The sequence below is a fragment of the Streptomyces sp. NBC_00654 genome (genome assembly GCF_026341775.1).
GTDB lineage: Bacteria > Actinomycetota > Actinomycetes > Streptomycetales > Streptomycetaceae > Streptomyces.
The window spans coordinates 2,176,300-3,099,045 of record NZ_JAPEOB010000001.1; the positions used below are offsets into that span (position 1 = coordinate 2,176,300).

Here is a 922,746-nt window from a genome sequence, read left to right on the forward strand (position 1 = left end):
CCGCGGCGCAGGCCGTCGCCGTGCGCTCACTGGGCCTGACCGCCGCCAATTTCTGGCAGGCCGGTGCGGCGGGACCGCTTTCCGCCACGGCTCCGGCGAGCGTGCTTGTCAGACGGGGCCCGCGCTCCACTACGCTCTGTGTCAGCGGACCCGACCGGTCCGGCACCCCGGTGGACGTGGTCTGGAACCGGCCGGTACGTACAGTGGTCCGCGCCGACGCGGGAATCAAGGTCCGGGCCACCGGGAACCGGCTCGTCCTGCGCGCCGAACCCGGCACCGAAGGCGCCGTGCTGCGCTGCGAAGTGCGCTGACGACCGCCCCTCCCTGTGCTGCGCACCACACGCTCCGCTTTGTGGAGGCCCCACAAGGCGGAGCCCTGTGGGGCTGGTGGTTCGGCTGCATCGGGGCGGGCTTCTGTTCACACCCACCACGAAACGGGTCAGGAGACTGTTCGGAGTCGACGGCACGATTTCTGGGTCGGGGTTCGTAGGGTCGATACATGACCGTTGTGGAGGAAACCCCGGGTGAGCCGACCGACACCCGTGGCCGGGTGGCCGAACTGCTGGCCCTGCGTGAGCAGGCGAGGCGTGGACCGAGCGACCGGGCGACCGAGGCGCAGCACGCCAAGGGGAAGCTGACGGCGCGTGAGCGTATCGGGCTGTTGCTGGATCCGGGTTCGTTCAAGGAGGTCGAGCAGCTGCGCCGGCACCGGGCGACCGGTTTCGGGCTGGAGGCGAAGAAGCCGTACACGGACGGTGTGATCACGGGGTGGGGCACGGTCGAGGGCCGGACGGTCTTCGTGTACGCGCATGATTTCCGGATCTTCGGCGGGGCGCTGGGCGAGGCCCATGCCACGAAGATCCACAAGATCATGGACATGGCGATCTCGGCGGGTGCGCCGCTGGTGTCGCTGAACGACGGCGCGGGTGCCCGGATCCAGGAGGGTGTCTCGGCGCTCGCGGGGTACGGGGGGATCTTCCAGCGGAACACGCGGGCCTCGGGTGTCATCCCGCAGATCAGTGTGATGCTCGGCCCGTGCGCGGGCGGCGCGGCCTACAGCCCGGCGCTGACGGACTTCGTGTTCATGGTCCGCGAGACCTCGCAGATGTTCATCACGGGTCCGGACGTGGTGAAGGCGGTCACCGGTGAGGAGATCTCCCAGAACGGTCTCGGCGGCGCGGACGTGCACGCGGAGACCTCGGGCGTCGCGCACTTCGCGTACGACGACGAGGAGACCTGCATCGCCGAGGTCCGGTACCTGATCGGGATGCTGCCGTCCAACAACCGGGAGAACCCGCCCACCGCCGGGAGCGGCGACCCGGCCGACCGGCGCGGCGACGTCCTGCTGGACCTGGTCCCCGCCGACGGCAACCGCCCCTACGACATGCACAAGGTCATCGAGGAACTCGTCGACGACGGCGACTACCTGGAGATCCACGAACGCTGGGCCACCAACATCATCTGCGCCATGGCCCGCATGGACGGCGCCGTCGTCGGCATCGTGGCCAACCAGCCGCAGTCGCTGGCCGGGGTCCTGGACATCGAGGCGTCCGAGAAGGCCGCGCGATTCGTCCAGATGTGTGATGCGTTCAACATTCCCATCATCACTCTCCTGGACGTACCCGGCTTCCTCCCCGGCGTCGATCAGGAGCACGGTGGGATCATCCGGCACGGCGCGAAGCTCCTCTACGCGTACTGCAACGCCACCGTGCCCAGGATCTCGCTGATCCTGCGCAAGGCCTACGGAGGCGCCTACATCGTCATGGACAGCCAGTCCATCGGCGCCGACCTCACCTACGCCTGGCCCACCAACGAGATCGCCGTCATGGGCGCCGAAGGTGCCGCCAACGTCATCTTCCGCCGCCAGATCGCGGACGCCGAGGACTCCGAGGCCATGCGGGCCCGCATGGTCAAGGAGTACAAGGCCGAGCTGATGCACCCCTACTACGCCGCGGAGCGCGGTCTGGTCGACGACGTCATCGACCCGGCCGAGACCCGCGAGGTACTGATCGCCTCGCTCGCGATGCTCCGCAACAAGCACGCCGACCTGCCGTCCCGTAAGCACGGCAACCCGCCGCAGTAGGCAACGCTCCGGCGGCCCCCCGCCGGAGTCCACGGAAACCCTGCCGAGAAGACGGAGACATCCCTATGAGCCTCACCCCTGCCGAGTCAGTGCTGCGCGTCGAGAAGGGCCAGGCGGACCCCGAGGAGCTCGCGGCCATCACCGCGGTGCTGCTCGCCCGCGCCGCGGCCCGTTCCGCCGCTCCCGCCCACCGGGGCCGTGACACCGCCGGATGGCGCCGTCTGGAGCGCACCCCCGGATTCCGTGCCCCGCACAGCTGGCAGGGCTGAGAACGGCCGCTGAGAGGCCGCGGGGGCGCCTGACGGCCCCACGGCCTCCCGGCGGCCCGCGCTTCACGGCCTATGCTTCACGGCCCATGCTTCACGGTCCATACGAAAGCCCCGCACTCCCAGGAGTGCGGGGCTTTCGCGTGCGGCGGCCGGGACCGTCAGCGCAGGCGGGCCATCAGGGCGTGCTCGACCAGCGTGATGAGCGCGCTCTTGGCGTCGGCGCGGTGGCGGGCGTCCGTCGTGAGGATCGGGGTATCGGGGCCGATCTGGAGTGCTTCGCGTACTTCGTCGGGGGTGTAGGGCTGGTGTCCGTCGAAGCCGTTGAGGGCGATGACGAAGGGGAGGCCGCTGTTCTCGAAGTAGTCGACGGCGGGGAAGCAGTCGGCGAGGCGGCGGGTGTCGACGAGGACGACGGCGCCGATGGCGCCGCGGACCAGGTCGTCCCACATGAACCAGAACCGGTCCTGTCCGGGGGTGCCGAAGAGGTACAGGATGAGGTCCTGGTCCAGGGTGATGCGGCCGAAGTCCATGGCCACCGTGGTGGTGGTCTTGTCCCCGGTGTGGGTCAGGTCGTCGATGCCCGCGGAGGCGGACGTCATCACGGCTTCGGTACGCAGCGGATTGATCTCCGAAACGGCACCGACAAACGTGGTCTTACCCACGCCGAAGCCCCCTGCCACCACGATCTTCGCCGAGGTAGTGGAGCGGGCCGCTCCGCCGCTAGAGCTTGCGAAGTCCACTGAGCACCCTTTCGAGCAGTGTCACATCTGGCTGACCGCCGGCGGCCTCGTCGCCGCCGGGCTGATGGATAGCGACGAGTCCCGCCTCGGCCAGGTCGGCGACGAGGATCCGGGCAACGCCGAGGGGGATCGAGAGAAGGGCCGAAATCTCGGCTACCGACTTGATCTCGATGCAGAGCCGGCAGATCCGCTGGTGCTCGGGCAACTGCCCTTGCAGCCGGGACGGATCGGCCGTGGTGCTGACCAGCGCCTCGATGGCGAGCTGGTATCGCGGCCGGGTCCGGCCGCCTGTCATGGCGTACGGACGGACCAGCGGGTTGGGCCCGGAGTGCGCGGCGGGCTCGGGAGCCCGCTGCTGCTGCACCGGCTGAATGCGCGGCTGTTGCGGTTGCTGGGGCTGTGGGGACTGCTGGGGCCACCCCGAACCCGGGTGCTGCGGGGGCCAGTCGGACCCCTGCGTGCTCCAGGGCTGCTGCTGCGGCTGCCGGTACGGCTGGTGGAACGGCTGCTGGTACTGCTGGTGGGGCTGCTGCGCACCCTGTCTGCTGGGTGCGGAGGGGAAGTTGAACCGGTTGTCACCGTGCTCACCCGGAACGCGCCGGCCACCGTCATATGGGTGCCCGTCTGTGGGTGCTGCCACGTTTCCTCCTCCGCCTGCCGGTCGCCGATCCCAGTGGGGCCGCGCCACCGCACTTTATGGCGCGGTGGCGAGAAACGCACTGTCTGTCTACTAGTTAAGAAGACTTCCCTGGAGCTCTGCCCGGAGGTCCGGGGTCAGCACACCCCCCGCGCGGTCGACCAGAAGGGCCATTTCGTACCCGACCAGACCGATATCGGCATCCGGGTGGGCGAGGACAGCAAGGGAAGAACCGTCAGAGATGGACATAATGAAGAGGAATCCACGCTCCATCTCCACAACGGTCTGGTTCACGGCGCCGCCCTCGAAGATCCGGGAGGCACCCGCGGTCAGCGACGTCAGACCGGAGGCGACGGCCGCCAGCTGGTCGGCGCGGTCGCGCGGGAATCCCTCGGACATGGCCAGCAGGAGTCCGTCGGCGGAGACCACCACCGTGTGCGACACCCCGGGGGTGTTGTCCACGAAGTTGGTGATCAACCAGTTGAGATTCTGCGCCGCCTGGCTCATCGGGCTCACACTAACGCTCCTGGTTGTAGGTATTACTTGTGTCCGACCCCGCGCTGCGTCCCCGCTGGATGCCGCGTCGCAGGTTGCTCAACCTGCCACGGACGTCCTCGGGGGCGCGGGAGACCTGTGGGCCGCCCTGCTGGGTCTGCTCCGCCGTGCCCTCGACCAGATTGGCCTTGGGTACACGCCGGGGAAGACCGGAAGGGGTGATCCCGCCCGCCTTCGGTTCACGGAGCTTCTCGGCCCGCTCCCAGCGCTCGTCGTTCGTCGAGCGCCAGTCGTCCGGGCCGTCCCCGTCCGCCTGCGCGGCCTGCTGCTGCTCCTGCGGCGGCTGCGACTGCGGCTGTTCCTGCTGCGGCTGCGGCTGCTGTCGGGCTGCGACGGGCTGACCGTTTCCGCGGCCGGTGGGCTGCCAGTGCTGCTGGCCTCCCCGGCGCGGCAGACCGGCTTCGGTCAGCTCGTGGCCGTCGTCCGGAGCAGACCCCGGACGATCGAAGCCTACGCGCTCCCGAGGTTCCGCGGGGGCGCTGGGAAGAGATTCCGCTTCGAGCTGGGCAACCGGCTCATAAGTGCCCTGGTACCCACTCTGATCAGGCCAGTCATCCTGGTGGGGCTGGTCGTTCCCGGAGCCGTACGGAGTCGCATATGCCGCCTCCGCATAGCCTTCCTGCGGGGACGGGTGGAGCTGCCGCGCCTGGCGCGGGTAGCCGTCCCCGGTGCCGTACGGCTCGTAGGGGCTCTCGTGGGAGCCCTCCTCGTAGCCCTGCCGGCCCGGCTCCTGCGCGTACTGCTCCGGCGCGTACGGCCCCTGGGGGTACGGCTCGTGGCCGTACGGGTCCCGGCCGTACTGCCCCTGGCCGTACGGGTCCTGCGCGTACGGCTGCTGGTCCTGGCCCTGCGGCTGCTGGGACTCCAGCGCGGCCCGGCGCTCCTCCCGCATCAGCGAGCGGTTGACCGGGTCCAGCCGCTCCGGGTCCGCCGGTGTCTCGTACCGGGAATCGTCGAAGCCGAGCTCGGCCGCCGTACGGATCTGCGGCTGCTGCGGGGCGGACGGGAAGGACTGCTGCTCGGGGATGATCGAGGAGACGGTGAAGTCGCCCTGCGCGGCTCCGGGTTCGCCGCCGCCACCGTGGGTGATGGCATCCGGGAGCATGACCAGCGAGGTGGTCCCGGCCTGCTCCCCCGAGGGGCGCAGCTGGACCCGGATGCCGTGCCGGTCGGAGAGCCGGCCGACCACGAACAGGCCCATGCGCTGGGACACCGCGGCGTCCACGGTCGGCGGGTTGGCCAGCTTGTGGTTGATGTCCGCGAAGTCCTCGGGGGTGAGACCGATCCCCTTGTCGTGGATCTCGACCATCACCCGGCCGTCCGGCAGCCGGGTCGCGTTGACGCGGACCTTGGTCTGCGGCGAGGAGAACGTGGTGGCGTTCTCCAGCAGCTCCGCCAGCAGGTGCACCAGGTCGGTGACGGCCTGGCCGTGGATCTCGCTCTCGGGTACGCCGGTGAGCTCGATGCGCTCGTAGGACTCCACCTCGGAGGAGGCCGCCCGCAGCACGTCGACCAGGGGTACCGGCTGGTTCCAGCGGCGGCCGGGCTCCTCGCCCGCGAGGACGAGGAGGTTCTCGCCGTTGCGGCGCATCCGGGTCGCCAGGTGGTCCAGCTTGAACAGGCTCTCCAGCTGGTCCGGGTCGGCCTCGCTGTTCTCCAGGCCGGTGATGAGGGTCAGCTGGCCCTCGATGAGCGACTGGTTGCGGCGCGAGAGGTTGGTGAAGATCGCGTTGACGTTGCCCCGCAGCATGGCCTGCTCGGCGGCGAGCCGGACGGCCTCGCGGTGCACCTGGTCGAAGGCCCGGGCGACCTCGCCGATCTCGTCCTGGGTGTTGACCGGGATCGGCTGGACCCGGGTGTCGACCCGGCCGGGATCGGTCCGCGACAGCTGGTCGACCAGCATCGGCAGCCGCTGTTCGGCGATGGCGAAGGCGGCGGTACGCAGCCGGCGCATCGAGCGGCTCATCTGCCGGGCCATGAGCCCGGCCAGCACGAAGGCGGCCAGCAGCGCGACGACCACGACGGCGCCGTTGACGATGGCATCCCTCTTCGCCCCGGCGGAGATGTCCGCCGCCTCGGTCACGGCCTTGTCGACCAGCTCGTCCTCGACCGTGGCGTAGCCCTCGAACTTGGCCGTGGCGGCCGCCATCCAGGTCTCGGGGGTGATCCCCTTCGCCTTCAGCTTCTCGGGGGTCCGGCCCCGGCCGATCTCCTCGGCCATGCCGTCGAAGACCGATCCGTCGATGCTCGGCGGCGCCACGAACGGCTTGCCCGCCGCCTTCGCCTCGGCCTCGGCGGTCCTGATCTGCCTGGCGCCCTCGGCGGCCTTGCCCGCCATGACCTCCTTGAGCCGGTCCACATCCGCCTGGGTGCCGCCCGAGTTGAACTCGCCGAGCGCGATCTGCTCCAGATAGTTGTACGAGCCGAAGGCCGTGACCTGCTCGTCGAACGTGCCGGGACGCTGGCTGGGACGTACCAGCAGATGCATGCCGATGGAGCGCTGAAGCGATTCTGCAGCCTTGGCCAGCTCGACCGCGTAGACGGTGCGGCCGTAGCTGGTGATGTTGCCGGTACCGAGTCCGAGCTCGTTGGAGAACTCCATCAGCGAGTGCTGGACCTGGGTGTAGCCCTCTTCGGTCTTCACCGGGTCCAGCGCCTCGGAATAGGCGGCCTTGCGCAGCCCGGGGAGTTTGGGCTCCTCGGCCTTGAAGAGCTTGAGACGACGCTCCAGGCCCTGCTTCGCGGGCATGTCCTTCACGGCGGCGTCGAACTTCGTCCGGGCGTCCTCCGTGGTGGCACGGGCCTCTTCGACGACGGCCGCGGAGCGCTCGTCGGACAGCAGCGGCTGCGCGGTGAGGTCGCGCTCGTTGAGCAGCGCCTGCCCGTAGTCCGAGGCCGCGCGCACGATCAGCGCGGTCTTCTCGGCGTCCTGCGCCTCGCTCCAGGTGTCGACCGACTCCCTCACCTGGAAGCCGCCCATGACCAGGCCGACGAGTACGGGGATGAGGAGGATCGCGTTCAGCCGGGTGGCCACCCGCCAGTTGCGCGGGGCCAGCCGGCTGGTGCTGCCGACCGGCTCGGGAGCGGTCGCGGGCGCCGCCGCGGCACGCGGCGGCGGGGTGAAGTTCCCCCGCTCGGGCTGCGCCGCGGAGCCCTCGTTGCTTCGCCTCACTGACCAACAACCTCTCGGCGTCGGCACCCACGTTGTGCCGGATTTCGTTCAGGGCCGTACTACTCGGTAGTTCGTCGCATTGCAGCACGGGGACCGGCCACGTTCCAAACACTCGGAATCGGCCATTCCGAGTGGTCCAGGCCTCAGATAAAACGGGCATAAAGAGCGAGCCCCGTCAAAAGGCGGGGCTCATGTGAGCGCAGTGGCACCGGTCGGATGCGTCGGGTGTTGTTTCGTGGGCAATTCTCTGTCGAAACGTTATGAACGCGGGGGCGGATCGTGTCAAAGGACACAGGTCGCCCCCGCGTGACTACAGCAACTTCCGTATGCGGTTAACGACTTACGTCTACTTCAGGCGGGCCATCAGGGCGTGCTCGACCAGGGTGATCAGACCGCTCTTGGCGTCGGCGCGGTGGCGGGCGTCCGTCGTGATGATGGGCGCGTCGGGGCCGATCTGGAGTGCTTCGCGTACTTCGTCGGGGGTGTAGGGCTGGTGTCCGTCGAAGCCGTTGAGGGCGATGACGAAGGGGAGGCCGCTGTTCTCGAAGTAGTCGACGGCGGGGAAGCAGTCGGCGAGGCGGCGGGTGTCGACGAGGACGACGGCGCCGATGGCGCCGCGGACCAGGTCGTCCCACATGAACCAGAACCGGTCCTGTCCGGGGGTGCCGAAGAGGTACAGGATGAGGTCCTGGTCCAGGGTGATGCGGCCGAAGTCCATGGCCACCGTGGTGGTGGTCTTGTCCCCGGTGTGGGTCAGGTCGTCGATGCCCGCGGAGGCGGACGTCATCACGGCCTCGGTGCGCAGCGGGTTGATCTCCGAAACGGCTCCGACGAACGTGGTCTTGCCCACGCCGAAACCGCCCGCCACCACGATCTTCGCCGAGGTGGTGGCACGGCCCGTACCGCCGTTAGAGCTTGCGAAGTCCACTGAGCACCCTTTCGAGCAGTGTCACATCCGGCGCGCCGCCGGCCTCTCCATTACCCGGCTGGTGGATGGCCACCATGCCGGCTTCCGCCAGGTCCGCGACAAGGATCCGGGCCACACCGAGCGGCATGGACAGCAGCGCCGACACCTCGGCCACCGACTTGACCTCACGGCACAGGTGGCAGATCCGCTGGTGCTCGGGGAGCAGCGTTCCCAGATGCGCCGGGTCGGCCGTGGTGCTGACCAGTGCCTCTATGGCGAGCTGGTAGCGCGGCCGGGTCCGGCCACCGGTCATGGCGTACGGACGTACCAGCGGCTGGTCGCCTTCACCGTCGTACGACGCGTGATGCAGTGCGCCGTACGGATCGTGTGAGGCGGGTGGCGGGGTCATGAATCCTCCGGGCGTGACGACAGGGGGTCAGCCTGCTGTCGGATGGGGCCGGTGAGGGGGCTGTGGCGGCCGGACGGGTGAGGGTTGTGGGAAGTACCTGAGGGGATCGTGTCTGGAATCCGCTGCATGGCCGCCTAGTGGAGCAGACTGCCCTGGAGCTCGGCGCGGAGGTCGGGCGTGAGGACGGTACCCGCGCGGTCGACCAGGAGGGCCATCTCGTACCCGACCAGACCGATGTCGGCGTCCGGGTGGGCGAGAACGGCCAGTGAGGAACCGTCCGAGATGGACATCAGGAAGAGGAATCCGCGCTCCATCTCCACCACCGTCTGACTGACGGCGCCGCCCTCGAAGATCCGGGAGGCACCCGCGGTCAGCGACGTCAGACCGGAGGCGACGGCCGCCAGCTGGTCGGCGCGGTCGCGCGGGAAACCCTCCGACATCGCGAGCAGCAGTCCATCGGCGGAGACCACCACCGTGTGGGACACCCCTGGGGTGTTGTCCACGAAGTTGGTGATCAGCCAGTTCAGATTCTGCGCGGCCTGACTCATGGGGCTCAACTAACGCTCCTGCTGGTGAGTGGGGCCGAGTTGGAAACTGCCGGTCGACTGGCCGTTGTTGGCCTGCCGACCCTGCTGGATGCCCCGGCGGAGATTGGTCAGACGCCCGCGCACGTCATCGGGCGCACGCGAAACCTGAGGTCCGGTCTGGTGATTCTGCTGCTGAGCGGTGCCCGGCACCAAATTGGCACGCGGGACACGGCGAGGAAGTCCGGAGGTGGTGACTCCGCCCGCCGCGGGCTTCTTGACCCGTTCGGCCTGCCGGACGAGTTCGTCGTTGGGTGAGGGGCGCCAGGAACCGGTGGCGCCGTTGTCGGCACCCTCACGCCGGGGCATGGGAGGAACAGGGCCCCCGGCGTCCGGAGCTGCGGGTGCCTGCGGCTCGGCGGCGGGCTGCTGCTGGCCGCCCTGCTGCGGGCCGTGGAACCAGTTCGTCTCCAGCGTGTCGTACAGCGGCGTACGTCCGTCCCCCGGACCGGCCGGCGGCAGCGCCTCCGGCTGCGGCTGCTGCGGCAGCATCGGACGGTGCGGTGCCTCACCGGCGGGAGCCGCCGACGGACGCGGTACGCCGAAGTCGCTGTCGTCCCCGCCGCGCTGACGCGGCGCGGGCAGTCCCTGCTCCGGCGGGCGCGGCGCGTTGAAGTCCGGGCGGGCGAACTGCGCGGTGCTCGCCGGGTCCTGGCCCAGCGGCGCCTGCGGGAACTGCGGTGCCTGGGGCGACTGCGGTGCCGAGAAGTCCGGGCGGGCGAACTCGGAGGTGGCGCCCGGTCCCTGCCGGTCGTCCATCGAGGGCCGCCGGGCGAGCGGCGCGTCGAACGGCTGGTTCCGGCCCGGTCCGGCGTTCGGGCCGGTCGGCCGCGCGAACTGGCCGGTGGTCTCGGGCTCCTCGTGGCCGCGCGGCGCGTCCAGCGGGTTGCGCCGCGGCGCTCCCTGCTCCTCGACGCCCCAGCTGGTGGCCTGCGGGCGCTGCGGCTGCGGGTTGCCCCCGGGCAGCTCGGCACGCGGACCGCCGGGCGGCGGCAGCTGACGGCCGGGGCCGCCGGGCTGCTGGAGGCCGCCCTGGCCGCCGGGACCGTTCTGCTCCTGGCGGGACTGCTGGGACTGCTGGGGCTGGGGCGCGTTCGGACCGTTCTGGCCCTGCTGCGCGAACGGGTCCTGCGCGAACGGGTCCTGGCCGAAGGCGTCCTGCTGGGCGAACTGGCCCTGCCGGGCGTTCGGGCCCTGCGGAGCCGGACCGCCGTGGCCGAACAGGTTGGGCTGACCCGATTCCGTACGGCCGGGGTTCTCGCCCTGGTTGCCGCGGGCGCCCAGCCGGGCCCCGCCGCCGAAGGCGCTGGAGAGGCCGCCGCCGTGACGCTGCGGCTCCGGGCGCGGGAAGTCCTGCGGACCGCCCTGCGGAGCCTGGTTCGGCCGGCCGGGGCTCTGCGGCCCGTTGTTCTGCTGGTCGGCGTTGTGCTGGGGCTGCGGCTGGCGCGGCCCGGTGTCGCGCGAGGGCAGCGCGGCCCGCGGGCCGGAGCCCGCGCCGACCTGTCCGCGCGGGGTGCCGGGACCGGCCCCGAGCCCCTTCGCGGGCGGGGCGGAAGGACCGCCGCCGAGGCCCGGACGCTGGGCGTTGCCCGCACCGTTGCCCGGACCCGCGCCGGCCAGCAGGCCGCCGGGGGCGCCGGAGTGCTGGCCGGGTCCCTGCTTGGGCACCGGCTGCTTGCCGCCGTGCGCGACATCGACGGGCAGCATGACCAGCGCGGTCGTACCGCCGGAGTCGGAGGGCCGCAGCTGGATCCGGATGCCGTGACGCAGGGACAGCCGGCCGACCACGAACAGGCCCATGCGGCGGGAGACCGAGACATCCACGGTGGGCGGAGCGGCGAGCCGCTCGTTGATCGCGGCGAGGTCCTCGGGGGAGAGGCCGATACCGGTGTCGTGGATCTCGACGAGCACCCGCCCGTCGGGCAGCGCGTGACCGGTGACCCGGACCTTCGTCTGCGGCGAGGAGAACGACGTGGCGTTCTCCAGCAGTTCGGCGAGCAGGTGCACGAGGTCGTTGACGACGCGGCCCGCGACCTCGGTGGCGGGCACCGCGGCCAGTTCGATGCGCTCGTACTGCTCCACCTCGGAGGCGGCGGCGCGGAGCACGTCGACCAGCGGCACCGGGCGGGTCCACCGGCGGCCGGGCTCCTCACCGGCGAGGACCAGCAGGTTCTCACCGTTACGGCGCATGCGGGTGGCGAGGTGGTCGAGCTTGAAGAGGGAGGACAGCTGGTCCGGGTCGGCCTCGCGCGACTCCAGCTCGGAGATGAGCGAGAGCTGACGCTGGATGAGGCCCTGCGAACGGCGCGAGAGGTTGGTGAACATCGCGTTGACGTTGCCCCGCAGCAGGGCCTGTTCGGCGGCGAGCCGGACGGCCTCGCGGTGCACGTCGTCGAAGGCCGCGGCCACCTGGCCGATCTCGTCCCGGGAGTGCACACCGACCGACTCGACGGAGGTGTCGACATCCTGCGGGTCGGTCTCGGAGAGCTGCTTGACGAGCTCGGGCAGCCGGTCCTGCGCAACACGCGTAGCGGTGTCCTGGAGGCGCCGCAGCGAGCGGATCATGGACCGCGCCACGACGAAGGCGCCGACCAGCGAGACACCGAGCACGAGCAGGATGACCGCACCGTTGACGATCGCCTCGCGCTGCGAGGCCTCGCGCAGCTCACGGGCCTTGGCCTCCATGTCGCTGAGGAGGGTGGCCTCGATCGTCTGCATCGCGTTGATCTTGGTGGAGCTCTGGTCGTACCAGTCGAGGTACGAGCGGACCTTGGTCCCCTCGATGCCGGACGTGGTGTCCAGGACCCGCTTGGCGTACATGTTCGCGGCGTTGATCTCGGGGTTGCCGTTGTCCAGCGGCGCCGTCAGTTCGGCGGCGCTGTCGCCGGTGGTCCCGTAGATCGTGTTGAACGACGTGAGGGCGCGGGATTCCTTCGCGAGCGCGTTCTGGCCGAACTGCCGGTCGTTCGGGTTGAGGTGCGGCTCCTTGACGCTGCCGCCGGGCAGCGCCGCGGCGATGATCGCGCGCTGGACCGAGGCGTACTCCTTGGCGGAGGAGAACGCCGCCAGGGCACGGGTCCGCTTGATCATCTCCGGGTTGCTGGTCGCCTGCGCCATGTCCTGCGAGAGGCTCAGCAGCGAGGTGATCAGCTGGCTGTACTGGTCGATCGTGTTGAGACTCGGGGAGCCCTCCGCGTACGCCGTCTTGCGGATCGTACGGATGTCGCCGAGCAGCGAGGCGATCTGGGCGACGCTCGCGTGGATGCCTTCGAGGGCCTCGTCGCCCTGGGCGTCACCGATGGCGTTCGTGGCGTCGAAGAACGCGTCCTTGGCCCGGTCGGTCTTCTTCCGGGGTTCGGTGACCTTGTAGTCGGTGGCCTTCGACTTGTTGGACAGCGGACCGGCCGACTGGTCGCGCTCCACCTGGAGCGCCTGGGCGAGCGTCGTCGCCTGCTTGGTCATCCGGGTCAGCAGCTGCATGTGCTCCAGCTGCTGCATGTCGGTCATGGACTCGTTGATCCGGAGTCCGCCCAGCGTGGTCGCCGCGACGACGGGGAGGGCGAGGAGGGAGACCAGACGGGTGCTGATGCGCCAGTTGCGGAGCGCTACCCGCGAGCCGGTGCTGATGGGGCCGCGGGGCTTGAGAGGAGTGGCCGGCTCGGCGCCGCCGCTCGTCGTCGAACCCGAGCGCTGCGCGCGGTCGCCGCTGTCACCGGCTGCGGCCGGCCCGGGGTTCTGGGCGTGCTGGGGGGAGGAACCGCGGTCGGTCCCGCCGCGCGGCTCCTGTTCCGCCGGAGCACTGCCATCCCTCTTGAAACGTCCCTGCACTAGCGTCGCAACCTCTGGACCAGGCGTCCCTCCGCCAGGCGGGCGGGACGGTGTCGGCGTCGTGGGGAGCTGGACGCGCCCCATGGTGGTCGTGAGTGACCGGCGATCTCCCCCTTCCGCCGCCACTCGGCGCTGCGTTGCGCCCCTGCGCGCCGGCCTGAAACCCGCGGCGGTGCGTGGAATTCCAGCACAGTGGGGGATCTCCAACAAGGCCCAAGTTTTGTGCCACGACCCGGGTGACCCGTTGTGATTGCCGAGTAACAAGCAGTGGAGAGTGTTCATGGTTAAATCGGACTATTGCGGATGACTTGATCACGAACGAGGGGTGTCCCAGTCGACATGATCAGGAGCGGAATGGCTCATTCAGTGGTGCAATGTCCGTTTCCTGGGCCGCGATTGGGTGCCCGGAATGAGGCAATTGTCGATAAGTTCGTGAGCAAACTCACATGATGATCGTCGTCTCTTCTGTGCTTCTGCGGGGAATCGGATGTTTAGCCTGACGCTTTACACGGATGGCGAATCCGACAACCCGGTGCCCCCCCACGGGTGGCGCCCCCACCGACAAGGTCCGGACGGCAGATGAAGACGACGATGATGTTCCGCAACATTGCCAACCCCCGGCGCACCACGCTGGCGCACCTCAAGGACGCCGAGGCGCTGCGTACGCCGGAGCGGCCGGAGCACGCCGTCGACCTGCCCACCCAGACGGCCAACCCGCGCCGCACCATCCTGATGGTCGCACCGGCCACGACCGCGGAGTAGGCGGGTCGCGACCGCGGGGAAATCGGCGCGGCTGTCCCCCTCGCCCGCGTTAGCCTGGAGCGTCAGTCTTCAGTCAGCCAGCAAGTGAGGGGCGACAGCATCCCGTGCGCATCGCCAGGTTCTCCATCGACGGCAATGTCGCCTTCGGCGCCGTCGAGGGTCAGGGCACCGTGGAATCCGGTGACCTCGTCCTCGACATCATCAAGGGCATTCCGTACGCCGACTTCGAGCTCTCCGGAACCAAGGTCCCGCTGAACAAGGTCCGGCTGCTGCCCCCCGTGCTCCCCAACAAGGTCGTGGCCATCGGCCGCAACTACGCGGAGCACGCCGCCGAACTCGGCAACGAGGTCCCGGATGTCCCGGTCGCCTTCTTCAAGCCCACCACCTCCGTGATCGGTTCGGGCGACGCGATCGAGTACCCCTCCTTCTCCGACGAGCTGCACCACGAGGCCGAGCTGGCCGTGGTCATCGGCCGTATGTGCCGCGAAGTTCCACGCGAGCGCGTCAAGGACGTCGTCTTCGGCTACACCTGCGCCAACGACGTCACCGCGCGTGATGTCCAGCGGCGCGAGAAGCAGTGGGCCAGGGCCAAGGGCTTCGACACCTCCTGCCCGCTCGGCCCCTGGGTGGAGACCGACCTCGACCCCCACGACCTCACCATTCAGGCGACGGTCAACGGCGAGCAACGGCAACTGGGCCGTACGAGCGACATGGTCCGCTCGATCGAGGATCTCGTCGTCCACATCACGGAAGCCATGACATTGCTCCCGGGCGATGTGATCCTCACCGGAACTCCCGCGGGGGTCGGACCCCTGCACGTCGGCGACGAGGTCGCCGTCACCATCGAAGGCATCGGCACTCTCACCAACAAGGTGATCAAGCGTGGTTAACGGACCTGTCCGTGTACGTTTCTGTCCCTCCCCGACCGGTAACCCCCATGTGGGCCTGGTCCGGACAGCTCTCTTCAACTGGGCCTTCGCCCGGCACAACCAGGGCACCCTGGTCTTCCGTATCGAGGACACCGACGCGGCGCGCGACTCCGAGGAGTCGTACGACCAGCTGCTCGACTCGATGCGCTGGCTCGGCCTCGACTGGGACGAGGGCCCCGAGACCGGCGGCCCGCACGCCCCGTACCGCCAGTCGCAGCGCATGGACATCTACAAGGATGTCGCGGAGAAGCTCCTCGCCGCCGGCCACGCGTACCACTGCTACTGCACGACCGAGGAGCTCGACACCCGGCGCGACGCCGCCCGCGCGGCCGGCAAGCCGTCCGGCTACGACGGCCACTGCCGCGACCTCACGGCCGGGCAGAGGGCCGCGTACGAGGCCGAGGGCCGCACCTCCATCGTCCGCTTCCGGATGCCCGACGAGGCGCTCACCTTCACCGACCTGGTCCGCGGCGACATCACCGTCCAGCCGGAGAACGTGCCGGACTACGGCATCGTCCGGGCCAACGGTGCCCCGCTCTACACGCTGGTCAACCCGGTCGACGACGCGCTGATGGAGATCACGCACGTCCTGCGCGGCGAGGACCTGCTCTCCTCCACCCCGCGTCAGATCGCCCTGTACCGCGCGCTGATCGAGCTGGGCATCGCCAAGGACACCCCCGCCTTCGGTCATCTCCCGTACGTCATGGGCGAGGGCAACAAGAAGCTCTCCAAGCGTGACCCGCAGGCCTCGCTCAACCTCTACCGCGAGCGCGGCTTCCTCCCCGAGGGGCTGCTGAACTACCTCTCGCTGCTGGGCTGGTCGATCGCCGAGGACCGCGACATCTTCACCATCGACGAGATGGTCGCGGCCTTCGACATCAAGGACGTCAACGCCAACCCGGCCCGCTTCGACCTCAAGAAGTGCGAGCACATCAACGCCGAGCATGTGCGCAAGCTCGATGTGAAGGCCTTCACCGAGGCCTGCGGCCCCTGGCTCAAGGCCCCGTTCGCCCCCTGGGCCCCGGAGTCCTTCGACGCGGAGAAGTTCGCGGAGATCGCCCCGCACGCACAGACCCGGGTCACCGTCCTCTCGGACATCACCGACAACGTCGACTTCCTCTTCCTCGACGAGCCGGTGAACGACGAGGCGTCCTGGACCAAGGCGATGAAGGAGGGCTCCGACGCCCTCCTGGCCACGGCCCGCGCCAACCTGGCCGCCGCCGACTGGAACGCCGAGGCGCTGAAGAACGCCGTCCTCACCGCGGGCGAGGCCCACGGCCTGAAGCTCGGCAAGGCCCAGGCCCCGGTCCGGGTGGCCGTCACCGGCCGCACGGTCGGCCTGCCGCTCTTCGAGTCCATGGAGATCCTCGGCCGCGAGAAGACCCTCGCCAGGGTGGACGCGGCACTGGCGAAGCTGGCCGCGTAACCGGCACGAGCCGTACGAAACACAACGCCGATGGGTGGCCGCTCCCGAGGGAGCGGCCACCCATCGGCGTTCCACCGTCAGACGGGACCGTCCAGCGCCGGCGCGATGACGGCGAAGGCCCGGTCGGTCAGGGCGGCCGGGTCCTCGGCGCCCTCGCTGGCGCCCTCGCTGGCGCTCCACCGCTGGAGCACGGCGTCGAGGGCCGTCGGTGCCATCCCGGCGGCCGGCCGCGGAGAGAGACCGGCCCCGGCCCCGCGCCCCGAGCGACGGGCCGCCGCCTGTGGGAGCTGTCGGAAGAGCTGACGGGCGTACGTTTCGCGCTCCCGGCACCCCGGGTGCCCCGGCGCGACGGGCCGCGCGCCGGGTGACGGTCTGGCCCGCCGACGGCCTCCCGGCTAACCTCGCCCCATGCCGATCCGAGCGGTCCTCTGGGACATCGACGACACGATCTTCGACTACTCGGGCGCGGACCGCACCGGTATGCGGCAGCACCTGGAGCGCGAGGGGCTGCCCGAGGGGTACGGCTCCGTCGAGGAGGCCCTCGACGGGTGGCGGGCGGTGACCGAGGTGCACTGGGCGCGGTTCGCCGCGGGGGAGGCCGACTTCCAGGAGCAGCGGCGCGACCGGATCCGTGACTTCCTCTCGCGGGACACGATGGAGGACGCCGAGGCCGACGACTGGTTCGGCAGGCACGCGGCGCACTACGAGGCCGCCTGGGCGCTCTTCCCCGATGTGGTGCCCGTACTGGACCGGCTGGCGAACGACTACCGGCACGCGGTCCTGACGAACTCCAGCATCCACAACCAGCACCGCAAGCTGACCGCGCTCGGGGTGCGGGACCGGTTCGAGGCCGTGGTGTGCGCCGTCGAGCTGGGGATCTCCAAGCCGCGGGCCGGCGCTTTCCACGCGGCCTGCGAGGAGCTCGGGCTCGCCCCGCGGGAGGTGGCGTACGTGGGCGATGAGCCGGACATCGACGCGAGCGGCGCGGTCGCCGCCGGGCTCGCGGGGATCTGGCTCGACCGGCGGGGGAGGGGCGGGCGGGAGGATCTTGTCCGGATCACCGGGCTCGATCAGCTTCCCGGGCTGCTGGCGGGCAATACCCGTTTTGGAGCGCCGGACACCTTCGGGTAATGTTCTTCCTGCGCCGCCCGAGCGGGCCGAAAGATCCGGCCGGGAAGCGCAACACAGAAATAAAACCCCCATCAGGGGTTGCTTTTCAGTGGGCTATGGTGTAATTGGCAACACTACGGTTTCTGGTACCGTCATTCTAGGTTCGAGTCCTGGTAGCCCAGCGCAAGTCAGTAGTAAACACGCCCCCGTTGTGTAGCGGCCTAGCACGCTGCCCTCTCACGGCAGTAGCGCCGGTTCGAATCCGGTCGGGGGTACAGATCCTTCCCGCGAGAACATCTGGGTCGCACCCACGTTCTTGATGCAGGATCGCTAGGGCCCCCGTTGTGTAGCGGCCTAGCACGCTGCCCTCTCACGGCAGTAGCGCCGGTTCGAATCCGGTCGGGGGTACTTGTCACACCATGGGCTATGGTGTAATTGGCAACACTACGGTTTCTGGTACCGTCATTCTAGGTTCGAGTCCTGGTAGCCCAGCGCAAGTCAGCAGTAAACACGCCCCCGTTGTGTAGCGGCCTAGCACGCTGCCCTCTCACGGCAGTAGCGCCGGTTCGAATCCGGTCGGGGGTACAACAGAGCAGTATCGGCAAGGCCCTTCACTTCGGTGGGGGGCCTTCCGCGTTCCCGGCCGGCGAGCGTGGGGAGGGGAGTGGTGAAGCAGCGGGAGGTGAAAGGGGCCGCCACGGCGCTGGGGCGGCCTTCGGGGAGTTCGGGGGAGAGGCGGAGCTTCTTGTGGCCGGTGCGGCTCAGCCCGTGCGGCGCAGGGCCTCACTGAGCCGGGCCGCCGAGTCGATGACCGCCTGGGCGTGCATCCGGCCCGGGTGGCGGGTCAGCCGCTCGATCGGGCCGGAGACCGAGACCGCGGCCACCACCCGGTTCGAGGGGCCGCGCACCGGTGCCGAGACCGAGGCGACGCCCGGCTCCCGCTCGCCGATCGACTGCGCCCAGCCCCTGCGCCGTACGCCGGAGAGGGCCGTCGCCGTGAACCTGGCGCCCTGGAGGCCGCGGTGCAGGCGCTCCGGTTCCTCCCAGGCCATCAGGATCTGGGCGGACGATCCCGCCTTCATGGTGAGTGTGGAGCCGACCGGAACCGTGTCCCGGAGTCCGGACAGCCGCTCCGCCGCGGCGACACAGATCCGCATGTCGCCCTGCCGGCGATAGAGCTGAGCGCTCTCGCCGGTGATGTCGCGAAGGTGGGTGAGCACCGGTCCCGCCGTGGCCAGCAGCCGGTCCTCGCCGGCCGCCGCCGCGAGCTCCGAGAGCCGGGGGCCGAGAATGAACCGGCCCTGCATGTCCCTCGCCACCATCCGGTGGTGTTCCAGTGCCACGGCCAGCCGATGTGCCGTGGGCCGTGCGAGCCCGGTCGCCGCGACCAGCCCGGCGAGGGTGGCCGGACCGGACTCCAGAGCGCTCAATACCAGAGCCGCCTTGTCGAGAACGCCGACGCCGCTAGAGTTGTCCATACGACGATACTCGCGTCTCACTCTGTGAAACGCAAGTTCAATTTCCGGCGGAAGTTGCGAACCTGTACGGGCGGCCGCACAACGGCCCGTTGCCACCGCCCCGCTCGGGGGTCCGGACGGCGGCGCACCGAATCTCTAGTTGGGCCGGCGAAGACGCCGGCCGGAGGGAAAGCGATGGGTAGGACACTCGCGGAGAAGGTCTGGGACGACCATGTCGTCCGGCGCGCGGAGGGCGAGCCCGACCTTCTCTTCATCGATCTTCACCTGCTGCACGAGGTGACCAGCCCGCAGGCCTTCGACGGTCTGCGCCAGGCCGGACGTCCGGTGCGGCGCCTCGACCTCACCATCGCCACCGAGGACCACAACACCCCGACGCTCGACATCGACAAGCCGATCGCCGACCCGGTCTCGCGAGCCCAGCTGGAGACCCTGCGCAAGAACTGCGCGGACTTCGGCGTACGGCTGCACCCGCTGGGCGATGTCGAGCAGGGCGTCGTGCATGTGGTCGGCCCGCAGCTGGGACTGACCCAGCCCGGTACGACCGTGGTCTGCGGTGACTCCCACACCTCCACGCACGGGGCCTTCGGCGCGCTGGCGTTCGGCATCGGCACCAGCCAGGTCGAGCACGTCCTGGCCACCCAGACGCTGCCGCTGGCCCGCCCGAAGACCATGGCCATCACCGTCGAGGGCGAACTGCCCGACAGCGTCACCGCGAAGGACCTGATCCTGGCGATCATCGCCCGGATCGGCACCGGCGGCGGCCAGGGCTACATCCTCGAATACCGCGGATCCGCCATCGAGAAGCTCTCGATGGAAGCCCGGATGACCATCTGCAACATGTCGATCGAGGCCGGTGCCCGCGCGGGCATGATCGCCCCGGACGCGACCACCTTCGAGTACCTGCGGGGCCGTGACCACGCCCCGACGGGCGAGGACTGGGAGGCGGCCGTCGCGTACTGGCGTACGCTGCGCACCGACGACGACGCCGTCTTCGACGCCGAGGTCGTCATCGACGCCACGGAACTGGCCCCGTTCGTCACCTGGGGCACCAACCCCGGCCAGGGCGCGCCCCTGTCGGCGAGCGTCCCCGACCCGGCTTCGTACGAGGACGCCTCGGAGCGCAACGCCGCCGAAAAGGCCCTGGAATACATGGGGTTGAGCGCCGGACAGCCGCTGCGCGACATCACCGTCGACACCGTCTTCGTAGGTTCCTGCACCAACGGCCGGATCGAGGACCTGCGTAACGCGGCCTCGGTCCTGGAGGGCCGCAAAGTCGCCGACGGGGTGCGGATGCTGGTCGTTCCCGGTTCCGTCCGGGTCGCGCTCCAGGCCGTGTCGGAGGGCCTGGACAAGGTCTTCACCGCCGCCGGAGCCGAATGGCGGCACGCGGGCTGCTCGATGTGTCTCGGCATGAACCCCGACCAGCTCGCCCCCGGCGAGCGCTCCGCCTCCACCTCGAACCGCAACTTCGAGGGCCGGCAGGGCAAGGGCGGCCGCACCCACCTGGTCTCCCCGCAGGTCGCCGCCGCCACCGCGGTGCTGGGCCATCTGGCCTCGCCCGCCGACCTGTCCGAAGCCCGTACGCCCGCCGGAGTCTGAGAATCATGGAAGCTTTCACCGCACACACCGGCCGGGCCGTCCCGCTGCGCCGCAGCAACGTCGACACCGACCAGATCATCCCCGCCCACTGGCTGAAGAAGGTCACCCGCGACGGCTTCGAGGACGGGCTCTTCGAGGCCTGGCGCAAGGACGGGTCCTTCGTCCTCAACCGCCCCGAGCGGAGCGGCGCCTCGGTCCTGGTGGCCGGTCCCGACTTCGGTACCGGCTCCTCCCGGGAGCACGCCGTCTGGGCCCTGCAGAACTACGGTTTCCGGGCCGTCATCTCGTCCCGCTTCGCCGACATCTTCCGTGGCAACTCGCTGAAGAACGGCCTGCTGACCGTCGTCCTGGACCAGCCGACCGTGGACGCGCTCTGGGAGCTGACGGAGGCCGACCCAACGGCCGAAATCACTGTTGACTTGGAGGCGCGGCAGGTCCGTGCCGAGGGCATCACGGCCGGCTTCGAGCTCGACGAGAACGCCCGCTGGCGGCTGCTCAACGGGCTCGACGACATCAGCCTCACCCTTCAGAACGAAGCGGACATTGCGACTTATGAGGCGGCAAGGCCGACCTTCAAGCCGCGTACAATTGAGGCCTGAGCAGCGCTTTTCCCAGACTGCGCCCCCTGCCTTCGGGCAGGGGGCGCAGTCGCTTGTTGAGCCCCCCTCGGGCGACAACTCGCCCCAGATGGCACAATCGGTGCATGGAACGCGACAGCCAACTCAAGCTCTATGGCCAAGTCGCCGACCGATTGAAGGAAGCGCACGCAAGGGTGCGTGCACTGCAAGTCCCGGAGGGCGTAAGGATGGCGCTGTCCCGGAAGCTGCTGGTCGTCACGGCCGCGGCGAAGCACGATCTCCCGGACGCGGCAAGGCGTCTGGACCGGTTGATGAAGGACCTCGATGAGGGCCGATTCCCCGAAGGTGACTGACTCTGCGGAACTGCGCAGCGGTCGACTTCGTTGCGGCACTAGGGTGATTAGCCCGTTTCGTGTTTGATTTGCGGTATATATCTGCCTAACGTGCGAAATAGCTTGAACACTTTCGTTCTGGCAATGTCTCCGAAGGGGAAGACGTGAACAAGGCGCAGCTCGTAGAAGCGATTGCCGACAAGGTCGGCGGCCGTCAGCAGGCCGCAGACGCTGTCGACGCGGTACTCGACGCGATCGTGCGTGCCGTTGTCGCCGGAGACCGTGTCTCGGTCACCGGCTTCGGCTCGTTCGAGAAGGTCGACCGCCCCGCCCGGTACGCCCGCAACCCGCAGACGGGTGAGCGCGTCCGGGTCAAGAAGACCTCGGTGCCCCGCTTCCGTGCGGGACAGGGCTTCAAGGACCTGGTGAGCGGCTCCAAGAAGCTCCCCAAGAACGATGTGGCCGTGAAGAAGGCGCCCAAGGGCAGCCTCTCGGGCGGATCTTCCACCCGTACGACGGCGAAGGCCGCGGCCAAGAAGGCCACCGCGAAGAAGGCCGTGGCGAAGAAGGCCACCGCCAAGAAGACCGTGGCGACGGCGAAGAAGGCGACCGCCACGGCGAAGAAGACCACGGCGAAGAAGGCCACCGCCACGGCGAAGAAGGCCACCGCGACCGCGAAGAAGGCGGCCACCCCGGCGAAGAAGGCCGCGACGACCGCCAAGAAGGCCGTCGCCAGCAAGACCGCGCCCGCCAAGAAGACCACGGCGAAGAAGGCGCCCGCGAAGAAGACCACGGCGCGCAAGACCACGGCGAAGAAGGCCACTGCACGCAAGAAGTGAGACCGGGCACGCGCTCGCTCCTCACACGCGCCGGGCCGGGCTCCCCTCGGGGAGCCCGGCCCGCGGGCTGTCCGGGGTACGAACGGGCGCGGCCGAAGGTGTCCGACGGCCCCCAGGGAGTCCCGGGATGTCTCTCCGCGGCGTTGGCGGAATGCCCCGGAACCCGTCCCGTCCCCCCGCGCCGTCTCAGAACGTCTGCAGCGTCACCAGGGTGATCCGCAGGGCGGCACCCTCGCCCTCGCCCTCGATCCGGACCCGCTGCCCCGGACGCAGCAGCCGCAGGCCGCCCGCGTCGAAGGCCGGGGCGTCGAACTCCACCGGCGTGCCGTCGTCCAGCAGCACACTGCCGGTGCGGGTCTCGGAGTCGTACGTGTACGAGGTCGCCTGCATGGGCGGCAGCCTATCGGTCCGGGGCGGGGGAGACCGCGCCGCTCAGCCCCGCCGTGTGCGGGCCCACGCCGAGCGCCAGCGCCACCCGCAGATCCTCACCGGTGTCCACGTCCCGGCGGACCGAGTCGAGGCCGGGCAGAGGGATTTCCGTCGCCCCGGAAGCCAGATGTCCGGCCCGTGAAGGACCGCCGAAGGCCGGGCGCAATTCCACTCCCGGAGCGGCGGACAGGAATGTCGTGCCGATTCCCGCAGCATCGGTGACAAATGCGCGTGGAAAAGCGGCGGAAAAGTCGAGCACCCGCGACAGTTCCGCGGGACGCAGCGCGGGCAGATCCGCGTTCAGTGCCGCCACCGCACCCCGGGGACGCAGCTCCCGCGCACAGCGCGCACCGTGCGCCAGAGCGGCGTTGAGCCCGGCGGCCGGTGTGTCGGGCAGAATGCGGGCCCCGAGCGCGGAAAGGGCGGCCCCGGCCACCGCGTCGTCCGTGACGACCACCACATCCCGCACTCCGGGGCAGGACAGTGCCGCGGCCACGGTGTCCTGTGCGAACGCCAGGGCCAGCCGGGGCCGCAGCAGCTCTCCCGTCGCCCGCCCCAACCGGCTCTTGGCCCGTGCGAGCGGCTTCAGCGGAACGACCAGGGACCAGGCCCCGGTCAGGTCGGTGTTCGTGGCGATCTCCCCCTCCGTACGCGTCAGGACATATTCTCGCCTGCCGGTACGACGGCCCGGAGGCTCGGTCCCGAAGGTGAGGCGTACGGTGTTCTCGACAGAGCAGGGGCCTGGGGCGAGACTTGACCGTCGGTAGCCAGGCAGCAGTAGGTCGCGTATCAGAGGAAGGTGTCCGAGTGTCCCGCCGAAGAATCGGCTTTTGGTACCGCTTGGCGGCGGTCATCGCCAAACCGCCATTGGTGGTTCTGTTCAAGCGCGACTGGCGGGGAATGGAACACATTCCGGCCGACGGCGGATTCATCACGGCGGTCAACCACAACTCGTATCTCGACCCGCTCTCGTACGGACATTTCCAGTACAACACCGGCCGGGTGCCGCGGCTCCTGGCGAAGGCGGGCCTCTTCCGCACCCCCTTCGTCGGAATGATGCTGCGGGGCACCGGCCAGATCCCCGTCTACCGTGAGACGACCAACGCGCTGGACGCGTTCCGTGCCGCCGTGGACGCCATCGAACGGGGCGAGTGCGTCGCCTTCTACCCCGAGGGCACCCTCACCCGCGACCCCGACATGTGGCCGATGGCCGGCAAGACCGGCGCCGCCCGCGTCGCGCTGATGACCAGGGCACCGGTCATCCCCGTCGCCCAGTGGGGCGCCAATCTCGCGATGCCGCCGTACGCCAAGGAGAACAAGCTCAGGCTGTTCCCCCGCAAGACCCTCCAGGTACAGGCGGGACCGCCCGTCGACCTCAGCCGTTTCTACGGAATGGAGCCGACGCCCGACGTGCTGCGGCAGGCGACCGAGGCCATCATGGCCGCGGTCACCGCCCAGCTGGAGATCGTGCGTGGCGAGAAGGCCCCCGCGGAGCTCTACGATCACCGCAAAGCCCGTGCTGAACTACGGCGCAAGGCCCAGGGAAAGGGACCCACGTGACGCACCCCGTAAAAGCAGCCGTCTTCGGAACCGGCTCATGGGGTACGGCTTTCGGCGTGATCCTCGCCGACGCAGGCTGCGAGGTCACCCTCTGGGGACGCCGCGCCGAAGTCGCCGAGACCATCAACACGACCCGTACCAACCCCGACTACCTGCCGGGCATCGAGCTTCCGGCTTCGGTCCGGGCCACCACCGACGCCGCCGAGGCGCTGCGCGGCGCCGAGTTCGCCTTCCTCGTCGTGCCCTCGCAGACGCTGCGCGCCAACCTCGCCGACTGGGCCCCGCACCTGGAGGACCGCACCGTCCTCGTCTCCCTGATGAAGGGCGTCGAACTCGGCACCGCCAAGCTGATGAGCGAGGTCATCGCGGACGTCACCAAGGTCACCGCGGACCGTATCGCCGTCATCTCCGGGCCCAACCTCGCCAAGGAGATCGCCGAACGCCGCCCCGCCGCGGCCGTCGTCGCCTGCCAGGACGAGTCCGTGGCCCAGCGCCTCCAGGCCGCCTGCCACACCCCGTACTTCCGCCCGTACACCAACACCGACGTGGTCGGCTGCGAGCTCGGCGGCGCCGTGAAGAATGTCATCGGTCTCGCCGTCGGCATCGCCGACGGCATGGGCCTCGGCGACAACGCCAAGGGCTCGCTCATCACCCGCGGCCTCGCCGAGACCACCCGCCTGGGCGTGGCCATGGGCGCCGATCCGCTGACCTTCTCCGGAATGGCGGGCCTCGGCGACCTGGTGGCGACCTGCTCCTCGCCGCTCTCGCGCAACCACACCTTCGGCACCAACCTCGGGCGCGGCATGACGCTCCAGGAGACGATCGCCGTCACCAGGCAGACCGCCGAGGGCGTCAAGTCCTGCGAATCGGTGCTCGACCTGGCCCGCCGGCACGGCGTCGACATGCCCATCACCGAAACGGTCGTCGGCATCGTCCACGAGGGCAAGCCGCCGGTCGTCGCGCTCAAGGAGCTGATGTCGCGCAGCGCCAAGGCCGAGCGGCGCTGACGTCTCTCTTCCAGCAGGTACGCTCATCGTGATATGAGCAGCGAGAACCTCCCCCAGAGCCCTGAGCGCCCCGAGAGCCCTGAGCCGCAGCGCCGTAAGCCGCGCGTGGCTGTCGTGTTCGGCGGCCGCAGCTCCGAACACGGCATCTCGGTCGTCACGGCCGGCGCCGTGCTGAACGCCATCGACCGGACCAAGTACGACGTGATGCCGATCGGCATCACGACGGACGGGCGCTGGGCGCTCACCGCCGACGAGCCCGGACGCATGGCCATCAGCGACCGGCAGGTGCCCAATGTGGCGCAGCTGGCCGAGACCGCCGAGGGCACCGTGGTGCTCTCCGTCGATCCCGGCAGCCGTGAAGTCGTCTACAGCGAACCGGGCTCGGTGCCCAAGGCGCTCGGCGAGGTCGACGTCGTCTTCCCCGTGCTGCACGGCCCGTACGGGGAGGACGGCACGCTCCAGGGGCTCCTCGATCTCGCCGGTGTGCCCTACGTCGGAGCCGGTGTCCTCGCCTCGGCGGTGGGCCAGGACAAGGAGTACATGAAGCGGGTCTTCCTCTCCTTCGGGCTGCCCGTCGGACCGTACGAGGTCGTACGCCCCCGGGAGTGGGACGGCGACCGCGCGGCCGCCCGCAAGCGCATCGTCGACTTCGCCGGCGAGCACGGCTGGCCGCTCTTCATCAAGCCCGCCCGCGGCGGCTCCTCGATGGGCATCAGCAAGGTCGACGACCTCGCCGGTCTGGACGAGGCGATCGAGGAGGCCCGCCGCCACGACCCCAAGTTCCTCGTCGAGTCGCTGCTGCGCGGCCGCGAGATCGAGTGCGGGGTGCTGGAGTTCGAGGACGGGCCGCGGGCCAGTGTGCCCGCCGAGATCCCGCCGGTGACCGCACACGACTTCTACGACTTCGAGGCCAAGTACATCGACTCGGCCGCCGGTCTGGTGCCCGCCCCGCTCACCGCGGAGCAGACCGCCGAGGTCCAGCGCCTCGCCGTCGCCGCCTTCGAGGCCGTCTCCTGCGAAGGGCTGGTGCGCGCCGATTTCTTCCTCACCGAGGACGGCGGCTTCGTCATCAATGAGATCAACACCCTGCCGGGGTTCACCCCGATCTCGATGTACCCGCGGATGTGGCAGGAGAGCGGCGTGGACTACCCGGAGCTGGTGGACCGGCTGATCCAGGCCGCGCTGACCCGTTCCACCGGACTGCGCTGACCCATTGCGGCGGACCGGGCCGGCCCGTTCCGGCGGCCCGGCCCGGACCGCCGTCTCCCGGCCCGCTCAGAGACTGTCCGGAACCGTCTTCTTGACCGGGGCGGCGAACGCGGCCAGCGGGCTGGCGTCGTGGGCGTACTCCTCGGAGAGGGTGACCTCGACATACGCCTCGCGGTACGTGGTGGTGAAACGCGGACCGGCGTCCTGGCGCTGTTCCAGCATCCAGTTGACGCCGTCCGCTTCGATCGCCTTGGACTGGGCGTCGTCCATCTTCGCGGGCCGCGGCACACCGCAGCGCAGTACGATCGCCCCGTCCCCCCAGCCGGCGGTCAGCTCCGAATCCGGTCCGGGATCACTCCGTTCGAGGTCGACGACGGTCTGCGGCAGCGCCTTGTGCAGCGCTTCGCAGTACGCGGCGGCCTCGGACGGCGGGGTGGGAACCGCGACAGGGGGCTGGCCGTGGCTGGAGGAACAGCCCGCCGCGGCCAGGACCAGCAGGGCAGCGGACGGACCGAGGAACAGCGAGCGGGAGGACCGGCGGCGGAAAGACGTCACCGGCCCAGCCTAGACGGGGGTCAGAGGTGGACGATCGGGCAGGTCAGTGTCCGCGTGATGCCGTCCACCTGCTGCACCTTGGCGACCACCATGCGGCCGAGCTCATCGACCGTGTCGGCCTGGGCCCGCACGATCACGTCGTAGGGACCGGTGACGTCCTCTGCCTGGATGACTCCCGGAATCTTGGCGATGGTCTCGGCGACGGTCGACGCCTTGCCCACCTCGGTCTGAATAAGGATGTACGCCTGTACCACGGAACCTCCAGGGCGGCCACGAGGATCATGTGGGGGAAAGGGACGCCACGGTATCGCGTTGCCGCGGGCCGCGGGGAGACCTGTGGGCCGGATGACGTCCACAGCGTGGCGTACAGACAACAGAAGTTGACGTATCTCTTGACGGTACCGACAGCAGTGACGGCTCGCGACCGGGGGCCCGGACGGGTGTCCGGGGCGATAAATGAGAGGTGAGACTCGGTGAAGGGAACCGTGGGCGAGTTGGGGGAGTTCGGGCTCATCAGGGAGCTGACTTCCCGGCTCACCACCACTCCGGCGGTACGGCTGGGGCCCGGCGACGACGCCGCGGTCGTGGCCGCTCCCGACCGCAGGGTCGTGGTCAGTACGGACATCCTGCTGGAGGGGCGGCACTTCCGCCGCGACTGGTCGACGGCGTACGACGTCGGGCGCAAGGCCGCCGCTCAGAACCTCGCCGACATCGCGGCCATGGGTGCCGTGCCCACCGCGCTGCTCCTCGGTCTCGTCGTCCCCGCCGACCTCCCGGTCACCTGGGCCGCCGAACTCATGGACGGCCTGCGCGACGAGTGCCAGGTCGCGGGCGCGGCCGTGGTCGGGGGCGACGTCGTCGGCGGCGACACCATCACCGTCTCGATCACCGCCCTCGGCGACCTGCGCAACCACGAACCGGTCACCCGGTCCGGCGCCCGGCCCGGTGACGTCGTCGCCGTCACCGGCTGGCTCGGCTGGTCCGCCGCCGGGTACGCCGTCCTCTCCCGGGGCTTCCGCTCGCCCCGCGCGTTCGTCGAGGCCCACCGCCGTCCCGAACCGCCGTACCACGCGGGCCCCGCGGCGGCCGGACTCGGTGCCACCGCGATGACGGACGTCAGCGACGGACTGGTCGCCGACCTCGGGCACATCGCCGAGGCCAGCAAGGTCCGCATCGATCTGCGGTCCGGGCTCATCGACATTCCCTCGCAGATGTCCGACATCGGCCAGGCCGTCGGCGTCGACCCCCTCCAGTGGGTGCTCACCGGGGGGGAGGACCACGCGATCGTCGCGACCTTCCCCCAGGACGTGAAGCTCCCGGCCCGCTGGAAGGTGATCGGCGAGGTCCTGAACCCCTCCGCCCTGCCCCAGGTCACGGTGGACGGAGCGCCCTGGACCAGCAAGGGCGGCTGGGACCACTTCGGGAACATCGAGGACGCCCAGTAGATTGCGGCGTATGCCCATACGTACCGCCGCACCACCCCGTGTCCTGACCGTCGCCGGATCCGATTCCGGCGGCGGCGCGGGCGTGCAGGCCGACCTGAAGACCATGCTGGCCCTCGGCGTGCACGGCATGAGCGTGCTGACCGCCGTCACCGCCCAGAACTCCCGGGGCGTCCAGGGAGTCTGGGAGCTTCCGGTGGAAGCCGTCACCGCCCAGTACCGCAGCGTCGTCGACGACATCGGCGTCCAGGCGGTGAAGACCGGCATGCTCGCCTCGGCCGCCCTCGTCGAGACCGTCGCCGAGCTGCTCGCCAGCACCGAGGCGCCGGTCGTCGTCGACCCGGTGGGCGTCTCCAAGCACGGGGACGCGCTGCTGGCCGCCGAGGCGCTCGATTCCGTACGGACGAAGCTGCTGCCCGTCGCGACGGTCGCCACCCCGAACCTCGACGAGGTGGCACAGCTCACCGGCACCGTCGTCACCGGCGAGAGCGACATGCGCCGGGCGGCGGCCGGAATCCTGGCGTACGGGCCGCGCTGGGTGGTCATCAAGGGCGGCCATCTGCCGGGCGAGGCCGTGGACCTGCTGACCGACGGCAGCCAGGAGCACTGGCTGCGCGCACCCCGGCACGACAACCGGCACACCCATGGCACCGGCTGCACCCTCGCCTCCGCCATCGCCGCCTCGCTCGCCCTCGGCCAGGACGTCCCCACGGCCGTAAGGAGCGCGAAGGAGTACGTCACCGGGGCGATCGAGGCCGGATTCCCGCTCGGCGGCGGCATCGGACCCGTCGACCACGGCTGGCGCACCCGGCAGCGCTGAACGGCCGCCGTGGGTACAGCAAAAAGCCGGTCCACCGAGGTGGACCGGCTTTTTGGGCAACCGGAAGGCTGCGCTACGACGGGAACGTCAGCGCGCGACCTTGCCGGCCTTGATGCACGAGGTGCAGACGTTGAGCCGCTTCGGCGTCCGACCGACCACGGCACGCACGCGCTGGATGTTGGGATTCCAGCGACGGGACGTACGGCGGTGCGAGTGCGAAATGTTGTTGCCGAAGCCCGGCCCCTTGCCGCAGACGTCGCAGTTGGCAGCCACGGGTCACTCCAAAGACTTCAGGTGCACTTACAGTGAATTCCGGCGCGCCGGAATCATTTGACTGAAGTGGCGGTACCGGAGGTATGGCCCGACTTTCATCGGGCAACCGAAGCAGCATACAACGGCTGCTCCGGAGATACGAAACTACCACGGCTGGGCCCACCGTCCGCCCGCCCCCTGTTCCGGACCCACCCGTCGCGGGCGGGCTACCCTGCGGTGCAGCCCGCTGCCACGGCCGCTTCAAGGAGGACCATCGGTGCCGCAGCTCCCCGACGATCTGGACGCCGTCGCGGTGCGCACCTGGTGCTCACTGGCCCTGGAGGCCCTGGGCCGGGAGCGCGCGGAGATCGATGCGATCAATGTCTATCCCGTCGCCGACGGTGACACCGGCACCAACCTCTATCTGACCGTGGAATCCGCGGCGGCGGCCGTCGAGGCAGTGTTCGCCGCCCATGAGACCGGCTCCACCGCGCCCGCCACCGCCGACGCCGTACGCGCCATGGCGCACGGAGCGCTGATCGGCGCCCGGGGGAACTCCGGCACCATCCTGGCCCAGCTGCTGCGCGGGATGGCGGGGGTGCTGGCCGACGGCGGCGGGGAGGACCGGCTGCGCGAGGCCTTCGCCCGCGCGGCGTCGGCCGCCCGGCAGGCTGTGGCCCACCCCGTCGAGGGCACGGTGCTCACCGTCGCGACCGCGGCCGCCGAAGCCGCGCGGGACGCGGGCCCCGGCCTCGCCGCGGTGGTGCGGGCGGCGTACGACGGCGCGCGCACCGCGCTGGAGGCGACCCCGGGCCAGCTCGCCGTCCTCGGCCGCGCGGGCGTCGTGGACGCGGGCGGACGGGGGCTGCTCGCGGTACTCGGCGCGCTGCTGGAGACGGTGTCGGGGCAGGCGCCGGTGCGCCGCTCCTGGGCGGTCCCCGCGGTGCTTCCGGAGCCGGCGCACGGCGGGGGCGGCACGGCCGACGGGCGCGCGGACGGGGGCGCGGACGACTGCCCGGACGGAGGGAGCGGTCCCGCCTTCGAGGTGATCTACCTGCTGGAGGCCCACGACGAGGCCGTGGACCGGCTGCGGACCCGGCTGGACGCGCTCGGGGACTCCCTGGTCGTGGTCGGCGGCGACGGGCTGTGGAACGTACACGTCCATGTCGACGACGCGGGAGCGGCGGTGGAGGCCGGGGTCGAGGCCGGACGGCCGTACCGGATCGGGATCACCCACTTCGGCGCCGACGGCCTGCTCGACACCCGCCCCCACACGGAGCCCGCCCGGCGCGCCGTCGTCGTCGTGGTTCCCGGCGACGGGCTGGCCGGGCTGTGCACGGAGGCCGGCGCGACCACCGTGATCGCGCGCCCCGGCGAACCGCCCGCCAGCGGCGAACTGGTCGACGCGATCCGCCGGGCCCACGCCCGCGAGGTGGTCCTCCTGCCCAACGACGCGGCGCTGCGGCACACCGCGGGGGCCGCCGCCGAGCAGGCCAGGACCGAGGGGGTCCGGGTCGCCCTGATTCCCACCCGCGCGGCCGTCCAGGGCATCGCCGCGCTCGCCGTCCACGAGGCGGACCGCAGCTTCGACGAGGACGTGGTCGCGATGACCGCGGCCGCGGGCGCCACCCGGTACGCCGAACTGGCCGTCGCCGAACGGCAGTCGTGGACCATGGCCGGCATCTGTCAGGCGGGCGACATCCTCGGCCTGATCGACGGGGACGTCGCCGTCATCGGCGCCGACGTGCCCGCGACGGCCCGCACGGTCCTGGACCGGATGCTGGCCTCGGGCGGCGAACTGGTCACCCTCGTCCTCGGCGAGAACGTGCCGGACGCCCTGGCCGACGCCCTCACCGAGCATGTGCGCGAGGGCTATCTCGCCGTGGACACCGTGGTCTACCGGGGCGGTCACCAGAGCGCACCGCTGCTGATCGGCGTCGAGTAACCCCTTCGCGAGGGGCGCGCCGGGCCGCGCGGGGGACAGGTGTCAGTGCCGTGGTGTGCAATGGACCGCGTGTCTGCGTTCGATGAACCCCTCAAGAAGCTGCTCGGCGGAGCCACCGCGAAGGTGATGGCCGAACACCTCGACCTGCACACGGTCGGTGATCTGCTGCACCACTACCCGCGGCGGTACGAGGAGCGCGGTCAGCTCACGGCACTGGCGGACCTCCCGCTCGACGAGCATGTGACGGTCGTCGCGCAGGTCGCCGACGCCCGTGTCGCGGTGTTCAACAACGGCCGCGGCAAGCGTCTGGAAGTGACCCTCACCGACGGCAGCGGCCGGCTCCAGCTGGTCTTCTTCGGCCACGGCGTCCACAAGCCCCACAAGGAGCTGCTGCCCGGCCGCCGGGCGATGTTCGCGGGCAAGGTCTCCGTCTTCAACCGCAGGATGCAGCTCGCCCACCCCACGTACCAGCTGCTGGACGCCGCGGACGCGGACGAGGCGACGGAGGCCGTGGACGCCTTCGCCGGGCGGCTGCTGCCCATCTATCCCGCCTGCAAGCAGCTCGACTCCTGGCGGATCGCCAAGGCCGTGGACGCCGTGCTGCCCAGCGCGCGGGACGCCGTGGACCCGCTGCCCGAGGCGCTGCGCGAGGGCCGCGGCTTCACCCCGCTGCCGGAGGCGCTGCTCAAGGTGCACCGGCCGCAGACGAAGGCGGACATCGCCGACGCCAAGGAGCGGCTGAAGTGGGACGAGGCGTTCGTCCTCCAGGTCGCGCTCGCCCGCAGACGGTACGCCGACACCCAACTCCCGGCCGTGGCACGCAGGCCGGTGCCCGACGGGCTGCTGGACGCGTTCGACGCCAAGCTGCCCTTCACCCTGACCGAAGGGCAGCGGAAGGTCACCGGCGAGATCTTCGACGACCTGGCGACCGAGCACCCGATGCACCGCCTCCTCCAGGGCGAGGTCGGCAGCGGCAAGACCATGGTCGCCCTGCGCGCCATGCTCGCGGTCGTCGACGCGGGCGGGCAGGCGGCCATGCTCGCGCCCACCGAGGTACTCGCCCAGCAGCACCACCGGTCCGTCACCGAGATGATGGGCGAGCTGGCCGAGGGGGGCATGCTCGGCGGCTCCGACCGGGGCACCAAGGTCGTCCTGCTCACCGGCTCCATGGGTGTCCCCGCCCGGCGGCAGGCACTGCTCGACCTGGTCACCGGAGAAGCCGGGATCGTGATCGGCACCCACGCGCTGATCGAGGACAAGGTGCGGTTCCACGACCTGGGCCTGGTCGTCGTCGACGAGCAGCACCGCTTCGGCGTGGAGCAGCGCGACGCCCTCCGGTCCAAGGCGCACTCCCAGGGGGAAAGACGGTCGCCCCATCTGCTGGTCATGACCGCCACCCCCATCCCCCGTACGGTCGCGATGACGGTGTTCGGCGATCTGGAGACCTCCGTACTGGACCAGCTCCCGGCCGGCCGCTCGCCCATCGCCAGCCATGTCGTCCCCGCCAAGGACAAGCCGCACTTCCTCGCCCGCGCCTGGGAGCGGGTCCGTGAGGAGGTCGAGAACGGCCATCAGGCGTATGTCGTCTGTCCCCGCATCGGTGACGACGCCGATGAGGCGGCCGGGGAGAAGAAGAAGGGAAGGAAGGCCGGGGCGCCCGAGGACGACGGCGAGAAGCGGCCGCCGCTCGCCGTGCTGGAGATCGCCGAGGAACTGCGCAGGGGCGCGCTGGCCGGACTCCGGATCGAGGTGCTGCACGGCAGGATGCACCCGGACGACAAGGACGACGTGATGCGCCGCTTCGCCGCGGGGCAGGTCGATGTGCTGGTCGCCACGACCGTCATCGAGGTCGGGGTCAACGTTCCCAACGCCACCGCCATGGTGATCATGGACGCCGACCGGTTCGGCGTATCGCAGCTGCACCAGTTGCGGGGCCGGGTCGGCCGCGGCTCCGCCCCCGGGCTGTGTCTGCTGGTCAGCGAGGCGCACGAGGCCAGTCCCGCGCGGGCCAGACTCGGCGCCGTCGCCGCCACCCTCGACGGCTTCGAGCTCTCCCGGATCGACCTGGAGCAGCGCCGTGAGGGCGATGTCCTCGGCCAGGCCCAGTCCGGCGTCCGCTCCTCGCTGCGGATGCTCACCGTCATCGACGACGAGGAGGTCATCGCCGCCGCCCGTGAGGAGGCCGTCGCGATCGTCGCGGCCGACCCGGAGCTGGAGCACCTGCCGGCGCTGCGGACCGCGCTGGACGCCCTGCTGGACAAGGACCGTGAGGAGTATCTCGACAAGGGGTGAGAGGAAGGGGCGAGGAGAGGGGCGCGGAGGCCGGCGGGTGGCAGGGGCCCCTGCCCGGCCCGGGGGCGGAAGAGGCGCTGAGGCCGGAGCCGGGAGCGGTGCGAAGGCCCGGCAGGCGGAGGTGCGAAGGCCGGGGCGGGCCCGACGCCATATCGTGGGTGCACGGCACACCGTCGCCCTGTGTGCCGCCCCACGACCCGAGGACCAGTCACCCATGACCCGCGTGATCGCCGGCTCGGCCGGCGGACGCCGCCTGGCCGTCCCGCCCGGCACCGGCACCCGCCCCACCTCCGACCGCGCGCGTGAGGGCCTGTTCTCCACGTGGGAAGCGCTCCTCGGCACCCTCGACGGCATCCGCATCGCCGATCTGTACGCCGGTTCCGGCGCCGTCGGCCTCGAAGCGCTCTCCCGGGGCGCCGCCCACGCGCTCCTCGTCGAGGCCGACGCGAAGGCCGCCCGCACCGTCCGGGACAACGTCCGCACGCTCGGTCTGCCCGGCGCCGAGGTCCGTAACGGCAAAGCCGAGCAGATCGTGACAGGACCCGCGCCCGCAGAGCCCTACGACGTGGTCTTCCTGGACCCGCCGTACGCCGTCACCGATGGCGATCTTGGCGAGATCCTGCTCACACTCCGTGCTCAGGGCTGGCTCACCGGCGATGCACTCGTCACCGTGGAGCGCAGCACCAGAGGCGGAGAATTCGGCTGGCCGCAAGGATTCGAGCCACTGCGGGCCCGTCGCTACGGCGAGGGAACGTTTTGGTACGGTCGCGCCGCCTCTACGTGCGAAGACGCACGATGACCGGACCGGAGAGCGAGGGAATCACGTTGCGCCGCGCCGTCTGTCCGGGGTCGTTCGACCCCATCACCAACGGACATCTCGACATCATTGGCCGAGCCTCGAAGCTGTACGACGTCGTACACGTCGCGGTGATGATCAACCAGTCGAAGAAAGGACTCTTCGAGGTGGAGGAGCGGATAGATCTGATCCGCCAGGTCACCTCCGACTTCGGCAACGTCGAGGTCGAGTCCTTCCACGGCCTGCTGGTCGACTTCTGCAAGCAGCGCGAGATCCCGGCGATCGTGAAGGGCCTGCGGGCCGTGAGCGACTTCGACTACGAACTCCAGATGGCCCAGATGAACAACGGCCTCTCCGGAGTCGAGACGCTCTTCGTGCCGACCAATCCCACCTACAGCTTCCTGTCGTCGTCCTTGGTCAAAGAGGTCGCGACCTGGGGCGGCGACGTCTCCCACCTGCTGCCGCCGGTTGTCCACGAAGCCCTCATAGAGCGCCTGGGCAAGCGGTGAGTCACTGACTGACCGTCACCAGGTGTCGGGCGGGAGCCGACTGGCCTTACAGTCGTCCCGTCCGGCTCCAACAGCAGCAGAGAGTGGCGAGCACACGGTGGACGTGCAGAAGAAGCTCGACGAGATCGTCGAAGCGGTCGGGAGCGCCCGCTCCATGCCCATGTCGGCGTCGTGCGTGGTCAACCGCGCCGAACTGCTCGCGATGCTCGAAGAGGTGCGGCAGGCCCTGCCCGGCTCGCTGGCCCAGGCCGCGGAGGTGATCGGCGGCCATGAGCAGCTGGTCGAGCAGGCCCGCCAGGAGGCCGGACGGATCATCGAGTCCGCCCACGCCCAGCGCGGAACACTCGTCTCCGACACCGAGATCGCCCGGCAGTCACGGAGCGAGGCCGACCGGATCCTCTCCGAGGCCCGCCGGGAGGCCGACGAGGTCCGGGCCGACGCCGACGAGTACGTCGACAGCAAGCTCGCCAACTTCGAGGTCGTCCTCACCAAGACCATCGGCTCCGTGGACCGCGGCCGCGAGAAGCTGCTGGGCCGGGGGCAGGGACTGGACGAGCAGGGATACCAGGACCCGGACTTCGCCGAGGCGCCCGAGCGCAGCGCCGACCCGGCCACGCTCCAGCGCCGCGCCGACGAGTACGTCGACACCAAGCTCGGCGCCTTCGAGGCGGTGCTCGCCAAGACCCTGGAGGCGGTCGGCCGGGGCCGGCAGAAGCTGCACGGCCGGGTGGCCGGCGACGACCTCGGTGCGCACATGGCCGCCCAGGACGCCGCAGGCAGCCAGGGGCACACCAGCGACGCCGACTACCTCGCGGGTCTGGCCGAGCTCGCCACCCCGGACCCGCAGCAGCAGCCCCCGCAGCCGCGCTACCCGGCCCAGGCGCAGCCCGAGCCGCAGTACGCGCAGACGTACGCCTACCAGGAGCAGCCGCTCCAGCAGGACGTCTACGGCTACCAGCAGCAGCCCGACCCGTACGCCGCCTACCAGCAGCAGAGCTACGACCCCGGCTCCCTGCAGGCCCAGCAGGCCCAGCAGCCGCAGCAGGACTACGGCTGGCCCCAGCAGCCCGCCCAGCCGCCGGCTCCGGCCCCGCAGGGCGAGAGCGCACTGGACGAGACCAGCCTCTTCGACACCAGCATGATCGATCTGGAGCAGCTGCGCCGGTACGAACAGGGCCGCTGACCGTGGTGTCCCGGGCCGGTGGGCCCGGGGGCGGACCGGCCCGGATTGGGTGCTGAGCGGTACGTCAAGTATCCTGGCTCTTCGGTCGCGCGTAGATCCGCGATCCCGGCTGCCCGTTTCGACTCCGGACCGGGCCGGCCCCTCCCGATGCAGCACGACGCACATGATCGCGAAAGCAGGAAAAGCCCTGAACGGCCACCTCGACCACCGAAACCCTCTCGTGTTCGATACGCACGAGCTGGGCCGGCGTCCCGGTGCCCTCAAGCGGCTGACCCGCTCGGTGGAGGCGCCCAGGGATCTGGGTATCGACGGCGTCATCGGTGTGCCGGAAGGCGCACCCGTGGTGCTGGACATCCGCCTCGAATCGGTCATGGAAGGGGTGCTTGTCACAGGCACCGCCCGTGCATCGGCCGAGGGGGAGTGCGTAAGGTGTCTGGAGCCGCTGACCGTCAAGGTCGAAGCGGACTTCCAGGAGATGTTCTCGTACCCTGACGCCGATGACCGGGGCCGCGGCAAAGCGGCGGACCCGGTCGACGACGCCGAGGACGACGAGGACGTGTTCTTCCTTGAGGACGGCTTGTTCGACCTCGAGTCAGTGCTGCGTGACGCGGTAGTGCTCGCACTGCCCATGCAGCCGGTGTGCAAGGAGACCTGCCTCGGTCTGTGTTCCGAATGCGGAATCAGGCTGGACGAGAATCCCGGACACCACCACGATGCCGTCGACATCCGTTGGGCGGCACTGCAAGGACTCGCCGAGACCGTTCAGGACGGCGAGAAGGACAACATGGGCGGCGCCGAACCTGGCGTCGACGAGAAGCAGGAGAAGTAGCCGTGGCTGTTCCGAAGCGGAAGATGTCGCGCAGCAACACGCGCCACCGCCGGTCGCAGTGGAAGGCTGCGGTCCCCACCCTGGTTTCGTGCGAGCGTTGCCAGGAGCCGAAGCTCCAGCACATTGCGTGCCCGAGCTGCGGCACCTACAACAAGCGCCAGGTCCTCGAGGTCTGAGCGGCTGGTGAGAGGCCCGATGTCTGAGTTGTCCAGTGCCAAGAAGCAGGCAGACAACGTCAACACAGCCTCGTCCCACACGCTTCTGGAAGGGCGGCTCGGGTATCACCTCGAGTCCGCCCTTCTGGTGCGTGCGCTGACCCACCGTTCGTACGCATACGAGAACGGCGGCCTGCCCACCAACGAGCGGCTCGAATTCCTCGGGGATTCGGTGCTCGGCCTGGTGGTCACGGACACGCTGTACCGCACCCACCCCGACCTGCCCGAAGGCCAGCTGGCCAAGTTGCGGGCCGCGGTGGTCAACTCGCGTGCACTTGCGGAAGTGGGCCGCGGCCTCGAACTCGGCTCCTTCATCCGGCTCGGCCGCGGTGAAGAGGGCACGGGGGGCCGGGACAAGGCTTCCATCCTCGCCGACACCCTTGAAGCGGTGATCGGCGCGGTCTATCTCGACCAGGGCCTCAGTGCGGCCTCGGAGCTGGTTCACCGGCTCTTCGACCCGCTGATCGACAGGTCCTCGAACCTCGGCGCCGGCCTGGACTGGAAGACCAGTCTCCAGGAACTCACCGCGAGCGAGAGCCTCGGAGTCCCCGAGTACCTCGTCACGGAGACCGGCCCGGACCACGAGAAGACCTTCACTGCTGCTGCTCGCGTCGGTGGTGTCTCGTACGGCACCGGCACCGGCCGTAGCAAGAAGGAAGCGGAGCAGCAGGCGGCGGAATCCGCCTGGCGTGAGATCAGCGCCGCCGCGGAAGCGCGGGAGGCCGCGGCGAAGGCCGCAGCCGACGGAGGGGTCGCCGACACCCCTGCCGACCCGTCGCCGCACACGGACGCCGCTCCGGCCTGAACCGACCGGGAACCCCTCGGTGCCTCGCGCACCGGGGGGTTCTCGCTGTCCGCGCGGCGCTCGCCCGCCGCCGCGCGTCCTTCGCCGTCCCCACCGTCCCGTACCACCACGTCGTTCCAGGAGCGCCATCGTGCCCGAGCTTCCCGAGGTAGAAGTCGTACGGCGAGGTCTGGAGCGCTGGGTCACCGGCCGCACCGTCACGGATGTCGAGGTCCTCCACCCGCGTGCGGTCCGCAGGCACCTCGCGGGCGGCGTGGATTTCGCGGCGCGGCTGCACGGGGCCCGGTTCGGTACGGCGATGCGCCGCGGCAAGTACCTCTGGGTGCCGCTGGACGACGCGTCCTCCTCGCTGCTCGGCCATCTCGGTATGAGCGGTCAGCTGCTCGTGCAGCCCGAGGACGCCGCGGACGAGAAGCATCTGCGGGTCAGGATCCGGTTCGACGACGCGCTCGGCACCGAACTGCGCTTCGTCGACCAGCGCACCTTCGGCGGGCTCTCGCTCCACGACAACACCCCGGACGGGCTGCCCGACACCATCGCGCACATCGCCCGCGACCCGCTCGACCCGGAGTTCGACGACGCCGCGTTCCACACGGCCCTGCGCCTGCGCCGTACGACGGTCAAGCGCGCCCTGCTCGACCAGTCGCTGATCAGCGGCGTCGGCAACATCTACGCCGACGAGGCCCTCTGGCGGGCCAGGCTGCACTTCGACCGGCCGACCGCGACGCTGACCCGGCCCAGGTCGGCCGAGCTGCTGGGCCATGCCCGCGATGTGATGAACGCGGCCCTCGACCAGGGTGGCACCAGCTTCGACAGCCTCTATGTGAACGTGAACGGTGAGTCCGGCTACTTCGACCGGTCGCTCGACGCCTACGGGCGGGAGGGCGAGCCGTGCCACCGCTGCGGTACCCCGATGCGCCGTCGGCCCTGGATGAACCGCTCCAGCTACTACTGCCCGCGCTGTCAGCGGCCGCCGCGCGCCTCGTCGTAACGCGTACGGGCCGCCAGCACCTCGGCCATCCGGCCCTCCACGAGCCCGATCAGCCCGATCAGCCGGCCGGCCACCTCACGGCCGAGCGGGGTGAGCTCGTAGTCCACCCGGGGCGGGTTGGTGGGCTGCGCCTCGCGGTGGACGAGTCCGTCGCGTTCCAGCGCGTGCAGGGTCTGGGAGAGCATCTTCTCGCTCACCCCGTCGACCCGGCGCCGCAGCTCGTTGAACCGGAGACCACCCTCGTACAGCGCGCCCAGCGTCAGGCTGCCCCAGCGCCCGGTGACATGCTCCAGCGTGCCGCGCGAGGGGCACTGCCGGGAGAAGACGTCGAAGGCGAGGCTGTCCATACGCGACAGCTTACGCCCGCACAGCGCTCACCAGGAGGGTGCGCTGTGCGGGCGAAAGCGGGTCGTGGGGGTGAGCGCCGGCCGGCGCGAGGGCCGGTGGGTGTGAGGGGCGATGGGTGTGAGGGCCTGCGGGCGCGCGGGCCCGGTGGGCGCGCGGGCCCGGTGGGTGCCTCAAGGGTCAGAAGCCGAAGTCCTGTGTCCACCAGGGGCCGCCGGAGCCGGCGTGCATGCCCACACCGAGGGTCTTGTAGTCGCAGTTGAGAATGTTTGCGCGATGTCCGTCGCTGTTCATCCAGGACTCCATCACGGCCTCGGCGTCGGCCTGTCCGCGGGCGATGTTCTCGCCGCCGAGGTTCTGCACGCCGGCCTTGGCGGCACGGTCCCACGGGGTCGCGCCATCGGGGTCGGTGTGGTCGAAGAAGCCGCGGGCCGCCATGTCCTCGCTGAAGTTCTGGGCGAGTGCGGTCAGCGGCGCGCTGGTGGTGACCGGGGAGCAGCCGACCTTCGCCCGCTCCTGGTTCACCAGGGCGAGGACGGCGGCCTGGGCGGAGGTGGGGGCGGGTGCGGGGGCCGGTGCCTTGCGCGAGGGCGCGGCGGACGAGGTCTTCGGGGCGGCCGGGGCCTTCGCGGACGGGCTCGCGGACTTCTTCTCCGGGGCCGCCGTGGGGCCCTTCGACTCCGAGGGCCGCTTCGAGCCGGTGGCCGAGGGCTTCTTGTCCGGGGTGGCGGAGGCGGAAGCGGAAGCCGACTTCGAGGGGGCCGCCGGCCGTGCGCTGCCCCGGCCGGCGGGTGCGGAGGCCGAAGCGGAGGCGCGGTCGGTCGGATCGGCCGAGCGGCTGCCCTGTGTCAGCAGGTCCGGGGCGCCACCGGAACGCACCTCGTCCGCGGTGGACGTGCCGCCCACGGTGTGGGTGTCGCCGCCGGGCAGCAGACCCGAGGCGACGGCGACCGCTCCCATGGCCACGGCCGCGGATATGCCGAGCAGACCGGCCCGCACGGGCAGGGAGGCCCGCTTCCTCCGCCGCGTACCCCGGTGCCCGAATCCGTCCCCGGTCGCGGGTTCTTCAGCGGCGGAGCCCGCGGCCGACCGTCGGTGGCGTCCCATGCGCTGTGCCTTCCTGATGCTCCGGACGCCCCTGAGACGTCACATTTCTCAGCCGTGATCACCCGATCGAGTGAAGCTTTGCGACCGGACTGTACGCCATGGGTCACGGGGGCGAAGTGCTCCGGGAACCATGGGCCGGTTAGCGTTCACGCATGAGCGAAGATGCACGACTCGTCGTCTGGGTACGCGGCCGAGTACAGCAAGTAGGCTTCCGCTGGTTCACCAGGGCAAACGCTTTGGAGATCGGTGGACTGACCGGCTTTGCCCTCAATCTCGACGACGGCCGGGTGCAGGTCGTCGCCGAGGGTCCACGTGAGAATTGCCACCGTCTGCTGGACTGGCTGGGCTCCGACGACACACCCGGGCGCGTGGACGGAGTCACTGAGATCTGGGACACCCCGCGCGGGATTTACGAGGGATTCGCGATCCGTTGATCATGGCGATGACGGGGGCTCCGGATCCGCTCCGTGTCCGGAGTGCGCCGAGCGGTTACCGATGAGTCGGAAATCGGGCCGCACCCGAAATGACCTGCGAAGGGACCCGGCGGCGGCCTGTGGTTGCCAAGAAGGGAATGTCGTGCCAGGCTGCGGCATTAACGAAGATCTCCACGCCCCCCGGGGCCCCGCAGGAGAGTCGCGCCGCATGATCGTCCGGCCGCGCGCCCCCGGGACACCCGCCTCAACGGGGTGTGATCGTGTTGACCGTCAAACTTTTTGGTGAGACGCTGAAAACCCCGCGCACCTTAGCTGTTTGGCAGAGCTGTTTGGCAGCAGAACCGCAGTGTTGACAGGGCACTGCCGAGCACCGCGGGTGCGATTCCCTCACGACCCACACCGCTCTCGGTCGGTCACTCAGTGTGGAGGACCATCCATCATGGCAAAGGCGCTTCTCGGTTACGTCGGCGGTTCCGACCCGCGACTCCTCGCCGAGATGCGACGGCTCCAGCAGCGCGTCCAGGACCTGGAATCCGAGCTCGTACGGATCCAGGACGAGAACGACGCGTTGAACGCCGCCGCCCAGCACCAAGAGTCGCTGCTCGACAGCATCGACATCGACGTACCCCAGGCGGAGCCTGCGCTGACCTGACCGGTGGCCCTGTCGGGCCGGTCGGGCACAGGCACGCTCAGTCGCCTGAGAACCACTCTGGATTGTCTTCGTCACGGATCGCCGTCCCGCAACACCGAGGACCTCCCGGAATCCGGGAACGTCTCCGGTTCTGGCCGTGTCCGGAAGACCGAGGATCTCCTCGTCGTCCGGCTCATCAGCGATCCGTCACGCAGGACTGCGCAAGATTTACAGGGACGCCTCGGCGTCCCTTATTTCGTTCCCGACCCCCCGGTCCGCTTTCCCGCCCCGGACTTCCCGCCCCGGACTTCCCCCCGGACTCGCCCCCGGGCCTGCCCGGACGTAGAGCCCTTCCCTTACCGTCTGATGTGCCCTGCACCTTCATCAGCGAAACCGAGAGTGAAAGGTAGAGTCCGGCGGCGTGCACCTCAAGGCTCTGACCCTGCGTGGATTCAAATCGTTCGCCTCCGCCACGACCCTGCGGTTCGAACCGGGGATCACCTGTGTCGTCGGCCCCAATGGATCCGGGAAATCCAATGTGGTGGACGCGCTCTCCTGGGTCATGGGTGAACAGGGGGCCAAATCCCTGCGCGGCGGCAAGATGGAAGACGTGATCTTCGCCGGTACGACCGGGCGGCCACCGCTGGGCCGCGCCGAAGTGTCGCTGACCATCGACAATTCCGACGGCGCGCTTCCCATCGAGTACGCCGAGGTCACGATCACCCGGATCATGTTCCGCAATGGCGGCAGCGAATACCAGATCAACGGCGACACCTGCCGGCTGCTCGACATCCAGGAACTCCTCTCGGACTCCGGTATCGGCCGTGAGATGCATGTCATCGTCGGGCAGGGGCAGCTGGACTCCGTGCTGCACGCGGACCCGATGGGCCGCCGCGCCTTCATCGAGGAGGCGGCGGGCGTGCTCAAACACCGCAAGCGAAAAGAAAAGGCGCTGCGGAAGCTGGACGCGATGGGGGCCAATCTGGCCCGTGTCCAGGACCTCACCGACGAACTGCGCCGCCAGTTGAAGCCGCTGGGCAGACAGGCGGCGGTGGCCCGCCGGGCCGCGGTCATCCAGGCCGATCTGCGCGACGCCCGGCTGCGGCTGCTCGCGGACGACCTCGTCACCCTGCGCGGCGCGCTGCGCGACGAGATCGCCGACGAGGCCGAACTGAAGAAGCGCAAGGACGCCGCGGAGGCCGAACTCAAGGCGGCGCTCGCCCGGGAGGCGGAGCTGGAGGGCGAGGTGCGCCGCCTCGCGCCCCGGCTCCAGCGGGCCCAGCAGACCTGGTACGAACTGTCGCAGCTCGCCGAGCGGGTACGGGGCACGATCTCGCTGGCCGACGCCCGGGTGAAGAGCGCCACCGCGGCGCCCGCCGAGGAGCGGCGCGGCCGGGACCCGGAGGACATGGAGCGCGAGGCCGCCCGGATCCGTGAGCAGGAGGCGGAGCTGACGGCCGCGTTGGAGGCCGCCGAGCACGCCCTGGAGGACACCGTCGCCCACCGGTCCGACCTGGAACGGGAGTTGGCGGCCGAGGAACGCAGGCTCAAGGACGCGGCACGGGCCATCGCGGACCGGCGCGAGGGGCTCGCCCGGCTGAACGGCCAGGTCAACGCGGCCCGCGGCCGGGCGGGTTCGGCCCAGGCGGAGATCGACCGGCTGGCCGCGTCGCGGGACGAGGCGCAGGAGCGCGCGGTCGCGGCCCAGGAGGAGTACGAGCAGCTCAGGGCCGAGGTCGACGGTCTGGACGCGGACGACGCGGAGCTGGCCGGGCGGCACGAGGACGCCAAGCGCGCGCTCGCCGGGGCGGAGTCGGCCCATGGCGCGGCCCGGGAGGCCGCGACGGCCGCCGAGCGCAGACGCGCCGCGGTCGCGGCCCGGCACGAGGCGCTGGCCCTGGGCCTGCGCCGCAAGGACGGCACCGGCGCGCTGCTCGGCGCCCGCGACCGGCTGCACCGCCTGCTCGGTCCGGCCGCGGAACTGCTCACGGTGGTACCGGGGTACGAGGTCGCGGTGGCCGCCGCCCTGGGCGCCGCGGCGGACGCGGTGGCGGTGACGGACCCGGCCACCGCGGCGGACGCGATCCGGCTGCTGCGCAAGCAGGACGCGGGGCGCGCGGCGCTGCTGCTGGGCGGCGGCGCTCCGCGGCCGGGCACTCCGGAGGACGCGCGGGCGGGGGGCGAACCGCCGGCCGGTGCCCCGGGGACCGGAGGGGCCCCCGCCGTGGCCGGGCTGGTGCGGGGGCCCGTCGAGCTGATGGGCGCCGTACACCGGCTGGTGCGGGACATGGTCGTCGTCAGCACCCTGGAGGACGCCGAGGATCTTGTCGCCGCGCACCCGGAGCTGACCGCGGTGACCGCGGAGGGCGATGTGCTGGCGGCCCACTTCGCGCACGGCGGTTCCGCCGGGGCGCCGAGCCTCCTGGAAGTGCAGGCGTCCGTCGACGAGGCGGCCGCCTCCCTGGCGGAGCTGGCCGTACGGTGCGAGGAACTGGCCGGGGCCCAGCAGCTCGCGGGGGAGCGGCGCCGGGCCGGTGCCCTGCTGGTGGAGGAGCTGGGGGAGCGGCGGCGTGCCGCCGAGCGGGAGAAGTCGGGGGTGGCCCAGCAGCTGGGGCGGCTCGCCGGACAGGCGCGGGGCGCGGCGGGCGAGGCGGAGCGGATGACCGCCTCCGCGGCGCGTGCCCAGGAGGCCCTGGAGCGGGCGACGGAGGAGGCGCGGGAGCTGGCCGAGCGGCTGCTCGTGGCCGAGGAGATGCCCGTGGAGGAGGAGCCCGACACCTCCGTACGGGACCGGCTCGCCGCCGACGGTGCCAACGCCCGCCAGACCGAGATGGAGGCCCGTCTCCAGGCCCGTACCCACGAGGAGCGGGTGAAGTCCCTCGCCGGGCGCGCCGACTCCCTGGACCGTGCCGCCCGCGCCGAACGTGAGGCCCGCGCCCGCGCCGAGCGGCACCGGGCCAGGCTGCGGCACGAGGCCGCGGTGGCCTCGGCCGTCGCCTCCGGGGCCCGCCAGCTGCTCGCGCACGTGGAGGTGTCCGTCGTACGGGCGCAGGACGAGCGGACCGCGGCCGAGGCGGCGAAGGCCGGGCGGGAGCGGGAGCTGGCGGCCGGGCGCGACCGGGGCCGGGAGCTGAAGGGCGAGCTGGACAGGCTGACCGACTCGGTCCACCGCGGTGAGGTGCTGGGCGCCGAGAAGCGGCTGCGGATGGAACAGTTGGAGACGAAGGCGCTGGAGGAGCTCGGGGTGGAGCCCGCCGGGCTGGCCGCCGAGTACGGCCCCGACCGTCTCGTCCCCCCGTCCCCGGCGGCCCAGGGCGAGGAGCTGCCGGACGATCCGGAGCATCCGCGCAACCTGCCGAGGCCGTTCGTCAGGGCCGAGCAGGAGAAGCGGCTGAAGGCGGCCGAACGGGCGTACCAGCAACTCGGGAAGGTGAATCCGCTCGCCCTTGAGGAGTTCTCGGCGCTGGAGGAGCGGCACAAGTTCCTGTCCGAGCAGCTCGAAGACCTGAAGAAGACCCGGGCCGATCTGCTCCAGGTGATCAGGGAGGTCGACGAGCGGGTCGAGCAGGTGTTCACCGAGGCGTACCACGACACCGCCCGCGAGTTCGAGGGGGTGTTCTCCCGGCTGTTCCCCGGCGGTGAGGGCCGGCTGGTCCTGACCGATCCCGGCAATATGCTCACCACCGGCCTGGACGTCGAGGCCCGCCCGCCCGGCAAGAAGGTGAAGCGCCTCTCGCTGCTGTCGGGCGGCGAGCGGTCCCTGACGGCCGTGGCGCTGCTGGTCTCGATCTTCAAGGCCCGGCCCAGTCCGTTCTATGTGATGGACGAGGTCGAGGCGGCGCTGGACGACACCAATCTCCAGCGGCTGATCCGGATCATGGAGGAGCTCCAGGAGAGTTCCCAGCTGATCGTGATCACGCACCAGAAACGGACGATGGAGGTGGCCGACGCGCTGTACGGGGTCTCCATGCAGGGTGACGGAGTGTCGAAGGTCATCAGTCAGCGGCTGCGCTGAACCTTCACTCGAACGTCACAGCTTCGACGCGGTATTTCCGTAATCCCGGGTAGACGTCGGTCCATTGGCGGAGACCGCCGAAAAGGGTTTGGCTTCGGCGGATGAATCAGCAATTCCCGAGAAGGCGAATTCCCCTTCAAGTGGTGGCGGGCCCGATCCTGTGCGCCACTTGGACCGACCGGCACATAGGAGTGGGAGAAGGAGCGGGGCTGGGCACGTGCAGCTGCGAGGCGGAGGACCGAGGCGGATGGGGGCCTCCCCTGCTCAAGCGCAGTCGAGAGCTCGGGGAAGGAACCACGGTGCGTGACGACAACGCCGCAGAGGTGCTTTCCGGGTCCCGCGATGCCGCACCCCACACACCGGTCGGTCTCAAGCGTTCACCCCCCACGCCCGACGACGCGGCCGGGCACCAGGAGTTCATGTGAGCAGCGCATCGCAGGGGCCGGCGCCCGGAGCCCGAGAGGCCCATCCGGACCACCTCGGCCACGTCATCTTCATCACCGCCGCCGCGGCGATGGGCGGCTTTCTCTTCGGCTACGACAGCTCCGTCATCAACGGCGCCGTCGAAGCCATCCGCGACCGGTACGACATCGGCTCCGGCACCCTCGCCCAGGTCATCGCCATCGCCCTGATCGGCTGCGCGATCGGAGCCGCCACCGCGGGACGTATCGCCGACCGCATCGGCCGTATCCGCTGCATGCAGATCTCCTCCGTGCTCTTCACCGTCAGCGCCGTCGGCTCGGCGCTGCCGTTCGCGCTGTGGGACCTGGCGATGTGGCGCATCATCGGCGGCTTCGCCATCGGCATGGCCTCCGTGATCGGCCCGGCGTACATCGCCGAGGTCTCGCCGCCCGCCTACCGCGGCCGGCTCGGCTCCTTCCAGCAGGCCGCCATCGTCATCGGCATCGCCATCTCCCAGCTGGTCAACTACGGCATCCTCCAGATCGCCGACGGAGACCAGCGCGGCAAGATCGGCGGCCTGGAGGCCTGGCAGTGGATGCTCGGCGTGATGGTCCTCCCCGCGCTCCTGTACGGGCTGCTGTCGTTCGCGATCCCCGAGTCGCCGCGCTTCCTGATCTCGGTCGGCAAGAAGCAGCGGGCCCGGGAGATCCTCGCCGAGGTCGAGGGCGAGCACATCGACCTCGACCGCCGGGTGGCGGAGATCGAGACCGCCATGCGCCGGGAGCACAAGTCCACCTTCAAGGACCTGCTCGGCAGCCGTCTGGGCTTCCTGCCCATCGTCTGGGTCGGTATCGGGCTGTCCGTCTTCCAGCAGCTCGTCGGCATCAACGTGGCGTTCTACTACTCGGCGACGCTGTGGCAGTCCGTCGGCATCGACCCGACCGACTCGTTCTTCTACTCGTTCACCACCTCGATCATCAACATCATCGGCACGGTGATCGCGATGGTGCTGGTGGACCGGGTGGGCCGCAGGCCGCTCGCGCTGGTCGGCTCGACCGGGATGGCGATCGCGCTGGCCTTCGAGGCCTGGGCGTTCTCCGCCGAGCTCGTCGACGGCAAGCTGCCCAGCACCGAGGGCGCCGTCGCCCTCGTCGCGGCCCATGTGTTCGTGCTCTTCTTCGCCCTGTCGTGGGGTGTGGTGGTCTGGGTCTTCCTCGGCGAGATGTTCCCCAACCGGATCCGCGCCGCCGCGCTGGGCGTCGCCGCGTCCGCGCAGTGGATCGCCAACTGGGCGATCACCGCGAGCTTCCCGAGCCTGGCCGACTGGAACCTGTCGGGCACCTACGTCATCTACGCCTGCTTCGCCACGCTCTCGATCCCCTTCGTGCTCAGGTTCGTGAAGGAGACCAAGGGCAAGACGCTGGAGGAGATGGGCTGAGGGTGCCTTCGGCGGGCCGGGCCCGCCGGGCCGCTCAGCCCCCGACCGCCGCGCAGAACAGCCGCAGACTGCGCCAGCCCTCCTCCACCGGCATCCCGCCGCACAGCGGGTGCAGCACCAGGCTGTCCGCGTCCGGTTCCGCGCACTGTGCGGGCGTGAGGATCCGGTACACGCCCTCCTCGCGCAGTTCCGCCACCGTCGTCGCCGTCGAACGCACCGCCGAGCGGATGTCCTTCGACTGCCAGGAGGAGTAGGTGCGGGCCTCGTGCAGGAAGTGCCGGCCGTACAGCGCCCACGCCCGCTCCGGGTCCTCGGAGACATGCAGCAGCGGCGTCGTGGCGGCGGGCATCATGCAGAAGCCCTCCGTCCCGTGCTCCGCGCGCTGCTCGTGGTAGTAGGCCTCCAGCTCCGGCAGATGCGCGCTGGGGAAGAGCGGCAGCCCCAGCCGGGCCGCCCGCCGCGCCGCCGCCCGCGAGCTGCCGCCCACCAGCAGCAGGGGGTGCGGCCGGGTGTACGGGCGCGGGGTGACCGTGACCGTACGGCCCCGGTACGGGAACGGCTCCCCGGTCCACGCCAGCAGCAGCGTCTCCAGCAGCTCGTCCTGGAGCCTGCCGCGCCGGCCCCACTCCACCCCGGCCCGCTCGTACTCGGCGGGCCGGTAGCCGATGCCCGCGACGGTGACCAGCCGGCCCGCACTCAGCAGGTCGAGCACCGCGATGTCCTCGGCCAGCCGCAGCGGATCGTGCAGCGGGCCGATGATCGCCGACACGGTCACCGCGATCCGCCGGGTCGCGCCGAAGACCGAACCGGCGAAGACGAGGGGAGAGGGCAGCCAGGAGTTGGCGGCGCCGTGGTGCTCCTCGGTCTGCACCGTGTCGATGCCGTGCCCATCGGCGTACGCGGCCATCTCCAGCGCCGCGCGATAGCGGGCCGAGAGGGTCCCGGGGGTGGCGTCGGGATCGACGAGATTGAACCGGACCACTGTGAAGGCCATGACGGGTGTCCCCTTCGCCGGGCGGGCTTGGTGGAGGCGGGCACCGTAACTGACGGAGCGTCAGAACGGTAGGGGTCCGCTGCCGGGCACCTCCGCGGGGCGGGTGGCCGGTCAAGGTGCACCTTTACCCCCAAAAGGGGTCTAAGTGTGCGGGGGATTCGTGCGGGATCCGCCACGGCCGCGCCCAGGTGCGGCTGTGGCCGATACTGGACGGGTTATGGAAATCGTCATCCTTGCTGTAGTCATCGCCCTGGTCGCGGTCGGCCTGATCAGCGGGCTCGTGGTCAGCAGCCGCAAGAAGAAGCAGCTGCCGCCCTCGGCACCGTCGAGCACGCCGACCATCACTCCTCCCGCCGAGCCCCATGTCGGCGAGGAAGCCGAGGCGCCGCGCGACGAAGCGCGGCGCACCGTCGAGGAGGTCGGTCTCCCGGACACCGAGGCTCCCGCCGGGGAAGCCCCGGCCGTCGCCGAACCGGAGGCCGCCGCTCCCGCGCTGGAGGTCCCCGAGCCCACCGCCGGACGGCTCGTCCGGCTCCGCGCCCGGCTCGCCCGCTCGCAGAACTCCCTCGGCAAGGGGCTGCTCACGCTCCTGTCGCGGGACAACCTCGACGAGGACACCTGGGAGGAGATCGAGGAGACCCTCCTCACCGCCGACGTCGGCGTCGCCCCCACCCAGGAACTGGTGGAGCGGCTGCGCGAGCGCGTCCGGGTGCTCGGCACCCGTACCCCCGAGGATCTGCGCGCCCTGCTCCGCGAGGAGCTGATCACCCTGCTCGGCCCCGACTTCGACCGTGAGGTCAAGACGGAGGGCGGCGCCGAGACCCCCGGCGTCGTCATGGTCGTCGGCGTCAACGGCACCGGCAAGACCACCACCACCGGCAAGCTGGCCCGGGTGCTCGTCGCCGACGGCCGCAGCGTCGTGCTCGGCGCCGCCGACACCTTCCGGGCCGCCGCCGCCGACCAGCTCCAGACCTGGGGCGAGCGCGTCGGCGCCCGCACGGTCCGCGGGCCGGAGGGCGGCGATCCGGCGTCGATCGCCTTCGACGCGGTGAAGGAAGGCATCGCCGAGGGCGCGGATGTCGTCCTCATCGACACCGCGGGCCGTCTGCACACCAAGACCGGTCTGATGGACGAGCTCGGCAAGGTCAAGCGGGTCGTGGAGAAGCACGGACCGCTGGACGAGGTGCTGCTCGTCCTGGACGCCACCACCGGGCAGAACGGACTCGTCCAGGCCCGGGTGTTCGCCGAGGTCGTCGACATCACCGGCATCGTCCTCACCAAGCTGGACGGCACCGCCAAGGGCGGCATCGTCATCGCCGTCCAGCGTGAGCTCGGGGTACCGGTGAAGCTGATCGGTCTCGGTGAGGGTCCGGACGACCTGGCCCCGTTCGAGCCGGGAGCCTTCGTCGACGCGCTGATCGGCGACTGAACCCTCCGCACGGACAAACGGGCGGTGGACCCCCTCGCGGGGCCGCCGCCCGTTCGTATGCCCACTCCCACGCTCATGTCCCTGCCTGCGCGCACGCCTGCGCACGCGTCCCGTGCCTGCGCACGCGTACCGCGCCTCCATCGCGACGGGGCAGGCCGAGCGCGCGGGGCGAGGGGATCGTGCGCCGGCGCGCGGCAGGTGGACCGGCGCCTATGAGCGGTGGCAGATGTACGCCAGCGTGCCCAGCAGCAACCGCGCCTGCGGGGGAGCGGCCGCGGTGTCCAGGACCGGGGGGCGCAGCCAGCGGACCGGCCCGAGGCCGCCGACGTCGGACGGCGGAGCGGTGATGTGCGTTCCGGGGCCCAGTCCCCGCAGGTCCAGACCGGCGTCGTCCCAGCCCATCCGGTAGAGCAGCCGGGGCAGCTCGGCGGCGGCTCCCGGGGCGACGAGGAACTGGGCCCGGCCCGCCGGGGTCACGGCCACCGGCCCCAGCGGCAGGCCCATCCGCTCGAGCCGGCCCAGCGCGCGGCGCCCGGCTCCCTCGGCGACGTCCAGGACGTCGAAGGCGCGGCCCACGGGCAGCAGCATCGAGGCGCCGGGCACCTCGGACCAGGCCCGCGCGGCGACATCGAGCGTGGCACCGGCCGGGACCTCGCGGACGAAGGCCAGCGGATGGTCGCCGGGCGCCGGGCACACCGGGTCGCCGCACGAGCAGACGCCCGCCACGGCCCGCGCGCCGGGCATCACCGCCCAGCCCCAGAGTCCTGTGTACTCGGCCACCGCGGTGCCCTCGGCCGTGCGGCCGCGGCGCCGTGAGCCGGATCGCATTTCACGGATGCCGCCGATCGTGAAGCCCATACCCCCTCCAACGGGTCCGAGTCATCGGTGGTTACGACCCGGAGCCTTCGCTCAACCCTCCGCTGTCGCTCTCGATCGGGCGGCGCGCGGGTGTGCACAGAGGGTGAATGGCGCGGATTACGCGCCCCCTAAGTGCCCCAATCCGCCTGCCGCTGATCGTCGTCTGTCAAGTCAAGCGCGCCCGGTGGCAGTCGGGTTCATTCGAAGGGGTGGCGAATGGTGGCGTTTCCGTAAGGGCCCTCGCGGGAGGGGTGATCGTAGGATTACCGTCGGTACACGAACCCTGGAAGTATGTGCACCCACGGGTATGCCGGAGGCAAACCGATTTCCCGTTCGATGGTGCGTGATCTCCGTACGGACAGCACCGACGCACGGCATTCTGATAGTGGTTCGCGCGATGAGGTTTTCGGCGGGATGGGGGCGTTCCAGTGAGTGGCAGCGGCGCAGGCGGGACGAATGCCGGGAAGCGCCCCAACGGGCAACTGGGATCGTGGTTCGTGCGCAGCGGCTGGTCCAAGGGCGAGCTGGCCCGGCAGGTGAACCGGCGGGCGCGGCAGATGGGCGCCCTGCACATCAGCACCGACACCTCCCGCGTGCGGCGCTGGCTGGACGGCGAACAGCCCCGCGAGCCGATCCCGCGCATCCTCTCCGAACTCTTCTCGGAACGTTTCGGCAGCGTCGTCGCCGTCGAGGACCTCGGGCTGCGCACCGCGCACCAGTCCCCCTCGGTGGCCGGTGTCGACCTGCCGTGGGCGGGCCCGCAGACCGTCGCTCTGCTCAGCGAGTTCTCCCGCAGCGACCTGATGCTCGCCCGGCGCGGATTCCTCGGCACCTCGCTCGCCCTCGCCGCGGGCCCCGCGCTCATCGAACCCATGCAGCGCTGGCTGGTGCCCGTGGCCGGCACGGACACCACGGAGGAGGAGCCGCCCGCCGCGCGCCGCCCCTCCCGGCTCTCCCGGCCGGAGCTGGATCTGCTGGAGTCCACCACCGCGATGTTCCGCCAGTGGGACGCGCAGTGCGGCGGCGGACTGCGCCGCAAAGCCGTCGTCGGCCAGCTCCACGAGGTCACCGACCTGTTGCAGGAGCCGCAGCCCGCGGCCACGTCCAAGCGGCTCTTCCGGTGCGCGGCCGAACTCGCCGAACTGGCGGGCTGGATGAGTTACGACGTCGGCCTCCAGCCCACCGCGCAGAAGTACTTCGTCCTGGCCCTGCACGCCGCCAAGGAGGCCGGTGACAAGCCGCTCGGCAGCTATGTGCTGTCCAGCATGAGCCGCCAGATGATCCACCTCGGCCGCCCCGACGACGCCCTGGAACTCATCCATCTCGCCCAGTACGGCAGCCGGGACTGCGCCACCCCCCGCACCCAGGCCATGCTGTATGCGATGGAGGCCCGCGCTTACGCCAACATGGGCCAGCCCAGCAAGTGCAAGCGGGCCGTCCGCATGGCCGAGGACACCTTCCTCGACGCCGGACTCGACGGCGAGCCCGAACCGGACTGGATCCGCTTCTTCTCCGAGGCCGAGCTCAACGGCGAGAACGCCCACTCCTACCGCGACCTGGCCTATGTCGCGGGCCGCAGCCCCACGTACGCCTCGCTCGCCGAGCCCGTCATGGCCAGGGCCGTCGACCTCTTCGGCGAGGACGACGAGCACCAGCGCTCGTACGCGCTCAATCTGATCGGGATGGCCACCGTCCATCTGCTCAAGCGCGAGCCGGAGCAGTCCACGGTGCTGGCCGCCGAGGCGCTGAAGATCGCCCGGAAGGTGCGTTCCGAGCGGGTGAACACCCGGCTGCGCAAGACCGTCGACACCGCCGCCAGGGACTTCGGCGATGTCGACGATGTCGCCCGGCTCACCGACCGGCTCACCGAACAGCTGCCGGAGACCGCCGAAGCGGTCTGATCCGGCCCGACCGCCACCGGCCGCGGCGCCCCTCCCCGTACACCCCGACCCGGCTCCGCCGTCGCCGGTCGTACGGAGGGCCGCCGTGGCCGGTTCCCGTGTCCCGGCAGCTCAACCGCACCGTATGCGGCGTGGGCCGCATGGTAGCCGGGGCACCGGACACGCCACCGGCGGTTCATTCCGCCGTAACACGCGCTCCCTCTTCGTCACTGGTGCGAAACATCGTGCGGCATCCGTGGAAACGGCGCTCCGTCAATCTCATGGCCCATAACCGGCCCGCACCTTTTCCCCAGTGGTCCCGCGGCTTTCCCCGCACGCGGCCGCACCGACGACGAGGAGACGCCGATGCCCCCAGGCATCACGACGCTTGCCGCAGACGCCCCGCTGTCTGCCGCCAACACCGGGTTCATGCTCATCTGCTCGGCCCTGGTGATGCTCATGACCCCGGCCCTGGCCTTCTTCTACGGAGGCATGGTCCGCGTCAAGAGCACCCTCAACATGCTGATGATGAGCTTCATCAGCCTCGGGATCGTCACCATCCTGTGGGTGCTCTACGGATTCAGCCTCGCCTTCGGCACCGACACCGGCTCGCTCATCGGCTGGAGCGCGGACTACGTCGGCCTCAGCGGGATCGGCGTCACCGAACTCTGGGGCGGCTACACCATCCCGGTCTATGTCTTCGCCGTCTTCCAGCTGATGTTCGCCGTCCTCACCCCGGCCCTGATCAGCGGCGCCCTCGCCGACCGCGTCAAGTTCACCGCCTGGGCGGTCTTCATCACCCTCTGGGTCACCCTCGTCTACTTCCCGGTCGCCCACTGGGTCTGGGGCGCGGGCGGCTGGCTCTTCGAGATGGGGGTCATCGACTTCGCCGGCGGTACCGCCGTCCACATCAACGCGGGTGCCGCCGCCCTCGGCGTGATCCTCGTCATCGGCAGGCGCGTCGGCTTCAGGAAGGACCAGATGCGGCCGCACAGCCTGCCGCTCGTCATGCTCGGCGCCGGTCTCCTGTGGTTCGGCTGGTTCGGCTTCAACGCGGGATCCTGGCTCGGCAACGACGACGGCGTCGGCGCCGTCATGTTCGTCAACACGCAGGTGGCCACCGCCGCCGCGATGCTCGCCTGGCTCGGATACGAGAAGCTGCGCCACGGCTCCTTCACCACGCTCGGCGCCGCCTCCGGGGCCGTCGCCGGACTCGTCGCCATCACCCCGGCCGGCGGCTCGGTCAGCCCGCTCGGCGCCATCGCCGTCGGTGCCGTCGCCGGTGTGCTCTGCGCCATGGCCGTCGGCCTGAAGTACCGGTTCGGCTACGACGACTCCCTGGACGTCGTCGGCGTCCACCTCGTCGGCGGTATCGCCGGCTCCCTGCTCGTCGGCCTCTTCGCCACCGGCGGTGTCCAGTCCGACGCGGCCGGCCTCTTCTACGGCGGCGGCCTCGACCAGCTCGGCAAGCAGGCCGTCGGCGTCCTCGCCGTCCTCGCGTACTCTCTGGTCGTCTCCGCGCTCCTCGCCCTCCTGCTCGACCGGACCATCGGGATGCGGGTCCCCGAGGACGACGAGATCTCCGGCATCGACCAGGTCGAGCACGCCGAGACCGCGTACGACTTCAGCGGCGCGGGCGGCGGCACCGCCCCCCGTACCGCCCCGGCGCAGGGCACGACGGCAGCATCGAAGGCAGAGAAGGTGGACGCATGAAGCTCATCACCGCAGTCGTGAAGCCCCACCGGCTGGACGAGATCAAGGAGGCCCTCCAGGCCTTCGGCGTCCAGGGCCTGACCGTCACGGAAGCCAGCGGCTACGGGCGTCAGCGCGGGCACACCGAGGTCTACCGGGGTGCCGAGTACACCGTCGACCTCGTCCCGAAGATCCGTATCGAGGTCCTGGTCGAGGACGAGGACTCCGAACAGCTCATCGACGTGGTGGTGAAAGCGGCCCGGACCGGCAAGATCGGGGACGGCAAGGTCTGGAGCGTCCCCGTCGAGACCGCCGTCCGTGTCCGGACCGGCGAACGCGGCCCGGACGCCCTCTGACCGACGGCCCGCCAACGGAAAGGCAGCTGGGTGACGAGCACCGAAGCGACCACCGAATCCGAGGCCTCGGGACCCAGCGGCTACGCGGCGGCCCGGCTGCGTCTCCTCCAGGAGGAGACGTGGTCCGGGCCGCCGCGCCGTGCGGCCCTCGCCCGCCTCACCGACGACTGGCTGACCGGCCTGTTCACCGCGGCCGCCGGACAGACCGGGGTCCGCGGCGCCGCCCTCGTCGCCGTCGGCGGCTACGGCCGCGGCGAACTCTCCCCGCGCAGCGACCTCGATCTGCTGCTCCTGCACGACGGCAGCGCCGACGCCGGAGCACTGGCCGCCCTCGCCGACCGCGTCTGGTACCCCGTCTGGGACCTCGGCCTGGCCCTCGACCACTCCGTACGCACCCCCGGCGAGGCCCGCAGGACCGCGGGGGAGGACCTCAAGGTCCAGCTCGGCCTGCTGGACGCCCGCCCCGTCGCCGGGGACCTCGGCCTCGTCGCCGCCCTGCGCACCGCGGTCCTCGCCGACTGGCGCAACCAGGCGGCCGAACGCCTCCCCGCCCTCGACGAACTCTGCCGGGAGCGGGCCGCGCGGACGGGCGAGCTCCAGTTCCTCCTGGAACCCGACCTCAAGGAGGCCCGCGGCGGCCTCCGCGACGCCACCGTGCTGCGCGCCGTCGCCGCCTCCTGGGTCGCCGACGCCCCCCGCCAAGGACTCGCCGAGGCCCGCCGCACCCTCCTCGACGTCCGCGACGCCCTCCACCTCACCACCGGCCGCGCCACCGACCGCCTCGCCCTCCAGGAACAGGACCAGGTCGCCGAGGCCCTGGGTCTGCTCGACGCCGACGCACTGCTGCGCCAGGTGTACGAGGCCGCGCGCACCGTCTCGTACGCCACCGACGTCACCTGGCGCGAGGTCAACCGCGTCCTGCGCGCCCGCTCCGTACGCCCCCGGCTCCGCGCCCTGCTCGGCGGCGGGCTCGGCGGCAGGGCCGCCCCCGAGCGCACCCCGCTCGCCGACGGGGTGGTGGAAGCGGACGGCGAGGTCGTCCTCGCCCGCGCCGCCCGCCCCGAGAAGGACCCCGTCCTGACCCTCCGGGCGGCCGCCGCGGCCGCCGAATCCGGACTGCCGCTCTCCCGCCACCTCGTCCGCCACCTCGCCACCGCGGCCCGCCCGCTGCCCGTGCCCTGGCCCGCCGAGGCCCGCGAGGAACTCGTCACCCTCCTCGGGGCCGGCGAGCCGACCGTCGGCGTCTGGGAGGCGCTGGAGTCCGAGGGGATCATCACCCGGCTGCTGCCGGACTGGGAGCGGGTCCACTGCCGCCCCCAGCGCAACCCCGTCCACACCTGGACCGTCGACCGCCACCTCGTCGAGACCGCCGTCCGGGCCGCCGCCCTCACCCGCCGCGTCCACCGCCCCGACCTCCTCCTGGTTGCCGCGCTGCTCCACGACATCGGCAAGGGCCGGCCCGGCGACCACTCCGTGGCGGGCGAGGTCATCGCCCGGGACATGGCCGCCCGCATGGGCTTCGACGGGCACGACGTGGGCGTCGTCGCCACCCTCGTACGTCACCATCTGCTGCTCGTCGAGACCGCCACCCGCCGCGACCTCGACGACCCCGCCACCGTCCGCTCCGTCGCCACCGCCGTCGGCAGCACCTCCACGCTGGAGCTGCTGCACGCCCTCACCGAGGCCGACGCGCTCGCCACCGGCCCCGCCGCCTGGAGCTCCTGGCGCGCCTCGCTCGTCGCCGACCTCGTCAAACGCGTCTCCGCCGTCCTCGCGGGCGAGGCCCCCCGGGAACCGGAACCCACCGTGCCCGGCGCCGAACAGGAACGCCTCGCCATCGAGGCCCTGCGTACCGGCGAACCCGTCCTGGCCCTGCACACCCAGCCCGCGCTGCCCGCGGCCGACGGCGGACCGGAACCCGTCGGGGTGGAGCTGCTCATCGCCCTGCCCGACCGTCCGGGCGTGCTGCCCGCGGCCGCCGGAGTCCTCGCCCTGCACCGCCTGACCGTCCGCGCCGCCGAACTGCGCGCCGTGGAGCTGCCCACCGAAGTGGGTGACTCCGCGGACCTGCTGCTGCTCAGCTGGCGGGTGGCGGCCGAGTACGGGTGCCTCCCGCAGGCGGCCCGGCTCCGCGCCGACCTCGTACGCGCCCTGGACGGATCCCTGGACATCCGGGCCCGCCTCGCCGAACGGGAGGCCGCCCACCCGCGCCGCCGCGGGGTGAAGGCCCCGCCGCCCCGGGTGACGGTCGCGGCGGCGGGCTCCCGGCTCGCGACGGTGATCGAGGTCCGGGCCCAGGACGCCCCGGGCCTGCTGCACCGGATCGGCCGGGCTCTGGAGCAGAGCGCGGTACGGGTGCGCAGCGCCCATGTCTCCACGCTCGGAGCCAACGCGGTGGACGCCTTCTACGTCACCGGGACGGACGGCGGACCGCTGCCCGGCGTGCGGGCCGCCGAGGTCGCCGAGGAGGTCGAGAAGGCCCTCGGCTGACCCGTCCGAACGCGCGGAGAAGCCCTCGTCCGGTACGAGAACCGGGCGAGGGCTTCGCGTTCCGCGGGGGCCGGATACCCTGGAGTGCGACTGACCTGCCCCGCCCCCGACCCTGAGGACCGACGAGCGCCGTGTTCGATACTCTCTCCGACCGCCTTAGCGCGACTTTCAAGAACCTCAGGGGCAAGGGCCGCTTGTCCGAGGCGGACATCGACGCCACGGCCCGCGAGATCCGTATCGCGCTCCTCGAAGCCGATGTGGCCCTGCCGGTCGTGCGCGCGTTCATCGCCAACGTCAAGGAGCGGGCGCGCGGCGTCGAGGTCTCCCAGGCGCTGAACCCCGCCCAGCAGATGATCAAGATCGTCAACGAGGAGCTCGTCGGCATCCTCGGCGGCGAGACCCGGCGCATGCGGTTCGCCAAGACCGCGCCCACCGTGATCATGCTCGCGGGCCTCCAGGGTGCCGGTAAGACCACCCTCGCCGGAAAGCTCGGCCTCTGGCTCAAGGGCCAGGGCCACTCCCCGCTGCTGGTCGCCTGTGACCTCCAGCGCCCCAACGCCGTCAACCAGCTCAGTGTCGTCGCCGACCGCGCCGGTGTCGCGGTGTACGCCCCGGAGCCGGGCAACGGCGTCGGTGACCCGGTCCAGGTCGCCAAGGACTCGATCGAGTTCGCCCGCTCCAAGCAGTACGACGTCGTCGTCGTCGACACCGCGGGCCGCCTCGGTATCGACCAGGAGCTGATGCGGCAGGCCGCGGACATCCGCGACGCCGTCAGCCCGGACGAGATCCTCTTCGTCGTCGACGCGATGATCGGCCAGGACGCGGTGAACACCGCCGAGGCCTTCCGCGACGGCGTCGGCTTCGACGGCGTGGTGCTCTCCAAGCTCGACGGCGACGCGCGCGGTGGCGCGGCCCTGTCGATCGCCCATGTCACGGGCAAGCAGATCATGTTCGCGTCGAACGGCGAGAAGCTCGAGGACTTCGACGCCTTCCACCCGGACCGCATGGCCTCCCGCATCCTCGACATGGGTGACCTGCTCACCCTGATCGAGCAGGCGGAGAAGACGTTCAGTCAGGAAGAGGCCGCCAAAATGGCCTCCAAGCTGGCGTCGAGCAAGGGCAAGGACTTCACGCTCGACGACTTCCTGGCCCAGATGGAGCAGGTCCGGAAGATGGGCTCCATCTCCAAGCTGCTCGGGATGCTGCCCGGCATGGGGCAGATCAAGGACCAGATCAACAACATCGACGAGCGCGACGTGGACCGTACCGCGGCGATCATCAAGTCGATGACCCCGAAGGAACGCGCCGAGCCGACGATCATCAACGGCTCGCGCCGGGCCCGTATCGCCAAGGGCTCGGGCGTCGAGGTCTCCGCCGTGAAGAGTCTGGTGGAGCGCTTCTTCGAGGCCCGCAAGATGATGTCGAAGATGGCCCAGGGCGGTGGCATGCCCGGGATGCCGGGGATGCCGGGCATGGGCGGCGGTCCCGGCCGTCAGAAGAAGCAGGTCAAGCAGGCCAAGGGTAAGCGCAAGAGCGGCAACCCCATGAAGCGCAAGGCCGAGGAGCAGGCCGAGGCGGCCCGGCGCGAGCAGGCGGCGCAGGGCGGCGCGTTCGGACTGCCGGCCGGTCAGGGCGGCAAGCCCGCCGAGGACTTCGCCCTCCCGGACGAGTTCAAGAAGTTCATGGGCTGACGGCCGACGGACCACGCGTAAGGGGCGCCCACCATGGTGGGCGCCCCTTACGGCGTTCACGCGCGACCCAGGCCTTCAGGCCGCGTGCCGCCCCGGGCGCAGCGCCCGGCCGTTGGCCAGGCCCGCCGGGTCCAGTGACAGCGACACGGCGGCGGTCGCGCCCACGTCCGCCAGGCTGTCCGCGTCCGGCAGCAGTTCCACCGCGCCCGCGCCGGGCCGGTGGACGAGGACGGGGACGTACTCACGGGTGTGGAAGGCGTGCCCGACCGTCGGGTCGTTGCCGTGGTCACCGGTCACGATGAGGCGGTCGCCGGGGCTGTCGAGCAGGGCGACGAGCGCGGCCAGGCCCGCGTCGACCTGCTCCAGGAGACGTCCGTACCGCTCGGTGTCCTGCTGGTGCCCGGCCAGGTCCGTCTCCTGGACGTTGGCGACCACCAGAGCGTCGCCCGGGGCGCGTACCGCTTCGAGGGTGTACGTGAACACGTCCGCGGTCCCCACTGCGGGGTGCCGTACCGCCGCGTCGCAGGCCAGGATGTCGGCGGCCTTCCCCACCAGGGTGACGGGGATGCCCGCGCGGGCGGCCAGATCGGGGAGCTGGCGGGTGTGGTCGAGCCGGGCGCCCAGGTGCTGCACTTCGAGGCCGCCGTTGCGGTAGAAGCCGGTGGCGGGGGTGTCGAGGCCGACCGTGCCCGCCTCCCCGTCGCGGACGAAGCGCGGCAGCGGGCTGTCCGCATGGCCGCCGACCGCGATGACCCGGGCCACCGGGGCGACGGTGCGTACCGTACGGGCGATGGCGAGGATGCCGTCCGGTCCGTCGAACGGCAGGTCCTCCAGCCGGCCGGAGGCGTTCCAGTTGATCCCCGGGTCGGCCTCCAGGTTGTCGTGGACCAGAACGGCCCCGTCGACGACCAGGAGCGGCTTGCCCTCCAGCGGCTCGACGCGGTGTCCGGCCGCTTCGAGGACGGCGGTCACCTCCCCGATGTGATCCGCGAGCCGGGCCACGGTGACGCGGCTGAAGTCGGCGCCCATCATCGTCTGGTGGCCGGCGAAGGTGTCGGCGCCCGGATAGCCGAGGGCGGCCCGGCCCGCGGCGACGGGCAGACGCGTCCGGCGGGCGAGGTCCGGGTGCGGGTGGACGAGGCCGAGGCCGAGCGCGCCCAGCACCGGCAGCCGCAGCGGGCGGCCGAAGGCCTCGCGGCAGTGGTCCAGGACATGTCCGCAGGTGTCGGCGGTGAGATCGCCGGGGCGCAGTGTGCCCGCGTCGGGCATGGCGCCGATGCCGAATCCGTCGATGACGACGATGACGGTCTTGGCCATGGGATGCCTCCTCAGCTCAGGGCCCGGCCCTGGGCGTCGTACAGACCGATCCGGCGAGGGCCCCCGGAGGAGAGTCCGGAGACGACGGCGACGGTCGAGCGGGTGACGAAGATCTGGGTACGGAAGGCGAGCAGCGCGGTGTCGCCGAGCCGGACGTCCTGCCCGGCGGCGGGCGCGTCGAGCAGCCGGTAGTAATCGATGTTCTCGGCGGGCGCGTCCTGTACGCCCAGGCGTGCGCCGGTGCGCGGCAGCAGTGCGCTCTTGATGTGGGAGCGGGCGTAGAACCCGCCGCCGAAGAGCGCGGGACGGCCGTCGTCCAGCGTGTGGGCGACCTCGCTGACGTACACATAGGCGGGGGTCTCCGGCTGCGCCGGGTCGAGCGCGTGCAGCGGAGTGGTGCCGGTCAGGGCATGGCCCGGTTCGCCGTGGGTGGCGCCGAGTCCGGCGAGCAGCGGGAGGGAGGCCATCGAGGTGGCGCTCGGGGCACTCAGCTTGAGGTCCTCGTGCCCGCGGGAGGCGAGGAGCTCTCGGGCCTTGAGCGCGAGCGCGAAGTTGGGTGTGGCGTACGGGACCCCGGTCACCGGATCGCACAGGACGCACGGGAAGGCGGTGACGCCCGCGATCCGGATACCGGGCAGCCGTTCGGCGGCCTCCGCGAACGCGTCCAGCCGGGCGAGCGGGACACCGCCCTCCTGGCCCGGGTAGACGGTGCCCTCGGCGCCTTCGAGGCGGACGAGGACGTCCTGGACGAAGCCCAGCCCCGTGGCCGCTTCGGAGACCGCGCGGGCGTTGTCCAGGTCGTAGACGGTGACGGTCCCGGGCCGCCAGGCCAGCATCCCGGGCAGCGCGCGGCGGGGGATCTGGACGAGGTGGCCGAGGTTGCCCGCGCGGGCGCCCGCGGCGTGCAGGGTGCGGGCCTCGGGCGCGTCGATCGCGGCGTACTCGGGGATGTGCCGGGCGACGGCGGCGATCAGCTCCGGGTTGCGGCCGAGCTGCTTGACGACGAACCAGAGCGAGAGGCCGAGCCGTTCGGCCTCGGCGGCCAGGAGCGCGGCGTTGGCCTCCACCGCGTCGAGGTCCATGACATAGGTGTCGGGCGGGATCGCGCCGTCGCGGTGGAGGGCCGCCGCGGTCTCGACGAGCCCGGGGTTGCGGGTGAGGAGGGTGTCGAGGAACACGGTCAGTCGTCCTTCGGGTCGTTCAGGGTGTCCAGCGAACGGCGCAGGATCTCGATCACGAGATCCGCGCCCGCCCGCATCGGGTTGATGCGCACGGTCCAGTCGGCCAGCTCGGGGGAGTCGTCCAGCGCGGAGCTGGACATCCGGTAGAAGAGCGGGGCGATCTCGTAGCGCGAGTTGGAGCCGACGGGGTACGGGGCCGCGCCGAACCGGGCGGCGACGGCGGGCAGCTCCTTGGCCACCGGCCGGTCGAGGCGGACCAGCAGGCACCGGTCCTGGGCGTTGGCGAGCCGCACCTCGGCGACCCCGGCCACCTCGCCGGCCGCCAGCCGGTCCGCGACCTCGGCGCCGACCTGCGACTGTACGGACCACATGACCGGTACGTGGGTGAGCGCGCGCAGCGCGTCGAGTGCCTGGTGGCCCTGGACCTGGCCGCCGCCGGAGTAGTTGTCGCGCCGGACGCGCTCGACCAGGTCCCGGGCGCCGACGACGATCCCGACCCCCTCCGGGCCGTGCAGCTTGAACAGCGAGAAGCAGGAGGCGTCCGCGCCCAGCTCCACCCCGGCGGCGGGGGTGCGCATGACGGCGTAGTTGTCGTCGACGATCGTGCGGACACCGGCCGCCCGGCAGGCCGCCAGGACCGCGCCGGGGTCGTAGGAGTCGGCGAGCCGCTGGCGGGTGTGCTGGACGTAGGCCCAGCGGAACCGGCCCGACTCCAGCGCCGCGCGCAGCTCGTCGGGGTCGTTGAAGTCGGCCTCGACGGTCTGTACGCCGATGCCGCGCAGGGTCACCTCGGTGGTGCGGTAGACGGGCGCGCGGTGGATCAGCAGCGGGTCGCCCGCCCGCACGGCGGCGTTCAGGGCGGCCCGGATCGCCCCCGTGCCGGCGCCCTGGACGAAGGCGGCGTCCTCGGCGCCGAAGAAGTCGGCGAGGACGGCTTCGACACGGGCGGTGGTGCGGGGGCGGCCGAGACCGGGGACGACCCCGGCGTCGGAGGCGAAGAGCTGCGGGCCCTCGAAGTGCCGGGCGGTGGCCTCGATCAGCCGGAACTGCCGGGCGACGGCGTCGGACAGCTCCACCGTCGGCAGCGGGAACGTCTCGGGGAGTACGGGACTCATGGTCAGATCTCCTCCACGCTCGCGCCGGTGAGGAAGCGCAGCGGGTTGCGGCGGGTCATCAGGTCGATCAGGTCCTCGTCCACACCGGCCGCCCGGACCTTGGGCAGAAAGCCGCGGAAGAGGTGCCCGTAGCCCTGGCCGCCCTCGGTGGTCAGATAGCCGTGGCGGGAGATGTCGCAGCTGAGCAGTGCCCGGTCGGCGTGTCCGGCCTCCAGGAGGGCGAGCAGCAGCCGCAGCCGGGTGTCGTCGCTCTGGTAGCCGTCCTTGCCGACCGTGTCGAAGGCGACGTACGCGCCGCTCGCCGCCAGCTCCTTGTGCACCGCCGGGTCGTCGAGCAGGTCCTGGTGGCCGATGCTGATCCGGTGCGGCTCCAGGCCCTCGGCGGTGAGCAGGTCCAGCTGGGCGAGGCCGCCGCGGCCGAGCTGCGCGTGGGTGGCCACGGAGAGCCCGGTGGCGACGGCGGCCCGCGCACTGGCGCGCAGCACCTTGGTCTCGGGCGCCGTCGGGATGTCGCCGTGGCTGCCGATCTCGCCGAGGACGCCGGGCCGGATGCCGGTGGCGCCGATCCCGCCGTTGATCTCGCGGACGAGGGTGCCGGTGAGCTGTTCGACGCTGCTGTCGTCGATCTCGGGGGTGTGGAACGGCTCGTAGTACCAGCCGGTCGCGGCGACGACGGCGACCTGGGAGTCCCGGGCGATCCGGGCCAGGGTGCGCACATCGCGGCCCATGCCGCGGCAGGTCAGCTCGACGACCAGGGACAGCCCGAACTCCTCGCGGAGTCCGGCCAGCTCCGCGGTGACGGCGGCGGCGTGCCGCTCGGGGGTGAGGACGGCGGCGCCGTCGCCCCGGTGGTCCAGGTCCAGGACCAGGTGTTCGTGGGCGAGGGCGGGGCCGCGTACGGAACCGGGGGCGAGGTCTCCGAGGACGGTACGGAGAACGGGGGCGGGTCGGGGGGTGGCGCTGTTCATCGTGGGGGTCCTTCCTGGCGGTGGCGTACCTGATCCGGACCGGGCGTCAGCCCTTGACCGGGGTGAACAGATCGAGCCAGTACAGGAGGTTGAGGAGGACGCCGCCGACGATCACGGCCGCCGGTGCCGCGGCCATCCGGACGATCGGCCGGCCCATCGCCTCGTTCAGCAGGTAGAGCCCGCCGACCACGAGGATGCCGAGCCCGCCGCCCATCGCGTTGGCGGCCATCAGCGAACCGAAGAGGATCGCCAGCTGGAGGGTGTCGCTGATCGCGCTGCGCAGGTGCTCCGAGGAGTCGCGGACGCTGGGCAGCTTGCCGAGGAGCTTGCCGATGTAGGAGAGGGCCAGCACCTCGATGGCGAAGACGAGGGCGCCGACGATCGCGGCGACGAACGGGTTCGGCAGCAGGTAGCCGATGGGGTACACGAGGGTGAAGCCGGCGATGCCGTACGCGCCGGAGGCCAGCGCGGTCGTCGCGATCAGCGGGATGAACCCGAAGACCCGGTAGAAGTCGACCTGGGCGGCTTCGGCGTACTGCCCCTTGGCGATCAGGAAGCTGGTCGCCTCGCCGCCGCCGAATATGTGCATCTGGGCGAGCACACAGACCCCGGCCCCCAGCACCATGAACAGGGGGAGGTACTTGCGCAGCCGTGCCGCGCTGGCGCTGAAGAGCGAGGCCATCGGATCGTCGTCGAGGACGACCTCGGTGACGCCCGCCGCCTTGTCGGCCCTGCGCTGCCCCAGGTCCTTGGCGACGGCGAGGCCGATGAGCATCAGCACGCCGACGGCCATCGCGAGGGCTCCGGCGAACATGTTCGGCCAGAGCTTCATGGTCATGACGACCAGGGCGAATTCCAGGACACCGGCGATGCCGCCCCACTTGCGGCCGAACTGCTTGGTGATGGCCAGCACCGGGAAGAGCGTGAAGAGGAAGAGGATCGGCGTCGACATCTGCTGCATCGCCGTGATGAAGTCGACCGGCAGGTCGTGCGCCACATTGTTGGCGCCGTTCAGCCCGAAGACGACGACCGCGCCCCAGGCCCCGCCGAGGATCGGCGCGAGCCACTTCTTCGGCGACAGCATGCCGAGGATGTCCGTGGGCAGGAAGAGGAGCCACGGGTTCAGCACACCGGTGGAGAGGGCCATCGGCGCGCCGAGTCCGAAGATGAACCCGGCCGAGAGACCGAAAGAGACCGCCGTCGTGGCGCTGCGGGTGGTGCGCCCCTGGATGAAGTCCAGGAGGAACGGTCGTACGCCGTCGTTGAAGACGGCCAGCGCCATGTGCGAGATGTACGCGGTCAGCGCACAGAGGGCTATCACGGTCAGCTGCTGCGCCAGCGAGAAATCGAGGCCGGCGCCGGCTGCGAGTGTGGTACTCACGGGGTCACTCCTTCGTGCCCGGGATGATCAAGAAAAGTGGCTGGGGTCAGCCGCGGGCGGCGATGGCGCGCGCCATGAGGGGAGCGATGGTGTCGATCTGGTCCATCGAGAAGCCGAAGACCTTTTTGCCCTCGGCGAGCAGGGCGGTGATCTGCTCCTCGGTGGGGACGCTGCGGCCGAAGGTGTGGCAGGCGGCGTTGCCCATCAGACCCACGAGCACGCCGAGCGAGGCACCGGCCCCGGTGTGGCAGGTGCCCAGGTAGTAGTCGGCCTGCCCCACGCGGAGCTTCATCGCGGCGTCCATGTCGCTGGAGGCGACGACGTCGATGCCGTCGATGCCCAGCTTCTTGATGGTGTCGGTGACCTCGATCTTGCCGACGCCGCCGGTGAGGATCTTCGTCATGGCTGTCCTTCTTCCGTGGGGTGCTGCGGCCGGGGGACGGTCCCGGCCGGGGGAGCGGGTGGGTCAGGGGGCGGGGGTGGCGGGGGACTGCTGGGCCAGGACCGCCAGGTGCATGCCGAGGAAATTGACCTCGGACTCCGGCAGCGCGGCGCCGAGGTCCCGCTCGGCGCGCGCGGAGACGGCGCGGGCGCGGGCCACGGCGTCGGGGTGCCCGGCCAGTTCCGCGGCGACCTGGTCGTCGGTGAGGAACTGCTCGATGGGCTCGCCGTTCAGGAGCCTGGTGAGCGCCATCATCAGATGACTGGTGAGCATGCCCGCGGTCGCTTCGGTGACGGTGCGGCCGTCCGCTTCGAGGGCGGCCAGCTCGGCGGCGACGAAGTCGGCCACTTCGGGCCTGACCTGTCCGCCTTCACGGAAGAGCTGGATCCGCAGAGCGAGCTGGTCGTCCATGGTGATCCTCCTAAAATCAACAATAACCAGGATTTTGTATTTTGAAGGTGGCGAAGGTCCCCCGGTTTCAGGACCTTCGGCCCCCGCCCCGCCGGAGCCCGGCAGGACGGTCCGTCAGTACGAGGGCACGCGCTCGCCCCTGAGTACTTCGTTCTGGAGCGAGGTGATCAGGGAGAGGTCGAGCGAGTCCCGGACGGCGGCCAGGGCCTTCGTCCCGTCGGTCCGGCCGATGATGGCCGCGCTGGAGTTGCGCAGGGCCAGTTCACGGGTGACCTCGTCGCCCAGCGGGAGCACATCGACGCCGAGCCCGACCCGGTCCTGTGCCTCGTCGAGGTTCCACACGGTGGCGTCGACCTCGTCGCGGGCGAAGAGATCGCGCAGCTGCATGTACGAGGCCTCGCGCCACAGGACGTCCTCGCGCCCGGCGAAGACCCGCTCGACGAGCATCCGCAGGTCCTCCGACGCATGGTCGACCGCGACCCGCAGGCCGGGGGCGTCGAGGTCGACGCCACGGCGTACGAGCATGCCGTGCGCGCCGACATAGGTGGCCGGGCCCAGATCGGCGACGAGCTCCACCGGGTGCTCGGAGATCAGCTGGTCGGCCGCGAAGCGGGACAGGACGACGAGGTCGACCTTTCCTTCGAGCAGCGCGGCGGTACGGGCTCCGGCGCCACGCATGAACGTGATCGCGAAGGGGGCGCCGGCCTCCTCGAAGGCGCTGCGCAGCCCGGTCGCCAGACCCTCGTACCGCCGGGAGTACGGCAGGGGCATCGCGGCGAGCAGTGTCCCGAGGCCGGAGAGCCGCCACAGTATGGAGCGGTCCGAGCGGACGAGGAAGGTGCCGAGGTGCCCCCGGGCGGTCGTCTCGATGGCGCCCGATTCCTCCAGGAGCTGCAACGCGGCCTGGACCGTGCCGTTGCCGCAGCCCAGCTCCTGGGCGTAGTCGCGAACGCGGGGCAGCCGGGTGTCCGGCTCGTGGTTGAGCAGCAGAACCGCGAGCTGCCGGGCGGCGAGGCCGTTTCGCGTGAGGAATCGGTCATCGAAAGCGTTCACGAAACGAACAGTAAACAGGATTCTGGATATTGGCAAGGAGTTCACCCGGGGGGCGTGGTGGGCCACGGGGTGGCGTCCGTCGCCCCGCCGCCCCCACCGCGACCCGCCATGTCCCTCCATGGGGCCACTGGGGCGCCCCTCCAGAGGCTTTGGTGTGATTTCTCCCCTAATGTCGCCATCAGTGGCCGTCGGCAGAGGAGCACGAGTGACCAACCCCGTACCTCCGCGCGATCGGACGGACCAGCCATGGCGCTCCGAGGGCGCGCCCCCGCCCCAGCCGCCCGGCCGCAAGATGCCCGGCGGCTGGGGCGGGCTGCTCCTGACCGCTCTGGCCGTCTATCTGATCGCCAACCTGGTGCTGTCCTTCTTCAACGGTGACGACGAGCCGACCATCGCGTACACCGAATTCAGCAAGCAGGTCACCGCGGGCAACGTCTCCAAGATCTACTCCAAGGGCGACGCGATCCAGGGGCAGCTCAAGAAGGAGACCAAGGTCCCAGGCAAGGACGACAAGTACACCAAGTTCACCACCCAGCGGCCCGCCTTCGCCGACGACGACCTCTGGGCCGAGCTGACCGAGGACGATGTCACCGTCACCGCCGAACCGGTCGTCCAGCAGCGCAGTTTCCTGGCCAACCTGCTGATCTCGCTCGCCCCGATGCTGCTGCTCGTCCTGCTCTGGGTCGTCATCGCCCGGCGGATGCGCGGCGGGCTCGGCGGCGGCATGGGCGGACTCGGACGCAAGCCCCCGCCCAAGCCGGTCGAACTCGAAGGGCGCAAGCGCACCACCTTCGAGGACGTGGCCGGGATCGACGAGGTCGAGGGCGAGCTCAACGATGTCGTCGACTTCCTCAAGAACCCCCAGGAGTACGCGAAGATGGGCGCCCGGATGCCCGGCGGTGTCCTTCTCGCCGGTCCGCCCGGCACCGGCAAGACGCTCCTGGCCCGAGCCGTGGCGGGCGAGGCCGGGGTGCCGTTCTTCTCCGCGTCCGCCTCCGAGTTCATCGAGATGATCGTGGGCGTCGGGGCCGGCCGGGTGCGTGAACTCTTCGCCGAGGCCCGCAAGGTCGCCCCCGCCATCATCTTCATCGACGAGATCGACACCATCGGCCGGGCGCGCGGCGGCGGCTCCGGCATGGGCGGCCACGACGAGCGCGAACAGACCCTCAATCAGATCCTCACCGAGATGGACGGCTTCTCCGGCTCCGAAGGCGTCGTCGTGCTCGCCGCCACCAACCGCGCCGACGTCCTGGACCCCGCCCTCACCCGGCCCGGCCGCTTCGACCGGATCGTGCAGGTCAGCCCGCCGGACAAGGGCGGCCGGGAGGCGATTCTCAGGATCCACACCCGGCAGATCCCGCTCGCCGGGGACGTCAACCTGGCCCAGGTCGCCCGGATCACCCCCGGCATGACGGGCGCCGACCTCGCCAATCTGGCCAACGAGGCCGCCCTGCTCGCCGTCAAACGCAAGCAGACCGAGGTCAGCCAGTCCGACCTGTCCGACGCCCTGGAGAAGGTCCAGCTCGGTGCCGAGCGTCCGCTCGTCATGCCCGACGAGGAGCGCCGCAGGACCGCCTACCACGAGAGCGGCCACGCGCTCCTCGGCATGCTCCAGCCCGGCGCCGACCCGGTGCGCAAGATCACCATCGTGCCGCGCGGGCGCGCCCTCGGCGTCACCCTCTCGACCCCGGACATCGACAAGTACGCGTACACCGAGGAGTATCTGCGCGGCCGGATCATCGGCGCCCTCGGCGGGATGGCGGCCGAACACGTGGTGTACGACGTGATCACCACCGGTGCGGAGAGCGACCTGGAACAGGTCACCTCCCTGGCCCGCGGCATGGTCGGCCGCTGGGGCATGAGCGACAGGATCGGCCGTCTCACCGCCATCCCCGCCGACGCCCAGCAGGCCTACGGCCTCTCCGCGGCGCCCGCCACCCTCGACGCCGTCGACGCCGAGATGCGCCGCATCGTCGACGAGTGCTACGAGGACGCCTGCCGTCTCCTGCGCGAGAACCGCGACAAGCTCGACTCACTGGCCGAGGCGCTGATGGCGAATGAGACCCTGGACGAGGCGGCGGCCTACCGGGCGGCCGGCGTCACCCGGCTGGACAAGCCGGACGGCGGCGCCTCCTGACGGTGTGCCGGTGGCGGGGCCGGGGCGCGTGCGCGTCCTGCGCGTGCCGTCCCGGTGCGTGCCGGCCGCCCCGTTCACCGGACGGCCGGGGTTCTCCTGGGGCGGGTCAGACCAGGCACACGAGATAGCGGAACACGTTCGGCATCCATACGGTGCCGTCCGGCCGCTGATACGGACGCAGCGCCCGAGCCACTTCCTTCTCCACCGGGGCGCGGTCCGCGGCCCGCGCCGCCGTGTCGAACAGGCCGGTCGACAGCAGCCCGCGCACCGCGCTGTCCAGGTCCGCGTACCCGAACGGACATGACACCCGGCCGGAGCCGTCCGGCCTCAGTCCGGCCCGCGCGGCCACCTCCTCCAGATCGTCCCGCCGGGCGGCCCGCCAGCTGTCCGCCCGCCCGCCGCGCTCCGGACCGGAACCGGCCGGCCGTGACGCCACCCGCAGCACCGCGGCGGTGGCGCACCGCTCGGGCGGACCCCAGCCGGTCAGCACCACGGCGGCCCCCCGCGCCGCCAGCGGTACGGCGGACTCCAGTGCGGGGGCGAGCCCCTCGGAGTCACCGGCCACGCACCCGATCGGGTGGAACGCGGTGATCAGGTTGTACGGTCCACCCTCCGCCGGGGGCGCCGCCGCGGGTCCGCCCACGGCCAGCCGGGCCGCAGGCTCCGCCGCCGGACCGCCGGGCGGCCCGGCCGGGTGCCCCGGATCGGGCAGCAGTCGCTCGCGGGCCAGCGCGAGCCGTTCCCGGTCGGTGTCGACGCCGGTGACCCGCGCCCCCCGGGACGCGGCGATCAGCAGGGCGAGCCCGGAGCCGCAGCCGAGGGAGAACAGCCGTGTGGCGGCCCCGACCTCCAGCCGTTCGTACACCGCCTCGTACAGCGGCGCCAGCATCCGCTCCTGGATCTCGGCCCAGTCACGGGCACGGGTGCCGGCGTCCACCGGGAGGGACGGATCGGCGTACGGATCCGTGTACCGGTGATGCCGGACGAGCGTTGGTGTCATGGAATGCGCCCCAATCCGCCGAGAGGCCGGCCGTGCCCGAGTGACAGTCCCCCGCGTACGTGCGCCCGCGGTCCCCATAGGTCAGGGAACTGCGCATCCGCGGCCCCGTCGAGGGCTCGAAGGGGGTGCGACGGGTTCAACGGCGATGCTCGTGTGCCCGGTCGTGCGCCCCCGCGCGTGGCACCGTGCCGCGTCCCGCTCCTGGGTCCCAGTCTTACCCGAGCCGCCGGGCGCGGCACGTCGGGAACGCGGCCCCGGAATCCCGCGCGGGCGTCGCCGGCCGATGAAGCGCTGGTGGGCGGCCCGCCGCGCGCACCGCCGGGCGGCCCGGTGCCGCGGGTGGTGATCCGCCGGGTAATGTCGCACGCGGCGGCAGTGTCCCGCGCCCGTCGGTACGCCGGGGCGCACCAGGTGCTACGTACCACCTTGTTGTGAGCTGCGCGCCTTCTCCGCAGATCTGCGCACCCGCCCTCGTCCGGACGCATCAAGGGCAACTGACTGGTACGTGCAAATTATTTGGGATGCCCCGGAATAGGAACACCGGGGCACTCAGGCTCGTTGTCACGACGTGAGCACGACACCACCTGTACTTGCCGCAGAGCTGGCACAGGCGTGGGCCGACATTCAGCGGTACCACCCCGAGCTGCCCGATCTTGCCGCGCCCGAGTCCCTGATCGGAGAGTCGTCGTCCGCCTGTGGCGCCGAGCTCTCCTTCGAACGACTGCTCCATGAGGCAGTCCACGGCATCGCCGCCGCGAGAGGTGTCCGAGACACCTCCCGGGCCGGCCGCTATCACAACCGACGTTTCCTCGCGATCGCCGAGGAGCTGGGCCTCGATCATGCCGAGGAGCCCCACCCCAGCAGCGGATTCTCGCTCGTCACGCTGAATCCGGAGGCCAAGCGCCGGTACCGCCCGACGACCGAACGGCTGCAGCGCGCCCTCAAGGCGCACACCGTGGCCACCGCCGCCGACACCAAGCGCTCCTTCCGCGGTCCCGCCGCCCGGCACGGCTCCTCCGGGGGCGGCGTCCGGGTCAAGGCCGTCTGCGACTGCGGACGCAACGTCCGTGTCGTTCCCTCGGTCCTCGCCCAGGCGCCGATCGTCTGCGGCGGCTGCGGCAAGCCCTTCCAGATCCCGGAAGCGGCGGTCGCGGTGGGGTGAGGCGATGTGGTGTGGCACAATGGCTAGCTGTACTCGACAGTCGCATAGGACCCCTCTCTCCTCCGGCTGACGCGTCCGTCGGGCACGCGAGTACCGCAACCCCACGTGGCATCTTCGTTGTGCCCAACCACGTCAAGACCAGGAGACACCACTTCCGTGGCAGTCAAGATCAAGCTGAAGCGTCTGGGCAAGATCCGTTCGCCTCACTACCGCATCGTCGTCGCCGACTCCCGTACCCGCCGTGACGGCCGGGCCATCGAGGAGATCGGCCTGTACCACCCGGTGCAGAACCCGTCGCGCATCGAGGTCAACTCGGAGCGTGCGCAGTACTGGCTGTCCGTCGGCGCCCAGCCGACCGAGCCGGTTCTCGCGATCCTGAAGCTCACCGGTGACTGGCAGGCCCACAAGGGTCTTCCGGCCCCGGCGCCGCTGCTGCAGCCCGAGCCCAAGGCTGACAAGCGCGCTCTGTTCGAGGCCCTGTCCTCGGACGGCGACGAGGCCAAGGGTGAGGCCATCACCCAGAAGGCCAAGAAGGCCGACAAGAAGGCGGACGAGGCGGCTGACGCTGCCGCGTCCACCGAGTCGACCGAGGCCTGAGCATGCTCGAGGAGGCTCTCGAGCACCTCGTGAAGGGCATCGTCGACAACCCCGACGACGTGCAGGTGGCCTCGCGCACCCTGCGCCGCGGGCGCGTGCTGGAGGTCCGGGTCCACCCCGATGACCTCGGCAAGGTGATCGGCCGCAACGGCCGCACCGCTCGCGCTCTGCGTACCGTCGTGGGCGCCATCGGTGGCCGTGGTATCCGTGTCGACCTCGTCGATGTGGACCAGGTTCGCTGAAAGAGTTGAACACCGGCCAGGGCCGGGGAGGGCTTTCGAGCCGTCCCCGGCCTTTGTCGTCCGTCACCATCTACTTCTACGTCCGTACACCATTTCTACGTCCGTACACCCATCAATCGGAGAAGCAGCGTGCAGTTGGTAGTTGCGCGGATCGGCCGCGCCCACGGCATCAAGGGCGAGGTCACCGTCGAGGTACGTACGGACGAGCCGGAGCTGCGGCTCGGGCCCGGGGCCGTCCTGGCCACCGATCCGGCCGCGACGGGGCCGCTGACGATCGAGACCGGCCGGGTGCACAGTGGCAGGCTGCTGCTGCGCTTCGAGGGCGTGCGGGACCGTACGGGCGCCGAGGCCCTGCGCAACACTCTCCTGATCGCCGACGTGGACCCGGCGGAACTCCCGGAGGACCCCGAGGAGTTCTACGACCACCAGCTGATGGACCTCGATGTCGTCCTCGCCGACGGCACCGAGGTCGGGCGGATCACGGAGATCAGTCACCTGCCCTCGCAGGACCTGTTCATCGTCGAGCGCCCGGACGGCAGCGAGGTGATGATCCCGTTCGTGGAGGAGATCGTCACCGAGATCGACCTCGACGAGCAGCGCGCGGTCATCTCCCCGCCGCCCGGCCTCATCGACGAGAGCCAGGCCGTGGTGGCCTCCGCCCGCGACGACGAGGCGGACGGTGCCGGTGCGGCGGACAGCGCGGGCGAGGCGCCGAAGGGTGACGCGTAATGCGGCTCGACGTCGTCACGATCTTCCCCGAGTACCTGGAACCGCTGAACGTGTCGCTCGTCGGCAAGGCCCGCGCCCGCGGCCGGCTCGACGTACACGTGCATGATCTGCGCGGCTGGACGCACGACCGGCACAACACGGTGGACGACACCCCCTACGGCGGCGGACCCGGCATGGTCATGAAGACCGAGCCGTGGGGCGAGGCGCTGGACGACGCACTGGCGGACGGGTACGAGGCGGGGGCGGGCTCCCCCGTGCTCGTCGTCCCGACCCCCAGCGGCCGGCCGTTCACCCAGGAACTGGCCGTCGAGCTCGCCGAGCGGCCCTGGCTGATCTTCACCCCGGCCCGCTACGAGGGCATCGACCGCCGGGTGATGGACGAGTACGCCACCCGGATACCGGTCATCGAGGTGTCGATCGGTGACTACGTCCTGGCCGGCGGGGAAGCGGCCGTCCTGGTCATCACGGAGGCCGTGGCCCGGCTGCTGCCCGGGGTGCTAGGGAACGCGGAGTCGCACCGCGACGACTCGTTCGCCCCCGGCGCCATGGCCAGTCTGCTGGAGGGGCCGGTCTACACCAAGCCGCCCGAGTGGCGCGGCCGGGGCATCCCGGACGTCCTGCTCAGCGGTCATCACGGCAGGATCGCGCGCTGGCGGCGGGACGAGGCCTTCGCCCGTACCGCCCTGTACCGGCCCGACCTCATCGAGCGCTGCGAGGCGAGCGGCTTCGACAAGAAGGACCGCGAGATCCTCTCGATCCTCGGCTGGTCACCGGAGCCGGGCGGCCGATTTTGGCGCAGGCCCCCGGCCGTGGAAGAATAGGCCGCTGCTGTACGTCCGGCGTGCGCCCCTGCCACAGGGGGAATGACGCCCGCCCGACGCGATCGGCACTCCGAACTCCTTACGATCTCCCGTCGATGACCTGTGGCATCGGCGAAGAAAGCAGACAAAATGGCTTCCCTGCTCGATGGCGTCAACGCCGCCTCCCTGCGTACGGACGTTCCGTCCTTCCGCCCCGGTGACACCGTCAACGTCCACGTGCGCGTGATCGAGGGCAACCGCTCCCGTATCCAGCAGTTCAAGGGTGTTGTCATCCGCCGCCAGGGCTCGGGCGTCAGCGAGACCTTCACGGTCCGCAAGGTCTCCTTCAGCGTCGGTGTCGAGCGCACCTTCCCGGTGCACAGCCCGATCTTCGAGAAGATCGAGCTCGTCACCCGCGGTGACGTCCGTCGCGCCAAGCTGTACTTCCTCCGTGAGCTGCGCGGCAAGGCCGCGAAGATCAAGGAGAAGCGCGACAACTGAGCTGACGCACCCGTCCACAGCGCGGCCGGATAAGCTTCGGCCGCGATGGACACGGAAGCACAGCACACGGAGCGCGATCTCTCCTCCGGACCCGGGAACGGGCCGGAGGAGGGGTCGCGCTTCTCGCGTACCCGGGACCGTTCGGCCCCGCCGATGTCCTGGCGCCGGGCAGCCGCCCTGGGGGCCGTCTGCACCGTCGTCCTGCTGCTGTTCAGCGCGTATGTGATCCAGCCCTTCCTGATCCCCAGCGGCTCGATGGAGCCCACCCTGCGGGTCGGGGACCGGGTGCTCGTCAACAAACTGGCGTACCGGTTCGGCTCCGGGCCGGAGCGCGGCGACGTGGTGGTGTTCGACGGGACCGGCTCCTTCGTCCAGGAGAACGCCGAGGAGAACGCCGTCGCCGGGCTGCTGCGCGGCGCGGCCGCGTCCCTGGGGCTGACCGAACCCGCCGCGACCGACTTCGTGAAGCGTGTGGTGGGCGTGGGGGGCGACCGGGTGGTCTGCTGCGACAAGCGGGGCCGGATCGAGGTGAACGGCCGGCCGCTGGACGAGCGGTATGTGCACCCCGGGGACGTGCCTTCCCAGGTGCCCTTCGACATCGTCGTGCCCATGGGCACCCTGTGGATGATGGGCGACCACCGCGGCAGTTCGCGCGACTCCCGGGACCACCTGGGGCAGCCCGGCGGCGGCATGGTCCCCGTCGACATGGTGATCGGGCGGGTCGACTGGCTGGGCTGGCCGCTGGGGCGGCTGGGGTCACTGCCGGGCACCGACGCCTTCGCCGGGGTGCCGGAGCCTGCCGGAGCCCATGGGTAACCGGGGGCGCGGGCGTGGCGCACCGGACCGGGGAGGCGAGCCGCCGGGCGGGAGCGCCGCGACCGGGCAGGCCGCTCCGCGCTCGCCGCGGACCCGCGCCGAGCGCCGGAGGCTCGCCCGCAAGGTCCGACGGCGGCGGCGCGGGTCGGCGGTGCGGGAGATCCCCGTGCTCATCGTGGTGGCCCTGCTGATCGCGCTGGTGCTCAAGACCTTCCTGGTGCAGGCCTTCGTGATCCCTTCGGGATCGATGGAACAGACCATCCGGATCGGCGACCGCGTGCTCGTGGACAAGCTCACCCCCTGGTTCGGGTCGAAGCCGCGGCGCGGCGATGTCGTGGTCTTCAAGGACCCCGGCGGCTGGCTGAACGCGGAGCGGGCGGACACGGACGGGAAGGACGCCCCCATCGGCGTCAAACAGGTCATGGAGCTGCTGACCTTCATCGGACTGCTGCCGTCCGACGACGAGCAGGACCTGATCAAGCGGGTCATCGCGGTCGGCGGCGACACGGTGAAGTGCTGCGGCGAGGACGGCAGGGTCAGTGTCAACGGCGTCCCTCTGGACGAGCCCTATCTGCATCCCGGCAATGAGCCATCGACTGTCCAATTCGAGGTAAAGGTTCCGGTCGGCCGGATCTTCGTGATGGGGGACCACCGGTCCAATTCCGCGGATTCGCGCTTCCACCTCGACGACGCGGGCAGAGGCACGGTGTCCGAGGACGAGGTCGTGGGACGGGCTGTCGTGATCGCCTGGCCGTTCGGGCACTGGCGCACCCTGGAGGAACGCGAGACCTTCGCCTCGGTGCCGGATGCGCGTGCCGGGGCGGCGGCGTCGCCCCGCATGTCGAATAGTGTGTCCCCCCAGGATCGATATGCGATGGTCCGGCTCCCGACCCCTGCGGAACTCCCGCTCGTTATGGGAGTGGTGGGCCTGCACCGGACCGGGCGCGGGCAGTGGCACGGATTGAGGAGTGGATGTGGGGGATTTGGCGGTCGGCGCACGATCCGGACACGACGAACCCGAGGACCGGCCGGAGCACGCCGAGTCCTCCGGGGAGGCCGCGGCGGGCCGGGCGGAGGGTGACGCCGGCTCCGCGGGCAGCGGTGGCAGGACTCCGAAGAAGCCGCGTTCCTTCTGGAAGGAACTGCCGCTGCTCATCGGTATCGCGCTCGTCCTGGCCTTGCTGATCAAGACCTTCCTGGTGCAGGCGTTCTCGATCCCCTCGGATTCCATGCAGGACACACTGCAGCGGGGTGACCGGGTGCTGGTCGACAAGCTGACCCCGTGGTTCGGCTCGGAGCCGGAGCGCGGCGAGGTCGTGGTGTTCCACGACCCGGGCGGCTGGCTGGAGGACACCGTGACACCGGAGCCCAACGCGGTGCAGAAGTTCCTCAGCTTCATCGGCCTGATGCCGTCGGCCGAGGAGAAGGACCTGATCAAGCGGGTCATCGCGGTCGGCGGCGACACGGTGGAGTGCAAGAAGAACGGGCCGGTGACGGTCAACGGGAAGGCGCTGGACGAGAAGTCGTTCATCTTCCCGGGGAACACTGCGTGCAACGACGAGCCGTTCGGGCCGATCCATGTGCCCGAGGGCCGGATCTGGGTGATGGGCGACCACCGTCAGAACTCGCTGGACTCCCGGTACCACCAGGAGCTTCCCGGTCAGGGCACGGTCTCCACGGACGAGGTCGTCGGCCGCGCCGTCGTCGTGGCCTGGCCCATCAACCGCTGGGCGACGCTGCCGGTTCCCAACACGTTCGACCAGCCCGGTCTGAACGCGGCGGTCGCCATGGCTCCCGGAGCACTGGGCGTGGCCGGAGCGCTGCCCCTCGTGCTGTGGCGCCGCAAGAGGCTGACCAGCGCGCGTACCGCCGGGTAGGGTGCCGACTCGGATCAGCGATTGTCGATCTCTGATGGGGGAGCGCTGGGATGAGCGGAATGGGACGTACGGGCGACGGCCGCGGCCGGCTCGGCAGTGTGCTGTCGGGCCTGGCCGTGGCCGTCGGCTGTGTGCTCTTCCTCGGCGGATTCGCCTGGGGAGCGGTGGTGTACAAGCCGTACACGGTGCCTACGGACTCGATGTCCCCGACGGTGAACGCCGGGGACCGGGTGCTCGCGGAGCGCGTGGACGGCGCCGATGTGCGGCGCGGGGACGTGGTGGTGTTCACCGATCCGGCCTGGGGCGCCGTGCCGATGGTGAAGCGGGTCGTCGGCATCGGCGGCGACAAGGTGGCCTGCTGCGACAAGGGCGGCCGGCTGACGGTCAACGGCATCCCCGTTGAGGAACCGTATCTGCGGGCGTACGACGGTTCGGCGGGCTCGGCCGCGGGCACTCCGGCCTCGCCGCAGGGCTTCACCGCCGAGGTGCCCGAGGGCCAGATCTTCCTCCTCGGGGACGAACGGGCCGGCTCCTTGGACTCCCGGGTCCACCTCGACGACCCGGGACAGGGCTCCGTCCCCCTCGGCGCGGTCGAGGCCCGGGTGGACGCGGTCGCCTGGCCGATGGACGGCATGATCGGACGGCCGGGGTCGTTCGCGGCCCTGCCGGGCGGGGTGTCCGCCAACGGGCCGCTGAAGCTCCAGCTCGGTGCGGTCCTGGCGGGCCTGGTGCTCATCCTGGGCGGCAGCGCGTACGGGCCGGTCGCGGCCCGCTCCGCACGCCGGAGGCAGCAGACACCGGCGGCCGCCGGTGTCTGAGGAGAGTGAGGGCCCCGCGATCACGGGGAAGACCCGCAAGGTCGCGCGGGTGGTGCTGCTGGACCCCGAGGACCGCATCCTGCTGATGCACGGCTACGAGCCGGACGACCCCGCGGACACCTGGTGGTTCACACCCGGCGGCGGCCTGGAGGGCGACGAGACCCGGGAGCAGGCCGCGCGGCGCGAGCTGGCCGAGGAGACCGGGATCACGGACATCGAGCTGGGCCCGGTGCTCTGGCGGCGGACCTGCTCCTTCCCGTTCGACGGGCGGCGCTGGAACCAGGACGAGTGGTACTTCCTGGCCCGCACGGCGCAGACCACCACCGACCCGCAGGGCCTCACCGACCTGGAGCGGCGCAGCGTCGCCGGTCTGAGGTGGTGGACTTCCGCCGAACTCCTCGCGGCGCGTGAGACGGTGTACCCGACCAGACTCGCCGAGCTGCTGCGCACGCTCCTCGACGAGGGTCCCCCACGTGCTCCGCTCGTTCTGGCCCCCGAAATCGTCTAATCGTCCAGGGGTGCCAGGGGCTGACGCACAATAGGGGGACGCACGGCTGAAGGGGAACATGCCATGAGCGCCGAGGACCTCGAGAAGTACGAGACCGAGATGGAGCTGAAGCTCTACCGGGAGTACCGCGATGTCGTCGGTCTGTTCAAATATGTGATCGAGACCGAACGGCGCTTCTACCTCACCAACGACTACGAGATGCAGGTGCACTCGGTCCAGGGCGAGGTTTTCTTCGAAGTATCCATGGCGGATGCCTGGGTGTGGGACATGTACCGGCCCGCCAGGTTCGTCAAGCAGGTCCGCGTGCTGACCTTCAAGGACGTCAACATCGAGGAGCTCAACAAGAGCGATCTCGAACTTCCGGGCGGCTGATCCACGGACCGGTCACCCGTATGGGTGGCCGGGATATCCACATTCGCGGAGTTGTCCACCGAAAATCACCAAGATCCACACGTCTGGGCCGGAAGCGTCAGAGTCGGTGCCGGAGGTGGTGCCGAATGAACGCACGGGGGGCACTCGGGCGGTACGGCGAGGATCTGGCGGCGCGGCTGCTGACCGAAGCCGGAATGGCGGTCCTGGAGCGCAACTGGCGCTGTCGCGCCGGAGAGATCGACATTGTCGCCAGGGACGGTGACGCACTGGTCATCTGCGAGGTGAAGACCCGCAGGTCCGGGGTTTTCGAACACCCCATGGCGGCCGTCACACCGGTCAAGACGGACCGGCTGCGACGGCTCGCCGAGATCTGGCTGGACGGTCACGGCGGGCCGCCGGACGGCGGGGTCCGGATCGACCTGGTCGGAGTGGTCGTTCCCCGGCGCGGAGCCCCGGTCACCGAACATGTGCGCGGGGTGTCCTGATGGGATTCGCGCGAGCGTGTTCGGTGGCGCTGGTGGGCGTCGAAGGGGTGGTGGTGGAGGTCCAGGCGGACCTGGAACCGGGCGTGGCGGCGTTCGCCCTCGTGGGACTGCCGGACAAGAGCCTGGTGGAGAGCCGCGACCGGGTCAGGGCCGCCGTGGTCAACTCCGGGGCCGAGTGGCCGCAGAAGAAACTCACGGTGGGGCTCTCCCCGGCGTCCGTGCCCAAGGGGGGTTCGGGGTTCGATCTCGCCGTGGCCTGCGCGGTGCTCGGCGCGGCCGAGCGGATCGATCCGGCCGCCATCGCCGACGTGGTGATGATCGAGGAGCTGGGGCTGGACGGCCGGGTGCGCCCGGTGCGCGGGGTGCTGCCCGCCGTGCTCGCCGCGGCCGAGGCGGGGTATCACCACGTCGTCGTTCCCGAGCAGACCGCCGGTGAGGCCGCCCTGGTGCCGGGGGTCTCGGTCCTCGGCGTACGGAGCCTGCGCCAGCTGATCGCGGTACTGGCCGATGAACCCGTCCCCGACGAGCCGGCCGACGACCAGGGCCGTCCCGACGCGATGCTGGCGGGACTGATGATGCCGGGCGCCGGGGTGGGCACCGGACTCGCCCCGCTCCGTGCGCGGGGCGAGGGCCACCGGCCCGACCTGGCGGACGTCGCGGGGCAGGCGCGTCCCCGCAAGGCCCTTGAGGTGGCCGCGGCGGGCGGACACCATCTGCTGCTCTCCGGGCCCCCGGGGGCCGGGAAGACGATGCTGGCCGAGCGGCTGCCGGCGATCCTGCCTCCGCTGACCCGGCAGGAATCCCTCGAAGTGACGGCGATCCATTCGGTGGCGGGAATCCTCCCACCGGGTGAACCTCTGGTCACCAGGGCGCCGTACTGCGCGCCGCACCACTCGGCGACGATGCAGTCGCTGGTCGGAGGCGGCAACGGACTGCCCAGGCCCGGAGCGGTCTCGCTGGCCCACCGGGGGGTGCTTTTCCTGGACGAGGCACCGGAGTATTCCGGCAAGGTGCTCGACGCGCTGCGCCAGCCTCTGGAGTCCGGCCATGTGGTGGTCGCGCGGGCGGCCGGGGTGGTGCGGCTGCCCGCCAGATTCCTGATGCTGCTCGCCGCGAACCCGTGTCCCTGCGGCCGGCACACGCTCAGCGGCACGGGCTGCGAATGCCCGCCCTCCCTGGTGCGGCGCTACCAGGCGAGACTGTCCGGGCCGCTCTTGGACCGGGTGGACCTGCGGGTCGAGGTGGAGCCCGTCAGCCGTGCCGACCTGATGGGGCGAGGGGGCCTGGGCGAGTCGACGGCCGAGGTCGCCGCACGGGTACGGGAAGCCAGGGCGCGGGCCGCCGAGCGGCTGGCGGGCACGCCCTGGACCACCAACAGCGAGGTGCCGGGCCATGAGCTGCGGACCCGGCTGCTGGCGGCCCCCGGGGCACTGATGGCGGCGGAGCGGGACATGGAGCGCGGCACGCTCACGGCCCGTGGCCTGGACAGGGTGCTGAGAGTGGCGTGGACGGTGGCGGACCTGCGCGGCGCCGACCGCCCGGACGCCTCCGACATCGCGGTGGCACTGGAACTGCGCACGGGCATCCAGCGCGGGGTGCCGATGGAGGTAGCGCCATCGTGACGGGGCGGCCGGAGACAGCGGGACGTGCGGGGCCGGGGAGCGGCGGGCCGGGCGGCGGAAGGGGCGGCGGACCGGGCCGCGCAGGGCCCGGCGGGCCGGAAGGCGGAAGGGACGGCGGCGGGTACGGACGTGACGGGGACGGCGGCGGGTGCACGGAGGGGGTGCGGCTGGCCAGGGCCGCGTTGACACGGATTCTGGAGCCGGGCGACGAGCGTGCCGGACGGTGGCTGCGGGAGTCGGGGCCGGTCGAGCTGGTGCGGCGGCTCACCGCCCGGGACGGCTCGGCCGGGGAACTGCCGGGCATGACCGCCGCGCGCCTGGGCGGCTACCGTCTGCGTGCCGCGGCGGCCGAGCCCGAGCGGGACCTGGCGGCGGTGGCCGAGCTGGGAGGCCGCTTCATCTGCCCGGGTGACCGGGAGTGGCCCAGCCAGCTCGACGACCTGGGTGACGCACGGCCGGTCGGGCTCTGGGTGCGCGGGCGTCCCGACCTGCGCCTGTGGGCCCTGCGTTCGGTCGCGGTGGTCGGCGCCAGGGCCTGCACCCCGTACGGGGCCCATATGGCGGCGAGCCTCGGCGCGGGGCTGGCGGAGCGCGGCTGGGTGGTGGTGTCGGGTGCCGCGTTCGGGGTGGACGGGGCGGCCCACCGCGGGGCGCTGGCCGCGGGCGGGGCGACGATGGCGGTGCTGGCTTGCGGGGTCGACGTTGCCTATCCCCGCGGTCATGCCGAGTTGATCGCACGCATGGTGGAACAGGGGCTGGTCATCGGGGAGTTGCCGCCCTCCGGGCATCCCACCCGCAGTCGGTTCATCCTCCGCAACAGGGTGATCGCCGCACTCACCAGGGGAACGGTCGTGGTGGAGGCCGAATACCGCAGCGGTTCGCTCGTCACCGCCCGCAGTGCCCAGCGCCTCGGCCGCTACACGATGGGGGTGCCCGGCCCGGCGACCAGCGGTCTGTCCGCAGGCGTCCATGAGCTGCTGCGCGGCGAGGGCGTCCTCGTCACCGATGCGTCGGAAGTCGCCGAACTGGTGGGGGACATCGGTGACCTCGCACCGGTCGGACGCGGCCCGGTCCTGCCCCGGGACCTGCTGGACGCGGTCACCGCGAGAGTGCTGGACGCCCTCCCCTACCACGGAATCGTCGACGTGCGTGACGTCGCCCGCGCCGCGGGAGCGTCCGCCGACGAAGCACTCGGGCGACTGTACGAACTGCACTCACTGGGGTTCGTCGAACGCGAGGGCGACGGATGGAGGTTGACCAAGGCGCCGGCATGCAACGGCGACGCGCGGCGAGGCGGTACTTGACCTGGAGCATTCGGGTGAAAAGGTAATGCCGATGATCTCGGCAGTTAATTCAGCGGCGCCTCCGGGGCCGGTGCGCGCGGCGACGGTCCCGGCCGTCGGCCGTGTCCGGCGGCAGAATCGCCGGTGCGAAATCGCACAGCGTCGAACCCGTATCCTGCGCGCACTGCGACGCTCCAGTCACGCTACGCTCACAAGGATTCCGCCCCAGACAAACGTCCCCCAGCACTTCACAGCAGAACGGCTCAAGGCACCACATGCCCCAGCACACCTCCGGGTCTGACCGCGCGGCAGTACCACCGGCTGCGCGTGGCACTGTGCGCCCTTCCGCTCCCTCCTCCCTCGACGAGTTGTGGCGTTCGTACAAGACCACGGGCGACGAGCGCCTGCGGGAGCAGTTGATCCTTCACTACTCGCCACTCGTCAAATACGTCGCGGGCAGGGTCAGCGTGGGGCTGCCGTCCAACGTCGAACAGGCCGACTTCGTCTCCTCCGGAGTCTTCGGACTGATCGACGCCATCGAGAAGTTCGACATCGAACGGGCCATCAAGTTCGAGACGTACGCGATCACCAGGATCCGCGGCGCGATGATCGACGAACTCCGGGCGCTGGACTGGATCCCGCGCTCGGTACGGCAGAAGGCGCGGAACGTGGAACGCGCCTACGCCACCCTGGAGGCCCGGCTGCGCCGCACCCCGTCGGAGGCGGAGGTCGCCTCGGAGATGGGCATCGCCCTGGAGGAACTCCACGCGGTTTTCAGCCAGTTGTCGCTGGCGAACGTGGTGGCCCTGGAGGAGCTGCTGCATGTCGGCGGCGAGGGTGGCGACCGGCTGAGCCTGATGGACACACTGGAGGACACCGCCGCCGACAACCCGGTGGAAGTCGCCGAGGACCGTGAGCTCAGACGGCTGCTCGCACGTGCCATCAACACGCTCCCCGACCGGGAGAAGACCGTTGTCACCCTCTACTACTACGAGGGCCTCACGCTCGCCGAGATCGGCAATGTCCTCGGGGTCACCGAGAGCCGGGTCAGTCAGATCCACACCAAGTCCGTGCTGCAGCTCCGGGCGAAACTGGCCGACGCCGGGCGCTGAGCGTGCGCCGTCGGCCATCCCGAGGGAGGTCGCGCCCTTCCCCCGAACACGTGCCGCCGTAGAGTGGAAGCGTGCCCAGGATTCGAGCGGCCTCCGTGGCCGAGCACCGGACCATGCAGCGCGGCGCCCTCCTGGACGCCGCGCGCTCGTTGCTGTCCGAGGGCGGTACGGAGGCGTTGACCTTCCCCGCGCTCGCCGAACGCACGGGCCTCGCCCGGTCCTCCGTGTACGAGTACTTCCGTTCCCGCGCGGCCGTGGTCGAGGAGTTGTGCGCCGTCGACTTCCCCGTCTGGGCGGCCGAGGTCGAGAACGCCATGGAGCGCGCCGAGACCCCCGAGGCGAAGATCGAGGCGTATGTGCGCCGGCAGCTCGATCTCGTCGGGGACCGTCGCCACCGCGCGGTCGTCGCGATCTCCGCGAGCGAGCTGGACGCCGGGGCCCGCGAGAAGATCCGGGCCGCGCACGGCGGTCTGATCGCCATGATCGTCGAGGCGCTGGGCGATCTCGGCCATACCCAGCCGAGGCTTGCCGCGATGCTGCTGCAGGGTTCGGTGGACGCGGCGGTGCGCCGTATCGAGCTGGGCGTGGCGGAGGAGCCGGGCGTCGTCGCCGACACCGCCGTCGCCATGATCCTGCGCGGCGTACGGGGCTGACCCCGCCCCGTACGACAGCCCCTAACGAGCTGGTCGGGGCCCGTCCGGGTGCGGTACGCCGAAGACCGGCAGCAGCCGGGAAGGGCCCCGCCGCAGCGCCGGGGGCGGCAGCAGGGACAGCGGATCCAGATAGACGTCCCCGCGTCGCAGCCCCCAGTGCAGACAGCCCGTACGGCAGTGGAACGGCCCCTGCTCCAGCACCGCGACCGCCTGGCCCGCGATCACCTCCTCACCCCGGGCCACCAGCGCCCGCACCGGCTCGTACGTGGTGCGCAACGGCGGCTCCCCGCTTCCCGCCACCTCGATGGTGAGCACCCCGCGTCCGGCCACCCGCCCCGAGAACGTCACCCGGCCGGTGGCCGCGGCCCGGACCCCGGCTCCGGGCGGCGCCGCGAGATCGACGCCGCGATGGCCCCGCCCGTACGGGCCGGCGGGGGGCTCCCATCCGCGTACGACCATGGGCCGGCCGGGCAGTGGCCAGGCCCGTTCGTCTCCCGGAACGGGGGCCGGAGCGGGGGCCGGAGCGGGAACGGGAACGGGATCCGGGACGGGATCCGGAGCGGGCTCCCGTGCGGGAGCGGGAGCCGCAACCCCGCCCGGTCCCGGCCCCGCCGAGGCCCGGCCCGAGGACGGTCCGAGCAGCACCGCCGGCACGGCGGCCGCCAGGGCGGTCAGCAGGAGCACGGCCGGCGGTGCGGCCCGTGCGGCAGTCCGCCGGGCGCGCGGGACGGGCGGAGGCCTGGACGCGGGCGAGCTGGAGCGAGGAGGTCCGGGTGTGGTGCGCATGCACGGAACGATCCTCCGGTACGCCCGATCCGGGGGATCATGAACCGTTCCTGTGGACAGCCCGCCGGTTGTGGACATCGCCGTCACCCGGCACTCGGCGGGTCCCGTACACTTCTTGTGGCGATCCGGGTCACCGGGTCGACTTCGCACGCCCCGCCACCTCCCTCTCTTCGGGGGTGGCCGCGCTCCTCGGTCCCTTGTGGCACGGCGCGTAGGGGCGTCAGGCGCGATCGCAATCCTGCGGTCGCGACAACCGAGCACCTCAAGGAGTACGGCCATGGCCGTCGTCACGATGCGGGAGCTGCTGGAAAGCGGCGTCCACTTCGGTCACCAGACCCGTCGCTGGAACCCGAAGATGAAGCGCTTCATCTTCACCGAGCGCAACGGCATCTACATCATCGACCTGCTCCAGTCGCTGTCGTACATCGACCGCGCCTACGAGTTCGTCAAGGAGACCGTCGCCCACGGCGGCTCCATCATGTTCGTGGGTACCAAGAAGCAGGCGCAGGAGGCCATCGCCGAGCAGGCGACGCGCGTCGGCATGCCGTACGTCAACCAGCGTTGGCTCGGTGGCATGCTCACCAACTTCTCCACCGTCTACAAGCGCCTTCAGCGTCTGAAGGAGCTCGAGCTCATCGACTTCGAGGACGTGGCCGCCTCCGGCCTCACCAAGAAGGAGCTCCTGGTCCTCTCGCGCGAGAAGGCCAAGCTGGAGAAGACCCTCGGTGGTATCCGCGAGATGCAGAAGGTGCCCAGCGCCGTCTGGATCGTCGACACCAAGAAGGAGCACATCGCCGTCGGTGAGGCGCGCAAGCTCCACATCCCGGTCGTCGCGATCCTCGACACCAACTGTGACCCCGACGAGGTCGACTACAAGATTCCGGGCAACGACGACGCGATCCGCTCCGTCACCCTGCTCACCCGTGTGATCGCCGACGCCGTCGCCGAGGGCCTCATCGCCCGTTCCGGTGCCGCCACCGGTGACTCGAAGCCGGGCGAGAAGGCCGCCGGCGAGCCGCTCGCCGAGTGGGAGCGCGACCTGCTCGAGGGCGACAAGAAGGACGAGACCGCGGCCGCCGCCGAGGTCCAGACCTCCGCCGAGACCGAGAAGGTCGCGGACGCCGAGCAGACCGACGCCGCCGCCGAGGCACCCGCTGCCGAGGCCGAGGCTCCGGCCGCGGACGCCGAGCAGGCCTGACACCCGTCACGGCTGAAGACGGCGGGGCCGGTGCCACAGGGCACCGTCCCCGCCGTTCACCCGTAGATCTTTCAGACTTCGAGAGAGAAATACAGACTCATGGCGAACTACACCGCCGCTGACGTCAAGAAGCTCCGTGAGCTCACCGGCGCCGGCATGATGGACTGCAAGAAGGCGCTCGACGAGGCCGATGGCAACGTCGACAAGGCCGTCGAGGCGCTCCGTATCAAGGGTCAGAAGGGCGTCGCCAAGCGCGAGGGCCGCTCTGCCGAGAACGGTGCCGTCGTCTCCCTCATCTCCGAGGACAAGACGTCCGGCGTCCTGCTCGAGCTGAAGTGCGAGACGGACTTCGTCGCCAAGGGTGACAAGTTCCAGGCCGTCGCCAACACGCTCGCCGCCCACGTGGCCGCGACCTCCCCGGCCGACATCGCGGCGCTGCTGGCGTCCGAGATCGAGCCCGGCAAGACCGTCCAGGCGTACGTGGACGAGGCCAACGCCAACCTCGGCGAGAAGATCGTCCTGGACCGCTTCGCGCAGTTCACCGGCGACTTCGTCTCCGTGTACATGCACCGCACCATGCCCGACCTGCCCCCGCAGATCGGTGTCCTGGTCGAGCTGGACAAGGCCGACGCCGAGCTGGCCAAGGGCATCGCGCAGCACATCGCCGCGTTCGCCCCGAAGTACCTGTCCCGCGAGGACGTCCCCGCCGAGATCGTCGAGGCCGAGCGCCGCGTCGCCGAGGAGACCACGCGCGCCGAGGGCAAGCCCGAGGCCGCGCTCCCGAAGATCGTCGAGGGTCGCGTCAACGGCTTCTTCAAGGAGGCCACCCTCCTCGGTCAGCCGTACGCGCTGGACGCCAAGAAGTCTGTTCAGAAGGTCCTGGACGAGGCCGGTGTCACCCTGAAGCGCTTCTCGCGCATCAAGGTCGGCATCTGAGCCCGTCCGCGAACAACGGTGGACCCCGATAGGGTCTAGTGCAGTCGACGGCCGCACTCATGCCGGACGACCGCAGATCTGACGAGGAGGCCATTGCCGCTGAGGGACACCAGACCCACCGGCAATGGCCTTCTTCGTATGTGCACGAGGAGAATTTCCATGGACAAGGGCGCGGACGCCACTCAGGGTGACCACAAGCGCGACGACGGCAAGGTTTCCGGACGCTTCATGCTGAAGCTGTCCGGCGAGGCATTCGCCGGTGGCGGAGGCCTCGGTGTCGACCCCGATGTCGTGCACGCCATCGCCCGCGAGATCGCCGCCGTCGTGCGCGACGGCGCGGAGATCGCGGTCGTCATCGGCGGCGGCAACTTCTTCCGTGGTGCCGAGCTCCAGCAGCGCGGCATGGACCGGGCCCGGTCCGACTACATGGGCATGCTCGGCACGGTCATGAACTGCCTGGCACTCCAGGACTTCCTGGAGAAGGAAGGCATCGACTCGCGCGTCCAGACCGCCATCACCATGGGCCAGGTCGCCGAGCCGTACATCCCGCTCCGTGCCGTCCGGCACCTGGAGAAGGGACGCGTCGTCATCTTCGGCGCCGGCATGGGGATGCCGTACTTCTCCACCGACACCACAGCTGCCCAGCGTGCCCTGGAGATCGACGCCGAGGCGCTGCTGATGGGCAAGAACGGGGTGGACGGGGTCTACGACTCCGACCCCAGGACCAACCCCGCCGCGGTGAAGTTCGACGCGCTGGAGTACAGCGAGGTGCTCGCCCGCGATCTGAAGATCGCCGACGCCACCGCCATCACCCTGTGCCGTGACAATCAGCTCCCGATCCTCGTCTTCGAGCTGACCGCCGCCGGCAATATCGCCCGTGCCGTCAAGGGTGAGAAGATCGGCACGCTCGTGAGTGACGAGAGCACCCGGGCCTGACGGCCCCAAGGATGGACAACGGCCTGCCGGTCGGACACCGTGCAGGTGAGGACGCGACGCAGGACCCGCCGGGCCCGGCGATGACGATGCCGGGCCCACACAAGACACGCAGGAGCACGTGGTGATCGAAGAAATCCTCCTCGAGGCCGAGGAGAAGATGGAGAAGGCCGTTGTCGTCGCGAAAGAGGACTTCGCCGCGATCCGTACCGGCCGCGCGCACCCGGCGATGTTCAACAAGATCGTCGCCGACTACTACGGCGCGCTGACCCCGATCAACCAGCTGGCCTCGTTCTCGGTTCCCGAGCCGCGGATGGCCGTCGTGACGCCGTTCGACAAGACCGCTCTGCGCAACATCGAGCAGGCGATCCGCGACTCCGACCTCGGCGTCAACCCGAGCAACGACGGCAACATCATCCGGGTGACCTTCCCCGAGCTCACCCAGGACCGCCGCAAGGAATACATCAAGGTCGCCAAGACCAAGGCCGAGGACTCCAAGATCTCGATCCGCTCCATCCGCCGCAAGGCCAAGGAGACCCTCGACAAGCTCGTCAAGGACAAGGAGTCCGGCGAGGACGAGGTGCGCCGCGCGGAGAAGGAGCTCGACGACACCACCGCGAAGTACGTCGCGCAGGTGGACGAGCTGCTCAAGCACAAGGAAGCCGAGCTGCTCGAGGTCTGATGAACGACTCTTCCTGGGGCGCGCCGCAGGGAGCCGGTTACTGGGGCACGCCCGAGATGGGGGCTGCTCCGGCGGGTCCTGCCTACGATGTGCATGACGCCCAGCAGACTCGGCCCATGCCCAACGTGCCGGACGTTCCCGACGCAGGTAGAGACGCAGACGACCGCGACGACCGGGACGGGGATGCCGCTCACGTCGGCGGCCCCCTGTTCCGTGACGAGAAGCCGCAGGAGCCCATGTCCACCCCGATGCCGCCCCCGCCGCAGAAGAAGCGTGCGGGGCGCGATCTGCGCGCCGCCATAGGGGTCGGCGTGGGGCTCGGCGCGGTCATCGTCGCCTCGCTCTTCATCGTGCAGGCCGTCTTCGTCGGCGTGATAGTCGTCGCCGTGGTCGTCGGCCTCTGGGAGCTCACCTCCCGCCTGGAGGAGCGCAAGGGCATCAAGGCCCCTCTCGTGCCGCTCGCCGTCGGCGGGGCCGCCATGGTCGTCGCCGGCTACGCGCGGGGCGCGGAGGGCGCCTGGGTCGCCATGGCGCTGACCGCGCTCGCGGTGCTGGTCTGGCGGATGACCCAGCCGCCGGAGGGGTATCTCAAGGACGTCACGGCCGGGGTCTTCGCCGCGTTCTACGTACCGTTCCTGGCCACGTTCGTCGCGATGCTCCTGACGGCGGACGACGGGCCGCAGCGGGTGCTCACCTTCCTGCTGCTCACGGTGGTCAGCGACACCGGTGCCTATGCGGTGGGCTGGCGCTTCGGCAAGAACAAGCTCGCACCGCGCATCAGCCCCGGGAAGACCCGCGAGGGCCTGCTCGGAGCGGTCGCCTTCGCGATGGCCGGCGGCGCGCTGTGCATGCAGTTCCTGATCGACGGCGGCTCCTGGTGGCAGGGACTGCTGCTGGGCTTCGCGGTCGCCGTCAGCGCCACTCTCGGTGACCTGGGCGAGTCCATGATCAAGCGGGATCTCGGGATCAAGGACATGGGCACCCTGCTGCCCGGTCACGGCGGCATCATGGACCGGCTGGACTCGCTGCTGCCGACCGCTCCGGTGGTGTGGCTGCTGCTGGTGCTGTTCGTCGGATCCGGCTGAGCCGAACCCGCTCACATAACGTCTGACCTGCAATTCTTGCGAGTGAGGGTCCGTTGTCCACAGGGCGGCGGGCCCTCACTCGTCTTTCTGCGACACTGGATGAACCATGCCTAAGCCCGGAGAACTCACTTTCGTCGCGCCCCGCGGAGCCAAGAAGCCCCCGCGGCACCTCGCCGACCTCACGCCCGCAGAGCGCAAGGAAGCGGTCGCCGCGATCGGCGAGAAGCCGTTCCGCGCCCAGCAGCTCTCGCAGCACTACTTCGCGCGGTACGCGCACGACCCGGCGGAGTGGACCAACATCCCGGCCGCGTCGCGGGACAAGCTCGCCGAGGCGATGTTCCCCGACCTGATGTCCGTGGTCCGTCACATCAGCTGCGACGACGACACCACCCGCAAGACCCTCTGGAAGCTGCACGACGGGACGCTCGTCGAGTCCGTCCTGATGCGCTATCCCGAGCGCGTGACGATGTGCATCTCCTCGCAGGCCGGCTGCGGGATGAACTGCCCGTTCTGCGCCACCGGGCAGGCCGGGCTCGACCGCAATCTGTCGACCGCCGAGATCGTGCACCAGATCGTGGACGGCATGCGGGCCCTGCGCGACGGCGATGTTCCGGGCGGCCCCACGCGGCTCTCCAACATCGTCTTCATGGGTATGGGCGAGCCGCTGGCCAACTACAAGCGCGTCGTCGGCGCGATCCGGCGCCTGACCGACCCCGAGCCGGACGGGCTGGGGCTCTCGCAGCGCGGGATCACCGTCTCCACCGTCGGACTGGTCCCGGCCATGCTGCGCTTCGCCGACGAGGGCTTCAAGTGCCGGCTGGCCGTTTCGCTGCACGCCCCGGACGACGAGCTGCGTGACACCCTCGTCCCGGTGAACACCCGTTGGAAGGTCCGCGAGGTACTGGACGCGGCGTGGGAGTACGCGGAGAAGTCCGGCCGCCGTATCTCCATCGAGTACGCGCTGATCCGCGACATCAACGACCAGGCCTGGCGGGGTGACCTGCTCGGACGGCTCCTCAAGGGCAAGCGGGTACACGTCAACCTGATCCCGTTGAACCCGACGCCCGGGTCGAAGTGGACCGCCTCGCGGCCCGAGGACGAGAAGGCGTTCGTCGAGGCCATCGCGGCCCACGGCGTTCCCGTCACCGTCCGTGACACCCGGGGTCAGGAGATCGACGGGGCCTGCGGTCAGCTGGCGGCCTCCGAGCGGTAGGCCGGAAATCGCCCGTGTAGCCTGGGTGCGAATTCAACTTCATATTCCGACAGGGGAGCGCCACAGCGCTGAGAGTGCGGCACCGGACAGGTTGGCCGCAGACCCTCTGAACCTCGCCCGGGTCATTCCGGGTAGGAAGTTCGGTCATTACTCAAGCTGTTGCGCCCTGCCCGCTTGCGGTTCGCCGTGAGCGGGCAGGGCCGCGTCTCTTCCTGGTCACTCCAGGAGGAATCACATGAACACCACCAAGAAGTACGCGGCGACGGCCCTCGCCGCTGCGCTCGGCGTCACGGTGCTGGCCGGCTGCGGCAGTTCCGACGACACCTCGCCGGGAGCGGGCGGTACCAAGGGCTCCGGCTCCAAGACCGTGACCCTGGTCAGCCATGACTCCTTCAACGCCTCGGAATCCGTACTGAAGGAGTTCACCGAGGAGACCGGCTACACGGTCGAGGTGCTCAAGAGCGGTGACGCGGGGGCCGCGCTCAACCAGGAGATCCTGACCAAGGGCTCTCCGCGCGGCGATGTCTTCTTCGGCGTCGACAACACCCTGCTCTCCCGCGCCCTCGACAACGGCCTGTTCACGGCGTACGAGGCCAAGGGCCTGGACCGGGTCGCGGCCGGCACCCAGCTGGACGACAAGCACCGGGTCACTCCGGTCGACACCGGTGACGTCTGCGTCAACTACGACAAGAAGTACTTCGCCGACAAGAAGCTCGCGCCCCCGCAGTCCTTCGACGACCTGCTGAAGCCCGCGTACAAGAACCTGCTCGTCACCGAGAACGCCGCGACCTCCTCTCCCGGTCTGGGCTTCCTCCTCGGCACCATCGCCGACAAGGGCGAGGACGGCTACCAGGACTACTGGAAGCAGTTGAAGAGCAACGGCGTGAAGGTCGTCGACGGCTGGGAGCAGGCGTACAACGAGGAGTTCTCCGGCTCCGCGGGCGGGAAGAAGGCCAAGGCGGAGCGGCCGCTCGTCGTCTCCTACGCCTCCAGCCCGCCGGTCGAGGTGCTGTACGCGAAGCCGCAGCCGGCCGAGGCCCCGACCGGGGTCGCCACCGGCACCTGCTTCCGGCAGATCGAGTTCGCCGGGCTGCTCACCGGCGCGAAGAACGAGGCGGGCGGCAAGGCGCTGCTGGACTTCCTGATCAGCAAGAAGTTCCAGGAGGACATGCCCCTGAACATGTTCGTGAACCCGGTCGCCGAGGACGCGGAGCTGCCGGAGCTCTTCACGAAGTTCGGCGCGACCATCGACAAGCCCGTCACCGTGGCTCCGGAGAAGATCGCCGAGAACCGTGAGCAGTGGGTCCAGTCGTGGCACTCGCTCGTCGTGAAGTAGGCGAGGCGGCAGGGGCCGGGGCCTCCGCCGCTCGCCGCGGCGGTGGACGGTCCGGCGGTGGGCGGCCCGGTGGCGACCGGCGCGGGAACGCGGTGCGGCTCGGCCTGATGGCCGTACCCGTCGCGTTCTTCGCGCTGTTCTTCGCCCACCCCGTCGCCGCCATCGTCGGCCGCGGCCTGAAGTCCGGGGGCAGCTGGCAGTTCGGCCGGATCGGTGAGGTACTGGCCCGGCCGGACATCCTGGACGTGCTCTGGTTCACCACCTGGCAGGCGTGCGCCTCGACCGGGCTCACCCTGTTGATCGCCCTGCCCGGCGCCTATGTCTTCGCCCGCTTGGACTTCCCCGGAAAGCAACTGCTGCGGGCGGTCGTCACCGTGCCGTTCGTGCTGCCGACGGTGGTCGTCGGCACCGCGTTCCTGGCGTTGCTGGGGCGCGGCGGCTTCCTCGACGAACTGTGGGGCGTACGGCTCGACACCACCGTGTGGGCGATCCTGCTGGCCCATGTCTTCTTCAACTACGCGGTGGTCGTACGGACCGTCGGCGGGCTCTGGTCGCAGCTCGATCCCCGGCAGGAGGAGGCCGCGCGGGTGCTCGGCGCCGGACGGTTCGCCGCCTGGCGACGGGTGACGCTGCCCGCGCTGGCGCCCGCCGTGGCCGCCGCGGCGCTGATGGTCTTCCTGTTCACCTTCACTTCCTTCGGCGTCGTGCAGATCCTCGGCGGTCCGGCCTACTCCACCCTGGAGGTGGAGATCTACCGGCAGACCGCGCAACTGCTCGACCTGCCGACGGCGGCCGTACTGACCCTCGTGCAGTTCGCGGCGGTGGGCGGGATTCTCGCCGTGCACGCCTGGACGGTACGGCGCCGGGAGACCGCGCTGAAGCTGGTCGATCCCGCGCAGACGGCCCGCCGCCCGCGCGGCGCCGGACAGTGGGCGCTGCTCGGCGGGGTGCTGCTGACCATCCTGCTGCTGATCCTGCTGCCGCTCGGCGTGCTGGTGGAGCGCTCGTTCGACGGGCCCGGCGGATACGGCTTCGGCTACTACCGGGCGCTCCAGTCCGCCGGGGCCGGCGGCTCCACCTTCCTGGTCGCCCCCCTCGAAGCGATCTGGAACTCCCTCCAGTACGCGCTGGTCGCGACCGTCATCGCCCTTGTCGTCGGCGGGCTCGCCGCAGCGGCGCTGACCCGGCGGGCGGGGCGGCTCGCGCGTGGCTTCGACGCCCTGCTGATGCTGCCGCTCGGGGTGTCCGCCGTCACCGTCGGCTTCGGATTCCTCATCACCCTGGACAAGCCGCCGCTCGACCTGCGGACGTCCTGGATCCTGGTGCCGCTGGCCCAGGCGCTGGTGGGCGTCCCCTTCGTCGTACGGACCATGCTGCCGGTCCTGCGTGCGGTGGACGGGCGGCTGCGCGAGGCGGCGGCGGTACTCGGCGCCTCGCCGCTGCGGGCCTGGCGCGAGGTCGATCTGCCGCTGGTGCGCAGGGCGGTGCTGGTCGCCGCGGGTTTCGCGTTCGCCGTGTCGCTGGGTGAGTTCGGGGCGACCGTGTTCATCGCGCGGCCCGACAATCCGACGCTTCCGGTCGCCGTGGCGCGGCTCCTGGGGCGCTCCGGGGAGCTCAACTACGGGCAGGCGATGGCCCTCAGCACCATTCTGATGCTGGTGTGCGCGGTGTCGCTGCTGCTTCTCGAACGCATCCGCACCGATCGATCCGGGGAGTTCTGAGTGATGGATGGGGAGTTCTGCGCATGCTGAGGCTGGAAGAGGCCACGGTCCGGTTCGGGAAGCGGGCGGCCCTGGACGCCGTGGATCTGGAGGTCGCCGACCACGAGATCGTGTGTGTGCTCGGGCCGAGCGGCAGCGGGAAGTCCACCCTGCTGCGGGTCGTCGCCGGGTTGCAGGCGGTGGACGGCGGCAGGGTGCTGCTGGACGGGGCCGATCAGTCGGGGGTGCCCGTGCACAAGCGCGGGCTGGGGCTGATGTTCCAGGATCACCAGCTGTTCCCGCACCGGGATGTCGGCGCCAATGTGGCCTTCGGGCTGCGGATGCACGGGGCCGGCCGGGCCGGGGCGGACCGCGAGGTGGGCGAACTCCTCGATCTGGTGGGGCTGCCCGGCGCGGCACGCCGCGCGGTGGCCGCGCTGTCCGGCGGTGAGCAGCAGCGCGTCGCCCTCGCCCGTGCGCTCGCCCCGCGCCCGAAGCTCCTGATGCTGGACGAGCCGCTGGGCCAGCTGGACCGCAGCCTGCGCGAACGCCTCGTCGTCGAACTGCGCACCCTGTTCGGCCGCTTGGGTACGACGGTGCTGGCCGTCACCCATGACCAGGGCGAAGCCTTCGCGCTCGCCGACCGGGTGGTCGTCATGCGGGACGGGCGGATCGCCCAGGCCGGTACGCCGCTGGAGGTCTGGCAGCGGCCCGCCTCGGCGTTCGTCGCCCGCTTCCTGGGCTTCGACAATGTGGTCGACGCGACGGTGACCGGCACGACCGCCGACACGGCGTGGGGCAAGGTGCCGGTGCCCGGCGGGTCACCACAGGGCCGCTGCGATGTGCTGGTCCGGCCTGCCGGGGTGCGGATCGGCGCCCCGGAGAGCGGGTTGCGCTGCACGGTCGGCGTAGGGACGTTCCGGGGGAACCATGTGGCGGTGCGGCTGAGGCCCGACAGCGGCCCGGTGCTGGAGGCGGAGTGCGCGCTGCGGGACACCCCGCGGGAGGGCGCGGTGGTGGGAGTCCGCTTCGACGCGGCGGAGACGGTCGTCCTGGCCCGGGAGTGATGTGCGACGGTGGCATCACGATCACGCCCCTCTCGTTCCCGCGACGACCAGGCCCAGTTCGTACGCCAGGATGACCGCCTGTGCCCGGTCCCGCAGTCCCATCTTGGCGAACAGCCGGTTGATGTGGGTCTTGACCGTGTGGTCCGTGATGGTGAGCCGGCCGGCGATGTCCCCGTTCGACAGGCCCCGCGCGATCAGTACCAGTACCTCGCACTCGCGGGCGGTGAGTCCCTCGATGTCGCGGACCGGGGGAGCGCAGACCCGCTGCCGGGCGAACTCCGCGATCAGCCGCCCGGTGATCTCGGGCGAGAGCAGCGCGTGTCCGTCGGCCACCACCCGTACCGCGTGCAGCAGTTCGGGGAAGGTCGCGTCCTTGAGCAGGAAGCCGCTCGCCCCCGCGGCCAGCGCCTCGTACACGTACTCGTCCAGGCCGAACGTCGTCAGCATCAGCGCTCTGGTGGCGCCCTCCGACGCGGCGACGATCTTCCGCGCCGCCTCGATGCCGTTCAGCCGGGGCATCCGGATGTCGAGCAGCACCAGATCGGGCCGGTGCTCGGCGGCGCCCCGGACCGCCTGCTCCCCGTCCTCGGCCTCGCCGACCACCTCGATGTCCTCCTGCGTGTTCAGCAGGCTGGAGAACGCCGTCCGGACGACCGCCTGGTCGTCGGCCACCAGAACCCGGATCACCACGGCAGTTCCGCCTCCACGAGAAAGCCACCGGCGGGGCCCCGGCCGGTGGTGAGTCTGCCGCCGAGCAGGGCGGCCCGTTCCCCCATGCCCACCAGGCCATGGCCGATGCCGTCGTCAGCTCCGGCACCGGCGGGGGCGGGGCCCGGACCGTCGTCACCGATCCGTACCGTCAGCAGGCCCGGACGGTAGCCGATCTCCACGACCGCGTGGGCACCCGGCGCATGGCGGCGGGTGTTCGTCAGAGCCTCCTGCACGATCCGGTACGCCGACAGCTCCCAGGAGGCCGGCAGCGGTATCTGCTCACCGCTGACCCGCAGTTCGGCGGTGCCGCCCACCGCCCGGTGCTGCTCCAGGAGCTCGCCGACGCCGGCCAGGGACGGCTGTGGAGCGGTCAGCGCGGCCGGGGCCGTTCCGCTGTCCGTGCGCAGCACCCCCAGGAGCCGTCGCAGTTCCGTCATCGAGGACCGGGCCGTCCCGGCGATCTGCTGGAACGCGTCCCGGGCCGGCGGTGAGAGCCCGGGAGTCGTGTACGTCGCGCTCTCGGCCTGCACCGCGATCATCGAGACCGAGTGGGCGATCATGTCGTGCAACTCCCTCGCGATGGCGGCCCGTTCGGCCTCGGCCGCCTGTCGGCGCTCCATCGCCAGCAGCCGGGACTGGGCGGCGGCCCGCTCGTTCCGGGTCTCCTCGCGGGACCGCACCGCGTCCCCCATGCTCACCGCTCCCAGGATCGTGACCGTCAGCGCCAGCGTCTCGGCGTACAGCCCGAGGCTGAAGCGGTCACTGCCCTGGAGCGCGGGCAGCCCGGGGGATCCCGCGCGTGCCCACCGGTCGATATGGACGAGATTGACGGTGAGCGAGGCCAGCGCCCCTCCGAGCACGAGCAGTGCCGGATGCTGCACACGGTGGCGCCCCAGGGTGTAGCAGCCGATGACGGCACCGGCCGTCGTCGCGTACGACAGATTGCCGTCGGTCGCGAAACTGAGCAGTGCCGCGCCGACGGTCAGGAAGCCGACGGCGGGCCGGGAACCGCGCCACATCAGTGACGCCGTACAGACCAGCACCCCGAAGGACGTGATGGCCGAGCCCGGCACGATGACCAGCTCCACGAGCGCGAAGAGGGTCAGCGCGGCACCCGTCAGCCGGGGGTACGCGGGCGCCGCCGACCAGCGGCGCACCCGCTGCCGCAGCCGCTCGGGCGCCCGCTGCCGCACCTGCGGGGAAGCGCGGCGGGCCGCCGGCGGGCGCGGGGTGGGGCCTCCCGGGTCTGCCGGGTCTGCCGGGTCTGCCGGCCCTGCCGGGGCGGCCGGAGGGGCCGGTCCCGCCGGAGTGGCCGGGACGGCCCGGGGCGTGCTGCTCATGCCGTGATTCTTCGTCACCACCGGGTGGAGACGCATCGGAGCAGGGGTGGAATTCCCCGTCCCGTCTCATGCCACGGGTTGAGTCCCCGGACCGGACGGTGGTGTGACGCCCCGTGAGCCCGCCGCTCCTAGCCTCGGACTCATGGGCACAGCGGCACCACTCACGGTGCGGCGCCCTCAGCCCTCAGCCCTTCGCCCGCCCCCGCCCTTCGCCCCCGCCCTTCGCCCACCCCGTCCTTGCCCAGCCGCGCCCTCGCCCGTCCCCGCGCTTGTCCCCGCCCCGTCGCCGTAGCCGCCGCAGTGGCCCCCACCACCCGTACGAGAAAAGGCACTCCGTTGTCCCGCCACCGCACCCTCGTCGTCACCAATGACTTCCCACCGCGTCAAGGCGGCATAGAGACCTTCGTGCACGCCATGACCAGCCGGTTCCCCGCCGGCTCCGTCGTCGTCCACACCTCCGCCGAACCGGGCGCCGCCGCCCATGACGCGGCCCTCGCGTACCCCGTGATCCGTGATCCGGCCCGGATGCTGCTGCCCACCGCCCGCGTCGCCGCCCGGTCCGCGGAACTCGCCCGCCGCCACGGCTGCGACAGTGTGTGGTTCGGGGCCGCCGCGCCGCTCGGCCTGATGGCGGACCGGCTGCGCCGCGAGGCCGGGGTGCGGCGGGCCGTCGCCACCACCCACGGCCATGAGGTCTGGTGGGCCCGCACCCCGGGCTCCCGGTCCCTGCTGCGCCTGATCGGCGAGCGCACGGATGCCGTGACCTACCTCGGCGCGGCCACCCGGGCACCGATCGCCGCCGCGCTCGGGCCCGCCGCCGCCCGCCGGATGGTGCGCCTGGCCCCGGGCGTCGACACGGAGGTGTTCCGGGTACGGTCCGGGGCGCGGGGCGGCCCCGGAAGCGTCCGGGAGCGGTACGGGCTGGGCGGGAGGCCGGTGATCCTGTGCGCCGCCAGGCTCGTTCCGCGCAAGGGCCAGGACATGCTGATCCGCGCGCTTCCGGCCGTGCGGCGGGCGGTTCCCGGCACCGTACTCCTGCTGACCGGGGACGGACCGTACGCGCGCACCCTGCACCGCCTGGCCAGGTCCGCCGGGGTCGGGGACGCCGTGATCCTGGCGGGCGGGCAGCCCCATACGGCGATGCCGGACCACTACGCGGCCGCCGATGTCTTCGCGATGCCCTGCCGCACACGTCGTCGCGGCCTGGAGGTCGAGGGCCTCGGCATCGTCTTCCTGGAGGCCGCGGCGGCGGGGCTGCCCGTCCTCGTCGGGGATTCGGGCGGTGCGCCGGACACCGTGCGCGAGGGGGAGACGGGGCACCTGGTCGACGGGCGGGACGTTCCGGCCATCGCCGCCCGGCTCGTCGGCCTGCTGCGGGACCGCGAGGCCGCCGCCGCGATGGGGGAGAAGGGCCGGGCCTGGGTGCGCGAGGACTGGGGATGGGACCGGGCGTACGACACGCTGGCGGCGCTCCTTCGCCCGTGACCGCCCGGGGTGTGGGCTGCGTCCCGCCCCGTGCGCCGAGCCGCCCCGGTCCGTCGTGGGGCAGCCGGTCAGGCGGTCAGCGGCAGTGCCGCGAGCTCCGCGATCACCCAGGTCAACGGGGCGAACACGACCAGCAGCACACCCGCGCGCAGGGCGGTCGCGGACCGCAGTGCCGAGGCCGGGGCACCCATCCTGAGCAGCGCTTCGGCGGTGTGGGCGCGGGCGTTCCTGGCCTCCACCGCCGAGGTCAGCAGCGTCGCCGTCGTACAGCCCAGAACGAGCACGGCACCCAGCGCGGTCAGCGGGCCGTAGGGCCGCGGGCCCGTCCCGTACAGCGTCGCGGCCGCGATCCCCGCGGAGAGCACGGCGCAGACCACACCGAGCGGACGGCCGATCCGGCGCGCCTCGTCCATCAGGACCCGGCCCGCCAGCAGACGTACGGCGCCGGGGCGCACCGCCTGGAGCAGCCGCCCGCAGAGGTGGGTGACTCCGGGGCCCGCCATGGCCAGGCCGATCGCGGTGAGGACCCAGCCGGCCAGCACCGCCGCCGGGGTGGAATCCAGCCTGCCGGGCAGCGGGAACGCGTGGCCGGCCGAGCCGCGGCTCGCGTACGCCTCGACCGCGAGACCGGCGGCCGTCAGGGCAACGCCCCAGGGCAGCCCGGCCGGAGCGGGTGCCGGAGCGGACGGTTCCGGTGTCTCGAAGGTCTCCTCGGCCGTGGCGGGGGGCCGGTTCCGCAGTGCCAGCGCGCTCGCGGCCGACGAGGCCAGCGGTACGAGGACCAGCAGGGTGAGCGCGGCGGCGAGCGGCAAGGGGGCGTTCGCGCCGAGGAGTTCCGCCGCACTGCCGTCGAACGGCAGGCCGGTCAGATCGCCGCGCAGATGGAGGAAGAGGAGCAGGGCCACCATCGAGCCGAGAGTGGTGGAGACGGCGGTGGAGACCGCGGCGAGCACCGAGAGCCGGACCGGGCCGAGACCGACGGCCGACAGCCCGGCGCGCGGGCGGGTGCTCGGGTCCGTACGGGCCACCGCGACCGCGAACTGCACGGTGGCCGCCAGCGGTACGAAGCACCAGAGCAGCCGGAGCACGGAGCCGGTGGCCTGCGCCGGGTGCCCGGAGGCGTACCCCAGGGTGCAGAGCAGCAGGAAGCCGACCCCGGCCGATGCGGCGGCCACGAGCAGCCGCCGCATCAGCACCAGTGGGTGACTGCCGCGGGCTAGACGGAGAGCGAGCACGCCGAGCGGCCTTCCGTATCCGATACGGCGGGCAGAGTGACGGTGGCGACCCGGCGGCCGTCCAGCAGGGCGACGGTGCGGTCGGCGAGGGCGGCGATCTCCGCGTCGTGCGTGGCCAGCACGACGGTGATGCCGTGCGAGCGCGCCGCGGTGGTCAGGGTGCGCAGGAGCTGGGTGCGGTCGGCGCGGTGCAGGGTGGCGGTCGGCTCGTCGGCGAAGATCACGGACGGGGACGCGGCCAGGGCCCGTGCGACGGAGATCCGCTGGCGCTGTGCCTGGAGCAGCGCGTGCGGCCGCTTCCTGGCGGACGCGCCGATGTCGAGGCGGTCCAGCCACTCCAGCGCGGCCTTCTTGGCGGTCCGGTGCGGTACGCCGCGCAGCAGCAGCGGGAGGGCGGCGTTCTCCCAGGTGGTCAGTTCCGGGACGAGCTGGGGGTCGGAGGCGATCCAGCCGAAGCGGTCGCGCCGCAGCCGCTCGCGCAGCCGGGGCCCCATGGTGTGCACGGGGACGCTGTTGAACCAGACTTCGCCCTGCTGGGGCACCAGCCGGCCGGAGAGGCAGTGCAGCAGGGTCGTCTTCCCGCTGCCGCGCGCGCCGGTCACGGCGAGGATCTCGCCGTCGCGGATGCCGAGGGAGACACCGTCGAGGCCGGGCGAGCCGTTGTGGGAGTGGTGCAGGGAACGCGCCCAGATCACGTCGTTGTCCGGCGGGGCCACCATGGCGTAACACCTCGGTTCAGATCAGTTTTCCCGTTCCCCCGTACGGGGGAACGAAGACGCGGCCGATCGGTCACTCGGCACCGTAGGGAGTCGGACCGGGGTGTGCGTACAGCACGTGGCCCGGATGCGCCCCTTCTCACTCGAACGGGTGCATCCGGGCCAGGTGGACCGTATGAAATGACCGCTGGACGCTGATCATCCAGAGGACGTGAGGCAGGTCAGAGCTTTGTCCAGGCCTCCGTCAGGACGCCCCGCAGGATGCCCTCGATCTCGTCGAACGTCGACTGGTCGGAGATCAGCGGCGGCGCGAGCTGCACGACCGGGTCGCCGCGGTCGTCCGCCCGGCAGTAGAGGCCGTTCTCGTACAGCGCCTTGGAGAGGAAGCCGTACAGGACGCGCTCGGTCTCCTCGTCGGTGAAGGTCTCCTTGGTGACCTTGTCCTTCACCAGCTCGATGCCGTAGAAGAAGCCGTTGCCGCGGACGTCGCCGACGATCGGCAGGTCGTGCAGCTTCTGCAGCGTCGTGAGGAACGCGTTCTCGTTGTCGAGGACGTGCTTGTTGAGGCCCTCGCGCTCGAAGATGTCCAGGTTGGCGAGGCCGACCGCGGCGGAGACCGGGTGGCCGCCGAAGGTGTAGCCGTGCAGGAAGGTGTTGCCGCCCCGGTAGAACGGCTCCGCGATCCGGTCCGAGACGATGCATGCTCCTATCGGGGAGTACCCGGAGGTCATGCCCTTGGCGCAGGTGATCATGTCCGGCACATAGCCGAACTTGTCGCAGGCGAACATCGTGCCCAGGCGGCCGAAGGCGCAGATGACCTCGTCGGAGACGAGCAGCACGTCGTACTGGTCGCAGATCTCGCGGACCCGCTGGAAGTACCCGGGCGGCGGCGGGAAACAGCCGCCGGCGTTCTGCACCGGCTCCAGGAAGACCGCGGCGACGGTCTCCGGGCCCTCGAAGAGGATCTCCTGCTCGATCTGGTCGGCGGCCCAGCGGCCGAAGGCCTCCGGGTCGTCGCCGAAGAGCGGGGCGCGGTAGATGTTGGTGTTCGGCACCTTGTGGGCGCCGGGGACCAGCGGCTCGAAGGGGGCCTTCAGGGCCGGCAGCCCGGTGATCGACAGGGCGCCCTGCGGGGTGCCGTGGTAGGCGACCGCGCGTGAGATGACCTTGTACTTGGTCGGCTTGCCCTGGAGCTTGAAGTACTGCTTGGCCAGCTTCCAGGCGGTCTCGACGGCCTCGCCGCCGCCGGTGGTGAAGAAGACCTTGTTGAGGTCGCCGGGCGCGTAGTCCGCCAGTCGCTCGGCCAGTTCGACGGCCTTCGGGTGGGCGTAGGACCACACCGGGAAGAAGGCCAGCTCCTGCGCCTGCTTGTACGCCGTCTCGGCCAGCTCACGGCGGCCGTGGCCGGCGTTGACGACGAACAGGCCGGAGAGGCCGTCGAGGTACCGCTTGCCCTGGTCGTCGTAGATGTAGGTGCCCTCACCCCGCACGATGGTGGGAACGGGGGCGTTCTCGTAGTCCGACATGCGGGTGAAGTGCATCCACAGGTGGTCGTACGCGGTTCGGCTGAGGTCCTTGCTCACGGCTATCGGGTTCCCCACATATAGGTCTGCTTCTTGAGCTTGAGGTAGACGAAGCTCTCGGTGGAGCGCACGCCGGGTATCGCCCGGATGCGTTTGTTGATCGTCTCCAGCAGGTGGTCGTCGTCCTCGCAGACGATCTCCACCATGAGGTCGAACGAGCCCGCGGTCATCACCACGTACTCGCACTCGGCCATGGCCGACAGGGCCTCGGCCACGGGGTCGAGGTCACCCTCGACATTGATGCCGACCATCGCCTGGCGCCGGAGGCCCACGGTGAGAGGGTCCGTGACGGCGACGATCTGCATCACGCCCTGATCGAGCAGTTTCTGGACACGCTGGCGCACAGCCGCTTCGGAGAGGCCGACCGCCTTGCCGATCGCGGCGTACGGACGCCGTCCGTCCTCCTGGAGCTGCTCGATGATCGCGAGGGAGACGGCATCGACCGCCGGGGGCGATCCGTTCCCTGTCCTGGAGTCTGCGCTGCGACTGGCCACGCACTCACCATGCACCGGGACTCGTCTGTCTCGCAACCCCAGATCGATGAAATTCGTTGTTTGAGGGTCCGGATATCACTGAATCCGAAGTTGCCGGTGGTTGGGTATGTCGAAAGCGACACCGGACCGATTAGGGTGGACATCTCACCCATCGGACAGCCGACAGGAGGGGTGGTTGTGACCACCGAGGTGCGCCGTCTGCGCAACTACATCAACGGAGAGTTCCGGGACGCCGCGGACGGGCGGACCATCGATGTGGTCAACCCGGTGACGGAAGAGGTCTACGCGACCTCGCCGCTCTCCGGCCCGACCGATGTCGATGCCGCCATGGACGCTGCCGCCGCGGCGTTCCCCGCCTGGCGTGATGTCACGCCCGCCGAGCGCCAGCGGGCCCTGCTCAAGATCGCGGACGCGTTCGAGGAGCGGGCCGAGGACCTGATCGCGGCCGAGTCGGAGAACACGGGCAAGCCGCTGGGGCTCACCCGTACCGACGAGGTCCCGCCGATGGTGGACCAGATCCGCTTCTTCGCGGGTGCCGCCCGGCTGCTCGAAGGCCGCTCGGCCGGTGAGTACATGGAGGGCCTCACCTCCATCGTCCGCCGCGAGCCGGTCGGGGTCTGCGCGCAGGTCGCGCCGTGGAACTACCCGATGATGATGGCCGTGTGGAAGTTCGCCCCGGCGCTCGCCGCGGGCAACACCGTCGTGATCAAGCCGTCCGACACCACCCCGGCGTCGACCGTGCTGATCGCCGAGATCATCGGCCAGATCCTCCCCAAGGGCGTCTTCAACGTCATCTGCGGCGACCGTGACACCGGCCGCGCGATGGTCGAGCACCCGACCCCGGCGATGGCCTCCATCACCGGTTCGGTACGGGCCGGGATGCAGGTCGCCGAGTCGGCGGCCAAGGACGTCAAGCGCGTCCACCTGGAGCTCGGCGGCAAGGCGCCCGCCGTCGTCTTCGAGGACAGCGACATCGCCAAGGCCGTCGAGGGCATCTCCGCCGCCGGCTACTTCAACGCCGGGCAGGACTGCACGGCCGCGACCCGCGTCCTGGTCCACGAGTCGATCCACGACGACTTCGTGACCGCGCTCGCCAAGGCCGCCGCCGACACGAAGACCGGGCAGCCGGACGACGAGGACGTGCTGTACGGCCCGCTGAACAACGCCAACCAGCTCAAGCAGGTCAGCGGCTTCATCGAGCGGCTCCCCGCCCACGCCAAGGTCGAGGCGGGCGGCCACCGGGTCGGCGAGAAGGGCTACTTCTACGCCCCGACCGTCGTCTCCGGCCTCAAGCAGGACGACGAGATCATCCAGAACGAGGTCTTCGGCCCGGTCATCACGGTCCAGTCGTTCACCGACGAGGCCCAGGCCGTGGAGTACGCGAACGGCGTCGAGTACGCGCTGGCCTCCTCGGTGTGGACCAAGGACCACTCCCGCGCGATGCGGATGTCCAAGAGCCTCGACTTCGGCTGTGTGTGGATCAACACCCACATCCCGCTCGTCGCCGAGATGCCGCACGGCGGGTTCAAGAAGTCCGGCTACGGCAAGGACCTCTCCGCGTACGGCTTCGAGGACTACACCCGGATCAAGCACGTGATGACGTCGCTCGACTGACGTCACATCGGCGGACGCCGCCGATGCGCGGCGTCCGTATCGGCACCGGCAACGGCGTCCGCATCGATGACGGCCCCGGGCTCCGGCCCGGGGCCGTTCCGCGCCGCGCGGCCGTTTTGTACGGCGGCGGCCCGGCGCGCCGGGCGTCCGCGTCATCGCCGACGTCCGCACCATCGGCGACGTCCGCACCATCACCGGCCGTCCGCGCCATCGACAGGGTGTGCGGACCGGGCGGGTGCCGCTGGACGGTTGGTCCATTGCCCGCCGCCCCGCCGAACGGCATCCTGCGGACGTGCGAGCGATCCCGAACAATCCCATGTCCCGCCGTTCCCTGCTGCGCGCCCTCGGGGCGGGAGCGGCCGGTGCCACGCTGGCCGGCTGCGGCGTGCCCGCCGCCTATGTGGAGCCCGGGGACCGGGCCGGCCGCGACAGCTCCGAGCGTGACCGCTCCCTGCACTTCGCCAACTGGCCGCTCTACATCGACACCGACGACGAGAACGAGTCGAAGCGGCCCACCCTGGACGCGTTCACACGGCGGACCGGGATCTCCGTCACGTACACCGAGGAGATCAACGACAACGACGAGTTCTTCGGGAAGATCGGTCCGGCGCTGATGAACCACCAGCAGACCGGCCGCGACCTCATCGTGATCAGCGACTGGATGGCCGCCCGCTTCGTACGCCTGGGCTGGGTGCAGGAGATGGACCGGGCCGAGCAGCCCAATGTCGCCACGTACCTGGACCCGCAGCTGCGCACGCCCGCGTTCGACGAGGGGCGGCGGCACAGCGTTCCCTGGCAGTCCGGGATCACCGGCATCGCCTACAACCGCAAGCGGCTGGGCCGCGAGATCCGGCACACGAGCGAGCTGTGGGCCGACGATCTGCGCGGCAAGGTGACGCTGCTGTCCGGACTGGACGAGTCGCTCGCGCTGCTGATGCAGGGCAACGGGGTCGACGTCACCCGCTGGACGGCCGACGACTTCTACACGGTGTGCGAGCAGGTGGAGAAGCGGGTGAGGTCCCGGCACATCCGCCGCTTCACCGGCAACGACTACATCAAGGACCTGGCCACCGGCGATGTGCTCGCCTGTCAGGCCTACTCCGGCGATGTCATCCAGCTCCAGGCCGACAACCCGGAGATCGAGTTCGTGGTGCCCGAGGAGGGCGGCGAGCTCTGGGCGGAGTCGCTCATGATCCCCAACCTCGCGCACCACAAGCGCAACGCGGAGAAGCTGGTCGACTTCTACTACGAGCCCGAGGTCGCGGCCGAACTGGCCACCTGGGTCAACTACGTCTGCCCGGTCCCGGCCGCCCGGGAGATCCTGGCCTCCGCCAAGGACGAGGAGACCGCCGCGCTCGCCGAGGACCCGCTGATCTTCCCCGACGACGCGATGCGTGCACGGCTGGCGATCGCCCGGGACATCACGTCGGAGGAGCGCACCGGCTTCGCGAAGAAGTGGAACTCCATCGTCGGCCTCTGATCCGGGCCGGCGGCCGCGGCCCGGGGGCCGGAGCCCCCGCAGCCGCCGCCGGACCCCCGTACCGGCGTCAGGGCTTGCGGGCCACCGCGCCGAACTGGGCGACCTCGGGCGACTCGGCACCCTCCTCGGGGCGCCAGCGGGAGCAGGACACGATGCCCGGTTCCAGCAGCTCCAGACCGGTCAGGAACTCCGCGAACTCGGCGCGGCTGCGCGCGGTGATCGGCGGGGTGGCGTTCTCGTTCCAGAAGCGCATCGCCGCCTCGTTGCCCTCACCGCCCAGTTCCCGAGTGGGATGGGTGAGCACCAGATAGCTGCCCGCGGGCATCGCGTCCATCAGCCTGCGCACGATGGACAGGGCCTCGCCGGTGTCCAGCACGAAGTTCAGGATGCCGAGCATCATCACCGCGACCGGCTGCTTCAGGTCCAGCGTCGGCTCGACCGCCCGCAGGATCTGCTCGGGGTGGTGGGCGTCCGCGTCGATGTACTCGGTGGCACCCTCGGGCGAGCTGGTCAGCAGGGCCCGTGCGTGGGCCAGCACGATCGGGTCGTTGTCGACGTACACGATGTGCGAGTGCGGCGCGGTGTGCTGGGCGATCTCATGCGTGTTGTGGAACGTCGGCAGACCGGTGCCGATGTCCAGGAACTGGCTGATGCCCGCGTCGCCGGCCAGATGCCGCACGACGCGGCCGAGGAACGCCCGGTCCGCGCGCGCCACTTCGCCGATGCTCGGGTACATGCCGGTGACCTGGTCGCCGACCGCCCGGTCCACCGGATAGTTGTCCTTGCCGCCCAGCCAGTAGTTCCACACCCGGGCGTTGTGGGCGATGTCGGAACGGATGCGGGCGGGATCGGAGGGCTTGCGGGGATCGGTCACGTCTGCTCCTCTGGTGCCGGGCCGGGCATCACGGGCGATGCGGGCACTGCCCATCATGCCGGACGGATCAAGAAACGTCGCTGGTGGGGGAGTTGGTCAGCAGGCTGTGCAGGGCGTCGATCCGGTTGGTGGTGATCGAGTCGACGCCCCGCGCGATCAGCCGGCGCATCGAGCGCTTCGTGTCGGGCGTCCAGACGGAGACCAGCAGCCCGTCGCGGTGCGCACGGTCCGTCAGCTCCCGGCTGACCAGTCCGAACCGGTAGTTCAGCCAGCGCGGCTTCACCGCCTCCAGCAGCGTGGCGCGCGGCGGGGCGAGCGTCGTCCAGGTCAGCGCGATCTCGGCGGACGGGTCCGCCGCCCGTACCTGGAGCATCGCCCCGGCGCCCGCGCAGTAATAGGCGCGCTCGCCCGCCCCGCACTCGCGGACCACCCCGACGATTCTGCGTACCGACGTGTCCGTGGCGCCGGGCAGGTCGACCATCACCCGGTGCGCCCCCGCCGCGAGCAGCGCCTCGCGCAGGGTGGGCACCTGGCCGCGGGTCAGCTCCAGCAGCTCCCGGTGATCGAGGCGCTCCAGCCGGCGGTCGTGGCCCCACAGCCGCTCCAGGGTGGCGTCGTGGAGCAGTACGGGTACCCCGTCACGGGTCACCCTGACATCGATCTCGACCGCGTCCGCCCCCCGTGCGAGAGCGGAGCGGATCGAGGGCAGGGTGTTCTCGCGGAGCCGGTAGGGATCGCCGCGATGCCCCACGGCGGTGACGGCGCCGGTGCTGGAGAAAGGTTTGGCCATGGGGCCATTGTGACCACTGGGGGTCAGCGGCCGGGAGTCTCCAGCCAGTTCGCCGTGTATGTGTCGATCTCGGCGGCGAGCTTCCGCTTGCCGGCCGGATCGAGGAACGACGCCTCAACCGCGTTCTTCGCGAGATCGGCGATCCCCCGCTCGTCGAGGTCCAGGAGGCGGGCCGCCACCGCGTACTCGTTGTTGAGGTCGGTGCCGAACATGGGCGGGTCGTCGCTGTTGATGGTGACGAGGACGCCCGCCCGCACCATCTCCCTGACCGGGTGCCGCTCGATGTCGGCGACGGCGCGGGTGGCGATGTTCGAGGTCGGGCAGACCTCCAGGGCGATCCGGTGCTCGGCCAGGTGCGCCAGCAGCGCGGGGTCCTGGGTGGCGCTGGTGCCGTGGCCGATGCGCTCGGCGCGCAGCGAGGTGAGCGCGTCCCAGATCGTCCCCGGTCCGGTGGTCTCCCCGGCGTGCGGCACGGAGTGCAGGCCCTCGGCGATGGCCCGGTCGAAGTAGGGCTTGAACTGCGGGCGGTCCACCCCGATCTCCGGTCCGCCCAGACCGAAGGAGACCAGCCCCTCGGGCCGCAGGTCCACCGCCAGCCGCGCGGTCTCCTCGGCCGAGACGAGCCCGGCCTCGCCGGGGATGTCGAAGCACCAGCGCAGGACGACCCCGAACTCGGCCTCGGCGGCCTTGCGGGCGTCCTCGATGGCCTCCATGAAGCCCTGCTCCGGGATGCCCCGCCGGACCGAGCTGAACGGCGTGATGGTCAGCTCCGCGTACCGGATGTTCTGCCGGGCCATGTCCCGGGCGACCTCGAAGGTCAGCAGCCGGACGTCCTCGGGGGTGCGGATCAGGTCCACCACGGAGAGATAGACCTGGATGAAGTGGGCGAAGTCGGTGAACGTGAAGTAGTCGGCCAGCGCCTCCGGGTCCGTGGGGACCCGGGAGTCCGGGTGGTGCGCGGCGAGCTCGGCGACGATGCGGGGCGAAGCGGATCCGACGTGATGGACATGGAGCTCGGCCTTGGGCAGCCCCGCGATGAAGGGGTGCGGATCGGTCATGGGACATCTCCCGGTTCTCAAGGATTTCGGCCGGGCTCACCGGCTGCACCGATCATCGTAGGCGGGGCCCGGTGGCCCGGGGCCGGGCCGTAGCATGACGGGACCACGATGGGGGAGGCCCATGTCAGACAACAGAGAGCAGCCCGGCGGCGGACCCGCGCCGCGCGATCCGTGGGCGCCGCCGGACAGCAGGGTGGATCTGGGGAAGCAGCCCGCCGACGCCCGTCCGCCCGCAGTGCACGACCAGCCGACGGTGACGTCGATGCCGGGCGCCGGAACGGGCCCCGGGGACGGGACCGGTCCGATACCGGCAGCGGGGACCGGACCGATACCGGTGGCGGGGAGCGGGCCGGTCCCGGGCACCGGTGGCTTCGGCCCGTCGCCCGCCGACGTACCGCCGCCGCCGATCGCTCCGAACGGCCCCGGACAGATGCCGGGTCCGCCCGGTCCGCCCGCCGGTCACTACGGCTACCCGGCACCGCCCGCGCAGCCGTACGGCGGCTACCCGGGGTACAACGCCTTCGGCGGCCAGCCCGCCTGGGGCCCGGCGCCGTCGAACGGCCTGGGCACCGCCGCCCTGGTGCTCGGCATCATCTCGGTGGTCGCCTTCTGCATGTGGGGCGTCGGCGCCCTGCTCGGCATCCTCGCGCTGACCTTCGGCATCATCGGCCGGGGCCGCGCGCAGCGGGGTGAGGCGAACAACGGAGGCATGGCACTCGCGGGGATCATCCTGGGATCGATCGGCACCCTGATCGGCGCCGCGTTCCTCGGCTTCCTCATCTGGGCCGTGGCCAGCGGCGAGTCCAGCAGCGGCGAGGACATCTACGAGGACGACCCCTTCGCCACGTCCCTGGTCGTCGACGTCACCCGGTAGGACGGGGGGCACCGCGCGGCCGGCCCGTACACCGGCCGGCCCGTATCGGCCGTCGCCGCCCGTGCGGGGCCGGGAGTGATTCCCGGACCCGGACGGGCGGCGGTGTCATGCCGCGTCCCGGTCGCGCAGCCGCGTCCGCGCCTCCATCAGCGCGAAGCCCAGCAGATTCAGCCCGCGCCACTGCTGCGGGCGCTCCGCCCGCTCGTCGTCCGCGGCGAGGCCGATGCCCCAGATCCGGTCCATGGGGCTCGCCTCCACCAGCACCCGCTCCCCGGTGCTCAGCAGGAACTCGCACAGGTCCGGGTCCTGGCCGAACTTGTGGACGCTGCCCTCGACCACCAGCGGGAAGCGCTCGCGCACCCAGGTGTCCTCGTCGAAGCCGCGCACCAGCCGGCCGGCCTTCTTCGCCGCCGCCGGGCTGCTCGCCTCCAGGGCCTCACGCTCCGCCGCCGCGTCGCCGAAGAGCCGCGCCTTGCCGGCCATCATCCAGTGCTCGGCCGTCGGGTAGGTCACCGAATCCACCGTGAACGGCGAGGGCCACCACTGGCTGAGACAACTCGGTCCGAGGGTGCCGTCGGGACGGGGGCGGTGGCCCCAGAACGGCAGGTACTTCACCCGCCTCCCGCGGGCCAGACCGGCCAGAAGGTCATCAATCCGTTCCATGACAGGTGAGTCTGGCATCCGCCACTGACACTCCGTACGGGGATTTCCGCACCGACACGACACATGGTCGACAGATTCCGTCGCGTAACCAAAAGGCAACAACGGAATCACTTGTTGGGCTCAGGTCCCTCTGTCAGGATCGGCACTCAATTCACGAAGAATCTACGCCGGTCCCGCCCAGCGGGCACGCGGCGGAGGAGAACGTCATGGGCAACGGCATCCAGGTGCAGGACCACTTCGCGAAGGGTGCGCAGTTCATCGGCGGCGAACTGCTTCCCGGTACATCGGGACGCCACCACGAAGTGGTGAATCCGGCGACGGGCGAAACCGTCCACCGCTACGAGCTCGCGGGTACCGACGACGTGGACGCGGCTGTCGCCGCCGCCCGCGCGGCCTTCCCCGGCTGGTCCGGTGCCACCCCGGCCGAGCGCTCCGAGGCGCTGCACCGGTTCGCGGCGGTCCTCGCCGAGCGGGCCGACGACTTCGCGTACGCCGAGTCGCTCCAGTGCGGCAAGCCGGTCAAGCTCTCCACCGAGTTCGACGTGCCCGGCACGATCGACAACACCTCGTTCTTCGCGGGCGCCGCCCGGCATCTGGAGGGCAGGTCCGCGGCCGAGTACGACGGTGACCACACCTCCTACGTACGCCGTGAGGCGATCGGGGTCATCGGCTCCATCGCTCCCTGGAACTACCCGCTCCAGATGGCCGCCTGGAAGATCCTCCCGGCCGTCGCGGCGGGCAACACCATCGTGCTGAAGCCCGCCGAGATCACCCCGCTGACCTCGCTGATGTTCGCGCAGGCGGCCACCGAGGCGGGCATCCCCGACGGGGTGATCAACGTCGTCACGGGCGCGGGCAAGGACGCGGGCGAGCACCTCGTGGGCCACCCGGACGTCGTGATGACCTCCTTCACCGGTTCCACCGCCGTCGGGAAGCGCGTCGCGGAGATCGCCACCTCCACCGTCAAGCGCCTCCACCTCGAACTCGGCGGCAAGGCCCCCTTCCTGGTCTTCGACGACGCCGACCTCGAAGCCGCGGTCAACGGCGCGGTCGCCGGCGCGCTCATCAACACCGGCCAGGACTGCACCGCCGCCACCCGCGCCTATGTCCAGCGCCCGCTGTACGACACCTTCGTGCGGGAGGTCGCCGCGCTGATGGAGACCGTGCGGCTCGGCGACCCCTTCGACCCGTCGACCGACCTCGGCCCGCTGATCAGCCACGCCCAGCGCGACCGGGTCGCCGGATTCGTCGAGCGGGCCCGCGCGTACGCCACCGTCGTCACCGGCGGCGAGGCACCCGGCGGCGACCTCGCCGCGGGCGCCTACTACCGGCCGACCCTGATCGCGGACGCCGCGCAGGACAGCGAGATCGTCCAGTCGGAGATCTTCGGCCCGGTCCTGGTGGTGCTGCCCTTCGACACCGACGACGAGGGCATCGCCCTGGCCAACGACACCCCCTACGGGCTCGCCGCCTCCGCCTGGACCCGCGATCTGTACCGCGCGGGCCGCGCCACCCGCGAGATCAAGGCGGGCTGTGTCTGGATCAACGACCACATCCCGATCATCAGCGAGATGCCGCACGGCGGATACAAGGCCAGCGGCTTCGGCAAGGACATGTCCTCGTACTCCTTCGAGGAGTACACGCAGGTCAAGCACGTCATGTACGACAACACCGCGGTGGCCCGGAAGGACTGGCACCGCACGATCTTCGGGGACCGATAGCAGCCGCCGCCGACCAGCGGCCACACCCACCCGAAAGGGCAACGCGTATGGAGAGTTACGAGCCCGGCCGCCTCTCACCGCCTCAGCTGGCGGCCATGAGGCGGAGCCTGACCACCGGCCGGGGCGCCCTCACCCGCCGTTCACTGCTGCGCGCCTCCGGCATGGGCGCACTCGCGCTCGGAGGGCTCGGCACGCTCGGCGCGTGCGGTATCCCGCCCGCCAAACGGGCGGACGGCGGGGCGGCGTCCTCCGACGACCACTCGGCCGAGGAGAAGCAGGTCACCTTCTCCAACTGGACCGAATACATGGACGTCGGCGAGGACGACAAGGGCCGCCCCACCCTGGAGGCGTTCACCGAACGCACCGGGATCAGGGTCAAGTACACCGAGGACATCAACGACAACGTCGAGTTCTTCGGGAAGATCAAGCCGCAGCTGGCGGCCGGTCAGGACACCGGGCGCGACCTCATCTGCGTCACCGACTGGCTGGCCGCCCGCATGATCCGGCTCGGCTGGGTGCAGAAGCTCGACCCGGCGAACCTGCCGCACGCGTTCGCCAACCTCTCCTCCCAGTTCCGCACCCCCGACTGGGACCCGGGCCGTGCCTACTCCTACCCCTGGACCGGCATCCCCGCCGTCATCGCCTACAACGTGAAGGCGACCGGCGGCCGCAAGGTCGACTCCATCACCCAGCTGCTGGACGACCCCAAGCTCAAGGGCAAGGTCTCCTTCCTCTCCGAGATGCGCGACTCGGTCGGGCTGACGCTGCTCGACATGGGCAAGGACCCCGGGAACTTCACCGACGCCGACTACGACGCCGCGATCGGGCGCATCCAGAAGGGCGTCGACAAGAAGCAGATCCGCCGCTTCACCGGGAACGACTACACCGCGGATCTGAGCAAGGGCGACATCGCCGCCTGTGTCGCCTGGGCCGGTGACATCATCCAGCTCCAGGCCGACAACCCGGACATCGAGTACGCCATCCCGGCCGCCGGCTACATCACCTCCACCGACAACCTGCTCGTCCCCGCGCAGGCCCGGCACCGGACCAACGCCGAGAAGCTCATCGACCACTACTACGAGCCGAAGGTCGCCGCCCAGCTCGCCGCGTACATCAACTACGTGTGCCCCGTCGACGGCGTACGCGACGAACTCGCCCGGATCGACGAGTCGATGGCCTCCAACACCCTGATCCTCCCCGACAAGGAGATGGCGGCGAAGTCCCGCTCCTTCCGCTCGCTGAGCACGGAGGAAGAGACGGCGTACGAAGAGAAGTTCGCCAAGCTCATCGGAGCCTGAGCCGGCCGCCGGCGCCTCCCGTGCCGGCGGGCCCCTCGTGCGCCCCCTTCCCCGATCTCTCCCCCGAACACACTGGGACCGCGACCCATGACACAGCAGCAGACAGCGGGCGGCGACGTCCGCCTCTCCGGGATCAGCAAGACCTACGGCTCCTTCACCGCCGTACAGCCGCTCGATCTGACCGTTCCGCAGGGCTCCTTCTTCGCGCTGCTCGGCGCGTCCGGCTGCGGCAAGACCACCACCCTGCGCATGATCGCGGGCCTGGAGGAGGCGACCACCGGCACCGTCTCGCTCGGCGGCGTGGACATCACCGGCCTGCCCCCCTACAAGCGGCCCGTCAACACCGTCTTCCAGAGCTACGCGCTCTTCCCGCACCTGGACATCACCGAGAACATCGCCTTCGGACTGCGCCGGCGCCGCATCAAGTCCGTGCGGAAACAGGTCGACGACATGCTGGAACTCGTCCAGCTCGGCGACTTCGCCCGCCGCAAGCCGCACCAGCTCTCCGGCGGCCAGCAGCAGCGCGTCGCCGTGGCCCGCGCGCTCATCAACCACCCGCAGGTGCTCCTGCTCGACGAGCCGCTCGGCGCCCTCGACCTCAAGCTGCGCCGCCAGATGCAGCTGGAACTCAAGCGGATCCAGACCGAGGTCGGCATCACGTTCGTCCATGTCACCCACGACCAGGAAGAGGCCATGACCATGGCCGACACCGTCGCGGTGATGAACGGCGGCCGGGTCGAACAGCTCGGCGCACCCGCCGATCTGTACGAGAACCCGCGGACGACCTTCGTCGCGAACTTCCTCGGCACCTCGAACCTCATCGAGGGCGAGATCCTCTCCACCGGCGAGGACCTCGTCGTCTCGGCGGGCGGCGGGAAGCTCAGGCTGCCCGGCGGCCGGTGTTCGGCCCCGGCGGAGAACGGCGGCAGGATCCTCCTGGGCGTCCGCCCCGAGAAGATCTCCCTCGCGCACGCCGACGACGCCGGCTCCATAGCCGACGGCCGCAACCGCGTCACCGGCAAGATCGTCGACTCCAGCTTCATCGGCGTCTCCACCCAGTACGTGGTGCGCAGCGCCACGGGCCAGGCGCTCCACGTCTACGAGCAGAACGTCGAGCGGCGCGCGGGGCTCGCCCCCGGAGCCGAGGTCGTCCTGCACTGGAACCCCGCCCACACCTTCGGCCTCGGGGCCGACCAGGACATCGACGCCGGTGTGGAGAGCGTGGAGGACGCGGCGTGAGTGTCACCGACGCGCCTCCCGCGAAGACCGCCGAGCCGCAGCCGCGCAAGCCCTCCGTCCGCAAGCCCTCCACCCGCAGGCGGCTCGTCCCGTACTGGCTGCTGCTCCCCGGCATCCTGTGGCTCGTCGTCTTCTTCGCCCTGCCGCTCGTCTACCAGGCGTCGACCTCCGTACAGACCGGGTCCCTGGAGAAGGGCTTCGAGGTCACCTGGCACTTCGCGACCTACTGGGACGCGCTGCGGGACTACTACCCGCAGTTCATCCGCTCCCTGCTCTACGCGGGCACCGCCACGATCCTGTGCCTGCTGCTCGGCTATCCGCTCGCGTATCTGATCGCGTTCAAGGCGGGCCGCTGGCGCAACCTGGTACTGGTGCTGGTCATCGCCCCGTTCTTCACCAGCTTCCTCATCCGTACGCTGGCCTGGAAGACGATCCTCGCGGACGGCGGCGCGGTCGTCGACGTCCTGAACACCCTGCACGTCCTGGACGTCACCAGCTGGCTCGGCTGGACCGAGTCCAACCGTGTGCTGGCCACCCCGATGGCCGTTGTCTGCGGTCTGACGTACAACTTCCTGCCGTTCATGATCCTGCCGCTCTACACCTCGCTGGAGCGGATCGACGGCCGGCTCCACGAGGCGGCCGGCGATCTGTACGCCACCCCCGCCACCACCTTCCGCAAGGTGACGTTCCCGCTGTCCATGCCGGGGGTCGTCTCGGGGACCCTGCTGACCTTCATCCCGGCCAGCGGTGACTACGTCAACGCGGAACTGCTCGGCTCCACCGACACCAAGATGGTCGGCAGCGTCATCCAGACCCAGTTCCTGCGGGTCCTGGACTATCCGACGGCCGCCGCGCTCTCGTTCATCCTCATGGCGATCGTCCTGCTGATGGTCACCGTCTACATCCGCCGCTCCGGGACGGAGGACCTGGTCTGATGCCCGTACTGCGCTGGCTTCGCCGCAATCTGATCGTCATCGCGGGTCTGCTGACCCTCGCGTACATGATCCTGCCGAACATCGTCGTGATGGTGTTCTCGTTCAACAAGCCGAACGGGCGCTTCAACTACGCCTGGCAGCGGTTCTCGCTGGACGCCTGGAAGGACCCGTGCGGGGTCGCCGACCTGTGCGGCTCGCTCTCGCTCTCCCTCCAGATCGCCGCCTGGGCCACCGTCGGCGCGACGGTGCTCGGCACGATGATCGCCTTCGCGCTGGTCCGCTACCGCTTCCGGGCGCGCGGCGCGATCAACTCGCTGATCTTCCTGCCGATGGCGATGCCCGAGGTCGTCATGGCCGCGTCGCTGCTCACGCTCTTCCTCAACATGGGCGCCGAGCTGGGCTTCTGGACCGTGCTGATCGCCCACATCATGTTCTGCCTGAGCTTTGTGGTGACGGCGGTCAAGGCACGGGTGATGTCGATGGACCCGCGGCTGGAGGAAGCGGCCCGCGACCTCTACGCGGGGCCCGTCCAGACCTTCGTCCGGGTGACCCTGCCGATCGCGGCCCCCGGAATCGCCGCGGGCGCGCTGCTCGCCTTCGCGCTCTCCTTCGACGATTTCATCATCACCAATTTCAACGCGGGCTCGACCGTGACCTTCCCCATGTTCGTCTGGGGATCGGCACAGCGCGGCACGCCCGTGCAGATCAACGTCATCGGCACCGCGATGTTCGTCATTGCGGTATTGGTGGTACTCGCCGGCCAGCTCGTCGCGAACCGGCGGAAGAACAGCGCGAAGAACTGAAAGTCCCGAAGGAGTTGGAAACCATGGCCCCAGCTGCCATGCGTAGTGCCGCACAATCCCTCTCCGGCGCGAAGCCGGTCTCCTACTGGCTCGACGACCCCGCCAGGCCACAGGCGCTCCCCGCCCTCACCGGCGACGAACGGACCGACCTGCTCGTCATCGGCGGCGGCTACAGCGGACTGTGGACCGCGCTCCTGGCCAAGGAGCGCGACCCCCAGCGCGATGTCGTCCTGATCGAGGGGCACGAGGTGGGCTGGGCCGCCTCGGGGCGCAACGGCGGATTCTGCGCCGCCTCCCTCACCCACGGCCTGCCCAACGGCCTGGAGCGCTGGCCGGACGAGATCGGGAGGCTGGAGGAGCTGGGCGCACAGAACCTCGACGCCATCGAGGCGGCCGTCGCCCGCTACGGCATCGACTGCGAGTTCGAGCGGACCGGCGAGATCGATGTCGCCACCGAACCGCACCAGCTCGAAGAGCTGCGGGAATGGCACCGGGAGGCCACGGAACGGGGCTTCACCGGGCTGGAATTCCTCGACCGCGACGCGCTGCGCGCCGAGGTCGACTCACCCACCTTCCTGGGCGGGCTCTGGGACCGGCGCGGGGTCGCGATGCTGCACCCCGCCAAGCTGGCCTGGGGCCTGAAACAGGCCTGCCTCGGCCTCGGCGTACGGATCCACGAGCACACCCGTGCCCTCGAACTCGCCCGTACGGGCTCCGGAATGGCGGTACGCACCCCCTACGGGCGGGTCTTCGCCCGCCGGGTCGCGCTCGGCACGAACATCTTCCCCTCGCTCGTCAAGCGGGTCCGCCCCTACACCGTGCCGGTCTACGACTACGCGCTGATGACCGAACCGCTCACCCCCGAGCAGCTCGCCTCCATCGGCTGGAAGAACCGTCAGGGACTCGGCGACAGCGCCAATCAGTTCCACTATTTCCGGCTCTCCGCGGACCATCGCATTCTGTGGGGCGGCTATGACGCGATCTATCCGTACGGGGGCCGGCTCAGCGCCGATCTGGACCAGCGCCCGGAGACCTTCCTGAAGCTCGCGGACCAGTTCTTCACCTGTTTTCCGCAGCTTTCCGGGCTGAATTTCTCGCATGCCTGGGGAGGTGCCATCGACACCTGTTCCCGCTTCTCCGCCTTTTTCGGGACGGCCCATCAGGGGCGCGTCGCGTATGCCGCCGGATATACCGGGCTGGGTGTCGGGGCGACCCGTTTCGGGGCGGATGTGATGCTCGATCTGCTGTCCGGCGAGCGCACCGGGCTGACCGAGCTGGAGATGGTCCGCTCCAAGCCGATGCCGTTCCCGCCGGAGCCCTTCGCCTGGGCCGGTATCGAGCTCACCAAGCGGTCCCTGGCCCGTGCCGACAGCCATGGCGGACACCGCAATCTGTGGCTGCGGACCATGGACCGGCTGGGGCTCGGATTCGACAGCTGAGCTGCGCCGATGCCGCTGTGACCCACTTCACTACCGACGAGTAGCGAAACCCGCGTCATGATCCGGGCCCGGCCCTCTCTCGCTCGTGTACGCACCGGCGGGACCCTGCCGGTGCCCATGGAACGGGAAGGCGGATCATGACTGACTCGGGGGTAAAGGCGGCGGTGCAGTGGCTCGTGTCCGTGGCACCGGACCCGGCCGCGTGCCGGTGGGAATGGGAGCGCAATCCTCACGGGATCGCGCTCCTTCCCGCCGGAAAGTGCTGGGACGTACTGATTCTGCCGGGCGGGCTGGGGCGTCCGGCGCTCGATGTGCTCACCCGTCTCGTCGACCGGCCCGGCCCGGTGCTCGCCGACTTCGGTGACGCCCGGCTGGGCTTCTTCGTACCGCCGGGCACCGTGTCGCGCTGGCTCGGAACCGGCGTACGGGGGGCGGGCCGGGGCACCTGGATCGTCGTCCCGTACCCGGGGCGGGCGGCCGGGGGAGTGCGCTGGGTGATCCCGCCCGACGGCTCGGGGACGCTCGTCGACGCGACCCTGCTGGAACTCGCGATGCACGAGGCCGCGGGGGCGGCGGCGCTCGGCGGCGGGGGCGGAGCCGAGGGGCGACAGGGCGGCTGAGGCGGGAAGGGCGTGGCACCCGAGTGGCGCCAGAGGTCTTGACAACCTGATTGGTCTGGACCATGTTGTGCGCACGCCACGCCCAATTCCCCCCTGCACGGAGGCTGTTGTGGAACGCACGGGACCCCCCGCCCGATATTCCGGACTTCTGGCCGCATTCTCGGCCGCCCTGCTCGCCGCCGGCACGCTGGTCGCCTCGGCGCCCGCGGCCGGCGCGGCTGATGCCGACCTGGCGCGAAACGGCGGTTTCGAGGCGGGCCTGGACGGCTGGAGCTGTACCGGCGGCAGCGGAGCCGCAGTCAGTACGCCGGTGCACAGCGGCACCTCCGCGCTGCGGGCCACCCCGGCCGGCGGCGACAACGCCAAGTGCTCCCAGACGGTGACGGTCAAGCCCGACTCCACGTACACGCTCAGCGCCTGGGTGCAGGGTTCCTACGTCTACCTCGGCGCGGCCGGCACCGGCACCACCGACGTGTCCACCTGGACCCAGTCCGCCGGAGCGTGGAAGCAGCTCACCACCACCTTCAGGACCGGGCCCGCCACCACCTCGGTGAGCGTCTACACCCACGGCTGGTTCGGTACTCCCGCCTACTACGCCGACGACCTCACCCTGGTCGGTCCGGGCGGCGACCCCGTCGCGCTCCCGTCCGTGCCCGCCGGGCTGAAGGCCGGAGCGCCCACCTCGTCCTCCGTGCCCCTGTCCTGGACGGCCGCCACCGGCGCCACCGGCTACCACGTGTACCGGGGCGGTACGAAGGTGGCCTTGGTCACCGGCACCTCCACCACGGTGACGGGCCTGACCGCCTCGACCGCGTACAGCTTCCAGGTCGCCGCGACCAACGCCGCCGGGGAGTCCGCGAAGTCGGCCGCCGTCACCGCGACCACCACCGCGGGCGGAGGCGGCGGTGACGCCGGGCTCCCGGCCCACGCGCTCGTCGGCTACCTCCACTCCAGCTTCGCCAACGGCTCGGGCTACACGCGGATGGCGGACGTGCCCGCCTCCTGGGACGTCATCAACCTCGCCTTCGGCGAGCCGACCTCGGTCACCTCCGGCGACATCCGCTTCTCGCTGTGCCCCGTGACCGAATGCCCGAACGTCGAGTCCGAGGCGGAGTTCAAGGCCGCCATCAAGGCCAAGCAGGCCGCGGGCAAGAAGGTGCTGATCTCCATCGGCGGCCAGAACGGCCAGGTGCAGCTCTCCACCACCGCCGCCCGTGACGCCTTCGTCTCGTCGGTGTCCAAGATCATCGACACCTATGGCCTGGACGGCCTGGACATCGACTTCGAGGGCCACTCCCTCTCGCTGAACACCGGTGACACCGACTTCCGCAGCCCGACGTCCCCGGTCATCGTCAACCTGATCTCCGCGGTGAAGTCCCTCAAGGCCAAGTACGGCTCCGACTTCGTCCTCACCATGGCGCCGGAGACCTTCTTCGTACAGCTCGGCTACCAGTACTACGGCTCCGGCCCCTGGGGCGGCCAGGACCCGCGCGCCGGTGCCTACCTCCCGGTCATCCACGCCCTGCGGGACGATCTGACCCTGCTGCACGTCCAGGACTACAACTCGGGCTCCATCATGGGCCTGGACAACCAGTACCACTCGATGGGCGGCGCCGACTTCCACATCGCCATGACGGACATGCTGCTCACCGGCTTCCCGGTGGCGGGCGACCAGGCGAAGGTCTTCCCGGCGCTCCGTCCCGAGCAGGTCGCCTTCGGCCTGCCCGCCTCGACCCAGGCGGGCAACGGGCACACCTCGCCCGCCGAGGTCACCAAGGCGCTGAACTGCCTGACGAAGAAGACCGACTGCGGTTCGTACCGGACCCACGGCACCTGGTCGGGGCTGCGCGGACTGATGACCTGGTCGATCAACTGGGACCGCTTCAACAACTGGGAGTTCTCGAAGAACTTCGACGCGTACTTCGGCGGCTGACCCGCTCCAGTCCCGCCCGGAGTACCAGCAGCAGCACCCCGCTCAGGCACCAGCTGCCGACCACGTCCAGTGGCCAGTGGTAGCCGCGCAGCACCAGGCCGATGCTCGTCGCCGCCGTCAGCAGGACGGCGGCCACGGGCATCGGCCATGAGCGCTTCGCATACGGGACCAGCAGCAGGGCCGCCGCGCCGTACGCCACCGCGGCGGTCGCCGTATGGCCGGAGGGGTAGTAGCCGGTCGCCTCGGTCAGGGGGCCCTGGCGGTCGGTCCAGATCTTCAGCGGGACGACCAGCGCCGGTACGGCCGCCATGGTGAGGACCGCGTACAACGGCTCGCGCCGGGCGCCGCGGACCAGGGCGAAGACGATCGCGCAGGCCAGTACCGGCAGGGCGATCCGCATACCGCCGAGGTCGGAGAGGGCGTCGGTGAACCCGGCGGAGCCCCGCCCCGCCAGGGCCCGGCCGATCCGCTCGTCGGGGGCGAGCAGGGGGCCGTCGGCCACGACCTGCCAGGTGATGAGCGCGAAGACGCTCAGCAGCACCGACATCCGGACAACGAGAGAAGCCGGCCACCCGGGAACAGGGGGGGTTGTTCCGGGATGGCCGGCCGGATCGGTTCGCCGCGCGCCCCGGGGGGTGTGGGGCGAGCGGCCGTCCGATCGGTGAGAAGTCCCGGAGCCAGAGGCTCCGGTGGTGTGCGCGAAGGCACGACCGGGTCCGTGCTGGGGAAGCCCCGGCCCGGCATCGCCCGCAGTCCCCTGCGGGCGAGGTGTTTCTCTCATCTGCAGAAACCGTACGGCAGCCGGAGTGCGACCGACAGTCGGAACCCGGTCCCGCCATCGGCCCCGCACACCTTCTTCACAGGCCCACACGCGCGCCGCGTCCAGCCCCGGAGAAAGTCCCGCATTCTCGGCCTGAGGTTCGATTTGATCAGGCCTTGGCGAACGCCTGCTCGATGATGTCGAGCCCCTCGTTCAGCAGGTCCTCGCCGATGACGAGCGGCGGCAGGAAGCGCAGCACATTGCCGTACGTGCCACAGGTGAGGACCAGCAGCCCCTCGGCATGGCAGGCCTTGGCCAGCGCGCCGGCGGCCTCCGGGTTCGGGTCCTTCGTACCGGACTTCACCAGCTCGATCGCGATCATGGCACCGCGGCCGCGGATGTCACCGATGATGTCGCCGTTCGGGAGCTTCGCCCGCATCTCGGCGAGGCGTCCCTTCATGACCTCCTCGATGCGCCGGGCCTTCCCGTTCAGGTCCAGCTCGCGCATGGTCTCGATCGCGCCGAGCGCGCCCGCGCAGGCGACCGGGTTACCGCCGTACGTGCCGCCCAGGCCGCCGGCGTGCGCGGCGTCCATGATCTCGGCGCGGCCGGTGACGGCGGACAGCGGCAGGCCGCCCGCGATGCCCTTGGCGGTGGTGATCAGGTCCGGGACGATGCCCTCGTCCTCGCAGGCGAACCACTGGCCGGTACGGCAGAAGCCGGACTGGATCTCGTCCGCGACGAACACGATGCCGTTGTCCTTGGCGAACCGGGCGATCGCCGGGAGGAAGCCCTTGGCGGGCTCGATGAAGCCGCCCTCGCCGAGGACCGGCTCGATGATGATCGCGGCGACGTTGTCCGCGCCGATCTGCTTGGTGATCTCGTCGATGGCCTGGGCGGAGGCCTCGGCGCCGGCGTTCTCGGCACCGGTCGGCCAGCGGTAGCCGTAGGCGACCGGGACCCGGTAGACCTCGGGCGCGAACGGACCGAAGCCCTGCTTGTACGGCATGTTCTTCGCCGTCAGCGCCATCGTGAGGTTCGTCCGGCCGTGGTAGCCGTGGTCGAAGACGACGACCGCGGTGCGCCTGGTGTAGGCGCGGGCGATCTTCACCGCGTTCTCGACGGCCTCGGCACCCGAGTTGAACAGCGCGGACTTCTTCGCGTGGTCGCCCGGCGTCAGCTCGGCGAGCTGCTCGCAGACCTCGACGTACCCCTCGTACGGCGTGACCATGAAACAGGTGTGGGTGAAGTCGGCGAGCTGCGCGGACGCGCGGCGTACGACGGCCTCGGCGGAGGCGCCCACCGACGTCACGGCGATACCGGAACCGAAGTCGATCAGCCGGTTGCCGTCCACGTCCTCGATGATGCCGCCACCGGCGCGGGCGGTGAACACCGGCAGGGTGGAGCCCACACCTGCGGCGACCGCCGCGACACGGCGAGCCTGCAGCTCGGCCGACTTCGGGCCGGGGATGGCGGTGACGACGCGGCGCTCCTGCGGAATTGCGGTCATGAGGGGCTCCTGGGGGGTGTTTCGGACGCTTCCTCGTGCAGGCTAGGGGTGCCGCGACGGAGCGGGCATGCTCCGATCGGGAGTGGTGGGCGCGTGTCCTTGTCCGTCGCGGACAGATGCCGGTGCGCGGGTGCCGGGGAGCGCCCGTCGTACGGATCCGGACGCCTGGCTGAACTACCCGTGCGCGCGCACTAGATTGACCGGGGCAGTGGACGGACCTGGCTGGTCAGGGGGCAACGGTTCATGAACGACGAAGGCACGCACCACGCACGGGGCACGAGTGCGAAACGTGTGCCAGGACCCACCCCGCCACCCCTGCCGTCCCTGCCGCCCCGGGTGGGGCCCGGGGACGGGGGCACCCCGCTGGGGGAGTGGCTGCGCACCCCGCGCCGGCCCCAGGCCCCGGGTGTCTGGCGGTACGGCCACATCCCGCGCCCGCCCGAGCGGCCCGAGGGCGTCTCCGACCGCTCACTGGTGGTCGGCGTGGTGATCTCGCTGCTCTCCGGCCTGCTCCTGTGGTCGCTCTGGCGCAACGGCTACATCCCCTACCGGCTGATCCCGGTCAAACTCTTCACGCCGGGCGACTGGTGGTACGCGGGGAGCTTCGGCGGCCCCGCGACGGTCGAGGGGGCCCGTGCCCTCACGGTGTACGAGGCCCTCCTCTTCGGCCTCCTCGTCTACGGCTGCGGGCGCCTGGGCAACTGGCCCGAGCTCTTCCGGCGCCATGTGGCGAGCCGGGGGCAGCCCTCCCTCGCGGTGGCGGCGGCGCTCGCCGCCGGACTGGCCCAGCTCCTCGTCTGGAAGGACGCCGTGCCGGTCCTCCGGCCCGCGCTGATCCTGGCCGCCGCCGTCGTGGGCGGCGAGAACTTCCAGAGCCAGACGGTCGTGAACCTGGTCTACACGCTGATCGCCGCCGCGGTGCTCTGGCCGTTCGCCCGGCTGGGCCGCTGGCGCGAACTGGCCGCCGACCGCCTCGGCCGCCGCTCCGCCGCGCGGGGCGGGGACGCGGAGCTCTCCGTACCGGCACAGCTCGCCGCACCCACCCCCGACCGCTGGCCCGAGCTGCGGGACGCCGGGTGGACCGACGCCGCCGACACCCTCACCGCCGAGGTGCGCACCGGCCGTATGAACGACGTCGACTGCGCCCGGCTGCGCCACGCCTGGGCCGTCGGCCGGGACCACCCCGACCGGCTCGCCGCGCTCGGCGAGGCCGTACTGCGCGACGGGGGCGCCGCCGCACTGCACCCCTCGGGCAGCCGCGACCTGCCCCGGCGCACCGCGCAGCACGATCTGCTCACCGGGCAGGTCCGGATCGGCCGCTGCGCGGACGACGCGCACAACCCGTACGCCCGCCGGGGCTCGGGCCTGGCACTGGAACCCGCGCTGCTGGGCACCTCGCTGCTGGCGGTCGGGCCGCCCGGGGCCGGCAAGTCCGACCGGCTGGTGCGCCCGGTCGTCGAGTCCCTCGCCCTCCAGGCCCTGGCCGGGAAGGCGGCGCTGGTCGCCGTCGGCGGCAGGGGCGCCCCGCTCGGCCCCGACGACGCCTACGACGTCGTCGTGAAGATCGGTGACCCGGCGTCCGGCCACGACTTCGACCTGTACGGCGGTACGACCGACCCCGACGAGGCCGCGGCCGTGCTCGCGGAGGGGCTGGCCGGTGATGTCGGCAGCCTCGACAGCCGGCGCGCCGCGACCGTCCTGGCCCAGCTGCTCGGCCCCTACCGCACCGCCCACGGCCACTTCCCCGGCGTCCCCGAACTGCGCGAACTCCTCGACGGCGGCCCGGCCGCGCTCACCGCGCTGCGGGCGGCACTCGAAGCGGGCGGGCACGGCGCGATGCTGCGCGAGCTGGACGCCCGCGCCCGGCAGGCGGGCGGCGCGGGAGACCCCGCGCCGGCGCTCGCCGACCGGATCGCCCTGCTCGACCGGCCCGCGTTCGCCGGGTTCTTCACCACCGGCGGCGGGGCCCGCGTCTTCTCCCTGCGCTCCCTGGAGCAGTATCCGCTGCGGGTCCGCGTGGACCTTCCCGAGCGCGGCCACGCGGAGGCCTCCCGGCTGCTCACCCGGCTGCTGCTCGCCCAGTTCAACGCCGTCGCCGCGGCTCGTACCGACCGCTCGCTGTTCGCCGGACTCGTCCTGGACGACGCCACCCACGCCGTCACCGCCGAGACCGTCCGGGGCATCCGGCGCCTGCGGTCGGTGAACGCGGGCGTGGTCCTGGCCCTGCGGACCATCGACGACGTCCCCGAGACGCTGCACACCCCGCTGCTCGGCGCGGTCGGCTGCAGCATGGCCTTCTCCGGCATCACCACCTGGGACGGCAAACGGTTCACGGAGGCCTGGGGCAAGGAGTGGGTGGAGACCCGCGAGGTCGCCCAGCACACCGTCTTCGCCGACCAGCCGTTCACCCGGGCGCTGCACGCGCTGCGCAAGCTCGTCACCGGCAAGGCCGTGACCAGGGACGCCGTGACCGTACGGCAGGTCGAGCGGGAGCGCTGGTCGGCCTCGGAGCTGGCCTACTCCGTTCCGGCCGGGCACGCGGTGCTCTCGCTGACCACGGTGGCGGGGGAGCACGCGCCCCCGCTCCTGGTGGAGCTCGGTGGCTGAGAGCGGTTCCAGGCACCCTGCCGCCCTGGCAGAATCGAAGGCAGCCGTTCATACGGGACGGCGAAATCGACACCATCGACCTCTGAGGGTTCCGGTCCCATGCCCCCTACTCTCGCCTCGCTCATCAAGCATCCGGCGCTCAGGCTCACGGTGCGCGCGGGGGCGGACCGGCTCGGTACCCCGGTGCGCTGGGCGCACGCCAGCGAACTCGCCGACCCCGTGCCGTACATGGACGGCGGCGAGCTCCTGCTCGTCACCGCCACCAACCTCGACGCCGAGGACGCCGAGGCGATGCGCCGGTATGTGCGGCGGCTGGCGGGCGCCGGAGTCGCCGGCGTCGGCTTCGCGGTCGGCGTCACCTACGAGGACATCCCCCAGGCACTCGTCGACGCCGCCGAGGAGGCCGGGATGCCGCTGCTCGAAGTCCCGCGCCGCACCCCGTTCATCGCCATCAGCAAGGCCGTCTCCGCCGCCATCGCCGCCGACCAGTACCGCGCCGTCACCGCGGGCTTCGAGGCCCAGCGGGAACTGACCCGGGCCGCGCTCGCCGGGGACGGACCCGCCGGGCTGCTCACGCGGCTCGCCGCGCACATCGACGGCTGGGCCGCCCTGTACGACACCTCCGGGGCGGTCGTCGCCGCCGCGCCGGACTGGGCCGCCCGCCGGGCCGCGCGCCTCACCGCGGACGTGGAGCGCCTGCGCGAGCGGCCCGCCCCGGCCAGCGTGGTCGTCGGCGACAGCGACGACCGGGTCGAGCTCCAGTCGCTGGGCACCGGACGGCGCGCCCGCGGCGCCCTCGCCGTCGGCACGGGCGCGGCGCTCGGCACCGCCGAACGGTACGCCGTGCACTCGGCCGTCGCCCTGCTCACCCTCACCACCGCCCGCTCCCGCTCGCTCCAGGGCGCCGAACAGCGCCTCGGCGCGGCGGTCCTGCGGATGCTGCTCGCCGGGCAGCCCGACCACGCGCGGGCCGTCGCCGGGGACCTGTACGGCGGGCTGCTGGACGCGCCCTTCCGGCTGCTGATCGCGGAGACCGCCGAACCGGCCGGCTCCGAACCGCTCGCCGAGGCCATGGAGTCCGCGGCCTCCCGGTCCGGCGAGTCGCTGCTCATGGTGCCCGAGGGCGACCGCCTGGTGGTCCTGGCGGCGGACGGCGGCGCGGCCGTCGCCGCCTGCACCGCGTATGCCGAGGCACAGGACGCGCGCCCGGCGCGCGAGCCGGGCGCGGAAGAGGGGGAGGTGGTCGTGGGGCTCTCCGCCCCCGCCGGACCGATCGCCGTGTCCGCCGCGTACAAGCAGGCCGAACAGTCCCTCTCGGTCGCCCGCCGCAGGGGCCGGGCGCTGGTCGAGCACGAGGAACTGGCGACCGGCTCGGTGCTGCCGCTGCTCGCCGACGACGCGGTACGGGCGTTCGCCGACGGGATGCTCCGCGCGCTGTACGAGCACGACGCCAAGGGCCGCGGCGACCTCGTCGCCTCCCTGCGCGCCTGGCTCTCCCGGCACGGCCAGTGGGACGCGGCCGCCGCCGACCTGGGGGTGCACCGGCACACGCTGCGCTACCGGATGCGCCGGGTGGAGGAGATCCTGGGCCGCTCGCTCGACGACCCGGACGTCCGGATGGAGCTCTGGCTGGCGCTGAAGGCGACGACGGCGGGGTCGACGGCGGGGCCCGTACCGGGGTGACCGGCAGGCCGTCCGCGCTGTGCCCCGCGGCCGCCTCGACAATTCGTAGCACGGTCCCTTCCGTGTGCTCCATGTCGGACAAACGTCCTGAGTGCTCCGCCGCCCTAACGTGGGACACCAGTGGGAAGCCCTCCGGGTGCCCGCGAACTCCGTCACGACCTCCGAAGGGCCGGAACCGCCATGACTTCCACCCACGCCTTCTGGCTGGCCGGCCGCCGGGCCACCGGCGAGGACAGCTTCGACGTCACCAATTCCTACGACGGCCGTCTCGTCGGCACGGTCAGCGTGCCGACCGACGCGCAGGTCGAGGAGGCCGTCGCCGCCGCGCACGCCGTGCGCGAGGAGTTCGCCGCGACCCCGGCGCATGTCCGGGCCGCCGCGCTCGACCATGTCGTCCGGCGCCTCGGGGAGCGCACCGAGGAGATCGCCCAGCTGATCTCGGCCGAGAACGGCAAGCCCATCAAGTGGGCCCGCGGCGAGGTCGGCCGCGCCGTCTCCGTGTTCCGCTTCGCCGCCGAGGAGGCCCGCCGCTTCAACGGGGGCGACGCCCAGCGGCTGGACACCGACGCCGGCGGCACCGGCCGACTGGGGCTCACCCGGCGCTTCCCGCGCGGCGCCGTCCTCGGTATCGCGCCGTTCAACTTCCCGCTCAACCTGAGCGCGCACAAGGTCGCCCCGGCCATCGCCGTCGGCGCCCCGATCATCCTGAAGCCCGCCCCGGCCACCCCGATCTCCTCGCTGATCCTCGGCGAACTGCTGGCCGAGACCGACCTCCCGGCCGGTTCCTGGTCCGTGCTGACGGTGCCCAACGAGAAGATGCCCGCCCTGGTCCAGGACGAGCGGCTGCCCGTGATCTCGTTCACCGGCTCGGGCCCGGTCGGCTACTCGATCATGGAGTCGGTGCCCCGCAAGCACTGCACCCTGGAGCTGGGCGGCAACGGCGCGGCGGTCGTCCTCGGCGACTACGCCTCCGAAGCCGACCTGGACTGGGCCGCGACCCGCATCGCGACCTTCTCCAACTACCAGGGCGGCCAGTCCTGCATCTCGGTGCAGCGCGTCATCGCCGACGCCTCGGTCCACGACCGGCTGCTCCCGAAGATCGTCTCCGCCGTCGAGGCGCTGGTCACCGGCGACCCCGCCGACGCCACCACCGACGTCGGCCCGCTGGTCAGCGAGGACGCGGCCAAGCGCGTCGAGTCCTGGGTCGACGAGGCCGTCGCCGCCGGGGCCGAGCTGCTGACGGGCGGCAAGCGCGACGGGGCCACCTACGCCCCCACCGTGCTCACCGGCCTCCCCGCCGATGTGAAGCTCTCCTGCGAAGAGGTCTTCGGCCCGGTCATGTCCATCCAGAAGGTGGACGGCGAGGCCGAGGCGTTCGCCGCCGTCAACTCCTCCAAGTACGGCCTTCAGGCAGGCGTCTTCACCCACGACCTGCAGACCGCCTTCCGCGCCCACCGCGCCCTGGAGGTGGGCGGCGTGATCATCGGCGACGTCCCCTCGTACCGCGCGGACCAGATGCCGTACGGCGGAGCCAAGCAGTCCGGCGTCGGCCGCGAAGGTGTGCGCTACGCGATGGACGACTACACCTACGAGCGCGTCCTGGTCCTCACCGGCCTGGCCCTCTAGGGCCCTCAGGAGCCACCCGCCCGCATTCCGCCTGGACAGCACGACGGCGGGCGGGGGAACGCGAACGGCCCGAACCCACTGTGCGGGGGCTCGGGCCCTTCGCGTTCCCTGCCCCACCGGTGGTGGGCCCGGCCTGGATCGGGTAGATACGGACAAGTAGTACCGAGTCCATTGGTACACGTAGAAATCCGTATGTTCCGGTCCATCGGCCCTCACGCGGCGAGGTGAGCTCCTCATGTCCGCCCCACCCCACACGTCCGAGATCCCCCGAGTCACCGAGCGCGAAGCGCGCCGCGTGGCCGAGGCCGCCCGCGAGCAGGACTGGCGCAGGCCGAGCTTCGCCAAGGAGCTCTTCCTGGGCCGCTTCCGGCTCGACCTGATCCACCCGCACCCCCTGCCGCCCCCGGACGACGTCCGGCGCGGCGAGGAGTTCCTGGCCCGGCTGCGCGCATTCTGCGAGACGCGCGTCGACGGAGCCCTGATCGAGCGCGAGGCGAAGATCCCCGACGAGGTGATCAACGGGCTCAAGGAACTCGGCGCGCTCGGCATGAAGATCGACACGAAGTACGGCGGTCTCGGCCTCACCCAGGTGTACTACAACAAGGCGCTCGCCCTCGTCGGATCGGCCAGCCCCTCGCTCGGCGCGCTGCTCTCGGCCCATCAGTCGATCGGCGTACCGCAGCCACTGAAGATCTTCGGCACCCAGGAACAGAAGGACACCTTCCTGCCCCGGCTGGCCCGCACCGACATCTCGGCCTTCCTCCTCACCGAACCCGACGTCGGCTCCGACCCGGCCAGGCTCGCCACCTCCGCCGTCCCCGAGGGCGACGACTACGTCCTGGACGGCGTGAAGCTGTGGACCACCAACGGGGTCGTGGCCGATCTGCTGGTCGTCATGGCCAGGGTGCCCGAGTCCGAGGGGCACCAGGGCGGCATCACCGCGTTCGTCGTCGAGGCGGACTCCCCGGGCATCACCGTGGAGAACCGCAACGCCTTCATGGGACTGCGCGGCATCGAGAACGGTGTGACCCGCTTCCACCGCGTCCGTGTCCCCGCCGCCCACCGGATCGGCCCCGAGGGCGCCGGTCTCAAGATCGCCCTCACCACGCTCAACACCGGCCGCCTCTCACTGCCCGCCATGTGCGTCGGCGCCGGGAAGTGGAGCCTGAAGATCGCCCGTGAATGGTCGGCCGTACGCGAACAGTGGGGCAGGCCGGTCGCCCGGCACGAAGCGGTCGGCGCGAAGATCTCCTTCATCGCCGCCACCACGTTCGCGCTGGAGGCCGTCGTCGACCTCTCCTCCCAGATGGCCGACGAGAACCGCAACGACATCCGGATCGAGGCCGCCCTCGCCAAGCTGTACGGCTCCGAGATGGGCTGCCTGATCGCCGACGAACTGGTCCAGATCCGCGGCGGCCGCGGCTTCGAGACCGCCGACTCCCTGGCCGCCCGGGGCGAACGGGCCGTCCCGGCCGAGCAGCTCCTGCGCGACCTGCGGATCAACCGGATCTTCGAGGGCTCCACCGAGATCATGCACCTGCTGATCGCCCGGGAGGCCGTCGACGCCCATCTGAAGGTCGCGGGCGACCTCATCGACCCGGACAAACCGCTGTCGGCCAAGGCCAGGGCGGGCGCCAACGCCGCCGGGTTCTACGCCCGCTGGCTCCCCGGACTGGTCGCCGGACCGGGCCAGCTCCCGCGGACCTACGGCGAGTTCCACCCCGCGGGCCACCCCGACCTCTCCGCCCACCTGCGCTACGTCGAACGCTCCGCCCGCAAACTGGCCCGGTCCACCTTCTACGCGATGTCCCGCTGGCAGGGCCGGATGGAGACCAAACAGGGCTTCCTCGGCCGGATCGTCGACATCGGCGCCGAACTCTTCGCGATGAGCGCCGCCTGCGTGCGCGCCGAACTGCTGCGCACGAGCGGCGACCACGGCCGGGAGGCGTACCAGCTCGCCGACGCCTTCTGCCACCAGTCCCGGATCCGGGCCGAGGAGCTCTTCACCCGCCTCTGGTCCAACACCGACGACCTCGACCGCCGGGTGGTCGACGGCGTGCTGGCCGGTACGTACACCTGGCTGGAGGAGGGCGTCGTCGACCCGAGCGGCGACGGCCCCTGGATCGCCGACGCCACCCCGGGAGCGTCCACGAAGGAGAACCTGCACCGGCCGATCCGCTGAGCGGCGGGTCCCCGCGGGGACAGCCCGGAAGGGACGCGTCCACCCGCCGGACGCGTCCCGCCCGGCCGCCCGGCACACGGCAGAATGACGGACCGTGACCGTCATCGACATCCCCGGCTCCAAGTCCGTCACCGCGCGCGCCCTCTTCCTGGCCGCCGCGGCGAAGGGCACCACCACCCTCCTGCGCCCCCTGCGCTCGGACGACACCGAGGGCTTCACCGAAGGGCTGGACCGCCTCGGGTACGCGGTCACCCGCGAAGCGGACCGCTGGCACATCGAGGGCCGCCCGGCCGGGCCCGCCGCCACCGACGCCGACGTCTACTGCCGGGACGGCGCCACCACCGCCCGCTTCCTGCCCACCCTCGCGGCGGCCGCCGCCTCCGGAACGTACCGCTTCGACGCCTCCGCACAGATGCGCCGCCGCCCGCTCGCCCCGCTCACCGAGGCGCTGCGCACCCTCGGTGTGGACCTGCGGCACGACGGGGCCGAGGGCCACCACCCGCTGACCATCCGCTCCGCCGGCATCAGGGGCGGCGAACTGACCCTGGACGCCGGGGAGTCGTCGCAGTACCTCACGGCCCTGCTGATGCTCGGCCCGCTCACCGCCGAGGGCCTGCGGATCGAGGTCACCGAGCTGGTCTCGGCGCCGTACATCGAGATCACCCTCGCGATGATGCGGAGCTTCGGCGTCGAGGTCGCCCGTCGGGGGAACACTTTCACCGTCCCGCCCGGCGGCTACCGGGCCACCACCTACGCCGTGGAGCCCGACGCGTCCACCGCGAGCTACTTCTTCGCCGCGGCGGCCCTCGCCGGCCGTGAGGTCACCGTCCCCGGGCTCGGCACCGGCGCGCTCCAGGGCGATCTGCGCTTCGCCGACGTCCTGCGGCGGATGGGCGCCGAGGTCCGCACGACGGCCGACGGCACCACCGTCCGCTCCGACGGAACCCTGCGCGGGCTCACCGTCAACATGCGCGACATCTCCGACACCATGCCGACGCTCGCCGCCATCGCGCCCTACGCGGACGCGCCGGTACGGATCGAGGACGTCGCCAACACCCGGGTCAAGGAGTGCGACCGGCTGGAGGCGTGCGCCGGGAACCTGCGCCGCATGGGCATCACCGTTCACACCGGCCACGACTGGATCGAGATCCACCCCGGCACCCCGCGGCCCACGGAGATCGCCACGCACGGCGATCACCGCATCGTCATGTCGTTCGCGGTCGCCGGACTGCGGACGCGGGGCCTGACGTACGACGACCCCGGCTGTGTCCGCAAGACGTTCCCGCAGTTCCACGAGGTCTTCGCCGGATTCGCGGGACCGGCCGGGGGACGGACGGACACCGCCGGCTGAGGTTTCCGGGGCCCGCCGTCCGGGGCCCGCCGTCCGGGGCCCGCCGTCCGGGGCCTGCCGTCCGGGGGTCCGGGGCCCGGGGCCCGTTCCCGTCTCCGTGCGCCGCTCCCACCCGATCGGAAAACGCTCGGGTCCGCCCGCCCCCGGACGGCTACGCTCACGTCCATGATGTCCCGCGACGATCTTCTGTCCGTCCTCGCTCTGCTGCGCGACGCGGGCACCGATGTGGTGCTCGGCGGAGGCTGGGGCATCGACGCCCTGCTCGGCGAGCAGACCCGCGAACACCGCGATGCCGATCTCCTGCACGACCGCGAGCAGGAGCCCGCCCTCATCGCCGCTCTGACGGCGGCCGGATACACCGAGACGCTCGACCGGCGCCCCGCGCGCTTCGTCTACAGCCACCCCTCGGGTCTGGAGATCGACCTGCACCCGCTGGCGTACGCCCCCGACGGCTCGGCGGTCCAGTCCTCGCTCGACCCCGCGGAGCCCTACCGCTACCCGGCCGAGTGCTTCGTCACCGGCACCGTCGGGGGCACCGAGGTGCGCTGCCTCTCGGCCGAGCAGCAGGTGCTGTTCCACCAGGGCTACGAGCCGGCCGACCGGGACCGCCAGGACATGGAGCGGCTGCGCCTGAGGTTCGGCGTCGAGGCGCACATCTGAACCGTGCGTCGGTGCGGTGGGGTGCGGTGCGGTGCGGTGGGGCGGGCAGGATCAGGACGACGGCCCCACCACCGCCTTGGACGACAGCCGTCCGCCGGTGAAGCACAACCGGTAGGCGTCCGAGGACATCGGCGCCGTGCTGTAGTACACGCAGTCCGCCCCGGCGGGTGCCTCACCCGCCCCGGACGGCGGCTCGCCCCGGGTCATCGCGGGCAGCCGCTCCGACACATCGGCGTGCGGCTCGCCCACGGTCAGGCGGGTGTACCGCCCACCGTCCAGGACCGCGAAGGACGAGCCGGCCACACTGGCCGGGACCACCAGGACGAGTGCTCCGGCGACGACCGCGAGCGGCGCCCGCACGGTCAGCGCGAGCAGCCGGCGCACCTGGCGTCCGGCCCGTTCCAGTTCGACGGCGGACGGTGCGGGCTCCGGCACGGCGTCACTCCAGGAACCGGCCACGGCCACGGCCACGGTCCCGGTCCCGGTCCCGGCGCCCGAGTTGGCCGCCGGTCCTGCGGGCGACTCGGCGGGCAGCTCGGCGACGACCCGGAAGCCGCCCCGGGGCGTGGGCCCGGAGACCAGCGTGCCGCCTGCCAGCCGTACGCGTTCGCCGAGCCCGACGAGCCCCGTCGCGCCGGAGGCGACCCCGGGCAGAGCACCGGACCTCGACGCCTCGTTCACCACCGCGACGCCGACCCGTCCGCCGCTCCGCGCCAGCTCGACACGGACCGCGGCGCCCGGGGCGTGCTTGACCGCGTTGGTCAGGCCCCCCTGGACGACCCGGTGCACCGCGAGGGCGGTCGTCCTCGGCAGCCCCTCGGTGATCCGGTCCGCGCTCTCCTCGCCCGAGGGGGCGTACGAGACCGCGACCCCGCACGCACGCGCCCCCTCCACCAGGGCGCCGAGGGACTCCCCGGCCGCGGGGCGGTCCTCCGTGCCCAGTACGCCTACGATCTCGCGCAGCCTTCCGGTCGCCGCCGCCGCGGCCTCCCTCAGCTCACCGGCGGCCGCCCGCCCTCCGGGCCCCAGCGCGGGGTTCAGCTCCAGCGCCGCGGCCCGGACCGCGAGCAGGGTCAGCTCATGGCCGAGCGAGTCGTGCATGTCGCCCGCGATCCGGGCCTGTTCCGCGATCCGGGTCCGGTCGGCGACCGCCCGCCGCTCGCTCGCCACCAGACCGGCCACCCGCCGCCCGGTGGAGATCAGCTCGGTGTACCGCCTGCGGTGGCGGCCGAGCAGCCAGGGCAGCAACAGCAGAACCAGCAGCTCCAGGGACACCCGGCCCAGCACCGCCGCGGGCCGGTCCCACGGCTCCCGCGTGAGGCAGGCGCACGCCAGGACGCCCGCCACCGGCAGCACCGCACCGGCGAGGGACAGCGGCGCGGGCCGGGCGGCGGACGGCCGGGACCCCGCGAGGAAGACGAAGACCGCCAGCGCCCCCCAGTACACGGGCGCGAGCGACCCCGTACCCGACCACAGGCCCAGCAGCACCGGCACACTCGACGCGGCGAGCGGCCACCGCCGCGAGACCCCCACGGCGGCCCCCAGCAGGGGCACCGCGACCGCCGCCTCGGCCCGGTGACCGCTCCCCAGGACGACGGCGGACATCACCACGGGAGCGCAGAGCACGAGCCACAGCCCGGTGCGGCGGAGGAAGGACGGGCGGACGGACCGGCGGAGGGAGCATCGGCGGTGCGGACGGCGCATCACTTCAGGATGGGTGTTCCGCGGGCGCCCGGGGTCGGACGGAAGCAGGAGACCGCATCAGACCTGAGAACGACCCGGACCGGGAAAACCCGCGCCGCGCGAGGGCCGACGGGGACGCCCTGTCCACGCGCACAGGCGATGCGGCAACAATGGGGGGCATGAGCGACAGCCCTGCCCCCCTCGCCGACCCGCATCTCGTCTTCGACGCCGCAGAAGGACGCCGGGATCTCGTGATCCTCGGCTCCACCGGGTCCATCGGCACCCAGGCCATCGACCTGGTGCTGCGCAACCCCGACCGCTTCCGGGTCACCGCGCTCTCGGCCGCGGGCGGCCGGGTCGCCCTCCTCGCCGAGCAGGCACACACACTCCGGGTGGCCACGGTGGCGGTCGCCGCCGAGGACGCGGTCCCCGCCCTGCGCGAGGCGTTGCGGGAGCGGTACGGAGCCGGGGAGCCGCTCCCCGAGATCCTGGCCGGACCCGACGCGGCCACCCACCTCGCCGCGAGCGACTGCCACACCGTGCTGAACGGGATCACCGGCTCCATCGGGCTGGCCCCGACCCTCGCCGCACTGGAGGCGGGCCGCACGCTCGCCCTCGCCAACAAGGAGTCGCTGATCGTCGGCGGCCCGCTGGTGAAGGCACTCGCCGCCCCGGGCCAGATCATCCCGGTCGACTCCGAGCACGCCGCGCTCTTCCAGGCACTCGCCGCCGGGACCCGCGCCGATGTCCGCAAGCTCGTCGTCACGGCCTCCGGCGGTCCCTTCCGCGGCCGGACGAGGAGCGACCTGGCCGATGTCACCCGGGAGCAGGCCCTCGCCCACCCGACCTGGGCCATGGGCCCGGTCATCACGATCAACTCGGCGACCCTCGTCAACAAGGGACTGGAAGTCATCGAGGCGCATCTCCTCTACGACATTCCGTTCGACCGGATCGAGGTCGTGGTCCATCCCCAGTCGTACGTGCATTCCATGGTGGAGTTCACCGACGGCTCCACGCTCGCCCAGGCCACCCCGCCGGACATGCGCGGCCCGATCGCCATCGGCCTCGGCTGGCCCCTGCGCGTCCCGGACGCCGCACCCGCCTTCGACTGGACGAAGGCCTCCAGCTGGGAGTTCTACCCCCTGGACAACGAGGCGTTCCCGTCCGTCGGACTCGCCAGGCACGTCGGCACGCTCGGCGGCACCGCGCCCGCCGTGTTCAACGCCGCGAACGAGGAGTGCGTGGACGCGTTCCTCGCGGGACGGCTGCCGTTCAACGGAATCATGGATACGGTCACCGAGGTGGTGACCGAACACGGCACCCCCGCCCCGGGAACTTCGCTGACGGTCGCGGACGTCCTCGATGCGGAGACCTGGGCCCGTGCCCGGTCCCGGGAACTCTCGGCGAAAGCGACAGCGGAGGCGCGCGCATGAGTCTGACCACGATCCTGTTGACGATCCTGGGGATCGTCATCTTCGCCGTGGGGCTGTTGTTCTCGATCGCCTGGCACGAGCTGGGCCACCTCTCGACCGCCAAACTCTTCGGCATCAGGGTGCCGCAGTACATGGTCGGCTTCGGCCCGACCCTCTGGTCGCGCAAGAAGGGCGACACCGAGTACGGCATCAAGGCCATCCCGGCGGGCGGCTACATCCGCATGATCGGCATGTTCCCGCCCGGAGCGGACGGCCGGATCGAAGCGCGCTCCACCTCGCCCTGGCGCGGCATGATCGAGGACGCCAGATCCGCCGCCTACGAGGAGCTGGAGCCGGGCGACGAGACGCGGCTCTTCTACACGCGCAAGCCGTGGAAGCGCGTCATCGTGATGTTCGCCGGACCGTTCATGAACCTGGTCCTGGCCGTCGTGATCTTCATCGGCGTGGCGATGAGCTTCGGCTTCCAGACCCAGACCACCGAGGTGGCCGGCGTCCAGAAGTGCGTGATCTCGCAGAGCGAGGAGCGCGACACCTGCAAGAAGTCCGACCCCGTCTCACCGGCCCAGGCCGCCGGACTCCAGAAGGGCGACCGGATCGTCGCCTTCGACGGACAGCGGATCGACGACTGGGCGACGCTCTCCGACCGCATCCGCGGGACCATCGGCCCCGCCACCCTGACCGTGCAGCGCGACGGCCAGGAAGTGACGCTGCACGCCGTGCTGCGCGAGAACGCCGTGACGAAGAAGGACTCCAACGGCGAGGTGGTGCCCGACCAGTACATCAAGGCGGGCTACCTCGGCTTCGCCGCGCAGACCGAGATCGTGCCGCTCACCTTCGGCGAGTCCGTGGTGCGCATGGGCGACATGCTGGAGAACGGCGTCGACTCGATCATCGCCCTGCCCTCCAAGATCCCGGACCTGTGGGACGCGGCGTTCGGCGACGGCCCGCGCGCCGACGACTCCCCGGTCGGGGTGGTCGGTGCCGCCAGGATCGGCGGCGAGGTGATGACGCTGGACGTTCCGGCGCAGAACCAGATGGCGATGATGCTGTTCCTGCTGGCCGGCTTCAACCTCTCACTGTTCCTGTTCAACATGCTCCCGCTGCTCCCGCTCGACGGCGGGCACATCGCGGGGGCGCTCTGGGAGGCCCTGCGCCGCAATCTGGCCAAGGTCTTCAGGCGTCCCGACCCGGGTCCGTTCGACGTGGCGAGGCTGATGCCGGTCGCCTATGTCGTCGCCGGGATCTTCATCTGCTTCACCCTGCTCGTCCTGGTCGCCGACATCGTGAACCCGGTCAAGATCTCCTGACCGCCACAGCCGCCCCGGCGGCCCCACAGGTGGACGCCGGACACACACGTGGTGTCCGGCGGCCCACCACCGGCTCGCTCGGGCGGCGTGATGCGTCCGTCACCGCTCCCGTGCCGTAACCTCGAAAGCCGGAGCCCGTCGATCCCGGCACCGTGAACCACCCTGAACCACCTTGATCCGCACCTTGATCCACACCTTGGGGATGCTCAGCGCATGACTGCGATTTCTCTCGGAATGCCGGCCGTTCCGACCAAGCTCGCCGACCGGAGGGCCAGCCGGAAGATCCAGGTCGGCTCGGTCGCGGTCGGCGGGGACGCTCCCGTCTCCGTGCAGTCGATGACGACGACGCGTACGTCGGACATCGGGGCCACGCTGCAGCAGATCGCCGAGCTGACGGCGTCGGGCTGTCAGATCGTACGGGTCGCGTGCCCGACCCAGGACGACGCCGACGCGCTGGCGACCATCGCCGCCAAGTCGCAGATCCCGGTGATCGCGGACATCCACTTCCAGCCCAAGTACGTCTTCGCGGCGATCGACGCGGGCTGCGCGGCGGTCCGGGTGAACCCGGGCAACATCAAGCAGTTCGACGACAAGGTCAAGGAGATCGCGAAGGCGGCCGGTGACGCCGGTACGCCGATCCGGATCGGCGTGAACGCGGGCTCGCTGGACGCGCGGCTGCTGAAGAAGTACGGCAAGGCCACCCCGGAGGCCCTCGTCGAGTCGGCGCTGTGGGAGGCGTCCCTCTTCGAGGAGCACGGCTTCGGCGACATCAAGATCTCGGTGAAGCACAACGACCCGGTCGTGATGGTGAACGCCTACCGTCAGCTGGCCGCGCGGAGTGACTACCCGCTGCACCTGGGTGTGACGGAGGCGGGTCCCGCGTTCCAGGGCACGATCAAGTCGGCCGTCGCCTTCGGCGCGCTGCTCTCCGAGGGCATCGGCGACACGATCCGGGTGTCCCTGTCGGCACCGCCCGTCGAGGAGGTCAAGGTCGGCCTGCAGATCCTCGAAGCGCTGAACCTCAAGCAGCGTCGGCTGGAGATCGTCTCGTGCCCCTCGTGCGGCCGGGCGCAGGTGGATGTCTACAAGCTGGCGGACCAGGTCAGCGCGGGCCTCGAAGGCATGGAGGTCCCGCTGCGGGTCGCCGTGATGGGCTGCGTCGTCAACGGTCCCGGTGAGGCCCGTGAGGCGGACCTCGGTGTCGCCTCCGGCAACGGCAAGGGCCAGATCTTCGTGAAGGGCGAGGTCATCAAGACCGTGCCGGAGTCGAAGATCGTCGAGACGCTCATCGAAGAGGCGATGAAGATCGCCGAGCAGATGGAGAAGGACGGCATCCCGTCCGGCGAACCCGAGGTCTCCATCAGCTGACCCGCCCCCGCCCTTCCCGACCGCGCCCCGCCGGACCCCGTGTCCGGCGGGGCGCGGCCGTGCCGTGCCGGACCGCCGGGGGTGCCCCGCCAGGCAGCGGACCGGTCCGCGGGCGGCGCCCGACAGCCTTGTTCGGTACAGTGCGGAAATCAGCAGACCGTATGGTGAGGCCCCCTCGTGTTGACGCAGACCACCACCCGGGTCCTCGAACCCAGCGACCTCGGCGCAGCGCTCGCCATCCTGGAGAGCGAGCCCGTGGCCAACGCCTTTGTGACGTCCCGCGTGCAGGTCGCGGGGCTCGACCCATGGCGGCTCGGCGGGGAGATGTGGGGCTGGTACGCCGACGGCAGGCTGCGCTCGCTCTGCTACTCCGGCGCCAACCTCGTCCCCATCTGCGCCGGACCCGAAGCGGTCCGGGCCTTCGCCGACCGGGCCCGCAGGGCCGGCCGCCGCTGTTCCTCGATCGTCGGCCCCGCCGAACCCACCGCCCGGCTGTGGCGCCTGCTGGAACCGAGCTGGGGCCCCGCCCGCGAGGTCCGGGCCAACCAGCCGCTCATGGTCACCGAGAGCCTGTCCGCCGAGGTGCCGCCCGACCCGCTCGTACGCCGCGTCCGCAAGGACGAGATGGACGTCCTGATGCCGGCCTGCGTGGCGATGTTCACCGAGGAGGTCGGCGTCTCCCCGCTGGCGGGCGACGGCGGACTCCTCTACCAGGCCCGCGTCGCCGAACTCATCAGCACCGGCCGTTCCTTCGCCCGTATCGAGGACGGCAAGGTCCTCTTCAAGGCGGAGATCGGCGCCGCCACCTCCCTGGCCTGCCAGATCCAGGGCGTCTGGGTCGCCCCCGAGTTCCGCGGCCGCGGGCTCTCCGAGACGGGCATGGCGGCCGTCCTGGCCCATGCGCTGGCCGATGTGGCACCGGTCGTCAGCCTGTACGTGAACGACTACAACACCCCCGCGCGCAAGGCGTACGCCCGCGTCGGCTTCCGTGAGGTCGGCGCCTTCATGAGCGTGCTGTTCTGACCGTGGCGGAGCGTGCCCGTCCGGCCGGACGCACGCGTGCCGCCGCGAGCGGCCCGCGGCGGGCTGTTCTGGCCGTGCGGTACGGACAGTAGGGTTCGCGCATGGCAGCAGCAGTTCCCGGGAACGGCCCCCGGACCCCCGGCATCGTGATCGGCCCGCTCGACCTGGCCGCACGGGTCGACGAAGCCCTGCTCGTCCAGGCCGTCGCCTTCGGACTCAGCCAGGACGAGATCGATGTGCGCCGCCACATCGTCCTCAGACACCTCGACCATCCCTTCGCACGGGCGCTGGGCGCCACCACGCCCACCGGGCGGCTCGTCGGGTTCGTCTACGGCCTGCCGAACGACCGCGCCCACTGGTGGTCCACCGTCGTCGAGCCCTATCTGCGGGCGACCGGCTCCGACGGCTGGCTGGACGACTCGTTCGTCATCACCGAGCTCCATGTCCACCCGGACTACCAGCAGCGCGGCATCGGACGTGCCCTGATCACCACCGTCACGGACGCCGTGGACCACCCCCGCTCGATCCTCTCCGCCATCGACAGGGAGAGCCCGGCACGCGGCCTGTACCGCGCGCTGGGCTACCAGGACCTGGCCCGGCAGGTGGTCTTCCCGAGCGCCCCGCTGCCGTACGCGGTCATGGGCGCACCGCTGCCGCTCCGCCGTTCCGGCTGAATCGATTTCCGCCCGCACGGGCCGCCCGGTTAACCTCGGCCACACCACCCTTGCGAGCAGGAGTTCATCATGGCCCAGGTCCAGCGCATGTCCCGATTGATGATCAAGACACTGCGCGACGACCCGGCGGACGCCGAGACGCTCAACCACAAGCTGCTCGTCCGGGCCGGATACGTACGCCGCACGGCCGCCGGCATCTGGTCCTGGCTGCCGCTCGGCAAGAAGGTCCTGGACAACATCACCCGCGTCGTCCGCGAGGAGATGGACGCCATCGGCGGCCAGGAGGTCCTGCTTCCCGCGCTGCTGCCCAAGGAGGCGTACGAGGCGAGCGGCCGGTACGAGGAGTACGGCGACCTGCTCTTCAGGCTCAAGGACCGCAAGGGCGCCGACTACCTCCTCGGCCCCACGCACGAGGAGATCTTCACCCAGGTCGTCAAGGACATGTGCTCGTCCTACAAGGACCTGCCCGTGATCCTCTACCAGATCCAGACCAAGTACCGCGACGAGGCCCGTCCCCGCGCCGGTGTGCTGCGCGGCCGCGAGTTCCAGATGAAGGACTCGTACTCCTTCGACACCACCGACGAGGGCCTGTCGGAGGCGTACCGGCTGCACCGCGGCGCCTACATCCGGATCTTCGAGCGCCTCGGCCTCGACCACCGGATCGTCTCCGCCGTCTCCGGCGCCATGGGCGGCTCCGCCTCCGAGGAGTTCCTGGCTCCCGCGCCCGCCGGCGAGGACACCTTCGTCGACTGTCCGAACTGCGACTACGCCGCCAACACCGAGGCCGTGACCTTCCGGGCCACCCCGGTGGACGGCTCCGCGACCGGCCCCGTCGAGGAGCTGGACACCCCCGACACCCCGACCATCGAGACCCTCGCCGCCCACCTCGGCGTCCCGGCGTCCGCCACCCTGAAGAACCTCCTGGTCAAGGTCGACGGCGAGATCGTGGCCGTGGGCGTGCCCGGCGACCGTGAGGTCGACCTCGGCAAGCTCGGCGAGCACCTCGCCCCCGCCGTCGTCGAGCTGGTCACCGCCGAGGACTTCGTGGGCCGCCCCGAGCTGGTCCGCGGCTACGTCGGCCCGCAGGGCCTGGAGAAGGTCCGCTACATCGCCGACCCCCGTGTCGCCGCCGGCACCGCCTGGATCACGGGTGCCAACAAGGAGGGCAAGCACGCGGAGAACGTCGTCGCGGGCCGCGACTTCGAGGTCGACCAGTACCTCGACGTCGTCGTCGTCGAGGCGGGCGACCCCTGCCCCAACTGCGGCGCCGGCCTCCAGGTGGACCGTGCCATCGAGATCGGCCACATCTTCCAGCTCGGCCGCAAGTACGCCGACATCTTCTCCCTCGACGTCCTCGGCCAGCAGGGCAAGCCCGTCCGGGTCACGATGGGCTCGTACGGCATCGGCGTCTCCCGCGCCGTGGCCGCACTCGCCGAGCAGACCGCCGACGACAAGGGCCTGTGCTGGCCCCGCGAGATCGCCCCGGCCGATGTCCACGTGGTCGCGGCGGGCAAGGCGCTCCAGACCGAGCTGGCCCTGGAGGTCTCCGAGAAGCTCGGCGCCGCCGGGGTCCGGGTCCTGGTCGACGACCGCGCGGGTATCTCGCCCGGCGTGAAGTTCACCGACTCCGAGCTCATCGGCGTACCGACGATCCTGGTCGCGGGACGCCGCTCCGCCGAGGGCGTCGTCGAGCTGAAGGACCGGCGCACCGGCGAGCGCGAGGAGCTCACCGTCGACGAGGCCATCGCGCGCATCACCGCCGACCTGGGCTGATCCGTCCGCACCTACGACGAGGCCCCCGCGCACCGGCAGGTGCTGCGGGGGCCTTCTCGCGTCGGCGGGTGCGCGGGGTGTCCGGGATGTCCTGTCGCGGCGCCCGCCGGGGATCAGCGCCACCCGCCGGGGATCAGCGCCACCCGCCGGGGATCACGGGCGCGCCCTCACAGCCAGCCCGCGAACTCCAGCGTCAGCTCACCCGTCTGCCGCCGCCCCTCGGCCAGCGCCCGGATACCCGACTCCACCGCCCGGAACAACGTCCAGCCGTGCAGCCGCTCCTGTGCCACATCCAGCGACTCCGCGAGCTTCTTGACCCGCCGGCGTGCCGTCACGGGGCCGCCGGGCGAGGCGATCAGGTCCTCCACCCGGTCACGGACCAGCCGCGCCAGGTCGTAGGCCCGCTCACCCACGAGCGGTTCGGGACCCACCGTCAGCCAGGGCGCGCGCTCACCGGAGAGCACCTTGCTCTGGCGGAAGTTACCGTGCAGCAGCAGGAGTTCGGGGGAGTGGGCGACCAGCTCCGCGCGGGCGGCCAGCGCCGCGGAGACGAGCGAGGCCAGTACCGGGTCCGCCTCGGCGGCGTCGCGCATCGGCCCGGCCTGACGTGCGGTCCGCTCGGTGACCGTCTCGAAAGGATGCCCGGCGGGCGGTTCGACCCACAGCCGCCGCACCGTGCCCGCCGCCTCCAACAGGGCCTTCGCCTCCGGCAGCGAACGCAGCGACACCTCGTGGTGCAGCCGCTCCAGCAGCAGCCCGCCGGCCGGGTCCGCCCCGGCGCCCGGAAGGTCCAGGAGCCGTACCGCGCCCCAGCCGTCCCAGTGCGCCAGCGCCGCCCGCTCCTGTGCGGGCCCGGCGCAGGGCGGGGCGATCTTCAGCGCGGCCGGGGTTCCGTCGGGCCGCTGCACCAGCAGGACCAGACTGCTGCGCCCGCCGGGGGCGACCACCCGTTCGACGGACAGATCCCGCCCGTCGCCGGTCAGTGCCTCCGCGGTGAGTGCGGGGAGCCGCTGCCCGAGCCAGTCGGCGGCGGCGGCTTCGCCGTACGTCTCGCCGAGCGCTCGCACCAGACGCTGCGGCGGTTCGAAACCCATACGCCTTTTGTTCCCTTTCAGAGCCTTCTGTCAGTGCGTCCCGTCCGCCCCGGCGGCCTCCACGGGCGCCGTCGCCACGGGTTCGCGGCCGGCGGCCCGCTCGGCAAGCCCAGGAAAGGCTACGCCGCTGCCCCGCCAGCGCACCGCACGCACGGCGGCCTCGCGCAGGGCTCCCGCCGCCTCCCGGCGCAGCTCCCCCTCGGCGGCGCGCACGAGATCGGAGTAGACGCCGGCGACCCGGTCCTCCAGCACCGCGGCGAGCCGCACCGCGGCCGCCGGGTCGGTCACCGCGAACGGCAGAGCGTACGCGGCGGCGGCCGCGACCGGCGCACCGCCCAGGTCACGCACGGTGCGCACCAGCGCGTCCCGGCGGGCCCGGTGGCCGTCGTACGCCGCGGTGGCCTCGTCGCGGCGCTCGCGGGCGACCCGGCCGCCCACCACCCCGTAGCCGTAGACCGCGGCGTGCTCGGCGGCCAGCGCCGCCAGTGCGGCGGTCAGGGCGGGGACGGGCCCGTCCGGCTTCCCGGCCTGCGTGCTCATGACGTCTCCTTGGCCAGTTCGGTCAGCAGGTACGCGTGCGCCGCGGACGCCGCCGCGATGGATGCCAGCAGCCGGGCCAGCTCCGGTCCGGCCGTCAGCAGGGCCTTGGCGTGGGCGTCGGCGGCCCGCCGTTCCGCCGCGGCCAGCTCCTTCACCGCGGTCCTCGCGTCGGCCACCGGGGGCATCCTGACGAAGGAGAGCGACTGCTTCTTCCCGGCGCCCGCCGAGAGGGCCTTCAGATGTTCCTCCGTCGCCGCCCGCAGGGGAGCGAGCCCCGCCGCGGTCGCCGGATGGGCCTCTCCGACCGCTTCGTACCGGGCGAGCAGCCCGGCACCGGTCCGCGCGGCAGCGGCCCGCAGCGTCCGGTCGGCCCGGACCGCGGCGGCCTGTGCGCCGGTGTGCGCGGTGCCCCCGCGGCCCCCGGTCCCGCCGTCGCCACCGCAGCCGGCCAGCACAGCGCCCATCGCCAGAGCGCCCGTCGCCGTGAGCGCCCCCCTGCGCGTCGTCCCCGTGCGCCGCACTTTTCTCCTTCGAGTCTGGACCGGTCCTGACCGGATCTGTCCTGAAGTGATCACCGCAGGCGAGCGTACCTGCGGGAGCGGGGGCAGGCGGACGGCAACACCCCTCGGGACCGGATACCCTTTGACCTGACGCACGACGATCCCCACAACAGCACACGCGGCCGAGGAGTCACCCGGATGAGCACCACCCAGAGCGAGAGGCTGCGCGGACTGCTGGAACCGCTCGCCGCCGCGAAGCAGCTGGATCTCGAGGAGATCGAGCTTTCCCGGGCAGGCCGGCGTCGTGTGCTGCGGATCATCGTGGATTCCGAAGAGGGCGTGGAGCTCGACACCTGTGCCGAGCTGAGCCGCGAGATCTCCGAGAAGCTCGATGAGACCGACGTGATGGGCGAGGACGAGTACGTCCTGGAAGTGAGCTCGCCGGGCGCCGACCGCCCGCTGACCGAGCACCGCCACTACGTACGCGCCACCGGCAGGCTCGCCAGGTTCCGGCTGACCGCGGGCCCGGACCAGGACGAGCTGGTCGCGCGCATCCTGGCCGTCGACGAGGAGGGGCTCGACCTCGAAGTGCCGGGCGTCAAGGGCCGGAAGCCCACGTCCCGCCGGGTCGCCTTCGCCGACATCGCCAAGGCGCGCGTGGAGATCGAATTCAACCGCAAGGACAAGAAGGAAGAGGAGGCGTAGCCGTGGACATCGATGTGAAGCTTCTGAAGGGCTTGGCGCAGAGCAAGGAGATCCCCTTCGAGGTGCTCGTCGGAGCGATCGAATCGGCCCTCCTCATCGCGTACCACCACACCCCGCACAGCCACCGCCGCGCACGGGTGAAGCTGGACGAGTCCGGCCATGTCACGGTATGGGCGAAGGAGGACCCGGCCGATCTCGAAGAGGGCCAGGAGCCCAAGGAGTTCGACGACACCCCGTCCGACTTCGGCCGCATCGCCGCGTCCACCGCCAAGCAGGTCATCATGCAGCGGCTGCGTGACGCGGAGGACGACAAGACCTTCGGCGAGTACGCGGGCCACGAGGGCGATGTCGTCACCGGCGTCGTCCAGCAGGGCAAGGACCCGAAGAACGTCCTGGTCGACATCGGCAAGCTGGAGGCGATCCTGCCGGTCCAGGAGCAGGTGCCCGGCGAGGAGTACACCCACGGCCTGCGCCTGCGCACCTACGTCGTGCGCGTCGCCAAGGGTGTGCGCGGTCCGTCCGTGACGCTCTCGCGCACCCACCCCAACCTCGTGAAGAAGCTCTTCGCGCTGGAGGTCCCGGAGATCGCCGACGGTTCCGTCGAGATCTGCGCGATCGCCCGCGAGGCCGGTCACCGCACCAAGATCGCGGTCCGTTCGACCCGTTCCGGCCTCAACCCCAAGGGCGCCTGCATCGGCCCGATGGGCGGCCGTGTGCGCAATGTCATGGCCGAGCTGCACGGCGAGAAGATCGACATCGTGGACTGGTCGGACGACCCGGCCGAGATGGTCGCCAACGCCCTGTCGCCCGCCCGGGTGAGCGAGGTGGAGGTCGTGGACCTCGGCGCCCGGTCCGCACGGGTCACCGTCCCGGACTACCAGCTGTCGCTGGCGATCGGCAAGGAGGGGCAGAACGCCCGCCTCGCCGCCCGTCTCACCGGCTGGCGCATCGACATCCGGCCGGACACCGAGACCGACGCCGAGCGCGACATCGCGGACCGCGAGCGGGCCGAGCGGGCCCGGGAGCGCTCGGAAAGGCGTTGACCCGGAGCCGCTCCAAGGAATAGATCTGGGTGGCAAGCCGCCGAGATCACGACAACATCCGTTCGATTTTTGCCCCAAAGGGGTGAGGTCGGTACGGGGAGGTAGACTTAACCGTGTCTGGCCGGACGCAAGCCCGCGCTTGCCCCGAGCGAACCTGTGTGGGATGCCGGGAGCGAGCGGCCAAGAGCGAGCTGCTGCGCATTGTGGTGGACGAGGGCGCCTGCGCCCCTGATCCACGCGGTACGCTGCCCGGCCGGGGTGCTTATCTGCACCCCGCATCTGTCTGTCTCGACCTGGCGGTTCGCCGCCGGGCATTCCCCCGGGCCTTCAAGGCCGAGGGGCCGTTCGACTCCGCCGCACTGCGGCGGTTCGTCGAGCGGGTGACACCGCAAGAAAAGTGAACGGCACGGGTCCCCGTGCGGTCAGGTACCTCGCGAGTTGGAAGTAGGTCGAGATTGCGATGAGCACTCGATGAGTACGCGATGAGTACGCCCATGAAGTAGCGACGGTCCGGCGGTAACCCGGACCTAAAAGGAGCGAAGTGGCTAAGGTCCGGGTATACGAACTCGCCAAGGAGTTCGGCGTCGAGAGCAAGGTCGTCATGGCCAAGCTCCAAGAACTCGGTGAATTCGTCCGTTCGGCGTCCTCGACGATCGAGGCGCCGGTTGTACGCAAATTGACTGACGCACTGCAGGGGCCCGGCGGCAACGCCGGCAAGTCCGCTGCCAAGCCCGGCGCGCCCCGCAAGGCCGCGCCCGCAAAGCCCGCAGCGCCCTCCCCGGCCGCCGCGGCACGTCCCGCTGCCCCGAAGCCCGGCGCCCCGGCCCCCAAGCCGGCCGCCGCCGAGGCCCCCGCGAGCAGCACCCCGGCGAGCAGCGCCCCGGCAGCGCCCTCCGCGCCGTCGGCGGGCCCGCGTCCGGGCCCGAAGCCCGCGCCCAAGCCCGCCCCGGTGACACCGGTCCCCGCTGCCGAGTTCTCGGCACCGGCTCCGGCCCAGCCGGCCGCGCCCGCGCAGCAGCAGTCCCCCGTCCCGCAGGCGCCACCCCCGGCCCGCGTCCCGCCTCCCGCCCGGCTCCGGCCGGCGGTCAGCGTGACGGCGGCCGCGACGGTGGTCAGCGTGACGGCGGCCGTGGTGGCGAGCGTGGCGGCGACCGCCCCGCGCGTCCCGCGGGCCAGGGCGCCCCGCGCCCCGGCGGCGCCCGTCCGGCCGGTCCCCGTCCGGGCAACAACCCCTTCACCTCCGGCGGTTCCACCGGCATGGCGCGCCCCCAGGCGCCCCGTCCCGGCGGTGCCCCGCGCCCCGGTGGCGGTCAGGAGCGCCCCGGCGCCCCGCGCCCGCAGGGCAGTGGTCCCGGCGGCGCCCCGCGCCCCCAGGGTCAGGGTGGCGCACGTCCCTCTCCGGGCGGCATGCCCCGTCCGCAGGCTCCCCGCCCCGGCGGTGGCCCCGCGGGTAACCGTCCGAACCCCGGCATGATGCCGCAGCGTCCCGCCGCGGGTCCGCGTCCCGGCGGTGGCCCCGGCGGTGGCCGTGGTCCCGGCGGTGGCGGCGGTCGTCCCGGTGGTGGCGGTGGCGGCGGCGGTCGTCCCGGTGGCGGCGGCTTCGCGGGCCGTCCGGCCGGTCCCGGCGGCGGTGGCGGCGGGTTCGCCGGCCGTCCCGGTGGTCCGGGTGGCGGCGGCGGTGCCGGTCGTCCCGGTGGTGGCGGCGGCTTCGGCGGTCGTCCCGGCTTCGGTGGCCGTCCCGGTGGCCCCGGTGGCCGTGGTGGCACACAGGGTGCGTTCGGCCGTCCCGGCGGTCCGGCGCGTCGTGGCCGCAAGTCGAAGCGGCAGAGGCGCCAGGAGTACGAGGCCATGCAGGCCCCGTCGGTCGGCGGCGTCATGCTGCCTCGCGGCAACGGACAGGCTGTCCGGCTGTCGCGCGGTGCCTCCCTCACCGACTTCGCGGAGAAGATCAACGCCAACCCGGCGTCGCTCGTCGCCGTGATGATGAACCTCGGCGAGATGGTCACGGCCACGCAGTCCGTCTCCGACGAGACGCTGCGGCTCCTCGCGGACGAGATGAACTACGTCCTGGAGATCGTCAGCCCCGAGGAGGAGGACCGCGAGCTGCTCGAGTCCTTCGACATCGAGTTCGGCGAGGACGAGGGCGGCGAAGAGGCCCTGGTCTCCCGTCCGCCGGTCGTGACCGTCATGGGTCACGTCGACCACGGTAAGACCCGACTGCTGGACGCGATCCGCAAGACGAATGTCGTCGCGGGCGAGGCCGGCGGCATCACGCAGCACATCGGTGCGTACCAGGTCTCCTCCGAGGTCAACGGCGAGGACCGCCGGATCACCTTCATCGACACCCCGGGTCACGAGGCGTTCACCGCCATGCGTGCACGTGGTGCGAAGTCGACCGACATCGCGATCCTCGTGGTGGCGGCCAACGACGGTGTGATGCCCCAGACGATCGAGGCGCTGAACCACGCCAAGGCGGCCGAGGTGCCGATCGTGGTCGCGGTCAACAAGATCGACGTCGAGGGTGCCGACCCGACCAAGGTGCGCGGTCAGCTCACCGAGTTCGGTCTGGTGGCCGAGGAGTACGGCGGCGACACGATGTTCGTCGACATCTCCGCGAAGCAGGGCCTCAACATCGAGGCACTGCTGGAGGCCGTCGTCCTCACCGCCGACGCCTCGCTCGACCTGCGGGCCAACCCGGAGCAGGACGCGCAGGGTATTGCGATCGAGTCCCACCTCGACCGCGGCCGCGGTGCCGTCGCGACCGTCCTGGTCCAGCGAGGCACGCTGCGGGTCGGCGACACGATGGTCGTCGGCGACGCGTACGGCCGAGTCCGCGCGATGCTCGACGACAAGGGCGAGAACGTCGAGGAAGCGGGTCCCTCGACCCCCGTCCTCGTGCTGGGTCTCACCAACGTCCCGGGCGCCGGCGACAACTTCCTGGTCGTCGACGAGGACCGTACGGCCCGTCAGATCGCCGAGAAGCGTGCCGCCCGTGAGCGCAACGCCAACTTCGCCCGCAAGGGTGTCCGGTTCTCCCTGGAGAACCTGGACGAGGCGCTCAAGGCCGGTCTGGTCCAGGAACTCAACCTCATCATCAAGGGCGACGCGTCCGGTTCGGTGGAGGCTCTCGAGTCCTCGCTGCTCCAGCTCGACGTCGGTGAAGAGGTCGACATCCGGGTCCTGCACCGCGGTGTGGGTGCGGTCACCGAGTCGGACATCGACCTGGCGACCGGCTCCGACGCCATCGTGATCGGCTTCAACGTGCGCGCCGCGGGGCGTGCCGCGCAGATGGCCGAGCGCGAAGGCGTGGACGTCCGGTACTACTCGGTCATCTACCAGGCGATCGAAGAGATCGAAGCGGCCCTCAAGGGCATGCTCAAGCCGGAGTACGAAGAGGTCGAGCTCGGTACGGCGGAGATCCGCGAGATCTTCCGCTCGTCCAAGCTGGGCAACATCGCCGGTGTGCTGGTCCGGTCCGGCGAGGTCAAGCGCAACACCAAGGCGCGCCTGCTGCGCGATGGCAAGGTCATCGCGGAGAACCTCAACATCTCCGGTCTGCGCCGCTTCAAGGACGACGTCACCGAGATCCGCGAAGGCTTCGAGGGCGGTATCAACCTCGGAAACTTCAACGACATCAAGATCGACGACGTCATCGCGACGTACGAGATGCGCGAGAAGCCGCGCGGCTGATCCGTACCTCAACGGTCGGGGCCGGTCGACGGGTCATATTTCCGTCGATCGGCCCCGGCCGTTCCGGTACGGTTCTGGATGTCCCTGCCGAGTGCGGGCAGGGCGCGGCTGTGCCGGCCCGGGGGATGCCCCCGGGCACCCGAACCCGAACCGGCGGGACATCCGGACATCCATGTATGTGGGGACACTGTCCTTCGATCTGCTCCTCGGCGACGTACGGTCGTTGAAGGAGAAACGCTCCATCGTCCGTCCGATCGTCGCCGAACTGCACCGCAAGTACGCGGTGAGTGTGGCGGAGACCGGCGGGCAGGATCTCCATCGAAGGGCCGAGATCGGCCTTGCCGTGGTCTCCGGGGACACCGGACACCTCACGGACGTACTGGACCGGTGCGAGCGGCTGATCGCCGCGCGTCCCGAGGTGGAGCTGCTGTCGGTTCGACGGCGGCTGCACAGTGACGAAGACTGAACCGTAAGCAAAAACCAGAAGGAAGAGTGACGGACCGGTGACCGACAACGCGCGGGCCCGCAAGCTGGCCGATCGCATCCAGGTCGTGGTCGCGGAGACCCTGGACCGGCGTATCAAGGATCCGCGGCTCGGATTCGTGACGATCACGGACGCCCGTGTCACCGGCGACCTGCGGGAGGCCACGGTCTTCTACACGGTCTACGGCGACGACGAGGAGCGCGCGGCCTCCGCCGCGGCGCTGGAGAGCGCCAAGGGCGTCCTGCGCTCCGAGGTCGGCCGGCAGACCGGGGTCCGGTTCACACCGACCCTGGCCTTCGTCCCGGACGCCCTGCCGGACAACGCCCGCACCATCGAGGACCTCCTCGACAAGGCGCGGGCCAAGGACGCCGCGGTACGCGAGGTGTCGACCGGCGCGAAGTACGCCGGCGACGCCGACCCGTACCGCAAGCCGGAGGACGAGGACGAGGCCGAGGGGTCCGACGGGCCCGAGCGCCCCGGCGGGAACGAGGGCTCGGCCTCCGCATGACACAGCAGAACAACAGGACGCCGGACGGCCTTGTCATCGTCGACAAGCCGTCCGGCTTCACTTCGCACGACGTCGTCGCCAAGATGCGCGGCATCGCCCGCACCCGCCGCGTCGGGCACGCAGGCACGCTCGACCCGATGGCGACCGGTGTGCTCGTGCTCGGCGTCGAGAAGGCCACCAAGCTCCTGGGCCACCTCGCGCTGACCGAGAAGGAGTACCTCGGCACGATCCGGCTCGGTCAGGACACCGTCACCGATGACGCGGAGGGCGAGATCACCTCGTCCACCGACGCCTCGGGTGTGACGAGGGAGGGCATCGACGCCGGGGTGGCCGCGCTGACCGGCGCGATCATGCAGGTGCCGTCCAAGGTCAGTGCCATCAAGATCGACGGCAAGCGTTCCTACGCGCGGGTGCGCGGTGGCGAGGAGTTCGAGATCCCGGCCCGTCCGGTGACCGTCTCGTCCTTCCACGTCTACGACGTCCGCGAGGCCGTCGCCGAGGACGGGACCCCGGTCGTCGACCTCGTCGTCTCCGTCGTCTGCTCCTCCGGTACGTACATCCGCGCCCTCGCCCGGGACCTCGGTGCCGGGCTCGGCGTGGGTGGTCACCTCACGGCGCTGCGGCGCACCCGGGTCGGCCCGTACGGCCTGGACGCGGCGAGGACGCTGGAGGCGCACCAGGAGGAGCTGACCGTGATGCCGGTCGCCGAGGCCGCCGCCTCCGCGTTCCCCCGCTGGGACGTGGACGAGAAGCGGGCCAGGCTGCTGCTCAACGGGGTCCGGCTGGACATGCCCGCGTATCCGCCGGGACCGGTCGGGGTCTTCGGGCCCGACGGGACGTTCCTGGTGCTCGTCGAGGAGCAGAAGGGCAAGGCCAGGAGCCTCGCCGTCTTCGCCTGACGGACGCTCTCCCCGGGGCCTGCCCGCTCCACCGCCGGTCCTGCCGTGGAGCGGGCACAGCCCCCGATGCCCGCTCCACGACCCCCCTCCCGGGTTGAGCCCTGTCCATCCTGCCCGGCGAATTCACCCCAATGGACGGGCGCTCGGAGTGAATGAGGGGTGTACGAGGGGGCGTGTTCGTACCTCGCGCTTCTCGCGCCGATCACTCCCGACCTACCGTTTGCAGCATGGGCAGCGGGGACCGGTCGAAGCTGGTAAGAATCTGCGATCAGGCCGGCCGGCCGCGAGGGACCGGATTTGTCGCGGACGACCGCGGGACGGTCGTCACCGGCCACCAGGCCGTCGTCTCGGGCGCCCCCCTGGTGCTGCACGGGAGCGACGGCCGCAGCGTCCCGCTCGGCCCCGGCGACATCACCGCACTGCCCGCGCTCGGCCTGGCGCTGCTGCGCACCGGCGGCCCCGACGCGCTCGGCGCCGAGCCGCTGCCCATCGCCGCACGGGAGCGGATCGAGGCCGGGACGTACGTACGGATCGCTGCGCACGGCTGGCGCGAGGCCCGCGTGCTCGGTACGTCCCCGGCGACGTACACCGAGCGCGGCCGGAGCCATCCGGTCGGCGCCGCGCTGGAACTGGCCCTCGGCACGGACGGGCGCGACGCGCTGCGCTCGGGCGGGGCGGCCGTGGGAGGCCCGGTGACGGACCCGGTGACCGGTGCGGTCCTCGGCGTGCTCTGCACCGCCCTGCGCGCCGCCCACGAGGCCGCCGGGCTCGCCCTGCCGCTCGCGGCCGGCCCCGATGACGCGGAGGGCCCGCTCGGCGCTCTGCTGCGGCGCAACGCGTCTGCCGTCCCGGGCTACGGGCGCGACCTCAACCTCGCCGGTGCCCTCCAGCTCACCGCGACCTCGGTCGGTTCCGCCGGCGGCCCCCACTCACGTACCGAACCGGTGGAGCGGGAGGACGTGCACGCGGAGTTCACCGCCTTCGAGGACGGCACGGGCACGGTCCTCGGACTCGTCGGGGCGCCCGGCACCGGCCGCACCACGGAACTCGCCGCCCTGGCCGCCCGCCGGGCCGGCGGCGAGGACCCCGCGCTCACCCTGTGGCTGCGCGGTGCCGACCTGCTGGCCGACGACGTCTCCATCGCCGGGGCACTCGCCCGTACCCTCGCCGGTTCCGCGCGGATCGTCTCCGCGGCCGGGGCCCGGGGCGACATGGCGACGGCCACCCCCGAGCGGGTGGCCGGACTGGCCGCCGCGGCCGGGCGCCCGCTGCTCGTCGTGCTCGACGGCCCCGAGGAGATGCCCCCGCTGCTGGCCCACCGGCTCGCCGAGTGGACGGCGGGCACGGCCGGCTGGCTGCGGCAGCACGGAGTGCGGCTCGTCGTCGCCTGCCGCCCCGAGCACTGGGAGCGGGCCGGTTCGCTCTACCCGCCGGACACCCTGCACCGCCCGGCGCGGTCCGCCCGGGGGCTGCCGCCCGCGCTGCGGCTGGGCGATCTGACCGCGAGCCAGGCCGAACGCGCCCGCGAGCGGTACGGCATCCCGTCCGGCGCCCTCGTCCCGGGCCATGAACGGCACCCGCTCACCCTGCGGTTGCTCGCCGAGGTACGCGGGGCGCTGCCCCCGGACGTGCCCGGCCGGCCCGGCACCGAGGACGTCTTCGGCGCCCACCTCGACCTCATGTGCGTCCGCGTCGCGGTCCGGATCGCGGCGGCGGCCGATCCGCAGCCACGGGGCACCGCCGTGCGCCGGCTGGCCGCCCGGGTGGCCGGGCAGGTCCACGAGGCGGCCCGGCGCTGTCTGGGGCCGGGCCAGGGCGAGCTGGACCGGGCGGCGTTCGAGGAGATCTTCCCCTGGCGCACCGGCTGGGCCTCGGCGGTCCTGACCGAGGGCCTCCTGGTCCCCGCGGGCGCGGGCTACCGCTTCGCCCATGAGGAGCTGGGGGACTGGGTGCAGGGCGCGCATCTGGACCTCGACGCGGCACTGCGGTCACTGGTCCACCGCTGGCACACGGCGGAGGAGCCCGACGCCCCGGGGGCCCCCGGACCGCACATGCCGCGGCCCCGTCGCTCGCGCCAGCCCCAGCGGGTCCAGCAGCCCCGGGAACCCCGGCTGTCCTCCGAGCCGGGCGAGCCCCGGCGCGGCCGGCGGTGGCAGCCCGCACCGCTCCAGGTGCCCCGGCAGCCCCGGCCGGCCCAGGAGCTCCCCGGGACACCGGAGCCCCGCAGCCTGCCCGTACCGAGGCACCGCATCGGACCGGTGATCCAGGCGATGCTCCTGCTGGGGCGCCGCCAGGGTGCCTCCGCCCTGGCGCACCGGATGGCCGATCTGATCGAGGCACTGGACCGGCTCTCCCACGAGGAGGGGCAGGCGCGGCCGGACGAGGACGCCGTGTGGTGGGCCGCCCATCTCCTGGGCCAGTCGCTGCTCACCGTGCCCGACGCCCGTCCGTATCTCGGCGTCCTGCGGGTGCTCGCCGGACGGATCACCCGGCGGTCCGCCGACGGGGGCGGGGCGGCCGGACTGGGGGCGTACGCGGAGTTCGGTCCCTGGTTCTGGCGGCGGCTGCGGCTGCCCGAGGAGGACCGGATCGACCTGCTGCGGCGGCTCGTGCCCGCCGACGGAGTCCCGCGCGCGGACGGCGACGAACGGTATCTGGACGCCGTGGCCCGGCGGCTCGCCGTCGACCCGCCCGCGGTGCAGGCGCTGCTGTGCCGGTGGTTCACCGACGAGCGCCCGCTGCTCCACGACCGGGACGTGCCCCTGCGGCCCACCGTGGCCGCCGCCGCGCAGGCCCTCCTGTACGCCCGCCGGGACCTGGCCGTCGACGAGTTGACCGACGCCCTCGTGGTGACGCCCCACCCCCGGGCCGCCGAACTCCTCGCCGCCCTCGCCGAGGACGAGCCGGCCGCGCTCTGCCGGGCCGTGGCCCGCTGGGCGCGCGACGAGGACCGGCCCGCGCGGCACCCGGCCGCCGCCCACCACGCCACGCTGCTCGCCGGGCGCACGCTCACCGGCACCGACCGGGCCCTGCTGCGCACCGCCGCCCTCGCACTGCTGGGCCGCCGCTCCGCCGGTGCGCTGCACGGAGCGGCGCTCACCCTCCTCGTACGCGATCCGCAGACCAGGGACGATTACCTCGCCGAGGCCCTGCGGGTCTTCGCCGCAGGTGATCCCGGGCTGCCGGTGGCACTGCTGGCGGAGGTCTTCCCGGCCCGCCCGCAGCCGGTGCTCGCCGCCCTGCGCGCCCGGCTGGCCCGGCCCGGGGACGGCGCGGGCGAGGTGCTGCGGGAGCTGGCCGCGCTGGACACGCCCGCCCTGGCACTGCACGCCGCAGGGCTCGTACGGGAGTACATCGACAGCCATCCGGAGGACGGCACGCCCGCCGCCGAGTACGTGGACCTCCGGCTGGAGCACGGCGCCGCCGCCCGTGCCCTGCTGCTGCCCCTGGTGACCGGGCTGCTCCGCGACCGGCCCGCGCCGCCCGTCGTGCGCGGGGCGCTAGCCGGTGTGCTCGCGGGGCCGGGGAGCGCCGACTCCCGGCCGCTGCGGGCCGAGCTGCTGGAGGTCCTGCTGGAGTTCGAGCAGGACAGGGGGCGGGACCCGGAGGTACTGGACGCGTTGCTGCGGGCCGCCGCGGCCGGCTGCGGGAGCCGGCCCGAGGTACGCACGAGAGCGCTGGTCCACCGCACCGGCATACTGCTGGTGCGCACACCGGAGGGCGCCGCCCGCTTCGACCGGCGGCTCGTCGAACTCGCCCGGGACGTGCCCGGGTTCGCCGCCCTGGTCATCGGATGGCTGACCGACGCCCCGCAGGAATGGGCGGCCGTGGTGGGCCCGAGCACCCGGCGGACCGTGGAGGCGCTGGAGGCGTCGCGGCCCGCGATGCCGGTGCCGATGCGGGTCGCGGGACGTGAGCATGGCAGTCTTAGACCTGCGTAATCGACATACACACGTACACAGGTTCGGGCGAGGAGCGGTCACAGTGCAGCGCTGGCGTGGCTTGGAGGACATCCCCCAGGACTGGGGACGCAGCGTCGTCACCATCGGCTCCTACGACGGAGTGCACCGCGGGCACCAGCTGATCATCGGCCGTGCCGTGGAACGGGCGCGCGAACTGGGCGTTCCGTCCGTCGTCGTGACCTTCGACCCGCACCCCAGCGAGGTCGTCCGCCCCGGCAGCCACCCGCCGCTGCTGGCCCCGCACCACCGTCGCGCCGGGCTGATGGCGGAGCTGGGCGTGGACGCGGTGCTGATCCTGCCGTTCACGGCCGAGTTCTCGAAGCTGTCGCCCACCGACTTCATCGTGAAGGTGCTCGTCGACAAACTGCACGCACAGGCCGTCATCGAGGGACCGAACTTCCGTTTCGGCCACAAGGCGGCGGGGAACGTGGCGCTGCTCACCGAGCTGGGCGCCACCTACGACTACACCGTCGAGGTCATCGATCTCTATGTGAGCGGCGCGGCCGGCGGCGGTCAGCCGTTCTCCTCCACCCTCACCCGCCGGCTGGTCGCCGAGGGCGATGTGGCGGGCGCCGCCGAGATCCTCGGCCGGCCGCACCGCGTCGAGGGCATCGTGGTGCGCGGTGCGCAGCGCGGCCGTGAGCTGGGCTTCCCGACGGCGAACGTGGAGACCCTGCCGCACACCGCGATCCCCGCCGACGGCGTCTACGCGGGCTGGCTCCAGGTGAACGGCGAGGCCATGCCCGCCGCGATCTCCGTGGGGACCAACCTGCAGTTCGATGCCACCGAGCGGACCGTCGAGGCGTACGCGATCGACCGTGTGGGCCTGGAGCTGTACGGGCTGCATGTCGCCGTGGACTTCCTCGCGTATGTACGCGGGATGCTGAAGTTCGACTCGGTCGACGACCTCCTGGTGGCCATGGCCGCCGATGTGAAGCGGTGCAGCGAGCTGATCGAGGCGTACGGGCGCCCCGCCTGACGCCTGACGCCTGACGCCTGACGCCTGACGCCTGGCACCGGACGCCTGACGCCTGACACCGGACACCGGACAGCGGCCCGACGCGGCCCCTGTCCGTGCCCGGTATCCGCCTGTCGTCGCGCGGTCCCGCGGCGGACGGCGGATGCTTGCAGGGTGCGCGACATCCTGCCCGAACTCCGCGACTGGCACACGGCCGGTACGCCCTTCGCCCTGGCGACCGTCGTCGCCGTCCACGGCAGCGCGCCCCGGGAGCCCGGTGCCGCGATGGCGGTCAGCGCCGGGGGCGCGGCGGCGGGCAGCGTCTCCGGGGGCTGCGTCGAGAGCGATGTGTACGAGGTGGCCGACGAGGTGCTCGCCACCGGCCGGCCGCGGCTGCGGTCCTACGGGATCAGTGACGACGACGCCCTCGGGGTCGGTCTGACCTGCGGCGGCACGATCGAGGTCCTGGTACGCGCCTACACCTCGGCCGCGGACCGCGACCGGCTGCGCACGGTGATGGACCTCGTCGCCGCCGATGAGCCGGTGGCGGTGGCGACGGTCCTGCCGCGAGCGGACCCGGACACCGGCCCGGACAAGGACCCGATTCCGGTTCCGGGAGGCCTGGGGGCCGGGGACTTCCTGGTGGTCCTGGCGGACCGTACGGCGGGCTCGCTCGGCGCCGAGGGACTCGACGCGGCGGTCACCGACGACGCCCGCGGGCTGCTGGCCCAGGGGGCCACCGGGGTGCAGCGGTACGGGGCGCGGGGCCAGCGCCGGATGCAGGAGGTGTCCGTCTTCGTCCAGACGTTCGCCCCACCGCCCCGCATGCTCGTCTTCGGCGCCATCGACCATGCGGCGGCCACCGCGCGGATCGGTTCGTTCCTCGGCTACCGGGTCACGGTCTGCGACGCCCGCCCGGCCTTCGCCACCCGGGAGCGCTTCCCGTCCGCCGACGAGGTCGTCCGCGCCTGGCCGCACACGTACCTCGAATCGACCCCGGTCGACGCCCGCACGGTCATCTGTGTGCTGACGCACGACCCGAAGTTCGATGTGCCGCTGCTCGTCGCCGCGCTGCGGACGCCCGCCGCCTACATCGGGGTCATGGGCAGCCGCCGCACCCATCGCGACCGGACCGCCCGGCTGCGCGAGGCCGGGGTGGGCGAGGCGGAACTGGCCCGCCTCGCCTCACCCGTCGGCCTCGACCTCGGGGCCCGTACCCCGCAGGAGACGGCCGTCTCCATCGCGGCCGAGATCATCCAGCACCGCTGGGGCGGGACGGGCCGCCCGCTGGGCGAACTGGCGGGCTCCATCCACCATGGGGCACCCGGCCCGTCCGGCGGGTGAGGGCCGGCCGGAGCGCCGGCCGGGCAGGACGCCGGTCAGGCCGGGACCGGCGCGTCAGGCCGGGACCGGCGCCTTCGGGACCGCGGTGGCCCAGTGGCACGCCACCTGGGTGGCGTCGCCCCCTTCCAGCACCGGCAGATCCTTCGTACGGCAGGCGTCCGCCACCCCCGCCCGTTCGGCCTCGCCCGAGGCCAGGACCTGACAGCGGACATGGAACCGGCAGCCCGACGGCACCCGCGACGGGTCCGGCGGCTCCCCGGTCAGAATCACCGGTTCGCCCTCCGCGTCCGGCAGCACGGACAACAGGGCCTTGGTGTACGGGTGCTGAGGTGCCGTCAGTATCCGCTCCACCGGGCCCGTCTCGACGATCCGGCCCAGATACATCACGGCCACCCGGTCCGCGATGTTCCACGCCAGACCCAGATCGTGCGTGACGACCAGTGCGGAGAGCCCCAGTTCGTCGCGCAGCCGCAGCAGCAGGGCCAGGATCTCGCCGCGCACCGACGCGTCCAGCGAGGCCACCGGTTCGTCGGCGACGATCAGTTCGGGCTCCAGGACGAGTGCGCCCGCGATGACGACGCGCTGGCGCTGGCCGCCGGACAGCTCGTGCGGGTAGCGCAGGAAGAAGCGCTCGGGCGGTCGCAGCCCGGCCAGGGACAGCGCCTGGGCCACCGCGGCCCGCTCGTCGCCCGTGTACCCGTGGATGCGCAGCCCCTCCGCCACCGCGTCGTACACCGTGTGCCGGGGGTTGAGCGAGCCGCTGGGGTCCTGGAGGACCAGCTGCACGCGCTTGCGGTACGCCTTGAGGGCGCGGCCCGAGTAGTCCAGCGGGGTGCCGTCGAAGGTGACCCGGCCGGAGCTGGGCGCCACCAGGCCCAGCAGGGAGCGGGCCAGGGTCGTCTTGCCGCAGCCCGACTCGCCGACCAGGGCCACGATCTCGCCCCGCCCGATGTCGAGGTCGACGCCGTCCACGGCGCGCGCCGCGGCGGCACCGCGCCGGCCGGGGAAGGTGACCTTCAGCGCCTCGGCGCTGAGCAGGGGAGTGGTGGCGGTCATGAGGTGCTCCTCGCTTCCTCGGCCCCGGGAAGACCGGGCTGTGCCCCCGGCGGGGCGGAGTCGGCTCCGGCCGCGGCGGCCGCGACGTCCGGCAGACCGGTATCCGGCAGAACGGCGTCCGTCGGCCCGGTATCCGTCGGCCCGGCGTCCGGTGACCCGGCGTCTGGCGGCCCGGTATCCGGTGGCCCGGCATCGGCGCCCGCGAGCGCGGCCGCGACGGCCTCCGGTTCCACCAGCACACAGGCCGCCCGGCGCCCGGCCCCGGCGGCCCGCAGTTCCTGGTCCGCGGTGGCACAGGAGTCCAGCGCCTCCGGGCACCGCGGATGGAACGTACAGCCGGAGGGCAGCGCCGCCGGGTCCGGCGGGTCGCCCGGCAGCCCGCGCGGGGCGTGGCGGGAGGAGAGATCACCGATCCTGGGGAAGGCGGCCGACAGCGCCTTGCCGTACGGGTGGCGGGCGCTCTCGTACACCTGTTTGGCCGGGCCCTCCTCGACGATCCGGCCCGCGTACATCACCGACAGCCGGTCGCAGGTGTCGGCGAGCACCGCCAGGTCGTGGCTGATCATGATCAGCCCGACGTCCTGGTCGGCGACGAGCTGCTCGATCAGCCGCAGGATCTGCGCCTGGATCATCACATCGAGCGCCGTGGTCGGCTCGTCCGCGACGATCAGACGCGGGTCGCAGGCCAGGGCCATCGCGATCATCACGCGCTGGCGCTGGCCGCCGGACAGCTCGTGCGGATAGGCCTGCGCGCGGGCGGCCGGCAGCCCCACCTGTTCCAGCAGTTCACCGGCCCGCTTGCGGGCTGCGGCGGGGGTGGCCTTCCGGTGCAGCAGGATCGGTTCGGCAATTTGGTCCCCGACGCGGTGCACGGCGTTCAGCGAGTGCATCGCGCCCTGGAAGACGATCGACGCCCCGGCCCAGCGCACCGCCCGCAGCCGGCCCCACTTCATGGTGAGGACGTCCTCGCCGTCCAGCAGGATCTCGCCCGACAGGGTGGCCGACGCGGGCAGCAGCCGCAGCAGGGCGAGGGCCAGCGTCGACTTCCCGCACCCGGACTCCCCGGCGATGCCGAGCTTCTGGCCGGCCTCGACGCGCAGGTCGATGCCGCGCACGGCGGGCACGGCGAGGGCTCCGGAGCCGTAGGTGACCCGCAGGTCCCGGACTTCGAGCAGCGGCTGCCCGGTCGCGGGCTTCTTCGTGATGGTCGTCGTGGTGGTCAACGGGTCACCCCCAGCTTGGGGTTGAGCACGGTCTCGATGGTGCGGCCGCACAGCGTGAACGCGAGGGCGACGACCGCGATGGCGAGTCCGGGCGGAGCGAGGTACCACCAGTTGCCGGAGCTGACCGCGCCGGCCTCACGGGCGTCCTGGAGCAGCCCGCCCCAGGAGACGATCGTGGGATCGCTGAGCCCGAGAAAGGCGAGTGTCGCCTCGGTGAGGATGGCGGTGGAGATCACCAGGGTGGTCTGGGCGAGCACCAGCGGCATGACGTTGGGCAGCACATGGCGGGACATGATGTGCCCGTGGCCGCCCCCGAGCGCCGTGGAGCGCTCGATGTACGGCCGGGACTCGACGGACAGCGTCTGCGCGCGGACCAGCCGGGCGGTCGTCGGCCAGGTCGTCACGCCGATCGCCAGGATCGTCGTCCAGACGGACCGCGACAGGACCGTGGCCAGCGCGATGGCGAGCACGAGGGTCGGCATCACCAGGAACCAGTCGGTGATCCGCATGACGACGGTCCCGTACCAGCCCTTGAAGTGTCCCGCGGTGATCCCGACCAGGGTGCCGATCGCGACCGAGAGGAACGCCGCGAGCAGGCCGACGGTCAGCGAGACCCTGGTGCCCCACACCAGCAGGGCCAGCAGGCTGCGCCCGAACTGGTCGGTCCCCAGCGGGAATTCGCCGCTCGGTGGTTCCAGGGGGCCGCCCGGCGCCTGGGTGACGCTCTGGGAGCCGGCGCCCACGAGCAGCGGCGCGGCCAGCGCGATCAGGGCGATCAGGGAGAGTACGGCGAGGCCGACGAGGCCCGCCCGGTGGCTGCGGTACTGCTGCCAGAAGGCGGCCGCCGAACGGCGTCTGCGGGCCCAGGTGAGCGCGCGCGGGCCGCTGTTCTTCACGGCATCGGTCGAGGTCGTCATCGGCCCACCCGGGGATCGAGCAGCGGATAGATCACATCGGCGAGTGTGTTCATCAGGATCACCGCGGCGGCGAAGACGAAGAACAGTGCCTGCACCAGTGGCAGGTCGGGCACGCTCAGCGCCTGGTAGAAGAGCCCACCGAGCCCCGGCCAGGAGAACACGGTCTCCACCAGGATGGCGCCCGCGACCGTGTTGCCCAGGTTCACGAAGAGCAGGGTCACGGTCGGCAGCATCGCGTTGGGCACGGCGTGGCGGCGGCGTACGAGATCGTCGCGCAGCCCCTTCGCGCGGGCCGTCGTCAGATAGTCGCTGCCCATCTCGTCGAGCAGCGAGGAGCGCATCACCAGCAGGGTGCGCGCGTACTCGACGGCGACGAGGGTGATGACCGGCAGCACCATGTGGTGGGCGACGTCGAGGACGTAGTCGAAGCCGCTCGTACTGCCGGACTCCATGCCTCCGGTCGGGAAGAGCCCGGGGATCGGGCCGATGCCCACCGACAGGGTGATGATCAGGAGCAGACCGAGCCAGAACGAGGGCACGGAGTAGAGCGTCAGTGCGAAGGCCGTATGGGTGCGGTCCCCGACAGAACCGTTTCGCCAGGCGGACCGGGCACCCAGCCAGATGCCGATCACCGTGTAGATCACGAAGGCGGTACCGGTGAGCAGCAGGGTGGCGGGCAGCGCCTCGGTGATCTTGTCGATCACGGGGGCGCGGAACTGGTACGACGTACCGAAGTCCCCGGTGAGCGCCTTGCCGCAGTAGTCGGTGAACTGCTGCCAGAGCGGCAGGTCGAGGCCGAACTCGCGGCGCATCGCGGCGATCTGCTCCGTGGACACCTGCCGGCCGCCGGTCATCTGCTTGACCGGGTCGCCGGGAATCAGCCGGAACAGGAAGAAGCTGGTGACGAGCACGGCGAACAGCGAGACGGCCGCACCGGCCAGCTTGCCCGCCACATAGCGGAGATAGGCGGTCGTGCTGCGGGAGCGTGGACCGCGGGCCGACGGCCCGGCCGGAGCCGGGCCGTCGGACTCCGCACCGTCCACGCCCGCCGCGCCCTTCAGGAGCGCGGGAGTGCTTTCTGTGCTCATGGACTATTCACGGTCTTCCGCGGTGGAACGACGACGCATGGCGAACAGCAGTCCGCCACCGGCGAGGACGACGACGGCGACACCGACACCGATGAGCACCCCGGTGGAGCTGCCACCGGAGTCGTCGGAGCCGGAGGAGGCGGAGGCGGCCGGAACCGCGGACCACCAGCTCCAGTAACCGTCCTGGCCGTAGATATTGCCCGCGTCCGAGGGCATGGTCGTGATCGACTTGATCTGGTCGGTGCGGTAGGCCTCGACGGCATTCGGGTACGCCATGACGTTCATGTACCCGGTGTCGTACAGCCGTGACTCCATCTGCTTGACCAGATCAGCCCGTTTGGCCGGGTCGTACTCGGCCAGTTGCTGGTCGTAGAGCCCGTCGTACTGCTTGTCGCAGATGAAGTTGTCGGTGGCGGCCGACTCCTTCGGCTTGGACGGCAGCGCGGCGCAGGTGTGGATCGACATCACGAAGTCGGGGTCCGGGTTGACGGACCAGCCGTCGAAGGCGAGGTCGTACTCGCCGGCGTACCAGGGGTCGGTGACGTTGTCGATGCAGTCGACCTTCAGACCGATGCCCAGGCCGCCCCACCACTCCTGGAGGTACTTGCCGACCGCCTTGTCGTTCGGGTCGGTGGCGTGGCACAGGATCCGGAAGTCGAGCGGCTTTCCGTCCTTGCCGACGCGCTTGCCGCCGCTGTTCTTCCTGTATCCGGCCTTGTCGAGCAGGGCCGCCGCCCTGGAGGGGTCGTACGCCAGCTTCTGGCCGTCGGCGGGCTTCCAGAAGTAGTCGGAGAAGCGCGGCGGGATGTAGCCCTCGCCCTCCACGGCATGGCCCTGGAAGACCTTGTCGATGATGGTCCTGCGGTCGACGGCCATGAAGAGCGCCTGGCGCACCTTCTGGTCGAGCAGCGCCGGGTGGCCGTCGCCGAACTTCTTGCCGTCCTTCGTACGGGCGCCCGGGTTGACGGCGAGGGCGTAGAAGCGCCTGCCCGGCGCGTCGTTCACCTTGATGTTCTCGGCGTTCTTGAGGGAGGCCGACTGGGCGGGAGTCAGGCTGGGGCTGCCCGCGACGAAGGAGACCTCACCCTTGCGCAGGGCGGCGACGGCCGCGTCCTGGTCCTTGTAGTAACGGAAGACGATCTCGTCGAACTTCGGCGCACCACGCCAGAAGTCCTTGTTGGCCTTCAGCTTCACAAAGCTGTCGACCTTGTAGTCCGTGAGGATGAACGGACCGTTCCCGACGATCGGGAACTCGGTGTCGTTGTTGAACTTGGAGAAGTCGGGGACTTTCTCCCAGACGTGCTTCGGGACGATCGGCACATCGAGCGCGGCCATCGTGGCCTGCGGCTGTTTCAGTTCGATGACCAGCTTGTCCGCACTGGGCGCGGTCACCTTCCTGAAGTTGGTGACGAAGTTGCCGTTGGAGGTGGCAGCGCCCTCGTCGGTCATTATTTTGTTGAAGGTCCACGCGGCGTCCTCGGCGGTGGCCTGCTGCCCGTCCGACCACTTCGAGTCCGACCGGATCGTGTAGGTCCAGGTCAGCTTGTCCGCGGAGGGCTCCCACGTGGTGGCGAGCGCCGGGATCGCGCGGTTGTCCTTGGGGTCATAGTTCGTCAGGTAGTCGTACATGAGCCGGGAGACACTCGTGCTGACCAGGCGCTGCGCGAGGAACGGGCTCAGGGAGTCGACGCTCTGCGCGACCGCGACCGTCAGAGTGGTCTTGCCGCTGTCGGCGGCCTGCGCCTGCGAGGGCGCGGGTGTGAGGGGATTCCCGGGGACGACCGATCCGGCGGCGAGCGCCAGTGCGGCGGCGCCGGAGGCCAGGAGGACGCGCATACGGCGACGTGGCCGGGAGGAGTGTGGTGGGACTCTTGTGACCATGGGACGTGGACCTCGCGTCATGACTCGCATGGAGAAGGCGGGCAGATCTCTGGTTCGCCAGCTGGTGAAGCGAAGGTTTATCAGCGGTGGCCGAGCCGCGTCAACGGTCCGTCAAACCGCGTGTGGGCTGCGAAAATACGCAAAGGGCCCGCACCGTCGGAACGGTGCGGGCCCTCATTGGTTTAGACCTCTATTGCCCTACTGCTGGGGTGCGGGCGGTGGCTGCGGAGGGGTCTGCTGCCAGCCCGAGGGCGGTACGGGACCTTCCAGTTCGCCCTGTCCGCCCGGCCGTCCCGCCTCCGGGAGCGGGAGCGCCGGGCTCGCGTCCGACGGGGCCTGCGGGGGCGGCGACTGCTGCTGCCAGCCGTTCTGCTGCCATCCGCCCTGCTGGGCGCCGGGGGCCGGCTGACCGGGATACGGCTGCTGCGGGGGCTGCTGCTGGGCCGGCTGAGCTCCCCCGTACGGCGGCTGGCCGCCATAGGGCTGTTGGGGGTACGCCTGGGGCGGGTACGGCTGCTGCTGTCCGGGCATGGGCTGACCCGGCATGGGCTGACCCGGCATCGGCTGTCCGGGCATCGGCTGTCCGGGCATGGGCTGTCCGGGCATCGGCTGACCCGGCATGGGCTGTCCGGGCTGCTGGTGTCCGGGCATCGGCGGGGCGAACTGCGGCGGCATGGAGCCGTCCGACGTCCACAGCCCCTGCTGCTGCTGGGCGCGCGCGAAGTCCTCGGCGACCATCGCGGAGAGATGGAAGTACGCCTCGCGGGTCTTCGGCCGCATCATGTCCAGGTCGACCTCGGCGCCCGCGGACAGGTGCTCGTCGAACGGTACGACGACGACGCCCCGGCAGCGCGTCTCGAAGTGCTGCACGATGTCGTCCACCTTGATCATCTTGCCGGTCTCGCGGACCCCGGAGATGACCGTGATGGATCGCTGCACCAGATCCGCGTACCCGTGCGCGGACAGCCAGTCCAGCGTGGTCGACGCACTGGACGCGCCGTCGACGGAGGGCGTCGAGATGATGATCAGCTGGTCGGCGAGGTCGAGCACGCCCCGCATCGCGGAGTAGAGCAGACCCGTGCCCGAGTCGGTGAGGATGATCGGGTACTGCTTGCCGAGCACCTCGATCGCACGCCGGTAGTCCTCGTCGTTGAACGTCGTGGAGACCGCCGGGTCCACATCGTTGGCGATGATCTCCAGACCGGAGGGCGCCTGCGAGGTGAACCGGCGGATGTCCATGTACGAGTTGAGGTACGGGATCGCCTGGACCAGGTCGCGGATGGTCGCCCCGGTCTCGCGGCGCACCCGGCGGCCGAGCGTACCGGCGTCCGGGTTGGCGTCGATGGCGAGGATCTTGTCCTGCCGCTCCGTCGCCAGCGTCGAGCCCAGCGCGGTCGTCGTGGTGGTCTTGCCGACACCGCCCTTGAGGCTGATGACGGCGATCCGGTAGCAGGACAGCACCGGAGTGCGGATCAGCTCCAGCTTGCGCTGACGCTCGATCTCCTCCTTCTTGCCGCCGAGCTTGAACCGGGACACCCCCGACGGGTTGCGGCTGCTCTTGGCCTTCTGCTTGCCCCGGACCAGCCGGTCGGAGGAGAGCTCGACGGCGGCCGTGTAGCCGAGCGGCGCGCCCGGCACGGAGCGCTCGCGCTGGTCATGGGTGACCGGCGTGGGCCAGGCGTTGCCGGTACGCGGGTCGACGGGCGGAGCCTGCGGGTCCGGGCGCTGGGGCTGCTGAGGCGCCTGCTGCGGTGGCTGCTGCTGGGCCGGGAGGTGCGGCTGGGGCTGATACTGCTCCGGCGGCTGCGGGGCGGCCGGGGCGATGGGCGCGGGCAGGTGAGGCGTGCCCTGGGCCGGCTGCTGCGCGGGGAGCGGTACTCCCTGTCCGGGGAACCCGGGCCGGGGGGCCTGGGCCGACTGGGGCTGCTGAGGTGCCTGGGCCGCCTGGGGGAACCCGTAACCGCCCTGCTGCTGTGGGGCCTGCGGCTGCTGGGGGAATCCGTACCCGCCGGCGGCCTGCGGGGCCTGCGGTGGCAGCAGTGCGCTAAGCGGTGCGCTCTGCCCCGGGAACTGCTGCTGCGGGGGCTGCTGGCCCTGAGGCGCCTGGTACGGCTGAGGCGCTTGCGGCGCCTGGTACGGCTGCGGCTGAGACTGCGGTGCTTGGTGTGACTGCGGCGCCGGGTACGGCTGCGGTGCCTGGTGAGGCTGCGGTACCTGGGCCGCCTGCGGGAATCCGTATCCGCCGGGCGCCTCGTTCGCGGGCACCGGGGCGGGCCACTGCGACGCGGACTGCGGCGCGGTGGGCTGCGGTGCGGCGGGCTGGAAGGCGGGCGGCAGCGGGGGCAGGGCGGCCTGGGCGGGCAGCGCCGGCGCCCACGGCGCCGGAGCGGCGGCCGCCTGCGGCGCGTCCTTGGGTGCCGCGTCCGTGACGGCGTGCGGGGGCTCGTCGGCGGGCGCCGCCGGATCCGTCGCGGCGGAGTCGTCGCCCGCCGCCCCCTCGGTGCTCCCGGCGTCCGCCGACCCGTCCGCGGCCCCGGCACTCCGGGGATCCGCGGGCACCGCGTCGGTGACGGCGGGGGCGGAGTCCGGTTCCGGAGCCGTCACGGCATCCGTACGGGACTCCGGGGCGTCCTCGTCAGGTCCGGCGGTGCCGGCCGCACCGGTTCCGGCGGTGTCCGTCGTCCCCGGCGTCCCGTTCTCCGGAGCGTCGGCGTCCGGCCGCGCACCGGTGGCGTCCGGAGCCGCGGTGCCGTCCGGTGCCGCGGTGGCCGCCGCCTCACGCTCCGCGATCTCCCGCTTCAGCGCGGCCGGGGAGAACCGCATCGTCGCGCCGCTCTCCAGGTCGCCGCCGCCGAACGGGTCGGCTGCGCCGTCCTCGGCCCCGGCCCCCTCGGAGGGAGCCTGCGCGGGCGGGGACGCGGGTGCGGGTGCCGACGGGGAGGCGGCCTCGGGCGACGGCAGGGAGGCGGGCGGCATCGAAGCCGGTGGCGCCGAAGCGGGCACGCCCGGCAGCGAGGGCTCCGCCGGAGCGGGCGGCGCGGGTGCCCAGTTGGGGTCGAAGCCGCCCGCGGCGGGCGGTCCCGGCACGGAGACCGGCGCCCCGTGGGGCGGCGGAGGCGGTGCCAGATGGGACCCCGCCCCGCCCGACGAATCCCCCGCGGCGTTCTGCGTGTACCAGGCGGGCGGGGTGTAGTCGATGGTGAACTCACCCGTCATCTCGGCGGGATCCGCGTCGGACGACTCGTCGACGGGCGTGTTCCATCCCCCGCGGATCTCGTCCCGATCGCCGTTCACTTTGCCTCCTGGTGTGGTCGAGCACCCTTGTGCCGTGGGGGGTGGGGGTGTCGGTTCCCGGCGTCCGATCCGCCCGGCTCTCCCCCTGGGACGCGCCATGCCTGTCCGCAGGTTCTGCTGCCGCGCCCGCACCCACCCTAATCGCCATCGGGCGCTCTACGGCAGGCCGTACGGCAAGGCGAGGTCTGTCCCGTACGTCACGCGCTGCCCCCGGGTGAACGGGAAGCGATAAGGGGAGCGAACCGAAAGCGGTACGAATGCGGAACGTTGCGTGCAAGTCGATCGCGCGGACCGGCACAAGGAACCCCGCGCGGGCGGGCATACGGATCCCGCACGGCCGACGTACAGGTCCGATGCGGCGGGAACACGAATTCCCGCGCGGGCCGAAGTACGGACCCCGCGCGGGCCGAAGTACGGACCCCGCGCGGGCCGATGTACGGACGCGCGGGTCAGTCCATCCGGCGGGCGCTGCCCAGCAGTCCGGTCTCGGCGTCGGTCGCCTGCGTCATCACGAACTGCCGGTCCCGGTCCGTGCACCACAGCGTCACACCGTCGGCCAGCGTGGACAGCGCCTGTGCCTCGGCGGCCGACAGATTCATGATCCGGCCGATCTGCGCCGCCTCGTCCGGGGAGACCCGCTGGACACCGACGAGCGCGGACTTCTCCATCAACCGCGGCGCCACCGGGCTGAGATAGGGGAGCAGCGTCACGACGGACTGCCAGGGCCCCGACACCACCCGGCCGCGAGGGGGCCGCATCCCGCAGTCGCGCACCACGACGACCGGCGATCCGGCCGACGCGCCCTGCGGCGGCACCCGGCCCACATCGTGCAGCGAGACACAGGGCTGCCCCCCGCCCGCCGCCTGCGCGAGCCCGGTCCAGGCCTGGGCCCGTCCGGTCTCCACCGCGATCCGGGCACCCGTCGCGGCGGCGCGCAGCGCCAGCACCTGCGCCGTCCACAGGCCGCCGATCAGCGTGACCTCGTACGGAGTGGGCCGGTTGATGCCCAGGACCGCCGGGCGCCCCTCGGCGTCGACCCCGATCACCGTGCCGTCGTCACCGACCGGCAGGCCGAGCGAGGCCAGTTCGTCGAAGGAGACCGCGTGCCGGCCGCGGCGCGGACCGATGAGCCCGAAACCCAGCCGGGGCCGGTTGCCGGTAGAGGTGGACATCAGCGGGTACCTCCGAGCGGCAGGGTGGCCAGCACACCGGGCAGCTGTTCGCGGTCCAGTCGTACCAGCGCCGTCTTCACACCGCGTGCGGTGCGCTCCAACTCATGGCGGGCGGCGAGGAGTTCGTCATCGCTGCGGCCGGTGATCCGGACATGCCCGGTGACCGACACCCCCGAGCGGTCCCCGTGCCCCAGCGTCAGGCTGAACGTGGTGGCCAGCGCCGGGATCGAGGTGAGCAGCGCCACCAGCTGAGGCATCGAGGCACCGCCGCCGCCGAGCTGGGGCCAGCGGCCCACCCAGTACGTGGTGTGGCGCCGGTCGTCGCAGCGCCAGGTGCGCGAGGTCTCCTCGGTGCGCCTGCCGGGTGTCTCCGCCCGGCTGGCCTGGGCCATCGCCAGCGGACTGACGCACGCCGAGGTCGCGATGGCGGAGGTCAGTTCCTGCTCGGTGAGCACCGTCGCGCGGAACCCCGCCCCGGTCAGCCGGCTGGCCAGCTGGTCGGCGGCCCGCACCACGCACTTCTGCGCGCCGATGATCCCGCCGCCGCGCGCCTGCACCGCCTCCGGGCAGAGCTCCGGGTCCAGCTTGAGCGCGATCCAGGTGATCCGGAGCGCCGGCGAACCCGTCTGGGCCTGCAACGGCGCGTAGTTGCGCGCCGCGACCGACTGCTGCGGCAGATGCGGCGCGGGCGCCGGCTGGGTGTGCTGGACGATCTGCGCGGACTCCAGCCGGATGCCGTCGACCTCCAGCACATCCCGTACGAGTGTCAGGGGCAGCGGCCGTGCCGAACGGTCGGGCCTCAGCGCCGTGGCGTCCGACTCGACCTGGACCAGCGCCGTGACGAACGTACCGTCACCGATCATGCCCACCGGCCGCCGGTCGCGGTCGCTGAAGGAGTACGTGCGCAGCGCCGGGTCGCACTCGACGGCGGGCGCGAGACCCGGCTCGGTGTCCGGGGGCAGCACCAGTGCGGCGGCCCGGCGGGTGCGGGCCCGCAGCGCGAAGACCGTACCCAGCCACTCGGGCAGCGAGCGGCGGTGCCTGCGGACCACGGCGAGCACCACCAGCAGCGCGGCGAACACCCCGGCCGGGGCGAGCAGCAGCGGCTCCACCACCCAGGCGGCGAGCAGCAGAGCGGCGGCGATTTCGATCAGTACGAACTGTTGCAATCGGAACGAACCGAAGTGTCCGGCACGTCCGTTCAGCCGTGGTGCGGCCGGTCCGCCGGTCCCCGCGGGGTCACCGGAGGGCCTTCGGGACGAGGAGCGTGAACCCCTGCGAGAGGCGGGTGGTTCCCCTGCCCCGGGAGCCCCGGAGGGCCCCCTGTTCCCGGCCGGACGTGTCCGCGTCGCGGAAGCCATCATTCCGGCATTCCCCCGTTCGTAAGGCCCCAACTCAACCCGATCGCCCCTGCCCCGCCGGGGGCTTTGGAGGCTGGATCACCCTACCCGCCCCACAGGCACTCGCCTTCAGCAGGCATAGTAGGGGGCCGGTCCGGCACCAGGGTCCGGCATCGGGGGTCCGGCACGGGGGCAGGGGTGTGTCCGCCCCTGGAGCCGCGCGGGGAGACACGGGAGACAGACAGACTCATGGCATCACGGCGGGATGAGCTCAACGCGTACACCTTTGCGAAGAAGCGCACGGTCGCGGCATTCCTCCAACCCTCGCCCACAGGTACCGAGGAGGGCGCTCCGCGCCCGTTGCGGGCGGTCGTACCGAGCCTGATCGTCGGTGCGCTGATCCTGGCGGGGTTCGGGGCCTGGGGGATGTTCAAGCCCACCGCGCCCAAGGACTGGGACAAGCCGGGCACCAAGGTGATCGTCGGCAAGAAGTCCACCACCCGCTATGTGGTGCTCTCCACGGGCAAGGGCAAGGACAGGAAGAACCTGCTCCACCCCGTACTGAACCTCGCCTCGGCCCGGCTGCTGCTGACCCCGCAGCAGTTCGCCGTCATCCAGGTCGCCGACAACATCCTGGACGCGGGCAAGCCACCGCGCGGGCCGATCCTCGGCATCCCCTACGCCCCCGACCGGCTGCCCGAGGCGACGGACGCGGGCACCGCCAAGCGGTGGGCGGTCTGCGAACAGCCCGGCGGCAAGGGCAACACCGTGCAGAAGGCGGCCTTCGTCTTCGCCGAGCGCGACAACAAGCTCACCGAGGGCAAGAAGGAGAAGCTCGGCGGCGGACAGGTGCTGTACGTCCAGGGCCAGGACGGGACGCGCTACCTGGTGGACGCGAGCGGCACGAAGTACCGCGTCAACGAGGTGGCCACGGACAACGGACACCTGACCAACGCCCTCGTCGGCACCAGGCAGCCGCAGTCCGTCACCGACGACTGGCTGGCCACCCTGCACGAGGGCAGCCCCATCGTCTTCCCGCAGATCCCCGGCACCATCGGCGCCCCCGCACACATCGAGGGCCAGCTCTCCGCCGAGGAGAACAAGGTGGGCATGGTGCTCAAGACCCGTACGGGCGAAGGCACCGCGCACTACGTGGTCCTCGACGGCAAGGTCCAGCCCATCTCCGAGTTCACCGCCTGGCTGCTGATCAACTCCCCGCAGACCGCGCCCCTGAACCTGGCCAGCGAGGCCCGTGCCGCGGACCTCCAGGACTTCGTCCCGGACCCCCAGCCCTTCGCCGGCCAGGCCCCGCGCTGGCCGGCCCACAAGGCCCAGCAGGTCAACTCGGCCGGGGGCGACGGCAGCCGGGACACGGTCTGCAGCGTGCTGCGCAAGGTCGACGACCGGGGCCGTACGACGCTGAGCACCTGGGCGGGCAGCGAATATCCGGCCGCGATCAACGCCGGTGGCACCAGCACCTACGTCACCCCCGGCAGCGGCCTCCTCTACACCCAGATCCAGGGCAAGCAGACCCGCCCCGACGGCTCGCTCTTCCTGGTCACCGACACCGGACTGCGCTACGCGGTCCAGTCCAACGGCGACAGCGACGCGGAGCGTTCCGACATCGGCACCGGCGGCCAGCAGACCCAGGACGGCCGCCCCGAGGCCAGCCAGGCCCAGATCCGGCTCGGCTACGAGAAGGTCACGCCCTCGCTCGTACCGATCGAATGGTCGGACTTCCTGTCCAAGGGCCCCCGGCTCGACACCAACAGCGCCCGGCAGCCCCAGGGCTCGTGAGCCACCCGTACGACAGCCCCGCGGCCGCCGCGGGACGGTGGACCGCGGGACTCGGGGGAGAGGAACAGATGTTGTACCGGAAGACCGTGCTGCTCACGGCGGCCGCCGCCGCGCTGGCCGTACTGGCGGCGCCCCAGGCCGCGTACGCCGCCCAGGACTCCGCAGGTCCGGGCGGCCTCGGGATAGACGGCAGCGGTGAATGCACCTTCCCGATGAAGAAGCAGTTCGAGGGCAGGCCGTGGCCGCTCCAGCGGGTCATGCTCGACGAACTGTGGCAGGACACCAAGGGCAAGGGGGTCCGTGTCGCGGTCATCGACACCGGTGTGGACAACGCCAACCCGCAGCTCAAGCCCGCCGTTGACATCACCGCCGGGCGCAATCTGCTCAAGGGCGGCAAGGCGGACGGCACCACCGACGAGGTCGGCCACGGGACCAAGGTCGCCGGCATCATCGCCGCGCGACCCGCGAAGGGCACCGGGTTCGTCGGCCTGGCGCCCGAGGCCACCATCATTCCGATCCGCCAGAACGACGAGAAGAACAGCGGCAAGGACACCACGATGGCCACCGCGATCGAGCACGCGCTCGCCAAGAAGGCCGATGTCATCAACATCTCCCAGGACACCACCAAACCGCTGACCCCCGACTCGGCGCTCGGCAGGGCCGTGGCCAAGGCGATCGGCCAGGGCGTCGTCGTCGTCGCCTCGGCGGGCAACGACGGCATGGACGGCAAGCTGAAGAACACCTACCCGGCCGCCTTCCCCGGGGTGCTCGCCGTCGCCTCCTCCGACCGCAACAACGAACGCGCCGCCTTCTCGCAGGCCGGTGAGTTCGTCGGCGTCGCCGCGCCGGGCGTCGACATCGTCTCCACCGTGCCGGGTTTCGGCCAGTGCACCGACAACGGCACCAGCTTCTCCGCGCCGTACGTGGCCGGAGTCGCCGCCCTCCTCGTCGCCAAGTACCCCACGTGGACGCCGGCCCAGATCGCCGCCCGGATCGAGCAGACCGCCGAGCGGTCGGTCACCGGCCATGACGCGTACGTCGGCTGGGGCGTCGTCGACCCGGTGAGGGCCCTCGCCGGGGACAAGGACGACGTCCCGCTGGACGCGGCCCGCCCGGACCCGGCACCGCCCAGGGCGCCCGCTCCGGAGCCGGCGCACCTGGCCATGTCGGAGACCTCGCAGGAGCGCAGCGAGCGATACGCCACCTACGCGCTGGCCCTGGCGGCGGTGCTGGTCTCCGTCGTGGCCGGTACGGCGACGGTCGTCCGTGATGTCCGGCGACGACGCGGTTTGCGCTGAGGGCGCCGGCGGTGACGTGGATCTCTCCTATAAACCGCAGTTGGGGAGAGATGACGAAGTGACTAGGGTGGTAGCAGACTTCACGTGTGTGACGGGGGAACGAGAAGTGGTCGAGTCCGATTCCAGGGCGTGGGAACACCGCCACGCACTTCTTGGGCCTTGCATGTACCCCACTCCTTATCCGGAGCACACGGGGGCAAGAGGAAGCCTGACCGCGGCCCGCGGGCAGGCTCGGGAACTGAGAGATAGGACCTCCGGATGACCAACCCCGCCGCTGGTTTCGGACTCGCCGACGATCCGATCATCCAGGCGAAGAACAAGATCGTCGACACGGCCGACGCGGTGTCCAAGCAGGCCCGTGAGCTCGCCGACATCCTCGCGACGGTCAGCGCGGGCTGGACGGGTGTCGGTGCCTCGGGATTCACGACTGCGCAGGTCACGATCAACGAGGACCACGACGAGATCCGGCGCCTGCTCCAGGTGCTGCTCAACGCCGTGGGCCAGACGAAGAACCTCAGCAACGCCAACGACGACGAGGTCCGCGCGGCCTTCAACGCGGTGAAGGAGTCGGCGTCGTCCTCCAACACGTCCGGCCTGAACGGCGTCTGAGCCACCCGCCGCACCCCTTTACCGCACACGCTGAGCACAGAGGAGAAGACTGATGGCTGGGGACCCGAACACCAAGGTCAGGTACGAGAGCGTCCAGGAGATGGCGAACCGCATCCGTGTGGTGTCGCGCAACATCATCAAGGACCTCGAAGAGATGGACGCCGCGCTCAAGGTCGTCACCGACACCTGGGACGGTGACGCCCACGGCGAGTACGTCACGCTGCAGGGCAAGTACAAGGGCCGGGCCGACCACATGCAGAAGCGGCTGGACCAGGTAGCCAAGATCATCGAGTCCGGCAAGGACAGCTACCGCTCCACCGACGTCAAGGCCTCGCGCTACTTCACCGAGGCGTTCTGACCCACGCGCGGCGGCCCGTGCGCCACCGCGGCGCGACCGCCTCGGCGCGCGGGCGCCCACGCACACAAGAGGGGCACGCTCCCACCGGAGCGTGCCCCTCTCATGTGCCCGGCCCGGAGGGCCCGGCCGACAGCCCTACTTCAGGTCGAACTCGCCGTCACGGGCGCCCAGCACGAACGCGGTCCACTCGGCCTCCGTGTACCGCAGCACGGTCTCCGGATCCAGCGAGGACCGCATCGCCACGGCCCCGCCCGGCAGATGCGCGATCTCCACACGCTCCTCCGCCTGCTCCGTCCCGGGGGCACTGAGCCACTCCACCCCCGAGATGTCGAGTGCGTACAGCTCGTCCTTCTCCGCTTGCGTGCCCATCAGTTGCCTTTCCTCTCGTGCGGCGGAACGTGTTCCTCGCCCTGTCCAGGCTATCGCCGTACACCGACGCCGGGGCGGGATCGCGTCCGGTTCACGGGGCCGTGGTGGAGCAGCCGTAGTTCTTGCCGGCGGAGGTGACGAAGTCGGCGAAGACGGCCTTGGCCGAGGGGGTGCCGGGGGATTCGAGGGCGGACTGGTAGGTGGGACCGAGCTCCATCGAGAAGTACGTCGGTGTGCCCGAGCAGTCGGCCACCACGTGCCGTTGGTCGAAGCCCGAGACACGCAGGCCCGCGAGCGGCGGCTGTTCCCCGAAGCCGGGGGAGGAGGCGATCGCTTCCAGGACGCGCGGCTCCTGTGTCACGGAGAAGGTGGCGTGTCCGCTCACCTCGCAGGCCCAGGTGGGACCGGTCCGCCCCTGGACCGTCTGGCGTGCCGCTTGCCTTCCCGCGGCCGGGCCGGGGAAGGTCAGGCCCTTGATGCCGCACACCGCGTCGTCCGGGACCTTCTGGCCGGCCGGTACGGCCGGGAGGCTGCCGGACAGGGCGAGCGGCCGGTCCGGCGCGCACCCCGCGCGTTCCGCCGCCCTGTTCGCCACGTCGGTCAGGAGCGCGGCCAGTGCCGTGGGGTCGGAGCCCTCGGGGGCGTAGCCCTCGACGATGGCCGGGGCCGTCTTCGCGCAGCCCTCCGGCAGGAGCACCCAGCCGTGGTCCCTGCCCACACCCCCGGTCGCCGGTCCGGAGAAGAAGGACACAGTGGCGGGACCGGGCCAGCGGCCGTCGGTGAACGCGAAGTCACCCCGCTCATGGGTAGCCGAGATCCTCAGGTGCCCCTCACCGGCACCGGGCAGGAACGACGAGGCCTCGACGGTGCAGGAGAACTCCAGGTCGTCGCCCGGCCGGGCATCCAGGCCGTTCCCGTCGGAGATGCGGCCGCCCCCGGACAGGACGGCGTCGGCCCGCGCGGTGGACACGAGTCCCCCGCACACCTCGTCCCCGGCGACGAGATTGGTGTTCAGCCACACATGGAAACCCGCGAGCACGACACCGAGCGCCAGTACCGGAGCGATCCACTTCCACCGGGGTGCCCGGTTGCCCTTGCCTTGCGTCATGTCCTACTTCCTCGTGCGCAGCGCCGAGTACGCGTCCTCGCGCCCCGTGATGTAACTCTGTTTGGCCTCGCCCTTGGCGTGGTCGTGCGCCTCCGAGCCGGCGACACCACGCTCGTTCCCCCACGCGTCGAGCAGTTTGTTCGTGCCCGCGATCCCTGCCGAGGTGTTGGTGCTCTCCTTGGCGCGTGCCGCGTCCTCCGCCTCGGCGGCGACGTCCTTGGAGTACTCGTAGGTGGCCGCGTCGACCATGCGCTGGATCGGGTCGCCCACGACCGGGATCTGTGTGAAGAGGCCACCGACGCCGTGGTACGTGTACCGCATCTCGTCGTTGAGGTTCCCGATCTTGGTGTCGCGGTCGTCCAGGGTCATGTCGGAGCCGATGGCGTTCATCGCTCCGTACACCTCGCCGACATGGCGGGCCTTGTTGTCCCAGTCGCCGACGACATTGCCCACCTGCTCCGGCGGAGCGTCCTTCGCGGTGAGGAGGTACTCGGCCGCGTACCGCTTCTCGTTCTCGTACAGCAGGTCGTAGACGAGTACGGGCTCGCCATCGGCCGTCTGCCCGTACGCGGCGTCCGAGACACCGCGCATCACCCGCAGAAGGCTGTGCTTGGAGTTGGTGATCCCGGACTCGTCGCCGCGCCCGCTGATCTCGTCGAGACCCGTGGGGCTGCCCGGGGCGGTACCACTGAGGATGGCGTGGGTGTCGGCCGTGTAGTCCGACAGGGCACGGCCGAGGGGCACCTTCAGGTTCTGCGGGATCGTGTCGCCCTTGGAATCCTGGTCCAGGACGCTGATGGTCTCCTGCATGACCCGGGCCTGGGCCTCCGAGTGGTGGCCGAACGCGGCGCCTCCGGCGTTGGGCTCGCGGCCCGTGGTCGCCGCCTCCAGGGCGAGACCGAGGCCGATCTTGGAGGTCGGGTCGTCGAAGGTCGTGACGCCGTAGCCGGTGATCGTGTTCTTCGGCCAGTCGCGGGCGTCGTCGCCGCCGCCGAGCAGGTACTTCAGGTGGTTGTTGGGTACCTTGTCGCCGTCCGCGCCATTGCCCGTGGAGTCGAAGAAGGCGGTGGCCGCGTCCGGGTTCTTGCTCATGACACCGAGGAGGCCGTCGATCGGGTCGCTCTCGATGCCCTTGTGACCGCCGCCCCACAGCGTGAAGATGCCGTCCTGCTTCTTCTCGGCGGCTATGAGGTCATCGCCCAGCTCGTACAGGAACTGATCGTCGAACTTCGTGTCCGCGTGCTGCATCATGCTGACGAACGACTGGTAGCCGTACAGCGGCTGGGTGTTCGAGCCGAAGTTCTTGGTGCCGGAGCTGTCGAGTCTGTCCGTCCACTCCCGGTAGAACCTGCCCTCGTCGGACGCCTTCCACTTCTTGAACGCGTCCGATCCGGGCGGCGCGTCCTTGACGCTGCCCGGCACCTGGGTGGCGGTGGCGGCGGAGTTGGCCAGACCCTTCTGGATCTCCAGGTACTGGTCCTTGTTCTTCTTGTCCGAGTCGTAGGCACGGTCGTTGAGCTTGTTGTTGACCTTGATCAGCCCGTCGGGGCCCAGCCCGTTGAGGAGCGTCTGGGAGAAGGCCTTGTCGTGCGAGTTGTCCCGCACCGAGCGCTGGAACTCCGCCATGTCGGCCGCGGAGACCTTGTCACCGTTGTTGATGCGGGTGGCGATGTCCTTGGTGTTCTCCGCCTCGTACTTCTCCACGTCGCCCTGCGCGTGCGCGTTGAAGCCGGTGCCCAGCGTGTTGTCGTTCTTGTCCCCGTACCCGTCCTTGGTGACGGCCTCCAGCGCGATCTTCACGCCCTGGTCCGCGTCGTCCACCGCCTTGACGCAGTCGTCGACCGCCTTCGACCAGGACGCCACGGACTTGCGGATGCTCTCCGCGTAGTCGGGGTCGTGCCGGGTGGCCGCGCGTTCGGCCTCCGTGAGCTTCGCGTAGTCGTAGGTGACCACGCCGCCCTCGGAGATCTTCATGCCCGCCTTGACCGCCGCGGCGCACTGGTTCTCCAGGTTCTTCTTCAGGCGTACGAAGTCGTTGTGAGCGTCGCGCAGCAGCGAGGCTATGGCCTTGGCCTGGGTCTGCGCGGCGGCGTACTCGTAGCGGGTGGCGGCGAAGTTCATCTGGGCGGTGTTCGCGCTCAGCCCGGACCAGGACTGGCCGAGCGTGATGCACTGGACGCTGTCCTTGTAGCGGTTCTCGACCTTCTTGATCTCCGCGGCCGCGTCGTCCCACTTGTCCGCGGCCGTGGTCAGCTTGCCCAGGTCGGTCGTCATGACCTCGCTGTAGGTGAGCATGTTTCTCCCGTGATGCTGTGTTCTGTCGAAGCGGCCCGGGCGGCGCGGCCCGGGCCCGCGCGTGGCGGCCGGAAACCTCAGGCGAGTTGCGCGTGGAGCGCCAGCGCGAGGCCGGAGAGCTTCTCGCCCCCGGGCCCGGCGCTCCCGTCCTCGCCCGCCGTCACCACCAGCGAGGCGTCGCCGTCGTCCGAGGGCTTCACCCGCACGGTGACGCAGTCGCCGTTCCGGGAGGCCACCGCCTCACCGGCCGCTCCCGCCGCCGTCCGCCGCAGATACGCGGTCAGCTCCTCGGTCGAGAATCCGCCGGCGGACATGATCACCGGTGCCAGCAGGTTCTCGGCCGACGCGGACTCCGTGGCGATCGTGTGGACTTCCACGGTGCCGGCGCCCACGTGGAACAGACAGCTGACCAGGGCTCCGGGATTGGCGGCGAATCCGCCCGGCCCCTGCGCGTCGCGCCCGTTCTCGGCGGTGACGGCGGGCTCGTCCGCGTCCTCGCCCGGGGCGGCCCCGGCACCCGTCCTCCCGGACAGCCCCGCCGCCTTCGCCGCGCGGGCGATGTCGTACGGGAGCGGGCAGCTGTCCGCTCCGTCCGGCCCGACCTTGTCCGCGGCCGCCCGGAGCGCGGAGACGCTCACGGGACCGGAGGCCTTCCCCGCCCCCGCGTCGGAGTCGCCGGAAGCGCCGGAGCCACCGTCTCCGCCGTCCTGCCCGCAACCGGTCAGCAGCGCTGTCGCGAGCAGTACGGCCAGGGCGCCGCCGCTCCGGAGTCGTGTGCGTTCCATGGGGCCGGGGCCTTTCGTCCTGCGCGTACGGGGGAGGGTCAATGGGTTCCGGATCATGATCGGGTTTCCGCCCTACACCCCGCCGAGGCCGGACGCCCACGGACCGTACTGCGGCTTGAGCAGCGGCGAGAACTGGGAGTTGATGTCCAGGTCGTTGCGGGCGAAGCCGTTGGCGGCCCCGCGCAGGCCGTTCTTCTCCGAGCTCAGCCTGCCCATCAGGGTCTTCACCTGCTTGTCCCAGGTCTCGCCCAGCTTGGTGATCGCCGGACCGGTGGCCCAGTCGGTGAACTCCTTGGCCGCGGCGGACGAGGCCTCGTCCGCCAGGTTGGTGGACTTGTTGGTACTGTCCTCCAGCTCGTTCTCGATGGTGTTCGCCGCGGCGGCCTTCTCCGCGGGCGTCGAGGCCAGGACCTGTCCGCCGAGGCCGGGCAGCGGGCCGTCGTCGGCGCCGTTGAGCCGCATGTCCGTGCTCTGCCGCTGCGTGGCCTCCGCGCGCAGCGTGGCCCATTCGTCGTCGAAGCCCATGAGATTCCCCCGTATCGCATGCCTGTGGACGGTGCCGCCGTTACCCGGGCGCACCGATGGATCACCACTCGACGCTAATACATGGTCGCTACCGGTTTCTGTCCGGGCCCAGGCCTTCGCCCCCGGCCCCCTTCGGGCGGACCCGCAACGGCCCACGGCGCGCGCCCCGGACCCACCCCTCCCGGGAACGCGCCGGGGCCCCCGCACACACCGCGCGGGGGCCCCGGTCGTACCGCCGGCGACTGCCTCAGTGCTGCTCCGGCAACCGGCCGATCTGCACCAGCGGTGTACCGCGCCTGCGCGACGCGAAGTACCCGCGCCCCGGCGGCATCGCATGGCCGCGCACCGAACCGATCAGCTCGCCCTCGCCCGGATCACCGGCCAGCACCACGCCCTGCGCGCCCAGTTCCTTGATCCGCTGCATGAACGACTCGTACATCGACCTCGACGCGCCCGCCGAGTTGCGGGCGATGATGAACCGCACCCCGGTGTCCCGGGCGAACGGCAGATACTCCGCGAGCGGACCCAGCGGGTTGCCCGCGTTCGTCGCCACCAGGTCGTAGTCGTCCACGATGATGAAGATCTGCGGCCCGCTCCACCAGCTGCGGTCCCGCAGTTGCTGCGGGGTGACGTCCGTCGGCGGCTGGCGCCGCGCGAACACCCCGGACAGCGCCTCCATGTGCATCTGCATGGAGCTGGCCATCGGCGCGTACTCCAGCAGATGCGACTCCGGCAGCGCGCCCAGCAGAGCCCGCCGGTAGTCCCCGACGACGAGCTTCGCCTCGTCGGGGGAGTACCGCTCCGCGATCTGCTTGGCGATCAGCCGCAGCAGATTGGTCTTGCCGGACTCGCTCTCGCCGAAGATCAGGAAGAACGGGTCCGTCTCGAAGTTCACGAACACCGGCTCCAGCGCCGTCTCGTCGATCCCGATCGCGATGCCCCGCTCCGGGAACTCGAACCCCTTGGGCAGCTGGTCCGCGGGCAGCTTGCGCGGCAGCAGCCGCACCGCGGGCGCCGACGGCCCGGCCCAGTTCGCCTTCACCGTGCTGACGAACGCGGCCGTGCCGTCGGAGAGATCCGCGGCGCTGCTGACCGAGTCGATACGCGGCAGAGCACCCATGAAGTGCAGCTTCTCCGGGACCTGACCACGGCCGGGCACCCCCGCGGGCACGTTGGAGGCGACCTTGCGGTCGAACTCGGAGTCCATCACGTCACCGAGGCGCAGTTCGAGCCTGCCGAGGATCTGGTCCTTCAGCGCCGCCCGCACCTCCATGTAGCGGGCCGCCGTGATGACCACATGGATGCCGTACCCGAGACCGCGCGAGGCGATGTCCGTGACGGTCTGCTCCAGCAGCTCGTACTCGGCCCGGAAACCGCCCCAGCCGTCGATCACCAGGAACACGTCGCCCCAGGGCTCGCCGGGCAGCTCGCCCCGGGCGCGCTTGCGCCGGTAGGTGGCGATCGAGTCGATGGAGTGGGCCCGGAAGAACTCCTCGCGCCGGTTGAGGACCCCGGCCACCTCGGCGACCGTACGGCGTACCCGCTCCGGGTCCAGCCGGGAGGCCATCCCGCCGACATGCGGAAGCTCCGCCAGTGAGACGAGCCCGCCACCACCGAAGTCGAGACCGTAGAACTGCACCTCGTGCGGGGTGTGGGTGAGCGCGAACGACGAGACCAGCGCCCGCATCATGGTCGACTTCCCGGACTGCGGACCACCGACCACCATCATGTGACCGGCCGCACCGGAGAAGTCCCGGTACAGCACCTCACGGCGCTGCTCGAACGGCTTGTCGATCAGACCGAGCGGCACGATCAGCCCGCCCGGACGTGTGTACTCGGTCGAGGAGAACCCGCGGTCCGACGTCGGCGCCAGCCCCGGCAGCAACTGGTCCAGCGTCGGCGCCCGGTCCAGCGGCGGCAGCCACACCTGGTGGGCCGGCACCCCCTGACCCTCCAGGCGCCGCACGATCACATCGAGCACGGTGTCGGCCAGCGCGTCGTCCTCCTCCGCCGACCGCGTCGCCGCCAACTGCGCCGGATCCGGGGCCGCGTACACCACCGGCACCGGAGCGGCGGTGAACACCGCGGGCCGCCGGTCGATCGGCAGCTGCCCCACCGACAGATCGGGACCGCCCGTACGGTACGTCCCCGACACGTACGCCGCCTTGAACCGGGTCATCTCGTCCGTACCGAACTTGAGATAACCGGAACCGGGCACCGACGGCAGGTGATACGCGTCCGGCACGCCCAGCGCCGTACGCGACTCCGCCGCCGAGAAGGTCCGCAGACCGATGCGGTAGGAGAGATAGGTGTCCAGACCACGCAGCTTGCCCTCCTCCAGACGCTGCGAGGCCAGCAGCAGATGCACACCCAGCGAACGGCCGATACGGCCGATCTGGATGAACATGTCGATGAAGTCCGGCTTGGCGGTGAGGAGTTCGGAGAACTCGTCGATCACCAGGACCAGCGAGGCCAGCGGCTCCAGCGCGGCGCCCGCGGCCCGCGCCTTCTCGTAGTCGTGGATGTTGGCGTAGTTGCCCGCCGACCGCAGCAGCTCCTGACGGCGCTGGAGCTCACCGCGGATGGCATCCCCCATGCGGTCCACCAGCGTCAGGTCGTCCGCCAGGTTGGTGATGACCGCCGCCACGTGCGGCATCTGCGACATCCCCGCGAACGTCGCACCGCCCTTGAAGTCCGCGAGGACGAAGTTCAGGGTCTCCGAGGAGTGGGTGACCGCGAGTCCGAGCACCAGGGTGCGCAGCAGCTCCGACTTGCCGGAACCCGTGGCGCCGACACACAGCCCGTGCGGCCCCATGCCCTCCTGCGCGGCCTCCTTCAGGTCCAGCATCACCGGCTGGCCGTCCTCGCCGATACCGATCGGCACCCGCAGCCGCTCCGAGACCGAACGCGGCCGCCAGGTGCGCGCCACATCGACCGAGCCCGCGTCCCCCAGGTTCAGCAGATCCGTGAAGTCCAGGTTGGCCAGCAGCGGTTCGTCGTCGTCGCCCCCGCCCATCCGGAGCGGGGCCAGCTGCCGGGCCAGCGCCTCGGCGGCCGGCAGCGACATCCCGTCCGGCGCGCCCTCGTACGCGAGCCCCGCACCCGACTCCAGCCGCAGCAGCCCCGGCCGTACCACCACCGAGAGGCCACCGCGCTGTTCGTCCAGCTCGCCGGAGACCACCTCGACGATCGTCACGCCCTGCAGGCCCTCGACCGCCGCGAACAGCGAGTCGGGCGGCACCATCCCGCCGTCCAGGACCACCACGACATGCGGCTGGTCCAGCACCGGCTGGCTCTCCCGGCCGAACCGCGGCCGCCCGTCGAGACGGCTCGCCAGCAACTGCTCCAGCTCGCCCAGATCATCCCCGAACAGCCGCTTCGTACCCGCCCCGTCGACCTGACCGGGAACCTGCGTGTGCGGCAGCCACTTCGTCCAGTCCCAGCGCTGCACCGCGCCCGGCGCCGCCACCACGGCGACCATCAGATCCTCCGGGGAGTGCAGCGTCACCAGCTGCGCCACCAGCGAGCGTGCCGTCGACTGCGCCGCCTCCGGCTGCCCGGAGACCGTCACGTGGTAGAAGGCCCGCATCGAGACCGCCATCGGCAGCCCGTCCAACGACCCGTGCACCGCCAGGAACTGCTGCATCGCACCGGCGCACATCGGCTCCAGCTCATCCACCGGCGCGGTGTCCGGAGCGATCAGCGGCGTCGACAGCTGCTGCGCCCCGAGCCCGACCCTGACCTGCGCGAAGTCCTTGTCCCCGACACGCCGTTCCCAGACCCGGCTGCCCTCGGCGACCACCGACCACAACTGCTCCGGCGCGGGGTGCAGATACAGCTGCACATCGCGCTGGGAGCGCGCCGTCCTGCGCACCGTCCGCCGCGTCTGGGCCAGGTATTTGAGGTAGTCCCGCCGGACATCTGCCATTTGCCCCTGCGTACCGCGGCGATACCGGACAAGCTGGGCGACCACCATTCCGACGGTCGAGACGAGCATCAGGACACCCATGATCCGCATGAACGGAGGGGCCTGGGGCGAGAAGAAGAAGACCACCGACGAACCCATGCCGAGCACCGGCAGGATCTGCATCAGCATGCCCTCCTGCTGCCCGCGCGGCAGTTCGGGAGGAGCCTCCAACGTCAATTCTTCCGCGGGTACTTCCGGCGGCAGAGACCGCGGAGGTCGTTTCACGACGATCTGGCTCACCGGAACATCAATCCCTCAATACGGACGGGCGGAAGGCCGGTCTGGTCCGCACCGACGCCCCCGTGGCTGCGTGTGCGCGGACTTCCCTCCGCGCGACGGCGATCCTACTTGCAGATCACCCGCCCACCTCCCGGTAGGGTGGCGCGCGCACTGTGCGCAACCGCGAATCAGGGGGACCAGACACGTGAGTACGACCGCAGCGACGGGTTTCTGCCGCGTCACTGTCGTGGCGCCCGACAGCCGGATCGACGTCGCCCTGCCGGAGGACATCGCCGTCGCCGACGTCTACCCGGAGATCCTGCGTCTCACGGGCCAGACCCAGGCGGCCGGAGCGCCCACTGGCTATCACCTCGTACGCCGCGACGGAACCGTCCTGGACGGCGCCCGCACCCTCGCCGCCCAGCAGGTGCTCGACGGCGAACTCCTCAGCCTGCGCCCGTTCGCGCAGTCGCTGCCGCCCGCCGTGTTCGACGACGTCTCGGACGCCGTCGCCTCGGCCGTCACCCGCGACCGCCACCTCTGGAGCGACGAACTGCTGCGCGGCGCGGGCCTGGTCGGCGGAGTCCTCCTGCTCGTCCTCATGGGCTTCGTGCTCTGGTTCGCCGACCCGGTCCGGCACGACATGCACAGCCTGCCCGGCATCATCGCGGGCTCCGCCGGACTCCTGCTGACCGCCTTCGCCGGCGTACGCGCCCGGGTGTACGCGGACCGTGCCACGGCCGTCGCCCTCGGACTCGGCGCACTCCCGCTCGTCCTCATCGCGGGCTCCGGCATCATCGGCCCGGACGCCGGCCAGGGACCGGGACGCCTGCAGTTCCTCCTCGGCTGCGTCGCCGTGCTGGTCGCCTCCGTCGCCCTGGTCGCCCTGACCCCCAGCGGTGACGCGCCGTTCGTCGCGGCGACCTTCCTGGCCACCGTCGGCACGCTCGCCACCTTCGTCGCGATACTGACCGAGGCGTCGGCCACCCAGACCGCGGCCGTCTGCGCCCCGGTCGCCCTCGGCCTCGTGGCGTTCCTCCCCGGCCTCTCCGCCCGCTTCGCCCGGCTGCCCATCGGCTACGCCTCTCCGCGCGCCGCCCCCGGCGGCTACGACGACGACTTCGCCGACCCGAACGGCCCCGGCGCCGACCCGGAGCCCGTCGACGCCGAGCGCATCGCCGCCCAGGCCCGGCGCGGCCACGAGATGCTCCTCGGCCTGGTCGGCGGCTGTGCCGCCGTGGCCGTCGGGTCCGCCGCCGTCCTCGGCTTCTCGGACAACATCTGGGGCCAGATCCTCGCGCTCGCCGCCGGCCTCGCGATGCTGCTGCGCGCCCGCCTCTTCCGCTACACCTCCCAGGTCGCCTGCGTCCTGGTGGCCGGCGTCGGCGCCATCGCCCTGCTCGTGCTCGGCCTCTCCCTGAACCCGCCCACCGACCTGCTGTACGACCTGGTCCGCTACGGCGACCGCGGCTCCCTCGACATCCGTACGATCTGGCTCTCCGCGGCCGTCGCCGCGGGCGCCGCGCTGTTCACCGCGATCGGCCTGGTCATCCCGCGCAAGGGGCTCTCACCCTTCTGGGGCCGCCTCCTCGACCTCGCCGAGAGCACCCTGCTGCTCTCCCTGGTCCCGCTCTGCCTGGCCGTCCTCGACGTCTTCGCCAAGGCCAGGGCCCTCACCAGCTGAGGCCCGGCCGGGGTGCTCCGAACGGGCTGGTACTCTGACTGGTGGCCGTTTGTGTACGCGCCCTCGGGACTGCCTGAGGACTGCGCTCATCGGACCTTCGCCTCCGAGTCACGGAAGCACCCCTGCGATCAAGACCAGGGGCACTCGTGGGCGCATCGAACATCAAGAGGAGTACGCGTGCCGCTCGACGCCGCTACGAAGAAGCAGATCATGGCCGAGTTCGCCCAGAAGGAGGGTGACACCGGTTCCCCCGAGGTTCAGGTCGCCATGCTCTCCCGCCGGATCTCGGACCTGACGGAGCACCTCAAGACGCACAAGCACGACCACCACTCCCGTCGTGGTCTGCTGATCCTGGTCGGCCAGCGTCGCCGCCTCCTGCAGTACCTCGCCAAGAAGGACATCCAGCGCTTCCGTGCGCTCGTCGACCGCCTCGGCATCCGCCGCGGTGCGGCCGGCGGCGCCAAGTAAGGACGCTGTGGAAGGGAGCGGTTCCCGGTTCTAGGGGGCCGCTCCCTTTGCCGTATGTGCAGGACCGGTGTCAAGCTCAGTAACCTGGGCGCAATACACCAGAACGATGGAGAGGCGCATCGACGCCGCCGCCGGTCCTCGGTAGTGGCCCCCGGGACAACGCCCGGGAGCTTCGATCGAAGACCGGCCCGCACCCACGGTGCGCTTCTCCGTACCGTCCTCCGCCACACGGGCAGGAGGACGAAGACGACGAGTATGGAGATATCACTAGTGGAGAACGAGACCCACTACGCCGAAGCCGTTATCGACAACGGAACCTTCGGCACCCGCACCATCCGCTTCGAGACGGGCCGCCTGGCCAAGCAGGCCGCCGGCTCCGCCGTCGCGTACCTGGACGACGACACCATGGTGCTGTCGGCCACCACCGCCTCCAAGCGGCCCAAGGACAACCTCGACTTCTTCCCCCTGACGGTGGACGTCGAGGAGCGGCAGTACGCGGCCGGCAAGATCCCCGGCTCCTTCTTCCGCCGCGAGGGCCGGCCCTCCGAGGACGCGATCCTCACCTGCCGCCTGATCGACCGCCCGCTGCGCCCCTCCTTCAAGAAGGGCCTGCGCAACGAGATCCAGATCGTCGAGACGATCATGGCGCTCAACCCCGACCACCTGTACGACGTGGTCGCGATCAACGCCGCCTCCTGCTCCACCATCCTGGCCGGTCTGCCCTTCTCCGGCCCGATCGGCGCCACCCGTGTGGCCCTGATCAAGGGCCAGTGGGTCGCGTTCCCGACGCACACCGAGCTCGAGGACGCCGTCTTCGACATGGTCGTCGCCGGTCGCGTCCTGGAGGACGGCGACGTCGCGATCATGATGGTCGAGGCCGAGGCCACCGAGAAGACCATCCAGCTCGTCAAGGACGGCGCCGAGGCTCCCACCGAGGAGATCGTCGCCGCCGGTCTGGACGCCGCGAAGCCCTTCATCAAGGCGCTCTGCAAGGCCCAGTCCGACCTGGCCTCCAAGGCCGCCAAGCCGGTCGGCGAGTTCCCGGTCTTCCTGGACTACCAGGACGACGTCTTCGAGGCGCTCTCCAAGGCCGTCACCTCCGAGCTGACCCAGGCGCTCACCATCGCCGGCAAGCAGGACCGCGAGGCCGAGCTGGACCGCGTCAAGGAGATCGCCGCCGAGAAGCTGCTCCCGGCCTTCGAGGGCCGCGAGAAGGAGATCTCCGCCGCGTACCGCTCGCTGACCAAGAAGCTGGTCCGCGAGCGCGTCATCAAGGACAAGGTCCGCATCGACGGCCGCGGCGTCACGGACATCCGTACGCTCGCCGCCGAGGTCGAGGCCATCCCGCGCGTGCACGGCTCGGCGCTGTTCGAGCGTGGCGAGACCCAGATCCTGGGCGTCACCACCCTCAACATGCTCCGGATGGAGCAGCAGCTGGACACCCTTTCCCCGGTGACCCGCAAGCGCTACATGCACAACTACAACTTCCCGCCGTACTCCGTCGGTGAGACCGGCCGCGTGGGCTCGCCCAAGCGCCGCGAGATCGGCCACGGCGCCCTCGCCGAGCGCGCGATCGTCCCGGTCCTGCCCTCGCGCGAGGAGTTCCCCTACGCGATCCGCCAGGTCTCCGAGGCGCTGGGCTCCAACGGCTCGACGTCCATGGGCTCGGTCTGCGCCTCCACCATGTCCCTGCTGAACGCCGGTGTGCCGCTCAAGGCCGCCGTCGCCGGTATCGCCATGGGCCTGATCTCGCAGGAGATCGACGGCAAGACCCACTACGTCGCCCTCACCGACATCCTCGGTGCGGAGGACGCCTTCGGCGACATGGACTTCAAGGTCGCCGGTACGAAGCAGTTCGTGACCGCGCTCCAGCTCGACACCAAGCTCGACGGCATCCCCGCCTCGGTCCTGGCCGCCGCGCTGAAGCAGGCCCGTGACGCGCGTCTGCACATCCTGGACGTCATGAACGAGGCCATCGACGTCCCGGACGAGATGTCCCCGAACGCCCCGCGGATCATCACCGTCAAGATCCCGGTGGACAAGATCGGTGAGGTCATCGGCCCCAAGGGCAAGATGATCAACCAGATCCAGGAGGACACCGGCGCCGACATCACGATCGAGGACGACGGCACCATCTACATCGGTGCCCAGCAGGGCTCGCAGGCCGAGGCCGCGCGCGCCACGATCAACGCGATCGCCAACCCGACCATGCCGGAGGTCGGCGAGCGCTACCTGGGTACGGTCGTCAAGACCACCACCTTCGGTGCGTTCGTCTCCCTGATGCCCGGCAAGGACGGCCTGCTGCACATCTCGCAGATCCGCAAGCTCGCCGGTGGCAAGCGCGTGGAGAACGTCGAGGACGTGCTCGGCGTCGGTGCCAAGGTCCAGGTCGAGATCGCCGAGATCGACTCCCGCGGCAAGCTCTCCCTGATCCCCGTGATCGAGGGCGAAGAGGCCGACGAGAAGGACGACGCCGCCAAGTGACGTCCCGTAGTTCCGTGACGACGGCCCGCACCTCTCCCAAGGCGCGGGCCGTCGCCCGTACCCAGACGCTCCTCAAGGGCACCAACGGCATCGGCACCGTCCGCCGCACCGTCCTCCCCGGCGGTCTGCGCATCGTCACCGAGACCCTGCCCTCCGTACGCTCCGCCACCTTCGGTATCTGGGCCAACGTCGGATCACGCGACGAGACCCCCACCCTGAACGGCGCGACCCACTACCTCGAACACCTCCTCTTCAAGGGCACCGCCAAGCGCAGCGCCCTCGACATCTCCGCCGCGCTCGACGCGGTCGGCGGCGAGATGAACGCCTTCACGGCGAAGGAGTACACCTGCTACTACGCGCGGGTCCTCGACACCGACCTGCCGCTGGCCATCGATGTCGTCTGCGACATGCTGACCGGCTCCCTGATCGCCCCCGAGGACGTCGACGCCGAGCGCGGAGTCATCCTCGAAGAGATCGCGATGACGGAGGACGACCCGGGCGACTGCGTGCACGACCTGTTCGCGCACACCATGCTCGGCGACACCCCCCTGGGCCGCCCGGTCCTCGGCACCGTCGACACCATCAACGCGCTCAACCGCGGCCAGATCGACCGCTTCTACAAGAAGCACTACGACCCCACGCACCTCGTCGTCGCCGCGGCCGGCAACGTCGACCACGCCACGGTCGTCCGCCAGGTACGCAAGGCCTTCGAACGCGCGGGCGCGCTCTCCCGCACGGACGCCGTCCCGATGGCGCCCCGCGAGGGCTCCCGCACACTGCGCACCGCCGGCCGCGTGGAGGTGCTGAACCGCAAGACCGAGCAGGCCCACGTGGTCCTCGGCATGCCCGGTCTCGCCCGCACCGACGAGCGCCGCTGGGCCCTCGGCGTACTCAACACCGCCCTCGGCGGCGGCATGAGCTCCCGCCTCTTCCAGGAGGTACGGGAGAAGCGCGGCCTCGCCTACAGCGTGTACTCGTACACCTCGGGCTTCGCCGACTGCGGGCTCTTCGGCGTATACGCGGGCTGCCGGCCCGGCCAGGTCCACGATGTGCTGAAGATCTGCCGGGACGAGCTCGACCGCGTCGCGACGGACGGCCTCGGCGACGAGGAGATCGCGCGCGCCATCGGGCAGCTCTCCGGCTCCACCGTCCTCGGCCTGGAGGACACCGGCGCGCTGATGAACCGGATCGGCAAGAGCGAGCTGTGCTGGGGCGAGCAGATGTCGGTCGACGACATGCTCGCGAGCATCGCGGCGGTCACCCCCGACGACGTCCGCGCGGTGGCGGGCGACCTCCTGGGGCACCGGCCCTCGCTCTCCGTCATCGGCCCGCTCAAGGACAAGCAGGCGGACCGCCTCCACCAAGCGGTCTCCTAACCCCGAAGGAAGCAAGCAATGAGCAAGCTGCGCGTAGCCGTTCTCGGTGCCAAGGGCCGTATCGGAGCCGAGGCGGTACGAGCCGTCGAGGCCGCCGGAGACATGGAGCTGGTGGCGGCCCTGGGCCGGGGCGACCGGCTGGAGACCCTGGTCGACACCGGTGCCCAGGCCGTCGTCGAGCTCACCACACCCGCTTCGGTGATGGGCAACCTCGACTTCTGCGTCCGGCACGGCATCCACGCCGTCGTCGGCACCACGGGCTGGACCGACGAACGGCTCGCGCAGCTCAAGGGCTGGCTGGAGGGCTCCCCGGAGACCGGAGTGCTCATCGCCCCGAACTTCTCCATCGGTGCCGTCCTGACCATGAAATTCGCGGAGCAGGCCGCCCGGTACTTCGAGTCGGTCGAGGTCATCGAGCTGCACCACCCCAACAAGGTGGACGCGCCGTCCGGCACCGCCACCCGTACGGCCCAGCTGATCGCGGCGGCCCGCGAGAAGGCCGGCCGCGCCCCGCAGCCGGACGCCACCACCACCGCTCTGGACGGTGCCCGCGGCGCGGACGTCGACGGAGTCCCGGTCCACGCGGTCCGGCTCCGCGGCCTCCTCGCCCACCAGGAAGTGCTGCTCGGCGGCGAGGGCGAGACCCTCACCATCCGCCACGACTCCCTGCACCACAGCAGCTTCATGCCGGGCATCCTGCTCGGCACCCGCCGTGTGGTGACTACTCCGGGCCTCACGTTCGGCCTGGAGCACTTCCTCGACCTGAACTGACTGGGCCACACCCATGCGCGCAAAGATCACCTACGTTGTCACCGCTGCCGTCCTGGTCTTCTATTTCGCCCTGGTCGGCAGCCGCGGCCTGCTCCTCATCCGGCACGGCACCCTGCTGACGGTCACCTTCGGTGTGGCGGTCCTGGTCCTGCCGGTGATCGGCGTCTGGTTCCTCTGGAAGAACACCCAGTTCGTCCGCAGGGCCAACGCGCTGGCCGCGGCGCTGGAGGCCGAGGGCGGGCTCCCGGTCGACGAACTGACCCGTACCCCGGCCGGCCGTATCGACCGCGACTCCGCCGACGCGGTGTTCGCCCGCCGCCGTGAGGAGACCGAGGACTCCCCGGACGACTGGCGGTGCTGGTTCCGGCTGGCGGTCGCCTACCAGGACGCGCGGGACACACCACGCGCCCGCAAGGCGATGCAACGCGCGATCGCGCTGCACGGGAGCAAGCCGGTACGGGCCTGACGGCGGGGCACGGGCCGGCACGTCCGGCGAGCAGGCGAACACGCGTCCCCGGTCACCGGGGACGTCCTCACGGACCGCGGGCCCGGTACGGAGTATCCGTACCGGGCCCGCGGTCCGCGTGGGGCCACTACTGGCGGTATTCGTCGCCCCAGGCCTCGATGGTGTCCGTCGCCCGCTCGAAGGCCTCGTCCCGGCCCAGGAAGTCCGCGTTGTGGTCGGTGACCAGCGGCGGCAGGGTGTCGCCGCCGTGGCGGACCACGACGAGGGCCTGACCCTGCACGGTACGGGGGAGACCGAGCCACTTCACCGGCTGCTGGACGGTACGCACCGCCGCCGCCCGGTTCCACGGCACGGTGGTGGTCCGGAAGAAACCCACCCGCCGCACACCGTGCCGGCTGACCCACGCACCGACCCGGAGCAGCCGGAGCGAGCACATGATCACCGCGGCGGCGAGCGCGAAGCACGCGAGCGCTCCGGACAGCCCGCCCGCCGCACCGATGATCACGGCCGCGAGGAGTACGAACGAGGCGAGCAACAACAGGGTGGCCGCTGCCGCGACCCGCCACGGGCCGGGACGGTAGGGCCGCCGCCAGCTGTCGTGGTCGTCGAACGGCAGCGCGATGTCCTCCGCGCTCGCGTCGAATGCGCGGTCGGCCGTCAGAAAGGGCAGGGGCACGACTGATCCTCACTCACAAGCACGCTCGATTGCTGTGCCCGGTGAGGCTACCGAGACCCGCACCGGGCCGACCACCCCAGGGGGTCCGTACGAGTCAGCGGCCTTCGGAGGCCTCGGACTGCTTGCCCTGGGCCGGGGCCTGGTCGGGGTCGAGAGCGGGAAGGCCGAAGAGCAGCGATCCGACGAGGCCCGCGACCACGGTCAGCCCCACGAGGGAACGGCCCGCCAGCTCGGAGACGCTGACGCGGGTCCGAGGCGGCGGAGTGACATTACTGCGGAACCGGTCGGCCTCGGCGACGAACGAGAACGGGACGGATTCACGCCGGCGGAACATGAGGAAACTCTCCTTGAAGTCTGTGGCGGGTGCTGCTAATGAGTCAGACGCACGGAACGCCCGATCGGTGCCCCGAATCGCCGAATCAATGCGAGATTTCCCCGTACGGGCGGTCCCGGCCGCGTTGTCGGTGCCGGGCCGTAGAGTGGACGCCGCCCGAGCGACGCCATTGGAAGGACCCCCGCCGGTGACCGACACCCCCGAACCCGCAAAGCCCAGCTTCCGCAGTGATGTCACCGTTGACCTGGTGAAACACGCCGCAGGTGACTCCGACGTCCTGTTCGCCGCCCGTGTCTCCACGGCGGGCGAGCAGTCGCTCGAAGAGGTCACCAAGGACCCCGAGCGGTCCAAGGGGCTGATCAACTTCCTGATGCGGGACCGGCACGGAAGTCCGTTCGAGCACAACTCGATGACCTTCTTCATCAGTGCCCCCATCTTCGTCTTCCGCGAGTTCATGCGGCACCGCGTCGGCTGGTCGTACAACGAGGAATCGGGCCGCTACAGGGAGCTGGAGCCGGTCTTCTACGTCCCGGGGGAGTCCCGCAAGCTCGTCCAGCAGGGCCGCCCCGGCAAGTACGAGTTCGTCGAGGGCACCGAGGCGCAGCACGAGCTCACCGGCCGTGCGATGGAGGACTCCTACCGCCAGGCGTACGAGGCCTACCAGGAGATGCTCGCCGCCGGAGTGGCCCGTGAGGTCGCCCGCGCGGTCCTGCCCGTCGGCCTCTTCTCGACGATGTACGCCACGTGCAACGCCCGCTCCCTGATGCACTTCCTCGGCCTGCGCACGCAGCACGAGATGGCGAAGGTCCCGTCCTTCCCGCAGCGCGAGATCGAGATGGTCGGTGAGCAGATGGAGGCCCACTGGGCGCAGCTCATGCCGCTCACTCATGCCGCCTTCAACAAAAATGGACGGGTCGCCCCGTAAGCGGTGTCCGTATTGCGGCGTTTCATGAAGTTCATCTAGGCTGATCAAACGGACCCGGCACTGCTTGAACCCCCGAGCAGGCAGTGTCGGGTTCCACTTCCCCGTCCCCCCGAGGGGACATCGTGCGCTGAGCAACGAGTAGCGTGTTACCCATGGCTCCGATCTCCACTCCGCAGACCCCCTTCGGGCGGGTCCTCACCGCTATGGTCACGCCCTTCACGGCGGACGGCGCACTCGACCTCGACGGCGCCCAGCGGCTCGCCGCCCATCTGGTGGACGCAGGCAATGACGGCCTGATCATCAATGGCACCACCGGCGAGTCCCCGACCACCAGCGACGCGGAGAAAGACCAGCTCGTACGGGCGGTGCTCGAAGCGGTAGGAGACCGGGCCCACGTCGTGGCCGGCATCGGCACCAACGACACCCGTCACAGCGTCGAGCTGGCCCGCACCGCGGAGCGCGCCGGTGCCCACGGCCTCCTCGCCGTCACCCCGTACTACAACAAGCCCCCGCAGGAAGGCCTCCTGCGCCACTTCACCGCCATCGCGGACTCCACCGGCCTCCCCGTGATGCTGTACGACATCCCCGGGCGCAGCGGTGTCCCGATCGACACGGAGACGCTCGTCCGGCTCGCCGAGCACCCGCGTATCGTCGCCAACAAGGACGCCAAGGGCGACCTGGGCCGCGCCAGCTGGGCCATCGCCCAGTCCGGCCTCGCCTGGTACTCGGGCGACGACATGCTGAACCTCCCGCTGCTCTCGGTCGGCGCGGTCGGCTTCGTCTCCGTCGTCGGCCATGTGGTGACCCCCGATCTGCGCGCACTCATCGAGGCCCACCTCGGCGGCGACGTCCACAAGGCCACGGAGATCCACCAGAAGCTGCTTCCGGTCTTCACCGGCATGTTCCGCACCCAGGGCGTGATCACCACGAAGGCCGCTCTGACGCTCCAGGGCCTCCCGGCAGGTCCGCTGCGCCTCCCCCTGGTGGAACTCACCGCACAGGAGACGGCGCAGCTCAAGATCGATCTGGCTGCCGGTGGGGTACAGCTGTAACCACGGACTTCACAACTGAATAGGCGACGAACGCTCGCCGAGCACCATCCCAGACAACAGCAAGTGCACGAATGACACGCGCGCCACGTGCCTCAGCGGTACGTGGCGCGCGTGGTAAGGAGAGTCTTTTGAGTCATCCGCATCCTGAACTCGGTACCCCGCCGAAGCTTCCGAAGGGCGGCCTGCGGGTCACCCCGCTCGGCGGCCTCGGCGAGATCGGCCGCAACATGACGGTCTTCGAGTACGGCGGCCGCCTGCTCATCGTCGACTGCGGAGTGCTCTTCCCCGAGGAGGAGCAGCCCGGGATCGACCTGATCCTTCCGGACTTCACCACCATCCGGGACCGTCTGGACGACGTCGAGGGCATCGTCCTCACGCACGGCCACGAGGACCACATCGGTGGCGTCCCGTATCTGCTGCGCCTGAAGCCGGACATCCCGCTCATCGGCTCCAAGCTGACCCTCGCGCTCATCGAGGCCAAGCTCCAGGAGCACCGGATCCGCCCGTACACCCTCGAAGTCACCGAGGGCCAGCGCGAGCGCATCGGCGTCTTCGACTGCGAGTTCATCGCGGTCAACCACTCGATCCCGGACGCGCTGGCGGTCGCCATCCGCACCCCCGCGGGCATGGCCGTCGCGACCGGTGACTTCAAGATGGACCAGCTCCCGCTGGACGGGCGCCTCACCGACCTCCACGCCTTCGCACGGCTGAGCGAGGAGGGCATCGACCTGCTGCTCTCCGACTCGACGAACGCGGAAGTCCCCGGGTTCGTACCGCCCGAGCGGGACATCTCCAACGTCCTGCGCACGGTCTTCGCCAACGCCCAGAAGCGCATCATCGTGGCCAGCTTCGCCAGCCACGTCCACCGCATCCAGCAGATCCTGGACGCCGCCCACGAGTACGGCCGCAGGGTCGCGTTCGTCGGCCGTTCGATGGTCCGCAACATGGGCATCGCCCGTGACCTGGGCTATCTGAAGGTCCCCGCGGGCCTGGTCGTCGATGTGAAGACCCTCGACGACCTGCCGGACGACGAGGTCGTGCTCGTCTGTACGGGCTCGCAGGGCGAGCCGATGGCCGCTCTGTCCCGCATGGCGAACCGCGACCACCAGATCCGGATCGTCCAGGGCGACACGGTGATCCTGGCGTCGTCCCTGATCCCGGGCAACGAGAACGCGGTCTACCGCGTGATCAACGGCCTGACCCGCTGGGGCGCCAATGTCGTCCACAAGGGCAACGCCAAGGTCCACGTCTCGGGCCACGCCTCGGCCGGCGAGCTGCTGTACTTCTACAACATCTGCAAGCCGAAGAACCTGATGCCGGTCCACGGCGAATGGCGCCACCTGCGGGCCAACGCCGAACTGGGCGCACTCACGGGTGTCCCCAAGGACCACATCGTCATCGCCGAGGACGGCGTCGTCGTCGACCTGGTCGACGGCAAGGCCAAGATCGTCGGCAAGGTCCAGGCGGGTTACGTCTATGTCGACGGCCTCTCGGTCGGCGATGTCACCGAGACCTCCCTCAAGGACCGCCGCATTCTCGGTGACGAGGGCATCATCTCGGTCTTCATCGTGGTCGACAGCTCCTCCGGCAAGATCGTGGGCGGCCCCCACATCCAGGCCCGGGGCTCCGGCATCGACGACGCCGCCTTCAGCGCCGTCGTCCCGAAGGTCGAGGAAGCGCTCAACAAGTCGGCCCAGGACGGAGTGATGGAGCCCCACCAGCTCCAGCAGCTCGTCCGCCGCACCGTGGGCAAGTGGGTCTCCGACACCTACCGCCGGCGCCCGATGATCCTTCCGGTCGTCGTCGAGGTCTGATCCTCACGACCGCCGATCCGGAGCGGGGCACCTCGATTTGCATCGGGGCGCCCCGCTCCAGTACGTTTACGTCTCCGCCCAACCGGGAAGCGCCCGCGCAGTCATGCGCAGGGAGCCCACCGAACGGGGCGGGAATTCCGACTCAGAATCTCTGATAAAGTCGGGTCCGCCGAAAGGCAAAGGCCACTCCGCAGGCCACTGGAATCGAATTCGGACCGGAAACGGAACGGAAAAGAGTCTGGTAAAGTCGGACTCGCCGGAAAGGGAAACGCGAAAGCGAAGAACTGGAAAGCGAAAAGAGCTTGACCCGCTTCGACCGGGAATCGGACACGAAAGAGTCTGATAGAGTCGGAAACGCAAGAACGAAGGGAAGCGCCCGGAGGGCCCCGGTGAAACGGGACCGAAGGAAGCGTCCGTTCCTTGAGAACTCAACAGCGTGCCAAAAGTCAACGCCAGATATGTTGATACCCCGGCCTGCTTCGGCAGGTTGGTGGTTCCTTTGAAAGTCCTGCCGGGCCTCACGGTTCCGGTAGGCAATTACACAGCGAGGACGCTGTGAACGACTGGTCTTATTCCGACCGGTTGTTCCGCTCTCGTGATGTGTGTTCCCGATTACGGGAAAACATTCACGGAGAGTTTGATCCTGGCTCAGGACGAACGCTGGCGGCGTGCTTAACACATGCAAGTCGAACGATGAAGCCCTTCGGGGTGGATTAGTGGCGAACGGGTGAGTAACACGTGGGCAATCTGCCCTTCACTCTGGGACAAGCCCTGGAAACGGGGTCTAATACCGGATAACACTCCTGCCTGCATGGGCGGGGGTTAAAAGCTCCGGCGGTGAAGGATGAGCCCGCGGCCTATCAGCTTGTTGGTGGGGTAATGGCCTACCAAGGCGACGACGGGTAGCCGGCCTGAGAGGGCGACCGGCCACACTGGGACTGAGACACGGCCCAGACTCCTACGGGAGGCAGCAGTGGGGAATATTGCACAATGGGCGAAAGCCTGATGCAGCGACGCCGCGTGAGGGATGACGGCCTTCGGGTTGTAAACCTCTTTCAGCAGGGAAGAAGCGAGAGTGACGGTACCTGCAGAAGAAGCGCCGGCTAACTACGTGCCAGCAGCCGCGGTAATACGTAGGGCGCAAGCGTTGTCCGGAATTATTGGGCGTAAAGAGCTCGTAGGCGGCTTGTCACGTCGGATGTGAAAGCCCGGGGCTTAACCCCGGGTCTGCATTCGATACGGGCTAGCTAGAGTGTGGTAGGGGAGATCGGAATTCCTGGTGTAGCGGTGAAATGCGCAGATATCAGGAGGAACACCGGTGGCGAAGGCGGATCTCTGGGCCATTACTGACGCTGAGGAGCGAAAGCGTGGGGAGCGAACAGGATTAGATACCCTGGTAGTCCACGCCGTAAACGTTGGGAACTAGGTGTTGGCGACATTCCACGTCGTCGGTGCCGCAGCTAACGCATTAAGTTCCCCGCCTGGGGAGTACGGCCGCAAGGCTAAAACTCAAAGGAATTGACGGGGGCCCGCACAAGCAGCGGAGCATGTGGCTTAATTCGACGCAACGCGAAGAACCTTACCAAGGCTTGACATATACCGGAAAGCATCAGAGATGGTGCCCCCCTTGTGGTCGGTATACAGGTGGTGCATGGCTGTCGTCAGCTCGTGTCGTGAGATGTTGGGTTAAGTCCCGCAACGAGCGCAACCCTTGTTCTGTGTTGCCAGCATGCCCTTCGGGGTGATGGGGACTCACAGGAGACTGCCGGGGTCAACTCGGAGGAAGGTGGGGACGACGTCAAGTCATCATGCCCCTTATGTCTTGGGCTGCACACGTGCTACAATGGCCGGTACAATGAGCTGCGATGCCGCGAGGCGGAGCGAATCTCAAAAAGCCGGTCTCAGTTCGGATTGGGGTCTGCAACTCGACCCCATGAAGTCGGAGTTGCTAGTAATCGCAGATCAGCATTGCTGCGGTGAATACGTTCCCGGGCCTTGTACACACCGCCCGTCACGTCACGAAAGTCGGTAACACCCGAAGCCGGTGGCCCAACCCCTTGTGGGAGGGAGCTGTCGAAGGTGGGACTGGCGATTGGGACGAAGTCGTAACAAGGTAGCCGTACCGGAAGGTGCGGCTGGATCACCTCCTTTCTAAGGAGCATTTCTTACCGGGCCTTTTGGTCTGGTCAGAGGCCAGTACACCGGCGAATGTTCGGTGCTGGTTGCTCATGGGTGGAACGTTGACTACTCGGCACGACAGGTTGTTTTTCACTAGTACTGCTTCGGCGTGGAACGTGGGGAGGGATCGGTCGGGTCGGGCACGCTGTTGGGTATCTGAGGGTACGGACTCGTTTGAGTCTGCCTTCGGTTGCCGGCCCCAGTGCACTCACCTGTATGGGTGGGGTGATGGGTGGCTGGTCGTTGTTTGAGAACTGCACAGTGGACGCGAGCATCTGTGGCCAAGTTTTTAAGGGCGCACGGTGGATGCCTTGGCACCAGGAACCGATGAAGGACGTGGGAGGCCACGATAGTCCCCGGGGAGCTGTCAACCAAGCTTTGATCCGGGGGTTTCCGAATGGGGAAACCCGGCAGTCGTCATGGGCTGTCACCCGCTGCTGAACACATAGGCAGTGTGGAGGGAACGAGGGGAAGTGAAACATCTCAGTACCCTCAGGAAGAGAAAACAACCGTGATTCCGGGAGTAGTGGCGAGCGAAACTGGATGAGGCCAAACCGTATGCGTGTGATACCCGGCAGGGGTTGCGCATGCGGGGTTGTGGGATCTCTTTTTCACGGTCTGCCGGCTGTGAGACGAGTCAGAAACCGTTGATGTAGGCGAAGGACATGCGAAAGGTCCGGCGTAGAGGGTAAGACCCCCGTAGCTGAAACATTAACGGCTCGTTTAAGAGACACCCAAGTAGCACGGGGCCCGAGAAATCCCGTGTGAATCTGGCGGGACCACCCGCTAAGCCTAAATATTCCCTGGTGACCGATAGCGGATAGTACCGTGAGGGAATGGTGAAAAGTACCGCGGGAGCGGAGTGAAATAGTACCTGAAACCGTGTGCCTACAAGCCGTGGGAGCGTCGCTGGCAGCACTTGTGCTGTCAGTCGTGACTGCGTGCCTTTTGAAGAATGAGCCTGCGAGTTTGCGGTGTGTTGCGAGGTTAACCCGTGTGGGGAAGCCGTAGCGAAAGCGAGTCCGAATAGGGCGATTTAGTAGCGCGCTCAAGACCCGAAGCGGAGTGATCTAGCCATGGGCAGGTTGAAGCGGAGGTAAGACTTCGTGGAGGACCGAACCCACCAGGGTTGAAAACCTGGGGGATGACCTGTGGTTAGGGGTGAAAGGCCAATCAAACTCCGTGATAGCTGGTTCTCCCCGAAATGCATTTAGGTGCAGCGTCGTGTGTTTCTTGCCGGAGGTAGAGCACTGGATAGGCGATGGGCCCTACCGGGTTACTGACCTTAGCCAAACTCCGAATGCCGGTAAGTGAGAGCACGGCAGTGAGACTGTGGGGGATAAGCTCCATGGTCGAGAGGGAAACAGCCCAGAGCATCGACTAAGGCCCCTAAGCGTACGCTAAGTGGGAAAGGATGTGGAGTCGCAGAGACAACCAGGAGGTTGGCTTAGAAGCAGCCACCCTTGAAAGAGTGCGTAATAGCTCACTGGTCAAGTGATTCCGCGCCGACAATGTAGCGGGGCTCAAGCGTACCGCCGAAGTCGTGTCATTCCAGCATGTACCCCCAACGGGGGCTGGGATGGGTAGGGGAGCGTCGTGTGCCGGGTGAAGCAGCCGCGGAAGCGAGTTGTGGACGGTTCACGAGTGAGAATGCAGGCATGAGTAGCGATACACACGTGAGAAACGTGTGCGCCGATTGACTAAGGGTTCCTGGGTCAAGCTGATCTGCCCAGGGTAAGTCGGGACCTAAGGCGAGGCCGACAGGCGTAGTCGATGGACAACCGGTTGATATTCCGGTACCCGCTTTGAAACGCCCAGTACTGAATCAGGCGATGCTAAGTCCGTGAAGCCGGCCCGATCTCTTCGGAGTTGAGGGTAGTGGTGGAGCCGATGAACCAGACTTGTAGTAGGTAAGCGATGGGGTGACGCAGGAAGGTAGTCCAGCCCGGGCGGTGGTTGTCCCGGGGTAAGGGTGTAGCCCGTGTGGTAGGCAAATCCGTCACACGTATAAGGGTGAGACCTGATGCCGAGCCGATTGTGGTGAAGTGGATGATCCTATGCTGTCGAGAAAAGCCTCTAGCGAGTTTCATGGCGGCCCGTACCCTAAACCGACTCAGGTGGTCAGGTAGAGAATACCGAGGCGTTCGGGTGAACTATGGTTAAGGAACTCGGCAAAATGCCCCCGTAACTTCGGGAGAAGGGGGGCCATCACTGGTGATCCGATTTACTCGGTGAGCTGGGGGTGGCCGCAGAGACCAGCGAGAAGCGACTGTTTACTAAAAACACAGGTCCGTGCGAAGCCGTAAGGCGATGTATACGGACTGACGCCTGCCCGGTGCTGGAACGTTAAGGGGACCGGTTAGTGCACTTTCGGGTGTGCGAAGCTGAGAACTTAAGCGCCAGTAAACGGCGGTGGTAACTATAACCATCCTAAGGTAGCGAAATTCCTTGTCGGGTAAGTTCCGACCTGCACGAATGGCGTAACGACTTCTCGACTGTCTCAACCATAGGCCCGGTGAAATTGCACTACGAGTAAAGATGCTCGTTTCGCGCAGCAGGACGGAAAGACCCCGGGACCTTTACTATAGTTTGATATTGGTGTTCGGTTCGGCTTGTGTAGGATAGGTGGGAGACTTTGAAGCGGCCACGCCAGTGGTTGTGGAGTCGTCGTTGAAATACCACTCTGGTCGTGCTGGATGTCTAACCTGGGTCCGTGATCCGGATCAGGGACAGTGTCTGATGGGTAGTTTAACTGGGGCGGTTGCCTCCTAAAGAGTAACGGAGGCGCCCAAAGGTTCCCTCAGCCTGGTTGGCAATCAGGTGTTGAGTGTAAGTGCACAAGGGAGCTTGACTGTGAGACCGACGGGTCGAGCAGGGACGAAAGTCGGGACTAGTGATCCGGCAGTGGCTTGTGGAAGCGCTGTCGCTCAACGGATAAAAGGTACCCCGGGGATAACAGGCTGATCTTCCCCAAGAGTCCATATCGACGGGATGGTTTGGCACCTCGATGTCGGCTCGTCGCATCCTGGGGCTGGAGTCGGTCCCAAGGGTTGGGCTGTTCGCCCATTAAAGCGGTACGCGAGCTGGGTTTAGAACGTCGTGAGACAGTTCGGTCCCTATCCGCTGTGCGCGTAGGAATATTGAGAAGGGCTGTCCCTAGTACGAGAGGACCGGGACGGACGAACCTCTGGTGTGCCAGTTGTCCTGCCAAGGGCATGGCTGGTTGGCTACGTTCGGAAAGGATAACCGCTGAAAGCATCTAAGCGGGAAGCCTGCTTCGAGATGAGTATTCCCACCCTCTTGAAGGGTTAAGGCTCCCAGTAGACGACTGGGTTGATAGGCCAGATGTGGAAGCCCGGTAACGGGTGGAGCTGACTGGTACTAATAGGCCGAGGGCTTGTCCTCAGTTGCTCGCGTCCACTGTGTTAGTTCTGAAATAACGAACGGCCGTGTGTGTTCCGGTGTTGGTTAATTTCATAGTGTTTCGGTGGTCATTGCGTTAGGGAAACGCCCGGTTACATTCCGAACCCGGAAGCTAAGCCTTTCAGCGCCGATGGTACTGCAGGGGGGACCCTGTGGGAGAGTAGGACGCCGCCGAACAATTTTTCCGGGAAAGCCCCGTACCGCAAGGTACGGGGCTTTTCTGCGTTCACCCTTCAACTCCGAATGCCCTCCCGTTCGCCCAGGCTCCTTGTGCCGTTCCTTTCCGTTCCCGTGCGGGTGCGGGTGCGGGTGCGGGTGCGGGTGCGGTGGCCGGCGGGGAAGCGGGGGGAGCTGGTGGAGGCCTGCGGGAATCGGTTCTTCCGATGGTTATGAACACCCCCGGATCCAGGGTATGCTTTACCTCGTTGCCACAGCGCGACAGGCCCCAATAGCTCAGTCGGTAGAGCGTCTCCATGGTAAGGAGAAGGTCTGCGGTTCGATTCCGCATTGGGGCTCCAGTAGAAGAAAGGCTCTCGCCGTCAGGCGGGGGCCTTTCTTGCGTTTATGTGTTCGGCCATTCCATCGACATCAATCTCACATGCTGACGTTCAAACGAACACTCGCATGGTAAAAAGAGTTCATGAGTGTTGCCGATCGTCTGGACCTGACTCTGCGGCTGGTGCAGGGCGCCGCTGACCGTGTCTCCGTTGCCGAGCTCTCCCAGCGGCTCGGGGTCTCTGAGATGACGGTCCGCCGGGACCTCGACGCGCTGGAGCGCCAGGACCTCGTACGCCGGGTGCATGGTGGTGCCGTCGCCACCAGGGCGAGGGAAGAAGGCGCGGGCTTTGTCGCGCGGGAAGGCTGGCAGGCCGCCACCAAGGACCGGCTGGGTGCCCGGGTGGCCGCGATGGTCGAGCCGGGGTCCCGGGTGCTGCTGGACGCGGGGACCACGACCGTGCACGTGGCGGAGCACCTCGCCGCCCGGGGGCCGCTGACGGTGACGGTGCTGAGCCTTCAGGCGGCCGTGTGCCTGGCGGACCGGCCCGGTATCGATCTGCTCGTCGTCGGCGGGCGCTCACGGCCCGGAGAACGGTCCTTGGTGGGCCCGTTGGCTCTGCGCACGCTGGAGTCGCTGGCCTTCGACTGTTTCATCATGTCCATCGGCGGAGTGCACGCCGAGCACGGCTGGTCGGAGTTCTCCCTCGACGACGCCGCCGTCAAGCAGGCCGGGCTCGCCCAGGCCACCCGTACCGTCGCCGTGGCCGATGCCACCAAGCTCGGGGTGCGGGCGTTCAGCCAGGTCGCCCCTCTCGGAGTCGTGGACGGCTTCGTCACCGACACGGGCGCCGAGGACGGTGAGACCCATCCGAACGGCCCGTACACCCTGAACGCTCTGCGGGAGGCCGGCGTCCCCGTCCATCTCGCCTGACGCCCCACCCGGACCCCGCCCCATCGCCATCGCCATCGAGGTGCTGCCATGAACGCTCTTCCCCACCCGCCGACGGGCCCCGACCGTGCCGCGGGGGCACGATGACCGTCGGCATCGACACCCCGGACCGCCGCGGCCGTACCGGCCTGGACCGGCACGGCCGGGACCTGACCGGCAATCCGCAGGTGCGGATCCTCGACGTGGAAGTGCTCTCCTGCGACTGGTACGTCCTGCGCAGGAGCACCTTCGACTACCAGCACAGCGACGGGCACTGGAGCCGGGAGCAGCGTGAGACCTACGACCGGGGCGACGGCGCCACCATCCTGCTGTACGACGCCGACCGCCGTACCGTGCTGCTGACGCGCCAGTTCCGTCTCCCGGCCTATGTCAACGGCCACCCGGACGGGATGCTCCTCGAAACGGCGGCAGGCCTGCTGGACGGGGACAGCCCCGAGGAGGCCATCCGCAGGGAGGCCGCCGAGGAGACGGGACACACCGTGGGCGCGGCCGAGCGTGTCTTCGACGTCTATATGAGCCCCGGCTCCGTCACCGAGCGGCTGCACTTCTTCGCCGCCCCGTACACCCCCGCGACCGCGACCGGCGGCGGAGGCGGGATCGCCGCCGAGGGCGAGGACATCAGCACGGTGGAGCTGCCCTTCGCACGGGCGCTCACGATGATCCGCGACGGCTCGATCGCCGACGCGAAGACCATCATGCTGCTCCAGTGGGCCGCGCTGGACGGCCCGTTCGCTCGCTGAGCCGTGCCCGGGGCCTGTTCGTCAGACGAGCGGGGGTTCGGGGACACGCATGGCCAGGATGGCCATGTCGTCGGAGGCCGGCTCGGCCGCGAAGCGTTCGACGGCGCGCAGGATCCGGGCGGCGACCGCGCCGGCCGTCAGGCCCGTACAGGTGGCGAGGACGTCCGCGAGGCCGTCGTCGCCGAGCATGCGGGCGCCCTCGCGGCGCTCGGTGACGCCGTCGGTCACACACAGCAGGACGTCGCCCGGGTCGAGGGTGACCTCCTGCTCGTACAGTTCGAGGTCCTCGATGACGCCGAGCAGCGCCTGCGGCTCGGCGGCGGCCTCGACGGAGCCGTCCTGGCGCAGACGCAGCGGGAGGGGGTGTCCCGCGCACACCACCTTCAGCAGCGCGCTGCCGTCCTCCTGGGGCCACAGCTCGCCGTACAGGAGCGTGAGGAAGCGGCTGCGTGCGCCCTCGTCGAGGATGGCGGCGTTGAGGCGTTCCAGCACGGCCGGGCCGCCGAAGCCCTCGCGGGCCAGCAGACGCAGGGCGTGGCGGGCCAGACCGGTGACGGCCGCGGCTTCCGGGCCCGTACCGCACACATCGCCGATGGCGAAGCCGTACGCGCCGTCGCGGATCGGGAAGACGTCGTAGAAGTCGCCGCCGACCTCATTGCCCTCGCCCGCCGCGCGGTAGATGACCTCGATCTCGACATTGGGTACGTCGGGGAGGCCCGGTGGCAGCAGGCTGCGCTGCAGGGACTGGCTGATCGCCATGCGCTCCGAGTACAGGCGGGCGTTGTCCAGGGCGAGTGCGGCGCGGCGCGAGAGGTCCTCGGCCAGTTCGAGGATCTCCTGGCGGAAGTGGTCGTCGGAGGGTTTCCCGAGCGTGAGCATGCCGATGACGCGGTTGCGGGCGACCAGCGGGAGCACGACGGTCTCGCCGCCCACGGCCGAGGCGGTGGCGAGTGTGGTGCGGGTGGCCATGCCCATGCTCAGGGGCGCGTCGTGGTCGAGGCTGCGCATCGAGGTGCTCAGCGCCGCCCGGTGGGCGGCCTCGGACGGTGCGGCCCAGACACGTGCGCCGGGGGTCGGCACGGGTTCCGGCGGGTCGATCTTGGACAGCAGGGCCTTGAGGCCGTCGATGAGGTCCTCGTCCTCGTGGAGGACATAGGAGAGGTACGGCTCCGAGGCCTGGTCCGCGATGGTGTAGACGGCGCACCAGGTGGCGAGCGTGGGGACCGTCATCTGGGCCATGAGCGCCAGGGTCTGGTCCCGGTCCAGGGTGCCGGCGAGCAGGTCGGAGGCCTCGACGAGGAAGGACAGGGAGCCGCGGCGCAGACGTTCCAGTTCGCCCAGGCGGGCGGATTCGACGGCGAGCGCGATGCGGTCGGCGGCGAACTGGAGACGCAGCGCCTCCTCGTTGGAGTAGCGGCCCGCCGCTTCGGCCGCGACGCCGAGGGAGCCGGTGAGGCGGCCCTCGACCTTCAGCGGGACGGTGACGACGGAGCGCATTCCGGTGTCGCCGAGCAGGGGGACGGCGCCGGGGACCGCGGTGAGGTCCTCATGGACGGCGGGCATCCGGGCGGAGCCGTAGCGTCCCGTTCCGGCTTCGACGGGGACCCGGGCGAAGCGCTGGCGGGCCGAGGGGAGGCCGGTCGTGGCCCGGACCTCCAGTTCGGTCTCGTCGTCGGTGGCCAGCAGGAGGAAGGCGGCGTCGGCGTCGAGCATGTCCCGGGCCCGTTCGACGGTGCGCTGGAGCAGGCCGTCGAGGTCGTCGGGGGCGGGGGAGCCGATGAAGACCTCGAAGGGGTCCGCGGCGCGGTTCTCGTGGGCCGTGTCCGAGACGGGGGCGCGTACCGGGGACTGCAGGACGGCACGTTCGTAGTCGCGGACGAGGAGACAGACGGTGGAGGGCTCGCCCTCGGTGTCGCGCACCCGCAGATGTGAGGCGTAGACCGGGATGACCCGGCCGTCGGAGCCGCGGATTCCGTAGCTGCCCTCCCAGCGGGAGAGCTGGAGCGCGTCGGCGATGCCGGTGTTGGTGCCGGGGGTGTGCGGCCAGGCCGCGAAGTCGGTGAGCTGCTTTCCGGTGACCTGCTCGGCCGTGTGACCGAAGAGGAACGCGGCGTCGTCGTTCCACGCGGAGATGGAGCCGGAGCCGTCGATCTGCACGACGGCGACCCGTACGCGTTCGTCGGTGACCGGGAGGAGCGCCGTGGGCAGGAGCGGGCCCGCGGAGCGGATGCCCACCGGCCGCTCGGGGAGGTCGAGCTGGAACCAGACGTGCTTGCGCGTCGGGGTGTACTCGACGCCCCAGCGGGCGGCGAGCGCGGCGCAGAGCAGCAGACCCCGGCCGCTCTCACGGTCGGGGCTGCCGTAGTCCAGGCCGCTGCTCTGGAGCGGGACCTCGCGCTCCGGATAGTGGTCGGAGACCTCGACGCGTACGCCGTCCTCGGTGCGCAGACACAGGACGTCGGCGGCGGTTCCCGCGTGGACGACGGCGTTGGTCACGAGCTCGCTGGTGAGGACGACCGCGTCGTCGACGACATCGGTGTAGCCCCACCCCTGGAGGGTGTCACGGACAAAGGCGCGGGCGGTCGCGACAGAGCGCCCGACCGGGTCGAAGGTGGCAGCCGCGCGCGCGGTGATCACAGCACTCCCCATATGGTGTCTCGTCGCTTCCCCGAGTCCTGTGCCCGTTTCTCGCCGCTTCGATTCGCTTGCCAGGCTAGACGCTCGTTCACTGTCCCGGGTACACGAGGGCCGACTTCGGTACGGGATGCCCCGGCAGTTGTGCGCGGGCGCACAACCATGGGTTCCCCAAGGGGCGGTTGTGCGGCGTCCATTGGAGCTTCCACCCCGACCAGTTCCGGCCTGGTACGTTTCAACGATTTGACGTCCGCATGGTCACCCGTCAACGGTGTGCAGTGGCGGTGAGTCAAAGTAGAACTGGGCAAGCTTCCGGATAGGCCCGAGCGATACGGTCAAACCCTGCGGGAGGGACACGGTGGAGTCTGGCGTGGCGGCGCGGGGTTCAGCAACGCGCACAAAAGGCGGACAGTCCGTGAAAAAACAGCGCAATGGGACCATCGATGTGGACGCGGCAGCTCTGAACAGACTGCTCGCGGCCCTCGTGGCGATGCGGGACGGCAACTTCCGCAGGCGGCTGACCGTCTCGGGCGATGGCGTGATGACGGAGATCGCGGCGGTCTTCAACGAGGTCGCCGACCGGAATCTCCATCTCACCGGTGAGCTGGCACGCGTACGGCGCGTGGTGGGCCGTGAGGGAAAGCTCACGGAGCGCCTGGAGACAGGGGCCTGCGAAGGCTCCTGGGCGGCCGCCATCGATGCCTCCAACGAGCTGGTCGACGATCTCTCGCGACCGGTCTCCGAGGTCGGACGGGTGCTCGCGGCGATCGCCGACGGTGACCTCGAACAGCGGATGGAACTGCGCTCGCACACGGCGGACGAAACGGTACGGCCGCTGCGCGGCGAGTTCCTGAAGGTCGCCCGTACGGTCAACAACCTGGTCGATCAGCTGTCCGCGTTCACCGAGCAGGTGACCCGGGTCGCGGTCGAGGTCGGGACCGAGGGCAAGCTCGGCGGGCAGGCCCAGGTGCGCGGGATGTCCGGGTCCTGGAAGGACCTCACGGACTCCGTGAACACCATGGCGTACCGGCTGACGGCCCAGGTGCGGGACATCGCTCTGGTGACGACGGCGGTCGCCAAGGGTGATCTGTCACGGAAGGTCACCGTCCATGTGGCCGGTGAGATGCTCCAGCTGAAGAACACCGTCAACACGATGGTCGACCAGCTGTCCTCGTTCTCCTCCGAGGTGACCCGTGTCGCCCGTGAGGTGGGTACGGAGGGTGAGCTCGGCGGTCAGGCGACGGTGCCGGGTGTGGCCGGGGTGTGGAAGGACCTCACCGACTCCGTCAACACGATGGCGGGCAACCTCACCTCCCAGGTGCGCGGTATCGCGGAGGTGACGACGGCGGTCGCCAACGGCGACCTGTCGCAGAAGGTCACGGTGAGCGCCCGCGGCGAGGTGGCGCAACTGGCCGAGACGATCAACCAGATGACCGAGACGCTGCGCACCTTCGCGGACGAAGTGACGCGTGTGGCCAGCGAGGTCGGTGGTGAGGGGCTGCTGGGCGGGCAGGCCCAGGTGCCGGGCGCGGCGGGAACGTGGAAGGACCTCACCGATTCGGTGAACACGGTCTTCCGGAACCTGACGACCCAGGTGCGCGACATCGCGCAGGTGACCACGGCGGTGGCCAGCGGTGACATGACCCAGAAGGTCACCGTCGATGTGGCCGGCGAGATGCTGGAGCTCAAGAACACCGTCAACACGATGGTGGACCAGCTGCAGTCGTTCGGTTCGGAGGTGACCCGGGTCGCCCGGGAGGTCGGCGTCGAGGGCCGGCTCGGCGGTCAGGCCGAGGTCCCGGGGGCGGCGGGGACCTGGAAGGACCTCACGGACTCGGTGAACACCGCGTTCCGGAACCTGACCGGTCAGGTGCGGGACATCGCGCAGGTGACCACCGCGGTCGCCAACGGGGACCTGTCGCAGAAGGTCACCGTCGATGTCGCGGGCGAGATGCTGGAACTGAAGAACACCGTCAACACGATGGTGGCGCAGCTCTCGTCCTTCGCCGACCAGGTGACGCGGATGGCGCGGGACGTGGGCACGGAGGGCCGTCTCGGCGGCCAGGCGCGGGTCGACGGCGTCCTGGGAACGTGGAAGGAACTCACCGACTCCGTCAACTTCATGGCGGGGAACCTGACCTCGCAGGTACGCCAGATCGCCCAGGTGACCACGGCGGTGGCGCGGGGCGACCTGTCGCAGAAGATCGATGTGGACGCCCGGGGCGAGATCCTTGAGCTGAAGAACACCATCAACACGATGGTCGACCAGCTCTCCGCCTTCGCCGAGCAGGTGACCCGGGTCGCCCGTGAGGTGGGCACGGACGGACGGCTCGGCGGGCAGGCGCAGGTGCCCGGGGTGGCGGGCGTGTGGCGCGATCTGACCGACTCGGTGAACGGCATGGCGGGGAACCTCACCGCCCAGGTCCGTAACATCGCGCAGGTCGCCACGGCGGTGGCGCGCGGTGACCTGTCGCAGAAGATCGATGTGGACGCCCGGGGCGAGATCCTTGAGCTGAAGAACACCCTCAACACCATGGTCGACCAGCTCTCCAACTTCGCGGAGCAGGTCACCCGGGTCGCCCGTGAGGTGGGTACCGAAGGCATTCTCGGCGGCCAGGCCGAGGTGCAGGGCGTGTCCGGTACCTGGAAGGACCTCACCCAGTCCGTCAACGGCATGGCGAACAACCTGACCCTTCAGGTCCGCAACATCGCCGAAGTCACCACCGCGGTCGCCAAGGGTGATCTCTCCAAGAAGATCACCGTGGACGCCAAGGGCGAGATGCTCGAACTGGTGACGACGGTCAACACGATGGTCGACCAGCTGCTGAACTTCGCCGACGAGGTGACCCGGGTCGCCAGGGAAGTGGGCACCGAGGGCATCCTCGGAGGCCAGGCCCGGGTGCGCGGTGCGACCGGCATCTGGAAGGACCTCAGTGACAACGTCAACCTGATGGCCAGCAATCTCACCAGCCAGGTGCGCAACATCTCCCGGGTCTCGTCCGCGGTCGCGAACGGCGATCTGACGAAGAAGGTGACCGTCGAGGCGCGCGGTGAGGTGGCCGAACTCGCCGACACCGTCAACACGATGGTCACGACGCTTTCCTCGTTCGCCGACGAGGTGACGCGAGTGGCCCGCGAGGTGGGTACCGAGGGCGCGCTGGGCGGACAGGCCAGGGTGCCGGGCGTCGCTGGTACGTGGAAGGACCTCACCGAGTCCGTGAACTCGATGGCCTCCAACCTGACCGGCCAGGTGCGCCAGATCGCCACGGTCACCACGGCGATCGCCAGGGGAGATCTCACCAAGAAGATCGACATCGATGCGCGCGGTGAGATCCAGGAGCTGAAGAACACCATCAATACGATGGTCGACCAGCTGTCCTCGTTCGCCGAGGAAGTCACCCGCGTGGCCCGCGAGGTGGGCACGGAGGGGCAGTTGGGCGGTCAGGCCCGCGTCCGGGACGTCAACGGTACCTGGCGCGACCTCACCGAATCGGTGAACGAGATGGCCGGGAACCTGACCCGTCAGGTGCGTGCCATCGCGGCCGTTGCCACGGCGGTGACGCGCGGCGATCTGAACCTCAAGATCGACGTGGACGCGGCCGGCGAGATCCAGGTGCTGCAGGACAACGTCAACACGATGATCGCCAACCTGCGTGACACCACGCTCGCCAACAAGGAACAGGACTGGCTCAAGGGCAACCTGGCCCGGATCTCCGGTCTGATGCAGGGCCGTCGCGATCTGGACGACGTCGCCTCGTTGATCATGAGCGAGCTGACCCCGGTCGTCTCCGCGCAGCACGGCGCGTTCTTCCTGGCCATGGCGCCGGGCGACACGGGCGAGGTCGGTTCGGACAGTGACGCGGAGAGCCTGTACGAGCTGCGTATGCGCGGCAGTTACGGATATTCGGCGGGTTCGATGCCGACCTCCTTCCGTCCCGGCGAGACGCTGATCGGCACGGCGGCCGAGGAGAAGCGCACGATCCAGGTGGACAACGTGCCGCCCGGCTATCTGAAGATCTCCTCCGGGCTCGGCGAGGCGCCGCCCGCGCATGTGATCGTGCTGCCGGTGCTGTTCGAGGGCAAGGTCCTCGGTGTGATCGAGCTGGCCTCCTTCCAGCCGTTCACGCACATCCAGCGGGACTTCCTCAACCAGCTCGCCGAGATGATCGCGACGAGCGTCAACACCATCAGCGTCAATACGAAGACCGAGAAACTCCTCGAACAGTCCCAGGAGCTGACGGAGCAGCTTCGGGACCGCTCGCAGGAGCTGGAGAACCGGCAGAAGGCACTCCAGGCGTCCAACGCCGAACTGGAGGAGAAGGCCGAACTGCTGGCCCAGCAGAACCGCGACATCGAGGTGAAGAACACCGAGATCGAAGAGGCCCGGCAGGTCCTGGAGGAGCGTGCCGAGCAGCTCGCCGTCTCGATGCGCTACAAGTCCGAGTTCCTGGCGAACATGTCCCACGAGCTGCGTACCCCGCTCAACTCGCTGCTGATCCTGGCCAAGCTGCTCGCGGACAACGCCGAGGGCAACCTCTCGCCGAAGCAGGTGGAGTTCGCCGAGACGATCCACGGGGCCGGTTCCGATCTGCTCCAGCTGATCAACGACATCCTCGACCTGTCGAAGGTCGAGGCGGGCAAGATGGACGTCAGCCCGACCAGGATCGCGCTGGTCCAGCTCGTCGACTATGTGGAGGCGACGTTCCGCCCGCTCACCGCGGAGAAGGGGCTCGACTTCTCGGTACGGGTCTCCCCGGAGCTGCCCGCCACGCTGCACACGGACGAGCAGCGGCTGCTCCAGGTGCTGCGCAACCTGCTGTCCAACGCGGTGAAGTTCACCGACAGCGGTGCGGTGGAGCTGGTGATCCGGCCGGCCGGGGCGGATGTGCCGAACTCGATCCGGGAGCATCTGCTGGAAGCGGGTTCGCTGCGGGACGCGGACGCCGATCTGATCGCCTTCTCGGTCACGGACACCGGGATCGGCATCGCGTCCAGCAAGATGCTGGTGATCTTCGAGGCGTTCAAGCAGGCGGACGGGACGACCAGCCGGAAGTACGGCGGCACGGGCCTGGGTCTCTCCATCAGCCGGGAGATCGCCCGGCTGCTGGGCGGTGAGATCCATGCGGCGAGCGAGCCCGGCCGGGGCTCGACCTTCACGCTGTATCTGCCGCTGCACGCCAGCGAACTGCCGCCGCAGGGCTATCCGCAGGTGGGTCCCGGCCCCATCGAGATCCCTGGCATGACGGACGGGAGCGCCCTGCACGGGGAGGCGGTCCGCGGCGCCGAGCAGGCGCCACTGGGTGATCCGGCCAACTCCGCCGGGCTGTTCCGGCGGCGGCGCAAGGCACTGGGTGACGTGGCACGGCGGCCCGCGCTGCCCGCCCGTCCGAGCGCGGGCGCCGGTGGCGGTGCCGGCGCGGGTGCGGGTGCGGGTGCCGCGCGGGACGAGTGGGTCCAGGGAGCCCAGGAGGAGCCGGAGGCACGGCGGACGTTCCGGTTCCGCGGTGAGAAGGTCCTGATCGTCGACGACGACATCCGTAACGTCTTCGCGCTCACCAGCGTGCTGGAGCAGCACGGCCTTTCGGTGCTGTACGCGGAGAACGGCCGGGAGGGCATCGAGGTGCTGGAGCAGCACGACGATGTGACGGTCGTACTGATGGACATCATGATGCCCGAGATGGACGGCTACGCCACGACGACGGCGATCCGCAGGATGCCGCAGTTCGCCGGACTGCCGATCATCGCGCTCACCGCGAAGGCGATGAAGGGTGACCGGGAGAAGGCCATCGACTGTGGTGCTTCCGACTATGTCACCAAGCCGGTCGACCCTGATCATCTGCTTGCGGTCATGGAGCAGTGGATGCACGGAGAGTGATCGGGGCGTGAATGAATCACGGTGAATTGCTGACCGACTGTGGCTGAACGGGTGTGAGTGCGGGTTTTTCGGGGAACCTTCCAGTCTCCCACCGCGTTTGCGCTACGTGCACAGTGACATCGCGGTGACAGGGTGTGGTGACGGGCGGGGTGCGGCTACCATGACCGGCACAAGGACGGACGGCGTAAGGGAGTCGTCCCCTGGGGCGGCACCCGGTGTGATTCCGGGGCGAGGAGGACGGGCCATGGTGCAGAAGGCCAAGATCCTCCTGGTCGATGACCGGCCGGAGAATCTGCTGGCGCTGGAGGCCATCCTCTCTGCGCTCGATCAGACACTGGTACGGGCATCGTCAGGGGAGGAAGCGCTCAAAGCGCTGCTCACGGACGACTTCGCGGTCATTCTGCTGGACGTCCAGATGCCGGGCATGGACGGTTTCGAGACCGCCGCGCACATCAAGCGCCGGGAGCGGACCCGGGACATCCCGATCATCTTCCTCACCGCGATCAACCACGGTCCCCATCACACCTTCCGGGGATACGCGGCGGGCGCGGTGGACTACATCTCGAAGCCGTTCGACCCGTGGGTGCTGCGCGCCAAGGTCTCGGTCTTCGTCGAGCTGTACATGAAGAACTGCCAGCTCCGCGAGCAGGCCGCACTGCTGCGGCTCCAGCTCGAAGGCGGTGGCCACGCGGCCGGGGAGCACGAGAGGGAGCCGGCCGGTCTGCTGGCCGAACTCTCCGCACGGCTCGCGGCGGTCGAGGAGCAGGCGGAAGCGCTGTCCAAGCAGCTCGACGACGAATCCGCGGACGCCGGCGCGGTGGCGACCGCCGCCCACCTCGAACGCAAGCTCACCGGGCTGCGTCGCGCGCTCGACGCGCTGGAGCCGGGGGCGAACGGCAACGCCGGTGTCCTGCCCTCGCAGAGCTGAGCACCGGTCCGTAACTCCCGGCGGGCGCACGGCAACGGGCGTCCGCCGCTTCGCGGTTGCCCGAGGGCGGCCGGGTGGCGCCCGCCGCGGTGAGTGCGCGTCAGTTTCCCGCCCCGGTAAGGCGACACGGTCGGGTGAACCAGTAGGCACGCGTGTTCACCGGCGTCGGCAACGGTAACCTCGGTCCCATGGCCTCACGTACGTCCGGCAAGGGTTCCCAGGGCACGGCGGGCACCGCGAAGAGCGTCGGCCGTACCGCGGGCCCGGCGAAGAAAGCCGCGCCCGCCAAGAAGTCCCCGAAGTCCCCGGCGAAGAAGTCCGCGTCCGCGTCCGCGCCCGCCAGGAAGGCGCCGGCGAAAAGGGCGCCCGCGAAGAAGACCGCCGCCAGGAAGCCCGCGCCCAAGCCCGCACCGTCTCCCACCGGGGGCGTGTACCGGCTCGTGCGGGCCGTCTGGCTCGGTGCCGCGCACGGCGTCGGTGCGCTGTTCCGCTCGATAGGGCGCGGGGCGAAGGGGCTCGACCCCGCCCATCGCAAGGACGGCCTCGCGCTCCTCCTGCTCGGCCTGGCGCTGATCGTCGCCGCGGGCACCTGGTCGAGCCTGCGGGGACCGGTCGGCGATCTCGTCGAGATGCTGGTGACCGGGGCGTTCGGCCGGCTGGATCTGCTCGTGCCGATACTGCTGGGCGCCATCGCCGTCCGGCTGATCCTGTACCCGCAGAGGCCGGAGGCCAACGGCCGGATCGTCATCGGGCTCTCCGCACTCGTCATCGGTATCCTCGGACAGGTCCACATCGCCTGCGGCTCGCCGGGCCGCGAGGACGGCACCGAGGCGATGCAGGACGCGGGCGGACTGATCGGCTGGGCCGCCTCCAAGCCGCTCGTGTTCACGATGGGCGAGGTCCTCGCCGTACCGCTGCTCGTGCTGCTGACCGTGTTCGGACTGCTCGTGGTCACGGCCACCCCCGTCAACGCCATTCCCCAGCGGCTGCGGACGCTCGGCGTCAAGCTGGGCATCGTCGAGCCGGCGTACGAGCCCGGCGCGGACGGCGGGAGCGACGACGACCGTTACGACGAGCAGTGGCGCGAGGCGCTGCCCGGCCGCTCGCGCCGCGGCACCGGCCGCCGCTCGGAGGCGGACACGGAGTACGACCCGGACCACGCCGAGTCGGAGGCGCTCTCCCGGCGCGGGCGGTCGCGCAAGCCGTCCGTGCAGCCCGCGATGAACCGCACCATGGACGCCGTGGATGTCGCCGCGGCCGCCGCCGCGGCGCTCGACGGCGCCGTGCTCAACGGCATGCCCCCCTCGCCGCTCGTCGCCGACCTGACCCAGGGCGTCTCCGTGGACCGGGACCGCGACCGTACGGGCGCGGGCACCCCCGTGCCCGGGGCCCGGGAGGCGGAGAAGGGCCGGGCCGGGGCGAAGGGCCCGGGCGCCGGAACGGCGGGGTCGCTCTCCGGCGGCGTACCGGATCTCACGAAGCCCGCCCCCGAGCACTCGCAGCCGCTGCCCGCGCGGGCCGAGCAGCTCCAGCTCTCCGGGGACATCACGTACTCGCTGCCCTCGCTCGACCTGCTGGAGCGCGGCGGGCCGGGGAAGACCCGCAGCGCCGCAAATGACGTGGTCGTCGCCTCCCTGACGAACGTCTTCACGGAGTTCAAGGTGGATGCCGCCGTCACCGGCTTCACCCGCGGCCCGACGGTCACGCGGTACGAGGTCGAGCTGGGGCCGGCCGTGAAGGTCGAGCGGATCACCGCGCTCACCAAGAACATCGCGTACGCCGTCGCCAGTCCGGACGTCCGCATCATCTCCCCGATCCCCGGCAAGTCCGCGGTGGGCATCGAGATCCCCAACTCCGACCGCGAGATGGTCAACCTCGGCGACGTACTGCGCCTCGCGGACGCGGCGGAGGACGACCACCCGATGCTCGTGGCGCTCGGCAAGAACGTCGAGGGCGGCTACGAGATGGCCAACCTCGCGAAGATGCCGCACGTCCTGGTCGCCGGTGCGACCGGATCCGGCAAGTCCTCCTGCATCAACTGTCTGATCACCTCGGTCATGGTGCGGGCGACCCCGGACGACGTCCGGATGGTCCTGGTCGACCCCAAGCGGGTCGAGCTCACCGCGTACGAGGGCATCCCGCACCTGATCACGCCGATCATCACCAACCCGAAGAAGGCCGCCGAGGCCCTCCAGTGGGTCGTACGGGAGATGGATCTGCGCTACGACGACCTCGCGGCGTACGGCTACCGGCACATCGACGACTTCAACCACGCCGTGCGCAACGGCAAGGCCAAGGCCCCCGAGGGCAGCGAGCGGGAGCTGTCGCCGTACCCGTATCTGCTGGTCATCGTCGACGAGCTGGCCGACCTGATGATGGTCGCCCCGCGTGACGTCGAGGACTCGATCGTCCGCATCACCCAGCTGGCCCGTGCCGCCGGCATCCATCTGGTGCTCGCCACCCAGCGGCCCTCGGTCGACGTGGTGACCGGTCTGATCAAGGCCAATGTGCCCTCCCGGCTGGCCTTCGCGACCTCCTCGCTCGCCGACAGCCGCGTCATCCTCGACCAGCCGGGTGCCGAAAAGCTCATCGGCAAGGGGGACGGGCTGTTCCTGCCGATGGGGGCGAACAAGCCCACCCGTATGCAGGGCGCCTTCGTCACCGAGGACGAGGTCGCGGCCATCGTCCAGCACTGCAAGGACCAGATGGCACCGGTCTTCCGCGAGGACGTCGTGGTCGGCACGAAGCAGAAGAAGGAGATCGACGAGGACATCGGCGACGACCTGGATCTGCTCTGCCAGGCCGCCGAGCTGGTCGTCTCCACACAGTTCGGGTCGACCTCGATGCTCCAGCGCAAGCTCCGGGTCGGATTCGCCAAGGCCGGACGGCTGATGGACCTCATGGAGTCCCGCAACATCGTGGGGCCCAGCGAGGGATCCAAGGCGCGCGATGTGATGGTGAAACCGGAGGAGCTCGACGGGGTGTTGGCGCTGATCCGGGGGGAAACTGCTCCGTAAAGGTTTTGTAGGCAACCGTTCCGGCGGGTCGTACGTCAACTTGGGAGGAGGGACAGTAGATGCTTCTCCATCAGCAGTTCCGGCGGCCCGGATTCCGGCTCCGTCCCCTACCCCGTCCTCAGCTCCTCCCGTTGCTCAGTCGAGTGCTCAGTGTGTCCAGTTCCGTGCTCCGCCCCGCAGGCCGGCCGCGGAGCCGTCCATGGGGCTGTCCGGCGATCCCGATGGCGTACAAAGTCGTCCCTCCCGGTTGCCCCACCCTTTCGTACCCCCCCTAGACTGAACATCCAGCAGGTGGCTCACGCTCGAAAGGCGCCCCCGTGTCCATCGGCAACTCCCCCGAAGACGACCGGCCTTCGATCGGTCGCGTGCTTCAGCAGGCTCGTATCGCCGCAGGTCTGACGGTCGAGGAAGTCAGCAGCTCCACCCGGGTGCGCATCCCCATCGTGCGCGCGATCGAGGAGGACGACTTCTCGCGCTGTGGCGGCGACGTGTACGCGCGCGGCCACATCCGTACGCTCGCCCGTGCCGTCGATATCGACCCGGAACCCCTGGTCGAGCAGTACGACGCCGGACACGGCGGCCGTCCTGTGCCCACTCCGGCGGCACCGCTGTTCGAGGCGGAACGCATCCGTTCCGAACCCCGACGGCCCAACTGGACCGCGGCCATGGTCGCGGCCATCGTCGCCGTGGTCGGCTTCGTCGGCTTCACGCTCTTCAACGGCGACGAGCAGGTACCGAGCACCGCCCAGGTGGCGGAGGGCTCGACGCCCGACAAGACCGGCAAGCCGGCCGCCAGCAAACCGGCCGACCCCAAGCCCGTGCCCTCCGAGAGTGCCATCGCCGCTGCCCCCCGGGACAAGGTGACGGTCAAGCTCAGCGCGACCCGGGGCAAGAGCTGGATCTCCGCCAAGGACCACAACGGCCGGCTGCTCTTCGACGGCCTGCTGCTCCAGGGCGAGTCCAAGACCTTCCAGGACAGCGATCGCATCGACCTCGTCCTCGGCGACGCCGGGGCGACCGATCTCTTCGTGAACGGCAAGAAGGTCGAGGACCAGTTCGAGCCGGGTCAGGTCGAACGGCTCTCGTACACGAAGGGCGACCCCGAGGCCGGCTGAGCCGTCGGCTCGGCTTCTCGGTTTCCGCTCCTCACGGAATGGGCGTCCGGCACTCGTGCCGGGCGCCCATTCCGTGTTACTCGCTGTAGCGGGCAACCCTGCACGGCAGGGCGGGCGCCGCAACAAAGTAGTCTTGAGCCCATGCCCGAACGCCGTACCGTCGCCCTTGTCACTCTCGGATGCGCCCGTAACGAGGTGGACTCGGAGGAGCTTGCAGGCCGCTTGGCAGCGGACGGCTGGGAGCTCGTCGAGGACGCCTCCGACGCCGATGTCGCTGTCGTCAACACCTGTGGCTTCGTCGAAGCCGCCAAGAAGGACTCCGTCGACGCCCTGCTCGAAGCCAATGATCTGAAGGACCACGGCCGGACCCAGGCCGTGGTCGCCGTCGGCTGCATGGCCGAGCGCTACGGCAAGGACCTCGCCGAGGCCCTGCCGGAGGCGGACGGAGTCCTCGGATTCGACGACTACGCCGACATCTCCGACCGGCTCCAGACCATCCTCAACGGCGGTATCCACGCCTCGCACACCCCGCGCGACCGGCGCAAGCTCCTGCCGATCAGCCCCGCCGAACGGCAGGACGCCGCGGTGGCCCTGCCGGGCCACGCGCAGGAGGCCGCTCCCGCACCGGCCCCCGCGGACCTTCCGGACGGCGTCGCCCCGGTCTCCGGGCCGCGGGCGCCCCTGCGCCGCCGCCTGGGCACCAGCCCGGTCGCCTCGGTCAAGCTCGCCTCCGGCTGCGACCGCCGGTGCTCCTTCTGCGCCATCCCGTCCTTCCGCGGCTCCTTCATCTCACGGCGTCCCTCCGACGTCCTGGGGGAGACCCGCTGGCTGGCCGAGCAGGGCGTCAAGGAGGTCATGCTCGTCTCCGAGAACAACACCTCCTACGGCAAGGACCTCGGCGACATCCGGCTCCTGGAGACGCTGCTGCCGGAGCTCGCGGACGTCGAGGGGATCGAGCGGATCCGGGTCAGCTACCTCCAGCCCGCCGAGATGCGGCCGGGGCTGATCGACGTACTCACCTCGACCCCGAAGGTCGCCCCGTACTTCGACCTCTCCTTCCAGCACTCGGCCCCCGGTGTGCTCAGGGCGATGCGCCGGTTCGGTGACACGGACCGCTTCCTGGAGCTCCTGGACACCATCCGGGGCAAGGCCCCGCAGGCCGGTGCCCGGTCCAACTTCATCGTGGGCTTCCCCGGCGAGACCGAGGCCGACCTCGCGGAGCTGGAACGCTTCCTCACCGGAGCGCGGCTGGACGCCATCGGCGTCTTCGGTTACTCCGACGAGGAGGGCACCGAAGCGGTCGGCTACGAGAACAAGCTGGACGCGGACGTCATCGCCGAGCGGCTGGCGCACATCTCCCAGCTGGCCGAGGAGCTGACCTCGCAGCGGGCCGAGGAGCGGCTCGGTGAGACGCTCCAGGTGCTCGTGGAGTCCGTCGACTCCGAGGAGGACGGCCAGGTCGCGGTGGGCCGCGCCGCCCACCAGGCCCCCGAAACGGATGGACAGGTGGTCTTCACCACACGCGAGGGGCTCGTACCGGGCCGTATGGTCGAGGCAAAGGTAGTGGGCACCGAGGGAGTGGACCTGGTGGCCGAACACCATGAGCTCGCGGAGGTGGCCAGATGACCGGAGTCCCGGCATCGGCGGCAGGCGGCTCCGGCGCGAAGCCGGTCCGCGGCGGCAAGCTGGGTACTGCGGCCGTCAACCAGGCCAGCCTGTGGAACATCGCCAACATCCTCACGATGCTGCGGCTGCTCCTCGTCCCCGTCTTCGTCCTGCTGCTGCTGCACAACGGCGGCGACGACCCGGTCTGGCGTGCCTTCGCCTGGGCGGCGTTCGCCGTCGCCATGATCACGGACGTGTTCGACGGGCATCTCGCGCGTACGTACAACCTGGTCACGGACTTCGGGAAGATCGCCGACCCGATCGCCGACAAGGCGATCATGGGCGCGGCGCTGATCTGCCTCTCCTCGCTCGGTGATCTTCCGTGGTGGATCACCGGGGTGATCCTCGCGCGTGAGCTCGGGATCACGCTGATGCGGTTCTGGGTGATCAGGCATGCGGTGATTCCGGCCAGCCGCGGCGGGAAGATAAAGACGCTGGCGCAGGGCACCGCGGCCGGCATGTACGTTCTGGTGCTGACCGGTCCGCTGGCGACGATGCGCTTCTGGGTGATGATGGCCGCCGTCGTGCTGACGGTCGCCACCGGGCTGGACTACGTGCGCCAGGCCGTCGTCCTGCGCCGCAGGGGCCTCGCCACCGAGCGTGCGGCCGCCGGGCACGCCGGTGTGGCCGGCGGGTCTCATGTGGCCGGCGGTGCTGATATCGCGAGCGGTTCCGACGTCGTGGGTGCGACGGGGGATGCTCGTACCACCGCTGATGCCCGTGGTGCCGCGGAGGCCGAGCGGTGACAGCGGCGGCCCTGGTGCTGCGGAGGCTCGTGGAGCGCGGGGAGACGCTCGCCGTCGCCGAATCGCTGACCGGCGGGCTGGTCGCGGCCGAGCTGACCTCCGTCCCCGGTGCCTCGCAGTCCTTCCGGGGCTCGGTGACGGCGTACGCCACACCCCTGAAGCGGGACGTGCTCGGCGTCGACGGGACCCTTCTGGCGGAGCGCGGCGCGGTCGATCCCGAGGTCGCACGGGGGATGGCGGCCGGGGTGCGACGGGTCCTGGGCGCGGACTGGGGCATCGCGACCACCGGTGTCGCGGGCCCCGAACCGCAGGACGGGAAGCCTGTCGGAACGGTCCATGTCGCGGTTTCGGGACCCTGCGGCACCGAGAAAGTCGCCTCGCTGCGGTTGAACGGCGAACGGGCGGACATCCGTAGAGAGACTGTACGGAGCGTGCTCAAGCTGCTCGTGAGCGAACTCGGTGAAAATGTGAGGGCACAGGATACGGAACAGAACGGGGAGAATTGATGTTTGCAGCCCTGAGTGAACACGACATCGCTCCCCGCACGGCCGCAGCACAAGGCGGTACGGTAGGGCGTGAAGGATGCGGCTACGCGGTCCGAGGAGGGAGCCACCGATGATTCTGCTCCGTCGCCTGCTTGGTGACGTGCTGCGTCGGCAGCGCCAGCGCCAAGGCCGTACTCTGCGCGAAGTCTCCTCGTCCGCCCGGGTCTCGCTCGGTTATCTCTCCGAGGTGGAGCGGGGGCAGAAGGAGGCATCCTCCGAGCTGCTCTCCGCGATTTGCGACGCGCTTGACGTACGGATGTCCGAGCTCATGCGTGAAGTGAGCGACGAACTTTCCCTGGCTGAACTGGCCGAGTCGGCGGCAGCCAGCGATCCGGTACCTGTGCCGGTACGCCCAAGGCTCAATTCCGTCTCCGTGTCTTCGGTGGCAGCTGTGCCGACGGGACGGGTGACCATCAAGGCGCCCGCAGAAGCGGTCGCCGCTGCCTGATCGGCGCGGTTCGGTGTGATCGGGAGCCCCGGTCGATCCCTTGGAGGGGTTGTCCGGGGCTTTTGCGTGCGCGGGTGGCGCCGGGTCCTCGGCGCCGGTTCCTGGCCGCCCGGTCTTCGTCTGCCTGTCTCCCGCGCCCGGCCCGCTCTCTCCCGCGCCCGGCCCGCTTCCTTCCCCGTCCGGCCTGCTCCCTTCCCCGTCCGGCCTGCTCCCTTCCGTGTCCGGCCCGCTTCCTTCCGTGTCCGGACGCCCGTTCCAGGCGTCCGGACGCCTGTCCTCCGGCTGTTTGCTCTGGATGCAGCGGGGGCGGTGCCAGGGGAAACTGCCGGGAAGGGTCCCGATCACCGGGGCCGCGTCCGAACGGTGTGCCGGTATCGGGAGCGCGAGTGCCCGTAGCCCGTGCCGTGCGCGCCGGTACTGCACCGGTGCGCCCTCCCCTCGGGTGCGCGAGCCGGTCTAGCGTCGGCCGGAGGAGGCAGCCATGGTGCGGCGATGGGTGCCGGCGCTGGTCCTCGGTGGGCTGTGGTGGTGGGCGGTGCTACGGCTGGCGCTGGAACCGGAGCACGCCGGTGTGGTGGAGGGCGCGGTCGCGGCGGGCGGGTGGGGGCTGAGCCTGCTGCCCGTCCATGCGGCGGCGTCGGTACGGCCGCCGAGGGCGCTGACCGGAGCGGGGCGTACCGGGCGGCGGCCGGCTACCAGGGCATGGCGACGCCGCCGTTCGGGCGGAGAATCTGACCGGTCATGAAGGCCGACGCGTCCGATGCGAGGTGCAGCACCGTGTGCGCGACGTCCTCGGGCTCACCGACCCGTCCGAGCGGCGAGACCCGCACCATCATGGCCTCTGCCCGATGCTGCTGCTCCGCGTCGTGGCGGTCGGTCATCGGCGTGCGGATCCAGCCGGGGGCGACGGCATTCACGCGAATGGAGTGCGGGCCGAGTTCCGTGGCGAGGGTCTTCGTCAGCTGGACGACGGCGGCCTTCGCGGCGCTGTAGCAGAGCAGGCCCGGACTCGCGGCGTCCACCGCGCCCGATGCCATGGTGATCAGCGACCCGGGGGCGGAGCGGGCGATCATGCCGCGGGCCACCTCCTGGCAGGCGTACAGCACCCCCTTGAAGTTGACCGACAGGACCCGGTCGAGATCTTCGTCGGCCGTCTCCAGAACGCTGCTCGTATGCATGATTCCGGCGACGGCGACCAGGATGTCGAGGTCTCCGGCTTCGGCCACGGCTCGCTCGACCTGGCCACGGTCCGTCACATCGAGCGGGTGGGCGATGGCCGTACCGCCGGAACCGGCGATCAGCCCGCAGGTCTCCGACAGGCCCTTCTCGTCGCGGTCCGCGCAGTGGACCGTGGCCCCTGCCTCGGCGAGCAGGGCCGCACTGGCCCGGCCGATGCCGCCGGCGGCTCCGGTGACGAACGCGGACCGGCCGGTGAGGTCGTACGCGGAGAGGGGCATGACCGGACCGTACGACTGGATCTGACGGTACGTCAACTATGGTGTGGGGCCTGATTGGCAGCGCGGACACCAGTAGGTGGGGCGGCTGTCCTGCTCGGTGGCGCGGATCGGTGTGCCGCAGCGCAGACAGGGGCGCCGGGCGCGGCCGTAGACGTAGAGGCGGTCGGGGGACCGCGTACGGGCGGGGCCCGCGCCGGGGACGAGGCCGGTGGTGGTCCGCGTCGGGCGGTCACGGTTGGCTTCGAGGAGCCTTTTCGCGGTGGCCACCAGGCGGGCGAGGGTCGTGGGCGGAAGATCGCCCACGGCGAGCCAGGGGGTGGCTCGGGCCAGGAAGCAGAGCTCGCACTTGTAGACGTTGCCGATACCGGCCAGATTGCGCTGGTCCAGAAGCGCTTCGCCGAGGGGGCGGCCGGGGGTGGTGAGCAGGTTGCGCAGGGCGGTTCCGGGGTCCCAGTCGGGGCCCAGCAGATCCGGTCCGAGATGGCCCACGACCCTGTCCTCGTCCTGGGTACGGAGGAGTTCGAGCACGGGGAGCCGGTAGCCGACCGCGGTGTGCTCGGTGTTGGCCAGCACGGCGCGGATCTGATGGGTGGGGCCGCCGCGCCAGCGCTCGCCCGGGTCGTAGACGCGCCAGGCGCCGTCCATCCGCAGATGGCTGTGGAGGGTGAGGCCGTCGTCGAGGCGCGTGAGCAGATGCTTGCCGCGCGCGGTGACATCGGCCACGGTGCGGCCGGTGAGATCGGCGGTGGCGAACCTGGGTACGCGCAGGTCGGCATAGGTCAGGGCCCGGCCTGCGAGCGCTGCGTGCAGCCGCTCGGCGGTCCGCAGCACGGTGTCTCCTTCGGGCATGCCTCCATGATGCGCGGTGCGGATGGCGGGTGCCGGGAGATACGGAGGGTGCGGGGACGCCCTTCGACGGCTCAGGCGCGCAGACGCAGGCCTCTCGGGGTGGCGAGGAATCCGGCGGCTTCCAGCGTGCGGCCCAGCGGCGAGGTGAGGGAGGACGCCCCATTGGTGCGCTCCACCGTGACGGTGCCGAGCGCGCCCGCGCCGGCCGCCGCGGCCAGTGCCTGGGCCGCCGCTCTCAGCGCCGGGGACTCGGGGTCGGACGGCCAGGCCAGCAGCGTCTTCCCACCGCGCTCCATGTACAGCGTCAGCTCGCCGTCGACGAGGACGACCAGGGCCCCTGCCTTGCGGCCCGGTTTGTGACCGGCTCCGTCGGGGGACTCCGGCCAGGGCAGCGCGGCCCCGTACGCATTCGCCGGGTCGGCGGCCGCGAGGACCAGGGCATGGGGCGCGGCCCCGGGATCCGTACGGTCGCGGGCGGTGGACGCCGCACGCAGCCGGTCGACGGCGCCGTCCATCGCGAACTGGGCGGCCCCCAGGCCTTCGACGACATATCCCCGGCGTGCCTGGCCGTTGTCCTCGAAGGCGGCGAGGACGCGGTACGTCGCGGAGAAGCCGCCCTCGACGCCCTCCGCCTGCACCGCTCCTCGGGTCACCACGCCGTGGCGGTCGAGCAGCGTACGGGCCAGGGCGTGCGCGCGGTGGGTCGGTTCCGGTTCGGCCGGGGGCAGCAGGGACCAGCGGCCCGACACGGTGGGCGGGCCGGTGCGGGAGGCGGGGCGGGCCGCCGCGGTGAGCGATCCGTACCGGCCGCGCGGGACGCTGCGTCTGGCGCGGTGGGCGGTCGAGCCCGCTGTGCGCCCGGAGCCCAGGAGCGAGCGCAGCGGGGCGAGGGTGTCGTTGGTGAGACGGCCGGACCAGGCCAGGTCCCAGAGGGCGTCGGCCAGCTGCGGATCGGTGCAGTCCGGGTGAGTGGTGGCACGCACCTGGTCGGCGATCTGCCGGAAGAAGAGCCCGTATCCGCCGGAGAGGGTGGTGAGGACCGACTCGTGCAACGCGGACTGCTCCAGCGGGTGCGGGGGCGGCAGGAGCAGGGGTGCGCTGCCGGCCGGGTAGAGCGAGAGCCAGCCGTCCTTGCCGGGCAGGGAGCCCGCACCGGCCCAGACGATCTCCCCGGTCGTCGTCAGCTCGTCGAGCATGGCGGGGGTGTACCCCATGACCCGGCTCGGCAGGATCAGCTTCTCCAGTGCGGACGCGGGAACCGGGGCCCCCTGCAACTGCTCGACGGCACGGGCCAGTCCGTCGATCCCGCGCAGGCTGTTGCCGCCGACGTGCTGCCACTGCGGGAGGAAGGCCGCGAGCGCGGCGGGAGGAACGGGCTCCAGCTCATGGCGGAGAGCGGCGAGCGAGCGACGGCGCAACCGGCGCAGGACGGTCGCGTCGCACCACTCCTGTCCGATGCCCGCCGGATGGAACTCGCCCTGGACGGTCCGGCCCGACGCGGACAGCCGGTGGAGCGCTCCGTCGGTGACGGCGGTGCCGAGCCCGAAGCGGTCGGCAGCCCGGGTCGAGGTGAACGGACCGTGCGTACGGGCGAAGCGGGCGAGGAGATCGCCGAGCGGGTCCTTCACCGGTTCGGTGAACGCCTCCGGCACGCCGACGGGCAGGGCGGTGCCCAGGGCGTCGCGCAGCCGGCCCGCGTCCTCGATCGCCGCCCAGTGGTCGGCGCCGGCGATGCGGACCTGGATGGCCCGGCGGGCGGCCGCCAGTTCGGGTGCCCACTGCGGCTGCGCGCCCCGCTCGGCCAGCTCGGCGCCGGTGAGCGGACCGAGGACCCGGAGGAGGTCGGCGACGCCTTCGACGTCCTTGATCCTCCGGTCCTCGGTGAGCCACTGGAGCTCCTGTTCCAGCTCGGTCAGCACATCGGCGTCGAGCAGCTCGCGCAGCTCCGCCTGGCCGAGCAGTTCGGCCAGGAGATGGGAGTCGAGGGAGAGCGCGGCGGCCCGGCGCTCGGCGAGCGGGGAGTCGCCCTCGTACAGGAACTGGGCGACGTACCCGAAGAGGAGCGAGCGGGCGAACGGTGAGGGCTCCTGGGTGGTCACCTCGACCAGCCGGACGCGCCGCGCCTCCAGATCGCCCATCAGTTCCGTGAGCCCGGGAACGTCGAAGACATCCTGGAGGCATTCGCGGACCGCTTCGAGGACGATCGGGAACGAGCCGAACTCGGAGGCCACCTGGAGCAGTTGGGAGGCACGTTGGCGCTGCTGCCAGAGCGGGGTGCGCTTGCCGGGGCTGCGCCGGGGCAGCAGCAGCGCGCGGGCGGCGCACTCGCGGAACCGGGAGGCGAACAGCGCCGAGCCGCCCACCTGATCCGTGACGATCTGCTGGACCTCGCCCTTGTCGAACACGACGTCGGCCGCACCGATCGGGGGCTGATCGCTGTCGTACGCCACGTCCGGCGGGGCCGGAGCCGGTCCGGCTCCGGCGGACACGCCGTCCGGTCCCGGGGCCGGATCGAAGTCGAGCAGGTCGAGGCCCATCAGATCGGCGTCGGGCAGCCGCAGCACGATGCCGTCGTCGGCATGCATGACCTGGGCGTCCATTCCGTACCGCTCGCTCAGGCGGGCGGACATCGCCAGTGCCCAGGGGGCGTGCACCTGGGCGCCGAAGGGGGAGTGCACGACGACCCGCCAGTCCCCGAGCTCGTCCCGGAAGCGTTCGACCAGGATCGTGCGGTCGTCCGGGACATGGCCACAGGCGCGGCGCTGCTCGTCCACGTACGACAGGATGTTGTCCGCGGCCCAGGCGTCGAGACCGGCGGCGAGCAGCCGGAGCCGGGCGTCCTCCTGCGACAGCCCGCCGATCTCCCGGAGGAACGCGCCCAGCGCACGGCCGAGCTCCAGCGGACGTCCCAGCTGGTCGCCCTTCCAGAACGGCAGCCGCCCCGGAACACCCGGGGCGGGTGAGACGAGCACCCGGTCACGGGTGATGTCCTCGATCCGCCAGGAGGTGGTGCCCAGCGTGAAGACATCGCCGACCCGGGACTCGTACACCATCTCCTCGTCCAGCTCACCGACCCGGCCGCCCCCCTTCTTCGGGTCGGCCCCGGCGAGGAAGACGCCGAAGAGCCCGCGGTCGGGAATGGTGCCGCCGGAGGTGACCGCGAGCCGTTGGGCACCGGGGCGTCCGGTGACCGTTCCGGCGACCCGGTCCCACACCACCCGGGGCCGGAGCTCGGCGAAGGCGTCCGACGGATAGCGGCCGGCGAGCATGTCGAGCACGGCGGTGAAGGCGGATTCGGGGAGCGAGGCGAACGGGGCCGCCCTGCGGACGAGGGCCAGCAGGTCGTCCGCCTGCCAGCTGTCCAGCGCGACCATGGCGACCAGCTGCTGGGCGAGCACGTCCAGGGGGTTGGACGGGATGCGCAGCGCCTCGATGGCACCTCGGCGCATGCGCTCGGTGACGACGGCGGCCTGCACCAGATCGCCGCGGTACTTCGGGAAGACCACTCCGGTGGAGACCGCGCCCACCTGATGTCCGGCCCGGCCGACCCGCTGGAGCCCGGAGGCGACGGACGGAGGGGACTCGACCTGGATCACCAGATCGACCGCACCCATGTCGATGCCCAGCTCCAGGCTGGAGGTGGCGACGACCGCGGGCAGCCGGCCCGCCTTCAGGTCCTCCTCGACCTGGGCCCGCTGCTCCTTGGAGACCGAGCCGTGGTGCGCGCGGGCGAGCAGCGCCGGAGCGCCCTTCGCCGCGCCGGACTGGGCCATGATCTCCGCGGGGGAGTGGGCCTCCGGGAGGGCTTCCCCCGGGGCCGGGGCGGATCCGTTCCCGTCGAACACCGCGCCGGTCGTGCGCTCGTACGCGATCTCGTTGAGGCGGTTGCACAGGCGCTCCGCCAGCCGCCGGGAATTCGCGAAGACGATGGTCGAGCGGTGCGACTGGACGAGATCGGCGATGCGCTCCTCGACATGCGGCCAGATGGACGGCTTCTCCGCCTGGTCGGCACCGCCGTCGGTGGCGGGGGAGCCACCCAGCTCACCCAGATCCTCGACGGGGACGACCACCGACAGGTCGAACTCCTTGGCGGACGCCGGCTGGACGATCTCCACCTTCCGCTGCGGCGAGAGGAAGCGCGCCACCTCGTCGACCGGCCGGACCGTCGCGGACAGGCCGATCCGCCGCGCGGGCCTGGGCAGCAGCTCGTCCAGCCGCTCCAGCGATACGGCGAGATGGGCGCCCCGCTTCGTACCGGCGACGGCGTGCACCTCGTCGAGGATCACCGTCTCGACACCCGCGAGGGCGTCCCGGGCCGAGGAGGTGAGCATCAGGAACAGCGACTCGGGTGTGGTGATCAGGATGTCCGGAGGCCTGGTCACCATCGAGCGCCGCTCGGCCGGCGGGGTGTCCCCGGACCGGATCCCCACCCGGACCTCCGGCTCGGGGAGCCCGAGCCGCACCGACTCCTGCCGGATTCCGGTCAGCGGTGAGCGGAGATTACGCTCCACGTCGACGGCGAGGGCCTTGAGCGGCGATACGTACAGCACACGGCAGCGCTTCTTCGCCTCGGCGGGCGGCGGGACCGCGGCCAGCCGGTCCAGCGAGGCGAGGAACGCGGCGAGGGTCTTGCCGGAACCGGTCGGCGCGACGACCAGCACATCGCTGCCTTCGCCGATGGCGCGCCAGGCGCCCTCCTGCGCGGCTGTCGGCGCGCTGAAGGCCCCCGCGAACCAGCTGCGGGTCGCGGGTGAGAACGAATCGAGTGCGGAGCCGGCCATGTCCCCCATCGTGCACCCCGCCACTGACAACGGCCGGTGACGCGAGCGGCGGGGGCGCCCGGCCGGGCGTACGGGAGGGCGTGGGCCGGGGCGGGGAAGGGGGTCCAATTACGGGCGCGGCGATCCCGCCGGATCTGCGGGACATGGCCGGGACCTGCGAGAATTCGGCCATGGCGGGAGCGGACGGGGCGAAGGAGTGGGCGAGGTACTGGCAGTACGCGGAACTGCCCGACCTCGATCTGCTGCGCGCCCGGTACGTCCGCCACACCTTTCCCCGCCACAGCCATGAGGGCTATGTCTTCGGCACCATCACCCGCGGGGTCGAGGACGTCGGACTGCCCGGCGGAACCGTGCACGCGGGGCCCGGTATGGTCGTCATGATCAATCCGGAGGTGGCGCACACCGCCCGCGCCGGAGTGCCCGAGGGCTGGGTGTACGCGACGCTCTATCCGTCGGCCCAGGTGATCAACGACATCGCGGCCGATGTGACCAGCCTGCGCGGAACGGTCGGATTCGCCGAGACCAGCGCGACCGATCCACAGGCCGCCCGGCTGATCACCGAGATCCACCGCGCCGCGGAGGAGGGCAACGCGCTGGCCGCCGACAGCCTGCTGCGGGTCATGGTGGTGCGGCTGCTGAACCGGCACGGCAGTCCCCTGACCACCCCGGCGCCCCGCACCGCGGGAGCCAGGGACGCCGCCCGTGCGCGGGCCGTGCTGGAGGAGCGGATGGCGGGGCCGCCCACCCTGGAATCACTGGCCGCCGAGCTGGGAACCAGTCCGTTCGCGCTGCTGAGGGCCTTCAAGAAGCAGTACGGGATGCCGCCGCACACCTGGCTCACCGACGCGCGCGTACGCCGGGCGCGCCGCATGCTCGACAGCGGGACCGCCCCGGCCGACGCCGCGGCCGCCGTCGGCTTCACCGACCAGCCGCATCTCAACCGCCATTTCACCCGGATCGTGGGAGTGCCACCCGGCGCGTACCAGCGCGAACGCGCAAGAACGTACAAGACCGGCCCGGACCGCTCCCCGTAGCGTTCCGGGCGTGGCAGAACAGACAGCAACCTCTCGGAGCGCCGGGGCGGACGGCCTCATACCCGGTGGGCGGACCGGCTTCCCGGACACGGGGGCCGCGCCCGGGAAGCCGGACGCGGCCGTCGTACGGGACGCGCTCGGCGTCGGTATCGCCGTCGGGCTCTCCGGCTTCGCCTTCGGCGTCACCTCGGCGGGATCAGGACTCACGCTCCTCCAGACCTGCGCGCTCAGCCTCCTCGTCTTCACCGGGGCCTCCCAGTTCGCCCTGGTGGGCGCCCTCGCGGCGGGCGGAAACCCGTACACCGCGGCGGCCGGAGCGTTCTTCCTCGGCGTACGCAACGCCTTCTACGGCCTGCGCCTCTCGCAACTGCTCGCCCTGCCGCGCGCGCTCCGGCCCTTCGCCGCCCATTGGGTCATCGACGAGACCACCGCCGTCACGCTGCCCCAGCCCACCCGGCGGGCGGCGCGGATCGGCTTCACGGTCACCGGGCTCACCCTGTACGTGCTCTGGAACCTGACCACACTGGCGGGCGCGCTGGGTGCCGAGGCGCTCGGCGACACCGACGCCTGGGGCCTGGACGCGGCGAGCCCCGCGGTGTTCCTGGCGCTGCTCGCGCCGATGCTGAAGAGCACCACCGAACGCGTGACGGCGGCACTCGCGGTGCTGCTGGCCCTCGGCCTGCTGCCCGTACTGCCCGCGGGCGTGCCCGTCCTCCTGTCCGCGCTCGCCGCGCCCGTGGTCCTGTTCCTGATGGGGCGCGCCAGGAAGGCGGAGCCGGTCTCCGGTGCGGAGCAGACGGAGAGGACGGGGGAGCACCGATGAACATCTGGATCGCCATCGGACTCACCGCGGTCGGCTGCTATCTCGCGAAACTCCTGGGACTCCTGGTTCCCGCCGGAGCACTGGAACGCCCCCTCGTGCAGCGGCTGGCCGCACTCCTTCCCGTGGCGCTGCTCGCCGCCCTCACCGCGCAGCAGACCTTCGGGGACGGCCGGCAGCTGATGCTCGACGCCCGGAGCGCGGGCCTCGCCGCCGCGGCGCTGGCGCTGATGGTGCGCGCACCGTTCCTGGTGGTCGTCGGCGCCGCTGTCGCGGTCACGGCGGGCGTACGGGCACTGGGCTGATCAACTGAGGCGGCGGCCGTACGCCCGCAGGGTGTGCAGGGCCTTCAGCGTCACCAGGGGCCGTCCTTCCAGCTCCGTGCCGGGGGCCCACCGGCGCCAGTTCACCGGCCAGCCGCCGTCCTCCCGCTGCTCGGCCGCCAGGTGGTCGAGCGAGCGGTCCAGCTCCTCGTCGGTGAACCAGCGCCGGGCCAGCGAGCCGGGCGTACGGGCGTAGTCGTACGGGAAGTGGTGCTCACCCGGTGCGTAGCCGGGCGAGCCCGGATACTCCGCGCGCCGCTCCGGATCCAGCACCGCCAGCCGCTGCTCGCGCACCAGCCGTCCCAGGCGTCCCGCCGCCGCCTCGGCGCGGGGCCGGTCCGGGGCACCGTCCAGGAAGGCGACCGCTGCCTCGATCTCGTACGGATGCGACTGCTCCAGGGCATCGACGGCGGCCCAGCAGAAGTCCGTGGCCCGGAAGAGCCAGGCGTGCCACACCTGGTTGCGGTGCAGCAGCCCGACGACCGGACCGGTGGCCAGCAGCTCGGCGGGCGGGTTGTCGACGATCGGGATGAACGGGGCGGCGGGGTAGCCCCGCTGGGTGGGGAGGAGCGCGGGCAGAGCGCCCTCCTTGGTCGATACATCGGTCAGATACCGACAGATTCGCTCCACCCGCAGTCCGTTGCAGCGGCCGATCGAGTCGAGAACGCTCAGGGCGTGCGCGGTGGGCAGCGGCTGGCTCACCGGGCCCCGGAGGTCGGGTTCGAGGGCGTGGCCGTATCCGCCGTCCTCGTTCAGGTAGGCGGCGAGTGCGGTCTCGACGGCGTCCGGACTCCCGTCGAGGAAGTCGTGGGCGAACCGCCGTTGTTCGAGGACGCGGGCAGTGAGCCAGATGAACTGTTCGGCGCGGGCGAGTGGGGGGTTAGCTCCGGTTCCAGCCATGGACCGACCGTAGAGCGGAATGTGCTGCCGGCAGATGCGTAGCGGCCCGGCTGCACTCTCAGGAGCGCGATACTGGTGGCATGCGGTTGACGATTTTCTGGGAACGGATGGCGGACCACTTCGGTGAGGGGTACGCGGATTCGTTCGCGCACGACCATGTGATGGCCGAACTCGGCGGCCGTACGGTCCACCAGGCACTCGCCGCCGGATGGGATGCCAAGGACGTCTGGCGCAGGGTCTGCACCGCTGTGGACGTCCCCGCCGACAAGCGCTGACGGGGCGGGCGGCGGGCTGTCACCGGCGTAGGCGAGACTTGTTCCGTGGCACCGACAGACGAGACCGCCCAGACCCAGCCGTCCACCTCCCCGCCCGTCCCGCCGGCCGCGCCACCCGCGCCGCCGAACGGCAACGGTCCGGTCCGCATGCCCGGCTGGCTGCCGCGGGCGATGGTGCTGGCCCTGGCGCTCTACGCCTGTTTCCGGCTCGGCAGCTGGGCGTTCGACCAGCTCATCGGGCTGTTGATCAATGTGCTCATCGCGTTCTTCCTCGCGCTCGCCATCGAGCCCGCGGTCAGCCGGATGGCATCCCGCGGTATGCGCCGGGGCCTCGCCACGTTCCTCGTGTTCCTCGGTGTGCTGATCGCCGGGGTCGGCTTCGTCGTGCTGCTCGGCTCGATGCTCGCGGGCCAGATCGTCGACATGGTCGACGAGTTCCCCAAGTACCTCGACTCGGTGATCAGCTGGGTCAACCAGACGTTCAACACCGATCTGTCCCGGGTCGAGGTCCAGGACAGCCTGCTGCACTCCGACTGGCTGCAGAAGTACGTCCAGAACAGCGCGACCGGTGTGCTCGATGTCTCCACCACGGTGCTCGGCGGCCTGTTCCGACTGCTGACGATCTTCCTGTTCTCCTTCTACTTCGCGGCCGACGGCCCCCGGCTGCGGCGCGGGCTGTGCTCCGTGCTGCCGCCGGCCCGGCAGGCCGAGGTGCTGCGGGCCTGGGAGATCGCGGTCGACAAGACCGGCGGCTATCTCTACTCGCGCGGCCTGATGGCGCTGATCTCCGGCATCGCGCACTACATCCTGCTGGTGATCCTCGGAGTGCCCTACGCCCCGGCGCTCGCCGTCTGGGTCGGTCTGGTCTCGCAGTTCATCCCCACCATCGGCACGTATCTGGCGGGGGCCCTGCCGATGCTGATCGCCTTCACCGTCGACCCCTGGTACGCGCTGTGGGTGCTCGGCTTCGTCGTGGTCTACCAGCAGTTCGAGAACTATGTGCTCCAGCCCAAGCTCACCTCGAAGACCGTCGACATCCATCCCGCGGTCGCCTTCGGTTCGGTGATCGCGGGCACGGCGCTCATGGGCGCCGTCGGCGCACTGATCGCGATTCCGGCGGTTGCCACGCTCCAGGCGTTCCTCGGCGCCTATGTGAAGCGGTACGACGTGACGGACGACCCGAGGGTGCACGGTGGCAGCCGTCGGCAGCGTAGTGAGCCGGTGCTCTCACGGATGCGCCGCGCGATGTCCACTCCCGCAAACGGGGAACCGGACGGGCGGGGCGGACCGGGGGCCTCGGGGGAACCGGACGGGCGGGGCGGCGCGGACGGGCCGTCCGGATCGGACGGGTCGGACGGATCGGACGGATCTGACGGATCAGGGGGTGCGGGCGGGCGTCAGCGGTAGCCGGTGACGTCGGCCGGCAGTCCCGGGTCCTGGACCTCGGTCATGTACCGCCAGGCGTCGGGCCGGCTGCCGTCCAGGTCGGTGAAGCCGTAGACCCGCGCCAGCTGCCCGCTGGACAGCGACTTCCCGTTCCAGCGTGCCACCTCGGGGTCCTGGGCGAGTGCGGCCACGGCCCGGCCGACGAACGCCGGGGTCTCGGAGATCGCGAAGTGGGGCGAGTGCGCGACCGCGTCACGCCAGGTCGCTTCGGTGACCCCGTGGGCCTGGAGCATGGCCTCGGACCTGAGCCAGCCGGGCGTGAGCGACACCGCGGTAGCGCGATGGGGCGCCAGTTCGTGCGCGAGGGCGAAGGCCATCCGGTTCACCGCGGCCTTCGCCAGGTCGTAGAAGAACGAAACCCGGTAGTGGGCGGCGTTGTACTCGTCCGTCCCGTCGGTCACCTCGACGACCAGGCCGCCCGGTGTCTCGATGAGCAGCGGGAGCGCGAAGTGGCTGGTGATGGCATGCGTGTCGACGGCCAGCCGCAAGGTGTGCAGTCCGGTGTCCAGGGACGATTCCCACACCGACCTGTTCCATTCGATCTCGGCGCCCCAGATGTCGTTCACCAGAAGGTGCAGGGCTCCCTGCTCGCTGGAGATGCGGGCCACCAGTGCCCTCACCTGGTCGGGAACCAGGTGATCCACCTGTACGGCGATGCCGCGGCCGCCCGCCGCGTCGACGAGAGCCGCTGTTTCCTCGATCGTCTCGGGCCGGTCCATCTCGGAACGCTCGGACCCGCTGGTGCGGCCGGTGACGTACACGGTCGCTCCGGCGGCACCCAGCTGTACGGCGATTCCCCGGCCCGCGCCGCGGGTGGCGCCCGCGACGAGCGCGACCTTCCCCGCGAGGCCGTGGTCCGGACGGCCGGAGTCCCTGTGACGGGAACCTGAAGAATTCGAGCGAGATGTCCGCATATGGCGGGAATCTAGCATGGGTCTCAGGGGATTTCATTGACTAGATCGTCGCTGGCTGCTATAAGGCGCTACTCTCGGCTGTGCGGGCCCGGCGTGGTGCGCTTGACACTGAAATCGAACATCCATTCTCATGGGATTCCGGCCGGGTTTTCCCGGGCCCGACCGTGGAGTTGTCCACAGGCCGGGAGGACGTCGAGGCCCATTGTCAGTGGCAGGGGTTAGCGTCTTTGACGTGAAGCGATCGACTCAAGCAAATCGGGTGGAACCCATGGCAGGAACCGACCGCGAGAAGGCGTTGGACGCCGCACTCGCACAGATTGAACGGCAATTCGGCAAGGGCGCGGTGATGCGCCTCGGTGAGCGGCCGAACGAGCCCATCGAGGTGATCCCCACCGGGTCGACCGCACTCGACGTCGCACTCGGCGTCGGCGGCCTGCCGCGCGGCCGTGTGGTGGAGGTGTACGGGCCGGAGTCCTCCGGCAAGACGACGCTGACGCTGCACGCCGTGGCGAACGCGCAGAAGGCCGGCGGCACGGTGGCGTTCGTCGACGCCGAGCACGCCCTCGACCCCGAGTACGCGAAGAAGCTCGGTGTCGACATCGACAACCTCATCCTGTCCCAGCCGGACAACGGTGAGCAGGCACTGGAAATCGTGGACATGCTGATCCGCTCCGGTGCCCTCGACCTGATCGTCATCGACTCCGTCGCGGCCCTGGTGCCCCGTGCGGAGATCGAGGGCGAGATGGGCGACTCGCACGTGGGTCTGCAGGCCCGTCTGATGAGCCAGGCCCTCCGCAAGATCACCAGCGCGCTCAACCAGTCCAAGACCACCGCGATCTTCATCAACCAGCTCCGCGAGAAGATCGGTGTGATGTTCGGCTCCCCGGAGACCACGACCGGTGGCCGGGCCCTGAAGTTCTACGCCTCGGTGCGCCTCGACATCCGCCGGATCGAGACGCTGAAGGACGGCACCGACGCCGTCGGCAACCGCACCCGTGTCAAGGTCGTCAAGAACAAGGTCGCGCCGCCCTTCAAGCAGGCCGAGTTCGACATCCTCTACGGCCAGGGAATCAGCCGCGAGGGCGGTCTGATCGACATGGGCGTGGAGCACGGCTTCGTCCGCAAGGCGGGCGCCTGGTACACGTACGAGGGCGACCAGCTCGGCCAGGGCAAGGAGAACTCCCGGAACTTCCTCAAGGACAACCCCGATCTCGCCAACGAGATCGAGAAGAAGATCCTGGACAAGCTGGGAGTCGGCGTGCGGCCGGACGCGACGGCATCCGAGCCGGCCGCGGACGCCGCGGGAGCCGCCGCGTCCGACGCCGCGGCGAAGCCGGCGCCCGCTTCGGCCACCAAGGCCAAGTCGGCCAAGGCGGCGGCGGCCAAGAGCTAGACCGTGACGCGTCGTACGGAGTGGCCGGGCAGCGCCGCAGACCCTGGCGCGGGCCCCGGTCCGGAGTTCGCCGGAGGGCCCGCCGACGGGGCCGCGTCCGAGCCGGGCGACGGCTCTGCCGGACGGTCCCGTTCCCGGTCCCGCCGCGGAGCGGGAGCGGGGTTCGGCGAGGGAGCGGGGCGCCGCGCCCGCTCCGACACCAAGAGCAGCGGTTCCCCCTCCTCGTCGAGGGCCGAGAAGGGGGAGCCGCGAGACCCGGTCGAGCAGGCCCGCAACATCTGTCTGCGGCTGCTCACCGGGACGCCGCGCACGCGTAAGCAGCTCGCGGACGCGCTGCGCAAGCGGGAGATCCCGGACGAGGCCGCGGAGGAGGTGCTGTCGCGCTTCGAGGATGTCGGGCTGATCGATGACGCGGCGTTCGCCGGGGCCTGGGTGGAGTCCCGGCACCGCGGCCGGGGACTCGCGCGCCGCGCCCTCGTCCGCGAACTGCGCACCAAGGGCGTGGACTCCGCCCTCATCGACGAAGCGGTCGGCCGGCTCGAACCGGAGCAGGAGGAGGAGACGGCCCGTGAACTCGTGGCGCGCAAGCTCCGCTCCACGCGGGGCCTGGACCGTGACAAGCGTCTGCGCCGCCTGGCCGGGATGCTCGCGCGCAAGGGTTACGGGGAGGGCATGGCCCTGCGCGTGGTGCGGCAGGCGCTGGAGGAAGAGGGCGAGGACACGGAAGGCCTGGACGAGCCCTTCTGAACCGGGCGCCGGGGACCCGCCTCGCGGGGGGACCGGTCAGTGTCCGGCGACGGATGCCCGATGGATCGTCGCGTCGATCAGTGCCAGGGCGTCGGTGGCGGTGCGGCCGGGGTGCCGGTTCCAGGGGCCGATCAACCCGGGCCAGCCCTGGGAGCGGAGCTCGGTGATCAGCCAGGCGCCGGCCCGGTTCACGGTGTCGAGAGAGCCGTAGCCGAGCCGGTGCGCGGTGAGCAGGGCACCGCAGATGCAGCGGGCGCCCCTGACGTTGCGCAGCCGGTACGGGGTGTTCTGCCAGCCCCACTCGGTCAGCACCTGCCGTGCGTAGCCGAGCTGGGTGGAGGGGCGCAGGTCAGGCTGCCCGACGCGCCGCCAGGCGTGGAGACGGTCGGGCAGGACCGCGCCGAACCGTCCGGGGAGGGGGCGTTCGTCCGGCGGGGCGGCGGGCAGCGTACGCATCGAGTCGTCGATGAGCTGCCCGACGGGTACGGACAGCAGGTTTCTCCAGTCGGATCTGTCCCGCGACACGGCTCCGTGCGGTGAACGGCCCGCCTCCGCCGAGGCCTTCGCCGAGTCGTCCGCTGAGTCCTCCGCCGAGCCCCTCGCCGGTTCCTCAGGTGACCGGCCGGCCTGAGGAGACACGGGTGCGGGGGCAGGGGCGGTGTACTCCCAGCCCGTGACGATCTGCTGCCACACCTCCGTGTCATGGAGGAGGGAAGCCTGGCGGTCGAGCTGATCGGGGGTGGGAGCCGTGGTTTCCATCAGTGCGCATCTCCGTACATTTCGGTCCTCGGGTATGAGGCGAATGTCGGTCGCGCGCGGCGATTGCTCCACTGGAGTGTGGCGTTCGGGTGTGCTGACAGCGTCCGGGGCGGCCCCGGAGACGTACGGGGAACGCGTCGGACGGGGGGCTAACCCCCGTATCAAGAAGCGGGCAGGCTTCAGTGCACAGAGATATGTGCACAGAGCAGTGTGTACGTCATGGCAGACAGGCCCGGCGGTACCGAGATCACCGAACTGGCGGCGCTCAAGGCGCTCGCCCAGCCGCGACGTCGGCAGATCCTTCAGCACCTCACCCTGCACGGTCCGGCGACATCCGCGAGTCTGGCCCGGGACCTCGGGCTGAACACCGGGGCCACCAGCTATCACCTGCGTGAACTGGCCCGGTACGGGTTCGTGGAGGAGACCGGCCCCGAGGACCCCGGGCCCCGGGGGGTGACGGCGTCCCGGAGTGCGGAGGAAGCAGGCTCCGGGACGGAGGACCTCGCGGCCCGCCGCCGCAGATGGTGGCGGGCGATTCCGGGCGACCGGCGGTTCCCGCCCCGGTCCCGCCAGAACCCCGAGACACGGCTCGTCATGGACGAGCTCAACCGCCAGACGTACGCGGAGGATCTCGCGCTCTTCGAGCGGCTTCAGCGCGATGCCCCGGAGCGGGAGGAGCCGGCACAGCGGGAAGAGCGGGAGCGACGGGGCGCGCAGGGAGCGCCTGACGTGGACGAGTGGGCCGATGCCTTCGCGTACTCGCGTGGTTCCCTCCGGCTGACCCTCCCCGAACTCCGCGAGTTCTTCGAGGAGTACATCGCCCTGATGAACCGCTACAAGCGGCCCGAGGGCGACAGCCCGGCCGCGTCCCGCACGGTCCACACCCGCCTGCTCGCCTTCCCGGACCCAGGCTCCCCTGCCCCCGGCTCCCCTGCCCCCGCCGCCCCTGCCCCCGCCCTCCGGGCCCCCGCTTTCACGGACAACCGAACAGAGACGGACGCATGATGATGCTGCGCTACGCACTCCAGACGATCCGGGACCGGAAAGGGGGTTTCCTCGGCGCTCTGCTGGCCCTGATGTGTGCCGCCGCACTCATCACCGCCTGCGGCACGCTCCTGGAGACCGGTCTGCGCGGAAGGATCACCACCGAGCGTTACGCGGCCGCCCCGCTGGTCGTCTCGGCCGACCAGAACGTCCATCGGACCACCGTCAAGCACAAGGGCAACGGGAAGACCAAGACCAAGCACAAGGCGAAGCCTGTCGCCGAGCGCGCCTGGCTGCCCGCCGCCACCGCCGACCGTTTGCGCGCGGTCGAAGGGGTCCACCGAGTGGTTCCCGAGCTCACGTTCCTCGCCGAGCCCCTGGCAGGCGGTACGAAGTCAGCGTCGGCCGACCGGCCTTCGTACGGCCACTCCTGGACCTCTGCTCCTCTCACGCCGTTCGCGCTCGTCGTGGGCAGGGCTCCCTCGTCGGCCGATGACGTGGTGATCGACCGCGGGCTGGCCGAGCGGGCCGGGCTCACGGCGGGGGACCGGCTGACCGTGCAGTCCACCGGTACCCCGCGCCCGTACCGGGTCAGCGGAATCGCCGCTCCCGCACTGTCAGGAGCAGGAGCAGGAGCAGGAGCAGGAGCAGGAGCAGGAGCAGGCACGGGCACGGGCACGGGCACAGACGCGGGCGCGGGTGCTGACCTCACGCACCAGACCTCGCTCTTCTTCACCGATGCCGAGGCCCGGCGGCTCGCCGCCCGTCCCGGCCGGGTGGCCGCCCTCGGTGTGATCCCCGTAGCCGGCACGGATCTCGGACGGCTGGAACAGCGGGTCGAGGAGGCGCTGAGCGGCACGACGGCACAGGTCTCCACGGGGGACGACCGGGGTCCGGTCGAGTTCCTGAACGCCGCAGGGGCACGTATCAAGCTCATCTCCATGGGCGGGGCGATGGGCGGAACCGCGCTCCTGGTCGCCGTTCTCGTGGTCGTCGGTACGTTCGCACTCTCCATCCAGCAGCGTCACCGTGAGCTGGCACTGCTGCGTGCCATCGCCGCCACTCCCCGTCAGGTCCGCCGGCTGCTCGGCCGCGAAGCGCTGCTGGTGGGTGCCGTCGCCGGGGTGATGGGAGCACTCGCCGGGCTGCCGCTCGCCGCATGGCTGCACGGCCGGTTCATCGGTCTGGGCGCCGTTCCCGCCTCGTTGGAACGCACCCCCGGTGTCTTCCCGGCCCTTGCCGCGGTGGCCGTCACCCTGGTCGGTTCCTGGGCGGCGGCCCGGATCTCCGGCCGCCGGATCTCCCGTATCCGGCCGGCCGAGGCCATGGCCGAGTCCGAGACCGGGCCGGACCGTCCGGCGTGGGGACGTATCGCGGCGGGCCTGGCGCTGCTGGTGGGCGGCCTCGTCCTCGTCGCCGTGCTGGGGATCCTGCGCACCGAGGCCGCCTCGACCCCCGTCACCTTCCTCGCCGTGGTCGTCCTGGCCACCGCCGTGTCCCTGCTGGGCCCGCTCCTGGTCAGGTCGGCGGCCGCGCTGCTCGCAGGGCCGCTGCGGTCGGCGGGGCCGGGCGGAGCCCTTGCCACCGCCAACCTGCGCGGTCATGCCGCCCGGATGGCCGCGGTTGTCACCCCGCTCACCCTGCTCATCGGGATGACCTGCACCGTTCTCTTCCTCCAGCCGACCCTTGACTCCGCCGCCCGTACCCAGGCCCGCGAAGGCACCCGTGCCGCCGCCGTCGTGGTCGGGCAGGGCCCCGGCATCCCGTCCGCGGCCGCCGAGAAGATCCGGACGACACCCGGGGTCGTGGCCGCCACCGAAGTCGTACGCACCACCGTGCGGGTCGGCCTGGACAAGTACACGGTTCAGGGCGTCACCCCGGCGGGTCTCAGCAGCACCTGGGATCCCGATGTCACCCGCGGTTCGCTCGCGGACTTCACGGCCGGCGCCGACAGCGCGGCGATCAGCGAACTGGCCGCCGACCGGCTGGGCCTGGGCCCCGGTGACGTACTGAGGCTGCACCTCGGCGACGGCACCCCGGCCACGTTCACGGTCGCCGCCGTGTACGCCAGGGGGCTGGGCTTCGGCGATCTGACCCTGCCCCACGACCCGGTCGCCCGGCACATGGACAACCCGCTGGCCACCACCGTCCTGGTCGCCTCGGACCTGGCCCGCGACGAACTCGCCGCCGAGGTGGCGAGGTTCACGGAGTTCCCCGGGCTCGCCGTCCTCGCACCGACGGCCGTCGACCGGCTCCAGGCCGACCGGCAGCAGGCGAACGCCGAGGTCAACTATCTGGCCATGGGCCTCGTGCTCGCCTTCACCGCCATCGCCGTCGTGAACACCCTCGCCATGTCCGTCTCCGAACGCATCAGGGAGTTCGCGATGCTCCGGCTGGCCGGGGCGACCCGCCGCCAAGTGCTGCGGATGCTCCGGATCGAAGCCCTGGCGGTACTGCTGCTGGCGGCGGTCCTCGGTACCGGCATCGCCCTGGCCGTACTGACCGCGTTCAGCGTCGGGATGACCGGCGGTGCGGCGCCCGCTGTGCTTCCTCTCGTGTACGCGGCCGTGGTGGGAGCGGCGGCTCTGATGGCCCTGGTCGCCACCGCTCTCCCCGGCCGGATGGCGCTCAGGACCCGCCCGGTGGAGGTCGCCGCGTCACGGAGGTAGCGACCCGGTCCACCCCGTCCACCGCGCGGTATCGGGCGCCGGCTAGGGACTTCGCTGTTCGAGGGCTTCCGGTCGGACGTCGACCGGGAGCCCTCGCGCGCGCCATGCCTGGAACCCGCCGATCAGGTCGGTGGCCCGGTGCAGCCCCAACTGCCGCAGGGAGGCGACGGCGAGACTGGACGCGTACCCCTCGTCGCAGATCACCACGATCCGCAGGTCGTGGCTGACCGCCTCCGCCGCGCGGTGGCTTCCCCGCGGGTCGAGCCGCCACTCCAGCTCGTTGCGCTCGACGATCAGCGCGCCCGGAATGAGGCCGTCCTTCTCCCGCAGCGCCGCGTAGCGGATGTCCACCAGCAGTGCCCCGTCGGACGCGGCGTCCGCCGCCTCCTGCGGGCCGATCCGGTCGTAGCCGGCCCTGACCCGCTCCAGCAGTTCGTCGATGCCCACCCGTTCGGCACCATCGACGGCATCGTCGCTCACTGCCAGTCCTCCGGACGTTCGGTCTGCTCCAGCCGGAGGACCGCGCCGCTCCGGCTGTACCTGCGGATCCGCGGCAGTGGCGGGTAGTACGCGTGCACCGAGACGGCATGCTGGTCGGCGGACTCGTTGAGCACCTCGTGCACATGGTGCTGCCCGAAGGCCCGGCCCTGACCTGCCGGCAACTGCCGTGAGCGGTCCACCCCTTCGCTCAGTTCCAGGGTCTTCCAGCCGTCGGTGGGCAGCCGCGCCGCCAGCGAGTGCTCCTTGAGCGTGCCCGACGCGGTGGTGAAGGCCCCGATGGACTCGGCGTGGTCGTGCCACCCGGTGCCCGAGCCGGGGGGCCAGCCGATGAGCCAGGCCTCGCTGCCGCCGGGCCCGTCGAGCCGTACCCAGGTGCGGCCCTCGGGGTCGAGCGGGAGGGAGGCGATGAGGTCCGCGTCCTGAGCGGTACGGCGCACGAATTCGAGCAGTTCCGCGACGTTGGGACCGGCTGGGGTTCCGGAGGCTACGGAGGAGGCCGCGGCCACGGAGGCACCAGGAGGAACAGAGGCACCAGGGGAAGGAAAGGCACCCGGGGAAGCAGGGGCACCAGAGGCACCAGGGGAGGCAGAAGCAGCCGGGGAAGCAGAAGCAGCCGGGGCAGCGGACACACCCGGGGACACAGAAGGAGAAGTTGCAGACACAGGGACCGTCCTGAGAGTTCGCGCGAAGGCACGGCCGCGCGGAGAACCAGCACGGACCGGCGGAGAAAGGCGATTCAGCAGGACGGGCGACACACGCAGCCCGCGTAACGGACGAGGTCCATATGGACCCTCCGCCACAGGCGCACATCGGTGTCGGTCATGATCTGGAGTACACCATGTGCGCCCGTGAGGGTCAATTGATGCCCGCGGTCCGGTCGGAGCGAAGGGAGTCCGGGCGTACGGCGTCGGAGCGAACGAGCTCGGAGCCGCCCGCCTTCGCGGGACCGGCCCCGTCCTCCCCGCCGGCGGCGGCCGAGCCGGTACGCCCCGTCCCGCCCCGTACGGCGTCCGCCGCGGCGGACAGTTCCGCCGGCCGCACTCCGCCGAAGGACGCCACCAGATGTCCGTCCGGCCTGACGAGCAGCACGCTGTGGGCCGAGGCGCCCGGGTAGCTCTCGGCCACCAGCAGTTCGCCCTTCATCGGCAGTGCCTCCACCGCCTCCGCCAGCCGTGGCATGACGCCCGCGGTCAGCCAGTGACGCCGGTCCCACACACCGGTACCCGGCGCGATCAGGATCACCAGCAGCCGCCCCCGCCCCATTCGTTCGCGCAGGGGCACGGTCTTTCCGTCCGGCGCGGTCACCCGTACATCGGCGACCGGCGCACCGAGGGGCGTGCCCACCGGGGTGTGTGCGTCAGTGCGCGGAGGCGCGAGGGGGGAGTGCGTGTACGAAGGGGGCGCGCCCAGCGGTCCGCATCCCAGATGACCGTCGGCGAGCAGGCTGTCCTGCCCGCGTGCGCCCCCGGGCACCAGCGTCCGCAGCCCCCCGCCGCCGCGCAGTATCGGCAGGGACTGGTCCGCGGCGCGCAGCCGCGCCGCGACGGCGGCCCTGCGCTCGGCCTGATAGCTGTCCAGCAGCAGCTCACCGGCGCTGTGGTGCCAGGCCTGGGTGAGCTTCCAGGCGAGGTTCTCGGCGTCCCGGAGTCCCTCGTCCAGGCCCTGGGTGCCCAGCGCTCCCAGCAGGTGCGCGGCGTCCCCGGCCAGGAAGGCCCGCTTCTCCCGCCAGCGCAGGGCGAGCCGGTGGTGCAGGGTGTACACGCCGGTGTCCAGCAGGTCGTACGCGGGTGTCTCGCCGCACCAGCCCGCCAGGGTGTCCCGGATCCGGGTGATCAGGGCGTCGGGGGTGACCAGCTCGCCACGCGGCGGGAGGAGCCAGTCCAGCCGCCAGACGTCGTCCGGCAGCGGTCGCGCGGTCACCTCGGCGCCCCCGGTCCGCCACGGCGGCAGCCGGTGCAGCACGGCCCGGCCGGGCCACGGGAGTTCGACCCGCAGGGCGGCGACGGCGTGCCGTTCCACCGCCGTACGACCGGGAAACCTGATGTCCAGCAGCTTGCGCACGGTGGACCGTGCGCCGTCGCAGCCGACCAGATAACTCCCGCGCCACCAGGTCGAACCGGGCTCCCTGGTGTGCACCGTGACCCCGTCCGGGTCCTGCTCCAGTGTGTCGATCCGGCTGAGCGGTACCAGCCGCACCAGGTCCTGCGCGGTGACCGCTTCCCGCAGGCCGCGGGTGAGGTCGTGCTGCGGGAGGTGGACCGGGGCGGGCAGCCCCGTGCCGCCCTCCTCCTCGCCCAGCGGCACATCGCGTACCAGTTGCTTGCGCCGCATCGAACGCCAGCCGGTCCACCGCAGGCCCGCCTCGTCCAGGAGGGGCCCGGCGAGCCGTTCCACCAGGCCGGCGGTGTCCTCGCGGAGCACGATCGTGCGGGCCGGGCGCGGCTCCTCCTTGCCCGGTCCTTCGTCGAGGACGACGGAGGGGACACCCTGCGCGGCGAGGGCGAGCGACAGCGTCAGACCGACGGGTCCGGCGCCGACCACGATCACCGGGTCCACGGCGCGTGCCCTCCGGCCCGTACGGTTGTGCGGAACGTGGCGGTGGAAGCCGGGTACGTGATCACAGAACGTATGCAACCCACTGGGGGTGCGTGCGTCAAGTGACCGAGGCAGCGACGCGTGCGCCGCTGCCTCGAATGCTCCTGGTGGAACGGGTCAGTTCTTCGCCACACCGGTCCCGTCGGCCCCGTCGGACCCGTCGGTACTGCTCTTACCCGGGGCTTCGGCGGAGCCTGCGCCCCCTGCGCCCCCCGTGCCGCCGGGCGCGGTGAGAACGTCCGCGGTCCCGGTGGCGGCCACGACCGGGATGCCGGTCTTGGCGCGCCGTCCGCGCTTCTCGATCCAGGTGGCGAGCGCCGACAGCAGCAGACACATCGCGACGTAGATGGTGCCGATCACGGCGATCGTCGAGACGTACGGGTACTGGCCGTTGACCTGAGTGTTGGACGCGATCAGCCGGGCCGTCTGGAGCAGCTCCGGGTACAGGATGATGAAGCCCAGCGAGGTGTCCTTGAGGGTCACCACGAGCTGGCCGATGATCGTGGGCAGCATGGCCCGGACGGCCTGCGGAATCAGCACGCTGACCATGACCTGCGTCTTGCTCATGCCCAGGGCGTACGCCGCTTCGCTCTGCCCCTTGGGCACCGAGTTGATGCCGGCCCGCAGCACCTCGGCCTGCACACAGCCGTTGTAGACGGACAGGCCGAGCGCCAGGGCCCACATCGAGTAGTCGGTGAGGAACCCGACCCAGATGGCGTAGATGGTGATCAGCAGCGGGATCGAGCGGAACAGTTCGATGAACGTGGTGGCCACCCAGCGGACCGGCCTGTGGTCCGAGAGCCGGGCGACGGCGAGCACCACACCCAGGATCAGCGAGCCGATCGCGGCCAGACCGAAGGCCTTCAGCGTGGCGACCAGGGAGTCGGCGATGTTCTGCCGGATGCCCGTGTAGTTGAAGATGTCCCACATCTCGGGGGCCAGATGCCCCTTGTCGGACAGCCGCACGATGCTGACGCCCAGCAGCGCCAGGATGGCGAGAGTGCCGATGACCGCGTAGATCCGGTTGCGTACGGCGGCCTTGGGTCCCGGTGCGTCGTAGAGAACGCTGGCGCTCATCGGGCGACCTCCATGCGACGCTCCAGCAGCCGGAACAGGCCGCTGATGACAAAGGTGACGACCAGGTAGCCCAGGGCCACCCAGATGAAGACGGGAGCGATCTCGTAACCCCGGTCACTCATCAGCTTCTGCCAGCCGAACAGCTCGGTGACACTGAAGGCGCCCGCGATCGCGGAGTTCTTCGTGAGCGCGATGAAGATGCTGCTCAGCGGCGGGATCACGGTCCGCGTGGCCTGCGGGAGCACGACGATCCGCAGCGTCTGGGCGAACGTCATCCCGATGGAGCGCGCGGCCTCGGCCTGTCCCAGCGGCACGGTGTTGATGCCCGAGCGGACCGCCTCGCAGACGAACGACGAGGTGTAGAAGCCGAGCGCCAGCGAGCCGAGCAGGAACGGACTCATGCCGGGGAAGAGGATCTCCGGGACGACGAAGAAGAAGATCAGGAAGAGCAGGGTCAGCGGGGTGTTGCGCAGCAGCGTCACCCAGGCGGTGCCGAAGAACCGCAGCGGCGGCACGGGCGAGACCCGGAATCCGGCGATGGCGACACCGAGAACCAGGGCGATAACCGAGCTGACGGCGGTGATCGACACTGTTCCTATGAAGCCGTCGCGGAACTCTGGGAAATTGTCGAGCAGTACGTTCATGAGGTCTCCGCGTCGGCGGTCAGCGGCATCAGGGCAGGGGAAGGGGCGCCCCGTACGCACACCGTGCCCGGCGGGAGCGGCAGCGGTGGCGTACGGGACGCTTCGGTCACGGGCGCGGCGTCGGTCTCGGACGCACGCACGGCATCAGTGACGGGACGTCGGCGGCCGGACGGCCTCGGCGGCAGGGCCGCCTTCGGCCGCGGCTGCGCGTCAGTAGCGCTCGATGGCCGGCGGCTCGGTGTAGTCCGAACCGGACAGACCCAGCGTCGCCTCGTAGATCTTCTTGTACGTACCGTCCTTGACGTGCGCCTCCAGCGACTTGTTGATCGCCTCGCGCAGAGCCTTGTCGTCCTTGTTCATGCCGACGCCGTAGGGCTCGTCGGTGAACGGCTCACCGACGACCCTGAGCTTGCCGGAGTTGGCGGCGGCGTAGCCCTTGAGGATCGAGTCATCGGTGGTGACGGCGTCGATCTGCTTGGTCAGCAGCTGCTGCACGCAGTCCGAGTACTTGGCGAGCTCGACGACGCTCGCACCGTACTCCGGCTTCTTGATCTCCTGGAGGGGAGTGGAGCCGACGATCGAGCAGACCTTCTTGCCCTTCACCGAATCCTTGCCGGTGATGGACTTCTCGTCCTTGCGCACCAGCAGGTCGGCGCCGGCCTTGTAGTACGGACCCGCGAAGCCGACCTGCTTCTTGCGCTCGTCGTTGATCGTGTACGTACCGACGAAGTAGTCGACCTGGCCCTTGGAGATCGCCGTCTCGCGGATGCCGGAGTCGACCGTCTTCCACTCGATCTGCTTGGCGGAGAAGCCGAGGTCGGCGGCGATCATCTTGGCGATCTCGATGTCGAAGCCGGAGCGCTCCTTGGTCGACTGGTCCTCGAAGCCCAGGTACGGCTGGTCGGCCTTGGCGCCGATGACCAGCTTGCCGCGCTTCTTGGCCTCCTTGAAGACCGGGGAGTCCAGGTCGACACCCGTCGCGACGGTGTACGTCGGCAGCTCGGGGGCGTTGGAGGCGCCGGGCTTGGTCCCGGACGGCTTGTCACCGGCCGAGCCCTCCTTGCCACCACACGCGGTCGCGGTCAGGGCGAGCACGGCGATGGCCGCGACGGCGGCCGACTTGCGGAGCTTCATCTGAACATTCCTTATGTCGTGGGTCGTTGTCGTCAGTGGTGAAGGATCTTCGACAGGAAGTCCTTGGCCCGGTCGCTGCGCGGATTGCTGAAGAACTGGTCGGGCGAGGCCTCTTCGACGATCTTCCCGTCCGCCATGAAGACGACACGGTTGGCGGCGGAACGGGCGAAGCCCATCTCGTGGGTGACGACGATCATCGTCATCCCGTCCCGGGCCAGTTGCTGCATGACTTCGAGGACCTCGTTGATCATCTCCGGGTCGAGCGCCGAAGTGGGCTCGTCGAAGAGCATGACCTTGGGGTCCATCGCCAACGCCCGTGCGATCGCGACGCGTTGCTGCTGACCGCCGGAGAGCTGCGCCGGGTACTTGTCGGCCTGCACTCCGACGCCCACCCGGTCGAGCAGGGTGCGGGCCTTCTCCTCCGCGGCCTTCCTGTCGGTCCTGCGGACCTTGGTCTGGCCCAGCATGACGTTCTCCAGCACGGTCTTGTGCGCGAAGAGATTGAACGACTGGAAGACCATGCCCACATCGGCGCGCAGCCGGGCCAGCTCCTTGCCCTCCTGGGGCAGCGGCTTGCCGTCGATCGAGATCGCGCCCGAGTCGATCGTCTCCAAGCGGTTGATGGTGCGGCACAGCGTGGACTTGCCGGACCCGGAGGGCCCGATGACGACCACGACCTCGCCACGGGCGATGGTCAGGTCGATGTCCTGGAGCACATGCAGCGCGCCGAAGTGCTTGTTGACGTTGCTCAGTACGACAAGGTCGTTCGCCGCAGGGGCGGCATCCTCGGCGGCCTTGGTCACTGAAACTCCGCTCATCGGCTTCTTGCTCCGTCCTCCTCGGTTGGCAAGGACACTAGTGACGCAGTGCGACCAGCGTCATTACATCTGAGCGGAAATTGAGCATAACGATCCGGCGGCAACCGGACACTCCGTGTGAACGGGACGCCCGGAGCGCGGCCGGGGCGTACCGGGTGCATAACGGAAACCCTGCTGTAACCGGTGGGCCCTTGACTGGCGTGCCCGTCATCGGAGTGGATGCCCTGAGGGGAACGGACGTGAAACGCCGCTGAACGGGAAGTCTCACGGAGACCACGCGGAGTGAAACGCCATGTATCGCCATGTAACAGCACGTAACGCCATGCGACATCCGTACGTGGCGCAGAGCCCCGCGGTACCCGGGGGGACGGAGAGGAGGGGCATGAGACTTCTGCTCGTCGAGGACGACGATCACGTCGCGGCGGCCCTGTCCGCCGTGCTCGCCCGGCACGGCTTCCGTGTGGTGCACGCACGCAACGGCGAGGAGGCGCTGCGCGCGCTGCTCCCGGCCGAGAAGGAGCCCTTCGGGGTCATCCTCCTGGACCTCGGGCTGCCCGATCAGGACGGCTACGAGGTCTGTGGCAAGATCCGCAAGCGGACCTCGACCCCGGTGATCATGGTGACCGCGCGCGCCGATGTGCGCTCGCGCATCCACGGGCTCAACCTCGGCGCCGACGACTATGTCGTCAAGCCCTACGACACCGGCGAACTGCTCGCCCGTATCCACGCGGTCGCCCGGCGCACCCTGCCCGGCGAGGACACCGCGCCCACCCCCGTCGCCGCGCTGCGGCTCGGGCCGGTCCATATCGAGCTGCCGACCCGCAGGGTCAGCGTCGGCGGGGACGAAGTCCAGCTCACCCGCAAGGAGTTCGACCTCCTCGCGCTCCTCGCCCAGCGGCCCGGTGTGGTGTTCCGCCGGGAACAGATCATCAGCGAGGTGTGGCGCACCAGCTGGGAGGGGACGGGGCGCACGCTGGAAGTGCATGTCGCCTCCCTGCGCTCCAAGCTGCGGCTGCCCGCACTGATCGAGACCGTGCGGGGCGTCGGCTACCGGCTCGTCTCGCCGTCCGCGTAGGGGCGTACGTTCCCGGTGCACACCCGCCTGCTTCCGCTGCTCATCATTCTCATGGCGGCCGTTCTGCTCGCACTGGGCTTCCCGCTCGCCGTCAGCGTGGCCGCCGCCGAGCAGCAGCGCGTCGTCATCGACCGGATCGACGACACGGCACGGTTCGCCGCGCTGGCGCAGTTCGTCAGTGAGCCCATGCCGGGCAACGACGAACGCAGACGCACCCTCCAGACGGAACTGGAGGCGTACGACTCCGTGTACGGGATCCGGGTGGGCGTCTTCTACCGGGACGACAGACCGCTGGCGAAGGCCCCGTCCGGCTGGAGCCTGCCCGCCGCGGGGGAGGGGCGGGAGGCGTTCAAGGAGGCTCTGCTCGGCCGCCGCTCCCACGATCCGCCCCAGGTGTGGCCCTGGCAGACCGGCCGGATCGTCGTCGCCTCGCCCGTCGTACGGGACGGCGATGTCGTCGCCGTCGTCGTCATCGACTCACCCACCGATGGGATGCGGTCCCGGACGCTGCACGGCTGGCTGCTGATCGCGCTGGGCGAGGGACTCGCGATGCTGGTCGCGGTCGGCGCGGCCTTCCGGCTCACGGGCTGGGTGCTGCTGCCCGTGCGGATCCTGGACGCGGCCACCCACGACATCGCCGTCGGCCGCATGCGTTCACGGGTCGCGGCATCCGGCGGACCGCCGGAACTCAGACGCCTGGCCCGCTCGTTCAACGAGATGGCCGACAACGTCGAGGACGTGCTGGAGCAGCAGCGCGCCTTCGTCGCCGACGCCTCGCACCAACTGCGCAACCCACTGGCCGCGCTGCTGCTGCGCATCGAGCTCCTCGCCCTCGAACTCCCCGAGGGGAACGAGGAGATCGCCTCGGTGCGTACGGAGGGCAAGCGCCTGGCACAGGTCCTCGACGACCTCCTCGGCCTCGCGCTGGCCGAGCACACGGAGGCCGACCTCAAGCTCACCGACCTCGGAGCGCTCACGGCGGAGCGGGTCGCCTCCTGGCGCCCGGTCGCGGACGAGAAGGGCGTCGTCCTGGCGCTCGACGGTGCGGCGGCGGTCACCGCGTGGGCGGACCCCATCGCCCTCTCCAGCGCCCTCGACGCCGTGATCGACAACGCCCTGAAGTTCACGCCGCCGGGCGAGGACGTACGCGTCACGGTCGCCGCCGGCGCCGCCCGCGCGACGGTCGTGGTCGCCGACCGGGGACCGGGGCTGACCGAGCAGGAACTGGAGCGCATCGGCGACCGTTTCTGGCGCAGCAACCGCCACCAGAACGTCAAGGGGTCCGGCCTCGGGCTGTCCATCACACGAGTGCTGCTCGCGGCGGGCGACAGCTCGATCTCCTACGCCCGGAACGAGCCGCACGGGCTGTGCGTGACGGTGTCGGTGCCGCGGAACCTCCCGCACGGCTGAGCGGCCGCGACCACAACCGCATGCGCGCGGGCGCTCAGGGCTTGACGGAGCGGTAGTAGCGCCCGGCCCCTTCGTGCAGGGGGAGCGGGTCGGTGTAGATCGCCGTCCGGAGGTCCACCAGCTGGGCCGCGTGCACCTCGCGCCCGATCCGGTCCCTGCTGTTGATCACGGTCCGGGTGAAGGCCTCGGTCATCGCCGGATCCGTACGGTCGGTGGTGACCAGCAGATTGGCGACGGCCACCGTGGGCACCGACTGTCCCTGCTGCGCGTTCAGATAGGCGTCGCCGGGCATCACCGCCGAGCGGTAGAAGCGGGTGGGCCCGCCCGCCGCCTGGAGCTTCGCGATCAGCGGATCCTCCAGCGGCACCAGCCGGACGGTGTACCGCTCCGACAGCTCCTGCACCGCGCTGGTCGGCAGACCCCCCGACCAGAAGAACGCGTCGAGCAGGCCCTCCGTCAGCCGGGTCGGCATCGTGTCGATCCCGGCCGGCACGGGCGTGATGCCGGACGCCGGATCGATGCCCGCGGCCTTCATCAGCCGGTCGGCGACCAGCCGGACCCCCGACCCCTGCTGCCCCACCCCGACCCGCTTGCCCCGCAGATCGGCGACCTTGCGCACCTCGGAGTCCCGGGGCACGACCAGCTGGATGTAGTCGTCGTACAGCCGGACACAGCCGCGCAGCCGCTGCGAGCCGGGCTTGCCGTCCCGCAGATAGGTGGCGACGGCATCGGCGGTGGCGATGGTGAAGTCGGCCTTCCCCGTCGCGACCCGTTCGAGGTTCTGCTGCGAGCCCTCGCTGGTCCGCAGCTGTATGGACACCTCGGGCATGTCCTTGGCCAGCGCTCCTTCGAGCCGCTCGCCGTACCGCTGGTAGACGCCGCTGGGCACGCCCGTGGAGAAGGTCAGAGAGCCGCTCGGCGCCGTTTCCCCCAGCGGGAGCACCCACCACAGCAGCAGCCCGAGAACGACCGCGAGAGCGGCGCCCGCCTGAACGGTGCGTCGTCGGCAGAATCGGGACAGGGCGTGGAGCATGGCCGCGATCCTGCCAGCTCACACCCCTGCTGGCCAGGCCCGGGGCCCGCGGCGGGGAGTGCCGGGCCGTCCCCGCGGCGGCCGTGGCGGGGAGGTGCGGGGGGAGGGACGGAGGGAGGCGCGCCACAACCGCCTACCCTTGTCGCATGAGCAGCGGCAACCGGAGCGAAGCAGTGGACGTCAAGAAAAGCTACGAGGTGCGCACCTACGGGTGCCAGATGAACGTTCACGACTCCGAACGGCTGTCGGGCCTCCTGGAGGACGCCGGCTACGTACGCGCACCCGAGGGTTCCGACGGTGACGCCGACGTCGTCGTCTTCAACACCTGTGCGGTACGGGAGAACGCCGACAACAAGCTCTACGGCAACCTCGGCCGGCTCGCCCCGATGAAGACCAAGCGGCCCGGGATGCAGATCGCGGTGGGCGGCTGCCTCGCGCAGAAGGACCGCGACACGATTGTCGAGCGGGCCCCCTGGGTGGACGTCGTCTTCGGCACGCACAACATCGGCAAGCTGCCGGTGCTGCTGGAGCGCGCCCGTATCCAGGAGGAGGCGCAGATCGAGATCGCCGAATCCCTGGAGGCGTTCCCCTCCACGCTCCCCACCCGCCGCGAGTCCGCCTACGCGGCGTGGGTCTCCATCTCCGTCGGCTGCAACAACACCTGCACCTTCTGTATCGTCCCCGCGCTGCGCGGCAAGGAGAAGGACCGCCGGACCGGCGACATCCTGGCCGAGATCGAGGCACTCGTCGCCGAGGGCGTGTCCGAGATCACCCTGCTCGGCCAGAACGTGAACGCCTACGGCTCCGACATCGGCGACCGCGAGGCCTTCTCCAAACTGCTGCGCGCCTGCGGACGGATCGAGGGCCTGGAGCGGGTGCGCTTCACCTCGCCGCACCCGCGCGACTTCACCGACGACGTCATCGCCGCGATGGCCGAGACCCCGAACGTGATGCCGCAGCTCCACATGCCGATGCAGTCGGGCTCCGACACGGTCCTGAAGGCGATGCGGCGCTCGTACCGGCAGGAGCGCTTCCTCGGGATCATCGAGAAGGTGCGCGCGGCGATGCCGGACGCCGCCATCTCCACCGACATCATCGTGGGCTTCCCCGGCGAGACCGAGGAGGACTTCCAGCAGACGATGCACGCCGTGCGCGAGGCCCGCTTCGCGAACGCCTTCACCTTCCAGTACTCCAAGCGGCCCGGGACCCCGGCCGCCGACATGGAGGGCCAGATCCCCAAGGAGGTCGTGCAGGAGCGCTACATGCGTCTGTCCGCACTCCAGGAGGAGATCTCCTGGGAGGAGAACAAGAAGCAGGTCGGCCGCACCCTGGACGTCATGGTCGCCGAGGGCGAGGGCCGCAAGGACGGTGCCACCCACCGTCTCTCCGGCCGCGCCCCCGACAACCGCCTCGTCCACTTCACCAAGCCCTCCGGGGCGGTCCGCCCCGGAGACGTGGTGACCGTCGAGATCACCTATGCCGCCCCGCACCACCTGCTGGCGGAAGGCACCCCGCTGGGCGTGCGCAGCACGCGCGCGGGGGACGCCTGGGAGAAGCGCGCCACGGCCGCGGTATCCCGGCCCGCCGGTGTGATGCTCGGCCTGCCGGGCATCGGTGCCCCGGCACCGCTCCCGGCCGCGGCGACTCCCGGCTGCGGCGGCGTCTGACACCTCGGCGCCCGGCGCCCCGGCGGGCTCCTCACCCGCTGCCGCGCCGGAGACCGCGGTACCCGGCGCGGCGCCCCGCAGTACGCTGACCGGCATGCTTGTCGCCGCCGCCGTGTGCCCCTGCCCGCCTCTCCTGGTGCCCGAGGTCGCCGCCGGAGCCGCTCCCGAGCTCGATGCCGCGCGGACCGCGTGCCTCGACGCCCTGGGTGTGCTCGCCGCCTCCCGCCCCGATCTGCTGGTCGTGGTCGGCCCCGCGGGCGAGGAGGGGCGCGGACGGCACCTGGAGGGCGCTGTCGGCTCCTTCGGAGGCTTCGGGGTCGAACTGGGCGTACGCCTGGGCGTGGCACCCGTGACGGGGCCTGTGGGCGAGTCCTGGCCGGACGCCGCGTCCCGGCCGCTGCCGTTCTCCCTGGCCGTCGGCGCATGGCTGCTGGACCGGGCGCGGTGGGCCGGTGCGCCCGTCGAAGGACTCGGCGTGGCGGAGACCCTGAGCGGGGAACGCTGCGCGGTGGCGGGCCGGGAACTGGCGGCCGGCGCCGACCGCGTCGCGCTCCTGGTGATGGGCGACGGCAGTGCCTGCCGCACGCTGAAGGCGCCGGGATATCTGGACGAGCGGGCCGCGGGGTTCGACGCGCGGACGGCGGCGGCACTGGGCGCCGCGGATCTCGCCGTGCTCCGCGCGCTCGACGAGCCGCTCGCGTACGAACTGAAGGCGGCGGGCCGCGCCCCCTGGCAGGTCCTCGCGGGCGCCGCCGAGGGCACGGGCCTGGGCGGCCGGCTCCTGTACGAGGACGCCCCGTACGGCGTCGGCTACACCGTCGCCGCCTGGTCGTGAGCCCGCGGTGAACCGGCACCGCCCCCGCCGCCGGCGGTGAGGCGGTGGGCGCACACGCCGGACGGCCGCGGAGCACGGTCGCTCCACGGCCGTCCGGCACCGCGCTCGATCACCTCCGGCCCGGCCCCGTCAGGACCGGACGCCCCTCACTGCCGGGCGCCGGAGCGTGCCCCGGATCAGGAAGCGGGCGGCTTGTTGCCCTCGTCCTTGTGGCCCAGGCGGTCCACCGCGTCCTTCGCCTTCTGCGTACCGGACACGATCTTGTCGCTGTACTTGCCCTTGGTCTTCTCATCCACTGTGCGCGCGGCCTTGTCCAGGCCCTGTTCGATCTTTCCCCCGTGCTGCTGCGCGAGGTCACCGACCTTGTCCTTGGCCGGAGCCAGCTTGGCCTTGAGGTTGTCCAGGAAACCCATGGGGCACCTTCCGTGCGGAGTGGACTGTCTGTGCGAGTGCTCTCTCCCACCCCATTGTCCGTTACCGCCGATTTTATTGGGAAGCGCGGGCGACAGCGCTGTTTCGGGCGCCGTTCGGTACGTTCGGGAAGCAGCCGTACATTTGCGAGACTGTGGCGGTGACAAGTCCCGCTTCAGCCCCCCGCGTCATCACCGTCGTCGGCCCCACCGCAGCCGGAAAGTCTGATCTGGGCGTGTTCCTCGCCCAGCAGCTCGACGGTGAAGTGGTCAACGCCGACTCCATGCAGCTCTACCGCGGTATGGACATCGGCACCGCCAAACTGACGCTTCCCGAACGCGGCGGTGTGGAGCACCGCCTGCTGGACATCTGGGACGTCACCGAGGCCGCCAGCGTCGCCGAGTACCAGCGGCTGGCCCGGCTGGAGATCGACCGTCTGCTCGCCGAAGGCCGTACCCCCGTCCTCGTCGGCGGATCCGGCCTCTATGTGAAGGGCGCCATCGACGCCCTGGAGTTCCCGGGCACGGATCCCGAGGTGCGGGCCCGGCTGGAGCGGGAACTCGCCGACAGCGGCTCCGGCGCGCTGCACGCCCGGCTGGCCGCCGCGGACCCCGACGCAGCCCGCGCCATCCTGCCGAGCAACGGACGCCGCATCGTCCGCGCCCTCGAAGTCATCGAGATCACCGGCAAGCCCTTCACGGCCAACCTCCCCGGGAGCGAGGCGGTCTACGACGCCGTGCAGATCGGCGTCGACGTCGACCGCCCGGAACTGGACGAGCGCATCACCGTGCGCGTCGACCGGATGTGGGAGGCGGGCCTGGTGGACGAGGTACGCGCCCTGGAGGCCGAAGGGCTGCGCGAAGGGCTCACGGCCTCCCGTGCGCTCGGCTATCAGCAGGTGCTCGCGGCCCTCGCCGGACAGTGCACCGAGGACGAGGCGCGGGCCGAGACCGTGCGCGCCACCAAACGCTTCGCGCGCCGTCAGGACTCCTGGTTTCGACGCGACCCGCGTGTGCAATGGCTCAGTGGTGCGCAGGCACAGCGCGGGGAACTCCCGCACCGCGCGCTGACGTTGGTCGAACGAGCGGTTACAGCCTGATCACGTGATGGCATCGGGAAGCTCCGGCCGTCATTTCGGCACCCGTGGGCGTGCCATCATCGAGCATCGATCGACCAGTCCGAGTTGGGAGGGCGCGTGGCGATGGAGGCCGGCCCTCGCGACACAGAACGAGACGCACCGGATGCGCGGCACACTGCGGGACCACTGAGCCCCGACGGGCCCGATGAGCACGACGTCACCCCCGAGGTGGAGGTCGAGCTCCGCCCGGCGCGCCGACTGCGGATCTGGCAGCTCGCACCGATCGTCATCCTGGCCACCGTCGGCTCCCTGATGTTCGCCTTCCCGCTCGCCTTCGAGTTCGGCGGCGGCGGCGCGGTGGTCGCCATGCTGGGGCTTCTGATCAGCTGCTGCGCGGCCGGCTGGGGCATGATGGCGGCCCGCCGCGTCGGCTACACCTGGCCCGGCCTGCCGGCCAGGGGCAGCGGTGAGCGCCCCGACTGGCGCGTGCTCGCCCTGTACGTCGCCGTGTGCGCCGCACTGGTCGCGCTGGCCGTCTGGCGCGTGGACCGCCTCCGCTGACGGGGACCGGCCGTCCGGCGGGGCAGCCACCGCCCGGCCCGTCCCCGGTTTCGCGGGCTGTCGGCGCCGCCTCGTACAGTTGCCCTGTGAGCACCTCGCAGATCGCCTTCCTCAAGGGCCACGGCACGGACAACGACTTCGTGATCGTTCCCGACGCGGACAACACCGTCGCCCTGCCCCCGGCCGTCGTCGCCCGGCTCTGTGACCGCCGGGGCGGTATCGGCGGCGACGGACTGCTGCACGCCGTACGCTCCGCGGCGCACCCCGAGGCGCGGGCGATGGCGGACGAGGCCGAGTGGTTCATGGACTACCGCAACGCGGACGGTTCGATCGCCGAGATGTGCGGCAACGGCGTACGGGTCTTCGCCCGCTACCTCCAGCGCGCCGGGCTCGTCGAGGAGGGCGATCTCGCCGTCGCGACCCGCGGCGGAGTCAAGCGGGTCCACCTCGCCAAGGGCGCCGACATCACGGTCTCCATGGGACGCGCCCTGCTGCCGGACGAGGGCGTCACCGTCACCGTCGACGGCCGCAGCTGGGAAGCCCGCAACGTCAACATGGGCAATCCGCACGCCGTCGCGTTCGTCGACGACCTCGCGCACGCCGGGGAGCTGCGCTCCGTACCGCCGTTCAGCCCGGCGGCCGTCTACCCCGACGGGGTCAACATCGAGTTCGTCGTCGACCGGGGACCGCGTCACGTCGCGATGCGCGTCCACGAGCGCGGTTCGGGAGAGACCCGCTCCTGCGGCACCGGCGCGTGCGCCGTCGCGGTCGCCGCGGCCCGCCGGGACGGCGCGGACCCCGCGCTGACCGGCCTGGCCGTCACGTACACGGTGGATCTGCCCGGCGGCACCCTGGTCATCACCGAGTACCCGGACGGCGGGATCGAGATGACCGGCCCCGCGGTGATCGTCGCCGAAGGCGTCATCGATCCGGCCTGGCTCGCATCGGCGACCGGCTGAGGGACAGCCCTCGACGGCTGTCCCGTCATCCCTGGCGGACCAGCCCTCAGGTCCGCCCCGGCGCCCCTCCCGCGTCGGCCGGACACCCGGCGGGAGTTCCGGGACACGCCGACGGCTTCGCTCGAATGGGTGATCCGTTTCACGCTCGGCGAGAGCCGGACTGTGCCACGTGGTGGGGTCGGTAGCATCAAGCACCGGCCCGGAGACGCATCCGTGTCTTCTCACCGCCGGCCGACGTTGCCGGAGGCGCCCCCATGAGTGCAGAGGCCACCAATCCAGGTGCTCCCCTTCGCAAACGGGGCCGTCCCCGCATCGATCTGCGCCGGCTGGGCCGGGTGGCACTGCTGGGGCCCGTCTCCCGCGACCGGCTGCCCGCCGCCATCGGCCATGTCGCCGAGGCCCATCGCGCCCACCACCCGGACGCCGACCTCACCATCCTGCACAAGGCCTATGTCCTGGCGGAGTCCTCCCACCGGGGCCAGATGCGCAAGAGCGGCGAGCCGTACATCACCCACCCGCTCGCCGTCACGCTGATCCTCGCCGAACTGGGCGCCGAGACCACGACCCTGACCGCGTCACTCCTCCACGACACCGTGGAGGACACCGAGGTGACACTCGACCAGGTGCGCCAGCAGTTCGGCGAAGAGGTCTGCTACCTCGTCGACGGCGTCACCAAACTCGAAAAGGTCGACTACGGCGCGGCCGCCGAACCCGAGACGTTCCGCAAGATGCTCGTCGCCACCGGCAACGACGTCCGGGTCATGTCGATCAAGCTCGCCGACCGGCTGCACAACATGCGCACGCTCGGGGTGATGCGTCCCGAGAAGCAGGCCAGGATCGCCAAGGTCACCCGCGACGTGCTCATCCCGCTCGCCGAACGCCTGGGTGTGCAGGCGCTCAAGACCGAACTCGAAGACCTCGTCTTCGCGATCCTGCACCCGGACGAATACGCGCGCACCCGGGCCCTGACCGCCGCCGGGGGAGCCGGGGACGATCTGCTCGGCACCATGGCCGACAGCGTCAGGACCACGCTGCGGGAGGCCGGCATCACCGCCGAAGTCCTGATCAGACCCCGGCATCTGGTCTCCCTGCACCGGGCCGGGATCAAACGCGGAGAACTGCGGGGCACCGACTTCGGGCGGCTGCTCGTCCTGGTCGCCGAGGACGCCGACTGCTACGCCGTACTCGGCGAACTGCACACCTGCCTCACCCCGGTGATCTCCGAGTTCAAGGACTTCATCGCAGCCCCCAAGTTCAACCTGTACCAGTCGCTGCACACCGCGGTCGTCGGTCCGGACGGCGCGGTCGCCGAAGTCCTCATCCGTACGCACCAGATGCACAAGGTCGCCGAGGCCGGCGTCGTCGCCCTCGGCAATCCGTACACCACGGACGGCGCCACCGCGGCGCAGCAGGCCGAACAGGCGGACGGCGAGCGCGCCGACCCGACGCGGCCCGGCTGGCTCTCCAGGCTCCTCGACTGGCAGGAGTCGGCCCCGGACCCCGACACCTTCTGGCGGACCCTGCGTGCCGACCTGGCCCAGGACCGCGAGATCACGGTGTTCCGCACCGACGGGGGAACGCTCGGCCTCCCCGCCGGGGCCAGTTGTGTGGACGCCGCGTACGCGCAGTACGGCGAGGACGCGCACGGCTGCATCGGTGCCCGGGTCAACGGCCGCCTCGCCACACTCAGTACGGTTCTCAGCGACGGCGACACCGTGCAGCCGCTGCTCACCGAGGACGCCGCGTCGGGCCCCTCGCCGGACTGGCTCGACCACGCCCGCACCCCGGCCGCCCGGATCGCGATCACCGGCTGGCTCGACGCCCACCCGGACGCGGTCCGGATCCCCGACGCCACGCGGTCCGGCGGACCGGGGCCCCAGCCCGCCGAGCCCGCGACCGGCGCCCTGGAGAACGCGGCGAGCGGGCGGACCAGGAACGCCGCCCGCACGGCCGGCGTCCTGCTGGACGGGCCGGACGCCCCCGTACGCCTGGCCGGCTGCTGCACTCCGGTGCCCCCGGACGGGATCACCGGATTCCTCGTACGCGGCGGCGCCGTCACCGTGCACCGCCAGGAGTGCCCGGCCGTGGCCCGGATGCGGGCGATCGGCCGCGCACCGGTCACGGCCCGCTGGGACGGGACGGGCGACTGGGGCGACGGCTCGGAATGCCGGGTCACCCTGGTCGCCGAGTCCTTCGGACGCCCCCGGCTGCTCGCCGACCTCACCGAGGCGATCGCGACGGCCGACGCGGCGATCGTCTCCGCCACCGTCGAACCGCCCAGCGAACAGCGGGTCCGGCACACCTACACCCTCCAGCTCCCGGACGCCGCAGGTCTTCCCGCCCTCATGCGCGCCATGCGCGATGTCGCCGGGGTATACGACGTGAGCCGCGCCCAGCATCCGGCCGCCACGGGCTGACGGGTTCCGTCCACCGCGTTCCGGCCCCGGACGGGTTGACCTCGTTCGGGTGGTGCGGCGCGCGCCACGCACGCGCGGCGGACGGCCGCTGGTAGCCGTAGTCCATGCCGCTCACCTCCCGCCGGCTGCGGGCCGTTCTTCTGGCCACCGCATCGGTCACCCTCGTTGCCGCCACCCTTCCCGCGCCGGTGCCCCTCGGCATCGGCGACCGGCTCTTCCCCGAGCTCGGCAACCCCGGCTACGACGTGCTCTCGTACGACATCGCCCTCACCTACCACGGCAGCAACACCGAACCGCTCGATGCCGTCACCGAGATCGCGGCCCGGACCACCGCGCCGCTGGAGCGGATCAACCTCGACTTCACCCACGGTGCCGTCAGCGATGTCGAGGTCAACGGTCTGAAGTCCGACTTCGCCACGAAGGGCGAGGACCTGGTCGTCCGGGCACCGGGCCGCCTCCCGGCAGGTGTGCCGCTCAGCATCACCGTGAGACACACCAGTGATCCCAACGGCGACCAGAACAACGGCGGCTGGGTCCGCACCGGCGACGGACTCGTGATGGCGAACCAGGCCGACGCCGCACACCGGGTCTTCCCCGGCAACGACCATCCGGCCGACAAGGCGTACTTCACCTTCCGGGTCACCGCCCCCGAGGAACTGACCGTCGTCGCGAACGGCCTGCCCGCGGGCCGTACCCGGCACGGCGGGACGACGACCTGGACCTACCGCACCGAACACCCCATGGCCACCGAACTGGCCCAGGTCTCCATCGGCGGATCCACCGTCGTGCGGCGCACCGGACCGCGTGGCCTCCCGGTGCGCGACGTCGTGCCGACGGCCGACCGCGAGAAACTGGAACCCTGGCTGAGGAAGACCCCCGACCAGCTGGCCTGGATGGAACAGCAGGTCGGCGACTACCCCTTCGAGACGTACGGTGTGCTGATCGCCGACGCGGCGACGGGGTTCGAGCTGGAGACACAGACGCTCTCCCTCTTCGAACGGTCGCTGTTCACCGAACCCGCCTACCCCGAGTGGTACGTCGACTCCGTCATGGTCCATGAGCTCGCCCACCAGTGGTTCGGCGACAGCGTCTCGCCGCGCTCCTGGTCCGACCTGTGGCTCAACGAAGGACATGCGAGCTGGTACGAGGCCCGCTACGCGGAGGAGCACGCCGAGCAGCCGCTGGAGCGCCGGATGCGCGAGGCGTACACCCGGTCCGACGCGTGGCGCGCGGCCGGAGGCCCGCCGGCCCACCCGGACGCCCCGGCCCCGGGGCAGAAGATCAGCCTGTTCCGGCCGGTGGTGTACGACGGCAGCGCGCTCGTCCTCTACGCCCTGCGGCAGGAGATCGGCGAGGCGGCCTTCGGCCGGCTGGAGCGGACCTGGGTGCACCGGTACCGGGACGAGTCGGCGACCACCGCGGACTTCACACGGCTGGCGTCCCGGATCGCGGGCCGGGACCTGAGCCTGTTCTTCGAGGCCTGGCTCTACGCGGAGAAGACGCCGCCGATGCCGGGACATCCGGACTGGCGCAGCCAGAAGCCGGCTGATCAGTGAGCCGCCGACGGCAGCAGTGGCACCCGAAAACCCGAGTGACGCTCCGGGCAGGGGCATGCCACTATCAACGGGTCGGCACCGCGGCCGTGCCGGAATTCCCGCAGCGGGAATCATCCGGACAGGTCACGCGTTGTGACTGACGTAACGGACTTCTATCGACGTAAGGATCCAATGACCTCCTCTTCTTCCCTTCCCCAGGACGCGCAGGACGCGCAGAGCGCCACGGAGAACGCCACCGAGAGCCTCAACGAAAGCCTTCGGGCGGACGCCCTGATGGAAGAGGACGTCGCCTGGAGCCACGAGATCGACGGAGCGCGGGACGGCGACCAGCTGGACCGCTCCGAGCGTGCCGCACTGCGACGCGTGGCGGGACTGTCCACGGAGCTCGAGGACGTCACCGAGGTCGAGTACCGGCAGCTGCGCCTGGAGCGTGTGGTGCTCGTCGGTGTCTGGACCTCGGGGACGGTGCATGACGCGGAGATCTCCCTCGCGGAGCTCGCGGCTCTTGCCGAGACCGCCGGTGCCCAGGTCCTCGACGCCGTCTACCAGCGGCGCGACAAGCCCGACCCGGCCACGTACATCGGCTCGGGCAAGGCGCTGGAGCTGCGCGACATCGTTCTCGAATCGGGGGCCGACACCGTCGTCTGCGACGGTGAGCTCAGCCCCGGCCAGCTGATTCACCTGGAAGACGTCGTCAAGGTCAAGGTGGTCGACCGGACCGCCCTGATCCTCGACATCTTCGCCCAGCACGCCAAGTCCCGTGAGGGCAAGGCGCAGGTCTCGCTGGCTCAGATGCAGTACATGCTGCCGCGCCTGCGCGGCTGGGGCCAGTCGCTCTCCCGTCAGATGGGCGGCGGCGGTTCCAGCGGCGGTGGCGGCATGGCCACCCGTGGTCCCGGTGAGACCAAGATCGAGACGGACCGGCGCCGGATCCGCGAGAAGATGGCGAAGATGCGCCGGGAGATCGCGGAGATGAAGACCGGCCGCGAAATCAAGCGGCAGGAGCGCAAGCGCCACAAGGTGCCCTCGGTCGCGATCGCCGGATACACCAACGCGGGCAAGTCCTCGCTGCTCAACCGGCTGACCGGCGCGGGCGTCCTGGTGGAGAACGCACTGTTCGCCACCCTGGACCCGACCGTGCGCCGGGCGGAGACCCCGGGCGGCCGTGTCTACACCCTGGCCGACACCGTCGGGTTCGTACGGCATCTGCCGCACCACCTCGTCGAGGCGTTCCGCTCCACCATGGAGGAGGTCGGCGAGTCCGATCTCATCCTGCATGTGGTGGACGGCTCCCATCCGGTGCCGGAGGAGCAGCTCGCCGCGGTGCGTGAGGTGATCCGGGACGTCGGCGCGGTGAATGTGCGCGAGATCGTCGTGATCAACAAGGCGGACGCCGCGGACCCGGAGGTCCTTCAGCGTCTGCTGCGTGTGGAGAAGCACGCGATCGCGGTGTCGGCACGGACCGGCGCCGGGATCGACGAGCTGCTGGCGCTGATCGACGACGAGCTGCCGAGGCCGTCGGTCGAGCTGGAGGCGCTGGTGCCCTACATCCAGGGCGGTCTCGTCTCCCGGGTGCACGCCGAGGGCGAGGTCATCTCCGAGGAGCACACCTCCGAGGGCACGCTGCTCAAGGCGAGGGTGCACGAGGAACTGGCCGCGGAGCTCGCGGTGTTCGTTCCCGCCGCGCACTGACGGCGCACGCCGCCTCGACCGTACGGACCGAAGGCCCGTGCCGGGGAGACCGAGAGGTCTCACCGGCACGGGCCTTCGGGCGTGACACGCGGGAATCCGGACCGCCGACCGCCGACACCGGCGGTCGTACGACCGGGGCCGGGCCGTATCCACGGCCCCGGTCGTGCGTCCCGGCTACTGGCCCGCGTACTTCTTGCTGACCGCCTTGTAGACGCCCTCGGCCTCCTTGCCCAGGCGCGGGCCGGCCAGCCAGCCGGCCGTGACCGGGCCGATCGACGTGTTCGAGACCAGGGCGGGCTTGCCGTCCCGGCCCGCCGCGACCCAGCCGCCGCCGGAGGAGCCGCCGGTCATCGTGCAGCCGATGCGGTACATCGTCGGCTCGTCCTTGGCGACGGAGAGACGGCCCGGCCTGTCCTCGCACTGGAGCAGCTTCTGACCGTCGAACGGCGGGGCGGCCGGGTAGCCGGTCGCCGTCATGTCCGCGATCTCCGGCACGGCCGGGGCGTCGAACTCCACCGGGAGCGCCGAACCGACCGTCTCCTCAAGAGACTTGCCCGAGGCGCCCTTCTCCGGCGTCACATGCAGCACCGCGAAGTCGTACGGAGCGCCCTGCCCGCCGACCGACGCGCCCTCGGCGATCCACTGCTCGGACGTCTGGGCCCACTGACCCCACCAGACGCCGTACGGTGCGATCTTCTCCCTGGGGGCGCTCTCCAGCTCGGCGAGCGACAGCCCGCTGTTGTTGTACGCCGGGACGAAGGCGATGTTGCGGTACCAGCCGCCCTTCTTCCCCGCGTGCACACAGTGCCCCGCGGTCCACACCATGTTGGACTTGCCGGGGTTCGCGGGGTCCTTCACCACGGTCGCGGAGCAGACCATCGATCCGTCGGGCCCGTCGAAGAGCAGCTTCCCGGACTCCGGGGCGCTGTCGTGGTACGGCTTCGGCACGGCGGCGGCCTCGACCGGGGAGGGGGTCGGGTCCGTCACGCCCTCGTCGCCGGAGATGTCGTTGTCGACCGGCTTCTCCGGGGACTTGTCGGCGTCGCGCATCCGGTCCGGGTCCCAGAGGCCCTCGATGATCGGGTTGACGAAGTCCTTGGCCTCACGCAGCCATTTGTCCTTGTCCCAGTTCTTCCACTCGCCGTCCCTCCACTTCTCCGGATCGATCCCGTGCTCCTTGAGCCGGTTCTTCAGGTCGTCCGGAATCGTGACCTTGCTGTCGGACTGGCCCGCGGAGCTGCTCGGCGTGACGCTCGCGTTGTCCTCCTCCGGCCCGCAGGCGGTGGCGGTGAGCGCCAGGACGGTGGCGACGGCTGCGGCGGCGAGCACGGGGGAGGGCGTGCGGCGTGCGCTCCTCCCGCGGCGTGCGGCATCGGTCGGGCGAATGGGTCGCATCTGGTGATCCCCCTGGGACTTCGACACTCGTGACTCGGTACTTCACTTCGGCTACATCGGGCACTTCAGGTACATCGGGCACTCGGGCGTCGGAACGCCCGCTCCCGTCCTGCGTGCGGCCCCCACTATGCCGGTGCCGATGGGGACGGTGCGCGGCAGGGCCGCGGTTCCGCGTCCGCAAGGATCTTCCGATTTACCCGTGCTCCCCGGCGACCGGCGTCGTTGGTACGTACGGGGGACACCCGGGCAGCGTTCATCCGTGGCGTCCGCGCCGCGGCGACGCGACGAGGTGCAACGCAACTGTGACAGCAGGAGGATCAACAGTCGTGGCCGTGACCGAACCAGCTCCGGTGGCACTGACCTCCGCGCACGAGGGCATTCTGCGGCGCCAGTCGCTGCGCGAGTCGGCTGCCCGGACGTATGCGCGCTCCCTGCCGATCGTCCCCGTACGGGCACGCGGTCTGACCATCGAGGGCGCGGACGGACGGCGCTATCTCGACTGTCTCTCCGGGGCGGGCACGCTGGCGCTCGGGCACAACCATCCGGTGGTGCTGGAGGCGATCAGGAAGGTCATCGACTCCGGCGCCCCGCTGCATGTGCTCGACCTCGCCACCCCGGTCAAGGACGCCTTCACGACCGAGCTGTTCGCCACCCTGCCACCGGGGTTCGCCGACAACGCGCGCATCCAGTTCTGCGGCCCCGCGGGCACGGATGCCGTCGAGGCGGCGTTCAAGCTCGTCCGCGCCGCGACCGGACGCAGCGGTCTGCTGGCCTTCACCGGCGCCTATCACGGCATGACCGCCGGGGCCCTCGAAGCCTCGGGCGGTGCCCAGGACATCCGGGTGACCCGGCTGCCCTTCCCCCAGGACTACCGCTGCCCCTTCGGGATCGGCGGCGAGCGCGGCGCGGCCATCGCCGCGCACTGGACCGAACACCTCCTGGACGACCAGAAGGGCGGCGTACCCGCCCCGGCCGGAATGATCCTGGAACCCGTCCAGGGCGAGGGCGGGGTGAACCCCGCCCCCGACAGCTGGCTGCGCCGGATGCGGCGGATCACCGCGGACCGGTCCATCCCGCTGATCGCCGACGAGGTACAGACCGGGGTCGGCCGGACCGGGGCCTTCTGGGCCGTCGAGCACAGCGGCATCGTGCCCGATGTCATGGTGCTCTCCAAGGCGATCGGGGGCTCCCTCCCGCTCGCCGTGATCGTCTACCGCTCCGAGCTGGACCTGTGGCAGCCGGGTGCCCACGCGGGTACGTTCCGGGGCAACCAACTCGCCATGGCGGCGGGAGCGGCCACCCTCGCCTACGTACGGGAGAACGGGCTCGCCCAGCGCGCCGCGACCCTGGGCGAGCGCATGCTCACGCGTCTGCGGTCACTGGGCGCGGACCACCCGGGCATCGGCAACGTCCGGGGACGCGGCCTCATGATCGGCATGGAGCTCGTCGACCCCGAGGCCGCACCTCTCCCCACGGCGGCCGACGACAGCGCGTCCCCGCCGCCACCGGACCCCGCCCTCGCCCGCGCCGTCCAGCAGGAGTGCCTGCGCCGCGGCCTCATCGTCGAACTCGGCGGACGCCACGGCGCCGTGGTCCGACTGCTCCCACCCCTCACCCTCACCGACGAACAGGCAACCGCGGTCGTCGACCGTCTCGCCGAGGCGCTGACAGCCGCCGAGCGCTCGCCGAACCGTCGGGCCGCTGCCGGGTCGATCGACTGACCCCGGACACCCCCACAAGGAAGACCGCCGTGAACCCCACACCCGTACCCGAGGCCGACGGCCCTCTCTCCCCCCAGCACCGAGGGCAGGACGGACCGGCAGGCCCCTGCACGGTCGAGGCGGCGACGGTGCCGCGCCAGAAGGCCGTCCCCCGCAGAGACCGGCGCATCTCCACCGGCACCCCTGGCAGTCCGGCACCGGCGGACCCGCTGGACCACCCGGACCCGTTCCGGGCCGCGGACGCGGCGGGCACCGAGAACCTCCTGCGCTGCTGGACCCGGGAGAACGACCTGCCCCGCCCCGGCCTCGGCACCCTCCGCATCCCCCTCCCCGCCACCGGCACGGCTCTGCTCGCCCCGGTCCTCTACTGGTCCGCCACCGGAGCGCACCGCTTCGGCCCCCCGGTCCTGGAGAGCGCGCCCGAGGGCGCACCGCCCGCCGACGCCGTCACCGTCGCGGCACTCCTCGGCCGGGAGGCCGACCGCCACGGCGGCACCGATCTGGTGGCCAGGGTCGCCGACTCGGTACGCCACACCGCCGGCTTCATCGCCCAGCGGCGGCGTACGCCCGAAGCCCCCGCCGGGTACGGACCCTTCCTCACCGCCGAACAGTCCCTGCTGCTGGGACACCCGATGCACCCCACGCCCAAGAGCCGTGAAGGCCTCTCCGAGTCGGAATCCCGCCGCTACTCACCCGAGTCGCACGGCTCGTTCCCGCTCCACTGGATCGCCGTGGACCGTTCGGTGCTGGCCACCGGATCCTCCTGGACCGACCACGACGGCGCGGTCTCCGCCGAGGCACTCCTGGCCCCCCACACCGACGGACTCCGTGTCCCCGAGAACACCGCGGCGCTTCCGCTGCACCCCTGGCAGGCCGCCGAACTGCGCCGCCGCCCCGACGTCTCCGCGCTCCACGACGCGGGCCTGCTCCACGACCTCGGCCCGCACGGCGAGCCCTGGAACCCCACCTCCTCCGTCCGTACCGTGTACCGGCCCGGCGCGAACGTGATGCTCAAGCTCACCCTCGGCGTACGCATCACCAACTCCCGCCGCGAGAACCTCCGCAAGGAACTCCACCGGGGCGCGGAGGTCCACCGGCTGCTCGGCACGGGGCTCGCCGCACAGTGGCAGCAGGCCCACCCCGGCTTCGACATCATCAGGGACCCCGCCTGGCTCGCCGTCGACAGCCCGGACGGCCGCCCCGTACCGGGCCTCGACGTCATGCTCCGCCACAACCCGTTCGGACCGGGCGACGACGCCGTGTGCATCGCCGCACTCACCGCGCAGCGCCCCTGGCCGGGCCGCACCCAGATGAGTTCCCGGCTCGCGGAGATCGTCTCCGCACTGGCCGCGCGCACCGGCCGGACGACCGGAGCCGTCTGCGCCGAGTGGTTCCTGCGCTATCTCGACCGTGTCGTACGCCCCGTCCTCTGGCTGGACGCGACCGCGGGGGTGGCCCTGGAGGCCCATCAGCAGAACACGCTGGTGCTGCTCGACCACGACGGCTGGCCCATCGGCGGCCGCTACCGGGACAACCAGGGCTACTACTTCCGCGAGTCCCACCGTGCCGAGCTGGAACACCGGCTTCCCGGCATCGGTGCCGTCAGCGACACCTTCGTCTCCGACCCTGTCACCGACGAGCGCTTCGCCTACTACCTCGGCATCAACAACGTCTTCGGCCTCATCGGAGCCTTCGGCGCCCAGCGTCTCGCCGACGAGCAGGTGCTCCTCGCCGCCTTCCGCCGGTTCCTCACCGGGGCCGCGGGGATGGGATCGCCCCTGCCCACGTACCTCCTGGAGACCCGGCAACTGCGCTGCAAGGCCAATCTGCTGACCCGGATGCACGGCCTCGACGAGCTGGAGGGGCCGGTGGACACCCAGTCCGTGTACGTCACCATCGACAACCCGCTGAGCCCCTGACCCGCCGATCCCCGAGTCCCCGGTGCGCACCCGCTGCCTTGGGTGTCCGGGGATCCGAGCGCCCGCAGCCACGAGAGGAGAGCGTCACCGTGCCCCCCGCAGACGCGCACACCGGCGCCGAGGACACCCTCGACCTGAGGCTCTCCGAGGAACTCCTGGCCCTGTTCCGCGACGAATCGAGGGCGGCCGGCCTCCGGGCAGCCGCCTTCGACCTGCTCGGCGATCCGGCCGCCTGGCGCCCCGTCACCACAACCGCCGGAGAGTTCCGGCTGGTACCGGTGCGCCTGGACCGCGACCTCGCCGTGCTCAGCCGCTGGATGAACGACCCGGCGGTCGCCGCGTTCTGGGAACTCGCCGGACCCGACACCATCACCGCCGACCACCTCCGGCCACAGCTCGAAGGCGACGGGCGCAGCATCCCCTGTCTCGGCGTGCTCGGGGGTACGCCCATGAGCTACTGGGAGATCTACCGGGCGGACCTGGACCCACTGGCGCGCCACTACCCGGCCCGTCCCCACGACACCGGCATCCATCTCCTCATCGGAGGCGTGAACAACCGGGGCCGGGGGGTCGGCAGCACACTGCTCCGCGCCGTCGCCGACCTCGTGCTCGACAACCTCCCCCTGTGCGCACGCGTCGTGGCCGAGCCGGACCTGCGCAACATCCCCTCCGTATCCGCGTTTCTCAGCGCCGGCTTCCGCTTCTGTGCCGAAGTGGAACTCCCCGCCAAGCGCGCCGCACTGATGGTCCGCGACCGAGCGCACCGTGCCCAGCTGTGAACAACTCGCCGTATTGCCCACACCGCTCGAACCCCATCGGTTCCACCCGGAGGAGTCCCCGTGCCGAAATACCCTGCGAGCCATGAATCAGCCGAGCCCCAGAGCCTGCTCAGGACCCCCGAGCTGAACCGGGTGGTCTGGGACCGGGCCGCGGCCCGGCTGCTGGCCAAGATGCTCGGCGAGTTCGCCTACGAAGAGATCATCGAACCGGTTCAACGGCCCGGCGGCCACGACACCTACACCCTCCCGCTCGACGACGGCGGATTCCTGAGCTTCCGGGCCAGGCGCGGTGTCTACGGCAGCTGGCGCATCACACCCGAGTCGATCCGGCTGGGCGAGGAACCGTCCGGGACCGGGGCGTGCGGCGCCCCGGACACCCGGACGCGGCCGTTCCGCGACCCCCTGCACTTCCTCGCCCGCGCCCGCGGCCTCCTCCGGCTCGACGGCGCCACCCTGGGCCATCTCATCCGCGAGCTCACCACCACGCTGTCGGCCGACGCCCGCCTCGATCACACCGCGCTCACCGCGGCACACCTGGCCGACCTCGACTACGCCGCACTCGAAGGGCACCAGACCGGGCACCCGTGGCTGGTGGCCAACAAGGGGCGGCTCGGATTCTCCACCGTGGACGCCGCCGGGTTCACCCCGGAAGCCCGCAGAGCCGTCCGACTGCCATGGATCGCCGTCAGCACACGGATCGCCGGATATCGCGGAGTGACCCGGCTGGCCACGCCCGAGCGCCTGTACTCCGAGGAACTCGACGCCCCGGTCCGCGCGTCCTTCGCCGCCGAACTCACCTCACGCGGACTCGACCCCGAGGGGTACCTCTACCTTCCCGTGCACCCCTGGCAGTGGAACGAGTGGATCGCCCCGCTCTTCGCGCCGGCCATCGCCTGCGGGGACATCGTCGCGCTGCACGCGGACGGCGACGCGCGTCTGCCGCAGCAGTCCATCCGCACGTTCTCCAATATCGGCCGGCCCGACCGGCACACGGTCAAACTGCCGCTGTCGATCCTCAACACCCTTGTATGGCGCGGTCTGCCCACCGAGCGCACCCTCGCCGCTCCGGCCGTCACCGCATGGGTCCAGGGCCTGTGCGAGACCGACCCGTTCCTGCGTGACACCTGCCGGGTCATCCTCCTCGGCGAGGTCGCCTCGGTGGCCGTCGAACATCCGCTGTACGACCATCTTCCCGAGGTGCCCTACCAGTTCAAGGAGATCCTCGGCGCGATCTGGCGGGAGCCCCTGCCTCCCCGTCTGGCACCGGGCGAACGGGCCCGCACCCTGGCGTCACTGCTGCACACGGACCCGCACGGCCGCTCGTTCACGGCCGAACTGGTCGACCGGTCCGGGCTGACACCCACCGTGTGGCTCACCCGCCTCTTCTCCGCCCTGGTGCCGCCGCTGCTGCACTTCCTCTACCGCTACGGAACGGTGTTCTCCCCGCACGGCGAGAACGCCATCGTGGTCTTCGACGACCACGACGTCCCCGTACGTCTGGCGATCAAGGACTTCGTCGATGACGTCAATGTGAGCGCCCAGCCGCTGCCGGAGCACGATTCGATGCCCGAGGACGTACGGCGGGTCCTGCTGACCGAGGAACCCTCCTTCCTGACCCAGTTCATCCACTCCGGCCTCTTCGTCGGGGTCTTCCGCTATCTGTCGCCGCTGTGCGAGGAGCAGCTCGGTGTGCCGGAGGACGAATTCTGGTCACTCGTCCGGGCGGAGATCCTGCGCCATCACGCACGGTTCCCCGAGCTCAAGGACCGGTTCGAGACGTTCGACATGCTCACCCCGCAGATCGAACGCCTCTGTCTCAACCGTAACCGTCTGCATGTGGACGGTTACCGGGACCGGCCCCAGCGTCCGCACGCCGCCATCCACGGCACCGTTCCCAACCCGCTCCACCCCACGGCGTGCGGCCGGGAGTGATCGCCGTTGTCAGTGGTGCGCCGTAGGGTGGTCGGGCTATGACGAAGCCATCTCTCCCCGAGCTCCTCCATGCCGCCGTCACCGCTGTCGGCGGTTCGGAAAGGCCCGGCCAGGCCACGATGGCCGCCGCCGTCGCCGAGGCCGTGGACGACCAATCCCATCTGCTCGTCCAGGCCGGCACCGGTACGGGCAAGTCCCTCGGCTATCTGGTGCCCGCCCTGGCCCACGGAGGGCGTGTCGTGGTGGCCACCGCGACGCTCGCGCTCCAGCGCCAGCTCGTGGAGCGGGACCTGCCGCGCACGGTCGACGCGCTGCACCCGCTGCTGCGCCGACGGCCCCAGTTCGCGATGCTCAAGGGGCGGTCGAACTACCTCTGTCTGCACCGGCTCCACGAAGGGGTCCCGCAGGACGAGGAGGAGGGGCTCTTCGACCAGTTCGAGGCGGCGGCGCCCTCCAGCAAGCTCGGCCAGGACCTGCTGCGGATGCGTGACTGGTCCGACGAGACGGAGACCGGCGACCGGGACGATCTCACCCCCGGGGTCTCCGACCGCGCCTGGGCGCAGATCTCCGTCTCCTCGCGCGAGTGCCTGGGAGCGACGAAGTGCGCGTACGGCGCGGAGTGCTTCGCGGAGATGGCCCGGGAGCGCGCCAAGCTCGCCGATGTGGTCGTCACCAACCACGCCCTGCTGGCCATCGACGCCATCGAAGGTGCCCCGGTGCTCCCGCAGCACGAGGTGCTGATCGTCGACGAGGCCCATGAGCTGGTCTCCCGGGTCACCGGTGTGGCCACCGGTGAGCTCACCCCGGGCCAGGTGAACCGCGCGGTCCGCCGAGCCGCGAAGCTCGTCAACGAGAAGGCCGCCGACGCGTTGCAGACCGCGTCGGAGGGTTTCGAGCGGGTGATGGAGCTGGCGCTGCCCGGCCGTCTGGAGGAGGTGCCCGAGGACCTCGGCTACGCCCTGATGACGCTGCGCGACGCCGCGCGCACGGTGATCTCCGCCCTGGGCGCGACCCGGGACAAGTCGGTCCAGGACGAGGACGCCGTCCGTAAGCAGGCCATGGCCTCGGTCGAATCGATCCACAGTGTCGCCGAGCGCATCACCCAGGGCTCGGAGTACGACGTCGTCTGGTACGAGCGGCACGACCGCTTCGGGGCATCCGTGCGCGTGGCCCCGCTCTCCGTCTCCGGTCTGCTGCGCGAGAAGCTGTTCACCGAGCGCTCCGTGGTCCTGACCTCGGCCACGCTGAAGCTGGGTGGGGACTTCAACGGGGTGGGCGCCTCGCTGGGACTCGCCCCGGAAGGCACGGCGGGCGACGACTTCCCGCAGTGGAAGGGGCTGGACGTCGGGTCACCGTTCGACTACCCGAAGCAGGGCATTCTGTACGTCGCCCGGCATCTGGCCACACCGGGACGGGAGGGGTCGCGTACGGACATGCTGGAGGAGCTCGCCGAGCTGGTGGAGGCGGCGGGCGGACGCACCCTGGGGCTGTTCTCCTCGATGCGTGCGGCCCAGGCGGCGGCCGAGGAGCTGCGTGGCCGGCTGGACAAGCCGATCCTGTTGCAGGGCGAGGAGACGCTCGGTGAGCTGATCAAGAACTTCGCCGCCGATCCGGAGACCTGTCTCTTCGGCACGCTCTCGCTCTGGCAGGGCGTCGATGTGCCGGGGCCGAGCTGTCAGCTCGTGATCATGGACCGGATCCCGTTCCCGCGGCCCGACGATCCGCTGATGAGTGCGCGCCAGAAAGCGGTGGAGGAGGCGGGTGGCAATGGGTTCATGGCCGTGGCGGCGACGCATGCCGCTCTGCTGATGGCCCAGGGCGCCGGCCGGCTCGTACGGGCCACGGGCGACAAGGGTGTCGTTGCCGTGCTCGATCCCAGGCTGGCCAATGCCCGGTACGGAAGCTATCTGCGCGCTTCGCTGCCCGACTTCTGGTACACCACGGACCGTAACCAGGCGCGACGCTCACTGGCCGCGATCGATGCGGCCGCCAAGACGGACGGCAGGTGAGCGGGCCCGACGGCGGGCAGAGCAGGACCCCGGGATCGGCGCAGTGAATCCCGGGGCCCGGTCGAGGTCGGCGGGTTTCACACCCGCCGCAGCACCGCGACGACCTTGCCGAGAATGGTCGCCTCGTCGCCGGGGATCGGCTGGTACGCGGAGTTGTGCGGGAGCAGCCAGACGTGGCCGTCCTCGCGCCGGAAGCGCTTGACGGTCGCTTCGCCGTCCAGCATCGCGGCCACGATGTCCCCGTTCTCGGCGACGGGCTGACGGCGCACGGTCACCCAGTCGCCGTCACAGATAGCCGCTTCGATCATCGAGTCACCGACGACCTTCAGGACGAACAGCTCGCCGTCACCCACCAGCTGGCGGGGGAGGGGGAAGACGTCCTCGACGGACTCCTCGGCGAGGATCGGTCCACCGGCGGCGATCCGTCCCACCAGGGGTACGTACGAAGCGGCGGGCTTGCCCGTCGTGTCCGTGGGCTGGGTGCTGGGCTGGTCGGAGCCGCGGACCTCGTAGGCGCGCGGGCGGTGCGGGTCCCGCCGGAGGAAGCCCTTGCGCTCCAGGGCCATCAGCTGATGGGCGACGGACGAGGTGCTGGACAGACCCACTGCCTGACCGATTTCCCGCATGGAGGGCGGATATCCCCGGCGCTGGACGGAATCGCGAATGACCTCGATCACCCGCCGCTGCCGGTCGGTCAGTCCCGAACTGTCCGCTCGGATTCCTGGGGGCCGGCCGGGCAATGAGCGCGCGGGGCGCGCGGGCTCCGGCCCCTCCGTGTTCATGACTGAGTCATTCATTGCATGCACCGGCTCAAGTCGGCTCTGGGAGCGGTGGTCCTGGGCAGTGATGGTGGCACTGTCTGCGGTGGTGGTCACGTCGGCCCCTCTCGAATGTTCTCCCTAGTTGGACAACGGTAGTAGCTTTCGAAAGGTTGCGCCAAACACACGTTCGAGTGAAAAACGAATAAAGGGCTGTCGTGGCCTTACCGTCAGGTGTATGCGCGGGACGCGGAGTGACCGGCAATTCGGTCCATTACGGTAGCGTTCCCGAGCGCGTCCCGGGGTGCGCGGGGCGGTCCGTGAGGGTGCCGTTCCAGTGTGTCATCCGGTGCCCCCGGGATCTCGGCGGCCGTGCGTTTCCCGTACCCTCATGGCTGGCCCGCCCGCCCCCGTTCCGCTCCCGCCGTGCGACACGCGATGGGGGCGAAAACGCGGCCAAACCCTAGATCTAGTGGTTGGATTGCTCCGGGCGCCCAGAAGTTGTGGTCCCCGGGTCATCGGGATGATGGCCATCGCCTATGCTTGAACCTGCTTCAACGGGTCCGTACCGGACCTGACGAGGCTATTCAGTCGTGCTGTGAAGGAGGGTTGGGAGCCATGCACTGCCCCTTCTGCAGGCACCCCGACAGCCGGGTCGTCGACAGTCGCACCACCGACGACGGCACGTCGATCCGCCGTCGCCGTCAGTGCCCGGACTGCTCCCGCCGTTTCACCACGGTGGAGACGTGCTCGCTGATGGTGGTCAAGCGCAGTGGCGTGACCGAGCCCTTCAGTCGCACCAAGGTCATCTCGGGCGTCCGCAAGGCATGCCAGGGGCGGCCCGTCACGGAGGACGCCCTCGCCAAGCTCGGTCAGCGGGTCGAGGAGGCGGTGCGTGCCACCGGCAGCGCCGAGCTGACCACCCATGACGTGGGTCTGGCCATACTCGGCCCCCTGCGGGAACTCGACCTCGTCGCCTACCTGCGCTTCGCGTCCGTGTACCGGGCGTTCGACTCACTCGAAGACTTCGAGGCCGCCATCGTGGAACTGCGCGAGCGGCGGCCCCTCGTGGAGGACTGCGGGAGCCGGGAGACCGTCGAGGTCCCGGCACCCGCCATCGCCGCCGACTGAGCGGCACGTGCCCGTCCCGCCCGGCAGAGGCCTGCCGGCGGAGACCGGGCAGTACAAGACCTGTTCCCGGAGCGCCGTACGCGGTGGCCGGAACATCAGACACACACTGTGTCCCGGGAAGAACTGGGCACTTCAGGGCGTTTTTGCCCACATATGGGAGGCGGCATGACAGAGACGGCGAGCGGCCCGGCACGAGGTTCCCGCACCAAGGGCACCAAGTCGAGCAAGGGTCTGCGTATCGAGCGCATCCACACCACCCCCGGCGTGCATCCGTACGACGAGGTGGCGTGGGAGCATCGTGACGTCGTCATGACCAACTGGCGCGACGGCTCGATCAACTTCGAGCAGCGTGGCGTCGAGTTCCCCGACTTCTGGTCGGTGAACGCGGTCAACATCGTCACCAGCAAGTACTTCCGTGGGGCTGTCGGCACTCCGCAGCGCGAGACCGGTCTGCGACAGCTGATCGACCGGATCGTGAAGACGTACCGGAAGGCCGGCGAGGACTACAGCTACTTCGCCTCTCCGGCGGACGCCGAGATCTTCGAGCACGAGCTGGCGTACGCCCTCCTGCACCAGATCTTCAGCTTCAACTCGCCGGTCTGGTTCAACGTCGGCACACCCCAGCCGCAGCAGGTCTCCGCCTGCTTCATCCTGGCCGTCGACGACTCCATGGAGTCGATCCTCGACTGGTACAAGGAAGAGGGCATGATCTTCAAGGGCGGCTCCGGCGCCGGCCTGAACCTCTCCCGGATCCGTTCCTCCAAGGAACTGCTCTCCTCCGGCGGCAACGCCTCCGGTCCGGTCTCCTTCATGCGGGGCGCCGACGCGTCCGCCGGAACCATCAAGTCCGGTGGCGCCACGCGCCGCGCGGCCAAGATGGTCATCCTCGACGTCGACCACCCCGACATCGAGAACTTCATCGAGACCAAGGTGAAGGAGGAGGAGAAGATCCGCGCCCTGCGCGACGCGGGCTTCGACATGGACCTGGGCGGCGACGACATCACGTCCGTCCAGTACCAGAACGCCAACAACTCGGTCCGGGTGAACGACGAGTTCATGAAGGCCGTCGAGTCCGGCGGCAAGTTCGGGCTGCGTGCCCGGATGACCGGCGACGTCATCGAAGAGGTCGAGGCGAAGTCCCTCTTCCGCAAGATGGCCGAGGCCGCCTGGGCCTGCGCCGACCCCGGCATTCAGTACGACGACACGATCAACCAGTGGCACACCTGCCCGGAGTCCGGCCGGATCAACGGCTCGAACCCGTGCAGCGAGTACATGCACCTGGACAACACCTCGTGCAACCTGGCTTCGCTGAACCTGATGAAGTTCCTCAAGGACGACGGCGAGGGCCACCAGTCCTTCGAGTCCGAGCGCTTCGCCAAGGTCGTCGAGCTGGTCATCACCGCGATGGACATCTCGATCTGCTTCGCGGACTTCCCGACCCAGAAGATCGGCGAGAACACCCGCGCCTACCGGCAGCTCGGCATCGGCTACGCCAACCTCGGCGCCCTGCTGATGGCGACCGGCCACGCGTACGACAGCGACGGCGGCCGTGCGCTCGCCGGCGCCATCACCTCGCTGATGACCGGCACCTCCTACCGGCGCTCCGCCGAGCTCGCCGCGGTCGTCGGCGCGTACGACGGCTACGCCCGCAACGCCGAGCCGCACCAGCGCGTCATGAAGCAGCACTCCGACGCCAATGCCAGGGCCGTCCACGTGGACGACCTCGACTCGCCGATCTGGGCCGCCGCCACGGAGGCCTGGCAGGACGTGATCCGCCTCGGCGCGAAGAATGGTTTCCGTAACGCGCAGGCCTCGGTCATCGCGCCCACCGGCACCATCGGTCTCGCGATGTCCTGCGACACCACGGGCCTGGAGCCCGACCTCGCCCTGGTCAAGTTCAAGAAGCTGGTCGGCGGCGGTTCGATGCAGATCGTCAACGGCACCGTGCCGCAGGCACTGCGCCGTCTCGGCTACCAGCCGGAGCAGATCGAGGCGATCGTCGCCCACATCGCCGACAACGGCAACGTGATCGACGCCCCCGGACTGAAGACCGACCACTACGAGGTCTTCGACTGCGCGATGGGCGAGCGTTCCATCTCCGCCATGGGACACGTCCGGATGATGGCGGCCATCCAGCCGTGGATCTCCGGCGCGCTCTCCAAGACCGTGAACCTGCCGGAGACGGCCACCGTCGAGGACGTCGAAGAGGTCTACTTCGAGGCGTGGAAGATGGGCGTCAAGGCGCTCGCGATCTACCGCGACAACTGCAAGGTCGGCCAGCCCCTCTCCGCGAAGACCAAGGAGAAGGAGAAGGCGGCGGTCACCGCCAAGGCCGAGGACACCATCCGCACCGCGGTGGAGAAGGTCGTCGAGTACCGTCCGGTCCGCAAGCGTCTGCCCAAGGGGCGCCCGGGGATCACCACCTCCTTCACGGTGGGCGGCGCCGAGGGTTACATGACCGCGAATTCGTACCCGGACGACGGTCTCGGTGAGGTGTTCCTCAAGATGTCCAAGCAGGGCTCGACCCTCGCGGGCATGATGGACGCCTTCTCCATCGCCGTCTCGGTGGGTCTGCAGTACGGCGTTCCGCTGGAGACCTACGTTTCGAAGTTCACGAACATGCGCTTCGAGCCGGCCGGTATGACGGACGACCCGGACGTGCGGATGGCCCAGTCGATCGTCGACTACATCTTCCGCCGTCTGGCGCTCGACTTCCTGCCCTTCGAGACGCGTTCGGCGCTCGGCATCCACTCGGCCGAGGAGCGTCAGCGCCACCTCGACACCGGATCGTACGAGCCGTCCCTGGAGGACGGGGATCTGGACGTCGAGGGTCTGGCCCAGTCCGCTCCGCTGCACGTGGAGCCCCTGAAGGCGGTGGCGGCTCCGGCGGAGACCCCTGAGAAGCCCGCCCCGAAGACGGCCCACACCTCGGCGGAACTGGTCGAGATGCAGCTCGGCATCAGCGCCGACGCACCGCTCTGCTTCTCCTGCGGTACGAAGATGCAGCGTGCCGGCTCCTGCTACATCTGCGAGGGCTGCGGCTCGACCAGTGGTTGCAGCTGACAGCCGGTAGACGGCTCACGGAGGGGACCGGCCCGCAGGGCGGTCCCCTCCGTGGTGTTCGGATCAGGCGCTCATGGCGAAGGAGCACGACTCCATCGCCGAACGTCCTGGTCCCGACGAGCCGCTCGACGGAAGCGGCGCGTTCGGCACCGCCGAGCGCGAGGTCCCCGTCCGCTCCTTGAGCTCCTCGACGACGACCTCCCGTGATCGGATCAGGGTTCCCGCCGCCGGATCAGGTTCCCGGGGTCCGGCTCCCCATCGTCATGGCGAACGAGTCGGGATCCCCCTCGAAGCCACGCACGGCCGAGCGGAACCCCCATACTCCCGAACTGTCCCGGGTGAACTCGGCGACGACCGCGGCGGTGGCCGTGGAGACCCCGGAGAAGTCGTCCTCCGCGAGCGTGGTGTAGCCCTCGCGGATCTGCACCCCGGTGCGCTGTATCCCGCCGAACGTCTTGTGGCCGTTGCGCTGCTGGATGGCGACCCCGACCACCACCCGCCCGTACGTCGGCGCCAGCCGGTCCAGCTCGATGGTCATGACCTCGTCGAAGCCGAGGCCCTGGCCGGTCCTGCTGTCCCGGTTCAGCGCGATGGTGCCGTCCGGCGAGCGGCTGTCGAAGTGCACCAGGTACGAGGGGCTGCCGTAGGGCTCGTCCACCGTGTACGTGGCGGCGATGATGTCGAGGTCATTGGCCGGATCGCCGCTCTCGCTGGGGTCCCATTTCAGCCGTACTTCGACCTTCTCGATGTCCTTGTTGGGAGTACTCACAGGGCTTCCCTCCTGGCCGCCGCACCGACGGTCCGCTCTCATCAACCGATCATGTACGTAACTCTCCATGGAACCAACTGTCCTGACACCGGGCGACGGATTCGGGCTACCTGTACCTCGGCGGCGACACACCTGTGAACCGGTGGATACGCGAGGGATCCGGGATGCGCTGATTCCGGGCAGGCATCGTCGAGCTGGTGACCTGTGCCACGTTCGGCGCCGTACGATGGCGCGGTGCTGGTCAAGTGGATTCGCTGCACCGTGGTCGACCGTCATGGCTTCGAGCGGGGACAGCGAAAGTGGGCGGGGCTGCTCGGTGAGCCGGGGTTCAGGGGACAGAGCGGCGGGTGGAGCCGAGTGCACCCCGAAGTCGCCCATGTGTTCGCGTTCTGGGAGAACCGTGTCTTCTACGACTCCTTCATGGCCCGCGGCCACGACCGGATCGCTGCCGCACAGTCGGGAACGCACCGGGACATGCAGGTCAAGCTCTTTGAGTACCGGTTCGATGTGAAGACCGGTTTCGAACCCCACTTCGCGGACGCGGACGTCGTCAGGGTGGCGCACAGCCGGGTGCACGAGGACCGGGTCGAGCACTTCGCGCTCATGCAGGAGCAGGTGTGGAATCCGGCGATGGCGGGGTCGCCGGGGATGCTGCGCGGGGTGTTCGGGGAAGCGCCGGGACACGAGTTCCTGGTGCTGTCGATGTGGAATTCCGGCGCCGAGCGCGGCAAGTACCGGGCGGAGGGCGCCGAACGGCTGTCGGCGCGTGCGCAGACCGAGCAGGATGTCGCGGAGCTGGCCGGCGACGTGGTGATGCTCGAACCGTCCTGGACGGTGTGACCGGCCCGCGCCCCGGCGGGCGCTCCAACGGCCTTGTCACTCGGGACGGTTGACCGGTCAGGAGCGGTCCGGGATGTGCCCCGGGGCGCGGTCCGGGGTGTGCTCCGGTCGCGTCGCCGCCGTGAAGACCCCGGCCCGCGCCGCGGCGAGCGCGGCGTCCGCCGCCTGGTCCGCGATGTCCGCGTCGACGGGTTCGCGCGTGATGAACAGGCGCAGGAACAGTGGCGCGGACGCCGCCCGCACCAGCGCGCCGGCGTCGGTGCCGCGGGGGATCTCGCCGCGTTCGGCTGCCCGCGACACCAGGGCCTCGCAGCGCGAGAACCGCTCGCCGTAGAAGGTGTGCAGCGCCTGTGCGGCCCGCGGTGACTGGAACGCGGCGGCGATGAACGCGGTCGGCGCGGCAGCCTCGGCGCGGTCGCCGAAAGAGTCGGCCGTCTCGCGCAGAAGCGCGCACAGATCCCCCCGCAGGCTGCCCGTGTCGGGCGGCGTCCAGCCGTCCTCGCCCGCGAGTTCGAGAGCGTCGACGATCAGCCCTTCGACGCTGCCCCAGCGTCGGTACAGGGTCGTCTTGTGCACGCCCGAGTGCTCGGCGACGTACTCGATGGAGAGTCCCGGGAAGCCTTGTTCGGCCAGCCCTGTGAGGACGGCGTCGCGGACGGAGGCCCGGGTGCGTGCGGTGCGTCCGCCGGGGCGCCGGGTGCCGGGTGCCGGGTGCGCGCCGGCCGCCGGGGCGACCTCTTCCTCACTCAATTGCTACTCCCGTTGCGTTAGTGGGCTTCAGTGTGCCACACTCTCACTAACGCGACATCGATTGCATTTACCCGGCCTGGAGGCGCCCGTGTCCACTCAGATCTCGCTGCGCGACGTCACCGTGTCGCGCGGTGACCGGGTGCTGCTGGAAGGTGTCTCGCTCTCCGTCCGCCCCGGTGAACGCGTCGGCGTCGTGGGGGAGAACGGCGCGGGGAAGAGCACGCTGCTGCGTCTGCTCGCGGGTCTTGAACAGCCCGATGCGGGGGAGGTGGTCACGATGTCCGGGCGCGGCGCCGGAATTCTGGACCAGGTCCCGCGGCTGCCGCCCACGCGCACGGTCGGGGACGCGGTCGACGTGGCCCTGGCGGAACTGCGCACGATGGAGCGGCGGCTGCGCGAGGCCGAGGCCGGTCTCGCGACGGCGAGCGGCGAAGCCCTCTCGGCGTACGGGGACCTTCTCACCGCCTATGAACTGCGCGGCGGTTACGAGGCGGATGCCCGCGTCGACAAAGCGATACAGGGAGTCGGGCTGGGCCACGTCGGCCGTGAACGGACCCTGGGCAGTCTCTCCGGCGGCGAGCAGGCGCGGCTCGGCATCGCCTGTCTGATCGCCGCGGCCCCGGAAGTGCTGCTGCTGGACGAGCCCACCAACCACCTGGACGAGGCGGCCCTGGAGTGGCTGGAGTCGGAGCTGCTCGCCCACCCCGGCACCGTCGTCGCGGTCTCGCACGACCGGATCTTCCTGGAGCGGGTCGCCACCGCGATCCTGGAGGTCGACGCCGACCGCAGATCGGTCGTGCGGTACGGCGGCGGTTACGCCGGCTTCCGTGAGGAGCGGGAAGCCGCCCGTCGGCGCTGGGAACAGGCATACGCGCGCTGGTGCGACGAGAGTGCCCGGCTCGATGAGTACACGCGCACCACCGCACATGGTGTCGCGGCCGGCCGGGCGATCAAGGACAGCAACAAGATGGCGTACGACCGTGCGGCCGGGCGGGTTCAGGCATCGGTGTCCGGGCGGATCCGCCAGGCTCAGGAGAGGCTGCGACGGCTCCAGGACGAGCCCGTGGCCAGACCGCCGGAGCCGTTGCGCTTCGCCGCCCGCCCCGCGGCCGGTGAGGCGGCGGGGGAACTGCTGTCCCTGCGGGGCGTCCGTGTCGGCGATCGGCTCGCCGTCGACGAGTTCACCCTGTCGGCCGGGGAGAAGCTGCTGATCCACGGCGCGAACGGCTCGGGCAAGTCGACTCTGCTGCGGGTCATGGCCGGTGTCCTGGTTCCGGACAGGGGCTCCGTCGTCCGCCGGGGCGGCATCGGGTATCTCGCGCAGGAGATTCCGGTGCGACGCCCCGCGGAGCAGGTGCTCGAGGCGTTCGGCAGAGGGCTGCCGGCAGCCCCGGACGAACAGGCCGAACTGCTCCTGTCGTACGGCCTGTTCCGACGCCGCGACCTCCATGTGCGGGTCGGCTCGCTCTCGGCCGGCCAGCGCCGGCGACTGGCTCTCGCCAGGCTGCTCGCCCGCCCCGCTGACCTGCTGCTCCTCGACGAACCTGCCAACCACCTCGCCCTCGGGCTGGTGCAGGACCTGGAGACCGCACTGGAGCACTGGGCCGGGGCGCTGGTGGTGGTCTCCCACGACCGACTGCTGCGCCGCCGTTTCGTTGGTCACATACGCCGGATGGAGTCCGGACAACTGCTCGATCGCGCCGGACTCGATCTAGGGTCGGTCCATGGCACGACCGCAGCGCATTGTCCTCGTCCGGCACGGTGAGTCCGAGGGCAATGCCGATGACACGGTGTACGAGCGGGAGCCCGACCACGCGCTGAGGCTCACCGCCACGGGGCTGCGGCAGGCCAGGGAGACGGGGGTCCGGCTGCGTGACCTGTTCGAGGGCGAGCGGGTGAGCGTCTATGTGTCTCCCTACCGGCGTACGCACGAGACCTTCCGGTCGCTCGGCCTGGACCTCGGCCGGGTGCGGGTCCGGGAGGAGCCGCGGCTGCGCGAACAGGACTGGGGCAACTGGCAGGACCGGGACGACGTGCGGCTGCAGAAGGCCTACCGGGACGCCTACGGGCACTTCTTCTACCGGTTCGCGCAGGGCGAGTCCGGAGCCGATGTGTACGACCGGGTCGGGGCCTTCCTGGAGAGCCTGTACCGGAGCTTCGAGGACCCGGACCACCCGGAGAACGTCCTGCTGGTCACCCACGGGCTGACCATGAGGCTGTTCTGCATGCGCTGGTTCCACTGGTCGGTGGCGGAGTTCGAGTCACTGTCCAACCCGGGGAACGGCGAGACACGCACCCTCCAGCTCGGCGCGGACGGCCGCTACACCCTCGACCGGCCATTCATACGCTGGCGCACCCCTGAGCCGTACGGCATCACCGGATAGAGTGGCAGGGCGATGACCGCTGACTCTGCTTCCGACCGGCGCTTCGAACGCGCCCTGGCCAGCCTGCGTGGGCTGTCCGTGGGAGACGCCCTGGGCTCCCAGTTCTTCGTACCCGCCAACTATCCGCTGCTGAAACAACGAGCCCTGCCGCCGGGCCCGTGGCAGTGGACCGACGACACCGAAATGGCCTGCTCGGTGCTGGCCGTCCTGGTGGAGCACGGCCGTATCGACCAGGACGCCCTCGCGCGCTCCTTCGCCGTGCAGCACGATTTCGACCGGGGCTACGGCCCCGCCGTGAACCGGATGCTCAGGCTGGTCCGGGAAGGCGGCGACTGGCGTGAGCTGGCGTCCGCGCTGTTCCAGGGCCAGGGGTCCTGGGGCAACGGATCGGCGATGCGGATCGCGCCCCTCGGGGCCTGGTACGCGGGCGATCCGGAACAGGCCACTCACCAGGCCGAGATCTCCTCGTACACCACGCACCAGCACCGCGAGGCCGTGGTGGGAGCGATGGCCGTGGCCGCGGCCGCCTCACTGGCCGCCGCCCCCGGCGGCCCGCCCACGCCGGAGGGCCTGCTGGACGGGGTGATCGCCCTCGTCCCCCGCAGCGCTGTCGGCGCGGGCCTGCGCCGGGCGCGCGACATGCTCGACTACCGCGATTCCGGGACGGTCGCCGCCGTCCTGGGCAACGGACGCCGCACCAGCGCGCACGACACCGTGCCGTTCGCGCTCTGGTCGGCGGCGCGGAGTCTCGGCGACTTCGAGCAGGCGTTCTGGGAGACGGCCCAGGCCGGCGGTGACGTCGATACGACGTGCGCCATCGTGGGCGGAGTCGTCGCCGCGGGCAGCGTGGGAACACCCCCGGCCGCCTGGCTCGCGCAGACGGAGGAGTTCCCGCGCTGGCTCGGCCCGGCACACGACTCCCGGTCCGGCGGCTAAAGGCCGTTCCGCAGTCCCCGGCGGGCGCGCGACGACAGCCACGGCAGCTCGCGGCGTTGTCGGAACATCCGCGTACATCTCCGTACGCGGACGTCCCCTCCGCCGCGCGGCGCACCGCATCCGGGGCCGCGCGCTGATCCGCCGGGGATCGCGGGCCAGCCCTGAGAGCCTGTCGGGTGACCTCTGATCGGGCGGCCACGCCCTGGCACGCACGCTTCCGGCGTGCCGAAATGCCCTGGTAGCTCCGCTACGAGGCCATCCCGGCGCCTTGGAATCGCACGCACCATGCCGCGTCCACTCGCCGATCGAAGGCCACCCGACAGGCTCTGAGCCGAACACCCCCTCGCCCCGCGACCCGCCTCACCGCGCCGACTGTCACGGTCCTGCCACAGCATCACGCGGGATGCCGCAGGACACCGGTCCGCAGCTACTCTTTCGGCCACGCCGCCCCTTGTCGATCTTGACGGGCGTGCGCCGAATGAGACGCCGGGGCAGCCGCGCAGCCCAGTCGCCGCGCGAGTGAACCCCGGTGGGGGAGGGGTCCCATGTCAGATCAACCGTCCGAGGCGCCCAGCCAGTCGTCCGAGGCGCCCAGCCATCCGTACGGGGCGCCCGCCCCGCCCGGGGAGCCCGCCGCCCGTGCGCGGGCGCAGCACGAACGGCCCGGACGGGGAACCGGCCGGCACGAGGGCAACCCGTGGTCGCACGGCACGCCGACGCCCTCGTCGCTGTCCCGGCTCCGTCCGGCCCCGCCGGCCGCCGTCCGGACCGCCACACTCTGGGCGGTTCTGGCCACGGCGCTGCTCAGCGCGGCGCTGCTGGGCGACGGTCTCGGGGTGAACCTCCTGATCGTCGCGGTGCCCGCGGCGCTGGCCGCGTTCTTCGCCGCGCGGGCGGCAGGGCGCCGACCCCGTCCATGGACGCTGACCTGGGCGGCCGGCGGACTCGCCCTCCTCACCGTTCCGGCTCTCCGGGACGCGGGCTGGCCGGCCTTCTTCGCGATCGTGTCGGCCTTCGCGCTGGGCTCGCTCGCCCTCCACGGCAGCCGGAGCTGGCCGGGTGTGCTGGCCGGTTCGCTGGGTATGGCCGACTCGATCGTTCCCGGGGCCCTGTGGGGTTGGCGCGGACTGCGCGACCGTACCGCGGGGTCGAGCGGCCACTGGGGCACAGCGGTACGCACCACGGCGGTGGCCGCCGTGCTGCTGATCGTGTTCGGGGCTCTCTTCGCCGGCGCCGACGCCGCGTTCGCCGACCTCCTGAGCAACCTCGCCCCCGATGTGTCCGCCGAGGACGGACCGTGGCGGTTCTTCCTGTTCCTGATCGGTCTCGCGGGCGCCCTGGCCGCCGCGTACACCGCGGCCGCCCCGATGCGCTGGGACGGGATCACCGTGCGCCCCGGCAAGCCCCGCGGCAGCGCGGAGTGGGCGCTTCCGCTCATCGTGCTCAATCTGCTGTTCGCGGCCTTCATCGCCCTCCAGCTGGCCGTTCTGTTCGGTGGCTACGGCAAGGTGCTGGAGGAGACCGGGCTGACCCGCGCCGAGTACGCCCGGCAGGGCTTCTGGCAGCTCCTCTGGGCCACACTGCTCACCCTCCTGGTGATCGCCCTGGCGCTGCGCTGGGCCCCGCGCGGCGGCAACCGGGACCGCACCCTCGTACGGGCCGTGCTCGGCACCCTGTGTGTGCTCACGCTCGTCGTCGTGGCCTCTGCGCTGCGCCGCATGGACCTGTACGTCGACGAGTTCGGCCTCACCCGGCTCCGGATATCCGTCGCCGCCGTGGAACTCTGGCTCGGCGTGGTGCTCGTGCTGATTCTGGCGGCGGGTGTGTTCGGCGCCAGATTCCTGCCGAGGGCCGTCGCGGTCAGCGCCGCGGCCGGGGTGCTCGCCTTCGGGCTGCTCTCACCGGACGGGGTGATCGCGGAGCAGAACGTCCAGCGCTTCCGCCAGGACAAGCCGATCGACATCGCCTATCTCAAGGGCCTCTCGGCCGACGCCGTACCGGCCCTCAACACGCTGCCGGAACCGCTGCGTTCCTGCGCGCTCCAGGACATCCAGCGGACCTTGGACTCCACGGACTCACCCTGGTACGCCACCAGCTGGGGCGAGGCGCGGGCCAAGGACATCCTGAAGAACCGGAGAGCAACCGTCGAGGGCCGGGGCTGTTACGCACCGGGCAGCGGCAGCGAGCGTGACGGCTACACCGAGGACGACCTCTACGACCCCTACGACCCGTACTGATCCACTGGACCGGTCGGGCGGGGCCAGGTGCGACCGGGCGGGCGGGGCCGGGCGAACCGGGCGCCCCGGGGCCGGACCCTGACCGGCCCGGTCACGACCGGGCCGGATCCGAGCGGTCCCGGGCCGCTTCGGGGGCCCGCCCGCACGCCTTCCGGGGCCCTCGGCCGTGGCCGGTTCGCGCTGCTCGGGGGGAGGCCGCGGGCGGATCCGCGGTATGCCGGGCGCCCCGGGGTGTTGTTGCCGTTGCTGTCGGCGTACGCTGGCTGGCGCCATGCCGTACGAACCACCCACGCACACCGTCGAGCGCTCGCTCCGCGCTACCACCGGTGCCAGAACCGTCGCCGGTGTCGACGAGGTCGGACGCGGAGCGTGGGCCGGCCCCGTCACCGTTTGCGCGGCGGTCACCGGCCTGCGGAAGCCGCCCGAAGGGCTCACCGACTCCAAGCTGATCACCCCCAGACGCCGCGCCGAACTGGCCCCGCTGCTCAAGAAGTGGGTCACGGCCTACGGACTCGGTCACGCGTCGCCGCAGGAGATCGACGAACTCGGCATGACCGCCGCCCTCAGGCTCGCCGCGGTGCGGGCTCTCGAAGGCCTGCCGGTGCGTCCCGACGCCGTCATCCTCGACGGCAAGCACGACTACCTGGGGCAGCCCTGGAAGGTCCGTACCGTGATCAAGGGCGACCAGTCCTGTATCGCGGTCGCGGCGGCCTCGGTCATCGCCAAGGTCCACCGCGACCGGATGATGGCCGAACTGGGCGCGGAATCCGAGGAGTACACAGACTTCGCCTTCGGCGCCAACGCGGGGTATCCCTCTCCCGTACACAGGGCCGCACTGGAGGAGCGGGGGCCGACGCCCCAGCATCGCCTCTCCTGGGCGTACCTGGACGCGTTGCCCAGGTGGCAGCACCTGAAGAAGGTCCGTTTTTCCGCCGAGGCGGCCGAACTGGAAAGCGGGGGCCAGCTCGGCTTCGACTTCTGAACGCGCACACGCGCCCACCTCCGATGCCGACCGTGTCGGCGTTTCACCGACCACATTCATGCCTCTCATCCCCGAGGAGCCTCAGATTCACGAGAGCGCCCAGGGTCCCCGCGTCACTCCGGCCGCCGGCCGCACCGCGCCGACCCCCCGTCCCGTACCAGGTCCGCGTTCCGCGGCCACGCCGCGTCCCGGACGTCCGGTCCCGGGCCCCGCGCGGCCCGCGCCTCCGGCGCAGCGCACGCAACCCGCACCCACTCCCGCCGCCCGGCCCGTGCCGGCCGAGCCGGAGAATCGTTCCGCAACGCAGCTCCAGGTGATCCCGGCTCCGGCCGGCGGCGCCCTCGACGCGGCCGAGGAGGCCGTCGACCTGCTGCTCGAATCCGGACGGGCACCGGGCGACATCCTGGTGCTCACCACCGGTGAGCAGCACCCGTGGGCCGCACACGAGCTCTCCTTCGGAGAGGCCGCCTACTGGGCCCAGCACGACGCCGGTGATGACGTCTTCTTCGGGGACGCGTCGGCGGTAGCCCGTGCCAAGGCCCGCCCCGTGGTCGTGGTCGCGGTGAACGGGGACGCCGATGGCGCCGCCGCCCGCACGCTTCCCGCGGCGCGGGAGCGTGCGGAGGCGCTGCTGATCGTCTGCGGCGACCCGCAGACGATCAACTCCGCGCTCGGCGCGGGCGTCTGAGACGTCCGTCCCCGGTCGTCCGGTGTCCCGGCCGCCCACGCGGCAGCCGGGACACCGGGTCATCGTTTCAGCGGGCGGCGGTGCGCCGCAGGGCCTCCGCCGCTCCGCCGCCGGTGCGTGACGGTGCCGTGTGCCGGCCGTCGGCGCTGTCGGTCAGCGCCGACGGCCGTGACAGCGAACTGGGCCGACGGCCGCCGCGGCCTTCTCCCAGCACCTGCCAGCCTCCGCGGGTCAGGGTGATGTAGGCGCCGCACCGGAGGCCGTGCAGTGTGCAGGCGTCGCGAAGACCCCACATCCACGCACCGTCCTCCTCGGTCCACCGCTCGTCGCCCTCGCGGCAGTAGAGGAGCACCGCGGTGCGTACCGGCGTGCGGCGGCGCAGATCGTGCGGAATGACACGGCGCAGATGGGCCAGTAGCGCGTTGCGGAAGTCCCAGCCGTCCGCGGGCACCGTGGTCCGGCGGACGAACGAGGCGCTGGCCGTGAGCCGCTCCTCGTGATCGAGAACGGCGACGACGGCGGTGGACGGTGTCGGACGGTGCCGGGCGTGCAGGCCGCTGACGACCTCACGCGGGCTGCGCAGGAGGGGGATGCCCGCGGAGGCCCACTCGGCCGGTTCGAGCATCCTGGCAAGGTGGTTGGCGGAGTATGCGGAAACCGAGGACGCCGCTGTCGCGGAGTCTGCGGACGGAGCGAATCCGAAGGTCACGGTCCTCCCTTCGCTACGCGCCCACGGTGCGGGCAGGGTGGGTGGGGGCGCGCCGCGGCACAGCCCTTCCGGGCCGCGAAGAGACCGTGCGGGGAGCGACTCCAATTCTTCCTGGCGTATCCGCAGGCGGCAACGAGCAATTTGCTGTGGCTGACGGGAATCAGCCGGAATGACACTGATATCCCTGCCCGGATACCACCCGGATGAGACCACCTTTCCCGCCCGAACAGCGAGGACCAGCGGAAACACCCGTTCCGGCCCGCTGCCCGAGCGCCGTCCGGAGGCGGCGATTGTCCATTGTCCTTGCCATCGGGTTGCATGGGGGGATGGACAACCTGGAGCTCCGCGCCGAAGCCGATGCCATCCTCGCCGAGCTCGTCGGCGACCCCGGGGGGTCGGCGCGGCTGCGGGAGGACCAGTGGCAGGCCGTGGCGGCTCTGGTGGAGGAGCGCAGGCGGGCGCTGGTGGTGCAGCGCACCGGCTGGGGCAAGTCGGCGGTCTACTTCGTCGCCACCGCTCTGCTGCGCCGTCGCGGCTCCGGCCCCACGGTGATCATCTCGCCGCTGCTGGCGCTGATGCGCAACCAGGTCGAGTCGGCGGCGCGGGCCGGTATCCAGGCGCGGACCATCAACTCCGCCAACCCGGAGGAGTGGGAAACGATCTACGGGGAGGTCGAGCGCGGCGAGACCGATGTCCTCCTCGTCAGCCCGGAGCGCCTCAACTCCGTGGACTTCCGTGATCAGGTGCTGCCCAAGCTCGCGGCCACGACCGGTCTGCTCGTGGTGGACGAGGCGCACTGCATCTCCGACTGGGGCCACGACTTCCGCCCCGACTACCGCAGGCTGCGGGCGATGCTCGCCGAGCTGGCCCCCGGTGTGCCGGTCCTGGCGACCACCGCGACCGCCAACGCACGCGTCACCGCGGATGTCGCCGAGCAGTTGGGCACCGGTGCCGGAGAGGCCCTGGTGCTGCGCGGCCCGCTGGAGCGGGAGAGCCTGCGGCTCGGTGTGGTCCGGCTGCCGGACGCGGCGCACCGCCTCGGCTGGCTCGCCGAGCACCTGGACGAGCTGCCGGGCTCCGGGATCATCTACACCCTCACCGTCGCCGCCGCCGAGGAGGCCACCGCCTTCCTGCGCCAGCGGGGCTTCCGCGTGGCCTCGTACACCGGGAAGACGGAGAACGCCGACCGGCTGCAGGCCGAGCTCGACCTCCAGGAGAACCGGGTCAAGGCGCTGGTCGCGACGTCGGCGCTGGGCATGGGCTACGACAAGCCGGACCTGGGCTTCGTGGTCCATCTCGGCTCGCCGTCCTCGCCGATCGCCTACTACCAGCAGGTGGGGCGCGCGGGCCGCGGTGTCGCCCACGCCGATGTGCTGCTGCTGCCGGGCAAGGAGGACGAGGCCATCTGGCGCTACTTCGCCGACACCGCCTTCCCGCCCGAGACACAGGTTCGCCAGACCCTCGCGGCCCTCACCGACGCGGGGCGGCCGCTGTCCGTTCCGGCCCTGGAAGCAGCGGTGGATCTTCGGCGCAGCCGGCTGGAGACCATGCTGAAGGTGCTGGATGTCGACGGCGCGGTCAAGCGGGTGAAGGGCGGCTGGACGGCCACGGGGGCCGAGTGGGTGTACGAGGCCGAGCGCTACGCGTGGGTGGCGCGGCAGCGGGCGGCCGAGCAGCAGGCGATGCGCGACTACGTGAGCACGTCCCTGTGCCGGATGGAGTTCCTGCGCCGGCAGCTGGACGACGAGGGGGCGAGCCCGTGCGGCCGGTGCGACAACTGCGCGGGCGCCTGGGCCGATTCCTCCGTCTCGACGGAGACGCTGACGGGGGCGACGAGGGAACTGGACCGTCCGGGCGTGGAGGTGGAGCCCCGCCGGATGTGGCCGACGGGGATGCCGGCCCTCGGTATCGAGCTCAAGGGGCGTATCCCGGCCAAGGAGCAGTGTTCCACCGGGCGTGCCCTGGGCCGGCTCTCGGACATCGGCTGGGGCAACCGGCTGCGCCCGCTGCTGGCCGAGAACGCGCCCGACGGACCGGTCCCCGACGACGTCCTGCAGGCCGCGGTGGCGGTGCTCGCCGACTGGGCGCGTTCCCCGGGCGGCTGGGCGCCCGGTGTTCAGGACGCCACCGCCCGGCCGGTGGGAGTCGTCGCCGTACCGTCCCTGACCCGCCCGCAGCTGGTGGGTTCCCTCGCCCAGGGAATCGCGGACATCGGCCGTCTCCCGTTCCTGGGGACCCTGACGTACACCGGGGCGGGCGGCGCGCACGCGGCCCGGCGCAGCAACTCCGCCCAGCGGCTGAGGGCGTTGTCCGGCGCCTTCGCCGTTCCCGAGGAGCTGGCCGGTGCGCTCGCCGGGTCTCCCGGTCCGGTCCTGCTCGTGGACGACCGTACGGACTCCGGCTGGACCCTCGCCGTCGCAGCCCGGCTGCTGCGCCGGGCGGGCGGTGAGCAGGTGCTTCCGCTGGTCCTCGCCGCGACCGGGTGAACTGAACGCCGCCTGCGGGGACTCCGTCCCGGTGAACGCCTCCCGCGCGGACCCCGCCCCGGTGGAATCCGCCCGCCGGGGCGGCTCAGGCAGGTGTCAGGGGCGGCTCAGGCGTCGGGGCGGCCGGTCAGATAGCCGCCCATGGAGGTGAAGTACTCCGCCGCGGGCAACTCCCGCCCGTCCTCGGTCCGTACGCGTGTGATGGCCAGGCCGTGGTTGCGGCCGGTGCGGGCGTCGGGTCCGGCCACGATCACCACACCGTCGCCCTCACGGTAGAAGATGCGGCCGGGCGTACCGCCGTAGCGTCCCTGGGACACCACCGCGGCGAGGAGTTCGAGCCGCTTGCCCTTGTGGAAGGTGAAGGCGCTGGGGTACGGCTCGGACTGCGCGCGGACCAGACGCTCCAGGACGTCCGCCGGCCAGGTCCAGTCGACACGGATGTCCTCGGCGGAGCGCTTGTGGAAGAAGCTCGCTGCGGAGCGGTCCTGCTTGGTGAACTCCGCCTGCCCGGTGGCGATCAGGTCGAGGGCGCCGATGGTGACCGGGGCGATGAGGCCGACGGTCTTGTGGAACAGGTCGGTCGCGGTGTCCGTGGGACCGACCGGGACCGCCTCCTGCCGGACGATGTCACCGGCGTCGAGTTCGTCGTTCATCATGTGCGCGGTGACGCCCACTTCGGGCTCACCGTTGATCAGGGCCCAGATCAACGGTGAGAAGCCGGCGTACTTCGGCAGCAGCGAGTCGTGGACGTTCAGCGTGCCGTGGCGCGGGAGTCCGAAGATGCGCGGGGGTATCCACGTCCGCCAGTTGTTGGCCACGATGATGTCCGGTTCGGCCTCCTTGAGACGCTCGAACACCTCGTCGTCGGGGCGGTTGCAGATCACCACCGGAACGCCGTGCTCCTCGGCGAGATCGGCGACGGAGTCGCTCCAGATCTTCTCGTACGCGTGCTCGCTCCGGGGGTGTGTCACGACCAGAACCACGTCGTGATCGGAGTCCAGAAGGGCTTGCAGGGTCCGGTGCCCCCAGGTCTGGTATCCGAACATGGCGACCCGCATGGGGTTCCTCCTCAGAGCAGGGGTTGACCGACGGAAAGTAAAGCAAGGCTTACCTCAGTTTGCAACGCGCTCACCAGGGGCCCCAGTTGGCGGGTCTCGCTGTCCATTCTTCCGTCTTGCCCTATCGACAGCCGCATAAGATTAGCTTAGGCTCACCTAAGTTTTGATGGGTCGTTCTGTCGGCGTGCCCATCTTTCGTATGTCGTACCTTCCCCACGCCTGCGCCTGACAGGCGGCTTCTCCTTACGATTGGGAGTGACATGTCACCGGTTCTTCCTGGCGACGCGGCACCGGTCCACGACCTCATAGGCATCGGCTTCGGGCCGTCCAATGTGGCCATGGCCATCGCGCTGAGCGAGCACAACGCACGCGTCGGCAGGCAGGAGACGGTCACCGCCCACTTCTTCGAGCAGCAGCCGCGCTTCGGCTGGCACCGCGGCATGCTGATCGACGACGCGACCATGCAGGTGTCCTTTCTCAAGGACCTCGTGACGCTCCGGAACCCGGCCAGTGAATTCAGCTTCCTCTGCTACCTGCAGAGCAAGGGCCGTCTGATCGACTTCATCAATCACAAGAACCTCTTCCCCCTGCGGGTGGAGTTCCACGACTACTTCGAGTGGGCCGCGGCCAAGGTCGACGACATGGTCTCCTACGGCCACGAGGTCGTCGGCGTCACGCCCGTCGTCCGCGACGGAGTCGTGGAGCACCTGGATGTGACGGTCCGCTCGGCGGAGGGGCTCGTGGTCCACCGTGCCCGCAACCTCGTGATCGGCACCGGGCTGCGTCCCCGCATGCCGGAAGGCGTGGAGCGCGGCGACCGCGTCTGGCACAACTCCGAACTGCTGTCGAAGGCCGGCGGGCTGGAGGGCACCTCGCCCTCCCGGTTCGTCGTCGTGGGCGCCGGCCAGAGCGCCGCCGAGAACGTCGCCTATCTGCACCGCTGCTTCCCGCAGGCCGAGATCTGCGCGGTCTTCTCCCGCTACGGCTACAGCCCCGCGGACGACAGTGCCTTCGCCAACCGGATCTTCGACCCCGGGGCGGTCGACGAGTACTTCGCCGCGCCCGACGACGTCAAGGGCCGGCTGATGGACTATCACGGAAACACCAACTACTCCGTGGTGGACATCGACTTGATCGACGACCTGTACCGGAAGATGTACCAGGAGAAGGTCCTCGGTGCCGAGCGGCTGCGCTTCCTCAATGTTTCCCGGCTCGTGGACGTCAAGGAGACACCGGACAGGGTCCACGCCACGGTGAGGTCCCTCGTCACGGGTGAGGAGATGGACGTGGACGCCGACGTGGTGGTGTGCGCCACCGGCTACAGCCCCGTCGACCCCCTCCGCCTCCTCGGCGAGGTCGCGGACCGCTGCCTCCGCGACGACGAGGGCCGCGTCCGCGTCGAGCGCGACTACCGCATCACGACGGACCACGACCTGCGCTGCGGGATCTATCTGCAGGGCGGTACGGAGCACACGCACGGCATCACGTCGTCGCTGCTGTCCAACACCGCGATCCGGGTCGGCGAGATCCTGGACTCACTGGTCGGCCGGGGTGCCAAGTCCGCCTCCGACGAGGCCCGCCCCGTCGTGGACGGAACCGTCCGTTGACGGATGTCCCGTGGGAGATCCGGCGGCACCGCGCTCCGGGCGGGGGGCGCCCGGACGGCTGTGCGGCCCCGGTGGAGCAGAGGGATAGCGTACGTCGACATGTGCACGACTGCAGTTGAGCGCCCCGCGCCCCGGGGCATGGCAGAGGCCCGCCGGCGGCGGGCCATGGGTGTGGGCGCGCTCGTGGTGATCCTCGTGATCGCCGGGGTGGTGTCGCTGGCCGTGGGCGCACGCGCGCTGAGCCCCGCCGAGGTGTGGCACGGGCTGTTCGGAGCGCCGGACCCGGACCAGAAGCTGACCGAGATCAGGCTCATCGTGCAGACCGTGCGGGTGCCCCGGACGGTGCTCGCGGTCGTGGCGGGCATCGCGCTGGGGGTCGGCGGGGCGCTGATCCAGGGGTACACGCGCAACCCGATCGCCGACACGGGCCTGCTGGGGGTGAACTCCGGCGCCTCGTTCGCCGTGGTGAGCGCCATCGCCCTGTTCGGGCTGAGCAACCCGTTCCAGTACGTCTGGTTCGCCTTCCTGGGAGCCGCGGTCGCCGGGGTCGTCGTGTTCGGCCTCGCGAGCATCGGCCGCGGGGCCGGCAATCCGCTGACGCTCGCACTGGCGGGTCAGGGGGTCACGGTGTTCCTCGCGGCGATGACCACGGCCATCGCCCTGTCGGACCAGAAGTCGCTGAACGCGCTGAGGTTCTGGAACTCGGGGTCCGTGGCCGGTGTCGGATTCGATGTCATCTGGCCGGTGACCGGGTTCATCGTGGTCGGGCTGGTGCTCGCCCTGTCCGCGCTGCCCACCCTCAACCTGCTCAATCTGGGCGACGACGTGGCACGCGGCCTGGGCGTGAACATCGCGCTGAGCCGGACCATCGGGATCTGCGCCATCACGCTGCTGGCGGGGGCGGCGACGGCGGCGTGCGGACCCATCGCGTTCCTCGGGCTCATGGTGGCCCATGTCGCCCGGTACCTGACCGGGCCGGACTACCGCTGGCTGGTGCCCTACGCGGGGCTGCTCGGGGCCGTCGTGCTGCTGGTCTGCGACATCGTGGGGCGCTTGGTGGTGCGGCCGGGCGAGCTGGACGCGGGTGTCGTCGTCGCACTCCTCGGCGCACCGTTCTTCGCGCTCCTGGTGTGGCGCGGAAAGTTCAAGAGCGCATGAGCGGGCCGGGGCGTGTGAACGGGCCGGGACGCGTGAAGGCGAAGGGGCGCATGAGGGCGACGGAGCGCAAGGACGGCACGGGGTCTTCGGACGGGGCGGAGTCTTCGGGCGGGACGGAGCGTTCGTACGGGGCGGGGCGCGGCAGCGGAACGGAGCGCGGGAACGGGACCGAGCGCGGGAACGGGAGCGATGTGAAGCGAGCGGTGACGCCCGGTGTGCGGCTCGGCCGGGTGTCGTTCGTATGGCGCCCCTGGATCGTCCTGGTCACGCTGGTGCTGGCGGCGGCGACCTTCCTCGTGTTCTGTCTGTCCATCAGCATCGGGGACTTCCCCATCGGCCTGTCCCGGGTGATCGCCACGATTCTGGGCGGGGGTGAACAGGTCGACGAGTTCGTGGTGATGGAACTGCGGATGCCGCGCGCCCTGGCCGGTCTCGTCGTCGGGATCGCGCTGGGAGTGTCCGGCGCGGTCACCCAGTCCGTCGTACGCAATCCGCTGGCCAGCCCGGACATTCTGGGTATAACCGGCGGGGCCAGCGCGGTCGCGGTCTTCCTGGTGACGGTGTCGGGCGGGACCGCCGCGGCGGTCGTCAGCTCCGTGGGCCTGTCGGCGGCGGCGCTCGCGGGCGGGCTCGGCACGGGTCTGTTGGTGTACTTCCTGGCGTGGCGGCGCGGGATCGACGGCTTCCGGCTGATTCTCATCGGCATCTCGGTGAGCGCCGTGATGGAGGCCATCACCGCCTGGCTGCTGGTCTCGGCCGACATCAAGGATGTGGCCAAGGCACAGGCGTGGCTGGTCGGTTCGCTGGACAACCGGTCGTGGGACGAGGTCCGGGTCGCGTTCTGGTGCTCGCTCGTCCTCATGGTCGTCGTGGCCGCCGCCGCGTTCCAGTTCAAGCCGATGCACCTCGGCGACGACGTCGCGGCGGGCCTGGGCGTGCGGTACTCACGGGTGCGGGCGGTCCTGCTGCTGTCTGCGGTGCTCCTCGCCGCGGTGGCGGTGAGCGGGGCGGGCCCGGTGCCGTTCGTCGCGCTGGTGGCGCCACAGGTGGCGATGCGTCTGGCGAGGTGCCCCACACCGCCGATGGTGGCCTCCGGCCTGGTGGGAGCGCTGCTGCTGATCGGTTCGGACCTGGTCGCGCGCACCGCGCTGCCGATCTCCCTCCCGGTCGGTGTGGTCACCGCCGCGATCGGAGGGCCCTTCCTTGTCTATCTCTTGGTGCGGGCGAACGTCAGATAGATGATAGAAAGGTTAGGCAATCCTAATAAAGGGGGGCTTGTGGCCGCTCAGCGCAGCACCGAGAACGGGTCCGGGGTCAATGACGTCGCACGGCTGGCAGCCAGGGGCGTCACGGTCGGGTACGGCGGCCGGACGGTCATCGACGATCTCGACGTGGCGATCCCGCCGGGCGTGATCACCACGATCATCGGCCCCAACGGGTGTGGGAAATCGACCCTGTTGCGCACCCTGACGCGGCTGCTCAAGCCGGCCAGGGGAGCGGTCGTGCTGGACGGCGAGGACATCGCCGGGCTCAGGACCAGGGATGTGGCGAAGAAGCTCGGTCTGCTGCCGCAGGCGCCGGTCGCCCCCGAGGGGCTGACGGTGGCCGACCTGGTGGCCAGGGGGCGCCATCCGCACCAGAGCTGGCTGCGGCAGTGGTCCTCGGACGACGCCGATGTCGTGGAGCGCGCGCTGGCGATGACCGGGGTGTCCGAACTGGCCGACCGCCCGGTGGACTCGCTCTCCGGCGGGCAGCGTCAGCGCGTCTGGATCTCGATGACCCTGGCCCAGGGCACCGATCTGCTGCTGCTGGACGAGCCGACCACGTATCTGGACCTGGCGCACGCGGTCGATGTGCTCGACCTGGTGGACGACCTGCACGAGTCGGGACGCACCGTGGTCATGGTGCTGCACGACCTCAACCTGGCCGCGCGCTACAGCGACAACCTCATCGTGATGCGCGACGGGCGGATTCTGGAACAGGGGCATCCGCGCGACGTGATCACCGCCGAGCTGCTCCAGGAGGCGTTCGGACTGCGGGCCGAGGTGATCGACACCCCGGTGGGCGGCGGGCCGCTCATCGTGCCGATCGGCCGTACCCACGTCCAGCCGAGGCGTGCGGTGTCCGCGGGGATGGCCTGAGGCTCGCCCTGCGGTCTCCGGTGGGCGTGCCGCCGGCCCGTACGGGGAAGCCGTGGCCCGTGAAGGGGATGGCGTGGCCGGGGAGTTGGCGGTGCCCGCCGTCGGGCTGCCCTCGGCGGAAGAATTCTTCAAGTAAGGCTAGGCTAACCTCACTTGTGCAGGATAAGGTTTGGCTGCCCTTGGACAGGGCGCAGCGGACAGCGCGAAAGCAAAGGGAACCCGGATGCTCCTCCATAGAACGACACTTGTGAAGCCCTGGCGGCGGTTCGCCGCGGTGCTGTCCGCCACGGCCCTCGGCGTCGGCCTCCTCGCAGCATGCGGTTCCGACACGGAGGACAAGGCGAACGACGACGCCCCGGCCGCGGCCGGCGGCGCGTTCCCGGTCACCGTGGAGCACGCGTTCGGGTCCACCAAGGTCACCAAGGCGCCCCAGCGGGTCGTCTCCGTGGGCTACACGGACGACCAGGCGATCCTGGCGTTCGGTATCAAGCCGGTCGGCATGGTCGACCAGTACCCCAACCCGGCGGGGACGTCCCCCGACATCAACACCCAGTGGCCCTGGGTGAAGGACAAGTGGGGCGACACCCGTCCCGAGGTCGTCATGAACAACGGCGACGCGGGTCCCAACTACGAGAAGATCGCGGCCCTCCGGCCGGACCTGATCATCGCGGTCTACTCCGAGATCGACAAGGACGCGTACGGGAAGCTCTCCAGGATCGCCCCGACGGTGGGCCGTACCAAGGCCGAGAAGGAGCCGTTCAGCGCCCCGTGGCAGGACAACGCCGTCCACATCGCCAAGGCGCTCGGCAAGGAGAACGAGGGCACCAAGCTGGTCCAGGGCATCCAGGGCAAGCTCGACGCGGCTCGTCAGGCACACCCGGAGTTCGCGGACCAGACCGCCGTCGCGCTGTCCTGGTACAAGGACTCGGTCGCTCCCTTCACCACCACCGATGTGCGCGGGCAGTTGCTGACCGGCATCGGCTACAAGGGCGCGACGGAGGTCGACAAGGCCGCGGGCGGCGAGTTCTCCACCGTGCTGTCGCCCGAGCGCATCGACCTGGTCGACGTGGACCGTATCGTCGTCATCAACGACAAGGCGGACCAGGAAGCGCTGAAGAAGTTCGAGCTGTTCACCAACCTCTCCGCGGTCAAGGACGGCAAGGTCTCGTACCTGCTGGACAGCGAGGGCCCGGCGGTCGGTGCGGCCATGTCCCAGGGCACCCTGCTGTCCCTGCCGTACGCGATCGACGAGCTCGTCAAGTCGGTCGAATAGAGATCCCGGTCGAACACGGACCCCGGTCGCAAACGGATCGCGGTCGAATGGAGATGGTGGTCACCCTGTCCGGTCACCGGCACGAACCGGCCTCCGCGTGAGCGCCACCGAGACCCGCGCGGCGCGGGCGACCCTGCGCACGGCGACCGGACGCGAGGCCACCCGGTGGGTCTCGGCCCACTGCCGCGAGACGCCGCGGCTGACGGCTGCCACCGTGCTCACCACGGTGGTCGGCGCGGCCCTCCAGGTGGTCCCGGTGCTGCTGCTGGGCCGGGTGGTCGACGGAGTGGTCGGGGGCGAGCCGCGCTCGGTCCTGGTCACGATCGGGTCCCTGATGGTGGCGGCCGCGCTGCTCGGCGCGGCGGCCACCGCGGTGTCGACGTACCTGATCGGTCGGCTGGGCGCCGAACTGCTCGCCCGGCTGCGGGAAGGTGCCGTCCGGGCGGTGCTGGGGATGCCCAGCGCCCGGGTCGAACAGGTCGGCAGGGGCGATGTGCTGTCCCGGGTCGGGGACGACGTGGCCGTGCTGTCCAACGGCATCCGCACCGCCATCCCCACGGTGTTCTCCGCGGGGGTGCTGGTCGTCATCGCGACGGTCGGCATGTTCGGACTGGACTGGCGGCTCGGCCTGGCGGGCGCCGGCGCACTGCCCGCGTACGCGCTGGCCCTGCGCTGGTACCTGCCCCGCTCCGCCCCGCTCTACCGGAAGCAGCGGGCGGCCCAGGCCGACCGTGCGCAGGCGTTGATCAGCGGTCTGAACGGGATCGACACGGTCCGGGCGTACCGCCTTGAGGGCGCCGTCCGCGAGACGGTCACCCGTGAGTCGTGGCGGGTGCGCGAGCTGGGCATCGAGGTGTTCCGCTTCTTCGGCCGGTTCGTCGGCCGGGAGAACCGCGCCGAGTTCATCGGGCTGGTCCTGATCCTCGTGGTGGGGTACGCCCTGCTGGAGGCCGATGCCGCCAGTCTGGGCGAGGTGTCGGCGGCCCCGCTGATGTTCCACCGGCTGTTCACCCCGCTGGGCGCCATCATGTTCACCTTCGACGAGGCGCAGAAGTCCGGCGCGAGCCTGATCCGCCTCGTCGGTGTGATGGCGGAGCCCGCGGAGGACCGGCTGGTCGGTGACCGGTCGGTCGCGGCGGCGGAGACCGCGCCGTACGCGGTGACGGTGGAGGGGCTGACGTTCAGTTATCCCGATGCCGAGGAGCCGGTCCTGCGGGACGTCGGCCTCACGATCCCGGCCGGCGGTTCGCTCGCCCTGGTCGGGGCGACGGGTGCGGGCAAGTCGACCCTGGCCGCGCTGATCGCCGGAATCGGCACTCCGCAGGCCGGTTCGGTGCGCATCGGCCCGCACGACCTCGCCGCCCTGGACGAGGCCGGGGCGCGGGCGCTGGTGAGCATTCTGACGCAGGAGACACACGTGTTCTCCGGTCCGATCGCCGACGACCTGCGGCTCGCCGCGCCGGAGGCGACCGATGACCGGCTGATGGACGCGTTGCGCACGGTCGGCGCCGACGGGTGGGCCGAGGCGCTGCCCGACGGGCTGGACACCTCGGTCGGCGAGGGCGGCGAGCGTCTGGACGTCACCAAGGTCGCTCAGATCGCGCTCGCCCGGCTGGTGCTGGGCCGGTCGCCGGTGGTGGTGCTCGACGAGTCGACCGCCGAGGCGGGCAGTGAGGGCGCCGCCGAGCTGGAGCGGGCCGTGCTGGCCGCCTGTGCGGGCAGGACCACGCTGTTCGTGGCTCACCGGCTGACCCAGGCGATGGCGGCGGACCGGATCGCCGTGCTGGACGCGGGACGTGTGGTGGAGCAGGGAACGCACGAGGAACTGGTGGCCCTGGGCGGCCGGTACGCGCGACTGTGGCGGGCCTGGCGCGAGGGAAGTTAGGCGTCCCTGAGTCAGGTTTGGCCAACTCTGGTACTTGGAAGGGATGCTGAGTCATCGATGAGGGAACCGAACGCTCGTCCCGTTCTGCTGTCTTCCGCGCGTCTGGACGGCGTACGCCGACGCACCGGTGACTACGGCGACCGCACCATCGCGCAAGCGTGTGCCATCGCTCTGGCGTACTGGGCGACGGGCCGGAGCCCCGAGGGCGCGGATCTCGCCCCCGGCACGCTGTTCGCCGATGTCCTCGGATGGGTCGACAACGGCGGCTCCGGGGCCGATGGCTGGGAGGCCGGCGCGGACGGCCGGAGCATCACCGTCCCCGCGGGCGTCGTGCCGGCCGACGCGCAGCTCGCCCTCGACGATCTGGCCGACTTCCCGGACCGGCCCATCGGCACCGTCGGCCCGGACAGCGCCGCGCTGAGGATCGCCGCCCTGGCCGAGTGGAACGACACCGGCGCCGACCGGGTCCGCCCGACCGTCGTGGAGATGTTCCGCGAGCAGGCGCGGAACCGGCCGGACGCCATCGCCATCGTCGACGAGCACCGTTCGCTGACCTACCGTGAGGCCGCCGAACTCTCCGGCCAGTTGGCCCGTCACCTGGCCGGGCGGGGGCTCACCTCCGAGCAGGTCGTCGGCATCTCGCTGGGCCGCTCCGCCGACATGGTGATCGGGCTGCTCGCGGTGCTCCGGGCCGGGTGCGCGTTCGTGCCGCTCGACCCGCAGTGGCCCGCCGCGCGCCGGGCCGTCGTCGCCGAGGACGCCGGGGTCGTGCTCCAGCTCAACGATTCGGGGGAACACGCGGCGGGCGAACCCGAAGCCGTGGCCGTCGACCTCGGCGACTGGCGGTTCGCCGCCGAACCCGACCGGGGGACCGGCGAGGCTGTCCGCGGCCCGGACCTGGCGTATGTCATCTTCACGTCCGGTTCGACCGGGCGGCCCAAGGGCGCGATGATCCGCCACGAGGCGATCAGCGAGCGGCTGCTGTGGCAGGCCGGGGAGATCCTGGGATTCGGCCACGACGACGCGTCCTTGTTCAAGGCGCCGTTGTCCTTCGACATCTCCATCAACGAGATCTTCCTGCCACTGGTGTCCGGCGGCAGACTGGTGGTCCTGCGGCCCGGCGGCGAACGCGACCCGCATCACCTGCTGAGCGTCATCGCCGAGCAGCGCGTCACCTTCACCTACCTGGTGTCGTCCATGCTGGACGTACTGCTGGAGATCGCGGGCGACTCCGGGCGTCTGGACAGCCTGCGGCACGTGTGGTGCGGCGGCGAGGTGCTGACCCCCGAGCTGTACGAGCGGTTCCGCACTCGGCTCGACATCCCCATGTACCACGGCTACGGCCCGGCCGAGACGACGATCGGTGTCTCCCACGTCATCTACCGGGGCGCGGCCGAGCGTCTGTCGACGTCCATCGGCAGGGCCAACCCCAACACCCAGCTGTACGTGCTGGACGGCGAACTGCGCCCTGTCCCGGTCGGCGTCGGCGGTGAGCTGTACGTGGGCGGGCTCCTCCTGGCACGCGGCTACGTCAACGCGCCCGGCCTGACGGCGTCCCGGTTCGTGGCGAATCCGTTCGCCGCGGACGGATCACGGCTCTACCGCACCGGTGACCTCGCGCGGTACCTCCCCGACGGCTCGCTGGACTTCCTCGGCAGGGCCGACAACCAGATCAAGATCCGCGGCATGCGGCTGGAGATCGAGGACGTCGAGGCCGGTCTCGCGGAGCACCCCGGCGTACGGCACGTCTGCGTCGTCGCCAGGAAGAACACGGCGGGCGGCACCTATCTGGTGGGGTACGTGATCCCGGCCGCCGGGAGCGAGGAACTGCGGGCGGACGAGGTCAGGGCATGGGCCGCCCTGCACATGGTGGAGTACATGGTGCCCGCCCACATCGTCGTGATGGGGGAGTTCCCGCTCACCGCGAACGGCAAGACCGACCGGCGGGCGCTGCCGGAGCCCGTGGTCGGGACGGGCGCGGTCCTCACGCCCGTCACCGAGAACGAGCGCGTGGTGTGCGCGGCGGTCGCGACGGTGCTGCGGCTGGAACGGGTCGGTGCGGACCAGGACTTCTTCCAGCTCGGCGGGGACAGCATTCTGGCGATCTCGCTGCTGAGCGCGCTGCGCGAGGCGGGACTGTATGTCACGGCGCGGCAGATCTTCACCAACAGCGTCGTCGGAGCACTGGCGGCGGTGGCGAGCCGTGAGGACATCTCCACCGTGGACCACGGAGATACCGCGACCGGTCCCGTCGTGGGATCGCCCATCGTGCAGTGGCTCGGCGAGACCACGGGCGAGATCGACGGCTTCGTCCAGTCGGTGGTGCTCAACACCCCGGCGGACCTGACCGCCGACGCGCTCGGCACGATTCTCGACGCCGTGACCGCGCGGCACGACATGCTGCGCGCCCGCCTGGTGCGCGGCGACCGCTGGAGCTTCGACATACCCGGGGCGGAGCACACCGCCGCCGGATGGCAGGAGAGCGACCGTCCGCTGGAGGAGTGCGTCGCGCTCGCCACCGAAGGGCTCGATCCGGCGGGCGGCGTGATGCTGCGGGCCGTGTGGCGCCGCGAGGCACGGCAGCTGGTCGTGGTCGTCCACCACGTCGTCGTCGACGGTGTGTCCTGGCGGGTCCTGATGGAGGACCTGGCCACCGCCTGGCGCCGGCTCTCCTCGGGCGCGCCGGTCGAACTGCCCCCGGCGGGTACGTCGTTCCGGCGCTGGACACAGCTTCTGGGACGTACGGAGTTCGACGCCGACCGCGAGTACTTCCTCCGCCCCTTGCCGGGAGCGGACGGACCGGTGGGCAGGCGTGCGCTCTCCGGCGCCGACACCGTCGCCCGGGAGCGGCAGCGGAGCTTCGCGGCCGGCCCCGAGGTCACGGCGGCGCTGCTCGGCGGGATACCCGCGAAGTTCCACGCGGGCGTCAACGACGTGCTGCTGACCGCGCTGGCCGTCACCCTCGCCCGGTGGCGCCGCGACCTGGGCCAGGACCAGACGTTCGCCCACATCGAACTGGAGGGCCACGGCCGCGAGGGCCGCTCCGTGGCGGGCGCCGCCGGATTCGAACCGGACCTCTCACGGACGGTGGGCTGGTTCACCACCCTGTTCCCGGTGACCGTCGACCCCGGTGCGGCGGCCGATCCCACCGCCCCCGAGTACCTCGCCGCCGCCCTCAAGGCGGTCAAGGAGGACCTCGCACGGGTGCCGGGCAACGGCATCTCCTACGGTGCCCTGCGGTATCTGGCCGGCACGGTGTTCGACGCGCCCGCGCCACAGGTGCTGTTCAACTACCTGGGCCGCTTCGACGCGGGCGCCCCCGGGGACTGGCAGCTCGCGGGGACCACCGGGCAGTTGGGCGAGAAACGCGACCCGAGGATGCGCCTGCCGCGCGCCCTGGAGTTCAACGCGATCGCCGAACCCGCCCCGACCGGCGCGTACGAACTGGTCACCACCATCTCCTGGCCCGAAGGCATGTTCACCGACGAGGACATCGCGACCCTCGGCGGCTACTTCCTGACGGCCCTGGCCGGCCTGGCCGCGCTCGACGAGGGCGGCCACTCTCCCAGCGACTTCGCCCTGGTGCCGCTCACCCAGTCCGATGTCGACGGCCTGGACGGCCCGGCGCTGCGGAACATCCTGCCGTTGACGCCTCTGCAGGAGGGCCTGTACTTCCACTCGGTCTTCGACGACGACTCGGCGGGCAGCTATGTCGAACAGCAACTGCTCACGCTGGAGGGCGAGGTGGACGCCGACCGCCTCGCGACGGCCGCCACCCGGCTGCTCACGCTGTACCCGAACCTGGCCGCGCGGTTCGTCGCCCTCGCCGACGGCCGGGTGGTCTCCGTCCTCGAGAGCGGTGCGGAGGTCCCCTTCACCACGCTGGACCTCCCCGGTATCACCGACGAGGAGATCCGCGACCACGCCGAGCGGGACCGCCGCGCCGGGTTCGACCTGGCCACCGGCCCGCTGATGCGCTGCACGCTGATCCGCGTCGGCTCCGGCCGGAACGTCCTGGTGCAGACCGTGCACCACATCATCGCCGACGGCTGGTCGGTGCCGCCGATGCTCCGCTCGCTGCTGGCCGAGTACCACGCGCCGGGGACCGTGTACCCGCTCGGCGGCTTCTCCGACTACGTGGAGTGGCTGGCCGGACGCGACGCCGACGAGAGCGACGGGGTGTGGCGCGGCGAACTCGCCGGTCTGCCCGGCCCCTCGCTGGTCACCGAGGGGCACACCCCCTCCGACCGGTTCGCCGACACCTCCGTCGTACCCGGGGACGAGGGTGCCGACATCGACGCGGCCGTCCGGTCCGCGGGCGTGCCGCTGAGCGTGGCCGTGCACAGCGCCTGGGCGGTGACCCTGGGCGGCATCCTGCGCGGCAGGGACGTCGTCTTCGGCTCCACCGTGTCCGGGCGCGACGCGGACGTGCCCGGCATCGGCGACATGGTGGGCCTGTTCATCAACACGATCCCCGTGCGCGCACGGTGGACCGGAACCAGCACGGCGCGCGACCTGCTCGCCGCGGTGCGGGAACACCAGAGCGCGGTGCTGCCGCACCAGCATGTCTCGCTGGCGCGGATCGGCCGGCAGGCCGGGGCCGGCGGCGCGCTGTTCGACACCCTGGTCGTCTTCGACGTCGCGACGGACGTGGACGCTCTGCGACGGCCCGGCGACACCCTGACCGTCACGTCCCTCGTGAACGAGGGTGCCCCGCACTACCCGTTGACCCTGGTGGTGGAGCGCGGACGTGACGGCCGCCCGCGCTTCACCCTGATCTACGACGGCGAACTGCTGCGCGAGGCGGGCGCCCAGGAGATCCTGCGGACCTTCACCCGGACCCTCACCGGCCTGCTCACCCGGCCGGACGCCCCGGTCGACGGCCTGGCAACCGAGGACGGCCGGCGGCCGGCCCGGATCACCCCGACGACCCTGGACCAGCTGTTCGACGCCGCCGCGACCCGTGACCCGGCCGCCACCGCCGTCACCCAGTGCGCACTCGACGGCGGCAGCCGCTCACTGACGTACGGCGAACTGGCGGACGCCAGGGACGAGCTGGCCGCGGCCCTGCGCGTGGCGGGTGCCGGACCCGGCAGGCGGGTCGCCGTCGCGGTGCCGCGCTCCCTCGAACAGGTCGTCGCCCTGGTCGCGGTCGTCACCGCGGGCGCCGCCTACGTACCACTGGACCCGGCCTACCCGGACGAACGGCTGGAGTACATCCTCGCCGACTCCGCTCCGCAGGTCGTCCTCGTGGACCGGGAGCAGCAGGACCGCTTCACGGTGCTGCTGGCCCGTGCGGGCGTACCGGCCCGGGTGCTCGTCCAGGGGGAAGAGCCGCCGGCGGACGAGCGGCGGACGGACGAGCCGCGGACGTCCGGCACGGGCCCCGGCGAGCCGCCGGTCACCACCCGGCCCACCCCCGGGCCCGGCCCGCACGACGCCGCGTACGTGATCTACACATCCGGATCGACCGGCAGGCCCAAGGGCGTCGTCGTCCCCCACTCCAGTGTGGTGACGCTGCTCGCGAACACCGGACCGGACATGGACTTCGGCCCGCACGACGTATGGGTCCAGTTCCACTCCTTCTCCTTCGACTTCGCGGTCTGGGAGCTGTGGGGCGCGCTGGCCCACGGCGGCGAGCTGCTGGTGCCGGAGTACGGTCTGACGCGCTCCCCGGTCGACTTCCACCGGCTGGTCCGCGAGCGCTCGGTGACCGTGCTCAACCAGACCCCGTCGGCCTTCTACCAGTTCATCGAGGCCGACCGGCACGCCGACGAGCCGGTCACGGCACTGCGCCGGATCATCTTCGGAGGCGAGCCGCTGGACCTCGGGCGGCTGCGCGGCTGGACCGAGCGGCACGGTACGGCTTCGCCCGAGCTCGTCAACATGTACGGCATCACGGAGACCACCGTCCATGTCACCCACCGGGTGCTGACGGACGAGGACTTCGGACCGGGCGACGACGTCAGCCCGATCGGCGGCCCGATCCCCGGACTGGTCACCCATCTGCTCGACGACCGGCTCCGGCCGGTGCCGCCCGGCCGGGTGGGCGCCATCTACGTCGCCGGGGACCAGGTGTCCCTCGGCTACCTGGGCAGGCCGGGGCTCACCGCGGCCCGGTTCGTGGCGAATCCGTTCGCCGGCGACGGCTCCCGGATGTACCACACGGGCGACCTCGCCCGCCGCACGCTCGACGGCGAGCTGGAGTTCACCGGCCGCGCCGACGACCAGGTGCAGCTCAAGGGGTTCCGTATCGAGCTCGGTGAGGTGGAGTCCGCGGTCAGGGAGCTCGCCGGCGTGGTCGACGCGGCCGTCACCGTGGCGGACGGCGGCGACCACCTCGTCGCGCACGTGGTGGGCGGCGTGCCCGGTGACGTCACCGGGCTGCTGGCCGCGAGGCTGCCCGCGCACATGGTGCCGGGCCGGGTGCTGCCCGTCGACGCCCTGCCGCTGACGGTCAACGGCAAGCTCGACCGGAAGGCGCTGGCCGCGCGTGCCGCCACCGCGCAGGACGGCCCCCCGGCCGCCACGAGCGATTCCGCGCTCGCCGCCCTGGTCGGCGTCTTCGCCGAGACGCTGCCCGGATCCGCCCCGGACGCCGACACCGACTTCTTCCGGGCCGGGGGCGACAGCATCGTCGCCATCACCGTGGTCAACCGGGCCAGGGCGCTCGGCCTGCCGATCGCACCCCGGGACGTGTTCCTCTTCAGGACACCGCGCGCCCTCGCCGAGCACCTGGGGACACGTACCCCGCAGCCCGCCGCGCCGGCGCCGTCCCGCCGTGCGGACGGCCCGCTGACACCGACACCGATCATCCTGCGCCAGCGCGAACTGGGCGGCTCGCTCGCCCGGTTCGCCCAGGCCAGAACACTGGTCGCGGCCGAGGGCACCGGGCTCGCCGACGCCGTGCGCGCCGCGAACGCCGTCGTGGCGGCGCACCCGGCCCTCCGGCTGCGGCTGCGCGCCGAGCACGGGGTGTGGGCCCTGCGCACCGGACCGGCCGGTGAGATCACCGTCGTCACCGCCGACGCGGCCGACGCGACAGCGGCGGCGGACGAGGCCGCCGGACGGCTCGATCCCGAGTCCGGGGACGTCATCGCGTTCTCCTGGCTGGAGGCGAGCCGCACCCTGGTGGTCACCGCGCACCACATCGCCGTCGACGCGGTGTCCTGGCTCGTCCTCCTCGACGACCTGGCCACCGCCATGGGCGGGGCGGACCTGGCGCCGCCGACCACGTCCTACGCCGAGTACGCCGAGGCGCTCGCGGCACGGTCCGCCCACGAGACGGAAAGCCTGGGCAACTGGATCACCACACTCCAGGCCCCCGCGCCGCTGCCTCCGGCCGTACGGCTCCGCGAGACCACCGTCGTCCTCGCGCCCGGGGCGAGCGACCGGGTGACGCGCACCGCCCCCGCCGCACTCGGCGTGGGGCTCACCGAACTGCTGTGCGGCGCGCTGCGCGCCGCGCTGACACGGATCCAGCCGGAGCCCACCGATCTCGCGATCGAGCTGGAGCGGCACGGCCGGGTTCCCGCCCTCGAACACCACGACTACACCCGCACGGTCGGCTGGTTCACCTCCATCGCGCCCGTACGGCTCACCCCGCGCACCGACCCCGTCGCGGCGGCGCGCGAGGTCGCCGAACGCCAGCCGGACGAGCGCGGGCACGTCGCCTACGGCGCGCTCAGATACCTCAACCCGCAGACGGCCCCACTGCTGAACGCCCGCCCGCAGGTGCTGTTCAACTACCTCGGCCGGGGCGGCGAGTCCGAGGTGCCGCGCCTCACCGGCGGGGACCGGGGCAGCCCGTACGCCGTCGAGGTCAACGCGTGGACCGACGAGGCCACCGGAAGCCTGCACGCGGCCTTCACCCTCGCGGAGGGCGTGTCCGACGAGATCACCGGGCACTGGCTCGGCGCACTGGAGCACATCGCGGACGTGTCCGCGACGGCCGAGCGCACCGCACCGGTCACCCCGCTCCAGCGGGGTCTGTTCTTCCAGGCCCAGATGGCGGGGACGGCCGGACACTATGTCGCGCAGTCCTACTTCGCCTTCGACCGGCGCCTGGACACCGACGCGCTCGCCGGGGCGATGGCGTACGTGATCGCGAGGCACCCGGTCATGGGCGCCGGCTTCACCACCGACGACGGCGGAAACCCGGTCCAGGTCCTCAGGGCCGGCCGGCGGGTCGATGTCCGTACCGTCGCCCTGTCGACGGACGCGGAGGTCGACGCCCTGCGCGCCCGGGACCGCGACACGGGATTCGACCCGGGGGAGCCGCCCCTGATCCGGCTCACCGTGGTGCGGCTGCCCGGTCACGGGGACGGGCTGCTGCTGAGCTACCACCTGCTGCTGCTGGACGGCTGGTCCCGCGAGATCCTGCTGCGGGACCTGTTCGACGCCTATGAGACCGTCGTCGCGGGAGGGATACCGTCCGCGTCGCCGGCCCTGCCGAGCTTCGAGGACCACGCCCGGACGCTCGCCGCCAAGGACCCCGCCGTGTCGGAGCGTTTCTGGGCGGAGCACCTGGCCGGCCTCAGCGGTCCGACCCTGCTCGCCGGACCGCGGCCGTCCCTCCCCGACGAACTGCCCCACGCGCTCGTGCGCACACTCTCCGCCGACCTGTCCGAACTGCTGCGGGAAGCGGCCAGGCTGCACGGCGTCACACTGAACTCGGTGCTGACCGGCGCGTTCGGCCTTCTCCTCGGCGCACACACGGGCCGCGCCGACGCCGTGTTCGGCGTGACCGTCTCGGGCCGGGACGGCGAGGGCCTGTCCGACATCGTCGGCGTGCTGCTCAACACCGTGCCCATGTGGACCCGGGCGCGCCCCCACGACACGGTCCGCGACTACCTGTCGGCCGTCCAGGCGGCCCGGGTCGAGGCGATGGAGCACGAGCACCTGGGGCTCGGCGAGATCCAGCGGGCCAGCGGGCACGACACCCTGTTCGACAACCTGTTCGTCCTCCAGAACTTCCTGGACATGGACGCGTTCGCCGAGATGAACGCCCGGCACGGCATCACCTCGGTGAAGGCCGACGACTCCACGCACTACCCGTTCACCTGGGTCGTCACCCCCGGCGACCGGCTGACGGTCAAGCTGGAGCACCGCGACCACGACACCGGCAACGCCCGCCGTCTCCTGGACGGTTATGTGCGCGTGCTGGAGGACCTGGCCGGGGCGACGGGCCCGGTGGGGGCTCTGCCGGGCCTCGGAGCGGATCCCGCGCCCGCGGAACGTACGGACGTGGGCACGGACACCGTCGTCGACCGGTTCGACCGGGCCGCGGACCGTGATCCGGGGCGGGTCGCGCTCGTCGCCCACGGTTCGGCCATGACGTTCGGTGAACTCCGCGACCGCAGCCGCACGGTGGCAGGTGTGCTCGCCGGGCGGGGCATCGGCCCCGAGCAGGCCGTGGGCCTGGCGGTCCCGCGTTCCCTGGACTCGATCGTGGCGCTGTTCGCCGTGCTGCGCGTCGGCGCCGCGTACGTGCCGCTGGAGCTGGACCACCCGGACGAGCGGATCGCCACGATCGTCGCGGACGCCCGCCCGGAGGTGATCCTCACCGTCAGCGCCGTGTCGCCCCGGCTGACCGGCGAACTCATCGAGCTGGACCGCCCGTTGCCCGGGGCCGAGCCGTACGTGACCTTCGCGGCGGACGACCCGGACCGCCTGCGCCACCCCGCGTACACGATCTACACCTCCGGGTCGACCGGGAAGCCCAAGGGCGTGGTGACCGAGTACGCCGGCCTCACCAACATGCTGATCAACCATCAGCGCCGGATCTTCGAACCGGTCCTCGCGGAGCACGGCAACCGGGTCTTCCGGATCGCCCACACGGTGTCGTTCGCGTTCGACATGTCGTGGGAGGAACTGCTGTGGCTCGCCGACGGCCATGAGGTGCACATCTGCGACGAGGAGCTGCGCCGCGACGCGCCCCGGCTGGTCGAGTACTGCCTGGAGCACGGGATCGACGTCATCAACGTGACGCCGACCTACGCGCAGCAACTGGTGGCCGAGGGACTGCTCGACCAGCCGGAGCGGCGGCCCGCGCTGGTACTGCTGGGCGGCGAGGCGGTCACCCCGACGCTGTGGCAGCGGCTGGCGGACACCGGGGGGACGGTCGGCTACAACCTGTACGGACCCACCGAATACACCATCAACACCCTCGGCGTCGGCACGTTCGAATGCCAGGACCCGGTGGTGGGCGTCCCGATCGACAACACCGAGGTGTACGTCCTGGACCCCTGGCTGCGGCCCCTGCCGGACGGAGCGCCCGGTGAGCTGTACGTGTCGGGCATCGGCATCGCGCGCGGTTATCTCGGGCAGAGCGCCCAGACCGCGCACCGCTTCGTGGCGTGCCCGTTCGGCGAACCCGGCGAACGGATGTACCGCACCGGGGACCTGGTGGTCCGGCGGACCGACGGCAATCTGACGTACCTGGGCCGCACCGACCAGCAGGTCAAGATCCGGGGTCACCGGGTCGAGCCGGGCGAGGTCGAGGCCGCGTTCGCGGCGCACCCGGCGGTACGCTTCGCCGCCGCGGTCGCCCAGCCCGACCCGCAGGTCGACGGCGCCCACCGGCTGGCCGCGTATCTCGTGCTGGACGGCTCCGGCCTGGCCGAGGTCGCCGCCGAGGTGGGCGCCGGGCTGCCGGACTTCCTGCGCCCGACGCACTACGCCCAGGTCGACAGCATCCCGCTGACGGTGAACGGGAAGGCCGACACCAAGGCGCTGCCGGAGGCGAAACCGCTGGGCGCGCTGACCACGGCGGGTGAACGCGGCCCGGAGACAGAGACCGAGACCGTGCTGTGCGAGCTCTTCGCCGAAGCGCTCGACCTGGACGACGACGAGGTGAGCGCGGTGAGCGACTTCGTGTCCCTCGGAGGGCACTCCATGCTGGCGGTGCGGCTGATCGGGCTGCTCCGCCGGGAGTACGGTCCTGTGGTCACCGTCCGTGACCTGTACACCCTGCGAACCCCGGAAGCGATTGCCCGTCACCTTGATGACCACTCCTGACACGCAGAGGCCCCGCGCGGGGTCCCGGATCCTGCGGACCGCACTGCGCCGCAACGTCGGTGCCATGGCCTGGGGCACCGTCCTCATGGGCATGTACCAGGCGGCGGAGACCGCCTTCCCCATCGCGCTCGGCCTGATCGTCGAGCACACGATGCAGGACCGGAGCCTCGGCGCGCTCGCCGTGTCGATCGGCGCGCTGGCCGTGATCATCACGACGGTGTCGCTGTCGTGGCGGTTCGGCATGCGCATCCTGCAGAAGGCCAACACGACCGAGGCGCACCGCTGGCGGGTGCAGGTGGCGGCCTGCGGACTCCAGCCGGTGGCCAGGGACGTCGATCTGAAGTCCGGCGAGGTGCTGACCATCGCCACCGAGGACGCCGACCAGACCGCCGACATCATCGAGGTGGTGCCGCTGCTGATCAGCTCACTGGTCGCGGTGCTGGTCGCGGCCGTCGCGCTGGGGCTGGCCGACATCCGGCTCGGCCTGCTGGTCATCGCGGGAACCGTCGCGATCCTGTCCATCCTGGCCGTGATGTCCAAGCGCATCGGTGCCAGTACCCGCGAACAGCAGGCCCGGGTGGCGCGGGCGGGCGCGAAGGTCGCCGACCTGATCACCGGCCTGCGCCCGCTGCACGGCTTCGGCGGCAACCACGCGGCGTTCCTCTCCTACCGGAAGGTCAGCACGGAGGCGAAGCACCAGGCGATCACCGTGGCCAGGGTGAACGGCGCCTACGCCGGTACGGCGCTGGCCCTCAACGCGGTCCTCGCCGCGGCGGTGACCCTGACGGCGGGCTGGCTGGCGTTCGGCGGCGTGATCACCATCGGTGAGCTGGTCATGGCCGTGGGCCTCGCGCAGTTCATCATGGAACCGCTGAAGATGTTCTCGGAGATGCCGAAGTACGTGATGATCGCGCGCGCTTCGGCCGAACGGATGTCGCTGGTGCTGTCCGCGCCGCCGGTGACGGCCCCGGGCCCGGAGCGCCCGGCCGTGGGCGGCGATCTCGTGGTCGACTGCGTACGGTACGGGTCCCTGCACGAGCTGAAGTTCGAGGTGCCCGCCGGCGAGTTCGTGGCGATCGCCGTCTACCAGCCTCGCGCGGCGGCCGACCTCGCGTCGGTCCTGGCCGTGAACGTCCCGCCCCATGCCTACGAGGGCACGGTACGGGTCGGCGGGCAGGCGATCGGGGACCTGTCCGTCGAGGCGGTCCGCGAACACCTGCTGGTGAACCCGTACGACGCTGAGATCTTCGCGGGAACCCTCCGTACGAACATCGATCCGTCGGGCACCAGCCGGACGGTCCCCGAGGCCGTCGAGGCGTCCATGCTGACCGATGTCGTCGCACTTCACCGCGAAGGACTCGACTACGGCGTCCGCGACCGCGGCGCGAACCTCTCCGGAGGGCAGCGCCAACGGCTGTCCCTGGCCCGCGCCCTCGCCGCCGACACCGAGATGCTGGTCCTGCACGACCCGACGACGGCCGTCGACGCGGTCACCGAACAGCTCATCGCACGCAACGTCGCGAAGCTGCGCCGAGGCCGCACCACCGTCGTGATCACCAGCAGCCCGGCCCTGCTGGACGCCGCCGACCGTGTGCTCGTCCTGGACGACGGCGTCATCACCGCGCAGGACACCCACCGCAATCTGCTGGCCACCGACGAGGACTACTGCCTGGCCGTGGCGCGGTGACCTCGCGTCACGGACGCCCGTAGGCGTGCGCGCAGGAGGGATGCCGGGGGCGCGGTGATACGTCCCCGGCATCCTCGGCGTTCCCGCTGCCTTCGGTGTCCCGGTGTCCCCGGCGTTCCCGGTGTCCCGGCATTCTTGGCGCCCTCGGTGCCTTCGGCAGTGCTCAGGCGAGCGCCCAGGCGACATCCCTGAGGAGGGCGTGCCGCCAGCCGGCCCGGTCGTGGCCCGAGGCCGACCGCGAGACCCGCACCGTCGCACCGGCCCGCTCGGCCAGCGTCTCGGCCAGCTCGCAGTGGGGCAGCATCCGCGTCTCGTGTTCCCCCACGTCGAACGCGGCCCGCAGCCCGGACAGCCCCGGGTGCTCCCGCAGGCGCGCGGCGACGGCTCCGCCCACCGGGCCGCCCAGGGGATCCGCCGACTCCATGGCCTCGGGCGTCCACCAGAACGACGCGGACTGACAGGCGATCCGGGACACCAGGACCGGGAACTCCAGCGCCGCGTACAGCGCGCTCAGCCCGCCGAGACTCTGCCCGGCGACCACCAGCCGGTCCGGGTCGGCGGGTACGCCGGACTCCGCCACCAGCGGAAGCAGTTCGTCGCGGACCGCCTCCCACAGCTCCGGCCGGCACCCGAACTCGGCCGCCCGGTCCTTCGCCGGAAGGAAGACGAGCGTGACGGGGGGCATCTCCCCGGCGGCGACGGCCGAGTCGAACGCGGTCATGGCCGGGTGCAGATACAGCCAGTCGTCCCCGTCGAGCAGCAGGACCACCGGTCCGCCGCCGCCCGCCGGGTGGACCCGCACGGTACGCCGCCCGCCGAGCCGTTCGCTGTTCCAGCGGAGCCGGGCGGCCGGGACGGGGAGGATGTCCTCGGCGCCGATGACGGGCCAGTGCGGCTGGGCCGGGGCGTCCGGGGTCGCGGCGATGGACCGGTCACCGCCCGCGCCGACCGGGTTGAACGGGTCCGCGAACGCCGCGCCGTCCGCGACGAACCGGTAGGTCACCCGCAGCCGCGCGGGCATGCGCACCTCGGCGTACCAGCAGTCCGTACCCTCCCACCGGAGCAGGGGGACGGGCTCCGACCAGCTCTCGAAGTCGATGGCCGCCGAAGACCCACGCCACAGGAACACGGTGCACCAGCCGTCGCCGCCGTCGGCGGGTACCGACGCGGGTGTCCGCGCCGCCGCCCAGAACTCGTCGGTTCCGGGTTCGCCGTGCATGCCGAACCTGACGAAGGGGTTCTCCCCGCCGGCCGCGCGGCCGGATGCGGGACCGGTCATGGCCGGACGGTGAGGTAGCCGTCCACGGTCCGAGGGGACCCGCTCGGGGGGTGGTCCGTGCCGTTCTCGGCGCGGACCGGTTCGGTCACCGGGCGCATGAACGTCTCCTTGTGAGAGGGAAAGGGAAAGGCTAAGCTCGCTTTTAATTAGGCGAGCCTAACCTAATTCACTCCCGGTGTACCGGCTCCACCCGCAGCCACGACGACCTGACACGCACTCACGACGCGGCCACCACCGGCCCGTCGGCCCGAGGAGGCACCGACAGCATGAGCACCAACCCTTTCGACGACCCCGAAGGCCGCTTCCTGGTCCTGGTGAACGACGAGGGACAGCACTCGCTCTGGCCGTCCTTCGCCGAGGTTCCCGGGGGCTGGACGACCGCTCTCGACGAGAACACCCGGGAGGCGTGCCTGGAGTTCATCGAGACCAACTGGACCGACCTGCGCCCCCGTTCACTCGCGGCTTCCATGGACGCCTGATCTTCACGGCGCACCGCACCGCGAGGGACCTGCCCCGACAGGGGTGACGAGGGCGGCGGTACGTCACGGAAGGCGGCCGTTCCCCGTCACCGGGGGCCCGCCCGCGCGCTGCGCCTGCCGTACTCCCAGCGGGAGCTGGCCGGCGCGATCGGGCGCGCTGCCCGGACCTGTCTGGCCGAGGGGGTCACCGCCTGCGCCGAGGCGGGCATCGGCGGCACCCTCTTCGGCCACAGTCCGGTCGAGCCGGGTGCCTGCCAACTCGCCCGTGAGGAGGGATCGCTGCCGCTGCGGGTGCGGCTCATGGTGTCGGCGGAACGGCTTCGCCCGGTCTCCGCGCACGGGACCGATGGCATACCCCGGGCCCTGGACCTCGGCCTGCGCACCGGGTTCGGCGACGACCGTCTCTCCGTGGGCGCGCTGAAGATCTACACCGACGGCGGCATGATGGCCCGGACCGCCGCGCTCTCCGGCCCGTACGAAGGGCTGGACCACGCGGGTCAGTTGCAGGACGACCCCGACGTGCTCACGGAGATGATCGTGGACGGCCGCCTCGCAGGGTGGCAGCTCGCCGTCCTCCGGACCGGCCCCGCCGTGCGGTGCCGTGCCGTGCGGTGTCGTGTCGCGCGGCCGCCGGCCGGTGTCCCCGTCGAGAACGGGGGCACCGGCCGGCGGTGTCGCTATCGCTGTCGCTGTTCCGTCCCGGCACCTCGCCGGGGGGGCCGGCTCAGAACACGAAGGGTCCCGGCGCCTGGGCCGATGTCGCGTTGCACGTCACGCTGATGCCGAAGACCACGACCTTGAGGGATGTGGCCTCCAGACTGTCCCCGGAGGCCACGGTCCCGTTCAGCAGGCCCGTGGAGACGGGGCTTCCGGCCGGAATGGCAGGGTTGGAGCTGCCGGTGAACGTCACCGACCCCGCACCCTTGTTGGTGAGTGTGAGCGTCGACTTGACGGAGTTCGCCCCGACGTTGATGGGGGCGGTGATGGCGGACGTCGAGACGTTGATGGTCGCGGCCGTCCCGCTCTGGGTGGCGGTGAGGGACGCGCTGCCCGAACCGTACGAACCGCAGTCGAACGTGATGGTTGCGGTGGTGGGGGTGACCGCGCTGGCTGTGGGGGCCAGCGCGAGCATGCCCGCAGCAAGGACGGAACCGATACCGAGCCGAGTGCCGTGCATGGTGGTTGCCCTTCGTGTGGGGGGACTGCCGGCGCGCGATCGCCGTGCCGCGCCGCATGGCGGAACCGCCCTGACGCGTCGTCAGGAAGGCGGTTCCCCCATTGAGGCACGGCCCCCTGGAGACAACAAGGCACACCGTCATGATTTTTGACATGCTACGGCCAAAATGGGGGGGCGGATCCGCGCACGCCGAGGCCTTCGCGTATCGCGGGGCGGGCCGGGCGTGCCGGTCCACGGGGTCCCGAAGTGGCGGTGCCGCGTGGTCGGTTCCGCACTGGACGAGCGACTAAGGTAAGGCTAGCCTTATTTTGCTTGTTCGTTGCGGTGTCACGGCGATGAGCCATTTCTTCGATCGTGGAAACCGAGGAGGGAAAGCCTTGTTCACGGTTACGCCGCGCCCTGCCCCGCTGCCGCACGCGCGCCTTGCGCCGGCGTCCTCCGTACGCTCCGCCCATGAGGGCGACGCTGCCGCGCTCGCCGAGTTGTCCCGGCCCTTCGTGCTCTCGGGGGCACTGAGGGAACGCCCTCTCCCGCTGTACGCCGCCCGCGCGGCCGAGTTCCTTGTGGCGGTGGCCCCCGAGGGCCCTTTGGAAGGCTGTGTGGGCCTGCGTGTATATCCGGCCGGCCCGGGGGAGGACCGGGGTCCCGCCGGTGTTCTGTACAACTTCTGCGTGGCCGGGCACAGACAGGGTCACGGGGTGGGAGCCGGGCTCCTGCGGGCCGTGCTGGCCATGGCGCACGCCCGGTCGCTCGGTGCGCTGTTCACGGCGACGACCGGTGGCGGCGGCCTGTTCCTCCGGTACGGGTTCGCGCCCGCGGCCGCAGGTCTGGCGCCGCCGTCCTGGGTGGAGTCCCTGGACCCCCGGCGCAACGCGCGGATCCTCGCGAGGCCGCTGTGATGTGCGGCCGGTGCGCTCGCGCCGGGTGCCGCGGGACGCCGGCCGCCATCGGTACCGGTTTCCGGTAGGCGCGGTCTTCCGCCGGCACCGGTTTCCGCTGGCACCGGTGCCCCGGTGCCGGGGTCGACGCGTCCGCCCCCATGAGGGTCAGACAGTGCTCCGGTCGGTGTGCGGACTGTCGCCGGGAACCACGGTGGTGCCGGGTCTGGTCCCGCCGAAGACGGCCCGCACCGCGTGCGGCACGCGTCCGTCGAGCACATGAGCCCTGTGTACGCCGCCGCGTACGGCCCGCAGGCAGCCCTCCATCTTGGGCAGCATCCCGCTCGCCAGATCCGGCAGCATCCCGTCCAGGGTGTCGGCCGTCAGACGCCCGATCACCTCGGTGCTGTGCGGCCAGTCCGCGTACAGCCCCTCCACATCGGTGAGCACCACCAGTCGCCGGGCGCCGAGGGCCACGGCGAGAGCCGACGCCGCGAGATCGGCGTTGACGTTGTAGACCTGGCCGTCCTCGCCGCGAGCCACGGGGGAGACCACCGGGATGTGGCCCTGCTCCAGGAGCGCGCGGACCACCCCCGGGTTCACCTCCACGATGTCACCCACGAGACCGATGTCCACGGGCCGGTCGTCCACCCGGGCCCAGCGCCGCACCGCTGTCATCGTATGCGCGTCCTCGCCGGTCATGCCCACGGCGAAAGGTCCATGGGCGTTGATGTGTCCGACCAGTTCCCGCTGGACCCGGCCGGTCAGCACCATGCGCACGACCTCCATGATCTCCGGAGTGGTCACCCGCAGGCCCGCCTCGAACCGGGTCTCCAGCCCGAGACGGTCGAGCATCGCGCTGATCTGCGGCCCGCCCCCGTGCACGACGACCGGGCGCAGACCCGCGTGCCACAGCTCCACGACGTCCTGGGCGAACGTCCGCTGCAGGGCGGCGTCCACCATCGCGTTGCCGCCGAACTTGACGACGACCACACCGTCCGGCGGTTCCTCCGGCCGGATTCGAGGCCCTCCGGCCGGATCCGCGTCCGCGCGCTGCGAGACAACTTCCGCTGCCCGATGGGTCATGGTCTCCGTCTCTCGTCGGTACCCGTCTGTCCTGCGCGCCCGTCTGTCCGTCCGGCGCCTCCGGCGCGCGAAGCGGTCACGCGTTCTTCGGTTCCCTGTGCAGGAGCAGGCCGCGCAACAGGCCGTCCGTCATGCAGACCATGCCGCTGCGTGCGGCCCAGCGGAGCGCCAGGGAGTGTTCCTCGGCGGAGAAGTCGGCCACCGCGTCGGCGACGACGAACGGCTGGATGTCGTTCATGAAGGCGTCCGCGGCGGTCAGCAGGACACCGAGGTGTGCGTACACCCCGCAGATGATCAGCTGGTCGCGGCCGTTCGCGCGCAGCAGTCTGCCGAGATGGCTGCGCAGGAAGGCGTTGTGACGCACATTCGGCAGCAGATGCTCACCGGGGCGTGGAGTGAGGGGCGCGACGATCGCGGCGGCATCGGTCTCGTCCCCGATGCCCGGACCCCACATGTCGGCGACCAGCCCGCGCTGTCCCGGCTCCTGCCCGGCCGGCTCCGCGCTGAAGATGACCGGCATGCCCAGCGTCCCGGCGAGTTCCCGGAGCGCCGCGATGTTGTCGACGAGTTCCCGTACGGGTGAGCGCCCCGCCGGAAACGCTCCGACGAAGTGGCTCTGCATGTCGTGGACCAGCAGCGCGGCGCGCGCCGGATCGATCCTCCAGGAGACCTGCGACTGAGGAAGGGCGCCGCGCTCCGGCATGGGATAGGCGTCGATGGCGGGTAGGCGCATGGGTGACTCCCCTTCCCCGATGACGCACGCACCGCCGGGTCCGAACTGCCGAGTTTTTCTTAGCTTAGCCTAACCTAAATTCTTGCAATCATGGCGTGGTCCTCCTGCTCTCCCGGATTCCGCCGGGCAGGCCAACTGCCTTCCCGTGCAAGGGGATGCCGATGGGGGTGCGGCACCGACCCCCATGCAACCCGATGGCTATGACAAACCGCGAACGGCGGTGCGGCCCTGTGGACAACAGTTATCCACAGGGGTCGCGGAATTCCGCGGAACGCGGGACGGTCATGCCATGAACAAGCACCACGAATCCACCGGACCGGCCGACGAGCAGCAGATCACGCTGCGCGGTCCCGCCGAGCTCGCCGACGCCCTTCCGTACCTCATGGGATTCCATCCGAACGACAGCGTGGTCATGGTGGCCCTGCACGGCGGCCGCGGCCGCTTCGGCGGCAGGCTCAGGCTCGGCATTCCGCGGGCGCCGCAGGAATGGGCGCCCGTCGCGGGCCAATTGGCGGAGTCGCTGATCGTGGGGAGCGAGCGGCGCGGTTCCCGGCCCGACGCGATCGTCGTCTTCCTCTGCCAGGATCCGGCCGAGGGCGAGAGCGCCCACGAGACCATGGAGCGTCTGAGGCCCCTGGCCCAGTGCCTGCGCACCGCCTGCGGAGCCCTCGACGTCCCCGTTCTGGAAGCCCTCTGCATTTCCGACGGCCGCTACTGGTCCTACTGCTGCCCCGACGCCCGGTGCTGCCCCGCGCAGGGAAACCCCCTGGCGATGCCCGGCACCACGGTCATGGCGGCCGCGGCCGCGTACGCCGGAATCCAAGTGCGGGGATCACTGCGGGACATGGAGGAGCGGCTCTCGCCATGGCGGTCTCCGGCCGCCCCCGCGCAGTGCCACGCACTGGACACGGCGGGGGCTTCGCTGGTGTCCCGGATCCTGGACAAGGACGGGCGGGTCGAGGTGGCCGGGGAGACCCTGGAGCTCGCGCGGGTGCTCATGCGGCGTCTCCGGCAGGTGCCGCCGTCCGTGCCGTCGGCCGCCGACAGGAGCGACGATCAACTGATCAGCCACGACGAGGCGGCTGCCGTGATCCTCGGGCTTCAGGACCGGGAGACCCGGGACAAGGCGGCGGAGTGGATGGAAGGTCCCGAAGCGGACTCCGCGCTGAGGCTGTGGCGGGCGCTCTCCCGCCGCTGTGTCGGCCCGTACGTGGAACACGCCGCCGCTCCGCTCACCCTGGCGGGCTGGGTCTCCTGGTCGACCGGTGACGAACCGGGCGCGCGGGTCGCCCTGGGGCTGGCCCTCCGTGCCGACCCCGACTACACCTTCGCCCAACTGCTGCACCAGGCGTGCAACGAGGGCCTGGACCCGGAGACGCTGCGCCGCTGTCTGCGCGGCGAGGACGACTCCGTCGTGGGCGGCGGCGCCCCGGCCGGCGGTGCCCCGGGCGGAGACCTCCGGGACGGTGGAACCGCAGGAGGCGACACCGGTAGTGCTGACGGTCTGCCAGGGGACGCTCGAGGCGCCCTGCGCGAGTGCCGTACGCGGTCGCGCGCGCAGCGGACGCAACGGCTGCCCCGCCCGCCGCGGCGGACACCCGTGGCGAAGCGGAGGAAGGGGGCACCCGGTGCCATCCGTCCGGGTGGTGCCGCCGCTCGGCGCGGGCAGCGGGAACCCGGTCGGTACGGGCGGCGGGCGACCGGGAACAGCCGATGACCGCCGCGGCGACGGCGCATGGCCACCGGGCGCACCCGCCGGGCCCCGGTCCGGCCGGATCCGTTGGATCCGACGGATCGCGAGGATGCCGAATGGAGTGTTTATCGTCAGGCAGACGACTATGATCGCGGCATGCCGCCCTACGACCCGTCGACCTTCCCGCCCTTCGCTGTCACCGTCGACCTGGTCGTGCTCACGGTGCGCCGCCACGCGCTCTGCGCGCTGGTCGTACGCCGAGGGGAGCCGCCGTTCCAGGGCCGGTGGGCGCTGCCCGGCGGATTCGTCCGGGCCGATGAGGATCTCGGAGCGGCCGCGGCGCGTGAACTCGCCGAGGAGACCGGGCTCTGCGCACATGATCCGGCGCCTGAGGCGCCTCAAGCGGTGGGCAACGGCGCGCACCTTGAGCAGTTGGCGACCTACGGGGATCCGGCGCGTGACCCTCGGATGCGGGTCGTGAGCGTGGCACATCTCGCGCTCGCGCCGGACCTTCCCGCACCCCGTGCGGGCGGCGACGCCAACAGCGCGCGCTGGGCCCCGGTCGGGGATCTGCTCCGGCCGGACAGCGACCCGGGCCGGGACGGCGAACAGCCCGCGCCGCTGGCATTCGACCACGCGCGGATCCTCGCGGACGGGGTGGAGAGGGCCCGTTCCAAGATCGAGTATTCGTCGCTGGCCACGGCGTTCTGCCCGGCGGAGTTCACGGTCGGTGAGCTGCGCCGGGTGTACGAGGCGGTGTGGGGCGTGGTTCTCGACCCCCGGAACTTCCACCGCAAGGTCACCGGCACGCCCGGCTTCCTGGTGCCCTCCGGAGGCACCACCACGAGGCAGGGCGGCCGTCCCGCGCAGCTGTTCCGGGCCGGCGCCGCCACCGTGCTCAACCCCCCGATGCTGAGGCCCGAGGTCTGAGGCCCGAGGTCTGAGGCCCGAGGTCTGAGACCCGAAGTCTTGGGGCCTGAGCCCCGAGGTGTGAGGCGGCGCAGGTCCGGAAGCCTGCGCGCGAAGCCGCGCCCCGGCGCCGGGGCGCGCGGCCTGACCCCGTGGAACACCCGCCGGTCCACTGCTGCGCCAAAAGTCGCAATTGTCGCGTTATGTTGCTGTGGTACTCACCTGCCGCCGAGCGGTCTCACCTTCCGCGAGAAACGCGAGAGAAGCGATGCTCCAGGCCATCGGACTCACCAGCAAACCCCGCCGCGACGCCTTGCCCGCCGTGGGCGATCTGTCCTTCGAGGCCCGGCCCGGCCGCGTCACCGCGCTGCTCGGTGCTCCGGGCTCCGGGAAGACCACGGCACTGCGCCTGATGCTCGAACTCGACGCCGGGCGAGGCGTCACCTACTTCCGCGGGCGGCCGTTGCACCGTATCGCCCACCCGGCGCGCGAGGTGGGCGTCCTTCTCGGAGACGTTCCCGGTCACCCCGCCCGTACGGCCCGGGGTCAGCTCCGTATGCTCTGCGCGGCCGCGGGCGTACCCGCCGCCCGCGCCGACGAGGTGCTCGAAGTCGTCGGCCTCGCCGGACTGGGGGACCAGCGCATCGGCACCCTCTCGGTGGGCATGGACCGTCGCCTCGCTCTCGCGTCCGCGCTTCTGGGGGACCCGCACACACTGCTCCTCGACGAACCCGCCGAAGGCCTCTCGCCCCGGGAGAACAGTTGGCTGTACGGGCTGTTGCGTGCCCACGCCGCCCAGGGAGGAACGGTGCTGTGCGCCGTCGGTGATCCCAAGGAGGCGGCCCGTACCGCCGACCGTGTCGTCACCATCGACGGCGGGCGGCTCGTCGCGGACCAGGACGTCGCCGACTTCTCCCGCACCCGGCTGCGCCCACGCGTCGCCGTCCGGACTCCGCACGCGGCCCGGCTGGCCGCGGTCGTCGCCCGCGAGGCGCGTGCGGGGCGACGCTCCGTCGAGGTGGTGACCGAGGCGAGCAGCCGTCTGTCGGTGTACGGCAGCAGTTGTGCCGAGATCGGGGACACGGCGTTCAGGCACGGCGTCCCCGTTCATCAACTCGCCGACGAGACCGGCGACACCGGACCTGTCGTCACCGGTGACGCGGGGGCCGTGCCGCGGCGGGCCTCGTCCGTCGCCCGCTCCGAACCGCCGCCGCCGATCCCGGTGCGCCCCGCCCGGGGACCGCTGCGTCCGCTGCGCTACGAACTGCGCCGCCTGCTGGGCGTCAGGACAACGGCCATGATCACGGCCACCGTTCTGCTCGCGTCGGCCGGACTCGCCGTCCTGCTCGCCCGCGCCGACGGGACGCCGCTGCCGCACCTGCTGGCCGCGTGGCCCGCTCTGCTGCCGTTGCCTCCGGCCGCGCTCGGTGCCGGACTGATCGGGGCCCTCTCCTTCGGGGACGAGTTCCGCTACCCGGCGCTGGCCGCAGGCCGTGGGACGGTTCCCCGGCGCCTCGGACTGCTCCTCGCGAAGCTGGCCGTCACGGCCGGTACCGCCCTCCTGCTCGCGCTGCTCGTGGTGCTGTGCGACGCCCAGGCCATTCGCCTCGTGTACGGCGAGGAACTGATCAAGGTCCCGGCGAACCTCGCCCCGCTCGCGGCGAGTTGGGCGGGCCTCACCGTCGGCTGCGCCTGGGCCGGCCTGCTGGCCGCGGGGATCTTCAGGGTGGCGGGCGCCGGAGTCGCCGCGGTGCTGGCTGTTCCGGTGCTCATCGTGCCGCTCGTCCGGAAGGTGCTGGAGGGCCCGGCGGCACGGTCGGCCGCGGGGCTCCCGGGAAGGCTGCGGGAGCTGGCCTGGTGGCAACTGCCGCACGAGGCGGACAGATGGGTCCTGGCGGTCGTGCGGGTGGTGGCACAGCCCGTGGGGACGGCGCTCGCCCTGTCGCTGTCGGCCCTGATCTGCGCGTATCTGTTCACCAGCCTTCGAGGCAGGGCGCGTTGGTGACCGCGATGTCTCCGGCGGGCGGCTCAAACCCCGTAACTCCCTTGGAAACACCCTTCTTGTGGCATTATGTCGTCAATTGCGGGGCGGGTGCCGATCACCCTTTCGTGTGCTTTTCACCAAAGACCTCAAGAGGCGGGCGCGCCGCGCCGACAAAGGATGCGTGAGTACCCTTGCGCACACCATGATGACCGCCGCCCGCTCCGCCGACTCCGGCCTCGCCGGCTCGGGCGAACTCGACCGCTACCCCTACACGGAGGCGCCGGCCGGCGAGCGCGCCGCGATCCGCTCGTGGGGCGGACCCGATTCCGAGCTGGGGCGGGCGAGCCGACGCGGGGCTGCCAGCCGAGGACGTGGCCTCCACGGCCAACTCGTTCAGCAGCTGGGCCAGATGATCGTTTCCGGAGATCTCGGCGCCGATCGCCCGCTCGTTCCCGAGGAGATCGGTCAGCGTTTCGAGGTCTCCCGTACTGTCGTGCGTGAGTCCCTGCGCGTGCTGGAGGCCAAGGGCCTGGTCAGCGCGCGTCCCAATGTCGGTACGCGGGTGCGTCCGGTCAGTGACTGGAATCTGCTGGACCCCGACATCATCGAATGGAGGGCCTTCGGTCCCCAGCGTGACGACCAGCGTCGCGAGCTGGCCGAGCTCCGCTGGACGATCGAGCCGCTCGCGGCCCGGCTGGCGGCCGGGCATGGACGTGAGGACATCCAGCAGCGGCTCGGCGACATGGTCGAGATCATGGGCCACGCGCTGGGGCAGGGGGACGCGATCACGTTCTCCCGGGCGGATGCGGAATTCCACTCCCTGCTCATCCAGGCCGCGGGCAACCGGATGCTGGAGCACCTCTCCGGCATCGTCTCGGCGGCGCTGCATGTCTCCGGAGGACCCGTCACTGGCTGTGACCGCCCGGCCGAGGCGTCGCTCGCCCACCACGCCCGGATCGTCGAAGCCCTCGCCTCCGGCGATTCCGCGGCCGCCGAGACGGCCATGCGCCAACTGCTCGTCGTTCACCCCGAGGTGGAGCGGGTGGTTCCCGCGCCGCGCGAGCACTGACCGCAGCACGGCCGGGGTGCATGGACCCTGTGCCGCCGGACCCTCCGGTCCGGCGGCACAATTGTGGGGGGATGTCACCCCTGGCACTGTTCGTCGCAAATGAGGTGTGACTCGGGCCACGCGGATTGGGCGTAACACTCCTCGAAACAGTGCGATGACTTAAGAGGTGACCGCCGCAGAAGGAATACAGCAGCCATTCAGCGCGCTGTGCAGTTCTGAGGCCAAACCCGCGCCGTCGGCGACATCCCCAGTCGACGGTCGTCGGTTCCAGCCCTCTCCAGGGCCGGGCCGGAAGCCGTTTCCATCGTTCCGAGAGGTTGTTCGTGTCGGCCAGCACATCCCGTACGCTCCCGCCGGAGATCGCCGAGTCCGAGTCTGTGATGGCGCTCATCGAGCGGGGAAAGGCTGATGGGCAGATCGCCGGCGATGACGTGCGTCGGGCCTTCGAGGCTGACCAGATTCCGCCAACCCAGTGGAAGAATGTTCTGCGCAGCCTCAACCAGATCCTCGAGGAAGAGGGTGTGACGCTGATGGTCAGTGCCGCGGAGTCGCCGAAGCGCGCCCGCAAGAGCGTCGCAGCGAAGAGCCCGGTCAAGCGCACCGCCACCAAGACCGTCGCGGCCAAGACGACCGTGACGAGGACCGTCGCGGCCTCCGCCGCCCAGACGGCCGAGAGTGCGGACGCGGTGGCCGACGACGCCACAGCGGCCGCTCCCGCGAAGAAGACAGCAGCCAAGAAGACCGCTGCCAAGAAGACCGCCGCGAAGAAGACGGCGGCCAAGAAGACAGCGACGAAGAAGTCCGGCAAGCAGGACGACGAGCTCCTCGACGGTGACGAGGCGGCCGAGGAAGTCAAGGTCGGCAAGGGTGAGGAAGAGGAGGGCGAGGGCGAGAACAAGGGCTTCGTCCTCTCCGATGACGACGAGGACGACGCACCTGCCCAGCAGGTCGCCGTCGCCGGCGCCACGGCCGACCCGGTCAAGGACTACCTGAAGCAGATCGGCAAGGTTCCGCTCCTCAACGCCGAGCAGGAGGTCGAGCTCGCCAAGCGCATCGAGGCGGGTCTCTTCGCCGAGGACAAGCTGGCGAACTCGGACAAGCTCGCGCCGAAGCTCAAGCGCGAGCTGGAGATCATCGCCGAGGACGGGCGCCGCGCCAAGAACCACCTGCTGGAGGCCAACCTCCGGCTCGTGGTCTCGCTGGCCAAGCGCTACACCGGTCGCGGCATGCTCTTCCTGGACCTGATCCAGGAGGGCAACCTCGGCCTGATCCGTGCCGTCGAGAAGTTCGACTACACCAAGGGCTACAAGTTCTCCACGTACGCCACCTGGTGGATCCGTCAGGCGATCACCCGCGCCATGGCGGACCAGGCCCGCACCATCCGTATCCCGGTGCACATGGTCGAGGTCATCAACAAGCTCGCGCGCGTCCAGCGCCAGATGCTCCAGGACCTGGGCCGTGAGCCCACCCCGGAGGAGCTGGCCAAGGAGCTCGACATGACCCCCGAGAAGGTCATCGAGGTCCAGAAGTACGGTCGTGAGCCGATCTCCCTCCACACCCCGCTGGGTGAGGACGGTGACAGCGAGTTCGGTGACCTGATCGAGGACTCCGAGGCGGTCGTTCCGGCCGACGCGGTCAGCTTCACGCTCCTCCAGGAGCAGCTGCACTCGGTGCTCGACACCCTCTCGGAGCGTGAGGCCGGCGTGGTCTCGATGCGTTTCGGTCTGACCGACGGCCAGCCGAAGACGCTGGACGAGATCGGCAAGGTCTACGGCGTGACGCGTGAGCGCATCCGTCAGATCGAGTCGAAGACGATGTCGAAGCTTCGTCACCCCTCGCGTTCCCAGGTGCTGCGCGACTACCTCGACTAGGCCGCGGACGCACGGAGCCGGACACACAGGCCGAGGGCCCGGACCCCATGGGGGAGCCGGGCCCTCGGCCTGTGCGCGGATGCGGGCCCGGGAGCGTTGGACGACTCTGGGTGGACCTTGATCACCGCAGCGTCAGGAGACTTCATGTTCCGTACCGTCGTCCGTGCCCTGCCCGGGGTACTCGCCCTGACCGCCGTGACGGCCGTGGTGCCGCCCGGAACCCCCGCCTCGGCCGCCGTGGGCGGCATCATCATCGGCGGACAGCCCGCCTCCGTGGCGGACAGCCCCTGGGTCGTGGCCGTGTCGAGCCGTGACCGGTTCGGAGGAACGCGCGCAGGTCAGTTCTGCGGCGGGGTGGCGGTGGCTCCGACGAAGGTGCTGACGGCGGCCCACTGCCTGAGCGGTGAGGTGCTCGGCGGGGACGTGGCCGACGTGGACGATCTGCGGATCATCTCGGGCCGGGACCGGCTGCGCGACTCCAGCGGTCAGGAGATCGCCGTACGGGCGTCATGGGTCAATCCCGGATACGACCGGGACTCCAACGCGGGTGATCTCGCGGTGCTCACTCTGGCGGCCCCGTTGCCGGAGAGCAGCGTGATCAGGATGGCTCCGGAGAGTGACAACGCCTACGCGGCCGGTACCGGTGCCGTCGTCTACGGGTGGGGCGACAAGAGCGGCAGCGGTGCCTACGCGTCGGCTCTGCGCTCCGCCGAGGTCGAGCTTCTGCCGGACAGCACGTGCGAGCGTGCCTACCCGGGCGGCCCGGAGGGCACGTACGAGGCCTCAGCGATGGTCTGCGCGGGCGATCCGGAGGGCGGGCACGATGCCTGCCAGGGGGACAGCGGCGGGCCTCTGGTGGCCCGTGGGCGGCTTGTCGGCCTGGTCTCCTGGGGCAGCGGCTGCGGGCGCGCCGACAGCCCCGGGGTCTACACCCGGGTCTCCGCGGCCATGCGCTGGGCGGCCGGCCGGATCTGACCGGAAGCGGCGCGAAACGGCGAGAACGGGCGGTTCCCCCTCATCGGGGGAGCCGCCCGTCGGCCGGTCCGGGACCGGCCCCTGGCTCGTCGTGGATGCGAGGTGTCAGTGTTGTTCCTCTTCGGCGGCACTGGCCTGTACGGCGGTGAGCCGATCCGTCTCATCCTGTATTTCCGCGGCGATCTTCTTGAGTTCCGGCTCGAACTTGCGACCATGGTGGGCGCAGAAGAGCAGTTCACCGCCACTGATCAGGACGACGCGCAGATATGCCTGGGCGCCGCAACGGTCACAGCGGTCTGCTGCGGTCAGCGGGCTCGCGGGGGTCAGAACAGTAGTCACGTCGCCTCTTCTCTAGCTCGACGAGCTGTCGTACCAGGGTCAACATCCAACCAGGCCGAAAACGTTCCCGCTCGTGGCTTTTCTTCGAAACTTCTTCTCAGGATGGCTGACTGTTGCCGGTTGGCGGCGAATGTGCCGTATTGCGTAGCGCTACGGTTTCGCGTTGCTTGTCTTGGTCGGTCCGCCGGCTGGCTTGCCGGTTGTTCATGAGGACGTGCCCGGAGCCTAAATGGTTCATGCCTCGAAGGGAACGTGATGTGCACGTCACTCCAACGAATGATCGAACATTCATGCGAGCCTGGAAGCGGCTCGACTAGCATGAGGATTCCCCGAGGGTGGCGTTACAACCGCTCTACCAGGCCTCGGTAGGCTCTCAGCGGCAACCGAAGCCGAGCCCGTTACCCACTTGGGGCCCAAATGAAATTCAGCGAGGAGCGAACCGCGTGACCGCCGATACGTCCGTGCCGTCCACTGCGCTGCTGACCGGAGCAGGCGGCGTCGTAGACAGGGACAGCTCCAACTACACCGCGCGGCACCTTCTCGTACTCGAAGGGCTCGAGGCGGTCCGCAAGCGCCCCGGGATGTACATCGGGTCCACCGACAGCCGCGGTCTCATGCACTGCCTCTGGGAGATCATCGACAACTCCGTCGACGAGGCCCTCGGCGGCTACTGCGACAACATCGAGGTGATCCTCCACGACGACTCGTCCGTCGAGGTCCGCGACAACGGTCGTGGCATCCCGGTCGACGTGGAGCCCAAGACCGGTCTCTCCGGCATCGAAGTCGTCATGACCAAGCTGCACGCCGGCGGCAAGTTCGGCGGCGGCTCCTACGCCGCCTCGGGCGGCCTGCACGGTGTGGGCGCCTCCGTCGTCAACGCCCTCTCCGCCCGCCTGGACGTCGAGGTCGACCGCAACAGCGCGACCCACTCCATCAGCTTCCGGCGCGGGGTCCCCGGCATGTTCACCGAGCAGGGGCCGGACAGCCCGTTCGATCCGGCCAACGGCCTGCGCAAGGGGAAGCGGGTTCCGAAGACCCGTACCGGTACCCGGGTGAGGTACTGGGCCGACCGGCAGATCTTCCTCAAGGACGCCAAGCTCAACCTGGAGACCCTGTACCAGCGGGCCCGCCAGACGGCGTTCCTCGTCCCCGGCCTCACGATCGTCGTGCGCGACGAGCGGGGGATCGACGGCGAGGGCAAGACGGAGGAGACATTCCGCTTCGACGGCGGGATCAGTGAATTCTGCGAGTACCTGGCCCAGGACAAGGCCGTCTGCGACGTCCAGCGCCTGACCGGCACAGGTACGTTCAAGGAGACCGTCCCGGTCCTGGACGACCGCGGTCACATGACCCCGACCGAGGTCACCCGGGAACTGGGGGTGGACATCGCGCTGCGCTGGGGCACCGGCTACGACACCAACATCAAGTCCTTCGTCAACATCATCGCCACCCCCAAGGGCGGCACACATGTGACCGGATTCGAGCGCTCCCTCACCAAGACGGTCAACGAGGTGCTGCGCTCCGCCAAACTGCTGCGCGTGGCCGAGGACGACGTCGTCAAGGACGACGCGCTGGAGGGCCTCACCGCGGTCGTCACCGTACGGCTCGCGGAGCCGCAGTTCGAAGGGCAGACGAAGGAGGTGCTCGGCACCTCGGCGGCCAACCGGATCGTCGCCAATGTGGTGGCCAAGGAACTCAAGGCCTTCCTGACCTCGACCAAGCGGGACGCCAAGGCCCAGGCCAGGTCGGTGCTGGAGAAGGCGGTGGCAGCCGCCCGTACGCGCATCGCGGCCCGCCAGCACAAGGACGCGCAGCGCCGCAAGACCGCGCTGGAGTCCTCGTCACTGCCCGCCAAGCTCGCCGACTGCCGCAGCGACGACGTGGACCGCAGCGAGCTCTTCATCGTGGAGGGCGACTCGGCCCTCGGTACGGCCAAGCTGGCCCGGAACAGCGAATTCCAGGCTCTGCTGCCGATCCGGGGCAAGATTCTCAATGTCCAGAAGTCATCCGTCTCGGACATGCTCAAGAACGCCGAGTGCGGCGCCATCATCCAGGTCATAGGGGCAGGGTCCGGACGGACCTTCGACATCGACTCCGCCCGCTACGGCAAGATCGTTCTGCTGGTGGACGCCGATGTCGACGGTGCCCACATCCGGTGTCTGCTGCTGACCCTGTTCCAGCGGTACATGCGGCCGATGGTCGAGGCGGGACGGGTCTTCGCCGCGGTGCCCCCACTGCACCGGATCGAACTCGTCCAGCCCAAGAAGGGGCAGGACAAGTACATCTACACCTACTCCGACGGCGAGCTGCGCCAGACACTGCTGGAGCTCCAGCGCAAGAACGTCCGGTTCAAGGATTCGATCCAGCGCTACAAGGGCCTCGGCGAGATGGACGCCGACCAGCTGGCGGAGACCACGATGGATCCCCGTCACCGCACGCTGCGCCGGATCAACATCGGGGACCTCGAGTCCTCCGAGCACGTCTTCGACCTGCTGATGGGCAACGAGGTCGCCCCCCGCAAGGAGTTCATCACCAGCTCGGCGGCGACCCTGGACCGCTCGCGCATCGACGCCTGAGGGTTCTCCATCCGTGGGCGGAGAGCGATTCTCCACCCACGGTCAACCCCCGGGCATCGAGGACAGGGGCCGGGGGCGGTCCGATACGCGCCGCCCCGGCCCCTGTGCCGGGTCCTTCCGGTTCAGTTCTTGAGGCTGGTCAGGTAGGTGTCGGTCACCCGCATCGCTTCCTCAGTGGCGCCCCGGCGGTAGAGCCAGTGGCCCACGACGTCCATGGTGAACAGCGAAGCCTTTGGGAAGGAGGCCGCCATACGGCGCGCGCCCGCCAGGGGAGTCGCCATGTCGTGGGTGGCGTTGACCACGAGGACCGGCGGGAGGCCGCCCTCCGCCCGGGCGGGCCGGGGCTTCGGCGGCATGGTCCAGCCCTGGCATGCGAGGACGAAGTCCAGGGCCTGGGCGTTGTAGCCGACGTGCGGGGCGGCCTTCGCGACCCGCTCGCGGATGGCCCGGTACTGGGCGTAGTCGCGGATCCGGAAGTCGTTGTCCCGGCACAGCACGAGCCGTGTGGCGATGTCGTGGCTGCCGCCGTCCAGCCAGCGGACCTCTCCCTTGCCGGTGTGCAGGGCGGCCAGCTGATCCGCCGTCTCCTTCGGCATCCACACACTGAGCTGATCGGTGAGGAAGCCGGACAGCCGGTCGGCATCGACCTTGGTCCGCGTCGGCCCGTCAGGGCCCGGATCGTAGAGCGTGCCCGCGGTGGCGCGGGCGAACAACTGGTCGGTCACGGCCGCCAGGTCCTGGCCCTTCAGCGCGCAGGAAGCGTCCTTCTCGCACCAGTCCGCGACCCGCTTCAGGGTGTTGCTTACGGAGACGCTGCCGTCGGTGATGTAGCGCTCGGCACTCGGCCGGTCCGGGTCCGTCGCGCTGTCGAGAGCCAGCGCGCGGAGGTTCCCCGGGAACAGGCGCGCGTAGTACTCGCCGATGGACGTGCCGTAGGAGTGCCCAAGGAAGCTGATCCGGCGTTCGCCGAGGGCCGCCCGGATCGCGTCCACGTCGCGGGCCACGCTCTCGGTATCCATATGGGCGGCGAGCGGTCCCGTCCCCCTGAGACAACTGGCCGCGAGCCTGCCGTTGAGCGTGCGCAGCCGCTCGAACTCGGCCGCGTTGCGGGGACGGTCCGGGATCGAGTCGAGAATCGTCTCGTCGCAGCCGGCGCCCCGGCTGCGGCCGATGCCGCGCGGGTCGAAGCCGATCATGTCGAAGCGCTGGAGCATGGCGGGGGAGTAGCCCCCGATGGGGTCGTCCGCGTACATCGCGTCATCGGCTCCGGGCGCCCCGGGACCACCGGGGTTCGACATCAGGACACCGATCCGGCGCGCGGGGTCGGTGGCCGGGTACCGGGCGACAAAGATCCCGGTCTTCGGGCCCTTCGGCTTCGACCAGTCGACCGGTACCTCGACCGTCGCGCACTGTGCCTCGGGGCTGGGGTCGGGGTAGGGCGGATCGCCCTTGGGGCAGGCGCCCCAACTGATCGCGGGGGCCTCGGTGGTGGCGCCCGTGGACGGCTTCTGGACGGCCGCCGCGCCGGGGACGGCGAGAGCCGCGGAGGCCGACATGGCCAGGAATACGGAGAGAGCCCGCCGCTTCGTGTGCGGGTTCATGTTCACGCGCATGCTCGTGTTCATGCGGGTCACTGTTCCGGCCCCGCATGATGGCACTTCTACGGGCACATGGTGGGAACGTAACAACGGGGCTCCCGACGAACCCTCAAGTCCTCCCGGACCGGGCGTGGTTCGGGCCCGACCGACTGCCGGCCCCTTGCGTGCCACGAGCCGGGCCCCTTGCGTGCCAGAAGGCCGGGCCCGCGCCCCCCGGCCTTCCTGCTCCGCTCAGCCCGTGGCCCAGGCGTAGCGGTGTTCCGGGCGGCCGGTCTCGCCGTAACGCAGGGTCAGGCGGACCCGTCCGGTGCGCTCCAGCAGCTTCAGATAGCGCTGGGCGGTCTGCCGGCTCATCCCGGCGCTGTCCGCGATCTCCTGGGCGGAGAGCGGACCGCCGGCGGTACGCAGTGCCTGCCGGACCAGTTCCGCCGTGGTCGGTGAGTGCCCCTTGGGGAGATCGGGTTCGCCCGCCGCCCACAGCGCGCCGAAGAGCCGGTCCACTTCGGCCTGTTCTGCCTCGCCGCCCTCGTCGAGGGCGTGGCGCAGTGCCGCGTACGCCTCCAGCTTGATCCGCAGACCGGCGTAGGTGAACGGTTTGACCAGGTACTGGAGGGCGCCGTGCCGCATCGCCGCCTGAACCGTGGCGACATCGCGTGCCGCGGTCACCATGATCACGTCGACATGGCGGCCGAGCGCACGCAGTTCCCGTACCACCGCGAGGCCGTTCCGGTCGGGGAGGTAGTGGTCGAGGAGGATCAGGTCCACGGGGACCTCCTCGACCCCGGCGAGTGCCTCGGCCGCCGAGTGGGCCCGCGCGGCCACCCGGAAGCCGGGCACCTTGGCGACGTAGGCCGCGTTGATCTGCGCGACCCGGACATCGTCGTCCACGACCAGGACCTGGATCAAGGGTTCTCTCCTGCCGTCGCCGGTTGTACGGGGGCCGGGCCGCGGACCGGGTCCGGTTCGCCCAGGGCCTCCGGCAGTACGACCGTGAACACCGCGCCGCCCTCCGCGGACTCGCCGACAGCCACGCTGCCGCCCTGGCGCTCGGCCAGCCGGCGCACGAGCGCGAGCCCCAGACCGCGTCTGCCGTGTGCCGGGAGCTCCTTCGTCGACCAGCCTTCCGTGAAGATCGACTCGTACCGGGCGGGCGGCACCCCGGGGCCGCTGTCGTGGACCCGCAGGACCACCGTACGGCCCTCGGTCCGCAGGCCCACCTCGACCCGTGCCCCGGCGGACCCGGCCGCCGCGTCCAGGGCGTTGTCGACAAGGTTGCCGACCATCGTGACCAGGCCGCGCGGATCCACCACCCGGTCCGGCAGCAGCGAGCCGGGCGCCATGCGCAACGAGACGCCGCGCTCGGCGGCGACCGTGGCCTTGCCGACCAGCAGAGCGGCCAGCAGAGGGTCGTGCACCTTCTCGGTGACCTGCTCGGCCGTCGCCCGGTGCACCCCGACGACCTCCGTGACGAACTCCACGGCGTCCTGATGCATCTCCAGTTCCAGGAGCCCGAGAAGGGTGTGCAGGCGGTTCGCGTGCTCGTGGTCCTGGGCGCGCAGCGCGTCGATCAGGCCACGGGTGGAGTCGAGCTCGCGGCCGAGGTGTTCGAGCTCGGTGCGGTCGCGCAGGGTCACCACGGCACCCCCGTCGTCGGTGGGCATCCGGTTGGCGAGCAGCACCCGGCTGCCCCGTACGGTCAGCAGGTCGTCACCGACCACCCGGCCGGCCAGCACATCCGTGGTCCGGCCATCGCCCAGAGCCTCGTCGAGAGGGTGTCCGGCTGCGTCCGGACCCAGGCCCAGCAGGCGCTGCGCCTCGTCGTTCAGCAGCCGGATGCGCCCCGTCCGGTCGAGCGCGACGACTCCTTCGCGGATGCTGTGCAGCATCGCCTCGCGTTCCGTCAGGAGCGCGGAGATATCGGAGAACGCCAGGTCATGGGTCTGCCGCTGAAGGCGGCGGGAGATCAGATAGGCGGCCAGCGCGCCGACCGCCAGCGCCCCGCCGGCGTAGGCGAGCAGCCCGGGGATCGCCGCGAGCAGCCGGGCGCGGACGCTGTCGTACGCGATGCCGACCGAGACCGCGCCGACGACCCGGCCGGAGGCGTCGCGCAGCGGCACCTTGCCACGGGCCGAGCGGCCGAGCGTCCCGCTGTCGATCTCCATGACCTGCCGGCCCGCGAGTGCCTCGCCGGGGTCGGTGGAGACGACCTTGCCGATCCGGTGGACCTCGGTGTGCGACCAGCGCACCCCCCGGCCGTTCATGATCACGACGTACTCGGCGCCGGTCGCCCGCCGGATCCGTTCGGCGGCTGCCTGCACGGAGCCGTTCGGGGAGGGCTCCGTGGTGAGGAGCCCCGTGGTGATCCGGGGCTGGGCCGCCGTGCTCTGGGCGATGGCGAGGGCCCGGTGCATCGCCTGGTCGTCGAGCTGGGCGCTGAGCGGAGCCAGGAACAGGCCGGTGACCAGCACCGTGACGCCGGTGATGATGGTCAACTGCATCAGCAGCACCTGGGAGAAGACCCGCTGGGGCCAGCCGAACCGGCGCGGGCCCCGGGCGGTGGTCGTCGGGATGCTCATCGTACGAACGGTAGAGGGGGTTCCGGCCCTTCCGGAAATCCCGGCGGACGGCCGGCGGAGCGGATCCCCCGCCGGGGTTTCCCTACACCTGCGCAGGACCGGGCGACCGCACCGGCTCGGGCAGCGGCTGAGGCGGGAGGGGACCTCGGTACTGCCCGATGGGCCGCATCCGCAGCGGCCGCTCCGCGTACTCCTCCAGCGCGTGCGCGATCCAGCCCGCCGTCCGGGAGACCGCGAACACCGTCTCGCCCGCCTCCGCGGGCATGCCGGCGGCGACCGTGAGGACGGCCAGGGCCAGGTCGATATTGGCGTGCAGGCGGGTATGGCGGGCCGTCGTGCTCACCACATCGCGGGCGGCCGCCAGCACGCCGGCAGCCCGCGGCACCTCCTCCAGCAGGGCGAACAGCGTGCGGGCGCGGGGGTCCTCGCCCGTGTACAGCCGGTGCCCCAGGCCCGGCACCCGGCGGCCGGCCCGCAGATGGTCGGCGACGACGGGGGCCGCGCTGCCCCGGGCCACGACGTCGGTCAGCATCTGGTGGGCCAAGCCGCTCGCGGCGCCGTGCAGCGGCCCCTCCAGCACGCCCAGACCGGCCGAGACCACGGCGTACGGATGGGCGTGGGCGGACGCGGCGACCCGGGCGGCCAGGGTCGACGCGGCCAGATCGTGATCGATCAGCAGGGTCAGGGCGGTGTCGAGTACGGCGAGCGACGCCTCGTCGGCGGGCTGGGCGGTGAGCCTGGGCCACAGCTGCCGGGCGAGCGAAGCGGTGCCGTCAGCCGCGGGCCCGGTGCCGCCCGCACCGCGTGAGACATCGCCTTCGGCGTCGACACGCCCGGTGCCGGCCGGGGCCGCCCCCACTGCGGGACGGCCCCCGGTTCCCGCCACCGGCAGCGCGCCCACCAGGGTGGGAATCAGGCTGCGGGCACTGCTGAGCACCGCCTGTGGCGAGAGGTCGAACCGCAGCGGATCGGCGGCGGCCGCCGCGATCACCGCCACCCGCAGCCGGTCCGTCGAGCCGCTGTGCGAGGGCAGGGCGTCGACCGCCCGGCGCGCCGCCGCGAGAGCCGGGCCGGGGGCGGTGAAGCGGACCCCCGGCCGGAGCTCGCCGGTCCACAGCCACTCGGCGACCTCCTCGTAGCCGTACCGCCGGGCGAGCCCGGTCGCGTCGACGCCGCGGAAGTAGTACCGGTCCCGCTCGATGAGGGTGATGCCGGTACGGAAGACGAGGTCGCCGTCGGCCGGTGCGGGCTCGCGGCGCCCCGTACGCCGGATCAGCGCCTCGACCTCGGCGGCGTCGAACGTGCTGCCGCGCCCCCCGGGGACGCGTCGGCTGCTCAGCTGACCCCTGCTGACGTACGCGTAGACCGTCTCGGGCTTCACCCCCAGCAGCTCGGCCGTCTCCCGTGTGGTGAGCCGCCGGTCACCGCCCGCCCTCTCCATGCCGGAGCCGGAAGAGCCGTGACCGTGATCGTTTCCGGGGGCCTGCGCTGCTTGATCCGTCATGGCGCCCACCGTATCCATGCGTCGATGTATCCATGCATCGATCAAGTCCACCACGCTTTACGTATTGATTCAATCAATATTGACAGAGTTTGAGTCAAGCATGGACAGTCGAATCAATATTCAAAGCCACGGAGGAGTGACCCAGAGATGACGGCCATGACCCGGAGCACCGCTCCGCTCGACGTACCCCGTGGCCTCGCGGGCGTCGTCGTCACCGACACCGCCCTCGGAGATGTCCGAGGCCGCGAAGGCTTCTACCACTACCGGCAGTACTCGGCGATCGAGCTGGCGCAGACCCGCAGCTTCGAGGACGTCTGGTACCTGATGTTCCACGGGGAGCTGCCCGACCGGGCCGCCGGCGCGGACTTCGCCGCGCGCACGGCGGCCCTGCGCCGGCTGCCCACCGAGGTGCGCGAGGCACTGCCCGCCATCGCCCGCGCGGGCGCCGTCTCGGGCCCGCTCGCCGGACTGCGCACCGCACTCTCGCTGCTCGGGGCCTCGGCGGGATTCCGCCCGGTGTACGACATCGGGGCGGGCCGCCGCCGCGACGACGCGCTGGCCGCCTGCGCGGCCGTACCGACCGTGCTCACCGCGCTGTACCGGCTCGGCCGGGGCCTCGAACCCGTGGAGCCGCGCGAGGACCTGCCGTACGCCGCGAACTACCTGTACATGCTGACCGGCTCGGAACCGGCCGACGCGAACGTCAGGGCCGTCGAGCAGTACCTCATCTCCACCGTCGACCACGGGTTCAACGCCTCGACCTTCACCGGCCGGGTCGTCGCCTCCACCGGCGCCGACGTGGCCGCCTGCCTGGTCGCCGCCATCGGCGCGCTCTCCGGACCACTGCACGGCGGAGCGCCCAGCCGGGCCCTGGACACCCTGGACGCGATCGGCACCCCGGACCGTATCGACGGCTGGATCCGTGAGCAGGTGCTCTCGGGGGCGCGCATCATGGGTTTCGGGCACCCCGTCTACCGCACCGAGGACCCGCGCTCGCACATGCTGCGGGGCATCGCCCAGAGCTTCGGCGGTCCGCTCGTCGACTTCGCCGTCGAGGTGGAACGCCAGGTGGAGGCCATCCTCGCCGAGCTCAAGCCCGGACGTGAGCTGCACACCAACGTGGAGTTCTACGCGGGAGTCGTCATGGAGCTGTGCGGGCTGCCTCGCGAGATGTTCACCCCCACCTTCTGCGCGGCGCGTGTGGTCGGCTGGAGCGCCAATATCCTGGAGCAGGCGGAGGACTCGAAGATCATCCGCCCGGCGGCCCGCTATGTCGGCACGCCCCCGCCGCAGCCGGTCCCGGCACCCTGACGACATTCCGAGGAAGGCCCCCGTTGACCCCGACCCGCAGCCCGCAGATTCCGGTCGTCGTCCTGGCGGGTTTCCTGGGATCCGGCAAGACGACGCTGCTCAACCATCTGCTCCGCAACCGCGCGGGGAACCGGATCGGCGTGATCGTCAACGATTTCGGGGCCATCGAGATCGACGCCATGACCGTCGCGGGCCAGGTCGGCTCGACGGTCTCGCTCGGCAACGGCTGCCTGTGCTGCGCCGTCGACGCGAGCGAACTCGACACTTTCCTGGAGACGCTGACCCGGCCCTCCGCCCGCCTCGATGTGATCGTCATCGAGGCGAGCGGCCTCGCCGAACCCCAGGAGCTCGTACGGATGCTGCTGGCCAGCGACAACCCGCACATCCGGTACGGGGGACTGGTCGAGGTCGTCGACGCCGCCGAGTTCGAGCGGACCAGGGAGCGCCATCCCGAGATCGACCGCCATCTCGCCGTCGCCGATCTCGTGGTGCTGAACAAGACCGACCGGGTGGACGAGGCGGAGCACGCCCGGCTGCGCGGAAGCGTCGCGGAACTCGGCAGCCGGGCCGCCGTCATCTCCGCCGTGCACGGCCGCATCGATCCCGAACTGCTCTTCGACCCCGTGCTGAGGCCGGACCACGAGGACGAGGCCCGCCAGCTCACCTTCGAGGACCTGTTCCTGGACGAGTGCCAGGAGGGGGAAGGCGGGCACGCGGGCCATATGCACGCGGCGTACGAGAGCGTCGCCTTCACCTCCCGGGAGCCGATGGACCCCCGCCGGTTCCTGGAGTTCCTCGACTCCAGGCCCGAGGGCCTGTACCGGATCAAGGGGTTCGCCGACTTCGGTGCGGGGGACCGGGCCAACAAGTACGCCCTGCACGCGGTGGGCAGGTTTCTGCGCTTCGTCCCCCAGCCCTGGTCGCGGGGGGAGCAGCGGCTCACGCAGCTGGTCCTGATCGGTTCGGGCATCGACGCCGGGGCGCTGTACGAGGAACTCGCGGACTGCCGGACGCGAACGCCCGACGGCACGGGGAAGCCCCTCCCGGACACATCACCGGACGCCGCACGGAACGCGCCGCACGGCACCCCGCCCGAAGACGCCCCGCACAACGACGCCCCGCACGACGAGGACCGGCCTCACGAGGACCGCGAGCAGCACGAGCGCAGCATGTGGGGCGTCCTGAGATACGTACAGCGGCCGGCCGGGGCGCCGTGAGCGCCGTCCCGTGATCCACGCCCGTCAGGGACCACGGGACAGCGCTCGGCGTGAAGGCCGGCCGCCTCGCCGTCACACGGGTCCGGCGATCACCGCCACCGGCTGGAGCAGCGGTGTGCCCGAACCGTCGCGTCGTGGATCCGGAGCGGGCAGCTGTGCCGGAGCGCCGTTCTTCTGGGCCGCCCGTGCCGGGACCGCGCCCGCCCAGGCGAACACCAGGACGTCCTCGCCCTTCAGGAACCGCTGGCAGCGCACCCCACCGGTCGCCCGGCCCTTGCGCGGGTACTGGTCGAACGGGGTGAGCTTCGACGTCAGCTCCGAATCGTCCAGCGTGCCGTGCGAGCCGGCGACCGTGAACACCAGCGCGTCCGCCGCAGGATCGACGGCCGTGAACGAGAGCACCTCCGCACCGGCCGTGAGCTTCACTCCCGCCATCCCTCCGGCGGGCCGGCCCTGCGGGCGCACCTGCGCGGCCGGGTAGCGCAGCAACTGCGCGTCGGAGGTGATGAAGACCAGGTCCTCCTCGCCCGTACGCAGCTCCGTCGCGCCCACGATCCGGTCACCGTCCTTGAGGGAGATGACCTCCAACTCTTCCTTGTTGGCCGGGTAGTCGGGCACCACCCGCTTCACCACTCCTTGGAGTGTGCCGATCGCCAGGCCCGGTGAGGACTCGTCCAGGGTGGTGAGGCAGATCAGCTCCTCGCCCGTCTCCAGGGTCAGGAACTCCGAGATCTGTGCCCCGCCCGAGAGATTGGGGGCCGCGTGGGTGTCCGGCAGCTGGGGCAGATCGATCACCGCGATCCGCAGCAGGCGCCCGGTGGACGTCACCGCCCCCACATCGCCGCGGGCCGTGGCCGGGACGGCCGACACGATCACGTCGTGCTTGGCACGCTTGGCGTCCTCGGTCACCACGATCGGGTCGCCGTTGGCCGTGCGGGCCAGCAGACCGGTCGAGGACAGCAGCACCCGGCACGGGTCGTCCGCGACCTCCAGCGGTACGGACGCGATCTGCGAACCCGCCGACTCCAGCAGCACCGTGCGCCGGTCGGTGCCGAACTTCTTCGCCACCGCGGCCAGCTCGGAGGAGACCAGCTTGCGCAGCTCCGCGTCGGACTCCAGGATCGCGGTCAGCGCGGCGATCTCCTCGCTGAGCCGGTCGCGCTCGCTCTCCAGCTCGATCCGGTCGAACCGGGTGAGCCGGCGCAGCGGGGTGTCCAGGATGTACTGGGTCTGGATCTCGCTCAGCGAGAAGCGGTCCATGAGCCGCTCCTTCGCCTGCGCCGAGTTGTCGCTGTCCCGGATGATCCGGATGACCTCGTCGATGTCGAGCAGCGCGACGAGCAGGCCCTCGACCAGGTGCAGCCGGTCGCGGCGCTTGGTCCGGCGGAACTCGCTGCGCCGGCGCACCACCTCGAAGCGGTGGTCGAGATAGACCTCCAGCAGCTCCTTGAGGCCCAGGGTGAGCGGCTGGCCGTCGACGAGCGCCACGTTGTTGATGCCGAAGGACTCCTCCATCGGCGTCAGCTTGTAGAGCTGTTCGAGCACGGCTTCCGGTACGAAGCCGTTCTTGACCTCGATCACCAGGCGCAGTCCGTGCGCCCGGTCGGTGAGGTCCTTGACGTCCGCGATGCCCTGGAGCTTCTTCGCGGAGACCAGGTCCTTGATCTTGGCGATCACCTTCTCCGGGCCGACGGTGAAGGGCAGTTCGGTGACGACCAGGCCCTTGCGCCGCGCCGTCACGTCCTCCACGGCGACCGTCGCCCGGATCTTGAACGTGCCGCGGCCGGCGGTGTACGCGTCCTTGATGCCGCCGAGCCCGACGATCCGGCCCCCGGTGGGCAGGTCGGGGCCGGGGACGAAGCGCATGAGCGTTTCCACGTCGGCGCCCGGGTGCTTGATCAGGTGGCGGGCGGCGGCGATGACCTCGCCCAGGTTGTGCGGGGGCATGTTGGTGGCCATGCCGACCGCGATTCCGGACACCCCGTTGACCAGGAGGTTCGGATACGCGGCGGGGAGGACGACCGGCTCCCGCTCCTGGCCGTCGTAGTTCGACTGAAAATCGACGGTGTCCTCGTCGATGGCTTCGGTCATCAATGACGTGGCGTCGGCCATCCGGCACTCGGTGTACCGCATCGCGGCCGGCGGGTCGTCATTGCCGAGCGAGCCGAAGTTGCCGTGTCCGTCGACGAGGGGGAGCCGCATCGAGAACGGCTGTGCCATCCGCACCAGTGCGTCGTAGATCGACGCGTCCCCGTGCGGGTGCAACTTACCCATGACTTCGCCGACCACACGGGCGCACTTCACATAGCCGCGGTCGGGGCGCAGTCCCATCTCGTTCATCTGGGACACGATGCGGCGGTGCACCGGCTTCATACCGTCGCGGGCGTCGGGCAGGGCCCTGGAGTAGATCACCGAGTACGCGTACTCGAGGAAGGAGCCCTGCATTTCGTCGACGACGTCGATGTCGAGGATCTTCTCCTCGAAGTCGTCCGGCGGCGGGGTCTTCGTGCTACGGCGGGCCATCGCGGCTGCGACTCCTTCACGGATTCTGATCGGGCAACCTGAGGTTCTGACGCGGACCATTGTGGACCGCCGCACTGACAACGCCGACCTCGACCCGTCCGAAGCGGTCCGAAGCGGCCCCACGGGACCCGGCACGGGCCCCGGTTGCGGCAGCATCTACAGCAACATCGACGGAACGGGAACTTCGCCAGGTGTCGGTGCGCTTGCTTACAGTGGCAGGTCTGGCAGGAAATCCAGTATCGCGATCGAAGGGACGTACATGCCCATGGGTCACACGGCCACAGCACAGGCCGGCTCCGGCGGCTTGACAGCGACCGAGCACCGCCTGGCCAACGGTCTGCGTGTGGTGCTCTCGGAGGACCATCTGACCCCGGTCGCCGCGGTCTGTCTCTGGTACGACGTCGGGTCGCGCCACGAGGTCAAGGGACGCACCGGCCTGGCTCACCTTTTCGAGCACCTGATGTTCCAGGGCTCGGGCCAGGTCAAGGGGAACGGGCACTTCGAGCTCGTACAGGGGGCCGGTGGCTCGCTCAACGGGACGACCAGCTTCGAGCGGACGAACTACTTCGAGACCATGCCCACCCATCAGGTGGAGCTGGCTCTCTGGCTGGAAGCCGACCGGATGGGCTCCCTCCTCGCCGCACTCGACGAGGAGTCCATGGAGAACCAGCGCGACGTCGTGAAGAACGAGCGGCGCCAGCGCTACGACAACGTGCCCTACGGCACCGCGTTCGAGCGGCTGACCGCCCTCGCGTATCCGGAGGGCCACCCGTACCACCACACCCCGATCGGCTCGATGGCCGACCTGGACGCCGCGACCCTTGAGGACGCGCGTACGTTCTTCCGCACGTACTACGCCCCGAACAACGCGGTGCTCTCGGTGGTCGGCGACATCGACCCCGAGCAGACGCTGGCCTGGATCGAGAAGTACTTCGGCTCCATCCCCTCCCACGACGGCAAGCAGCCGCCGCGCGACGGCACGCTGCCCGAGGTGATCGGGGAGCAGCTGCGCGAGGTGGTTCAGGAAGAGGTCCCGGCGCGTGCGCTGATGGCGGCCTACCGGCTGCCGCACGACGGCACCCGGGCCTGCGACGCCGCGGATCTGGCGCTGACCGTGCTGGGCGGCGGCGAGTCGTCCCGGCTGCACAACCGTCTGGTCCGCCGCGACCGTACGGCGGTGGCCGCCGGATTCGGGCTGCTGAGGCTCTCCGGAGCGCCCTCGCTGGGCTGGCTGGACGTCAAGACGTCCGGCGGCGTCGAGGTGCCGCAGATCGAGGCGGCGGTGGACGAGGAGCTGGCCCGGTTCGCCGCCGAGGGCCCCACGCTCGAGGAAATGGAACGGGCCCAGGCCCAGTTGGAGCGCGAGTGGCTGGACCGGCTCGGCACGGTCGCGGGCCGCGCCGATGAACTGTGCCGGTACGCCGTCCTGTTCGGCGACCCGCAGCTCGCCCTGACCGCCGTGCAGCGGGTGCTGGACGTCACCGCCGAGGAGGTCCGGGCGGCCGCCGAAGCGGCGCTGCGCCCCGACAACCGGGCGGTGCTGGTCTACGAGCCGCTGGAGCCGGCGGCCGACGAGGCCGCCGACGACACCGAAGGCACCGACGCGCCCGAGGGGGCGGACAAGTGAGCGACGCCGCCGCGACTGGAGTAGCCATGGAGTACCACCCGCAGCCCGCCCCCGGCGTGGCCCGGCCCTGGGCGTTCCCCGCCCCCGAGCGCGGTTCCCTGCCCAACGGGCTGACCGTGCTGCGCTGCCACCGCCCCGGCCAGCAGGTCGTCGCCGTGGAGATCTTCCTGGACGCCCCGCTGGACGCCGAGCCCGAGGGGCTCGACGGCGTGGCCACGATCATGTCCCGGGCACTGTCCGAGGGCACGGACAAGCGCAGCGCCGAGGAGTTCGCCGCCGAGCTGGAGCGCTGCGGTGCCACGCTCGACGCGCACGCCGACCACCCCGGCGTCCGGGTCTCCCTGGAGGTTCCCGCTTCCCGGCTGGCCAAGGCGCTGGGCCTGGTCGCCGAAGCGCTGCGGGCCCCGGCCTTCGCCGAGAGCGAGATCGAGCGCCTCGTCGGCAACCGGCTCGACGAGATCCCGCACGAGCAGGCCAACCCCGCGCGGCGCGCCGCCAAGCAGCTCTCCAAGGAGCTGTTCCCGGCGACCGCGCGCATGTCGCGCCCGCGCCTGGGCACCGAGGAGACGGTGCGGCGGATCGACGCGGCGGCCGTGCGCGGCTTCTACGACGCCCATGTCCGCCCGTCCACCGCGACGGCCGTGATCGTCGGCGATCTGACCGGGGTCGATGTGGACGCGCTGCTCGCCGACACCCTCGGCGACTGGTCCGGAAACGCCGGCCAGTCCCGTCCGGTGCCGCCGATCACCGCCGACGACACCGGCCGTGTCGTCATCGTGGACCGTCCCGGCGCGGTGCAGACGCAGCTGCTCATCGGCCGGATCGGCGCGGACCGGCACGACAGCGTCTGGCCGGCCCAGGTGCTCGGCACCTACTGCCTGGGCGGCACCCTCACCTCCCGGCTGGACCGGGTGCTGCGTGAGGAGAAGGGCTACACCTACGGTGTCCGCGCCTTCGGCCAGGTCCTGCGCTCGACGGCTCCGGGCTCGGCCTCCGGGGCGGCGGGCGCCGCGATGCTGGCGATCAGCGGCTCGGTGGACACCGAGTCCACCGGACCGGCGCTGGCGGACCTCTGGACGGTGCTGCGGACCCTGGCGGCCGACGGGCTGACGGATGCCGAGCGCGAGACGGCCGTGCAGAACCTCGTGGGGGTCGCCCCGCTTAAGTTCGAGACCGCGGCGTCGGTCGCGGGCACCCTGGCCGACCAGGTCGAGCAGCACCTCCCGGACGACTTCCAGGCCCACCTCTACGCCCGCCTCGCCGAGACGGGCACGGTGGAGGCGACCGCCGCCGTGGTCAACGCGTTCCCGGTGGACCGGCTGGTGACGATCCTGGTGGGGGACGCGGCGCAGATCGAGGAGCCCGTGAAGGCCCTCGGCATCGGTGAGGTCTCGGTCGTCAGCTGACTCTCCGGGTACGCGGTCAGCGGGCGCTCGATGCTCCCGCTGTCGTATACCGGGGCACAGGGGACCCCGGTGCGACTCGTCGCGCCGGGGTCTTCCTTTTTGTCCGATTAGGTTCCTTTGCGGGGGAAGTTGCTCTTCTGTCCTGTGGGATGAGCGACAAAACCCGCTGTCCGTTTGCTGCGGGAAAGTTGTGCCGCTTAGCGTCGGCTCCGCTGTCCGTCATCCGTATGCCGCGTCCGCGGCGCCGGGCAGCCATCGCCGAGTCCCCGTCAGGCGCGAGCCTGGGGAGCCGGGGACCCACGAAGTCCCTGGGGTGAATCGGATGCCCGTGCCCCGTACGAGGCCCAGGTGTCCGTAGGAGACCTTCCTGCTCCGAACCCGTCAGCTAACCCGGTAGGCGAGAAGGAAGGAAAGGATCAGCCCCTCCATGGCGTTCACCCGTGCCACCGGGAAGCACCGTGCCCCGAGCCGCCTGACGCGCAAGCGCGCCCAGGTCGCCGGCGTCGCGGCTCTGGCCACCACCGGCGTCATCGGCGGTATGGCCTCCCCGGCCCTCGCCGCGGACTCCGAGGCCCACCCCGTCGGCGACACCGGCCTGACCGCGGTCATCGCCATCGACGCCACGCTCGCCCACCAGATCGACGCCCAGGCGAAGGCCCAGGAGCACCAGGCCGAGGTCGCCGCCGAGGCGAAGGCCAAGGCCGTCGCGGAAGCCGAGGCCAAGGCCGCGGCCAGGGCCAGGGCGAAGGCGGAGGCCGAACGCAAGGCCGAGGCCCGCGCCGAGGAGGTCCGCGAGGACAAGGCGCGCGCCGCCCGCGCCGCCGAACGCGCCCGGCTGAACTCCTTCCACCTCCCGGTCGCCGGCTCGTACGTCAGCACCGGCTATCAGTCCAGCGGTTCGCTCTGGTCCTCCGGCAGCCACTCCGGCGTGGACTTCCACGCGGCCTCCGGCTCCTCCGTCGTCGCCGTCGGCGCGGGTACGGTCGTCGAGGCCGGCTGGGGCGGCGCGTACGGCAACAACATCGTGCTCCGGATGACGGACGGCACGTACACCCAGTACGGCCACCTCTCCTCGATCGGCGTCTCCGTCGGCCAGAGCGTCACCTCCGGCCAGCGGATCGGCCTCTCCGGCTCCACCGGCAACTCCACCGGACCGCACCTGCACTTCGAGGCGCGCACCACGCCCGAGTACGGCTCCGACATGGACCCGGTCGCCTATCTGCGCGCCCACGGCCTCAACGTCTGACCGTCTCCGCACCCCGCCGATGGCCCTGGCTCCCCGCCGGGGCCTTCCGCGTTTCTCGGACCGGAGCCACCGGAGCCGCCGGGGTCACCGCACCCTCCGCCGAAGTGCCCGGTGGCCGAAAGATATCCCCCGGATTTCCCTGCGCCATCGGAAATTCCGGCCGATTGTCATAGAGTCACGGAACAGGCGTCGGCCGGCCGCGTTTTTCGCGGGGATTATGGCGGAGGTTCGGACATGCGCATTCCCGCGCATTCGGTATGCACGGCAATCCGTGACGACATCGTCTCCGGTGTCTTCGAGCGCGGCAGCCGCCTCACCGAGGAGGTGCTCGCGCGGCGCTACGGAGTCTCCCGGGTCCCGGTCCGCGAGGCGCTGCGCACCCTGGAGTCCGAGGGTTTCGTCGTCACCCGCCGGCACGCCGGTGCGTGTGTGGCCGAGCCCACCGAGCAGGAGGCCGCCGACCTGCTGGAGGTCCGGATGCTCCTGGAGCCCCTGGGGGCCGCACGCGCCGCCCAGCGGCGTACCGAGGCCCATCTCAAGGTGCTGCGCGGCCTGGTCAGGCTGGGGCAGGAGCGGGCCCGCCGGGGCGAGGGCGAGGATCTGCGCTCGCTGGGCGGCTGGTTCCACGAGACCCTCGCGCAGGCCTCCGCCAGCCCCGGTCTCATCGCCCTTCTCGCCCAGCTGCGCCACAAGACCGCCTGGATGTACGCGGTCGAGCAGCCCGTCCGCCCCGCCGACTCCTGGGCCGAGCACGGCGCCATCGTGGACGCCGTGGCGCGCGGCGACGCCGAACGGGCCAGGGCGCTGGCCGCCCAGCACGCCGAGCGGGCCATGTCCGCGCACCGGCCGCGCCGCACCGCCCGCCGGGTGTCCGCGCTCCGGGCCGGGACCGGGTGAGCGATCCGCAACACGGCGTAAACATCGCGGGTGTCCGGCATTAACAATTACGCCGTATACAAAGTGAAGTAATTCCGCAGGGCTTTGTTTCCGCTGCCCGAATCAGGTCGGGCGGTAATTGTGTGCCGATAGGAACGAAAGAGCCGCGGCTCCCTGTCGGGATACCGCGGCTCGGTCGGGGAAGAAACCCCGGTCTGATCCGTGCGGGAATCAGACCGTCTCCGGAAGCTCCTCAAGACCCTCGGCGACCAGCTTCGCCAGACGGTCCAGGGCGGCCTCCGCGTCGTCCGCGTCGGACGCGAGCACGATCTCCTCGCCGCCCTGCGCGCCCAGGCCGAGCACGGCGAGCATGGAGGCGGCGTTCACCGGGTTGCCGTCGGCCTTGGCGATCGTCACCGGGACGCCGGAAGCCGTGGCGGCACGGACGAAGATGGAAGCGGGGCGGGCGTGCAGGCCCTCGGCCCAACCGACGTTTACGCGGCGCTCAGCCATGGTTCTGCCCTTCACGAATCAATGGTTGTCTAGACCAGTCTCTCATGCAGTGCGCGGTGCTGTGCCCGACCGCCGTTCCGGCCGCGCCGCCGGCCGGCCTCCTCAGACTGCCCCGGCCCCGCCCCCTCCGCGACCGGTGTGCCGGTCGTAGGCTTTGGCCATGCACCCGAAGCCGGAGCAGAGTCCGCATCACGTGTACCCCGACCACTGGGAAGCGGACGTGGTGCTCCGCGACGGTGGCACCGCGCGCATCAGGCCCATCACCACCGACGATGCCGAGCGGCTCGTCAGCTTCTACGAGCAGGTCTCCGACGAGTCGAAGTACTACCGCTTCTTCGCCCCGTATCCGCGTCTCTCCGACAAGGACGTGCACCGCTTCACCCATCACGATTACGTCGACCGGGTGGGCCTCGCCGTCACGATCGGCGGTGAGTTCATCGCGACCGTCCGCTACGACCGGATCAACGAGCAGGGGCGGCCCGCCTCCGCGCCCGCCGACGAGGCCGAGGTCGCCTTCCTCGTCCAGGACGCCCACCAGGGCCGCGGGGTGGCCTCGGCGCTCCTCGAACACATCGCCGCGGTCGCCCGCGAGCGGGGCATCCGCCGCTTCGCCGCCGAGGTGCTGCCCGCCAACAACAAAATGATCAAGGTGTTCCGGGACGCCGGATACACCCAGCAGCGCAGCTTCGAGGACGGCTCCGTCCATCTCACCCTCGACCTCGAACCCACCGCCGAGTCCCTCGCCGTCCAGCGCGGCCGTGAACAGCGGGCCGAGTCGCGCTCGGTGCAGCGGCTGCTGGCCCCCGGCTCCGTCGCCGTCATCGGCACCGGCCGCACCCCCGGCGGGGTGGGCCGCACCGTCCTGCGCAATCTCCTCGGCTCCGGCTTCACCGGGCGCGCCTACGCGGTCAACAAGGCCTTCGACGACGGCCTGACGACGCTGGACGGCGTCCCCGCGCACCGTTCCGTCGGCGAGATCGACGAGCGGGTCGACCTGGCCGTCATCGCCGTCCCCGCCCACCGGGTGCCCGAAGCGGTGGCCGACTGCGGCGAGAACGGCGTCCAGGGGCTCGTGGTGCTCTCCGCCGGATACGCCGAACTGGGCGCCGAGGGCCGTGAGCTCCAGCGCGAACTGGTCCGGCAGGCCCGCTCGTACGGCATGCGCATCATCGGCCCGAACGCGTTCGGCATCATCAACACCGCCGAGGCCGTCCGGCTGAACGCCTCCCTCGCCCCCGAGTCGCCCGCCCCCGGCCGCATCGGCCTGTTCACGCAGTCCGGAGCCATCGGGATCGCCCTGCTCTCCGGCCTCCACCGGCGCGGCGCGGGGCTCTCCACCTTCATCTCCGCGGGGAACCGGGCCGATGTCTCCGGCAACGACTTCCTCCAGTACTGGTACGAGGACCAGGACACCGACGTCGCCCTGCTCTACCTCGAATCCATCGGCAACCCCCGCAAGTTCACCCGGCTCGCCCGGCGGACCGCGGCCGTGAAACCCGTCGTCGTCGTGAAGGGCGCCCGGCACAGCGGCTCCACACCGCCCGGCCACGCCGTGCCCATCAGCCGCATCCCCGACGCCACGGTCTCCGCGCTGATGCGGCAGGCGGGCGTCATCCGGGTCGACACGGTGACGGAGATGGTCGACGCGGGCCTGCTCCTGGCCGATCAGCCGCTCCCGGCCGGCCCCCGGGTCGCGATCCTCGGGAACTCCGAGTCCCTCGGGCTGCTCACGTACGACGCCTGCCTCGCCGAGGGGCTGCGCCCGCGCCCGCCCCGCGACCTCACCACGGCGGCGGGCCCGCAGGACTTCCGGGAGGCGCTGGCCGAGGCGCTCGCCGACGGGACGTGCGACGCGGTGATCGTGACCGCGATCCCCTGGGTCGGGGAGAACGGCGAGGCCGAGACGGGTGACGGCGAGGTCCTGGCCGCGGCCCTGCACCAGGCCGCGGCCGACGGCCCCGCCAAGCCGGTGGCCGTGGTCCATGTGGAGATCGGAGGGCTGGCCGAGGCCCTGGCCGCCGCCACCGGCACGGTGACCCGGACGCGCACCGGGGCGACGGCCTCCGGCGGCACCCCGCGCCCCGTGAACGGCCCGGTCACCCCCCACACAGAGACCACTCCCGGCACCACGGCCACCCCCGGCACACCGCCCGCCGCCGCACCGCGCACCCCCGGCACCCCAGCGGCACCGCGTTCGGCGCCCCCCGCGCCCTCCACAGCCCCCGCGCCCCCCGCGGGCTCCGTTCCCGGCCGCCCCCGGACCGGCCGCATCCCCGCCTACCCCGCAGCGGAACGAGCCGTACGCGCGCTCGCCGAAGCCGTGAAGTACGCGCAGTGGCGGCGCCAGGCCGCCGTACCCGGAAAGGTGCCCGAGTTCCTCGACGACACCATCGACGAACCCGGCGCCGCCGCACTGATCGGCACACTGCTCGGCCCCGACCCCGACCCGCGCGGCCGGCCGCTCACCCATGACGAGGCCCGCGAACTGCTCGGCCGCTACGGCATCACCGTCCGGCCGACGCTGCCGGCCCGCGACGCGGACTCCGCCGTCGCCGCCGCGGCCCGGCTCGGCTACCCCGTGGCGCTGAAGACGACCGCCCCCCATCTGCGCCACCGCGCCGATCTCGGAGGCGTCCGCCTGGACCTCGCGGGCGAGAGCGCGCTGCGGCGGGCGTACGGCGAGATGACCGACCTGCTCGGCAGGCCCGCAGAACTCCAGCCCGTCGTCCAGGCCATGGCGCCGCGCGGCGTGGACACCGTCGTACGGGCCTCGATCGACGCCGCGGCCGGAGCGGTCCTCTCCTTCGGCCTGGCGGGCGCGCCCTCCGAACTGCTCGGAGACACCGCCCACCGGCTCGTACCGGCCACCGACCGCGACGCCGCCGAGCTGATCCGGTCCATCCGGGCCGCCCCGGTGCTGTTCGGCTGGCGCGGCTCGGCACCCGTGGACACGGCGGCGCTCGAAGAGCTGCTGCTGCGGGTGTCCCGCCTGGTCGACGACCACCCGGAGGTGGTCTCCGTGGCACTCGAACCGGTCGTGGTCGCCACCCACGGGCTGACCGTGCTCGGCGCGAGCGTCCGCATCGCCCCGCCCCCCGCCCGTACCGATCTCGGACCGCGCCGCCTGCCCAGCTACTGACCCCGGCGGGCCGCTCGCCCCGGCCCGCCGCCGGCCCCGCCCCGACCCGCCCACAGCGTCCCCGGCAGTCACCGGGCCCCCGTAGGATGGTCCGTATGGCAAAGACCGGTACGACGACCCAGGGGCTGCGCGCGGCGATCGAGCGCAGCGGCTATTACCCGGCCCTCGTGGCCGAGGCGGTGGAGGCCGCCGTCGGCGGAGAGCCGGTCGCTTCGTATCTGGTGCACCAGGAGACCACCTTCGACTCCAACGAGGTGCGCCGTCATGTCACGGTCCTCGTTCTGACGGAGAACCGGTTCATCGTCAGCCACACCGACGAGCAGGCCGCCGACACCAGTTCCCCGACGCCGTACGCCACGACGTCCACCGAGTCGGTCAAGCTCGACCGGATCTCGTCGGTCGTGGTCAGCCGGGTGGTGGCCAACCCGGAGAAGTACGTCCCGGGCACGCTGCCCCGTGAAGTCGTCCTCACGATCGGCTGGGGTGCCGTCTCCCGGATCGACCTGGAGCCCGCCGCCTGCGGCGACCCCAACTGCGAGGCGGACCACGGCTACACCGGCAGTTCCACCGCCGACGATCTGAGCCTGCGGGTCAGCGAGGCCGGTGACGGTCCGGACACCGTCCGTCAGACCCTCGCCTTCGCCCAGTCGCTCTCCGAGGCGACGGCCGCCATCGCGGCGACCGGCCGCTGATGGCACAGCCGGCCTGGCAGGAGCCGGTCCTGCTCCCCGTCGACGGCGCGCCCGTACCCGAGTACGGCAGCGGTTCGCTCGCCGATCTGCTGCCGACCCTGGCCGCCGGACAGGACGTACCCGGTCTCGTCGCCTCGATCCCGGAGCTGACACCGGCCGACCGCAACTGCGTGTTCCTGATCGACGGCCTCGGCTGGGAGCAGATCAAGGCGCACCCGGACGAGGCACCCTTCCTGCACTCCCTGCTGCCGACCTCCCGCGGCGGCACCGGCCGCCCCATCACCGCGGGGTTCCCGGCGACCACCGCCACCTCGCTCGCCTCGGTCGGTACGGGGCTGCCGCCCGGTGAGCACGGCCTTCCCGGCTACAGCGCGCGCAACCCCGAGACGGGCGAGCTGATGAACCAGCTCCGCTGGAGGCCGTGGACCGAGCCGAAGGTCTGGCAGCCGTACCCCACCGTCTTCCGGCTCGCCGACGCCGCGGGTGTGCGTACCGCCCAGGTCTCCGCGCCCGCGTTCGAGCACACCCCGCTCACCAAGGTCGCGCTCAGCGGCGGTTCCTTCCTGGGCCGGCTCAGTGGCGAGGAGCGGATGGACGTGGCGGCCCAGCGGCTCGCCGCGGGGGACCGCTCCCTCGTCTACACGTACTACAGCGAGGTCGACGGCGCGGGGCACCGGTTCGGAGTCGACTCCGATGCCTGGCGCGGCCAGCTGATGTATGTCGACGGGCTCGCCCAGCGCCTGGCCGAACAGCTCCCGCCCCGCTCGGCGCTGTACATCACCGCCGACCACGGCATGATCGACATTCCCTTCGACGAACAGTCCAGGATCGATTTCGACGAGGACTGGGAACTGGGCGCCGGAGTCGCCCTGCTCGCAGGCGACGGCCGGGCCCGCCACGCGTACGCGGTCCCCGGGGCCGAGGCCGATGTGCTGACCGTATGGCGCGAAGTGCTCGGTGAGCAGTTCTGGGTGGCGGGCCGGGACGAGGCGATCGCGGCCGGCTGGTTCGGGCCGCGCGTCGACGAGCGGGTGTACGGCCGTATCGGCGATGTGATCGCCGCCGCCCACGACGACGTGGTCATCACGGCGTCGGTGAACGAGCCGCACGAGTCCGCGATGGTGGGGATGCACGGCTCGATGACCCCCGTCGAACAGCTCGTCCCGCTCCTCGAAGTACGCTCGTAACCGCGTTTTCCCTCCCGCCCCGGATTTCCTGCCCCACGGCCGCCTTCCGGCCGCCCGTCCGAAAGGTGCTCGACCTCTCATGCCCGAGCTTGTGTTCTTCTCCGGAACGATGGACTGCGGAAAGAGCACGCTGGCCCTCCAGATCGGGCACAACCGGTCGGCGCGGGGGCTGCAGGGACTGAACTTCACCCGGGACGACCGCGCGGGGGAGGGGAAGCTCTCCTCACGGCTCGGGCTGGTGACCGAGGCGGTCGAGGCGGTGCGGGGCATGGACCTGTACGCCCATGTCGTCGACCGGGTCTCGCAGGGCGGCAAGGTCGACTACCTGATCGTGGACGAGGCGCAGTTCCTGGAGCCGGTGCAGATCGACCAACTGGCGCGGGTCGTGGATGAGTTGGGGCTGGACGTCTTCTCCTTCGGTATCACCACCGACTTCCGCACGAAGCTCTTCCCCGGCTCACGGCGGCTGATCGAGCTGGCGGACCGCGTCGAGACGCTGCAGGTCGAGGCGATGTGCTGGTGCGGGGCGCGTGCGACGCACAACGCCCGCACACTGGGGGGCGAGATGGTGGTGGAGGGCGAGCAGGTCGTTGTCGGTGACGTGAGCAGCCCCGCCGCGGAGGTCGGGTACGAGGTGCTCTGCCGGCGTCACCATCGTCGTCGTATGACGAGCGGTTCCGTCCGTGCGGGCGCGCTCTCGCCGGACGTCCTGCCGGTGGCCTCCGACTGAGGGCTGTCGGACGGGCCGGTCCCACCGTGCCCTACTCGACGTCCCGTTGGTCCCAGCTCCGGGTGACATCGGCCACGGTGGAGGCCGGAGTGCTGAGGACGCCGTCGAACGCGTCGAGGACAGGGGTATGCACGTAGACGCTCTGCATCCGGATGCGGTCGGGGCCGCTGAGGCCTTCGGTTCGGGCCCGTCGGAGATCGGCGAAGCCGAGTCCCGGACCGCTGTCGGCGAAGGCCGCTTCGATGCTTCCGGGCTCCGGCGCCTCCAGCGCGGTGTCGGCGATGGTAAAACCGAAACGGGCCTTCTCGTCGCGGTGCATCTCGGCCGTGTACCCGGTGGCGCTGGTCAGTGCGAGGGCGAAGTACGCGTCGCCGAGGGCGTTGTGCAGGTGCTGCCCCATGGGGAGCCCCGTGAGCCGGCCGTCGAAGACGATCGGTGTCTTCTGGATGTGGGCGTTGTGGGCCGCCAGCACGACGCGGGCCGTGGGTCCGAGCCGGTTCAGGTGCCACAGGAGTGATTCGGCCATGTAGAGGTCGCGGGCCGAGGTGTCGGCGGTGAGACCGTCTCCGGTGAAGAGGGCGGCCATGGCGCGGAAGGTGTAGTCGGCGTGGCCGGCGCCTTCGAGGCAGCGCAGGGCGATGTCATAGCTCTGCCGGTCTCCGCGGGAGACGTACAGCGGTGCCAGGGAGCGGAACCGGATGAGCAGGCGCGCCAGGAGTGCGCTGAGGGTGTCCTGTTCGGCCGCGGCCAGGCGGGCCCACGCGGGTGCGGCCACGGCCGCGGAGTCACCGGCGAAGGATTCGGCGATCGTCATCGCGGCCCGGACCGTCGGCAGGCTTTCGGGGTCGATCCGGCGCAGATAGTCGGCGACGGGGACCAGGGCGGGGAGCAGCGACCCGCCGGCCGCCGGGATGTCGATGCCCGCGAAGCTGACCGGCCGTACGGCAGTGCGGTTGTGCCGGCGCAGGTAGCGCAGTGGCTCCTGGAGCCCGATGGGCACCGCTGCCGCGAGGTGAGCGGCGAGGTCGTCGTCGGTTCCCCGGCCGTGGGCCCAGGCGTCGAGAGGGAAGCCTTCGCCGAAGCCGTACTCGAAGGCCAGGACGGTGAAGCCGCAGCGTTCGACCAGGAACCGCAGGACGCGTCGGCGCAGCATGGCGAACTCGCCGATGAAGTGGGAGTGCTCGCCGAGGGCGACCACGCGGGCACCGCCGAGGATGTCGCGCAGCGGTTCCAGGTCGTCCAGGGGCGCTTCCGGGTCGAGGTGGCTGAGCCGGGTCGCGTGGCTGTGGAGCCAGTCGGCGAACGGCGGGCGGTCGGTTGCAGCAGGCATGCGGGTTGCTCTTCCGTGAAGGGGACTCCGAGGGCGTGGGCGCGGGCGGATCACCGGTGTCCACGAGATGATGGGCGCCGTTCATGATGAACCGCGCTCCGTGCCACCCTCGCCTCGGCCCCCCGCCCCGGACCCGGGTCAGCGTTCGGACGACCGTACGATCGTGAACACGGCACCCTCCGGGTCCGAGACCGTCGCGACCCTGCCGCTCGACCCCTCCCGGGGCGGCTGGAGGATGTGGCCGCCCAGCTCCACGACCCGTGCGGCGGACCGGTCGGTGTCGGAGACCTCGAAGTACGTCATCCAGTGCGGACCCCGGTCGCGCGGCAGGGCGTGCCCCACCCCGTGCAGCGCCGCCACCGGGCGGCCGTCCAGGTGCAGGGTCTGGTAGTCGAAGTCGGCGGAGACGACCGCCTCCGTCTCGTAGCCGAAGACCGCCTGGTAGAACTTGCCGACCATGGAGGTCTCCCGGGTCACCAGCTCGTTCCACACGGGCGTGCCCGGGGTGCCCGCCGTCCGGGTGCCGACGTGTCCGCTGGCCTGCCAGATGCCGAACACCGCCCCGCTCGGGTCGGAGGCGATGGCGAGGCGGCCCGCGTCGCCCGCGTCGAGCGGACCGACCGCCACCGTGCCGCCGCAGGAGCGGATCGTCTCCGAGGTGAGATCCGCGTCGTCGGTGGCGAGATAGGTCGTCCAGGCGATCGGCAGATGCCGGTCGGGCGGCAGCTGGCCGATGCCCGCGACCTCCTTGCCGTCGAGCAGACCGCGCACATAGGGGCCCAGCTGATCCGGGCCCGGCCGGAATTCCCAGTCGAACAGAGCTCCGTAGAACTCCTGGGTAGCGGTCAGGCCGTGCACGATCAGACTCACCCAGCAAGGTGTTCCGGGCGTGCGCCGGGCAACAGCCTCGGTCATCGTCTTCTCTCTCCTCGGACCTTTGTGGTGGCCGTACAGGGGGCGGGTGCCGGTGCTCCGTCCGGCGGGTACGGACTACGGTGTCTTCGCTCCGTGCAGATGCTCGCACCACCTGGCTCGTGAGGTGCCCCGGCCGCGCCGGGCGGTCCCGGTTCTCGACGGAGGGGGAACGATTTGCTGGCGATTGTCCGTCCGGGCACGGTTACGGGTGGGCCGGCCCCTGCGCGAGGATGGCACCCATGAAGCCCATCATCACCGCATCCGAATGCGCGAGCGAGTCGGCGGGGCCCCGCCCGCCGGTGCTCCTGGACGTCCGCTGGCAGCTGGGTGGCCCGCACGGCCGCCCGGACTACGAGGCCGGGCACATCCCCGGCGCGGTCTTCGTCGATCTCGACACGGAACTCGCGGGGCCGCCGGGCGGCGGCGGCCGTCATCCGCTGCCGGACCCGGAGACGTTCGGCGCCACGATGCGCCGCGCGGGGGTGTCCCGGGACACCCCCGTCGTGGTCTACGACGGTGGTCAGGGCTGGGCCGCCGCCCGCGCCTGGTGGCTGCTGCGCTGGACGGGGCACCCGGACGTCCGCGTCCTGGACGGAGGTCTCGCGGCGTGGACCGGCGAGCTCTCCACCCGGATCCCGGCTCCCGGCGAGGGCGATTTCCGGCCGGAGCCCGGTGCGCTGGAGACGCTGGACGCGGACGGCGCGGCGGCCTTCGCCCGTTCCGGTCTGCTGCTCGACGCGCGGGCCGCCGAGCGCTACCGGGGTGATGTGGAGCCGATCGACCGGGTGGGCGGCCATATCCCGGGCGCGGTCTCGGCGCCGACCTCGGAGAACGTCGGCGGGGACGGGCGCTTTCTGCCCGCCGGGGAGCTGGCGGCCCGCTTCTCGGGGCTGGGGGCCGCCGGGAGCGCCGGAGGCGTCGGTGTCTACTGCGGCTCGGGTGTCTCGGGGGCGCACGAGGTGCTCGCCCTGGAGATCGCCGGTTTCCGGGGTGTTCTCTACCCGGGCTCCTGGTCCGAGTGGTCCTCCGACGAGTCCCGGCCCGTCGCCACGGGACCCGAGCCCCGGTAAGCCGGGTGGCCGGGACGGAGGAGGGCCCGTACGCGACCGCGTACGGCCCTCCTCCTGCCGGTCATTTCTCGGTCAGTCCTGCTTCTTGCGGCGGGTGCCGAAGACGATCTCGTCCCAGCTGGGCACCGCGGCCCGGCGCCCCGGGCGGACCCCGTCCGCCTCCGCCTGGCGGTCCGTCGTCCCGGTCAGCCGGTCCCGATGACCCGCCACCGCCCGCGGCATCAGCACATCCGCGTACGCGGAACCGGCGCCCGCGGAGGCGGCGGCCGGGGGCTCGTCGGCCCCGGGCTCCTGCGTGGCGGGCTCGATCGCGGGCGGCTCGGGCTGTGCGGGACGTTCCGGTACGACCATGTCGCCGCGGAAGCTCGGCACCGCCTCCAGCAGGCTGGTCAGTGAGTCGCGCTCACCGGCCGAGGCGGTGCCGATGTACTCCTCCGGCTCGGGGGCGGGCGGGGCCGGGCGCTCCATCTGGATCTGGCGGTCCAGGGCGCGGTCCAGCGGCCGGTCGCGCGGCAGCCGGGCGATCCGGGGCACGAACGGGAAGCTCGGCTCCGGCGCGGCGACGTCCTCGCTCTCGCCGATCAGCGAGCGTGCCTCGTCGTCGACGGCCTGGACCAGTCGTCTGGGCGGGTCGTACGTCCAGCTCGCCGAGTGCGGCTCGCCCGCGACCCGGTAGACCAGGAGAACCTCCCAGGTGCCGTCGTCACGGCGCCAGGAGTCCCACTGGACGGTTTCCTTGTCGGCGCCGCGCAGCAGGAGCCGCTCCTGCACCGCCTCGCCGAGCTGGGGGCCGGTGTTCTCGCCGGGACGGCGCACAGGAGTCTTCCGGGCCCGCTCGGCCATGAAGGCGCGCTCCGCGAGCACAGGGCCCTCGAAGCGGCGCACACGGTCGACGGGGATGCCGGCGAATTGAGCGACCTCCTCCGCGGAGGCACCGGCACGTATCCGGGCCTGGATGTCGCGGGGGCGGAGGTGGCTCTCCACCTCGATCTCGATCTGGCCGAGCCGTGCGCGGTCATTGCGTACGGCGGCGCGCAGCCGCTCATCGATCGGAAGCGTGTACTCCGTGCTGTCCGCAGCTTTGAGCACCAGTCGTGTGCCGTCGTTCGAGACGGCCACGACACGCAGTTCGGGCATGGGAACCTCCCGGGTGGTGCCTGCCGACGTCACGTGCGTCGCTGCTTCCGCTAGTCGAGTGTGACCTGCCCGGGTGCAGCCTGTCACAACCTTGCCAAGTTGCCCGGCGTGTCGGGCGGTCGCCCTGGAACGCCTGCATGACACGGTTACCTGTTGCGACCCAAAGTAACCCAAAGGATCACTTCGTGTAGCAGGCGCCCGCGTGCCGCCTCGGCGCCGCCGGTTCGAGTGCCGCCGTCGGCCCCCTCCGTAGCTGCGGATACCCATGCGGGAGTCCGCCCCAGGGCTCGTCACAGTACTCCATTTGGGCCAGCTGGTGTGGACCGGCGCGCCGCCGAACTTCTCGTGCGGCACGGGAGTTGAGTTACCCGCTTACTTGTGAAATGCCCCCGATGCGTGTCCTGCTTCACAGAATCACCAGAAACGGAACTATCCGCTTCGCTCATTTGTCCCTTCCTGGTGCATGGTGGGAGAGATGTCAAGCAGGGGCTGGTAATGGTTCAGAAGCCGGAAAGTGACACAGAACCCAAGGAAAGGCGTATAGATCTGAGTCTGCCGCAGGTCGCCGGCAGTGCCGTGGCGGCCGTCGCGGCCGCGGTACTGGCCTCGCAGCTGGGCGTGTACGGAACGATTCTCGGTGCCGGTGTGATGAGTGTCGTCGCCACCTGCGGAGGATCGGTCTTCCAGCACTTCTTCCGCCGCACGGGTGAGCAGATCCGTGAGGTCACCGTCCAGGTCACACACCCGGCGGGCCGTCAGGTGACCGTACACACCAGGGAGACGACGCCGGCGCGGGAGACGCGCGCGACGGACCGGCGGGCGGACGACGCCACGACCGTGCTGCCCGCGGCGGGGCTCGACCCGGACCGTACGCGCGCGTTGTGGGCCGGTGCCGAGGGCACGGACCCTTCCACCACCTCCGCCGGCCCTTCCACCGGTTCCGGCGGCGCGGACCCCGACCGTACGCAGCTGCTGAACCTCGATTCCGAGCGCACCCGGATGCTGCGGCAGGTGCCGGGCAGCCGCGGACCGGACAGTTCCGATCCGGCCCGGACCCAGCTCGTTCCGCAGGCCGGCGGAGCGACGCCGGAGGTCCCGGGCGGACCGGACGACGCGTTCTCCGGGGCGACCACGCACGGCACCCGGCTGCGCGGCTGGAAGCGCCCGGTCCTCGCCGCCGCCGTCGTCTTCGCCGTGTCGATGGCCGGCATCACCGCGTTCGAGATGATCTCGGGCAACGACCTGAGCGGCGGCCGCGGGACGACCGTCGGCTCCGTCGTACGCGGTGGGGACAACGGCTCCGCTCCCTCCGGCCCGGCCCCTTCCGAAGGCACCGGACAGGAGCCGGACGGGGACCGGCAGAGCCCCGGCAGCGGGACCGGGTCCACCCCGGGCACGGACGGCGAGGACGGCCGGAGCGCGAACCCGGACACGGACCGGGACCAGGGTTCGACCGCCGAGCCGGCCCCGAAGCCCTCGGGTTCCGGCGACGGCGGGACCGCGCCGACGCCCGCACCCACCCCGACGCCGTCCGGCGACGGCGGCGGTGACGCTCCCGCGCCTCCGGTCGACCAGGGAGGCCAGGGGGGCGAGGGTGGCCAGGGCAGTGTCCAGGGACAGCAGGGGCAGGCCACGCCCGGTACGGACGGCGCGGGACGCTGACACCGGAGGACGCCGACACCCGCCCCCGCCCCCCAGGCCCGTACGGGCCTGGGGGGCGGGGGCGGACTCAGTCGCCCAGGACGCGGCGCAGGTAGTCGTTGCCGAACAGGCGGTCCGGGTCGAGCCGGTCGCGTACCGCGGTGAACTCGCCGAACCGCGGGTAGACCCCGGCCAGGTACTCGGCGTCCCGGGTGTGGATCTTGCCCCAGTGCGGGCGGCCGGCGTGCGCGGTCATGATCCGTTCGACGGCGGTGAAGTACGCCTGGTACGGCGTGCCCCGGTACAGGTGCACCGCGATGTAGGCGCTGTCCCGGCCCGAGGCCGTGGAGAGGGTGATGTCGTCGGCGGGCGCGGTACGCACCTCGACCGGGAAGCTGATCCGCAACGGCGAGCGGTCCACCATCGCCTTCAGCTCGCGCAGCGCCTCGACGGCGGCCTCGCGCGGAAGGGCGTACTCCATCTCCACGAAGCGCACCCGGCGGGGGCTGGTGAAGACCTTGTACGGGATGTCGGTGTACGTACGGGCCGACAGGGCCCGGCTGGAGAGCCTGGCGATCGACGGGATGGTCGCCGGGACCGCCCGGCCGAGCGCGCAGGCGACCTGGAAGATTCCGTTGGAGAGCAGTTCGTCGTCGATCCAGCCGCTGACCTTGCCGGGCGGAGCGGCGGGGCCCGCGCTGCGGTTGTTGCGCTTGGTGTTGCAGTTGCCGGTGTGCGGGAACCAGTAGAACTCGAAGTGCTCGTTCTCGGCCACCAGCCGGTCGAAGTCCGCGGTGACCCTGCCGAAGGTCATCGGCTCCTCACGGGCGGTCAGCAGGAAGACCGGCTCCACGGCGAAGGTGATCGCGGTGATCACACCGAGGGCGCCCAGTCCCAGCCGGGCGGCGGCGAACACATCCGGGTTCTCCTCGGCCGAGCACCGCAGCACCGTGCCGTCGGCGGTGACCAGTTCGAGGCCCCGGATCTGCGCGGATATGGATGCCGAGTCGCGGCCCGTGCCATGGGTCCCGGTGGAGGTGGCCCCGGCGACCGTCTGCTCCATGATGTCGCCCATGTTCGTGAGCGACAGGCCCTCGCGGGCGAGAGCGGCGTTGAGCCGCTTGAGCGGGGTGCCGGCCTCGACCGTCACCGTCATCGCCGTACGGTCGATCTCCCGGATCCCGGTGAGCAGCTCCGGGCGGATCAGCACCCCGTCGGTGGCCGCCGCGGCGGTGAACGAGTGCCCCGTGCCGACGGGCTTCACCCGCAGACCGTCCTCACGGGCCCTGCGGAGTGCCTCGGCGAGCTCATCGACGGAGGCGGGGGACACGGCCCGTACAGGCCGGGCGGTGACATTGCCCGCCCAGTTACGCCACGTGTTCGCCGTCGTCCGTGCGTAGGTGTCCGTCATCTTCCCCGCGCCCTTCCGTAGGTACCGGCTTGGCAAGCCGGCGATACCCCAGGAACGCCACCGCGGCCGCGAGCGCTCCCGCCACGGCGGGCACCACGTACGCCGCCTCTGCCCCCGACGCGTCGACCACCCAGCCCGCGGCCGAGGAGCCGAGCGCCACACCGACCGCGAGCCCGGTACTGGTCCAGGTCATGCCCTCGGTCAGCTTGGTGCGCGGTACGTGCTGTTCGACGAGGGCCATGGTGGTGACCATCGTCGGTGCGACGGCGAGGCCCGCGACAAAGAGCGCCACGGCCAGAAACGGAAGGTTCCCGGCCAGTTGGAGGGGGATCATACTCATGGCCATCGCGCAGACCCCCACCAGCCACCTGACGGAGGACTTCCCCCTCAGGTGCAGCAGCCCGAACACGGCTCCCGCCAGGCACGAACCCAGCGCGTAGACCGCCAGCACGAGACTGGCCGCCGCCTTGTGACCGCGCTCCTCGGCGAAGGCCACGGTCACCACGTCGACGGCCCCGAAGATCGCGCCCGTCGCCACGAAGGTGATCACCAGGACCTGGAGGCCGGGGGAGCGCATCGCCGAGCCGCCGGTGTGCTGCGACTTCGGGTGCGGCACCGGTTCGGTGGCGCGCTGCGCGGTCAGCCAGAAGACGCCGATCACCAGGAACCCGGCGGCCAGCAGCGGACCCGCCTCGGGGAACCACGCGGTGGAGAGCCCGATCGAGATGATCGGCCCGAAGATGAAGCACACCTCGTCGACGATCGACTCCCACGAGTACGCGGTGTGCAGATCCCGGGCCGAGCCGCGGTAGATCTCCGCCCAGCGGGCCCGGACCATCGACCCCACACTGGGCACACAGCCCGCACCCACGGCGAAGACGAACAGGGTCCAGTCCGGCAGCCGTTGCTGGGCACAGATCAGCAGTCCGGCGACCGCCGCCACCGCGACCAGGGTGACCGGGCGCAGCACCCGCCGCTGCCCGTACCGGTCGACCAGCCGGGAGATCTGCGGACCGAAGACCGCCGCCGCCATGGCCAGCGTGGCCGAGAGCGCGCCCGCCAGCCCGTAGCGGCCGGTGAGCTGAGAGACCATGGTCACGACGCCGATGCCCATCATGGACAACGGCATCCGGCCGAAGAATCCGGCGGTGGAGAATCCCTTGGAGCCGGGGGCGGCGAAGATGGCGCGGTAGGGGCTGGGCAACGGACACTCCGGTCGAGCTGTCATGCGTGAAGATGGCCGATACAGCTTATGGCTTTCCGCCCGGTGCGGAAGGGGCCCGGTTCACGGACGGATGTCGGGTGCCGCACCGTCCCGGCCGGGTGGCAGGATCGAGGGCATGTCCGATCTGCGCGATCCCGCTCCCTACGACGCCCTGCTGCTGCTCTCCTTCGGCGGTCCCGAAGGCCCGGACGATGTGGTCCCGTTCCTGGCGAACGTGACCCGCGGCCGCGGCATCCCCGAGGAACGGCTGAAGGAAGTCGGCAAGCACTACTTCCTGTTCGATGGCGTCAGCCCGATCAACGCGCAGAACAGGGCGCTGCTCGACGCCCTGCGCAAGGACTTCGCCGAGCACGGCCTGGACCTGCCGGTCTACTGGGGCAACCGCAACTGGGCGCCGTACCTCACCGACACGCTGCGCGAGATGACCGTCGACGGCCACCGCCGGATCGCGGTCCTCGCCACCAGCGCCTACGCCTCCTACTCGGGCTGCCGCCAGTACCGCGAGAACCTCGCCGAGTCGCTCGCGGCCCTGGCGGCCGAGGGGCTGGAGGTTCCGCGCGTGGACAAGCTGCGGCACTACTTCAACCATCCCGGGTTCGTACGGCCCATGGTGGACGGCGTGCTGGCCTCCCTGGCCGACCTCCCCGCGGATGTCGCGGCAGGTGCCCATCTGGCCTTCACCACCCACTCGATCCCGGACTCCGCGGCCGACACCTCCGGGCCCCCCGAGGCGCACGGCTCCGGTGGCGCCTATGTCGCCGAGCACCTCGACGTCGCCCGAGTGATCGTCGAGGCGGTGCGCGAGGAGACCGGCATCGAGTACCCCTGGCAGCTCGTCTACCAGTCGCGCAGCGGCGCCCCGCACATCCCGTGGCTGGAGCCCGACATCTGCGACCACCTGGAGGCACTCCACGGCGAGGGCGTCCCGGCGGTCGTGATGGCCCCGATCGGCTTCGTCTCGGACCACATGGAGGTCCTGTACGACCTCGACACGGAGGCCACCGCGAAGGCCGCCGAGCTGGGCCTGCCGGTGCGCCGCTCCGCGACGGTCGGCGCCGATCCGCGGTTCGCCGCCGCCGTACGCGAACTGGTCCTGGAGCGCACCGCCGCCGAACGGGGGAGCCGTCCGGAGCGCTGCGCGCTGGGCGCGCTCGGCCCGTCCCACGACCTGTGCCCGGTCGGCTGCTGCCCGGCCAGGGCCCCCAGGCCGGCCGCCGCGGGTGCCGACAGCCCGTACGCGTGAGGTGCACCGGCGGGTCCGACGGCCGCACCGGTACGTCCACACGCCCTCGCGTCCGTACCGAGCCGTCCGTGCCGAGCCGTCCGTGCCGAGCCGTCCGTGCCGAGCCGTCCGTCCGAACCGAGTCCCCGGGAGCGCCGTGACCGACCCCACCCTGTCCGAACTGCTCGACCTCGCCCTGGAGGCAGCCCGCCGCGCCGGAGCCCTGCTGCGGGACGGCCGCCCGGCCGATCTGGGTGTGGCCGCGACGAAGTCCAGCCCCATCGACATCGTCACCGAGATGGACATCGCCGCCGAGAAGCTGATCACCGGCTTCCTGTCCGACCGCCGCCCCGAGGACGGCTTCCTCGGTGAGGAGGGCGCCGGCTCCGCCGGAAGCAGCGGTATCCGCTGGGTCATCGACCCGCTCGACGGCACGGTGAACTACCTCTACGGCCTGCCCACCTGGGCCGTGTCCATCGCCGCCGAACGCGACGGCGAGCGGGTCGTGGGCGTCGTCGAGGCACCGATGCGCCGGGAGACCTACCGGGCGGTGCTGGGCGGCGGTGCGTTGGTGACCGGCGATGCGTTCGCGAACGCCACCGCGCTGCGCTGCCGGCCCGCTCCGCCGCTGGACCAGGCCCTCGTGTCGACCGGCTTCAACTACGTCACGGCCGTCCGTACGCACCAGGCGGACATCGCCCAGCGCCTCATCCCCCGGCTGCGCGACATCCGGCGCAGCGGTTCGGCCGCCGTCGACCTCTGCGATGTCGCCGCCGGGCGGCTCGACGGCTACTACGAGCGCGGGCTGCACCCGTGGGACCTGGCGGCGGGTGACCTCATCGCCCGGGAGGCGGGCGCGCTCACCGGCGGACGCCCCGGACTGCCCGCGGACGGGGACCTGACCGTGGCCGCCGCCCCCGGCGTCTTCGAGCCGCTCCAGGCGCTCCTCGAAGAGCTGGGCGCCTGGCACGACTGACGGAAAGCCCGCCGAAGCCCCTGGTGGGGGCGTCAGCGGGCGTTCGGAGGCAGCAGAGGGCCCCGGTGCCGATCACGGCACCGGGGCCCTCTCGCAGCGACTCAGACGCTTGTGGCGCCGATTTCGACGCCGTGCTCGGCGGCCAGGCGGTGCAGGTCGTCCAGCTCGCCCTGCTCGACATCCGCGAGGAAGTCGTCGCCCGTCTCGCGAGCCTTCGTGAGGTCGGACTCGGTCGTCTTGATGCGTTGCAGCAGACCTGCGGTGAAAGCGTCCATAAGGCGCCCCCTCATCGTGGGTCGGTGGCACGGGGGTGTGCCCGGGAATCCTCCGGCCGGGGCCGAAGGAGCGGGTGATCACGCCATTTCGCCGGTGAAACGGAGCGGGCTGTGGCATGCCACGTGCATGGCGTGATCGCGGGTGTGAACCCCTCCTCCCCATGCGAAGTCTCAGAGAAACCTCAACTGGGCCGGGAATCCGGCCCATTCCGTGGAGCAGCGGGCCGCGGGGCGTCGTCTTACCGCCGGTTTATGCGCGTTGCGGGCAGGATGGACGCGCACAGTCAGCGCGGCTGACCGTGGAACCCGAGCGGCCCCGACCCGGGCCGCTCGGTGTGTTGACCTGTCGAAGGACCTAAGGAAGGAATGCGCCGTGCGCGTACTCGTCGTCGAGGACGAGCAGCTGCTCGCCGATGCGGTGGCCACCGGACTCCGCCGGGAGGCCATGGCCGTCGACGTCGTCTACGACGGCGCGGCGGCCCTGGAGCGCGTCGGGGTCAATGACTACGACGTCGTGGTGCTGGACCGGGACCTCCCGCTGGTCCACGGCGACGACGTCTGCCGCAGGATCGTCGAGCTCGGCATGCCCACCCGGGTGCTCATGCTCACCGCCTCCGGGGACGTCAGCGACCGCGTCGAAGGCCTGGAGCTGGGTGCGGACGACTATCTGCCCAAGCCCTTCGCCTTCAGCGAGCTCACCGCCCGGGTGCGGGCCCTGGGGCGGCGTACGACGGTGGCACTGCCGCCGGTCCTGGAGCGGGCGGGCATCAAGCTCGACCCGAACCGCCGCGAGGTCTTCCGGGACGAGCAGGAGATCCAGCTGGCCCCGAAGGAGTTCGCGGTGCTGGAGGTCCTGATGCGCAGCGAGGGCGCCGTCGTCTCGGCCGAGCAGCTGCTGGAGAAGGCCTGGGACGAGAACACCGACCCGTTCACCAACGTGGTGCGGGTGACCGTCATGACCCTGCGACGCAAGCTCGGCGAGCCGCCCGTCATCGTCACGGTGCCCGGCTCCGGATACCGGATCTGAGGGCCGTGGCCGCCTCCCCGGCGCCGCTCACAGCGCCTCCGAAGCCCACCTGGGAGCCCAAGCAGCAGGAGCCCCCGTACCCCTGGCTGCGCCCGACCATCCGGATACGGCTCACCCTGCTGTACGGCGGAATGTTCCTGATCGCGGGCATCCTGCTGCTGTCGATCATCTACATGCTGGCCGCGCAGGCCCTGCACGTGGGCACCGAGCTGCCCTTCAAGCTGCTGCCCGACAGCAAGATCCAGCTGACCAACAACGCCTGCCCGGCGCTCACCCCGGGGCTCTCCGCCGACCAGGCCAACGCCGCGCTCAAGGCGTGCAACGTGGAGCAGCGCCAGCAGGCGCTGGACACCCTGCTCAACCGCTCGCTGCTGACCCTGGTCGGCCTGAGCGTCATCGCCTTCGCCTTCGGTTACGCCATGGCCGGCCGCGTCCTGTCCCCGCTGGGCCGGATCACCCGTACCGCCCGCAGGGTGGCGGGCACGGACCTGTCCCGCCGGATCGAGCTCGACGGCCCGGACGACGAGCTCAAGGAGCTCGCCGACACCTTCGACGACATGCTGGACCGCCTGGAGCGGGCCTTCACCGCCCAGCAGCGGTTCGTCGGCAATGCCTCGCACGAGCTGCGCACGCCGCTGGCGATCAACCGCACGCTGCTGGAGGTCCATCTCTCCGATCCGGAGGCCCCGCCGGAGCTCCAGCAGCTGGGCAAGACGCTCCTGGCCACCAACGAACGAAGTGAGCAGCTGGTCGAGGGCCTGCTGCTGCTCGCCCGCAGCGACAACCAGATCGTCGAGCGCAAGCCGGTCGACCTCGCGGAGGTCGCCGAGCGGGCCATCGACCAGGCACGCGCGGAGGCCGCCGCGAAGGGCGTGACCATCCGCGGGGAGCGGGCCGAGGCCGTCGTCCAGGGCAACGGCGTCCTGCTGGAGCGGATCGCGCTGAACCTCGTCCAGAACGCCGTGCGCTACAACGTGGCCGAGGAGGGCTGGGTGGAGGTCACCACCGAGCTCCAGCCCGGACAGGCTCTCCTGGTCGTCTCGAACACAGGTCCTGTGGTGCCGGCCTACGAGATCGACAACCTCTTCGAGCCCTTCAGGCGGCTGCGTACGGAGCGCACGGGCAGCGACAAGGGGGTCGGTCTCGGCCTGTCGATCGCCAGGAGCGTCGCCAGGGCCCACGGAGGCCGTATCATCGCGGAGCCCCGCGAGGGCGGTGGTCTCGTGATGCGCGTCACCCTGCCGGTCTGAAAGGCTGCACGGTGTGACGCCCGCACCGAATCTCCATGTTCGCTTTGGGCGGAATTTTCAGGACCCGTTCCCGATCGATCCATGTGTGATCGATCACAGGAGCGAATTTCAAGCCATCAACTCTCCGTGATCAGGCCTCCTCCGGAAAGCCGGTAATCGTCCGGGTTTTCGGGGGCCGATATCACGGGAAGTACACGGGGTGGCGCCCGTGAACTGCACCATGTGGACCGTGTACGGTCCCCATCGCCACCCAAGCCGACCGCCGCCGAGGCGTCCGGTTGGGTGTCGATTGAGTAACAGACCTTGATGTGAGGCAAAATCTCCGCCTCAGGTCGGGCACAAGTCCGGCCTCTCACGCGTTACGTGCGCTGAGACACCGCAGACACCCATGAGGGGGAGAGCGACATGGCAACGGATTACGACACCCCACGCAAGACCGACGACGACGTGGACCAGGACAGCCTCGAAGAGCTCAAGGCTCGTCGGAGCGACAAGACGGCATCCGCCGTCGACGTCGACGAGTTCGACGCCGCAGAAGGACTGGAGCTGCCCGGCGCGGACCTCTCCAACGAGGAACTGGCCGTGCGGGTCCTGCCCAAGCAGGCCGACGAGTTCACGTGCATGAGCTGCTTCCTCGTGCACCACCGGAGTCAGCTGGCCCGCGAGAAGAACGGCCAGCCGATCTGCCGCGACTGCGACTGAGGTCGCGTCGGCCGTGGCAGGCGACACACCGTTCCGGAAGCGGCGCTTGAGGCGCGGGCACGGTCCGGAGACGGAACAGGGCGGCACAGGCCCGGCAGAAGGCGTTCACGCGTCTGCCGAGCGTTCCGCCGCCCTGCCGGACCCTTCCGGCACCTCCGACGACGAGCGGGGCCGTTCGGCCTCGCTCGAAGCGGCAGGGGCGGCAGGGGCGCCGGACAGCGGCGAGCAGGCCGGAACGACGGAGCCCAAGACCGGGGCAGGCCGTCTGAACACACTGAAACGGGGCGTACGAAAGGGCGGGGAGAGCGCCAGGGCCGCGGCCGGCATGCTGGCCGACCGGATCATCGACACGGCTCCCCGCGTTCCGGTGCGCGACCTCGCCACCCTGCGCGGACAATTCCCGGGCCTGGGTCCCGAGGAGCTCGCGGACAAACTCATCGCGGGCGCCAGCAGGGCCACCGCGACCGTCGGCGCGGGCATCGGGGCGGCGGCCATGCTGCCCGTACCGCCCGCCATGCTGGCCGAGCTGGCCGCGGAGATCACCGGCGTCGCCGCGATCGAGATGAAGCTCGTCGCCGAGCTCCATGAGGTCTACGGCAGGCGCCCACAGGGCAATCTCGCCCAGCGCTCCACCGCTTACCTCACGTCCTGGACGGAGGAGCGCGGCATCGACGTCTCCCGGCCCACCACACTCAACGCGGCGCTGGGCGGCCAGATGAAGCGCGAGCTGCGCCAGCAGATCATGAAGCGCATGGCACGCGATCTGCCGAACCTGATTCCGTTCATGATCGGCGCCGCGGTCGGTGCCGTGATGAACCGCCGCGACACCAGGAAGCTCGCCGAGCGGGTCAGGAACGACCTGCGCAAGGAACAGGTCACCTGGGACCGGCTCACCGAGCTGCCCCCTCTGGAGCAGCCCGCGATCCCGGCCGTGCTGCCCAAGGAGATCGAGGGCTAGGCCCCCGAAGCCCCGAGGAGATCGAGGACCAGTGCCCCGAAGCCCCGAGGAGATTGAGGACCAGTCCCCGGGGAAGGGCGCTCAGGCCGTCCGTACCGCCGTGAGCGCCGCCGCCAGACCGCGCGGGTCCCGGGTGGAGACGTACACGTACGGAGTCGGGTCGGCCGGGTCCGTGACCTCCACCCGCACAGCCGTCGGGACATAGCTGCGCAGCAGCATGAAAGCCCGCGCGTCCGCCTTGTGCGTGCGCCAGGCGCGCGCCTCCTCCGCGTCCAGCACCTCGGGTTCGCCGAGCGCCGACAGCGGGATCCGGGCGTCGCCCGCGACCAGGGCGCCCGCCACCACGCGGATCCGTACGGAACCGTACGAACTCATCACGACCGCCGTGGCGGCGGTGCCGCCGACCAGACCGCCGAGCAGGGGCAGGGTGCCGAGCGGCAGGAGCATCAGCGCACAGGCGATGCCGACGCCGAAGGCGATGAACCACCAGGAACGGGGAGCGGTGAGACGTTCGTCGAAGGGCGGTGCGGAAGGCTGCATGAAACCAAGCTTGGCACGGCGCGACCCGGGACAGTCCGCGCGGGTAAGGTCTGCGCCTGTGAGTGGAACATCTGCAGCTCTGACACCCCCGGCCGACGCGGTGGCGCCGGTCCGGCACCCCGACGCGCCCGCCCCCGGCGAGCTCCTCGGCGCGCACTACGAACACTGTTTCGGCTGCGGCGGGGGACAGCCGCACGGCCTGCACCTCCAGGCACGGGCCGGCGACGGTGTGAGCGTGACCGCCGAGTTCACCGTGCAGGCCGCCCACCAGGGAGCTCCTGGCCTCGCGCACGGCGGCGTCCTGGCCACGGCGCTGGACGAGACCCTCGGCTCGCTGAACTGGCTCCTGCGGGTGATCGCGGTGACCGGGCGGCTGGAGACCGACTTCGTGCGGCCGGTCCCGGTGGACACCGTGCTGCACCTCGACGCGCGGATCACCGCCGTGCACGGCCGGAAGATCTACTCCAGCGCCACCGGCCGGATCGGCGGCCCGGACGGGCCCGTCGCGGTCCGTGCCGACGCCCTGTTCATCGAGGTCAAGGTCGACCACTTCATCGAGAACGGCCGCCCGGCCGAGATCCGCGCGGCGATGGACGACCCCGACCAGGTCAAGCGCGTACGGGCCTTCGAGGTGAACCCCTGATGCGGCACCCCGTCGACGTACTCATCCGCCGGGTGGACCCGGACGTGCCCCTTCCGTCGTACGGACATCCGGGCGACGCGGGGGCCGATCTGGTCACCACCGAGGCGGCGGAGCTCGCCCCCGGTGAGCGGACCGTGCTGCCCACCGGAGTGTCGATCGCCCTGCCCGACGGGTACGCCGCGTTCGTCCACCCCCGCTCGGGCCTCGCGGCCCGCTGCGGAGTAGCTCTGGTGAATGCCCCAGGGACGGTTGATGCCGGGTACCGTGGGGAGATCAAGGTGATCGTGGTCAATCTCGACCCGCGCGAGACGGTGCGGTTCGAGCGCTTCGACCGGATTGCCCAACTGGTCGTCCAGCAGGTCGAGAAGGTGCGCTTCCACGAGGTGGCGGAGCTTCCCGGATCGGCGCGGGCCGAAGGGGGCTTCGGGTCCACCGGCGGTCACGCCGCTGTGGACGGCGTCAGGGGCGACATCACCCACGGTGGGAACAGCTACGCATCGGTCGTATCCGACCGGGAAGGACATTGACGTGTTCGGACGTCGCAAGAAGAGTGGTTCCGCCGAGGACACGGCGGACGAAGCGCGCGAGGCCGGACAGGTCGCCGACGAGCTCGACGGTGCCGATGAGGCCACGACCGGTGCTCGCCGGACGAACCTTCCGCCGGCCCCCAGGCCGGACGGGCCGTGGGACATCGAGGAGGTCTCCCAGCCCGGCGAGGGCCGGGTCGACCTGGGCGGCATCTTCGTCCCCGGTGTCGAGGGCATGGAGCTGCGGGTCGAGGTGGCCGGGGACGCGATCGTCGCCGCCACCGTCGTCCTGCGCGACAGCGCGGTCCAGCTGCAGGCCTTCGCCGCCCCCAAGAAGGAGGGCATCTGGGGCGAGGTCCGCGAGGAGATCGCCTCGGGCATCACCCAGCAGGGCGGGATCATCGACGAGGTCGAGGGCCCGCTGGGCTGGGAGCTGCGCGCCCAGGTCCCCGTACAGCTCCCGGACGGGACGAACGGTGTGCAGCTGGTGCGCTTCGTCGGCGTCGACGGACCCCGCTGGTTCCTGCGCGGTGTGATCTCCGGCCAGGGCGCCGTGCAGCCGGAGGCCGCCGGGCTGCTGGAGACGATCTTCCGGGACACCGTGGTCGTCCGCGGGGAGGGCCCGATGGCCCCGCGCGACCCCATCGTCCTCAAGCTCCCCAACGACGCCCAGATGGTGCCCGAGGGCGTCCAGCAGGAGGAGCAGGAGAACTCGAAGTTCTCCGGCGGTATGGGCCAGCTCCAGCGTGGACCCGAGATCACCGAGGTCCGCTAGAGAAGCGCTCGCAGCAGACACCGGCCGGTGGGCCGCACCCCTTTTCCGGGTGCGGCCCACCGGCCTTTTCTCTGCTCCTGCTCCTGCCCCCCTGCCTCTGCTCCTGCCCCCTGCCTCTGCCGCGCCCTGGTGTCCTGTCGCGCTCCTGTACCGCTTTCGCCGCGCTCCCGCTGGGCCTGGGGCGGGTTTCGGCCGGGGTACGGCCGTGCCGGATCCGTGCGGCCGCGCCGTGCGCGAGCGGCGCGCGTATGGGGCGCGTATCGGGCACGTATGAGCGGCATCAAGGGCGTGCTCCTTCCCGTAAGGAAGGCATCAACGCGGGCGGCGAGGGCCCTCGGCGGATGTTTGCTCAAGAGGTCCGAAAATCCGTACCTCATCTAGGAGCTCACGATGGCCGATGTGGCCTTCGTCGTCACCATGATCGCGGTGTTCGCGTTGGTGGCTCTGGTCGCGCGGGGGGTGGCGAAGCTGTGACTGCCGAGAATGTTGTCGGTCTGGTCGTGGCCGTTGCCCTGCTGGGCTATCTCGTCCTCGCCCTTCTTTACCCGGAGAGGTTCTGAGCCCGAAATGAGCCCCGTCCTTGCTGGTGTGCTCCAGTTGCTCGCGCTCGTTGTGGCGCTGGGTCTGGCGTACCGTCCGCTCGGTGACCACATGGCCCGTGTGTATTCCTCTCCGAAGCATCTGCGGGTGGAGAAGTGGGTATACAAGGCGATTGGTGCCGATCCCACTACCGAAATGCGTTGGCCCGCGTATCTGCGCGGAGTTCTGGCGTTCTCGGCTGTGAGTGTTCTCTTCCTGTATCTGTTGCAGCGGGTGCAGGGGGTGTTGCCCGGTTCGCTGGGTTTCTCGTCGATCGATCCGGATCAGGCGTTCAATACGGCGGCGTCGTTCGTCGCGAATACCAACTGGCAGTCGTACTACGGCGAGCAGGCCATGGGCCACGTCGTGCAGACCGGTGGTCTGGCGGTGCAGAACTTCGTGTCGGCGGCGGTCGGTATGGCCGTCGCGGTGGCGCTCGTGCGGGGCTTCGCCCGTGCCCGGACGGGTGAGCTGGGCAATTTCTGGTCCGATCTGGTGCGGGGTGTTGTGCGCATCCTGGTCCCGATCGCGGTGGTGGGTGCTCTGGTGCTGGTCGCCTGCGGTGCGATCCAGAACTTCTCCGGCATTCATGAGGTCGGTCAGTTCATGGGCGGGTCGCAGGAGTGGAACGGCGGGGCGGTGGCTTCGCAGGAGGTCATCAAGGAGCTGGGGACGAACGGGGGCGGTTACTTCAACGCGAACTCGGCGCACCCGTTCGAGAACCCCAGCCCGGTGTCCAATCTTTTCGAGATCTTCCTGATCCTGGTGATCCCGTTCGCGTTGACGCGGACGTTCGGCAGGATGGTCGGGAGTGTGAAGCAGGGGTACGCGATCCTTGCCGCGATGGGTGTCATCTGGCTGGGTTTCAGCGGCCTGATGATGTGGACGGAGTTCGCCCACAACGGGCCGGCGTTCGATATTGCCGGCGGGGCGATGGAGGGCAAGGAGAACCGGTTCGGTATCGGCGGCTCCTCGCTCTTCGCGGTCGCGACGACGCTGACGTCGACGGGTGCGGTGAACTCGTTCCATTCCTCGTACACGGGGTTCGGCGGCGGGATCACGATGCTGGGAATGCAGCTGGGTGAGATCGCGCCCGGTGGTGTGGGTTCCGGCCTTTACGGCATGCTGATCATGGCGGTCATCGCGGTGTTCATCGCGGGTCTGATGGTCGGCCGTACGCCGGAGTATCTGGGCAAGAAGATCGGCACGCGTCAGATCAAGCTGGCGGCCTGTTACATCCTGATCACTCCGGCGCTGGTGCTGTGCTTCACCGCCGTGGCGATGGCGCTGCCGACACCGGGAAATTCGATGACGAACTCGGGGGCGCACGGTTTCTCGGAGATCCTGTACGCCTATACCTCGGGTGCGAACAACAACGGTTCGGCGTTCGCCGGGCTGAACGCGGACACGCAGTGGTTCAACAGCACGATCGGGATCGCGATGCTGCTGGGCCGGTTCCTGCCGATGGTGTTCGTCCTGGCCCTGGCCGGGTCACTGGCCGAGCAGAAACCCGTCCCGGCAACCGTGGGGACGCTCGGCACGCAGAAGCCGATGTTCAGCGGTCTGCTGGTCGGCACGATCCTGATCATCACCGGACTGACCTACTTCCCGGCCCTGGCGCTGGGTCCGCTCGCCGAGGGGCTGGCGTCATGAACATCCATGTGAAGAAGCCCGAGGAGCACGGCTCCATGTCCACCATCAACGCCGGTCCGGACCGTGCGCCCCACAGCGACGTGCCGACCGGGCACCGGTCCGAAGGGCGTGTCGGCGGGGGTCTGTTCGACCCCGGGCAGTTGCTCAGGTCGTTCCCCGACGCGGTGCGGAAGCTGGATCCCCGGGTGATGGTGAAGTCCCCGGTGATGTTCGTCGTGCTGATCGGGTCGGTGCTGACGACCGTGCTCGCGGTGCTGGACCCGACGGACTGGTTCGGCTGGGCGATCACCGTGTGGCTGTGGCTCACCACCGTGTTCGCGAATCTGGCCGAGGCGGTCGCGGAGGGGCGTGGGAAGGCGCAGGCCGACACGCTGCGCCGGGCGAAGACCGACACGGTCGCCCGGCGGGTCATCGGGAAGAACGAGGAGCGGGTCCCGGGGACCGAGCTGCGTATCGGTGATCTGGTGGTGTGCGAGGCCGGTGACATCATTCCCGGTGACGGGGACGTCGTCGAGGGTGTCGCGAGTGTCGACGAGTCCGCGATCACGGGCGAGTCGGCCCCCGTCATCCGGGAGTCCGGCGGCGACCGCAGCGCGGTGACCGGCGGCACGAAGGTCCTCTCCGACCGGATCGTCGTGAAGATCACCACCAAACCCGGTGAGACGTTCATCGACCGGATGATCGCCCTGGTCGAGGGCGCGGCCCGGCAGAAGACGCCCAACGAGATCGCCCTCAACATCCTGTTGGCCTCGCTCACCATCGTGTTCCTGCTGGCCGTGGTGACACTCCAGCCGTTCGCGATCTACGCGGGCAGCGAGCAGTCGATGATCGTGCTGGCCGCGCTGCTGGTCTGCCTCATCCCGACCACGATCGGTGCGCTGCTCTCCGCCATCGGGATCGCGGGCATGGACCGCCTGGTCCAGCGCAATGTCCTCGCGATGTCCGGGCGGGCGGTCGAGGCGGCCGGCGATGTGTCGACCCTCCTCCTCGACAAGACCGGCACGATCACCCTGGGCAACCGGCAGGCCGCCGAGTTCGTCCCGGTCAAGGGGGTCACGGAGGCCGAACTCGCCGACGCCGCCCAGCTCTCCTCCCTGGCCGACGAAACCCCCGAGGGCCGCTCCGTCGTCGTCCTCGCCAAGGAGAAGTACGGGCTCCGCGAACGCCACCAGGGCGAACTCGCCCACGCCGAATGGGTGGTGTTCACTGCCCAGACCCGGATGTCCGGGGTCGACCTCACCGAGGACGGCACCGCGCGCAGGACCCGTAAAGGGGCATCGGGATCGGTGCTCGCCTGGGTCCGTGACCAGGGCGGCACGGTCTCCGAGGACGCCGGCCGGCTGGCCGACACCATCTCCGAAGCAGGCGGGACACCACTTCTGGTGGCCGTCCACGACGACCGGGGTGCCCGGGTCCTGGGTGTCATCCACCTGAAGGACGTCGTCAAGGAGGGGATGAGGGAGCGGTTCGACGAGCTGCGGCGGATGGGCATCAGGACGGTCATGATCACGGGTGACAACCCGCTGACCGCGAAGGCGATCGCCCAGGAGGCGGGGGTCGACGACTTCCTCGCCGAGGCCACCCCCGAGGACAAGATGGCCCTCATCAAACGGGAACAGGCCGGCGGGAAACTCGTCGCGATGACCGGCGACGGGACGAACGACGCCCCCGCCCTCGCCCAGGCCGACGTCGGCGTCGCGATGAACACCGGGACCTCGGCCGCGAAGGAGGCCGGGAACATGGTGGACCTCGACTCCAACCCCACCAAACTCATCGAGATCGTCGAGATCGGGAAACAGCTCCTGATCACCCGCGGCGCGCTCACCACGTTCTCCATCGCCAACGACGTCGCGAAGTACTTCGCGATCATCCCGGCCATGTTCGCCGTCGTCCACCCGGGCCTGGACAAGCTCAACATCATGGACCTCTCCTCCCCGAGGTCCGCGATCCTGTCCGCCGTGATCTTCAACGCCCTGATCATCATCGCGCTCGTCCCGCTCGCCCTGAAGGGCGTCAGCTACCGGCCCTCCAGCGCCGACAGCATGCTCCGCCGCAACCTCGGGATCTACGGACTCGGCGGACTGATCGCCCCGTTCATCGGCATCAAGATCATCGACCTGCTCCTCTCCCTCATCCCCGGAATCGGCTGAACCGCCATGAACAACTCCGCAGGAAACACGACCCGGCTCCTCGGGGCCGCACTGCGCGCCCTCCTCGTCCTCACCCTGGTCTGCGGCGTCCTCTACCCCCTCGCCGTCACCGGCGCCGCCCAGGCCCTCCTCCCCGGCAAGGCCAACGGCTCCGAGATCACCGCGGACGGCAAGGTCGTCGGCTCCTCCCTCATCGGCCAGCGCTACGACCTCCCCCTCAAGGACGGACAGGAAACCCCCGCACCCGACCTCGACTGGTTCCAGCCCCGCCCCTCCAACGGCCTGGGCACCAACAGCGTCAACACCCAGTACGAACTGATCCTCTCCGGCGCCACCAACCGCTCCGGCGACAACGAGGAACTCATCGACTGGGTCACCGCCGCCAAGGCCGCCGTCGTCAAGGACAACTCCGTCCCCGGACACACGATCGACCCCGACGACGTGCCGGCCGACGCCGTCACCTCCTCCGGCTCCGGCCTCGACCCCCACATCTCACCCGCCTACGCCCAACTCCAGACCCGCCGCGTCGCCCAGAACAACCACCTCGACATCAACCAGGTCCAGAAACTCGTCAAGGAACACACCGACGGCCGCGTCCTCGGATTCATGGGCGAACCCCGCGTCAACGTCCTCCAACTCAACATCGCACTCCGTGAACTGGTGAAGGGCGCCTGACCAGGCCGAATGCCCGACGCCTGCCGCGAGCCGCCGTGCCCGCCCGCCGCGAGGACTCCCCGTGAACCACGGGGCGGTCCACGGTGGGGCGGGCACGGCGGCTACGGGCGGGCCCGGTCCGGGTCCCGCCCCCGGGTCCGGACCGGCGGCTGTGCGGCGCCACTGCGGCCGCTGTGAGGGGTGTGCCTCGGGGCGATCCGTCCGGCCTCCCGAGAACTGGCCATTGCCCGGCCGTGTGCCTCATGCACATACTGACGGCGGTGAACACGCGTACGCACGGGGAGAGACATGACCGAAAGCAGCACCGGCGGACACAGCAGCACGGCCGTCGCCGAGGACCCGGCCCGCGGGCCCATGGTGCGCGTCGAGGACCTGCACCGCTCGTACGGGACCGGCTCCGCCGCCGTACACGCGCTGCGCGGCGTCTCGTTCGAGATCCCGCGCGGTGAACTGGTCGCGCTCAAGGGCCGCTCCGGCTCCGGCAAGACGACGCTGCTCAACCTGGTCGGCGGCCTGGACTCGGCCGACAGCGGCCGGATCACGGTCGACGGCACCGACCTCTCCGATCTGGGGGAGGACGGGCTGCTCGATCTGCGCCGCGACCGGATCGGCTTCATCTTCCAGTCGTTCGGCCTGATCCCCATCCTGACCGCCGCCGAGAACGTCGGCGTACCGATGCGGCTGCGCAGGGCCGACCCCGCCGAGCGCGAGGAGCGAGTGGCACTGCTGCTCTCCCTGGTCGGCCTCGGCGACCACACCCAGCAGCGCCCCGGAGAGCTCTCCGGGGGGCAGCAGCAGCGCGTCGCCATCGCCAGGGCGCTGGCCAACCGGCCCGCCCTCCTGATCGCCGACGAACCCACCGGGCAGCTCGACGCGGAGACGGGGCTCGCGGTCATGGAGCTGCTGCGCGCGGTCGTCCGCAGCGAGAACGTCACGGCCCTGGTGGCCACCCACGACCCGCAGCTGCTCGGCTTCGCCGACCGGGTCCTGGAGCTGAGCGACGGGCACATCGTCGAGCACGCGTAGGAGGCCGAGCCGCGCGGAAGACCGAGCACGCGCGGGAAGACACGCGAAGGAAGACCGTGCGGCGCGGGCAGGACGACCGCGCCGCGCGGGCAGGAAGGCCGTGCCGCACGCGCAAGGACACCACGCGGCGTTCCACTCCACGTCAGGGGCTCCGTTCCGTGCCCGGCCGGCTACCGGCCGGGCATCAGAATTCCGTCAATACGCCCTCCGCCCCCACTCTCGGTCCTACATGTCCGAAATCCTCGGAGTAGCGTCGACAGCGGTTGCCGCACAGGCCGCCACCGGCTGACGAGAGACGAAGCCGGATTCGAGAAGACAATGGGGCCATGGCGCGCGGCAAGCTTCGGATATATCTGGGTGCGGCACCCGGTGTGGGCAAGACCTACGCGATGCTGTCCGAGGCACATCGGCGGGTGGAGCGGGGCACCGACTGCGTCGTCGCGTTCGTGGAGCACCACGACCGGCCGCGCACGGAGGTGATGCTCCACGGTCTGGAGCAGGTCCGGCGCAGCGAGATCGAGTACCGCTCGGCGGTCTTCACCGAGATGGACGTCGATGCCGTGCTGGAGCGGGCCCCGGCGGTCGCTCTGGTGGACGAGCTGGCCCACACGAATGTTCCCGGTTCGCGCAACGCGAAGCGGTGGCAGGACGTGGAGGAGCTGCTGCGTGCGGGGATCGACGTCATATCGACGGTGAACATCCAGCATCTGGAGTCGCTGGGCGATGTGGTCGAGTCCATCACCGGTGTGCGGCAGCGGGAGACCGTGCCCGACGAGGTCGTCCGGCGGGCCGACCAGATCGAGCTTGTCGACATGTCGCCACAGGCCCTCCGGCGGCGGATGGCCCACGGCAACATCTACAAACCGGACAAGCTCGACGCGGCCCTGTCGAACTACTTCCGTCCCGGCAACCTCACCGCCCTGCGCGAGCTGGCCCTGCTCTGGGTCGCCGACCGGGTCGACGAATACCTCCAGCAGTACCGCGGCGAACACAACATTCGCACCACCTGGCAGGCCCGCGAGCGCATCGTCGTCGGGCTGACGGGCGGCCCCGAGGGCCGGACGCTGATACGGCGCGCCTCCCGGATGGCGGCGAAGGGCTCGGGGAGCGAGATCCTGGCGGTGTACATCGCGCGCAGCGACGGGCTGACCGCGGCGTCCCCCAAGGAGCTCGCCGTCCAGCGCACCCTGGTCGAGGATCTCGGCGGAACGTTCCACCACGTCATCGGCGACGACATACCCGCGGCCCTCCTCGAATTCGCCCGCGGGGTCAACGCCACCCAGATCGTGCTCGGCTCCAGCCGCCGCAAGACCTGGCAGTACATCTACGGCCCCGGCGTCGGCGCCACCGTCGCGCGCGAGTCCGGCCCCGACCTCGATGTCCACATCGTCACGCACGAGGAGGTCGCCAAGGGGCGCGGCCTGCCCATCGCCCGCGGTGCCCGCCTCGGCCGCGCCCGCATCATCTGGGGATGGATCGTCGGCGTCGGGGGACCCGCACTTCTCTCCCTGCTCCTCACCAGCCTGGAGAACGGCCCGGGACTCGCCAACGACGTCCTGCTCTTCCTCTTCCTGACGGTCTCCGCGGCCCTGCTCGGCGGGCTGCGGCCCGCCCTCGCCTCGGCCGCCGTCGGCTCGATGCTCCTGAACTACTGGTTCACCCCGCCCACGCACACGCTGACCGTGCAGGACCCGGAGAACTTCGTCGCCATCGTGATCTTCTTCGCGGTGGCGGTGGCGGTCGCCTCGGTGGTGGATCTGGCGGCCCGCCGTACCCACCAGGCGGCCCGGCTGCGCGCCGAATCGGAGATCCTCTCCTTCCTCGCGGGCAGCGTCCTGCGCGGAGAGACCACCCTGGACGCCCTCCTGGACCGGGTCCGCGAGACCTTCGCCATGGAATCCGTCGCCCTGCTGGAGCGCAAGAGCGACGTCGACCCGTGGACCTGCGCCGGGTCCGTCGGTCCGGCTCCGGCCGTCCGCCCCGACGACGCCGATGTGGACATGCCCGTCGGTGACCACATGGCGCTGGCGCTCTCCGGACGGGTGCTGCCGGCCGAGGACCGGCGGGTGCTCGGCGCGTTCGCCGCCCAGGCCGCCGTAGTCCTGGACCGCCAGCGCCTGGTCTGGGAGGCCGAGGAGGCCCGCAGGCTCGCCGAGGGGAACCGGATCAGGACCGCTCTGCTCGCCGCCGTCAGCCATGACCTGCGTACCCCGCTGGCCGCCATCAAGGCCGCCGTCAGCTCCCTGCGCTCCGATGACGTCGCCTGGTCCGACGAGGACGAGGCCGAGCTCCTCGAAGGCATCGAGGACGGTGCCGACCGCCTCGACCACCTGGTCGGCAACCTGCTGGACATGTCCCGCCTCCAGACCGGAACCGTCACCCCGCTGATCCGCGAGATCGATCTCGACGAGGTCGTGCCGATGGCCCTGGGCGGTGTCCCCGAGGGCAGCGTCGACCTGGACATCCCCGAGACGCTGCCGATGGTCGCCGTCGACCCGGGGCTGCTGGAGCGGGCCGTCGCCAACATCGTCGAGAACGCCGTCAAGTACAGCCCCGACGGGCAGCCCGTCGCCGTGGCCGCCAGCGCGCTCGGCGAACGGGTCGAACTGCGGGTCGTCGACCGCGGCCGCGGTGTCCCCGACGAGGGCAAGGAGCGTATCTTCGAGCCCTTCCAGCGGTACGGTGACGCCCCGCGCGGTGCCGGCGTCGGCCTCGGGCTCGCCGTCGCCCGCGGTTTCGTGGAGTCCATGGGCGGCACGCTCGACGCCGAGGACACCCCCGGCGGCGGACTGACCATGGTGCTCACCCTGAAGGCGGCACCGGGATACGTTGCCGCCAGCCCCGACCTGCCCGCCCGGGTCACCTCGTGACGCGGATCCCCTCGCGTGACGGCAGCCCCACCCCCGTACAGCACACACTCTCCGTACAGCAGAAAGGCAGGTCCGCGATGACCCGGGTGCTTGTGGTCGACGACGAGCCGCAGATCGTACGCGCCCTCGTGATCAACCTGAAGGCGCGCAAGTACGAGGTGGACGCGGCGCCCGACGGGGCGACCGCCCTCCAGCTCGCCGCAGCCCGCCACCCCGATGTCGTCGTCCTGGACCTCGGGCTGCCCGACATGGACGGCGTAGAGGTGATCAAGGGGCTGCGCGGCTGGACCCGGGTACCGATCCTGGTGCTCTCGGCCCGTCACACCTCCGACGAGAAGGTCGAGGCGCTGGACGCCGGGGCCGACGACTACGTCACCAAGCCGTTCGGCATGGACGAGCTGCTGGCCCGTCTGCGCGCCTCCGTACGCCGGGCCGAACCGGTCGGCCAGGGCGGAGCCGACGATGTCGTGACCATCGAGACCGAGGGATTCACGGTCGACCTGGCGGCGAAGAAGGTCCATCGCGAGGGCCGCGACGTACGGCTGACCCCGACCGAATGGCACCTGCTGGAGGTCCTCGTCCGCAACAGCGGCCGGCTGGTCAGCCAGAAGCAGCTGCTCCAGGAGGTGTGGGGTCCCTCGTACGGCACCGAGACCAACTACCTGCGGGTCTACATGGCCCAGCTGCGCCGGAAGCTGGAAGCCGATCCTTCGCACCCCCGGCACTTCGTCACCGAGCCGGGCATGGGCTACCGCTTCGAACGCGGCTGACAGCCGGGCCCGACAACCTGCGGCGTTCGTCCGGGCAACCCTTTCGAGTGATCCTCCCTGGCCCCCGCCCGTAGCACAGGGGACCGGTACCCTTCGGGTATGAGTGCTGTTCCTCGATTCGAGAAGGGTGGGAAGGCGGAGAAGCCTTCCGGCCGCTTCCGCCGCATGCTCGACCGGCTGTCCAGCTCCCAGCAGGACCTGGAGTCCGAGGAGCTGCAGGAGGACACGCAGGCGTCGGGGTGCACACGCATCTCCGAATGCTCGGACCGCCAGATCGTGAAGGTGGCTGGTACGTTGCGGACCGTCACCCTGCGTCCGCGGGCCGGAGTGCCCGCACTGGAGGCGGAGCTCTTCGACGGGACCGCGCCGCTGGACGTGGTCTGGCTGGGCCGGCGCTCCATCGTCGGCATCGAGCCCGGCCGCAGACTCATCGCCTCGGGCCGCATCGCCATGAGCCACGGGCGCCGGGTGCTGTTCAACCCCAAATACGAACTCCGACCGCTCGGCAAGGAGTAGCCGGTGACGTCTCTCGACAAGCCGACGTCCGAAACGGACCAGACCCACCGCACCGAACAGCAGGAAGCAGAAGCGAAGGCGGTCACCGAGGCCGCACTCTTCGAGGCCTTCGGCGGCGTGCGCGGCATGGTGGAGACAGTCCTTCCCGGGCTGCTCTTCGTCACGATCTTCACCATCAACAAGAACCTGCACACCTCGGCCATCGCCGCCCTGGTCGTGTCCCTCGCGCTGGTCGCCGTGCGGCTGCTCCGTAAGGACACCGTCAAGCACGCGTTCAGCGGCGTCTTCGGCGTGGCCTTCGGTGTGGTCTTCGCGATGATGACGGGCAACGCCAAGGACTTCTACCTGCCGGGCATGATCTACACGCTCGGTCTGGCGCTGGCCTACCTCATCACGACCCTCGCCGGAGTGCCGCTGATCGGCCTGATCCTGGGCCCGGTCTTCAAGGAGAACCTCTCCTGGCGTACCAGGAACCCCGGCCGCAAGACGGCGTACGCCAAGGCCAGCTACGCCTGGGGGCTGATCCTGCTGGCCAAGTGCGCGATCCTCTTCCCGCTCTACTGGTGGGCCGACACCACCCAGCTGGGCTGGGTGCTCGTCGCGCTGAAGATCCCGCCGTTCCTGCTCGCGGTGTATCTGACCTGGGTCTTCCTCGCCAAGGCGCCGCCTCCCATTGACGTCTTCGCCGAGATGGAGGCGGAGGAGCAGGCCGAGAAGGCACGCAAGGAGCAGGCGGCGGCAGCTCCGCGCCACGAGGCCTGACCGGCATCACCCGCAGATACACGGGAAGGGGCCCGGAACCGTGACTCACGGTTCCGGGCCCCTCCCCATCTGTCTGCGGGTGCACGGCTGTCTGCGGTTGTACGACACCGACGTGTCTGCGGTGTATGACGCCGACAGCTCCGACAGCTCCGACAGCTCCGACAGCTCCGACAGCTCCGAGAGGCTCCTGCTCAGTCGTCCTCGGGGCCCCGGCGGACCGACAGCAGGTCCTCCAACTGCTCCTCGCGCGCCTGGGCGGCCACGAACAGCAGCTCGTCACCGGCCTCCAGAGTCTCCTCGGTGCTCGGCGTCAGCACCCGCGTACCGCGGATGATGGTGACCAGAGAGGTGTCCTCCGGCCACGCCACGTCCCCGACCGAGGTGCCGGCCAGCGCCGACTCCGGCGGCAGCGTCAGCTCGACCAGGTTGGCGTCGCCGTGGCTGAAGCGCAGCAGCCGGACCAGATCACCGACGCTCACCGCCTCCTCGACCAGGGCCGACATCAGGCGCGGTGTGGAGACCGCGACATCGACGCCCCAGGACTCGTTGAACAGCCACTCGTTCTTCGGGTTGTTGACCCGGGCGACGACGCGCGGCACCCCGTACTCGGTCTTCGCGAGCAGCGAGACGACCAGGTTGACCTTGTCGTCGCCGGTCGCGGCGATGACGACGTTGCACCGCTGCAGGGCGGCCTCGTCCAGCGAGGTGATCTCACAGGCGTCCGCGAGAAGCCACTCGGCCATCGGGACCCGTTCCACCGAGATGGCGGTCGGTGCCTTGTCGATCAGCAGCACCTCGTGCCCGTTCTCCAGCAGCTCGGCCGCGATGGAACGGCCCACCGCTCCGGCCCCGGCAATCGACACGCGCATCAGTGACCGCCTTCCTCAGGACCCTCGGCAAAGGCCTCTTCGACCTTGGCGATCTCGTCCGTACGCATCATCACGTGGACCAGGTCGCCCTCCTGCAGCACGGTCTGCGACGACGGCAGGATCGCCTCACCCAAACGGGTGATGAACGCCACGCGGACGCCGGTCTCCTCCTGGAGCGTGCTGATCTTGTGGCCGATCCAGGACGGCGTCGTGTGCACCTCGGCGAGCTGCACACCACCGCTCGGGTCGCGCCACAGCGGCTCGGCGCCCGAGGGCAGCAGCCGCCGCAGCATCTGGTCCGCCGTCCAGCGGACCGTGGCCACGGTGGGAATGCCGAGACGCTGATAGACCTCGGCACGCCGGGGGTCGTAGATCCGGGCGGCGACGTTCTCGATGCCGAACATCTCGCGGGCCACCCGGGCGGCGATGATGTTCGAGTTGTCGCCGCTGCTCACCGCGGCGAAGGCCCCGGCCTCCTCGATGCCCGCCTCGCGGAGGGTGTCCTGGTCGAAACCGACCCCGGTGACCCGACGGCCGCCGAATCCGGACCCGAGGCGGCGGAACGCCGTGGGGTCCTGGTCGATCACCGCGACCGTGTGCCCCTGCTGCTCCAGAGTCTGCGCGAGCGCGGCTCCGACTCGTCCGCAGCCCATGATGACGATGTGCACCTTGCGCCTACCTCGCAGTCCTGGTCGTCCGGCTGACCTGCGAAAACACCCTGCTCACACTTCTCTCTCAGCTTGCCGGGCAAACAACGGGGCAACCACCTTCGGCGTTGCCCCGGGATGAGCTTATGCGGCCTTGAATCCTTTGCCTCATCCGAGTGTGCGTTCGGCGGGACGCTCCGGCAAAGGGGAGGCAAAGGGGACGGGTGTCCACGATCGGAGCGCGACTGCCCCGGACCGTTGGCCTCCCCGGAGTCCCGCCGCCCGCACGTGTCGCCGTGCGCACCCTTCCGTACGGACGAACAGACATCTAACATGTCAGTTCATGGAGACCCTTCGCCCGGTCCGGCGGACGCTGCTGCGGGACACCGCGTACGAAGCGATCCGCGACGCCATCGTCCGCGGGGACATCCCACCCGGAGCCGCCGTCCGCGACGCCGACCTCGCCGAACGGCTCGGACTCTCCCGAGCGCCGGTCCGCGATGCGCTGTCCCGGCTGGTGGGGGAGGGGCTCGTCGAGAGCAAGCCGCAGAGCTATACGAGGGTGACGAGGCTCGTCCCGCGCGATGTCCGGGATGCCGCCGCCGTCGTACAGGCCATGCAGGAGCTGGCGGCGCGCGGTGCGGTGCCGCGGCTCACGGAGCGGGACATCGCGGCGATGCGCGAGGCGAACGAGCGGTTCCGGGCGGCGACCCGCGGGGGTGATGTCGCGGCCGCGCTGCGCGCGGACGACGAACTCCACGACACCCTCGTCACCGCCTGCGGCAACCGCGCGGTCGCCGCCACCATCGAGCGCTACACCCCGCTGATCCGCCGGCTGGAGTGGCGTCAGTTCGGCACGGCGGACGCGGCGCACGGCTCGGCGGAACTCCACGACCGCCTCATCGACGCCTGCGCGGAGGGCGACGCGGAGGCGGCGGCGCGGATCACCGCGGACATCTGGAGCGCGCTGGAAGGGCTCGCGGACGAGGAGGAGAACGCCACGGCCCCGGAGGTGTGAGCGGCGAGAACATTCGAGCGCTCCGGGCCTTCGGGAATGGCACCGAGCCGGCCGGCCTCCGCCCGCACCCCAAGCACGCCAAGCACCTCACGTACTCCAAGCACCCCAAGCACCTCACGTACTCCATGAACGACCGGACCCCTTACCTCACCTTCAGGAGCCCCCGTGACCACAGCCCCCACCCCCACTCCCACGCCCACCTCCACCCCCGCCCCCGTCCTCCCCGAGGCACTCTCCGCTCCCCACCGCTACCCGCTCCTCTTCGGCCCCTCGCCGACGCACCGGCTGGAACGGCTCACCGAGCACCTCGGCGGCGCCGACCTCTGGGCCAAGCGAGAAGACTGCAACTCCCCGATCGCCTACGGCGGCAACAAGACGCGCAAGCTCGAATACCTCGTGGCCGACGCGCTGGCCAAGGGCTGCGACACCCTTGTCTCGATCGGCGGAGTCCAGTCCAACCACACCCGCCAGGTGGCCGCGGTCGCCGCCCGCGCCGGCCTGAAGTGCGTACTCATCCAGGAGAGCTGGGTCGAGTGGCCCGACGCCGTCTACGACAAGGTCGGCAACATCCTGATCAGCCGGCTCGCCGGAGCGGACATCCGTCTGGTCCGCGCCGGATTCGGGATAGGCGTCAAGGACAGCTGGGAGCAGGCGCTGCGTGAGGTCGAGGAAGGCGGCGGCCGCCCGTACGCCATTCCGGCCGGTGCCTCCGACCACCCGCTGGGCGGACTCGGCTTCGCCAACTGGGCGTACGAGGTCGTGGAGCAGGAACGCGCGCTGGGCGTCTTCTTCGACACGGTCGTGGTCTGTTCGGTCACCGGTTCCACCCAGGCGGGCATGGTCGCCGGATTCGCCGCCGTCCAGGAAGCGGGCGGCCGCCCCCGTCGTGTGCTGGGCATCGACGCCTCCGCCGAGCCGGCCCGTACCCGCGAGCAGATCGCCAGGATCGCCCGCGCCACCGCTGCTCGCATCGGTGTACGGCGGGAGCTGACCGTGGACGACATCGAGCTGGACGAGCGGTACCACGCCGGTACGTACGGCATCCCCGACGAGGCCACGCTCGACGCGATGCGGCTGGCCGCGCGGACCGAGGGCATGGTCACCGACCCGGTGTACGAGGGGAAGTCGATGGCGGGCATGGCCGACCTCGTCGCGCGCGGTGAGATCGGCCGTGAGTCGACCGTGCTGTACGCCCATCTGGGCGGCCAGCCGGCACTGAACGGTTACAGCGCGTTGTTCTCGTAGGGGCAGGCGCAAGGATTGCGTTAAGGAATGTGTGAGCTTTTCCGCTGATCGCAGGAGAATGCGAGGCCACGGCGTTTGGGCGGCGGTGACCCCGCTGCCCAGCGCTTACGATCCTCTGCGTGTCCAAACTGACCGACGTGCCCAAACGGATCCTGATCGGCCGGGCGCTGCGCAGCGACAAGCTGGGAGAAACGCTCCTCCCCAAACGCATCGCGCTCCCCGTCTTCGCATCCGACCCGCTGTCCTCGGTGGCGTACGCACCGGGAGAAGTCCTCCTGGTGCTGTCCATCGCGGGCGTGTCGGCGTATCACTTCAGCCCGTGGATCGCGGTCGCCGTCGTGGTGCTGATGTTCACCGTCGTCGCCTCGTACCGGCAGAACGTGCACGCGTACCCGAGTGGTGGCGGTGACTACGAGGTCGCCAACACCAACCTCGGCCCCAAGGCGGGGCTGACCGTCGCCAGTGCGCTGCTGGTCGACTACGTCCTGACCGTCGCCGTGTCCATCTCCTCGGGCGTGGAGAACCTGGGTTCCGCGATCCCGTTCGTCGTCGAGCACAAGACGCTCTGCGCCATCGCCGCCATCGTGCTGCTGACCCTGATGAACCTGCGGGGCGTCAAGGAGTCGGGGAAGCTGTTCGCCATTCCCACGTACCTCTTCGTGGCGGGCGTCTTCATCATGATCTTCTGGGGCGCGTTCCGGGGGCTGGTCCTCGGCGACACGATGCATGCCCCCACCTCGGACTACGAGATCAGGCCCGAACGCGAGGGGCTGGCCGGCTTCGCCCTGGTCTTCCTGCTGCTGCGCGCGTTCTCCTCCGGCTGTGCGGCCCTCACCGGGGTCGAGGCGATCAGCAACGGTGTCCCCGCCTTCCGCAAGCCCAAGAGCAAGAACGCCGCGACCACCCTGGCCGCGATGGGCCTGCTGGCCGTCACCATGTTCTGCGGCATCATCGGGCTGGCCATGGCCACCGATGTGAAGATGGCCGAGAACCCGGCGAAGGACCTGATCCACAACGGCGCGGCCGTCGGTGAGAGCTTCGTCCAGGACCCGGTGATCTCCCAGGTCGCGGCTGCCGTCTTCGGCGACGGCTCGTTCTTCTTCATCATCCTCGCCGCCGCCACCGCGCTGGTCCTGTTCCTGGCGGCCAACACCGCGTACAACGGGTTCCCGCTGCTCGGCTCGATCCTGGCGCAGGACCGCTATCTGCCGCGCCAGCTGCACACCCGCGGGGACCGGCTCGCCTTCTCCAACGGCATCGTGCTGCTGGCGGGCGCCGCCATCCTGCTGGTCTGGGTCTACGGGGCCGACTCCACACGCCTCATCCAGCTCTACATCGTCGGGGTCTTCGTCTCCTTCACCCTCAGCCAGACCGGCATGGTCCGGCACTGGAACCGCCATCTGCGTACCGAGAAGGACCCGGCCAAGCGGCGCCGCATGATGCGCTCCCGTGCGATCAACACCTTCGGCGCCTTCTTCACCGGCCTGGTGCTCGTGGTCGTCCTGGCCACCAAGTTCACCCACGGCGCCTGGGTCGCCCTGCTCGGCATGGTGATCTTCTACGGGACGATGAGCGCGATCCGCAGGCACTACGACCGGGTCGCCGAGGAGATCGCCGCCGACGAGACCCCCTCGGACGAGAGCGTCCGGCCGTCCCGGGTCCACTCGATCGTGCTGGTCTCCAAGCTCCACCGCCCCACGCTGCGGGCCCTGGCGTACGCCAAGCTGATGCGCACCGACCACCTGGAGGCGCTGTCCATCAGCGTCGACGCCGCTGAGACGAAGGCGCTCAAGGAGGACTGGGAGCGGCGCGGCATCAACGTACCGCTGAAGATCCTCGACTCGCCGTACCGCGAAGTGACCCGCCCGGTCATCGAGTACGTGAAGGGCCTGCGCCGGGAGAGCCCGCGTGACGTGGTCAGTGTCTACATCCCGGAGTACGTCGTCGGGCACTGGTACGAGCACCTGCTGCACAACCAGAGCGCGCTGCGCCTCAAGGGCCGGCTGCTGTTCACCCCCGGGGTGATGGTGACCTCCGTGCCGTACCAGCTGGAGTCCTCCGAGGCCGCGAAGAAGCGGGCGAGGAAGCGCGCGGAGTGGAGCGCGCCGGGTTCGGTGCGGCGGGGGCCGGTGGAACGCCGGCAGAAGGAGCCCAGCAACAGGGGCTGACGCCCCGGCCGGTGATTGTGGTAAGCGGCCGGACGCCGCACACGTAGACTGGTGGGCTGTTGTCCGGCCGTACGCCCGGCCGTTTGTCCTTTGAGCTCTGGAGCCTCCCCTCATGCAGAACGAATCCACGTCGTCGCTGGTCGGGGAGGAGTACGAGGTCGAGGTCGGGCCCGTCGCACACGGCGGTCACTGCATCGCCCGTACCGACGAGGGCCGGGTGCTCTTCGTACGGCACACCCTTCCGGGCGAGAAGGTCGTCGCCAGGGTCACGGACGGCGAGAGCGACTCCCGCTTCCTGCGCGCCGACGCGGTACGGATCATCGAGGCGTCCAAGGACCGCGTCGAGGCCCCGTGCCCGTACGCCGGCCCCGGCATGTGCGGCGGCTGCGACTGGCAGCACGCCAAGCCCGGCGCCCAGCGCCGGCTCAAGGGTGAGGTGATCGCCGAGCAGCTCCAGCGCCTCGCGGGCCTCACGCCCGAGGAGGCCGGCTGGGACGGCACGGTCATGCCGGCCGAGGGCGACAAGCTCCCCCAGGGCGAGGTGCCCGCCTGGCGCACCCGGGTCCAGTACACGATCGACGAGGACGGCCGCGCCGGTCTGCGCAAGTATCGCTCGCACGATGTCCAGCCCATCGAGCACTGCATGATCGCCGCGCCCGGTGTCACCGAGCTCGGCATCGAGAAGCGGGAGTGGCCGCAGATGGCCGCGGTGGAGGCCATCTCCGCCACCGGTTCCCACGACCGCCAGGTCATCCTCACCCCCAAGGCCGGCGGCCGGCTGCCCCTGGTCGAGCTCGACAAGCCGGTCTCCGTACTGCGCGTCGACGAGCACGACGGCGGCATCCACCGCGTCCACGGCCGCGCCTTCGTCCGTGAGCGCGCCGACGACCGCACCTACCGCGTCGGCTCCGGCGGCTTCTGGCAGGTCCACCCGCAGGCCGCCAACACCCTGGTCCGCGCGGTCATGCAGGGCCTCCTCCCCCGCAAGAACGACACCGCCCTCGACCTCTACTGCGGCGTCGGCCTGTTCGCGGGCGCCATCGGCCAGCGCATCGGCGAGAAGGGCGCGGTGCTCGGCATCGAGTCCGGCAAGCGCGCGGTCGAGGACGCCCGCCACAACCTCAAGGACCTCGACCGGGTCCGCATCGAACACGGCAAGGTCGACCAGGTTCTGCCCCGCACCGGCATCACCGAGTGCGACCTCATCGTCCTGGACCCGCCCCGCGCAGGCGCCGGCAAGCAGGTCGTCAAGCACCTCTCGGGTCTGGGCGCACGCAAGATCGCCTACGTGGCCTGCGACCCGGCGGCGCTGGCGCGCGACCTGGCGTACTTCCGCGACGGCGGATACACGGTGCGGACGCTGCGGGCGTTCGACCTGTTCCCGATGACGCGCCACGTGGAGTGCGTGGCGATTCTGGAGCCGGTGAAGAAAGACGCCTGACCTGCGGTTTTGTGGCACAGGGGGCGCCCGACGTGTTCTCCCGCGCGCGGCGGGTCGAGCGGGCGGATCGATCCCTGAGGGCCGCCCGACCTGTTCGTCGAACTCATCCGCCGGGCATCCGGCCCCCGTTCCGCCGACAGCCCCCTCCACCCCAGGGACCTGGAGCAGAAGTACTCCACTCATCCCTTCTTCAAGCTGCTCTACATTGCCGCGCTGCGGGGCGGAGCGCGGGACTGGGCGACCAACATCACGATCAACGACCAGCCGATGAACACCGGCGCGAGGATCGAGTTCCACCATGTGTTCCCGCGCGCCCGGGTGCAGCCGGTCTATGCGAAGGAGGAGTGGAACAGCCTGGCCAACCTGGCTTTCATCACCGGTCAGACGAACAAGATGATCTCGTCCAGCCTCCCCGACGCATACATGCAGGGCGTCGCCACCGAACGGCTGGCGGAACAGTGGATCCCCGCCGATCCGGAGCTGCGGACTCTCGATCGGTTCCCCGGCTTTCTTGCCGCGCGCAGGGCTCTGCTGGTCGATGTCCTCAACAGACTGCTGGGGCTTCCCGCCTACGCCGGGCAAGCAGCTCACCAGGACACCGACGAACTGCCGGACGACGAGGCGGTGATCGCAGAGGACAGAGCTGCACCCACGCTCGTCGGAACGCGGGTTCAGGAGCTCCGGACAGAACAAGGCATCGAGATCCACGCGATCTACGAGGGCCGGCGCGCCCAGGCCTTCTACGATCCGTCGTCCCGCATCGTGAGCATTCACTCCGGTCCCGGCCGAGGTGAGTACGAGTCGCCCAGCGGAGCGGCAGCGGCCGTGGTGCGGGCTCTCAACCCGCACATCAAACCGAACCGCAACGGTTGGGCGTTCTGGACGGTCACGTCCACGGGGAATCTGCTGCAGAGCATCCGTCAGTAGGACCCCTGCGCTGGGCGGGCGCGCACACGCAGGTCATCAGCACTCCTGGGCGTCACGATTGCGAGAGATATGGGGGAGCGCCGCCGTCCAAGGCATCCGGCCGCTGGAGGCGACCGGGCGCCACGCATACCGGTGTTAACCGGACAAGCGCTCTGGTTTCTGTCCGGGAGCACCGCCGCCACGGCACAATAACGGGTGATGACCAGCACCACTCCAAGCTCTGGGCCGGACGGGTTCAGCCCCTTCGCCCACCTCACCGTGCAGAACACCGCCCTCTACCGGCAGGTGATGCGAGCGTTCGTCATGGCAAAGGAACACTTCGCCGTGCATCTGCGTCCCGAGGATGTGTACGTCGCACTGCCCGGGGAGGTGCGGCCCGGTGAGCTCGACGGGGTCGTCAAGGCACTGGACAAGCTGGTCGAGTGGGGAAATCTGCGGGCCGACCCCGACACCGGGCGGGTCAGCGCTGTCGAGGATTTCTATCGCAAACGCTTCATCTACCAGCTGACCCGGGCCGGGGAGGCTGCCGAGGAAGCCCTCGCCGCCTATGACGAGGCGCTCGGGCGGCGGGGCGCGCTTCAGGCCATCGCTCTGCACGACATCATCACGCAGCTGAGAGCCCTCCTCGTGCTCACGGCCGACGAGCAACCGGACCCCGGCAAGGCGTACCTCGCGTTCGACGCGCTCGCGAGCCGGTTCGCCGCGCTCGCCGACAACGCGCGCGCTTTCATGAGTTCGTTGCAGCGGACCATTGATCTGCACGAGGTGGAGGAAGCGGTCTTCCTCGCCTACAAGGATCGCCTCATCCAGTATCTGGAGCGCTTCATCCAGGACCTGATCACCTTGGGCGGGCGCATCGCCCAGCTCATCCTGGAGCTGGAGGATTCGGGCAGGATCGAGGTCCTGCTCAGGGCTGCCGCCGGGCGGGAGGCGGCCGACGCCGCGCCCGAGGACGCGGAGCCTGCCGCACAGAGGGCTTACGCTCACCGGGCCGGGCGCTGGGACGGGCTCGCGGTGTGGTTTCTCAGCCGGAACGGACGCGAGTCGCAGGCCAGACTCCTGCGTGGCCGTGCACTGGGAGCCATCCCGCAGATGCTGGCCGTCGTCCGTGTGCTGGGGGAACGCCGGGCCGGCCGGTCGGACCGTTCCGCGGACTTCCGCACACTTGCCCGCTGGTTCGCCGAGGCCCCCGACGACGCGTCGCGGCACCAGCTGTGGCGGGCGGCCTTCGGGCTCCACCCCGCCCGGCACCTCACGACCGACGCGGACACTCTGGCGGCCCGCCTTGCCGCACCGGTGCCCGCCGCGACTCCCTGGGCCGCCGCGGAGCCGTTGCGGATCAGCCCCCAGCTGCGCCGCACCGGAAGCTACGAGCGGCGGGGCAAGCCCCGCAAGGTCGAGGACCGCCACGATCGGCGCCGCCACCTCGCCGAGGTGGCGGCCAAGCAGGTGGCCGAGACCGCCGCTGCCCGCGACCGTCTCGTCACCGACGGAGCGGTCAGACTGTCCGAACTCGGCGAGCTCGACCCGATGTCCTTCGGGCTCTTCCTCCAACTGCTCGGTGACGCACTGGCCACCTGGCGACCCGGTATGCGGCACACCGTGGCCACCAGCAACGACGGTTCCATGGAGATCAGGCTCAGTGCTCTGTCCGGTGGACCGCCGGCGGAGGTCCGTACGCCGTCGGGGACGTTCCACGGGCCCGATCACCTCATCGAGATCGTTGACCTGACTGACGACGACGGGCCGATGTACGGAGGAAGCGGACGATGACCACGCCACTGGCCGAAGTGCTCGACGGGCAGCACGCCGCTGAGCTCCGCAAGGCCGCCCGCGCCCTCCTGAAACGGCCACTCCTCCTCTCCCACGGCAAGCACGCGGATGAGTTCCGGCTCGTGCGACGGCACGCCTCCGAACTCCGCGAGTGGTTCGACCGCAACGCCGGCTGGCCGCTCCATGTGGACGCCGAGACCGCCCGGCTGCGCAAGATCCCCGGCGTGCTCCACGACCCCACACACCCCGCACGCGAGGTGACCCGCGCCGCCGCACCCTTCACCCGTCTCCGCTACGTTCTGCTCTGTCTGGCCCTGGCGGCCCTGGAGCGGGGCGAGTCCCAGATCGCTCTCGGCCGTCTCGCCGACCAGGTCGTCCTCGATGCCACCGATTCCGGGCTGGTCGCGGCGGGCATCCACTTCACCCTCGACCGCCGGGACGAGCGCCTCGACCTCGCGGCCGTCGTGCGGCTCCTGCTCGGTCTCGGCGTGCTGCGCCGGGTCGCCGGGGACGAGGACGCGTACGTGAACGGGGCGGGCGACGTGCTCTACGACGTCGAACGCCGGGTACTGGCGGGGCTGCTCGCGACACGTCGTGGGCCCTCCACCGTGCAGGCGGAGGCCACCGCCGACCGGTTGGCCCAGCTCGTCGCCGAAACCGCCCTCGACAGTGAGGAGCTCCGCTTCCGCGCGATCCGGCACGCACTCACCCGCAGACTTCTGGACGACCCGGTGCTCTACTACGACGGGCTGAGCGACGCCGAGCTCAGCTATCTCACCAGGCAGCGGGGGTTCCTCACCGCCCGGGTGGCCGAACTGACCGGCCTGGTACCCGAGATCCGGGCCGAAGGCATCGCCATGGTCGACCCCGAGGACGACCTCACCGATGTGCGGATGCCCGAGCAGGGCACTCACGGTCACGTCACCCTGCTGCTCGCCGAGTACCTTGCGGCGGCGGGCCGGTCGGTCACCACCCACCAGCTCACCCAGCGGGTGCGGGAACTCGCCCTCGTACACGGCACGTTCTGGTCCAAGGCCGCGCGGGAGCCGGGCATGGAGGCCGAGCTCGTCGAGCAGGCCGTCGCCCGGCTCGCCGCCCTCGGTCTGGTCTCCCGGACCGCCGACGGGGCCGAACCCCGCCCAGCGCTGGCCCGTTACGCGGTCGGCGAACCCGTCGTACTCGAACCAGGCACACCCGGCAGCTCGCGCATGCCGGCACAGCGAAAGGCCGCTCAGGCGTGACCAACCCGCTTCCCGAGCCCCTCCGCGCCCGCTGGCAGCCCCTGCGGATCGGGCTCGTCGACCTCTTCCACTACGACGTGGAGGAATTCCACTTCCGCGACGGACGACTGCTGCTGCGAGGCAACAACGGCACCGGCAAGTCCAAGGTGCTCGCGCTCACACTGCCCTTCCTGCTCGACGGCGACCTGAGCCCGCGAAGGGTGGAGCCGGACGGTGACCCCGGCAAACGGATGGAATGGAACCTCCTCCTCGGCGGTGAACACCCGCACACCGAGCGCCTCGGCTACACCTGGATCGAGTTCGGCAGACTCGACGCCAGTACCGGGGAGAGCCACTTCCGCACGCTGCTGTGCGGACTGAAGGCGGTGAGCGGACGCGGGATCGCCCGTCACTGGTACGCGGTCACCGGCCGACGTGTCCTGCACGGACCAGGTACTCCCACGGAGGGCTTCCTCAGCCTGGTCGACGCCACCGGCACGGCCCTCTCCAGGGACCGTCTCGTCGAAGCGGTCGCCGGCCACGGCATGGTGTACGACCAGGCCAAGACCTACCGCAGGGCGGTGGACGAGGCACTCTTCGGGCTCGGCGAGCAGCGGTACGGAGCCCTGGTCGACCTGCTTGTTCAGCTGCGCCAGCCGCAGCTGTCCAAGCGCCCCAACGAGGCGGCGCTGTCCCGCGCACTCACCGAGGCCCTGCCACCGGTGGACCAGACCGTGATCGCCGATGTGGCCGAGGCGTTCCGCTCACTCGACGAGGAGAAGACCGAACTGGCGGCAGCCTCGGCCGCGGAGCGTGCCGCCGCCGGCTTCCTGGAGCACTACCGGCGCTACGCGCGCATCGCCACCCGTCGCCGCGCCCGGCTGCCACGCGCCGAACACTCGCGTTACGAGCAACGCCAACGGGACCTCGCAGAGGCACAGGCACAGCAGACCGGGGCCGAGGAGGAGCGACAAGCGGCAGCCGAGCTCACCGCGACGCTGGAGGAGCAGCAGAACCGTCTCCGTGCCCAGGACGCCGCCCTGCGGGAGAGCCCCGAGATGCGCAGCGCAAGAAATCTTGAGCAGGCACACCACGAGGTGGAGCGCACGGCGCGTGCGGCAGAGCGCGCGCGGAGCGACCGGGACCAGGCGGTGCGGCTGCGTCACAAGGGTCTGGAGCGGCTCGGCGCCGCCGAGAACCGGCTGCGGGCGGCTGACCGGCACGCCCAGGAAACGTATCGGCGGGCGTCCGAGGCCGCGGCGGACGCCCGGGTCGTCCTGCCGGGGAACGATCTGCCGGACGACGGACTCGCCATGGGTGAACTGCGCGGCGCCGTCGAGGAGTCCGTGGAGCGGGGCCGACGGGCGCTCACCCACATGACGGGCCTCGCCCGGACCGCCGCCCGCGCCTCGGAGGAACGGCGCACGCGGGCCGTCCGGCTGGACGAAGCCGATGCCGACCGGTCCGCGGCCGCGGCGGAGCTCGGCCTGGCCGAGGACGACGTGGTGCGCGCCGGACGGGCGCTGCTGGACGAAGTCCGCACCCGCGCCCGTGGCTGGACCGAACTCGCCTACGCGGATGAGACCGGCCTGCTGGACGAACTCCAGGAATGGGTGGGCCGTCTCCACGGCCCGTACCCGGCGCGGGCCGAGGCCGCGCGCGCCCACAGCGCCGCATCCGCGCGGCTGGCCGAGCAGTCTGCCGCCGCCGGCCGGCGCCGGGCCGAACTCACCGGGCACGCCGACGGGCTGCGGCAGGAACTGACCGCGCTGGAGGCCGGCGGGCGACGTCCGCCGCAGCCGCCGCGCACACGCACTCCCGGTCTGCGCGAGCGGCTGACGGGTGCCCCGCTGTGGCGGCTGGTGGACTTCGAGAAGGGGCTCCCCGAGGAGGAACGAGCCGGACTTGAGGCCGCCTTGGAAGCGTCCGGGATGCTGGACGCCTGGGTGCTGCCCAGCGGTGCGGTTCTCACCGCTGACAGTCACGAGGTGCTGCTCGCTCCGGCCGGGGCTCCGGTACGGGGCGCGTCGCTCGCGCACCTGCTGCGCCCGGCTGTGGACCACGGGGACGCCGGGGCCGCGGCCGTGGGCGATGAGACGGTGGCCCGGCTGCTCGCCGCGATCGGCGCCGGGCGGGAAGCCGGTGCGGTGGGCGGTGAGCAAGGTGGTGCCGACGGGGAAGCCGGGCCGACGGGCGAAGCCGGAACCTGGGCCGCGGTCGACGGGCGCTTCCGGGTCGGCGCGCTGACCGGCCGGTGGGCCAAAGCCCGCGCCGAGTACATCGGCGAGGGCGCGCGGGAAGCTTCCCGGCGGTCCCGCATGGACGTCATTCGCGGCGAACTCGCCCTTCTTCAGGGCGAACTGGAGACCCTCGCGGATCTGGCCGCCACGGTGACCGCCCGCCGCGGGGTGCTGGACGCAGAGGTGGCGGACGTACCGGACGAGACCGTCCTCACCCGCGCACACGCGCGCGTGGCAGCCGCCGCGGAATCCCTGCGCCGGACCGGTGAACGGCGCGAGGAGCGGGCCGCCGCCCTCCTGGAGGCGGCCGAGCGGAGTGAGTCGGCGGCGGGGGATCTCACCCGGACCGCGGAGGACCTGGGCATGCCGGCCGGCGAGGAAGGGCTGACGGCGGTGCGTGACGCACTCGGCGCCCTCGCCGAGGTGCTGGCCGCCCTCTGGCCCGCCCTGCGTGAACGCGGTGAGGCCGGCGGCCAGGTCGCGGACGAGCGTACCGAGGCCGGGCAGGCCGCCGAGCGTGCCGCAGAGTTCACGGAGCGCGCGAGGGAGGCGGAGGACGAGGCGGCCGCCGCCGACGAACGCTTCAGCACCTTGCGTTCCACGGTCGGCGCCGCCGTCGATGAACTCCAGCGCCTGCTGGCGCGGACCGCGGAGGCGTCGCGCACGTGCGAGAGCGAGCGGCGGGCCGCCCAGCAGCGCCATGCCGAGGCCGACCGGGCGGCAAGCAGGGCCGAAGGCCGTATCGAGCAGTTGCACGAAGGGCTCGGAGAGGCGGCCGAGGCGCGTACGGAGGCCATTGCCGCACTCCAGCGGTTCACCGGTACCGGGCTGATGGCGGTGGCAGTGCCCGGCATCGAAGCGCCCGCCGTGGACGGCGGCACGTGGGCCGCCACCCCTGCCATCGCGCTGGCCCGCGCCATCGACGCGGCGCTGGCCGCCACCGACGACTCCGACAGCGCCTGGGAGCGGGTGCAACGCAAGCTCAGCGAGGAGTTCAAGTCCCTCCAGGACACCCTGTCCCGGCACGGGCACCGGGCGTCCGCCCGGATGGTGGAGGACGGCATGGTCGTCGACATCACCTACCAGGGCCGTGAACGAGCCGTACCGGACCTGGCCGCGGCACTGGCTGTCGAGGTCGGCGAACTGGCCCGCATCCTGTCCGCACGGGAGCGGGAGATCCTGGAGACCCATCTGGTCACGGAGGTCGCGGGGACGCTCCAGGAGCTGATCGGCGCGGCCGAGCGACAGGTGCGGGACATGAACGTCGAACTGGAGGAGCGGCCGACCTCCACCGGCATGCGGCTGAGGCTGGTGTGGCGCGCTTCCCGCAAGGCCCCCGCCGGGCTTGCCCCGGCAAGGGAGCGGCTGCGCCGGTCGGCCGACATCTGGACCGCCGAGGACCGCGCGGCCGTGGGCGAGTTCCTTCAGGAGCAGATCGCCCGCCAGCACTCCGACGACGCCTCGGGCAGCTGGCTGGACCATCTCACCGCCGCACTCGACTACCGGACCTGGCACGAGTTCGGGGTCGAGCGGCATCAGCAGGGCCGCTGGGTCCCGGCCACGGGACCCGCCTCCGGCGGTGAGCGGGTGCTGGCCGTTTCGGTGCCGCTGTTCGCCGCGGCGTCCTCCCACTACGCGAGTGCGGGCAGCCCGTACGCGCCGCGCCTGGTCACTCTCGACGAGGCGTTCGCCGGAGTGGACGACGACTCCCGCGCCAAGTGTCTGGGTTTGCTGCACGCCTTCGACCTCGACGTCGTGATGACGAGTGAGCGCGAGTGGGCCTGTTACCCACAGGTGCCCGGCATCGCCATCGCCCAGCTGTCGCGGATCGACGAGGTCGCGGCGGTGCTCGTCACCCGGTGGGAGTGGGACGGCACGCGAAGGCGGCGCGGTCCGGACCCGGTGGGCCCCGGGCACGCGGTTCCCGCACCCCGGGCCGAGGCGGCCGACGCGTCGGAACCGCTGTGGAACTGACCCCCACGACGGCGGTGACGGTCGACGACGTACGGCTGCGCAGACTCCTCGGGGCACCCGGGCTCGGCTGGCTGGTCGACCGTGCGCGTCGACGCCTGGAGCGCGGGCAGCCGCTCACCGGCCCGGTATCGCTGAGCTCGCCCACGGCGGACCAACGGATGGCGGCGGAACGGCTGTTGGGGCGTGCCCCGGGTGGTGGGCGGTCCCTGTCCGTACGCCTCGACGCGGTGGACGGCCTGCTGCGCAGCTCCGGCATCAGCCCGGCGGGACTGGCCGCGGCCGTGGTGGCGCTCACCGGGCCGGTCACCCTCCTCGGCCAGGCGCGCGCCGAGGAGCAGCACGCCTGGGCACAGGCATACGCCCCGGTCGACGCCCTGGCGGACGAGGTCCCCGCCCTGCGGAGCTGGGCCGAACGGCTCCGGAACGACGGGCTGGTACGGCGCCTCGCCGGTACACCGACCGCAGCGGCCGACCTGCTCGGCCGGGCCGCCACCGTCGTGAGAGCCCTCCCGGTGGAGCCGCCGGTGTCGCTTCCCGCGTTCTCCTCCCGGCTCCTGGGCAGTGCGCACGCGCTCGACGACGGGACTCCGCTCTGCACGCTGGCCCTTTCCGGCATCCGGGCGCTGACCGGGGTTCCCGACGTGAGCGGCGCGCAGGGGCGGCGCGAGGTGTGGGCATCGGTGGGACTGCTGCGTGACGAGCTGTCCTCGACCGTGCTCGCCCTGAACCTGCGGGGTACTCCCGCCCTGGACTGGATGGCCGAGGCGGGCGAGCCCGCCGTGCTCACTCTGCGGCAGCTGACCCGGTACCCGCCTCGCTCGGCGCCGCCGACGGTCCGGATCTGCGAGAACCCGGCCGTGCTCGCCGCGGCAGCCGACACGTACGGCACGCGGTGCGCGCCTCTGGTCTGCCTCCAGGGGCAGCCGTCCGCCGCCGCCCTCGTCCTCCTGGGCCATCTCCACACACACGGCAGCCGCTTCCGCTACCACGGCGACTTCGACTGGGGAGGTCTGCGTATCGCCGCGGCCCTGCTGCGGCGGGTTCCCTGGAGCCCGTGGCGCTACACCGCGGCCGACTACCGCGCCGCCGTGCACACGCTGCCCGCCGGCCCGCCCCTCACCGGGACCCGGGCCGAAGCCCCGTGGGACCCCGGCCTGCCGGACGCGCTGCAGGAGGCGGGCGTGCGGGTGGAGGAGGAGGCGGTGCTGAACGACCTGCTGTCCGACCTCGGATGAGTCGGGCCCGCTTCCGTTTCCATGCGCGGCTGTGACGACGATCGTTGTCCCCGGGACGCCGTGTCGCCCTCGGTCGTAGACTCCGGATGCGCGGGAGGCCGACCGCCACCGGCCCGCCACCGACCCCGCCACCGACCAGGAGAGGCCCGTACGCCGTGGAACCACTGAGGGACGACGACCCCCGGACCATTGGCGTGTACACGCTCGTGTGTCGACTCGGCGCCGGAGGTATGGGACAGGTCTACCTCGGAGAGTGACCGGCCGGTCAGCCGGTCGCGGTGAAGGCGATCAAACCGTCGGTCCTCGATGAGGACAGCAGGGCCCGGTTCCTGCTGGAGGTGGACAGCCTCAAGACGGTGTACGGGCCGTTCATCGCCTCCTTCGTCGCCGCCGACGCCCATGCCGAACGTCCGTGGCTGGCCGTCGAGTACGTGCCAGGAGCCGACCTGCTCGCCCATGTCGCCGAGTGTGGTGTGCTGCCGCTGATGGAGAGCCTGGAAGTCCTCGATGAGCCGCTGGAGGCCGCATCGGTGTCGCCCCCGACCCGGCGCTCCTCGTCCAGCACGGCACCGTCGTCGGGTGTCTCACGGATCCCGCGCATCGCCTGCCCCGGGTGTTGCCTGTTTGCCCGCCTGACCCCGAGACGCCGTTCCCCGCCACCCGCCGCCTGCTCACCGGGTGCCTGGATCTGATCGGGCCGACGCGCTGCTCTCGCACGCGGAGTGCGGCGCGGCCCTATCCCGGCGTTCTCCTCCCGGGACCGGGCGGCGGGCTCTCCGTCGTAGTGGTGGAACCGAGCATGGCACCCTCACCGCACTCGGGCCTCTCGGTAGGTTGCACAAACTCCGACGTCGCTGCTTGCCGCGATTGCGCAGAGACGGGTCTCGAACCGTGCTTCAGGATGTGCGATCAGACAAGGCGTGAGCCGGATGAAACATCCAGTTCACCGTGACGACATCGGGAGTCCGCTGTGCACTGGAGAAAACTGCTCGTCCCCCTGACCTCGCTCCTGCTCCTGCTGACGGCTTCCGCCGGCGCGGGAGCGGCAGCGGCGTCCACCGGTTCGCCCGCCGGTGCCGGCGCCGAGGTGGCCGCGGCCGACTACGGCGCTCCCGGCCCCTACGCCACCGCGGTGGAGGTCGGGGCGGTGACCACCCTGTACTACCCGCGTGACATCGCGACCAGCGACCGCCGTCACCCCGTGATCGTGTGGGGCAACGGCACCTTCGCCTTCCCGGTCGTCTACCGTGAGCTGTTGCTCCACTGGGCCAGTCAGGGCTTCATCGTCGCCGCCGCCAACACCCCGCAGTCCAACCTGGGCATCTCCATGCGCGCCGGGATCGACCTGCTCACCCGTCGCAACGCCGACCAGGGCAGCCCCTTCCACGACCGTGTCGACCTGGAGCACATCGGCGCGTCCGGTCACTCGCAGGGCGGCGCCGCCGCCATCGTCGTCGGCGCGGACCCGCGCATCGACACCATCCTGCCCATCCAGCCCGGTCCGCTCGCCGACATCGACGGCGTACACGTACCCGCGCTCCTCCTGGCCGGGCAGAAGGACAGCATCGTCTTCCCCTTCCTGGTCAAGTCCTTCTACAACGACGCCGACCACATACCGGCCATCTACGGGGAACTGCGCGGCGCCGATCACCTCACGGTCGTGGGTGACCCCGGCCCGTTCGCCGCGCCCACCACCGCCTGGTTCAAGGCACACCTGATGGGGGACCAGACGGCGCGTGCACAGTTCTTCGGGGCCGACTGCGGGATCTGCACCGACAGCGGCACCTGGTCCGACGTCCGGCGCAACGGCCTCGCGAACCGGTGACCCGCTCCCGGAGATCACTTCCGCCGTGACCGGCGGCCGTTCCGATCCACGCCGCCCGCCCCTGACGCTCCCGCGTCCAGGGGCGGCCGGTTCCCGTTCGCACATGGAAGGACTGCCATGGACCTCATCGCGACCACTGGGCAGGGCAAGGTCCGAGGCCGTTTCCACAACGGGATCGCCACCTTTCTCGGCATCCCCTACGCCGCCCCGCCCTTCGGCGCCCACCGCTTCCGCGCTCCCGCCCCGGTCGAGCCCTGGGAAGGGGTACGAGACGCTCTGGAGTACGGGCCGACCGCACCCAAACGCCCCTACCGCCCGCCCCTCGACCGGCTGATACCCGATCCGAGCATCCCCGGGGACGACTGTCTCAACCTCAACGTCTGGACCCCGTCCGTCGGCGAGGGCCGGCTGCCCGTCATGGTCTGGATCCACGGGGGTTCCCTGCGCAACGGCTCGGCGAGCCTGCCGCTCTACGACGGGGGCGCCTTCGCACGCGACGGGGTGGTCCTCGTCTCCGTCAACTACCGGCTCGGCGTCGAGGGGTTCGGGGTCTTTCCCGACGCGCCCGCCAACCGGGGCCTCCTCGACCAGATCGCAGCCCTGATCTGGGTCCGCGACAACATCTCCGCCTTCGGCGGAGATCCGGCGAACGTCACCGTGTGCGGGGAGTCCGCCGGCGCGATCAGCATCGCTGCCCTCATGACCAGCCCCGCCGCGGCCGGGCTGTTCCACCGGGCGATCCTGCAGAGCGGCCCGCCGCACACGGTGTCGCGCCGCGAGGGCGCGAAGACCGTACGGTCGATGGCGAAGAGACTGCGGATCCCGGCCACCGCCGAGGCGTTCGCGGCGGTGGACCGGGACCTGCTGCTGGACGCGCAGGCCGCCGTCGTCGACCGGTCCGACCCCATCGGCGGCGGCCCCGGCTTCCACATCGTGGTCGACGACGACGTGGTGCCCGCCGCCCCGCCCCTTCCCGAGGCCGACCTGCTGCTGGGCTGCAACCGGGAGGAGTACCGGCTGTGGTTCGTACCCGGCGGAACCGTGGACCGGATCAGCCGGCTCACCCTGCGGCTGGCACTGCTGAAGATCCGTGTCCCGCAACGGGTGGCACGCCTCTACCGAGCCACCCGGCCGCACGCCAAACCCGGTGAGATCCTGGGGGAGATGGCCACCGACCTGCTGCTGCGGGGGCCGCTCAACCGCCTCGCCGACTCCCGGCCCGCCCGCACCTTCGTCTACGAATTCCGCTGGCGCTCGCCCGTGATGGAACTCGGCGCGTGCCATGCGCTGGAACTCGGCTTCGTCTTCGACAACCTGCGTGCCGCCGAGGACCTGACCGGGCCCGGCGCGCCCCAGCCACTGGCCGACGCCATGCACCGGGCCTGGGTCGCCTTCGCCACTACCGGACAGCCGGGCTGGTCCGGCTGGAACGCGGACCGGCCCGTCATGGTCTTCGACCACCCCGACGCCGGCCCGGTCCTCGCACCCCGGAACGAGGAACTCGGCGCCTGGCTCTGACAGATGACAGGCCGGGCGCTCGCCGGCGCCGGCCGTGGTTCAGTGGTTCATCCGCTCTCCGCCGCTCCTGCGGGTCCCTGCGCTCCGGTGACCCCGCGCTGATCCGCGGGCCCGGCCAGGTCCCTGGCGACGAGCGCCGCCTGGATCAGCCGCGCCTGCGCGGGAACCGCGAGGTCGAGGCCCGTCAGCGCGCTGACTCGCTGCAACCGGTAGTCCAGGGTGTTGCGGTGGACGCACAGCTCCAGCGCCGTCCGGCGGCGGTTGAGCCCCCGCTCCACGAACACGCGCAGCGTCTCCAGCAGGTACGGATGCTCCTCCAGGGGGTCGAGCTTGGCCGCCAGCCGCACCAGGCCGTCCCCGGGGCGCGCGAGCTGGTGCTCCAGCAGCACGTCGTCGAGGCGGTAGCACCCGGGCGGGCGTCCCAGGCGCCGGACGAGATCCAGCACGCGGCCGGCCTCCCGCGCCGCCGAGGAGATGGCCGTCGGTACGGAGGAGCGGGCGGCGGCGGCGTGCACGGGCTGCCCCACGTCCTTCTCCAGCCGGGCCACCAGGCCCGGCACGTCGGACCTGCCCGGCAACAGGGCGATCCGAGCGACGTGGTCCATCAGCACCGGGATCCCGGTGAAGGCGTCGAGCGAGGACTGCACCAGTCTGCTCGGCGGGTCGGACCCGAACGCGAAGGCAACCACCTCGTGCTCACCCACCACGGCCACCCGCGCCACGCCCGCCAGCTCCTCGTACGGCCGTCCTGCCAGCAGGGCGCCGAGCAGGGCCCGCCGTACGCGCTTGTCCTCGCTGTGGAGGTCCTCCTGGGCGTTCTGGTGGGCGAGGACGACCGCGGGCAGCGCGGCGTGCAGGCAGGCGAGCAGCTTGGCGCCCGCCCCGGCCAGCTCGCCGGGCTCCGCGACCTCGGTCAGCGTCTGCCACCACACCTCGGCGCCGATCAGGTACGCGGCGATCACCGCCTCCAGGGGGACGCGCTCCTCGGCCCGGCGCGCCGACCACTCGATGAGCCGGGTCAGATCACCCGGCCCCATCGGACCCCCGCCGCCGTCGCGCAGTGCCCTGAGCAACAGCGCGTGCACCGCCGCGATGGACCGCGCCACCTCGCCCTGGAGGGTGGTGCGGGGCAGCGCCCCGTAGAACGGCGACTCCGCCGCGCAGCGCGCGACCACGACGGCTGTGAGGTCACCGACCCGGGCGGCCATCCGGGCGTGCAGGTCCGACATCGGCGCATCGTCACACCGCCCCGGCCGTGCCGTCAATCGGAAACCCCGGGGCCGGCGGTGCGGGCAGTGCCTCGGGCGTGTCCCCGAACCGCTCCCGGCCGCCGGCTCGTCGGCGAAAGAGGCGACATCGCGTGGCACACCCGTGGCATGCCGACGTACGTCTGACGGGTGTCATTCGGGGAGACGCTCGCGGTGTCGACCGAGCTGGTCCGTGAAGGCAAGGTCCGCTGTATCCGCCGGGTCATGATCCGGCCGCCCTGTGCAGGACGCACGCCCTGCCCGAGGTGCGAGTAGTAGTACTGGCAGGCGGCCGGTTCGACGGCGGCCAGCATGGAGCCGGGCCGGGTCACCACCTCCAGGGGATCGAACGAGCCGCCGTTGAGAGGCACTTCACCGCTGACCAGGAGCTTGTAGCCGACCCGGCTGGCGTCGATCGCCGGCCGGTCCTGACGGGTGTAGGCCGCGTACATCCCGGTGATCACCGACCAGACGGCCCGGGTCTGGGTGTCCGAGGCACCCGGGCGTGCGAACGCGGCGGCATCGGTTGTGGCACCGCGACCGGCACCGGTATCGGCGGGGCGGGAGGCGGGGTGCGGGTTCGTGGGCACGGCAGAGACTCCATGGTGGTGTCGCGGTGGTTCGAGTGGTCGGACGGACGCAGCCGCCCCGGTGTGCGGCCGTGGCGGTCGCGACGGCCGGTGCGCCGCCGAGGCCGGCCCTCGTGCCGCTCACGCGCAACGCCCAGGGGGCCGGTCCGGCGGATCCGGGGAACGGAGAGGCGGCGGTCGTGCGGCGCGGTGGCCGTGCGCGCGGCGCCAGTGAAGCCGACACCGCCCGCCACGGTCAACAGGGACCGGAGCGCCGTGCGGGGCCTCGGGGGAGCCGCGGCCCCCACGGCCGGGTCGCGGTGTCAGCGCGCGACGAGGTCGAGTACGGCGAGGCGGAGGGGGCCCTCGTGGTGGGTGAAGGGGTTGTGGACGACGGTGTCGGGGGACACGGATCCGAGGACACGGACGGCCGCCGCCGCGTCCGGCCGCGGGAGGGCATCCGCCCGGTGCAGGACCACGGCGAACAGGTACATGCGCTGCACCGGCCGCACCTGCGGGTACGCGTCGGCGATCGGGTCCCAGGAGGCCGCCAGTACGGGGCTGTCCTCACGGATGCCCATGGGATCGCGCAGGGCGGCTCGGAACGCCTCGACGGCGTCCGTGTCCCGCCGCAGCCGCCGCATCAACGGCTTGACGAACATGGGCAGATGGACGTCGGAGAGGCCCATACGGAACAGGCTGTGGGCGCGGGTCGCCAGGGCCGGCAGATCCCGCGGTCCGGCTGCGCCGAAAGCGATGGCCAACGTCTCGTCCCAGTGGCGCGGCCCGCGATGCGCGGGGTCTGTCCCGAACCACGTTTCGAGGTCCCGGAAAGCGGCTCCGGACACGCTGTCCGCCGGAAAGATCTGGGCGAAGGCGGCCAGTTCCCCGCTCGCGAGCACGTGGCCCGACCGGGTGTCGGCCATGTCCTCGGTGAGGATTTCCTTGAACACCTCGTCGGACACATTCCAGCTCTGCCGGTCCAGCATCGATTCGAGGACATGGTCCTCCTGATGGTGCGCCGGCTGTCCGAGCTTCGCCACGACCGCACGGAGGACTCCCTCGTCGCCCCTGTTCTCCTCCTTGGCCCACAGGAGGAAGCGCGCGTCCTGGCGGAGCGCGGCATCGGTGTCGGCCTCGCGGCGGAGCATCTCGGCGATGGCGGGGTACCGGGAAGCGACTGTCGCGAGCGCCGACATGACATGGCGCCGTCGCTCGGCGGCCGTTCGCCGGGTACGGCTGGACGTCCCGTTCAGCCGGTCGAAGACCCCGTCGCCGAAGTGGGCGCACAGACGGTCCCAGTTCTCGGCGACGAGGCCGACGAGGATCTGATCCACATCACCGTCGTAGAGGGCGTCCAGCTCGACGCCGGGCTCGCCCGAGTGACCGATGGTCTCCTCGATGCCGTCGATCAGCGTGAGGTCGCCGAGCATGAGCATGCCGATCCAGGCCAGTTGCCGGCGCTCTTCGAGCTCGGGGCCGTACGCGCACAGCTCGTCCGTGATCTCCGCGCGGAGCCATTCCATCCCGGACGTACGTGCGCCGGGGCCCGTTCCGTCGATGTGGGCCTGCTGGTGTAGTCCGACCGCCTGGACGAGCCCGATGAGGGAGAGGCGGCGGATCTCGGTGTCCGGTTCGTTCTTCCATTCCGTCATGACGTCGATGAGGTCGGCCGCGGCGAGTGAGCCGCGTGCGAGTTCGTAGGTCAGGACCTCACGCAGTTCCGGTCCGATGTGCTTGAGCAGGTCGAGGGTGTTGCCGAGGATCCGGCGGGAGGCGGCTTCGGTCCTGCCGCAGTAGGCCCTGAGGACGGCGGCCGGAATGGTGTCCGGAATTCCCGATGTGAGGGGTCGTGGGTCATGGATGAGCTGTTCGGTGAATTCCTGGACGGCCGGCTGCCCCGGCCAGGCACTGATGACCGCGGGGACGTGCCACATCAAGGGACGCGGTTTCACCGCCGTGCACAGCGCCGCCGGCTCGGCCGGGTCGTAGCCGGCGAGTGTCTCCCGCGCGGCCCCGGCTTCGGCACCGGTTCCCCGGGCGGCGGTCTCCAGCCGCGTCCAGGCGTGGGCCACGGCCTCGGCCACGACGACGCGCATCTCGGTCCGGGCATCCGCGTCGGGCCGGCGCAGCAGCGACACCAGGAGAGCGAAGCCCTCCTCGGGGCCGAGTACATCGATGGCCACACCGGCCATCGGGGCGGCTCGGGCGAAGTCGCCGCGAAGCCGGCCGGTGAGGACGGCGCGCACGTGCTCGTCGTCCGCGTACCGCTCGACCAGCGTGCGGGCCGCGGCGTACGGCCGGGAGGCGTCCAGACCGCGCAACAGCGTCGCGCGGGCGTCGGCGGGCGGGAGCGCGGTGGCGAGGCCGGCCACCCGGCCGGGCAGGATGTTGCGCAGCCCGGTGTCCACGTAGGGGCGGAGAGCCTGGGCGAACGCGGGGTCGTCGCGCCATCGCTGGGGGATCATGCCGACGTCGTACAGGATCAGGCCGCGCTTCCCCGGGTCCGCGAGCTGTGCGGCCACCCAGTCCTTGAAGCGGGGGTCATCGGCGAAGGCGTTGCAGGCCAGCGTCCACGCAAGGCCGCGGTCGCCGCCGTTGCGCCCGTTCGTCCGCAGGGTCTCCCACGCGAAATCGGCCGCCTGCGCGTCCCCGGCGGCGGCGATGCCGACGAGGTCCGCCGTGGGCCACGGCCCGGAGAGGTGGTCCTCCCGGCGGAGCAGGGACAGCAGCCAGTCCCGTTCCTCCGGCCGGTACAGCGCGGCATCACCCCCCGCGGTGCCTCGCTGCACCAGATGCAGGCCCACCAGCCGGAGCGCTCTGGACGGCTGACGGCGTGCCCAGTCGATCACCTGTGCGGTCTCGGGTGCGTCGGGCCAGCCGTTGCCGAGGGCGAGGACGGCGGCGGCCTGGGTCGCCGAGGACGGCCCGGTCTCCGTGAAGGCCGTCAGCCGGTCCGACGGACCGGGGCGGCCACCGAATCGGTGTGCGAAGGCCAGCGCGGCGTTGACCTTCACGCCGTCCTCCGGGTGCCGAATGCCCCAGAGCAGATACTCGGAGGCGACGTCGTCGGCGATGCCGAGATCGCGCAGCGCCCACATGGACGGTGACGGGTCGGGGCGAGGCGCCGTCAGCCATCGCTTCATGACCGGCAGCAGCTGGGGGCGCGCGGCGCGGCTCGCGAGCACGCCGGTGAGCGAGGTGATGAGGTTCGCCCGATGACGCAGCGACGGATGGGTCTCCACCCGTTCGACGAGCCGTCCGATGTAATCGGTCTGCGATGCGGGCGTGAGCGCGACACCGGCCGCGAGCGCCTCGGCGAGCAGCTCGTATCCGTCGATGTCCGCCCATCGTGGGCCGCCCACGTCAAGGGCCGCCGCGAGGAGAGGCATGGTCGCCCGGGAGCTGACCTGTGCGGTCAGCAGCGCCAGGAGCACATCGCGCCAGGCCGGATCACGCACGAACCGACGCACGGCGGCGAGCTGCTCGTCGGCGGGCAGCGTGGCGAGATACCGCCCGGCCAGGTGGTCGAGCACCACGCGATGCAGGAAGCCGCAGGAACCGGCGCCGTGCGACACGATCAGCCCGAACTCGTCCTCTGCCACGGCGAGGACCCCATCGGCGATCCTGCGGGCTTCGGCACGCTGATAGCCGAGGACTTCGTCGTCGGTCATCGACTCGACGACGAGCGCGCGCAACTCCGGCTTGGTGACGGTGCCGGCCGGATCCTTGACGCGGAGGCGGTAGGCCACGGCGGCGAACAACGTGGTCATGTCGGTCGCCGACAGCAAGGCCCCTCGCGCGTGTGAGGCGCGCTGCCGCATCTGGGGATGCTTGGCGACGAGCAGCTCGACGAGCCGGGCGTAGATCTTGAACCGCTGACGCGGCAGGGGTTCGCCGCGCCATGTCGCGGCCAGCAGTGTCAGCAGGAGCGGGGACCTGGAGAGTTCGTCGAGTTCCGGGGTGGCCTCCAGCTGGTCGAGGAACGGTCCGACGCCGGCGCTCCATGCCGGGGGGAGGGCCCCTGCGGCATCGGGCCGTCCGGCCCGGAGGATCCCGGCGGCGATCGTCCGGCGCTGCCCGTCCGACAGCGGCGTGATCTCGGCCTGCTCCCACCGGCGCCTCCAGTTGAGCCGGTCGACCGCGTACGGGCGCGTGGAAAGGACCGCTGATGCCTGGGTGCGGCCGAGGAACGCTTCGAGGGTCCCGAGGGCGCGCTCGGCCGCGCCGACATCGCTCCACTCGTCGACGCCGTCGACGAGCAGCAGCAAGCGGTCGTCCCGGAGCGCGCGCCGGACCAGCGGCCAGAGGTGGTCGGCGCTCTGCGACTTCAGCCAGGCTTCGGCGGCCGAGACGAGAGAGTTCTCGGTCGACGTTTCGAGGTGCCGGCACAGGAACCCGAACGGCAGCCAGACCGGCAGGTCGCAGGCGTGTTCCCGTTGCAGCGCGATCGACTGGGGCCGGGTCGAGAGCAGGTCCGTCGCCATGAACCGCAGGAAGCTGGACTTGCCCACGCCCGGACGGCCGACGAGCAGCCGGTACTTGCCGCCCGCCAGCCACTCGTCGGCGGCGAGGCCGCCCGGGGTCGCCGACGCGGTCCGCCCGCCGCGCTCGAGCAGCTGACGGGCCGACCTGAACGACTGCCGGCGGGTGCCCAGCCGTGAGGCGAGGTAGGTGTGGCCGTCGCCCGATTCTTCCGCGGGGCGCCGCTCCTCCACGCCCGGCTCGGGCTGCTCGGCGTCGATCAGGTCGGCCCGTCGGCTGTGGGGATCGACGTCCAGGACGACGAACTCGCCGCCGGGCTCGGTGTCTTCGGCCGGATGGACTCCGCCCTGTGCGGAGAAGACGGCCCGGTAGAGAGCGCGCAGCCCCGCGCGCAGTTCTCCGCTGTCCTGGTGGGACAGGTTGTCCGCGAGGGCCTGGGACGCGTCCGGGCCGCAGAAGCGCTCCGTCCAGGTCCGGCCGAAGAAGTCGTCGACGATACGGGGACGGTCCTTCAGCAGGCCGGAGACCTCCTGAACGCCCCACGGAACGAAGGTGATCCCGAGCACGGCCAGCCGTTCGGTCTGCTCACGGATCGCGGTGTCCAGCTTCGTGTTCTGCAGGTCGAACGAGGTGGCGAAGTGGAACATCGACGTCCTGTCGGCCCATTCGCCCTTCAGCAGGTCGTCGACGGCCTTCGTGATCCTGTCCGCGGTCATCGTCCTGACCCGCCGGGACTGCAGGACGATGTAGTCCCGGCCGCCGGACCCACCGCCCGTCAGGGCGAGCGGCAGCCGGGCGTAGGCGTCGATCCCGGCCTGGGCCTGGCCCGGAACACCGAAGAGCTTGGCGTACTGGACGGGCCGGACGGTGTGCAGCAGCCTGAGGAACAGGCGCTCGGCGTCGGACCATTCCAGCTCGCCGATGGGCAGCACCTGCGCCCTGGTGTCGATCGGCGGCGCGGGCGGCGGACCCACGGGGGCGGACCACAGAAGCGCCTCGCCACGGTCCCGGCCCCCTGCCTCGCCACGGTCCCGGCCTCCCGCTCCGTCCGTGAACGCCATCGCTGTCCCTTCGCCGCTCAGCCCTGGTTCCGCTGTTCGCGGAGGGGCTCGTGCCGGATCCCCGCCGTCCGGCACTGTCCCTCCGGGTCACCATGATCCCCGCCGGGCTGCGGGCGGGTGGCGGAGCGGCCGAAGGCGGAGACGGTTCCGCCGACGGGCGGTTGAAGGCGATGGCCCCCACCGCCCACGACGTCGGCGCGGCGACGGGTGGAAGATCTGTCGTACGGGCAGCGGTGGCGGATCGGGACGGGCGCGGTGGCCGTCGTCACCCACGACCGCCGGACGCGGTCCCGTTCCACCGGAGCCCGACTCTCCCTTCTCCCCGGACCACGGGCACATCACGGAGTCCCGGGCGGAGCACCTCGGGGAGGTGCGGCAGCCGTGCCGCCGCCGGGCGATCGCCCGGCGGCAGCACGACGACGGTCGCGGCGGGACGGCCTTCAGCCCTCCACTTGGATGGCCAGGGCCGGGCAGACGATGGCGGCGTGGCGGACGCCGTCCGCGTCGTCCGCGGAGGGCGCGGCGTCCAGAAGTACGGCGATGCCGTCCTCGTCGCGCTGGTCGAAGACGTCGGGGGCCGCCATGACGCACTGGCCCGACGAGACGCACTTGTCCTGATCGAGAGTGACTTTCACCGTGCTCCTTGGTTGAGGGGGCGAAATGTGCTGGCCGTGTCATGCACCGTACCCGGCGGGGTCACCACGTAACGGGGAGTTCGTACACGCCGTACACGGAACCGTCGTGCTTGAACGGGATGTCGTCCATCCCGGCCGCGAGGCGCAGGGTGGGGATGCGCCGGTAGAGGGTGCTGCAGACGACCTGGAGTTCCATCCGTGCCAGCGGCTGGCCCAGGCACTGGTGGACACCGAAGCCGAACGCCACGTGGTGGCGGGCGTCGCGGTGGATGTCGAGGCGGTCGGGATCGGTGAAGGCCTCCGGGTCGCGGTTGCCGATGTCGTTGGGGATCACCAGCCCGTCGCCCGCCCTGATGGTCCGTCCGGCCACGTCGATGTCCGCCAGTGCCACCCGGCGCCGTCCGCTGTGGGTGATGTGCAGATAGCGCAGCAGTTCCTCGACGGCTCCGGCGACCAGTGCCGGATCGTCCGTCTCCCGCAGCGCGGTCAGCTGCTCGGGGTGCTGGAGCAGGGCGAGCGTGCCGAGCGCGATCATGTTCGCCGTCGTCTCGTGACCGGCGATGAGCAGCAGCACCCCGGTCCGCGCCGCCTCCTGCTGGGTCAGCTCGCCCTGGTCGACGCGTCCGGCGAGACCGGAGAGCAGGTCCTCGCCGGGGTTCTTCCGCTTCCGGGACATCAGACCGTCGAGGTAGTCGGTCAGACGTCCCAGAGCGGCGCCGCGTTCCTCCGTCGTGGCATCGCGGTTGATGACCGTCCTGCTGTTGTCCTGGAAGAAGTCATGGTCCGCGTACGGGACTCCGAGCAGTTCGCAGATGACGAGGGAGGGCACCGGCAGGGCGAACGCCTCCACGAGGTCCACGGGGCCGGGGGCGGCGAGCATGCCGTCGATGAGGCCGTCCACGATCCGCTGGACGCTCGGGCGGAGGGCCTCGACCCGTTTGATGGTGAAGGGCGCGGTGACCATGCGCCGCAGGCGGGCGTGCTCGGGGTCGTCCATCAGGATGAAGCCGACGCTGTTCGTCCTGCTGTCCGAGGGGCTGGGGTAGCCGGGCCGGGTGATGTCGGCGCTGACCCGTGGGTCGGCCAGGAGCGCCCGCTGCTCGGCGTACCGGGTCACCAGCCACGGTGTACTGCCGTCCCACAGCCGGACCTTGGTGAGGGGCCCGGCCTGCTGCTGCTCCCGCAGGGCGGGCGGAGGGTCGAACGGGCATCCGGCGGCGCGGGACATCGGGAATCCGGGTATCGCGGCCTCGTGCTGTCCGGCCGGGGACAGGGTCTCTGCCATGACGTCCTTTCCGGGGGGGTTACGGGGTTACGGAGCCGGGGGCGGCGGAGGCGTACGCGTCCACGAGGAGCTGCCGTCGCAGGCGTGCCTGTTTGGGCATGTTCCAGCCGAGCACGCCGGTGACGGTGCCGTCCCGGTGGTAGAGGGCGACGAAGCGCTGTTCGGCCATGTCTCCCTCGACGACGGTGAGTTCGGCGTCGGCGGACGGTGTTCCGTAGACATGGATCCGGGTGGCGTACTGCTCGGTCCAGAAGTAGGGGACCGGACGGTAGGGCCGGCCGTCGCCCAGGACGGTGCGGGCGACCGCCATGGCCTGTTCGGTGGCGTTGGTGCGGTTCTCCAGCCGCTGGAGCGTGCCGAGCGCGTCATGGTGCCAGCGCGCCACATCACCGGCCGCGTAGATCCCGTCGGCGGCACGGCACCAGGAGTCGCACACCAGGCCGTCGTCGACGCGCAGTCCACTGCCGCTCAGCCAGGCGGTGTTGGGGGTCGCGCCGATGGCGACCACCACCACATCGGCGGGCAGGGTCTCGCCGGAGTCGAGATGGACCCCGGTGACGCGTCCCCCGGCCGCGCGCAGGCCGCGTACCGCCGAACCGGGCAGCAGCCGCACGCCGCGGTCCGTGTGGAGACGGGCCAGCCGCGCCGCCACCTCGGGGCCCAACTGGTCGGTCATGGGAGCGGACTGAGGGCCCACGAGAGTGACCTCGGCCCCCATGGAGCGGGCGGTGGCGGCGATCTCGCTCCCGAGCACCCCGTCGCCGACGACGACCAGGCGTGCCCCGGCGGCCAGTTCGCGGCGCAGGGCGAGCGCGTCGTCGAGGGTACGCAGGACATGGGCGCCCGCCAGGTCCGCCTGGCCGGGAAGCGTCCGGGGGCTCAGACCGGTGGCGACGACGACGGCGTCCGCGCGCAGGGTCCGCCCGGCTGCCGTGCGGACCGACCTGGCCCCGGCGTCCAGCGCCACGGCGGGCGAGCCGAGGACGAGTCCGGCGTCCAGCCGGGCCAGCGCCTGTGGATCGCGCAGCGTGGCGCGGGAGGGTTCCCAGTGCCCGGACAGCACGTGCTTGGACAGCGGTGGCCGGTCGTAGGGCAGGTGCGGTTCGGCTCCGAGTACGGTCAGCGCGCCCGCGTAGCCGAGGCGGCGCAGGGTCTCCGCGACGGTGAGCCCGGCGGCGGAGGCGCCGACCACCAGGATGTCGGAGGGGCCCGTCATGAGGTGTACCGGGTGACGGCCGGGGCCGGGGCGGGGAGGGGGCACGGGGCTTCCCGCGCCCGCTTCCGTAAGGGCTTCCGTACCGGCTCCGGTAACGGACCGGCCGGGCGGGCTTCCAGCGGGGCGGCGGTGCCGCCCTCGTCCAATGTCGTTTTCATAGGATCTCCTCTGCCGAGAGGTGGGCCCCGCGGTGCCGCGGGGCCCGGGCGGGCTGCCGGCTCAGGGGCCGGGCGTTACGGGGGCGAGCCAGATCGCGGTGATCGCGTCGATGAGACCGGTCGCGAACTCCCGCCAGCTGGCGCGTGCGGTGTGCGTGCCGTCGGCGAGGGCGCGTTCCCGCTCGGCGAGCATGTGCACCAGCAGGTTGCGGGCCATGTCGCCCCGCTCGATCCGTACCGGGAGCGGCAGGTCGAGACACCGGTTGAGACCGTCCAGGGTCTGCTGGATGGACGGTCCGAACGTCTCGTCGACCATCACCTCGCGCAGGACCGGATCGGTCATCAGCTGCGCGCCGAACCGGGCGTACCACGTCGGATACGGGAGCTCCGTCAGGTGCTCGGTGCTCGGGCGGACCAGGCAGGCCACCCAGTCCCGTACGTCGGTGGAGTCCCCGGTCCGTTCGAGCATGTCCCGGCGCAGGGTGTCCATCGGCTCGCTGTGCCGGCGGACGATGGCCCGCAGGAGGTCGGTCTTGGTGCCGAAGTGGTAGCCGACGGCGGCGTTGTTCCCCTGCCCGGCGGCCTCGCTGATCTGGCGGTTCGACACGGCGAACACACCGTGCTCCGCGAACAGCCGCTCAGCCACGTCCAGGATGACTTCCTTCGTTCCGTCGGCCCGTTGGGAACGGACGGTCCTGGTCATCGCGGTCTCCTTCCCGTCCCCGTTCCGCTGTGTACGAAGCCAGTGAATCAGCTTGCTAACGTAAGTCAAGCGAGTGACTTAAAACTCGCCCGGGTGCCGACTCCGTGTCGTCGGCGCGGCCCCGATACGTGAACAGCGGAGGTAGCAGTGGTGGCCAGCACTTCATCGCAAGCCGGGGAAAGCTCCGGGGACAGCCCCGACAGCCCCGGGGACAGTCCCGGGGGCAGCCCGCGGGAACCCTCGAAGGGCCTGGTGGCCGTGCTTGCCCTGGCCGGCGTCGTCGTCGCGCTGATGCAGACGATCGTGATCCCCCTGGTGCCCGAACTGCCCCGGCTCCTGCACGCGTCGGCCGCCGACACGACCTGGGCGATCACCGCCACACTGCTCGCCGGAGCCGTCGCCACACCTGTCATGGGGCGGCTCGGCGACATGTACGGCAAGCGGCGCATGCTGCTCGTCAGCCTGGGCCTGCTGGTGGCCGGTTCGGTCGTCGGCGCGCTCAGCGACACGCTCGTCCCGATGGTCGTCGGGCGGACCCTCCAGGGCCTGGCCGCCGGGGTCATCCCGCTGGGCATCAGCATCATGCGTGACGAACTGCCCGCCCACCGGCTCGGCTCCGCGACCGCGCTGATGAGCGCCTCGCTGGGCATCGGCGGCGCGCTGGGACTGCCCGCCGCGGCCTTCCTGGCCCAGCACATCGACTGGCACGTGCTGTTCTGGGGGGCGGCGGGCTTCGGTGTGCTCGCCGCCGTACTCGTACTGACGCTGATACCGGAGTCGCCGGTCCGCTCCGGCGGCCGCTTCGACGTGGTGGGCGCCGTCGGGCTGTCGGCCGCCCTCGTGTCCCTGCTCCTGGCGATCTCCAAGGGCGGTACGTGGGGATGGGGCAGCGCGCTCACGGTCGGCCTGTTCTGCGCGGCCGTCGTGATCCTGCTGCTGTGGGTCCGGTGGGAGCGGCGCGTGTCCCGGCCGCTGGTCGACCTGCGTACCGTCACCCGGCGCCAGGTGCTCCTCACGAACGTCGCCTCGGCGGTGTTCGGCTTCGCGATGTTCGCGATGTCACTCGTGCTGCCCCAGGTGCTTCAGCTGCCGGAGGCCACCGGCTACGGCCTCGGTACGTCGATGGTCACCGTGGGCCTGGTGCTCGGCCCCTCCGGCCTGATCATGATGGTGATGGCGCCGGTCTCCGCGCACATCACCCGTACCAGGGGCCCGAAGGTGACGCTGATGGCCGGAGCCGTGGTGGTCGCCGCCGGATACGGCCTGAGCATCGGCCTGATGTCGGCGATCTGGCAGCTCGTGCTCGTCTCCACCGTGATCGGGGCCGGGATCGGGCTCGCGTACGGGGCGATGCCCGCCCTCATCATGGGCGCCGTGCCCGTGTCCGAGACGGCCGCGGCCAACAGCTTCAACACCCTCATGCGGGCCATCGGCACGACGATGGCCAGCGCCGTGGCGGGTGTGGTCCTCGCCCAGATGACCACCGCGCTCGGCCCGGTGTCCGTGCCGTCGGAGAACGGCTTCCGCACCGTCATGACCATCGGTGCCGGAGCGGCCCTCGTCGCCCTCGTCTTCGCCGCCTTCATCCCCGGCGGGCGCCCCGCCCGTCCGTCCGCGGACCTGCCCGCCGCCGCGGGGACCGGTGCGGCGGGGACCGGTTCCGCGGCGGCACCCGTGAAGGGCTGACGCGAAGCGCCGCCGCACACGGGCTGACGGCGGGCGGGTGCTGCCCCGCCGTCAGGCCGGCCGGGCGCTGCCCCGCCGTCAGCCCGCGTGGGGCAGGCCGGCCGTATCCCCTCGTACGGCGCTGTGGATCCGGTGTCAGAAGTGCGTCAGGAACGGCACCGCGGCCGTATGGAAGCCGCCAGAAGGGCTCGTCGCGGGGCCGTGGCGTTCCCACGCTGTCCTTCAGTCAGTCCGACGGAGGAACGAGCGAAAAATGTCCATCGACATGGGAAAACCGAGCGCGCCGGGGCACGGTCCGGGCCAGGAGCAGCCTCCTGATACCGGTGCGGCCGTGCCTCCGGAAGCCGGAGACAGACACCGGCTGACCTCTCTCCAGGGCCTGTCCGCACTGTCGCTCGACGCGATGGCGTCCGTGGCGTACGGCCCGGAGTCGATCGTGCTCGTCCTGGCCGCCGCCGGGGCCTACGGACTGGGCTTCACGCTCCCCGTCACGCTCGCCATCGCCGTACTGCTCGCCGTGCTGGTCGCCTCGTACCGGCAGGTCATCGCCGCCTTCCCGGACGGCGGCGGCTCGTACGCGGTGGCCAGGAAGCATCTCGGCCGGCGCACCGGCCTGGTCGCGGCCGCCTCGCTGATCCTGGACTACGTGCTCAATGTCGCCGTGTCGGTCACGGCGGGCGTCGCGGCGCTGACCTCGGCGTTCCCCGGACTGTACGGGCAACGGGTGTGGATCTGCCTGGCCGTCCTGGTCCTCGTCACGGCGGTGAACCTGCGGGGCGTCGTCGACTCGGCCAAGGCGTTCCTCGTCCCCACCGCGCTCTTCGTCGGCTCGATCCTCTCGATGATCGTGGTCGGGCTCTTCCGGGACGGACCGGTCAGCACGGCCTCCGCCGACGGCCACGCCTCCGCGCTCGGTGAGGGCGCCACCACCGTCGGCGCGCTGCTGCTCCTCAAGGCCTTCGCGGCCGGCTGCTCGGCACTGACCGGAGTCGAGGCGGTGGCCAACGCCGTACCGTCCTTCCGCGCCCCGGCCGCCCGCCGCGCCCAGCGCACGGAGGTGGCGCTCGGCGCGCTCCTCGGGGTGATGCTGATCGGGCTCTCGGTCCTCATCGGGCGCTTCCACCTCCAGCCGGTCGAGGGCGTGACCGTACTGGCCCAGCTCGCGGACGCGTCCTTCGGACACTCCCTCGCCTTCTACGTGGTCCAGTTCGCCACCATGGTGCTGCTGGCGCTGGCCGCGAACACCTCCTTCGGCGGACTGCCCGTCCTGATGAGCCTGCTGGCCCGGGACAACTATCTGCCGCACGTCTTCGCCCTCAAGGCCGACCGCCAGGTGCACCGCCACGGTGTCCTCGCCCTGGCGGCCGTCTCCGCCGTGCTGCTGGCCGTCTCCGGCGGCGACACCAACACCCTCGTACCGCTCTTCGCGATCGGTGTGTTCGTCGGCTTCACGATCTGCCAGGCCGGGATGGTCCGGCACTGGTACACGGAACGTCCCGGGGGATGGCGGGCCAGGGCCGCGCTCAACGGCCTGGGCGCACTGCTCACCGGCATCTCGGCGGTCGTCGTCACCGCGACCAAGTTCACCGAGGGCGCCTGGCTGATCGCCCTCGCGCTGCCGCTGCTGGTGCTCGGCTTCGAGAAGATCCACCGTAGCTACGCCCGCATCGGCGCCCGCCTGGAACTGGGCCGCATCCCGCAACCGCCGCGGCGGGAGCGCTCGTTGGTCGTCGTGCCCGTCTCCGGGCTGTCGAAGCTGACCTGCCGTGCCCTGACCGCCGCCCGCTCCCTCGGCGAGGAGGTGCGCGCGGTCACCGTCACCCACCCGGCCCCCGAGGACCGGAAGGCGGCCGAAGCGCTGCGCCGCGACTGGGAGCTGTGGAACCCGGGCGTCGGACTCATCGAGATCCCCTCCCCGGCCCGCTCCCTGGGGCGCCCGGTCTCCGCCTATGTGGCCGGGCTCGCCCGGTCGCACCCCGGCGTCCAGGTGACCGTCCTCATTCCCGAGACCGAACCGGCCCGGCTCTGGGAGCGGCTGCTGCAGAATCAGCGCGGCGCCGTCGTCGCCCGTGCCGTACGCCGCGACACCGACGCCGTGATCTGCCGGCTCCGGTTCCGGGTCACCCCCGGGTCCGGTTCCGCGCCCGGAGCACCCTGACGCGCGGTCGCGGTGGCCCCGCGCCGGTGTCGGGGCGGCCGGCGCGGGCGTCAGAGGCGCACGCCCCACATGAACGGCATACCGCTCCGCGCCATCGATTCGTAGCGGACCTTGGCGCCCGGCTTGGGCGCGTGAAGGATCTGGCCGTTGCCGGCGTAGAAACCGACATGGCTCAGGTCGGTGCGCATGATGACGAGGTCGCCGGGTTTGAGGGCGCTGAGCGAGTTGACGCGGGTGCCGACCCGGGCCTGTGCCTGCGAGGTGCGGGGGATGGAGACACCGGCCTGTCTGAAGGCCCATGAGGTCAGGCCCGAACAGTCGAAGGAGCCCGGACCCGACGCGCCCCACACGTACGGCATGCCGACGCGGCTCTGCGCGGCGGAGAAGGCGGAGGCGGTGCGTCCGGAGGCGCTGGCCTCATTGCCCAGATCCGTACGGGCGCTGTCGCGGTCGGCGCGCGCCTCCTCGGCGGCGGCCTTGGCCCTCTCCTCGGCGCTGAGGGTGTTCAGGAGCCGCCGCGCCTCGGCGAGCTTGCCCTGGATCTTCTTCTTCTCGCGCCCCATCTCGGCGCGTACGTCCTGGAGGTCACCGAGTCTGGCCGAGGCCTGGGCACGCTGCTGGTGCAGGGCGCGCTGCCGGCTCTCGAACGTGCGCAGGACGCTGAGCTGACGGTCGCTGAGCCGGTCCATGAGGGAGGCCTGGTCCAGGAAGCCGTCCGGGTCGGACGAGAGCATCAGCTGTACGGAGGGGTCGATGCCGCCGCTGCGGTACTGGGCGTTGGCCATCGCGCCGACGCCCTCGCGCAGGGTGTTGAGGTCCTCCTGCTTGCGGGCCGCGGTGTCCTGAAGGTCGGAGACCGACTTCTGGAGGGTGTCGGCCTCCTCCTTCGCGCCGTTGTACTTCTCCGTCGCCTGCGTGGCCTCCTCGTAGAGGCGGTCGATCTGCGCCTGGACCCCCTTCTTGTTCGGGTCGGGGGCGGGGTCGGCCGAGGCGGTCTGCGCCGAGAGCGCGACGGCAGCGGCGGCGGTGGCCGTCAGTGCGCTGGTGTACGCCCGGTGGGGCGGCTTGGGCCTGCGGTGGGACGCCACGATGGGGCCAACTCCTTCTTCCTCGGCTGCCTCCCTGCCGGAGCGGGGGCGCCGGGGTGCCGTGTCCGGATGCTCCGCAGGGCCACGAAAATACTAAGCGGATTAGCACTTGGTTTCCAAGTGTGGCCCCGTCGTTCCCTGTGCACCATCCGAGATGCTGCTAATCCACTTGGCTGTCCATCGCGAGCAGGTCCGGTGTGCTGCATCCTCCGGCCGTGGCTGTGGTGACGACTACGATGAACGGATACCGATCCCGGAGGGTGTGTTCTCCGGGCGTGAGGGGAGCGGCCGTGCGACAGCTGGGTGAGCTGGAGGCGGAGATCATGCACCGCCTGTGGGCCTGGGGGCGCCCGGCGACCGCCCGCGACGTCCTGACCGACCTCAACAAGAAGCGCCCCATCGCCTACAGCACGGTCAAGACCGTCGCCGACATCCTGCACGGCAAGGGCATGCTGCGGCGCGAGAAGGAGGGGCGTGCCTGGGTCTACGAGCCCACCTGCACGCGCCAGCAGTACACCGCGACCCTCATGCAGCAGGCCCTGGGCAGCAATCCCGACCCCGCGGGCGCGCTGCTGAGCTTTGTGGAGCAGATGTCGCCGGACGAGGCCGACGCGCTGCGCGCCGCCCTGCGTACGGCCAAGAGGCGGACGGACGGATGAGCGCGGCCGTGGTGCTGGCCGGGTACGCCCTCCTGGCCGGCGTCGTGGTGCCGGCCGTGCTGTCGCGGGCGCGGTGGCCCCATCGGGCTCCGGCGGTGGCGGTCCTGGCCTGGCAGGGGCTGATGGTGACCTTCGTCGTCTCCACCGCCCTGGCGGTCTATCACCTGGTCGTCTCCGAGCATCATGTGCACGAGGGCTTTCTCGGGCTCCTGAGTGCCTGTGGGCTCGCCCCGGGCGCCCTGGCGGGCGGCTCGTGGACCTCCGGCGGCGACGCACTCCTGCTGGCCCCGGCGGCGGTCGTCCTGCTCCCCTCGGCCTGGCTCGTCCGCACGGCGCTGCGGACCCGGCGCGCCCGGCGCCGCCACCTCGATCTGCTCACCCTGGTCGGCAGCCCGGCTCCCGAGTACGGTGCCACCGTCGTGGAGCACGGTGTGCCGGCCGTCTACTGCCTTCCCGGGCGCTCCTGCCGGGTGGTCGTCACACGGGGCGCCCTGGACGTGCTCTCGGAGGAGCAGTTGCGCGCCGTGCTGGAACACGAGCGCGGTCACCTCGTGGGCCGCCATCACCTTCTGCGGATGGAGACGGAGGCGTTCGCCCGCGCCTTCCCCGGCCTTCCGCTCGCCCGCCACGCCAGGGAACAGACGGCGCTCCTGCTGGAGATGGCCGCCGACGACCTCGCCCTGCGCTCCCACCCGCGCGAGGTGCTGGCCGCCGCGATGTGCGAGGTCGCGGGGGGCCAGGCCCCCCGGGCGGCGCTGGGCGCGGCGGGCCCGGACGGCGCGGGCGCGCTGATCCGGCTGCGGCGGGTGCTCGTTCCACAGCCGGAACCGCATCGCGCGACCTGGCTGGGGATCGTGGCGGCCTCGGTCCTCGCCCCGCTGCTGCCGCTGTTCCTCGCCTGCGGACCCGTCGCCTGACCCCGTGCGGCTGACCCGTCGCCTGACCTCGTGCGCGGATCCGCCCGTGACGCGGATCCGCCCGCACGTGGCTGATGGCGGCGCGGCGGTCACCGTACCGATGGGCGCGGGTGTGCCGCCCAGTGTTCGTCGGCGGTGATGCCGAGCAGCACGACATCGTGGTGGGCGCCCGCGAAGAACTCGTGCTGGCGAAGCCGCCCTTCCTCGACGAAGCCCAGCGCGCGGTAGAGGGCGAGTGAGGCCTCGTTGAAGGCGTAGACCTCCACCTCGCACTTGTTGTAGCGCTGTTCGGCGAACATGTAGGTGAGCAGGAGTACGGTCGCCTCGGCCGCGTACCCCCTGCGGCGGTGCTCGCGGCCGATCTCGATACCCGTTCTGAACCGTCCCGCGCGGCGGTCGCTCTCCCCGACGGTTATGGCCCCGGCGAACACGTGGTCGCCCAGTGTCTCGACCACCAGACGGAACGACTCGCCACCCGGCGGGCGTCCGGCCCTCTCGGCGGTCCAGGAACGGAAGCTCTCGTCCGAGCGCGGAGGCTCGACCAGGTCGGCGCCGCGGGCGTCGAGGGTGTTCCGGTCCAGGTCGCGAAAACCTTCCCAGTCCTCGGGCTCGACACCTCGCAGGCGTATCCGCTCCCCGGTCCACATGTCCGTCATCGCCCCCACCTCTTCGCTCCTGGTCGCGGCCGGCGACCGCCGACGGCTTCCGTCCGCGTCGGGTCCGGGGCACCGGACCGTCCGCGACGTCCCGTCCGGCCCCGCCCTCCGGGCGGCCGACGATACCCGCGATGTCCGGGGGGTGAGGAGGAGGGGGGCGGTGCGGGAGCGCCCGTAGGTTTAGCTTAGGCTTGCCTAACTCTCATAGATCCGTCAATCACGAGGAACACCCATGCTCGGCTTCACCCGCGTGCGTCGTCACACACTTGCCGCTTCGGCCACCGCCGCCGCTCTCGCCCTCGTCCTGGGCGGCTGCTCCTCGGACGGCGACAGTGACAAGGACGCGGCCAAGGCCTCGGCGAAGAACGGGGAAGCCTTCCCGGTCTCGATCAAGAGCTCCCTCGGCACCGCGAAGATCGAGGAGAAGCCCGAGCGCATCGTCACGCTCGGCCAGGGCTCCGCGGAGACCGCCATCGCGCTCGGCCACACCCCGGTGGGCATCGAGAGCTACGAGTGGGGCAGCGACAAGTCCGGCTACCTGCCGTGGATCAACGAGGCCGTGAAGAAGTCCGGCGACAAGCCGCCCAAGCAGTTCACCGGCGGTGAGGACATCGACTTCGAGGCCATCACCGAGCTGGAGCCCGACGTGATCCTCGCCCCGTGGTCGGGCGTCACGCAGAAGCAGTACGACATCCTCAAGGACATCGCGCCGACCGTCGCCTACCCCGACAAGGCGTGGAGCACCGACTGGGACGAGCAGATCGACATCATCGGCAAGGCGCTCGGCCGGACCAAGGACGCCGAGGGTCTGAAGACGACGATCGAGAAGCAGCTCGCCGACGCCGCGGCCACCCGGCCGAACTACAAGGACGTCACGTTCTCGTACATCTACACCTCCGGCCCCGGCACCCTCGGTGTCTTCAAGCCCGAGGAGCAGCGCGTCAAGATGGTCTCCTCGCTCGGCCTGACCGTCGACCCCGTCGTGAACGGCTTCAAGGAGACCGAGGGCACCGACTCGGCGCTCATCGGCCTGGAGAACGCCGAGAAGCTCAAGGACAGCGACGTCGTCTTCACGTTCTACATGGACGAGAAGACCCGCAAGGAGACCGAGGCACAGCCGCTGTACGCCGCGATCCCCGCGGTCAAGAAGGGTGCCGTCGTCGCGAGCGACGACAACTCCTTCGTCACGGCCTCCTCGATCATCAACCCGCTGACCGTCCCGTGGACGATCGAGCGCTACCTGCCGATCATCGACAAGGCCGTCGCCGCCGCCGGCAAGTAAGGCACCGAGGCACCTCTCACCCCATGGCAACCACCACGGCCGCACCCCCGGGCGGCGCCGGTACCACGCGTACCGGCGCCGCCCGGCCGGCGTTGCTCCTGCTCCTGGGGCTCGCCGCCCTGGCACTCGCCCTCTGCGCGAGCGTCATGTTCGGCAGCCGCAGCACCTCGTTCGGCGAGGTGATCGATGTGCTCACCGGCACCGCCGATCCCCACATCACCACCATCATCGAGAGCCGCTACCCCAGAACCGCGCTCGGTGTCCTGGCCGGACTCTGTCTCGCCGTCGCGGGCACCCTCATGCAGGGCGTCTCCCGCAACCCGCTCGCCGAACCCGGCCTTCTCGGCATCAACGCGGGCGCGTCCGCGAGCATCGTCGCCGCGACGGCCTGGTTCGGCGCGTCCGGCTCCACCGACACCATGTGGTGGGCCCTGCCCGGGGCGCTGATCGCCGGAGTGCTGGTCCATGTCATCGGCACGGCCGGCTCCGGTACGAGCGTGGTGCGGCTGGTGCTGGCCGGGGCGGTGCTCTCCGCGGTGCTGATGGCCTTCATCCAGGCCGTGACCCTCAGCAAGCCGGAGGTGTTCGACAGCTACCGCTACTGGGTCGTCGGGGCGCTCGGCGGCCGCGACTTCGACGTCTTCTGGTCCGTGTTGCCGTTCGCCGCCGTCGGCTTCCTCCTCGCCCTGGTGCTCGGCCCCGGCCTCAATACCCTCGCGCTCGGCGACGCCACCGCGGTCTCGCTCGGCTCGCACCCGGGCCGGATCCGCGGCGGCGGTCTGTTCGCCGCCACACTGCTGAGCGCCGCCGCGACCGCGGCCGTCGGCCCGATCGCCTTCGTCGGCCTCGCGGTCCCGCATGTCGTACGGGCCCTGGTCGGCGTCGACTTCCGGCTCCAGATCCTGTTCTCCGCGCTCCTGGGCCCCACCCTGCTGCTCCTGGCCGATGTGGTGGGCCGGGTCGTCATGCGGCCCACCGAACTGATGGTCGGCGTCGTGACCGCCTTCATCGGCGCGCCCGCACTGCTCATCGCCGTACGCAGGATGAGGGGCACCACATGACCACCGCCACCGGCGGGGGGACCACGCCCCCGCGCACCACCGCGCGCACCACCCCGCCCAAGGGTTTCCTCAGAGCCGGTCCCCGGGTGGCGATCCCGGTGCGACGGGTCTCCGTCGTCGCGGCGATCGTGCTGCTGGTACTCATCGTCGTGGCCGCCGTCGCGACCCTGTCCATGGGACGTCTGGGCGTCGACCTGGCCGATCTGCCCGCCGCGCTGACCGGGGACGCGGAGGGCAAGAACCGGTTCGTCATGAACCGGCTGCGCGGCCCCCGGCTGACGGTCGCCCTCGGCACGGGCGCGGCGCTCGGCCTCTCCGGCGCGCTGTTCCAGTCCGTCACCCGGAATCCCCTGGGCAGCCCCGATGTGATCGGCCTGGCGGCCGGCGCCGGGGCGGGCGCCGCCATCTCCGCGCTGATGTTCCCCGACACGGTCCCGGTGGCCGTCGGTGCCCTCGTCGGAGCGGTTCTCGCGATGGCCCTGGTGTACGTGTCCACCGGCACCGGCTTCCGCAATCCGGCACGGCTCGTCGTCGCCGGCATCGGGGTGGCGGCCATCGGCGCCGCCATCACCCAGTACGTCGTGTACGCGATGGAGCGGGACAAGGCCTCCGTCCTCACCGCCTATGTCAACGGGAGCCTGGCCGCCCGCTCCTGGAGCGACGCGACCACCATCTGGCTGGTGCTGCTCGTGGTGGCCCCGCTGACGGCCCTGATCGCCCGGCGGCTGGACATCGGGGAGATGGGCGACGACATCGCCGAAGGACTCGGTTCCGAGCCGAAGCGGACGAAGAGCGCCGCCGTCGTGCTCGCGATCGTCCTCTCCGCGGCGGCCGTCAGTGTGGCCGGACCCGTCGCCTTCATCGCCCTGACGGCGCCCCAGATCGCCAAGCGCATCACCCGGGTCTCCGGACCCCACCTGCTGCTGTCCGCCCTGACCGGCTCGCTGCTGCTCGTGGCGGCCGACCTCTGCGCCCAGCAGCTCCCGCTGTTCGACGATCTGCCGGTCGGCATCTACACAATGGCCATCGGCGGCACCTACCTCGGATATCTGCTGGTCCGTGAATGGCGCAGGGGAGTGCTGTAGTACCGAGGTCCGGCCGGGACGACTGGTCTCGTACAGGTTCGTCGGCCATACTGCGCGCCGTGGAGCAGAGCATAGATTCGAACAAGAAACCCGAGTTCGCCGCGGGGACCGACCCGGCGTACATCCCCGGCCTGACGGCCCCTTCAGCGGTCCGGACGGAGGAGAAGGAGCCGACGGCCGACGACGTGACGGACGGCGTCCCGGAGGCCGCGGAGGCCGCCGTCGAGGCCGCTCCCGCGACCGCCGCCGAGCCGGAGGCCGGGCCCGGAGCCGGGGCCGGACCCGAGGGGGCGGCCGATGAGGAGGCGGCGTCCGACGGGAGCGCGGATGAGGGAGCCGTCTTCGAGGTCAGCGACCGCCGGGGCTCGATCCGGGTGGACCGCCTGGGCGTCCGGTTCCGGCTGGACGACCAGGAGGCGGAGTTCCTGTGGGAGGAGATCGGCGCGGTCGAGGTCAGGACCGCCCGTACCGGCCGCAGGCTCACCGTCACCGTGCATCTGTCGACCCGCCGTTGGTTCAACGGCGAGGTCGAGGCGGAGAGCAGGGCCCGGCTCAAGGAGTGGCCGGGCGAGCTCGACGCGGTTCTGGACGCCTACTTCGAAGAATCCTGAGTCCGGCCGACGGCTCCGCCGCCCGGTGGCGGAGCCGTCAGGACTCCAGATAGCGCAGGACGGCCAGCACCCGGCGGCTGTACCCCGTGGTGTGCGACAGACCGAACTTGTCGAAGACGGCGTGCAGATTCTTCTCGACGGCACTCAGCGAGAGGTGCAGCTGTTGGGCGATCGCCGCGTTGCTGCGCCCCTGGGCCAGCTCCTCCAGCACCGTCCTCTCCCGCGGTGTGAGCCGGGCCAGCGGGTCGCTGTGCGTCGTGAGGGCCACCAGCTGCCGTACGACCTCCGGGTCGATGACGGCCCCGCCCGCCCGGATCCGTTCCAGCGCGTCCAGGAACTCCCCGACCTGCGCGACCCGGTCCTTGAGCAGATAGCCGACCCGCTCGGCGCCCGCGGCGAGCAACTGGGCGGCGTAGGTGCGCTCCACATGCTGGGAGAGCACCAGGACGCCGACCTCCGGCCAGCGCTCGCGGACCTCCAGCGCGGCACGCAGCCCCTCGTCCGTGTGGGTCGGCGGCATCCGGATGTCGACCACGACGATGTCCGGCGTCCGGGCCTCGACCTCGCGGATCAGCGCCGTCCCGTCGCCCACGGCGGCCGGCACCTCATGGCCCTCCTCGGCGAGCAGCCGGACCAGCCCTTCCCGCAGGAGGGTCGAGTCCTCGGCGAGCATTACACGCACGGCAGCTCCGCGATGATGGTGGTGGGACCCCCTGGGGGGCTGTCGATGATGAGCCGCCCGTCGAGCGCGGCCACCCGGCTGTGCAGCCCGGTCAGCCCGCTGCCCGCCGGGTCGGCGCCGCCCCGGCCGTCGTCCTCGATCCGCACGGTCAACAGGGACGTGCCGCCCGTCAGGCTGATCCGGACCCGCCCGGCCCCCGAGTGCTTGGCGGCGTTGGTCACCGCCTCCGACACCACGAAGTACGCGGCCGTCTCGACCGGCCGGGGAAGCTCCGGGGGCAGCGCGAAGTCCATCCGCAGGGGGAGGGCGCACCGCTGGGCGACCCCGCCGAGGGCTTCCTGGAGCCCCAGGCTGTCGAGCGCCGTCGGGTAGACCCGCCAGGCGACGTCCCGCAGTTCCGTGAGGACGTCGGTGGACTCCTGGTGCGCCTGCTCCAGCAGGGCAGCGGCCTGCTCGGGTGCGCGGTTGCGGCGGACCCGGCCCAGCAGCATGGCCAGCGCGACCAGCCGCTGCTGCACACCGTCGTGGAGGTCGCGCTCGATGCGGCGGCGTTCGGCGTCGACCGCCCGGAGCACGGCGGCGCGGCTGGCGGCCAGTTCATCGATCCGCGCCTCCAGCAGCTCCTTCTCGGACGGCCCGAAATACTCGCGGGCCAGCCTCGCGTCCAGTGCGCCGAGCGAGGCCAGGCCCTGGAGGTCGAGGAAGAGCAGCACACCGCCGAGGAGCACCTGCGGCGCCAGTTCCCGCCAGCTCGTCGTGGAGCGGGCGACTCCGGCGGCCAGGACGACGGCCAGCACCGCGCCGACGGCCAGCAGACCGATCACCACCGTGCTCAGCAGCCCCGTGTACGTGCGGGCGGCGAGATGGCGCAGGGTGCGCCGGTCGTCGGGCTCGCGGGCGTACGGGGGCGGGAACCGGTCGCCGAAGAAGACGGTCCGCCGCATCCGCTCCGGCCCGGTCAGCCGGCGTGCCCCCGCACCGAGCACGGCCAGCGCCCGGTCGCGGGTGCGCGGCCAGAGGAGGAAGGGTCCCAGCAGGGTGCCCGGCCCGGCGAAGTACAGCAGCCCGAGGAGAGAGGTGCCGCAGCCGAGGAGTACGCCCACGGCCCGGCGGGCCCACCCGGGCGGCCCCGCCACCGGGTCGCCCCGTCGGTCGCTCCGTCCGTCGCCCCGCCCGTCGCTGTCCGGCACGGAAGGCGAGGTTAGCCGCGCGGCGGGGCGCGGGCAAGATCGTCCGGCGGGCGCCGGGGCGGGGCCCTCGTCGGGAACCCGTGCGGGTTGTGCCGCCGGGCGCCCGGTGGTCACGAGGTGCGGCGGTGCTGGGCGCGTCCGCGTCCGCGTACCCGCGTGACCACGTAGCCGGCCACGGCCAGCAGCACCACGACGAGCACCGCCTTGGACAGGACGCCGACGTACGACTCCACCAGGTTCCACTGGTCACCGAGCACATACCCGGCCATCACCAGGACCGTGTTCCACAGCAGACTTCCGGCCGTCGTCAGTGCGACGAACGTGGGCAGCGGCATGCGTTCGACGCCCGCGGGCACGGAGACCAGGCTGCGGAAGACCGGCACCATGCGGCCGAGGAACACCGCCTTGGTGCCGTGCCGCGCGAACCACTGCTCCGTACGCACCAGGTCGGAGGCCTTCACCAGTGGCAGCTTCGCCCACCACGCGTGCATCCGCTCCCGGCCGAAGATCGTTCCGATCCCGTACAGGACGACCGCGCCGACGACCGAACCGAGCGTGGTCCAGAACAGCGCCGAGGCCACGCTCAGCACTCCCTGCGAGGCGGCGAAGCCGGTCAGCGGGAGGATGACCTCACTGGGCAGCGGCGGGAACAGGTTCTCCAGCGCGATGGCCAGACCGGCGCCGGGCCCGCCGAGGGTCTCGACGAGACCGGTGGCCCAGCCCGCGATGCCGTCCGTGGGCTCCTGTGCGGCAGCTGACAGTACGAGGTGCATCCGGGCTCTCCAAGGGTGACGGGAAGACAGCCGCTGGGCATCCTCCGCGGCATACCGTCAACGCTAGGAACCGCCGATCAGTGCCGGTATGAGGTCTCCCGTCGAACCACCCTGCGGTTTCCCGCACCCCGTGGAGGGGCGGATTCCCGTGCTCCCGGGGCCCGGTGATGTCCCGCACCCCCGCACCCCCTGCGGGGAGGGTGCGGGACATCACAGCGAACGGGCCCGGAGGCCGCCCGGTCTCGGCCCCCGCCCGGTCTCAGCCCTCGCCCGGGTCTCAGCCCCCGCCCGGTCTCTCAGCCCTCGCTCAGAACCACCGAGCGCGACAGGTGCCGGGGCAGGTCCGGGTCGAGACCGCGCGCCGCGGCCCGCGCGATCGCCAGCCGCTGTACGCGTACGAGATCGGCCAGCGGGTCCAGCTCGGTCTGCACCCAGCGGGCACCCGTGGCGAGCACCTGATCCGCCAGACCCTCGGGGGCGGCGCCGAACATCCAGGTCGCCGTGCCGGCGGTGGCGATGCTGATCGGGCCGTGGCGGTACTCCATGGCGGGGTACGACTCGGTCCAGGAGAGCGACGCCTCCTTCATCTTCAGCGCCGCCTCATTGGCGAGACCGGCCGTCCAGCCCCGGCCGAGGAAGGAGAACTGGGTGCAGTCCACCAGCCCTTCGGGCAGCGGCTCGGCGAGCGCGGTCTCCGCGTCCCGCACCACGTCGTCCGTGTGCAGCCCGAGGTGGGCGCGGAGCAGGGTGAGGACCGTGGTGGCGAAGCGGGTCTGGACGACGGACTTCTCGTCGGCGAACTCCAGGACGACGATGTCGTCGGCCGCGGCCATCACCGGGGTGTCCGGGTCGGCGGTGATGGCGACCGTGCGCGTCGTGCCGCGCAGCCGGGTCAGCAGTTCCAGCACCTCGGTCGTGGTCCCCGAGCGGGTGAGCGCGACGACCCGGTCGTAGGACCGGCCGAAGGGGAACTCCGAGGCGGCGAAGGCGTCGGACTCGCCCTGGCCGGAGTCCTCGCGCAGCGAGGCGTAGGCCTGCGCCATGTAGAACGAGGTTCCGCAGCCCACGACCGCGATGCGCTCGCCGGTGGCGGGCAGGGCCGCCGCGTGGTCCCCGGCCAGTGCTGCGGCACGGCGCCAGCACTCGGGCTGGCTGGCTGTCTCGGTCTCGACATACGACACGTCTGCACTCCGCTTGAGCGTGGGCGAATGAAGCACTGGATGTTCGATTCTGCACGTTACATCTGCCGATCGAGCAAAAACAAGCAAAACCGGGTGGGTGGCGAGCTGTCCGGCCGGTGGCCTGTGGGACGCTTGCGCCTGTCCGGCCGGCGGTGACCGTGTTCCCGGGAAGCGCGGTGCGCACGCCGGACGGTGAAGGAGACACACTCTTGTCCAGGGACGCCCGGTGGGACGCTTTGCTGGAACTGGTCGGCAGGAACGGCCGGGTCGACGTCGAGGACGCCGCGCTGGCGCTGGACGTCTCGGCCGCGACGATCCGCCGTGACCTGGACCAGCTCGCCGAGCAGCAGCTGCTCACCCGGACCCGGGGCGGCGCCGTCGCGCACGGTGTCTCGTACGAGCTGGCGCTGCGCTACAAGACGGGCCGCCGCGCCCCCGAGAAGCAGGCCATCGGCCGTGCCGTGTCGGAGCTGGTCGCGGCCGGCGAAGTGGTCGGTCTGACCGGCGGTACGACGGTGACCGAGGTGGCCAGGGCCCTGGCCACGCGTCCTGACATCGTCGGCGAGACGGCCGCGGCGGGCGGGCAGCCGATGCTGACCGTGGTGACCAACGCGCTCAACATCGCCAGTGAGCTGGCGATGCGGCCGCAGATCAAGATGGTCGTGACCGGTGGTGTGGCCAGGCCGCAGTCCTATGAGCTGACCGGCCCGCTGGCCGTCGGCGTGATGAACGAGATCACCCTGGACATCGCCGTGCTCGGCGTCAACGCGATCGACACGGAGCGCGGGGCGTACGTCCACCACGAGGGCGAGGCCAGCGTGAACCGGCTGCTCGCGCAGCGGGCGCAGCGCGTGGTGGTGGCGGCCGACTCCTCGAAGATCGGCAAGCGGGCCTTCGCCCGCGTCTGCGACCTCGGCCCGGTCGATGTGCTGGTCACCGACTCCGGCATCACGCCGGAGGCGAGGGCCCGGTTCGCCGAGGCGGGCGTGAACGTGATCGCTGTCTGAGTCCGGCCACGCTGCCACGCGGCTGCGTTTCGGCGCGTCCTCGCGTCCTCGCGCTCTTCGCGGCATGCGCGGCGTGCGCGGCCACGTGTCAGTGCGTCGGGGCGTCTGTTTTCGGCCATGCTCGGTGGGTAGTCGGCTGATTCCGGTTCGGGCGCGGAGCGGTGGGAAGCGGTCGTACGGAGTCATGGAACCGGGCGACATTCGGTGTTTGGTCCGGAAAGTTCCCAGCATGGTGAGGGATCGACGACCTCGGACTGTCACCATCGGCCGTCAGTGACGGCCTGCCGAGGGGGGAATAGGGGCGGAAGAACGGCGAATTCACGCCACTAGGTCTTCTTGTTGGCCGAGTTCGAACGCGTGGCCGGATCGTGGTCGGCATAATCGCGTCCATGCCGATCACGGGTGGGGACGTCGTTGATCTGGGCCGGGGTCTGTACGCCTGGCTGCCGCCGAAACGCGGCTGGGGACTGGCCAACTGCGGTCTGCTCGTGTCGCCGCGCGGCGCGCTGTGGATCGACACCCCGTACGACCGCGCGCTGGCCGGACAGTTCCTGGCGGAGAGCACCGAACGGCTGCCCGACGGCGTCACCGTCGACCGGGTGATCGTCACCCACGCCAACGGGGACCACTTCTGGGGCGCGGGTGTCCTCCCGGACGCCGAGATCATCGCCACGCGCGAGGCCAGGGAACACATCCACTACGAGCCCACTCCGCAGCAGCAGCACGCCCTGGTGACGGGAGGCGATCCGGCCACCCCGCTCGGCGCGTACCTCGCCCGGCACTTCGGGCCGTTCGACTGGTCGGCCACCGAACCGGTGCGCCCCACCACGTACTTCACCGGGGAACTGGAACTGACCCTGGGGGACTACCCGGTCCGGCTGGCGGCGCTGCCGTCCGCCCACACCACGGGCGACCTGATCGTTCATCTGCCCGCGCAGCGCGCCGTGTTCAGCGGTGATGTGATCTTCTCCACCACCCCGCGGCAGCCGGGCGACCACCCGGTGCACTGGGCGGGTCCGCTGAGCAATGTGATCGCGGCCTGCGAGCGGGTGCTCGCGACCGGCGCCGAGATCATCGTCCCGGGCCACGGCCCGGTGCTCGACCCGGCAGGTGTACGGGACCACATCGGCTATCTGGAGTACATACGCGAGCGCGCCCACGCCTTCCACACGGCGGGCGTGCCCGCCCCGGAGGCGGCCCGGCGGGTGATCGCCGAGGACCGCCATCCCGAACTCGGGCTGCCCGAACGGCTGTCCGTCACCATCGGGACCGAGTACCGGCACCTGGACGGCTCCGAACTGCCGGGTGTGCTGCAGGTGATGACGGAGGTGGCCGTGCTGGCGCAGGAGGTCGAGCAGACGCGTACGGGCGGCGGGCCCGGCCGTACCGGCACAGCGGAGGCTGTGCGCGAGCCGGCCGGCGGACCGCGGTGAGTACGGCCCCGGTGAGCACGGCCCCGATGGGTTCGGCCCCGATGAGTACGGCTTCCGTGCGGACGGCCCCAGTGGCTACGGCCCACACGCACACCGCCACCCGCCGCCGCCCGGTGCGCGGGATCCGCTCGACACGAAGGACGCGGTGACCGCAGTGGGATGGATCGTGGCGCTCCTCGCCGCCGCCTGGGCCGCGACGGCGGTGGTACGGGCTCAGCAGTCGTCCCGTGACGTCTACGCGGCCACGGCCCGCGCCGAGCTCGCGGAGCGGCAGGCGAAGGCCGCCGAGGCCCGCACCCTCGCCCTCACCGACGAGATACGCCAGCTCGCCGACCGGCGCATACCCGCCGCCGCGACCGCGCTGTCGCACCCCACCGCGTCCGTCCCCGGGCTGCGCGAGGCCGCCGACATCGACGGTGATGCCGCCCGCCTGCTGACCGAGGCCGTACAGGCGGCCCGAGCGGCGGTCATCGAGGAGCGGCAACGTGTCGACGCGGCGGCGAGAGCGGCCATGCGCGGCACCTCGGCCAAGATCCAGTCCCTGCTCAATCAGTCCCAGCAACTGCTCCACGAGCTCCAGCACGAGTACGACGACCCGCGCATCCTGCAGCTCGACTTCCGCAACGAACTGGCCCTGCGCCGCACCCAGGCCACCGCCGTGCTCTGTGACGCCTGGCCCGGACTCGCGCGGCAGAACTCACCCCTCGTCGAGATAGTGCTCGGCGCCCAGTCCCGGGTCGCGGGCTACCAGCGCATCCGGGTCGCCAACCATCTGCGCGAGGAGCGGCTCGCCCTCGTGGCCCGCGCCGCCGAACCCCTCGCCATCGTCCTGGCGGAGCTGCTGGCCAACGCGACGGCGTACTCGCACCCGGACACCGAGGTGCCGGTCACCGTTCAGCAGACCCCGGGGCGCGGGGCCCTGGTGCTGGTCGACGACGCGGGCATCGGCATGGACGACGACGCGCTGGAGCGGGCCCGCGCGCTGCTGGCCGGGCCGTCCGAGGTGCTGCTCACCGAGCTGGGGGACCCGCCGCAGACCGGGTTCGCCGTGGTCGGCCGGCTCGTGGCGCGGTACGGCTTCAGCTGTCACATCGAGCCCTCGCCGTACGGGGGAATGCGCACCATGCTCCGCGTACCGGCCCATCTGCTCACCGTGATGGAGGACGACCGCACCCTGTCGGTGCTCGCCCCGAAGCCGGTGGGCGCCCGCCCGCAGCCGGCACCGGAAGGGCAGCCGGCACCGGCAACGGGGACGACGGAAGCAGCGGAGGCGGTGGAGGCGGTGGAGACACCGGGGGTGCCGGGGGCACCGGGGGCACCGGGGGCACCGGGGGTGCCGTCGGCGGCCGTTCCCGGACAACCGGCCGCCGACGCCGCGCCGTCGGCCGACGCCGGACCGCGTACCGAACTTCCCACCCGCCGACGGCGCACCCGTCGCCCGGCGGTCCAGGAGCCCCCGGGCGCGAGCGGCCCGGCGGCCGAGGAGCCCGCGCCCCGCACACCGGAGCAGGCCGGGGCATCCTGGACGGCGCTCCAACAGGGCACGGTCAGCGGCCGCAACGCCGAAGCGGCCGCCACCAGCGCCCAGCCCGCCGGACCTGCCGACTCCGCCGCAGCCGCCGGACCTGCCGACTCCGCCGCAGCCGCCGGACCCGCCGAGTCCGGGCCACCGGTACCCCTATCGCCCGCCCCAACAGCATCCGCATCGCCATTGGACGATCAAGGAGACGACGAGACGTGAGCGCCCCCAACCCCACCACCGGTGACCTCGCCTGGGTGCTGACCCCGTTGCTGGAACTGCCCGGTGTCCAGCATGCGGTGGTCGCCACCGGTGACGGGCTCGTCGAAGGCGCCTCCCCGGGGCTCGACCGGGCGTCCGCCGAGCGGGTGGCTGCCATGACAGCCACCCTGCACGCCGCGGCGCGCGCCTTCACCACGGCCTTCACCGAGGCGGAGACGCCCCGGCTGGCGCAGACGGTCGTGGAGTCCGAGCTGGGCTTCGCCATCGTCGTCCCCGCAGGCAGGAACACCACCCTCGCGCTCTTCGCCGCCCCCGACGCGCACCTGGGGAACATCGCCTACCAGATGCAGGTGCAGGTCACCGCGCTGACCCGGGCGATGAACGCCCCCGCCCGCCAACCGGACGCTGCCGCCCGGCCATGACCCCCGGCCCAGGACGCCGTCTGATCCCCGCCTATCTGGTCACCGGTGGCCGCTCCGCACCCACCGGCCCCGCGCTCGACCGGCTCGCCGTGCTCGTGCGTACGGACTCGACGCTGCCCCAGGACACCGGAACCGAACACCGCAGGCTGTGCGAACTGCTGGAACCGGGGGCACTCACCGTCGTCGAGTGCGCCGCCCACCTGGAACTCCCGGTCAGCGCCACGGTCTTCCTGGCCGCGGACCTCGCGGCCGCCGGACATCTGCACACCCGACCGCCGATCCCCAGCGCCGGGGAGATCGACCGGTCGCTCGTCGAGAGGCTGCTCGTTGGACTCCGCTCCCTCCACTGACCGGACCGGCATCGGCTATCTGCCGAGTGCCGACCAGACCCTGATGAAGCTCGTCGTCACGGGTCCCTTCGGCGTGGGCAAGACGACCCTGATCCGCACCCTGTCGGAGATCCCGACGCTGCACACCGAGGAGGTGATGACACAGTCCAGCACCGGGCTCGACGACACCGCGGGTCTCCCCGACAAGACCACGACGACGGTCGCCGTCGACTTCGGCAGGCTGACCGTCCCCGGTGACCTGGTGCTCTACATGTTCGGCACCCCGGGGCAGGAACGCTTCTTCCCGCTGTGGGCGGACATCGCCCGCGGTGCCCTCGGTGCCCTCGTCATGGTCGACACCCGTCGGCTGGAGGACTCGTTCGCCGTGATGGACATGGTGGAGGAACAGGGGCTGGCGTACGCCGTCGCCGTCAACCGCTTCCCGGACGCCCCCGCCCACACCGACGAGGTCCTGCGCAAACACCTCGACCTGGCCCCGGAGACCCCTCTGGTGCAGTGCGACGCCCGCGAACGCCGGGGCTCCATCGACGCGCTCATCGCCCTGGCCGAGCACGCGCTGACCTGCCTGCCGCAACAGGATTCCCTGCCGCGACAGGATTCCCTGCCGCGACAGGATTCCCCGCCGCAGCGGGAGCCCGCTGCCCGGTCGGGGCCCCAGCCGCAACTCCAGTCACAGTCCCCACTCCAGTCCCGTCCCCTACCCCTTTCCCGGGATTCGTCATGACGCTCTCCCCGCCGGACACCGAGCACGACTCGCCGCACCGGCCGCTCGCGCTGTACGGTCCCGACTTCGCCGCCGATCCGCACGGGCACTACCGCAGCCTGCGCGCACAGGGGCCGCTCGCCCGCGTCAGGATCGCCCCCGGTATCGACGCGATGCTCGTCACGGACTACCAGGCGGCCGTCGACCTCGTGCGCGACACCGACACCTTCACCAAGGATCCGCGCGCCTGGCAGGCGACCGTACCGGCGGACTCGCCCGTCCTCCCCGTGCTCGGCCACCGGCCCACCGCCCTCTTCAGCGACGGCGCTGTGCACACCCGCTACCGCGACACCATCAACGACAGCATCGCCCTGATCGAACCGCACATGCTCCGGGCCGAGGTCACCCGGGTCGCGCAGCAGCTCATCGGCGAGTTCTCGGCGACGGGCAGCGGCGACCTCGTCGCCCAGTACGCGCGCCGGCTCCCGCTGCACGTCTTCACCACCTGGTTCGGCGTGCCGCCCGAGGACGGCGAACGCATCGTGAACGGCGTCGGCGGCATGATGAACTCCGCCGCGGACGCCGCAGCCGCGTACGCGGATCTCGTCGGTGTCGTCACCGAGCTGGTGGCCGCCCGTCGCGCCCGACCCGGCCGTGACCTCACCTCGTACCTGCTCGCACATCCGGCCGGGCTCGACAACGACGAGACAGTGCGTCAGATCACACTCATGATGAGCGCGGGGCACGATCCCACGACCAATCTGATCTCCAACGCGCTGCTCCACATGCTCACCGACGCGCGCTATTCCGGTTCGCTGCACGGCGGTGCGACGACCGCCCACGAGGCGATCGACGAAGTCCTCTGGCAAGACCCTCCACTGGCCAATCTGGGTGCCCACTACCCTCGTCGCGATACGGAGTTCCACGGCGTCGCGCTGCGCGCCGGACAGCTGGTCCTGGTGTCGTTCGCCGCCGCCAACACCCAGTCCCCGCCCGCGCTTTCGGACCCCGGGGCGGGTTCCGGGTCCAGTGCGCATCTGGCCTGGTCGACCGGGCCGCACCGGTGCCCGGCGAAGCAGCCGGCACTGCTGATCACGATGACCGCGATCGAGCAGCTGACCAGTCAGCTCTGCGACCTCGAACTCGCCACGGAGCCGTCGCGGCTGATGTGGCGGCCCGGTCCCTTCCACCGCGCGCTCGTGCATCTGCCGGTCCGTTTCACTCCGCTCGATCCGGGTCTTGGCCGTGTCGGTGGTACGCCGAACGGGTGAGGGGCGAGAGGATTGCCCGATGAACATTGAGCGCAGCCGGCGCAAACCCAACAGGCGCACGGACGGGGTGGCCCTGTGAGCAGGTACGACAGGTACGACAGGTACGACAGGTACGACGCCACCGACGAACAGTGGGAGGGTCTCGCCCAGGTCGTACCGCTGCGGGGCCGCAACGAGTGGCCGTCCCGGGTCGACCACCGCGCGGTCCCGGACGAGCGCGCCGAACAGCGGCGGCTCGTGGTGCTGCGGGTGCAGGTCTTCGCGGACGCACGTGAAGTCGCCGAGTATCTGGTCGCGCAGGTTCCGGTGCTGCTCGACCTGACGGCGGCGGAGACGGATGTGGCCAAACGCATTCTGGACTTCAGCAGCGGCGTCGTCTTCGGACTGGGCAGCGGCATGCACCGCGTCGACAAGAACGTCTTCCTGCTGGCGCCGGTCGGCATGGAAGTCGAAGGAGTCACGCCCGCGGGACTCCCTCAATCGTAGGAAGGTCTCCGGGTAAAACGGTTCGGCTGCCGCGGTCGTGCATACGGTCCGCACATGACAGCCACTCCCTCGCCGCCCGACCTGGACGCTTCACTCCCGGCCCCCGGAGGCACCGCTCGTCCCTCTGGTCCCACGGGCCACACTCGCCCCACCGGTCGTTCCCGTCATGCCTGTTCTGCTGGTCCTGTCGGTCCTGTCGGTCCTGCTGGTCCTGTCGGTCCTGTTGGTTCCGCCGGTCCCGTCCGTCATGTCCGCCCGGCGGTCACCGAGTTACGGCTCGCCGCCTTCGCCTCGCTCCGCCGCGCGGTCCTTCCCATGGGGCCGATGACGCTCGTCACCGGCGGGGCGGGCACCGGCAAGACGACCGCGCTGCGGGCGTACGGGGCGCTGGCGCGGCTCGGGGCCGGTGCTCCGCTCGACGAGGTCTTTCCGGACCCGGTCGCCTGTGTGCCCGAACGGGCGGGCACCGACGCCCAGGGCAGGCGCGGGTTCCGGCTCGGCTGCACGGTGGACGGCCCGGCCGGCCCGGTCCGGCTGGAGGTGGCGGTGCAGGCGGAGCCGACCCTCCGCATCGTCGGGGAACGGCTGACCGGAGGAGGCGAGACCCTGCTGGCCACCGCGCTGCGCGATCCGCGGCGCCCGACGGTCCAGGCCGCCTGGCACACGGCGGGGCTGGTTCCGGTGACCCGGGCCCCGCTGCCGGACGACCGGCTGGCGACGGCGCTGCTGCCGCTGCGGGTCGCGGGCACCACCCCGGGGCAGTTACAGGTGCTGGCCGCCGCCGAGCAGGTGGTGGTGGCGCTGCGGTCGGCCTTCGTCTGCGATCCGCAGCCGCAGCTGATGCGGGCGCCGGTACCGGCCGGTCCGGGGCGCCTGCGGTCCGACTGCGCCAATCTCGCCGAGGTGCTGGCGCGAACGCACACCCGGTGCGGTCAGCGGCATGCCCGAGTGGTCACCGCCGCCGGCGCCGGGTGCGCCGGACCGGTGACGGGGCTGGGCGCGGAACGGCTCGGGAGCGGGGAGGTACGGGCCTGGGTGGGCCGCGAGGCGGGCCACCGGACGCCCCTGGGCCGGCTCGGTGACGGTGAACTGAGGTATCTGGCCCACGCGCTCGTCCTGCTGACCGGCCCGCAGGTGCTCGCGGTGGACGCTCCGGCGGAGGTACCGCCCGCGATGCGGGCGCTCACGGTGCTGGCCGACGGGCTGGACCGGAATCTGGACGGGAGACAGCTGCGGGAGCTGCTGGCGCTGGCCTCGTCGGTCTGCGGGGACGGACACATCCGGCTGGTGGGGACGGTCACGGACCTGTCCGCGGCAGGCGCCTGCGGGACAGCGGGAGTGTCAGTGGTAGACCTGGGACCGTGACAGAACTCGATGTGGCAGAACTTCAGCGGCGGCTGGCGGCGTTCGCGGCGGCCCGGGACTGGGAGCGGTACCACTCCCCGAAGAATCTCGCCGCCGCCCTGAGTGTGGAGGCGTCCGAACTGCTGGAGATCTTCCAGTGGCTGACACCCGAGCAGTCGGCGCGGGTGATGGAGGAGCCGGGATCGGCGCATCGGGTGGCGGACGAGGTCGCCGATGTTCTCGCGTATCTGCTTCAGTTCTGCGAGGTGTTGGGCATCGATGCGCTGGCGGCGCTGGCGGCCAAGATGGACCGGAATGAGAAGCGCTTCCCGGTTCCTGACTCTTCGGAACCCACAAATTGTCACTCTTCGGAGTGATCCACTTATTCACAGTCGACTTTGTGTCCACAGATTTCCGAATTCCTCTGGCCTTTCGGTGCCGTCCACCTCACTGTGGGTAATGGATGAGGTGAGCGGGTTTTCGTACGGACGGGGGAGTGGCATGGAAGCGGAGCGACTCATCGAGATCGGTCGTCGTGCTCTGGCGGAGAGCCGGGGCGCGCTGAGCATCATGGCGGAGGCCTGGCAGGCCCAGGCCTTGGCGCGGACGGTCGGCGGCAAGCTGGCCCAGGGCGGCCCGCTGGAGTTACGGAGCGAGGCGCGGGGCCTCAGCGAGATCGGCGGGAGCGGGGTCTCGGTGCTCGACCACCCGATGGTGCTCGCCGGAGGGACACGGGCCTCACAGCTCTCCGAAGTCACCGATGTGCGAAGGACGCTGGCAGGTCTGGCCCTGCTGCTGGGCGAGTCGGGGATCGCGCTGGTGGGTGTTGCCTGCGACACCGGGGAGGACGGGCTCTACTGGCAGTGCATCGAGGCCATAGACGCCACGGACGAGTCGATGGACCGGGTGCACGGCATGCTGAGACGGCTGGCGGAGAGGGAGCGTGAGAGGGGGCGGGAGCGTGATGGCCCCTACGGAGTGCTCCACGGCCCGGCGGGATCGGCGGCGGGCCCGTGAGAGGAGGGGCGGGACCGGTGAGCCCATGAGCCGCCGGGCGGTGCTGGAGCGGTGACGGGCCCGGGGCGGTGACCGGGCGCTGGGTGCACCGTGCGGGGCCGGGTGACGGGAGGAGGACCGGCGCCCGAAGGGGCAGGATGGATGTATGGATCTTCGAATCTTCACCGAGCCCCAGCAAGGGGCGAGCTACGACACTCTGCTCACCGTCGCCAAGGCCGCCGAGGACCTCGGCTTCGATGCCTTCTACCGCTCGGACCACTATCTCCGCATGGGCTCCGGAGACGGACTGCCCGGCCCGACCGACGCGTGGATCACCTTGGCGGGACTGGCGCGCGAGACCAAGCGGATCCGCCTCGGCACCCTGATGACGGCGGGCACCTTCCGACTGCCCGGGGTGCTGGCCATCCAGGTCGCCCAGGTGGACCAGATGTCCGGCGGCCGGGTCGAACTGGGCCTGGGGGCAGGCTGGTTCGAGGAGGAGCACAAGGCGTACGGCATCCCGTTCCCGAAGGAGAAGTTCGGCCGGCTGGAGGAGCAGCTGGCGATCGTCACCGGCCTGTGGGCGACGGAGACCGGCAAGACGTTCAGCTACGACGGCACGTACTACCAGCTCACGGACTCGCCCGCGCTGCCCAAACCGGCCCAGGCCAAGGTGCCGGTCCTGATCGGGGGGCACGGCGCGACCCGTACCCCGCGACTGGCCGCGCAGTACGCGGACGAGTTCAACATCCCGTTCGCCTCGATCGAGGACAGCGAGAAGCAGTTCGGGCGGGTCAGGGAAGCGGCGAGAACGGCGGGCCGTCGGCCGGAGGACCTGGTGTACTCCAACGCGCTGGTGGTGTGTGCGGGCAAGGACGACGCGGAAGTGGCGCGACGCGCGTCCGCCATCGGGCGTGACGTGGACGAGCTCAAGGCCAATGGACTGGCGGGTTCGCCCGCCGAAGTGGTGGACAAGATCGGCCGGTTCGGCGCGATCGGGTCCTCCCGCATCTACCTCCAGGTATTGGATCTGGACGACCTGGACCATCTGGAACTGATCTCTTCACAGATCCAGTCCCAGCTGACCTGACCTGACCTGACCTGACCTGACCTGACCTGACAGGCCCGACCGACCTGACCTGACAGGCCCGACCGACCTGACCTGACAGGCCCGACCGACCCGTCCTGACAGGCCCGACCGGCCTGACCCGACAGGCTGGTCCCACCGGCCGGCCAACCGGCCTGCCCGGCCCGACTGCCTGACCCGGCCCCGGAGAAGAGGGAGTGGTACCTGTGCGGTCCGTCCGTACGCTCGCGGCAGCGCTCGACGCGGGGCCCGTCCTGCTCGACGGCGGGCTCTCCAACCAGTTGGAGGCGCAGGGGTGCGATCTGTCCGACGCCCTGTGGTCGGCGAGGCTGCTCGCCGACGCGCCCGAGCAGATCGAGGCCGCGCACCTGGCGTATGTGCGGGCGGGTGCGCAGGTGCTCATCACCGCGGGCTATCAGGCGACGTTCGAGGGTTTCGAGCGGTACGGGATCGGACGGGCCCGCGCCGAGGAGCTGCTGGCCCGCAGTGTGCACCTGGCCGGGGCGGCCGCCGACGCGGCACGGCGGGAGAGCCCGGGACGGGAGATCTGGATCGCCGCGTCGGTCGGGCCGTACGGGGCGATGCTGGCGGACGGCAGCGAGTACCGGGGGCGGTACGGGCTCTCCGTACGGGAGCTGGAAGCCTTCCACCGCCCCCGGGTGGCCGTGCTGGCAGCCGCCGGCCCCGACGCGCTGGCCCTGGAGACGGTGCCCGACCTGGACGAGGCCGAGGCGCTGCTGCGGGTGACCGGCGAGTACGGGCTTCCGGTGTGGCTCTCGTACAGCGTCCTCGGGGACCGGACCCGGGCGGGGCAGCCGTTGCGGGAGGCCTTCGCGCTCGCCGCCGGGCAGGACCATGTGATGGCCGTCGGGGTCAACTGCTGCGACCCGGCGGACGCGGACCGGGCGGTCGGGCTCGCGGCGGAGGTGACCGGCAAGCCGGTCGTCGTCTATCCGAACAGCGGGGAGCGATGGGATGCCGGGGGCCGGGGGTGGACCGGGGCGAGCACCTTCGACCCGGAGCGGGTGCGGTTCTGGACCCGGGCGGGGGCCCGGCTGGTCGGCGGCTGCTGCCGGGTGGGACCGGCGCGCATCGCGGAGCTGGCCGGCCAACTGGGGCGATGACATGTCCGCCGGTGCCGAGTGCGGGTTCCGTGGCGGTGAACGGCCCTGCTGCCAGGGCGAAAATGCCTGGTCGGGCGGGGGCCGGAGGACCATAATCGGACGGGTGTTCCTGACAATCAGCACGACCGGCACCCCGGAACGACCCGCGACCGACCTCGGCTTCCTGCTGCACAAGCATCCCGACAAGGCGCAGTCGTTCTCCACCTCGCACGGCATCGCGCACGTCTTCTACCCCGAGGCGTCCGCCGAGCGCTGCACGGCCGCACTTCTGCTGGAGGTGGATCCGGTGGCGCTGGTGCGGCGCGGAAGGGGCAAGGGCCGGGGCGGTGCGCCCGACGCGGCGCTCGCGCAGTACGTCAACGACCGCCCCTACGCGGCGTCCTCACTGCTGGCCGTCGCCATGTCCGCGGTCTTCAAGTCCGCCCTCAACGGGGCCTGCCGGGCCATGCCCGAGCGGGCCGGGGCGCCCCTGCCGCTGCGCATCGAGGTGCCCGCACTGCCCGCACGCGGCGGTGCGGAGCTGGTCCACAAGCTCTTCGGCCCGCTCGGCTGGACCCGGGTGGAGGCCGAGGCCGTACCGCTGGACGCGGAGTTCCCCCAGTGGGGCGACTCGCGCTATGTACGGCTCGTGCTGGAGGGCGAACTCCGGCTGGCGGACGCGCTGCGCCAGCTGTATGTCCTGCTGCCGGTGCTCGACGACGCCAAGCACTACTGGGTCGCGCCCGACGAGGTCGACAAACTGCTGCGGGCGGGTGCGGGCTGGCTGGCCGACCATCCCGAGCGGAAGCTGATCACCAGCCGCTATCTGTCCCGCCGCTGGAGCCTGACCCGGCAGGCCGCGCAGGCACTCGAACTGGTACGGCTGGCCGAGTCGGACGACCTCGACGTGGACCGTGTCGACAACGCCGTGGACGAGACCGAGGACACCGAGGAGAAGCCGGTGCCGCTCGCCGAGCAGCGCCGTACGGCGATCCTGGAGGCGCTGCGCTCCGCGGGGGCGAGCCGGGTGCTCGACCTGGGCTGCGGCCAGGGCCAGTTGGTGCAGGCCCTGCTCAAGGACACACGCTTCACGGAGATCGTCGGCGTGGATGTGTCCATGCGCGCTCTCACCATCGCCTCGCGGCGGCTGAAGCTGGACAGGCTGGGGGAGCGGCAGTCCGGCCGGGTCACCCTCCGCCAGGGCTCGCTGACCTATACCGACAAGCGGCTGGGGGGCTATGACGCCGCGGTGCTCAGTGAGGTCATCGAGCACCTGGACCTGCCCCGGCTGCCCGCGCTGGAGTACGCGGTATTCGGTTCGGCCCGCCCCCGGACGGTGCTGGTGACCACGCCGAACGTCGAGTACAACGTCCGCTGGGAGACCCTGCCGGCCGGGCACGTACGCCATGGCGACCACCGTTTCGAGTGGACCAGGGCGGAATTCCGGGCCTGGGCGGAGAAGGTCGCCGGACGGCACGGCTACACCGTCGCGTTCGAGCCCGTCGGGCCCGAGGACCCCGAGGTCGGACCGCCCACACAGCTGGCCGTCTTCACCACGACCGCGGCCGCCGGCGACAAGCCGGCCGAGAACAAGATCAAGAACAAGAAGGAGGCGGAAGCCGCATGACCAGCACCTCTCGCACCCTGCCGGTGACCGACCTCTCCCTCGTCGTCCTCATCGGTGCCAGTGGCTCGGGCAAGTCCACGTTCGCCCGCAAGCACTTCAAGCCCACCGAGATCATTTCCTCCGACTTCTGCCGTGCCCTCGTCGCCGACGACGAGAACGACCAGAGCGCCAGCCGCGACGCCTTCGACGTGCTGCACTACATCGCGGGCAAGCGTCTCGCGGCGGGCCGGCTGACTGTCGTCGATGCCACCAGCGTCCAGTCCGAGAGCCGCAGGGAGCTGGTGCGGCTGGCCCGGGAGCACGACGTCCTGCCCATCGCCATCGTGCTCGACCTGCCCGAAGAGGTCTGCATCGCGCGCAACGCCGCCCGCCCCGACCGCGCCGACATGCCCCGGCACGTCATCCAGCGGCACCGCCGCGAGCTGCGCCGCTCCCTGCGCGGCCTGGAGCGCGAGGGCTTCCGCAAGGTGCACGTCCTGCGCACCGAGGAGGAGGCCGAGCACGCCGAAGTGGTGCTGGAGCGCCGCTACAACGACCTGCGCCACCTCACCGGACCCTTCGACATCATCGGTGACATCCACGGCTGCCGCTCCGAGCTGGACACCCTGCTCGCCAAGCTCGGCTACATCGACGGCGCGCATCCCGAAGGGCGTACGGCCGTCTTCGTCGGCGACCTCGTCGACCGGGGACCCGACAGCCCCGGCGTGCTGCGCCGCGTCATGTCCATGGTGTCGGCCGGCCATGCCCTGTGCGTACCGGGCAACCACGAGAACAAGCTGGGCCGTTACCTCAAGGGCCGCAACGTCCAGCACACCCACGGTCTCGCCGAGACCATCGAGCAGCTGGACCGCGAGGACGCCGAGCACCCGGAGTTCCGCGCACAGGTCAAGGAGTTCATCGACGGGCTCGTCAGCCACTACGTCCTGGACGGCGGCAAGCTCGTCGTCTGCCATGCCGGGCTGCCCGAGAAGTACCACGGGCGCACCTCCGGGCGGGTCCGTTCGCACGCGCTGTACGGCGACACCACCGGCGAGACCGACGAGTTCGGGCTGCCCGTGCGCTATCCGTGGGCGGAGGAGTACCGCGGCCGGGCCACCGTCGTCTACGGTCACACCCCCGTGCCCAGCACCTCCTGGATCAACAACACCATCTGCCTCGACACCGGTGCGGTCTTCGGCGGGAGGATGACCGCGCTGCGCTGGCCGGAGCGCGAACTCGTCGACGTACCGGCGGAGAAGGTCTGGTACGAACCGTCCAGGCCGCTCACCACGGAGGCCCCGGGCGGCCGGGAGGGCCGCCCGCTGGACATCGCCGATGTGCAGGGCCGCCGGACCGTGGAGACCCGGCACATGGGCCGGATCGCCGTGCGCGAGGAGAACGCGGCGGCGGCGCTCGAAGTCATGAGCCGGTTCGCCGTCGACCCGCAGCTCCTCGGCTACCTCCCGCCGACCATGGCGCCGACCGCCACCTCCCGGGAGGACGGTTTCCTGGAGCACCCGGCCGAGGCCTTCGCCCAGTACCGGGCGGACGGCGTCGCCAAGGTCGTGTGCGAGGAGAAGCACATGGGCTCGCGCGCCGTGGCCCTGGTCTGCCGCGACGCCGAGGCGGCCCGGGAGCGCTTCGGCGTCGACGGCCCGACCGGCGCGCTCCACACCCGTACCGGGCGGCCGTTCTTCGACGACGAGGCGCTCACCGAGGCGGTGCTCGGCCGGCTGCGCGGCGCCGTCACCGCCGCCGGGCTGTGGGAGGAGTGGGACACCGGCTGGGTGCTCCTCGACGCCGAGCTGATGCCGTGGTCGCTCAAGGCCGCCGGGCTGCTGCGCTCGCAGTACGCCGCGGTCGGCGCCGCGTCCGGTGCCGTCCTGCCCCCGGCCCTCGCGGCCCTGGACGCGGCGTCCGCCCGGGGCGTCGAGGTGACGGACCTCGCCGGGCGGCAGCGCGGACGGGCCGAGGACGCGGAGGCGTTCACCCGGTCCTACCGCCGCTACTGCTGGGGCACCGAGGGACTGGACGGGGTGCGCCTGGCGCCGTTCCAGATCCTCGCCGTGCAGGGCCGCTCGCTCGCCTCCGTACCGCACGACGAGCAGCTGGCCTGGCTCGACCGGCTGGTCGAGCACGACCCGACCGGGCTGCTCCAGGTCACCCGCCGGCTCGTCGTCGACACCGGCGACGACGCCTCGGTCCGCTCCGGCACCGACTGGTGGCTGGAGATGACCGGGCGCGGCGGTGAGGGCATGGTCGTCAAGCCGCTCGGCGCGCTCGTCCGTGACGGGAAGAGCCGTCTCGTGCAGCCCGGCATCAAGGTGCGCGGCAGGGAGTATCTCCGGATCATCTACGGACCCGAGTACACCCGCCCGGAGAATCTGGAGCGACTGCGCTCCCGGTTCCTCGGCCACAAGCGCTCGCTGGCGCTGCGGGAGTACGCCCTGGGCCTGGAGGCCCTGGACCGGCTGGCCGACGGGGAACCGCTGTGGCGGGTCCATGAGGCGGTCTTCGCGGTTCTCGCCCTGGAGTCGGAGCCGGTGGACCCCCGGCTGTAGACCCACGGCCCGGGAACCCGTTGGCGATTCGCCGGGTGAACGGCGCTCCGCGCGGTGAGGATGGAGTCATGGGATTCCATGTCGACTCCGAGACCGGGCGGCTGCGCCGCGTCATACTGCACCGTCCGGATCTGGAGCTGAAGCGGCTCACCCCCAGCAACAAGAAGGCACTGCTCTTCGACGATGTGCTGTGGGTGCGCCGGGCCCGGCAGGAGCACGACGGGTTCGCCGACGTCCTGCGGGAGCGCGGTGTGGCGGTCCATCTCTTCGGTGATCTGCTCCAGGAGTCCCTGGACATCGCGGTGGCCCGGCGGCTCGTGCTGGACCGGGTCTTCGACGAGAAGGAGTACGGCCCGCTGGCCACCGAGCATCTGCGGGCGGCCTTCGAGGAGCTGCCCTCCGCCGAGCTGGCCGAGGCGCTGATCGGCGGGATGACCAAGCGGGAGTTCCTGGAGCGGCACGCGGAGCCGACCTCCGTCCGTTTCCATGTGATGGACCTGGACGACTTCCTCCTGGGGCCGCTGCCCAACCACCTCTTCACCCGTGACACCTCGGCCTGGATCTACGACGGTGTGTCCATCAACGCGATGCGCTGGCCGGCCCGGCAGCGCGAGACCGTGCACTTCGAGGCGATCTACCGTCACCACCCGCTCTTCACCGGCCCCGAGGCGGGTGCGTTCCACCACTGGTCGGAGGGGCAGGACGACTACCCCTCCACCATCGAGGGCGGCGACGTCCTGGTCCTCGGCCGGGGTGCCGTACTGATCGGGATGAGCGAGCGCACCACCCCGCAGGCCGTGGAGATGCTGGCCCGGGGGCTCTTCGACGCCGGGTCCGCCCGGACGATCGTGGCGCTCGACATGCCCAAACGCAGGGCGTTCATGCACCTGGACACGGTGATGACGATGGTCGACGGGGACACCTTCACCCAGTACGCGGGGCTCGGGATGCTCCGCTCGTACACGATCGAGCCCGGTGGCGGCCCCCGGGACCTGAAGGTCACCGATCATCCGCCCGAGCACATGCACCGGGCCATCGCCGCCGCGCTGGGCCTCGACTCGATCCGGGTCCTCACCGCCACCCAGGATGTTCATGCGGCCGAGCGCGAGCAGTGGGACGACGGCTGCAATGTGCTGGCGGTCGAGCCGGGGGTCGTCGTCGCGTACGAGCGCAACGCCACCACCAACACCTTTCTGCGCAAGCAGGGCATCGAGGTGATCGAGATCCGCGGCAGCGAACTGGGGCGGGGGCGCGGCGGCCCGCGCTGCATGAGCTGTCCCGTGGAACGGGATCCTGTATAGCAATGCAAGTGGTCGTATAGACTTCCAGGGTTACTGTATGACGCGATCCCGCCCGACCCAGGAGCAGTCACCATGGCCATAGACCTCGCAGGCCGCCACTTCCTCAAGGAGCTGGACTTCACGGCCGAGGAATTCCGCGCCCTGATCGCCCTGGCCGCCGAGCTCAAGGCCGCGAAGAAGGCCGGCGAAGAGGTCCAGCGACTGCGTGGCCGGAACATCGCGCTGATCTTCGAGAAGACCTCCACCCGTACCCGCTGCGCCTTCGAGGTGGCTGCCGCGGATCAGGGTGCGTCCACCACCTATCTCGACCCCTCCGGTTCGCAGATGGGGCACAAGGAGTCGGTGAAGGACACCGCCCGCGTCCTCGGCCGGATGTTCGACGGCATCGAGTACCGCGGTGACAGCCAGCAGACGGTGGAGGACCTGGCCGCGTACGGCGGAGTCCCCGTCTTCAACGGTCTCACCGACGACTGGCACCCCACCCAGATGCTCGCCGATGTGCTCACCATGACCGAACACAGTGAGAAGCCGCTGGACACGGTCACCTTCGCCTACCTCGGTGACGCGCGCTTCAATATGGGCAACTCCTATCTGATCACCGGCGCGCTGCTCGGTATGGACGTGCGGATCGTGGCCCCCGAGGCCTACTGGCCGCAGGAGGCCGTCGTCGCCCGCGCGCGTGAGCTGGCCGTGCACAGCGGCGCTTCGGTCACCCTCACCGAGGACATCACCGAAGGTGTCCAGGGGTGCGACTTCGTCGCCACGGACGTCTGGGTCTCCATGGGGGAGCCCAAGGAGGTCTGGGCGGAGCGCATCGCGGCCCTCTGGCCGTACGCCGTGACCATGGACGTCCTGCGGGCCACCGGCAACCCCGAGGTGAAGTTCCTCCACTGCCTCCCGGCCTTCCACGACCTCGGCACCAAGCTCGGCCGGGAGATCCACACCGCCCACGGGCTGGCCGAGCTGGAGGTCAGCGACGAAGTCTTCGAGTCCGCGCACTCGGTCGTCTTCGACGAGGCGGAGAACCGGATGCACACGATCAAGGCCGTCCTCGTGGCCACCCTCGCGGGCGGCGGCCGGTAGGCGGTACGGCGGGGCGTTCCGCGCGGGGGCGACACGGTGGGGCGTTCCGCGCGGGGCGCCCGCGCGGGCGTCCGTACGGGGCAGTCCGTACGGGGGTGACATGGCGGGGCGCCCGGGTGTCGCATGAGCATGCACCCGATTGGGTGAATATGCGTACTGGTGGCTACGATGTCACCTCTTGGTGGGGTTCGAGCTCGCACGCTCGGACCCCATTCCCCTGTGCCGCCCCGGAGTCCCCCACGGCTCCGCGCACCGGCTCCCCCCCACGCGCGTCACCTGCACCACCAGAGAAGAGACCCCCCGCATGAGTTCCGGTCTGCGCCGCAAGAGTCCCGAGCAGCTGGTCGCCGAGTCCGGCGCCGACCTGGAGGGGCACGGTCTTCGGCGCACCATGGGCCTGTTCCAGCTCGTCTGTTTCGGGGTCGGGGCCATCGTCGGCACCGGAATCTTCGTCGGGCTGTCCGACAGCGTCGCCGAGGCCGGACCCGCCGTCGTGCTGTCGTTCGTCCTCGCCGCCGTCACCTGTGTCTTCACGGCCTTCTCCTTCGCGGAGCTGGGCAGCGCGATCCCGGTCTCCGGCAGCTCGTACTCCTTCGCCTACGCGGCGCTGGGGGAGCGCACCGCGTTCCTGGTCGGCTGGTGCCTGCTGCTGGAGTACGGGGTCTCGGTCTCCGCGGTCGCGGTCGGCTGGAGCCAGTACGTCAACGAGCTGCTCGACAGCCTCGTCGGTCTGGAGCTGCCCGCGGCTCTGTCCGCCGGGCCGGGCGACGGCGGTGTGATCAATCTGCCCGCGATCGTGGTGATCATGATGGCCGCCACCCTGCTGGTGCGCGGCATCCGGGAGAGCGCGACGGCCACGGCGGCGATGGCGATCCTCAAGATCGGCATCCTGATCGCGTTCTGCGCGATCGCGTTCACGGCGTTCGAGGACGGGAACCTGTCACCGTTCGCCGCCCAGGGGATGGGCGGCGTCACCGCCGGCGCGTCGCTGGCGTTCTTCTCGTACATCGGGTTCGACGCCATCACCACCGCGGGCGAAGAGGTCAAGAACCCCCGCCGGAACATCCCGATCGCCATCATGATCTGCATCGGAGTGGTCACCCTGCTCTACTGCGCGGTCGCCGTCTCGGCCATCGGCGCGCTCGGTGCCGACGCCGTCGCCGGCAAGCCGGCCGCGCTCTCGCTGATCGTCGACCAGGTCACCGGATCCACCGTGGGCGGCGGGATCATCGCCTTCGGGGCGGTCGTCGCGATCGCGTCCGTGGTGCTCGCGGTGATGTACGGGCAGACCCGCATCCTGATGTCGATGTCCCGCGACGGGCTGATCCCGCAGGTCTTCGAACGCGTCTCGCCCCGGACCCACACCCCGGTCGCCAACACCTGGATCGTGGCGACCGTCTTCGCGCTCCCGGCGGCCTTCTCGTCCCTGGACGTCGTGGTCGGCCTGACGACCATCGGCACGCTGGCCACCATGGTCGCGGTGAATGTCGCGGTGGTCGTGCTGCGGCGGCGCGACCCCGGGCTGAAGCGCAGCTTCCGGGTGCCGCTCTACCCCGTGAGCCCGGTGCTGGGCGTCGCCTTCTGTCTGTATCTGATGTATGGGACGGGCTGGACGACCTGGGTCCAGTTCGCGGTCTTCCTGGCGGCCGGATCGCTGCTGTACGCCTGCTACGGACGCGGCCGCTCGCGGCTGGTCAGCTCAGCGGCGACGGGCCCGGCTGGGCCGGAATCGCCGGCAGGGTGAACCAGACCGCCTTGCCGTGCTCCGTGGTGCGGTGACCGCAGGCGGAACTGAGGGTGCGGATCAGGAGCAGGCCGCGGCCGTGCTCCTGCCAGGGGTCGGGCTCGCTGCCGGGCCGCGGGCGGGAGAGATCGCCCGGCGGGGCCGGGTCGCGGTCGTGGACCTCGACCTGGCAGCCGGTCGGCATCAGCTCCACGACCAGCTCGATGGGCCCGTGGCCCTCGGTGTGCTCGACGGCGTTGGCGACCAGCTCGGCCGTGAGGAGTTCGGCGGTGTCGCAGTCGGCGGGGGCGTCGATGTCCGACAGGGCGGTACGGATGAGGGCGCGGGCGATCGGTACGGCGGCGGTGGAGTGCGGCAGGGCGATACGCCAGGAGGCGGGCACGGGGACATCGGGCGGCACGGCGTGGTTCCGTTTCGGGAGCGGGGCTTCCTTGGGGCGGACTTCTCGGACCCGGAGTTCTCGGAGCGAGACTTCCTGGTTTCAACCTTACGAACCGCAATGACGCATACATAGAGGCGGTCGACCGGTACAAACGGGACCTTCGGTACAACGGTCTCATGGCCGATGTATCGCGTCCTCGTGACGGTAGTCACGTACGGGTGATAGTTTCGAAGGCGGAACGAGACCCGCGCAGTGCCATCCGGCAGCCCTACGGCTGAAGGGGACCGCCTCCATGAGCCCTTTTCCCAGTTCCGCCCCGCGCACCGAGGACTGGCGCCATCTGCGGCTGACCAGACAGGACGGTGTGGCGACTGTCACGCTCGCCCGCCCGGAAAAACTCAACGCGCTCACCTTCGGCGCCTACGCCGACCTGCGTGACCTCCTCGCCGAACTCTCCAGGGAGCGCTCCGTACGCGCCCTCGTGCTCGCCGGTGAGGGGCGGGGCTTCTGCTCCGGCGGCGACGTCGACGAGATCATCGGTGCCACGCTCGCGATGGACACCGCGCAGCTCCTCGACTTCAACCGGATGACCGGCCAGGTCGTACGGGCCCTGCGCGAATGCCCCTTCCCGGTCGTCGCCGCCGTCCACGGGGTCGCCGCGGGAGCCGGTGCCGTACTGGCCCTGGCCGCCGACTTCCGGATCGCCGACCCGTCCGCCCGCTTCGCGTTCCTCTTCACCCGCGTCGGTCTCTCCGGCGGCGACATGGGCGCGGCCTACCTCCTGCCGCGGGTCGTCGGCCTCGGCCACGCCACCCGGCTGCTGATGCTCGGCGAAGCCGTCCGCGCGCCAGAGGCGGAGCGGATCGGACTGATCAGCGAACTGGCCGAGGAGGGACGGGCCGACGCCCGCGCGGCGGAACTCGCCCGCCGCCTCGCCGACGGACCCGCCCTCGCGCTCGCCCAGACCAAGGCCCTGCTCACCGCCGAACTCGACATGCCGCTGGCCGCCGCCGTCGAAATGGACGCGGCGACCCAGGCACTGCTGATGCACGGCCGGGACTACGCCGAGTTCCATGCCGCCTTCACCGGGAAGCGGCCGCCGAAGTGGCAGGGGCGGTAGCGCCGTGGCGGCCGCCGCGCAGCGGATAGCGGTCATCGGCGGCGGGCCCGGCGGGCTCTACGCCGCGGCCCTCCTCAAACGGCTCGACCCGCACCGCGACATCACCGTCTGGGAGCGCAACGCCCCCGAGGACACCTTCGGCTTCGGCGTCGTCCTCTCCGACGAGACGCTCGGCGGCATCGAGCACGCCGACCCCGTGGTGTACCGGCACCTGAGCGAGGAATTCGTCCGCTGGGACACGATCGACATCGTCCACCGGGGCCGCACCCACACCTCCGGCGGCCACGGCTTCGCCGCCCTCGGCCGGCGCCGCCTCCTGGAGATCCTGCACGCCCGCTGCGCCTCCCTCGGCGTACACCTCCGCTTCCGCACCCCGGCGCCGCCGGCCGCCGAACTCGCGGCCCGCCACGACCTGGTCATCGCCGCCGACGGAGTGCACAGCGCCACCCGCGAGGCCCACGCCGACGCCTTCGGCCCGCGACTGACCGCGCACCGCAACCGCTACATCTGGCTCGCCGCGGACTTCGCCCTGGACGCCTTCCGCTTCGAGATCGCCGAGACCGGGCACGGCGTGCAGCAACTGCACGCCTACCCCTACGCGGCGAACGCCTCCACCGTCATCGTCGAGATGCGCGAGGAGGTCTGGCGGGCCGCCGGACTCGACACCGCCGGCCCCGCCGAGTCCGTCGCACACTGCGCCAAGACCTTCACCGAGGCACTGGACGGCAGGCCGCTGCGCGCCAACAAGTCCTCGTGGCTCACCTTCCGCACCGTCGTCAACACCCACTGGTCGCACGGCAACACGGTCCTCATCGGGGATGCCGCCCACACCGCGCACTTCTCCATCGGATCCGGCACCAAACTCGCCGTCGAGGACGCCCTCGCGCTCGCCGCCTGCGTGGAGGAACAGCCCGACCTGCCCACGGCCCTGGCCGCGTACGAGCGGGAGCGCCGCCCGGTCGTCGCCTCCACCCAGCGCGCGGCGGCGGCCAGCCTGCGCTGGTTCGAGGAACTGGCCGCCTATGTGGACCAGCCGCCCCGCCGCTTCGCGTTCAACCTGCTCACCCGCAGCCGCCGTGTCACACACGACAACCTGCGGCTGCGCGACGCCACGTTCACCGCCGCCGTCGAGGAGGAGTTCGGCTGCCCGCCCGGCACCCCGCCGATGTTCACCCCGCTGCGGCTGCGCGGTCTCGAACTGCGCAACCGCGTCGTCGTCTCCCCGATGGACATGTACTCGGCCGTCGACGGGGTCCCCGGCGACTTCCACCTCGTCCACCTGGGCGCACGGGCGCTCGGCGGCGCCGGGCTCACCATGACCGAGATGGTGTGCGTCAGCCCCGAGGGCCGTATCACGCCCGGCTGCGCCGGTCTGTACACCGACGAACAGGCCGCCGCCTGGCGCAGGATCACCGACTTCGTGCACACGTCCGCGAACGGTGCCGCGATCGGCGTCCAGCTCGGCCACTCCGGCCGCAAGGGTTCCACGAAACTGATGTGGGAGGGCATCGACCAGCCGCTCGACACCGGCAACTGGCCGCTGTCCGCCGCCTCCCCGGTCCCGTACGCGCCCGGTGTCAGCCAACTGCCCCGGGCGCTGGACCGGGCCGGACTCGACGCGGTCCGCGAAGAGTTCACCGCCGCCGCCCGGCGCGCCGCCCACTGCGGCTTCGACCTCCTCGAACTCCACTGCGCCCACGGCTATCTGCTCTCCGGTTTCCTCTCCCCGCTCACCAACCACCGCACCGACGCCTACGGCGGCCCGGTCGGCAACCGGCTCCGCTACCCCCTGGAGGTCTTCGACGCGGTCCGCGCCGTCTGGCCGCAGGACCGGCCCATGACCGTCCGGATCTCCGCCACGGACTGGGCGGAGGGCGGCACCAGCACCGAGGACGCCCTCACGGTCGCACGCGCCTTCGCCGCGCACGGCGCCGACGCCATCGATGTCTCCACCGGCCAGGTGGTCCCCGGTGAACGCCCCGAGTACGGCCGCTCCTACCAGACCCCGTACGCCGACCGCATCCGCAACACCGTCGGCGTCCCCGTCATCGCGGTCGGCGCCATCTCCTCCTGGGACGACGTCAACTCGCTGCTCCTCGCGGGCCGCGCCGACCTCTGCGCCCTGGCCCGCCCGCATCTGTACGACCCGCACTGGACCCTGCACGCCGCCGCCGAACAGGGCTACAGCGGTACGGCCGCGCCCTGGCCCCTCCCGTACCGGGCGGGCAGCCGCCCCCCGCCCACCGGCCGCACGGACGCGCCGAAGCCGAGACTCACCCTGGACTGACCCGGCCCGCGTCCCCGTCCGCCCCCGCCTCCGCGACCGCGCCCGCGTCCCCGTCCGCCCCCGCCCCCGCCTCCGCGACCGCGCCCGCCGCCTCGGCCCCGGCGGCCGTCAGGCACTCGTGGCAGCGGCAGGGGACCGGGTGCGGCGCCGCGTGATGCGCGTGCCGCTCCTCCCGGGCGATCCGTTCCAGCAGGGCGGCCAGTTCCTCCGCCTCCCCCTGGGTGCCCGTCGGCGTCCCGGTGCTCCCGGCGCGTGCCAGCACGGCCGGGCTGTACACCAACTGGGCCCGGAAGGTGTGCAGATGGCGGGTTCCCGTGTCGATGGCGATGAAGCGCCGGGTGTGCCGGCCGCGCCCCACGGTGGTCAGCTGCTGGTGGCCCGTCCCGGGGTAGGTGCCGATGACGTACACCTTGGTGCCGCCCCGGTACGCCTTGGTCCCCGGGCGCAGTTCCTGGCCGAGATCCCCGTACCGGCGCCAGCGCACCACATTGGCCGCGACCAGCCAGACGGCCTCCGGCCCGGATTCCCCGTCCGCGCTCAACGTGCCTCCTCCGCGCTGATCAGCAGCCGGTCCGAGACCGGCTCGTACCCGATGCGCCGGTACACCCCGTTGCTGGTCGGATTCGCGAGGTCCGTGAACAGCAGGACCTCGGCCGCACCCGCCGCCCGTGCCGCCCGGCTGACCTCGGCCGTCACCGCGGCCGCGTAGCCGTGGCCCCGGTGCTCCGGCGGGGTGTACACACCCGCCACCCGCACCGCCCCCGCGGTCTCCGGCGAGACGCAGGCCATCGACACCGGAGCGCCCCCGTCCTCCCACAGGGTCAGCCTGCCGTCCGCCGTCCGCTCGTCGACGAACCGTTCCGCGTGGGTGCCCGGCTGGCCGACCTGCTCCGCGAACGCCAGGTGCCAGGCCACGAGCAGCTCCCGGTCGGCGGCGACGGCGGCCCTGGGCCGGCCCGGCGGCGCGGGCGAGGGCGGGATCAACTCGCCCAGCCGGTACAGCCGCTGTTCCTGCTCGACCCGGTGTCCGGGCCAGCCCGCGGCCAGGGCCTCGGCGCTCACCCGGTCCGCGCTGACGGTCGTCGGGTTCAGGGCCTCGGCCAGCGGACCGAGCGCCTCCGGGACCACGGAACCCAGCATCGGCGGATACGGCGGGGTGTGCACCAGCGTCCCCGCCACCTCGCCGTCCGCCCCGCGCCACCAGCCGAGCAACGGGTCCTCCTCGCCGTAGGCGTGCGGGCCGGTACGCCGCAGTGTCCCGGTGACGGTCAGCACCAGGGTGTTCTCGGCGGGACGGGCGGCGAGCGAGGCCCCGGCCGCGTCCAGGAACGCGTCGACGTCATCGGTGAAGGTCCAGGTCATGCATGCATCCTGACGGGAACGCGGACCGCGCGGCATCCGGATTTCGCCCGGTGGACGGGGCGTGCGCCACCGGTACGGCGCCGTGGGCCGCCGCCGCGCCGCCGGCCCCGCACCTCACCGCCGTACGAACCGCTCCCCGGCATCCCGCAGCCGCTCGTGCAGCAGCCCGAACACCTCCGCCGAGCGGCCCCCCGGCCACTCCTTCGGCAGCAGCTCCTCCGGCAGCCCCGGGTCCGCGTACGGCAGCCGGCGCCAGGAGTCCAGCGCCGGCAGATAGTCCCGGTAGGCCTCCCGCGGATCGGGGGCGCCGTCCTGCCCGGACCGGTCCTCCCAGGCCCGCAGTACCGGTTCGTGCCGTGCGAGGAAGTCCAGATGGAGCCGGGCGACGGCGTCCAGGTCCCACCAGCGCGCCACCGACTCCCGTGTCGCGGCGAAGCCGAGGTGCTGGGCGCGGAACAGGTCCACGTACGGGGCGAGTTCCAGCCGCTCCAGGGTGTGCCGGGTCTCCTCGTACAGCCCGGCGGGTGCGATCCACACGCCGGGGGCCGCCGTGCCGAAGCCCAGCCGGGACAGCCGCGAGCGCAGCAGGTGCCGCTTGTGGCGCTCGGCTTCGGGTACGGAGAACACGGCGAGCACCCAGCCGTCGGCGAGCCGGGGCGCCGGATGCCGGTAGATCCGCAGGTCACCGTCGTCCAGCAGCTGGCGGGCGTCGGCCGACAGCGTGTATCCGGCCGCGCCGTCCGCGGTCCGGGCCGGGACCAGCAGTTCGCGTCGTTTGAGACGGGAGACGGAGGAGCGTACGGACGGCGCGTCGACACCGACGGCGCCCAGCAGCCGGATCAGCTCGGCCACCGGCAGCGGGGCGTTGCCGGGGGAACGGCCGTAGGCGCCGTAGAGGGTGACGATCAGGGAACGGGGGGTATGGAGCTCGGCCACGTGATCACTCTAGGGGCTGTCCGGTACATGGCGCCGTCCGCCTTGGGGGCGGGCCGGGCGGGAGGTGTCACCGGGGCGGGACGGTGTTCTCCCGCAGCCGGAACCGTTGGAGCTTGCCGGTCGCGGTCCGGGGCAGGGCGGCCGTGAACTCGAAGACGCGTGGGCACTTGTGCGGGGCGAGCGCGCCTTTCATATAGGCGCGCAGGGAGTCCGCCGACTGCGAGGAACCCTCCCGCAGGACCACGTACGCCACCACGATCTGGCCGCGCAGCTCGTCGTCCCGGCCCACCACGGCGGCCTCCGTCACCTCGGGGTGGCGCAGCAGGGCCTCCTCCACCTCGGGGCCCGCGATGTTGTAGCCGGAGGAGATGATCATGTCGTCGGCGCGGGCGACGTAGCGGAAGTAGCCGTCCGGCTCACGGACGTACGTATCGCCCGTCATGTTCCAGCCGTTGCGCACGTACTGCGTCTGCCGGGGGTCGGCGAGATAGCGGCAGCCGACGGGGCCGCGCACGGCGAGCAGCCCCGGTTCGCCGTCGGGCAGTTCCTCGCCGTCCTCGTCGACCACCCGCGCCTCCCAGCCCGGGACCGGGACGCCGGTGGTGCCGGGGCGGATGGCGTCGTCGGCGGCCGAGATGAAGATGTGCAGCAGCTCGGTGGCCCCGATGCCGTTGATGATGCGCAGCCCGGTCCTCTCGTACCAGGACCGCCAGGTCGCGGCGGGCAGATTCTCCCCCGCCGACACACAGCGGCGCAGCGCGGACAGGTCGTGGCCGTCGAGCCGGTCGAGCATCGTGCGGTACGCGGTCGGCGCGGTGAACAGCACCGAGACCCGGTGTCTGGCCAGCGCGGGCAGCAGCTGCCCGGGGCCCGACTGCTCCAGCAGCAGCGATGAGGCCCCCACTCGCAGGGGGAAGATCACCAGTCCGCCGAGCCCGAAGGTGAAGCCCAGCGGCGGGCTGCCGGCGAACACGTCGTCGGGCACGGGACGCAGCACATGGCGGGAGAAGGTGTCGGCGACGGCCAGTACGTCGCGGTGGAAGTGCATACAGCCCTTGGGCCGGCCCGTGGTTCCCGAGGTGAACGCGATCAGGGCGACATCGTCGGCGGCGGTGTCCACGGCCGGGTAGGGGCCGGGGCGGGACTCGGCGAGCCGGGTCAGATCGTCCGGGCCGTCCCCGCCGTAGAGGGTGATCCGCACCCCCGGGACCCCGGCGTTCACCAGGTCGTCGGCACCGCGCGCGTCACACAGCGCGTGGCTGACCCGGGCCAGCGAGCAGATGGTGGCCAGCTCCTGCGAGCGGGCCTGCGCCAGTACGGTGACGGCGACCGCGCCCGCCTTCATCACCGCGAGCCAGCAGGCGGCCAGCCAGGGAGTGGTGGGGCCGCGCAGCAGCACACGGTTGCCGGGGGAGACGTCCAGATCGTCCGTGAGGACATGGGCGATCCGGTCCACCCGGTCCCGCAGCTCACCGTAGCTCCAGACGGTGCCGTCGTCGGTGCGGAAGGCGGGGCGGTCGGGGCCCAGATGGCCGATGGTGGCGTCCAGCAGTTCGTAGCCGCAGTTCAGCCGGTCGGGGTAGCGCAGCTCCGTACGGTCGAGTGCCAGCTCGGGCCACTGACCGGGCGGCGGGAGATGGTCACGGGGAAAGGTATCGGTGTGCGCGCTCGATATGCGCGTGGCGCTCTTGGACGCCTGCGCACCCGGCGAGGAATTCGGCTCCATGAAGGATCGCCCCCTTGTCGCCTCTGGAGCGTATCGTTTGAGTGACGGTAGTCAACGGTCCGCGATAAGACGTGACAAGAGAGGCGCCGGTATGACGGTATTCTCCCTCGATCCGGCACAAACCGCATGGTGTGAAGAGCTGCGTACCCTCGCCGAGGAGCGGCTGCGCCCGCTCGCGGAGAAGGGCGGGCCCGGACACGTCAACCGTCCGCTCCTCGCCGCGCTGGGAGAGCTGGGCCTGCTCGGCAGGCTCTTCGGCTCCGGCGCCCTGGACCTCTGTCTGCTCCGGGAGTCCCTGGCCCGCGGCTGCACCGAGGCCGAGACCGCGCTCGCCCTCCAGGGCCTGGGCGCGTCTCCGATCGTCCAGGCGGGCACGGCCGCCCAGCGCGAACGCTGGCTGCCGGAGGTCCGCGCGGGCCGTGCCGTCGCCGCCTTCGCGCTGAGCGAGTCCGGCGCGGGCTCGGATGCCGCGGCCCTCTCGCTGGCGGCCGACCGCACACCGGACGGCTGGCGGCTGACCGGGGGAAAATGCTGGATCTCCAACGCGCCCGAAGCCGATTTCTACACGGTCTTCGCCCGCACGACGCAGGGCGCCGGAGCCCGTGGTGTCACCGCGTTCCTGGTCCCGGCCGACCGCCCCGGACTCACCGGAGCGGCCCTCGACATGCTCTCCCCGCACCCGCTGGGCACCCTCGACTTCGACGGCGTACCGGTCACCGCCGACGACCTGCTCGGCGAACCGGACCGGGGCTTCAGGGTCGCGATGAACACCCTCAACCTCTTCCGGCCGAGCGTGGGGGCCTTCGCCGTCGGCATGGCGCGGGCCGCCCTCGACGCGACCCTGGACCACACCTCCGTACGCACCGCGTTCGGCGGTCCGCTGCGGGACCTCCAGGCGGTCTCCCACCAGGTCGCCGAGATGGCCACCCGCACCGAGGCCGCCCGGCTCCTGGTGTACGCGGCCGCCGCCGCCCACGACGCGGGCGAACCGGGCGTGCCCCGGCGCGCGGCCATGGCCAAGCTGTACGCCACCGAGACCGCGCAGTACGTCGTGGACGCGGCCGTCCAACTGCACGGCGCCCGCGCACTGCGCCGCGGCCATCTCCTGGAACACCTCTACCGGGAGGTCCGCGCGCCCCGGATCTACGAGGGCGCCAGCGAGGTGCAGCGCACGATCATCGCCAAGGAGCTGTACGCCCGTCCGACCCAGGAGCCGCCCGTATGAGCCCTGTCCAACGCATCAACCCGGCCGAACTCGCCCCGCCCACCGGCTTCTCGCACGCCGTCACGGCCGAGGGCGGACAGCTGGTCTTCCTCGCCGGGCAGACCGCCCTCGACCCCGACGGCAAGATCATCGGAGGCACGCTGCCCGAGCAGTTCGCGACGGCGCTCACCAATCTGCTCACCGCCCTGCGCGCGGCGGGCGGCGCCCCCGCGGACCTGGTACGGGTCACGGTGTACGCCACCGACATCGCCGACTACCGCGCCCACGCCGGTGAACTGGGCCGGGTCTGGCGGAGTCTGGCCGGGCGGGACTATCCCGCGATGGCGGTGATCGGCACGGTCCGGCTCTGGGACGAACAGGCCCTGGTGGAGCTCGACGGGATCGCCGTGCTGCCCTGAACACGGCGGTGGGCGGACCCGGTCCGGCCGGGCCCGCCCACCGCGCGCGGCATCAGCGGCGTACCGCGGATCAGTACGGCTTGACCAGCACGTGGGCGGCCCCCGGAATACCGACCTTCAGCAGCTCGTCCTCCTCGGGCGTCGTCGCGTTGCCGGTCTCCTGCTTCAGGATCGCCCGCGACATGCTCTGCACCCACATGGCGCGCGGCCTGCGCCGGGCCTCCCAGGCGGTGAGGGCCGCGGCGACGTCGTCCTCGGCGTCCAGCGACTCGGCCAGCACCTGCGCGTCCTCGACGGCCATCGCCGCGCCCTGCGCCAGATGCGGGGTGCTGGCGTGCGCGGCGTCACCGGCCAGCACGACCCGGCCCACGTGCCACGGCTCCTCGACCGTCACCTGCGAGATCCGCGAGTACACCACGGCCCGCGGGTCGGTGACATGGCGCAGCGCCTCGGCGACCGGCCCGGAGAACCCGGCCAGCCGCTCCGCGAGCTGCTCGTGCGCCCGCTCCGGGTCCGGCCGGAAGTCCTCGGCCTCGGCGAACACCGCGCCCAGGTACATCAGTTCGTCCGTGATCGGGGTGAGCAGCGCCTTCGCGGCCTGATTGCCCGTGCTCATCACGACACCCTGGACCTCGGGCTGACGGGGCACGGTGACCCGCCAGTTGGCGAAGCCGGTGTACTCGGGCCGGAAGCGGTCGCCGTAGAGCCGGGTGCGCAGCGGCGAGCCGATGCCGTCGAAGCCCACGACCAGGTCCCAGCGGGCGGCCGAGCCGTCGGACAGGGTCACATCCACCCCGGCGCCGTCGTCGGTCAGCCCGGTGATCGTCGCGCCGAAGCGGACCGGCACTCCGGCGGCCGTCGCGGCCTGGCCGAGCACCTCGGCCAGGGCGGGGCGCGGTATGCCGTTGTTGGAGGGGGCATCGCCCATCCGCGGCTGCGGGATCCTGGCGAGCGTGGCGCCGGCCGGGTCGCAGATCGTCAGCACCTCCCACTCGAAGCCCGCCTTCACACAAGCGTCGAGCACCCCGATCTCCCGCATGACGTGCAGGGCGTTGGAGGGCTGGATGATGCCGACGCCGAGCGCGTCCAGCTCCTCGCGCAGCTCGACGACCTCGACGGTGTGACCGCGCCGGGCCAGCGCGACGGCGAGGGTCAGTCCGCCGATCCCGCCGCCGTGGATCAGTACGCGCAGGGGTGATGCCATCTCGGATCTCCGATACGAAAGGTGAGAGAGAAGAGGTACAGAGAAGAAGGGGGAGGGGCGGCGGTCAGCCGGCCGCCGCGGGCAGGCTCATCAGGTGGTCCACCAGGGCCAGCAGCACATCGCGTCCGAACGGCCGCTCGCGCACATCACCGATCAGCAGCGGGACATGCGGGTCGAGGTCGAGCGCGGCCCGGATCTCCTCGGTGGTACGGGTGTTGTGACCGTGGAAGCAGTTGATCGCCACGACGAACGGGATGTCCCGGCTCTCGAAGAAGTCGATCGAGGCGAAACTGGTGTCCAGACGCCGGGTGTCGGCGATCACGACACCGCCGAGCGCCCCGTTGACCAGGTCGTTCCACATGAACCAGAAGCGTTCCTGGCCGGGGGTCCCGAAGAGGTAGACCACCAGCTCCGGGCTGACCGTGATCCGCCCGAAGTCCAGGGCGACGGTGGTGGTGTCCTTCTGGCCGACACCGGCCAGGTCGTCCACCCCGATGCTGGCCTTGGTCAGGTACTCCTCGGTGCGCAGGGGCGCGACCTCGCTGACGGCGCCCACCAGGGTGGTCTTTCCGACACCGAAGCCGCCGGCTATGAGGATCTTGACGGCGCTGGGCGCGGTCTGAGGGGTTGTCATCTTGGTTCAGAGTCTCCGGAGTCCGTCACGTACAGCGGCCAGCAGGCCCATCTGGGCCCCGCCGGACGCCCGTGCCACCGACAGCGGGGCACGGGCCAGCAGCAGGCCCTGGGAGACCAGATCCGCCAGCAGAATCTTGGTCACCGAGACCGGCAGATCGAGGTCGGCGGAGACCTCGGCGACCGCCGCCGGGCGGCGGCAGCGGTCCAGGATCATGCGGTGCTCCGGCTGGAGCCTGCCCGCCCGCAGGGGAACACCGTGGACGTCCCGCGGGTCGTCCGCGGTCGTCAGCACGGTGATGAGGGTGAAGTCGTCGCGCTCGGGAGCGGTCCGGCCCCGGGTGATGGTGTACGGGCGGACCATGGTGCCCGCGCCGTCCTCCTCCGGCTCCTCGTCCCAGTAGGGCGTCACACCCGCTGCCCGTCCCCGGTACCGAAGGCGTCGAAGTCACCGCGCACCGGCGCGCTGAGCTTCTGGCCGACCTGCTGGACCAGGTTGTGCATGGCCAGGGACATCACCTCGGCGTCCACCTCCTGCGAGGCGACCACGGCCAGATGGGTGCCCTGGCCCGCCGTGATGATGAAAAGCCACAGGTCGGCCAGTTCGACGATGACCTGGTGGACGGATCCACCGTTGAACAGCTGGCCGACACCCCGGGCAAGGCTCTGCTGGCCGGTGCAGATGGCGGCCAGCCGCTCGGCGTCGGCGCGGTCGATGGTGCGCGAATGGCTCACCACCAGCCCGTCGTCGGACAGCAGCACGGCGTTCAGCGTCTCGGCCACCGAGTCCACCAAACCGTCGAGCAGCCAGTCGAGATCCTGGAGGGTGGCCGTTGTGCGTGTCATGACCGTTCTTCTCTCGTGGGGAGGGGGGCTGAGGGTGGTTCGGGCCGTGCCTGCGGTTCCTCGGCCGCGCGTGCCGCGCGCGACCTCCGCTGGAACGCCCCGATCGCGGCACCGGCCCGGCGGGGGGCCGGCCGGAGCAGCGGGTTCTCGTCCCAGCTCGGGGGCCTGGGGACGGCGGGCCGGGCGGCCGGGTCGATCCGGAGCTCGTCCACCAGACTGGCCTGGCGGACCCGGCGCGGGAGCGGGGGCTCCCCACCGGACTCCGCGGGCGCCGGTGCCGGGGGGAGGGCCGGGTGTTCGGACACCGTTCCGGGCCGCGGGGTGACGGGACCGCTCTCCGTGTACGGCTCGGGCAGCGACGGCTCGGAGTACGACGGCTCCGGGAACGCGGGCTCCGCGTACGCGGGCTCCGTGTACGACGGCTCCGGGAACGACGGCTCCGACGCCGGGTACGGGTCCTCCGCGGACGCGTACGGGTGGCCCGGCACCGGGTACTGCCCCGCGGCCGTCATGTACGGCTGCTCCTGCGCCGCGTACGGGTCCTCGGCCGGGGCGTAGCCGTTCGGCTCCCCGGCGTACGGGCTCTCGGGCGGCGGGTAGCCGGACCCGGACCCGGCACCGGACCCGGCGGCCGGGTAGGAGGACCCGGTGGCGTACGGCTGCCCGGCCGGACCGTAGGACTGCTCGGGCGACACGTACGGCTGGTCGGACGGGGCGTACGTCTCCTCGGGCGACGTGTACGGCTGCTCCGGCACGGAGTACGTGCCCTCGGCACCGCCGTACGACTGCGGGCCGGCCTCGTACGGGTTCTGCGCGGCGGTGTACGGCTGCCCGGGGACGGCGAACAGACCTGGCTGCGCGGGCTGCGCGGGCTGCGCGGACCGGCCCGGCAGGTCCGGCAGGCCGGCCGGGTCCTGCTGTCCGGAGCGGTCCTGCTGTCCGGAGGGGGCCGGGCGTTCGGCGCGGGCGGCGGCGTGGTCGACCAGGGCGGTGACCCCGGCCATCGCCCTGCCCTGAACCCGGGTGGGCAGGGCGCCGGGAGCGGCGGCGGGCGCCGCCGACCGGTCCTGCGGGGAGGGGGTCCCGGCGGCCGACGGCACAGCCACGGGTCCGGCGGACGGGTCGGGGACCGTCAGCTCGTCGGGGACCAGGACGACGACCCGCGTACCGCCGAAGGCGGACGGCCGGAACTCGACCCGCAGACCGTGCTGGTCCGCGAGGCGGGCGATCACATAGAGACCGAGCCGGATGTCGTCGGCGTGTGCGAGGACGTCCATCCGGGGCGGCCGGCTCATCAGCTCATTGGCCTCGGCCAGTTGGTTCTCGTCCATCCCGAGACCGCGGTCCTCGACCTCGATGGCCAGACCCCGGCTCACCTTGGCGGCCCGGACCTCGACCGGGCTCGGCGGCCGGGAGAAGGTCAGCGCGTTCTCGATCAGCTCGGCCAGCACATGGGAGACCGGACCGATGGCCCGTTCGGCCAGCCACGGGGCGCCGTCGAGATCCAGCACCACACGGCGGTAGTCCTGCACCTCGCCCTGCGCCGAACGCATGACGTCCAACAGCGGTACGGGCTTGCGCCAGCGCCGGTGCGGGGAGCCGCCGGCGAGGATCACGAGGTTCTCCTCGTACCGCCGCAGGCGCGCGGTCAGATGGTCCAGGTCGAAGAGCCCGTCCAGTACCTCCGGGTCCTCGTGCTTGCGCTCCAGCTCGTCCAGCTTCTTCAGCTGCTGGCCGATCAGCTGCTGGGTGCGGCGGGCGATGCGCTGGAGCAGCCGCTCGAAGCCGCGGTGCTGGTCGGCCTGTTTGACGGCGGCGTTCAGGGCGCTGGTGCGCGCCAGGTTGAGCGCGTCGCCGAGCTGGGTGAGTTCATCGGCCCTGCCGTCGGCGTTCTCCGGCTCGATCGCGCGCGCCTCGGCCTCGACATCGATCTTCTCGCCCTGGCCGAGCCGTTCGACGACATCGGGGAGCGTCTTCTCCAGCTCCTCGGCCCGCTCCTGGAGGCGGCCGATCCGACGGCGCAGGTTACGGGTGAGGCGCCAGGTGGTCACGATGACCGCGATCACGGCGGCCAGACCGATCACGGTGGTGAGCGCCATCTTGAGGAGCAGGGACATCACGGTGCCCTTGCCCTCCTCGACGACCAGCGCGGTGCGGTGCTCCAGCAGGTCCACCAGCTGGGGGGTGAGGCCGTCCATCGCCCCGCGCCAGGTCTTCTGCTCCGCGCCGAGGGCCACCATGCCCGCGTCGTCGGGTGAGGCGGGCCGCAGGACCTGCTCCTCGATCGCCGTCTTGGCCTTCCACGCCTCGCCGTCGGTGATCTCCCGCCACATCGCCCGCTCTTCGTCGGGGAGGTAGGGCACGACCTTGGTGCCGTACTGGAAGGACTGGCCGGACACCTCCTGGCGCAGCTGCTGGAGGTCCTCGACGCTCAGCTTCCCCTTGGGCCAGCCGCGGGCCAGGATCGCGTCCGAACGGGAGATCATCTCCTTGGTCCAGAACAGGTCGACCAGCGGCTGTGACAGCGTGGTCACCCGGCCGTTGTCCACATGACTGAGGGCGGAGAAGAGCTTGAGGTCCACAGCGATCAGATCGGTGTAGTAGTCGTACACCACCGTCTGCTGCTTGTTGTCGCCCTGGTCGACCAGGGTCCGCTGGGCGGGGAGCTGGTTGATCTCCTCGCGGGCCTTGGCGACGGCGTCCCGGACCTCGGCGGGAGCATCGTCCGTGGACACGTCGGAGAAGGACCGGAAGGTGTCGATCGCGTCGTCGGTGAGCTTGCGCTGACGCTCCAGCGCGTCGGTGGAACCTCCGGGGCGGGCGAGAGCCTCGGCGCTGAGCCGCCGCTCCTCCTGCAGGTTGTAATACACGATATTGGACGGCTGGCCGGCCTTCTCGGCCAACTGTCCCTGGGCTGCCTGGCGTTGAAAGTCGAGCAGTGTCTGCCCACTGGTGACGGCCCAGAGGGCGGCCAGTGCGACACCGGGGACGATGGCCAGTACGAGCAGGGCTGTCCGCAGCGACATGGTGGTCGAGTCGGTCCGCCGAGACGCGCGCGTGCGCAGGGCTAGCTCCTTGACGATGGGTACCAGCCTCACGACTGGTCAAATCTGTTGAGAACTTCGACACATAGATATTAGTCACACTGCAAAAAAGAAGAGAAAGCGGCCTCACACGGACAACACGGCGCGCCCACGTCTTCGCCATGAATCCCGTGCCGGCGGGGCCGGCCGGGGGTACGGCCCGTACCGCTCGGGTAGCGGGCCGGCCCGCCCGGGGTGAGGGTGGAACCGTGACCAGTGAACCGCCCCCGCACCCCGCCGCCAGGTCGTACGACGGCGAGGGCATCACCGTGAGCTACGACGCCCACCGCTGTCTGCACGCCGCCGAATGCGTGCACGGGCTGCCCTCCGTGTTCGAGGTCGGGCGCAAGCCGTGGATCATGCCGGCCAACGCCTCCGCCGACGAGGTGGCCGACGTCATCCACCGCTGCCCGAGCGGAGCCCTCCAGTACCACCGCACCGACGGCCTGCCCGACGAGGTCCCCGATGTGCCCACGCATGTCTCCCTGCGCGCCGACGGCGTACTCCATCTGCGCGGGGATCTGCTGGTGGACACCCTCGACGGCCCCCGGCGCGAGACCCGGGTGATGCTGTGCGGCTGCGGGCGCACGGGGAACGCGCCGTACTGCGACCACAGCGGGACGTGCGCCGACCACGTCTGACCGTGTCCGGCCGGAGCTGATCCCGTCCGGCCTTGTCCGGCCGAAGCGCCGTACGGCGCGCCGTACGGGTGAACGGTCCCGGGGGATATATCTGTATTTAGTGCTTCTTCTTCCGGACGCCCCACCGTGACCGCGCTCATCGTCTGTCATTTCCTGCTGGCGGCCTGCGCGGGCCCTCTGGTGCACCGGTTCGGCAGCCGGGCCTTCGTGGTCCTCGCCCTGCCCCCCGCCGCCGCCACCGTCTGGGCGGCCACCCAGTGGGACACGGCGGCCTCCGGGCGGGCGGTCACCTCGTCCTGGCAGTGGATCCCGCAGTACGACGTCTCCGTCGCCCTGCGCCTGGACGCCCTGGCCGAGCTGATGGTGGTGCTCGCCGCCGGGGTCGGCACCCTCGTACTGCTCTACTGCGCCTCCTACTTCGCCGACGACACCCCGCAACTGGCCAGGTTCGCCGGAAATCTGCTCGCCTTCGCGGGCGCGATGCTCGCCCTCGTCCTCGCCGACGACCTGATCTCGCTCTATGTGTTCTGGGAACTGACCACGGTCTTCTCCTACCTGCTGATCGGCCACGGCAGCGAACGCAAACAGAACCGCCGCTCCGCCCTCCAGGCACTGACCGTGACCACGTTCGGCGGGCTCGCGATGTTCGTCGGCTTCCTGATCCTCGGTCAGGCCGCGGGCACCTACCGCATCTCCGCCATCGTCGGCGACCCGCCCGCGGCGACCCTCGCCGTGTCGGTGGCCGTCGTCCTGGTCCTGGTCGGGGCGCTGTCGAAGTCCGCGCTCTGGCCGTTCTCCATGTGGCTGCCGAACGCCATGGCCGCACCGACCCCCGTCAGCGCCTATCTGCACGCCGCGGCGATGGTCAAGGCCGGTGTCTACCTGGTGGCACGGCTCGCCCCCGCCTTCGCCGACATCCCCGTCTGGCGCCCGGTCGTCCTGGTGCTCGGCGCCGCGACCATGCTGCTCGGCGGCTGGCGCGCGCTGCGCCTGAACGACCTGAAGCTCGTCCTCGCCTACGGAACCGTCAGCCAGCTCGGCTTCCTCACCCTGCTCGCCGGGGTGGGCGACCGGGACGCCGCGCTCGCCGCCGCCGTCATGATCTTCGCCCACGCGCTCTTCAAGGCCCCGCTGTTCCTCGTCACCGGCATCGTCGACCACGCGGCCGGCACCCGCGACCTGCGCCAACTCTCCGGGGTCGGCCGGGCGCTGCCGCATGTCGCCGTCGTCGCCGTGCTCGCCGCGGCGTCCATGGCCGCCCTGCCGCCGCTGCTCGGGTTCGCCGCCAAGGAGGCCGCCTTCGAGGCGCTGCTGCACGGGGACACCGCCGACCGGTGGGCGCTCGCCGCCGTCGTCGCGGGCTCGGCGGTGACCACCGCGTACACCGTGCGGTTCGTCTGGGGCGCCTTCGCCCGGAAGCCCGGCCTCACGGACACCCCCGTCCACCGCGTCGGCTGGGCCTTCCTCGCCCCGCCCGCCCTGCTCGCCGTCTGCGGGCTGGTCCTGGGTCCCGGTGTCGGCTGGACCGACCGGCTGTTCAGCGCGTACGCCGACGTGTTCCCCGCCCCCGCGCACCCGTACCACCTCTCCCTCTGGCACGGTGCGGGCACGGCCCTGCTCCTGTCGGCGCTGGCCTGGGCGGGCGGTGCCCTGCTCTTCGCCGGGCGCGCCCCCGTCACCCGCCTCTCCCGCCGTATCGCCTGGCCCAAGGCCGACAGCGTCTTCGGCCATCTGCTGCTGGGGCTGGAACGCCTGGCCCTCCAGGTCACCGGCTTCGTCCAGCGGGGTTCGCTCTCCGTCTACCTCGCCACCACGCTCCTGGTGATGCTCGCCGGGCAGCTCGCGGTGCTCATCACCGACCGCCCCTGGAACGGGGCCGAGGCACCCCGGCTCTGGGACACCCCGCTCCAGGGCGCCGTCGCCGTACAGACCTGCGCCGCGGCCCTCTGCTGTCTGACCGTGAGCCGCCGGATGAAGGCCGTCGTGCTGGCGGGCCTGACCGGATACGGGGCGGCGCTGCTCTTCGTCGTCCAGGGCGCCCCGGACCTGGCGCTCACTCAGTTCTGCGTCGAGACCGTGTCGATGATCGTGTTCGTGCTGGTGCTGCGCCGGATGCCGGTGCACTTCCAGGAGTCCGTGAGCAGCTGGCGGCGCGCCGCCCGCGTCCCGGTGGCCCTGGGCGCCGCGGCCACCATCGGCGTGGCGGTGTGGGTCGCCGCCGCCGCGCGCATCGCCGCACCGGCCGGTGCGGCGATGGTCGAGGAGGTCGCCCACCACGGGCTCAAGGACGTCGTCGCCACGATCCTCGTCGATCTGCGGTCCTGGGACACGCTGGGGGAGTCCGCGGTACTCGCCGCCGCGGCCATCGGCGTGACGAGCCTGATCTATCTGCACCGCCGCAGCGAAGGCCCCATGGGCCCGGAGGAGTTGCGCGGCCGGACCGCCTGGTCGCTCTCGGCGAGCTCGCTGAGCGGACTGTCGCGGGGACTGGAGACGGCCCCCGAGCGAAGCTGGCTGGCGGCCGGCGAGACGCTCGCCCCCGAGCACCGCTCCGTCGTCTTCGAGGTGGTGGCCCGGCTGCTGTTCCACCCGATCCTGGTGCTCTCCGTGTACCTGCTGTTCTGCGCCGAGAACATGCCGGGCGGCGGATTCGTCGCCGGACTCGTCGCCGGGCTCGCCCTCATCACCCGCTATCTGGCCGGCGGCCGCTTCGAACTGGCCCAGGCGGCACCCCTGCAGCCCGGACTCTTCACCGGGCTCGGACTCTTCGTGTCCACCGGGGTCGCGTTGGTCGGCCTCGTCGACGGCACCGTGCTGCACGCCTGGACGTACAGGGGCCATCTGCCGGTGTTCGGCGACTACCACCTCGGGACGGCCGTGCTCTTCGACTTCGGGGTCTATCTGCTGGTCCTCGGCGTCGTGCTGGACATCGTGCGGGCCCTCGGTGCCAAGATCGACCGGCAGATCGAACGGGCGGCGGGTGTCCTCGCCCCGGCCGGCGGCCCCGAAGCGGGAGGCGGCCCCCGATGACCGTCAGCGCCTCGCTCCTCGCCACCGCCGTGGTGCTCTGCGCGGTCGGCGGCATCCTCATGCTCACCCGGCCGCTGACCCGCATCCTGCTCGGCGCCGTCATCGCGGGCAACGGCATCAACCTGCTCGTCCTGTCCGCGACCGGCTCGGCCGGTGCGGCTCCGCTGCTCTACGGCGTACCGCTGCGCCAGGTCACCGACCCACTGCCGCAGGCCATCGCGCTCACCGCCATCGTCATCACCCTGGCCACCACCGCGTTCCTCCTCGCCATGGCCTACCGGGGCCACCAGCTCACCGGCAGCGACGAGGTGCACGACGACCTGGAGGACCGGCGCATCGTGCTGCGCGCCGAGGTGATGGGGGAGCGGGCCCAACTGCGGGAGGAATACCGCTCCGGGGCCGAACCCACCCGCGAGGAACGTGACCGCTACCTGGAGGAACGCCGCCGCCTGCGCGCCCGGCTGCGCGCCGACCGCGCCCTCCAGGCCCGCGGCCGCGACGCGTCGGGCGATCTGTGGCACGACGTCCTGGGCGCGGACCCGGAGGACTACGCGCGCGAGGAGAACCCCGGCGTGCGCGACGACCGAGGAGTGACCGGATGAACGCGCTCGTCCCGCTGCCGGTGCTGCTGCCGCTCTGCGCCACCGGCCTCAGCCTCGCCTTCGGCACCAGGCTCAAACGTTTCCAGCGCTTCATCAGCGTCGCCGTGCTCTCCGCCGTCACGGCGCTCTCGGTCGTCCTGATGATCGCCGCCGACACCGGCGGACCGCTCTCCGTCCACCTCGGCGACTTCGCACCGCCGCTGGGCATCACCCTGGTCGCCGACAGGCTCACCGGGCTGATGCTGACCGTCTCCTCGGCCGTCACGCTCTGCGTGCTCGTCTACTCCCTGGGCCAGGGCATGGCCGACCGGGACGAGGAGACACCGGTGGCCGTGTTCCACCCCGCGTATCTCATCCTGGTCGCCGGGGTCTCCTGCACCTTCCTGGCCGGAGACCTCGTCAACCTGTACGTCGGCTTCGAGATCATGCTGGTGGCCAGCTTCGTCCTGCTGACACTCGGCGGCACCGGCCCCCGCATCCGGGCCGGATCCACCTACGTGATCATCTCGCTGTTCTCCTCGATGCTGTTCCTCACCGCCATCGCCATGACGTACGCGGCGACCGGCACCGCGAACTTCGCCCAGCTCGCCCAGCGCCTGGGCGAACTCCCGCTCGGCGTGCAGACCCTGATCCAGGCGATGCTGCTGACCGTCTTCGCGATCAAGGCCGCCGTGTTCCCGCTCGCCGCCTGGCTCCCCGACTCCTATCCCACGGCCCCGGCCCCCGTCACCGCCGTCTTCGCGGGACTGCTCACCAAGGTCGGCGTCTACTGCATGCTGCGTACGGAGACGCTGCTGTTCCCCGGCAACCGGCTCGGCGATCTCCTGATGGCCGCCGCGCTCGCCTCGATGGTCATCGGCATCCTCGGCGCGGTAGCCCAGACCGACCTGAAGCGGCTGCTCTCCTTCACCCTGATCAGCCATATCGGCTACATGGTCTTCGGCATCGGGCTCGCCACCCGGCAGGCGTACGGCGGTGCCATCGTCTACGTCGCCCACCACATCACCGTCCAGACGACGCTGTTCCTCGTCGCCGGACTCATCGAACGCCGCGGCGGCACCACGGAACTCACCCGGCTCGGCGGTCTGGCCCGCGCCGCGCCGGTGCTGGCGCTCCTCTTCTTCGTCCCCGCGATGAACCTCGCCGGCATCCCCCCGCTGTCGGGGTTCATCGGGAAGCTCGGACTCATGCGGGCGGGTGTCGCCGACGGCGGCGTCTGGCCCTGGATCCTGGTCATCGGGTCGGCCGTGACCAGCCTGCTCACGCTGTACGTGATGGCCAAGGTCTGGAACCTGGCGTTCTGGCGGGCCGCGCCCCCCGGCCAGGCCGCCGACGGCACCGTCCTGGAGTCCGACGACGACAACGACAACGACACCGACGAGGGCCCCGACAACATCCCCGGCACCGGCGACGAGAGCATCGCCCCCCGGCCCCACCCGGCCGGCCGGGTCGTCGCCGCCACCCTGCACGGACGGGCCGTCACCACCACGACCCGGCTGCCCCGCACCATGACCGCGGCCACCGCCGCCACCGTCGTGCTCGGGCTGGCCTTCACCGTGCTCGCGGCCCCCCTGACCTCGTACACCGACCGCACGGCCGCCGAACTCCTGAGGCGGACCCCGTACATCGAGGAGGTGCTCGGCCGGTGAGACGATTCCTCACCCTGTCGTTCCGCAACGCCGATCTGCCGCCCTTCAGCTGCCAGTTCGGCGACCGGCGCAGACGGGTGCTCGACCTGCCGCTGATCGCCTGGCTCACCGTGATCTGGGTCCTGCTCTGGTCCACGCTCACCTGGGCCAACGTGGTGACCGGTGTGGTCGTCGCGGTCGCCGTCTGCCTGGCCTTCCCACTGCCCCGCGTCGATCTGGGGCTGCGGCTGCACCTCTGGGGCATCCTGCGGCTCGTCGCCTATCTCCTCTACGACATGTACACCTCGGGAGTGAAGGTCACCCGGCAGATCTTCGCCGGGCGCCCCCACCGGGCGGCCGTCATCGGCGTACCGCTGCGCTGCCGCAGCGACCTGATGCTCGCCGCGACCGCCGTGGCCGTCTCCAATGTGCCGGGCGGCTCGATCGTCGAGGTGCGCAGGGCCACCTCCACGGTGTTCCTGCACGTCCTGGACGCGGACCGGCCGGAGGAGCTCGAAGCCGCCCGGCGTTCGGTGTGGCGGCTGGAGGAACTGACGGTACGGGCCTTCGGCACCCCCGACGAGATCGTCAGGGTGGCCGGACCGCCCCCGCCGCACCGCACCCGGACAGCGGGAGGGACCTGACATGAGCGCACCCGAGAACGTCGACCGGATCCTGCTGATCGCCGCCGTCGTGATGGTCGTCCTCGCCGGAGCACTGCTGCTGATCCGGATCTGGCGAGGCCCCTCCATGCTGGACCGGGCCATCGCGCTGGACGTGTGTGCCGCCCTGATCATCGCGGGCCTCGGCGCCAAGTCCGCCTTCGCCCGGGACTCGTTCTACTTCCCGATCATGCTGGTGCTGGCGTTCCTCGGTTTCACCGGGTCGGTGGGCATCGCCCGCTTCATCGCCGTACGCGACCGGCCGCTGTCCCGCCGGGTACCACCGCCCGGCACCGGAAGCCAGGAGGGATCGCGGTGAACGTCTGGTTCCGGATCGCCGACACGGCCGGTGCCGCCGTGCTCCTCGTCGGGGCGCTGATCTGTCTGCTCGGAGTGATCGGCATGCTGCGGCTGCCGGACGTCCTGTCCCGCAGCCATGCCGCGACCAAGCCGCAGACCCTCGGGATACTGCTCGTGCTGGCCGGGGTGGCGCTGCGGCTGCGCAGCGGCATGGACCTCGCCACCCTCGGCCTCATCGGCTTCTTCCAGATGCTGACCGGCCCGGTCGCCGCGCATCTGGTGGCCCGGTCCGCGTACCGGACCGGGCAGGTCGACCACGCCGAACTGCTCTTCGACGAACTCGACGAACAGCTGACCGAGGAGAAGTGACCGGAAGACCGGTCAGGCCCCCGGCAGCCGGTCCAGGAAGCCGCTGACCGAGCTGATCCGCCCGTCCCCGGCCAGCCTGATCACGTCGAACCCGGCGGCGGGCGCCGAACCGTCCGCCCCGGAGACCAGGTCCCAGGTGAAGCGCACCAGGTCGTGGTGGGCGTCCGGGGTACCGGTCGGACGGAAGCCGAAGCCGGGGAACTGCCGGTGCGCACCGCTGATCGCGGCCACCAGCCCGTCATGACCCCGCACATCGGCCAGCGGGTCGGTGTAGGTGGCGTCCTCGGTGAAGGCCGCGGCCACCGCCTTCTCCAGCTCCTCGGGCGAGGTGGTGTTCCAGGCGGTGAAGTAGCGCTGAACGGCGTCCTCGTATGCGGTCACGGTGCGTCCTCTCGCCGGGGCCGCGGGGGCCCTCGTCCACCGCTCCGGTGCTCCGGGGCGGTGGACACACCCTGACGCGGGGGCCGGGCCGGGGTCGATTACCTCCCGGGTAAGGGAGATCGCCGCTCCGCCCCACAGGGACACATTCCGCGTGCCATGATGCGGGCAATGCCGGACGCTGGGGGGCGTATGGGAAGCACAGGTACAGTGCTGCGCGAATTGCGCGGCGCGCAGAAGACGTCCAAGGGCGTCTCGCTCTACTCGCGATACGTGAACCGTCCGGCGGGGCGGGTGCTGGCGGCCGGGGCCTTCCGGGCGGGCCTGACGCCCAACCAGGTCACTCTCGTCAGCGCCCTGTTCACCTTCGCGGCGATCTCCTCGCTCGCCCTGGTCCCGCCCTCGTGGGGGCTGGGCCTCGCCGTCTGCGCGGGGCTGGTGACCGGCTTCGCCTTCGACTCGGCCGACGGCCAGCTCGCCCGGCTCACCGGCCGGGGCGGCCCCGACGGCGAGTGGCTGGACCATGTCGTGGACTGCGCGAAGATGATCCTCGTCCACACCGCCGTACTGATCTCCTTCTACCGCTTCACCGAACTGCCCGGCGACATCTGGCTGTTGCTGCCGCTGGGCTTCCTGTTCGTCTCGGTGCTCACCTTCTGCGCCGGACTGCTGCGCGAACAGCTCGGCCGGGCCGCCGCCCGCGCCGTCCCGGCCGGTTCCGCCCCGGCGCCGGCGTCCCGGCTGCGGGCCGTGGCGCTCCTGCCCGCGGACTACGGGGTGTTCTGCCTGGTGTTCCCGCTGCTCGGCGCACCCGGGGCCTTCCGGGCCGGGTACGCCGTGCTCGCGGCCGTGCACGCGGTGTTCCTGGTGGCGTTCCTCGCCAAGTGGTTCAGGGAGCTGAAAGCGTTCCGGGTTGACTGACCAGGACATCCAGCGCCCGGCGCAACTGGGTGCTGGAGGTGTGCACGGTGTACGGGAAGTAGACGACCTCCACGCCCACTTCGGCGAAGTCCCGCTCCAGCCGCTTCCCCTTTCCCGTGCCCCGCCAGTCGTCGCCCTTGAAGATCACGTCGAACCGGACCTGCTGCCAGGTCTCGACCTTGTCCGGCACCGTCTCGACGAACGCGGCGTCCACGTAGCGGACGCTGCGGACGATCTCCAGCCGCTCGGGCAGCGGGATCACCGGCTTGTGGCCCTTGGCCAGGGCGGCCATCTCGTCCGAGACGACCCCCGCGACCAGGTAGTCGCACTGGCTGCGGGCGTGCCGCAGGATGTTCAGGTGCCCGACGTGGAACAGGTCGTACACCCCCGGTGCGTAACCGACTCTGTGCTGCGCCATCCGTTCTCTCCCCACGGTGAACGCGATGTGTGGTGATGTGCCAACGACCCTACTGTGAAGAACACTTGTGCAAGCCGTGAACGGATAAGCTCAAGGGGGGCTGTTCCTTGGGGGGCTGTTCCCCGGAGGAGTGGGGCTGCGGTTCCGGGGGGAAGGCGATCGTGTGATGTCCGCTGTCGACCAGCACAGGCCGTTCGAGGGCCGCCGACTTCTGGTGGTCTCGACCAACTACGCACCGGAGCTCACGGGCATCGGCCCGTACGCCACCCAGCTCGCCGAGCACTGGGCCGCCTCCGGCGCGCTGACCCAGGTGCTCACCGGCATGCCGCACTACCCGTCCTGGCGGGTCGACGCGCCCTACCGGGGAGTGTGGCGGGCGACCGAGACCCGTGTGGCCGTCGGTGTGCACCGCCGGAGACACTATGTGCCGTCCCGTCAGACGGCCCTGCGCAGAGCCGCGTTCGAGGCGACGATCCTCGGGCACGGGCTCCTCGCGCCGCCGCCCGGACGCCCGGACGCCGTGATCGCCCAGATGCCGAGCCTCGCGGGCGGGGTCATCGGCGCCCGGATCGCCCGCCGCCACCGTGTCCCCTACCTGCCCGTCGTCCAGGACCTGATGGGCGCGGCCGCCGCGCAGAGCGGCATCCGGGGCGGCGGCCGAGCGGCGGCGGTGGCCGCCGCCGCCGAGCGGTACGCGCTGCGCCACGCCGCCCTCGTCGGCGTCATCCACGAGAGTTTCGTCCCGGGCGTCAGAGCCCTCGGTGTCGACCCCGCACGCATCCGGCTGGTCCCCAACTGGACCCATGTGCAGGGGCCCACCGCCGACCGGGCGGCCACCCGCGCCCGCCTCGGCTGGACCGAGGGCACCCCGGTCCTGCTGCACTCCGGGAACATGGGCCTCAAGCAGGGGCTCGAAGTCCTGGTCGACGCCGCCCGCCGGGCGCCGGACATCCGTGTCGTGCTGATGGGCGACGGGAACCAGCGCGACGCGCTGCGCGCCCGTGCCGCGGGACTGGCCAACCTCGACTTCCTGCCGCCCGCCGGGGCCGGGGAGTTCACCGACATCCTCGCCGCCGCCGATGTCCTCGCGGTGACCCAGCGCGCCTCGGTGCTCGACATGAGCGTCCCCTCCAAACTGACCTCCTACTTCGTCTCCGGGCGGCCCGTCGTCGCCTCCGTCGCCGACGAGGGCGGCACGGCCGACGAGGTGCGCCGCTCGGGCGCCGGCGCGCTGGTCGCCCCGGAGGACCCGGCCGCCCTGCTCGACGCCGTACGGAAACTGGCCCAGGACCCCGTCGCGGCCGCCGCGCTCGGCGCGCACGGACCTCGCTACGTCGCACAGCATCTGAGCAGGCAGGCGGGGCTGGCCCGCTTCGACGCACTGCTGGCCGAGGTCCTCGGCACCGCACAAGGGAGCCCACGCCGATGACGCATCAGATCCGCCCCCTGGACGAACAGGACGAACCGGCGCTGCTGCGGGACCAGTTCCGCCAGCTCCTGCGTTACCGGCGGCTGCTCGGCGCCGGCATCGTCGTCGGGCTGCTCGGCGGCGCGTACCTCGCCCTGGGCGGCGAGGACACCTACACCGCGACCGGCGAGGTCCAGGTCCGCTCCGCCACCGCCGACCCCTTCGCCACCGGCGCCTCGGCCGACAAGGGCATCAACATCGGCTCCGAACGGCAGACCGCCGTCAGCGACACCGTCGGCGCCCTGGCCGCCAACGCCCTGGCCCAGTGGGGCGACCATGTGCCCGCCGGCGAACTGCTCTCCGGCCTCCAGGTCACCAACCCGCCCAACACCCTCACCCTGCGCTTCTCCTACACCGGCCGCAGCCCCGCCCAGTCCAGCACCCGCGCCGAGGCCCTCGCCAACGCCTACCTGGAACACCGCAAGGCGCGCACCGAGGAGAGCATCGCGAACATGGCCACCGGCTACCGGGCCCAGCTCGAACCGCTGGAGGACAAGCGCGATCTGCTGGAGGAGGAGATCGGGGCGGGCGAGGCCGACGACGTGAGCAGCGCCCGCGCCAACATCATCGTCTCCATCTCCGAACTCAGCAGGAAAATCTCCGAGTTGGAGGCACTGGACACCACACCCGGCTATCTCAACAAGAAGCCCGTCCCCCCGACCGAGCCCACCGGGGCCGGGCTGCCGCTGCTGCTCGGACTCGGCGGCGTCGTCGGTCTCGCGCTCGGCCTGCTGATGTCGTGGGTGCGCCTCGTCTTCGACCCGGCCGTCCGCTCCACCCGCGAGGTCGTCCGCTGTCTGGGCGCCCCGCTGCTGGGCACCCTGCCCCGCGAGCGCACGGCCCCGGGCTCCCTGCTCGCGATCGGGCGCGGCGGCAGCCGGCTCGCCGAGGAGTACCGCGCCGTCGCCTTCCGGCTCGCCTACGACCCGTCCTTCGCCCGGAGCCGCCGGCTGCTGGTCACCGCCCCGCGCGGCGACAACGCCGCGGCGGCCGCGGCGGCCGCCAACCTGGCCGCCGCCTTCGCCGAGATGGGGCGTGACGTACTCCTCGTCGAGGCCGACCTCCGTACCCCGTCACTGGCCCGGGACCTGGGCCAGGCCGCCTACGGCGTACGGCCGCGCTGGGCCGGGGACCCGGCGGCCTCCCCCCGGAACACCCCGCACGCCCCGGGCGGCTGGCCCGCGGGTACCCGCTCCAACGTGGACGTCCCCGGCTCCGGAGCCTTCGCCCTGGTCGCCGGGGCCACGGTGGACAATGTGCCGCGCGCCCTGACCTCGGAGTCCGTCGGACGCATCGTCGCCGAGGCCGACCGGCCCGGAGCCGTGGTCATCGTCCTCGCCCCGCCCGTCCTGGCGTACGCCGACGCGGTCGCCCTGGTGGACCGGGTGGAGGGCGTCATGGTGGTCTGCGACCCGCGTGAGGTGCACCGCAGCGACCTGGAACGCATCCGGGAGATCATCGGCGCGTCCGGCGGATCCGTGCTCGGCGTCCTGCTCCACCCGGGCCGCGGCCGGGCCCTGCGCCGGCCGCGCGCCGGGCGCCAGAAGTCCGCCCGGCGCCGCAACGGCTCCGGACCGGGCGCCCACACCGGGCCGGTGAGCACCGGTGACCCCAGCGAGACGCTCGGCCTGCGCCCCTACGACCTTCCCGCCGGGCGCCCATGAGAACACCCTCACGGGAGCCCGTGAGGACCCGGACCGCGATCGTCTGCTCGGTCGCGGACCAGGGCGTGGCGGCCCTCACCAACATCCTGGTGCTGGTAGCGGCCGCCCGGCTCTCCACCGTGGCCGACTTCGCCCGCTTCTCGGCCGTGTACCTCGTGTTCACCGTGCTCCTCGGGATCTCCGGCGCGTACACCGGACAGCCCCTGGTGCTGAGCCGCGGCCGCGGCGCGGAGACCCGGAGCGCCTGCCGCTCCGCCGTCGCCCTCACCCTGCTCGCCTCGGCGGCGCTCGGCGCGCTCCTCGCCGCCGTCTGCCTCCTGCTGCCCGGCGACACCGCCCGTGCCCTCATGATGCTGGGGATCGTCCTGCCAGTGGTCCTCGGCCAGGACGCCGCGCGCTACGCGTTCTCCACCCTCCAGCGGCCCCACCTCGCGCTGACGGCCGATCTGCTCCGGCTGGCCTGCGTACTGGCCGCGCTGTCCGCCCAGCCGTACGGCGCCGGGGCCGCGCGGCTGATCACCGTCTGGGGCCTGTCCGCGCTGCCCGCCCTGCTGCTCTCCGCCGCCCTGCTGCACCGGGAAGCGGCCGGGAGCCCGGTACGGCTGCGTCCGCTGCTGCGGCGGGGCCACCTCGGCAGGCGCTTCGTCGTCGAGTTCGGGGTGGGCAACGCGACCGGACAGCTCTCCGTCCTCGGGCTCGGCGCGGTCGGCAACCCGCTGCTGGTCGGCGCGCTGCGCGGGGCCACCACGCTGTTCGGGCCGCTCAACGTGCTCTTCACCTCGGCCACCGGCTTCGGCCCGCCGCTGCTCGGCCGGATCGGCGACGAGCGCCGCAGAATACGGGTCACCGCCGCACTCGCCGCCGTGCTGGCCGCGACCGCCGCCGCCTGGGCCACCGTGCTCGCGCTGCTCCCGGACGGGGCGGGCCGCGGACTGCTGGGCGACACCTGGCCGGTGGCATCCGCGCTGCTGCCCGCGACCGGCAGCCAGTACGCGGCGATGGCGGTGGGCACCTGCGGGCTGCTGGCCCTGCGGATGCTCGACCCACGGACCACCCTGGCGATCCAGGTGGTGTTCTCGCTGGCCGCCGTCGCCTTTCTGACCTGCGGCTATCTGCTCGCCGGAGTCCCCGGCGCCGCCTGGGGGCTCTGCCTGGGCTCGGTCTGCAAGGCCGCCGCCACCTGGACCCGGGTGTACCGGCTGCGCCGCCGCGCCCCGGCACCGGGGGAGCGGCTCAGCGCCGACGCCGTACGGCCCGCTCCCTGAAACCGGTCACGAGCAGCAGACACAGCGCGGCGATGGCGAGCTTGCCCACGGACTGGAGCAGCGGCCCGCGCAGCAGGATGAAGGTGTACCCGGCGATGAGCGGCGCGGCGATCGCCAGGACGCTGCCGGGCCCCGGTCCGTCCCGGGAGACCGCCAGCGCGTAGCGGCGGTCGGTGCGGGCGGCGGCGTAGCCGATGAGCGCGAGACCGCCGGTCATTCCGGCCGGACCGAAGTCCACCCAGAACTCGGTCCACAGCGGCGCGGACAGGTTGGTCATGTTCATCCCCATCCACTGTCCGACCCTGACCCCGGTGTCCTCCGGTTTGCCGCTCCACACCGCCCGGGGCACGAAGAAGAGCCCGGAGCCCGCCAGTTGTCTGCCGTAGGTGTGACCGCGGGTGTCGACCCAGGAGATGGTGTTGGCGAACATCACCGTCTGGTCGTAGTCCTTGGTGGCCAGCGGTTCGAAGACGGACGCCGACTGCACGGGCCGGTACCCCTCGTCGTCGTACCGGAAGCGGTCCGCGTACGGGAACAGCACCAGCGCCCCGACGACGCCCGTCGTGAGCACCGAACGGTACATCGCGGCACTGCTCGGGAACGCGGTGAAAAGGAAGGAGACCAGGACCGTCAGGAACCAGTAACGGGCGTTGGAGACCGGGTTGTTCACGATCAGGTTGAGCAGGGCGAGGGCGACCCACACCAGCACCGTGGACGGGGCGCGGCGGGCGGCACGCGAGGTCACCAGCCGCCGGGTGCAGAAGAGCAGCGCCAGGAGCGCCGGTACGGTGCCGAAGCCCTTCAGGAACGCCGAGCCCACATTGGACTCCGTGGACGCGACGCCGCTGGCCGCCACGGACGCGCTGATCTCCTGACGGCTGGAGAAGAAGACGGCGGGCCCGCCGAGCTTCAGCACGTAGTACCCGCTCGCCGCGAAGGCCAGCAGCACCAGCAGCCGGAGCCGGACCGGGTGCGCGACGGCGGACCCGCGAGCGCCTCCCGTGCCTCCGGCGCCTCCCGTGCCGGGCGCGACGCGCGGGCCCGGACGGTGCCTCAGGGGCCGCCGGGACGCCAGGAGCGCCCCCAGGTCGAACGCGGCACAGCCCACCAGGATCATCGCGACGGCCGTCACCAGGTCCGAGCGGGGCCCGACCAGCGGCGTCGGCGTCTGCCCGATCACCGCCTGCGCGAACGGCGCCACCCCCATCGCGATGTACACGAACATCCAGAAGACGCCCTGGAGCAGCCGCCGCCGGGTGGACAGGATCATGGTGGCGAGCCGGGCCCCCGCATAACAGGTCAGCACCAGCTGGAGCCAGTACCCGTTGTCCCGGACCCCCGCCCCGGGCTGCGCGGCGATCAGCGCGGGCAGGAAACACACCAGCCCCAGGATCAGCGGCACGGCGAGCGCCCGCGACAGCATCGCCCACGACATGGGCCTGGCCGGAGCCCTGCCGGACCCGCTCCCACCGCCCCCGTCCGCGGGTGCGGCCAGGGGCGCGGACGGTGCCGGATCCCGCACGGACGTCATGCGCCCCCCGTTTCGTGGACCTGTGAACACTCTAACGAATCACCCCACTTGAGGGGATGTGATGACTAGTCTGTGGAATGTCGGCCGAGGTTGAGGGGAACCGTGGTGAAGGTTCTGCACGTTGTCACATTGCACACCCCGGACCATGCGTTCGGCGGCCCGACCCGGGTGGCGCTCAACCTGTCCAAGCTCCAGCGCGCGGGCGGCGACGACGCCCGGATCATGGCCCTGGGCGACGGCTTCGGACCCGGTGCGCTGCCCGGCGAGGTCGAGGGGGTTCCCGCCCATCTCTTCCAGGCCCGGCACCTGCTCCCCAGGTTCGAGGTCAGCGGCATCACCTCCGGACCCCTGCTGCTGGCCGCACGGCGCATGATGCGCGGCGCCGACCTCGTACACGTCCATCTGATGCGCGACCTGGTGACCCTGCCCGCCGCACTGCTCGCGCTGGCCACCCGTACGCCGCTGGTCGTCCAGACGCACGGAATGGTCGACCCCACCGAGAACAGGGTCGCCCGGCTCACGGACCTGCTGGGCGTGCGGCGGGTGCTGCGCGGCGCCGATGCCGTCCTGTGTCTGACCGAGACGGAGCGCGTCGATGTGAACGCCGTCGCCGCGCCCGTCCCGCTGACCCGCACCGTGCGGCTGGTCAACGGCGTACGGCCGCAGGAGCGCAAGCCCGCCCGGGACCGGGACCGGCCGCCGACGGTTCTCTTCCTCGCCCGGATCCAGGAGCGGAAGCGGCCGGAGGACTTCGTCGCCGCGATGCCCGCCGTCCTGGCCGTGCACCCGGACGCGCGCTTCGTCCTGGCGGGACCCGACACCGGCGCACTGCGCGGAACACTCGAACTCGCCCGCAGGCTGGGGGTGATGGACTCCCTCGACCAGGTGGGGCCGCTCGGTCACGAAGAGGTCCTCGCGGCGGGCCGGCGGGCCGATGTGTATGTGCTGCCCTCGATCGAGGAGCCGCTCGGTGTCTCCGTGCTCGAAGCGATGTCCGTGGGCACGCCCGTCGTCATCACCCGCACCTGCGGTCTCGGCCCGGAGGTGGCGCGGGCCGGGGCGGGCCGGGTGATCGACAGCCGGCCGGGCGAGGACGGGGCCAACGCGGCGAAGGTCGCCGGTGCGGTCCTCGAACTGCTGGAGCCCGAGGCCAATGAGCGCGCGGGCAGGGCGGCTTGGGAGCTGGTCGGCGAACACTTCACCATCGGGGCCGTGACCGGCACCCTCCGGCGGACCTACGAGGACGTGGTCCGCCGGAAGACCGGCTGACGGGAACGGTCCCGGTCCGGTTCCTGTCCCCGGCCGGTTTCCGCCCCGTTCCCGTCCCCGTTCCGTTCCCGCCCCCGGTCCGTTCCCCGTTCCGGTCCGTTCCTCACCGTCCGGTGCGGCGGTGGACGCTCAGCCCTTCCTGCCCTCACGGGACTTGAGCGCGATCTGCCAGCGGTAGAAGCTCATCGCCAGCGCGAAGTCGAAGCCCGCCCGCCCGTCCAGGAACCCCCGCCGGTAGACGTACATGTACGCGAACGACACCAGCGGTTTGAACGGCGCCTTGTGGAACAGCTGCCCCTGCCGGGACTTGACCCTGCGCACCTGCTCCTTCACCTCGGGGTGGTGCTCCAGCCACGCCTCCCAGTCCGAGTAGCGGTTGTGCCGCTCGAACCAGGCGGTGACCGGGTCGAGGTCCTGGTGCTCGATGGGGTTGCGGAGCGAGCTCGCCGACCCGGCGACCGGCTGGTAGTGACCCTCGACCTCCCCGATCCCGGGGGCGTCGAGGTCGCCGACCTCCGGGTAGTGGCAGCGGGTGCGGTCGGTGAGGGACCGCTTGCGGATGGTGTAGCCGTGCCTCAGCCGCTTCCCCGAGAACCAGTAGCCCAGGGGAATGTCATAGGCCGCAGGCTTCGGAGCCGTCGGGTCGGCGAAGATCTCCCGCAGCTCGGCGAGCAGCCCGGGGCTGAGCCGTTCGTCCCCGTCCAGCAGGAGAATCCAGTCCAGATCGGTGCGGACATGGTCCAGGCACCACTGTTTCTTCCGCGGATGCCCGCCCTCCCAGGTGTAGTCGATCACCTCGGCCCCGCACTCCTCGGCGATCCGCGCCGTGTCGTCGGTGCTGTGGGAGTCCACCACGACGACCGCCTCGAAGTGGCCGAGCACCGACTTCACCGCCTCGGCGATGTTCAGTCCCTCGTTCTTCGTGGGGATCGCCACGGCGATCGGCAGTCTGGTCATCCGGTCTTTCCTTCGGGGAGCCAGGCGTAGCAGCCTGTGGAGGTGAAGGCGCGGGCCGCCTCCGGGACGGTGATCCGCACCCGCTCGGCGGATTCGGCGCCGGACATGCCCGAGCCGGAGGCCTTGGAGCCCGAGGCGCTGGAGCCCGAGGTGCCCGAGCCCAGGACCTTGCCGCCCGCGTCGGTGATCTGCCAGGAGCAGTCGGGGGTGGGGGAGACGGCACGGTAGCGGCCCGGCCGCAGGCCCTTGGCGGTGTGTGTGCCGTCCGGGTAGCCGAGGGCCGCCTCGTCCGCCAACTCCCGGTGTTGGGTGCACAAATGGGACACCGCGGGCTTCGCGCCGGGGATCTCGCCGGTCACGATCGCCGCGACGGCGGTGTCCCGGTCGGCCTTGACCAGATAGCCGAGCTTGTCGCAGGTCTCCTGCCCGGTCTGCAGCACGGCGGCCGGGTCCATGCCCACCGGGACCCGGTCCACCAGGTACTCCTTCTGCTTCTTCGTGAAGGAGCCGGTGGCCGGGGTGATCCGGTCGGCGGGCACCTTGGGCGGCTCGCTCGTGGGCCCGGCGGCGGGTCCGCCCGCCGGACCGGTGGACGTACCGGCGGCGGACGGCCCGGCGACGGCGGGCCCGGAGGCCGCGGGGCTCCGGGCCCCCGCGGCCTCCGGGCCGTTCCCGTCGGCGGACGAGCCGCAGGCGGCCAGCGCCGCCGTCATGACGACGACGGCGGCACCGGCCAGGAACGGATGCCGCATCAGCCGTTCCTCAGGGCGTAGTGCGCGCTGACCTGGGAGGCGCTCAGCGCGGTGGGGTAGACGGCCGTCTCGTCGATCTGCCCGGCGAAGTAGTTGCTGGTCGGACGGCTGGGCCAGCCGGAGAGACTGTCACCGCCGGCCCGCCAGTAGCCGGGGTAGTTCTCATTGGCCGTGTACAGGAAGTTCGACGCGCGCAGTTGTCCGTCGACGTACAGTGCCATCCCGCCGGTGCCCTGGGTGGCGACGACGTGGTGCCACTTGCCGTCGTTGTACGCCCCGGTCGTGGTGACGGTGCGGATGCCTCCGCTGCGGACGCCGAAGACCAGCCGTCCGTCGTCGCGCATGTAGACGTGCTTGTCGAATGTGGTGCTGTTCTGCATGATCTTGTTCCCGAACCCGATGATCCTGCCGCCCCGGGTGGTGGTGGTCTTGATCCAGGTCTCCGTGGAGAAGCGCGTGGGCTGCGCGTACCGGGTGTTGCCGTACACGTACTCGTCGAGCCCGTTGAACCCGATCGCGGTGGAGCCGCCGGCGATGGCGGCCGGCGTCTGCCGGTAGGCGGGGCCGTTGCGCAGGAAGCCGTTGCTCAGCTTGCTTCCGGTGTCGGCGGCGAAGGTCGCCGCGCCCTCGTCGTAGCGCCAGTACAGCGAGGCCCCGTCGGCCAGCACCCGTGCCGGGTAGCGTTCCGTGGCGGCCGCCACGGTGGCGGACTGCGCCGCGGACTTGGCGCTGGTGTTGGTGCCGTCGCTCGCGGTGATCCGGTACGAGTGGGTCTCGCCCACCGCCACATCGGTGTCCGCCCAGGTCAGCTGCGGCCGGTCCCAGAACAGCGAGTACCCGGTCGTGGTGTGTACGGGGGTGCTCGCCCCGTCCTTGTAGATCCGGTACGTCAGCTCCCCGTCGTCGGTGTCGAAGCTGGTCTGCCAGTTGACGGTGATCCTGCCCGGGGTGACCGTGGAGAGGCTGACGTTGGGCACCCACGGCGCCCCGGTGTCGGGACCGTCGGCGAACCGGGTCAGGCCCTGCTGGGCCGAACCGTTGACCGTGGTGAACTCCCCGCCGACCCACAGGTAGTGGCGTCCGCCGCTGTCCGTCTGGGACATCGTCCGGGGGCCCACGGGCTCCCCGATCCCGTCGTTGGTGTCCGGGAACCACGGCAGCAGCTTCGGGTCGTCGACCGACTGGGCCAGCAGGTGCTTGCGCTCCTGGTCCGGGAACTCGCCCATGCTGTAGCAGTCGTGGGCGTGGCTGCCGCTGTACAGCACGCCCTTGTGGACCAGCACGGCCTGCGTCGCTCCGAGGCAGGTGTCGCGCCACCGCTGCTGGAAGTCGTCCAGGTCGAGCGCGATCCGGCCGTCGAAGACCCCGCCGCCGGTGCCTTCGTTGGCGGTGTAGAAGCCGGTGGCGTCCGTGGTCAGGTCCTGCACCGTGGAAGTGTTCGGGATGAATCCGGGATAGCTCTTGGTGAGTGCGCCGGTGGTGGCGTCGACCACGGCCAGGGCGTGCGAGCTGGTGCCGTTGACGGTGAAGAAGTCCCCGCCGAGCAGGACGTGCCGCCCGTCCGGGGTCACCTCGACGGCCCGTGCCACCTCGTCCGCGTTCGCGGTGAACGGCAGCAGGTCCGCGCCCGTGGTGACGGCGGCGAACTTGTTGCGGGTCTTTCCGCCCACGCTGTTGAAGTCCCCGCCCAGATAGACGGTGTCCGCGGTGACGGCGAGCGCCCGCACCGTCGCCGAGACGGAGATCTTGAAGTCGTCGCGCGGGGTGCAGGTCGCGGTGTCGATCGCCACGACATTGCTGACCCCGACCCCGTTCACCGACCCGAACTGGCCGCCCGCGTAGAGGGTTTCGCCGTCCGGGGAGAGCGTCAGTGCCCGTACGGTCGCGGTCCCCGAGGACTGGGTGAAGGACAGGGCGCAGCCGGTCGGCGCCCCGGTCGCCGCGTCGAACGCGGCGAAGTTGACCGCCGGCTGCTCGGCGGTGCCGGGCGCGGCGTCCGGCGGGCGTACGGTCGAGAAGGTGCCGCCCGCGTACACGACGCCGTCCCGCGCGGCCATCGACCAGACGATGCCGTTGGTCTGCCAGGTGGTGAGGTCGTCCGCCGTGAGGGACACCGGCGGGGTCAGCGCGGCCGAGGGGGATGTGCCCGCCGCGGTCGCGGTCAGGGCTCCGGCCAGCAGGCAGAGCGCGGCGGCGGCGGCCCGCACACGGCCGCGTCCCCCAGGGCTTTGCCCCGTACTTCCGTTCATCATTCGGCTCCGAAGGTGAGAACGATCTGCGGCCGGTGGGCCGCGTTTGCTGTTCCGCCGGACCGGACGCGGAGACTGGCCGTCCCGCTGCCGGTGAGGGCGGTCGAAGAGGCGGAGCCCAGGGCCCCGCCCGGTGCGGACACGTCCGGGTCCACCGAGCGACCGGTGGAACGCGGTGTCGCGTCGCCGATGATGGTCCCCGGGACGGACGCGGGGAGCGCCGAGCCGGGTGCTGTGGGGGAGCACCGGCCGTGCCCGGGTACCGCTGAACGGCACCGCGCGGGGGCCCTCGGCGGCGAACGCGGGAGTACGCCGGACGGGATGCGGAGGGCGACGCGGGCACCCCGGGGGACCGGGCCTCTCACCGGTCCACCCGCACGGCCGCTCCGGTGAGCTGGTCCGCCAGCAGGCGGATGTCCGCGTCCACCATGATCCGGGCCAGTTCCCGCGACCTGACGGCGGGCTTCCAGCCGAGCAGTTCGCGCGCCTTGGAGGCGTCGCCGATCAGCGCGTCGACCTCGCTGGGACGCTCGTACTTCGGGTCGTGGCGCACGTGCTCCCGCCAGTCGAGCCCCGCGTGCTCGAAGGCGAACTCCAGGAACTGGCGGACGCTGACCCCCTCGCCGGTCGCGACCACGTAGTCGTCCGGCCGCTCGCACTGGAGCATCCGCCACATGGCGTCCACATACTCGGGGGCGTACCCCCAGTCCCGTACGGCATCGAGATTGCCCAGGTGCAGACGGTCCTGGAGTCCGGCCTTGATCCGTGCCACCCCCCGGGTGATCTTCCGGGTCACGAAGGTCTCGCCGCGGCGCGGTGACTCGTGGTTGAACAGAATGCCGTTGACCGCGAACATTCCATACGCCTCACGGTAGTTGACCGTCGCCCAGTACGCGTACACCTTCGCGACGCTGTACGGGCTGCGCGGGTGGAACGGGGTGCCCTCGTTCTGCGGCGGCGGGCTGGCGCCGAACATCTCGGAGGACGAGGCCTGGTAGACCCGGGTCTCGATCCCGCTGGCCCGGACCGCCTCCAGCAGCCTCATGGCGCCGAGCCCGGTGACATCGCCGGTGTACAGCGGGGCGTCGAACGAGACCCGGACATGCGACTGGGCGCCCAGGTTGTAGACCTCCTCCGGCCGGATGTCACGCAGCAGATTCACCAGCGCGACGCCGTCCGCCAGATCGGCGTGGTGCAGCACGAAGGAACGGTCCGCTTCCTCGGGCCCCTGGTAGATGTGGTCTATCCGCTCGGTGTTGAAGCTCGACGAGCGGCGTATCAGCCCATGGACCGTGTACCCCTTGCCAAGCAGCAACTCGGCCAGATACGAACCGTCCTGGCCCGTGACGCCGGTGATGAGCGCGGTCTTCGCCACGAGTCCCCCTTCTGTGTTCGCCCGAGGGGCGAGTGGTCACCGATATTCCGGAATTGGATCGTTCTGCGGCAAAACGTCTCCGCGCTGTGTGTCTGCTGGCACAATCCGAGCCATGACGACTGATCTCCCCGGCCCTCCCCAGGAATCCGTCCGCCCCCTACTGCGTCCCGGCTCCCGTGTCTTCGTGGCGGGCCACCGGGGTCTCGTCGGCTCGGCACTGGTGCGCCGCCTCACCGCCGAGGGCCATGAGGTGCTCACCCGGGGCCGTGAACTGCTCGATCTGCGCGAGGCCGCGCCGACCGGCGCGTATCTGCGCGACATACGGCCGGACGCCGTGGTGCTGGCCGCCGCCAAGGTGGGCGGGATCATGGCCAACAGCACCTGTCCGGTGCAGTTCCTGGAGGACAACCTGCGCATCCAGCTCAGCGTGATCGCCGGGGCGCACGCGGCGGGCACCGGGCGGCTGCTGTTCCTCGGCTCGTCCTGCATCTACCCCAAGCACGCCCCCCAGCCGATCCGCGAGGACGCCCTGCTCACCGGCCCGCTGGAGCCGACCAACGAGGCGTATGCCCTTGCCAAGATCGCCGGAATTGCGCAGACCCAGTCGTACCGCCGGCAGTACGGCGCCGCGTACATCAGCGCCATGCCCACCAACCTCTACGGACCCGGTGACAACTTCGACCTGGAGACCTCGCACGTCCTGCCCGCGCTCATCCGCCGCTTCCACGAGGCGAAACGCGACAGGGCCCCCGAGGTCACGCTGTGGGGTTCGGGAAGCCCCCGCCGCGAATTCCTCCATGTCGACGACCTGGCCGCCGCGTGCGTACGGCTGCTGGAGGTCTACGACGGCGACGAGCCCGTCAACATCGGCTGCGGGGAGGACCTGACGATCCGAAAACTGGCCGAAACCGTACGGGAGGTGACGGGGTTTCAGGGCGGCATCGCCTGGGACACCTCCAAGCCCGACGGAACCCCGCGCAAGCTGCTCGATGTGTCCCGCCTCTCCTCGCTCGGCTTCGAGCCGAAGATCCCGCTGCGCGACGGCATCGCCTCCACCTACGCCTGGTGGCTCGGTCAACTCCGGTAGAACGCCTGACCGTTCACCGCACAGGGCTCCTCGCATCCGCATGCCCCGCCCCCTCAGTAGGCCCCGCGGCCGTCGGTGACGGCACGCACCGTACGGGCGAGGAGCCCCATGTCCGTGGCCACCGACCAGTTGTCGACGTACCAGAGGTCGAGCGCGACGGTCTCCTGCCAGGACAGCTCCGACCGCCCGCTGACCTGCCACAGCCCGGTGAGCCCCGGCTTCACGGAGAGCCGCCGGTGCTCACGCTCGTTGTAGCGGGACACTTCCTCCGGGAGCGGTGGACGGGGTCCCACCAGGGACATCTGCCCCATCAGCACATTGACGAGCTGGGGCAGTTCATCGATCGACGTCCGGCGCAGCGCCCTGCCGATCGGAGTCACCCGCGGATCGCGGCGCATCTTGAACATCGGCCCGGCACCCTCGTCGGCCGCGACGAGCTGCGCCTTGCGGCTCTCCGCGTCCGCCACCATCGTGCGGAACTTCCACATGGTGAACGGCTGATTGTGCTGGCCGTGCCGGATCTGGCGGTGGAACACCGGACCGCGCGAGGACATCCGTACGCTCAGTGCCACCGTCAGCATCAGCGGAGCCAGCAGCAGCAGCCCGAGCAGGGCGCCGCACCGGTCCATCGCGGTCTTCACCGCCGCCTGCGGGCCGTGGCGCAGCGGCGGCGAGACGTGCAGCAGCGTCAGGCCGGCGACCGCACAGGGCCTGACCCTGGCCGCGGCGACACCCGAGAGCTCCGAGAGCACGCAGAGGGAGATCCCCCCGTCGTGCAGTCCCCAGCCGAGCCGCCTCAGCCGTTCGCCGGTCAGCTGGGGGCCGGGGGCCACCAGCACCAGATCCGCCGCGTGCGCGAAGGCCCCGCCCAGTACCGTCGACACATCGTCGTCGGCGGGGCACGAGGCCAGCCGGCCCGGGACCCGCACATCGTGCTCCAGGGCCACCGGCCCCACCGGTATCGCGGCCACCACGTCATACCCGTGTCCCGTACGGGAGTTGAGGAGGTGAACCGCCCGGTCGACCCCCGGCGCCTCGCCGACCAGCAGCACCCGCCGCCCCTGCCGCGCGGCCCGGGGCCACCGCCGCAGCTGCGCCACGAGGGAGGCGGACACCAGCGCCGGCGCGAGTGCGACGATCTCCGTGGCCGGGTCCACGGAACCGCCGGTCACCGTACGCAGCACGGCGAGGGCCCCGATGAGCAGCAGCCAGTCCCCGGGCACGCCCCAGGCCCCGGGCGCGCCGGGCCCCCCATGGCGCGGCCGCTCCGCGTACCGGCCGCGCGAGGCCCGCAGCCCGGCCCACACGAGACCGGCGAGCACCGCGGTGGCCAGCGGATCCGCCTGGTCACCGGCGCTCAGGACCGGCCAGGCCGGGAGCGCGAGCCCCACGGCCTCGGTCAGGGCGAGCAGCGCCGGGTGCCGGCCCGGCCTTCTCCTCGGCCGGCTCGGGCCGGGACGGTCGCGCCGTAACTCCCGGGCCCGCCCCGACTGCTGCGGGGCCATGGCGCGGTACCGGGACGCGGCGGTACGGGGACGCGGCGCGCCCCGGAGCCCGACCGGCCCGGATGTATCGGTTTCAGGTGTTTCGACATGCCCCATGGACCCCCCAGTCACGGTCGCACCCCCACAAACGGGACGCATCCGCCGATCCCATGGACTGACGGATGCGCCCTCGCTCGGTGCACGATATCCACACAGGTGCCATTTCGCTGGAGTTCTCGTGAAGTTCAGACACATCGGAGGCATGGTCGCCAGGTCCCTTTCGGGGGTGATCTCGCCTTCTGTGTATGGGTGTTGGGATTTGAAGGATTTGAGCAAGCGCTTGCGGGCGACCGCTTCGGGCTCCGCTCGCGTTCTCAAGTACCCAGGAAACCAGGATGTTTGTATGGCATGGGGAGGGTCCCGTGTTCATGTCCACCGGATGGCGTGGACGTGGAGGCGGCTTTGCGGTGGGGCGGCGCATGGGGAGCTTCTGCCCTTCGAAGGGCGGGCCGCACCCTCCGCCCCTCGGGGCGAGCGGGCTGATGGCCGGGATGTGTGCGTCAGCGGGACGTCAGTGGGACGTCAGCGGGACGGCAGGGCGGGGCCGCAAGCTGTGGGCAGACCAGGTGCCCGTCGTGGGCACCGACCATCACTGGCCGTAACTTCCGGGGGAGCCCCACATGCGTACTTCCATCCGTCGTCCCGTTGTTCTCGCCGCGACCGCTGTGGCCGCGCTCAGCCTGTCGCTGACGGCCTGTGGCGGTGAGGACGGCGCGAAGAGCGACGGCGCCGCGAAGCCGCCGTCGGCGTCGAAGGCCGCCGACGGCGGTGCGGGTACCTCCGGCTCGGGTACGGGCGGTTCGGACACCGCCGGCTCGACCGCGGGCGGCACCGAGAAGGCCGGTTCGGGGACGGCCGGTTCCGGGGAGTCCGGCTCCGGGGGTGTGGCCGCGCAGGCGGGCTCGAAGAAGAAGCCGGGCGCCAAGGCCCCGGCCTGCACCGCCGACGACGTGACGGTCTCCGCGGCGAAGCAGGAGGGCGTGCCCACCACGCACATCACGCTCACCGCGAAGAACGTCTCGGGCCGCGCCTGCACGCTGTTGAAGTACCCGCTGCTCGCGTTCGGTGACCTTCCCCAGACCTCGAAGGACGTTCCGCCGGTCGCCAAGAGCAACCCCGGCGTCCCGATCGTGCTGGAGGCCGGCGCCCCGGCCTACGCGGCCGTCCGCGTCAACAACGGCGGCGTCGATGACAAGAACCACGCCGTCACCTCGTTCTACGTGAACTTCTTCGCCACCGACGGCCCCGCCGAGGGCAGCAAGACCGTCACCGCGCCCAAGGGCGGCATCGCCGTCGACGACGCCGCGGCCAAGACCGGCTACTGGACCTACGAGCTGCGCAACGGCGCCGACGACTTCTAGGGAAGGCGAACGGCGCCGGCCGGACCCATGGGTTCTGAACGGCGCCGGCCGGCTCCGGAGACTCCGTACGGCGCCGGCCGTTTCTGGAGACTCCGTAAGGCACCAGACCTCCGAGGCACCCCCGAGCCTTGGCGGAACCGCGTCCATCCGCTCACCGAGCGGGTGGACGCGTTCGTGTGCGGGGCCATCCGGAGCGGCGGACGCTCACCCGCACACCCGTTCACCTGCTCACCTGCTCACCCGCTCTTGTCCGGGTGGGGAGCACCGGTCTCATCGGGTCAGAAGGTCTCCTGTGCGGTCGTGGGCGCCGATGCCCTCGAAGCCGCCGACTCCTTCGTGGCCTTCGTGGCCTTCGTGGGCCTCGTGGCTCTCGGCCCCGTCGAAGCCGTCGGGGCGGCTGATGGGGTGATCCAGGAGGATCTCGTCCGCGACGGCGAATCCCTTCGTCAAGGTCAGGGCATGCGGTGCGAGCTCCGCGACGACGTCCTCGGCGGCGTCGGGAAGCTGCCTCACCTGGGCACTGGTCAGGTATCCGTCCGCGAGCAGGTCCCCACTGTGGGCCGCGATGCGACGAAGGGCGAACAACCGGTGCAGCTGGTGCAGTTGGCGCCGCGCCTCCGGGTGTGGAGCCTCGTCGGCGGCATCCAGCAGCGCCTGCGCCGCGTGGCGGTGGGCGTAGGCGTCGACCAGTTCCAGGGCCGGTGTGACGGTGGCGTTCCACCGGTTGAGCGGATTGCCCGCAGGTCCGCCGCGCAGGCGGGTCCGCGCGCGCCCGTGCCAGACGCGCTCGATGTCCGACAGCAGGTCCTGGAGAAAGACGGGGTCGCCGAGGTCGCGGGCCTCCGGGGGCGTCTCCCGGGACACCTTCGGCGTGAAGTGTCCGAGAAGCATCTCACCGGCGGCCTTGACCCAGATGACAAGGTTGTCGCCCTCCGCGGTGATGGTTCCCTCGTTGGCCGCCAGCTGGCCTGCGATCCCGTTGGCCAGGAAGAGCCCCTGCGCACCGCAGCGTTCGCGGCACTCGGTCATGACGGCGCGGGCCCGCCAGGTGATCCAGCCCTTGGCGACGGCCGCGAACCGCTCACCGTTCTCCCGCTCCGACTCCGGGGACCGCGCCCATCGCCGTACCGCGGCGCGGTGCAGGAAGGTCGCGGCGTAGGTGGTGGCGATGGCGTCGAGGAGCGGAGTGTGATGGCTGCGGTGGGCGAACAGGGGGACGCTGCCGCCGGCGGACACCCCGGAGGTCCGCCGTGTGTGGGCGTGCCGCACGGCCACCGCCAGCGCGTGGCGCGTGACGCCGAGGCTGTAGGCGCTCATACAGAGCTTCCCGGCCGTGACGCGGCCTATGGAGTGCAGGAAGCGCTTGCGCGGGCTGCCGACCGAACTGGTGAAGACACCGTCCGGTGTGAGCTGTCCGTGGGCGGACTGGAGAAGCGCCGTGTGCGGCAGCCGGACCTGGTCGAAGGAGGTCGCACAGTGGTCGACGGAAGCGGTGGCCGTCTGCGGCAGCCTGCGTATCCCGACTCCCGGCATCGGGCGCCCGGACGCGTCGCTGAGCTCGGCGAGGAAGAGGAAGACGCCCCGGTCCTTGCCGTCGACGATCAGGCGGGCGGCGACGACGGTGCTCTTGGGGCCACCGGTGGAGCTGGTGTTCGGCATGAACTTGCGGGCGGCGGCACTGGGCGTGTGCAGCGTGAACGCGCGTGCGGCCGGGTCGTAGGTCGCCGTGGTCTCCAGCTGCGCGGCGCTGTTGCCGTGTCCGCTCTCCGTACACAGAAACGTTCCTGTGCGCCGCAGCTCGGTGAACTCCCGCAGATCGCGCTCCGGGCCCGCCGTGTGGTCGACGAGGCTCCCCAGGAAGAGGTTGTAGTGAATGCTCGCCACGGTGCCCAGCCCCGCGTCCACCGGGCCGACCCACTCGTGCAGCGCCGTGAGCCGCTCCACATCGGCCACGAAGTCCTCGGGACTGTCGAGCGCGTCGTTGATCAGACGTAAACGCTCGTAGGACAGCGCGGCGCGCCCGGAGGGCGACAGCCCTTCCCGGAAGCGGAACGGCTCGGTGCTGAACAGCTTTCGCCAGGGCTCGTGAAGCTCCGGCCGGTCGCCGAAGAGCGCACGCGTCAACGCCGCGACGGTCGAAGCTGCCTGGTCGGAAGGGAGGGAGGAGATGATCACGCTTCGGAACGCTAGCCCACACGTTCGGTTGCGACGGAGAGATGATCATCACGATTAGGAGCCGCCGGATGACGGTATGTGCTCCGTTCCGCGGCACGGGAAACCTTGATCGCGGAATGGGCGGAAAGTCTGGTAGCGCTGGATCTCACGGTCGTACGACAGCCTTCCCGCGCTCCTCGTCGTCCGGGGCGATCACTTCGTCCGCCGCGCGGCCCGCCGCGCCCGTTTCCACGCCCCGGTCCGCTTCACCCCCTCAGGGCCGGCGGGCCCGGGGGACAGGACCTGAGGAACGCCTGCGGGGCGGGGCGTACGCCGACGTGGTGCCGGGGTACGCCCCGCCCCGGGTGGGCCGGGTCGTAAGGGTTGGTCCGAAGCCGATGTGCGGGTTACTTCGGGTCGTGGTGGAACTTGGAGGTGGACCAGAGGTAGCCGAGGGTGGTGAGGCCGAGGGACCAGGCGAGGGTGAGCCAGCCGTTGTGGCCGATCCCGGTGCCGAGGAGCAGGCCGCGGAGGGTCTCGATGGCGGGGGTGAAGGGCTGGTACTCGGCGATCGGCCGGAACCAGCCGGGCATGGTGTCGACGGGGATGAAGGCGCTGGACAGGAGCGGGAGCAGGATCATCGGGAGGGCGTTGTTGCTGGCGGCCTCGGCGTTCGGGCTGATGAGGCCCATACCGACGGCGATCCAGGTGAGCGCGGTCGCGAAGAGGACGAGGAGTCCGAGGGCCGCGGCCCATTCCAGGGCCGTGGCGTCGGTGGAGCGGAACCCGATGGCGACGGCGACGGCGCCCACGAGGAGCACGCTCATCACGCACTGCAGGACACTGCCGACGACATGCCCGACCAGGACCGAGCCGCGGTGGATCGCCATCGTGCGGAAGCGGGCCATGATCCCCTCGGTCATGTCGTTGGACACCGAGACCGCCGTGCCGATGGTGGTGCTCCCGATCGTCATGAGCAGCAGGCCCGGCACGATGTAGGCGATGTAGGCGGAGCGGTCGGCGCCCGCGCCGCCGATGCCGGCGCTCATCACGTCGCCGAAGATGTAGACGAAGAGCAGCAGCATCATGACCGGCGTGAGCAGCAGGTTCAGTGTCAGGGACGGATAGCGCCGGGCGTGCAGCAGGTTCCGGCGGAGCATCGTGGAGGAGTCGCGGACGGCGAGGGAGAGGGAACTCATCGGGCGTTCTCCTTGGACTGGTCTGCCTGGGACGTGGTGCCGGCGGTGCCGGCGGTGCCGGTGCTGGTGCTGGTCAGGGCGAAGAAGACGTCGTCGAGATCGGGGGTGTGGACGGTCAGCTCGTCGGCCTCGACACCGGCGGAGTCGAGCCAGTCGAGGATGGAGCGCAGTTCGCGCTGGCTGCCGTCGCTGGGGATCTGGAGGGTGAGCGCCTCGTCGTTCCGGGTGGACCCGTGCAGGGCGGACGCCGCGGAGCGGTGGGCGGCGGGGTCGGTGAAGCGGAGCCGTACGTGTCCGCCGGGCACGAGCCGTTTCAGTTCGTCGGCGGTGCCCTCCGCGGCGATCCGGCCGTCGTGGAGGACGGCGATACGGTCGGCGAGCTCGTCGGCCTCGTCCAGGTACTGGGTCGTGAGCAGGACCGTCACCCCGCCGGAGACGAGTTCACGGATGATGCCCCACATGTTGTGGCGGGAGCGCGGGTCCAGGCCCGTGGTCGGCTCGTCGAGGAAGATGATCCGCGGGCTCCCGACCAGCGTCATCGCGATGTCCAGACGCCGCTTCATCCCGCCCGAGTACGTCGAGGCGGGCTTCCCCGCGGCCTCCGTCAGACCGAACCGCTCCAGGAGCCCGGCGGTGACCCGCCGCCCCTCCGCCCTGGACAGGTGGTGCAGGTCCGCCATGAGGAGCATGTTCTCCGTGCCGGTGATCAGCCCGTCGACCGCGGAGAACTGCCCCGTGACCCCGATCGCCGCCCGCACCGCCTGCGGCTCGACCGCCGGATCATGACCCCCCACACGCACATCACCACCGTCCGCCGTGACGAGCGTGGACAGGATCTTCACCGCGGTCGTCTTACCGGCACCGTTCGGCCCCAGCAACGCGAACACCGACCCGGCCGGAACACACAGATCGACACCGTCCAGCACGACCTTGCCACCGTACGACTTACGAAGACCGAGGGCGGAGACGGCGGCCGGCGGACGACCGTCGCTCTTCCTGGATGTGGGCATGACAGAAGAAGACATGGGGCTCTCCCCGATCGAAGGCTGGAATGGATGAGGCGGTGAACTCTCAGGCGCGGGCCCGGCGGATGTCGATGTTGCCGTGCCGGGTCCTGGCGCGGACCTCGACGGTGTCCTCGGTCTTCCCCGGGGTCTCGGACGAGGTGAGCGTGTTGCGCACCTGTCCACGGCCGGAGCTGACGTCGAGCCACGCTGCCGTGCCCTCGCGGACGCCGACCTCGATGGCGCCGTACCTGGTTTCCAACTGGACGGTTCCACTGGCGACTTCGGCGACGCGCAGGGCGCCGTGGGCGGTGGTGGCGGTGACGGAGCTCTCGGCGCGCTCGATGTGGATGTCGCCGTTGGCGCCGCTGACGCGCAGTTCGCCGGTCGCGGCGCCGATGGTTGTGGTGCCGTGCGAGTTCTTGAGGACGGCGGTGCCGTCGACGAGGCCGACGCGCAGGCTGCCGGAGCTGGTGGTGATCTCGGCGGGGCCCTCGACGCGGTCGACGGTGATCGATCCGTGGGCGGCGGTCAGTTTCAGCGGGCCGGTCGTGTCGAGGCGGACGTCGCCGGACGAGGTCTTCACCTGGACCTCGCCGAGCCGGCCCTCGCCGAGCACCTGGGTCCAGGCCCCGGTCAGGTCGATGCGCGAGTCCGCGGGCAGGTCGACCGCCACATCGACGATGCCGGTGGGCCCGATGAGATGGCGCTGTTTCGCCCTGATGGTCAGGACGCCGTTCGTGCAGGTGACTTCGGTCTGATCGGCGGCCCGTACGTCCTTGTCCTTCTTCGGGTCGCGGGGCCGTACCTCGACGACCGTGTCGGGGCGGTCGGTGGCGGTGAACTGGATGGATCCCGCGTCCACCCGGGCGGTGACCGAGATCGGCTGGGGAGTGTCGAACGAAGGCATGGCTGTCCCGTCCTCTTGGCTCTCTGGCACGTCCTCGCTGGTGGGACGTGTGTGTGGGTGGGTGAAGCAGTACGGGGCGGGGGTGCGGCTGGGGCGTGTGTCGAAAGTGGCGCCGTCCGCCCGAAGGGCGGGGCTCACGGAGTCCGGTGCGTGCGATCGCAAGGCGGAGGAGTGTTCTCGTACTGGACGTACACGGACACTCCGACAACGCCGACAACGCGGCGAGCCCCCGTGCCGGGCGTCGCGAGCCAGGCGGGACTTTCGACACACGCCCTAGTGCACCCAGCCCGTGAAGCTCTGGCCGATGGCCCTGGCCTTCTCGGAGGTACGGGGGGTGGTGCCGCCCGCGTCGACGGCGGCCGACACGACACGTACGAGCCACGAGTTGACCGACAGGCCCTCGCGGTTCGCGGCCTCCTCGGCGCGGGTCTTGAGCTGGGCCGACAGGCGCAGATTGACGCGCGCGGCGCCGCCCGTGTCCGTGCCGGCGGGTACCGGAGCCGGGGCCGGCGCAGGCGCGCCCAGTGGTCCGGTCCGGTCCTCGTGCTGTGGCAGCACCACCACGAAGTCGGGGTCGAGGCCCCGCAGCCGTACGTCGACCGAACCGGGGGCGAGTTCACGGGTGATCTCGTCCACAGCGGCGGAGAGCACATTGAGCATGGCCAGCCGGGCGGCCGACTCCAGCGGAGCGGTCAGCAGCTCTGCCAGCTCGCGGGCTTCGTCACCCCCGGCTTCGGCGGCCACCGCGAGTTCCCTGCGGAGCGTTTCGACGTACGGCGTGAGGTCCATGACGTAATGGTGGCATCACTATGGCGCCATTGGCAAGCCCAAAGGTGCGGCGAGTGGCGCAGGGTGAGGGGGTGGGGTTGTGCTGGCGCATGTCATTGCAGGTCAGAGGTGCAAAGTGAGTATGAGGATCGCGGTGCCAAAGTTGTCGCGGGGTGGCCTTGATGGCCGTCGAACGTACCTATCCGGTGCCGCCCCGGCATTCGGGATCAGATGTCTGGCGCCATTGGTCGCGTCGTCACCTGTCGATCGAGTCGGCGAATGGTGCCATAGCTGCGCCTTTGTGGCGCAGCGTGAAGCCGCGCCTGCTCCGGCGGGCGCCTCCGTTCGGCCGCAGCGTCCCGCAGAGGTCCCGCGCACGCCGTTCGGATCTCCTGGAGGAGACCGGCGGGGCCGGTGACGTGCTGTCCCGTCGCCCCGTACTCCAGCTGCGGTCCGAGGTGGCCCGTGAGGCAGAGTGGGGCCATGTCTACGTACAGGACGATGTCGTTTCACCTTGAGACCGAACGGCTGATACTGCGGCCGTGGGCCGACTCCGACGCCGCCGAGTTCAGCGCCCTCCTCGCCGAACGCGGCAAGGGGACGCCCACGGTTGAGCACACCCGGACGTCCATCGCGAATCTGCTCAGCGCGACCGGGGCAACGGGGATCGCCCTGCTGCCCATCCAACGCCGTGACGAGGGCGACTTCATCGGCTACTGCGGGTTGATCATCGGCCGCTCCACCGTGGAGGAGCCCGAGATCGCGTACGAACTGTTCCAGCGCGCGCACGGGCGTGGCTATGCCACCGAGGCGGCCCGCGCAGTGCTCGATGCCGCCATCGCGACCGGGCGGAAGCGGCTCTGGGCGACGGTCGGGTCATGGAACACGCCGTCGTTCCGGGTCCTTGAGAAGCTCGGGTTCGAGCGTGATCGCGTGACCACGGACGACAGCGGTGAAGTGGTGTGGCTCACGCGCCCATTGCCGTGACGCGAGGGCGCGCGCCCGGTTTCGCGCTCGCGTGATCACCTGTGCTCAGGCCTTGTGGGCGGCTTGACGGCAGTGGTGGCCGGTCGGGACCGGGCTTGGTGGCGGCGGCGTTCGTCGATCGGACGTCGCGGAAGGGGACCTGTCTGCCGTCCGGTGGATAGTCGTTCTAGGCCAGTTGGTTGAAGGATCCTCGAACGCACGGCCGCCTGTTGTACGTTGTGACACCTCATACGCAAGGCGTGAGGTTTGTGTGTTCTTGCGTGGCTGATGTGGTTGCTCCGGGGAGAGCAAGTGCTGTTGCGCGGGGAGCTGTTCGGCGTGCGCAGGAGCGGCCGGCGTCCGTTGCTGATGGTGGGCGCGTTGGTGCCCAGTACGTGCGGGGACCCAGCAATCGCATCGACGCGATCATCGACCCGTACCAACGACCCACCGAGCTGACTAACGACGCAACGGCCACGTGACCAAATCCGTCGAGCAGGCCGGCACGCCCAACTCCCGTTCCTCCGGAACGACCCGCCGAGGGGTTCGCCCTTGCGGAGGTCCGGTGTGTGCGGTGGGCGAATTCGTGTTACGCGAGTGCGTCCATCCAGCCGTCACCGTGCGGAGGGACGAAGAAATATCCGCCGCCGGTGGTCAGCAGGTACTTCGCCATCGATTCCCCTTCCAGCCGCTTCTGGGCTGCCTCGAATCCTTGGGCCAGGTCTCGCTGGAAACAGGAGAAGATGATCCCCGTATCGCCGTTTCCCTGGTCGTAGCTGTAACTGCGCCGCACGATCGGTGGGGGATTGCGGCGGTCAGGAGCTGCGAGACGTACATGGGAATCAAGCGGCGTAAGCCTGCCCGTCGGATCGGCCGAGAAGTTCGGTTGCTCGTCGACCGGTGTGCCGTCAAGCCACCTCCCGTCGCGTCGGCGGCCGATGATCCGTTCCTGTTCTCGTATCGAGTCTTTGTCCCACAGGTCGGTCGCGAACCGGATGATGCGCACAACCTGGTAGCTGCCCCCCACAGCCCACTGAGGCTCGTCCTGATCGGCGGTGGTGAGCGCGCGGGCGAGGGATTCCCTCTCGGTGCCGGGATTGCCGAAGCCCTCAGTGAAGTGGAACGGGTTACGGGCCAGGCCCCTGCCGCCCTCGACCCGGTTGGCGGGACGAGAGCCATCGATGTGCCACCGAACTTTTCCGTGCGGGGAGGTGGCGTTCCTGATGCGTTCGACGGTCTTCCGTACCGTTGCGGCTTTGTCGCCCGCGACGTGCACAAGAATGTCTCCGTGCGACATCGCAGGATCAAGGAGGTCGCCCGCGAAGTGCGGCATCGCCTTGAGCTGACGGGGAAGTGAATCCTTGGTCCCGAAAAATGTCGCACCTAGAGCGAACCCCACAGATGCACCCGGCTCGGCGGCAGCGTGAACCTGTTTCACGAGTTCTCTCAGCCTGTCCCCAGGCCGTCCGATATCGAGCGCGATCAACGCCGCGTGTCGCTCCGGCAAGAGTCCACGCAACTGGGCGGGTATGTCGGCAAAATCGCCAGAAGAAGCGTCAGGACCTGTGCTTCCCCTGCCCGCCAACCCGTAGGCGGCCGCACCTCCACCTGCCAGAGCAACCGCCACACCCGAAGCCATCAGATTTCTTCGCCGTACCACGTCGACCTCGCTCGCTCCGATGAGCCCGTTGCCTCATCATTTCTCACTCTGTCAACCGAAGCCCGCACGCGACAGAGCGTTTACGGACTGTTCCCCCTGGAACACCAGTTGACGCCGCCACCGTTCGGCAGGGCAGGTCCGACGACAAGGACCCGCTGAGCGGTGCCGGTTCGCATTCCATCATCGTGTCGTCGCAGTTCTCGGTGACCGAGCGTGGGGGATAGGCGAACCGGGGGTCGTGACCCCGGGTTTTGGACACCGGAGAGACTTGGATCTTGATGGTCCAGGAGAACGGAGTCCCTGTGGGGATGAAGCACTGTCCCGCCGAGTTCAAGGCGGACGCGGTCGCGTTGTACCGGTCGAGGCCAGGAGCGACGATCAGGTCGGTCGCGGCTGATCCCGGGGTGAACACCGAGACGCTGCGGAACTGGATCCGGGCCGCCGACGGGCGTCGGCCCGGCGCCCACTCCGCGCCGCCGGTCACCGCGTGGGCGGGCGATGGTGACATTCAGGCGGAGCCGGCCGCCGCCCGGAAGAGGGTTCGCGAGCTGGAGGAAGAGCGCGACATTCTTCGCGAGGCGGCCCGGTATTTCGCGACGGAGACGCGCTGGTGAACCGCTGCCGGTTCGTTGAAGACCATCAGCGCCGTCACGGCGTGAAGCGGCTCTGCGGCGTTCTCGGCGTTCTCGGCCTCTCCCGGTCGAGCTTCTGCTACTGGCGTCGCACCGCAGCCGCGCGGACAGCCCGGCAGACCGCCGAGGCCGGGCTCGCGGCCCGGATACGCAGGGTCCACCAGGAATCCGACGGCACTTACGGAGTCCCCAGGATCACCGCCGAGCTCCGTGACGAGGGTGGCCCGGTGGTCAACCACAAGCGGGTCGCGAGGGTCATGCGGACCATCGGACTTGAGGGGGTGCGTCTGCGGCGTCGGCACCGCACCACCCTCGCGGACCAGACGGCTTCGAAGGCGCCGGATCTGATCGGCCGTGACTTCACCGCTGTCGTGGTGAACACGAAGCGGTGCTCGTCCTCACCTTGGACATGGCCTTCGTACCAGCCGTGGACGGCCGCGTGGAAGATCGCCTCCTCCGCCCTGGCTTCGCCGGTGGACCGGCCCGGGCTCCTTTCGTACTCAAGGGGACGGGGCATTCTGTCGCCGGAGGCCGGTGACGCTCCCACTTGACCGGCTCGGCGGGACATAGCAGGAGGTGTTGATGTCCATGAGGCGGAGGGGCGGGGGCGCTTGGACCTGCGAGAACAGGCCCACCCACATACTTGTTCTGCTCTACGGAGCCATCAGCCGACCAGGACGAGGGGGAACCCGTGGGACAGCCAAGGACGATGCTCGCCCAACGAATATCCGAGCAACGGGCGGGGGTTGGTGATCCACGGGCGTTGGTGGGTGAGATGCGGCGCACGGTTCTTCTGATTCCATCGGCGGAGCCCGGTCTGTGGAGTGCCCGATCGGGCGGTGTTCGGTGGATCTGCGCGTTCACGGACGAGACGGCGCTGGCCCGCTTCGCCGTTCACCACGGCCCGGGTGATCGTCTGATGGACTACGTCGCGCTGCTCGGGGCGCGGATCGTGGATGAGATCGTGCCGACTTTGGACGAACCCACCGGGCTCGCGGTAGACATCGCCGACGAGGACGGGGCGATGTTCTTCCCGCCGGTCACCGGCGTCGTCCCGGACGGCGTCGCGGTCGACTCCGGCGCGGCGCAGGAGAGGGGCGGCCGTGAGCGGTGACGGATCGGACCTCGCCTTCGATCAGACGTCGGTGGCGAAGTTCACGCAGGGTGTGGGCGCGACCATTGATCAACTCGGCGAACTCGGCGGCGCCACCGGGTCGGTGATGGGCAAGGGGTTCTCGGGTCTGGCCATGACGGGCATGGAGGCAGGGCATCGAGGGCTGTCGGTGGATTTCGAGGATTTCTGCGAACGGTGGGAGTGGGGAGTACGCGCCCTGGTGAGCGACGCGAGCGCGCTCGCGGACCGTCTCGGGCTGGCGGCGGGCACGCAGTGGGAGCACGACCAGTACGTTGAGGGCTCCTTCAAGGTCGGCCTCAGCGCAGCGATGGGCGGCAACCCACACGCCAGCGAGGAGGACATCTCCCAGCAGGGCTGGGGCGACATCCTCACTCCCGACTACCTGGACCCGGACTGGAGTGCCGAGTCGTTCGAGAAGGCCGGCCAGGACGTGGAGCAGACCTGGAAGGACACCGGCCGCACCGTTCTCACCGAGGGACAGGGCGGTCGGGAGGCGGAGAGGCTCAAGACCGAGCTCGGCCTCAGCGACGGTCAGTGGGACCGGGCACTGGACGACACGTTCGGGCCGTCGCCCGAGGAACGCGCCCAGCAGGCACAGCAACAGGGCGACACGAACACAGGCGGGGGCGGCTGAGCGTGGGCGTCGAGGATTTCATCAGGGACATCACGCCCGACTCGGTCGAGGGCGTGGTTGAAGACGGTGTGGAGTGGGCCGGTAACCGGGTCGAGGGCGCCGGGAACTGGACGGCGGACCGGCTGGACGACGTGGGCTGGGAATCCGGTTCGGACTGGGTGCGGGAGCAGTCGCGCTCGGTTGCGAACCGGATGGGCGCCGATGTCGAGGAAATGGACCTCGGGCAGACCGAGGACAAGGCCAAGCTGGTGTACGGAAGCCCCAGCAAGCTCCATGCCACGGCGGAACAACTTCGTTCCTTTCAGAGAGCGTTCGACGACGCCGGCGGCGGGTTGAAGGGCCTCGACTCCTCGCGGCTGAAGGGTGAGACGGCCGATGCGCTGCGCACCGCGGTGAGTACCCAGCCGCCGAAGTGGTTCGCCGGTGCCGATGCCTGTGAGAAGGCGGCTGCCGCGCTGGAGGCGTTCGCCTACACCGTCACCTGGGCACAGAACCAGGCGCAGACGGCTATCGACATGTGGAAGGAAGGAGTCAAGGCCTCCCAGAGCGCGGCCGACGGACACCGCAAGCGGATCGACGACTACAACAAGGCCGTGAACCGCTACAACGCACAGGCTCCCGAGGAGCGCAACCCCGGCACTCTGCCGCCCTGCCCCGCGCCGACGTTCGACGACCCCGGCAAATCGATCATGCAGGACGCGCAGGAACTCCTCGCCCAGGCCCGCGAACAGCGGAACGCTGCTGCGGAGACCGCCCGCAGCGCCGTCCGCGCCGCCCGCGACAAGGCCCCTGAGAAGCCCACGTACGCACAACAGGTGGCCAGCGGTCTGCAGGAACTGCAGATCATCAACGACCACGTCGGCGGCGGCGTCATCAAGGGCACCGCAGGGCTGCTGAACTTCGTCCGGGGGATCAACCCGCTGGACCCGTACAACATCACCCACCCCGCCGAGTACGCCACCAGCCTCAACAGCCTGGCTGCCGGTCTGGTCGTCACCGCCAACGACCCGGTCGGCACCGGCAAGCAGATGATCAGCGACTTCATGAAGGACCCCGCGGAAGGGTTCGGCCGGCTGCTGCCCGACGCGGCACTGACCGCGGCCACCGGCGGGGGCGGCGCCGTCGCCAAGGGTGTCCGCCTCGCCGCGGATATGGCGAAGGCCGCCCGGGCCCGTCGGCTGCTCGACAACGCCCCCAACGGCACCCACAACCGTCCCGACGGGCGCCGCGTCGTCGCCAACACCGATCCGGTCGACCTCGCATCGGGACGGATGTTCCTGCCCCAGACCGACCTGGTGCTGCCGGGAACCCTGCCGCTGGTCTTCACCCGCCGCACCGAGTCCGGTCTGCTGGCAGGCCGGTTCCTCGGCCCCTCTTGGACCTCCACCGTCGACGAGCGCCTGGAGATCGACGCTGCCGGCGTCGTCCACGTCACCGCCGACGGCCTCCTGATTCCCTATCCGCACCCCGCCCCAGGCACCCCGACCGAACCGGAGTCCGGGACCGCCCGCACACTGCTGGCCCGTGACGTGACCGGCGATTACACCGTCACCGATCCCGGCACGGGCTTGGTCTGTCACTTCACCGCCCCGGCCGACAGCGAACCGGGCGGCGACGGTGATGCCTGGCTGGACCGGGTCGAGGACCGCCACGGCAACTGGTGGGCCGTGGAACGTACCGAAAACGGCACCCCGCTCGCCCTGACCTGCTCTGCCGGCCGCCGGGTGGCTGTCGCGGTGAGCGACGGTCGGGTCACAGCTCTGTCCCTGGCGGGAGCGGGAGAGAACGGGGCGGACCTGCCTCTGATGCGCTACGGCTACGAGGACGGAAACCTCACCACCGTAGTCAAACCGTCCGGCGCCACCACCACCTTCGTCCACGACGACCGTCGCCGCGTCACTGCCTGGATCGACTCCAACAACAGCCGCTACGACTACACATACGACGACCGCGACCGCGTCATCGACGAGGGCGGTCAGGCCGGCCACATCCAGATCACCCTCACCTACACCGAACCCGACCCGGACACCGGTCTTCGCACCACCACCCTCACCACGGCCGGCGGACACACGACCCGGCACCGGATCGATCGCCACTGCCGGGTGGTGGCCACCACCGATCCGCTCGGCCACACCACCCGCTTCACCTACGACAACCGCGGTAACACCCTGACCCGCACCGATCCGCTGGGCCGCACCACCGCCTTCACCCACGACGAGGACGGCCGCCTGCTCGTCGTCACCCGTCCCGACGGGAGCGAACTACGCACCGTGCGCGACCCGTCGGGTGCATCCACGGAATTCCGGGGGCCGGACGGTGCCCGCTGGCTCCAGGAATTCGACGAGCACGGCAGCCGCACCGCCGTCACCGACCCGGTCGGCGCCACCACCCGGTACGCCTACGACGGCCGGGGCAGGCTGACCACCGTCACCGACGCCCTCGGCGCCACCACCACCGTGCGCTGCGACGCCGCTGGGCTGCCGGTGGCAGTGACCGACCCGGCCGGCGGCACCACCCGCCTGGAGCGCGATGTTCTGGGCCGGATCGTGCGCACCGTCGACCCGATGGGCAGCGTGACCCGGGTCGTCCTGGACGAGGACGGTAATCTCGCCCGCCGTGTCGCCCCGGACGGTGCCGCCGAGTCGTGGACGTACGACGGCGAGGGCAACCCCCTCAGCCACACCGGCCTGGCCGGCGGCATATCCCGCTTCGAGTACACGCACTTCGACCTGCTCACCACCCGCACCGGACACGACGGCAGCCGCCACACGTTCGAGCACGACGCGGATCTGCGGTTGATCCGGGTCACCGGCCCACACGGCACCTGGTCCTATACGTACGACGCCGCCGGCCGGCTCGCTTCCGAGACGGACTTCGACGGCCGCACTCTCACCTACCGGTACGACGCCGCCGGGCAGCTCACCGCCCGGTCCGACACCCTCGGCCGGACCGTGTCCTACATCTACGACCAGCTCGGCCAAGCGGTCAGCAAGGACGTGGCGGGCAAGGTGACCACCTATGCGTACGACCGGGCCGGACGCCTGCTGCACGCGGCCGGACCGGACAGCGAGATCGTCTACGCGTACGACCGGCGTGGCCGGACCAGGACCGAACTCGTCGACGGCCGCGCCATGAACTACGCCTACGACACCCTGGGCCGCCGGGCACGCCGCATCACCCCCACCGGCGCGATCACCGAGTACGGCTACGACGCCGCCGGCCGTGCCGCCCGGATATCCAGCGGCGGACGCGAGATAGCCTTCACCCACGACGCGGCCGGCCGGGAACTCGAGCGCGTCTTCGGTGGATCCCTCACTCTGGCCTCCGCCTGGGACGAGGCCGGAAGGATCTGCGCGCAGCACCTGACGGTCGGGGGCCGTGCCCTCAACCGCCGGCACTACGCCCACCGCGCCGACGGCCATCTCACCTCCGTGACCGACGATCTGTCAGGCTCCCGCACCTTCGATCTGGACGCGTCCGGACGGGTCACCGGGGTCCATGCCGAGGGGTGGACCGAGCGTTATGCCTACGACGCCGCCGGCAACCAGACGGCGGCCTCCTGGCCCGATTCACACCCCGGCCACGACGCCAGCGGCCCCCGCTCCTACACCGGAACCTCCGTCACCAGGGCCGGCAAAGTCCGCTTCGAACACGACGCCCTCGGCCGCGTGATCTTGCGCCAAAGAACCCGTCTGTCACGCAAGCCCGACACCTGGCGCTATGAATGGGACGCGGAGGATCGTCTCGTCGCCGTGGTCACACCCGACGGCACCCGCTGGCGCTACCTCTACGACCCCTTGGGTCGCCGCACGGCAAAACAGCGCCTCGCTGACGACGGCGAGAACGTCGCAGAGGAGGTCCGCTTCTCCTGGGACGGCACGACCCTGTGCGAACAGACCGTCCACACACAGGGCCAGCCACACATGGTCGCCCTCACCTGGGACCACCGCGGCCTGGCCCCGCTGTCCCAGACGGAACGCCTTCTCTCCCCGGACACTCGGCAGGTGGAGATCGACCGCCGGTTCTTCGCCATAGCCACCGACCTCGTGGGAACGCCCACCGAACTGGTCGACGAGTCCGGCGAGATAGCCTGGCGTGCCAGGAGCACTCTCTGGGGCACCACTGCTTGGGCCCGCTCCAGTACGGCCTATACCCCGCTGCGTTTCCCCGGCCAGTACTACGACCCGGAGACCGGTCTCCACTACAACCTCTTCCGCCACTACGACCCGGAGACCGGTCGCTACACCTCCCCTGACCCGCTCGGCCTCAGCCCCGCGCCGAATCCGGTCGCCTATGTGCACAATCCGTTCACCGTCTGCGACCCTCTCGGACTGTCGCCGTACTCGCGGTTCAAAGGTCTGGGCTGGCTGACGGACAACCAGCTCACACGCCCGTCGTTCCGGTATCAGCGCCTTGTCACCGACCAGAGCTACGAGCAGCAGTGGATATTGCCGGACGGCCGGGAGGTCCACGTCGACGGCGGTCCGCGGGACGGCTGGATCACAGAGGCGAAGTGGACCGGCGGTGACAACGTCGGTGAATGGAAGAAATCCCCGTACAACCCCGATTTCAAGCATTACGACGAGGGTCGGCTCACCGCGCAGGCCGACAAGCTGCTTGCCCTTAACGAGGATCTAGGAGGCAAGGGAGTCCGCTATATGGTGTCCAATGAATGGGGTGCCGCGCATGTGAACGAAGTGCTGTCCAAGGCCTTCCCCGAGGCCTACGCCAGCGGGCAGCTGAAGGCGTATCACGTGCCCGGCAACGGCATGAGTGGAATGAGTTCATGGCTGAAGTGATCGCGATGCTGGAAGAGCTCAGGGACATCACCCCGCTGACCGCCGAGGCTGCGGTGGCGCGGTTCTTGGCTCAGGAGTGGACGCCCGGGAGCAAGGTCCGTGACGGCGTGGAGACGTCGTGGGACAAGGGCAGCGTCGGGGGCTGGATCCAGACGTTCGGCGGTGGGGCGGTCAGCGTCTCGTTCTTCGTCTGGATCCGCGACGTCGACGAGTCGGGCTACTTCGACGACCTGGATGCCGTCTACGAGGAGGGGGGGCAAGTGCTGGCCGACTTCCTCCCCGAGATCGAGGAGTCCCCGCTTGCCGGCCACCTCATCGAGGCCGAGGTGACGGAGGCGGACAGGGACGAGTTCATCAAGCTGAAGAAGTGGACCCTCGACGGCCGGATTCTGACCGCCGGTGTGATCCAGCATGACACCGATCTTCCGGTGATGGTCATGGTGGTGCTGGAGGAGCCCGGCGCTGCCTGACTCAGCCCGTACGCCAGGGCGCCCCGCGTGCTTCCATCCGAGGCTGGGCGCCCCCTGACGTACGCGACTCATGGTGGTGGGGCCGGACATCCAAAGACGAGCCGTGCGGTGCCTTACGAGGTCTGTCCAGAAGGCGGACCACCACTGCTCGTGCGGTCGCAAGTTTCTCAGGCCCATTGCTCCTGCTCAGCAGCGATTGCTGTGCTTGGGCAGCTCTCCCCGGAAGCCGCAGCCGGGGCACTCGTCCTCGCCCTGGATATGACCCTCGTACCAGCCGTGGACGGCTGCATGCAGGATCCTCCACCGAGGCTTCGCCGCTGCGGACCCATGCGATGACGTTGCGACGATCAACCGGAGCACAGCGTTGTCGGGCGAGGGGAACGGCGGGGACGTCGTAGCCGCAGCCTGCGGGCGGATACGGGTGCGGGTCATCCAGACGGAGTGGTTTCGTGCTGGGCGAAGCCGTGCACGTCGCTGCGGAACCCACGGCCGACCGGCTTCCAGCCCTGGAACGTGATCGGCTTCCAGCGGGGCTGGTCCGGCACGCTGTCGTCGTCGGGCGCTGGCAGTCTGGCCGGCTCTTCCGGCTGCGAGCGGCACCGACGCTGATGCCCGGGTGGGCGGCGATCTCCGGATCCCCCCCAGGGCTTCTGATCGTCGGCCAAGATATCGACCTCGTTTGTCGGCGAGGAGCGTACGCGTACGCCTCACGGGCGGTGGTGGGCGCACAGCAAGGCCGCGCCTGCCTGAACGACGCGGGGCAGCCATATGGAGGTCCTTGGTCAGACCTCGGTCCGTTGTCGGCGATGTACGCCTTGCCGTCGTGGACGACGACCTCGGCTCCCACGTAGTGGGCGAAGGGAAAGTCGGGGTTGACGGCGATTCGGACCGGCAGGTTGGGATCGAGTTCCTGGAGCTGGCGGAGCAGGTGGCCGACGGTCAGGTACTGGGGCAAGGGGATCTCCGGGAGTGGTGGGTACTGACGGGGGTGGCTGGCCTACGACGGGAGTCGTCGGGCCAGCCGGTCAGAAGGGTGAAGGGGCCTGATCGGCGGTCAGCACGAGGAGTGGGTAACCAGAGCGGCGAGGAACCCCGCAACGGCCTCGGAGGGAGTGTGGAGACCGAACTCCTGGACCCAGGCGTCGCCGCCTGCGGGCAGCACTCGGACGTGCCAGACGATGTTGCGCTTCCAGGCAGCGGGGTCTTCTGGAAGCCAGCCGACGTGGACGCCGCCGTCGGGGCTGGTGGCATGGACGTTGGCCTCGGGGGTGTCGACGATCGCCCAACCGAGAGTGCTCAGGAGATCGAGCACGGGCGTGGCGCACTGGTCGGATGAAGAGCCACTGGGCACGTTCTCCGGCGGGGCGGACGACGGCGGGCAGGAGGGTTGCGGAGACGTTCACGGTTGGGCGATCTCCTCGTTGACCTGTGGGTTTTCCCGACACCCGTACGTTGGCATGTGTCATGCCGAAGTGCGTAGTCGTTTCCCCGGGGTGACGTCTGCCGTGTGCGAACTCAAGGTCGTCGGCAGGTGAATGGGAGGCCGGGGAATGGACAGGCGACCGCGGTTTTCCTGCCTGGGTTGCGGTGACGAGCCACACGGGAGAGAAGGGGGACGGAGATGGCCGAGGCGAGCAGACACTGGGACGGTGCCGGGCTGGAGCGCAAGATCCGGGTGGCCGGGCGGCCGTGGACCGTGGGCGACATTGCGATGGTCGCCGACGGTCCACGGCCGGGCGTCGGCGCACAGCACGACCGGTGGCCGGACAAGGAGGTGGTGGGCCACCGAGCCGAGGACGCCCTCCGCGACGAGGACCCGCGTTAGCCGTTCAGCGTCGTGGCCCCGTGGTGGGCACCGGCGGCCCGACGACGGCCGTCGGAGAGGATGCTTCGGGCCCGCGGGCCCCGCGGTGTGAGGCGTCTGCCCGGAACGGGCGACAGCGGCCTGGGCGAGCCGAGCCGCCGGGGTCTCGGGAGAGACTGACGGTTACTCAGCTCTTCCTGGCACCCAGTCAGTCATTCAAGATCATCTTGTATGTGCGTTGCGCAAGGTACTGAAAAGCAACAGTGATCAGTGAAGGGCCGTGAAGGTAAGTATTCGCAGCTCAGATGGCATGTTGCGGTGTTGTGCCCCTTGTCCTCAAGGGGCACGACACCCCGCCGGTCAGATGTCCCGGAAGATCTCGATCTGGGCGCCCACCGAGTTCAGCCGCTCGGCCAGATCCTCGTAACCGCGGTTGATGACATAGACGTTGCGCAGTACGGAGGTGCCCTCCGCCGCCATCATCGCCAGCAGCACCACCACCGCGGGCCGCAGTGCGGGCGGGCACATCATCTCGGCGGCGCGCCAGCGGGTCGGGCCTTCGACCAGGACCCGGTGCGGGTCGAGGAGTTGCAGTCGGCCGCCCAGCCGGTTCAGGTCGGTGAGGTAGATGGCCCGGTTGTCGTAGACCCAGTCGTGGATCAGGGTCTGGCCGTGCGCGGAGGCCGCGATGGCCGCGAAGAACGGCACGTTGTCGATGTTGAGGCCGGGGAACGGCATCGGGTGGATCTTGTCGATCGGCGCCTCCAGTTTGGAGGGGCGCACGGTCAGGTCCACCAGCCGGGTGCGGCCGTTGTCCGCGGCGTACTCCGTCGTGCGGTCGCAGTCGACGCCCATTTCCTCCAGCACCGCGAGTTCGATCTCCAGGAACTCGATGGGCACCCGGCGGATCGTGAGCTCGGACTCCGTCACCACGGCGGCGGCCAGCAGGCTCATCGCCTCGACCGGGTCCTCGGAGGGGGAGTAGTCCACTTCGACGTCGATGTGCGGAACGCCGTGCACGGTGAGCGTCGTTGTACCGACGCCGTCGACCCGTACGCCCAGTGCCTCCAGGAAGAAGCACAGGTCCTGGACCATGTAGTTGGAGGACGCGTTGCGGATGACGGTCGTGCCGTCGTGCCGGGCGGCGGCCAGCAGGGCGTTCTCGGTGACCGTGTCGCCGCGTTCGGTCAGGACGATGGGCCGGCCGGGCGTGACCGAGTGGTCGATCTGCGCGTGGTAGAGCCCCTCGGTGGCGGCGATCTCCAGCCCGAACCGGCGCAACGCGATCATGTGCGGCTCGATGGTGCGCGTACCGAGGTCGCAGCCGCCCGCGTACGGCAGCTTGAACTGGTCCATACGGTGCAGCAGCGGGCCGAGGAACATGATGATGGAGCGGGTCCGGCGCGCGGCGTCGGCGTCGATCGCCTCCATGTCGAGCTGGGCGGGCGGGACGATCTCCAGGTCCACACCGTCGTTGATCCAACGGGTGCGGACGCCGATGGAGTTCAGCACCTCCAGCAGCCGGAAGACCTCCTCGATCCGGGCGACGCGGCGCAGGACCGTGCGGCCCTTGTTCAGCAGGGTCGCGCACAGCAGCGCGACGCACGCGTTCTTGCTGGTCTTCACATCGATGGCGCCGGAGAGGCGGCGGCCGCCGACGACCCGCAGGTGCATGGGGCCGGCGTATCCGAGGGACACGATCTCGCTGTCGAGGGCTTCACCGATGCGGGCGATCATCTCAAGGCTGATGTTCTGGTTGCCGCGCTCGATGCGGTTGACGGCGCTCTGGCTGGTGGCGAGCGCCTCGGCCAGCTGTGTCTGTGTCCAGCCCCGGTGCTGACGGGCGTCACGGATGAGCTTGCCGATGCGTACGAGGTAATCGTCTGACATATCGGCAGGCTATCTCAGATATGAGATGAAGATCGCGCGGGGGTGTGCGTTCGGGTGACGACCGGGCGGGTGACGGCCGCTCACCCGCATCGGAGGGCAGCCGTGCGACCACGTCCGGACCCGGTCCCCGCCCATCGTCCTGCCGCCGCCCCGGCCCGGCTCGTGGTGTGCGCCCGTTCGGGGTGCTCCGGGAACCCCGGCGGCCGTCCGGGAAGCCGCCGCCCCGGCCCGCCGTCCGGGCCCGCCCGTGTCCGGCGCGGGCGGTTTGACCTTCAAGCTGCTTGAACGCCGACAATCGCGTTCATGGACGACATCGACGCGTTGATGAGCATCGGCGCCTTCGGGCGCCGGGTCGGACTGGCACCCAGCGCCCTGCGATTCTACGACGACTGCGACGTACTGCGCCCCGCCCACGTGGACGTGGCGACGGGATACCGCTACTACGCCCCGGACCAGGTGGTCCGTGCGGTGCTGGCGCGGCGCCTGCGGGCGGCGGGCGTGCCGCTCGGCGATGCCTCGGTGGTGCTCGACGGCACTGATGAGGAGGCCCGTGCCGTCCTTGAGGAGCACGCCGGAAGGGTACGGGAGACGGCGGCATCGGCGCAGTCGGCGATCGCGGCGATCCTCCATGACCTGCCCGCCGGGACGCGGCGGGTGAAGGTGCGCGTCGGAGGGGCGGAACTGGCCGGCGCGGTACGGCAGGTCGCGCCGTCGGTGGGGTCCGCCGCCGTGCGGGAGGAGTTCCCGGCGCTCGGCTGTGTCCTGATCGAGCTCGGCGGCGAGGAGGTACGTCTGGTGGCCACGGACCGCTACCGCCTGGCCGTCCGAGCCCTGCGGCCCGCCTCCGTGGAGGGCGATACGTACCAAGTCCTCGTGGACGCACGGGAGATGAGAGACCTCGCGGTCTGGGCGATACGCCTGCCGGAGGTGAGCATCGAGGTCGACCGGAACGGCGCGTGGCTGCGTGGCGGGGGCGATTCACGGGCTCTGCCCACCGTCGACGAGACGTTTCCCGACTACCGGATGATTCTCGACGATCTGCCGGACGCCCGGCACCGGTTGATCACGGGCCGCGCCGCTCTCGGCGCCGCCCTCGACGCCGCCGGTACGCGGGGCACCCCGGTCACCGTGCGCACCGGCGAGCAGCAACTCACGCTCACCGCAGGCGAATCGGCCGGCACCACGCTCCCCGCGCTGTGCACGGGGCCACCGCTGCGCATCGCCTTCGACGCGGAGCTGCTCCGTTCGGCGCTCGATGCCGCTGTGGGGCCCGATGTGCTGCTGGAGATCGTGTCGCCGGTCCAACCCGTGGTCGTCCGCTCCGCCGACCAGGGCAGCTTCACCACCCTGGTGATGCCGGTCCGCGACGCCGGGGCCGACGCGTAGCCCCGTCCGGAACCGGAAGCCGGCCTGCGCGCCAGGAACGGATCGTCAGGGTGAGGCGCAGGGCGAGCGTCATGGCACCGGCTGCCGCCGCGACGCACACGGCGACGAAGATGTCGGGCACCCAGTTCATCAGCTGGTCAGGACTCATCAGGACAACTGCGGATGCCAGCGCGGCCACCGGGGCCGCGCCCGCCAGGCACCAGAGGGCGGTCGTTGCGGCGCGGCGAGGCCGGGAGCCTGCCGTGACAGGGCGGCGGAGGAGCCTGACCTGCCATGCGACCGCCAGGAGCAGGGCCATGGCGAGGGCGGTGGCACCCCAGACGGCCGCGTAGTAGACAGCGGCGGATGGGCTGCTGGTGGGAGTTCCGCCGGTCCCCAGGATTCGGGCGGCACCGAATCCGACCTGCATGAGCGCCTCGTCCTGGAGCAGGCCGTACAGGTTCTGCTCCAGCACGATGGCGGCGTTCAGTTTCGGCAGCAGGAACAGCATCGCCGCGTAGCCGGGCGTCGCGCCCGTGTGCCAGATGGCGTCGTCGAGCGGCGCGTCCAGTCCGCCGACCCGCCAGCCCATCCCGTATCCGGTCCCGGCGCCGGTGGGCCGGAGCCTGCCCTCCTCACGCATCAGCCGTACGGATTCGGGGGTGAGGACGCTCCGGCCCCCGGCGGTCCTGCCCGATCTGAGCTGGAACGAGGCGAAGGCGGCCAGAGCGTTGAGGTCGCCGCCCGTGTAGCCGTAGGCCGCGCCGTGGTCGTCGACGCCGTCGACCGTCGCGGAGGGCATGCCCCACAGGAGCCGGTGCCCCGGGGACAGGTTCCGCTTCCGGGCCGAGGCCCGGTCGGCTATGGCGCCGTCCATGCCCACCGGGTCGAGCACGCTCCGCCGCAGATGCTCGGCGAAGGGGAGTCCGGTGACGGACTCGACCAGGGCGGAGAGGACCAGATAGTTGGCGCTGGTGTAGGCGTACGTGGTCCCGGGCGGACCGAGCGGCCGCACCCCGTCCAGAGCGCCGAGGCGTTCCGCCGGGCGGGGGCAGTCGGCGGCGAGGCAGTCGGCGACCTCGAACGTGGCCGACTCGGGCAGTCCGCTGGTCTGGTTGAGGAGATGGCGGACCGTGACCCCGGACGCGTGTGCCGCGCCCCCGAACCGGAACTCCGGCACATGGTCCACGACCCGGTCGTCGAGACGGAGGCGCCCGTCCTGGACGAGGGTCATCACGCTGGTCGCCGTGATCGGTTTGGCGACCGACCCCCACAGGAACGGTGTTCCGGCCCGGACGCGCTCGCCCCGTCCGTCCCTGCCCCAGGACCGCTGATGGACCGGGCCGTCGGGACCGACCACGGCGTAGGAGATTCCGGGCGTGCGGGTGGCCCGCATCCGGTCGCGGACATAGGCGTCGATCGCGGCATAGCGGTCGGACATGACATCGCCCGAGGTGGCAGTCGCGGCGCCGGAAGTGCCAGAAGTGCCAGAAGTGTCGGAAGTACCGGGAGTCGGAGGGGTGTCAGGGGCGGCAGGGGCAGGAGTGGCTGCAGAGGCAGTCGGGGCCACCGGGGTGCAGAGAAAGAGACAGAGCAGGAGGACCACCGTGTTCGCGGCGGCACACCGCAGGCGGTTGCGCATGGGACTTCCTCACCGTTGTCGAAGGCGGGACGGATAACCATATGGCGATACGGTTTTTACCGTACGCTGGTACGGTTATCAAGTGCCCAGGATCGCGGACCATGAAGAACGCCGACGCCAGATCGCCGTCGCCGTGTGCGAACTCATCTCGGAGCACGGGCTCGACGCCGTGACGGTCGCCCGCACGGCGGCCGCCGCCGGGATGTCGGTCGGGCTTGTGCAGCACTACTTCCGTACGAAGGACGAGATGCTGCTCCACGCCTTCACCGCGGTCACCGCGCGTATCCGGATCCGGGCCGACGAGCGGATCCGGGCCGGGATCGCGCACCGGCGGCCCATCTCGCAGGTTCTGGGCGAGGCGATGGCGGAGTTCATCCCCCTGGATGACGGGCGCCGCGCCGAGTTCCGGGTCACCAGGGCGTTCGCCGGCCGGGCCCTGGACGCGCCCGCCCTCGCCGAGGTCGACATCGAGACCGCGCGGCGGCTGCGCGAGGACATCGCGCGGGCCGTTCGCAACGGCAAGGAGTGCGGCGAGGTCGAGCCGGATCTGGATCTCTGGCCCGCGGCCGTCCGGCTCACTGCCGTGACGGAAGGACTCGCGATGCAGGTCTACCGGGATCCCGCCGGGGTGAACGGGGTGGCCGCGGGGGAGCTGGTGGCCTCGGTCATCGCCGACGAGCTCGCGGCGGTCTTCACCGGTGAGTGCGGCCAGTACGCCGAGGGTCCCCGCGCCTGACCCGTATACGGGAGGAGCCTGCCCGGGTCCGCCCCGTATGCGGGGGAGTCCGCCCTGTGCGCGGTGGTAGGGAAACGGACCGGCTCGCCCGGCGAACGCCCCGAATGGATGCGGGTGGTCGGGGGCGCCCGGGCATGACCGGACGGCGGCGATGTACTAGAGTTATCTCGACATCGAGATATCTGCCGAGGCGTACCGCAGCCGCCGCTCGGTAAGGGTTACCTAACTAAGCCTTACCTTAGCGGATGGTCGGGGCCGTAGGCGGCACCACGCGGCGCCGGCCGCCAATGAGGCGCGGCGCGGTAGTACGCGCACATTGAAGAAGGAGACTGTCGTGTCGGCGAACAGCTTCGACGCCCGCAGCACGCTGCGCGTGGGCGACGAGTCGTACGAGATCTTCAAGCTGGACAAGGTGGAGGGCTCCGCGCGCCTCCCTTACAGCCTGAAGGTGCTGCTGGAGAACCTGCTCCGCACCGAGGACGGCGCGAACATCACCGCCGACCACATCCGGGCGCTGGGCGGATGGGACTCGCAGGCCCAGCCCAGCCAGGAGATCCAGTTCACGCCGGCCCGCGTGATCATGCAGGACTTCACCGGCGTCCCCTGTGTCGTGGACCTCGCCACCATGCGTGAGGCCGTGAAGGAGCTCGGCGGCGACCCGGCGAAGATCAACCCGCTGGCCCCGGCCGAGCTGGTCATCGACCACTCCGTCATCGCCGACAAGTTCGGCACCAACGACGCGTTCGCCCAGAACGTCGAGCTGGAGTACGGCCGCAACAAGGAGCGCTACCAGTTCCTGCGCTGGGGTCAGACCGCCTTCGACGAGTTCAAGGTCGTCCCCCCGGGCACCGGCATCGTGCACCAGGTCAACATCGAGCACCTGGCCCGTACGGTCATGGTCCGTGGCGGCCAGGCGTACCCCGACACCCTCGTCGGCACCGACTCGCACACCACCATGGTCAACGGCCTCGGCGTGCTCGGCTGGGGCGTCGGCGGCATCGAGGCCGAGGCGGCGATGCTCGGCCAGCCGGTCTCCATGCTCATCCCGCGCGTCGTCGGCTTCAAGCTGACCGGTGAGCTGCCGGCTGGCACCACCGCCACCGACCTCGTGCTGACCATCACCGAGATGCTCCGCAAGCACGGCGTCGTCGGCAAGTTCGTCGAGTTCTACGGTGAGGGCGTCGCCGCCACCTCCCTCGCGAACCGCGCCACCATCGGCAACATGTCGCCGGAGTTCGGTTCCACCGCCGCGATCTTCCCGATCGACGACGAGACCCTGAAGTACCTGCGCCTGACCGGCCGCGACGAGCAGCAGGTCGCCCTCGTCGAGGCGTACGCCAAGGAGCAGGGCCTCTGGCTGGACCCGGCCGCCGAGCCCGACTTCTCCGAGAAGCTGGAGCTCGACCTCTCCACGGTCGTCCCCTCCATCGCCGGCCCGAAGCGCCCGCAGGACCGCATCGTCCTCGCCAACGCGAAGGCGCAGTTCGCGCAGGACGTGCGCAACTACGTCGCGGACGACGAGGAGTCGGGCAAGGAGTCCTTCCCGGCCTCCGACTCCCCGGCCGCCACCAACGGTGTCCCGAGCCGTCCCACCACCGTCACGGCCCCCGACGGTTCGACGTACGAGATCGACCACGGCGCCGTCACCGTCGCCGCGATCACCTCCTGCACCAACACCTCGAACCCGTACGTCATGGTCGCCGCGGCGCTCGTGGCCAAGAAGGCCGTCGAGAAGGGCCTGTCCCGCAAGCCGTGGGTCAAGACCACGCTCGCCCCGGGCTCCAAGGTCGTCACCGACTACTTCGACAAGGCGGGCCTGACCCCGTACCTCGACAAGGTCGGCTTCAACCTCGTCGGCTACGGCTGCACCACCTGCATCGGCAACTCCGGCCCGCTGCCGGACGAGGTCTCCAAGGCGGTCAACGAGCACGACCTGGCCGTGACCTCGGTGCTCTCCGGCAACCGTAACTTCGAGGGCCGGATCAACCCCGACGTCAAGATGAACTACCTGGCGTCCCCGCCGCTGGTCGTCGCGTACGCCATCGCCGGTTCGATGAAGGTCGACATCACCAAGGACGCCCTGGGCACCGACCAGGACGGCAAGCCGGTCTACCTCGCGGACATCTGGCCCTCCGAGGCCGAGGTCAACGACGTCGTCGCCAACTCCATCGGCGAGGACATGTTCAACAAGTCCTACCAGGACGTCTTCGCGGGCGACGCCCAGTGGCAGGCGCTGTCGATCCCGACCGGCAACACCTTCGAGTGGGACTCCGAGTCCACCTATGTGCGCAAGCCCCCGTACTTCGAGGGCATGACGATGGAGACGACCCCGGTCGAGGACATCACCGGCGCCCGGGTGCTCGCCAAGCTGGGCGACTCGGTCACCACCGACCACATCTCCCCGGCCGGTGCGATCAAGGCCGACACCCCGGCCGGCAAGTACCTCACGGAGCACGGCATCGAGCGCCGTGACTTCAACTCCTACGGCTCGCGCCGCGGTAACCACGAGGTCATGATCCGCGGCACGTTCGCCAACATCCGTCTGCGCAACCAGATCGCGCCGGGCACGGAGGGCGGCTTCACCCGCGACTTCACCCAGGCCGATGGCCCGGTGTCGTTCATCTACGACGCCTCGCAGAACTACCAGGCCGCGGGCACCCCGCTCGTCATCCTGGCGGGCAAGGAGTACGGTTCCGGCTCCTCCCGCGACTGGGCGGCCAAGGGCACCGCGCTCCTCGGCGTCAAGGCCGTCATCGCCGAGTCCTACGAGCGCATCCACCGCTCGAACCTCATCGGCATGGGCGTCCTCCCGCTCCAGTTCCCCGAGGGCGCGACCGCCGAGTCGCTCGGCCTCACCGGCGAGGAGACCTTCTCCTTCACCGGCGTCACCGAGCTGAACGACGGCACCACGCCGCGCACGGTCAAGGTCACCACCGACACGGGTGTGGAGTTCGACGGTGTCGTCCGCATCGACACCCCCGGTGAGGCGGACTACTACCGCAACGGCGGCATCCTGCAGTACGTGCTCCGCAGCCTGATCCGCAAGTAGGTCGGCCCGCAGCATCAGGAGGGGCCGCATCCCGGTGACGGGGTGCGGCCCCTCCGCGTTTGCGCGTGCGGCGTGCGGCGTGCGGCGTGCGGCGTGCGGCGAGTGAGTGCTGAGCCGCTGTGCCCGGCCGCGCCACGCCGCGGTTCAGCCGTTCGACGGGGTCCGTTCGACCTCGGCGATCCGGCACTTCGTACCGCGCGGCACCTCACCGAGGCCCTGCACCTTCGACTTGGCCGACTTGCCGGGAGCCAGGCCGGTCACCGTGGTGACCCCCTCGGAGACCTGGGTGCCGTCCTTGTCCACGAACTCGACGAACACGATGTAGTCCGCCGTGCTCCCGGACCCGTTCACGACCTTCACATCGGCCTCGGGCCACCCGATCACGGAGTCCCTCGCGCACCGGGCGACCGAGATGTCGGCCCTGGCGGCCGTACCGGTTTCGGTCGGCTCCGCCAGGGGCTCCTCCTCCGTCAGCGCCTCGGCGGAGGGCGTCCCGCCCGGTGCGGCCGACGAGGAGAGCGGCCGCTTCAGCGACTCGGGGGCCGCCCTGTCCACCGCCGTGTAGACGAGTGTCGCCACGGCTGACATGGCCAGCAGCCCGCCGCTCAGCGACAGCGTGACGATCAGCCCGGTTCGCTGCTTGCGCGGGGGTGGCGGCGGAGGCGGCGCGGACGAAGAGAAGGGCGACGGCGGCGGTGACGGCGGCGGAGGTGGTGGAAAGCTGTCCGGCAAGAGGTCCCCCCACGGGAATCGATCAAGACATGTGTACGAGCCATACGGTACGTGGGTACGGACCATGACGGAGCGCCGGAAGGCGCGCATCCTCGGCGCGGAGAGCGGAAAGACCATGGGCGAGCTGATCCTGGTCCGGCACGGCGAGACCGAGTGGTCCCGCTCCGGGCAGCACACGAGCTACACCGACCTGCCGCTGACGGACATCGGTGAACGCCAGGCCCGCGCACTCGTCCCGCTCCTGGCCGGCCGGAACATCGCGCTCGCCCTGGTCAGCCCGTACGTACGGGCCCGCCGCACCGCCGAGCTGGCCGGGCTGACCGCGCCCCGGGTCACCCCGGAGCTGCGCGAGTGGGACTACGGCGGCTACGAGGGCGTGACCACCGTGGAGATCCACCGCACCCGCCCCCTGTGGAACCTGTGGACCGACGGTGTCGACCCCGGCACCGACGCACACCCGGGGGAGAGCCCGCACGAGGTCGGCGCACGGGCGGACCTGGTCCTCGCGGGGGTGCGGTCGGCCACCGAACGGACCGGGGACGGGGACATTGTGCTCGTCGCGCACTCGCACTTCCTGCGCGTCCTCATCGCCCGCTATCTCGGGCTGACCCCGGCGGAGGGGCGGCTCTTCCAGCTGGCGACGGGCGCCCTCTCCCGGCTCGGTACGGAGCACGGGCAGCCGGTCGTCACCGCGCTGAACCTGGCACTTCCCGAAGGGCTGTCGGCGGCCGTGGGCAGCGAGGCCCGCTGAGCCGTACGGAGGGGACGCGGCCGGCACCACGTGCGAGGCACCGGCCGCCGTCCGGCCCGGCCGCCGTCCGTCCCGCCCGTCGTCCGGCCCGGGTGACGGCTCATGCCGCTTTGAGGCCGGTGAGATGGGCGAAGACGACCACGTTCGCCGAATAGCCGTTCTTCTTGTCGAACCGCCCGCCGCACGTCAGCAGCCGCAGCTCCGGACGCCCGGTCGGGCCGTAGACCTTGTCGTCGGGGAAGTCTTCCTTCTTGTACGTCTTCACGTCGTCCACGGTGAAGACGGCGGTGCGGCGGTCGGCCCGCCGGACCTTGACGGTGTCCCCGCGGTGCAGGGCGTTCAGATTGAGGAAGATCGCGGGGCCGGTGCGGGTGTCCCGGTGGCCGACGATCAGGGCGGTTCCCGCCTCCCCGGGGGCCGGGCCGTCGCGGTACCACCCGACCTCCTTGGGCCTGCTCATGGGCGGAGCGTCCAGCCGGCCCTTCTTGTCCAGGCCGAGGCCGGTGACCGGGGCCTCGATCACGATGGCGGGGACGGCCAGTTCCACCGGCGCCGACGGCGGCAGCGGTGCGTGCGAGGCCGGGACGTCCTTCGCCGCCGGGACCGGTTCCCGCCGGACCGGGGCCCCGCCCCCGCCCACGGCGTCCGAGCCGTGGGCGGCGGCGGCCGACGCGTCCTCGGACGAGCCGCTGCTCGCCCAGGCGACGCCGGCCACCAGGGAGAGCGTCACGCACACCGTCATGGTGAGACGGCATGCGCGACTCGGTCCTCTTCGCTGCCGCTGTCGCCGGTGCGGGCCGTTACGCTGCGCCACTGGCGCGGCGGCGTGCCGACCTGCGGACCAGGATCAGCCCGGCCACTCCGGCCGCGCTCGCCGCCAGTGCCGTGCCCGTCCCGAAGCCGGAGCCGCTCTCCGAGCTGACGGTCTCCATGGTCGGAACGCCACCGCCACCGGCGGGGACCGCACCGGAGGGCTGGTTGCCCTTGTCCTCACCGGACCACGAGGAGCCCTCGCTGCCGCTCTGGCCGCTCTGGCTTGCCTGACCGCCCTGACCGCCCTGACCGCCCTGGCCGCTCTGGCCGCTCTGGCTTCCCTGACCGCCCTGACCGTCCTGACCGCTCTGACCTTCCTGACCGCCCTCGCCTGCCTGGTTGCCCTGGCTGCCCTGGCTGCCCTGGCGTCCCTGGTTCCGGTCCTGGCGCTCGCAGTCGATGGTGAAGGTCTTCTGCTTCAGGCCGACCGGAACCACCCACTGGAGCTGGTACGTGCCGTCCGGCAGCAGGTATTCCTGGCTGATGGCCCTGCCCTGGGAGAGGGCGAGGGTGCCGACCAGGGTGTCCCCGGGGGGCACGGTCGGGGGCTGTGCGGTGACCGTGAACGGAACCGCCGGCAGGGTCTCGAAGTTGGCCGCGACCAGCTTGAACGCGCAGACCGGGGCCCCGTCGCGGTTGTTGCCGCGCTGCTGGCCGGCCGACTGGACACTCAGGTCGCCGCTGTCGCCCGGGGCCGCGTACGCCGCGGGCGCTGCGGCCAGGGTGAGTCCTGCGACGGCGAGGGCCGCGGCCACCGCGGTACCGGTGCGGGTGCCGCGTGAGCGGACGGAGGCGGAGATGGGCATGGAAGCTCCTTCTAGCCGAGATGATTGTCGTACTGATCACCTGATCGCCCAAGAGATCCCACGAAATGCCCCAAAAGCTCATAAAGACACAAGCGAAATCACGGAAGTACCCTGACTAGCCGATACAGGGGATGGGTTGTCCGGATGACAGGACCGCCTCTGCGCGCCCACCACGAGTGGCCTTCCACCCGCGCCCGCCACGGGCGGCCAGTCCACGCGCGCTCCCCACGCGCGCCCACCACCCGCGCTCCCCACCCACGCCCACCACACGCGGACGGGCCACCCGCTCCCGCGCGGATGGCCCGTCCGTGTCCCGTCACCCGGTCGCGGCCGCGACCGGGGCCGAAAGGGTGCCGCCTCAGCCGAGCAGCTCCACCTCCGCCAGGGTCGCCGGGCCGTCGAGCACCAGCCGGTACTTCGCGTAGGCGCCCGGCCGGTCCACCGAGAACACCCGGGTCTGCTGGTCCCAGGCGAAGGTCTGCGCGGACCGCTTGTCGAGGTCCGTCCACGCCGTGCCGTCCGAGGACCCCTGCAGGACCCAGCCGCTCGGGGCCCCGTCCGCCGCGGCCGAGGTCAGCGTGTACTGGAGAGCCTTCGTCGCCGTACCCACCGGCAGGTCCACCGACTCGGCGGTCGCGGAGGTCGCCGACGTGTTGTCGAAGAGGGCGCCTCTGCCCTTCAGCACATCACCCCGCGGCGACGGAACCCTGTCGTCCTCGGTGATGGACACCGGGGCCGCGTCCTTCCCCGTGCCCCAGGCGGACGGCCGGGAGCCCATGTCGAACTCCAGGGTGCCGCCCCCGGCCAGCAGGGCGTGGGGGAGCGAAGTGGAGGTCCACTTCTTGCCGTTGACCTTCAAGCCCTGAACGTAGATGTTCCTCGTGCTGTTCTTCGGAGCGCTGACCACCAGCTTGCGGCCGTTCTCCAGGCGCACGGTCGCCTTCGTGAAGAGCGGCGAGCCGATCGCGTACTCGCCACTGCCCATCACCAGCGGGTAGAAGCCGAGCGAGGAGAACAGGAACCACGCCGACTGCTCACCGTTGTCCTCGTCGCCGTGGTAGCCCTGCCCGATCTCGCTGCCCGTGTAGAGGCGGCCGAGGACCTCGCGCACCTTCTCCTGCGTCCGGAAGGGCCGCGAGGCCGCGTTGTACATGTACGTGGCGTGGTGGGCGACCTGGTTGCTGTGGCCGTACTGGCCCATCCGTACGTCACGCGCCTCCGTCATCTCATGGATGACGCCCCCGTACGAGCCGGTGAACTCCGGTCCGGCGGTCTCCGGAGTGGAGAAGTAGGTGTCCAGCTTCTCGCCCAGACCGGCCCGCCCGCCGTACAGGTTCGCCAGGCCCCGGCTGTCCTGCGGGGCGGTGAAGGCGTAGCCCCAGCCGTTGGTCTCCGTGTAGTCGTAGCCCCAGACCCGCGGGTCGTACTGGCCGGAGGGGAGACGCCAGTCGCCCTTGGCGTCCCTGCCCTGGAAGAAGCCGGCCTTGTCGTCGAAGAGCTTGACGTAGTTGCGGGCGCGGTTGAGGAAGTACGCGGACTCCTCCTTGTACCGCTCCTTCTTCGTCTTTCGGTGGAGCGCCTTGCCCATCTGCGCGATGCCGTAGTCGTTGAGGTAGCCCTCCAGCGACCAGGACAGGCCCTCGTGCGTGGTGGTGTCGGCGTACCCGGTGAAGACGGAGGTCCGCATGCCCTTGCGGCCGACGCCGGAGGACGGCGGGACCACCGTGGCGTTCTTGACCGCCGCGTCGTAGGCCGCCTCCGCGTCGAACTTCACGCCCTTGACGTACGCGTCGGCGAACGCCACGTCCGAACTGGTGCCGGTCATCAGGTCCGCGTAACCGGGCGAGGACCAGCGGGAGATCCAGCCGCCGTCCTTGTACTGCTGGACGAAGCCGTCCACCATCTCGCCCGCCTTCTTCGGAGTGAGGAAGGAGTAGGCGGGCCACGTCGTGCGGTAGGTGTCCCAGAAGCCGTTGTTGACGTACACCTTGCCGTCGACGATCTTCGCGCCGGTGTGGGTCGGGGTGTCGGTGCCGGTCCGCGGGGAGAAGGGGCTGGCGTATCTGCTCTTCCCGTCGACCTGCTCGAAGCCCGAATTCGGGTACAGGTACAGCCGGTACAGGCTGGAGTAGAGCGTCGTCAGCTGGTCGGCGTTCGCGCCCTCGACCTCCACTTTGCCCAGGATGCCGTCCCACGCCTTCCGCGCCCGGCTCTCGACGCGGTCGAAGGAGGTGGACGCCGGGAGCTCCATGGCGAGGTTCTGCTCGGCCTGGTCGAGGCTGATCAGCGAGGTGGCCAGCCGCAGGCCGACCGTACGGTCCTTGCCCGCGTCGAACCGGAAGAAGCCGGTGACGTCGTCACCGCCGCCGCCCTTGAGCCGTCCGCTGTCGGTGACCGGCGCGTCGAACGCCCCGTACACGAAGAGCCGGGTCGCTCCTGTCGAGCCGCCGCTCCGGACATCCGAATAGCCGGAGAAGGAACCGGACTTCGCGTCGAGCGTCAGACCGCCGTCGTTCGACACGTTGTCGAAGACGATGCTCGCGTCCTTGCCCGGATACGTGAACCGCATCCGCGCCGCGTGGTCGGTCGGCGTCATCTCGGCCTTGAGGCCGTTCTCGAACGTCACGCCGTAGTAATGCGGCTTCGCCGTCTCGTTCCCGTGGCGGAAGGGCAGCGCGCGTGCCGTGCGCGAGGCGTCCGGGGTGCCCGCCTTCGCCGAGGGCATCAGCTGGAAGGTCTGGCGGTCGCCCATCCAGGGGCTCGGCTCGTGGCTGGCGCTGAAGGCCTGGAGTGTGGGCAGGTTGTCCTCGTTGTTGCCGCGTGCGTAGTCGTACAGCCAGCTCGTGGAGCCGGCGTTGGTGACCGGCGTCCAGAAGTTGAATCCGTGGGGGACGGCGGTGGCCGGGATGTTGTTGCCGCGCGAGAAGCCGCCGCTGGAGTTGGTGCCGCGGGTCGTCAGCGCGTAGTCCGACAGATGCGCCCTGCGCTTCTCGGGAACCTTCGGGGCGATCGTGATGTCGTCGATCCAGCCCTGGAACTTCGCGGGGCCCTCGGGGGAGTCGTACGCCACCAGAATCCGGTCGACGGTCCGGCCCGCCGCGACCGTTCCGATGCGCGAGGAGACCGTGTTCCACTGGTTGACGTAGAGCCGCTTGGCGTCGGCCTGGCCCTGGGGGGTCAGCGCACCGCCGTGGGAGTCGGTGGCCTTCAGCCCGCTCAGATAGGTGCCGTCGGTGAAGGCGAGGTCCACCGCGACATGCGTCGCCGGGTAGGAGAGGTCGGTCTCGCCCATCTGCGGATACACCAGGTAGGAGAGCTGGGTGTCCTTGGTGACGGCCGTGTTCACGTCGAAGACCTTGTTGTACGAGTACGCCCGGCCGCCCGGCTTGTGCGTACCCGCGTACCGGAGCGCCTTCCGCCCGGTGAATCCCGCACCCGACTTGGCGGTGGGCGAGCCGGAGGGGCCCCGGTCGGCCTGGCTGCGCATGTCGTCGGGGGCCGGGGCGGAGGTGTCGCCGTCGGAGAACTGGACGTCAGCGAGCTGGGTCGCGTCCGTGGCGCCGTTGTTCTTCGTGATCTCCAGCCGGAAGTGCTGGTACGCCCTGTCGGCGGTGAAGTCGTACGACGTGGTCTGGAGCCGCTTCGGGAAGGTCTGCCCGGTCAGGGTGTCCAGGTCGGTCCAGGTCCGGCCGTCCGCGGAGCCCTTCAGGGTCCAGTCCTTCGGGTCCCGCTCGGCGTGGTCGTTGGCCGAGGTCAGCGCGTATGTCACGACCTTGACCGGTTCGGCCAGATCGAACTCGATCCAGCCGGACGGCTCGAACGCCAGCCATTTGGTGCCGGGTTCGCCGTCGGTCAGATTCTCCTTGACCTCGCCGCCGCCGGTGTTCTCGCCGCTGGCGCGCAGATCCGTCACCTTGTCGGTGACATTGCCGGGTATCCCGGCGGCGAACCCGCCGTCGACGCCCGAGGCCCTCGGCCTGCCGTCCGGGCCCTCCTCCACGGTGTTGCGCCAGTCCGGCTGCTTCTCGTCCGCCTCGAACGAGGAACTGAACGTTCGCTCACCGGACGGCTTTTGGGGCGTTCCGGCCGGTTGTGCGGCGGCGGCCGTGGGGACCGCCAGCACCAGAGCGAGCGATGCCGCGATGGTGGCGGCTGTGTGGCTTCGTCTCTTTCGAGAGCTTTGGTGGAGACCACGTGGTGGCTGCATGCCGAGCCATTCCTCCCCGGAAGCGTGCTGGACAACGTTGTCATAGCGCGATGCAAGGTCCAGTAGGGAGCCCAGTGGTCGGATGTGTCAAGGGTGTTGCAAGGGATTGCCCAGGTGAATCGACCGTAATGCGGAAATAGGTGCCACGGGATCGGGGCGCACGGTGCCGAGGTGTCCACGAGGTCTCAACTCGGGAAAGACTGCTGTCCAAACCGGTATTCGATCTTGCTCAGTTGGCAACAAGTGGACTATACCTGTCGGCACCCGCGCAGCCGATTCATACGGTTGCGCGGCGGGGGGACGGGGGATGTTCGCGGGGACGCCGAGGTGTTCGCGCTGTACGGTCATCTCCCCATACCCCGCGGCACGTCAATGCCGGTACATATGTGTTTGACCCAAGCGCAACTGACCGCGGTGGCGGGGCCCTTCGCCTGAGGCGAATCATTACGGGTGACCGGCACACCGCCTGAGTCCTGGAGAAGGCGAGGACTTGAGCATGGGATCCACCTCCGCCCACAACAATGAGGGCCTTGGCCGTCGCGATCTGATCAAGCGGTCTGCCGCACTCGGCCTGATCGCTGTTCCGACGATGAGTTTCCTGTCCGCCTGCGCGAGCGGAGACAGCGGAAGCGACGACAAGGTCGAAAAGGGCACGAAGTCCGCCAAGAATCCGCTGGCGGTCAATGAGAGCGCCCCCCTCGAACTGGTCATCTTCGACGGTGGATACGGCACGAAGTACGCCGAGGACGCCCAGGCGTCCTACGAGAAGGCCTTCCCCAAGGCGAAGGTCACCTTCTCCAAGACGCAGAAGATCCAGTCCGTGCTGCAGCCGCGCTTCAACGGCGGCACGCCTCCGGACCTGATCGACAACTCCGGTGCCCAGCAGATGGACATGGGCGTGCTGGTCGGGAAGGGGCAGCTCGCGGACCTCACCGCGCTGCTCGACGCGCCCTCCCTCGACGACCCGGCCAAGAAGGTCCGTGACACGCTGCGTCCGGGCATCGTCGAGATGGGTCAGTTCGACGGCGACCCGTGCTGGATCCTCTACTACGCGTACACCGTCTACGGTGTCTGGTACTCCCAGACCGCGCTGGACAAGCTCGACGCGCAGTACCCGGAGAACTGGGACGACATGCTCGCGCTCTGCGCGAAGGCCAAGAAGCAGGGGATCGCGGGCTGGACCTACCCCGGCAAGCACCCCTACTACCTGCCCTTCTCGCTCTACCCCTTCATCGCCAAGATCGGCGGCGTCGCGGTCCTCGACGCGATCGACAACCTGGAGCCGAAGGCCTGGGAGCACCCCGCCGTCAAGGCGGCCTTCGAGGCGTACTACGAGCTCTACGCCAAGGGCTACATCCTCAAGGGCACCCCGGGCCTGGACCACCGCGGCTCGCAGGGCGCCTGGGCCCGCGGCAAGGCGCTGTTCATCCCGAACGGCTCCTGGGTCGAGAACGAGGAAGCGGCGATCATCCCCAAGGACTTCAAGCTGTCCGTGGGTGCTCCCTCCAGCCTCGACTCGTCCGACAAGCTGCCCTTCGGCACCATGTGGGCATCCGGCGGCGAGCCCTTCATCGTCCCGGCGAAGGCGAAGAACCCCGAGGGCGGCATGGAGCAGCTGCGCATCATGCTCAGCGAGGCGTCCTCCAAGGTCTTCACCTCCAGCAGCAAGTCCCTGTCGGCCTTCAACGGCGGCACCGAAGGCATCGAGCTGTCGGACGGCCTGAAGGCGGGCGTCGCCGCCCTGGAGAAGGCCGGCACCAATGTGGTCAACCCGCGCCTGCAGGACTGGTACGTGAAGCTCCAGAAGGAGCAGATCGGTGTCGCCGCGCTCGGCGAGATGATGGCCGGCCGCGCCAACCCGGCGGAGACCATCAAGAAGATCCAGGCCTTCGCGGACGCGGCGGCCAAGGACCAGTCCATCAAGCACTACAAGCACCAGTGACAATGCGTCACCAGCGGCGGCAGCGCAGGAAGGTCGGAGTCGGTAACGATGCAACACGGTAAATACCGGTTCATAGTCGGGTTCTTGGTGGTGCCGATGGCGTTGTACGTCATCTTCGTCATCTGGCCGTTCATCCAGTCCATCTACTACTCGTTCACGGACTGGACGGGTCTGAGCCCCGACTTCAAGATGGTCGGCTTCGACAACTACACCAAGATGTTCGATGACGACGTCTTCTGGAAATCCCTGCAGCACAGTGTGCTGCTGGCGGTGCTGCTGCCGCTGGTGACGCTCGGCCTGGCGCTCTTCTTCGCCTTCATGCTCAATGTGGGCGGGCGGCGGCGCAGGGGCGCCGCCATCGCGGGTGTGCGTGGCTCGGGCTTCTACAAGATCGCCTACTTCTTCCCCCAGGTGCTCTCGATCGCGATCGTGGCCATCCTGTTCCAGTTCGCCTTCGACCCGGCCCAGGGCATGATCAACGGCACGCTCAAGGCCTTCGGCTTCGAGGACGTGCCGGACTGGCTGGGCGACCCCCAGCTGGCCCTGTGGTGCATCTCCGCGGTCCTCGTCTGGTGCACGGTCGGCTTCTTCGTGGTGCTGTTCTCCGCGGGCATGGCCTCCATCCCCAAGGACTTCTACGAGGCGGCGCTGCTGGACGGCGCGAGCCGCTTCACGACCTTCTTCCGGATCACGCTGCCGCTGCTGTGGGACACGGTCCAGTCCGGCTGGGTCTACATGGGCATCCTGGCGCTGGGCGCCGAGGGCTTCGCCGTCGTGCACATCATGAGTGTCGGTCCCGGTGGGCCGGACTACTCGACGACCGTCCTGCCGCTGTACGTGTACCAGGCGGCGTTCCGTGACGGACAGGCGGGCTATGCGACCACGATCGGTGTCGCCCTGCTCATCGTGACGCTGGCGTTCGCCGCCGTCGTGATGCGGCTGGGCCGGCGCGAGCGGCTGGAGTTCTGATGAAGACCACTGACACCCCTCCCACCGGCCCGTCCGGTCACCCGGGTCCCGCCGACTCCACCGGATCCTCGGGTCCCGGCGGGCCGGCCGTACCGGAGCAGCGCACCGGCGGGGTCCGCAGCGGCGGCTCCGCCCCGAGGAAGAGCGGCGAGGGCCACGTCCTCAACGTCTTCTCGCACGGGATGCTGATCCTCTGGGCCGTCATGGTCGTCATGCCGCTGTTCTGGGCGGTGATGTCCTCCTTCAAGAGCGACACGGACATCTTCAACTCCCCCTGGTCGCTGCCCGACTCGCTGGACTTCTCCAGCTGGGGCAGGGCCTGGAACCAGGCCAACATGAGCGAGTACTTCCTCAACACCATCCTGGTGGTGGGAGGGTCGCTCGTCGGCACGCTGGTCCTGGGATCGATGGCCGCCTATGTGCTCGCCCGCTTCGAGTTCCCCGGCAACCGGTTCATTTACTTCTTGTTCGTCGGCGGGATGAGCTTCCCCGTCATGCTGGCGCTGGTCCCGCTGTTCTACGTCCTGGACAATCTGGGGCTGCTGAACACGATCCACGGCCTGATCCTCGTGTACATCGCGTACTCGCTGCCGTTCACCGTGTTCTTCCTGACCTCGTTCTTCCGTACGCTGCCGACCTCGATCGCGGAAGCCGCGATCATCGACGGCGCCTCGCACACCCGTACGTTCTTCCAGGTCATGCTGCCGATGGCCAAGCCCGGTCTGATCAGCGTCGGTATCTTCAATTTCCTGGGCCAGTGGAACCAGTACATGCTGCCCACGGTGCTGAACACCGACCCGGACAAGAGAGTGCTCGCGCAGGGGCTGGTCGAGCTGGCGGCCAGCCAGGGATACAAGAGCGACTATTCCGGTCTCTTCGCCGGTCTGGTGATCGCGATGCTTCCTGTTCTGGGGGCGTACATCATTTTCCAGCGGCAGGTCGTTTCGGGTATGACGGCGGGCGCTCTGAAGTAATTCCGGCCCCTCGCTCTCCGCGTTCGCGCATTCCGTGCGGACGGTGAATGCCCCGGCAGGTACATCCGCCGGGGCATTTCCCCGTTCACCTGGGGTTTCCTCCCGCACCGGAGGCGGGCGGTGTGCCGCGCCCGCCTCCCTCCAGGCCCTGCGCGCTCAGGTCTTGACGGGAGGTACCCCCGAACGTTCATCTTAGAGTTCACATGTTGGAGAAAAGTCGGGGTCTCATTGGTACGGCGCCGACCGGGACGGCCTTCCGCGCCGTCCGCCAAGGGCAGGAGTGGATGAGTCGATGGAGACTCCCGGGTCGCAGACGTCTCTGCATCGGGCCAACCTTGAGCGGGTCGTACGAGCCGTACGGATGGCCGGGTCGCTCACCCAGGCGGAGATCGCCAGGAGCACCGGCCTCTCCGCAGCCACCGTCTCCAATATCGTCCGCGAGCTGAAGGACGGCGGAACGGTCGAGGTGACCCCCACGTCGGCGGGCGGCCGCCGGGCCCGCAGCGTCTCGCTCAGCGGGGACGCGGGCATCGTCGTCGGGGTCGACTTCGGCCATACCCATCTGCGGGTGGCCGTCGGCAATCTGGCCCACCAGGTGCTGGCGGAGGAGTCCGAGCCGCTGGACGTCGATGCCTCGTCCGCGCAGGGCTTCGGGCGGGCGGAGACGCTGGTCAGGCGTCTGATCGGGAACACCGGGATCAGCCCGGAGAAGGTGATCGGCGTCGGTCTCGGTGTCCCCGGCCCCATCGACGTCGAGTCCGGCACCCTGGGCTCCACCTCGATCCTGCCGGGCTGGACGGGCATCAATCCGAGCCAGGAGCTCGCCGGACGGCTCGGCGTTCCGGTGTACGTCGACAACGACGCCAACCTCGGGGCGCTGGGCGAGCTGGTCTGGGGGAGCGGACGAGGGGTCCGGGACCTGGCGTACATCAAGGTCGCGAGCGGTGTCGGCGCCGGTCTGGTGATCGACGGGACCATCTACCGGGGCCCCGGCGGCACGGCCGGCGAGATCGGGCACATCACGCTCGACGAGTCGGGGCCGGTGTGCCGCTGCGGGAACCGGGGCTGCCTGGAGACCTTCACGGCCGCCCGGTACGTCCTGCCCCTGCTCCAGCCCAGCCACGGGCCCGACCTCACCATGGAGCGGGTGGTCCAGCTGGCCCGGGAGGGCGACCCGGGCTGCCGCCGGGTGGTGGGTGACGTGGGGCGGCACATCGGCAGTGGGGTGGCCAATCTGTGCAACCTGCTCAACCCCAGCCGGGTGGTGCTCGGCGGCTCCCTGGCGGAGGCCGGGGAGCTGGTGCTCGGGCCGATCCGCGACTCGGTGTCCCGGTACGCCATCCCCAGCGCGGCGCGGCAGCTCTCGGTGCTGCCCGGGGCGCTCGGCGGGCGGGCGGAGGTGCTGGGCGCGCTGGCCCTGGTGCTCAGCGAGATGGGGGATTCAACCCTTTTGGAGAACACCTTTCCCGCAGGCACTCCTGCCTTCACTTAGATAATGAATGGCACCGTTGTCATCTCGTTAAGAATTTACTCCTTGACGCTGGCGTTGCGGCCGAGTTGACTTCCGTCCACCTCGGCCGCGACGTTGCGGCCACGTCAGGGAGGCAAACCCCCATGAGCGCAATGACGCGACGCATCGTCATCGGCACGGCAGCCCTTTCCATGGCCGTCTCCCTCGCCGCCTGCGGCAAGGCCGGCGATGACGCGGAGTCGGGCAGCGGAGGCGACAGCAAGACCATCGGCCTGCTGCTGCCGGAGAACAAGACGACGCGTTACGAAACGTTCGACCGCCCCATCATGGAGGCGAAGATCAAGGAACTGTGCGACGACTGCGAGGTCAAGTACAACAACGCCGCACAGGACACCGAGACGCAGAAGAAGCAGTTCGACGCGCTGGTCACGCAGGGTGTGAAGGTCATCATCCTGGACTCCGTCGACTACAAGGCCACCAAGTCCTGGGTGCAGCAGGCGGAGAAGAAGGGCGTCAAGGTCGTCGCGTACGACCGGCTCGCCGAAGGCCCGATCTCGGCGTACGTCTCGTACGACAACGAGAAGATCGGCCGCCTCCAGGGTGAGGGTCTGGTCAAGGCGCTGGGCGCCCAGGCCAAGGAAAGCAACGTTGTCATGATCAACGGATCGCCCACCGACCCGAACGCGCCGCTGTTCAAGAAGGGCGCCCACAGCGTCCTGGACACCCAGGTCAAGAAGGTCGTCTACGAGCAGGACATCCCGGACTGGTCGTCGGACGAGGCGAACAAGAAGATGGGTGCCGCCATCGACTCGCTGGGCAAGTCGGGCTTCCGGGGCGTCTACTCCGCCAACGACGGCATGGCCGGCGGCATCATCACCGCGCTGGCCAAGCAGGGAGTCAAGGTCCCCGTCGGTGGTCAGGACGCCGAACTGGCAGGCCTGCAGCGGATACTGAAGGGTGATCAGTCCTTCACGATCTACAAGCAGATCAAGCCGGAGGCCGAGACGACCGCCGAGGTCGCCGTCAGGCTCCTGAAGGGCGAGAAGATCGACGACCTGACCCCGGTCAAGGTCGACAGCCTCACGGGCGAGTTCAAGGGCATCCCGGCCAAGCTGTACGACGCGCAGGTCGTGACGAAGGAGAACATCGCCTCCACGATCATCGCGGACAAGGTCTACAGGACCACGGACATCTGCACGGCCGAGTACAAGGCGGCCTGCGAGGCAGCCGGCATCAAGTAGGGCCGCGGTACGGCCCCGGAGCCCGCGTCACGGCCCGGAAACCCGCGGTACGGCCCCGGAAGCCCGCGTCACGGCCCGGAACCCGCGGTACGGCCCCGGGAAGCCCGCGGTACGGCCCCGGATCCCGCGGGACCGAGCGACGACCGCCGCGGACACGTGTCTCCGGGCACCCCAGCCGGTCCGGCACCCGCCCCTTCAACGCCCCGCAGGCAGGGGCGGGCGCCGGGCTCCCCTCGTACACCCCCCTGCTCAGCAGCACCATCCCCGCCGGTCAGGCGGCGAAGGAGATGATTCACGTGTCCGCTACGCCCGTACTGGCGTTGCGCGGAATCTCCAAGCGGTTCGGCGCCGTCCAGGCGCTCACCGACGTGGACCTGGAGATTCACCCCGGCGAAGTGGTCGCCCTGGTCGGCGACAACGGCGCCGGCAAGTCGACTCTCGTCAAGACCATTTCGGGCGTCCACCCGATCGACGAAGGCGCCATCGAGTGGGAAGGGCGGACGGTCCGGATCAACCGGCCCAACGACGCCCAGGAACTCGGAGTCGCCACCGTCTACCAGGACTTGGCCCTCTGCGACAACCTCGACGTCGTCGCCAACCTCTTCCTCGGCAGCGAACTGCGCACGTTCTCCGTCCTCGACGAGATCGCCATGGAGAAGCGCGCCAAGGAGCTCCTGGACACGCTCTCCATCCGGATCCCGAGCGTCCGGATCCCGGTCGCCTCGCTGTCCGGCGGTCAGCGCCAGGTCGTCGCCATCGCGCGTGCCCTGATCGGCGACCCCAAGGTCGTCATCCTGGACGAGCCGACCGCGGCCCTCGGTGTCGAGCAGACCGCCCAGGTCCTCGACCTCGTCGAGCGGCTGCGTGAACGCGGCCACGGCGTCATCCTCATCAGCCACAACATGGCCGACGTCCGCGCCGTCGCGGACCGGGTCGCGGTGCTCCGCCTGGGCCGCAACAACGGGGTCTTCGACGTGGCGAGCACCTCCCACGAAGAGATCATCGCCGCGATCACCGGCGCCACGGACAATGCCGTCACGCGTCGCCAGGCACGCACGGCCACGATCACGGCCACGATCACGGCCACGAAGGAGGACGTGAAGTGAGCGACCTCGCCAAGACCCCCGGAACCTCCACGGAGGAGCCGGCCTCCCCCGGGGCGCCGGCCGCCGCCGGGAAGACCGCGACGGCGCCCGCCGCCGAGCGGACGGCGGCCCCGATACCCGCCGTCGACCCCCGGCTGCTCGTCCGCGAGGAGGGCATCAAGGGCTACTGGTCGGAGTTCAGCCGCAAGGTGCGCGGTGGTGAACTCGGCTCACTGCCGGTCTTCGTCGGCCTGATCGTCATCGCGGTCGTCTTCCAGTTCCAGAACAGCAACTTCCTCTCCGCCAGCTCCGTCGCCAACATCGCCGTCTACAGCTCCGGCATCGGCATCATGGCCGTCGGCATCGTGTTCGTCCTGCTGCTCGGCGAGATCGACCTCTCGGTCGGCTCCGTCGCGGGCGTCGGCGCGGCCGTCTGGGCCGTGCTCAACGTCAACAACGGCTGGAACGACTGGACGGCGATCCTTGTCGCCGTGCTCTCCGGCACGGCCCTCGGCGCGCTGCACGGCTTCTTCTTCGCCAAGATCGGCGTACCGGCCTTCGTGGTCACCCTGGCGGGCTTCCTCGGCTGGAGCGGCCTCCAGGACTGGATGATGGGCGGGGAGGGCTCGATCAACACGCCGTCCGGCAGCGTCGTCGAGAACCTCACCAACTACTTCTTCGCCGACAAGGCGGCGGGCTACGGTCTGGCGCTGGTCGCCGTCATCGCGTACGCCGCCTCGCTCCTGGTGGACAGCAGGCGCCGCAAGGCCGCCGGCCTGCCCGCCCGCCCCACCGCCGAGGTCGTGCTGCGCACCGGCGTCGTCGCGGTCCTGTGCTTCGTCGTCGCGTACGTCCTCAACGAGCCGTCCGGCGCCCGCGGCCTGCCGCTCGCCCTGGTGCTCTTCCTCGCCGTCCTGGTGATCGCGGACTTCGTCGCCCGCCGCACGGCCTTCGGCCGCCAGGTCTTCGCGGTCGGCGGCAACCCCGAGGCGGCGCGCCGCGCCGGTATCAATGTCGACCGGATCCGGATCACGGTCTTCGCGATGTCCGGGACCCTGGGCGCCTTCGGCGGACTCTTCATCGCCAGCCTCTCCGGCGGCGCCACCAAGAACGTCGGCGCGGGCAACACCCTGATGCTGGTCATCGCCGCCGCCGTCATCGGCGGCACCAGTCTCTTCGGCGGCCGGGGCAAGGTCTGGTCCGCGCTGCTCGGCATGATCGTCATCCAGTCGATCCAGCAGGGCCTGAACATGATCGGCATGGCCAACGCCGTGCAGTACATGATCACCGGAGCGGTCCTGCTGGCCGCCGTGGTGATCGACTCGGTGTCCCGCCGCACCCAGAAGACCGCAGGCCGCGCCTGAGGGCTGTCCGGCCTCCCGCCCGGCCGATATCCCGCCCGGCCTGCACCGGACCGTGTCCGGCGCCCCTGACAGGGCGCCGGACACGGTCGTGTATCCGCCGCTGGTGTGACAGCACACCCCCGCCCGATGCCCGCGTCGGCAGGCGGAACATTAGACTCATCGGATCGGCACGCTCGACCAGCTCAACGCAAGGAGGCACGGGTGGACCTGCTGACCCGCATCGAGGGACCGCGTGATTTGGACCGGCTCAGCCTCGAACAGCTGGAGCAGCTCGCCGGGGAGATCCGTACGTTCCTCGTCGACGCAGTGTCCAAGACCGGCGGCCACCTCGGGCCCAACCTGGGTGTGGTCGAGCTGACCATCGCCCTGCACCGGGTCTTCGAGTCGCCCCGGGACAAGGTTCTGTTCGACACCGGCCACCAGAGCTATGTGCACAAGCTGCTCACCGGCCGCCAGGACTTCTCGCGGCTCAAGAGCAAGGGGGGCCTGTCCGGCTACCCCTCCCGCGCCGAGTCCGAGCACGACATCATCGAGAACTCGCACGCCTCGACGGTGCTGGGCTGGGCCGACGGCCTCGCCAAGGCCAACGAGGTGCTGGCCAAGGACGACCATGTCGTCGCGGTCATCGGTGACGGCGCGCTCACCGGCGGTATGGCCTGGGAGGCGCTGAACAACATCGCCGCCGCCAAGGACCGCCCGCTCGTCATCGTGGTCAACGACAACGAGCGCTCCTACGCGCCGACCATCGGCGGCCTCGCGAACCACCTCGCCACCCTGCGTACCACCGACGGCTACGAGCGGTTCCTGGCACGCGGCAAGGACCTCCTGGAGCGCACGCCCGTCCTCGGCCGGCCGCTGTACGAGACCCTGCACGGCGCCAAGAAGGGCCTCAAGGACTTCATCGCCCCGCAGGGCATGTTCGAGGACCTCGGCCTGAAGTACGTCGGCCCCATCGACGGACACGACATCGAGGCCCTGGAGTCCGCGCTCCAGCGCGCCAAGCGTTTCGGCGGCCCGGTCATCGTGCACTGCCTCACCGAGAAGGGCCGCGGCTACACCCCGGCGCTCCAGGACGAGGCCGACCGCTTCCACGCCGTCGGCAAGATCCACCCGGACACCGGTCTGCCCATCTCCACCTCCGGCCTGGACTGGACCTCGGTCTTCGGCGAGGAGATGGTCAAGCTCGGCAAGGAGCGCAAGGACATCGTCGCGATCACCGCGGCCATGCTCCAGCCCGTCGGCCTCGGCAAGTTCGAGGAGGCCTTCCCGGACCGGATCTACGACGTCGGAATCGCCGAACAGCACGGCGCGGTCTCCGCGGCGGGCCTCGCCACCGGCGGACTGCACCCCGTCTTCGCGGTCTACGCCACCTTCCTGAACCGTGCCTTCGACCAGGTCCTGATGGATGTCGCGCTGCACAAGTGCGGCGTCACCTTCGTCCTGGACCGGGCCGGGGTCACCGGCACGGACGGCGCCTCGCACAACGGCATGTGGGACATGTCCATCCTCCAGTGCGTCCCCACGCTCCGGATCGCCGCCCCGCGCGACGCCGACCAGGTCCGCGCCCAGCTGCGCGAGGCCGTGGACGTCGACGACGCGCCGACCGTGGTCCGCTTCTCCAAGGGCGCGGTCGGCCCGGCCGTCAAGGCCGTCGGCAGGGCCGGTGGCATGGACATCCTGCGCGAGCCCGGCACCTCCCGGCCGGACGTCCTGCTGGTCTCCGTCGGTGCGCTCGCCCCGATGTGCCTGGACATCGCCGATCTGCTGGGCGCCCAGGGCATCACCACCACCGTGGTCGACCCCCGCTGGGTCAAGCCCGTCGACGAGGCGATGGCCCCGCTCGCCGAGCGGCACCGGGTCGTCGTCACCGTCGAGGACAACAGCCGGGCCGGTGGCGTCGGCTCCGCCATCGCCCAGGCCCTGCGCGACGCCGGGGTCGACGTCCCCCTGCGGGACTTCGGCATTCCGCCGGTCTTCCTCGACCACGCCTCCCGCAAGGAGGTCATGGCCGAGATCGGGCTGACCGCTCCGGACATCGCCCGCCAGGTCACCGGCCTGGTCGCCAAGCTCGACGGCGGCTTCACGAGCCACGCCGCGGAGCCCGCCCGCGACTGACCCGTACGGCCGATGGGCCGGTCGGACCACCCTGTACGAGTGGTCCGACCGGCCCATTCGCGTGAAAGCGGGCCGGTGCCGCGCTGGGCGGCCGGTGGTGTCCCAATCATGGCGTTCACGACGAACGCGTGGAGGTACGCCGGTGAGCGCGCAGCAGGACACACCACCCAGCGGAAACGGGCTGTTCCGGACCAAGACGGTCGAACAGTCCATCCGTGACACCGAAGAACCGGAGCACGCGCTCAAGAAGTCCCTCTCCGCCCTGGACCTCACGGTCTTCGGAGTGGGTGTGATCATCGGCACCGGCATCTTCGTGCTGACCGGCAAGGTGGCCAAGGAGACGGCGGGGCCCGCCACCGCCATCGCCTTCGTGGCCGCGGGCGTCGTGTGTGCCCTCGCCGCGCTCTGCTACGCCGAGTTCGCCTCCACCGTCCCGGTGGCCGGCTCCGCGTACACCTTCTCGTACGCCTCACTGGGCGAACTGGTGGCCTGGATCATCGGCTGGGACCTGGTGCTGGAATTCGCCCTGGGCACGGCGGTGGTCGCCGTCGGCTGGTCCGGCTATGTGCGCTCGCTGCTGGACAACGCCCACTGGACGCTCCCCGACGTGCTCTCCGGGACCGATGTGGCCGCGGGGTTCGGCTTCGACATCCTGGCCTTCGGCCTCGTACTGCTGCTGACCGTCATCCTGGTGCTCGGCATGAAGCTGTCGGCCCGGGTCACCACGGTCGTGGTCGCGATCAAGGTGGCCGTGGTCCTGATCGTGATCGTGGCCGGTCTCTTCTTCATCGAGGCCGACAACTACTCGCCCTTCATCCCGAAGGCCGAACCGCAGCCCTCCGGTTCCGGTCTGGACGCCCCGCTGGTCCAGCTGATGTTCGGCTACGCACCCACGAACTTCGGTGTCATGGGCATCTTCACCGCCGCCTCCGTCGTCTTCTTCGCCTTCATCGGCTTCGACGTGGTGGCCACCGCGGCGGAGGAGACCAAGCTCCCGCAGCGGGACATGCCGCGCGGCATCCTCGGCTCGCTCATCATCTGCACGGTGCTCTATGTCTCCGTGTCCGTCGTGGTGACCGGCATGCAGCCCTATTCCGAGCTCTCGGTCAGCGCCCCGCTCGCGGACGCCTTCAAGGCGGTCGGGCACCCCTTCTACGCCGGGGTGATCAGTTTCGGTGCCGCGGTCGGCCTCACCACGGTCTGCATGATCCTGCTGCTCGGCCAGACCCGGGTGTTCTTCGCGATGAGCCGCGACGGACTGCTCCCGCGGTTCTTCTCCAAGACGCACCCGCGCTTCGGCACCCCGTACCGCCCGACGATCCTGCTGGGCGTGATCATCGCGGTGATCGCCGGGTTCACCAGCATCAACGAACTGGCCACCCTGGTGAACATCGGTACGCTCTTCGCGTTCGTCGTCGTGGCCCTCGGCGTGATCGTCCTGCGCCACACCCGCCCCGACCTGCCCCGCGCCTTCCGCACCCCGTGGGTGCCGCTGCTCCCGATCGCGTCGGTGGCCGCCTCGGTCTGGCTGATGCTCAACCTGCCCGCGGAGACCTGGCTGCGGTTCGGGGCCTGGATGGTGCTCGGCGTGATCTTCTACTTCGCGTACGGGCGCGGCCACAGCCGGGTGACGGCCGGCCGCTGAGGGCCGTCACGGCCTCGCCCGGCCGTCGCGGCGCGGGGGCAGCGGCCGTACCGTGCGCGGGCCCACGCACCGCGCCCCGTACGCCTCGACCCGCTGCCGCAGTCCCCGGTCGGCGGTCACGACGACGCAGGGGCGCTCGCCCCGCGAGGCGGCCAGCTCGGCGATCCGGTCGTCCCCGCTGCCGTCCGCCGCCTCGACCCGCACCCCCGGCACCGGCCCGACCCCCCGGGCCGCGCCCTCGACGACCAGCACGAGTTCGACGGGGCCGGGGAGTCCGGGCAGGCCGTCCGCGGCGTACGGGACCAGGGAGTCCCGCAGTCGCTCCGCCGCCCCGCGCCGGTCCCGCCACCAGCCGTCGGGGACGGAACCGACCACATTCGCGGCATCGACGATCACCAGTACCGGTTCGCTCAGCATTCCGGCAGCGTGTCACGCGCCGGGGCGCCGGGCCCGCTCAGCCGCCGGTGGCGGGCGACTTCTTCGCCGACTCCGGGATGGTGCTGTCCGAACGGATGGCCTTCCACAGCTCACCGGCCTGCGGCTCGGCCGCCACGACCCGGTTGGGGTCCTTCTTGTCGTACGCCACCGGCAGCATGATGGTCTCCATCGTGGCCGGGTCGACACCGTTCATCGAACGGGCGAAGTCCCCGAGCGACTTCAGCGAGGCCAGACCGGAGTCGGTGGTCAGGGACTTGGTGGCCGAGTTGGCGATCTTGTACGACTTCGTCGGACTGCCCAGCAGGTCCTGGGACTTGACCTCGCTCAGCAGGGCCAGCAGGAACTGCTGCTGGAGACCGATGCGGCCGAGGTCGCTGCCGTCGCCGACACCGTGCCGGGTGCGTACGTAGGCGAGGGACTGGGTGCCGTCGAGCTTGTGCGGACCGGCGGTGAGATGGAGGCCGGAGGACTTGTCGTCGATGTCCTGCGGGACGTCGACGGTGACACCGCCGATGGCGTCGACCAGATCCTTGAACCCGGCGAAGTTGATCTCCAGGTAGTGGTCGATCCGGACGCCGGACATCTTCTCGACGGTCTTGACCACGCACGCCGGACCGAGCTGGGAGTAGACGGAGTTGAACATCACGCGCTTCTCGGACGGCTGCTGCGAGCCGTCGGCCCCGGCGCACTCGGGCCGGGTCACCAGCGTGTCACGCGGGATGGACACCGCGACGGCCTTGGTCCTGCCCTCGGGGATGTGGACCACCATCGCCGTGTCCGAGCGGGCGCCGCTGACGTCGCCGCCGCCGCCCAGCTCCTTGTTCTCCGCCCCGGCCCGTGAGTCGGAGCCGAGGACCAGCAGGTTCTGGCCGGTGGTGGGAAGTTTCTCCGGGCGGTCGTCGCCGAGCGCCTTGTCGATGTCGACGCCCTTGATGTTCCCGTCGAGTTGGCTGTACAGCCAGTAGACGCTGCCGCCTCCCGCGAGCAGGAGGACGAGCAGGACACCGAGCGTGATCTTGAGGCCGCGGCGGCGCTTGCGCGGAGCGCGTCTCGACCGGCTTTCCTCGGATATACGCGATCCGGTGCCGGAGGTCTGGTCTGTCATGGGCTCGTCTGGATCTTCCGTCGGGACACGCCTGAAAGCGCGTGCGGGAGGAGAGGAATGGGTGGCGGGCGGGTCCATGCGTGCCGAAGTCGCTCCGTGGGGTACCGCGCTTCTGCTCGGGCATGATGAGTGCCTCAAAGTCACATAGTGCGACAGGAATCACCCGGAAATCGACCCCTGTCGAGTATTATTGTGACACCGGTTGTTGCTGTTATGGCGAAACCGGTCACTCAAACAGAGACACATGGGACTCCGCCCAACGCCGTTCGGCACCGGAGAAAGAATTCAGTGGAGAACGGTCGGGGAACGATGAGTTTGCGTACGGGGCGTAGGCGTGCCGCGGTTCCTTCCGGGAGGACCCCTGCCGGACCGGCCCAGGAGACCGGGACGGTCCCCGGGCCCCTGGCGGCGGCACCGGTGCGGACGGACTGGCTGATACCCGCGCCGGACGGACGCCTCAGCGCGTTCGCCCCGGCCAGGACCGGCGGCATCGTCCGCTGGACGGAGCGGCGGGCCGGCCGCGGCGGCTGGAACGCTCCCGAACTCCTGCTCCCGGACGCCCGGATACTGCCGTACCTCTGCGCCGCGCACGGTCCGGCCGGCTTCGTCGACCTGTTCGGCCTCCGGCGTACGGGCGACAGCCCCCGGGGACCGGTCGAGATCGTGTACGCCTCCCAGTACCAGGCGGGCCGCCCGATGACCGGCTGGCACTCGATCGGCAACCCGCACGGCAAGGACGCCGCGAAGGCGTCCGCCATCGGCGCACCGGTCGCCGTCGTGGACGGCGCCGACGTCCTCCATGTGTTCGTCCGCAACGCGGACGGGGGCGTGTCCACGCGCAGGCGTGCCGCCGACGGGGTCTGGGGCAAGTGGACGGCCATGCCGTGCAAGCGGGTACGCGAGGGGCTCTCCGCCGTCGTCACCCGCTCCGGCCGCGTCGAACTCTTCATGCCCGCCGACAAGGGTGTGTACGTCTGGCGCCAGGAGACGCCGGGGGGCCCGCTGGACCGCGCCCCCAACCTGGTCTTCATCGCCCTGCCCGGGACGGCCTCCGGCACCGAGTCCTACGAGGGCCGGATCACCCACTACTGGCGCGACGAGACCTCCGGCGAGGTCGTCGGTTACCGGCTGCCGGCCGCGGGCGCCCCCGACACCGCGCCCGCCCCGCTGGACGGCCGCTCGGGCCACGGCCCGCTCGCCCTCACCCGGTGCCTCGTCGACGGCTACGACTGCACCGTTCTGGCCCAGGCGGAGCAGGCGGGGACCCTCGCCCTCACCGCCTACCCCACCGAGCTGGAATCCGCCGGTGCCTGGTGGGCGGACACCCGTGAACCCTGCGAGGGCGCCCCCGCGCTGGCCCTGGACCGGGAGGGGCGCCTCGTCGTCGCCGCGATCGGCCCGGACGGCCGGCTGAAGGTCACCAGGCAGCGTGCCGACCAGCAGGGCATGGCGCTGGAGGGCTGGCTCCGGCTGTGAGCCGGTGACGGCCTCCCGCGCCGGGCACTCCCGTACGTCCGCTGTCCCCGTCATGTCCACGCTCCGCCGCTACTCGGCCTTCTCGGACACCCGGACCGACAGCTCGGTCCCGGCCGTGTAGTACGGCTTCACCATGACCGGCTGCCCCTCGCCGGTGGGCACCACGATGTTGGGGTAGGCGAACACGCTCTTCACGTCCACCACGTCCGTCAGGAAGCGGCCCAGCCGCGCCACGACCGGGTCGTGACGCCGGCCCACCCACAGGTCCCACAGCTCGTGCCGGCCCACCAGCTGCTCGGCCAGATCGGACGCGGGCAGCGAGAAGGAGAAGTCGGCGCCGCCCGAGGAGAGACCGGGCAGCCAGAACCCCGGCTCCTCCACACCACGCCTGCGCATCAGCAACAGCGGCTCCGCCTCGCCGAAGTCGGAGCCGTAGAGCAGCCCGCGCAGATGCATGACCCCCTGGTCGGCCCACACCTCGGTCGCCTCGGCATGCCGGTCGCGGGTCCAGGTCCGCAGCACGAGATGGCCGCTCTCGGACGCGTAGGGCAGCTGCACCACGGTGTACGCGGGCCCGGTGGCCACCGGGCCGAGGCCGCGCAGGTCCAGGGAGCCCGGCCGCACCTTCGCGGGCCTGCCCTCCCCGGTGTCCAGATGCACATCCCAGCGTCCCTCCGCCAGCACCTCCGGGTCCGGTGGGACGAACGCCTCGTACAGATGCGGCCCGAGACCCTCGGCGGGCAGCAGCGGCAGCCTGACGGGCTGTTCGCCGCGCGCCGCCTTCCGCTTGCGCAGCACCAGTTCGAGGTCCTCGCGGCCCTCCCGTACGCCGGCCAGACGCAGGACGACCGTCCCGTTCCGCGCCACCTCGCACGAGACGGTCACCTCGGCGGCGGGGCGGCCCTCCCGGCGGTGGCGGCGGGCCGTGCGGATGACGCCCTCGAACCGTCCCGCCGAGACCTCCGGGCCGAACGCGCGGGCGTCCTCGCGGGCCTGACGCCCCATCGCGAGGCGTGCCGGTCCGTCCTCGACCAGGCGGAGCAGCGCGGCGGCGAAGGCGTCGACATCGTCCACCGGCGTGAGCAGGCCGTTGATCCCGTCCCGGACGATCTCCGGCGGCCCGCCCGGACAGGCGGTGGAGACGACGGGCAGCCCGCAGCGCATGGCCTCGGCCAGTGACAGGCCGAAGGACTCCCGGTCCGACGTCCCCGCGGCGATGGCGGCGGCGGCCCACCGGGCCTCCAGCCGGGGCTCCTCCATCATCAGGAACACATGGTTGTACAGGTCGAGTTCGGCGACCAGTCCGCGGAGCTGGCCGTACTCCGGACCGGTCCCGAAGATCCGCAGCTGCCAGTCCGGGTGGTGTTCCACGACCCGTGCGAACGCCTGGATGAGCACGTCGTAGCGCTTCTCCGGAACGAGACGCCCGGCCGCCATCACCACCCGGGAGTGCCCGTCGGCGGGCCGCACCCGGGGGTCGGGCACACAGTCGGGATGGGCGTGGACCGCGACATCGCCCGGCAGCCCCGCCCGGGTGACCTCCCGGGCCTCGGCGGCACTGGGCACCACGACCGCGTCGAGCCGCCCCAGCCCCGCCCACGCGCGGCTCTGTTCCTGCGGGGACAGCACGGTGCTCAACTGGTGCAGCTGGCCCAGGCGGAGCGCCCGGGGACGTGCCCAGCGCGAGACATAGGCGGCCAGTTCGAGGCTGGTGCCGACCACCACCTGGGCCTGGCTCGCCCGCAGGTACTCCTCGGCCTTGTCGTCCGTCAGCTCGCTGTAGCGCCAGGACATCTCCTGGGTACGCGGAATGACCCGGGACGGCGTGAGCCGGCGGACATCCTGCTTGTCCGGACGACGGCCCTCGCGCAGATCGAGCAGCGAGACGATCCGCACCCCGTGGGCGGGCGCGATGGCGGGCCGGTCGAGCCAGCGGAACACCGAGACGACCCGGACCTCGTGGGTATCGGCGAGCGCTCCCGCGAGATTGAGCACGGCGCGGGTGGCGCCGTCGGCGGCATACGCGTTCTGAACCAGGAATTCGATCTTCATCGCGGGGCCGCGGACTTCTCGTACGGACTCGGAAGCGGAAAGTACGCCTCGAAGAAGGGATGGATCAGCGCTTCCTGATCGGCCACATCGTCCTCGGTGGTGAAGGAGTCGTTCACGCAGAAGACCGCCGCGTCACGCCGTTTGAGCAGCCGGTCCAGTTTCTTGGAGAGCTGCACCATCGAGAGATGGAGATAGGCGTACGGAATGGTGTCGGGCACCCCGCGCCCCGTGAAGTAGGAGTAGTACGGATACATGCAGGTGCCGACGTCGATATCGGTCCGGCTGCGGAAACGCGCGGCGGCGGTCGCCCGGAACACCTCGGCGAACTCGCGCTCCATCTCCTCCAGCACACTGCGCCGCAGCGGTACGGGGGTGTGCTTCATCGCGTCGATGATGGTGCGGCCGAAGCGGTCCTCCAGCAGGGCCCGCACGTTCTTGCGGGCCACCTCGTGCGGCAGGTCCTCCGGCTGGACCGCGCCCATGGGGATGCGGACGCTGTCCGGGTAGTACTTCGAGGCCCCGTTCGGCAGGAAGAACTCGTGCGGGGTGATCGGCCTGCCGACGAACACATCGTCGTTGAAGTGGATGAAGTGCTCCGACAGCCCCGGGACCCGGTGCAACTGGGCGCTGATGGCATGGGAGTTGAAGACCGGCAGCCGGCTGGTCTCGCGGAAGATCTCCCGGTGCGAGACCACCGTGATGCCCTCGGCGTCCGCGTCGAGCCAGTGCGGGACCTGGTCGTCGGTGACCAGGAAGATGTGCCGCACCCAGGGGGCGTACATGTGCAGCGAGCGCATCGAGTAGAGCAGCTCGTCGCGGTTGATGTAGCGCCCGGCGCTCGCCGACTCCTCGTGGAACACGTCGCCGGACGCCTCGGCACGGCGGCGCTGCCAGGCGGGGTCGTCGCTGTCCACCCAGGTGTAGACGACATCGATGGGGAACGTGATCTCGTCGGCGCCGGTGCAGACGAACTCCTGGCGGGTCGGCAGCCCGGTCCGTTCCGGCTTCCGGCCCCAGCGGCGCTGCTTCTGGGGGAGGTCCGGCTCCGGCGGCGCCAGCCGGGAGAAGCGGTGCGGCGAGACGAGTGTCATGTCACCCTGCACCGGGAGGAAGCTCGCGCCCCGGTTGATCCGCGGCGGCAGCAGCCGCCCCTCCTCCTCCCGCCAGAACTCGATGTCGCAGCCGTACTCGGTGCCGTACACGAGGTCGCCCGACGGATCGGCCTGGAACCAGATGGCGCGCAGTACGTCGACGGTCTCCAGCCCCTGCCAGGACGCCTCGCGGGCGCCGAGGTGGAGCAGTTCGCCGGTGCGCTGGACGGGCACCTTGCGCTGGATGTACCCGGGGCTCCGGCCGAACAGCGAACGCAGCGTCTGGGCGACGCGGCCCCGGTGGACGTCCCGGACACCGATCGCGGACGAGGTGTCCTCGGTCCCGGGCACCACGAAGTGCTCGACGCCGGCCTGGGTCAGCGCCGTGGACACCAGTGACAGATGCTGCGCGCGCACCGCCAGCGGCGTGAGACCGGGCTGCACGTGCGCCAGCCGGCGGTGCATGCCCACGGGAACCTCGTGCAGGCCCGGCGGCAGCGGACGCTGCTGACGGTCGACCGTGGCATTGATCGGGTGGATCACCGAATACTCCAGTACATCAGTGCGTCCTCAAGACGCCGGAACGACTCCGTCGGGCCCGGGGCCCCTGCCGGGCGGGGCCCCGGGCACCGGACGGGGTCAGACGGAGGCCAGTGGCAGGCCGGACGTCAGGTCGATCGCGGTCCGGTTCGCGGCGGCCGCGAGCACGGCCTCGGCCACCGCGACGGTCCCGGTGGCCTGCTCCAGCGTCACGATGTCGGCCTCCTTGCCGAGCACCGCGTCGCGGAAGGTCTCGTGCTCGACGAGCAGCGGCTCGCGCTTGACGATCGCGTACCGTGTCACATCGCCCTCGGAGACGCCCCGGAACTGCCGCAGCCCCTCCCACTCGGTGGGCTGCGAGCCGTTGGCGTAGAACCACAGGTCGGCGGTGAGGGTGTCCGCCACGAAGCAGCCGTGCTCTCCCGTCACGATGGTGACGCGCTCCTTGAGCGGGGACAGCCAGTTGACGAGGTGGCTGGTGACGGCCCCGCCCGACAGATGCCCGACGAAGGCCACCATGTCCTCGTGCGGCCGGCCGCTGCGCGACACGGTCGCCGCACTCACCGACTCGTAACGGCTGCTGGTGAGCCAGGCGGTCAGGTCGATGTCGTGCGTGGCCAGGTCGTACACCACGCCGACATCGGCGATCCGGGCCGGGAAGGGTCCCTGACGGCGCGTCACCACCTGGTGGACATCGCCGAGTTCACCGAGGTCCAGCCGGGTGCGCAACTCGCGCAGCGCGGGGTTGAAGCGCTCGATGTGACCGACACCGGCCACCAGGCCGCGCTCGCCGAAGGCACGGGTGATCCGCTCGGCGGACTCCACCGAAGGGGCGATCGGCTTCTCGATGAGGGCGTGGATGCCCCGTTCGGCCAGGTCGAGCGCGACCTCCTCGTGCAGGGCCGTGGGGCAGGCGACGACCGCGTAGTCGATGCCCTCGGCGGCGAGTTCGGCGACCGACCGCACCACGGGCACGCCCGCGGGGGCGCTGTCCGGGCCGGCCACCGGGTCCGCCGCGGCGACGAGTTCGACGCCGTCCAGGCCGTGCAGGACGCGGGCGTGGTTGCGGCCCATCGAGCCGAGGCCGATCAGTCCGGCCCGCAGCGGCTTCGGGGTGCTCATACGCGGGCCTCCATGACCTCGTTGACGGTGGCCGTCAGGCGGTCCAGCTCCTGCGGCGTGAGCATCGGGTGCACCGGGATGGACAGCGCCTCCGCGGCGGCCCGCTCGGTCTCGGGCAGCTCACCGACGGCGTAGCCGAGCACCTTCTCGCCCGTCCGGAACGGTGTCAGGCGGTGCACCGGAGTGGGGTAGTACACGGCATTGCCGACGCCCCGCTCCAGCAGCTCGCGGGAGACCGTGTCGCGGTCCTTGCCGCTCCGGTCGTCGACCCGGATCGTGTACTGGTGGTAGACGTGCTCCGCGCCCGGTGCCACCGGCGGGGTGACGACCCCGCGCAGCCCGGCGTCGAGCGCTGCCGCGTTCGCGCGGCGCTGCCGCGTCCAGGTGTCCAGACTGCGCAGCTGCACGCGGCCGATCGCGGCGGCGACATCGGTCATCCGGACGTTGAAGCCGACGATCTCGTTGGCGTACCGCTGCTCCATGCCCTGGTTGCGCAGCAGGCGCAGGGTCCGCGCGAGGGCCGCGTCGCCCGTGGTGATCATGCCGCCCTCAAGGCTGTGCATGTTCTTGGTCGGGTAGAAGCTGAAGCAGGCGGCCGCGCCGAACGCGCCCACCGGGGTGCCGTCCAGCGAGGCGGCGTGGGCCTGTGCCGCGTCCTCGACGATCGCGAGACCGTGCCGCTCGGCCAGCGCGGTGAGCGGGCCCATCGCGGCCGGGTGCCCGTAGAGGTGTACGGGCATGATCGCCGCGGTGCGCGGGGTGATCGCGGCCTCGGCGGCCTGCGGGGAGAGGCAGAAGCTGTCGCGCTCGATGTCCGCGAAGACCGGGGTCGCGCCGACGAGGCGGACCGCGTTGGCGGTGGCCGCGAAGGTGAAGGAGGGAACGATCACTTCGTCGCCGGGGCCGATGCCCAGCGCCATCAGCGACAGATGCAGCGCACTGGTGCCGGAATTGACGGCGACGCAGTGCCGGCCGTCGACGAACCTCGAGAACTCCTCCTCGAAGGCGGCGACCTCGGGGCCCTGCGCGACCATACCGCCGCGCAGTACGCGCACGGCGGCCTCGATCTCGTCCTCTCCGATCACCGGAGCTGCTGCGCGGATCATGCGCTGGTCATTAGTCATCGTTCCACTTCACAAAGGTCGGGGTGCTGGGTGCTGCTCGGACCGCTGCGCCGGCTGCCGGTTCGCGGGAGGCGGCGGGGAGTCCGGTCCGGATCTCTCGTAGGGGCTGGGTACGGGGAAGTAGCTCTCCAGGAAAGTCCTGAGCATCGACGTGCGGGCTTCCGCCGTATCGGGGTCGTCGACCGTGTCGTTGATGCAGAAGGTGTGGTAGTCGCGCTGGGCGAGCAGCCGGTTGAGATGCCGCCCGGTGTTGGGCGCGGCCAGGTCCAGATACGTGTAGCGGATCTTGCCGGTCACCGAACGGCTGGTCTGCTGCCCGTAGTAGTGGTGCAGCGAGGAGGTGATCGACAGATCGCCGGGGCTGCGGAACTGCGAGTGCTGCGTCTGCAGGTGCTCGGCCGCGTAGCGCTCCTCGATCTCCTGGAGGATGTCGCGGCGCAGCGAGTGCGGCACGTGCTTCATCTTCCTGGTGAGGACCCGGTCGAAGGTCCCGGCGATGACGACGCGGTTGTTCTTCGCGGCGACCTCGGACGGGGGGTCCTGCGGCGAGGACGGGGTCATCGGGACCAGCGCGTTCGAGGGGAAGTACTTCGAGAGCCCGTTGGCGTGGAAGAACTCGCCCGGCGTGACGCTGCGGCCGAGGAAGACGTCGTCGTTGAAGTACAGGAAGTGGTCGGAGAGCCCGGGGATGTGGTGCAGCTGGCTCTCGATGGCGTGCGAGTTGAAGGTCGGCAGCGCCGAGGCGTCGGTGAAGATGTCGCGGTGGTGGACGACCTTGATGCCGGGGTGGTCGCTGTTCAGCCAGGCCGGCGTCTGCCCGTCCGTGACCAGGTAGACGGTGCGCAGCCAGGGCGCGAACTGGTGGAGCGAGCGCAGGGAGTAGCGCAGCTCGTCGCGGCTGGTGAAGCGGGCCGCGCTGATGGCCTGCTCGTGGTAGTCGGTCCGGCCCAGCGCGGTGGCGCGGCGGCGGATCCACTCGGGATCGGCCCCGTCGACCCAGGTGTAGACGGCGTCCACCGGGAAGGTGACCTCGTCCGGCAGGGAGAGCGTGAACTCCGACCGGGTGGCCACCTGCGGCGGGGCGTCCACCGCGCCGCTGACCGGGCCGGTGAAGTGGCTGACCGGGACCTGTACGGGGCTCTCGGCGGCGACCACGGCGGTGGCGGTGAGGTTGGGGACGGGGGCGATCAGCAGCCCGTCCTGCTCGGCCCAGAACTCGATCGCACAGGCGTGATTGGGGCCCAGCGTCCACCGCCCCTGGGGGTCGGTGAGCAGCCACCAGATGCGCAGAACCGTTTCTTCATCGAGCTGGGACCAGGAGCCCCGGTGATCCGCGCGCAGCGGCCGGCCGCCCGCAGGGCCGCCCGCGAGCAGGGCGCCCTCGGCGAGCGCGCTCACCCGCAGCGCCCGTTCGGCCCGGCCGCGCTCGCTCGCGGGGACCGCGACGGCGGTCATCGTGACGGAGTTGCCCCGCACGCAGAAGTGCGGGATGCCGTGCCGCTCCAGTACGTCGCAGACGCGCAGGAGGTTGGTGGCACGGGCGACGGAGGGGGTGAGGCCTTCGGTGATCTCGGCGGCGCGGACCTTGCGTCCGGACCAGACCAGCCGTACCCCGGGCCGCCGCGCTTCCCGGCGCAGACGCCTGCTGAACCGCAGGCCCAGCTGCTTGCGCAGACCGCGCCAGGCACTGCCCAGACCCGCGAGGCCGTGCTGGAGGAGCAGCCGGCCGTTCGCGGGGAAGATCCTGACGAGCCGTTGTCTCAGTACGTGGGGGAGGGCGCGCCGGTAGAGGCGTACGAGGGTGGACGTCTCGGGATTGCCCATCGCTCGACTACCTCGTGCTTCCCCCGCTCGGCCTCTCGGCGAGCAACCAGTACCTGTGACGGCGACGCGCGGGTTTGCCCGGTCCGGCGGATTGTGGGGGTGGAGCGTCCACCGTTCGGTACGGCCGAGTGAAACAAACGTGTCGCAGGGGTGAAGATTAACAAGAAAATAAGGTTGAGACTGCAAGGAAAAGATTCCGATCCGGCTACGTTTCGGACTTTTCGTCAACGAAAGCGGGCCGTACGAGTGACTCGTACGGCCCGCTGCGGTCATGCGTGTGTGTCTTTGGTGAAGGTGTGCCAGGTGTTACGCCGGAACGCTCGCCACACCCTGCGGCAGGAACTTCTTGCCGTTCACCCGCTCCGAGACGCCCGCCCGGTCCAGGTACGGCGTGATGCCGCCCAGGTGGAAGGGCCAGCCCGCGCCGGTGATCAGGCACAGGTCGATGTCCTGGGCCTCGGCGACGACGCCCTCGTCCAGCATCAGGCCGATCTCCTGCGCCACCGCGTCCAGGACACGGTCACGGGTCTGCTCCTCGGACAGGACCACATCGCCCTGCTTCAGGAGTGCGGCGACCTCGGGGTCCAGCTCCGGCTTGCCGGAGTCGTACACGTAGAAGCCCCGCTTGCCCGCCTCGACCACGGCCGCCAGGTTCTCGGAGACGGTGAAGCGGTCCGGGAAGGCGCGGTTCAAGGTCTCGGAGACATGCAGACCGATGGCCGGGCCGACCAGCTCCAGGAGCACCAGCGGGGACATCGGCAGACCGAGCGGCTCGACGGCCTTCTCGGCGACCTCGACCGGGGTGCCCTCGTCGATGACGTTCTGGATCTCGCCCATGAAGCGGGTGAGGATGCGGTTGACGACGAACGCCGGGGCGTCCTTCACCAGGACCGCGGTCTTCTTCAGCTTGCGGGCCACACCGAACGCCGTGGCCAGTGCGGCGTCGTCCGTCCGCTCACCGCGGACGATCTCCAGCAGCGGGAGGATCGCGACCGGGTTGAAGAAGTGGAAGCCGACGACCCGCTCGGGGTGCTTCAGCTTCGACGCCATCTCGGTCACCGACAGCGAGGAGGTGTTGGTGGCGAGGATCGCGTGCGCCGGGGCGACCGCCTCGACCTCCGCGAACACCTGCTGCTTGACACCGATCTCCTCGAAGACGGCCTCGATGATGAAGTCGGCGTCGGCGAAGCCCTCGGCCTTGTCCAGCACACCGGAGACCAGGCCCTTGAGGCGGTTGGCCTTGTCCTGGTTGACACGGCCCTTGCCGAGCAGCTTGTCGATCTCGGCGTGGACATAGCCCACACCCTTGTCGACGCGCGCCTGGTCGATGTCCGTGAGGACGACCGGCACCTCCAGCCGGCGCAGGAACAGCAGGGCGAGCTGCGAGGCCATCAGCCCCGCGCCCACGACGCCGACCTTGGTGACCGGGCGGGCCAGCGACTTGTCAGGGGCCCCGGCCGGGCGCTTGGCGCGCTTCTGGACCAGGTTGAAGGCGTAGATCCCGGAGCGCAGCTCGCCGCCCATGATCAGGTCCGCGAGGGCCCGGTCCTCGGCGTCGAAGCCCGCGCCCAGGTCGCCGTCCTTGGCCGCGGCGATGATCTCCAGCGCGCGGTACGCGGCCGGGGCCGCACCGTGCACCTTGGAGTCGGCGATCGCCTTGCCGCGGGCCACGGCCTGGTCCCAGGCCTCCCCGCGGTCGACGTCGGGGCGCTCCACCGTGACCGTGCCGTTGAGCACGTCCGCGGTCCAGATCAGCGACTGCTCCAGGAAGTCCGCGCCCTCGAAGAGCGCGTCGGCGATCCCGAGCTCGAAGACCTGCTTGCCCTTGAGCTGACGGTTCTGGTTCAGCGAGTTCTCGATGATCACCGAGACCGCGCGGTCGGCGCCGATCAGGTTCGGCAGCAGCGCGCAGCCGCCCCAGCCGGGCACCAGCCCGAGGAAGACCTCGGGCAGCGAGAAGGCCGGGAGCGCCTTGGAGACGGTGCGGTACGAGCAGTGCAGACCGACCTCGACACCGCCGCCCATCGCCGCGCCGTTGTAGTACGCGAACGTCGGGACCGCGAGCGAGGAGAGGCGGCGGAAGACGTCGTGACCGCCCTTGCCGATGGCCAGCGCGTCCTCGTGGCGGCCGAGCAGCTCGACACCCTTGAGGTCGGCGCCGACGGCGAAGATGAACGGCTTGCCGGTGATGCCGATACCGGTGACCGCGCCCTCGGCGGCCTCCTTCTCGACCTGGTCGATGGCGGTGTTCAGGTTCGCCAGCGACTGCGGTCCGAAGGTGGTCGGCTTGGTGTGGTCCAGGCCGTTGTCCAGCGTGATCAGCGCGAACCTGCCCGCGCCCGCGGGAAGGTCGAAGTGGCGTACGTGCGCCTGCGTGACGACCTCACCGGGGAACAGCTCGGCCGCACCCTTCAGAAGCTCGGTGGTGGAGCTCACTTGCTGCCTCCGGCTGCGTTCTCGAAGTTCGGGTTCTCCCAGACGACCGTGGCGCCCATGCCGAAGCCGACGCACATCGTGGTCAGGCCGTAGCGGACCTCCGGCTGCTCCTCGAACTGGCGGGCCAGCTGCGTCATCAGACGCACACCCGAGGAGGCCAGCGGGTGACCGTAGGCGATGGCGCCGCCGTACTGGTTGACCCGCGCGTCGTCGTCGGCGATGCCGTAGTGCTCCAGGAAGGCGAGCACCTGCACGGCGAACGCCTCGTTGATCTCGAACAGACCGATGTCGTCGATCGACAGACCGGCCTTGGCCAGCGCCTTCTCGGTCGCCGGGATCGGGCCGTAGCCCATGACCTCCGGCTCCACACCCGCGAAGGCGTAGGACACGAGGCGCATCCTGACCGGGAGGCCCAGCTCGCGGGCGACGTCCTCGGCGGCGATCAGCGAGGCGGTGGCGCCGTCGTTGAGCCCGGCGGCGTTACCGGCCGTCACCCGGCCATGGGCGCGGAACGGGGTCTTCAGACCGGCCAGCGACTCCATCGAGGTGCCCGGACGCATCGGCTCGTCGGCGGTGACCAGGCCCCAGCCCGTCTCCCCGGCCTCGGCGTTGGTGCGGCGCACGGAGACCGGCACCAGGTCCTGCTGGATCTTGCCGTTGGCGTACGCCTTGGCGGCCTTCTCCTGCGAACGCACCGCGTACTCGTCGGCGCGCCGCTTGGTGATCGTGGGGTACCGGTCGTGCAGGTTCTCCGCGGTCATGCCCATGAACAGGGCGGACTCGTCGACCAGCTTCTCCGATACGAAGCGCGGGTTCGGGTCCACGCCCTCGCCCATCGGGTGGCGGCCCATGTGCTCGACACCACCGGCGACGACGACGTCGTACGCGCCGAAGGCGATGGAGCCGGCCGTCGAGGTGACGGCGGTCAGGGCGCCCGCGCACATGCGGTCGATCGAGTAGCCGGGGACGGACTGCGGCAGACCGGCCAGGATTCCGGCGGTCCGGCCCAGCGTCAGGCCCTGGTCGCCGATCTGCGTGGTCGCCGCGATGGCGACCTCGTCGATCCTGGCGGGGTCCAGGTCCGGGTTGCGGCGCAGCAGCTCCCGGATGGCCTTCACGACGAGATCGTCGGCGCGGGTCTCGTGGTAGATGCCCTTCGGGCCCGCTTTGCCGAACGGGGTGCGGACGCCGTCGACGAAGACGACGTCCCGGATGGTGCGAGGCACGATGGCTCTCCTCCAGGGTGCGGGATGGCACTGCTGCGGGGCGCACCCACGGGCGCGCCGCCTGCCATCATGCTACTTGTGGGTAACCAGACTGCCCACCCCTCCTGGCCGGAGCGTCGAAGGTCACACCGGCGCACGGGCGGCCACGGGGTGCCGGGGGCGTCCACGAAGGCCCGGCCGGGCCTTCGCGAGGGGTCACGGGCGCTCCGAGGGGCCCGCGCGGCAGGGTGGCGCAACCTGGCGTGATTTCGCCCCTCCTCGACGGGCATTCGGCGCGCGGATCCGTGCTCAGCGGCGTCGGCGGTGTCCGTTCCGGTGACCGGACCGGCCCCGTTCCCGTCCTGGCCGACCGGGAATCGCCGTACGGAAGCGCCCCCCGGCCGAGGGCCGGGGGGCGCGGTGGTGCGTGCGGTGGTGCGGGGGCGGGCGATCAGCCGGTGGCGTCGAGCGCCCGGAGCAGGACCGGGCCGACCTGTTCGATCTGCCAGTGCCGTGCCCCGTACCCGGCGAGCGCGTCCTCGACGGCGCCCGGGGTGTGAATCCTGGGAGGCTCCCAGCACACCCGGCGCACGGTGTCCGGGGTGATCAGATTCTCCTGGGGCATGTGCAGCCGCTCGGCCAGCTCCGACACCGCCGCGCGGGCCGCCGAGAGCCGGGCCGCGGCCGCCGGGTCCTTCTCCGCCCAGGAGCGCGGCGGCGGCGGTCCGGCGAGCTGCTGGCCGGGCTGCGGGAGCTCGGCGTCCGGCAGCGCCTTCGCCCGGTCCACGGCCGCCTGCCACTGCTCCAGCTGGCGCCGGCCCATGCGGTGGCCGAATCCGGGCAGCGCGGTGAGCGCCTGCACATTGACCGGCAGCGCGAGGGCCGCCTCCACGATCGCACCGTCGCCGAGCACCTTGCCGGGTGAGATGTCACGGCGCTGTGCGACCTGGTCACGGGTGTTCCACAGCTCCCGCACCACCGCCATCTGACGGCGGCGGCGGACCTTGTGCATGCCCGAGGTGCGGCGCCAGGGGTCCTTGCGCGGGGGCGCGGGCGGCGCCGAGGCGATCGCGTCGAACTCCTCCCGGGCCCACTCCAGCTTGCCCTGCCGGTCCAGCTCCTCCTCCAGGGCGTCGCGCAGATCGATCAGCAGCTCGACGTCGAGCGCGGCGTAGCGCAGCCAGGGGTCGGGCAGTGGACGGGTGGACCAGTCGACCGCGGAGTGGCCCTTCTCCAGTGCGTAGCCCAGCACGTTCTCGACCATGGCGCCCAGCCCCACACGGGGGAAGCCCGCGAGGCGTCCGGCGAGCTCGGTGTCGAAGAGCCCGGTGGGGATCATGCCTATTTCGCGCAGGCAGGGCAGGTCCTGGGTGGCGGCGTGCAGGATCCACTCGCTGTCGGCGAGGGCCTCGCCCAGGCCCGACAGGTCCGGGCAGCCGACCGGGTCGATCAGTGCGCTGCCCGCGCCGGTCCGGCGGAGCTGTACGAGGTAGGCGCGCTGGCCGTAGCGGTAGCCGGAGGCGCGCTCGGCGTCGACGGCCACGGGGCCGGTGCCCGCGGCGAAGGCCGCGACCACCTCCGCGAGGTCGTCGTCGGACGCCACCACCGGGGGAATGCCCTCGCGCGGTTCGAGCAAGGGGATCGGCGCCGGGGCGACGTCGTCCGGGGGGGCGCCCCCGGTGGTTCGCAGTGAAGTGTCTGCTGCGGTCTCTTGGGCGTCGGTCACCTGTCAAGGGTATCCGTGCAAGCACGGCACCCGTCGACGGAACCTTCCGTCGACGGGTGCCGATGCACGTATTCCAGCCGGGGGCGCATCCGCGCACGTCCCGGCGCGGGGCGGGTCAGTGGATGATGCCCGTTCGCAGGGCGACGGCGACCATTCCTGCGCGGTCTCCGGTGCCGAGCTTGCGGGCGATGCGGGCGAGGTGGGACTTGACGGTGAGGGCGGAGAGGCCCATCGAGACGCCGATGGCCTTGTTGGACTGGCCCTCGGCGACCAGGCGGAGCACCTCCACCTCACGGCCGGACAGTTCGCGGTAGCCGCCCGGGTGGCTCGGGGAACCGGGGGGCCTGCGGTGCATACGGGCGGCATTGGCGCCGATCGGGGCGACGCCGGGGCGGGTGGGGTGGCCGATGTTGGTCCGCGTCCCGGTGACGACGTAGCCCTTCACGCCGCCCGCGAGGGCGTTGCGAACGGCACCGATGTCATCGGCGGCGGAGAGGGCGAGACCGTTGGGCCAGCCTGCGGCACGGGTCTCGGAGAGCAGGGTCAGCCCGGAACCGTCGGGCAGGTGGACGTCGGCAATGCAGATGTCGCGCGGGTTGCCGACGCGGGGGCGTGCCTCCGCGATGGACGACGCCTCGATGACGTCACGAACTCCGAGTGCCCACAGATGGCGGGTGACGGTGGAACGGACGCGCGGGTCGGCCACGACGACCATGGCCGTCGGCTTGGTCGGGCGGTAGGCGACCAGGCTTGCGGGCTGCTCTAGGAGAACGGACACCAGGCCTCCTGGGGAGTGGCGGGACGGGCCGGCTCGGGGATGAAGCCGGGGCGAACCGTGCTTGAAGGGTCATTGACCTCTTCGGCAGCAGACCCGTCCTCCTTTAGAGGAAGATCACGATTTGGTGAGTAACAATTCGGGCAAATAGGACATGCGATCGATTGTACGAAAAGAGAGCCGGTGCATGTGCGAGCCGAGTGACGGAGCGTCACGGAACCTGGGGTCCGCGCCGCTGCGGCAGCGTCACCACCGAGGCGTCCGTCGGACCCGAGGGCGGCAGGCCCGCGATCTGACAGAGGAGATCACCCCACGCCATCAGATGCGCCGCCGCGTCCGGCACTCCGCCGCGGCCCTCGCGCGGGGTCCACGAGGCGCGGATCTCGATCTGCGTCGCGGGGCGGCGCGTGGACAGCGCACCGAAGTAGTGCGAGCCGGCTCGCGTCACGGTCCCCCCGGCCTCCCCGTACGAAAGACCCCGCGCGTCGAGCGCACCCGTCAGCCAGGACCAGCACACCTCGGGCAGCAGCGGATCGGCCGCCATCTCCGGCTCCAGCTCCGCGCGCACGAGCGTCACCAGGCGGAACGTGCCCTGCCAGGCGTCGTGCCCCGCCGGATCGTGCAGCAGCACGAGGCGGCCGTCGGCCAGGTCGTCCTCGCCGTCGACGACCGCCGCCTCCAGCGCGTACGCGTGCGGGGCCAGCCGCTGGGGCGGCCGGGTCGGCTCCACCTCCAGTTCTGGGCGCAGCCGCGCGGAGCGCAGCCCGTCCACAGCCGACCGGAACGCGGGCGGCACGGAACTCCCCTCCGCACCGTCCTTGCTGTCAGCGCCATCGGAATGATCGGAAAATTGTCCCTGAGCCGGAGCCATGCGGGGAAGAGTAGGCGGAACCGGAGCCCGGCGCAGGGAGGGACACCCGTGCGGGGCCCGGCTCCTTCCGCGTGCGTGCGAAGATTCTGTGTGTGAGTGCCAACGACCGCCCTTCGGGCCAGCAGACGACGACCTCCGCCACCCACGGGTCGGCGTTCCTCAAGGCGTGCCGGCGCGAGCCCGTGCCGCACACCCCGGTCTGGTTCATGCGGCAGGCGGGACGCTCGCTGCCGGAGTACCTGAAGGCCCGTGAGGGCATCGCGATGCTCGACTCCTGCATGATGCCGGAGCTGGTCGCCGAGATCACGCTGCAGCCGGTGCGCCGTCACAAGGTCGACGCCGCGATCTACTTCAGCGACATCGTCGTACCGCTCAAGGCCATCGGGATCGACCTCGACATCAAGCCCGGCGTCGGCCCGGTCATCGCCGAGCCGATCCGCACCCGGGCCGACCTCGCCCGGCTGCGCGACCTCACCCCCGAGGACGTCCCGTACGTCACCGAGGCCATCGGGATGCTCACCGCCGAGCTGGGCGGCACCCCGCTCATCGGCTTCGCCGGGGCACCGTTCACGCTCGCCAGCTACCTCGTGGAGGGCGGCCCGTCCCGCAACCACGAGCGCACCAAGGCCATGATGTACGGCGACCCGCAGCTCTGGGCCGACCTGCTGGACCGCCTCGCGGAGATCACCGGCGCCTTCCTGGACGTCCAGATCCGGGCCGGTGCCTCCGCCGTCCAGCTCTTCGACTCCTGGGTGGGCGCCCTGGCCCCCGCCGACTACCGCCGCTCGGTGCTGCCCGCCTCCGCGAAGGTGTTCGACGCCGTCGCCGGGCACGGGGTCCCGCGCATCCACTTCGGTGTCGGCACCGGCGAACTGCTCGGCCTGATGGGCGAGGCGGGCGCGGACGTCGTCGGCGTCGACTGGCGCGTCCCGCTGGACGAGGCCGCGCGCCGCGTCGGTCCGGGCAAGGCGCTCCAGGGCAACCTCGACCCGGCGGTGCTGTTCGCGCCGACCGCCGCGGTCGAGGAGAAGACCCAGGAGGTGCTGGACGCGGCCGCCGGGCTGGAGGGCCACATCTTCAACCTGGGCCACGGTGTGATGCCGACGATGGACCCGGACGCGCTGACCCGTCTCGTGGAGTACGTGCACACGCGGACCGCCCGGTAGGCGTACCGGAGCGCGCGAGGCCGGGACCCCTCAGCCGGTCCCGGCCCTGCGGACCGCCGTGCTCGCCTTGCGGGCCGCCACCAGGACCGGGTCCCAGACCGGGGAGAACGGCGGCGCGTACCCCAGGTCGAGCGTGGTCATCTGATCGACCGTCATCCCGGCCGTCAGCGCCACCGCCGCGATGTCCACCCGCTTGGCCGCCCCGTCCCGGCCCACGATCTGCACGCCGAGCAGCCGGCCCGTGCGGTACTCCGCGAGCATCTTCACGGTCATCGGCCTGGCCCCCGGGTAGTAGCCCGCCCGGCCCGTCGACTCGATCGTCGCCGTGACGTACCGCAGCCCCACCGCCCGCGCGTCCTTCTCGCGCAGCCCGGTCCTGGCGATCTCCAGGTCGCAGACCTTGCTCACCGCCGTACCGACCACGCCCGGGAACGTGCCGTAACCGCCGCCCGCGTTGGACCCGATGATCTGGCCGTGCTTGTTGGCGTGGGTGCCCAGTGCGATGTGCCGGGTGCGGCCCGCCACCAGGTCCAGGACCTCCACGCAGTCGCCGCCCGCCCAGATGTCGTCGTGACCCACGACCCGCATCGACAGATCCGTCAGCAGCCCGCCGTGCGGGCCGAGCGGCAGGCCCGCCGCCCCGGCCAGCGCGGTCTCCGGCTCGACGCCGATGCCGAGCACCACCACATCCGCCGGGTAGGTCCGCGCGTCCGTCTCCACCGCGTTCACCCGGCCGTCCGGACCCGTGAGGATCCCGGTGACCGCCGCGCCGTTGACCGTCGTGATGCCCAGACCGTCCATCGCCTCATGGACGAGCGCGCCCATGTCCGGGTCGAGCGTCGCCATCGGCTGCTCGCCGCGGTTGAGCACCGTCACCTCGAAGCCCCGGTTCAGCATCGCCTCCGCCATCTCGACGCCGATGTACCCCGCGCCGACGACGACCGCGCGCCGCCCGGTGGCCCGGTCCAGGGAGTCCAGGAGCGCCTGGCCGTCGTCCAGGGTCTGCACCCCGTGCACCCCTGCCGCGTCCATACCGGGCAGCGCCGGGCGCACCGGACGGGCCCCGGTGGCGATCACCAGCTTGTCGTAGCCCGTCCAGTACGTCTCGCCGCTCTCCCGGTCCAGCGCGCGTACCCGCCGCCCGGCCACATCGATCTCCGTCACCTCGGTGCGCATCCGCAGATCGATGTCGCGCTCCCGGTGCTCCTGGGGGGTGCGGGCGATCAGGTCGTCGCGCCGCTCGACGTCGCCGCCGACCCAGTACGGGATGCCGCAGGCGGAGTACGAGGAGAAGTGGCCGCGCTCGAAGGCGACGATGTCCAGTTCGTCCGGCCCCTTGAGCCTGCGGGCCTGCGACGCGGCGGACATGCCCGCCGCGTCGCCGCCGATGACCACCAGTCGCGCCGCTGCCATGCCGGGTCCCCTTCGCCGTGTCCGGGACCCCACGCTACGGCGCTCAGGGAGCCGGTGCGGACTCCGTCTCCGGCGCCGGGGCCGGTACGGGCTCCGCCGGGCCCGCCGGCGCGGCCCGGCGGGCCCGGAGGGCGCGCACCCGCCGCCACACCAGCAGCAGCACCGCGGCGACGGCCAGGAACGGGGCCGCCGCACCGATCGCCATCGCGATCCACCGGAGCATCGTCACGAACGCGTCCCAGCCGCCGCCCAGCGCGTCCAGGAACCCGGGCCCGTCGTCGTCCGCCTTCCCGGCAGGCCCCTCCGGCTCGCTGAGGTCCAGGGTGATCGTCGCCAGCGAGGTGCGGTCCCTGAGACTCGCCTGCTGGGCGAGCATCGACTCCAGCGCGGCCTGACGGGTGCTCAACTCGCCCTCCAGCGTGACCACGTCGCTCAGCTTTTCGGCCTGGTCCATCAGCTCCCGCACCCGCGCCACGCTCGCCCGCTGCGTGGCGATCCGGCTCTCCACGTCGACCACCTGGTCGGTGACGTCCTTCGCGTTCGACGAGCGGGACAGCAGCTTCCCGGACCCGGCGAGTTCCCGCAGGACCGCCTGGTACCGGTCCTGCGGGACGCGCAGTACGAGGTGCGACATCTCATGCGTGTCGTCCACCCGCTCGGTGGTCTCGTTCGCCACCAGGCCGCCGCTGTCCTCCGTGGCACCGCGGGCGGCGGCCACGGCCTTCGGCACGCTCTCGACCTCGACGGACAGGGTCGCCGTACGGATCACATGGGTGCCCGAGGCCCTCGCCTTCGGAGCCGCGGAGGCCCCGTCGTCGGACTTCGCGCCGTCCGCCGCCCCACCGGCCCCGGCCCGCTCCCCGGCGGGCTTGTTGTCCCCGGCCGCTGCGTTCAGCCCTGCCGCGCTGCTGTCGGAGGAGCTGTCGCCCGCGCCGCAGCCCCCGACGGCGAGGAGGGCGAGCAGCGCCCCGGTGGCGAGGGCCGCGCGGGAACCGCGGGCGCGTGGACGGGCGGTGCTGTTCGTGTTGTTCATGACGGGTCCCCCCAGGACGTTGGCCAGTGGTGCCGGTTCGACGTACGGGACCCATGGGCGGGTTGCCCATCAGCGGTTTCGAAGTGGTCACGGTCACGACTCGGAACGGGTTTGAGAGAGTGGACCCATGCAGCGTTCTCATCAGCGCGTGAACACGCGTACGGGTCATGTCGTCGTCATCGGCGGTGGCATCGCCGGTCTGTCCGCCGCCCACCGGCTGGTCCGGGCCGGTCTGCGGGTCACGCTCCTGGAGGCCACGGAGCGGCTCGGCGGCAAGCTCATGACCGGAGAGATCGCGGGCACCCGGGTCGATCTCGGCGCGGAGTCGATGCTCGCGCGGCGCCCCGAAGCGGTCGACCTGGCCCGTTCCGTCGGCCTCGGCGACCGGCTCCAGCCGCCCGCCACCGCCACCGCCTCGGTATGGACGCGCGATGCCCTGCGGCCGATGCCCAAGGGCCATGTCATGGGCGTGCCCGCTGATCCGGCCGCCCTCAGCGGGGTGCTCTCCCCGGAGGGCCTCGCCAGGATCGCCCAGGAGCGCGACCTGACGCCCACCGCCGTCGGCGACGATGTCGCGGTCGGCAGTTATGTCGCCGACCGGCTCGGCCGCGAGGTCGTGGACCGGCTCGTGGAACCGCTGCTCGGCGGGGTGTACGCGGGTGACGCCTACCGCATCTCGATGCGGGCCGCCGTACCCCAGCTCTTCGACGTGGTGAAGGAGGGCGGTTCCCTCCTCGACGGGGTCCGGCGCATCCAGGAGCGGGCCGCCGCCCGGCAGCAGACCGGGCCGGTCTTCCAGGGCATCGACGGCGGCATCGGCACCCTGCCGGACGCCGTCGCCACCGCCGTACGCGAGGGTGGCGGCGAGATCCTCACCGCCACCCCCGTCCTCGGGCTGACCCGTACCGACGCCGGCTGGAACGTCCGTACCGACACCCGGGTGATCACCGCCGACGGCATCGTCCTGGCCGCCCCCGCCTGGTCCGCCTCCACACTCCTGGCCGCCGAGTCCCCGGCGGCCTCCGCCGAGCTGGCGGGGGTCGAGTACGCCTCGATGGCCCTGGTCACCATGGCGTTCCGGAGCTCCGGAACCGACGCGACGAGCGCCCTGCACGGACGCTCCGGCTTCCTCGTCCCGCCGGTCGACGGCCGCACGATCAAGGCCTCCACCTTCTCCACCAACAAGTGGCAGTGGGTGGCCGACGCCGCGCCCGGTCTCTTCGTCCTGCGCACCTCCGTCGGCCGCTACGGCGAGGAGGACCATCTGCACCGTGAGGACGCCGAACTGGTCGATGTGTCGCTGCGTGACCTCGCCGAGGCGACCGGGCTCACCGCCCGGCCCGTCGACACCGAGGTGACCCGGTGGATCGGCGGACTCCCGCAGTACCCGGTCGGCCACCTCGGCCGGGTCGCCCGCATCCGCGACGAGGTCGCCCGACTGCCGGCGCTGCGGGTCTGCGGAGCGGCGTACGACGGGGTCGGCATCCCGGCCTGCATCGCGAGCGCGCACCGGGCCGCGGACGAGATCGTCCACGACCTGACGGGAGCGAGTGTGGGGGCGGGCGCGGATCCGGTCGCCGGAGACCGCGAGGGCGGTCACGGGGGAGACCGCGACCGGGACCGGGAGCGGGACCTGGACCACGAAGATCGAGAGGGAGATCATCGCCACTCCGACCCTGGTTCGGGGCACTCGGAGCGAGGCGGGACAATAGCCGTATGAGTGCTCCTGAGACTGTGACATCAAGCAAGGGTCCGAACGCCGGCAAGAAGGCCAAGGACCTCAACGAGGTCATCCGCTACACGCTCTGGTCCGTGTTCAAGCTGCGCGACGTGCTGCCGCTGGACCGCGCCGGTTACGCCGACGAGGTCCAGGAGCTGTTCGACCAGCTCGCCGCCAAGGACATCACCGTGCGGGGCACGTACGACGTGTCCGGGCTGCGGGCCGACGCCGACCTCATGATCTGGTGGCACGCCGAGACCGCCGACGAGCTCCAGGAGGCGTACAACCTCTTCCGGCGCACCAAGCTGGGCCGCGCGCTGGAGCCGGTCTGGTCGAACATGGCGCTGCACCGCCCCGCCGAGTTCAACAAGTCGCACATCCCGGCGTTCCTGGCCGACGAGACGCCGCGCAACTACATCAGCGTCTATCCTTTCGTGCGCTCCTACGACTGGTACCTGCTGCCCGACGAGGACCGCCGCCGTATGCTCGCGGACCACGGCAAGATGGCCCGCGGCTACCCCGACGTCCGCGCCAACACCGTCGCCAGCTTCTCGCTCGGCGACTACGAGTGGGTCCTCGCCTTCGAGGCGGACGAGCTGTACCGCATCGTCGACCTGATGCGTCATCTGCGGGCCTCCGAGGCGCGGCTCCACGTCCGCGAAGAGGTGCCGTTCTACACGGGGCGCAGGAAGTCCCTCGCAGACCTGGTGGCCGGGCTCGCATAGCCAGCGTTCCCCGGCCATCCAACCCGGAAGATCAGACGACGGGCACCGGCACCGTGTGTGCCGCCCGCCGTCCAGCGACACCGGGTTCGGCTCCGGGTTCGCCGCAGGCTCCGGCCTGCGGCGTTCCCGGGACCGGCGAAGCCACCGGTACCCGCGGGCGCGGCTCGGACCTCCGCACGGCGGCCCGTCAGGGCGGCCCGCAGCGCCGACGCGATGCCCGTCCTCGTTCCGTGCGGCACGGCCAGGCCCGCGACGACCAGCCGGTTGGCCGGCGCGCGCACGGCGTCGGCAGCCGCCGCGCCCCACGCGACCAGCAGAAACATGACCCAGAGCATGGCGGATTTCTCCGCGAGGCGGACGGGGAGCGCCACGCCCTGTTCAGCATGCGGACGGCCCGCAGGCCGGTTCAGGAACTGCTGCCGCAGCTCGACCCGCCGGAGCTGCCGCAGCTCGACCCGCCGGAGCTGCCGCAGCTGGAACCACCGGAGCTGCCGCAGCTCGACCCGCCCGAACCGGAACTGCAGCTGGAACCCGAACTGCAGCTGGAACCGGAGCCCCCGCCCCCGCCGCCCCCGGACGAACCCCCGCAGCTCGCACCGCCGGGGCTCGCCCCGGCACACCACACCGTCGCGGCGGCGTACGCGTCCGCCGTGGAGGAGGACGAGGTGTGCGGGGCCGAGGACGAGGCGGGACGGAACGCCCTCGACCGGCCGTTCCCGGTACGGAACCGCGCCGCCGCCGTCAACTGCCCCCGGAGCACGGGGTCGGGCAGCGCGCCCAGCCCCAGCGTGGCCACCAGCTGGGCCGGAGCCATCGCATAGGCGTGCGCGGCCCGGTACTCCTGGACCGCCTGCCGCCCCTCCTTCGTGATCCGGTTCCCGGTGGCCGTCATGACGATGAGGCCGGTCAGGCCGCCGATCACGATCGCGGGCAGCATCTTGGCGATGAACGGGAACGGCATGTCCGCGTATCCCTCGTGCATCGTGTACTGCATGAAGGTCAGGACCAGCGAGAGAGGGAAGGCCACGAGGCAGAACAGCCCCTGGACCAGCGCCCAGCGGCGGTGCGGCCGGGTCTCCTGCGGGGAGACCAGCAGTCCCCGGGCGGCGAGCCCGTCGCCGATCTCCTGTACCGCCGGATGCCGCATCACGGTCTCCCGCAGGGTGTGCAGCGCCCCGTTCGGGGCGGCGGCCAGCGTCTGGAGCACGGCCCGCTCCACCGGGTCACGTGCCTCCGGCCGCTGTACGGCGACGATGCCGGGGCCGCCGATGATCAGGCGCCCGTCCGCGTGGAGGCCGGTCAGCGCGCTGTCCACCACCCTGGCCGGGCCGCCGTTCAGGAAGGCCGCCTCATAGAGGTCGTGAACGAGCGGGCGGGTCCGCGCGCTCCGCCGGCCGGCGCGGGCGGCGCCGATCTGGATGAGCAGCAGCGCCGAGGAGAGGACCACCGCGAACGTCAGCAGAGTCGCGAGAACGTTCATGACGGGTCACTTCCCCACGAGGACGGCACGGGCCGCCCGGACGAGACGGGTCGTACGACGCGGGGGCCGCGGGGCCGCCCGGTCCTGCCACCAGTGGGTGAGCCGCCTCCTGGCGGCCGCGTCCTGCGGCAGCCCCGCGATCAGCAGGTGCTCGGCGAAGTCGAGCGCGTCGCGGCGGTATCCGGCGGAGAGCGGCCGGGTCATGGCGTACGCGAGGTAGGCGTTCCGGTAGCCGTCGCCGAGGATCTCCGGCAGCTCCGGCGCCACCTTGGCCACCACTCCGGCGCGCTTGGCGGCCAGCGCCCGGCTCTGCACCTCCAGGCGTCGGCGGTCGAAGCCCTCGGGGGTCTCGGTGCCCGCGACGAGAGCGGAGAGCAGCGCGGTCTGGGCGGCGGCGAGGCGTTCCCGGACGTCGGCCCGTACCGCCGGGGCTGCGGGGGCTACGAGTACTGCAGGGGACCGCTGTACCGCCGGGGCCTCCGGGGATGCCAGGGCCTTCGGGATGCCTGAGGCCTTGGGGATCCTTGAGGTCTTGGGGGCCGCGGCGTCCAGCGTGGCGCGGATCGTGGTCAGTTCGCCCGCCAGCTCCGCCGCGGGCGGGAAGTCGTCGTCACGCTCCAGCAGCACACCGGGCGGATCGACCCGCGAGCGCAGCTCGGCCAGCACGTCCAGGACGGGCCGGGTCACGGGATGGGCGTGCGTGTCGTGCCAGACGCCGTCCCGCTCGACACCACCGGCCACATGCACGTACGCGATGGCCTCCACCGGCAGTTCACCGAGTGCCTTCGCGGGGTCCTCGCCGCGGTTGACGTGGTTGGTGTGCAGATTGGCCACATCGATCAGCAGCCGCACCCCGGTGCGCTCGACCAGCTCCGCCAGGAACTGTCCCTCGGTCAGTTCCTCGCCGGGCCAGGAGACCAGCGCCGCGATGTTCTCCAGGGCCAGCGGCACGGGCAGCGAGTCCTGGGCGATCCGCACGTTCTCGCACAGCACCTCCAGCGCGTCCCAGGTGCGCGGCACCGGCAGCAGGTGGCCCGCCTCCAGCCGGGGCGACGCGGTGAGCGGCCCTCCGGCGCGTACGAACGCGATGTGCTCCGTCACCAGCGGCGTACCGAGCAGCTCCGCCCGTGCGCCCAGGTCCGCGAGCCTGCCCGCGTCCGGGCGGCCGGCGCCGCCCAGGCCCAGCGACACACCGTGCGGTACGACGGTGACGCCGCGCGCCCGGAGCCGTACCAGCGAGTCCGGCAGATGATCGGCACAGAGGTTCTCCGCGACCGCCTCGACCCAGTCGATCCCCGGCAGCGCCTCCACGGCGTCGGCGATCTCCGGCCGCCAGCCGATCCCGATTCCCAGCTTCATGGTGTCCCCCCTCGTGCTCCGTGCAGGAGTCATGGCCCCGGCAGGCGGTGGTGAATCCGAACAGGGGGACGTTCAGAGGTGGACTTGAGGTTCCACCGCGCACCGCACACCGCGCACCGTCCGCGGACGGTGCCACCGGCCGGCGGTCCTCATCCCGCCCCCACCCGGCGGCGCCCCGGTCAGCGGCGCAGCGCCGGGTGGTCGGCGACCACCGTGCAGGACCCCGGGGCGATCTCCGTGAACCCGGCGTCGCGCACCACCGGCAGGCCGCTCACGGTCAGGTCGCGCCAGCGCGCGGGGTCCGCGGTGGCCACGGCGAGCGGGAAACCGGCCTCGCGCCACGCCTTGCGCTCCGGGTCCGACAGCTCCCACCAGGCGAGCTGCGCCCCGTGCCCGGCCTGTGCCATGGTCTTGCCCGCCGACATGTCCAGGTCCGGGTTGAGCCACAGCACCGGAGCGGCCGGATCGGGCGCGGCCGGGGGCCGCGGGTCGTCCAGGTCGGTGCCCGACACCTGGAGCTTGGCCAGCTCCTTGGGCCAGCCGTCCAGGGGCACCGGCGGGAACACCCGTACCTCGGCGCTCTCGCCCGTCACCGTGATCCCGGGCAGCGCGGACGCCTTGCGCCACTCCGCGCCGCGCGCCCGACGCACGACCTTGCGGATACGGGCGTCCTGCCAGTCCCGCATCACCTGCGCCCACTCGCCCTCGTCCAGGGAGCGTTCGTCGGACAGCATCGTCAGCACCGCGCGGGCGGCGGTCCGTAGGGCGTCGGTACGGGCCGGGGGGTCCGTCTTCTCCAGGTGCAGCACGAGCGGCAGCACGAACTGCGGCGCCTCGTCACGGTGGGTCGGTTCCGTCCGGAACGGGCTGTCCGGTTCGGACCCGGCGGGTTCGGTCGCGACGGCCGGGGGCGCGGCGGGCCGGGGTGCGGCGGACGGGTTCGCTGGGGTGTCGTTGCTGCTCACCCGTCCAGTCTGCCAGGGCCCTCAGCGGGGTCATGGAGCGGAGAGCAGGCTCCGCAGTGCGGGCAGCAGAGGCGTGTCCCCGGGTTCGGAGGCGCACCAGGCGATGTGGCCGTCGGGGCGGACCAGAACGGCGGCCCGCGGCCCCGGCGTACCGCACAGACGGCAGGGTGAAGCCGGGGCCGGTGAGATCGAGGGTGGAGGCCGCACCGTGAGGAGCGCCGGTGCGCGACCCGTGGAGCCGGTCACCCGCTCCGGAGACCTCGGGAACTTCTTGGCGGAATGACATGCTCCGGGTGAGGATGCTCCCTATGAAGAGCGACCTCTTTTCCAGCGAGCACATGGCCCAGCAGGCCACCGCCCCCGGTATGACCCTGCAGAACGCCAAGTCCATCAAGTACGCCGTCAACGGGGAGATGCACGCGCGTCAGGGATCGATGATCGCCTTCCGCGGCAACCTTCAGTTCGAGCGCAAGGGCCAGGGCCTGGGCGGCATGCTCAAGCGCGCGGTCACCGGCGAGGGGCTGCCGCTCATGGCGGTCCGCGGCCAGGGCGAGGCCTGGTTCGCCCACGAGGCGGCCAACTGCTTCATCGTGGACATGGAGCAGGGCGACGTCCTGACCATCAACGGCCGTAACGTCCTCTGTTTCGACGCCACGCTGACGTACGAGATCAAGACCGTGAAGGGCGCCGGGATGACCGGCGGTGGCCTCTTCAACAGCGTCTTCAGCGGCTACGGCAAGCTGGGCCTGATGTGCGAGGGGCACCCCATAGTGATCCCCGTCACCGCGCAGCAGCCGGTGTACGTGGACACGGACGCGGTCGTCGGCTGGAGCGAGCAGCTCTCCACCTCCCTGCACCGCTCGCAGAGCTTCGGCTCGATGGTGCGCGGCGGCTCCGGCGAGGCCGTCCAGCTGATGCTCCAGGGCGAGGGATTCGTGATCGTGCGGCCCAGCGAGCTCAAGCCCGAGAAGACGGCCAACTGAAGCCGAGGGGCGTCGGCCGCCGGTACGGCCTCGGCGGGCCCTGCGTGCTGCGCGGCGTCGAACTCGACCTGCCCGCACGGGCCCCGGTCGGCGTATGCGGGCTCGCCGCACGGCGTGGGTGAGTGCGCTCGTACGCGGGGACGATACGCACTGCGGGCCCGCCGCCGGGCCTCCGTACCGGCTTTCCCGCCTCACCTCGCCTCACCCCCGTCTCACTCCCGCATCAGGTCGGAGACCTTCACGAAGCGGTAGCCGCGCCTGCGCAGCTCCGGGACGACCTGCCGTACCGCCTCCTCGGTGACCGGTGCGGCGCTGCGCGTGCAGTGCATCACCACCAGCGAGCCCGGCCGCACCCCGTCCAGCACCTGGGCGGCCACCGCGTCGGCGTCCGTGGCGAAGGCGTCACCGCTGACGACGTCCCACTGCACCGCCGTCACCTTCGCCGGTGCCAGGGCGCGCAGCGACGTGTCGTCGTAACAGCCGCCCGGGAAACGGAAGTACGGCACCACATTGCGCGCCCCCGCCTTCCGGAAGGCGGCGAAGGCCCGTTCCACCTCGCCGCGCATCCCGGCCCTGTCCAGCACCGGCAGGCCGTAGCAGGGCGTCGTGAAGGCGTAGTGGCTGTACGAGTGGTTGGCGATCTCGAACAGCGGATCCGTACCGATGGACCGCGCCTGCGTCGGATACTCCTCCGCCCAGCGCCCGGTCATGAAGACGGTCGAGGGGACCTTCAACCGGCGCAGCAGCGCGATCAGCCGGGGATTGTCGAAGTGTTCGCCCGCCGCCGCCCGCGTTCCCTGATCGGCCGTCATATCGGCATCGAAGGTGAGCGCCACCACCTTGCCGCCCGGCCCGCCGGCCGCTGCCCGGGTGAAGACCGGAGTGCGGCCGGCCGGTCCCGGTGCCATCGTCGGCGCCTTCCTCGCGGCCGGGCCGCTCTGTTGGGAGCGAGAGGCGGAGGGAGAGGCGGAGGGGGCGGCCGAGGGGGTGGTGGACGGCGCGCGCGACGGGACCGGCTCCGTGAGGGTGTTCTCAGGGGATCCGCACCCGGCGAGCACCCCCAGGAGGGTCAGAGCGGTCACATATGAAGCTTTCCGTGCAGATAGGTTCACTGACGGAAAGTAACCGATATGAAGATCAGGAAATGTTTACGGCGCTCGGGATGCCCCGTTCGGCCGACCCCTCCCGCTCCGGGGGCGGTACGGGCCGCCCGCACCACCCCCGGAGCGGTTCAGCGGATCAGCGCCATGGGCCGGTCACGGCGAACGTCGTCCCCGGCGTGTAGCAGTTGAGGAACATCGTGCCGCCGTCCGGCGAGAAGGTGACCCCCGCGAACTCGCCCCACTCCGGCTCCTCGGGCGTCCCGATGTTCTGCCGGCCGCGCGCCATCGCGTACACCTCGCCGCGGCGCGTCACACCGAGCACATGCTGTGCGCCGCCGCCGTCCTCACACACCATCAGCCCTCCGTCGGCGGCCAGGCAGATGTTGTCCGGGGACTCGCCGGGCAGTTGGACATCGGTGTCGGGGCCGAAGACCACGACCAGTGTGAGCCGGCGCTTCTTCGGCTCGTAGCGCCAGACCTGGCCGAAGTGGTCGGCGGCCGAGCCCTCCGAGCGGTGGGCGAAACTGGAGACGAAGTAGACGGACGAGCCGCCCCAGTAACAGCCCTCCAGCTTCTGGGCGTGCGTGATGCCCTTCGGCCCGAAGTCCTGGAGCCTGATCGGTGTCTCGGCGGCCAGCGGATCGGGTACGGGAACCCACTCGACCCGGTCGAAGCTCGCACCGGTCTCCTGGACGACGGAGAGGTCGGGCAGGCCCGGTACCCGCATCGCCTCCAGCGCGCCGCCGGCCCGCAGCGAACCGGTGCCGCCGAGCGGCTTCTCCGGCAGGAAGCGGTAGAAGAGCCCGAACGGCTTCTCGAACGCGTCCTCCGTCTCGTACACGATCCCGTTCTTGGGATCGACCGCGACGGCCTCGTGCTGGAAGCGGCCCATCGCGGTCAGCGGTACGGCCCCGGTGCGGCGCGGATCGGCGCCGTCCACCTCGAAGATGAAGCCGTGGTCCTTGGTGTAGCCGTTGGTCCCGGCCTTGTCCTCGGTCTCCTCGCAGGTCAGCCAGGTGCGCCAGGGGGTGGGCCCGCCCGCGCAGTTCACCGCCGTACCGGCGATGGCGACGCGTTCGCCGAGCACTCTGCCGCGGCCGTCCAGTTCGAGGGCCGTACAGCCGCCCTTGCCCATCGGGTCGTACGTGAGCCCTTCCACGGTCGGGACGCCGATCCTGCCGGTGACCCGGTTCTCGTGGTTGCGGACGAGATGGACGCGGCCGTGCCGGCCCGCGAAGGCGGCCATCCCGTCGTGGTTGCTGGGTACCGGGCCTTCGCCGGAGCGCAGCGGTTCGCCCTCCCGGGACAGCACCCGGTAGCGGAATCCTCTCGGCAGGTCGAGCAGGCCGTCAGGGTCGGTGACGAGGGGACCGTAGCCGCTGTGGCCACGGGCGGCCGCGGTGCCCGCGAAGAGTTCGGAGAAGGCCCCGGCGAAGGCGATCGAGGCGGCGGTCGCGCCGCTGCCGGCCAGGACCTGTCGTCGTGTGGCGAGTCGTCGTGGTGCTGAGGACATGAGGCAACTCCCTGTTGGCGGACAGGTGAAGTGACCCGCATGTGTGTACCACGGGTGGTGCCGCACGGGAACCACGCGGACCACCGTGGCCTGTGGTGTCGCGGGGTACTGAAGTGCCCGCAGGTGCGTGGAGGCGCGGGTGATGCGTGGCGGTGCCCGCCGGGCCGCGTGCCCGCCGGGCAGGCCCCCCGGCCCCGGCCGCAGTCACCGGCCGCCGGGCCCGGGAGGCCCCGGGGTCAGGCCAGGGAAGCCGTGAGGGTGATCGTCGTACCCGTCAGCGCCTGGCTGACCGGGCAGTTCGCCTTGGCGTCCTCGGCCGCCTTCACGAAGCCCTCCTCTCCGAGACCGGGCACCTCGCCCTCGACGGTGAGGTGGATACCGGTGATGCCGGTGCCGGGCTGGAAGGTGACCTCGGCCTTGGTGTTCAGCCGGGTCGGCGGGGTGCCGGCCGTGGCCAGACCGTTGGACAGCGCCATCGAGAAGCAGCTGGAGTGCGCGGCCGCGATCAGCTCCTCGGGGCTCGTCCTGCCGTTCGCCTTCTCCGCGCGCGAGGGCCAGGAGACCTCGTACTCGCCGATGCCGGAGGAGTCGAAGGTGACGACGCCCTTGCCCTCGATCAGGTTGCCTTCCCAGACCGTGTGCGCCTGACGCGTGGTAGCCATGCTGGATCCCTTCAAACGGTGTGCGCGGTTGTACGGGATGTACGAGGCACGCCCTCGTGCCTCACGGTTGTTACGCCGTTACGCTCCCCGAACCTACTGCGCCACCAGCCCCTTCGCGTCACGTGCCAGCGCCGTCAGCCGGGAGATGGCTCGGAAGTACTTCTTCCGGTACCCGCCGTTCAGCATTTCTTCGCTGAACAGCCGGTCGAACGGCAGTCCGGAGGCGAGCACCGGAACCTCCCGGTCGTACAGCCGGTCCGCGAGCACCACCAGGCGCAGCGCCGTCGACTGGTCGGGCACCGGCTGCACATCGGTGAGGCAGACCGCGGAGATCCCGTCGGTCAGCGCGCCGTACCGGCTCGGATGGACCCGCGCCAGATGGTCGAGGAGCCCGGGGAAGTCGTCGAGGGAGGCGCCCGGCGCGGCGTACGCGGCCGCGGTGACCTGCTCGTCGGAGTACGGCGGCGGGGCGTCGGGCAGCCCCCGGTGCCGGTAGTCCTCGCCGTCGATGCGCAGCGGGCGGAAGTGCGAGGACAGCCCCTGGATCTCGCGCAGGAAGTCGGCGGCGGCGAACCGGCCCTCGCCGAGCTTGCCCGGCAGCGTGTTGGAGGTCGCGGCCAGCGCGACCCCCGCCTCCACCAGCCTGCTGAGCAGCGAGGACACCAGCACCGTGTCGCCCGGGTCGTCCAGCTCGAACTCGTCGATGCACAGCAGCCGGTGCCCGCTGAGCGTCCGTACGGTCTGCTGGAAGCCCAGCGCGCCGACCAGGTTCGTCAGCTCGACGAACGTACCGAAGGCCTTGAGCGACGGAGCCGCAGGCGTGGCGTGCCAGAGGGAGGCCAGCAGATGGGTCTTGCCCACGCCGTAGCCGCCGTCGAGATACACCCCGCGCGGCCCGGCCGGCGCGACGGGCTTCTTGCTGAACCATTTGCGCTTACCCGCACCCGTGGCGTGCGCCCCGCCGAGCCCGGCGGCGAACTCGGCGAGCACCGTGACCGCCTCGGTCTGACTCGGCTGGTTCGGGTCGGGTACGTACGTATCGAAGCGCACCGAGTCGAAGCGCGGCGGCGGCACCATCTCGGCGACCAGCCGGTCGGCGGGGACGTGCGGCTCGCGGGCGCACAGGGACAGCGGGGCCGTTTCAGCTATGGGGCTCTGCCCCGGAACGGCGGTGGAGGACGACACAACTCTCCACCTTAAGCGCCATGCCAGACTGCACGGTATGCGAAGCCTGTTCCCTGTGACGGACCTGACAACCAGCGAGAACGCCGGGACCGGCGCTCGGCCCGACGGCGAATGGAGCCTGGACGAGCTGGCCGACGCCTACGCCTATCCCGAGGGGGACGGCCCCTGGCTGCGCGCCAACATGGTTTCCACGCTCGACGGGGCCGCCCAGCACGACGGCCGCTCGCAGGGCATCTCCTGCGCCTCCGACATGCGGATCTTCGGCACCCTGCGGGGTCTCGCCGACGTGGTGATCGCGGGTGCGGAGACCGTACGGCTGGAGGGCTACCGGCCCGCCCGCGCCCGGGAGGCCTTCGCGGCGCGCCGGGCGGCCGCCGGGCAGGGGCCCGCGCCCGCCATCGCCGTGGTGAGCGGAAGCCTGGACCTGGACTTCTCCTTGCCGCTCTTCACCGAGCCGCTGGTTCCGACCCTGGTGGTGACCGGTGCGGGGGCGCCGCAGGCCAGGATCGACGCGGCCCGCGGGGCGGGCGCCGAGGTGGTGATCGCGGGGGAGGGGACCCGGGTGGATCCCGCCAGGGCCGTACGTGAGCTCGCGGACCGCGGCCTGACCCGGCTGCTGACGGAGGGCGGGCCCCGGCTGCTCGGGCAGTTCGTGGCGGCCGGCGTGCTGGACGAGCTGTGTCTGACGGTCTCCCCGATGCTGACCGCGGGGGATGCCCAGCGGATCGCGGGCGGCCCCTCCGTAGCGGTGCCGGAACGATTCGCCTTGGCGTCCGTGCTGGAGGAGGCCGGGTTCCTGTTCACTCGATACCGTCGGATCTGATACTTAACGGAATTTCCCGTTCCGGTTAGCTTCGGATGGGCACACTTAGTCCAGCAGACCCCGTGCTGACGCGGGGAAGGATGGTTTCAGCAGCGGCCGGCGACGGTCGATGAGATGGAGCGGAAGGGCCCCTGACGTGTTCACCAGCGTTTTGATGATCGAGAAGCCCCTCACCCCCGAGGACGTGGACTTCGTCACCACCCTGCATGGCGACGAGCAGATCTCGTTCGTGGTCCTGATGCAGCCGCGCGGCGACCAGGCCGACGTACTGCTGCGTGCGATCGACGACGTGGCCATGGGGGAGCTGAGGGACGCGGCCCGTGAGGGCGAGGAACCGGAAGGCAAGGACGCCGTGGCACCCGCCGAACTGGCGCTTGAATTCTCGCTCCGGGCCCTGCGCGAGGCCGGATCCGAAGCGGTCGGACAGGTGATCGAGGACCACCCCCTGAACAAGCTGAAGTCCGTGGTGGAGGACGCGAGAGCGGACGAGGTCATCGTGCTGACCGCACCGCACTACGTGGAGGAGTTCTTCCACCGGGACTGGGCCTCCCGGGCCCGTCACAAGGTCGGCGTACCGGTGCTCAAGCTCTTCGCGCACAGCGAATAGGCTGGGGGACCGTCACTCGGCCGGGTTCGCAGCGAACCGGCGCCGACTCGTACCGACCCTGGGAGACACGCGCATGGCACCCGGTATTCCTGCCGCCATGGAACGGCCGCACTTCATCGGCATCGGCGGCGCCGGAATGTCGGGCATCGCGAAGATCCTGGCCCAGCGGGGAGCCGAGGTGGCGGGCAGCGACGCCAAGGAGTCACCCACCGCCGAGGCACTGCGCGCGCTGGGGGCGACCGTCCACATCGGGCACGCCGCCGCCCACCTGGCCGACGACGCGTCCTGCGTGGTCGTCTCCAGTGCCATCCGCGCCGACAACCCCGAGCTGGTCCGCGCGGCCGAGCTGGACGTCCCGGTGGTGCACCGCTCCGACGCCCTGGCCGCCCTGATGACGGGCCTCCGGGCCATCGCGGTGGCGGGCACCCACGGCAAGACGACCGCCACGTCGATGCTCGCCGTCGCCCTGTCGGAGCTGTCCCTCGACCCCTCGTACGCCATCGGCGGCGACCTGGAGGGCCCCGGCACCAACGCCACCCACGGCAGCGGGAACATCTTCGTCGCCGAGGCGGACGAGAGCGACCGCAGCTTCCAGAAGTACGACCCCGAGGTTGCCATCGTCCTCAACGTCGAGCTGGACCACCACGCGAACTACGCCTCGATGGACGAGATCTACGAGTCCTTCGAGACCTTCGTCGGCAAGGTCGTCCCCGGCGGCACCCTGGTGATCGCCGCCGACCAGCCCGGCGCGGTCGAGCTCACCCGGCGGGTCCGCGACCTCTCCTCGCTGAACGTCGTCACCTACGGGGAGTCCGAGACCGCCGACGTACGCGTCCACAAGGTCACCCCGCGCGGGCTGACCAGCGAGGTCACGGTCGTCCTGAACGGGAAGTTCCTCACGTTCACCGTCTCCGTACCCGGCCGCCACTACGCCCACAACGCCGTCGCCGCGCTGGCCGCCGGTGTCGCGCTGGGCATCCCCGCCCACAACCTCGCGTCCGCGCTCGGCAAGTACACCGGGGTCAAGCGCCGCCTCCAGCTCAAGGGCGAGGCGGCGGGCGTCCAGGTCATCGACAGCTACGCGCACCACCCCACCGAGATGACCGCCGACCTGGAGGCCATGCGCGGCGCCGCGGCGGACGCCCGCCTCCTGGTCGTCTTCCAGCCCCACCTCTTCTCCCGCACCCAGGAGCTGGGCACCGAGATGGGCCAGGCGCTGGCGCTGGCCGACGCCTCCGTGGTCCTGGACATCTACCCGGCCCGCGAGGACCCGATCCCCGGCATCACCAGCACCCTGATCATCGACGCCGCCAGGGCGGCGGGCGCCGATGTCGCCGCCGTCCACGACAAGGCCACGATCCCCGAGGTCATCGCGGGAATGGCCAAGCCCGGCGATCTCGTTCTCACCATGGGGGCGGGCGATGTCACGGACCTCGGCCCGCAGATTCTGGACCACCTGTCGAGCTGAGGAGCCAGACGTGTCGTACGACGTCGAGAAGCCGGACGAGCAGTGGCGGGCGGAACTCTCGCCCTCCGAGTACGCGGTGCTGCGCCAGGCCGGCACCGAGCCCGCCTTCGTGGGTGAGTACACCGACACCAAGACGGCGGGGATCTACTCCTGCCGGGCCTGCGGCGCGGAGCTGTTCCGCTCCGACACCAAATTCGAGTCGCACTGCGGCTGGCCGTCCTTCTACGACCCGAAGGACACCGACGCGGTCGAGCTGATCCAGGACCGCAGCCACGGCATGGTCCGCACCGAGGTGCGCTGCGCCCGCTGCGGCTCCCACCTGGGACACGTCTTCGAGGGCGAGGGCTACCCCACTCCCACGGACCAGCGCTACTGCATCAACTCGATCTCGCTCACGCTGGCGCCGGACGAGAGCTGACGCCGGACGAGAGCCGGCGCCGGACGAGAGCCGGCGCCTCCGGGCAGCCGGAACCGCCGAGGCCGGGTCATTCCTCCTCGGCGGTTTCCGCCGTCTCGGAACGCAGCAGCGGGTGGATGACGCCGGGGAACACCCGCGCCCGCACGACCTCCTGCGCCGACCCGCCCTGCACCACCGTCTCGGCCACGCCCCACGGGCGGCCCGCCAGGTGCACGGTCAGGGTGTACGAGGACGAGCAGCCGGTGCACTCGTACCGGTCCGCCCAGGTCTCCACGTCCGTGACACTGCCCGGGTACCGCTTCACATGCAGATGCCAGGCATGGCAGTGACCGCACTTCTCGCCCGGCTCACAGGTCCCGCCGCACGGACACGGCACGTCCAGGGACTCCGCCGGACGCCAGCGCTGCACGAGCACCGCTTCACGGGTGGCGCCCATGTCCTTCATGGCCTTGAGATTGCGGGCGGCGACGTTGTACGACTCGCCGGTGGCGGCCATCCGGTCCCGGATCACGTCCTTGCGTCCGCGGTTGGTCGTCATGCTGCTCCTCCTGGGGTTCACGCAGCCCGCCAGGAGGCCCACGAGATCGGTACTCCTAAAGGTACCCGCACCAGCCGCGGGGCCTGTCCGGGCCTGAGGCCCCGTCCCTCCGGGACGGGGCCTCAGGGGGGCTCACATCCGGGCACACCGAGCCCCGGCGCAAGCATCTGCGGACCCCTCTGTTCTCACAGCCGCCGCACGCGCAGCACGGCGGTCCGCATCGGGAGGTCGAACTCGCCGTCGGCGGTCTCCGGTCTGCCCGCGAGGAACGCGCGGATCCGGCCGAGCGCGGCCTCACGTTCCCCTTCCGGCATGACCAGCATCCCCGCACGCGTCGCGAGGGTCGCGACGAGGGAGTCGGCGGTACGACGCTGCCCGTGCAGGAACTCGGCCTGCTCCGGCGAGCCGAACCGGGCGGCCCCACCGGTCTTCGGCAGGTGCATGTCCGCCGTCTGCGCGCGCCAGGCGGCAGGCGTGTCACGCGGGCCGATGGCAGCGCTCCCACTGATCCGCGCGAGCCCGGCAACCCAGTCGACCTGGTCGTCCATGACGTTCCACAGCCCGGCCAGGGTGCCACCGGGCGCGAGAACCCTGGCGATCTCGGGTCCGGCGACGGCCATGTCGAACCAGTGCATGGCATTGCCGGCCAGCACGGCATCGACGGACGCGTCCGGCAGCGGAATCGCCTCGGCGCTCCCCGACAGGGCACGGACGGCAGGCAGCGCGCGGCGCAGCTCGGTCAGCATCGCCGCGTCGGGCTCGACCGCGACGACCTCGGCGCCCAGCGCGGCCGGCGTGGCGGTCAGCTTGCCCGTTCCGGCGCCGAGGTCGAGCACCCGCCGGCCCGGCGCGGACTCAAGCGCCCAGCGCACCGCTGCCTGCGCGTAGTCCGGGCGGTGTTCGGCGTAGGCGGCCGCGGCCGCGCCGAACGAAGAGCTGTGAAGTAACCGTTCGTTGTTTTCCACCCGGACACCTTAGAGCGACCGGCGAAACGGGGGACGGCCTTCACGACGTCGGTGATCCGGTCGGGAGCGGGGGACGGCCGCTTCTCCAGCCGGGAGACGATCGACGCTCCCACCCATGGGATGTCCGTCAGGTCCGTAGGTCACACGTTCACCGCCCACAGCGTGCCGCTGCCGTCGAGGAGCACGATCGAGTCGCCGCTCGCGACGGGATCGCTCAGGGAGGTGCTGTCGAACCGGCCTGTCCAGAGCGTGCGGCCGCGCTCCACTCCGACGATTCGCGCACGGGTCCAGTGCTGGAACACCCGAGCCCGCTCGGTCCCGGAGAGCAGGGCGTATGTGCTGGTGGTCCGCACTCTTGGCGTATCGGCGTGCCAGCGTTCCGCACCGTCGGCGGCGGCCAGGCACACCGGTCCCGACTTCGTTCGCAGGACGAACCCGCCCGCGACACACGTCGTCGCGTGGGCCTTCATGCCGACCTCCTGGTACGTACTGCCGTAGGTCCAGATCCGCTCGCCGGTGCGTCCGTTCAGCGCGGTCGGCTTCCGGCGGGGTCCTGCGGCCAGCGGAAGGAAGACCGTGGTGCCCGACACCAGCTCGCCGAGCGGCTGGTAGGTGTCGGTGGTGAGGGCATCCGGCAGGGTCTGCTGGAAGGGGCTCCGCCACATCACCTCGCCTGTGGACGCCTTGCGGCAGACGAGGTCGACAGCCACTGTCCTGCCGCCCTCGTAGAAGAGCAGGCCCTCACCCACGGGCTGCGCCAGGTCGCCATTTGGCTGAAAGCCGGGGCGGGTCCACATCTTCCTGCCCGTCCTGCCGAGAACCGCGGTTCCGTTGCCGCAGAGGATCAGGTCGCCGGCCAGGACCCACGTGGCGTCGTACGGGGAGGACGCGTCGATCCCCCATCGCCGGTGGCCGGTGCGGGGATCGATTCCGCTCACCAGACCGTCCTCTCCGGTGATCAGCAAGCCGCTGGGGCGGTGCACATCCAGCCCCATGGCGCTGTTGGAGACCGACTTCCGCCACCGGCGGTCGCCGGTGGCGGCGTCGAAGGCGTGCACCTGTCCGCCCTTGTTGCCGGGGTCCCGGGTCAGGGCGAGCAGCGTGCCGCCGACGACCGTGAAACGTGCTTCCCTGGCCCAGGCCGCGTTGAGGGGCGCCTTCCACAGACGCTTGCCGGTGGCGAGGTCGAACGTGTGGAGCGCGGCCGTCTCCTTGTAGTAGTGGCCGGTGGCCACATGGCACCGGCCGTCGGCCAGGACGATGTCCGGGCCGTCGGAGTTGATCAGGTCGACGTCCGCGATCTTCTGCGACCAGGCGACCGGGTCCCGCTCGGGTTCGCCGGTCAGATACATTGCCGCCGCCGCTCCGGTGACCGTGACCGCGGCGAGGCCCGCACCGCTCATGAGCAGGCCGCGCCGGCTCATGCCCGTTCCGCCGGACGGCCCGGCCGGGGCCTGAGCCGTGGGTGCCGCGGCGAAACCGTCGGACACGGAGGCAGCCGAAGGAGGTGGGCTCGCCCCGTGCTCCCCTCGGTCGGCAACGGTGGGGGTGTAGTGACGGGCTGCGGGCCGGGCCGGCCGCGCATCACCGAGGCGCCGCAGCTCGTCGGCAAGAACGGCGGCCGATTCGTATCGCTCACCCGGGTCCTTGGCCAGCAGCCGACCGACCAGGCGGTCCCACGAAGCGGGGACACCGGACACGACACTGCTCGGCGCCGGTGGCGGATCGTGAAGGTGCGCCGTGACATACCCGAGGGTGTCCGGAGCGTCGAACGGCAGCCTGCCGGTGAGCAGTTCGAACAGCACACACCCGAGGGAGTACAGGTCGCTGCGCTGCTCGGGGCGCCCGCGCGCCTGCTCCGGTGCCATGTACGCGGCCGTGCCCACCATGAACCCCGTGTGGGTCAGCCGGTCACCGGTGGCCGAGGCGTCGGCGGCGCGGGCGATCCCGAAGTCGAGCACCTTCAGAGTGCCCGAGGCCGCGACGAAGAGATTCGCGGGCTTGATGTCGCGGTGGAGGATGCCGGCGGCATGCGCCTCCCCCAGGGCTTCGCACACCTGCGCCCCCCAACGCGCCACATCCTCCTCGCCGACAGGTCCGCGCCGGACAACGGCGTCCAGACCCTCGCCACGGAGCAGTTCCATCACGAGGAACGGCGTCGTGCCCTGGCCGGTCGCCGCCTCACCGAGATCGTGGACGGTCACGATATGGGGATGCTGAAGCGCGGCGGTGATCCGCGCCTCCCGCAGAAACCGGGCGCGCGCCTCGTCGGCCCGACTGCCGCCGCCGGCAAGGACCGAGATCACCTTGACAGCGACCGGCCGCCGCAGACTGGCGTCCTGCGCCTCCCACACCTCTCCCATCCCGCCGCGCCCCAGCGGGCGCACCAGGCGGTAGCGGTCAGCAAGTATCAGATCCCGGTCGTCCACAGCCCCAAATCCCCCGGCGGTAAGCGGTTTTCACTCGGCAGCGTTGATCGTAGACCGGTCGGCCCGCGCCTGCGCCCGCCATGTTTCGGCGAGAACGAGACCCCCACCGGGCCGGCACGCCCGAAACGCATGCCCGGAACCCCTGACTACGCTGCCGGGTTCACCGGGCTCGCACCGCGGGTTCGGTCCGAGGGTCGGGTCAGGTGCACTTGAGTTCTTTCTGGGCGAATGCCGTGAACTTCTTCAGGAGCTTCGGCAGCGTGCTGCGCTCGTCCTTGTCGCTGGATGCACGTACGTCGATGCGCAGTTCCAGGTACTTCCCAGGAGAAGGGCCTGAATTGGCAGTGGGTTTGCACGCGAAGTAGGTAGCTGCTCCATTGTCCCAGACAATGCCTTTCTTTCCGATGCCGATGGGGTCGGGTTTCGCAGGGTCCCATGAACTCCACTCGATGAGCGTCTCATCCTCATGGAGTTCTGCGTAGGCGCTGAAACCCTGGTTGCCGTCGATGTACAAGTTGCAGCTCACCTGACGTGCACGATCGGTGAAGTAGAAGATATCGGATGTCTGGGTGGCCGTCTCTCCGGTGGGGAGGAGCGGTGACAATTCCTGAGGAGTCAGAAATCCCCAGCAGAACTCTTTCGGGAGTTGGGGGACGGACTTAGTCTCGTCTTCGGAGCATCCTGCTGTCACCGTAGCCAGGATCACGGAAGCAGTGACAGTTGCCGCGGTCTTTATGAACTCACGCATGAATGGCTTGTCTTTTTCGAGAGGTCGTGGATATCAGGTCGCGGCGATAGAATGCGGGATGGGTCGGTTCCGCTGCTTCTTCATTTGGGGGCGTCGTCACTGGCACCCAAGTTTTGGCCCCGCGAACGCCACCAGCTTGCGCAGCAGTTCTGGCAGGATGCGGCGAATCTCCTTCTCCGGATTTTCCGTACTGAATGTGGTGAGGCGAAACTCGATGAACGAGCCGCGCCCGGAAGAGTCCTTGGGGGGTTCGCAGACGAAGTACGTGGCAGCTCCGTTGGGCCAGATGAGGCCCTTCTTGCCGACGTCGATCCTGTCGGGATTTTTCCCGGCGATGGAATCCCACTTGACCCACTTCTCATAGCTCCTATTCCAGGCCAGCACCTGGAATGAAGGAAGACCATCGATACTGATGGTGCACAGTGCTGTGGACCCTGGGGGCACGGGCTTCGGGAGAGCAGTCGGTTTCGTCAGCTCCAGGGCTTTCTTTCCGCTAGGCAGGAGGGGTGCTACGTCCTGTGAGTCGAGGGCGCCCCAGCAGATATTCTTGGGTAGTTCCGGAACGGAACTCTTCTCGCCGGAGGAGCAGCCGGTCAGGGCTGTTGCCGCGATGATGGTGGTCGCGATTGCTGCGACGAAATTGTTGATTCTGAGCACTATTGATCCCCTAGGTCAGAGAGTCGGCCACCAGTCATTCCCGCGCGACCTGTATGGGTGTGGGACGAGAACATTTCTTTCGTGAACCCGCGAATTTTTCCAGAAGTTTCGACAAGCTGCCACGCTTGGTTTCTTCGCGGGACATTCTTCGGCGGCCGCCGTGATTCTTTGGGTCGGTGAATGGATCGCACGTTGTTAAGGATGGGTCGAGGCCGCCAGGTCGCGTCCGACGGAGTGGGCGTTCGCGGTCTCGGTGGAGGCGGAGCCTTTGTATTCGTTGTACTGCTCGGGTGTCAGACCCGCTGCCTTCCCGCCTGTGACAACAGCGTTTGCTGCTGCCGCCTTGGCCGACCCTTCACCTGTTGCGTATTCAGCGCCTGATTCGAGGCCGGCCTCTTCCAACGAATCCAGTTCTGCGCTCTCCACCACGGAGTCGGCGACGTCTTCCTGGATCCAGGTCACCACGTCGCCGGCCACAGGAACCATCTCGAGATACTTGGCTCCTACAATGTCAATGACGCGATTTGTCCACTTGGCGTTGTCTTCGACGCCCTTGCTGTACTCCGACTGCTCGTGCGTCTTCAGCTCGTGAATCGCATGTGTCCTCGCCTCGGTCATCATTCCCGCGATCTCACCACCCGGATGCACCGCATTCCTCACCGCTTCTCCCATGTCGGCATGCTTCTCGGGATGCTGGAACGCGTCGCTCACCAGTGCCGTCGTGTACGCCTGCTGGGCGTGTGAGATCGCGCCGTACGCCTGGGGGTCCTGGCCGACCGATCCGAGGAAGCGGGCCATCAGGGCCTTGTCGAAGTCGGCCGGGACTCCGAACGGCTTGATCTGGCCCGCCGCGTTCTCGGCGGTGGCCTGGAGGTCGGGCATGTATTCCGCGGCCATGGCGCCGAATCGCGGGGCGAGGGCGCTCAGGGGGCCGGGTGGGTCGCCCGCCTTGGCCGAGACCAGTTCTGGGTTGGTGCCGATCTTCTCGACGACCTTTTCCATCACCTGGCTCATGTCCTTGGTGTGCCGCACCGGCGGTGCGTCGTCGTCGCCGGGTACGCGGCCCGTGACGGCCGCTTCCAGGGCATTGCCGATGGCAGTCTGACCGGGGGTGCTCTCGCCGTCGACCGTGGTGTCGTACCAGTCCGCCGTCGGCTTCTTGTCGAGCATGTAGTCGACCACGCTCTGTGCCTTCTTGCCCTCGGTCTCCTTGTCCGAGAGGGTGACGATGCCGTCCTTGTTGGTGTCGTCACGCATGTTCTCGTTGAAGAGCTCCGACGACGCCCCGGGGTTGTTGCTCAGGGCCTCCATCAGGCCGGTGATCGGATTGAAGCCCCTGCCGCCCTCGCTGCCGAGGTTGAGGGACATCTTCTGGTCGTAGGGCAGGCTCTCGGACCAGATATGCGGGTTCTTCTTGTCCATGGCGATCATGTCGCGGCCGACCGAGGTCAGGAACTGCTTGTCGTACGTGCCCTCCCGCAGCAGTGATCCGAGGGCCTGGTATCCGTACACCTTGGCGTTGCCCGCGAAGCTCGAAACGTCGATCTCCTTGCGGCCCGCCTTCATGAGCTGGGTGGTCCAGGTGGCATCCAGATGGTTCGGGACCGTTGGTGTGGTGGCGAGGCCGAGCATCGATCCCATGTCGCTCTGGATGTTGCGGACCATCGCTGCCCGGTCCTGGCCGGCGGGGCCGAGGGACGTGGAGTCCAGCGACATCCGTGTGTACGCCTCAAGGGTCCCTTCCGCGCCCAGCTTCCGGTAGAAGCCGGTGGCGAACTCCGGGTCGTCGCGGTTGTCGTCGATGACCTCTTCGAGCTTCCGCAGCGCTTCGACGTTGCGGGCGGTGCCGCCTTCCCCTGTCGCCTGCTTCAGCAGCGCGGCGGCGCGGTCGACCTGCTCCGCGTCGAGGCTGGTGTACTTCGGCGAGCTGAAGTTGTGTTCGTCCTTCACGTTGGCCTCAAGGGCCAGCTTCAGGGACTCGTCCGCGTCGGAGCAGTCCTCGACGATGCGGTCGATCTTCTTCTGCAGGGTCGTGACAGCGGTCTTCTGCTTGCGCAGGGCCTCCGGATAGTCCGGATCGTGGCGCGCCGCCGTGTCGGTCTCCAGGTTGTGCCGGGGTGACACCTTGCCCGCCGCGCTCACGACGACACCCGTGGCGGGAGCCTCGTCGTCCCTGAGCCGGACCAGCTCGTCCTTGGCTAACTTGAACGATGTGTGTGCGTCCGCAAGGACTAACTTGATGCCCCGGGCCTGGGCCGCCGCGTCCTCGAACTCCGTGGCGGTCTTGGTGATGAAGGACTTGGTGACGCCCGCGTTGACGCCCTCCCACTCCGCCTTGTCCGCCTTGGCTTTCATTCCGTTTCGGGCGTCTTCGGCGAGCTTTTCCAGCTTGGAAAGCATTTCCGCCCAGTCATCGACAGCCGCCTTGAGCTTTTCGACCGGCGCGTTGACGACGTCTTCGTATTGCAGCACGTATCCCCCCGGCGGCCTGCTTGAAGGTCAATGGGTGCGTGGCCGCCACGCGTCAGACTAGCGACGCGTGGTACCCGGGATACGCAATTGCAATGTCACAGCCACTGTTCCGGCGATTCCGGCTGGAATCAGCCCCTGCGGACGCGCCCCGCGATGCGACGGCCGAGCCGGCCGAGGGTGCTGGACCGGTTCCAGTCGCGGAACGCGTCGGCCCGGCCGCTGCTGCCCGCGCGCCCGACGGCCGCCTCGATCTCCGATACTCCGGCCGTGGACAGCGCACGAACCGCAGGGCGCAGCACCTCGTCCAGAAGGGCCTTCGCGGTCGTGGTCCAGGCGCGGCCCGCGTGCGGATGGGAGGTCCAGACGTTGAAGCAGTCGGCCGCGTACGCGGGGTCGGCCCTCAGGCGTGCCCCGACGGCTGCCGCTCGGGCGGCCCGGTCGTAGGCGGCGATGAGGTCTCCGTCGTCGCTGTGGACGAAGGCGTACAGCTCCGCCTCGGGCCGGTCCGAGGCCAGGAGACGGTGTACCAGGGCCCCGAACGCGTGCTCCCGGACGGCGGGTTCCACCGGTTCCGCGAGTGAGCACAGCGAACGGGCCCGCTCCGCCCAGCCGGAACCGGCCGTGCCGGAGCGCACCTCGCGCGCGAAGTCCAGGAGAAGGAGCGCACCGCGCACCCGGCCCTGGATCTCCTGGGGGAAGGCGCGCAACAGGTCATGGGCGAACGCGGCGGCGTCCTCCTCGTCGGCGGGCGCCCCCAGCACCGCGTCGACCAGGCACGACCACGTACCGGCCGCACGGTGGGAGTCCGAGGTGGCCGCGTCCAGCAACAGCCGGGCCTCACCGATCGTCGGCGCCCGGTCCCCCCACACCAGCCCTGCGGCGGTCCGCAGCACCAACGGCTCGGCGAACGGCGACATACCGGCCGCCCGCAGCACCCGGTGCCACACGGCCGCCCGGTCCCCGCCGAGGGTCGCTCGGGCCCCGCCCGCCTCGGCGCACATCCGCAGGTGCGGCAACGCCTGCGAACCCGTGAACGGCAGCGCCACCCGCTCCAGCAGCCGTTCCACCGCCCCCGGGTCGTCCGGCGCGATCCGGTCCAGGGCGCCGAGCAACGCCGTACGGACGTCGAACTGCTCGTCCAGCAGCTCCAGCAGGGTGGGCGCGAACTCCCGGGACCGCTCGTCGGCCAGCAACGCGGGAGCCAGCCTGCGTACGACGGTGGGCAGCAGCTCCGCACAGTCCACGTCGAGCAGCCGGGCGACCCGCAGCAACTGCACGGTCCGTGTCACATCACCGTCGGCACCCGTACCGGCAGCGGACAGTTCGGCCAGGATCTCCGGACCGAGCGTGGTGGCGATGGCCTCGCCCTCCGGCCCGGAGAAGGCGGCCCGGCGGGGAAGCTCCAGCGAGCCGTTCCCGCCCCGCACCGCCTCGGTGACCAGCATCGCGGCCAGGGGAGCGGTCGTGGTGACCGGGGCGCGGCCGTCGAGTGCGCCGAACAGTCTTCCCGCAGCGTCGAATTCGGGTCCGGTACGGTCATCGATCCCGGGCGAGGTCAGGGCGTCCACAAGCTGCCGGGTACGTTTGGCGTCCAGCGCGTAGGGCCTCTCGGCGGCCCAGTCGGCGGCGGCCGCCCGCTCGTTCGAGCCGAGCGCTATGCCCGCGCACAGAGCGATCACGGCGGGCGGACCGGCGGCGAAGGGCTCCCCGGGCAGCTCGCTCGCCTCCCGGAACAGCTCCGGCGCCCGGCTCCGCCAGATCCGGGCGGCGGTCTCCGCCCAGGCATCGTCCGTGACCACCGGCGGGCGCGACCCGAAGCACGTGTGGACGCGCAATCCGCCGTCCGCCAACTCCCGTGCGTCCTCGGGCAGTACGCCCATGACGTGATGCGGGGAGGTACCCGGACGTCTGGTGTACGTGGTGTACGTCAGCCGCTCCGCGCTCCCGCCCGGCAGTACGACCCCGGCCAGCGCGACCCACCGCGCGACATCGGCACTCTGCCGCTCCACGAGGACGACCGGCGGCGATCCCGGCCCCTCCTCGCTCACCCGGCGCAGATCGGCGAAGACAGCGGCCAGCCAGGGACTGCGGGAGACGGCGAAGTCGTCCAGCCCCTCGCGCACCGGGCCGGGGCCGGGCGGCAGAGCACTGAGCGGGTCGGGTATCGCGCCGCCGGGCGTCACGGACACCCAGCGCGGGGATCGCCACGCCTCGATCGGCAGCCGGTCGCCCGGCAGCCGCGCCCCGGCGGGCAGATGCACCGCGTGCGCGTGGAACCGTACGGGAACGGAGCCCGTACCCCGTACCGCCACCGTCCGGCAGACCAGCCGGCCTCCGTCGGACAGTGGGGTGCAGCTGAAGGCCTGAGGCAGCGAGCGAAGTTCGTCATCGGTCGGCAGGTAGGGGGCCTCGCCCGGAAGCTCGTACCCGAGGTACGGCTCGATCTCCGTGAGCAGGGCCGCCGGAATGCCGGACCCCACGGAGGTGAACCGGCCGCTCGCCCCCTCGTCCCCCGGCGCGGCGGAGGTGTAGTGCAATTGTTCAAGGCTCATCTGTCGGCCCTCATCGTCCCTGCCGCGACCGGTCCCCGTACCCACCCATCCCGCGACCGGGTCGGGGGGAAGTCCGCAGCCGCGTGGGGGCGACGCTATCAAGGGAACGGGGCAGCGGACTTCCGCCGCTGCCCCGGAGCCCGGCCTGCCCGCCGGGCCGTGGATCCGCGTGGATCAGCCCTGCGTGGCGTACGCGAGGAAGGTCGTCCAGGTGGGGGAGGAGAGGGCGAGCTGCGGGCCCTCGGTGACCTTCGAGTCCCGGACGTGCACGGTGCCGGGGCAGGAGGCGACCTCGACGCAGGAGTCACCGGACCCGCCACTGTGGCTGGACTTGTGCCAGTCGGCGGCGACCTCGACGCAGTCGTCGCCGGAACCGCTGCTGTGGCTGGACTTGTGCCAGGAGAGGGCGACCTCGACGCAGGAGTCGCCGGAGCCGCTGCTGTAACTGCTCTTGAACCAGGCCAGGTCTGTGGTGCTCATAGCGCTCCTCGCATCTGCCGCAACAGGCTCAGGGAGTACTCCAGGGAGTGAGCCTGTGACCGCATCCTGGCATATCGCATCAGGTAGATGCTGACCACCTTGGGATCGGACATGAGCTGCCCGCTCTCCTGTCCCTCGGAGTAGCCGAACCAGCGGTGGTCGGGGGTCTCGCAGAGCTGCATGGGGCCGTGCAAACCCGCGTGGTCATGTCGCACCAGTGGCATCAGCTGAATCTCGATGTTGCGCTGCTCGGCCAGGTCGATGAGGTGGTCGATGAGTTCACGGGTGACCGCCAGTCCGCCCGTCTGTCGCCGGAACAGATGCTCCTCGACGATGAAGCTGTAGGCGGTGTTGGGCCGCTCGTGCAGCAACCGCTGCCGTTGCGTCCTGGCTGCCAGCTGGGCCTCGATCTGTTCGTCGTCCAGCGGAGGGAGCTGGTTGACGAACAGCGTCCGGGCGTACGCCTCCGTCTGCAACAGTCCCGGAATCAAACGGCATTCATACGTGTTGAGGCTGAGCGCCTCCGCCTCCAGCCGCGCCCACACCCGGAACCAGCTGGCCAGCCCCGGACGCCGTGAGAGGTGCTTCGCCGCTGCCCTGATCACGCCGAACGCGTTCAGTACATCTTCCGCCCGGTCCACGAACGCGGGCGGTGGGAAGCGGCGGCCCTGTTCGATGGAGGCGATGGTCGGCACCGAGTACCGCACCAGCGGCGCGAACTGTTCCTGTGTCAGCCCGGCTCGCTTCCGGAAGGCCTTGACGACCTCACCGAACGCCTTGAGGCTGTCGGTGGCCTCCGGCTCGCCGCTTCCTCCCGTGGCTCCGCCGGTCATTCCACCCGTACCGCCCGCGATGTCCGTCATACCCGTTCACCTCTCGCGCCTGTCCCCAACCGCACCCAACTCGATTGATCCATCGTCACGTTGTGTGACCCGTACTGTCCACCGTGTGCACCCGTACGCTGACGGAGCGTACGGGTTCCAGAGCTGGGCAGAGCGCGTGACGGGATGTCATGGTCACGGGGTTCTGGTCAGGACGCGCAGGTGTCCGACAAGGGCGTGGACGTCCCGCGCGGCGATGGCCTCGGCGGCCGGATCGGGGGCGGGCCCGGGGGCGCTCTCCGGGCCGCCGGAGGGGGCGGGGCGGCAGGTGCGGCAGAGGCCGTCGGGGAGGGCTTCGGGGCGGCCGGGCACTCCGCACTCGGTGCACTCGACCATGGTCCGGCGTACCGCTTCCAGCGCCGGTGCCGGGGAGGCCGGGGAGGTGGTGGCGGCCATGGCGGTCGCGGGCAAGCGGGGCGGCATCTTGTCGTGCAGGCGGCGGCGCACGAAGCCTCGCGGGACATTGACCACGTCGGGGAGCCCGGAGGTGAGGGCGTGGATGAGGTGATCCGTACTCACGCCTCGCGCCAGCCAGGCGGCGGCCGGTTCCTCCAGCGCCGCGCAGTCGGCGGCGGAGAGAGCGAGCCGGGGTTCGGTCCGGCCGAGCAGGGCGAGGGCGACGTACGCGGGCGAGGGGGATTCCGGGGCGGGGAAGTCGGAGTGGGAGGGGGAGAGGGAGGAGCTGGAGGTCGGGGAGTCGGGGGCCGGGGCTTCGGCTGCGGGCGGGGCTTCCCGTGTGGTCGGGGCTTCCCGCGCGGGAGGGTGCGGCGGCGGCGTCTCGTCGGCCCGTGTTTCCTCGCCCCGTGCTTCCCCGCCCGGCGGCTCCTCGGCCTGTGTTTCCTCGCCCGGCGGCTCCTCGGCCTGTGTTTCCTCGACCGGCACCCAATGCGGTGGGGGAGCGGCTTCGGGAGCTGCTTCAGGAACCGCCTCGGGGGTGCATTCGGTGGAGAGGTACGCGGTCCACCACTCGTTGTCGCGGGCGGTGCGGGACCAGAAGGTGCGGAAGACCCAGCGGACCTGCTCGCCCTCACCCACCGGACGCCGGACCCTGCGCAGGTGGCCCGCGACCGAGAGCGCCGTGAGCGCGGTGCTGACGGCCTGCTGGCCGTAGAAGGGGAGCTGTTTGGCGAGGCTCTTGACGTTCATCGCGGCGCCGTCCGGCAGCCGGTCGACGAAGGCGGCGATGTAGCGCTCCCGCTCCGGCAGTAACAGGAAGTCATCGGTGCGGCGGGGAGCCTGGCCGGGGGTGGATCGCTTGCCGTAACCGGGCTTGGCCATCGGGTTCACGGGCGAGGATGCGGGCGCGAGCAGCGCGACGCTAAGCTTCTCTGAAGCCACGAGATCAGGTTCCGATCTTGGGGTGAGACCCCGGCCCGGTGCGCTAACACCGTGTCGGGGTTGTTTGGTTGTGTCGGCACCGTAAGCAGTCGCGATGAGGCTCCGCAAGTTGGTCCCGATTAGTCGTACTTGCTCGCCGTGACGGGTGGGGAGGGAGGGTGGTATCTCCCCAACCCCCTTTCTCTTAACCTCGGTTGAAGAAGGGTCTCGAATCCCGAACCCCGAGTCCCGGCGCCCGGAACCCGGGTCTCAAGCTTCGGGGAAGCGCTGGGATTCGTGCACACGAAAGAGTGAGGGCGTTGTCATGAGTTCCGTGGCCGAGTCTCGTGGTCCGAGTCTCGTGTCCCGAGCCTCGGAACTTGAGCCGCGAGCCCCGAGCCCCGAGCTTCGGGCCGGTACCCGGCGGGCCACGACGCAACCACCGTATGGTTACGGTCTGTTGCGCCTACTGCTCACCCTGCGTACTCGTACGCAGATCTCGCGTACGCCCTGCCGATCTGGTGAGGCGGTACGCGCCGGCGCCACGCTCGTCGCATGGAAGCAACCTCCACCACCCCCCACCCGGTGACGGCCCGCGAGTTCACCCAGCGGTTCAGCTCCACTCCGCGAGGCGCCCGCCTGGCCCGGCGCCTCGCGCTTGAGGCCCTGGACAGCTGGGGCATCCCGTACGCCGGTGACGTATCCGATACCGCGGCCCTGCTGGTCGCCGAGCTGGCCGCCAACGCCGCGACGCACGGCCGCGTGCCCGGCCGTGACTTCGAGGTGACGCTGACGCTCACCCCGTACGGGCCCGCCCGCAGCACCCTGCGGATCGAGGTCTCCGACACCCGGGGCGAACACCGTCCACCCGGCCCCGGACACCTCGCGCCGCCCTCGGCCGACGCGGACTCGGGCCGAGGGCTGATCCTGGTCGAGGCGCTGGCCGACCGGTGGGAGGTGATCGACCGCCTGCCTCCTGGCAAGACGGTCCGCGCGGAACTGGACATGCTGTACTGACGCCGTTCCCGGTGGCCCCTGACCGTGCGGGCCCCGGCGCGCCGCGCCCAGGTGTTCGGGTCGGCACGGACCGGGCCGGTAGCCGGACAATGAACCCATGACGCATGCCCGAGTTCCCTTCGGCAGGTGGGAGCCCGCCCCCTTGCCCGACGTCGCCGCGAGCTTTTCCGGCCTCAAAGACACGGGATCCCCTTGGTGGGTGGCCGGAGGGCTGGCGATCGAGCTCGCGGTGGGCCGTCGGATCCGGGCCCATGGCGACATCGATGTTCTTGTGCTGCGGCGCGACCAGCTCGCGGTTCAGCGGGTTCTGGCCGGATGGGAATGGTGGGCTGCCGACCCACCGGGGATGCTGCGCCCATGGGCCGCGGGTGAGTACCTGCCTCTCGGTGTTCACGACATCTGGTGCCGGCCCGGACCTGATGCCCCCTGGCGCATTCAGGTCATGCTCGACGAGGCCTGCGGCGAGGAATGGGTGTCGAGGCGCGACTCCCGGGTACGCAGGCCGCTCGGCGCTCTGGGGCTGACCTCGGGCGACGGGGTTCCCTTTCTGGCCCCTGAAGTGCAGCTCTACTACAAGGCCGGAACGCCCCGCCCCAAGGACGAGATGGACTTCGACGCGGCGCTTCCGGTGCTGGTGGAACGGCAGCGGCGGTGGCTCGTGGACGCGATCACCACGACGTACGGATCTCACCCCTGGGCCGAGCGGCTGCTGGGGTGATCCGAGGGGTGATGCGGCGTCGGCAGCTCCTTCCCCAGCCGTGCGAGCGGTGAGAACGCCATGAACAGCGGCGACAGACACAGCCCGATCGCCGTCAGCAGCAGGCCGGTGCGCAATCCCCACTCGGAGGCCAGGAAGCCGCCGAGCAGTGAGCCGAGCGGGGTCAGCCCCATCCCGACGAAATCGATCGTCGCCACCACCCGTCCCTGCATCCGTATGGGTGTGATCGACTGCCGCACGGCCGTGACCGTGACATCGACCAGCTGGATGAAGACGCCGAACACGAAGTTGACCGCCATGAGCAGAGGGACCGTGGCGGAAGCCGAACCGCTCAGCGCGGGCACGCACAGCATCACCCCGTCGGCGAGCACGGCCGAGGAGACCAGCACCACGCCGTGGCCGAACCTCCTGGGCAGTGCGGCGGACAGGACCGAACCCACCACTGCCCCCGGTCCCATCGCCGCGAGCACCAGGCCGACCGCCCCGCCCGACAGGTGCAGCGTGTGTGACAGGAAGAGCAGATACACCGTCATCAGGCCCGCGAAGGAAAACTGGAAGAGCGCGGAGCACACGCCCACGGATCGCAGCGAGGGGTCGCGGACCACGAATCGGAGCCCCTCGCGGATCTGCCGCCAGATGCGGGCGGGGCGCTCGTCGCGGGCGGGGCGCTCGATGTGCTGAGGCGGGGACTCGGCGCACCGGATGCGCCTGATCGAAAGGAACGACAGAGCGAAGAAGAACGTGCTTGCCGCGACGGCGACCGGCGCCGACAGCAGCGACACCAGGGTTCCGCCGAGGGCCGGGCCGCCGATCTGCGCCGCGGACCTGCTGCCCTCCAGCGCACTGTTGGCCTGCAACAACCGGTCGCGTTCCACCAGCCGTACGAGAGAGGCCTGGTAGGCCACATCGAAGAACACCGTGAGCACTCCGACGAGGAACGCGACGACGAGCAGTACCGGCATGCCGAGCAGCACCGGAGAGCCGAGCAGGCCGAGGACATGGGCGGCCGGGATGGCGGCGAGCAGCGCCGCCCGCCCGAAGTCGGCCAGCACCATCACCTTGTACGACCGCCAGCGATCCACCCACGCCCCGACGAGGAGGGAGAGCAGCAGGATCGGCACCTGCTGGGCCGCGCGCAGGGCGCCGAGCTGCCCCGCGTCCGCGTTGAGTGCCACCACGGCGGTCAGCGGCAGCGTGATCTGAGCGGCTTGCGCCCCGAGCTGTGAGGCGGTCTGGCCCACCCAGAGCCTGCGGAAATCGGCGTCACGCCAGAGGCCGGGGCGAGCAGGAGGAACGGACGGCACGGGAACCCCTTGAGCTGCTGAGAGCTGGACGAAGAAGCCCGCCCGCTCGGCGCTCACGGGGGAAGGGCCCGTGCGCACCGGTATATGTGGGGCGGGGAAAGGTTCGCTGTGCCGCAGATCAAGGGCAGCACGCGATGACAGGCCGGTCGCGGCCTACAGCGTCAACGCGCGCTCGGGTAACCGGGCAATTCCCGCTCCTCCGCCTTTCGGCTGCTCCGCCTCTCGGCCTCGCGGCTTCTCGGCTTCTCCGTGTTCATCAGTCACTCGGTGCTGGGGAGGCTAACCGTCAGTCGTCCGGTGACGGAAGCGGTTATGCGAACGGCGGCTCGTCACACGTGCAATTTCACGTGTGACGGGCCGCCGTGCCATGGCCCCGGTTGCCCGACGCCTACGTCAGGGGCTCGACCCAGACATTGCGGTAGCGCACCTTGCTGCCGTGGTCCTGGAGGCGGATCGCCCCCGCCGTCGCGGCCTCGGGTGCGCCGCCGCCCGTCGGACCGTCGACCGCCACGTCGTCGTGGACCGTCTTGCCGTTCCACACCACGGTGACCCGGGCGTCGGCGGTCTTCCTGCCGTCGGCGTCGAAACGGGCCGCGCGGAAGGTGATGTCGTACGTCTGCCAGGTCTCCGGCGCCGTCGCGGCGTTGATGTCCGGTGCCTTCTTCGTATAGATCGCCCCGGCCTCGTTGTCGGCCGGTGTCGTGTCACCGTACGAATCGAGGATCTGGACCTCGTAGCGCTCCTGGAGATACACGCCGCTGTTCGCACGGTTCTGGCCGGTCACGTCCGGCGGGAGGTTCGGGAGCCAGAACTCGACGTGCGCCGTGAAGTCCTGGAAGCCCTGCTTGGTGCGGATGTCGCCGCCGGAGACCTCCATCGACCCGTCACCGGTCACCGGCCACTGCGGCGTCCGGCCGTCGGGGTGCTGCCAGGCCGCCTGGCCCGATCCGTCGAACAGGGGGATGCGGGCGCCCTTGTGGTGGACGGTGATCAGGTCGAGATTGACATGGCCGGTGTCGCCGCTGTCGTACCGGTAGGTGATGGTGTTCCGTCCGGCTCGCAGGCCCAGTGGTTCGGTCCGGGTGGACCAGCTGTCCCAGTCGACGGTGGACGGCAGGCTCGTCTGCCGGACCCTGGTGCCGTTGACATAGACGCTCACGCTCTTGGTGCCGGTGAAGGGGTTCGGCCCGTTGGAGTAGCGCAGGCCGACGTCGTACGTTCCCGACTTCGGTGCCTCCACCTCGAAGCCGGCGGTCGCGCCCTCGGCGGCGAACCTGTCGACGAAGCCGCCGCCCGAGTAGCCGGGGTGGTCGGTGTTGAAGCCCGCACCGCCGTTCAGCGTCGCCTCCTCCGCCTCGTACTGCGTGGCCGGAGGCTGCTTCCCGGGAAGGGAGTTGAGCGTGTACCACGCCTCCGTGCTCCACAGGGACTCGCCGCTTGCGGAGCTGAAGGGGCGCGGCGAGCGGACGTGCACCACGCGGTTGGACTTCAGGCCGGGGATGTCCAGGGTGACCTTCCTGCGGTCCGGTGACAGCGTGGCCGACCGTACGGACAGGGTTTCCTCGTCCACCTTCGGGCCGCCGTAGCCGGGCGTCGGGGCGTAGGTCCACTGGTTGACGCGATAGCTCTCGGCGAGCTTGGCCGCCGTCCCGTCCGACAGCGGCTGGGTGTACTCCAGCTCGAACCCGCCCGGCTTCGCCCGCATCGCCAGGATGTCGAACGCCTTGTCACCGCTGGGCGAGAGCTTCTGGAGTCCGTAGGTGAGCTTGCCCCTCCTGGCCCCAGTTGCCGCCCGCGCCCAGGCCGCCCGCGTAGATCGCGCCGTCCGGCCCCATGCTGATCCGGTTCACCCCGGCTTCCAGGCCCTGGGTGAAGCGGAAGACCGCGCCCTGGTACTCGCCCTTGACCTTCTCCAGGTACGCGCGCTGGATCCCGCCGTATGTCACATCGCCGAACAGCATCTGCCCGGCGAACCGGCCCTCGGTCAGCTGGAGCGGGGTACTGGGCGAGTTCGCTATCTCGTTCTGCGGCAGCCACAGCACGGGCTTGGTCACCGGATTCGCGTCGTACGGGCCGTCCGGGTTCGTGTAGTGGTTGAAGAAGCGGTTCTGCTTGATGTGGAGCAGCTTCGACGAGGGCAGCCAGCCGCCCTGGTTGTCCAGGACGAACATGTCGCCCTTCGGGCCCCAGCCGATGCCGTTGGGGGTACGCAGGCCACCGGCGATATATGACACCTCACCGGTCTTCCGGTTCACCTTGATCGTGGAGCCCCGGTTCTTCGCGGGCTGTGGATCGGTGGTCGCGCCGCCGTAGTTGATCGCGACGGACAGGTTCAGATAGAAGAAGCCCTGCCTGTAGAGCAGGCCGAAGGCGAACTCGTGGAAGTTGCCGCCGTAGGGCCAGGTGGCGACGGTCTTCTGTGCGTCGATGACGTCGTCGCCGTCGGTGTCCGTCAGCTCGGTCAGCTCATGCTTCTGCGACACGTACAGCTTTCCGTCGACGGCCTTGATGCCCATCGGTTCCTTGAGGCCGCCGATGATCTTCTTGGTGGTCACCTTGCCGGGATCGGTGTTTCCCCGCACATGGTCCAGGAGGTGGACCTCGCCCTCCGTCTTGGTGCTGCCGCCCCAGGTGGTCACGGCCAGCCGGCCGTCCGGCAGCCAGTCCATCGCGGTGACCTGCGGCTCGAAGCCCGGGGGACGGAGATCGGTGAGCGCGTAGTCCGGGTGCACGGCGTTGAGCGGCAGCCCGTCGCCCGGCGAATCGAGGACGCCCTCGCACTCCTTGCGGCCCGGCGCCGTGACCCGTACGACGTCGGCGTCCGTGCTCAGCACCGCGTTCGGGACGACCGCGAAGTCCGAGGTGCCCGGGGGCCGCCACGCCAGGGTGATCTGCTGGCCGCCGGTGCGGTCGAAGTGGTCGATGCGCAGGGAGTGGTAGCCCGCGTCCAGGGTGACCGTGCCGTCCTTGGGGTCCGCACCGTGCAGACCGTCGTGATCGATGACCGGCCTGCCGTCGATCAGCAGCCGTGATCCGTCGTCACTGGTCAGCCGGAAGGTGTACGCACCGGTCTGCGGGACGTTGATGTTGCCGCTCACCTGGCTGACGAAGTGGTCCTCGAAGCCGAAGTCCCCCGCCGAACTCCAGTCGACGGTGGGCATCAGCCTGTCGACGTTCGGGGTCTGCCCGGTCTTGATGTCGCACAACTTGCCGAGCGGCACCTGCACATCGAAGACACGCAGCGTGACTCCGGGTTCCTGCGGGGGGAGTTCGGCCGTCCGGCCGGGGGGTTCCCCGGCAGCTGCGGCGGGCGACGCGGAGAACGCGCCGACCAGGAACGTGGCGACGAGCAGACCCGCCAGACGGGTACGACAGCGTCGGTACAGCCGTGGATTCATTCTTCCTCCTGGCTCCTCGCGGCGAGGAGCACTCAGCGGCGGTGGGTGCGAGCCACCCGCGCTCCGGGGGAGCGGTGGGTGCGAGCCACCCGCGCCGGGGGGCGAACGTTCGACTGGAGCGGTTCAGCGGCGCTTTACCTGAGCGAAACTCCGACGGTTGCGCCGGACAGAGTAGGAGGCTTCTGCTCACGCCGTCCATGCTTTGTCATCGTTGTGTTCAAAGCCCTTGAGCATGCGGTGAGTTGGCGGTTCGCATCCAAGCGGGACAGTCCTCAGGTGCCGATGCCGTCGGCGCGTCCTGATGGTGCGGCGGCTACGTCCGGATGGTGCAACACTTCGCTCCGGCCCCGCCCGGCGAACGCTCCGCCGATCCTATGATCGACGCGACTCGAAGAGGATGGGGTGTAACTCATGGCGTTCCAGGGGCCATTGAGAAGATGCCGGTACGTGGTGCCGGTACTCGTCGTACCGCTCCTGCTGGCCGGGTGCTCCAGTGGTGACGCCGACCGACCGGGCGCCGGGGAGGAGTCCACCGCGTCGAGTGGCGGTACCGGACCGGATGCCACCACATCGCCGAAGGGCGCGGACGCCGGCGGCTCCTCCCGGAGCCCCGGGATCGTCGACGCCGACCCGGCCCGCCTGCCGAAGACCCGGAGTGCCGCGCTCGCCTTCATCGGCGAGGTCATCGCCGACCCCGACAGCTTCGGCCCCGGGGTGGTGAAGCGGAGTCCGTACGAGAGCGGCCCGGACGCCTGGCCCGTCCTGGGTGCCGACTGCGTCTGGGAACAGCGCAAGCCCGCCGGCAGTGTTCTGGCCACCCTCACCCGCTCCTTCGAGGTGCCCGCCGCCAAGGGCAAGGGGCCGGTACGGCTGGCGGCCGTCGTCACCGTGCACCGGACCCGCGAGGACGCGCGGTGGGAGATGGCCGAGTCGCTGGAGGAGACGATGCGCTGTCCCACGCAGCAGTTGCGGGAAGGAGAGCTCATCGGCTCGATGATCTCCGGCGCGCTGCTCCAGGGTGAGAGCACGCAGGAGAACTCCGAGGACGCGCTGACCGAGTTCGGACAGTTCCAGAGCGCGGAGCTCGGTGGCCCGCACCACTACGCCTGGCAGCAGGCGCAGACCCTCCAGTTCACCGTGGCGGTGACCGGCAAGGGCGCGAAGGGGCGCACCGAGAAGGAGATCGACAGCCTGGCCACCGAGGCCCTGGCCACCATGCTGGTCCGGCTCGAATCCGCCGTCGAGAAGCAGAGCTGAGGCATATCTGATGGACGAACTGAGGCCGTCGGACCCGTCATGGATCGGCGGGCACCGGCTCCTGGGTCGCCTCGGGGCAGGCGGCATGGGCGTCGTCTACCTGGGGCGCACCGACGCGGGGGCGCTCGCCGCCATCAAGGTGATCCTGCCCGAGTACGCGCAGGACGAGGACTTCCGGACCCGATTCCGCCGCGAGGTCGACGCCGCCCGCAGCGTGCACAGCCCCTGGGCCGTCCCGGTCACCGGAGCGGAGACCGAGGGCGAACGCCCGTGGCTGGCAACGGCGTTCGTGCCCGGCCCCGCGCTCTCCGACGCGGTGGCGCGGCGTGGCCCGCTGCCCGCCCGCAGCGTCATGGTGCTCGGCCGGCTGTTGTCCCGCGCCCTGACCTCCGTACACACGGCGGGACTCGTCCACCGTGACGTCAAGCCGGGCAACGTCCTGCTCACCACGGACGGCCCCCGCCTCATCGACTTCGGGATCGCCCGCGCCACCGACGCCACCGCGCTGACCAGCACCGATCTCATCGTCGGCAGCCCCGGCTTCCTCTCGCCCGAGCAGGCTTCCGGCGGCGGCACGGCAGCCGGGCCCGCGAGCGACATCTTCTCGCTGGGCTGCCTCCTCGCCTACGCCGCCACCGGACGGCCCCCGTTCGGCAGCGGGGCCGTCCAGGCGCTGCTCTACCGCACCGTGCACGACGAACCGGACCTCGACGGGGTCGATGACGCCGGACTGCGCGCGCTGCTGGCCGCCTGCCTGGCCAAGGACCCGGGGGAGCGGCCGACGGCCGCCGAGATCGACGGGCGCATCACCGAGGACGTACCGGGCAGGCCGGTGGAGTGGCTGCCCGAGGACGTCGTACGGCTGATCGCCGACCGGTCCGCCGCGATGCTGGCGCTGCCGGACATCGACGTCACCGTGGCCGAGGAGTCCGCCACGCCCCCGGAGCCGGCGCTGTCCGACGCTCCTACGGAGCCCGGTGAGTCCGGCGCCCCGGCGGCCCATTCCGGCAGACGGCGTTTCCTTCTCCTTGCCGCCGGTGGGGCGGTGGCCGTCGCCGGAGGCGCCTTCGCCGCCGTGCGGCTGGCGGGCGAGGACGCCGACAGCGGCGGAAAGGGGGGCGCCTCCGGCGGGCGGCGCTGGATCATCGGCGTGCACGCAGATCTGAGCGGGCCTCGCAAGGCGTTGGGGAAGGCGCAGGAGAGGGGCGTCCGGCTGGCGGTCGACCGGTTCAACTCCCGTAAGGACAAGCCCTTCACGCTCACGGTGAAGGCCCTCGACGACCGGGGGGAGCCCGACCGCTCCGTACAGGTGGCCGAGCGGTTCGCCCGTGACCGCGATGTCCTCGCCGTCATCGGCCCGACGGACGACGCCACGACCAGCGCGTCGCTGTCCGCGTACGACGAGGCGATGCTCGCGGTGATCACGCTGTCGTCACTGGCGATGGCCTACGCCCCCAGATCCAAGAAGTCCTTCTTCCAGGCCGCCCCCTCCTGGGGCGCCCTCTCCATGCCGATCGTCAACCGCCTGCTCCTGCGCCCCGACGTCGAACGCCTCGGCGTGCTCATGGACCGGGCCGGTGGGCAGTCCGCCTACCAGGTGGGTTACGCGACCAACATGATGACGCCCTCGCTGACCACCGGGACCACCTATCCGCGCGTGGTGCCGGCCGGAGTCGCGGACCTGGGACCGGTGATCACCGACATGCTCACCCACAAGAGCGATGCCTTCTTCTACGCGGGGGACGCGGCCGGAGCCGCGCGTGCGGCCCTCGCCCTCGCCGGCACCCCGTTCAAGGGGCCGCGCATCGGCCAGCACACCGTCATGGGAAAGGAATTCCTCGCGAAGGCCGGGGACGCCGCCACGGGCTGGGAGTTCATCACCCCGTACACGGACGCGACCGCGCCCGCCGCCAAGGAGTTCGCCGCCGCGCACCGCGAACGGTTCGGCACCGCGCCCGCCGCCTGGGCCGCCGAGGCGTACGACGTGGCCGGGCTCGTCGCCGAGGCACTGGTCGCCCTCGTGAAGGGGCAACGGGACGACGCCACGGGGAAGCCCGGGAAATCGGGGAAGCCGGGGGAATCGGAGGGATCGGCGAGGCCGGGGGACAGCGAGGGGAAGAACGGGTCGGCGCCACCGGAGAGCAGCGCGTCACCGGAGAACAGCGCGTCGCCAGGATCCGCACCCTCCCAGGACACCGGGAGCGTCCGGCCCACCGCGCGCTCCGGACGCGTCGTGCGGCCGGGCCGGGCCGCGATCGTCGCCGAGATCGCCGCCTCGACGTACAAGGGGATCTCCCGCACCTACGCCTTCGACGAGAAGCAGTCGCTGGTGGGCCAGGACGCCCACCTCTACCGTGTCGAGAACGGCCGCTACCGCTATCTCGGCCCGGCCCCGAAACCCGCCTCCTGACATGCGGCCGCTCACCTCCGAGGACCCCCGAACCATCGGTGACTACCGCACCCTGGTCCGGCTCGGCGCGGGCGGCATGGGTGTGGTGTACCTGGCGCGGTCCCCGGGCGGGGCACTGGCCGCCGTGAAGGTGATCCGTGCCGAGCACGCCGCCGACCCCGGCTTCCGGGCCCGCTTCCGCCGCGAGGCCGAGGCCGCCGCGCGGATCACCGGTCCGTGGGTGGTCCCGGTCGTCGGCGCCGACACGGAAGCCCGGGAACCGTGGCTGGCCACCGGATTCGTGCCCGGCCCCTCGCTCGCCGAGGTGATCGCGGTACAGGGGACCCTGCCCGCCGTCACCGTGCGGGCGCTCGGTGCCCGGCTCGCGGCGGCCCTCGTAGCGGTGCACGGGGCGGGGCTGATCCACCGGGACGTCAAACCCGGCAACGTTCTCCTCGCCCTGGACGGGCCCCGGCTCATCGACTTCGGCATCGCGCGGCAGGAAGGCGCCACCGCGCTCACCGCCACCGACGCGGTCATCGGTACGCCCGGCTACCTCGCGCCCGAGCAGGCGTCCGCCGGGCCCGTCGGACCCGCGTGCGACGTCTTCTCGCTGGGCTGCGTGCTCGTGTACGCGGCGACCGGGCGGCGCCCGTTCGGGGAGGGCGCCGCGCCGGGCGTGCTGTTCCGTACGGTGCACGAGGAGCCGGACCTGGAGGGGCTGCCGCCCGGACTGCGGGCCCTGACCGCCGCGTGTCTGGCCAAGGACCCGGCGGCGCGGCCGACCGCCGAGCAGGTGTACCGGGCGCTGGCCGACGAGGCGCACACCGACCCGGCGGCCGACCCGGACCGGTGGATGCCCGCCGGACTCCCCGCGCTGGTCGCCGAACGGTCGGCCGCGGCCCTCGCGCTGCCCGACCCCGAAACGCCGTTCGGTCCGGGGACCCCGGCCGGTCCCGGGACACGACAGCACGGGCCGGAATCGGCCGCGGGCCCCGGGACGGACCCCGGATCCCGGCAGGCCGGGCGCCCCGGCCCCTCCCGGCGGCGCCTGCTGACCGCCTCGGCGGCCGGGGGCGTACTCCTCGCGGGCGGCGGTACCGCCGCGTGGCTCGCCGGGCGGCGCGGCAGCGGGAACGGGAGCGGGAACGGCTCCTCGGCGGGCGGCGGGAGCCGCCCCACGTACACGCTCGGCCTGCACGCCGACCTCACCGGACCCGGCCGCGCCATCGGCCTCGCGCACCAGCGGGGCGTCCAGCTCGCCGTCGCCGACCACAACTCCCGTACCGACGCGCCCTTCCGGCTCGCCCTGCGCACCGAGGACGACGCCGGCGACGCGGCCCGCGCGCGCCGGGCCGCCGACCGGCTGGCCGCCGATCCCCGTGTCCAGGCCGTCATCGGGCCCACCGGCGACGTGGTCGCCGAGGACGTCGTCACCCGGTACGGGAAGGCCGGGATGGCCGTGGTCATCGTCGCGGCGGGCTCCACCGCCGCCGAGTTCGTCGATCACCAGGTCCTGTGCGTCACCCGGGCCCTGGACGACAACCTCGGCGTGGGACTCATCAGTTACCTGGTCCACACGCGGCCCTCCCAGCGGATCCATCTCATCGCGGACGACGCCGATCCGCAGCGCAGTTGGGCCACCCTCAACGACTTGACCGAGGTGCGGTTCGACGGAGCCACCGTCACCTCCCACACCGTCGCCGCCGGGAAGGGCTTCGGCCCGGTGGCGCGGGCGGTCGTCGGCGCGCGGGCGGACGCCGTGGTGTACGCGGGCGGTTCGCCCTCCCGGGGAGCGCGCTGCGCCACCGCCCTCGCCGCCGCCGGGTTCACCGGCGCCCGCGTCAGCGCAGGCCCCGTTCTCTCACCCGGCTTCCTGAAGGAGGCAGGGAAGGCAGCCGAAGGATGGGTCTTCGCCGAGGCGTACGCCGATCCGCTGTCCCTGACCTCCGCGAAGAAGTTCACCGCCGCGCACCGCGCGCGTTTCGGGGCGCCGCCCGCCACCTGGTCGGCCGAGGCGTACGACGCGGTCGGGCTGATCGCCGCGGCGGCCGAGAACACCAGCGCCGCCGGAGCGGACCGGGGCGGGATCGCCCAGCGGCTGTTCCGCACCCGCTACCGGGGCATCGTCCGTGACCTCTCCTTCTACGACACCCGGCTGGTGCGGTTCGACAACGGGGTCTTCCTCTACCGGACCGAGAACGGCGGGCCCACGTTCCTGGGCTCCTACGGCGAGGTGTGAAGCGGAGCTGCGACCGCGCTTAAGAAATCCTCGATGGACCTGGGACCGCATGGTGCGGCAGATTTCTCCGTGACGGCTGCAGGCCGGTGCGCGCCCTTCCACCTGGGGTTTTCCGCAACCCTGCCGCTGCGCCGTCCCACTCGACTCCCCGGGCCGCAGGCTTCCTGAAGGCTGCCCCGGCCCGGGGCATCCACCACCCGCGTACCACGTGCAGGGAGCCGCAGCCGTGAAGGCACTCGTGAAGCAGAAGGCCGAGCCGGGCCTGTGGCTGATGGACGTCCCCGAGCCGGAGATCGGCCCCACCGACGTACTCATCAAGGTCCTGCGTACCGGAATCTGCGGCACCGACCTGCACATCCGGGCCTACGACGGCTGGGCACAGCAGGCGGTGCGCACCCCGCTCATCCTCGGCCACGAGTTTGTCGGTGAGGTCGCGGAGCTCGGCGCCGATGTCGTCGACATCAAGGTCGGCGACCTGGTCAGCGGCGAGGGCCACCTGGTCTGCGGGAAGTGCCGCAACTGCCTCGCCGGACGCCGTCACCTCTGCCGCTCCACCCTCGGCCTCGGCGTCGGCCGCGACGGGGCGTTCGCCGAGTACGTCGCCCTGCCCGCCTCCAACGTCTGGGTGCACCGGGTCCCCGTCGACCTGGACGTCGCCGCGATCTTCGACCCGTTCGGCAACGCCGTGCACACCGCGCTGTCCTTCCCGCTGGTCGGTGAGGACGTCCTGATCACCGGCGCGGGCCCGATCGGGATCATGGCCGCGGCCGTCGCCCGGCATGCCGGCGCCCGCAATGTCGTCATCACCGATGTCAGCGAGGCCCGCCTGGAGCTGGCCCGCAAGGTCGGCGTCAGCCTGGCCCTCAACGTCGGCGAGGAGACCATCGCCGACGGGCAGCGGCACCTGGGACTGCGGGAGGGCTTCGACATCGGCCTGGAGATGTCCGGCCGGCCCGAGGCGATGCGCGACATGATCGCGAACATGACGCACGGCGGCCGGATCGCGATGCTCGGCCTGCCGTCCGAGGAGTTCGCCGTCGACTGGGCCCGCGTCGTCACCTCGATGATCACGATCAAGGGCATCTACGGCCGCGAGATGTACGAGACCTGGTACGCCATGTCCGTACTGCTGGAGGGCGGCCTCGACCTCGCGCCCGTCATCACCGGACGGTACGGCCACCGCGACTTCGAAGCGGCGTTCGACGACGCGGCGAGCGGCCGCGGCGGCAAGGTCATCCTCGACTGGACCTCCTGAACCCTAAGGACTCACGCATGTTCGACTCCGTACGCGACGACCTGCGCACCACACTCGAAGAGATCGAGGCCGCCGGGCTGCACAAGCCCGAGCGTGTGATCGGCACCCCGCAGTCCGCCACCGTGTCCGTCACCTCCGGCGGACGCCCCGGTGAGGTGCTCAACTTCTGCGCCAACAACTACCTGGGCCTCGCCGACCACCCCGAGGTCGTCGCCGCCGCCCACGAGGCGCTGGACCGCTGGGGCTACGGGCTCGCCTCCGTCCGCTTCATCTGCGGCACCCAGGAGGTCCACAAGGAGCTCGAAGCGCGGCTGTCGTCGTTCCTCGGCCAGGAGGACACGATCCTCTACTCCTCCTGCTTCGACGCCAACGGCGGCGTGTTCGAGACCCTGCTCGGCCCCGAGGACGCGGTCATCTCCGACGCCCTCAACCACGCCTCGATCATCGACGGCATCCGCCTCTCCAAGGCCAAGCGCTTCCGCTACGCCAACCGCGACATGGCCGACCTGGAGCAGCAGCTCAAGGAGGCCTCCGGGGCCCGGCGCCGGCTCGTCGTCACCGACGGCGTGTTCTCCATGGACGGCTACGTCGCCCCGCTGCGCGAGATCTGCGATCTGGCCGACCGCTACGACGCGATGGTCATGGTCGACGACTCGCACGCCGTCGGCTTCGTCGGCCCCGGCGGACGCGGCACCCCCGAGCTGCACGGCGTCATGGACCGGGTCGACATCATCACCGGCACCCTCGGCAAGGCACTCGGCGGTGCCTCCGGCGGCTATGTCGCGGCCCGCGCCGAGATCGTCGCACTGCTGCGCCAGCGCTCGCGCCCGTACCTCTTCTCCAACTCCCTCGCCCCGGTCATCGCCGCCGCCTCCCTCAAGGTCATCGACCTGCTGGAGTCCGCCGGAGACCTGCGCGAGCAGCTCAACGCCAACACCGCGCTCTTCCGTACCCGGATGACCGAGGAGGGCTTCGACATCCTGCCCGGCGACCACGCCATCGCCCCCGTCATGATCGGGGACGCGGCGAAGGCAGGCAGGATGGCGGAACTGCTCCTGGAGCGCGGTGTGTACGTGATCGGGTTCTCGTACCCCGTGGTGCCGCAGGGCGCGGCCCGCATCCGCGTCCAGCTCTCCGCCGCCCACTCCACGGACGATGTGAACCGGGCCGTGGACGCGTTCGTCGACGCGCGGGCGGCGCTCGACTCGTAGGGACCGCCCGGCTCGCGGGGGTCCACCCGGCCGAGGTTCCCCCGACGCGCTCCGCGTCGTCGGGGGAACCCTCGCGAGCTGGGACAATAGGCACATGATCGATGCACGGCGGCTGCGAATCCTGCGTGCGGTGGCGGACCACCGTACGGTGACCGCGGCCGCCGCCGCGTTGTACCTGACACCCTCCGCCGTCTCCCAGCAGCTCGCCGCGCTGGAGCAGGAGACGGGCCACCACCTCGTCGAGCGCGGCGCGCGCGGCGCCCGGCTGACGGCGGCGGGGGAGATCCTGCTGACCCACACCAATGTGGTGCTGGCCCAGCTGGAGCGGGCCGAGGCGGAGCTCGCCGCGTACAGCGCGGGCGTCGCCGGTACGGTCACGGTCGCCGCGTTCGCCACCGGCATCGGCCTGGTCCTGGCCCCCGCGCTCCGCGAACTGTCCCGCACCGCCCCCGGCATCCGGATCCGCGTGCAGGACGCCGAGGGCGACGCGAGCGTGCCGATGGTGCTGGACCGGCAGGTCGATGTGGCGGTCGCCGTCGAGTACCGGGGCGCGCCCGCCGAGGACGACCGGCGGCTGACGCGGGTGCCGCTCTACTCGGAGCCGTTCGACGCGGTGCTCCCGGTCGGGCACCGGCTGGCCGGTCAGGAACAGGTGGCGGTCGCCGACCTCGCGAAGGACCCGTGGATCGGCCCGTACCCCGGCAACCCCTGCCACGACGTGGTGGTCCTGGCCTGCGAGCTCGCCGGTTTCGAACCGAGTCTCGAACACTCCTCGGACGACTTCCGCGCCGTGGTCGCGCTGGCCGGGGCGGGCGCCGGGGTGGCGCTCGTACCGAGGTCGGCGCTGCGCGGGACGGAGCTGGGCGGGGTGGTCGTCCGCCCGGTGGAGGGCAGCGCCCCGACGCGGCGCGTCTTCGCGGCGGTACGGCAGGGGGCCGAGGGGCATCCGCTCATCCGGCCGGTGCTGGACGCGCTGGGGGCGGTGGCGGGGCGGGACGCGTAACCGCGTTCTGCCCGGCCCCGCCACCGCCCCGCACTTCGCGTGCTCGGTGCGTCCGTAGCCTGCCCCCGGGGCTTTGTGCGGGTGCGCCCGTAGCCTGCCCCCGGGGGGCTTCGTGCGCCGCGCGCTCGGTGCGCCCCGGCTCAGCCCTTGCGCCGCTTGAGGACGAAGCGGCCGCCGGAGGCTCCCGGCAGTACCGTCGCCGCCAGCGCGGACACGGTCACCGCCGCCGCCAGCACCCCGTACTGCACCGGTGGCATGTACGGCGCCATGCCCGTCGCCGACACCGCGAACGCGGTGAGCGGGACCGCCGCGACCACCGTGCCGATCACCAGACCCGCGACCGTCACGAGTCCGGTCTCCAGCACCAGCATCCGCCGCAGCTGCCCGCGCCCCGTGCCGACCATCCGGAGCAGCCGGAACTCACCGCGCCGGCCGGTCGTGATCAGGGCGAGCGTGCTGATCACGGAGAGCAGCGCGAAGCCGCCGACCACTCCCACCCCGATGGTGATCATGGCGTTGTCCTCGTCCGACACGGGCGGAGCGATCCGTATGTCGTCGGCCGTCGCGGGCCGGACCTGTACCCCGCCGTAGGGGGCCAGCGCCTTCCGTACGTCCGCCGCCGAAGCGGCTCCGGAACCGGATTCCGCCCCGACCCGGTGTTCCGTCCCGACCCCGTGTTCCGTCCCGACCCCCTGTTCCGTCCCGGAACCCTTTGCGGTCCCGGAACCCTGTGCGGTCCCGATCAGGACACTCTGATCCCGGTCCGCCGTGACATGCGGTGCCAAGGCCTCGCGCGGGAGCAGGAACTCCCCGAGACCCAGGGCCCGTTCGTACAGCGCGACCACCTTCGGCCTCACCCGCGTACCGTCACCCAGCCGCAGCTCCACCGTGTCACCGGGGCCGACGCCCAGGGCGTCCGCGCGGTCCGCGCCGACCGCGACCGTCCCCCGGCCCGTCAGCCGGTCCAGGTCGCCCGCCGTTACTTGCGGGTCGAGCGTGCCGGACAGCTGGGAGGCCGTCACCCCCAGTACCGGGAAGCGGTCCAGCTTCGGCTCGCCGACCTCGCGGTGGGCGAGGACGACGCTGGACCGCAGCACGCCCGTCGCCGCCGTGACACCGGGTACCTCGCGCACCGCCTCCGCCGCCCCGGCCGGCAGTCCGGCGCCCGGGGCCGTCGCCACCAGGTCCGCCCGCAGCGCGGCCGACGCCTGCCGGTCCGAGGCCCGCTCCATCGTCGAACCGGCCGCCAGCTGTACGCAGACGAACGCGACCACCAGCACGATCGGCGTGAGCGCGGCACCGAGCCGCCGGGTGTGCGCGGAGGCGGTCCGCGCGGCCAGGAATCCGGAGACCCGGCCCATCCGGCGCACCGGGGCGCCGAGCACCCGCATCGCGATCCGCGCGATCCACGGCCCCAGCAGCGCCACCGCGATGACCAGCGAGGTCGCCGCGCCCGACGCCGCGGCCGCTGCCGCCTGGCCGCCCTGCGACGTGGCGACACCGGCCGAACTGAGACCCGCGAAGACCAGGATCAGCCCGGTGACGGTACGGAACCGGCCCGGCTCGCTCGGCTCGGGAGCGTTCGCCGCCCCCAGGGCGGCGGCGGGCCGCAGCCGGGTGATGCCCCGTGCCGACAGCATCGCCACCGGACGTACGAGCAGCGTGATGAGCAGCGCGGCGGCCCCGCCCGCCGCGAACGGCAGCCACAGGGGCACCGGCAACGGCAGCGCGTCCGTCGTCAGCAGCGACCGCATCGCGAGCCCCAGCGGCACGGCCCCGATGCCGCCCAGCACCGCCGCCGCGGCGGACACCCGGCCCGCCTCCCGGCCGATCGCGGACCGGAGCTGGCGGGGGGTCGCCCCGACCGCCCGCAGCAGGGCCAGTTCCCCGGACCGCTGATGGACCGCCTGGGACAGCGTGGAGCCGATGACCAGGAGCGCCACCATCAGCACGCTGCCGCCGATCGATCCCAGCAGGGCCAGCTGGTCGCCCCGCCCGCCGAGCGCGTCCAGCCGCTCGGCCTCGCCCCGCTCCGCCCCGGTCAGCACCCGCAGTCCGCGGTCCGACCCGGCCGTGGCGCGCTCGGGCAGCACCTCGGCCACCGAGTCCCGCAGCGCTTCGGCGGAGACGCCCTCCCGCGCCACGATCCCGATCGCGTCCACGGTGTCCGGATGCCCGGCCAGCCCGGTCAGCCGCTGCTCGGTGAAGAACACGGCCGGGGTGCCGTCGCCCCGGTGCCCGGTCTCCGCGATGCCGGTGAGGGTGTAGGACCCGGTGGTGCCGCCGGCCTGGAGCGTGACCCGGTCGCCCGGCCTGCTTCCGGCGGGCGCCAGTGCCGTGTCCAGGACGACTTCGCCTCCGGACTCCGGGGCCCGGCCCTCGGTCAGTTCGTACGGGGTCAGCACAGCGGACGGCCAGGAGCGGCCGACCGCGGGCGCTCCGCCGCCCACGGTCACCGGCACGGAGTCGTCCGCGACGGCCCGCGCGACGCCTTCGGCGCCGGCCGCCCTCGCCAGCACGGAACGGTCGAGCCGGACCCGTTCCGGCAGGTGGGCCGACACGGTCCGCGGTTCGCTGCCCCAGGGTTTCGCGGTGTACGAGACCTTCTGGTCGGCCGCCACCACCGCGTCGGCGCCCGCGTACCGCTCGACCGGCGGCTGGGCCACCAGCAGCGAACCGAGCACGAACGCGAACGCGCCGATCAGCGCCGCCGCCGCTGCCGTCGCCGTGATCACCGCGGCCCAGGCCCGGCGATGGGCGGGCAGCGAGCGCCGGGCGAGGAACGCGGACGCACGCCGCGAGCCGTGCCGCACGGACGCGGGCTCGCGCGTGTCCTTCCTTCCGGCGCGCCGCCCGGTGGCGGACCCCTGGGCCGAAGACCGGTGAGGGTCCGTCCGGCCGGTGTCGTGCACGGCGCTCCTCGTCCTCGTGTCCCGCACGGCTCTCCTCATCGCAGCCGCCCGCCGTCCATCGTCAGGACGTTGTCCGCCCAGCTCGCCGCGACCGGGTCATGGGTGACCATGACGACCGTGCGGCCGTCGATCCGCACCGCGTCCCGCAGGAGTCCCAGCACCAGCGTCGCCGATTCCGGGTCCAGCGACGCCGTGGGCTCGTCCGCGAAGATCACATCCGGCTCGGTCACCAACGCGCGGGCCACCGCCACCCGTTGCTGCTGACCGCCGGAGAGCGTCGAGGGGCCGTCGCCGCCGCGCCCCGCCAGCCCGACCCGGGCCAGCAGGTTCCGGCCACGGGCCAGGACCTCCGCACCGGCCGGGTCGGCGCCCGCCAGTACCAGCGGCAGCACCACGTTCTCCTCGATGGAGAGCGAGGACACCAGGTTGAGCGCGTGCGACTGGAACACGAATCCGATCCGGTCCCGGCGCAGCCGGGTCAGCGCGGCCTCGGACAGCGAGCCGAGATCGGTGCCGCCGATCCGTACCGTTCCCGAGGTCGGCCGGTCCAGGCCCGCCGCGCACTGGAGGAACGTGCTCTTGCCCGATCCGGAAGGACCCACCACAGCGGTGAAGCTCCCGGCCGGGACCACACAGCTGACCATGTCCAGAGCTGTCGCCTCATTGCCGCTGCCACGTCGCCCGTAGCGCCGGCTCACCGACTCCAGACTGAGCGCGGCCGCCTGTGCCGTCATGACCGTGTTCACCGTTGCCCTCACCGAACCTTCTCTTTCCTCATGCCGTTGACCTGCAAGAATGCTACGAGGAGGAAGATCCTCGGACGAGGGTGCGCGCTCCCGGCCGGGGGTACAGCCTGCTCCACCACGGGCCGGGGGGAGCGCACCAGCCCGGTGGCGGGCCGACCCCCGTAATGTGACATGTCATGAGCCCCGATCCCGGCCCGTTGACGGCCGCCATCCGTCGCGCGTGGGAAGCGTCGCAGTACCTCTTCCTCGGCATCTCCGTAGCCCTGCTCACCTATCTGAGCGGGTTCCTGGTGGTGGCCGTCATGATGTTCGCGGTCGTCATCATCGGGCTGCCCGCGCTGCCGGAGGCCGCCAAACTGCTGCGCGCGTTCGCGGAGTTCGAGCGCCGCAGGGCGTCCGCCCGGCTCGGAGTCCCGTTCCGGCCGACGCGGTATCTGCCGCTGGACAGCGGGGAACTGTCCGAGCGGGTCAGACGCGTTCTCACCGACTCCACGACCTGGCGCGACGTGCTGTGGCTGCCGTTGCAGACCCTCTTCGGCATGGGGCTGGGCTACCTCACGATGGTGCTGTGGCCGATCGGCCTCCTCGTGGACGGGGCCGCGCTGCCGCTCGTACGTCTCCTGGACCGGCGTACCGCCGACGAGTACGGCACACCGCTGCCCGAAAGGCGCGGCTGGGTGCTGCGCTGGATCCCCGTGTTCGCGGATCTGTCGGCGAACTGGACCCTGTCCCTGCTCTCCTCCCGGCCGTCCGCCGCGCTCGCCGAGCGGATCGAGCAGCTCACCGAGAGCCGGGCCGGAGCGGTCGCGGCGCACGGTGCCGAACTGCGCCGTATCGAACGGGATCTGCACGACGGCGCACAGGCCAGGATCGTCGCCCTGTCGATGCGGATCGGCCTGGCCAAGCAGCTCATCGACCGCGATCCCGACGCCGCGCGGGCCCGCCTGGGCGAGGCGCAGGACGGCGCCGACGAGGCGCTCGCCGAGCTCCGGCACGTGGTGCGCGGCATCCACCCGCCCATCCTGACGGACCGCGGACTGGCCGGTGCGGTACGGGCGCTGGCCGCCGATGTGGCGGTACCCGTGACGGCCGACCTGGACGGCGTCGAGGACGGCCGTCGGCTGCCCGCCGCGATCGAGGCGGCCGCGTACTTCGTGGTCGCCGAGGCGTTCACCAACATCAGCAAGCACAGCGGTGCCACCTCGGCGCGCGTCCGGATCGACCGGGGCCCCGGCATCCTGCGGGTGGTGATCGGCGACGATGGGCACGGCGGCGCGGACGAACGCGCCGGCAGCGGGCTGGTGGGGATCCGGCGGCGGGTCGCCGCGCTGGACGGCACCACCCGGATCAGCAGCCCCACCGGGGGGCCTACGGACATCGAAGTGGAGCTGCCGTGCGGATCGTGATCGCCGAGGACAACGCCCTGCTGAGGGAGGGCCTGATCCTGCTCCTCACCAGTTCGGGCCATGACGTGGTGGCCGACGCCGCCACCGGCCCCGAAGTGCTGCCCGCACTCCTCGAACACCGGCCGGACGTGGCGGTGCTCGACGTGCGGCTGCCGCCCACCTTCCGTGACGAGGGACTGCGCGCCGCCCTCGCCGCCCGCGCCGAACTGCCGGAGCTGCCGATCCTGGTCCTCTCGCAGTACGTCGAGGAGACCTACGCCGCCGAGCTGCTCGCCCGGGGCGCGCAGGGCATCGGCTATCTGCTCAAGGACCGGGTGGGACGCGTCGACCAGTTCCTCGAAGCCCTGGAACGGGTGGCCGCCGGAGGTACGGCCCTCGACCCGGAAGTGGTCTCCCAGCTGCTCACCCGGAAGGCCTCGGCGGGCCCTCTCCAGAGCCTCACCGCGCGGGAGCGCGAAGTCCTGGAGCACATGGCCCAGGGCCAGGCCAACGCCACCATCGCCGCCGAACTGGTCGTCTCCGAGCGCGCGGTGAGCAAGCACATCGGCTCGATCTTCGCCAAGCTCGGCCTGGAACCGGATGACGGCTCGGTGCACCGCCGGGTGCTGGCGGTACTGGCGTACCTGGAGAGCAAGGGAGCGAACTGACGGGGCGGGGTGCCGGGCGCCGGGCGCCGGGCGGCGGGGCGCCGGGCGGCGGGGCGCCGGGCGCCGGGCGGCGGGGCGCCGGGCGCCGGGCGGCGGCGCGGCTCACGCGGGCTGCAACAGGTCCCACCGGTTGCCGTACAGGTCCTCGAAGACCGCCACCGAGCCGTACACCTCGTGCCGGGGCTCCTCCAGGAACCGCACCCCGGCCGCCCGCATCCGCTCGTGGTCGCCCGCGAAGTCCTCGGTGTGCAGGAAGAATCCGACCCGGCCACCCGTCTGCGCCCCCACGCTCGCGCCCTGGGCCTCGTCCTTGGCGAGGGCCAGGAGCAGGCCCGTACCCGGGGCGGTGCCGCGCGGGCGCACCACGACCCAGCGGGAGCCGTCGCCCCGGTCCGTGTCCTCGGCCAGTTCGAAGCCGAGGGCGTCGCGGTAGAAGGCGATGGCCTCGTCGTAGTCGTGGACGACCAGCGTGACCAGGGCGATGAGGGACATGTGCGGGTCCTTCCGGGGAAGCGGCACGGCGGTCAAGGCTGACCGGTGGGTGGGCCGACGCGGCGGTTATACGTAACACTAACGCTCCTCCGTTCCGCCACCGCACCACGCCCCGCATGGACACGAGCGACCTCACCGAGCTCACGGACCGCGCCCTGCGCCTCGCCGCTCCCGGCCACCGCCGCATCCTCGGCATCACCGGCCCGCCCGGAGCCGGGAAGTCCACCCTGGCGGCCCGGCTCGTCGACGCCCTCGAAGGACGCGCCGTGCTCGTTCCCATGGACGGCTTCCACCTCGCCGGCGCCGAGCCGGACCGCCTGGGCCGCGCGGACCGCAAGGGCGCCCCCGACCCCCGCTAGCGCCGTTTCCGGCGTACGGGCAGGATGCTGTGTGCCGTGTCGTCCGCCAGGAGGTCTGCCATGTCCAGCCCGAACCAGCCCGCCCCCTTCACCGCCGACGACTACCGGGCCCGGATGACCCGCGCCGCCGAGGCGGCCGAGGCCGCCGGTCTCGCCGGTCTCCTCGTGGCGCCCGGCCCCGACCTCGTACACCTGACCGGCTACCAGCCCGTCAGCACCGAACGCCTCACCCTCCTCGTCCTCAAGGCCGGCGAGGACCCCGTCATGGTCGTCCCGACCCTGGAGGCACCGGACGCCGAGCACGCGGTGGGCGCCCCGGCACTCACCCTGCGGGACTGGACCGACGGCAAGGACCCGTACGCGGTGACCGCGCCGCTGCTGGACGCGGGGGGACGGTTCGGGATCAGCGACAACGCCTGGGCGATGCATCTGCTCGGTCTCCAGCAGATCCTCCCCGCCACCTCCTACACCTCCCTCACCGAGGCCCTCCCGATGCTCCGGGCGGTCAAGGACGCGCATGAGCTGGACCGCCTCGCGGCAGCGGGTGCCGCCGCCGATGCCACGTACGGCGAGATCCTGAAGGTGCGCTTCTCCGGCCGCAGGGAGACCGACGTGGCGGCCGATCTGTCCGCACTCCTCAAGCAGTTCGGGCATTCCCAGGTCGACTTCACCGTCGTCGGCTCCGGTCCCAACGGCGCCAACCCGCACCACGAGGCGGGCGACCGCACCATCGAGCGCGGCGACATGGTGGTCCTCGACTTCGGTGGGCTCAAGCACGGTTACGGCTCCGACACCTCCCGTACGGTCCACGTCGGCGAACCCACCGCCGAGGAGCAGCGCGTGCACGACATCGTCCGGGAGGCGCAGAAGGCGGGCTGCGCCGCGGTCCGGCCCGGTGCCGCGTGCCAGGACATCGACCGCGCGGCGCGCGCCGTGATCACCGAGTTCGGCTACGGCGAGCGCTTCATCCACCGCACCGGCCACGGCATCGGGGTCACCACCCACGAGCCGCCCTACATGATCGAGGGCGAGGAGCGGCCGCTCGTCCCGGGCATGTGCTTCTCCGTGGAGCCCGGCATCTACCTCCCCGGCCGGTTCGGAGTCCGGATCGAGGACATCGTGACGGTCACCGAGGACGGCGGACGGCGGCTGAACACGACCTCGCGGGAGCTGGCGATCGTCGAGTAGACGAAGACACGGGGCCGGGACGCGGCCGCTCGGTCAGTCGATGCGGGAGCAGATGTCGGCCTGCGTCCCATGCGCCATGTTCACGGTCTTGTACCCGGTCGAGCTGATGTCCAGGGTGTACATCCCGTCGACGATGTACAGGCCACGCGGCAGATTGCCACCGCCCTCCCCCACCCCGACCAGCACGGGACCGAGCACGGACCAGAACTGGGAGCCGTCGGTGCGGTGGTCGACGACGGCCGTGCCGCTCACGTCCGCGTCGTAGAAGGCGCCGGACCCGGTGTTGGTGACCCGGACGACCAGGTCGCCCTTGTACGCGACCCGCTTCACGGAACCGTCCGGGTAGGTGTCCAGCACGCGCCGCACCACTTCGTCGACGACGGGCTCGCCGTGGACGGGGAAGTCGCACCGGACGCCCGCGGAAACGTCCCACGGCGCGGAGGGCGCAGGTTCCCAGCCGGTGCCGGTGCCGGTGCTGGTGCCGGTGCCGGCGGGCGTGGCCGAGACGGGCACCGCGCCGAGGAGTACGGCGGCAACGGCCAGCGGGACAACGGTGGTTCGGCGCATGGCTTCTCCTTGATGAGGCTGGTACGAGAGGGACGTTCATCAGCACTGCTACGGGCGGGCGATCGGACAGGAGTCCGTCCCGCCACTCTGTCGCCCGAGCCGGAGAAAGGCCACCGTCAAAAAGGGATGGGGGCGCCGGAGTTACGAGCCCACAGCTCGCGCCGACGGTTGGCGCGAGTGAGAAAGGACACACCCCGACCATGGTCCCCACGCACGTTAGGCTCGGCGCAGACCCGCCCTGAACTGGGATTTTGCGTCGTTCGCAGAGATGTGACCGCCGCGGGTCTGGCTTTTCTGGAGGTTCGCATGACCGATCTGGCATTTCGCTCCGCAGGCCAGCTCGCTGCCGCCGTCGCGGCAAAGGAGGTATCGAGCGTCGAGTTGCTCGACCACTACCTCGACCGGGTGGAGCAATTCGATCCGAAGGTGAACGCCGTCGTCGCCCGGGACGAGGAGGGTGCGAGGGCCGCAGCGCTGGAGGCCGACCGCATGGTTTCGCGCGGCGAACCGCTCGGCCGCCTGCACGGTGTCCCCGTGACGATCAAGGACAGTCTCGAAGTCGCGGGCATGCGGACCACCGGGGGTTCGGCCCGCTGGGGGCATCACGTCTCGACGAGTGACGCCGAGTCGGTCGCGCGGCTCAGGAACGCGGGAGCGATCGTGTTCGGCAAGTCCAACATGCCGCCCGACGCCCGGGACTGGCAGACCTACAACGAGGTCTACGGGACCACGAACAACCCGTGGGACCCGACCCGCGGACCCGGCGGTTCGTCCGGCGGGTCCGCCGCCGCTCTCGCCGCGGGGCTGACCGGCCTGGAGCTCGGCGGCGACTCGGCGGGATCCATTCGGGTGCCCGCCCACTTCTGCGGCGTCTACGGGCTGCGCACGTCGTTCGGGATCGTGCCGAGGTACGGCAGTGTCTCGGGACATGCTCCCGGGACGCTGGCGGACTTCGACATGGCGGTGCTCGGCCCGCTCGGCAGGCACGCCGAAGACCTCGACCTGGGTCTCGACGTCCTCGCGGGAGCGGATCACGACCGTGCCCCGGGATGGCGGCTGGAGCTGCCCGCCGCCAGGGCGGGCACGCTGCGGGAGTTCCGGGTCGCGGCATGGCTCGACGACCCGTTCTGCCCCGTCGACAGCGAGCTGACCGCGATCATGCGGGCCACGCTGGAGGCGGTGCGGGCCGAGGGAGCCGTCGTGGTCGAGGGCGGGGGACCGGTCGGGCTCGAAGAGACGATGTCCCTCTACAAGCCCTTGCTGATGGCGCAGAGCGGGCTGGTCGAGTCGGACGAGTCGTATGCCGGGCTCGTGGAGCTCGCCGCGGCGGAAGGGGCCGCGGGCGGGCTCGCGTCGGACCTGACGGTCGGCTTCCGTGACTGGCACGCGCTCGACGAACGGCGGCAGCACTCCCGCCGCCGCTGGGCCGAGTTCTTCCGCGACGTCGACGTGCTCCTCTGCCCGGTGAGCCCTACGGCCGCCTTCCCCCACGACCACCGGCCCGACCCCGGCTGGTCGGTCCGCACTCTGCGGGTCGACGGCGCCGACCGGCCGTACCGCGAGATGCTCACATGGATGGCGCCGTCGGCGGTCAACCATCTGCCCGCGGCGGTGGCGCCTGTCGGTTCCACCCGGGACGGGCTTCCGGTCGGCATCCAGGTGATCGCGCCCTACCTGCACGACCGCACCGCGGTCCAGTTCGTGCGGTGCCTGGAGAAGGTGATCGGCGGATTCCGCCGTCCGCCGGGATTCTGACCGCCGCCACCGCGCTGCCGGTCCGCAGGTCTGTGACATATCACCCTGCGCCGCTGTCCTGATGCCCGCGCACCGGGGCCCCGCGCCCCGGGACGCGTGGGGTGTGTTCCTCCGGGCAGGGCTCCGGACGGGTGCGTCGCCGGGATCACCCGCGTCGCGCCCGTCCGGATCTCCTCAGTCGTCCGCCAGTACCACGCACGACTCCGGCGGCAGGTGCAGCAGACCATCGGCGTCCGGCGCGTGGACCGGCTCCCACGCCGCCAGCACCCTGCCACCGGGGCGCCGGTTCCGGCCGCCGCCCAGGGGGATCGTGGCGGGGCCGGCGGCGAGGTTCACCGCGATCCGGAGATCACCCCTGCGGTACGCCAGCCAGCGGGCGTCCTCGTCGTACGCGACCTTGACCGTGGCGAGGTCGGGGTCGTGGAGGTCGGGCATCGCCCGGCGCAGCGCGATCAGTTCGCGGTACCAGGCGTGCAGCCGGGCGTGCGGCTCGCGCTCCGGCTCGCTCCAGTCGATACAGGAGCGGTCGCGGGTCGCCGGGTCCTGCGGGTCGGGGATGTCCTCCCCGGCCCAGCCGTGCGAGGCGAACTCCCGCCGCCTGCCGTTGCGTACGGCCTCCGCGAGTGCCGGGTCGGTGTGGTCGGTGAAGAACTGCCACGGCGTCCGGGCACCCCACTCCTCGCCCATGAACACCATGGGGGTGAAGGGGCCGGTGAGCACCAGAGCCGCGGCGCAGGCCTGGAGGCCGGGGGAGAGCGTGGCGGCCAGCCGGTCGCCGAGGGCCCGGTTGCCGATCTGGTCGTGGGTCTGGGCGTACCCGACGAAGCGGTGGGCCGCGCTCCGGGTGACGTCGACGGGGCGTCCGTGCGTACGGCCCCGGAAACTGGAGTACGTCCCGTTGTGGAAGAAGCCGCTGGTCACCGTCTTGGCCAGGGCGGCGAGCGGGGCCTCGGCGAAATCGGCGTAATAGCCCTGGGACTCGCCGGTCAGCGCGGTGTGCAGGGCGTGGTGGAAGTCGTCGTTCCACTGGGCGTGCAGCCCGAGGCCGCCGGCCTCGCGCGGGGTGGTGGTGCGCGGGTCGCAGAGATCCGACTCCGCGATCAGGCTGAGCGGACGGCCGGTCTCCGCCGCGAGCGTGTCGACGGCCGCGGAGAGTTCCTCCAGGAAGGTGAGCGCGCGGGTGTCGGCGAGGGCGTGGACCGCGTCCAGCCGCAGTCCGTCGAGGCGGTAGTCGCGCAGCCAGGCGAGCGCGCTGCCCAGCAGGTACGCGCGGACCTCGTCCGAGCCCGGGGCGTCCAGGTTGACCGCCGCGCCCCAGGGGGTGTGATGGGTGTCGGTGAAGTACGGGCCGAAGGCCGGGAGGTGGTTGCCGGACGGGCCGAGATGGTTGTGGACCACGTCCAGGACGACGGCGAGCCCCAGACCGTGCGCTGTATCGACAAATCGCTTCAGCCCGGCCGGGCCGCCGTACGGTTCGTGCACGGCCCACAGGGACACCCCCTCGTACCCCCATCCGTGGGTGCCGGGGAAGGGGCAGACGGGCATCAGCGACACATGGGTCACCCCCAGCTCCGCGAGGTGGCCGAGCCGTTCGGCGGCGGCGTCGAAGGTGCCCGCTCCGGTGTACGTCCCGATGTGCAGCTCGTACAGGGTGCCGCCGGGCAGTCCGCGTCCCGCCCACGCGTGCCGCCACGCGTACGCCTCCTGGTCGACGACCGCGCTCTCGCCGTCCGGGCCGTCCGGCTGGCGGCGGGAACGCGGATCGGGCCGTACGGGGCCGTCGTCCACGGCGAACCCGTAGCGGTCGCCGTCCACCGCGTCCGCCTCGGCGCACCACCACCCCGCCCGCGCCGGATCGCGCACCATCGCCCGCCGCGCGCCGGTATCCGCTCCCGCGCCGGCCCGCGCGGCGGTAGCCGCCCCCGCGCCGTTGTCCGCCCCCGCGCCGCTGTCCGCTGCCGCCCCGCTGTCCGTCCCCGCACCTGTTCTCGCGCCTGTTCCCGCCGCCGCGCGCGACAGATGGAGCACGACCGACTCCGCCGCCGGGGCCCACACCTCGAACTGCATTCACCACTCCTCGTTCATGAACAGGTCGCCCGAAGGCGGGCTCCATGATCGGCGGAAGTCGCGTTCACGGCCCCGGAACACTAGAGCGAGCCCGTTACTGGCGATTAGGGTCTGGTTCTGATCATTGCCCTGCCTGGTTCTGCTCATACGTACGGCTGCTGGAGGCCGAGATGACCGTGCCGATGTTCCCCCCGGGCTTCCTCTGGGGAGCCTCCGCCTCCGCCTTCCAGACCGAGGGGGCCGCCGACACCGACGGCAAGGGCCCCTCCGGCTGGGACGCCTTCGCCGCGCAGCCGGGCCGGATCAAGGACGGCACCGACACCACGCGCGGCACAGGGTTCCACGAGCACTACCGCGAGGACGTGGCCCTGCTCGCCGGACTCGGGGCGGACGCCTTCCGCTTCTCCGTCAGCTGGCCGCGCGTGGTGCCCGGGGGCAGTGGCGCGGTCAGCCCCGAGGGGCTCGACTTCTACGACCGGCTCGTCGACGAACTCTGCGCCCACGGCATCACCCCCGCCCCCACCCTCTACCACTGGGACACCCCACTGCCCCTGGACGAGGCGGGCGGCTGGCTCGACCGGGACACCGCCTACCGCTTCGCCGAGTACGCGGGCATCGTCGCCGAACGCCTCGCCGACCGCGTACCCATGTGGATCACCATCAACGAACCCGCGGAAGTCACTCTGCTGGGCTACGCGCTCGGTGAGCACGCCCCCGGGCGCACCCTCCTCTTCGACGCCCTGCCCGCCGCCCACCACCAGTTGCTCGCCCACGGCCTCGCCGTACGCGCCCTGCGTGCGGCGGGTGCCGACAACATCGGCGTCGCGCTCTCGCACGCCCCGGTCTGGACGGCCGGGGACAGCGAGGAGGACCGCTTCGGCGCGGAGCTCTACGACACGCTCACCAACTGGCTGTTCGCGGACCCGATCCTCACCGGCCGCTACCCCGACGAGAACTTCGCGGCCCTGATGCCGGGCCCGGTGGCGGACGACCTGAAGGTCATCTCGGCACCGCTCGACTGGTACGGCGTCAACTACTACAACCCCACCCTCGTCGGCGCCCCCAAACCGGAGGCCCTCGAATCCTTCTCCGGCTTCGGCATGCCCGCCGAACTCCCCTTCGGCATACGCGAGATCGAGGGCTACGAGAAGACCGACTTCGGCTGGCCCGTCGTTCCCGAAGGACTCGGCGAGACGCTCGCCCTGCTGCGCGAGCGCTTCGGGGACCGTCTTCCGCCGCTCCACATCACCGAGAACGGCTGCGCGATCGACGAGCCCGTCGCCGACCACCGTCGTATCGCCTACCTCGAAGGGCACCTCACCGCACTGCGCGCCGCCATCGACGACGGGATCGACGTGCGCGGCTACTTCACCTGGTCGCTCACCGACAACATCGAGTGGATCGAGGGTGCCGCCAAGCGCTTCGGGCTCGTCCACATCGACTACGAGACGATGCGCCGGACACCGAAGGAGTCCTACGGCTGGTACCGCGACCTGATCCGCGCGCAGAAGACGCGGCACCAGCGGTAGCCCCCCGCCGCCGCTTCCTCCTTGCACGTGCGCGGGCCCCCTCGCGGACGCGCGGCCATCGGCGGGGGCCGGTCAAATGCCGGTCAGGTGCCGGTCAGGTGCCGGTCAGCTGCCGGTCAGACGACTGGCGCGAACATGGCGAGATGCTCGTGAAGGAAGGCGTCCAGAGTCCGGGCGGGCCGGCCGAGGACGGTTTCCACGGTGTCGTCCGGGGATTCCGGGCGTGCGATGGCCAGTTGCTGGATCTCCACCACATGGCTCGCGAGCCAGTCCGGCATGTGTGCGGTCCGGACGAGATGGCCGTGGAACTCGTCCGGCGGCAGGTCGATGTAGCGGACGGACCGGCCCGTCCGCTCGGTGAGCAGACGGGCGAGTTCCGGATGGCTGAAGGCCTGCGGGCCGGTCAGCGTGTACGCGGCCCCGCCGAGGCCGGGGCGGAGGAGGGTCTCCGCGGCGACGTCGGCGATGTCCCGGACGTCGATGTAGTTGCAGGGCACGTCGCGCATCGCCCCGATGAGCACGCCCTCGGCGACCGCCGGAGCGTTCAGGAGCAGGTTCTGCATGAACCCGTAGGGCCGGAGCAGCGTGGGCACCATGCCGGTTGCCGCAAGGTGTGCCTCGACCCGCCAGTGCCCGCGCGAGATGGCGACCGTCGAGTCGGGCTCGACCGCCGGGGAGGAGAGTTTGACGACGTGCCGTACCCCGCACGCGGCCGCGGCGTCTATCGCGTTGATCTCCAGCGCGACTTGATGCGGGCTGTTGGCCATGGCGAGGTACAGCTGCGAGGAGCCTTCGAACGCGGTGCGCAGAGCGCGGGGATCCGCGGCGTCCGCACCGACGACCTCGACCTGCGTTTCCCCGCTCATCGCGGCGCGCAGCCTGTCCGGAGTACGGCTGACGGCGCGGCAGGGGACGTTCAGTTCGATCAGGCGCCGGAGCAGCGCGCCGGCGGTGGTGCCGGTCGCGCCCATGATGGTGATCACAGTGTGCCTTTCGTGGTGGTGGTGGGTTCGGGGAAACGGGTGGAGGCCGGCCGGGTCACCTCTGCGGCGGGGATGCCGTGCCGCGCCATCGCCACGTGATGATCGTGGTCGCGAGGGCGGCCGACAGCGGCAGGTCGATCCGCAGCCGTTCGAGCCAGCCGGTGTCGGGCACCGGAGTGTGCGCGGGCAGCCAGTCGGCCGCGAACCACCCGGCCAGTCCCGCGATTCCGGCAGCGACGATGCCGAGCCCGATGGTGATCGCGGGACGCGGCACCGATGTCGTCCATCGGCGCGGCCGGCCCCGTCGGTGCAGCCACTTGCCGACGACGAAGGCCACCGCGGCCGATGTGGCCCCGATGGAGGTGAAGGCGGCCACCGTCAGTTCGGGCTGACCGCCGAGGACTCCACCGAGCCCGGCCGTGAGGGCGGGGGCCAGGTAGGCGACGGCGACTTCTTTCCGGAGCGTGAACGGGCGTGCTGTGGAGCCGCGCTCGGCGGCCTTGGTGTGGGTGGGGCTCACATGCACTCCTCGAAAAGTTATTAGGGGCCTAACTATGTGGGCATGGAGAGCTTGCCGACCGGTCGGGGCGGCTGCTTCTCGTTTCTCGTGCGGTGCGGTGTCGGTGCGGGACGCTACTCGGCGGTCAGTGCGCCGATGCCCTGCGTGATCCGTTCCAGCAGGTCCAGGAACAGGCCGCGCTCGTCGGCGGTCAGCCCGCCGACCAGTGCCTGAAGGCGCGCGAAGTGGTCCGCGGCCATGTCGCGCAGTCGCTGGGCGCCGCGCGCCGTAAGGACGACCACCGCGCCCCGTCCGTCCTCCGTGGACGCGCGACGGGCCACGAGGCCTTCGCGTTCGAGCCCGTCCACCAGGCCGGTCACCGTGGCGCGCGAGACGCCGAGGCTCTTCGCGAGGCGCGACGGCGACTTCTCCCCGTCGCTGTCCTCAAGGTCCACCAGGAGGCGGTAGCGCCCGGTCGACAGTTCGAACCGGGAGAAGTGCACTTCGGACGCGCGGTCCAGTTGTACCCCCGCGGCCATCAGTCGCGCCGCCACGAGCACCGCCTGGGGGTCGGCGTCGAGGCCGTACCGTGCGATCTGGTGCCGTGCCTGATCGAGTGTCGGCACGGCACCAGGGTTCGCTTCCTCGTTGCTCATGAAACTAATATGGCAGCTAACTACATTCGGGTCAAGCCGTGCGGAGCCGCGACGGCGGCTGCCCCGCCGACTCCGAGCGGGGTGACAGGATCACCCGCGGGCCGGTCTGCCGCTGAGGCCACCGTGCTCACGCCAGGTGGACGAGTTCCTGGGTGATGCGATGTCCGGCGCGGGCGAACGCCGCGGCCATCGGGATGTTCCCCCGGTCGGTCGCGCCCGCGACGTACTCGGCGCCCTGTTCGGCCAGGAAGTGCGTGCACTCCACGAGGAGGTCGTAGCCGTAACCGTGGCCACGTGCCTCGGGGACGACCCCGATGAAGCCGATGCACGGACCCGACGGGTTGTGCGCGGGCACATGGATGCCCGCCACCGCGCCGTCCGGCGTGTACGCCAGCTGCCACCAGGAACGCGGCGAGGGGCACCAGTGGAAGAAGTCCAGCTCCTCCTGGGCCGCCGCCTCCAGGCCGCCGGGCCCCTCGATCGCCTTGCGGGCGTGGGCGTCCAGGGTGACCGAGTGGACCCGGCGCAGGACGTCCAGAATCACGGCGTCGTCGGGCTCCGGGCGGAAGGTGAGCCGGCCGGGGCGCGCGGGCAGCCCGTCGTCCGGGGTCCAGCGGTAGCGGTAGCGCTCGACGAGCGGCCGCAGTCCGGCCGCGGTGGCGGCGGCGATCCGGGACCGCGCGGCGGCCGTGATCTCGGGGACCTCCCGCCAGTCCGCGGGCAGGATCAGTTCGTACTCGAGGTGGAAGGGGGCGCGCCGCAGGAGTTCGGCGCCCGCCTCGTCCTCGCCGTCCGCGAAGTCGAACCAGTTCAGCAGGATGGGCTCGCTGTCATCGGGCCCGCCCCACCAGGCGGCCCTGGCGACCACGGTGCCCTCGCGCAGGGCGACCCAGGTCCACTCGGGGCGGTAGTCACCGCCGGCCGCGACGGTGGCGTAGCGGTGGCCGAACGCGGCCCGGCCGACGAGGGCGGGGTCCTGAAGGGAGTCGAAAAGCTGGGCGTCGCTCTGACCGAGCGCGCGGATGACCAGATCGGTCATGGAATTGTCCTCCGGGGACTGAACAGCGCGCTCCCGGTCAGACGGAGTCCGACACCGCCCTGCGGACGGGACGGGAGCGCGGGAATGAGGTGCTACGGATGGTGGTGCTGTTGCTCGTACGCACTTCTCTCGCCTCCTTCCACGACTCGCTCGGCTGGTCCGGCGTTTCGCGAGCACACTAACCCGGCCCCGGACGGCCCGTCCATCGGATTGACGGACGCCGGAACCACGGGCCTCGATCCCCGGACGGCCGGGTGCCGGGAAAACCCTGGACGAGTCAGTCCCAGACCATGTTGAACGCGCGCTCGAAGTTCACGTACCCCAGGCGCTCGAAGGCCTTCGCCATCGGGACGTTGCCGAGATCGGTCGCCGCCCTGATCCGCTCCACGCCCTGTCCGGCGAGCACCCGGGTGCCCTCGGCGAGGATGTCGTCGATGTAGCCCTGCCCGCGGTGTGCCGGCACGACGCCGATGTAGGCGATGACCGGGTTGTAGTTGTTGCGGGCCGGGACGACGAAGCCGACCGGTTCACCGGAGGGCAGTTCGGCCGTCCGCCACCATTCCCGCGGGCTCGCATAGCCCGCGAGTTCCTCGTCGAAGTGCTTCTCCGCCGCTTCACGGGCGCTCAGCCCGGACGCCAGGTCCGCCTGCCCGTGCGCGTCCAGGGTGCCTTCCATCACCGGTGTCATCAGGGCGACCAGATCCTCGCGCCCGGTGACCGGCCGGAACACCAGCCGGCCGCTGTCCTCGGGGACCGCCGTCCCGGCCCGCCACTCCAGACGCAGCCGTTCCACCAGCATCCGGGCACCCGTACGTTCCATCACCTGGATCCGGGCTTCGACGATCTCGCGCGCCACCGGGTCCTCGTGCCAGTCCGGCGGCACGAACCTGCCGTACTCGGGACGTGCCGCGCCCACCGGCAGCACCGCCGCGACGGCCGTCTCCAGCAGCCGGACCCCTATCTCGACGCGCTCCGGTACGGGCAGGGTGTCGTCCAGGTCGAAGAAGTCCAGTGCCAGCGGCTGCCCGCCCTTCTCGGCGGTCCACCAGGCGGCTCTGGCCACGACGCGCTCGCCGTGCAGCGCCACCCACATCCACTCCGGGCGGCGCCGGCCGGTCGCCAGGTCGTCCGCCAACTCGTGGTCCAGGACGTACGACAGACGGCGGAAGAGTCCGAGCTCCTGCGGTCCGGCCAGCGGACGAACGGTCAAATCCTGTGGTGCAAGGGTCATGAACTCTCCTCATGGCGAATAGGCCGCAGACACTAACAACGGCCCCGGCCGAGGAGCACCGCAGGTCAGCACGGGCGGAAAGAGGGGTTCTTCTGGACACCTCGGGGCGGTCGGCCCGACAATCGACCCTGTGACGTCCTCCTTCGAGTTCCACACGTATCCCGCGCGGCTGTCGGACGCCCAGCGCGACCGTGTCCTCGGCGTGCTCAGAGAAGGGGCCGCGCAGGGCAAGCTCTCCCACGACACCTTCCTGCGACGCATGGAACTGGCCCTCGTCGCACGCCGCCCCGAGGAACTGGCGGCGCTCACCTCCGACCTGGACTCCGGCGGGCGCTGGACCCAGAGCCTGGCCCGTGCCGTGGGCGGCCTGTCGGCCTTCCCCGGGCGGATGCGCCGGGCCTGGCAGACCGAACGGCTGCCGAAGCTCCTGCTGCCGGCCCCCGGCCCCTACCCGCTCCTCATCGGCCGCGACCCGGGCAACGGCCTGCGGCTCAACCACGAGACCGTGTCCCGGCTGCACGCCGAACTCACCGTGCAGGGCAGCCGATGGGTGCTGCGCGACCTCGGTTCGACGAACGGCACCTGTGTCAACGGCCAGCGGGTCGTCGGATCGGTCCCGGTCCGTGACGGGGACCAGGTGAGCTTCGGCCGGATGAGCTTCCGGCTGACCGCCCAGGCGCTCCGCCCGCCCGCCTGACCCCGCGAACCCCGCCCGACCCCTCGGATCCCGCGCTACCCTGCCGACCCGCCGTTCGTCGGCCTCACCCCGCGAACCCCGCCGTGCCCCGCCGGGTGCCCCGCGGTGCGCAGCCGTGCCCCGCCATGCCCGCCGTGCGCGGCCGTCACCCGAACGGCCGCACGCCGACTGCGGTGAGAGCCCGGTGGTGGTGGGCTGAAGGCAGCCGCGTCGGGCAGCGACGCACCGACCCCGGGGGTGCGGATGCCGGTCGACGGACCCGAGCGCGTACCAGCGGCCCCCTCCCCGCGCAGGCGGACGGGCGGGCAGCCCGGCCTCCTGGCGCCCGGTGCGGCCACCGACCCCTGCCGGCTCCGGCTCTACCGCCGCCTGCGCGAGGCCTACCCGCTCTGTTACGACGAGGGCCTCGGCGCCTGGCTGCTCAGCAGGTACGCCGATGTGGCCGTCGCGCTCACCGACCCCCGGTTCGCCGGCTACCCGCACGACGGCGCACCGCGCGGCGGCCCCGCCCCGCTCGGGCTCTGCCGGGGCAGCATCCACTGTGCGGCGCGGGACGAAGGGACGCGGGGGCCCGGGCTCCAGGCCCGCCCCGCCGATCCCGCAGGCCCCGCCCCTCCCACAGGCCCAACAGGCTCTGTTCACGCTGTGGCCCCCGCCCGCCGCAAGGCCGTCGAGCGGACCGCCTATGTGCTGGCCCGCCGCATAGCCGGGCGCCAACAGGCCGACCTGGTAGAGGAGTTCTGCCGCTGGCTTCCGGCCGGTGCCGCGGCCGCCGCGGCCGGTCTCTCCTCCCCGGACCTCGACCGGCTGCCGCGTGCCGCCCTCCATCCGCGGCTCATCCACTCCGCCGTCGGTCCCACCGACTGCGCCGGGCACACGGCTCTGCGGGAGACGGCCCTCGCGTCGTTCCTGGCCAACCTGCTCGACGACGCCGACCTGCTGGCTGCCGTACGCACCGAACCAGGGCTCATCGCGCGGGCCTGGACGGAGACGCTGCGCCGCGACCCGCCCGTCCAGATCGTCCTGCGCCGCACCCTGACCGAAGTCCCCGTCAGCGGTGGCACGCTCCCCGCGGGGGCGCCCGTCGCCTGTCTGACCGGCGCGGCGGGACGCGACCCGGACCGCTTCGCCGATCCCGACCTCTTCGACCCGTTCCGTCCCGACCCCGGCCGTCTCATCACCGGCCCCGCGGGCTGCCCCGCCGTACTGCTCGGCCGGCTGGAGGCCGAGTACGGGCTGCGCGCCCTGTTGGAGGCCATGCCCCGCCTCCGCTGGGCGGACGGCTTCCGTCCGGTCGGCACCGGGCTGCTCACCCGTGGTCCGCGGACTCTTCTCGTACGGCCTTCCTGAGCAGGGCCACCGGCCGTTCGGCGAACAGTTCCTCCATTGCGACCGTGCCGCCCGAGAACTCCCGTCCCGGCGCCAGGACGTCCAGCCAGGGGCCGGTGTCGGGCAGCGGAAGCACCGTGCCGCGCCAGCCGCCCTCCTCCGCCAGCCGCAGGGACAGCCGGGTCACCGCCGTGACGACCTCGCCCGACCGGCAGAACGCCAGACAGTGCCCTGCCGCCGCGCCGCGAGCGACCAGCGGGAGGTATGTCCCCGACTCCCCGAACACCTCCGGCCGCGCCCGCCGCAGCCGCAGCGCGGCCATCGTGAGCGCCGCCTTCTCACCGGCCCCGACCGAGCCGTACGCACCCCCCGAGCCGTCGACCCCTTCCGAGCCGTCGATCCCGGCCGAGCCGTCGGTGCCGGCCGAGCCGGCAGCGGGCTGCCGGAACGGCCGCCGGTTGTCCGGGTCGACCAGCGCGAGGTACTCGTGCTCCGTGCCCTGATACAGATCGGGCACCCCCGGCATCGTCAGATGCACCAGCGCCGCGCCCAGTACATTGGCCCGCACGAACGGGACGAGCGTGCCCGCGAACCGTGTCACCAGCGTCCGCGCCGCACCGGTGGCGCTGCCCGGACCGGCCGCGACGAAGTCCGTCACCGCCCGCTCGTACCCCGGATCGGGTTCGGTCCAGCTGGTGAAGAGCCCCGCCTCCCGTACGGCTTTGAGCAGTGCGGGTTCGAGCCGCCCCGCCATCTCCGTACCGGGCAGCGCCGCGCAGCCGTACGAGGACTGCCAGGACTGCCAGGCCAGCTGTGGGTCCGGTGCCGTCACCGTCGTCGCCCGGGTCAGCTGCTCCACCAGCGCGGACCATCGTTCGGGGCACTCCGAGAGCACCGCGATCCGGGCCCGCACATCAGCGCTGCGCTTGGTGTCGTGCGTGGTCAGTACCGTGCCGGTGGCCGGCCAGTCCCGGGCCAGCCGTGCGCAGAACGTGTGGAACTCCTCAGGCGGCACGGCGGGCCTGCCGGGGTCGCCGCCCACCTCGGTCGCGGAGATCAGCGGCACATAGCGGTAGAACGCGGTGTCCTCGACCGACTTGGCGTGCAGCGCCGACGCCGTCTGCGCGAACCTGGCACAGAACGCCGCCTGTTCCGGCCCGTCGCCGAGCCGCCCCAGCGCCAGGTCCCGCACCACACCGACGGCCGCCGCCTCCTCCGGCACGGAGAACACCGCCCTCGCGTCCCGTACCGCCTCCTCCGGCAGCGCCGACGCGGCGGCGTCCGTGAGCGGCCCGCCGGCCGTGACGTACGGGCGGTAGACCGGGATCCGGACGAGCAGTTCGCGTACGGCGGTGTGGAGTGCCCACGGGGCGTGGTCGCGCAGGACGGGATCCGCGGCGCACACCCGGACCGCCAGCCGGGTCAGCCACGCGGTCTCGGCGGCGAGTTCATGGGTCACCACGCGGTACGCGGCCCGGCGCACGGTCGCCGCCCAGTAGCCGCCCCGGTCGCCGGGCGGGCCCGCGAAGTCCCGGTAGCGGCCGAGCAGCTCCGCCGCGCCCGCGGGGTCGGTGAAGAGCCCGTCGATCCGGTGCAGCGCGTCGTACCCCGTCGTCCCGGCGACCGCCCAGCCCGCGGGCAGCGGTTCCGGTCCGGTGAGGATCTTCTCCACCACCGTCCACCGGCCGCCGGTGGCCCGGTCGAGCCGCTCCAGATAGGCCGCCGGGTCGGCGAGACCGTCCGGGTGGTCGACACGCAGCCCGTCGACGACACCGTCCCGGAGCAGTTCGAGCACCTTGCCGTGGGTGGCGTCGAAGACCTTGGGATGCTCGACGCGGACCCCGATCAGCTCCGGGACGGTGAAGAAGCGCCGGTAGTTCAGTTCGGTACGGGCCAGCCGCCACCAGCCGAGCCGGTAGTGCTGGGCGTCCAACAGCTCGCGCAGCGGCAGCGCGGCCGTGCCCTCGCGCAGCGGGAACACCTGTTCGTCATAGTGCAGTACGTCGCCCTCCACCGAGAACCGGTCGAGCTGATCGCCCAGGCGCCCCGCGAGGACCGGCAGCAGGATCCTGCCGCCGTGCTCCGCCCAGTCGATGTCGAACCAGCGGGCGTAGGGGGACTCCGGGCCCTCGCGCAGCACTTCCCACAGCGCCCGGTTGTGGCGGGGCGCGGTCGCCATGTGATTGGGCACGATGTCCAGGATCAGCCCGAGCCCGTGCTCGCGGGCCGTCGCGGCGAGCCGCCGCAGCCCCTCCTCACCGCCCAGCTCGGCCCGGACCCGGCTGTGGTCCACGACGTCGTAGCCGTGCCGGGAACCGGGAACGGCCTCCAGGACGGGCGAAAGATGCAGATGGGAGACGCCGAGCGCGGCGAGGTAGGGCACCGCGTCCCCGGCTGCCGAGAAGGGGAAGTCCGGCTGGAGCTGGAGGCGGTACGTGGCGGTGGGCGTCATGCGAACGTACGTACCCAGCGGGCAGCGGTGTGTGTCACGGCGGCCGTGAGCATCACCCGTTCTTGTCGCGGGAGGCACGGGGGTGACGCCGGGCATGCGCCGGGCGCAGGCCGTGCTGAAGCCGCGCTCACGCCGGGCGCTTCAGCACCGCCAGACTCCGACCGATCAGCGTCACCCGCTCACCCGCCGACACCTTGGGCCCGTTCCCCGGCGGCACGCCGTCCGGCCGTGCGGTGTCGACCACCACCTGCCACTGCCGCCCGTGGTTCACCGGAACGGCGAAGTCCAGGGTCTCGGCGCCCGCGTTGAACATCAGCAGGAACGAGTCGTCGGAGATCCGCTCGCCGCGCGGTCCGGGCTCCGAGATCGCGTGCCCGTTCAGAAAGACCGTCATGGCCCGGGCATGGGCCGCCTGCCAGTCCCGCTGGGTCATCTCCTCGCCCTCGGGGGTGAACCAGGCGATGTCGGAGAGCTCGTCATGGGTGCCTTCCACCGGCCGTCCGTGGAAGAACCGGCGGCGCCGGAAGACCGGATGGTCCCGGCGCAGCCACACCATGGCCCGGGTGAACTCCAGCAGCCCGCTGCCGGAACCCGAACCGGTCCCGGCTCCGGTTCCGCCGGCCGCGTCGTCCGCGTCAGTGTCCGCGTCCGCATCAGCGCCCGCGCCCCCCTCGGCGTCCGCCGACGACGGATCGGGCCAGTGCACCCAGGCGAGCTCGTTGTCCTGGCAGTAGGCGTTGTTGTTGCCCCGCTGGGTGCGGCCGAACTCGTCCCCGTGGCTCAGCATGGGCACGCCCTGCGACAGCATCAGTGTGGCGATGAAGTTCCGCATCTGCCGCCGGCGCAGCTCCAGAACCTCCGGATCCGCGCTCTCACCCTCCACGCCGCAGTTCCAGGACCGGTTGTGGCTCTCGCCGTCCCGGTTGCCCTCGCCGTTCGCCTCGTTGTGCTTGTCGTTGTACGAGACCAGGTCGTTCAACGTGAATCCGTCGTGGCAGGTGGTGAAGTTGATCGAGGCGAGCGGCCGGCGCCCGTCGTCCTGGTAGAGGTCCGACGAGCCGGTGAGCCGGCCCGCGAACTCCGCCAGGGTGCGCGGCTCTCCCCGCCACATATCCCGCACCGTGTCGCGGTACTTGCCGTTCCACTCGGTCCACAGCGGGGGGAAGTTCCCCACCTGGTAGCCGCCCTCACCGACGTCCCACGGCTCCGCGATCAGCTTCACCTGGCTGACCACCGGGTCCTGCTGCACCAGATCGAAGAACGACGACAGCCGGTCCACCTCGTGGAACTGCCGTGCCAGCGTCGCCGCCAGATCGAACCGGAACCCGTCCACGTGCATCTCGGTCACCCAGTACCGCAGCGAGTCCATGATCATCTGGAGCACGTGCGGGGACCGCATCAGCAGCGAATTCCCGGTTCCGGTGGTGTCCATGTAGTACCGCTGATCGTCCATGAGGCGGTAGTAGGAGGCATTGTCGAGCCCCCGGAACGAGAGCGTCGGACCGAGATGGTTCCCCTCGGCCGTGTGGTTGTAGACCACGTCGAGAATGACCTCGATGCCCGCCTGGTGCAGTGCCCGTACGGCCTGTTTGAATTCCAGCACCTGTTCCCCGCGGTCGCCCCAGGAGGCGTACGCGTTGTGCGGGGCGAAGAAGCCGATGGTGTTGTAGCCCCAGTAGTTGGCCAGCCCGGCGTCCGCCAGCCGGTGGTCCTGCACGAACTGGTGCACCGGCATCAGCTCGATCGCGGTGACGCCCAGCTCGGTCAGATGGGCGATGACCTCCGGGTGCGCCAGCCCCGCGTACGTACCGCGCAGCTCCTCGGGCAGGCCCGGATGGAGCATCGTCAGCCCCTTCACATGGGCTTCGTAGATCACCGTGCGGTGGTAGTCCGTACGGGGCCGCCGGTCGTCGCCCCAGTCGAAGTACGGATTGACCACGACCGAGCTCATCGTGTGCGGGGCCGAGTCCAGGTCGTTGCGCGCGTCGGGCCGGCCGAAGGGATAGCCGTACACCGCCTCGCCCCACTCGATCCGCCCGGCCACCGCCCGCGCGTACGGATCGAGCAGCAGCTTCGCCGAATTGCACCGCTGCCCGCGCTGCGGCTCGTACGGCCCGTGCACCCGGAAGCCGTAGCGCTGACCCGGCATCACCCCGGGCAGATAGGCATGGCGGACGAAGGCGTCGGTCTCGCGCAGTTCCACCGCCGTCTCGGAGCCGTCGTCGTGCAGCAGGCACAACTCGATTCGGTTGGCGGCCTCGGAGAAGACCGCGAAATTGGTCCCGGCGCCGTCGTACGTGGCGCCGAGCGGATACGCCTGTCCCGGCCAGACCTGCATGGAAACGATTCTTCCCCTTCTGATCCGGGTGCGAGGGGTCTCTTGGGCCAGATACTCCCCGAATGAGCCGGATACTCCCCGAAAGAGGTGCATCCGCCCGAAGGCTGTCCCGCTCAATCCCTGGCGGGCGCGCGGCGACGGCTGCGGCACCCCGTGGCGTTGTCCCGGAACGTCCGCATGGATCCAGTATGCGGACGTCCCTCCGCCTGGCGATGCATCGCGTCCGACGCCGCGCGCCGATCCTCCAGGGATGGCGGGACGGTCTTCAGGGCGTCGGGCCGGAGCGGCCCGGCCCGCTCGGCTCCCCGGGGTGTGCCGGCGACGGGCCGTCGGGGCCGCACCGGTCAACTTCGGACACCCCGATGCCGCCCAGGGCGGAAAACTGCCGCGGCCCAGCGGGCGGTCGCCCGGAATGCGGCATGCCGTGGGGTGGTTAATCACTATGAATCCGCTCACTCCGCCCAATGTTGCCGCTTGGAACGGGCTTGTCCCGCAGGGGAGTTGAGAAAGCAGCCTGCGCATCCGGCTGCACCGGCTCCCGCTCGCGGAGTACCCTTCCTTGATCGTTGGGTGGGGGAGTGGAAGGCGGTACGCGGGTGAGCTCGGGAGGGTTCGAGCTACCCCCAGGTGACGCAGGTCACGAGGGGGAGTCGACCGATGCACCGCCCGGGGCGGTGTCCCTTGCGCAACCCCTGGAGATCGGTGCCGAGCTCGACTGGGGAGCGGATGCCTGGACCGAGGTACGCACCCGGGCCCAGCGGGCCGGACGGGCCTATATCTGGCTGAATCTCGTGGAACAGCGGCTGCGGGCCGTCGTCGCCGCAGTGCTGCGGCCCATCTACGAACCGGTGCACGGCGAGGACTGGGTGGTCGCCGCGGCCGGACCGGCGGGCCAGGAGTGGGTGCAGCGGGCCGTCGCCGTCCGCGAGGTCTCGCGCCGCAAGGGCTATCTGCTCGACCCGGCCGACGACAATGTCCTCAGCTTCCTCACCCTGCCGCAGCTGCGCGAGCTGATGGTCCAGCACTGGCCTTGTTTCGAGCCCTATTTCGACGACCGGCGGGATGTCGAGCTGGCCCTGGACGAGCTGGAGGTGGCGCGCAATGTGGTCTCCCGCAACCGCGCGCTGAACGAGGCGGTCCTGGCCCAGGCGGAGCGGGCCTCCGCGCGGCTCCTCGAAATCCTCGGGAGCGGGGCCGCGGTCCCGTCCGCGGACCGGCTGCCCGTCGACGCCGTCGAGGAACTGGTCGGTGACCGGTACGCCGATGTGGTCTCGGTCCACCCCGACCGGGTGCGGCTCCAGCGCCAGCTGCCCGCCGAGGACCTGTTCGGCGGTGCGCGGCGCCTGGACGCCGTCGGCATAGGGCTCAACCTGCTCGTGCAGAACTTCTCCGGCCGGCGACTGGTGCGGCTGGCCGAATCGGGCTGCCGCGTCCGGCTGCTGTTCATCAACCCGGCCAGCAGCGCGGTCAAGCGCCGTGAGCGGGAACTGGGCCTCAAGAAGGGCGAGCTGAGCCGCTCGGTGGAGATGAACATCCTGCACATGCGCCGGGTGCGCTCCAAGCTCCGTGACCCGGGCGCCTTCCAGATCCAGGTCTTCGACGAGACCCCGCGCTTCACCGCCTACCTGGTGGACGGCGACGGCCCGGACGCCGTGGGTGTCGTCCAGACGTACCTGCGGCGGGCCCGCGGTATGGAGGCTCCCGTGCTGGTCCTGCGCGGCGGCGGGCGTTCGGTGGTCAGGGTGGGGCAGGACAGCGAGCACGGACTGTTCGAGACGTACCGGGAGGAGTTCGAGTCCGTGTGGACGGACTCGCGGCCGGTCTCCTGACGAGTCGGCCACTGCCATGAGGAGCTCGTCGGGCCGGGCCGGTCCTGGCGCTTCCTGACGGTCCCGCGGTGTGCGGGCCGGTGCGGGCTTGTCAGTGGTGCGTGGGAGGGTGTTCATCACCTGGGGGAGAGCACCACGAAGGAGGTACGGGATGAGCTGGCACCGTGAGCCGCTGGTCGGCTTCGACCTGGAGACGACGGGTACGGAACCGCTGGAGGCCCGGATCGTGACCGCCGCGGTCGTCGCGGTCGAGGGCCGCGAGGACGAGCCGGTCCGACGGCGGTCCTGGCTGGCGGATCCGGGCATCCGGATTCCCGCGCAGGCTTCCGCGATCCACGGCATCAGCAGCGAGCGGGCGGCGGCGGAGGGCCGCCCGGTGCGTGAGGTGGCGGACGAGATCGCCGAGACCCTGGTGGACTACTGGCGCGAGGGGGTGCCGGTCGTCGCGTACAACGCGTCGTTCGATTTCACCCTGCTGACGGCGGAGTTGCGTCGGCACGGACTGCCTTCGCTCAGCGACCGGCTGGGCGGCGGCGGCATCGGCCCGGTCATCGACCCGTACACGATCGACCGTGCCGTCGACCGCTACCGCAAGGGCAAGCGCACCCTCGAAGCGGTCTGTGTCGAGTACGGGGTGGTGCACGGCGGCGCGCACGACGCGGGGGCGGACGCGCTGGCCGCGGTGCGCGTGGCGTACGCGATAGCCGAGCGGCACGGCTCGGTGGCCGCACTCACCTCGGCCGAACTGCACGAGCGCCAGATCGAGTGGTACGCGCGCTGGGCGGCCGATTTCGAGAAGTTCCTCCGCCGGAAGGGCAGCGCCGACGCGGTGATCGACGGGCACTGGCCCCTGCGGGAGCCGGCGGCGACGCTGTCCGGCATATCGGCCCCGTCCGAGGGCTGAGGGCGGTACGTCCGTCGCAGGTCCGCAGGTCCGTGGGTCCGGGTCCGTGGGTCTGGCGGTCGGCCGGTCCCGGTCCGGAGGCCCTTCGGTCCGCCGGCCGTCCGTCGCGGAAGTCCGCCGGCCGTCCGTCTCAGAAGGGGTACCAGCGCACCTCGGCGTCACCGTCCCGCAACGACGCCACCCGCCGCCGGAATTCCGCGAGTGCCTTCGGGTTGGCCGGCGCGTGCTGGGAGACCCAGGCGCAGCTGGCCGTTTCCCGTGCCCCGCGCAGCACCGCGCAGCCGTCCCACTCCCGCACGTCCCATCCGTACGCCGCGGTGAAGGCGTCGTACGCCGGAGCGGGCAGGCCGTAGCGGTCCCGGGAGAGGGCGAGCACGACCAGGTCGTGTTCCCGCAGATCGAAGGAGAACGTCTCCAGGTCGACCAGCACGGGGCCGTCCGGGCCGACATGGACGTTGCGGGGGAGGGCGTCGCCATGGATCGGACCCGGCGGAAGGTGCGGGGTCAGTGCGGCCGCGGCCGCCGCGAAGCCGTCGCGGCGCTCCCGCAGATAGCCGGCGTCGGCCGGATCGATCGTGTCGCCCGCGAGCCGCAGCCAGCGCTCGACGCCGCCGAGCAGCTCGCGGCGCGGCAGGGTGAAGCCGGCCGGGGCGGGAAGCGCGTGGACGAGGGAGAGCAGGGGCGCGAGATCCTGCGGCCCGGCGGGGCGTACGGCCTCGGGAAGCCGGTGCCACAGGGTCACCGGGTGGCCCTCGACCAGGCGTGCCCCGGGTTCGGCCGACCGTACGGCGGGGACCCCGGACGCGGCCAGCCACCGCGCGACGGCCACCTCCCGCTCGGCCCGGTCCCGTAGCTCCGGGTGGAGCGTGGCGTCCCGGCCGACCTTGACCACCAGGTCGCCGTCGGCGAACACCGCGTTCTCGCCCAGCGCGAGCAGTTCCGCCCCGCCGGAAAGCCCGGCAGCGGTCAGTACCTCGCGCGCACGCATCTCGTTCATGGCTCCGATTTTCGCATCCGCGCAGGCCGCCTTGACGAACGGACGGTCCGTCAGCACGATAACGGGGGCCGACCGGGCGGCCAGACCGGGATGAATCCCATCCAAGGAAGCGAAGAGGTCGAATTCGTGACATTGTCGACCGCGACGAAGCGGTCCGGCCCGTCCGGCGCACGCGGTCCGCGTGATGGACGGGCCGGAGGGGGAACAGGGGCCGGACGGGCTGCCCGGGACCGGGCCACCTGGTTCCTGGTGCTGCCCGCGCTCATCCCGATCCTGATCCTCAGCGTCGGGCCGCTGCTCTACGGCATCATGCTGGCCTTCACCGACGCCCAGTCGGGGCGTACCCGCTCCACGCAGTGGATCGGCGCACTCAACTTCCAGGACCTGCTCCACGACACCCTGTTCTGGGACTCGTTCCGGATCGGTCTGCTGTGGGCGGTCGGTGTCACCGTTCCCCAGTTCTTCCTGGCGCTGGGCCTCGCCCTGCTGCTCAACCAGAAGCTGCGCATGCGCTGGCTGGCGAGGGCGCTGGCGATCATTCCCTGGGCCATGCCCGAAGTGGTCGTCGGCATCATGTGGCGTCTGGTCTACAACCCCGACGCGGGCATCCTCAACGAGACCGTCCGTGATCTGGGGCTCGGCGACGGGCGGGACTGGCTGACCGGACTGGCCACGGCGCTGCCCGCCGTGATCCTGGTCGGCATCTGGGCGGGCATGCCGCAGACCACGGTCGCCCTGCTGGCCGGACTCCAGAACACCCCGCACGAACTCCACGAGGCCGCGGCCCTCGACGGGGCGGGCGCCTGGCGCCGGTTCCGTACGGTCACCTGGCCCGCCCTGAAGCCGGTCGCCCTGTCCATCACCGCTCTCAACTTCATCTGGAACTTCAACTCCTTCGCCCTGGTCTACGTCCTGACCAGCGGCGGCCCCGGCGGCCGTACCAGGCTGCCGATGCTCTTCGCCTACGAAGAGGCATTCCGCTACGGACAGTTCGGCTACGCCGCCGCGATGGGCTGTGTGATGGTCGCGGTGATCTCCGTGATCCTCGCCTGCTACCTGGCCGGCCGGCTCCGGGGAGGCGAGGACGCGTGAGTCTCCGTACCGGCGGGCCCGCACGCGCCGGGCAGTACGCCGCGCTCCTGGCGTATCTGATCTTCCTGGCCTTCCCGTTCCTGTGGCTGATCTCCACCGCCTTCAAGCCCGCCCGCGAACTGGGCTCGCTGCATCCGACCTGGATCCCCCGGAACCCGACCCTGGACAACTTCCGGCAGGCCTTCGACGAACAGCCGTTGCTCCAGGCGGCCGCCAACTCGCTGATCGCCGCCGTCTGCGCCGCCCTGATCGCCGTCGTCATCGCGACCCCCATGGCCTATGTGATGGCCCGAAACCGGGGCAGGCTCTCGACGGCGGCGACCGGCTGGGTGGTGGTGAGCCAGGCGTTCCCCTTCGTCCTGGTGATCATTCCGCTGTTCCTGATCCTCAAGAACCTGCATCTGATCAACACCCTGTGGGGGCTGATCATGGTGTACGTCGTCTGGTCGCTGCCGTTCGCGCTGTGGATGCTGGCCGGATACGTGAGAGCCGTGCCGCCGGAGCTCGAAGAGGCCGCCTCGGTCGACGGGGCGGGCCGGGTACGGATACTCGTCTCGGTCGTCGCCCCGCTGCTGGCCCCCGGAATCGTCGCCACCGCCCTCTTCGCGTTCATCACCGCGTGGAACGAGTTCTTCTTCGCGCTCGTCCTGCTCAAGACACCGGAGAAACAGACCTTGCCGGTCGTACTCACGCACTTCCTCGGCGCGGAGGGCGTCGCCGACCTCGGCCCGCTCGCCGCCGCCGCCTTCCTCGCCACCCTTCCCTCCCTCGTTCTGTTCGCGGTCATCCAGAAGCGGATCACGGGCGGCATGATGGCCGGGGCGGTGAAGAGCTGATGCGCGCCCTCCCGCGGGCGGCGGCCGCCGCCACCGCTCTGATCCTGCTCCTCGCCGGCTGCTCCGGCGGCGGGGACGGGAGGGACGCGGACGGCACGATCAGGCTGAGCTTCCAGTCGCTGGCCTGGCAGAAGGAGTCCGTCGACGCCAACAGGCAACTGGTGAAGGAGTGGAACGCGGCCCATCCCGGCATCCAGGTGGACTATGTCCAGGGCAGCTGGGACAACGTCCACGACCAACTACTCACCTCCTTCGAGGGCGACGAGGCGCCGGACATCATCCATGACGCCTCCGACGACCTCGCCGACTTCGCGTACGGGGGCTATCTCGCCGATCTGCGCACCCTGCTGCCCGAGCGGCTGACGAAGGACATCCCGGAGCAGTCCTGGCGGACCGCCACCTTCGACGGCGGTGTCTACGGTGTCCCGTTCCTGCAGGAGCCCAAGGTCCTGATCGCCAACACCAGGATCCTCAAGGCGTCCGGGGTCCGCGTCCCGACTCCCGGCCGGCCCTGGAGCTGGGAGGAGTTCCGCCGGATCACCGAGAAGCTGACCGGGAAGGGCACGTACGGCGTCGCCTGGCCGCTGAAGGAGCCGGTCTCCGTCACCCTCAATCTCAGCCTGTCGGCCGACGGGCGGTTCTTCCACCGCGACGCGGACGGCAAGGCGGTCATCCGCTTCGACGAGGGCGAGCGGGTGGTGCCCCGGACCATCCACGACCAGGTCAACACCGACCGCAGCGCCGCCCGGACGGCGCTCGGCATGGGCGGCTCCGACACGCTGCCCGGCTTCTTCGGCGGCAAGTACGCCATGGTGCCGCTGGGGTTCTCCTACCGTCAGCAGGTCGTCGAGCAGGCTCCCGAGGGCTTCGAATGGACGGTGCTGCCCGCCCCGGCGGGAAGCGCCGGAGCCACCCAGGGCGTGAGCCCGCAGACGCTCTCGGTCGCGGAGGACAGCCCGCACAAGAAGGAAGCGGTGCGGTTCATCGACTTCCTGCTCCAGCCGCGCAACATGGTGCGGCTGGCCAGGGGCGACTGGATGCTCCCCACCGGCACCGAGGCCCTGGCCGATCCCGCCCTGCACACCGCCGAGAACGGGTGGGCGACCGGCACCGCGCTCGCCCAGGGGCTTCGTCCGGCGCCCGCGCAGTCCGTACGCGGCTACCCCGAGTGGAAGGACAAGGTGGCGACCCCCGCGCTCCAGGAGTACTACAGCGGGGCGATCGGCATCGACGAGCTGGAGAAACGCCTGGTCGAGGACGGGAACCGGGTTCTGGCCCGCTATCAGCGCTGAGCGGCGGGGGCCGTCCCCACGGGAATGTACTTGCACGATACGTATCGTCTCGCCTAAGTTGAGCGGCATGACGGAATCGCCGCGTGCCCATATCGCCATGTTCTCCATCGCCGCCCACGGGCACGTGAACCCGAGCCTGGAAGTCATCCGGGAGCTCGTCGCCCGTGGGTACCGCGTCAGTTACGCCATCCCCGCCTCCTTCGCCGAGAAGATCGCCACGACCGGAGCCGGGCCGGTGATCTACCGCTCGGTCCTGCCGACGGAGGAGGACCACGAGGCCTGGGGCACGGAATGGATCGACAACATCGAGCCCTTCCTCAACGACGCGGTCCAGGCGCTCCCGCAGCTGGCCGACGCCTTCGCGGGTGATGAACCCGACCTCGTCCTGCATGACATCACCTCCTATCCGGCCCGCGTTCTCGCGCATCGCTGGGGCGTGCCCGCCGTCTCCCTCTGGCCCAACCTCGTGCCCTGGGAGGGGTACGAGGAAGAGGTCGCCGAGCCCATGACCGCCGAGCTCAGGCAGAGCGAGCGGGGCCGGGAGTACTACGCCCGGTTCGCGGCCTGGCTCACCGGGAACGGCCTCGGCGATCTCTCCTCGGACGACTTCGTGGCCCGTCCGCGCCGCGGGCTCGTCCTGATCCCCGAGGTGCTCCAGCCGAACGCCGACCGGGTGAACCGTGATGTGTACACCTTCGTCGGCGCCTGTCAGGGCGAGCGGGCCGACCAGGGGGAGTGGGAGCGTCCGGCGGATGCCGAGAAGGTGCTGCTGGTCTCGCTCGGCTCCGCGAACACCAATCACCCCGCCTTCTACCGGGAGTGCGTCAAGGCGTTCGGTGATCTGCCCGGCTGGCACGTGGTGCTGCAGATCGGCGCGTTCGTCGACCCGTCCGAGCTCGGCGACGTACCCGCCAATGTGGAGGTGCACTCCTGGGTGCCGCAGCTGTCCGTGCTGAAGCAGGCGGACGCCTTCATCACCCACGCGGGCGCGGGCGGCAGCCAGGAGGGGCTGGCCACCGGTACGCCGATGGTCGCGCTCCCGCAGGGCGTCGACCAGTTCGCCAACGCCGACATGCTCCAGGGGCTCGGCGTGGCACGCCGGCTCTCGATGGAGGAGGCCGACGCGCAGACCCTGCGCGCCGCCGTACTCGCCCTGGTGGACGACCCGGACGTGGCGGCGAGGTCCTCCGAGATCCGCCGGCGGATGGCGGCGGAGGGCGGGACGCTTCGCGCGGCGGATCTCATCGAGGCCGAACTGGCCTCCTGAGCCGCCGGACCGGTGCCCCCGCCCGGGGGTGCCGGAAGGGCCGCGGTGCCGGAAACCGGAGCTGCCACAGGTCGTGGCGGCTCCGGTTTCCGTATCTTCACGTGTCTCCTCGTGATTTCACACAGCTGCGCGTCGCATTCACGTGCCGTCGTTCACCTTCATGGCGTGCGCGGGGACCTTCGCGGATTCACCTGGGTCTTCACCCGTTCCCGAGGAGTGTTCCGCCGATTTCGGGGCCGTGCGCACGGTGAGCCCTCAGGGGTGAAAACAAGCCATCTCGGCACGCCCGGCCGCACGCCGGGCGGGAGTTGTCCAGGTGCCGGCTGCGCGCGTTGTGGCCGGTGATGGCGGTGCGAGAGGCCTAGGGGGCCGATCCGTGGGCGCACGCCGCCCGTGCCGGCGGGGTGTGGCCGATTTCTTATTAAGAAGCCTTGTTGCATAAGTCACAGCCACGGGAGGGCCTTGATCTGCGCGCGTCAATCGGTCAGGGTTTCGAGCCAGCCCCCGGAGATCTTCCGGCCGAGGGCCAATCCCCCCACAAAGAATGACGAGGAGCTCCCTCTTCATGACCACTCAGCAGCGCACCCGCCGGTTCAAGCTCACCGCCGCGATAACCGCCGTGGCGGCAGCGGCCGGAGTCACCCTTCTCAACACCACGCTCGCCGGAGCCGCGCCGGCTCCCGCGATGGGCACGGTCTACGGCGCGGACGCGGCGACCGCCGTCTCCGGCAGCTACATCGTGATGCTGGACCAGAAGGCGGACAAGGCGGAGCTCGCCAAGGAGTACGGCGGCAAGCTCAAGCGGAACTACTCCTCCGCCATCAACGGCTTCTCCGCCAGCGGCCTTTCGCTGACCGAGGCCAAGCGTCTCGCGGCCGACCCGGCCGTCTCCAAGGTGGTGCAGAACAAGAAGTTCCACATCGACGCCACCCAGGACAACCCGCCGTCGTGGGGCCTGGACCGGATCGACCAGACCGAGACCACGGGCGACGACGCGTACAACTACCCGGACGCGGCGGGCGAGGGTGTCACCGCGTACGTCATCGACACCGGTGTCCGTGTCACCCACAGCGACTTCGAGGGCCGGGCCACCTCGGGCTTCGACGCCGTGGACAACGACGACGACGCGGACGACGGCAACGGCCACGGCACCCACGTGGCCGGGACCATCGCCGGTGCCTCGTACGGCGTCGCCAAGAAGGCCAACATCGTGGCCGTCCGCGTCCTGGACGACTCCGGCTCGGGCACCACCGAGCAGGTCGTCGCCGGCATCGACTGGGTCACCGAGAACCACGAGGGCCCGTCCGTCGCCAACATGAGCCTCGGCGGCGGCGCCGACGAGGCCCTCGACGCGGCCGTCCAGAAGGCCATCGCCTCCGGCGTCACCTTCGCGGTGGCCGCGGGCAACGACTCCAGCGACGCCGGCGAGGGCTCGCCCTCCCGCGTCCCCGAGGCCATCACCGTCGCCTCGTCCACGGTGGACGACGAGCAGTCGTCGTTCTCCAACTACGGCTCCGTCGTGGACATCTACGCCCCGGGCTCGGACATCACGTCCGCCTGGAACGACAGCGACGACGGCTCGAACACCATCTCCGGTACGTCCATGGCGACCCCGCACGTCGTCGGTGCCGCCGCCGTCTACCTGGGCGGACACCAGGACGCCACCCCGGAGGAGGTCGCCACGGCGCTCACCGAGGGAGCCACCCCGGACGCCATCACCAACGCGACCGAGGGCACGGCGAACCTGCTGCTCAAGGTCGTCGAGTAGTCACCGGCCCGATCGGATGCCGGGCGGCGGCGCTCACCCGCCACCGTCCGGCATCCGCGTGTCCCACGACCGCCGCGCCCTCCCCCACGGGGCGCGGCGGCCGCACAGCTCGGAAAGATCGTCCTATGGTGTGCCCATGACCATGAAGTACGCGGCGTTGCTGCGCGGGATCAACGTGAGCGGCCACAAGCGGGTCCCGATGGCGGAACTGCGCACCGTGCTGGGGGAGCTGGGCCACCAGGACATCGCCACCTATCTGCAGAGCGGCAACGCGGTCTTCAGCAGTGACAGTGACGACGAGGACGCACTCGCCGCAGCGCTGGAGAAGGCGATCGAGCAGCGGTTCGGTTTCCATGTCAGCTGTCTGGTCCGCAGCGGCCCCTACCTCGCGGCCGTCGCCGACGCCTGCCCGTTCCCGGCCGCCGAGCTGGAGGGCAAGCAGGTGCACGTCACCTACTTCGGGCAACCCGTGGACGCCGCGCGCTTCGCCGCACTGGACGCGGATTCCTTCCTCCCCGAGAGGTTCGGGCTCGGGGACCGCGCGCTCTACCTGTACGCTCCCGACGGGCTCGGCCGCTCCAAGCTGGCCGCCGCCCTGTCGAGGCCCGCGCTCAACAAGGGCCTCACCGCCACCAGCCGTAACTGGAACACCGTTGCAAAACTCGTGGAGATGACACGTGTCTGAGCCGTCGCCCGCCGTGGCCGCCGCCATCGAAGGCGAGCTTCGCCTCCTGGACCCACTGGTGCGGGCCTCCGCGGATCTTCTCGCCACTCTGCTGCACCCGGAGTTCCGCGAGATCGGCACCAGCGGGCGCCTCTGGAGCCGGGAAACGATCATCGCCTCGCTGACCGCGGACGACGCCCCGAACCCCGGGCCGCTGACCGCCTCCCGGATGCGGGGAGTCCAGCTCTGCACCGACCTGGTGCACCTCACCTTCGACACGGAGTCCAAGGGGCTGCGCTCCCACCGCAGTTCGCTGTGGCGGAGGGAGGAGTCGGGCTGGCTGCTCTACTTCCACCAGGCCACCCCGTTCATCGACGACCCGTTCGCCGAGGTCTGAGCATCGCGTGGGTGGTGGAGGCAGATCGACGCGGTCCAGGGTCTTCCCCAGCACCCGCACCGTCGCGTCCGGCCGGTTCCGGTCGCCTCAGGCCGTCAGCGACGCACAGGCCGTGAGCCGTGCCTCGTCGTACCGGGTCAGCAGCAGCCGTGCCAACTCCGGTGCCGGGCCCAGCACATCGGCCAGCACATCGGCCCCGGCCGCCCCGGCACCCGCCGCGATCCGGTCCGGGAGCCGTCCCGGTGCGATGACGTACGGGGCGACCGCCACCCGGCGTACGCCCTCGGCCCGCAGCGCCCGCACCGCGTCCTCGGTGCGGGGGCGGTCCGGGGAAACAGCGGAGGCGAACGCAGGCCGCACGGCGCACCAACCGGTGTGCCGCAGCTCCCGCGCGATTTCAGCGATCACTGCGATCGCCTCCGGGTCTGTGGAGCCCGCCGAGGCCAGGACGAGCCCGGTCGAACTCTTGTCGCCGGGGGAGACCCCGGCCTGGTGCAGCCGCCGGTCCAGGGCCGCGTTGAGCAGGGGCGACGGGCCCAGGACCTCGGCCTGACGGATGTCGAGCCCCGGCATCCGGGTCCGGGCCTCGCGCAGGACCGCGGGAATGTCGGTCTTGGCGTGGAAGGCCCGGGTGAGCAGCAGGGGGAGGGCGACGATCTCGCCCGCGCCCTCCGCGGCCAGGCGTTCCAGCAGCCTGGGCACGGACGGCGCGTGGAAATCCAGGAAGCCCGTCTCCACCCGTATCCCGGGCCGCAGCGCCCGTACTCGCGCGGTGAGCGCGTGCACGGTCGCGGCGTGCCGCGGGTCGCGGCTGCCGTGGGCGATCACGAGGAGGACAGGGGTGGACATCGGCGTACTCGTTCTCTCGGCTCTCTCGGTTCCGTCGGTTCCGCGGTCCTCGCGGTCCTGTCAGTTCTTGACGAGGAGGCCGCGGCTGCGCAGCACCCACCGCTCCAGCGGGCTGAAGATCAGCAGGTCGATCGCGATGCCGACGAAGAGGATCAGAAGGATGGAGAGGAAGATCCCCGGCATGTCGAAGTTGTTGCGGCCGTTCTCCAGCAACTGCCCCAGGCCGAGACCGAGATCGGGGGACGAGGCGATGATCTCGGCGGCCATCAGCGAACGCCAGGAGAAGGCCCAGCCCTGCTTCAGCCCGGCCAGATAGCCGGGGAGCGCGGCCGGCAGCACGATGTGCCAGGTCCCGCGCAGCCCGGTCGCGCCGAGCGTGCGGCCGGCCCGCAGGAACAGCGGCGGTACCTGGTCGACCCCGGAGACCAGACCGTTGGCGATCGAAGGGACGGCACCCAGCAGGATCACCGCGTACATCATGCTGTCGTTCAGCCCGAGCCAGATGACGGCCGGGGCCACCCACGCCACCGAGGGCAGCGACTGGAGCCCGGACAGGATCGGGCCGATGCCGGCCCGGACCAGCTTCACCCGGGCGACCAGCAGACCCAGCGGCGTACCGATGGCCACCGCCAGCAGGAAGCCGAGCAGGCCGCGCGACACACTGGTCCAGACGACCTCCAGCAGAGTCCCCCGCAACCACATGTCGACCGCGCTGTCCCACACCGCGGACGGCGGCGGCAGCTTGTAGTCCTCGGTGACCTGGGCCCGGACCAGCAGCTGCCAGATCACCAGGACCAGGACGACCGCGACCACGGGCGGCAGGACCTTGCGCAGCAGGATCTCGCGCACCGGGGTCCGGCGCACCTGGACGGCGTCCAGCGCGTCGAGTCCGGCCTCCAGACCGGCCAGGTCGTCGGAGTTCGCGCCGGCCGGCCCGTCCTTCCGGTCCCGGTCGGACGTGATGTCAGTGCTGGCCATGTCGGCGGATCTCCCCACGCAGTTGTTCGGTGATCTCGACGGACAGCTCCGCCACCGCCTTGTCCTCGATCCGGCGCGGCTGCTCGATGCCCACCGTCCACTCCCGGGCGATCCGGCCCGGCCGCGACGACAGCAGGACCACGCGCTGGGCGAGCCGTACCGCCTCGCGCACGTTGTGGGTGACGAAGAGGACCGAGGCGTTCGTCTCGTGCCAGATCCGGGTCAGCTCGTCGTGCAGCACATCGCGGGTGATGGCGTCGAGAGCGGCGAACGGCTCGTCCATCAGCAGGAGCCGGCTGTCCTGGGCGAGCGCGCGGGCCATCGCCACCCGCTGACGCATACCGCCCGAGAGTTCGTGCACCCGCTTGCCGTAGGCCCCGCCGAGCCGTACGAGTTCGAGCAGCCGCTCCGCCTCGGTCCGGCGGTCCGGTTTGGGCACCCCGCGCAGCCGCAGGGCCAGTTCGATGTTCTTGCCCGCGGTCAGCCACGGGAAGAGGGCGTGCTCCTGGAACATCAGGGCGGGCCGCCCGCCGGGGGTCTCGATGGACCCCGCGGTCGGGCGGTCGAGTCCGGCCACCAGGTTCAGCAGCGTCGACTTCCCGCACCCGGAGGCTCCCAGGAGGGTGACGAATTCGCCGGGAGCGACATCGAGCGTGATGTCGTCCAGGACGAGCTGCTGCCCCGTGGGTCCGGCGAAGGACTTCGAGACATGCGTGAGACGAGCGGCGTGCTCGACCGTCGCGCGGTCCTCGGCCTTGGTGAGGGTGGTGGTCGCCATGGTCGTCACCTCCTGGGAATCCTGGAATCCTGAATGCGGGCGATCGGACGGACAGCCGTCGTGCGGACAGCCGTCGTGCGGACGGCCGTCGGACCGGACTGCGGCCTACTTGACGCCGAGACCGGCGTCGTCGACCGCGGGCTCGCCCCCGGCCTTGAGGATCTTGTTCAGCGGCCCCAGGTCGTAGATGCCCTTGAGGTCCGGCTCCTCCAGCAGGCCCGCCTTCACCGCGTGCGCCGCCTGCGCGTCGAGCGTCGCCGCCAGCGGGTCGTTGATGACCTGGATGGACTTCCACGCGGGGTCGAGGATCTCCGGGGCCAGCGGCTTGCCGTTCAGGGCCTCCAGCGCCTTGTTGGCGGACGCCTTGGCGAGATCCGGGTTGGCGTTGATCCACTTGTTGGTGCTGACCGAGCCGCGCAGCACCGCCTCGACGACATCGGGGTGTGCGGAGAGGAACTTCTGGGACACGATGATGTTCGTGATCACGAACTTGTTGTCCGGCCACAGCGTCGACTCGTCGAGCAGCACCTTCGCACCCTCGGAGACCAGCTTGGACGCGGTCGGTTCCGGAACCCAGGCACCGTCCAGCGAACCGGACGTGTAGGCGTCCGGCGTCACCTTGTTGTCCGAGCGGACCACGGAGATGTCGCCCTTGCCGCTCTGGGCGTCGACCTTCCAGCCCTTCTCGGAGATCCAGTTGAGGAACGCCACGTCCTGTGTATTGCCGAGCTGCGGGGTGGCTATCTTCTTGCCCTTGAGGTCGTCCAGGGTCTTGATCTTCTTCGGGTTCACGACCAGCTTCACCCCGCCGGAGGCCGAACCGCCGATGATCCGCAGGCCCTTGCCCTTCGACTTGACGTAGCCGTTGATCGAGGGGGAGGGGCCGATGAAGCCGATGTCGATCGATCCCGCGTTGAGCGCCTCGATCTCGGACGGGCCCGCGTTGAAGGTCGAGGGCACGACCTTCGTACCGCCGAGCTCCTTCTGGATGGTGCCTTCCTGGATGCCGACCAGGGCGGTCGCGTGCGTGAGGTTCGGGAAGTAGCCGATCTTCACGGTGTCCGCGGAGAGCTTCTTGCCGTCGGCGGAGACGTTCGCCCTCCCGGCGTCGTCGTCCTTCGCCTCGGATCCGTAACCGCAGGCGGTCAGTGCCACGGCCAGCAGCGGCAGGGCGACGGCGGCGGCGAGGCTGCGGGAGGCGGTGGTACGTGGGGCAGGCACGGGAGGTCTTCCTCTCGTCGGCCCGGTGCTCACGTCCCTCGGAAGTCCGGGGACACGGCCGGGCGGTCGGCAGGTTTTCGTCCGAACCGGCTGTTCGGGTCGGACGGGTGGCGCTGGATGTGCCGGCGATACGTGCCGCGCCGGCGGTGCGGTGGGTACGGGCGGGCGCGCAGGCAGTGCGCGTACGTCATCACGCACATCGCCCGACCCCGCCCTGGCCGCTGCCGAGGGCGCCGCTGCCGACACGGCCGCCCTCCTTCGCGAAGGTGGAGAAGACGTCGATTCCCATCAGAAGTCCCATTCCGCGTCGTCGTTCGCGGGGCCCCCACCGGCACCGGGCAGCGCGACCTCCGCGAACGAGGCGCCCGCCATCCCGGCCGAGAGCGTGGTGCCGTCCGCCGGGTCGATCAGCAGGAACGAACCGGTGCGCCGGGAGTCCGCGTACGCGTCGAGCGCGAGCGGCTCGGCGGTGCGCACGACGACCCGGCCTATGTCGTTGGCGACCAGCCGGCCCGGGGCCGGGTGCTGGGAGAGGTCGTCCAGGGTCAGCCGGGACGGGATGTCCTTGACGATCGCCTTGACCGTACGGGTGGTGTGCTTGAGCAGCACCCGCTGGCCGACCGAGAGCGGCTGGTCGGCCACATGGCAGACGGTCGCCCCGACGTCCCTCGTGACGGCCGGTGCGTCGTCGGTGGGCGCGAGCAGGTCGCCGCGCGAGACGTCGATGTCGTCGGCCAGCCGGACGGTCACCGACTGGGGGGCCCAGGCGATGTCCACGCTCTCGCCGAGCGCGTCGATCCCGGCGATCGTCGTCGTACGTCCGGAGGGCAGGACGGTGACGCTCTCGCCGACCCGGAAGACCCCGGCGGCGATCTGGCCCGCGTACCCCCGGTAGTCGGGGTGCTCGGCGGTCTGCGGCCGGATGACGTACTGCACCGGGAAGCGGGCGTGGCAGCCGGTGAGGTCGTGGCTGACCGGCACCGTCTCCAGGTGCTCCAGCACGGTCGGGCCGCCGTACCAGTCCATGTCGGCCGACGGCTCCACCACGTTGTCCCCGGCCAGTGCGGAGATCGGGATCGCGGTGATCTCCGGGACGCCGAGCGAGGCGGCGTACGCGGTGAACTCCTCGGCGATCGCGGCGAACACCGGCTCCGCGTACTCGACGAGGTCCATCTTGTTCACGGCGAGCACCACGTGCGGGACGCGCAGCAGCGCGGCGACGGCGGCGTGCCGGCGGGTCTGCTCGACCACGCCGTTGCGCGCGTCGACCAGGACGACGGCCAGCTCCGCGGTGGAGGCGCCCGTCACCATGTTGCGCGTGTACTGCACATGGCCCGGGGTGTCGGCGAGGATGAACCGACGCCGGGCGGTGGCGAAGTAGCGGTAGGCGACATCGATGGTGATGCCCTGCTCGCGCTCGGCCCGCAGCCCGTCGGTCAGCAGCGCGAGGTCGGGCGCCTCCTGGCCGCGGCCCAGCGAAGCCTGGGTGACGGCCTCCAGCTGATCGGTGAGGACCGACTTGGAGTCGTGCAGAAGCCGCCCCACGAGGGTGGACTTGCCGTCGTCGACGGACCCGGCGGTGGCGAACCGCAGCAGGGTGGTGGCCGACAACTGCTCGGTGGTGCTGATGCCGGTCATTTAGAAGTACCCCTCGCGCTTGCGGTCTTCCATCGCGGCCTCGGACATCTTGTCGTCGGCCCGGGTCGCGCCCCGCTCGGTGAGCCGGGAGGCGGCGATCTCGGTGATGACCGAGTCCAGGGTGGTGGCGTCGGAGTCGACGGCGCCGGTGCAGGACATGTCGCCGACCGTGCGGTAGCGCACCTGGCGGGTCTCGGTCCGCTCGTGCTCCTTGGGGCCGCCCCACTCGCCCGCGGTCAGCCACATGCCGTTGCGGTTGAAGACCTCGCGCTCATGGGCGAAGTAGATCTCCGGGAGCTCGATGGACTCGCGCTCGATGTACTGCCAGACGTCCAGCTCGGTCCAGTTGGAGATCGGGAAGACCCGGACGTGCTCACCGGCGGCGTGCCGGCCGTTGTACAGCTGCCACAGCTCCGGGCGCTGTCGGCGCGGGTCCCACTGGGAGAACTCGTCGCGCAGCGAGAAGACCCGCTCCTTGGCGCGCGCCTTCTCCTCGTCGCGCCGCCCGCCGCCGAACACTGCGTCGAAGCGGTGCCGCTGGATCGCCTCGGTCAGCGGCACGGTCTGGAGCGGGTTACGGGTGCCGTCGGGCCGCTCGCGGAGCTTCCCGGCGTCGATGTACTCCTGTACGGAGGCCACGAGCAGCCGCAGCCCGTACTTCTCGACCGTCCGGTCGCGGTACTCCAGGACCTCGGGGAAATTGTGCCCGGTGTCCACATGGAGCAGTGCGAACGGCACCGGCGCGGGCGCGAACGCCTTGAGCGCCAGATGCAGCATCAGGATCGAGTCCTTGCCGCCGGAGAACAGGATCACCGGCCGCTCGAACTCACCCGCCACCTCACGGAAGATGTGCACCGCCTCCGACTCCAGGGAGTCCAGGTGGCTGAGCGCGTACGGATTGACGGTGCCCTCGGGCACGGTGGTGACAGTGCTCACGCCAGACCCCTCTCGGTGAGCAGCGCGTGCAGCGCCGCCGCGGATTCCTGCACGGTCTGCTGGTGCGACTCGATCCGCAGGTCGGGGGAGTCGGGTGCCTCGTAGGGGTCGTCCACCCCGGTGAGGCCGCTGATCTCGCCCGCCGCCTGCTTGGCGTAGAGCCCCTTCACATCGCGTACGGAGCACACCTCCACGGGCGTCGCCACGTGCACCTCCAGGTAGGTGGTGGACTCGGCGGCGTGCCGCTCGCGGACCGCTTCCCGGCTGTCCGCGAAGGGGGCGATGACCGGCACCAGCACCTTCACACCGTTGGCCGCGAGCAGTTCGGCGACGAAGCCGATCCGCGCGACGTTGGTGTGCCGGTCCTCGCGGGAGAAGCCGAGCCCCGCGGAGAGGAACTCCCGGATCTCGTCCCCGTCGAGCACCTCGACCCGGTGGCCCTCGCCCTTGAGGCGGCCCGCGAGTTCGTACGCGACGGTGGTCTTGCCCGCGCTCGGCAGACCGGTCAGCCAGATGGTGGCTCCCGTCTCCGTCACGCTCATCGAAGTCTCCTGATCAGTCGTCATCAGCCGTGCAGCCCGCACTCGGTCTTGCCCCGCCCGGCCCAGCGGCCGGCGCGTGCGTCCTCGCCCTCCAGCACCCGGCGGGTGCAGGGCGCGCAGCCGACGGAGGCGTAGCCGTCCATCAGCAGCGGGTTGGTGAGTACGCCGTGCTCCGCCACATAGGTGTCCACGTCGTCCTGGGTCCAGCGGGCGATCGGCGAGACCTTCACCTTGCGGCGCTTCTCGTCCCAGCCGACGACCGGGGTGCCGGCCCGGGTGGGGGACTCGTCGCGGCGCAGCCCGGTCGCCCAGGCGGTGTAGGGCGTCAGGCCGTCCTCCAGGGGGGCGACCTTCCGCAGGGCACAGCACAGGTCGGGGTCCCGGTCGTGCAGCTTCGGCCCGTGCTCGGCGTCCTGCTCGGCGACGCTGCGGCGCGGGGTCAGCGTGATGACATGGACGTCCATCACCGCGTCCACCGCGTCCCGGGTGCCGATGGTCTCGGGGAAGTGGTAGCCGGTGTCGAGGAACACCACGTCCACGCCGGGCAGGACCCGGGAGGCGAGGTGCGCGACGACGGCGTCCTCCATGGAGGAGGTGACACAGAACCGCGGGCCGAAGGTGTCGGTGGCCCATTTCAGGATGTCGAGCGCGGAGGCGTCCTCCAGCTCACGGCCCGCCCGCCCGGCCAGCTCCCGGAGTTGGCCGTCGGTGAGCCGGGCGGACGACAGAGTGTCCGTCATATCCCGTCCCCCTTCCCGTCGTTGCGCTGCAGTCCCCGGGTCAGCAGGCCCAGGAACTTGAGCTGGAACGCGCGATTGCAGGAGGCGCATTCCCAGGCGCCGTGCCCGGTCTCGTGCGGGCGCAGGTCCTCGTCACCGCAGTAGGGGCAGTAGAAGGGTGCGGCTCGTCCGCTCATGACAGCGACTCCGCACTGGCCCGTGCCGCCCAGGTCGCGAAGCGCTCGCCGTCCTCGCGCTCCTCCTGGAAGCGGCCGAGCACCCGCTCGACGTAGTCGGGCAGTTCGGCCGACGTGACCTTCAGGCCGCGGACCTTGCGGCCGAAGCCGGCCTCCAGGCCGAGTGCGCCGCCGAGGTGCACCTGGTAGCCCTCCACCTGATTGCCCGCGCTGTCGAGCATCAGCTGTCCCTTGAGGCCGATGTCGGCTGTCTGGATGCGGGCGCAGGCGTTGGGGCAGCCGTTGATGTTGATGGTGAGCGGCTCCTCGAACTCCGGCAGGCGGCGCTCCAGTTCGTCGATCAGCGAGGCGCCGCGCGCCTTCGTCTCGACGATCGCCAGCTTGCAGAACTCGATGCCGGTGCAGGCCATCGTGCCCCGCCGGAACGGGGAGGGCTTCACCTGGAAGTCCAGCGCCTCCAGACCGGCGGACAGCGACTCGACCTGGTCCCGCTCCACATCGAGGATGATCATCTTCTGCTCGACGGTGGTACGCAGCCGGTCCGAGCCATGGGCGGCGGCCAGGTCGGCGATCTTGGCCAGGGTGGAGCCGTCCACCCGGCCGACCCGCGGGGCGAAGCCGACGTAGAAGCGGCCGTCCTGCTGCTCGTGCACACCGATGTGGTCACGCCAGCGGGAGCTGGGCTGCTCGGGCGCGGGTCCGTCGAGCAGCGGGCGCTTGAGGTACTCGTCCTCCAGCACCTGGCGGAACTTCTCCGGCCCCCAGTCGGCCATCAGGAACTTCAGCCGGGCCCGGGTGCGCAGCCGCCGGTAGCCGTAGTCGCGGAAGATGCCGACGACTCCGGCCCAGACGTCGGGCACCTCGCCGAGCGGGACCCAGGCGCCGAGGCGTTCGGCGAACCGGGGGTTGGTGGAGAGGCCGCCGCCGACCCAGACGTCGAAGCCCGGACCGTGTTCCGGGTGGTCGACGCCGACGAAGGCGATGTCGTTGATCTCGTGCACCACGTCCTGCACGGGTGAGCCGGAGATCGCGGTCTTGAACTTGCGCGGCAGGTTGGAGAACTCCTTGCTGCCGATGTAGCGCTCGTGGATCTCGTCGACCGCGGGCGAGCCGTCGATGATCTCGTCGGCGGCGATGCCCGCCACCGGGGAGCCGATGATCACGCGGGGGCAGTCGCCGCAGGCCTCGGTGGTGGAGAGCCCGACGGCCTCCAGCTTCTGCCAGATCGCCGGGACGTCCTCGATGCGGATCCAGTGCAGCTGGATGTTCTGCCGGTCGGTGATGTCGGCCGTGCCGCGGGCGTACTCCTGCGAGATCTCACCGATGACGCGCAGCTGTGCGGTGGTCAGCCGGCCGCCGTCGATGCGGACGCGCATCATGAAGTAGCGGTCGTCCAGCTCCTCCGGCTCCAGGACGGCCGTCTTGCCGCCGTCGATGCCGGGCTTGCGCTGGGTGTACAGCCCCCACCAGCGCATACGTCCACGAAGGTCGTTCGGGTCGATCGAGTCGAAGCCGCGCTTGGAGTAGATCGTCTCAATACGTGTCCGCACATTGAGACTGTCGTCGTCCTTCTTGAACTGCTCGTTCCCGTTGAGCGGGGTGAAGTGACCCATCGCCCACTGGCCTTCGCCACGGTGACGTCCGGCCTTGCGGCGGGGCGTGGTGGTCGCAGGCTGTTCCGGGGTAGCGGCCATGACAATACGTCCTTCGGGACTGCGGGAGGGCGGCTCTGAACGGCACACTCGCGCTGAGGCGCGGCGGTGCGCGGGGAGTTGCAGAGGTAAGGGGATCGCGGCGGTGCTGGGACTCTCAGCCCGCCGGACAGATGGCGCTGGACATGCGGCCGAGGTCGACGTGGCGTCGACTCACCAAGGCAATTCCAGCTCCGGACATGGCGGAAGCGTGTCACGCGAATCTCGGGCCAGTCCACCACTATCCGGTATGTGGACGAGATGGTCCCGAGGGGCGAGACGCTGTGTCGCGCGGCACCCCGGGGCGGGGTCCGCGCCGCCCCGGACGGGTGCGTATGCGTGTGTGCCGTCGCCGTGCCGTCGCGCGCTGCCGTGTGTGGTCGTGTGCGGTGGTGTGCGGTGGTGTGCCGTCAGGAAGCGTGTGCGCCGGGCCACGGGCCGGGCGTCGCCACGTCCGGCTCCCGCTCGGTCCTCGTGTCGAAGAGCCGGAAGCCGCGCCGCAGGTAGTTGTCCATGGCGTGCGGGCCGTCCTTGGAGCAGGTGTGCAGCCACACCCGCTTCGTCTCCGTCCGCTCCGGCCAGCGCTCGGCCAGGTCCCAGGCGCGCGCCACGCCGTACGAGAGCAGATGGCCACCTATGCGGCGGCCCCGGAAAGCCGGGATCAGCCCGAAGTACATGACCTCGACCACCCCGTCGTCCTGCGGGTCGAGCTCGATGTAGCCGGCCGGGGTCCCGTTCTCGTACGCCACCCAGGTCTCGGCCCCGGGCCGATCCAGGGCCTCCTGCCACTGCGCGTACGTCATGGCGAGCCGGTCGGTCCACTGGATGTCGCCGCCGACCGCCGTATAGAGGAACCGGCTGAACTCGGGCAGTGGCACCGCCGACCGTACGATCCGCAGATCACCCTCCGGTACGGCGGCGGGCCGCAGGTCGGCGGGTGAGGTCTGCTCCAGCGACCAGATGGTCACCTCGGTGGTGGGGCTGTCGGGATTCGCGGCATTGCTCATGGCCGCCAGAAAACCACGACCTGCCGTTCCGGCCCAAAGCGGGCCCCCGCCCGGACGGTGGACACCCGGCGGTGCGGCCCCTTCCTCCCGGCTCACCCCCGCCGCGCCGGCCGCCGCGCCGCGACCACCACCGGAGCCTTCGAGTGCGGCAGCAGATCGCCCGGATGCTCCGGGTGGACCACCTCCACCTCGACGTCCTCGCCGAAGCGGTACGGGCGGTGCGCCAGCACCTCCGCCAGATGGCGCCGCATCCGGGAGATCTCGGCCCGCACCGTCACCGTCCGGGTCGCATCGCCGAAGATGTCCCGCGCCAGCTCCGAGGCGGTCCGCCCCTCCCGGTGCAGCGCCAGCGCGTACAGCAGCTCCGCGTGCCGGGGCGAGAGCCGCTGCGTCCAGGTGCCGACCGGGCTGACCACATGGATCGAGAGCCCCCGTGCCCGGCTCAGATCGAGCACCACCCGGCGCGGCGGACCGTCCGACGAGCCGTCCGCGACCTGCACCAGCCAGCCGCCGGGCAACGGCTCCATCCGGCACATGCCCAGCGACGGCAGCCACACCCGGCCCGGCTGCGGCGCCTTGGGCAGGGGCAGCCGGTCCACCGGCGGCATCCCGGTGACCGCCGCCAGCCAGCCGCGGGTGTCCACCACCAGCGCCCGGCCGCCCAGCCGGCACAGGATCGGCGCCGCCACCGCGCGCAGCCGTTCTATCGCCAGCAGATGGCGCGTCCGCACCTCGCCCTCGGCGAGCCTGGCGACGGAGCCGACCAGGGCGAGCGCCGTCGGATGGAAGGTGGACGCCGGACCGCTGATGTCGACGACCCCTATCAGCCGTCCGTCACGCGGATCGCGTACCGGGGCCGCCGCGCAGGTCCAGGAGTGCAGTGCGCGGATGAAGTGCTCGGCGGAGTGCACCTGGATGGGGGCGCGGGCGGCGAGCGCCGTTCCGATCGCGTTCGTACCGGTCGAGGCCTCCGTCCAGGCGGCACCCTCCTCCAGGCAGATGTCATGGGCCCGGCGCATCACGGCGGTATTGCCCTGGCGCCACAGCACCCGGCCCTCGGCATCGGAGACGACCATGATCTGCTGCGCGTCGGCGATGGAGCCCAGCCCCTCGCGCAGCACCGGCAGTACCTCGCCCAGCACCGTGCTCCGGCGCCGGTGCTCGATCTCGTCCGCCTCCAGCAGTTCGCTCCCGGGGGACTGCTCCGGATCGATCCCGCTGCGCACCACCCGGTCCCAGGAAGCGTCGATCTCCGCACGCGGGGCGAACGCGGCACGCTCGCCCGTCAGCCGGGCGTCCCGCGCGCCGTGGAGTAGCCGGGTCGCCGCCCGGTCCGCCTCCTGCGCGGTGCGCCGCGCCACCTCGACAGGCCCTGTATCCCTCATGGGTTCCCCCCAGAAAAAGCCGACCTCAAAGGCTGCCCCGTAGCCCCTGGCGGGCGTACGACGACGAATTCCGGACAGCCTTCAGCCCCAGGAACCCCATCCTGACGCCGCCGGGCTCCCCGTACCTCGCACTCCACACAATGGTTGCAACCCTTTGCAACTCTGGTGATGTGCCGCGGGCCCGTACGAGAGTGACGGAACACCGTATGACGGGCCTGTTCCCGTCGCCGGTGTCGCAGAAGCATGGAGGGTGGTGCCGTGTCGGCGCAGCACCACCCTCCGTCGCTTCGCTACCGCCTCACCGGGAGACGGGCCGGGCCCGCGCCACCACGGAGGCCAGATCCAGACTGTGCGGCAGCGTCCCGAACGCCATGCCCCAGTCCCGGCCCAGCCGCGAGGCGCAGAACGCGTCGGAGACCTCCGGCGGCGCCCAGCGCACCAGCAGCGACCCCTGGAGCACGAGCGCCATCCGCTCGACGATCCGCCGGGCCCGCGCCTCCACGGCCTCCAGGTCGGCCAGCTCGGTCAGCAGGTCCTTGATCGCGGCGTCCAGCCGGTGATCGGCGCCGCGTGCCTTGCCGACCTCCTGGAGATACGCGTCCAGGGCCTGCGGCTCACGCTGGAGCGCCCGCAGCACATCGAGGGCCTGCACATTCCCCGAGCCCTCCCAGATCGAGTTGAGCGGCGCCTCGCGCAGCAGCCGGGGCATGCCCGACTCCTCCACGTACCCGTTGCCGCCCAGGCACTCCAGGGCCTCGCCCACCACCGCCGTGCAGCGCTTGGTCACCCAGTACTTGGCCGCGGGCACCGCGAGCCGCAGGAACGCCCGCTCCTCCTCCGTGTCCGCGTCGTACGCGGCGGCCAGCCGCAGGCCCAGGACCGTCGCCGCCTCCGACTCCAGGGCCAGATCGGCCAGGACGTTGCGCATCAGCGGCTTCTCGATCAGCAGACCGCCGAACGCACTGCGGTACGCGGTGTGATGGATCGCCTGCGCCACCGCCTGCCGCATCAGCGCGGCCGAACCGATCACACAGTCCAGCCGGGTGGCCGCCACCATCTCGATGATGGTGCGTACGCCGCGTCCCTCGTCGCCGACCCGGCGCGCCCAGGTCCCGTCGAACTCGATCTCGCCGGACGCATTGGACTTATTGCCCAGTTTGTCCTTGAGGCGCTGGATACCGAACACATTTCGGGTTCCGTCCGGCAGGACGCGCGGCACGAGGAAGCAGCTCAGCCCGCCCGGTGCCTGCGCCAGCACCAGGAAGCCGTCCGCCATCGGCGCCGAACAGAACCACTTGTGACCGGTGAGCAGATACTCCCCCTCGCCCGGCAGCGGCTCGGCCCGCGTCGTGTTGGTCCGTACGTCGGTGCCGCCCTGCTTCTCCGTCATGCCCATCCCGAAGAGCACCCCGGACTTCTGCGCGGCGGGCCGCAGTCCCTCCTCGTACACGTGCGAGGTCAGCCGCGGCTCCCACTCGGCGGCCAGCACCGGGTCGGTGCGCAGCGCGGGCACCGCCGCGTGCGTCATGGACAGCGGGCAGCCGTGCCCCGCCTCGGCCTGCGTCCACACCAGGAACCCGGCCGCGCGCCGGACATGACCGGCCGGCCGGCCCCAGGCATCGGTGAGACCGGCCGAGACCGCGTGGCCCAGGAGCCGGTGCCAGGACGGATGGAACTCCACTTCGTCGATACGGTGCCCGTAGCGGTCGTGGGTACGCAGTTTCGGCGGATTCTCATTCGCCTGCGCACCCCATTCCTGGGCCTGTGCGGAACCGGCGGACCGGCCGAGCGCTCCGAGCTCCTCCCGTGCCTCGGGAAGGACGCCGGGCGCGACGTGCCGCTCCACGGCCTCGGTGAGGGCGCGGTCGGCGGCGAAGACGTCATAGCCGACCAGCGGCGGAACCTGATTGGTCACTGTGTGAGTGGTGGCTGCCATGCCGATACGGTAAGGAGGTGCAGGCAGCAAATGAAACACCCGAGCGGCCACCGGGCCGGCTCCACCGGGCCCGAGCCCTCTACCGCAACGTATCCAAGCGGCAGATGGCCTGGCACTTGCTCAAGGACACCGTCAACTCGTGCATCGAGTACCGCATCCTCGGACTCGCGGCCGAGGCGGCGTTCTTCACCCTGCTCTCCCTGCCACCCCTGCTGCTCGGTCTGATCGGACTGCTCGGCTACGTCGACGAGTGGACGGCCACCACCACGGTCGCCTCCATCGAGCGCAACATCCTCGGCGCCGCGCAGACCGTGCTGTCCGAACGGGGCGTCAACGACTTCGCCAAACCCCTGCTGGCGGACATCACGACCGGTGCCCGGCCCGATGTGATCTCCATCGGTTTCGCGATCGCCCTGTGGTCCGGCTCCCGGGCGGTGAACGTCTTCATCGACACCATCACCGTCATGTACGGGCTCGACGGCGAACGCGGCATCGTCAAGACCCGGCTGCTCGCCTTCCTGCTGTACATCGTCGCGCTGCTGCTGGGAGCGGTGGTGCTGCCGCTGCTGGTGGTCGGCCCGGACCGGGTGGTGGAGTTCGTCCCCTGGGGCACCGAGGTCATCGCCGTCCTGTACTGGCCGCTGGTCATCCTGCTGACGATCGCGTTCCTCACGACGCTGTACCACGTGTCCGTGCCCGTGCGTTCGCCGTGGATAGAGGACGTACCGGGAGCGCTCGTCGCCCTCGGGATGTGGGTGGTCGGCAGCTTCCTGCTGAGGATCTATCTGACCAGCACCGTCGAAGGCCCCACCATCTACGGATCGTTGGCCGCGCCCATCGCGGTCCTGCTGTGGATAGGCATCTCGGCGTTCGCCGTGCTGGTGGGCGCCGCGGTCAACGCCGCCATCGACCGGGTGTGGCCCTCGCTCGCGACCGCCGCCGCCCGCGAGGCCAACGAGCTCGTCCGGGCCGCGCAGGCCGCCGAGTTCGTCGCCCGTACCCGCTACACGGCCTGGGACGGCACAGGGGACGACGACGATGACGACGACGCGTACATGCCCTCGGAGTTCCCGGAGCGCTGGTCGCGCTTCCTGCCGCCGGACGACGTGAAGTCCCGGCTGCACGCGAGCCGGGAGAAGGAACCCAAGGGAGCGAAGGAACCCAAGGGAGCGAAGGAACCCAAGGACGCCGATGCCTCCGAGGCCGCCCGGGATCCGCAGGACACCACCGGCCTGTGGCACACCCCGGACACGGGGCGGACGGACACCGGCGAGAACCCGGGGCTCCGGGCCCCGTGAGGACGCGCTGCGGGAACCGCGGATGAGCGTCGTGGACACGCCCCACGGGTACGCGGAACGGGCGTCGCGCTTCGACGGCGCGGTCCTCTGGACCTGGAACGGGCCCGACGAGCCCTCCCGGCCCGTCCTGCCCGACGGCTGCATGGACCTGATCTGGACCCGGCGCGGACTGCTCGTCGCCGGACCCGACACCCACGCGTTCGAGGTGGCCGGGGAACAGCGCGGACGGTGCGCGGCGATCCGCTTCGCCCCCGGCACCGCACCCTCCCTGCTCGGCGTCCCGGCGGACGAACTGCGCGACCGCCGCGTCGGCCTCGCCGCGCTCTGGCCGGGCGCCGAGGTCCGCAGGCTCACCGAACGGATCACCGAGGACCCCGACCCGGCCGCGGCGCTGGAACGTCTCGCCCTGCGCCGGGCCGCCGACACCGGCCCCCCGGACCCGCTGACGGTGCACGTCGCCGCGCAGCTCCGGCGCGGCCGGTCGGTCGCCGCCACCGCGCGGTCGGCCGGACTCGGCGCCCGCCAGCTGCACCGCCGCTCACTGGCCGCGTTCGGCTACGGGCCCAAGACCCTGGCCCGGGTGCTGCGGCTCCAGCGCGCGCTGGCCCTCGTACGGGCGGGAACGCCGTACGCCGAGGCCGCGCTCACCGCCGGCTGCACCGACCAGGCGCACCTCGCCCGCGAGGTACGGGCGCTGGCGGGCACCACGCTGGGCGGCTACCTGGCCCGCACCGGCTACGCGGCACCCGCGAACAGCGACACCCCGCAGCCGTCCGGATCCAGCACGACGGCGTAGCGCTGTCCCCACACCGCGTCCCACGGCTCCAGATGCCCCGGATGTCCGGCCCCGGTCAGATCGGCGTACACCGCGTCCACCTCGGCCGGGCTGTCGCACAGGAACGCGAGGCCGAGGCGCTCCCCGCCCGCCGGCCGCTGCCAGTCCGGGTCGAAGGAGCGGATGACCTCCTCGGTGTCCCACAGCAGCCGCCCCCCGCCGGGCAGGGTCACTTCGACATGCGGCGCGGATTCCGCACCGGCCGGAATGTCCAGGCCGAGCCGCCGGTAGAAGGCGAGGGACGCGGCCAGGTCCGCGGTGATGATGCTGATGGCGTCGAGTCGTGGAGTCATGGGCCGACAGTAGGCGCGGTGTCCCACCCAGGTCTTGTACGAAACGGTCATGCCCCCCGACCTGCCTCCTGCCCCCCGACCTGCCTCCTGCGCCCCGGAACCGGTGACATGGATTCGGCTTCGGACCGGGGACGACCAGGGGAAAGAGGAGAACGAGGGGTACGGGAGCGATGACACGGGGAAAGCTCGCGGCGCAGCTGCCGCTCGCGTCGGCCTGTGTGCTGATGGCCTGGCAGGTGTGGCTGCTCTTCCATGTCGCCGCGGCCGAGGGCTCACGGGTGGTGTGGAGCTGCGGGGTCAGCAGCTGCGGAACCGATGACCTGGCGGGCGGGGCACCGATGATGGGCGCCGCCGCCGTGGTGGCGCTGAGCCTGCTCTCGACGCGCTATCTGCACCGGGCCGCCCCGGGCGTCGCCGTCGCGCTGGCCGGTGCCGCGTTCGGCGTGGGCTGGCGGGACGCCATCGACGCGGGGGATGTGCGCGCCGACGAGTCCGCCGAGTGGATGCTGGGCTGGTTCACCCCGTCGAACTGGATCGTCGCGTCGCAGGCGGTCACCGTCGCCGGATGCCTGTACGCGCTCCGGGGCCTGCGCGTCGGTCTCCGGCGGACCCAGGTCCTGCACCGGCTCGCGCTCGGACGCCGGCTCGCCGTGGCCGAGGCGGAGCTGACCGGGTGGGAACGGGCGGGACGCGACCGCGGCCGGGTCGTCGTGGGCTTCGACGACGGGGAGGGTGTACGCCACGAGTTCCCGGCCGTCGTCGACCGGTACGCCCTGGGCCGCCCGGCACTCGTCCTGTACGACGCGGAGCACCCCGGCGACGCGACGAGTTCCCGGGTGTCGACCCCGCGGAAGGGCAGGCCGTGAATCCGCGCGCCCTTCTCGCCGCCGTGCTCAGCGGCGGCGCGCTGACCGCCCTGGCGCACGGGGCACTCGACGGCCCCCGCTGGCTGCTGCTGGTCGGACTGAACCTCACCGTGCTCGTCCTGGTCGCCGTCGACCTGGTCTCCCGGGTGGCCCCCGCGGGCACCGCACTGGACCTGAGGTCCGGCGGCCCGAGCGCCTTCGCGCCCGCCGTCGTCCACGCGGTGCGGGTGGTGAGCAAGGACGCCGGGCTGCCCGCGCTGGACCCGAGGTCGCCGGACACGGTGTTCGCGTTCGACATCACGGTCATGCCCGGCACCCGGCCCCCGTACCGGGTCACCGTCCGGCATCCGCTCGACCTCCAGGACGCCCGCAACCGGCGGTCCATGGTGGTCCGGTACGACCCGGAGCAGCCCTGTCGGGTGAGCGTGCCGGTGCGGGTACCGGAGGAGCTGTCCCGGCGGGCCGAGAACCTGGAACAGCGGGCAACCCCGGCCGAACGCATCGAGCCGCGCCGCCCGGAGAGACGGGTCCTGGGACTCGGAGCGCTCATCGCCGCCGTACTGCTGACGGTCATCCGGCTGACGGGCTGAGGCGGGCCCGGACCGTGCCGAGGTGGGGCCCGGGCCGGTCGAGGCGGGCGCCGGGCGCCCCTCCGCGTACGGCCCGGGGCCCTCCCGTCAGTCCGCGCAGGCTTCGGGCGTGGTACCGGGGTCCGTCAACGCCAGCCCGAGCTGCGCCCGCTCGGTGACCCAGCGGGTCGGCCGGTGGCGCGGGTCACCCGTCGTGGTGTACAGCGACCGGGACAGCTCCAGCATGTGTCCGGCGCCGATCCGATCGCCCCAGGCCAGCGGTCCCACCGGGTAGCCGAGCCCCGTCGTCACGGCCAGGTCGATGTCGGCCGGGGTGGCCAGCGAGCGTTCCGCGATCGACGCGGCGACGGACACGACCGAGGCCAGCAGCCGCTGGGCGACGGAACCGGCGGTGTCCCGCACGACCGAGACGGCATACGGCTCCGCGCCGTCGTCGGCACGCGCCAGCACCGCACGGGCGTCCCGCGCGGCGGCCGGACCGGACGCCGGGGTCACGGCGAGCACCCGTCGGCGGCCCACCGGGGGCAGCGGGTCCACACCGAAGGTGCGGTCGGCCGGCAGCCCCTGCGCGGCCACCGCGGCGGCGACCGTCGTTCCCCAGACCGGGACCAGCACCACGGCGTCCGCCGAAGGTTCCCGGCCCGCCCCGACGGTGGCGCCCGCCGCCGTCAGCGCCGCGCGCAGCGCCATGACCCGCGGCCCGTCGCCGGGCACATGCACCGGCCGGTCCGCGTCGCCCGTGACCGGCGCCTCCGGGGCGGGGCCGGGCGCCCCGGGCCCGTACGCGAACCAGCCCCGGCCGGTCTTGCGTCCGTGCAGCCCGCCGGCCACCCGGTTCGGTGTGAGGTAGGAGGGGCGCAGCCGGTCCTCGTGACGGAAGCCCTGCCAGATCGAGTCGATCACCGCGGCCGTCACATCGAGCCCGGTGAGATCCATCAGCTCGAACGGGCCCATCCGCAGACCCAGTACGTCACGGGCGATCCGGTCGATACCGGCCGGGTCGGCGACCGACTCCTCCAACAGCGCCAGCGCCTCGGTCACCAGACCGCGTCCGGCGTGGTTGACCAGGAATCCGGGGGTGTCGGCCACCGTGACCGCCCGGTGGCCGCAGCTCTCGACGAGCGCGGTGAGCGCGGGCGGGATGTCCGGGCGGGTGGCCGCGCCCGGCACCACCTCGACGATCCTCATCAGCGGGACCGGGTTGAAGAAGTGCAGCCCCGCCAGGCGCGAGGGGTCCTGGAGCGTCGCGGCGATCCGGGTGACCGACAGGGAGGAGGTGTTGGTGGCGAAGACGGCCGAGGCGGGCAGCGCCCGCTCCAGCCTGCCGAACACCTCGGCCTTGGTGTCCAGATCCTCCCGTACGGCCTCGATGACCAGCTCGACGTCCTCCCCGGCCGCCCAGGGGTCCGCGAGGGGGACGAGCCGTTCCCCGGCGGCCGCCCGTTCCCCGGCGGTCATCCGGCCCTTGGCCACGGCACGCTCCAGCATCGACGCGACGAAGTCCAGCGCCTCCGTCACCGCCTCGGCCCGTACGTCGCCCAGCTCGACGGTGTGCCCGGCACTCGCCGCCCACTGGGCGATCCCGCGCCCCATGGCTCCGGCGCCGACAATCCTGATACGCATGGCAGTTGAGGCCCTTTCAGCGGAGGTACACACGGTCGGGGTCGACATCGTCGCGCAGGAGCCGCAGCTCCGCGGCCGTGGGGGACGGCACCGTGGTGACGGTATCGGCCACCTGGAGGTCCCAGCCGGTCGCGGCCCGGACCCGCTCGACGGTGACGCCCGGGTGGACGGCGACCAGCCGCAGTTCGCCGCCGATGCCCGCACGGGCCAGGATGCCCAGCTCGGTGATGACCCGGGTGACACCGATGCCGAGCGGCCGGATACCCTCGGCGAGTGCCCGGTCGGGCCCCGGGGTGGTGCAGAAGTCGAGGGTGGCGGAGAAGGAGCGCGGGGTGTGGCGGCGCATCACCACGAACACCTCGCGGGAGTTGGCCATCACCTCCACACCCCCGCCGGAGCCGGGCAGCCGCACCGAGGGGCTGTCCCAGTCACCGATCACGGAGGTGTTGAGGTTGCCCCACCGGTCGATCTGGGCCGCGCCCAGGAACCCGACGTCGATGTGGCCGCCCTGAAGGACACAGCCGAACAGGGCGGGCATCGGCAGCACCGCCTCGGCACCGGTGATCAGGACCGCGTCGGCGATGGTCTCCGGAAGGTGCGAGGGGTGGGCGCCGCAGACCCCGGACTCGTACACCACCTCGATGTCCGGCGCGACGGTCAGATGCGCCAGCTCGGTGGCGAGCGTCGGCAGGCCGATTCCGGCGAACACGGTGCGCCGGGCGGCCAGTTCGCGGGAGGCGACGACGGCGAGCAGCTCGGAGGAGGTGACGGCGGGCGCCGGGGCGTCCTCGGAGGCCGCGGCTGCCGCGGCTGTGGTTCCGGTGGTACCCGTCCGCATGATCGGTTCCTTCCGGTGTCCCGCGCTCACAGCCGTCGTCCGTAGTTCACCGGCTCGCTCAGCGCCTCGCCGACCGCGAGCCCCGCCCAGAACTCCTCACCGAGCTTGGCCACGTACTCGGCGTGGTCGGCCGTGCCGAGGACCCACTCGTCCAGCCAGGCCCGGAGCCGTTTTGGGTCTTTGCTGATCCGTGACCAGGCCCGGTAGAAGGCGTTGTCCCGGTCGTAGTACCCCTGCGCGAACGAGGGGTGCGCGCCGCGCGGGCACACGACGACCGCGTCGACCGCGTGGGCCGGCACCAGCGTGCGGTTCGGGTCCGAGCGGACCACCTCGTCGTCGACCAGCTCCTCCACGACGACGACCGCCTTGCCCGCGGCGAACACCGCCTCGGCCTGGACGCCGGTCAGCCCCCACATCTGGGTGTTGCCCCGGCGGTCCGCGCGCTGGGCGTGGATGATCGTCACATCCGGATTGACGGGCGGGACGACATAGATCCGCTCCGGTTCACCGTCCGGGCCCGGATAGGGCGAGGTGACCTTGCGCAGACCGGGGTTGACGGACGGCAGGTCGCTGCCGCCGTACGAACGCAGCGGATAGAACGGCAGCCGCTGGGACCCGGCGAGATAGCGGCAGATCATCCCGTAGTGGCTGTACTCCTCGAACGCGAGCGGCTCCGGATCCGCGCTCTCGATCCGCCTGCGCAGCTCGCCCAGCGAACCGGCGGAGGAGTTGCCCACGAAGGAGGAGACCAGCCGCGAGACACAGCCCGCCGCCAGCATCTGGTCCACCACGATGTCCGCGGTCATCCGGACGACCGTGAGATCGCGGCGGCCCTGCCGGATGATCTCGTGTCCGGCGGCGGTCGGGATGAGATGGGTGAAACCTTCGAGACTGATGGTGTCCCCGTCATGGACGAAGGCGGCGACGGCCGCCTTCATCGACATGACCTTGTCCGTCCGGTCCACGATGCTCCTCGGCGTCTGCGTGCGGTTCGGCATAGGCCTGCGGTTCGGCGCGTGCGTGCCGTTCGGTGTGTGCGTGCGGCCGCCCTACCGTGTCAGCGGCCATTGATCGCTGTCCAATACCGAATTAAGGTCGGATCAGGACGTCCCGCGTATGAATCGCCGGAAACACCGACCGGAACGGATGGGAGGCGGCGCCGGTATGGAGCTGCGTCATCTGAACGCGTTCGTCGCCGTGGCCGAGGAACTGCACTTCGGCCGGGCCGCCAGGAGGCTCCAGATGGCCCAGCCTCCGCTGAGCCAGCAGATCCGCCAGCTGGAGAAGGAGCTCGGCGTCCAGCTCTTCCGGCGCAACACCCGCTCCGTACGGCTCACCAGTGCGGGAGAGTCGTTCCTCGAACCGGTACGGACGGTCCTGGACGACCTCGGCACGGCGGTACGCGCCGCCAGATCGGCCGGCCGCGGCGAGTACGGCCGGGTCACCATCGGCTTCGCCGGGGCCTCCAGCCACGAGACGCTGCCACGGCTGACCCGCGCCGTGCGCGCCGCCCACCCCGGCCTCGAACTCGTCATGACCGGCCAGACGTACGCCAACGTCGCGCTGACCCGGGTGGCTGACGGCACGCTCGACCTCGGCTTCGTCCGGCTGCCGGTGACCCGGCCGGGCGTGGCGTACCGGGTGATCGACGAGGAGGAGCTGCTGTGCGCCCTGCCCTCCGACCACCCGCTCGCCCGGCGGGAGACGGTGCCGATCGAGGCCCTGGCCGAGGAACCCTTCGTCTCCTTCCCGGCCAACACCGGCTCCACCGTGCGCGACGCGATGGTCGAGGCGTGCGAGGGCGCCGGGTTCAACCCGCGTGTGGTGCAGGAGGCCCCGGACTCGTACACGATCATGGCGCTGGTCGCCGCAGGGGTCGGCGTCGCCCTCACGGTCACCTCCTGCCGGCACATCCAGCAGAACGGGCTCGTCTACCGCCCCCTCGCCGGACCGCCCATCCGCCGCCAGGCGGCCCTGGCCTGGCGGGCCGACAACCCCTCCGCCGCACTGCGCGCCGTGCTCGCCGTCGCCGAGGACGCGCTGCCGACACCGGTCCGCCGAACCGGACCGGTGCCCCATTGAGACGTGCCGCCTCTCGAACCGGGGTGAATTCGATATTGGACCGGCTCGGTCGCCGGATGCGAAGGTCGCCCCGACACCCCACCCACCGTCCCCGCCGCCCCTCGCGAAAGGCCCCGCCGTGCCCGACCCGCTCGATGTCGTCATCTGCGAACCGCTGCGCACCCCCATCGGCCGCTTCGGCGGGGCGTTCGCGCAGCAGACACCGGCCTCCCTCGCCGCACGCGTCATCGCCGAGGTCGTCGCCCGTACGGGCATCGACCCCGGCCGCGTCGACGAAGTGATCCTCGGGCAGGCCTACCCGTCCGCCGAGGGCCCGGCCATCGGCAGGGTCGCCGCGCTGGACGCCGGACTCCCCGAGTCCGTCACCGGTGCCCAGATCGACCGGCGCTGCGGCTCCGGCCTCCAGGCCGTCCTCGACGCGGCGATGCAGATCCGGGCGGGGTTCAGCGAGGTCGTGATCGCGGGCGGTGTCGACGTGATGAGCGCCGCCCCCTACTACACGCACGACGGGCGCTGGGGAATCAAGGGCCCCGGCCTCCAACTGCACGACTCACTGGCCCGTGGCCGCGTCACCGCGGGCGGTGTCAACCACCCCGTCCCCGGCGGCATGATCGAGACCGCGGAGAACCTGCGGCGCGCGTACGGGATCAGCCGCGCCGACCAGGACGCGCTGGCCCTGCGTTCGCAGCGGCGTGCCGCGACCGCCGCCGCCGAGGGCCGGTACGCCGCGGAGACGGTCCCCGTCACCGTACGGAGCCGCAAGGGCGATACGACCGTCACCGCCGACGAGCACCCGCGCCCCGACACCACCGCCGAGCAACTGGCGGCACTCCGCCCGGTCATGGGCAAGTCCGATCCCGGGGCCACCGTCACCGCGGGCAACGCCAGCGGCCAGAACGACGCGGCTGCCGCCTGCCTGGTGACCGGCGCGGCCACCGCCGAACGACTCGGCCTCACACCGCTCGTCCGTCTGGTCTCCTTCGCCCGCGCCGGAGTCCCGGCCGCGACGATGGGCATCGGCCCCGTCCCCGCCACCCGCGCGGCGCTCGCCCGCGCCGGGCTCACGCTCGCCGATCTCGACCTGATCGAGCTCAACGAAGCCTTCGCCGCGCAAGTGCTGGCGTGCACACGCGAGTTGGGGCTCAGCGAGACCGACCATGAGCAGCGGATCAATGTCAATGGATCCGGGGTCTCGCTCGGCCATCCGGTGGGTGCCACCGGCGCCCGCATCCTCGCCACGCTGACCCGGGAACTGCACCGCCGGGAGGCCCGCTACGGCCTGGAGACCATGTGCATCGGTGGCGGCCAGGGCCTGGCGGCGGTCTTCGAGCGCATCGCCCCCTGACGCGGGGCGGGGGCGTTGGGCGTGGGTGCGGCCCGGATCCCGGTGCGGCGCGGTACGGCGCGGAAGGGCGGGCGGCTTGACGGAATGTCACACGCCGCCACCACCGCCGTCGCGCCGCGCGACCGCGCATGCCACCCCCGCGTCAACCCGTATGTGACCCTCGCGCCGCCGCCGCATGTCACAGCGCCGCGCCGCCGCATGTCACATGGCACGGCGCCGCTCGCCCCGGTGCGCGGCCTGTCCCAGTTCCCCGTACAGATAGTGCCGGGTCCCCGCCAGCGTGACCCGGCACCATTCGTCCACCTCGTCCTGGCCCATGGCCGCCCAGTCCGGGGTCGCCTCCACCTGTGCGTGTCCCAGCCTGCGTCCCAGCTCCACCAGGCGGGCGCCCGCCGCCGTGCGTTCGTCCGCGTACCGCTCCAGCGCGCGGGCCGGTGAGGCCGACTCCCGCAGCGCCCGTTCCAGACACAGCGCGTCCTGGAGCGCCTTGACCGCGCCGCTGGCTGTGTGCGGCCGGGTCACTCCCGCCGCGTCCCCGGCGAGCAGGAGCGGGGAGCGCGCGGCGCGGGGAACCTGGACATCGGCCACCGGGTGACAGGCCATGGCGAGATGCTCGCCGCGCGCGACGATGTCGGCCCATGAATCCGGGAAGTGCTCCTCGGCGATCGTGCGTACATGGGCGTCGGCGTCGGTGCCCCGCGCGGGCGGCCGGCCGTAGACGGCGTACGCGATCACCTGGTCGCCGGCCCCGTGGGTCCGCGCGCCGTCCCGGTGACCGGCCGGAATCAGATAGAAGATCCCATGACCGCCCCGGAAGCCCACGGTGACCCAAGCCTCGCGCAGCAGCTCCAGCTCCCGGGGATGACCGGCGAGGGCGCTCAGCGGAATCGTGCCGCGCCACACCAGATATCCGGCGGGCGTCGGACGCAGTCCGGGGGCCAGCACCTGTCGGGTCGGGGACTTGTACCCGTCGGCCCCCACGACGATGTCGTACGTCTCCTCGCCGTCCGCGGTGCGGATCACCGCCCGCCCGTCCGGCTCCTGCCGTACGGCGGTCACCGGCCGGCCCCGCAGATAGCGTGCTCCACCCACATTTCCGCGCAACGACCGCCACAGCAAACCCCAGTTGCAGGGAGTCACCGCCGCGTCCTGTCGTGCGAACTCCCGCGCGGAACGTCCCTCCGGCTGCCGGGTGACCCAGGCCCGGTACGCCACCGGAGCCGTGGGCATCGCCGCGTCGAGATAACCGGCCGAGACCAGCTCCTCGTGCAGGGGCGGCGGGATCACGATCCCGAACCCCCGGTCCTGGAGCTCGCCGTCGCTGCGCTCGTACACCGTGACATCCGCCCCGGCGCGGACTCCCGCGACGGCCGCCGCGCAGCCGGCGATGCTGCCGCCGATCACTCCTACGCGCAAGGCTGCTGCTGCCACGTCGCTACCACCTTCGCCGTCGGTCCGGGATGCGGGGATGCGGAGTTGCCGAACCGGCCCATCGTCCCACCCTGGTCCCGTACGGCACCCGTGCCCGGACGCCGACGTCCGGGCACGGTGTCCCCGTCGCCCGCCGAGGACCCGGCCGGACGGTCTCAACCGCCCGGCCGGGCCTCTGTCGCCCGGAGGGGCCGGGCTCAGACCCGCGTGCCGCGGGTGCGGCGCATCAGGACCGCCCCGCCGAGCAGCAGCGCGGCGCTCGCCCCGGCGGCCATGCCGAGGCCGGCGGCACCGGTCTCGGCGAGGTGCGAACCGGGCTGGACCGGCCGGGGGGTGTCGACCGGCGGCTCGTCGACCGGCGGTTCCTCGACCGGCGGCTCATTCACCGGGGGCTCCTTGACCGGCGGTTCATTGACGGGGGGCTCCTCCGTGGGGGGCTCCTCGACCGGGGGTTCCTCCGTGGGCGGCTCCTCGGTCGGCGGCTCGGTCGGCGGCTCGTGGTGGTCCGGGCCGCTCACGTTCGCGCACTGATTGCCGAAGGCCGGGTTCAGCAGACCGACGACGTTGACGCTGTTGCCGCAGGCGTTGACCGGGACGTCCACGGGTGCCTGGACCAGGTTCCCCGACAGGACGCCGGGGGAGCCGGCCGTCACGCCCTGGGCGCTGGATCCGCTCTGCTGTCCGGGGTGGCCGCCGGAGTCCACGTTCTTGCACGCGTTGCCGAAGGCGGGGTTCAGCAGGGCGATCACGTTGACCGTGTTGCCGCAGGCGTTGACCGGGATGTGCACCGGCACCTGGACGGCGTTGCCCGAGCCGACCCCCGGTGAACCGACGGCGGCACCGGCGGCCGAGGCATCGGCGTACGCGGAGCCGCCGGCCGCGGTCAGGATGCCCGACGCCGCCGCCATGACGATCATGCTTTTGTTCAGAACCTGTCGCATTACTTGCCCTTCCTTAGGACATTTCGCGTGGGCGATTCGCCCGCAGAGCCACCGAGCGGTGTCGCGTTCGAGCCGAGACGCACGTGCGCGCTGGACGACACCCCTAACGACCCTGGGTTGTGAGGGAAACTTGGAAGTCAGTGGAAATCTTGTAACCAGCCGAACGAGTGACGTACGAACGTTCGCATTTGATCTGGAGGGGCTGGTTGAAAGTTGGCGGAAGCGAAGGCGTCCCTTCGGTCCTCCGATATTTCCCAGCCTTTGTCCGGGCGGCAACTTTCACGCGTTCGGCGGCGGTTCCTCCGTGGAGAATGGTCGCAATTCCTTCACGAATCACCTAATCGACTTCCCGAATTAGCCTCCGGGGGGTGCGTCGCACACACGGACAGGGAGTCACCCTGACGGGGTGGACGCAGGGCGGGCCCTCCGTCAACGAGTTCCGGCTTTCAGGCATTCGGGTGATTGGAGAGAACCAAATGCCGGGCCGCGAGTTGGTCAGGAGGCTCCGGTACGGGGCAACGGGTTCGAGAAGGGTTAATCGTGATCAAGAAGGTTCTGGCTACGGGCGCTGTCGCCGCCTCCATCCTCGGTCTCGGCGCGACGCAGGCCATGGCGATCGGCAACGACGGAGGCACGACCTCGGTCAACGGTAACGGCGCCGCGCAGGTGTTCGGCAACGCTGCCACCCACGGTGACTGGAGCCCCCAGTTCGGCCTGATCCAGGGCTCGCTCAACAAGCCCTGCATCGGTCTGCCGCTGAAGGCCAACGCCGGTTCGCTGATCGGCGCCGTGCCGATCTCGCTCCAGGACATCAACGTCCTGTCGTCGCCGCAGAACCAGCAGTGCACCGAGAACTCCACCCAGGCCAAGGGTGACGAGGCCCTGTCGCACATCCTGGACAGCATCCCGATCCTCTCCGGCAACGGCGCCCACAACGGCTGACCGGACCGCGACCACAGGCCCGGACCGCCGGCTTTCCTCCACCGAGCGGTCCGGGCCTGCTGCTGCCTCCATGGGTGGCCGTACATCGGCTGGTCATATGAACCGGCCAGTGATGTGGATCGACTGATACTGCGTCATTCGGGCGGAATCCGAGAATCTTCTCCTTGAGCGGTTTCAATCTCGGTCGTTAATCGTTACGAATGACAGCGTCGGAGTCACGAGCACGAGAGACTCCGCTCGGGCGATACGAAAGTCGTACCGCTCCAGACCCCGCCGCAGAAAGGGATGAAAGTGAAGTACACCAAGGTTGCCTCAGTCGCCGTCGGAGCCCTCATGGCGCTGGGATTCGCCGCGCCGGCCATGGCCGACGCGGGTGCCGAGGGCATCGCCGTTGGTTCCCCGGGCGTGCTGTCCGGCAACGTCGTGCAGATCCCGGTCCACGTTCCGATCAACATCTGCGGTAACAGCGTGAACATCATCGGTCTGCTGAACCCGACCTTCGGCAACACCTGTATCAACAGCTGAATGATGACCGGCTGAGCCCTGGCTCGGCCTCGGTCGGCCCCGGATCGTCCATCGTCGATCCGGGGCCTTCCCCTTTCCCCGCGCGGACATCGTGCGGACTTTCGGTCGGTCCCCGTGCGGGCGGGAAAAACCTGCGGCCGCGTAGTTTCCCGTGCGCGGCCTGATCGTTGTTCAAGGAAAGCGGCAGAAGTCACAGGCAAAGAGAGCTTGTGTGCGGCACGGGAACGTGACCGAAAGATGCCGCGCAGAAGGGAACCTGAAAGTGAAGTACGCGAAGACCGCTGCGCTCGTTGCCGGTTCCGTGGTCGCTCTCGGAACGGCTGCTCCCGCCTTCGCCGTTACTGACACGGCCCCCAACTTCAGCCTCGACAGTGGCCTGAACCAGCTGATGGCCAGCACCCCGGAGATGGTGGACCCGCTGGTCGACACGGTCGGCGCGGCCACCGAGACGGTGCAGAAGGACGGCACCGTCGGGAAGCTGGCGGGCGAGGCCACCGGCGTGGCCCAGGCGGCAGCCCCGATGCTCGGCGGAATGCCCATCGGCGGCTGACCGTCGTACGGCATCACTTCCCCACCGCTTCACCTTCCCTCCGATGCCCGCTGCCTCGCAGGAGTCCTTTCGAATTTCCGTGAGGCAGTGGAATCGTTCGAGTGAATGAGCACAACCCATTCCCGCCGGACAGAGTTGGTCAGGACGCTCCGGATAGGCGGGCACAAGAATTTCCCAGAAGGGCTTTTTTATGATCAAGAAGATTCTGGCCTCGGCGGCGGTCGCTGCCTCGGTCGTCGGTGTCTCCGCTGCGGCTGCCCCCTCCGCCATGGCCATCGGCAATGACGGCGGCACCACGTCGATCAACGGCAACGGCGCCATGCAGTCCTACGGCAACTCCGCCACCCACGGTGACTGGAGCCCGCAGTTCGCGCTCATCCAGGGCTCGCTCAACAAGCCCTGCATCGCCCTCCCGGCCAAGGCCAACCTCGGTTCGCTCATCGGCCTGGTGCCGATCACGGTCCAGGACCTCAACGTCCTGTCGTCGCCGCAGAACCAGCAGTGCACCGAGAACTCCACCCAGGCCAAGGGCGACGAGGCCCTGTCGCACATCCTGGACAACATCCCGATCCTCTCGGGCAATGGTGTCGGCAACAACTGAGGCCGCGTAACTCCGGTCCCTCGCCGCTGACTTCTCCGAACTCCCGGGGAGCGGCCCGGAATCTGCCTGTCCGCAACGCCTGACCACAGGTGGGGCCAGTCCATCCGCACAGCGACAGTTCCTCGGTCGCCCGGATGCGCTGGCCCCTTTGTCGTGAGCGAAGCCTCCGTCGTGGGTGAACTCCGCGCCCGGTGTACGGCGCGTGACAGGGCGGCGCGTGACAGGGCGGTGCGGGGCCGGGCGGTGCGTGGTTGGGCCGGATGCCGCAGCAGCGGCTGACGGTTCCGCCGCACGCGGGTAGGGCCTCTCCATGGATGAGTACGACAGTCGACCATCGCGGGGCGGACAACAGCCCGCACAGGACAGCACACCGATCTACGACCGGCTGGTCGCCGAGTGGCGGGCGGCCGGGCGAGGCTCCGGGCCGGCCGCGTCCCATGAGCCCGCGGTGGTCCGGGGCGGCCTCGTCCCGGCGGCGCGCACATCGCACGAGATCACCGGGACATGACCGCGCCGCGTCGACCTCACGCCGGATCACACCCATTTGAGTGGTAGTGCGGAACCGATGGCTCCGGCGGGGGTTGATCAGTACGTTCCACAACGGAACGCTCCGAAAGGTGAAGCTTGATGAAGAAGATGATGGCCGGCGCGGCAGTGGCTGTGTCCCTGATCGGTCTGTCCGCAGCCGCGGCCCCCACGGCCATGGCGATCGGCAACGACGGTGGCACCACCACGCTCAACGGCAACGGTGCCACGCAGGCCTTTGGCAACGCCGCCACGCACGGTGACTGGAGCCCGCAGAACCAGCTCGTCCAGGGCACCCTGAACAAGCTCTGCATCGGTCTCCCGGCCAAGGCCAATGTCGGTTCGCTCATCGGCCTGGTGCCGATCACGGTTCAGGACATCAACGTCCTGTCCAACCCGCAGAACCAGCAGTGCGCCGACAACTCCACCCAGGCCAAGGGCGACGAGCCGCTGTCGCACGTCCTGGACGACATCCCGGTCCTCTCGGGCAACGGCGTCGGCAACAACTGACACCGCTGAGCGCGGGCGGCCCGGAGGGTTCTCCCTCGGGGCCGCCCGTACTCATGTGCCCCGGCACCGCACACGACGATGCCCACCACTCCACGGGGGGTGGTGGGCATCGTCGCGGGCGGACGGTGCGGGGGAGGGTTCAGCCCAGGGCGCGTACAGGGAGGAGGCAGTGGGCGGCCGTGCTCACGACCTCCGGGTTCGCCGCGAAGCCCCGCAACTGCTCCTCGCTGACGGGCTGTCCGGGCACGGCCTCGGGCCAGGGGCGGGTCGCGAACATCACGTACACCTGACCCTGCGCCTCGGCGGCGGCCAGCCACTCCGCGGGGACGGTGTACTGGGCCTTGAAGTGAGGAAGCGTCAGGACGGCCTGACCGGCCTGGACGAGGAGCTTCGCCTGGATGCCCGGCGTCTCGGAGGCGTCCTGAACGCCTCCGCCGACCTGGAGGCCCGCGCGCTCCAGGGCCACACGCAGGGCGGCCTCCCCGGCCTCCGGGCCGTCCTGCCCGTCGCCCAGCGAATAGGTGAGAAGGAAGGCGACGTCATGGCCCTGGTCGGGGTGTTCGCCGCTCCAGCCGATCAGGATCTGGGTGCCCAACTGGGCTTGTGTGAACGTGCCGGTGGCGGTCTGGGGTGAGGTCATGCTCGGCACCCTAACGGCCCGAGACCGGTCGATGTACATGCGTATCACCTGATCGAGGGAGATTGAGTGATATCTCCGGCCGGCACCCCGGCGCGAACCCGATTCCGGGCCCGTTCCGGTTGCCGTCCCCTCGCGGTCCGGCCGCGGTCGGGCGCCGAACCGGCCAGCGTCCTCTCCCGCCGGGCCCGGGAAAAGCTGTTGACGGTGCCGGGCGGGGCCGGGCTATGGTGGGCGACGTTCCGCGCCGCGGGGCGACCTACGTGAGGAACCAGGAGGTGAGGACATTGATGACTGTCATTGCGATGGGCACTGCCCACAACCAGATGAGCATCGTTCTCACCCCCGTGGCCACCGGCTGACCTTCTTCCGAACCTCCCGCGCCGAGCGCGCGGTGCCGGGGCCACCCTTGTGAAGGGTTCCCCCTTGTCTTTCCCGATTCCTTCCGTCCCGTCCTCGTCGCACCCGCTGGCTCCCTACGGCTGGGACGACGACTGGGCGGACGCTTTCGCCCCGTACGCCGAACAGGGACTCCTGCCCGGCCGCGTGGTGCGGGTGGACCGCGGTCAGTGCGACGTGGTCACTCCCGACGGCACACTCCGTGCGGACACCGCGTTCGTGGTGCCCCGCGACCCGATGCGGATCGTCTGCACCGGGGACTGGGTGGCTGTCGATCCCCACGGCGACCCCCTGTTCGTACGGACGCTGCTGCCGCGGCGTACCGCCTTTGTGCGCTCGACGTCCTCGCAGCGTTCCGAGGGACAGGTGCTCGCCACCAACATCGATCACATCGCCATCTGTGTCTCGCTCGCCGTCGAACTCGACCTCGGGCGTCTTGAGCGCTTCCTCGCGCTCGCCATGTCCAGCTCCAGCGGTGACGCGCTGCTGCGGGACGGATCCACGGCCGGGGAGACCGATCCCCAGCCGATCGTGCTGCTCACCAAGTGCGACCTGGTCCCGGACGTGGCCACGCTGTCCCACCTCGTCGAGGACGTCGAGTCCATCGCGCCCGGAGTCCAGGTACTGCCGGTCAGCTCCGCCACCGGCGAGGGACTCGATGTGTTCTCCGCCGTCGTCTCCGGCGGCACGAGCGTGCTGCTCGGGATCTCCGGCGCGGGCAAGTCGACCCTCGCCAACACCCTGCTCGGCGAGGACGTCATGACGGTGCGGGCCGCCCGCGACGTCGACGGCAAGGGCCGGCACACCACCACGACCCGCAACCTGCTCGTGCTGCCGCACGGCGGTGTCCTCATCGACACCCCCGGGCTGCGCGGCGTCGGGCTGTGGGACGCGGAACAGGGGGTGGGCCAGGTCTTCTCGGAGATCGAGGACCTGGCGCGGCAGTGCCGGTTCCACGACTGCGCCCACGAGGCCGAGCCCGGCTGCGCGGTGCTCGGCGCGCTCGAGGACGGAACGCTGCCCGAGCGGCGCCTCGACAGCTACCGCAAGCTGCTGCGCGAGAACCAGCGCATCGTCGCCAAGACCGATGCCCGGATGCGCTCCGAGATCCTGCGGGACTGGAAGCGCAAGGGCGCGGAGGGGCGGGCGGCGATGCAGGCCAAGCGCGGCCGGGTGCGGTAGTCACCGCCACCCGGGCCGGGTCCGGCGGTCCCGGGGCCGGTGGTTCGATGTCCGAATACCGCGAGTGCGGCAGCGGGGGCTGCCGCACACTGGACGGTGTGATGGACGAAGAGAGCAGGTACGAGGCGGTGAGCAGCCGCGACGCACGGTTCGACGGAGAGTTCTTCTTCGCCGTCGCGACCACCGGCATCTACTGCCGGCCGAGCTGCCCCGCCGTCACCCCCAAGCGCGAGAACGTCCGGTTCTACCCGACCGCGGCAGCCGCCCAGCGCCACGGCTTCCGGGCCTGCCGGCGCTGTCGTCCGGACGCCGTCCCCGGCTCGGCCGAGTGGAACGTCCGCGCCGATATGGCCGGCCGGGCCGTGCGGATGATCAGCGACGGCGTGGTGGACCGGGAGGGCGTCCCCGGTCTCGCCGGACGCCTCGGCTACAGCCCGCGGCAGGTCCAGCGTCAGCTCAACGCCGAGCTGGGGGCCGGGCCCGTCGCGCTCGCCCGCGCCCAGCGTGCGCACACCGCCCGGCTGCTCCTCCAGACCACCGGCCTGCCGGTCACCGAGATCGCCTTCGCGTCCGGCTTCGCCAGTGTGCGCCAGTTCAACGACACGATCCGGCAGATCTACGCCCGTACGCCCAGCGCACTGCGGACCGAGGCCGGTACGGGCCTGGGGGCGGCGGAGCGGGAGGGCCGCCGGGCCGGGATACCGCTCCGGCTCGCCCACCGGGGCCCGTACGCCGCGCGGGAGATGTTCGACCTGCTCGGCTCCACGACCGTGGCACGGATCGAGGAGATCAGCGGGACGCCCGGTCACCGCACCTACCGCCGCACGCTCCGGCTGCCGTACGGGACGGGCATCGTCGCCGTCGACGAGGCGTCGCCGGGGCCGTGGCTCCAGGCCCGGATCCAGCTGACCGATCTGCGCGACCTCACCACCGCCGTGCAGCGGCTGCGCCGGCTCCTGGATCTGGACGCCGATCCGTACGCCGTCGACGAGGCGCTCGGCGCTCACCCCCGGCTCGCACCGCTCGTCGCCGCGCGGCCGGGGCTGCGGTCGCCGGGGACCGTGGACCCGGAGGAGTTCGCCGTACGGACGCTGGTGGGGCGTGCGCGGGCGGAGGAGCTGGTGGAGCGGTACGGCAAGGTGCTGGATGTGCCGTGCGGCGGGCTCACCCATGTGTTTCCCGAGCCGGGCGTGCTGGCCGGTGCCCCGGTGGAACCCGCGCTGGTGGCGCTGGCGGCGGCGCTGGCCGACGGCGGCGTACGGCTGGACGCCGGCGCGGACCGGGACGAGGCGGAAGCGGCGCTGCGCCGGCTGCCGGGGATGGACCCGCGCAGCGCGGCGCTGATCCGGATGCGGGCACTCGGCGACCCCGACATCGATCCTGACGTCGATCCGGACGCGGACCCTGACCAGGGCGGGGCGCCGGACGGGGCGCCGGACGGCGGGGCGCGGCGGTCCTGGCGGCCCTGGCGCTCGTACGCCGTACGCCATCTGGAGCTCGAAGAGCGGTGACGCCGCGGCTGTGCGAGGCCGCGGCCGTGCTGGCCCGCCCGCCGGTTCAGGCAGGCGAGCCCCAGCGCGGGGCGTCCACCGCGGACCCGGGGCTCAGCCCCAGAGCACCGCGCCCAGCCACGCCCCGGCGACCAGCAGGCAGGCGAACAGCTCCACCAGTACCGAGAAACCGGTCGCCCGCATCACTGAGCGGACCGACGTCCAGCCCGCGCCCCGGCTGCCGAGCCGTAGCCGCTCGGCGCCGTAGATCGCACCGACGTACCCCAGGATCCCGCCCACCACCGGCAGCACGAAGAACCCCACGATCGCGGTCACCCCGCCGATCATCAACGTCTTGCGGGGCGCTCCCGACTCGCCGGGGCGCCGCGGTGGCAGCAGAGGTCTCAGGGCCTGGTTCAGCAGCAGTACGGCCGTTGCGCCGATCAGTACGCTCCAGGCGACCGGAGTCGTGTCCGCCAGCGCCCACCACAGCACCGCGGCCCACACGATCGCCTGCCCCGGCACGCCCGGCACCAGCACACCGACCAGCCCGAGCAGCATGACCAGGCCGACGGCGACGAGCTGCCACACACTCATCCCACCAGCCTGCCGGAGACCGGCGGCTCCCGCCCGTCAGCACAGCCCCCGCCACCTGCGCGGACTCCCGTACCCGCCCGCGTACGCCCGGGGCCCGCCGGCCGTCTCAGACGCGCGGGGTGCGCGACACCCAGCCCCGTTCGTACGCGTGCCAGCCCAGCTGGAGCCGGGTCGACACCCCGGTCAGCTCCATCAGCCCCTTCACCCGGCGCTGAACGGTCCTCAGCCCCAGCTCCAACTGCTTCGCCACACTCGCGTCCGTCAGCCCCGCCAGCAGCAGCGACAGGATCTCCAGATCCGTCGGATCGGGCCCAACCCCGTCCTCGCGCACCCAGCCGGACTCGCCCAGCCGCAGCGGCATCGCCTCCCGCCACACCGCCTCGAAGAGCCCCATCAGCGACTCCAGAAGACCGCTGGCATGAACGACCAGGGCGGCAGGCTCCGCACCGCGCCCGGTCAGCGGCACCATCGCCAGCCCGCCGTCCGCGACGACCAGCTTCGTCGGTACCCGGTCCACCACCCGGCACTGCTCGTCACGGCTCAGCGCGGCCGACAGCTCCATGATCCCGGACGGCAGCGACAGCACCTCGCGCTCCACGACCACCCGGAAGGACACCCCGCGCGTCGCCGCCCGCTCCTCGGACTCGTTGTCCATACCGCTCACCGCGATCGGATTCCCGGTGACCAGGGCGCAGACCTCCGAGGTCGCCCCCAGCTGCAACTGATGGAAACGGTGCGCGACCGCGCGCGCCCCGGTCACGACCTCCACCAGATCGTGCACCGCGGGCTCGCTCGCCTCCGCGCGGTACTCCTCGGCCAGCAGCGCCGACGCCAGCTCCGCCTGCTCCAGCTCGTGCCGCTGCTGGATCAGCAGCGCCCCCAGCGCCACCGCCGGGGGCGCCGCCACCCAGCGTCCCGGCCTCGCCGAGGACTGGGCCGCCAGCCCCTGCTGCTCCAGCCGGCGCAGCGCCCGCTCGGTGTCCGCCTCGGGAAGCGCCAGCCGGTGCGCGAGATCGGAGAGTTCGGCGGCCCCTGCCGCGACGAGCGCGCGGTACGCCGCCTCCTGGATCTCGTCGAGACCTATCGCACCCAGCATTCTCCGGCCCTCCCCGGGCGTCGTGATCGCGCATCGCCGCGCCTGCTCCGGCCGACCGGCCGTGGCGGGAAGAGGCCACGGCGTAAACCCGCCGCTCACATCATCCCCGTACCGGTGGCACCTCTGCCAATGTGGCGCCACCGCAGCACCAACAACCTCTGGAATGTCATGCCTTGTGCTGCTTCATTCCGGATTGATCAGGGGAGAACGATGCGCCCGATATCGCGTACGGCACTGGGAGCGGCAACCGTCGCCGTCCTGGCCGTCACCGCGATCGCCCCGTCCGTGGCGGCACCACAGGACGACGCGACCGCCAAGAAGCCGCTGACCGGCAGTGCGGCCAGCGCCGCGAAGGACGGCGGGCCGGTCACCGTGACCCTCGTCACCGGCGACAAGGTGCTGGTGAGCACCGACAGTTCGGGGGCCTCGTCCGCCACCGCGCTGCCCCGCGAGGACGGCACCGTACCGCTCGTCCAGACCCGGCAGTCCGGCAAGGACCTGTACGTCTACCCGGACACGGCAGTCGGGGCGCTCGCCGCAGGCACGGTCGACGAGGAACTCTTCAACGTCACCGGACTGATCCGCCAGGGCTACGACGACGCGCACTCCACGACCGTCCCGCTCATCGCCACCTACCGCGAGGACACCGCACGCGGCGCCCCGCCCACCCCGCGCGGGGCCGAGCGTGGCATGACCCTCGATGTCATCGACGGAGTCGCGCTCAAGGCGGACAAGAAGCGGACCGCCGCCTTCTGGGCCGACGTCACCGCACCCCGGTCGCGCTCCGGCGCCGGGCTGGAGAAGCTCTGGCTGGACCGCAAGGTCGAAGCCAGTCTCGACAAGTCGACCAAGCAGGTCGGCGCCGACCTCGCCTGGGCCGCGGGCTACGACGGCAAGGGCACCAAGGTCGCCGTGCTCGACACTGGCGCCGACGCCGAACACCCGGACCTCAAGGGCCGCATCACCGCCTCGGAGAACTTCACCGACTCCGACTCCACCGACGACCGTCAGGGCCACGGCACCCACACGCTGTCCACGGTCGGCGGCTCCGGCGCGGCGAGCGACGGGAAGAAGAAGGGCGTCGCGCCCGGCACCGGCCTCCTCGTCGGCAAGGTCCTCAACGACAGCGGCTCCGGTGCCGCGTCCTGGATCATCGCCGGTATGCAGTGGGCCGTCGACAACAAGGCCGACGTCGTCTCGATGAGCCTCGGCAGCTCGGCCCCCACCGACTGCACCGATCCGATGAGCCTCGCCGCGGAGGAGCTGGGGAAGAACAAGGACACCCTGTTCGTGGTCGCGGCCGGCAACATCGGTCCGACGCTGAACACCGTCTCCTCGCCCGGCTGCGCCCCCAGCGTGCTGACCGTCGGCGCCGTCGACCGCGACGACTCCACCGCGAACTTCTCCAGCCTCGGCCCGGCGATCGTCTCGCACACCCTCAAGCCCGAGATCGCCGCCCCCGGCGTCGGCATCTCGGCCGCCGCCGCGGGCGGACGGGGCCCGTACGCGTACCGGTCGATGTCCGGTACGTCGATGGCCACCCCGCATGTCGCGGGCGCCGCCGCGATCGTGAAGCAGCGTCACCCCGACTGGACCGCCCAGCAGGTCAAGGCGGCCCTGGTCTCCTCCGCGAAGAGCGCCGTCCCCGGCGACGTACGCGAGACCGGCGCGGGCCGCCTCGATGTCGCGCGGGCCATCGACACGTCCGTCCTCGGCTCCCCGGCGCTCCAGGGCGGCACGTTCGACTGGCCGCAGGACAAGAGCGACCGCACCTCCGTCGACGTGCCCTACACCAACCTCGGCAAGAAGCCGGTCAAGCTGTCGCTGAAGGTCGCGGGCGTCACCGGCAACGACGGCTCGGCCGTCCGCTCCGGCATCGCCGGACTCGGCCGGAAGTCCGTCACCGTACCGGCCGGCGCCACCGTCCACGTCCCGCTGGAACTCGCCCCGGACGCACGTCTGGACAGCAGCCAGTACGGCGATGTCACCGGACGGGTCCTGGCCACGGCAGACGGTGTCAAGGTCGCCACCCCGTTCTCCCTGTACGTCGCCCCGGAGACCGTCACCCTGCGCGTCAAGCTCATCGACCGCACCGGCAAGCCGGCAGACGGCGTGTCCTCGCTCGACGTCATCGGCACCGACACGTCATCCGGCGAACGCCGCTTCAACGAGGGCGCGGCCGACCAGACGTACCAGGTGCGCCCCGGCGCGTACCTCGTCTCCGGCTTCATCGCCTCGCCCGACCCGAAGGACGCCACCGGGCAGCTCGTCGAGTCCCTCGGCTATCTCGCCAGGCCGCAGCTGAACGTCACCAAGGACACCACCGTGGTGCTGGACGCCCGCAAGGCGCACAAGCTCACCGTGAAGACCGAGGACCGCGCCACCGAGACCCGTACCACCACGCTCGCGTTCGGGCGCTCGTGGGACGACACCTGGCTGCACTCCGGTTCCATCTCGGGTACCGGCATCATCAAGAACTACCTGGTCGACGTCCAGGGCAAGCCCCGTGACGGCGACTTCGAGTTCGACAGCTTCTGGCGCGCCTACGCGCCGCAGATCGACCGGTTCAGCCTCGTCGGCGGTCCGGCACTGCACCCGCGCCCCGCGGGAACGGGCTCCGTCAACCTGGACGGCACCGGCAGGGCCGAGGTCGTCGACGCGGGCACCGGCACCGCCGCCGAGCTGGCGGCCGCCGGGGTCAAGGGCAAGATCGCTCTGGTGAAGGTCGCGGAAGCCGGTGTCACCGCCCAGGCGCGTGCCGCCCAGGCCGCGAGTGCCAAGGCACTCCTGGTGCACCGCTCCGCCGCGGGTGACTGGAAGCCGAACACCGGCTACGGTACGGCTCCGCTGCCGGTCCTCGGTCTCACGGCCGACGAGGCCGCCGTCCTCACCGCCGCGCTCGGCGAGGGCCCGGCCGAGGTGTCCTGGAAGGCGACGGCGGTCAGCCCGTTCGTCTACAACCTGGCCTTCCCCGAGACGGGACAGATCACCTCGGACCGCACCTACAAGGTCCGCGACAGGAAGCTCGGTTCGGTCACCGCCACGCACGACTCCATGGGTGTGGCCGCCGACTTCGTGGACACGCTGCTGGTCACCCGGCCGTACGGCGGCACCTACTCCGCCGCCGGCTTCGACACGCTCGCCACACCGGGCAAGCGCACCGAGTACTACTCGGCGGGCGACAGCACCTGGCGCAAGATGCTCTCCTCCAGCTTCCCCTGGGGCGAGTTCATGACCGACCGGACGCGCACCTATGAGGCGGGACAGAAGCGCACCGAGGAGTGGTACCGGGGTCTGCTGACACCGGGCACCCCGCGCGACGCGGCAGGAAAGGAAGCCCTCGCCGGTGAACGGCAGGACAATGTGGTCGGGTTCGCCCCCGGGTTCATGTCCGACACCGAACACGTCGGAGAGCAGGGCTCGTTCGGCGACATCGGCAACATGACGCTCTCCAGCGGCGGAGAGGTGATCGGCAGCAGCGGCAACCCGTACGGCGCGTTCACCGTCCCGGCCGAGGACCGTGCGTACGAACTCACCATGTCGACCACGAAGATCGGCCAGCCGGCCGCGGCGTGGAAGCGCTCGACGGCGACGGAGACCACCTGGAAGTTCCGTTCCGAGCGGAAGGCCGATGTCTACTCGCAGAGCATCCCGATGCTCTTCCCGCGCTACGACGTCCCGTCGGACGGGATGAAGACGCTGCCTGCCACGGACGGCCAGCGCATCGGCCTCACGGTCACCGGCCACGCCGGCTACACGCCCGGCAAGCTCACCGGCGCCAAGGTCTCCTTCTCGTACGACGGTGGCGAGACCTGGTCCGAGGCCGTCACCGGCCGGCAGGGCGGGCGCTGGACCGCGACCGTGAACCACAAGGGCGCGTCGGGCAAACCGGTCACCCTGAGGACCGAACTGACGGACGCCAATGGCAGCACGGTCGTCCAGACCGTGAACGACGCGTACGTGGTGCGCTGATCACCGCGGCAGGACGAAGCGGCTGGACGTAGCACCCGGACGCACTGGCCGGACGTACTGCCGGACACACACCGACCGGTCCGCCGGGCGGCCTTCCCTTGGGGGGTGGGGCCGCCCGGCGGACCTCTTTTACGCGCCACGTTTTCCGGATGCCCCGTTTTCGCGGGTGCCTCGCGGTCGACAATAGGGGCATGAGTCAGCAGGGGGAGACACCCGCCGCCCATGAGGACGACTGGTGGCGCAAGCTGTACGACGAGGCCGCGCCGGACACCGGTCCGAGCGGCGCTGCCGACAGTCTCGACGAGCGCTTCGACTCCGTGTCGGACGCGGTGACGTCAGGGGGCCCGCCCCCGGCGCCCCCGCCGTCCCCGGCGCCCCTTCGGACCATGGCGTTCCGCGCTCCCTGGGAGCCGCCGTCCGGACCGCCGGAGCCGCGGACCTTCGCCGAGCCGGTCCCACCCCCACCCCCGCCCCCTCCGACGCCCCCTCCGACGCCTCCGTCCCGACCGCCGCTGCCCCGCCGGGCCACCGGGCCCGATGCCGCCGGACACCCACCGGCGCCGGCCCCCGCGCCTGTCGCGGCCGCCGCACCCGACGTGGTCCCCGCCCCCGACGCGGCCGCCGCACCCGTCGTCGTCCCCGCGCCCCGCCCGGTCGTAGGGCACCTCGGCGACCGGCCGCCCACCTACGATTCCGACCCTGCGGCCCTGCCCGCCGCCACGCCGCACAACCTGGACGCGCTCGTCCCCGACACCGTGCTCGACGGCGCCCGGTACGGCACGTACACCCTGCGCACGGCCTCCGTCCGGGGCGACTCGGCGCGCTTCCGGGGCGAACCCCGGCGGGACGCCCTGCTCACCGCCCGATTCGGGTCCGGCGAGAGCGCCCTGGTCCTCGTCGCGGTGGCCGGCGGCGCACGTACCGCCGACGGGACACAACGCGCGGCCGCCGAGGCGTGCCGCTGGATCGGCGGGGCCGTCGGGCGCAGTCACGCCCGGCTCGCCGAGGACATACGGGCCGGGCGCCGGGGCGATCTGAAATCGGGGCTCCACCGGCTCATCGACCGCACCTACGGAAAGCTCCGCGCCCGCGCCGCCGAACTGGGCCTCGAACCGGAGGAGTACACCGCGGGGCTGCGCTGCCTGCTGCTGCCCACCGACCCCGAGTGCCGTACCCGGGTCTTCTTCGGCGTCGGGAGCGGTGGGCTCTTCCGGCTCCGGGACGGCGCCTGGCACGACCTGGAGCCGCGGATCGCGCTCCCCCCGGACGGCCGTGAGCGGGCCGAGGACGCCCCGGGGGCCGAGCCCTTCCGGTTCCGGGCCTCCGTGGCCCGCCCCGGGGACACGCTCCTGCTGTGCGGCAACGGGCTCGCCGAGCCGATGCGCGGGGAGCCGGCGCTCGCCGCGGAGCTCGCCGAGCGCTGGGCCCGGCCCGGCCCACCGGGACTGCCCGCCTTCCTCGCGGACACCCAGCTCAGGGTGAAGGGGTACGCCGACGACCGTACGAGCGCGGCCGTCTGGGAGGCGTAACCCCGCGTGCCGTGGGTTGATGGACTCCGGAGACCGCCCGGACGGTGTTTCGTTCTCCGGAGTCCGGTAAGCCGAGCGTGCACGGAGCACACGGCAGAGAGGGTGCGCACCCATGGCCAAGCAGAACGTGTCGGAGCAGTTCGTCGACATCCTCGTCAGGGCGGGGGTCAAGCGTCTGTACGGGGTGGTCGGCGACAGCCTGAACCCGGTGGTCGACGCCATCCGGCGTAACGCGGCCATCGACTGGATCCAGGTCCGGCACGAGGAGACCGCGGCGTTCGCCGCCGGTGCCGAGGCCCAGATCACCGGCAGCCTGGCCGCCTGCGCCGGCTCGTGCGGCCCCGGCAATCTGCACCTCATCAACGGTCTCTACGACGCCCACCGCTCCATGGCCCCGGTGCTCGCCCTCGCCTCGCACATTCCCTCCAGCGAGATCGGGCTCGGCTACTTCCAGGAGACCCATCCGGAGCTGCTCTTCCAGGAGTGCAGCCACTACAACGAGATGATCTCCAACCCGCAGCAGATGCCCCGGCTGCTCCAGACGGCCATTCAGCACGCGATCGGACGCGGCGGCGTCAGCGTCGTCTCCATGCCGGGTGACATCGCGTCGCAGCCCGCGCCGGAGAAGTCGATCGAGCATGCCCTCGTCACCTCGCGGCCCTCGGTGCGGCCGGGGGACGAGGAGATCGACAAGCTCTGCCGGATGGTCGACGAGGCCAGACGGGTGACGCTGTTCTGCGGCAGTGGCACCGCGGGCGCGCATGCCGAGGTGATGGAGTTCGCGGAGCGGGTGAAGGCCCCGGTCGGTCACGCACTGCGCGGCAAGGAGTGGATCCAGTACGACAACCCGTACGACGTCGGGATGAGCGGGCTGCTCGGCTACGGCGCCGCCTACGAGGCGACCAATGAATGCGATCTGCTCATCCTGCTGGGCACCGACTTCCCGTACAACGCCTTCCTCCCGGACGATGTGAAGATCGTCCAGGTCGATGTGCGTCCCGAGCACCTGGGGCGGCGCTCCAAGCTCGACCTCGCCGTCTGGGGCGACGTACGCGAGACGCTGCGCTGTCTGACACCGCGGGTGAAGCCCAAGACCGACCGCAAATTCCTCGACCGGATGCTGAAGAAGCACGCCGACGCGCTGGAGGGCGTGGTCAAGGCGTACACCCGCAAGGTCGACAAGCATGTGCCGATCCACCCGGAGTACGTCGCCTCGGTACTGGACGAACTCGCCGACGACGACGCGGTGTTCACCGTGGACACCGGGATGTGCAACGTATGGGCGGCCCGCTACCTCTCGCCCAACGGCAAGCGCCGGGTGATCGGTTCGTTCAGCCACGGCTCGATGGCCAACGCGTTGCCGCAGGCCATCGGCGCCCAGTTCGTCGACCGGAACCGGCAGGTCGTCTCGATGTCCGGTGACGGTGGATTCACCATGCTCATGGGCGACTTCCTCACCCTGGTCCAGTACGACCTGCCGGTGAAGGTGGTGCTGTTCAACAACTCCTCCCTGGGCATGGTGGAACTGGAGATGCTGGTGGCGGGCCTGCCGTCGTTCGGCACGACCAACAAGAACCCGGACTTCGCCGCCGTCGCCCGCGCCGCCGGGGCGTACGGGGTACGGGTGGAGAAGCCCAAGCAACTGGAGGGCGCCCTCAAGGACGCCTTCAAGCACAAGGGTCCCGCACTCGTCGACGTGGTCACCGACCCCAACGCCCTCTCCATCCCGCCCAGGATCAGCGCGGACATGGTGACCGGCTTCGCGCTGTCCGCCAGCAAGATCGTGCTCGACGGGGGAGTGGGCCGGATGCTGCAGATGGCCCGCTCCAACCTGCGCAACGTCCCGCGCCCCTGACACCTCCGGGTCGCGCCGGGGTGAGAAGGGCGGGGGGCGAGGCCTGAGGTGCGTGAGGGGCGGGGCCGGGCGGGCGGCGGGCGGGCGGGTGACGCCGCGGGCCGCCGTTACGCCGGGGTCAGCCGCACGGTGAGGATCTGGAACGGCCGCAGGGCCAGCACGAGTGCGTTCCCGTCGGTGTCCGCCGGGTGCAGCGGACGCTCCAGCAGATCGGTGATGTGGGCCCGGACGACGGGGAACCCGACCGTGAGCCGGGCCTCGGCCCGTCCGCCCGCCGACTCGTAGAGCCGTACGATCACATCGCCGCCACGGTCCTCGGCCAGCTTCACCGACTCCACCGTCACCGCCGGATGCCCGGTCTCCACGAGGGACGGCACGGCCGGTGCCACCGCCGCCCGGAGCGGCAGATTGAGCGCGAGCCCCTCCCGTACGGCGTCGGTGACGTCGGCGCCCGGGGCGAGCGCGTAACGGAACCGGTGGATGCCGAGGTCGGTGTCCGGGTCCGGGCTGTGCGGGGCGCGCAGCAGCGTCAGCCGTACCGTCGTGCCGAGCCCCGACGTGTGCGGGGTCCTGGTCACCTCGTGGCCGTACGTCGAGTCGTTGAGCAGCGCGACACCGTAGCCCGGTTCGGCGACCCGCAGCCAGCGGTGGGCGCAGATCTCGAAGCGTGCCGCGTCCCACCCCGTGTTGTCGTGCGTCGCCCGGTGGACATGGCCGAACTGGATCTCGGCCGTGGACCGTTCGGCGTGGACGTCCAGCGGGAACGCCGCCTTGAGGACCTTCTCGGACTCCCGCCAGTCCACCTCCGTCTCGATGTCGAGCTGCCGGCTCCCGGCCGAGAGGCGCAGCTCCTGCACGACCGTGGACCTCCCGAAGGAGCGCACCACCCGTACGGCCGCCCGCAGCGGCCCCTCCTCGACCACGGACACGGAGTCGGCGCCGGTCAGATCGGTGCGGGTACGACGGTAGTGCCGGTCGATGTCCCAGGCGTCCCAGTGATTGGGGTGGTCCGGGTGCAGCTGGAGGAGATTGGCCCGCAGCCCCGGGGCCAGCACCTCCCGCCCCGCGGTCAGATCGCGTACCGAGGAGACCAGCCCGTCCCGGTCGACGGTGACCCGCAGCAGCCCATTGTCGAGCACGGTCCCCTCGTCCGGAGCTCCGGCCGCCGTGACCGGCTCGCCCGGAACGGCCGAGCCGTCCAGCGGCCCGGCGCCCAGCCCCGGCGTACGGACCGCCACGGCCGCACGCCCACCGCCCAGCTCCTGCACCCGGGCTCCGGAAGGCAGCACCCCGACCGCCTCGGCGTCCAGTTCGATCACCTGACCCCGCGCGTACGGCGAGGAGTTGAGCGCCACCAGTCCCGCCGGGGCGCCGAGCGAGGCCACCGCTTCGGCGACGAGGTCCGCCAGCTCCGCGCGTACCTCCTCATAGGTGTCACGGGCCTCGCGGTGCACCCAGGCGATCGACGAGCCGGGCAGGATGTCGTGGAACTGGTGCAGCAGCACCGTCTTCCACACCCGGTCCAGCGCTTCGTACGGGTAGCGGTAGCCGGGGGACCGCAGGGCGGCCGCCGTCGCCCACAACTCGGCCTCACGCAGCAGGTGTTCACTGCGCCGGTTGCCCTGCTTGGTCTTGGCCTGAGTGGTGTACGTGGCCCGGTGCAGCTCCAGATACAACTCGCCCGACCACACGGGCGCCTGCGCCCCGTACTCCTCCTCGGCAGCCGCGAAGAACGCCGACGGCCTCTCGATCGCGACCCGGGGCGATCCCTCCAGGTCCCGGAGCCTGCGCGCCTTCTCCAGCATCTCGCGGGTCGGCCCGCCCCCGCCGTCGCCCCATCCGAACGGCACCAGGGAGCGGGTGGCCCGCCCCTTCTCGGCGAAGTTCCGCTCGGCATGGGCGAGTTCGCTCGCGTGGAACTGGGCGTTGTAGGTGTCGACCGGCGGGAAGTGGGTGAACACGCGGGTCCCGTCGATGCCCTCCCACCAGAAGGTGTGGTGCGGCATCTTGTTGTGCTGGTTCCACGAGAGCTTCTGGGTGAGGAACCACCGCACCCCGGCCAGCCGGGCCAGCTGCGGGAACGCGGCCGTGTAGCCGAAGGAGTCCGGCAGCCAGATCTCCTCCGTCTCCACGCCCAGTTCCTCCTCGAAGAACCGCTTGCCGTGCACGAGCTGGCGGGCCAGCGCCTCACCGCCCGGCATATTGGCGTCGGACTCCACCCACATCGAACCGACCGGCGCCCATTGCCCGTCCGCGACCGCCTGCTTGATCCGCTCCCAGATGTGCGGCTGGTGCTCCTTGACCCAGGCGTACTGCTGCGCCTGCGAACAGGCGAAGACCAGCTCCGGATAGTCCCGGGCGAGCGCGGTGACATTGGCGAAGGTCCGGGACGCCTTGCGCACCGTCTCGCGCAGCGGCCACAGCCAGGCCGAGTCGATGTGCGCGTGCCCGGTGGCCGAGACACGGTGCGCGCTCGGCGACGCGGGGCGGGACAGCACCTCCGTCAGTTCCTCCCGGCCCGCCGCCGCCGTGCCCGCGACATCGTGCAGGTCGAGCGCGTCGAGCATCCGTTCCAGCGCGCGCAGGATCTCGTGGTGCCTGGAACGGTCGGCGGGCAGTTCCCGCGTCAGCTCGGACAACACCTCGATGTCCAGGACGAGATGCCAGACCTCCTCGTCGAGGACGCCGAGGTCCGCCGAGGCGAACCGGTGGAGAGGGCTGTCTCCGGCCGTCAGGACGTCGCCCAGTGGGGTCGGTTCGAAGCCGTGCTCCAGCACGGTGGGATTGGCCGCCGCCTCCAGGAGCAGCGCGACCCGTTCACCGCCCGCCGCCGCTCCGGCGACGGTGAGGTGGCGGTTGCGCGGGTGGATGCCCTTGAGCGGGACGCCGGAGGTGTCGTACAGCATGCCCTCCGCCTGGAATCCCGGCCCCTGGCCGGAGAACCCGGGATCGACGACCACTTCCACCCGGCGCCCGGCCCACTCTCCGGGCACCGTCCCTTCGAGCCGGAACCAGCTGGTGGACCAGGGTTTGCCCCACTCCGTACCGGTGGTGAAGGGCTCGTACGTCCTTTGGAGGGCCTCGGCCACGGGCACGGGTTCGCCCGGGGCGTGCCAGACGGACAGGGCCAGCGGGGTGCGGGCCGCGTACTGCGCGGGGCGGATGAACTGGTGGAGCGCTCGTTCGAGGCGGCCCTCCACCAGGGAGCGGTCGTCATGCATCGGGTGCCTCCGGATCTGTGCGCGTGGAACGTCACGCGAGGGCATGCCCGGTGAGGACTTCCGATAGCCCGTCAACCGCCGAAATCTCCCTGTCGCACGCTCTCTTGGCACCCTCTGAGCAATGTGACATATTACTGCCGTGCTCACGAGACAGTCCCTGGATGTCGTCATCGTCGGCGCCGGCATCGTCGGTTCCGCCTGCGCTTACTACGCGGCCCGTTCCGGACTCTCCGTCGCAGTCGTCGACCGGGGGCCGGTGGCCGGAGGCACCACCGGAGCCGGTGAGGGCAACCTCCTGGTCTCCGACAAGATGCCCGGCCCGGCGCTGGATCTCGCGCTCCTGTCGTCCGTGCTCTGGCGGGAACTGGCCGACCGCCTGCCGCCGGACATCGAGTACGAGACCAAGGGCGGACTGGTGGTGGCGGCCGGTGAGGAGTCGCTGGCGCAGCTCACCGCGACGGCGCGGGACCAGCGGGCGGCCGGGGTGGAGGCGCACCCCGTCACCTCGCAGGGGCTGGCCGGGCTCGAACCGCACCTGGCACCCGGACTCGCCGGAGGCTTCCACTACCCTCAGGACGTCCAGGTCCAACCAGCCCTGGCGGCAGCCCATTTGATGCGTGCGGCACGCGACGCGGGGGCGTCGCTGCACTCCGGCGAGGAAGTGACCGCCGTACTCACCGGGCCGGGTGGCGCCGTGCGGGGCGTCCGGACCGGCAGGCGCGAGCTGCGCGCCCCCGCCGTGGTCAACGCCGCCGGGACCTGGGGCGGCGAGCTGGCGGCCATGGCCGGGGTGCGGCTGCCGGTCCTGCCGCGACGCGGGTTCGTCCTGGTCACCGAGCCCCTGCCGCAGCTGATCCGGCACAAGGTGTATGCGGCGGAATACGTGGCGGGCGTGTCCAGCGAGTCCGCCGCACTCCAGACGTCCGCCGTGGTCGAAGGCACCCCTTCCGGACCGGTGCTGATCGGAGCCAGCAGGGAGCGCGTCGGCTTCGACCGGTCGCTGTCCGTCCCGGTCCTGAGCCGTCTGGCCGCCCAGGCCGCCGCTCTCTTCCCCTTCCTGGCCGACGTCCGGGTGCTGCGGGCCTACCACGGCTTCCGCCCCTACCTGCCCGACCACCTGCCCGCGATCGGCCATGACTCCCGCGCCCCCGGCCTCTATCACGCCTGCGGTCACGAGGGGGCGGGGATCGGCCTGGCCCCGGCCACCGGACAGCTCGTCGTGGCGGCGATCCGAGGGGAGGAACCCGCTGTGGACGCCCGCCCGTTCAGCCCGGACCGGTTCGAACGGCAGGGACCGTACGCCCAGTTGGCGGAGCCCGGCCAATCGGCCGTGTCCCGTCGGCCGGAAGCGTCCAGCCAGCCGGAGGCGTCCCGCCCGTCGGACGAGTCCGGGCATTCGGAAGAGCCCCGCCGTCGGATTCCACGGCAGAGGCGAAGGGAGTCCTCGTGAAACGCTTTCCGCGACACCCGGCCGCACGCACCCCGGCCGAGCTGGTCGAGGCGACACCCGACCTGGAGTTCACGATCTCCATCGACTCCCGCCCGATCCGCGCCCTGCCAGGACAGAGCATCGCCGCGGCGCTGTGGGGCGCGGGAATCCTGAGCTGGCGCACGACCCGTGTGAACGGCAGCCCGCGCGGGGCCTTCTGCGGAATCGGATCGTGCTTCGACTGCCTCGCCACCGTCAACGGACGCCCCAACCAACGGGCTTGTCTGATCCCCGCCGCACCCGGCGACGAGATCACCACACAGGAGGGGGACGGTCATGCGAGACGGCTCACCAGGTGAACCGCCGACAACGGCACCGGAGGCGGACCCCTCTTCCGGCGGGGCGGCCGGACTGGCGGTGGTGGGCGCCGGGCCCGCCGGGATGGCGGCGGCGGTGACCGCGGCCGACCACGGAGTCGATGTGACCGTACTGGACGCGGCCGCGCGCCCCGGCGGGCAGTTCTACCGCTCCCCGGAACCGGGGCTCGGGGCCACCCGGCCCGAGGCCCTGCACCACGGCTGGCCGGTGTTCACCGGTCTCGCCGCGCGGTTCGACCGGCACATACACACCGGACGGATACGGCACCTCGCGCGGCACCAGGTCTGGACCGTCGAACGGGCGGACGGCCGGTGGCGGCTGCATGCGCTGACCGGGACCGAGGGAGACGTCCGGACGGAGGTCGACGCGCACAGGCTGCTCATCGCCACCGGATCGCACGAGCGGCATCTGCCGTCGCCGGGCTGGACCACACCGGGTGTCGTCGGTGCCGCGGGGGCGCAGGCCATGCTCAAGTCCGGCCTGGTTCTGCCGGGCCGGCGGATCGTCGTCGCGGGCAGCGGCCCACTGCTCCAGGCGGTCGCGGTCTCCCTGGTCCGGGCCGGGGCCGAGGTCCCGCTGCTCGTCGAGGCGGCGGGGTACGAGTCCTACGCGCGGGCCCCGGCAACCCTGGCGGCCAACCCGGCCAAGGCCGCGGAAGGTGCCCGGAACGCGTTCCAACTGCTGTGCCACGGGGTGCGTATCCGGACGCACAGCGCGGTGACGGCGGTGCACGGCGGTCACCGGGTGGAGGGTGTCACCGTCAGCCGTCTGGACCGGGACTGGCGGCCGGTGCCGGGCACGGAGCGCCGCCACGCCTGCGATGCCGTGGCCCTCGGCCATGGGCTGGAGCCGCGCATCGAACTGGCCACCGCGCTGGGCTGCGCAACCCGCGAGCGTGCTGACGGCACCCATGGGGTGGTCGTGGACGCGCAGTTGCGCACCACCGTGCCCGGGGTCTGGACGGCGGGGGAGACGGGGGGCATCGGAGGGGTGCAACTGGCCCTGATCGAGGGCGAACTGGCTGCTCTCTCGGTGGCCCGCCAGGCCTGCCCGGAAGAGGTGTTCCGCGGCGGAGCACAGGGCAGGCGGGCGGTGGCGCTGCACCGGGCCCGGACCCGGATGCGCCGGTTCGCCGAGCTCATGGGCGCCGTACACCGGCCACGTCCCGGCTGGCGGCAGTGGCTGTCCGGCGATACGGAGGTCTGCCGCTGCGAAGAGGTCTCCGCCGGGCGGATCCTGACGTCGGTCTCCGAACTGGGCGCCGGGGACGCCCGTACGGTCAAGCTCCTCACCCGGGCCGGAATGGGCTGGTGCCAGGGGCAGACCTGCGGATTCGCGGTACGGGAACTCGTCGGCCCGGCGGCCGGCGGGGCGGGTCCCGGAAGGCGGCCCCTGGCGTGCCCGGTTCTCCTGTCCGCGCTGGCCGGCGAACCGCACAAGTCCGGGACGGCGGGCTGAGGCCACACCCCCTGCCACGCCTCCTGTCACACCCACACCCGGCCCCGCCTCGCACCCCGGACCGCGGTCACCAGTGACATGTCACATCTCTTCTCAAGGAGTCCTGATGCAGACGAACGACACGCACACCCCTCTCCGGTCCCGTCCGTGGCACGGGATCATGGTCGCGACGCCGCTGCCTCTGAGGGAGGACCGGTCCGTCGACTTCGACGCGTACGGCGAACATGTCAGCCGCCTCATCGCGGCAGGCTGCGACGGTGTGGTCCCCAACGGCTCCCTGGGGGAGTACCAGACGCTCACCGACGACGAGCGCGACCGCATGGTCCGGGTGGCCGTGGAGGCCGCGGGCGACGGTGCCCGGGTCATGCCCGGGGTCTCCGCCTACGGAAGCGACGAATCACGGCGCTGGGCCGAACAGGCCGCGGACGCGGGCGCCGGATCCGTTCTGCTGCTGCCTCCCAACGGTTACCGCTGCGACGACACGGCGATCGGCGCCCACTACGCCGCGGTCGCCGAAGCCGGCCTGCCGGTCGTCGCGTACAACAACCCGTACGACACCAAAGTGGATCTCTCACCCGCACTGCTGGCCCGCCTCCACCAGGAGGGCAGCATCGTCGCGGTGAAGGAGTTCAGCGGTGATGTGCGCCGTGCGTACGAGATCGCGGAACTGGCCCCCGGTCTCGATGTCCTCGTGGGCGCCGACGACGTCCTGCTCGAACTGGCCCTGGCGGGAGCTGTCGGCTGGATCGCGGGCTGTCCCAACATGCTGCCCGAGAGCTGTGTCACGTTGTACCGAGCCGCCGTCGCCGGAGACCTGGAGACCGCGCTGCCGCTCTACCGGCGGTTGCACCCCTTGCTGCGCTGGGACTCCAAGCCGGAGTTCGTCCAGGCGATCAAGGCGTCGATGGATCGCGTCGGATGGCACGGTGGCCCCACCAGGCCGCCCCGGTTCCCGCTGCCCGAAACCTCTGTCGCCGCCGTCCGGGCGGACACCGAGAAGGCCCTCGCCGAGGGAATGAACTGACCTTCCGGTCTTCCGGCCCTCCGGTCTTCCGGACCGGCCACCGCCGCGTACGGCGGTGGCGACGGGTGCGTACGGGTACGCGCCACTGCCCCGTACCCGTACCCGCACCCGTGTGTGTATCCGTACCTGCTACTGCTACTGCTACTGCTACTGCTGCGCCCGCGCCACCGCCGCACCGGCGAATGCTCCATACCCGCGGCCGTCGTGCCCCTGCCCTGCTGCCGCTCCGTGCCCGTCTCCGCCCCGCGTCCACGGGGCCGTCCAAGGGGGAACCTTGCGTACACGCCGTATCTTCCACGCCGTCGACTCGCACACCGAAGGGATGCCCACCCGTGTGATCACCGGCGGGGTCGGCACCATTCCCGGCGCCACGATGGCGGAGCGGCGACGGTACTTCATGGAGCACCAGGACGACCTGCGTACGCTGCTGATGTACGAGCCCCGAGGCCACGCGGCCATGAGCGGCGCGATCCTCCAGCCCCCCACCCGGCCGGACGCCGACTACGGCGTCCTCTACATCGAGGTCTCCGGCGCCCTGCCGATGTGCGGTCACGGCACCATCGGCGTGGCCACCGTCCTCGTCGAGACCGGCATGGTGGCCGTCACCGAACCGCTCACCGTCGTCAGGCTGGACACCCCCGCCGGTCCGGTCAGCGTCGAGGTCCGGGTCGAGGACGGTGCGGCGACCTCGGCGACCTTCACCAACGTGCCCGCCTTCAGCGCGGGTCTCGACCGCGAGGTCGACGTCCCCGGCCACGGCACCGTGCGCTACGACCTGGCCTTCGGCGGCAACTTCTACGCGATATTGCCGTTGGCCGACCTCGGGCTCCCCTTCGACCGCGCACGCAAGGACGACATCCTCGCGGCCGGGCTCGCCGTGATGGACGCGATCAACGCCACCGACCCGCCCGTCCACCCGGCCGACCCCGGCATCCGCGGTCTCAAGCACGTCCAGCTGCTCGCCCCGGGCTCCGATGCCTCGCACTCCCGGCACGCGATGGCCATCCACCCCGGCTGGTTCGACCGTTCGCCCTGTGGGACCGGTACCTCCGCGCGCATGGCCCAGCTGCACGCCCGGGGCGAACTGCCCCTGAACACCGACTTCGTCAACGAGTCCTTCATCGGTACCTCGTTCACGGGAAGGCTCGTGGAGGAGACCAGTGTCTCCGGTACCCCGGCCGTCGTTCCCACGGTGACGGGCCGGGCCTGGATCACCGGTACGGCGCAGTTCTTCCTGGACCCGACAGATCCGTTCCCCGAAGGATTCCTGCTGTGAGAAGCCCAGGGCGGGGCGCACGGCAGGTCCGGTGGACGGCCGAAAGGGGGACGCGCGCAACGTGACATTGTATCCTGAGGCCCCGCTCGGTGCTGGAGGAATACACCATGACCCGCCTCTCATCCCTCAACACCATCTCGGCCCAGGAGCATCTGCGGGACCGGGTGGCCCACGCGTTGAGGGCGGCGCTCATCGCCGGTGATCTGCGCCCGGGGATGATCTACTCCGCGCCCGCGCTCGCCTCGGAGTTCGGAGTCTCCGCCACCCCGGTCCGTGAGGCCATGCTCGACCTGGCCCGTGAAGGTCTGGTCGAGGCCGTGCGCAACAAGGGTTTCCGGATCACGGAGTTGACCGAGCAGGACCTCGACGACTTCACCGAACTCCGGGCGATGATCGAGGTTCCCACCGTCGGCCGGATCGCCGGGCTGGGGAAGACCCGGCAGCTGGAGGCCCTGCGGCCGCTGGCGCTGGCGATCGTCGACGCCGCGCGCGAACACGACATCCTCGGCTATCTGGAGGCCGACCGGCGCTTCCATCTGGAGCTGCTCGCCCTGGCCGGCAACCGCCGGCTGGTCGAGGAGGTCGGGAACCTCCGCAAGCGCTCACGACTCTTCGGCCTCAACCGGCTGGCAGAGACAGGGCAGTTGATCACTTCCGCCGAGGAACACATCCAACTGCTCGATCTGATCGTCGCGGGAGACGCGAAGCGCGCCGAGGCCTGCATGCTCGCTCATATGTCACATGTCCGGTCCCTGTGGGCCGATGGCGGAGAGACGGACAAGGGCGAGGGCGTCGAACGCATCACGCACCGCAGGGTGGGGCAGGGGTAGGGGCAGGGGCAGGGGCTGTTGGGCGTCCGACGCCTACGCCCTACGCTCCTGCCATGCCGAACTCGGAGCTGCAGCCGATCATTTCCTTCTTGTCGACCTTCGCCCGCCGTCAGGCCGCGCGGGTCGTCGACCTTCCCGGCGGGTTCGCCGCATACGACGACGCCTACGCACACTCCCGCGCGAACAACCAGGTGGTCATCGACACGGCTGTCGAAGCCGAGTCGCTGCCCGCCCTCACGGACGAGGCACTCGGGCATCTGCCGCACCGGCTGGTCTCGGTCCTCGACGACAGCGTCGCGCAGGCCTGCGCGGAGCCGCTGATCCGGGCCGGCTACACCCACTCCACCTATCTGATCATGGTGCACACGGGCCCGGTACCGGCCGGTGGAAACGCGGAGAAGGTCGGCCTCGACGCGCTGCGTGTCCCTCTCACCCGGCGATGGCGGGGCTTCCTGCCGGACGTCGACGACGAGGTCGTACGCCACCTCGTCGACCGACGTCAGGCTCGCCACCGGGGGGCCGACACGGTCCACTTCATCGGAGCCCGCACCCGGGCGGGCGAGGTCGCCTCATGGGCCGACCTCTATCTGGACCCGGCAACCGGCATCGCCCAGATCGAGGACCTGATCACCGCGTCCGCCCACCTCGGCCGTGGCCATGGCGACGCGGTCCTGACCACTGCCCTGCGCCTGGCGGCCGATACGGGCTGCGCCACCCGCTTCCTGACCGCCGACGCGGCGGACTGGCCCCGGCACTGGTACGAGCGCCGCGGGTTCTCCGTCATCGGCCGCTCCCACAGCTTCGAACGGGGCTGAGCGCGGGCCGGCACGACGAACATGAACAACCGACTTCCCCTTTGCCCGTGGCCGCGGTCGCGTCACGCGACGCTGTGATCCAACCCGATGGGGCGGGAGCCGGTCTGTCCCGCCCGGCCGGCTTCTCCCGGGACCACTGGCGGGCGGTGACCGGCGGGCTGATGGGCCGGAGCCGGGTACGGGCGGCGATCGCCGGCCACGTGACCACCGGACTCATGACCGTGCCCTTCGCACCGGCCCCGCCGTGCTCATCCCTGCCGTCCGCCGTGGGCCCGGCCGATTCGCCTGCCGCCCGGCTGAGTTGCGGGGCAATGAATGTGGGTTCAACGGCTTCCGAAGGACATGTGACATGTGCCATTGTACTGATCGCAGGGACGTGGAGTCGTGCTCATGCCATTCGGTAGGGCCCGTCAACTCCATTGCTTCCCCACCCTGCTCAACCCTCCACAGGCCGCGCGTTCCCCGGCGCGGCCACCACTCCGCTGGGAGGCGGCACGTGAAGAACCGATCGGTTCGACAGAGAGAAACCGGGACATCCACCCGGTCACCAGCCCGGATATCCGCCGGTGTTTCAGCCGCGGTACTGGCGGCCTGTCTGGGTGTGGGGCTGCTCGCCGGCCCGGCCCAGTCCGCCCAGCCGTCGTTCGCCCTCGCTGCCGGGGCGAAGTCCGAGGCGAAGGCGCCGGGCGCCCCGGCCACCGGTGCCCCGGACCCGGACGGTCCCACCGCGCGGTCGTCGGCCCCGGCCGCCGAGGACCCGGAGCATGTCGGCACCGCGCCCCTCAAGCCCGCGGACCGGGCGCCCCAGTCCGCGGACAAGGACGCGCTCAAGCGGGACTACGACGACTCCGCGACCGCCGCACCGAGCCGCCGCGCCCCCTCGATGTCCGACAAGGCACGCCTCGCGGCCAAGTCGCGCGGTCTCACCGCCGCCGCGGCGTGCAATGTCAGCGACTTCGCCGGCCGCACCGGTGACGCGCTCGTCCAGCAGGTGATCTCGTCGACCACCGAATGCGTCAACACCCTGTTCACCGTCAAGGGCCAGGACGGCTATAACGTCTTCCGCGAGGCGCAGATGGTCACCATCGCCGACGCCATGCGTGCGCGTACGGCGGCCTACCCCGGCGACAGCAGCACCGGAATGCCGCAACTGGTCCTCTTCCTCAGGGCCGGCTACTTCGTGCAGTACTACGACCCGTCGACGGTCGGTACCTACGGCCCCGCGCTCCGCTCCGCCATCCAGGGAGCCCTGGACGGATTCTTCGCCTCCCCGCACTCCTCGGACGTCACCGACGCCAACGGTGAGACCCTGTCCGAAGCGGTCATCCTTATCGACAGCGCCGTGGAGAACGCCCGGTACCTGAGTGTCGTCAAGCGGCTGCTCGCGGGATACGACTCCTCCTACAACAGCTCCTGGTACATGCTCAACGCTGTCAACAATGTGTACACCGTGACATTCCGCGGTCACCAGGTGCCCGAGTTCATCTCGGCGGTCGAGGCCGACCCCAGCCTGATCGACGCGCTGCACGACTTCGCGGCGAACCACCTGGATCTGCTGGGCACCGAGCGGTCCTACCTGGCCTCCAACGCCGGCCGGGAGCTCGGCCGCTTCCTCCAGGAGCCGTCGCTGCGTGGCAAGGCGAGCCCCCTGGCCGTCTCGCTGCTCAAGAAGAGTTCCATCACCGGACCCACCGCCGCGCTCTGGGTCGGTGTGGCCGAGATGGCGGACTACTACGACCGGGCCAACTGCTCCACATACGACACCTGCGACCTCTCCGCCCGCCTCAAGGAAGCCGTCCTGCCGGTCAAGCACACGTGCAGTGACAGCATCAACATCCTGGCCCAGGAGATCTCGACCACCGACCTGGAGGCGAGCTGCACCAGCCTGCGCAACCAGGACGCCTACTTCCACGACGTCGCACGGGACAAGGGGCCGGTCGCCGACGACCGTAACAACAAGATCGAGGTCGTGGTCTTCGACTCCAGCACCGATTACCAGACCTACGCCGGCGCGATCTACGGCATCAACACGAACAACGGCGGGATGTACCTGGAGGGCGACCCGTCCGTCGAGGGCAACCAGCCGCGGTTCATCGCCTACGAAGCGGAGTGGGTCAGGCCGGAATTCCAGATCTGGAACCTCAACCACGAGTACACGCACTATCTCGACGGCCGGTTCAACATGCACGGCGACTTCGAGGCGGGTCTCACGACCCCGACCATCTGGTGGGTCGAGGGCTTCGCGGAGTACATCTCCTACTCGTACCGCAATGTCACCTATGACGCTGCGATCAGCCAGGCCGGCAAGGGTACCTACACCCTGCGCTCGCTCTTCGACAGCACCTACGAGAACGCCGACCAGACCCGCATCTACAACTGGGGTTACCTGGCCGCCCGTTACATGCTCCAGTCGCATCGCGGCGACGTCGACCAGCTGCTGGGCCTCTACCGCAGCGGCGACTGGGAGAGTGCCCGCACTCTGCTCACCTCGACCATCGGCAATCGGTACGACGCGGACTGGAGCTCCTGGCTGACGGCGTGTGCCGCCGGCAAGTGCGGCACTCTCACGAACCCGCCGGTGGATCTGGGACCCGAGTGCACCGAGAGCGACGTCAGGAAGCTGGCGAAGAACTGCAAGCGCAGCAACCTTTCGGCCACCGAGGGCAACTACTCCTACCACTACATCGACATTCCTTCGGGCACGACTGAGCTGAAGATCACGATGACGGGCGGCAACGGTGACGCCGATCTCTACTACAACGCCAGCCAATGGGCGATGACCGGCGACTACACCAGCCGAGCCGCAGGGGACGGGAACGAGCACACCCTGACCGTCCAGAACCCCAGCGCCGGAAGGCACTTCATCAGCCTCTACTCGGTCAAGGGATTCGACGGAGCCACCGTCGCGACTCAGTTCTGACCGATCTGCTGAACGACGCGTGAAGGGCGGGGCGGTGGCTGCGGGAGCGGCCACCGCCCCGCCCCGTCTCTGCCCCGTCTCTGGCCCGTTTCCGTCCTGCTTCCGCCCCGGCTCACGGAGGCGGGGCGGGGCCGGTCCGGGCCGGGGATCCGATCCGCGCCGCAGGTGGGGGAGCGACGGCGCGGACCGGACCGGTGGGTGCGGGATCAGCAGTCGTGGTCGACGAGGTCGAAGGACGCGTAATGGTCGGCGGTGTAGTAGTCCTCCTGGACTTCCTCACCCGTCACGATCCGCCGGGCGCCGCGGTTGGGCGAGCCGGGGGTGATGACCGTGTACTCGTGGTAGTACCCGGTGCTCCGGTCCGGCAGGATGCCTTCCCGGTTCTGGAAGACGGTGCCGTCCTGGTCGTACGGGAACGGGCCGCCCGCATCGATGAGATCGAGGGTGTCGTGCGCCTGGGACGGCAGATCCGAGTAGCAGATGCTCCCGACCGAGGCGGCGGCGAAGGGCGCGGGGGCGAATCGCGCGGAGGCGGCGTACGAGTTGGTGACGTACGAGTTGGTGACGTACGAGGCGGTGAGGAACGGGGAGGTGGAGAGCGTGGTGGTGGGGGCTGGGGGTGCGGCGGTGTCCGCAGAAGCCGGACCCGAGGCGAAGAGGACGGACAGGAGGGCGGCGGTGCCGCCGAGCATGGTGATCCGTGGGGGGATTCGCATACCCACCATGATGACGCGCGTAGATCTGCCTCCGTCAACACCAACTCGTGTGAATTCTGCGGAAGTTAACCGCAGGTGCGTCTGTATGACGAACACGTTTCCCGGCGGTGGACGCGGTGAGGAGGTGCCGCCACCGCGTTCACCGGCGCGGCTCCGCGCGGCCTCCGGTTCCTTGTTGATGAATCGACAAGCGTGACAACGCTCGGGCGGGGCATGCATTCCGTGAAGCTGTTCGAGGAATTGCCGGAGCAGGGGAGGTCGGTTCACAGTGCGCGCGGGGGAAATGACGAAGCGGCAGGGAAGAACCACGGATGCCGCGGACCGGAAGCCGGATGGCCGACGGGCCGGGGCGGGGAATCCGCCCGACCGAATGCGCCGCAGAATCGGCCATACGGACAGATCCGCCGTGGGGGAGGTGCGCCGGGAATTGAGGGAATTCCTCGGGCGGCACGCCGAGGCCGAGCGGATCGACGAGGCGGAACTGCTCACGAGCGAGCTGGTCACCAACGCACTCATCCACACCCGTCATGGTGCGGTGGTCACGGCCACCGCGGGACCCGGGAGCATCCGGGTGGAAGTCAGGGACTTCATGTCGGACCTGCCCGCGCCGTACGTACCGAACGCCGACGACGGTACGCACGGCAGGGGCCTCATCCTGGTGCGGAGCCTCGCCGATGCCTGGGGTGTGGATACCCAGATGCTGGGCAAGGTGGTCTGGTTCGAGCTGAGGGGGGGGAGGCCCTGACCGGGCGCCTCACCGTTCCGTGAGCGAGCGGGACCCGCCCTCCGCGCCCGCGGGCACATGGGCGGGCGTACGCACGGAACACGTCCACGCGTGATTCCCCTCGTCTACCCGCCCACGTACCCACTCATCCCTTGTCACCCACTCAATATCACCCACCCGATTCACTCGTTCACCCACTCATGTACTCAGCCGAACTGCTGCTCCAGGTCCTTCAGTTTCTGCTCCAGCGAGTCGAGCCGGGGCAGGGCCTGGGTGTCGTCCTCGGCGGTGAGGTCGACGGTCCGGGAGTCATTCCCCGGGGGCGGTGCGGCGGGATCCTTCGAGTTCGAGCCGCTCGCGGTCCGCTTCGGGCCGCGAACGGCTTGCAGGGATGGCCGGGGTCGCAAAGGCAGCTGACCCGGCTCTGCTATGGCAGGCTCCGCGACGGACTGCGCGGAGCCCGAAGCCGGTGCGATGGCCGGGACGTCCGCCGCCGCCCGGACACTCTCGCGGCCACCGCGCCCCCAGGCCCGGTTCTGCCGGTTCAGCGCCTTGATACGGGCCCGGTCCAGCTTCTCCTGGTCCCGGCGGCGGAGCCGGTCCTGCTCCTTCTCCCGCCGGTCCTCCCGTACCTCGTCGACGGCCTCGTCCAGCGTGCGTACGCCTTCGAGGAGCATCAGCGACCAGGCGCCGAAGGTCTCCCGGGGCGCCCGCAGCCACCGTACGATCCGGATCTGCGGCAACGGCCGGGGGACCAGGCCCTGTTCGCGCAGGGCGGCCCGGCGGGTCTGCTTCAGCGCGCGGTCGAAGAGCACGGCCGCCGAGAGGGACATCCCCGCGAAGAAGTGCGGGGCGCCCGCGTGGTCCATGCCGCGCGGCGCGTGCACCCAGTTGAACCAGGCGGCGGCGCCGGCGAATGTCCACACCAGCAGCCGGGAGCCGAGAGCCGCGTCGCCGTGGCTGGCCTCGCGGACGGCCAGCACCGAACAGAACATCGCGGCGCCGTCGAGGCCGAACGGGACGAGGTATTCCCAGCCCCCGGTGAGGTTGAGGTTCTGCCGGCCGAAGCCGACGAGCCCGTGGAAGGACAGGGCTGCGGCGACCGCCGCGCAGCAGAAGAGCAGGACGTACGAGGCGGTCGCGTAGAGCGCCTCCTTGCGCCTCCGGCGTTCCTCGCTGCGTTCCCAGTTGTCGTCGGCCGCGGCCTTTCCAGCGGCGCGCTTGCCGCGCGCGACCACCGTCACCGCCGCCATGACCCCCACGAGCAGCACGGCGCCCGGAAGCAGCCAGTCAAGCGATATGTCGGTCAGTCTCATGCGCGGTCCCTTGCGTCACGTAGGGCGTTTCGGGCGCCATCGTGACGGAAATCCCACCCCGGTCAGGGGGTTTCGGGACAAGAGCACGCTATTGGGGTGACACAGCATACGTATGGACGGAATCTGATCGAATGCCCTGACGAAGAAGACCGGTTGCGTTCGAATTGCGTCATCCGGACGGGCGGTGTGGATCAGGAGGCGGGCGTGAGCTTCCGTACCCGCTCGGCATCGCAGGTACGCGGGCAGGTGACGCAGGTGTCCTCGGGGCGCACGGTGTAGAAGAGGCAGCAGCTGGCCCGGTCGCGGGTCGGCAGCGATTCGCCGTCCGGTCCGGTCAGCTCCCGGAATCCGGCGCTTCCGACGTACGGCTTGGTGGTGCCCGGCAGCAGGAGTTCGAGCTCGGCCATCGCACGGCGTTCCTCGCCGAGCAGATGGGCGATGTACCAGAGGCCCTCGACGATCTCGTCCGTCGCCATGCCCCACAGTGCCCGCTTCCCGCGCCGCATCCGGGGCCCGAACCCTTCCAGCACCGGGCCGATGTGCTCGGCCACGGCGTCCAGCACCTCCGCCCGCAGCGCCGCCTCGTCCGGGACCACCCGGGCGCCGGGCAGTGCGGCCGCCGGGTCGTCCGGCAGGCAGGCGAACTCCCGCACCCGGACGGTGAAATGACCGAGTGCCCGCTGGAAGGCGACATCCCCGACGGGGATCCGAGGTACCCGGCGGTGCAGGAACCACGGCACCGTGACCAGCAGACAGGCGGGCCAGGCGTAGCGGTGGAGCCCGAAGCTGGCCACCACGTCGGGGCGGGCCCGCTGCCCGTGGTCCCGCAGCACCTGGGCGTCGTCCCAGGCGAGGAACGTGTCCAGGGCGGCGCCGCCCCGGGCCAGCTCGGCGGCACCCACCCATCCGGCTCCCGAAGGCGCCGCCACGCCCTCCGCGAGCAGCTCGGCGCGCAGTCCGGGGAACACCTCGGTCAGGCGTGCGTACGCGGCCGTCACAGGGGACGCCGCGGTGCTGGAGAGCAGAGTGGAGACGGTCATGCCGGGCCACCGAATCACGATCGTTTACAGGTAAGCCTTACCTTACCCGAGGGATCGATGTTTGAACTGTGGCGTCCTCCGCCTATCGTGCACAGGGGGCATGGCACACGCGAGCCGGGCCCGCGGCAGGCCGAGGAGGTCCGGGTGGAGCAGGGCAGAGCGCGCGAGGGCGTACGGCCGCCGTGCACGCCCGCCGCGTACGGGGACGCCCTGCGGGTCGTCCGGGTGCCCGAACAGGCGCGTGGCGAGCACACCCACAGCGAGCCGCCCGCCCCCCTGGCCGTGCGGCCTCCCGCCCGTCCGCCCGCTGCCCCGCCCACCGCGCCGCCGGTTGCCCCGCCCGTGGCGCGGGCCGTGCAACGGCACTCCGTGCGCGGCCAGATCCTGGAGGCCCTGCGCGCCGCCCTCGTCGATGGTGAGCTGGCACCCGGTCAGGTCTACTCGGCGCCCGCGCTCGGCGCCCGTTTCGGTGTCTCCGCGACCCCGGTGCGCGAGGCGATGCAGCAGCTGGCGATCGAGGGTGCCGTCGAGGTCGTGCCGAACCGCGGGTTCCGCGTCAGCGAACGGGGACCGCGCGAGCTGGCGGAGCTGGCCGAGGTACGGGCCCTGATCGAGGTCCCGGTGATGCTCCGTCTGGCCCGCACCGTCCCGGCGGGCCGCTGGAGCGCGCTGCGTCCGCTGGCGGAGGCGACGGTCGCGGCGGCGGCGGTCGGCGACCGGGCGAGCTACGCCGAGACCGACCGGGCCTTCCACCGTGCGGTCCTCGCGCTCTCCGGCAATGAGCAGCTGGTCGCGGTCGCGGACGATCTGCACCGGCGTTCCCAGTGGCCGCTGGTGAGCCACCCGGCCACCCGCCGGGCCGAACTGCTCGCCGACGCCGCCGAACACACCGCCCTGCTGGACGCCCTCATCGCCCAGGACACCGCCGTCGTGCAGTCCCTCGTGCGGGAGCACTTCGCGGGTGCGGGCGGCTGATCCCGGCGGGCGGCACGTTCCCCGCCCACCGGATCGCACGGCGTCGGCTCAGTTCGCCCCGGCCGTCTCCGGCGCAGGGGGTTCCAGCCGCGGTGCCAGCCAGGTCGGTACGCCGCCGAGCAGCCGGAAGAGCCGGCCCGCCTCGGCCCGCAGCCGCGCCGCCTCCGGCTCCGGTTCGGCGTCCGCGAGGGAGATGAGCGCCGGGGCCGTACCCACCAGATAGCCCAGCTCCTCCCTTATCCGCAGGGACTCCGCGAAGCCGTGCCGGGCCTCGGCCAGCTCGCCCTCGCGCAGCGCGAGCGAGGCGAGGTGCCGCCAGGTGAACGAGAGCAGCAGCTCGTCGCCCTGGGCCGTGGCACCGGCGTGCGCCCTTCGGTACGCCGCCCGCGCGGACTGCGGGGAGTCGGCGATGTTCTGGGCGATCAGCCCGCGGCGGAAATCCAGCAGCGGGCGTCCCGGAGCGGCGGGCGCCAGCAGGGCGGCGGCCCTGCTCAGTGCCACACTGGCCTCGTCCGCCCGGTCACGCGTCCCGAGGAGCGTCGAGGCATAGGCGAGATAGCCGCGTTCGCAGGCGGCCGCCCCGCGCTCCGTGTCGCTCCGGGCCAGTGCCTCGGCGGTGCGCAGCGCGTCCTCCGCGTCGGTCCAGCCCTGGCCGGTGTAGAGACATCGCTCGGTCAGCAATGAAGTGCGCTGGAGCGCGGCGGCCGGGTCGGTCACCGCGTGCGGTTCGAGCAGCGCCGCCGCATCCGTCCAGCAGGCGCGTGACCGCAGGCGCCATACCGCTGTCTGGAGCGGCGGATCGTCATCTGCTGTCGTTCCGGAACCAGACATGGCGGTATGCGCCACATTGCCCTCCCCGAGCGCGCCATTGAGCTGTTGAGTCTGGGCGCATCTCAGCACGGATTGGCACGCCGGGCCAAGGGGTCCGGCCGATGTCAGGTGAAATAATTCACAATCGGCCGGGCCCTGTTGGAGGTCCGGGAGGCCCGGGAGATCAGCTCATACGCAGGGCCAGGAAGAAATCGAGCTTGTCCTCCAGGCGGGAAAGATCACGTCCCGTCAACTGCTCGATCCGTCCGACGCGGTAGCGCAGCGTGTTGACGTGCAGGTGCAGCCGGGCCGCGCAGCGGGTCCAGGAACCGTCGCAGTCCAGGAACGCTTCCAGCGTCTCGATCAGCTCGGCGCGGTGGCGCCGGTCGTAGTCGCGGAGCGGGTCCAGCAGCCGGGCGGTGAAGGCCCGGCGCACGTCGTCGGGCACGAACGGCAACAGCAGTACGTGCGAAGCGAGTTCGTGGTGTCCGGCCGCGCAGACCCGGCCGGGCCGGGCCGCCGCCACCCGGCGGGCGTGCCGGGCCTCCTCCAGGGCGCCGCGCAGACCTTCGGCGGAGTGCACCGCCGCGCTGACACCCAGTGTCAGCCGGCCGTCGTCGGCGAGCCCGGCGGAGAGCGGATCGCGGACGGCGGCCAGCAGCACGTCGGCGTGCAGCGCCTGACCGTGCCCTTCCGGCGTCCCACCGGCGCCGCCCCTCTCCCCGTCGGCACCGTCGGCACCGCCGGCCGCGTCCGGTCCGGCCGGGTTCGCCGAGGACAGCGGTACGAGGGCGATGGCCTCGTCACCCGTGTGGGCGACCGCGATCCGGTCGGCGGTGTCCGGGCCGCTGACCGCCGGGTCCACCAGGATCTCCTCCAGCAGCGCCTGGGCGACAGGGCCGCCCGCGATGTCCGCGGCGGATCCGGAAGCGGTCGGTCCGCCCTCGGCGGTCCAGTCGACCCGGGCCACCACGACCTGCCAGTGCGGGGCGGTCCCCAGGCCCGGCAGCAGGACCGGCGCGGCGACCCGCAGCCTGGCCGCGATCTCGGCCGGGGGCGCACCCGCCTGGACCAGTTCCAGAACCTCCTGGGCGAGCCTGCGGCGTACCGTACGGGCGGCGTCGCGCCGGTCGCGTTCGACGGCGATCAGCTGGGTGACGCCCTGGAGCAGATCGAGCCGGGCGGCCGGCCAGTCGCCCGCGTCGGCCTCGACGGCCAGCAGCCAGTCGGAGAGCACCGACTCGCGCACATCGCGGGACGCCGGCAGGGCACCTCGGCCGCTGTTCCGGATCGGGAACAGCGAATACGTCGTACCGTCCAGCGTGGCACGGTGTGGGGCCCGGCGTCCGGTGCGGGTCGCGGCCAGATGCCGTCCGGCCAGTTCGGCCCCGGTCCGTGCGGGCAGCGGCTCACCCGCCCCCGCGATCTGCCGGCCGGTGGGGGAGAGTACCCAGGCGCGAAGGTCCAGGTCGGAGGTGAGCAGGTCCAGGACCACCTCCGGGCCGCCGCCCGCCGGGCCCGAGGTCATCAGCCTGCGGTGCCGGTCGACGACCGCGGCGAGGTCCCCGGCCCGCTCGCCGGAGACCTGACGCACCACGTGCTCGGTGATCGTTGCAAATGCCACGGTCTCGTTCACGGCGAAGAGTGGGAGACGGTGGTGCCGGCACGCCTCGACCAGATCCTCGGGGATGTCGCCGAGTTCCGCCTCGCCCGCCGCGAGTCCGGCGACCTGGGCCCCCGCCAGGATCCGGACGAACGGTTCCGAGTCCGCGGCGTCACGGCGCCAGGCGAGACCGGTGAGGACCAGCTCGCCGCCGGAGAGGTAGCGGCTGGGGTCGCGGAGATCGGTGGTCATGACGCCACGGACCGCGCGGTCCAGTTCGTCCTCGCCGCCGAGCAGCCGCAGGCCCAGCGCCTCGGTGTCCAGCAGTGCGCGCAGCCGCATCTCGTTGCCGCCGTTCTTTCGGTAGGTGGGACGAATCGGTTCTTCGGTGGGGCGGCCGGTCGGTGGGGCGGCCGGACGGTGGGGTGGACCGGCCGAGGGGACGGACCGGTTCTTCGAGGGGGCGGACCGGGTGGATCGGTGGCCGGACCGATCGGGGGACCGACCGGTTGGCGGGAGAGACGGAGGGATAGCGGGGGTACCTGTGAGTTGCGGTGAGGTTACTGATTCCCACCATTCGTTCGAATCTACAAGACGAGGAAGGAGACCAGCCAACTCCTTCAGTGTTTCGGTGACTGCACCGGCCGGAGCGGCGGCTTGTGTACTGGGTCACACCACGTGAACAGCACATGAACGAGCCAGTCGAGGGCCGGCCGTCCCCCGCCCCAGCGAACGACCGATTGAGAAGAAGAGAGCCACTCATGGACTTCCTTCGCCCCGCCAGCTGGGAGGAGGCGCTCGCCGCCAAGGCCGAGCACCCCACGGCCGTGCCCATCGCGGGCGGCACCGATGTGATGGTCGAGATCAACTTCGACCACCGGCGGCCCGAGTACCTCCTGGACCTGAACCGCATCGGTGAGCTGTCCGAGTGGGAGGCGGGCCGGGAGAACGTACGGCTCGGCGCCTCCGTCCCGTACAGCGCCATCATGGAGCACCTCCGGGCCGAGCTGCCCGGCCTGGCGCTCGCCTCGCACACCGTCGCCTCCCCGCAGATCCGCAACCGCGGCGGCGTCGGCGGCAACCTGGGCACCGCGTCGCCCGCCGGTGACGCCCACCCGGCCCTGCTCGCCGCGGGAGCCGAGGTGGAAGCCGCGTCCGTGCGCGGGACCCGGATGATCCCCATCGACGCCTTCTACACCGGTGTCAAGCGCAACGCACTGGCACCGGACGAGCTGATCCGGGCGGTGCACATCAAGAAGGCCGACGGGCCGCAGCAGTACTCCAAGGTCGGCACCCGCAACGCGATGGTCATCGCCGTCTGCGCCTTCGGCCTCGCGCTGCACCCCGCGACCCGCACCGTCCGCACCGGCATCGGCTCCGCCGCCCCGACCCCGGTCCGGGCCAGGGAGGCCGAGGAGTTCCTGAACGCCGCGCTGGAGGAGGGCGGCTTCTGGGAGAGCGGAAAGATCATCACCCCGTCCGTCGCCAAGCAGTTCGCCGAGCTCGCCGCCGGTGCCTGCAACCCGATCGACGACGTACGCGGCACCGCGAAGTACCGCAGGCACGCGGTCGGCATCATGGCCCGCCGCACGCTCGGCTGGACCTGGGAGCAGTACCGGGGCGAGGGCCGCACGCTTGAAGGAGCTGCATAACCATGCGAGTGAATTTCACGGTCAACGGCCGTCAGCAGGAAGCCGACGATGTCTGGGAGGGCGAGTCGCTCCTGTACGTCCTGCGTGAGCGCATGGGTCTTCCCGGTTCGAAGAACGCCTGCGAACAGGGTGAGTGCGGCTCCTGCACGGTCCGGCTGGACGGTGTGCCGGTCTGCTCCTGTCTCGTCGCCGCCGGCCAGGTGGAGGGCCGCGAGGTCGTCACCGTCGAGGGCCTGGCCGACTACGCCAGGCACCGCGAGGACGCCCATCCGGGCAGCGGCTGCGCCTCCGGGGCCTGCGGTACGACGCTCGACGCCGCCCGGCGATGGGAGGCGAGGCCCACCGACGCACAGAGCGGCGGGGCCACCGAGCTGTCCCCGGTCCAGCAGGCGTTCATCGACGCCGGAGCCGTCCAGTGCGGCTTCTGCACCCCCGGCCTGCTGATCGCCGCCGACGACCTGCTGGAGAAGCACCCCTCCCCGTCCGACCAGGACATCCGTGAGGCGCTCTCCGGAAACCTGTGCCGCTGCACCGGTTACGAGACGATCCTCGACGCGGTCCGCCTCGCGGCCGCCCGTCAGGAAGAGGCGGCCCGATGACCATGACGCCGCATCCACGAGCCGCCACCGTCCCGGCCGGCACTCCCATCAAGATCACCCAGGGCTCGCCCACCAAGGGCGGCATCGGCGAGTCGACCCTGCGCCCCGACGGCACACTCAAGGTCACCGGAGAGTTCGCGTACTCCTCCGACATGTGGCACGAGGACATGCTGTGGGGCCACACGCTCCGCTCCACCGTCGCGCACGCCGAGATCAGGTCCATCGACATCGGCGAGGCCGTCGCGATGCCCGGTGTCCACGCCGTGCTGACCTACGACGACCTGCCCGCCGCGATGAAGAACTACGGCCTGGAGATCCAGGACACCCCCGTTCTCGCCCACGGCAAGGTCCGCCACCACGGGGAGCCGGTCGCGCTGGTCGCCGCCGACCACCCGGAGACCGCCCGCCGGGCCGCCGCCAGGATCAGGATCGACTACGCCGAACTGCCGGTCATCACGGACGAGGCGTCCGCGACCGCCCCCGGCGCGGTCCTGGTCCACGAGGGCCGCGAGGACCACCACGTCGGCCATGTCCCGCACCCCAACATCGTGCACCGTCAGCCGATCATCCGCGGCGACGCCGACGAGGCCGCGAAGCGGGCCGATGTCATCGTCACGGGCGACTACACCTTCGGCATGCAGGACCAGGCCTTCCTCGGCCCGGAGTCCGGCCTCGCCGTGCCCTCCGAGGACGGTGGCGTCGAACTGTACGTCGCCACCCAGTGGCTGCACTCCGACCTGAGGCAGATCGCCCCCGTCCTCGGCCTGCCCGAGGACAAGGTCCGCATGACGCTCTCCGGCGTCGGCGGCGCCTTCGGCGGCCGCGAGGACCTGTCGATGCAGATCCACGCCTGCCTGCTGGCGCTGCGCACCGGCAAGCCGGTCAAGATCGTCTACAACCGGTTCGAGTCCTTCTTCGGGCATGTCCACCGGCACCCGGCGAAGCTCCACTACGAGCACGGCGCCACCAAGGACGGCAAGCTCACACACATGAAGTGCCGCATCGTCCTGGACGGCGGCGCCTACGCGTCGGCCTCCCCGGCGGTCGTCGGCAACGCCTCCTCGCTCTCGGCCGGCCCGTACGCCATCGAGGACGTCGACATCGAGGCGATCGCGCTCTACACCAACAACCCGCCCTGCGGAGCCATGCGCGGCTTCGGCGCGGTCCAGGCGTGCTTCGCGTACGAGGCACAGATGGACAAGCTCGCGGCGAAGCTGGACATGGACCCCGTGGAGTTCCGCCGGATCAACGCCATGGAGCAGGGCACCCTGCTGCCGACCGGCCAGCCCTGCGACTCCCCGGCCCCGGTCGCCGAGCTGCTGCGCCGGGTCAAGTCCCGGCCGATGCCGCCCGCGCAGCAGTGGCTGTCCGCCGACGCGGCGGGCAGCTCCGTCGACGTCCGCGCCCTGCCCGGTGGACTCTCCAACACCACCCACGGCGAAGGCGTCGTCCGTGGCGTCGGCTACGCGGTCGGCCTGAAGAACGTCGGTTTCTCCGAGGGCTTCGACGACTACTCCACCGCCCGTGTCCGGATGGAGGTCATCAACGGCGAACCGGTCGCCACCGTGCACACCGCGATGGCCGAGGTCGGCCAGGGCGGCGTCACCGTGCACGCACAGATCGCCCGTACCGAACTCGGCGTCAGCCAGGTCACCATCCACCCGGCCGACACCCGGGTCGGCTCGGCCGGATCCACGTCCGCGTCCCGCCAGACGTACGTCACCGGCGGCGCCGTGAAGAATTCCTGCGAAGCCGTCCGGGAACAGGTCCTGGAGCTCGGCCGGCGCAAGTTCGGTACGTACCACCCCGCCTGGGCCACCGCCGAACTCCTGCTGGAGGGCGGCAAGGTCGTCACCGACGGCGGCGAGGTACTGGCCGATGTGGCCGACGTGCTGGGGACCGAGGCGATCGACATCGAGCTGGAGTGGCGCCACCGCCCCACCGAGGCGTTCGACCTGCGCACCGGACAGGGCAACGGCCACGTCCAGTACTCCTTCGCCGCGCACCGCGCCGTCGTCGAGGTCGACACCGAACTCGGCCTCGTCAAGGTCATCGAACTGGCCTGCGCCCAGGACGTCGGCAAGGCACTCAACCCGCTGTCGGTCATCGGCCAGATCCAGGGCGGCACCCTCCAGGGCATGGGCATCGCCGTCATGGAGGAGATCATCGTCGACCCGAAGACCGCGAAGGTGCGCAACCCGTCCTTCACGGACTACCTGCTGCCCACCATCCTGGACACCCCGACGATCCCGGTCGACGTGCTCGAACTGGCCGACGACCACGCCCCGTACGGGCTCCGCGGCGTCGGCGAGGCCCCGACCCTCTCGTCCACCCCGGCCGTCCTCGCGGCGATCCGGAACGCCACGGGTCTGGAGCTCAACAGGACGCCCGTGCGCCCCGAGCACCTCACCGGCGCCTGAGGGTCCGCCGCCGGACACGGCTCCCGGGCGGCCGCGCCCGGAGAGTCCCGTCGGCGGCGTGCGCCCGGCCGGCGTGCGCCCGCGCCCCTGCTCCCGGGCGCACGCCCGGAACTCGCCGGACTCTCCGAGGTCTCCGGACGCTCCGGACTCTCCGGATGTTCCGGACTCTCCGGACGCTCCGGAAGCGCCCCAGTCGTCGTTCCCCCTGAACTCTCCGGGCGGTGCGAAGTGCCGTGAACGTCACACTTCCCCGCGTACCGCACCGTCCGGAGACCACCAAGTGCCGTACCGCTCACGGCTCTTCGTAAGGCCTCAGTACATCCTTACCTGCATGAACAGTTCGCCTCGGGCCGTCCCCCGGGTCGTGCCGCCAGCGCAGTCATCCCAAATCCCGCACTCAGTACTCACCACGCGGGTGCCCCTGTGAACCTTGGGAGTCAGGCATCATGACCCAGCAGTCAGTCGAGCCCGGGACCGGTGCGGAGGACGCGGGCTCCGGCTCGCGCGTCCCCGCCGGAAGATCTTGGCTCGACCGGTACTTCCACATATCCGAACGAGGATCCACGGTCGCGCGCGAGGTGCGCGGCGGCGTCACGACCTTCATGGCCATGGCGTACATCCTCCTGCTCAACCCGCTGATCCTCGGTGGCAAGGACGTCGACGGCAACCTCCTCAGCCAGCCCGGCCTGATCACCGCGACCGCGCTCGCGGCGGCCGCCACCACCCTGCTGATGGGCTTCGTCGGCAAGGTCCCGCTGGCGCTCGCCGCCGGACTGAGCGTCTCCGGCGTGCTGTCCTCGCAGGTCGCGCCCAATATGACCTGGCCGCAGGCCATGGGCATGTGTGTGATCTACGGTGTGGTGATCTGCCTCCTGGTGGTCACCGGACTGCGCGAAATGATCATGAACGCGATCCCGCTCGCGCTCAAGCACGGCATCACCATGGGGATCGGGCTCTTCATCGCCCTCATCGGCCTCTACAAGGCCGGCTTCGTCCACCAGGGCAGGGCGACCCCGGTATCGCTCGGCCCGGCCGGTGAACTCTCCGGCTGGCCCGTACTCATCTTCTGCGTGACCCTGCTGCTGATTTTCATGCTCCAGGCCCGCGACATCCCCGGCGCGATCCTGATCGGCATCGTCGTCGGCACCGTGATCGCCATCGCCGTCAACGCGATCGCCGACATCGACGCCAAGTCCTGGAGCAGCGGCCCGCCGGAGCTGAACGGCAGCGCGGTCTCCGCACCCGACTTCTCGCTCTTCGGGGACGTCGAGTTCGGCGGCTGGGGCGATGTCGGGGTGATGACCGTCGGCATGATCGTCTTCACCCTGGTGCTGGCCGGCTTCTTCGACGCGATGGCCACCATCATCGGAGTCGGTACGGAAGCCGGGCTCGCCGACGACAAGGGCCGGATGCCGGGCCTGTCCAAGGCGCTGTTCATCGACGGTGCGGGCGGCGCGATCGGCGGAGTCGCCGGAGGCTCCGGGCAGACCGTGTTCGTCGAGTCGGCCACCGGGGTCGGCGAGGGGGCCCGGACCGGGTTCGCCTCCGTCATCACCGGACTCTTCTTCGCCGCCTGCCTGTTCTTCACCCCGCTCACCGCGATCGTGCCGACCGAGGTGGCCTCCGCCGCCCTCGTCGTCATCGGCGCGATGATGATGCAGAACGCCCGGCACGTGGACTGGGGCGACCGCTCCGTCGCCATCCCGGTCTTCCTCACCGTGGTCCTGATGCCCTTCACGTACACCATCACCACCGGCGTCGCCGCGGGTGTCATCTCGTACGCCGCCATCAAGCTCGCCCAGGGCAGGGCCCGCGAGGTCGGGGCCTTCATGTGGGGCCTGACCGTGATCTTCATCGTGTACTTCGCCCTCAACCCGATCGAGAGCTGGCTGGGCATCCACTGACGTCCGCCCCTCCCCCTTCGCCCAAGGAGACACGCCATGCTGGACATCGCCGAAGAGCTGCACCGGTGGGTCGGGCGGGGACGCGAGTTCGCCGTCGCCACCGTGGTGGCGGTCGGCGGCAGCGCGCCCCGGCAGCCGGGAGCCGCCCTCGCCGTCGACCGCGACGGCACGGCCGTCGGATCGGTCTCCGGGGGATGTGTGGAGGGGGCGGTGTACGAGCTGTGTCAACAGGCCCTCGACGACGGCAGAACCGTCCGGGAGCAGTTCGGCTACAGCGACGAGGATGCCTTCGCGGTCGGTCTGACCTGCGGCGGCATCATCGACATCCTGGTCACACCGGTGCGGGTGGACGATCCCGCCCGCCCGGTGTTCGCCGCCGCGCTGGCGGCCGCCGCTCAGGGGGCGGCGGCCGCTGTCGCCCGCGTCACCGACGGCCCCGCCGGACTTCTCGGCCGCCCGCTCCTCGTGCGCCCCGACGGGACGTACGAGGGCGGGCTCGGCGGTCACCCGGCGCTGGACCGTACGGCAGCCGCCGAGGCCCGCGCCATGCTCGACGCGGGCCGCACCGGGCCGCTCACCATCGGCGCGGAGGGCTCGCGCTGCGGCCGGCCCGTCCAACTGCTCGTCGAGTCGAGCGTTCCGCCTCCCCGCATGATCGTGTTCGGGGCCATCGACTTCGCCGCCGCACTCGTGCGGGCCGGCTCCTTCCTCGGCTACCGGGTCACCGTGTGCGACGCCCGGCCGGTGTTCGCGACCCGGGCGCGCTTCCCGGAGGCCGACGAGATCGTCGTCGACTGGCCGCACCGCTATCTCGCCGCCACCGAGGTGGACGCGCGAACCGTGCTCTGTGTCCTCACCCATGACGCCAAGTTCGACGTACCGCTGCTGGAGGCGGCACTCAAGCTGCCGGTCGCCTACGTCGGCGCGATGGGCTCGCGCCGCACCCACCTGGAGCGCAACGAACGCCTCCGTGAGGCCGGGGTCACCGAGCCCCAGCTGGCCCGGCTGCGCTCACCGATCGGCCTCGACCTCGGTGCCCGTACGCCGGAGGAGACGGCGCTGTCGATCGCCGCCGAGATCGTCGCCGTACGGCGCGGCGGCAGCGGTGTCCCGCTCACCGGCGCCCACACCCCGATCCATCACGAGGAGGGCTCCCCGCTCGTCCCGGTGGTCTGAAAGAGACCATCACGGCCCGGCCCGGCCCCGGAGCAGGGCCGGAGCCGGGCCCGGGAAGTGCGGGACGAGTCCCCGGATACGGCCTGAAATCGCGTCCCGCGGTGCTGTCCGCCGACGGGCGGATTACCGCCACGGCGCATTCCTGCCAGCCCGGAACCCGTTCGTGGCCGCGCATTTACCGGTAGATCAGCCGCATGACATTTTCTCCCTCCTCCGCTCCCGGCAGGGCGAGACCCGCTCGCACGGGACGCAGAGCTCTGCTCATAGCGACCTCCGTCGCACTCGTGAGCGGCGCCGTGCTTCCCGTCGCGGGTTCGGCCGCCGCCGCCCCCCAGCCACGCTCCGCCGAAGGCCGCCACGAGGCCCGGGTCGAGAGCCACGACATCACCCTGCTCACCGGGGACGTCGTGCACTTCGTGGACGGTCCCGGCAACCAGGACACGGTCACCGTGGACCGCCCCGAGGGTGCGACGGGCGGTGTCCACGTCCAGCAGGCGGGCGAGGACCTGTACGTCCTGCCCGACGAGGCCACCGCGCTGCTCGCGGCCGGAAAGCTGGACCGGCGGCTGTTCAACGTCTCGGCCCTGGTGAAGATGGGGTACGACGACAGCTCCACCGGCGGCATCCCGCTGATCGCCACCTACCCGGCGAGCAGGGCCACGTCACTGCCCGCGGCCCCGCGCGGGGCGAAGAAGGTCCGCACGCTCGAATCCATCCACGGCGCCGCGCTGAAGGCAGACAAGGACGAGGCCCGCTCCTTCTGGAGCGACATCGTCCGCACGGAGAAGGCCCGTTCGCTGGACAACGGCATCGCCGGGCTGTGGCTCGACGGCCGCTCGGAGGCGCTGCTCAAGGAGTCGGTGCCGCAGGTCAACGCCCCGCAGGCATGGGCCGCCGGATTCGACGGCAAGGGCACCAAGGTCGCGGTCCTGGACACCGGCATCGACGCCGACCACCCCGACGTCAAGGACCGGATCGCCGGCTCCCGGAGCTTCGTGCCCGGTGAGGAGGTCGACGACAAGAACGGCCACGGCACGCATGTCGCGTCCACCATCGCCGGTTCGGGTGCCGCTTCCGAGGGCGCCAACAAGGGCGTCGCGCCGTCCGCGGACCTCCTCGTCGGCAAGGTTCTCAGCGACGAGGGATCCGGTGCGGACTCGGGGATCATCGAAGCCATGGAGTGGGCGAAGGCGGAGGGCGCCGATGTCGTCTCCATGAGTCTCGGCTCGCCGGTGCCGGACGATGGGTCCGACCCGATGTCGCAGGCCGTGAACGCCCTGTCGGCCGACGGCGGTCCGCTGTTCGTGATCGCCGCGGGCAACGCCTACGGCGCGGGCACCATCGGCTCACCCGGCTCGGCCGAGAAGGCCCTCACCATCGCGGCCGTCGACAAGCGGGACGGCCGCGCGGACTTCTCCTCCATGGGCCCGCTCGTCAGGTCCCACGGGCTCAAGCCCGACCTGTCCGCCCCCGGCGTCGACATCAACGCGGCGGCCTCGCAGTCGGTCCCCGGCATCGAGGGCATGTACCAGTCGATGTCGGGTACGTCGATGGCCACCCCGCATGTCGCGGGCGCCGCGGCGATCCTGAAGCAGCGTCACCCGGACTGGTCCGGCCAGCGCATCAAGGACGCGCTGATGAGCTCGTCCAAGGCGCTGCCCGGCTACACCCCGTACGAGCAGGGCACCGGGCGGCTGGACGTGAAGGCGGCGATCGACACGACGGTCGAGGCCACCGGCTCCGTCGCGGTCGCCTCGTACGACTGGCCGCACAGCCCGGCCGATCCGGTCTCCGAGCGGACCATCACCTACCGCAACACGGGGGACAAGGACGTCACGCTCAGCCTGGCCACCGACACGGACTCCGGCGCGTACACCCTGTCCACCTCCACGCTGACCGTCCCGGCGGGCTCCACCGCCCAGGCCGTGCTGTCGCTGGACCCGTCCGAGGCCGCCAACAACACCCAGTTCTCCGGCCAGGTCCTCGCCAAGGACGTGGCGGGCACCGTCGTCGCGCACACCGGCTTCGCGCTCCACAAGGAGCAGGAGCTGTACGACCTGACCCTGGAGCTCCGCGACCGCGCGGGCAAGCCGATGGACGGACAGGTCGTCTTCGCCGCGCTCGGCGACCCGCAGCTGAATGTCGTCAATGTCTCGGGTGACACGACACTGCGGCTGCCGCCGGGCAATTACACCGCCTGGACCGCCGCCGAGATCGACGGCGACCGGGCGGACTCGAAGGGCGTCGCGTTCCTCGCGGCCCCGGAGACGATCCTGAACAAGGCGACCACCGTCACCCTGGACGCCTCCAAGGCCCGCAAGGTGGGCGTGCGCACGCCCAAGGAGACCGAGACCCGCCAACTGCGGTATGACATGGCACGCACCGCCCCGGACGGCACGGTCCAGCGCGACGCGTACCAGATCCCGCTGACGTACGACCAGCTGTGGGCGAGCCCGACCGAGAAGGTCACCGAGGGCGGCTTCAGCTTCCTGACCCGCTGGCGCCAGGGCGAGGAGCTGATCGACCTCACGGCCGACGGCCATGACGTCCCGGCCTTCGTGCAGGGCGGCTCGGTCGTCGCCGAGGACAGTGAGCAGAAGCTGACCGGTGTCTTCGCCGGCAACGGCGCCGCGGCCGACTACAAGGGCCTGAACGCCAAGGGCAAGGCCGTCGTGGTCAACCGCAGCGGGTCGGTCACCCCAGCGGAGCGGCTGGCGGCCGCCCTCGCCGCGGGTGCCAAGGCGCTCTTCGTCGTCAACGACGACCGCGGGGTCGCGATGGAGTCATACGCCCCCTACGGCGAGCAGACCACCATCCCGGTCGCCTCGGTGCAGAAGACCGCGGGCGAGACCCTGGTCAAGGCGGCGCAGCGCGGCAAGAAGCTCTCCGTCGACCAGAAGAAGTTCGCCGACTACGTCTACGACCTGGTCGACCGGCACGACGGCGCGATCCCGGACCGCTCGCTGGCCTTCGCCCCGTCGGCCCGGCAGCTGGCGAAGGTGGAGAACACCTTCTACGGCCACAAGGCCGCGCTCGGCGCCGGATACCGCTACGACATCCCGGACTACGGGCCCGGCGTCGGCTTCGAGGAGTACGAGAGCTTCCCGGGCACCCGCACCGAGTGGGTCACCCCGCTTCCGGGCGACTCCTTCTGGTACGAGAACCACTCGGTGCTCAACGCCGAGGCCTCCGACCGGGCGCACGAGATGCGCAGCGCGGAGCTGGACTACAAGGCGGGCAGGACCTACCGCGACGAGTGGTTCGCCCCGGTGACCGGCCCCCGTCTCGGCACCGGCTACTGGGGGCCGTTCCGTACCGCCCGCAACGACATCCAGTTCAACATCACGCCGTGGACCGACTCGGGCGAGGGGCACTCCGGCTCGATGGAGAACGAGTACGACACCACCTCGTACGGCTTCTACCAGGGCGACAAGCTGATCAGGAAGGGCGCGGGCCGGGCCGGATACGCCGGGGACCTGTCGGCGGAGAAGCTGCCGTACCGCCTGGTGATCGACTCCGTCCGGGACGCCGGGACCTGGAAGACCTCGACGCGTACGCACACCGAGTGGAACTTCGTCTCGGGTGCCCTGGACGAGAACGGGCCGCAGCAGGCGGACATCCCGCTGCTTCAGCTGGACTACGACGTGGACACCGACCTGGCCGGTGACGTCAAGGCCGGCAAGTGGACCGAGGTCGGTCTGGAGGCCGGTACCCAGGCGTGGCTGGACGGCGCCGTGAAGGCGACCAGGGCCTCGTTGTCGGTCAGCTACGACGAGGGCGCGTCCTGGAGCGCGGCGGAGCTGCGCAAGGGCTCGTCGGGCGAGTGGACCGCGAAGTTCAGGACGCCGAAGAAGGGTGCCGCCTCGGTTTCCCTCAAGGTGCACGCGGAGGGCCCCGGTGGCCTGGCCGTCGACCAGGAGATCATCAGGGCCTTCGGCCTCAAGTGACCTGCCGAGAGAACCAAGTGACCTGCTGAGAGACCCATTTGAGGTGGTTCCGCAGCCCCGGCGGGGGCTGCGGAACCACCTCTCTTTACGTTCTCTTGAAGCTTGAAATTTGTCTACTTTGCCCGTATATGGCGGGCGATAACCCCAGAAAGGGACTTTTTGCGGTGTGGAGCGAGTTGCCACGGAGCCACTCGGAGGCTTATAAGAGGAACGTGGTCACGGCGATTCCGGGAATTCCGGGGACTGCCGCCATGGAGGTTTCCCATGTTTCTCACTCCGTCCGACACGGAGAAATTGCTGCTGAGCGTCGCCGGAATGGTGGCCCGGGACCGGCGTGAGCGCGGTGTCCGTCTCAACTACCCCGAGGCCGTCGCCCTGCTCGCCTGCTGGGCCATGGAGCGAGCCCGCGAAGGCGCTCCCGTCCACGACCTCATGACCGCGGGCCGCACCGTCCTGACCCGCGCTGACGTGCTCGAAGGTGTCCCCGAGATGCTGCACGACGTCCAGGTCGAGGCGACCTTCCCCGACGGGCGCAAGCTCGTCACGATCACCTCGCCGATTCCGTGATCCCCGGCGAGATCCGGACCGGATCCGGCGTACTGAAAATCAATGACACGCTTACCCAATTGCAGCTCACCGTAGTGAATGACGGCGACCGGCCCATTCAGGTCGGCTCGCACCTGCATTTCTCCGACGCGAATCCCGCGCTTTCCTTCGACCGTGTTCTCGCCGAGGGATTCCGCCTCGACATCCCGTCGGGCACATCGCTGCGCTTCGAACCCGGCGTCGGCGCCGACATCACGCTCGTCGAGCTCGGCGGCCGCCGCAGGGTGCCCGGCATCGTGGTGCCCGGCACCCGCACCACAGAGACGGAGGCCGTGTGACATGGCACAGATGACCCGCGCCGCCTACGCGGCGCTCTACGGACCCACCACCGGCGACCGCGTCCGCCTCGCCGACACCGATCTGTGGATCGAGGTGGAGGAGGACCGCTGCTTCGGCGGCGACGAGGCCGTGTTCGGCGGCGGCAAGTCCATCCGCGAGTCGATGGCCCAGGCCACCACGTCACGCGCCGACGGCGCCCTCGACCTCGTCATCACCAATGTCGTCGTCCTCGACCACTGGGGCATCGTCAAGACCGACATCGGCATCCGGGACGGCCGGATCGTCGCCCTGGGCCGTTCCGGCAACCCCGACATGAGCGACGGCGTCCACCCCGACCTGGTCATCGGCCCCGGCACCGATGTCGTCTCCGGCGAGGGCCGCATCCTGACGGCCGGGGCCGTCGACACCCACGTCCACTTCCTGATGCCGGAGACCCTCCACGAGGCGCTCGCCACCGGCACCACCACCGTGATCGGCGGCGGCACCGGGGCCACCGAGGCGTCCAAGGCCACCACCGTCACCCCCGGTGCCTGGAACCTCGCGATGATGCACCGGTCCCTGGACAGCGTCCCGCTCAACATCATGCTGTTCGGCAAGGGCTCCACCGTCGGCGAGGAAGCCCTGCGCGAGGCGGCGCTCGGCGGCGCCGGAGGCTACAAGGTCCACGAGGACTGGGGCGCCACCCCCGCCGCGATCGACGCCGCGCTGAAGGCCGCCGACGCCTACGGCCTCCAGGTCGCGCTGCACGCCGACAGCCTCAACGAGGCCGGCTACGTGGAGGGGACCCTCGACGCGATCGCCGGACGCGGCATCCACGTCTTCCACGCCGAAGGCGCGGGCGGCGGCCACGCACCCGACATCATCACCGTCGCCTCGCACCCCCATGTGCTGCCCGCGTCCACCAACCCCACGCTCCCGCACACCGTCAACACCGTCGCCGAACACCTCGACATGCTGATGGTCTGTCACCACCTCAACCCGCGCGTACCCGAGGACCTGGCCTTCGCCGAGTCCCGCATCCGCGCCACCACCATCGCCGCCGAGGACGTCCTGCACGACATCGGCGCCCTCTCCATCACCTCCTCCGACGCCCAGGCCATGGGCCGGATCGGTGAGGTCGTCTGCCGCACCTGGCAGGTCGCCCATGTGATGAAGCGGCGCTTCGGCGACCGGGGCTCCGAACTCCCCGCCGACAACGAGCGGGCCCGCCGCTATGTCGCCAAGTACACGATCTGCCCCGCCGTGGCCCATGGCATCGACCATGTCGTCGGCTCCGTCGAACCCGGCAAGCTGGCCGACCTCGTGCTCTGGGACCCCGCCTTCTTCGGCATCCGCCCGGCAGCGGTGATCAAGGGCGGCATGGTGGTGTACGCCCCGCTCGGCGATGCCAACGCGGCCATCCCCACCACCCAGCCGGTGCTGCTCCGCCCCACCGCGGCGGCCGGTGCCGCCCCCCATCTGTCCGTCAGCTTCGTCGCGCCCGCCGCGCTGGAGGACGGACTCGCCGAACGCCTCGGCCTGCGACGGGAACTCGTCGCCGTACGGCCCACCCGCCACCTCACCAAGGCGGACCTGCCGAACAACACCGCGCTCCCGGCGATCGACGTGGACCCCGAGACCTTCGCCATCCGTATCGACGGGGAACTCGTCGAGCCCGCCCCCGCCGCCGAACTGCCGCTGGCCCAGCGGTACAGCATGTTCTGATGGGGGTGCTCGCCCCGCTCCTGCTGGCCGACGGGCGCCTCCCGGTCGGCGCGTACACCTACAGCGCGGGCCTCGAACCGGCCGTCGCGGCGGGACTCACCCGCGACCGTATCCCCGCACTCCTGCGGGCCCGGCTGCACACCACCGCCGTCACCGAAGCGGCCGCCGCCGTCCTCGCCCTGCGCGCCGCGGGACAGGACCCGGTGGACTACGGCCCCGTACAGCACGCCCTCGCGGCCCGGACCCCGGCCGCCCCGCTGCGCGAGGCCTCCGCCACGCTCGGCCGGGGCGTGCACCGCCTGGCCCGCCGCCTCGCCCCGGACCACCCGGCGGTCAACGCCCTGGCCGCGCTCCACCCGCGCCCGCTGCGGCCCGTCACGCTCGGCGCGCTCGCCGCCGTCGTCGGGGCGACCGAGGCCGAACTGGCCCACGCGGTCGTCTACGACGAACTCCAGACCATCACCTCCGCCGCGCTCAAACTGCTGCCCGGCGACCCGCTCGACTCGGTGGCCTGGATCCTCGCCGCCGAGCCGGACGCCGCAGCGGCGGTGACCGCGGCCCTCGCCGTACGGACCCCGGGCGAACTGCCCGCCCGCACGGCCCTGCTCACCGAACAGTGGGCACTCGAACACGAACGACGCGAACGGAGACTCTTCCTTGCCTGACAACCATGCCCACGCCCACTCCCACGCCCACGCGCCGACCCACGCCCCCACCGGCAGCCCCGACGACCGCGCCAACCCCCACTTCCACGAGCCCCTGAACCAGCCCCGGGCCCTGCGGCTCGGCGTCGCGGGCCCGGTCGGCACCGGAAAGAGCTCGATCCTGGCCACCCTCTGCCGCGAGCTCGCCGGGGAACTGGCCATGGCCGTCGTCACCAACGACATCTACACCGACGAGGACGCCCGCTTCCTCCGCTCGGCGGGGGTCCTGCCCACCGAACGCATCCGCGCCGTCGAGACCGGAGCGTGCCCGCACACCGCCATCCGCGACGACGTCAGCGCCAACCTCGACGCCGTCGAGGACCTGGAGGAGGCGTACGGGCCGCTCGACCTGGTCCTCGTCGAGAGCGGCGGCGACAACCTGACCGCCACCTTCAGCCCCGCCCTCGCCGACGCGCAGCTCTTCTGCATCGATGTCGCGGGCGGCGGCGACGTGGCACGCAAGGGCGGCCCCGGCATCACCGGCGCGGACCTCCTGATCATCAACAAGACCGACCTCGCGCCGTACGTGGAGGTCGATGTGGCGGCTATGGTCGCCGACGCCGAAGCGGCCCGCGACGGCCTCCCGGTGCTGGCACTGTCCAAGAAGGACCCGGTCTCGGTCGCCGAACTAGCGGACTGGGTACGGGCGTTGCTCGTCCGCCACCGTTCCGGCACCCATATCCCCACCGACCCGGGCCCGATGGCGCCGCACAGCCACGCGCACCCGTGAGCGAGCGGGCGGGGGGCGCCGCCGAACCGACGGTGCTCACCGTCGAGCGCGACGGGACGGGCCGCCACCTCGCCCGGGACCTGACGCCCGGCGCCTTCCTGGCCCCCCGCCCCCTCCTCCCGGACCCGGACGCCCTGCACATCGCCCTCGTCGGCACCCGGGCCGGGCTCCTCGCGGGCGACGACCTGGTCCTCCGCGTCAGGGTCGGACCGGGAGCACGGCTGCGCCTGGTCGAACCGTCCGGCCTGGTCGCGTACGACCACCGCGGCGGTACCTCGACCTGGCGGGCCCGGATCGAGATCGCGGAGGGCGGCGAACTCCACTGGGACGCGAAGCCGTTCGTGATCTCGGCCGGAGCGGACGTGGAGCGCCACATGGTGGTGGACATGGCCGCGGGTGCCCGGATGCTCTGGCGCGAGACCCTGGTCCTGGGCCGCAGCGGCGAACGCGGCGGGCGCCTGCGGGCGCGGACCCACGCCACGTACGACGGCCGGGAGCTGCTGGTCGAGGACCTGGACCTCGGGGACGCGGAGATCCGTGAACTGCCCGGCATCCTCGGCCCGAACCGTGTCATCGGCTCCGTCACCGCGCTCGGCACGGTCCCCGCGGCCCCGCCGCACCCCTACGGCACCCGCCTGGCGGGCCCCGGAGCACAGGTGCGGCTGCTGGACACGGTGGCCCCGGAGATGGAGGCCGATCTGGCGGACGTCTGGGAGACCTGGCGGACGGCACCGGCGGCCGACGCGCCGGGCCGCGGCGACCGCGGAAGCGGAACCGGGGGTGCCGCCTGAAGGACCGGCCGGGCCGGTGCGGTTGGATGGCCGTATGAGCGTTCATGACGTGGCCCGCAGGCTGCCGGACATACCCGTCCTCACCGACCTCTGCCGCTCGATGGCGATGCTTGACGCCATCCTGTGCCCGGAATGGGACTACCGGTGGCACAGCTTCGACGCGCGGTGGTCCGCGACGGAGGCGATGGCCTCGATGCGGGACGGATCGGGCAACGAGTACTCCCTCGTGATCTCGCCCGCCGGCGCCTACCTCCGCGGGTTCGACCACGAGTCACCGATGAGCCCGTACGTCGACGACGTGCCCTGGCCCGGTGTGCTCGACGACGTCCCGCCGGTCTTCCGGGCGTACATCGACGAGCCCTCGTTCACGGACGAGCACGGCATGCCGGTCGTCACCGCGTGCCTGTGGAGGCAGCGCGACGACGACCGGTGGCACGCCGGTGCCATCGACTTCCCCGAGGACGGCGAGGAGTCGGACGGCGCGGACTGGCTCTTCCAGCTCCTCGTGGCCCGGAGCCCGGAGAGCTACCAGGACTGGGCCGAGGACTACTTCGAGATGGCGGTGGACCTCGACGCGGTGCGCCATGTGTTCGCGCTGCGCCCGCTGACCGACGAGGTCGTCGCGGCACTCAGTCCCGAACGGGTGCCCGCGGAGCTGGCCGAGGACATCAAGGACATCGGCTACCCGGTCGGTTAGGCCGGCTGCTTCGGCTCGTTCGGCTCGTCCGGCTCGTTCGGCTCGTCCGGCTCCGCCGGTCCGCCGGCCGGAGTCCGGCGGACCGCCACCGCCGCACCGAGCAGCGCGGGGAGGGCCGCGACGGTGAAGCACACGGCCAGGGGCAGGCGGCCCGCCAGCAGCCCCGCCCCGGCCGTGCCCGCCGAGATCCCCGCGTTGAGCGCCGTGTTGACCCAGGCTCCGGCCTGGGTACGGCCACCGGGCGCGACGGACTCGTCGGCGAGCAGATAGGCCGTGGTGAGGACCGGGGCCACGAACAGCCCGGCCAGCGCGATCATGACCATCAGCACCGGAACGTCCGGCGAGAAGCCCGCGGCGAACAGGGCCAGCCCCAGCGCACCGGCGAACGCCCCCAGCCGCACCCGGGTGGGGACCCGCCAGGGGACGGCGCCGTTGACGAGACCGCCGACCGCGCTGCCCGCCGAGAGGGCGGCCAGCACCCATGCCACCGCCGAGCCCTGGTGGCGCTGCTCGGCGAAGGCCACCACCAGCAGATCCAGCCCTCCGACGCACAGCCCCACACCGGCCATCACCAGAACGGCGTGCCGCAGCCCGGCCGTGCGGCGCAGGAGCTGTGTCCGCCCGCCGGACCTGTCGCCGCCGGACCCGCCGGGCGCGGACGCCGGACCGGACGGGCGCTCCCCGATGCCCCGGACGGCGGGGGAGTACGCCAGCGCGAGCGAGCCGGCCAGTACGAGCCCGGCGCCGATGGCCAGACCCGCCGCGGGCCGGGCGTACTCGATCAGCAGCCCGACCAGCAGCGGCCCGGTGACGAGCAGCAGTTCCTCGGCCACGGCGTCCAGGCTGTAGGCCCGCCGCAGCAGCGCGCGATCCGGTACGAGGCCGCTCCACACGCTCCGCATGACGGGCCCGAGCGGCGGTGTGCAGACCCCCGCGGCCAGTGCCAGCGCGCCCAGCCGGATTCCCGGCGCGCCGGGCTGCCAGGTGGTCTGGGCCAGCACCGCCAGCATCGCCGCGTACGCGCCGGCCATCAACGGCAGTGAGCGGCGTGGTCCGTACCGGTCGATGAGCGCGGCGCGGACGGGGGAGAGCAGCACGCTCGCCGCTCCGAACAGGGCCATGACCACCCCCGCCACGGAGTAGGAGCCGGTGGTGTCCTTGACCGCCAGCAGCAGGGAGAGGGGTAGCAGCCCGTAGCTGAGCCGCCCCAGCAGCGCGGCGCCGAAGGTGCTCGGAGCGTGGCGCGTGCGCAGGACGGCCGCGTACGAGGGGGAGGCGGACGGGGGCGTGGAAGGGTACGGCGAAGGTGTCGGTGAAGACATGGGGACATTCCTCGAAGAGGCGGCGCCGGGCCGACGGGCTCGTGCGTGGCTGCCGTCGGGGCGCCGGAACGTGCGGGGACAGCGGAGCGACGCACCCACGCGGTGGGTGCGGTCGGCGCGTGTCCTAGGCACGGGGGAGGAACATGCCCGCCACACTACCGGACCCGGTCCGGGGCGGCGGAGGGCCCGGAAGCGGCAGGACCGGGACATGCCCGCGGGCACATCCCGGTCCCTGGCGGTGAACCGCGAGCACAGGGCTCCGCCGTTCGCTACCTCCTGCGCTCACGGCGGGACCTGGCCCGCTTCTCCATCGCCTTGCGGCGCTCGACGGTGTACTTCGACCAGTCCCCGCGATGGCGGTCGCACCGTGAGGCACCCAGCATCGCCAGCCTTCGGCACCGGGTGCCCTTCGTCGTCGGTGCCCCGCAGATGGACTGTGTACGAGCCATGCTGAACCGCCTCTGAGCGCGTCGGTGTGTGCCGGTCCCGCCCAGAATCACCCGGTGTGGGAGCCGGGCGACAGGCGCACGGCGGTCGTTCCCGCGGCAGCACGGGCGCACCCGCCTCACACTCCGGCACAACGCCCCGGCCACATCCGCGCGCTCCCGGGGGGCGCCCGGCGCCCGCCGCGGGAACCGCCCGCGCGGGCTCAACTCCCCAGCAGGCCCGATGTGTCGATCACCTGACGGATCGCCCGGCCCGAGGCCAGCTCCTCCATCGCGTCGTTGATGCCGGTCAGCGGCAGCGTGCCCGTGTGCATCAGCTCCACCGGCATCAGGCCCGCCCGCCACAGGTCCAGGAACCGCGGGATGTCCCGGCGCGGAACCGCGTCACCCATGTACGAGCCGAGCAGGGACTTGCCCTCGCCCGCGAAGGCCAGGGCCGGGACCTCCAGGACGCGGTCCGGGGCGGGCAGACCCACCGAGACGACCCTGCCGCCGCGGGCGACGGCCGCCAGGGCGTCCGCCATCACCCGCGGGCTGCCCACCGCCTCGACCGCCAACTCGGCTCCGCCGCCCGTCAGTTCGCGCACGGCAGCCATCGCCTCCTCGGGGGCGTACGCGTGGGTCGCGCCCAGCCGCAGGGCCAGCTCACGCTTCTCCGCCACCGGGTCGACCGCGACGACCGGGTACGCCCCGGCCGCACGGGCGCCCAGGACCGCGGAGAGGCCGACGCCACCGAGGCCGTACACGACGGCGGACTGACCGGGCCGCAGGGCCGCCGTGTTGATGACCGCGCCCGCGCCCGTGAGGACCGCGCAGCCGAACATCGAGGCGACGGCGAACGGCACGTCCTTCGGGATCGGGACCAGTGACTCCTGGGCCAGCACCGCGTGTTCGGAGAACGCGGACACGCCGAGCTGGTGGTGGACCGTCCGGCCCGCGGCGTCCGTCAGGAGCGAGGGACCGTGCAGCAGACCTCCCGAACCGTTCGCCGCGGCCGCCTGCGCGCACAGGGCGGGGCGGCCCGCCGCGCAGTCCGCGCAGAAACCGCAGCTCGGGACGAAGACCAGAGCCACGTGGTCGCCGGGGGAGAAGCGGCGCACACCGGGGCCGGCCTCCTGGACCACACCCACCGCCTCGTGGCCCAGCGCCATCGGCAGCGGGCGGACCCGGTCGCCGTTGACCACGGAGAGGTCGGAGTGGCACAGGGACGCGGCCGCGATACGGACCAGCACCTCCCCCTCGCGCGGCGCGCCCAGGGTCAGCTCCTCCACCTCGACCGGACGGGTCGCCGAGTAGGGGCGGGACGTCGACGTCCCGCGCAGCACCACCGCACGGGTCTTCATGCCCGCACCTGCTCACGCGGGGCGCAGCGCAGCACGTCGCGGCTCTCCAGCAGCGGGACGACCTGGCCGAGCACGATGTCCTGGAAGTGCGGGGTCGCGCAGTGCGCGGTGAAGTCGGCCTCGGTGGCGTACTCCTCGTACAGCACGATCGCGCGGGGGTCCTCGATGCCCTGGTGGACCCGGTAGGCGAGGTTGCCGGGCTCCTGGCGGGAGGCGGCGGCCATCGTGTCGAGGAGGGGCAGGACGGTGTCCTCCTCGCCGGGCTTGGTGCGGTAGCGGGCGACGATCACGTAACTCACGGGGACTACTCCTGTGGTGCGGCGGGCCTCTTGAGGGCGGACGGCGGAACCGGCGGAAGCTGGTCCCGGCGCAGATGCCAGAGGCGGGGGTCGGAGGTGGCGGCCGCGGCCGATCCGAGGGCCAGGGCGAGCGCCACGTCCGCGGGGGTTTCCACGAAGCCCGCGGCGACCGACGGGGACATCGCGCGCTGTGCCTGCGCGGTCATCCGGCCGATGATCGGGGCGGGCATGATCTCGACCAGGTCCGGCGCCCCGCGGGAGATCGCGTCCGTGGAACGGCGCAGGTTGGACCGGTCGGTGACGAACACCTTCATCATGGTCAGCAGGCCGAGCGGGCGGCCCTTCTCTATCAGGGAGAGCCGGGTGCTCACCACGCCGTGCGCGCCCATGTTCTTGATGAACTCCAGCGCGCCCCGGTCCTGCGCGAGACCGGGGCTGCTGTCCACGTTCACGAACACGGTCTTCCCCGCCCGGCCCAGCGCCGGCACGACCTGGGGCAGCTGCCCCACCGCGAACGACGCGAGGATGCACACCTTCGCCGGTGCGGTCAGGAACTGCCGCAGCGGCTGGGTGCCGACGACCGACGCGATCACCGGCACCTCGGCGAAGGCCGAGGCGAGCCGGGGATCGAGCGGGGCGCTGAACCGGGACGGGGAAGGGGTCATGGCAAGGGCCTGCCTGGGAAGGGGTCGGACCGGCCGGCTCATGGGGCCGGCCGGTCCTCGCGGCTGCTGGGTCAGTTCAGCGGAGACGTACCGAATCGGCTGGGAAGGCCCAGTTTGCCAGGGTTGAGAATCCCGGCCGGGTCCAGGGCCGCCTTCACCGCGACGAACGTCGCGAAGCCCGCCCCGAGGGATTCCTCCAGGTAGGGGCCGCGCAGCAGACCGCAGCCGTGGTGGTGGCTGAGGGCCGCCCGGTGCTTGATGAGTACGGCGTTGGCCGCGTCCCACACCGAGCGGTACCAGTCGCGGCGCGACTCGGGCGCCACATCGCCGCGCAGCGAGAAGTAGACGCAGGCACCGTCGGTGTACGCGTGGGACTGGTGGGCCGAGGCCGCCAGGGTGCCGTCCACCGACTGGATAGCGGCGACCACCTCGTCGTAGATCACCGGGAGGTCGGCCCAGGAGGCGGCCATCTCCAGGGTGTCGGCGACGAAGCCGGGGCCGGGCTTGAAACCGTCCGCCGACTTGCCGACCAGCATCCGCTCGTCCAGCCAGCGCTCGAAGACGGCCTTGCTGTCCAGCTCGGGGCCGTAGGCGGCGCAGACCTCGGACGCGACCTTGATCGACGCGTCGACGATCGCCGGGTCGCCCTCGTCGGCGATGAGCAGCAGATTGGTGTCGGGGTGGCCGAAGTGGGTGCCCGACTCCAGGGCGTCGTACAGGCGCAGAACGGCCGGCGTCGCACCGCGCTGCATGATCTTGCGGCAGGCGTCCAGGCCCTCCGCGAAGGTCGCGAAGCCGTAGGCGACGGCGTTGGCGTACTCGGGCAGCGGGTGGACCCGCAGCCGGGCCGAGACGATGACGCCGAGGGTGCCCTCCGAGCCGATGAACAGCTGGCGCAGGTCGGGGCCGACCGCCGCGCGGGCGTAGTCGCCGTACGTGGCACGGGTGCCGTCCGCGTGGATGACGTCCACCCCGACGACCATGTCCTCGATCTTGCCGTACCGGGTGGAGAGCTGACCGGCACCGCGGCAGGCGATCCAGCCGCCGACCGTGGAGACGGCGAACGCGGAGGGCCAGTGGCCCGTCGTCACGCCGTACTCCTCCTGGAGCTGCTTCTCGAAGAGGTCACCGAACATGCCCGCCTCGACGTCCACCAGGTTCGACTCGGCGTCGAAGCCGGTGATCCGGTTCAGCGCGCAGACGTCCAGCACGACCCCGCCGAAGACGGGGAGCGCCGCACCGGTGACGTTGGAGCGGCCGGCGGACGGGGTGACCGGGATGCCCGCCTCGTGGCAGATCCGCAGCACGGCCGCGATCTGGTCCGCGTCCGCGGCCTCGACGACCACGGCGTCCGGCGTCGCGGGACGGCCCTCGGTCTCACCGATCATCGACCCGGCCCACCAGTCACGGGTCCGGGTGACGACCTCGTCCCGGGCGGTGTGCACGGCGTGCGCCGCCCCGCGCAGCGCCTCGATCACGCTCTCGGGGACCTCGACCGGGTCGCTCTGGAGCGCGGCCTCGCCGTCGCCGATGGGGGTGTTCTGCGCCCACTTGGCGAAGCTGGGGGCGCCGATCGTGTAGTTGCCCCGGTTGAACGGGTGGGTGATGGTCTGACGGCTGATCATGCTGCTGCCCCTTCGAGGAGTACGGACTTTTCGTGACGGACGGCGGCGAGGTACTCGGAGACCGAGCGCTCCACCTCGGCCGGTGTGAGGTTCAGTTCCCGGCCGAGGATCGCGCCGACCGCGGCGGCCGCGTCGGCGGAGGCGTCCCGGGCGAACAGCCGGGCCCGCAGCCGGCGGGAGAGCACGTCGTCGACCGAGCGGGCCAGCTCGGCGCGGGCCGCGTACACGACCTCCGCCTCGGTGTACGGGAGTCCGGCGACGATCGGCGCGGCCAGCGACGGGTCGTCCTGGATCAGGTCGCCGACGAAGCGGGCCTCGGTGCCGAAGCGCTCGCCCAGGTGCGCGGCGATGCCGCCGGAGGCGGCGACCGCCTCGGCGTCGTACCCGGCGCCGCCGAGCAGCGGGAGGTTCGCGGTGCGGCTGGAGCCCTTGCGGCCCAGCACCGTCATCACCTTGTCGATGACCAGCTCACCCATGTGCCGGCTGGTGGTGAGCTTGCCGCCGGTCACCGTCACCATGCCGGTGCGACCGATGGTGATGTGGTGGTCGCGGCGCATGTCGAGGGTCGCGCCCTCCTTGCCGCCGACCAGCGGACGCAGCCCGCCGATGGAGCCGACCACGTCGTCCGGGGTGAGCTTCCCCTCGAACGCGGTGTTGGCGCCCTCCAGCAGGAAGTCCATCTCCTCGCGTGTGCAGTGCACATCGTCGGGGGAGCCCTGGTAGTCCTCGTCCGTCGTGCCGAGCACCACGCTGTTGCCCCAGCGGGTGCAGGTCGCGCGGCGGGCCCGGCCGGGGATCGGGACGGTGACCGTGCAGTTGATCCGCACCTTCTCCCACGGCACCACGATGTGGACGCCCTTGGCCGGGCGGACCTGCGGCTTGTGGCCGTCGTCGGCCTTCGCGTCCAGTTCGTCGGTCCACACCCCGGTGGCGTTGACGACGGCCCGGGAGCGGATGTCGATGGTGTCGCCGTCCACGGAGACCCGGGCCCCGGCCACCTTGCCCATCTGCGTCAGCAGACCCTCGGCCTTCGCCCCGTTCAGGACCGTCGCCCCGAGGGCCGCCGCGGTGCGGACGATGGTGAGCACGAGCCGGGCGTCGTCGGTGCGGGCGTCGAAGTACATCAGCCCGCCCTTCAGGTTCTCCGCGCGCAGCGTCGGCGCCTGCGCGAGGACCTCGGGGACGCTGAGGCGCTGGTGCAGCTTGCCGATCCGCCAGCCGCCGACCAGGTCGTAGGTCCACAGCAGACCCTCGAAGCCCTTGGCGAGGCGGGCGTCGAAGATGCCCTCCTTCTCCAGGATCGGGAAGAGGAACGGCAGCCGGTGCACCAGGTGCGGGGCGTTCTTGCGGAAGCGGTGGCGCTCCAGGAGCGAGTGACGTACGAGATTGACGTTGCCCTGCTCGATGTAGCGCAGGCCGCCGTGCACCATCTTCGAGGACTTCGACGACGTGCCCGAGGCGAAGTCGTCCTTCTCGACCAGCGCGGCGCGCAGCCCGCGCGAGGCCGCGTCCAGCACCGCGTACGCCCCGGTGATCCCGCCGCCGATGACGACGACGTCATAGGTGTCGTCGGCCAGCCGGCGCTTGATCCCGGCGCGGTCGAGCAGCAGCGGCGTTCGGCGGGTCGCCGCGGCGCTGCGCCGTGGTTTCCGGGCGGGCAAGGTGATCACAACATCAACTCCTGGTGTTTCGGTACGGCGGCCGCGTGGTCGAAGGGTCCGCCGGGGCGACGGTGAGGGTGCCGTCGGTGGGGGGTGTGCGGTTACGTCTCGGGCGCCTCCAGGGGGCGCAGCGCCGGGTCCTTGAGATGGCCGATCAGGACGTCCCGCCAGGCGGCGCGCTGCGCGGTGCGCTCGGCCGCCGGGATGGAGGGCGTGAAGACCCGGCCGTTCGGCTGGGCCTCGACGACCTCCTCCAGCGAGGACCAGAGCCCCTGCGCGACGCCGGCGAGATACGCGGTCCCGCGCAGGCTCGCGGTGGCCGAGTCGGCGACCCGCTCCAGCGGCAGACCGGTCAGGTCGGCCTGGATCTGCATGAGCGGGTCGCTGCCGGAGACCCCGCCGCCCACCCGCAGGCGGGTGAACGGCGCGCCCATCGTGTCGGCGACCCCGTCGATCAGGTCGCACACGGAGTGCGCGATCCCGTCGAGGACGGCGCGGGCGAGGTCGGCGCGGGTGGTGGCGAGGGTGAGCCCGGTGAGGGAGGCGGTGGCCTCCGGGTGCCAGACCGGCGTACGTACTCCGGCGAGTGCCGGGACGAAACGCGGGGTGCGGCCCGGCCGGGTGGGGACCCGGCCCGCCTCCTCACCGAGCTCCTTCGGCGAGGCGAAGAGGCCCAGATCGTCACAGAGCCAGCGCAGCGCCGAACCCGCGGTGGAGGTGTAGGCCTCCAGGCTGTAGTGGCTGGTGTCGCCCTGCCGCCGGCCGGGCTGGGCGAGCACCCCGGAGATGTCCGGCCGGGGCAGGGCGGGCACGGTGCCGGTCGCGGCGTCCACGAAGGCGCCGGTCCCGTACATGATCATGCCCTGCCCGGCGGTGAGACCGCCGAGCGCGAGCAGGGCCGCGTGCTGGTCGCCCATGGAGGCGGCCAGCGGCACGGAGATGCCGAGGGCGGCCGGGTCGGTGTGCCCGAACCCGGCGTCGTCGGAACGCAGCTCGGGCAGCAGGTCGAGCGGGAAGCCGAGCCGGCCGATCCACTCCTCGTCCCAGGCGTGCCGCTCCAGCAGATAACCACCGCTGGACGCGGCGTTGGTGGGCGTCGTGGCGTGCACGGCGCCACCGGTGAGCCGCCAGATCAGCCAGGTGTCGACGGTGCCGAAGAGCAGCCGGCCCGCGCGGTGCGCGGCGGACACCTCCGGGTGCGCGGCGATCTGCCGCGCGGCCCAGAGGAACGGTGCGCGGGCACCGACCGGCCGGCCCTGGCGGGCCAGCAGGGCGGTGTCCCACTCCGCTTCGTACGAGGTGAGCTCGGCGGCGTACCGCCGGTCCTGCCACACCACCGCGGGCAGCAGCGGCCGCCCGGTGACCCGGTCCCAGAGCATCGCGGTGGCCCGCTGGGTGGAGAGTGCCACCGCGGTGATCGTGATGCCGTCCTCGCGGGCCCGGCCGACGGCGCGGCGCGCCACCTCCAGGGTGGCGGTCCAGATCTCCATCGGGTCCTGCTCGACCGAGAGGTCGTCCGGATGGCTGACCTTGATCGGCCGGTAGAACACCTCGTGGGCGGCGCCGGAGTCGAGGACGACTCCGGCCCGGGTGCCCGTGGTGCCCTCGTCGATCGCCAGCACTCCGCGCCGTGGGGCGGCGCCGGGGAACGTCTGCGTCATTGCAGCCCTTTCATTGCGAGCATCGCGAGCTGTACGGAGCCGGCCGTACGGAGCGGTACGTACGGATCCGGCGGTACGGAGGGGAGGGGGACCATCGTGTGATGCGGCAGGCGCGGCCGACGGTCAGCGCGCGGTCGTGGCCTTCGCGGATTCGGGGGAATCGGCCTGCGGGCCCACGCCGGATTCGTCCGCGGCGGCAGCCCCGTCCGGGGACTGGCCGGCCTTCATCGGGTCCCACTTGATCGCCAGGCAGGTGATCATGCCGAGCAGCGGGACCACGGAGAGCACCAGGAAGGTGTCGGCGAGGCCGAGGGATTCCTTGATCTGCGGGAAGAGGTACAGCCCGGCGACACTGCCGAAGCTGCCGACCATGCCGGTGACACCGGTGCCCAGTGCGCGCACATCACTGCTGTACGAGAGGGCGGCGATGGACTTGCCGTTGGCGCCGGGGCCCGTGGAGTGGCACAGGATGAACAGCACCGGCAGCAGGAACGCCACGGCCGTGGGGACCTTCTCGAAGGTCAGGCCCATCGCGAGCAGGGCGACGAACACCCCGGCGAAACCGGCCGCGGAGCTGAGCCGCAGTCCGAGGCGGCGGCCGAAGTAGGCGGAGAGCAGACCGCCCGCGATACCGAAGGCGTTGAACACCATCGAGCCGATGGTGGCCTTCTCGAAGCTCTCGCCGAAGATCGTCAGGCTGATCAGAGGGAGGTACCAGCCGACGGCGAAGTACTGCATCGACTGCCCGAGCGAGATCACCGAGGACAGGACGGTGCGCGGCAGGTAGTCGCCCTTGAAGAGCACCCCGGCCTGGCGGAATCCGATGGCGGGGGCGGCGGAGGCGGCCCGGGTGGCCGCGTCGGGCTGTCCGGCGACGGCCTTGATCCCGTAGATCTTGTCCAGGTTGCGGACCGCGTCGTCCAGCCGGCCCTTGCTGGCCAGCCAGGTGGGGCTCTCCTGGAGCATCAGCCACTGGCCGATGAGCAGGGCGATGGCGACGACGGCGGCGGAGCCGACCGACCAGCGCCAGATGTCCGCGCCGACGTCCATGTTGAAGAAGAGGAGCGCGAGGGCGAGGTTGCTGGTGGTGGCGACGTACCAGACCGCCTGCCACAGGTTCAGCCGTCCGCCGAGCTTGGCGGGGGTGTACTCGGCGAGCAGCGCCATGGCGACGGCGAAGTCGATGCCGTAGGCGATGCCCACCATGACGCGGCCCACCCAGACGACACCGAAGTCGTCGGCGAACGCGGCGGTCAGGGCGCCCGCGATGGCGAAGACCTTGGCCAGCAGCAGCGGGGGGACCCGGCCGAAGCGGGTGGCGAGCCAGCCGCCGATCGGGTTGAAGAGGATCGCCAGGGCCGGAGCGGTGGCCGTGAGGACCGAGACCTGCGTGCTGGTCAGCTCCATCTGGGACGTCATGGGCCCCAGGCCCGCGCTCAGCGCGGCATTCGAATAGGCGTCGAGGAACAGCCCGCCGAACACGAGGAACCAGATGACTTGCGCCCGGCCGGTGATCTTTCCCAGCCCATCGATGAGCGCAACGACGTCGCCGACGCCTTTGACGCTCGGACGTTGTGCCATGAATCCGCCTTCGAGGAAGACCCATCGGCGGCACGGGGAGCACAAGAAACAGGCATGACGAAACCACCGACAGGTGGTCTATGTCTGTGCCTGTCAAAACACTGCGGAAAGCGCCGCAGCACGTGAACTGCTGAACTGCCGATCCGGCGAACCACCGGATCCCCAGGGACCCGGTCCGGTACTTCGGTACTAAGCAGTGAGGTTAAGAACGTGTCAGGACAAACGTCAAGGGTTTCCGGCAGGTTACCGAAACGTGACGCGTGTGCCTCATGTGTCCCATGTGCCCCACGTGCCTGGCGGGAGACTTCCCGCGCACCGGGGCGTTCCGGTGGCGGTGTGCCACGGAACGCCCCGCTTCGCTCCGGACGGGTCAGCTGCCCGCCTGGAGGGCCGACCAGGTGGCCGGTCCGACGCTCCCGTCGACGGAGAGCTTGCGGGCGGTCTGGTAGGCGCGCACCGCGGTGTCGGTGGCGGGGCCGAAGGTCCCGTCGATGCCGACCGTGGAGCCGAGCGCGGCGGTCAGACTCCGCTGGAGCCGCTTCACCTCGTCGCCGGAGCTGCCCAGGGTCAGCGTCGGGGCGGTTCCGGCCGACAGCAGGGCGGTCCAGGTCCTCGGTCCGACCGTGCCGTCCGCGGTGAGCGCGCGGGCGCTCTGGAAGGCCTGGACCGCGCTCTTGGTGGCGGGGCCGAACTGTCCGTCCACGGCGCCCGGCTCGTACCCCTGCTCCTTCAGCAGCCGCTGGACGGCCGTGACCCGCGCCCCCGACGCACCCTGCTGCTGGGTCGTGTACGAGGTGAAGTCGAGCGCGTCGCTGCCGGTGCCGTCGCCGGGGGCGCCCCCGACGAGCTGCATGTAGTAGGTCCAGTTCCAGTTGACGCCGGGGTCCGTGTGGTCGTTCCCGGGAGCCTCGCTGTGGCCGATGATGTGCGCCCGGTCCTTCGGGATCCCGTAGCGGTCGCACAGGTGGCGGGTCAGCGCGGCCGAGGAGCGGTACATCGCGTCGGTGAACCACGACGGGTCGTCGACCCAGCCCTCGTGCTCGATGCCGAGGGAGGAGGCGTTGGCGCTCTTCGCGTGGTACGCCGTGTTGCTGTCGCGCACCATCTGGGTGACCTCGCCGTCCGAGGAGCGGACCACGTAGTGGGAGCTGACCTGGGACGTGGCGTTCTGGAACCAGCTGATGGAGCCCGCGTACGAGCCCTGGGTGACGTGGACGACCACCTTGTCGACCGTCGCCGACCGCCCGGTGGCGTAGTTGTTGGCGTGGGCGGGCACCCAGAGCGCCGAGGGGTAGTCGGGGCTCTGCGCGGTGACGCCGGCCGCGGCGAGCCCTCCCTTGGCCGGGGCGACCGGGCGGGAGGTGACCGTGACCTCCTCGCCGCCGGGCACGGTCGTCCGCAGCCCTTCGGCCAGGAAGGTGTAGACCGCGTCCGCGTAGAGCGCCGCGGCGGGTCCCCGGGCGCCGCTGTAGCGGGCGACGGCCGGGTACCAGGCGTCGAGGTCCCGGCGTTCGGCGCGGTCCAGGCCGAGTGCGTCGGCGTGGCCGCGCAGCACGGCCGCGCCGCCCCGGATGTTGGCCGCGGTGTCCCGGCGCAGCCGGGGGAGCGACTCGCCGGTCAGCGCGGCGGCCTTCTCCAGGGAGTGGTTGGCCGGGTTGCTCGCCAGGTGCATCACGCCGTAGCCGTTCGCCTGGCTGGGCGCTCCGCCGTGTCCGTCCAGATGGGTCTCGCCGTAGCCGACGGCGGCCAGCAGGTCGCGCGGTACGCCGAACTCCTCGGCGGCCTGCGCGAAGGCCCGGTTCATCGGCTCGGTGGCGGTGGCCGGGGCGGTGGCGTCGGCCGCGGTCCCGGGGCCGGCCGCGGCCGCCGGGTGGCCGGCCGCGACCAGGGCCGTGACCGTGAGTGCCGCCAGCACGGACGCGCGGGCTCTGCGGTGGACGGCGGTACGTCGTCGGGGCATGGGTGCTCCTGCTCTGTGGGGTCTCTGTGAGCCCGGTGGGGCTCCATGGGGGGAGAGAAGAAGGCCCTCGGACCCGGGTGGGGTGGGCCGAGGGCCGTTGAGCGCGCCCAGGCTATCGAGATGAATGGAGCATGACAACGACATCGGGCGCGTTGAAGCGGTGCTGCTAATTCCCTTTGATGTCAAAGGAGTTGAGGGGGTGGCGCATCGGCGGTCCGATGTCCGGGAGGGGCATCGCTCAGCGTCGGGTGAGCCGGACGACGGGGATGTCGCGGTCGGTGCCCGCCTGGTACTGGGCGTACCGGGGGAACAGCTCGACCAGCCCCGGCCAGACCCGGGCCTTCTCCTGGGCCGGAAGCGTCTCGGCCCGTGCGCCGAAGCGCTCGGTCCCGACGCGGAGTTCGACCTCGGGGTCGGCCAGAAGGTTCAGATACCAGAGCGGAGGACGGTCGGACCCGCCGTTGGATCCCACGATCAGATAGTCCTCGCCGTCGCGCCCGTACATCAGCACCGTGCGCCGCACGGCCCCGCTGCGCCGCCCGACGTAGTCCATCAGCAGACACGGCACCCCGAGCTGCGTGGTGCCCTGCGTGCCGCCGGAGGACTCGTACAGCTCGGCCTGCCGGGCCACCCAGTCGGCCGGGCTGATCCGTACCGCCGCTTCGCCGTCCTGCTCCGCCGTCATCCGGACTCTCCCTCTCTCGTACGGTGCGTCGCGCGCCATCCTGGCACTCACCCTGCCGGAACCCGTGGATTCGTACACCTGGACAACCCCCCACCGCACGGGGGAACGAGGGCCGGAAGCAGGGCCGCGAAGGCGTATAAATGGTCCCTCCGGAGCAGCCGGCGTCCCCCGATGGCCACCTGACCCCCCACGCGGCCGGCGTCACCGCGTCACTGAGCGGAGGAGCGCCTCAATGAGCACCTCGGAAGCGACCTCGATGAGAACCTCGGAAGAGATCAGCGCCCTGCTGGTAGCGAACTTCGGCACCGACCCCCTGGCCATCCGCCCCGAGGTGCCGCTCCGTCAGCTACGCCTGGACTCCCTCGCCCTGGAGGAGCTGCGGCTGCTCATCGAGGACCGGCTGGCCATCGACCTGGAGGATGTCGCCCTGACCTCACGGGACACCGTGGGCCGACTGGTGGCGGCCGTGCACGAGAGGGCCCGCGCGTGACGGCCCGCCCGCACACCGAACCGTCACCCGCCCGGTCCACACGGCCGTTCACCCGTCCGCGCACCGAGCCGTTCCGTGCCGCCGTCACCGGCATCGGCCTGGTCACCGCCGCCGGGGTCGGTGCCGAGGCGGCCTGGCGCGGTGTCAGCGAGGCCGCCACCGCGCCCTCCGTCCTGCGGCGGCCCGAGCTCCAGGGCCTGCCCTGCGACTTCTTCTACACGATCACCGGCCTCGACACGAAGGCCGTCCTCGGGGTGGCCGTCCAGCGGCTGATGGACCGCTTCACCCAGCTCGCCGTCATCGCCGCGCGGGAGGCCGTCGCCGACGCGGGACTGGACATCTCGGTCTGGGACAGCGGCCGGGTCGGCGTCGTCATCGGCTCCGCGCACGGCGGACTCCCCTTCTACGACGAGCAGCACACGGCCCTCACCGAGCGCGGCCCCCGGCGTGTCTCCCCCAAGCTCGCGCCCCTCACCGTCGTCAACGGCGCCGCCAGCAGCGTCACCCTGGACCTCGGCATCCACGGCCCCAGCCAGGCGGTCTCCACCGCCTGCTCCTCCGGCACCGTCGCCATCGGCACCGCCCACCAGATGCTGCGCACCGGAGCCTGCGACATCGTCATCGCGGGCGGCGCCGAGTCGTCCTGCACCCGGCTGCTGCTCGCCAGCGCCTGCCAGATGAAGGCCGTCTCCACCCGCCGCGAGGACCCGGAGGCCGCCTGCCGCCCCTTCGACACCCACCGGGACGGCTTCGTCGTCGGCGAGGGCGCCGGCCTCCTCGTGCTGGAACACCCCGACCACGCCCGTGCCAGGGGTGCCACCGTCCGCGCCCATGTCGACGGCTACGGCGCCTCCAGCGACGCCCACTCCACGGTCGCCCCCGACCCCGGTGGCCTCGGCATCGAACGGGCCCTGCGCACCGCGCTCGCGGACGCCGGCGTCTCGCCCGCGGACGTCGGCCATGTCAACGCCCATGGCACCTCGACCGTGTCCAACGACCTGATCGAGGCGACCATGCTGCGCCGGGTCCTGGGCGAGAGCCCGCTCGTCACCTCGACGAAGGCGATGACCGGGCACACCCTCGGAGCCGCGGGCGGCATCGAGGCGGCCCTGACCGTCCTCGCCCTCCAGCACCAACTGGTGCCGCCCACCGTCAACCTCGACACGCCCGACCCCGCGATCCCGGTCGACGTGGTCAGCAAGGAAGCCAGGCGGGCCGTGTTCGACTGCGCGGTCAAGACCTCGCTCGGTTTCGGCGGCCACAACGCGGCGCTCGTACTCACCAGGGCCTGAGGGGAAAGGGAAGAAGGATCATGTCCGAGGAGATCATCCGGCCCCTGTCGGTCGGCGGTATGCGCTACGCCTATCGGGTGCTGACCCGCCCCGAGGACGCGGGCGGGCCCGCCACGGAACCGGTGCTCGTCATCGGCGGCGCCCTTCAGGGCATGTTCGGCTGGCCCCAGATGGACGAACGGCTGGGACCGCTGGCCGATGTGGTGACCGCCGATCTGCCCGGCATGGGAACGGCCGACCCGCTGCCGGCCGGGCCCAGCGCGGGGGTGCTGCGCGAGGCGGTCCTGCGGATCGTCGACGACCTGGGCGCCCCGAAGGTCAACCTCTTCGGCTTTTCGTACGGCACCGCCATCGCCTTCGACTTCGCCCGGCACCACCCGCACCGCGTGGCCCGCCTGGCTCTCGGCGGCGTACCGGTACACATCGGTGCCGACCAGCGGGAGGGCTGGCTGCGGGCGGTGGACCTGCTGGCCGGCGGGGACCGCGAGGGCTTCGCGGCGTTCGCGGCCGACGCCCTGATGTGCCTGGACCCGGAGCGCCCGGTGCACCGCAGGGAGCTGGCCCGGCGCTATGTCCGGCGCTCGTTCCTGCACGCGCTCACCCACTCGCCGCACGTCTCGGACTCGCTGCAACGGGCCCTGACGGACCGGCGGGACTTCTCCGGCGGGCTGTCCGGCGTACCGGCCCTGGTCTTCGCCGGGGAGCACGACACGGTGACCTCACCGGAACGGCAGCGGGAGTTCGCCGCGACCATCGAGGGCAGCCGTTTCCTGACGATCGGTGAGTCGGACCACTGGGTCGTGCTGGAGCGGGCCGACGATGTGGCCGAGCTGGTCGCCCGCTTCTTCACCGACCTCCCCGTGGGGCCGCCCGCCGTCCCCCGGCAGCAGACGACCCCCGCCCCGGCCGGGCGGACCTGAGCGAACAGGTCCGCCCGGACCGGGCGCCGGCCTCAGCGCCGGTGGCCGTGTCCGTGGCCGTTGCCGCCGACGTCCACGCGCACCACCTGCGGGTCGTGGTCGCTCGCCTGGTCGGCGAACTCCGCGTTGATGTGCACCACGTCGTAGTCGAAGCGGCGGATGCCGGGGCTCGTCAGGATGTGGTCCAGCGTCTGCGAGTTGCCGTCGTAGACATAGCTGTACCGCTCGCTCGCGGGCAGCGTGCTGATCAGCGGCTTGAGGACCCTGCCGCGGGTCAGCGCGTCCATCGTCGGGGAGAACGCGAAGTCGTTGAGGTCGCCGAGGGTGATGACCCGCGCCGACTTGTCCGCCTTCAGCAGTGCGGTGACGAAGGTGTTGACCTCCGCCGCCTGCTGCACCCGCTTGGTCTCCGAACCGCGCGTCGGCTCCTGGTAGCGGCCGTGCAGGGGCTGGTCGCCGCCCTTGGAGGCGAAGTGGTTGCCGATGACGAAGACCGGCTTGCCGCGGAAGCGGAATTCGCCGACCAGCGGCTTGCGGCTGTCGTCCCAGGCGGCGCTCGCCGGGTTGATCCGGCCGGGCGAGACGGAGAGCTCGACGCCCTTGCGGGTGTCCACGGCCTTCACCGCGGTGGTGGCATCGCCGCCGGCCCGGTCGGTGAACGTGACGCGCTGAGGGTTGAAGAGGAAGACGTTGCGGATGTTGCCGCCGGGCTCGCCGCCGTCCCTGTTGTTCTCGGGCGCGATGTAGCGCCAGGCGTAGCGCGGACCGCCCGCCGCGACGATCGCGTCGGTGAACCGCTTCAGCGTCGCCTCGGACCCCACCGTGCCGTCGTTCGTGGCGCCGTTGTCGTCCTGGATCTCCTCCAGCGACACGATGTCGGGAGAGGCGAGAGCGACCGCGACGCCCTCGGCCAGTGTGTCGAACTTGGTCTGCTCGTCGAGCGCGTCCAGGTTCTCCACGTTGTACGTGGCGACGGCCAGTTCCCTGCGCTTCTGCTTCCGGGTGACCTCACGCCTCAGCCGCTTGTCGGTGAGGGTGCCCAGCTCGGTGGCCTGGAGGTTGTAGCCGCCGAAGGACGCGTAGTCCAGGACGCCGGTCGTGGTGCCGGAGAGCACGTCGCCCACGTTCGCCGCGGGGACCGGCCCGGCCGGGTCGAGGGACATCACCTTGATGCGGCCGGTGTTCTGGTCGTTGTACGACGCGTAGAGCGTGCCGCCCCGCCTCGTCGGATTCTCCTGCGGCTTGACGGTGACCCAGACCTCGTCGTACTTGGTCGTCGCGCCGGTGACACGGGTGTCGGCGACCCTGACCCGGGTGCCTTCGAGCGACTCGTACAGGTCCAGCGCGTACGTCGCCGGGTCGAGGGGGAGCGCGTCGATCGACCCGCCCGCGGCGGTGGGCGCGTAGGCGCCGGGCACCGAGGCCGCGTCGAGCACGACCGGCGCGGGCAGGTTGTTGCCCGAGGACAGCACGGTGGTCCGCGGCGAGGTGAGCTGGGTGAGGGACTGGGCGGTGGCGGACGGGTAGTACTCGGCCACCTTGCCGCTGACCAGCACCGAGTCGCCCACGGCCACGGCCGGTGCGGCGGAGCCGGTGTAGACGAACAGCCCCTCGCCGGTACGGGCGTCGGCGTCCGGCGCGGTGTCCTGGATCCAGAATCCGCGGGAGCCGGTGCTCCGCACACCGGTGACGATGCCCGGGACGCCGTCGACCGCCCGGCCGGTGAACGGCGAGAGGCGCGTGGTGCCCTGGATGTCGTGCACGCGTACGGTGCCGGGCTCGGTCGGACCGCCGGGCTCCCCGGGGTCCGTGCCGCCGGAGGTGTCACCGGCGGCGTTGACCGGGGTCGGGGTGCCCGCGGCGAGGTCGGCGGCGTTGTCGTCGGTGTCGGCGAGCGAGGCGGCGCGGGCGACGGACGCGGTGGCGGAGGCGCCGGGCACGGGCCCGCCGCCCTCCCGTACGACCGCGGAGCCGTAGCCCACGAGGTCCACGATCCTGGTGTCGGCGGCACAGTCCGCCGTGGTCCTGCAGGTGAGCGGGGTGGTGCCGGAGACCAGGGCGACGCTGCCGCTCGCCGCGGACATCGCCACCGTACCGGTGGCGTCGGCGGTCGGCAGGGCCACGGTGCCGCCGGTGCCCGCGGCCTGGGCGACCAGGTAACGGCCGCCGGGGGCGACGGCTCCGTTCAGCGCGGACACCTGCCACAGTGAACCGGCGGACGGGCTGCCCGGCAGGTACTGGACACTGAAGCCGCCCAGGTCGAACGGGGTGGAACCGGCATTGGCCAGCTCGATGAAGTCCCGGGTGAGCGTCGCGCCCGCGTTGCCGCCGCCGCCGTACACCTCGGAGATCACGGCCGACGAGGACGGTGCCGCGAAGGCGGCGGGCAGGGCGGTCACCGAGAGAGCGACGGCGACGGCGCCGGTCAGCAGGACGGAACCGGGTCTGGATATGCGCACGTGAGGTGCCCCCAACTGTGTAGTGAGGGCTGAAAACTATGCGCGTAGATGGGGCATGACAAGGCATCAGAGGTTAATTCCACGCATCGTGTCGATGCGGAGTCGATGTGGGGGGTTTGCGCCGATGCGGCAGAAGGCCGTGCGGCTGCTCTCGATGGTTCCCTATCACTCCTCATCATTCCCTATCACCCTCTTCAGAGGGTTGTTCAGGGTAATGTTCCATCCTATGGAGAGCGCTGAACGCGAGCTGTACTCGGTGGGCGAGGTGGCCGAGCTGTTGGGGCTGCATGTGCGGACCGTCCGGAACTATGTCCGCGACGGCCGGCTGAAGGCCGTCCGGATCGGCAAGCAGTACCGCGTCAGCCGCGCGGACCTGGCGGCGCTGGCCGGGCTCACGGGCGAGGGCGCGTCTCCGGAGGGCGCCTCCCCGCGCGGCCATCTGGAGGTGTCGAGCATCGTGCAGATCGACGCGATCGGTGAGGACGGGGCGAGCAGACTGAGCACCCTGGTCACCGCCGCCGCGCGGTCGGGGCGGGACACGGCCGAGCCCTTGCGCGTCCAGACGGTCCACGACGCGAAGCTGGCCCGGATGAAGATCGTGATCCTCGGCGGCGCCGCCGCCACGGCGGATCTGCTGCGTCTGATCGAGGGGGCGCTGGGCCCCGGCAACGGCATGTTCCTGGCCGACGGCGGGCAGGCGGTGCGCCGTGGCTGACCTCGTCGTGGAACACCACGGAGTGCCGGTGCTCGTCTGTGACCCCGAGGGGGCGCCGATCGCCGGTGCGCAGGACGCGCTGGACCACCTCGTCGCCCCGGCCTTCTGCCGGGCGGAGGTGGTCGCGGTTCCGGCGGACCGGTTCGACCCCGGCTTCTACGACCTCCGTACCGGTCTCGCCGGGGAGATCTTCCAGAAGCTCGCGAACTACCGGCTCCAGTTGGCCGTCGTCGGGGACATCTCGCCCCATCTGCGGGCGAGTTCGGCCCTGAGGGACCTCGTCCGCGAGGCCGGCCGAGGCCGGCACGTGTGGTTCGTGACCGACCTCGACGACCTCGCGGAGCGCCTCGGCGGTTAGGCCCTGTCCGGGTCCCTGTCCGGGTCCCTGTCCGGGGTCCTGTCCGAGGGTGTGCCTGAAGGTGTGTCCGCCCGGAGCGTGTCCGGCCCAGAGGTCACTGGCGGATGCGCTCGCGGATCCAGACCCCGGCCGGCTTCAGGACCGAAGTGCCGGTCCACTGGGTGCCGTCGCAGGTGCCGGTCTTGAAGACCGCACCGGAGCGGTTGTCGTCCGAGTAGTTCCAGTTGGTCCAGGAGATCTTCTTGCGCTTCATCAGGTCGAGGTAGCGCTGCGACATCGCGAAGTCGTCGGCACCCTCGCCCGCGTAGTTCTGCGTCCCGAACTCGGTGACGAACACGGGCAGTTCGTCGGAGGCCCGGTCCAGGGTGTCCAGGTACTCGTCCTGGTGCGAGGCGGCGTAGAAGTGGAATGTGTACATGATGTTCGAGGCGTTGACCGGGTTGTTGACGACCTCCTGCTCGTCCGCGCCCTCGGAGACGCCGAACGAGGACCAGGCACGCGTGCCGACCAGGACCACCGCGTCGGGATCCTGGGCCCGGATGACCGGGATGATCTTCTCCGCGTACGACTTGACCGTCGACCAGCTCACCCCGGAGGGCTCGTTGGCGATCTCGTAGAGCACGCCGGGGTTGTCCTTGTACTTCTTCGCCATCGCCGTGAAGAAGGTCTTCGCCCGGCTGAGGTTGTAGTTCGGGTCGCCCGGGTCGAGCATGTGCCAGTCGATCACCGCGTACATGCCCCGCGCATGGGCCATGTCGACGAACTTCTGCGCACGGGCGGTGAAGCCCTGCGGGTCGGTCTCGTACCCGTCCTCCTGTACGTAGGTGGAGATCCGCAGCACATCGGCGCGCCAGTCGGTGGCCAGCGCGTCGAGCGAGCCGTTGGTGACGCACTGGGCGTACCACTGGGTGCCGTGCGTGCTCATGCCGTTGAGCTGGACCGCCTGGCCCGAGGCGTTGCAGAGCTGCAGGCCGCAGACCTTCAACTGGCCGTTCGCGGCCAGGGGCGTCGCGGCGGCGGCGCCGGGGGCGGGTGCGGGGGCCGGGGCGGCGCCCGCCGGGACCGGGGCCAGCAGGGCGGTGCCGAGTGCGAGGGCGGCCGCGCCGAGGAGCGCGGTCCGGGTGCGGCCGTGGCGTCGGGACGCGGCCGGCCGCTGGGTGGGGGGATTGGTGCGCTGGTGCATGGTGGTGCTCCCATCGGGGGTCGGTGGAGGGGAGGCGCCATGTCGGCAGACTGAAAGTAAAGGTCCTTTCCGATTCCCGTCAACAGTGTTGGGAAAGTTTCCTAACCATTAACCGGACTGCGCCGATCCGGTCGCCCCGTATGGAGGAAAACCGGGCCGCGCCCTAGGGTGCGAAACATGGCAGAGAGCACGGCGCACCCTGGGCCGGCGGGGCGCGGTGCGGGGCCCGGCACCGACTCCGGCGGCCCCGACCCCCGGCGCTGGCGCGCACTCGCCGTCTGCCTGGTGGCGGGGTTCATGACGCTGCTGGACGTCTCCATCGTCAATGTGGCCCTGCCGTCGATCCGGGAAGGGCTGCACACCCCCGAGTCCGACCTCCAATGGGTGCTCTCCGGCTACGCCCTCGCCTTCGGGCTCTTCCTGATCCCCGCGGGCCGGCTGGGGGACGCACGCGGGCGCCGGACGGTGTTCCTGGCCGGACTCGCGCTCTTCACCCTGGCATCGGCCGCCTGCGGGGCCGCCCAGTCCAGCCTCTGGCTGGTGATCGCCCGACTGGTCCAGGGCATGGCGGGCGGTCTGCTCTCCCCGCAGATCTCCGCACTGATCCAGCAGATGTTCTCCGGCCGGGAACGGGGCCGGGCGTTCGGCATGTTCGGCACCGTCGTCGGGATCTCCACCGCCGTCGGGCCGCTGCTCGGCGGCCTGCTGATCCAGGTCGCCGGGGCGTCCGGGGGCTGGCGCTGGGTGTTCTACGTCAACCTCCCGCTCGGCGTCGTCTGCTATCTGCTCGCCCGGCGGCTGCTCCCGGACACGCCTTCCGCGTCCCGGGTACGGCCGCGCGACCTCGACCCCGTCGGAGTCGTCCTCCTGGGTGCCGGGGTGCTGGCCCTGCTGCTGCCGTTCGTACAGGCCCAGCAGTGGCCGGGCAACGTCAAGTGGCTCTTCGTGGTCCTGGCGGCCGTGCTGCTGGCGGCGTTCACCGCCTGGGAGTCGCGGTGCGCGGCACGCTCCGTCCAACCGGTCCTGGATCTGTCGCTGTTCCGGCTGCGGTCCTACTGGCTGGGCTGCCTGATGATCCTCGTGTACTTCGCGGGATTCACCTCGATCTTCTTCATCACGACCCTCTACCTCCAGTCGGGGCTGCACTACTCCGCCCTGGAGGCCGGTCTCGCCATCACCCCCTTCGCCCTGGGCTCGGGTGTGTCCGCCGGGATCGGCGGCCGGCTGGTCGGCCGCTACGGGCGTCCCCTCATCGTGACCGGCCTCGTCATGGTCGCGGTGGGGCTCGCGGCCGCCGCGCTCGCCGCCCATCTGGTGCCGGGACGGTCCGTGGGCTGGGCGATGGCGGCCCCGCTGCTCCTCGCCGGAGTCGGCAGCGGACTGGTCATCTCCCCGAACCAGACGCTGACCCTGGCCGAGGTGCCGGTGGCCCACGCCGGAAGCGCCGGGGGCACGCTCCAGACCGGCCAGCGCGTCGGCTCCGCCATCGGGATCGCCGCCGTCGGCTCGGTGTTCTTCTCCCAGGTCGGCACCGACGGCTGGGCCACCGCCTACGATCACGGCCTCGTCGTCTCGGTCGTGTTCGTCCTGGCCGCGCTCATCGTCGCCCTGGCCGATGTGGGGTCCGCGCGACGGGCAGGCCGCCGTGCGGAGAAAGCCACGAACCCATCGAGGAGTGCGGTATGAGCACCACCCAGGACGGCGGCCCGAACGGGAACACCTCGTACGGCCACAAGCCCTTCAAACGCTCCCGGAGCCATTTCGCCGACCGCATCACCGCCGACGGCCGCGACGGCTGGCCGGTGGAGGCGGGCCGCTACCGGCTCGTCGTCAGCCGCGCCTGCCCGTGGGCGAGCCGGGCGCTCGTCTCGCGGCGCCTCCTCGGCCTGGAGAACGCCCTGTCGCTCGCCGTCACCGACCCGCTCCAGGACGACCGCAGCTGGCGCTTCACCCTGGACGAGGGCGGCCGCGACCCGGTCCTGGGCATCCGCTACCTGAGCGAGGCGTACGACGCACGCGAGCGCGGCTATCCCGGCGGGGTCAGTGTGCCCGCCGTCGTGGACGTACCGAGCGGCAAGCTCGTCACCAACGACTACCAGCGGATCACCCTCGACCTGGCCACCGAATGGACGGCACTGCACCGCCCCGGCGCCCCCGACCTCTACCCGGAGCCCCTGCGCGACGAGATCGACGAGGTCATGGACGGCATCTACCGGGACGTCAACAACGGTGTCTACCGGGCCGGTTTCGCCGACAGCCAGGAGACCTACGAAGCCGCGTACACCGATGTGTTCCGCCGCCTCGACCAGGTCTCCGCGCGCCTGGCCGGCCGCCGCTACCTGGTGGGCGACACGATCACGGAGGCGGACATCCGGCTGTTCACCACCCTGGTGCGCTTCGACGCCGTCTACCACGGGCACTTCAAGTGCAACCGTACGAAGCTCACCGAGGACCCCGTCCTGTGGGCGTACGCCAGGGACCTCTACACGACGCCCGGCTTCGGCGACACGGTCGACTTCGACCACATCAAACAGCACTACTACCGGGTGCACACCGGCATCAACCCCACCGGCGTCGTGCCGCTCGGCCCCGACCTGTCCGGCTGGCTGGGCCCGCACCACCGGGAGGAGCTGGGCGGCCGTCCGTTCGGCGACGGAACGGCACCGGGACCCGTACCGCCCGCCGAACAGGTCCCGGCGCGCGGCCGGCCCGGAACGCGGGGCGCGTACAGCGATTGACGAGCGGACCGGAACAGGAGGCGCGCGTACAGCGGTTCACGAACGGCCCGGAACGCGGGATGCCCCTCGCCGCCGCACGGCGGCGGCCCGCGTAACGTGCGCACATGGCCGCCACGACGAACCCGCCCGACCGCTCCCCGGTGCTCTCCGTCCGCGCACTCAACCGCGCCACCCTGGAGCGCCAGCTCCTGCTGCGCCGGGCCGCCCTGTCCGCCGGGGACGCCGTGGCGCACCTGGTCGGGCTCCAGGCCCAGAACACCAGGCCGCCCTACTTCCAGCTCTTCGCCCGGCTCGAAGGGTTCGACCCCGCCGAGCTCTCCGCACTGATGGAGTCCCGCGAGGTGGTCCGGATCGTCACCCTCCGGTCCACCATCCACACCCACACCGCCGACGACGCCCTCACCCTGCGCCCCCTGGTCCAGGCGGCACGCGACCGGGAGCTGAAGACCTTCCGCCGGGGCCTGGCCGGAGTGGACATCGGCCGGCTCGCGGCGATCAGCCGGACACTCGTCGAGGAACGGCCCCGTACCAACAAGGAACTGCGCGCGGCCCTGCTCACCGAATGGCCGGACGCCGATCCGCAGGCCCTCTCGGTGGCCGCCCGGTGCACCCTGCCCCTGGTCCAGGTGACCCCGCGCGGGCTGTGGGACAGAAGCGGGCAGGTCGAGCTGACCACCGTCGAGCACTGGCTCGGCCGCCCCGCGCGGCCCGTCCCCGCACCCGACGCCACCGTCCTGCGCTACCTCGGCGCCTTCGGACCCGCCTCCGTGAAGGACATGCAGACCTGGGCGGGGCTGACCCGGCTCCGGGAGGTCTTCGAACGGCTGCGGCCCGGGCTGCGCACCTTCCGCGACGAGAACGGCGTCGAACTCTTCGACCTTCCCGACGCCCCGCGCCCCGACCCCGCCACCCCGGCACCGCCGCGCTTCCTGCCCGAGTTCGACAACGTCCTGCTCGGCCACGCCGACCGGGCCCGTGTGATCCCGCCCGCGTACAAGGGGCGCAACGGGGTGGGGAACCAGTCCTACGGAACCGTCCTCGTCGACGGGTTCCTCGCCGCCGTCTGGCGCGTCGACCGGACCGGGGACACCGCGACCCTCACGGTGCAGCCGCTCGGCAGGCTCGGGAGCGCGGAACGGGACGCCGTCACCGAGGAGGCCGTACGGATGCTGTCGGTGATGACGGAGGCGACGGCGTACGACGTCCGGTTCGCCGCCTTCCTCGACTTCGGGGACTGACGGGACCCACCGGGCCGCACGGACCGCCGACGGGGTGCGCTCAGGGCAGCAGCCCCGCCCGGCGCGCCGCCACCACCGCTTCGAGCCGGGTGTGCGCCCCGAGCTTGCGCATCGCGGAGCGCAGATATCCCTTCACGGTCTCCGGCCGCAGCCCCAGCCGCTCCGCCGCCGCAGCGTTCGTCGCCCCGGCCGCCACACAGGCGATGACGTCCACCTCGCGCGGCGCCAGCTGCACCGTCCGGGCCGCCGGGACCCGCGCCCCGGACGCCGAGGCCAGACGCCCGCACACCGTGAGCAGCTCCTCCCGCAGCACCGGGTCGGCGATCCTCGGGGCCAGCGCACGCAGCTCGCGGTGCGCCTCGCGGACGTTCTCCCAGGCACCCGGGCCCGTATGCGGATCGGTCACCTGCTCCCGGGTGGCGGCCAGGAGCTGCTGCACCTCGTCCCGTACCGCGAGCGCCTGCTCCACATCGCGGGCCGCCGCCACCGCCGCGTCGAACGTACGGTCCCCGAGCGTGACCGGCTCCCGCAGCGCCCCGTACAGCAGGCCCCGCACCTTCCGGCGCACCACGACCGGCACCGCCACGACCGAACGCAGGCCCTCGGCCGCGACGGCCGTGTCGTACTCATGGCTGATGTGGCGCGAGGAGGCGTAGTCCGTCACCGCGCACGGCCGCGACAAGGCGATCGACTTGCCGCCGAGCCCGCTGCCGGCCGAGATGACCAGCCCCCGCAGCGCGCTGGTCTGCGCCCCGTTCAGCTCGATGATGCGGGCGTGGCGCGCGTCGGACAGCAGCCCGCCGAAGGCCACCGGAAGCCCGCTGGAGCGTCGCAGCCGCAGCAGCGCGGCCTGCATCTCGACCGTATCCACCGATTCGGGCACGTTGACGTCTCTCCGCCCTGTTCGTACCACCCCCGTCCGGGGGTGGTGAGACCTGGGTCACTGTTTACATGATGTTAAGCGACCGGTCCGGTCCGCAATGAGGAGGGCACATGTCGGCAACCAGTGCGACGGAGACGTTCCGGGCCGCCCGGGACTTCCTGCTGGAACACCGTGAGGACTACGCGAAGGCGTACGAGGGCTTCCGCTGGCCCCGGTCCGATCACTTCAACTGGGCGCTCGACTGGTTCGACGTCATCGCCGAGAACAACGACCGCACCGCCCTGCACATCGTGGAGGAGGACGGCCGGCGCACCGAGGTGTCCTTCGCCCGGATGTCCGCCCGCTCCAACCAGGCCGCGAACTGGCTCCGTGCCCAGGGCGTCCGGGAGGGCGACCGCATCCTCGTCATGCTCGGCAACCAGGTCGAGCTGTGGGAGACGGCGCTCGCCGCGATGAAGCTGCGCGCCGTCGTCATCCCCGCCACACCGCTGCTGGGCCCCGTCGACCTGCGCGACCGCGTCGAGCGCGGCCGGGTCCGCCATGTGCTCGTGCGGGCGGCGGACACGGCGAAGTTCGACGAGGTCCCCGGCGGCTACACCCGGATCGCCGTCGGCGGCGCCACCGAGGACGATGCCGGGGGCGGCACGGAAGCGGGCGTCGAGGGATGGCTGTCGTACGCGGGAGCCGACGACCTGCCCACGACGTTCACGGCGGACCGGGAGACCGACGCCGACGAACCGCTGATGCTCTACTTCACCTCCGGCACGACCGCCCGCCCCAAGCTGGTCGAGCACACCCATGTCTCCTACCCCGTGGGGCACTTGTCGACGATGTACTGGATCGGCCTCAAGCCCGGCGACGTGCATCTGAACATCTCCTCGCCCGGCTGGGCCAAGCACGCCTGGTCGAACCTCTTCGCCCCGTGGAGCGCCGAGGCCACCGTCTTCATCTTCAACTACACCCGCTTCGACGCGGCCCGGCTGATGGCGGAGATGGACCGCTCGGCCGTCACCAGCTTCTGCGCGCCGCCCACCGTGTGGCGGATGCTGATCCAGGCCGACCTCTCCCAGCTGAAGACGCCGCCGCGCGAGGTCGTGGCGGCCGGCGAACCGCTCAACCCCGAGGTCATCGAGACGGTGCGGCGGGAATGGGGCGTCACCATCCGGGACGGCTTCGGCCAGACAGAGACCGCCGTCCAGGTCGCGAACACCCCCGGCCAGCTCCTGAAGTCCGGGTCCATGGGGCGGCCCAGCCCCGGCTTCACGGTGGAACTCCTCGACCCGGTCAGCGGTGAGCCCGGCGCCGCCGAGGGCGAGATCTCCCTGGACCTCTCCACCCACCCCGTCGGCCTGATGACCGGCTACCACGGCGACCCGGACCGTACCGCCGAGGCCATGGCGGGCGGCTACTACCGCACCGGTGACATCGGCGCCCGGGACGAGGACGGCTACATCACCTACATCGGCCGCGCCGACGATGTGTTCAAGGCGTCCGACTACAAGATCTCGCCGTTCGAGCTGGAGAGCGCGCTGCTGGAGCACGAGGCGGTCGCCGAGGCCGCCGTCGTACCCGCGCCGGACCCGGTCAGGCTCGCCGTGCCGAAGGCGTACATCGTGCTGGCCGAGGGCTGGGCGCCCGGACCGGACACGGCCAAGGTGCTGTTCGACCACTCCAGGTCGGTGCTCGCCCCGTACAAGCGCATCCGCCTGCTGGAGTTCGCCGAGCTGCCGAAGACCGTCTCGGGCAAGATCCGCCGCATCGAACTGCGCGAGCGCACCGCCCGTGGCACCGGCACCGAATTCGCCGAGGGGGACCTGCGATGAACGAACCGTCCTACGCGCACGGCACCGGCACCACCGCCCTGCTCGGCGACACCATCGGCCGCAACCTCGACCGGGCGATCGAGGCGCACGGCGCGCGCGAGGCACTGGTCGACGTGGAGTCCGGCCGGCGCTGGACGTACGCCGAATTCGGCGCCGATGTCGAGGAGCTGGCCCGCGCGCTGATGGCATCCGGGGTGGCCAAGGGCGACCGGGTCGGGATCTGGGCCGTCAACTGCCCGGAATGGGTGCTCGTGCAGTACGCGACGGCCCGCATCGGCGCCGTCATGGTCAACATCAACCCCGCCTACCGGGCGCACGAGCTGGAGTTCGTCCTCAACCAGGCCGGCATCTCCCTGCTCGTCGCCTCGCTCGCCCACCGCACCAGCGACTACCGCGGGCTCGTCGACGAGGTACGCGGCAACTGCCCGGCCCTGCGCGCCGTCCACTACATCGGCGATCCCTCCTGGGACGCGCTCGTGTCCGCCGCGCCGTCCATATCCTCCGGTCAGCTCGCCGTGCGGGAAGCGGAGTTGTCCTGCGACGACCCGATCAACATCCAGTACACCTCGGGCACGACCGGCTTCCCGAAGGGCGCGACGCTCTCCCACCACAACATCCTCAACAACGGGTACTTCGTCGGGGAGCAGATCGCCTACACCGAACAGGACCGGGTCTGTCTGCCGGTGCCCTTCTACCACTGCTTCGGCATGGTGATGGGCAATCTCGGCATCACCTCGCACGGCGCCTGCATCGTGATCCCGGGCCCCTCCTTCGAGGCCGCCGCGGTCCTCACGGCGGTCCAGCAGGAGCGCTGCACCTCGCTCTACGGCGTCCCCACGATGTTCATCGCCGAGCTGAACCTGCCCGGCTTCGCCTCGTACGACCTCTCCTCGCTGCGCACCGGGATCATGGCCGGGTCCCCCTGCCCGGTCGAGGTGATGAAGCGGGTCGTCGCCGAGATGCACATGGACGAGGTGTCCATCTGCTACGGGATGACCGAGACGTCCCCGGTCTCCACCCAGACCCGCCGCGACGACGATCTGGAGCGCCGCACCGGCACGGTCGGGCGGGTGCTGCCGCACATCGAGGTCAAGGTGGTCGACCCGGTGAGCGGGGTGACCCTGCCGCGCGGTGAGGCGGGTGAGCTGCGCACCCGGGGCTACAGCGTGATGCTCGGCTACTGGGAGCAGCCCGACCGGACGGCCGAGGTGATCGACGAGGGCCGCTGGATGCACACCGGGGATCTCGCGGTGATGCGCGGGGACGGCTATGTCCAGATCGTCGGCCGGATCAAGGACATGATCATCCGGGGCGGCGAGAACGTCTATCCGCGGGAGATCGAGGAGTTCCTCTACGGTCATCCGAAGATCGCCGACGTCCAGGTGGTGGGGGTGCCGGACGAGCGGTACGGCGAGGAGATCCTGGCCTGCGTCATCCCCCGCGACCCGGCCGATCCGCCGACGCTGGAGGAGGTGGACGCGTACTGCCGCGAGCAGTTGGCGCACTACAAGGTCCCGCGGGCACTCAGGATCCTGGACTCCTTCCCGATGACGGTCAGCGGGAAGGTGCGGAAGATCGAACTGCGCGAGACCTACGGCCGCTGAGGACCGTCCCGTCACAGGGGGCGGACGGGCGGACGGGCGGACCGGTGGATCAGGCGGCCTCGATGACGTCGGGGCCGCCTGTCCGGGTCGCCGCCGCCCACTCGATCAGCAGGACCTCGTACTTCGCGGACTCCACGGACGACCACTCCTGACCCGCTCGCGCGTCGACGAGCGCGCGAATGGCCTCGTTCGCCGCGTCGGCGGACGCGGGCGCGGGCAGGAGCCCGGCGGCGGTCGCGGACGCGGAAGCGGACGGGGACGCCGGTCGGGCGGGGGTGGACGGTATCGGGCGCCGAGGAGTTAAGACCATGCGCTGAGCTTACTTGCCGCCACTGACAGCGACATCATCGCCGTGCCCCGACGTCCTGAACCGGTCCGGAACGGTTCAGGGTTCGCGGCGCATGCAGACCCGTGGCCAGCGGTCCAGGCCGTGCTCCGCCTCCTCCGCCCTGATCCTGCGCAGGCCGTCGGTGAGTTCGCTCTCCCCGAGTGTCCGGAAACCGATGCGCGTGTAGTACGGGGCGTTCCACGGGACGTCGGTGAACGTGGTCAGGGTGAGGGCCGTCGGCCGCCGCTCGGCCGCCCAGGAGGCGAGGTGTCCGATGAGCGCGCGGCCGACGCCCCGGCGGGCGGCCGCCGGATCGACCGAGACCTGTTCGATGTGGAACGCGCCGTCGACGGGGTCGGCGATCAGATACCCGGCCGGACGGTCGTCGGCCGCCGGGAGGGCGTCGGTGGCGACCCAGCAGCGGCCGGCGCGGCGGTATCCGTCCAGGACGTCGAGCGGTGGCGGGTCGTCATCGGCGATGGATGCCATGCCGAGGGTGCGGAAGGGTTCGCCCGCGGCACGTTCGATGTCCTGGAGCAGGGGGAGGTCGGAACCTCTGGCGAGGCGGATACGCATGCGTCCAGTATGGCGAGCGGCCGCCGGTGTCCGGTGACGGGTGCCGGACTCAGGCGCCGGTGCTGATCAGCTCGTCCGCCGGGCTGTTCACCGGCTGCGGTGTCCCGGTGGGATCCATCAGGAAGAGCGGTACGCCCAGGGTGTCCGCGCGTGACCTGGCGTCCTCCGTGTAACCGGCCAGGGAGAAGAACACGCCCGCCACCGACGCGCTCAGGGCGTTCAGCCAGAGGCACTCGACATCGCGCAGGCCGGTCGGCCGGGCGCCGGCGTCGACCTGGGCGACGACTCCGGCGGCCCGCAGGTCGATCCGGGACGCGGGCCGCTTCTCGGGCTGGACGACGTCGTGGTAGCCCAGCCACTGCAGATACCGGGCGGCCGCGCTCACCGCGTCCCGGCCGGTACGGATCGTCAGCGGGTGGAACGACGGGCGCGGATGGGCGGCCGTGCGCGGCAGCGGGATATGGGCGGGGCCGGCCCCGGCGTCGGGTGCGGTGGTGCCGGACCCGGGTGCGTCGGGCGTGCTCGGCTCCACCGCCGTCGTCGTCACCGGGCGCACCGGAACCCGCAGAACTGCCCCGCACGGGCAGCACAGTTCCGGCTGCGGCCACTGGTCCAGGCGACCGCAGTCGGCGCAGCGCGCCGTCACCCAGTCGTCGTCCCAGGTGCGGTGCGTGACCGGCTCGACCGGCGCGTCCCGCAGCAGCGGCGGCACGACGGGGGTGCCGCACGGACAGGGGTAGGCCGGTGCGGTGTACGCGTGGCCGCGTCCGCAGGCCGGGCACCGCAGCTGCACGGACTCCACGATCGTCTCCCTCCGGCGCGGGCCTGCGGGGCGCCCGCGTTCCGCGGCTTCGGCGGCACGCCTGCCGCCGCGTCCGCCGCGTCATGCCCTCGTCCCGCCCATCGTCTACCAAGAGCGAGGCCCTGGGGAGGGAATCGCCCGACTTCACGCGGCCCGGCGCCGGCGCACCGCCCTGACGGTGCACCGCCTTGACGGCGCGCGGGCCGCGTCCTAGATTACTTCCGTATAGCAGAACTGAACTTCCGTAATGCGGAATTGGTGCTCTCAGGTGGCGCGACAGAGCCCGACTCCACCAAGCCCGAGCAGGAGCACTCAATGCCTCGTATGACCGCTGCCCGAGCGGCAGTTGAGATCCTCAAGCGCGAAGGTGTCCGTCACGCGTTCGGTGTGCCGGGTGCGGCGATCAACCCGTTCTACGCGGCCCTCAAGGCGTCCGGCGGGGTTCACCACACCCTGGCCCGGCACGTCGAGGGCGCGTCCCACATGGCGGAGGGGTACACCCGCGCCGGGGCGGGGAACATCGGCGTCTGCATCGGTACGTCGGGCCCGGCGGGCACGGACATGATCACCGGTCTGTACTCCGCCATCGCCGACTCCATCCCGATCCTCTGCGTCACCGGCCAGGCCCCGACCGCGGTCCTGCACAAGGAGGACTTCCAGGCCGTCGACATCGCGTCCATCGCCGGGCCGGTCACCAAGGCGGCGACCACGGTGCTGGAGGCCGCCCAGGTCCCCGGTGTCTTCCAGCAGGCCTTCCACCTGATGCGCACCGGCCGGCCGGGCCCGGTCCTCATCGACCTGCCGATCGATGTGCAGCTCACCGAGATCGAGTTCGACCCCGATCTGTACGAGCCCCTGCCGGTCCACCGGCCCGCCGCGTCCCGCAGGCAGATCGAGCGGGCCGTCGAGATGCTGAACGCCTCCGAGCGCCCGCTGCTCGTCGCGGGCGGCGGCATCATCAACGCCGACGCCTCCGCGCTGCTGGTGGAGTTCGCCGAGCTGACCGGCGTCCCGGTCGTCCCCACCCTGATGGGCTGGGGCGTCCTCGCCGACGACCACGAGCTGAACGCCGGCATGGTGGGCCTGCAGACCTCGCACCGCTACGGCAACGCGAACTTCCTGGAGTCCGACTTCGTCCTCGGCATCGGCAACCGCTGGGCCAACCGCCACACCGGCAGGCTGGACGTCTACACCCGGGGCCGTACGTTCGTCCACGTCGACATCGAGCCCACCCAGCTCGGCAAGATCTTCGCCCCCGATCTCGGCATCGCCTCCGACGCCGGGGCCGCGCTGAAGCTCTTCGTCGAGGTGGCACAGGAACTGAAGGCGGCGGGCCGGCTCAAGGACCGCTCGGCCTGGGCCGCCTCCACACAGGAGCGCAAGGCCACGCTCCAGCGCCGGACCCACTTCGACGACGTGCCGCTCAAGCCGCAGCGCGTGTACGAGGAGATGAACCGGGCGTTCGGGCCCGAGACCCGCTACGTCACCACCATCGGGCTCTCCCAGATCGCCGGCGCGCAGATGCTGCACGTCTTCAAGCCGCGCCACTGGATCAACTGCGGCCAGGCGGGCCCGCTCGGCTGGACGATCCCGGCGGCGCTGGGTGTGGCCACCGCGGACCCGGACGGCTCGGTGGTCGCGCTCTCCGGTGACTACGACTTCCAGTTCATGCTGGAGGAACTGGCCGTGGGCGCGCAGCACCGCATCCCGTACGTCCATGTCCTGGTCAACAACTCCTACCTGGGGCTCATCCGTCAGGCCCAGCGCACCTTCGACATCGACTTCCAGGTCAACCTGGAGTTCGAGAACCTCAACTCGCCGGAGCTCGGCGTCTACGGCGTCGACCACGTCAAGGTCGTCGAGGGCCTCGGCTGCAAGGCGATCCGGGTCACCGAGCCGGACCGGCTGCTGCCGGCCTTCGAGGAGGCGAAGAAGCTCGCCGCGGAGTTCCGGGTGCCGGTGGTCGTCGAGGCGATCCTGGAGCGTGTCACGAACATCGCGATGAGCGGCACCGACATCGCCTCGGTCAACGAGTTCGAGGACATCGCGACGGAGCCGGCCCACGCGCCCACCGCGATCCGTCCCCTCGCGGTGTCCTGACCCGGAGCCGCACCCGGCCCCTTCCCCCCGCGATCCCGGGGGGAAGGGGCCTCTCCGCTGCCCACGGGGCATCCGTCCGGCGCCGGGAACGACGCGAGGGCGCGGAGTACGGATGACACCCGTACTCCGCGCCCTCGCGCGGACAGATGGGGAACGGTGCGGAGCGGGCGGAACAGGGACCGCGGCGCCGGCGATGGGTCCGCGGCGCCCGCCTCCTTCAGGTCGGAGGGCGGGGCCCGGACCCGTCACCACCGCACTGGCGTCGCCCGGCCGCCGCGGCCCCGGCCTGCCCGCGCCGTGCGGACCCCTCATCCGGGTGCGCGGCGCGGGCAGGGCTCGGGAGTGGAGGCTCAGTCCTCGCGCAGGGCGCGGACCGCCTCCTCCACGCGCCGGCCGTAGTCGGCGTCGGCGGCGTGGAAGTGGGCGAGGTTCTTCTCGATCACATCGTCGCGGGTGACCTGCGAGAGGCCCCCGGCGATGTTGGCGACCAGCCGGCCCTTCTCGTCCTCGGACATCAGCCGGAACAGCTCGCCCGCCTGGAAGAAGTCGTCGTCCTTGGTGTGGGCGGGCGCCTCGTGGGTGCCGGTCCAGCCGTGGACGGCGAGCGGGGCGGCGAGTGCCCCTCCGGTCTGCGCGGGACCGTCGTACGAGTTGGGCTCGTAGTTCTTGTCGTGGCGCGAGCCGTTGCGGGTGGCCATCAGGCCGTCGCGGCCGTAGTTGTCCGCGGTGGCGGCCTTGGGGGCGTTGACCGGGAGCTGGGTGTGGTTGACGCCCAGCCGGTAGCGGTGGGCGTCCGCGTAGGCGAACAGCCGGCCCTGGAGCATCTTGTCGGGGGAGGGGCCGATGCCGGGCACGAAGTTGTTCGGGGAGAACGCGGCCTGCTCGACCTCGGCGAAGACATTGTCCGGGTTGCGGTCCAGGACGAGCCGGCCCACCCGCTGGAGCGGGTAGTCGCTGTGCGGCCAGACCTTGGTCAGGTCGAACGGGTTGAAGCGGTATCCGGCGGCCTCGGCGGCCGGCATGACCTGCACGTACAGCGTCCAGGACGGGTTGACGCCGCGCTCGATGGCCTGGAGCAGATCCGTCTGGTGCGAACTGGCGTCCTTGCCGGCCAGTTCGGCGGCCTGGTCGGCGGAGAGGGAGCGCACCCCCTGGTTCGTCTTGAAGTGGTACTTGACGAAGAAGGCTTCGCCCTGGGCGTTCGTCCACTGGTAGGTGTGCGAGCCGTAGCCGTTCATATGGCGGTACGAGGCGGGGATGCCGCGGTCGCCCATCAGCCAGGTGACCTGGTGCGTGGCCTCGGGGGCGTGCGCCCAGAAGTCCCAGACGTTGTCCGGCTCCTGCCTGCCGGTGAACGGGTCGCGCTTCTGCGAGTGGATGAAGTCGGGTAACTTGACCGGGTCCTTGATGAAGAACACCGGGGTGTTGTTGCCGACCAGGTCGTAATTGCCCTCGTCCGTATAGAACTTGAGGGCGAAGCCGCGCGGGTCGCGGACGGCGTCGGCGCCGCCCAGGGAGTCGGCCACCGTGGAGAACCGTATGAACGTCTCGGTGCGGCGGCCCACTTCGGAGAGGAAGGCGGCGCGGGTGAAGCCGGTGACGTCGTCGGTCACCTCGAAGTAGCCGTAGGCGCCGGAACCGCGGGCGTGCACCACGCGCTCCGGGATGCGCTCACGGTTGAAGCGGGCGAGCTTCTCCAGGAGGTGCTGGTCCTGGAGGAGGATCGGCCCACCGACGCCGGCGGTGGCGGAGTTCTGGTTGTCGGCGACCGGGGCGCCTGACTCGGTCGTGAGCACACGCTTAGCCATATGTCGGGATGACCTTCCGTACGGAGCTGCTGACGGCTTGGGGAGCGTAGGTTCGCCGGGAACAGCACGTCAACAGTTTGTTGAAATTGAAGGAGATGGTCCGGGCCGCGGTGGCGCCTGGGCGCGACAGGACAGGTGTCAGCGCCACCGCGGCCCGGGGTTCAGGGGCCCCCGGGCGGGGCCGGGGGTCAGACCTGCGCGCCGGAGAGGCGCTCGACGGAGCGCAGCAGGGCCGAGTGGTCCAGCCCGCCGTCACCCTGCGCGCGCAGGGAGGCGACCAGTTGGGCCACGACGGTGCCGACGGGCAGCGCGGCACCGACATCGCGGGCGGCGTCCGTGACGATGCCCATGTCCTTGTGGTGCAGATCGATCCGGAAGCCCGGCGCGAAGTCGCGCTTGAGGAAGTTGTCCTTCTTACGGGTCAGCACGGTCGAACCGGCCAGTCCACCGTTGAGGACGTCGAGCGCGGCGGCGAGGTCGACCCCGGACTTCTCCAGGAAGACCACGGCCTCGGCGCACGCCTGGATGTTGACCGCGACGATCAGCTGGTTGGCGGCCTTCACCGTCTGGCCGGAGCCGTGCGGGCCGCAGAGGACGATCGTCCTGCCGAGCGCTTCGAGCAGCGGCCCGGCCGCGTCGAAGTCGGCCCGCTCGCCGCCCACCATGATGGACAGAACGGCCTCGACGGCGCCGGCCTCGCCGCCCGACACCGGGGCGTCCAGTACGCGGATGCCCTTGTCCCGGGCATTGCCGGCGAGGTCCACGGAGGTCTGCGGGGTGATCGAGGACATGTCGATCAGCAGCGCGCCGCGCCTGGCGTTCTCCAGGATGCCCTCGGGGCCGTACGCGATGGCCTCGACCTGCGGGGAGGCGGGCACCATCGTGACGACGACATCGGCGTCCGCGACCGCGTCGGCGATCGAGGAGGCGCCCTTGCCGCCGGCCGCGACCAGGCGGTCGATCTTGTCCTGCTCCAGGGTGTATCCGGTGACGTCGTAGCCGGCCCTGATCAGGTTCTCGGACATGGGGGAGCCCATGATGCCGAGCCCGATCCACGCAACCTTGGGGAGGTTGTTGCTCATGAGGGTGCCTTCCTGGAGAACGGGTGTACGTGAGGGGGTTCGGCGGCCCCTACCGGGGGAGCCACGCGAAGGACTCGGCGCTCGGCCGGTCGCCCGGCTTGTACTCCAGGCCGACCCAGCCCGCGTAGCCGGCCTCGGTCAGCTCGTCCAGGAGCCGCTCCAGCGGCAGCGAGCCGGTGCCCGGCGCGCCGCGTCCCGGGTTGTCGGCGATCTGGACGTGGCCGGTCTTCGCGGCGTACGCCTTGATCACCTGGCTCAGGTCCTCGCCGTTCATCGACAGGTGGTAGAGGTCCAGCAGGAACTTCGCGTTCCCCAGGCCCGTCGCCGCGTTGACCCTGTCGACGATCCCGATCCCGGCCGGTGCGCTCACCAGCGGGTAGCGCGGCGACTCCGGCGCGTTCAGGGTCTCGATCAGCAGGACCGCCCCGATCCGGCCGGCGGCCCGCGCGGCCATCACCAGGTTCTCCAGGGCGAGTTCGTCCTGCACGGCCGGCTCCACGCCGTCGACCCGGTTGCCGTACAGCGCGTTGAGGGCCCTGCAGCCGACCGAGGCGGCGAAAGCGGCCGCCACCTCGATGTTGGCGCGGAAGCGGTCCGACTCCGGGCCGGGCACGGAGAGCGCGCCGCGGTCGGGGCCGGGCAGCTGTCCGGCGTAGAAGTTCAGCCCCACCAGCTGGGTGCCGGCGTCGTCGAGCGCCTTCTTGAGCGCGTCGAGCTCCGCCTGCGGCGGGGTGGGGGTCTCGGTCCAGGGCCACCACAGCTCGACCGCGGTGAAGCCCGCCGCGGCAGCCGCCGCGGGGCGCTCCAGGAGCGGGAGCTCCGTGAAGAGGATCGAAAGGTTCACATCGAAGCGCTGGTCCGGGTATCCCATGAGGGGTTCGGCGCTCCTTCCGTATTGCGGAAGTTAGTTTCTGCTTAACGGAAGATTGCCCGGCGGGCGATGAGGCTGTCAAGGGGGTGCCCGAAATTTGGCGTCCGCCGCCTCCGCGTACTGTCCGCGGGGCGGCGGCCGGGAGGGTCCCCTTGCTGACGGGCCCCGGACCGGGCCAGGGTGGCTGCGCATCCGAAGCAACCGCCCCCCACACGAGGTGCCTCGCATGAATCACACCGCCACGACCCGCCGCAGCCTTCTCGGAGCCCTGCTGGCGGGTGCCGCCCTGTCCGCAGTCCCCGCGGCGCCCACCCGTGCCGCGGCGGCCGGCTCCCTGCCCGCGGCCGTCCCGCCGGCCGACCCGCGCACCACCCGGCCGCTCCTCCTGGGGACGTACACCTCGGAGCAGGGCGGCGGCACCGGGGTCGGCACCGCCACGTACGACACCACCACCGGGGCCCTCGCCACGGGGCCCGTGATCAGCGGCGTCGACAACCCCTCGTACCTCGCCGCGCACCCCTCCGGCACCACCGTCTACGCCGTCGACGAGCAGCAGCAGGGCGGTGTGACGGCGATCGCCCTGGCGCCGGACGGGGCCCACCGGGTGCTCGGCACCCGCGGCACCGGCGGCGCCGGTCCCACCCATCTGTCCGTGCACCCCACGGGAAAGTGGCTGCTCAGCGCGAACTACACCTCGGGCAGTGTCGCGGTGCACCCCATCGCCGGTGACGGCTCGCTGGGTGAACGCACGGACCTCGTCGCACACACCTCACCGCCGCCCGGACCGGGCCGGAGCGGGCCGCACGCCCACCAGATCCTCACCTCGCCCGACGGCGGCCATGTCCTCGCCGTCGATCTGGGCAACGACACCGTGTACACCTACCGGCTGGACACGGCCGCCGGCACCCTGACCGAGGTCTCCCGCGCGGCGCTGAAGCCGGGGGCGGGGCCGCGGCATGTCACATTTCACCCCGGCGGTCACTTCGCCTACCTGGCCTGCGAGCTGGACAACACCACCGTCGTCTGCGGGTACGACCCCGCCACCGGCACCCTGACACCCGGAGCCGGCCAGTCCACCGGAACCGGCCCCGGTACCAGCTATCCCGCCCAACTGCTCGTGACCGCCGACGGCGCCTTCGCCTATCTGGCCAACCGGGGGCACAACAGCCTCACCCGTTACGCGGTCGAGCGGGACGGCGCGGCGCTCCGGCTGCTGGACACCGTGCCGGTCCGCGGCGACTTCCCCCGCCAGATCGCCTTCTCCCCGGACGGTGCCCTGCTCTTCGCCGCCAATCAGCGCTCGTCCACCGTCACCGTCTTCCGGGTGGACCGGGCCGACGGCACGCTGAGCGCCGCGGGTGAACCGGTGAGCGCCCCGGTGGCCGTCTGCGTGCTGCCGCTCTGAGGGCGGGCCCGCGACCGTCCGCCGCCCGTCACCAGCGGGTTAAGGTCGTGGCCGGACCGCGGAGGCCCGCCTCCGCGGCGGCTGCCGGCAAGGACATCAGGGAGGCACCGTGCGCTTGAGGGTGGAATTCACCACCGAGCCCTTCGATCTCGACGAGGCACCCGCCCACGCGGTGGTGGCCCGCGAGGTCATCCAGTCGGCCGAACTCGACGCGGTGGACGTCGGCCCGTTCGGCAATACGGCGGAAGGGGGCGCGGACGAGGTGCTCACCGCCGTGGGCTCCCTGCTGCGCGAGGCCCTGGCCTCCGGTGCCACCCGGGTCTCGCTCCAGGTCAACGTGATCGGGGAGGAGGCGCGGTGACCGGATCGGCGGATCAGCACCTGGACGCGGTGGACCACCCCCTGGTCGCCGCGGTGAAGCCGCTCGTCGATGCCATGGGCGCCGAACTGCTGGGCCCCGAGCTGGCGCAGGCGGACGATGTGGTGCTCGCGTGGGAGGGGGAGGACGTCGTCGCCGTACGGCTGCCGCAGCTCTCCGACTCGCTGGACCGCATTCTCGCCGCGATGGAACGACGGCACGGGATGCCGCTCGCCGAGCTGGACCGCCGGACGAAGCAGTCCGTCGTCCGGGCCCTGGAGGCGCGCGGAGCCTTCTCCGTACGGCATGGAGTGGAGACCGTGGCGGGTGCCCTGGGGGTCAGCCGCTTCACCGTCTACAACTACTTGAATAGGGAAAATGCCGCCAAGGGTGAGTAGTTGAGCGAACACCGAAGGAAAGCCGCCGTCCGCATGCCGGGACGGCGGCTTTCTTCGTTCGCGATATTTCAACAAAGTGTTGACGTGATGTTGCCGAGGGCGTTAGCTATCCGCAGCCCGTACGACGCACAGCGAAATACAGCCACGGAGGCTCCCGTGACTTCGAGCTCCACACCGGGCCTCGCCCGGTTCAACACCCTGGCGGACAACGAGGCCATCGCCGCGCTGCACGAGGTCTGTGCCAGTGCGGCCTGGGGGAGGGCCATCCTCTCCCGGCGCCCGTACGCCACGGCCGACGCCCTTCTCGCCGCGAGCGACGCCGCCACGGCCCAGCTCACCGCGGCGGATCTGGCCGAGGCGATGGCCGGTCACCCGCCGATCGGCCGCCCGAAGCCCGGGGACCCGACCTCCTCCCGTGAACAGCGGGGGATGGCCGGTGCCTCCGAGGAGCTCAAGACCGAGATGCTCGAACTGAACCTGGCCTACCAGGAGCGCTTCGGACATGTCTTCCTGATCTGCGCCACCGGCGCCACCGGTGAGCAGATGCGCGACGCGCTGAAGACCCGGACCGGGAACCCTCCCGAGCGGGAGCGCGAGATCGTGCGCACCGAACTGGGCAAGATCAACCGCATCCGGCTGACCCGCCTCGTACAGGACTCCTGAGAGCGGCCTCGTACAGGACTCTTGAGAACAAGGAGCAACGGTCTTGAGCACCGATACCACCGCATCGGTGTCCACGCATATCCTGGACACCAGCATCGGCCGCCCCGCCGGGGCCGTCACCGTCTCCCTCGCCGCCCGCGGCGGCACCGGAACGGAGTATGTGACGCTCGGCGCGTCCGCGACCGATGCGGACGGGCGCTGCAAGGACCTGCCGGCACTGCCGGAGGGCACCACCCATGTACGGCTCGTCTTCGACACCGGGTCGTACTTTTCCCAGAAGCAAGCCGAGGCGCAGCAGGACGCCCCCCGCGTAAGGGACAGCGGTGCGTTCTTCCCGGAGGTGGCGATCGCGTTCGCCGTCGAACCGGGCGAGCATTATCACGTACCGCTGCTGCTCAACCCGTTCGGCTACTCCGTTTACCGAGGGAGCTAGCAGACATGCCCACGATTCTCGGCCAGAACCAGTACGGCAAAGCGGAGAACCGCGTCGTCAGGATCACGCGGGACGGCGACACCCACCACATCAAGGACCTGAACGTCTCGGTCGCGCTCTCCGGCGACATGGACGATGTGCACTACTCCGGCTCCAACGCCCATGTCCTGCCGACCGACACCACGAAGAACACGGTGTACGCGTTCGCCAAGAAGCACGGCATAGAGTCCGCCGAACAGTTCGGCATCCATCTCGCCCGGCACTTCCTCACCTCGCAGGAGCCGATCAAGGTCGCCCGGATCAGGATCGAGGAGTACTCCTGGGAGCGCATAGCGACCTCTGACGCCAACTCCAGGTTCATCGGCGCCGACGAGGTCAAGCACTCCTTCGTCCGCAAGGGACAGGAGACCCGCACCACCCAGATCACCTACGACGGCGAGAACTGGCAGATCATCTCGGGGCTCAAGGACCTCACCGTGATGAACTCGACCAACTCCGAGTTCTGGGGCTACGTCAAGGACCAGTACACGACGCTCAAGGAGGCGCACGACCGCATCCTCGCGACCGAGGTGTCCGCCAAGTGGCGGTACAACTGGACCAGCGACGAACAGCGGATGCCGAACTGGGAGAAGTCCTACGAGCAGGCGCGCAAGCACATGCTCCACGCCTTCGCCGAGACGTACTCCCTCTCGCTCCAGCAGACCCTGTACCAGATGGGTTCGCGCGTCATCAACAGCCGCAGCGAGATCGACGAGATCCGCTTCTCGCTGCCCAACAAGCACCACTTCCTGGTGGACCTGGAGCCGTTCGGCCTCAAGAACGACAACGAGGTCTATTACGCGGCGGACCGGCCGTACGGCCTGATCGAGGCCACCGTGCTCCGGGACGGCGTCGAGCCGCAGATCCCGGTCGACATGACCAACCTCTGACGCGGAACTGAGCCCGCCCCCGTCCGCCCGCAGCCGGGCGGGGGCCGGCCGTCCCGGAGGGAGCCCCCATGGCACAGCCCGCAACGGGGCCGGCGAAAGGTCCGTGTTCCGCTCCACCGGCAGCTGCCGGTACGGCGGCTCACCCGGTGGACGAGGAGTTCCCGCCCTCGCGGCATGCCCCCGCCGTGCTCCAGCGCGGCACCGCCGTGCAGGCGGGCCCCGTCACTCCGCCCCTGGTCAACAGCGGTGCCATCACCCTGTTCTTCCACCATCTCGGCACCCACAGCCGCAACGCTGTGGCACTCAAATCCTCCTAGGGTCCTGCCGTGCCCACACCGCCGATGAGAGAAGAAGGAAGCCCCATGGCAGCTTCGGCAGACCCTCAGCGCATCGTCATCGAGAACTGCTCGATCGCGACCGTCGACGCCCACGACACCGAGTACGCATCGGGGCACATCGTCGTGGCGGGCAACCGCATCGAGTCCATCGGCGCGGGCAGGGCACCGGAGGGCCTGGCCGGCGTCGTACGCCGGGTCGACGGCACCGGACACCTCGCGACGCCCGGCCTGGTCAACACCCACCACCACTTCTACCAGTGGATCACCCGCGGTCTGGCGACGGACCACAATCTCTTCGACTGGCTGGTCGCGCTGTACCCGACCTGGGCGCGCATCGACGAGCCGATGGTCCGCGCCGCCGCCCAGGGCTCCCTGGCGATGATGGCCCGCGGCGGTGTCACCACCGCGATGGACCACCACTACGTCCACCCCGAGGGCTCCGGCGACCTCTCCGGCGCCATCATCGGAGCCGCCCGCGACATGGGCGTACGCTTCACCCTCGCCCGGGGCTCCATGGACCGCAGCGAGAAGGACGGCGGGCTGCCGCCGGACTTCGCCGTCGAGACGCTGGAGGGCGCGCTCGCCGGGACCGAGGCGGCCATCGACGCACACCACGACGCCTCGTTCGGCTCGATGACCCGGATCGCCGTCGCCCCCTGCTCGCCGTTCTCCGTCTCCACCGAACTGATGCGGCAGGGAGCCGAGCTGGCCCGCCGTCGCGGCGTCCGGCTGCACACCCACGGCTCCGAGACGGTCGAGGAGGAGCGGTTCTGCAAGGAACTGTTCGGGATGGGGCCGACCGACTACTTCGAGTCGACCGGCTGGCTCGGCGACGATGTGTGGATGGCGCACTGCGTCCACATGAACGACTCCGACATCGCCGCCTTCGCCCGTACGGGAACGGGCGTCGCCCACTGCCCGTCCTCCAACGCCCGCCTCGCCGCGGGCATCGCCCGGGTGCCCGACATGCTCGCCGCGGGCGTTCCGGTCGGCCTCGGCGTCGACGGCACCGCCTCCAACGAGTCCGGCGAACTCCACACCGAGCTGCGCAACGCCCTGCTGATCAACCGCCTCGGCGCCCACCGCGAGAAGGCCCTGAACGCCCGTCAGGCGCTGCGCCTGGCCACGTACGGCGGTGCCCAGGTCCTCGGACGGGCCGGCCAGATCGGTTCGCTGGAGGCCGGGAAGCTCGCCGACCTGGTGCTCTGGAAGCTGGACACCCTGGCCCACGCCTCCATCGCGGACCCGGTGACCGCGCTCGTCCTCGGTGCCGCGGCCCCCGTCACCCTCTCCCTCATCGACGGCAAGCCCGTCGTCGAGGGGAACCGCCTGATCACGGTGGACGAGGACGTGATCGCCCGCGCCACCCGCGACGAGGCCCGCCGCCTCGCGCGGATCGCCGCCGGAGCCTGACGCTCCGCGGCCCCCCGACCGGCCGGACGAGGGGGACGGCCCGCGTCCGGCCGCCGCGGACCCGAGCGGGGTCCACGGCAAGCCGGTCCGCGGGGCGCGCGCCCGAATGCGCGCGCCCCGCGGACCGGTGAAGAACGCTGCCCGCGAGACCGCGCGGCGCACCCCCACCGCATACCCATGGGCACCCGCACCCTCAGTGACCGACCATCAACTGCTGGAATCCCAGCTCCTGTTGAAGGCCGCACAGCCACAGCAGTGGTACCGCACAACCTGCCGAGAGCCGCACCACCGCACCACTTCGCTCCACCTCCCTGACACCCACGTCGCCGACGACGTGCACCCGACCGGAGGAACCGCCGTGGCCGCTAAGCCCAGGTTTCGCAACGACGCAGTCGCAGGAACCGACCGTAAGCACCCGGTCGACGAAACACTCCCCCCACTGAAGATGTTCACCAGCGGGCTCCAGCACGTGGCCGCCATGTACGCCGGAGTGGTGGCCCCGCCCATGATCGTGGGGCCCGCCGTGGGTCTCACCGCCAAGGAGACCGCCTTCCTGATGGGGGCGAGCCTGTTCACCGCGGGCATCGCCACCCTGCTGCAGACCCTCGGCTTCTGGCGCATCGGCGCCCGGCTGCCGTTCGTCAACGGGGTCTCCTTCGCCGGAGTGACCCCGATGGTCGCGATCGGCAAGGACCGCGGGCACGACGGGATCGCCGTGATCTTCGGCGCGATCATCGTCGCCAGCCTTCTCGGATTCGTCCTCGCCCCGTACTTCGGGAAGCTGGTGCGCTTCTTCCCGCCGGTCGTCACCGGCACCGTGATCACCCTGATCGGCGTCTCGCTGCTCCCGGTGGCCTTCAACTGGTCCCAGGGCGGAAACGCCGCGGCCGACGACTACGGCTCGATGACCAACATCATCATGGCCGCCGGCACCCTCGTGATCGTGCTGGCCCTGCGCAAGATCCTGCGCGGCTTCCTCCAGCAGATCGCGATCCTGCTCGGCCTGGTCATCGGGACGCTGATCGCGATACCCGTCGGCATCACCGACTTCGGCGCCGTCCAGGACGCCGGACTGGTGGGCTTCCCGACGCCGTTCCACTTCGGCGGCCCGCAGTTCGAGCTCGCGGCGATCATCTCCATGTGCATCGTCATGCTGGTCTGCATGACCGAGTCCACCGCGGACATGCTGGCCCTCGGCAAGATCGTCGGGCGCCCGGCGGACGCACGGACCATCGAGGGCGGGCTGCGGGCCGACACCCTGGGCAGTGCCATCAGCCCGCTGTTCAACGGCTTCATGTGCAGTGCCTTCGCCCAGAACATCGGGCTGGTCGCGATGACCGGGGTCCGCAGCCGGTTCGTCGTCGCCGCGGGCGGCGGCATCCTGATCGTGCTCGGTCTGGTCCCGGTGGCCGCGTCCGTCATCGCACTGGTACCCCTGCCGGTGCTCGGCGGTGCGGGCATCGTGTTGTTCGGTTCGGTCGCGGCGAGCGGCATCCAGACGCTGGCCACCGCCGCACTGGAGAAGGGCGAGAACGCGCTGATAGTGGCCGCCGCCGTGGGGATCGGCCTGATACCCATCGCCGCGCCGCAGTTCTACCACGCGTTCCCCGAGGACCTGCTCGTCGTCCTGGACTCGGGCATCTCCACCGGCTGTGTCGTGGCGATCCTGCTCAACCTGGCCTTCAACCACCTGGGGCGCGCACCCGAGGGGATGGAGGAGGAGACCGCGAACGGGGAGCATGTGGTCCCCGCCGCGGCCGGGGCGGGCGTCCACTGAGCGGCCCCCATGGCGCCGTGGCGCGTACGGCGGTCCCTGCGGGGGCCGCTCGTACGCGCCACAGGTGTTGACGGGCGGGTTCCCGTCGGGGCCGCTGCGGTGCGGGGTGGTGCGGTGGTTGTGCGGGGTGGTGCGGGTGGTGCAGTGGTCAGGTCAGCCGATATGGAAGCTGTCCCCGTACACCTTCCAGTCGAGCGGCGGGTCGAGGTTGAGGTTCCCCTTCTTCAGGAACACCCGCTGGGCGGTGTCGACCCGGCTGGTGTCCGAGTGGGCCTCCTCCTGCTCCATCGCCCAGACACGGGCGTCGAGGAAGGCGTTGAGGTACGTCGTCTCGTTGCCGCCCTGCGACGGCGGCTTGGCCTTGGCCAGCGCGCGCTTGCGGATGGAGCTGAAGCTGGTGCTGTCGCCGCCGTCGCCGTGCATCACGATGGCGTCGTAGTAGGTGAACTGGCCGAGCGTGCCGAGACCGTCGGCCTTGCCCTGCTTGACCGCCGGGTTGAAGTAGACCCGGTCGCGCTCGTCGTTCTGCGCCTGCTTGAACGCCGAGTCGGACGCGGCCTTCACCCAGTCCTTGGTGAAGTTCGGGTCGAGGCCCTCGTGCGAGGGGGTGCCGTCGACCTCGCGCAGCGCGGGCAGGTACTTCGCCAGGACGTTGCCCGGCTTGCGGTCGGTGTACAGCTCGACCAGGTCGAGCATGTCACCGGTGCCGGAGCAGAAGCCGATGATGCCCGCCGTGTAGCCGCGGTCGTCGTCGATGTCCTCGATGTACTTGTACTGCGACTTCCAGTCCAGCGAGGAGTTCTCCGCGCTGGAGACCAGCTGCATGGCGATCTCCTTCTTCGCCGGATCGTCCAGCCCGCTCGCGGCGGCCCTGAGCGGCTGGGCGGCCCGCGCGGGCCGGTCGGCCGAAGGGCGGGAGGGGGCGTCGCCGGCGTGGGCGGCGATGGGGATCGCCGTGAGAGCCAGCCCGAGCGTCACGGCGGCGATGCCGACGGGGCGGGTGAGCCGGGTGGTGCGACGTGCGGTGCCGTGTTGGGGGTTGTGCACCTGTCCTCCAGGGGAGTTCGCCGTGCCGGAGTTCTGTTAGGAAGCTTTACTATCAGAGTGGTAGGTGTGCCGTACACCCCTTCGGCGCAAGTGAGTTGAGGGCGGTGGTCCCGCCGCGAATCCGGATACGGAACGGCCCCGCGTCGCGCGGGGGACGCGCGGTGCGGGGCCGGTGGATGGCTACGCTCAGCAGTTGAGGTAGGCCACGTGGATCCAGACGCCGGTCGGTCCGCCCCACAGGTCACCCATGACCCAGCTGCCCTCCTGGCCACGGGCTTCGATGTTCTGCCCCCGGTTCACGGTCCCGAGCACCGCGTAGCCCGTGCCCGGACCGCCGCGGAAGTTGACCCCGTTGTCGTTGACCGTGCAGACCTGCGGCGGCGACTGCACGGGCGCCGCGGCCCGGACGGCCGCCGCGGGGGCCGTGACGGCCTGGGCGGACGGGCCCGCGGCCAGCCCGAGACCCGCGCCCAGGACCATGGCGCTCAGCAGCATCTTCTTCAGCATGTCTGTACTCATCCTGACGCTCCGGGGCGCACCCAAGCGTGCGCCTCCGCCTCCTCAACGGAACGGCTCGCCCCGGGGGCACGGGGTGGGCGCGACAGCGCGGGAGCGGACGAAAGCACAGGTCGTACGCTGTTTGAACCGGCGCACGCGGATCGTCCACCGGGTGCGCCGCGCGCCCGCCCCGGCCGGGTTCGGCCACATCGACGCGCACCTGTCGCCGTACACCCGCCGGCTCGGACCCCGTCCTCCGTACCCCAGGGACCGTCGGGCCGGCCGCCGGACGGGACGGGGACGGGGCCGGGAACCGGAGGGCTGCCCGGCCTGTAGCGTCAGGGGTATGGAAGATCAGTCTGTTGTGGATGTCGGCGATGTGCGGCTGGCGTACCGGGCCTGGGGCGACCAGTACGGTTCCCCGGTCGTCCTGCTGCACGGTCTCGGCGGCTCCGCCGCGAACTGGGAGGCGGCCGGGAGCCTGCTCGGCGAGGAGTGGCGGGTGTTCGCCCTCGACCTGCGCGGGCACGGGGAGAGCGACTGGCCGGACGAGTACGGCCTGGACCTGATGCGGGACGATGTGCTCGGCTTCCTGGACGAACTGGAGCTCGACCGGGTCGGCCTGGCCGGTCACGGCATGGGCGGAGTCGTCGCCCAGTTGCTGGCCGAGGAGCACTCGGACCGGGTGGAGCGGCTCGTCCTGGTGGAGACCCCCGCGCCATGGCCCGGGGAACCGGGACCGGCGGGGCGGCCCGAGGGGCCCGTGGACTACGACGAGAACGCCGTGCCCGCCGTCCGGGCCCAGCTGGCCGACCCCGACCCGCGGTGGGCGGAGGGTCTCGGCGAGATCGTCGCGCCGACGCTGCTCATCTCGGGCGGCCCGGAGAGCGGCATGCCGCAGGACCGCCTGCCCGACATGGCGTCCCTGATCCCCGACTGCCGGCTGATCACGGTCCCCGGCGGCCACCGGATGCACGAGACCCGGGCCGATCAGGTCGCGCAGCAGATCACCGAGTTCTTCACCAGCTGACCCCGCCGCTCGTCCTCCACGCCGCCGGGCCATGCGCCCGGCGGCGTTGTCAGTCCCCGCTGCCATGATCGGGCCATGGATCTCGCACAGTTCTTCGCCGATCTCGACGCACGGCCCTGGGCCGGCTACGAACACGCCTACGGCAGCGCCGCCGATGTGCCGGACTGCCTGCGGGCGCTCGCCGGGGACGACGAGGAGGCGGCGGACGAAGCGCTCGGTGATCTCTACGCGAGCATCCTCCACCAGGGCTCGGTGTACGAGGCGTCCGCGCAGGCGGTGCCGTTCCTGGCCCGGCTGGCCGCCATGGGAATACGTACGGCCGACCTGCTGGCCCTGCTCGGCGGAATCGCGGAGGGCGGTACGGAATTCGACGGCGACGGCGACGGCCGGAACGACGGGGCGGCCGCGAGCGCGGAGGCGGGGGAGGGCGACGGACCGGGGGAGAGCGACGAGGCCGCGTGCCGTCGAGCCGTCGTCGGCCAACTGCCCCTGCTGCTCGACTCGGTCGGCTCCGACGACGCCGAAGTGCGGCAGTGCGCCGTCTGGGCGGCCGCGATGACCGGGGCGGCCGGGCGGGTGCTGCCGGTGCTCCGCGAGCGGGCCGCCGTCGAGAAGGTCCCGCTCGTGCGCGCCGAACTGCTGTCGGCCCTGGCGCAGCTGGATCCGGCGGGCACGGCGTCCGCGGCGACGGAGGCGATCGGCCCGGACCAGCCGGCGGAGTTGCGGATCACGGCACTGCTGGCCTGTGTGGACACCGGGCTGCCCTGGGGCCGGAGCCACCACGGGGCGATGCTGTCGCTGCTCCCGGCCGAGGGCCTCATGACCGGCCGGGTCGTCCAGTACCACGGTGAACCCCTGCTCCATGTCACCGACGCCCTGCTGCTCCGCGACACCGACGAGGACCGCGACGCGGCGTTCACCCTGCTCGACGCCGCGCTGAGCAGCGATTCGCCCGAGGCGTGCGAGGAAGCGGTGCGGGCGGCCGAGTCCGCCTGTCAGCTCTCCCGCAGCGCGCCACAGCGGCTGGCCGCACCCCTGCTCGCCCTGGCCACCGGCCCCCGTGGCGCGGACGTCCCGTCCGCACAGCAGGCCCTGAAGCTGCTCGGCGCACTCGCCGCACCGGCGGCCGACACGCTGGCCCGGCTCGCGGAGGGGGAGGGGGACGCGGCCGACGGCGCGCTCGCAGTGCTGGTCGCCGTGGCTCCGGAGCGGGCCGCGCCGCTCCTCGCCCGGAATCCGGCGGAGCGTCCGCGCGCCCTCGACGCGGCGTGCGGCGGGCACTTCGAGGCCGCACCGGTCCTGCCGTACGACTCCGGACTGCTCGCGGCGCTCCGGCAGTGGCTCACCACACTGCGACCCGGCGGCAACAGCCCGTTCCGGCTGACGGCCCTGCTGGAGTCCTGGGGTGCCGACGCGGCCGACGCCGTGCCCGAACTGTGCGCCGCGCTGCCCCGGTTCCCGCAGCTGGTGCCCAAGGTGCTGGCCGCGGTCTGCCCGCCCGGACAGCGGGGAGCTGTGGGCGAAGTGCTGCGGACGGCGGCCCGGTCCGGTCCGGCGGAGGACCGCTTCGAGGCCGCGCGGGCCCTGTACGCCCTGACCGGGGACGACACTTTGCTGCTGGCCACCGTCGCCGCCCGGCTGGCGGACGACCGCAACGGGATACGCGAGGCGGCGGCCGCCGCCGCGGAGCTGGGACCGGCCGCGGCGGGGCTCGTGCCCGCGCTGCGGGCCGCGTTCAACGCCCCCGACGCGCACCGCAACATCCCCGAGATGCAGGCGGACATCGAGATCGCCGCGGCCCTGCACCGCATCACCGGCGACCCGGCGGAAGCCGTTCCGGTGCTGACCGGGGTGCTCTCCGACACCGAAATGACCTGGACCCGCTGGGCGTTCGTCCAGGCGACGAGGGTCGCCGCCGGACTCGGCACGGTCCCTGAAGACGGGCCGCTCGTCCCCGCGCTGGAGGCGCTGCTGACGGATCCGGCGCAGGCGCCGGGTGCGGTGCTCGCCCTGCTCGCCCTCGCCCCCGGCCGGCTCGACGCGGGCAGGGCGGCCGGGCTGCTGCTGGACGCGGCGGAGTCCGGCACCGCCCCGGTCGAGGCGCTGGAGGCCCTGGTCGCCCTCGGCCCGGAGGCGGGGACCGAGGACGTCCGTGGCCGGCTCGTCCGGCTGGCCGGGCAGGACCTGAGGCTGGAGGTGTCCGGTGTGCTCGGCACCGCCGTCCTCGTCGATGAGCGGGCGCGTGTGCGGGCCCGTGCGGCGGCGCGGGCGCTGGGCGGGGGAGCCGCGAGCGCCGGCTGACGTCAGTCCGCCGGCCGCCAGTCCGGGCGACGGCCGCTGAGGGCGATGACCCGGTCCACGAGCGGGGCGCCGGCCGGGACGGGGACCGGCGGGCCGAAGACCGCGCCGTCGCCCGCGCGGTCCTCGGCAGGCGCCAGCAGCGCCTCGCAGGAGCGGAGATCCGCCTCGTCGGCCCGGTACGGCTGCCCGGTCGACCGGGCCAGGTCCCAGCCGTGGACGACCAGCTCGTTGAGCGCGACCGCCGCCGCCACCGGGGCGGGCAGATCCACCCCGCCTGCCCGGGTCATGCCCTCCCGGGCGGCGGGTGCCCGCCACGCCGCCACCAACTCGTCGAGCAGCGGGGGCAGGACCTCGCGCCAGTCGTCGCCGAGCACCAGGGGCACCGAACCGGGGGAGACGTCCGACGCCGGTCCGAGATCCTTGCGTGCCGCGTCACGGAAGGCCGTCGTCAGCCCGACCACATGGGCGAGCAGTTCCCGCACGGAGTGGTCCGGGCAGGGGGTGGGGGCGGTCAGCCGGTGGTCGTCGACGGAGCCGAGCAGCGCGGCCATCTGCCGGGCGGCCGGTTCCAGATCGAGGGCAGGGGCGGGTGCGCTGTGTGGGTTCATACAGTTCTGACCGTCCGGGTCCGGAAAACTCATCGCCGGCCGGCCGGTCCCCCCTGCCGGGTGCACACCGGCACATTGCGGAACGTTCCTCTCCGCCCCCTTGTCGGCGACCCCCGCACCATGGCATACAGGTCTGGACCATTGCTGTCCGGATGGAAGGCAAGACCGTGCAACGCCCCCACGCACCTGCCGCGTTGGCCTGCTCCGCCGCCCTGCTCCTCGCCACGCTCACCGCGTGCGGCGGTTCCGCCGAAGCGGACACACAGAGTCCGACCACCCCCCACGGCGTGACCGCCCAGGCCAGCAGCTCCACATCGGTGCACGTCATGTGGGAGCCCGCCTCCGACAACAAGGCGATCACCGGCTACGAGATCTACCGCGAGGGCAGGAAGGTGAAGTCCGTCCCGGCGGCCAAGCGGATGATCGACATCGACGGGCTGACCGCCTCCACCGCCTACACCTTCACCGTCCGGGCCCGGGACGCCGCCGGGAACCTCTCGAAGCCGAGCCCCGCCGTACCCGTCACCACCCAGGCCGCCCCGCCCGAGGACGACCGGGCGCCCACCGCCCCGGTGAAGCTGCGCGGCACCGCCGACGGCGGCCGTGCCGCCACCCTGACCTGGGGCGGCTCCACGGACGACGTCGGCGTCACCTCGTACGACATCTACCAGGAGGACTCCCGGATCCACAGCGTTCCGGGCGCCGCCACCACCGCCCGGCTCACCGGGCTGCACCCCGGCACCGTCTACACCTTCACCGTCCGGGCCCGGGACGCCTCCGACAAGTCCTCGCCGGACAGCAACGCCTTCGACCTCACCACCGACTCCGCCCCCGGCGCCCCCGCGAGCACCGCCCCCACCGGTCTTCGCACCACCACCTCCGCCGAGGGGAAGGAGTTCGTCGTCGACCTGTCCTGGGACCAGCCCCGGACGGGCGGCGAGATCCCCGCGTACGAGCTGTATCTCAACGGGAGGATGACCACCACCATCGTCTGGGGCGGCACCCCGCCCCGGGGCCGTGCCACCTACCGGCTGACGCTCGCCGATCCGCCGGGCACCCGGTACTCGCTGAAGCTGCGCGCCAAGCTTCCGGACGGCAAGTGGGGCGACTTCTCCGCCCGGCGCACCGTCGTCCTCGGGGACTGACCGCTTCTCAGGCGTGCGGGGAGCCGCCCCATATGGTCCATTGATCCCGGAACCCTCAGAACTGAGCACGACGAGGAACAGGGGTTGGACGATGGACCTGAGCTCCAGGGTCGACGCGCTGATGGACGGACTCGTCTCGGATCTGGAACGGCTGACGGCGATTCCGTCGGTGGCCTTCCCCGGCTTCCCGCCCGAGCCCGTGCGGCAGGCCCACGACCTTCTCGTGGACCTGCTGCGCGGCGCGGGCGTCGAGCGCGTCGAACGGCTGGACCTGCCCGACACCGCGCCGATCATCGTCGCCGAGATCCCCCCGCCGTCCCCGGACGCCCCCACCGTGCTGCTCTACGGCCACTACGACGTGCAGCCGGCCGGCGACGAGAGCCTGTGGCTGTCACCGCCCTTCGAGCCCACCGCCGTCGAGGGCGGACTGCGGGCCCGGGGCATCGCCGACGACAAGTCCAATCTCCTGGTCCATCTGGGCGTGCTGAGGGCGTACGGGGGCAGGCCGCCGGTCGGGCTGAAGATCGTCATCGAGGGGCAGGAGGAGTACGGCAGCGCCTTCGACGACTACCCGCCCACCGATCCCGACCGGTTCGCCTGCGACGCCATGGTCATCGCCGACATGGGCAACCTCCGCCCCGGCAGTCCCACCCTCACCACGGGCCTGCGAGGGGCGGCCGAAGTCGTCGTCGAGGTCCGCACGCTCGCCGAACCGCGCCACAGCGGCGAATTCGGGGGAGCGGCCCCGGACGCCTTGCTCGTTCTGCTCAAGGCCCTCGCCACCCTCCACGATGTGCACGGCGATGTCGCGGTCGAGGGGCTGCGCCGCGAGGAGTGGAAGGGCACCACGTACACGGAGGAGGAGTTCCGGAGCCTCGCGGGGGTCCAGGACGGCATTCCGCTCATCGGCTCCGGCAGCCTCGGCGAACGGCTCTGGAGCGGGCCGGCGATCACCGTGATCGGTATCGACGCCCCGAGCGTCGACCACGCGGCATCCGCGGTCGTCCCCTACGCCCGCGCCAAGCTCAACCTCCGCTTCCATCCCGAGCAGGATCCCCGGGAGGCGCGGGGCCTGCTCGTCACCCATCTGGAGTCACTGCGCCCGTTCGGAATTCCGCTCACCGTCACCCCCGGCGACACGGGCCCCGGATTCGAGCCCGCGACCGGCGGCCCCGCCTACCGCGCCGCGCTCACCGCCCTGCGCGAGGGCTGGGGCGCGGAGCCCGCGTTCGTCGCGAGCGGGGGCTCGATCCCCCTGGTCAACGGGCTGTCCAGGGCGGTCCCCGGCGCCGAGGTGCTGCTCTTCGGCGCCCAGGACAGCATGTGCAACCTCCACGCGCCCAATGAGCGGGTGCTGTTCTCCGAACTGCGCTCGGCGGTGATCGCCGAGGCCGCCTTCCTGCGGGAGTTCGCCGCCTCGCACGGCGGCGGCGGGGGCGCCGCATGAGCGACGCGGACACCCGGGCCGCCCCGGAGGAGAAACCCCCGGCGAAGAAGAAGTTCATCTTCCCCAGTGCCCTGACCATTCTCGCCGTCGTCACACTGGCGGTCTGGGCACTGGCCTTCCTGATCCCCTCCGGCGCCTACGACCGTGACGAGGACGGCTCGCCGGTCCAGGGCACGTACCACCGGGTCGACTCCGGACAGAGCTTCGTCGACCGCCTCAACGATCTCTTCCTCTCGCCGGTCAACGGCCTCTACGGCGTCCAGGACGAGAAGACCGGCCAGGTCGGGCCGGACCTGGCCGGTGAGCTGTACGGCAGCGCGGGCGTGTTCCTGTTCGTGATCGCGATCGGCGCGTTCATCACGGTGGTCTTCGCCACCGGCGCCCTGGACCGGGGCATCGGCCGCCTCGCCCACCGGCTCCGCGACCGGGGAGCGCTCCTCATCGCGGGCGTGATGCTGGTCTTCTCGCTGCTGGGCACCGTGGAGGGATTCGCGGAGGAGACCCTCGGCTTCTACGGCCTGATCGTGCCGCTGATGCTGGCCCTGGGCTACGACCGGATGGTGGCCACCGGCACGATCATCCTCGGTGCGGGCATCGGAGTGCTGTGCTCCACGGTCAATCCGTTCGCGACCGGGGTCGCCTCGTCCGCGGCCGACATCTCGCTCGGCGACGGCATCGTGCTGCGCGCGGTCATGTGGGTCGTGCTGACCGCCGTGACCATCGCCTACGTCATCCGGTACGCGACACGGGTCCGCGGGAACCCCGGCCGTTCGCTCTCCGGCTTCCTGCCCGGCGACCGTGACCACACGGCGGCGGACGCGGGTGAGCCCCCGGACCTGACCGGCCTGCACAAGGCCATCCTGGTGCTGGTCGCCCTGGTCTTCACCTTCATGATCTTCTCGGTGGTGCCCTGGTCCAGCGCCATCACGGGTGACGCCGAAGCCGTTCCGTACGGCTTCGAACTCGGCTGGTCCTTCCCGGAACTGGCGGCGCTCTTCCTGGTCGCGGCCGTGGTGGTCGGGGTCGTCGCCCGCTTCGGCGAACAGAAACTCAGTGCGACGATCATCCAGGGCGCGGCCGACTTCATCTCGCCCGCGCTGGTCATCGTGCTGGCCCGCGGTGTCACGGTCATCATGAACAACTCGCAGATCACCGACACCGTGCTGCACTCCATCGAGGGCCTGGTCTCGGGCACGTCCTCGGCCGTATTCGCGGTCTTCGTCTTCATCGTCAACCTGCCGCTCGCCTTCCTGATCCCCTCGACCTCGGGCCACGCCACCCTCGCCATGCCGATCCTGGCCCCGCTCGCCGACTTCGCGGGCGTCTCGCGCGCGGTCGTCGTGACCGCCTGGCAGGCGGCGAGCGGCTGGATGAACCTGTGGGTGCCGACGACGGCCGTCACCATCGGCGGGGTGGCGCTGGCGAAGGTGGGCTACGACAAGTACCTGCGGTTCGTCTGGCCGTTGCTGGCGATCCTCTTCGTGCTGATCTGCGGGTTCGTGGCACTGGGCGCGGTCTGGACCTGAGACGGGGCGCGGTGGGTCCGGCCGCGCCAGGGACGTCGGGTCAACACGCCCGCCACGGACGTCGGGTCGGCCCACCTGTCATGGACGTCGGGTCAACCCACCCGCCATGGACGTCAGACAGTGCTCCGCCAGCGCGGCAGGACCCTCCGCTCCCTCCGCCGGGGCGTCTCCCGCGGCCCAGGTCTCCACCGCGACCCGCACCGCGGCTCCGGCGACGGCCGCCGCCAGCCGGATGTCCAGCGCGCCCGCGTCGGCGGGCGGTCCGGTCCGCGCCGCCAGCACCGCGGCCAGCGTGGACTCCGATTCGCGGCACGCGTCGTTCCAGACCGACCGGAGCGCCGGGCTGTCCGCCGCCATCCTCAGCAGCGAACGCACCCACTCCAGCGACTCCTTGTTCTCCGTGTCACCGGGCGCCGCGGCCAGCGCCCGCGCCGCCGCGTGCCGCAGCGCGTCGGGCAGGGGCAGGGCGCGGGGGGCGTCGCGCACCGCTTCCACCCACTGCCGGGCTCCGACGGCGAACAGCGGGGCGACGGCCTCCTCCTTGGTCGCGCAGTAGCGGTAGAGGGTGCGCGGCGCGACACCCGCGGCCCGCGCGATGTCCTCGGCGCGGGTGGCCCGCAGACCGTTCTCCACGAACAGTGTGGCCGCGGCACGGGCGATGTCCCACCGGGTGGCGGCCTTGCGCCGCTCTGTCAACGAAGCACCTTGCATGCGAGGCAGGTTATGCCCATAGGGAACCCTCGCCCGATTGGCAGAAGGTGCCTATGTGGCAGAATCTGTCACTCAATCGGTGCGGGTACGAGCAAAAGGTGGCAACAGCGGTGCGTCGGCGGCGGTTTCTTCTCCAGACGGCCGGCCTCGCCGGCGCCACGGCCGGACTCGGGCTGGCCGGCTGCGGCTCCGCCGGTTCGGGCGCGACGCTCGATGTGCTCGTGGCCAGCTACGACAAGAGCGTGGGAGCCTCGCTCGGGGATCAGTGGGACAAACTGATCGCCGCCTTCCGGAAGAAGCACCCCAGTATCAAGGTCAAACTGGAGCGGGTTCCGTTCAACAAGATCGACAAGACACTCGCCCGACGGGTCGAGGAGGGCCGCGAGCCCGACATCGCTCAGTCGAACATCTTCGCCCCCTACGGTGAGGACGACCGGCTCTACACCGCGGGCGAGCTCTTCAACATCTCGACGCAGGCCGACTTCATCCGCTCCTTCGCCGATGCGGGCACCGTCGACCGTGAGCTGTACGGGTTCCCGTTCCTGGCCAGCACGCCCCGGCTCTTCTACAACAAGGAGCTCTTCCGCCGCGCGCGCGTCGGCGACGCCCCCGCGTCGTGGGACGAAGTGCGCGCCGCCGCCGAGGCGCTGAAGGCGATCGGGGTGAAGACGCCGTACGGGCTCCAGCTGGGGCCCGAGGCGGCCGAGGACGAGGCCCTTTCCTGGATGCTCGCGGCGGGCGGCGGCTTCACGGACCTGGTCGGCTACGACTTCGAGACGCAGCCCAACATCGACGCGCTGACCTGGCTGCGTGACGAGCTGGTCGCCGGGAAGCTGGCGGGCGAGGCCCCGGCGAAGCTCAACCGGACCGACGCCTACGAGCAGTTCCTCCGCGGCGACATCGGGATGATGATCGCCCACCCCGTACTGATGGGCGCGGCCGACCAGGCCCGACTCCCGTACGCGCACGCCCCGTTCCCCGCGAAGGACGGCGGCACTCCCGCGCCGATCGGACTGAGCGACTGGCTGATGGCGTTCAAGCGCAACGGCCACCGCAAGGAGTGCGGGGCGTTCCTCGACTTCCTGTACAGCGGACAGTCGGCGGCGGCCTACGGCGGCAGCCAGTCCGCGCTCCCGGTGACGTACACGGCGTCCGACGCGGTGCGCGACCAGCCCGCCCAGCGCCCGCTGTGGCCCTTCATCGACCAGTTGCCGCAGGCCCGTTTCGCCCCGGTGGGCATGCGGTCCTGGCCCGACGTCCGGGGCGCGATACGCAGGGACGTGGGCCGCGCCGTGCTGGACAACGGTGATCCCGTCTCGGTGCTCAAGTCGCTGGACGACGCGGCGGCCAAGGCGGAGGTGGCCGGGACGGCCTGAGCGCCCCGGACCGGCGGCGGGGGGGTGTGGGGCGCTCAAGCCGTCCCGGCAGAGGTTCCGGCGGCCGTGCTCGGCACGGGCAGGTGCGCCCCGGCGCCGGTGCGGGCGTTCCACAGGACGGCGGTCGACAGCGAGAAGAAGAGCAGATTGCCGATGCTCAGCTGCGCGCCCTGGATCGCGGTTCCCACCGGGCCGGGCGTCAGCGCGGCGACGAGCCCTCCGGCGAGGATGCAGACCAACGGGTTCACGGCACCCATCCACCGGGGGAACGCGGTGGCGCCCCGGAACACGGATACGGCCATCCAGGCGGAACCCAGCACCCAGCAGAACAGCAGCACGCCGTAGGGAATGAACAGCACGTCCGCCATGTCGCCCGGCAACGCGTCCAGCGCGGCGGACCGTACGCCGGAGGCGTCGACCGCCCTGGCCGCCTGCCCCCAGTAGTAGAAGGAGCCGTGAACGAACGGGGCGAGGGCGAATCCCGTGGTCAGCAGCACCATCGGTGGCGACGAGAGCAGCCGCGGCGCCGGCCGGAGTCCCTGGTACAGATGCCAGCACGCGACCAGATAGAGCGGACCGGTCAGTACGCCGAGCAGCGCTCCCCACGCCAGCTGTGCCGAGGACGCCGACAGCATCGCCGCCAGTGAGTCGCCCGCCGTTCCGTCGTAGCCCTTCAGAACGAGATGGTCCCCGGGTGATGCCACGGGCTCGCCCAGGAGCAGGATGTCCCCGATGAGCCAGGCGATCGAGGCCGCGATGCCCGCGATCCCGGCGAGCCGTATCCGCCTGGTTCCGTTCTCGTCCGTGCGCACGTCGACAACCCCTCCGTCACGGTGATCATGGCGAGGTTAGCCTAACCTAACTAAATGTCGGGTGAGATGCTGTCCGTTCTCGCTGCCGCACGGCTCCGCCCCCGGCACTGTGCGGTACCGGGGGCGGAGCCGTGCGGCTGTGGTGACTCGGGTCAGTCCAGCTGCTCGTACGCGGGGAGGGTGAGGAAGTCCGCGTAGTCCTGGTCCAGGGAGACCTGGAGCAGGAGGTCGTGGGCCTGCTGCCACCTGCCCGCGGTGAAGGCCTCCTCGCCGGTCTCCTCACGGATCGCGGCCAGTTCCTCGGCCGCGACCCTGCGTGCCAGTTCCGCGGTGGCGTGTTCGCCGTTCTCGAAGACCACGTCCGCGTTGATCCACTGCCAGATCTGCGACCGCGAGATCTCGGCGGTGGCCGCGTCCTCCATCAGGTTGAAGATGGCGACCGCGCCCATGCCGCGCAGCCATGCCTCGATGTAACGGATGCCGACCGCGACGGCGTTGCGCAGCCCGTCGTACGTGGGCCTGGCGTCGAGGGTGTCGATGGCGATCAGGTCGCCCGCCGCCACGGAGACGTCCTCGCGCAGGCGGTCCTTCTGGTTCGGCTTCTCGCCCAGAACGGCGTCGAAGGAGGCCATGGCGATGGGGACGAGGTCGGGGTGGGCGACCCAGGAGCCGTCGAAGCCGTCGTGCGCCTCGCGGTCCTTGTCGGCCTTGACCTTCTCGAAGGCGACCTTGTTGACCTCGGCGTCGCGGCGGGACGGGATGAACGCGGCCATGCCGCCGATCGCGTGCGCGCCGCGCTTGTGGCAGGTGCGGACGAGGAGTTCGGTGTACGCCCGCATGAACGGGGCCGTCATCGTCACCGCGTTGCGGTCCGGGAGGACGAACTTGGCGCCGCCGTCACGGAAGTTCTTGACGATGGAGAAGAGGTAGTCCCAGCGGCCGGCGTTCAGGCCGGAGGCGTGGTCGCGCAGTTCGTAGAGGATCTCCTCCATCTCGTACGCCGCCGTGATCGTCTCGATCAGGACCGTCGCGCGGACCGTTCCCCGCGGGATGCCGACGTAGTCCTGGGCGAAGACGAAGATGTCGTTCCAGAGGCGGGCCTCCAGGTGCGACTCCGTCTTCGGGAGGTAGAAGTACGGTCCCTTGCCCAGGTCGATGAGGCGCTGGGCGTTGTGGAAGAAGTAGAGGCCGAAGTCGACCAGCGCACCGGGCACCGGGGTTCCGTCGAGCTGGAGGTGGCGCTCGCTCAGATGCCAGCCGCGCGGCCGGGTGACGACCGTCGCCAGCTCGTCGGCGGGCCTCAGGGCGTACGACTTGCCCGACCTCGGGTCGGTGAAGTCGATGGCGCGGGTGTAGGCGTCGATCAGATTCAGCTGGCCGAGGATCACGTTCTCCCACGTGGGGGCGGACGCGTCCTCGAAGTCGGCGAGCCAGACCCGGGCGCCCGAGTTCAGGGCGTTGATGGTCATCTTGCGGTCGGTCGGACCGGTGATCTCCACCCGGCGGTCGTCGAGCGCGGCCGGGGCCGGTGCGACCTTCCAGGAGTCGTCCGCGCGGATCGCCGCCGTCTGCGGCAGGAAGTCCAGGGTGGACGTACGGGCGATCTCGGCGCGGCGCTCGCCGCGCCGGGCGAGCAGCTCGTCGCGGCGCGGCGTGAACTGCCGGTGCAGCTCGGCCACGAACGCGAGGGCCGCGTCGGTCAGGACCTCCTCCTGCCGGGGCAGGGGCTCGGCATCGACGATGGCCAGCGGGGACGGCGCTGGTGCGGACATGAGCTGTCACTCCTTCAGCGGGTGGTGCGGACGGCGTGCCGGGGCCGCCGGAGCGCCCGGAACGGCACGGCGTGCCATGGCTCCGGGATGCGGCCGTGGGCGCCGTTCGAGGTGCAGAGGGCTTCTGACCAGTGGATAGTAGTTTCCTCATGGTGGAAGTTCAATGGTTTGTTGATATCGAGATTCTCCGGGTCGACACAAGCGCGCCCCGGTGGCCCACCGTGCCAGGACGCCTGCGGACCGTTCATTCCAGACGCGCCAGATCCTCCGCGGTGTCGATGTCGTACGCCTGAGCCACATCGGAACACTCGACGAGCGTGATCGCATCGCGGTGCGCCCGCAGATAGGTGCGGGCGCCCCGGTCGCCCACCGCCGCCGCGGCGACATCGGCCCACCGGTCCGCGCCGAGGAGCACCGGATGACCCCGCTCCCCGCCGTACGAGGCGGCCGCCAGAGCGGCCCGCGACGTGTACGCCGAACGCACCCGCGCCACCGCCCGCGCGCCGATCCCCGGCTGATCCACCAGGAGGACGAGCGCGGCGTCCGCGCCCGTACCCGCGAGGGAGGCCAGCCCGGCCCGGAGCGAGGAGCCCATGCCCTCCTCCCACTCCGTGTTGACGGTCACCGCGCACCCCGCCAGCGAGGCACGGGCCCGCACCTCGTCGGCCGCCGCGCCCAGCACCACGTGCAGCGGTCCGCAGCCGCCGTCGCGCAGCGTCCGCAGGGCGTGTTCGACCAGTGGACGGCCGCGGTGCCCGAGCAGCGCCTTCGGCCTGCCGCCGAGCCGGCGGCCGCCGCCGGCGGCGAGCAGCACTCCGGCGACCACGGGGTTCTCGTCTGTAGGAGCCATGGCCCCTGGATACCACCGCTGGGTTCGCACAGGCGAAAAGAATGTCACCCTCAGGGGTAACCCCGAATTCTGTCCCCGGAGTGGCGCACGCCACCTTTCATGGCGTTAACTTGCGGGCAACCCCAGGCACTTGACCACGGTCCGGGGCCTGGTCGATACACGTGCACAAAGACGTGCGAGGGGGAGTGCTTTGTTGCGAAGCGTGGGGCAGAAGCGGGTCACCGGCAGCGGTGAGGACCCGAGAGTCGCGGAGCTGCGTACGGCGGTCTCCCGGCTCCGCCGCGAACTGGCCGGTCACCCGGCGGAGTTCCCGGACCGGGGGATCGCCGAGGACGAGCTGGCGGCGCTGGACGCCATGGCGATCAGCGGCACACCGGAGATTCCCCGGCTGCGCCGCTCGCTGCTGCTGATCGCGGGGGCGATCGGCTCGGTCAGCGCGCTGGCGGCCGGGCTGAGGGACGTACGGAACGCGGTGGATCTCTTCGGGGAGCCGCCGCGCCGCTGAACACGGGTGCGGGCCGGTGGGGGACCGGCCTCGAAGGACCCGGGGGTCAGCGGCGGATCAGCCGGCGTGCCGTCGCCGCCGCGACCGCCGAGGTACGGGAGTCGACGCCCAGCTTGGCGTAGATGTGCACCAGATGGGATTTCACCGTCGCCTGGCTGAGGAACAGCTTCTTGCTGATCTGCTGGTTGGACAGCCCTTCGCCCAGCAGCTGCAGAACCTCCAGCTCGCGCTTGGTGAGCGCCTCCGCGGGGGTGCGCATCCGGTCCATCAGCCGGTGGGCGACCGCAGGGGCGAGCGCCGAGCGGCCGGCCGCCGCCGTGCGGACCGCGCCCGCCAGTTCCTCCGGCGGCGCGTCCTTGAGCAGATAGCCGCTGGCGCCCGCCTCGACCGCGGCCAGGATGTCGGCGTCCGAGTCGTACGTGGTGAGGATCAGCACCCGGGGCGCGCCCGCCGCCGCGGTGATCGCGGCGGTGGCCTCGGCGCCGTGCATCCCGGGGCCGAACTGCAGATCCATCAGGACGACGTCGAAGCCGCCCGCCGAGGCGAGGGCCACGGCCCGTTCGGCGGTGGCGGCCTCCGCGACGACCCGGAAGTCCGGCTCGGTGTCGAGGACGGCGCGCAGCCCCGCCCGTACCACCGGATGGTCGTCGGCGAGCAGCAGCCGGATGGGGTCGTTCATACGGTGTTCGCCTCCGTCGGGGTCTGCCGGGCCTGCGGGAGGGGGAGCGTGACGGCTACCGCCGTGCCCTGCCCGGGAGCCGATTCCACACTCAGGGTGCCGCCCAGCGAACGCGCCCTCGACCGCATCGCGGGCAGCCCGAAACCGCTTCTCCCCGCCTCGTCGGGCGGCCCGGACGCGGGGTCGAAGCCCCGGCCGTCGTCGACGACGTCCAGCGAGAGCGAGGTGTCCATGAAGCTGAGGGTGACCTCCGCCCGCCCGGCACGCGCGTGCTGCACCGCGTTGGCCAGGGCCGACTGCGCGGTACGCAGCAGCGCCACCTCATAGGGGGTGGGCAGCTCCACCGGGGTGCCGCTGACCGCGAAGTGCACGGTGAGACCGGGCGACGTGGTGCGGGCGCACAGCCGCTCCAGGGCGGCGGCCAGCGAGCCGTGCTCCAGGTCCGGGGGTGTCAGCGCGCGTACGAAGGAGCGGGCCTCGGCCAGATTGTCCTGCGCGGCCTCACGGGCCCGGCGCACATGCGCGGCGGCCGGCGCGTCCGCCGGCAGCGAGCGCTCGGCGGCCCGCAGCAGCAGCTGGATGCTGGACAGCCCCTGGGCGAGGGTGTCGTGGATCTCCCGGGCCAGCCGTTCCCGCTCGGCCAGCGTGCCCGCGGTACGTTCCGCCCCGGCCAGCTCGGCCCGGGTGGAGACCAGTTCCTCGATCAGCTCGCGGCGCCGCTCGCTCTCCCGGAACAGGGCGTCGTACCCGAACACGGTGGCGACCGAGACCGCGGCCCCGAGCAGCGGGCCGATGAACGCGCCGGGGCTGATCTCCTGCCCGTGCAGGAGGAAGCTGGTGATCGCGGCCCCGGCGGTGACCGTCACGGCGGCCAGGCCCCAGTGCGTCGGCAGCAGATGGAGCTGGAGGAAGTAGAGCGGGAAGGCCAGCCACAGGGCGTCCGGCGACAGGACGAGCAGGCCCAGCCACACCGCTCCCAGCGCGGCCAGCCAGAGCGCGGCGGCCCGGGTCCGGGGCCGGACGGACGGGGCCAGGGCGCCCGCCGCGTACACCGCGGCCATCGCCGCCGTCAGGGCGACGGCCGCCGGGGCGTGCGCGACCGGTTCGCTCAGGGCGCGGGCCGCGCCGAGCACCAGCAGCCCCAGCAGCAGGGCGTGCAGGCACAGCCGCAGGGCGGCGGTGACCGGGGTGTGCGAACGCGAATCCATGGTCCGTCCAGCGTAGACGCGCCCCGCGCGTGGCCGGTCAATCGAAAGGTTGATGTCGGGCCCCTCCGCCGCGCGATGTTTCCGCGGGCCCGGTGCCCGAGGCTGGAGCCATGTTCGTCGCATGGAGAGATCTACGGTTCGCCAAGGGCCGCTTCGCCCTCATGGGATCGGTCGTGGTGCTGATCACGCTGCTGGTGGGGCTGCTGTCCGGTCTGACGGCCGGGCTGGCCCGGGAGAACACCTCGGCCGTCACCGGGCTGAACGCCGACCACCTCGCGTTCGCCGCGCCACCGGACGGCCGGTCGGTGTCCTTCACCGACTCGACCGTCCGGGAGAGCGCCTGGCGGAGCTGGGCGGAGCAGCCCGGTGTCACCGCCGCGCAACCGCTCGGCATCCGGACCCTGAACGCCGCCGCCGGTGACCGTACGGCCGCCGTGTCCGCCTTCGGTGTCGAGCCGGACGGCGGACTCGCGCCCGCCGGGTCCCGGGTGGCCCCCGGGGAGGTGGTGCTCTCCGAGGGTGCGGCCGAGGACCTCGGCATCGGAGCGGGGGACAGGATCCGTCTGGGCGGTCTGGAGCAGCGGGTCGCCGCCGTCGCGGCGGACGACTCCTACAGCCACACGCCGGTCGTCTGGACCTCCCTCGACGACTGGCAGCGCATCGGGCACGACGGCGCGGGACCGGCCCAGGAGGCCACGGTCATCGCCCTGACCACGGCCGGCGGCGCAGATCTGGCGGCCGGTGACAAGGCGGCGGGCACCCGCACCTTCACCCTCGACGGCTCATTGACCGCGATCGGCTCCTACCAGGCCGAGAACGGTTCCCTCCAGCTGATGCGCGGCTTCCTGTTCGCCATCTCCGCCCTCGTCATCGGCGCCTTCTTCACCGTCTGGACGATCCAGCGCAGCGGCGATGTCGCCGTCCTGAAGGCGCTCGGTGCCTCGACCCCGTATCTGCTGCGCGACGCGCTCGGGCAGGCCGTCGTGATGCTCGCCCTCGGTACGGGGCTGGGCACCGCGCTCGCCTCCGGGCTCGGCGCTCTGATCAGCGGGGGTGCCGTGCCGTTCGTCCTGGACGCGTCGACCGTCCTCGTCCCGGCCGCCGTCATGATCGCACTCGGCGCGCTCGGGGCCGCCCTGTCCATCCGGCGGATCACCGCCGTCGACCCGCTCACCGCGCTCGGGAGTGCCCGATGACCCTCACGCTGTCACATGTCACCCTCACCTACCCCGACGGCGACGGCAGGCTCACCGCACTGGACCGGGTCTCGCTGGACGTCCCCGCGGGCTCGCTCACCGCGGTCGTCGGACCCTCCGGCTCCGGGAAGTCGAGCCTGCTCGCGGTGGCCGCCACCCTGGTCACCCCGGACGAGGGGAACGTCGTCGTCGCCGGTACGGAGACCTCGGGGCTCAGCCGCGCGGAGCAGGCGGCGCTGCGCCGGGAACGGATCGGCATTGTCTTCCAGCAGCCGAACCTGCTGCCCTCACTGACCGCCGCCGAACAGCTCCAGGTGATGGCGCATCTGTCGGGCCGGGCGGCCCGCACCGCCCGCGCCAGGGCCCTCGAACTGCTCGACGCGGTCGGTCTCGCCGACCGGGCGCACCGCCGCCCGCACCAGTTGTCGGGCGGCCAGCGTCAGCGGATCAATATCGCGCGGGCCCTGATGAACGAACCGGCGGTCCTGCTCGTCGACGAGCCGACCAGCGCGCTCGACCACGAACGGGGGGCCGCCGTGCTCGACCTGCTGGCCACCCTGACCCGGCAGAGGTCCACCGCCACGGTGCTGGTCACGCACGACCGGGCGCACCTGGACCGGATGGACCGGACGGTGACGATGGACGACGGGCGGCTGACCGTACCGGATCCCGCCGTCTGACCGGCCCCGCTGCCGGCGGCCCGGTCCCGCGCCCGCTGCCGGCGGCCCGGAACCGCGCCCGCCGTCTGACCGGCCCCGATGCCAGCGGTTCCCGAACCCGCGCCCGCTGCCGGCGGCCCGGAACCGCGCCCGCCGGCGGCCGGTGGTCCGACGGAGGCCGGGGCCCCCGCCGGTGGCCCGACGGAGGCCGGGGCCCCCGCCGGTGGCCCCGGCGGGGACCCGGTTCCGCCCGCTGGTCAGCCGGCCGAACCGCTGCTCGCCAGCGCCGAGGAGAGCTCCTTCGCGACCTGCTGGAGAATCGGCACGATCCGCTCCGTCGCCGTCTCCGTCACCCGTCCCGCCGGGCCCGAGATGGAGATCGCGGCCGAAGTGGGGGAGTTGGGCACGGACACGGCCAGGCAGCGGACGCCGATCTCCTGCTCGTTGTCGTCCACCGCGTACCCGGCCCTGCGCACCTGCTCCAGCGCTTCGAGGAAACCGTCCGGGGTGGTGATCGTCTTCTCGGTGGCGGCCGGCATCCCGGTGCGCGCGAGAAGAGCCCGTACCTCCTCGGCGGGCGTGTTCGCGAGCAGCGCCTTGCCCACCCCCGTGGAGTGGGGAAGCACCCTGCGGCCCACCTCGGTGAACATCCGCATCGAGTGCTTGGAGGGGACCTGGGCGACGTACACGATCTCGTCGCCGTCCAGCAGCGCCATGTTCGCCGTCTCGCCGGTCTCCTCCACCAGACGCTGGAGGTAGGGGCGGGCCCAGGTGCCGAGCAGCCGGGACGCGGACTCGCCGAGCCGGATCAGACGGGGGCCCAGCGCGTAGCGGCGATTGGGCTGCTGGCGGACATAGCCGCAGACGACCAGGGTGCGCATCAGCCGGTGGATGGTGGGCAGGGGAAGCCCGCTGCTCGCGGAGAGCTCGCTCAGTCCGACCTCGCCCCCGGCGTCGGCCATCCGCTCCAGCAGATCGAAGGCGCGCTCAAGGGACTGCACCCCACCGCTGGACCCGGTGGGTTTGGAGTCGGATGTGCTGGCGTGGGACGGCGGCACGTCAACGGTCCTTTCGAAGCGGAAGGCAAGGCAGCAGCCTACCGGGCTGTTCCGGATCGGCCCACTGCTCCCGGTGCGGCGTCCTTGCCGGTCAGGGCCTGTTCTGTCCAGGTGCCGACGGTCGGCCGGGGGGTGGGGCGGTGCCGCTCCTGGCCCATGCTACGTTCCACCCTCCGAAATTGGACTTTTACTTTGTGGAAATCTCCAGTCGGGCTGACGGGTGGGTGCCGCATGGTCCGCCGGCCGTCCGGCGAGATGGGCGGGGGCTTGACGGGCCGGATCCCCGAGTGAAGACTCGTTCAACAGTTCGTTGAATTCTCTTGAGTGAGGAGCACGGGTGTCCGGTCCGGACGTGAACCTGGTACTGCGCTCGACGCGCGTCGTCACCCCCGGAGGTACGCGCCCCGCGGCCGTCGCCGTCGCCGGCGGGACGATCGAGGCCGTGCTGCCGTACGACGCCGGTGTACCCGGCGGCGCCCGGCTGGAGGACTTCGGCGACGATGTCCTGCTGCCCGGCCTCGTCGACACCCACGTCCATGTGAACGACCCCGGCCGCACGGAGTGGGAAGGCTTCTTCACCGCCACCCGGGCGGCCGCGGCGGGCGGGATCACCACCCTCCTGGACATGCCGCTCAACTCCCTGCCGCCGACCACCACGGTCGGCCATCTGCGCACCAAGCAGCGGGTCGCCGCTCCCAAGGCGCACATCGACACCGGCTTCTGGGGCGGTGCGGTCCCGTCCAACACCAAGGACCTGCGACCGCTGCACGAGGCCGGGGTCTTCGGCTTCAAGTGCTTCCTGTCGCCCTCGGGGGTCGAGGAGTTCCCGGAGCTGGACCAGGAGCAACTGGCGTGCTCCATGGCCGAGATCGCCGGATTCGACGGGCTGCTCATCGTGCACGCCGAGGACCCGCACCGGCTGGCGGCCGCGCCGCAGCGCGGCGGCCCGGCGTACGCGGACTTCCTCGCCTCCCGTCCGCGCGACGCCGAGAACACCGCGATCGAGGGCCTGATCGCCCACGCCGGGCGGCTGAACGCCCGCGTCCACGTACTGCATCTCTCCTCCGGCGACGCCCTGCCGCTGATCGCCGCCGCCAAGCGCGAGGGCGTACGTGTCACCGTCGAGTCCTGCCCGCACTTCCTCACCCTCACCGCCGAGGAAGTCCCGGACGGGGCAACCGAGTTCAAGTGCTGCCCGCCCATCAGGGAGGCTGCCAACCAGGACGCCCTGTGGGCCGGGCTCGCCGACGGCACCATCGACTGTGTCGTCTCCGACCACTCGCCCTGCACCACCGATCTGAAGACCCCCGACTTCGCCTCCGCCTGGGGCGGCATCTCCTCCCTCCAGCTCGGCCTGCCCGCCATCTGGACCGAGGCCCGCAGGCGCGGTCACTCCCTCGACGACGTGGCCCGCTGGATGTCGGCCGCGCCCGCCACCCTGGCCGGACTGACCCGCAAGGGCGCCATCGAAGCCGGCCGTGACGCCGACTTCGCGGTCCTCGCCCCGGAGGAGACCTTCATCGTCGACCCGGCCGAACTCTTCCACCGCAACCAGGTCACCGCGTACGCGGGCCGGACCCTGTACGGGGTCGTGCGGTCCACCTGGCTGCGCGGCGTCCGCATCGCGGCCGACGGCGTCCTGGCCGAGCCCACCGGCCGCCTCCTCGAAAGGAATCACTGACCATGACGGACTCGGCGATACCGCGCTTCACCGGAGACGCGAGCCCCTACGCGGGCGGCGACCCGTACGCCGACCACCGCGGCGCCGACTTCCCCTTCAGCCACCTCGTCGACCTCGCCGACCGGCGGCTCGGTGCCGGTGTGATCGCCGCCAACGACGAGTTCTTCGCCGAGCGCGAGAACCTGCTGAAGCCGGAGCCCGCCGAGTTCGACCCGGAGCGCTTCGGCCACAAGGGCAAGGTCATGGACGGCTGGGAGACCCGCCGCCGACGCGGAGCGAGCGCCACCGAGCCGCACCCCACCGACGAGGACCACGACTGGGCGCTGGTACGCCTCGGTGCACCCGGCGTCGTCCGGGGAATCGTCGTCGACACCGCCCACTTCCGCGGCAACTACCCGCAGGCGGTCTCCATCGAGGCGGCCTGTGTCCCCGGTTCCCCGGCCCCCGGTGAGCTGCTCGCCCCCGATGTCGCGTGGACAACCCTCGTACCCCGTACGGCCGTCGGCGGCCACGCCGCCAACGGGTTCGTGGTCGAGGCCGGAGCCCGCTTCACCCACCTGAAGGTCAACCAGCACCCGGACGGCGGAATCGCCCGGCTCCGGGTGTACGGAGAGGTCGTCCCGGACCCCGCCTGGCTGGCCGCGCTCGGCACCTTCGACCTCGCGGCGCTGGAGAACGGCGGACAGGTCGAGGACGCCTCCGACCGCTTCTACTCCCCGGCCACCAACACCATCCAGCCGGGCCGTTCCCGGAAGATGGACGACGGCTGGGAGACCCGGCGCCGGCGCGACAAGGGCAACGACTGGATCCGCTACGCGCTCGCCGCCGAGGCGGAGATCCGGGCCGTCGAGATCGACACCGCGTATCTGGTGGGCAACTCCGCGGGCTGGGCGAGCCTTTCCGTACGCGACGGGGACGGTGACGGCGGCGGGGACGCGAGCGCCATCGGGGGAGAGGCCGGGGAAGAGGGCGGTGGCGGCGGGGAATGGACCGAGATCCTGCCCAGGACCCGGCTCCAGCCCGACACGAACCACCGATTCGTCCTGGAGCGGGCCGTCCGGGGCAGCCACGTCCGGATCGACATCTTCCCGGACGGCGGCATCTCCCGGCTCCGGCTCTTCGGCTCGCTCACCGCCGAGGGCGCGGCGCGGCTGGCCGCCCGCCACGAGGAACTGGGCGGCTGACACGGGCGCGGCGGGCCGGGCCGGACCCGGAGCGTCGGGGTGTGCCCGATGAGTCCGGATACGCGGGCTTGTGTCACCCTGGTCGAGGTGCGGCGAGGTGCCCCACGGGGCGCGGCGCCGCACCTTCGGACGTCCCGACCAGGAGTTGTCATGATCTTCATCGCCGTCAAGTTCACCGTCCTCGTCGCCGAGCGCGACAACTGGCTCTCCGCGCTGGAGGACTTCACCGTCGCCACCCGTTCGGAGCCGGGCAACGTGTTCTTCGAGTGGTCGTACAGCGTCGAGAACCCGAACCAGTTCGTGCTGCTGGAGGCCTTCGCCGACGCGACGGCGGGCGAGGCGCATGTGAAGTCCGACCACTTCACGGCGGCGATCGGGACGATGTCGGACATGGTCGCCGAGGTGCCCGAGATCATCAATGTCGAGGTGCCGGGCGAGGGCTGGTCCCGGATGGCGGAGGTCACCCCGCGCAAGCGGTGACCCCCCTCGCCCGTGAGGGCCGCCAGGTCAGGCCGCGTGGCCGCCGTCGACCACGACCTCCGTCCCGGTGATGTACGCCGCGTCGGCACTCGCCAAGTAAGCGATCAGGGAAGCCACTTCGTCCGTCGTGCCGAACCTGGCGAGTGCGGTCGCGGAGCGCTGGCCCTCGGCGAACGGGCCGTCGGCCGGGTTGAGGTCCGTGTCGACGGGACCGGGCTGGATCAGGTTCACCGTGATGCCGCGCGGACCGAGTTCCCGGGCGAGCGGCTTGGTGAGACCGGCCAGCGCGGACTTGCTCATCGCGTAGAGCGTGCCGCCCGCGCCACCGGCGTAGCGGCTCAGGGCCGTACCGACGGTGATGACGCGCCCCCCGTCGGCGAGCCGGCCGGCCGCCGCCCGGCAGGCGAGGAAGACCGCCCGTACGTTCACGGCCAGCACCCGGTCGACATCGGCGGTACTGAGCGTGGAGATCGGTCCGAGGACACCGATGCCCGCGTTGTTGACGAGGATGTCGAGTCTCCCCAGCGCGTCCGCCGCGCGGCCGACGGCCCCGGCGGCGGCCCCCGCGTCCGCGGCGTCGCAGCGCAGGGCGACGCCGCGGCGCCCGTAGCCCTCGATCTTCCGGACGACCGCCAGGGCGGCCTCCTCGTCCTGTACGTAGGTCACGGCCACATCGGCCCCCTCCCGCGCGAGCCGCAGGGCGGTGGCGGCGCCGATGCCGCGGCTGCCGCCGGTGACGAGAGCGGCCCTGGGGGAGCCGGTGGTGACGGCGGCGACGGTGGTGCTGGACATGGCGGATTCCTTGCCGTTGGGGGAGTGGTGTCGCACCGGCCGGACGTCCCGCTGTCCACGGGCCGGCCGGTGACAAGGACAAGGAAAGCCGTCCGGCGGTCCGGAGACCGGCGGGAAACGGACGCCCACTCCGGATGGCCGCTCGGCACGCCCGCACCGGTCACCCGCTCCCGCTCCCGCACGCGCCCCTTCCCGTACCCCGTACCCCCGTACGCCCCCGCTCGACGGGTGGACCGATGAGTCAGGGGCGAGAGTGGGGTCATAGACGGGCAGGCCGGACCCCGTCGACCGGTCCGGACGCGGAACCATAAGGAGCATCGCCATGGGCAAGCTGACTCTCACCACCTTCGTGACACTCGACGGAGTCATGCAGGCACCCGGAGGCCCCGACGAGGACCGGAGCGGCGGGTTCGAGCACGGCGGCTGGATGGTCCCGTTCGCGGACGACGACTTCGGGCAGTTCATCACCGAGGTGTTCGGGCGCCCCGCGGCCTTCCTGCTCGGGCGGCGTACCTATGACATCTTCGCCGGGTACTGGCCCAAGGTCACCGATGAGAACGACCCGGTGGCGGGCAAGCTCAACGGGCTCCCGAAGTACGTCGTCTCCTCGACGCTCAAGGACCCGCGGTGGCAGCACACCACCGTCATCGACGGCGATCTCGTGACCGAGGTGACGCGCCTGAAGGAGCGGACGCGGGGCGGGGAACTCCAGATCCACGGCAGCGGCCGGCTCGCGCAGTCCCTGATGGCGCACGGCCTCATCGACGAGTACAACCTGCTGGTGCACCCCGTCGTCCTGGGGGCAGGTTTCCGGCTCCTCCCGGAGGGCGGGCTGCCGACCGCCTTCGAGCTGACCGCCACCCGCACCACCTCCACGGGGGTCGCGATCAACACCTACCGGCCCACGGGCCGGCCGGACCACGGGACGTTCGCCCCGGGCGAATGAGCCGGCACCCCGGGACATCGCCCCACCGGCTCAGCGGCTACGGTGCCGACGGCAGGACCGACGCGTCCGTCGCGCAGGAGCGCAGACGCCCCAGGATGGCGCGCGCCGCCTTCGTGTATCCGATCGTGTTGTCGTGCAGCACCGACTCCGCGTTGGCCAGTTCGAGGAACGCGATGATCTCGAAGGCCAGTTGGGAGACGTCCGTGTCCTCCGCGAGCTCGCCGAGGGCACGGGCCTCCTCGACCGTCTGCTCGACGAAGGTGATCCAGCCGGTCTGCGCGGACGCCAGCGCGTCGTGCACCCTGCCCTCCCGGGCGTCGAACTCGGCGATGGTGGCGTAGAAGAAGCAGCCGCCGGAGAACACCCGCCCCCGGGAATAGGAGATCCAGCTCTCGCACAGGATCCATAAGCGGCCCAGTCCGGCGGGCGCGGCCCGCGCCGGTTTCAGCACATGCTCGACGTAGATGGTGACGGCCCGCTGGACGGTGGCGAGTTGAAGCTCCTCCTTCGAGCCGAAGAGGGCGAACACGTCGTTCGTGCTCAGCTTCAGCTGGCCGGCCAGCCCTCTGAGGGAAAGGCCTTCGAGCCCCTGTGCCGAGGCGACCTGCACCGCACACCCGAGAACCTGCTCCCGGGTGTCCGCCCCCTGCTCGATCCGCACGCTCCGTCCGATGCTCCCGACCCCCTTGGATCCACCTGCCGCGTCCGGTCCGCTCGGTCCGCCCGGTCCCTCCGCCATTCTAGGAGCGCGGCCGGTGCGGACGCCCGGTTGTCGGTGAACGGGCGCGGGGACAGATGTTCCCGTGGGCGGTTCCCGCCGGGCAGCGTGATCGTTCCGCGTGCGGGCCGGCGAGGTCTCCACAGAGCTTCCCCCGCGGAGAACCAGGAGGACCAGGTGCCCTCTGTCGCCGTGCCCGCCCTCGCACCGCCGCACCGGGCCCGGGTCACCGACCTGCCCGTACTGCTGGTCGCCGCGGTCCGGGGTGCCGGCGCAGTGCCAACGCCGCCCCGGCCGCGTCCTGACAACCGCGGCACCCCGTCCGCACCGGCGTCACGACTTGATCGAGTCCGCCGCGATCATCACCGCGGCGCCCGTCACCACCAGCACGATGTTGACGAACACTCCGTACTCGCTCATGAAGTCGAGCCGCCGCACCAGCGTCCACAGCCGGAACCACCCGGTCCATTCGTGGAGGAGCCCGGCGGCGCCCTGGGCGAAGACGAGGAACCCGATCGTTTCGACGATTTTCTTCATGCGCCGAGCCTCGTGTCCGCCCCGCGGGCTCCGCGTCGGCCACCGGTCTGACTCCTCGCGCCGAAGGTCTCGGGACCGTACGACTTTGGTCGCTTCCTGCTCCGGAACAGCCGTTCCGGGCCGCTCACCTGCGTATTTTGTCGGTATGACGCGCACTGAGTACAGCTGGCTGCTGCCGTCGGCGATGGCCGACCCGGAGCTGCCCGAGGACCGGGCACGGTCGCGCCGTACCGTGCGGGACTGGGCCGTCGACATCACGGCCTTCCTGTGCGCCGCGTTCTTCGGGATGCTCGCCCTCGCCGCCATCGAGGCCGACCGCACGACGCCGGAGGTGGTCGTCCTCGTGGACTCGGTGCTCGGCGCGGCCGCCTGCTGTGCCCTCTGGGTCCGCCGGCGCTGGCCCGTCGGACTGGCCGTGGTCCTGACCCTCGTGGGTGTCGTGGAGCCGGTGGCGGCCGGCGCTCTGCTGGTCGCGCTGTTCAGCCTGGCCGTGCACCGGTCCTTCAGACCCGTCGCGATCGTCGGTGCGGGCGCCCTCGCCGTTGCCCCCCTGCAGCCCTATCTGCGCCCGGATCCGGAAACCTCGCTCATCGCCTCGACCATCATCGGCGTACTGCTGATCCTGCTGGTGCTCAGCTGGGGCATGGTCGTACGGTCCAGACGCCAGCTGGTCCTCACCCTGCGGGAGCGGGCCCGCCGGGCCGAGGCGGAGGCCGGACTGCGCGCCGAGCAGGCCCAGCGGCTGGCCCGCGAGGCCATCGCCCGAGAGATGCACGACGTCCTCGCCCACCGGCTGACCCTGCTCAGCGTGCACGCCGGGGCCCTCGAATTCCGGCCCGACGCGCCCCCGGCCGAGGTCGCCAGGGCCGCCGGGGTGATCCGGGACAGCGCGCACGAGGCGCTCCAGGACCTCCGCGAGATCATCGGCGTGCTGCGCGGACCGGGGGACGGCGACGAGGGCCACCGGCCGCAGCCCACCCTCGTCACCCTGGACGCGCTGATCGCCGAGTCCCGGTCGGCCGGGATGAAGGTCACCCTCGACAACCGGGTCGCCGATCCCGCCGCCGCGCCCGCCGCCACCGGCCGCACCGTCTACCGCATCGCGCAGGAGTGCCTCACCAACGCCCGCAAGCACGCGCCCGGCGCCGGGGTCACCGTCGCCGTGACCGGCGGACCGGGCGGCGGGCTCACCATCGAGGTCCGCAACCCGGCCCCCACCGAGCCCTTCGAGCGGGTGCCCGGCTCCGGCCAGGGGCTCATCGGCCTCACCGAGCGCGCCACGCTCGCCGGCGGACATCTGGACCACGGACCCGAGCCCGGCGGCGGGTTCGCCGTCCGCGCCCGGCTGCCCTGGCCCGCCGCGTGAGGCGGCCGGCGCCCGTCCGCGGGAGCGGTGCCCGGATGACGCGGGGTGGGGTACGGGACCGTCGAAGGACCTGGCTACGGTGGCCGTCATGAACACCCCGACGTCCCCCACGCCCCCGGTGGCTCGACCGGTCCGGCTGCTCATCGTCGACGACGACCCCCTCGTCCGGGCCGGGCTCACCCTGATGCTCGGTGGCGCGGACGGCATCGACATCGTGGGGGAGGGTGCCGACGGCAACGAGGTCGCCGGTCTGGTCGACCGGCTGCACCCCGATGTGGTGCTGATGGACATCCGGATGCCCGGCATGGACGGCCTCACCGCCACCGAGCGACTGCGCCGCCGCCCCTCGGCGCCCGAAGTCGTCGTTCTGACCACCTTCCACGCCGATGAACAGGTGCTGCGCGCCATCCGCGCCGGAGCCGCAGGATTTGTCCTGAAAGACACCCCGCCCGCGCAGATCGTCGAGTCGGTCCTGCGGGTCGCGGCCGGTGACCCGGTGCTCTCACCCGCCGTCACCCGACAGCTCATGGCCCGCGCCGCGGGCGGCGCGCAGGACGACCGCAACAGCCGCGCGGACCGGGCGCGCAGGCGCTTCGACGAGCTGGCCGGGCGGGAGAAGGAGGTCGCGCTCGCCGTCGGACGGGGCAGTTCCAACGCGGAGATCGCGGGCTCGCTGTATCTGAGCGTGGCCACCGTGAAGACGCATGTGTCACGGATTCTCGCCAAGCTCGAACTCAACAACCGTGTCCAGATTGCTCTGTTGATCCACGATGCGGGGCTGCTCGACGAGGAGGGCGGGGGCGGGGTCGGCATACGCTGAGCGAACCGGAGCTGAAGGGGGCGGACCGTGTCCGTGATCGATCTGAGTGATGTGCCGGAATTCCGGGCCAACCCGTATCCGTACTACGCGAAGCTGCGTGCCGAGGGACCCGTCCACGCCATCCGGACCGATCAGCTCGAACGGGCCTGGCTGATCGTCGGGTACGAGGAGAGCCGGGCCGCTCTCGCGGACGCGCGGTTCGCGAAGGACTGGCGGCCCACGGGGCACTGGCCGGACGGCGACAACGCGATCAGCACCAACATGCTGGAGCTGGACGCACCGCACCACACCCGGCTGCGCAGGCTCGTGGCCCGTGAGTTCACCTCCCGGCGGATCGAGTCGCTGCGCCCGCGCGTCGAGCAGATCACCCGGGAACTCCTCGACGCGCTGCCCGCCACGGGAAGCGGCGATCTCATCGACGCGCTCGCCTTTCCGCTGCCGATGACCGTCATCTGCGAACTGATCGGCGTCCCGGACCTGGACCGGGACACCTTCCGCCGGCTGTCGAACGGGGTGGTCTCGCCGACCGAGGAACAGCGGGAGGGCGACCCCGTCGGCGCCATGGGCGACTATCTCGTCGAGCTGATCGAGGCCAAGCGCGGATCGCCGGGCGAGGACCTGATGAGCGCGCTGATCCGGGCGCGCGACGAGGGCGGCGACCGCCTGTCCCCCGACGAACTGGTCGGCATGGCCTTCCTGCTGCTCGTCGCGGGACACGAGACGACCGTCAACCTGATCTCCAACGCCGTGCGGGCGCTGCTCGACCATCCCGAACAGCTGGCCCTGCTCCGCGCCGATCTCGACGGACTGATCGACGGCACGGTCGAGGAGACGCTGCGGTACGACGGCCCGGTGGAGACCGCCACCTTCCGCTTCGCCCGCGAGGACGTACGGATCGGCCCCACCGTGATCCCGAAGGACGAGCCGGTCCTGGTGGCGCTGGCCTCGGGCGGCCGCGACCCGGAGCGCTTCCCGGACCCGGACACCTTCGACATCCGCCGGGACACCCAGGGGCACCTGGCCTTCGGGCACGGGGTGCACTTCTGCCTGGGCGCGCCGCTGGCCCGGATGGAGGCCCGGATCGCGATCCGGGCCCTGCTGGAGCGCTGCCCCGACCTCGCCCGCGACCCGGACGCCGGGGAGCCGGAGTGGCTGTCCGGCCTGCTGTTCCGCGGAGTGCGGCGGCTGCCGGTGTGCTGGTGACTCCACCCGGTACGGGCTGACGCGTCCCCGTCGGCCCGTACCTCCGCTCCGTGATCCGCACCTTTCGCCACGCCACCCGGAAGGGAACCGCGTTGACCACCGAAGCCGTACTCGACCTCGCCGCGCTCGGCGAGGACTTCACCCGTGACCCCTACCCCGTGTACGCCCGGCTGCGGGCCCAGGGCCCGGTCCACCGGGTCCGGATACCCGAGGGCGCGCCCGCCTGGCTCGTCGTCGGCTACGACGTGGGACGGGAACTCCTGGCCGACCAGCGGCTGTCCAAGGCGTGGCAGAAGGCCTCGCCCGCACTGGGCATCGCCAAGGTCTCCGCCGGAACGTCCATGCTCAGTGTGGACGCCCCCGACCACACCCGGCTGCGGAAGCTGGTGACCCGGGAGTTCACCCCGCGTCGCATGGAGCAGCTCGCCCCGCGTGTGCGGGAGATGACGGACGAGCTGCTCGACGCGATGCTCGCCCCGCCGGGCCGGAGCGCCGATCTCGTCGAGGCGCTGTCGTTCCCGCTGCCGATGTCCGTCATCTGTGAACTGCTCGGGGTGCCGTTCCTGGACCGGACGGCGTTCCGCGAGTGGTCCAACAACGCCGTCTCGGCGATCGATACCGAGGCCCGGGAGACCTCGACGGCGGAGGTGACCGCCTATATGGAGGGTCTGCTCGCCGACAAGCGCGAGCAGCCGGGCGACGATCTGATGAGCGCGCTGATCCACACGGCGGACGTGGACGGTGACCGGCTCTCGGCCGACGAGCTGATGGGCATGGCCTGGCTGCTGCTCGTCGCGGGCCATGAGACCACCGTCAATCTCGTCACCAACGGGGTGCTCAATCTGCTCACCCACCCCGGCCAACTTGAGGCGTTGCGCGCGGACTTCGGCCTGATCGACAACGCGGTCGAGGAGATCCTGCGCTTCGAGGGCCCGGTGGAGACCCCGACGTACCGCTTCACCACCGAACCGATCGAGGTCGGTGGCACGGTCATCCCCGGTGGCGGGGAGCTGGTGCTCGTGGCGATGTCGGACGCCAACCGGGACCCCGCGCGGTACGAGGCGGCGGACCGCTTCGACATCACCCGCGACGCCCGCGGCCATGTCGCCTTCGGTCACGGCATCCACTACTGCCTGGGCGCGCCACTGGCCCGTATCGAGGCCCGGATCGCCATCAGGTCGCTGCTGGAGCGCTGTCCGGACCTGCGCCTGGCCGCGGACCCGGCGACACTGAACTGGCGCACCGGGATGCTGATGCGGGGGCCGATGAGCCTGCCGGTGGCCTGGTGAGCGCGTAGCCCCCGCCGGTCCGGAGCGCGCGGCCGGTCAGCCCCCGGGGATCTCCCGCAGGCTCACCGGCCGGTGCTCGCGGCGCGAGCGCTCGCAGGCCTCGGCGATACGCAGCGCGTGCAGTGCCTCCCGCCCGTCGCACGGATTGACCAGCTCGCCCCGGGCCACGTCGAGGAACGCGTCCAGCTCCGCCTCGTACGCGGGGGCGAACCGCTCCAGGAAGCCAGGCCACGGCTTCGGCGGGGCGCCGGGCCCCTGTGGCTCCGCCGAGGTCAGCGGGGTGCGGTCGTCGAGGCCGACCGCGAGCTGGTCGTGCTCGCCCGCCAGCTCCATCCGTACGTCGTACCCGGCGCCGTTGCACCGGGTGGCCGTGGCCGTGGCCAGCGTGCCGTCGTCCAGGGTCAGCAGAACGGCCGCCGTGTCGACGTCGCCCGCCTCGCGGAACACCGGAGGTCCGGCGTCCGACCCGGTGGCGTACACCTCGGTGACCTCGCTGCCCGTCACCCACCGCACCATGTCGAAGTCGTGGACCAGGCAGTCCCGGTACAGGCCGCCGGAGAGCGGGAGATAGGCGGCGGGCGGCGGCGCCGGGTCCGAGGTGACCGCCCGCACGGTGTGCAGCCGTCCGAGCCGGCCCTCCCGCACGGCGGCGCGGGCCGCGGCGAACCCGGCGTCGAAGCGCCGCATGAAGCCCAACTGGAGTACGGAGCCGGCCGATTCGACGGCCGCCAGGGCATCCAGGGTGGCGGACAGGTCGAGGGCGATCGGTTTCTCGCAGAACGCCGGGATCCCGGCGCGGGCGGCCCGCGCGATGAGTCCGGCGTGGGCGGAGGTCGCCGACGAGATCACGAGCGCGTCGACGCCCCGCGCGCCGGACGCGAACACCTCGTCCACCGCCACGGCCTCCGCGCCGGTCCGCGCGGCGACCGCGGCCGCCCGGCCCGGGTCCGCGTCCGCCACCACCAGTGAGTCCACGGCGTCGTGGCGGCTCAGCGCCACCGCATGGAAAGTGCCGATACGTCCCGTTCCGATGAGTCCGATGCGCATGGCCCCAAGGTGACGTTTGCCCTGTCGTCATGTCAAGCGTTTGTCCTGACAAATGGCGGCCCGGTCGCCCGCCGCCCGGCCTCCGCTCCCCCTCACCGCCATGGCTTTGTCCGGACAATCGAACTACGCTCGGCCCGTGACCGAACGTGGAACCGACCAGCCGCTCCCGCTGAGCGTGGACCGCACCAGCCCGGTGCCGCTCTACTTCCAGCTGGCGCAGCAGTTGGAGGCGGCCGTCGAACAGGGCCGGCTGGCCCCCGGCACCCTGCTCGGCAACGAGATCGAGCTCGCCGCCCGCCTCGGACTGTCCCGGCCGACCGTGCGCCAGGCCATCCAGTCGCTCGTCGACAAGGGGCTGATGGTGCGCCGCCGGGGCGTGGGCACCCAGATCGTGCACAGCCGGGTCCGGCGCCCGCTGGAGCTCAGTTCGCTCTACGACGACCTGGAGGCGGCCGGCCGGCAGCCGGCCACCCGTGTGCTGCGCACTGCCCTCGAACCCGCCACCGCCGCGGTCGCCGCGGCGCTCGGGGTCGAGGAGGGCAGTGAGGTCCACCTCGTGGAGCGGCTGCGGTACGCGCACGGCGAACCGATGGCCCTGCTGCGCAACCACCTGCCCCGGGGGCTGCTCGACCTCGGCACGGAACGGCTGGAGACCACCGGGCTGTACCGGATGATGCGCGCCGAGGGCATCACCCTGCACAGCGCCCGTCAGTCCGTCGGCGCGCGGGCCGCCGACGAGCGGGAGGCCGGCCGGCTCGGCGAGGCGGTGGGTGCGCCACTGCTGACGATGGAGCGGGTCACGTTCGACGACTCCGGACGTACGGTCGAATTCGGCTCGCACGTCTACCGGGCCTCGCGCTACGCGTTCGAGTTCCAGCTGCTCGTACGTCCCTGAGCCCCGGGCCGGCAAGGCGCGCCGGCCGCCTGCCCGGACACACTCTTGACGGTGGTCATACAACGCCGCTACAACTCCCACAGCCGCCCTGCCGGGCGATGACGGGCAGGGCTCGGGGATACTTGGGCAGCCGGGCCGGGAGCGGAACTCTCCCAGGCCCCACACAGCAGCACAGCGAGCAGCACAAGAAGGGCACGGCGTCGTGGCAACGGTTCGGACAGGGGTACGCGCGATGGGCGCCGTGCTGGCGGCGGTGCTCGGCGCCTCCCTCATGGGATGCAGCAGCACCGGTGGCAAGCGGGCGGAAGAACGCGCGGCGGCCGCGGCCGCCGAGGGCCGGGCCGCGGTGAACACACCCCGCTGGACGTTCGCCATGGTCACCCACTCGGGCGACGGCGACACCTTCTGGGACATCGTCCAGAAGGGCGCCGAGCAGGCGGCGGTCAAGGACAACATCAACTTCCTGTACTCGCACAACGACGAGGCGCAGCAGCAGGCCCAGCTCGTCCAGACCGCGATCGACAAGAAGGTCGACGGACTGATCGTCACCCTCGCCAAGCCCGACGCCATGAAGGCCGTCGTCGCCAAGGCCGTCAAGGCCGGTATCCCGGTGATCACGGTGAACTCGGGCTCCGCGGAGTCCAAGGCGTTCGGCGCCCTCACCCACATCGGCCAGGACGAGTCCATCGCCGGTGAGGCGGTCGGCGACGAGCTGGACGCGCGGGGCCGCAAGAAGGCCCTGTGCATCCTGCACGAGCAGGGCAACGTCGGCCACGAGCAGCGCTGCGCGGGGGCCAAGAAGGCCTTCGCCGGCACGATGCAGAACCTGTACGTCGACGGCACCAACATGCCCGATGTCCAGGCGTCCATCGAGGCCAAGCTCCAGGCGGACAAGAGCATCGACGCGGTCGTCACCCTCGGCGCACCCTTCGCCGACGCCGCCGTCCAGGCCAAGCGGACCGCGGGCAGCGAGGCGGAGATCGACACCTTCGACCTGAACGCCAAGGTCGCCACCGGTCTCCAGGAGAAGAAGCTCGGCTTCGCCGTCGACCAGCAGCCCTACCTCCAGGGCTACGAGGCCGTCGACCTGCTCTGGCTCTACCGCTACAACCGCAATGTGCTCGGCGGCGGCCTCCCTGTCCTGACCGGCCCGCAGGTCATCACGGCCGACGACGCCGACGCGCTGGCCGAGTACACCAAGCGGGGCACCCGATGAGCGGATCCGGCCGGCCCGCGGCACCGGCTCCGTCCCCCGCGCCCGCCCCGTCCGCCGCCCGGGCCGACGAACGGCTGCTGCGCACCTCACCGCTGCGCAGGCTGCTCGGCCGCCCCGAGCTCGGTTCGGTCGTCGGCGCGGCGGCCGTCTTCCTCTTCTTCACGATCGTCGCCGACAGCTTCCTCCAGGCCTCCAGCTTCGGCACCGTGCTGTACGCGGCCTCCACCATCGGGATCATGGCCGCGCCCGTGGCGCTGCTGATGATCGGCGGCGAGTTCGACCTCTCCGCCGGTGTGCTGGTCACCAGCTCCGCACTGATCTCCTCGATGTTCAGCTACCAGATGACGGCCAACGTCTGGGTCGGCGTCTTCGTGTCCCTGCTGGTCACCCTGGCCGTCGGCGCGTTCAACGGCTTCATGCTCACCCGTACCAAGCTGCCGAGCTTCATCATCACGCTCGGTACGTTCCTGATGCTGACCGGGCTCAACCTCGGGTTCACCAAGCTCATCAGCGGCACCGTGTCGACCAAGGCGATCGGCGACATGGAGGGCTTCGACTCGGCCCGCAAGGTCTTCGCCTCCCAGCTGACGATCGGCGACGTCGAGTTCAAGGTGACCATCCTGTGGTGGGCGGCGCTCGTCGCGGTCGCGACCTGGATCCTGCTCCGTACCCGCTTCGGCAACTGGATCTTCGCCGTCGGCGGTGAGGCCGACGCGGCCCGCGCGGTCGGCGTCCCGGTGATCCGTACGAAGATCGGCCTCTACCTCGGAGTGGCCTTCGCCGCCTGGGTCTCCGGCCAGCACCTGCTGTTCAGCTACGACGTCGTCCAGTCCGGTGAGGGCGTCGGCAACGAGCTGACGTACATCATCGCGGCCGTCATCGGCGGCTGTCTGATCACCGGCGGCTACGGCTCCGCGATCGGCTCCGCGGTCGGTGCATTCATCTTCGGCATGACCAGCAAGGGCATCGTGTACGCGGAGTGGAACCCGGACTGGTTCAAGTTCTTCCTGGGAGCGATGCTGCTCCTGGCCACCCTGCTCAACGCATGGGTACGCAAGCGCGCGGAGGCGACAAAGTGACGGCCGACCGGGCCCTCGTCGAGCTGGCCGACGTAGCCAAGTTCTACGGCAACATCAAGGCGCTGGAGCACGTCTCGCTGGTGGTCCACGCGGGCGAGATCACCTGCGTCCTCGGCGACAACGGGGCAGGCAAGTCCACCCTCATCAAGATCATCGCGGGGCTGCACCGGCACGACGCCGGGACCTTCCTGATCGACGGCGAGGAGACCACCCTGGCCAACCCGCGCGACGCCCTGGACCGCGGCATCGCCACGGTCTACCAGGACCTCGCGGTCGTCCCGCTCATGCCGGTCTGGCGGAACTTCTTCCTCGGCTCCGAGCCGACGACCGGCGCCGGGCCGTTCAAGCGCCTCGATGTGCGGCGGATGCGCGAGACGACCCGCGCCGAGCTGCTGCGCATGGGCATCGACCTGCGCGACGTCGACCAGCCGATCGGCACCCTGTCCGGCGGCGAGCGCCAGTGCGTGGCCATCGCCCGCGCCGTCTACTTCGGCGCCAAGGTCCTGGTCCTGGACGAGCCGACGGCGGCGCTCGGCGTCAAGCAGTCCGGGGTCGTCCTCAAGTACGTGGCGGCCGCCAGGGACGCCGGACTCGGCGTGGTCCTCATCACGCACAACCCGCACCACGCCTATCTCGTGGGCGACCGGTTCGTGCTGCTCAAGCGCGGCGCCATGTCCGGCAGCCACACCAAGGACGACATCACCCTGGACGAGCTCACCCGCCAGATGGCGGGCGGCAGCGAGCTGGAGGAGCTCAGCCACGAGCTGGAGCGGGCCCCCGCCCCCGGGCGCCCCGACGGTCCTCCGGCCGCCGACGGCGCCCCGTAGCGGAGCTGAGCGTTCCGGCGCTGCCGGGCCCCGTCCAACGGCAGCCGGGGTCCGGCAGTGGCAGAATCGGGCGTGGTGGGCGCCGTCCGCCGCCGGGCAGCACGTGACCGGCCCCCCAGACCCCGCAGGGACGATGAGCACGTACCGCGACTTCACACACCGCGGCTCCGCCCGCGCCACCGTCCTCAAGACCGTCGGCACCAGGGAGCGGCGCTCGCACCTCACAGCGCCCCGGGTCCCGACCGTCGGCATCGACATCGGCGGGACGAAGGTGATGGCCGGCGTCGTCGACGCGGACGGCAACATCCTGGAGCAACTGCGCACCGAGACGCCCGACAAGTCCAAGAGCCCCAAGGTCGTCGAGGACACCATCGTCGAGCTGGTCCTGGACCTCTCCGACCGGCACGATGTGCACGCGGTGGGAATCGGTGCGGCGGGCTGGGTGGACGCCGACCGCTCGAAGGTCCTGTTCGCCCCCCATCTCGCCTGGCGCGACGAACCGCTGCGCGACGCCATCGCCTCCCGCCTCGTCGTCCCCGTCATGGTCGACAACGACGCCAATACGGCCGCCTGGGCGGAATGGCGCTTCGGCGCGGGCCGGGGCGAGGACCACCTCGTCATGATCACCCTCGGAACCGGCATCGGCGGCGCGATCCTGGAGGACGGCCAGGTCAAGCGCGGAAAGTACGGGGTCGCGGGTGAGTTCGGCCACATGCAGGTCGTGCCCGGCGGACACCGCTGCCCCTGCGGCAACCGTGGCTGCTGGGAGCAGTACAGCTCCGGCAACGCCCTGGTGCGCGAGGCCAGGGAACTGGCCGCCGCGGACTCCCCGGTCGCGCACTACCTGCTGGACCGGGTCAAGGGGAACATCCCCGACATCACCGGACCGCTCATCACCGAACTGGCCCGGGAGGGCGATGCGATGTGCATCGAGCTCCTCCAGGACATCGGCCAGTGGCTCGGCGTCGGCATCGCCAATCTGGCCGCCGCGCTCGACCCCTCCTGCTTCGTCATCGGAGGGGGCGTCAGCGCCGCCGACGACCTGCTGATCGGCCCCGCCCGGGACGCCTTCAAGCGCCACCTCACGGGGCGCGGCTACCGTCCCGAGGCCCGGATCGCGAAGGCCCAGCTCGGCCCCGAGGCGGGTATGGTCGGCGCCGCGGACCTGGCCCGTCTGGTCGCCCGCAGATTCCGCCGCGCGAACCGCCGCCGCGTCGAACGGTACGAGCGGTACGCGCAGATCTACGACCAGGCCGCGAGCACGATCCGCAGCACGCGGTCCACCCGCACCGCGGACTGAACCGCGGCCGCACCGGGCGGCGTCCTCGCACCAGTGACCGCATCCGCAGCAGCCGCAGCACCAAGGGACACCCGAACATGACCGCAGCCGAGCACCCCGTCGTGCCGCGCCAGCCCGTTCCGCCCGGCGACGGCGACGGCGACGGCAAGCCCCCGCAGGACCGCCGCCGGGTGATCAGACGACGGCTGATCACGGCGACGATCATCGTGCTGCTGATCGGCATCCCGGCCGGATATCTGCTGATCTCCGCAGGCCAGAGCCGCCGCTCCGGCAAGGACAAGGAGGCGGAGGCGTCCGCGCAGGGCCTGCGGGAGGACTGGCCGTCGGGCATGCAGCGCCGGATCTTCGAGGTACCGATCCCCGGCAACGCCACGGGCGTCCAGTACTACGAGACCAACAACTGGAAAGCCAGTCGGATGTACGTGAAGTTCCGTACGACCTCCGCCGGGCTCGACCGGTTCCTCACCGGGGTCGGAACGGGCCGCGCGGCCCTGGAGACCGGGAAGGTGACCATCGGCGAACGCGACCTCAAGATCACCGGCTGGTACTTCGGCCCCGGCGCGAACTGGGCGGGCACGACCCACACCAACAAGGATCCGCGTCCCACCCAGAACATCACGGTCAACATGACCGACCCGGCTAACCCCGTCGTCTACGTCGTCTCCGCGGCGACCCCCTGACGCCGGGCCGCGGGCGGGCGCCCGGCCCCGCGCGCACGTCACCGGGGCACGCGGGCCTGTGGATGTCCGGCGGCGGAAATATGGGGAGGTCCGGCACGTCTCCCGACCCCCTCCGTTCGGAAAATGTGAGATATGGGAGCGTGAGCGGGTGAGTAAGACGACGACTGAAACCCTGCAGTACCGCTTCGACGGGCCGGAGGACGCGCCGATCCTGGTGATCGGCCCCTCCCTGGGGACGTCCTGGCACATGTGGGACCGCCAGATACCCGAGCTGTCCCAGCACTGGCGCGTCTTCCGGTACGACCTGCCCGGCCACGGAGGTGCCCCCGCCCACCCGGCCACCGCCGTCGGCGACCTGGCCGACCGGCTGCTCGCCACCCTCGACGGCCTCGGCGTCCAGCGCTTCGGGTACGCGGGCTGCTCCATCGGCGGCGCGATCGGTGCCGACCTCGCCCTGCGGCACCCGCACCGGGTGGCCTCGCTGGCCCTGGTGGCCGCCTCGCCCCGGTTCGGCAGCGCCGACGAATTCCGCCAGCGCGGGGTGATCGTCCGCACCAACGGGCTGGAGCCGATGGCCCGTACCGCCCCGGAGCGCTGGTTCACCCCCGGCTTCGCCGCGGCCCAGCCGGCCATCGTCGAATGGGCCGTGCAGATGGTCCGCACCACCGACCCCGGCTGTTACATCGCGGCCTGCGAGGCGCTCGCCGCCTTCGACATCCGTACCGAACTCGGCCGCATCGGCGTTCCCACCCTCGTCCTGGTCGGCGCGGAGGACCAGGTGACCGGCCCCGCCGAGGCGCGCACCCTGGTCGCGGGCATACCGGATGCCCGGCTCGCCCTGGTCCCCGGCGCCTCCCACCTCGCCCCCGTCGAGCAGCCCGCCGCCGTCAGCGACCTGCTCCTGATGCACTTCTCCACGTCCTGGCAGGACACCATCGCCGCCATTCCGGCGCCGCCCGTCGCCCCGGCGCTCTCCGCCCCCGTCATGCCCGTCGCGGAGATCGCCCCCGCCGCCGTCCGTCCCGACGCCGGCGCGGCGGGCGGCGGCGAGGCGTACGCCAACGCCATGAAGGTGCGCCGCGAGGTGCTGGGCGACGCCCATGTCGACTCGGTGAACGCCTCGGCCGACGCGTTCACCGAGGACTTCGAGGAGTTGGTCACCCGCTACGCCTGGGGTGAGATCTGGACCCGGGAGGGCCTGGACCGCAGAACCCGCAGCTGCGTCACGCTCACCGCGCTGGTCGCCTCCGGCCGGATGGAAGGCCTCGCCGCCCATACGCGGGCCGCGCTGCGCAACGGACTGACGCCCGCCGAGATCAAGGAGGTCCTCCTCCAGACCGCCGTGTACTGCGGCATTCCGGCCGCGGGGGCCGCCTTCGCCATCGCGCGGTCCGTGATCCAGGAGGAAACCACGCCGCCCGCGTAGCAGGATGGGCGGCATGAACGCATCGCCTCTCACGCTGACCAAGAAGACGCACTCCTGCATCAGGATCGAGAAGGACGGGCGGACGCTCGTCATCGACCCCGGCGGCTTCTCCGAGGACGACGCCGCGATCGGCGCCGACGTCATCCTGGTCACGCACGAACACCCGGACCACTTCGACGAGGCGAGGCTGCGGGCCGGACTGGAGGCCGATCCGGCGGCCGCGATCTGGACGCTGGACAGTGTGGCCCGACAGCTCTCGGCGGCCTTTCCCGGACGGGTGCACACCGTGGGTCACGGAGACACGTTCACCGCAGGCGGGTTCGAGGTGGCCGTACACGGGGAACTGCACGCCGTGATCCACCCGGACATCCCCAGGATCACCAACATCGGCTTCCTTGTGGACGGCTCGGTCTTCCATCCCGGGGACGCGCTCACCGTCCCCGACCGGGCGGTGGACACCCTGCTGCTCCCGGTGATGGCCCCGTGGAACAAGATCTCGGAGGTCATCGACTACGTACGGGAGGTGAAGCCGCGGCGCGCCATCGACATCCACGACGCCCTGCTCACCGATCTCGCGCGGCCCATCTACGACAACCAGATCGGCCGCCTCGGCGGGGCCGGTCACGGCCGGATGGCGCCGGGGGACACCACGGAGCTCTGAGCGCCCGGCCGGCCGCACCGCCCGGCACGGGGGCGACTGTCAGTGGGACCGGCTAGGTTTGCTGCCATGCGCATCGCCACCTGGAACGTCAATTCGATCACTGCCCGGCTGCCGAGGCTGCTGGCCTGGCTGGAGAGCACCGGCACCGATGTGCTGTGCGTCCAGGAGACCAAGTGCACGGCCGAGCAGTTCCCCGCCGACGCGCTGCGGGAGCTGGGCTACGAGTCCGCGGTCAACGCCACGGGCCGGTGGAACGGGGTCGCGCTGCTCTCCCGGGTCGGCCTCGACAACGTGGTCATGGGGCTGCCGGACGGCCCGGAGTACGACGGGGCGCAGGAGCCGCGGGCCATCTCGGCGACCTGCGGTCCGGCCCGTGTCTGGTCGGTCTATGTGCCCAACGGCCGCGAGGTCGAGCACGCGCACTACGCCTACAAGCTGCGCTGGCTGGAGGCGCTCCGGAAGGCCGTCGCCGCGGACGCCGCGGGCTCGCTGCCGTTCGCGGTGCTGGGCGACTTCAACGTGGCCCCGGTGGACGAGGACGTCTGGGACCCCGCCCTCTTCGAGGGCGCCACCCATGTCACCCCCGCCGAGCGGGCGGCCCTGGCGGCGCTGAGGGAGGAGGGGCTGAGCGATGTCATGCCCCGCCCGCTCAAGTACGACCGTCCGTACACCTTCTGGGACTACCGCGAGCTGCGCTTCCCGAAGAACAAGGGCATGCGCATCGACCTGGTCTACGGAAACGCCCCGTTCACGGCGGCGGTCAAGGACAGCTACGTCGACCGCGAGGAGCGCAAGGGCAAGGGCGCGTCCGACCACGCCCCGGTCGTCGTCGACCTCGATCTCTGACCGGCCGCGGCCGGATCTGCTGACAACCTTAGGTTGACACCTCGCAGGTGTCAACCTAAGGTTGACGCATGACGCAGCCTCTTCCCGCCACGCCGTCCGTACGCCTCGACGACCTGATCGCGGCCATCAAGAACAGCCACACCGACGCCCTGGAACAGCTGTCGGGCGCGGTCGTCGCCGCCGACCACCTCGGCGACGTCGCCGACCACCTCATCGGCCACTTCGTGGACCAGGCCCGCCGCTCCGGCGCCTCCTGGACGGACATCGGCCGGAGCATGGGGGTGACCCGGCAGGCCGCCCAGAAGCGCTTCGTCCCCAAGAAGACCGACGCGAGCACCGGTTCCGCCTCCGACCTGGACCCGAGCCAGGGATTCGGCCGCTTCACCCAGCGCGCCCGCAACGTCGTCATGGCCGCCCACAACGAGTCCCAGGCCGCCCGGCACGCCGAGATCCTCCCGGCCCACCTGGCACTCGGCCTCCTCGCCGAGCCCGAAGGTATCGCCGCCCGGGTCATCGCCGCCCAGGGGGTGAGCCCGGACGCCGTCCGCACCGCCGCGGCCGCCGCTCTGCCTCCCGCCGCCGACGAGGTGCCCGAGCTGATCCCGTACGACGCGGATTCCCGCAAGGTCCTGGAGCTGACCTTCCGTGAGGCGCTCCGGCTCGGACACAACTACGTCGGCACCGAGCACGTCCTGCTGGCCCTGCTGGAGTTCGAGGACGGCTCCGGTGTGCTCACCGGCCTCGGCATCGGCAAGGACGCCGCTTCGGCCGCCGTCGAAACCGCCGTGACCGAAGCGGCCGCGGCCCTGTGGCAGCAGGAATCCTGACCGACGCGCGCGACGGCGGGTTCAGTGCACCGAGAACCCGCCGTCGACGAAGACCGACTGGCCGGTGACATAGGCCGAGCCCCGGCCCGCCAGGAACACCGCCGCGCCCGCGAAGTCCTCGGGCAGCCCGTTGCGCCCGGTCATCGTGCGGGCGGCCAGGGCCGCAACCTTCTCCGGGTCGGCGGAGAGCCGCTCGTTGAGCGGGGTCATCACGAAGCCGGGCACCAGCGTGTTGCAGGTGACGCCGTACGGCGACCAGGCCTCCGCCTGCGAGCGGGCCAGCGACTCCAGTGCGCCCTTGGACACCCCGTACGCGCCGCTCTGCACGAACGCGCGGTGGGCCTGCTGCGAGGTGATGTGGATGATCCGTCCGAAGCCCCGCTCGGCCATGCCCGGCCCGAAGCGCTGCCCCAGCAGATAGGGCGCCTTCAGATTCACGGTCATCGTGGTGTCCCAGACGTCCTCGCCCAGCTCGCCCATCGGTGGGCGCAGATTGATCCCGGCGCAGTTCACCAGGATGTCCGGCTCCCCGAAGGGCGCCACCGCCGCCTCGGCACCCCCGCGCACACCGTCGGCGGTGCTCAGATCGGCGCTCACCCAGGCCGCCCGGCAGCCCTCGGCCGTCAGCTCGTCCACCGTCGCGGCCAGCTCCGCCTCGCGGCGCGCCACGACGACGACGCTCGCCCCCGCACGGGCGAGGGCTCCGGTGATCGCCCGGCCGATGCCGGAGCTGCCGCCGGTCACCACGGCGACCCGGCCCTCCAGGGAGAACAGTTCGGACAGATAGGTCTGCGAGATCATGTCCGCACCCTAAGGGCTGTCCCGGGAGCCCGGATGCCGGGTCGCGTGACGGGGCGAGGTGTCCCGCGCAACCCGATCCGGGTGTCGGATCGGCAACGGCCGCGCGCCTTGTGGTGCGGAACGTGGCGGGGGTGGGACCCTAGTGGTATGAACATCCCTTTCTTGGACAACTGGCGTAAGCGTCAGGGCGGTACGCACGGAGCGGCGCTCGCGGCCGCCGTCGAGGCGGATCCCGACGGCGTGGCCGAGCTGCTCGCCGAATGCGAGCTGCTGCGCGTCCGAGCAGGGCAGAACGGCCTCGAACTCGACGACAGTCCTGCCTCGTTGACCGCGCTCGACCAGCTGCCGCCCCGCTGGCGCGACGACCCCGAGGAACTTCCCTGGCTGGGCAACGACGCCGGCCTCTACCTCGGGACCGTCCTCGTGCGTACCGTCCCCGGCGCGGTGTGGGACATCTGGCCGAGCGGCCGGCCCGTGGTGCGCCTGGCCTCCGGGCGCGAGATCGATGTCGTCGAGGCCGGTCTCGACTGGGCGATGGCGGGCAGCCCCGAGCTCTCCCAGGTGTACGCGGAGTCCGCCGAAGGCTGACCCCGCGGCCCGGCCGAGATAAAAAGCCTTATGCACCATTTACGCGTGTCGGGTGCGAAGTCCCTTATCGGGATGGATAGTTTGCGCTGACCTCGACACAGCGACAAGTGGGTAGGGCAGCGTATGGCCGTCGATCCGTTGATCGAGCTGCGGGACGTCAACAAGCATTTCGGAGAGTTGCACGTCCTGCAGAACATCAATCTCACCGTCGGCCGCGGGGAGGTGGTGGTGGTCATCGGCCCGTCCGGATCCGGCAAGTCAACGCTCTGCCGGACGATCAACAGACTTGAGACGATCGAGTCGGGCCACATCAGCATCGACGGCAGACCCCTCCCGGAGGAGGGGAAGGGGCTCGCGCAGCTCCGGGCCGAAGTCGGCATGGTCTTCCAGTCGTTCAACCTGTTCGCACACAAGACCGTGCTGGCCAATGTCTCCCTCGCCCAGCTCAAGGTCCGCAAGCGAAAGAAGGACGAGGCCGACAAACGCTCCAGGGAGCTGCTGGAGCGGGTCGGTCTCGCCTCGCAGGCCGACAAGTTCCCCGCGCAGCTCTCCGGCGGCCAGCAGCAGCGTGTGGCCATCGCCCGCGCCCTGGCCATGGACCCCAAGGCCCTGCTGTTCGACGAGCCCACCTCGGCGCTCGACCCGGAAATGATCAATGAGGTGCTGGAGGTCATGCAGCAGCTCGCCCAGGAGGGCATGACCATGGTCGTGGTCACGCACGAGATGGGCTTCGCCCGTTCCGCCGCCAACCGCGTCGTGTTCATGGCCGACGGCTGCATCGTGGAGGACCGCACGCCGGAGGACTTCTTCACGTCCCCGTCGAGCGACCGCGCCAAGGACTTCCTGTCCAAGATCCTCAAGCACTGACGGGAGGCTCCGTGTTGCGTACCACGAACTCGCGTACGAGAAGGTCCCGTACGGCAAGGTCCCGTACCGGGACGAAGGCCGCCGCTCTGGCCGGTCTCCTGCTCGCCGCGCTCGCGGCCGGGTGCGGCAAGGAGGGCAGCCCGCCGGTCAAGGGCCCGAAGCCGGAGGCGCTGCCCCAGTACACGGTCGACACCGGCTTCGACCTGCCCGACTCCCCGACCTGGGAGAAGGCCAAACGGCGGGGCCACCTGGTGGTCGGCGCCAAGGAGGACCAGCCCTACCTGGGCGAGAAGGACCCGGCCAGCGGGATCTACTCCGGCTTCGACATCGAGATCGCCCGTATGACAGCGGCTTCGCTCGGCTTCGCACCGAAGTCGGTCCGCTTCAGGACGATCGCCTCCGCCAACCGCGAGACCGCCCTCCAGAACGGGCAGATCGACTACTACGTCGGCACCTACACCATCAACGACATGCGCAAGAAGCTCGTCGGGTTCGCCGGCCCCTACTACATGGCCGGCCAGGGGCTGCTGGTGCGCACCGACGAGAACGACATCCACGGACCGCAGGACCTGGCGGGCAAGACCGTGTGCTCGGCGGCGGGCTCCACCCCGTACCAGCGCATCGCGGCCGACTACCCCGAGGCGGACCTCGTCGCCTACGACACGTACTCGATCTGTGTCGACAACCTGCTGACCTACCAGGTCGACGCCGTCACCACCGATGACGCGATCCTGCTCGGCTTCGCGGCGAAGGCACCGGACGAGATGAAGGTCGTCGGGAAGCCGTTCTCCGAGGAGCCGTACGGCATCGGCGTGCCCCGCAGCGACAACGCGCTGCGCGCCGCGATCAACGACTCGCTGGAGGCCAACGAGAAGAACGGCAACTGGAAGAAGGCGTTCGAAGCGACGCTGGGCCTGTCCGGAGTGCCCGCGCCGAAGCCGCCGCCCATCGACCGCTACCCGGCGACCTGAGGGGACGGCCGCACATGGATGTACTGACAGAGAACTTCTCGCTCTACGGCGAGGGCTTCCTCGGCACCGTCGAACTCACCGTCTACGCCTCGGTCCTGGCACTGGTCCTCGGATTCGTCATGGCCGCCTGCCGGGTCGCTCCGGTGGGCTCCTTCCGGGCGCTCGGTACGGTCTGGGTCACCGTGCTCCGCAACACCCCGCTCACCCTGCTGTTCTTCGCCGTCCTGCTCGGACTGCCGCGCTTCGGACTGGTCCTGCCGTTCAAGGTCTTCGCGGTCCTCGCGCTCGGCTGCTACACCTCCGCGTTCATCTGCGAGGTGCTGCGCTCCGGCATCAACACCGTGCCCACGGGGCAGGGCGAGGCGGCGCGCAGCCTGGGGATGACCTTCGGGCAGACCCTGAGCGGCGTGGTGCTGCCGCAGGCCTTCCGCTCGGTGATCCCGCCGGTCGGCTCGACCCTCATCGCCCTGGCCAAGAACTCGGCGATCGCGGGTGCGTTCAGCGTCACCGAACTGCTCGGCACCTACAAGACGCTCAATGAGCTGGGCTACAGCATCATCTGGACGTTCATCTGGATCGCCGTCGGCTATCTGATCATCACCCTGTCCATCAGTGCGCTGTTCAACGTGCTGGAGAAGCGCTGGGGAGTCGCCCGATGACCACCCACTCCACCCCCTCGGCGACCGCCCTCTACGACATCCCGGGCCCGCTGACCCGCAAGCGGCACTTCCTGTACGGGGTCGGCTCCACGGTCCTGATCCTGGCGCTGGTCGGCTGGGTCGTCTATCTGCTCTTCGACACCGACCAGTTCACCAGCGAGAAGTGGACGCCCTTCGAGTACAAGGGCATCCAGGAACTGCTGCTGCGCGGGCTGGGCAACACCCTCAAGGCGTTCGCGTACGCCGCGGTGCTCTCGCTGGCACTGGGCGCGGTGCTCGCCGTCGGCCGTCTCTCCGCGCACCGGCCGGTGCGCTGGATCGCGACACTGCTGGTCGAGTTCTTCCGGGCCATGCCGGTGCTGGTGATGATCTTCTTCATCTTCGTGGCACTGAAGGTGCAGCCACTGCCCGCCCTGGTCGCCGGACTGACCCTCTACAACGGCTCCGTCCTCGCGGAGGTGTTCCGCACGGGCGTCAACTCCGTGGAGCGCGGCCAGGGGGAGGCCGCGTACGCGCTCGGCATGCGCAAGACGCAGGTCACGACCTTCGTCCTGGCACCCCAGGCGGTACGCGCCATGATGCCCACCATCATCAGCCAGTTGGTGGTGGCCCTGAAGGACACCTCGCTCGGCTATCTGATCACCTATGAGGAATTCCTCCACGCGGGAAAGCTGATCGCGTCGAATCTCGACTACGATCTCCCCTTCATCCCTGTGGTGATGGTGATCTCACCCATCTACATCGGGATGTGCATGCTGCTGTCGTGGTTCGCCACCTGGGTGGCGAAACGGCAGCGGCGCAATCCGAAGACCGAGGCGGTAGGTGTTGCCGAGGCCGAACCAGGGACGCTGCTGCCGCGAGGGCAGTAGCCGGGCAGTGCCCGCCCGGCGGCAGCCGGTGATCACTTCTCGCGCGGCGGGACCGAGAGGCACCTCGGATCCGTGCCGGGCGAGGAGAAGGTCAGCTGCGCGCCGGTCGGGTTGTGCTCGATGTACAGCGGATCGACGGTGTCGATCACCAGGGCGAGCCGGTGACCGGCCGGGACGTCGTAGGCCGTGGAGAACTGCTCCAGGTCCACGGGGAACGGCCGGCCCGGGGTCCGCCCGGGGAAGGTGCGGGGGCGTTGCCGACCGGTTCGCCGAGGCCGGGCGGCCCCACGTCGTGGAAACGGGCGACGAGGGTGCCGCTCTCCCCGGTGCGGTGACGCGGTGGGCGGCGCGGCGGAACCGCGGCACCCACGATCATTTCAGCGCGCTCTTCGCCTGCCAGTCGGCCCAGGAGACGTTCCACGCGCCGTAGCCGTTGCCCTCGGCCACCGTGCCCTTGGCGTCGGCCCCGGTGATCTCGAACGGGTCGCCGACCCGCACCTGCCCGTACAGCGAGGCGGCGTTCGCGTCGCTCATGCCGACACAGCCCGAACTGTGGTTGGCGCGGCCGAAGTAGGCGGTGTTCCACGGTGCGGCGTGCGCGTACATGCCCGACCAGGTCAGGCGCATCGAGTAGTCGACCATCTTGTCGTAGGCGTCGCCCAGCCCGACCGTCTCGGAGCGCATGTTGATCGTGCCCTCCTTGGACATCAGGACGGCCGTGCCCCGCCAGGACGCCTTGTCGCCGCCCGGGGTGCCCGCGGACATCGGGACGTCCAGGACCTGCTTGCCGTCGCGGTGCAGAGCGAGGCGGTGGCTGTCGAGGTCGACCTTGACCACCTGGGCGGAGCCGATGGTGAACGTCGTGGCGTAGTCGCGTACGAACCAGCCGCCCGCGGCACCCGTGTCGACCCCGTTCAGTTCCGCGTCCAGGGTGACCTTCGTACCGGGCTTCCAGTACTCCTTCGGCCGCCAGTCGACCCGGTCCTTGCCGGAGTAGTCCCGCAGCCAGCCCCAGGAGCCCTCGGTGTTGTCCGAGGTGGAGACCTTCAGACCCTTCTCGACGGCGGCCTTGTCCTTCACCGGGTTGTCGAAGACGATCGACAGCGGCTGACCGATGCCGACCGTGGTGTTCTTCCCCGGGGCGAGGGTCAGCTTGTTGACCTTGTCCGCCGCCGCCGTGGTGAACCCGGCCCGGTCGCTGCCGCCGTCCTTGTCCTCCGCCGCCACGGTGTACGCGGTGCCGGGCGCCGCGACCCGCGCTGACGTCCAGCTCCTGCCGTCGGCCGATATCCGCCCGTCCAGCGCCTCGCCCTTCGCGCCGGTCACCGTGACCTTCTTCAGCTCGCCCCGCGCCAGCGTCACCTTCACCGGCTGTCCCGCCGCGGCTCGCGTGCCCGTCAGATTCACCGAAATGCTGGTGTCCGGGTTCTTCGCCGATCCGGCCACCTGCTCCGAGGAGGAGGCCGATCCGCCGGAACAGGCGGTGAGTGCGGCGCCGAGCACCACGACCGGGCCGATCAGGGTGTGCCGGGCCGGGCGGCCGGCCGGAACGGATCGGCGTATGCGCCGGCGTGCAGAGCTCAACGGAAAAACCTCCAGGACATGTGCTTCTCGCCAGGAGAGAGGCATCGCCCCCGGCTCCGGGTTCCGTAAATCCCCGGATATTCCGGAATTCCGTGTGTGACATGGGCCGCAGTGCGACGGAGGTACGGGCATCCGGGTTCTTGCCCGAGGCGGTCCTGACGATCGGGGCGGCACGGGGCTACCCTGCGCGGACTGTCGTTTACTGGAGGTTCGCATGCGCCGTTCAGTCGGGCGTAGTACGACGTTCTTAGCCGTCCTCGCGGTTGTCGCCTCGGTCGGGGCAGCCGCCCCCGCCGGTTCCGCGCCTCTGGCCCCCGCGCATCCGGGTCCGTCCAAGTCGCCCGTGGCGGTGGGGTACGGGGGCGCCGTCTCCAGCGTCGACGAGGACGCGTCGGCGGCCGGTATCGAGGTGCTCCGCAAGGGAGGCAACGCCGTGGACGCCGCCGTGGCGACCGCGGCCGCGCTCGGTGTCACCGAGCCGTATTCGGCGGGTGTCGGCGGCGGTGGCTACTTCGTCCACTACGACGCGAAGAGGCGCACCGTACAGACGATCGACGGCCGGGAGACCGCACCGCGCAGCGCGGACTCCTCGCTCTTCCTGGAGAACGGGAAGCCGATCCCGTTCGACGACGCCGTCACCAGCGGCCTCGGAGTCGGTACCCCCGGCACCCCGGCGACCTGGGAGAAGGCGCTGGACACCTGGGGCACCAAGTCGCTGCGCACACTGCTGAAACCGGCCGAGCGGCTGGCCCGCGACGGATTCGTCGTGGACGAAACGTTCCGCTCGCAGACCGCGGGGAATCAGGCCAGGTTCGCCGACTTCCCGGCCTCCGCCGAACTGTTCCTGCCCGGTGGCCGACTGCCGGTGGTGGGTTCGGTCTTCAAGAACCCCGACCTGGCCCGTACCTACGAGGAGCTGGGCCGGGAGGGCATCGACGAGCTGTACCGGGGCGACCTGGCCGACGACATCGTCCGTACGGTCCGCAGGCCCCCCGTCGACCCGGGGGCCACCCGTGCGGTCCGGCCGGGCGATCTGACGGGCAGGGACCTGAAGGCGTACCGGGTGCTGCGGCAGGACCCGACGAAGGTCGGCTACCGGGGGCTCGACGTGTACGGCATGGCGCCGTCCTCGTCCGGTGGTACGAGTGTCGGCGAGGCGCTCAACATCCTTGAGTCCACGGACCTTTCGCGGGCGAGCAAGGTCCAGTATCTGCACCGGCTGATCGAGTCGAGCCGGATCGCGTTCGCCGACCGGGGGCGCTGGGTCGGTGACCCGGCGTTCGAGGACGTACCCACGCGAGGACTGCTGAGCCAGCGGTTCGCCGACTCCCGGGAGTGCCTGATCAAGGACGACGCGGTGCTGACCAGCCCGCTGGCCCCCGGCGACCCGCGCGATCCGAAGGCCTGCGCGAGTGGTGGGACGGCGGCTCCGACGACGTTCGAGGGGGAGAACACCACCCATCTGACGACCGCCGACAAGTGGGGCAACGTCGTCGCGTACACCCTGACCATCGAGTCGACCGGCGGCAGCGGCATCACGGTGCCGGGCCGCGGCTTCCTGCTCAACAACGAGCTGACCGACTTCTCCTTCGCGCCCGCCGCCCCCGCGGTTCACGATCCGAACCTGCCGGGGCCCGGGAAGCGCCCGAGGTCGTCGATCTCGCCGACCATCGTGCTGAAGCACGGCAGGCCGGTGCTGGCCCTGGGCTCCCCGGGCGGCGCGACGATCATCACCACCGTGCTCCAGTCGCTGACCGGCCACCTCGACCGCGGGCTCCCGCTGGTCGATGCCATCGCGGCGCCGCGCGCCAGCCAGCGCAACTCGCCGGCCACGGAGATCGAGCCGGGACTCTGGGACAGCCCCGTGCGGGCGGAACTGGAGGCGCTCGGACACGTCTTCAAGCTGAACCCGGAGATCGGTGCGGCCACCGGAGTGCAGCGGCTGCCGGACGGCCGGTGGCTGGCGGCGGCGGAAAAGGTGCGGCGTGGCGGTGGCTCGGCCATGGTGGTGCATCCGAGCGGCAGGCGCTGACCTCCGCCCGGACGAGTCACGGCCGGCGGGGCCGGTACGGAGCGGCACCACGCGAAGTACCGGCCCCGCAGCCTCGGCGGCGGCAGCTCAGGAAGGGCTCCCAGGAGCCCTTCGGCCCAGCGGAAAGGCCTCTCGCACGGTGCGTACCCGAACGCTCGCTCTGACCGCGGCCTGTGGTGCCGCCCTGCTCGGCCCGGTGGCGCTGCCCGCCACGGCGACCGGCCTCGGGACCGGCCCCGGCGCCGGTCCCGGAACCGGCGACACCGGTCCGGCCCACCGGCCGGCCGTTTCCGGGGACGCGGCCCCGGTGACCGCCTCGGCACTGCTGGCCGGGACGATGTCCTGTACGCGGATCTCCCGAGGCCTCTACCGTACGGACGCCCACCGGCCGAAGGCGACCGTTCCGGTGTGCGGCACGAAGGACGCCGTGTTCTGGAAGGCGGACATGGACATCGACTGTGACGGCCGGAAGACCGAGGCCTGCAACCGGAAGACCGACCCGTACTTCCTGCCGGAGACGGCCTTCCGGACGTCCCGGGGCAAGCCGCTGGACTCGGCCGCGCTGCCGTACGTGGTGGTGCCCGCGCCCGGTCCGGTCTGGGACCACCGCAGGTCCGGGATCTCCGGCGGCAGCGTCGTCGCCGTCGTCCACCGGGACCTGGTGCGCTACGCCGTCGTCGGTGACACGGGACCCGGCGGTGTCATCGGGGAGGCTTCGTACGCCACCGCCGAGGCGCTCGGCATCGACCCCGATCCCCGGAGCGGTGGCACGGACTCCGGTGTCACCTACCTCGTGTTCAAGAACTCCCGGGTCTCGCCGATCGAGAGCCGCACGAAGGCGGTTGCCGAGGGTGAGGCTCTGGCCAGGAAGTTCCTCGACGGCGACTGAGCGCGGTGACCGTTCACCCGGGCCGCATCACAGCGCCGTGAGGATGCGGGGTCCGTCGTCGGTGATGGCCACCGTGTGTTCGGCGTGCGCCGCCCGGCTGCCGTCGCCGGTCCGCAGCGTCCAGCCGTCCCGGTCCGGATGGAACACGTCCTGACCGCCGCCGATCAGCATCGGCTCGATCGCGAGCACCATTCCGTGCCGCAGCGGCATACCGCGTCCGGGCCGCCCCTCGTTCGGTACGCCCGGGTCCTCGTGCATCGAACGGCCGATACCGTGACCGCCGAATCCTTCCGGGATGCCGTAACCGGCCGTCCGGCAGACCGTGCCGATGGCATGGGCAATGTCACCGATCCGGTTGCCCACGACCGCCGCTCCGATGCCCGCCTCCAGCGCGGCGAACGCCGTGTCGATCAGCCGGGTGTCGGCGGGGCGCGCGCGGCCCACGGTGAAGCTGATCGCCGAGTCGCCGGCCCAGCCGTCCAGGACGGCGCCCGCGTCGATGCTCAGCAGATCGCCGTCACGCAGCCGGTATCCGGTGGGGATGCCGTGCACGATGGCGTCGTTGACGGACGCGCAGATCACGGCGGGGAACGGGGTGGGCGCGAAGTGCGGCCGGTAGTTCAGGAACGGCGAGGTGGCCCCCGCCTCGCGCAGGACGTCGCGGGCCGTCTCGTCGAGTTCGAGGAGGCTGACACCGACCGCCGCCGCCTCCTTCGCGCGGGTCAGCAGCTGTGCGACGACGCGGCCGGTCTCACGCATCGCTTCGATGGATGTGTCTGTCTTGAGTTGCACCATGCCAATTACTATACCGGTCAGAGCGGTATTAGAATGACGGCATGGTACGTACGCCACTGACACCCGAAGAGCGCCTTCGCGGCGAACGGCTCGGCTCGCTGCTCCGCGAGGCGCGCGCCGGACGCAGCATGGCCGCGGTCGCCGCGAGCGCCGGAATCTCCGCCGAGACCCTCCGCAAGATCGAGACCGGCCGGGCCCCGACCCCCGCCTTCTTCACCGTCGCCGCACTGGCCGGGGCGCTCGGACTCTCGATGGACGAACTGCTCACCCGCTGCGCACCGGAACCGGACGCGGTGCCCCTGACCGCCTGAAGGCTGCCGCCGCGCGCCCGCCGGGGACCGCGGGGCAGCCGTTAGGGTCACGCGTGTGACCCTCCAGGATTTCGCCCGCAGCGAGTACGTCAGCCTGACCACCTACCGGAAGGACGGCACCCCCGTCGCCACGCCCGTCTGGGCCGCGGCCGACGGCGAGGTGCTGTACATCTGGACCCGCTCCGACTCGTGGAAGGTCAAGCGGCTGCGCAACGACACCCGGGTCCGCGTCACCGTCTGCGATGTGCGCGGCCGGATCGCGGAGGGTGCGCCGAGCGCCGAGGGCACCGCGAGGCTGCTGGACGAGGCGGGGACCCGGGCGGTGCGCAAGGTGCTGGCCCGCAAGTACACCTGGAAGTTCTGGCTCGTCGACTGGCCCGCGACGGCCGTACGGCTCGGCAAGCGCCCGCACACCGGCATCGCCGTCACCTTCTGAGGCCCGCAGGGCCGCATCACGGTGGAAAGCCGCGTGTGACCCGGCCGTAACACGCCTGCGGTCGAATGCCTCCGGACCGGAAGGCTCCGGTCGACGGCCGGCGAGGGCGGCGATGACGGTGCATGAACACGCGGTGGAAGCAGGGGCGTTCGCACGGTATCTCCGGGACCTCGCGGCCCGGCTGGACCCCGGAGGCGGCTGGTACGGCGTCTTCACCCGCCGCGACCCCGAGGGTATGAGGGCCTGCTTCGAAGGCGTCGAGATCCCGCCCTGGGACGTGGTGGAGTCCCTGCTGTCGGATCTCGCCATGTCCTGTGGCACCGCGTTCGCGGAGCGGGAATCGGTACGGGCCGCCGCGCTGTACTCCGCGTCGGCCGCCGCGCACGACCGGCGGCCCGGTGGGCGTCAAGTTCTCGTCCATCGGCTGGAGTTGATGCTCCGGGAGCAGAGCCGGGCGGCCGGGCGGATGCGCGCGGCCGGGGGAGCGGACACACCGGACGCCGACGCGCTCGCCCGCGCCCGGGACGACCATCGACGCGCATCGGCCCGTTGCGCCGACCTGCGCGAGCGGATGGCCGCCGTCGCGGCGGCCGGCCCGGCCGCTTCCGGCCCCGGCCCAGAGCCCGCACCCGGCCCCGAGCCCGCACCCGCTCCCGGCCCCATGCGCGTCCCCGCGCCCGACCCTCCTCCCGCGCCCGCTTCCGTCCCCGCTGCCGCCGTTCGGCGCCGGAAGCCCCGAGGTGCGCGGTTCGCCGGTCTCGATGCCGACGGCGAGGAGACCGGGTACGCCCCCTCGTCCGTACCCCTGCCCGTGCCCCCGTCCCTGCCGGCCGGTGCCGCGATGCCGCGCGGCGCCCGCTTCGGTGGTGCGCCGGCCGGGGAGGCCGTCACCCCCGCTGCCGTACCGGACACCGTCACACGTCCGGACCACGAGCCGGCCCCCGACCCGGTCGCCGTGCGCGTGGCGTCCACTGCCGTCGCGGAGCTGGTACGGCTGCGCGCGGCGGGGCACACCGGCGAGGCCCATGTGGTGCTCTGCGAGGCGGCGGCGTGGCCCGGGGACCGGCTGCCGGTACTGGCCTCGGCCCTGCACCGCGCGGGGCTCGCCGCCGACTGGGCGACCCTGTTGTGGGAGGTGTCCCTGCTGCCGCCCGACGGGCTCGCCGCCGCGGTGGGCGCGCTGGCCGCCGCGGGCCGCACCGAGGACTGCGGGCGGTTGCTGCGCCTGGGGGCGGCGCGCCCCGCGGCCGAGATCGCCGACGCCGTGGCCGCGCTGGACCGCGCGGGCCGGGAGCCGGAGGCGCAGGCGCTGCTGGGCGCGTTCGTCCGCGTGCGGACCCCGCAGGACGCGGCCCGTATCGCCGGGGGCGGCCGGGTACGCCTCGTACCCCGTCTCCTCACCGCGGCCCGCACGGTCTCGGCGGAACGCGAATGGGACCTGGCGCACGCGCTGCGGGTGGCGGGCGTCGCGGGGGTGTAGGGGAGCACACCCGCTCCCCGGCACACCCGTTTCCCGGCACACCCCGCCCGTCGCGCGGACCCGCCGCTACCGCACGTCGTCGGTCGCGCGCCGGTACGTCGATCGCCGGTACGTCGACCGCCGGTCGTCGATGTCCGCCCAGCGGTCCCCGTACACCGTCTCCCCGACGCCCGGTTCGCGCAGCGACTCGTGCGGGAAGCCCAGCGACACCGCACTCCAGCACAAGCGGAATCGGTGCGGCGTTGTCCGTGGGAGGCCGCCTTGTGGATCATGTCTGACCTGTATGGACCGCTCGGGTGCGAATCATGATCGACTCCATCGGTTCACGGCGATGGTCTTGCCCCGCGGTGTGGCGGGGCTTACGTTCTCCTCCAATGCACATGTCTACGTGCGTAGAAATGCGTAGAGGCTCTCGGACGCCGCGTCGAAGGAGCAGTTCATGTCCCACGTCGTACGCGCCGCACTTGTCCAGGCGACCTGGACCGGCGACACCGAATCCATGATCGCCAAGCATGAGGAACATGCGCGCGAGGCCGCCCGGCAGGGGGCGCGGATCATCGGGTTCCAGGAGGTGTTCAACGCCCCCTACTTCTGCCAGGTGCAGGAACCCGAGCACTACCGCTGGGCCGAGGCCGTGCCCGACGGGCCGACCGTCCGGCGGATGCAGGACCTGGCCCGCGAGACCGGCATGGTGATCGTCGTGCCGGTCTTCGAGATCGAGCAGACCGGTTTCTACTACAACACCGCCGCGGTGATCGACGCCGACGGCTCGTACCTCGGCAAGTACCGCAAGCACCACATCCCGCAGGTCAAGGGCTTCTGGGAGAAGTACTACTTCAAGCCCGGGAACGTCGGCTGGCCGGTCTTCGACACGGCCGTGGGCAAGGTCGGCGTGTACATCTGCTACGACCGGCACTTCCCCGAGGGCTGGCGCCAACTCGGCCTCAACGGCGCCCAGTTGGTGTACAACCCGTCGGCCACCTCGCGCGGTCTCTCCAGCCATCTCTGGCAGCTGGAACAGCCCGCCTCCGCCGTCGCCAACGAGTACTTCATCGCCGCGATCAACCGTGTGGGCCAGGAGGAGTACGGCGACAACGACTTCTACGGCACGAGCTACTTCGTCGATCCGCGCGGTCAGTTCGTCGGCGATGTGGCCGGCGACAAGGAGGAGGAACTCCTCGTCCGCGACCTCGACTTCGGCCTGATCGAGGAGGTCCGCCAGCAGTGGGCGTTCTACCGGGACCGCCGGCCGGACGCGTACGACGGGCTGGTGGAGCCGTGACCGGTCTGCACGAGCGCCATCTGGCGGTCAGCCCCGACTGGATGGCGCTCTACTACCGGCGCCCACTGGAGCTGACCCACGGCGAGGGGCGCCACGTCTGGGACGCCGAGGGCAAGCGGTACCTCGACTTCTTCGGCGGCATCCTCACCACCATGACCGCGCACGCCCTGCCCGAGGTCACCAAGGCGGTCGCCGAGCAGGCCGGGCGCATCATCCACTCCTCCACGCTCTACCTCAACCGCCCGATGGTGGAGCTCGCCGAGCGTGTCGCCACGCTCTCCGGCATCCCCGACGCCCGCGTCTTCTTCACCACCTCGGGCACCGAGGCCAACGACACCGCGCTGCTCCTCGCCACCGCGTACCGCAGGTCCAACCAGGTCCTCGCGATGCGCAACAGCTACCACGGGCGTTCGTTCGCCGCGGTCTCCATCACCGGCAACCACGCCTGGTCGCCCACGAGTCTGTCACCGCTGCAGACGCTGTACGTCCATGGCGGCGTCCGCAGCCGCGGCCCGTACGCGGAGCTGAGCGACGCGCAGTTCATCAAGGCGTGCGTCGCCGATCTGGAGGATCTGCTCGGACACACCCGGGAGGCCGCCGCGCTGATCGCCGAACCCATCCAGGGTGTCGGCGGTTTCACCTCGCCGCCCGACGGGCTGTTCGCCGCCTTCCGCGAAGTCCTCGACCGGCACGGCATCCTGTGGATCTCCGACGAGGTGCAGACCGGCTGGGGCCGCACCGGTGACCACTTCTGGGGCTGGCAGGCGCACGGCGAGCACGGGCCGCCGGACATCCTCACCTTCGCCAAGGGCATCGGCAACGGCATGTCGATCGGCGGGGTCGTTGCCCGCGCCGAGGTCATGAACTGCCTGGACGCCAACTCCATTTCGACGTTCGGCGGTTCCCCGGTCACCATGGCCGCCGGACTCGCCAACCTCTCGTACCTCCTGGAGCACGATCTCCAGGGCAACGCGCGGCGGGTCGGCGGACTGCTCATCGAACGCCTCCGGGCGATCGGCGCGCGTTCCTCGTGCGTACGGGAGGTGCGCGGCCGGGGCCTCATGATCGGCGTCGAACTGGTGAAGCCCGGCACCGACGAGGCACACCCGGAAGCCGCGGCGGCCGTGCTGGAGGCGGCCCGTGAGGGCGGGCTGCTCATCGGCAAGGGCGGCGGCCACAGCACCAGCGTGCTGAGGATCGCCCCGCCGCTGTCGCTCACCGTGGCCGAGGCGGAGGAGGGCGCCGAGATCCTGGCGGAGGCCCTGCACGCGGCGGACTGAGGGGACCGGGTCCCGGGGCGGTGCGGCCCCGGGACCCGGCTCACTGCCGGGCGGCGTACCGAAGTACCGGCGCCGCCCCGGCCGTCGGATCAGCCCCGGTGACCGGTGGGGCGGGTGAGGTCCAGGGTGCGGACCGGGTCCAGCTCCCCGTAGTAGCCGAGGTCCCGGTAGCGCACATCGGTGACCGTCAGCGCGGCCTTGGCGACGCCCCGGCCCACGACGGCCCGCAAGCGGACCGAGCCGTCCTTGCCGGTGGTGCCGGTGAGCCTGCGCACCGTGCCGTCGGAGGCCAGCTCCGCCGTGACCTTGGCCCCGCGCACCGGCCTGCCTTCGGCGGTCCTGACGACGCCCTCGGCGGTGACCGTCCACGGGGACGCCGAACCCGGCCTGCCGAGCAGCTTGGTGTGCGCCTTCAGGGACGCGACGGCGAGCTGCGAGGGCGGGGCGGGCTGGCCGAAGGCGACCTGGTCGACGGTCCAGAACGCGCTGTTCGTGCCGGTGTAGCGGAAGCTGAACCGCGCCGTCCCCGCCCCGGCCGGGACATCGAGCTTCACGCGCTCGACGGTGTTGGCGTTCGCCCGGTAGGACTTCACGAGCTGCGGGGCGCCGCCGTCGTAGGAGACGTACACATCGCCGGTCTGCGGTCCGTCGACGCGGTAGTCCGTCGCGTACGAGAGGTTCGCCGTCGCCGCGCCGTTCAGCCGGTACGCGGGGCTGACCAGGGTCGAGTCGAACTGCCCGGCGTCGTGCGCCTTGTCGTCCCATTCGTCGGAGTCGGCGACCGCGAAGACGTCGCGGGCCCGGACATTGGTCTCCCGGCCCTGGCCCAGCTCGGCGTTCGTCCAGAACTCGTCGGTCGCGAAGGACCAGCCGCGCCACTCGGTGACGCCCCCGGCCGGCATCCGCGCGTTGTCGATGCTCCAGCCGGCGGGCGCGGCGTTCGTCCAGCCCTTGGTCCCGGCCGGGAGCTTCGTCTCGTCGACCGGGGCGCGCAGCGAGCCGCGCAGTGCGTCGAAGGCATCGGGCTTCGGCTCGGCGAGCGCGGTGCCGTCCAGGTTCCAGGCGGGGTCGGTGGCGACGCCCTCGTGGCGCAGGACGGTGGGGGCGATATCGGTGATCCTGACATCGTGCCGGACCGAGCCGGGCGCGATGCCCTTGCCCTGCGCTATCACGAACGTGCCGCGCTCGCCGGGGGAGTTGCCGCCGTGACCGCCGGTCGGGGTGTGGCCGTGGTCGGAGGTGATGACGACGAGCCAGTCCTCCTGGGCGTACGTGGGACGGGAGGTGACGGCGTTGAGCAGCCGTCCGATCCGGGCGTCGGCGACCCCCAGAGCCTTGAGGTAGGCGTCGCTGCCCGTTCCCGAGCTGTGGCCGGCGCCGTCGACCTCGTCGAGGTGGACGAAGGCGGAGTCGGGGTTGCCGTGTGCGAGGTAGTCCTCGGCCTTCGCGGTGGTGCCCGCGTCGTTGCCGCCCGCGACGCGCAGGTCGGTGGCGGCGCCGAAGACGATCTGGGGGATCGGGTTCCAGGTGCCGACGACCAGCGTGGAGGTGGCCGGGTCGGCGGTCTCCAGACGGGTCGCGTAGTCGGGGTACTGACCGTAGTTGGGTGCGGTGAAGTCGTTGTCCTTGACGTTGTGCTTGTCCGGCCAGACGCCCGTGGCGATCGAGGACCAGCCCGCACCGGAGACGGTCGGGGCCATGGGGTTGGCGAACAGGTTGCTGCGGGCCGTCAGCCCGGTCGACATCAGCTTGTCGAGGTTCGGTACGGAGGCCCGGCCGAAGGCGTCGATCGAGGCGCCGTCGACACCGATGACCAGGGTCTTCGCCTGCTTCGTACCGGACGGCAGACCGGCGTACGGGGCGGCGGGGGTGGCCTTGGACTCCTCGGCGTGGGCGACGGCGGTGGCCAGGGGCAGGGCGACGGCCACGACGGTGGCCGCGGCCACCGCGGTACGCGCGGAGCGCGAGATGTGCACGTGATCCTCCGGGATCGGTGGGACGCACCGGACTTCGGGGTGTCCGGCTGCGTGTCAGAGATTCGCCGTCGGTGGTGAGCGCCTCGCGCCGGTTGCGGGGCCAGTCGATGAACCGCACCCTACATTTGGACCAGACCCTTAATCGTTTCGTTATCGAGGCGTGCCGATGGGACGGCTGAAGGCCGTGCATAGCACCCGGGGCGCCAGAAGCACATGGGGCGTCGTCGTTCTCCTCCCTTCTCCTCGCCCCGTCTCTCCTCGCCCCGCCCCACATCGCCTCGCATCGCGCCGCGCCGCGCGTTGGGCCGGTGGGGTGTCGCGGGCGGGAAACCGAAACGTCTTCATCGGTTGACGGCAGTGGTATTGCCACAGTGGGCAACCGACTTCTACGTTCTTCCCACGCACCTCGTCTACGTGCGTAGACCCATTCCGCCACAGTGAGGAGGGGTACATGAGCCGCACCGTCATCCGCGGTGGCCTCGTCATCACCGCGTCCGACGAAATCCAGGCCGACGTACTCATCGAAGGCGGGCGCGTCGCCGCACTCGCCGCCCACGGCACCGAAGCCGCCGACAGCTGGAGCGCCGAGCGGAGGATCGACGCCACCGGAAAGTACGTCATCCCCGGCGGCGTCGACGCGCATACGCATATGGAGATGCCGTTCGGCGGCACCTACGCCTCGGACACCTTCGAGACCGGAACCCGGGCCGCGGCCTGGGGCGGCACCACCACGATCGTCGACTTCGCGATCCAGAGCAGGGGCGGGTCACTGCGCGAAGGCCTCGACGCCTGGTACGCCAAGGCCGACGGCAACTGCGCCATCGACTACGCCTTTCACATGATCATGTCCGATGTGAACGAGTCCTCGCTCAAGGAGATGGACCTCCTGGTGGCGGAGGGCATCACGTCCTTCAAACTCTTCACCGCGTACCCGGGCGTCTTCCTCTCCGACGACGGCCAGATCCTCCGTGCCATGCAGCGCGCCGCCTCCAACGGCGGGCTGATCATGACGCACGCGGAGAACGGTCTCGCCATCGACGTACTGGTGGAACAGGCGCTGGCGCGCGGGGAGAGGGATCCGCGCTATCACGGTGAGGTCAGGAAGGCCCTTCTGGAGGCGGAGGCGACACACCGGGTCATCAAGCTGAGCCAGGTGGCGGGGTCCCCGCTCTACGTGGTGCACGTATCGGCGCAGGAGGCCGTCGCCGAGCTGGCGCGGGCCCGGGACGAGGGCCTTCCCGTATTCGGCGAGACCTGCCCGCAGTACCTCTTCCTGTCGACCGACAATCTCGCGGAACCCGGCTTCGAAGGCGCCAAGTACGTCTGCTCCACCCCGCTGCGCCCGAAGGAGCATCAGGCGGCGCTGTGGCGTGGGCTGCGGACGAACGACCTCCAGGTGGTCTCCACGGACCACTGCCCGTTCTGCTTCACGGGACAGAAGGAGCGGGGCCGGGGGGACTTCTCGAAGATTCCCAACGGAATGCCCGGTGTCGAGAACCGTATGGACCTGCTGCACCAGGCCGTTGTCGACGGCCACATCAGCCGCCGCCGCTGGATCGAGATCGCCTGCGCGGCGCCGGCCCGGATGTTCGGCCTGTATCCGAAGAAGGGCACGATCGCCCCGGGGGCCGACGCCGACATCGTCATCTACGACCCCCACGCCGAGCAGATCATGTCCGCCGAGACGCACCACATGAACGTCGACTACTCGGCCTACGAAGGCAAAAGGGTGACGGGACAGGTGGAGACGGTGCTGTCGCGCGGTGTTCCCGTGATCGACGGACGCGACTACGTGGGACACGCGGGGCACGGGACGTATCTGCCGCGCGGAATCTGCCAGTTCGTGAACTGAGGGCCGCTCCGCGGATCGGTGCCGCGGGTGTTGTGGGACACCCGCGGCCTGCCGGGCGGATGCCGGGCCGGCCCTCCGCGCCCCGCCACCGGGCCGGCCGTCCGGGCCGATCGGCCACGTCGGTCTTGCGGGCTACCCCTCCGGGCTTGGCCCGGACTTCCTCGTACGGGACCGATTGGTCTGCTAAGGTCGTCGCATGCCCCGGACCCCTGCTCCCGGTACCCGCGAGCGCATCCTGGCCGCCGCTGCCGACCTGTTCGACCGGCGCGGCGTGCACGCGGTCGGAATGCAGCAGATCATCGATGAACTCGGGTGCGGCAAGCAATTGCTCTACCGGGAGTTCCCCAGCAAGGACCAGCTGGTGGTGGCCTATCTCGAACGGTCGGCACTGGCCTGGGAGCGGACCGTGGCGGAGGTGTGCGCCGCGGTCGACAGACCGGAGGACCAGCTCGTCGAACTGGTCCGGGCGGTCCAGGGCATGGCGCCGAACACCAGGGGCTGCCCGCTGCGCAACACGCACGCGGAATTCCCCGACCCCGATCATCCGGCACATCAGGTGTCCCTGAAGCACTTCCAGGAAGTGCGTGAGCAGTTGCGTGAACTCGCGCGCCGCACCCCGGCCGCGGACCCGGACATGCTCGGTGACCGGATCATGCTGATCATCGACGGGCTCTATGTGAGCGGTTCGACCCTGGGGCCCACGGGCGCCGCGGCCACGGCCGTCGGGCTCGCCCGGGACGTGGTCCGGTCGGGTATCGCCGCCGCGGCCGTCTGATTCCTCTCTCTCCCTCACGTCCAGGGGTGGAGTCTGCCCGGAACCAGGGTGGAGTCCGCCCAGGGGGCGGCGTTTCGGCTGCCCCGAACCATCCGCGCATCGTTCTTCTCCAGGAGGACCGCAGTGAAGACCATTGTTGTGACAGGGGGCACCTCCGGTATCGGGCAGGCGCTCGCGTACACCTATCTGGGCCGGGGGGATCAGGTGGTCGTCCTCGGTCCGGATCCGGCGAAGGGGAGGACGTTCCTCGACGCGGCGCGCAAGGCGGGCGCGGGCGACCGGGCCTTCTTCATCGAGGCCGACCTCAGCCTCGTCAGCGAGAACCAGCGTGTCATCGGGGAGATCGGCGCGAGGTTCGCGGCGGTGGACGCCCTGGTGTTGTGCGCGCGGTACTTCCGTAGCTTCCGGGCGGTGACCTCCGAGGGTTTCGAGCACAACTTCGCGCTGTACTACCTCAGTCGGTATCTGCTCGGATACGGTCTGGCCGGTCTGATGGACAAGGCCGACGCTCCGGTCATCATGAACATCGCCGGCCCGGGTGCGGGCGCGGCGGGCATCCGGTGGGACGACCTCGGGCTGGAGCGGGGCTACGACGGCTGGCAGGCCATGTTCCAGGGGGGACGGCTGAACGACCTTCTCGGTGTCGCGTTCGCCGAGGGGGGCGGGGGGCACCGCGCCCGGTACGTGCTGCTGTTCCCCGGCGGTACGCGCACCGGCTTCGCGGGCGACTTCGACCCCGCCACCGCCGCGTACGTCGATCAGATGAAACAGGCCGCGCAGCCGGTCGAGTTGGCCATCCCCCCGATCGCCGCGATCATCGACTCCCCGCCCCGGGAGCCGCTGAGCGCCTTCGTCGAGGGCATGCCGCTCAGTCTCCTCCGCCCGGCCTTCGACAAGGGTGCGGCGGCGCGGCTGGACGGCGTGACGCGGGAGCTGCTGCGTGACCGTCTCGGCATCTCCTGACGCAACCGTCCTCGGCACCTCCTGACACACGGGCCCCGGGCGGGTGTCCGTGAGGGTGTCCGTGAGGGGGAATCTGGTGCCGGACCGATCGGTCTGTTATCTTCGGTGGGCCGGTGCCCGACCGTACGCGCAATCTGCTGAATGACCCTCACGTCGTCAGGAAGGTAGCGAACGCCATGACCGATCCGGTGTCGATGCCCCACAACCACCGCCGGGCCACCTGTCCGTTCCGGCCCGGACCCGACCTCGTCGCGATGCACCAGGACCCCTCGCTGCGCCGGGTCCCGGTGCCGAACTCGCAGCTCGGCGAGGTCGAGGCCGTCCTCATCACCCGGGAGGACGACGCCCGCACGGTCCTCTCCGACGCCCGCTACGAGGTCGGGTTCGCCTTCGACCCCGACTGGAGTGGCCCGCGCTCGGTGATGAACCAGCCGGGCGTCCTGCTCAATTACGACGGTGACGAGCACACCCGCTACCGCCGGATGCAGTCCGGAGCCTTCACGATGAAGAGGATCCGGGCGCTCAGCGGTGTGATCGAGCGGATCGTCGAGGAGCATCTCGACGCCGTGGAGAAGGCGGGGCCGGGGGTGGACCTGATCCGGACGTTCGCCGAGCCGCTGCCCCTGATGGTGATCTGCGAGCTGCTGGGGGCGCAGGCCGAGGACCGGGCGGCCATCCTGGAACGCAGTTCGACCGCGAGCAGCATCGACACCACGCTGGAGGTCCAGCAGGACAACTTCGCGGCGATGACCGGCTACATGGCCGAACTGGTCGCGGCGCACCGGCGGGACCCGGGCGACAACATCCTCGGCGACCTGGTGCGCAAGCACGGCGCGGAGCTGACCGACGACGAACTGGTCGGCATGGGCCTGGACGTCCTGGTGGCCGGACACGGAACCCTCTCCGGCATGATCGGGCTCAGCGCGCTGGCGCTGCTGTCGCACCCGGAACAGCTCGCGCTCCTGCGCGACGACGCCGACGACTCGCTGTCCGGCGGCGCCGTCGAGGAACTGCTGCGGCTGCTGGCAGTGGCGCCCCCGCTGGTCCGGCGGGCGGCCACGGATCTGTCGGTCGACGACCAGGTGATCCATGCCGGTGAGCATGTCGTCATCTCCACCCTGATGGCCAATCACGGTACGGGCCTGACCCCGCCCGCGGGCGAGCTGGATCTGCGGCGCAGGCCCGTACCGCACCTGGCCTTCGGCTACGGCCGTCATCAGTGCGTCGGCCAGCAGCTCGCCCGGCTCGAACTGCGGCTCGCGCTGCCCGCGCTGTTCCGCCGCTTTCCGGACCTGCGGCTCGCGGTGCCGTTCGAGGAGATCGAGTACCGCACCGAATCACTGGTGCTCGGGGTCAAGCGCCTTCCCGTCGTCTGGTGATCCGCGGGGGAACCCTGTGGGACGGCCACAGGGACGGCGGACACCCCCCGGAATTAGCGTGAAGAGCAGGGATTTCCCGCGGTGCGAGCGATCTGGAGGACACATGAGTGAGCCACGCCGGGTGGCGTTGATCAGCGGTGCGAGCCGGGGCATCGGCGCGGCGACCGCCCGGGAGATGGGGCGGCGCGGGTACCACGTGGTGGTGAACTACCGCGAGAACACCGCGGCCGCGGAGGGTGTGGTCGACGACATCGAGAGGGCCGGTGGCTCCGCGGAGGCGCGGCAGGCCGATGTCCGCGACGGTGAGCAGGTCGGCGAAATGGTCCGCAAGGTGTATGCCGACCACGACCGGATCGATGTGCTGATCTGCAATGCCAACACGGTGAACCCGCAGTTCGAGCCGCTGCTCTCGCTGTCGTGGGACACCTTCATCGGGAAGGTCGGCGGGGAGCTGGCCGGCGCGTTCTTCCTCACCCGGAACGTGGTGCCCGAGATGCAGCGGCGAGGGGCGGGGCGGATCGTCTACATCTCCAGCACCGCCGCGGACTGGGTCGGCAGTGTCGCGGCGCATTCGACCGCGAAGGCGGCGCTGAACACCTTCAGCCGCCATGTCGCGGCCGCGGCCGCGGAGCACGGGGTCACGGTCAACACCGTCGCCTTCGCGACCGTGGCGACGGAGGCCTCGGCCGGTGTGCTCGACGACGAACTCCGCAGGTACACGGAGGAGCGGTCGGTACTGGGCAGGATGCTGACCCCCGAGGACGCGGCCAGGACCGTGGTGGCCGTCGCCGAGGAGAGCTTCGGCGCGGCGGTCGGCCAGGTGATCCGGGTGGACGCCGGCTACGACGTGCTCGAACACCAGCTGCACAGCACGGCGAAGTTCTACCGGTGACCGGGTGACCCGGCGGGGAAGAGGCTCATGAGGAAGGCCGGGGAGTTCTCTCCCCGGCCTTCCGTACGTCGCGCCACCGGTCGGTGCGTCGCGTCTCCGGTTACCGCCGCCGGGCGCGTACGTAGGACATCGGGGTCAGGACCCGCCCGTGCTCGTCCACCTGGACGGCGTCGGGACCCGGTTTCGCGGTGGTGGTGTCCGGGGAGCCGGCCGCTGCCATCCTGGCCAGGAGTTCGCGGGTGAAGGCCGTGGCGAAGACGGCTTCGGTGATGTCCAGGATCTGCCAGTGCGGGCCGAGGTTCGCGTGCAGATCGTCCCTGCCGACCAGGGCCTCCTCGGTGATGGGGGTCCCCGACGGCATGGATTCCGCGAAGCAGAACAGGTGGAGCGTGGCGTCCGGCCCGCTCACCCGGTGGAGTGCCGCGGCGTACGCGGTCCGCTGCTCGCCGTTCAGGCAGTGGTACAGACCGCTGTCGAGTACGGTGGTGAAACCGGTCCCGATGCCGGTCAGTTCGGTGGCGTCGGCGACCAGGAAGCGGACCTGGACGTCGTGGACCGAGGCACGGTGTGCCGCCTGCTCGATCGCGCTGGGCGAACCGTCCACACCGGTCACCTCATAGCCCTCGCGGGCCAGCAGGATGGCGTTCTCGCCCAGTCCGCAGCCCGCGTCGAGCACCTTGCCGGCGAAGGCTCCCGCCCGCACCAGGTCCACGACGGCCCGCTGGGGCTCGCCGATGTCCCAGGGGATCACCGTCTCGCCCGGTTCCACACCGCCGAACGCCGCGCGACCCGCGTACAGCGCGTCGAACTCCATGTTCTCCCGGGAGAAGGTCTGTTCTTCCGTGGCCATGCCGGTCCCCTTGTCGCTCGTCAGCTCGTCAGCTCGTCCACCGAAGGCCGGTGGATCTGGTGGGCCCCCTGTATACGGGGATGGCCGGGCGATCGTCATCGGCCGCCCGGCCGTCGAGGGCTGTCCCGTGGGGATCGGTTCCGTGCCGCGTGTGCGGCCGGCCTCCGGACCGGCGCGCGCCGGCGCAGGGGCCGACGCGCGCTGCCACAGGACGCTCCGGCCTACTGGACGCCGCTCGCCTCCTTGACCGGTGCCGCCGAGGGTGCCGCGGCGGGACGCATCCGGGAGGCGACGATCAGCGTGAGGACGACGAGCCCGGCCATGGCCAGGAAGACGTCGGAGTACGCGGAGCCGTCGTGATCGGAGTAGAAGGGGTTGAAGGCGTCGCTGCCGCTCTGCTGCCTCGCGGACACCAGTACGCCGAACACGGCGGGCCCGGTGCCGGCTCCGAGGAACTGGGCTCCCTGGAGGATGCCGAGGCCGACGCCGGCCTGTTCCGGGGGCAGTTCGCCCGCCGCGGCGCCGATGATGGTGGTCATCACGAGGATGAAGCCGATGCTGAGCCCGAGGACCCCCACACCGGCGGGGATCACCGAGGAGCCGTCGGTGAAGCTCGACAGCCACAGCGAGAACACACCGATCAGTGTGAGTCCGGTGAGCACCATGGGGCGGGTGCCGACGCGGTCGGCGAGGCGGCCGATCAGCGGCGAGAGCAGGGCGACGGAGATTCCGGCCGGGATCATGACCAGGGCGCCCTCTCCCGGAGTGAGACCGTTGACCTCGACGACCAGCAGCGGGACGAACACCAGCCCGCCGAGGTTCACGATCATGGCCAGGAACGCGACGAGGATGCCGGTCCGGTAGACCCGGTTGGAGAACAGCGCGGGCGGCACGAAGGGCTGCTCGACGCGGACGGTACGCCACCCGAAGAGAACGAGCGCCGCCACCGCGACCAGCAGACTGCCCCAGGACAGTGGTGCGGAGAAGCCGTTGACCTGGGCCTGGGTCATGCCGAACAGGACCAGCCCGGCTCCGAAGCCGAGGAGGATGCCGCCGGGAAGGTCGAGCCGGCCCTGGCCGGCCGGACTCTCGTCCGGGAGTACGCGCAGGGCCGCGGGAAGCAGCAGCAGCGAGACCACGAGCATGATCCAGAACAGCGCGGGCCAGCCGAGGAGTTGGCCGACGCCACCGCCCACCGCCGGTCCGGCGGCGGTGCCGATGCCCGCGCCCGCGGAGACGACGCCGATCCCGACGCCGCGCCTCTCCGGCGGGAGCAGTCGCGTGACGGCGATGATCGAGAGCACGGGGATCGCGGCCGCGCCGATGCCCGTCACGATCCGCCCGGTCACCAGCACGAGCAGGCTCGGGGCGAGCGCGCAGATCAGGCTGCCGACGGCGTAGGTCACCAGCGCGAAGGCGAAGAGGCGCCGCAGGCTCACCCGGTCGGAGATGCGGCCGTAGAGGGGGATCCCGACCGAGAACACCAGCAGGAACCCGGTGACCACCCAGGCGAGTTCCGCCTCGGTGGCCCCGAACTCCGCCCCGATCGTCGGGAGCATCAGAACGACCATGTCGCTGGCGGTGACCGTGACGAGGATCGCCGGCATGAGCACCGCCAGTAAGGCCAGTCCCGAGCCGGTCCGTTCGGTCGTTGTCGACGTGGAAGTCATTCGACACGTCCTTCGGGTGACTTTCTGCCACCATCGTAGTTACAGTTAGGGCATAAAGGCGGCGGAGGGCCGAGCCTCCGCCACCGGTCGGTCAGGGGCCTTCCCCGGAGGAAGTCCCTAGTGATTCCGCTGCGCGAGCTCGCGCTCGCCGGCCAGTACTTGCTGGACCAGATGGGCGATGGTCGTCCGGCCGAGCCGTTCCTCCATCGCCCGCTCCGCGTCCCGGAACTCCACTTCGAGCAGGGCCTGCATATTGCGCCCGACCTCGCACTCGGCGCTCGGTGGATGGGGATGGCGTGACAGGACCGGGCCCGCCTCGACGGCGGTGTAGGCGTCGTAGAGCGTGATCTCGCGTGCGGGGCGGGCGAGCGACCAGCCGCCGTTGCGCCCCTCGGTGGACCAGACCAGACCGGCATCCCGCAGGCTGCCGAGGATCCGCCGTACCAGAACGGGGTTGCTCGCCAGGCTCTCCGCGATCTCCGCGGAGGTCAGCGAGTGATCACCCCAGCGCGCCAGCATCGTGAGCGCGTGAATCGCCACCGCGCTTCTGCTGCTGACGCTCACCGTGATCCTCTTCCCTCGGCCGACGCTCGCCGACCGAACTGTAACCAGGCTAGTGACAGTTCGATCCGCGTGTCAATGCGGGACCCTGCGTGGCCAGGCACGAACGCGCCGGCGGACCGACGGGCCGCGCTCCGGAGGGAGAAGAAACTGCGGGCGCTCCGAAATGACAGCGGGAAACCGTCCAGTAGCGTGATGTGCCGACGCCGGGGGGCCGGCCGCCGGCCACGCCCTTCGGGCATACGCCGGGACTCCCCGGACCGGATCCAGGAGGTACGCCTGTGCAGCGGGTCACCAGCTCGATCCTCGCATCGCTTCCCGGCCCGCCCGCCCGGCCGGAATCGCCCGATCTCATCCGTCTCCTCGGCGGCCCCCGCAGCGAGCGGGCCCCCCGGACCTGCGGATGCCGGGGAACCCGCATGCGCGACTGCCCCGCGCTGCTCAGCCTCGGCACCGACCGGGCCGAGGTCGTGGCCCACGCCGACGCCCAGCTCTACGAGGCCGACCGGTGCCCCGACTCCGGCTGTGTCTACCGCTCCCTGCTCGCGCTCGTCCTCGCCGGTGATCTGCTGCTGGCGGACCTGCACTGCTCACGCCTGTCCGAGCAGCCCCGGTGGTCGGGCACCGGCCCCGCCGCGCAGGTGATACAGATCGTCCGCGGCCGGATCGGCTTCCTGGTCGGGGATCCGGGAAGCACCCGGCGCGTCCTCGGCGACCTGGTGCAGGGCCCCATCGCCGAATCGCTGGACGCGGTCGTGGTCGGCTGGCTCACCGAGGCGCTGGTCCAGCTGGGCGAGCCGTACACGGCGGAGAACCTGCTGAACGTCCGCGGCTACGCGGGAAACCTCCCCGCGCACCTGCCAGGCAAAGCGCTGCTGCTCCACGCCAGAGGACAGCTCAATTTCGCCCTGCGCCGCTCGAACCACGCGCTGAGGGACTTCTTGGCCTGTGGGGCCGAGGTCGCCGCCTGCGACTTCGCCAACCCCGCGGTGATCCCGTGGCGCACCGGCGCAGCACTGTGCCTGCGGGAGCTCAGGCAGGTCGAACCGGCACGTGCGCTCGCCCGCGCCGAGCTCGACGGAGCGAGGCGGTGGGGCTCCCCCCGGGAGATCGGCAGGGCCCTGCTCACCACGGCGTTGCTGGGGGAGGGCCCGGACGTCAGGGATCTCGTCACCGAGGGCGTCGATCTGCTCGCCGCGTCGGACGCCCGCGGTGACGTCACGTACGCGGCCCAGGTCATCGGCGCCGTACCGGGGCTCCGGCGGGACGAGGTGTGGACGCGGCAGATCCTGCGGCGGATCAGCGATCTCGCGGGACGGGGCGGGAACCCGCACGCCGCCGGCCGGGCCACCGAGGCGCTGTCCGGATTCCTGTCACTGCACGGCGAACCGGTGCTGACCAAGCACGAGACGGCCGTGGTCAAACTGGTCTGGGCCGGGTACAGCAACGCCGAGATCGCCGGTCGGCTGTCGTTGACGCGCCGCACCGTGGAACACCATCTGTCGGCGGTCTACCGGAAGTTCCGGCTTCCCGACCGGCGGCACCTGTTCCTGGCGATGACCGGCTTCCTCTGATGGCGCCGGACGCCGCCGCCCGTGCGCCGTCACCACGGCCAGCGCCACTCCTTGTTCTCCGGGACGACCCAGTAGTGCTGGAGCCGGACCCCGTCGATCAGCCATCGCCCGTCCTCCCGCACATAGCTGTCGGAGAACCGGCCGATGCTCTGGTGCACCACGTCCTCCTTGTCGAACCTGACGTGCTCCTCGAAGAAGCAGACGCCGGTCGCACGGTCGCCGTCGACCGATACCTGGTGGGCCTGGCCGAAGTTCATCAGCACCACTTCCGAGGCACCCTGGAGCTCGACCATCTTCGGCAGCAGAGTGCTGTAGTACTCCTGTATCGCCGAGCGGCCGCGGGCGTCGCCGAAGCTTCCGTAGTCCAGGTGGGCGTCCGTCGTGAACACGGCGCCGAGGCCGGGCCAGTCCCGGCCGTTGAGGCAGTGATGGAACGCGCTGCGCAGCTGGGTCAGCTCGCGGACCGCCTCCAACTCCCGCACTCTGGCCGACAGTTCGTCCATTCGGGCCTCCGGGCCCACGCCGTCCGCCATGTGATTCCTTTCGAGCGCTGCCGGATCCGTTTCCGTCCATTGCCGAAACCGCGCTCAGGTTCGCAGTCGTGCGACGGGCGGAGCAAGGCCCGTCCTCCATTGCTGGGGCCATTCCGAAACCGGTGAATTCGCCGGCCCGATTAGGGTCGGGACAGCCCTCGGGCAGGCAATGCCGGCGACACCGAACGGGAGAAACCGTGAATCAGCCGAAGCGAGTCGCCCTGATCAGTGGTGCGGGCCGCAACATCGGAGCCGCGACGGCCAGGGAGCTGGCCGGCCGGGGATACCACGTGATCGTCAACTACCGCAGCGACGCCGGTGCGGCAGCGGAGGTGGTCACGGCGATCGAGTCGAGCGGCGGCACCGCCGAGGCGGTCCGGGCAGATGTCTGCGACGCCGACGACGTCACCGCGCTGGTGGAGAAGGTACGGGCCGGCCATGGACGTATCGACCTGCTGATCTGCAACGCGAACACCGTGACCCCGCCCTTCGTGCCCTTCGCCGAACTGGAATGGGACGCGTTCGCCGCGAAGATCACCGGGGAGCTGGCCGGTTCCTTCTTCCTCACCCAGCGCACGCTCGCGGTCATGCGCGGCCAGGGGGCGGGGCGGATCATCTACATCTCCAGCACGGCGTCCGACACCATCGGCATGGCCATGGCCCACTCCGTCGCCAAGGCGGCCCTGAACACATTCAGCCGTCATATCGCCGGGATCGCCGCCCAGTACGGGGTGACGGTGAACACCGTCGCCTTCGGTGCCGTGCACACCGACGCCACCTCGGAGTTCACCGAGGGCTTCTGGAAGTACACGACCGACCGTTCCGTGGCGGGGCGCAAGGTGGAACCTGAGGACGCGGCCCGCGCCGTGGCCCTCGTGGCCGACGACGGCTTCGGGTTCACCTCCGGCCAGGTGATCCGCGTCGACGGCGGGTTCGAGGTCATGGACCAGCAGTTGCACCCGCTGGCGGACAGCTTCCGCTGACGCCCGTACACGACACCTCCACCACTGCCGACACCCCCGGTGGCGGTCCTGTGCACCGGTATCGGCAGCCGGTGCGGTACGCCGCGGCCCGATCCTGTGGGCCGACCGTAGGTTTTGCGGCCTTCCCTTGTTTCCCCCGAAGCGCTGATGAGACCGTGCGGTGGGCCGAGCGCACACCCGCGGCCGATGCGCACCGGCCGGGGCGCGGACCGGCGCCGCGTCCGGGCACCCGGTCCGGTGTCGCCCGGCGGGCCCCGCCACCGGCGCCTCGGCGGACACCCGGAACCAGACATCGCGGACGTGTGATGGGGGACAAGGATATGACCGCGTCGGAATTGAGCTGTCGGAATGCCGTGGCCGAACCGCGGCACCTGCTGGCGGAGGCCAGACGGAAGCGGCACGAACTCGTCTCCCGCGGGCGCTGGCAGGAGGCGGACGTCCTGGTCGAGCGAGCCCTGCGGGAAACCCTGCGCGACGCGTGCGCGGTCCGTGGACCGGACCTGGCCGACCTGACGTACGTACCGGGAGCCCGGATGCTCGGTTCGGCGGAGGGCGACGGACGGTTCGGGTACAGCACGGCGGCGCGCGCGGGTGCGGTACGCGCGCTGCTCCTGGCCAACCGGGGGCTGAACCGGGCAGAGGCCGTCCGGCAGGCCGGCATCGTGCTGGGTTCTCCCGGGCGGAACGACATCGGCGGGTTCTGGGCGGCCGTGCTCACCCTGATCTACGCGAACGAGCTGGCGGGCGCGAACGGCGCCTGCGCGCGGGCGGCCACCGTGGCGCAGTGGACCCGGTCGGCCCTTCACCGGGATGCGCTGGCGCTGCTGCGCGGGCGCATCTGGGCGGCTTCGGGGAAGGTACCGAAGGCCGTTTCGGTGTTCGGACGGGTCCGGCGGGACCGCGACGTGAGTCCGGAGCTCGTCGGTGTGGCCGCCGCGTGGCACGCCGAGGCACTCAGCGCGGTCGGAGAGCACCGCCAGGCGTACATCGCCCTGCACGAGAGCGGATTCGACGGCGCCGGTACGAGTCACCCCGAGCGCCCGCAGCTCCTCGCCGCCCGCAGCGCCGCGCATCTCGCCGCCGGGAACTTCCGGCTGGGTCTTGAGGACGCGCTCGCCAGCGGCGAGTGCGTCGGTATGTGGGGGGTGCACAATCCGGCCGTACTTCCGTGGCGTTCCCGGGCCGCGGTGTGCGCGTCGGGGCTGGGGCGGTCCGACTTCGCCGCGGTCCTCGCAGGTCAGGAACATGAACTGGCCCGGCGCTGGGGAACGAGACGCGCGCGCGGGATCGCTCTGAACGCGCTCGGCATCGCCCGGCGGGACGACGCCGGGGGGGTCGAGGCGGTCCGCGAAGCGGAGGCGCTGCTTTCCGGGGCCCCCGACACTCTGGAGGTGGCCAAGGTGCGTTTCGGCCTCGGGTGCCTGCTGCTGTCGCTCGGACGGCGTGAACAGGCCGGGGGATTCCTCTCCGCCGCGGCCGACACGGGTCTGCGGCCGTGGTCCGACCGTGCCGCGGCCACCCTCCGGCGGATGGCCGACGGCCACTGGACGCCGTCGCTCACCGAGCAGGAGAAGAAGGTCGCCCGGCTCGCTCTCGCCGGCCGCACCAACAAGGAGGTGGCGACCGGCTTGCACCTGACGGCGCGCACGGTCGAGTTCCACCTGTCGAACGCGTACCGCAAGCTCGGTATCTCCGGGCGCGAAGAGCTGGTGACAGCGGCCTTGCTGATCGGCTGAGACGGCGGCCGGTGGTCGACGGCCTGCTCCGTCGATGGCGGCACGGCATGGCGTGGCACGGCACGGCGTGGCAGGGCACAGCACGGTGTGGCAGGGCACGTCACGGCACGCTCGTGGCTGTGGGGCCGCGCCGGCCCGGATCCCGCCCCCGCAGGCGCCCGCCCGCAGGCGCCCGCCCGGATCCGCCCGCCCGGATCCGCCCGCCCGGATCCGCCGAGATGCGGTCGGCAGGCGCTCCCGCCGATGCGCCCCCGCAGGCGCGTCATGCGATGCTCCGGCTTCCTGCGGCAGCGGGACACCCCATCGCCCCATTCCCCGAATTGCGCTTCCCTGCCTGCGGGTTCGGCGCGCTCGTCCCGATGCCCCCACCATTCCTCTCCCCATTCCACGCCTTTTCCCCTGACCGGTCGGAAGCGAACGAGGGCTTCTTGCGGGGTGCTTGGCGGGATGCGGAACAGATCCGGGCAGCGATATTGTGCCAATCTGTGAGAGTTTTCGGCCATCGCATGTGAAGGGCCTGATAGGGGTAATTCTCACTCCGGCCAAATCTCTGCCGGATAAGCCTGTATCGTCCGTTCCCTGTGCAATCTCATTTGGCGCGTGCCGAAGCCCCGGGAGTTGTCCGGGATTCCTCCGTGGGGACACGACCCGGACGGATGGTTCACACCCCGCCGTCAGTCGTGATCACCCTCATGCCATCTCCACTCCTCTCCGGGGGTTCGTGAATCCCGCCGCATCGCCGGCGGCACCAAATGAGATCGTCGACAGTGGCCGGAAAAGTTTCCGTCCCCGGCGCGATCCGCGTACGGTCTAAGGCGGCTGTCAAGGTCCCGAGCTCTTCATCCGGCCGACCCGGACCACCACCACGAACAGCCGCTCGGTCACGCCGGACAGTGCCGTCCGGACGTTGCCGGGAAGGATTGCCGCCACCGCACGCGGACGGCGGGTCCGCAGGCGCCGATCCGTGATTCACTCGGCCGTCCCCGCTCCGCCCTCGCGACCCGCCCCGGATTCCCGTGCCCGTATCGGGTGCCGGACGCGGTGTGCCACAGCGTGGAGCATTCTCGCTTCGGCCGAGATCGAGCCATTCACCATGCGTTGCCATGTGAGACCGATATCAGCGATGGGGGTTAGCAGCGAAATGGCCAAGGACTACGGCAGGCACATACCAGCGGACACCTACGTTCTCGACGCACCCGGAACCCTGACAGCGGATCTTCCCGGAATCCAGAACCTCGACCACCGGGCCGCACCGGGCCGGCGCGGCGGCACGTCCCCGTACATTCCGGGGGAAGCGGGGGTGGGGCCCGGCCACCGCGTGCTGTCCCCGGAAACCTGCCCGGTTGTGCGGACCATGGAGCTGGCCAACCGCGGAACGAGCCGTGTGACGGTCATCGAGCGGACGGAGCGCGTGCTCGACGAGGCCGAGTCGCGCGCCGACGCCCGGTGCATGTGGCGCGCGATCCTCGCGCTGCTCTACACGGGCGATGTGGTGTCCGCGAGCGCGCAGTGCGCGCGGCTGGCCCAGGATCCGTTGTGGGCCGGATCGTCCCGCCGTCACGATCTGCTGACCCTGCTCCAGGCGCGCAGCAGTCTTCTGTTGGGTGACGCGCGCTGGGCGTCGGATCTCCTCGGGTCCGTACTCACCCACACGATGCCGGGGTCGCTGGAGTCGCTGGCGGCCTCCTGGCTGGTCGAAGCGCTGGTCGACCTCGGTGAGTACGAACGGGCGCACAAGGTGCTGCTCGAACACGAGCTGGCGGGCCGGCTCGACGAGGCTCTGCCGGACCGGGTGCACATTCTGGCCGCCCGGGGTGCCCTGCACACCGCCACGGGCCAGTTCGCGCACGCCATCGACGACTTCACGGCCTGCGGCCGGATCCTCTCCGCGTTCCATGTCGTCAACCCCGCGGTGATCCCCTGGCGTTCGAAGGCCGCTTTCGGCGCACTGGCCGCGCGCAGATTCGACCTGGCGCTCGCACTGGCCGAGAACGAGCTGATCGCGGCCCGCAAATGGGGTTCTCCGCGCAGCGTCGGCACAGCGCTGCACGCGGTGGCGGTGGCGCGGCGGGACGAGACATCGGTGTCCCTGCTCGACGAGGCCGTCGCGCTGCTCTGTCTCGGCGGCGCACGTACGGAGTTGGTCCGGGCGCTCTACGACCTCTCCGTGATGAGGGTCGAACACAAGGACGTCACCAGTGCGCGACGCCACCTGGAGGCGGCCTCCGTGGTGGCGAGGGAGTGCCGCAACACCTTCTGGTCGGACCGGGTCACGGCCGCCCTGGAACGGCTGAGCGCCGCCCGCGACATCCGTGGGCTCACCCGGCAGGAGGTCAAGATCGCGCAGCTCGCCCGAGCCGGCTACAGCAACCGGCGGATCGCGGAGACGCTCTTCCTGACGGTCCGGACGGTGGAATTCCACTTGTCGAACGTGTACCGGAAGCTCTCCATTTCCGGTCGGCGGGAGCTGGTCGCCGCGCTGAGTACCGACATGTCCTGAGCACCCGCACGCCCCGGGACCGACCCGGCCCGGAGCGCCGCCCACCGCACCGAGGTGGGCGGCGCTTTCGCTTCCCGTAAACAAGGGAATGCTTTCAGGTAATACCGCCGAAACAATCGGCCGGTCCGTCGAAAGGAATCCTGCGGGTTCACCGTAGGATCTCCCGTCCTCCCTTGTACGGAACTGCGGCCGGCTGTCAGGGTCGTTGTGGCCGGGTAATCGGCCCGTGAACCCCGGGAGGGTGCGCTCTATGCTCCAGCAGAACACGACGAAGCGCCTCGGCTACTGGCTCCTCCTTCTCCATCAGCAGTTCGACGCGTCCACCGGGAGATCCCTCGCAGGTCAGAAGCTGACCCGGCGGCAGTGGCAAGTGCTGCACGCCCTCAGTATCAAGGTGGACTCCGTAGCGGGGATCGACGCCGCATTCGCTCCGTTCCTGGTCGCCGACGGTGTCGACTCGTATCAGTCCGTCGTCGACGAGTTCGATGTCCGGGGCTGGGTCACGGTGACGGAGGAAACCGTGACGCTCACCGAATCGGGCGAGGCGGCGCACGAGCGGGCCGAATTGGTGGTAAACGCGCATGCGGCGGAATCGCTCGGCGGGATCTCGGAGGCCGAGTTTCTCGCGGCCAACGAGGTCCTCGCGCGGATCGCCGAGAATCTTGACAAGAAATAAGCGCCTGCGCCGCAATTCCTGATGGCCTTCTCTCTGCCACCTCGCTGACATCTCCGGAGGAACGCATGGACACTTCAGTCATCGTCGTCGGTGCCGGTCCCGCCGGGCTCATGCTGGCCGGAGAACTGCGCCTGGCGGGCATCGACGTCATCGTGCTGGACCGGCTGCCCGCACCGACGGGGCAGTCACGGGGCATCGGGTTCACCATCCGCACGATGGAGGTGTTCGACCAGCGGGGTCTGCTTCCCCGGTTCGGCGAGATCCGGACGAGCGAGGCGGGCCACTTCGGCGGTCTGCCGCTGGACCTCGGACTGCTGGGTGCCCCGCACCGGTCCGCCGTGGCCGTCCCGCAGTCGAGGACGGAGGCCGTGCTCGAAGGCTGGGCCGGGGAGCTGGGCGCGGACATCCGGCGCGGGCAGGAGTTCACCGGTTTCGTGGAGGACGCCGAGGGAGTGACCGTGACGGTCCGCGGCGGTGAACGGGCGCTGCGGGCCCGGTATCTGGTCGGCTGCGACGGCGGACGCAGTGCGGTGCGCAAGGCCGCCGGCTTCGACTTCCCGGGCACGCCCGCCACCACGGAACTGTTTCTCGCCGATGTACGGGGCGTCGAACTGGAACCCCGCACGATCGGCGAGCAGACCCCCGGCGGCATGGTGATGGTGGCGCGGCTGCCCGGCGGAATCCACCGGATCATCGTCGGGGAGCGCGGCACGCCACCGCCGGAGAGGCGCACCGAGCCGCCCGGCTTCGGTGAGGTGGCCGATGTCTGGAAACGCCTGACCGGCATCGACATCTCCGCCGCCGAGCCGGTGTGGGTCAGCGCGTTCAGCGACGCCGCCCGCCAGGTCACCGAGTACCGGCGCGGCCGGGTACTGCTGGCCGGAGACGCGGCGCATGTCCATCTGCCCGCGGGCGGGCAGGGCATGAACACCAGCGTGCAGGACTCGGTGAACCTGGGCTGGAAGCTCGCCGCCGTGGTGCGCGGCACGGCGCCCGAGGCGCTGCTGGACAGCTACCACGGGGAACGGCACGAGGTCGGCCGCAGACTGCTGGCGAACACGCGGGCCCAGAGCACCCTCATCCTCGGCGGTGACGAGGTGGGACCCCTGCGGGAGGTGCTCGGCGAACTGCTGGACCACGCGGAGGTGGAACGCCATCTCGCCGCCCGGGTCAGCGGCCTGGACATCCGTTACGACGTGGGCGGCGGCGGCCACCCCCTGCTGGGGGCGCGCATGCCGCGGCTCGCACTGCTCCGCGGCGGCGGGCGCACCGACAGCGGAACGCTGCTGCGGCCCGCCCGCGGCGTGCTCCTGGACCTCGACGACAACGCCCGGCTGCGACGGCGCGCGCAGGGATGGAGCGACCGGGTCGACATCGTGACGGCGACTTCGCACGACATCCCGGCGGGCAGCCCGCTGGCCGGCACCGCCGCCGTCCTGGTGCGGCCCGACGGGCATGTCGCCTGGGCGGCCCCCGGCAGTCACCACGACCTGCCGATGGCCCTGGACCGCTGGTTCGGGCCCGCGCGATGAGCACGCGCCGCCCGATGGACACGAGCCCGACGAGTACGGGCCGACGAGCACACGAGAGGGAACGATGCACAGCACATTGATCGTGGCCAGGATGGCATCGGCATCGGCCGAGGAGGTGGCCGGACTCTTCGGCGCCTTCGACGCGACCGACATGCCCGGCCGCATGGGCACCCGCCGCCGCCAGCTCTTCGCGTACCGGGGCCTCTACTTCCATCTGCAGGACTTCGACGAGGACAACGGCGCCGGACTGATCGAGGACGCGAAGACCGATTCCCGGTTCGTCCGGATCAGCCAGGACCTCAAGCCGCACATCGAGGCCTACGACCCCGAGACCTGGCGCTCGCCCGCGGACGCCGTGGCCCGGCGCTTCTACCACTGGCGGGAGTCATGAGCGGAGCGCACAGCACCACCGGCGCCCGTCGCGTCGTGATCACCGGCATCGGTGTGACCGCTCCGGGCGGCCAGGGCGCGAAGGCCTTCTGGAAGCTGCTCACCGACGGCCGGACCGCCACCCGCCGCATCTCCTTCTTCGACCCTTCGCCCTTCCGCTCCCAGGTCGCCGCCGAGGTCGACTTCGACGCCGAACTGTCCGGGCTGACCCCGCAGGAGATCCGGCGGATGGACCGGGCCGCGCAGTTCGCCGTCGTGACCGCACGCGAGGCGGTCGCCGACAGTGGGCTGGAGTTCGGGGCGCTGGACCCGCACCGCACCGGGGTGACGATCGGCAGCGCGGTGGGCGCGACCACCGGCCTGGACCAGGAGTACCGCACCGTCAGTGACGACGGCCGGCTGGAACTGGTCGACCACACGTACGCCGTTCCGCATCTCTACAACTACCTGGTGCCCAGCTCGTTCGCGACCGAGGTCGCCTGGGCCGTGGGCGCCGAAGGACCGAGCACCGTGGTCTCGACCGGCTGCACCTCCGGCCTCGACGCGGTCGGCTACGCCGCCGACGTCATCAGGGAGGGCTCGGCCGACGTGATGATCGCCGGTGCGGCCGACGCTCCCATCTCGCCCATCACCGTGGCCTGCTTCGACGCGATCAAGGCCACGACCCCTCGCAACGACGACCCGGCGCACGCCTCGCGCCCGTTCGACGCGAGCCGCAACGGTTTCGTCATGGGCGAGGGCGCGGCGGTGTTCGTACTGGAGGAGTGGGGGAGCGCACGGGCCCGCGGCGCGAAGATCTACGCGGAGGTGGCCGGTTTCGCGACGCGTTCCAACGCGTTCCACATGACCGGACTGCGCCCCGACGGCAAGGAGATGGCCGAGGCCATCCGCGTCGCGCTCCACGAGGCCCGGCTCAACCCCGACGACATCGACTACATCAACGCGCACGGCTCCGGGACCAAGCAGAACGACCGGCACGAGACGGCCGCGTTCAAACGCAGCCTCGGGGACCACGCCCACCGCACCCCGGTCAGCTCCATCAAGTCGATGGTCGGGCACTCGCTCGGCGCCATCGGGTCGATCGAGATCGCCGCCTCGGTGCTGGCCATGACGCACGACGTGGTGCCGCCGACGGCGAATCTGCACACGCCGGACCCGGAGTGCGACCTGGACTACGTACCGCTGACCGCCCGCGACTGGAAGACCGAGGCGGTCCTCTCGGTGGGCAGCGGATTCGGCGGCTTCCAGAGCGCGGTGGTGCTGGCGAAACCCGACCGGAGGCTCCGATGACTCCCCGTACCTGGGTGACCGGACTCGGAGTGGCCGCGCCCACGGGGCTGGGCATCGAGGCGTACTGGTCGGCCACACTGGCCGGCCGCAGCGCCATCGGCCGGGTGACCCACTTCGATCCGTCGCCCTACCCGTGCCGGCTGGCCGGTCAGATAAGCGGGTTCGAGGCCGCGGAGCACCTGCCCGGCCGGCTGCTGCCCCAGACCGACCGGATGACCCGGATCGCCCTGGTCGGCGCCGACTGGGCGTTCGCGGACGCCGGTGTCGTCCCGTCCGAACTGCCCGACTACGACGTGGGGGTCATCACGGCCAGCCACTCCGGCGGCTTCGAGTTCGGCCAGAACGAGCTCAGGGCGCTGTGGAGCAAGGGCGGCCAGTACGTCAGCGCGTACCAGTCGTTCGCCTGGTTCTACGCGGTCAACAGCGGACAGATCTCCATCCGCGGCGGACTGCGCGGACCGAGCAGCGTGGTGGTCAGCGACCAGGCGGGCGGGCTCGACGCGGTCGCGCAGGCCCGCAGGCAGATCCGCAAGGGCACCGGCATGGTGATCTCCGGCGCGGTCGACGCGTCGATCTGCCCCTGGGGCTGGGTCGCCCAGCTCACCAGCGGCCGGCTGAGCACCAGTGACGACCCGGAACGCGCGTACCTGCCCTTCGACGACCGGGCCCGCGGCCATGTCCCCGGCGAGGGCGGCGCGCTGATGGTGCTGGAGAACGCCGGACACGCCCTGGAGCGCGGTGCGCCGCGCGTCTACGGGGAGATCGCGGGCCACGCCTCCACGCTGGACCCCAGGCCCGGCGCCGACCGGGCGCCGACGCTGCAGAACGCGATCGAACTCGCCCTGAAGGACGCGGAGTCGGCGCCCGAGGACATCTCGGTGGTGTTCGCGGACGCCGCGGCCGTCCCGGAACTCGACCGGGCGGAGGCGGAGGCGATCACCAAGGTCTTCGGGCCCCGCGGGGTGCCGGTGACGGCGCCGAAGACCACGACGGGACGGCTGTACTCCGGTGCCGCCCCGCTCGACCTCGCCGCCGCCTTCCTGTCGATACGCGACGGAGTCATCCCGCCGACCGCGGGCTCCACGCTGTCGAACACGTACGAGATCGACCTGGTGACCGGTACGGCGCGTCCCGCGGAGCTGCGCAGCGCGCTCGTACTCGCCCGTGGCCAGGGCGGATTCAACTCCGCCATGGTCGTGCGCGCCGTCGATCACACCCGCCTCTGACGAAGGGACCGGACATGCCCGCCGACGCATTCACCCTCGAACATCTCAAGACCATCCTGCGGGAGGGCGCGGGTACGGACGAGAGCGTCGACCTCGACGCGGACATCATCGACACCGCCTTCGAGGACCTCGGATACGAATCGCTCGCCCTGCTGGAGACCGCCGGCCGGATCGAGCGGGAACTCGCCATCAGCCTGGACGAAGAGGTACTGGCCAGAGCCCGCACCCCGCGCGAGCTGATCGATCTCGTCAACACCCATCTGCCCGCCGCGCGGGCGCTCTGACCGGGAAAGGACTGTGGGGAACATGCCAGACATCGCTGCCAGGGTCGCCCTGGTCACCGGTGCGACCAGCGGAATCGGTCTCGCCTCGGCCCGCCTGCTCGCCCAGCAGGGACACCGGGTGTTCCTCTGCGCCCGGGACGAGGAAGCGGTCGCGGAGACCGTCAAGGCCCTCCGGGCCGAAGGCCTCGACGTGGACGGCACGACGGGCGACGTACGGTCCCGGGAGGACATCGCGGAGGTGGTGCGGGCCGCGGTCGCCCGGTTCGGGACGATCGACGTCCTGGTCAACAACGCGGGCCGCAGCGGCGGCGGGGTGACCGCCGACATCGCGGACGACCTCTGGGCCGATGTCATCGCGACCAATCTGACCAGTGTCTTCACGATGACCCGCGAGGTGCTCAACGCCGGTGGCATGCGGGCGAAGAACCGGGGGCGGATCATCAACATCGCCTCCACCGCGGGCAAGCAGGGCGTGGTGCTCGGCGCCCCCTACTCGGCGTCCAAGCACGGTGTCGTCGGCTTCACCAAGGCACTGGGCAACGAACTCGCGCCGACCGGCGTCACGGTCAACGCGGTGTGCCCCGGCTATGTGGAGACCCCGATGGCACAGCGGGTCCGGCAGGGCTACGCGGACGCGTACGACACCACCGAGGACGCCATCCTGCAGAAGTTCCGGGCCAAGATCCCGCTCGGCCGGTACTCCACGCCCGAGGAGGTGGCGGGCCTGGTCGGCTATCTCGCCTCGGATCCGGCGGCCTCGATCACCGCCCAGGCGCTGAACGTGTGCGGCGGGCTCGGCAACTTCTGACATACGGATGAGAGGGGAGAACGGCATGCCCGAGCAAGCCGGCCGTGAGGCCGCCCACGAGATCACCGTCCTGGCGAGTGCCGCCGAGGTCTACCGACTGCTCGCCGAGGTCGAGAACTGGCCGCGGCTGTTCCCGCCGTCGGTGTACGTCGAGTACCTGGAGCGGGACGGGAACCAGGAGCGGATACGTATCTGGGCCACCGCCAACGGCGAGGCGAAGAACTGGACTTCGCGCCGGGAACTCGATCCGGAAGGACTGCGCATCACCTTCCGCCAGGAGGTCTCCGCACCTCCCGTCGCCGAGATGAGCGGCACCTGGGTCATCGAGCCCCTCGGCGACAACGAGACCCGGCTGCGGCTGCTGCACGAGTACCGGGCGATCGACGACGATCCCGAGGGCCTGCGGTGGATCGACCAGGCCGTGGACCGCAACAGCCGGGCCGAACTCCCCGCCGTCAAGGCCGGACTGGAGGAGGCCACGCGGGCCCGGGCGCTGACGCTCTCGTTCGTGGACTCCGTACGGGCCCAAGGGTCCGCGAAGGATCTCTACGACTTCGTCAACGAGGCCAGGCTGTGGACCGAACGGCTCCCGCACGTCAGCGAGGTGAAACTGACCGAGGACACCCCGGGACTCCAGGTGCTGCGGATGCACACCCGCGCCAAGGACGGCTCCACGCACCTCACCGAATCGGTCCGGGTGTGCTTCCCGCACCAGCGGATCGTGTACAAGCAGACCACGCTGCCCGCGCTGATGACCCTGCACACCGGGTACTGGCGGTTCGACGAGGAGCCGGACGGAACCGCCACCGCGAGTTCCCAGCACACGGTGGTGATCAAGGAGGAGAACATCACCGCGATCCTCGGCCCCGACGCCGGAATCCCCGAGGCCAGGGAGTTCATCAGGGAAGCGCTCGGAACCAACAGCCGGGCGACGCTCGCCCACGCCCGGACGTACGCGGAAGCACGGCGCTGACCGATGTCCGCACCGCCGCCCCGGACCGGGGCCGACACCGATGTGGTGATCGTCGGCGCCGGCCCCGTCGGACTGCTGCTCGCCGGGGACCTGCGCACACACGGCGTACGGGTCCATGTGGTCGAGCAACTGGCCGTACCGATGAGTGAGTCGCGGGCATCCACCCTGCACGCCCGCACGATGGAACTGTTCGCCGAACGCGGCATCCTGGACCGGCTCGGAACCCTCCCGGACGGGGGGCCGGGACACTTCGGCGGCATCCGGCTCGACCTGAGGGCGGCCGACCCCGGCCATCCGTACGCCGGACAGTGGAAGTGCCCCCAGACCCGCGTCGAGACGGTGCTCCAGGAGCGGGCCGTCGGACTCGGCGCGGTCGTACGGCGCGACCGGCGGCTGGTCCGTCTCGCCGACCGGGACGGCCGGGTGCTGGTCGGGACCGTCACGGCGGACGGCAGAAGGGAACAGCTGACGGGCTCCTACGCGGTCGGCTGCGACGGCTGGCGTTCCACCGTACGACGGCTCGCCGGGTTCGACTTCGCCGGCCGGGCGGCGACCCGGGAGATGCTGCGCGCCGATGTCGCGGGCATCGACGTCCCGGACCGGCGGTTCGAGCGGCTGCCCAAGGGCCTGGCCACCGCCCACCGCTGGCCGGACGGCAGTACCCGGGTGATGGTGCATGTGTTCGGCGCCGCCCCCGAGGAACGCACGGGTGAGCCGGGCTTCGACGAGATCGCCGGGGCCTGGGCGGAGGTGACGGGGGAGCACATCGGCCATGGACAGCCGCTGTGGCTGAACGCCTTCGACAACGCCCTGCGCCAGGTCACGCACTACCGCCGGGGCCGGGTGCTCCTCGCCGGGGACGCCGCGCACGTGCAGATGCCGGTCGGCGGGATGGCGCTCAACCTGGGGCTCCAGGACGCCGCCGAACTCGGCGGCCGGCTGGCCGGCCGGCTCGCGGGGACGGCCGGTGACGAACTGCTCGACGGCTACGGCCGGATACGCCATGCCGTCGGCGCCCGGACACTCACCCATATCCAGGCGCAGTCGTTCCTGCTGCTCGGCGGGCACGAGGTGGAGGGGCTCCGGGAGACCTTCACCGGGCTGATGGGATCCGGCGACGTCCGCCGGCGGCTGTCCCGGGTGATCAGCGGACTCGACAGCCCGCCGCCTTCCCGGCCCATCGGGCGACGGGCCGCACCACGTCCCACCACCGCACCATCTCCCACCACCGCACCACCTTCCACGACCCCTTCGGACAACAGGAGTTCCAGGATGGGCAGGCTGACAAACAAGACCGCGCTGGTGACCGGGTCGAGCCGGGGAATCGGCCGGGCCACGGCTCAGCGGCTGGCCGAGGAGGGCGCTCTGGTCGCCGTGCACTACTCCTCCAACGAGGACGCCGCGGCGGAGACCGTACGCCTGATCGAGCGCGACGGCGGCCGGGCCTTCCCGGTGCGGGCCGAACTCGGAGTGCCCGGCGATGTGCACGAGCTGTTCCTCGGTCTGGAGCGGGGGCTCAAGGAGCGCACCGGCGGGACCACGCTCGACATCCTGGTCAACAACGCGGGCCGGACCTCCCCGGACATCGCGCCCGAGGATGTCACTCCCGAGGAGTTCGACCGGCTCTTCGCGGTGAACGCGAAGGCCCCGTACTTCATCGTGCTGCGTGCCCTGCCGCTGCTCTCCGACGGCGGTCGCGTCATCAACATCTCGTCGGGACTGACCCGGTTCGCCAACCCGGTCCAGGCGGCGTACGCGATGACCAAGGGCGCGATCGAGCAGATCTCGCTGCACTTCGCGCGGCACCTCGCCCCGCGCGGCATCACCGTCAACAGCGTGGCGCCGGGCATCACCGACAACGGCAGCCCGGTGTTCGCCATCCCCGAGGCCGTCGAGCAGATGGCCCAGCTGTCGGCGTTCAAGAGGGTCGGCGCGGCGGTGGACGTCGCGGACGTCGTGACGTTTCTGGCCACCGACGAGGCCCGTTGGGTCACCGGGGCGTTCATCGACGCGAGCGGCGGAACCCTCCTGGGCTGACCGCCGCCCGCTCCACCGCTTCCCGGCCCACCACGAACGGAGACCTCAGCATGCACGTCGGAATACTCTTCGATCTGCGCAACCCGGACGCCTGGCACCGGCCGTGGGCCGACCACTACGCCCGCTCACTGGAATTCTGCGAGGAGGCGGATCGGCGCGGCGCGGACGGCATCTGGTTCACGGAACACCATCTCTTCGAGGACGGCTATCTGCCGCAGCCGCTGACGTTCGCCGCCGCCGCGGCGGCGAGGACCCGCCACGTACGTATCGGCACCGCCGTGATGCTGCCGAATCTGCGCAGGCCCGCCCAGCTCGCGGAGGACGCCGCGATCGTGGACCTGATCAGCGGCGGCAGGCTGGAGCTCGGGATGGGCGCCGGCTACCGGGTGCCCGAGTACGACCTGTTCGGCGCCGACTTCGGTCACCGGTTCAGCAGTGTCGAGCGGAACATCCGTGAGGTGCGCAGGCTGTGGGAGGAGGGCGGCATCACCCCGGGCCCGGTCCAGCGCCCGGTGCCGCTGTGGGGCGGGTTCTACGGTCCGCGCGGCGCACGCATCGCCGGCCGGCTCGGCATCGGTCTGCTGCACATCTCCACCGAGATGTTCCCGCACTACCGGGCGGGTCTGGTGGAGGGAGGCCATGATCCCGCCGACGCACGCGTCTCGGACCTGCTGCCGGTCATCCTGGCCGACGACCCCGATGCGGCCTGGCCCCGGGTCGCCCCGCATCTGGCCCATCAGATGAACAGCTACCGGCAGCTGTCGGTGCAGGGCACCGACCAGCCGAGGCCGCCGCTGCTCCGGCCGGAGGACTTCCCGGACAGCCCCGGTGACAACGGCTGGGCCACACTGGAGATCCTCACCCCGGAGGACGCCGCCGCCCGGATCCATGAGCGGACCAGGGGACTTCCGGTCAAGCACCTCATCTTCTGGGCGAGCGTCGCCGGTATGCCCGACGACCTCGTGGCCCGGAACATCGAGCTGATCAGCGAACGGCTGCCGGCCCTGCTCGCGAAGCTGTCCGGCCACGGGGCCCCGGGAACGGAGCGGGACAAGGTGTCGGCCGGTGGCTGAGGCGCCGGTATCCGCCCGGACCTCCCCCTCCCGTACGGGGGGAGGTCAGTGGCCGCTGCTGTTCGTCCTGTCGGGGAACATGGTCCTCGACGCCCTTGAGGTCTCGGTCGTCCTCGTGGCGCTGCCGTCGATCGGCGCGGACCTCGGTCTCCCGCTGATGTCCGTGCAGTGGCTGATGAGCGGCTTCGCCCTCGGTTTCGCCGCCCTGCTGATGTACGGACCGGTCCTCGGCGCCCGCTGGGGACTGCGACGCTGCTACCTCGCCGCGATGCTGCTGTTCGCCGCGGCCTCCGTCGTCGGGGGGCTGAGCGACGACACCGCGGTGCTCATCGTGTCCCGGGTGGTCAAGGGCGCCTGCGCGGCCCTGACCGCGCCCGCCGGTCTGGCGCTCATCGGCGCCACCTTTCCCGGCGGGCCGCGGCAGCGCAGAGCGGTGTCGGTCTACTCACTGTTCGGAGCGGCCGGTTTCACCGTCGGACTGCTTCTCTCCGGCCTGCTGGCCGCGGACGCCTGGCACTGGACGTTCCTGTTCCCCGCCCCGGTGGCGCTGGGGCTGCTGGTGTGGGGGGTGCGGGTGATTCCGGCCACCGTACGCACGGCACCGCCTCGGCTGACCCGGGCGGTACTGCGCGACGGGCCTCTGGTCCGCTCGACCCTGGGTGCCGCCACCCTCAACGGCACCTACATCAGTCTGCTGTTGCTGATCACCTTCCGGGTGAGCGGCGAGTACGGCTGGTCGCCCTGGCGGACCGCGCTCGCGCTCCTGCCGGCCTGTGTCCCGCTGGCGGTCCCGGTGCCCTTCGCCGCGCGCCGGATCCAGCGGTTCGGCACCGCGCGGCCGATCGCCGCCGGAGCCGTGTGCGCGTCGGCGGGCCAGCTGTTCCTTCTGGCCCGCCCGGAGTCCGCCCCGTACCTCACCGGGCCGCTGCCGTCGTTGCTGCTGATGGGCGCGGCGTTCGTGCTGTCCTTCGCGGCCCTGAACATGCAGGCCGTCCAGAACACCGAACCGGCCCTGCGCGGACGTGTGGTGTCGGTCTATCAGACCGGGGTACAGGCCGGATCGGTCATCATGCTCCCCGCGGTCGCCGCGCTGCTCACCCGGTACGACGGGCCGCGGACCGCGCTGGCCGCGATATCGCTCGTCGGCGTGGTCGGCGTGGGGGTCGCCCTCACCGGGCTGCGGGGAAACGGGGCGGAGAAGGTGGGCTGAGGGTGTCCCGTCATCCCTGGCGGGACACCTCTCGGCCGCCGCCGAACCGTTCCCGAGCGGCGGGTTCGACGCTTCGGCCCGTTGGGGGGCGGCGCGGTCCGTCCGATGATCCGGGCAACCGTGACCGGCGGTTCACGGGAATCCGGCCCCTCTCAACTGTGGGCCGCGGCCGAGGCCTTAGAGTCCTGCGGTGATCACGCCGACCGGTGTGATGCCCGAAAGGACTGACGAGTTGTCCAGACACATACCGGGGCGCAGGCCCCGGCAGGAACACAGTCGTGCTCATGCCGCCCCGCTGTTCTGCCAGGGTGCGCCGTCGCGCGCCTCCGAGGCACGGACCGCGCCGCGTTGAACGACGAAAGGAGACAGACGCCGACGCTGCGTGACATCGCCGGGCCGCTGGCGAAGCTGCTGTGGCGGCAGCACACCGTCTACCGCGAGCGCGGCGGCACCGTGGTGATCCGCGGCGAGGACGCGGGCAGATGGATCAGCCTCACCGCCCATGGGCTCGACCGTGCGCTGGTCCGCACCGGACGGATCCTGGACGGCGGCACCACGGCCCCGGCCCGCGCCGAGACGATCGCCCCGCTGGACGGCGACATCGCCCGCCTCGCGGCCTGTTGCCGCGGCCTGCTGGCCGAGACGGCCGACACCCGCACAGGCGGGGCGAGGACATCGCAGCCCTCGAAGGGCCGGCCGCGGCGTCGCTCCCGATCGGGCCGGCGCCGGCCGGTCGCGACGGCCCTGATCTGTCTCGCCCTGGTCGTCGGGCTGGTCGTCGCCTTCGGCGGCGGCTGATCCGGGGTCCCCAACAGCGTTTCCCGGCAGGCGGGTTCGCCGACGCCACGCGAGTCGTGCGGTCACCGTCCCGCATCCCGGCGGCCGAGTAGGCTTCCGGCCGTGGCGGGGATTGTTGAGCGGCTGGTGCCGGACGAGCTGTGGGAGCTGTTCCAGCGCGTGGTGCCGAAGGCTCCGTCACGGCCTCAGGGAGGCGGCCGCCGACGGCACGGTGACCGGGAAGTGCTGGCCGCGATCGTGTTCGTGGCCACCTCGGGCTGCACCTGGCGGCAGCTGCCCACGGCTTCGTTCGGACCCTCCGGGGCGACGGCCCACCGGCGCTTCACGGAGTGGTCGACGGCCGGGGTATGGGCCGGGCTCCACCGGCTGCTCCTGGACGAACCCGGTTCCGGCGCCGGGACGGACTGGCTGGACTGGTCCCGCCGCGCCGTCGAATCGGTGAACACAAGGGCTCTGAACCGGCTGCCCGGCGGTCCGTATCACTGCACCGGTGTGACGTAGAGAGGCCCATGTGCACGGAGTGGCGATGCGGTGCGCTCGATCACGCGTTCGAACGTAAGGTGCGCTCTCCGATGACCATGTCCGGGACAGCCTCTTCCCACGGCCCCGAAAGCAGTCCACGATTGTCCCTCCGCGACTCGCGTCCGAGGCGTCGTTGCACCCGGTTCGGCATGGCCTCATGGAAGGATTCTCCGAAGCGCGTCAGCCCAAGGGCAGCATCCCGGAGCCGCCGACGGCGACTGCTCGACCACGTGAGCAACCGGCCGCACCGGTCACGGCACGCACCTCTCGGGCCATCTGTCAGTCAGTCAGTAACTGGACTAGGAGAACCTGTCATGGATTTCGGACTCGTACTCCAGACCGACCCGCCGGCCTCGGCCGTCGTCGGTCTCATGCGCCGCGCCGAGCGCAACGGCTTCCGCTACGGCTGGACCTTCGACTCGGCGGTGCTCTGGCAGGAGCCCTTCGTCATCTACAGCCGGATCCTGGAGCACACCGAGCACCTGATCGTCGGCCCGATGGTGACCAATCCGGGCACCCGCACCTGGGAGGTCACCGCCTCCACCTTCGCCACCCTGAACGACATGTACGGCAACCGGACCGTCTGCGGGATCGGGCGCGGCGACTCCGCGATGCGCGTCGCGGGCCGCAGGCCCAACACCCTGGCCCGCCTCGGCGAGGCGATGGACGTCATCCGTGACCTGGCGGAGGGACGGGAGGCCACCGTCGACGGCCAGCCGGTCCGGATCCCCTGGGTGAAGGACGGCAGGCTGCCCGTCTGGATGGGGGCATACGGTCCCAAGGCGCTGGCCCTGGCCGGGCAGAAGGCGGACGGATTCATCCTCCAGCTCGCCGACCCCTTCCTCACCGAGTGGATGATCAAGGCGGTACGGCAGGCGGCGGCCGACGCCGGACGGGACCCGGACTCCGTCACCATCTGCGTCGCCGCCCCCGCCTATGTGGGCGACGACCTCGACCACGCCCGCGAGCAGTGCCGGTGGTTCGGCGGCATGGTCGGCAACCACGTCGCCGATCTGGTGTCCCGCTACGGCGAGCATTCGGGCCTGGTCCCCGAGGCCCTCACCGAGTACATCGCCGGGCGGTCCGGATACGACTACAGCCACCACGGCCGCACCGGCAACCCGGACACGGCCTTCGTTCCGGACGAGATCGTCGACCGGTTCTGTCTGCTGGGCCCCGCCGAGGCGCACATCGAGAAGCTCCGGGCCCTGCGCGACCTGGGAGTCGACCAGTTCGCCGTCTACAACATGCATGACGCGCGCGAGGCGACGATCGACGCCTACGGCTCCGAGATCATTCCGGCCCTGTCGGCCTGACCGCACGCGCGGCGCCGTCGCTTCTGTGGCGGCCCGCGATACCGGTCGGCTCCCGCACCGCACGTCCGGCGCCCCCACGCGCCACACCCGACACACCCGACACACCCGACACACCCACGCGCCACTCCCGGTCCCACGCGCCACACCCGACACCCCCGCCCCGCACGGAACCGCTCCCGAGCGAAGGGTCCAGTCCGCCATGACCTCAACCGTCCCACCCGCACCCTCGCCGTCGCAGGAACCGATACCCACGGCTTCCGGCCGCGTCGAACTCGCCCCGGGCCAGATCCCCGACGACCCCCGCTTCGCCAACCAGGACCTGCTGCCCGTCCCCCTGGAACGGCGCACCTGGACGACGTACAACTTCGCGGCCCTCTGGATCGGCATGGCCCACAACATCCCGTCCTGGCTGCTCGCCTCCGGTCTGGTCGCGCTCGGCATGGACTGGAAACAGGCCGTTCTCACCATCGCGCTGGCCAACCTGATCGTGCTCGCGCCGATGCTGCTCACCGGGCACGCCGGACCCAAGTACGGCATCCCCTTCCCGGTGCTGGCGCGCGCCTCGTTCGGGCTGCGCGGCGCCAATCTGCCCGCCCTGATCCGGGCGGCCGTCGCCTGCGCCTGGTTCGGCATCCAGACCTGGATCGGCGGCGTCGGGATCTTCACCCTGCTCGGCAAGATCTTCGGCGGCTGGGCGGAGGCCGCCGAGATCGGCGGCCAGCCGTGGACGCTGTGGCTCTGTTTCGTCCTCTTCTGGGCGCTCGAACTCGCCATCATCCACCGGGGGATGGACACCCTGCGCCGCTTCGAGAACTGGGCCGCCCCGTTCGTCCTCGTCGGGGCCGTCGTCCTGTTGGTGTGGGTCGCGGTCAAGGCCGGCGGATTCGGTCCGCTGCTGGACCAGCCGTCGGCGCTCGGCTGGGGCAAGGACTTCTGGCCGGTCTTCTTCCCCTCGCTGATGGGCATGATCGCCTTCTGGGCCACGCTCTCGCTGAACATCCCCGACTTCACCCGCTTCGCCGCCGGCCAACGCGCACAGGTCCGGGGGCAGTCGCTCGGTCTGCCGACCACGATGACGTTCTTCGCCCTGCTGTCGGTCTTCGTCACCTCCGGTTCGCAGGCCGTGTACGGCGAAGCCATCTGGGACCCGGTCCAGCTCGTCGCCAGGACCGACAACGTCTTCGGGCTGCTCTTCGGCCTGGTCACCGTCCTCATCGCGACGGTCTCCGTGAACATCGCGGCGAACGTCGTCTCACCCGCCTACGACCTGGCGAACCTCGCGCCGAAGCTCATCAACTTCCGTACCGGCGCCCTGATCACCGGCGTCGTCGGCGTGCTGATCATGCCGTGGAAGCTCACCGAGACGCCCGAGCTGTACATCTTCACCTGGCTCGGACTGGTCGGCGGACTGCTCGGTACGGTCGCGGGCATCCTGATCGCCGACTACTGGATCATCCGCCGCACCGTCCTGGACCTCGCCGACCTCTACCGGCCCGGCGGTCGCTACTGGTACACCAACGGCTGGAACCCGCGCGCCGTCGCCGCCTTCGCCCTCGGCGGCATCCTGGCCGTGGGCGGATCCCACTCGGCCCCCGGCAAGGGGCCCTTCCCCGCCGAGGGGCTGATCCCGTTCCTGAAGCCGCTGGCCGACTACGGCTGGGCGGTCGGGCTGGTCTCCTCGCTGGTGCTGTACGCGGTACTCAGCCGCAAGGAGCGCGTTCCGCACGTGCGGTGAGGCCGCGTCGGGGCGAGGTCAGACGGGAGAGGTCGTCCGCCCCAGCAGGGCGCTGACGTCGACCGTCTCGTCCGCCGAGGGGGTCGCCGCGGGCACCGGTTTGTCGAAGGCCGAGAAGCCCACGACCGCGTCCGCGGACGGCCCCTTCACCGTGAGCCGCACCGGATAGGGCTTGCCCTCGGTGGCCACGTACAGGGTCAGCGTCCTGTCGCCCGTGGTCCGGACCACCGGAATCACCGGGGAGCCGGCGAGTTCGGTCTCCTCGCCCTTGACCAGGGTGCCCCGGCCTGCGCCGGACTTCGCGTTGTCCGTGACCAGCTCGCGGAACGTATCGAGATCGCAGGCGTCGCTCACCGTGCGCAGCCGCGGGTCGGTGGCGGAGCCCTTCATGTACCGGCCGTCGAGGATCGCCTCGAAGGCCGAGCCGCCGATGGGCACCTGGTTCTTCCAGAAGGCCGAGTCAGGCTTCAGCCACACGTCGTCGCCCCGCTTGATGATCTTCACGGAGCCCTCGTCGTCGCCGAGGTCGACGCCGCCCGCGCAGTTGCCGTCCCGGTCGAGGACGAGGTCCAGCGTCATGGACGAATCCGCCCTGCCGAGGTCGCCGCGGGTGGTGAGGTGCAGCGAGTCCACATCGAGGAACGCGTCACGGGAGCGGTCGGCGATCTCCTGGGCGCTGAGCGAGCCGATGTCGTCGTCGGCGTGCGCCGCGGTGCCGCTGGTGACGGTGAGGGCGGCGAGCGCGACCACTGCCGCGGTGACGGTTCTGCGTACGCCCATCCGGTGACCGGTCACGCCGCCTCCTTCGAAAGGGCCTGCCGACGGCCTCCGCGGGCCTGCTCGGCGCCTGTTTCCGGGGCCTGTCCAGGGTGTGCGATCGGGGTGTGCGATCCGGGTGAATCCGTGCCTTCGAGAGTACGCCCGCGCGGTGCGCGGCGCGCGACGGTGCGCACGGCGGGCGAAACCCGTGCTCCTCGCCCGCTCCTTCCGTGCTCCTCTCCCGCACGGCCCGCCGTGCGAAACGCTTGAGCGGGCGGCCCCCGCTTCGTTACCCTCCAGTAAGTTCGTGCGGGCGGAACCGGGAGAACCGGTGGATCCGGCGGACACGAGGGAGGCGGCAGCCCATGTCCCCAACCGAACCCACCGAGCGCACCGGACCGGGCACCTCACCCCCGCCGGCGGGGACCCCGGCACCGGCACCGGAGCAAGCACCGGCGCACGCGCCGCCCGGTCTGGCCGACAGCGCACGGCGGCTGGCCGAGGGACGCACCACCTCCATCGCACTCGTCGCGGCCTGTCTCGCCCGGATCGAGGCGACGCAGGGCACCGTCAACGCCTTCCGGCACCTGAGGGCCGAAGCCGCGCTCGCCGAGGCCGCGGAAGCCGACCGGCGGCTCGCGGCGGGGGAGCGGCTGCCGCTGCTAGGTGTGCCGGTCGCCGTCAAGGACGACACCGATGTCGCGGGCCTGCCCACCCACTTCGGCTGCGACGGCGACCTGCCCCCGGCCGCGTCCGACAGCGAGGCGGTCCGCAGACTGCGCGCCGCGGGGGCCGTCGTGGTCGGCAAGACCAACTCCTGCGAGCTGGGCCAGTGGCCGTTCACCGAGGGCGCGGCCTTCGGCGCCACCCGCAACCCCTGGAACACCGGGCACACCCCGGGCGGCTCGTCCGGAGGCTCCGCGGCGGCCGTCGCCGCCGGGCTCGTGCCCGCGGCGCTGGGCTCGGACGGGGCGGGCTCCGTCCGTATCCCCGCCGCCTGGACCCACCTCGTCGGCATCAAACCGCAGCGCGGCAGGATCTCCACCCACCCCCACAGCGACTCCTTCCAGGGCCTCACCGTCAACGGCCCCCTGGCCCGTACCGTCGCCGACGCCGCCCTCCTGCTGGACGCGGTCGCCGGACCGCACCCGGACGACCCGCACCGCCCGCCCGCCGTCAGCGCCTCGGCCGCCGCTCTGCGCGATCCGGGCCGGCTGCGCATCGCGCTCGCCTGGCGGCCCCCGCTCACCCTCACCCGCGCCGCCCCGCACCCGGAGGTGCGCAGGGCCGTCACCGCGCTCGCCGAGGCCCTGGCCCGCCTGGGCCACCACGTCGAGGAGGCCCGCCCCCGCTACGGGCTGATCGGTCTCGCCTTCGTCCCCCGCGCCACCACCGGCATCGCCGAATTCGCCGCCCGCCACCCCGACCCGGCCCTCCTGGACCCGCGCACCCGCAGCGCCCTGCGCACCGGTACCCGCCTCGGCGGCCGGGCCGTACGGGCGGCCCGCGCCCGCGAGGTGCACCAGCACCGCAGGATCGGTGCACTCTTCGACGCCTCCGGGGCCGGGTTCGACGTACTGCTCACCCCGACCACGGCCGCCCCACCGCCCCGTATCGGCACCTTCGACCGGCTGAGCGCCTGGCGCACCGACCTCACGATGGCCGCGGCCTGCCCGTACGCCTGGCCCTGGAACGTCCTGGGCTGGCCCGGCATCAACGTTCCGGCCGGGTTCACCCGCGACGGCCTCCCCCTGGGCGCACAGCTCCTGGGCCCCTCCCGCAGCGAGGAACGGCTGATCGCGCTCGCCGCCCAGCTGGAGGACGACCGGCGCTGGTTCGAACACCGCCCGCCCGCCCCCGCCGCGCTCGGCTTCACCGTTTCCTCCTGAAGGCGGTCCTCCGCGTACGGATCCGGGCCGGTGGAACCCCGGAGAAGGCCGGGGGAGGCCCGGGAACACGGGCGCTGAAGGGCCGAGCGGCGAAGAACGAGTACGGGGGCCTTGTGGAGAGAGGAGCGGCCACGGGATATCTTGATGTCAAGCAATGTTGCAGCAGACGTGGAGCGGAGCACCCGGTGACTGACTCGACCATCATCTATACGCACACCGACGAGGCCCCTGCCCTGGCGACCTATTCGTTCCTGCCCGTCGTCGAGGCCTACGCCTCGACCGCGGGGGTCACGGTGGAGAGCCGCGACATCTCCCTGGCGGGACGGATCATCGCCGGCTTCCCGGAGCGGCTGAAGGCCGACCAGCGTATCGATGACGCACTCGCCGAGCTCGGTGAGCTGGCCAGGACTCCCGGCGCCAACATCATCAAGCTGCCGAACATCTCGGCGTCCATCCCGCAGCTGAAGGCCGCGATCGCCGAGCTCCAGGAGCAGGGCTACGCCCTCCCGGACTACCCGGACGACCCGCAGACCGACGAGGACAAGGACGTCCGCGCCCGTTACGACAAGGTCAAGGGCAGTGCGGTCAACCCCGTCCTGCGCGAGGGCAACTCCGACCGCCGCGCCCCCGCGTCGGTCAAGAACTACGCCAAGGCGCACCCCCACCGCATGGGCGCCTGGACGGCCGACTCGAAGACGAACGTCGCGACCATGGGCGTCGACGACTTCCGGTCCACCGAGAAGTCCGCCGTCATCGCCGGGGACGGTTCGCTGCGCATCGAGCTGACCGGTGACGACGGCACCACCACCGTGCTGCGCGAGTCCGTTCCGGTCCTCGCCGGCGAGGTCGTGGACGCGGCCGTCATGCGCGTCGCCGCGCTGCGCGAGTTCTTCGCCGCGCAGGTCGCCCGCGCCAAGGCCGAGGACGTGCTGTTCTCCGTGCACCTGAAGGCCACGATGATGAAGGTCTCCGACCCGATCATCTTCGGCCACGTGGTCCGCGCCTTCTTCCCGAACACCTTCGCCAAGTACGGTGACGTGCTCGTCGCGGCCGGTCTCACCCCGAACGACGGCCTCGGCGGCATCCTCAAGGGCCTGGACTCCGTGCCGCAGGTCGGCGCCGAGATCAAGGCGTCCTTCGAGGCCGAGCTCGCCGAGGGCCCGGCCCTGGCGATGGTCGACTCCGACAAGGGCATCACCAACCTCCACGTCCCCAGCGATGTCATCGTCGACGCCTCCATGCCGGCCATGATCCGCACCTCCGGCCACATGTGGGGCCCGGACGGCAACGAGGCCGACACCCTGGCGGTCCTCCCGGACAGCAGCTACGCGGGCGTCTACCAGGTGGTCATCGACGACTGCCGCGCGCACGGCGCCTTCGACCCGTCGACCATGGGCTCCGTACCCAACGTCGGTCTGATGGCACAGAAGGCCGAGGAGTACGGCAGCCACGACAAGACCTTCGAGATCCCCACCACCGGTTCGGTGCGGGTCGTCGACAACAACGGCGACGTCGTGCTGGAGCAGGCCGTCGCCGCGGGCGACATCTTCCGGATGTGCCAGACCAAGGACCTGCCGATCCAGGACTGGGTCAAGCTCGCCGTCACCCGCGCCCGCGCGACTGGCAACCCGGCCGTGTTCTGGCTGGACGAGGGCCGGGCGCACGACGCCAACCTCATCGCCAAGGTCACCACCTACCTGGCCGACCACGACACCGACGGCCTCGACATCTCCATCAGGACGCCCGAGGAGGCGACCGCGTACTCCCTGGAGCGCATCCGCCGCGGCGAGGACACCATCTCGGTGACCGGCAACGTGCTGCGTGACTACCTCACCGACCTGTTCCCCATCCTTGAGCTGGGCACCAGCGCGAAGATGCTCTCCGTCGTCCCCCTGATGAACGGTGGCGGACTGTTCGAGACCGGCGCCGGTGGCTCCGCTCCCAAGCACGTCCAGCAGCTGGTCAAGGAGAACTACCTGCGCTGGGACAGCCTGGGTGAGTTCCTCGCCCTCGCCGTCAGCTTCGAGCACCTGGCCACGACCACGGGCAACGCGCGTGCCCAGGTTCTCGCCGACACCCTGGACCGGGCCACCGGCACCTTCCTCAACGAGGACAAGTCGCCCAGCCGTAAGCTCGGCGGGATCGACAACCGGGGCAGCCACTTCTACCTGGCGCTCTACTGGGCCCAGGAGCTGGCGCGGCAGACCGACGACGCCAAGCTCGCCGAGGCGTTCGCGCCGCTCGCCAAGACGCTGGCCGAGCAGGAGGAGACCATCGTCGCCGAGCTGATCGCGGTGCAGGGTTCGCCGGTCGACATCGGCAGCTACTACCAGCCCGACCCGGCGAAGGCCGCCGCGGTCATGCGCCCGTCCGCGACGTTCAACGAGGCGATCGCCACCCTCGTCTGACGGTCACGCCCGTCTGACGGTCACGCCCGCTCAGCTGATGTCCCGCTCCACCGCCCCGGCCGGCCCTGTGCCCGGCCGGGGCGGTCGTGTCTGACGGGTCAAGGTGTCTGACGGGTCACGTGTCTTCCGGGACGCGCAGGCTGCGCTTTCCGTCCACGGCCGGATCCTTGGTGTTGCGCAGCGAGTCGAGGATGGCCAGCCCCTGCCCCACCAGTCCCGCCGCCAGGCTGTTGACGCCGTCGGTCCCGTTCAGCACGGTGAGCCGGGCTCCGGCCATGCCGCGGGCCGCGGCGTCGGCGAGGGCGGGCAGGTTCTCCACGACCCGGTTGGCCGCGATGAGTTCCTGGTTCCCGTCGCGCAGCGAGAGCGCGCGGGCGGAATTGGCGTCCGCCTGCGCCTGGGCGAGCGTCCGTTCGGCGTAGGCGCTGCCGTCCGCCGCGAACCTGGCCTGGTCACGGGCGGCCTCGGCCAGCGTCCGGAGACGGTATGCCTCGGCGTCCGCCGGACGCCTGACCTCCGCCTCCAGCCGCTGGGCGGCCAGCTGGGCCTGCCGCTCGGCGAGTGCCGTCTGCTCCTCGATGACGTCGTGGGACGCCCTGGCCTGCGCGAGCGGACCGGCCTGCGCGGCCCGGGCGTTGTACTGTTCCGTCTCGGCGAGGAACCCGGCCCGTTTGATGGCCGTGTCCCGCTCGTACTCGGCCTTCAGTGCCGCCGCCTGCTGCTCGCGCTCGCTGGCCTCCTGATCGGCTCTCGCCTGCGCGATCCTTGCCTGACTGGCCACCGCGGACACGTGCGGGGCCGCGAGGTTGTCGATGTACCCGGTGGCGTCCTCGATCTCCTGGATCTGGAGCGCGTCCACCACGATGCCGAGCTTCTCCATCTCGCTGTGGCTGCCCACCATCACCTCCTGGGCGACCCGGCTGCGTTCCCGGATGATCTGCTCGACGGTCAGTCCGCCCACGATGGAGCGGAGGTGTCCGGCGAAGATCCGGCCGACCAGTTCCTCCATCCGGTCCTGCTCCGAGAGGAAGCGCCGTGCCGCGTTGGCGATCGACACCGCGTCGTCCCCGACCTTGAAGACACACACCGCGCGCACGCGCAGCCTGATGCCCTGCTGGGTGACGCAGTCCTCGGCGATCTCGGCCTCCCGCAGGGCCAGGGACAGCATGCGGGCCTTCTGTTTCACCGGCAGTACGAAACTCCCGTGACCGGTGACGATCCGGAACTGTGTCTCCTGCGCCTGCCGCTTCGTCCCGGAGATCAGCATCGCCTCGTTGGGCGCGGGAACGTGCCAGAACAGCATGAGGGAACTCCCGCCGTGATGGTTCGTGGTGTCACGCATGACTCAGGTCGGCAGCGGCGCGACGATCACCGAACGCGCCGAGATGCTCTCGACGACGACGACCCGTACGTCCCTGCCGATGGATGTCGCGGACTCGCACCAGGCCGCGTAGGTCTCCGAGCCGCCGCGTACGGCCACGAGAACCTCGCCGGGGCCGTCCGGCGGAATCTGGACGGTCACCCGGCCGACCGCTCCGACCGGGCTCTGGGACGAGTCGTCAGCCGACTGCATGGGCCCTCGCGGAGGGTCGCGCTTGGATGACGTTCACAGGACATCGCCTCCGGCCCCGTACACCGTCGAGAGCGGCCACGACGCACGGGCCGACAGCCGCGCATCCCCTCGATCTCTTCACGGTACTCCGTTCCGAGGACGACGGCGGGGGCCGCGGAGCGACGGGGGCGGGCCGGGGCACCGGGGCGCTCAGTATCCGCCGCCGGACGGCTTCCCGGTGGGTGATGCCGGGGCTGTGATCCGGGCGCCGGACGGATCGACGACGTACCAGGCGGCGCCGAACGCCGTGGAGCCCTGCCCGTTCGTGTCACCGGCCTTCGTGTCGCCCCCGAAGTGGTACAGGGGATGACCGTTGTACGTGACTTCCTTGTTGCCGTCGCTACGGGTGGTGGTGCCCAGCAGACCCGCCTTCACTCCCTTGCCCGCGACCGGTTGGCCGGTCACGGTGAACGGCGGCCACGCCGCGGCGCAGGTACCCGTGCAGGTGGACTTGGTGGAGGTGTCCGCCTCGAAGAGGTACAGGGTCCGGCCGTCACCGTCGACGAGGTGGGTGCCCAGCGGTCCGGTGGTGGTCGCCACGGTCCCCGCGGCCGCGGCCGCCGACGTGCCGGAGGCGGACGCAGAGGCCGACGCCCTGGAGGCGGACGGAGAAGCGGAGGAGGACGAACCGCCGCTGTTGCTGTCGCCGCAGCCGGTGGCCGCGGTGGCGAACAGTGCCACCACGGCCACGGCGGCGGCCTTCCTGACCATGCTTCTCATCCTGGCGTCTCCTCGTTCCCGCTCGGGCCCCGGTGGTGGCCGCGGCTCACACTGCGCGGGCCCGGACGACGGGCCCCGCACCTCCATGAGGACGCGCCATCGTGTGCGCCGCGCGCCGGGAGACGCCGTTCGGCCGTACGCGGGCGGGCAACGGGGGGAAGGGAGGGAGAAGGCGGGAGAAGGGCGGGGCGCGGGAGAGGGAGTGGAGAGGCAGGCGTGGCGGGCGGGGCCTACGGCACCCGCGCCGTCCACTCGGCCGTACCGAACTTGGTGCGGACGAGTTCCTGGGCGCGGGCCATCTCCTCGTCCGTCACCTTGCCGGGGGTCAGGCCGTGCCGGTTGCGGAACGAGTCGATCATGTTGTCGATGACGACCTCGCGCGGCAGCCCCGTCTGGCGGCGCAGCGGGTCGACGCGCTTCTTGGCGCTCTTCGTGCCCTTGTCGGAGAGCTTCTCCTTGCCGATCCGGAGCACTTCCAGCATCTTGTCCGCGTCGATGTCGTACGACATGGTCACGTGGTGGAGCACGGCGCCCTCCCGGCCCACCACGCGCTTCTGTGCCGCGCCCGCGATCTTCCCGGCGTCCGTGGCGATGTCGTTCAGCGGCTGGTACCAGGCCCGGATGCCCATGTCGGCGAGCGCCCCGAGCACCCAGTCGTCGAGGTAGGCGTAGCTGTCCGCGAAGGACAGGCCCGAGACGAGGGAGTCCGGGACGGAGAGGGAGTACGTGATGGTGTTGCCCGGCTCCACGAACATGGCACCCCCGCCGGAGATACGGCGTACGACGTCGACCCCGTGCCGCTCGGCGGCCTCCCGGTCGACCTCGTTGCGCAGGGACTGGAAGCTGCCGATGATCACGGCGGGGGAGGCCCATTCCCAGACCCGGAGCGTCGGCGGGCGGTGGCCGGCCGCGACCTCGGCGGTGATGATCTCGTCCAGGGCCATGTGCAGGGCGGGGGACTGGGGAGCCTCGTGGATGAGCTGCCAGTCGTAGTCGCTCCACTCGGTGGCCTGCGCCAGGGCCCGGCGCACGGCGACCGCGACGCCCTCCGCGGTCAGCCCGAGCATCACCGTGGACTGGGGCAGCGCCGCGTCGATGCGGGCCGCGAGACCGGCGGTGTCGGTGTTGGCCGGGGCGCCTTCGAGGGCCGCGTCGATGGCGAGGATGGCTTCGTCGGGTTCGAGGAAGAAGTCCCCGGCCACTCGTACGTTGCGCAGCGCGCCGCCCTCGACATCGAGGTCCACGACGACGAGCTTGCCGCCGGGAACCTTGTACTCACCGTGCACAGTCCTGCCTCCACATCTCCACCGGCCCGTCCGGGCCGGTCATACCCACTCACAACGCCATGTCCGACCTGCATCATCCCTCCGCGCCGGGACCGTGCGAGGACCGGCCCCCGCGGCGGGCGGCGACCGCCCGGCGTACGCCGTGAGGCCAGCAGCACCCGCACGCCCCAACTCGTCGGGCGTGGCGCGGAGGTGACGGTGGCCGCCCGGCCTCTCGGGCCATATAAGGTAAGCCTAACCTCATTGCTTTCGGAGAACCGGGAAGTGCAGTGCCGCTCGTCAGCGCCTCGGATGTCGCCACCCCCACCTGGTCCGCCCTCGTCGCGGACACCTACACCCGGCTGGAGGCGGTCTCGCCCCTCGTGCGCATCGCGGCCGGGGACGGCGAACGGGAACACGAGGTCCGGGATACCGGTGGCGGCGACACCGGTGCCGGGGGTGCCGACGACTGGGTCCGGGGGAGCCGGATCGCCGCGGAACCGGAGCGGGTGGAGCACCTGGTGGATGTGGAGGCGGAGCGCATCCGGGGGGTGTATGGGCAGCCGCCCCGGAGGGATGTGGCCGCCACCTGGGCGCTGCAGCGCTATCTGTTCACCGCGTGTCTGACGCTCAGCGGGCCCTGGTATCTGCAACGCCGGGTGCCGTGGCTGCCGTTGGACCGGATCCGGTACGCGTGGCAGAACCGGGCCTTCGCCGTCCGGCCCCTGGGGCTGACCTGTCTGCCCGGCGACCGCGCGGCGGCTCTGCCCGGTGTGCGCGTCCTGTCCGGCGAGGAGGCCCTGCGCGCGGAACTGCGCGCCTCCGTCGCCCGCCAGACCGGGCCGGTGCTCGACGCGTTCCGGCCGCTGGTGCGGCGCAGGCCGCGCGCCCTGTGGGGCATGGTCACCGATCAACTGGCCGGTGGGATCTGGCACATCGGGCGGCATCTGGGTGAGGAGGCGGCCGCCACCCGGGCGGCGGACACCCTGCTGCCGGGCAACACCGCTCCGTACATGGGCGGCGCGGGTTTCCGCCCTTCCCCGGACCCGGACGGCGGGTACACCCGTACCCGCACGGGCTGCTGTCTGTACTACACGATTCGCCCCGACAGCCTCTGCGCGACGTGCCCGCGCAGCTGTTGAACGGCCTCCCGCCGCCCCCGGCGGGGCCGGTGGCGACCCCCGCACCCGTGCACTTCGACCGAAGGGTATTCGCCATGCCGCGTGCTCAGTTCATGGGCGGTGCGATCGGCCTGACCTGTGCTCAGAGGCCCGCCCCCGGCGGCGACTCGGCCGAACCCGGCGCCCGCCACGACATGGTTCCGGGACTGCTGCCGCTCCGCGAAGCGGGAGCGCCCGGTATCCCCGCACTCCCATCCGGAGGATCCCGATGACGCCCCGACCGGAAAAAGAGCCCCTCGATCTGCTGGGGGTGGGTGTGGGGCCCTTCAATCTCTCGCTCGCCGCACTGGCCGACGGGGTGCCCGGCCTGCGTGCCGCGTTCCACGAGCAGCGCGCCTCATTCCACTGGCACCCGGGCCTCCTCATCGAGGGCTCCACGCTCCAGGTTCCCTTCCTGGCCGACCTGGTGAGTCTGGTCGAGCCGACCAGCCCGTGGTCCTACCTCAGCTATCTGAAGAACCGTCAGCGGCTCTTCCCCTTCTACTTCGCCGAGCGTTTCCACATCCAGCGCTCCGAGTTCGACAGCTACTGCCGCTGGGTCAGCGGCGCGCTCGCCTCCACCCGCTTCGGCCACCGGGTGGACACCGTGGCCTGGGACGCCGCACGGGGGTCCTTCGCCGTCGGCTTCACCCGGCTCGGCCCGGACGGAGAAGAGCTCGCGGCCGGCCTCGCCCGCGCCCGCCATGTCGCACTGGGCGTCGGTACGGCGCCGTACGTCCCCGAGCCATTGCGGGCCCTCGCCGAGGACCCGGGCTCCCTGGTGCTGCACTCCGCCGACTATCTCGCCCACCGGGACCGGCTGATGGCCGCCCGGCATGTCACCGTCGTCGGCTCCGGCCAGTCCGGCGCGGAGGTGCTGCTGGACCTGCTGCGTTCGCGGCCCGGCGGGGGAGAGGGGCTGACCTGGCTCGCCCGGACCCCGGCGTTCGCCCCCATGGAGTACAGCAAGATCGGCCTGGAGCACTTCACGCCCGACTACACCCGCTACTTCCACGGCCTGCCGCAGGCCGTCCGTGATCAACTGCTGCCGAGGCAGTGGCAGTTGTACAAGGGTGTCAGCGGGGAGACGCTCGGCGAGATCCACGACGAGCTCTACCGGCGCAGCCTCGACGGAGGCTGGCCCGATGTCACCCTGACACCCGGTATCGAGGTCATCGGCGCCGACGCCACCGGCAGCGGGCGCATCGAACTCCGCGTCGAGCACGGCCGGCAGGCCACCCGGGGCCGGTTCGGCACCGACGCCGTCGTGCTCGCCACCGGCTACCGGGAACGGCCCGTCGACGGGCTCCTCGCCGCGCTGGATCCCCACATCGTGCGCGACGGGGCCGGCCGCCCCCAGATCGACGAGGCCCAACGGCTGGTGCTCGGAGGGGAGATCGGCGGCTCCGTCTTCGTACAGAACGCGGAACAGCACACGCACGGGGTCGGCAGTCCCGACCTGGGCCTCGCGGCCTGGCGTTCCGCCGTCATCATCAACGCGCTGACCGGCAAGGACACCTATCCGCTGCCCGAGCGCACCGCTTTCACCACCTTCGGTCTCGGCGGTGGGGACCGTTCGGGAGCATGCGGCGGCGCCACCGAGCCCGTGGCCACGCCCGGCACGGCCGCCGGCCCCGCTACCGCCACCAGCCGTGCCACCACCCCTGCCGCCGGCCCCGCTACCGGCACCGGCCCCGCTACCGGCACCACCGGAGGATGTCCGTGACCGCGTACATAGACCCGCAGCCCCATCCCGCCGTCGAGGAGACCGGCCCCGGGCCCGCTCGCGAAGCGGCTCGCCGGGCCGCCGTCACCTGGCGGGAGGCCGGAAGACAGATCACCGAGAAGACGCTCGGTGAACTCAGCTACGAGTACCTCTTCGAGCCGGTCCCGGACGCCGCTCCTGTCACCGAGGGCAGCGACCCGGCCTGGCGGCTCGAACTGCCGGACGGGGTCACGTACCGCTTCCGCGCCCGGCACGGAGCCTTCCGCTGCTGGGTCGTCACCCCGAAGTCCGTCACCCGTCACCGTGCACATCCCGACGGTACGGAGTCCTTCGCCGCGGCGGACGACCCGCGCATCCTCGTCACCGACGCCCGCCGGGTCCTCGGCCTCACCGGAATGCGCCTCGCCGACGTCCTCGGTGAGCTGACCGCCACCGTCTCCAACGAGGCGCTCCGCCTCACCGTCCCGATCACCGCGGCCGAACTCGCCGCCCTGCCCTACGACATCGCCGAGGGGTATCTGCCCGGCCACCCGCGCATCGTCGTCAACAAGGGCCGGGTCGGATTCTCCGCCGCCGACCGGGCCCGGCTCGCCCCCGAGGCCCGTACACCCTTCGCCGTCCGCTGGGCCGCCGTCCACCGGGACCTGGCGGCGTTCCGCTCGGTGGCCGGGCTCGACGCGGCCACCCTGCTCGCCGAGGAACTGGACGAGGCCACCCGGCAGGCGTTCGCCGAGCGCCTCACCGACAGCAGCGCCGCCGCCGGCACCGACCCGACCGACTATGTGTGGATGCCGGTCCACCCCTGGCAGTGGGACGAGATCGTCGGCACCCTCTACGCGGCCGAGCTCGCCACGGGCCGCGTGGTGCACCTCGGGGACTCGGCCGACACCTATGTGCCGCACCAGACCGTCCGTACGCTGGCCAATGTCAGCCACCCCGCCCGACGGGACGTCAAGACCGCCTGCTCGGTGCGCAACACCCTCGTCTACCGCGGACTGAACTCCGCCGCCACCCTCGCCGGGCCCGCCGTCACCGAATGGCTGCTCGGCATCCACGGGAACGATCGGCTGCTGCGCGAGGAGTACCGTTTCGATCTGCTCGGCGAAGTCGCCGCGGTCTCCGTCACCCACCCGCTCCTCGGCACCCTGGAAGAGCTGCCCTACCGCTTCCACGAAACGCTCGGCGTCCTGTGGCGCGAACCGCTGCGGACCCGGGTCGCCCCCGGCGAACGCGCCGTGTCGCTGGCCGCGCTTCCCTACCGCGACCACCGCGGCGACAGCGTCCTCACCCATCTGATCCACACCTCCGGCATGGCGGCCGAGGACTGGTTCGGCAGGCTCTTCGACCTGATCCTCACCCCGTTGCTGCACTGGTTCCACCGGTACGGTGTCGCCTTCTGCCCGCACAGCCAGAACCTCGTCCTGATCACCGACCCGGACGGCCGCCCGCTGCGTGTCATGATCAAGGACTTCGCCCAGGGCGTCGACCTCGTCGACACCGAACTTCCCGTCCACGACACGCTCGCGGAGGAAGCCCGCACGGACATGCTGCGCTGGCCGGCGCCGCTGATGGCCCAGTCCCTGTTCTCGTCCGTCTTCTCCGGCCAGATCCGCTTCCTCGCCGAGATCGCCCACGACGACCTCGGCCATTCCCGCCCCGCGATGTGGGAGCAGGTGCGCACCGTCGTCCGCGCCTACGCCGACCGCTTCCCCGAGGACGCCGGGCGCTACCCGGACCTCGACCTGTTCGCCCCGGACGTCGAGCGGGTGTGTCTCAACCGGGAGCACCTCGCGGGGGAGGGCTTCGAACGCGTCGACCGGGACGAGGAGTTCGATGTGCGCTTCGGCCGCGTACCCAACCCGCTGGCCGGTCCCGACCCGGAGGGCGCCTGGTGAACCCGGGCCCACGCCCGGCGGCCGCCGCCTTCTGGCAGCGGCCGACCGGCCCGCGCACCCTCGCGGCCCGTGCCGGGGCAGGGGCCACGATCCGCGAGGAGCTGGCCGCGCGGGCGCCCTCGAGGCTCACCCTCCTCGCTCCCGATCCGCACGCCCGCTTCGCCGCCGTCGACCTCGACGGAGCCTTCGCCCTGGAGTCCGTGCTCGACGACGGCTACGGCGCCTGCACCTATCTCTGTGCCTGGACCGTGGAGCGCGGTACCTCCTCGGCGCCCGAGCTCCAGCGCTACTACGGCACCTACTCCGACCTCGTCCTGCGCCCGGACCCGGCCACGCTGCTGCCGCAGCCCGACCCGGGTGACGGCCTCGCGGAGGAGGGCAGCTGGTACGTCGTGTGCGACGCGGCCTGGCCGGACGGCCGTCCCGTCACGGTCGCGCCCCGCACTGTTCTGCGACAGCGGCTCGCAGCCGCCGAGGCGCTGGGCATCGTGCCGTCCGTCGGCCTGGAGCACGAGGTGACATTTCACCGCGCCGACGGCTCGCCCCTCACCGCCCATGGCATCGACTACGCGCTGGGCGGCACGGAGAACCTGGCCCCCCTGCTGCGCGAGATCCGTTCCACGCTGCGCGGGGCGGCGCTGGGAGTGGAGTCGGCGCGCGCCGAATGCCACCCCGGTCAGTACGAGATCGTGCTCCGTCACCGTGACGCGCTGGCCGCCTGCGACGACGCGATGGTCCAGCAGACCCTCGTACGGCAGGCCGCGGCCCGCCACGGTGTCACCGCCTCCTACCTCGCGGCGGAGGGCCCGGGGCAGGGCAGCTCCTGCCATGTCCACCTCTCGCTGAACGACGTGGACGGCCACAATCTGGGGCCGGGCGCGGGCGACCCGCGCCGCCCGGGCCCGCTCCTGGGAGCGTTCCTCGCCGGAGTGCTGCGGGCGGCGGGAGACCTGACCCCGATCTGGGCGCCGACCGTCAACTCCTATGTGCGGCTGCGCACCGGCGACTTCGCGCCGACCTCGGTCCGCTGGGGTGCCGACGACCGCACCGCCGCCGTCCGGCTGGCCGGTCACGGACCGTCCCTGCGGCTCGAATGCCGGTTCCCGGGGGCCGACGCCCAACCCCACCTCGCCGTCGCGGCGTTGCTCGCCGCCGGACTCTCGGGCATCGAGGACGGCCTCCCGCTTCCCCCACCGGGCAAGGAGCAGGACCGGCTGCCCACCACCCCCTGGCAGGCACTCGACCGGTTCAGCACGTCCCCGCTCCCGGTACGGCTGCTCGACGCCGAACTCGTCGACCACTGTGCCGCTCTCTTCAGGGCGGAGCTGGACGACTGGTGCGACGGCGTCACCGACTGGCAGCGCCGCCGCGGAGCCCTCAGGTCCTGATCACCGAGGCCGTCCGGGCCGCCCCGGCCCCGTCGAGTGCCCCTGTCCGGAACGGGGCCGGGGCCGCGCGGTGGGTGTCACCGTGCGGCCCCGGCCGGGGTGGTGCTGTGGGTGGTGCTGTTGTGGTGGTACGTGTGTTGGTGTGTGGTGGGGGTCAGCCCTTGCGGGTATTGATCTCCTCGGTGAGCTGGGGCACGACGTCGAAGAGGTCTCCGACGATCCCGTAGTCGACGAGGTCGAAGATCGGGGCCTCGGCGTCCTTGTTGATCGCGACGATCGTCTTCGAGGTCTGCATCCCGGCCCGGTGCTGGATCGCGCCGGAGATCCCGGAAGCGATGTACAGCTGCGGGGAGACCGACTTGCCGGTCTGCCCGACCTGGCTGGAGTGCGGGTACCACCCGGCGTCGACCGCGGCACGCGAGGCACCGACCGCCGCGCCGAGGGAGTCCGCGAGCGCCTCGATCAGCGGGAAGTTCTCCGCCCCGTTCACCCCCCGGCCGCCGGACACCACGATCGCGGCCTCGGTCAGCTCGGGACGCCCCGTCGACTCCCGCGGCGTCCGCGACAGCACCCGCGCCGCCGTCGACAGGTCCGAGAACTCCACCGCCAGCTCCTGGACCGCACCCGCGGCCGGAGCCGCCTCGACCGGCGCCGAGTTCGGCTTCACCGTGATCACCGGAACCCCCTTCACGACCCGCGACCGCGTCGTGAACGACGCCGCGAACGCGGACTGCACCGCGACCGGACCCGCCTCGCCCGCCTCCACGTCCACCGCGTCCGTGATGATCCCCGAACCCGTACGCACCGCGACCCGCGCCGCGATCTCCTTCGCCTCCGCCGACGACGGCAGCAGCACCGCCACCGGCGACACCGCCCCGAACGCCGCCACCAGCGCGTCGACCCGCGGCACCACCAGATAATCCGCGAACTCCGGACCCTGCGCGGTCAGCACCCGCACCGCACCGTGCTCCGCGAGCACCCCCGCCGTCCCGGCCGCACCGGCACCCACCGCCACCGCCACCGGATCACCCAGCCGCCGCGCCAGCGTCAGCAGCTCCAGCGTGGGCTTACGGACCGCACCGTCCACATGATCGACAAAAACCAGAACTTCAGCCATGACAAGATCTCCCGCACATACGAAGAAACAGGTAGAGGAACACACACACCACCCACCGCACGACCCGGCCGGACCAACCAGACCAACCAGACCAACCGGATCAACCAGATCAACCGGACCGGCACAACCGGCACAACCGGCCGGACACGGCGGGCGAGGAGCGCGTCAGATGAACTTCCGGCCCGCGAGGAACTCGGCCAGCCGCCTGCCGCCCTCACCCTCGTCCTTCACGACCGTGCCCGCCGTCCGCGCCGGACGCTCCACCGCCGCGTCCACGACCGTCCACGCACCCCCCAGACCGACCTCGTCCGCGCCGATCCCCAGATCATCCAGATCCAGCGACTCCACCGGCTTCTTCTTCGCCGCCATGATCCCCTTGAACGACGGATACCGCGCCTCGCCCGACTGGTCGGTCACCGACACCACCGCCGGCAACGACGCCTCCAGCACCTCACTGGCCGTGTCACCGTCCCGACGCCCCCGCACCGCACCGTCCCCGACCGACACCTCCGACAACAACGTCACCTGAGCCACCCCCAGCCGCTCCGCGAGCAACGCCGGCAGCACACCCATCGTGCCGTCCGTCGACGCCATCCCACAGATCACCAGATCGAACCCCGCCCGCCCGACCGCCTTCGCCAGCACCAGCGACGTCCCCATCGCGTCCGTACCGTGCAGAGCGTCGTCCTCCACATGAACAGCCCGGTCCGCACCCATCGACAACGCCTTGCGCAACGCGTCCTTCGCGTCCTCGGGACCCACCGTCAGCACGGTCACCTCAGCCCCGTCCACCCCGTCCGCGATCCGCAACGCCTGCTCGACCGCGTACTCGTCCAGCTCCGACAACAGACCATCGACATCCTCACGGTCCACCGTCAGGTCATCGGCGAAACGCCGGTCACCGGTCGCGTCGGGCACATACTTCACACAGACAACGATCCTCAAGCTCACGCCGGCTCTCCTACCTGGGTGTGGTTCGTAGAACGAGATTATGGCACTCAGTACCCTCTGTAAAGGTACGTAGTGCCAAAGCGTCGTTCCGGTGCTACGTTTCGCCGCATGACCGAGGCGCGCAGACCGGAGAAGAAGGCCCCCATGCGGGAGGTGCTCGCACAGGCGGCTTTCCAGCTCTTCCTGGAGCGCGGATTCGAGCAGACAACGGTGGACGACATCGTGGCGCGGGCCGGGGTCGGGCGGCGTTCGTTCTTCCGCTACTTCCCCTCCAAGGAGGACGCGGTCTTCCCGGATCACGAGAGTTGTCTCGCCGAGGTGACCGCTTTTCTGGCGGCCGTCGACGACAGCGATCCGGTGGCGGCGGTGTGCGACGCGGCCCGGATCGTGCTGCGGATGTACGCCGCCAACCCCGAGTTCTCCGTGCAGCGTTACCGGCTCACCCGGGAGGTTCCCGGTCTGCGCACGTATGAACTCTCCGTGGTGCGCCGCTACGAGCAGACGCTGGCCGGTCATCTCCGGGGCCGGTTCGGTGAGACGGGTGACGAGGCGCTGCGGGCGGAGGTGATCGCCGCTTCGGTGGTCGCCGCGCACAACAACGGGCTGCGCCAGTGGCTGCGTTCGGGCGGTGCGGGTGATCCCGAGGCTGCCGTGGATCATGCGCTGGGCCTGGTCCGGGAGGTGTGGGGGAGCCCCGTCGAACGTACGGCGGTGGCGTCCGGCGACAACGAGGTGATCGTCATGGTCGCCCCGAGGGGCACCCCGATGTGGCGCGTCGTGCAGCAGATCGAGGCGGTCGTGGGCCAGGAGTGAGTCCGAGATTAGGCACTCAGTGCCTTTACGTCTCGGCACTCAGTGCCATATGGTGCGGACGCGCCGACGTCGAGGTGCGGCGCGTGCGATCCGAGCGCAGGGGGTAGAGCCGTGTCCCAGTCAGGAATTGGCACCGTCCGGAAGCCGCACGAGGAGTGCGGACTGTCCTACCACCGCTGCCGCTGGTGCGGCACCGCCTCCTTCCGGCGGCTGCTGTGTCCCGTCTGCGCGTCGAGCGACCTGGAACCCGAGCACAGCGCCGGTGACGGTGTCGTCGTACGGGCCGCGGTCGTGCACCGCTACACGGAAGCGGCACGCAACGAGTCCCTGGTGCGGTTCTCCGAAGGCTTCGTCTTCCGCTGCCGGGTCGTGGGTGTCGCCCCGCACCTGGTGACGGCCGGTGCGCGGGTCCGACCCGTCGCCGCCGTGGGGGCGGGCGGGGGCGCGGTGGGCGAGGACGATGTCGTCTTCGAACTCTGCGATCCGCCCGAGTGCAACGCCTGGACCTGACGCGCCCGCCCCGTCGACCCCGCCACGTCCGTCCCCGCCCCGTTCTCGCCCCGTCCCCGTTCTCGCCCCGTCCCCGTTCTCGCCCCGTCCCGCCTCGCCCCGTCCCGCCTCGCCCCGTCCCCGCCTCGTCCCCGTCCGTCCGGCTTCAGGTCAGCTTCTTGAGGAGTTCGGCGGCCAGCGGTGCGGAGGACGCGGGGTTCTGGCCCGTGACCAGGTTGCGGTCGACGATCACGAACGGCGCCCATGGCTCGCCCTCCTGGAATTCGGCGCCGATCTCCACGAGGCGGTCCTGGAGCAGCCACTTCGCCCTGTCGGCGAGCCCTGCCTGGCGTTCCTCCGCGTTGGTGAAACCGGTCAGCCGGTATCCGGAGAACGCGTTGGTGCCGTCCGGGCCGTCCGCCGCGAGCAGCGCCGCCGGGCCGTGGCAGACGACTCCGAGCGGCTTGCCGGACTTCAGGGCCGAAGCGAGCAGCCGGCCGGAGGCGGCGCTGACGGCGAGGTCCTCCATGGGCCCGTGGCCGCCGGGGTAGAAGACGGCGGCGTAGGCGTCCAGGTCCACGTCCTCCAGTGCGATCGGCTCCCGCAGCGCGCTGAACGAGTCGAGCGTCGCGGCGACGCGGGCGGCGCCTTCCTGGCCGCCGTTGACGTCGGGGGCCAGGCTCCCGCGGTCCACGGTCGGTACGACTCCGCCGGGTGTGGCGACGACGACCTCGTGGCCGGCGGTGGTGAACGCCTCGTACGGGGCGGCGGCCTCCTCGGCCCAGAAGCCGGTCGGGTGCTCGGTCCCGTCGGCCAGGGTCCAGTGGTCGGCGCCGGTCAGCACGAGAAGGATCTTTGCCATGTCACATGTCTCCGCGGTCCGGGGCGTCGCTGACGACTCCGACCGTAGTCGGCTGCGGCGGCCGGCGGAGGGCGGGCGCGGCTGATCGGCCCGCCCCGGGGGAGCCGTTCCCGGGGGAGCCGCGTGTCCTTGTCTCCTGGTCATCACCGGGGCGCGGCCCTGCGGCGGGCCCCGGGGGCGGTGCGCCTCGCGGGTGAGGGGTTCGCCCTGGTGGCCGCGCCCGTCCGGGCGGCGCGGCGCATCGGCCCCGCGCATCGGCCCCGGATATCGGCCCCGCGCGTCGGGCTCCGGGCATCGGCGCGTCGGTCCGGTGTACGGGCCCCGTGCGTCGGTCCCGCGTCCCCTCCGTTATCCGATCGTCAGGAAAATCTTGTCCGCCATGTGGGCGGACCTCTTGCCTTGCGGACTGTATGCGAAATACGGTCTGCGATATTCCCTTGATCACCCCCTGGCGGGAGGTAGGCCCTCGTGCGCCGAAAAGCGGTTGCCCTGGTGGCAGTTGCATTGGTGTCCCTCACCTCGGGCTGCGCGTCGCTGCAGTCCTCGGCGACCGAGGTCGGCGGTGTACGGAAGACCGATGAGCGGCCCGTACGCGACGGCGGGACACTCACCGTCGCCCTCAACTCCGACCCCGACAAACTGGACCCCACCCTTGCCCAGACCCTTGTAGGCCGCACGGTCTTCGCGGGCATGTGCGAGAAGCTCTACGACATCGACGAGGACGGCGCCGTCGTGCCGCAGCTCGCCGCGGCACTCCCGGGCGTCTCGGCCGACGGCCGCACCGTCACCCTGACGGTGCGCCCCGGTCTGACGTTCAGCGACGGAACCCGGCTCGACGCCCGAGCGGTCGTCACCTCACTGCTGCGCCACCGCGATCTCCCCGGATCCGCTCGCGGCACCGAACTGGCCCCGGTCACCGGGATCCGGGCCACCGGACCGCTCACCGTCAGCCTGACCCTCGACCACCCCTACGTACCGCTCACCGGCGTACTCGCCGACCGGGCCGGGATGGTGATGTCACCGGCCGCACTCAAGAAGTACGGGAAGGACTTCACCAACCACCCCTCCTGCGTCGGCCCCTTCCGCTTCGTCGAGCGCGTCGGCGGCGACCGCATCGTGCTGGAGAAGGACCCCCACTACTACGACGCCGACAACGTCCGGCTGGACGGCGTCGTCTACAAACCCATCCCCGACGGCAACGTCCGCCTCGCCAACCTGCGCTCCGGCGACCTCCAGGTCGGCGACCAGATGGGCCCCGTCGACGTACGCAGCGCACTGACCGAGCCGAAGCTCCAGCTGTTCAACTCGCCCTCCCTCGGCTACCAGGGCATCGGCCTCAACGTCGGCAATGTGAACGGCCTCGGGAAGAAGCCCGGCAGGCTCGACACCCCGATCGCCCGGGACGTCCGCGTCCGGGAGGCCTTCGAACTCGCCATCGACCGCGACCTGATCAACAAGGTCGTCTTCCAGGGCATGTACGAACCGGCCTGCGGCCCGATCTCCCCGCAGTCCGCCATCGCACCCGGCGTCAAGCCCGAGGACTGCCCCCGGCGCGATGTCGCCAAGGCCAGGAAGCTGCTGAAGGAGGCGGGAGTGAGGACCCCGGTCAGGATCGAGCTGAAGACCTCCACGACCCCCGAACAGGGGCGCGTCGGCCAGGTCCTCCAGGCCATGGTCAAGGAGGCGGGCTTCGAACTGACGCTGCGGCCCACCGAGTACGCCACCATGCTCGCGGAGACCGACGCGGGCGACTACGACGTCTTCACCAGCGGCTGGTCCGGCCGGCTCGACCCGGACGGCAACGTGTCCAACTTCCTCAAGACCGCCGGCGCCATGAACGCCTACGGCCTCGGCGACCCCCGGATCGACGCACTGATCGCCCAGGGCCGCACCGTCGCCGATCCGGCCCGGCGCACCGAGATCTACGACGAACTCACCCGTCGCGTCCAGGACGCCCACGCGATGATCTACCTCTACCGGCAGAAGAACTACGTCGTCGCCACCAAGGACGTCGCGGGCATCCGCGTCTACGGCGACGGACTGGTCCGGGTCAGGACTGCGGGGTACACCCGATGACGAAATACCTGCTGACGCGCCTGCGCCAGTCCCTGATCACTCTCTTCCTCGTCAGCGTCGTGGTCTTCGCCGGAATCCGGGCGCTGCCCGGCGATCCGGCACTCGCGCTGGCCGGGGAGGAGCGCAGCCCCGAGGCGCTCGCCGCGATCCGCGAGAGCTACGGACTCGACGACAACGTCGTGGTCCAGTACGGGCGGTTCATCGGCCACGCCCTCACCGGCGACCTCGGCAACTCCTCCCGCACCGGGCTCCCGGTCGCCGATGCCATCGGGCAGGCCCTGCCCGTCACCCTGGAACTGGCCGCGCTCTCCCTGCTCCTGGCGATCGTCCTCGGCATCGGTGCCGGTGTCGTGGCCGCCGTACGGCGCGGAAAGCCGGAGGAGTGGCTGGCCAACGTCATCGCGCTGATCGGCCTCTCCATCCCGACGTTCTGGCTCGGCATCGTGCTCGTTCTCGGATTCGCCATCGCCCTGCCGGTGTTCGCCGCCTCCGGATACGTCCCCTTCGGCACCGACCCGATCGACAACCTGCGCCGCATGGTGCTGCCCGCGATCGTGCTCGGCTCCGGACTCGCCGCCGTCGTGATGCGGCAGACCCGGGCCGCGATGCTCGACTCGCTCTCCGCCGACTACGTCCGCACCGCCCGCGCCAAGGGACTGTCCAGGCGCTCCGTCATCGGCGGCCACGCGCTGCGCAACTCCCTCGTCACCGTGGTGACCGTGCTCGGCCTCCAGCTCGGCCATCTGATCTCCGGCGCCGTCGTCACCGAGCAGATCTTCGTCCTGCCCGGCTTCGGCAAGCTGACCATCGATGCCGTCTTCACCCGTGACTACGCGACGCTCCAGGCCGTGGTGCTCTGCACCTCGGCCGCGTACATCCTCATCAATCTGCTGGTCGACGTGGTCTATTCGGTCATCGACCCGCGCATCCGGCTCGGAGGTGCCCGGTGACCACCGCGACCACAGCGCTCCCCACCCCGCCTCCGGCCACCGGGAGGCGCGGGGGCGGCGGCAAGCTGCGGGCCCTGCGCCGCAACCGGCTCGCCCTGACCGGGGCGGTCATCGCCGCCGTCTTCATCCTCGCCGCCCTGTTCGCCCCGCTCATCGCCCCGTACGATCCCGCGCAGCCCGACTTCGGCAACGTCCTCGCCGAGCCCAGCTGGGCACACTGGCTGGGCACCGACGACCTCGGCCGCGACCAGCTCTCCCGCATCGTCCACGGTGCCCGCGCCTCGATGCAGGTCGGCCTCGTCGCCGTCGTCCTGGCCTTCGTCGTCGGCGTACCGCTGGGACTGCTCGGCGGGTACTACGGCCGGTTCGCCGACAGTGCGGTGTCACGCCTCACCGACACCATGCTGGCGTTCCCGTTCCTGGTGCTCGCCGTCGGGCTCGCCGCGATCCTCGGCCCGTCGCTGACCAACGCCACCATCGCCATCGGCATCTCCCAGATCCCCGCCGTCATCCGTATCACCCGGGCCGAGACCCTCCGGCTCAAACACGTCGACTACGTCGGGGCGGCCATCGTCAACGGCGGCGGGGACGCCACCGTCCTCTTCCGGCACATCCTGCCCAACGCCACCTCCGCACTCATCGTCCAGGCCACCGTCGGCATCCCCGCGGCGATCATCGGCGAGGCACTCCTGAGCTTCCTCGGCCTGGGAGTCCAGCCCCCCGACCCCTCGCTCGGCGTGATGCTCTCCGGAGCCCAGTCGTTCCTGGCCCCCGCGCCCTGGCTGGCGGTCTTCCCCGGTCTGGCGATCGTCGCGGCGACGCTGGCCTTCAATCTGCTCGGCGACGGACTGCGGGACGTCCTCGACCCCCGTGGAGGGACCCGATGACCGAGACCGTTCCCGGGACCGGGCCCGAGCCCGTGCCCGATTCCGCAGCCGTACGGGAGTCCGCCCGCGAACCCGTCCTCAGCGTGCGCGACCTGTCGGTCTCCTTCCGCTCCGACACCCGCACCGTGCACGCCGTCGACGGTCTCTCCTACGACCTCGCACCCGGCGAAGTCCTCGCCGTGGTGGGGGAGTCGGGCTGCGGGAAGTCCGTCACCTCGATGGCGGCCATGGGGCTGCTCCCGCCGACCGCCAGGATCGGCGGCTCGATCAGGCTGGGCGGACGCGAACTGGTCGGCGCGCCGGAGAAGGAGCTCCAGAAGATCCGCGGCAAGGACATCGCGATGATCTTCCAGGAGCCGATGACCTCACTGAACCCGGTCCTCACCATCGGCCGGCAGATCGGTGAAGTGCTGCGCAGGCACCAGGGGCTGAGCAAGAAGGAGGCCGGGGCACGCGCCGTGGAACTCCTCGAACTCGTCGGCATCCCCGCCCCCGCCCGCCGCATCGACGAGTACCCGCACCAACTCTCCGGCGGCATGCGCCAACGCGTCATGATCGCCATCGCCGTCGCCTGCGACCCGTCCGTCCTCATCGCCGACGAGCCGACGACCGCACTCGACGTCACCGTGCAGGCGGGCATCCTCGAAGTCCTCCAGTCGCTGCGCGAACGGCTCGGCACCGCCATCGTCCTGGTCACCCACGACCTCGGCGTCGTCGCGGACGCCGCCGACCGGGTGCTCGTGATGTACGCGGGCCGGGCCGTCGAACAGGCCCCGGTCCACGACCTGTTCGCCTCCGGCCGCCACCCCTACACCCGCGGACTGCTCGGCGCGGTGCTCCGGCCCGGCGGCGAGGGCAAGCGCCGGCTCCCCGAGATCCCCGGCCTCGTCCCGAGCCTCGACAGCCAGCCCGACGCCTGCACCTTCGCCCCCCGCTGCGCCCGCGCCGACGATATCTGTACCGGCGGCCGGCCCGGTCTGAGGTCCGTCGACCGGCGGTCCGGCGCGGACGCCCCGCACCGGGCGGCCTGCTGGCACCCGTACACCGACGGCGAAGCGGCAGCCGCCCCCGACGCGCGACCCGACCAGGAGGCCGGAAAGTGACCACCGCACAGGCCGTCCCCGCACCGCGCGCAAGCGGCGAGGGCAAGGAAGGCACCCCGCACCCCCCGGTGCTGGAAATCAGCGCCATGGAACGGCACTTCGCCGCATCCGGCGGCGGCACCGTCCGCGCCGTCGACGGGGTCTCGATCACCATCGGGCGCGGCGAGGTCGTCGGCCTCGTCGGCGAGTCCGGCAGCGGCAAGTCGACCGTCGGGCGCTGCGCCGTACGCCTGGACGAACCCACCGCCGGGACCGTCCGTATCAACGGCACGGATGTCACCCACCTGTCCCGCCGTGCCCTGCGCCCCCTGCGCAAGGACTTCCACCTGGTCTTCCAGGACCCGTCGTCCTCGCTCGACCCGCGGATGACGATCGGCCAGATCATCGCGGAACCCATCAGACTGCACCGCCGGGCCCGCGGCGCCGCCGTACGGGACCGGGTCGAGCAGCTGCTCGGCCAGGTCGGACTGCGCCCCGAACACGCCGACCGGCACCCCCACGAGCTGTCCGGCGGGCAGCGCCAGCGCATCTCGATCGCCCGCGCGCTGTCCTGCGACCCCGATCTGGTGATCGCCGACGAACCGACCTCCGCACTCGACGTCTCCGTCCAGGCGTCGGTGCTCAATCTGCTCGCCGACCTCCAGCGCGACCGGGGCTTCGGCTGTCTGTTCATCACCCACGACCTGGCGGCCGTCGAGTTCCTCGCCGACCGGATCGCCGTCATGTACCTCGGCCAGATCGTCGAACAGGCCCCGACCGCGGAGCTGTTCACCGCTCCCAAGCACCCCTACACCCAGGCGCTCCTGTCCGCCGCGCCCGTCCCCGACCCGGTGCTCCAGCGCTCACGCGAACGCATCGTGCTGCACGGCGAACTGCCCAGCCCGCTCGACCCTCCGCCCGGCTGCCGCTTCCACACCCGCTGCCCGCTGGTCACCGACCGGTGCCGCACCGAGGTGCCGGAACTGCGCGGGATCCCCGGCGGACGGCAGGTCTCCTGCCACCTCGTGACCGACGACGGCACGGCCCCCGACGCGGCCGCCTGACCCTCGGCCGCGGAGCCGCCGACGGCGCGTACGTACGATCCGCACAGCAGCCAAGAACCCGGAAGGTCCCGGAGACCCGAAGGTCCCGGAGACCCGAAGGTCCCGCAGACCTGACCGTCCCGCAGACCTGACCGTCCCCGGACCGACCGCGCCCGACCCGAACTCCCCGCACCCCCACTCCAGAACCTCGCACGTCGCAGCAAGGAGCCGCACCCGTGTTCACCACCCGGCCGACCCTCCAGGGCACCTTCGGCATGGTGTCCTCCACCCACTGGCTCGCCTCGCAGTCCGCGATGGCCGTCCTGGAGGACGGCGGCAACGCCTACGACGCGGCCGTCGCCGCCGGATTCGTCCTGCACGTCGTCGAACCGCACCTCAACGGCCCGGCCGGTGAGGTGCCGATGATCCTGGCGCCCGAGGACGGCGACGTACAGGTGCTGTGCGGCCAGGGCCCCGCCCCCGCGGGCGCCACCGTCGCGCACTACCGCTCCCTCGGCCTCGACCTGGTGCCCGGCACCGGACCGCTCGCCGCCGCCGTACCGGGCGCCTTCGACGCCTGGATGCTGCTGCTGCGCGACCACGGGACCAGGACCCTCGCCCAGGTCCTGCGGTACGCGATCGGCTACGCCGAGGACGGCCACGCCCCCGTCGAACGCGTCGGCCAGACCGTGGAGACCGTCCGCGAGCTCTTCGAGACGGAGTGGCGGACCTCCGCCGACGTCTACCTCCCCGGCGGCAGGTCGCCCAGGCCGGGCGAGCTGTTCCGCAACCCGGCCCTCGCCGCGACCTGGCGCCGGCTGACAGCGGAGGCCGAGGAGACCGGCGGCGAGGACCGCACCGCGCAGATCGAGGCCGCCCGCGCGATCTGGCGCACCGGCTTCATCGCCGAGGCACTCGTCCGCCAGGCCGCCGTCCCCACCAAGGACACCAGCGGGAACCGCCACACCGGCACCCTCACCGCCGCCGACCTGGCGGGCTGGTCCGCGTCGTACGAGGCGCCCGCCACGTACGACTGGAACGGCTGGACCCTGGCCAAGGCGGGCGGCTGGAGCCAGGGGCCCGCCTTCCTCCAGCAACTCGCCCTGCTCCCCGCCGAACTGCCGCGGTACGGCTCCGCCGACTACGTCCACCTGCTCATCGAGGGCTGCAAGCTGGCGATGGCCGACCGCGAGGCCTGGTACGGCGACGCCACCGGCGTACCGCTCGACGCGCTGCTCTCCGAGCCGTACAACGCCGAACGCCGCGCCCTGATCACCGGCACCGCCTCACGGGAGCTGCGCCCCGGCAGCCCCGGCGGCCGCACCCCGGTCCTCAGCGCGCACGCGCACGCGGTCGCCTCCGGGGAGTCCGGCTTCGACGCCATGGGCATCCCGGCGGCCGGAGTCGGCGAGCCCACCGTGGCCAAGGACGGCGCGGAGCCCGGTGAGCAGGTGGTGGCCGCCGACGGCGGCACCCGGGGCGACACCTGCCATGTCGACATCGTCGACCGCTGGGGCAACATGGTTTCCGCCACCCCGAGCGGCGGCTGGCTCCAGTCCAACCCGGTCGTGCCGGAGCTGGGCTTCCCGCTCGGCACCCGGCTCCAGATGGCCTGGCTGGAGGAGGGGCTGCCGAACTCGCTGACCCCCGGCCGCCGCCCCCGCACCACGCTCACCCCGTCCCTCGCCCTGCGCGACGGCGTCCCCGTCATGGCGTTCGGCACGCCGGGCGGCGACCAGCAGGACCAGTGGCAGCTGCACTTCTTCCTCGCCGTCGCCCTGCGCGCCGAGGTCCGCGGCGGTCTCGACCTCCAGGGCGCCATCGACGCCCCGAACTGGCACAACGACAGCTTCCCGGGTTCCTTCTTCCCGCGCGGCATGCGTCCGGGCAGTGTCACCGTCGAGGAGGGCATGGACCCGGAGGTCGTCGCGGAGCTGCGCCGCCGCGGCCACGACGTCACGGTCGGCAGCGCCTGGTCCGAGGGCCGCATGTGCGCGGTCGCCAGGGACCCGGGGACCGGCGTCCTGTCCGCCGCCGCCAATCCGCGCGGGATGCAGGGGTACGCGGTCGGCCGCTGACCGCCCGCCCGAGATGTCCCCGGCGGCGCGTGCTTAGCTGGAGTCATGATCGATGACTTTCTGGCCGAGACCGCCGGGGACACCGGGCCGCTGACCGAGGTCGAGGCGGCCGTCCGCGCCGCGGCCGCCGCCGAGATCATGCCGCGCTTCCGGCAGCTCGCGGCGGACGAGATCATCGAGAAGAACGGCCCGCACGACCTGGTCACCACCGCCGACCGGCTCGCCGAGGAACACCTCACCGCCTCCCTGACCGCACTGCTGCCCGGATCGGTCGTCGTCGGCGAGGAGGCCGTCCACGCCGACGCGGCGGTGTACGACGCGCTGGGCGGCGACGCCCCGGTGTGGATCGTCGACCCGGTCGACGGCACCCGGCAGTTCGTCCGCGGCGAGACGGGCTTCTGCACGCTCGTGGCCCTCGCGCACCACGGCGAGATCCTCGCCTCCTGGACGTACGCCGCCGCACGGGACGAGATGGCCGTCGCGGTACGCGGCCGGGGCGCCATGCTCGACGGAGTGCCGATACGTTCCGGCTCGCCCGCCCCGGACGCCGTCCTGAGGGTGGCGATGTCCCACCCCGACTACACCACCGACGCCCAGAAGCGGGCGCTGCTCGGCCTGCGCACCGACGGCATCGACGCGCGCCCCTGCGGCTCGGCGGGCCTGGAGTACCTCGCCGTGGCCCGCGGCGAGTCGGACGCGGTCGCCTTCAACTGGGAGTTCGCCTGGGACCACGCGGCGGGCCTGCTCCTGGTCACCGAGGCGGGCGGCGCGCAGGCCACCCTCTCCGGCGTCCCCTACCGGATCACCGGCGGCAACGACCTGCCCTTCACGGCGGCCCGCGACGAGGCCACCGCGGCCCGCGTCCTGACCGCGCTGCGCGCGGGAGCCTGACCCGTACCGGCGCCGACGGACAACCCCGGCGGTCCCGGGCCGTCCACGGCCGTCCCTCGGCCCGCCGGGGACGCCCCGCCACCACGCTGTCCGCGGGCCCGAATATCCTGGGCCCCTTGCCCACCGGCTGACGAAGGAGCCCGAAGGTGCCGTCGATGCTCGATGCCGTCGTCGTGGGGGCGGGCCCCAACGGACTGACCGCCGCGGCCGAACTGACCCGCCGGGGCTTCGCCGTGGAGGTGTACGAGGCGGCCGGGACCGTCGGCGGAGGCGCCCGCACCGAGGAGCTCACCCTTCCCGGCTTCCGGCACGATCCGTGCTCCGCCGTCCACCCGCTGGGGATCGGCTCACCCGCGTTCCGGGGGATGCCCCTGGCCCGGCACGGACTGGAGTGGCTCCAGCCGGAGCTGGCGCTCGCGCACCCCTTCCCGGACGGCACCGCCGCCGTCCTCAACCGGTCGGTGGGGGAGAGCGCGATGTCGCTCGGGCCGCAGGACGCCGGGGCCTACCGCAGGCTCGTCGCCCCCTTCCTCGGCCACTGGGACACTCTCGCCGCCGACTTCCTGCGCACCCCGTGGGACGGACTGCCCCGTGACCCGTACCGGCTGGCCCGCTTCGGCGCGCTCGGGCTGCGGCCCGCGACCTGGCTCTCGCGGCGCTTCGACGGGGACCGGGCCCGGGGGCTCATCGCCGGTCTCGCCGCCCATGCCATAGCGCCGACCAGCGGATTCGCCACCGGGGCCATCGCCCTGGTCTTCGCGCTCGCCGCCCACGAGAACGGCTGGCCGGTGCCGCGCGGCGGCTCGCAGGCCATCTCCGACGCCCTCGCCTCCTACGTACGCGAACAGGGCGGCACGATCCGCACCGGCACCGAGGTCAGACGGCTGGACGAACTCCCGCCCGCCCGCTCCTACATCTTCGACACCTCACCCACCGCCATGGCCCGGATCGCCGGACTCGGCGACGCCTACCGCGGCTACCGCTACGGCGCCGCCACGTTCAAGATCGACTATGCGCTGTCGGGCCCGGTGCCCTGGACGGCGCAGGAGGCCCGGCGCGCCGGCACGGTCCACATCGGGCCCACCGCCGGAGAGATCGACACCGCGCTGCGCGCCGCCGTCCAGGGCCGGGACCCGGACGTGCCCTTCCTGATCACCGCGCAGCCGAGCGTGACCGACCCGTCCAGAGCCCCCGAGGGGCGCCATGTCTTCTGGGTGTACGGGCATGTCCCGGCGGCCTGGGAGGGCGACGCCACCGACGTCATCGAACGCCAACTGGAGAGGTTCGCCCCCGGGTTCCGCGATCTGGTGCTCGCCCGCGCGGTCGCGGGACCGCCCGAGATCGCCGCGCGCAACGCCAACTACGTCGGCGGTGACATCGCCTGCGGGGCCTTCTCCGGACTCCAGACCCTGATCCGCCCCAAGCTCGCCCGTGTCCCCTACGCCACCGCCCACCCGGCGGTCTTCCTCTGCTCATCGGCCACACCGCCGGGCCCCGGCGTGCACGGCATGTCGGGTCACCACGCGGCGAAGGCCGTCTGGCGGCGGCTCCGGGCCCGGTGAACGAGGCGCGAGGCCCGGTGAACGAGGGCGCGGGCCCCGGTGTGACGGCATGATGTCCGCATGAGCACCTCCGAGCCCGAGCCGGTGGCCGTCCGGCTGTTCCGGGGCGACATCACCGCCCAGTCCGTCGACGCCATCGTCAACGCCGCGAATTCCTCGCTCCTCGGCGGAGGCGGCGTGGACGGCGCGATCCACCGGCGCGGCGGTCCGGAGATCCTCGCCGCCTGCCGGGACCTGCGCGCCTCGCACTACGGCAAGGGCCTGCCCACCGGACGTGCCGTGGCCACCACCGCCGGCCGGCTGGACGCCCGTTGGGTCATCCATACGGTCGGCCCGGTCTTCAGCGGAGTCGAGGACCGCTCAGCGCTGTTGGTCTCCTGCTACCGCGAATCCCTGCGCGTGGCCGCGGAGTTGGGGGCCAGCGCCGTCGCGTTCCCGGCGATCTCGACCGGCATCTACGGCTGGCCGATGGACGACGGCGCGCGCCTCGCGATCCGGACGGTGCTGGCGGAGGCCGTGGCACCCGTAGAAGAGGTGCGCTTCGTGCTGTTCGACGCGCATGCGTACGCGGAGTTCGAAGAGGCCCTCGCGAAAGAGGGCTGATACGTGACACTGGGCTGTGCCGTGACACTGGGCTGAGACGTGGCACAGGGCTGGGCCATGGCACAGGGCTGAGCCGGGAATCGCACGGCACCGTGCAATGTCGCATGTCGCATTTCCGCGCAACCGTGATGTCGGATTTCCGCCAGCCCTGCCCCCGGCGGTGGCCGATGCTTGAACCATGCACACCGACACCGAGCGCTGCGTGCGGGCCGTCCAGTCCAAGGACGCCCGCTTCGACGGCTGGTTCTTCACCGCGGTCCTGACCACCCGGATCTACTGCCGCCCCAGCTGCCCCGTCGTACCGCCCAAGGTCCGCAACATGGCGTTCTACCCCAGCGCCGCCGCCTGCCAGCAGGCCGGATTCCGGGCCTGCAAGCGGTGCCGGCCCGACACCAGCCCCGGTTCCCCGGAGTGGAACGCCCGCGCCGACTCGGTGGCCCGTGCCATGCGTCTCATCCAGGACGGTGTTGTCGACCGCGAGGGCGTACCCGGGCTCGCGGCCCGGCTGGGCTACTCCGCCCGGCAGATCGAGCGCCAGCTCCTCGCCGAGCTGGGCGCCGGGCCCCTGGCACTCGCCCGTGCCCAGCGGGCGCAGACCGCGCGCCTGCTGATCGAGACCACCACGCTCCCGATGGCCGAGGTGGCGTTCGCCGCCGGTTTCGCCTCCATCCGCACCTTCAACGACACCGTGCGCGAGGTCTTCGCCCTCGCCCCGGGCGAGCTGCGCACCCGGGCCGCCCGGGGCGCCCGGGTCCCCGCCGTCCCCGGTGTCATAGCGCTGCGTCTGCCGTTCCGGGCGCCGCTCAATCCCAGCAACCTCTTCGGGCACCTCGCCGCGACCGCCGTCCCCGGGGTCGAGGAATGGCGCGACGGCGCCTACCGCCGCACGCTCACCCTTCCGTACGGCCATGGCACGGTCGCCCTGACCCCGCAGCCCGACCACATCGCCTGCCGGCTCTCCCTCACCGACCCGCGCGACCTCACCCTGGCCATCAGCCGCTGCCGTCGGCTGCTCGACCTGGACGCCGACCCGGCCGCCGTCGACGAGCGACTGCGCACCGACCCGCTGCTCGCGCCGCTGGTCGACACGGCCCCGGGGCGGCGCGTGCCGCGAACCGTGGACGGCGCGGAGTTCGCCGTGCGCGCGGTCCTCGGCCAGCAGGTCTCCACCGCCGCCGCGCGCACGCACGCGGCCCGGCTCGTCACCGCGCACGGCATCCCCGTCGACGACCCCGAAGGCTCCCTGACTCATCTCTTCCCGACCCCGGAGGCGCTGGCGGAACTCGACCCGGAGTCGCTCGCCCTGCCGCGCAGCCGCCGCAGGACCCTCACCACACTCGTCGCCGCGCTCGCCGGGGATTCGCTCCGGCTGGGGTCCGACACCGACTGGGAGCAGGCACGCGCCGATCTGGCCGCACTGCCCGGCTTCGGCCCCTGGACGGTCGAGGTGATCGCCATGCGGGCACTGGGCGATCCGGACGCCTTCCTGCCCACCGATCTCGGCATCCGCCGGGCGGCGGAGCGGCTCGGCCTCCCGGCGACCCCCGCCGCCCTCACCGCGCGCACCGCGGACTGGCGGCCCTGGCGGGCGTATGCCGTCCAGTACCTCTGGACCGTCGACGACCACCCCATCAACCACCTGCCCGCCTGACCACGGAAGGACCTCTCCCATGTCCGCCACCGATTCGCCGACCAGATGCCACACGGTCACCGACAGTCCGTACGGCCCGCTGACGCTCGTCGCCACGGACGGTGTCCTGTCCGCCGTCTACATGACGGAGCAGCGCCACCGGCCGCCCGAGGAGACCTTCGGCGCGTTCGACCCACGCCCGTTCCCCGAGGTGATCCGCCAGTTGGAGGCGTACTTCGCGGGCGAGCTGACGGAGTTCGATCTGCCGCTGCGTCTGGCCGGCACCCCGTTCCAGCGGAGCGTCTGGGACGAGCTGCTGAAGATCCCGTACGGCGAGACCCGTTCCTACGGCGAACTGGCCGAATCGCTCGGCAAGCCCAACGCCTCCCGGGCGGTCGGTCTCGCCAACGGCAAGAACCCGGTCTCGATCGTCGTCCCGTGCCACCGGGTGATCGGCGCGTCCGGCAGCCTCACCGGATACGGCGGCGGGCTCGACCGGAAGCAGCGGCTGCTCGCCTTCGAGAGCGGCAGGGACAACGACGTGCCGGCGCTGTTCTGATCAGGCGGCGGCCGGGCGGCCGGGCGGGCAGGCGGGCGGACCGGTCCGCCTGCCCGCCGCCCCCGCCGCCCCCGCCGAGTCAGCCGCGTCAGCCGGTGAAGATCTCCACGGCCGACCAGATGGCGAGGCCGAGCATGCACAGACCGCCGATGCGCTGAACGGTCTTCAGCGGCACCCGCTTGGCGATGAACCGTCCGGCCAACAGCGCCAGAGCGGAGACGGACATCAGGGCGGCGGCCGAACCGATCGCCGTGGACCAGGTGCCGTTGCTCGCCGCGAGGTTGGCGGTGGTGATCTGGGTGAGGTCGCCCCACTCGCTGATGAAGACCGCCATGAACGCGGTCGAGTAGACCGGCCAGAAGCCGGTCACCGTCCTGACCTCGCCGTCCTCGTCGTCGTCGCCGCTCCCGCTGCGCAGCAGCATGAACGCGCCGAAGGCGAAGAGCGAGGCCGAGACCAGCTTGACGATCCAGTCGGGCAGCAGCCCGATCAGGCTGCCGGCGCCGACCGCGATGGCCACATGCACGATGAACGCGGACGAGGTGCCGAACCAGACATAGAGGGGACGCATACGCGTACCCATGGCCAGCGAGGCGAACATCGTCTTGTCGGGGAGCTCCGCGAGGAAGATCAGCCCGAAGGCGGTGAGGATCGCCAGGGGGTCGAGATGCATTCCGGGTGGCTTTCTGTGAGAGCCGGGCCCCGGGTCTCCGCGAAGTGCCGTTTCGAGCTTTCGGAGGACCACTCGGCCCGGCATGACGGCAGCGCCCGCAGGACGCGGGCGTGTCATACCTGACCGAAGGTCTCGCCCGCCCATAAGCATCTACGGGCCCGGCCACCGGGAACCCGAGGGCTCCAGTGTGTCGACGACCGGTTTGCGGGGCTACTCCCCTTCGCAGCCATCAACACTACCCCACCCCGTCCGTCGGGGGTGCAGGTGTTCGAGGCGGTGGCCGCTGGGTAGAGTCCGGTGATCATCAGCATCGCCCTACCGGAAGTGCCCCGCATGAGCCGCCGACCCCGCAAGGCCGCCCCCGCCGAGGGGCCGCCCCGGCCCACCGTCAGCGTCTGCCGGGGCTGCTGCTGCGGTACGGAGAAGATCCCCGGAGTGGACCACGCCGGCCAGCTGGCCCAGCTGCGGCAGTCCCTGGGGGGCGCTGCCACGGTGCGCGCGGTGGAGTGCCTGGACGCCTGTGAGCAGGGCAATGTCATCGTCGTCCAGCCCTCGTCCGAGGGCCGCAGGGCCGGGGGACGACCGGTCTGGCTGGGGCTGGTCAACGACCCGGACGCGGTGGCGGACATCTCGGCCTGGGCGGCGGCGGGCGGCCCCGGCCTCGTGGACGCCCCGGAGATCCTCGACCTCTACGTCTTCAAGCCCTCGCGCCGCGTCCAGGCCGAGCTGGATCACTGAGGGCCGTCGGCAGCCGGTGTCACACCGCGGGAACGACCGGACCGAACGGTGACGGGGTGCGCCCCGTCCAGGTGTTGAGCTCCGCTCGCGCGGTCTGCTTGGTGACCCCGCCGTCCTGGACCGTGCCGCTGCGGGCCACGTAGAACCGTCCGTCGTCGAGCGAGACCAGCCCGTACTGGCCGTACTGCCCGGGAGCCGGCCAGCCGTACGTTCCGGTCGGCGCGTCGTGCAGACCCGCGCGGAGCAGCGGCAGCAGCAGTCCGCGCTCCGGCTCCCGCTGCCCGCGGACCATGCCCCGTACGGGCTTCTTCGAGCCGTCGAGCGCGAAGACCGTGTAGTTGGGGAAGCCGGGCTTGGTGCCCTTGTACGCCGCCATCAGCCAGTTGCCGCTGTGCCCGTCGAACTCCAGGTTCTGCACGCCGTACGTGGTGTTCCCGGTGTACGCGAAGTACTTGCCGCCGACCCGGGCGGGACCGCTGGTGTGCGGAGCGGCCTCGGAGAGCGGACGCTCGTACTTCTTCCACCGGCCGATGTCGTACTGGAGCAGGACCTGATGGTCGTTGTCCGCGCGTCCGGTGTTGGCGTACACGCCGTACGCCACGGTCAGCCGTTGCTTGCCGTGCTTCCTGCCGAACTCCGGCCCGAACGCCACCCCGTCGATGCCGCTGCAGCCGTACCGGTGGTCGGGAGTGTTGCCGGTGTCCCCGTCGAAGACCCCGTCGCCGTTCATGTCGGCCGTGAAGTCCCGTACGACCTCCTTGAGGTGGACGGTCGAGACGACGTCCGTGGACTGGGCGTCCATGCCCATGCGGGTGATGCGGTCGGCGTCGAGGATCGCGATGTAGAACGACTTCGCGGCCTTGTACTCCAGCGAGCCGTAGACCCTGCCGTCCCGCGCGTTGAAGTCCAGATCGCCGAGGTGCCCGGTGAAGCCGGTGACCGAGCCCACCGGCCGGCCCCTGAGGTCGGTCTTGACCAGCAGATCGGTGAACGAGAAGTACATGAAGCCCTTGCGGCGGTCGATGGCCATGCCCTGGACATGACCCGACCGCCAGGCGCCGCCGTCGACCGAGGACGGCAGCCGGGGCGGCTCGGTGGGCCGCGACGGGAACGGGGACCGCGGCGACGGTGCGTCGCGTACGGCGGCGGGCGCGGCCGCCGCTGCCGTACCCACTCCGCCGCCGGCCAGTGCTGTGCAGGCAACCGCCGTGCAGGCCAGTGCCGTTGCCGCCGTCCTGCGCAGTGTGCCGATACGTCCCATGAGTGTGCGCATGGCCCCTCCCCTGTCGTGGAGCTCGGATGATGCCGGGCATGGATGCACGACGGACCAATGGCGCGTGAACGAGCGAGTCCGTCATGTGCGGAGGCACGTCACGAGGTTGACATGGGCATGGTGATCGATGCGAGAGTGCGTACAGCCGGAGAGCTCGTCAGGAACCGGCCGGTTCGCCGTCCTCCAGCTCCACCGTCCCGGCACCGGACGCGAGAACCTCCAGTGCCGCCCCCACCCGCCGCCGCAGGGGGCTCGGCAGATGGCCGTCCAGTTCGGCGGGCAGCACCAGCTTCCAGGACAGGAGTTCCTCCTCCTGGAGCCGGATCGCCGCGAACTGCTCCTCGGAGAGCACTCCTCCGTCGTAGAGATACGCGGCGATCGGCGGACGAGCCGCCCCGCGCGCCCAGTCGACGGCGAGCAGCCGGCCCGGCTCCAGGTCGAGTCCGATCTCCTCGGCCGTCTCCCGGCGGGCGGCCTGCCGGGGGCCCTCGCCGGTGTCCGACTCGACCGTTCCGCCGGGCAGCGCCCAGCCGTCACGGTAGTTGGGCTCGACGATCAGGATCCGGCCCCGGCCGTCGCGGAACAGTGAGGCGGCGGCGGCCAGGACACGGGGGAGTCCGGCGATGTACGTGGCGTAGTCGGTGGAGGTCACCCCAGGCAGCGTAGCGGCAGCATCGGGTGCGCTTCTGGACGCCCATGGGCAGATCAGGGGTCGTGCGGATAGGGTCGGGGCGGCGCGACTGCCTGTTCGAAAGCAAGGGATGCAAGGTGACGGACGGAGCAGAGATGGAGACCGCCCGCGTGCTCGTCGCGGCGGACAAGTTCAAGGGCTCGCTCACGGCCGTACAGGTCGCGGAGCGGGTGACGGCCGGGCTGCGGTCCGTCGTCCCCGGTGTGCGGGTCGAGACCCTGCCCGTCGCGGACGGTGGCGACGGCACGGTCGCGGCGGCGGTGGCCGCCGGATTCGAGCGCCGCGAGGCGCGGGTGACCGGCCCCCTCGGGCAGCCGGTGACCGCCGCGTACGCGCTGCGCGGGTCCACCGCGGTGGTGGAGATGGCCGAGGCCTCGGGGCTCCAGCACCTCCCCGCAGGGGTGTTCGCCCCCCTCACCGCCACCACGTACGGCTCGGGCGAACTGCTGCGGGCCGCCCTCGACGCGGGCGCCCGGACCCTCGTCTTCGGGGTCGGCGGCAGTGCCACCACGGACGGCGGCGCGGGCATGCTCGCCGCGCTCGGAGCCCGCTTCCTGGACGCCGACGGCAAGCCGGTCGGCCCCGGCGGCGGAGGCCTCGCCGACCTGGCGGAGGCCGATCTCTCCGGGCTCGACCCGCGCCTCGCGGAGGTCGACCTGATCCTGGCCAGCGATGTGGACAACCCGCTGACCGGGCCGAAGGGGGCCCCCGAGGTGTACGGGCGGCAGAAGGGGGCGTCCGAGGACGACATCGCGGTCCTGGACGCGGCCCTCGTCCACTACGCCTCGGTCCTGGGCCCCGGCCACGCGGCCCTGCCCGGCGCGGGCGCGGCCGGAGGCATCGGCTACGGGGCACTGGTCGCCCTGGGCGCCCGCTTCCGGCCCGGCATCGAGGTCATGCTGGACGTCCTCGGTTTCGCCCCGGCGCTCGCCCGCGCCACGCTGGTCATCACCGGCGAGGGTTCGCTGGACGAGCAGACGCTGCACGGCAAGGCTCCGGCGGGGGTCGCCGCGGCCGCCCGCGCCGCCGGCATCGAGGTCGTCGCGGTCTGCGGCAGGCTGGCGCTGTCCCCGGAGGCGTTGGGCAGGGCGGGCATCCGGCGTGCCTACGCCCTCACCGAGCTGGAGCCCGACCCGGCCGTCAGCATGGCCCAGGCCGGGCCGCTGCTGGAGCGGGTCGCCGGTGCGATCGCCCGTGACTTCCTGAGCTGAGGCCGGGCGGCGCGCCGCGTCACGGGCGCCCGGACCCGTGAACCCCGGGGGCCGCAGGGGCCGCAGGGGCCGCAGGGGCCGAAGGGGCCGGGTCCGGGCCGGGGTCCGGGGCCCGCTTCCGGGCTCCTGTCCACGCGAACTGCGCACCCACCCCCGTACCCCGTCGGCTACGGCCGTGACGACGGCGGCAGCCGGAACGCGTCCAGGGCCAGCATGACCTCGGTCAGCTCGCGCGGCACCGACAACGAGCGCGCCGTCAGCCCCTCCAGCCGGCGCAGGCGGTTGAACACCGTGTTCCGGTGGCAGCGCAGCCGCTTCGCCGCCCGGCTCACCGAACCGCCGCACTCCAGCCATGCCTCCAGCGTCTCCACCAGCGGTGTCCGCTCCGCGGGTGCCAGAGCCAGCAACGGACCGAACACCTCGCCGACCAGCCTGGCCGACAGCTCGGGCCGGCTCACCACCAGTGCGGTCGACAGCCGCTCGTCCAGCCGGACGATCTCCCGCGCCCGCGGGGCACAGGTCAGCAGCGCGAACCCGGCCAGCCTTCGGGCCAGGCCGAGTTCGGCCAGACCGTCCACCACCGGACTGAGGCCGGCCGGACCCGCGCAGCGCTCCGCGAGCAGCGCGGCCGGCGCGGAGAGGCTCCCCTCGCCCAGGGCGACGACGGCGATCTCGCAGTCCGCCCGTGTCCGCCAGCACCAGCGCATGCCGTCCGTGTCCAGGGCCCACCGCACGGGAGCCGGCCGCCCCACCGGGTCACCCCGGCCGGCGCCCAGCACCGCCACCGCGTAGCGCCCCCGTTCGGGCAGCCCGAGGCACGCCGCCGTACGCCGGGCGAGGCCCGGCACCGCCCGGCCGTCCAGCAGTACGTCGAGCAGGGCCCGGCCCCGCTCGTCCCTGCGCCGCTGCATCCTCTGATCCCGTTCGCGCGTTCCGCGGCCGCTCATGAGCGGTGAGGATGCCACCGGCCGCGGCGGGCGCCGACGCGCGGCACCGTCCTCTGTGCGCGTGCACAACCACGCCCTTCACTCGCTGGTCACCCGCATCGAGTCGGCCCCGCCCCGTGGACGCACGGGTCGCTCCGGTGCTGGTCTGTGGCACCACACGGCGCACACCCCGCGACGCGGCACCCCGGCGACGCGGCAGGTGGCACGACGCGACACGTGGCACGTGACATGGCACGCCCCACCGCGCTCGTCCCACGGCGCTCACCCCCACAGCGCCCGCCCCCCTGTGCGTGCGCGGCACAGCGCACGCACCCCACTACACGAACACCAGTACCAGTGCCAGCACCAGTACCAGCACCAGCACCAGCACCAGAGCGAACACGAACGACAACACGAACACGAACACGAACACGACAAGGCGGAAGGAGGAGGACGCATGGCAACGCTAGAGATCCGCGCACTGTCCGTGGGCTACGGCCCGGTACGGGCCCTGCGCGATGTCTCCGTCGACGTGCCGGCCGGCGCGATCACCGCCGTACTCGGTGGCAACGGCGCCGGCAAGACCACGCTGCTGCGGGCCGTATCGCGGACCCTCGGCTTCCACCGCGGAACGGGCACGGGCACCATCCACTTCGACGGCAGGCCCCTGGAAGGGCTTCGGCCCGCCCAGGTGGTGGCCGCCGGAGTGGTCCAGGTGCCGGAGGGGCGACAGGTGTTCGCCCGGATGACGGTGGCCGACAATCTGCGGGCGGGCGCACTGGGGGCCCGCGGCGGGCGCAAGGACGTGACCGCCGCACTGGCCCGCGTACACGAGCTGTTTCCGGTGCTCGCCCAGCGCGCGCACCAGCGGGCCGGGCTGCTGTCCGGCGGCGAGCAGCAGATGCTGGCGATGGGCCGGGCGCTGATGGCGGGTCCCCGGCTGCTCCTGCTGGACGAGCCGTCCCTCGGCCTCGCCCCGCTGATGGCGGCCAGGATCGCCGAGACCATTCAGGAGATCAACGCGGCCGGTACCTCCGTCATGCTCGTCGAGCAGAACGCGGCCATCGCCCTGCGGCTCGCCTCCACCGCGTACGTCCTGGACGTCGGCGAGGTCGCCCTGTCCGGACCGGCCGACGAACTCGCCGCGTCCGACGAGGTACGCCGCCGCTATCTGGGCGTCGTCGACGAGACGGCCGCCGAGGACACCGACCCGGCGGCCCGGTCGGCCCGCACCCTGAGCAGGTGGTCCGCGTGAAGAACGCGCCCAACGCACCCGGCGCACCCAGCGCACCGAACGCCGCCGGGAACGCCGCCGGGGCCCCCGGCCCCACGCCCGCCCCCGCGGCCCTCGCCGTCCGCGACGTGACCGTGCGCTTCGCCGGGCTCACCGCCCTGGACGGCGTCTCGTTCACCGTGGAACCGGGCAGCGTGCACGCCGTGATCGGCCCGAACGGCGCGGGCAAGTCCACCTGCTTCAACGTGCTCTCCGGCGTCTACCGCGCCACCTCGGGCACCGTCCACCTCGGTACCACCGAGCTGACCGGCCTCCCGCCGCACCGGATCGCCGGACTCGGCGTCGCGCGCACCTTCCAGAACCTGGCCCTGCCGCCGCACGCCACGGTCGCCGACAGCCTGCTGCTCGGCCGGCACCGGCTCACCCGCTCCGGTTTCCTCGCCACCGGTCTGCGCCTGCCGTCCGCCGCCCGCGAGGAGCGTCGCCATCTGGACCGGGTCCGGGAGATCGCCGAATTCATCGGCCTGGAAAAGGAGTTGGACCGTCCCGCCGGGGCCCTCCCGTACGGGCAGCAGAAGCTCGTCGAGTTCGGCCGCGCCCTGTGCATGGAGCCACAGGTCCTGCTGCTGGACGAACCCATCGCCGGGATGACCGCCGACGAACGCCGCCGTACGGCGGCCGTCGTCGCGAACGTGCGCGACAGCCTCGGCATCTCGATCGTGCTGGTGGAACACGACATGGGGGTGGTGATGCGGCTCGCCGACGCGGTGACCGTACTCGACTTCGGACGCAGGATCGCCGGCGGCACGCCCGCCGAGGTCCAGAACGACCCGGCCGTCGTCCAGGCCTACTTGGGGGCACCGGAATGACCACGTTCATCGAACTCCTCCTCGGCGGGCTCTCGATCGGTTCGGTCTACGCGCTGATCGCGCTGGGCTTCGTCGTCATCTTCAAGGCGACCGAGGTCGTCAATTTCGCCCATGCGTCCCTGCTGTTGGCGGGCGGTTATGTCACCGCCGTGCTCCACGACGACATCGGCTTCTGGCCGGCGCTCGGTGTCGGCATCGCTGGTGCCGCGGTCGTCGGCGCGGCGGTCGAGTTCTTCGTGATGCGCCGCTACCGGGGCAGCGACCACAGCGTCCTGGCCATCGTCACCATCGGCGTCGACATCCTCCTCACCACCGAACTCACCCGCCGCATGGGCACGGACGTGCTGGCGCTCGGAGACCCGTGGGGCGACGAGGTCGTCACCGTCGGAGGTGTCACCCTCGCCCAGACCCGCATCGCCGCGTTCGTCGCGGCCGGGCTGCTGATCACGGTGTTCCTGCTCGCCTTCCGCTACACCTCCTGGGGTGTGTCGATGCGGGCCGCCGCCGAGAACCCGCAGACCGCGGCACTGATGGGGATCAAGCTCGGCCGGGTCTCGCTCGCCGCCTGGGCGGTCGCCGGAGCACTCGCCGCCGTGGCCGCGCTCTTCCTCACCGTGTTCCCGACCCCCGGCCTCGAACGGGCCACCTCGCTCGCCGCGCTCAAGGCGTTCCCCGCGGCGATCCTGGGCGGACTCGACTCCACGACGGGGGCACTCGCCGGCGGACTCATCGTCGGTGTCACCGAGTCGCTCGCCACCGGCTACCAGAGCGATCTCTCCTTCCTCGGCCGGGGCATCGGCGATCTGGCGCCCTATCTGGTGATGGTGATCGTGCTGCTCATCCGGCCCGCGGGACTCTTCGGTACGAAGGAGCTCGCCCGTGTCTGACGCCATCGCCGAACCCGCCGTGACGGACGTTCGTCCCCCGGCGGGGAGCACCGCCGGGTCCGCGGAGAGCTTCACCGGCCGGCTGCGCCGCCCCCGTACGTACGTCCTGCTGATCGGCTCGGTCCTGCTGCTGGTCCTCCCGTTCTACCTGGACCGCTTCTGGCTCCAGGCCGGGCTGTTCGCGATGGCCGCCGCGATCGGGGCCATCGGCATCAACCTGCTCACCGGAGCCACCGGCCAGCTCTCCATGGGCCACGCCTTCTTCCTCGCCGTGGGCGCCTACGGCTACTGCGTCCTGGCGGGCGGGAGCGGCACCGAGAACGGGCACGCGCTCAGCGGCCTGGGGCTTCCGACCTGGCTCGCGGCGATCCTCGCCGTGCTGCTGGCGGGGGCCGCGGGCGGGATCTTCAGCCCCATCGCGGGCCGGCTGCGCGGCGCGTACCTCGGTATCGCCACGCTCGCGCTGATCTTCATCGGCCAGCATGTGCTGTTCAACGCGGGCTCGTTCACCGGTGGCTTCAACGGCCGTGCCGTACCGCCGCTCTCGGTGTTCGGCTTCACCTTCGACGACAGCGAACTCGTCGTCGCCGCCGTGCCGTTCCAGTCCGCCGAGAAGCTCTGGTACGTCGCCCTGCTCGCTCTGCTCCTCAGCGGACTGTTCGCCCGCGGAGTGCTGCGCGGCAGGCCGGGCCGGGCGATGAACGCCATCCGGGACCACCGGATCGCCGCGGGCGTGATGGGCGTGCCCGTGGCCCGCTACCGGGCCGGGGTCTTCGTCCTGTCCTCGATGTACGCGGGCCTGGCGGGCGTCCTGCTCGCCCTGCTCTTCCAGCGGACCGTGCCCGAGTACTTCGGCATGATCCTCTCGCTCGAATACCTTGCCATGATCGTCATCGGCGGGCTCGGCAGCGTCGCCGGAGCGGTCGTCGGCGCGGCCTTCGTCTCCCTGCTCCCGCAGGTGCTCACTCACTACAGCGACTCCCTCCCGCTCGTCTCCGCGCCCGGTACGGGCGGGCTGGCACCGGGTGAGGCGTCCCGCTATCTGTACGGCGCCGCGGTGGTCGCGGTGGTCCTGTTCCTGCCCGGCGGCATCGCGCGTCTGAAGAATTCTGGGGAGAAGAAATGAAACTGAGAGCACTCACGGCCGTGGTCGCGGCCCTCACCGTCACCCTCGTGGGATGCAGTGGAAAGGCCACCGAGGGGGACGGCGGCGAGAAGGACAAGAGCGGGATGAAGACCGGAGAGGGAGTCAGCTCCGAGAAGATCTCCCTCGGCGCACTGACCGATATGACGGGGGTTTACGCCTCGCTCGGCAAGAGCGTCACCCAGGCCCAGCAGCTGTGGGTGGAGCAGACCAACGCCGCGGGCGGAATCTGCGACCGGAAGATCGAACTGACCGTCCGTGACCACGGCTACGACCCGCAGAAGGCCATCGCCGCCTACACCGAACTGGAGCCGGAGGTACTGGGCTTCACCCAGTTCATCGGCTCCCCGTTCGTCGCCGCGGTGGAGCAGCGCATCGACGGCCAGGACAAGGGACTCGTCCTTCCGCAGGCCTGGTCGGCGAGCCTGCTCGGCTCCAGCTACGTACGGGTCATCGGGGCCACGTACGACATCGAGACGATCAACCTGATCGACTATCTGCTCGCCGAGAAGCGCATCGCCAAGGGCGACAGGATCGGCCATGTCTACTTCGAGGGCGACTACGGCGAGAACGCCCTCGCCGGGTCGAAGCACGCGGCGAAGGAACTGGGCCTCACCGTCGTCGAGCAGAAGATCAAGCCGACCGACAACGACATGACCGCCCAGGTCGCCGCACTCAAGCAGGCAGGCGTGAAGGCGGTCGTCGTGAGCGCCGGTCCGCGCCAGGCGGCCTCGCTCGTCGGGGTGGCCGCGGCCACCGGCTTCGATGTCCCGGTCGTCGGCAACAACTCGGCGTTCGCGCCGCAGCTGCTGAAGACCCAGGCGGGCCCGGCCCTGCTCAAGGACTACTACGTCGCCGCCTCCACCCTGCCGATCGGCGACCCGGGCACGGGTCCGGCCAAGCTCGCCAAGGAGTACGCGGCGCAGTACCCCAAGGACGGGCTCGACAACGGCGTCGTCGCCGGATACACGGCGGCGTCCCTCTACGGCGAGGCGCTGAAGAAGGCGTGCGGGTCCAAGGACCTCACGCGCGCGGGGGTGGACAAGGCGCTGCTCACGATCAAGGGGTACGGAGCGGAGTTCGGGATGTCGCACGACTTCTCGGACCCGGCGGCGCCGTCCACCCGGCAGAGCGTCATCATGAAGCCCGACGCGAAGATCCCCGGTGGCCTCAAGGTGATCCGCCCGGCCGCGGTGGCCACGGCGGCCGAGTCCTTCACGATGAAGCCCTGATCGTGAAGCCCTGATCCGTGGGGTCCTGACCTGTGAGCGGCGATCCGTGAAGCGCTGCCCCGTGAAGCGCTGATCCGTGAAGCCCCGCCCGCCGAAGCCTTCCGCAGGCCCGGCAGGGCGGGGCGCCGGACAACCGAGCACACGCCGAATGCCCGAGCGGGTCCGGCCGATTCCCGGCCGGACCCGTTCGGGCGTTCTCGTATCCACCGGTGCGCCGCGTGCCCCGACGGTCACGGCCGTGCCGGTGCGCTCTCCTTCTCCGGGTGCGGGCCGATGCCGGTGCCGGTGCCGGTGCCGGTGCCGGTTCCGGTGCCGGTGACTGCGGCCGGCGCCGCGGCCGCGTCGGACTCGCCGGCCTTCGCGGTGGCCCGAGTGCCCCGAGCGGCGGGGATGAGGGCGGTGGCCACAAGACCGAGCACCACGAAGCCCGCCGCGAGGTAACTGCCCAGCGCGAGGCCCTCCGTCATCGCGGAGCGTGCCGCGTCGGCGACGGCGGCCGTCTGCGGATGCGCCGACAGCGGGCCGATGGCGGCGCCGGCGCTGTCCGTGACCGCCGCGGTGAGCCGGTCGGCCTGGGCCGGGGGCAGCCCGGCCGTGGCCAGCCGGTCATGCAGCCTGGAGCTCAGCGCGGAGAGGAACACCGTGGTCAGCACCGCGATGCCCAGGGCCGAGCCGAGCTGGCGGAAGGAACTCTGGATCCCGGAGCCCTGGCCGGCGCTGTGGTGCGGAACGTCGGCGAGTACGACATTGGTGACCTGGGCCGTCGCGAACCCGACGCCGATCCCGTACAGGAAGAGGACCAGCGCCACGGTCCACCAGGGGCTGTCCGTGGCCGCGATCAGCCCGAGTCCGGCCAGGCCCGCGACCTCCAGCGCCAGACCGATCCGGACCTGGCCGAGCGCCGCGACCCTGGCGGCCATGCCGAAGCTCGCGCCGCTCGCGACGAAACTCCCCACCGCCACCGGGACCAGGGCGAGCCCCGCCTGCAGGGCGCTGTAGCCGAGCGTGAACTGGAGCCACAGGGGGAGCACCGCGATGATGCCGAACTCGCCGAGGCCGATGATCAGGGTGGCGATGTTGCCGTTCCGGAACGAGGCGACGGAGAACAGCCGGACGTCCATCAGGGCCCGGGAGGGATCGCCGCTCCGGGTGAGGGCCGACTGACGGCGGACGAAGGCGAACAGGGACAGCGCGGCGATCACCAGCGCGACCAGCACCGGGGAAGGCCCGCCGCTCCAGGTGAAGCCGAGGACGTGCAGCGGCTCGACCGTGCCGAGCCAGCCGTAGGTACGCCCCTCGACGAGGCCGAACGCGAGTGTTCCCAGACCGAGGACGGACAGGGCCGCGCCGATGCCGTCGATGCGTCCCCCGGTACGGGGCGAGGGCGCCAGGTACAGCACGGCGCCGACGACGATCAGTGCCGAGAGCGGCACATTGATGCCGAACGCCCAGCGCCAGGAGGCGTGTTCGGCGAGCCAGCCGCCGAGCAGCGGGCCCAGCGCGGAGGCGGCGCCGATGGTCGAGCCCCACACGGCGAACGCCTGGCCGCGCGCCTTGCCGGTGAAGGTCGCGTTCAGCAGGGAGAGCGAGGTCGGCAGGATCATCGCCGCCGCCACGCCCTGGAGGAAGCGGGCCAGGATGAGCAGGCCGCCCGAGGGGGCCAGCCCGGCCATCACGCTGGTCGCGCCGAACAGCACGACACCCGCGAGGAAGATCCTGCGGGCGCCGAGGATGTCGGCGAAGCGGCCGACGAGCAGGAGCAGCGCCGCGCAGACGATGGCGTACGACTCCTGGATCCACTGCGCCTGGGCCGAGTCGGCGTCCAGGTCCTCGATGACCGAGGGGACGATCACGTTGACGATCGTGGTGTCGACCACGATCAGTGCCACCCCCAGGGCGATGGCGATCAGACCGAGCCAGCGCCGAGTGGCGGACGGGTCACGCATCTCATTACCTCCATGGTGAAGTATCTCGATGGTGAAGGTAAATTGGGGCCGGGTAGGTTGTCAAAGTGATCCGACGGTGTGGATCACGGCGCAGGACGCGGTGCGGATCACGGTGTGGCTCGGCGGCAGGGACCGCCGGTCATGGACACGAGGGAAGGTGGTGGGCTCCCATGGAGGAACCGCAGCTCGACGGGGTCGCGGTGCGGCGCGAGCAGTTGATGGACGGGCTCAGGGCCTACGGTGAGTGCTACAACCGGGTCAGCCGCCGCTTCGCCGTCTGGCTGGGCCTGCACTCCACCGACGCGGACGCCCTGCTGGAGATCGTCGCCGCCGAGGAGCGGGGCGCCCCGCTGTCACCCGCGCGCCTCAGTGAACGCATCCTGCTGTCCTCCGGCGCCACCACCGCGCTCCTCAACCGCCTCGAAGGGGCCGGGCACATCGTCCGCAGCCGGGAGCACACCGACCGGCGGATCGTCACCCTGCGCACCCGGCCGCACATCCTGGAGCGCGCCACCGAGTTCTTCGACCCGCTCGCCGAGCGGCTGGACGGGGTGCTGGCCCAGTACGCGCCGGAGCAGCTGGAGGAGTTCAGAACCTTCCTGGCGCGGATGTCCGGCGCGATGGACGATCACCTGGCCGAGCTGTAGCCGGGGGTGGCCGGCCGGGGGAGCGGCCGAGGGGAGCGGCAAGGGGCGGCCGAGGGGGAGCGGCCGAGGGGGTGCCGTGGTCGGACGGCGGGCTCCCCGGTAACGCCTCGGTCTTTGGTCTGGACCAAGACGCACTGGTGATGATTAGCTCCATGGCGACCGGGCCCGCGTCCGGCCCACCGGGCCGTCGCGCCCCTCACCCCTGCCGCACCCTTTCCGGAGCACCTCATGTCCCTGCCGCACACGCCCTCCTGGCGCACCGTCATCCTCTCGCCGCACTTCGACGACGCCGCGCTCTCCCTGGCCGGACTGCTGCCCGGACTGCCGGGCCCCACCGCCGTGGTCACCGTCCACGGCGGAGCTCCGGCCCCCGGCGTCCCGGCCTCCGACTGGGACGACCTCGGCGGTTTCACCACCGGCGCGCAGGCCCATGAGGTCCGCCGGGCCGAGGACGCGCGGTCCTGCGCGCTGCTCGGCGTCGAGCAGGTGACCATCGACCATCCCGACGGCCCGTACCTCGACGGCGACGACGGGCTCGGGCCGACCGCTCTGGACGACCTCCTGAGGAGCCTCGCCCCCGGCACCCGGGTCCTCGCCCCGCTCGGCACCAATCAGCGCGACCACCGGGCCGTACGGCTGCGCGCCACGCGGGTCCTGGCCGAGGCGGGCGCCCCCGCCCCCTGGGTGTACGCCGACCTGCCGTACACCGGGCATCTGCCCGAGTGGGACACCGAGCAGGCGTGCGAGGCGCTGGCCGGGAGCGAGGCGTACGGCCTCGCGTACCAGGAGCTCCTGCGCGACCACAGTGTCACCCTCCGCCACGAGCTGCGGCTGACGGACGAACAGTGGGCGGCGAAGCGCGAGGCGGTCCTGTGCCACGCCTCGCAGCTCGCCGCACTCGTCCCAGGCCACGGCAGCTTCCTCGTCCGCAACGGGCCGCTGCGCACCGAACGGATCTGGAGTCTGGAACCCCGCGATCCGGCCGGCCGGGCGGAGTAGGGCCCTTCACGGCACCAGCGGCACACACGCGAGAGGGCCCGGATGCTGGGGAGCATCCGGGCCCTCATGCGTGTCGCGCGAGCGCGGCTACGGCAGCTGCGCCGCCCGTGCCTCGCGCCGGTTGTCGCGGAACGTGTTCACACGGCGGGCCGTCGCGAAGAGCGGGATCACCGCGCCCAGCACGACCTGGAGTGCGCAGCCGGTCTGGAGGAGCAGCTGACCGCCGGGCGCGTCGAAGGCCCATGCGGCGAGCAGCCCCATCGCGGCCACGATCCAGCTGAGCATCGCCACCGCGAGAATGCCCCGCGGCTTGGGGTACTCGACCCGGCTCACCATCAGCCACGCCACACCGACGATCGCGAGCAGCGTCGGCACGAAGGGCAGCTCCAGGAGCACGATCGAGACGACCGTCAGCGCTCCGAAGGGGCTCGGCATGCCCTGGAACATGCCGTCCTTCATGGTCACACAGGAGAATCTGGCCAGTCTGAGCACGACCGCCAGCAGCACCACGATCGCCGCCAGTGCCGATACCCGCTGGTGGGCGTCGTCCGCGACCATCCCGTACACGAGCACGAAGTAGGCCGGGGCGAGCCCGAAGCTGATCAGGTCCGACAGGTTGTCCAGCTCGGCGCCCATCGGGGAGGAGCGCAGCTTGCGTGCCACGAGCCCGTCGAAGAGATCGAAGACCGCGGCCATGAGCATGAGGATCACCGCGGTCGCCGCCGAGTGACGGGCCATCCCCGACTCGTCGCTGCCCGTGAGGTGCGGGATGAGGATGCCCGTGGTGGTGAAGTACACCGCCATGAATCCACACGTGGCGTTACCGAGAGTGAGGGTGTCCGCTATCGACAGCCGCATGGAGAGCGGCATGTCCTCCGTGCCGTCGGAGTCGTTCTCCTCGGCGGCCTGCGGCACCCAGCCCGCCTGAGTATCAGGATCAATCACGGTCAATTCGAGTCACCCCCGCGGTGGTGGCCTGGCCTACCTCGACCGCGACATCGACACCTTCCGGAAGGTAGATGTCGACACGCGAGCCGAAGCGGATCAGGCCGATGCGCTCACCCTGCTCCACCTTCGTACCCTGCGGGAGGTACGGCACGATGCGACGGGCGACCGCTCCCGCGATCTGCACCATCTCGATGTCGCCGAGCTCGGTGTCGAAGTGCCAGACAACGCGCTCGTTGTTCTCGCTCTCCTTGTTGAACGCCGGAACGAACCCGCCGGGGATGTGCTCGACCGACGTCACCGTGCCGGCCAGCGGCGCCCGGTTGACGTGGACATTCAGCGGGCTCATGAAGATCGCGACGCGGGTGCGCCCGTCCTTCCACGGCATGATGCTCTGCACCACACCGTCGGCCGGGGAGATGACCCGGCCCTCGGTGATCTCGCGCTCGGGGTCACGGAAGAACCAGAGCATGCCCGCCGCGAGCGCGGTGGTGGGCACGGCCACGGCGGCCCAGCGCCCGGACTTGCGTGCCCGGGAGAGGCTGAGTGCGGCGGTGGCGACGGTCGGCAGGAGCCACGGCGATGCTCCGCGTGCGATGCGGACCCCACCGCGTGGTGCGGAGGTATGGCTGTCGGGCATGAATGACCTTCGTAGCGGATGATGCCGCGCTGGCAACGGGGGACGGCGGCTTTCCGGCGATGCTATCGGTTGCGAGCCGCAACTGGGCAAGCCAGCAGCCGAGTCGGACGGCTTGAGCGCACCTGCCGAGGGTGACAGGGTGTGATCTTCTTCGCGACTAAATCACCCCTAAGGGGACATTCAGCCCTGAAGTCGGTACTCCTCCAGGAGGCGGCGACCAATGATCATTTTCTGGATTTCGGCGGTACCTTCGCCGATCAGCAGCATCGGTGCCTCACGGTAGAGGCGCTCGATCTCGTACTCCTTGGAGAAGCCGTAGCCGCCGTGGATGCGGAAGGCGTCCTCGACGACTTCCTTGCAGTACTCGGAGGCGAGGTACTTCGCCATCCCTGCCTCCAGGTCGTTTCGTTCCCCGGAGTCCTTTTTGCGGGCCGCGTTTACCATCATTGCATGGGCGGCCTCGACCTTGGTGGCCATTTCGGCCAATTTGAACTGGATGGCCTGGTGCTGGGCGATGGGCTTTCCGAAGGTCTGGCGCTGCTGCGCGTACGAAACGCCCAGCTCGAATGCACGCTGCGCGACACCGCAACCACGCGCCGCCACATTTACCCGGCCGACCTCGACACCGTCCATCATTTGGTAAAACCCGCGACCGGTGGTGCCCCCCAGTACGCGATTGGCCGGAATGCGTAGCCCGTCCATGATGAGTTCGGTCGTGTCGACGCCCTTGTAGCCCATCTTGTCGATCTTCCCGGGGATGGTGAGGCCGGGCCGGACCTCGCCGAAGCCGGCCTCCTTCTCCACCAGGAAGGTCGTCATCGACTTGTGCGGAGCGGTGCCCTCGGGGTGGCCTTCGTCACTCCGGCACAGCACGGCCACCAGATTCGACGTGCCGCCGTTCGTCAGCCACATCTTCTGGCCGTTCAGGACGTACTCGTCGCCGTCCCTGACGCCCTTGGAGGTGATGGCGGAGACATCGGAGCCGAGCGCCGGCTCCGACATCGAGAACGCGCCGCGCACCTCTCCCAGAGCCATCCGCGGCAGGAACGTGTCCTTCTGTTCCTGTGTGCCGTGCTGCTTGAGCATGTACGCCACGATGAAGTGCGTGTTGATGATCCCCGACACGCTCATCCAGCCGCGGGCGATTTCCTCCACGCACAGCGCGTAGGTGAGAAGCGACTCACCCAGACCCCCGTACTCCTCGGGAATCATCAGCCCGAAAAGACCGAGTTCCTTGAGTCCCTCGACGATCTCGGTGGGGTATTCGTCGCGGTGCTCCAGCCGGGTCGCGACCGGAATGATCTCCTTGTCGACGAAATCCCGGACCGTGGAGAGGATTTCCCGCTGGACGTCATTCAGGCCGGCGGTCTGGGCGAGTCGCGTCATGGCTGCTTCTCCTGTGGCTTCACGCGGTCAGTTGGAAGGCGTCGGGCGGCCGGGCTGTTCGCCGCCGCGCTCCTTGGTGTACGTCTCGGTGGGGACCATCACCTTGCGGCGGAACACACAGACCACGGTGCCGTCCTGCTTGTAGCCCCTGGTCTCCACGTACACGATTCCGCGGTCGTTCCTGGACCTCGACGGGGTCTTGTCCAGGACGGTGGTCTCGCCGTAGAGGGTGTCGCCGTGGAAGGTCGGCGCGATGTGCTTGAGCGATTCGACCTCCAGGTTGGCGATGGCCTTCCCGGAGACGTCCGGCACCGACATGCCGAGCAGCAGTGAATAGATGTAGTTGCCGACGACGACGTTCTTCCCGAAATCGGTCGTCGTCTCCGCGTAGTTGCTGTCCATGTGCAGCGGGTGGTGATTCATGGTCAGCAGGCAGAAGAGGTGGTCGTCGTATTCCGTGACGGTCTTTCCGGGCCAGTGCTTGTAGACGGCACCGACTTCGAATTCCTCGTATGTGCGTCCGAACTGCATGATCAGGCCTCCGGAACGTCGAACGTGGAGGTGCGCTGCATTCCGGCCGCACGGCCCTTGCCCGCGACGACCAGGGCCATCTTGCGGCTGGCCTCGTCGATCATCTCGTCGCCGAGCATCGCCGAGCCCTTCTTGCCGCCCTCCTCGGAGGTGTACCAGTCGTAGGCGTCCAGGATCAGCTCGGCGCGGTCGTAGTCCTCCTGGGAGGGCGAGAACACCTCGTTGGCCGCGTCGACCTGGCCGGGGTGCAGTACCCACTTGCCGTCGAAGCCGAGGGCGGCGGCACGGCCCGCGACCTCGCGGTAGGCGTCCACGTCGCGGATCTGGAGGAACGGCCCGTCGATCGCCTGGAGATCGTGGGTGCGGGCCGCCATCAGGATGCGCATCAGGATGTAGTGGTAGGCGTCCGCGCCGTAGCCCGGCGGCTGCTGGCCCACCACCAGGGTCTTCATGTTGATCGACGCCATGAAGTCGGCCGGGCCGAAGATCAGGGTCTCCAGGCGGGGCGAGGCGGCGGCGATGTCGTCGATGTTCACCAGGCCCTTGGCGTTCTCGATCTGCGCCTCGATGCCGATCCTGCCGGTCTCGAAGCCCATCGTCTTCTCGATCTGGGTCAGCAGCAGGTCCAGGGCGACGACCTGCTGGGCGTCCTGGACCTTCGGCAGCATGATGCAGTCGAGGTTCGGCCCGGCGCCCTCGACGACCGTGATGACGTCCCGGTAGGTCCAGTGCGTCGTCCAGTCGTTGACCCGCACGACCCGGGTCCTGCCCGTCCAGTCACCCTTGTTGAGCGCATCGACGATGTGGTGGCGGGCGCCCTCCTTGGCGAGCGGTGCGCAGGCGTCCTCCAGGTCCAGGAAGACCTGGTCGGCCGGGAGGCCCTGGGCCTTCTCCAGGAAGCGCGGGTTCGAGCCGGGCACGGCGAGACAGGAACGGCGCGGGCGCAGCCGGTTCACCGGCGTCGTGGGCGTGGTCATGCGGGGACCTCCAGAGGGTCGAGCTTGTTCGCTTTCCGGATCTCGTCGACGATACGGCCGATGATTTCCGTGATGCCGAAGTCCTTCGGGGTGAAGACGGCGGCGACGCCGGCTCCGATCAGGGCGGTGGCGTCGGCGGGCGGAATGATGCCGCCCGCGATCACCGGGATGTCGGCCGCGCTGGCCTCGCGCAGCCGGTGGAGCACATCGGGCACCAGCTCGGCGTGCGAGCCGGACAGGATGGACAGACCGACGCAGTGCACATCCTCGGCCAGGGCGGCGTCGACGATCTGTTCGGGGGTCAGCCTGATCCCCTGGTAGACCACTTCGAACCCGGCGTCACGGGCCCGTACGGCGATCTGCTCGGCGCCGTTGGAATGCCCGTCCAGGCCCGGCTTGCCGACCAGCAGCCGCAGCCGGCCCACCGCCAGGTCCGCCGCCGTACGGGCGGCCTTCTCGCGGACCAGCGCGAGCGGGGTGCCCGCCTCGGCGGTGACGGCGACCGGTGCCGACGAGACGCCCGTCGGTGCCCGGAACTCGCCGAAGACGTCCCGCAGCGCCCAGGACCACTCGCCGGTGGTGACGCCCGCGCGGGCGCACTCCACGGTCGCTTCCATCATGTTCTCGGTGCCCGCGGCGGCCTTCTTCAGCGCCGCGAGCGCCTCGGTGGCGCGTGCTTCGTCACGATTGTCGCGCCACTGGTGCAGGGCGGCGACGACCTTGGCCTCGTTCGCCGGGTCCACCGTCATGATCGCGCCGTCCTGGTCGGCGGTGAGCGGGTTGGGCTCCGTCGTCTCGTAGATGTTGACGCCGACGATCTTCTCCTCGCCGCCCTCGATCCGGGCCCGCCGTGCGGCGTGCGAGGAGACCAGCTCCGACTTGAGGTAGCCGGACTCGACGGCGGCCATCGCGCCGCCCATCCGCTCGATCCGGTCCATCTCCGCGAGCGACTCGGTGACCAGGGCGTCCACCTTGGCCTCGATGACATGCGAACCGGCGAAGATGTCCTCGTACTCCAGCAGGTCGCTCTCATGGGCGAGGACCTGCTGGATACGGAGCGACCACTGCTGGTCCCAGGGGCGGGGGAGCCCCAGTGCCTCGTTCCAGGCCGGCAGCTGTACGGCGCGGGCGCGGGCGTCCTTGGAGAGGGTGACGGCCAGCATCTCCAGGACGATGCGCTGGACGTTGTTCTCCGGCTGGGCTTCGGTCAGACCGAGGGAGTTGACCTGGACGCCGTAGCGGAAACGGCGCTGCTTGGCGTCGGTGATGCCGTACCGCTCCCGGGTGACGCGGTCCCAGATGCGGCCGAAGGCGCGCATCTTGCACATCTCCTCGATGAAGCGGACGCCCGCGTTCACGAAGAACGAGATACGCGCGACGACATCGCCGAACTTCTCCTCGGGCACCTGGCCGGAGTCGCGCACCGCGTCCAGCACCGCGACGGCGGTCGACATCGCGTACGCGATCTCCTGGACCGGGGTGGCTCCCGCCTCCTGGAGGTGGTAACTGCAGATGTTGATGGGGTTCCACCTGGGGATGCGGCCGACCGTGTACGTGATCATGTCGGTGGTCAGCCGCAGCGAGGGGCCGGGCGGGAAGACATGCGTCCCGCGCGAGAGGTACTCCTTCACGATGTCGTTCTGCGTGGTGCCCTGGAGCTTGTCCGGGTCCGCGCCCTGCTCCTCCGCGACCACCTGGTAGAGCGCCAGAAGCCACATCGCGGTCGCGTTGATGGTCATCGACGTGTTCATCCGTTCCAGGGGGATGTCCTGGAACAGCCGTCGCATGTCACCGAGGTGCGAGACGGGCACGCCGACCCGGCCCACCTCGCCCCGGGCGAGGATGTGGTCGGGGTCGTACCCGGTCTGCGTGGGCAGATCGAAGGCGACCGACAGACCTGTCTGGCCCTTGGCGAGGTTGCGCCGGTACAGCTCGTTGGACGCCTCGGCGGTCGAGTGACCGGCGTAGGTCCGCATGAGCCAGGGCCGGTCCTTCTGGCGCTCAGTCATCTGGTGAACCTCAGACGTTCCGGCTGGAAGGGACGGACTGCTCCGACGGAGCGTCACGGAACAGATTGATGGCGTCGATGTGGCGCTCGCGCAGCTCCTGGTCGCGCACCCCCAGGCCCTCGCGGGGCGCCAGCGCGAGGACGCCGACCTTGCCCTGGTGGAGGTTGCGGTGCACGTCGTACGCGGCCTGGCCGGTCTGTTCCAGGGAGTAGACCTTGGAGAGCGTGGGGTGGATCTTCCCCTTGGCCACCAGCCGGTTGGCCTCCCAGGCCTCGCGGTAGTTGGCGAAGTGCGAGCCCACGATCCGCTTGAGCGACATCCACAGGTAGCGGTTGTCGTACTCGTGGTTGTAGCCCGAGGTCGAGGCACAGGTGACGATCGTGCCGCCCTTGCGGGTGACGTAGACCGAGGCGCCGAACGTCTCGCGGCCCGGGTGCTCGAAGACGATGTCCACGTCCTCGCCGCCGGTCAGCTCGCGGATGCGCTTGCCGAAGCGCTTCCACTCGCGCGGATCCTGGTGGTGCTCGTCCTTCCAGAACCGGTAGCCCTCGGCATTGCGGTCGATGATCGCCTCGGCGCCCATCTTCCGGCAGATCTCCGCCTTCCGGTCGCTGGAGACCACGCAGATCGGGTTGGCGCCGCCGGCCAGCGCGAACTGCGTCGCGTAGGAGCCGAGGCCGCCGCTGGCGCCCCAGATCAGCACGTTGTCGCCCTGCTTCATGTCCGCGCCGTTGCGGGACACCAGCTGGCGGTACGCGGTGGAGTTGACCAGGCCCGGTGCGGCGGCCTCCTCCCAGCTGAGGTGGTCAGGCTTGGGCATCAGCTGGTTGGACTTGACGAGGGCGATCTCCGCGAGCCCGCCGAAGTTGGTCTCGAAGCCCCAGATGCGCTGCTCGGGGTCGAGCATCGTGTCGTTGTGGCCGTCCGAGGACTCCAGTTCGACCGAGAGGCAGTGCGCGACGACCTCGTCGCCCGGCTTCCAGGCGTTGACACCGGGGCCGGTGCGCAGGACGACGCCCGCGAGGTCGGAGCCGATGACGTGGTACGGGAGGTCATGGCGCCTGGTGAGCTCGCTGAGCCTGCCGTACCGCTCCAGGAAGCCGAAGGTGGACATCGGCTCGAAGATGGAGGTCCAGACGGAGTTGTAGTTCACCGAGCTGGCCATGACGGCGACCAGTGCCTCGCCGGGGCCCAGTTCGGGCACCGGAACCTCGTCCAGGTGCAGTGACTTGCGGGGGTCCTTGTCGCGGGTTTCGAGCCCGGCGAACATCTCCGTCTCGTCCTTGTGCACGGTCACCGCGCGGTACGACTCGGGGACGGACAGGGCCGCGAAGTCCGCGGCGGTGCTGTCCTGCGATTGGATCGCGTCCAGGATTTCCTTCACGGTGTTGCCTCCGGCGAAGCTGGCGTCGAGGGAACGCTTGAGAGGTCCCTGCGGGGCAGGGGGAGCGGTGTGGAGGTGCTGCCGTCGGTTCGGCGGGTGGAGCTTCGGCCTGCTCTGTGGAGCAGAAGGGTGCCTGTGACGCAGGCGTCCGGGCGCGCGGACACGTGGTTCGCGGGGACAGCCGGCGTACGTGAGGTCCCAGCACGCCGGCCGCCCGGACTCCTTCAACGTATGGCACTCCGTGACACCTGACAAGGCACCGAGTGCCAACAATTTCTCTCACTTGTCATCCGGTGGGCACGCATGAGCAATACGATGGGTGTTACGGGTCGTTCTGTCCTGCCGGCGGCGCGTTACGGTGCGGGGCGGTACACGTACGGCGTCGTGGCACCCAGGGCCGTGAAACCCAGCCGGCGCAGGATCGGGGCCGAACGGTCGCTCGCGTCGACCTGGAGGAACCGGTAGCCCCGCTCGGCGGCGATACGCGTACGGAAGGCGACCAGCGCCCGGTAGATGCCCCTGCCCCGCCACGGGACCACCGTCCCGCCGCCCCAGAGCCCCGCGAACCCCGTGCCCGGGTACAGCTCCATCCGGGCGGAGCCGACCGGCTCGTCGCCCGCCATCGCCAGTACCCCGACAAAGCTGTCCGGGTCCCGCTCCAGCCGGGCCAGCACCTGACGGCGCAGCCGCGACGGGTCCGAGCCGAACACCCGCTCATGGGCGGCGGCCATCAGCTCCGCACCGGCCGCGTCGGTCACCGTGCGGAGCCCGATCCCCGCGGGCAGTCCGACGGCGGTGGCCGCCGAGCCCACCGGGGCGATCATCAGGGTCTCCGGCGGCTCCGGAACGAAACCGGCCGCCCGTAGCCGCCGGGGCAGATCGACGGGCCGGTCGTGCGCGTAGAGCTTCCACTCGAACTCGTCGTGGCCGAGCGCCGTGTAGTACGCCACCTGCGCGGCGATCGCCGTGTCCGCTCCCTCGGAGTCCAGCTCCGGGGCCGACCAGACGACGCCGTTCCAGTCGTCGGCGGTGCCCACCTGCCGGACGACCGGGCCGGCGCGCTCGACCCGTACGCCGGGGCCGTCGGGGCGGGCGTTCTCCCGCATCCCGTGGTCGAAGAGAGCGAGCAGAGTGTGCTGATCGTGATCCATCCGCCCAGCCCAGCACCGGCGGTGGGCGGCGGCAACCAGGTATCGCGCGGGCCGGAACACGGGACGGCGGGCCCGCCCCGGCGAACGGGACGGACCGGCCCGGCTCAGCGTTCCTTGCTGAGCGCCTGCTGGATGGTGCGCATGACCTCGTCGAGCGGCGCGTCGGTCCGCGCCACCGCCACCAGTACCTCGCCGTCGGACGCCACCGTCGCGGAGGGCGCCGCCATCGGCTCGGACCCGGCGATCCGCCCGGCCCCGATGCCCGTACCGAACGTCTCCCGGACGATCGAGAAGGCGTGGTCCAGCTGCGCCTCCACATCACCCTGGCCGCCCGCCCGCAGCCAGCGGCGCAGTACATGGTTGTGCGCGGTGACCACGGCGGACGCGGCCACCTCGGCCAGCAGCGGGTCGTCATTGCCCACGTGATGGTCGCGCTCGTCGAAGTGGCCCAGCAGATAGCGGGTGAACAGCCGCTCGTAGCGGGCCACCGACGCGATCTCGGCCTCCCGCAGGGTGGGCACCTCACGGGTCAGTTTGTAACGGGCCACGGAGACGGCGGGCTTGGCCGCGTACATCTTCATGACTTCCTTGATGCCGCGGCACACGGTGTCGAGCGGGTGCTCGTGCGCCGGGGCGGCGTTGAGCACGGCCTCGGCCCTGACGAGGGTGTCGTCGTGGTCGGGGAAGATCGCCTCTTCCTTGGAACGGAAGTGCCGGAAGAAGGTCCGCCGGGCGACACCCGCGGCGCCCGCGATCTCGTCGACGGTCGTCGCCTCATAGCCCTTCGTGGCGAAGAGTTCCATCGCCGCGGCGGCCAGTTCTCGGCGCATCTTGAGTCGTTGGGCGGCGGCGCGCGTGCCGGCGGCACTTTCCGGGGCGTCGGACGCGGCGGAAACACGGGGTGACTTGGCGGGCTGGGACATGGTGTGAACGTACTGCATCCGTGCAGGAGAGCGCGCCTGCGGGGGCGGGCCGCCCGGAGGCCCGAGCAGCCCGCCCCAGCCGGCCCCCGGCTCAGCGACGGGCATATTCGCGGAAGCCGCGCCCCGTCTTGCGGCCCAGACAGCCCGCGGCGACCAGATGCTCCAGCAGCGGTGCCGGAGCCAGGCCCGGGTCACGGAACTCGCTGTGCAGGACCTTCTCGATGGCGAGCGAGACATCGAGACCGACGACGTCCAGCAGTTCGAACGGACCCATCGGGTAGCCGCCGCCCAGCTTCATGGCGGCGTCGATGTCGTCGAGCGTCGCGTAGTGCTCCCCGACCATCTTGATCGCGTTGTTGAGGTACGGGAAGAGCAGCGCGTTCACGATGAAGCCGGCCCGGTCCCCGCAGTCCACCGGGTGCTTGCGCACCTTCGCGCACACCTCGCGGACCGTGGCGTGCACATCGTCGGCGGTCAGCACCGTGCGGACCACCTCCACCAGCTTCATCGCGGGCGCCGGGTTGAAGAAGTGCATCCCGATGACGTCCTCGGGCCGCGCGGTGGCCCGCGCTATCGCGATGACGGGCAGCGACGAGGTCGTGGTGGCCAGGACCGCGCCCGGCCGGCACACCTTGTCCAGCACCGCGAACAGCTGCCGCTTGACCTCAAGGTCCTCGGCGACCGCCTCGACCGCGAGGTCCACCCCGGCGAAGGCGTCCAGCGAGTCCGCCGCCGTGATCCGGGCCAGCGTCTCGTCGCGCGCCCCGGAGGTCAGCCGCCCCTTGGACACCGAACGCTCCAGCGACGTGGCGATCCGGCCCTTCGCCGCGTCCGCCTTCTCCTGGCCGCGGGCGGCCAGGACCACGTCGTAGCCCGCCTTGGCGAAGACCTCGGCGATACCCGAGGCCATCGTTCCGGAGCCCGCGACCCCCACGGACCGCACCGTGCGCCCGGCGGACGTCCCCGCGCCCTCCGGCGGCGTCAGCGCGTCGGGCACCACGGTCCGGCTGCCCGGGGCCTCGTACGTGTAGAAGCCGCGTCCCGCCTTACGGCCGGTCAGGCCCGCCTGGCCGAGCTGCCCCAGCACGGGTGCCGGTGCGTGCAGCCGGTCGTGCGAAGCGGCGTACATCGCCTCCAGGACCGTACGGGCGGTGTCGATGCCGATCAGGTCGAGCAGGGCGAGCGGCCCCATCGGCAGCCCGCAGCCCAGCTTCATCGCGGCGTCGATGTCCTCGCGGGAGGCGTAGTTCGCCTCGTACATCGCGGCGGCCTGGTTGAGGTAGCCGAACAGCAGCCCGTCCGCGACGAAGCCCGGCCTGTCGCCGACCGCGACCGGTTCCTTGCCGAGCTCCCGGGCGAGCCGGGTGACGGACTCGACGGCGGGCGGTGCGGTCAGCACCGAGGACACCACCTCGACCAGCTTCATCGCGGGCGCCGGGTTGAAGAAGTGCAGCCCGAGCACGCGCTCGGGGTACCGGGACTCGGCGGCCAGCCGGGTCACCGACAGGGCGTTGGTGCCCGTGGCCAGGATCGCGGTGGGGGAGACGACCGCGTCGAGCTCGCGGAAGACCTGCTGCTTGATCTCGTACGACTCCGGCACGACCTCGATGACCAGTTCCGCCTCCGCGACGGCCCGGAGGTCGGAGCAGGTACGGAACCGGGCGAGGACGTCGGTCCGCTCCCGCTCGGTGATCCGCTCGCGCCGCACGGCGCGGGCGGTGGAGGCTTCGAGGGAGGCGACGGCCCGCCGGGCCGCCGCGTCGCTGGTGTCGATACCGATGACCTCGCGGCCCGCGCGGGCCAGGACCTCGGCGATGCCGGTTCCCATGGTGCCGAGGCCGACGACGGCAATGGTGCTGAGCGGGGTGTCCATCACGGGACTCCAGGGTGAGTGACGACTGAGGGAGCACGGCGCGCCGGGAATCGGTCGACCGGCGCGGGGCGTGCGGAAGGTGCGTGCCGTGGTGCACGGGGCCGGGGTGCTCGGAGTGCACCCGGGCCGGGAAGGGGCGACGGACTCCGTCCCGAAGTCGCGTCTCGCGGAACTGCCGAACCGACAAGCAACTCCGGATGGCTGCGTCACCAGGCCATCGGAGCCTGCGGGGAGTGCGCCCCGCTCACATGAGGTTAACCGGCGAGTAATGAGCGCGCCAGCCCTGCGTCGGTATGTGCTGGGTCACACCGCACGCCCCGGAGTGAGCGCCGCCGGGGTCCACACGGAACGTACCCGCCGATACGCTGAGCGTCATGGATGAGGAGTTCCGGTCGCTCAAGCACCGGCTGCGGGACGAGGCGGGGCGGTCGGCGGCCTATGACCGGCTCATCGGCACCGACGACGACGAGGAGCTGGCCCGGGTCCTCGTCGAACCCGAACGTCCGCTGTGGGCACGTGAGATCGCCGCGTTCCGGCTCGGCTGCGGCGGTGACCGGCGGGCCTTCGAGACGCTGGTCCTGCTGCTCAACCACCGCGACCCCGAGCGCTGTGTCTCCGCCGCCCACGCCCTGGAGCGGCTGGGCGATCCCCGCACGCCCCGGGCGGCCGCCGCGCTCGCCACCAACACCCTGCGCACGGCCTACGCCCTGCACCCCGTGCGGCTGCTCACCGCGCTGCGCGCACCCGAGTCCGTCCCGGCCCTGGTCGGAACGCTGGAGCGGCTGCTGGCTCCGCGGGAGCCGCACTGGCGGGTGGCGCTCGCCTGCGTGGAGGGGCTGGGCGCGCTGGGCGACGACCGCGCCCGCCCGGTCCTGCGGGCGGCGCTGCCGCACCCCCGCCTCGGCCCCGCCGCGGCCGAGGCCCTCAGCCGGCTCCCGGCCGGCTGAGCCCGCGTACGTACCGGACCTCCCGGCCCGGGACGGGTCGCCGCGCCGGTTCAGCTCCGGAAGCCCAGCAGCCCGTGGAGGCGGCTGCCCTTGCTGCCGTTCGTGCTCTGCGCGGCCGCCTTCTCGGCGGGCAGCGGCGTCGGGTCGGGCAGTGCGGAGCAGACCGCGTCCACACCGGCCCGGCCGCCCTCGCCGCGCGGGACGGCGCCCGTGGCGAGGTAGTCCGCGAGATACGCGTCCAGGCAGTCGCTGCCGCTCAGGGTGATCCCGTGATTGCCCCCGCCCCGCTCCACGACCAGGCTGGAGCCCTTGAGCGCGCGGTGCATGGTGACACCGCCCTCGTACGGGGTCGCCGCGTCCTCGGTGGCCTGGAAGAGCAGGGCCGGCGGGAGCCTGTCGTTGGACACCCGCACCGGATCGAGCGGCTTCACCGGCCAGGACGCGCACGGGGCGTTGTACCAGGTGTTGTTCCAGGTCATGAAGGGCGCCTTGGCGTGCGCCGCGCGGGAGTCGTCGCGCCAGGTGCTCCAGTCCCGCGGCCATGCGGCGTCGCGGCACTGGACGGCCGTGTAGACCGAGTAGCCGTTGTCGCTGCCCGCGTCGGCGGCGCCGAAGGTCTCGTAGGTCTCGGCCAGCGCCTCCTGGTCCCCCTCGTTCACATAGGCGGCGAACGCCTCGGCCAGATAGGGCCAGTAGCCGTTGTAGTACCCGCCGGGCAGGAAGGTGTCCTCCAGTTCGCCCGGTCCGACCCTGCCGCCCGCGGGGTGCTCCCCGACCGCCGCGCGCATCGCGTACCAGGCGGCCTCGACCCGCGCCGGGTCGGTGCCGAGCCCGTAGGCGGCGTCGTTCTTCGCGACCCAGGCGGCGAACGCCTTGTGTCGGGCGTCGAACGCGTAGTCCTGGGCGAGGTTGTCGTCGTACCAGACCCCGGACGGGTCGACGACCGAGTCGAGCACCAGGCGCCGCACCCGCTCGGGGTACAGCTTGGCGTAGACCGCACCGAGGTAGGTGCCGTACGAGTAGCCGAAGTAGTTGATCTGCCGTGAGCCCAGCGCCCGGCGGATCACATCGAGGTCCTTGGCGGCGCTGACGGTGTCCATGTGGGGCAGCAGGTCGCCGTGCTTCTCCCCGCACGCCCCGGCGAACGCGGCGGCCCGGTCCCGCCCGGCCCGCTCGTCCCGGAAGGACGCCGGCACCGAGCCGGGGCGTACCGGATCGAAGTGGCCGGGTACGCAGTCCAGCGCCGGGGTGCTCCTCCCGACCCCGCGCGGATCGAACCCGATCACGTCGTAGCTCGCGGCGACCTTCGCCGGCAGTGCGGAGGCCACGAAACCGGCCATCGAGAGACCACTGCCGCCGGGGCCGCCCGGGTTGACCAGCAGGGGGCCCTGCGAGGTCTTCGCGGTGTGCGGGATCCGGGACAGGGCGAGCGTGACCTGGCGGCCGGAGGGGCGGTCATGGTCCAGCGGGGCGCGGACCGTCGCGCACTGGAGCGCCGGGTAGTCCTCCGTCGCGCAGCCGGTCCAGGTGAGCTGCTGCGCGGGCGGCGCGTTCACGCCGGCGCCCGCCGAGGACGGCGCGGCGCTCACCGGGGCGGGCGCGGCGCTCACCAGACCGGCGACCGTCGCGCCGACGGCGACCAGAATTCCTGCACGATTCGTCATACGGCCTCCCAGGGTGGAGGGAACGCGGCTGTGGGTGGCACAGCCCCCGCCGCATGGTCCCCGCATTCCGAGGGAAACGGACATGTTCCGCCAAGAGTTGACCCGATTGGTCATGGAGGAACGATCACCTGCCGGTCGGCGGCGGCGCGGCCCCGGTCACAGCAGCGTCAGCTGGGTCGGGCCGGGCGACCCCTCCCCGGCGGGCCCCGGTGTCCCGGACGCGGCGACGCGGCGGGCGGCGCCCCAGTCGGGCGGCCCGATCCCGAACTCGGTGGCCAGTTCGTGCACCTGGCGGGTGATCCGGCGCTGGTACCACGTCGGCGCGTACGACCCGTCCGCGTACATCCGCTCGTAGCGCGCCACCAGGTGCGGGTGGTGCCGGGCGAGCCACTGTATGAACCACTCCCGGGCGCCGGGCCGCAGATGGAGGACGAGCGGGGTGACCGACGTCGCCCCGGCGGCGGCGATCGCGCGGACCGTGTCGCGCAGCTGGTCTGGCCGGTCGCCGAGGAACGGGATCACGGGGGCCATCAGGACCGCGCAGCCGATGCCGTTGGCGGTGAGCGCGCGTACGACGTCGAGGCGCCGTTCGGGGGAGGGCGTGCCGGGCTCCACCGTGCGCCACAGCTCGCGGTCGGTGAAGCCGACGGAGACGGAGACCCCGATCTCGGTGACCTCGGCAGCCTGCCGCAGCAGCTCCAGATCCCGCAGGATCAGGGTGCCCTTGGTCAGGATCGAGAACGGGTTCGCGTGATCGCGCAGGGCCGCGATGATGCCGGGCATCAGCCGGTAGCGGCCCTCGGCCCGCTGGTAGCAGTCGACATTCGTGCCCATCGCGATGTGGTCGCCGTGCCAGCGGCGGGACGCGAGTTGCCGCCGCACCAGCTCCGCCGCGTTGATCTTGACGACGATCTGGGAGTCGAAGCCCAGCCCGGTGTCGAGATCGAGGTAGCTGTGGGTCTTGCGGGCGAAGCAGTACACACAGCTGTGCATCCCATCCTGGAACGCGCTGGACCCCCGGTTCTGGGATCACGCCGCGCAGCTGTCCCCGGCGGAGCTCGCCCGTGTCCTGGGCACCTACGCAACCCGGGTGATGACGCCCCCGGGTCGACCGCCGTCACCAGCCTGGAACTGATGACCGCGCTGCACCCGCCGACCCACGCCGTACGAGACGAGGAGACCGGCGCCCTGCGGCAGGCCGACACCAAGACACCCGGCTCGCTCGGCACGACCCGGTGGACTGCGCACCGCCTGAGGCCCCCGACGGACACCCGGTGCTCAACGCGCTGAACCTGCCGCGCTTCCACGTGCGCGGCCCGTCGGAGAAGCTGTTCGAGGAGGCCTACGACTGGGCGCAGCCGATGACCGACGAGGAGTGCACCCTGCGCTACCTGGTCGGCCTGGACGTGAACATGGCCTTCGCCGCCGGCGCGAACGGGCTGACCGTCGGTCTCGGTGAGCCGACGTACGTCAAGAACCCGGTGTTCGACCCGAAGCCGTCCGGCTCGTGGCTGGTCGACCTCTCCCACGTCGACCTGTCCCGCGTGAAGGCGGCAAGGAGTGGGTAGAGCTGGACGGCAGCCTGCTGCCCTCCCCGTTCACGTACAAGGGCGACCGCCCCACCGGCCCGGCCTGGTACGCGACACCGACCGTCGCCTACGCCCAGGAGCTCGGCTATGACGTGACGCCGACCGAGGCGTGGGTACGGTACGACAACGGCCGCTATCTGGACGGCTGGTACCAGCGGCTGCGGGACGCCTACCTCGCCACGATGGCCGACCTCGGCGTCACCGCCGACCTGTCGCCGGAAGACTTCCTCACGGCGATGGACGGCTACAAGGACCGCGACCCGGAGCTGGGAATCGTCATCACGGCGATCAAGGCAACAGTCAAGGGCGGCGTTGGCAAGCTGCGCGAGCCGCCCCGCGGGGAAGGCTGGCGGCCCGGAGAGCGGTGGCGGGCCCTGGAACGGCCGACGTGGCGGCCCCGCTCGGCGAGCAGGGGCCGCATTTCACCGATCGCACGCGTAATGGTGGAGCGGTCCACGCCGAACCAGCAGGCCAGGACATCGTGCGCCGTTGCATGGCGGAGGTACACGAGCATGGCCAACAGGCGGTCAATGAAGACCAGCTTGTGCTTGGCTCCGGCACCGATGGCCCGGCGGCGGGGGTGTGACGTCAACACGGCCTGGTGCCGCTCGTGCAATAACGGGCCGAGTTCAGCGATTACAGCGGGTGTCAGCCCGGCGATCTGCTGGCTACGGATGATTGCTGTACGCGCCCAGTCCTTTGCCACACGGATCATGATCAACGATCAAGGTCTCGACGCGTTACCGCCAACCAGGCATGAGCTCGTTAGGTTGTCGGGGGGATGCTGTGGCTGGTGGGGGAAAGGGGTAACTGGGTCCGGTGTGATCAGCCATACTTTGAAGTGGAAACGCGGAGGGGAAGTGCGAGTGATGCGGGACTGTTGGTGAAACGTCGTGTCGGCCCCGACGGGGTACATCTCTTTGACCGTCGCACGGGTTTGAACGTCCTCTTCGATGAGGTCGATGCCCCTCAAACGCAGTGGGCCCGTGCGCCCCGCCAGGTTTCGATCGCCCTGACCAACGCGTGCGACCTTGCCTGCCCGTTCTGCTACGCGCCCAAGACCGCTGCGGTGCTCGACGCCGAACGGCTGTGCGCATGGATCGACGAACTGGACGCAGAGGGCTGCCTCGGCATCGGGTTCGGCGGCGGAGAGCCTACCCTCTACCGCCGCCTTCCGCAGGTGTGTCGTCACGCGGCGCAGCGCACGGGGCTGGCAGTGACGATGACGACGCACGCACACCGCTTCACTCCCCAGTTGATCGATGCGCTGGCCGGATCGGTCAACTTCGTCCGCGTCAGTGTCGACGGAGCTGGCACCACCTACGAGAAGCTGCGCGGTCGCCCTTTCGCCGAGCTCGTGCAGCGGCTCACCTGGATCGGGCGGACCTTTCGGTTCGGGCTCAACTGCGTCGTTAATGCTGAAACGTTGCCGGATCTCGACGCCGTCGCCGACCTGGCGGCTTCGGCCGGGGCCGCGGAACTCCTGCTGCTCCCCGAGCGACCGGCACGCGGACGCCCAGGCTCCACCCCGCACACCGTGGCCGCCCTCCACGAATGGATCACCAACTACCGCGGGCCGGTAGCCCTCACCATCGGCGAGGGCGACAGCGGTGCTCTGCCGACCGCCCAGCCGTTGCCAGGCGAGACGGGACTGCGCGCTTACGCCCACATCGACGCCGTCGGAACCCTGCGGCGCACCTCCTACCACTCGGCCGGCGAACCGGTCGACGACCGTGGCGTTCTCGCCGCGCTCGACTGCCTGCAGGAGAAGGGTGTCGCATGAAGGTCTGGTACGGGTACGGGACCGAGCACTCCATGAATCTCGTCATGATTGGCCGGTTCAAGGACGCCACTGCCGCCGAACGAGCCCACGCTGTCATCAAAGAGTTCACCAAGGCTTTGGAAGCGGAGGAGGAAGCCGGCCGCCTGACTATCGGCGAGCCGGACGACCGATTCAGCGACGAGGTCTTGAAACTGCTGAGCGACCTCAACATTCACAGCGTCGGACCCCGTGAGCTTGAGCAGTTCCTGTACGACCTCACCATGCGACGCGAGGGCGACTCCATCGTGGTGACCACCGATGAGAACGATGTCCAGGCGCTGCTTAAGGTCCTCCTGGACAAGGGGGCCCGCATCGAGGTGTATTCCGCGCACGACTACCCCGGCACCGGCCACGGCCGGGGCGAGTAGGGGGCGAGCGATCCGATGACCGGTCTGGATTGGGAGAAGTTCACCGCGCTGCCAGGAAGCCGCCGGGACAACTTCGAGCTGCTGTGCAGGGGGGCCGTGACCCACGCATACGCTCGTTACGGTCGCTTCATCGCCCTGGCCCAGCAGCCTGGGGTCGAGTTCCACCTCGACATCGACCAGCCCGCCTGCCCCCTGGGTGAACCCGGTCGCTGCTTCGGGTGGCAGACCAAGTGGTGGGACATCCCCTCGGGCCGCGCCATCGGTGCCACCCGCCGAGCCGATATCGAGGATTCCCTCAAGAAGACCGAGAAGCACTTCCCGGGCATCACCGACTTCGTGCTGTGGACCCGGCGCCCTCTCACCACCGGTGACCAAGCGTGGTTCCGCGGTCTGCCCACCAAAATGAAGCTGCACCTGGCCACGGAGGTCGAGCTCGACCATCTCCTCGTCGGAGATGCCATCTTGCTGCGCGAGTCCTACTTCGGTTCCCTCGTCCTGACCCCGGAGCGTCTGGCCGAACAGCACGAGCGGGCCGCCGCCGAGGCGGGCGAACGCTGGATTCCCGAGGTGCATCAGGCATCGGCTGCCGAACGCCGGCTTCGGCGGATGCTCGCCGAACCCGACGCGTGGGACGACTTGAGCGACACTCACCACAACATCGCCCGCTTCGAAGCGGCCCTTGATGACGCGGCCATAACCATGCCTCCCCCGCTGGCCGAGCAGACCGCGACGATCATCGCCACGGGACGAGACGTCTCCGAACTTCTGCACGAGGCACACCAGCAGATCCGCAACAGCCAGCCCTCCCCGCTGCTGGGCGCCACCGACCGCACCGTGCCCCCGGCTCCCCTGGCGCAGCCCACCGTGCTTCGGCGGCTGCGGGCCCTGCGGCATCCCGCCGCGCTGCCGCTGACCAACCTGATCGCCCACATCCGTGACGCCGCCGCTCTCGCTCACCACGTCACCGATCACCTGGCGACCCGACTCGCGGTCGTCACCGGCGACGCCGGATTCGGCAAAACACAACTGTCTGCGACGCTTACCGCGCCGACCGCGGCACGCCCCGCCGGTGTCCTGCTCTACGGCAGGCGCCTGGGCGCCCGACAGAGCCTCGACAACCTCGCCAGTCAGATCACCGTAGCGGGCAAGCCCTTGTCCTCCTTTGAGGAACTCCTTGCCGCCGTCGACGCGGCTGCACAGCGCGCCGGATGCCGGCTGCCCATCGTCATCGACGGTCTCAACGAGGCCGAAACCCCTGCTATGTGGTCGCCGTTGCTGAGCAGCCTGCAGGTGACTCTCAAGCGGTACCCGTCCGTACTCGTGGTTTGCACGGTCCGCGAGGCATTCCTCGACGACACCATCCCCCCCCGGCGTGAACGACATTTACGAGCTCGACGGATTCGACGAGGACCTCGACGAGGCCATCGCCCGCTACTTCACCCACTACAAAATCGAACCAGGCGACGCCGACCTACCGCGCGAACTCCTCAGTCATCCACTGACACTGAAGATCTACTGCACCGTAGCCAACCGGGAGCGCAGACAGCCCGTCAGTGCTGCGAGCCTGCCCAGCTCCCTCACCGGAATCTTCAGCGCTTTCCTCACCTTCGCCGCCCGCCGCGTCTACGAACTCATCCCGTCCATCCACCCCAACGACGTCAACCAGGCCCTCGACGCGCTGGGAGACGCCCTGTGGGAGAAGCAGGCCCGCGATCTTCCCGACACCCAGGCGAAGCAACTCTGCCAGGACACCAATCGCCGCTGGCAGGAAAGCCTTCTCGCCGCACTCGAACACGAGGGCGTCCTCCTGCGTCACCCGGACGACGTGGGCGGCGCGGCCTGGTCGTTCGTCTACGACCTGATGGCCGGACACGTCGTCGCCACTAGTCTGGTGCGCACCCACGGCAGTAGAGGCATCCGCCAGCTGTTGCACGAAGACACCACCACGGCACGCTTCAACGGGACGCCGGAGGAACGCCATCCGCTCGCCACCGACATCTTCCAGGCCCTGGCAGGTGTTCTGCCCCGCGCCGGCGCAGCGCAATTGTGGCAGTCCGTTGCCGAACCCCTCCGTCTGCGTGCCCTCCTGCAGTCCGCCCGGCTCGAAGCAGACCACCTCGACTCCGCTACCGTGGACGCCCTTGCCGCACACTGCGATGACCTCCGGGGAAGAAGCGACATTCTCCAACGGCTTTACAGCACCCGCGCAGCCCCTCGGCATCCCCTCAACGCGGTCTTCCTCGACCGGATTCTGCGTAACCGCTCCGTCGCCGACCGCGACCTGCGGTGGAGTGAGTGGCAGCGTGGCCACAGCCGCCGCCGCCGCCTCCTCGTCGACGCCGCCGCCCTGGCCACACGCTGGCGCGAGCATCTGCACCGCGCGGAGTCCGACGGGCTGCGAGCCCGGTGGCTGATGTGGACGCTGACCAGCACTGACCGTGACCTCCGCGATGCCGCCACGGCGGCCCTGTACTGGTACGGCCGGCGCGACATCAATGGCCTGTTCAACCTCGCACTGGAAGCGATCACCATCAACGATGCCTACGTCGGCGAACGTATGGTCGCCGCCTGCTACGGCGTCGCGACGGCTCACCCGCTCCATAATCCGGACCTGGATGCCGCCCTGCCTGACTACCTCGCAGGACTACTGAACGCATACACCGGGGCCGAAGCGACCCACCCCACCTTCCACGCCCTGATCAGGTACTACGTCTCCTCAACGTTCGATCTCGCGCACCGCTCGTATCCCGCTACGGTGCCAGACACAGCCGAACTGCCTCTGACTTTCAGCCCAGCACCGGCCATCACCCCGCTGGCCGAGGGCGACCCGCGCCGGGATGACGTCAGCTCGACGATCGGCATGGACTTCGGTAACTACACCCTCGGGCGCCTGTTTTCGGACCGCGACAACTACGACGACTCCCATCCCGGCCACCGGGAAGCCACCGCTGTCGTCCTCGGTGTAGTGCACGCACTGGGCTGGCGCCCTGACCCGTTCGACGAGGTGGAACGCCGCATCACCTCAGCAGCCTCCCTCCGGCGTCGCACCTCCGGCGGCCGGACCGACCGCTACGGCAAGAAGTACGGCTGGGTCGGCTTCCACACCATGGCGGGCATGCTCGCTGACCGCGGCCAGCCACCCGAGGACCTCGAAGTAGATATCGACCCGACCTTCCCCCAGCCCTCTCAGCCGGTCCCGGTCCCGCTTGGCACATGGACGCTGCGGACCCCAGCCGACGACCTCGAATGGCTGCGCCACGGAATCGTCGACGTGCCGGACGACTTCCTTGCGCCGGCCCGGCTCGGTGAGGACGAAGGCCCATGGGTACTCGTGCACGCAGAGATCGACACCGAGGATGTGACCACCGGACGCGACGCCTTCGGCCTGTTCAACACCGTCCTCATCGACCAGGAGAACCTGACCGATCTCCTAGAGGTGTTCGATGCCTTGCCTCACCCCGGCCGAGACACGATCGACTTGCCAACCGAGTATTACGTCTTCGCCGGCGAGATCCCATGGCACACCCGGTTCGCTGCACCCGAACCTGGACTGACCACCGAGGACCTGTACAGCGGCACACCTCGCTACGACCGGCCCGACCTCCGCTTCGAGCGGCTGGCCCACCACTTCGTCTGGGAGCCCCACCACAGCAGCCAAAACCAGGCGACCGCCTACGTCCCCAGCAGACCGTTCTCACAGGCTTTCGACCTGCGTACTCTCCCGGTCGGCTTCGACCAGTGTGAACCCTCCGGTGCACACGCCGCCCGGTCTTTCGCTGCCCCCTCCGGCTTCTCGGGAGGACTGTTGTACCTGCGTGCCGACCTCCTTCGACAGTATGCGGCCGGCCGTGCGATCGTCACCCTCTGCTGGGGGGAGCGGCAGATCACGACCGCCTGGCCCGAAAGACCGTCCGGCGCCTTGAGTGATCTATACCGGGCTTATCAGAACATCTGGCGTCAGGCTAAGCAGCACTGAATCCGATGAGGAAGCTCGTGGGCAACCTCGTGACCCATCAGCTCCGTTGGGCCGAGAGGGACCGCCAGGAGGCCGTCTGGGTCGAGCGGCAGATGGCCACCGCACCCTCCTGACCGTGGCCCAGACTCAGATGCTCCGGCGCATGAAGACGGATCTGATGCAGTTGGTACGAACACGCGCCTGAAACCTCGGTGACGCTGTCATCCCTCAGCCGTATCTTCGATAGATGAGCAAGCCCGATGGCAGGAAGACGAAGCGCCACCACCACACCGTGCCGCGCTTCTACCTGCGACGTTTCGCAGCGCCGGACAGCCGCCTCCTACGGGTGCCCATCGATGGCAGCGCTGCCCGCCTCGTGGGGGTGGGCGACGCTGCTGTTCACAAGGACTTCTACTCATTCAGAGGACCAGACGGATCCCTTGACGATGTGGTCGAAAACCAGCTCTCCGTTGTGGAGGACGCAGCAGCTCCTGTTCTGCGAAGGGTTGTAGACGAGCGCCGATGGCCTCTGTTCGGGGATGACCGCGAGATCATGGCCCTCTGGGTCGCGCTTCAGTACCTGAGGGTCCCCGCTCACCGAAAGGCCGGGAATGAGGTCACCGACCACTTGGTCAAGACCACGATGGCGATGGGCGGTAAGCCCGGCCTGCGGAGTCGGATGGAGGAGTTGGCGAAGGGCCCCGTCGCTGACGACGAAGTCGAGCGTGCATGGGCTGAGGTGAGCGACTTCTCGAACTATGAAGTTCGATCCGACAACGCGGAACATCTCAGCCTGATGGGGATGATGATCCCGGAGATAGCTCTGTTGCTGATGAGCCGGACGTGGGTCTTGGTGAGGTTCAGCCGGAAGACGCTTATTACCTCTGACCATCCTGTTGTGCAGATCTGGGACCCCTCGGTACCGGATTGGATTGGCCAGGGCATGGCGACTGTCCCCGCCGTCTGTCTGCCCCTCGATCGGCGCGTCGCTCTGTTGATGTTGCTTCCTGGCGGTGCGCCGGACCGCGAGACGACGCCTACCGTGGCGATGGCGCGCGATCTCAATCAACGAGTGGCGGCCAGCGCGCGAGGCGCCGTCTTTCACCATCCTGAGGACGACCTGGAGGGCATCGTTCTTCCGGAACCGCGTTTGAGGGAGATGCGTATCAGCGGAGGCCCGGCAGGTTTTCTCCTCCCCGACGGTCCGTCCGAGGAGTTCAAGGCCACCATGAGCGAGGCTCCGGAGCCCCCCGCTACCGCCAGAGCACCTCGACGCGGTCCGGGTTCCACACGTTGAAAGGTCGGGTCGCGGGGTGGATAAGGATCTCCCTGCTCAGGCCCCGGTACGTCGACTGCCTCCGGGCGACGAGTAGTCCTTTCACGCCTTCCGCAGCTCGGCCGCGCTGATCTCATGGAGGTTGGCCTTGACCCCGTATCCGGCGGGCGTCGGCCATGCGGACGTTCAAGGTGTCGATTGCCTCCCTGATCTCCCAGGCCGGGCGGTCGCCGTCCAGGTAGTGGTAGGAACGACGCGCTGCCGACTGCGTCGGCTGGCTTCCGGGCAATCGTCGTGTAGCGCAAGCGACCTAGCTTGCCCTTTATTCGGCCGTCACTGGTCCGCTGTCGCGGCCGGTTGCTCCTCGTCCTGGGGGAGGCTGGCTTAGCTGCCGGGGTTGGTGCGCCGGATGCCCGCGTGCACTCTGGCGGGGACGCCGGGGGTGGGCGGGGTCGCGCGGATCTCGGTGATGCCGGAGGCGGCTCAGAGCTGTTGCAGCCCGTCCATCAGGGCCAGGGCGCTCTCCTCGTCGGCGGCGGTGATGCCGAGTGCGACGAGCCCGGGCTTGCTGACGTGGCGGCGGCGATGACGGAATCCATACCCGGTCGACGCCGCGGACGCTCAGGGCTTTCTGGCGACTGCCCCGTACATGGCGATGTCGCGGCCGTCGATGCCGTTCTGTTCCGGTCCGGGCCGCCAGGAGTGGACCTGGGTGACCCCCGGGTCCTGTAGCTCCAGGCCGTCGAAGTGCGAGGTGGCTGTGGCGAGTTCGCGCAGGACGAAGGGCATGCCTTGCTGGCGGTACTCCTGGGCGACCCGGTTGACCTCCTCTGGCGCGAAGTCTGCGGTGCCGATGGTCATCGCCAGGTAGCTGCCGGACGGCAGCGGGTCCAGCAGGCGTTGGACCAGGCGCCGGTCGTCCGGGGGCAGGATGAAGTGCATGATGCCGATCACCATGAGGCCGACGGGCTGGCTCAGGTCGATCAGCTCCTGGAACTCCTGGCTGCCGAGGATGGCGTCGGGGTCGTGCATGTTCGCGTCCACGTAGGCGGTTGCGCCCTCGGGTGAACTCTGCAGGAGCGCGCGGGCGTGAGCGAGGACGATGGGGTCGTTGTCGACGTAGACCACGTGCGATTCCGGGGCCACCTCCTGCACGATCTCGTGCAGGTTCGGCGACGTCGGCAGGCCGGTTCCGATGTCGAGGAACTGGCGGATGCCCCGTTCCTCTGCCAGGAAGCGGGCGGCGCGGTGCATGAACCGGCGGTTCTCCAGCATGTGCACGGGCAGGGCGGGCCAGTGCCGGGCCATGGCGTCGCCCGCTTCCACATCCACCGGGTAATGGTCCTTGCCACCCAGGATGTAGTCGTACACCCGGGCGGAGTGGGCCCGTGTGGTTGCCAGCCCGCTCTGACGGTCGTTCGGCGTGTTCATACAGAGCCTCTTTCGTCCGGGGACGGGCCTTCTCGACGGTATAGAGGCACTGTTCCGGGCGCAAACGATGAGGTGGTCGATACGGGCGGGGTCATGAGTCCGCCGGCCCGGCTTGCAGGGCGATGATGGCGATGTCGTCCCGGCGGTGGTGGAGAGGCGGCAGAAGGCCGCGGATCACGGAGGGCAGCGGCAGGTTCCGGCGGGCCAGCGCGTCGGAGCGTGTCCGCAGCCGCAGCAGGTTGTCACCGATGTCCGTGTCCGGCGTCTCCACCAGCCCGTCGGTGTAGAACACCAGGGTGTCGCCCTCCCGCAGGTCTGCGTGGAGGATGGCGCGGGTGAGGTTGTCAGTGACGCACAGGGGCGGGTCCGGGGCCGTGGGGCCGTGCAGATAGCGCGACGGCGCGTCCGCCGGGATCAGCAGGGGCGGCGGGTGCCCGGCGTTGGACAGGACGATGTGCCAGCCGCCGGGTGTCTGGCGGCGCAGGACCGCGTGAACCGCCGTGACCATCGATGGACTGTCGAGGGCCTGCACGATGCGGTCGAGACGGCTCAGGGTGACCGCCGGACTGGCGGCCGGGCCGCTGTCGTACACGAGCCCTCTCAGCATGCTGTTGACCCGTGCCATCGCCATGGCCGCGTCGAGGTCGTGCCCCGCGATATCGCCGATCGACAGGGCGAGGGCGTCGGCGGAGAGCCGGACGGCGTCGTACCAGTCCCCGCCGACCTCCGCCGCCGAGTCCGCCGGATGGTAGAGCGCGGTAATCGTGAGACCGTCGATGGACGGCGGCGCCGCCAGGAAGCTCTGCTGCAGCGCAAGCGCCTTGCCACGGATGCTCTGCAACTCCATCGTCCGGCGCAGCGGCCCACTCATCTGCTGGAAGACGTCCCGCAGCAGCGAGAGGTCGGCCTCGTCCGGGGGCGGGTTGCCCCGGCAGGTCGCAATCGTCGCCAGAGCGACGGTCCGGCCGTCCACCACCACGGGCACCAACGCCACACCCGTCGCCCCGGCCTCCCGCAGCCACCGCACGGAAACGTCCGAAAGCCCGTCCCCGGGAGGCCCGTCGGGCGGGAAGACCAACAGCCGGGCCTCCTGGCTCTCGATCGCCCGCTGGGCGACCGGACCCAGCACAAAATCGGCGTCCAGCGGGGGCAGGGAAGGCAGCCCGGGGGCAAGCCCCACACGCTCCTGCGACGCCGCGGCCGGTACCCCGGAAGGCCGCACACCGGCCTCGACGCCGTCCACGACACGGAAGATGGCCACCGCATCAGCGAGCTCGGGCACAACAGCCGCCGCCGTCGTCAGAAAAGCCTCCGAAAGATCGCGGGCCGCAGGCACCGCCGCCATACGCGCCAGCAACTTCTCCCGCATCCGGCCGCGCCAGTGCTCCTCCGCGTCGGTGGCCGTTCCAACAAACTCCACCTCACCGTCCTCGTCGACAACGGGCGCAGCGATGATCTTGACGTGGCGGAAACGGTCGACCGCACCCTGACGATCGTGTCGAGAGGGGACCGCTGCCGCGTGGCCCTGCGCCACGCCCGCTGGAACCAGTCCCGGTCCTTGGGATGCACGGCATCCAACCACGAGGTGTCAGCGCCGGGAGTCCACAGCTTCTCGGCGATCCCGCCCCCGGACAACACGGTGACGACACCGCCGGGCGACATCACCCACACCGACTGCGGCACGGCCCCCATAAGCGCCTGGTACCGCCTGAGGAGACGCTCCTCGTTCACGGCCGCCCCCTCCGCCGCCGGGCCGACGACCCCGAGGACCAGGCCGACGGCATGGCACCGCCTGCGGCCGTCTCCGATCGCCTCCGCCCGCCCCACTCTCCAGACGGCGCCAGTGGATCATCACCACTCATTCTCCGATGATCCCCCGCATCCCGGACATCAGCACACCCAGGCGCTCCGCGCGACCACCGAGCCTCCAGCGGCCGACGGCACCGCGGTATGTACTGTTCGGACGCAGAGTGCGCTCGCGGGGGCAGGCAGCCGGAAGCGAGGACACACCCCTGAGCACGACCGGGGGGCTCTCTCGAAAGCCACTGCGTGCGGGCTCTGGGGACACGCCTGACTACGGGGCGCTTCTTTTACCGTGCCTGCCAGACCGACTGCCACCGTCAGGACGCGCGGTGCCGGACGGGCGTGCGGTCCAGGGAAAGGACGAGCCGACCGAAGGGGGCCTTCTCCTCGTCGTAGCCCGAGACCCGCGGCCACGGAGAGCGCCTCCCACCGCCCAGCGCTGCGGCGCAGTGTTCCACCAAGATCCTGAGGGCGTCGGGAGGGTGTCTCTATGTCCTTCGTCAAGGATGTGGTGTCTGGTGTGCGGGTGTTTGGGATGGTCATGCGGCGAGGGTGACGGTGGGGCTTCTGGACTCGTAGAAGGTGCCGTCGCGGAGCATGGCGAAGAGGACGCTGATGCGTTGGCGGGCGAGGCGGAGCAGTGTCTGGGTGTGGGTTTTACCGCGGGCGCGTTGGCGGTCGTAGTAGGTGCGGGAGCGGGGTCGGCGTTCATGCAGGCGAGGGCGGAGAGGAACATGGCGCGTTTGAGCTGCCGGTTTCCGCCTCTGGGTGCGTGTTCGCCGTGGATCGAGGTCCCCGAGGATCTGGTGGTGGGGGCGAGGCCGGCGTAGGAGGCGAGGTGGGCGGCGCTGGGGAAACCGGTGCCGTCGCCGACGGTGACCAGGAGGACGGCTGCGGTCCTGACTCCGACTCTGGGCATCGAGGTCAGGACCGGGTGAAGAGGGTGGGCCTCCAGCAGGGTGCTGATCTGGGCTTCCAGTGCCCGGCGCTGGTTGTGGACCGCGGCGAGGGAGGCGGCCAGGGACGGGATCACGATGTCGAGGGTGCCCGTGCCGGGAACGATGTCGGTCTGCTCGTCGAGAGCGTCGAAGACGTCGTCGATCAGCCGCGCGGCCATGCGCGGGGCTTTCGGTCGGATGAGTTCGACGAGTCTGCGGCGGCCGGCCTTCCTGAGAGAGGCTGGGGACCCGTATCGCTCGAGGAGCCAGGTGACGGCGGGGTGGTCGAGCCGTGGGCCCAGGACGCGTTCCAGGGAGGGGTGGAACTGGGTGAGCAGGCCGCGTATCCGGTTGGAGGTGCGGGTCGCCTCGGCCGCGAGGTCCTGGTCGAAGCCGGTCAGCACCGTGAGCTCGGCGGTGATCTCGTCGGTCAGCTCCAG

753 protein-coding genes, 6 tRNA genes, 3 rRNA genes, 17 pseudogenes and 2 riboswitches (2 of these 781 cut by a window edge) are annotated in these 922,746 nt (G+C 71.1%); of the genes and pseudogenes, 480 read left to right on the forward strand and 299 right to left on the reverse strand.

The features are described from left to right. The 3 genes from OHA98_RS09430 to OHA98_RS09440 all read left to right on the forward strand — a co-directional run. Positions 1-311, forward strand: the 3' end of a protein-coding gene (locus tag OHA98_RS09430) for a polysaccharide lyase 8 family protein (protein WP_266927828.1). 1,975 nt of this gene lie to the left of the window's left edge; 311 of the gene's 2,286 nt are visible here — the last part of the coding sequence; its start codon lies off the left edge, out of view; the stop codon is at positions 309-311. A gap of 188 nt (positions 312-499) precedes the next feature. Continuing rightward, positions 500-2,083 (forward strand): acyl-CoA carboxylase subunit beta, encoded by a 1,584-nt coding sequence (locus tag OHA98_RS09435; RefSeq protein ID WP_266924205.1) that lies wholly within the window; start codon positions 500-502, stop codon positions 2,081-2,083. A 65-nt stretch (positions 2,084-2,148) separates the two neighbouring features. Next, positions 2,149-2,352, forward strand: coding sequence for an acyl-CoA carboxylase subunit epsilon (locus OHA98_RS09440; RefSeq protein ID WP_266924207.1), 204 nt, complete (start codon positions 2,149-2,151; stop codon positions 2,350-2,352). A gap of 158 nt (positions 2,353-2,510) precedes the next feature. On the opposite strand, the gene OHA98_RS09445 is transcribed toward OHA98_RS09440, so the two are convergent. From OHA98_RS09445 to OHA98_RS09480, 8 genes are all read right to left on the reverse strand, one after another. Then, positions 2,511-3,092, reverse strand: a complete 582-nt coding sequence (locus tag OHA98_RS09445; protein ID WP_014048542.1) for an ATP/GTP-binding protein — start codon at positions 3,090-3,092, stop codon at positions 2,511-2,513. Then, positions 3,073-3,732, reverse strand: coding sequence for a DUF742 domain-containing protein (locus OHA98_RS09450; protein WP_266924209.1), 660 nt, complete (start codon positions 3,730-3,732; stop codon positions 3,073-3,075). The genes OHA98_RS09445 and OHA98_RS09450 overlap by 20 nt, the downstream gene beginning before the upstream one ends. A 90-nt stretch (positions 3,733-3,822) precedes the next feature. After that, positions 3,823-4,236 carry a roadblock/LC7 domain-containing protein gene (locus OHA98_RS09455; protein ID WP_073771622.1) on the reverse strand — a complete coding sequence of 138 codons (414 nt, stop codon included), beginning with the start codon at positions 4,234-4,236 and terminating at the stop codon, positions 3,823-3,825. 10 nt (positions 4,237-4,246) lie between these two features. Further along, the gene (locus tag OHA98_RS09460) at positions 4,247-7,456 is read right to left on the reverse strand and encodes a nitrate- and nitrite sensing domain-containing protein (protein WP_266924211.1); all 3,210 of its coding nucleotides are present in this window, start codon (positions 7,454-7,456) and stop codon (positions 4,247-4,249) included. A gap of 346 nt (positions 7,457-7,802) precedes the next feature. Further along, complete coding sequence (locus tag OHA98_RS09465; protein WP_073213974.1) at positions 7,803-8,384, reverse strand: ATP/GTP-binding protein; 582 nt, start codon at positions 8,382-8,384, stop codon at positions 7,803-7,805. Continuing rightward, entirely contained in the window at positions 8,365-8,772 is a 408-nt protein-coding gene (locus tag OHA98_RS09470; protein WP_073726950.1) for a DUF742 domain-containing protein, read from the reverse strand. The genes OHA98_RS09465 and OHA98_RS09470 overlap by 20 nt, the downstream gene beginning before the upstream one ends. Positions 8,773-8,906: 134 nt before the next feature. Beyond that, complete coding sequence (locus tag OHA98_RS09475; RefSeq protein ID WP_003966009.1) at positions 8,907-9,329, reverse strand: roadblock/LC7 domain-containing protein; 423 nt, start codon at positions 9,327-9,329, stop codon at positions 8,907-8,909. Then, the gene (locus OHA98_RS09480) at positions 9,330-13,184 is read right to left on the reverse strand and encodes a sensor histidine kinase (protein WP_266924215.1); all 3,855 of its coding nucleotides are present in this window, start codon (positions 13,182-13,184) and stop codon (positions 9,330-9,332) included. Between the two features lie 579 nt (positions 13,185-13,763). Here OHA98_RS09480 and OHA98_RS09485 point away from each other — a divergent pair. From OHA98_RS09485 to gltX, 3 genes are all read left to right on the forward strand, one after another. Then, a complete protein-coding gene (locus tag OHA98_RS09485) occupies positions 13,764-13,946 on the forward strand; it encodes a hypothetical protein (RefSeq protein ID WP_266924217.1) in 183 nt (60 codons plus the stop codon). Between the two features lie 104 nt (positions 13,947-14,050). Next, positions 14,051-14,836 carry a fumarylacetoacetate hydrolase family protein gene (locus OHA98_RS09490; RefSeq protein WP_266924218.1) on the forward strand — a complete coding sequence of 262 codons (786 nt, stop codon included), beginning with the start codon at positions 14,051-14,053 and terminating at the stop codon, positions 14,834-14,836. After that, positions 14,829-16,301 carry a glutamate--tRNA ligase gene (gene gltX / locus OHA98_RS09495; RefSeq protein WP_266924220.1) on the forward strand — a complete coding sequence of 491 codons (1,473 nt, stop codon included), beginning with the start codon at positions 14,829-14,831 and terminating at the stop codon, positions 16,299-16,301. Before OHA98_RS09490 ends, gltX begins: the two co-directional genes overlap by 8 nt. 77 nt (positions 16,302-16,378) lie before the next feature. Here the strand turns inward: gltX and OHA98_RS09500 are convergent. Further along, positions 16,379-16,546, reverse strand: a pseudogene (locus OHA98_RS09500) (TetR family transcriptional regulator); the annotation flags it as partial. 163 nt (positions 16,547-16,709) lie between these two features. Between OHA98_RS09500 and OHA98_RS09505 the strand changes: the two are divergent. From OHA98_RS09505 to OHA98_RS09530, 6 genes are all read left to right on the forward strand, one after another. Next, on the forward strand, positions 16,710-17,432 hold the full coding sequence (locus OHA98_RS09505) for an HAD family hydrolase (protein WP_266924222.1): 723 nt from the start codon (positions 16,710-16,712) through the stop codon (positions 17,430-17,432). 89 nt (positions 17,433-17,521) lie between these two features. After that, positions 17,522-17,593: transfer RNA gene (locus tag OHA98_RS09510), tRNA-Gln, on the forward strand. Between the two features lie 20 nt (positions 17,594-17,613). Further along, positions 17,614-17,686 (forward strand) — tRNA-Glu (locus tag OHA98_RS09515). A gap of 60 nt (positions 17,687-17,746) precedes the next feature. Further along, positions 17,747-17,819 (forward strand) — tRNA-Glu (locus OHA98_RS09520). A gap of 12 nt (positions 17,820-17,831) precedes the next feature. Then, positions 17,832-17,903 (forward strand) — tRNA-Gln (locus OHA98_RS09525). Between the two features lie 20 nt (positions 17,904-17,923). After that, positions 17,924-17,996, forward strand: a tRNA-Glu gene (locus OHA98_RS09530). A gap of 176 nt (positions 17,997-18,172) precedes the next feature. On the opposite strand, the gene ndgR is transcribed toward OHA98_RS09530, so the two are convergent. Continuing rightward, a complete protein-coding gene (ndgR, locus tag OHA98_RS09535; RefSeq protein WP_003966003.1) occupies positions 18,173-18,889 on the reverse strand; it encodes an IclR family transcriptional regulator NdgR in 717 nt (238 codons plus the stop codon). Between the two features lie 174 nt (positions 18,890-19,063). Here ndgR and leuC point away from each other — a divergent pair, with 174 nt between their 5' ends. The 4 genes from leuC to OHA98_RS09555 all read left to right on the forward strand — a co-directional run bounded on the left by leuC (position 19,064) and on the right by OHA98_RS09555 (position 22,237). Further along, positions 19,064-20,488, forward strand: coding sequence for a 3-isopropylmalate dehydratase large subunit (leuC, locus tag OHA98_RS09540; protein WP_266924224.1), 1,425 nt, complete (start codon positions 19,064-19,066; stop codon positions 20,486-20,488). A 5-nt stretch (positions 20,489-20,493) separates the two neighbouring features. Beyond that, positions 20,494-21,087 (forward strand): 3-isopropylmalate dehydratase small subunit, encoded by a 594-nt coding sequence (leuD, locus tag OHA98_RS09545; RefSeq protein WP_266924226.1) that lies wholly within the window; start codon positions 20,494-20,496, stop codon positions 21,085-21,087. Between the two features lie 104 nt (positions 21,088-21,191). Next, on the forward strand, positions 21,192-21,419 hold the full coding sequence (locus OHA98_RS09550; protein WP_266924228.1) for a hypothetical protein: 228 nt from the start codon (positions 21,192-21,194) through the stop codon (positions 21,417-21,419). A gap of 143 nt (positions 21,420-21,562) precedes the next feature. Beyond that, on the forward strand, positions 21,563-22,237 hold the full coding sequence (locus OHA98_RS09555) for an HU family DNA-binding protein (RefSeq protein ID WP_266924230.1): 675 nt from the start codon (positions 21,563-21,565) through the stop codon (positions 22,235-22,237). A gap of 186 nt (positions 22,238-22,423) precedes the next feature. Here OHA98_RS09555 and OHA98_RS09560 read toward each other — a convergent pair whose 3' ends face one another. Together OHA98_RS09560 and cofC are read right to left on the reverse strand one after the other, a co-directional pair. After that, on the reverse strand, positions 22,424-22,627 hold the full coding sequence (locus tag OHA98_RS09560; RefSeq protein ID WP_266924232.1) for a hypothetical protein: 204 nt from the start codon (positions 22,625-22,627) through the stop codon (positions 22,424-22,426). Positions 22,628-22,637: 10 nt separating this feature from the next. Beyond that, positions 22,638-23,324 (reverse strand): 2-phospho-L-lactate guanylyltransferase, encoded by a 687-nt coding sequence (gene cofC, locus OHA98_RS09565; protein ID WP_266927830.1) that lies wholly within the window; start codon positions 23,322-23,324, stop codon positions 22,638-22,640. Between the two features lie 149 nt (positions 23,325-23,473). Here cofC and OHA98_RS09570 point away from each other — a divergent pair, with 149 nt between their 5' ends. The 3 genes from OHA98_RS09570 to OHA98_RS09580 are packed head-to-tail and all read left to right on the forward strand — an operon-like array spanning position 23,474 to position 26,442. Further along, positions 23,474-24,226, forward strand: coding sequence for a 1-acyl-sn-glycerol-3-phosphate acyltransferase (locus OHA98_RS09570; RefSeq protein ID WP_266924234.1), 753 nt, complete (start codon positions 23,474-23,476; stop codon positions 24,224-24,226). Beyond that, positions 24,223-25,233, forward strand: coding sequence for an NAD(P)H-dependent glycerol-3-phosphate dehydrogenase (locus tag OHA98_RS09575; protein ID WP_266924236.1), 1,011 nt, complete (start codon positions 24,223-24,225; stop codon positions 25,231-25,233). The genes OHA98_RS09570 and OHA98_RS09575 overlap by 4 nt, the downstream gene beginning before the upstream one ends. Positions 25,234-25,266: 33 nt before the next feature. Continuing rightward, positions 25,267-26,442, forward strand: coding sequence for a D-alanine--D-alanine ligase family protein (locus OHA98_RS09580; RefSeq protein WP_266924238.1), 1,176 nt, complete (start codon positions 25,267-25,269; stop codon positions 26,440-26,442). A 66-nt stretch (positions 26,443-26,508) separates the two neighbouring features. On the opposite strand, the gene OHA98_RS09585 is transcribed toward OHA98_RS09580, so the two are convergent. After that, entirely contained in the window at positions 26,509-26,997 is a 489-nt protein-coding gene (locus OHA98_RS09585; RefSeq protein ID WP_266924240.1) for a DUF3515 domain-containing protein, read from the reverse strand. Between the two features lie 20 nt (positions 26,998-27,017). After that, the gene (locus OHA98_RS09590) at positions 27,018-27,251 is read right to left on the reverse strand and encodes an Lrp/AsnC family transcriptional regulator (protein WP_266924242.1); all 234 of its coding nucleotides are present in this window, start codon (positions 27,249-27,251) and stop codon (positions 27,018-27,020) included. Between the two features lie 219 nt (positions 27,252-27,470). Between OHA98_RS09590 and OHA98_RS09595 the strand changes: the two genes are divergently transcribed. After that, entirely contained in the window at positions 27,471-28,442 is a 972-nt protein-coding gene (locus OHA98_RS09595; RefSeq protein WP_266924244.1) for a thiamine-phosphate kinase, read from the forward strand. 10 nt (positions 28,443-28,452) lie between these two features. After that, the gene (gene thiD / locus OHA98_RS09600; protein ID WP_266924246.1) at positions 28,453-29,259 is read left to right on the forward strand and encodes a bifunctional hydroxymethylpyrimidine kinase/phosphomethylpyrimidine kinase; all 807 of its coding nucleotides are present in this window, start codon (positions 28,453-28,455) and stop codon (positions 29,257-29,259) included. Between the two features lie 87 nt (positions 29,260-29,346). Here thiD and rpmB read toward each other — a convergent pair whose 3' ends face one another. Then, positions 29,347-29,532, reverse strand: coding sequence for a 50S ribosomal protein L28 (rpmB, locus tag OHA98_RS09605; RefSeq protein WP_030928661.1), 186 nt, complete (start codon positions 29,530-29,532; stop codon positions 29,347-29,349). Positions 29,533-29,788: 256 nt separating this feature from the next. Here rpmB and OHA98_RS09610 point away from each other — a divergent pair, with 256 nt between their 5' ends. From OHA98_RS09610 to mutM, 9 genes are all read left to right on the forward strand, one after another. Continuing rightward, positions 29,789-31,456 (forward strand): DAK2 domain-containing protein, encoded by a 1,668-nt coding sequence (locus OHA98_RS09610; RefSeq protein WP_266924248.1) that lies wholly within the window; start codon positions 29,789-29,791, stop codon positions 31,454-31,456. 60 nt (positions 31,457-31,516) lie between these two features. After that, on the forward strand, positions 31,517-33,748 hold the full coding sequence (gene recG / locus OHA98_RS09615) for an ATP-dependent DNA helicase RecG (RefSeq protein ID WP_266924250.1): 2,232 nt from the start codon (positions 31,517-31,519) through the stop codon (positions 33,746-33,748). Positions 33,749-33,962: 214 nt separating this feature from the next. Further along, entirely contained in the window at positions 33,963-34,547 is a 585-nt protein-coding gene (rsmD, locus tag OHA98_RS09620) for a 16S rRNA (guanine(966)-N(2))-methyltransferase RsmD (RefSeq protein ID WP_266924252.1), read from the forward strand. A 26-nt stretch (positions 34,548-34,573) separates the two neighbouring features. Next, positions 34,574-35,053, forward strand: a complete 480-nt coding sequence (gene coaD / locus OHA98_RS09625) for a pantetheine-phosphate adenylyltransferase (RefSeq protein ID WP_266927832.1) — start codon at positions 34,574-34,576, stop codon at positions 35,051-35,053. Positions 35,054-35,150: 97 nt separating this feature from the next. Beyond that, a complete protein-coding gene (locus OHA98_RS09630) occupies positions 35,151-36,236 on the forward strand; it encodes a cell division initiation protein (RefSeq protein ID WP_266924254.1) in 1,086 nt (361 codons plus the stop codon). Positions 36,237-36,399: 163 nt separating this feature from the next. Further along, entirely contained in the window at positions 36,400-37,065 is a 666-nt protein-coding gene (locus OHA98_RS09635) for a DUF177 domain-containing protein (protein WP_266924256.1), read from the forward strand. A 2-nt stretch (positions 37,066-37,067) separates the two neighbouring features. After that, positions 37,068-37,241: a 50S ribosomal protein L32 gene (gene rpmF / locus OHA98_RS09640; RefSeq protein ID WP_003965982.1), complete on the forward strand. Its 174-nt coding sequence runs from the start codon at positions 37,068-37,070 to the stop codon at positions 37,239-37,241. A gap of 19 nt (positions 37,242-37,260) precedes the next feature. Next, positions 37,261-38,085 (forward strand): ribonuclease III, encoded by an 825-nt coding sequence (gene rnc, locus OHA98_RS09645; RefSeq protein ID WP_266924258.1) that lies wholly within the window; start codon positions 37,261-37,263, stop codon positions 38,083-38,085. A gap of 130 nt (positions 38,086-38,215) precedes the next feature. Beyond that, positions 38,216-39,076 carry a bifunctional DNA-formamidopyrimidine glycosylase/DNA-(apurinic or apyrimidinic site) lyase gene (mutM, locus tag OHA98_RS09650; protein ID WP_266924260.1) on the forward strand — a complete coding sequence of 287 codons (861 nt, stop codon included), beginning with the start codon at positions 38,216-38,218 and terminating at the stop codon, positions 39,074-39,076. Here mutM and OHA98_RS09655 read toward each other — a convergent pair. Next, entirely contained in the window at positions 39,049-39,423 is a 375-nt protein-coding gene (locus tag OHA98_RS09655) for a helix-turn-helix domain-containing protein (RefSeq protein ID WP_266924262.1), read from the reverse strand. The genes mutM and OHA98_RS09655 overlap by 28 nt on opposite strands. 178 nt (positions 39,424-39,601) lie before the next feature. Further along, positions 39,602-40,528 (reverse strand): CAP domain-containing protein, encoded by a 927-nt coding sequence (locus OHA98_RS09660; RefSeq protein ID WP_266924263.1) that lies wholly within the window; start codon positions 40,526-40,528, stop codon positions 39,602-39,604. A 152-nt stretch (positions 40,529-40,680) separates the two neighbouring features. Here OHA98_RS09660 and OHA98_RS09665 point away from each other — a divergent pair, with 152 nt between their 5' ends. From OHA98_RS09665 to OHA98_RS09685, 5 genes are all read left to right on the forward strand, one after another. Next, complete coding sequence (locus OHA98_RS09665; RefSeq protein WP_266924265.1) at positions 40,681-40,962, forward strand: acylphosphatase; 282 nt, start codon at positions 40,681-40,683, stop codon at positions 40,960-40,962. A gap of 439 nt (positions 40,963-41,401) precedes the next feature. Further along, positions 41,402-41,614: a hypothetical protein gene (locus tag OHA98_RS09670; RefSeq protein WP_018551753.1), complete on the forward strand. Its 213-nt coding sequence runs from the start codon at positions 41,402-41,404 to the stop codon at positions 41,612-41,614. Between the two features lie 400 nt (positions 41,615-42,014). Continuing rightward, entirely contained in the window at positions 42,015-45,608 is a 3,594-nt protein-coding gene (smc, locus tag OHA98_RS09675; protein ID WP_266924267.1) for a chromosome segregation protein SMC, read from the forward strand. A 299-nt stretch (positions 45,609-45,907) separates the two neighbouring features. Continuing rightward, positions 45,908-46,033: a hypothetical protein gene (locus OHA98_RS09680; RefSeq protein ID WP_266924269.1), complete on the forward strand. Its 126-nt coding sequence runs from the start codon at positions 45,908-45,910 to the stop codon at positions 46,031-46,033. Next, the gene (locus OHA98_RS09685) at positions 46,030-47,448 is read left to right on the forward strand and encodes a sugar porter family MFS transporter (protein ID WP_266924271.1); all 1,419 of its coding nucleotides are present in this window, start codon (positions 46,030-46,032) and stop codon (positions 47,446-47,448) included. The genes OHA98_RS09680 and OHA98_RS09685 overlap by 4 nt, the downstream gene beginning before the upstream one ends. Positions 47,449-47,482: 34 nt before the next feature. On the opposite strand, the gene OHA98_RS09690 is transcribed toward OHA98_RS09685, so the two are convergent. Beyond that, the gene (locus OHA98_RS09690) at positions 47,483-48,442 is read right to left on the reverse strand and encodes an LLM class flavin-dependent oxidoreductase (protein WP_266924273.1); all 960 of its coding nucleotides are present in this window, start codon (positions 48,440-48,442) and stop codon (positions 47,483-47,485) included. 217 nt (positions 48,443-48,659) lie between these two features. On the opposite strand from OHA98_RS09690, the gene ftsY reads away from it, so the two are divergent. Then, the gene (gene ftsY, locus OHA98_RS09695; RefSeq protein WP_266924275.1) at positions 48,660-49,871 is read left to right on the forward strand and encodes a signal recognition particle-docking protein FtsY; all 1,212 of its coding nucleotides are present in this window, start codon (positions 48,660-48,662) and stop codon (positions 49,869-49,871) included. A 210-nt stretch (positions 49,872-50,081) separates the two neighbouring features. Here the strand turns inward: ftsY and OHA98_RS09700 are convergent, their stop codons facing one another. Then, complete coding sequence (locus OHA98_RS09700; RefSeq protein ID WP_266924276.1) at positions 50,082-50,729, reverse strand: bifunctional DNA primase/polymerase; 648 nt, start codon at positions 50,727-50,729, stop codon at positions 50,082-50,084. Positions 50,730-51,157: 428 nt separating this feature from the next. On the opposite strand from OHA98_RS09700, the gene OHA98_RS09705 reads away from it, so the two are divergent. The 5 genes from OHA98_RS09705 (at position 51,158) to ffh (ending at position 58,838) form a co-directional block, all read left to right on the forward strand. Beyond that, positions 51,158-52,630: a hypothetical protein gene (locus OHA98_RS09705; RefSeq protein ID WP_266924278.1), complete on the forward strand. Its 1,473-nt coding sequence runs from the start codon at positions 51,158-51,160 to the stop codon at positions 52,628-52,630. Between the two features lie 345 nt (positions 52,631-52,975). Beyond that, complete coding sequence (locus OHA98_RS09710; RefSeq protein WP_266924280.1) at positions 52,976-54,322, forward strand: ammonium transporter; 1,347 nt, start codon at positions 52,976-52,978, stop codon at positions 54,320-54,322. After that, entirely contained in the window at positions 54,319-54,657 is a 339-nt protein-coding gene (locus OHA98_RS09715) for a P-II family nitrogen regulator (protein WP_266924282.1), read from the forward strand. Before OHA98_RS09710 ends, OHA98_RS09715 begins: the two co-directional genes overlap by 4 nt. A 30-nt stretch (positions 54,658-54,687) precedes the next feature. Then, a complete protein-coding gene (locus OHA98_RS09720; RefSeq protein ID WP_266924284.1) occupies positions 54,688-57,147 on the forward strand; it encodes a [protein-PII] uridylyltransferase in 2,460 nt (819 codons plus the stop codon). A gap of 131 nt (positions 57,148-57,278) precedes the next feature. Beyond that, positions 57,279-58,838: a signal recognition particle protein gene (ffh, locus tag OHA98_RS09725; RefSeq protein ID WP_266924286.1), complete on the forward strand. Its 1,560-nt coding sequence runs from the start codon at positions 57,279-57,281 to the stop codon at positions 58,836-58,838. A gap of 75 nt (positions 58,839-58,913) precedes the next feature. Here ffh and OHA98_RS09730 read toward each other — a convergent pair whose 3' ends face one another. The 8 genes from OHA98_RS09730 to yhfZ all read right to left on the reverse strand — a co-directional run bounded on the left by OHA98_RS09730 (position 58,914) and on the right by yhfZ (position 66,706). Continuing rightward, on the reverse strand, positions 58,914-60,155 hold the full coding sequence (locus OHA98_RS09730) for a phosphopentomutase (RefSeq protein ID WP_266924288.1): 1,242 nt from the start codon (positions 60,153-60,155) through the stop codon (positions 58,914-58,916). 11 nt (positions 60,156-60,166) lie between these two features. Continuing rightward, positions 60,167-61,333 (reverse strand): alanine racemase, encoded by a 1,167-nt coding sequence (locus tag OHA98_RS09735; protein WP_266924290.1) that lies wholly within the window; start codon positions 61,331-61,333, stop codon positions 60,167-60,169. A gap of 2 nt (positions 61,334-61,335) precedes the next feature. Continuing rightward, positions 61,336-62,451, reverse strand: coding sequence for an aminotransferase class V-fold PLP-dependent enzyme (locus OHA98_RS09740; protein WP_266924292.1), 1,116 nt, complete (start codon positions 62,449-62,451; stop codon positions 61,336-61,338). Positions 62,452-62,453: 2 nt separating this feature from the next. Next, positions 62,454-63,419, reverse strand: a complete 966-nt coding sequence (locus OHA98_RS09745) for a phosphotriesterase (RefSeq protein ID WP_266924294.1) — start codon at positions 63,417-63,419, stop codon at positions 62,454-62,456. Between the two features lie 46 nt (positions 63,420-63,465). Beyond that, complete coding sequence (locus tag OHA98_RS09750) at positions 63,466-64,800, reverse strand: YhfT family protein (RefSeq protein WP_266924296.1); 1,335 nt, start codon at positions 64,798-64,800, stop codon at positions 63,466-63,468. Between the two features lie 46 nt (positions 64,801-64,846). Beyond that, positions 64,847-65,203 (reverse strand): DUF2620 domain-containing protein, encoded by a 357-nt coding sequence (locus tag OHA98_RS09755; RefSeq protein WP_266924298.1) that lies wholly within the window; start codon positions 65,201-65,203, stop codon positions 64,847-64,849. 63 nt (positions 65,204-65,266) lie between these two features. Then, positions 65,267-65,653, reverse strand: coding sequence for a PRD domain-containing protein (locus OHA98_RS09760; protein ID WP_266924299.1), 387 nt, complete (start codon positions 65,651-65,653; stop codon positions 65,267-65,269). 114 nt (positions 65,654-65,767) lie between these two features. After that, positions 65,768-66,706 carry a GntR family transcriptional regulator YhfZ gene (gene yhfZ, locus OHA98_RS09765; RefSeq protein WP_266924301.1) on the reverse strand — a complete coding sequence of 313 codons (939 nt, stop codon included), beginning with the start codon at positions 66,704-66,706 and terminating at the stop codon, positions 65,768-65,770. A gap of 205 nt (positions 66,707-66,911) precedes the next feature. Here yhfZ and ftsH point away from each other — a divergent pair, with 205 nt between their 5' ends. Continuing rightward, positions 66,912-68,843, forward strand: a complete 1,932-nt coding sequence (ftsH, locus tag OHA98_RS09770) for an ATP-dependent zinc metalloprotease FtsH (protein WP_266924303.1) — start codon at positions 66,912-66,914, stop codon at positions 68,841-68,843. A 106-nt stretch (positions 68,844-68,949) separates the two neighbouring features. Here ftsH and OHA98_RS09775 read toward each other — a convergent pair whose 3' ends face one another. Beyond that, positions 68,950-69,843: a class I SAM-dependent methyltransferase gene (locus tag OHA98_RS09775; RefSeq protein ID WP_266924304.1), complete on the reverse strand. Its 894-nt coding sequence runs from the start codon at positions 69,841-69,843 to the stop codon at positions 68,950-68,952. A 568-nt stretch (positions 69,844-70,411) separates the two neighbouring features. On the opposite strand from OHA98_RS09775, the gene OHA98_RS09780 reads away from it, so the two are divergent. From OHA98_RS09780 to OHA98_RS09860, 17 genes are all read left to right on the forward strand, one after another. Further along, on the forward strand, positions 70,412-71,005 hold the full coding sequence (locus OHA98_RS09780) for a hypothetical protein (RefSeq protein ID WP_018509633.1): 594 nt from the start codon (positions 70,412-70,414) through the stop codon (positions 71,003-71,005). A 156-nt stretch (positions 71,006-71,161) separates the two neighbouring features. After that, a complete protein-coding gene (gene rpsP, locus OHA98_RS09785; protein ID WP_266924306.1) occupies positions 71,162-71,602 on the forward strand; it encodes a 30S ribosomal protein S16 in 441 nt (146 codons plus the stop codon). Positions 71,603-71,604: 2 nt separating this feature from the next. Then, entirely contained in the window at positions 71,605-71,844 is a 240-nt protein-coding gene (locus OHA98_RS09790; protein WP_003980229.1) for an RNA-binding protein, read from the forward strand. Positions 71,845-71,973: 129 nt separating this feature from the next. Next, positions 71,974-72,573, forward strand: a complete 600-nt coding sequence (gene rimM, locus OHA98_RS09795) for a ribosome maturation factor RimM (protein WP_266924308.1) — start codon at positions 71,974-71,976, stop codon at positions 72,571-72,573. Beyond that, the gene (gene trmD / locus OHA98_RS09800) at positions 72,573-73,394 is read left to right on the forward strand and encodes a tRNA (guanosine(37)-N1)-methyltransferase TrmD (protein WP_266924310.1); all 822 of its coding nucleotides are present in this window, start codon (positions 72,573-72,575) and stop codon (positions 73,392-73,394) included. Before rimM ends, trmD begins: the two co-directional genes overlap by 1 nt. Before the next feature lie 129 nt (positions 73,395-73,523). Next, positions 73,524-73,874 (forward strand): 50S ribosomal protein L19, encoded by a 351-nt coding sequence (gene rplS / locus OHA98_RS09805; protein WP_266924312.1) that lies wholly within the window; start codon positions 73,524-73,526, stop codon positions 73,872-73,874. A 45-nt stretch (positions 73,875-73,919) separates the two neighbouring features. Continuing rightward, entirely contained in the window at positions 73,920-74,690 is a 771-nt protein-coding gene (gene lepB / locus OHA98_RS09810; RefSeq protein WP_266924314.1) for a signal peptidase I, read from the forward strand. Then, entirely contained in the window at positions 74,683-75,771 is a 1,089-nt protein-coding gene (lepB, locus tag OHA98_RS09815) for a signal peptidase I (protein WP_266924316.1), read from the forward strand. The genes lepB (OHA98_RS09810) and lepB (OHA98_RS09815) overlap by 8 nt, the downstream gene beginning before the upstream one ends. Then, positions 75,674-76,567, forward strand: coding sequence for a signal peptidase I (gene lepB / locus OHA98_RS09820; RefSeq protein ID WP_266927833.1), 894 nt, complete (start codon positions 75,674-75,676; stop codon positions 76,565-76,567). Before lepB (OHA98_RS09815) ends, lepB (OHA98_RS09820) begins: the two co-directional genes overlap by 98 nt. 50 nt (positions 76,568-76,617) lie before the next feature. Further along, a complete protein-coding gene (gene lepB / locus OHA98_RS09825; protein WP_266924318.1) occupies positions 76,618-77,385 on the forward strand; it encodes a signal peptidase I in 768 nt (255 codons plus the stop codon). Positions 77,386-77,404: 19 nt separating this feature from the next. Beyond that, positions 77,405-77,893, forward strand: a complete 489-nt coding sequence (locus OHA98_RS09830) for an NUDIX hydrolase (protein ID WP_266927835.1) — start codon at positions 77,405-77,407, stop codon at positions 77,891-77,893. A 63-nt stretch (positions 77,894-77,956) separates the two neighbouring features. Next, on the forward strand, positions 77,957-78,265 hold the full coding sequence (locus OHA98_RS09835) for a DUF2469 domain-containing protein (protein ID WP_003965949.1): 309 nt from the start codon (positions 77,957-77,959) through the stop codon (positions 78,263-78,265). Positions 78,266-78,390: 125 nt separating this feature from the next. After that, the gene (locus tag OHA98_RS09840) at positions 78,391-78,750 is read left to right on the forward strand and encodes a YraN family protein (RefSeq protein WP_266924320.1); all 360 of its coding nucleotides are present in this window, start codon (positions 78,391-78,393) and stop codon (positions 78,748-78,750) included. Next, positions 78,750-80,372 (forward strand): YifB family Mg chelatase-like AAA ATPase, encoded by a 1,623-nt coding sequence (locus OHA98_RS09845; protein WP_266924322.1) that lies wholly within the window; start codon positions 78,750-78,752, stop codon positions 80,370-80,372. Before OHA98_RS09840 ends, OHA98_RS09845 begins: the two co-directional genes overlap by 1 nt. 161 nt (positions 80,373-80,533) lie before the next feature. Further along, positions 80,534-81,676, forward strand: coding sequence for a DNA-processing protein DprA (gene dprA / locus OHA98_RS09850; protein ID WP_266924324.1), 1,143 nt, complete (start codon positions 80,534-80,536; stop codon positions 81,674-81,676). Between the two features lie 254 nt (positions 81,677-81,930). Next, the gene (gene whiG, locus OHA98_RS09855; RefSeq protein ID WP_266924326.1) at positions 81,931-82,767 is read left to right on the forward strand and encodes an RNA polymerase sigma factor WhiG; all 837 of its coding nucleotides are present in this window, start codon (positions 81,931-81,933) and stop codon (positions 82,765-82,767) included. Positions 82,768-82,862: 95 nt separating this feature from the next. After that, positions 82,863-83,420 carry a TetR/AcrR family transcriptional regulator gene (locus OHA98_RS09860; RefSeq protein WP_266927836.1) on the forward strand — a complete coding sequence of 186 codons (558 nt, stop codon included), beginning with the start codon at positions 82,863-82,865 and terminating at the stop codon, positions 83,418-83,420. A 21-nt stretch (positions 83,421-83,441) separates the two neighbouring features. Here the strand turns inward: OHA98_RS09860 and OHA98_RS09865 are convergent, their stop codons facing one another. Next, positions 83,442-84,206 (reverse strand): M23 family metallopeptidase, encoded by a 765-nt coding sequence (locus OHA98_RS09865; RefSeq protein WP_266924328.1) that lies wholly within the window; start codon positions 84,204-84,206, stop codon positions 83,442-83,444. Between the two features lie 277 nt (positions 84,207-84,483). Between OHA98_RS09865 and rpsB the strand changes: the two genes are divergently transcribed. From rpsB to OHA98_RS09910, 9 genes are all read left to right on the forward strand, one after another. Next, positions 84,484-85,404 (forward strand): 30S ribosomal protein S2, encoded by a 921-nt coding sequence (gene rpsB, locus OHA98_RS09870; RefSeq protein ID WP_266924330.1) that lies wholly within the window; start codon positions 84,484-84,486, stop codon positions 85,402-85,404. Between the two features lie 99 nt (positions 85,405-85,503). After that, on the forward strand, positions 85,504-86,340 hold the full coding sequence (gene tsf / locus OHA98_RS09875) for a translation elongation factor Ts (RefSeq protein ID WP_266924332.1): 837 nt from the start codon (positions 85,504-85,506) through the stop codon (positions 86,338-86,340). Between the two features lie 159 nt (positions 86,341-86,499). Next, positions 86,500-87,276 carry a UMP kinase gene (gene pyrH / locus OHA98_RS09880; protein WP_266924334.1) on the forward strand — a complete coding sequence of 259 codons (777 nt, stop codon included), beginning with the start codon at positions 86,500-86,502 and terminating at the stop codon, positions 87,274-87,276. A gap of 121 nt (positions 87,277-87,397) precedes the next feature. Further along, complete coding sequence (frr, locus tag OHA98_RS09885; RefSeq protein ID WP_073726823.1) at positions 87,398-87,955, forward strand: ribosome recycling factor; 558 nt, start codon at positions 87,398-87,400, stop codon at positions 87,953-87,955. Further along, entirely contained in the window at positions 87,955-89,040 is a 1,086-nt protein-coding gene (locus OHA98_RS09890) for a phosphatidate cytidylyltransferase (protein WP_266924336.1), read from the forward strand. Before frr ends, OHA98_RS09890 begins: the two co-directional genes overlap by 1 nt. Positions 89,041-89,146: 106 nt before the next feature. After that, on the forward strand, positions 89,147-90,253 hold the full coding sequence (gene rlmN, locus OHA98_RS09895) for a 23S rRNA (adenine(2503)-C(2))-methyltransferase RlmN (RefSeq protein ID WP_266924338.1): 1,107 nt from the start codon (positions 89,147-89,149) through the stop codon (positions 90,251-90,253). 41 nt (positions 90,254-90,294) lie between these two features. Next, positions 90,295-90,409, forward strand: a riboswitch (TPP riboswitch). A gap of 79 nt (positions 90,410-90,488) precedes the next feature. Further along, positions 90,489-91,589: a thiamine ABC transporter substrate binding subunit gene (locus OHA98_RS09900; protein WP_266924340.1), complete on the forward strand. Its 1,101-nt coding sequence runs from the start codon at positions 90,489-90,491 to the stop codon at positions 91,587-91,589. A gap of 107 nt (positions 91,590-91,696) precedes the next feature. Further along, on the forward strand, positions 91,697-93,310 hold the full coding sequence (locus tag OHA98_RS09905; RefSeq protein ID WP_266924342.1) for an iron ABC transporter permease: 1,614 nt from the start codon (positions 91,697-91,699) through the stop codon (positions 93,308-93,310). 23 nt (positions 93,311-93,333) lie between these two features. Next, positions 93,334-94,356 carry an ABC transporter ATP-binding protein gene (locus tag OHA98_RS09910; RefSeq protein WP_266924344.1) on the forward strand — a complete coding sequence of 341 codons (1,023 nt, stop codon included), beginning with the start codon at positions 93,334-93,336 and terminating at the stop codon, positions 94,354-94,356. Positions 94,357-94,377: 21 nt separating this feature from the next. Here OHA98_RS09910 and OHA98_RS09915 read toward each other — a convergent pair whose 3' ends face one another. Beyond that, positions 94,378-95,046: a response regulator transcription factor gene (locus tag OHA98_RS09915; RefSeq protein WP_266924346.1), complete on the reverse strand. Its 669-nt coding sequence runs from the start codon at positions 95,044-95,046 to the stop codon at positions 94,378-94,380. Further along, complete coding sequence (locus tag OHA98_RS09920; RefSeq protein ID WP_266924348.1) at positions 95,040-96,407, reverse strand: sensor histidine kinase; 1,368 nt, start codon at positions 96,405-96,407, stop codon at positions 95,040-95,042. Before OHA98_RS09920 ends, OHA98_RS09915 begins: the two co-directional genes overlap by 7 nt. Positions 96,408-96,743: 336 nt before the next feature. Here OHA98_RS09920 and OHA98_RS09925 point away from each other — a divergent pair, with 336 nt between their 5' ends. After that, entirely contained in the window at positions 96,744-97,892 is a 1,149-nt protein-coding gene (locus OHA98_RS09925; RefSeq protein WP_266924350.1) for a glycosyltransferase family 4 protein, read from the forward strand. 68 nt (positions 97,893-97,960) lie between these two features. On the opposite strand, the gene OHA98_RS09930 is transcribed toward OHA98_RS09925, so the two are convergent. The 4 genes from OHA98_RS09930 to OHA98_RS09945 form a co-directional block, all read right to left on the reverse strand. After that, a complete protein-coding gene (locus OHA98_RS09930) occupies positions 97,961-99,127 on the reverse strand; it encodes a hypothetical protein (protein WP_266924352.1) in 1,167 nt (388 codons plus the stop codon). After that, positions 99,109-99,846: an ABC transporter ATP-binding protein gene (locus OHA98_RS09935; protein ID WP_266924354.1), complete on the reverse strand. Its 738-nt coding sequence runs from the start codon at positions 99,844-99,846 to the stop codon at positions 99,109-99,111. The genes OHA98_RS09930 and OHA98_RS09935 overlap by 19 nt, the downstream gene beginning before the upstream one ends. 218 nt (positions 99,847-100,064) lie before the next feature. Next, a complete protein-coding gene (locus tag OHA98_RS09940; RefSeq protein WP_266924356.1) occupies positions 100,065-101,444 on the reverse strand; it encodes an aspartate aminotransferase family protein in 1,380 nt (459 codons plus the stop codon). Beyond that, entirely contained in the window at positions 101,429-101,935 is a 507-nt protein-coding gene (locus tag OHA98_RS09945) for an Lrp/AsnC family transcriptional regulator (protein WP_266924358.1), read from the reverse strand. Before OHA98_RS09945 ends, OHA98_RS09940 begins: the two co-directional genes overlap by 16 nt. A gap of 162 nt (positions 101,936-102,097) precedes the next feature. On the opposite strand from OHA98_RS09945, the gene OHA98_RS09950 reads away from it, so the two are divergent. After that, positions 102,098-103,534 carry a gamma-aminobutyraldehyde dehydrogenase gene (locus tag OHA98_RS09950; protein ID WP_266924360.1) on the forward strand — a complete coding sequence of 479 codons (1,437 nt, stop codon included), beginning with the start codon at positions 102,098-102,100 and terminating at the stop codon, positions 103,532-103,534. 316 nt (positions 103,535-103,850) lie between these two features. Then, entirely contained in the window at positions 103,851-105,014 is a 1,164-nt protein-coding gene (locus tag OHA98_RS09955; RefSeq protein WP_266927837.1) for a spermidine/putrescine ABC transporter substrate-binding protein, read from the forward strand. Positions 105,015-105,081: 67 nt separating this feature from the next. Here OHA98_RS09955 and OHA98_RS09960 read toward each other — a convergent pair whose 3' ends face one another. From OHA98_RS09960 to OHA98_RS09970, 3 genes are all read right to left on the reverse strand, one after another. Then, entirely contained in the window at positions 105,082-105,888 is an 807-nt protein-coding gene (locus OHA98_RS09960) for an SAM-dependent methyltransferase (RefSeq protein ID WP_266924362.1), read from the reverse strand. 67 nt (positions 105,889-105,955) lie between these two features. After that, a complete protein-coding gene (locus tag OHA98_RS09965) occupies positions 105,956-106,678 on the reverse strand; it encodes a glycerophosphodiester phosphodiesterase (RefSeq protein WP_266924364.1) in 723 nt (240 codons plus the stop codon). A gap of 23 nt (positions 106,679-106,701) precedes the next feature. Continuing rightward, positions 106,702-107,736, reverse strand: coding sequence for an adenosine deaminase (locus OHA98_RS09970; protein WP_266924366.1), 1,035 nt, complete (start codon positions 107,734-107,736; stop codon positions 106,702-106,704). A gap of 121 nt (positions 107,737-107,857) precedes the next feature. On the opposite strand from OHA98_RS09970, the gene OHA98_RS09975 reads away from it, so the two are divergent. Next, entirely contained in the window at positions 107,858-108,610 is a 753-nt protein-coding gene (locus OHA98_RS09975) for a DUF4190 domain-containing protein (RefSeq protein ID WP_266924368.1), read from the forward strand. A gap of 105 nt (positions 108,611-108,715) precedes the next feature. On the opposite strand, the gene OHA98_RS09980 is transcribed toward OHA98_RS09975, so the two are convergent. Continuing rightward, the gene (locus OHA98_RS09980; RefSeq protein ID WP_266924370.1) at positions 108,716-109,273 is read right to left on the reverse strand and encodes an NADAR family protein; all 558 of its coding nucleotides are present in this window, start codon (positions 109,271-109,273) and stop codon (positions 108,716-108,718) included. 206 nt (positions 109,274-109,479) lie between these two features. Between OHA98_RS09980 and OHA98_RS09985 the strand changes: the two genes are divergently transcribed. From OHA98_RS09985 to OHA98_RS10020, 8 genes are all read left to right on the forward strand, one after another. Further along, on the forward strand, positions 109,480-110,994 hold the full coding sequence (locus OHA98_RS09985) for a gamma-aminobutyraldehyde dehydrogenase (protein WP_266924372.1): 1,515 nt from the start codon (positions 109,480-109,482) through the stop codon (positions 110,992-110,994). Between the two features lie 47 nt (positions 110,995-111,041). Then, positions 111,042-112,292, forward strand: coding sequence for a PotD/PotF family extracellular solute-binding protein (locus tag OHA98_RS09990; RefSeq protein WP_266924374.1), 1,251 nt, complete (start codon positions 111,042-111,044; stop codon positions 112,290-112,292). An 87-nt stretch (positions 112,293-112,379) separates the two neighbouring features. Beyond that, positions 112,380-113,531, forward strand: coding sequence for an ABC transporter ATP-binding protein (locus OHA98_RS09995; RefSeq protein WP_266924375.1), 1,152 nt, complete (start codon positions 112,380-112,382; stop codon positions 113,529-113,531). Continuing rightward, positions 113,528-114,466: an ABC transporter permease gene (locus OHA98_RS10000; protein ID WP_266924377.1), complete on the forward strand. Its 939-nt coding sequence runs from the start codon at positions 113,528-113,530 to the stop codon at positions 114,464-114,466. The genes OHA98_RS09995 and OHA98_RS10000 overlap by 4 nt, the downstream gene beginning before the upstream one ends. Further along, positions 114,466-115,269 (forward strand): ABC transporter permease, encoded by an 804-nt coding sequence (locus OHA98_RS10005; RefSeq protein WP_266924379.1) that lies wholly within the window; start codon positions 114,466-114,468, stop codon positions 115,267-115,269. Before OHA98_RS10000 ends, OHA98_RS10005 begins: the two co-directional genes overlap by 1 nt. 23 nt (positions 115,270-115,292) lie before the next feature. Beyond that, entirely contained in the window at positions 115,293-116,708 is a 1,416-nt protein-coding gene (locus OHA98_RS10010) for an FAD-binding oxidoreductase (RefSeq protein ID WP_266924381.1), read from the forward strand. A gap of 137 nt (positions 116,709-116,845) precedes the next feature. Next, positions 116,846-117,328 (forward strand): hypothetical protein, encoded by a 483-nt coding sequence (locus tag OHA98_RS10015; protein WP_266924383.1) that lies wholly within the window; start codon positions 116,846-116,848, stop codon positions 117,326-117,328. Positions 117,329-117,437: 109 nt separating this feature from the next. Continuing rightward, positions 117,438-119,261, forward strand: a complete 1,824-nt coding sequence (locus OHA98_RS10020; RefSeq protein ID WP_266924385.1) for a chitinase — start codon at positions 117,438-117,440, stop codon at positions 119,259-119,261. Here OHA98_RS10020 and OHA98_RS10025 read toward each other — a convergent pair. Both OHA98_RS10025 and gabT read right to left on the reverse strand, forming a co-directional pair. Beyond that, complete coding sequence (locus OHA98_RS10025) at positions 119,212-120,042, reverse strand: phosphatase PAP2 family protein (protein ID WP_266924387.1); 831 nt, start codon at positions 120,040-120,042, stop codon at positions 119,212-119,214. The genes OHA98_RS10020 and OHA98_RS10025 overlap by 50 nt on opposite strands. 148 nt (positions 120,043-120,190) lie before the next feature. Then, the gene (gabT, locus tag OHA98_RS10030) at positions 120,191-121,531 is read right to left on the reverse strand and encodes a 4-aminobutyrate--2-oxoglutarate transaminase (protein ID WP_266924388.1); all 1,341 of its coding nucleotides are present in this window, start codon (positions 121,529-121,531) and stop codon (positions 120,191-120,193) included. Between the two features lie 243 nt (positions 121,532-121,774). On the opposite strand from gabT, the gene OHA98_RS10035 reads away from it, so the two are divergent. The 6 genes from OHA98_RS10035 to OHA98_RS10060 all read left to right on the forward strand — a co-directional run bounded on the left by OHA98_RS10035 (position 121,775) and on the right by OHA98_RS10060 (position 131,640). Then, complete coding sequence (locus OHA98_RS10035) at positions 121,775-124,138, forward strand: ATP/GTP-binding protein (RefSeq protein ID WP_266924390.1); 2,364 nt, start codon at positions 121,775-121,777, stop codon at positions 124,136-124,138. Positions 124,139-124,237: 99 nt separating this feature from the next. After that, the gene (locus OHA98_RS10040) at positions 124,238-125,821 is read left to right on the forward strand and encodes a PucR family transcriptional regulator (protein WP_266924393.1); all 1,584 of its coding nucleotides are present in this window, start codon (positions 124,238-124,240) and stop codon (positions 125,819-125,821) included. A gap of 180 nt (positions 125,822-126,001) precedes the next feature. Then, the gene (locus OHA98_RS10045; protein WP_266924395.1) at positions 126,002-127,447 is read left to right on the forward strand and encodes an aldehyde dehydrogenase family protein; all 1,446 of its coding nucleotides are present in this window, start codon (positions 126,002-126,004) and stop codon (positions 127,445-127,447) included. A gap of 235 nt (positions 127,448-127,682) precedes the next feature. Next, positions 127,683-129,629: an acyl-CoA dehydrogenase family protein gene (locus tag OHA98_RS10050; RefSeq protein WP_266924397.1), complete on the forward strand. Its 1,947-nt coding sequence runs from the start codon at positions 127,683-127,685 to the stop codon at positions 129,627-129,629. A 94-nt stretch (positions 129,630-129,723) separates the two neighbouring features. Next, positions 129,724-130,980, forward strand: coding sequence for a 3-phosphoshikimate 1-carboxyvinyltransferase (aroA, locus tag OHA98_RS10055; protein ID WP_266924399.1), 1,257 nt, complete (start codon positions 129,724-129,726; stop codon positions 130,978-130,980). Positions 130,981-131,034: 54 nt separating this feature from the next. Beyond that, positions 131,035-131,640, forward strand: a complete 606-nt coding sequence (locus OHA98_RS10060; protein WP_266927839.1) for a nucleotidyltransferase family protein — start codon at positions 131,035-131,037, stop codon at positions 131,638-131,640. A gap of 51 nt (positions 131,641-131,691) precedes the next feature. On the opposite strand, the gene OHA98_RS10065 is transcribed toward OHA98_RS10060, so the two are convergent. Continuing rightward, positions 131,692-133,344 (reverse strand): sensor histidine kinase, encoded by a 1,653-nt coding sequence (locus tag OHA98_RS10065; RefSeq protein ID WP_266924401.1) that lies wholly within the window; start codon positions 133,342-133,344, stop codon positions 131,692-131,694. Between the two features lie 158 nt (positions 133,345-133,502). Here OHA98_RS10065 and dxr point away from each other — a divergent pair, with 158 nt between their 5' ends. From dxr to OHA98_RS10095, 6 genes are all read left to right on the forward strand, one after another. Next, on the forward strand, positions 133,503-134,756 hold the full coding sequence (dxr, locus tag OHA98_RS10070; RefSeq protein ID WP_266924403.1) for a 1-deoxy-D-xylulose-5-phosphate reductoisomerase: 1,254 nt from the start codon (positions 133,503-133,505) through the stop codon (positions 134,754-134,756). Continuing rightward, entirely contained in the window at positions 134,753-136,063 is a 1,311-nt protein-coding gene (locus OHA98_RS10075) for an RIP metalloprotease (protein WP_266924405.1), read from the forward strand. The genes dxr and OHA98_RS10075 overlap by 4 nt, the downstream gene beginning before the upstream one ends. A gap of 213 nt (positions 136,064-136,276) precedes the next feature. Further along, positions 136,277-137,431: a flavodoxin-dependent (E)-4-hydroxy-3-methylbut-2-enyl-diphosphate synthase gene (ispG, locus tag OHA98_RS10080; RefSeq protein ID WP_266924407.1), complete on the forward strand. Its 1,155-nt coding sequence runs from the start codon at positions 136,277-136,279 to the stop codon at positions 137,429-137,431. A gap of 177 nt (positions 137,432-137,608) precedes the next feature. Further along, on the forward strand, positions 137,609-138,454 hold the full coding sequence (locus OHA98_RS10085) for a GNAT family N-acetyltransferase (RefSeq protein WP_266924409.1): 846 nt from the start codon (positions 137,609-137,611) through the stop codon (positions 138,452-138,454). A gap of 101 nt (positions 138,455-138,555) precedes the next feature. Beyond that, the gene (locus OHA98_RS10090) at positions 138,556-139,128 is read left to right on the forward strand and encodes a GNAT family N-acetyltransferase (protein WP_266924410.1); all 573 of its coding nucleotides are present in this window, start codon (positions 138,556-138,558) and stop codon (positions 139,126-139,128) included. Between the two features lie 69 nt (positions 139,129-139,197). Further along, positions 139,198-140,901 (forward strand): proline--tRNA ligase, encoded by a 1,704-nt coding sequence (locus OHA98_RS10095; protein ID WP_266924412.1) that lies wholly within the window; start codon positions 139,198-139,200, stop codon positions 140,899-140,901. Positions 140,902-141,068: 167 nt separating this feature from the next. Here the strand turns inward: OHA98_RS10095 and OHA98_RS10100 are convergent, their stop codons facing one another. From OHA98_RS10100 to OHA98_RS10110, 3 genes are read right to left on the reverse strand one after another with little or no spacing between them, the layout of a single operon-like run. Next, complete coding sequence (locus OHA98_RS10100; RefSeq protein ID WP_266924414.1) at positions 141,069-141,995, reverse strand: aminoglycoside phosphotransferase family protein; 927 nt, start codon at positions 141,993-141,995, stop codon at positions 141,069-141,071. A 30-nt stretch (positions 141,996-142,025) separates the two neighbouring features. After that, complete coding sequence (locus tag OHA98_RS10105) at positions 142,026-142,535, reverse strand: ferritin-like domain-containing protein (RefSeq protein WP_266924416.1); 510 nt, start codon at positions 142,533-142,535, stop codon at positions 142,026-142,028. Further along, a complete protein-coding gene (locus tag OHA98_RS10110; protein ID WP_266924418.1) occupies positions 142,532-143,056 on the reverse strand; it encodes a hypothetical protein in 525 nt (174 codons plus the stop codon). Before OHA98_RS10110 ends, OHA98_RS10105 begins: the two co-directional genes overlap by 4 nt. Before the next feature lie 177 nt (positions 143,057-143,233). Between OHA98_RS10110 and rimP the strand changes: the two genes are divergently transcribed. The 10 genes and pseudogenes from rimP (at position 143,234) to OHA98_RS10160 (ending at position 156,628) form a co-directional block, all read left to right on the forward strand. After that, positions 143,234-143,740 carry a ribosome maturation factor RimP gene (rimP, locus tag OHA98_RS10115; protein ID WP_266924420.1) on the forward strand — a complete coding sequence of 169 codons (507 nt, stop codon included), beginning with the start codon at positions 143,234-143,236 and terminating at the stop codon, positions 143,738-143,740. Positions 143,741-143,742: 2 nt separating this feature from the next. Continuing rightward, the gene (gene nusA / locus OHA98_RS10120) at positions 143,743-144,783 is read left to right on the forward strand and encodes a transcription termination factor NusA (protein WP_266924422.1); all 1,041 of its coding nucleotides are present in this window, start codon (positions 143,743-143,745) and stop codon (positions 144,781-144,783) included. Positions 144,784-144,896: 113 nt separating this feature from the next. After that, entirely contained in the window at positions 144,897-145,184 is a 288-nt protein-coding gene (locus OHA98_RS10125) for a YlxR family protein (protein ID WP_266924424.1), read from the forward strand. Between the two features lie 140 nt (positions 145,185-145,324). Continuing rightward, a pseudogene (gene infB, locus OHA98_RS10130) lies at positions 145,325-148,473 on the forward strand (translation initiation factor IF-2). 172 nt (positions 148,474-148,645) lie between these two features. Further along, entirely contained in the window at positions 148,646-148,939 is a 294-nt protein-coding gene (locus OHA98_RS10135) for a DUF503 domain-containing protein (RefSeq protein WP_266924426.1), read from the forward strand. 37 nt (positions 148,940-148,976) lie between these two features. Further along, positions 148,977-149,465 carry a 30S ribosome-binding factor RbfA gene (rbfA, locus tag OHA98_RS10140; protein ID WP_266924428.1) on the forward strand — a complete coding sequence of 163 codons (489 nt, stop codon included), beginning with the start codon at positions 148,977-148,979 and terminating at the stop codon, positions 149,463-149,465. Beyond that, positions 149,462-150,364 (forward strand): tRNA pseudouridine(55) synthase TruB, encoded by a 903-nt coding sequence (gene truB, locus OHA98_RS10145; RefSeq protein WP_266924430.1) that lies wholly within the window; start codon positions 149,462-149,464, stop codon positions 150,362-150,364. Before rbfA ends, truB begins: the two co-directional genes overlap by 4 nt. Positions 150,365-150,591: 227 nt before the next feature. Next, complete coding sequence (locus tag OHA98_RS10150) at positions 150,592-154,305, forward strand: serine protease (protein ID WP_266924432.1); 3,714 nt, start codon at positions 150,592-150,594, stop codon at positions 154,303-154,305. A 43-nt stretch (positions 154,306-154,348) separates the two neighbouring features. After that, the gene (locus OHA98_RS10155; RefSeq protein WP_266924434.1) at positions 154,349-155,305 is read left to right on the forward strand and encodes a bifunctional riboflavin kinase/FAD synthetase; all 957 of its coding nucleotides are present in this window, start codon (positions 154,349-154,351) and stop codon (positions 155,303-155,305) included. A 153-nt stretch (positions 155,306-155,458) separates the two neighbouring features. Beyond that, positions 155,459-156,628, forward strand: coding sequence for an XdhC/CoxI family protein (locus OHA98_RS10160; RefSeq protein WP_266924436.1), 1,170 nt, complete (start codon positions 155,459-155,461; stop codon positions 156,626-156,628). Between the two features lie 54 nt (positions 156,629-156,682). On the opposite strand, the gene OHA98_RS10165 is transcribed toward OHA98_RS10160, so the two are convergent. The 8 genes from OHA98_RS10165 to eccE form a co-directional block, all read right to left on the reverse strand. Continuing rightward, on the reverse strand, positions 156,683-157,684 hold the full coding sequence (locus OHA98_RS10165; protein WP_266924438.1) for an ABC transporter ATP-binding protein: 1,002 nt from the start codon (positions 157,682-157,684) through the stop codon (positions 156,683-156,685). Further along, a complete protein-coding gene (locus tag OHA98_RS10170) occupies positions 157,681-158,907 on the reverse strand; it encodes an ABC transporter ATP-binding protein (protein WP_266924440.1) in 1,227 nt (408 codons plus the stop codon). Before OHA98_RS10170 ends, OHA98_RS10165 begins: the two co-directional genes overlap by 4 nt. Then, the gene (locus OHA98_RS10175) at positions 158,904-159,824 is read right to left on the reverse strand and encodes an ABC transporter permease (protein ID WP_266924442.1); all 921 of its coding nucleotides are present in this window, start codon (positions 159,822-159,824) and stop codon (positions 158,904-158,906) included. Before OHA98_RS10175 ends, OHA98_RS10170 begins: the two co-directional genes overlap by 4 nt. After that, on the reverse strand, positions 159,821-160,912 hold the full coding sequence (locus OHA98_RS10180) for an ABC transporter permease (RefSeq protein ID WP_266924444.1): 1,092 nt from the start codon (positions 160,910-160,912) through the stop codon (positions 159,821-159,823). Before OHA98_RS10180 ends, OHA98_RS10175 begins: the two co-directional genes overlap by 4 nt. A gap of 3 nt (positions 160,913-160,915) precedes the next feature. After that, positions 160,916-162,793 carry an ABC transporter substrate-binding protein gene (locus OHA98_RS10185; RefSeq protein WP_266924446.1) on the reverse strand — a complete coding sequence of 626 codons (1,878 nt, stop codon included), beginning with the start codon at positions 162,791-162,793 and terminating at the stop codon, positions 160,916-160,918. A gap of 198 nt (positions 162,794-162,991) precedes the next feature. Continuing rightward, entirely contained in the window at positions 162,992-166,087 is a 3,096-nt protein-coding gene (locus tag OHA98_RS10190; RefSeq protein ID WP_266924448.1) for an SCO5717 family growth-regulating ATPase, read from the reverse strand. Between the two features lie 449 nt (positions 166,088-166,536). Then, positions 166,537-167,259 carry a hypothetical protein gene (locus OHA98_RS10195; protein WP_266924450.1) on the reverse strand — a complete coding sequence of 241 codons (723 nt, stop codon included), beginning with the start codon at positions 167,257-167,259 and terminating at the stop codon, positions 166,537-166,539. Then, positions 167,259-168,620 carry a type VII secretion protein EccE gene (gene eccE, locus OHA98_RS10200; protein WP_266924452.1) on the reverse strand — a complete coding sequence of 454 codons (1,362 nt, stop codon included), beginning with the start codon at positions 168,618-168,620 and terminating at the stop codon, positions 167,259-167,261. Before eccE ends, OHA98_RS10195 begins: the two co-directional genes overlap by 1 nt. Before the next feature lie 228 nt (positions 168,621-168,848). Between eccE and eccB the strand changes: the two genes are divergently transcribed. The 4 genes from eccB to OHA98_RS10220 all read left to right on the forward strand — a co-directional run bounded on the left by eccB (position 168,849) and on the right by OHA98_RS10220 (position 172,661). Beyond that, on the forward strand, positions 168,849-170,396 hold the full coding sequence (eccB, locus tag OHA98_RS10205; protein ID WP_266924454.1) for a type VII secretion protein EccB: 1,548 nt from the start codon (positions 168,849-168,851) through the stop codon (positions 170,394-170,396). 68 nt (positions 170,397-170,464) lie between these two features. Beyond that, the gene (mycP, locus tag OHA98_RS10210; protein WP_266924456.1) at positions 170,465-171,694 is read left to right on the forward strand and encodes a type VII secretion-associated serine protease mycosin; all 1,230 of its coding nucleotides are present in this window, start codon (positions 170,465-170,467) and stop codon (positions 171,692-171,694) included. 258 nt (positions 171,695-171,952) lie between these two features. Then, complete coding sequence (locus tag OHA98_RS10215) at positions 171,953-172,303, forward strand: hypothetical protein (protein ID WP_073726642.1); 351 nt, start codon at positions 171,953-171,955, stop codon at positions 172,301-172,303. Between the two features lie 52 nt (positions 172,304-172,355). Then, complete coding sequence (locus tag OHA98_RS10220) at positions 172,356-172,661, forward strand: WXG100 family type VII secretion target (protein WP_266924458.1); 306 nt, start codon at positions 172,356-172,358, stop codon at positions 172,659-172,661. Positions 172,662-172,796: 135 nt separating this feature from the next. Here OHA98_RS10220 and OHA98_RS10225 read toward each other — a convergent pair whose 3' ends face one another. The 6 genes from OHA98_RS10225 to eccCa form a co-directional block, all read right to left on the reverse strand. Further along, positions 172,797-173,030 carry a DUF397 domain-containing protein gene (locus OHA98_RS10225; protein WP_266802339.1) on the reverse strand — a complete coding sequence of 78 codons (234 nt, stop codon included), beginning with the start codon at positions 173,028-173,030 and terminating at the stop codon, positions 172,797-172,799. A 91-nt stretch (positions 173,031-173,121) separates the two neighbouring features. Then, the gene (locus OHA98_RS10230; RefSeq protein WP_266924460.1) at positions 173,122-174,138 is read right to left on the reverse strand and encodes a hypothetical protein; all 1,017 of its coding nucleotides are present in this window, start codon (positions 174,136-174,138) and stop codon (positions 173,122-173,124) included. Between the two features lie 3 nt (positions 174,139-174,141). Continuing rightward, positions 174,142-176,433, reverse strand: coding sequence for a hypothetical protein (locus OHA98_RS10235; RefSeq protein WP_266924462.1), 2,292 nt, complete (start codon positions 176,431-176,433; stop codon positions 174,142-174,144). Positions 176,434-176,510: 77 nt separating this feature from the next. Continuing rightward, positions 176,511-177,218, reverse strand: coding sequence for a hypothetical protein (locus tag OHA98_RS10240; RefSeq protein WP_266924464.1), 708 nt, complete (start codon positions 177,216-177,218; stop codon positions 176,511-176,513). Positions 177,219-177,290: 72 nt separating this feature from the next. After that, positions 177,291-177,743: a hypothetical protein gene (locus OHA98_RS10245; protein WP_266924466.1), complete on the reverse strand. Its 453-nt coding sequence runs from the start codon at positions 177,741-177,743 to the stop codon at positions 177,291-177,293. Between the two features lie 247 nt (positions 177,744-177,990). After that, on the reverse strand, positions 177,991-181,950 hold the full coding sequence (eccCa, locus tag OHA98_RS10250; protein ID WP_266924468.1) for a type VII secretion protein EccCa: 3,960 nt from the start codon (positions 181,948-181,950) through the stop codon (positions 177,991-177,993). Positions 181,951-182,134: 184 nt separating this feature from the next. Here eccCa and eccD point away from each other — a divergent pair, with 184 nt between their 5' ends. From eccD to OHA98_RS10280, 6 genes are all read left to right on the forward strand, one after another. Further along, on the forward strand, positions 182,135-183,613 hold the full coding sequence (gene eccD / locus OHA98_RS10255; RefSeq protein ID WP_266924470.1) for a type VII secretion integral membrane protein EccD: 1,479 nt from the start codon (positions 182,135-182,137) through the stop codon (positions 183,611-183,613). Positions 183,614-183,790: 177 nt separating this feature from the next. Then, a complete protein-coding gene (rpsO, locus tag OHA98_RS10260) occupies positions 183,791-184,081 on the forward strand; it encodes a 30S ribosomal protein S15 (RefSeq protein ID WP_014048684.1) in 291 nt (96 codons plus the stop codon). A gap of 270 nt (positions 184,082-184,351) precedes the next feature. Beyond that, positions 184,352-186,565 carry a polyribonucleotide nucleotidyltransferase gene (locus OHA98_RS10265; RefSeq protein WP_266927840.1) on the forward strand — a complete coding sequence of 738 codons (2,214 nt, stop codon included), beginning with the start codon at positions 184,352-184,354 and terminating at the stop codon, positions 186,563-186,565. Further along, positions 186,562-187,941, forward strand: a complete 1,380-nt coding sequence (locus tag OHA98_RS10270; RefSeq protein WP_266924475.1) for a pitrilysin family protein — start codon at positions 186,562-186,564, stop codon at positions 187,939-187,941. Before OHA98_RS10265 ends, OHA98_RS10270 begins: the two co-directional genes overlap by 4 nt. A gap of 18 nt (positions 187,942-187,959) precedes the next feature. Beyond that, positions 187,960-188,712: a 4-hydroxy-tetrahydrodipicolinate reductase gene (dapB, locus tag OHA98_RS10275; RefSeq protein WP_266924477.1), complete on the forward strand. Its 753-nt coding sequence runs from the start codon at positions 187,960-187,962 to the stop codon at positions 188,710-188,712. Positions 188,713-188,725: 13 nt separating this feature from the next. Next, positions 188,726-189,178, forward strand: coding sequence for a tetratricopeptide repeat protein (locus OHA98_RS10280; protein WP_266924479.1), 453 nt, complete (start codon positions 188,726-188,728; stop codon positions 189,176-189,178). Between the two features lie 127 nt (positions 189,179-189,305). Here the strand turns inward: OHA98_RS10280 and OHA98_RS10285 are convergent, their stop codons facing one another. After that, positions 189,306-189,854, reverse strand: a complete 549-nt coding sequence (locus OHA98_RS10285) for a hypothetical protein (protein WP_266924481.1) — start codon at positions 189,852-189,854, stop codon at positions 189,306-189,308. 94 nt (positions 189,855-189,948) lie between these two features. Beyond that, a complete protein-coding gene (locus OHA98_RS10290; protein ID WP_266924483.1) occupies positions 189,949-190,188 on the reverse strand; it encodes a hypothetical protein in 240 nt (79 codons plus the stop codon). Positions 190,189-190,375: 187 nt separating this feature from the next. Between OHA98_RS10290 and thyX the strand changes: the two genes are divergently transcribed. From thyX to OHA98_RS10335, 9 genes are all read left to right on the forward strand, one after another. Beyond that, entirely contained in the window at positions 190,376-191,113 is a 738-nt protein-coding gene (gene thyX, locus OHA98_RS10295; RefSeq protein ID WP_266924485.1) for an FAD-dependent thymidylate synthase, read from the forward strand. 152 nt (positions 191,114-191,265) lie between these two features. Continuing rightward, on the forward strand, positions 191,266-192,165 hold the full coding sequence (gene dapA / locus OHA98_RS10300; RefSeq protein WP_266924487.1) for a 4-hydroxy-tetrahydrodipicolinate synthase: 900 nt from the start codon (positions 191,266-191,268) through the stop codon (positions 192,163-192,165). A 128-nt stretch (positions 192,166-192,293) separates the two neighbouring features. Continuing rightward, positions 192,294-193,979 carry a ribonuclease J gene (locus OHA98_RS10305; protein ID WP_266924488.1) on the forward strand — a complete coding sequence of 562 codons (1,686 nt, stop codon included), beginning with the start codon at positions 192,294-192,296 and terminating at the stop codon, positions 193,977-193,979. A 625-nt stretch (positions 193,980-194,604) separates the two neighbouring features. Next, positions 194,605-196,130 (forward strand): 16S ribosomal RNA (locus OHA98_RS10310). A gap of 306 nt (positions 196,131-196,436) precedes the next feature. Continuing rightward, a 23S ribosomal RNA gene (locus OHA98_RS10315) occupies positions 196,437-199,562 on the forward strand. A gap of 78 nt (positions 199,563-199,640) precedes the next feature. Further along, positions 199,641-199,757: ribosomal RNA gene (rrf, locus tag OHA98_RS10320) — 5S ribosomal RNA — on the forward strand. Together the 16S, 23S and 5S rRNA genes with 1 tRNA gene alongside form the textbook arrangement of a ribosomal RNA operon. Positions 199,758-200,022: 265 nt before the next feature. Further along, a tRNA-Thr gene (locus tag OHA98_RS10325) sits at positions 200,023-200,098 on the forward strand. A 122-nt stretch (positions 200,099-200,220) separates the two neighbouring features. Further along, the gene (locus OHA98_RS10330) at positions 200,221-201,009 is read left to right on the forward strand and encodes a DeoR/GlpR family DNA-binding transcription regulator (RefSeq protein WP_266924490.1); all 789 of its coding nucleotides are present in this window, start codon (positions 200,221-200,223) and stop codon (positions 201,007-201,009) included. Positions 201,010-201,110: 101 nt separating this feature from the next. Then, complete coding sequence (locus OHA98_RS10335; protein WP_266924492.1) at positions 201,111-201,767, forward strand: NUDIX domain-containing protein; 657 nt, start codon at positions 201,111-201,113, stop codon at positions 201,765-201,767. Positions 201,768-201,788: 21 nt separating this feature from the next. Here the strand turns inward: OHA98_RS10335 and OHA98_RS10340 are convergent, their stop codons facing one another. Next, positions 201,789-204,416: a SpoIIE family protein phosphatase gene (locus OHA98_RS10340; RefSeq protein ID WP_266924494.1), complete on the reverse strand. Its 2,628-nt coding sequence runs from the start codon at positions 204,414-204,416 to the stop codon at positions 201,789-201,791. A 400-nt stretch (positions 204,417-204,816) separates the two neighbouring features. On the opposite strand from OHA98_RS10340, the gene OHA98_RS10345 reads away from it, so the two are divergent. From OHA98_RS10345 to OHA98_RS10385, 9 genes are all read left to right on the forward strand, one after another. Next, positions 204,817-210,276: a HAMP domain-containing protein gene (locus tag OHA98_RS10345; RefSeq protein WP_266924496.1), complete on the forward strand. Its 5,460-nt coding sequence runs from the start codon at positions 204,817-204,819 to the stop codon at positions 210,274-210,276. A gap of 244 nt (positions 210,277-210,520) precedes the next feature. Beyond that, a complete protein-coding gene (locus OHA98_RS10350) occupies positions 210,521-211,204 on the forward strand; it encodes a response regulator (protein ID WP_266924498.1) in 684 nt (227 codons plus the stop codon). Positions 211,205-211,392: 188 nt separating this feature from the next. After that, complete coding sequence (locus OHA98_RS10355; RefSeq protein WP_266924500.1) at positions 211,393-214,221, forward strand: DNA translocase FtsK; 2,829 nt, start codon at positions 211,393-211,395, stop codon at positions 214,219-214,221. A gap of 317 nt (positions 214,222-214,538) precedes the next feature. Then, on the forward strand, positions 214,539-215,336 hold the full coding sequence (locus OHA98_RS10360) for a helix-turn-helix domain-containing protein (RefSeq protein WP_266924502.1): 798 nt from the start codon (positions 214,539-214,541) through the stop codon (positions 215,334-215,336). Between the two features lie 141 nt (positions 215,337-215,477). Then, positions 215,478-216,962: a 30S ribosomal protein S12 methylthiotransferase RimO gene (gene rimO, locus OHA98_RS10365; protein WP_266924504.1), complete on the forward strand. Its 1,485-nt coding sequence runs from the start codon at positions 215,478-215,480 to the stop codon at positions 216,960-216,962. Further along, positions 216,959-217,747 (forward strand): CDP-diacylglycerol--glycerol-3-phosphate 3-phosphatidyltransferase, encoded by a 789-nt coding sequence (gene pgsA / locus OHA98_RS10370; RefSeq protein ID WP_266924506.1) that lies wholly within the window; start codon positions 216,959-216,961, stop codon positions 217,745-217,747. The genes rimO and pgsA overlap by 4 nt, the downstream gene beginning before the upstream one ends. Next, a complete protein-coding gene (locus OHA98_RS10375; RefSeq protein ID WP_266924508.1) occupies positions 217,744-218,253 on the forward strand; it encodes a CinA family protein in 510 nt (169 codons plus the stop codon). Before pgsA ends, OHA98_RS10375 begins: the two co-directional genes overlap by 4 nt. 109 nt (positions 218,254-218,362) lie before the next feature. After that, positions 218,363-218,740, forward strand: coding sequence for a helix-turn-helix domain-containing protein (locus tag OHA98_RS10380; RefSeq protein ID WP_266924510.1), 378 nt, complete (start codon positions 218,363-218,365; stop codon positions 218,738-218,740). Positions 218,741-219,221: 481 nt separating this feature from the next. After that, positions 219,222-219,485 (forward strand): hypothetical protein, encoded by a 264-nt coding sequence (locus OHA98_RS10385; protein ID WP_266924512.1) that lies wholly within the window; start codon positions 219,222-219,224, stop codon positions 219,483-219,485. Here OHA98_RS10385 and OHA98_RS10390 read toward each other — a convergent pair. The 3 genes from OHA98_RS10390 to OHA98_RS10400 all read right to left on the reverse strand — a co-directional run bounded on the left by OHA98_RS10390 (position 219,433) and on the right by OHA98_RS10400 (position 225,827). Beyond that, positions 219,433-220,197: an SDR family NAD(P)-dependent oxidoreductase gene (locus OHA98_RS10390; RefSeq protein WP_266924514.1), complete on the reverse strand. Its 765-nt coding sequence runs from the start codon at positions 220,195-220,197 to the stop codon at positions 219,433-219,435. The genes OHA98_RS10385 and OHA98_RS10390 overlap by 53 nt on opposite strands. Positions 220,198-220,233: 36 nt before the next feature. Further along, the gene (locus OHA98_RS10395) at positions 220,234-221,046 is read right to left on the reverse strand and encodes an Fpg/Nei family DNA glycosylase (protein ID WP_266924516.1); all 813 of its coding nucleotides are present in this window, start codon (positions 221,044-221,046) and stop codon (positions 220,234-220,236) included. A 71-nt stretch (positions 221,047-221,117) separates the two neighbouring features. After that, complete coding sequence (locus tag OHA98_RS10400; protein WP_266924518.1) at positions 221,118-225,827, reverse strand: DEAD/DEAH box helicase; 4,710 nt, start codon at positions 225,825-225,827, stop codon at positions 221,118-221,120. Between the two features lie 170 nt (positions 225,828-225,997). Here OHA98_RS10400 and OHA98_RS10405 point away from each other — a divergent pair, with 170 nt between their 5' ends. Genes OHA98_RS10405 through OHA98_RS10415 form a run of 3 tightly spaced genes read left to right on the forward strand, consistent with a single transcriptional unit; the run spans position 225,998 to position 227,986 of the window. Beyond that, positions 225,998-226,861, forward strand: a complete 864-nt coding sequence (locus OHA98_RS10405) for an AraC family transcriptional regulator (protein ID WP_266924520.1) — start codon at positions 225,998-226,000, stop codon at positions 226,859-226,861. A gap of 58 nt (positions 226,862-226,919) precedes the next feature. Beyond that, positions 226,920-227,684, forward strand: coding sequence for an AzlC family ABC transporter permease (locus OHA98_RS10410; protein ID WP_266927842.1), 765 nt, complete (start codon positions 226,920-226,922; stop codon positions 227,682-227,684). Further along, positions 227,681-227,986, forward strand: a complete 306-nt coding sequence (locus tag OHA98_RS10415; RefSeq protein ID WP_266924522.1) for an AzlD domain-containing protein — start codon at positions 227,681-227,683, stop codon at positions 227,984-227,986. The genes OHA98_RS10410 and OHA98_RS10415 overlap by 4 nt, the downstream gene beginning before the upstream one ends. Here the strand turns inward: OHA98_RS10415 and OHA98_RS10420 are convergent, their stop codons facing one another. Next, positions 227,987-228,904, reverse strand: a complete 918-nt coding sequence (locus tag OHA98_RS10420) for a hypothetical protein (RefSeq protein ID WP_266924524.1) — start codon at positions 228,902-228,904, stop codon at positions 227,987-227,989. Between the two features lie 80 nt (positions 228,905-228,984). Here OHA98_RS10420 and OHA98_RS10425 point away from each other — a divergent pair, with 80 nt between their 5' ends. Both OHA98_RS10425 and OHA98_RS10430 read left to right on the forward strand, forming a co-directional pair. After that, a complete protein-coding gene (locus tag OHA98_RS10425; RefSeq protein ID WP_266924526.1) occupies positions 228,985-229,179 on the forward strand; it encodes a DUF3046 domain-containing protein in 195 nt (64 codons plus the stop codon). Between the two features lie 147 nt (positions 229,180-229,326). Then, entirely contained in the window at positions 229,327-230,586 is a 1,260-nt protein-coding gene (locus OHA98_RS10430; protein WP_266927844.1) for an AI-2E family transporter, read from the forward strand. Here the strand turns inward: OHA98_RS10430 and OHA98_RS10435 are convergent. Next, positions 230,577-231,539 carry an SDR family oxidoreductase gene (locus OHA98_RS10435; protein ID WP_266924529.1) on the reverse strand — a complete coding sequence of 321 codons (963 nt, stop codon included), beginning with the start codon at positions 231,537-231,539 and terminating at the stop codon, positions 230,577-230,579. The genes OHA98_RS10430 and OHA98_RS10435 overlap by 10 nt on opposite strands. A gap of 268 nt (positions 231,540-231,807) precedes the next feature. On the opposite strand from OHA98_RS10435, the gene recA reads away from it, so the two are divergent. Next, positions 231,808-232,932: a recombinase RecA gene (gene recA / locus OHA98_RS10440; protein WP_266924531.1), complete on the forward strand. Its 1,125-nt coding sequence runs from the start codon at positions 231,808-231,810 to the stop codon at positions 232,930-232,932. Between the two features lie 3 nt (positions 232,933-232,935). Next, positions 232,936-233,679: a recombination regulator RecX gene (gene recX, locus OHA98_RS10445; RefSeq protein ID WP_266924533.1), complete on the forward strand. Its 744-nt coding sequence runs from the start codon at positions 232,936-232,938 to the stop codon at positions 233,677-233,679. Between the two features lie 36 nt (positions 233,680-233,715). Here recX and OHA98_RS10450 read toward each other — a convergent pair whose 3' ends face one another. Then, positions 233,716-234,438 (reverse strand): hypothetical protein, encoded by a 723-nt coding sequence (locus OHA98_RS10450; RefSeq protein WP_266924535.1) that lies wholly within the window; start codon positions 234,436-234,438, stop codon positions 233,716-233,718. A 219-nt stretch (positions 234,439-234,657) separates the two neighbouring features. On the opposite strand from OHA98_RS10450, the gene OHA98_RS10455 reads away from it, so the two are divergent. Together OHA98_RS10455 and OHA98_RS10460 are read left to right on the forward strand one after the other, a co-directional pair. Further along, positions 234,658-235,443 carry a helix-turn-helix transcriptional regulator gene (locus OHA98_RS10455; RefSeq protein WP_266924537.1) on the forward strand — a complete coding sequence of 262 codons (786 nt, stop codon included), beginning with the start codon at positions 234,658-234,660 and terminating at the stop codon, positions 235,441-235,443. Further along, positions 235,443-238,091 (forward strand): FtsX-like permease family protein, encoded by a 2,649-nt coding sequence (locus OHA98_RS10460; RefSeq protein WP_266927846.1) that lies wholly within the window; start codon positions 235,443-235,445, stop codon positions 238,089-238,091. The genes OHA98_RS10455 and OHA98_RS10460 overlap by 1 nt, the downstream gene beginning before the upstream one ends. 42 nt (positions 238,092-238,133) lie before the next feature. Here the strand turns inward: OHA98_RS10460 and OHA98_RS10465 are convergent, their stop codons facing one another. The 9 genes from OHA98_RS10465 to OHA98_RS10500 form a co-directional block, all read right to left on the reverse strand. Then, a complete protein-coding gene (locus tag OHA98_RS10465; protein WP_266924539.1) occupies positions 238,134-238,571 on the reverse strand; it encodes a rhodanese-like domain-containing protein in 438 nt (145 codons plus the stop codon). Continuing rightward, the gene (locus tag OHA98_RS10470; protein WP_266924541.1) at positions 238,568-239,098 is read right to left on the reverse strand and encodes a cysteine dioxygenase; all 531 of its coding nucleotides are present in this window, start codon (positions 239,096-239,098) and stop codon (positions 238,568-238,570) included. The genes OHA98_RS10465 and OHA98_RS10470 overlap by 4 nt, the downstream gene beginning before the upstream one ends. Before the next feature lie 230 nt (positions 239,099-239,328). Next, positions 239,329-239,415: a putative leader peptide gene (locus tag OHA98_RS42875; protein ID WP_311605579.1), complete on the reverse strand. Its 87-nt coding sequence runs from the start codon at positions 239,413-239,415 to the stop codon at positions 239,329-239,331. A 32-nt stretch (positions 239,416-239,447) separates the two neighbouring features. Then, positions 239,448-241,148, reverse strand: coding sequence for an FAD-dependent monooxygenase (locus tag OHA98_RS10475; protein WP_266924543.1), 1,701 nt, complete (start codon positions 241,146-241,148; stop codon positions 239,448-239,450). 156 nt (positions 241,149-241,304) lie between these two features. Continuing rightward, positions 241,305-242,264: an amino acid ABC transporter permease gene (locus tag OHA98_RS10480; protein ID WP_266924545.1), complete on the reverse strand. Its 960-nt coding sequence runs from the start codon at positions 242,262-242,264 to the stop codon at positions 241,305-241,307. Then, positions 242,261-242,908, reverse strand: a complete 648-nt coding sequence (locus OHA98_RS10485) for an amino acid ABC transporter permease (RefSeq protein ID WP_266924547.1) — start codon at positions 242,906-242,908, stop codon at positions 242,261-242,263. The genes OHA98_RS10480 and OHA98_RS10485 overlap by 4 nt, the downstream gene beginning before the upstream one ends. After that, positions 242,905-243,048: a hypothetical protein gene (locus OHA98_RS10490; RefSeq protein ID WP_266924549.1), complete on the reverse strand. Its 144-nt coding sequence runs from the start codon at positions 243,046-243,048 to the stop codon at positions 242,905-242,907. The genes OHA98_RS10485 and OHA98_RS10490 overlap by 4 nt, the downstream gene beginning before the upstream one ends. Before the next feature lie 70 nt (positions 243,049-243,118). Beyond that, positions 243,119-244,042: a glutamate ABC transporter substrate-binding protein gene (locus OHA98_RS10495; RefSeq protein WP_266924551.1), complete on the reverse strand. Its 924-nt coding sequence runs from the start codon at positions 244,040-244,042 to the stop codon at positions 243,119-243,121. A 32-nt stretch (positions 244,043-244,074) separates the two neighbouring features. Further along, positions 244,075-244,860 (reverse strand): amino acid ABC transporter ATP-binding protein, encoded by a 786-nt coding sequence (locus tag OHA98_RS10500; RefSeq protein WP_266924553.1) that lies wholly within the window; start codon positions 244,858-244,860, stop codon positions 244,075-244,077. A 382-nt stretch (positions 244,861-245,242) separates the two neighbouring features. Here OHA98_RS10500 and OHA98_RS10505 point away from each other — a divergent pair, with 382 nt between their 5' ends. Then, positions 245,243-245,935: a response regulator transcription factor gene (locus OHA98_RS10505; protein ID WP_266924555.1), complete on the forward strand. Its 693-nt coding sequence runs from the start codon at positions 245,243-245,245 to the stop codon at positions 245,933-245,935. A gap of 15 nt (positions 245,936-245,950) precedes the next feature. Next, positions 245,951-247,345: a HAMP domain-containing sensor histidine kinase gene (locus tag OHA98_RS10510; RefSeq protein ID WP_266924557.1), complete on the forward strand. Its 1,395-nt coding sequence runs from the start codon at positions 245,951-245,953 to the stop codon at positions 247,343-247,345. A 34-nt stretch (positions 247,346-247,379) separates the two neighbouring features. On the opposite strand, the gene OHA98_RS10515 is transcribed toward OHA98_RS10510, so the two are convergent. Next, the gene (locus OHA98_RS10515) at positions 247,380-248,378 is read right to left on the reverse strand and encodes a TAXI family TRAP transporter solute-binding subunit (protein ID WP_266924559.1); all 999 of its coding nucleotides are present in this window, start codon (positions 248,376-248,378) and stop codon (positions 247,380-247,382) included. 146 nt (positions 248,379-248,524) lie between these two features. Between OHA98_RS10515 and miaB the strand changes: the two genes are divergently transcribed. Both miaB and OHA98_RS10525 read left to right on the forward strand, forming a co-directional pair. Continuing rightward, the gene (gene miaB / locus OHA98_RS10520) at positions 248,525-250,045 is read left to right on the forward strand and encodes a tRNA (N6-isopentenyl adenosine(37)-C2)-methylthiotransferase MiaB (protein WP_266924561.1); all 1,521 of its coding nucleotides are present in this window, start codon (positions 248,525-248,527) and stop codon (positions 250,043-250,045) included. A 94-nt stretch (positions 250,046-250,139) separates the two neighbouring features. Further along, entirely contained in the window at positions 250,140-250,880 is a 741-nt protein-coding gene (locus OHA98_RS10525; RefSeq protein WP_266924563.1) for a class III extradiol dioxygenase subunit B-like domain-containing protein, read from the forward strand. A gap of 176 nt (positions 250,881-251,056) precedes the next feature. Here OHA98_RS10525 and OHA98_RS10530 read toward each other — a convergent pair whose 3' ends face one another. After that, positions 251,057-251,293, reverse strand: coding sequence for an antitoxin (locus OHA98_RS10530; protein ID WP_266924564.1), 237 nt, complete (start codon positions 251,291-251,293; stop codon positions 251,057-251,059). 158 nt (positions 251,294-251,451) lie between these two features. On the opposite strand from OHA98_RS10530, the gene miaA reads away from it, so the two are divergent. The 6 genes from miaA (at position 251,452) to hflX (ending at position 259,554) form a co-directional block, all read left to right on the forward strand. Next, positions 251,452-252,390, forward strand: a complete 939-nt coding sequence (miaA, locus tag OHA98_RS10535) for a tRNA (adenosine(37)-N6)-dimethylallyltransferase MiaA (protein ID WP_266924566.1) — start codon at positions 251,452-251,454, stop codon at positions 252,388-252,390. Positions 252,391-252,492: 102 nt separating this feature from the next. After that, positions 252,493-252,930 carry a hypothetical protein gene (locus OHA98_RS10540; RefSeq protein ID WP_266927847.1) on the forward strand — a complete coding sequence of 146 codons (438 nt, stop codon included), beginning with the start codon at positions 252,493-252,495 and terminating at the stop codon, positions 252,928-252,930. Positions 252,931-253,016: 86 nt separating this feature from the next. Continuing rightward, positions 253,017-253,889: a diaminopimelate epimerase gene (dapF, locus tag OHA98_RS10545; protein ID WP_266924568.1), complete on the forward strand. Its 873-nt coding sequence runs from the start codon at positions 253,017-253,019 to the stop codon at positions 253,887-253,889. Positions 253,890-254,143: 254 nt separating this feature from the next. Then, entirely contained in the window at positions 254,144-256,306 is a 2,163-nt protein-coding gene (locus tag OHA98_RS10550; protein ID WP_266924569.1) for a bifunctional (p)ppGpp synthetase/guanosine-3',5'-bis(diphosphate) 3'-pyrophosphohydrolase, read from the forward strand. A 104-nt stretch (positions 256,307-256,410) separates the two neighbouring features. Further along, on the forward strand, positions 256,411-257,862 hold the full coding sequence (locus OHA98_RS10555; RefSeq protein WP_266924571.1) for a M1 family metallopeptidase: 1,452 nt from the start codon (positions 256,411-256,413) through the stop codon (positions 257,860-257,862). A 171-nt stretch (positions 257,863-258,033) separates the two neighbouring features. Beyond that, positions 258,034-259,554 (forward strand): GTPase HflX, encoded by a 1,521-nt coding sequence (hflX, locus tag OHA98_RS10560; RefSeq protein ID WP_266924573.1) that lies wholly within the window; start codon positions 258,034-258,036, stop codon positions 259,552-259,554. A gap of 174 nt (positions 259,555-259,728) precedes the next feature. On the opposite strand, the gene OHA98_RS10565 is transcribed toward hflX, so the two are convergent. Further along, positions 259,729-260,949: a serine protease gene (locus OHA98_RS10565; protein ID WP_266924575.1), complete on the reverse strand. Its 1,221-nt coding sequence runs from the start codon at positions 260,947-260,949 to the stop codon at positions 259,729-259,731. A 326-nt stretch (positions 260,950-261,275) separates the two neighbouring features. Between OHA98_RS10565 and OHA98_RS10570 the strand changes: the two genes are divergently transcribed. The 5 genes from OHA98_RS10570 (at position 261,276) to OHA98_RS10590 (ending at position 269,309) form a co-directional block, all read left to right on the forward strand. Continuing rightward, on the forward strand, positions 261,276-262,670 hold the full coding sequence (locus OHA98_RS10570) for a diaminobutyrate--2-oxoglutarate transaminase family protein (RefSeq protein ID WP_266924577.1): 1,395 nt from the start codon (positions 261,276-261,278) through the stop codon (positions 262,668-262,670). A 29-nt stretch (positions 262,671-262,699) separates the two neighbouring features. Next, positions 262,700-264,589: an IucA/IucC family siderophore biosynthesis protein gene (locus OHA98_RS10575; protein ID WP_266924578.1), complete on the forward strand. Its 1,890-nt coding sequence runs from the start codon at positions 262,700-262,702 to the stop codon at positions 264,587-264,589. Positions 264,590-264,678: 89 nt separating this feature from the next. Then, positions 264,679-265,368, forward strand: a complete 690-nt coding sequence (locus OHA98_RS10580) for a GNAT family N-acetyltransferase (RefSeq protein WP_266924580.1) — start codon at positions 264,679-264,681, stop codon at positions 265,366-265,368. 60 nt (positions 265,369-265,428) lie between these two features. After that, on the forward strand, positions 265,429-267,300 hold the full coding sequence (locus OHA98_RS10585) for an IucA/IucC family siderophore biosynthesis protein (protein WP_266924582.1): 1,872 nt from the start codon (positions 265,429-265,431) through the stop codon (positions 267,298-267,300). A 38-nt stretch (positions 267,301-267,338) separates the two neighbouring features. Then, positions 267,339-269,309, forward strand: coding sequence for an ATP-dependent DNA helicase (locus tag OHA98_RS10590; RefSeq protein ID WP_266924584.1), 1,971 nt, complete (start codon positions 267,339-267,341; stop codon positions 269,307-269,309). A 77-nt stretch (positions 269,310-269,386) separates the two neighbouring features. On the opposite strand, the gene lexA is transcribed toward OHA98_RS10590, so the two are convergent. After that, a complete protein-coding gene (lexA, locus tag OHA98_RS10595; RefSeq protein ID WP_266924586.1) occupies positions 269,387-270,184 on the reverse strand; it encodes a transcriptional repressor LexA in 798 nt (265 codons plus the stop codon). 501 nt (positions 270,185-270,685) lie between these two features. Here lexA and nrdR point away from each other — a divergent pair. Together nrdR and OHA98_RS10605 are read left to right on the forward strand one after the other, a co-directional pair. Continuing rightward, on the forward strand, positions 270,686-271,198 hold the full coding sequence (nrdR, locus tag OHA98_RS10600; RefSeq protein ID WP_266924588.1) for a transcriptional regulator NrdR: 513 nt from the start codon (positions 270,686-270,688) through the stop codon (positions 271,196-271,198). A 165-nt stretch (positions 271,199-271,363) separates the two neighbouring features. Continuing rightward, positions 271,364-274,261 (forward strand): vitamin B12-dependent ribonucleotide reductase, encoded by a 2,898-nt coding sequence (locus tag OHA98_RS10605; RefSeq protein WP_266924590.1) that lies wholly within the window; start codon positions 271,364-271,366, stop codon positions 274,259-274,261. 232 nt (positions 274,262-274,493) lie between these two features. On the opposite strand, the gene OHA98_RS10610 is transcribed toward OHA98_RS10605, so the two are convergent. Beyond that, complete coding sequence (locus OHA98_RS10610) at positions 274,494-275,030, reverse strand: TerD family protein (protein ID WP_266924591.1); 537 nt, start codon at positions 275,028-275,030, stop codon at positions 274,494-274,496. 234 nt (positions 275,031-275,264) lie between these two features. Between OHA98_RS10610 and OHA98_RS10615 the strand changes: the two genes are divergently transcribed. Beyond that, a complete protein-coding gene (locus OHA98_RS10615) occupies positions 275,265-275,870 on the forward strand; it encodes a YdbC family protein (protein ID WP_266924593.1) in 606 nt (201 codons plus the stop codon). A gap of 57 nt (positions 275,871-275,927) precedes the next feature. Here OHA98_RS10615 and OHA98_RS10620 read toward each other — a convergent pair whose 3' ends face one another. Then, complete coding sequence (locus OHA98_RS10620) at positions 275,928-276,620, reverse strand: TetR/AcrR family transcriptional regulator (protein WP_266924595.1); 693 nt, start codon at positions 276,618-276,620, stop codon at positions 275,928-275,930. 88 nt (positions 276,621-276,708) lie between these two features. On the opposite strand from OHA98_RS10620, the gene OHA98_RS10625 reads away from it, so the two are divergent. The 6 genes from OHA98_RS10625 to OHA98_RS10650 all read left to right on the forward strand — a co-directional run bounded on the left by OHA98_RS10625 (position 276,709) and on the right by OHA98_RS10650 (position 283,847). Further along, entirely contained in the window at positions 276,709-278,385 is a 1,677-nt protein-coding gene (locus tag OHA98_RS10625) for an ABC-F family ATP-binding cassette domain-containing protein (RefSeq protein ID WP_266924597.1), read from the forward strand. Then, positions 278,345-279,004: a histidine phosphatase family protein gene (locus OHA98_RS10630; protein WP_266924598.1), complete on the forward strand. Its 660-nt coding sequence runs from the start codon at positions 278,345-278,347 to the stop codon at positions 279,002-279,004. Before OHA98_RS10625 ends, OHA98_RS10630 begins: the two co-directional genes overlap by 41 nt. Positions 279,005-279,016: 12 nt before the next feature. Further along, positions 279,017-279,940: an ADP-ribosylglycohydrolase family protein gene (locus OHA98_RS10635; RefSeq protein ID WP_266924600.1), complete on the forward strand. Its 924-nt coding sequence runs from the start codon at positions 279,017-279,019 to the stop codon at positions 279,938-279,940. Between the two features lie 545 nt (positions 279,941-280,485). Then, positions 280,486-282,177, forward strand: coding sequence for a DUF4153 domain-containing protein (locus OHA98_RS10640; protein WP_266924602.1), 1,692 nt, complete (start codon positions 280,486-280,488; stop codon positions 282,175-282,177). Positions 282,178-282,448: 271 nt separating this feature from the next. Continuing rightward, the gene (locus OHA98_RS10645; RefSeq protein ID WP_266924604.1) at positions 282,449-283,159 is read left to right on the forward strand and encodes a ribonuclease HII; all 711 of its coding nucleotides are present in this window, start codon (positions 282,449-282,451) and stop codon (positions 283,157-283,159) included. Positions 283,160-283,217: 58 nt separating this feature from the next. Continuing rightward, positions 283,218-283,847, forward strand: coding sequence for a hypothetical protein (locus OHA98_RS10650; protein ID WP_266924606.1), 630 nt, complete (start codon positions 283,218-283,220; stop codon positions 283,845-283,847). A 67-nt stretch (positions 283,848-283,914) separates the two neighbouring features. Here OHA98_RS10650 and OHA98_RS10655 read toward each other — a convergent pair whose 3' ends face one another. After that, the gene (locus OHA98_RS10655; protein ID WP_266924607.1) at positions 283,915-284,556 is read right to left on the reverse strand and encodes a hypothetical protein; all 642 of its coding nucleotides are present in this window, start codon (positions 284,554-284,556) and stop codon (positions 283,915-283,917) included. A gap of 326 nt (positions 284,557-284,882) precedes the next feature. Here OHA98_RS10655 and OHA98_RS10660 point away from each other — a divergent pair, with 326 nt between their 5' ends. Next, entirely contained in the window at positions 284,883-287,042 is a 2,160-nt protein-coding gene (locus tag OHA98_RS10660) for a RecQ family ATP-dependent DNA helicase (RefSeq protein ID WP_266924609.1), read from the forward strand. A gap of 107 nt (positions 287,043-287,149) precedes the next feature. On the opposite strand, the gene OHA98_RS10665 is transcribed toward OHA98_RS10660, so the two are convergent. Further along, positions 287,150-288,100, reverse strand: a complete 951-nt coding sequence (locus tag OHA98_RS10665; RefSeq protein ID WP_266924611.1) for a methionyl-tRNA formyltransferase — start codon at positions 288,098-288,100, stop codon at positions 287,150-287,152. A 260-nt stretch (positions 288,101-288,360) separates the two neighbouring features. On the opposite strand from OHA98_RS10665, the gene OHA98_RS10670 reads away from it, so the two are divergent. The 8 genes from OHA98_RS10670 (at position 288,361) to OHA98_RS10705 (ending at position 308,870) form a co-directional block, all read left to right on the forward strand. Beyond that, positions 288,361-289,707, forward strand: a complete 1,347-nt coding sequence (locus tag OHA98_RS10670; protein ID WP_266924613.1) for a lysine N(6)-hydroxylase/L-ornithine N(5)-oxygenase family protein — start codon at positions 288,361-288,363, stop codon at positions 289,705-289,707. 99 nt (positions 289,708-289,806) lie between these two features. Beyond that, entirely contained in the window at positions 289,807-290,865 is a 1,059-nt protein-coding gene (locus tag OHA98_RS10675) for an iron ABC transporter permease (RefSeq protein WP_266924615.1), read from the forward strand. Between the two features lie 50 nt (positions 290,866-290,915). Further along, a complete protein-coding gene (locus OHA98_RS10680; RefSeq protein WP_266924617.1) occupies positions 290,916-292,103 on the forward strand; it encodes an iron chelate uptake ABC transporter family permease subunit in 1,188 nt (395 codons plus the stop codon). Between the two features lie 39 nt (positions 292,104-292,142). Beyond that, positions 292,143-293,006, forward strand: a complete 864-nt coding sequence (locus tag OHA98_RS10685) for an ABC transporter ATP-binding protein (protein ID WP_266924619.1) — start codon at positions 292,143-292,145, stop codon at positions 293,004-293,006. A gap of 223 nt (positions 293,007-293,229) precedes the next feature. Further along, on the forward strand, positions 293,230-294,279 hold the full coding sequence (locus OHA98_RS10690; protein ID WP_266924621.1) for an iron-siderophore ABC transporter substrate-binding protein: 1,050 nt from the start codon (positions 293,230-293,232) through the stop codon (positions 294,277-294,279). A 97-nt stretch (positions 294,280-294,376) separates the two neighbouring features. After that, entirely contained in the window at positions 294,377-296,164 is a 1,788-nt protein-coding gene (locus OHA98_RS10695) for an ABC transporter ATP-binding protein (RefSeq protein ID WP_266924623.1), read from the forward strand. 57 nt (positions 296,165-296,221) lie between these two features. Continuing rightward, a complete protein-coding gene (locus tag OHA98_RS10700; protein WP_266924625.1) occupies positions 296,222-307,183 on the forward strand; it encodes a non-ribosomal peptide synthetase in 10,962 nt (3,653 codons plus the stop codon). Next, positions 307,170-308,870: an ABC transporter ATP-binding protein gene (locus OHA98_RS10705; RefSeq protein ID WP_266924627.1), complete on the forward strand. Its 1,701-nt coding sequence runs from the start codon at positions 307,170-307,172 to the stop codon at positions 308,868-308,870. The genes OHA98_RS10700 and OHA98_RS10705 overlap by 14 nt, the downstream gene beginning before the upstream one ends. 163 nt (positions 308,871-309,033) lie before the next feature. Here the strand turns inward: OHA98_RS10705 and OHA98_RS10710 are convergent, their stop codons facing one another. Beyond that, positions 309,034-310,149 carry an alpha/beta hydrolase-fold protein gene (locus tag OHA98_RS10710; RefSeq protein WP_266924629.1) on the reverse strand — a complete coding sequence of 372 codons (1,116 nt, stop codon included), beginning with the start codon at positions 310,147-310,149 and terminating at the stop codon, positions 309,034-309,036. 266 nt (positions 310,150-310,415) lie between these two features. Here OHA98_RS10710 and OHA98_RS10715 point away from each other — a divergent pair, with 266 nt between their 5' ends. Both OHA98_RS10715 and OHA98_RS10720 read left to right on the forward strand, forming a co-directional pair. Beyond that, positions 310,416-310,628: an MbtH family protein gene (locus tag OHA98_RS10715; RefSeq protein ID WP_266924631.1), complete on the forward strand. Its 213-nt coding sequence runs from the start codon at positions 310,416-310,418 to the stop codon at positions 310,626-310,628. Positions 310,629-310,727: 99 nt separating this feature from the next. Next, positions 310,728-311,264 (forward strand): annotated as a pseudogene (locus tag OHA98_RS10720) (amidohydrolase family protein); the annotation flags it as partial. Positions 311,265-311,352: 88 nt separating this feature from the next. Here OHA98_RS10720 and OHA98_RS10725 read toward each other — a convergent pair. After that, entirely contained in the window at positions 311,353-311,805 is a 453-nt protein-coding gene (locus tag OHA98_RS10725; protein WP_266924633.1) for a hypothetical protein, read from the reverse strand. A gap of 377 nt (positions 311,806-312,182) precedes the next feature. On the opposite strand from OHA98_RS10725, the gene OHA98_RS10730 reads away from it, so the two are divergent. After that, a complete protein-coding gene (locus OHA98_RS10730) occupies positions 312,183-312,704 on the forward strand; it encodes a GNAT family N-acetyltransferase (RefSeq protein ID WP_266924635.1) in 522 nt (173 codons plus the stop codon). A 147-nt stretch (positions 312,705-312,851) separates the two neighbouring features. On the opposite strand, the gene argB is transcribed toward OHA98_RS10730, so the two are convergent. Next, complete coding sequence (gene argB, locus OHA98_RS10735; protein ID WP_266924637.1) at positions 312,852-313,769, reverse strand: acetylglutamate kinase; 918 nt, start codon at positions 313,767-313,769, stop codon at positions 312,852-312,854. Between the two features lie 76 nt (positions 313,770-313,845). Then, positions 313,846-314,502 carry an isochorismatase family protein gene (locus OHA98_RS10740; RefSeq protein WP_266924639.1) on the reverse strand — a complete coding sequence of 219 codons (657 nt, stop codon included), beginning with the start codon at positions 314,500-314,502 and terminating at the stop codon, positions 313,846-313,848. 289 nt (positions 314,503-314,791) lie between these two features. On the opposite strand from OHA98_RS10740, the gene OHA98_RS10745 reads away from it, so the two are divergent. From OHA98_RS10745 to OHA98_RS10770, 6 genes are all read left to right on the forward strand, one after another. After that, entirely contained in the window at positions 314,792-316,219 is a 1,428-nt protein-coding gene (locus tag OHA98_RS10745; protein ID WP_266924641.1) for a DUF4192 domain-containing protein, read from the forward strand. 132 nt (positions 316,220-316,351) lie between these two features. Next, on the forward strand, positions 316,352-317,125 hold the full coding sequence (locus tag OHA98_RS10750; RefSeq protein ID WP_266924643.1) for an NUDIX domain-containing protein: 774 nt from the start codon (positions 316,352-316,354) through the stop codon (positions 317,123-317,125). A 247-nt stretch (positions 317,126-317,372) separates the two neighbouring features. Continuing rightward, positions 317,373-319,109: an ATP-binding cassette domain-containing protein gene (locus OHA98_RS10755; protein WP_266924645.1), complete on the forward strand. Its 1,737-nt coding sequence runs from the start codon at positions 317,373-317,375 to the stop codon at positions 319,107-319,109. Between the two features lie 160 nt (positions 319,110-319,269). Then, positions 319,270-320,157 (forward strand): FadR/GntR family transcriptional regulator, encoded by an 888-nt coding sequence (locus tag OHA98_RS10760; RefSeq protein ID WP_266924647.1) that lies wholly within the window; start codon positions 319,270-319,272, stop codon positions 320,155-320,157. Positions 320,158-320,480: 323 nt separating this feature from the next. Beyond that, positions 320,481-322,028 carry an RNA polymerase sigma factor gene (locus OHA98_RS10765; protein WP_266924649.1) on the forward strand — a complete coding sequence of 516 codons (1,548 nt, stop codon included), beginning with the start codon at positions 320,481-320,483 and terminating at the stop codon, positions 322,026-322,028. Between the two features lie 144 nt (positions 322,029-322,172). Next, on the forward strand, positions 322,173-323,003 hold the full coding sequence (locus OHA98_RS10770) for a serine protease (RefSeq protein WP_266924650.1): 831 nt from the start codon (positions 322,173-322,175) through the stop codon (positions 323,001-323,003). Positions 323,004-323,108: 105 nt separating this feature from the next. On the opposite strand, the gene OHA98_RS10775 is transcribed toward OHA98_RS10770, so the two are convergent. Then, positions 323,109-323,342, reverse strand: a complete 234-nt coding sequence (locus OHA98_RS10775) for a hypothetical protein (RefSeq protein ID WP_073721947.1) — start codon at positions 323,340-323,342, stop codon at positions 323,109-323,111. A 443-nt stretch (positions 323,343-323,785) separates the two neighbouring features. Here OHA98_RS10775 and OHA98_RS10780 point away from each other — a divergent pair, with 443 nt between their 5' ends. Beyond that, a complete protein-coding gene (locus OHA98_RS10780) occupies positions 323,786-325,918 on the forward strand; it encodes a type IIA DNA topoisomerase subunit B (protein WP_266924651.1) in 2,133 nt (710 codons plus the stop codon). Between the two features lie 122 nt (positions 325,919-326,040). Here OHA98_RS10780 and OHA98_RS10785 read toward each other — a convergent pair whose 3' ends face one another. From OHA98_RS10785 to OHA98_RS10800, 4 genes are all read right to left on the reverse strand, one after another. Then, complete coding sequence (locus tag OHA98_RS10785) at positions 326,041-327,543, reverse strand: alpha/beta hydrolase (protein WP_266924653.1); 1,503 nt, start codon at positions 327,541-327,543, stop codon at positions 326,041-326,043. Positions 327,544-327,747: 204 nt separating this feature from the next. Further along, the gene (locus tag OHA98_RS10790) at positions 327,748-328,422 is read right to left on the reverse strand and encodes a response regulator (RefSeq protein WP_266924655.1); all 675 of its coding nucleotides are present in this window, start codon (positions 328,420-328,422) and stop codon (positions 327,748-327,750) included. Then, entirely contained in the window at positions 328,419-330,092 is a 1,674-nt protein-coding gene (locus OHA98_RS10795) for a sensor histidine kinase (protein ID WP_266924657.1), read from the reverse strand. Before OHA98_RS10795 ends, OHA98_RS10790 begins: the two co-directional genes overlap by 4 nt. Before the next feature lie 82 nt (positions 330,093-330,174). After that, a complete protein-coding gene (locus OHA98_RS10800) occupies positions 330,175-331,533 on the reverse strand; it encodes a citrate synthase (RefSeq protein WP_266927849.1) in 1,359 nt (452 codons plus the stop codon). Positions 331,534-331,743: 210 nt separating this feature from the next. Here OHA98_RS10800 and OHA98_RS10805 point away from each other — a divergent pair, with 210 nt between their 5' ends. Then, positions 331,744-332,907: a citrate synthase/methylcitrate synthase gene (locus OHA98_RS10805; RefSeq protein ID WP_266924659.1), complete on the forward strand. Its 1,164-nt coding sequence runs from the start codon at positions 331,744-331,746 to the stop codon at positions 332,905-332,907. Positions 332,908-332,930: 23 nt separating this feature from the next. Continuing rightward, the gene (locus OHA98_RS10810; protein ID WP_266924661.1) at positions 332,931-334,124 is read left to right on the forward strand and encodes a GTP-binding protein; all 1,194 of its coding nucleotides are present in this window, start codon (positions 332,931-332,933) and stop codon (positions 334,122-334,124) included. Between the two features lie 72 nt (positions 334,125-334,196). Here the strand turns inward: OHA98_RS10810 and OHA98_RS10815 are convergent, their stop codons facing one another. Next, positions 334,197-336,647: a DNA topoisomerase (ATP-hydrolyzing) subunit A gene (locus OHA98_RS10815; protein ID WP_266924662.1), complete on the reverse strand. Its 2,451-nt coding sequence runs from the start codon at positions 336,645-336,647 to the stop codon at positions 334,197-334,199. Between the two features lie 259 nt (positions 336,648-336,906). Between OHA98_RS10815 and OHA98_RS10820 the strand changes: the two genes are divergently transcribed. The 4 genes and pseudogenes from OHA98_RS10820 (at position 336,907) to OHA98_RS10835 (ending at position 341,867) form a co-directional block, all read left to right on the forward strand. Next, positions 336,907-338,274, forward strand: a complete 1,368-nt coding sequence (locus tag OHA98_RS10820) for a pitrilysin family protein (protein WP_266924664.1) — start codon at positions 336,907-336,909, stop codon at positions 338,272-338,274. 26 nt (positions 338,275-338,300) lie between these two features. Beyond that, positions 338,301-339,680, forward strand: coding sequence for a pitrilysin family protein (locus tag OHA98_RS10825; RefSeq protein WP_266927851.1), 1,380 nt, complete (start codon positions 338,301-338,303; stop codon positions 339,678-339,680). Between the two features lie 246 nt (positions 339,681-339,926). Next, positions 339,927-340,095: riboswitch (cyclic di-AMP (ydaO/yuaA leader) on the forward strand. A gap of 12 nt (positions 340,096-340,107) precedes the next feature. Continuing rightward, positions 340,108-340,926 (forward strand): M23 family metallopeptidase, encoded by an 819-nt coding sequence (locus OHA98_RS10830; RefSeq protein WP_266924666.1) that lies wholly within the window; start codon positions 340,108-340,110, stop codon positions 340,924-340,926. A 234-nt stretch (positions 340,927-341,160) separates the two neighbouring features. Next, positions 341,161-341,867, forward strand: a pseudogene (locus tag OHA98_RS10835) (GntR family transcriptional regulator). Between the two features lie 166 nt (positions 341,868-342,033). Here OHA98_RS10835 and OHA98_RS10840 read toward each other — a convergent pair. Continuing rightward, positions 342,034-342,315: an HPr family phosphocarrier protein gene (locus OHA98_RS10840; RefSeq protein WP_007449776.1), complete on the reverse strand. Its 282-nt coding sequence runs from the start codon at positions 342,313-342,315 to the stop codon at positions 342,034-342,036. Between the two features lie 160 nt (positions 342,316-342,475). On the opposite strand from OHA98_RS10840, the gene OHA98_RS10845 reads away from it, so the two are divergent. From OHA98_RS10845 to OHA98_RS10860, 4 genes are all read left to right on the forward strand, one after another. Next, positions 342,476-345,454: a bifunctional GNAT family N-acetyltransferase/acetate--CoA ligase family protein gene (locus OHA98_RS10845; protein WP_266924669.1), complete on the forward strand. Its 2,979-nt coding sequence runs from the start codon at positions 342,476-342,478 to the stop codon at positions 345,452-345,454. 95 nt (positions 345,455-345,549) lie between these two features. After that, positions 345,550-346,146, forward strand: coding sequence for a DUF5998 family protein (locus tag OHA98_RS10850; protein ID WP_266924671.1), 597 nt, complete (start codon positions 345,550-345,552; stop codon positions 346,144-346,146). After that, on the forward strand, positions 346,146-347,333 hold the full coding sequence (locus OHA98_RS10855) for an alkaline phosphatase family protein (protein WP_266924673.1): 1,188 nt from the start codon (positions 346,146-346,148) through the stop codon (positions 347,331-347,333). Before OHA98_RS10850 ends, OHA98_RS10855 begins: the two co-directional genes overlap by 1 nt. Positions 347,334-347,412: 79 nt before the next feature. After that, a complete protein-coding gene (locus OHA98_RS10860) occupies positions 347,413-348,063 on the forward strand; it encodes a thymidine kinase (protein WP_266924675.1) in 651 nt (216 codons plus the stop codon). 31 nt (positions 348,064-348,094) lie between these two features. Here the strand turns inward: OHA98_RS10860 and OHA98_RS10865 are convergent, their stop codons facing one another. Together OHA98_RS10865 and OHA98_RS10870 are read right to left on the reverse strand one after the other, a co-directional pair. After that, positions 348,095-349,393, reverse strand: a complete 1,299-nt coding sequence (locus tag OHA98_RS10865) for an erythromycin esterase family protein (protein WP_266924676.1) — start codon at positions 349,391-349,393, stop codon at positions 348,095-348,097. A gap of 138 nt (positions 349,394-349,531) precedes the next feature. Continuing rightward, positions 349,532-350,308: a VOC family protein gene (locus OHA98_RS10870; RefSeq protein WP_266924678.1), complete on the reverse strand. Its 777-nt coding sequence runs from the start codon at positions 350,306-350,308 to the stop codon at positions 349,532-349,534. A 239-nt stretch (positions 350,309-350,547) separates the two neighbouring features. On the opposite strand from OHA98_RS10870, the gene OHA98_RS10875 reads away from it, so the two are divergent. Beyond that, positions 350,548-351,378 carry a sulfurtransferase gene (locus OHA98_RS10875; protein WP_266924680.1) on the forward strand — a complete coding sequence of 277 codons (831 nt, stop codon included), beginning with the start codon at positions 350,548-350,550 and terminating at the stop codon, positions 351,376-351,378. Between the two features lie 72 nt (positions 351,379-351,450). On the opposite strand, the gene sepH is transcribed toward OHA98_RS10875, so the two are convergent. Beyond that, on the reverse strand, positions 351,451-352,515 hold the full coding sequence (gene sepH / locus OHA98_RS10880) for a septation protein SepH (protein ID WP_266924682.1): 1,065 nt from the start codon (positions 352,513-352,515) through the stop codon (positions 351,451-351,453). A gap of 495 nt (positions 352,516-353,010) precedes the next feature. Between sepH and OHA98_RS10885 the strand changes: the two genes are divergently transcribed. Continuing rightward, the gene (locus tag OHA98_RS10885) at positions 353,011-354,177 is read left to right on the forward strand and encodes a hypothetical protein (RefSeq protein WP_266924683.1); all 1,167 of its coding nucleotides are present in this window, start codon (positions 353,011-353,013) and stop codon (positions 354,175-354,177) included. A 67-nt stretch (positions 354,178-354,244) separates the two neighbouring features. Here OHA98_RS10885 and OHA98_RS10890 read toward each other — a convergent pair whose 3' ends face one another. Both OHA98_RS10890 and OHA98_RS10895 read right to left on the reverse strand, forming a co-directional pair. Beyond that, positions 354,245-355,567 carry a D-arabinono-1,4-lactone oxidase gene (locus OHA98_RS10890; protein ID WP_266924685.1) on the reverse strand — a complete coding sequence of 441 codons (1,323 nt, stop codon included), beginning with the start codon at positions 355,565-355,567 and terminating at the stop codon, positions 354,245-354,247. Beyond that, positions 355,524-356,771 carry an MFS transporter gene (locus OHA98_RS10895; protein ID WP_266924686.1) on the reverse strand — a complete coding sequence of 416 codons (1,248 nt, stop codon included), beginning with the start codon at positions 356,769-356,771 and terminating at the stop codon, positions 355,524-355,526. The genes OHA98_RS10890 and OHA98_RS10895 overlap by 44 nt, the downstream gene beginning before the upstream one ends. Before the next feature lie 136 nt (positions 356,772-356,907). Here OHA98_RS10895 and OHA98_RS10900 point away from each other — a divergent pair, with 136 nt between their 5' ends. Next, a complete protein-coding gene (locus tag OHA98_RS10900; protein WP_266924688.1) occupies positions 356,908-358,035 on the forward strand; it encodes a ferrochelatase in 1,128 nt (375 codons plus the stop codon). A 136-nt stretch (positions 358,036-358,171) separates the two neighbouring features. Continuing rightward, a complete protein-coding gene (locus OHA98_RS10905) occupies positions 358,172-358,990 on the forward strand; it encodes an inositol monophosphatase family protein (RefSeq protein WP_266924690.1) in 819 nt (272 codons plus the stop codon). A gap of 101 nt (positions 358,991-359,091) precedes the next feature. On the opposite strand, the gene OHA98_RS10910 is transcribed toward OHA98_RS10905, so the two are convergent. Then, complete coding sequence (locus OHA98_RS10910; RefSeq protein WP_176740391.1) at positions 359,092-359,265, reverse strand: hypothetical protein; 174 nt, start codon at positions 359,263-359,265, stop codon at positions 359,092-359,094. Between the two features lie 373 nt (positions 359,266-359,638). Between OHA98_RS10910 and OHA98_RS10915 the strand changes: the two genes are divergently transcribed. The 4 genes from OHA98_RS10915 to OHA98_RS10930 all read left to right on the forward strand — a co-directional run bounded on the left by OHA98_RS10915 (position 359,639) and on the right by OHA98_RS10930 (position 363,202). Further along, positions 359,639-360,292, forward strand: a complete 654-nt coding sequence (locus tag OHA98_RS10915) for a response regulator transcription factor (RefSeq protein WP_073721987.1) — start codon at positions 359,639-359,641, stop codon at positions 360,290-360,292. A gap of 5 nt (positions 360,293-360,297) precedes the next feature. Further along, the gene (locus OHA98_RS10920) at positions 360,298-361,542 is read left to right on the forward strand and encodes a cell wall metabolism sensor histidine kinase WalK (protein WP_266924695.1); all 1,245 of its coding nucleotides are present in this window, start codon (positions 360,298-360,300) and stop codon (positions 361,540-361,542) included. 405 nt (positions 361,543-361,947) lie between these two features. Next, positions 361,948-362,244 carry a DUF4193 domain-containing protein gene (locus OHA98_RS10925; protein WP_003965732.1) on the forward strand — a complete coding sequence of 99 codons (297 nt, stop codon included), beginning with the start codon at positions 361,948-361,950 and terminating at the stop codon, positions 362,242-362,244. A gap of 13 nt (positions 362,245-362,257) precedes the next feature. Then, the gene (locus OHA98_RS10930; protein ID WP_266924697.1) at positions 362,258-363,202 is read left to right on the forward strand and encodes a hypothetical protein; all 945 of its coding nucleotides are present in this window, start codon (positions 362,258-362,260) and stop codon (positions 363,200-363,202) included. A gap of 81 nt (positions 363,203-363,283) precedes the next feature. On the opposite strand, the gene OHA98_RS10935 is transcribed toward OHA98_RS10930, so the two are convergent. After that, positions 363,284-363,742 (reverse strand): DUF3093 domain-containing protein, encoded by a 459-nt coding sequence (locus OHA98_RS10935; protein ID WP_266924699.1) that lies wholly within the window; start codon positions 363,740-363,742, stop codon positions 363,284-363,286. Between the two features lie 58 nt (positions 363,743-363,800). On the opposite strand from OHA98_RS10935, the gene OHA98_RS10940 reads away from it, so the two are divergent. The 12 genes from OHA98_RS10940 to OHA98_RS10995 all read left to right on the forward strand — a co-directional run bounded on the left by OHA98_RS10940 (position 363,801) and on the right by OHA98_RS10995 (position 376,688). Then, positions 363,801-364,385, forward strand: a complete 585-nt coding sequence (locus tag OHA98_RS10940) for a PaaI family thioesterase (RefSeq protein ID WP_266924700.1) — start codon at positions 363,801-363,803, stop codon at positions 364,383-364,385. Further along, positions 364,385-364,912 carry a dUTP diphosphatase gene (gene dut / locus OHA98_RS10945; protein WP_266924702.1) on the forward strand — a complete coding sequence of 176 codons (528 nt, stop codon included), beginning with the start codon at positions 364,385-364,387 and terminating at the stop codon, positions 364,910-364,912. The genes OHA98_RS10940 and dut overlap by 1 nt, the downstream gene beginning before the upstream one ends. Position 364,913: 1 nt before the next feature. Continuing rightward, positions 364,914-365,687, forward strand: a complete 774-nt coding sequence (locus tag OHA98_RS10950) for a DUF3710 domain-containing protein (RefSeq protein ID WP_266924704.1) — start codon at positions 364,914-364,916, stop codon at positions 365,685-365,687. Positions 365,688-366,157: 470 nt separating this feature from the next. Next, a complete protein-coding gene (kdpF, locus tag OHA98_RS10955) occupies positions 366,158-366,247 on the forward strand; it encodes a K(+)-transporting ATPase subunit F (RefSeq protein WP_037777601.1) in 90 nt (29 codons plus the stop codon). Positions 366,248-366,254: 7 nt separating this feature from the next. After that, on the forward strand, positions 366,255-367,919 hold the full coding sequence (gene kdpA, locus OHA98_RS10960) for a potassium-transporting ATPase subunit KdpA (RefSeq protein ID WP_266924706.1): 1,665 nt from the start codon (positions 366,255-366,257) through the stop codon (positions 367,917-367,919). Then, positions 367,916-370,069 carry a potassium-transporting ATPase subunit KdpB gene (kdpB, locus tag OHA98_RS10965; RefSeq protein ID WP_266924708.1) on the forward strand — a complete coding sequence of 718 codons (2,154 nt, stop codon included), beginning with the start codon at positions 367,916-367,918 and terminating at the stop codon, positions 370,067-370,069. The genes kdpA and kdpB overlap by 4 nt, the downstream gene beginning before the upstream one ends. A gap of 6 nt (positions 370,070-370,075) precedes the next feature. Next, the gene (locus OHA98_RS10970; protein WP_266924710.1) at positions 370,076-370,744 is read left to right on the forward strand and encodes a potassium-transporting ATPase subunit C; all 669 of its coding nucleotides are present in this window, start codon (positions 370,076-370,078) and stop codon (positions 370,742-370,744) included. 288 nt (positions 370,745-371,032) lie between these two features. After that, positions 371,033-371,770, forward strand: a complete 738-nt coding sequence (locus OHA98_RS10975) for an ABC transporter ATP-binding protein (RefSeq protein ID WP_266924712.1) — start codon at positions 371,033-371,035, stop codon at positions 371,768-371,770. A 326-nt stretch (positions 371,771-372,096) separates the two neighbouring features. Continuing rightward, positions 372,097-374,640: a sensor histidine kinase KdpD gene (locus tag OHA98_RS10980; RefSeq protein ID WP_266924714.1), complete on the forward strand. Its 2,544-nt coding sequence runs from the start codon at positions 372,097-372,099 to the stop codon at positions 374,638-374,640. A gap of 77 nt (positions 374,641-374,717) precedes the next feature. After that, positions 374,718-375,410, forward strand: coding sequence for a response regulator (locus tag OHA98_RS10985; protein ID WP_266924715.1), 693 nt, complete (start codon positions 374,718-374,720; stop codon positions 375,408-375,410). Between the two features lie 99 nt (positions 375,411-375,509). Beyond that, on the forward strand, positions 375,510-375,926 hold the full coding sequence (locus OHA98_RS10990) for an OB-fold nucleic acid binding domain-containing protein (RefSeq protein ID WP_266924716.1): 417 nt from the start codon (positions 375,510-375,512) through the stop codon (positions 375,924-375,926). 3 nt (positions 375,927-375,929) lie between these two features. Further along, positions 375,930-376,688, forward strand: coding sequence for a DUF3159 domain-containing protein (locus OHA98_RS10995; protein WP_266924717.1), 759 nt, complete (start codon positions 375,930-375,932; stop codon positions 376,686-376,688). Positions 376,689-376,879: 191 nt separating this feature from the next. On the opposite strand, the gene OHA98_RS11000 is transcribed toward OHA98_RS10995, so the two are convergent. After that, on the reverse strand, positions 376,880-377,557 hold the full coding sequence (locus OHA98_RS11000; protein WP_266924718.1) for a TrkA family potassium uptake protein: 678 nt from the start codon (positions 377,555-377,557) through the stop codon (positions 376,880-376,882). Continuing rightward, positions 377,557-378,225 carry a TrkA family potassium uptake protein gene (locus OHA98_RS11005; protein WP_266924719.1) on the reverse strand — a complete coding sequence of 223 codons (669 nt, stop codon included), beginning with the start codon at positions 378,223-378,225 and terminating at the stop codon, positions 377,557-377,559. Before OHA98_RS11005 ends, OHA98_RS11000 begins: the two co-directional genes overlap by 1 nt. 322 nt (positions 378,226-378,547) lie before the next feature. Between OHA98_RS11005 and OHA98_RS11010 the strand changes: the two genes are divergently transcribed. From OHA98_RS11010 to OHA98_RS11065, 12 genes are all read left to right on the forward strand, one after another. Next, positions 378,548-379,222, forward strand: coding sequence for a GntR family transcriptional regulator (locus OHA98_RS11010; protein ID WP_266924720.1), 675 nt, complete (start codon positions 378,548-378,550; stop codon positions 379,220-379,222). Positions 379,223-379,387: 165 nt separating this feature from the next. After that, positions 379,388-380,467, forward strand: a complete 1,080-nt coding sequence (locus tag OHA98_RS11015) for a 1-aminocyclopropane-1-carboxylate deaminase (protein WP_266924721.1) — start codon at positions 379,388-379,390, stop codon at positions 380,465-380,467. A gap of 119 nt (positions 380,468-380,586) precedes the next feature. Continuing rightward, complete coding sequence (locus OHA98_RS11020; protein ID WP_266924722.1) at positions 380,587-382,635, forward strand: APC family permease; 2,049 nt, start codon at positions 380,587-380,589, stop codon at positions 382,633-382,635. 112 nt (positions 382,636-382,747) lie between these two features. After that, positions 382,748-384,076, forward strand: coding sequence for a class I SAM-dependent RNA methyltransferase (locus OHA98_RS11025; RefSeq protein WP_266924723.1), 1,329 nt, complete (start codon positions 382,748-382,750; stop codon positions 384,074-384,076). A 267-nt stretch (positions 384,077-384,343) separates the two neighbouring features. Next, positions 384,344-385,003, forward strand: coding sequence for a hypothetical protein (locus tag OHA98_RS11030; protein WP_266924724.1), 660 nt, complete (start codon positions 384,344-384,346; stop codon positions 385,001-385,003). Between the two features lie 198 nt (positions 385,004-385,201). Further along, complete coding sequence (locus OHA98_RS11035) at positions 385,202-386,776, forward strand: TIGR02677 family protein (RefSeq protein ID WP_266924725.1); 1,575 nt, start codon at positions 385,202-385,204, stop codon at positions 386,774-386,776. Continuing rightward, positions 386,773-388,017 (forward strand): TIGR02678 family protein, encoded by a 1,245-nt coding sequence (locus OHA98_RS11040; protein ID WP_266924726.1) that lies wholly within the window; start codon positions 386,773-386,775, stop codon positions 388,015-388,017. Before OHA98_RS11035 ends, OHA98_RS11040 begins: the two co-directional genes overlap by 4 nt. Further along, positions 388,014-392,210 (forward strand): TIGR02680 family protein, encoded by a 4,197-nt coding sequence (locus tag OHA98_RS11045; RefSeq protein ID WP_266924727.1) that lies wholly within the window; start codon positions 388,014-388,016, stop codon positions 392,208-392,210. Before OHA98_RS11040 ends, OHA98_RS11045 begins: the two co-directional genes overlap by 4 nt. Next, a complete protein-coding gene (locus tag OHA98_RS11050; RefSeq protein ID WP_266924728.1) occupies positions 392,201-393,445 on the forward strand; it encodes a TIGR02679 family protein in 1,245 nt (414 codons plus the stop codon). The genes OHA98_RS11045 and OHA98_RS11050 overlap by 10 nt, the downstream gene beginning before the upstream one ends. Before the next feature lie 278 nt (positions 393,446-393,723). After that, positions 393,724-394,137: a hypothetical protein gene (locus OHA98_RS11055; protein WP_266924729.1), complete on the forward strand. Its 414-nt coding sequence runs from the start codon at positions 393,724-393,726 to the stop codon at positions 394,135-394,137. A 278-nt stretch (positions 394,138-394,415) separates the two neighbouring features. Beyond that, complete coding sequence (locus OHA98_RS11060; protein ID WP_266924730.1) at positions 394,416-395,270, forward strand: acetylxylan esterase; 855 nt, start codon at positions 394,416-394,418, stop codon at positions 395,268-395,270. A gap of 117 nt (positions 395,271-395,387) precedes the next feature. Continuing rightward, on the forward strand, positions 395,388-396,788 hold the full coding sequence (locus tag OHA98_RS11065) for a carboxylesterase/lipase family protein (RefSeq protein WP_266924731.1): 1,401 nt from the start codon (positions 395,388-395,390) through the stop codon (positions 396,786-396,788). A 47-nt stretch (positions 396,789-396,835) separates the two neighbouring features. On the opposite strand, the gene OHA98_RS11070 is transcribed toward OHA98_RS11065, so the two are convergent. The 7 genes from OHA98_RS11070 to OHA98_RS11100 form a co-directional block, all read right to left on the reverse strand. Further along, a complete protein-coding gene (locus OHA98_RS11070) occupies positions 396,836-398,017 on the reverse strand; it encodes a CdaR family transcriptional regulator (RefSeq protein WP_266924732.1) in 1,182 nt (393 codons plus the stop codon). 32 nt (positions 398,018-398,049) lie between these two features. Continuing rightward, positions 398,050-398,625 (reverse strand): hydantoinase B/oxoprolinase family protein, encoded by a 576-nt coding sequence (locus OHA98_RS11075; RefSeq protein ID WP_266924733.1) that lies wholly within the window; start codon positions 398,623-398,625, stop codon positions 398,050-398,052. 302 nt (positions 398,626-398,927) lie between these two features. Next, positions 398,928-404,150 carry an NACHT domain-containing protein gene (locus tag OHA98_RS11080; protein ID WP_266924735.1) on the reverse strand — a complete coding sequence of 1,741 codons (5,223 nt, stop codon included), beginning with the start codon at positions 404,148-404,150 and terminating at the stop codon, positions 398,928-398,930. Positions 404,151-404,590: 440 nt separating this feature from the next. After that, complete coding sequence (locus tag OHA98_RS11085; RefSeq protein WP_266924737.1) at positions 404,591-404,785, reverse strand: ferredoxin; 195 nt, start codon at positions 404,783-404,785, stop codon at positions 404,591-404,593. Between the two features lie 61 nt (positions 404,786-404,846). Continuing rightward, positions 404,847-406,070 carry a cytochrome P450 gene (locus tag OHA98_RS11090; protein ID WP_266924739.1) on the reverse strand — a complete coding sequence of 408 codons (1,224 nt, stop codon included), beginning with the start codon at positions 406,068-406,070 and terminating at the stop codon, positions 404,847-404,849. A gap of 19 nt (positions 406,071-406,089) precedes the next feature. Continuing rightward, the gene (locus OHA98_RS11095) at positions 406,090-407,286 is read right to left on the reverse strand and encodes an NAD(P)/FAD-dependent oxidoreductase (protein ID WP_266924741.1); all 1,197 of its coding nucleotides are present in this window, start codon (positions 407,284-407,286) and stop codon (positions 406,090-406,092) included. 219 nt (positions 407,287-407,505) lie between these two features. After that, complete coding sequence (locus OHA98_RS11100) at positions 407,506-408,147, reverse strand: TetR/AcrR family transcriptional regulator (protein ID WP_266924743.1); 642 nt, start codon at positions 408,145-408,147, stop codon at positions 407,506-407,508. 249 nt (positions 408,148-408,396) lie between these two features. Here OHA98_RS11100 and OHA98_RS11105 point away from each other — a divergent pair, with 249 nt between their 5' ends. Both OHA98_RS11105 and OHA98_RS11110 read left to right on the forward strand, forming a co-directional pair. Next, positions 408,397-409,833: an MFS transporter gene (locus OHA98_RS11105; RefSeq protein WP_266927853.1), complete on the forward strand. Its 1,437-nt coding sequence runs from the start codon at positions 408,397-408,399 to the stop codon at positions 409,831-409,833. Between the two features lie 253 nt (positions 409,834-410,086). Beyond that, on the forward strand, positions 410,087-411,991 hold the full coding sequence (locus OHA98_RS11110) for an APC family permease (protein ID WP_266924745.1): 1,905 nt from the start codon (positions 410,087-410,089) through the stop codon (positions 411,989-411,991). 50 nt (positions 411,992-412,041) lie between these two features. Here the strand turns inward: OHA98_RS11110 and OHA98_RS11115 are convergent, their stop codons facing one another. Beyond that, positions 412,042-413,079: an NlpC/P60 family protein gene (locus tag OHA98_RS11115; protein ID WP_266924747.1), complete on the reverse strand. Its 1,038-nt coding sequence runs from the start codon at positions 413,077-413,079 to the stop codon at positions 412,042-412,044. A 290-nt stretch (positions 413,080-413,369) separates the two neighbouring features. Between OHA98_RS11115 and OHA98_RS11120 the strand changes: the two genes are divergently transcribed. Both OHA98_RS11120 and OHA98_RS11125 read left to right on the forward strand, forming a co-directional pair. Beyond that, positions 413,370-413,738 carry a BlaI/MecI/CopY family transcriptional regulator gene (locus tag OHA98_RS11120; RefSeq protein WP_266924749.1) on the forward strand — a complete coding sequence of 123 codons (369 nt, stop codon included), beginning with the start codon at positions 413,370-413,372 and terminating at the stop codon, positions 413,736-413,738. Next, the gene (locus tag OHA98_RS11125) at positions 413,735-414,655 is read left to right on the forward strand and encodes a M56 family metallopeptidase (RefSeq protein WP_266924751.1); all 921 of its coding nucleotides are present in this window, start codon (positions 413,735-413,737) and stop codon (positions 414,653-414,655) included. Before OHA98_RS11120 ends, OHA98_RS11125 begins: the two co-directional genes overlap by 4 nt. Before the next feature lie 89 nt (positions 414,656-414,744). On the opposite strand, the gene OHA98_RS11130 is transcribed toward OHA98_RS11125, so the two are convergent. Then, positions 414,745-415,311 carry a GNAT family N-acetyltransferase gene (locus tag OHA98_RS11130; RefSeq protein WP_266924753.1) on the reverse strand — a complete coding sequence of 189 codons (567 nt, stop codon included), beginning with the start codon at positions 415,309-415,311 and terminating at the stop codon, positions 414,745-414,747. 232 nt (positions 415,312-415,543) lie between these two features. Between OHA98_RS11130 and OHA98_RS11135 the strand changes: the two genes are divergently transcribed. Genes OHA98_RS11135 through OHA98_RS11150 form a run of 4 tightly spaced genes read left to right on the forward strand, consistent with a single transcriptional unit; the run spans position 415,544 to position 419,350 of the window. Beyond that, positions 415,544-416,593: an iron-siderophore ABC transporter substrate-binding protein gene (locus OHA98_RS11135; RefSeq protein WP_266924755.1), complete on the forward strand. Its 1,050-nt coding sequence runs from the start codon at positions 415,544-415,546 to the stop codon at positions 416,591-416,593. Between the two features lie 23 nt (positions 416,594-416,616). After that, positions 416,617-417,654, forward strand: a complete 1,038-nt coding sequence (locus tag OHA98_RS11140) for an iron ABC transporter permease (protein ID WP_266924757.1) — start codon at positions 416,617-416,619, stop codon at positions 417,652-417,654. Further along, positions 417,651-418,739, forward strand: coding sequence for an iron chelate uptake ABC transporter family permease subunit (locus tag OHA98_RS11145; protein ID WP_266924759.1), 1,089 nt, complete (start codon positions 417,651-417,653; stop codon positions 418,737-418,739). Before OHA98_RS11140 ends, OHA98_RS11145 begins: the two co-directional genes overlap by 4 nt. A gap of 59 nt (positions 418,740-418,798) precedes the next feature. After that, the gene (locus tag OHA98_RS11150) at positions 418,799-419,350 is read left to right on the forward strand and encodes a hypothetical protein (protein ID WP_266924761.1); all 552 of its coding nucleotides are present in this window, start codon (positions 418,799-418,801) and stop codon (positions 419,348-419,350) included. A gap of 37 nt (positions 419,351-419,387) precedes the next feature. On the opposite strand, the gene OHA98_RS11155 is transcribed toward OHA98_RS11150, so the two are convergent. The 4 genes from OHA98_RS11155 to OHA98_RS11170 all read right to left on the reverse strand — a co-directional run bounded on the left by OHA98_RS11155 (position 419,388) and on the right by OHA98_RS11170 (position 423,176). Then, complete coding sequence (locus tag OHA98_RS11155) at positions 419,388-420,023, reverse strand: response regulator transcription factor (RefSeq protein WP_266927855.1); 636 nt, start codon at positions 420,021-420,023, stop codon at positions 419,388-419,390. Beyond that, entirely contained in the window at positions 420,023-421,168 is a 1,146-nt protein-coding gene (locus OHA98_RS11160) for a sensor histidine kinase (protein ID WP_266927857.1), read from the reverse strand. The genes OHA98_RS11155 and OHA98_RS11160 overlap by 1 nt, the downstream gene beginning before the upstream one ends. 164 nt (positions 421,169-421,332) lie before the next feature. Further along, positions 421,333-421,995, reverse strand: a complete 663-nt coding sequence (locus OHA98_RS11165; RefSeq protein ID WP_266924763.1) for a DedA family protein — start codon at positions 421,993-421,995, stop codon at positions 421,333-421,335. 296 nt (positions 421,996-422,291) lie between these two features. Then, entirely contained in the window at positions 422,292-423,176 is an 885-nt protein-coding gene (locus OHA98_RS11170; RefSeq protein ID WP_266924765.1) for an SIS domain-containing protein, read from the reverse strand. Positions 423,177-423,385: 209 nt separating this feature from the next. Here OHA98_RS11170 and OHA98_RS11175 point away from each other — a divergent pair, with 209 nt between their 5' ends. From OHA98_RS11175 to OHA98_RS11260, 18 genes and pseudogenes are all read left to right on the forward strand, one after another. Then, positions 423,386-424,183, forward strand: coding sequence for a DeoR/GlpR family DNA-binding transcription regulator (locus OHA98_RS11175; protein ID WP_266924767.1), 798 nt, complete (start codon positions 423,386-423,388; stop codon positions 424,181-424,183). A gap of 389 nt (positions 424,184-424,572) precedes the next feature. Beyond that, entirely contained in the window at positions 424,573-425,616 is a 1,044-nt protein-coding gene (locus OHA98_RS11180; RefSeq protein ID WP_266924769.1) for an MBL fold metallo-hydrolase, read from the forward strand. A 145-nt stretch (positions 425,617-425,761) separates the two neighbouring features. Then, complete coding sequence (locus tag OHA98_RS11185; protein ID WP_266924771.1) at positions 425,762-427,357, forward strand: ATP-binding protein; 1,596 nt, start codon at positions 425,762-425,764, stop codon at positions 427,355-427,357. Then, positions 427,354-427,779 carry a roadblock/LC7 domain-containing protein gene (locus OHA98_RS11190; RefSeq protein ID WP_266924772.1) on the forward strand — a complete coding sequence of 142 codons (426 nt, stop codon included), beginning with the start codon at positions 427,354-427,356 and terminating at the stop codon, positions 427,777-427,779. The genes OHA98_RS11185 and OHA98_RS11190 overlap by 4 nt, the downstream gene beginning before the upstream one ends. Next, complete coding sequence (locus OHA98_RS11195) at positions 427,776-428,129, forward strand: DUF742 domain-containing protein (RefSeq protein ID WP_266924774.1); 354 nt, start codon at positions 427,776-427,778, stop codon at positions 428,127-428,129. The genes OHA98_RS11190 and OHA98_RS11195 overlap by 4 nt, the downstream gene beginning before the upstream one ends. Further along, on the forward strand, positions 428,107-428,853 hold the full coding sequence (locus OHA98_RS11200) for an ATP/GTP-binding protein (protein ID WP_266924776.1): 747 nt from the start codon (positions 428,107-428,109) through the stop codon (positions 428,851-428,853). The genes OHA98_RS11195 and OHA98_RS11200 overlap by 23 nt, the downstream gene beginning before the upstream one ends. Next, positions 428,850-430,103, forward strand: a complete 1,254-nt coding sequence (locus OHA98_RS11205) for a cytochrome P450 (protein ID WP_266924778.1) — start codon at positions 428,850-428,852, stop codon at positions 430,101-430,103. Before OHA98_RS11200 ends, OHA98_RS11205 begins: the two co-directional genes overlap by 4 nt. A 75-nt stretch (positions 430,104-430,178) precedes the next feature. Continuing rightward, the gene (locus OHA98_RS11210) at positions 430,179-430,589 is read left to right on the forward strand and encodes a cell division protein SepF (RefSeq protein WP_266924780.1); all 411 of its coding nucleotides are present in this window, start codon (positions 430,179-430,181) and stop codon (positions 430,587-430,589) included. 252 nt (positions 430,590-430,841) lie between these two features. Then, positions 430,842-431,954 (forward strand): annotated as a pseudogene (locus OHA98_RS11215) (ATP-binding protein); the annotation flags it as partial. Beyond that, entirely contained in the window at positions 431,951-432,310 is a 360-nt protein-coding gene (locus OHA98_RS11220; protein WP_266924782.1) for a nucleotide pyrophosphohydrolase, read from the forward strand. The pseudogene OHA98_RS11215 and the gene OHA98_RS11220, both read left to right, overlap by 4 nt. 124 nt (positions 432,311-432,434) lie before the next feature. Beyond that, positions 432,435-432,950: a DUF6099 family protein gene (locus tag OHA98_RS11225; protein WP_266924784.1), complete on the forward strand. Its 516-nt coding sequence runs from the start codon at positions 432,435-432,437 to the stop codon at positions 432,948-432,950. A 145-nt stretch (positions 432,951-433,095) separates the two neighbouring features. Further along, the gene (locus OHA98_RS11230) at positions 433,096-434,019 is read left to right on the forward strand and encodes an LLM class F420-dependent oxidoreductase (RefSeq protein WP_266924786.1); all 924 of its coding nucleotides are present in this window, start codon (positions 433,096-433,098) and stop codon (positions 434,017-434,019) included. 203 nt (positions 434,020-434,222) lie between these two features. Then, entirely contained in the window at positions 434,223-435,140 is a 918-nt protein-coding gene (mmuM, locus tag OHA98_RS11235; RefSeq protein WP_266924788.1) for a homocysteine S-methyltransferase, read from the forward strand. Between the two features lie 103 nt (positions 435,141-435,243). After that, a complete protein-coding gene (locus OHA98_RS11240; protein ID WP_266924790.1) occupies positions 435,244-436,746 on the forward strand; it encodes a 3' terminal RNA ribose 2'-O-methyltransferase Hen1 in 1,503 nt (500 codons plus the stop codon). Next, positions 436,743-439,286 carry a polynucleotide kinase-phosphatase gene (locus OHA98_RS11245; RefSeq protein WP_266924792.1) on the forward strand — a complete coding sequence of 848 codons (2,544 nt, stop codon included), beginning with the start codon at positions 436,743-436,745 and terminating at the stop codon, positions 439,284-439,286. Before OHA98_RS11240 ends, OHA98_RS11245 begins: the two co-directional genes overlap by 4 nt. A 68-nt stretch (positions 439,287-439,354) precedes the next feature. Beyond that, positions 439,355-440,587, forward strand: a complete 1,233-nt coding sequence (locus OHA98_RS11250) for an arginine deiminase (protein ID WP_266924794.1) — start codon at positions 439,355-439,357, stop codon at positions 440,585-440,587. 72 nt (positions 440,588-440,659) lie between these two features. Then, positions 440,660-441,670 carry an ornithine carbamoyltransferase gene (argF, locus tag OHA98_RS11255; protein WP_266924796.1) on the forward strand — a complete coding sequence of 337 codons (1,011 nt, stop codon included), beginning with the start codon at positions 440,660-440,662 and terminating at the stop codon, positions 441,668-441,670. A gap of 304 nt (positions 441,671-441,974) precedes the next feature. Next, complete coding sequence (locus OHA98_RS11260; protein ID WP_266924798.1) at positions 441,975-443,414, forward strand: amino acid permease; 1,440 nt, start codon at positions 441,975-441,977, stop codon at positions 443,412-443,414. On the opposite strand, the gene OHA98_RS11265 is transcribed toward OHA98_RS11260, so the two are convergent. Continuing rightward, a complete protein-coding gene (locus OHA98_RS11265; RefSeq protein ID WP_266924800.1) occupies positions 443,365-443,814 on the reverse strand; it encodes an ATP-binding protein in 450 nt (149 codons plus the stop codon). The two genes, OHA98_RS11260 and OHA98_RS11265, sit on opposite strands and share 50 nt — an antisense overlap. A gap of 274 nt (positions 443,815-444,088) precedes the next feature. Here OHA98_RS11265 and OHA98_RS11270 point away from each other — a divergent pair, with 274 nt between their 5' ends. Continuing rightward, a complete protein-coding gene (locus OHA98_RS11270) occupies positions 444,089-444,916 on the forward strand; it encodes an enoyl-CoA hydratase family protein (protein ID WP_266924802.1) in 828 nt (275 codons plus the stop codon). 4 nt (positions 444,917-444,920) lie between these two features. Then, positions 444,921-447,203 (forward strand): bifunctional salicylyl-CoA 5-hydroxylase/oxidoreductase, encoded by a 2,283-nt coding sequence (locus OHA98_RS11275; RefSeq protein WP_323179537.1) that lies wholly within the window; start codon positions 444,921-444,923, stop codon positions 447,201-447,203. Between the two features lie 100 nt (positions 447,204-447,303). Here OHA98_RS11275 and OHA98_RS11280 read toward each other — a convergent pair. The 4 genes and pseudogenes from OHA98_RS11280 to OHA98_RS11295 form a co-directional block, all read right to left on the reverse strand. Further along, a pseudogene (locus OHA98_RS11280) lies at positions 447,304-447,744 on the reverse strand (hypothetical protein); the annotation flags it as partial. Then, entirely contained in the window at positions 447,741-448,565 is an 825-nt protein-coding gene (locus OHA98_RS11285; RefSeq protein WP_266924805.1) for a GNAT family N-acetyltransferase, read from the reverse strand. The pseudogene OHA98_RS11280 and the gene OHA98_RS11285, both read right to left, overlap by 4 nt. A gap of 114 nt (positions 448,566-448,679) precedes the next feature. Beyond that, positions 448,680-449,501, reverse strand: a complete 822-nt coding sequence (locus OHA98_RS11290; RefSeq protein ID WP_266924807.1) for a PaaX family transcriptional regulator C-terminal domain-containing protein — start codon at positions 449,499-449,501, stop codon at positions 448,680-448,682. Positions 449,502-449,568: 67 nt separating this feature from the next. Beyond that, entirely contained in the window at positions 449,569-451,227 is a 1,659-nt protein-coding gene (locus OHA98_RS11295; protein WP_266924809.1) for an AMP-binding protein, read from the reverse strand. Positions 451,228-451,318: 91 nt separating this feature from the next. Here OHA98_RS11295 and OHA98_RS11300 point away from each other — a divergent pair, with 91 nt between their 5' ends. Next, entirely contained in the window at positions 451,319-452,452 is a 1,134-nt protein-coding gene (locus OHA98_RS11300) for an acyl-CoA dehydrogenase family protein (RefSeq protein WP_266924811.1), read from the forward strand. Continuing rightward, on the forward strand, positions 452,449-452,850 hold the full coding sequence (locus tag OHA98_RS11305; RefSeq protein WP_266924813.1) for a RidA family protein: 402 nt from the start codon (positions 452,449-452,451) through the stop codon (positions 452,848-452,850). The genes OHA98_RS11300 and OHA98_RS11305 overlap by 4 nt, the downstream gene beginning before the upstream one ends. Positions 452,851-452,920: 70 nt before the next feature. Here the strand turns inward: OHA98_RS11305 and OHA98_RS11310 are convergent, their stop codons facing one another. The 5 genes from OHA98_RS11310 to OHA98_RS11330 form a co-directional block, all read right to left on the reverse strand. Next, positions 452,921-454,054: an FAD-dependent monooxygenase gene (locus OHA98_RS11310; protein ID WP_266924815.1), complete on the reverse strand. Its 1,134-nt coding sequence runs from the start codon at positions 454,052-454,054 to the stop codon at positions 452,921-452,923. A gap of 64 nt (positions 454,055-454,118) precedes the next feature. Continuing rightward, positions 454,119-454,688, reverse strand: coding sequence for an ATP/GTP-binding protein (locus OHA98_RS11315; RefSeq protein WP_266924817.1), 570 nt, complete (start codon positions 454,686-454,688; stop codon positions 454,119-454,121). Positions 454,689-454,694: 6 nt separating this feature from the next. Continuing rightward, positions 454,695-455,051: a DUF742 domain-containing protein gene (locus OHA98_RS11320; RefSeq protein WP_266927859.1), complete on the reverse strand. Its 357-nt coding sequence runs from the start codon at positions 455,049-455,051 to the stop codon at positions 454,695-454,697. 44 nt (positions 455,052-455,095) lie between these two features. After that, positions 455,096-455,533 (reverse strand): roadblock/LC7 domain-containing protein, encoded by a 438-nt coding sequence (locus OHA98_RS11325; protein ID WP_266924819.1) that lies wholly within the window; start codon positions 455,531-455,533, stop codon positions 455,096-455,098. Then, positions 455,530-458,631 (reverse strand): nitrate- and nitrite sensing domain-containing protein, encoded by a 3,102-nt coding sequence (locus OHA98_RS11330; protein WP_266924821.1) that lies wholly within the window; start codon positions 458,629-458,631, stop codon positions 455,530-455,532. Before OHA98_RS11330 ends, OHA98_RS11325 begins: the two co-directional genes overlap by 4 nt. A gap of 194 nt (positions 458,632-458,825) precedes the next feature. Between OHA98_RS11330 and OHA98_RS11335 the strand changes: the two genes are divergently transcribed. The 7 genes from OHA98_RS11335 (at position 458,826) to mnhG (ending at position 465,848) form a co-directional block, all read left to right on the forward strand. Beyond that, positions 458,826-459,257 carry a (4Fe-4S)-binding protein gene (locus OHA98_RS11335; RefSeq protein ID WP_266924823.1) on the forward strand — a complete coding sequence of 144 codons (432 nt, stop codon included), beginning with the start codon at positions 458,826-458,828 and terminating at the stop codon, positions 459,255-459,257. Positions 459,258-459,383: 126 nt separating this feature from the next. Then, positions 459,384-462,287, forward strand: coding sequence for a Na+/H+ antiporter subunit A (locus OHA98_RS11340; RefSeq protein WP_266924825.1), 2,904 nt, complete (start codon positions 459,384-459,386; stop codon positions 462,285-462,287). Beyond that, entirely contained in the window at positions 462,284-462,889 is a 606-nt protein-coding gene (locus OHA98_RS11345) for a Na(+)/H(+) antiporter subunit C (protein ID WP_266924827.1), read from the forward strand. Before OHA98_RS11340 ends, OHA98_RS11345 begins: the two co-directional genes overlap by 4 nt. Beyond that, complete coding sequence (locus tag OHA98_RS11350) at positions 462,886-464,538, forward strand: Na+/H+ antiporter subunit D (RefSeq protein WP_266924829.1); 1,653 nt, start codon at positions 462,886-462,888, stop codon at positions 464,536-464,538. The genes OHA98_RS11345 and OHA98_RS11350 overlap by 4 nt, the downstream gene beginning before the upstream one ends. Beyond that, the gene (locus tag OHA98_RS11355) at positions 464,535-465,161 is read left to right on the forward strand and encodes a Na+/H+ antiporter subunit E (protein ID WP_266924831.1); all 627 of its coding nucleotides are present in this window, start codon (positions 464,535-464,537) and stop codon (positions 465,159-465,161) included. The genes OHA98_RS11350 and OHA98_RS11355 overlap by 4 nt, the downstream gene beginning before the upstream one ends. A gap of 1 nt (position 465,162) precedes the next feature. Continuing rightward, a complete protein-coding gene (locus tag OHA98_RS11360; protein WP_266924832.1) occupies positions 465,163-465,498 on the forward strand; it encodes a monovalent cation/H+ antiporter complex subunit F in 336 nt (111 codons plus the stop codon). Continuing rightward, complete coding sequence (gene mnhG, locus OHA98_RS11365) at positions 465,495-465,848, forward strand: monovalent cation/H(+) antiporter subunit G (RefSeq protein ID WP_266924834.1); 354 nt, start codon at positions 465,495-465,497, stop codon at positions 465,846-465,848. Before OHA98_RS11360 ends, mnhG begins: the two co-directional genes overlap by 4 nt. 12 nt (positions 465,849-465,860) lie before the next feature. Here the strand turns inward: mnhG and OHA98_RS11370 are convergent, their stop codons facing one another. Further along, positions 465,861-466,229, reverse strand: a complete 369-nt coding sequence (locus OHA98_RS11370; protein WP_266924835.1) for a nuclear transport factor 2 family protein — start codon at positions 466,227-466,229, stop codon at positions 465,861-465,863. A 189-nt stretch (positions 466,230-466,418) separates the two neighbouring features. On the opposite strand from OHA98_RS11370, the gene OHA98_RS11375 reads away from it, so the two are divergent. Then, a complete protein-coding gene (locus tag OHA98_RS11375; RefSeq protein ID WP_266924837.1) occupies positions 466,419-467,147 on the forward strand; it encodes a CDP-alcohol phosphatidyltransferase family protein in 729 nt (242 codons plus the stop codon). On the opposite strand, the gene OHA98_RS11380 is transcribed toward OHA98_RS11375, so the two are convergent. Next, entirely contained in the window at positions 467,116-467,565 is a 450-nt protein-coding gene (locus OHA98_RS11380; RefSeq protein WP_266924839.1) for an adenylyltransferase/cytidyltransferase family protein, read from the reverse strand. The two genes, OHA98_RS11375 and OHA98_RS11380, sit on opposite strands and share 32 nt — an antisense overlap. 166 nt (positions 467,566-467,731) lie before the next feature. Between OHA98_RS11380 and OHA98_RS11385 the strand changes: the two genes are divergently transcribed. From OHA98_RS11385 to OHA98_RS11395, 3 genes are read left to right on the forward strand one after another with little or no spacing between them, the layout of a single operon-like run. Further along, the gene (locus OHA98_RS11385; protein WP_266924841.1) at positions 467,732-468,994 is read left to right on the forward strand and encodes a glycosyltransferase; all 1,263 of its coding nucleotides are present in this window, start codon (positions 467,732-467,734) and stop codon (positions 468,992-468,994) included. Further along, positions 468,991-470,697 carry a lipopolysaccharide biosynthesis protein gene (locus OHA98_RS11390; RefSeq protein ID WP_266924842.1) on the forward strand — a complete coding sequence of 569 codons (1,707 nt, stop codon included), beginning with the start codon at positions 468,991-468,993 and terminating at the stop codon, positions 470,695-470,697. Before OHA98_RS11385 ends, OHA98_RS11390 begins: the two co-directional genes overlap by 4 nt. 20 nt (positions 470,698-470,717) lie before the next feature. Next, complete coding sequence (locus OHA98_RS11395) at positions 470,718-471,962, forward strand: hypothetical protein (protein ID WP_266924844.1); 1,245 nt, start codon at positions 470,718-470,720, stop codon at positions 471,960-471,962. On the opposite strand, the gene OHA98_RS11400 is transcribed toward OHA98_RS11395, so the two are convergent. Continuing rightward, the gene (locus OHA98_RS11400) at positions 471,931-473,397 is read right to left on the reverse strand and encodes a hypothetical protein (RefSeq protein WP_266927861.1); all 1,467 of its coding nucleotides are present in this window, start codon (positions 473,395-473,397) and stop codon (positions 471,931-471,933) included. The two genes, OHA98_RS11395 and OHA98_RS11400, sit on opposite strands and share 32 nt — an antisense overlap. 201 nt (positions 473,398-473,598) lie before the next feature. Here OHA98_RS11400 and OHA98_RS11405 point away from each other — a divergent pair, with 201 nt between their 5' ends. Further along, the gene (locus OHA98_RS11405; RefSeq protein ID WP_266924846.1) at positions 473,599-474,762 is read left to right on the forward strand and encodes a glycosyltransferase; all 1,164 of its coding nucleotides are present in this window, start codon (positions 473,599-473,601) and stop codon (positions 474,760-474,762) included. A 129-nt stretch (positions 474,763-474,891) separates the two neighbouring features. Here the strand turns inward: OHA98_RS11405 and OHA98_RS11410 are convergent, their stop codons facing one another. The 4 genes from OHA98_RS11410 to gmd form a co-directional block, all read right to left on the reverse strand. Then, complete coding sequence (locus OHA98_RS11410) at positions 474,892-475,719, reverse strand: glycosyltransferase family 2 protein (protein ID WP_266924848.1); 828 nt, start codon at positions 475,717-475,719, stop codon at positions 474,892-474,894. Beyond that, a complete protein-coding gene (locus tag OHA98_RS11415) occupies positions 475,716-476,471 on the reverse strand; it encodes a hypothetical protein (RefSeq protein WP_266924850.1) in 756 nt (251 codons plus the stop codon). The genes OHA98_RS11410 and OHA98_RS11415 overlap by 4 nt, the downstream gene beginning before the upstream one ends. Next, a complete protein-coding gene (locus OHA98_RS11420; RefSeq protein ID WP_266924851.1) occupies positions 476,471-478,723 on the reverse strand; it encodes a LamG domain-containing protein in 2,253 nt (750 codons plus the stop codon). Before OHA98_RS11420 ends, OHA98_RS11415 begins: the two co-directional genes overlap by 1 nt. Before the next feature lie 358 nt (positions 478,724-479,081). Next, complete coding sequence (gene gmd, locus OHA98_RS11425) at positions 479,082-480,095, reverse strand: GDP-mannose 4,6-dehydratase (RefSeq protein WP_266924853.1); 1,014 nt, start codon at positions 480,093-480,095, stop codon at positions 479,082-479,084. A gap of 112 nt (positions 480,096-480,207) precedes the next feature. On the opposite strand from gmd, the gene OHA98_RS11430 reads away from it, so the two are divergent. Next, entirely contained in the window at positions 480,208-481,182 is a 975-nt protein-coding gene (locus OHA98_RS11430) for a GDP-L-fucose synthase (protein WP_266924855.1), read from the forward strand. 53 nt (positions 481,183-481,235) lie between these two features. Here OHA98_RS11430 and OHA98_RS11435 read toward each other — a convergent pair whose 3' ends face one another. Beyond that, positions 481,236-482,783, reverse strand: coding sequence for a sugar transferase (locus OHA98_RS11435; RefSeq protein WP_266924857.1), 1,548 nt, complete (start codon positions 482,781-482,783; stop codon positions 481,236-481,238). Between the two features lie 563 nt (positions 482,784-483,346). Here OHA98_RS11435 and OHA98_RS11440 point away from each other — a divergent pair. Then, the gene (locus OHA98_RS11440; protein ID WP_266924859.1) at positions 483,347-484,087 is read left to right on the forward strand and encodes a DUF4232 domain-containing protein; all 741 of its coding nucleotides are present in this window, start codon (positions 483,347-483,349) and stop codon (positions 484,085-484,087) included. A 270-nt stretch (positions 484,088-484,357) separates the two neighbouring features. On the opposite strand, the gene OHA98_RS11445 is transcribed toward OHA98_RS11440, so the two are convergent. From OHA98_RS11445 to OHA98_RS11465, 5 genes are all read right to left on the reverse strand, one after another. After that, positions 484,358-486,211 carry an acyl-CoA dehydrogenase gene (locus tag OHA98_RS11445; protein WP_266927862.1) on the reverse strand — a complete coding sequence of 618 codons (1,854 nt, stop codon included), beginning with the start codon at positions 486,209-486,211 and terminating at the stop codon, positions 484,358-484,360. Between the two features lie 437 nt (positions 486,212-486,648). Further along, complete coding sequence (locus tag OHA98_RS11450; protein ID WP_266924861.1) at positions 486,649-487,440, reverse strand: ABC transporter permease; 792 nt, start codon at positions 487,438-487,440, stop codon at positions 486,649-486,651. Next, positions 487,437-488,465 carry an ATP-binding cassette domain-containing protein gene (locus OHA98_RS11455; protein ID WP_266924863.1) on the reverse strand — a complete coding sequence of 343 codons (1,029 nt, stop codon included), beginning with the start codon at positions 488,463-488,465 and terminating at the stop codon, positions 487,437-487,439. Before OHA98_RS11455 ends, OHA98_RS11450 begins: the two co-directional genes overlap by 4 nt. A gap of 46 nt (positions 488,466-488,511) precedes the next feature. Beyond that, positions 488,512-489,354 carry a DUF4097 family beta strand repeat-containing protein gene (locus OHA98_RS11460; protein ID WP_266924865.1) on the reverse strand — a complete coding sequence of 281 codons (843 nt, stop codon included), beginning with the start codon at positions 489,352-489,354 and terminating at the stop codon, positions 488,512-488,514. Positions 489,355-489,627: 273 nt separating this feature from the next. Next, entirely contained in the window at positions 489,628-490,143 is a 516-nt protein-coding gene (locus tag OHA98_RS11465; RefSeq protein ID WP_266924866.1) for a hypothetical protein, read from the reverse strand. Positions 490,144-490,605: 462 nt separating this feature from the next. Between OHA98_RS11465 and OHA98_RS11470 the strand changes: the two genes are divergently transcribed. Continuing rightward, positions 490,606-491,109 (forward strand): GNAT family N-acetyltransferase, encoded by a 504-nt coding sequence (locus OHA98_RS11470; protein ID WP_266924867.1) that lies wholly within the window; start codon positions 490,606-490,608, stop codon positions 491,107-491,109. Between the two features lie 568 nt (positions 491,110-491,677). On the opposite strand, the gene OHA98_RS11475 is transcribed toward OHA98_RS11470, so the two are convergent. Next, on the reverse strand, positions 491,678-492,574 hold the full coding sequence (locus OHA98_RS11475) for a Dyp-type peroxidase (protein ID WP_266924868.1): 897 nt from the start codon (positions 492,572-492,574) through the stop codon (positions 491,678-491,680). A 482-nt stretch (positions 492,575-493,056) separates the two neighbouring features. Between OHA98_RS11475 and OHA98_RS11480 the strand changes: the two genes are divergently transcribed. The 6 genes from OHA98_RS11480 (at position 493,057) to OHA98_RS11505 (ending at position 500,418) form a co-directional block, all read left to right on the forward strand. Further along, positions 493,057-493,362 carry a transposase gene (locus OHA98_RS11480; protein WP_266924870.1) on the forward strand — a complete coding sequence of 102 codons (306 nt, stop codon included), beginning with the start codon at positions 493,057-493,059 and terminating at the stop codon, positions 493,360-493,362. After that, positions 493,359-493,931, forward strand: a complete 573-nt coding sequence (locus tag OHA98_RS11485; protein ID WP_266924872.1) for an IS3 family transposase — start codon at positions 493,359-493,361, stop codon at positions 493,929-493,931. The genes OHA98_RS11480 and OHA98_RS11485 overlap by 4 nt, the downstream gene beginning before the upstream one ends. A 224-nt stretch (positions 493,932-494,155) precedes the next feature. After that, a complete protein-coding gene (locus tag OHA98_RS11490; RefSeq protein ID WP_266924874.1) occupies positions 494,156-494,494 on the forward strand; it encodes an SseB family protein in 339 nt (112 codons plus the stop codon). Further along, entirely contained in the window at positions 494,484-495,149 is a 666-nt protein-coding gene (locus tag OHA98_RS11495; RefSeq protein WP_266924876.1) for a hypothetical protein, read from the forward strand. Before OHA98_RS11490 ends, OHA98_RS11495 begins: the two co-directional genes overlap by 11 nt. Before the next feature lie 2 nt (positions 495,150-495,151). Further along, on the forward strand, positions 495,152-499,948 hold the full coding sequence (locus OHA98_RS11500) for a putative T7SS-secreted protein (RefSeq protein WP_266924878.1): 4,797 nt from the start codon (positions 495,152-495,154) through the stop codon (positions 499,946-499,948). Then, a complete protein-coding gene (locus tag OHA98_RS11505; RefSeq protein ID WP_266924880.1) occupies positions 499,936-500,418 on the forward strand; it encodes a hypothetical protein in 483 nt (160 codons plus the stop codon). Before OHA98_RS11500 ends, OHA98_RS11505 begins: the two co-directional genes overlap by 13 nt. Before the next feature lie 1,054 nt (positions 500,419-501,472). Here OHA98_RS11505 and OHA98_RS11510 read toward each other — a convergent pair. Further along, positions 501,473-501,769, reverse strand: a complete 297-nt coding sequence (locus tag OHA98_RS11510; RefSeq protein ID WP_323179539.1) for a DUF317 domain-containing protein — start codon at positions 501,767-501,769, stop codon at positions 501,473-501,475. Between the two features lie 270 nt (positions 501,770-502,039). Between OHA98_RS11510 and OHA98_RS11515 the strand changes: the two genes are divergently transcribed. Next, positions 502,040-502,243, forward strand: a complete 204-nt coding sequence (locus OHA98_RS11515) for a hypothetical protein (protein WP_266924882.1) — start codon at positions 502,040-502,042, stop codon at positions 502,241-502,243. Between the two features lie 339 nt (positions 502,244-502,582). On the opposite strand, the gene OHA98_RS11520 is transcribed toward OHA98_RS11515, so the two are convergent. Beyond that, positions 502,583-504,112 (reverse strand): UDP-N-acetylglucosamine 1-carboxyvinyltransferase, encoded by a 1,530-nt coding sequence (locus tag OHA98_RS11520; RefSeq protein ID WP_266924883.1) that lies wholly within the window; start codon positions 504,110-504,112, stop codon positions 502,583-502,585. A 303-nt stretch (positions 504,113-504,415) separates the two neighbouring features. Here OHA98_RS11520 and OHA98_RS11525 point away from each other — a divergent pair, with 303 nt between their 5' ends. Beyond that, positions 504,416-505,498 (forward strand): MerR family transcriptional regulator, encoded by a 1,083-nt coding sequence (locus tag OHA98_RS11525; RefSeq protein ID WP_266924885.1) that lies wholly within the window; start codon positions 504,416-504,418, stop codon positions 505,496-505,498. On the opposite strand, the gene OHA98_RS11530 is transcribed toward OHA98_RS11525, so the two are convergent. Continuing rightward, positions 505,452-506,918 carry a serine hydrolase gene (locus tag OHA98_RS11530; RefSeq protein WP_266924887.1) on the reverse strand — a complete coding sequence of 489 codons (1,467 nt, stop codon included), beginning with the start codon at positions 506,916-506,918 and terminating at the stop codon, positions 505,452-505,454. The genes OHA98_RS11525 and OHA98_RS11530 overlap by 47 nt on opposite strands. A 283-nt stretch (positions 506,919-507,201) precedes the next feature. On the opposite strand from OHA98_RS11530, the gene OHA98_RS11535 reads away from it, so the two are divergent. Together OHA98_RS11535 and acnA are read left to right on the forward strand one after the other, a co-directional pair. Then, positions 507,202-507,855: a TetR/AcrR family transcriptional regulator gene (locus OHA98_RS11535; protein ID WP_266924889.1), complete on the forward strand. Its 654-nt coding sequence runs from the start codon at positions 507,202-507,204 to the stop codon at positions 507,853-507,855. 334 nt (positions 507,856-508,189) lie between these two features. Then, the gene (acnA, locus tag OHA98_RS11540; protein WP_266924891.1) at positions 508,190-510,904 is read left to right on the forward strand and encodes an aconitate hydratase AcnA; all 2,715 of its coding nucleotides are present in this window, start codon (positions 508,190-508,192) and stop codon (positions 510,902-510,904) included. A 144-nt stretch (positions 510,905-511,048) separates the two neighbouring features. Here the strand turns inward: acnA and OHA98_RS11545 are convergent, their stop codons facing one another. Next, positions 511,049-511,492: a hypothetical protein gene (locus tag OHA98_RS11545; protein WP_266924893.1), complete on the reverse strand. Its 444-nt coding sequence runs from the start codon at positions 511,490-511,492 to the stop codon at positions 511,049-511,051. A 259-nt stretch (positions 511,493-511,751) separates the two neighbouring features. On the opposite strand from OHA98_RS11545, the gene OHA98_RS11550 reads away from it, so the two are divergent. Next, positions 511,752-512,387 (forward strand): histidine phosphatase family protein, encoded by a 636-nt coding sequence (locus tag OHA98_RS11550; protein WP_266927864.1) that lies wholly within the window; start codon positions 511,752-511,754, stop codon positions 512,385-512,387. A 100-nt stretch (positions 512,388-512,487) separates the two neighbouring features. Here OHA98_RS11550 and OHA98_RS11555 read toward each other — a convergent pair whose 3' ends face one another. From OHA98_RS11555 to OHA98_RS11565, 3 genes are all read right to left on the reverse strand, one after another. Then, a complete protein-coding gene (locus OHA98_RS11555) occupies positions 512,488-513,129 on the reverse strand; it encodes a class F sortase (protein WP_266924895.1) in 642 nt (213 codons plus the stop codon). A gap of 58 nt (positions 513,130-513,187) precedes the next feature. Beyond that, entirely contained in the window at positions 513,188-514,006 is an 819-nt protein-coding gene (locus OHA98_RS11560; RefSeq protein ID WP_266924896.1) for a hypothetical protein, read from the reverse strand. 358 nt (positions 514,007-514,364) lie between these two features. After that, positions 514,365-518,213 carry a GH92 family glycosyl hydrolase gene (locus OHA98_RS11565; RefSeq protein ID WP_266924898.1) on the reverse strand — a complete coding sequence of 1,283 codons (3,849 nt, stop codon included), beginning with the start codon at positions 518,211-518,213 and terminating at the stop codon, positions 514,365-514,367. A gap of 496 nt (positions 518,214-518,709) precedes the next feature. Here OHA98_RS11565 and ngcE point away from each other — a divergent pair, with 496 nt between their 5' ends. From ngcE to OHA98_RS11610, 9 genes are all read left to right on the forward strand, one after another. After that, positions 518,710-520,155, forward strand: coding sequence for an N-acetylglucosamine/diacetylchitobiose ABC transporter substrate-binding protein (ngcE, locus tag OHA98_RS11570; protein ID WP_266924900.1), 1,446 nt, complete (start codon positions 518,710-518,712; stop codon positions 520,153-520,155). A 48-nt stretch (positions 520,156-520,203) separates the two neighbouring features. Further along, positions 520,204-521,124, forward strand: a complete 921-nt coding sequence (locus tag OHA98_RS11575) for a carbohydrate ABC transporter permease (RefSeq protein ID WP_266924902.1) — start codon at positions 520,204-520,206, stop codon at positions 521,122-521,124. Next, positions 521,124-522,098 (forward strand): carbohydrate ABC transporter permease, encoded by a 975-nt coding sequence (locus OHA98_RS11580; protein WP_266924904.1) that lies wholly within the window; start codon positions 521,124-521,126, stop codon positions 522,096-522,098. The genes OHA98_RS11575 and OHA98_RS11580 overlap by 1 nt, the downstream gene beginning before the upstream one ends. Positions 522,099-522,390: 292 nt before the next feature. After that, positions 522,391-523,590: an ROK family transcriptional regulator gene (locus OHA98_RS11585; RefSeq protein WP_266924906.1), complete on the forward strand. Its 1,200-nt coding sequence runs from the start codon at positions 522,391-522,393 to the stop codon at positions 523,588-523,590. A 131-nt stretch (positions 523,591-523,721) separates the two neighbouring features. After that, positions 523,722-524,810 carry a substrate-binding domain-containing protein gene (locus OHA98_RS11590; protein WP_266927866.1) on the forward strand — a complete coding sequence of 363 codons (1,089 nt, stop codon included), beginning with the start codon at positions 523,722-523,724 and terminating at the stop codon, positions 524,808-524,810. A gap of 287 nt (positions 524,811-525,097) precedes the next feature. After that, on the forward strand, positions 525,098-525,916 hold the full coding sequence (locus OHA98_RS11595) for an ATP-binding cassette domain-containing protein (protein ID WP_266924908.1): 819 nt from the start codon (positions 525,098-525,100) through the stop codon (positions 525,914-525,916). A 113-nt stretch (positions 525,917-526,029) separates the two neighbouring features. Beyond that, a complete protein-coding gene (locus tag OHA98_RS11600; RefSeq protein ID WP_266927868.1) occupies positions 526,030-527,259 on the forward strand; it encodes a sugar ABC transporter permease in 1,230 nt (409 codons plus the stop codon). Positions 527,260-527,460: 201 nt separating this feature from the next. After that, positions 527,461-529,374 carry a 1-deoxy-D-xylulose-5-phosphate synthase gene (dxs, locus tag OHA98_RS11605; protein ID WP_266924910.1) on the forward strand — a complete coding sequence of 638 codons (1,914 nt, stop codon included), beginning with the start codon at positions 527,461-527,463 and terminating at the stop codon, positions 529,372-529,374. A gap of 142 nt (positions 529,375-529,516) precedes the next feature. Further along, positions 529,517-531,019, forward strand: coding sequence for an amino acid permease (locus tag OHA98_RS11610; protein WP_266924912.1), 1,503 nt, complete (start codon positions 529,517-529,519; stop codon positions 531,017-531,019). 6 nt (positions 531,020-531,025) lie between these two features. On the opposite strand, the gene OHA98_RS11615 is transcribed toward OHA98_RS11610, so the two are convergent. Together OHA98_RS11615 and OHA98_RS11620 are read right to left on the reverse strand one after the other, a co-directional pair. Further along, complete coding sequence (locus tag OHA98_RS11615) at positions 531,026-531,433, reverse strand: NTP pyrophosphohydrolase (RefSeq protein ID WP_266927869.1); 408 nt, start codon at positions 531,431-531,433, stop codon at positions 531,026-531,028. A 40-nt stretch (positions 531,434-531,473) separates the two neighbouring features. After that, the gene (locus OHA98_RS11620) at positions 531,474-532,562 is read right to left on the reverse strand and encodes an LCP family protein (RefSeq protein WP_266924914.1); all 1,089 of its coding nucleotides are present in this window, start codon (positions 532,560-532,562) and stop codon (positions 531,474-531,476) included. Between the two features lie 417 nt (positions 532,563-532,979). Here OHA98_RS11620 and OHA98_RS11625 point away from each other — a divergent pair, with 417 nt between their 5' ends. Next, a complete protein-coding gene (locus OHA98_RS11625; protein ID WP_266924916.1) occupies positions 532,980-534,038 on the forward strand; it encodes a hypothetical protein in 1,059 nt (352 codons plus the stop codon). A gap of 69 nt (positions 534,039-534,107) precedes the next feature. On the opposite strand, the gene OHA98_RS11630 is transcribed toward OHA98_RS11625, so the two are convergent. The 10 genes from OHA98_RS11630 to OHA98_RS11675 all read right to left on the reverse strand — a co-directional run bounded on the left by OHA98_RS11630 (position 534,108) and on the right by OHA98_RS11675 (position 548,804). Next, positions 534,108-536,090: a glycosyltransferase gene (locus tag OHA98_RS11630; RefSeq protein WP_266924918.1), complete on the reverse strand. Its 1,983-nt coding sequence runs from the start codon at positions 536,088-536,090 to the stop codon at positions 534,108-534,110. Further along, positions 536,087-537,724 carry a stealth family protein gene (locus OHA98_RS11635; protein ID WP_266924920.1) on the reverse strand — a complete coding sequence of 546 codons (1,638 nt, stop codon included), beginning with the start codon at positions 537,722-537,724 and terminating at the stop codon, positions 536,087-536,089. Before OHA98_RS11635 ends, OHA98_RS11630 begins: the two co-directional genes overlap by 4 nt. Positions 537,725-537,820: 96 nt before the next feature. After that, a complete protein-coding gene (locus OHA98_RS11640) occupies positions 537,821-538,843 on the reverse strand; it encodes a Gfo/Idh/MocA family protein (RefSeq protein WP_266924922.1) in 1,023 nt (340 codons plus the stop codon). Continuing rightward, a complete protein-coding gene (locus OHA98_RS11645; RefSeq protein WP_266924924.1) occupies positions 538,840-539,967 on the reverse strand; it encodes a DegT/DnrJ/EryC1/StrS aminotransferase family protein in 1,128 nt (375 codons plus the stop codon). Before OHA98_RS11645 ends, OHA98_RS11640 begins: the two co-directional genes overlap by 4 nt. Positions 539,968-539,976: 9 nt before the next feature. Further along, entirely contained in the window at positions 539,977-541,791 is a 1,815-nt protein-coding gene (locus OHA98_RS11650) for a stealth family protein (protein WP_266924926.1), read from the reverse strand. A 306-nt stretch (positions 541,792-542,097) separates the two neighbouring features. Beyond that, positions 542,098-544,227, reverse strand: a complete 2,130-nt coding sequence (locus tag OHA98_RS11655; RefSeq protein WP_266924928.1) for a 3-hydroxyacyl-CoA dehydrogenase NAD-binding domain-containing protein — start codon at positions 544,225-544,227, stop codon at positions 542,098-542,100. Further along, positions 544,224-545,453 (reverse strand): acetyl-CoA C-acyltransferase, encoded by a 1,230-nt coding sequence (locus OHA98_RS11660; RefSeq protein ID WP_266924930.1) that lies wholly within the window; start codon positions 545,451-545,453, stop codon positions 544,224-544,226. Before OHA98_RS11660 ends, OHA98_RS11655 begins: the two co-directional genes overlap by 4 nt. Before the next feature lie 430 nt (positions 545,454-545,883). Beyond that, a complete protein-coding gene (locus OHA98_RS11665; RefSeq protein ID WP_266924931.1) occupies positions 545,884-547,158 on the reverse strand; it encodes a ribonuclease D in 1,275 nt (424 codons plus the stop codon). A gap of 115 nt (positions 547,159-547,273) precedes the next feature. Further along, positions 547,274-547,936 (reverse strand): response regulator transcription factor, encoded by a 663-nt coding sequence (locus OHA98_RS11670; protein WP_266924933.1) that lies wholly within the window; start codon positions 547,934-547,936, stop codon positions 547,274-547,276. 208 nt (positions 547,937-548,144) lie between these two features. Further along, positions 548,145-548,804, reverse strand: a complete 660-nt coding sequence (locus OHA98_RS11675; protein ID WP_266924934.1) for a DUF3000 domain-containing protein — start codon at positions 548,802-548,804, stop codon at positions 548,145-548,147. Between the two features lie 92 nt (positions 548,805-548,896). Here OHA98_RS11675 and hemE point away from each other — a divergent pair, with 92 nt between their 5' ends. Then, positions 548,897-549,970 (forward strand): uroporphyrinogen decarboxylase, encoded by a 1,074-nt coding sequence (gene hemE / locus OHA98_RS11680; protein WP_266924935.1) that lies wholly within the window; start codon positions 548,897-548,899, stop codon positions 549,968-549,970. Positions 549,971-550,000: 30 nt separating this feature from the next. Here the strand turns inward: hemE and OHA98_RS11685 are convergent, their stop codons facing one another. Both OHA98_RS11685 and OHA98_RS11690 read right to left on the reverse strand, forming a co-directional pair. Beyond that, positions 550,001-551,383 (reverse strand): FAD-dependent oxidoreductase, encoded by a 1,383-nt coding sequence (locus OHA98_RS11685; protein WP_266924937.1) that lies wholly within the window; start codon positions 551,381-551,383, stop codon positions 550,001-550,003. Between the two features lie 43 nt (positions 551,384-551,426). Next, positions 551,427-552,416: a DUF4349 domain-containing protein gene (locus OHA98_RS11690; RefSeq protein ID WP_266924939.1), complete on the reverse strand. Its 990-nt coding sequence runs from the start codon at positions 552,414-552,416 to the stop codon at positions 551,427-551,429. A 127-nt stretch (positions 552,417-552,543) separates the two neighbouring features. Between OHA98_RS11690 and hemG the strand changes: the two are divergent. Both hemG and hemQ read left to right on the forward strand, forming a co-directional pair. Beyond that, positions 552,544-553,959 (forward strand): annotated as a pseudogene (gene hemG / locus OHA98_RS11695) (protoporphyrinogen oxidase); the annotation flags it as partial. A 173-nt stretch (positions 553,960-554,132) separates the two neighbouring features. Then, a complete protein-coding gene (hemQ, locus tag OHA98_RS11700) occupies positions 554,133-554,861 on the forward strand; it encodes a hydrogen peroxide-dependent heme synthase (RefSeq protein WP_266924940.1) in 729 nt (242 codons plus the stop codon). 406 nt (positions 554,862-555,267) lie between these two features. On the opposite strand, the gene OHA98_RS11705 is transcribed toward hemQ, so the two are convergent. From OHA98_RS11705 to OHA98_RS42880, 4 genes are all read right to left on the reverse strand, one after another. Then, complete coding sequence (locus OHA98_RS11705) at positions 555,268-556,341, reverse strand: TIGR04222 domain-containing membrane protein (RefSeq protein ID WP_266924942.1); 1,074 nt, start codon at positions 556,339-556,341, stop codon at positions 555,268-555,270. Between the two features lie 6 nt (positions 556,342-556,347). Continuing rightward, positions 556,348-557,700, reverse strand: a complete 1,353-nt coding sequence (locus OHA98_RS11710) for a DUF692 domain-containing protein (RefSeq protein WP_266924943.1) — start codon at positions 557,698-557,700, stop codon at positions 556,348-556,350. Between the two features lie 179 nt (positions 557,701-557,879). Further along, positions 557,880-558,665 carry a peptidyl-tRNA hydrolase gene (locus OHA98_RS11715; protein ID WP_266924945.1) on the reverse strand — a complete coding sequence of 262 codons (786 nt, stop codon included), beginning with the start codon at positions 558,663-558,665 and terminating at the stop codon, positions 557,880-557,882. 30 nt (positions 558,666-558,695) lie between these two features. After that, on the reverse strand, positions 558,696-558,911 hold the full coding sequence (locus tag OHA98_RS42880; RefSeq protein ID WP_353962244.1) for a hypothetical protein: 216 nt from the start codon (positions 558,909-558,911) through the stop codon (positions 558,696-558,698). Between the two features lie 62 nt (positions 558,912-558,973). Here OHA98_RS42880 and OHA98_RS11720 point away from each other — a divergent pair, with 62 nt between their 5' ends. After that, the gene (locus tag OHA98_RS11720; protein ID WP_266924947.1) at positions 558,974-559,648 is read left to right on the forward strand and encodes an AIM24 family protein; all 675 of its coding nucleotides are present in this window, start codon (positions 558,974-558,976) and stop codon (positions 559,646-559,648) included. A gap of 212 nt (positions 559,649-559,860) precedes the next feature. Here the strand turns inward: OHA98_RS11720 and OHA98_RS11725 are convergent, their stop codons facing one another. The 4 genes from OHA98_RS11725 to zapE all read right to left on the reverse strand — a co-directional run bounded on the left by OHA98_RS11725 (position 559,861) and on the right by zapE (position 564,111). Continuing rightward, positions 559,861-560,706, reverse strand: coding sequence for a polysaccharide deacetylase family protein (locus OHA98_RS11725; RefSeq protein WP_266927871.1), 846 nt, complete (start codon positions 560,704-560,706; stop codon positions 559,861-559,863). 181 nt (positions 560,707-560,887) lie between these two features. Next, a complete protein-coding gene (locus OHA98_RS11730) occupies positions 560,888-562,264 on the reverse strand; it encodes an alkaline phosphatase PhoX (RefSeq protein ID WP_266924949.1) in 1,377 nt (458 codons plus the stop codon). 236 nt (positions 562,265-562,500) lie between these two features. Beyond that, complete coding sequence (locus tag OHA98_RS11735) at positions 562,501-562,926, reverse strand: OsmC family protein (RefSeq protein WP_266924951.1); 426 nt, start codon at positions 562,924-562,926, stop codon at positions 562,501-562,503. 93 nt (positions 562,927-563,019) lie between these two features. Then, entirely contained in the window at positions 563,020-564,111 is a 1,092-nt protein-coding gene (gene zapE / locus OHA98_RS11740; protein ID WP_266924953.1) for a cell division protein ZapE, read from the reverse strand. 37 nt (positions 564,112-564,148) lie between these two features. On the opposite strand from zapE, the gene OHA98_RS11745 reads away from it, so the two are divergent. From OHA98_RS11745 to msrB, 4 genes are all read left to right on the forward strand, one after another. Next, complete coding sequence (locus tag OHA98_RS11745; protein WP_266924955.1) at positions 564,149-564,934, forward strand: pyrimidine reductase family protein; 786 nt, start codon at positions 564,149-564,151, stop codon at positions 564,932-564,934. A 154-nt stretch (positions 564,935-565,088) separates the two neighbouring features. Then, positions 565,089-565,541, forward strand: coding sequence for an indole-3-glycerol phosphate synthase (locus tag OHA98_RS11750; protein ID WP_266927873.1), 453 nt, complete (start codon positions 565,089-565,091; stop codon positions 565,539-565,541). A 73-nt stretch (positions 565,542-565,614) separates the two neighbouring features. Further along, positions 565,615-567,009 (forward strand): UDP-N-acetylmuramate--L-alanine ligase, encoded by a 1,395-nt coding sequence (gene murC, locus OHA98_RS11755; protein WP_266924957.1) that lies wholly within the window; start codon positions 565,615-565,617, stop codon positions 567,007-567,009. 10 nt (positions 567,010-567,019) lie between these two features. Beyond that, entirely contained in the window at positions 567,020-567,427 is a 408-nt protein-coding gene (gene msrB / locus OHA98_RS11760) for a peptide-methionine (R)-S-oxide reductase MsrB (protein WP_266924959.1), read from the forward strand. A 67-nt stretch (positions 567,428-567,494) separates the two neighbouring features. Here msrB and OHA98_RS11765 read toward each other — a convergent pair whose 3' ends face one another. The 10 genes from OHA98_RS11765 to OHA98_RS11810 form a co-directional block, all read right to left on the reverse strand. Then, positions 567,495-567,965: a hypothetical protein gene (locus OHA98_RS11765; protein ID WP_266924960.1), complete on the reverse strand. Its 471-nt coding sequence runs from the start codon at positions 567,963-567,965 to the stop codon at positions 567,495-567,497. A 185-nt stretch (positions 567,966-568,150) separates the two neighbouring features. After that, the gene (locus tag OHA98_RS11770; protein ID WP_266924962.1) at positions 568,151-568,930 is read right to left on the reverse strand and encodes a class I SAM-dependent methyltransferase; all 780 of its coding nucleotides are present in this window, start codon (positions 568,928-568,930) and stop codon (positions 568,151-568,153) included. A 140-nt stretch (positions 568,931-569,070) separates the two neighbouring features. Then, the gene (locus OHA98_RS11775) at positions 569,071-571,359 is read right to left on the reverse strand and encodes a PQQ-binding-like beta-propeller repeat protein (protein ID WP_266924964.1); all 2,289 of its coding nucleotides are present in this window, start codon (positions 571,357-571,359) and stop codon (positions 569,071-569,073) included. A 199-nt stretch (positions 571,360-571,558) separates the two neighbouring features. After that, positions 571,559-572,107, reverse strand: a complete 549-nt coding sequence (locus tag OHA98_RS11780) for a hypothetical protein (protein WP_266924966.1) — start codon at positions 572,105-572,107, stop codon at positions 571,559-571,561. A 96-nt stretch (positions 572,108-572,203) separates the two neighbouring features. Next, a complete protein-coding gene (locus OHA98_RS11785; RefSeq protein ID WP_266924968.1) occupies positions 572,204-572,764 on the reverse strand; it encodes a hypothetical protein in 561 nt (186 codons plus the stop codon). A 195-nt stretch (positions 572,765-572,959) separates the two neighbouring features. After that, on the reverse strand, positions 572,960-575,236 hold the full coding sequence (locus OHA98_RS11790; protein WP_266924970.1) for a hypothetical protein: 2,277 nt from the start codon (positions 575,234-575,236) through the stop codon (positions 572,960-572,962). A gap of 128 nt (positions 575,237-575,364) precedes the next feature. After that, positions 575,365-577,788: a GTPase-associated protein 1-related protein gene (locus OHA98_RS11795; RefSeq protein WP_266924972.1), complete on the reverse strand. Its 2,424-nt coding sequence runs from the start codon at positions 577,786-577,788 to the stop codon at positions 575,365-575,367. Positions 577,789-577,962: 174 nt separating this feature from the next. Further along, positions 577,963-578,268 carry a DUF397 domain-containing protein gene (locus OHA98_RS11800; protein WP_266924974.1) on the reverse strand — a complete coding sequence of 102 codons (306 nt, stop codon included), beginning with the start codon at positions 578,266-578,268 and terminating at the stop codon, positions 577,963-577,965. Next, on the reverse strand, positions 578,265-579,131 hold the full coding sequence (locus tag OHA98_RS11805; RefSeq protein ID WP_266924976.1) for a helix-turn-helix transcriptional regulator: 867 nt from the start codon (positions 579,129-579,131) through the stop codon (positions 578,265-578,267). Before OHA98_RS11805 ends, OHA98_RS11800 begins: the two co-directional genes overlap by 4 nt. Before the next feature lie 153 nt (positions 579,132-579,284). Then, positions 579,285-580,487: a MarR family transcriptional regulator gene (locus tag OHA98_RS11810; protein WP_266924978.1), complete on the reverse strand. Its 1,203-nt coding sequence runs from the start codon at positions 580,485-580,487 to the stop codon at positions 579,285-579,287. Positions 580,488-581,021: 534 nt separating this feature from the next. Between OHA98_RS11810 and OHA98_RS11815 the strand changes: the two genes are divergently transcribed. Beyond that, positions 581,022-581,483 carry an ATP-binding protein gene (locus OHA98_RS11815; RefSeq protein ID WP_266924980.1) on the forward strand — a complete coding sequence of 154 codons (462 nt, stop codon included), beginning with the start codon at positions 581,022-581,024 and terminating at the stop codon, positions 581,481-581,483. Positions 581,484-581,580: 97 nt separating this feature from the next. After that, the gene (locus tag OHA98_RS11820) at positions 581,581-582,201 is read left to right on the forward strand and encodes an amino acid transporter (RefSeq protein ID WP_266924982.1); all 621 of its coding nucleotides are present in this window, start codon (positions 581,581-581,583) and stop codon (positions 582,199-582,201) included. Here OHA98_RS11820 and OHA98_RS11825 read toward each other — a convergent pair. Beyond that, the gene (locus OHA98_RS11825; protein ID WP_266924984.1) at positions 582,171-583,505 is read right to left on the reverse strand and encodes an MFS transporter; all 1,335 of its coding nucleotides are present in this window, start codon (positions 583,503-583,505) and stop codon (positions 582,171-582,173) included. The two genes, OHA98_RS11820 and OHA98_RS11825, sit on opposite strands and share 31 nt — an antisense overlap. Positions 583,506-583,893: 388 nt before the next feature. Further along, a pseudogene (locus OHA98_RS11830) lies at positions 583,894-586,903 on the reverse strand (family 16 glycoside hydrolase). Between the two features lie 411 nt (positions 586,904-587,314). Between OHA98_RS11830 and OHA98_RS11835 the strand changes: the two are divergent. The 6 genes from OHA98_RS11835 (at position 587,315) to OHA98_RS11860 (ending at position 596,260) form a co-directional block, all read left to right on the forward strand. Beyond that, entirely contained in the window at positions 587,315-588,160 is an 846-nt protein-coding gene (locus tag OHA98_RS11835; protein ID WP_266924986.1) for a hypothetical protein, read from the forward strand. A 10-nt stretch (positions 588,161-588,170) separates the two neighbouring features. After that, entirely contained in the window at positions 588,171-590,570 is a 2,400-nt protein-coding gene (locus tag OHA98_RS11840) for a bifunctional serine/threonine-protein kinase/ABC transporter substrate-binding protein (protein WP_266924988.1), read from the forward strand. Position 590,571: 1 nt separating this feature from the next. Then, positions 590,572-592,791, forward strand: a complete 2,220-nt coding sequence (locus tag OHA98_RS11845) for a bifunctional serine/threonine-protein kinase/ABC transporter substrate-binding protein (protein ID WP_266924990.1) — start codon at positions 590,572-590,574, stop codon at positions 592,789-592,791. Positions 592,792-593,017: 226 nt separating this feature from the next. Continuing rightward, positions 593,018-594,046: an L-threonine 3-dehydrogenase gene (gene tdh, locus OHA98_RS11850; protein WP_266924992.1), complete on the forward strand. Its 1,029-nt coding sequence runs from the start codon at positions 593,018-593,020 to the stop codon at positions 594,044-594,046. A gap of 17 nt (positions 594,047-594,063) precedes the next feature. Continuing rightward, entirely contained in the window at positions 594,064-595,257 is a 1,194-nt protein-coding gene (locus tag OHA98_RS11855; protein ID WP_266924994.1) for a glycine C-acetyltransferase, read from the forward strand. A 94-nt stretch (positions 595,258-595,351) separates the two neighbouring features. Beyond that, positions 595,352-596,260: a LysR family transcriptional regulator gene (locus tag OHA98_RS11860; RefSeq protein ID WP_266924996.1), complete on the forward strand. Its 909-nt coding sequence runs from the start codon at positions 595,352-595,354 to the stop codon at positions 596,258-596,260. A 140-nt stretch (positions 596,261-596,400) separates the two neighbouring features. Here OHA98_RS11860 and OHA98_RS11865 read toward each other — a convergent pair whose 3' ends face one another. Both OHA98_RS11865 and OHA98_RS11870 read right to left on the reverse strand, forming a co-directional pair. After that, positions 596,401-599,073 carry an ABC transporter permease gene (locus tag OHA98_RS11865; protein WP_266927874.1) on the reverse strand — a complete coding sequence of 891 codons (2,673 nt, stop codon included), beginning with the start codon at positions 599,071-599,073 and terminating at the stop codon, positions 596,401-596,403. A 134-nt stretch (positions 599,074-599,207) separates the two neighbouring features. After that, complete coding sequence (locus OHA98_RS11870) at positions 599,208-599,906, reverse strand: ABC transporter ATP-binding protein (protein ID WP_266924998.1); 699 nt, start codon at positions 599,904-599,906, stop codon at positions 599,208-599,210. Positions 599,907-600,094: 188 nt separating this feature from the next. Between OHA98_RS11870 and OHA98_RS11875 the strand changes: the two genes are divergently transcribed. Further along, positions 600,095-601,324, forward strand: a complete 1,230-nt coding sequence (locus tag OHA98_RS11875) for a sensor histidine kinase (protein ID WP_266925000.1) — start codon at positions 600,095-600,097, stop codon at positions 601,322-601,324. Continuing rightward, positions 601,312-601,971, forward strand: coding sequence for a response regulator transcription factor (locus OHA98_RS11880; RefSeq protein ID WP_266925002.1), 660 nt, complete (start codon positions 601,312-601,314; stop codon positions 601,969-601,971). The genes OHA98_RS11875 and OHA98_RS11880 overlap by 13 nt, the downstream gene beginning before the upstream one ends. Before the next feature lie 102 nt (positions 601,972-602,073). Here the strand turns inward: OHA98_RS11880 and OHA98_RS11885 are convergent, their stop codons facing one another. Continuing rightward, positions 602,074-602,463 carry a VOC family protein gene (locus OHA98_RS11885; RefSeq protein ID WP_266925004.1) on the reverse strand — a complete coding sequence of 130 codons (390 nt, stop codon included), beginning with the start codon at positions 602,461-602,463 and terminating at the stop codon, positions 602,074-602,076. A 116-nt stretch (positions 602,464-602,579) separates the two neighbouring features. Here OHA98_RS11885 and OHA98_RS11890 point away from each other — a divergent pair. Both OHA98_RS11890 and OHA98_RS11895 read left to right on the forward strand, forming a co-directional pair. Continuing rightward, positions 602,580-602,813, forward strand: a pseudogene (locus OHA98_RS11890) (ATP-binding protein); the annotation flags it as partial. 69 nt (positions 602,814-602,882) lie between these two features. After that, positions 602,883-604,010 carry an aminopeptidase P family protein gene (locus tag OHA98_RS11895; RefSeq protein WP_266925006.1) on the forward strand — a complete coding sequence of 376 codons (1,128 nt, stop codon included), beginning with the start codon at positions 602,883-602,885 and terminating at the stop codon, positions 604,008-604,010. Positions 604,011-604,043: 33 nt separating this feature from the next. Here the strand turns inward: OHA98_RS11895 and OHA98_RS11900 are convergent, their stop codons facing one another. Then, complete coding sequence (locus tag OHA98_RS11900) at positions 604,044-604,577, reverse strand: hypothetical protein (RefSeq protein ID WP_266925008.1); 534 nt, start codon at positions 604,575-604,577, stop codon at positions 604,044-604,046. 306 nt (positions 604,578-604,883) lie between these two features. Between OHA98_RS11900 and OHA98_RS11905 the strand changes: the two genes are divergently transcribed. Next, positions 604,884-606,332 carry an amidase gene (locus OHA98_RS11905; protein ID WP_266925010.1) on the forward strand — a complete coding sequence of 483 codons (1,449 nt, stop codon included), beginning with the start codon at positions 604,884-604,886 and terminating at the stop codon, positions 606,330-606,332. Positions 606,333-606,506: 174 nt separating this feature from the next. Here OHA98_RS11905 and treZ read toward each other — a convergent pair whose 3' ends face one another. After that, a complete protein-coding gene (treZ, locus tag OHA98_RS11910; RefSeq protein WP_266927876.1) occupies positions 606,507-608,198 on the reverse strand; it encodes a malto-oligosyltrehalose trehalohydrolase in 1,692 nt (563 codons plus the stop codon). Positions 608,199-608,569: 371 nt separating this feature from the next. Here treZ and OHA98_RS11915 point away from each other — a divergent pair, with 371 nt between their 5' ends. Continuing rightward, the gene (locus OHA98_RS11915) at positions 608,570-609,928 is read left to right on the forward strand and encodes a GH1 family beta-glucosidase (protein WP_266925012.1); all 1,359 of its coding nucleotides are present in this window, start codon (positions 608,570-608,572) and stop codon (positions 609,926-609,928) included. A 116-nt stretch (positions 609,929-610,044) separates the two neighbouring features. On the opposite strand, the gene OHA98_RS11920 is transcribed toward OHA98_RS11915, so the two are convergent. The 5 genes from OHA98_RS11920 to OHA98_RS11940 form a co-directional block, all read right to left on the reverse strand. Continuing rightward, complete coding sequence (locus tag OHA98_RS11920; RefSeq protein WP_266925014.1) at positions 610,045-610,911, reverse strand: NmrA family NAD(P)-binding protein; 867 nt, start codon at positions 610,909-610,911, stop codon at positions 610,045-610,047. 55 nt (positions 610,912-610,966) lie between these two features. After that, positions 610,967-611,431, reverse strand: coding sequence for a hypothetical protein (locus OHA98_RS11925; protein ID WP_266925016.1), 465 nt, complete (start codon positions 611,429-611,431; stop codon positions 610,967-610,969). 113 nt (positions 611,432-611,544) lie between these two features. Further along, positions 611,545-612,066, reverse strand: a complete 522-nt coding sequence (locus tag OHA98_RS11930) for a MarR family winged helix-turn-helix transcriptional regulator (RefSeq protein WP_266925018.1) — start codon at positions 612,064-612,066, stop codon at positions 611,545-611,547. A 127-nt stretch (positions 612,067-612,193) separates the two neighbouring features. After that, positions 612,194-613,105, reverse strand: coding sequence for a GNAT family N-acetyltransferase (locus tag OHA98_RS11935; RefSeq protein ID WP_266925019.1), 912 nt, complete (start codon positions 613,103-613,105; stop codon positions 612,194-612,196). A 277-nt stretch (positions 613,106-613,382) separates the two neighbouring features. Continuing rightward, positions 613,383-614,336 (reverse strand): GNAT family N-acetyltransferase, encoded by a 954-nt coding sequence (locus tag OHA98_RS11940; RefSeq protein WP_266925021.1) that lies wholly within the window; start codon positions 614,334-614,336, stop codon positions 613,383-613,385. A 130-nt stretch (positions 614,337-614,466) separates the two neighbouring features. Between OHA98_RS11940 and OHA98_RS11945 the strand changes: the two genes are divergently transcribed. Beyond that, positions 614,467-615,033 (forward strand): DUF1707 and FHA domain-containing protein, encoded by a 567-nt coding sequence (locus OHA98_RS11945; protein WP_266925023.1) that lies wholly within the window; start codon positions 614,467-614,469, stop codon positions 615,031-615,033. A gap of 243 nt (positions 615,034-615,276) precedes the next feature. Beyond that, positions 615,277-616,383 (forward strand): cytochrome P450, encoded by a 1,107-nt coding sequence (locus OHA98_RS11950; RefSeq protein ID WP_266925025.1) that lies wholly within the window; start codon positions 615,277-615,279, stop codon positions 616,381-616,383. Here OHA98_RS11950 and treY read toward each other — a convergent pair. Then, positions 616,343-618,814, reverse strand: coding sequence for a malto-oligosyltrehalose synthase (gene treY, locus OHA98_RS11955; protein ID WP_266925027.1), 2,472 nt, complete (start codon positions 618,812-618,814; stop codon positions 616,343-616,345). The genes OHA98_RS11950 and treY overlap by 41 nt on opposite strands. Positions 618,815-618,941: 127 nt before the next feature. Beyond that, on the reverse strand, positions 618,942-621,152 hold the full coding sequence (gene glgX, locus OHA98_RS11960) for a glycogen debranching protein GlgX (protein WP_266925029.1): 2,211 nt from the start codon (positions 621,150-621,152) through the stop codon (positions 618,942-618,944). Between the two features lie 596 nt (positions 621,153-621,748). On the opposite strand from glgX, the gene OHA98_RS11965 reads away from it, so the two are divergent. Together OHA98_RS11965 and OHA98_RS11970 are read left to right on the forward strand one after the other, a co-directional pair. Beyond that, a complete protein-coding gene (locus OHA98_RS11965) occupies positions 621,749-622,981 on the forward strand; it encodes an SAV2148 family HEPN domain-containing protein (protein WP_266925031.1) in 1,233 nt (410 codons plus the stop codon). A 151-nt stretch (positions 622,982-623,132) separates the two neighbouring features. Beyond that, on the forward strand, positions 623,133-623,885 hold the full coding sequence (locus tag OHA98_RS11970; protein ID WP_266925033.1) for a 3'-5' exonuclease: 753 nt from the start codon (positions 623,133-623,135) through the stop codon (positions 623,883-623,885). A gap of 130 nt (positions 623,886-624,015) precedes the next feature. Here OHA98_RS11970 and OHA98_RS11975 read toward each other — a convergent pair whose 3' ends face one another. Then, a complete protein-coding gene (locus OHA98_RS11975) occupies positions 624,016-624,882 on the reverse strand; it encodes a phosphotransferase enzyme family protein (RefSeq protein ID WP_266925035.1) in 867 nt (288 codons plus the stop codon). Positions 624,883-624,972: 90 nt separating this feature from the next. Here OHA98_RS11975 and OHA98_RS11980 point away from each other — a divergent pair, with 90 nt between their 5' ends. The 7 genes from OHA98_RS11980 (at position 624,973) to OHA98_RS12010 (ending at position 632,198) form a co-directional block, all read left to right on the forward strand. Beyond that, the gene (locus tag OHA98_RS11980; protein WP_266925036.1) at positions 624,973-625,974 is read left to right on the forward strand and encodes a carbohydrate ABC transporter permease; all 1,002 of its coding nucleotides are present in this window, start codon (positions 624,973-624,975) and stop codon (positions 625,972-625,974) included. Beyond that, a complete protein-coding gene (locus OHA98_RS11985; protein WP_266925038.1) occupies positions 625,971-626,810 on the forward strand; it encodes a carbohydrate ABC transporter permease in 840 nt (279 codons plus the stop codon). The genes OHA98_RS11980 and OHA98_RS11985 overlap by 4 nt, the downstream gene beginning before the upstream one ends. Beyond that, positions 626,810-628,102 carry an ABC transporter substrate-binding protein gene (locus tag OHA98_RS11990; RefSeq protein ID WP_266925040.1) on the forward strand — a complete coding sequence of 431 codons (1,293 nt, stop codon included), beginning with the start codon at positions 626,810-626,812 and terminating at the stop codon, positions 628,100-628,102. Before OHA98_RS11985 ends, OHA98_RS11990 begins: the two co-directional genes overlap by 1 nt. 67 nt (positions 628,103-628,169) lie before the next feature. Then, positions 628,170-629,369 (forward strand): macrolide-inactivating glycosyltransferase, encoded by a 1,200-nt coding sequence (mgt, locus tag OHA98_RS11995; protein WP_266925042.1) that lies wholly within the window; start codon positions 628,170-628,172, stop codon positions 629,367-629,369. Between the two features lie 565 nt (positions 629,370-629,934). Then, positions 629,935-631,137 carry a S8 family peptidase gene (locus OHA98_RS12000; RefSeq protein ID WP_266925044.1) on the forward strand — a complete coding sequence of 401 codons (1,203 nt, stop codon included), beginning with the start codon at positions 629,935-629,937 and terminating at the stop codon, positions 631,135-631,137. Positions 631,138-631,273: 136 nt separating this feature from the next. Next, positions 631,274-631,822 carry a DUF1697 domain-containing protein gene (locus OHA98_RS12005; RefSeq protein WP_266925046.1) on the forward strand — a complete coding sequence of 183 codons (549 nt, stop codon included), beginning with the start codon at positions 631,274-631,276 and terminating at the stop codon, positions 631,820-631,822. Continuing rightward, entirely contained in the window at positions 631,815-632,198 is a 384-nt protein-coding gene (locus OHA98_RS12010) for a nuclear transport factor 2 family protein (RefSeq protein WP_266925048.1), read from the forward strand. Before OHA98_RS12005 ends, OHA98_RS12010 begins: the two co-directional genes overlap by 8 nt. 87 nt (positions 632,199-632,285) lie before the next feature. Here the strand turns inward: OHA98_RS12010 and OHA98_RS12015 are convergent, their stop codons facing one another. The 14 genes from OHA98_RS12015 to OHA98_RS12075 all read right to left on the reverse strand — a co-directional run bounded on the left by OHA98_RS12015 (position 632,286) and on the right by OHA98_RS12075 (position 646,075). After that, entirely contained in the window at positions 632,286-633,047 is a 762-nt protein-coding gene (locus OHA98_RS12015) for a sirohydrochlorin chelatase (RefSeq protein ID WP_266925050.1), read from the reverse strand. A 60-nt stretch (positions 633,048-633,107) separates the two neighbouring features. Then, entirely contained in the window at positions 633,108-634,025 is a 918-nt protein-coding gene (locus OHA98_RS12020; RefSeq protein WP_266925052.1) for an ABC transporter permease, read from the reverse strand. Next, positions 634,012-634,803 (reverse strand): ABC transporter ATP-binding protein, encoded by a 792-nt coding sequence (locus OHA98_RS12025; RefSeq protein ID WP_266925054.1) that lies wholly within the window; start codon positions 634,801-634,803, stop codon positions 634,012-634,014. Before OHA98_RS12025 ends, OHA98_RS12020 begins: the two co-directional genes overlap by 14 nt. A 105-nt stretch (positions 634,804-634,908) precedes the next feature. Further along, on the reverse strand, positions 634,909-636,024 hold the full coding sequence (locus OHA98_RS12030; protein ID WP_266925056.1) for an aliphatic sulfonate ABC transporter substrate-binding protein: 1,116 nt from the start codon (positions 636,022-636,024) through the stop codon (positions 634,909-634,911). A gap of 288 nt (positions 636,025-636,312) precedes the next feature. Beyond that, on the reverse strand, positions 636,313-637,662 hold the full coding sequence (locus OHA98_RS12035) for a sulfate adenylyltransferase subunit 1 (protein ID WP_266925058.1): 1,350 nt from the start codon (positions 637,660-637,662) through the stop codon (positions 636,313-636,315). After that, positions 637,663-638,598, reverse strand: a complete 936-nt coding sequence (cysD, locus tag OHA98_RS12040) for a sulfate adenylyltransferase subunit CysD (protein ID WP_266925059.1) — start codon at positions 638,596-638,598, stop codon at positions 637,663-637,665. It lies immediately after the preceding gene. Further along, positions 638,595-639,164: an adenylyl-sulfate kinase gene (gene cysC / locus OHA98_RS12045; RefSeq protein WP_266925061.1), complete on the reverse strand. Its 570-nt coding sequence runs from the start codon at positions 639,162-639,164 to the stop codon at positions 638,595-638,597. Before cysC ends, cysD begins: the two co-directional genes overlap by 4 nt. Then, positions 639,164-639,880, reverse strand: coding sequence for a phosphoadenylyl-sulfate reductase (locus tag OHA98_RS12050; RefSeq protein WP_266925063.1), 717 nt, complete (start codon positions 639,878-639,880; stop codon positions 639,164-639,166). Before OHA98_RS12050 ends, cysC begins: the two co-directional genes overlap by 1 nt. After that, a complete protein-coding gene (locus OHA98_RS12055; protein WP_266925065.1) occupies positions 639,877-640,056 on the reverse strand; it encodes a hypothetical protein in 180 nt (59 codons plus the stop codon). The genes OHA98_RS12050 and OHA98_RS12055 overlap by 4 nt, the downstream gene beginning before the upstream one ends. Further along, positions 640,053-641,750: a nitrite/sulfite reductase gene (locus OHA98_RS12060; RefSeq protein WP_266925066.1), complete on the reverse strand. Its 1,698-nt coding sequence runs from the start codon at positions 641,748-641,750 to the stop codon at positions 640,053-640,055. The genes OHA98_RS12055 and OHA98_RS12060 overlap by 4 nt, the downstream gene beginning before the upstream one ends. A 115-nt stretch (positions 641,751-641,865) precedes the next feature. Further along, positions 641,866-641,949 (reverse strand): putative leader peptide, encoded by an 84-nt coding sequence (locus tag OHA98_RS42635; protein ID WP_323179600.1) that lies wholly within the window; start codon positions 641,947-641,949, stop codon positions 641,866-641,868. Positions 641,950-642,157: 208 nt separating this feature from the next. Then, positions 642,158-642,754 carry a GNAT family N-acetyltransferase gene (locus OHA98_RS12065; protein WP_266925068.1) on the reverse strand — a complete coding sequence of 199 codons (597 nt, stop codon included), beginning with the start codon at positions 642,752-642,754 and terminating at the stop codon, positions 642,158-642,160. Between the two features lie 92 nt (positions 642,755-642,846). Continuing rightward, on the reverse strand, positions 642,847-644,139 hold the full coding sequence (locus OHA98_RS12070) for a GAF domain-containing protein (protein ID WP_266925070.1): 1,293 nt from the start codon (positions 644,137-644,139) through the stop codon (positions 642,847-642,849). Between the two features lie 298 nt (positions 644,140-644,437). After that, positions 644,438-646,075 (reverse strand): acyl-CoA dehydrogenase family protein, encoded by a 1,638-nt coding sequence (locus tag OHA98_RS12075; protein ID WP_266925072.1) that lies wholly within the window; start codon positions 646,073-646,075, stop codon positions 644,438-644,440. 17 nt (positions 646,076-646,092) lie between these two features. On the opposite strand from OHA98_RS12075, the gene OHA98_RS12080 reads away from it, so the two are divergent. Both OHA98_RS12080 and OHA98_RS12085 read left to right on the forward strand, forming a co-directional pair. Continuing rightward, the gene (locus tag OHA98_RS12080) at positions 646,093-647,373 is read left to right on the forward strand and encodes a YihY/virulence factor BrkB family protein (protein ID WP_266925074.1); all 1,281 of its coding nucleotides are present in this window, start codon (positions 646,093-646,095) and stop codon (positions 647,371-647,373) included. Positions 647,374-647,395: 22 nt separating this feature from the next. Next, positions 647,396-648,169 carry a DUF6597 domain-containing transcriptional factor gene (locus OHA98_RS12085; RefSeq protein WP_266925076.1) on the forward strand — a complete coding sequence of 258 codons (774 nt, stop codon included), beginning with the start codon at positions 647,396-647,398 and terminating at the stop codon, positions 648,167-648,169. Here OHA98_RS12085 and OHA98_RS12090 read toward each other — a convergent pair. Then, entirely contained in the window at positions 648,109-648,552 is a 444-nt protein-coding gene (locus tag OHA98_RS12090; RefSeq protein ID WP_266925078.1) for a VOC family protein, read from the reverse strand. The genes OHA98_RS12085 and OHA98_RS12090 overlap by 61 nt on opposite strands. Positions 648,553-648,671: 119 nt before the next feature. Here OHA98_RS12090 and OHA98_RS12095 point away from each other — a divergent pair, with 119 nt between their 5' ends. Next, positions 648,672-649,367, forward strand: a complete 696-nt coding sequence (locus OHA98_RS12095; RefSeq protein WP_266925080.1) for a hypothetical protein — start codon at positions 648,672-648,674, stop codon at positions 649,365-649,367. After that, a complete protein-coding gene (locus tag OHA98_RS12100) occupies positions 649,364-649,957 on the forward strand; it encodes a hypothetical protein (RefSeq protein ID WP_266925082.1) in 594 nt (197 codons plus the stop codon). The genes OHA98_RS12095 and OHA98_RS12100 overlap by 4 nt, the downstream gene beginning before the upstream one ends. An 87-nt stretch (positions 649,958-650,044) precedes the next feature. Here OHA98_RS12100 and OHA98_RS12105 read toward each other — a convergent pair whose 3' ends face one another. The 3 genes from OHA98_RS12105 to OHA98_RS12115 are packed head-to-tail and all read right to left on the reverse strand — an operon-like array spanning position 650,045 to position 653,383. After that, positions 650,045-651,580 carry a 3-hydroxyacyl-CoA dehydrogenase gene (locus tag OHA98_RS12105; RefSeq protein ID WP_266925084.1) on the reverse strand — a complete coding sequence of 512 codons (1,536 nt, stop codon included), beginning with the start codon at positions 651,578-651,580 and terminating at the stop codon, positions 650,045-650,047. Positions 651,581-651,596: 16 nt separating this feature from the next. After that, positions 651,597-652,418 carry a CoA-transferase subunit beta gene (locus OHA98_RS12110; protein ID WP_266925086.1) on the reverse strand — a complete coding sequence of 274 codons (822 nt, stop codon included), beginning with the start codon at positions 652,416-652,418 and terminating at the stop codon, positions 651,597-651,599. A gap of 26 nt (positions 652,419-652,444) precedes the next feature. Continuing rightward, positions 652,445-653,383 carry a CoA transferase subunit A gene (locus OHA98_RS12115; protein ID WP_266925088.1) on the reverse strand — a complete coding sequence of 313 codons (939 nt, stop codon included), beginning with the start codon at positions 653,381-653,383 and terminating at the stop codon, positions 652,445-652,447. 199 nt (positions 653,384-653,582) lie between these two features. On the opposite strand from OHA98_RS12115, the gene OHA98_RS12120 reads away from it, so the two are divergent. Both OHA98_RS12120 and OHA98_RS12125 read left to right on the forward strand, forming a co-directional pair. Continuing rightward, complete coding sequence (locus tag OHA98_RS12120; protein ID WP_266925090.1) at positions 653,583-654,500, forward strand: LysR substrate-binding domain-containing protein; 918 nt, start codon at positions 653,583-653,585, stop codon at positions 654,498-654,500. Positions 654,501-654,618: 118 nt separating this feature from the next. After that, complete coding sequence (locus tag OHA98_RS12125) at positions 654,619-655,845, forward strand: acetyl-CoA C-acetyltransferase (RefSeq protein ID WP_266925092.1); 1,227 nt, start codon at positions 654,619-654,621, stop codon at positions 655,843-655,845. Positions 655,846-656,046: 201 nt separating this feature from the next. Here OHA98_RS12125 and OHA98_RS12130 read toward each other — a convergent pair whose 3' ends face one another. Together OHA98_RS12130 and OHA98_RS42640 are read right to left on the reverse strand one after the other, a co-directional pair. Then, entirely contained in the window at positions 656,047-657,276 is a 1,230-nt protein-coding gene (locus OHA98_RS12130; protein ID WP_266925094.1) for an FAD-dependent monooxygenase, read from the reverse strand. A gap of 197 nt (positions 657,277-657,473) precedes the next feature. Then, positions 657,474-658,217: a chaplin gene (locus tag OHA98_RS42640; RefSeq protein ID WP_323179544.1), complete on the reverse strand. Its 744-nt coding sequence runs from the start codon at positions 658,215-658,217 to the stop codon at positions 657,474-657,476. Between the two features lie 540 nt (positions 658,218-658,757). Between OHA98_RS42640 and OHA98_RS12145 the strand changes: the two genes are divergently transcribed. From OHA98_RS12145 to OHA98_RS12170, 6 genes are all read left to right on the forward strand, one after another. Further along, entirely contained in the window at positions 658,758-659,159 is a 402-nt protein-coding gene (locus tag OHA98_RS12145) for a rodlin (protein WP_266925096.1), read from the forward strand. Between the two features lie 291 nt (positions 659,160-659,450). Continuing rightward, complete coding sequence (locus OHA98_RS12150) at positions 659,451-659,684, forward strand: chaplin (RefSeq protein WP_323179545.1); 234 nt, start codon at positions 659,451-659,453, stop codon at positions 659,682-659,684. 262 nt (positions 659,685-659,946) lie between these two features. Then, the gene (locus OHA98_RS12155; RefSeq protein WP_266925098.1) at positions 659,947-660,234 is read left to right on the forward strand and encodes a hypothetical protein; all 288 of its coding nucleotides are present in this window, start codon (positions 659,947-659,949) and stop codon (positions 660,232-660,234) included. A gap of 190 nt (positions 660,235-660,424) precedes the next feature. Next, complete coding sequence (locus OHA98_RS12160) at positions 660,425-660,835, forward strand: rodlin (RefSeq protein WP_266925100.1); 411 nt, start codon at positions 660,425-660,427, stop codon at positions 660,833-660,835. A gap of 310 nt (positions 660,836-661,145) precedes the next feature. Continuing rightward, entirely contained in the window at positions 661,146-661,343 is a 198-nt protein-coding gene (locus tag OHA98_RS12165) for a hypothetical protein (protein WP_266925102.1), read from the forward strand. Positions 661,344-661,462: 119 nt separating this feature from the next. Then, positions 661,463-661,870 carry a rodlin gene (locus OHA98_RS12170; protein WP_323179546.1) on the forward strand — a complete coding sequence of 136 codons (408 nt, stop codon included), beginning with the start codon at positions 661,463-661,465 and terminating at the stop codon, positions 661,868-661,870. Positions 661,871-662,009: 139 nt separating this feature from the next. Here OHA98_RS12170 and OHA98_RS12175 read toward each other — a convergent pair whose 3' ends face one another. Next, positions 662,010-662,510: a DUF5949 family protein gene (locus tag OHA98_RS12175; RefSeq protein WP_266925106.1), complete on the reverse strand. Its 501-nt coding sequence runs from the start codon at positions 662,508-662,510 to the stop codon at positions 662,010-662,012. Between the two features lie 423 nt (positions 662,511-662,933). Here OHA98_RS12175 and rsgA point away from each other — a divergent pair, with 423 nt between their 5' ends. Together rsgA and OHA98_RS12185 are read left to right on the forward strand one after the other, a co-directional pair. Next, entirely contained in the window at positions 662,934-664,088 is a 1,155-nt protein-coding gene (gene rsgA, locus OHA98_RS12180) for a ribosome small subunit-dependent GTPase A (protein WP_266925108.1), read from the forward strand. A 101-nt stretch (positions 664,089-664,189) separates the two neighbouring features. Continuing rightward, positions 664,190-665,599 carry a DNA-3-methyladenine glycosylase 2 family protein gene (locus OHA98_RS12185; RefSeq protein WP_266927880.1) on the forward strand — a complete coding sequence of 470 codons (1,410 nt, stop codon included), beginning with the start codon at positions 664,190-664,192 and terminating at the stop codon, positions 665,597-665,599. 93 nt (positions 665,600-665,692) lie between these two features. Here the strand turns inward: OHA98_RS12185 and OHA98_RS12190 are convergent, their stop codons facing one another. Both OHA98_RS12190 and OHA98_RS12195 read right to left on the reverse strand, forming a co-directional pair. Beyond that, positions 665,693-666,175 carry a DUF456 domain-containing protein gene (locus tag OHA98_RS12190; protein WP_266925110.1) on the reverse strand — a complete coding sequence of 161 codons (483 nt, stop codon included), beginning with the start codon at positions 666,173-666,175 and terminating at the stop codon, positions 665,693-665,695. Positions 666,176-666,281: 106 nt separating this feature from the next. Then, on the reverse strand, positions 666,282-667,271 hold the full coding sequence (locus OHA98_RS12195; RefSeq protein ID WP_266925112.1) for a LuxR family transcriptional regulator: 990 nt from the start codon (positions 667,269-667,271) through the stop codon (positions 666,282-666,284). Between the two features lie 210 nt (positions 667,272-667,481). Between OHA98_RS12195 and OHA98_RS12200 the strand changes: the two genes are divergently transcribed. From OHA98_RS12200 to OHA98_RS12210, 3 genes are all read left to right on the forward strand, one after another. Further along, positions 667,482-671,243, forward strand: coding sequence for a S8 family serine peptidase (locus OHA98_RS12200; RefSeq protein WP_266925114.1), 3,762 nt, complete (start codon positions 667,482-667,484; stop codon positions 671,241-671,243). 191 nt (positions 671,244-671,434) lie between these two features. Beyond that, complete coding sequence (locus OHA98_RS12205; RefSeq protein ID WP_266925116.1) at positions 671,435-672,772, forward strand: protein phosphatase 2C domain-containing protein; 1,338 nt, start codon at positions 671,435-671,437, stop codon at positions 672,770-672,772. Positions 672,773-672,884: 112 nt separating this feature from the next. After that, positions 672,885-674,627, forward strand: a complete 1,743-nt coding sequence (locus OHA98_RS12210) for a pyruvate dehydrogenase (protein WP_266925118.1) — start codon at positions 672,885-672,887, stop codon at positions 674,625-674,627. A 107-nt stretch (positions 674,628-674,734) separates the two neighbouring features. On the opposite strand, the gene OHA98_RS12215 is transcribed toward OHA98_RS12210, so the two are convergent. Further along, on the reverse strand, positions 674,735-677,848 hold the full coding sequence (locus OHA98_RS12215; protein ID WP_266925120.1) for a glycoside hydrolase family 38 C-terminal domain-containing protein: 3,114 nt from the start codon (positions 677,846-677,848) through the stop codon (positions 674,735-674,737). Between the two features lie 139 nt (positions 677,849-677,987). Between OHA98_RS12215 and OHA98_RS12220 the strand changes: the two genes are divergently transcribed. The 8 genes from OHA98_RS12220 (at position 677,988) to OHA98_RS12255 (ending at position 687,978) form a co-directional block, all read left to right on the forward strand. Further along, positions 677,988-679,298, forward strand: coding sequence for an FAD-binding oxidoreductase (locus tag OHA98_RS12220; RefSeq protein ID WP_266925122.1), 1,311 nt, complete (start codon positions 677,988-677,990; stop codon positions 679,296-679,298). Next, positions 679,295-679,636, forward strand: coding sequence for a (2Fe-2S)-binding protein (locus OHA98_RS12225; protein ID WP_266925124.1), 342 nt, complete (start codon positions 679,295-679,297; stop codon positions 679,634-679,636). Before OHA98_RS12220 ends, OHA98_RS12225 begins: the two co-directional genes overlap by 4 nt. Continuing rightward, a complete protein-coding gene (locus OHA98_RS12230; protein ID WP_266925126.1) occupies positions 679,614-681,113 on the forward strand; it encodes an NAD(P)/FAD-dependent oxidoreductase in 1,500 nt (499 codons plus the stop codon). Before OHA98_RS12225 ends, OHA98_RS12230 begins: the two co-directional genes overlap by 23 nt. A gap of 106 nt (positions 681,114-681,219) precedes the next feature. Continuing rightward, positions 681,220-682,137, forward strand: a complete 918-nt coding sequence (locus tag OHA98_RS12235) for a dihydrodipicolinate synthase family protein (protein WP_266925128.1) — start codon at positions 681,220-681,222, stop codon at positions 682,135-682,137. Between the two features lie 274 nt (positions 682,138-682,411). Next, complete coding sequence (locus OHA98_RS12240) at positions 682,412-683,413, forward strand: proline racemase family protein (RefSeq protein ID WP_266925130.1); 1,002 nt, start codon at positions 682,412-682,414, stop codon at positions 683,411-683,413. A gap of 107 nt (positions 683,414-683,520) precedes the next feature. Then, the gene (locus OHA98_RS12245) at positions 683,521-684,243 is read left to right on the forward strand and encodes a GntR family transcriptional regulator (RefSeq protein WP_266925132.1); all 723 of its coding nucleotides are present in this window, start codon (positions 683,521-683,523) and stop codon (positions 684,241-684,243) included. Positions 684,244-684,296: 53 nt separating this feature from the next. Beyond that, on the forward strand, positions 684,297-685,058 hold the full coding sequence (locus OHA98_RS12250) for a GNAT family N-acetyltransferase (RefSeq protein ID WP_266925134.1): 762 nt from the start codon (positions 684,297-684,299) through the stop codon (positions 685,056-685,058). A 496-nt stretch (positions 685,059-685,554) separates the two neighbouring features. Continuing rightward, positions 685,555-687,978 carry a M9 family metallopeptidase gene (locus OHA98_RS12255; RefSeq protein WP_266925136.1) on the forward strand — a complete coding sequence of 808 codons (2,424 nt, stop codon included), beginning with the start codon at positions 685,555-685,557 and terminating at the stop codon, positions 687,976-687,978. Positions 687,979-688,184: 206 nt separating this feature from the next. Here OHA98_RS12255 and OHA98_RS12260 read toward each other — a convergent pair whose 3' ends face one another. Then, positions 688,185-688,694 carry a ribonuclease gene (locus OHA98_RS12260; RefSeq protein ID WP_266925138.1) on the reverse strand — a complete coding sequence of 170 codons (510 nt, stop codon included), beginning with the start codon at positions 688,692-688,694 and terminating at the stop codon, positions 688,185-688,187. A gap of 382 nt (positions 688,695-689,076) precedes the next feature. On the opposite strand from OHA98_RS12260, the gene OHA98_RS12265 reads away from it, so the two are divergent. Further along, on the forward strand, positions 689,077-689,439 hold the full coding sequence (locus tag OHA98_RS12265) for an ATP-binding protein (protein ID WP_266927882.1): 363 nt from the start codon (positions 689,077-689,079) through the stop codon (positions 689,437-689,439). A 185-nt stretch (positions 689,440-689,624) separates the two neighbouring features. Here the strand turns inward: OHA98_RS12265 and OHA98_RS12270 are convergent, their stop codons facing one another. Both OHA98_RS12270 and OHA98_RS12275 read right to left on the reverse strand, forming a co-directional pair. Next, positions 689,625-690,734 carry a DUF2637 domain-containing protein gene (locus OHA98_RS12270; protein WP_266925140.1) on the reverse strand — a complete coding sequence of 370 codons (1,110 nt, stop codon included), beginning with the start codon at positions 690,732-690,734 and terminating at the stop codon, positions 689,625-689,627. 191 nt (positions 690,735-690,925) lie between these two features. Continuing rightward, complete coding sequence (locus OHA98_RS12275; RefSeq protein WP_266925142.1) at positions 690,926-691,774, reverse strand: (2Fe-2S)-binding protein; 849 nt, start codon at positions 691,772-691,774, stop codon at positions 690,926-690,928. Between the two features lie 144 nt (positions 691,775-691,918). Here OHA98_RS12275 and OHA98_RS12280 point away from each other — a divergent pair, with 144 nt between their 5' ends. Continuing rightward, positions 691,919-692,749, forward strand: coding sequence for a GntR family transcriptional regulator (locus OHA98_RS12280; protein WP_266925144.1), 831 nt, complete (start codon positions 691,919-691,921; stop codon positions 692,747-692,749). A gap of 48 nt (positions 692,750-692,797) precedes the next feature. On the opposite strand, the gene OHA98_RS12285 is transcribed toward OHA98_RS12280, so the two are convergent. Next, positions 692,798-693,580 carry a hypothetical protein gene (locus OHA98_RS12285; RefSeq protein WP_266925146.1) on the reverse strand — a complete coding sequence of 261 codons (783 nt, stop codon included), beginning with the start codon at positions 693,578-693,580 and terminating at the stop codon, positions 692,798-692,800. 163 nt (positions 693,581-693,743) lie between these two features. Next, positions 693,744-695,504, reverse strand: a complete 1,761-nt coding sequence (locus OHA98_RS12290; RefSeq protein ID WP_266925148.1) for a PucR family transcriptional regulator — start codon at positions 695,502-695,504, stop codon at positions 693,744-693,746. A gap of 419 nt (positions 695,505-695,923) precedes the next feature. Here OHA98_RS12290 and OHA98_RS12295 point away from each other — a divergent pair, with 419 nt between their 5' ends. The 13 genes from OHA98_RS12295 to OHA98_RS12355 all read left to right on the forward strand — a co-directional run bounded on the left by OHA98_RS12295 (position 695,924) and on the right by OHA98_RS12355 (position 712,371). Further along, on the forward strand, positions 695,924-696,814 hold the full coding sequence (locus OHA98_RS12295; RefSeq protein WP_266925150.1) for a xanthine dehydrogenase family protein subunit M: 891 nt from the start codon (positions 695,924-695,926) through the stop codon (positions 696,812-696,814). A gap of 2 nt (positions 696,815-696,816) precedes the next feature. Continuing rightward, entirely contained in the window at positions 696,817-697,413 is a 597-nt protein-coding gene (locus tag OHA98_RS12300) for a (2Fe-2S)-binding protein (protein ID WP_266925152.1), read from the forward strand. A 2-nt stretch (positions 697,414-697,415) separates the two neighbouring features. Beyond that, positions 697,416-699,833: a xanthine dehydrogenase family protein molybdopterin-binding subunit gene (locus tag OHA98_RS12305; RefSeq protein WP_266927884.1), complete on the forward strand. Its 2,418-nt coding sequence runs from the start codon at positions 697,416-697,418 to the stop codon at positions 699,831-699,833. A 446-nt stretch (positions 699,834-700,279) separates the two neighbouring features. Next, a complete protein-coding gene (locus tag OHA98_RS12310) occupies positions 700,280-701,737 on the forward strand; it encodes an NCS2 family permease (protein WP_266925154.1) in 1,458 nt (485 codons plus the stop codon). A gap of 36 nt (positions 701,738-701,773) precedes the next feature. Then, the gene (locus OHA98_RS12315; protein WP_266925156.1) at positions 701,774-702,913 is read left to right on the forward strand and encodes an XdhC/CoxI family protein; all 1,140 of its coding nucleotides are present in this window, start codon (positions 701,774-701,776) and stop codon (positions 702,911-702,913) included. A gap of 194 nt (positions 702,914-703,107) precedes the next feature. Further along, the gene (locus OHA98_RS12320) at positions 703,108-706,860 is read left to right on the forward strand and encodes a S8 family serine peptidase (protein ID WP_266925158.1); all 3,753 of its coding nucleotides are present in this window, start codon (positions 703,108-703,110) and stop codon (positions 706,858-706,860) included. 264 nt (positions 706,861-707,124) lie between these two features. Continuing rightward, positions 707,125-707,427 carry an urease subunit gamma gene (locus tag OHA98_RS12325; protein ID WP_266925160.1) on the forward strand — a complete coding sequence of 101 codons (303 nt, stop codon included), beginning with the start codon at positions 707,125-707,127 and terminating at the stop codon, positions 707,425-707,427. Further along, on the forward strand, positions 707,424-707,744 hold the full coding sequence (gene ureB / locus OHA98_RS12330; protein ID WP_266925162.1) for an urease subunit beta: 321 nt from the start codon (positions 707,424-707,426) through the stop codon (positions 707,742-707,744). Before OHA98_RS12325 ends, ureB begins: the two co-directional genes overlap by 4 nt. 1 nt (position 707,745) lies before the next feature. Continuing rightward, a complete protein-coding gene (locus OHA98_RS12335; RefSeq protein WP_266925164.1) occupies positions 707,746-709,449 on the forward strand; it encodes an urease subunit alpha in 1,704 nt (567 codons plus the stop codon). Next, on the forward strand, positions 709,449-710,114 hold the full coding sequence (locus OHA98_RS12340) for an urease accessory protein UreF (RefSeq protein WP_266925166.1): 666 nt from the start codon (positions 709,449-709,451) through the stop codon (positions 710,112-710,114). The genes OHA98_RS12335 and OHA98_RS12340 overlap by 1 nt, the downstream gene beginning before the upstream one ends. A gap of 94 nt (positions 710,115-710,208) precedes the next feature. Continuing rightward, a complete protein-coding gene (gene ureG, locus OHA98_RS12345; RefSeq protein WP_266927886.1) occupies positions 710,209-710,883 on the forward strand; it encodes an urease accessory protein UreG in 675 nt (224 codons plus the stop codon). Continuing rightward, complete coding sequence (locus OHA98_RS12350) at positions 710,880-711,674, forward strand: urease accessory protein UreD (protein ID WP_266925168.1); 795 nt, start codon at positions 710,880-710,882, stop codon at positions 711,672-711,674. Before ureG ends, OHA98_RS12350 begins: the two co-directional genes overlap by 4 nt. A gap of 34 nt (positions 711,675-711,708) precedes the next feature. Further along, entirely contained in the window at positions 711,709-712,371 is a 663-nt protein-coding gene (locus OHA98_RS12355; protein ID WP_266925170.1) for a hypothetical protein, read from the forward strand. Here OHA98_RS12355 and OHA98_RS12360 read toward each other — a convergent pair. The 11 genes from OHA98_RS12360 to OHA98_RS12410 form a co-directional block, all read right to left on the reverse strand. Further along, positions 712,368-713,693 carry an MFS transporter gene (locus tag OHA98_RS12360; RefSeq protein WP_266925171.1) on the reverse strand — a complete coding sequence of 442 codons (1,326 nt, stop codon included), beginning with the start codon at positions 713,691-713,693 and terminating at the stop codon, positions 712,368-712,370. The genes OHA98_RS12355 and OHA98_RS12360 overlap by 4 nt on opposite strands. Positions 713,694-713,962: 269 nt before the next feature. Then, positions 713,963-714,142: a hypothetical protein gene (locus OHA98_RS12365; RefSeq protein WP_266925172.1), complete on the reverse strand. Its 180-nt coding sequence runs from the start codon at positions 714,140-714,142 to the stop codon at positions 713,963-713,965. A 200-nt stretch (positions 714,143-714,342) separates the two neighbouring features. Further along, the gene (locus OHA98_RS12370; protein ID WP_266925173.1) at positions 714,343-715,482 is read right to left on the reverse strand and encodes a zinc-binding dehydrogenase; all 1,140 of its coding nucleotides are present in this window, start codon (positions 715,480-715,482) and stop codon (positions 714,343-714,345) included. Further along, positions 715,479-715,781: a putative quinol monooxygenase gene (locus tag OHA98_RS12375; RefSeq protein ID WP_266925175.1), complete on the reverse strand. Its 303-nt coding sequence runs from the start codon at positions 715,779-715,781 to the stop codon at positions 715,479-715,481. The genes OHA98_RS12370 and OHA98_RS12375 overlap by 4 nt, the downstream gene beginning before the upstream one ends. A 5-nt stretch (positions 715,782-715,786) precedes the next feature. Next, positions 715,787-716,446 carry a glycerol-3-phosphate responsive antiterminator gene (locus OHA98_RS12380; RefSeq protein WP_266925177.1) on the reverse strand — a complete coding sequence of 220 codons (660 nt, stop codon included), beginning with the start codon at positions 716,444-716,446 and terminating at the stop codon, positions 715,787-715,789. 71 nt (positions 716,447-716,517) lie between these two features. Next, positions 716,518-718,071, reverse strand: coding sequence for an FAD-binding oxidoreductase (locus OHA98_RS12385; RefSeq protein WP_266925179.1), 1,554 nt, complete (start codon positions 718,069-718,071; stop codon positions 716,518-716,520). Continuing rightward, on the reverse strand, positions 718,068-719,741 hold the full coding sequence (locus OHA98_RS12390) for a glycerol-3-phosphate dehydrogenase/oxidase (protein ID WP_266925181.1): 1,674 nt from the start codon (positions 719,739-719,741) through the stop codon (positions 718,068-718,070). Before OHA98_RS12390 ends, OHA98_RS12385 begins: the two co-directional genes overlap by 4 nt. A 92-nt stretch (positions 719,742-719,833) precedes the next feature. Continuing rightward, positions 719,834-721,393, reverse strand: coding sequence for an FGGY family carbohydrate kinase (locus tag OHA98_RS12395; protein ID WP_266925183.1), 1,560 nt, complete (start codon positions 721,391-721,393; stop codon positions 719,834-719,836). A gap of 123 nt (positions 721,394-721,516) precedes the next feature. Then, positions 721,517-722,974, reverse strand: a complete 1,458-nt coding sequence (locus tag OHA98_RS12400) for an MFS transporter (RefSeq protein ID WP_266925185.1) — start codon at positions 722,972-722,974, stop codon at positions 721,517-721,519. Between the two features lie 370 nt (positions 722,975-723,344). Further along, positions 723,345-724,934 (reverse strand): peptidoglycan-binding protein, encoded by a 1,590-nt coding sequence (locus tag OHA98_RS12405; RefSeq protein ID WP_266925187.1) that lies wholly within the window; start codon positions 724,932-724,934, stop codon positions 723,345-723,347. 238 nt (positions 724,935-725,172) lie between these two features. Beyond that, positions 725,173-725,619 (reverse strand): nitroreductase family deazaflavin-dependent oxidoreductase, encoded by a 447-nt coding sequence (locus tag OHA98_RS12410; protein WP_266925189.1) that lies wholly within the window; start codon positions 725,617-725,619, stop codon positions 725,173-725,175. A gap of 256 nt (positions 725,620-725,875) precedes the next feature. Between OHA98_RS12410 and OHA98_RS12415 the strand changes: the two genes are divergently transcribed. The 3 genes from OHA98_RS12415 to OHA98_RS12425 all read left to right on the forward strand — a co-directional run bounded on the left by OHA98_RS12415 (position 725,876) and on the right by OHA98_RS12425 (position 728,321). Next, positions 725,876-726,109, forward strand: coding sequence for an acyl carrier protein (locus tag OHA98_RS12415; RefSeq protein WP_266927887.1), 234 nt, complete (start codon positions 725,876-725,878; stop codon positions 726,107-726,109). A gap of 92 nt (positions 726,110-726,201) precedes the next feature. After that, positions 726,202-727,401 carry a beta-ketoacyl synthase gene (locus tag OHA98_RS12420; protein ID WP_266927889.1) on the forward strand — a complete coding sequence of 400 codons (1,200 nt, stop codon included), beginning with the start codon at positions 726,202-726,204 and terminating at the stop codon, positions 727,399-727,401. Between the two features lie 20 nt (positions 727,402-727,421). Next, positions 727,422-728,321 (forward strand): alpha/beta fold hydrolase, encoded by a 900-nt coding sequence (locus OHA98_RS12425; RefSeq protein ID WP_266925191.1) that lies wholly within the window; start codon positions 727,422-727,424, stop codon positions 728,319-728,321. Between the two features lie 32 nt (positions 728,322-728,353). On the opposite strand, the gene OHA98_RS12430 is transcribed toward OHA98_RS12425, so the two are convergent. Further along, positions 728,354-730,780, reverse strand: a complete 2,427-nt coding sequence (locus OHA98_RS12430) for an endonuclease/exonuclease/phosphatase family protein (protein ID WP_266925193.1) — start codon at positions 730,778-730,780, stop codon at positions 728,354-728,356. A gap of 226 nt (positions 730,781-731,006) precedes the next feature. On the opposite strand from OHA98_RS12430, the gene OHA98_RS12435 reads away from it, so the two are divergent. Then, positions 731,007-731,495 carry a helix-turn-helix domain-containing protein gene (locus OHA98_RS12435; protein WP_266925195.1) on the forward strand — a complete coding sequence of 163 codons (489 nt, stop codon included), beginning with the start codon at positions 731,007-731,009 and terminating at the stop codon, positions 731,493-731,495. After that, positions 731,488-731,853 (forward strand): DUF4180 domain-containing protein, encoded by a 366-nt coding sequence (locus OHA98_RS12440; RefSeq protein ID WP_266925197.1) that lies wholly within the window; start codon positions 731,488-731,490, stop codon positions 731,851-731,853. The genes OHA98_RS12435 and OHA98_RS12440 overlap by 8 nt, the downstream gene beginning before the upstream one ends. A 94-nt stretch (positions 731,854-731,947) precedes the next feature. On the opposite strand, the gene OHA98_RS12445 is transcribed toward OHA98_RS12440, so the two are convergent. Further along, entirely contained in the window at positions 731,948-733,036 is a 1,089-nt protein-coding gene (locus OHA98_RS12445; protein ID WP_266925199.1) for a glycoside hydrolase family 5 protein, read from the reverse strand. Positions 733,037-733,213: 177 nt separating this feature from the next. Between OHA98_RS12445 and OHA98_RS12450 the strand changes: the two genes are divergently transcribed. The 3 genes from OHA98_RS12450 (at position 733,214) to OHA98_RS12460 (ending at position 737,012) form a co-directional block, all read left to right on the forward strand. After that, positions 733,214-734,722, forward strand: coding sequence for an MFS transporter (locus tag OHA98_RS12450; protein ID WP_266925201.1), 1,509 nt, complete (start codon positions 733,214-733,216; stop codon positions 734,720-734,722). Then, complete coding sequence (locus tag OHA98_RS12455) at positions 734,719-735,774, forward strand: glutathione S-transferase family protein (protein WP_266925203.1); 1,056 nt, start codon at positions 734,719-734,721, stop codon at positions 735,772-735,774. The genes OHA98_RS12450 and OHA98_RS12455 overlap by 4 nt, the downstream gene beginning before the upstream one ends. Before the next feature lie 104 nt (positions 735,775-735,878). Further along, entirely contained in the window at positions 735,879-737,012 is a 1,134-nt protein-coding gene (locus OHA98_RS12460) for a winged helix DNA-binding domain-containing protein (protein ID WP_266925205.1), read from the forward strand. Between the two features lie 40 nt (positions 737,013-737,052). On the opposite strand, the gene OHA98_RS12465 is transcribed toward OHA98_RS12460, so the two are convergent. Further along, positions 737,053-737,895, reverse strand: a complete 843-nt coding sequence (locus tag OHA98_RS12465; protein ID WP_266925207.1) for a response regulator transcription factor — start codon at positions 737,893-737,895, stop codon at positions 737,053-737,055. A gap of 110 nt (positions 737,896-738,005) precedes the next feature. Here OHA98_RS12465 and OHA98_RS12470 point away from each other — a divergent pair, with 110 nt between their 5' ends. Both OHA98_RS12470 and OHA98_RS12475 read left to right on the forward strand, forming a co-directional pair. Continuing rightward, positions 738,006-739,718 carry an AMP-binding protein gene (locus OHA98_RS12470; RefSeq protein ID WP_266925209.1) on the forward strand — a complete coding sequence of 571 codons (1,713 nt, stop codon included), beginning with the start codon at positions 738,006-738,008 and terminating at the stop codon, positions 739,716-739,718. Continuing rightward, positions 739,715-741,322: an AMP-binding protein gene (locus OHA98_RS12475; protein ID WP_266925211.1), complete on the forward strand. Its 1,608-nt coding sequence runs from the start codon at positions 739,715-739,717 to the stop codon at positions 741,320-741,322. The genes OHA98_RS12470 and OHA98_RS12475 overlap by 4 nt, the downstream gene beginning before the upstream one ends. 49 nt (positions 741,323-741,371) lie before the next feature. Here the strand turns inward: OHA98_RS12475 and OHA98_RS12480 are convergent, their stop codons facing one another. The 3 genes from OHA98_RS12480 to OHA98_RS12490 form a co-directional block, all read right to left on the reverse strand. Further along, complete coding sequence (locus OHA98_RS12480) at positions 741,372-741,632, reverse strand: hypothetical protein (protein ID WP_266927968.1); 261 nt, start codon at positions 741,630-741,632, stop codon at positions 741,372-741,374. A 75-nt stretch (positions 741,633-741,707) separates the two neighbouring features. Next, entirely contained in the window at positions 741,708-742,226 is a 519-nt protein-coding gene (locus OHA98_RS12485) for a GNAT family N-acetyltransferase (RefSeq protein WP_266925213.1), read from the reverse strand. Positions 742,227-742,275: 49 nt separating this feature from the next. After that, the gene (locus OHA98_RS12490; RefSeq protein ID WP_266925215.1) at positions 742,276-743,028 is read right to left on the reverse strand and encodes a hypothetical protein; all 753 of its coding nucleotides are present in this window, start codon (positions 743,026-743,028) and stop codon (positions 742,276-742,278) included. A gap of 315 nt (positions 743,029-743,343) precedes the next feature. Between OHA98_RS12490 and gcl the strand changes: the two genes are divergently transcribed. Beyond that, entirely contained in the window at positions 743,344-745,128 is a 1,785-nt protein-coding gene (gcl, locus tag OHA98_RS12495) for a glyoxylate carboligase (protein WP_266925217.1), read from the forward strand. A gap of 350 nt (positions 745,129-745,478) precedes the next feature. Here gcl and OHA98_RS12500 read toward each other — a convergent pair whose 3' ends face one another. The 3 genes from OHA98_RS12500 to OHA98_RS12510 all read right to left on the reverse strand — a co-directional run bounded on the left by OHA98_RS12500 (position 745,479) and on the right by OHA98_RS12510 (position 748,889). Beyond that, positions 745,479-746,936: a catalase gene (locus OHA98_RS12500; protein WP_266925219.1), complete on the reverse strand. Its 1,458-nt coding sequence runs from the start codon at positions 746,934-746,936 to the stop codon at positions 745,479-745,481. A gap of 188 nt (positions 746,937-747,124) precedes the next feature. Further along, positions 747,125-748,018, reverse strand: coding sequence for a 2-hydroxy-3-oxopropionate reductase (locus OHA98_RS12505; protein ID WP_266925221.1), 894 nt, complete (start codon positions 748,016-748,018; stop codon positions 747,125-747,127). Between the two features lie 49 nt (positions 748,019-748,067). Then, positions 748,068-748,889, reverse strand: a complete 822-nt coding sequence (locus OHA98_RS12510; protein WP_266925223.1) for a TIM barrel protein — start codon at positions 748,887-748,889, stop codon at positions 748,068-748,070. Positions 748,890-749,115: 226 nt separating this feature from the next. Between OHA98_RS12510 and OHA98_RS12515 the strand changes: the two genes are divergently transcribed. The 9 genes and pseudogenes from OHA98_RS12515 (at position 749,116) to OHA98_RS12555 (ending at position 756,603) form a co-directional block, all read left to right on the forward strand. Continuing rightward, positions 749,116-750,294 (forward strand): lactonase family protein, encoded by a 1,179-nt coding sequence (locus tag OHA98_RS12515; RefSeq protein WP_266925225.1) that lies wholly within the window; start codon positions 749,116-749,118, stop codon positions 750,292-750,294. Between the two features lie 121 nt (positions 750,295-750,415). Next, positions 750,416-750,655, forward strand: coding sequence for a hypothetical protein (locus tag OHA98_RS12520; protein WP_266927891.1), 240 nt, complete (start codon positions 750,416-750,418; stop codon positions 750,653-750,655). A 74-nt stretch (positions 750,656-750,729) separates the two neighbouring features. Then, positions 750,730-751,050 (forward strand): helix-turn-helix domain-containing protein, encoded by a 321-nt coding sequence (locus OHA98_RS12525; RefSeq protein WP_266927893.1) that lies wholly within the window; start codon positions 750,730-750,732, stop codon positions 751,048-751,050. 156 nt (positions 751,051-751,206) lie between these two features. Next, a complete protein-coding gene (uraD, locus tag OHA98_RS12530; RefSeq protein WP_266925227.1) occupies positions 751,207-751,713 on the forward strand; it encodes a 2-oxo-4-hydroxy-4-carboxy-5-ureidoimidazoline decarboxylase in 507 nt (168 codons plus the stop codon). Positions 751,714-751,756: 43 nt separating this feature from the next. After that, a complete protein-coding gene (gene uraH, locus OHA98_RS12535) occupies positions 751,757-752,146 on the forward strand; it encodes a hydroxyisourate hydrolase (protein WP_266925229.1) in 390 nt (129 codons plus the stop codon). Positions 752,147-752,151: 5 nt separating this feature from the next. Further along, the gene (pucL, locus tag OHA98_RS12540; protein ID WP_266925231.1) at positions 752,152-753,075 is read left to right on the forward strand and encodes a factor-independent urate hydroxylase; all 924 of its coding nucleotides are present in this window, start codon (positions 752,152-752,154) and stop codon (positions 753,073-753,075) included. Between the two features lie 68 nt (positions 753,076-753,143). Further along, a pseudogene (locus OHA98_RS12545) lies at positions 753,144-753,314 on the forward strand (purine permease); the annotation flags it as partial. 123 nt (positions 753,315-753,437) lie between these two features. Continuing rightward, entirely contained in the window at positions 753,438-754,826 is a 1,389-nt protein-coding gene (locus OHA98_RS12550) for an 8-oxoguanine deaminase (protein WP_266925235.1), read from the forward strand. Between the two features lie 358 nt (positions 754,827-755,184). Next, the gene (locus OHA98_RS12555) at positions 755,185-756,603 is read left to right on the forward strand and encodes a nucleobase:cation symporter-2 family protein (RefSeq protein WP_266925237.1); all 1,419 of its coding nucleotides are present in this window, start codon (positions 755,185-755,187) and stop codon (positions 756,601-756,603) included. A gap of 153 nt (positions 756,604-756,756) precedes the next feature. Here the strand turns inward: OHA98_RS12555 and OHA98_RS12560 are convergent, their stop codons facing one another. Further along, positions 756,757-757,650 carry a chitosanase gene (locus tag OHA98_RS12560; protein ID WP_266925239.1) on the reverse strand — a complete coding sequence of 298 codons (894 nt, stop codon included), beginning with the start codon at positions 757,648-757,650 and terminating at the stop codon, positions 756,757-756,759. Positions 757,651-757,836: 186 nt separating this feature from the next. Then, a complete protein-coding gene (locus tag OHA98_RS12565; protein ID WP_266925241.1) occupies positions 757,837-758,169 on the reverse strand; it encodes an SH3 domain-containing protein in 333 nt (110 codons plus the stop codon). Between the two features lie 325 nt (positions 758,170-758,494). On the opposite strand from OHA98_RS12565, the gene OHA98_RS12570 reads away from it, so the two are divergent. Both OHA98_RS12570 and OHA98_RS12575 read left to right on the forward strand, forming a co-directional pair. After that, complete coding sequence (locus OHA98_RS12570) at positions 758,495-759,178, forward strand: alpha/beta fold hydrolase (protein WP_266925243.1); 684 nt, start codon at positions 758,495-758,497, stop codon at positions 759,176-759,178. 75 nt (positions 759,179-759,253) lie between these two features. Beyond that, complete coding sequence (locus tag OHA98_RS12575) at positions 759,254-761,479, forward strand: hypothetical protein (RefSeq protein WP_266925245.1); 2,226 nt, start codon at positions 759,254-759,256, stop codon at positions 761,477-761,479. 2 nt (positions 761,480-761,481) lie between these two features. Here OHA98_RS12575 and OHA98_RS12580 read toward each other — a convergent pair whose 3' ends face one another. After that, on the reverse strand, positions 761,482-762,087 hold the full coding sequence (locus OHA98_RS12580; RefSeq protein WP_266925247.1) for a TIGR03086 family metal-binding protein: 606 nt from the start codon (positions 762,085-762,087) through the stop codon (positions 761,482-761,484). Positions 762,088-762,239: 152 nt separating this feature from the next. Here OHA98_RS12580 and OHA98_RS12585 point away from each other — a divergent pair, with 152 nt between their 5' ends. The 3 genes from OHA98_RS12585 to OHA98_RS12595 all read left to right on the forward strand — a co-directional run bounded on the left by OHA98_RS12585 (position 762,240) and on the right by OHA98_RS12595 (position 766,205). Further along, on the forward strand, positions 762,240-763,232 hold the full coding sequence (locus OHA98_RS12585; RefSeq protein ID WP_266925249.1) for a fibronectin type III domain-containing protein: 993 nt from the start codon (positions 762,240-762,242) through the stop codon (positions 763,230-763,232). Between the two features lie 91 nt (positions 763,233-763,323). Next, positions 763,324-764,679 carry a M20/M25/M40 family metallo-hydrolase gene (locus OHA98_RS12590; RefSeq protein WP_266925251.1) on the forward strand — a complete coding sequence of 452 codons (1,356 nt, stop codon included), beginning with the start codon at positions 763,324-763,326 and terminating at the stop codon, positions 764,677-764,679. Further along, entirely contained in the window at positions 764,676-766,205 is a 1,530-nt protein-coding gene (locus OHA98_RS12595; RefSeq protein WP_266925253.1) for a YfcC family protein, read from the forward strand. Before OHA98_RS12590 ends, OHA98_RS12595 begins: the two co-directional genes overlap by 4 nt. Before the next feature lie 78 nt (positions 766,206-766,283). Here the strand turns inward: OHA98_RS12595 and OHA98_RS12600 are convergent, their stop codons facing one another. Beyond that, the gene (locus OHA98_RS12600; RefSeq protein WP_266925255.1) at positions 766,284-766,916 is read right to left on the reverse strand and encodes a TetR/AcrR family transcriptional regulator; all 633 of its coding nucleotides are present in this window, start codon (positions 766,914-766,916) and stop codon (positions 766,284-766,286) included. Between the two features lie 110 nt (positions 766,917-767,026). Between OHA98_RS12600 and OHA98_RS12605 the strand changes: the two genes are divergently transcribed. Next, positions 767,027-768,292, forward strand: a complete 1,266-nt coding sequence (locus tag OHA98_RS12605; RefSeq protein WP_266925257.1) for an extracellular solute-binding protein — start codon at positions 767,027-767,029, stop codon at positions 768,290-768,292. A gap of 35 nt (positions 768,293-768,327) precedes the next feature. Here OHA98_RS12605 and OHA98_RS12610 read toward each other — a convergent pair whose 3' ends face one another. From OHA98_RS12610 to OHA98_RS12620, 3 genes are all read right to left on the reverse strand, one after another. After that, positions 768,328-769,104, reverse strand: a complete 777-nt coding sequence (locus OHA98_RS12610; protein WP_266925259.1) for a DUF6796 family protein — start codon at positions 769,102-769,104, stop codon at positions 768,328-768,330. 152 nt (positions 769,105-769,256) lie between these two features. Then, positions 769,257-770,876 (reverse strand): malate synthase A, encoded by a 1,620-nt coding sequence (aceB, locus tag OHA98_RS12615; RefSeq protein ID WP_266925261.1) that lies wholly within the window; start codon positions 770,874-770,876, stop codon positions 769,257-769,259. A 244-nt stretch (positions 770,877-771,120) separates the two neighbouring features. Further along, a complete protein-coding gene (locus tag OHA98_RS12620; protein ID WP_266925263.1) occupies positions 771,121-771,726 on the reverse strand; it encodes an NTP transferase domain-containing protein in 606 nt (201 codons plus the stop codon). 202 nt (positions 771,727-771,928) lie between these two features. Here OHA98_RS12620 and OHA98_RS12625 point away from each other — a divergent pair, with 202 nt between their 5' ends. Continuing rightward, on the forward strand, positions 771,929-772,231 hold the full coding sequence (locus OHA98_RS12625) for a DUF5955 family protein (protein WP_266925265.1): 303 nt from the start codon (positions 771,929-771,931) through the stop codon (positions 772,229-772,231). 46 nt (positions 772,232-772,277) lie between these two features. Here the strand turns inward: OHA98_RS12625 and OHA98_RS12630 are convergent, their stop codons facing one another. Both OHA98_RS12630 and OHA98_RS12635 read right to left on the reverse strand, forming a co-directional pair. Next, positions 772,278-772,910 carry a response regulator transcription factor gene (locus tag OHA98_RS12630; RefSeq protein ID WP_266925267.1) on the reverse strand — a complete coding sequence of 211 codons (633 nt, stop codon included), beginning with the start codon at positions 772,908-772,910 and terminating at the stop codon, positions 772,278-772,280. Further along, positions 772,907-774,118, reverse strand: coding sequence for a sensor histidine kinase (locus OHA98_RS12635; RefSeq protein WP_266925268.1), 1,212 nt, complete (start codon positions 774,116-774,118; stop codon positions 772,907-772,909). Before OHA98_RS12635 ends, OHA98_RS12630 begins: the two co-directional genes overlap by 4 nt. Positions 774,119-774,228: 110 nt before the next feature. Here OHA98_RS12635 and OHA98_RS12640 point away from each other — a divergent pair, with 110 nt between their 5' ends. Then, complete coding sequence (locus tag OHA98_RS12640; RefSeq protein WP_266925270.1) at positions 774,229-775,314, forward strand: ABC transporter permease; 1,086 nt, start codon at positions 774,229-774,231, stop codon at positions 775,312-775,314. Beyond that, positions 775,311-775,994, forward strand: a complete 684-nt coding sequence (locus OHA98_RS12645) for an ABC transporter ATP-binding protein (RefSeq protein ID WP_266925272.1) — start codon at positions 775,311-775,313, stop codon at positions 775,992-775,994. The genes OHA98_RS12640 and OHA98_RS12645 overlap by 4 nt, the downstream gene beginning before the upstream one ends. Positions 775,995-776,230: 236 nt before the next feature. Here OHA98_RS12645 and OHA98_RS12650 read toward each other — a convergent pair whose 3' ends face one another. Further along, on the reverse strand, positions 776,231-777,031 hold the full coding sequence (locus OHA98_RS12650) for an IclR family transcriptional regulator (protein ID WP_266925274.1): 801 nt from the start codon (positions 777,029-777,031) through the stop codon (positions 776,231-776,233). A 337-nt stretch (positions 777,032-777,368) separates the two neighbouring features. Here OHA98_RS12650 and allB point away from each other — a divergent pair, with 337 nt between their 5' ends. The 3 genes from allB to OHA98_RS12665 all read left to right on the forward strand — a co-directional run bounded on the left by allB (position 777,369) and on the right by OHA98_RS12665 (position 780,376). Then, on the forward strand, positions 777,369-778,712 hold the full coding sequence (allB, locus tag OHA98_RS12655; protein WP_266925276.1) for an allantoinase AllB: 1,344 nt from the start codon (positions 777,369-777,371) through the stop codon (positions 778,710-778,712). 2 nt (positions 778,713-778,714) lie between these two features. Beyond that, positions 778,715-779,896, forward strand: coding sequence for an allantoicase (gene alc, locus OHA98_RS12660; protein ID WP_266925278.1), 1,182 nt, complete (start codon positions 778,715-778,717; stop codon positions 779,894-779,896). Positions 779,897-780,046: 150 nt separating this feature from the next. Then, positions 780,047-780,376, forward strand: a complete 330-nt coding sequence (locus OHA98_RS12665; RefSeq protein ID WP_266925280.1) for a putative quinol monooxygenase — start codon at positions 780,047-780,049, stop codon at positions 780,374-780,376. Positions 780,377-780,403: 27 nt separating this feature from the next. Here the strand turns inward: OHA98_RS12665 and OHA98_RS12670 are convergent, their stop codons facing one another. Further along, on the reverse strand, positions 780,404-781,168 hold the full coding sequence (locus tag OHA98_RS12670) for an SDR family NAD(P)-dependent oxidoreductase (protein ID WP_266925282.1): 765 nt from the start codon (positions 781,166-781,168) through the stop codon (positions 780,404-780,406). A gap of 322 nt (positions 781,169-781,490) precedes the next feature. On the opposite strand from OHA98_RS12670, the gene OHA98_RS12675 reads away from it, so the two are divergent. After that, positions 781,491-782,114 (forward strand): dihydrofolate reductase family protein, encoded by a 624-nt coding sequence (locus tag OHA98_RS12675; protein ID WP_266925284.1) that lies wholly within the window; start codon positions 781,491-781,493, stop codon positions 782,112-782,114. Positions 782,115-782,151: 37 nt separating this feature from the next. Here OHA98_RS12675 and OHA98_RS12680 read toward each other — a convergent pair whose 3' ends face one another. After that, positions 782,152-782,775, reverse strand: a complete 624-nt coding sequence (locus tag OHA98_RS12680) for a TetR/AcrR family transcriptional regulator (protein WP_266925286.1) — start codon at positions 782,773-782,775, stop codon at positions 782,152-782,154. Between the two features lie 390 nt (positions 782,776-783,165). After that, the gene (locus OHA98_RS12685) at positions 783,166-783,369 is read right to left on the reverse strand and encodes a hypothetical protein (protein WP_266925287.1); all 204 of its coding nucleotides are present in this window, start codon (positions 783,367-783,369) and stop codon (positions 783,166-783,168) included. 145 nt (positions 783,370-783,514) lie between these two features. Between OHA98_RS12685 and OHA98_RS12690 the strand changes: the two genes are divergently transcribed. From OHA98_RS12690 to OHA98_RS12705, 4 genes are all read left to right on the forward strand, one after another. Then, on the forward strand, positions 783,515-784,735 hold the full coding sequence (locus OHA98_RS12690; RefSeq protein ID WP_266925289.1) for a sensor histidine kinase: 1,221 nt from the start codon (positions 783,515-783,517) through the stop codon (positions 784,733-784,735). A gap of 88 nt (positions 784,736-784,823) precedes the next feature. After that, a complete protein-coding gene (locus tag OHA98_RS12695) occupies positions 784,824-785,555 on the forward strand; it encodes a response regulator transcription factor (protein WP_266925291.1) in 732 nt (243 codons plus the stop codon). A gap of 27 nt (positions 785,556-785,582) precedes the next feature. Next, entirely contained in the window at positions 785,583-786,758 is a 1,176-nt protein-coding gene (locus tag OHA98_RS12700; RefSeq protein WP_266925293.1) for a cytochrome P450, read from the forward strand. Positions 786,759-786,850: 92 nt separating this feature from the next. Beyond that, entirely contained in the window at positions 786,851-788,047 is a 1,197-nt protein-coding gene (locus OHA98_RS12705) for a cytochrome P450 (RefSeq protein WP_266925295.1), read from the forward strand. A gap of 36 nt (positions 788,048-788,083) precedes the next feature. Here the strand turns inward: OHA98_RS12705 and OHA98_RS12710 are convergent, their stop codons facing one another. After that, the gene (locus tag OHA98_RS12710) at positions 788,084-789,094 is read right to left on the reverse strand and encodes a Gfo/Idh/MocA family oxidoreductase (RefSeq protein WP_266925296.1); all 1,011 of its coding nucleotides are present in this window, start codon (positions 789,092-789,094) and stop codon (positions 788,084-788,086) included. A gap of 136 nt (positions 789,095-789,230) precedes the next feature. Between OHA98_RS12710 and OHA98_RS12715 the strand changes: the two genes are divergently transcribed. The 10 genes from OHA98_RS12715 (at position 789,231) to OHA98_RS12760 (ending at position 798,851) form a co-directional block, all read left to right on the forward strand. Then, on the forward strand, positions 789,231-789,989 hold the full coding sequence (locus OHA98_RS12715; RefSeq protein WP_266925298.1) for a GntR family transcriptional regulator: 759 nt from the start codon (positions 789,231-789,233) through the stop codon (positions 789,987-789,989). A 232-nt stretch (positions 789,990-790,221) separates the two neighbouring features. After that, on the forward strand, positions 790,222-791,205 hold the full coding sequence (locus OHA98_RS12720; protein WP_266927894.1) for a sugar ABC transporter substrate-binding protein: 984 nt from the start codon (positions 790,222-790,224) through the stop codon (positions 791,203-791,205). Next, positions 791,202-792,284 (forward strand): ABC transporter permease, encoded by a 1,083-nt coding sequence (locus OHA98_RS12725; protein WP_266925300.1) that lies wholly within the window; start codon positions 791,202-791,204, stop codon positions 792,282-792,284. The genes OHA98_RS12720 and OHA98_RS12725 overlap by 4 nt, the downstream gene beginning before the upstream one ends. Next, positions 792,251-793,111 carry an ATP-binding cassette domain-containing protein gene (locus OHA98_RS12730; RefSeq protein WP_266925302.1) on the forward strand — a complete coding sequence of 287 codons (861 nt, stop codon included), beginning with the start codon at positions 792,251-792,253 and terminating at the stop codon, positions 793,109-793,111. The genes OHA98_RS12725 and OHA98_RS12730 overlap by 34 nt, the downstream gene beginning before the upstream one ends. A gap of 133 nt (positions 793,112-793,244) precedes the next feature. Beyond that, positions 793,245-794,411: an ROK family glucokinase gene (locus OHA98_RS12735; protein ID WP_266925304.1), complete on the forward strand. Its 1,167-nt coding sequence runs from the start codon at positions 793,245-793,247 to the stop codon at positions 794,409-794,411. Positions 794,412-794,488: 77 nt separating this feature from the next. Then, entirely contained in the window at positions 794,489-795,091 is a 603-nt protein-coding gene (locus OHA98_RS12740; RefSeq protein ID WP_266925306.1) for a hypothetical protein, read from the forward strand. A 148-nt stretch (positions 795,092-795,239) separates the two neighbouring features. Further along, positions 795,240-796,517 (forward strand): alpha/beta fold hydrolase, encoded by a 1,278-nt coding sequence (locus OHA98_RS12745; protein ID WP_266925308.1) that lies wholly within the window; start codon positions 795,240-795,242, stop codon positions 796,515-796,517. Between the two features lie 13 nt (positions 796,518-796,530). After that, positions 796,531-797,178 (forward strand): MBL fold metallo-hydrolase, encoded by a 648-nt coding sequence (locus OHA98_RS12750; protein ID WP_266925310.1) that lies wholly within the window; start codon positions 796,531-796,533, stop codon positions 797,176-797,178. 66 nt (positions 797,179-797,244) lie between these two features. Then, on the forward strand, positions 797,245-798,024 hold the full coding sequence (locus OHA98_RS12755; RefSeq protein WP_266925312.1) for an exodeoxyribonuclease III: 780 nt from the start codon (positions 797,245-797,247) through the stop codon (positions 798,022-798,024). A 68-nt stretch (positions 798,025-798,092) separates the two neighbouring features. Next, positions 798,093-798,851: a Clp protease N-terminal domain-containing protein gene (locus OHA98_RS12760; protein WP_266925314.1), complete on the forward strand. Its 759-nt coding sequence runs from the start codon at positions 798,093-798,095 to the stop codon at positions 798,849-798,851. 21 nt (positions 798,852-798,872) lie between these two features. Here the strand turns inward: OHA98_RS12760 and OHA98_RS12765 are convergent, their stop codons facing one another. Next, a complete protein-coding gene (locus OHA98_RS12765; RefSeq protein WP_266925316.1) occupies positions 798,873-799,652 on the reverse strand; it encodes an SDR family NAD(P)-dependent oxidoreductase in 780 nt (259 codons plus the stop codon). A 147-nt stretch (positions 799,653-799,799) separates the two neighbouring features. On the opposite strand from OHA98_RS12765, the gene OHA98_RS12770 reads away from it, so the two are divergent. The 5 genes from OHA98_RS12770 to OHA98_RS12790 all read left to right on the forward strand — a co-directional run bounded on the left by OHA98_RS12770 (position 799,800) and on the right by OHA98_RS12790 (position 803,606). Next, complete coding sequence (locus OHA98_RS12770) at positions 799,800-800,240, forward strand: DUF6278 family protein (protein ID WP_266925317.1); 441 nt, start codon at positions 799,800-799,802, stop codon at positions 800,238-800,240. 123 nt (positions 800,241-800,363) lie between these two features. Further along, positions 800,364-801,107 (forward strand): amino acid ABC transporter ATP-binding protein, encoded by a 744-nt coding sequence (locus OHA98_RS12775; RefSeq protein WP_266925319.1) that lies wholly within the window; start codon positions 800,364-800,366, stop codon positions 801,105-801,107. A gap of 86 nt (positions 801,108-801,193) precedes the next feature. After that, positions 801,194-802,078, forward strand: a complete 885-nt coding sequence (locus OHA98_RS12780; protein ID WP_266927895.1) for a glutamate ABC transporter substrate-binding protein — start codon at positions 801,194-801,196, stop codon at positions 802,076-802,078. Positions 802,079-802,092: 14 nt separating this feature from the next. Further along, on the forward strand, positions 802,093-802,737 hold the full coding sequence (locus OHA98_RS12785; protein WP_266925321.1) for an amino acid ABC transporter permease: 645 nt from the start codon (positions 802,093-802,095) through the stop codon (positions 802,735-802,737). Next, entirely contained in the window at positions 802,734-803,606 is an 873-nt protein-coding gene (locus OHA98_RS12790) for an amino acid ABC transporter permease (protein WP_266925322.1), read from the forward strand. Before OHA98_RS12785 ends, OHA98_RS12790 begins: the two co-directional genes overlap by 4 nt. Positions 803,607-803,638: 32 nt before the next feature. Here the strand turns inward: OHA98_RS12790 and OHA98_RS12795 are convergent. Both OHA98_RS12795 and OHA98_RS12800 read right to left on the reverse strand, forming a co-directional pair. Next, a pseudogene (locus tag OHA98_RS12795) lies at positions 803,639-803,925 on the reverse strand (CocE/NonD family hydrolase C-terminal non-catalytic domain-containing protein); the annotation flags it as partial. Positions 803,926-803,978: 53 nt separating this feature from the next. Then, on the reverse strand, positions 803,979-805,190 hold the full coding sequence (locus tag OHA98_RS12800; protein WP_266925324.1) for an Ig-like domain-containing protein: 1,212 nt from the start codon (positions 805,188-805,190) through the stop codon (positions 803,979-803,981). A 214-nt stretch (positions 805,191-805,404) separates the two neighbouring features. Here OHA98_RS12800 and ggt point away from each other — a divergent pair, with 214 nt between their 5' ends. Both ggt and OHA98_RS12810 read left to right on the forward strand, forming a co-directional pair. Continuing rightward, complete coding sequence (gene ggt / locus OHA98_RS12805) at positions 805,405-807,222, forward strand: gamma-glutamyltransferase (RefSeq protein WP_266925326.1); 1,818 nt, start codon at positions 805,405-805,407, stop codon at positions 807,220-807,222. A gap of 139 nt (positions 807,223-807,361) precedes the next feature. Continuing rightward, entirely contained in the window at positions 807,362-808,111 is a 750-nt protein-coding gene (locus OHA98_RS12810; protein WP_266925328.1) for a glycoside hydrolase family 75 protein, read from the forward strand. A gap of 27 nt (positions 808,112-808,138) precedes the next feature. Here OHA98_RS12810 and map read toward each other — a convergent pair whose 3' ends face one another. Further along, on the reverse strand, positions 808,139-808,906 hold the full coding sequence (gene map, locus OHA98_RS12815; protein WP_266925329.1) for a type I methionyl aminopeptidase: 768 nt from the start codon (positions 808,904-808,906) through the stop codon (positions 808,139-808,141). Positions 808,907-808,947: 41 nt separating this feature from the next. Between map and OHA98_RS12820 the strand changes: the two genes are divergently transcribed. The 3 genes from OHA98_RS12820 to OHA98_RS12830 all read left to right on the forward strand — a co-directional run bounded on the left by OHA98_RS12820 (position 808,948) and on the right by OHA98_RS12830 (position 811,133). Next, positions 808,948-809,217, forward strand: coding sequence for a helix-turn-helix domain-containing protein (locus OHA98_RS12820; RefSeq protein ID WP_266925331.1), 270 nt, complete (start codon positions 808,948-808,950; stop codon positions 809,215-809,217). Positions 809,218-809,272: 55 nt separating this feature from the next. After that, a complete protein-coding gene (locus tag OHA98_RS12825; RefSeq protein ID WP_266925332.1) occupies positions 809,273-809,653 on the forward strand; it encodes a PPOX class F420-dependent oxidoreductase in 381 nt (126 codons plus the stop codon). A gap of 112 nt (positions 809,654-809,765) precedes the next feature. Beyond that, on the forward strand, positions 809,766-811,133 hold the full coding sequence (locus OHA98_RS12830) for a hypothetical protein (protein WP_266925334.1): 1,368 nt from the start codon (positions 809,766-809,768) through the stop codon (positions 811,131-811,133). A 66-nt stretch (positions 811,134-811,199) separates the two neighbouring features. On the opposite strand, the gene OHA98_RS12835 is transcribed toward OHA98_RS12830, so the two are convergent. Then, complete coding sequence (locus tag OHA98_RS12835; RefSeq protein WP_266927969.1) at positions 811,200-811,343, reverse strand: hypothetical protein; 144 nt, start codon at positions 811,341-811,343, stop codon at positions 811,200-811,202. Between the two features lie 229 nt (positions 811,344-811,572). On the opposite strand from OHA98_RS12835, the gene OHA98_RS12840 reads away from it, so the two are divergent. Both OHA98_RS12840 and OHA98_RS12845 read left to right on the forward strand, forming a co-directional pair. Further along, positions 811,573-812,415, forward strand: coding sequence for a nitrilase-related carbon-nitrogen hydrolase (locus tag OHA98_RS12840; protein ID WP_266925336.1), 843 nt, complete (start codon positions 811,573-811,575; stop codon positions 812,413-812,415). Continuing rightward, positions 812,412-813,695, forward strand: a complete 1,284-nt coding sequence (locus OHA98_RS12845; RefSeq protein WP_266925338.1) for an aspartate aminotransferase family protein — start codon at positions 812,412-812,414, stop codon at positions 813,693-813,695. The genes OHA98_RS12840 and OHA98_RS12845 overlap by 4 nt, the downstream gene beginning before the upstream one ends. Before the next feature lie 89 nt (positions 813,696-813,784). Here OHA98_RS12845 and OHA98_RS12850 read toward each other — a convergent pair whose 3' ends face one another. Beyond that, on the reverse strand, positions 813,785-815,671 hold the full coding sequence (locus OHA98_RS12850) for an alkaline phosphatase family protein (protein WP_266925340.1): 1,887 nt from the start codon (positions 815,669-815,671) through the stop codon (positions 813,785-813,787). Positions 815,672-816,122: 451 nt separating this feature from the next. On the opposite strand from OHA98_RS12850, the gene hydA reads away from it, so the two are divergent. From hydA to OHA98_RS12875, 5 genes are all read left to right on the forward strand, one after another. Continuing rightward, on the forward strand, positions 816,123-817,523 hold the full coding sequence (hydA, locus tag OHA98_RS12855; RefSeq protein WP_266925341.1) for a dihydropyrimidinase: 1,401 nt from the start codon (positions 816,123-816,125) through the stop codon (positions 817,521-817,523). Between the two features lie 196 nt (positions 817,524-817,719). Next, positions 817,720-818,298 carry a TetR/AcrR family transcriptional regulator gene (locus OHA98_RS12860; RefSeq protein ID WP_266925343.1) on the forward strand — a complete coding sequence of 193 codons (579 nt, stop codon included), beginning with the start codon at positions 817,720-817,722 and terminating at the stop codon, positions 818,296-818,298. Between the two features lie 123 nt (positions 818,299-818,421). Further along, on the forward strand, positions 818,422-819,261 hold the full coding sequence (locus tag OHA98_RS12865) for an SDR family NAD(P)-dependent oxidoreductase (protein WP_266925345.1): 840 nt from the start codon (positions 818,422-818,424) through the stop codon (positions 819,259-819,261). A 176-nt stretch (positions 819,262-819,437) separates the two neighbouring features. Beyond that, a complete protein-coding gene (locus OHA98_RS12870) occupies positions 819,438-820,640 on the forward strand; it encodes a cytochrome P450 (protein ID WP_266925347.1) in 1,203 nt (400 codons plus the stop codon). Positions 820,641-820,743: 103 nt separating this feature from the next. Then, positions 820,744-821,532 (forward strand): SDR family oxidoreductase, encoded by a 789-nt coding sequence (locus OHA98_RS12875; protein ID WP_266925349.1) that lies wholly within the window; start codon positions 820,744-820,746, stop codon positions 821,530-821,532. 100 nt (positions 821,533-821,632) lie between these two features. Here OHA98_RS12875 and OHA98_RS12880 read toward each other — a convergent pair whose 3' ends face one another. The 3 genes from OHA98_RS12880 to OHA98_RS12890 form a co-directional block, all read right to left on the reverse strand. Continuing rightward, positions 821,633-822,382 carry a class I SAM-dependent methyltransferase gene (locus tag OHA98_RS12880; RefSeq protein ID WP_266925351.1) on the reverse strand — a complete coding sequence of 250 codons (750 nt, stop codon included), beginning with the start codon at positions 822,380-822,382 and terminating at the stop codon, positions 821,633-821,635. 221 nt (positions 822,383-822,603) lie between these two features. After that, positions 822,604-824,052 (reverse strand): MFS transporter, encoded by a 1,449-nt coding sequence (locus OHA98_RS12885; protein WP_266925353.1) that lies wholly within the window; start codon positions 824,050-824,052, stop codon positions 822,604-822,606. Between the two features lie 117 nt (positions 824,053-824,169). Continuing rightward, positions 824,170-824,616: an Rrf2 family transcriptional regulator gene (locus tag OHA98_RS12890; protein ID WP_266925355.1), complete on the reverse strand. Its 447-nt coding sequence runs from the start codon at positions 824,614-824,616 to the stop codon at positions 824,170-824,172. Positions 824,617-825,032: 416 nt separating this feature from the next. Between OHA98_RS12890 and OHA98_RS12895 the strand changes: the two genes are divergently transcribed. Continuing rightward, entirely contained in the window at positions 825,033-826,187 is a 1,155-nt protein-coding gene (locus tag OHA98_RS12895; RefSeq protein ID WP_266925357.1) for a helix-turn-helix transcriptional regulator, read from the forward strand. 29 nt (positions 826,188-826,216) lie between these two features. Here the strand turns inward: OHA98_RS12895 and OHA98_RS12900 are convergent, their stop codons facing one another. Continuing rightward, positions 826,217-826,690 carry a nuclear transport factor 2 family protein gene (locus tag OHA98_RS12900; protein WP_266925359.1) on the reverse strand — a complete coding sequence of 158 codons (474 nt, stop codon included), beginning with the start codon at positions 826,688-826,690 and terminating at the stop codon, positions 826,217-826,219. Positions 826,691-826,917: 227 nt separating this feature from the next. On the opposite strand from OHA98_RS12900, the gene OHA98_RS12905 reads away from it, so the two are divergent. The 18 genes and pseudogenes from OHA98_RS12905 to OHA98_RS12990 all read left to right on the forward strand — a co-directional run bounded on the left by OHA98_RS12905 (position 826,918) and on the right by OHA98_RS12990 (position 847,809). Beyond that, positions 826,918-827,703, forward strand: a complete 786-nt coding sequence (locus OHA98_RS12905) for an SDR family oxidoreductase (protein ID WP_266925361.1) — start codon at positions 826,918-826,920, stop codon at positions 827,701-827,703. A 353-nt stretch (positions 827,704-828,056) separates the two neighbouring features. Further along, complete coding sequence (locus OHA98_RS12910) at positions 828,057-829,439, forward strand: helix-turn-helix transcriptional regulator (protein ID WP_266925362.1); 1,383 nt, start codon at positions 828,057-828,059, stop codon at positions 829,437-829,439. A gap of 1,123 nt (positions 829,440-830,562) precedes the next feature. Further along, on the forward strand, positions 830,563-831,939 hold the full coding sequence (locus OHA98_RS12915; protein WP_266925364.1) for a LuxR C-terminal-related transcriptional regulator: 1,377 nt from the start codon (positions 830,563-830,565) through the stop codon (positions 831,937-831,939). A gap of 250 nt (positions 831,940-832,189) precedes the next feature. Beyond that, positions 832,190-832,615, forward strand: a complete 426-nt coding sequence (locus OHA98_RS12920) for a hypothetical protein (RefSeq protein ID WP_266925366.1) — start codon at positions 832,190-832,192, stop codon at positions 832,613-832,615. Positions 832,616-832,680: 65 nt separating this feature from the next. Then, the gene (locus OHA98_RS12925) at positions 832,681-834,147 is read left to right on the forward strand and encodes an FAD-dependent monooxygenase (RefSeq protein ID WP_266925368.1); all 1,467 of its coding nucleotides are present in this window, start codon (positions 832,681-832,683) and stop codon (positions 834,145-834,147) included. A gap of 64 nt (positions 834,148-834,211) precedes the next feature. Beyond that, positions 834,212-834,538 carry a TcmI family type II polyketide cyclase gene (locus OHA98_RS12930; RefSeq protein ID WP_266925370.1) on the forward strand — a complete coding sequence of 109 codons (327 nt, stop codon included), beginning with the start codon at positions 834,212-834,214 and terminating at the stop codon, positions 834,536-834,538. Further along, positions 834,535-835,827 carry a beta-ketoacyl synthase gene (locus OHA98_RS12935; RefSeq protein WP_266925372.1) on the forward strand — a complete coding sequence of 431 codons (1,293 nt, stop codon included), beginning with the start codon at positions 834,535-834,537 and terminating at the stop codon, positions 835,825-835,827. Before OHA98_RS12930 ends, OHA98_RS12935 begins: the two co-directional genes overlap by 4 nt. Further along, complete coding sequence (locus OHA98_RS12940; protein WP_266925373.1) at positions 835,824-837,053, forward strand: ketosynthase chain-length factor; 1,230 nt, start codon at positions 835,824-835,826, stop codon at positions 837,051-837,053. The genes OHA98_RS12935 and OHA98_RS12940 overlap by 4 nt, the downstream gene beginning before the upstream one ends. Positions 837,054-837,067: 14 nt before the next feature. After that, positions 837,068-837,337 carry an acyl carrier protein gene (locus OHA98_RS12945; RefSeq protein WP_266925375.1) on the forward strand — a complete coding sequence of 90 codons (270 nt, stop codon included), beginning with the start codon at positions 837,068-837,070 and terminating at the stop codon, positions 837,335-837,337. A 22-nt stretch (positions 837,338-837,359) separates the two neighbouring features. Next, entirely contained in the window at positions 837,360-838,145 is a 786-nt protein-coding gene (gene fabG, locus OHA98_RS12950; protein ID WP_266925376.1) for a 3-oxoacyl-ACP reductase FabG, read from the forward strand. Between the two features lie 25 nt (positions 838,146-838,170). Beyond that, on the forward strand, positions 838,171-839,118 hold the full coding sequence (locus tag OHA98_RS12955; protein WP_266925378.1) for an aromatase/cyclase: 948 nt from the start codon (positions 838,171-838,173) through the stop codon (positions 839,116-839,118). Between the two features lie 3 nt (positions 839,119-839,121). Then, positions 839,122-841,155: an SDR family oxidoreductase gene (locus tag OHA98_RS12960; RefSeq protein ID WP_266925380.1), complete on the forward strand. Its 2,034-nt coding sequence runs from the start codon at positions 839,122-839,124 to the stop codon at positions 841,153-841,155. Positions 841,156-841,205: 50 nt separating this feature from the next. Next, positions 841,206-842,228, forward strand: a complete 1,023-nt coding sequence (locus OHA98_RS12965; RefSeq protein WP_266925382.1) for an LLM class flavin-dependent oxidoreductase — start codon at positions 841,206-841,208, stop codon at positions 842,226-842,228. After that, on the forward strand, positions 842,221-843,438 hold the full coding sequence (locus OHA98_RS12970; protein WP_266925384.1) for an MFS transporter: 1,218 nt from the start codon (positions 842,221-842,223) through the stop codon (positions 843,436-843,438). Before OHA98_RS12965 ends, OHA98_RS12970 begins: the two co-directional genes overlap by 8 nt. Positions 843,439-843,786: 348 nt before the next feature. Then, the gene (locus tag OHA98_RS12975) at positions 843,787-844,236 is read left to right on the forward strand and encodes a hypothetical protein (RefSeq protein ID WP_266925386.1); all 450 of its coding nucleotides are present in this window, start codon (positions 843,787-843,789) and stop codon (positions 844,234-844,236) included. A 102-nt stretch (positions 844,237-844,338) separates the two neighbouring features. Further along, positions 844,339-844,692, forward strand: a pseudogene (locus OHA98_RS12980) (transposase); the annotation flags it as partial. A gap of 380 nt (positions 844,693-845,072) precedes the next feature. Further along, positions 845,073-846,074, forward strand: coding sequence for a TIGR03842 family LLM class F420-dependent oxidoreductase (locus OHA98_RS12985; RefSeq protein WP_266925388.1), 1,002 nt, complete (start codon positions 845,073-845,075; stop codon positions 846,072-846,074). A 199-nt stretch (positions 846,075-846,273) separates the two neighbouring features. Beyond that, entirely contained in the window at positions 846,274-847,809 is a 1,536-nt protein-coding gene (locus OHA98_RS12990; RefSeq protein WP_266925390.1) for an NCS1 family nucleobase:cation symporter-1, read from the forward strand. An 18-nt stretch (positions 847,810-847,827) separates the two neighbouring features. Here the strand turns inward: OHA98_RS12990 and OHA98_RS12995 are convergent, their stop codons facing one another. Beyond that, complete coding sequence (locus OHA98_RS12995) at positions 847,828-848,589, reverse strand: hypothetical protein (RefSeq protein WP_266927896.1); 762 nt, start codon at positions 848,587-848,589, stop codon at positions 847,828-847,830. Positions 848,590-848,933: 344 nt separating this feature from the next. Here OHA98_RS12995 and OHA98_RS13000 point away from each other — a divergent pair, with 344 nt between their 5' ends. Next, entirely contained in the window at positions 848,934-850,457 is a 1,524-nt protein-coding gene (locus tag OHA98_RS13000) for an amidase (RefSeq protein WP_266925391.1), read from the forward strand. 185 nt (positions 850,458-850,642) lie between these two features. After that, entirely contained in the window at positions 850,643-852,865 is a 2,223-nt protein-coding gene (locus OHA98_RS13005) for an NADP-dependent isocitrate dehydrogenase (protein WP_266925393.1), read from the forward strand. Positions 852,866-852,980: 115 nt separating this feature from the next. Here the strand turns inward: OHA98_RS13005 and OHA98_RS13010 are convergent, their stop codons facing one another. The 4 genes from OHA98_RS13010 to OHA98_RS13025 form a co-directional block, all read right to left on the reverse strand. Then, a complete protein-coding gene (locus OHA98_RS13010; protein WP_266925395.1) occupies positions 852,981-854,168 on the reverse strand; it encodes a flotillin family protein in 1,188 nt (395 codons plus the stop codon). A 42-nt stretch (positions 854,169-854,210) separates the two neighbouring features. Then, entirely contained in the window at positions 854,211-854,438 is a 228-nt protein-coding gene (locus OHA98_RS13015; RefSeq protein WP_266925397.1) for a hypothetical protein, read from the reverse strand. 189 nt (positions 854,439-854,627) lie between these two features. Further along, positions 854,628-855,197, reverse strand: a complete 570-nt coding sequence (locus tag OHA98_RS13020) for a hypothetical protein (RefSeq protein ID WP_266925399.1) — start codon at positions 855,195-855,197, stop codon at positions 854,628-854,630. Between the two features lie 230 nt (positions 855,198-855,427). Next, on the reverse strand, positions 855,428-856,483 hold the full coding sequence (locus OHA98_RS13025) for a biotin/lipoate A/B protein ligase family protein (RefSeq protein WP_266925400.1): 1,056 nt from the start codon (positions 856,481-856,483) through the stop codon (positions 855,428-855,430). Positions 856,484-856,752: 269 nt separating this feature from the next. Here OHA98_RS13025 and OHA98_RS13030 point away from each other — a divergent pair, with 269 nt between their 5' ends. The 4 genes from OHA98_RS13030 (at position 856,753) to OHA98_RS13045 (ending at position 862,631) form a co-directional block, all read left to right on the forward strand. Then, positions 856,753-857,604 (forward strand): (2Fe-2S)-binding protein, encoded by an 852-nt coding sequence (locus tag OHA98_RS13030; protein WP_266925402.1) that lies wholly within the window; start codon positions 856,753-856,755, stop codon positions 857,602-857,604. A gap of 247 nt (positions 857,605-857,851) precedes the next feature. Next, positions 857,852-859,348, forward strand: a complete 1,497-nt coding sequence (locus tag OHA98_RS13035) for a lysine N(6)-hydroxylase/L-ornithine N(5)-oxygenase family protein (RefSeq protein WP_266925404.1) — start codon at positions 857,852-857,854, stop codon at positions 859,346-859,348. Beyond that, positions 859,345-861,243 carry an IucA/IucC family siderophore biosynthesis protein gene (locus OHA98_RS13040; protein WP_266925406.1) on the forward strand — a complete coding sequence of 633 codons (1,899 nt, stop codon included), beginning with the start codon at positions 859,345-859,347 and terminating at the stop codon, positions 861,241-861,243. The genes OHA98_RS13035 and OHA98_RS13040 overlap by 4 nt, the downstream gene beginning before the upstream one ends. After that, positions 861,240-862,631: a glutamine synthetase gene (locus OHA98_RS13045; RefSeq protein WP_266925408.1), complete on the forward strand. Its 1,392-nt coding sequence runs from the start codon at positions 861,240-861,242 to the stop codon at positions 862,629-862,631. Before OHA98_RS13040 ends, OHA98_RS13045 begins: the two co-directional genes overlap by 4 nt. Positions 862,632-862,785: 154 nt before the next feature. Here the strand turns inward: OHA98_RS13045 and OHA98_RS13050 are convergent, their stop codons facing one another. Together OHA98_RS13050 and OHA98_RS13055 are read right to left on the reverse strand one after the other, a co-directional pair. Then, positions 862,786-863,748, reverse strand: a complete 963-nt coding sequence (locus OHA98_RS13050; protein WP_266925410.1) for an electron transfer flavoprotein subunit alpha/FixB family protein — start codon at positions 863,746-863,748, stop codon at positions 862,786-862,788. A 165-nt stretch (positions 863,749-863,913) separates the two neighbouring features. Continuing rightward, positions 863,914-864,699: an electron transfer flavoprotein subunit beta/FixA family protein gene (locus OHA98_RS13055; RefSeq protein WP_266925412.1), complete on the reverse strand. Its 786-nt coding sequence runs from the start codon at positions 864,697-864,699 to the stop codon at positions 863,914-863,916. A 144-nt stretch (positions 864,700-864,843) separates the two neighbouring features. Between OHA98_RS13055 and OHA98_RS13060 the strand changes: the two genes are divergently transcribed. Together OHA98_RS13060 and OHA98_RS13065 are read left to right on the forward strand one after the other, a co-directional pair. Next, a complete protein-coding gene (locus OHA98_RS13060) occupies positions 864,844-865,512 on the forward strand; it encodes a TetR family transcriptional regulator (protein WP_266927897.1) in 669 nt (222 codons plus the stop codon). Between the two features lie 126 nt (positions 865,513-865,638). Next, positions 865,639-866,022: a hypothetical protein gene (locus tag OHA98_RS13065; protein WP_266927898.1), complete on the forward strand. Its 384-nt coding sequence runs from the start codon at positions 865,639-865,641 to the stop codon at positions 866,020-866,022. A 145-nt stretch (positions 866,023-866,167) separates the two neighbouring features. On the opposite strand, the gene OHA98_RS13070 is transcribed toward OHA98_RS13065, so the two are convergent. Beyond that, positions 866,168-866,863, reverse strand: coding sequence for a type 1 glutamine amidotransferase domain-containing protein (locus OHA98_RS13070; protein ID WP_266925414.1), 696 nt, complete (start codon positions 866,861-866,863; stop codon positions 866,168-866,170). 492 nt (positions 866,864-867,355) lie between these two features. On the opposite strand from OHA98_RS13070, the gene OHA98_RS13075 reads away from it, so the two are divergent. From OHA98_RS13075 to OHA98_RS13125, 11 genes are all read left to right on the forward strand, one after another. Next, entirely contained in the window at positions 867,356-868,939 is a 1,584-nt protein-coding gene (locus OHA98_RS13075; protein ID WP_266925415.1) for an ABC transporter substrate-binding protein, read from the forward strand. Next, positions 868,936-869,889, forward strand: coding sequence for an ABC transporter permease (locus OHA98_RS13080; protein WP_266925417.1), 954 nt, complete (start codon positions 868,936-868,938; stop codon positions 869,887-869,889). Before OHA98_RS13075 ends, OHA98_RS13080 begins: the two co-directional genes overlap by 4 nt. A gap of 65 nt (positions 869,890-869,954) precedes the next feature. Further along, the gene (locus OHA98_RS13085) at positions 869,955-870,776 is read left to right on the forward strand and encodes an ABC transporter permease (RefSeq protein WP_266927899.1); all 822 of its coding nucleotides are present in this window, start codon (positions 869,955-869,957) and stop codon (positions 870,774-870,776) included. Continuing rightward, the gene (locus OHA98_RS13090) at positions 870,773-871,879 is read left to right on the forward strand and encodes an ABC transporter ATP-binding protein (protein ID WP_266925419.1); all 1,107 of its coding nucleotides are present in this window, start codon (positions 870,773-870,775) and stop codon (positions 871,877-871,879) included. The genes OHA98_RS13085 and OHA98_RS13090 overlap by 4 nt, the downstream gene beginning before the upstream one ends. A gap of 86 nt (positions 871,880-871,965) precedes the next feature. Beyond that, complete coding sequence (locus tag OHA98_RS13095) at positions 871,966-872,922, forward strand: ABC transporter ATP-binding protein (RefSeq protein ID WP_266927900.1); 957 nt, start codon at positions 871,966-871,968, stop codon at positions 872,920-872,922. Between the two features lie 215 nt (positions 872,923-873,137). Next, complete coding sequence (locus tag OHA98_RS13100; protein ID WP_266925421.1) at positions 873,138-874,979, forward strand: gamma-glutamyltransferase family protein; 1,842 nt, start codon at positions 873,138-873,140, stop codon at positions 874,977-874,979. 45 nt (positions 874,980-875,024) lie between these two features. Then, on the forward strand, positions 875,025-875,870 hold the full coding sequence (locus OHA98_RS13105) for an inositol monophosphatase family protein (RefSeq protein ID WP_266925423.1): 846 nt from the start codon (positions 875,025-875,027) through the stop codon (positions 875,868-875,870). 146 nt (positions 875,871-876,016) lie between these two features. After that, positions 876,017-877,432: an NAD(P)/FAD-dependent oxidoreductase gene (locus tag OHA98_RS13110; RefSeq protein ID WP_266925425.1), complete on the forward strand. Its 1,416-nt coding sequence runs from the start codon at positions 876,017-876,019 to the stop codon at positions 877,430-877,432. A gap of 60 nt (positions 877,433-877,492) precedes the next feature. Next, positions 877,493-878,035 carry an O-acetyl-ADP-ribose deacetylase gene (locus OHA98_RS13115; RefSeq protein ID WP_266925427.1) on the forward strand — a complete coding sequence of 181 codons (543 nt, stop codon included), beginning with the start codon at positions 877,493-877,495 and terminating at the stop codon, positions 878,033-878,035. A gap of 178 nt (positions 878,036-878,213) precedes the next feature. Then, positions 878,214-879,686, forward strand: a complete 1,473-nt coding sequence (locus OHA98_RS13120; RefSeq protein WP_266925429.1) for an AlkA N-terminal domain-containing protein — start codon at positions 878,214-878,216, stop codon at positions 879,684-879,686. A gap of 19 nt (positions 879,687-879,705) precedes the next feature. Further along, positions 879,706-880,224, forward strand: a complete 519-nt coding sequence (locus tag OHA98_RS13125) for a methylated-DNA--[protein]-cysteine S-methyltransferase (protein WP_266925431.1) — start codon at positions 879,706-879,708, stop codon at positions 880,222-880,224. An 88-nt stretch (positions 880,225-880,312) separates the two neighbouring features. On the opposite strand, the gene OHA98_RS13130 is transcribed toward OHA98_RS13125, so the two are convergent. Continuing rightward, the gene (locus OHA98_RS13130) at positions 880,313-880,897 is read right to left on the reverse strand and encodes a TMEM165/GDT1 family protein (RefSeq protein WP_266925433.1); all 585 of its coding nucleotides are present in this window, start codon (positions 880,895-880,897) and stop codon (positions 880,313-880,315) included. 333 nt (positions 880,898-881,230) lie between these two features. Here OHA98_RS13130 and OHA98_RS13135 point away from each other — a divergent pair, with 333 nt between their 5' ends. Further along, entirely contained in the window at positions 881,231-881,635 is a 405-nt protein-coding gene (locus OHA98_RS13135; RefSeq protein ID WP_266925435.1) for a (2Fe-2S) ferredoxin domain-containing protein, read from the forward strand. A gap of 19 nt (positions 881,636-881,654) precedes the next feature. Here OHA98_RS13135 and OHA98_RS13140 read toward each other — a convergent pair whose 3' ends face one another. Both OHA98_RS13140 and OHA98_RS13145 read right to left on the reverse strand, forming a co-directional pair. Beyond that, positions 881,655-882,908: a hypothetical protein gene (locus OHA98_RS13140; RefSeq protein ID WP_266925438.1), complete on the reverse strand. Its 1,254-nt coding sequence runs from the start codon at positions 882,906-882,908 to the stop codon at positions 881,655-881,657. Between the two features lie 157 nt (positions 882,909-883,065). Beyond that, positions 883,066-883,560 (reverse strand): NUDIX hydrolase, encoded by a 495-nt coding sequence (locus tag OHA98_RS13145; protein WP_266925440.1) that lies wholly within the window; start codon positions 883,558-883,560, stop codon positions 883,066-883,068. Positions 883,561-883,694: 134 nt separating this feature from the next. Between OHA98_RS13145 and OHA98_RS13150 the strand changes: the two genes are divergently transcribed. Further along, positions 883,695-884,810: a glycerate kinase gene (locus tag OHA98_RS13150; RefSeq protein WP_266927901.1), complete on the forward strand. Its 1,116-nt coding sequence runs from the start codon at positions 883,695-883,697 to the stop codon at positions 884,808-884,810. A 167-nt stretch (positions 884,811-884,977) separates the two neighbouring features. Here OHA98_RS13150 and OHA98_RS13155 read toward each other — a convergent pair whose 3' ends face one another. After that, on the reverse strand, positions 884,978-885,721 hold the full coding sequence (locus OHA98_RS13155; RefSeq protein ID WP_266925442.1) for a CdaR family transcriptional regulator: 744 nt from the start codon (positions 885,719-885,721) through the stop codon (positions 884,978-884,980). Between the two features lie 472 nt (positions 885,722-886,193). Between OHA98_RS13155 and OHA98_RS13160 the strand changes: the two genes are divergently transcribed. From OHA98_RS13160 to OHA98_RS13180, 5 genes are all read left to right on the forward strand, one after another. Further along, the gene (locus OHA98_RS13160; protein ID WP_266925444.1) at positions 886,194-886,991 is read left to right on the forward strand and encodes an ABC transporter ATP-binding protein; all 798 of its coding nucleotides are present in this window, start codon (positions 886,194-886,196) and stop codon (positions 886,989-886,991) included. Positions 886,992-887,098: 107 nt separating this feature from the next. Then, positions 887,099-887,839, forward strand: a complete 741-nt coding sequence (locus OHA98_RS13165) for an ABC transporter ATP-binding protein (protein WP_266927902.1) — start codon at positions 887,099-887,101, stop codon at positions 887,837-887,839. After that, positions 887,836-888,726, forward strand: coding sequence for a branched-chain amino acid ABC transporter permease (locus tag OHA98_RS13170; protein ID WP_266925446.1), 891 nt, complete (start codon positions 887,836-887,838; stop codon positions 888,724-888,726). The genes OHA98_RS13165 and OHA98_RS13170 overlap by 4 nt, the downstream gene beginning before the upstream one ends. 19 nt (positions 888,727-888,745) lie before the next feature. Continuing rightward, positions 888,746-889,852, forward strand: a complete 1,107-nt coding sequence (locus OHA98_RS13175) for a branched-chain amino acid ABC transporter permease (protein WP_266927903.1) — start codon at positions 888,746-888,748, stop codon at positions 889,850-889,852. Beyond that, complete coding sequence (locus tag OHA98_RS13180) at positions 889,849-891,102, forward strand: ABC transporter substrate-binding protein (RefSeq protein WP_266925447.1); 1,254 nt, start codon at positions 889,849-889,851, stop codon at positions 891,100-891,102. Before OHA98_RS13175 ends, OHA98_RS13180 begins: the two co-directional genes overlap by 4 nt. Before the next feature lie 230 nt (positions 891,103-891,332). On the opposite strand, the gene OHA98_RS13185 is transcribed toward OHA98_RS13180, so the two are convergent. Further along, entirely contained in the window at positions 891,333-893,048 is a 1,716-nt protein-coding gene (locus tag OHA98_RS13185) for a DHA2 family efflux MFS transporter permease subunit (protein ID WP_266925449.1), read from the reverse strand. A 170-nt stretch (positions 893,049-893,218) separates the two neighbouring features. On the opposite strand from OHA98_RS13185, the gene OHA98_RS13190 reads away from it, so the two are divergent. Both OHA98_RS13190 and OHA98_RS13195 read left to right on the forward strand, forming a co-directional pair. Continuing rightward, positions 893,219-893,695, forward strand: a complete 477-nt coding sequence (locus OHA98_RS13190; RefSeq protein WP_266925451.1) for a MarR family winged helix-turn-helix transcriptional regulator — start codon at positions 893,219-893,221, stop codon at positions 893,693-893,695. A gap of 228 nt (positions 893,696-893,923) precedes the next feature. Continuing rightward, positions 893,924-894,694, forward strand: a complete 771-nt coding sequence (locus OHA98_RS13195; protein WP_266925453.1) for a PIG-L deacetylase family protein — start codon at positions 893,924-893,926, stop codon at positions 894,692-894,694. 87 nt (positions 894,695-894,781) lie between these two features. Here the strand turns inward: OHA98_RS13195 and pssA are convergent, their stop codons facing one another. From pssA to OHA98_RS13245, 10 genes are all read right to left on the reverse strand, one after another. Further along, complete coding sequence (gene pssA, locus OHA98_RS13200; protein WP_266927904.1) at positions 894,782-895,609, reverse strand: CDP-diacylglycerol--serine O-phosphatidyltransferase; 828 nt, start codon at positions 895,607-895,609, stop codon at positions 894,782-894,784. Positions 895,610-895,631: 22 nt separating this feature from the next. Further along, entirely contained in the window at positions 895,632-896,279 is a 648-nt protein-coding gene (locus OHA98_RS13205) for a phosphatidylserine decarboxylase (protein WP_266925455.1), read from the reverse strand. A 180-nt stretch (positions 896,280-896,459) separates the two neighbouring features. Continuing rightward, positions 896,460-897,665 carry an acyl-CoA dehydrogenase family protein gene (locus OHA98_RS13210; RefSeq protein ID WP_266925457.1) on the reverse strand — a complete coding sequence of 402 codons (1,206 nt, stop codon included), beginning with the start codon at positions 897,663-897,665 and terminating at the stop codon, positions 896,460-896,462. Positions 897,666-897,692: 27 nt separating this feature from the next. Beyond that, positions 897,693-898,196, reverse strand: coding sequence for a MaoC family dehydratase (locus tag OHA98_RS13215; protein ID WP_266925459.1), 504 nt, complete (start codon positions 898,194-898,196; stop codon positions 897,693-897,695). A gap of 2 nt (positions 898,197-898,198) precedes the next feature. Then, positions 898,199-899,173 carry a CoA ester lyase gene (locus OHA98_RS13220; protein ID WP_266925461.1) on the reverse strand — a complete coding sequence of 325 codons (975 nt, stop codon included), beginning with the start codon at positions 899,171-899,173 and terminating at the stop codon, positions 898,199-898,201. Then, the gene (locus tag OHA98_RS13225; RefSeq protein WP_266925463.1) at positions 899,170-901,182 is read right to left on the reverse strand and encodes a protein meaA; all 2,013 of its coding nucleotides are present in this window, start codon (positions 901,180-901,182) and stop codon (positions 899,170-899,172) included. Before OHA98_RS13225 ends, OHA98_RS13220 begins: the two co-directional genes overlap by 4 nt. A gap of 10 nt (positions 901,183-901,192) precedes the next feature. After that, positions 901,193-902,566: a crotonyl-CoA carboxylase/reductase gene (gene ccrA / locus OHA98_RS13230; RefSeq protein WP_266925465.1), complete on the reverse strand. Its 1,374-nt coding sequence runs from the start codon at positions 902,564-902,566 to the stop codon at positions 901,193-901,195. Between the two features lie 353 nt (positions 902,567-902,919). After that, complete coding sequence (locus OHA98_RS13235; protein WP_266925467.1) at positions 902,920-903,717, reverse strand: GNAT family N-acetyltransferase; 798 nt, start codon at positions 903,715-903,717, stop codon at positions 902,920-902,922. A gap of 104 nt (positions 903,718-903,821) precedes the next feature. Next, the gene (locus tag OHA98_RS13240; protein WP_266925469.1) at positions 903,822-904,640 is read right to left on the reverse strand and encodes a TetR family transcriptional regulator; all 819 of its coding nucleotides are present in this window, start codon (positions 904,638-904,640) and stop codon (positions 903,822-903,824) included. A gap of 91 nt (positions 904,641-904,731) precedes the next feature. Next, positions 904,732-906,513, reverse strand: a complete 1,782-nt coding sequence (locus OHA98_RS13245) for a 3-hydroxyacyl-CoA dehydrogenase family protein (protein ID WP_266925471.1) — start codon at positions 906,511-906,513, stop codon at positions 904,732-904,734. 374 nt (positions 906,514-906,887) lie between these two features. Here OHA98_RS13245 and OHA98_RS13250 point away from each other — a divergent pair, with 374 nt between their 5' ends. Then, on the forward strand, positions 906,888-907,460 hold the full coding sequence (locus OHA98_RS13250; RefSeq protein ID WP_266925473.1) for an adenylosuccinate lyase: 573 nt from the start codon (positions 906,888-906,890) through the stop codon (positions 907,458-907,460). Between the two features lie 50 nt (positions 907,461-907,510). On the opposite strand, the gene OHA98_RS13255 is transcribed toward OHA98_RS13250, so the two are convergent. Beyond that, positions 907,511-909,124, reverse strand: a complete 1,614-nt coding sequence (locus tag OHA98_RS13255) for an alpha/beta hydrolase (protein ID WP_266925475.1) — start codon at positions 909,122-909,124, stop codon at positions 907,511-907,513. A gap of 156 nt (positions 909,125-909,280) precedes the next feature. Further along, complete coding sequence (locus OHA98_RS13260; protein ID WP_266925477.1) at positions 909,281-910,117, reverse strand: radical SAM protein; 837 nt, start codon at positions 910,115-910,117, stop codon at positions 909,281-909,283. Here OHA98_RS13260 and OHA98_RS13265 point away from each other — a divergent pair. Beyond that, positions 910,107-911,138 (forward strand): annotated as a pseudogene (locus OHA98_RS13265) (transcriptional regulator); the annotation flags it as partial. The gene OHA98_RS13260 and the pseudogene OHA98_RS13265 sit on opposite strands and share 11 nt — an antisense overlap. Here OHA98_RS13265 and OHA98_RS13270 read toward each other — a convergent pair. Then, a pseudogene (locus tag OHA98_RS13270) lies at positions 911,108-911,428 on the reverse strand (transposase family protein); the annotation flags it as partial. The pseudogenes OHA98_RS13265 and OHA98_RS13270 sit on opposite strands and share 31 nt — an antisense overlap. A 168-nt stretch (positions 911,429-911,596) precedes the next feature. On the opposite strand from OHA98_RS13270, the gene OHA98_RS13275 reads away from it, so the two are divergent. From OHA98_RS13275 to OHA98_RS13290, 4 genes are all read left to right on the forward strand, one after another. Then, on the forward strand, positions 911,597-912,496 hold the full coding sequence (locus OHA98_RS13275) for a radical SAM protein (protein ID WP_266925479.1): 900 nt from the start codon (positions 911,597-911,599) through the stop codon (positions 912,494-912,496). A gap of 44 nt (positions 912,497-912,540) precedes the next feature. Next, entirely contained in the window at positions 912,541-912,903 is a 363-nt protein-coding gene (locus tag OHA98_RS42885; protein WP_353962252.1) for a DUF6375 family protein, read from the forward strand. Positions 912,904-914,275: 1,372 nt separating this feature from the next. Continuing rightward, positions 914,276-916,879: a hypothetical protein gene (locus tag OHA98_RS13285; protein ID WP_266925483.1), complete on the forward strand. Its 2,604-nt coding sequence runs from the start codon at positions 914,276-914,278 to the stop codon at positions 916,877-916,879. Positions 916,880-917,105: 226 nt separating this feature from the next. Next, positions 917,106-918,155, forward strand: a complete 1,050-nt coding sequence (locus OHA98_RS13290; protein WP_266925485.1) for a DUF4238 domain-containing protein — start codon at positions 917,106-917,108, stop codon at positions 918,153-918,155. A 462-nt stretch (positions 918,156-918,617) separates the two neighbouring features. On the opposite strand, the pseudogene OHA98_RS42890 reads toward OHA98_RS13290, so the two are convergent. The 4 genes and pseudogenes from OHA98_RS42890 to OHA98_RS13305 all read right to left on the reverse strand — a co-directional run. Continuing rightward, positions 918,618-918,704, reverse strand: a pseudogene (locus tag OHA98_RS42890) (DUF6207 family protein); the annotation flags it as partial. Positions 918,705-918,755: 51 nt separating this feature from the next. Further along, positions 918,756-919,565 (reverse strand): SAM-dependent methyltransferase, encoded by an 810-nt coding sequence (locus OHA98_RS13295; protein WP_266925487.1) that lies wholly within the window; start codon positions 919,563-919,565, stop codon positions 918,756-918,758. 91 nt (positions 919,566-919,656) lie between these two features. After that, positions 919,657-921,296 (reverse strand): annotated as a pseudogene (locus OHA98_RS13300) (SpoIIE family protein phosphatase). 611 nt (positions 921,297-921,907) lie between these two features. Further along, positions 921,908-922,746, reverse strand: a pseudogene (locus OHA98_RS13305) (IS110 family transposase); it runs 374 nt beyond the window's last position.

What these genes read in the sequence shown, in the direction of transcription:
- OHA98_RS09435 (WP_266924205.1), top strand. Translation starts at nt 500, where the DNA reads ATGACCGTTGTGGAGGAAACCCCGGGTGAGCCGACCGACACCCGTGGC.
- OHA98_RS09440 (WP_266924207.1), top strand. Translation starts at nt 2,149, where the DNA reads ATGAGCCTCACCCCTGCCGAGTCAGTGCTGCGCGTCGAGAAGGGCCAG.
- OHA98_RS09455 (WP_073771622.1), bottom strand. Translation starts at nt 4,236, where the DNA reads ATGAGCCAGGCGGCGCAGAATCTCAACTGGTTGATCACCAACTTCGTG.
- OHA98_RS09470 (WP_073726950.1), bottom strand. Translation starts at nt 8,772, where the DNA reads ATGACCCCGCCACCCGCCTCACACGATCCGTACGGCGCACTGCATCAC.
- OHA98_RS09485 (WP_266924217.1), top strand. Translation starts at nt 13,764, where the DNA reads ATGAAGACGACGATGATGTTCCGCAACATTGCCAACCCCCGGCGCACC.
- OHA98_RS09505 (WP_266924222.1), top strand. Translation starts at nt 16,710, where the DNA reads ATGCCGATCCGAGCGGTCCTCTGGGACATCGACGACACGATCTTCGAC.
- ndgR (WP_003966003.1), bottom strand. Translation starts at nt 18,889, where the DNA reads ATGGACAACTCTAGCGGCGTCGGCGTTCTCGACAAGGCGGCTCTGGTA.
- leuC (WP_266924224.1), top strand. Translation starts at nt 19,064, where the DNA reads ATGGGTAGGACACTCGCGGAGAAGGTCTGGGACGACCATGTCGTCCGG.
- leuD (WP_266924226.1), top strand. Translation starts at nt 20,494, where the DNA reads ATGGAAGCTTTCACCGCACACACCGGCCGGGCCGTCCCGCTGCGCCGC.
- OHA98_RS09550 (WP_266924228.1), top strand. Translation starts at nt 21,192, where the DNA reads ATGGAACGCGACAGCCAACTCAAGCTCTATGGCCAAGTCGCCGACCGA.
- OHA98_RS09560 (WP_266924232.1), bottom strand. Translation starts at nt 22,627, where the DNA reads ATGCAGGCGACCTCGTACACGTACGACTCCGAGACCCGCACCGGCAGT.
- OHA98_RS09580 (WP_266924238.1), top strand. Translation starts at nt 25,267, where the DNA reads ATGAGCAGCGAGAACCTCCCCCAGAGCCCTGAGCGCCCCGAGAGCCCT.
- thiD (WP_266924246.1), top strand. Translation starts at nt 28,453, where the DNA reads ATGCCCATACGTACCGCCGCACCACCCCGTGTCCTGACCGTCGCCGGA.
- recG (WP_266924250.1), top strand. Translation starts at nt 31,517, where the DNA reads ATGGACCGCGTGTCTGCGTTCGATGAACCCCTCAAGAAGCTGCTCGGC.
- rsmD (WP_266924252.1), top strand. Translation starts at nt 33,963, where the DNA reads ATGACCCGCGTGATCGCCGGCTCGGCCGGCGGACGCCGCCTGGCCGTC.
- OHA98_RS09635 (WP_266924256.1), top strand. Translation starts at nt 36,400, where the DNA reads ATGATCGCGAAAGCAGGAAAAGCCCTGAACGGCCACCTCGACCACCGA.
- rnc (WP_266924258.1), top strand. Translation starts at nt 37,261, where the DNA reads ATGTCTGAGTTGTCCAGTGCCAAGAAGCAGGCAGACAACGTCAACACA.
- OHA98_RS09655 (WP_266924262.1), bottom strand. Translation starts at nt 39,423, where the DNA reads ATGGACAGCCTCGCCTTCGACGTCTTCTCCCGGCAGTGCCCCTCGCGC.
- OHA98_RS09660 (WP_266924263.1), bottom strand. Translation starts at nt 40,528, where the DNA reads ATGGGACGCCACCGACGGTCGGCCGCGGGCTCCGCCGCTGAAGAACCC.
- OHA98_RS09665 (WP_266924265.1), top strand. Translation starts at nt 40,681, where the DNA reads ATGAGCGAAGATGCACGACTCGTCGTCTGGGTACGCGGCCGAGTACAG.
- OHA98_RS09670 (WP_018551753.1), top strand. Translation starts at nt 41,402, where the DNA reads ATGGCAAAGGCGCTTCTCGGTTACGTCGGCGGTTCCGACCCGCGACTC.
- OHA98_RS09690 (WP_266924273.1), bottom strand. Translation starts at nt 48,442, where the DNA reads ATGGCCTTCACAGTGGTCCGGTTCAATCTCGTCGATCCCGACGCCACC.
- ftsY (WP_266924275.1), top strand. Translation starts at nt 48,660, where the DNA reads ATGGAAATCGTCATCCTTGCTGTAGTCATCGCCCTGGTCGCGGTCGGC.
- OHA98_RS09700 (WP_266924276.1), bottom strand. Translation starts at nt 50,729, where the DNA reads ATGGGCTTCACGATCGGCGGCATCCGTGAAATGCGATCCGGCTCACGG.
- OHA98_RS09710 (WP_266924280.1), top strand. Translation starts at nt 52,976, where the DNA reads ATGCCCCCAGGCATCACGACGCTTGCCGCAGACGCCCCGCTGTCTGCC.
- OHA98_RS09715 (WP_266924282.1), top strand. Translation starts at nt 54,319, where the DNA reads ATGAAGCTCATCACCGCAGTCGTGAAGCCCCACCGGCTGGACGAGATC.
- OHA98_RS09730 (WP_266924288.1), bottom strand. Translation starts at nt 60,155, where the DNA reads ATGGCCAAGACCGTCATCGTCGTCATCGACGGATTCGGCATCGGCGCC.
- OHA98_RS09740 (WP_266924292.1), bottom strand. Translation starts at nt 62,451, where the DNA reads ATGAGTCCCGTACTCCCCGAGACGTTCCCGCTGCCGACGGTGGAGCTG.
- OHA98_RS09745 (WP_266924294.1), bottom strand. Translation starts at nt 63,419, where the DNA reads ATGAACAGCGCCACCCCCCGACCCGCCCCCGTTCTCCGTACCGTCCTC.
- OHA98_RS09755 (WP_266924298.1), bottom strand. Translation starts at nt 65,203, where the DNA reads ATGACGAAGATCCTCACCGGCGGCGTCGGCAAGATCGAGGTCACCGAC.
- OHA98_RS09760 (WP_266924299.1), bottom strand. Translation starts at nt 65,653, where the DNA reads ATGGACGACCAGCTCGCTCTGCGGATCCAGCTCTTCCGTGAAGGCGGA.
- OHA98_RS09775 (WP_266924304.1), bottom strand. Translation starts at nt 69,843, where the DNA reads ATGACACCAACGCTCGTCCGGCATCACCGGTACACGGATCCGTACGCC.
- OHA98_RS09790 (WP_003980229.1), top strand. Translation starts at nt 71,605, where the DNA reads ATGCTCGAGGAGGCTCTCGAGCACCTCGTGAAGGGCATCGTCGACAAC.
- trmD (WP_266924310.1), top strand. Translation starts at nt 72,573, where the DNA reads ATGCGGCTCGACGTCGTCACGATCTTCCCCGAGTACCTGGAACCGCTG.
- rplS (WP_266924312.1), top strand. Translation starts at nt 73,524, where the DNA reads ATGGCTTCCCTGCTCGATGGCGTCAACGCCGCCTCCCTGCGTACGGAC.
- lepB (WP_266924314.1), top strand. Translation starts at nt 73,920, where the DNA reads ATGGACACGGAAGCACAGCACACGGAGCGCGATCTCTCCTCCGGACCC.
- lepB (WP_266924316.1), top strand. Translation starts at nt 74,683, where the DNA reads ATGGGTAACCGGGGGCGCGGGCGTGGCGCACCGGACCGGGGAGGCGAG.
- lepB (WP_266924318.1), top strand. Translation starts at nt 76,618, where the DNA reads ATGAGCGGAATGGGACGTACGGGCGACGGCCGCGGCCGGCTCGGCAGT.
- OHA98_RS09835 (WP_003965949.1), top strand. Translation starts at nt 77,957, where the DNA reads ATGAGCGCCGAGGACCTCGAGAAGTACGAGACCGAGATGGAGCTGAAG.
- OHA98_RS09840 (WP_266924320.1), top strand. Translation starts at nt 78,391, where the DNA reads ATGAACGCACGGGGGGCACTCGGGCGGTACGGCGAGGATCTGGCGGCG.
- OHA98_RS09845 (WP_266924322.1), top strand. Translation starts at nt 78,750, where the DNA reads ATGGGATTCGCGCGAGCGTGTTCGGTGGCGCTGGTGGGCGTCGAAGGG.
- whiG (WP_266924326.1), top strand. Translation starts at nt 81,931, where the DNA reads ATGCCCCAGCACACCTCCGGGTCTGACCGCGCGGCAGTACCACCGGCT.
- OHA98_RS09865 (WP_266924328.1), bottom strand. Translation starts at nt 84,206, where the DNA reads ATGCGCACCACACCCGGACCTCCTCGCTCCAGCTCGCCCGCGTCCAGG.
- rpsB (WP_266924330.1), top strand. Translation starts at nt 84,484, where the DNA reads ATGGCCGTCGTCACGATGCGGGAGCTGCTGGAAAGCGGCGTCCACTTC.
- tsf (WP_266924332.1), top strand. Translation starts at nt 85,504, where the DNA reads ATGGCGAACTACACCGCCGCTGACGTCAAGAAGCTCCGTGAGCTCACC.
- pyrH (WP_266924334.1), top strand. Translation starts at nt 86,500, where the DNA reads ATGGACAAGGGCGCGGACGCCACTCAGGGTGACCACAAGCGCGACGAC.
- OHA98_RS09890 (WP_266924336.1), top strand. Translation starts at nt 87,955, where the DNA reads ATGAACGACTCTTCCTGGGGCGCGCCGCAGGGAGCCGGTTACTGGGGC.
- rlmN (WP_266924338.1), top strand. Translation starts at nt 89,147, where the DNA reads ATGCCTAAGCCCGGAGAACTCACTTTCGTCGCGCCCCGCGGAGCCAAG.
- OHA98_RS09900 (WP_266924340.1), top strand. Translation starts at nt 90,489, where the DNA reads ATGAACACCACCAAGAAGTACGCGGCGACGGCCCTCGCCGCTGCGCTC.
- OHA98_RS09905 (WP_266924342.1), top strand. Translation starts at nt 91,697, where the DNA reads ATGGCCGTACCCGTCGCGTTCTTCGCGCTGTTCTTCGCCCACCCCGTC.
- OHA98_RS09910 (WP_266924344.1), top strand. Translation starts at nt 93,334, where the DNA reads ATGCTGAGGCTGGAAGAGGCCACGGTCCGGTTCGGGAAGCGGGCGGCC.
- OHA98_RS09920 (WP_266924348.1), bottom strand. Translation starts at nt 96,407, where the DNA reads ATGAGCAGCACGCCCCGGGCCGTCCCGGCCACTCCGGCGGGACCGGCC.
- OHA98_RS09935 (WP_266924354.1), bottom strand. Translation starts at nt 99,846, where the DNA reads ATGGTGGCCCCGCCGGACAACGACGTGATCTGGGCGCGTTCCCTGCAC.
- OHA98_RS09955 (WP_266927837.1), top strand. Translation starts at nt 103,851, where the DNA reads ATGTCCCGCCGTTCCCTGCTGCGCGCCCTCGGGGCGGGAGCGGCCGGT.
- OHA98_RS09965 (WP_266924364.1), bottom strand. Translation starts at nt 106,678, where the DNA reads ATGGCCAAACCTTTCTCCAGCACCGGCGCCGTCACCGCCGTGGGGCAT.
- OHA98_RS09970 (WP_266924366.1), bottom strand. Translation starts at nt 107,736, where the DNA reads ATGACCGATCCGCACCCCTTCATCGCGGGGCTGCCCAAGGCCGAGCTC.
- OHA98_RS09975 (WP_266924368.1), top strand. Translation starts at nt 107,858, where the DNA reads ATGTCAGACAACAGAGAGCAGCCCGGCGGCGGACCCGCGCCGCGCGAT.
- OHA98_RS09980 (WP_266924370.1), bottom strand. Translation starts at nt 109,273, where the DNA reads ATGGAACGGATTGATGACCTTCTGGCCGGTCTGGCCCGCGGGAGGCGG.
- OHA98_RS09985 (WP_266924372.1), top strand. Translation starts at nt 109,480, where the DNA reads ATGGGCAACGGCATCCAGGTGCAGGACCACTTCGCGAAGGGTGCGCAG.
- OHA98_RS09990 (WP_266924374.1), top strand. Translation starts at nt 111,042, where the DNA reads ATGGAGAGTTACGAGCCCGGCCGCCTCTCACCGCCTCAGCTGGCGGCC.
- OHA98_RS09995 (WP_266924375.1), top strand. Translation starts at nt 112,380, where the DNA reads ATGACACAGCAGCAGACAGCGGGCGGCGACGTCCGCCTCTCCGGGATC.
- OHA98_RS10005 (WP_266924379.1), top strand. Translation starts at nt 114,466, where the DNA reads ATGCCCGTACTGCGCTGGCTTCGCCGCAATCTGATCGTCATCGCGGGT.
- OHA98_RS10010 (WP_266924381.1), top strand. Translation starts at nt 115,293, where the DNA reads ATGGCCCCAGCTGCCATGCGTAGTGCCGCACAATCCCTCTCCGGCGCG.
- OHA98_RS10015 (WP_266924383.1), top strand. Translation starts at nt 116,846, where the DNA reads ATGACTGACTCGGGGGTAAAGGCGGCGGTGCAGTGGCTCGTGTCCGTG.
- OHA98_RS10025 (WP_266924387.1), bottom strand. Translation starts at nt 120,042, where the DNA reads ATGAGAGAAACACCTCGCCCGCAGGGGACTGCGGGCGATGCCGGGCCG.
- gabT (WP_266924388.1), bottom strand. Translation starts at nt 121,531, where the DNA reads ATGACCGCAATTCCGCAGGAGCGCCGCGTCGTCACCGCCATCCCCGGC.
- OHA98_RS10035 (WP_266924390.1), top strand. Translation starts at nt 121,775, where the DNA reads ATGAACGACGAAGGCACGCACCACGCACGGGGCACGAGTGCGAAACGT.
- OHA98_RS10040 (WP_266924393.1), top strand. Translation starts at nt 124,238, where the DNA reads ATGCCCCCTACTCTCGCCTCGCTCATCAAGCATCCGGCGCTCAGGCTC.
- OHA98_RS10045 (WP_266924395.1), top strand. Translation starts at nt 126,002, where the DNA reads ATGACTTCCACCCACGCCTTCTGGCTGGCCGGCCGCCGGGCCACCGGC.
- OHA98_RS10050 (WP_266924397.1), top strand. Translation starts at nt 127,683, where the DNA reads ATGTCCGCCCCACCCCACACGTCCGAGATCCCCCGAGTCACCGAGCGC.
- OHA98_RS10065 (WP_266924401.1), bottom strand. Translation starts at nt 133,344, where the DNA reads ATGCGCCGTCCGCACCGCCGATGCTCCCTCCGCCGGTCCGTCCGCCCG.
- dxr (WP_266924403.1), top strand. Translation starts at nt 133,503, where the DNA reads ATGAGCGACAGCCCTGCCCCCCTCGCCGACCCGCATCTCGTCTTCGAC.
- OHA98_RS10075 (WP_266924405.1), top strand. Translation starts at nt 134,753, where the DNA reads ATGAGTCTGACCACGATCCTGTTGACGATCCTGGGGATCGTCATCTTC.
- ispG (WP_266924407.1), top strand. Translation starts at nt 136,277, where the DNA reads ATGACTGCGATTTCTCTCGGAATGCCGGCCGTTCCGACCAAGCTCGCC.
- OHA98_RS10090 (WP_266924410.1), top strand. Translation starts at nt 138,556, where the DNA reads ATGGCAGCAGCAGTTCCCGGGAACGGCCCCCGGACCCCCGGCATCGTG.
- OHA98_RS10095 (WP_266924412.1), top strand. Translation starts at nt 139,198, where the DNA reads ATGGCCCAGGTCCAGCGCATGTCCCGATTGATGATCAAGACACTGCGC.
- OHA98_RS10100 (WP_266924414.1), bottom strand. Translation starts at nt 141,995, where the DNA reads ATGGGTTTCGAACCGCCGCAGCGTCTGGTGCGAGCGCTCGGCGAGACG.
- OHA98_RS10105 (WP_266924416.1), bottom strand. Translation starts at nt 142,535, where the DNA reads ATGAGCACGCAGGCCGGGAAGCCGGACGGGCCCGTCCCCGCCCTGACC.
- rimP (WP_266924420.1), top strand. Translation starts at nt 143,234, where the DNA reads ATGAGCACCACCCAGAGCGAGAGGCTGCGCGGACTGCTGGAACCGCTC.
- OHA98_RS10135 (WP_266924426.1), top strand. Translation starts at nt 148,646, where the DNA reads ATGTATGTGGGGACACTGTCCTTCGATCTGCTCCTCGGCGACGTACGG.
- truB (WP_266924430.1), top strand. Translation starts at nt 149,462, where the DNA reads ATGACACAGCAGAACAACAGGACGCCGGACGGCCTTGTCATCGTCGAC.
- OHA98_RS10150 (WP_266924432.1), top strand. Translation starts at nt 150,592, where the DNA reads ATGGGCAGCGGGGACCGGTCGAAGCTGGTAAGAATCTGCGATCAGGCC.
- OHA98_RS10165 (WP_266924438.1), bottom strand. Translation starts at nt 157,684, where the DNA reads ATGACCGCCACCACTCCCCTGCTCAGCGCCGAGGCGCTGAAGGTCACC.
- OHA98_RS10175 (WP_266924442.1), bottom strand. Translation starts at nt 159,824, where the DNA reads ATGACGACCTCGACCGATGCCGTGAAGAACAGCGGCCCGCGCGCGCTC.
- OHA98_RS10180 (WP_266924444.1), bottom strand. Translation starts at nt 160,912, where the DNA reads ATGAGCACAGAAAGCACTCCCGCGCTCCTGAAGGGCGCGGCGGGCGTG.
- OHA98_RS10185 (WP_266924446.1), bottom strand. Translation starts at nt 162,793, where the DNA reads ATGGTCACAAGAGTCCCACCACACTCCTCCCGGCCACGTCGCCGTATG.
- OHA98_RS10195 (WP_266924450.1), bottom strand. Translation starts at nt 167,259, where the DNA reads ATGTCCACCTCTACCGGCAACCGGCCCCGGCTGGGTTTCGGGCTCATC.
- eccE (WP_266924452.1), bottom strand. Translation starts at nt 168,620, where the DNA reads ATGGCTTCCGCGACGCGGACACGTCCGGCCGGGAACAGGGGGCCCTCC.
- eccB (WP_266924454.1), top strand. Translation starts at nt 168,849, where the DNA reads ATGGCATCACGGCGGGATGAGCTCAACGCGTACACCTTTGCGAAGAAG.
- mycP (WP_266924456.1), top strand. Translation starts at nt 170,465, where the DNA reads ATGTTGTACCGGAAGACCGTGCTGCTCACGGCGGCCGCCGCCGCGCTG.
- OHA98_RS10215 (WP_073726642.1), top strand. Translation starts at nt 171,953, where the DNA reads ATGACCAACCCCGCCGCTGGTTTCGGACTCGCCGACGATCCGATCATC.
- OHA98_RS10220 (WP_266924458.1), top strand. Translation starts at nt 172,356, where the DNA reads ATGGCTGGGGACCCGAACACCAAGGTCAGGTACGAGAGCGTCCAGGAG.
- OHA98_RS10225 (WP_266802339.1), bottom strand. Translation starts at nt 173,030, where the DNA reads ATGGGCACGCAAGCGGAGAAGGACGAGCTGTACGCACTCGACATCTCG.
- OHA98_RS10230 (WP_266924460.1), bottom strand. Translation starts at nt 174,138, where the DNA reads ATGACGCAAGGCAAGGGCAACCGGGCACCCCGGTGGAAGTGGATCGCT.
- OHA98_RS10235 (WP_266924462.1), bottom strand. Translation starts at nt 176,433, where the DNA reads ATGCTCACCTACAGCGAGGTCATGACGACCGACCTGGGCAAGCTGACC.
- OHA98_RS10240 (WP_266924464.1), bottom strand. Translation starts at nt 177,218, where the DNA reads ATGGAACGCACACGACTCCGGAGCGGCGGCGCCCTGGCCGTACTGCTC.
- OHA98_RS10245 (WP_266924466.1), bottom strand. Translation starts at nt 177,743, where the DNA reads ATGGGCTTCGACGACGAATGGGCCACGCTGCGCGCGGAGGCCACGCAG.
- dapB (WP_266924477.1), top strand. Translation starts at nt 187,960, where the DNA reads ATGAGCAAGCTGCGCGTAGCCGTTCTCGGTGCCAAGGGCCGTATCGGA.
- OHA98_RS10280 (WP_266924479.1), top strand. Translation starts at nt 188,726, where the DNA reads ATGCGCGCAAAGATCACCTACGTTGTCACCGCTGCCGTCCTGGTCTTC.
- OHA98_RS10290 (WP_266924483.1), bottom strand. Translation starts at nt 190,188, where the DNA reads ATGTTCCGCCGGCGTGAATCCGTCCCGTTCTCGTTCGTCGCCGAGGCC.
- dapA (WP_266924487.1), top strand. Translation starts at nt 191,266, where the DNA reads ATGGCTCCGATCTCCACTCCGCAGACCCCCTTCGGGCGGGTCCTCACC.
- OHA98_RS10330 (WP_266924490.1), top strand. Translation starts at nt 200,221, where the DNA reads ATGAGTGTTGCCGATCGTCTGGACCTGACTCTGCGGCTGGTGCAGGGC.
- OHA98_RS10335 (WP_266924492.1), top strand. Translation starts at nt 201,111, where the DNA reads ATGACCGTCGGCATCGACACCCCGGACCGCCGCGGCCGTACCGGCCTG.
- OHA98_RS10340 (WP_266924494.1), bottom strand. Translation starts at nt 204,416, where the DNA reads ATGGGGAGTGCTGTGATCACCGCGCGCGCGGCTGCCACCTTCGACCCG.
- OHA98_RS10350 (WP_266924498.1), top strand. Translation starts at nt 210,521, where the DNA reads ATGGTGCAGAAGGCCAAGATCCTCCTGGTCGATGACCGGCCGGAGAAT.
- OHA98_RS10355 (WP_266924500.1), top strand. Translation starts at nt 211,393, where the DNA reads ATGGCCTCACGTACGTCCGGCAAGGGTTCCCAGGGCACGGCGGGCACC.
- rimO (WP_266924504.1), top strand. Translation starts at nt 215,478, where the DNA reads ATGCCCGAACGCCGTACCGTCGCCCTTGTCACTCTCGGATGCGCCCGT.
- pgsA (WP_266924506.1), top strand. Translation starts at nt 216,959, where the DNA reads ATGACCGGAGTCCCGGCATCGGCGGCAGGCGGCTCCGGCGCGAAGCCG.
- OHA98_RS10380 (WP_266924510.1), top strand. Translation starts at nt 218,363, where the DNA reads ATGATTCTGCTCCGTCGCCTGCTTGGTGACGTGCTGCGTCGGCAGCGC.
- OHA98_RS10385 (WP_266924512.1), top strand. Translation starts at nt 219,222, where the DNA reads ATGGTGCGGCGATGGGTGCCGGCGCTGGTCCTCGGTGGGCTGTGGTGG.
- OHA98_RS10390 (WP_266924514.1), bottom strand. Translation starts at nt 220,197, where the DNA reads ATGCCCCTCTCCGCGTACGACCTCACCGGCCGGTCCGCGTTCGTCACC.
- OHA98_RS10395 (WP_266924516.1), bottom strand. Translation starts at nt 221,046, where the DNA reads ATGCCCGAAGGAGACACCGTGCTGCGGACCGCCGAGCGGCTGCACGCA.
- OHA98_RS10400 (WP_266924518.1), bottom strand. Translation starts at nt 225,827, where the DNA reads ATGGCCGGCTCCGCACTCGATTCGTTCTCACCCGCGACCCGCAGCTGG.
- OHA98_RS10405 (WP_266924520.1), top strand. Translation starts at nt 225,998, where the DNA reads ATGGCGGGAGCGGACGGGGCGAAGGAGTGGGCGAGGTACTGGCAGTAC.
- OHA98_RS10415 (WP_266924522.1), top strand. Translation starts at nt 227,681, where the DNA reads ATGAACATCTGGATCGCCATCGGACTCACCGCGGTCGGCTGCTATCTC.
- OHA98_RS10420 (WP_266924524.1), bottom strand. Translation starts at nt 228,904, where the DNA reads ATGGCTGGAACCGGAGCTAACCCCCCACTCGCCCGCGCCGAACAGTTC.
- OHA98_RS10425 (WP_266924526.1), top strand. Translation starts at nt 228,985, where the DNA reads ATGCGGTTGACGATTTTCTGGGAACGGATGGCGGACCACTTCGGTGAG.
- OHA98_RS10430 (WP_266927844.1), top strand. Translation starts at nt 229,327, where the DNA reads ATGCCCGGCTGGCTGCCGCGGGCGATGGTGCTGGCCCTGGCGCTCTAC.
- OHA98_RS10435 (WP_266924529.1), bottom strand. Translation starts at nt 231,539, where the DNA reads ATGCGGACATCTCGCTCGAATTCTTCAGGTTCCCGTCACAGGGACTCC.
- recA (WP_266924531.1), top strand. Translation starts at nt 231,808, where the DNA reads ATGGCAGGAACCGACCGCGAGAAGGCGTTGGACGCCGCACTCGCACAG.
- OHA98_RS10450 (WP_266924535.1), bottom strand. Translation starts at nt 234,438, where the DNA reads ATGGAAACCACGGCTCCCACCCCCGATCAGCTCGACCGCCAGGCTTCC.
- OHA98_RS10455 (WP_266924537.1), top strand. Translation starts at nt 234,658, where the DNA reads ATGGCAGACAGGCCCGGCGGTACCGAGATCACCGAACTGGCGGCGCTC.
- OHA98_RS10460 (WP_266927846.1), top strand. Translation starts at nt 235,443, where the DNA reads ATGATGCTGCGCTACGCACTCCAGACGATCCGGGACCGGAAAGGGGGT.
- OHA98_RS42875 (WP_311605579.1), bottom strand. Translation starts at nt 239,415, where the DNA reads ATGACCGACACCGATGTGCGCCTGTGGCGGAGGGTCCATATGGACCTC.
- OHA98_RS10480 (WP_266924545.1), bottom strand. Translation starts at nt 242,264, where the DNA reads ATGAGCGCCAGCGTTCTCTACGACGCACCGGGACCCAAGGCCGCCGTA.
- OHA98_RS10485 (WP_266924547.1), bottom strand. Translation starts at nt 242,908, where the DNA reads ATGAACGTACTGCTCGACAATTTCCCAGAGTTCCGCGACGGCTTCATA.
- OHA98_RS10495 (WP_266924551.1), bottom strand. Translation starts at nt 244,042, where the DNA reads ATGAAGCTCCGCAAGTCGGCCGCCGTCGCGGCCATCGCCGTGCTCGCC.
- OHA98_RS10500 (WP_266924553.1), bottom strand. Translation starts at nt 244,860, where the DNA reads ATGAGCGGAGTTTCAGTGACCAAGGCCGCCGAGGATGCCGCCCCTGCG.
- OHA98_RS10505 (WP_266924555.1), top strand. Translation starts at nt 245,243, where the DNA reads ATGAGACTTCTGCTCGTCGAGGACGACGATCACGTCGCGGCGGCCCTG.
- OHA98_RS10515 (WP_266924559.1), bottom strand. Translation starts at nt 248,378, where the DNA reads ATGCTCCACGCCCTGTCCCGATTCTGCCGACGACGCACCGTTCAGGCG.
- miaB (WP_266924561.1), top strand. Translation starts at nt 248,525, where the DNA reads ATGAGCAGCGGCAACCGGAGCGAAGCAGTGGACGTCAAGAAAAGCTAC.
- OHA98_RS10525 (WP_266924563.1), top strand. Translation starts at nt 250,140, where the DNA reads ATGCTTGTCGCCGCCGCCGTGTGCCCCTGCCCGCCTCTCCTGGTGCCC.
- OHA98_RS10530 (WP_266924564.1), bottom strand. Translation starts at nt 251,293, where the DNA reads ATGGGTTTCCTGGACAACCTCAAGGCCAAGCTGGCTCCGGCCAAGGAC.
- OHA98_RS10540 (WP_266927847.1), top strand. Translation starts at nt 252,493, where the DNA reads ATGGAGGCCGGCCCTCGCGACACAGAACGAGACGCACCGGATGCGCGG.
- OHA98_RS10550 (WP_266924569.1), top strand. Translation starts at nt 254,144, where the DNA reads ATGAGTGCAGAGGCCACCAATCCAGGTGCTCCCCTTCGCAAACGGGGC.
- OHA98_RS10555 (WP_266924571.1), top strand. Translation starts at nt 256,411, where the DNA reads ATGCCGCTCACCTCCCGCCGGCTGCGGGCCGTTCTTCTGGCCACCGCA.
- hflX (WP_266924573.1), top strand. Translation starts at nt 258,034, where the DNA reads ATGACCTCCTCTTCTTCCCTTCCCCAGGACGCGCAGGACGCGCAGAGC.
- OHA98_RS10565 (WP_266924575.1), bottom strand. Translation starts at nt 260,949, where the DNA reads ATGCGACCCATTCGCCCGACCGATGCCGCACGCCGCGGGAGGAGCGCA.
- OHA98_RS10590 (WP_266924584.1), top strand. Translation starts at nt 267,339, where the DNA reads ATGACGAAGCCATCTCTCCCCGAGCTCCTCCATGCCGCCGTCACCGCT.
- nrdR (WP_266924588.1), top strand. Translation starts at nt 270,686, where the DNA reads ATGCACTGCCCCTTCTGCAGGCACCCCGACAGCCGGGTCGTCGACAGT.
- OHA98_RS10605 (WP_266924590.1), top strand. Translation starts at nt 271,364, where the DNA reads ATGACAGAGACGGCGAGCGGCCCGGCACGAGGTTCCCGCACCAAGGGC.
- OHA98_RS10630 (WP_266924598.1), top strand. Translation starts at nt 278,345, where the DNA reads ATGGCACGACCGCAGCGCATTGTCCTCGTCCGGCACGGTGAGTCCGAG.
- OHA98_RS10635 (WP_266924600.1), top strand. Translation starts at nt 279,017, where the DNA reads ATGACCGCTGACTCTGCTTCCGACCGGCGCTTCGAACGCGCCCTGGCC.
- OHA98_RS10640 (WP_266924602.1), top strand. Translation starts at nt 280,486, where the DNA reads ATGTCAGATCAACCGTCCGAGGCGCCCAGCCAGTCGTCCGAGGCGCCC.
- OHA98_RS10645 (WP_266924604.1), top strand. Translation starts at nt 282,449, where the DNA reads ATGCCGTACGAACCACCCACGCACACCGTCGAGCGCTCGCTCCGCGCT.
- OHA98_RS10650 (WP_266924606.1), top strand. Translation starts at nt 283,218, where the DNA reads ATGCCTCTCATCCCCGAGGAGCCTCAGATTCACGAGAGCGCCCAGGGT.
- OHA98_RS10660 (WP_266924609.1), top strand. Translation starts at nt 284,883, where the DNA reads ATGGACAACCTGGAGCTCCGCGCCGAAGCCGATGCCATCCTCGCCGAG.
- OHA98_RS10665 (WP_266924611.1), bottom strand. Translation starts at nt 288,100, where the DNA reads ATGCGGGTCGCCATGTTCGGATACCAGACCTGGGGGCACCGGACCCTG.
- OHA98_RS10670 (WP_266924613.1), top strand. Translation starts at nt 288,361, where the DNA reads ATGTCACCGGTTCTTCCTGGCGACGCGGCACCGGTCCACGACCTCATA.
- OHA98_RS10675 (WP_266924615.1), top strand. Translation starts at nt 289,807, where the DNA reads ATGTGCACGACTGCAGTTGAGCGCCCCGCGCCCCGGGGCATGGCAGAG.
- OHA98_RS10680 (WP_266924617.1), top strand. Translation starts at nt 290,916, where the DNA reads ATGAGGGCGACGGAGCGCAAGGACGGCACGGGGTCTTCGGACGGGGCG.
- OHA98_RS10690 (WP_266924621.1), top strand. Translation starts at nt 293,230, where the DNA reads ATGCTCCTCCATAGAACGACACTTGTGAAGCCCTGGCGGCGGTTCGCC.
- OHA98_RS10700 (WP_266924625.1), top strand. Translation starts at nt 296,222, where the DNA reads ATGAGGGAACCGAACGCTCGTCCCGTTCTGCTGTCTTCCGCGCGTCTG.
- OHA98_RS10705 (WP_266924627.1), top strand. Translation starts at nt 307,170, where the DNA reads ATGACCACTCCTGACACGCAGAGGCCCCGCGCGGGGTCCCGGATCCTG.
- OHA98_RS10710 (WP_266924629.1), bottom strand. Translation starts at nt 310,149, where the DNA reads ATGACCGGTCCCGCATCCGGCCGCGCGGCCGGCGGGGAGAACCCCTTC.
- OHA98_RS10715 (WP_266924631.1), top strand. Translation starts at nt 310,416, where the DNA reads ATGAGCACCAACCCTTTCGACGACCCCGAAGGCCGCTTCCTGGTCCTG.
- OHA98_RS10725 (WP_266924633.1), bottom strand. Translation starts at nt 311,805, where the DNA reads ATGCACGGCACTCGGCTCGGTATCGGTTCCGTCCTTGCTGCGGGCATG.
- argB (WP_266924637.1), bottom strand. Translation starts at nt 313,769, where the DNA reads ATGACCCATCGGGCAGCGGAAGTTGTCTCGCAGCGCGCGGACGCGGAT.
- OHA98_RS10740 (WP_266924639.1), bottom strand. Translation starts at nt 314,502, where the DNA reads ATGCGCCTACCCGCCATCGACGCCTATCCCATGCCGGAGCGCGGCGCC.
- OHA98_RS10745 (WP_266924641.1), top strand. Translation starts at nt 314,792, where the DNA reads ATGAACAAGCACCACGAATCCACCGGACCGGCCGACGAGCAGCAGATC.
- OHA98_RS10750 (WP_266924643.1), top strand. Translation starts at nt 316,352, where the DNA reads ATGCCGCCCTACGACCCGTCGACCTTCCCGCCCTTCGCTGTCACCGTC.
- OHA98_RS10755 (WP_266924645.1), top strand. Translation starts at nt 317,373, where the DNA reads ATGCTCCAGGCCATCGGACTCACCAGCAAACCCCGCCGCGACGCCTTG.
- OHA98_RS10770 (WP_266924650.1), top strand. Translation starts at nt 322,173, where the DNA reads ATGTTCCGTACCGTCGTCCGTGCCCTGCCCGGGGTACTCGCCCTGACC.
- OHA98_RS10785 (WP_266924653.1), bottom strand. Translation starts at nt 327,543, where the DNA reads ATGAACACGAGCATGCGCGTGAACATGAACCCGCACACGAAGCGGCGG.
- OHA98_RS10795 (WP_266924657.1), bottom strand. Translation starts at nt 330,092, where the DNA reads ATGAGCATCCCGACGACCACCGCCCGGGGCCCGCGCCGGTTCGGCTGG.
- OHA98_RS10800 (WP_266927849.1), bottom strand. Translation starts at nt 331,533, where the DNA reads ATGGAGAGGGCGGGCGGTGACCGGCGGCTCACCACACGGGAGACGGCC.
- OHA98_RS10805 (WP_266924659.1), top strand. Translation starts at nt 331,744, where the DNA reads ATGACGGCCATGACCCGGAGCACCGCTCCGCTCGACGTACCCCGTGGC.
- OHA98_RS10815 (WP_266924662.1), bottom strand. Translation starts at nt 336,647, where the DNA reads ATGGCCCGCCGTAGCACGAAGACCCCGCCGCCGGACGACTTCGAGGAG.
- OHA98_RS10820 (WP_266924664.1), top strand. Translation starts at nt 336,907, where the DNA reads ATGCCCATGGGTCACACGGCCACAGCACAGGCCGGCTCCGGCGGCTTG.
- OHA98_RS10825 (WP_266927851.1), top strand. Translation starts at nt 338,301, where the DNA reads ATGGAGTACCACCCGCAGCCCGCCCCCGGCGTGGCCCGGCCCTGGGCG.
- OHA98_RS10830 (WP_266924666.1), top strand. Translation starts at nt 340,108, where the DNA reads ATGGCGTTCACCCGTGCCACCGGGAAGCACCGTGCCCCGAGCCGCCTG.
- OHA98_RS10840 (WP_007449776.1), bottom strand. Translation starts at nt 342,315, where the DNA reads ATGGCTGAGCGCCGCGTAAACGTCGGTTGGGCCGAGGGCCTGCACGCC.
- OHA98_RS10845 (WP_266924669.1), top strand. Translation starts at nt 342,476, where the DNA reads ATGCACCCGAAGCCGGAGCAGAGTCCGCATCACGTGTACCCCGACCAC.
- OHA98_RS10850 (WP_266924671.1), top strand. Translation starts at nt 345,550, where the DNA reads ATGGCAAAGACCGGTACGACGACCCAGGGGCTGCGCGCGGCGATCGAG.
- OHA98_RS10855 (WP_266924673.1), top strand. Translation starts at nt 346,146, where the DNA reads ATGGCACAGCCGGCCTGGCAGGAGCCGGTCCTGCTCCCCGTCGACGGC.
- OHA98_RS10860 (WP_266924675.1), top strand. Translation starts at nt 347,413, where the DNA reads ATGCCCGAGCTTGTGTTCTTCTCCGGAACGATGGACTGCGGAAAGAGC.
- OHA98_RS10865 (WP_266924676.1), bottom strand. Translation starts at nt 349,393, where the DNA reads ATGCCTGCTGCAACCGACCGCCCGCCGTTCGCCGACTGGCTCCACAGC.
- OHA98_RS10870 (WP_266924678.1), bottom strand. Translation starts at nt 350,308, where the DNA reads ATGACCGAGGCTGTTGCCCGGCGCACGCCCGGAACACCTTGCTGGGTG.
- OHA98_RS10875 (WP_266924680.1), top strand. Translation starts at nt 350,548, where the DNA reads ATGAAGCCCATCATCACCGCATCCGAATGCGCGAGCGAGTCGGCGGGG.
- sepH (WP_266924682.1), bottom strand. Translation starts at nt 352,515, where the DNA reads ATGCCCGAACTGCGTGTCGTGGCCGTCTCGAACGACGGCACACGACTG.
- OHA98_RS10885 (WP_266924683.1), top strand. Translation starts at nt 353,011, where the DNA reads ATGGTTCAGAAGCCGGAAAGTGACACAGAACCCAAGGAAAGGCGTATA.
- OHA98_RS10890 (WP_266924685.1), bottom strand. Translation starts at nt 355,567, where the DNA reads ATGACGGACACCTACGCACGGACGACGGCGAACACGTGGCGTAACTGG.
- OHA98_RS10900 (WP_266924688.1), top strand. Translation starts at nt 356,908, where the DNA reads ATGTCCGATCTGCGCGATCCCGCTCCCTACGACGCCCTGCTGCTGCTC.
- OHA98_RS10910 (WP_176740391.1), bottom strand. Translation starts at nt 359,265, where the DNA reads ATGGACGCTTTCACCGCAGGTCTGCTGCAACGCATCAAGACGACCGAG.
- OHA98_RS10925 (WP_003965732.1), top strand. Translation starts at nt 361,948, where the DNA reads ATGGCAACGGATTACGACACCCCACGCAAGACCGACGACGACGTGGAC.
- OHA98_RS10935 (WP_266924699.1), bottom strand. Translation starts at nt 363,742, where the DNA reads ATGCAGCCTTCCGCACCGCCCTTCGACGAACGTCTCACCGCTCCCCGT.
- dut (WP_266924702.1), top strand. Translation starts at nt 364,385, where the DNA reads ATGCGGCACCCCGTCGACGTACTCATCCGCCGGGTGGACCCGGACGTG.
- kdpA (WP_266924706.1), top strand. Translation starts at nt 366,255, where the DNA reads ATGAGCCCCGTCCTTGCTGGTGTGCTCCAGTTGCTCGCGCTCGTTGTG.
- kdpB (WP_266924708.1), top strand. Translation starts at nt 367,916, where the DNA reads ATGAACATCCATGTGAAGAAGCCCGAGGAGCACGGCTCCATGTCCACC.
- OHA98_RS10970 (WP_266924710.1), top strand. Translation starts at nt 370,076, where the DNA reads ATGAACAACTCCGCAGGAAACACGACCCGGCTCCTCGGGGCCGCACTG.
- OHA98_RS10975 (WP_266924712.1), top strand. Translation starts at nt 371,033, where the DNA reads ATGACCGAAAGCAGCACCGGCGGACACAGCAGCACGGCCGTCGCCGAG.
- OHA98_RS10980 (WP_266924714.1), top strand. Translation starts at nt 372,097, where the DNA reads ATGGCGCGCGGCAAGCTTCGGATATATCTGGGTGCGGCACCCGGTGTG.
- OHA98_RS10985 (WP_266924715.1), top strand. Translation starts at nt 374,718, where the DNA reads ATGACCCGGGTGCTTGTGGTCGACGACGAGCCGCAGATCGTACGCGCC.
- OHA98_RS10990 (WP_266924716.1), top strand. Translation starts at nt 375,510, where the DNA reads ATGAGTGCTGTTCCTCGATTCGAGAAGGGTGGGAAGGCGGAGAAGCCT.
- OHA98_RS11000 (WP_266924718.1), bottom strand. Translation starts at nt 377,557, where the DNA reads ATGCGCGTGTCGATTGCCGGGGCCGGAGCGGTGGGCCGTTCCATCGCG.
- OHA98_RS11010 (WP_266924720.1), top strand. Translation starts at nt 378,548, where the DNA reads ATGGAGACCCTTCGCCCGGTCCGGCGGACGCTGCTGCGGGACACCGCG.
- OHA98_RS11025 (WP_266924723.1), top strand. Translation starts at nt 382,748, where the DNA reads ATGCAGAACGAATCCACGTCGTCGCTGGTCGGGGAGGAGTACGAGGTC.
- OHA98_RS11030 (WP_266924724.1), top strand. Translation starts at nt 384,344, where the DNA reads ATGAACACCGGCGCGAGGATCGAGTTCCACCATGTGTTCCCGCGCGCC.
- OHA98_RS11035 (WP_266924725.1), top strand. Translation starts at nt 385,202, where the DNA reads ATGACCAGCACCACTCCAAGCTCTGGGCCGGACGGGTTCAGCCCCTTC.
- OHA98_RS11040 (WP_266924726.1), top strand. Translation starts at nt 386,773, where the DNA reads ATGACCACGCCACTGGCCGAAGTGCTCGACGGGCAGCACGCCGCTGAG.
- OHA98_RS11065 (WP_266924731.1), top strand. Translation starts at nt 395,388, where the DNA reads ATGGACCTCATCGCGACCACTGGGCAGGGCAAGGTCCGAGGCCGTTTC.
- OHA98_RS11070 (WP_266924732.1), bottom strand. Translation starts at nt 398,017, where the DNA reads ATGTCGGACCTGCACGCCCGGATGGCCGCCCGGGTCGGTGACCTCACA.
- OHA98_RS11080 (WP_266924735.1), bottom strand. Translation starts at nt 404,150, where the DNA reads ATGGCGTTCACGGACGGAGCGGGAGGCCGGGACCGTGGCGAGGCAGGG.
- OHA98_RS11090 (WP_266924739.1), bottom strand. Translation starts at nt 406,070, where the DNA reads ATGGCAGAGACCCTGTCCCCGGCCGGACAGCACGAGGCCGCGATACCC.
- OHA98_RS11095 (WP_266924741.1), bottom strand. Translation starts at nt 407,286, where the DNA reads ATGACGGGCCCCTCCGACATCCTGGTGGTCGGCGCCTCCGCCGCCGGG.
- OHA98_RS11100 (WP_266924743.1), bottom strand. Translation starts at nt 408,147, where the DNA reads ATGACCAGGACCGTCCGTTCCCAACGGGCCGACGGAACGAAGGAAGTC.
- OHA98_RS11110 (WP_266924745.1), top strand. Translation starts at nt 410,087, where the DNA reads ATGTCCATCGACATGGGAAAACCGAGCGCGCCGGGGCACGGTCCGGGC.
- OHA98_RS11125 (WP_266924751.1), top strand. Translation starts at nt 413,735, where the DNA reads ATGAGCGCGGCCGTGGTGCTGGCCGGGTACGCCCTCCTGGCCGGCGTC.
- OHA98_RS11130 (WP_266924753.1), bottom strand. Translation starts at nt 415,311, where the DNA reads ATGACGGACATGTGGACCGGGGAGCGGATACGCCTGCGAGGTGTCGAG.
- OHA98_RS11135 (WP_266924755.1), top strand. Translation starts at nt 415,544, where the DNA reads ATGCTCGGCTTCACCCGCGTGCGTCGTCACACACTTGCCGCTTCGGCC.
- OHA98_RS11140 (WP_266924757.1), top strand. Translation starts at nt 416,617, where the DNA reads ATGGCAACCACCACGGCCGCACCCCCGGGCGGCGCCGGTACCACGCGT.
- OHA98_RS11145 (WP_266924759.1), top strand. Translation starts at nt 417,651, where the DNA reads ATGACCACCGCCACCGGCGGGGGGACCACGCCCCCGCGCACCACCGCG.
- OHA98_RS11155 (WP_266927855.1), bottom strand. Translation starts at nt 420,023, where the DNA reads ATGCTCGCCGAGGACTCGACCCTCCTGCGGGAAGGGCTGGTCCGGCTG.
- OHA98_RS11165 (WP_266924763.1), bottom strand. Translation starts at nt 421,995, where the DNA reads ATGCACCTCGTACTGTCAGCTGCCGCACAGGAGCCCACGGACGGCATC.
- OHA98_RS11180 (WP_266924769.1), top strand. Translation starts at nt 424,573, where the DNA reads ATGCCGATCACGGGTGGGGACGTCGTTGATCTGGGCCGGGGTCTGTAC.
- OHA98_RS11195 (WP_266924774.1), top strand. Translation starts at nt 427,776, where the DNA reads ATGACCCCCGGCCCAGGACGCCGTCTGATCCCCGCCTATCTGGTCACC.
- OHA98_RS11205 (WP_266924778.1), top strand. Translation starts at nt 428,850, where the DNA reads ATGACGCTCTCCCCGCCGGACACCGAGCACGACTCGCCGCACCGGCCG.
- OHA98_RS11225 (WP_266924784.1), top strand. Translation starts at nt 432,435, where the DNA reads ATGGAAGCGGAGCGACTCATCGAGATCGGTCGTCGTGCTCTGGCGGAG.
- OHA98_RS11230 (WP_266924786.1), top strand. Translation starts at nt 433,096, where the DNA reads ATGGATCTTCGAATCTTCACCGAGCCCCAGCAAGGGGCGAGCTACGAC.
- OHA98_RS11245 (WP_266924792.1), top strand. Translation starts at nt 436,743, where the DNA reads ATGACCAGCACCTCTCGCACCCTGCCGGTGACCGACCTCTCCCTCGTC.
- OHA98_RS11250 (WP_266924794.1), top strand. Translation starts at nt 439,355, where the DNA reads ATGGGATTCCATGTCGACTCCGAGACCGGGCGGCTGCGCCGCGTCATA.
- argF (WP_266924796.1), top strand. Translation starts at nt 440,660, where the DNA reads ATGGCCATAGACCTCGCAGGCCGCCACTTCCTCAAGGAGCTGGACTTC.
- OHA98_RS11260 (WP_266924798.1), top strand. Translation starts at nt 441,975, where the DNA reads ATGAGTTCCGGTCTGCGCCGCAAGAGTCCCGAGCAGCTGGTCGCCGAG.
- OHA98_RS11270 (WP_266924802.1), top strand. Translation starts at nt 444,089, where the DNA reads ATGAGCCCTTTTCCCAGTTCCGCCCCGCGCACCGAGGACTGGCGCCAT.
- OHA98_RS11285 (WP_266924805.1), bottom strand. Translation starts at nt 448,565, where the DNA reads ATGACCTGGACCTTCACCGATGACGTCGACGCGTTCCTGGACGCGGCC.
- OHA98_RS11295 (WP_266924809.1), bottom strand. Translation starts at nt 451,227, where the DNA reads ATGGAGCCGAATTCCTCGCCGGGTGCGCAGGCGTCCAAGAGCGCCACG.
- OHA98_RS11300 (WP_266924811.1), top strand. Translation starts at nt 451,319, where the DNA reads ATGACGGTATTCTCCCTCGATCCGGCACAAACCGCATGGTGTGAAGAG.
- OHA98_RS11305 (WP_266924813.1), top strand. Translation starts at nt 452,449, where the DNA reads ATGAGCCCTGTCCAACGCATCAACCCGGCCGAACTCGCCCCGCCCACC.
- OHA98_RS11310 (WP_266924815.1), bottom strand. Translation starts at nt 454,054, where the DNA reads ATGGCATCACCCCTGCGCGTACTGATCCACGGCGGCGGGATCGGCGGA.
- OHA98_RS11315 (WP_266924817.1), bottom strand. Translation starts at nt 454,688, where the DNA reads ATGACAACCCCTCAGACCGCGCCCAGCGCCGTCAAGATCCTCATAGCC.
- OHA98_RS11320 (WP_266927859.1), bottom strand. Translation starts at nt 455,051, where the DNA reads ATGGTCCGCCCGTACACCATCACCCGGGGCCGGACCGCTCCCGAGCGC.
- OHA98_RS11325 (WP_266924819.1), bottom strand. Translation starts at nt 455,533, where the DNA reads ATGACACGCACAACGGCCACCCTCCAGGATCTCGACTGGCTGCTCGAC.
- OHA98_RS11345 (WP_266924827.1), top strand. Translation starts at nt 462,284, where the DNA reads ATGACCGTCAGCGCCTCGCTCCTCGCCACCGCCGTGGTGCTCTGCGCG.
- OHA98_RS11350 (WP_266924829.1), top strand. Translation starts at nt 462,886, where the DNA reads ATGAACGCGCTCGTCCCGCTGCCGGTGCTGCTGCCGCTCTGCGCCACC.
- OHA98_RS11360 (WP_266924832.1), top strand. Translation starts at nt 465,163, where the DNA reads ATGAGCGCACCCGAGAACGTCGACCGGATCCTGCTGATCGCCGCCGTC.
- OHA98_RS11375 (WP_266924837.1), top strand. Translation starts at nt 466,419, where the DNA reads ATGGGAAGCACAGGTACAGTGCTGCGCGAATTGCGCGGCGCGCAGAAG.
- OHA98_RS11380 (WP_266924839.1), bottom strand. Translation starts at nt 467,565, where the DNA reads ATGGCGCAGCACAGAGTCGGTTACGCACCGGGGGTGTACGACCTGTTC.
- OHA98_RS11385 (WP_266924841.1), top strand. Translation starts at nt 467,732, where the DNA reads ATGTCCGCTGTCGACCAGCACAGGCCGTTCGAGGGCCGCCGACTTCTG.
- OHA98_RS11390 (WP_266924842.1), top strand. Translation starts at nt 468,991, where the DNA reads ATGACGCATCAGATCCGCCCCCTGGACGAACAGGACGAACCGGCGCTG.
- OHA98_RS11400 (WP_266927861.1), bottom strand. Translation starts at nt 473,397, where the DNA reads ATGTCGTGGGCGATGCTGTCGCGGGCGCTCGCCGTGCCGCTGATCCTG.
- OHA98_RS11410 (WP_266924848.1), bottom strand. Translation starts at nt 475,719, where the DNA reads ATGACCAGACTGCCGATCGCCGTGGCGATCCCCACGAAGAACGAGGGA.
- OHA98_RS11415 (WP_266924850.1), bottom strand. Translation starts at nt 476,471, where the DNA reads ATGCGGCATCCGTTCCTGGCCGGTGCCGCCGTCGTCGTCATGACGGCG.
- OHA98_RS11420 (WP_266924851.1), bottom strand. Translation starts at nt 478,723, where the DNA reads ATGATGAACGGAAGTACGGGGCAAAGCCCTGGGGGACGCGGCCGTGTG.
- OHA98_RS11430 (WP_266924855.1), top strand. Translation starts at nt 480,208, where the DNA reads ATGACGACTGATCTCCCCGGCCCTCCCCAGGAATCCGTCCGCCCCCTA.
- OHA98_RS11435 (WP_266924857.1), bottom strand. Translation starts at nt 482,783, where the DNA reads ATGGGGCATGTCGAAACACCTGAAACCGATACATCCGGGCCGGTCGGG.
- OHA98_RS11440 (WP_266924859.1), top strand. Translation starts at nt 483,347, where the DNA reads ATGCGTACTTCCATCCGTCGTCCCGTTGTTCTCGCCGCGACCGCTGTG.
- OHA98_RS11450 (WP_266924861.1), bottom strand. Translation starts at nt 487,440, where the DNA reads ATGAGTTCCCTCTCCCTCGCCGTCCGCGACTCCTCCACGATGCTCCGC.
- OHA98_RS11455 (WP_266924863.1), bottom strand. Translation starts at nt 488,465, where the DNA reads ATGTCTTCTTCTGTCATGCCCACATCCAGGAAGAGCGACGGTCGTCCG.
- OHA98_RS11460 (WP_266924865.1), bottom strand. Translation starts at nt 489,354, where the DNA reads ATGCCTTCGTTCGACACTCCCCAGCCGATCTCGGTCACCGCCCGGGTG.
- OHA98_RS11465 (WP_266924866.1), bottom strand. Translation starts at nt 490,143, where the DNA reads ATGGACCTCACGCCGTACGTCGAAACGCTCCGCAGGGAACTCGCGGTG.
- OHA98_RS11470 (WP_266924867.1), top strand. Translation starts at nt 490,606, where the DNA reads ATGTCTACGTACAGGACGATGTCGTTTCACCTTGAGACCGAACGGCTG.
- OHA98_RS11480 (WP_266924870.1), top strand. Translation starts at nt 493,057, where the DNA reads ATGAAGCACTGTCCCGCCGAGTTCAAGGCGGACGCGGTCGCGTTGTAC.
- OHA98_RS11490 (WP_266924874.1), top strand. Translation starts at nt 494,156, where the DNA reads ATGCGGCGCACGGTTCTTCTGATTCCATCGGCGGAGCCCGGTCTGTGG.
- OHA98_RS11505 (WP_266924880.1), top strand. Translation starts at nt 499,936, where the DNA reads ATGGCTGAAGTGATCGCGATGCTGGAAGAGCTCAGGGACATCACCCCG.
- OHA98_RS11515 (WP_266924882.1), top strand. Translation starts at nt 502,040, where the DNA reads ATGGCCGAGGCGAGCAGACACTGGGACGGTGCCGGGCTGGAGCGCAAG.
- OHA98_RS11520 (WP_266924883.1), bottom strand. Translation starts at nt 504,112, where the DNA reads ATGTCAGACGATTACCTCGTACGCATCGGCAAGCTCATCCGTGACGCC.
- OHA98_RS11525 (WP_266924885.1), top strand. Translation starts at nt 504,416, where the DNA reads ATGGACGACATCGACGCGTTGATGAGCATCGGCGCCTTCGGGCGCCGG.
- OHA98_RS11530 (WP_266924887.1), bottom strand. Translation starts at nt 506,918, where the DNA reads ATGTCCGACCGCTATGCCGCGATCGACGCCTATGTCCGCGACCGGATG.
- OHA98_RS11545 (WP_266924893.1), bottom strand. Translation starts at nt 511,492, where the DNA reads ATGTCAGCCGTGGCGACACTCGTCTACACGGCGGTGGACAGGGCGGCC.
- OHA98_RS11550 (WP_266927864.1), top strand. Translation starts at nt 511,752, where the DNA reads ATGGGCGAGCTGATCCTGGTCCGGCACGGCGAGACCGAGTGGTCCCGC.
- OHA98_RS11555 (WP_266924895.1), bottom strand. Translation starts at nt 513,129, where the DNA reads ATGACGGTGTGCGTGACGCTCTCCCTGGTGGCCGGCGTCGCCTGGGCG.
- OHA98_RS11560 (WP_266924896.1), bottom strand. Translation starts at nt 514,006, where the DNA reads ATGCCCATCTCCGCCTCCGTCCGCTCACGCGGCACCCGCACCGGTACC.
- OHA98_RS11565 (WP_266924898.1), bottom strand. Translation starts at nt 518,213, where the DNA reads ATGCAGCCACCACGTGGTCTCCACCAAAGCTCTCGAAAGAGACGAAGC.
- ngcE (WP_266924900.1), top strand. Translation starts at nt 518,710, where the DNA reads ATGGGATCCACCTCCGCCCACAACAATGAGGGCCTTGGCCGTCGCGAT.
- OHA98_RS11575 (WP_266924902.1), top strand. Translation starts at nt 520,204, where the DNA reads ATGCAACACGGTAAATACCGGTTCATAGTCGGGTTCTTGGTGGTGCCG.
- OHA98_RS11580 (WP_266924904.1), top strand. Translation starts at nt 521,124, where the DNA reads ATGAAGACCACTGACACCCCTCCCACCGGCCCGTCCGGTCACCCGGGT.
- OHA98_RS11585 (WP_266924906.1), top strand. Translation starts at nt 522,391, where the DNA reads ATGGAGACTCCCGGGTCGCAGACGTCTCTGCATCGGGCCAACCTTGAG.
- OHA98_RS11590 (WP_266927866.1), top strand. Translation starts at nt 523,722, where the DNA reads ATGACGCGACGCATCGTCATCGGCACGGCAGCCCTTTCCATGGCCGTC.
- OHA98_RS11595 (WP_266924908.1), top strand. Translation starts at nt 525,098, where the DNA reads ATGATTCACGTGTCCGCTACGCCCGTACTGGCGTTGCGCGGAATCTCC.
- OHA98_RS11620 (WP_266924914.1), bottom strand. Translation starts at nt 532,562, where the DNA reads ATGACAGACCAGACCTCCGGCACCGGATCGCGTATATCCGAGGAAAGC.
- OHA98_RS11630 (WP_266924918.1), bottom strand. Translation starts at nt 536,090, where the DNA reads ATGAAGATCGAATTCCTGGTTCAGAACGCGTATGCCGCCGACGGCGCC.
- OHA98_RS11640 (WP_266924922.1), bottom strand. Translation starts at nt 538,843, where the DNA reads ATGAGCACCCCGAAGCCGCTGCGGGCCGGACTGATCGGCCTCGGCTCG.
- OHA98_RS11645 (WP_266924924.1), bottom strand. Translation starts at nt 539,967, where the DNA reads ATGACTAATGACCAGCGCATGATCCGCGCAGCAGCTCCGGTGATCGGA.
- OHA98_RS11650 (WP_266924926.1), bottom strand. Translation starts at nt 541,791, where the DNA reads ATGGGCAATCCCGAGACGTCCACCCTCGTACGCCTCTACCGGCGCGCC.
- OHA98_RS11675 (WP_266924934.1), bottom strand. Translation starts at nt 548,804, where the DNA reads ATGGCTCCGGCTCAGGGACAATTTTCCGATCATTCCGATGGCGCTGAC.
- OHA98_RS11685 (WP_266924937.1), bottom strand. Translation starts at nt 551,383, where the DNA reads ATGGCAGCGGCGCGACTGGTGGTCATCGGCGGCGACGCGGCGGGCATG.
- OHA98_RS11690 (WP_266924939.1), bottom strand. Translation starts at nt 552,416, where the DNA reads ATGAACAACACGAACAGCACCGCCCGTCCACGCGCCCGCGGTTCCCGC.
- hemQ (WP_266924940.1), top strand. Translation starts at nt 554,133, where the DNA reads ATGAGTGCTCCTGAGACTGTGACATCAAGCAAGGGTCCGAACGCCGGC.
- OHA98_RS11705 (WP_266924942.1), bottom strand. Translation starts at nt 556,341, where the DNA reads ATGAACGTTCTCGCGACTCTGCTGACGTTCGCGGTGGTCCTCTCCTCG.
- OHA98_RS11710 (WP_266924943.1), bottom strand. Translation starts at nt 557,700, where the DNA reads ATGAAGCTGGGAATCGGGATCGGCTGGCGGCCGGAGATCGCCGACGCC.
- OHA98_RS11720 (WP_266924947.1), top strand. Translation starts at nt 558,974, where the DNA reads ATGAAGAGCGACCTCTTTTCCAGCGAGCACATGGCCCAGCAGGCCACC.
- OHA98_RS11730 (WP_266924949.1), bottom strand. Translation starts at nt 562,264, where the DNA reads ATGTCCTCAGCACCACGACGACTCGCCACACGACGACAGGTCCTGGCC.
- OHA98_RS11735 (WP_266924951.1), bottom strand. Translation starts at nt 562,926, where the DNA reads ATGGCTACCACGCGTCAGGCGCACACGGTCTGGGAAGGCAACCTGATC.
- OHA98_RS11745 (WP_266924955.1), top strand. Translation starts at nt 564,149, where the DNA reads ATGCGAAGCCTGTTCCCTGTGACGGACCTGACAACCAGCGAGAACGCC.
- OHA98_RS11750 (WP_266927873.1), top strand. Translation starts at nt 565,089, where the DNA reads ATGATCGAGAAGCCCCTCACCCCCGAGGACGTGGACTTCGTCACCACC.
- murC (WP_266924957.1), top strand. Translation starts at nt 565,615, where the DNA reads ATGGCACCCGGTATTCCTGCCGCCATGGAACGGCCGCACTTCATCGGC.
- OHA98_RS11765 (WP_266924960.1), bottom strand. Translation starts at nt 567,965, where the DNA reads ATGACGACCAACCGCGGACGCAAGGACGTGATCCGGGACCGGATGGCC.
- OHA98_RS11780 (WP_266924966.1), bottom strand. Translation starts at nt 572,107, where the DNA reads ATGCGTGAGTTCATAAAGACCGCGGCAACTGTCACTGCTTCCGTGATC.
- OHA98_RS11795 (WP_266924972.1), bottom strand. Translation starts at nt 577,788, where the DNA reads ATGAGCCTTGAACAATTGCACTACACCTCCGCCGCGCCGGGGGACGAG.
- OHA98_RS11800 (WP_266924974.1), bottom strand. Translation starts at nt 578,268, where the DNA reads ATGAGCACCACAGACCTGGCCTGGTTCAAGAGCAGTTACAGCAGCGGC.
- OHA98_RS11805 (WP_266924976.1), bottom strand. Translation starts at nt 579,131, where the DNA reads ATGACGGACATCGCGGGCGGTACGGGTGGAATGACCGGCGGAGCCACG.
- OHA98_RS11815 (WP_266924980.1), top strand. Translation starts at nt 581,022, where the DNA reads ATGGAAGCAACCTCCACCACCCCCCACCCGGTGACGGCCCGCGAGTTC.
- OHA98_RS11820 (WP_266924982.1), top strand. Translation starts at nt 581,581, where the DNA reads ATGACGCATGCCCGAGTTCCCTTCGGCAGGTGGGAGCCCGCCCCCTTG.
- OHA98_RS11835 (WP_266924986.1), top strand. Translation starts at nt 587,315, where the DNA reads ATGGCGTTCCAGGGGCCATTGAGAAGATGCCGGTACGTGGTGCCGGTA.
- OHA98_RS11840 (WP_266924988.1), top strand. Translation starts at nt 588,171, where the DNA reads ATGGACGAACTGAGGCCGTCGGACCCGTCATGGATCGGCGGGCACCGG.
- OHA98_RS11845 (WP_266924990.1), top strand. Translation starts at nt 590,572, where the DNA reads ATGCGGCCGCTCACCTCCGAGGACCCCCGAACCATCGGTGACTACCGC.
- OHA98_RS11855 (WP_266924994.1), top strand. Translation starts at nt 594,064, where the DNA reads ATGTTCGACTCCGTACGCGACGACCTGCGCACCACACTCGAAGAGATC.
- OHA98_RS11860 (WP_266924996.1), top strand. Translation starts at nt 595,352, where the DNA reads ATGATCGATGCACGGCGGCTGCGAATCCTGCGTGCGGTGGCGGACCAC.
- OHA98_RS11870 (WP_266924998.1), bottom strand. Translation starts at nt 599,906, where the DNA reads ATGACGGCACAGGCGGCCGCGCTCAGTCTGGAGTCGGTGAGCCGGCGC.
- OHA98_RS11875 (WP_266925000.1), top strand. Translation starts at nt 600,095, where the DNA reads ATGAGCCCCGATCCCGGCCCGTTGACGGCCGCCATCCGTCGCGCGTGG.
- OHA98_RS11885 (WP_266925004.1), bottom strand. Translation starts at nt 602,463, where the DNA reads ATGTCCCTCATCGCCCTGGTCACGCTGGTCGTCCACGACTACGACGAG.
- OHA98_RS11895 (WP_266925006.1), top strand. Translation starts at nt 602,883, where the DNA reads ATGTCCAGCCCGAACCAGCCCGCCCCCTTCACCGCCGACGACTACCGG.
- OHA98_RS11900 (WP_266925008.1), bottom strand. Translation starts at nt 604,577, where the DNA reads ATGCGCCGAACCACCGTTGTCCCGCTGGCCGTTGCCGCCGTACTCCTC.
- OHA98_RS11905 (WP_266925010.1), top strand. Translation starts at nt 604,884, where the DNA reads ATGACCGATCTGGCATTTCGCTCCGCAGGCCAGCTCGCTGCCGCCGTC.
- treZ (WP_266927876.1), bottom strand. Translation starts at nt 608,198, where the DNA reads ATGGTGCGCGATCCGGCGCGGGCGGGGTGGTGGTGCGCCGAGGCGGAC.
- OHA98_RS11915 (WP_266925012.1), top strand. Translation starts at nt 608,570, where the DNA reads ATGACCGTGCCGATGTTCCCCCCGGGCTTCCTCTGGGGAGCCTCCGCC.
- OHA98_RS11930 (WP_266925018.1), bottom strand. Translation starts at nt 612,066, where the DNA reads ATGAGCAACGAGGAAGCGAACCCTGGTGCCGTGCCGACACTCGATCAG.
- OHA98_RS11935 (WP_266925019.1), bottom strand. Translation starts at nt 613,105, where the DNA reads ATGACCGATCTGGTCATCCGCGCGCTCGGTCAGAGCGACGCCCAGCTT.
- OHA98_RS11940 (WP_266925021.1), bottom strand. Translation starts at nt 614,336, where the DNA reads ATGACCCTTGCACCACAGGATTTGACCGTTCGTCCGCTGGCCGGACCG.
- OHA98_RS11950 (WP_266925025.1), top strand. Translation starts at nt 615,277, where the DNA reads ATGCCGGTCGACGGACCCGAGCGCGTACCAGCGGCCCCCTCCCCGCGC.
- treY (WP_266925027.1), bottom strand. Translation starts at nt 618,814, where the DNA reads ATGACGCCCACCGCCACGTACCGCCTCCAGCTCCAGCCGGACTTCCCC.
- glgX (WP_266925029.1), bottom strand. Translation starts at nt 621,152, where the DNA reads ATGCAGGTCTGGCCGGGACAGGCGTATCCGCTCGGCGCCACGTACGAC.
- OHA98_RS11970 (WP_266925033.1), top strand. Translation starts at nt 623,133, where the DNA reads ATGAGCTGGCACCGTGAGCCGCTGGTCGGCTTCGACCTGGAGACGACG.
- OHA98_RS11975 (WP_266925035.1), bottom strand. Translation starts at nt 624,882, where the DNA reads ATGAACGAGATGCGTGCGCGCGAGGTACTGACCGCTGCCGGGCTTTCC.
- OHA98_RS11980 (WP_266925036.1), top strand. Translation starts at nt 624,973, where the DNA reads ATGAATCCCATCCAAGGAAGCGAAGAGGTCGAATTCGTGACATTGTCG.
- OHA98_RS11990 (WP_266925040.1), top strand. Translation starts at nt 626,810, where the DNA reads ATGCGCGCCCTCCCGCGGGCGGCGGCCGCCGCCACCGCTCTGATCCTG.
- mgt (WP_266925042.1), top strand. Translation starts at nt 628,170, where the DNA reads ATGACGGAATCGCCGCGTGCCCATATCGCCATGTTCTCCATCGCCGCC.
- OHA98_RS12000 (WP_266925044.1), top strand. Translation starts at nt 629,935, where the DNA reads ATGACCACTCAGCAGCGCACCCGCCGGTTCAAGCTCACCGCCGCGATA.
- OHA98_RS12005 (WP_266925046.1), top strand. Translation starts at nt 631,274, where the DNA reads ATGACCATGAAGTACGCGGCGTTGCTGCGCGGGATCAACGTGAGCGGC.
- OHA98_RS12015 (WP_266925050.1), bottom strand. Translation starts at nt 633,047, where the DNA reads ATGTCCACCCCTGTCCTCCTCGTGATCGCCCACGGCAGCCGCGACCCG.
- OHA98_RS12020 (WP_266925052.1), bottom strand. Translation starts at nt 634,025, where the DNA reads ATGGCCAGCACTGACATCACGTCCGACCGGGACCGGAAGGACGGGCCG.
- OHA98_RS12025 (WP_266925054.1), bottom strand. Translation starts at nt 634,803, where the DNA reads ATGGCGACCACCACCCTCACCAAGGCCGAGGACCGCGCGACGGTCGAG.
- OHA98_RS12035 (WP_266925058.1), bottom strand. Translation starts at nt 637,662, where the DNA reads ATGACCGGCATCAGCACCACCGAGCAGTTGTCGGCCACCACCCTGCTG.
- cysC (WP_266925061.1), bottom strand. Translation starts at nt 639,164, where the DNA reads ATGACGACTGATCAGGAGACTTCGATGAGCGTGACGGAGACGGGAGCC.
- OHA98_RS12050 (WP_266925063.1), bottom strand. Translation starts at nt 639,880, where the DNA reads ATGACGGACACTCTGTCGTCCGCCCGGCTCACCGACGGCCAACTCCGG.
- OHA98_RS12055 (WP_266925065.1), bottom strand. Translation starts at nt 640,056, where the DNA reads ATGAGCGGACGAGCCGCACCCTTCTACTGCCCCTACTGCGGTGACGAG.
- OHA98_RS12060 (WP_266925066.1), bottom strand. Translation starts at nt 641,750, where the DNA reads ATGGCCGCTACCCCGGAACAGCCTGCGACCACCACGCCCCGCCGCAAG.
- OHA98_RS42635 (WP_323179600.1), bottom strand. Translation starts at nt 641,949, where the DNA reads ATGTCCGGAGCTGGAATTGCCTTGGTGAGTCGACGCCACGTCGACCTC.
- OHA98_RS12065 (WP_266925068.1), bottom strand. Translation starts at nt 642,754, where the DNA reads ATGAGCAATGCCGCGAATCCCGACAGCCCCACCACCGAGGTGACCATC.
- OHA98_RS12070 (WP_266925070.1), bottom strand. Translation starts at nt 644,139, where the DNA reads ATGAGGGATACAGGGCCTGTCGAGGTGGCGCGGCGCACCGCGCAGGAG.
- OHA98_RS12075 (WP_266925072.1), bottom strand. Translation starts at nt 646,075, where the DNA reads ATGGCAGCCACCACTCACACAGTGACCAATCAGGTTCCGCCGCTGGTC.
- OHA98_RS12085 (WP_266925076.1), top strand. Translation starts at nt 647,396, where the DNA reads ATGAGCGTCGTGGACACGCCCCACGGGTACGCGGAACGGGCGTCGCGC.
- OHA98_RS12090 (WP_266925078.1), bottom strand. Translation starts at nt 648,552, where the DNA reads ATGACCGTTTCGTACAAGACCTGGGTGGGACACCGCGCCTACTGTCGG.
- OHA98_RS12095 (WP_266925080.1), top strand. Translation starts at nt 648,672, where the DNA reads ATGACACGGGGAAAGCTCGCGGCGCAGCTGCCGCTCGCGTCGGCCTGT.
- OHA98_RS12105 (WP_266925084.1), bottom strand. Translation starts at nt 651,580, where the DNA reads ATGCGTATCAGGATTGTCGGCGCCGGAGCCATGGGGCGCGGGATCGCC.
- OHA98_RS12110 (WP_266925086.1), bottom strand. Translation starts at nt 652,418, where the DNA reads ATGCGGACGGGTACCACCGGAACCACAGCCGCGGCAGCCGCGGCCTCC.
- OHA98_RS12120 (WP_266925090.1), top strand. Translation starts at nt 653,583, where the DNA reads ATGGAGCTGCGTCATCTGAACGCGTTCGTCGCCGTGGCCGAGGAACTG.
- OHA98_RS42640 (WP_323179544.1), bottom strand. Translation starts at nt 658,217, where the DNA reads ATGCGACAGGTTCTGAACAAAAGCATGATCGTCATGGCGGCGGCGTCG.
- OHA98_RS12160 (WP_266925100.1), top strand. Translation starts at nt 660,425, where the DNA reads ATGATCAAGAAGATTCTGGCCTCGGCGGCGGTCGCTGCCTCGGTCGTC.
- OHA98_RS12165 (WP_266925102.1), top strand. Translation starts at nt 661,146, where the DNA reads ATGGATGAGTACGACAGTCGACCATCGCGGGGCGGACAACAGCCCGCA.
- OHA98_RS12170 (WP_323179546.1), top strand. Translation starts at nt 661,463, where the DNA reads ATGAAGAAGATGATGGCCGGCGCGGCAGTGGCTGTGTCCCTGATCGGT.
- OHA98_RS12175 (WP_266925106.1), bottom strand. Translation starts at nt 662,510, where the DNA reads ATGACCTCACCCCAGACCGCCACCGGCACGTTCACACAAGCCCAGTTG.
- OHA98_RS12185 (WP_266927880.1), top strand. Translation starts at nt 664,190, where the DNA reads ATGGACGAAGAGAGCAGGTACGAGGCGGTGAGCAGCCGCGACGCACGG.
- OHA98_RS12190 (WP_266925110.1), bottom strand. Translation starts at nt 666,175, where the DNA reads ATGAGTGTGTGGCAGCTCGTCGCCGTCGGCCTGGTCATGCTGCTCGGG.
- OHA98_RS12195 (WP_266925112.1), bottom strand. Translation starts at nt 667,271, where the DNA reads ATGCTGGGTGCGATAGGTCTCGACGAGATCCAGGAGGCGGCGTACCGC.
- OHA98_RS12200 (WP_266925114.1), top strand. Translation starts at nt 667,482, where the DNA reads ATGCGCCCGATATCGCGTACGGCACTGGGAGCGGCAACCGTCGCCGTC.
- OHA98_RS12205 (WP_266925116.1), top strand. Translation starts at nt 671,435, where the DNA reads ATGAGTCAGCAGGGGGAGACACCCGCCGCCCATGAGGACGACTGGTGG.
- OHA98_RS12210 (WP_266925118.1), top strand. Translation starts at nt 672,885, where the DNA reads ATGGCCAAGCAGAACGTGTCGGAGCAGTTCGTCGACATCCTCGTCAGG.
- OHA98_RS12215 (WP_266925120.1), bottom strand. Translation starts at nt 677,848, where the DNA reads ATGCATGACGACCGCTCCCTGGTGGAGGGCCGCCTCGAACGAGCGCTC.
- OHA98_RS12230 (WP_266925126.1), top strand. Translation starts at nt 679,614, where the DNA reads ATGCGAGACGGCTCACCAGGTGAACCGCCGACAACGGCACCGGAGGCG.
- OHA98_RS12235 (WP_266925128.1), top strand. Translation starts at nt 681,220, where the DNA reads ATGCAGACGAACGACACGCACACCCCTCTCCGGTCCCGTCCGTGGCAC.
- OHA98_RS12245 (WP_266925132.1), top strand. Translation starts at nt 683,521, where the DNA reads ATGACCCGCCTCTCATCCCTCAACACCATCTCGGCCCAGGAGCATCTG.
- OHA98_RS12250 (WP_266925134.1), top strand. Translation starts at nt 684,297, where the DNA reads ATGCCGAACTCGGAGCTGCAGCCGATCATTTCCTTCTTGTCGACCTTC.
- OHA98_RS12260 (WP_266925138.1), bottom strand. Translation starts at nt 688,694, where the DNA reads ATGCGAATCCCCCCACGGATCACCATGCTCGGCGGCACCGCCGCCCTC.
- OHA98_RS12270 (WP_266925140.1), bottom strand. Translation starts at nt 690,734, where the DNA reads ATGAGACTGACCGACATATCGCTTGACTGGCTGCTTCCGGGCGCCGTG.
- OHA98_RS12275 (WP_266925142.1), bottom strand. Translation starts at nt 691,774, where the DNA reads ATGACCGTCTCCACTCTGCTCTCCAGCACCGCGGCGTCCCCTGTGACG.
- OHA98_RS12285 (WP_266925146.1), bottom strand. Translation starts at nt 693,580, where the DNA reads ATGTCTGGTTCCGGAACGACAGCAGATGACGATCCGCCGCTCCAGACA.
- OHA98_RS12290 (WP_266925148.1), bottom strand. Translation starts at nt 695,504, where the DNA reads ATGCGGCTGCGCGCACTGCTGGACACCGAGGCGCTGGGCCTGCGGCTG.
- OHA98_RS12295 (WP_266925150.1), top strand. Translation starts at nt 695,924, where the DNA reads ATGGACTTCCTTCGCCCCGCCAGCTGGGAGGAGGCGCTCGCCGCCAAG.
- OHA98_RS12300 (WP_266925152.1), top strand. Translation starts at nt 696,817, where the DNA reads ATGCGAGTGAATTTCACGGTCAACGGCCGTCAGCAGGAAGCCGACGAT.
- OHA98_RS12305 (WP_266927884.1), top strand. Translation starts at nt 697,416, where the DNA reads ATGACGCCGCATCCACGAGCCGCCACCGTCCCGGCCGGCACTCCCATC.
- OHA98_RS12310 (WP_266925154.1), top strand. Translation starts at nt 700,280, where the DNA reads ATGACCCAGCAGTCAGTCGAGCCCGGGACCGGTGCGGAGGACGCGGGC.
- OHA98_RS12315 (WP_266925156.1), top strand. Translation starts at nt 701,774, where the DNA reads ATGCTGGACATCGCCGAAGAGCTGCACCGGTGGGTCGGGCGGGGACGC.
- OHA98_RS12320 (WP_266925158.1), top strand. Translation starts at nt 703,108, where the DNA reads ATGACATTTTCTCCCTCCTCCGCTCCCGGCAGGGCGAGACCCGCTCGC.
- OHA98_RS12325 (WP_266925160.1), top strand. Translation starts at nt 707,125, where the DNA reads ATGTTTCTCACTCCGTCCGACACGGAGAAATTGCTGCTGAGCGTCGCC.
- OHA98_RS12335 (WP_266925164.1), top strand. Translation starts at nt 707,746, where the DNA reads ATGGCACAGATGACCCGCGCCGCCTACGCGGCGCTCTACGGACCCACC.
- OHA98_RS12340 (WP_266925166.1), top strand. Translation starts at nt 709,449, where the DNA reads ATGGGGGTGCTCGCCCCGCTCCTGCTGGCCGACGGGCGCCTCCCGGTC.
- OHA98_RS12355 (WP_266925170.1), top strand. Translation starts at nt 711,709, where the DNA reads ATGAGCGTTCATGACGTGGCCCGCAGGCTGCCGGACATACCCGTCCTC.
- OHA98_RS12360 (WP_266925171.1), bottom strand. Translation starts at nt 713,693, where the DNA reads ATGTCTTCACCGACACCTTCGCCGTACCCTTCCACGCCCCCGTCCGCC.
- OHA98_RS12365 (WP_266925172.1), bottom strand. Translation starts at nt 714,142, where the DNA reads ATGGCTCGTACACAGTCCATCTGCGGGGCACCGACGACGAAGGGCACC.
- OHA98_RS12370 (WP_266925173.1), bottom strand. Translation starts at nt 715,482, where the DNA reads ATGAAGACCCGTGCGGTGGTGCTGCGCGGGACGTCGACGTCCCGCCCC.
- OHA98_RS12380 (WP_266925177.1), bottom strand. Translation starts at nt 716,446, where the DNA reads ATGACCCCTTCCCCGTCCCGGTTCAGCGCCCCGCTCGATCCCCGGCTC.
- OHA98_RS12385 (WP_266925179.1), bottom strand. Translation starts at nt 718,071, where the DNA reads ATGATCAGCCGTCAGACCATCACCCACCCGTTCAACCGGGGCAACTAC.
- OHA98_RS12395 (WP_266925183.1), bottom strand. Translation starts at nt 721,393, where the DNA reads ATGACGCAGACGTTCCCCGGCGCCGCCCCACGGCGCGGAGTGCTGGCG.
- OHA98_RS12400 (WP_266925185.1), bottom strand. Translation starts at nt 722,974, where the DNA reads ATGGCACAACGTCCGAGCGTCAAAGGCGTCGGCGACGTCGTTGCGCTC.
- OHA98_RS12405 (WP_266925187.1), bottom strand. Translation starts at nt 724,934, where the DNA reads ATGCCCCGACGACGTACCGCCGTCCACCGCAGAGCCCGCGCGTCCGTG.
- OHA98_RS12410 (WP_266925189.1), bottom strand. Translation starts at nt 725,619, where the DNA reads ATGACGGCGGAGCAGGACGGCGAAGCGGCGGTACGGATCAGCCCGGCC.
- OHA98_RS12415 (WP_266927887.1), top strand. Translation starts at nt 725,876, where the DNA reads ATGAGAACCTCGGAAGAGATCAGCGCCCTGCTGGTAGCGAACTTCGGC.
- OHA98_RS12425 (WP_266925191.1), top strand. Translation starts at nt 727,422, where the DNA reads ATGTCCGAGGAGATCATCCGGCCCCTGTCGGTCGGCGGTATGCGCTAC.
- OHA98_RS12435 (WP_266925195.1), top strand. Translation starts at nt 731,007, where the DNA reads ATGGAGAGCGCTGAACGCGAGCTGTACTCGGTGGGCGAGGTGGCCGAG.
- OHA98_RS12445 (WP_266925199.1), bottom strand. Translation starts at nt 733,036, where the DNA reads ATGCACCAGCGCACCAATCCCCCCACCCAGCGGCCGGCCGCGTCCCGA.
- OHA98_RS12450 (WP_266925201.1), top strand. Translation starts at nt 733,214, where the DNA reads ATGGCAGAGAGCACGGCGCACCCTGGGCCGGCGGGGCGCGGTGCGGGG.
- OHA98_RS12455 (WP_266925203.1), top strand. Translation starts at nt 734,719, where the DNA reads ATGAGCACCACCCAGGACGGCGGCCCGAACGGGAACACCTCGTACGGC.
- OHA98_RS12460 (WP_266925205.1), top strand. Translation starts at nt 735,879, where the DNA reads ATGGCCGCCACGACGAACCCGCCCGACCGCTCCCCGGTGCTCTCCGTC.
- OHA98_RS12470 (WP_266925209.1), top strand. Translation starts at nt 738,006, where the DNA reads ATGTCGGCAACCAGTGCGACGGAGACGTTCCGGGCCGCCCGGGACTTC.
- OHA98_RS12475 (WP_266925211.1), top strand. Translation starts at nt 739,715, where the DNA reads ATGAACGAACCGTCCTACGCGCACGGCACCGGCACCACCGCCCTGCTC.
- OHA98_RS12480 (WP_266927968.1), bottom strand. Translation starts at nt 741,632, where the DNA reads ATGGTCTTAACTCCTCGGCGCCCGATACCGTCCACCCCCGCCCGACCG.
- OHA98_RS12485 (WP_266925213.1), bottom strand. Translation starts at nt 742,226, where the DNA reads ATGCGTATCCGCCTCGCCAGAGGTTCCGACCTCCCCCTGCTCCAGGAC.
- gcl (WP_266925217.1), top strand. Translation starts at nt 743,344, where the DNA reads ATGCCTCGTATGACCGCTGCCCGAGCGGCAGTTGAGATCCTCAAGCGC.
- OHA98_RS12500 (WP_266925219.1), bottom strand. Translation starts at nt 746,936, where the DNA reads ATGGCTAAGCGTGTGCTCACGACCGAGTCAGGCGCCCCGGTCGCCGAC.
- OHA98_RS12505 (WP_266925221.1), bottom strand. Translation starts at nt 748,018, where the DNA reads ATGAGCAACAACCTCCCCAAGGTTGCGTGGATCGGGCTCGGCATCATG.
- OHA98_RS12510 (WP_266925223.1), bottom strand. Translation starts at nt 748,889, where the DNA reads ATGGGATACCCGGACCAGCGCTTCGATGTGAACCTTTCGATCCTCTTC.
- OHA98_RS12515 (WP_266925225.1), top strand. Translation starts at nt 749,116, where the DNA reads ATGAATCACACCGCCACGACCCGCCGCAGCCTTCTCGGAGCCCTGCTG.
- OHA98_RS12525 (WP_266927893.1), top strand. Translation starts at nt 750,730, where the DNA reads ATGGGCGCCGAACTGCTGGGCCCCGAGCTGGCGCAGGCGGACGATGTG.
- pucL (WP_266925231.1), top strand. Translation starts at nt 752,152, where the DNA reads ATGCCCACGATTCTCGGCCAGAACCAGTACGGCAAAGCGGAGAACCGC.
- OHA98_RS12550 (WP_266925235.1), top strand. Translation starts at nt 753,438, where the DNA reads ATGGCAGCTTCGGCAGACCCTCAGCGCATCGTCATCGAGAACTGCTCG.
- OHA98_RS12565 (WP_266925241.1), bottom strand. Translation starts at nt 758,169, where the DNA reads ATGAGTACAGACATGCTGAAGAAGATGCTGCTGAGCGCCATGGTCCTG.
- OHA98_RS12570 (WP_266925243.1), top strand. Translation starts at nt 758,495, where the DNA reads ATGGAAGATCAGTCTGTTGTGGATGTCGGCGATGTGCGGCTGGCGTAC.
- OHA98_RS12575 (WP_266925245.1), top strand. Translation starts at nt 759,254, where the DNA reads ATGGATCTCGCACAGTTCTTCGCCGATCTCGACGCACGGCCCTGGGCC.
- OHA98_RS12580 (WP_266925247.1), bottom strand. Translation starts at nt 762,087, where the DNA reads ATGAACCCACACAGCGCACCCGCCCCTGCCCTCGATCTGGAACCGGCC.
- OHA98_RS12585 (WP_266925249.1), top strand. Translation starts at nt 762,240, where the DNA reads ATGGAAGGCAAGACCGTGCAACGCCCCCACGCACCTGCCGCGTTGGCC.
- OHA98_RS12590 (WP_266925251.1), top strand. Translation starts at nt 763,324, where the DNA reads ATGGACCTGAGCTCCAGGGTCGACGCGCTGATGGACGGACTCGTCTCG.
- OHA98_RS12595 (WP_266925253.1), top strand. Translation starts at nt 764,676, where the DNA reads ATGAGCGACGCGGACACCCGGGCCGCCCCGGAGGAGAAACCCCCGGCG.
- OHA98_RS12600 (WP_266925255.1), bottom strand. Translation starts at nt 766,916, where the DNA reads ATGCAAGGTGCTTCGTTGACAGAGCGGCGCAAGGCCGCCACCCGGTGG.
- aceB (WP_266925261.1), bottom strand. Translation starts at nt 770,876, where the DNA reads ATGTCCGCACCAGCGCCGTCCCCGCTGGCCATCGTCGATGCCGAGCCC.
- OHA98_RS12620 (WP_266925263.1), bottom strand. Translation starts at nt 771,726, where the DNA reads ATGGCTCCTACAGACGAGAACCCCGTGGTCGCCGGAGTGCTGCTCGCC.
- OHA98_RS12630 (WP_266925267.1), bottom strand. Translation starts at nt 772,910, where the DNA reads ATGAACGACCCCATCCGGCTGCTGCTCGCCGACGACCATCCGGTGGTA.
- OHA98_RS12635 (WP_266925268.1), bottom strand. Translation starts at nt 774,118, where the DNA reads ATGGATTCGCGTTCGCACACCCCGGTCACCGCCGCCCTGCGGCTGTGC.
- OHA98_RS12640 (WP_266925270.1), top strand. Translation starts at nt 774,229, where the DNA reads ATGTTCGTCGCATGGAGAGATCTACGGTTCGCCAAGGGCCGCTTCGCC.
- OHA98_RS12645 (WP_266925272.1), top strand. Translation starts at nt 775,311, where the DNA reads ATGACCCTCACGCTGTCACATGTCACCCTCACCTACCCCGACGGCGAC.
- alc (WP_266925278.1), top strand. Translation starts at nt 778,715, where the DNA reads ATGACGGACTCGGCGATACCGCGCTTCACCGGAGACGCGAGCCCCTAC.
- OHA98_RS12665 (WP_266925280.1), top strand. Translation starts at nt 780,047, where the DNA reads ATGATCTTCATCGCCGTCAAGTTCACCGTCCTCGTCGCCGAGCGCGAC.
- OHA98_RS12670 (WP_266925282.1), bottom strand. Translation starts at nt 781,168, where the DNA reads ATGTCCAGCACCACCGTCGCCGCCGTCACCACCGGCTCCCCCAGGGCC.
- OHA98_RS12675 (WP_266925284.1), top strand. Translation starts at nt 781,491, where the DNA reads ATGGGCAAGCTGACTCTCACCACCTTCGTGACACTCGACGGAGTCATG.
- OHA98_RS12685 (WP_266925287.1), bottom strand. Translation starts at nt 783,369, where the DNA reads ATGAAGAAAATCGTCGAAACGATCGGGTTCCTCGTCTTCGCCCAGGGC.
- OHA98_RS12690 (WP_266925289.1), top strand. Translation starts at nt 783,515, where the DNA reads ATGACGCGCACTGAGTACAGCTGGCTGCTGCCGTCGGCGATGGCCGAC.
- OHA98_RS12695 (WP_266925291.1), top strand. Translation starts at nt 784,824, where the DNA reads ATGAACACCCCGACGTCCCCCACGCCCCCGGTGGCTCGACCGGTCCGG.
- OHA98_RS12710 (WP_266925296.1), bottom strand. Translation starts at nt 789,094, where the DNA reads ATGCGCATCGGACTCATCGGAACGGGACGTATCGGCACTTTCCATGCG.
- OHA98_RS12720 (WP_266927894.1), top strand. Translation starts at nt 790,222, where the DNA reads ATGGGCGCCGTGCTGGCGGCGGTGCTCGGCGCCTCCCTCATGGGATGC.
- OHA98_RS12725 (WP_266925300.1), top strand. Translation starts at nt 791,202, where the DNA reads ATGAGCGGATCCGGCCGGCCCGCGGCACCGGCTCCGTCCCCCGCGCCC.
- OHA98_RS12730 (WP_266925302.1), top strand. Translation starts at nt 792,251, where the DNA reads ATGGGTACGCAAGCGCGCGGAGGCGACAAAGTGACGGCCGACCGGGCC.
- OHA98_RS12735 (WP_266925304.1), top strand. Translation starts at nt 793,245, where the DNA reads ATGAGCACGTACCGCGACTTCACACACCGCGGCTCCGCCCGCGCCACC.
- OHA98_RS12740 (WP_266925306.1), top strand. Translation starts at nt 794,489, where the DNA reads ATGACCGCAGCCGAGCACCCCGTCGTGCCGCGCCAGCCCGTTCCGCCC.
- OHA98_RS12750 (WP_266925310.1), top strand. Translation starts at nt 796,531, where the DNA reads ATGAACGCATCGCCTCTCACGCTGACCAAGAAGACGCACTCCTGCATC.
- OHA98_RS12755 (WP_266925312.1), top strand. Translation starts at nt 797,245, where the DNA reads ATGCGCATCGCCACCTGGAACGTCAATTCGATCACTGCCCGGCTGCCG.
- OHA98_RS12760 (WP_266925314.1), top strand. Translation starts at nt 798,093, where the DNA reads ATGACGCAGCCTCTTCCCGCCACGCCGTCCGTACGCCTCGACGACCTG.
- OHA98_RS12765 (WP_266925316.1), bottom strand. Translation starts at nt 799,652, where the DNA reads ATGATCTCGCAGACCTATCTGTCCGAACTGTTCTCCCTGGAGGGCCGG.
- OHA98_RS12770 (WP_266925317.1), top strand. Translation starts at nt 799,800, where the DNA reads ATGAACATCCCTTTCTTGGACAACTGGCGTAAGCGTCAGGGCGGTACG.
- OHA98_RS12775 (WP_266925319.1), top strand. Translation starts at nt 800,364, where the DNA reads ATGGCCGTCGATCCGTTGATCGAGCTGCGGGACGTCAACAAGCATTTC.
- OHA98_RS12785 (WP_266925321.1), top strand. Translation starts at nt 802,093, where the DNA reads ATGGATGTACTGACAGAGAACTTCTCGCTCTACGGCGAGGGCTTCCTC.
- OHA98_RS12790 (WP_266925322.1), top strand. Translation starts at nt 802,734, where the DNA reads ATGACCACCCACTCCACCCCCTCGGCGACCGCCCTCTACGACATCCCG.
- ggt (WP_266925326.1), top strand. Translation starts at nt 805,405, where the DNA reads ATGCGCCGTTCAGTCGGGCGTAGTACGACGTTCTTAGCCGTCCTCGCG.
- map (WP_266925329.1), bottom strand. Translation starts at nt 808,906, where the DNA reads ATGGTGCAACTCAAGACAGACACATCCATCGAAGCGATGCGTGAGACC.
- OHA98_RS12820 (WP_266925331.1), top strand. Translation starts at nt 808,948, where the DNA reads ATGGTACGTACGCCACTGACACCCGAAGAGCGCCTTCGCGGCGAACGG.
- OHA98_RS12830 (WP_266925334.1), top strand. Translation starts at nt 809,766, where the DNA reads ATGACGGTGCATGAACACGCGGTGGAAGCAGGGGCGTTCGCACGGTAT.
- OHA98_RS12840 (WP_266925336.1), top strand. Translation starts at nt 811,573, where the DNA reads ATGTCCCACGTCGTACGCGCCGCACTTGTCCAGGCGACCTGGACCGGC.
- hydA (WP_266925341.1), top strand. Translation starts at nt 816,123, where the DNA reads ATGAGCCGCACCGTCATCCGCGGTGGCCTCGTCATCACCGCGTCCGAC.
- OHA98_RS12860 (WP_266925343.1), top strand. Translation starts at nt 817,720, where the DNA reads ATGCCCCGGACCCCTGCTCCCGGTACCCGCGAGCGCATCCTGGCCGCC.
- OHA98_RS12870 (WP_266925347.1), top strand. Translation starts at nt 819,438, where the DNA reads ATGACCGATCCGGTGTCGATGCCCCACAACCACCGCCGGGCCACCTGT.
- OHA98_RS12875 (WP_266925349.1), top strand. Translation starts at nt 820,744, where the DNA reads ATGAGTGAGCCACGCCGGGTGGCGTTGATCAGCGGTGCGAGCCGGGGC.
- OHA98_RS12880 (WP_266925351.1), bottom strand. Translation starts at nt 822,382, where the DNA reads ATGGCCACGGAAGAACAGACCTTCTCCCGGGAGAACATGGAGTTCGAC.
- OHA98_RS12885 (WP_266925353.1), bottom strand. Translation starts at nt 824,052, where the DNA reads ATGACTTCCACGTCGACAACGACCGAACGGACCGGCTCGGGACTGGCC.
- OHA98_RS12895 (WP_266925357.1), top strand. Translation starts at nt 825,033, where the DNA reads ATGCGCGACTGCCCCGCGCTGCTCAGCCTCGGCACCGACCGGGCCGAG.
- OHA98_RS12900 (WP_266925359.1), bottom strand. Translation starts at nt 826,690, where the DNA reads ATGGACGAACTGTCGGCCAGAGTGCGGGAGTTGGAGGCGGTCCGCGAG.
- OHA98_RS12915 (WP_266925364.1), top strand. Translation starts at nt 830,563, where the DNA reads ATGGGGGTTAGCAGCGAAATGGCCAAGGACTACGGCAGGCACATACCA.
- OHA98_RS12920 (WP_266925366.1), top strand. Translation starts at nt 832,190, where the DNA reads ATGCTCCAGCAGAACACGACGAAGCGCCTCGGCTACTGGCTCCTCCTT.
- OHA98_RS12925 (WP_266925368.1), top strand. Translation starts at nt 832,681, where the DNA reads ATGGACACTTCAGTCATCGTCGTCGGTGCCGGTCCCGCCGGGCTCATG.
- OHA98_RS12930 (WP_266925370.1), top strand. Translation starts at nt 834,212, where the DNA reads ATGCACAGCACATTGATCGTGGCCAGGATGGCATCGGCATCGGCCGAG.
- OHA98_RS12935 (WP_266925372.1), top strand. Translation starts at nt 834,535, where the DNA reads ATGAGCGGAGCGCACAGCACCACCGGCGCCCGTCGCGTCGTGATCACC.
- OHA98_RS12940 (WP_266925373.1), top strand. Translation starts at nt 835,824, where the DNA reads ATGACTCCCCGTACCTGGGTGACCGGACTCGGAGTGGCCGCGCCCACG.
- OHA98_RS12945 (WP_266925375.1), top strand. Translation starts at nt 837,068, where the DNA reads ATGCCCGCCGACGCATTCACCCTCGAACATCTCAAGACCATCCTGCGG.
- fabG (WP_266925376.1), top strand. Translation starts at nt 837,360, where the DNA reads ATGCCAGACATCGCTGCCAGGGTCGCCCTGGTCACCGGTGCGACCAGC.
- OHA98_RS12955 (WP_266925378.1), top strand. Translation starts at nt 838,171, where the DNA reads ATGCCCGAGCAAGCCGGCCGTGAGGCCGCCCACGAGATCACCGTCCTG.
- OHA98_RS12960 (WP_266925380.1), top strand. Translation starts at nt 839,122, where the DNA reads ATGTCCGCACCGCCGCCCCGGACCGGGGCCGACACCGATGTGGTGATC.
- OHA98_RS12965 (WP_266925382.1), top strand. Translation starts at nt 841,206, where the DNA reads ATGCACGTCGGAATACTCTTCGATCTGCGCAACCCGGACGCCTGGCAC.
- OHA98_RS12985 (WP_266925388.1), top strand. Translation starts at nt 845,073, where the DNA reads ATGGATTTCGGACTCGTACTCCAGACCGACCCGCCGGCCTCGGCCGTC.
- OHA98_RS12990 (WP_266925390.1), top strand. Translation starts at nt 846,274, where the DNA reads ATGACCTCAACCGTCCCACCCGCACCCTCGCCGTCGCAGGAACCGATA.
- OHA98_RS12995 (WP_266927896.1), bottom strand. Translation starts at nt 848,589, where the DNA reads ATGGGCGTACGCAGAACCGTCACCGCGGCAGTGGTCGCGCTCGCCGCC.
- OHA98_RS13000 (WP_266925391.1), top strand. Translation starts at nt 848,934, where the DNA reads ATGTCCCCAACCGAACCCACCGAGCGCACCGGACCGGGCACCTCACCC.
- OHA98_RS13010 (WP_266925395.1), bottom strand. Translation starts at nt 854,168, where the DNA reads ATGCTGTTCTGGCACGTTCCCGCGCCCAACGAGGCGATGCTGATCTCC.
- OHA98_RS13015 (WP_266925397.1), bottom strand. Translation starts at nt 854,438, where the DNA reads ATGCAGTCGGCTGACGACTCGTCCCAGAGCCCGGTCGGAGCGGTCGGC.
- OHA98_RS13020 (WP_266925399.1), bottom strand. Translation starts at nt 855,197, where the DNA reads ATGAGAAGCATGGTCAGGAAGGCCGCCGCCGTGGCCGTGGTGGCACTG.
- OHA98_RS13035 (WP_266925404.1), top strand. Translation starts at nt 857,852, where the DNA reads ATGACGCCCCGACCGGAAAAAGAGCCCCTCGATCTGCTGGGGGTGGGT.
- OHA98_RS13050 (WP_266925410.1), bottom strand. Translation starts at nt 863,748, where the DNA reads ATGGCTGAAGTTCTGGTTTTTGTCGATCATGTGGACGGTGCGGTCCGT.
- OHA98_RS13060 (WP_266927897.1), top strand. Translation starts at nt 864,844, where the DNA reads ATGCGGGAGGTGCTCGCACAGGCGGCTTTCCAGCTCTTCCTGGAGCGC.
- OHA98_RS13070 (WP_266925414.1), bottom strand. Translation starts at nt 866,863, where the DNA reads ATGGCAAAGATCCTTCTCGTGCTGACCGGCGCCGACCACTGGACCCTG.
- OHA98_RS13080 (WP_266925417.1), top strand. Translation starts at nt 868,936, where the DNA reads ATGACGAAATACCTGCTGACGCGCCTGCGCCAGTCCCTGATCACTCTC.
- OHA98_RS13090 (WP_266925419.1), top strand. Translation starts at nt 870,773, where the DNA reads ATGACCGAGACCGTTCCCGGGACCGGGCCCGAGCCCGTGCCCGATTCC.
- OHA98_RS13095 (WP_266927900.1), top strand. Translation starts at nt 871,966, where the DNA reads ATGGAACGGCACTTCGCCGCATCCGGCGGCGGCACCGTCCGCGCCGTC.
- OHA98_RS13105 (WP_266925423.1), top strand. Translation starts at nt 875,025, where the DNA reads ATGATCGATGACTTTCTGGCCGAGACCGCCGGGGACACCGGGCCGCTG.
- OHA98_RS13115 (WP_266925427.1), top strand. Translation starts at nt 877,493, where the DNA reads ATGAGCACCTCCGAGCCCGAGCCGGTGGCCGTCCGGCTGTTCCGGGGC.
- OHA98_RS13120 (WP_266925429.1), top strand. Translation starts at nt 878,214, where the DNA reads ATGCACACCGACACCGAGCGCTGCGTGCGGGCCGTCCAGTCCAAGGAC.
- OHA98_RS13125 (WP_266925431.1), top strand. Translation starts at nt 879,706, where the DNA reads ATGTCCGCCACCGATTCGCCGACCAGATGCCACACGGTCACCGACAGT.
- OHA98_RS13130 (WP_266925433.1), bottom strand. Translation starts at nt 880,897, where the DNA reads ATGCATCTCGACCCCCTGGCGATCCTCACCGCCTTCGGGCTGATCTTC.
- OHA98_RS13135 (WP_266925435.1), top strand. Translation starts at nt 881,231, where the DNA reads ATGAGCCGCCGACCCCGCAAGGCCGCCCCCGCCGAGGGGCCGCCCCGG.
- OHA98_RS13140 (WP_266925438.1), bottom strand. Translation starts at nt 882,908, where the DNA reads ATGCGCACACTCATGGGACGTATCGGCACACTGCGCAGGACGGCGGCA.
- OHA98_RS13150 (WP_266927901.1), top strand. Translation starts at nt 883,695, where the DNA reads ATGGAGACCGCCCGCGTGCTCGTCGCGGCGGACAAGTTCAAGGGCTCG.
- OHA98_RS13155 (WP_266925442.1), bottom strand. Translation starts at nt 885,721, where the DNA reads ATGCAGCGGCGCAGGGACGAGCGGGGCCGGGCCCTGCTCGACGTACTG.
- OHA98_RS13160 (WP_266925444.1), top strand. Translation starts at nt 886,194, where the DNA reads ATGGCAACGCTAGAGATCCGCGCACTGTCCGTGGGCTACGGCCCGGTA.
- OHA98_RS13170 (WP_266925446.1), top strand. Translation starts at nt 887,836, where the DNA reads ATGACCACGTTCATCGAACTCCTCCTCGGCGGGCTCTCGATCGGTTCG.
- OHA98_RS13180 (WP_266925447.1), top strand. Translation starts at nt 889,849, where the DNA reads ATGAAACTGAGAGCACTCACGGCCGTGGTCGCGGCCCTCACCGTCACC.
- OHA98_RS13185 (WP_266925449.1), bottom strand. Translation starts at nt 893,048, where the DNA reads ATGCGTGACCCGTCCGCCACTCGGCGCTGGCTCGGTCTGATCGCCATC.
- OHA98_RS13190 (WP_266925451.1), top strand. Translation starts at nt 893,219, where the DNA reads ATGGAGGAACCGCAGCTCGACGGGGTCGCGGTGCGGCGCGAGCAGTTG.
- OHA98_RS13195 (WP_266925453.1), top strand. Translation starts at nt 893,924, where the DNA reads ATGTCCCTGCCGCACACGCCCTCCTGGCGCACCGTCATCCTCTCGCCG.
- OHA98_RS13205 (WP_266925455.1), bottom strand. Translation starts at nt 896,279, where the DNA reads ATGCCCGACAGCCATACCTCCGCACCACGCGGTGGGGTCCGCATCGCA.
- OHA98_RS13210 (WP_266925457.1), bottom strand. Translation starts at nt 897,665, where the DNA reads ATGACGCGACTCGCCCAGACCGCCGGCCTGAATGACGTCCAGCGGGAA.
- OHA98_RS13215 (WP_266925459.1), bottom strand. Translation starts at nt 898,196, where the DNA reads ATGCAGTTCGGACGCACATACGAGGAATTCGAAGTCGGTGCCGTCTAC.
- OHA98_RS13220 (WP_266925461.1), bottom strand. Translation starts at nt 899,173, where the DNA reads ATGACCACGCCCACGACGCCGGTGAACCGGCTGCGCCCGCGCCGTTCC.
- OHA98_RS13225 (WP_266925463.1), bottom strand. Translation starts at nt 901,182, where the DNA reads ATGACTGAGCGCCAGAAGGACCGGCCCTGGCTCATGCGGACCTACGCC.
- OHA98_RS13235 (WP_266925467.1), bottom strand. Translation starts at nt 903,717, where the DNA reads ATGGATCACGATCAGCACACTCTGCTCGCTCTCTTCGACCACGGGATG.
- OHA98_RS13240 (WP_266925469.1), bottom strand. Translation starts at nt 904,640, where the DNA reads ATGTCCCAGCCCGCCAAGTCACCCCGTGTTTCCGCCGCGTCCGACGCC.
- OHA98_RS13245 (WP_266925471.1), bottom strand. Translation starts at nt 906,513, where the DNA reads ATGGACACCCCGCTCAGCACCATTGCCGTCGTCGGCCTCGGCACCATG.
- OHA98_RS13250 (WP_266925473.1), top strand. Translation starts at nt 906,888, where the DNA reads ATGGATGAGGAGTTCCGGTCGCTCAAGCACCGGCTGCGGGACGAGGCG.
- OHA98_RS13255 (WP_266925475.1), bottom strand. Translation starts at nt 909,124, where the DNA reads ATGACGAATCGTGCAGGAATTCTGGTCGCCGTCGGCGCGACGGTCGCC.
- OHA98_RS13260 (WP_266925477.1), bottom strand. Translation starts at nt 910,117, where the DNA reads ATGCACAGCTGTGTGTACTGCTTCGCCCGCAAGACCCACAGCTACCTC.
- OHA98_RS42885 (WP_353962252.1), top strand. Translation starts at nt 912,541, where the DNA reads ATGATTGGCCGGTTCAAGGACGCCACTGCCGCCGAACGAGCCCACGCT.
- OHA98_RS13290 (WP_266925485.1), top strand. Translation starts at nt 917,106, where the DNA reads ATGAGCAAGCCCGATGGCAGGAAGACGAAGCGCCACCACCACACCGTG.
- OHA98_RS13295 (WP_266925487.1), bottom strand. Translation starts at nt 919,565, where the DNA reads ATGAACACGCCGAACGACCGTCAGAGCGGGCTGGCAACCACACGGGCC.